Source organism: Stutzerimonas sp. C6.4V, from assembly GCF_058536345.1.
This window is the reverse complement of sequence record NZ_JBZUBM010000001.1, coordinates 931,848-1,854,593: the sequence shown is the minus strand read 5'-3', so window position 1 is coordinate 1,854,593 and position 922,746 is coordinate 931,848. Positions and strand designations below refer to the sequence as shown.

Genomic DNA, 922,746 nt, shown 5'->3' with positions numbered 1-922,746 from the left:
CACCATGGTGGTCACCGTCAGTAGGAAAACCACGATCTTCTGCTTGCTGCCGCGAAGGGCGACCATGAGGAAGTTGGCCTGACTCAGGTACTGCGTCAGCTTGAGCACGCGGAACACCCGCAGCATGCGAATCGCACGCACCACCAACAGATACTGCGCATCAGGCAACAACAGCGCGATAAAGGCCGGCAGGACCGACAACAGGTCGATGGCGCCGTAGAAGCTGAAGATGTACTTGCGTGGCTCCGGGTGGGTGTAGATCCGCACCAGGTATTCCATGGCGAACACTGCAGTGAAAAACCACTCGAGGCCGGTCAGCAACGTGCCGTATTCCAGCCGGTAGTAGGCGATGCTGTCGAACATCACGACCACGAGGCTGGCAAAGATAAAGATCAGCAGCCAGGTGTCGAAGCGTTTTCCCGCCGAGGTGTTGGTAAAGAAGATGATGACGTAAAGGCGCTCACGCCAGCCCATCGATCGAAGGGCATCGTTATCCATTGCTTGGCTCCCGGTTGTGCATTGATGACCGTCTATCTCCGGCTACGACTCGCGCTTTCGGCGCAAGGTTGCGAACGGAATGTTCGACTCGCCCTCCAAACAATGACACAGGGCGTTGCGTGGCGCGCGTTGATGAACGGTCATAGCACCTGCCGGCAGAGCTGGGACACCTGCCACTCGGCCCGCCGGCTTTGCCTCGGGGCACGTTCCGGCATAGTCTTAGCCCTGCGCCATCAAGCCGTTGGAGAGCCGCATGCCTGATTCGAAGCTGGTCGATCCTTTCGGCCGGCGCATCACCTACCTGAGACTATCGGTCACCGACCGCTGTGATTTTCGCTGCACCTATTGCATGAGCGAAGACATGGTCTTTGCGCCGCGTGCCCAGATCCTGACGCTGGAGGAGCTCTACGCTGTCGCCGATGCGTTCATCAGTCTCGGCGTCCGGCGTATCCGGGTAACCGGTGGCGAGCCGCTGGTGCGCAAGGGGTTGCCGGGGCTGCTGGCGCGTCTGGGCGCGCGTGAGGAGCTTGAGGATCTGGCCATCACCACCAACGGCTCACAGCTGCCATCGCTGGCGCCGGTGCTTCGGGACGCGGGCGTCAAGCGGCTGAACATCAGCCTGGATTCGCTCAAGCGAGACCGTTTCGCCGAGCTAACCCGCCGCGACAAGCTCGATCAGGTCCTGGACGGCATCGAGGCGGCGCGCAAAGCCGGATTCCAGCGTATCAAGCTCAACAGCGTGATCCAGAAAGGCCGCAACGACGACGAGGTGCTTGATCTGGTGGATTATGCCGTCGAGCGCGGACTGGACATCAGCTTCATAGAGGAGATGCCCCTGGGCAACGTTTCCAGCCACGAGCGCGAGATCACCTTCTGCTCCAGTGACGAAGTGCGTGAGCGCATCGAGGTGGGCCATCAGCTGGTGCGCAGCAGCCACACCACCGGCGGCCCGTCACGCTATTGGCAAGTAGCCGGAAGCGAAACCCAGGTGGGCTTCATCTCGCCCCACAGCAATAATTTCTGCGGCAGCTGCAACCGTGTCCGGGTCACCGCCGAAGGCAAGCTGGTGCTTTGCCTGGGACACGAGGGCGCCCTTGACCTCAAGGGGCTGATGCGCCGCTACCCGGGCGACCGCGATCGGCTGCGCCAGGCACTGGTCGACGCGTTGCAGCTAAAGCCCGAGAAACACGAATTCCGTACCGACGAACAGGTGCAGGTGGTGCGCTTCATGAGCATGACGGGCGGCTAGGTCAAAGCCAGGTTCTGAGCTTCTAGCTTCTAGCTTTCCGCATCCGTCCCGCTTTGTGCTCCAGGCCCTGAGAGGCCGACTTGGCGCCGTGATAAACTCCGCGGCCGATCGCCAATACGACTCCAGCAATGCCCCGGGAAACCCATCAAGCCCACAGCGGATACAACGCTCCGACTCACGCGCCGCTCGCCATGGACAGGCGTCCATGCGCCTGAAAAGCATCAAGCTTGCGGGCTTCAAATCCTTCGTCGACCCCACGACCGTCAGCTTTCCAAGCAACATGGCCGCGGTTGTGGGGCCGAACGGCTGTGGCAAATCCAACATCATCGATGCCGTACGTTGGGTGATGGGCGAAAGCTCGGCAAAGAACCTGCGTGGCGAGTCGATGACAGATGTCATCTTCAACGGCTCCAATACCCGCAAGCCGGTCACCCAGGCCAGCATCGAGCTGATCTTCGACAACTCCGACGGCACCTTGCTGGGCGAATACGCCGCCTATGCGGAGATATCGATTCGCCGCCGCGTCACACGTGACGCTCAGAACACCTATTTCCTCAATGGGGTGAAGTGCCGCCGGCGCGATATCACCGACATCTTTCTCGGAACCGGGCTTGGGCCCCGCAGCTATTCGATCATCGAGCAAGGGATGATCTCCAAGCTGATCGAGGCCAAGCCGGAAGATTTGCGCAACTTCATCGAAGAAGCCGCCGGCATCTCCAAATACAAGGAGCGTCGTCGCGAAACCGAGAATCGCATCCGCCGTACCCATGAGAACCTGGCGCGCCTGTCCGACCTGCGTGAAGAGCTGGAACGTCAGCTCGAGCGATTGCACCGCCAGGCCCAGTCGGCGGAAAAATATCAGGAGTACAAGGCCCAGGAGCGACAGCTGAGGGCGCAGCTGTCAGCCCTGCGCTGGCAGGCGCTGAATGCTCAGGTTGGGCAGCGCGAGCAGGCGATAGGTGATCAGGAGATCGGGTTCGAGGCCCTGGTTGCTGAGCAACGCAATGCCGACGCCAGCATCGAGCGCCTGCGCGATGGCCATCACGAGCTGTCCGAACGGTTCAACCTCGTCCAGGGCCGTTTCTATTCGGTCGGTGGCGACATCGCTCGCGTTGAACAGAGCATTCAGCATGGCCAGCAGCGTCTGCGCCAGCTGCAGGATGACCTGCGTGAAGCGGAGCAGGCCCGGCTGGAAACCGAGTCCCATCTGGGCCACGACCGTACCCTGCTGGCCACGCTGGGTGAAGAGCTGGCCATGCTTGAACCCGAGCAGGAGCTGGCCGCTGCCACGGCGGAGGAAGCGGCTGCCCAGCTGGAAGCGTCCGAAAGCGCCATGCATGAATGGCAGGAACAGTGGGAGGCTTTTAACCAGCAAAGCACCGAGCCACGCCGTGCTGCCGAGGTCCAGCAATCGCGTATCCAGCAGCTTGAACAGAGCCTGGAGCGGCTGGCCGAGCGTCAGCGACGCCTGGAGGATGAACGCGTCTTGCTGACGTCAGATCCGGAGGACGCGGCCATTAGCGAGCTGACCGAGCAGCTGGCGATCAAGGACATGAGCCTGGAGTCGCTGGCGGCTGACCTGCAGGATACCGATCAGCGACTCGACGAACTGCGCGAGGCTCTGCAGGAGACCAGCCAGGCTCAGCAGCAGGCGCAAGGTGAACTGCAGCAGCTCAATGGCCGCATCGCGTCGCTTGAAGCACTGCAACAGGCCGCGATGGACCCCGACAAGGGCGTCGCCGAATGGCTGAGCCATCAGGGCCTCGATCGCCGGCCCCGCTTGGCCGAGGGACTACGGGTCGAGCCCGGTTGGGAACTGGCGGTCGAAACCGTGCTTGGCGCCGACCTTCAGGCGGTGCTGGTGGAAGGCTTCGATGGGCTTGATCTGGGCGGCTTCGATCAGGGCGACCTGCGTCTCGCAGCGCCATCCAAGGGCGGGGCACGCATCGCCGGGAGCCTGCTGGACAAGGTCGAGGCGGCGCACGATCTGGCGCCCTGGCTCGGGACGATACGGCCGGTCGAAACGCTCGGCGATGCCCTGGCGGCGCGCGCATCGCTGGCTGATGGCCAAAGCCTCATCAGCCGTGACGGCTACTGGGTCGGCCAGCATTTCCTGCGCGTGATTCGCGCAAGTGAAGCCGAGTCCGGGGTGTTGGCGCGAGGGCTGGAACTGGAGCGTCTGCAGCAGGCGAGGGAAGAGGGTGAGGCGAGGCTCGATCAGCTGAACGCAAGGCTCGAGCAACTGAGAGATACACAACGTCAGCTCGAGGAGAATCGCGAGCAGCACCGGCGACGCCAGCAAGATGAGGCCCGGCAGCTCGGCGAATTGAAGGCACGGCTCTCCGCGAGCCAGGCCAAGCTGGAGCAGCTTGGCCTGCGCCGTCGCCGTCTCGAGAGCGAGCTGTCGGAACAGGCCGAACAGCGTGCGCTTGAAACCGAACAACTGGGCGAGGCGCGACTGCAGCTTCAGGATGCGCTTGACGCCATGGCGCTGGATACCGAGCAGCGCGAGCGCTTGTTGGCGGACCGTGATGTGACCCGCGAAAGACTCGACCGCATCCGCCAGGAGGCACGCCAGCACAAGGACCGAGCCCATCAATTGGCAGTGCGCATGGGCTCGCTGCAGGCGCAGCACGATTCGACTCGTCAGGCATTGGAGCGTCTCGAGCAGCAGTTCGAGCGCGCGGTGGAGCGCCGCGAGCAGCTCACGCTCAACCTCGAGGAAGGCGAAGCACCACTGGAAGAACTGCGCACGAAGCTCGAAGAACTACTTGAGCGGCGCATGGGCGTGGATGAAGAACTCAAGCATGCGCGGCTGGCGCTGGAAGATGCTGATCGCGAGCTGCGCGATGCGGAAAAGCGCCGGACCCAGGCCGAGCAGCAGGCGCAACTGCTGCGCGGCCAGCTCGAACAGCAGCGCATGGACTGGCAGGCCCTCAGCGTTCGGCGCAAGGCCCTGCAGGACCAGCTGCATGACGAGGGTTTCGATATACATGCTGTACTCGCGATCCTCCCGGCCGAGGCCAGCGAGGCGGAGTGGGAAGCCGAGCTCGAACGTCTGTCCGTACGAATCCAGCGCCTGGGGCCGATCAACCTCGCCGCGATTGATGAATACCAGCAGCAGTCCGAGCGCAAGCGCTACCTCGACGCCCAGAACGACGACCTTGCGGAGGCCCTGGATACGCTGGAAAACGTGATTCGCAAGATCGACAAGGAAACCCGCAACCGTTTCAAGGAAACCTTCGACCAGATCAACAGCGGCCTGCAGGCGCTATTTCCAAAGGTTTTCGGTGGCGGCAATGCTTATCTGGAACTTACCGGAGAAGATTTACTCGATACCGGGGTGGCGATCATGGCGCGCCCGCCAGGCAAGAAGAACAGCACCATTCATCTCTTGTCCGGCGGCGAAAAGGCTTTGACGGCCTTGGCGCTGGTGTTTGCGATCTTCCAGCTGAACCCGGCTCCTTTCTGCATGCTGGATGAGGTCGATGCCCCGCTGGATGACGCCAACGTAGGGCGCTATGCGCGATTGGTAAAGGAGATGTCAGAGAAGGTGCAGTTCATCTACATCACGCACAACAAGATCGCCATGGAGATGGCCGACCAGTTGATGGGAGTCACCATGCACGAGCCCGGATGTTCGCGGCTGGTAGCGGTCGATGTCGAACAGGCGGTGGCTCTGGTGGAGACATGAGAAACGAAAAGCGCGGCCTCCAGGCGGCGCGAAGACCAATAAAAGAGCAGGGCGGGGCGGTGCACACAGACCGTTCGTCGTGCTAGTTTAGGGCGCAATTTTTACGATGCGCAGATAAGCCTGTTCAGCGGCTTTCAAACTGCGTCTTTATCATCGAATTCAGGGGTTTACGCATTAATGGATATCGGTCTGCGCGAGTGGCTGATCCTCATCGGCATCATAGTTATCGCTGGCATCCTGTTTGATGGCTGGCGGCGGATGCGCGGTAGCAAGGGCAAGTTGAAGCTCAAGCTGGATCGTAATATCGCCAGTAGCTTCCCGGATGACGACAGCAGTAATGAGCTCTTGGGTCCGCCAAGGGTGGTCAGCCGCGACAGCGACCCCACCCTGGATGAGTCGGACCTGCCCTCCATGAGTGCTCGTGAGACCTCCGGAAAACGTCGCACTCCCGAACAGCCTCAACAGGGTGATCTGCGCTTCAGTAATGACGAACCCGTCCCGACACTGCTCGACCCGGTGCTCGGCGAAGATGATGAGACCGAGGCGGCCGACTCGCAGACTGATCTGCCCCCCGTGGAGGAAGTCCTGGTCATCAACGTGATCTCCCGGGACCCGTCCGGCTTTCGGGGCCCGGCGCTGTTGCAGAACATCCTCGAAAGCGGTCTGCGCTTCGGCGAGATGGACATCTTCCACCGTCACGAAAGCATGGCAGGCAACGGCGAAGTGCTGTTTTCCATGGCCAACGCAGTCAAGCCCGGAACCTTCGACCTGGACGACATCGACCATTTCACCACGCCAGCGGTCAGCTTCTTTCTCGGCTTGCCTGGGCCCCGCTACCCCAAGCAGGCCTTTGACGTCATGGTCGCCGCCGCTCGCAAGTTGTCCCAGGAGCTCAACGGCGAACTGAAAGACGACCAGCGCAGCGTCCTTACCGCTCAAACCATCGAACACTACCGTCAGCGCATCGTCGAATACGAGCGCCGGCAGATGACGGTCAGGCGTTAGGAAGCCGATGAAGCTTGAAGCTTGAAGCTTGAAGCCTTCTGATGTTCCCACGCTCCCGCGTGGGAATGCAGGCCGTACGTTCCGTCCGTTCCCCAGACAGAACCGGCCATTGCTCTTCGAACCAGCCCAGCTGCCTGCGCCAACCCCCATCCCGCCCTGCAAACAGGCTAAAATCCCGGCCAGAACACCAACTTAAGGCTGGCCGACGCGCTCGGTCCGACCTGCTGATATGGCCCCGCATACCATGACGTCCGCCCAGACCGCCGCCGAACGTATCGCCAACCTGCGCAGCGAAATCGACGCCCACAACTACCGTTACTACGTGCTCGACGAGCCCAGCGTCCCGGATGCCGAGTACGACCGCTTGTTCAACGAGCTCAAGTCGCTCGAAGCCGAACACCCCGAGCTGGTCACGCCGGATTCGCCCACGCAGCGGGTCGGCGGTGCGGCATTGGCTGCCTTCGGCCAGGTCCGCCATGAAGTGCCCATGTTGAGCCTGGGCAATGCCTTCGAAGAGCAGGACTTGATTGACTTCGACAGGCGCGCCCGCGAGGGGCTGGACCTGCCAGCAGCCGACCTGCTGGGCGATGGCTCCGCGCTGGAGTACAGCTGCGAGCCGAAGCTCGACGGTCTGGCAGTAAGCCTGCTCTATGAGAATGGCAGGCTGGTACGTGGCGCCACGCGCGGCGACGGCAGCACCGGCGAAGACATCAGTGCCAACGTGCGTACCGTGCGCAACATCCCCTTGAAACTGCATGGCAGCGGCTGGCCCGCCGTGCTGGAAGTGCGGGGCGAAATCTACATGCCCAAGGCAGGCTTCGAGGCGCTCAATGCGCGTCAGCTTGAAGCCGGCGCGAAGCCCTTCGCCAATCCGCGCAATGCCGCCGCCGGCAGCCTGCGCCAGCTGGATTCGAAGATAACCGCCAGCCGGCCGCTTGAGCTGTGCGCCTATGGCGTGGGCCGCAGTGACGGCGACCTGCCAGGCACCCACATCGGCATCCTTGAAGCACTGAAAGGCTGGGGCCTGCCCATCAGTCGCGAACTCAGGCTCGCCAGGGGTGTGCAGGAATGCCGCGACTATTTTCACGACATTGGGGAGAAGCGCGACGCGCTGCCCTACGAGATCGACGGCGTGGTGTTCAAGGTCAACTCGACCGCGCAGCAAAGGGAACTAGGCTTTCGCGCCCGGGAGCCGCGCTGGGCCATCGCACACAAGTTTCCTGCCCGTGAAGAGGTCACCGAGCTGCTCGACGTGGAATTCCAGGTTGGCCGTACCGGGGCCATCACTCCGGTCGCCCGGCTGAAGCCCGTGCAGGTCGCTGGCGTGACCGTCTCCAATGCCACGCTGCACAACATGGACGAAGTTGCACGCCTTGGTGTGATGATCGGCGACACGGTGATCGTGCGCCGCGCAGGTGACGTTATTCCGCAGATACTTGGGGTAATCCCCGAGCGCCGCCCCGAAAACGCTCGTGAAGTCCATGTGCCCGAGCAATGCCCGGTGTGCGGCTCCGCCGTTGAGCGCACCCAGCTGATCAAACGCAGCAAGGGCAGGGAGTTGGTCAGCGAGGGCTCGATCTACCGCTGTGTGGGCCGGCTGGCCTGCCAGGCGCAGCTCAAGCAGGCGATCATCCACTTCGTCTCCCGCCGGGCCATGGATATCGACGGGCTGGGCGACAAGATTGTCGAGCAGCTGGTCGACACCGGTCTGGTCAGTTCACCGGCAGACCTCTATAGCCTGACGTTCGAGCAGGTGCTGGCGCTGGAAGGCTTTGCCGACTTATCGAGCCGCAACCTGATCAAATCCATCGACGCCAGCCGCAGCCCGTCCCTAGCGCGCTTCATCTATGCCCTGGGCATTCCGGATGTGGGCGAGGGCACCGCCAAGCTGCTGGCGCGTGCCCTGGGTTCGCTCGATCGCATCAGCCGGGCGTTGCCGGATGTGCTGGTCTATCTGCCGGATATCGGGCTGGAAGTTGCCCATGAGATCCACAGCTTTTTCGAGGACGAGCATAACCAGAAGGTCATCAAGCAACTGCGCGAGCGCGGCGTGACCTTGCAGGAAGAGTGCGACGTGCATCCAGAGTTCGCCGCCTGCGCGACGCTGGCCGGGCTGCTCGACAAGCTGAACATTCCCTATATCGCTGCCACCGGCGCCCAGCGCCTCGCCGATCGCTTCGGCAGTCTCGAAGGCATTATCGGTGCCGACTGGCTGGATCTGCGCCAGGTCGAACGCCTCAACGAAAAGGCAGCCCGCGCACTTCGCGACTACTTCGACAACCCGACCAACGCCGAACGCGCCCGGGCCATCGAAGCCCAGCTGCAGGAATTCGGCATGCACTGGCAAAGCGAACGCAAGGCGGCACAAGGACTCCCGCTGGCCGGCCAGACCTGGGTGCTCACCGGCACCCTGGAAAGTATGAGCCGCGACGAGGCCAAGGCAAGACTGGAGGCGCTGGGAGCAAAGGTGTCGGGTTCGGTCTCTGCCAAAACCAGCGTTGTGGTGGCGGGACCAGGGGCGGGCTCGAAGCTGGCGAAAGCTAATGAGTTGGGACTCACCGTGGCGGACGAAGACGACTTCCTCAAGCGCCTCTCAATCTTGGGCTTTTAAAGCGCAGTACGGCTGGACATCCATGACCCAGCCTCAGCGGCGTACGCCAAACCCACCCGTAGGAGCCAGCTTGCTGGCGATCGCTCTGCGCAGCTAGCCCCGGCCTCGCTCTGCGCAACTTGCGACCACCCTCGCTAGCTGCTCACCCGCGACCCCAATCCAGCGGCCCGTCCCCCTTATGGCTTCATCGGTCTGCGCGGCGCCCAGCTCCCTTACACCACCTCCCGCTAAAGTTTTTCACCACCCGTCCGAAACCCTTTGCAGGCGGCTCGCTCCGTTGCGAATTCGCCGGTGTCGTACAGGTTGTTCTCGGGGCTTGCAAATATTTTCAACCGCCTCCTAAAGCTCACCGAAACGACGCCGATAAGCTAATCGAATGCGAACTCAATGGGTGCCTGGGCACAAGCCGGCCCGGAGTCGCAAGCTCAGGCAACCAAAGTAACCAGCGCCCTTGGAGGCACATCATGGCTCTTACTGTTAATACAAACGTTGCGTCACTTAATACTCAACGGCATTTGAACAACAGCTCTAATGCTTTGTCGACTGCTATGCAGAGGCTTTCGAGCGGCACCCGAATTAATAGTGCAAAGGATGATGCGGCGGGTCTTCAGATATCTAACCGGCTCACTGCTCAGATTAACGGATTGAATGTCTCCGTTAGAAACGCAAATGATGGTATTTCCGTGGCGCAAACCGCTGAAGGAGCGTTGCAGGAGACGACTAACTTGCTGTTCCGCATGCGTGATTTGACGTTGCAGGCATCAAACGGTTCCAATAGTGCTACGGACAAAGCATCCATCCAGACGGAAATTACATCAACTATAGCTGAAATAAATCGAATTTCTGAGTCTACCAAGTTTGGTGATAAGTTGCTGCTTGACGGTAACTTTGACGCTGACTTTGTTATTGATCCCAATGCCTCTGCGGCTGTTAATGTTGCTGTCGCTGCGTCGGATGCAGCTACTCTGGGGGTTGATGCTATAGATGTTACAACCGCGGCGAATACTGCTGCTTTTGAAACTGCGCTAGCGGCGATAGACACTGCTATTGAAACCGTAGATTCCGAGAGAGCAAATCTTGGTGCGGTGCAAAATCGCTTTTCAAGTGCTATCAGTAACCTAAGTAACATCGCTGAAAATCAAAGTGCCTCCAGAAGTCGTATTCAAGACACGGACTTTGCTGCAGAAACTGCCAATTTGAGCAAAAACCAGATCCTGCAACAGGCTGGCACGGCAATTCTAGCCCAGGCCAAACAGTTGCCACAGGCCGTTCTCAGCCTGCTTCAGTAAACGATGGCATGGCGTTGAGACGAAAGGCAGATCACGATCTGCCTTTCGTCGATTATGGGGGTAACCGTGGACGTAGCAAAATTAGCTGCTTCAGCCCATTCGCAAGCGATCGGTGGCGGATCGGCACAGGGCGCGGGTGCAGGAGTAGGCGCTGCCGCACCTGTTTCGCCTCATGTACAGCAGCTCGAAAGCAAGACCGAGAAGCCAGAAGATATAGTCAGCGCCGCCGAGCGGATTCGTGAGCACGTGCAAAGCCTGCAGCGTGATCTGATTTTCAGCGTGGACGATTCCACCGGCCAGGTGGTGGTGCGGGTGATGGACGGCGATTCGGGCAGGGTGGTGCGGCAGATTCCCTCGGAGGATATCCTGCGGCTCGCCGAGCGGCTGGATGAGATGCGCAGCCTGCTGTTCGAAGCCAAGGCCTGACGGCACGTTTCTTGATTAGTTTTTGTGCTTGCTGGTAATTTGACGAGGTGTGGCTATGGCTGGTGTAACAGGTATCGGGTCGGGCATCGATATCGACAGTATCGTGGCGAGCATGGTCGCCGCGGAGCGCGCGCCCAAGGCGACGCAGCTTGCCACCCTCGAGAAGAAAACCACCACGCAGATTACTGCGATCGGATCACTCAAGAGCGGCATCAGCGACTTCCAGACCGCGCTCGGCGCGCTGAATAAAGTCGAGCTGTTCCAGGCGCGCTCGGCAACCTCAAGCATGCCTGGTCTAGTGGGCGTAACGGCGAGCACCACCGCGGGCACCGGCAGCTATTCGGTGGAAGTGAAATCACTAGCGGTAAGCAGCAAGGTGGCGTTGGCTGCCTTCCGCAATCCGGCTGAATCGCCTGCTCGCTTTGCCAGTGGCACCCTCTATATCGCCCTGGGCGGCTCATCGGACGACTCTGTTGCGGCGGCGTCCTTCTCCATCACGGTTGATTCGAGCAATAACTCGCTCGCTGGGCTGCGCGATGCCATAAACAGTGGCGGCAAGAATATCGGCGTTAGTGCAACCATAGTAACGGATGACTTCGGTGCGCGCTTGGTGATCAGCAGTAGCGAGACCGGCACAGGGCGCGACATTAGAGTGGCGGGCACGCCAATGACGCCTGTGCCAGTGGGTGAGGAACCTCTGTTGAGTCTCGACGGGTTGGACTTCAGCGGGATAGACGGAGTCGATGCCGGGCCGAAAACGCTTACCGCCGCGGCAAGCGCGTCGATAGTGGTCGATGGCCTGACGGTAACAAGCCGGTCGAATACGGTCGAGGGCGTAATTGAGGGCGTTACGCTCGATCTGGAGGCTGAAACCGCGCCGAACGAGCCACTGATCATTGACATCGCCGAGGACAAGGCGGGCGCCAAGGAGCGGGTTCAGTCGTTCGTCGATGCCTACAACAAGCTAATTGGGATTATTAGCACGCAAACCAAGGTTGCCTCTGCTGGAGGTGACGAGGCACCGCAGGCAGGAGCGCTGGTTGGGGATGCAACAGTACGTTCACTCCTGTCGACGATCCGTAGTGAATTGTCCAACCCTCAAGGTGGCGGCCCGATTCGGGCATTGATTGACCTCGGCATTACTACCCAGAAAGACGGAACGCTGCAGATTGAGGATGCCAAGTTGCAGGAGGCCCTAGATAACAGCTTTGCCGAACTGCCGGCACTGTTTGCCGGCGAGGGCGGTATTGCCAGTCGCTTGGATAAGAAGCTCAAGCCTTATACGCAGTTGGATGGCATTCTTGAGCAGCGAAATAAGGCTATGAACGAGACGATATCAAGTATTGGCAAACAGAAAGATGATTTGGCGAGGCGGGTAGCGTCGCTACAGGAGCGGCTTTACAAACAATTCAATGCGATGGATTTGTTGGTCGGCCAGTTGACTAACACCTCATCAAGCTTGCTCGCATCTCTTGAAAATTTGCCGTGGGCGGCCAGTAACTCAAAGAATTGAACATAGCACCACAATCCAACCGCTGAAAGGCGGTTTTTTTTGTTATGGAGCAGGCAAAGGCTATCAAGCTTGGCCGCCTCCGACCGATAAGCTGTACATGCAAACGTGATGTAGCAAGGGGCTTGTCCATATGTACGCAATGACAGCAATGAAGCAGTACCAACAGGTAGGCGTTAAGGCTCAGGTGATCGAGGCCGATCCGCACCGCCTGATCCAGATGTTGATGCAGGGCGGCCTGGACCGCATCGCTCAGGCGAAAGGTGCCATGGAGCGAGATGCCTTCGCTGAAAAAGGCGTGCTGGTCGGCAAGGCCATCTCTATTATCGGTGGGCTGCGTGAAGCGCTCGACAAGACCGTCGGTGGCGAACTGGCGGAAAACCTCGACCGTCTCTATGAATACATGACGATGCGTCTGTTCGAAGCCAGCCGGCATAACGATGTCGACAAGCTGAACGAAGTGGGCAAGCTGCTGGGTGAAATCAAGGTGGCTTGGGATCAGATTGCGCCCAAGGCTTAGTCGACGTTCGCACGATGGCCTGGTCACGGTGCCCTGTGCAAACGCCTGCGGATTCGCTTGCGACCGTAAATGGGCTGGCCCCTTCGCGGTAAACGACGGAAGCGCCTCTGGCGATTCCATCCTACGCAGAGCGGTCCAGCGTGCCGCTGTGGATTAAGACGGTTGAAATCGTCGTTCGTAAGCCGCTGTGATGGGTAAGAGCCAACCCTGAAGTTGACGTAGGCTGGATTAGCCGAAGGCGTAATCCGGCGGCCGGTGGGTTGGTGCGGCTGCGCTGTCGCGCCGAGAACTTGGCCCCTTCGCGGTAAACGACGGAAGCGCCTCTGGCGATTCCATCCTACGCAGGCCGGTCCGGTGTGCCGCTGTGGAGCAAGACGGTTGAAGCCGTCGTTCGTAAGCCGCTGTGATAGGCAGGAGCCAATCCTAGAGTTGACGTAGGCTGGATTAGCCAAAGGCGTAATCCGGCGGTCGGTGGGTTGGCGCGGCTGCGCTGTTGCGCCGAGAACATGGCCCCTTCGCGGTAAACGACGGAAGCGCCTCTGGCGATTCCATCCTACGCAGACCGGCCCAACGTGCCGCTGTGGAGCAAGACGGTTGAAATCGTCGTTCGTAAGCAGCTGTGATGGGCAAGAGCCAACCCTAGAGTTGACGTAGGCTGGATTAGCCGAAGGCGTAATCCGGCGGTCGGGTGGGTTGGTGCGGCTGCGCTGTTGTGCCGAGAACTTGGCCCCTTCGCGGTAAATGACGGAAGCGCCTCTGGCGATTCCATCCTACGCAAACCGGCCCAACGTGCCGCTGTGGAGCAAGACGGTTGAATCGTCGTTCGTAAGCCGCTGTGATGGGCAGGAGCCAACCCTAGAGTTGACGTAGGCTGGATTAGCCGAAGGCGTAATCCGGCGGTCGGTGGGTTGGCGCGGCTGCGCTGTTGCGTCGAGAACTTGGCCCCTTCGCGGTAAATGACGGAAGCGCCTCTGGCGATTCCATCCTACGCAGAGCGTCTAGCATGCTCTGGTTTGGTGGATGGCGTTTTATCCATCCACCGCAACGACGGTCTGGATTGCCGCGTATCGAGTACCGTTTAGCGGTACTCACACAAGTAGGCAGTTGCCTCGCCTACCTTCAGCTGAAACTTGCTGTTTGCCGGTACGGTGAACTGGGTGCCGGCACCGTAGGTTTCATAGCCCTCGCTTCCCGGCAGCTTCACATCCAGGCTGCCGGCGACTACGTGCATCACTTCCAGCTGGCTAGTGCCGAATTCGTATTCGCCTGGCGCCATGACGCCAATGGTGGCCGGGCCCGCGGCCATGTCGAAAGCGATGGATTTGACAGTGCCTTCAAAGTACTCGTTGACCTTGAACATCTGGATACCTTCAGGAGTTGGAAAAAAGGGTGGCCAGTATGCCGAAGCGCCCGTGAAGCGTCATCTCTCCCAGCGATGAAGTGACTGATTCGTCCTGGCTGGTCAGTGAGGGCATATGACCCCGCCACTTGACTTCGCTGAGTGGCGCCAGGTCTCTGGAAGATGTAGACAAGCAGAGGCGGATCGCGCAACACGTAAGTCAACTTCGATGGACTGGTTGGCTTGGCCGACGCAACCGGGACCCGAAGTGGCGCCCTGGGCAGACGGTCGGCGCGACTTGCTGGCCTGATGCCTTTTGAACCTGCTTTCATTATTATCGCCAGCCGTTTTTTCTCGTCTGGAGTGCCCGGATGAACTGCCGTCCTGGTTGTGGCGCCTGTTGTGTCGCCCCTTCGATCAGCTCACCGATTCCTGGCATGCCGCACGGCAAGCCGGCGGGAGAACGCTGCCTGCATCTTTCCGAGGCCAACCTGTGCAGGCTCTTCGGTCAGGCTTCGCGCCCTGCGGTCTGCAGCGATTTTCAGGCGGACCCGGCAGTTTGTGGCGACAGCCGGGAGCAGGCGATTCAGTTGATTGGCTGGCTGGAACAGGCGACCGCCTGACTGCCGGCTGATGATCGCAGCAATTTAGCCTTAGCCCTGTGAGGATAACGCCGTGTCGTTTGATACAGAGAAGGGCGGAGCAGTCACTTGGCCAACCAACCAGGACAATGGAAGCCTGTGTATTGCTGAAGCTACTGCACGAATCGCTTAGCCAGCGACCGGCGTTTGGGTGAAGGATTGGGGCGACGTCCAATTTCAGCGACCCAGAAACGACAATGCCCGCATCGATGGATGCGGGCATTGTGTGTTGCTCGGCCATAGCGGGCCTGGTTAGCTGCTAACCTTATCGGATCAGCGTTCCAGGTCGCGCTTCGGATGGCCGGTGTACAGCTGGCGTGGCCGACCGATCTTCTGGCCCATCGAGATCATCTCTTTCCAGTGCGAAATCCAGCCGACAGTCCGCGCCAGGGCGAAGATCACGGTGAACATGCTGGTTGGAATGCCAATGGCCTTGAGGATGATACCGGAGTAGAAGTCTACGTTCGGGTACAGGTTGCGCTCGGCGAAGTAGGGGTCGTTCAGCGCGATCTCTTCCAGCTTCATGGCCAGCTCGAGCTGCGGATCGTTGATGCCCAGTTCGCTCAGTACTTCGTCGCAGGTCTGCTTCATTACCTTGGCGCGCGGGTCGAAGTTCTTGTAGACGCGGTGACCGAAGCCCATCAGCTTGAATGGGTCATTCTTGTCCTTGGCCTTCTCCAGGAATTTCTCGATATTCGAGACATCGCCGATTTCGTCCAGCATGGTGAGCACGGCTTCGTTCGCGCCGCCGTGTGCCGGGCCCCAAAGGGCGGCGATACCTGCAGCGATACAGGCGAAGGGGTTGGCACCGGTGGAGCCGGCCAGGCGAACAGTGGAGGTCGAAGCGTTCTGTTCGTGATCGGCGTGAAGAATGAAGATGCGGTCCATCGCCTTGGCCAGCACCGGGCTGATCGGCTTCACTTCACATGGGGTGTTGAACATCATGTGCAGGAAGTTTTCGGCGTAATTCAGGTCGTTGCGCGGATACATCATCGGCTGACCCATGGAGTACTTGTAGACCATGGCTGCCAGGGTTGGCATTTTCGCGACCAGACGCACGGCGGAAATCTCGCGGTGGTGCGGGTCGTTGATGTCCAGTGAGTCGTGGTAGAAGGCGGAGAGGGCGCCGACTACGCCGCACATGATCGCCATCGGATGCGCATCACGACGGAAGCCATTGAGGAAGGACTTCAGCTGCTCATGAACCATGGTGTGGTTCTTCACGGTGCTGATGAACTTCGCCTTTTCTTCGGCAGTTGGCAGCTCGCCGTTCAGGAGCAGATAGCAGGTTTCGAGGTAGTCGGCCTTTTCGGCCAGCTGCTCGATCGGGTAGCCGCGATGCAGGAGGATACCCTTGTCACCATCAATATAGGTGATCTTGGATTCGCAAGAGGCGGTGGACATGAAGCCAGGATCGAAGGTAAAGCGACCCGTGGAGGTCAGGCCTCGTACATCTACAACGTCGGGCCCTACGGTACCGGATAGAACGGGCAGTTCGATGGCGTCTGCGCCTTCGATGATCAACTGCGCTTTTTTGTCAGCCATGTATGGCCTCCTGTTTTATGCTTGGAATCATCATGGCCCCCCACGCAGGGCCCGCATCACTATAGTGAGATAAATCACAAAGTCAATTTGCGCGGACCCCTGCAATAGAGGGGGTTTAGGGTTGAATTCGTTACACAGATAGCCTGTTTACGGCATTTATCCAGGGGTCGCCATCAGCCTTTAGTGGCACTTCACCACATTGTCATTAGCCACCTAACTGTTTATACTCGGAAACCGACCGGCAGGGGCCTAACAGGCAGTTTCCTGCGGGTTGTCACTCGTGGGTGGCGGGTACCTTGTGTACTCTTCCCAACAACTTTGCCCTGCGTCTTCAGGGCTCTCAAGTGTGAAAAAAACCCGTGAAAAGCCAACGACCTGTAAACCTAGATCTTAGGACAATAAAACTCCCAATCACTGCCTACACGTCGATCCTTCATCGTGTTTCCGGCGTAGTCCTGTTCGTCGGTGTGGCCATTCTGCTGCTTGCGCTCGATACCTCGCTTTCTTCTGCCGAAGGCTTCGAAGAGGTAAAGGCGTCTCTCGGTAGTCCGCTGGCCAAGCTTGTGATCTGGGCGCTTCTGTCTGCGCTGCTGTATCACCTTGTGGCCGGTGTGCGTCACCTGGTCATGGACACCGGGCATGGCGAGACGCTGGAAGGCGGCAAGCTTGGCTCGAAAATCGTTCTGGCCGTGTCGGCCGTGCTGATCGTTCTGGCGGGAGTCTGGATATGGTAACCAACGTCACGAACTTTTCTCGCTCGGGTCTTTATGACTGGATGGCGCAGCGTGTCTCCGCGGTGGTGCTTGCCGCTTATTTCCTGTTCCTGATCGGATACCTGCTCTTCAATCCAGGGCTTGATTACGCTCAGTGGCACGCGCTGTTCTCAACCAACTGGATGCGCATCTTCAGCCTCCTTGCACTCGTCGCCCTCAGTGTTCATGCGTGGGTTGGTATGTGGACGATCTCGACCGATTACCTGACCAACATGGCGATCGGTAAGTGGGCTACCGGCGTGCGTTTTCTCTTCCAGGCAGTGTGTGGCATCGTCATGTTCACATTCTTCGTCTGGGGTGTGCAGATTCTTTGGGGTATCTGATCCATGGCTAGCATTCGTACTCTTTCTTATGACGCCATCATCATTGGTGGCGGCGGTGCCGGCATGCGCGCTGCGCTGCAGTTGGCGCAGGGTGGCCACAAGACAGCGGTCGTCACCAAGGTGTTCCCGACCCGCTCGCACACCGTCTCCGCCCAGGGCGGCATTACCTGTGCCATTGCTTCGGCCGACCCGAACGATGACTGGCGCTGGCATATGTATGACACCGTCAAGGGTTCCGACTACATCGGTGACCAGGACGCGATCGAATACATGTGCTCCGTGGGGCCGGAAGCCGTTTTCGAGCTCGAGCACATGGGTCTGCCATTTTCCCGTACCGAGCAGGGTCGCATCTATCAGCGCCCCTTCGGTGGTCAGTCCAAGGATTACGGTAAGGGTGGCCAGGCCGCCCGTACCTGTGCCGCCGCCGACCGTACCGGTCACGCATTGCTGCATACCCTCTACCAGGCGAATCTGAAGGCCGGTACCTCGTTCCTCAACGAGTGGTACGGCGTTGATCTGGTGAAGAACCAGGACGGCGCGGTCGTCGGCATCATCGCCATCTGCATCGAGAACGGCGAAACCGTGTACATCCGCTCCAAGGCGGTCGTGCTGGCTACTGGCGGTGCGGGTCGTATCTATGCCTCGACCACCAACGCACTGATCAACACCGGTGACGGCATCGGCATGGCGCTGCGTGCAGGCGTGCCTGTCCAAGACATCGAGATGTGGCAGTTCCACCCGACGGGTATCGCGGGCGCCGGCGTGCTGGTAACCGAAGGTTGCCGTGGTGAAGGTGGTTACCTGATCAACAAGCACGGCGAGCGTTTCATGGAGCGCTATGCTCCGAACGCGAAAGACCTGGCGGGTCGTGACGTCGTTGCGCGCTCCATGGTCAAGGAAATCCTGGCCGGCAACGGCTGTGGCCCGGATGGCGATCATGTGATGCTGAAGCTGGATCACCTGGGTGAGGAAGTGCTGCACAGCCGCCTGCCTGGTATCTGCGAGCTGTCCAAGACCTTTGCTCACGTTGATCCGGTCACCGCTCCGGTTCCGGTGGTCCCGACGTGCCACTACATGATGGGTGGTGTCGCCACCAACATTCATGGACAGGCCATCACTCAGGACGCCAGTGGCAACGACAAGATCATCGACGGGCTGTTCGCCGTAGGTGAAGTGGCTTGCGTATCGGTACACGGTGCCAACCGTCTGGGCGGTAACTCTCTGCTCGACCTGGTCGTGTTTGGCCGCGCCGCGGGTCTGCACCTGGAGAAAGCGCTGAAGGACGGTATCGAGCACCGCGGTGCGACCGAAACCGATCTGGATGTTGCGCTGAACCGCCTTGCCAGCCTCAACGAGCGCACCACCGGTGAAGATGTTGCACCGCTGCGCAAGGAACTGCAGAGCTGCATGCAGAACTACTTCGGCGTGTTCCGTACCGGCGAATACATGCAGAAGGGTATCGCCCAGCTGGCCGATTTGCGCCAGCGGATTTCCACCGTCAAGATCTCCGACAAGAGTCAGGCGTTCAACACGGCGCGTATCGAGGCTCTGGAACTGCAGAACCTACTGGAAGTGGCCGAGGCAACCGCCGTTGCTGCTGAAAACCGCAAGGAGTCTCGTGGTGCTCATGCCCGTGAAGACTACGAAGAGCGTGACGATGAAAACTGGCTGTGCCACACCCTGTACTTCCCGGGTGAAAAGCGCGTAGCCAAGCGTGCTGTGAACTTCTCTCCGAAGACTGTTCCGACTTTCGAACCCAAGGTTCGGACTTATTGAGGTCGCCGATATGTTGCAAGTGAGCGTTTATCGCTACAACCCGGACAAAGACGAAAAGCCCTACATGCAGGACTTCCAGGTCAATACCGATGGTAAGGACCTGATGGTGCTGGATGTGCTGGCACTCATCAAGGAACAGGATGAAGGCTTCTCTTACCGTCGCTCCTGCCGTGAAGGTGTATGCGGCTCCGACGGCATGAACCTGAACGGCAAGAACGGTCTGGCCTGTATCACGCCACTCTCTTCTGTCGTCAAGGGAAACAAGCTGGTTGTCCGCCCGTTGCCTGGTTTGCCTGTTATTCGTGACCTGGCCGTCGATATGGGCATCTTCTACAAGCAGTATGAGAAGGTTCGTCCATATCTGATGAACGATACGCCGGCTCCGGCCATCGAACGTCTGCAGAGCCCGGAAGATCGCGAAAAGCTGGATGGTCTGTACGAGTGCATTCTGTGCGCTTGCTGCTCCACCAGCTGCCCGTCCTTCTGGTGGAACCCGGACAAGTTCCTGGGCCCGGCTGCGCTGCTGCAGGCCTACCGTTTCCTGGCCGATAGCCGCGATACCGAGACTGAGAGCCGTCTGACTGCGATGGACGATCCGTTCAGTGTGTTTCGCTGCCGCGGCATCATGAACTGCGTGAGCGTCTGCCCTAAAGGATTGAATCCCACCAAGGCAATCGGTCACGTCAGGAACATGCTGCTGCAGAGCGCAACCTGATAGGCTGCACGCCAACCGCTTTTGCCTGGTGGTTGGCACGCATTGTTTCACTGCAACACCTACGGCGCCGAAGTTCGCACTCGGCGCCTTAGTTTTAGTAGAAATTCCGGCCCAAAAAGTCGGGATTTCACTTTGTAAATATGAAGACCAGCAGGAGCATCCGGGGTGGTCCTCGGAAACTATCTGCGCGGTCCGTAGTGGCTTTACCTGAGTCGCTGCTACAGAGCTTGGGAAGTCATGCTGCGGTCTCCACGCTGGTGGTGTCTCCTTATCGAAGGTGACCAGACATGCAAGAAAGCGTAATGCAGCGCATGTGGGACAGCGCCCACCTATCCGGTGGTAATGCTGCCTATGTGGAAGAGCTTTATGAGCTCTACCTGCACGATCCCAACGCTGTGCCCGAAGAGTGGCGCACCTACTTCCAGAAGCTACCCGTCAGCGGTGGCACTGCGACCGATGTATCGCATTCGACGATTCGCGATCACTTCGTCCTGCTGGCCAAGAACCAGCGGCGCGCTCAGCCTGTATCGGCAGGCAGCGTCAGCAGTGAGCACGAAAAGAAGCAGGTTGAAGTCCTGCGTCTTATCCAGGCTTACCGGATGCGTGGCCACCAGGCTGCACAACTCGATCCGCTTGGCTTGCAGCAGCGTGTAGCCCCGGCTGATCTGTCGATCAACAACTATGCGTTGACCGATGCCGATCTCGATACGGTGTTCCGTACCGGCGACCTTGCCATGGGCAAGGATCAGGCGACCTTGCGGGAGATTCACCAGGCTCTGCAAGAGACCTACTGTCGCACCATCGGTGCTGAGTTCACCCACATCGTCGACTCCGAACAGCGCAACTGGTTTATCCAGCGCCTGGAGAGCGTCCGTGGGCGCCCGTCGTTTTCACCGGAAATCAAGAGTCATCTGCTCGAGCGCCTCACCGCCGCAGAGGGCCTCGAAAAGTATCTCGGCACCAAATATCCGGGTACCAAGCGCTTTGGTCTGGAAGGCGGTGAAACGCTCATCCCGCTGCTGGACGAGATCATTCAGCGCTCCGGTTCCTACGGTACCAAGGAAATCGTGATCGGCATGGCCCACCGTGGCCGTCTCAACGTGCTGGTCAACACCTTCGGCAAGAACCCGCGCGACCTCTTCGACGAGTTCGAAGGCAAGAAGGTCGAAGGCCTGAGTTCGGGGGACGTCAAATATCACCAGGGCTTTTCCTCGAACGTGATGACCCCGGGCGGCGAAATCCATCTGGCCATGGCATTCAACCCTTCGCACCTGGAAATCGTTTCCCCGGTGGTTGAAGGGTCTGTACGTGCCCGTCAGGATCGCCGCTGCGATGCCGTCGGCAGCAAGGTTCTGCCGGTCACCATCCATGGTGATGCCGCTGTCGCGGGGCAGGGCGTGGTCATGGAAACCTTCCAGATGTCTCAGACCCGGGCCTATCGCACGGGCGGCACCATCAGGATCGTGATCAACAACCAGGTCGGTTTCACCACCAACAAGCAGGAAGATGCGCGCTCCACCGAGTACGCTACCGACGTCGCCAAGATGATCCAGGCGCCGATCTTCCATGTGAATGCCGATGATCCCGAAGCTGTGCTGTTCGTCACCCAGCTGGCCGTTGATTACCGGATGCAGTTCAAGCGCGACATCGTCATCGATCTGATCTGCTACCGTCGCCGTGGTCACAACGAAGCGGACGAGCCGAGCGGTACTCAGCCGCTGATGTACCAGAAGATCGCCAAGCAGCGCACCACCCGCGAGCTGTATGCCGATTCGCTGACCCAGTCCAACGTGCTGGACAACGATCAGGTCCAGGCCAAGGTCGATGAGTACCGCGCTGCGCTGGACAACGGCCTGCATGTGGTCAAGAGCTTGGTCAAGGAGCCGAACAAGGAATTGTTCGTTGATTGGCGTCCGTACCTGGGCCATGCCTGGACGGCTCGCTACGACACCCGCTTCGAGCTGAAAGCGCTGCAGGAACTGTCAACCAAGATGCTGGCGGTTCCCGAAGGGTTCGTCGTGCAGCGCCAGGTTTCGAAGATTCTCGAAGACCGCCAGAAGATGGGTGCAGGCGCACTGGCCATCAACTGGGGTTACGCAGAGACGCTGGCGTACGCAACGCTGCTGTTCGAAGGTCATCCGGTCCGTATCAGCGGTCAGGACGTAGGCCGTGGCACCTTCTCGCACCGTCATGCAGCGCTGCACAACCAGAAAGATGGCAGCACCTACATTCCGCTGCAGCACCTGTACGAAGGACAGCCGCGCTTCGATCTGTACGATTCCTTCCTTTCGGAAGAGGCCGTGCTTGCGTTCGAGTATGGCTACGCCACGACCATGCCCAATGCACTGGTGGTCTGGGAAGCCCAGTTCGGCGACTTCGCCAACGGTGCTCAGGTCGTGATCGACCAGTTCATCACCAGTGGCGAGCACAAGTGGGGCCGTCTGTGCGGTCTGACCATGCTGTTGCCGCACGGCTACGAAGGGCAGGGGCCGGAGCACTCGTCGGCCCGCCTGGAGCGCTATCTGCAACTGTGTGCCGAGCACAACATCCAGGTATGCGTTCCGACGACCCCAGCGCAGGTCTACCACATGCTGCGCCGCCAGGCGATTCGGCCGCTGCGCAAGCCGCTGGTTGCATTGACGCCCAAGTCGCTGCTGCGCCACAAGCTGGCAACCTCGACGCTCGAAGAGCTGACTCAGGGGTCATTCCTGACGGTGATCCCGGAGATCGATCAGATCGAGCCGAGCAAGGTCGAACGCCTGATCATGTGCAGTGGCAAGGTCTACTACGATCTGCTTGAAAAGCGTCGCAACGAAGGTCGCGAAGACATTGCCATCGTTCGCCTGGAGCAGCTGTATCCGTTCCCGGAAGACGACCTGGCCGAAGTGCTGGCACCGTATCAGAACCTCAGGAGCATCGTCTGGTGTCAGGAAGAGCCGATGAACCAGGGCGCCTGGTATTGCAGTCAGCACCATATGCGTCGCGTCGCCGTCGCGCACAAGAAGGAGCTGTTCCTGCAATACGCGGGTCGTGAGGCTTCAGCCGCGCCCGCTGTCGGTTATGCCTCCATGCACGCCGAACAGCAGGAGAAACTGCTGCAGGACGCTTTCACTGTTTAATCATTCTTTGCAAGAGACCGCGAATACCGCGGCCTCGATGTAAAACCAAGATCAATAGGACCCCAGCTAATGGCTATCGAGATCAAAGCCCCCCAATTTCCGGAATCGGTTGCTGATGGCACCGTTGCCACCTGGCACAAGCAGCCAGGCGAAGCGGTAAAGCGTGACGAGCTCATCGTCGACATCGAGACCGACAAGGTCGTCATGGAAGTGCTGGCCGAAGCGGATGGTGTACTGACCGAAATCGTCAAGAACGAGGGCGACACCGTGCTCAGCGGCGAGCTGCTCGGCAAGCTGGAAGCAGGCGCCACTGCATCTGCTCCGGCTGCTGCCCCTGCCGAATCCGCCGCGCCTGCCTCTGCTCCTGCGTCGTCACCGGCTTCCAGCGGTGAAGATGCCATCCTTGCGCCAGCGGCACGCAAGCTGGCCGAAGAGAACGGCATCGACCCGAACAGCGTCAAGGGCACTGGCAAGGATGGTCGCGTAACCAAGGAAGATCTGGTCGCTGCCATCGAAGCGAAGAAGTCGGCTCCGGCTGCTGCCAAGCCTGCTGCAAGCGCTGCGGCTGCACCTGTTGTCACTGCCGGTGGTGATCGCACCGAGAAGCGTGTGCCGATGACTCGCCTGCGGGCCAAGGTCGCCGAGCGTCTGGTCGAAGCCCAGTCCAACATGGCTATGCTGACCACCTTCAACGAAGTCGACATGACCGAAGTCATGGCGCTGCGTTCGAAGTACAAGGACCTGTTCGAGAAGACCCATAACGGCGTTCGCCTGGGCTTCATGTCCTTCTTCGTCAAGGCCTCGGTCGAGGCGCTGAAGCGCTTCCCGGCTGTCAATGCCTCGATCGACGGCACCGACATCGTTTATCACGGCTACCAGGACATCGGTGTTGCTGTGTCCAGCGACCGTGGTCTTGTCGTTCCGGTGTTGCGCAATGCCGAGCTGATGAGCCTGGCAGAAGTCGAGAGCGGCATCGCCACCTTTGGCAAGAAGGCCCGCGACGGCAAGCTGTCCATCGACGAGATGACTGGCGGCACCTTTACCATCACCAATGGCGGTACCTTCGGTTCGATGATGTCCACTCCTATCGTCAACCCGCCGCAAGCCGCCATCCTGGGCATGCACAACATTCTCCAGCGTCCAATGGCTGTTAATGGACAGGTCGTGATCCGGCCGATGATGTACCTGGCGCTGTCCTACGATCACCGCCTGATCGACGGCAAGGAAGCGGTAAGCTTCCTGGTGACCATCAAGAACTTGCTTGAAGATCCGGCCCGTCTGTTGCTGGACATCTAACAAGCCTCACGGGCTGCAGTCGGCACGCCAGGCAATTGCCAGGCCTGCTGCCTGTGGCCTTTGATTTTTTAGCTGCACTCAAGAGGATTCGCAATGAGCCAGAAATTCGACGTTGTCGTCATCGGTGCCGGCCCCGGCGGTTATGTAGCAGCCATTCGCGCAGCCCAACTGGGTCTCAAGACCGCCTGTATCGAAAAATATCAGGGCAAAGAGGGCAAGACTGCCCTCGGCGGCACCTGCCTCAACGTTGGTTGCATTCCATCCAAGGCACTGCTCGACAGCTCCTACAAATTCCATGAAGCCCATGAGAGCTTCAAGGTTCACGGCATCAGCACGGGCGAAGTGGCCATGGACGTTCCGACCATGGTGGCCCGCAAAGACCAGATCGTCAAAAACCTCACCGGCGGTGTTGCTGGACTGATGAAGGCAAACGGCGTAACTGTGTTCGAAGGTCATGGCAAGCTGCTTAGCGGCAAGCAGGTCGAAGTAACCGGTCTCGACGGCAACACCCAGGTGCTGGGAGCCGAGAGCGTGATCCTGGCGTCCGGTTCCAAGCCGGTCGACATCCCGCCTGCGCCGGTCGACCAGAAGATCATCGTCGACTCCACCGGTGCGCTCGATTTCCAGAGCGTTCCCGCCAAGCTCGGCGTGATCGGTGCTGGCGTTATCGGGCTGGAGCTGGGTTCGGTCTGGGCTCGTCTGGGCGCAGAAGTCACCGTACTGGAAGCCATGGACAAGTTCCTGCCGGCCGCCGACGAACAAATTTCCAAGGAAGCCTTCAAGGTGCTGAGCAAGCAGGGCCTGAAGATTCTGCTGGGCGCCCGTGTGACCGGTTCGGAAGTAAAGGGCGATCAGGTCACCGTCAACTTCACCAACGCCGAAGGCGAGCAGCAGCAGACTTTCGACAAGCTGATCGTGGCCGTTGGTCGCCGTCCCGTTACTACTGACCTGCTGGCCGCCGACGCTGGTGTCGACATGGACGAACGTGGCTTCATCTTTGTCGACGATTACTGCGCTACCAGCGTTCCGGGCGTATATGCCATCGGTGACGTGGTAAGGGGTGCGATGCTCGCCCACAAGGCTTCCGAAGAGGGCGTCATGGTTGCTGAGCGCATTGCCGGTCACAAGTCGCAAATGAACTACGACCTGGTTCCGTCGGTCATCTATACCCACCCGGAAATCGCTTGGGTTGGCAAGACCGAGCAGGCTCTGAAGAGCGAAGGCGTCGAAATCAATGTCGGCACCTTCCCGTTCGCTGCCAGTGGTCGCGCCATGGCGGCCAACGACACCGCGGGCCTGGTCAAGGTCATCGCCGATGCCAAGACCGACCGCGTACTGGGCGTGCATGTCATGGGCCCGGCAGCTGCCGAGCTGGTTCAGCAGGGCGCCATTGGCATGGAGTTCGGAACCAGCGCCGAAGACCTGGGCATGATGGTCTTCTCTCACCCGACCATGTCCGAAGCGTTGCATGAAGCTGCCTTGGCGGTGAATGGTCACGCCATCCACATCGCCAACCGCAAGAAGCGCTAACAGCGCTGCAGGAAACGACGGCTTGCTCCCGCTCTTCCGGGGCTCGGTGCAAGCTGTCGAATACCTTCGAGCAAGGTATGACAGGTCTCTGAAAGGTATCTGCGATAGTTTTCAGCGACTTGAGGTGACGCCCCACGCGGTGGCGTCTGATGCACATCAAACCGAACGGTAGCTAAGATGAATCTTCACGAATATCAGGGTAAGCAACTGTTTGCCGAGTACGGATTGCCCGTTTCCAAGGGCTACGCAGTTGACAGCCCGAAGGAAGCGGCAGAAGCCTGCGACCAGATTGGCGGTACCGAGTGGGTAGTCAAGGCTCAGGTACATGCTGGCGGCCGCGGCAAGGCGGGCGGTGTGAAGCTGGTCCGCAGCAAGGATGAAGCCCGTGCATTCGCGGAGCAGTGGCTGGACAAGCGTCTGGTGACCTATCAGACCGACGCCAATGGTCAGCCGGTCAGCCGGATCCTTGTCGAAGCCTGCACCGACATCGACAAGGAGCTCTATCTGGGCGCCGTGGTCGACCGCGCTACTCGCCGAGTGGTATTCATGGCCTCCACCGAAGGTGGCGTGGACATCGAGAAGGTCGCTCACGACACCCCGGAAAAAATCCTCAAGGCGACCATCGATCCGCTGGTGGGCGCTCAGCCGTTCCAAGGCCGTGAGCTGGCGTTCCAGCTTGGTCTCAAAGGCGATCAGGTCAAGCAGTTCGTTCATATCTTCGTAGGCCTGGCCAAGCTGTTCGTCGACTATGATCTGGCCCTGCTCGAAGTCAATCCGCTGGTCATCAAGAAGGATGGCAACCTGCACTGCCTGGATGCCAAGCTGAACATTGACAGCAATGCCATCTACCGTCAGCCCAAGCTGCGCGGCATGCAGGACCCCTCTCAGGACGACCCGCGCGAAGCGCACGCCGCAAAGTGGGAGCTGAACTATGTTGCGCTGGAAGGCAACATCGGCTGCATGGTCAACGGTGCCGGTCTGGCCATGGGCACCATGGACATCGTCAATCTGCACGGCGGCAAGCCGGCCAACTTCCTCGATGTTGGCGGTGGCGCGACGGAAGAGCGGGTAACCGAGGCGTTCAAGATCATCCTGTCGGATGAGAACGTTGCGGCCGTTCTGGTCAACATCTTCGGCGGCATCGTTCGCTGCGACATGATCGCCGAAGGCATCATCGGTGCGGTCAAGGAAGTAGGTGTAAAAGTCCCGGTGGTTGTCCGCCTGGAAGGCAACAACGCCGAACTCGGCGCCAAGATGCTGGGTGAAAGTGGTCTGAACATCATCGGGGCGACCAGCCTGACCGATGCGGCCATTCAAGTCGTCAAAGCCGCGGAGGGCAAGTAATGAGCGTCCTGATCAATAAAGACACCAAGGTCATCTGCCAGGGCTTTACCGGCTCGCAGGGTACGTTTCACTCCGAGCAGGCCATTGAATACGGCACCAAGATGGTCGGTGGCGTCACGCCGGGCAAGGGTGGCACCACTCACCTTGGCCTGCCGGTGTTCAATACCGTCAAGGAAGCGGTCGAGGCGACGGGTGCTGATGCATCAGTGATCTACGTACCGGCACCTTTCTGCAAGGATTCGATCCTCGAGGCGGTATTCGGTGGGATCAAGCTGATCGTCTGCATTACCGAGGGCATTCCGACTCTCGACATGCTGGAAGTGAAGGTCAAGTGCGACGAAATGGGCGTTCGCCTGATCGGCCCGAACTGCCCGGGCGTCATCACACCCGGCGAATGCAAGATTGGCATTCAGCCTGGACACATCCATATGCCGGGCAAGGTTGGCATCGTGTCCCGCTCGGGTACCCTGACCTACGAAGCGGTCAAGCAGACTACCGACGCCGGTTTTGGTCAGTCCACTTGTGTAGGGATCGGTGGCGACCCGATTCCGGGCTCGACTTTCATCGACATCCTCAAGCTGTTCCAGGAAGACCCGCAGACCGAGGCGATCGTCATGATCGGTGAGATTGGCGGTTCTGCCGAGGAAGAAGCGGCTGCCTACATCAAGGCCAGCGTCACCAAGCCGGTTGTATCCTACATCGCCGGTGTGACCGCTCCTGCCGGCAAGCGCATGGGCCATGCCGGTGCGATCATTTCCGGCGGCAAGGGCACAGCGGACGAGAAGTTCGCGGCTCTGCAGGACGCCGGCGTCAAGACCGTCCGCTCGCTGGCCGACATCGGCAAGGCACTGGCTGAAGTGACGGGCTGGGAAGTCAAGCAGGCCTGACGCCTGCCTGCGGTACAAAGATGCCAGTCAGTTCGCCTGACTGGCATTTTTCGTTTCTGTAGGGCACCCGTTGCGGCGCCATGCCAACCACGGCATCGAGCTCGCCGCTAACCGTTGGCTGACGCCATGTCTCGCCCATGCGGGCGATTTCGATTAAGGTGCGTGCTTTTTCCCGGCGGTTCGAGACGACTCGTATCCGCAATTCGATCGCTTGGCAGGCAGCTGCCAAGCCTGCAGTGGTGTTTGATCAATGATTCGACTAAAAGGCCCTGATCTGTTGGCCCTTGGCTTCATGACCTTTGCGCTCTTTCTTGGCGCGGGCAATATCATTTTCCCACCCAGTGCCGGGCTGGCTGCTGGGCAGGCGATCTGGCTTGCTGCGATCGGCTTTTTGCTAACGGGAGTCGGCTTGCCCTTGCTGACCGTGGTCGCGCTGGCCCGGGTTGGCGGCGGCATGGATAGGTTGACCGCGCCCTTGGGGCGTGCCGCTGGCACCTTGCTGGCGGTGGCCGTCTACCTTGCGATCGGGCCATTATTCGCGACACCCCGGACAGCTGTCGTTTCGTTCGAAATGGGGGTTGCGCCTTTTACCGGCAATTCCGCCATTCCGCTGCTGGTCTACACGGTGCTGTTTTTCAGCGCGACGCTGTTTCTGGTGCTCAATCCAGGTCAGCTGGTGAACCGGGTCGGAAAGTTCATTACTCCGGTTTTGCTGGCAGCGTTGCTGGTGTTGGGTGGCGCTGCACTCTTTGCGCCCGCTGGGGAAATAGGCAACACGGCTGAGAGCTACCGCAGTGCTCCGCTGCTCAAAGGGTTTCTCGAAGGCTATCTGACCATGGATACGCTGGGCGCCCTGGTGTTCGGGATCGTGATTGCGACAGCCATACGTGACCGCGGCGTATCGGAGCCTGCGCTGGTGACCCGCTATTCAGTGATAGCCGGGGCGATTGCTGCAGCTGGCCTGTCGTTGGTCTATCTGGCGCTCTTTTACCTTGGCGCAACCAGCCAGGGCATTGCAGGTGAGGCTCAGAACGGCGTGCAAATCCTGACTACCTACGTTCAGCACACCTTTGGCACAACAGGCAGCTTGCTGCTTGCGATTGTCATCACCCTGGCCTGTCTGACCACGGCTGTGGGGCTGACAACTGCCTGCGGCGAGTTCTTCAGCAGCTTGCTTCCGGTCGGTTATCGCTCGGTGGTGGCGGTGTTCACCCTGTTCAGCCTGCTGGTCTCGAATCAGGGGCTGACGCAGCTCATCAGCGTATCGGTACCCGTCCTGGTGGGGCTCTATCCGCTGGCAATCATGCTGGTGGCGTTGAGTCTGCTGGACCGCCTGTGGGTGTCTCCCAGCCGGGTGTTTGTGCCGGTGATGGCTGTGACCCTGATATTCGGCATCGCCGACGGGTTGTCGGCGGCTGGTTTCACCGGTCTGGTACCCGGATTCTTCACCCGGTTACCACTGGCGGAGCAAAGCATGGGATGGCTGGTACCGGTGCTGATAACGCTAGTGCTTGCTTCATCACTGGATCGGCTGCTTGGTACGCGTCGACTCGCTAGCTGAAGCCGAGGCGTCCGGGCAGCAGGATGCGGTTCGGACGCCTATCGAAGGGTTTCGCTGGCTATAATCAAGCGAAGCGTTCCAAGGGGTCCTCATGTTCATTCCCAGTCATCTGCTTCCACACCTGATCGCCGTCGCCTGGTTCGTACTGTGTTGGGCTGGATATACCCGCTATGCCAGCTGGCGGGGCAGGGATACCGCTTGCCTGGCCAGCGTTCTGCATCTGTATCGACAAGATTGGATGCGCCGAATGCTGCTTCGAGACAATCGTATTGCTGACGCCAACGTCATTGGCAATCTGGAGCGAAACGCGGCGTTCTTCGCCTCCAGTACCCTGATCATCCTCGCCGGTATTCTTACTGCGCTGGGTGCTTCCGAGCGTGCGGTTTCGCTCCTGGCGGACCTGCCTTTCGCTCAGCCGGTCAGCCGAGGGCTGTCGGAAATCAAGCTGTTGGCGTTGGCGGTAGTCTTTGTCTATGCGTTTTTCACGTTCAGCTGGTGCATGCGGCAGTACAACTTCGCGGCAGTGCTGGTGGCCTCGGCGCCGATGGCAGGCGAACGCAACGTCAACGATCTTGAGCGCAAATCCTTCGCCGAGCGTGCGGCAAGGGTGATTTCGATGGCTGCCAACCAGTTCAACTTTGGTCTGCGGGCGTACTATTTCGGCATGGCGACTCTGTCCTGGTTCATCCACCCCTGGTTCTTCATGCTCGTGACGACCGGCGTGGTGCTGGTGCTATATCGTCGGGAGTTCCACTCAGATGTGCTCCAGGTCATGGTGTTTACCCCGACCCTGCCGGTCGAGCCGCCCAAGGAATGAGCGACAGCGCAATAACGCCAGCCAGCGTGGCTCTGCCCCCTCGCTTGAGAGAATCCCGATGAGCGATAACCTGATACTCGAGCGCACCCAGCGCTTTCTTTCCCTGTTACGCCACTGCCAGGTGCTCGGCATGACTGTCGAACATGCTGCTTCGACAGGGTTGACGCTGCGCCTTCCCTACAGCGAGATGATCGTGAGCAACCCCGACAGCGGATTCGTGCACGGTGGAGCGATCACGACGCTGATGGACACGACCTGCGGCATTTCCACGGCCTGCGCCCTGCCTGAACTGGAGATCTGCCCGACGCTGGACCTGCGCATCGACTACATGCACCCGGCGGAGCCAAACCATGACGTGTTCGGTTTCGCCGAGTGTTATCGCGTCACACCTACAGTGATCTTTACGCGTGGAGTCGCGTACCAGCGAGACATCAACCAGCCAATTGCCCACGTCGTAGGTGCCTTCATGCGCATGGGAAAGAATGCCCCTGTACCGGTCACTCCCGATGAACAGGAGGTTCCGGTTGAGCAAGCTTGATCTCGACGCGATGGTGCGCGACGCACACGCCAGCAACGACTACGACGCACTCCTGAAGATGGTGCCCTACGCCCGGCTCATCGGCATTGAGTGCCTGCGCCTGGGTGACGATATGGTGTTTCGCCTGCCGAAAAACCAGGACAACATCGGCAACCCGACGCTCCCTGCTCTGCATGGAGGCGTAATTGCGGGGTTCATGGAACACGCCGCCATGCTTCATCTGTTGATGTTCATGGGCTCGCCACATTTGCCCAAAATCATCGACTTCTCGATAGATTATCTTCGGGCGGGCCACTATCGTGACACCTTTGCTGCCTGCCAGGTCTGGCGCCAGGGGCGCCGTGTCGCCAACGTGGCGGTCACGGCATGGCAGACAAATCAGGCCGAGCCCATCGCTACTGCACGTTGTCATTTCAAGGTCGATGAGCCCTGATGCGCCTTTCTGCTGTAAACGCTGATGTCACAAGGGTGTTGAATGGATGCATTGCTGATATTGGGTGGCTTGCTGCTGATAGTGGCAGGTCTGGTCTGGTTGGTTGTCATGGCGTTTGGCACCAGCCTGTTCTGGGGCGTCGGCAGCCTGCTTTTCCCTGTGACGCTCGCTTACGTGGCCAGGCACTGGAAGACGTCGCGCAAGGCGGTCGGGCTTTCATCGCTGGGTTTCATTCCGCTGGTAGTAGGGCTTTCGTTGCTGGCCAGCCACGACCCTGAGCGTATTGGCGCAATCCTCAGCATGGAGTGGCTGGAGCCCGAAGAAGGATCGGAGAGCGGCCAGCTGTCATTCAACCTGCACGGCGAGCTTGATGGCCGGTCTTTCAGCCCTCGCAGTGGCACTCTTGTCGATGGGGTTCTCACCCTCAGCGAAGGTGATGCATTGTTCGCCAGCCGGGAGTTGAAAGTGACGCTGGGCATCGACCCGCAAGGTCCGGTGCGAATAGACGTGCTACCCCAGGACATCGATCCCGTACCGAACATCGAAATCAGCTGGATGGAACCAGACCAGTCTCTTCCAGAAGCCCGGCGAGTCGAGCGCGGCTACACCTTGCATCTGGATTTGCTGCCGGTGCCGCCAAACAAGCTTGCCGGGGACTTTCACCTGGTTCTGCCCGCTCACTTGCGCACCAGTATCAGCGGTTCGGTGGAAGTATTTACCGATGAGTTGCGCTATGAGGCGGGTCAGGTGGACCGTAATCATGATTCCCTAGATACGCTTGCCCATGTCGCCAAGGACTATCTGCAGCGCCGCTTCGGTACAGCCGCGGTTGAGGTTCTTTCAGTCTCACCGGTGGCATTCCCGGCGACCGAGCTGAACATCTCGGCAGAGGCCCGAATCAAGGAACGCGCCGATCGGTTCCAGCTCGCTTTACGCAAGGGCGACCAGGGCTGGACGGTCAAGGATGACAACTATCCGCCCCTTGGCACCCAAGCCGAACCGGCCGAGCCGGATGCGGGACCGAATCAGCCTCAGTTGGTGGCCGCTCGCGCTCAGGTCGATCGCCGCACGCGGTTCTCTCTTGAGCGGTTGCTGACCAACCCTGCGCGCTATGAGCAGCTGCAGATGAGGGCATATACCGAGCGCGGTGGTGCGGCAGAAGGCCGGTTCATCGGTATCGATCGCGACGGCAATCTCGCGATCCGCCGGATGGTCAAGGGTCCTGGGCAGGTGACCTATAACCTCGCGCCAGCCGACATCGTCCTGCTTGAGCTGCTCGAGCCCTGACGCGCAACGGCAGCTCTTACACCTGGTCAGCGCCCTTGAAATCGACCTTGTAGCCCCCATCTGCTTGTCATTGCCGCAGCTGCGGCCCGTGCCATTGACGAAGTGGAGTTTGCAAGACGATGAGTGTGGAGACTCAAAACAAAGAAACCCTGGGCTTCCAGACCGAAGTGAAGCAGTTGCTTCACCTGATGATCCATTCCCTGTATTCGAACAAGGAAATCTTTCTCCGTGAATTGATTTCCAACGCCTCCGATGCCGCTGACAAGCTGCGCTTCGAGGCGCTGGCCAAGCCCGAGCTGCTCGAAGGTGGCGCCGATCTGAAGATCCGCGTGAGCTTCGATAAGGACGCCAAGACGGTAACGCTCGAGGACAACGGCATCGGCATGAATCGCGAGGATGTGATCACTCACCTCGGTACCATCGCCAAGTCCGGGACGGCTGATTTCATGAAGCACCTGACCGGAGATCAGAAAAAGGATTCGCATCTGATCGGTCAGTTCGGTGTTGGCTTTTATTCTGCCTTCATTGTCGCCGACCAGGTCGAGGTCTTCAGCCGTCGCGCCGGGACCTCAGCGGAAGAAGGTGTGTACTGGTCTTCAAAAGGCGAGGGCGAGTTCGAGGTTGCGAACATCGACAAGCCGGAGCGCGGCACGCGTATCGTGCTTCACCTCAAGTCGGGCGAGGATGAATTCGCCGATGGCTGGCGTCTGCGCAACATTATCAAGAAGTACTCGGACCACATCGCGCTGCCGATCGAGCTGCCTAAAGAATTCCACGGTGAAGAAAAAGACAAGCCGGCTGAACCCGAGTGGGAGACGGTCAACCGCGCCAGTGCGCTCTGGACCCGGCCGCGTACCGAGATCAAGGACGAGGAATATCAGGAGTTCTACAAGCACGTCGGCCATGATTTTGAAAATCCGCTGGCCTGGAGCCACAACAAGGTCGAAGGCAAGCTTGAATACACATCGCTGCTGTTCGTGCCCGGGCGTGCCCCCTACGATCTTTACCAGCGTGAAGCGCCCAAGGGCCTGAAGCTCTATGTACAGCGTGTGTTCATCATGGATCAGGCAGACGAATTCCTGCCGCTATACCTGCGCTTTATCAAAGGGGTCATCGATTCCAACGACCTGTCGCTGAACGTATCGCGCGAAATCCTGCAGAAGGATCCGGTGATCGATTCGATGAAGTCGGCGCTGACCAAGCGTGTGCTGGACATGCTCGACAAACTGGCGAAGGACAAACCCGACGACTACAAGAGCTTCTGGAAGCAATTCGGCCAGGTGCTCAAGGAAGGGCCGGCAGAGGACTTCGCCAACAAGGAGAAGATTGCGGGTCTGTTGCGTTTCGCCTCCACCAGCGACACCTCTGGCGAGCAAAGCGTTTCGCTGGCCGACTACCTGGGTCGCGTCAAGGAAGGGCAGGACAAGGTCTACTACCTCACCGGCGAATCCTACGCACAGGTCAAGAACAGCCCGCATCTGGAAGTGTTCCGCAAGAAAGGCATCGAAGTACTGTTGCTGACCGACCGTATCGACGAGTGGCTGATGAGCTACCTGACCGAGTTCGACGGCAAACAGTTCGTGGACGTCGCTCGCGGCGATCTCGACCTGGGCAAGCTGGACTCGGAAGAGGACAAGAAGGCCCAGGAAGAAATCGCCAAGGCCAAGGAAGGGCTGGTCGAGCGCCTCAAGGCGGCGCTGGGTGACGAGGTCGCTGAAGTACGTGTATCGCATCGGTTGACTGATTCTCCAGCCATCCTCGCCATCGGTGAACAGGATCTGGGTCTGCAGATGCGCCAGATTCTCGAAGCCAGCGGGCAGAAGGTGCCGGAGTCCAAGCCGATCTTCGAGATCAACCCGGCGCACCCGCTGATCGAGAAGCTTGATGCAGAGCCGGATGAGGACCGCTTTGCGGACCTGTCGCACATCCTCTTCGATCAGGCCGCGCTGGCCGCAGGCGACAGCCTGAAAGACCCTGCAGCCTATGTGCAGCGGCTGAACAGGCTGCTGGTTGAATTGTCCGCCTGACCACATCGTCCTGAGTGCTCCAGAGGCCCGTCCCAGACGGGCCTTTTTTTTGTTCGGTGCTGGGCACCCGGAAGCTGCAGGGTCTCGCTGGTATCGAAGCGATACCGTTGCGAACCGTCAGGCGGTGGGGCGGTCTATCCGCTTGGTCGCCAGGAGGACTTGGATTGTTCAACATTCGTAACTGTTTCACTGCGTTGTGCCTGCTTGTTGCTGTTACCCCATTGCAGGCACGGGACTATCACTACAGCGACGCGCACCTGCACTACGTCGATTTTTTCCAGGAAAGCGACGGCATGGATCAGCTGCTGAAGGCCATGGACAAGGGTGACATTGACCATGTGATGATCAGCGGCATCCCTGTTGCGAAAAAATGGCACGAGAACGAGCCCAAGCGCCCCCGCTATTACGCCGGTGACGACGCGCCGGTCTATTGGTATAGCGCGACCGATGTAGTCGTCGCAGCGGCGCTCAAGGAGCTCGATCAGCAGCAGCGCAAGCGCTTCCATCCGTTTCTGTCTGGTTTCAATCCCAACGACAAGAATGCCGACGCGCATATCAGGCGCATGCTCGATCTTGACCCCGGCCTCTGGCAGGGGATTGGCGAGGTCTTTACCCGGCATGATGACGTGACCGCTCTGACCCAGGGCGATACGCCGCGCGCCAATAACGAAGCGCTTACCCGCGTCTACCATCTTGCGGCTGAGTTCGATCTGCCGGTGATGCTGCACTCGAACATCACTTCCAAGCGCGAGCGAAATCCGCTCTATCTGACAGAGCTGGAAGAGCCACTACGCAACCATCCCCATACGCGGTTCATCTGGGCGCATGCAGGAACGAGCATGGAGCTGCATCGCCACCAGGAGAAGCTCGATTTCCTGCTGCCCACGGTAAAACGACTGCTTGATGACTACCCAAACCTCTATATCGACCTGTCGTGGACCATGCTTCGGCCCTATCTGCTTGACGAGGCGGGCACGCCGGATGCGGACTGGGTCGCCCTGGTCAAGCGTCACCCGACACGCTTTATGATTGGATCCGATGTCGTTGGTCGTTTCGATTCACTGGGCGAGGGAATGCGTGCGTTCGATCCGTTCCTCGATGCGTTGCCGGAGTCGGTTGCAACGAAGGTGGCAAGAGATAATTTTCTCGGTTTATTGCCACGTAGCGGACAGGCGGCGGTGCGTTAGCAGGGAGTCGCGTTTCGAGCACGAAACCATCCGTCGGACTCCACCTAAAATCGCCTTTTTTATGGCGTCAAAAGTTCAAGGTTGACGTTCTTGCTCCGATAGTTGGTTGCAGAGTCGCTGCGATTCTGCAGCGCATTATGGAGCAGGAATTCCCATGTCGATTCGCAATTTAAATGTCTCTACCCGCTCTGTCATAGGGTTTGGCCTGATAGGACTCATCGTCCTTTTGCTCGGTCTGTTCGCTTTGAATCAGATGAAGGATATGCGTAGGGAATCAAGTGAGGTGGACCAGAACTGGTTGCCCAGCATTGTCAGCTTGAGCGAGCTAAACGCAGCGATGTTACGCATTCGTGCCTTAACCATGCGGTCGATGTTGGTTCAAGGCGAAGCGCTGGTTTCAACCAAGCAGTCCCTGACTAAGCTCGCTGAAGATGTCGGCGCGCTCAATGCCGCGTACGCAAAGAGACTCACGACCGCCAATGAAAAAGCTACTTACGAGCGGTTCGTGAGCGCCCAGTCTCAATATTTCAGCGAACAGCGCAGGATCGTTGATTTCGTTACGCAAGGTGCAAGAGATCAGGCAACTGAGGTTATGAGCGGACCGATCAATACACATGCGGACGAGATGACTCGCGCTCTACTTGATCTTCAACTCATAAACAGTGAACAGGCCAGCAATGCAGCAGGCCGCGCCTTGGCTGCGTATGAAACGGCTGTTATCTGGGTAACCGTCACTATTGGCCTGGCTGCGATAATTACGGTAGTTCTGGCATTGCTGTTTACGCGCAGCATCGTTCAGCCGTTGAAACAGGCACTTGAGGTCGCTGAGAAGGTAGCCTCTGGCGACCTGACGCTCGAGTTCGTGGTTGAGGGGAAAGACGAACCTGCACGGCTGTTGGCTGCGTTGAGAGCCATGCAGCAAAGCCTGCGCAGCACCATCCAGGGCATATCGGACTCCTCCAATCAGCTGGCTTCGGCTGCCGAAGAACTGAATGCCGTAACCGAGGACTCGACCCGCGGGCTGCACCAGCAGAACCATGAGATTGAGCAGGCTGCGACGGCGGTGAACCAGATGACCGCAGCGGTGGACGAGGTCGCTCGCAATGCAGTCGCTACCTCCGAAGCGTCGCGTGAATCGGATGCTACGGCGCAGCACGGTCGGCAACAGGTCATCAGGACCGTTGAGTCGATTGGGCTGCTGGCGGGCGATGTCACCACCACCTCGAACCAGGTGGAACAGCTTGCGGGGCAAGTGCGGGACATCAGCAAGGTGCTGGATGTGATCCGTTCGATTGCCGAGCAGACCAATCTACTGGCCCTTAATGCTGCGATCGAGGCTGCCCGTGCCGGCGATGCAGGGCGAGGCTTTGCCGTGGTTGCTGACGAGGTCAGGGCGCTGGCCCACCGAACCCAGCAATCGACCCAGGAAATCGAGCAGATGATAGGCGATGTCCACCAGGGTACCGACAAAGCGGTGCAGGCCATGCAGTCCAGCAACGAGCGTGCGCGCTCGACCCTAGATGTGGCGCGGGCTGCCGGTGAGGCGCTGGACGGCATCGCTCGTGCTATAAGCCAGATCAGCGAGCGCAACCTGGTGATTGCCAGCGCGTCGGAAGAGCAGGCTCAGGTCGCGCGTGAAGTGGACCGCAACCTGATTAACATACGCGATCTCTCGCTGCAGTCCTCAGCGGGCGCCAACCAGACGAGTGCGGCAAGCCAGGAACTGGCATCGCTGGCAATCAACCTCAACGAGCTGGTCTCCCGGTTCCGCATCTGACCTGGCCGGCGATGGCCAGTAGGATGTCGCCGTACCGCGCAGTGGCGAAAGGTCGCGCTGCAGCGGCCGCTGTGCCTCGGAGCTGTGCAGACCGCGTCGAGATGCGTACCATTCGGCGTTTTTCACCGGGCATGCCGTTCGCTTGAGGGCGACAGGCTTGTCCGGTCCAGCCGCATACGCCGAGAACTCGCCATGTCCAACCTCTCAACCCATCTTTTCCGCGCTTACAACCGTGTCGGCCTGGTCAGCCAGATTGTGGTCGGGCTCGTAGCCGGTTGTTTGCTGGCCTGGCTATGGCCAGAGGTGGCCCGGTCGGTCAGTCTGCTGGGCAACCTGTTCGTTGCCGGTCTGAAGGCTGTCGCACCGATCCTGGTGTTCGTGCTGGTGACCGCCTCGCTTGCCAACCACAAACGTGGGCAGCCGACGCATATCCGCCCGATCCTACTGCTCTATGCCCTGGGTACGGTGAGTGCTGCTGCGGTTGCTGTCATCGCCAGTTTCCTGTTCCCTACTGGTCTAACGCTGGTCAGCCAGGCGAGCGATGTCGTACCGCCTGCAGGCGTTGGCGCCGTACTACAGACGCTGCTGTTCAATGTCGTGGACAATCCGGTGCACGCGCTCATTGATGGCAATTTCATCGGCATCCTGGCCTGGGCCGTCGGGCTTGGATTCGCATTTCGACATGCGCGCGAAAGCACGCGCGACCTTGTTGCCGATATCTCGGAAGGGGTAACCCTTATCGTCAAGGTCGTGATCCGCTTCGCGCCGCTGGGTATTTTCGGGCTGGTGGCCGGAACGCTTGCCGAGTCCGGGTTTGCCACGCTGGCAGGCTACCTCCGGCTGCTGCTGGTGCTGGTCGGCAGCATGCTGTTCATGGCTCTGGTGGTGAACCCTCTCATCGTGTTCTGGCAGATTCGCCGCAACCCTTATCCGCTGGTGCTGACATGCCTGCGGGAAAGCGGCATCACGGCATTCTTTACGCGCAGTTCCGCCGCCAACATTCCGGTCAACATGCAGCTATGCGAGCGGCTCGGGCTGCACAAGGACACCTATTCGGTGTCGATCCCGCTGGGCGCTACCATCAACATGGGCGGCGCGGCCATTACCATCACCGTACTGACCCTGGCGGCCGTGAATACGCTGGGAATCGTCGTGGATATCCCGACCGCCATCCTGCTCAGTCTGCTGGCCGCCATTTGTGCCTGTGGGGCGTCTGGCGTCGCTGGCGGCTCGCTGCTGCTGATTCCGTTGGCGTGCAGCCTGTTTGGCATTTCCAACGACCTGGCGATGCAGGTGGTAGCCGTCGGATTCATCATTGGTGTTGTCCAGGACTCGGCCGAAACCGCGCTCAACTCGTCGACCGATGCGCTTTTCACCGCGGCATCATGCCTGGCGCATGGCGATATCGACGGGGAGAGCCTGGCCTCTGATCGGGATTGACCGCAGGCTTTCCATGCTCGTGGGCCGCGCTGCGGTGACAAACAAAAACGGCGCCCTTGGGCGCCGTTGTTGTTTATGCTGCGAGGTCAGCCCTTCCAGCGCTTGAGTACCAGCGTCGCGTTGGTACCGCCAAAGCCGAAGCTGTTGCTCATGACCGTGTCGATCTTCGCATCTTCGCGGGTTTCGCGAACGATCGGCATGTCGGCTACTTCCGGATCCAGCTCGTCAATGTTGGCCGAGCCTGCGATGAAGTTACCCTGCATCATCAGCATGCAATAGATCGCCTCATGCACGCCGGCAGCACCGAGGGAATGGCCCGACAGGCTCTTGGTCGAGCTGATGGCTGGGATCTTGTCCCCGAACATGTTGCGTACGGCCTTGCACTCGGCAACGTCGCCTACCGGAGTCGAAGTGCCGTGGGTGTTCAGGTAATCGATCTCACCTTCAACCGTGGCCATTGCCTGTTGCATGCAACGCAGCGCGCCTTCACCGCTTGGCGCAACCATGTCGTAGCCATCGGAGGTAGCGCCATAGCCAACGATTTCCGCGTAGATCTTGGCGCCGCGCTTGAGCGCATGCTCCAGCTCTTCGACCACGACCATGCCGCCGCCGCCCGCGATGACAAAACCGTCACGCTTGGCGTCATAGGCTCGGGAGGCCTTTTCCGGCGTCTGGTTGTACTGGCTGGAGAGGGCGCCCATGGCATCGAAAAGGCAGCTCTGGCTCCAATGCTCTTCCTCACCGCCGCCGGCAAAGACAACGTCCTGCTTGCCCATCTGGATCTGCTCCATCGCGTGCCCGATGCAGTGCGCGCTGGTGGCGCAGGCCGATGCGATGGAATAGTTGATGCCCTTGATACGGAAAGGCGTGGCCAGGCATGCCGATACCGTGCTGCTCATGGTGCGCGGTACGCGATATGGGCCGATGCGCTTGACACCCTTGTCGCGCAGGATATCGATGGCTTCCATCTGGTTGATGGTCGAAGCGCCACCGGAACCGGCGATCAGGCCGATCCTTGGGTTGGAGATATCTTCTGCGCTGAGGCCCGAATCTTCGAGGGCCTGTTGCATGGCCAGGTAGGCATAAGCCGCCGCATCGCCCATGAAACGAAGCACCTTGCGATCGATCAGCTCTTCGAGGTTCAGGTCGACCGAACCCGAGACCTGGCTACGCAGGCCCATGTCGGCATAGGCCTGGTTGAAGCGAATGCCGGGGCGACTGGCCCGCAGGTTGGCGGAAACGGTGTCTTTGTCATTGCCGAGGCAGGAAACGATACCCAGGCCGGTGATCACGACGCGACGCATGCGGAAGTCCTTCAGAAGCTATCGGTAGAGGTAAACAGGCCGACACGCAAACCTTCGGCACTGTAGATCTCGCGACCGTCAACACTAACGGTGCCATCGGCAATGCCGAGAATCAGCGAGCGGTTGATGGTGCGCTTGATATGAATGTTATAGGTGACCTTCTTGGCGGTCGGCAGCACCTGGCCGAAGAACTTCACCTCGCCAGAGCCCAGGGCGCGACCACGGCCCGGATTGCCCTGCCAGCCCAGGTAGAAGCCCACCAGCTGCCACATGGCATCGAGACCCAGGCAGCCTGGCATGACCGGGTCGCCTTCGAAATGGCAGGCAAAGAACCAGAGATCAGGGTTGATATCCAGCTCGGCGACCAGCTCGCCCTTGCCGTACTTTCCGCCCACTTCGCTTATATGAACGATGCGATCGACCATCAGCATGTCTGGCGCGGGCAGTTGCGCATTACCGGGCCCGAAAAGCTCGCCGCGGCTGCAACGAAGCAGATCTTCCCGAGTAAAGGCCTGTTGTTTGGTCATGCGTATTCCTCAATGGTCCCTTTATGGAGGGCTTGCTGCTTTCATCCGACCCAAATCGAGAGTCCGATCATAAAAGACTAGTCATAGACTGCCACCTTGCGCCTAAAGTCACAGCCCAAGGACACGGATTATGTTCGTTTCGACCCGCCCACGGGAGGACCACGGCAGAAACGGGCCGTTACTTTAACACTCCTGTCGAGAGACAACGACCTTATGGCTCTTTGCCCTGTATAGACCATAGGGGAATGCCGGTTTCACAAGGGGATCGTCTGCAGCAGGGCAGGCGCCCGTTAATGACGGTCGCTCCATCGGTCAGCGTGCTGGCTGTGTGAGGCGCCCTACGTATAATGCCGGCCAATACCCCAGGTGGCTCAAAACGGAACACCCATGACTGAACAGCAACCCATCGCGGTGCTTGGTGGCGGCAGCTTTGGTACCGCTATCGCGAATCTGCTGGCCGAGAATGGCCATGACGTGCGCCTATGGATGCGCGACCCGGAGCAGGCAGAGAGCATCCGAACCCTGCGGCAAAATCCCCGCTATCTAAAGGGCGTTACCCTGCTTGCGTCGGTAGAGCCGGTCACGGATCTCGCGCGGACCCTGGCGGACTGTGAGTTGATATTCGTGGCGCTGCCGTCCAGTGCGCTGCGTCAGGCGCTTTCCCCGTTTGCTTCACAGCTGGTCGGAAAAATGCTGGTGAGCACGACCAAGGGCATAGAAGCCCAGGGTTTCATGCTGATGAGCCAGATTCTCGAGGAGATCGCTCCGCATGCACGCATAGGCGTTATTTCCGGCCCGAACCTGGCGAGGGAAGTGGCAGAGCACGCCCTGACGGCAACTGTCGTGGCGAGTCATGACGAGGTCCTGTGCGAACGTGTGCAGCAGGCGCTGCATGGCCGGACCTTTCGGGTGTATGCCAGTTCGGACCGCTTTGGCGTGGAACTCGGCGGCGCCTTGAAAAACGTCTACGCGATCATGGCCGGCATGGCAGCAGCGCTGATGATGGGGGAAAACACCCGCAGCATGTTGATTACCCGGGCTCTGGCAGAGATGACTCGCTTTGCGGTCAGGCTGGGCGCCAACCCGATGACGTTTCTGGGGCTGGCAGGAGTGGGTGACCTGATCGTGACCTGCACCTCTCCAAAAAGCCGCAATTTCCAGGTCGGTTACGCGCTTGGCGAAGGGCTGAGCCTCGACGAGGCAGTGTCCCGGTTGGGAGAAGTGGCTGAAGGGGTCAACACCATCAAGGTGCTCAAGTCCAAGGCCGAAGAACTCCAGGTATATATGCCGCTTGTCGCAGGGCTGCATGCCATCCTGTTCGAGGGGCGTACGCTCGAACAGGTCATAGCGCTGCTGATGCGCGGCGAGCCGAAGACTGACGTGGACTTCATTTCCACAGATGGTTTCTGAACAAACGATACCGGAGATATCGATGAGCACGTTACGAAGCGATACCGATCGCGAATCACTGATCCTGCGAGCGGTCTGGATGCTGGTTTTCTTTTTCGTCTGGCAACTGGCCGAGCTGGCCTTGTTGCTTGTCGTGGTCGGGCAATTGGTCGTCAGCGCCGCCAATGGCAGGCCCCATGAAGGCTTGCAGGGCTTTGGCGACAGCCTTAGTCAGTATGTGGCGCAAATCGGTCGCTTCGGCACCTTTAATACCGACCGCAAACCCTGGCCCATGTCGGATTGGCCCAAGCCACGCCCGGCAGATCTGGAAACGGCTGCGCCAGCCAGGCCTGCCGAGCCCAGGCAGGAGAGCCAGGCATGAAATTATGGTTGCTCCGTCATGGCGAAGCCGAGCCCCGGGCCCGCACCGACGCGGAACGTAACTTGACCGAGGCAGGGCGGCTCGAGGTTCGGTCCAGCGCCAGTCATCTCCAGGGACAGCCTCTGGACGCTATCCTGGTCAGCCCTTACCAGCGCGCCCAGCAGACCGCGGAAATCGTTCGTCAGGTGCTCGGCTTCTCGGGGGTGGTCGAAACCGTGCCCTGGTTGACGCCGGAATCCGATCCGAAGGACGCGATGCTCTATCTCGATCGCCGCAGCGAACAGAATCTCTTGCTGGTTACACATCAGCCTTTCGTCGGTGTGTTGGGCGGCTGGTTGGTGAATGGCCATCGCGATACGCCATTACCGATGGCCACCGCCAGTCTCGCAGAGCTCGACGGCGAGCACCTGGCAGCGGGGCTGTTGCGTCTCGCAGGGCTATGGCACCCCGGCTAGGCGCCGCATGGTCCGAGTTGGATCACAACAATAAGAATGGGAGTGTCCTTTGACTATCTGGCATCGACGACCTGAGCTTGAACAACTGAACGCCAGCCGCGCCAATACCATCGTCGAACTGCTCGACATCCGTTTCGAAGCGGTAGACGACGACTCCCTCACGGCTAGCATGGTGGTCGATTCGCGTACCCATCAGCCCTACGGCTTGCTGCATGGCGGCGCGTCCGTGGTGTTGGCCGAGACTGTGGGCTCAATGGCGAGTTACCACTGCATCGATTCGAGCCGTTTCTACTGCGTTGGGCTGGAGGTGAACGCCAACCACCTGCGTGCGCTGCGAAGCGGGCGGGTTACGGCACAGTGCCGGCCCGTACACCTCGGACGTTCCAGCCATGTGTGGGACATCCGCCTGAGCGGCGACGATGGCAAGGTGAGTTGCATCTCCCGGCTCACGGTGGCGGTTGTACCCATCAGCCAGAACAGCCCTGGGGCCTGAAACCGGCGGCCCTGGCGTGTTGTTTGGCAGGACTGCCTTCGGATATGCCGCTGTGGCCGATTGCCGCAAAGGGAAGGGGGCCAGACAATGGTGGCCCTTCCCAGTCGCATCGAACTCATGACGCAGCGCATTTTTTTCGCCCATGCCAACGGCTTCCCCTCGGGAACCTATCGCAAGCTGTTCAGCGCCCTGGCGCCGGATTACAGCGTGACGCACCTTGAACAGCATGGTCATGACCCGCGCTTTCCGGTGGACGACAACTGGCAGAATCTGGTGCAGGAGCTGCTCGAACAACTCCAGGCCCTGCGGGAGCCTGTCTGGGGAGTAGGGCATTCTCTGGGCGGAATCCTGCACTATCACGCCGCCTTGCAACGGCCCGAGCTGTACCGTGGGGTGGTCATGCTCGATTCGCCGATGCCCACCTGGTTCGACCAGACGGTTATCTGGGCCGCGAAACGCTTTGGCTTCATCGACCGGCTGACGCCTGCAGGCCGAACCCTTGGCCGGCGCGAAGCGTTCGACAGCATCGAGGATGCGCGCCGGTATTTCGCAAGCAAGTCCTTGTTCAAGGCATTCGACCCGGACTGCCTGGACGCTTATATCGAGCATGGCCTGCAGCCCAGCGAAAACGGGGTCCGCCTGCGCTTTGACCCCGACACCGAAATCCGTATCTACCGCAGCGTGCCTCACGTGACGCCAGGCTGGCCTCACGCGCTGAAGATCCCGCTGGCGGTGGTGCGTGGCCGTCAGAGCCGTGTGGTCATGCCGCATCATGCCTATCTGCTGCGGCTGGTCGCGCATGGCGAAGCACATACCCTCTCCGGCGGGCATATGTTTCCGCTGGAGCACCCAGGTGAGACCGCGCTGTTGCTGCGGCAATTGTTCAGTCGCTGGAGCGGGCTGAATCAAAGAGGTGCTGCATGACGATCGCGTTCGAAGAGATTCGCCTGAGCCTGCCGCATATCGAAGTTGCGGCACACCTGTACGGCCCGGAAGATGGGCAGCCGGTGATCGCTCTGCACGGCTGGCTGGACAACGCGGCCACGTTCAGCCGCCTGGCGCCGTTGCTCGAAGGGCTGCGTATCGTTGCGCTGGATCTGCCAGGCCATGGCCATTCGGATCATCGTCCGGTCGGAGCCCCCTATAACATCTGGGACTATGCCCATGACGTGCTGCAGGTTGCCGAGCAGTTCGGCTGGCAGCGTTTTTCACTGCTCGGGCACTCCATGGGCGCCATCGTCTCGGTGTTGCTGGCCGGCGCGATGCCTGACCGAGTCGGACGACTGGCCCTGATCGACGGGGTGATTCCCTTCACCGGCGAAGCGGAAACCGCCCCGCAAAAGCTCGGTGAATCCTTGCAGGCGCTGCTTGAGGTAGATGCCAAGCGAAAGCCGGTCTACAAGACATTCGAGCAGGCTGTTGCCGCTCGAATGAAGGGCGTTGGTGCAGTCAGTCATGACGCCGCCGAGCGACTCGCCCAACGTGGCCTCATGCCGGTTCCGGGTGGTTTCACCTGGCGTACCGATGCCCGTCTGATGTTGCCATCACCGATGCGGTTGAGCCGTGCACATGCCCTGGCGTTCGTTGACCGGGTAGCGTGCCCGACGAGCCTGATCCTGGCAGAGCAGGGCCTGATGACCGAACCTGCCATGTTGCAGCTCGCCGAAGGCCTGCCCTTCGCGTTGCACCGGCTTGCCGGTGGCCATCACCTGCATCTGGACGATGAAACCGGTGCCAGGGCCGTGGCAGCTGTCTTCAATCCGTTCTTTTCCAGCTGAAGGGCGCTGGGCGTTTCGCAAGAATCTGTCGCAAACCCTTGCTTGACTTGCATTTGCCAAGTGGTGAGGCTGGGCGCTTGCTCCAGCAGGGAACCTTGAGATGATCGATAAGTACAGCGCAGCAAGGTCGAGCGATCTGCCTCCGGGTAAAGCCGATAGTGGCGCTTTCCGGTGCCAGCTGAAGGCGATGGTGACCCGGTGATGGGCCGTATTGCGGTTATCTTGGGCGTCGCCCTTGGACTGACGGCGGGCCTGGCCCAGGCTGCAGACGTACCGGGCAGCCAGGATTTCGATGCGTTGCCGCGCTATCCGCAGGCGCAGATCGTCGCGTTCAAGGATCGAGCGGTGCTCGAGCGGACCTATCCACTCGACTCGATTCGGCGCATCAGCGGGCGTTTGCGGATGAGTGACCAGGTCAGCGCAGCCGGACAGCTCACCGCCATTACCTATCAGCTTCCCAGCGTGCATTCCGGGATAGAAGCATTCGAACGGGCACGCAGCCAGTTGCTGGAAGAGGGTGCCGAGCTGTTGTTCTGGTGCGAAGGTCGTGATTGCGGTTCAAGCAGCCTCTGGGCAAACGAGATTTTCGAAGTGTCGTCACTTTATGGCCCCGAGGCTCGGCAGGCCTATCTGCTGGCACGCCTGCCGGGCGAGTCGGACCGGCTCATCGCCCTCTATGGCATCACCAGGGGTAACGGCAGACCTTATCTTCAGGTTGAGCAATTCACACCGGACGCTCCGCTCGGTGTGATTCTGCCCAACCCGGCTACCTTGCTTCGTCAGCTGAAAAGCACGGGCGAGTTGTGGCTTCCACGCTTGCCGGATGAGCCAACAGCGGAGTGGGGCGCTCTGCTGGCAAACGTGCTGCGGCTTGACAGCACGGTGCGGGTGGAACTGCTGGGCAAGGGTGCGGCGGCCTGGTATGAGGCCCTGACGGCAGAGCGGATCAAGGCTCGCCGGCTGGAAGCCCAGGTTTCTGAAGATCCCGGTCTGCGCATCCGACTGTTGCGCTGAGGGCGGTTTCAGACTGCAATACGCGATTGCCTTCGCGCCTTGTTCAAGGCGCGCCGCATCTCTTCGATAGGTATCCCGATGCTGAACAACGATCGTCTGCTGGTGCAGATTCTGCTCCTGGTGTTGCTGGGTGCCTGTGTGTGGGTACTTGCGCCCTTTGTTTCGGCGCTTTTCTGGGCAGCGGTACTGGCATTTGCCAGCTGGCCGGTGATGCGGGTACTGACGCGCTTGATGAACGGCAATTCGACCCTTGCAGCAACCGTGCTCACGGTCGGCTGGATGGTACTGGTGGCAGTTCCCCTGGTCTGGCTGGGATTCAACATTGCCGATCAGATTCGCGAAGTGAACGTGCTGGTGCACAACTTGCAGGTTCAAGGCCTGCCGGCACCACCGGCCTGGCTGGGCGAGCTGCCGCTGATCGGCGACAAGCTGCTTGATATCTGGAACACCCTCGACGAGCAGGGCACCGCGTTCTTCGCGACGATTCGTCCCTATATCGGCCAGGTGGGCAATTGGTTGCTGGTGCGCAGCGCCCGGATTGGTGGCGGCATGCTGGAGTTGGCGCTAAGCCTGGTGCTGGTGTTTTTCTTCTATCGTGACGGTCCGAAACTCGCCGCCTTCGTCCACAGCCTGCTGCATCGACTGATTGGTGATCGCGCCGACCACTACCTTGAGCTTGTGGCCGGAACGGTCCAGCGCGTTGTCAATGGGGTGATCGGGACTGCCGCTGCCCAGGCGATCCTGGCGTATGTGGGGTTCAGCATCGCCGGGGTCCCCGGTGCTCTGATCCTGGGCTTGCTGACTTTCGCGTTCAGCTTCCTGATGGTCCCGCCATTGATCTGGGGACCGGCAGTGGCCTGGCTTGCCTGGCAAGGCCAGTACGGCATGGCCGTGTTCCTTGGAATCTGGGGCATGTTCATCATCAGCGGTGTCGACAACGTGTTGAAACCCTACTTGATCAGTCGCGGCGGTAACCTGCCGCTGGTGGTCGTGCTGCTGGGTGTGTTTGGCGGCGTTCTGGCGTTCGGCTTCATGGGGCTGTTCCTCGGGCCGACGCTGTTGGCGGTTGCCTATAGCCTCCTGGGTGACTGGCTCATCAAGGAAGTGCCGGCAGCTGCCGACACCGAGAACCTGACGGCAGGGCGGGTCGAGCGGTACTGATCATTCTGGCGGTCTAACGCTGCTCCTGCTCGTACTTGTCCATCGCGTCACGGGCAACTGTCCGGCCCAGCTGAATCAACTCGGGAGCCTTGTAGAACTCGTAGAAGCGGCACGCCCGTTTGGGGATGTTGACCAGCACGTTGGGCGGGTAGCCGGCGATCTTGTACTGCGTCAGGGAAGACTGCATCACTTCGAAGCTCTGGTTGATCAGCTCAAGAAGCGATGCCGGGCCGCCTACGTCCACTACCATCGATCCTTCTGCCGACTTTGGCGCACCCTGGCCGGTGGGCGCAGCCGGCGGCTGACCGTCGCGGGCGACTTCGCCAGCCTGGAGTTCGGCAATGTGTTGTTCCAGAGCATCATTGTCTCGACGCCAGAACGGGATATGCGAGCTGATAGTGCTGAACATGGCATCGAACCGGCCGGGCCTCAGAATCTCCGGCAAGGGGTACTGGCGGTGATTATTGGCGTTGAGGTTGACTGCGATAATGATGTCGCTGTGACTCGACACAACCGGCACGATGGGCAGTGGATTGAGGATCCCGCCATCGACCAGCATGCGATTGCCCTGAATCACCGGCGTGAACAGGCTAGGAATGGCCGCAGACGCGCGCATCGCCAATTCCAGGTTGCCCTCCTGAAACCAGATTTCCTGCTGATTGGTCAGGTCGGCCGCAACCGCCGTGTAGGGAATCTGGAGATCTTCGATGTTCACGGAGCCGACCATGTCGCGGATGCGCCCGAAAATCTTCTCGCCGCGAATCGCCCCGAGGCTGAAGCTCGGATCGACCAGGCGCAGCATGTCGAGATAATCCAGGCTCTCGATCCACTCGCGATACTCCTCCAGTTTGCCCGCAGCATAGATACCACCCACCACGGCACCCATCGAGCAGCCGGCGATGCAGTCTGATCTCGTAGCCACGCGCCGTCAGTTCTTCGATGACGCCGATGTGCGCGTAGCCCCGCGCACCTCCTGATCCCAGTACCAATGCGACCTTGTTGCCCATTTGCTTCTCCCTGTGGCGTTCGTTGGTAGCTTCGAGCTTCGAGCGGCAGGCATCAAGCTAAAAACCAGAGCGCCGAAACCCTTCACAACCGTCGACGCTTCGGCGCAGCGATGCCGCCATCAGCCTTTGCTACAATCGGCGCCCGTTTTGCCAGCGTCACGAGACCATCAGATGAGCGAACCGATCCGCCTTACCCAATACAGTCACGGCGCCGGCTGCGGCTGCAAGATTTCGCCCAAAGTGCTGGATGTGATCCTCGCCGGCAGCGGCGCCCAGCATCTGGACCCGCGGTTGTGGGTCGGCAACGCCTCTCGCGATGATGCAGCCGTGTACGGCATCGATGAAGAGCGCGGCGTGGTGTCGACCACCGACTTCTTCATGCCCATCGTCGACGATCCCTTCGACTTCGGGCGCATTGCCGCCACCAACGCCATCAGCGACATCTATGCCATGGGCGGCGACCCGCTGATGGCCATCGCCATCCTCGGCTGGCCGGTCAATGTCCTGCCCCCCGAAGTGGCCCGTGAAGTCATCGCAGGGGGGCGCGCCGTGTGCGATGCGGCCGGTATACCGCTGGCGGGCGGCCATTCGATCGATGCGCCGGAGCCGATCTTCGGCCTGGCCGTGACTGGCCTGGTCAACAGGAACCAGATGAAGCGCAACGACACGGCATCGGTCGGCTGCAAGCTGTACCTGACCAAACCGCTCGGTATCGGCATCCTTACCACCGCCGAAAAGCAGGCCAAGTTGCGCCCTGAAGACGTCGGGCTGGCACGTGACTGGATGTGCACCCTCAATACGCCCGGCAGTCGTTTCGGCAGGCTTGCAGGCGTGCGCGCGATGACTGATGTCACCGGCTTCGGTCTTCTCGGACATCTGGTGGAGATGGCTGACGGCAGCGGTGTGACGGCGCGTATCGATTATGCCCGCGTGCCTCGCCTGGAGAGCGTCGCGTACTACCTGGAACAGGGGTGCGTGCCGGGTGGCACCGGGCGGAATTTCGATAGCTACGGCGAACGCATCGCTCCGCTCGGCGAGCGAGAAAAGCAGCTGCTGTGCGACCCGCAGACCAGCGGCGGCCTGCTGGTTGCGGTCGCGTCCGAAGGCGAGGCGGAATTCGTCGCCGTCGCCAGAGAGCTCGGCCTGGCGCTTGAGCCCATCGGCGAACTGGTCGAAGCCGGCGCTTTTGCCGTCGAGGTTCGTTAATGCGTGGCGATACCGATAATTACCGCGAGCTGTTCCTGAACGACATTCCGATGATGGACGCCCGTGCCCCGGTGGAATTTGACAAGGGTGCTTTCCCGGGCGTCGTCAACCTGCCGCTGATGAACGACATCGAACGGCAGAAGGTTGGCACCTGCTACAAGCAGCATGGTCAGCAGGCAGCGATCGAGCTGGGTCACCGCCTGGTGAACGGCAAGATAAAGGCCGAGCGAATCGAAGCCTGGGCCGATTTCGCGCAGCGCAACCCGCAGGGGTATATCTACTGCTTTCGTGGCGGTTTGCGCTCGCAGCTGGTGCAGCAATGGCTGAAAACCGAGGCCGGCATCGACTACCCGCGCGTCACCGGCGGCTACAAGGCGATGCGTCAGTTTCTGCTGGAAACCATCGATCAGTCTGCCGTGCAGGACGACTTCGTGCTTGTCGGCGGTATGACCGGGACCGGCAAGACCGAAGTGCTGGCGCGCCTGAACGACAGTGTCGACCTGGAAGGGATCGCCAACCACCGCGGTTCAAGTTTCGGCAAACGCGCCACTGCGCAGCCGGTGCAGATCGATTTCGAAAACATGCTTGCCATCCGGTTGCTCAAGATGCAGGCCGCCGGGGCCAGGCAATTCGTTCTTGAAGACGAAGCGCGCCTCGTCGGGCGCTGTTCGATCCCGTTGGCCTTGTTCCAAGGCATGCAGCGTTATCCGCTGGTGTGGCTTGAAGACAGTCTGGAAGGGCGTATCGACCGGATTCTGAAGGATTACGTCACAGACCTTTGCGCCGAGTTTATCGTTGAGCTGGGTGACGAAGGATTTGCAGCGTTCAGCGAGCGTTTGCAGCAAAGCCTGGTCAATATCAGCAAGCGGCTCGGCGGCGAAGCCTACAAGCGTCTGGCCGCGATAATGGATCAGGCGCTTGCCGAGCAGGCGAGCACAGGGGCGGTGGAGCTGCACCGTGGCTGGATCGAGGCGCTGCTCAAGCAGTACTACGATCCGATGTATGCCTACCAGCGGGAGAGCAAGGCGTCTCGAATCGAGTTCTCGGGCGAGCAGGATGCCGTAATCGAATTTCTGCGCGAGCGAGCGTCAACCAAGTAGCACACCAATTATCGAAAACGAGGATGTATCGATGAAGAACATGATCTGTTTGTCGCTGATGGCGCTGGCGTTGGCTGGCTGCGCCGGTAAGACCGCCTATCGTGACAGCTGCGCGTCCCAGCTGAACGCTGCCTGGGAAGAGCAGAGCCTGGCGGAGGCGGAAGGGTTCGCAGGCACCGTAAGCTACTCGAAGGCAATCGCATTGTTGACGGGAGCCAAGACCCAGCAGCAATTCGAGGCCTATCAGGGGTGCGTCGAAAAGGCCAATAAGGCTCGCTTCTATCTTCGTGAGTCGCGCGCAGGCCGCTGAGGCCCGCGATCTGTGGCAGCCGCGCTGGCTGCCACTTCTTGATCCTTCGGCCCCATCCCCGTCCCTGGTCTCCGGCCAGACCGAATCGGCAGGAATTCCATGCAACTCGACTTTTCCAAGCTGACGCCCGTCGAGGCTTATCGCTGGCTGACTTCGACCGTCACGCCGCGCCCGATTGCCTGGGTCTCGACATGCTCGATGGCGGGCGTCAGTAACCTAGCGCCCTTCAGTTTCTTCCAGGTCATCAGCAGCGAACCACCAACCCTACTCATCAATGTCGGTCTCAAAGACGGCCTGTCCAAGGACACGGCTCGAAACGCCCGCGACACTGGAGAGCTGGTCATCCAACTCGTCAGTGCGGAGCAAGCCGAGGCGATGAATGCATCTGCTGCAGCCTTGCCTCACGGCCTCAGTGAGTTCGAACATTGCGGGATACCCAGCGAGCCTGCCCGCATCGTCAAGGTGCAGCGCGTCGCCGGCGCGCCGGTCGCTTTCGAATGTCGCGTCGCGCAGATACTGCCTTACCCGGCCGAGTCGCCCAGTTGCGAACTCATATTTGCCGAGGTGCTGCTGGCCCATGTCGAGGATCGCGTCCTTGACGAACGTGGGCGTATCGATCCGGCCCGGCTCGATCTGGTTGGGCGGCTTGGCGGCGCAGCCTACAGTTACACCCGCGAGCGTTTCGACATGCAGCGGCCCTAGCAGGCCACTGCTTCGCTCGGATCAGCGATTGACCTCATCACCAACAGGCACCCAAGGATCGGCGTCAGGTCACGACTTCGTCACGGCAGGTTTCTATCGCTATGCCTGAGGCGGGCCGGCCAGTAGGATCGACAAACGAACACAGGAGAGTCGCATGCGTGCCCGATTGGATGTCTGCCTAGGCGCGGTAAACGAAGTTCTACTCGGCAAGCAGTCACAGGTTCGCCTGGCCATGGCCTGCCTTCTGGCAAAGGGGCATCTGCTGGTCGAGGACCTGCCGGGCATGGGCAAGACGACCCTCAGTCATGCGCTGGCCAAGGTGATGGGGCTGGAATTCCAGCGCATTCAGTTCACCTCGGACTTGCTGCCCGGCGATATTCTCGGCACCTCGGTTTTCGATAAGGACAGCGGTCAGTTCGTGTTCCATCCCGGGCCGATCTTCGCCGAACTGGTGCTGGCCGATGAAATCAACCGGGCCACGCCGAAAAGCCAGAGCGCGCTGCTCGAGGCCATGGAGGAGGGGCAGGTCACTATCGAGGGGGCGACGCGACCGTTGCCGGAGCCGTTCTTCGTGGTCGCTACGCAGAACCCGGTCAACTCTGGCGGTACCTTCGCCTTGCCTGAATCCCAGCTGGACCGCTTTCTCATGCGGCTGTCGTTGGGTTACCCGGCCAAGGCGGCTGAAAAAGCGCTGTTGCTGGGCGACTCGCGGCGTGACCTGCTTGCCCGGCTGCAGCCAGAGTTGGATCGGGCCGGGCTCTCAGCCATTCAGCAAGCGGTGGCTGCGGTGCGCGTCAGCGATGCGCTGGTGGATTACGTGTTGCGCCTGGTGGAGGCCACACGCACGCAGCCGCAGTTCGCCTGGGGGTTGTCACCGCGTGGCAGCCTCGCACTTCTGGCGGCGGCACGTGCATGGGCATTCCTGGATGGGCGCGAATACGTGATCCCTGAAGACGTCCAGGCGGTATTGCCGGCAGTGGTGGGCCATCGATTGCGTGAGCGTGCCGATGCCACAGGGCATGGGGGCGGTGCGTTGGTGCAATGGCTGCTACGTGAAGTTCCGGCGCTCTGATGCCGCCTCGCCAGGCTTGAAGGAAGACGCCCATGCGAGTGCTCCCACGGATTCGCGATCGCTGGCTGCTCAAGCGCATCCCGCCGGGCCCCAGTGTGCAGCTGGACCAGCGACGAATATTCATCATGCCAACCGCGGTGGGCATGACCTATCTCTTGTCGCTGCTGCTGATGCTGATTGCCGGGATCAACTACCAGAACAGCCTGGCGTATGCACTTACCTTTCTACTGGGCTCGGTATTTATCGTCGCGATACTGCATACCTGGCGAAACCTGGCGGGTCTGATCGTCCAGGCGGGCGGCTCGGAAGCCGTGTTTGTTGGCGAGCAGGCGCGCTCGCGGGTGCGCCTGGAGAGCCGGGGGCGGGTGTATCAGGCCGTGTCGATCGGGTGGCCAGCAAGCGGTCTGCAAAAGGTCGACGTGCCGGCGGGGGGCACCTGCGAGATCGAACTGAGCCTGCCCACCGAGCGTCGTGGCTGGTTGAAGCCTGGACGATTACGGGTAGAAAGTCGATTTCCGCTGGGCATCCTCGTGGCATGGAGCTGGGTTGACCTGCAGTTGTGCCCGTTGGTCTACCCCCGTCCGCTGGAAGGAGATCTGCCGACGGCCAATGGCCTGGCCGAAGACGAGAGCGACGGCGTTCGTACAGGCGGCGCCGGTATCGATGATTACCATGGCTTGCGGCCCTGGCAGCCGGGCGACTCGCGCAAGCGGCTGAACTGGAAAGCCTATTCGCGAGGCCAGGGATTGTTGGTAAAAGACTTTACCGAACTGGCCGGGAATGACCCGCTGCTGGATCTCGACCGGCTCGAAGGGGATATCGAGTCCCGCTTGTCGCTGCTCTGCCACTGGGTGGTCGAGCTGTCGGCGCAGCAGCAGCCATTCGCGCTGCACGTTGCGGAAACGACCATCGATGCCGGAACCGGCCTCGAACATCGCAGCCGCTGCCTGCGGGAGCTGGCACTGTTCGGTCAGCCACCGGAGGCGGATCGATGAGCGGCGTACAGCCCATTCCGCGCAACGGACTCGTCTGGCTGCTGGTGGCACAGGTGCTTGTGATCCTGCCGCACCTGGGCCATTTGCCGGTATGGATCATCGGTCTCTGGATCGGTTGCGCTGCCTGGCGCGTGCAGATTTTCCGCATGCGGGCCAGCTATCCGCGCAGCTGGGCGAAGGCGCTATTGATGGTGGGTGCTGCGCTAGGCGTGTATTTGTCGCGCGGCAGTCTGGTCGGCCTCGATGCCGGGGTGGTGCTGCTGATCGCGGCGTTCATCCTGAAGCTGGTGGAGATGCGCAGTCGTCGCGATGCGCTGGTACTGGTATTCCTCGGTTTCTTCGCGGTGGTCACCAGCTACCTGTTCAATGACAGCCTGCTCGCCGGGCTCTACAGCCTGGCGCCGATCACTGCTCTGCTGGCCGCCATGATCGGCCTGCAACAAAGCACCATGGGCACTCATCCCTGGCCTACGCTGCGTTTGGCGGGTGCACTGGTGCTGCAGGCAGTCCCGCTGATGCTGGTGCTCTTCGTGCTGTTTCCCCGCCTGGGGCCGCTCTGGTCATTGCCGCAGCCAGGGGAGCGCGGGGTTACGGGGCTGGCTGACAGCATGTCGCCAGGAGATATCGCCGAGCTCAGCCGCTCGAGCGCACTGGCCTTCCGGGCGAGCTTCGATGGGCCTATTCCCGACCGGGATCGGTTGTATTGGCGGGCGGTGACCTTCGAGCGCTTCGATGGGCGGCGCTGGTCCCAGTCCAGTGCATCCCAGCAGCCGCTGGCTCCAGCCTGGACGCCCAGAGGCACGCCGCTCGTGTACAGCATCGTGATGCAGCCCAGCGGACAACCCTGGCTGTATGCGCTGGATGTGGCACAGGTCCAGGCGCAGGACGTACGGCTGATGGCCGACTTCCATCTGGAACGGCCGAGCGCCGTGGTAAAGCCGCTGCTGTACCAGGCAACATCCTGGACAGATGCCTTGCGTGAGCCCGACGCAGGACCTGCCACACTGCAGCGCTCGCTGCAGCTTCCCGCGGCTGGCAATCCCCGAAGCCGGACGTGGGCCGTGCAGCTGCGCCGCCAGCACCAGACAACCGACGCGACCGTGCAGGCCCTGCTGCGGCATTTCAACCAGCAGCCCTATGGCTACACCCTGCGCCCGCCGCCGGTGGGTGCCGATATCGTCGACGGTTTCCTGTTCGATACGCTCAACGGCTTCTGTATCCACTACGCGGGTGCGATGACATTCGTGCTGCGCGCTGCCGGCATCCCGGCGCGCGTCGTTGCCGGCTACCAGGGCGGTGAGATCAACCCGTCGGGCAACTACCTGTCTGTCCGCCAGCTTGATGCCCATGCGTGGGTGGAATACTGGGAGGCAGGCCGGGGTTGGGTCAGGGTGGACCCGACCTTTCAGGTTGCGCCTGAACGCATCGAGCAGGGGTTGGAAGAGGCGCTCACGGGTGAACAGGATCTGCTGGAAGATTCGCTGATGGGGCTCCGCCGCTATCGCGACATTGGCTGGCTGAACGGATTGCGGTTTGGCTGGGACAGCCTCAACTATGGCTGGCAGCGCTGGGTGCTCGATTACCAGGGCGACCGGCAGCTTGCGGTGCTGCGAGGTCTGTTCGGCAAGGCCGACGCTCACAAGCTCGGTATGCTGATGGTGGGTGCCGGCGCGCTGTTGGTAACGCTGCTGGCGCTTTTTCTACTCAAGCCCTGGCAGCGCCATCGCGATGCCCAGCTGCGCCAGTTCCAGCGCTTCGAGCGGATGCTGGTTCGTCAGGGTGTCGTACGGCAGGCCGGAGAGGGAGCAAGAGACTTTGCCGAGCGAGCGGCAACGCAGCTTCCCGATGTGGCTGGTCTGGTCCGCGATTTTGCTCGCCTTTACGAGCAGGCACGCTACGCGGGCCAGCCAACCGACAAGGCGGCGATGCGAGCTGTGCTGGGCAAGCTGAGGCGCCAATTGTGCTGGCGGTCGAGCGTCGGACGCCGTAACAGGGCAACAGACGGCTCATAGTTCTGCGCAATGGCGCGCTATCAACGCCGCCCAGCATCCAGCTTTGTGCTTTTCTCATCGCTAAGATGTTTCTGACAATAACTAGCCGAGGTGGGCATGACCCTATCCGAACTGATACAAGCCGTGCGGGTGAATCCTGGACAAGTAGTCGTTCCTGGCAGCTGGGGCCAGGGGCGGGCCGGTTTCGGCGGGCTGGCGGCGGCGCTGGTCTACGAGGCCATGCAGGCTGAGGTCGCCGAGGGGCGTCCCGTACGGTCGCTCGCCATAACCTTTGTGGGGCCGCTGATGGTCGATACCCCGGTCAGCTTCGAGGCCGAAGTGTTGCGTGAAGGCAAGGCGGTCAGCCAGGTGCTCGGGCGGGCTATCCAGGATGGCCAGGTCGTGACCCTGGTCCAGGGCAGCTTTGGCGCTCCGCGATCCTCGACCGTTCGGGTGGCGGCCGAGCCAGCGCCTCAGTTGCCCCCTGTGGATAGCTGCCAGGAGTTGCCCTACATCAAAGGCGCTACCCCAGAGTTCAGTCGTCACCTGGCCATGCGCTGGGGCATCGGTGGGTTGCCATTTTCCGGAAGCAGGTCCCGTGAGATGGGCGGTTGGGTTCGACTTCGCGAAGAAGAGGTTCGGGAGACGGTCACCGCTTCGCATCTGCTGGCGCTTGTGGACGCCTGGCCGCCTGCGGTTCTGCCGCATCTGAACAGCTTCGCACCGGGCAGCTCGCTGACTTGGACGATCGAGTTCGTGCAGCCATTGCCAGTGCTCGATACCCATGAGTGGTGCCGCTACCGTGCCGTGATCGAACACGCGCAGGATGGCTATGGCCATTGCGCTGCAGCTTTGTGGACGGGTAATGGAGAGCTGATTGCCCTGAGCCGGCAGACAGTAACGGTGTTTGGCTGAGCAATACGATGCAGGGCTGTCTGCGCCAAGACCATCTGACAACTTCGCAGAGCCCTCAGGCTCTGCTTACAGATTCCTGTCAGAGTTTGAGTTGACGAATGGCCTTGCTCAACTCGCCCGAGAGGGCTGCCAGTTCCGCGCTGGTGGACGCCGAAGCGACCGTCTGCTGGACGGTCTGCTCCGTGACGTCGCGGATGCCGGTGACTGATCGATTCAGGTCCTCGGCGACGTCGCTCTGTTGTTCGGCTGCCACGGCGATCTGCGTGTTGCTTTCGCGCATCTGCGCAACTGCCGCTGTAATGGCTTCCAGGGCGAGCCCCGCTTCGCGTGCTTCACGCACACAGCCGTCGGCCTTCAGCGAGCTCTCCTGCATGAATTCCACGGCGTCGCGGGTCATTGACTGCAATCCCGCCACCATCTGCGTAATTTCGTCAGTCGACACCTGGACACGTTTGGCCAGGCTGCGCACCTCGTCGGCCACCACCGCGAAGCCACGGCCCATCTCGCCGGCCCGTGCCGCTTCAATGGCAGCATTCAGCGCGAGCAGGTTGGTTTGCTCGGCAATCCCGTGAATGACGCTGACAACCCCGTTGATTTTCTGACTGTCAGAGGCAAGTTGACCAATCGTCTCGGCAGTCTGCTGGACTCCTTGTGACAGGCTGGCAATGGAGCGCTCCACCCGCGACACCACCTGATGACCGTCGCCGGCCAGGCGGTCAGCGCTCTGCGATTGATCGCGGGTTTCTCGGGCGTGTTCGGCGATGTGATGGACTGTGGCTGTCATCTCGTTGATCGCCGTGGCGGCCTGGTCGGTTTCGCTCTGCTGGCCGAGCATGCCCTGGCGCACCTCATCCATGCTCGACGCCAGTCGAGCCGCCCCTTCGTCCAGCTGAGTAGCCGCCTGGGCCACGGTGCCGACAATGCGCTGATAGCCGGCCTGCATGGCGTTGAACGCAGCGGCCATCTGGCCCACTTCGTCGTCGCTGTCCAATGGCACCCGAACGGCAAGGTCGCCACTGCGCTCCACATGCACCATGACGTCCTTCAGGGTGTTGAGGTGGCTGAGCAGGAAACGGATGAGCAGCTGCGAGGCCGCCAGCAGGATGAACATCAGCACGGCGACGGCAATGGCATAGCTGAAAAAATGCTCGCCCAGGAGCTGCCAGGCGCTCGGCGAGCGCGCCAGAACGGCCAGATTCTCACCGTTCGGCCTGGCCACGAGCTGGGCACCCATGACGGGGGTCGTGCCGAACAAACGATCATGATCGAAGGCGACCCAACCCGGGGTAGCCGCTACCGGACGGCCGGCGATGACGATGGCCTGACCCGCTGCAAACACCTGAAGGTCCTGAAACTGCGGTATTGGGGCGTCGTCCGGCCAGGCCTGAAGCAAGCTGCCGTGCTGCTGCGCCGAACGCTGGGCATCCAGGCTGCGCGAGTGCTGCTCTAGCTGCAAGGCGAACAGGACCAGCAACAGCGTGGTGGCAAACGCCACCATGTTCAGGGCCCAGAACTTGTACTTCAGGGAAAGATCGCGAATCCACAAAACCATGGGAGTTCTTCTTCTGTCGGTGGCCTGTACGGCCCGCAAGGGCGACGGTGTCGCGTGGCGCGACCCGTTCAGTTAACGGCAGAAATGCGCCTGGCTTGAGCTGCTCAGAGATTATTCAGGCGAGATGCGAAAAAAGGCCTGGGCGCAACGCGTTGTGGTCTCCGCCAGCTCTTCCTCGCTCTGGGCGCGATGGCGCGCCACCTCGCGGAGGACTTCCGGCAGAAATGCCGGTTCGTTCTGGCCGCCCTTGGGCTTGGGCCGCAACGTGCGAGGCAGCAGATAGGGCGCATCGCTTTCGATCATCAAGCGGCTCGACGGGATGTCGCGAACAAGCGGGTGCAGGTGCGTGCCGCGGCGTTCGTCGCAGATCCAGCCAGTGATGCCTATGTGCAGGCCCAGATCCAGATAGCGGTAGAGGGCTTGTTTCTCGCCAGTGAAGCAGTGCACTACCGCGTCGCTGAGCCTGTCGCGGAACGGCCGGATGATTTCGACCAGGCGCTGGTCGGCGTCGCGTTCGTGGAGGAAAACCGGCAGGCCAGTATCGACAGCGAGCTGCAGGTGTTCCTCGAGGACGCGTTCCTGCTGCGGACGGGGAGAGTGATCTCGATTGAAGTCCAGTCCGCACTCACCGACCGCACGTACTTCGGCTTCGTTCAGCAGCGATCGGAGCTGGGAAGCAGACTCGGATGTCCACTGGCTCGCGTCGTGAGGGTGGATACCTGCAGTACAGAACAGCCCCACACGACTGTCGCCCAATTCGCGGCAGAGTCTTATGGCCGCTTCGCTCTCGTCTATGCTGGTGCCGGTCAGTACCACTTGTACGACCCCAGCCGCATGAGCGCGATCCAGGACGGCGCGTGGGTCACGAAAGGTTGGGTGGGTGAGGTTGACCCCGATATCGATCAGCTGCATAACGACCCTCGCTTATCACATGAAAATATAACCATATTTATCAAAAGCTTATTTGGATTATCTAAGCCTCTTTGACATGTCTGGCTGGCGGCTTGTCCAAGGCTGTGAGAACCTTTCGCGCCTGCGGCGGATCTGCCGCTTGCATCTGTCCCGTTGAGTCGAACCCATCAATGATCCGACTGCTACTGTTTCTGTGCTTGCTGGTGACAGTACCGATGCCGGCGTTCGCCCGGGTTGTCGGTCCCGTCGCCTGGCAATCGGCAGACACGGTACGTGATCTTGCCGAGATTCGCCGCAGCGGTGTACTGCGCGTGCTGGTCAATCAGAGCCGCAACAGTTCCGGAGAGGTCAAGGGCGAGCCGATTGGTGTGGAATACGTGCGCCTGCGTGCATTCGAGCAGTTTCTCAACCGTGACTCACGAGGCCGCCCGATCAAGCTGGAGATCATTCCCAAGGCCAAGGACCAGCTGCTCGCGGCGCTGCAGCGAGGCGAAGGTGACCTCGTTGCGCCCGGTGAGCTGCTCGATGACGGGAAGATGGCACGGCTAAGTCGCAGTCGGGCGGTGGTGCGGGACGTGCCGCTGGTGCTGGTCAGTACCAAGGGCAGCCGTCGCTACACACGGCTCGACCAGCTGTCCGGGCGCAGCCTCGCATTGTCTGCCGGGAGCGCAGCAGGCCCGGTACTGGAGCGAATCAATCGCGAACTGATGGACGCCGGACGCGCACCGATCGCTGTCGAGTGGGTCGATCCGACCCTTGCGGTGGAAGATGTGCTGGAAATGGTTCAGGCAGGTATCTATCCAGTGACCATTGTCGAACGGCCCATCGCCGAACGCTGGGCCAAGGTACTGCCAAAGCTCCACATCGAATCCCGGCTTTCGCTGGGTGAAAGCGCTGCAATGCACTGGTTTCTGCGAAAGGAGGCGACCATGTTGCGCGCCAGCACGGACCGTTTTCTCAAAAGCTACAGCGCACCAGAGAACCAGGACGCGGCCTTCGTCCGGGTGTATCGACGGCTCTATCGCGTGCAGTATCCACTGGATCGTCTTGGGCGCCAGCGTCTGGAGAAGGTGCGTCCGACTCTGCAGCGGCATGCAGAGCAGCAGGCGATCGACTGGCTCAATCTTGCAGCGCTGGCGTTCAAGGAATCGACACTGGATCCCTCCGCAAGGGGAGCATCAGGCGCCACCGGCTTGATGCAGATGATGCCCGCCACGGCTCGATCAGTGGGCATCGGCGATGTAGGCAAGCTCGACAACAACGTGCTGGCCAGTGCGAAGTACCTGGCCAGCCTCCGCCGACAGTTCTTTTCCAGCCCTCGATTGAACGAGCGTGAGCGCATGGCGTTCGTTCTTGCCGCCTACAACATGGGGCCGCAGCGGGTGCAAAGCATGCGTGCCGAGGCGCGTCGCCGCGGCTTGAACCCCGATCAGTGGTTCTTTCAGGTCGAGCGGATCGCCATGGAAACCGTGGGCATGGGTGTAGTGAGCTACGTCAACGCCGTGAACAAGTACTACCTGGCCTACGCCCGGGAGCGTTATCTGCTCGAAGGCGGCCCGCAAAGCGCTTCCAACTGATGGATCAATGAGCAGAGTTGAGGCTCACTGCGTTGTGCCCGGTACGCGAGACCATGCTGGAGCGTCGACCCTTGATGAAAAAACTGTTCGCTCAGGGATAGTTGATCGCCACGATGTACCACAGCTTCGTTCCGGTCGGGGTCTGCACCTGCACTTCGGCATCAAGGGTCTTGCCCACCAGTGCTCGTGCCAGCGGCGAGTCGATACTGATCAAGCCCTGGCGCAGGTCCAGTTCATCAGGTCCGACAATCCGATAGCGAGCTTGCTCGCCATCTTCGTCTTCGACTGTCACCCAGGCGCCGAAATATACCTTGCCGGGGTCACTTGGCCCCGCACTGACAACCTTGAGCTTTTCAAGCCGTTTGGTAAGGAAGCGGACGCGGCTGTCGATTTCGCGAAGCATCTTTTTACCGTAGGTGTATTCGGCGTTCTCCGAGCGGTCACCTTGCGCAGCGGCTTCACTGACCGACTGGGTGACCTGCGGTCTTTTCACATGCCACAGCTCGTGCAGTTCGGCTCGCAGCCGCGCCTCGCCTTCGGGCGTAATAAGCGGTGTTCCAGCGGGACGGGGCGGGCGGTAACGGCTCATGTTCGGTCCGGATCAGGCGCAGGGTCGAGCATTCTATAGCCGGTCGGGTCGGTTGCTACAGTCATCAATTGTCCCGCAATACGTCGAGTGGACTGGCATTCAGCGCTCGACGCGTACCCAGCACGCCGGCCGCACCTACCAGCAGGGCACCGATGACTGGCAACAGCAGCAGCCAGGGGTGCGGCTGCCAGCGCAGATCGAAGACGAAGTGATAGAGCAGGGCGCTTACCAGCTCGCATCCCACGGCAGCGAGCAGTCCGCTGGCGGCGCCTAGGACACCGAACTCGGCACGCCTGGCCTTGAGTAGCAGGCGGCGCTCGGCGCCCAATGCCCGTAGCAGCGCGCCTTGGCGAATACGCTCGTCGAGGGTCGCCTGCAAGCCAGCGAAGAGAACGGCCAGACCGGCCGCCAGGACGAACATCAGCACATATTCGACGGCCAGGGAGACCTGGGCCAGGATACTGCGCAGCTGGCTGAGCAGTGCCTCTACCTGAAGAATGGTGGCGGACGGAAAATCCCTCGCCAGCTGCACCAGTTCGCGCTCCTTGCCCTCCGGCAGATGGAAGCTGGTCATGTAGGTAGCCGGCACGTCTTGCAGCGTTTCTGGCTCGAAGATCATGTAGAAATTGGGCTGGAAGCTGTCCCAGTTGACTTCGCGCAGGCTCGTCACGCTGACATCACGGGTTATTCCGCCCACTGAAAAGCTCAGGCGGTCACCCAGGGTCAGGTTCAGGCTTGCGGCCAGCTCCGCCTCGACCGAGACGCCTGGTAGCTCTCCTTGTGTGCCATCCCACCAATGACCAGCCGTGATGCGGTTGTCCGAAGGCAGCTCCTGTGCCCAGGTCAGGCTAAGATCCCGGCGGATGGCGCGCTCGCCCTGGCTTTCCTTGCTGACCAGCTCGCGCACCGGCGCACCGTTTATGGCGATCAGGCGACCGGGTACGACGGGATAGAGCGGCGCGGAATGGTCAGACAGGGCCGCCATGCGTATGGCGAAGTCATCACGGTCGGCTGGCAGGACGTTCAAGACGAAATGATTCGGCGCATCGTCGGGTAGCTGGTTTTGCCAGGTGTCCAGCAGCTCACCGCGCAGCAGTGCAATCAGCGCCATGGCAAGCAGTATGAGACCGAAGGCCAGCGATTGCCCTGCGGCCGCCAACGGGTGACGAAGCAACTGGCCGAGGCCCAGGCGCCAGGGCAGCGATGCGCCAGACAATGCGCGGCGCAGCCCTTGCAAAGCGAGCAGCAGGAGACCCCCGAGGACCAGGGTGGCCAGCAGACCGCCGCCCAGCAGCGCGAGGGTTATCTGCAGATCCAGACTCAGGCGCCACATGATGAGTCCAAGGGCAAGGATTGCAGCGCCATAAACGAGCCAGGAACTGGGCGGAACAGGCAGCATGTCGCGTCGTAAGACCCGCAACGGCGGGACTCTTCCAAGCGCTGCCAGCGGCGGCAGTGCAAAACCAGCCAGAGCAACGAGACCGGTGGCGATGCCTGCCAGGGCCGGCCAGAGTGTCGCTGGAGGCACTTCGCTGACCACCAGCTCCCGCAACAGAAAGAACAGGCCGTGTTGTGCCGCCCAGCCCAGCAGGGCACCCGTAGCGCTGGCGACGACGCCCAGATAAGCCAGCTGCAGGGTATAGAGCGTCAGTGCTTCCTGTCGTGACAGCCCCAGGCAGCGAAGCAAGGCACTGCTGTCGAAGCGGCGGGCCGCAAAGCGAGCCGCCGACAGGGCGACAGCGACGCCGGCCAGCAAGACGGCGGCCAGGCTGGCGAGGTTCAAGTACCGCTCGGCACGATTCAGCGCTCCGCCAATCTGGCGGTTCCCATCCTTTGCGGTCTCGATACGCTGGTGCGGCTGGAGTTCCGGTTTGATGGCCTGCTCATATGCCTCCAGCTGTGCCGTCTCGCCACGCCAGAGCTCCCGATAGCGCACGCGGCTGCCCGGCTGGACGACGCCGGTCGCGCCGAGATCGTCCAGGTGCATCAGTACGCGTGGCGTCAGGCTGTAAAAGTCGCCGACCCGGTCGGGCTCGTAGGTCAGAACCCGGGTCAACTGCAACGACTGGTTGCCGACGTCAATGCGGTCGCCAATCATCAGATTCAGGGCAGCGAACAGCCGGGCCTCCGCCCAGGCTTCACCCGGGGCTGGGCCCCGGCCCGGCTCTTCAGGGCTGTAGGGGGCGGGCGCACTGCGCAGCTCGCCGCGTAACGGGTAGGCATCGTCGACGGCCTTGACGCTGGCCAACTGAAGGTCGTCGTCGGTGGCTATGACACTGGAGAACTCCACCACCTGTGCGTGATCAAGTGCCAGGCGCGTACCCGCTTCGATCTGCCCGGGTTCAGCAGGTGCGCTGCCGCGCAACACGAGGTCGGCGCCGAGGAACTCGGTAGCGCGCAGCAACATCGCATCATTCAGTCGCGCACCGAAGTAGCCGATGGCCGTGCTCGCTGCAACGGCAATCAATAGCGCAAAGAACAACACCCGCAGCTCACCGGCGCGGGCATCGCGCATCAGCTGACGAAGTGCAAGGGAGGCCAGCCGGCTGGCGGGAACACGCCTCATCCCAACTGCTCGCTTGGGAGCTGGCGTCCCCCTTCGAGCCTCAGCAGGCGCTGGCATCGCTGGGCCAGCCTTTCATCGTGGGTCACCAACACCAGGGTGGTACCGCGTTCCCGGTTCAGTTCGAACAACAACTCGATGACGGTCGCTCCGGTGTGGCTATCCAGGTTGCCGGTCGGTTCGTCGGCAAACAGCACCTCCGGTTCGGCAGCGAAGGCGCGCGCCACAGCGACCCGTTGCTGCTCCCCTCCGGACAGTTGCCGAGGATAGTGATGCAGCCGAGCGCCAAGGCCGACTCGCTTCAGCAATTCGCTGGCCTTGGCCTGGGCGTCGCGACGGCCATGCAGCTCCAGTGGCAACATCACGTTTTCCAACGCGTTGAGACTGTCCAGCAACTGGAAGGACTGAAAGACAAAACCGACATGTTCGGCCCGCACCCGGGCGCGCCGGTCCTCGTCCAGCGCACCCAGATCATGGCCCGCCAGGTGCACCTGACCGGAACTGGGCAGGTCCAGGCCGGCAAGCAGGCCGAGCAGGGTCGACTTGCCCGAGCCTGAAGTGCCGACAATGGCCAGGCTGTCACCTTTGTTCAGGCTCAGTGACACCTGGTCGAGTATGGCCAATTCGCCTTCCGTGCTGGGTACCACTTTGCTAAGGTTCCGCGCATCAAGAATGCTGGCAGTCATGGAGAGTCCGATGGGAAAGTGGCTGAGAGGTGTGGCATTGGTGCTGCTGTGCTGGGCTCAAGGAGCCCTGGCCGGGACGGTACTGGTAGTCGGCGATAGTATCAGCGCCGCTTTCGGCCTGGAAACAAGCCAGGGTTGGGTGCAACTGCTGCAGGAACGCCTGGATTCACATGCGCCGGACTACAAGGTGGTCAATGCCTCCATCAGCGGAGACACCACGGCTGGCGGGCGCTCCAGGCTGCCAGGACTGCTCAGTGAGCATGACCCTGACGTGGTCATTCTGGAGCTTGGTGGCAATGATGGGCTGCGTGGCCAGTCGCCCGTCCAATTGAAACAGAATCTTGCCGACATGATTGACCAGTCCCGCGAGGCGGGGGCTCGCGTCCTGGTGCTCGGCATGCTGATGCCACCGAATCTCGGGCAGCGCTACACCACGGCATTCGCTCAGGCTTTCGAATCGCTTGCCGACGAGAAGGAGCCTGCCTTTGTCTCCTTCTTTCTGGAGGGAGTAGGTGGGGTGCCGGGCATGATGCAAAGCGATGGCATTCATCCCGCAGCGGGTGCTCAGCAGCGTTTGCTGGATAACGTCTGGCCGGCTTTAGAACCCTTGCTTTGAGCGGTGCACGCGGCTACTGTCGCGCCCCTCGATCGGAGCATCAGATGCCGCGCCCAGCCTGGACCCTTTTTGCCTACCGCCTTATCGTCCCCGACGAACAGTTCGACCTGTTTGCCTGCCGCGAGAACCGCCTTCATCTGGCGTTGCGGCAACTGGAGTTGAGCGGGCAGGTTGATCGTACCCTCTGTGGAGGCTTCCTGCCGTCCAAGCCGCGTTGGCAGGACCTGGAACGCACCGCCCTCAAGGATCGAAGGCTCTGTCCAGCCTGTCGTCAAGCTCTCAGTGCTCAACGGCGTGGCCTTCTGTCCTTCATCAGTGCCTGGTAGCTCGGCGGCTGCTCGCACTTCGAGTACAATCGGCGCCAACAACCGTACCTCGATCCCAAGGAAACCCTGAATGCTCTCGCGTGCGTCTGCAGTCGCTTCCTGTTTGTCACTTGCTGCCTCGCTGTTGGCCGGACCGGTGGCGGCACTAGAGTTGCCGCTCCCTCCGGTGGGCGAAGATGTCGTAGGTGAAATCCAGGTCATCAAAGCCAAGTACGAAGACACTTTCGCGGCCTTGGGCGAAACCCATGACCTCGGTTACCTCGAGCTCGTCGCGGCCAATCCGGGTGTCGACCCGTGGCTGCCGGGCGAAGGTACAGACGTCATACTGCCGACACGCTTCATACTCCCGCCCGGACCGCGCGAAGGCATCGTCATCAATCTTGCCGAGTACCGCCTCTATTACTATCCCGAAGGAAGGAACGTCGTTCATACCTTTCCGCTCGGCATTGGACGCGAAGGCTGGGGCTCGCCGGTCGGTAAGACACGAATTTCAGCGATGACCAGCAATCCAGCCTGGTACCCGCCCCAGTCGATCCGGGCCGAGCATGCTGCCGAAGGTGACCCCCTGCCGAAAGTCGTGCCGCCGGGGCCTGACAATCCGCTCGGTCCGTACAAGATGAGCCTGGCGCTGCCCGGCTACCTTATCCATGGGTCCAACAAGAAATTCGGCATCGGCATGCGTGTCAGCCATGGCTGCTTCCGTATGCTCAATCACAACGTGCTGGAGCTGGCCGGACTGGTGAAGGTCGGCACACCGGTGCGCATCATCGATGAGCCGTACAAGTTTGGGGTAAGTCAGGGCAAGGTCTATCTGGAAGCGCATACCCCGCTGCAGGACGAGGACAAGCACATGACGCTGATGGACAAGCATGCGGTAGTAATCAATACGCTACTGAAACGTGACGAGACGGCAGGCGTGCTGCAGCTGGATTGGGAAATGGTCAGAGACGTCATTGCCGGTGAAGACGGCCTTCCGATCCAGATTGCCGAGCAGGGGCAGGCCCTGGCTGTTCAAGAGGAACACATATTCTGATCCGCTTTTAGGCGGGCAACAAAAAGCCGACCTGAAAAGGTCGGCTTTTTTTTGTCTGAAGCTTACTTGCGGCTGGCGCGTTCCAGCATGCGCAGGGCGCGCTCGTTGGCTTCGTCAGCAGTCTGCTGAGCCTTCTGAGCAGCCTGCATTGCCTGGTCGGCTTTGCTGTACGCTTCGTCAGCACGAGCCTGGGCGCGAGCAGCAGAGTCTTCGGTTGCCGTCAGACGTGCTTCGCTTTCCTTGGTCATGCTGTTGCTGCAACCAGTAGCCAGAACTGCAGCGAAAGCCAGAGCAGAAAATTTCAGAGCGTTGTTCATCATGTTCCCCTTAAGGATGTAATCCATGGCAACTTCCGTTATGGAAAGTTGGCGCGCACATACTACCTATAAGTTGCGCTAAGTAAACTGAGGCAAGCAGTGTGCTACCACATTTTTTCTGCAAGCTCATTTCATTTTGGCGCTTGCTGCCCCGGTTGGCTGAAAACCAACCAGAGCAAGCTATCGCACTCGCTGAGTGGACCGATGAAATGCCGGAAAAGTTGCACTTCGAAGGTGTGTTGGAGAGGCGATCTGTTGCCACGTCCTCTGTTGGCTAAGCGCAAGACTTCAAACCAATTGTAGCGGTGTCTCGCATAACGGTAGCATGCGCTGTCCAACAAACAATAATACCGAGCGGCCTGCGCGCGGGTTACGCATGGCCCGACTCGAAATGATGGGCAGGGCAAGCCTGCTTAGGAGGCAAGATGAGCGATAAACTGACCATCCATCATGACCAGACGGAACATCAGTTCGTGACAACCGTGGATGGCTTTCGCGCTTATCTGTCTTACATGGACCTCGGCAAGCAGACTCTGGATATCTACAGAACTTTTGTGCCAGATGCTCTGAGAGGTCGCGGCATTGCCGCTGTGCTGACCCGGCATGCGCTCGAATATGCAGACCGAGAGGGATACACCGTTATCCCGTCATGCTCCTATGTGGAGCGCTATATCGAACGCCAGGGAAAACCCGATGACGGGATGGACAGCGAATGACAAACGCCGGCAAGCGGCGTTTTGGCCATATCGACGTGTTTAACCGCGGTTACGCTTCGGAAGGATGTCCCTGAGCTTGGCATGCATGCCGAGTACGGCCTTTTCCGTGGCGTCCCAGTCGATGCAGGCGTCGGTAATGGAGACGCCGTACTTGAGGTCTGCCAGGTCCTTGGGGATTGATTGATTGCCCCAGCCCAGGTGGCTTTCAACCATCAGGCCCACAATCGAGTTGTTGCCCTCGAGGATCTGATTGGCCACGTTATCCATGACCAGTGGCTGCAGCGCCGGATCCTTGTTGGAATTGGCGTGGCTGCAGTCAACCATGATGTTGGGGCTGATCCCGGCCTTGTGCAGTTCCTGCTCGCAAACAGCGACGCTGACCGAATCGTAGTTTGGCTTGCCATTACCACCACGCAATACCACGTGCCCGTAGGCGTTGCCCTTGGTGGTGACGATGGACACGCCGCCTGACTGATTGATACCCAGGAAACGGTGCGGGCTGGAGACCGACTGCAACGCGTTGATCGCAACGGTCAGGCTGCCATCCGTACCGTTCTTGAAGCCCACCGCGGAGGAAAGGCCGGACGCCATTTCGCGATGGGTCTGGGATTCGGTGGTGCGAGCGCCGATTGCAGACCAGCTGATCAGGTCCTGCAGATACTGCGGGGAGATCGGATCGAGCGCCTCGGTCGCTGTGGGCAGACCCATTTCAGCCAGGTCCAGAAGCAGTTTGCGGCCAATGTGCAGGCCATCCTGAATCTTGAACGAGTCGTCCATGTAGGGATCGTTGATCAGGCCTTTCCAGCCCACTGTGGTGCGAGGCTTTTCGAAATAGACGCGCATGACAAGAAACAGGCTGTCCGCCACCTTTTCAGCCAACCCCTTCAGACGCTCGGCGTATTCATGTGCGGCCTTGAGGTCATGGATCGAGCAGGGGCCTATCACGACGAAAAGTCGATGATCCCGGCCATCCAGGATATCGCGAACCACCTGACGACCATGAGAAACGGTTTTCAGTGCGGACGCGGTCAGCGGAATTTCACGCTTCAATTGCTCCGGTGTAATCAGGGTCTCGTTGGAGGCAACGTTAAGGTCATCGATCGGTAAATCAGCCATCGTGTTCTCATCAGGGTCACGGATGCCGTCCGCCAGCCATCCCGGTGCGGCGGAGCAAGGCGTGAGATCGCAGCGGGGATGCGGAACCTTATCGCGTCTTCGCCGCCTCGACAACGACCTTGAAGGTCCATAGGGGCCGCAATGATCACAGGTATTGGGGCCGCTTCGGATCCAGTACTGCAAGCTCGGCTGTGCGGGATATCGTGACGCTGCTAAGGTGCTGATTTCCGGCCTGGGTCAGGCCATCATCCCGTATCGCTTTAAGTGAGATCTGCATGAATACATCCCGGCCTCGAATAGCGGTCATAGGCGCCGGCGCGATCGGTGGGTTCTATGGCGTAATGCTTGCCCGTGCGGGTTACGACGTCCATTTTCTTTTGCGCAGCGACTATGACGTCGTTAAGGAAAACGGCTTACAGATAAACAGCGCGGTGCACGGCGCGCTGCACCTGAACGAGATAAATGCGTATCGCAACCCGGCCGACATGCCCAAGTGTGACTGGGTGCTGGTTGGTGCCAAAAGTACCAGCAATCGAGAGCTGGCACCGTTGATCATCGAGGCAGCCGCCGACGACGCAAAAGTCGTGGTGCTGCAGAACGGACTGGCGGTAGAGGATGATCTGCGTGAGATTTTGCCTTCAGGGTTGCACCTGCTAGGGGGGCTCTGCTTCATCTGCGTTCATCGCGCCGCCCTGGGCGTTATCGAGCATCAGGCCCTCGGCGGGGTGAATATCGCGTATCACTCAGGTCCGGTTGCCACTACCGAGAGCCAGGCGGCGTGGGTCGAGCAGGGCGTAGAAATGTTTCGTGCGGCTGGCGTGGATTCCAATGCAGCACCCGATCTGGCCATGGCGCGTTGGCAGAAGCTGGTCTGGAATATGCCTTACAACGGCCTGTCGGTTCTGCTCGACGCCGGCACGGCGTCACTGATGGCCAACCCAGACAGTCGAGCGATGGTCAAGGCGATCATGCTGGAAGCCTGCGGTGCCGCCGCAGCCTGTGGCTATGCCCTGCCGGAAATCCTGGCCGACCGCATGCTGGCTATGACGGACCGCATGCCAGACTACCTGCCGAGCATGTACCACGACCATGCGCGGGGGCGCCCTATGGAGCTTGAAGCCATCTATGCCGCTCCGCTGGCAGCGGCCGAAAAGGTTGGCTATGCCATGCCCAGGACCGAAGCGCTTTACCAGTCGCTCAAGTTTCTTTCCGCCCGCTGAGGTCTTTCTGAGTGGCCGCCGAGCGGCCCCTCGCTGCAGTCTCGATGCCGGCTGCTAAGCTCAAACAGAGGTTGGTTTGAGTGCGCGGGCTGGCCCGGCGGTAGAGGACCCCGTCTCGTGTTTGGAGAAGTGCACAATGACTACTGGGAATGAGAGCGACTTTAATAGCGTGCCTGATGAGCCAGCGTTCGCCGACAGGCGGCACATAAGAAATTGACCTAGAATCCTGACCTTCTGGTGCAAACAGCTATAAGAAAGCACTGTTCGGGCGCCATTGGCCTTTGAGGAACGTCTATGAAGCTTCAGCAACTGCGTTACATCTGGGAAGTGGCGCATCATGACCTCAATGTTTCTGCAACAGCGCAAAGCCTGTTCACCTCGCAACCTGGAATCAGCAAGCAAATAAGGCTATTGGAGGATGAGCTTGGAGTAGAGGTGTTCGCACGCAGCGGCAAGCACCTGACCCGGGTGACACCAGCCGGGGAGAGAATCATCACCACGGCTGGGGAAATCCTTCGCAAGTGTGAAAGCATCAAGCAGATCGCACAGGAGTTTTCCAACGAGAAGCGTGGCACGCTGAGTATAGCGACGACCCATACGCAGGCCCGTTATGCACTTCCGCAGGTCATCAGCGCTTTCATCAAGCGTTACCCGGACGTATCGCTGCACATGCACCAGGGCACCCCGATGCAGATCGCCGAGATGGCCGCTGACGGAACCGTGGATTTCGCCATTGCCACCGAAGGCCTGGAGTTGTTTGGCGATCTGGTCATGATGCCGTGCTACCGCTGGAACCGCTGCGTTGTGGTTCCGCAGGGTCACCCACTGACCAGGCTTGAAAAGCTGACCCTTGAGGCGCTGGCGGAACAACCCCTCGTTACCTATGTGTTCGGCTTCACCGGGCGCTCCAAGCTGGATGAGGCATTCAGCCATCGCGGGCTCTCGCCGAAGGTCGTCTTCACCGCGGCGGACGCCGATGTCATCAAGACCTACGTTCGCCTGGGCCTGGGCGTAGGAATCGTCGCGCGCATGGCGGTGGACGCCAAGCTCGACCCCGATCTTGTTGTGCTGGATGCAAGCGAGCTGTTCGAGTCCAGCGTGACCAAGATTGGCTTCCGGCGCGGTACGTTCTTGCGCGGTTTCATGTGTGACTTCATCGAAACCTTCGCGCCGCATCTGGACCGGGAAATGATCGAAAAAGCCGTACAGTGCCGCAACAAGGTTGAAGTGGACGAACTTTTTCGTGATGTCGAACTGCCGACATTTTGATGAACGAGGCAGTTTCGAATCTCGGCTGCGAACCGGAGTTCGGTTCGCGGCCACCGTCTTTTGGACCTGTCAGCTTTTGGCGATGAGATTGCCGGCGTGCAAACCGCATTCTTTCTGCGTTGCTTCTTCCCACCACCAGCGTCCTTCCCGCTCATGCTGATTGGGCAGCACAGGACGGGTGCAGGGTTCACAGCCAATGCTGATGAAGCCGCGCTCATGCAAGCTGTTGTAAGGCACTTCGAGCATGCGGATATAGGTCCAGACCTCTTCGCTGGTCATCTGCGCCAAGGGGTTGAACTTGTAGAGCTTGTGGTCGGGAGTCGAGAAGGCCGTGTCGATTTCCAAGGTGGCTACCTGGCTGCGTGTGCCCGGGCTCTGATCACGTCGTTGGCCCGTCGCCCAGGCGCGGACCGTAGAAAGCTTGCGGCGCAGCGGTTCTATCTTGCGTATTCCACAGCATTCGCCATGGCCGTCACGGTAGAAGCTGAACAAACCCTTCTCGTTGACCATTGGCTGTAACAGTGCAGGGTCGGGTGTCATGATCTCGATGGGGATGCCGTAGTGCTCCCGGACCTGCTCTATGAATCGGTAGGTCTCGCTGTGTAAGCGACCGGTATCGAGGCTGAACACCTTGAGGTTCTTGTTCAGCTTCCAGGCCATATCGACCAGGACCACGTCTTCGGCCCCACTGAAGGAGATCCACAAGTCGTCGCCAAAGAGGTCGAAGGCAAGCTTGAGGATATCTTGCGGGGATTTCTCAGCGTAGGCAGCAGCCAGTCCGGCTACGTCGATTGTTTCACTCATCAGGCGGCTTCCTTTGTTGGCGCTTGGCGCGCTCTGCTGGCCGCGGATCTTAGCAAACACTCTTTATTACGCTAAATAACCTTTGAGGCTGAGGGACCACCGTTTGTGGAATAAGCATCGCGTTGCTTCGCTTGACCCTTGCCGTTAGAGTGCCGCTTCAATTTTTTGTGCTGTAAGGAGCGCGCCCGTGGAAATAGCCTGTCTCGATCTGGAAGGTGTTCTGGTTCCCGAAATCTGGATCGCCTTCGCCGAGGCCACCGGAATCGAATCACTCCGGGCCACTACGCGCGACATTCCTGACTACGACGTATTGATGAAGCAGCGGCTGCGCATTCTCGATGAGCACAACCTGAAACTCACTGACATCCAGAAGGTCATTGCCACATTGAAGCCGCTCGATGGAGCCGTCGAGTTCGTCGATTGGTTGCGTGAGCGTTTTCAGGTCGTCATCCTGTCCGATACGTTCTACGAGTTCTCGCAGCCGTTGATGCGCCAGCTTGGGCTTTCCGACACTGCTATGCCATCGCCTGATCACCGATGATTCAGATCGCGTCGTTGATTATCAGCTGCGTCAGAAAGACCCCAAGCGCCAGTCGGTTATCGCGCTGAAGAGCCTCTATTACCGGGTCATCGCGGCGGGCGACTCCTATAACGACACCACGATGCTTTCCGAAGCGCACGCGGGAATCCTGTTCCATGCGCCAGACAACGTGATCCGTGAATTTCCTCAGTTCCCAGCGGTGCATACCTTTGAGGAGCTCAAGCAGGAGTTCATCAGGGCGTCCAATCGTAAGCTCACGCTGTAGATGAAAGGGCAGCCTCCACGGCAGCGACCTCTGCCGTGGTTGTCATCGGTGCAGGGTTTTCTCCAGGGTTCTAAGCAGCACACTCACCTTGTCCATCGTTTCCTGGTATTCGGCTTGCCAATCCGAGTCCGCGACGATGCCGCCCCCTCCCCAGCAATAGACCTGGTCGCCCTTGATCAGCAGGGTGCGGATAGCGATCGAGCTGTCCATTTCGCCGCGTACGTCCAGATAAAGCAATGAGCCGCAGTAGATCGAGCGCCGAGTGGGCTCCAGTTCGTCGATGATTTGCATCGAGCGGATCTTCGGCGCGCCGGTTATCGAGCCTCCTGGAAAGCTGCCGCTCAACAGATCCAGCGCATCCTTGCCTGCCGCGAGGCGACCGCTGACGCTGCTGACCAAATGATGGACGTTGGGGTAGGTTTCCAGTGAAAACAGCTCGGGAACCCGCACGCTGCCGATCTCGCAACTGCGGCCAAGATCATTGCGTAACAGATCTACGATCATCAGGTTTTCGGCTCGGTCCTTCTTGCTGGCCAGCAGCGCCTCGGCCTCGGCCAGATCGGACTGCGTATCGAGCTGCCTGGGGCGGGTGCCTTTGATCGGGCGCGTTTCAACGGTGCCCTTGGTCAGGCGCATGAAGCGTTCGGGAGAGAGGCTGACTATGGATGCGTCATCCAGAGCCATGAAGCCGGCGAATGGCGTCGGGCAGGCGCTACGCAGGTCGCAGAACGCCTGCCATGCATCGCCATCGCAGGAGGCCTGGAAGCGTTGGGCAAAATTCACCTGATAGCAGTCGCCCGCCTGGATGTAGCGCTGAATGCGCTCGATGGCGTGACGGTAATCGTCGTGTTGCAGGTCCGCTTTGAATGCCGAGGTCAGCTCGAACGCCATCTGAGCAGGTTGCCGGTCCGTTTCGAACAGGGTAAGCAGGCGGGCGCGCTCAGACTCGTCCATTGCAGGATGAAAGACCAGATGCGTGACCCGATGATGATGATCGCTGATCAGCGCCCATCCATAGAGCCCGAATCTGGCCAGGGGCAGGCCCAGATCGTCGATGGCATTGCTGGGCAAACGCTCCAGTCGGGTGCCGAAATCATAACTGAGGTAGCCCAGCAAACCGCCGGTAAAGGGCAGGTCGATGCCGCCCGGCGCCTCGGCATCACCCAGTGATCGCAGAGCGTCGCGAAGCCTGGCAAAGAAGGCATCGCCTGTTTCTGTCGCAACGGGCTCGAGGACTTGCATTGGCCAGGCGCTGATCAGGTCGTAGCGCCCGCGGTCGGCCTGCGGCCTTCCAGAGTCAAGCAAAATTGCGCCTGGAGCATGGCGTACGAGGTCGAACCAGGAGGCCGGGTCCGGCTGGTAGGGAAGGGCATGTAGGGTGCAGACAGGCATGAGGTATTCGGTCCGATGATCGCCCGCCTCTAGGCTGGGCCTTGACTCACGCGTTCGTCGGGATATGGCCGAACAGGTCCTGGGCAAATCGAACCCGCTCCTCCGGCGTTTCCTGAATGCCTTTTTCTTTCAGCTCCTCGATCCGATTTTCCACCGCATGGGCACGATGGGTAAGTCCGCAATCGTTGGCTATCTGGATATTCAGGCCCGGGCGGGCGTTCAGCTCGAGAATCAACGGGCCTTTATCCTGATCGAGCACCATGTCGACCCCGATGTAGCCCAGACCGCACAGCTCGTAGCAGCCAGCGGCGAGCTTCATGAAGCCATCCCAGTTCGGCAGCTGCACGCCATCAACCGCGTTGGTGGTGTCAGGGTGCTTGGTGATCTTGTTGTTCAGCCAGGTGCCGCGCAGGGTGATGCCGGTCGCCAGGTCCACACCGACACCGATAGCGCCCTGGTGCAGGTTGGCCTTGCCCCCGGATTGGCGGGTCGGCAGGCGCAGCATGGCCATGACCGGGTAACCCATCAATACGATAATGCGGATGTCGGGCACGCCTTCGTAACTGATGCTCTTGAAAATAGGATCGGGGGTCACCCGGTACTCGATCAACGCTCGGTCGCGGTGACCGCCGAGCGAATAGAGACCTGTCAGTATGTTGGAGATCTGATGTTCGATCTCTTCATGGGTCATGATCTTGCCCGATACCGTGCGGTAGCGGCCTTCGAAGCGGTCAGCAATAACCAGAATGCCATCGCCGCCGGCCCCCTGGGCAGGCTTGACCACGAAGTCGGGGTGGTCCTTGACGATGTCCTTTAGCTTGTCGATGTCCTTTTCGGTTTCGATGATGCCGTACATCTCCGGCACATGGATTCCGGCCTCGATGGCCCGTTCCTTGGTGATGATCTTGTCATCCACGATCGGGTAGAGGTTTCGCTTGTTGTACTTGAGGACGTAGTCCGCGTTACGGCGGTTGATGCCCATGATGCCCTTGGCTTCAAGGGCCTTCCACGTTTTGATCAGACCGAACATGGCTCAATCCTTCAGAAAGGCTTTGAAACGAAACAGCTCGGTCAGGCGGTAGCCGCGATAGCGTCCCATTGCGAGCATGAAGCCAACCATGATCAGGAGTACCGCCGGGAAGGTGAACATGAAGTAGACCAGTTCCGGCACGCTCATCAGCATATGCGCCAGGGTGGCTGCGATCAGCGTTCCGACAGCGACCTTGAACGCATGACCCGCGCCGCGCTCTTCCCAGGTGATGGAAAGGCGTTCAATGGTCATGGTCAGGATCACCATGGGGAACAGGGCAACCGACAATCCTCGCTCCAGGCCAAGCTTGTGGCTGAACAAACTGATAACCGCAATCAGCACGACCACGAAAGTCAATACGACCGACAGGCGCGGCAGCATCTGCAACTTCAGGTGTTCGAGATAGGAACGGAGCGAGAGGCCCAGCGCGGTAATCACGGTGAACAGGATGATGCCAAAGCCGAGCTGGGTTTCACGAAAGGCCAGGGCGATCAATACGGGAGTAAAGGTGCCGAGGGTCTGCAGGCCGCCAAGGTTACGCAGGATCAGGATCACCAATACCCCTATCGGAATCATGATCATGATCTGGTAGGTCTGCTGGGTTTGCAGCGGCAACCCATAGAGCGAATATTCCAGGAAGTCGGCGTCAGTGTTTTCGTCGGTCAGCTTGGCCAGACGGATTGCATTCATCTCGCTGCTATTGAGGGTAAAGGTGACCTGAGGATTGCGACCGCCCTCCAGGCTGAGTAACGGTTCATCGCCGGTCCACCAGACCAGTCGGTCCTTTGGCAGACCCTGCTCGCCAGTTTCCGGATTGAAATACAGCCATTTGTCGCCATTGAAGCTGCGCAGCCAGAGCTCCGGGGTCTGCGCCGTATCCGCTGCCAACCGTACGGTGTGCACGCGCTCCATCGGCACGTGGGCAATTGACAGTAGCAGCTCGATGACCCGCGCCTTGTTTGCCGTCGCGGAATCGCCGCCGAGCAGGAGTTTCACGTTATCGTCATTGGCGTTGTTGACGCGCTTGATGGCCTCGCTGATAAAAGTCTCGACGTCAGCCGAATGCTGGCGGATTGGAGACAACAATGCTTCGGCGGCGATCTTCTCGGCCCCTTCCACGGGGATGCTGTCGCGGAAGATCGGGCCATTCGCTTTGGTCTGCTCGCCGCTGTAGCGGCGCGTCAGCACCAGGCGGTAATAGAGAGTCTGGTTGCCGTTCACGCGACGCGCAGACCAGGTCACCCGGCGATTGCCGTCTGCTCGGTTGATGCTGACGCCATAATTGTTGGAGATGAAGCTTTCGTTGAGGCTGACAAACTCCTGATTCAGGGGCGGCACGTACATCTGCAGTTTGACCGGCTCACGTGCGTTGGCCTGGAATTCGACCTTCGCATCGATGTTCCACAGATCGTCGGTTTCGTCTTCGGTCACAGGAATGCCGAGAATGAAGATCTGGTATGCCGTGATCGCGATGCCCAGCGAGACGAGCAGCAGGATCAGAATTTTCAGATGCAGGGTAAGCGCGCGCATAGGGTCACTCGTCAGCGTCGGATTCGGTGATGCAGCCGGGCTTGCCAGCAGCGTAAGTAAGGCTTGGGTCAACCAGGGCGCCAAATCGTGTCAGCGCATCGGAGCCAATCAAAAGTGGGTATTGGAAAGCGCTTCGGTCCGTGAGGTTCACTTCGATGCTGCGCTTGGCCTCGCCCATGCATAGTTTCAGCTCAACAACCGGGCGGGGTGTGTAGGTCTTTTCCTCTTCAGGATCGAAGTCCCCGGCGCGGCGCTTGATCTTGCTGATGCGCTGCAGCGGCAGTTCTATCGGCCGGCTGTGTGCTTCGTCGATGGCCAGGTAGAAACGCACCCAGTTCTTCCCGTCCCGCTTGAAGCGCTCGATGTCACGTGCGCTGAGTGAGGCAGTTTGGGCGCCAGTGTCCAGCTTGGCCGGCACTTCCAGGCCAAACTCCGGAAGCGCGACATGCTCGTTCAGGCCATAGACAGTCTTGTCTTTGGCGTGGGCAGCTATGGAGGACAGCAGGCACAGCATTAGCAGATAGGGTTTGACGCTCATAAATCCGGGCAGGTTCGAGTCGGAGGAAGCATGGGCGAAGCTGCGGCCCATGGGCTATTACGGCGGCTAATCAAGAGACGATCGCGGGATACAGGGCCGCATTCTAGCATGGCCCCTCAAAGGGTCGCGACTGGCCTATGGTTGCCATCCTGTGAGAAATGATCGTTCCCGCAATGCCAAACTGTCGACAATCGACTTTTGTATCGGTTGACGTTCCGGCTAGACGGGGCGTAGATTGCAGCGGTCAAAACGTGAAGTGTCGACAATCATGCTTGAAGCCATGCTTTCTTCTCCATCTGCTCAGGTTGACCCCGGTACGCTTTCCGAGCACGTTTTCCGGTTGATCCAGGCCGCCATCATCAAGGGAGAGATTGCGCCGGGTAGCAAGATTTCCGAACCCGAGCTGGCACGAACCTACGGCATCAGTCGCGGCCCGTTGCGCGAGGCGATCCATCGGCTAGAAGGTCAGAAGCTCCTGGTTCGAGTGCCCCATGTCGGGGCCCGTGTGGTGTCGCTCAGCCACGCCGAGCTGATCGAGCTCTATGAGATTCGTGAGTCGCTTGAAGGCATGGCCTGCCGGCTGGCTGCCGAGCGCATGAGCGAGAGTGAAGTGGATGAGTTGCGCCGCGTGCTGGAGACCCACGAGCGCGACGAGGCGTTTCAGGCTGGCGTCGGCTATTACCAGCAAGAGGGCGATTTCGACTTTCACTACCGGATCATCCAGGGCAGTGGTAACCGCACCCTCACGCAGATGCTCTGTGGCGAGTTGTATCAGCTTGTGCGCATGTACCGAATCCAGTTTTCCACCACGCCGAATCGTCCGCGTCAGGCATTCGCCGAACACCATCGGATCCTCGATGCCATTGCCGACCGTGACGGCGAGTTGGCCGAGTTGCTGATGCGGCGTCACATCTGCGCATCCAAGCGCAACATCGAGCGCCATTACCTGGCAGCACAGCAACAGACACCACAAACACGAGGTGAGGCATGACACTTCCTACCCCTGGCCAGCGTTTCCGTGACGCGGTCGCCAATGAACATCCCCTGCAAGTGGTCGGTGCCATCAACGCCAATCACGCATTGCTTGCGAAACGCGCCGGATTCAAGGCGATCTATCTTTCTGGTGGCGGCGTCGCGGCTGGCTCGCTCGGCTTGCCAGACCTTGGGATCACCGGCCTCGATGATGTGTTGACCGATGTGCGGCGCATCACGGATGTCTGCGACTTGCCGCTACTGGTCGACGTCGATACCGGATTCGGCTCGTCTGCATTCAACGTGGCGCGCACGGTCAAGTCCATGATCAAGTTCGGTGCTGCTGCGATCCATATCGAAGATCAGGTCGGAGCCAAGCGCTGCGGTCATCGCCCGAACAAGGAAATCGTTTCCCAGCAGGAGATGGTCGATCGGATCAAGGCGGCGGTGGATGCCCGTACCGATGACAGTTTTGTGATCATGGCGCGCACCGATGCACTGGCGGTCGAAGGGCTCGATGCGGCCCTGGAGCGTGCACAGGCCTGCGTGGAAGCCGGAGCGGACATGGTCTTCCCCGAGGCGATTACCGAACTGTCTATGTACAAGCTGTTCGCCGAAAAGGTCGGCGCGCCCATCCTGGCGAACATCACCGAGTTTGGTGCTACGCCGCTCTACACCACTGATGAACTCGCCAGCGCTGACGTATCGCTGGTGCTGTACCCGCTTTCGGCGTTCCGCGCGATGAACAAGGCGGCGGAGAATGTCTATAACGCTATCCGTCGCGACGGCACTCAAAAGAACGTGGTCGACACCATGCAGACCCGCATGGAGCTGTACGAACGTATCAACTACCACGCATTCGAGCAGAGCCTCGATGCGCTGTTCGCACAGAAGAAGAGTTGAGCCGCGAGGCAGCAGGTAGCCGGGCTGTTTGCCGGTACTGATGAGCAACTTTGCAGTATCCAGAACAAATCCAATAAGGAGAGAGCAATGGCTGAAGCAAAAGTATTAGGCGGTGCCGGTCTGCGTGGCCAGGTTGCCGGGCAGACAGCGCTGTGCACCGTCGGCAAGACCGGGGCCGGCCTGACCTACCGGGGCTACGACGTACGCGAACTGGCGGAACACGCTGAGTTCGAGGAAGTCGCCTACCTGCTGTTCTATGGCGAACTGCCGACTGCCCAGCAGCTGGCCGACTATAAGGTGCGGCTAAAAACTCTGCGGGACCTGCCCGCCGCGTTGAAGGAAGTGCTGGAGCGAATCCCAGCCGATGCACATCCTATGGACGTCATGCGTACCGGTGCATCGATGCTAGGCACGCTGGAGCCTGAGCGCTCGTTCGAGCAGCAGCGCGATGTCGCTGAGCGCCTGATGGCCGCATTTCCGGCGGTCATGTGCTACTGGTATCACTTCACGCATCAGCAGAAGCGGATCGAATGCACCAGCGATGAAGACACCCTGGGCGGTCATTTCCTGGCGCTGCTGCATGGCAAGAAGCCAAGCGACCTGCATGTCAAGGTCATGAACGTCTCGTTGATTCTTTACGCCGAGCATGAGTTCAACGCCTCGACCTTCACGGCGCGTGTCTGTGCATCGACCCTGTCGGACATGTATTCATGCGTCACCGGTGCCATCGGTTCGTTGCGTGGTCCGTTGCACGGTGGCGCCAACGAGGCTGCGATGGACATGATCCAGCAGTGGGATTCGCCGGAGGCTGCCGTGCAGGGCATTCTCGGCATGCTTGAGCGCAAGGACAAGATCATGGGCTTTGGCCATGCGATCTATAAGGAGTCCGATCCGCGCAACGAGGTCATCAAGGTGTGGGCCAGCAAGCTGGCTGACGAGGTGGGCGACACCGTTCTCTATTCGGTCTCCGTCGCCGTCGACGAAACCATGTGGAAACAGAAAAAGCTCTTTCCCAATGCAGACTTCTACCATGCCTCGGCCTACCACTTCATGGGCATCCCGACCAAGCTGTTCACACCGATCTTTGTATGTTCGCGCGTGACCGGCTGGGCCTCCCACGTCATCGAGCAGCGCGCCAATAACCGCATCATCCGCCCGAGCGCCGACTATGTCGGACCGGAACAGCGCAAGGTCGTGCCTGTCGCCGAGCGCTGATCGATGGGAGGGGAGACCGTGACATTGGTCGCCCCTCTCGCTTTTTTGTACACCTACTGGATCGAGTCCTTCCGGCATGAACACAGAACATCGCAAACCCTTGCCCGGCACCGGGCTGGACTACTTCGACACCCGTGAAGCAGTCGAGGCAATCCAGCCAGGCAGTTACGACAAGTTGCCCTACACCTCACGCGTGCTGGCCGAGCAGTTGGTGCGTCGTTGCGATCCGTCGATGCTGATCGACTCGCTGAAGCAGATCATTGAGCGCAAGCGCGACCTCGACTTCCCCTGGTACCCGGCGCGCGTGGTCTGCCATGACATCCTTGGCCAGACGGCGCTGGTGGATCTTGCGGGACTGCGCGATGCCATCGCCGAGCAGGGCGGTGATCCGTCTAAAGTCAACCCGGTCGTGCCGACGCAGCTGATCGTAGACCATTCCCTGGCAGTCGAATTTGCGGGATTCGACCCGGACGCGTTCGAGAAGAACCGTGCCGTTGAAGAGCGCCGCAACGAGGATCGTTTTCACTTCATCGAGTGGACCAAGACGGCCTTCAAGAACGTCGATGTGATTCCCGCCGGCAACGGGATCATGCACCAGATCAACCTCGAGAAGATGTCGCCGGTCATTCAGGCGCGAGATGGCGTCGCCTTCCCTGATACCTGCGTCGGTACTGACAGCCACACGCCGCATGTGGATGCGCTCGGTGTTATCGCCGTCGGCGTCGGGGGGCTCGAGGCTGAAACCGTGATGCTTGGCCGTGCCTCGATGATGCGGCTGCCCGACATCGTCGGCGTGAAGTTGACCGGTAAGCGTCAGCCCGGGATAACGGCGACCGATATTGTGCTGGCCTTGACCGAGTTCCTGCGCAAGGAGCGCGTGGTCGGCGCCTATGTTGAATTCTTCGGCGATGGGGCCGCCAGCCTGACCATCGGTGACCGCGCCACCATCTCCAACATGTGCCCGGAGTATGGCGCGACCGCCTCGATGTTCTACATAGACCAGCAGACCATCGATTACCTGAAGTTGACCGGACGTGAACCGGAGCAGGTGGCACTGGTGGAGCATTACGCCAGGACCACAGGTCTCTGGGCCGATGCGCTGGTGGACGCGCAGTACGAGCGCGTGCTCGAGTTCGACTTGTCGAGCGTAGTGCGCACCATGGCTGGCCCGTCCAACCCGCATCGTCGTCTGCCGACCTCGGCGCTTCACGAGCGCGGCATCGCGGTTGACCTAGACAAGGCGCAAGCCGAAGAGCGCGATGGCCTGATGCCGGATGGCGCGGTGATCATTGCCGCCATCACGAGCTGCACCAACACCTCGAACCCGCGCAACGTGGTGGCCGCCGGTCTGCTGGCGAAGAAGGCCAACGAGTTGGGCCTGATTCGCAAGCCGTGGGTCAAGACCTCCTTCGCGCCGGGCTCGAAGGTAGCCAAGCTGTATCTGCAGGATGCCGGCCTGCTGACCGAGCTGGAAAAGCTTGGCTTTGGCATCGTCGCGTACGCCTGTACCACCTGTAACGGCATGTCCGGCGCGCTGGACCCACAGATACAGCAGGAGATCATCGACCGCGACCTCTACGCGACCGCTGTCCTGTCCGGCAATCGCAACTTCGACGGGCGCATCCATCCCTACGCGAAACAGGCATTTCTCGCTTCGCCGCCGCTGGTGGTCGCCTACGCCATCGCCGGGACCGTGCGATTCGACATAGAACAGGATGTTCTGGGGCACGATCAGTTGGGCAACCCCGTCACGCTCAAGGACCTCTGGCCGAGCGACGAGGAGATCGACTGCATCGTCGCCGAGTCGGTGAAGCCAGAGCAGTTCAAGCAGATCTACATCCCGATGTTCGACCTAGGCTCGGTGGAAGAGGCGGAAAGCCCGCTTTATGACTGGCGGCCCATGTCGACGTACATTCGCCGACCACCCTATTGGGAAGGTGCGCTGGCCGGCGAGCGGTCGCTCAGGGGAATGCGCCCGCTGGCGGTGCTGCCGGACAACATCACCACTGACCACCTGTCGCCGTCAAACGCCATCATGCTGGACAGCGCCGCGGGCGAGTACCTGGCCAAGATGGGTCTGCCGGAAGAGGACTTCAACTCCTACGCCACGCACCGCGGCGACCATCTGACCGCTCAGCGCGCAACCTTTGCCAACCCCCAGCTGGTCAACGAGATGGCTGTGGTCGACGGGCAGGTGAAGAGGGGTTCGCTGACCCGCGTCGAGCCGGAAGGCAAGGTGATGCGCATGTGGGAGGCTATCGAGACCTACATGAACCGCAAGCAACCGCTGATCATCATTGCCGGTGCCGACTACGGCCAGGGTTCCTCCCGCGACTGGGCGGCGAAGGGCGTTCGGCTGGCCGGCGTCGAGGCGATCGCCGCTGAAGGCTTCGAGCGGATCCACCGGACCAACCTGGTGGGCATGGGTGTACTGCCGTTGGAATTCATGCCAGGCACCACGCGCCTGACGCTGGGTATTGATGGCAGTGAAACCTTTGACGTGCTTGGCGAGCGGACGCCGCGAGCCACCCTGACGCTGGTGATCACGCGAAAGAACGGTGAGCGGCTCGAAGTGCCGGTTACCTGCCGTCTGGATACAGCCGAGGAGGTTTCGATCTACGACGCCGGTGGCGTGCTGCAGCGTTTCGCGAAGGATTTCCTCAACCAGGCATCCTGAGGGCATGGCCAGCGGCCTCTGGCATCGCTGAAGGGCTGTTGGCCATACGGATGATTTCGCGGCGGCCTGCTGGTCGCGGCATTCGACAAGGTAAGGTTCACCATGGCTTATCCACCGCAATTGAAAATTCCCGCCACCTACATGCGTGGCGGCACCAGCAAGGGTGTGTTCTTTCGCCTGCAGGACCTTCCGCCTGAAGCCCAGGTCCCTGGCGAGGCACGGGACCGGCTGTTCCTGCGGGTGATCGGCAGTCCCGATCCTTATGGCAAGCACACCGATGGCATGGGCGGCGCGACGTCCAGTACCAGCAAATGCGTGATCCTGTCCCGAAGCGATCGTCCGGACCATGACGTCGAGTACCTCTATGGCCAGGTTTCGATCGACAGTGCCTTTGTCGACTGGAGCGGCAATTGCGGCAATCTTTCGACGGCAGCCGGGGCGTTTGCGCTGCATGCTGGGCTGGTCGATCCCCATCGGATTCCCGCAGATGGCGTCTGCAGTGTTCGTATATGGCAAGCCAACATAGGGAAGACGATCATCGCCCACGTGCCGGTAACCGGCGGCCAGGTACAGGAAACCGGTGACTTCGAACTGGACGGCGTCACCTTTCCCGCCGCGGAAATCGTCCTGGAATTCCTTGACCCGGCAGACGAAGGCGAGGGCGGCAGCGCCATGTTTCCCACAGGTAATCTGGTGGACGAACTGGACGTGCCGGGTGTCGGTGCCCTCAAGGCGACCCTGATCAATGCCGGTATCCCGACAGTGTTCGTCAATGCACAGGACATAGGCTTCACAGGTACGGAGCTGCAGGATGCCATCAACGGTGACCTGAAAACGTTGGCGATGTTCGAGGTTATCCGCGCCCAGGGTGCATTGCGCATGGGATTGATCAAGGAGATCGGGGAGGCCGCCAGACGCCAGCATACCCCTAAGGTGGCGTTTGTTGCCGGGCCTGCCGACTACACCTCGTCCAGCGGCAAGGATATTAGTGCCGCCGAGGTTGATCTGCTGGTGCGGGCCCTGTCGATGGGGAAACTGCATCACGCCATGATGGGCACAGCCGCCGTTGCCATCGGCACTGCGGCCTCCATACCTGGAACGCTGGTCAACCTTGCTGCCGGCGGAGGAAATCGCTCTGAGGTGGTATTCGGTCACCCGTCAGGAACCCTTCGCGTTGGCGCCGAAGCCCGCCAGCTCAACGGAGAATGGACAGTGCTCAAGGCAAGCATGAGCCGCAGCGCGCGGATCCTGATGGAAGGCTGGGTTCGGGTGCCGCACGATGACGTTTGATCACCAACGTGCGATCGACGCGGTTCCTGCAAACCAGGACATCTAGACGCCTCATGCAAAAAAGTCCGCACTATGCGGACTTTTTGTTGTCTAGCGAAACGGCACTTATTTGAGTCGGCGTTCGACGCCCTTTTCAACGAGGATCTTCGCGGAGATCTCTTCAACCGAAAAGTGCGTGGAGTTGATGTAGTTGATGTTTTCGCGGCGGAACAGGTTCTCCACCTCGCGAACCTCGAACTCGCACTGGGCATAGCTGGCGTAGCGGCTGTTTGGTTTGCGCTCGTTGCGAATGGCCGTCAGGCGATCGGGGTCGATGGTCAGACCGAACAGTTTGTCTCGGTGGGTCTTTAGGGCCGGGGGAAGTTGCAGGCGTTCCATGTCGTCTTCGGTCAGCGGATAGTTGGCTGCCCGGATCCCGTACTGCATCGCCATGTACAGGCAGGTGGGCGTTTTGCCGCACCTGGAGACGCCGACCAAAATAAGATCTGCCTTGTCGTAGTAGTGCGTGCGGGCGCCATCATCATTATCAAGAGCGAAATTGACCGCGTCGATTCGCTCCATGTAGTTGGCGTTGTGGCTGATCGAATGGGATTTGCCGACGGAGTAAGAGGAGCGTGACATCAGTTCATGTTCCAGCGGAGCAAGGAAAGACGAAAAGATGTCGATCATGAAGCCATTTGATTCAGCCAGGATGTCACGAATTTCCTGGTTCACCAGTGTGTCGAAGATGATCGGGCGCGCACCGTCGTTTTCCGCGGCTTTATTTATTTGCTGTACCATTGCCCGCGCTTTTTCGGCCGTGTCTATATATGGTCGGGTGAGCTTGGTAAAGCTGATGGTTTCGAACTGTGCCAGTAGGCTCTGGCCGAGCGTTTCGGCCGTGATTCCGGTGCCGTCGGATATGAAGAATGCAGTTCGTTTCATTGCATCTGGGACCTTAAGTCAAGAACGGTTCTCAGCTATAGTAGGCCCCTACGCCGAGCCTCGGTTCGCGGGCATTGTTACTTATTTTGCAGGGCCAGACCACCGTGTCGCGGATGGGCACGGATCGAGTTTCCAACAAAACGTGGAGAGATCACCTTGGTAGAGTACGTAGTTTCCCTCGATCAGCTCGGCAATCATGATGTTGAGCGAGTAGGGGGCAAGAACGCCTCCCTGGGCGAGATGATCAGCAACCTCGCAGGCGCGGGTGTTTCAGTGCCAGGTGGTTTCGCCACTACGGCCCAGGCCTATCGGGACTTCATGGAGCTTAGTGGTCTTAACGAGCAGATCCATGCACTTCTAGACGCCCTGGACGTGGACGACGTCAACGCCCTAGCCAAGGCTGGTGCGCAGATTCGCGGCTGGGTCATGGAAGCCGAATTCCCCCCCAAGCTGGATGCTGACATCCGTGCCGCGTTCGCCCAGATGGCCGCCGGAAACGAGAATATGGCGGTTGCCGTGCGCTCGTCTGCAACAGCCGAAGACTTGCCGGATGCTTCTTTTGCTGGCCAGCAGGAAACTTTCCTGAACATTCGCGGTGTCGACAACGTGATCCGTGCCGCCAAGGAAGTGTTCGCCTCGCTTTTCAACGACCGTGCGATCGCCTATCGCGTCCATCAGGGTTTCGATCACAAGCTGGTTGCTCTTTCTGCAGGCGTCCAGCGCATGGTGCGTTCCGAGACCGGTACGGCTGGCGTAATGTTCACCCTGGACACCGAGTCGGGCTTCCGTGATGTCGTCTTCATTACCGGCGCCTACGGCCTCGGTGAAACAGTCGTGCAGGGCGCGGTCAATCCTGACGAATTCTACGTACACAAGCACACACTGGAAGCCGGACGTCCTGCCATCCTGCGTCGTAATCTCGGCAGCAAGGCGATCAAGATGGTTTACGGCGAAGAAGCCAGCGCGGGTAAATCCGTCAAGACCGTCGAAGTTGAACAGTCCGAGCGCATGCGTTTCTGCCTGACCGATGAAGAGGTCGCCAATCTCGCCAGGCAGGCGATGACCATCGAGAAGCATTACGGCCGTCCGATGGATATCGAGTGGGCCAAAGATGGCGATGACAACCAGCTGTACATTGTCCAGGCGCGTCCAGAAACCGTGAAGAGCCGTACCAGCGGCAACGTAATGGAGCGTTACCTGCTGAAAGAGAAGGGCAAGGTCCTGGTCGAGGGGCGCGCCATCGGCCAGCGCATTGGTGCCGGTCCGGTGAAGATCATTCACGACGTATCCGAGATGGACAAGGTTCAGCCGGGTGACGTACTGGTTTCCGACATGACCGACCCGGATTGGGAGCCGGTGATGAAGCGCGCCAGTGCTATCGTCACCAATCGTGGCGGTCGTACCTGTCATGCCGCAATCATCGCGCGCGAGCTGGGGATCCCGGCAGTTGTTGGCTGTGGCAATGCAACCGAACTGCTGCAGGACGGGCAGCGCGTAACGGTCACCTGCGCAGAGGGCGACACCGGTCTGATCTTCGAAGGCGAACTGGGCTTCGATATTCGCCAGAACTCCATCGATGCGATGCCTGAGCTGCCGTTCAAGATCATGATGAACGTCGGTAACCCGGACCGCGCTTTCGACTTCGCTCAGCTGCCAAACGAAGGTGTTGGTCTGGCGCGCCTGGAGTTCATCATCAATCGCATGATCGGCGTTCATCCGAAAGCGCTGCTCAACTTCGATAGCTTGCCAGCCGACATAAAAGGCAGTGTCGAGAAGCGTATCGCTGGTTACGGTGACCCCGTCGACTTCTACGTAGAGAAGCTGGTCGAGGGCGTGAGCACCCTAGCCGCCGCCTTCTGGCCTAAAAAGGTCATCGTGCGCCTGTCGGACTTCAAGTCCAACGAATATGCCAACCTGATCGGTGGCAAGCTCTATGAGCCCGAAGAAGAAAACCCGATGCTTGGCTTCCGCGGCGCTTCGCGTTACATCAGCGAATCTTTCCGCGACTGCTTCGAGCTCGAGTGCCGTGCGATGCGCAAGGTGCGGGATGTAATGGGGCTGACCAACGTTGAGCTGATGGTGCCGTTCGTGCGGACCCTTGGCGAAGCGTCGCAGGTCATCGATATCCTCGGACAGTTCGGTCTCAAGCGTGGTGAGAACGGCCTGCGAATCATCATGATGTGCGAACTGCCGTCCAACGCGCTGCTGGCTGATGAGTTCCTCGAGTTTTTCGACGGCTTCTCCATCGGCTCCAACGACATGACCCAGCTGACGCTGGGCCTGGATCGTGACTCCGGTATCATTGCGCACCTTTTCGATGAGCGTAACCCGGCGGTAAAGAAGCTTTTGGCGAACGCAATCGAGGCCTGCAACAAGGCGGGTAAGTACATCGGTATTTGCGGTCAGGGCCCTTCCGATCATCCAGATCTGGCAAAGTGGCTTATGGAACAGGGAATCGAAAGCGTATCGCTGAACCCTGACTCGGTGCTCGACACCTGGTTCTTCCTGGCAGAAGCAGAGATTAAATGAGCTAGCAGATAATCAAGAAGGGCGGTTTTCCGCCCTTTTTGCTGTGAGGCGAGCCATGGCCTGGCACCTTGCTCGCTAGCGGGTCTCAGGGATCGCTCGGCAGGCTTGTGTCGCGATTGGACCATCATTTTCGGCAAGGAGATTCTCATGCAATATGTCACTCCCGATCTGTGCGATGCCTACCCCGAACTTGTTCAGGTAGTTGAGCCGATTTTCAGCAATTTCGGCGGTCGTGATTCATTTGGTGGCCAGATAGTCACTATCAAATGCTTCGAAGACAACTCGTTGGTGAAAGAGCAGGTCGATACTGACGGCTCAGGCAAGGTGCTGGTTGTGGATGGAGGAGGTTCTTTGCGCCGAGCGTTGCTCGGTGACATGCTGGCCGAGAAGGCGGCTCGGAACGGCTGGGAAGGGCTGGTGATCTACGGTTGCATCAGGGATGTGGACGTTATCGCTCAGACTGAATTGGGCGTGCAGGCGCTGGCCACCCATCCAATGAAGACGGACAAGCGTGGCATAGGTGATTTGAACATCCCGGTGACCTTCTGTGGCGTAACCTTTCGGCCCGGTGAGTATGTCTATGCCGACAATAACGGCATCATCGTTTCGCCTGAACCTTTGAAAATTCCTGAATAAGGTTGTGGTTAGGCTCCTCGAGCCCGGCATCGCCGGGCTTTTTGCCGTTTCAACGAGATCAAGAATTGCCTGACGAAAGCCTTCAATCAGGGCTGTTGCATGCCCTGGTTCTTGATGGACAAGGTGGTGCGCGTCCAGTCACCTATGCCGATATTCCAGATTTGCGGCTAGCCCAGCGGGAAACTCTCTGGCTGCATTGGGATCGCGGGCAGCCGGCCGCACAGGGTTGGTTGCGCAGGCGCAGCGGGCTAAGTGCTTTCGCCTGCGATGTCCTTCTCGAAGAAAACACGCGGCCAAGGTTGCTGGCCTTGCCCAACGACGAGCTGTTGCTCTTTCTCAGAGGCGTAAACCTCAATCCTGACGCCGAACCGGAAGATATGGTGTCCTTGCGAGTATTCGCCGATTCGCGCCGGGTCATTTCATTGCGCCTGCGTCCCTTGCGTTCCACCGAGGTGGTCATCAAGCAGTTGGAGGCTGGTGTCGGCCCGACGACCTCGTCAGAAATACTGCTCGCCTTGGCTGATGCGCTGACCAACCGAGTCGATGATTTCGTAGAAGTGCTGACGGAGAAACTCGACGATGAGGAGGATCGTGTGGAGGCCGATGAACGTTACTCACCCCCTCAGGGCCAGATGCTCACCATGCGTCGACAGGCGGCAAGTTTGCGCAGGTTTTTGCTGCCGCAGCGGGAAATCTACGGCCAGCTGACACGCAATCGTCTGCCGTGGTTTGTCGACGACGACACCGATTACTGGAACGAACTGAGCAACCGGTTGATTCGTTATCTCGAAGAGCTGGAGCTGGTCCGAGAGAGGGTCAACCTGGTGCTCGAAGCTGAAGAGAGAAGACTGCGCGAGCGCATGAACCGGACGATGTACCTGCTCGGGATCATTACCGGCTTTTTTCTGCCCATGAGCTTCCTCACTGGGCTTCTGGGAATCAACGTCGGCGGCATTCCAGGCGCTGAACATCCCTACGGTTTCTATATTGCCTGCGGCCTGATCGCTGCTGTTGCCGGCTTCCAGTGGTGGATCTTCCGCCGCCTGAAATGGGTGTGATGTGACCGCCCGTGCCGACGCGCCGTCTAGGTGACACAGTTTTAGCGAGGTGAACATGCACGATCCGTTTGAAGAATCGTTGCGGGACATGCTCAATGCGCAATCGTCCCATGACGACGACGCCTGTCTGGACCGGGTGCTGAAAACTGCCAATCGCCAGGTTGGAGCAGGAGACCTGTTCGGGCTCATGGGGAACTGGTTTCAGGCTGTCCTGATTGCCGCTAGCGGCGGTGCGGGTCAGCCACGCTCGACTGCACGACGTCATTTTTCTCAATCCACTCCTAACGATAGGGCCGACTGATCATGGAATTCGATCCCTGGAGCCAGAGCTTGCTGGCCGCTATGAATGCCCTGTGGGCACCTATCGCTGCATTCATCCCGCGTCTGTTCGGTGCGTTGCTGGTGGTAGTGGCAGGGTTGGTGGTTGCGAAGCTGTTGGATGCTCTGCTGTCCAAGGGGCTAGCCAAGGTCGGGCTTGATCGGCTTGTGGCCGGGACCGGGGTAAACAAGTTGCTCGGTCGGGTAGCTATACGGTCCTCTGCATCAACATTGATAGGCAAAATCGTCTATTGGTTTGTCCTGCTCGTGTTTCTTGTGTCCGCTGCCGAATCCTTAGGGCTTGCGCGCGTATCGGCTGTGCTGGATACGCTGGCGCTCTACGTGCCGAAAGTATTTGGTGCGGCATTGATCCTGCTCGCCGGCGTGTTGCTTGCTCAACTGGTAAACGGCTTGGTGCGCGGCGCTGCGGAAGGCGTAGGCCTGGAGTACGCCAGTGGTCTGGGACGTATTGCGCAAGGGCTGGTGATCATCATCAGCATTTCTGTAGCCATAGGTCAGCTTGAGGTCAAAACCGAGCTACTGAACTACGTGATTGCCATCGCCCTGATTTCGGTTGGGCTTGCGGTCGCGCTGGCGCTTGGTCTGGGCAGTCGCGAGCTTGTGAGCCAGATTCTTGCGGGAATCTACGTGCGTGAGCTGTATGAAGTAGGCCAGCGTGTTCGTCTGGATAATCTCGACCTGGACGGTGAGATCGAGGAAATTGGAACAGCCAAGACGCTGTTGCTGACCGACGACGGAGAACTCGTTTCGATAGCAAATAGAGTCCTCTTGGAGCAACGAGTCGGCAGCCGTTAGCCGCAGCAATCTGTTAAAGTGCGCCGCCCTGTTTCGCTGTCGTCTGATCGCGGCCACGACTTTGACTGCCGGTTCGAAGTGTCTTGATTAAAGCCCATCCACCTACCACGAGTTATGACCCTCGCCAGCTTTCAGATGAAGAGCTGGTACAGCGCGCCCACGTCGAATTGTTTCATGTAACTCGCGCTTATGAAGAACTCATGCGGCGATATCAGCGGACGCTGTTCAATGTGTGCGCGCGTTATCTGGGAAACGATCGGGATGCCGATGATGTTTGCCAGGAAGTGATGCTGAAGGTCCTGTATGGACTGAAGAACTTTGAGGGCAAGTCAAAGTTTAAAACATGGCTATATAGCATTACTTACAACGAATGCATCACTCAGTACAGAAAGGAACGACGTAAAAGGCGCTTGCTAGATGCATTGAGTCTCGACCCGGTAGACGAGGCGGTTGAAGAGGCAGAGCCTCTTGTCGGAGAAAAGACCGGCCTTGATCGCTGGCTTGTGCACGTGAACCAGATAGATCGAGAGATCCTGGTGTTGCGTTTTGTTGCGGAGCTCGAATTTCAGGAAATCGCCGACATTATGCATATGGGACTAAGCGCAACGAAGATGAGATATAAGAGGGCACTGGACAAGCTGCGTGAAAAATTTTCTGGCATTGCTGAAACTTAACAGCCTCAAGTTGTCATATTGGTAGCGAACAGCTTGGGCCTACAGTTGCCGGTTTCCTTAGAATGTTCTGATACTAACCACCAGATGGGGATTTACGGATGAAGCTTAAAAACACCTTAGGCGTTGTAATTGGTTCTTTGGTTGCAGCCACTTCCATTGGCGCGCTGGCCCAGGGCCAAGGTGCCGTAGAGGTGGAGGCATTCGGTAAGCACTACTTCACCGACAGCTCGCGTGACGTTCAGCGGGACGGCGAACTGTACGGTGCGGGCGTCAGCTATTTTCTGACAGATGATGTTTCTCTTGGGCTGTCCTATGGCGAATACCATGATCTGACTTCCCAGGATCCGGTTGGTGCGGGCGGTCACAAAGACATCAAGGGCAGCCTGACTTCGCTTGATGCTACCTACCACTTCGGTCAGCCAGGTGTTGGTCTGCGTCCGTACGTATCCGCCGGTGCTGCACACCAGAGCATCGGTCAGGCCGCTCGTGGTGGTCGCGACCATAGCACCTTCGCCAATGTGGGCACTGGCGTGAAGTATTACTTCACCGAGAACTTCTTCGCCAAAGCCAGCGTTGACGGCATGTACAACATCGATGCTGACGAAGCAGAGTGGATGGCTGGCGTAGGTGTTGGCCTGAACTTCGGTGGGGGCGGTCAGCAGCAGGTAGCTCAGGTTGAGCCTACCCCTGCACCGGCACCAGCGCCTATGGTTGACAACGAGCCCGAGCCGGAGCCGGAGTTGGTGCGCGTTGAGCTTGATGTCAAGTTCGATTTCGACGAGGCGCGCGTCCGCGAAGAAAGCTACAGCGACATCAAGAACCTTGCCGATTTCATGCAGCAGTATCCGCAAACCAGCACGACCGTTGAAGGACATACCGATTCGGTAGGTACCGATCAGTACAACCAGCGTTTGTCGGAGCGTCGTGCCCAGGCCGTGCGTGAAGTACTGGTCAATCAGTATGGCGTCGAAAGCCAGCGCGTTGATTCGGTTGGCTACGGCGAAACCCGCCCGGTCGCTGACAACAACAGCGAAGAGGGGCGTCAGGTCAACCGCCGCGTAGAAGCCGAGGTTGAAGCACAGGTGCGTTAATTGCCTGGATGATAGCGGAAAGTTTGCCGACCGGGTCGCTTGTTAAGGATCCGAGCGGTGATTAGCAAACGCCCCGACTTGTTCGGGGCGTTTGCATTTTTGGCGCGGACGGTGAGAGCCTTGGGTTAGCATGGACATGCCTCAACAGAAAATGTGGCAGCCGTGTTAAAGCCTGTGACCGCCTTTCGTTGAGCGGCACCGGCGCCGACGCTGACAGGGCTGTGGAGAGGCTCTGCCCAGTGTGAGTCGAAGCATCTTGCCGGGGACAGCTCGCAGTTGGCAGGCCAACGCTCTTTGCATCGGATCCAATCCAGCTATGCGCTGGCGAGGTATTGATGCTGGCGGAGTTGGCGGCCGTTACTGGGGTTGCGATCGCTCCATGCACCAACACGAGACGCGAGCCCATGTTGGCGATGATCTGTCGAACGCTATCCGTATCCCTGCAAAGTTGTGCAATGCAGGCGAACGAACCGCATCTTCAGGCAGGCATCTGCCACGGAGCCAGCAGCATGCCCTGACGACTCAGGTCCGCACGAGCCTGCTGGAGTGTCTCGCCAAGTTTGACCGGGTCAGAATAAACGCTGCTGGACAGCTTGCAATGCCCTACAGGGCGGGACTCGCTGCCATCCACGACCGTGATGCTGAGTTCACCATTTCCTTCCATGAGCGTCCAGGCAACGCACTGGAAGGGCTTGAACGCGCGGTCGGTGATCAGAAGGGCGTCGTTGAAGCGAAGGGGGCTGGTCATGGGGCGTGTCTCTCTGTGTGGTACCCAAAATACGGAATTGGCCTGCCGTTCTGGTCGCTGGCGTTGGCCTTACATTCCATTGATGTACACAGGGGACTGATAAGTCACATCCAGAGTTCGTAACTGCGTAAGAAATTTGCAATTAGCCGAAGGTATAAGCCGGCTAGGGTGCACCAAACGATGGGTTGTATGGCCGCCGAGGCCCATTCCAGGGCTGGTAACGCAATAAAAGACATGGTGCGACAGTTATGCCGCTTAACTTCGGCACAGCTGGCCGCGACGAAAAGCCGCAGGTTCCGGGTGCAAAACGGCCCGCCCTCTTAAGAGGGCGGGCCGTCCGGGATCTCCTGGAAGAAGCGATGCCAATCGCGCGATCTACACCTTGAATTGGCGCAACAGACGGTTCAGCTGTTCAGCCAATTCGCCAAGCTCGCTGCCGGCAGCGCTTGATTGCTCAGCAGCCAGTGTGCTTTCCAAAGCCAGCGCAGCAGCTTGGGTAACGTTCTGATTGATATCCTCCACTACGTGAGTCTGCTGCAGCGTCGCACTGGCGATCGAGGCGTTAAGTCCCGACAGGTTACGCAGAGCCTGGGCGATCTGAGCGAGGCTTTCACCGGCTTGGCTGGCCTGTTCGACCGTCGCCTGAGAAGCTCGATTGCTTTCCATGATGACAGTCACCGCCGCGCCGGAATTTTTCTGCAGACGCTCGATCATCGTATGTATCTCGGCAGTCGAAGTCTGGGTGCGCTGAGCCAGTAGCCGAACTTCATCGGCCACAACCGCAAATCCGCGTCCCTGCTCGCCGGCCCGGGCTGCTTCGATGGCTGCGTTAAGCGCCAGAAGATTGGTTTGATCGGCAATCGAGCCGATCACTTCGAGTACCGATCCGATCTTGGTGGTTTCATCGGCTAGCGACTGGATGACGCCAACAGCCTCGCCAATGGTGCTGGAGAGCTGGTCTATCTGTCGCAGACTGGCTTCGATATTGTGCTGCCCGAGACCCGCCTGTTTTTCTGCATCGCCCACCTCGGTGGAGGCATGTTCAGCATTTTTTGCAACTTCCTGCACCGCATAGGTCACTTGATTGACGGCTGTGGCGACAAGTTCCATCTGCTGAGATTGTTGCTGGCTCTGGGTATGGGCCTGACCAGCGAGCCCGCCAAGTGCATCGGAGGATCGTTCCAATGAGCCGGCTGTCTCGAGTAGTTGGCCAATGACTGTGCGTAGCTTTTGGGTAAATGTGTTGAAGTCGCGACCCAGCGTGGTCAGTTCGTCATTCCCAGACACGTCCAAGGTGCGAGTGAGATCAGCTTCACCGCTGGCAATATTCGCCATCGCCTGCATTGAGCGGCGCAGAGGTCGAGTAATGCTACGGATGAGCACGGCTACCATTGCAGCCATCAAAGCCGCTATCGAGAGCCCTATAAGGGAAAAGTGCACCAGGTACCTCTGGAACTCTGCTTCGACGTCATCCACGTAGATTCCCGATCCGATTATCCATCCCCAGGGTTTGAACAGCTCGACATAGGAAATTTTCGGTACCGGGTTCTTTTCGCCCGGCTTTGCCCACTGGTAGTCCACCAGACCCGCGCCTTTGAGCTTCGCTACCTTGACCATTTCGTTGAATAGCGCTTTGCCGTTCGGGTCCTTGGTGTTGGATAGGTCCTGACCTTCAAGTTCCGGCTTCATCGGATGCATTATCATCACCGGCTGCATGTCGTTGATCCAGAAATAGTCATTCTGCCCATAGCGAATCAGGCGGACCTGGTCCATCGCAGCCTTTTGCGCCTCGGCAGTGCTCATACTGCCGTTTGCCTCCAATTGCTGGTAATAAGTGAGTACGCCGCGCGCCGTCTCGACAATGTTCTGGGTCATGACCTGTTTCCCCTTGTACAGGTCGCTGCGGACTTGTTGAATCATCAACAAGCCAAGCATGAACAGCATGGCGACGGCAACAAGCGGAATCAGCCATAGGCGTTTGCTTATCGGGAAATTTCTTAACATATTCATGGGCTCGCTGGCTCCTTTCAAGACCTTGTTGACAGGTGGAGCGCGGCGATCCGGTCTACCCATGGCTACAGATGTGGCCGCGGTCGATTGTCGCAGCCTGTTGGGTAGGGTTTCGGCTGTAGCGCAGAAATGTTGAGGGTACTCATCTCAAAGCAGTGAATTTAGTCACCACAAACAGGTCAGATCAGCGCTCAGATGGCTATCTGATATTTACCTTTCTTTGCATGATTCAGGCGCGGTGACTTGCACCGTTATCGGAGAATAGATGGATCTTTGGATTGCCTTTCAGGCATTGCTTCTTGGAGTAGTTGAAGGCGTTACCGAGTTTTTGCCGATATCGAGCACAGGTCATCAGATCATCGTTGCGGACCTGATAGGTTTCGGCGGCGAACGCGCGTTGGCGTTCAACATCATCATTCAGCTTGGCGCCATCCTGGCTGTGGTGTGGGAGTACCGGTTGAAAATCGTCGACGTAGTGGCAGGTTTGCCAAAGCAGAGGCAAGCGCAGAAGTTCACGGTAAATCTGCTGGTCGCGTTTTTTCCGGCCGTGCTGCTGGGAGTTACCTTCGCCGATTTGATTCACCACTATCTGTTCAATCCAATCACTGTGGCTACGGCTTTGGTTATCGGCGGGGTAGTGATGCTGTGGGCGGAAAAGCGCCAGCATGAAGTGCAAGCCGAAACCGTCGATGACATGCGCTGGACTCACGCCCTGAAGGTCGGCTTCGCTCAATGCCTGGCGCTGATTCCAGGCACATCACGTTCCGGGGCAACTATCATCGGCGGGCTGTTGTTTGGCCTTTCACGCAAGGCGGCAACAGAGTTTTCCTTTTTCTTGGCCATGCCCACCATGGTTGGCGCTGCGGTCTACTCAGGCTACAAATACCGCGAGCTGTTTCAGCCGGGTGATTTCCCGGTATTTGCCATCGGCTTTGTCACTTCGTTCGTGTTTGCAATGCTGGCAGCCAGGGCGCTGCTGAAGTTCATCGGCAACCACAGCTACGCGGCATTTGCCTGGTACCGCATCATCTTCGGCATCCTCATCCTGGCAACCTGGCAGTTCAGTCTGATTGACTGGAGTACGGCGGCCGGCTAGAAATCCGGGGTTCATCCAGATGGCTGCGATAAGCTGTTAGCCAGGTGTCTAATCCGGGCTCGCCTGGCGTTTATGCAAATAGCTTGGGCGAAAAAAAGCCCCGCATAGTGCGGGGCTATAGTGGATTGCCGCGGTCAGATCACACCAAGGCTGCGCAGATAGTCATCGTAGGTGCCGCTGAAGTCGGTTACGCCCGTGTCTGACAATTCCACGATACGTGTTGCCAGGGAGCCCACGAATTCCCGGTCATGGCTGACGAAGATCAGCGTGCCAGGATAGTTCTCCAGCGCCAGGTTGAGAGCCTCGATCGACTCCATGTCCAGGTGGTTCGTCGGCTCGTCCATCACCAGCACGTTGGGCTTTTTCAGGATGAGCTTGCCGAACAGCATGCGGCCCTGCTCACCACCGGAAATCACCCGTACAGACTTGAGTATCTCATCGTTAGAAAACAGCATGCGGCCCAGGGTGCCACGCACCACCTGCTCGCCGCCCTGGGTCCATTGGCTCATCCAGTCGAACAGCGTGACGTCGTCTTCGAAATCATCCGCATGGTCCTGCGCGTAATAGCCAAGGTCGGCGCTTTCGGTCCATTTCACCGAGCCTGCATCCGGCTGCAATTCTCCGACCAGAGTGCGCAAAAGTGTGGTCTTGCCGATTCCGTTCGGCCCGATGATGGCGACCCGCTCGCCGGCTTCGACGGTAAAGCTAAAGTTCTTGAACAAGGTCTTGCCATCGAAACCCTTGGCCATGTTCTCGACGGTTACGGCCTGGCGATGCAACTTCTTGGTCTGCTCGAAGCGAATGAACGGGCTGACGCGGCTTGATGGTTTGACCTCGGCGAGCTGGATCTTGTCGATCTGCTTGGCGCGGGAGGTAGCCTGCTTGGCTTTCGACGCGTTGGCCGAGAAGCGGCTGACAAAGGTCTGCAGTTCGGCAATCTGCGCCTTCTTCTTGGCGTTATCGGCCAGCAGTTGTTCGCGGGACTGAGTCGCCGCGGTCATGTACTCATCGTAATTGCCAGGGAACAGCCGCAGCTCGCCGTAATCGAGGTCAGCCATGTGGGTGCATACGCTGTTCAGGAAGTGCCGATCGTGAGAGATGATGATCATGGTGCTGTTACGCGCCGTGAGGATGTTTTCCAGCCAGCGAATGGTGTTGATATCCAGGTGGTTGGTCGGCTCATCCAGCAACAGGACTTCCGGATCGGAGAACAGCGCCTGGGCCAGGAGCACGCGCAGCTTCCAGCCTGGGGCCACTTCGCTCATCGGACCGAAGTGCTGTGCCAGCGGAATGCCCAGGCCCAGCAACAGCTCGCCGGCACGGGATTCGGCGGTGTAACCGTCCATCTCTGCGAATTCGGTTTCCAGCTCGGCGACGGCCATGCCGTCTTCCTCGCTCATTTCCGGCAGCGAGTAGATGCGCTCGCGCTCGGCCTTGACCTTCCATAGCTCCTCGTGACCCATGATCACCGTGTCGATGACATTGAAGTCTTCGTAGGCGAACTGATCCTGGCGCAGTTTGCCCAGGCGCACGTTGGGCTCGAGCATGACCTGGCCGGCCGACGGCTCCAGATCTCCACCGAGAATTTTCATGAAGGTCGACTTGCCGCAGCCGTTCGCGCCGATCAGGCCGTAGCGATTGCCGTTGCCGAATTTGACGGAAACGTTCTCGAACAGCGGCTTGGCGCCAAACTGCATGGTTATGTTAGCGGTAGAGATCAAAGCGTTTTCCTGGGAGTTCGAAGCGGATCGTCTGCCGATCCAGGCGCGACCAGGCCCGGCTGTGCTGCCGGTACAAGAGGCGGTTGCATAAAAAGGGCATGCATTGTAGTGCGGTTGAGGCTGATTCAACAGCGCCTTGGATCGCCATAGCTTCCTGTTCGTAGGTCGACTGCCATGGATCACGCCAGGCAGCAACCTTGACAGCCTGGAAATGCTTCTATCAAATGTTACGGTATAACGTTTGATTGGAAGCATCATGACTAGCAGCAAGGTGTCAGCAGGCTTTATCGGAATGGCAGCAGTAAGCGCGATGATGACGCTGCCGGTATTGGCGCAAGAAGCGGAGACGACGGTACTGGAAGAGGTGGTGGTCACGGCTGATCGCCAGGAAGGTGGGGCCAAGGGCTACCGCGCCCGACGGTCGTCCAGTGCGACCAAAACCGACAGTCCGCTGGAGGAAGTGCCGCAGGCGGTAAGCGTTATTCCTGCCACCGTCCTGGAGGACCTGAACAGCCCCCGTATCGAAAAGGCCCTGGATTATGCCGGCGGCGTAGCGCGTCAGAACGACTTCGGCGGCCTGACCATGTACCAATACAGCATCCGCGGACTGACCACCTCGGAGTTCTACAAGGACGGCTTCAGCGTCAACCGCGGCTACATGAATCCGCAGGATCCTTCCAGCGTCGAGCGTATCGACGTACTCAAAGGGCCGGCGTCCAGCCTATATGGCCGAGGTGATCCAGGCGGGACCATCAACATCGTCAGCAAGCGTCCGCTGAGCGACCGGTTCGCACGGTTGGACCTGAGCGCCGGCCGCTGGGACCGGTACCGCAGTAGCCTGGACGTCAACACGCCCATGGATGACGAAGGCACTCTGCTCTACCGCATGAATCTCGCGGTGGAGGACAACAAGAGCTTCCGCGATTACCGCAACAGCGAGCGTCAGTTCTTTGCGCCGGCGTTCAGCTGGGAACTGACGCCGCAGACGCGCCTGCTGGTGCAGGCCGAAGTCATCCGCAGCAGCCAGATATTCGACCGCGGTGTGGTTGCGCCGGACGACCACCTTGGCAGCGTCTCGCGCTCCGACTTTTTCGGAGAACCCCGCGACGGTGAGATCGACAATAACAACGAGAGCCTGCAAGCCGAGATCGAGCATGACCTCAATGCCAGCTGGACGGTCCGGCTGGCCAGTCACTACAAGCAAGGACGCCTGAGCGGTGGCGCCACCGAGGCCAGTATCCTTGCTGCAGATGCGCGCACTCTCAACCGCGACTATCGCTATCGCGATTTCGACTGGCAGGACAGCATCACCCAGCTGGAACTGCGCGGTCTGGTCTACACGGGCGACGTCGAGCACAACCTGCTGATCGGTACCGAATACGAGCGTTATGCCAAGGATGAGCGCCTGATGCGTTCCTCGGCGATCTCACGGATCGACATCTATGAGCCGGTTTACGGGCAACCGCGCCCCTCATTCAATCCCGCGCGCAGCACCGATCGCCACGAGCTGGTCCATTCCCGCTCGCTAAACCTGCAGGACCAGATGCGCTTCAGCGAAAAGCTTTTTGGCGTCGTCGGTGCGCGCTACGACCACTACGAGCATCGGCTGGATAACGAAGTTACCGGCTCGCGCGCCGAGCAGACGCATGAAAAGGTCACGCCGCGGATTGGCGCGCTCTACCAGCTCACGCCAGAAGTCGGTGTATTCGCCAACGCCTCGCGGTCGTTCAAACCCAACACTGGCGCGCCACGCCCAGGCACCGGAACTTCGTTCGATCCGGAGGAGGGCACCGGTTACGAAACGGGAGTGAAGTTCGATCTCTTCGATAGCCGTCTGGGCATGACCATCGCGGCGTTCCACTTGACCAAGGAAAACGTGCTCACGGCCGATCCGGCTGACTCCACCTATCAGATCGCCGCGGGAGAAGTGCGCAGTCGCGGTATCGATCTGCAACTAACCGGCCAGCTGACCGACGAGGTTCGGCTGATCGGCGCCTACGCCTATGTCGATGCCGAAGTGACCGAGGACAACACCCTCGCGCGTGGCAGCCGCTTGCTCAACGTGCCTGAGCACAGCGGCAGCCTGTTGGGAGTGTACGAGTTCCTAAACGGCGGCCTGCGAGGCCTCGAGCTCGGTGGTGGCGTCAATTACGTCGGCGATCGCTCAGGCAATGTCTCGGATAGCGGTTTCGAACTGCCGGGCTACACCACCGTGGATCTACTGGCGCGCTACAAGGCCAGCGAGAACCTGACTCTCGGCCTGAACCTCAACAACCTCTTCGACCGCACCTACTACGAGCGCTCCTACAGCAACGTTTGGGTGATGCCAGGCGATCCTCGGAATCTCAGCCTTAACCTGTCGTTGTATCTCTGAATATTCATCCACATAAGGAAAAACCATGAACAAGCGACACGCCAAATTCACCGCTGCAATGGTGGCAGTGCTGATAACGGGCCAGGCCATGGCTCACGGCATGTGGACCGAAGAGCGCCGCGGCAATATCGAAGTGATCTATGGCCACGGCGCTGAAGACGATGCTTACGATGCCAGCAAGATCACCGGCGCCTGGGCAACCGATCGCCATGGTGGACGAATTCCGGTAACGGTCGAACGGCTGAACGATCATGCACGTCTGAAGCCGTTGGAGACACCAGCCATTGTCAGCGTGGCTTTGGACAACGGTTACTGGACGCAAGCGCCGGACAAGACCTGGGTCAACGTTGGCGAAACCCAGGTAGCCGGTGCGCTGGATTCCGGGCGTTACTACAAGTACAGCCTTGCTGTGCTGGAGGAGGGCGCCACGCTGCCGGCACTGGACAAGCTCAAGCTGGTCATCGTCCCTCAGGTCGATCCGCTGACCCTGGGGGTCGGTGATTCGCTGCCTGTGCAGGTGCTGGTCGACGGGAAACCTGCCGCGGACATCGAACTGATCGGCGACTACATTAACGATCCGGACAAGGTGGTGGCGACCACCGACGCTCAGGGTAAGGCTGTAGTACCGGTGCGCAACCGCGAATTCAACGTAATCGGTGCATCGACCAGTGTTCCCAGTAAGGACCCGGACGCACGCGTGCGCGGCATGTTCACCTCCCTGAGCTTCCGCAAGGCCGAACATCACCATTGAGGATCGCGCCGCTCCGACCAGAGCGGCTCTACCTGTAACAGATACACCAGTCGCCGCCTCGCGTTTTCGCCTGATTGGGCCCTGCGCTACCATTGGGATCTTTTCTTTCCGGCAGTTGATCACATGCCCCACGCCACTACGCTTGAGCGTTACCACGAGGTGATGTCGAGCGACGGGTTCGTCAGCGACGCGGCGCAGCTGGCTGCTGTTGAGCGATTGAATGACTGTCAGCAGGCGCTGCAGCAGCCTGAAACCAGCGGCGTCACGCAAGGCGTCTACCTGTGGGGCCCGGTCGGGCGTGGCAAGACCTGGCTGATGGACATCTTCTATCGCAGCCTGGTGGTGCCTGCGAGGCGCCAGCATTTCCACCACTTCATGCGCTGGGTGCACATGCGCTTGTTTCAGCTCAACGGCACCGCCGACCCGCTGAAAGCGTTGGCGCGCGAGCTGAGTGAATCGGTGCGGGTGCTGTGCTTTGACGAGCTGTTCGTTGGCGACATCGGCGATGCGATCATACTGGGGCGGTTGTTTCAGGAGATGTTCGAACAGGGCGTGGTGATTGTCGCTACCTCGAATCAGCCGCCTGATCAGTTGTATGCCGATGGATTCAATCGCGAACGCTTTCTGCCGGCCATAGGCGCCATCGAGCAGCACATGCAGATCATCAAGGTATCAAGGTCGATGGGGGCGCAGATCATCGCCAGCGTCCCGGTATGGCGGAGCAACGTTATTGGATCAGTGATCCGGGGCACGAGGGAGCGCTGCGCTCGGTGTTCGACAGGTGGGCGGTTGGGGCGACTACGGTTGAGCCCGTGCCCTTGGGCCGTCGCCTGCTAAAGGTCGTCCGGCGCAGCGAGTCGGTCATCTGGTGCCGCTTCGCCGATCTTTGCGGCCAGCCTTTCTCGGCACTCGACTTCATCGAGCTGTGTGATGGCTATCTGGCAATCCTGCTCGGTGAAGTGCCGAAACTGGGCGGTGAACTGCGGGAGGGGCGCATTGCCCGAGGTACCGAAGATGGCGTGTCGCGGGTGGCTGCAGGGGATCGAGTACTGCCAACGCTTGCAGCCCAGGATGACAGTGTCCGGCGTTTCATTGCGCTGGTGGATGAGTGCTATGACCGTCGGGTGCCGCTGTATCTGGAGGCGCGGGTGCCCTTGGATGAGCTATACGCCGAGGGCTATCTGTCCTTTGCTTATCGCCGAACCCTGAGCCGCTTGCGCGAGATGCAATTGCAGCGCTTCGGCAAAGGCGACTGACGCCTAGTCACGGTAGAACACCTGCACCAGGTGATAGCCGAACTGGCTTTTGACCGGGCCGTGTACCTCGCGCAGCGGCTTCTTGAATATCACCTGATCAATGCTGCGCACCATCTGCCCTGGACGGACCTCGCCCAGGTCGCCGCCTTTCTTGCCTGATGGGCAGGTTGAAAACTTCTTCGCCAGCACATCGAAGGCTTCACCATTGGCGATGCGCTTTTTCAGCTGCGCGGCTTCGGCTTCGGTCTTGACCAGGATGTGGCGGGCCATGGCTTTTGGCATTGTCTATCTCCTCGGGTGCGGCGCGATTGTAGTCAGGCAGCCCGTAAACCGAAGCGGGAAAATCAGGAGATTTGACCGTCCTGCCGCAAGACGGTCCGACGAACGGTAGTTATGATGCTTGGATGTTAGCGCTACCATCGTGCCCAACAAACATAATGCAGCACATTTGATGCTGCCGGAGACCAAGCAGTGGATTCCCTATCCCACAGCGATTTTTCAGCTAGCTGCCGAGCATTGGTGATTATGGGCGTCAGTGGTTCGGGCAAGACCGAAACCAGCCATGCCGTTGCCGATGCACTGGGCTTTCGCCATATCGAAGCCGACCATTTCCACCCTGAGGAAAACGTCGCACGCATGCGTGCCGGTACGCCGTTGTCCGATGCCGATCGTGTCGAGTGGCTGCAGAAACTGGTCGTCGAGATGCAGCACGCCATCGCTGACGATGTTGGCTTTGTCCTTGCCTGCTCAGCCCTCAAGTCCCGATATCGCGACCTGCTGCGTAGTGCGGTGCCGGGTTTGCGCTTCGCCCATCTGTCCATCGATTACGACACGGCCGTTCAGCGCGTCGGCGGCCGCGCCGGACATTTCATGCCGATTTCACTGGTGGATAGCCAGTTCGCGACCCTTGAATCGCCGGAAGGTGAGCCGGGCGTACTCGTTGTGGATGCAAGCCAGCCACGCGAAGTGGTCCTCGTCGAGATAACGGATTGGATGAACCAGAACGGCAACCTGGCCATCAACGCCAGGGAGAACCTTTCCGCGGCTCCGCTTGATAGCGCTAACAAATCCGGCCAGCCAGGCGATCAGCATGTCGAACCAAAGGGTGCCGAGCTGACCACTCCGCCAATCTACGGCGGCAAACTTGCGCTTGGCTTCGACCGGATCACGGACTGGCTGATGGCTGCATTGCTGGCATTCATGGTCGTCGTGGTGTTCAGCAGCGTGGTGCTGCGTTACGCCTTTGGCACCGGCTGGACCGGCGCCGAAGAGCTGTCGCGGTTGGCCTTCGTCTGGCTGGTATTCGTCGGTGTGGCGTCCAGCATGCGCCGCGGCGAACTGATGGCCTTCAGCATGATTCGCGACCGATTCCCTCGTCTGGCTCGCCGTATTGTCGATTCGGTCAGCTGGATCATGGTGGCGGTGGCCAGCGGCCTGGCTGCGCTGGGCGGGTGGAACCAGATGGGGTTCGGCTGGACCATCAGCAGCCCCGTGGTGGGCTACCCGCTGGCTGTCGCGATGCTTCCAGTCATGGCCAGCATGGTTGCACTGACCGTCCTGGCCTTGATTCAGCTGGTCAATGTCTGGCGTCGTCAGTCGCGCTCGAACGTCGCCGAAGCCAATGTAACGGCCGATTGATTTTCCGATAACAACAAGGGCACCAGCCCGCCCGAGGACCGTACATGACTGTCGTCGTCTTTTTATCGTCGTTGTTTGGCTTCATGGCGTTCGGCATGCCGATCGCCTTCGCGCTGATCCTCACCGGCGCGGTGCTGATGTGGTATCTGGACTTCTGGGATGTCCAGCTACTGGCGCAGAATCTCCAGGCCGGTGCCGACAGCTTTCCGTTGTTGGCAGTGCCGTTCTTCATCCTGGCCGGCGAACTGATGAATGCTGGGGGCATTTCCCGCCGGATCATCAACATGGCGCAGGCCTATTTCGGCCATAAGCGCGGTGGCCTCGGTTACGTGGCAATCGCCGCGTCGGTCCTGCTGGCGAGCATGTCCGGCTCGGCGCTGGCCGATACCGCGGCTCTGGCAACCCTGCTGCTGCCGATGATGCGTGAGCGCGGCTACCCGTTGAGCTCATCCTCGGGACTGGTAGCTGCCGGCGGCATCATCGCGCCGATCATCCCGCCGTCGATGCCATTCGTTATCTACGGCGTCGTAACCAACACCTCGATCAGTCAGCTGTTCCTGGCTGGTATGGTTCCAGGGCTGATCATGGGGGCCGGCCTGGTCGTGGCCTGGACGCTGATTGCGCGCAAGATCGAAGAACCGCCACAGGCGAAGGCAACCGGAGCTGAGCGGCGCAAGGCGCTGGTAGATGGAGCGGCTGCTCTGATGCTGCCGGTAATCATCGTCGGCGGCTTGCGTTTCGGCCTCTTTACGCCGACCGAGGCGGCGGTCGTGGCAGCGGTCTATGCCTTGGCCGTGTCGACGCTGCTCTATCGTGAACTGAGCTGGGCCGGCGTGATCGAGGTACTGACCCGTGCCAGCCGCACGACGGCTTCGGTGATGTTCCTCTGTGCCGCAGCGATTGTCTCTGCCTACATGATCACCCTGGCCCAGCTGCCGGACGAAATCGCCTCGATGCTCGGCCCGCTGGCAGAAGATCCCAAGTTGCTCATGGTCGCCATCATGGTGCTGATGATCGCCATCGGCATGGTGCTCGACCTGACCCCGACGATCCTGATTCTCGGGCCAGTGCTTGCACCGATTGCCGTCAAGGCTGGCATCGATCCCGTGTATTTCGGCGTAATGTTCGTCCTGATCGGCTCCATCGGACTCATCACCCCGCCTGTCGGCACAGTACTGAACGTCGTCGGTGGGATAGGGCGGCTGCGCATGGAAACCCTGGTGCGCGGCGTGACCCCATTCTTTGCCATCTACCTGGCCATCGTCATCTTGCTGATCGCGGTGCCGTCGATCATCACCGTGCCGCTGCAATGGCTACGGTGACGGGAGCGCGACCAGCAATTCACCCACTCATCCACAACAAGAAAGGTACGACAGCATGAAACGTTTTCTTATAGCCGCACTGACTGCCACGACGCTTGGCAGCGCCATCTCGGCAGTCACTGTCCAGGCAGCCGACGATATCCGTCCACGGATGATCCGCTTCGGTTACGGACTCAATGAAGACAGCAATCAGGGCCGTGCAGCCAAAGTACTCGCCGAGGAGATTGCCAAGGCATCGGACAACAAGCTCAAGGTCCGTACGTTCGGCTCCGCCAGCCTGGGTTCTGATGATCAGATGCAGAACGCCTTGATGGGTGGCGCCCAGGAAATGATGGTGGGCTCGACAGCAACCCTGGTGGGCATCGCCGAGGAAATGGCGGTCTGGGATACGCCTTTCCTGTTCGAGAGTGAAAAGCAGGCGGACTACGTACTGGACGGTCCGGTCGGTCAGAAGGTCATGGACGCGCTGGAAGAGAAAGGCCTGGTGGGTCTGGTGTACTGGGAAAACGGCTTCCGTAACCTGACCAACAATGTGCGTCCGGTCGAGAAGATGGAAGATTTCAACGGCATCAAGCTGCGCGTGATGCCAAACCCGGTATTCATCGACACCTTCAAGCAGATGGGCGCCAACGCCGTCCCGCTGCCGTTCTCCGAGCTGTTCACGGCACTGGAAACCAAGGCGGTCGACGGTCAGGAAAACCCCTACAACACCATCCTCTCCTCGAAATTCTATGAGGTGCAGAAGTACCTGAGCGTGACCAACCACGTCTACAGCCCCTGGATCGTCACGGCGTCCAAGCGCTGGTGGGATGGCCTGTCCGAGACCGAGCAGAAGATCATCATGGATGCGGCCAAGAAGTCGCGTGACTCGGAGCGTCAGGACACCCGTGCCGAAGCTCAGGAGGCGCTGGCCAAGATCAAGGAACAGGGCATGCAGGTCAACAAGGTCAGCCCGGAAGAAATCCAGCGTATGCGTGAGCAGGCCAAGCCGGCAATCCAGACCGTCGTCGATACCGTCGGTGAGCCGCTGTTCAACGAGGTCCAGGCAGAGATCGCCAAGGCACCGAAGTAGGCTGGTGCGCCCCTTCGGGGGCGCCGTCCCGTTAGTAGCTGTATTCCTCGCTGTTGGATCCCCTTATGAGCTCTCGCCGTCGCCGCTCGCTGGAGCGAGCCACGTTGTCCGACGTGGCCCGCAGTGCCGGTTGTTCGCTGATGTCTGCTTCGCGTGCGCTTTCACAACCCGAGCGCGTGTCCGATGCGCTTCGTGAGCGCGTCATGGCGGCAGTCAAGACCCTGGGTTACGTCCCGCATACGGCGGCACGGAACCTCGCAAGTGCGCGATCTAACCTCGTGGCAGTGATCATCCCCTCGCTGTCGAACGCCGTGTTCGTCGATACCGTCGAAGCCATTCAGCGCGTGCTGATGCCGGCGGGCTACGAGTTGATGATCGGCGTTAGTCACTACCATCCCGAGGAAGACGAGCGCCTCTTGCGCGCTTATCTGGCGCATCAGCCAGCCGGGCTTTTGGTCACGGGTTTCGAGCGCAGCGACGCCGCGCGCGAAGTGCTCGGCAGCTACACAAGCCCGATCGTAACCCTGATGGAGCTGAGTGATGCCGATGAGGAGTACTGCGTCGGTTTTTCCCAGCAGGAGGCAGGGGCGGCGATGACGCGAAGCCTGCTGGAGCGCGGCTATCGCAACATCGCCTTCGCTGCCGCTCAGCTGGACCCGCGCACCTTGCAGCGCGCCGAAGGCTATCGACAGGTGATGCGCGAGGCTTCGCGTTACGATGCGGCTCTGGAGTTATTGACGCCGCAGGTGTCGTCGATCGGGCTGGGCGCCGAATTACTGGACCGGTTGCTGGCGCAGCACCCAAAGATCGATGCGATTTTTTTCAACAACGACGACCTGGCCCTCGGTGCGCTGTTCCGGGCCCGCCAGCTGGAAATACCGGTGCCGGCGCGGTTGGCGATCGCGGGGTTCAACGATCTGCCTGCGGCAGCCTGGATGCATCCGGCGCTGACCACGGTTCGCACCATTCGAGGCGAAATTGGCAAGCTGGCCGGGCAGATGCTGCTTGGCCTGATGCGAGGTGAGTCTCCGCCGCAACGGCGGATCGATGTGGGCTTCGAGGTGGTGATGCGCGAGAGCGCTTGATGCAGAGCCGGCAAGCGTCGCTCCTGCCGGCGTGGTCAGCCGTGTGTCGACGACAGATCACTCGGCCTGCTGCGCTGCAGTGACCTGCTGCGCGATTTCAATCATCTGCTCGCGCATCCAGCGGTTGGCCGGGTCCTGGTCGGTGCTCTCATGCCAGTAAATGTGGGTTTCCAGCGGCGGGATCTCCACGGGAAGGGGGATCTGATGCAGATCGTGCCGGCGGGCGAATCGCTCGGGAACGGTAACCGCCATGTCGGTCTGCTGGATCACTTGCGTGGCCATCATATAGTGCTGTGAGCGCAGGGCGATCTTGCGCTGCTGCCCCATTTTGCCAAGCGCCAGATCGACCATGCCCAGACCGCTGCGCCGGCTGGAAATATGGATGTGCGACAGTGACAGGTACTCCTCGACGCTGAGCTTGTCCCTGGCCAGCGGATGCCCACGGCGCATGGCGCAGACATAGCGGTCTTCAAGCAATTTGACGTGGCGCACTTGCGGGTCGGTATTCAGCGGGGCATCCATAGCGAAGTCCAGGCGGCCGGCTGCCAGTTCCTTGGTGGTCTCACGGCGTTTGGCAAGCATGCTTTCGATCTTCACGTTCGGCGCCAGGCGACGTAGTCGCTGGAACAGCGGCGGCAGCACGACCGCCTCGGTCAGGTCGGTCATGCTGATGCGGAAGGTCTTGTTCGCCTGCGCCGGGTTGAAGGTACGGCTTTCCTGCACCGACACCCGCAACAGCTGCAACGCATTGCGCACCGGGCCGATGATGTTTTGGGCCATTGGCGTCGGCACCATGCCCTGTGCAGTACGCACGAACAGCGGATCGTTGAACGTCTCGCGCAGGCGGGCGAGGGCGTTGGAAACGGCGGGCTGGGTGATGCCGACGATCTGCCCGGCGCGGGTCAGGTTGGCCTCGGTGTAGATAGCGTCGAAGACAATGAATAGATTCAGATCGACCTTGTTCAGGTTCATTGTTGTGCTCTCTGGCGTGTATCGGAATTCGCCGATCATATATCGGTGATGAATGTTTATACACGAGGAAAATAGCTTCGATAAATCCACAAGCCTCCTCTAGCATTCAAAATTACAAAACATTACCTGCCAGAAGGTTATCGCCCATGGATTTCGCCTATTCCCCCAAGGTTCAAGAGCTGCGAGAGCGCGTGCAAGCGTTCATGGATGCCCATGTCTATCCCGCCGAAAAGGTGTTTTACCAGCAGGTCGCTGAAGGTGACCGCTGGCAGCCGACCGCTATCGTCGAGGAGCTGAAGGCCAAGGCCAAGGCGGAGGGGCTGTGGAACCTGTTCCTGCCGGAATCGGAACTGGGCGCCGGCCTGACCAACACCGAATACGCACCGCTGGCGGAAATCATGGGCAGCTCGGGGCTCGGCCCGGAAGCGTTCAATTGTTCGGCACCGGACACCGGCAACATGGAAGTGCTGGTGCGCTACGGCAGCGAGGCGCAGAAGCGCGAGTGGCTGGAACCGCTGCTGCTTGGCGAAATCCGTTCGGCCTTTGGCATGACCGAGCCGGGCGTGGCTTCGTCCGACGCCACCAACATGCAAGCCCGCGCGGTACGTGAGGGTGACGAGTGGGTCATCAACGGGCGCAAGTGGTGGACCTCCGGCGCCTGCGACCCGCGCTGCAAGATCATGATCTTCATGGGCCTGACCAACCCGGATGCACCGCGCCACGCCCAGCACTCGATGATCCTGGTGCCGATGGACACCCCCGGCGTCAAGGTACTGCGTCCGCTGCTGGTGTTCGGCTACGACGACGCCCCGCACGGCCACGCGGAAGTGCTGCTGGAAAACGTGCGGGTACCGTACGAGAACGTCATCCTCGGTGAAGGCCGCGGCTTCGAGATCGCCCAGGGGCGTCTCGGCCCGGGCCGCATCCACCACTGCATGCGCTCGATCGGTGTCGCGGAACGCGCACTGAAGCTGATGTGCGAACGTGCCGTCAGCCGTACCGCCTTCGGCAAGCCGCTGGCCCGGCTGGGCGCGAACTTCGACCACATCGCCGAGTGCCGCATCGAGATCAATATGGCGCGCCTGCTGACACTGAACGCGGCGTACATGATGGACACCGTGGGCAACAAGATCGCCGCCAGCGAGATCGCGCAAATCAAGGTGGTCGCACCCAACGTCGCGCTGAAGGTCATCGATCGCGCCATTCAGATCCACGGCGGCGCCGGGGTTTCCGATGACTTCCCTCTGGCACACTGGTGGGCGATGCAGCGCACGCTGCGCCTGGCCGATGGCCCGGACGAGGTGCACCGGGTGGCCATCGCCCGTCACGAACTGGGCAAGTACGTGCCGCGCGAGGCGCTGCGCAGCCGCTAAGGCGTCGTCCCGGGGAAAGGACCAAAGGCAAAGCCACACACTGTGGCTTTGCTTTTTTATGACCGTTGGCCTGTAACCGAGCGACGCCTCAGGAGGCGACAGGCGTCAGCTCCGGTGGTGTCTGCCCACCGTAAGTGCTGGCCACCAGCTGTCGATAGCGCCGATAGGCTTGTTCATAGGCTCGAACCGATTCGGCGACCGGCGCGACCGCGGTGTCCTCGTCCAGACTGACGCAGCGCGAGCAGATGGCTTCGAGGCTGGCGTCGGGCTCCTGCTGTCGCGCATGGCACCATGCCGCCTGGATCGCGCCGCCCAGCGCCGCGGCCTCGCCGTGGCGGGTGCAGACCACCGGCGTGGCCATCATGTCGGCGACGATCTGTCGCCACAGCGGGTTCTTCGCGCCGCCGCCGATGAGCTGGATCCGCTCGCTGCGAATGCCGCTTTCGCGCAGCAGGTCCAGCCCGTAGCGCAGGCCGAAGGTCACGCCTTCGAGCACGGCGCGGCAGAGGTTGGCGCGGCTCAGGTTGTCGGCAGTCAGGCCGTGCAGGCTGGCGCTAGCCTGGGGCAGGGCGGGGACGCGCTCACCGTTTAGAAAGGGCAGCATGGTGACGCCCTCGCAGCCGATCGGCGCTTGCGCCACCAGCGCGTTGAACGCCTCCAGATCAAGCTCCAGCAGGTCACGCATTGCTGCGTTGGCACTGGTCAGGTTCATGGTGCAGATCAGCGGCAGCCAGCCCCCGCTGGACGAGCAGAAGGTAGCCACCGCCGGCTGCGGGCTGATACGGGGTTCGCCGGAAAAGGCGTAGAGCGTGCCGGAGGTGCCCAGGCTCATGGTGATGGCACCGGGGCGGATATTGCCGGTACCGATGGCCCCCATCATGTTGTCGCCACCGCCGCTCGCCACCATGGCATGCGGACTGAGCCCCAGTCGGGCAGCCAGCTCGGGCCGGATGCGGCCGACGGGCTGGTGGGACTCGATCAGCTCGGGCAGCGCGGCCTCCAGACGGCCGTCGGCATCGATATGGCGCAGGATGTCGGGCGCCCATTGCCGCGTACGCACGTCGAAATAGCCGGTTCCGGAGGCATCGCCGTATTCGCTCGCGCACCGTCCGGTCAGCCAGTAGTTGAGGTAGTCGTGGGGCAGCAGGACATGGGCGATGCGTGCGAACAGCGCGGGGTGCTGCTCCTTCATCCACAGCAGTTTGGAAACCGTGTAGCCCGGCGCGATGACGATACCGAGGCGCTGCAGCGAACCCTGTTCACCGCCCAGCCAGTCGAGCAGGCGCTGATTCTCCGTAGCCGACTCCGTGTCGCACCAGAGCTTGGCCGGGCGCAAGACGCGGCCCGCGGCATCGAGCGTGACCAGGCCATGCTGCTGCCCGGAGACGCCAATGCCCAGCACGGCATCGCCGTCGACCCCGGCCTCGGCCAGTGCTGCCGCGGTAGCGCTGGCGAAGGCGGCGGTCCACTGCTCGGTGTCCTGCTCGCGCCGGCCGTTGGGCCCGCTGATCAGATCGTGGCTGGCCGAACCCTGGCCGAGCACGCGCCCGTTGCTGGCGTCGAGCAACAGCGCCTTGGTGCCCTGGGTGCCACAATCGATTCCGAGAAACATGCCGGGCCCCTCACTGCGTCAGCAACAGATCAAGGGTGCCGCTGACCCCCAGCGTGCGCAGTCGCAGCAGGTTGCGCTCGAAGGCATCGCGGAAGGCGAGCGAACGTGGAATCTGCGTGCCGAAGATCTCCTCGCGCCCGAGCAGGCGTTCGGCGAGGCCGTCGTCTTCCGCGACGAGAGACTGGCAGAAATCCGCGCGCGGATCGGGGATGCGGTACCGCTCGCCGTTTTCATCGACGCCCCGCAGATACAGCGCCCAGGCGGCAACCACCAGGGCGGCCCGGTCCAGGGCGGCGTTATCGGCGATCAGGCGGTTGATGGTCGGCACGCTGAACTTGGGAAACTTCGACGAGCCGTCGGAGCACACCCGCTCCAGCTGGTCGGCGATGGCGCAGTTGGAGAAGCGCTCGATCAGGGTCTGCTTGTAGCGGGTGAGATCGATGCCTGGCACGGGCGCCAGTTGCGGAGTGACGTCCTCGTCCATGTAGCGGCGGATGTACTCGACGAAAAGCGGATCGGCCATGGTTTCGTGGACGAAGCGATAACCGCGCAGGAAGCCGAGGTAGGTCAGCGCGAGGTGGCTGCCGTTGAGCAGCTTGATCTTCATCTCCTCGTAGGGCGAAACGTCGTCGGTGAACTGCACGCCGACCTTTTCCCAGGCCGGACGGCCGGCAACGAAGCGGTCTTCCAGTACCCATTGCACGAAGGGTTCGCAGACCACCGGCCAGGCGTCATCGAGGCCGTGCTGACGCTTGAGGTCCTGGCGATGCGCCGTGCTGGTCATCGGCGTGATGCGGTCGACCATGGCGTTGGGGAAGCTGACGTTGCGCTCGATCCAGCGGGCCAGGTCGGGGTCGACCAGGCCGGCGAAGGCCAGCGTGGCCTTGCGGGTCACGTCGCCGTTGTGGGGGAGGTTGTCGCAGGACATCACCGTGAAGGGCCCGACGCCGTCGCCGCGCCGCTTGGCCAGCGCCGCGCAGAGCAGGCCGAACACGCTGACCGGGCTGCGCGGGTTCTGCAGGTCATGTTGAATCTGCGGCAGTTGCGCATTGAACTGGCCGGTGCTGTCGTCCAGGCAATAGCCGCCCTCGGTGATGGTCAGCGAGACGATGCGAATCGCCGGATCGGCCAGGCGGGCAACCACCGCCTCGGAACCATCCTCGCCCACCAGCAGCATGTCGCGGATGCTGCCGATCACCCGGACCTCGGTGTCAGGCCGGTCGTCGAGCTCGACCAGGGTGTAGAGATAGTCCTGCGAGGCTAGTGCGTCGCGCATCGAGCGTTCCTCGGCGCGTGTGCCGATGCCGCAGATGCCCCATTCCAGCCCCTCGCCGGTGTTCATCAGCGCATCGGTGTAGGCCGCCTGGTGGGCGCGGTGAAAACCGCCCACGCCGATGTGGGCGATGCCGGTGGTGACCTCGGCCAGGCGGTAGTCGGGGCGCGCGATAGGGGCCGGCAGCTGTGGCAGATTCGCTTCTTTCAACTTCATCTCGGGCCTCGCTGGGCTTGAATGTGGAAAAGCCGGGGGCGGGATCGCTGCCTTTACGGGCGCAGCGACCTGCCGTTGGAAGAGCTGGGCGCGACGTCGGGCGTCAGGCCACCTGCTGGAGCGGCTGGCCGACCGCCTGACCACTGCTGTCGAAGAGGTGGCAATGGGCGGCCTCCAGCGTCAGCGACAGCGACTCGCCGTAGCGCGGGGTGAAGTCGCCACGAATGCGCATGGTCAGCTGCTCGCCGTTGCGGGTGACGACGTGGCAGTAGGTGTCGCTGCCCAGTCGTTCACTGACGTCGGCCTTCACGGTCAACTGGCAGTTGCCTTCGCTACCGCGGTTGAGGTGCTCCGGGCGGATGCCGAGGGTGACCGGATCGCCCGCCTTCAGCGTGGCGCCGCTCACCGGCAGGAACAGACGACAACCGGCGTCGAGCTCGACTTCGCAGCCGCTGGCTTCGACACGGCTTGCGCGGCCCTTGAGAAAGCCCATCTTCGGCGTGCCGAGAAAGCCCGCGACGAAGAGGTTGGCCGGATGGTGATAAAGCTCCATGGGCGAGCCGACCTGCTCGATGCGCCCGCCGTTGAGCACCACCACCTTGTCGGCCAGGGTCATGGCCTCGACCTGGTCATGGGTCACGTAGATCATCGTGGCCTGCAGTTCCTGGTGCAGGCGCGAAAGCTCCAGGCGCATCTGCACACGCAGTGCGGCATCGAGGTTGGACAGCGGCTCATCGAAGAGAAACACCTTGGGGTTGCGCACGATGGCGCGGCCGATGGCGACGCGCTGGCGCTGGCCGCCGGAGAGCTGGCGTGGCTTGCGTTCGAGCAGCGGTTCCAGCTCCAGGGTGCGCGCGGCCGCTTCGATCTTGCGCGCCACTTCCTGCTTGTCGGCGCCGGCCAGGTCCAGAGCGAAGGACATGTTCTTGCGCACCGTCATGTGCGGGTAGAGCGCGTAGGTCTGGAACACCATGGCCAGGTCACGCTTGGCCGGGCTGAGGTCGGTGATGTCGCGCCCGTCCAGTTCGATCCGCCCGCTGCTGACCTCCTCGAGCCCGGCGATCAGGCGCAGCAGGGTGGACTTCCCACAGCCGGACGGCCCGACGAAGACGACGAATTCACGGTCGCGGATGTCCAGGTCGATGCCCTTGATGATCTCGTTGCCGTCGAAGCCTTTCTTCAGATTGTGGATCTTCAGGTCTGCCATGTTCGAATCCTTTTATTCTTGTCGATCTTGTTAAGGCCGCGGCGGCGCTCATTTCACGGCGCCGAACGACAGGCCGCGCACCAGCTGCTTCTGGCTGATCCAGCCGAAGATCAGGATGGGGGCGCAGGCGAGGGTGGAGACGGCCGAGAGCTTGGCCCAGAACAGGCCTTCGGGGCTGGAGTAGGAGGCGATCAGCGCGGTCAGCGGCGCGGCGTTGGACGAGGTCAGGTTCAGCGACCAGAAGGCTTCGTTCCAGCACAGGATCAGCGACAGCAGCATGGTCGAGGCGAGCCCGCCCTTGCTGATCGGCAGGAGCACGCGGAGCATCTCCTGCAGCAGCGTGGCACCGTCCATGCGGGCCGCTTCGAGGATGTCGCGGGGGATGTCCTTGAAGTAGGTGTAGATCATCCACACCAGGATCGGCAGGTTGATCAGCGTGTAGATGATGATCAGCACCGCGCGGCTGTCGAGCAGGCCGAACTGCTTGGCCAAGAGGTAGATCGGCACCAGTACGCCCACCGGCGGCAGCATCTTGGTCGAGAGCATCCAGAGCAGCGTGCCCTTGGTGCGCTTGGTCTCGTAGAAGGCCATCGAATACGCGGCGGGAATGGCGATCAGCATGCCCAGGGCGGTCGCGCCGAAGGAAATGGTCACCGAGTTCCAGGCGTACTTGAAGTAGCCGCTGCGGTCCTGAATGTGCAGGTAGTTTTCCAGCGTCGGTGTGAAGATGAACTGCGGCGGCGTGGCGAAGGCGTCGATCTCGGTCTTCAGGCTGGTCAGCAGCATCCAGAAGATCGGGAAGAACAGCAACAGCGCCACGGCCCAGGCGAACAGCCCGACCACCAGGGTGTTGAGGCGGCGACTTTGTTTGAGCGTCAGCATCGGTCTGTCCTCAATATTTCTCGGTGAGATTCTTGCCGAGCATCCGCACCAGGATGATCGCCGCGATGTTGGCGATCACCACCGCGATCAGGCCGCCGGCCGAGGCCATGCCGACATCGAACTGCAGCAGCGCCTGGTTGTAGATCAGGTAGGCGAGGTTGGTGGATGCGTAGCCGGGACCACCGCTGGTGGTGGTGAAGATCTCGGCGAATACCGAAAGCAGGAAAATGGTTTCGATCATCACCACGACCGCTATCGGGCGTGCCAGATGCGGCAGGGTCAGGTGCCAGAAGATCGCGATGGGGCCGGCACCATCGAGGCGAGCGGCTTCCTTCTGTTCCTGATCGAGGGACTGCATGGCCGTCATCAGGATCAGGATCGCGAAGGGCAGCCACTGCCAGGACACGATGATCACGATGGACGCCAGCGGATGCTGTGCGAGCCAGTCCACCGGCTGTGCGCCGAAGAACTTCCAGAGCGCGGCGAGAATGCCCGAGACCGGGTGATAGATGAGGTTCTTCCAGACCAGCGCGCTCACGGTCGGCATGATGAAGAACGGCGAGATCAGCAGCACGCGGACGATCCCGCGCCCCGCGAAGTCCGCCGCCTCCAGCAATGCGGAGATGAGCACGCCGAGTACCACGCTGATCAGCAGCACGCTGCCAACCAGGATCAGGGTATTGGTCATGCCCGGGATGAAGCCGGCGTCGGTCAGGAAGTAGTGGAAGTTCTCCAGCCCGACGAAATCGTTCTCACCGGGATAGAGCAGGTTGTAGCGGATCACCGAGAAATAGACGGTCATCGACAGCGGAACCAGCATCCACAGCAGCAACAGCGCAACGGACGGACTGACGAGAAACCAGCTCGGTGCCAACCTCCGCCGGCGGCGCTCGACGGGCGCTGGTGAGGCGGGGGTGACGCTGGCCTGGGTCGGAATTGTCGTAGTAGTGGCCATGAAGGGTGCTCCGGCAGAAGGAAGGCAATGAGGGCTCGGCAAGCCCTCGTCAGGGATGCCTTCGGGCGGCTACTTGGGGTATCCGGCGCGTTTCATTTCCCGAGTCGTGGATTGCTGCACCGCGGTGAGCATCTGCTCGACCGGCATCTGCCCGGTCAGCGCGGCGGAGAACATTTTGCCGACCTGGGTGCCGATGGCCTGGAATTCCGGGATGGTCACCAGCTGGATGCCGACATAGGGCACAGGCTTGGCGGACGGCGAGGCGGGGTCGGCCTGTTTCAGCGACTCCAGCGTGATCTTCGCAAACGGCGCGGCGGCCATGTATTCGTCGCTGTAGGTCGATTCACGGGTACCTGGCGGTACGTTGGCTACGCCATCGGTTTCGGCAACCAGTTCGGCGTAGTCCTGCGAGGTGGCCCAGGCTGCGAAGGTCTTGGCCGCTTCCTGCTTGTTCGAGCTAGCAGGAATGGCCAGCGCCCAGGAGTAAAGCCAGGCAGAGCCTTTATCGGTAGTTTCTTGAGGCGCGAAGGTGAAGCCGACTTTGTCCGCCACCTTGCTCTGCGATTCATCGGTCACGAAGGAGCCGGCAACGGTCGCATCGACCCACATGGCGCATTTGCCGCTGTTGAACAGTGCCAGGTTTTCGTTGAAGCCATTGCTGGAGGCGCCGGGCGGGCCGTATTGGCTGAGCAGGTCCACATAGAACTTGGCCGCCTTGGTCCATTCGGGGCCATCGAATTCGGGCTGCCACTTCTCGTCGAACCAGCGCGCGCCGAAGGCGTTGGCGACGGTGGTGACCAGCGCCATGTTCTCGCCCCAGCCGGCCTTGCCGCGCAGGCAGATGCCGTATTGGTCCTCGCCAGGCTTGTGCAGCTTCTCGGCGAACTCGGCCATCTGGGTCCAGGTGGGGTGTTCGGGCATTTGCAGGCCGGCCTGCTCGAACAGGTCGGTGCGGTAGTAGGTCATCGAGCTTTCGGCATAGAAGGGCAGTGCGTAAAGGGTGCCGTCGACCGACAAGCCCTCACGCACCGAGGGGAAGACGTCATCGAGGTTGTAGTCATCAGGCAGATCCGTCATGGGCGCCAGCCAGCCTTTGTCGCCCCAGAGCGAGGCTTCGTACATGCCAATGGTCAGCACGTCGAACTGGCCACCATCGGTGGCGATGTCAGTGGTCAGGCGCTGACGCAGGACGTTCTCCTCCAGCACCACCCAGTTGAGCTTGATGTCGGGGTGTTGCTGTTCGAAGGTCTTGGAATGGCGCTGCATGCGGATCATGTCCGCGTTGTTGACGGTGGCGACGGTAAGGGTTTCGGCGGCCTGGGCCAGGCCGATCGAGGCCATGCAGGCGGTGCCGAGCAGCAAGTTGAATGATTTCATTCGTGGACTCCTCTTCCAGAGCAGGGTCTGGAAGCACTTATTGTTTTTGTTGTTACCCGCGTACTGCGCTACGAGCGTCTGGCAGGCATTACAACGCCGGCAGTGGCCGCGCGACAAAGCCGTGGCTGCACTTGGTTCGGTACTTTTTTGCACTGTTGCTTATGCGGCCTTTCGGCGCCGGCGGATGGGCTTAATCCACATGCGAAGGCTCAAGGACGAGGATTGGCCAGGCCCAACAGGCGTCGTGTGTAAAAGCGAAGGTGCGGCGGAATGATAGGCGATGCTGGCCGGAAGCGTATCAGCCGGCCAGATTCTGCTCGGTCAGTCGTTGCTCGACCAGGCGTCGATAGCACGATGGCGTCATGCCCTTGAGCTGCTGGAAGCGGCGATTGAAATTGGACAGGTTGTTGAAGCCCGACTCGAAGCAGACGTCGGTGACCGGCTTGTCCTGATCGAGCAGCAGTTCGCATGACTTGCTGATGCGCAGGCTGTTGACGAACTCGACGTAGCAGCGCCCCGTTGCGCGCTTGAAGAAGCGTGAGAAGTAGGTGGGTTTCATCCCGAGATGGCTGGCGACTTCTTCCAGCGGCAGTTCACGCATGTAGTGCTCGAAAATATAGTTGACCGCCATGTTGGTGCGGTCGGCATGGTGTTCGTCGCTCAGCTGTGCCGAGGTCGCTCCGGAGAGCAGCTGGTAGTCGTCGCACCGTGCCAACAGCTCGAGCATGATCAGGAAATAGCCGAGGCGGGTGGCGCCACGGCTGTCGGCGATCTGCTGCATCAGCTGGCGGGCCTGGGCAATGGTATTCGGGCAGCGAAATTCGATGCCGTAGCGCGAGCGCTCGAGCATCGGCGTGAAGCTACGCAGCTCGGAGAAAACGCCATGGCCGGCTTCGAGCAGCTCGTCGGTAAAGTTCACCAGCATGTCGCGCTTGGCGACCACTTCACCCTCATCGACCTGGCTGATCCAGTTGTGTGGCAGATTCGGGCCGGTCAGAAACAGGCTATCGGGACCGAAGTTGCCGACATAGTCGCCGACAAAGACCTTGCCTGAGCTGGCGACGATCAGGTGCAGCTCATATTCCTTGTGGTTGTGCCAGCGCACGAGCGGGCACGGGAAACCATGTTCACGATAAATCAGGGAGTTACCGTGATGATCATCCATCAGCTCGTAGGAAGGATCAGATGTCTTCAACGCTCTCATGCGCGGTTCCGTCGTCCTTGTTGTTGTCCTCTAGGGTTATAGACGCTCACAACGCTGTGGCCAACCGTTCAGGCAAACTCGTATCGGTAGGGTAGGTCAGGGCCTCGGCGGGAACAGGTGATAGCAGCCGCCTGGCAGGCGAATGTCAGCAACGCCTGGAGCTGCTCGCGCTCGACCGCAGCCAACGCCGTAACAGTGTCCAGCCCCTGTGTGTGCAGATAGCTGAGCAAGGCCGCCTGGAATGTATCACCAGCGCCAACGGTGTCACGCACGGTGACCGCCTTGGCCGCAGCGTAAAGCGCGCCATGGCGACGGCTGAACAGATGGGCACCTGCGCTGCCTCGGGTCAGGACGACCAGTTCGCAACGCTCGCCCAGCCAGCGTTGTGCTATGGCTTCAGGCGCTTCCCCGGGATATAGCAATGCCAGGTCCTCATCACTGACCTTGATCAGATGCGCGAGCTCGGCGATTGCTTCGACCCGCTCGCGCCAGCGGGCAAGATTCGGCTCGACATTGAGCCGGATATTGGGATCCAGTGAAATCAACCGTCGCTCGCATTCACGGCGGACCAGCGACAGCAAGGTGTCGGCTATCGGGGCGATGACGATGGAGTAGGAGCCGACATGGATTCCACGTATCCCGTCATCGAGCGCAGCAAGATGCGACTCCCGCGGAAGGCGATCTGCGCAACCTTCGCCGCGGAAGCTATAGATTGGTGAGCCGTTTGCGCCCAGGGCGACCATGGCGAGGGTGGTTGGGGCATCGAACGCCACCAGAAAGCGTGGATCGACACCTTCATTCTCAAGCACTTGCCGTAGTTGCAGGCCGAAATGGTCGCCAGACAGACCGGTAAAAAGGGCCGACGGCGTTCCCAACCTGGCAAGCCCGACCGCCACATTGAAGGGTGAGCCGCCAGCAACCGCTTCGAGCGTCAAACGATTACCGGGGTCGCCAGCAGGAGAGGAGAAAACATCGAACAGTGCTTCGCCACAAACTAGATACATGGTCGATTCCGCCATGGGAGATCCGTTGAGCTTAGTCCCGACCAGCCGGGTACAACAGTACGCCGCCGGCTAACCATTGATACGATCTTGCACTGGCTCAGGCCTGATCAATACACCCACACCTCTACGCGACGATTCTTGATCCGACCGCTCTGATTGTTAGATGCAACTGGAAGTTCATCACCCAACCCATTGATATCCTTCACCAGAATGCCGCCTCTGGCCAGCTCACGCCGCACCGCCATGGCGCGAAGTTTGGAAAGCAAGGCCGTGCGTGCCTGATCGCCCCTCGAGTCGCCAAATCCCACCAGAACCGCCGCGTTCATCGTCTTGTCGGTGTGTTGCAGGTAGTCGATGAGACGATCGACGTCGCGCTGGGCCTTGTTGTCCAGCCGGGCGCTGCCTTCGTCGAAACGGAAATTGACCGTCAGGCGCCGTGCCTGGCTGGCGAGGTCCTTGTAGGGCTGCGGCATGTCTGGCTCGGCAGCCATGGAGATGGCTTCTATTGCCTGACCGATATAGCCGGATTGGGCAACGATGGCTTGCCCGGCGGCACTATGCACGAAACCGAGAAAGGCCTGGGTCCATGCCGACTGATGTTGCGGGTTGGCGTAGAGAAAAAGCCGTCGCGAAAGCGGGTAGTCTTCGGTTGCCACCAGCGCTGTGGTGGGCAACATGGGCTGCGAGTCGCCATCGGCAATCGCCAGCGCACGGGAGCTTCCTACCGACGCCAGACCGACGAAACCAATCGCACCGGGACGGCTGCCGACGGCTTTGGATAGCTGGTCATTGGATTCGTAACGGGTCGCGCTGGTGGCCAGGGATTTGCCTTGAGCACTCAGGACCAGCTCCTTGAACGTGTCATAGGTGCCGGACTGGTCATCTCGTGCATGCAGTTCCACCGCCATGTCCTTGCCGCCAAGCGTTTTCCAGTTGGCGATCTCTCCGGCGAACAGACTCGCCACCTGTTGAACGCTCAGGGAGGCAACCGGGTTATCCGGGTTGACGATGATTGCAAGGCCGTCGATGGCGATGACCTGCTCGGCGTCTGCGCTGCGCAGATCACCGAGGCTGGCCAGGTTGGCTTGCTCGCTCTCCTTGATCGGCCGGGAAGCGGCAGCGAGATCTGCCGAACCATCCTTGAGTCCGGCAAAGCCCGTACCGGTACCGTGAGCTGCAACAAGGGCATGGACAGCGCGCCCGGAGTCATCGGTGGCGCTTACGCGTTGTTCGTTCTCCTTGTCAGTCGGTGTGATTCGTACCGACCTCAAGCCCTGAGCCTCGAACAAACCGGCGAGCAGCATCGGCGCAAGCTTGGCTCCTACGGTGTTCGATCCGTGAATACGCAGCACCGGGTCGCCGGTTACAGGCGTTGGCAGTGACGCGCTCATTGCAAGCGGACTGGCGGCGCAGAGCACTCCTGCTGCTACCAGGCGCAGCGCCCGTTTCCCCATGTTGCGTACGGACGCCATGCAGACCATACCGATTCTCCCCTCAAAAGAAGCGGGGAGATTAAGACGCTTTATTTACGCTCTTGTGACAGCCCACCGGGGCGGTGAAAGAGTGTGAGCTGGTCCGCAAAATAAGGCACCGGGCGCACTTTTCTGAGCACAGCGGCGACCGGTCAGGTCAGTTCGATCCAGACCGGGCAGTGGTCTGAGGGCTTCTCCATGCTGCGAATGTCGTAGTCGACACCACAGTCAGTGACACGCCGATGAAGGCCGGAGGTGGTCAGTATCAGATCGATTCGCAGCCCTCGGCGGGGATCGTCTTCAAAGCCACGGCTGCGGTAGTCGAACCAGCTGAAGCGATCTACCACTTCCGGGTTGAGCGTACGGAAGCTGTCCTGCAGCCCCCAGTTTTTCAGCCGCTCCAGCCATTCGCGCTCTTCCGGCAAAAAGCTGCACTTGCCCGTTCGCAACCAACGCTTGGCGTTTACCTCGCCGATACCGATGTCGCAGTCTTCGGGCGAGATATTGAAATCTCCCATGACGGCGACCGGCTGGTCGGGGCTGAAGCGCTCTTCGAGCAGCGCCTGCAGATCGGCGTAGAACTTGGTCTTGGCGGGAAACTTCGTCGGGTGGATGCGGCTTTCGCCCTGGGGGAAATAGCCGTTCATGACGGTGACCGGCTCTCCATTGGCGTCAGCGAAACGACCCCAGATGAAGCGCTTCTGGGAATCCTCTCCATCACCTGGAAAGCCTTTGTGAATTTCCAGCGGGGCCTGCAGTGACAACAGCGCGACGCCGTAATGACCCTTCTGGCCGTGAAAATGAACATGGTAGCCAAGGGCCTCGATATCGGCTTGAGGGAACTGCTCGTCAGCTACCTTGGTTTCCTGAAGGCCGATGACATCCGGTCGATGCTTTTCAATCAGAGCAGAAAGCTGATGAGGTCGTGCGCGTAATCCATTGATATTAAAAGAAACAATCTTCATCGGTCTCGGCTCCGAAAAAAGCGCGATTCTACTGGTTATGGCAATGCCAGGGCGAGCCGGATCCTCGATCCCTGGTCTCGGGCGGCAGGATGATGAGGCAGCTGCTAACGTGAGCAGTGTTGGGGACATAACGAGAATCGCCATGCCGACCGCCGAAGTACGAATGCTCGACAGTGGTTACGCCAGGGAAACACGCTCGCTCCTGTATAACGCCTACCGACACGAACCGACTTTTGCCTATCTGTTTGAAGCGGATCGCCCCGGTTACGACCAGCGGGTTCGCGCTACCGTGCGTGAACTGGTCAACCAGCATTTCATACAGGACCAGCCGGCGCTGGGGCTGATGATCGGGGATCGCCTGATTGCCGCCGCGCTGATCGCACCGCCACAGCGTCGCCTGGATATCACCGAGAGCTGGGCCTGGCGCATGCGCATGTTGCTCACTGCCGGTTTCCGCTGCACGCGGCGCTATCTCGATTACCACGCCGCGGTGCTGGGCTGTCTGCCACCCGGTACATTCCATGTCCTGCCGTTGATGGCAGTGCATCCGCAATTCCAGGGCCAGCAGTACGGTGAGCAGCTGCTCGAGGCGTTGCACAACTGGTGCGCGGCCGATCCGACCTCGGAGGGGCTGATGATCGACACCGGCAACCCGCGTTATCTGAACTTTTATGAACGACAGGGCTACGAAGACATCGGGCAGATCGCCATAGGCCCTGTAGTCGAGCATGTGTTCTTCCATCCGGCACCGCGTCAGGTCGAGGCACGAAGCGGCTGACGAATTTAACGGAGCGTGGATAGTCTCAGTGGATGGTCGTTTAACGAAGTGTGCCAATGCCTCTGCCTGACGCTTTATATGCCGTACTGCGCGCATCGACACCTTGCCGAACCCGGGCGCCCAACGTGCTAGCATCCGTTGCCATGTCTATCTGTCTTCCTCGCCGTGTCGTTCCGGCAGGCCTCCTGTTGTGCTGCGCGTCATCGGTGTTTGCTGCGGAACTCGACGTCAACGTCGTGCCGTCCAACGGTGCGTTACGTGAAAACGTCGAGAACTACATTGGTGATCTAGGCGATCGCAACGAAGATGAATTGTTGCGCTACAGCCGTATCGCCGGGGAGCAGGCGGACAAGGCGCTACAGGCGCTGGGGTATTACCACGCCCAAATCGAGCCGAGGGTCACCGGCGGAGAGAACCCACGGTTGACGCTACGAATCAGCCCTGGCGAGCCAGTGCGTCTACGCAACATCACCGTACGGGTAGAGGGTCCGGCGTCTGATCTGAAGTCTTTTCGCGTTCCTCGCAATGTGTTGAAGCAGGGGGCAGTGCTGAACCACGGCCAGTACGAAGCCGCCAAGCAGCAGATCCTCAACCAGGCTTCGCGCTATGGTTTCTTCGACGGACGCTTCGAGCAGCAACGACTGGCGATCGACCCCCTCACCAATGCCGCCGATGTCGAGCTCGTATTCAACAGCGGGCCGCGCTACGTGCTCGGCGACGTTCGCTTCGAGGGGGATTCGCCCTTCGACCCGGACCTGCTGGAGCGCATGGTCCCATTCGATGCAGGGACACCCTACGACTCGGAGCTCATCGCCGAGCTAAACCAGGCGATGCAGTCCAGCGGCTACTTCGACGGCGTCCGGGTCGATGCCAATCCCGTCAACGCCGAGCAGCAGCGCATACCGGTGGCTGTACAGCTGACCACGCGAGAGCCACGCACCCTCGGGTTTGGTCTCGGCTATTCCACCGATGTCGGGCCGCGCATGCGTTTCGATTTCACGCGGCACTGGGTCAATCCGCAGGGTCACAGCTACGGCATCGAGTCGGAGCTCTCCGCACCGCGACAGAATGTCGGGCTGTTCTACGATGTGCCGCTCGACCCGCCGCTGACCGACAAGCTGCGCTACGCAGCCGGTTATCAATACGAAGAACTGGCCGATGAAGACAGCCTCAGCCGGCTACTGACTGTCGGACCCGAGTGGCACCGCAAACTGCCCAATGGCTGGCAGCGTGTCTGGTCTCTGAAATGGCGGCACGAGCAGTACGAACTTGGCGACGACACCGGCGTCAGCACCTTGCTGATGCCGGGTGTGGCCTACAGCTTCCTGCGCAGTGACAATCGCCTCGACCCCAGTCGGGGCTATCGCCTGAGATTCGAACTGTCCGCAGCGAAGGAAGGCCTGCTGTCCGATGCGGACCTGGTACACGCCACCGCAACAGTCAAAGGGCTGACCACCCTGGGTGGCCGGCACCGCTTCCTGGGACGGGTAGAGGTGGGCGGCAACTGGACCAACGAATACACCGATGTGCCACCATCGTTGCGCTATTTCGCCGGTGGCGATCAGAGTGTCCGTGGCTACGACTATCAGAGCCTGTCGCCGACCAACTCGGACGGAGACAGGATCGGCGGGCGCTACCAGCTGGCAGTTAGCGCCGAGTATCAGTATTCGCTGACTGAAAAATGGCGCATCGCAACCTTCGTCGACCAGGGCAACTCATTCAACTCGCTGGAGCTTCCGAGCCTTAAGAGCAGCGTTGGCGTCGGTGTCCGCTGGGTCTCACCTGTCGGGCCGATTCGCGTGGACCTGGCTCATCCGCTGGACAGTGAAGGCGGCGTTCGGTTGCATTTTTCCATGGGGCCGGAGCTTTGAGGCGTAGCGCAAGAATTATTGGCTGGTTGCTGCTGGCTGTATTGGCGCTGGTATTGATGGTGGTGCTGGCGATCGGGCTGGTCCTAGGCACCAATGGCGGAAGCCGTTGGATCTTGAGCAATGTACCTGGGCTTCAGCTCGAGCAATTCACCGGGCGCCTTGCCGGCCGCTGGCAGGCGGATCGTCTGGTATGGGAACAGGGTGGTCGCCGGGTCGAGTTGGCGTCGCCGCAGATGGACTGGTCACCCGGTTGCCTGCTGCGCAGGACACTCTGCATAGAAGAACTGGTTACGGGCGATATCGACCTGACGTTCCCTCCGGCCGCTGAAGAGGAGGACACAGGCGAGCCCTTCAGCCTGCCGGACCTTGATCTGCCGCTCTCGCTTCGTGTCGGTCGCGTCGACATCGGTGCGGTCAATCTCAACGGCGTTCAACAGCTGCAGGGCGCGGAGCTCCGAGCTGATTGGGACGAGCAGGGACTGCTGATCCGGGAGCTGGAGGTTCGCCGGGAAGACGTCCAGCTCAAGCTCTCGGGGCGCATTCAGACCAGAGCCGACTGGCCGCTGATGCTGAATGGTACGGCGGCGATCCGCTCGCCAAACGAGCAGCCCTGGGCGACAAAGTTCGAGGTGGACGGCGAGCTGCGCGAGCACCTGATGATCGATGTTCAAAGCCAGGGCTATCTGAATGCCAAGCTCAGCGGTTGGGTGCGCCCACTGGAACCGGACTTGCCAGCGAACCTGCTACTGGCACTTGAGGATTTCAAGGCGGTACCGACGCTGCCTGACGCCTTGCGTCTGGAGGCGCTGGAGCTGACCGTCAAAGGCAATAAGGAGCAGGGCTATCGCCTGAACGGTGACGGCAATCTGCAAGGCGAGGGCGGTGCGGTTGATCTTGCACTGAACGGCCTGGTCGACACCACCCACGCCGAGATCGAAGCCTTTAGTCTGGATGCGGGCGAGCAGCAGCGGCTCGACCTGAGCGGTGCCGTTAGCTGGCAGGACGGTCTGAATGCTGAGGCTCAACTGGCCTGGCGTGATTTCCCATGGCGCCGCCTCTATCCCGATATCGAGGAACCACCTGTTGCGCTACGTACCCTCGATGCGCAGGTCCAGTATGACGACGGAGATTATCTAGGTAACTTCAATGCAGCGCTGACAGGTCCTTCCGGTGACTTCACGCTGCAGAGCCCGGTCAGCGGCAATCTCGAAGAGGTGCACCTGCCGCAGCTGGAACTGCAAGCAGGACAGGGCAGGGCCCAAGGAAGCCTCAGCGTCGGGTTTGCAAACGGCGTCGATTGGACGACTCGGCTCGATCTGAGCGAGTTCGATCCTGCTTACTGGGTGGCGGAGCTGCCAGGACAGATCGGCGGCACGCTCAGCAGTAGCGGCGCCCTGCGAGCCGAAAATCTGCAAGCCGAAGCCGCCCTCGACCTGAATGGCAGGTTGCGCGAACAACCGCTGAGGCTTGGGCTGCAGGTGAGTGGTGAAAACACCACCTGGCGCCTGCCGATGCTCGATCTGCGTCTGGGCGACAACCGCATCCAGGGCACTGGTCGCTGGGCCGAGACGCTTGAGGCGAGCCTGGCCCTCGATCTCGCGCGCCTGGGCCAGCTTTGGCCAGACCTGAGCGGCAGACTGACGGGTAACCTCGACCTGGCGGGCACGCCGGACGCACCGCAGGGAAAACTGGCGCTCAGTGGCACCGGGGTTGCGTTTCAGGACAATCGAGTCGAGCGCTTGCAACTGGCCGCCGGTCTGTCCGAGGGCGAGCGTGGTCAGCTCAGCCTCGACGCCACGGGCTTGCAGGCGGGAACGACTGAGGTGGGTCAGCTGCAGCTGAGCGCCGAGGGTACGCAGGCGTCCCATCAGGCAAGACTGCAATTGCAAGGTCCGCTGGCTGACCTTGCGCTGGGGCTGACCGGTGGCCTCGAGGGAGGGGACTGGAAGGGGCGGCTTACGCAAGCCGAGCTGGATGCCCAGGGGCAGCAATGGGCACTGCGCGACCCCGCGACGCTGCGGCGCTTGCAAGATGGCAGGATTACCTTTGGCGCCCATTGCTGGGTCTCGGGCCAGGCGTCCCTCTGTGCCGACGATCAGCAACTGCAACCGGATCCACAGTTGCGCTATCGATTGCGAGATTTCCCCCTCCAATCGCTGGCTGCCTATCTGCCGGACAACCTGATCTGGCAGGGCGAAGTAAACGCTGATCTATCCCTGGATTTGCCAGCCTCCGGCCCCAGCGGGACTATCCGTGTCGATGCCGGGGCTGGCACCTTGCGCATGCGTGATGGAGAGCAGTGGCTTGATTTCCCCTATCAGACCTTGTCGCTCAACAGCGGGCTTGCGCCGCAACAGGTCGACAGCCGGCTTCGATTCGAAGGAGGAAACCTGGGTGATCTGGATGTCCGGCTCCAGGTGGACCCCAGCGGCGAGGTCAAGCCGATCTCCGGCAACTTCCAGCTACGCAATTTTGATCTTTCTGTGATCCGGCCGTTTGTTGCTCAGGTCGAGCAACTCGATGGGCAACTGAACGGCAATGGCCAGTTCTCGGGCACGCTGCAGAAGCCGCAAATCAACGGAGAGCTGGAGCTCAGCCAAGGCGAGATCGCGGGTGCTGAGCTGCCAGTGAGCTTCGAACAACTGCAGGTCACCGCCCGCATCGATGGCGAGCGGGTCCGGGTAGACGGTGGCTGGCGCAGCGGCGAGCAGGGGCAGGGACAGATCGCCGGCACGCTTGACTGGAGTGAGGCGCTGGATCTCGATATGCGAATCAGCGGCAGCCAGTTGCCGGTAGTCGTTGAGCCCTATGCCGAGCTTGAAATCGCACCGGATCTGCGGATTCGCTTGGCTGGCGAGCAACTGGCGGTGAGCGGCAAGCTGCAAGTGCCGCGGGGCGAGATAACTGTTCGGGAACTGCCTCCTTCCACGGTAAAGGTGTCGGAGGATGCGGTTATCGTCGGTACCGAAGCGGAAGAAACAAAACCGCCGTTGGCGATTGGCATGGATGTCGATGTGGAGGTCGGTCAGGACCGGCTACGCTTCTCCGGCTTCGGTCTCACTGCCGACCTCGCCGGCTATCTGCACATTGGCGACGACTTCGATGCGCGCGGTGAGCTCAGCCTCAATAAGGGGCGGTACCGCGCCTATGGCCAGCGTCTGACGATCCGCCGTGCCCGGTTGTTGTTCACCGGTGTCTTGTCCCAGCCATACCTGGACATCGAAGCGATACGTCGGATCGATGACGAAAATGTCGTCGCCGGCCTTCGCATCACTGGCAGCGCCGAGCAGCCGCGAGTCGATGTATTCGCCGAGCCGGCCATGAGCCAGGAGCAGGCATTGTCTTATCTGGTGCTGGGTCGCCCGCTGGGCGCGGAAACCGGTGACAGCAATCTGTTGGCCCAGGCCGCGCTTGGCCTGGGCCTGGCCGGTAGTGCTTCGATCACGGGCAATGTCGCACAGCGTTTGGGCATCGAAGATTTTCAGCTGGATACCGAAGGCAGTGGCGCCGATACCAGCGTGGTGGCGAGTGGAAAACTTACCGACCGGCTCACATTGCGTTATGGCGTCGGGGTGTTCGAGCCTGCCAACACGGTCGCGTTGCGCTACCAGCTGACCAAGCGGATATTTCTCGAAGCGGCCAGCGGGCTAGCCAGTTCCCTGGATATTTTCTACAGACGTGATTTCTGACTGAAAACAAACGCTGCGGATCGACTGGCGTTGGCGCAGCGCTAGGCTACGCTCAAAGGCTTCCGTATGCGGCAACCTGGCTTCGGTTCACAGGCTGACCAATCGGTCGCCGACTTGCTTCGTTCCTGCTCTGCAGATCCCGCACAAAGGGTGTGGCGCCAAGGGCCAAAGGTGGTGGTAGGATCGCTCGGTCGCTCCTTGCATGGCGGCTGATGCAGGGCTCTAGCACGAGTCTTGCAAGTTGTCGGTAGTGCCCCGGACATTGAAGTCGGGGCGTTACCGGGTCGTTTGGGCAGGCAGTTGGGAATGGGGCGTTCATCGCTGCCGTTCCAGCGCCCGTACTGGCTCGGCCCGCTCGGGCAAGGATGTCTAACATAATCAATAAGGGTGCCTTGAATGGAATTCCTGCAAAACCTGGTCAATAGCGTCAATGGTCTCGTCTGGGGACCGCCCATGCTGGTGCTGATCCTCGGTACCGGTCTTTTCCTCATGGTCATGCTCAAGTTCATGCCGCTGGTGCGTATTGGAACCGGCTTTGCGCTGATCTGGCGCGGTCGCACCAAAGGCGACGAGGACACGGGCGAAATCAGTCCGTTTCAGGCATTGATGACCTGTCTGGCTGCGACGGTAGGTACCGGTAACATCGCTGGTGTTGCCACAGCGATCTTCCTGGGTGGTCCTGGTGCGCTGTTCTGGATGTGGTGCACAGCGCTGGTGGGGATGGCGACCAAGTACTGCGAAGTGGTGCTGGCCGTGCATTACCGCGAGAAGGATGACCGCGGCGAGCATGTGGGTGGCCCGATGTACGCGATCAAGAACGGGCTGGGCAAGCGCTGGTTATGGCTCGGTGGCGCTTTCGCGATCTTTGGCGGTCTGGCCGGTTTCGGGATCGGCAACATGGTCCAGGTGAACAGTATGGCCCTGGCTCTGGAAGCCACCTTTTCGGTTCCGCTGTGGGTAACCGGCCTGGTCACCATGTTGTTTGTGGGTCTGGTGATCCTTGGCGGGATCAAGCGTATCGGTGCGGTGGCAGCGGCGCTGGTTCCCTTTATGTGCGTCGCCTACATCATTGCCGGTATCGTGGTGCTGGTGGTACATGCCGCTGAGATTCCCGCAGCGTTCGACCTGATATTCACCCATGCCTTCTCGCCGATCGCGGCCACGGGCGGCTTTGCCGGCGCGGCGGTCATGGCAGCCATTCGTTTCGGGGTTGCGCGCGGCATCTTTTCCAACGAAGCAGGGCTCGGTACGGCAGGCATTGCACAGGCGGCCGGCACTACCAAAAGCTCGGTGCGTTCAGGTCTGATCGGCATGATGGGCACCTTTATCGACACCATCATCATCTGCTCCATTACCGGCCTGGCGATCATCTGTTCCGGCGTCTGGACGGGCGGCGAAAGCGGGGCGGCTCTGTCGGCTGCTGCGTTCGAGTCAGCCATGCCTGGCGTTGGCGCTGCGCTGCTGACCATTGCATTGGTGGTGTTCGCGTTCACCACCATTCTTGGCTGGAGCTATTTCGGCGAAAAATGCTGGGAGTTCCTGGTTGGCACCAAGGCTATCTGGCCGTTCCGCGTGATCTGGGTCATCGCCGTGCCGTTTGGTGCCATCGCTCAGCTTGATTTCGCCTGGCTGCTTGCAGATACCCTGAACGGCCTGATGGCGATTCCCAACCTGGTTGCGCTGCTGCTGTTGAGCCCTGTGGTGGTGAAGCTGACCAAGGAATACTTCGCCCGCAACCGCGCTGTCTGATAACCCGGGCCGCGAGCACTCGCGGCCCACGACTGAGAGGAGTTCACATGACGGAAGTAACCCTGAAGGGCAACCCGATCCAGGTAGCAGGCGATTTCCCGCAGGCCGGCCAGAAGGCCAAGCCGTTCAGCCTGGTGGGTGGCGATCTGTCGGATGTCACGCTTGGCAGCTTCGCCGGGAAGCGCAAGGTTCTGAACATATTTCCGAGCATCGACACCCCCACTTGCGCCACCTCGGTGCGCAAGTTCAATGCTCAGGCCAATGATCTGGCTAACACCGTAGTGCTCTGCATCTCTGCTGACCTGCCGTTCGCCCAGAAACGCTTCTGTGGTGCCGAAGGGCTGGAAAACGTAGTGAACCTGTCCACCATGCGAGGTCGTGATTTCCTGGAGGACTATGGCGTGCTGATTGCCAGCGGTCCGCTTGCTGGGGTGTCTGCCCGTGCCGTAGTGGTTCTGGACGAACAGGATCAGGTCCTGCATAGCGAGCTGGTAGCGGAGATCGGCAGCGAACCAGACTATGAAGCAGCATTGGGCGCGCTCAAGTAGATAATCGATAGGAGGCGGTGCAACGCCGCCTCTTCGTCAGCCAATTGCTGACGGCAAAAACACGACCTTTCAGACTCCGCTCTTTGCCAATCCCAATTGGCTGAAACTTGTCACTCCCCTTAGCTTGCCGATAAAGGTTGTTTCTTTCCCAGGGCAGCTTTTCCCCGCGATGGCGTTAGGCCAGATTTTTTTGCTTTCTGAAAAATCTTTTCCAGGCGCTGCGGTCCTAGCCTTCAATGCCCACTGAATGGATTCGCTTATGTCCCTTTCGCCTCTTAAAAAGATCGGTGTTTCCGGCACGGGAATGATTGCGCACTGTCTCATCCGGCTGATCGAGCAACACTACCGGGACATGGAAATTTCCCGGGTCCTGACACGGCGGCCGTTGAACTCGTTCAGTGACTTTCCGCTGCCGGAACGGCTCACCAATTCCATTGATCAGCTGATCGACACTGCCGACATCATCATCGAATGCAGCGGCGATGTGTTTCACGGCACCGAAGTCATCGAGAGAGCGTTCGAAGCTGGATTACCTGTGGTTACGGTCAATGCCGAACTCCAGGTAACGACAGGCTCCTATCTGGCAGGAAAGGGTTTTCTCACCGAAGCGGAAGGCGATCAGCCAGGCTCTCTGGCGGCCTTGCATGAGGAAGCCCTGATGATGGGCTTCAAGCCGTTGGTATACGGCAACATGAAGGGGTATCTGAACCATGATCCGTCGCCTGAAGACATGGCGTACTGGTCCAAGCGGCAAGGTATCAGCATTGACCAGACCACCTCGTTCACGGATGGCACCAAGGTGCAGATCGAACAGGTCATCGTCGGTAATGGTCTCGGCGCGACCATCACGCGGCAGGGCCTGGAAGGGTTGGCCTCCACCAACCTCAACGAGACCGGCAATCTACTCGGCATGATGGCCGAGCGCCTCGGTCGCCCCTTGGTTGACTATGTGATTCCGTCGGGTTATCCGGCCGGCGGTGTATTTCTGGTCTGTCGTCACGACGACAACCAGCGCGCCGCCATCGAATACTTCAAGCTTGGCCCCGGCCCCTATTACACCCTGGTCCGACCGTTTCACCTGTGCTCGCTCGAAGTGGGCAAGACGGTGCGTCGCGTGCTGCAAGGGGGCGGCGTGTTGCTCAACAACTCCACATCTCCAACCTTGGGTGTCGGGGCGATCGCCAAACGGGCGATGCGTCCCGGTGAGCTCATCGAGCGGGGAATCGGCGGTTTCCAGTTTCGGGGCGAGGCGCTCAAGCTCGACAAACACCCGGATCACGTACCCATCGGACTGCTGCGCAAGACGGCATTGAAGCGGGCCGTCGAGCCAGGCCAGCTGATCACCTTCGAAGACATCGATATCCTTCCCAGCCGGGCGCTGGATATCGTCATCCAGCAGCGCGCCGAGCGGCTAGCGGCAACAACGAGGGAAAAAGGGCCAGAAAGCGGGGCAGTCGACATGCTTGCCCTTGGGACCTAGCGCGATCTGGTGTAGCGGTGCCAGCTCCACAATAAACCCCGCCAGCCCTGCGGGGTTTCTCGTTTCCTGCCAATGCGTTGCAACAGTTGGGTCATCCAAAGGAAGGCCGGCGCGCCTCTGGTATGGCCAGTGGCCGCGCGCTCTCCTTGTGAAACCACGCTTGCCTGGCCGGGCCATGCAGTTGCAGGCGCCGAGACCAGGCCAGTCAGGCTTTCTTCATCGACCAATAGGCAGGGCGGAACAGGTCGCGCTCGCCCAACACCAGGACGCCTGCGGCGAACGCACCCAGAACCAGCGCGATATACAGGCACAGCTGGACCAGGCCGTGCGGTGCCGGTAGCCAATTTGTCGCCACGGCAACAAGGGCGCCGGTCACACCCCAGCGCAGCAGCACGCCGGGAGCCAGGCCGTTGGGTGAGGCTCGGTAGACATACAAGCCCATGAACAGTGCCTGCAGCATTGCCCCACTGGAGAACGCGAACGCCAGCCCTTCGGCACCGTACTGCCGGTAGAGCAGCGCGTCGAGACCGATGGTCATGGTCGAGCTGATCAGCGTGATGATCAGGAACAGTCGCGATTGATGCTGGGCAAGCAGGGTGCGCCCCCAGAGCAACGCCAGCCCCATCGCGGGCAGGCCAAGGGCATAAAGCACGACCAGGGAAGCCGTGGCCTCGGTCTGTGCCACGCCGAACTGGCCTCTTTCGAGCAATACCGAGACTACAGGCTCAGGATACGAGCAGAGCACCACGGTCGCAGGCACCAGGAACAGCAAGGTCGCGAGCAGACCCTTGCGTACCAGGGCTGCATGGCCGCTGTGGTCGTCCTCGCTCCAACTGGAGACGAAGCGGGGGAACAGCACGGCCAGCACGGACAGGGCATAGAGGGTCAACGGGATGGTGACGATGCGGAACGAAAACGACAGCATGGTGATGCTGCCTTCATCCAGATAGGAAGCGAAGATCCGTTCGGCCAGGATGCATCCCTGCTGCGCGCCGGCAGCCAGGAGAACCGGGGCGAATGCCAGGCCGAAACCGCCACCGTGCCCTTCGGCCTCTACGGGTTGGAGCTCACCCCGCAGGTAGGCGATGCGCCGATGCTGGATGACGATCAATGCCAGCTGTGGCAGTAGCATGCCGATGAAAATGACCATGCCGGTGGGCTGGAACAGCAGGATGCCGATGATCGCGCCTGCGTTCAGCAGAACAGTACGAGTCATGGGCAATATGAACACTTCATCCATGTTGAGCAGCGCGCCCTGGCAATACAGGACCGCTTGCACCGCAACCAGGGCGGCGCCAACACAAAAGACGATCTGCCCGGCGGCGACCTGGCTGTCCGACCAGCCCGGCGCAAGCAGATTGAGGAACCAGTAGCTTCCCACGATTGCGATGGCGCTGACCGCGGCGCCCGCGAGCATCACCCGCCAGTAGAGCCAGCGGCCAACGGTTTCGAAAAGCGCCTGCGACTGACTGCGCAACCTCTGCAGGTAAGGGATCATGGCGTCGCGCAATGCGAGGCCAAGGAAGTTCTCGAAGAACATCGGCAAGATCAGCGCGACGAAGATGAGGTCCGCTTCCCAGCTCAGGCCGAAGGCCTTGGCGATAAACAGGTCGCGTAGGAAACCGAGAAGAAAACTGGCGACAGTCAACGCCAGGATGACCAGTGATGCATTCATTCCGTGATCCTGTACAGGCGCGGTAAAGCTGGCCTGAATAAAGCGGCGTCGCGCATCGGTGTGGAGTCGATCGCCTGGAACAGTCCATGAGTTCATCCGCCAGTGGGCTGGCGAACGTTACATAGACTGAAAGGCTTTAGCATGGTTCCTGCTGGCGAAACACGGTTTGCCGGTCCGTGATCGGCGCCGACAAGCGCGGATACGTAAAAATGCCGTAAATCCGCTTTGCGAGCGAGGCGCGACTGCTTATGGTTCACGCTCTTTTCCAGGCGAACACAGTTCATGTCCGAGGCAAACACTTCTTCTGGCGGTTCCGTACGGCGCTGGCTGTTAATCGGTATGGCAGTCACCGCGACTGCTGTGCTGCTCTGGTGGCTGTGGCCAACCGCAGCCGAGAATCCGCAAGCTCAGAAGCCGGGCGGTGGCCGTCCCGGATTCGGGGCGTTCAGCGGACCAACACCCGTGCGCGTCGCAACGGTCGAGCAGGGGCGATTCGAGGTCTACAGCAAGGCTCTCGGCACCGTTACGCCGCTCAGTACGGTGAACGTCCGCAGCCGGGTCGCGGGCGAGCTGGTCGAGGTTCGTTTCGAAGAGGGGCAGCGGGTCAAGGCGGGCGACCTGCTTGCGGTGATCGATCCGCGTCCTTACGAAGTCGCCTTGCAGCAGGCCGAAGGGACGTTGCAACAGAATCGTGCCCTGCTGCAGAACGCTCAGGTTGATCTGGACCGTTATCGCGGACTGTTCGCCGATGACAGTATTGCCAAGCAAACACTCGATACTCAGCAGGCCCTGGTCAATCAATACAAGGGCACCCTGGCGGCCAACCAGGCGGCCGTCAACGAAGCCAAGCTGAACCTGCAATTCACCCAGATTCGCGCCCCAATCGATGGTCGAGCAGGCTTACGCCAACTGGACAAGGGCAATCTGGTTGCAGCCAACGACACCACGCCGCTGGTAGTCATCACCCAGACCCAGCCCATGGCGATTACCTTCACCCTGCCTGAGGGTGAGTTGCCGCCGGTCATCTCGCGGTTCCGTAAGGGTGATGAACTGACTGTCCAAGCCTGGGACCGGGGCGAGCGGATGCTTTTCGGCGAAGGCGTGCTGCAGAGCCTCGATAACCAGATCGATGCCACCACTGGCACCCTCAAGCTCAAGGCACGGTTCGACAACGAGGAGGAGCTGCTGCTGCCCAACCAGTTCGTCAACGTTCGCTTGCGCGTAGAAACGCTGGACGATGCGGTGCTGATCCCGGCGGCGGCGCTGCAATTCGGTTCGAAAGGCAATTTCGCCTATGTCGTTGGTGACGATTCGAAGGTTGAGCTGCGTACCCTCGAGGTCGGACCGAGCAACGGTGAAATGACAGTTATCACCAACGGCCTGAAGGCCGGCGAACGAATCGTGATGGAGGGCACCGACCGACTGCGTGACGGCGCGCAGGTCGAGGTGGTGGACCGTAAGCAGCTGGCTGAGAAAGCCGCCGAGAGCCCGACGGTAGAGACGCAGCAGCGTCCTGAGCGGGCTGTCGGTTCGGAGCGCCCGGCGCGATGAACATCTCGCGGCTGTTCATCCTGCGTCCGGTGGCGACCACGCTGACCATGATCGCGATTCTGATCGCGGGTCTGATCGCCTATCGCATGTTGCCCGTGGCCGCGTTGCCCCAGGTCGATTACCCGACCATCCGTGTGATGACGCTGTATCCGGGCGCCAGTCCGGAAGTGATGACCAGTGCCGTGACGGCGCCGCTCGAACGGCAGTTCGGACAGATGCCGGGTCTGACACAGATGTCCTCGACCAGCTCTGGAGGCGCCTCGGTTATAACCCTGCGCTTCTCGCTGGACGTCGAGCTGGATGTTGCCGAACAGGAGGTCCAGGCCGCTATCAACGCCGGGAGCAATCTGCTGCCGGATGATCTGCCCGCGCCTCCGGTGTACAACAAGGTCAATCCGGCCGACACCCCGGTCATGACGCTTGCCATCACCTCGGAAAGCCTGGCGCTGCCGGAGCTGCATGATCTGGTCGATACGCGGATGGCGCAGAAGCTCGCACAGATCAGCGGTGTCGGCATGGTCAGCATTGCCGGTGGTCAACGTCCTGCCGTACGTATCCGAGTGAACCCCGAGGCGCTGGCGTCTTATGGATTGTCGCTCGCCGATGTCCGCACGCTGGTGACCAGTTCCAACGTCAACCAGCCCAAGGGTAACTTTGACGGTCCGACACGAGTCTCGATGCTCGACGCCAATGACCAGCTGAAGACTCCAGAAGAATATGCCGAGCTGATCCTGACCTATCAGGATGGCGCTGCGCTGCGGCTCAAGGATGTCGCCGACATTATCGATGGTGCTGAGAACGAACGCCTTGCTGCCTGGGCCAACCAGAGTCAGGCCGTACTCCTGAATATCCAGCGTCAGCCTGGCGCCAATGTGATCGAGGTGGTCGAGCGGATAAAGGCGTTGCTGCCCGAAGTCACCGCAAGCATGCCGGCTGGCCTCGACGTCGTGGTGCTGACCGATCGCACCCAGACAATCCGCGCTGCCGTGACCGACGTGCAGCACGAGCTGATGCTCGCCACGGTTCTGGTGGTGCTGGTCACGTTCATCTTTCTAAAGAAGATGTCTGCCACCATCATTCCGTCGATCGCGGTTCCGCTTTCCCTGGTGGGCACCTTTGCGGTGATGTATCTCGCCGGTTTCTCGCTCAATAACCTCACGCTGATGGCGCTGACCATCGCCACCGGTTTCGTGGTCGACGACGCGATCGTCATGCTCGAGAACATCGCACGTCACGTGGAGGAAGGCGAGACGCCGCTGCAGGCTGCATTGAAAGGCGCCAGGCAGATCGGCTTTACCCTCATTTCGCTGACCCTGTCGCTGATTGCGGTATTGATTCCACTTCTGTTCATGCAGGACGTGGTGGGGCGCCTGTTCCGCGAGTTCGCCATCACCCTGGCGGTCGCGATCCTGATTTCCCTGGTGGTCTCGTTGACGCTGACCCCGATGATGTGCGCCAAGCTGCTCAAACCCGCAGCGGTTGAAAAGGCCAAGCCAGACTGGGTCGAGCGCCTTATCGGCGGCTATTCCCGGTGGCTGACCTGGGTGCTGGGCCATCAGACCCTGACGCTGCTGGTTGCCGTGGGCACGCTGGGTCTGACGGTGGTGCTGTATCTGGCGGTGCCGAAGGGCTTCTTTCCGGTGCAGGACACCGGCGTGATTCAAGGCATCAGCGAGGCACCGCAGTCGATTTCATTTCGCGCCATGAGCGAGCGCCAGCAGTCCCTGTCACGCGTGATCCTGGCGGATCCTGCGGTGGCCAGTCTGTCGTCCTATATCGGTGTCGACGGCGACAACGTAACGCTCAATAGCGGGCGGATGCTGATCAACCTAAAGCCCCATGCCGAGCGTGATTTCACGGCCAGCCAGGTGATCGATCGCCTGCGTCCCGAGCTGGCAAAACTGCCGGGCATCGAGCTGTACATGCAGCCGGTGCAGGACCTGTCCATCGAAGATAGGGTCAGCCGTACACAGTTCCAGTTCAGCCTGGAGTCCCCCGACGGCGAGTTGCTGGAGGAGTGGACGCCGCGGCTGGTGGCGGCGCTGCGTGAGCGACCGGAGCTGACCGATGTAGCAAGCGACCTGCAAAGCGATGGCCTGCAGATCTTCCTGGATATCGACCGGGATGCAGCGGCACGCCTGGGGATACAGATCTCGGCGATTACCGACGCGCTGTACGATGCATTTGGCCAACGTCAGATTTCCACAATCTTCACCCAGGCCAGCCAGTATCGCGTGGTACTCGAAGCAGAGGCAGGCAACCGCCTTGGCGCCCAGGCGTTGGATCAGCTGTTCGTGCAGAGCGAAGGAGGCACCCCGGTCAGGCTGTCGAGCCTGGCGACTCTGCAACAGCGGAACGCGCCCTTGTTGATCAACCATATCGGCCAGTTTCCAGCGGTTACCCTGTCATTCAACCTGGCGGACGGGGTCTCGCTGGGCAAAGCGGTAGAGGTCATAGAGGGCGTCGAGGCGGAAATCGGCATGCCAGCGGGAATCCAGAGCCGGTTCCAGGGTGCGGCTGAAGCCTTCCGTGCGTCGTTGTCGAGCACGTTGCTGCTGATTCTGGCCGCGGTGGTGACCATGTACATCGTGCTTGGTGTGCTCTATGAGAGCTACATCCACCCGATCACTATTCTGTCGACCCTGCCTTCGGCCGCAGTAGGCGCCTTGCTGGCGTTGCTGCTGACCGGCAACGACCTGGGGCTGATCGCGATCATTGGCATCATCCTGCTCATCGGCATCGTCAAGAAAAACGCCATCATGATGATCGACTTCGCGCTGGAGGCCGAGCGCCATCAGGGCATGAGTCCCCAGGACGCGATCTACCGCGCCGCCTTGCTGCGTTTCCGACCCATCCTGATGACCACGCTGGCTGCACTGTTCGGTGCGGTGCCGTTGATGCTGGCTTCAGGCTCCGGCGCCGAGCTCCGCCAGCCGCTGGGTCTGGTGCTGGTGGGCGGCTTGCTGCTCAGCCAGCTGCTGACCCTATTCACCACGCCGGTGATCTATCTGTTTTTTGATCGGTTGGGCCAGCGATTCGCTCGCCGGAACAAGGCAGGGCAGGAGGCGAACGCATGATCGCTTCGAAAGCAGGCTGGAGGCTTAAGGCTGAACGAAAGGTCCAAAGCCAGCACCGGAGGTGCCATCGTCCAGCCTTCAGCCTCCAGCCTCCAGCGGCACGGACATGAACCTTTCCGCCCCCTTCATCGCGCGCCCGGTCGCGACCATGCTGCTGAGCCTGGCGATTCTATTGCTGGGCGGGGTCAGCTTCGGCCTGTTGCCGGTGTCGCCTCTGCCGAACATGGATTTCCCGGTTATCACGGTGCAGGCTAGCCTGCCTGGCGCAAGCCCTGAAATCATGGCGTCGAGCGTGGCGACGCCACTGGAACGGTCACTCGGCAGCATCGCCGGGGTCAGCCAGATGAGCAGCCGCAGCAGCCAGGGTTCGACGCGGATCATCATTCAATTCGACCTGGACCGGGATATCAACGGTGCCGCACGTGACGTTCAGGCTGCGATCAACGCGTCACGCAATCTGTTACCGAGCGGCATGCGCAGCATGCCCAGCTACCGTAAGGTCAACCCGGCCCAGGCGCCGATCATGGTGCTGTCGCTGACTTCCGATGTGCTCGACAAAGGCCAGCTCTACGACGTCGGGTCCACCATCCTGGCGCAAAAGCTGTCGCAGGTACCGGGCGTGGGGGAAGTACAGGTTGGCGGCAGTTCGCTGCCGGCGGTCCGCGTCCAGCTTCAGCCGCAACAGCTGGAACAGTACGGGGTGTCCCTCGACGAGGTGCGCCAGACCATTGCGTCCGCGAATGTTCGCCGCCCAAAGGGCATGGTTGAAGACGAGGATCGCCACTGGCAGGTTCAGGCCAGCGATCAGCTGCATGAAGCTGCCGATTATCTGCCCCTGGTCATCCGTTACCAGGATGGTGCCGTATTGCGCCTGAGCGATGTGGCAGAGGTCACCGATGGCGTGGAAGACCGCTACAACGACGGCTTTTTCAACAACGAAAGCGCCGTGCTGCTGGTCATCAACCGGCAGGCCGGCGCCAATATCATCGAAACCATCGAAGGCATTCGTAACGAGCTGCCCGCGCTGCAGGCCATCGTGCCGGGCAGCGTTAACGTTGCTGTCGCCATGGACCGGTCACCCGTCATCCGCGCGACCCTGCACGAGGCTGAACGCACCCTGCTGATCGCGGTGGGACTGGTGGTGTTGCTGGTGTTCCTGTTCCTGGGACGCCTGCGCAGCGCGCTGATCCCGGCCCTGGCCGTGCCGGTCTCGCTGGTGGGTACCTTTGCCGTGATGTACCTGTTCGGCTTCTCGCTCAACGTGCTGTCGCTGATGGCCCTGATTCTTGCGGCAGGGCTGGTGGTGGACGACGCCATCGTGGTGCTGGAGAACATTGCCAGGCATATCGATGACGGCGTGCCGCCCATGCGAGCCGCCTATGTCGGTACCCGTGAGGTGGGCTTTACGCTGCTGTCGATGAACCTTTCCCTGGTGGTTGTTTTCGTCTCGATCCTGTTCATGGGTGGCATCGTCGAACGGCTGTTCCGTGAGTTCTCCATCACCCTGGCCGCAGCGATCATGGTCTCGTTGCTGGTTTCGCTGACCCTGACGCCAATGCTCTGTGCGCGTTGGCTCAAACCGCATCAGCCAGAGCAGGATGGCCGACTGCACCGCTGGAGCCACGATGCGCACCAGTGGTTGCTGCGCTACTACGACCGCTCGCTCGGCTGGGCGCTGCGTCACCGTCGCATTACCTTGCTGACGCTGCTGGCCACCATCGCACTGAACGTCGTGCTCTACATTCAGGTGCCGAAGACCTTCCTGCCACAGCAGGATACCGGCCAGCTGACCGGGTTCATCCGAGGCGACGACGGCCTGTCGTTTCAGGTCATGCAGCCGAAGATGGAGGCCTACCGCAAGGCGGTGCTGGCCGATCCGGCTGTCGAAAGCGTGGCAGGTTTCATCGGGGGGCAGGGCGGCATCAACAACGCCTTCATGATTGTCCGGCTCAAGCCGCTGGACGAGCGCAATATCTCCTCGCAAAAAGTCATCGAGCGTATCCGCAAAAACCTGCCGCAGGTGCCGGGTGGCCGACTGTTCCTGATGGCTGACCAGGATCTGCAGTTCGGCGGCGGTCGCCAGAGCAGTTCGGCGTATTCGTACAATCTGCTCGCTGGTGATCTGGACGACCTGCGAACCTGGCTGCCGCGGGTTACCCAGGCGCTGATGGAGCTGCCGGAGCTGACCAGCATCGACGCCAACGAAGGCGAGGGCGCACAGCAGATCACCCTCAAGGTCGACCGGGACGCGGCCAAGCGGCTCGGTATCGATATGAGCACAGTCACCACCCTGCTCAACAACGCGTTCAGCCAGCGGCAGATCTCCACCATTTACGAGTCGCTGAACCAGTACCAGGTGGTCATGGAGATCGATCCGGCTTACGCGCAAAGCCCCGAGGTGCTGGAACAGATCAATGTGATCACCAGCGATGGTCGCCGGGTTCCGCTAGCTGCGTTCGCGCGCTATGAGCGCAGCCTCGAGGAAGATCGCGTCAGTCATGACGGCCAATTTGCAGCGGAAAACATCGACTTCGACCTGGCGCCGGGCGTGAGCCTGGAAGAAGCAACCCTGGCCATCGAGCGGGCAGTTGCGGCGATCGGCTTGCCCAGTGAAGTTCAGGGGCGTCTTGGCGGCACCGGTGACGTGTTCCAGTCGACCCAGGCCGGCCAGCCGTTCATGATCCTCGGCGCGTTGGTGCTGGTCTACATCGTGCTTGGCGTGCTGTACGAGAGCTACATTCACCCGCTGACCATCCTTTCGACCTTGCCATCGGCAGGTGTGGGGGCGCTGCTGGCGATCATCCTGATGCGAGAGCAGTTCAGTCTGATCTCGCTGCTCGGACTGTTCCTGCTGATCGGGGTGGTGAAGAAAAACGCGATCCTGATGATCGACCTGGCGTTGCAGTTCGAGCGCAACGATCGGCTGTCGCCTGCCGAATCGATTCGTCGAGCCTGCCTGCTGCGCTTCCGGCCCATCCTGATGACCACAATGGCCGCGATTCTCGGTGCATTGCCCTTGCTGATGGGCGGCGCCGAAGGTGCGGAAATGCGTCAGCCGCTGGGCCTGACCATCATTGGTGGCCTGATGCTCAGCCAGATCCTGACGCTCTACACCACGCCGGTGGTCTACCTGTATCTGGACCGCGCGCGCCATCGTTTCAACAGCTGGCGCGGTGTGCGCACCGACGCTGCACTGGAAAATCCGCTATGAGTTCGTTGTCTCTGAAACACGCCTTACGCCCGCTCACTGTTTTCGTCATGACGGTATCCCTTGGGGCCTGCACGCTCGGGCCTGACTACGAGCGCCCGGACCTGCCAATGGCTGCCGAGTTCAAGCAGGCCGAAGGGTGGAAGGTCGCCAACCCCGCCGATGTGCTGGAGCGGGGGGATTGGTGGGCGCTTTATGGCGATGCCGAGTTGAACCAACTGGTCGGACGCCTGAACGTGTCCAACCAGAATCTGGCGGCCGCCGAAGCGCAGTACCGTAGTGCCCGGGCATTGGTCCGGGGGGCTCGCTCGCAGTTGTTCCCCTCGGTCGGCGGCAGCGGCGGCGTCACACGCGCAGGACAGGGCAGTTCCACCAGCACGACTACTCAAAGCGGGTCCAGCAGTAGCGGTGTCAGCGAGAGCTACAGCGTCGGCATCGACGCGTCCTGGGAGCTGGACATATGGGGTCGTCTGCGGCGGAATCTGGAAGCCAACCGGGCCAGCATGCAGGCCAGCGCGGCTGACGTTGCAGCGGTACGCTTGAGCCTGCAATCAGAACTAGTCCAGACCTACCTGCAGCTGCGGATAATCGATGAGCAGCAGCGGTTGTTGAATCAGTCGGTCGAAGCCTTCGCTCGCTCGCTGCGCCTGACGGAAAACCAGTACCGGGCGGGCATCGTTCCGAAATCCGACGTAACCCAGGCGCTGACCCAACTCAGGAGCACCGAAGCCCAGGCCATAGATCTGCAATGGCAACGCGCGCAGCTGGAACACGCCATTGCGGTGCTGGTTGGCGTGCCGCCGTCGGAATTGAACATTGCCGAGCGTGATGCCATTCCGGAGCTGCCGGCCGTACCCTTGGCGTTGCCTTCGCAATTGCTGGAACGTCGTCCGGATGTGGCTTCCGCCGAGCGGCAGGTGATCGCCGCGAATGCGCAGATTGGCGTAGCGGAAGCCGCGTGGTACCCGGACCTGACCCTCTCGGCGAGCGGTGGATATCGAAATACCAGTTTCAACGACCTGATCAGCCTGCCGAACCGCTTCTGGTCACTGGGCCCGCAACTGGCGGTAACACTGCTCGACTTCGGCGCCCGTCGTGCCGATCTCGAAATAGCAGAAGCCAACTACGACCAGACGGTGGCCAACTATCGGCAGACCGTGCTCGACAGCTTCCGCGAAGTCGAAGACAACCTGGTGCAGCTGCGGGTGCTTGCCGCCGAGGCGGTGATTCAACGACAGGCGCTGGAAGCCGCACAGGAGTCGCTGCGCCTGATCGAGAACCAGTATCGCGCCGGGATGATCGACTACCTGAACGTCGCCACGGTACAGACCAGCGCATTGAACAACGAGCGTACCTATCTGACTCTGCTGGGCGATCAACTTGCGGCCAGCGTTCAGCTCATCGCAGCATTAGGCGGCGGTTGGGAGGAGTCGCAGCTGAACTTGGAGCCCATACTCGCGGCTCCGGAGCGCTGAAGCAGGGCCGGCTCCGTGGGTTACCTGCTGCGCATGGAAGCGGCGGAAGAAGCGTCTGCGCGGAGCTGCAGGAGGGACAACCGCGGCATCGCCGCCGCGGTTTGGTAAAGCGGAGGTTCAGTTGCGCTGCTTGCGGTTGACCGTCTGCGCTGCCTTGATGATGTCGGCCCCGATCACTGGCTCGAACTCCTGCCAAACCGGACGCATGGCTTCACGCCATGCTTGGCGTTGTTCCGGGGTCAGCTCGATGATTTCGGACGTGCCCGCTTTGCGGATGCGCTCCAGATCAGCCTGATTGGCTTGCTCGGCGGCTCGGTTAACTTCGAAGGTGACTTCGTCGATGATGCTTTCCAGCTCGGTACGAATCCGGTGCGGGATACCAAACCAGAAGCTCGAATTGCTCACCAGCATATAGTCCAGCACGCCATGGTTCGTTTCGGTGATGAAGGGCTGAACCGTATGCATCTTCTTGCTGTAGAGATTCGACCAGGTATTTTCCGTGCCTTGCACCGTGCCGTTCTGCAAGGCGCTGAAGGTGTCTGCGAAGGCGATCTTCCTGGTTGACGCGCCAACCTGTGCGAACTGAGACTCCAATACCCCGGACGGTTGGATGCGGAAGGCGAGGCCTGTCGCATCGCTCGGCGTTTTCAAAGTTTTGGTCGCCGACAGTTGCTTCATACCGTTGTGCCAGTACGCCAGGCCGGTGATGCCCTGCTTTTCCATCGACAGCAATAGCTGGCGGCCCTTGGCGCGCTTCTGAAATCTGTCTACGGAGGCCAGGTCGTCGAAGAGAAACGGTAAGTCGAATACCTGTAGCTGTTTGGTGTATTGCTCGAACTTCGCGAGCGATGGTGCCAATAGCTGTACTTCGTTCCTGGCTAGAGCCTCCAGTTCGTTGGCATCGCCGAACAGGGTGGAATTGGGATAGACCTCGACGCTGACCTGGCCGGGCAGTCGTTCTTCGACCAGCTTCTTGAATAGAAGGGCGCCCTTGCCTTTGGGCGTGTCCTCAGCGACGACGTGGGAGAACTTGATGACGACCGGTTCAGCTTCGACCGCGGTCGCGGTCAACGCCAGCAGCAGGCTGGCGAGGGTGATGATCGGCTTGATCATGAAAAGGCTCTTTGTTTTTGGTGGGTTGGCATGACATCCGAACGGATGCGATTGAGCTTTCAATGAAGCGTTATGCCAAATAAGCCACACCGTAAAAAGGGCTTTCTCTCAGATTTCACAAATGAGGTAGAGGGAGTTGCAGCAGGTCACACTTTCGCTGCTGCTCGGGACGGCGCTGCGCCGCCAGCCAGCAGCGCAGAGCCATCGGGGATCAGCCGCTGGCCAGCTGCCAGCCACCTCCGAGTGCCTTGTAAAGGCCTACGACTCCGCGATAGACCTCGACTTCGGCCTGCGCCTGCGCATCCTCCGCTGCTAGGCGTTCACGCTCGGCATCCAGCAGCACAAGGAAGTCCACCGTGCCCTCTCGGTAACGGATCGCTGCTTGCTCCGCCGCCGCACGGCTGGCGCCGGACTGACGCAACAGGGCGAGTAGCCGCTCCTGAGCTCTCGCATAGTCGCTGAAGGCGTTCTCCGATTCCTCCAGGGCCAGCAGAACCTGCTGCTCGTAGCTGGCCAACGCACCCTCGGCGTCCGCCTCTGCGCCACGCAATCTGGCGCGGACGCTGCCCATGTCGAACGCGGCCCAGGTAATGCTCGGCGCGACGCCCCAGGCCTGAGCCTCGCTCGAACCGATCTGCGAACCGCGCCCCGCAATAAACCCCAGGAAGCCGCTCAGGCTTACCCGCGGAAACAGATCAGCCGTCGCTACGCCCACGCTGGCGGTCGCCGCTGCCAGCTGCCGTTCAGCCGCGAGAATGTCCGGTCGGCGACGTAGCAGCTCGGTGGGATCGCCAATCGGCAGCGCCTTGGCGATGGCCGGCAACTCACGCGGCGTGAGGTCGACGCTAAGCCTATCCGCGCGCTGACCGAGCAGGGTTGCGATGCGATTGGTCGCTCGGGTTTGCTGCGCCTGCAGTTGCGGCAAGCTGGCCTCGGTTGCCGCCAGCCGCGCATCGGCGCGCAGCACATCGAGCTCGCTCCCTACGCCAGCGTCGCGTAACTGCTCGGTCAGCCGATGTGAGTTGCGCTGGTTTTCGAGATCCTCCCTCGCGATGCGTTCACGCAACTGCGCGCCGCGCAGCTGGCCGTAGGCATCGACCAGTTCGGCAATCAGGCTGACCTGTAGCTGGTACAGCTCCGCTTCTGCAGCTTCACTCTGCGCCTCGCTGGCTTCGATACGCCGCTGCACCCGGCCGAACAGATCGAGTTCCCAGGCCATGTCCAGCCCAAGATCGTAACGCTCGATGCTGCTGCGCTCCTCGCCGAAGCCAGGTTGCTGAGCCTCGCCATATTCGGCGCTGGCCCCCGCGGTTACGGTAGGGAAGCGATCATTGGACGCGTCATCGCGAATCGAACGAGCGGCGCGGAGCCGGGCGAAGGCGATGCGCAGTTCGCGGTTCTCGGCCAGCGCTCCAGCCACCAGAGCGTCGAGCGTCGGATCGTCGAACTGGCGCCACCAGGCTGCCTGAAAATGTGATTGATCGAAGCCAGCCGCCGCTGCACGTTCAATCTGCGCGGGCTCGACCTCCGGCGCGCGGTAATCCGGCCCCACGGCGCAGGCACTCAAGGTGAGAACAGCCGCAAGCAGTAACGGAGTGGAAATGACAGCCTTCATGCGTGCGCCTCCTCGAGTACCGCTTTCTTCGCCTCGCGCCGTTCGACGTAGGCGCGTATGACCAGGTAGAACACCGGCGTCAGCAGCAGACCGAAGAAGGTCACCCCGAGCATGCCGCTGAACACCGCGACGCCCATGGCATGACGCATCTCCGCACCCGCGCCGGAGGAGAGCACCAACGGCACCACACCCATGATGAACGCAAAGCTGGTCATCAGAATCGGGCGCAGCCGCAGACGGCAGGCCTCGAGCACAGCGGATAGACGATCCATGCCTTCTTCCTGTTTGTCCTTGGCGAACTCGACGATCAGGATCGCGTTCTTGCACGCCAGGCCAACGAGCACGATCAGGCCGATCTGGGTAAACACGTTGTTGTCGCCGCCAGAGAGGATCACCCCGGTAATGGCCGACAGCAGCGTCATCGGTACGATCAGAATCACCGCCAGTGGCAGGCTCCAGCTTTCGTACTGCGCCGCCAAGACCAGGAAGGCCAGCAGCACGCAAAGCGGGAAGACGAACATCGCGGTGTTACCCGCCAGGATCTGCTGATAGGTCAGCTCGGTCCATTCGAAGCTCATGCCGTTCGGTAGCTCGGCTTGCAGCAGCCGTTCCATCGCCGCTTCGGCCTGACCGGAGCTGTAGCCGGCGGCGGCCGCACCGTTGATTTCAGCGGTCAGGAAGCCGTTGTAGTGCATCACGCGATCCGGGCCGGAACTGTCACTGACCTTGACGAAGGTTGAGAGCGGCACCATCTCGCCACGGTTGTTGCGCACCTTCAGCTGACCGATCTGGTCGGGCGTCAGGCGAAACTTCTGCTCGGCCTGGACGTTGACCTGGTAGGTGCGGCCAAAGCGGTTGAAGTCGTTGGCATATAGCGAGCCAAGGTAGACCTGCATGGTGTCGAAGATCTGATCGATAGCCACGCCGTGGGTCTTGGCTTTTTCCCGGTCGATATCGGCATCGATCTGCGGGACGTTCACCTGATAGCTGGTGAACAGCCCGGCCAGTTCGGGATAGTCGGCGCTCTTGGCGATGACGTTCTGCACCTGCTTGTAGAGCTCCTCGTAGCCGAGGTTGCCGCGGTCCTGAACCTGCACGCGGAAGCCGCCAATGGTGCCCAGCCCCTGTACCGGCGGCGGCGGGAAGATCGCCAGGTAGGCTTCCTGAATACCGGAGAACTGGCCGTTGAGCTCCCCGGCGATGGCCCCGGCGGACATGTTTTCGTCCTTGCGCTCGCCAAAGTCTTTCAGGGCAACAAAGACGATGCCGCTGTTCGGGCTGTTGGTGAAGCCATTGATCGAGAGACCCGGGAAGGCGATGGTGTTCTCCACGCCGGGATGCTTTCCGGCAATCGCAGACATCTGCTTGATGACGTCCTCAGTACGATCCAGCGTGGCGGCATCCGGCAGTTGCGCGAAGGCCACCAGGTACTGCTTGTCCTGCGGCGGCACGAAGCCGGTCGGAGTACTGGCGAACCCCAGGTATCCGAGTCCGACCAGGCCGACATACACCACAAGCGCAATGCCGCTGCCGCGCAGGATGCGTTTAACCGCACCGACGTAGCCGTGACTCGCACGCTCGAATACGCGGTTGAACGGCGCGAACAGCCAGCCGCCGAACAATTTGTCCAGCAGCCGCGAGAAACCGTCTTTTGGTGCGTCATGGCTGCGCAGCAATGCGGCCGCTAGCGCCGGTGACAGCGTCAGGGAGTTGAACGCAGAAATCACCGTCGAAATGGCAATGGTCAGGGCGAACTGCTGGTAGAACTGCCCGGTGAGGCCGGAAATAAACGCGGTCGGGATGAAAACAGCGCAAAGCACTAGCGCCGTCGCGATGATCGGCCCCGTCACTTCCTTCATCGCCTGCTTGGTGGCTTCGACGGGGGACTTGCCGAGGCCAATATTCCGCTCGACGTTCTCCACCACCACGATGGCGTCATCCACCACGATGCCTATCGCCAACACCAGGCCAAACAGCGACAGCGCGTTGAGCGAGAAGCCGAGCATGTGCATCACCGCGAACGTACCGATCAGCGACACCGGCACGGCGGCCAGCGGGATGATCGAGGCGCGCCAGGTCTGCAGAAACAGGATCACCACCAGCACCACCAGCACGATGGCCTCGAGCAGGGTGTGAACCACCGCTTCTATGGAGCCGCGCACGAAGATGGTCGGGTCGTAGACGATTTCGTAGTCCACGCCTTCCGGGAAATCCTTCTTCAGTTCGGCCATGCGTGCACGCACCGAGTCGGAGATTTCAATCGCGTTCGAGCCAGGGCGCTGAAAGACCGGAATGGCGACAGCGGGCTGGTTGTTAAGCAAGGAGCGCAGCGCGTACTGGCTGGAACCCAGTTCGATACGTGCGATGTCTCGCAGGCGGGTGATCGAGCCGTCTTCGCCGGCGCGGATGATGATGTTCTCGAACTCCTCCTCGCTAACCAGTCGGCCTTGGGTGTTGATTGATAACTGGAAGTCCGTCGCGCCCGGTGCGGGTGGTGCACCCAGCGAACCCGCCGCCACCTGGCGGTTCTGCTCGCGGATCGCATTGACCACGTCAGTTGCGGTGAGGTTGCGCGAGGCCACCTTGTTTGGATCGAGCCAGACGCGAAGCGAATAATCGCCCATGCCGAACAGCTGTACGTCACCGATCCCGTCCAGTCGCGCCAGTTCGTCCTTGACGTTCAGCGCTGCATAGTTGGACAGGTAGAGCATGTCGTAGCGCTCGTCCGGCGAGGTCAGGTGCACCACCATCGTCAGGTCTGGCGAGGCCTTGTCCACCGTCACGCCCAGGCGCTGCACTTCGGTCGGCAGCGTTGGCTGGGTGCGTGTGACGCGGTTCTGCACCTGCACCTGGGCATTGTCCAGATCGGTGCCCAGCGCGAAGGTGATGGTCAGGGTCAGCTTGCCGTCGGCGGTCGCCTGGGACGACATGTAGAGCATGCCTTCGACGCCGGTAATGGCCTGCTCCAAGGGCGAGGCGACGGTTTCGCCGATCACTTTGGGGTTAGCACCCGGGAAGCTGGCGCGGACCACCACCGTCGGCGGCACCACCTCGGGATATTCGCTGATCGGCAGCTGGAATAGCGAGATGGCACCGCCGATCAGGATGATCAGCGACAGCACCGCGGCGAAGATTGGCCGTTGGATGAAGAACTGAGAGAAATTCATGACGCACTCCGGGGGAGAGGGTGCGCATGACGCACCCTGGCGGAATCGGTTGTTATGGGGGTGGCGCCTCGGCGCCGGTCAGCTGGACGTGTCGGTCATCAACTGCTCGGTCGGCGCGCCAGGGTGCGGTCGACGACCTGCGGATTCATCGCGGCGGAAATGGCACGGCTCTGTTCTTGTAGCGCGGCAAGGGTATCGGCATCCGCCATCGGGACATCCTGTGGCTGTACCGCATTACCCGGCCGAACGCGCTGGAGGCCGTTCACCACGATGGTTTCGCCTTCCTTCAGACCACTACGCACGATGCGCAGGCCCTCCAGCTTCGGACCCAGTTCGATAGCGCGATAGTTGACGGTGTCGTCCTCCCCGAGGACCAGGACGAACTTCTTGCCCAGATCGGTTCCGACCGCGACATCCTTGATCAGGACGGCGTCATAGGTGGCACTGCCGACCAGCTTCAGCCGCGCATAAAGCCCGGGGGTGAAACGCCCGTCGCGGTTGTCGAACACGGCGCGGCCGCGAATGGTGCCGGTGCGGGGATCGACCTGATTGTCCATGAAGTCCATGTGCCCCAGATGCGGGTGACCTTCTTCGCTGGATAGCCCGAGGTACACAGGCGTCTCCTCGCCACGCTCACCGTCACGGGCCAGCTCGCGGTATTTCAGGTAGGTGCGTTCATCTGCCTCGAAGTAGGCATAGACCTTGTCGGTCGAGACCAGCGTCGTCAGCAAGGCTTCGCCAGCATTGACCAGGTTGCCCGCGGTGATCAGCGCACGACCTACGCGGCCATCGATGGGGGCGGTGACCCGGGTGAAACCAAGATCAAGCTTCGCTGCGTCGAGCTGAGCCTGGATGGCGGCGACGGCGGACTTCGCTTCGCTGGCGGCGCTGGCTCGCGCGTCAGCCAGTTCGGCTGAAATCGCATTGTTGGCGCGTAGGCGCTCACCGCGCTCGGCTTCGCTTGCGGTCCGGCGCTGGGTGGCGCGCGCTTGTTGCAGCTCGGCCTGCAACCGTTTGACCTGGGCTTCGAACGGGCGCGGGTCGATCTGGAACAGCAAGTCGCCTTTCTTCACCAGCGAGCCTTCCGCGAACGCGACCTTGTCGATGAAACCCGACACGCGTGGACGAATCTCGACCGATTCCGGCGCCTCCAGGCGGCCGGTGAGTTCGTCCCATTCAGTGACCTGCTGTTCGATGACCTCGGCAACACTGACGGCGGGTGCCGGCATGGCTGCTTCGGTCGCTTCTGGCGCTTTTCCGCATGCGCCAACCAGAGCTGCGGCAACCGCAACCAATGGGTAACGCAAGGCTTTGAGTGAACGTTCCATGCTTGACTCCGCAACTCGGCTTTTTATCGATGGCGGAAGTGTGTGGGCTGGTCCCTTCAGGCAGAAATCGAACGAGGCGAATGTAGATATCATTGACGGTGATGGTTGGCCATCGAACATCAGGCCCATGCGATATCGGTCGGGTGGAAACGACCCCCGGATCGTTCCTCCAATCGAGGGCTATCCCGGCTGGTAAAAGGAGCCGCTGGGGCAGGGCACTTGAATGACGAGGCAGGGTGCGTGGGACGGTATACGCGTGGAAAAGGCTGCGCCGTTTTTCACCCTACAGACTGTCCGGATCGCCTACGAACATCTGGATCCGCGAGCGCAGCCAGCGCTCGGCCGGGTCGTTGTCCTGGGCGCCACGCCAGGCCATGGAGAGCTCGAAGTCCTGGCTGGTCTCGAAGGGCAGCGGCTCGGCGCGCACGCCGCCGTTGGCAGCGAGTGCCATCGCTGCATAGTCCGGCAGGGTGGCCACCAGGTCGGTGCCGGCCAGCAAGCTGGCCAGGCCGTTGAACTGCGGCACGGCGAGTACTACCCGGCGCTTGCAGCCATGCAGGGCCAGTTCGTCATCGATGTAGCCGTTCAGGTCGCCAGCAAAGGAAACCATGGCATGCGGCCGGGAACAGTAGTCCTCCATCGACATGCGGCCGGGGATGCTGTCGGCGCGCAGCAGCATCGGTTTCGGCCGGCGCAGTACCTTGCGCTTGGCATTGGCAGGCAGTTCCTCGGTGTAGCAGACACCCACCGAAATTTCTCCGGAGGCGAGCAGCCCCGGCATCAGCAGGTAATTGGCACGGCGTACCACCAACACCACGCCCGGGGCTTCGGCGCGTATGCGCCTGAGTAGCGGCGGCAGCAGGGCGAACTCAACTTCGTCGGTCAGACCGATGCGAAACACCAGCTCGCTGGTGGCGGGGTCGAAGGTCGAGGCGCGGCTGACAGCAGTCGAGATGGAGTCCAGCGCCGGGGACAGCAGACCGGCAATTTCCAGGGCACGTGCGGTTGGCTCCATGCTTCGGCCCGTGCGGACGAACAACGGATCATCGAACAGCGTACGCAACCTTGCCAGCGCAGCGCTGATCGCCGGCTGGCCGAGAAATAGCTTTTCAGCCGCTCGCGTCACGCTACGTTCGTGCATCAGCGTTTCGAACACGATGAGCAGGTTCAGGTCCACGCGGCGAAGGTCGTTGCGATTCATGCCGTTCACTTCAAGCTGTGGTCAAACCAGGAACACGGCTGACCAGATGAGGTTGCGTCTGCATTCTAGACAGTTCGCAGTGTCACCGGCATGTCCATTTCCGCTTTGCAATGACACAAAGCTGCAACCAGGCGCTCCACCTTACATACAGGGCCCCATCATTCCGGCGCATGGCAACTATCGAGCGGAATGCAGGCTTCGCGGCTGGAGTTGTCCCAGCGGTACAGATAGAGTCACTGACACAGCAGTAATCGAGGGGTCTTTTTCATGTCCCGCATCATCCGTTTCCACCAGTTCGGGCCAGCCGATGTGCTGCGCTATGAACAACGTGACGTGCCAAAGCCGGGTCCGGGCGAAGTACTGGTCGGCGTCAAGGCGATCGGGGTCAGCTGGAACGACGTGCTTTGGCGTCAGGATCTGTCGCCACGGCACGCCAGGCTACCGGCCGGGCTCGGCAGTGAAGTCGCTGGTGAGGTACTGGCGGTGGGCGAGGAGGTCGATGGGTTCGCGGTAGGTGATCGCGTGGCCAGCTTTCCCGGCCATGACCTCAACCAGTACCCGCTCTATGCCGAGCACGCGCTCCTGCCGCAGACATCGCTGGTTCACTATCCGGAAATGCTCAGTGCAGCCGAAGCCTGCGTCCACTTCACGCCCGCGCTGGTGTCGTATTTCGCGCTGGTGGAACTGGCGCAACTGGAGCCCGGACAGCATGTCCTGATCACCGAAGCGCGGCACTGCACCGGGCCTTCTGCGGTACAACTGGCGAAGGCGCTAGGCGGTCGAGTCATTGCGACCTGTGATACGGCCGAGGATCGTGAATTCCTGCATGAGCTGGGCGCAGAGACTGTTGTCGTCACGGAAGAGGAAGATCTGGTCGGACGTCTGCAGAAGATTACCGGTGGAGCCGGCGTCGAGGTCGTGCTCGACGGTTGTGGCGGTTCGCAGATGAAGCTGCTCGGTGACGTGATTGCGCCACGTGGGAAGCTGATTCTCTACGGTCTCAACGGTGGCAACGAGACGGCCTTTCCGGCGTGCGCGGCGTTCAAGAAGAACTTCAAGTTTTTCCTGCACTGCCTCTGCGATTTCACCGGCCAGCCTGAGCTTGGCATCGAGCAGAATGGCGATGCCGTCCAGCGTGCCTTGCTGCATATCAATCAACTGACGGCCGACCGGCTGATCACACCGCAAGTGGACAGGCTGTTCCCCTTCGAGGATGTAGTAGCCGCCCACCAGTATGTCGAAAGCGGCGTCCCGCGCGGCCGGGTTGCGCTACGCGTCGGCTGACATAGAGGCCTCAGCACAGGGGCCTCTCATCGCTTCACAGAAACTTTTACGGCCAGTGCCAAGTCCTCCGAGTACAGGTTTTATTCCCGTTACGGAGGATTCCGCATGCCCGACCAGACACTTCCCCCACAGCAGCAGCCAGAGCCGGGCAAAGAGGGCGAAATGAACCCGCGTCCCGAATTTCGTGGCGAGGACTATAGAGCCGCCGGCAAGCTCCAGGGCAAGGTGGCGATCATTACCGGAGGTGACAGTGGTATAGGCCGGTCGGTCGCGGTGCTGTTTGCCCGTGAGGGCGCCGATGTGGCAATCCTTTATCTCGATCAGCACCAGGACGCCGATGAAACCCGGCGCGTGGTCGAAGAGCAGGGCCGCAAGTGCCTGACCTTTGCCGGCGATGTGGCTGATCGTGACGTGTGCCGCAAGGCGATCGACGAAACCCTGGGCACGCTCGGCAAGCTCGACATTCTGGTCAACAACGCCGCCGAACAGCATCCCCAGAAAAGCCTCGAGGACATCAGCGAAGAACAGTGGGAAAAGACGTTCCGCACCAACATCTTCGGCATGTTCCAGATGACCAAGGCTGCACTGCCGCACCTGCAGAAAGGGGCAGCGATCATCAATACCACTTCGGTCACGGCCTACAAGGGCAGCCCGCAGTTGCTGGACTACTCATCGACCAAGGGCGCCATCACCGCCTTTACCCGATCCCTGTCGATGAACCTGGCCGAGCGCGGGATCCGGGTGAATGCCGTAGCCCCCGGGCCGATCTGGACGCCGCTTATCCCATCGACGTTCGATGAGGAAAAAGTCGAGAAATTCGGCGCGAACGTGCCCATGGAACGTCCCGGACAGCCAGAGGAGGTTGCGCCCGCCTATGTGTATCTGGCCAGCAGCGATTCTTCCTATGTCAGCGGCCAGGTGATCCACGTGAATGGCGGTACGGTGGTCAACGGCTGATCACAGCCGACAGGAGAGAAGCTTATGCCTCGCACGATCTGGAAGGGTGCCGTCAGTTTCGGTCTGGTCCATATTCCCGTGGCCCTGGTGCCCGCCACGACCCGCTCGGGAATCGATTTCGACTGGCTGGACAAGCGCAGCATGGACCGGGTGGGCTACAAGCGCATCAACAAGACCACCGGCGAAGACATCCAGAGCGAGAACATCGTCAAGGGTGTCGAGTACGAAAAGGGCAACTACGTCGTGATCAGCGATGACGAGATCAAGGCAGCCCACCCGAAGGCCACGCAGACGGTGGACATCGTTGCCTTCGTCGACTCGAAGGACATTTCCTTTCTCTATATCGATACGCCGTATTACCTGACGCCCGATCGCCGTGGCGAGAAGGTCTACGCACTGCTGCGTGAAACGCTAATCCAGACCGGCAAGGTCGGGATCGCCAATGTGGTGCTGCGCAACAAGCAGCACCTGGCGGTGGTGATGCCGCTGGGCAAGGCGCTGGTGATGAATACCTTGCGCTGGGCCGAAGAGGTTCGCGGTGTCGAATACCTCGAGATGAAGGACGAGGCGCTCAATGCCGATCTGAACCCGAGGGAGCTCGACATGGCTAAGCGGTTGGTAGAGGACATGAGCGAAGACTGGAATCCCGATCAGTACAAGGACACCTTCCAGGACCAGATCATGGACCTGGTCGAAACCAAGGCGCGCGAAGGCAAGATCGAGGCAGTGGGTGGGCCGGAGGAAGCCGTGGATCGGCGCAGCGCCGATGTCATCGACCTTACCGAACTGCTCAAGCGCAGTCTGGCGGGAAAGTCGGCGGCCAGGAAGCCAGCGCCCGCCGAGCAGGTTGAGGACGGGGGCGAGGACGACGACAGCGAAGAAGCCTCACCGGCAAAGCGAACCGCAAGCAAAACTGCAACCAGCAAAGCCAAGGCGCCGGCGAAGCCCACCGCAAGCAAGACCGCCACGAGCAAAACCTCGACAGCGCGCAAGACGGACACCAGCAAGGCCAGTACCAGCAAGCCCAGCAGCAAGAAAGCGAGCTGACGATGAGGAATCTGCATGCCTGACAAGTCCGGCAAGAGCCGTCCCGATGTCGGCGGTATCGGCATCAGCAACCCGCAGCGTGTCATCGATGACCGGAGTGGCGTCACCAAGCTGCAGCTCGCGCAGTACTATCTGGCCGTAGGGGAGTGGCTGATGCCGCATCTGGCCAAGCGCCCGCTTTCAATTGTCCGTGCGCCTGACGGCGTCAGTGGTGAAAGTTTTTTCCAGCGCCACTGCGGGCGCCTGAAGATGCCGCACATGCGCGTGCTGGATAAGTCACTCGACCCCGAGCACGCCCGCCTCATCCAGGCCGACAGCGTGACCGCGGTGGTTGAGGCAGCGCAGATGGGCACCATCGAGTTTCACACCTGGAATGCACGCAGCGATCGCATCGACAGGCCGGATCGGATGGTTTTCGACCTGGATCCCGACCCCGAACTGCCGTGGTCGAGCATGATCGAGGCGACCACCATGACCCTCGATCTGCTCGGAGAGCTGGGTCTTCGTGCGTTTCTCAAAACCAGCGGCGGGCGCGGTATGCATGTCGTGGTGCCCATCGAGCGACGCCAGAGCTGGGACCTGGTCAATGATTTCGCCCGTGGCGTCACGGTGCGCCTGGCAAAGGAGGCACCGGAGCAGATCGTGGCGAAGATGGGGCCTAAGAATCGCGTCGGCAGGATTTTCGTCGACTACCTGCGCAATCAGCGTGGGGCCAGTACTGTTGCCGCTTATTCGGCACGAGCTCGACCGGGGCTGCCGGTTTCCGTACCCATCACCGTCGACGAGCTGGACCGGATCAGCGGCGCCGACCATTGGAACATCTTCAACGTTCGCGAGCGCCTCGATGCCCAGTCACTCGATCCCTGGGCCGAGTACGCTTCTACCCGCCAGTCTCTCTCCGCACAGCTTTTGCGCGAGCTCGCTGCACGGCAGTGACGCGACCGATGACCTGTCCATCGCAGTACCTTGAACTAGGCTTGCATCAGCGTAGCGAGGATACGCCGCCCCGTCTGTCCCTCTGAAGGAACCATTCCAGAGCGGTCGCAGTCGACCCATCTGATGGGGAAAACATAATTAGAAACAGGAGATACCGATGACCGTGCGAGTATCCCGGCGACAGTTCCTGAAGTTCGGTGCGGCTGGTGTAGGTGCATCGAGCATGGCCATGATGGGATTTGCGCCTGATGAAGCCGTCGCGTCGATTCGTCACTTCAAACTGACCGGCGCAAGAATGACCCGCAATATCTGCACCTACTGCTCGGTAGGCTGCGGCATGTTGCTCTACTCCCTTGGAGATGGCGCGATCAACGTGATCGACGAGATCTACCATGTCGAAGGCGACCCTGATCATCCGGTCAGTCGCGGATCGCTTTGCCCCCGGGGCGCCGGGGTGCTGGACTTCATCAAGAGTGAGTCGCGGGTCAAGTACCCGGAAGTCCGCGAGCCCTATACCAATGAATGGAAGCGCATCAGCTGGGAAGAGGCCTTTGCGCGCATCGCCCGGCATATGAAGGATGACCGCGACCGCAATTTCGAGACCCATGACGAGCAGGGCCGGCTGGTCAACCGCTGGATGACCACATCGATGGTAGCGGCTTCGGCCTGTACCAACGAGACGGCCTATCTCACCCAGAAGATCACCCGCGCACTCGGCATCCTTAAACTCGACAACCAGGCGCGCGTTTGACACGGACCAACGGTGGCAGGTCTTGCCCCAACATTTGGTCGCGGTGCCATGACGAATCACTGGACCGACATTGCCAACGCCAATGTCATCCTGTCGATGGGCGGCAATTCGGCTGAAGCACACCCTGTAGGCTTCCGCTGGGTCATGCATGCCAAGCAGCGCAGCAATGCGGTGCTGATCTCGATCGACCCGCGGTTCAACCGCACCACGGCGGTGGCCGACTATCACGCCTGGCTCCGTACCGGGACGGATATCGTGTTCCTCGGTGGTTTCATCAACTACCTGATCGAAACCGACCGCTATGCCCATGAGTATGTGCGCGAATACACCGACGCGAGCCTGATCGTCGCCGAGGGATTCGGTTTCGAAGAAGGGTTGTTCACCGGTTATAACCCGGCCGATCGAACCTACGACCGCGAGACCTGGAATTTCGAGCTCGACGAAAGCGGCTTCGCCCGCACCGACCCGACCTTGCAGCATCCTCGTTGTGTCTTGCAGCTGATGCGTCAGCATTACAGCCGCTACAGCGTCGATCAGGTGGAAAACATTTGCGGCATGCCCAGGGAAAAGGTGCTGGAACTCTGGGACTTGATGGCGACCACATCGGCACCCGACAAGACCATGACGATCCTCTACGCCTTGGGCTGGACACAGCACACCATCGGCTCGCAGATCATCCGTTGCGGGGCCATGGTGCAGTTGCTGCTGGGTAACATGGGCATGCCGGGCGGTGGTGTTAACGCACTGCGCGGGCATTCCAACATCCAGGGGCTTACAGACATCGGCCTGCTGTCGAACCTGCTGCCGGGCTACATGAATTTGCCGTCGGTCAATCTGCAGTCCTACGAGGACTACATAAAGACGCGGGTCAAGCTCCCGTTGCTCGAGGGCGAGGTGTCGTACTGGAAGTTCTACGAGCGTTTCTTCGTCAGCCTGATGAAGGACTGGTATGGCGATGTGGCCACCAGGGAAAACAACTGGTGCTACGACTGGCTGCCCAAGCTCTCCGAGCCGATCTATGACGTGCTGTATGCCATCAACGACATGACGCTGGGCAAGATGACCGGCGCGTTCTGTCAGGGCTTCAACATCCTGGCGGCGTTCCCGAACAAGGCCAAGGTCATGGACGGCCTGTCCAAGCTGAAATTCCTTGTGATCATGGATCCCCTCACCGTGGAGACCGGCGAGTTCTGGAAGAACTTCGGCGAGTATCACGATGTCGACCCGTCGCAGATCGCCACTGAGGTATTCCGGCTGCCGACCACCTGCTTCGCTGAGGACGACGGTTCCATCACCAACAGTGCACGTTGGCTGCAATGGCATGAGCGCGCCGTGCCTGGCCCTGGCGAGTCGATGACCGATACCGAGATTCTGGGTGAGGTCATGTTGCGTCTGAAGCATATGTACCAGGAGGAGGGCGGTGCCTTCCCCGATCCGATTCTGAACCTGAGCTGGAACTACAAGGTGCCGGAGTTTCCGAAGGCCTCTGAACTGGCCATGGAGTACAACGGCCGGGCGCTGGCGGATATCACCGACGACAGCGGCAGGGTCATACGGCGCAAAGGTGAGCAGCTTCAGGACTTCAGTGAACTGCGCGCTGACGGCTCGACTGCCTGTGGTTGCTGGATCTACTCCGGCGCCTGGACCGAACAGGGCAACATGATGGCCCGTCGCGACAACTCGGACCCCTACAACACGGGTAACACCCTGGGTTGGGCCTGGGCCTGGCCGATGAACCGTCGACTGCTCTATAACCGCGCTTCGGCGCGTCCCGACGGGACGCCATGGGCGCCCAACAAGGCGTTCATCTGGTGGAACGGCGAGCGCTGGACGGGCGCCGATGTGCCCGACTTCCCGGTGACGTCACCGCCCTCTCAAGGTGTCGGTCCCTTCATCGTCACGCAGACCGGGCGTGGGCATTTCTTTGCCTGCGAGTGGTTGAACGAAGGGCCTTTCCCTGAGCACTACGAGCCCATGGAAACCCCGATCGACCGCAACCCGCTGAGCCCGAACAATCCGCTGGCGTTGCACAATCCCATCGCCCGTGTGTTCGAGCAGGATCGTGACTCGTTCGGTTCGAACACGGAGTTTCCCTATGCCGCGACCACCTACCGTCTGACCGAGCACTTCCATTACTGGACGACTCACGTTCGGCTCAACGCCATCGCCCAGCCTGAAAAGTTCATCGAGATGAGCGATGTTCTGGCCGGGGAGCTGGGTATTGCCGCTGGCGACCGGGTAAAGGTCAGCTCCAAGCGGGGCTACATCACAGCGGTGGCAGTGGTGACAAAGCGCATGGTGCCGCTCGAAATCGACGGGCGCACGGTGCATCACATCGGCATTCCGATTCACTGGGGCTTCAAGGGTGTGGCGAAAAAAGCGCACCTCACCAATACCCTGACGCCGTTCGTGGGCGACGGTAATACCCAGACGCCAGAGTTCAAGTCGTTTCTGGTGAACGTGGAGAAAGTGGGAGGGACCGTCTGATGCGAGGCGACCAGATCAATCTGCAGAACATCATCGCGCGCTCGGCGACGACCACCCCATCCCCGCAAGTGCGCCACGGCGCGGTGGACAAGGTCACCAAGCTTATCGACGTGTCCGTCTGCATCGGCTGCAAGGCTTGCCAGGTGGCCTGTTCGGAGTGGAACGACCTGCGTGACGAGGTGGGAGAGTGCGACGGGACCTACAACAATCCCCAGGACCTGACCGCCGAGTCCTTCGAGGTCATGCGCTTCTCTGAATACGAGGACGAGCAGGGCAACCTGGAATGGCTGATCCGCAAGGACAATTGCATGCACTGCGCCGAGCCAGGGTGCCTCAAGGCTTGCCCGTCGCCCGGCGCAATCGTGCAATACGCCAACGGTATCGTCGATTTCAATTCCGAGCATTGCATCGGCTGTGGCTACTGCGTTGCGGGTTGTCCCTTCGATATTCCCCGCATATCGAAGAAGGACAACAAGGCCTACAAGTGCACCCTATGTTCCGACCGGGTCTATCACGGCCTGGAGCCGGCGTGCGTCAAGAGCTGCCCGACCTCGGCCATCATGTTCGGCACCAAGGAAGACATGCTCGACTACGGTGCCCATCGTGTGGCGGACCTGCAGGGGCGTGGCTATGCAAACGCCGGCATCTACGACCCGCCAGGGGTCGGTGGTACCCATGTGGTCTATGTGCTGCAACACAACGACAAGCCGGAGATCTACAGCGGCTTGCCGCGTGACCCACATATCGCGCCAACGGTCGAGCTCTGGAAAGGCGTGACCAAACCGATCATGTCGGTTGCGCTGGGCATGTCCGTGCTCGCTGGCTTTTTCCATTACGTGATGAAAGGGCCCAAGGAAGAGCCGGAAGACGACCCCGACCCAGAGTTGGCATCGGCCGACCGAGACCTGGATCGTCGCGGGGAGGACCGGCTATGAGCCATTCCAACGTCAAGCACGGCATTCTCCGTTACGGCTGGTGGACACGGGTCAACCACTGGCTCATCGCGATCAGCTTCACGCTGCTCGTGCTGAGCGGGCTTGCCCTGTTCTACCCGGCCTTCTTTGGGCTGACCGCGCTATTCGGCGGACCAGAGCCGACACGCATCGTGCATCCGTATATCGGCGTGTTCATGTCGCTGTTCTTCGTCATTCAGGCGGTGCGCTTCTTTGGCGACAACCTGATCGGTCGTCACGATGTGCAATGGATGAAGCAGATCCGCGACGTACTGGCCAACCGCGACGAGCGGTTGCCGCCGGTGGGCAAGAACAACGCCGGACAGAAGCTGGTGTACTGGATCTTTCTCGCCACCGTCCCGGTGCTGCTGGTCACCGGCATTGTGCTCTGGCGCCCCTGGATCGCGGATGGCATGCCCGTCTGGGCCCTGCGCTGGGCCGTGACCATCCATGCCTACACCGCCTTCATCGCGATCATCACCCTGGTCATCCATATCTATTCGGCGATCTGGGTGAAGGGGTCTGTGCGAGCGATGACACAGGGTCGGGTCAGCCACGCCTGGGCACGTCACCATCATGGGCTCTGGTACGACGAAGTGCGCCGCAAGGAGGGACATGAGGACCCGAGCGGTCTTTCGCCCAATCGCGACGTACCGTCGAAACGAACTTGAGGAGTTGCAGTGAACCACTCTTACGGAAGTGCGCCTTCAGGGATCATGGAGGCGCCGAATGTGGTGTTGCCGGATGCCAAAGTCTTCAGCAAGCGTGCAACGCGGTTGCGTGAACTGGTCCAGCAGGTGCCGCCACTGGATGAGTTTCTCGCCTTCATGGCACGGCTGGTCCAAGCCCAGCATCAGGTACTCAGCGAGCGTGAGCCGGCCTGGACACCGGCAGAAGATGCCTTTGATCAGGCGCTCAAGCACGGTATGCCGCCCCTTGGTGCCCAGGCACTGAAACCCGATGTGCAATGGCAGGGCGAGCTGTTGGCGATGCTCGACGCCATGGAATTGCATGTGGGCGAACGTCAGAGGCCGTTACTGCGCACCTTGCGCGACATGAACCAGCGGCAACTCGATGCGCTGGCTGACGAGGTACTCCAGTGCACGCCCGGCGATGAAGGCACCCGGCCCTTGCTGCCGCTGATAGCCGCCGCACTGCAGGTCAGCTGGGTGCGACTGGCCATGGCATTGCCCCGGGCACCCGACAAACCGGTCGGGGAGGCAAAAGGGCTTTGCCCTTGTTGCGGTTCGCCGCCGGTTGCCAGTGTGATCCACAACGAGCGCCATCGTGCCGGGGTGCGTTACCTGCATTGCTCCCTCTGCGCTACCGAGTGGCATCTGGAACGCATCAAGTGCAGCGTCTGTGATAGTGGGGCGAAGTTGCTCTACATGAAACTTGACGACGAGCAGGGCAAGTCGTTTCTGCCCGTCCAGGCCGAAACCTGCGGCGAGTGTCACAGCTACCTGAAAGTCATGCAGCGTGAAGAGCACGGACGAGCCGATCCCGTCGCGGATGATCTGGCCAGCCTTGCCCTCGACCTGTTGCTGGCCGAGCAGGACGACTATGGGCGCAGCGGGTACAACCCCTTGCTGATCGCCGGTGGTGACTAGCGGGCCATGCTGCCAAGGCTGCTGCTTTAGTCGGGTCCGGCCTGGCGGGCCGTCTGTTTCAGACGGGTCCCGGACGCAGGCCCGGCCTGGCACGCCATCTCTTATGGATCCCATCGCTCCCCCGGGCATCGCGAAACAAGCGCAGCGGCTCTGTGTCAAGCGGTAGCGACTGTTCGGGCTGAACTTTTAAGGCCTCCCTTGGTTCGGAAGAACAGAGCTTGAGAAAGCCCGCACGATGGGTTTTCCGCCGATAAACCAGGCTGCTCGATCCCTTGGAGCCGAGCAGCCTGGTTCTGTTTCGCAGCGATTTGCCCAGGAGCCCCGTTCGATGACCGATGCAAAACCCCATCCAGCGATCCACCCCCGACTTGAACAGGCGCTGCAGAGTCCACGCATAGCCATAGAATCGACCCAGCCGGTGCTGGAGGGTGGCCGCTTCGCCGCGAAGGCGGTCATCGGGCAACCGATCAACGTCAGCAGCAAGATTTTTGCGGATGGCCACGATCAGCTTGCCGCCTCTATCTGCTGGCGCACCAAGGACGAAACCACCTGGCGTCGCGCGCGCCTCAAGCTGATCGGCAACGACAGCTGGGAAGGCCAGTTCACGCCGACACAGGTGTGCTCACACGAATTCATGATCGAAGCCTGGTGGGATATCTATGAGACCTACCGCTACGAGTTGTCGAAAAAGCACACCGCAGGGGTTCCGGTGCAGCTCGAGCTGGAAGAGGGCCGTCTGATGCTCGAACGTGCCAGTCAGCGGGCTCAGGGCGAGACCAAGGCCATCATCGATGACCTGCTGCACCGGCTGAGCATGGCGCACCTGGACGACGAGCGGGTCTCGGTGATGCTGGCCAGCGAAACGGCGGCAGCGATGGCTGACGCAGACCCCCGCGAGCATTGCAGCCAGAGCGAGGTGTTTCCCATTGAGGTCGAGCGTCCACTTGCGTTGTTCGCCAGTTGGTACGAGTTGTTCCCGCGCTCCGAAACCGACGACCCGAATCGCCACGGCACCTTTCGTGACGTACATAAGCGTCTGCCGTCGATCCGGGACATGGGCTTCGACGTCCTGTATTTCACCCCGATTCATCCCATCGGCCGCCAGCATCGCAAAGGCCCGAACAACACGCTGCAAGCCGGTCCGAATGATCCCGGCAGCCCGTACGCGATCGGTAGCGAAGCAGGCGGGCATGACGCGGTCCATCCCGATCTCGGCACACTCGATGACTTCCGTGACCTTGTAGCTGCCGCACGCGACCATGGATTGGAGATCGCCCTGGACTTCGCCATCCAGTGTTCCCAAGACCACCCCTGGCTAAACGAGCATCCGGGTTGGTTCTCCTGGCGGCCGGACGGGACCATCCGTTATGCGGAAAACCCACCGAAGAAATACCAGGACATCGTCAACGTCGATTTCTACGCCGAAGACGCCATGCCCGACCTGTGGATCGCTTTGCGTGATGTGGTCTGGCACTGGGTCGAGCAGGGCGTGAAGATTTTCCGGGTCGACAATCCGCACACCAAGCCCTTGCCGTTCTGGGAATGGATGATTGCCGATATCCGCGAGCGCGACCCGGACGTGATGTTCCTCTCCGAGGCCTTCACCAGACCGGCGATGATGGCGCGCCTGGGCAAGGTCGGCTTCAACCAGAGCTATACCTACTTCACCTGGCGCAATAACAAGGCCGAGCTGAGCGAGTATTTCACCGAACTCAACGAGCATCCGCTGCGTGACTGTTATCGGCCGAATTTCTTCGTCAACACGCCGGACATCAACCCGTTCTTCCTGCATGACTCCGGACGCGCTGGTTTCCTTATCCGAGCAGCCCTGGCGACCATGGGTTCCGGGCTGTGGGGCATGTACTCGGGCTTCGAACTGTGCGAATCCGCGGCGATTCCGGGCAAGGAGGAGTACCTGGACTCCGAGAAGTATCAGATCCGAGTTCGGGACTACCATGCGCCGGGGAACATCGTCGCTGAGATCGCTCAGCTCAATCGCATCCGTCGTCAGAACCCGGCGTTGCAGACGCATCTCGGCTTCAAGGCTTACACGGCCTACAACGACAACATCTTCTTCTTCGGCAAGCGCACACCGGATCTGAAGAATTTCATCCTCGTCGCGATCAGCCTCGATCCCCACAACGCCCAGGAAGCGCATTTCGAGCTCCCGTTGTGGGAGATGGGCCTGCCGGACCATGCCGAAACGCGCGGCGAAGATCTCATGAACGGGCATCGCTGGACCTGGTACGGCAAGACTCAATGGATGCGGATAGAGCCGTGGCATTTGCCCTTCGGTATTTGGCGCATCAGTTCGGATGCAATAGATCCCGACTTAAAGTGATTTCTTAAGAATGGAATAAAAACGTTATTTATCAGTTATCTATAAGCGTTGTTTAATTTCGTTTATAGACTAGCTGGCTAACCTTTCCGCCTCGGTTGGTCACCTGTGTGGGCCAGCCGTGAGGCAGATTAAAGGAATGAGGCCATGGCCAGAGCGCGCAAACCTGCTGCCTTTATCAAAGACCCTCTTTGGTACAAGGATGCGGTGGTCTATCAGGTCCACCTGAAATCCTTTTTCGATTCAAACAACGACGGCGTCGGCGATTTCCAGGGCCTGATCGAGAAGCTCGATTACATTGCCGACCTGGGTGTGAACACCATCTGGCTGCTGCCGTTCTATCCCTCACCGCGGCGTGACGACGGCTATGACATTGCCGAATATCGTGGTGTGCATCCAGACTATGGCACCATGGCCGACGCCAAGCGTTTCATTGCCGAGGCACACAAGCGCGGCCTGCGCGTGATCACAGAGCTGGTCATCAACCACACCTCCGACCAGCACCCCTGGTTCCAGCGCGCCCGCAAGGCGAAGAAGGGCTCTGCTGCGCGCGACTTCTATGTCTGGTCGGACACCGACGAGAAGTACGACGGCACGCGGATCATCTTTCTCGATACCGAAGTGTCCAACTGGACCTGGGACCCGGTCGCCCAGCAGTACTTCTGGCATCGGTTCTATTCGCACCAACCGGACCTGAACTTCGACAATCCGCAGGTGATGAAGGCAGTCCTGAGCGTGATGCGCTACTGGCTCGATCTCGGAATTGACGGCCTGCGGCTGGATGCGATTCCCTATCTGGTCGAGCGCGACGGTACCAACAACGAGAACCTGCCCGAGACCCACGCGGTACTGAAGCAGATCCGTGCCGAGATCGACGCCAACTATCCCGATCGCATGCTGCTGGCCGAAGCCAACCAGTGGCCTGAAGACACTCAGCTGTACTTCGGTGGCGAAGATGGCGGCCTGGGCGACGAGTGCCATATGGCGTTCCACTTCCCGCTCATGCCGCGCATGTACATGGCCCTGGCGCAGGAAGATCGGTTTCCGATCACCGATATCCTGCGGCAGACCCCTGATATCCCGGCGAATTGCCAGTGGGCCATCTTTCTGCGCAACCATGACGAACTGACGCTGGAAATGGTGACCGACAAGGAGCGCGACTACCTCTGGAACTACTACGCCTCGGACAAGCGCGCGCGTATCAACCTCGGCATCCGCCGTCGCCTGGCGCCGCTGCTGGAGCGAGACCGCCGGCGCATCGAACTTCTCAACAGTCTGTTGCTGTCGATGCCCGGCACGCCGGTGATCTACTACGGCGACGAGATCGGCATGGGTGACAATATCTTCCTTGGTGACCGCGACGGTGTACGTACGCCGATGCAGTGGTCGGTGGACCGCAATGGCGGTTTCTCCCGCGCCGACCCACCCAGTCTCGTACTGCCGCCGATCATGGATCCGCTCTACGGTTACCAGGCGATAAATGTCGAGGCGCAACAGCGCGATCCGCACTCGCTGCTCAACTGGACGCGGCGTCTGCTTTCGATTCGCAAGCAGTTCAAGGCCTTTGGCCGCGGCACGCTGAAGATGCTCGCGCCCAGCAATCGAAGAATCCTGGCCTACCTGCGCGAGTTCACGACGGCAACCGGCGAAACCGAAGTGATCTTCTGTGTCGCCAACGTGTCTCGCTCTGCGCAGGCTGCAGAACTGGAACTGTCGCACTACGCCGGTATGGTACCGGTGGAGATGGTTGGCGGCAGTGCCTTCCCACCGATCGGCCAACTGCCGTATCTGTTGACGTTGCCTCCTTTTGGCTTCTACTGGTTCCAGCTGGCAACCAGTCACCAGATGCCCAGCTGGCACCAGGAACCCGTGGAAACCATGCCCGACTTTCAGACTCTGGTACTCAAGCGCCTGGATACGCTTTCGGCGAGCAACAAGCGCATTCTCGAAACCGAATCGCTGCCGGCCTACCTGCCCAAGCGTCGCTGGTTTGCCAGCAAGGACGCGGCCATACAGTCGATCAAGATCTGCTACAGCGTGCCCTTCGGCGATCCGCAGCGGCCTGTGCTGCTGAGTGAGGTCGCGGTGGAAGCGGCGGGGCGCACGGATCTGTACCAGCTGCCGCTGGGATTCCTCGACGAAGGCGACTTCGACACGGCCTTGCCCCAGCAACTGGCCATGGCGCGGGTCCGTCGCGGTCCTCAGGTGGGGCTGCTCACCGATGCGTTCGCACTCAAGCAGTTTGTGCTGGGCGTGATTCAGGGCTTGCGCGACGAGCAGGTGCTGCAATGCGGCGACAGCGAAATCCGCTTCCAGCCGATGCCTCAGCTGGCCGAAATCGAAGTGGATGGCAATGCCGAAGTGCGCTATCTCACCGCCGAACAATCCAACAGCTCGGCAATCATCGGCAGCAGCATGATGATCAAGGTTCTGCGTCGCGTGTCGGCGGGGATGCACCCTGAGCTGGAGATGGGCAGTTTCCTGACCGAGCAGGGCTTCACCCACATTTCGGCCATGCTGGGTCAGGTAAGCCGGTTCGCAAAGAATGGCGAGCAGTATGCATTGATGGTCGTGCAGCGCTTCCTCGACAACCAGGGTGACGCCTGGGAGTGGACGCTCAACACGCTCGATCGAGCGGTGCGTGACCAGATCGCCGGCGGTGTCTCGCTGCATGAAAACCAGTTCACTGCGTTGGAAGAACTGGAGGCCTTCAATCGACTGCTTGGGCAGCGCCTGGGCGAGATGCACATGACCCTGGCGGTGGAGACCGACAATCCGGCGTTCGCCAGCGAGCCGACCCAGGCTGCGGATGCGAAGGAGTGGACCGACTCCATTTCACGCGAGGTGGAGCACGCCCTGGACCTGCTGCAGGCCCGTCGCGGCGACCTGGACCGCAAGTCCACAGCGCTGGTAGACCAGCTGCTCGGCCAACGTCAGGAGCTGGTCGCCGAGGTGGAGCGCCTCGCCGGCAGGACCCTCGGCGGGCTGCGTACCCGCGTCCACGGCGACCTGCATCTCGGCCAGGTACTGGTCGCACAGGGCGATGCCTACTTTATCGACTTCGAAGGCGAGCCTGCGCGCTCGTTGGAGGAGCGTCGAAGCAAGCTGAGTCCGTTCAAGGATGTGGCCGGTGTCTTGCGTTCGTTCGAGTACGCCAGCGCCATGACGCTGCGCAACGCCCAGATTAGCGATAGCTCGGACACTGCAGTTCAGGCGCGGCGCACCATTTCCGAAACCTACCAGCAGAGCGCACGGGCAGTATTCCTGGAGGCGTATCGCGAGGCGACCGCCGAGCTGCCGCACGCCTGGAAGGAAGCTGCTGGTGCCGATGCGGCTCTGGCGCTGTTCAGCCTGGAGAAGACCGCGTATGAAGTTGCCTATGAGGCAGAGAACCGCCCGGCCTGGCTGTCTGTCCCGCTTCAGGGGCTCGCAGCGCTGGCACAACAGATTTCCGATGGAGGTTCCCAATGATTGATCGTCCGGCCGTGACCATGCCCGGTATAAACCTGCTGCCACCTGATGCCGATGTCGACGCGCTGGTGCGCGCCGAACACAGCGACCCCTTTTCCATTCTCGGCCCGCACGCAGACGGTGACGGGCTGGTGGTGCGCGCTTATTTGCCCAACGCGCTGGGCGTCGAGGTGCTCGAGCGCACCGGCGGGCGAGTGCTGGCGGCAATGGAACAGGGTCAAGTACCTGGCTTTTTCTTCACCCGGCTGAGTAATCCACAGCCCTATCTGCTGAAAATCAGGTGGGCCGGCGGCGAGCAGATTACCGAAGACCCCTACAGTTTCGGCCCGCAGCTTGGCGAAATGGACATGTACCTGTTCTCGGAGGGCAACCACCGGGAAATCGGCCGTGTATTCGGCGCGCAGGTGATGGAAGTCGACGGCGTGCAGGGCGTGCGCTTCGCCGTATGGGCGCCAAACGCTCGCCGCGTGTCGGTCGTTGGCAGCTTCAACGGCTGGGATGGGCGCCGTTATCCCATGCGCTCACGCTTTCCGTCGGGTGTGTGGGAGATCTTCATTCCCCGGCTGCAACCCGGCGACAAGTACAAGTACGAGATCCTTGGTCCGAACGGCATCCTGCCGCTGAAGGCAGATCCGATAGCGCTGGCGACGGAGCATCCACCGGGAACCGCCTCGGTCATCGCGCGCCCGCTGGAATACCAGTGGAACGATCAGGACTGGCTGCAGCATCGGGCGGAGCGGCAGTCGATCAATGCACCGATTTCGATCTACGAACTGCATGCAGGGTCCTGGCGCCGTGAAGGTGGCGACGACGGCCGTCTCTACGACTGGCACGAACTGGCCGAGCGGTTGATTCCCTATGTGGTCGACATGGGCTTCACCCATATCGAGCTGATGCCGATCATGGAGCACCCGTTCGGCGGCTCCTGGGGCTACCAGTTGCTGTCGCAATTCGCACCGAGTGCGCGGTACGGCACGGCGCATGATTTCGCAGCGTTCGTCGATGCCTGTCACAAGGCCGGAGTCGGTGTGATTCTGGATTGGGTACCCGCGCACTTTCCCACCGATGCCCACGGCCTCGGCGAGTTCGACGGCACCGCGCTCTACGAGTATGCGCACCCGTTCGAGGGCTTCCACCAGGACTGGGATACCTACATCTACAACCTTGGCCGCACTGAAGTGCACGGTTTCATGCTGGCCTCGGCGTTGCACTGGCTGCGTGAGTTCCATGTCGATGCACTGCGCGTGGATGCAGTGGCCTCGATGCTCTATCGCGATTACTCGCGCAAGGAAGGCGAATGGATTCCCAACCGCCATGGCGGTCGGGAAAACCTCGAGGCCATCGATTTCCTGCGCCATCTGAACGATGTGGTGGCGACCGAAACGCCCGGCGCGCTGGTGATTGCCGAAGAGTCCACCGCGTTCCCGGGTGTGAGCAAGCCGACCTCCGAGAACGGACTGGGCTTCGCCTACAAGTGGAACATGGGTTGGATGCACGATTCGTTGAAGTACATGGAGGAAGATCCGGTCAACCGCCAGTACCACCACGACAAGATGACCTTCAGCATGGTCTATGCATACTCGGAACACTTCGTGCTGCCGATTTCCCACGACGAGGTGGTGCACGGCAAAGGCTCCCTGGTCGACAAGATGCCGGGCGATCGCTGGCAGAAATTCGCCAACCTGCGTGCGTATCTGTCCTTCATGTGGACCCATCCAGGCAAGAAGCTGCTGTTCATGGGCTGCGAATTCGGTCAGTGGCGGGAATGGAGCCATGACCGCGAGCTTGACTGGTACCTGCTGGAAGAGGCGGATCATCGAGGCGCACAGAACCTGGTCCGTGACCTCAATCGGCTATACAGCGGAGAGACTGCGCTGCATGAGCTGGATGCCGATCCTGCTGGCTTCCAGTGGCTGATCGGCGATGATCGCGCCAACAGCGTCTTTGCCTGGCTACGCAAGAGCTCGGCTGGCTATCCGTTACTGGTGGTGGGCAACTTCACGCCAGTGGTCCGGGAAAACTACCGCATCGGGGTTCCTCAGGATGGCCGCTGGCAAGAGGTGTTCAACAGTGACGCCGAGTGCTACGGCGGGTCCAACGTCGGCAACGGCGGCGGGATTCTTGCCGAGCAGATACCGACCCACGGTCAGGACGTTTCCCTGTCGCTGACATTGCCTCCGCTGGGTGTGATCATCCTGAAACCACAAGGCTAAGCATCCGCGTATTGGCTGGTCGCCCTTGCTCCTGGAGGGCATTGGTGACCACCTCCGGATGCGCTTCAGGTGCGGTCGTTGAACCTGACGTTTCCGTCGAGACAGGGACAGATGTCCTGAAGCGCAGCCTTCGATCTGTCGGTATGAAGAAGCAGAGATTCGTCGAACCGACCGGCTGGTAGCCGTTCAGCTCTGTAGCTGATCAGCCCTGTATCTGGTAATGCTTCAGCGTTCCAGAGCGGACGGGGCCATGCGGGACCAGCCGGCGATGGCGATCGAGGAGCAAGCATCGGATGGCGGATCACGGCACCCACAATCATAGCCACAGCCACAGCCACAGCCACAGCCATGGTGGCGGCAAGACGCTGGTGTTCGCCCTGGTCTTCACGACGGCCTTTGCCGCTGTGGAAGTATTCGTCGGCTTGATGGCCGATTCGCTTGCATTGCTTTCGGATGCAGGCCACATGTTTACCGATTCACTGTCGCTGGGGATCGGTGCCTTTGCTGCCTGGCTGGCGAAGAAACCGGCGTCGCGCCAGCACTCGTTCGGGCTCAAACGTGCGGAAATGCTCGGCGCGCTGGTCAACGTGCTATTCATGTTCGGCGTCATCCTGTTCATCGCCTACGAGGCGTTCCAGCGCATGGCCGATACGCCAGAGGTGGCGGGCGGCACGGTGCTGGGCATCGGTGCGCTAGGCTTGTTGGTCAACCTGATCGTCGCCTGGGTGCTTATGCGGGGAGAGCAGACCATTAACGTGCGCGGCGCGCTTCTGCATGTCATGGGAGACCTGCTGGGGTCGGTCGCGGCGCTGGTTGCCGGTGCGATCATTTATCTGGGCGGGCCAGCCGTTGTCGATCCGCTCCTGTCGTTGCTGGTTTGCTTGCTGATCCTGGTGAGCGCCGTTCGGCTGCTACGCGAAGTCACCCATGTGTTGATGGAAGGGGTCCCCAAGGGAATCAGCGCGCTGGAAGTCGGCAACGCCCTGGTCGGGATCTCGGGTGTGCGCGCGGTTCACGACATGCATATCTGGAGCCTGTCATCGAGTAGCCAGGCCATCGCGGCGCATGTCGACGTGGAAGCGTTAGGGCATTGGGAAGAGATCCTGCCGCAGCTACAGAGGGTATTGCGGGAGCGATTCGGCATCGAACACAGCACACTGCAGCCCGAGGACGCGGCCATCCGCCAGGCCTGTGACGCCGATCCGAATTGTGGAGCGGGCGATTCGATCAGCCAGACGAGCAATGGCGACCCTCGTCTGGGTTGAAAGCAGGCCTAGCAGTGACGGGCCTCTTCGTCGTTCAACGCCTGGTTGCTCGAGCGCAACTTTCTGGCACGCAATTCCAGAACCACGTAGACCACCGTCGCGAACAGCAGCGGAACCAGGAAATAGACCACCCGGTAACCGATAAGCCCGGCCACGATAGTTGCCTGGTTGAGATCGTCACCAAGCATAGCGACGAAGACGGTCTCGATTACGCCCAGCCCTGCCGGAATATGCGCAATCACCCCCGCGACGCTGCTGATCATCAGGATGCCCAGCACCTCGGGGTAGGCCGCTTTCTGCGCCAGCATGAAATAGACCACCAGCGCCATCAGAGCCCAGTTGGCGGCGCCCAGCAGCATCTGCACCACCGCCAGGCGCAGAGAAGGCAGGTGGATTTCGTGCTTGCGCACCGTCCAGTGGCGCCGTTTCGAGAAGCCACAGGCCCATAGATAGACGATGGAAGCCATCAGCAGGGCCGCGCCCAGGACACGCAGCGCCGTGCGACCAATCTCCCAATCGGCCGGCGGGGTGATCCAGCCCATGGCGAAGATCAACCCGGCAAGCCACAGGTAGCCGAGCCAGTTGGTCAGCACGCTCATGGTGAACACGCGGGTGATCTGGGAAGTGCGCAGGCCGAGCCGGGAGTACAGCCGGTACCGTAGGGCGATGCCGCCCACCCAGGCGCTCAGGTTGAGGTTGAAGGCGTAGCAGACGAAGGTAACCGGGACGATCTGCCGAACCGGCAGCTTGTGCTGGGCGTAGCGCTTGCCAAGTACGTCGAAACAGCAATACACCGCATAGCTGAGCGCGGCGGCGGCACCGGCCAGCCACAGCGTTCGGGCATTGTAGTTACGCAGCGTCTGGTACACCTCGTTCCAGTCGACGTTGCGCGCCAGCGCGATCAACAGCCCCGTTACCAGAATGAAGAAAAGGTACGTCAGGCCCTTCTTGATCAGCGGCCAGCGTCGTCGCCAGCCGGATTGCGACGATTGTTCGGCTGCGGTCATTGATGGTCTCGCTGCAAAGGAGCTGGGCTGGGCTCGAGGGGCTCCGGGTCGAGCAACTGCAGCTTCGGGCGATGGGCTGGAAACAGGCCGACCATCTGGGGGAAGTGCCGCAGGAAGTGAAAGATCAGAAATGCCAGCGGTGCGCGCCACCAGTAGCCGCGGATGATGCGTTCCAGGGGGATGCGCCGGCAATGCTCCTGCAGGAGCTGGTCGAGTTTCTCGTGCAGGTGGCGGTTGAACACATGATCACGAATGATCAGGTTTGCCTCCAGGTTCAGCGACAGGCTGAGCGGATCGAGATTGCTCGAGCCGACCGTGGACCATTCGTAGTCGGCGAGCGCAACCTTCCCGTGCAAGGGCCGCCGGCAATATTCGTAGATCTCGACGCCGTCGCTCATCAGGTAGTTGTAGAGCATCCGCGCGCCGAACTTGGCGATCGGCATGTCCGGTTCTCCCTGCAGGATCAACCGGACCCGCACACCACGACGCGCAGCGTTGCGAATCTCCCGCAGCACCCGGTAGCCGGGAAAGAAATAGGCGTTGGCGATCAGCAGCCGTGAACGGGCATCACGAATGGCCTGCAGGTAGTGCTGCTCGATATCGGTGCGGTGATCATTGTTGTCGCGCGTGACAAATAACGCCCGCGCCTCGCCGCGGCTGACCCCGGCATAGCCGTTGCTCTGAGTACGCACGCGACGGTGCCACCAGCGACGGTTCTTGTGTGCCGGTGCGATGGCGCTCAGGGCGAAACGGTGGATGTCGTGCACCACCGGGCCTTCCACCTGCATGGCGTAGTCCTGCTTGGCTTGTGGACCGAAATCGCCGAGATGGTCGGCTGAGAAATTGATGCCGCCAATGAAGGCGAGGTCGCCGTCGATGACCACGATCTTGCGGTGCATACGGCGAAACACGTTGACTCGCTTGCCCAGCAGCCGCTTGCCTGGATCGAATACATGGATGCGAACACCCGCCTGGGTCATGGCTGCGGCAAACTCGCCGTCCAGATCGGCCGAGCCGTAGCCGTCGACCGTGATGTCGATGGCGACGCCACGTTCCGCAGCCTGGATGAGCACCTGCTGCAGCTCTGTACCGACCTTGTCCTTGAAGAAGATGAAGGTTTCCAGCAGTACTTCCTTTTTTGCCGCCGCGATGGCCGCAAACACAGCCGGAAAGAATTCCTCTCCGTTTTCCAGCAACTGAAGGCGATTTCCGTCTCTCCAGTGAAAATTCATAGGTGTATCTCCACCGCCAAGGGCAGATGATCGGACAAGTGCGTCCAGGGTTTGTTGCCGAGTATTCGCGCCTTGTGGCTCGTGGCATTGCGTACGTAGATGCGGTCGAGCCGCAGCATGGGCCAGCGCGCCGGAAACGTCTTGGCGACCTTGCCCTGGGACACGGCGAACACCTCGTGCATGCCTGCGCAACGATCCAGTACCTGAGCGCCTTTGAGGCGCCAGTCATTGAAATCGCCGGCCACCACAACCGGGGCGTCCTGGGGCAGGGAATCGAGCAGTTCGCAGAGCAACCCCAGCTGTTGCTGACGATGGGCCTCACGCAAACCGAGGTGAACGCAGATGGCATGGAACCCATCGTGCCCAGGAACCTGCAGCACGCTGTGCAGCAGACCCCGTCGCTCAGGCCCGGCAATCGAGATGTCCAGGTTCTCGAAACGGGTGATGGGGAATTTCGACAGCAGGGCGTTGCCATGGTCGCCATCGGGATAGACCGCGTTGCGGCCATAGGCAAAGTCGGTCCAGATGCTGTCGGCGAGAAATTCGTACTGGGACATCTTGGGCCAGTCCTGGAAGCGCAGCGCATGCTTCTCGTGGGTGCCCAGCACTTCCTGGAGGAAAACCACGTCCGCCGATACCGCCCGCACCGCCTCGCGCAGCTCGGGCAGGATGAAGCGTCGGTTGAGTGCGGTGAAGCCCTTGTGCGTGTTGACCGTCAGAACACGGACGGTATTTACCGCCGTGGACATGTGGGCATCCAGGTCACTGCTGTCGAGTGGATGGTTCTTGTCCAGATTCACGCCAATGCTCCTTCAAGCTGGCCTGGAGTCGTCTCCAGGTCTTTGTCCAGCCCGAGCCGGCGCAGCAGCTGCCGCGCATCGTAGGGTGCCCGGACCTTTACATCGTTATCGAAATAGCAGTAAACGGCGCGTTGCCTGCGCGCCGGCGGCTTGGTGTCGCTGATCAGATGCGCATCATCAGGCTGGCTGCCTTCGCTCCAAAGGCTGATGCGCTGGGCCCAGCTATCCAGTGCTTCATCTGTGTAACCGCTGGTGTAGAGCTGTTCGGCTCCGTGAAGGCGGATGTAGACGAAATCACTGGTGAGGTCTTCCCGATAGGGCCACTTTCCGGCCGTATCAGCCACCACGAGCGCGACCTTGTACTTGCGTAGCAATGCCACGAATGCCGGATCGACAAAGCTCTCGTTACGGATTTCGACTGCATGACGAAGGGGACGTTTGCGATCGATCTGCAGGTGGCTGCGTCCCTCCATGCGTGCCTCGCAGCCCTTGGCCATCTCCAATGCGGCCTGGGTGTCATGGGGCAGCAAGGCGAGAAAGGTTTCGAAGCGCTCGGGATCGAACTTGAAGGACGGCGGGAACTGCCAGAGCATCGGGCCAAGTTTTTCGTTCAGGGCCAATACACCGGAAGCGAGAAAGTTGGCGATGGGCTTCTCGACGTCGCGCAGCCGCAGGACATGGGTGATGTAGCGCGGTGCTTTCACACTGAAGACGAAACCCTTGGGCGTCTCGTCATACCAGGCAGCATAGAGTTCAGGCTTTTGCAGCGAATAGAACGATCCGTTGATTTCGATACTGCTGACAGCGCGCGAGGCGAACTTCAGCTCGTTTTTCTGAACGAGCCCCTTGGGGTAGAAGTCGCCTCGCCAGGGTACGTAGCGCCAGCCGGAAATGCCGATATGGATGGCTGCCATCGTGTTCTCCTGTGGCCTAGCGCGGGTTCTGCATGCTGGTCGGATCGCTGGCGGGGAAGGTGTCCGCGACCGCCTTGTCGATCGACGTTTCCTCCGAGCCATGCACGGCGGAGCCCTCGCGTTGAGGCTTCAACTCGACCTTCATCCAGCCCCCCTCCCGACGGTCGAACGCTTCGAACGCAGCAATCACATCGGTCATGGGCTTGACCTGGGTCAGAATCTTCGTCGGGTCGATGCGCCGCGCCTGGATCATTTCGATGAGTCGTGGAATGTATTTGCGGTGATGGCAGTTGCCCATGTTCATGGTGATGTTCTTGTTCATCGCCATGCCGATGGGGAAGGTGGTGGCATCGGGCGGGTATACGCCGATGATCGAGAGGGTCCCGGCCTTCGCCAGGCACTGGACGCTCCACTCGAGAACCTGCGATGGCGCATCGCCTGGTTGCCACTTGGCGTTCTGATCGGCCTTCACGCCATCGGCAGGCTTGCCACCGCAGCAACCATGTTCCGCATCGACGCCCACGGCATCGATCACCCGGTCGACGCCAATGCCGCCGGTCAGTCGCTTGAGCGTTTCGATCGGGTCTTCGCGATTGAAATCGATGATCTCGGCGCCCTGAGCCTGAGCCATGCGCAGGCGGTCGTCATACTGGTCGATGGCGAACACCCGGCCGGCACCCAGCAGCTTGGCGCTGGCGATGGCGAACTGACCGACCGGGCCGCAGCCAAATACCGCAACGGTATCCCCAGCTTCGATCTCGGCCATCTCGGCACCGAAATAACCGGTTGGGAAGATATCCGAGAGCAGGATTGCCTGGTCGTCGCTGATCTCCGGTGGCAGCTTTACCAGGCCGATGTTGGCAAACGGAATACGTGCCTTCTCTGCTTGCAGCCCATGAAACGGGCCGGTGGCAGCGGGGCCGCCAAAAAACGACGTCCCGGCTTCCTTGCCGTTGGGGTTGGCCACATCGCACTGGGCGAAATAGCCCGAACGGCAGTAGGAGCAGTTGCCGCAGGCGATGGTTGAAGGAATTACCACCCGGTCGCCTATCTGCAGGTTACGCACGTCATCGCCGAGTTCTTCGACGATACCGACCGCTTCATGGCCCAGGATGGTGCCGGGCTTCATGCCGCTGAAACTGCCGCGGACAAAGTGCAGGTCCGTGCCGCAGATAGCGGATGCGGTAATGCGCACGATGGCGTCGGTCGGGGCTTCGATACGGGGGTCAGCGACGTCTTCGAGGCGTATATCGCCGACGTCGTGATAGACAACAGCTTTCATGGCGTCTCCATAAACGGTGCGATCGCGCCTGGTCTGGCTTCGATCGGTCTGAATGGTGGGTGACATCCTGCAGACGACAGCGCTCTAGAGCGCCACCGGGAAATCCTGCAATCACGCTCGGCCGCCTCCGGTGGAGCAAGCCACATGCGCAACATGCACCTTCATTGGGACTGATAGCGGCTTGCCCGGTTCATCTTTTTTAGCGCGCGTCGTGGGCGGAGCTGCTCATCGAGGGCGCCGGGCGTCGGTGCGCCTGGCCCGTTATGACCTGAACGGTCGATGCGTTTCGCTTGACCGGAGGCCACGAGCTCTGGTCCATACTGGGACCCCGAACCGCGAGAACCTGAACATGACCGTCAACGAGCAATGCCCGAACGTCACGGAGCCGATGCCTACCCTGTTCGTCCCCCACGGCGCAGGGCCCTGCTTTTTCATGGAATGGAACCCGGCTGATGCCTGGACACCAATGGCGAACTTCCTTGAGCACATCGCTGAGCGCCTGCCCCGGAGGCCAGCCGCCATCGTGCTGATATCCGGGCATTGGCTCGAGGAGACGGTCCGGGTCACCGCAGCGGCAAGACCTGGACTGATATACGACTACTCAGGCTTTCCCGCGCACACCTATGAGCTGACCTATCCGGCCTCGGGTGACCCGCTACTGGCGGCGCGAATCGTCGACCTGCTGGGTCGTTCTGGCATTGCCGCGGCACAGGACCCGGCACGCGGCTACGATCACGGTGTGTTCATTCCGCTGAAACTGATGTTTCCCGGCGCTGACGTACCGGTGGTGCAGCTGTCCCTGCGCAGCGATCTCGATGCACAGGCCCATCTGGACATCGGCCACGCCTTGGCGCCGCTGCGTGACGAGGGGGTACTGATCGTTGGCAGTGGCATGAGTTTTCACAACATGCGCGGCTATGGTGATGCGCGTTTTGCACCCATTTCCGATGAGTTCGATCGATGGTTGGAGGAGGCTGTCAGCGCAAGGCCCGCAGAACGGGAGCTTGCCCTGCGACATTGGGCGCAGGCACCTTGCGCAAGGCTTTGCCACCCGCCGGGTGCCGAAGAGCATCTGTTGCCGCTGCTGGTTGCAGCCGGGGCAGGCGCGAGCAGCACGGGACAGAAGATATTTACCGATAACGTCATGCAGACCACACTATCTGCATTCCAGTTTGGCTAAACCCACCATCACCGAGGGACGCTATGTTCGAATCTACTGCGCTGATCGAAACGACCGATCCAAGCCGACTTATCCGCCGGCTGTGCAAACACTGGAGTCACAAGTTCGAAGTGAATTACGACGACCAGCAGGGGCAAATCGTCCTGGGCGACACTCACTGTACGCTCACCGCAGGAGAGGGCAGCCTGACGACGCGCCTGCAGACCGAAAACGAGGCAACGCTGGAACAAATGGAAACGGTAGTGGCCGATCACCTGCAGCGCATGGCAGGCGATGAGACCTTCACCTTCGTTTGGCAGCGCTGACCGCGTGGTTGCAATCAGTCGTTACTGGCAAAATTAGGCAGCGCGCTGACCGGTCGTGAAAAGCGGAAAGGAACCGACAGTAGCTCGTCGCCAAAATGCTTCTGTACGACGAAGTGCAGATGTGGCCCGGTACTTCGCCCGGTGTTGCCTGATTTGCCCAGCAGTGTGCCTGCCTTTACCTGCTGGCCAGGTTTGACCACCACCGAACCACGCTGCAGGTGCAGGTAGGCGCTATGGGTGCCGTCATCATGCAGTATGCGGACGAAATTGCCGGCAGGGTCGGGTAGACGACCGCCCTGGTTGTTGCGCACCTTGAGCACGGTTCCAGCACGGGCCGCGATGATCGGGGTGCCGACCGGCATTGCCACGTCAACGGCGTAGCGGCCCTTGGGCGAGTTATGGCTGAAGTCGCCACCGGCCCCCTGGGAAATGCGGAACGGACCGCCTTTCCATGGCAGTTCATAGGCATGCCCGGCGACGGAGCCCTTCCTGCCCGGTTCCGGCGTGTAGACCAGCGAATAGCTGAACGCGTGCTGATAGATCAGCGGATAGCCGGCTTGCCGCTTGCGCAGCGTAGCCAGGCGCAGGCGCGTGCGTGGCGGGACGGTCTTGCGAACGACACCCTTGCCCACGCCGGAGACGTTGACCATGTGCGTCAGCCGCAGCACCGCTTCGACCGGTACGTCGGTATCGTTACGGACGTCCATGGCCTTGCCGTTACCCTCAGCGTTGATGAATAGCCGAACGGTACCGGGTTTGGTGCGGGGAAGCGTCGCATTGGTGATGGTTCCGCCGGCCAGTGAGGGCAGGGAAATGGCGAAACCTGAGATCAGCAGAAAAAAAAGAACTAATAAACGTGTCGAAAGCATGGGTGTGATCCATCACGGAAGGGACAACCTGCCGGCGGCTGGCAGGAACAATTCCGTAGGTTCAGGAGCGCCGCGATGAGGGTTGGGACTAGGGGGGAGATGCAGGGTTCACTACCGCACGTCGAGATCAAGCGAACGGTTGAGTGCCGTGTAATGAAGATGTAGGAATCGACAAGGCCCCGGCATGGCGGGGCCTTGTGACCTACGGCAGACGCCGTCAGCTCAACGGCAATGCTTGAGCTTCAGCTCACTCCTCTTCCTTGATCAGCTCGAACAACAGCAGCGAGCGACCGGTCAGCGCGTATTCGTTGTTGAAATCAAAGCGCTCTGCCCGTGCATTGGGGTTGTTGGTGTCGATCAGGCGGTTCCAGTAGATCCCTTGGGGAACCTCGGGCAAGGTGAAATTGACCACGTCGTGATGGGCGTTGACGATGAGCAGCAGGGTGGCATCCGAGCCGGTCCTGCGTATGCCGGTGGGTTGTGCCCGGCCGTCAAGCAACATGCCCATGCAGCGGTTGTTGCCGTCCTCCCAATGCTCGACGGTCATCTCCTCGGCATGGGGCGCCAGCCAGGTGACATCCTTGACGCCCAGCTCTTCGTTATAGGCGCCGACCAGGAACCGCCCGCGACGCAGCATGGGGTAGCGCTGGCGCAAGCGGATCAGCTTGCGGACAAAGGCCTGCAGCGTGCGGCCATCATCAGAGATGTCCCAGTTCACCCAGCCGATTTCACTGTCCTGGCAATAGGCATTGTTGTTGCCATGCTGGGTACGCGCGAATTCGTCGCCTGCGACGATCATCGGCGTGCCCTGGGAGAACAACAGAGTGCCGAAGAAATTGCGCATCTGGCGGAAACGCAGCTCATTGATTTCCGGATCGTCTGTCGGGCCCTCGACGCCATGGTTCCAGGAAATGTTGTTGCTGCTGCCGTCGCGGTTGTCTTCGTCGTTGTCCTCGTTGTGCTTGTCGTTGTAGGACACGAGGTCATTGAGGGTGAAACCGTCGTGCGCCGTGATGAAGTTCACCGAGCTGAACGGACGGCGGCCCCGTTGATTGAACAGATCGCCAGATCCGGTCAGGCGTGCCGCGAAGTCGGGAAGCTGATCGCCGTCACCTTTCCAGAAGGCGCGCACGGTATCGCGGTACTGGTCGTTCCATTCAGCCCAGCCGGGCGGAAAGCCACCAACCTGATAGCCGCCGGGGCCGCAGTCCCAGGGTTCGGCGATCAGTTTGGTCTTGGCCAGCACCGGGTCCTGGCGACAGGCGACGAGGAAGCCGTGGCGTTCGTCATATCCGTCGTGCTCGCGACCCAGGATGGTCGCAAGGTCGAAGCGGAATCCGTCGACATGCATCTCCTCCGCCCAGTAGCGCAGGGAGTCGGTAACCATCTGCACGACGCACGGATGGCTCATGTCCAGCGTGTTGCCGGTCCCTGAATCGTTGATGTAGTAACGCTTCTCGTCGGGCATGAGGCGGTAGTAGGAGGCGTTGTCGATGCCGCGCATGGACAGGGTAGGGCCCAGCTCGTTGCCTTCGGCCGTGTGGTTGTAGACCACATCGAGAATGACCTCGAGATCCGCGTTATGCAGATGCGCGACCATTTCCTTGAACTCGCTGATCTTGCCACTGGCCAGGTATTTGGGGTGCGGAGCGAAAAACGCGATGCTGTTGTAGCCCCAGTAGTTGCTCATGCCTTTTTCAAGCAGATGCTGGTCCTGCACGAAGCCGTGGATCGGTAGGAACTCGATGGACGACACGCCGAGCTTTCGCACGTAGTCGATCACTTCGGGCGTCTTGAAGCCGCCAAAGGTGCCACGCATGTCTTCGGGTACAGCAGGGTGCTGCATGGTGAAGCCGCGCACGTGGGTCTCGTAGATGATGGTGCGATCCCAGGGCACCTGGACCGGGCGGTCGTGCCCCCAGGTAAAGGCGGGGTCGATGATCTTGGATTTCGGTACGAAGGGTGCGCTGTCGCGTTCGTCAAAGCTCAGATCCGCGTCGGCATGCCCGATGGTGTAGCCAAACAGTGCCTCGGACCATTTCAGCTCGCCTACGAGTTGCTTGGCATAGGGATCTATCAGCAGCTTGTTCGGGTTGAACCGATGCCCGGCGTCCGGCTCGTACGGGCCGTGTACACGGTAGCCATAGATCTGGCCGGGATGCGCATCGGGCAGGTAGCCATGCCAGATCTCGTCGGTGTATTCCGGCAGCTCTATTCGCTCGAGCTCGGTTTCGCCATCGGAATCGAACAGACACAGCTCAACCCTTGTGGCATTCGCGGAAAAAATCGCGAAGTTAACCCCCAGCCCGTCCCAGGTGGCGCCAAGCGGGAAGGGCTGTCCTTCGCGAATACGCGAAGGCGTCAGAATCTGAGGCGCCGCAGGTGTTTTTCTACTCATGAAATCTCCGATGGCAACGCTAGGCAGGTGCTGTGCATGGTTGTTGAGAGCCGCGATTCGCCAGTCCTTTGTGGGGACTGGTCCGTCAGCGTGACGCGATGTCGTTCAGCTTTCTTTCTTGGCCCGGGGGGCGCGGGTTTTCTTGACGCCCTCGGGGGTACCCTCGGCAGCGTCTGTTCCGGCCTTGGCCTTGGGACGTGCGCTGCTCCTGGCCGTCGTCGCGGGCTTGGCTGGCTTGACGTCCTTGGGTTCCTTCGCATCCTTGGCCGCTTTCGGCGCCTTGCTGGCAGGCGTCGCATCCGTCGGCTTGGTTGTGGTCTTGCGGGTGCGAGCTGCAGGTTTGGCTGTAGATGTATCGTTTTCCGCCTCGGCAAGCTTGCATGCCATCTGCCAATGACGCTCGTCCTCGCCATGCGGGCGTCCTTCGGACACCCAGATGTCGTACGCCAGTTCGCGGATGCGCTGCTCTTGTTTAGTCATCGTTCTGATTCTCCTGTTGAACTGATAGATACCTGTAATAGCGCCAGAGGCAGTTGCTGCAAGACTTCCATCACCGCCAGACCTTCTTGTTTGGGTGTGACTGCCATTCCGTCAAAAAGTCGCTCCAACGCATGACCGCTCAGCGCATCGGGCAACCGAACCAGGGTGTCGCCCCAGCGCTCCGGCGCGACCTGGGGGACAGGGCTATCGCCCAGCAGTCCGCTCGCCAACCGCGCTGCGATCACCACCAGCCAGGTGCCGTCGAGTTCGCGGGCGAAGGCGACCAGGCTGTCTGCCTGTTCGCCTTCGACCTTCAACGGTATATAACGCCCTTCGGTGAACAGCCGTGGCTGGGCATGGCGCAGCTTCAAGGTGCGCGCGATCAGCCACTGCTTGATGCGGCCGTCCTGCCAGTGCTCCATCAGCTCGGCCGGCTGTGCATCCAGGCTGAAGGTTGTGCGACGCCGATCGAAATCCACCGGCCGGCGGTTATCCGGGTCGACCAGGCTGAAGTCCCAGTAATCGGCGCCCTGATACAGGTCGGGTACGCCTGGGGTAGTCATGCGCAGGAATGTCTGGGTCAGGCTGTTCAGCGCGCCCGCGGGCGCCAGTTCCATCGCCGCCGCCGCAATGTCATCGCGTAGCGTCTTGCACTCGTCACCGAGCAACAAGCCACGCACGTAGTGCTGGCAGGCACTTTCGTAGTCGCTGTTGGGGTCCGTCCAGGTGCTGCGCAGCTTGGCTTCGCGCACTGCCTTTTCCTGCCATTTGATGATGCGTTCACAGAACGCCTCCATGGCCGGCTTGTCATCGGTTTTCAGGTCCATCGGCCAGCAGCCGAGCAACACCTGATACAGCAGCATTTCGTCTCCTGCCGAGGGGGCCGGCCCGTCTGGCAGTTCCTGGCGCTGACCATAGGCGAGCTGGCGCCAATGGCGCACCTTGCCGGCATACCATTCGGCCCGCTCGCTGATCACGGTCATCCGAGCGCGGGTGTCTTCGCCACGCTTGTGGTCGTGCGTGGCGGTGGTCAGCAGGTTGCGCGGGAAGTGTTCGGCACGTGACAGGCACTCGGCGTGGAAGGTCTCGACCGGTGCGCTGAAGGTCTGCGGGTCGAACCCCACGTCGTTGCGTGACAGCAGTGCGCCGGAGCGGTAGCAGGCGGTGTCTTCGACCGCCTTTGCTGCCGCCGGTGAGGTGAGCTGCTGAAAGCGGGTGCAGGCATAGCGGCGAATACGTCGAGCCGGCCCCGGCGGCAATGACCGCAGGTCTTCGCCCCCCAGCCAGCGATCGAGCAGATCGAGCAGTGGCCAGTCGGCTTCGCCAAGCGTGGTGCGAGCGCCTGCAAGGGCTTGCTGGAAAAACGGCTCGTCGGCTTCGCGCCGGCCGCGCGCGGCAACGTAGGTGCGATACACCGGGAAGTGCACGATCAGCTCGAGAAGCGCGCGGCGGATAGCACCCAAGGTGATGTCGCGAGTCATCACGTCATGGCGTGCGACCTGCAGCAGCGCCTGGGCAACGGTTTCGAAATCGCCGGCCAGTGGCCCGGTCAGGACCAGCTGGCGCGCCTGACGAACCTCCTCCATGAAATCGGCGGGGCGTTCGGCAGTTTCGCTCCACAGCGAGCACAGCACGGACTTGCCGGCCGGATCATGCTGCAGCAGCGATACCTGGTTCATGAATTCGTAGCCGGTGGTGCCATCCACGCCCCAGTCATCGTGTAGTCGCTCGCCTTCGGCAAGGATCTTCTCCACATAGATCGGCACGTGTTCCTGCTCCGCCTCGGCGGGCCGCGCGGCATTGAGCCGATCGACGCGGCGGCGCAAGCGACGGCAGTAGCCGCGCGGGTTCGCCAGCCCGTCGATATGGTCGATGCGCAGGCCGTCGACCAACCCCTCGGTGATCAGTTCGAAGATCTTTTCATGGGTTTCCTCGAACACCACAGGCCGCTCGACACGCAGACCACCCAGTTCGTTGATGTCGAAGAAACGACGCCAGTTGATGTCGTCGCCGGCGGTGCGCCAGCTGGCGAGGCGGTAGTTCTGCCGCTCCAGCAGGCCATGCAGGCGCCTGAAGCCTTCCTCGGTGGTCGAGTCGTAGTGCTTGAGGGCTTCTTCCAGCGTCTGGCGGGTTGTGCTGTCTTCCAGCAGGCGAGCCAGGTCGGCACGCAGGTTACGTGCTGCCTGGTAGGGCGCCGGCTCGGTTTTCAATGCGTCGAAATGCTGCGCCAGGGCACGCAGTTCCGAGTGGTCGGTCAGCCGCAGGATTTCACCGTAGGTAGGCGGTGAGATCGGGAAGCGATGCTCGTAGTGCTCGGCGTAAAACGCTCCGTTCTCGACGTCCAGGCGCAGGGGAATCTTGCCTTGCTGCAAGGCTTCGCCGTAGTCACTGCCGAGAAAAGGCACCAGCAGCTGGCCTTCGAGCAGGGGGTCGGGCGAATTCCACTGGATATCGAAGAATTGCGCGTAGGGGCTGCGACGGCCCCATTCGAGCACGTCGAGCCACCAGGGATTGCCGGAGCCGCCAACCGCCATGTGATTGGAAACGATGTCCAGAATCAGACCCATACCTTTGCTGCGCAGGGCCTCGACCAGGCGGCGCAAGGCAGGCTCGCCGCCGAGCTCGGGGTTGATGCGCGTCGGGTCGATGACGTCATAGCCATGCATCGAGCCCGGACGGGCGGTCAGCAAGGGGGAGGCGTACAGGTGGCTGATGCCCAGGTCGGCAAAGTAATCGACCAGCGCAGTGGCGTCGTCCAGGGTGAAATCACGATGAAACTGCAGTCGCAACGTGGCGCTAAGGTCTCTCATCGGTCTTTGTTTCCAGTGGTCTGCATCCGGGCCCTGGAGAGCATCTCCAGGCGGTGCGAGCAGTCAGTGTCGTCGAGCAGGGTGGCGCTTTCCTTTGGATAGCGCCGCCGCCAGTTCGGATGGGAATCGATAATGCCGGGCAGGTTGGGTTGTTCCAGGAGACAGAGGGCGTCCTCGACGGGGAACAGGACCAGCGGCGCCGGCGTGCCTCCGAGGAACACCGCACAGGCGTCCGCCAGGACCTCGGGATTGGCGAGATCGCCCTCGATGCCCGGCGCGTATTCGGCAAGCAGTCGCAGCAAACCGGCGCGTTCACGCTCACGCTCCTCCAGCTGCGCCGGGCGCTCATCCTCCTGATGCTGGCCGACGCGAATCCGCCAGTCGATATCGTGGGCGGTCCACCAGCCGTGGATGGTGGGCAGGTCATGGGTGGTCGAGGTGGCGATCGCGGTGGCTGGCCACTTCTCAGGCGCGATGAAGGTCCCGTTATTGTCGCGTTCGAAAAACAGCACGCGCATCCCCAGCAGCTTGCGCGCCGCCAGTTTCTCGCGCAGCCCGTCGGGGACGGTGCCCAGATCCTCGCCAAGGATGACCGCATTGCGGCGCCAGGCCTCCAGCGAGAGCAGGCGCAGCAAGTCATCGAAGGGGTAGTTCAGGTAGGCGCCTTCGGTGGGGCCGGCCCCGGCAGGGATGACCCACAGGCGCATCAGGCCCATCACGTGGTCGATGCGCATGCCTCCGGCGTGTGCCAGGTTGGCCCGGACCATTTCGATGAATGCGCGGAACCCATGTGCTTTCAGGCCCCAGGGTGAAAACGCTGAAATGCCCCAGCTTTGCCCCTGACGGTTGATGATGTCGGGCGGCGCGCCGACACTGACCGAAGCCAGGACTTCCTCCTGACGGCTCCAGGCCTGACTGCCACCGCCATCGGCACCGACCGCCAGATCGCTGATCAGCCCGATCTTCATGCCAGCGCTGCGCGCGGCGGTCTGGGCGCGCTCGAGGCCGCGCGCGATCAGCCACTGGCAAAACGCGTAATAGCTCACCTCGTCGGCATGTTCGCTGGCGAACCGCTCAACCGCCGGGCTCTCCGGCGTGCGGTATTCCTCAGGCCAGTCGCGCCAGTGCTGCGCAAAGCCTTCCGCCCCGAGGAGGACGGCGTGCAAGGCTTCGAAACGGCAGTGATTTTCCAGCGCTTCGCCACCGGCCTCGCGGAAACTGTCGAAGTCGGCCTGCTGCGCGTTTCCGCCCTTGGTGAAGTTGTCATAAAGCGCGCGCAGCAGACACTGGCGGGCCTGGGACGCGGCGTCCCAGTCGACCAGGTCCAGCTGCTCGAGACGCTCAAGTTCCTCGGCCAGCCCGCAGGACTCGATCGCCATGCGCAGCGGTTTTTCGCCGAGGATGGCGCCAGGCGCGCTGTGCAGAATGTTGAAGAACAACCGGCTCGAAGGAGAATAGGGGCTGTACTGCCCGCTGTTGCCGGTAAACATTGCATGCAACGGGCTGATGCCCAGTGCGTCGGCGCCGTGCGCTGCTGCATTGCGCGCCACTTCTTCGAGTGCCAATGTGTCGCCGAGGCCGCCATCCCCCGGCCTGCGCAGCCCGTAGACCTGGACGGTCAGACCCCAGGTGTCGGGACCTGCGATGTCCTCCACGCTGGGACAGGCCGTCGGTGCCACAGCCAGGGTCAGGTGCTGACCGGCGATGTCCAGCCTGTGATAACCGGGTGTGTCGATCGCCGGCAGGCGTGCCTGACCGTCAAGCGCCCCGTCATGCTGGCTGCCGTCTTCCAGCGTCAGGCTGTAACGGGCCGAAGGCTCGAAATACTTGCTGAGCTCCAGCGAAGTGCCCAGATCAAGTGTCAGCAGCGGCGGGACGCTGGTAGCACCTTCGCCTTCGTCGAGCTTGCTCAGGCTGCGGTCGATATCCTCGTCATTGTCGGCAGGCAGGCCCAGGCCGCCGAGCACGGCACGCAAGACTTCTGGTTTGACGCGCTGATCCTTGCCGTCGGCGTCTACCCATTCGATGGACAGGCCAGCCGCCTTGGCCAGGCGGTGCAGTCGTTCATCGCTCATTGAGACGCTCCGGTTGAGTCGCGCAAATACATCCTGGCCGTACGTGCCGGCAACCTGTCGGGCGTGCCGCTGCTTGCGTCACCGCTGCTGTGCAGCAGGCGTGCATTGCCTGGGGGCGTTACGGCCACCTCACTGGTGCCGAGATTCAGCTCCAGGCGCAGCTCGCTGCCGTCTCCCAGCTGCCAGCGAGCCAGAGCGGCGCCTTCACCAAGCGCCTCCGCACCGATGAACCGCGAGCCCTCCAGCCGAGGCACGATCTGGGCGTGCCGGAGCTGGAGCAGTTGCCGATACAGGGCAAGCCATTCGGCGTGTTCAGGCTCGTCGACCTTGCTGAAGTCGGGCTTCGAGGCTTCGTAGGTTTCCACCGCGTTCGGGTCGGGGATTCGCTCGCGGGTGTGTTCGTCGGCGAATTCCGCAAATTCGGCGAACTCACCACGGCGGCCCTCACGAACGGCATCTGCCAGTTCGCCATGGTGACTGGTGAAGAACAGGAACGGCTCGCGCGCGCCCCATTCCTCACCCATGAACAGCAGCGGCACCATCGGAGAAAGCAGCAGCACCGTCGTCGCCGCTTTCAGTGCGTCAGCGGAGGTGAGGTTGATCAGGCGATCGCCAAATGCCCGATTGCCGGTCTGGTCATGGTTCTGCAGGAACAGCACGAAGGCCGTGGGAGAGAGGTGGCTGCTGGGTTCACCGCGGGTCTCTCCGCGACGATTCTGGTGCCCTTGATAGATGAAGCCTTCACCGAGGAAGCGCACCAGCTTGTTTGTCGAATCCTGGTGGTAGTCGCCGTAGTAGCCCTGGCTTTCATCGGTGAGCAGGGTGTGCAGGATGTTATGGCCGTCATCGTCCCACTGGGCGGTGAAGTCCCGCTCCAGCAGGCTGGACAGGTTGTGCTCGTTTTCCAGCACCAGATGTACATGACGACCGGGCTCGGTTTCGGCACGAACGCGCTCTGCCAGTTCGGGCAGGAAGGTGCGGTCCGGTATCGCGTGGACAGCATCCATGCGCAGCCCGTCGAAGCGATAGTCCATCAGCCACATCAGGGCGTTATCGATGAAGAAATCCCGTACTTCGCGACGGCGGAAATCGATTCCGTCGCCCCAGGGCGTCTGCTGATCGTGGCGGAAGAAATGCTTGGCATAGCGATGCAGGTAATTGCCGTCCGGCCCGAAGTGGTTGTACACGACATCGATGAACACCATCAGGCCAAGGCCATGGGCCGTATCGATCAGGTGCTTGAGCTGGTCCGGCGTGCCGTAGGATGCTTCCGGCGCATAGAGCAGGACGCCGTCGTAGCCCCAGTTACGGTCTCCAGGGAATTCGGCGAGCGGCATCAGTTCGATAGCGGTAACGCCAAGGTCAGCCAGAGCCTGTAGGCGCTGTTCGATCTGCGCATAGCCGCCATAGGCGCCGACATGCAATTCATAGAGAACCGTCTCGTGCCATGGGCGGCCCTGCCACTGCGGGTTACGCCACTGGTAGGCGGCCTGATCGACCACCACGCTCGGGTCATGTATGTCCTTCGACTGTGCGCGGGACGCGGGGTCCGGCACCTCTAGCTCATCATCGATAAGAAAGCTGTATTGCGTGCCGGCTCCGACATCGGCCTCGATGCTGTACCAGCCATCTTCACCTTCCTGCATGGGCAGCGTATCGCCATCGACTATAACCAGGCTGACGCTTTGCGCGTCTGGCGCCCAGAGCCTGAACCGGGTACGGAACTCATCCAGTAGCACCGGTCCGTGTTGCCCGTTGCGGGCAGGCCTATTCTGCATTGATCAACCTCGTTAGATAGTGGCAAGGACCTCGCGTCGTCCGCCCAGGAGCTGCTGGTACAACCGGTCATAGGGTTCGATCGCGTGACGCCAGAAAAATCCCCCGCTCATGGCACGGCAGCGCATGGCGTTGAGCAAATGTGCATGCTGATGAACAGACAGGGCGCGCTCGACTGCGCTGCGGTAGCTGTCGACGGTGGCTTCGTTGAACAAAAATCCAGTGACGCCGTCATCGATGCTGTCTGCCAGGCCACCGGTGCGGTGTGCGATCGGTAGCGATGCAAAGCGCTGGGCGTACATCTGGCTCAGACCGCAGGGTTCGTAGCGTGATGGCATGAGCAGGAAATCACTGCCGGCGAACAAACGCCGCGCGTCTGTTTCGTTGAAGCCAATATGTGCGCCAACGCGGCCAGGAAAGCGCTCTGCCAGACGCCGTACCTCGTCTTCGATGTGCGGATCGCCACGGCCGAGTATGGCCAGCTGGCCGCCGCGCTCGACGATGGTTTCGGCGACCGCGATGGTCAGGTCGATGCCTTTCTGGTGGACCAGGCGAGACACCACGGAGAACAGCGGGCCATTGCCGGCGTCCAGGCCGAAGAGTTCACGGACATGCGCGGCGTTGGCCTGCTTGCCGGACCAATCGTTTGGACCGAAGGGGCTGACCAGATGCGAACAGCTGCGCGGCTCCCAGCTTTCCTCGATGCCGTTGAGCAAGCCGGTGAGCAGGCCCTGGCGCGCCTTCATGCTGAGGAAACCTTCCATGCCGCAACCGAATTCCGGAGTGGTGATTTCCTTGGCGTAGGTCGCGCTGACCGTGGTGACGTGGTTGGCATAGGCGAGGCCGGCCTTGAGCAGCGAAAGCGCGCCATAGAACTCCATGCGCTCCGGCCCGCAGGCCTCCAACGGAATTGCCAGCGAGCGTCGCAAGCTCATGTCGATGTTGCCCTGGTACGCCAGGTTATGAATGGTGAAAACGCTTGGCGTGGTCAGACCGCGCCAGTGCATGTACGCAGGCGTCAGCCCGGTCGGCCAGTCATGCGCATGGACCAGATCAGGTGTCCAGCGAATCCCGGCGGTGGCGCCGGCAATGTCCGTGGCGGCCATGCACAGCCGCCCGAAACGAACCGGATTGTCCGGCCAGTCCTGCCCATGCTCGTCGCCGTAGGGTAGGCCGTCGCGCTCGTAGAGTTCCGGGCAGATCAGCACGTAGATGATCAGGCCGTCGGGCATGTCCAGCCTGCCGACCTTGCAGGCGGGCAGGTCGGCGTGAGACATCACGTTGCCGACAATGCGTATCGGCTGGCCGCACTGCATCACCTGGGTATAACCGGGAATCAGCACCCGTACGTCGTGCCGATCGCCCAGGGCGCGGGGCAGGGCGGCGGACACGTCAGCAAGTCCGCCGGTCTTCACCAGGTCGGTCAGCTCGGATGTCACGAAGAGAATCTTTTTCTTTTCGTCCTGAGTGCTGCGCAATTGCAGCATCGGACGCTCGGTCGGCGGAGCCAGGCGTTGTGTGGTGTTCAAGCGGACAGGCCGAGCGGTCACAGCAGCAATACTCATAAGTACATCTCCCCAAACGGCCGGCGCCTGCGCCAGGCCTGATGCGAGCACGTTTCTCCCACGCAGCGCCGATCAGAGCGCTGCAAACCATGAGCACGGCAAAACTGTTTTTTCTGTATTGGGCCCGCTTGTGGCGCGGTGTAGAGCTGCGCTGGCCCTACCTTGAAAAAAGACCGGGGCGCTGTGAAATAGTTCTCACCTTTGAGCGGATTCTGAGGGGCGGGAACTTTGGCTCCGGGCGTCCCCTCGGAAATCCCGATAAGACGATGTTTTTCCAAGCCCAGCGCCGGAGCCAAAGCCATGCAAGACCTAGCTGAAATCGTGCGGTTTCTTCGTGACAAGCAGATGAAATTAACCACTGCCGAGTCCTGCACCTGTGGCTTTATGGCCTCACTGTTGGGCGATATCCCGGGATGTGGCCAGGCACTCGACAGTGGGTTCGTCGTCTACTCGCCCAAGGCGAAGAACCGTTTGCTGAATGTGAGTTTCGAAACCATCGAAACCTTTGGCCTGACCAGCGAGGAAGTCGCCACCGAAATGGCCGTCGGCGCGCTGAACGCCAGCGTTGCCGACATCGCCATTGCCAACACGGGCGTGGCCGACAACGACGAGGAAGACGCCGGCGGCACCCAGTGCTACGCCTATGCGCTGATGCAAGGCGAGCGCCAAGTCAGCGTCAGCGAGACCGTGCAATTCGAAGGCGATCGGGTAGAGATTCGCAAGCAGGCGGCACACTACGGGCTAGAGCAGTTGCCTTTCCGATACGAACAATTGCTACGCAAGATGCGTGAAGCAGACTGACAGCGAGCCCAATGCTCAGGCTGTCGCTGCGCACCGAAAACCCGCAGCCGGGCAGGAGCGTGCGCCATGATGCAGCGGTATCTGCGCTTCAGACCGGCGGCTGACGCTCCGGCTCGACATGCTCCGGCACCGACAGGTCGACGCTTGGCTTTCGCCCGACGCTGAGGTCGGCCCGTAGTTGCGGCAGGCAATGCGGGAACTGGCGTTGAATGAAGTTGATCAGCGCTTCACGCAGGTGGCAACGAAGGTCCCAGTTGCGCGATGAGTCAGGCGAACTCACCAGGACCCGCAACTGGATCGACTTTTCGCTCGTGTCGGTCACCTGCAGCACGATAACCCGTCCATCCCAGAGTTGCGGAACCTCCCCGCAAAGCCGGCGCAACTCTTCGCGCACTGGTTCCAGTGGCAGCGAGTAATCCACCCAGAGAAACACTGACCCGATGATGCTGGAGTTGCGTCGCGTCCAGTTCTGGAACGGCTTTTCAATGAAGTACTGCAGCGGAACGACCAGCCGGCGGTCGTCCCAGATGCGCACCACCACATAGGTTCCGGTGATTTCCTCGATGCGACCCCACTCGTTTTCGACGATGACCACATCGTCCAGTCGGATAGGCTGAGTGATCGCAATCTGCATCCCTGCGATGAGATTGGCCAGCACCGGCCGCGCTGCGAACCCCGCTGCCAGACCAGCCAGCCCGGCTGAGGCCAGCAGACTGGCGCCGAACTGGCGCGCAGCCGGGAAGGTCATCAGCATTCCTGCGGCGCCAATCACCAGTATGAAGAAGCTTAGTGTGCGCAGCAGTACCCGTGACTGCGTCTGGATCTGCCGCGCACGAAGGTTGTCGCTGACATCGACCGGATTCTTCAGCCGTACCGCTTGCTCTACACCACGCAACAGACGCATGGCGAGCCACGTGAAGCAGCCGATCATGACCAGCGCGGTGAGGCGGCGGGCAAGGCTGATCAGCATGAGATCGTCGTTGGCCGCGACCAGAACCGCCTGCAGTCCCAGCAGGGGAAGCAGAACCCGAAGGGGTTTTTCCAGCTGCTCGGACACGGCTTTGGTGAACAGGAAGCCACGCGCCAGACGCAACATCACCGCCGTCAACACCCGGCTGAACACGCTGAGCAACACGACCACCAGGGCGGAGGCCAAGAGCGTACGCAGCCCCGGCTCGGTGATGTAGTTTTCCCACTGCAGGAAGGGGTCCAGGATCTCGATAAGGCGGGCTCCTTTTCAACGTTGCATCAATGACTGGCAGCGCTCCTGCAAAGTTCATGGCAGCGTGCAGCCAGTCGGGTTTGCGGAACTCCCCGGACCCGACGTCTCTCCACATAGCAAGAGGGCAGCGAAATCGCCCGACTGATACCAAACCAGTGGGAGACAAGACATGCATAGCGCACAGACCGGCAACGATGTCCGTATCGAACGATTGATCGAATGGCTGCGCGACGCGCACGCCATGGAAGCCCAGGCCGAAACCATGCTGAGCAAGCAAGCCAGCCGCATCGAGCACTATCCGCAGCTCAAGGCCCGCATCGAGCAGCACATCACTGAAACGCAGAACCAGGCCAAACTGATCGAAAGCTGTCTGCACCGTTACGACAAATCCTACTCAGGCTTCAAGGACCTGGGCGGCAAGATGACAGCCATGGGGCAGGCCATGGGCGGCATGATGGTCAACGATGAAATCGTCAAGGGTGCCCAGATGGGCTACGTCTTCGAGAACCTGGAAATCGCCTCCTACGAGATCCTCATTGCGGCGGCCAAGGCAGTAGGGGATACGGAGACAGCGGAAATCTGCACCCGCATTCTTGGCGAGGAAGTGGCCATGGCCGAATGGATGCGCAGCCATCTCGCTGAGTTGACCCAGGCCTACCTGACCCGTTCGGCCGAGCCGCATACCGAAGCCAAGCGCTAACCAGCGTGCACCAGGGTCGCCTGACTGGCGCTGATGCAGCGCTCAGTCGGCAACCTTGTCGGCATTTGCCGCCACCGGCATGCCGCTGCGGGTTGCATAGAGCTCGAATCGCAGCTCCTGGGCAAGCCGAACAAGGTTGGCCGCATCCCGGCACTGGTCATCGGTGATACCCAGTACGGTGAGTTCTTCGCCGTCGTCGTGCCCCTCATAGAGGCGAACGGTCAAGCGGCTGTCTTCCTGGGCATGACAATCACAACGGAACGGGTGCAGGTGGTTACGAAGGATGTTCTCTATGGTGAGCAGTGGCAGACGTGTTGCCATGATCCTTCCTCCCGTCGTGTTGGCGCCTTGGAAAACCAGCCTCAGCCTGTGCTGAAGACAAGGTCCTACAAACGCTAGCAGGACCTGCCAGGATGTAAACACCTTGCGACCACCATCCGGCAGATGAGCGGTTGTAACTTCAATCTTCCTATGGAGTCGCTGCCATGGCCCTGGACGAATACAACCGCAAGCGCGACTTTTCCGCCACGCCCGAGCCAGGGGGCAATGGGGAGGAACGCAAGCGCGGTAACAGCCAGGCCCTTCAGTACTGCATCCAGAAACACGATGCGACTCGCCTGCACTATGACTTTCGGCTCGAGCTAGATGGCACGCTGAAAAGCTGGGCTGTGCCGAAGGGCCCATCACTCGATCCGAAGGCGCGGCGCCTGGCCGTGCATGTCGAAGACCACCCGCTGGACTATGCGACCTTCGAGGGCAGCATACCCAAAGGGCATTATGGTGCCGGCGATGTGATCGTCTGGGACCGGGGCGTCTGGATTCCCGAGGGTGACCCCCACGAGGGTTACGCCAAAGGCAAGCTGAAGTTCAGCCTGGAAGGCGAAAAGCTCAGCGGCAGCTGGAACCTCGTCCGCACGCGGATGGAGGGTGGCAAGGAGCAGTGGTTTCTGATCAAAAGCAAGGACGAGGCCGCCCGGCCCGAGCAGGAATACGAGATCGTCAAGGAGTTGCCCGATAGCGTGCTCAGCGATCGGACGCTGATACCGCGAAAGCGCGGCAAGGCAAAGCCTGAACCCGCCGTAAAACCGGTCGACACTCCTGCGCGCAAGCGCAGTCGGGAGGACGAGCCGAAGGTTACCCTTACCGGTGCCAAGCGGGCTCCTTTGCCGGATAGCCTGAAGCCCCAACTAGCGACACTGGTCGAGTCCGTACCTGACGGCGATTGGCGGTACGAGATCAAGTTCGACGGCTATCGCGTGATGGCGCGTATCGAGTCGGGCAAGGTTCAGCTCTTCACCCGCAACGGCCACGACTGGACGCAGAAAATGCCGCAACAGGCCGAGGCGCTGGCCGGCCTGGGCCTGGAGTCAGCCTGGCTCGACGGGGAGGTCGTGGTGCCCGATGAAGACGGCACGCCTGACTTTCAGGCGTTGCAGAACGCCTTCGAAGCCGGCCGCAGCGGCAGCATTCTCTACTACCTGTTCGACCTGCCTTATCTGAACGGAATGGACCTGCGCGATGTGACGCTGGAGGAGCGTCGGGCTGCGCTGCATCAGATCCTCGATTCCAGCCAGAACGAGAGCGAGCTGCTGCGTTTCTCCGCCGATTTCACCGAGCAGCCCGAAAGCATGCTCGAAAGCGCCTGCCAGATGAAACTCGAAGGATTGATCGGTAAACGCGCCGGAAGCACCTATGTGTCTCGACGCAGCAACAGCTGGGTAAAAATCAAGTGCAAGAACCGGCAGGAATTCGTCATCATCGGCTATACCGACCCCAAGGGTGCACGTAGCGGCTTCGGCGCTTTGCTGCTGGGCCTGCACGACGAACAGGGCCATCTACGATACGCCGGCAAGGTCGGCACCGGCTTCAATCAGGCCACCTTGCAGAGCCTGCACGCCAAGCTGCAACCGCTGGAGATCGACAGGCCTGCGCTAGCGGAGGCGCCCCCCGCCGCGGATGTGCGTGGTGCGCATTGGCTGGCGCCCGAGCTGATGTGCGAAGTCGCCTATGCGGAAATGACCCGCCAGGGCGTGGTCCGCCATTCCGTATTCCATGGCTTGCGTTCGGACAAGCCCGCCGAGGCGATCACCCACGAACGCCCGGCGAAAGCGGCCAGGGCATCCAGGCCCGCGACAACCCGCCAGGCCGCGGCTGCATCATCGACCAGCTCCGCCAAGATCAAAATCTCCAATCCCGAGCGCGTCATCGACAAGTCCATCGGTGCAACCAAGATGGAGCTGGCCCGCTTCTATGCCGAAGTAGCTCCCTGGGCATTGCCGCACCTCAGGCAGCGCCCGTTGGCCCTGGTGCGCGCGCCGGAGGGCATTGACGGGGAGCTGTTCTTCCAGAAACACACCGAAAAGCTGAGCATTCCCCATATCACCCAGCTGGATACCGCGCTGTTTCCAAAGCACGCCGCACTGATGACGATCGACAGCACCGAGGCGCTGATCAGTGCGGCACAGATGGGCACCATCGAACTGCACACCTGGAACGCTGTGGCGCCGGTCCTCGATCACCCCGACCGCTTCGTGCTGGACCTTGACCCGGATCCGGCATTGCCGTGGAAACGCATGGTCGAGGCGACCCACCTGACCCAGACCCTGCTCGACGAAATCGGCCTGCAGTCGTTTCTCAAGACCAGCGGCGGCAAGGGGCTTCACATCATCGTTCCGCTCGAGCCGATCCATAGCTGGGCAGAGGTAAAAGCCTTCAGCCAGGGAATCGCGAAATACATGGCCAGGCTCATGCCACAATATTTCTCCGCCGTTAGCGGGCCCAAAAACCGGGTGGGTCGAATCTTTATCGACTACCTGCGCAACAGCCAGGGCGCGAGCACCGTGGCAGCCTATTCCGTTCGCGCTCGTGAAGGGCTTGCCGTTTCAGTGCCTATCCACAGAAGCGAGCTGGCCGATCTCAAGGGCGCGAACATCTGGACAATCCGCAACCTTATGCCGCGGCTGGAGGAGCAGGGGGATGACGACCCCTGGGAGGGCATCGACACGTGCGAACAGATCATCACAAAGGTGATGAGCGAGCAGTTGCGCATGAAGTAATCGTCAACCAGACACGTTGAACAATGAGCCCTGAACCGGGCTTTTTCCCAGCAGCTAGCTCATCAGCCCCTACCGCTCATGGTGGTTCGCGTTTCGGTTCTCCCGAACCACATCAGAAACTTCGCTCTGCGTCCGTATCGGCCAGGGTCGTTCACTGCATCTCGCTCTCTGGCAGCCATATGTCGCCTGATACCCTATAGGCTGAGCCGTTCGTCAGTGCTGCGATAGGGTACTTTATCGAATCGGCCTAATGCAGCTGCTGGCTGGATCTGCCCAATGGATTAATGGCGGGCGCAAGGGAAAAAAATCCCCACAAGCTCAGCTGCTCAGCTTTTACGCGATTCTGCACACTCCGGCGAAACGCTCGTTAGGCCTACTGTCTCGATTATCAAGCGCAGACGAAGCTGATACCACACTACGCATACAGAGCAGGCTCGACCCGTGTCTGGGATTAATCTTGAACCATGATATGCCGGCATCACAGCAACACGAGCGAGGAGCTAATCGCTAGTTTCGGTTATTTCAGACTCTTTAATAAAAGTTGCTGGACTTGCGCCTGTAAGAAAAGGCACTCATAGTTTCTTTAGACAAACGACAAGTGGTGCTGAAAACGCTGATTAAAGCGCGGACTACAATTGGTACTTCCAGTTTCGGATTCTTGACTATGGCGAAAGATACTGTTTGGTCTGACGAATCCTGGTTTCTCGTACATTGCAAACGCGGACAAGAGGCCAGGGCGCTAGCGAACCTGACAGAGCAGGAATATGTATGTTATTTGCCGGCGATAGATCGGGCGGAGGGCGCAACTGATGGCAAGCTGGCAAGTCAGGGGACAAAACAGCCTTTATTTCCCGGCTACATGTTTGTTCGCCTTTTTCCTGACTCCAACTGGCACAGCCTGGGCTGCACCCGTGGAGTGCTTCGTGTCGTCGGATTCAATAATCGTCCTTATCCGGTTCGGAACGAGTTGATAGAGCAGATAAAGGACCGCTGCAAGGGTTATAAGGCCCCGTCCCCTGGAAGTAAAGTTCAGGTAAGGATCGGCCCGAATCTGGACATAGATGCGGTCTTCCTTGCGTCGGACGGCCCGGAGCGGGCGATCCTTCTGCTGAAACTGTTGAATCAGTACTGCCGTCTGACAGTCGCAACGACGACGATACATGCGGATAATCCATAACATCGCTCAATCTTTGGTTTCAGCATTTCTACGCCGACACACAGTATTGAACCAAGAATCCCTGAATTAAATATGGACTCTGGGCGGGAGCGTGGACGAACGCAACTGGCAGGCTTTAAGCCTTATAGTGACTGTCTGGCTTCAAAAAAAAGTGGGCTTAAAAAGGGAGCGCGAAAGCAATGATGTCGATCCGTATAATCTGTCGGTTGTTGACGTTGTTGTTGGGCTTGGTCTGTGTTACATCGTACGCCGATGAAACTTCTCAGTACCGAATGTCAGCCGGTGACGTAATCAACATCCGAGTACTTGGCGAGCCGGATCTGACATTCGAAGCGCTCAGGTTAACCGATGCTGGTTCGTTTTCTTATCCATTTGTAGGGGAAGTTAAAGCGAACGGGAAAACGGTAGCGCAGGTCGAGGAATTGCTGCTATCGGCGCTGAAGGGTACCTATCTAGTAAGCCCGCGCGTGTCGGTCAACGTTCTGGAATACCGTAATTTCTACATCATCGGGGAAGTGAAGCTGCCCGGCGGCTACCCCTATCAACCGGGGCTTACGCTGCGCCGTGCTGCGGCCCTCGCTGGAGGACTGACTGACAGAGCGTCGGCGAAACGTATCACCATCATTCGTAACCTGGACCCAAGCCAGAAACCGATCGAAGCCTCGATGGCTACGCCTGTATTTCCGGGCGATACGGTGACCATTGAAGAAGGATTCTTCTAGTGCGGTTCATTATCCAGCGGGCTCCCTATGACCAGTAAATCTCCTTCTATCGAGCGAGCTCTGGCTGCGCTGCCGCAAGGGCCGGTGGAGGCCGAGCTCGACCTGCATAAATTATGGTTGAGTGTATGGTCGCGCAAATGGCTGATTCTCACCGCCATGCTGGTCGTAGCGCTTGCCACCCTATGGGCGACGTCCTGGATGACGCCGTTGTATCGCTCCGCCGCTACGCTGCTGGTTGAGAATGAACGGGCAAAGTTATTGGCCATTGAGCAAGTCAATCAAAGCGAAGCGCCCAACGGTGATTATCTACAGACGGAAATCGAGCTACTCAAGTCGCGAGGTCTGGCTGAACGCGTGGTTCGCCAGCTTGATTTGGTCAGTCATCCGGAGTTCGCGGGGCAGCACTCTTCATCGCAAGGGCAGGGGAGCTGGCTGGGTCGAGTCGGTGAGTATTTGCGCGCAATGCGAGCCGATGACCTGCCCACCTCTGCCGGAAAGGAGTCGAAGGTCTTCGATGCGGCAGCTGAGAAGCTCATGGGCGCTATCAGTGTGAGCCCTCGGGGTAAGAGCCAGGTCGTTGCAGTCGAGGTGCTATTGGCTGATCCATACATCGCTATGTCCGCCGCCAATGCGCTGGCCGACGGTTACATCGCAAGCAAGTTCGAAGCGGGGGTCGCGACGTCCGCTACAGCTACACTGTGGATGGACAGTCGCCTCGAAGAGCTGCGAAAGAAACTGCAAGAGTCGGAGAACCGCCTCCAGGTCTATCGCGAAGCCGAGGGGCTGGTCGATCTGCAGGGCATTTCGACTATCGCCGCTACAGAACTCACGTTGACCAGTGATCGGTTAATCAACGCACGGCGGCAGCGGGCCGAAGCTGAGAGCCAGTACCGTCAGGTGCAATCAATGAAAAAGTCGCGGCTCGATGAACTCGCCAGCGTGCCGGCAGTACTGGCAGACCCGGTGATTCAGCAGTTCAAGGCAACAAAGGCACAAGCCGCGGCACGAGTAGACGAGGTATCGCAGCGGTATGGCCCTGGTCACCCGGAGCTTATCGCAGCGAAAGCCGATCTTGAGGCTGCGACGTCCAGCTTGAAGACGCAGGTCAGCCAGGTAGTGACAGGTATTCAGCGCAACTATCAGTTGGCCATTGCCAACGAGCAATCCCAACAAGCGCTGTTTGATTCGAACAAGTATCAGATTCAGAACCTCTCCAGCAAAGAGTTCAAGGTCCGTGAGCTGGCCTTGGAAGTCGAGGCAAATCGCGCCCTTTACGACACCTTTGTGGTCCGATTGAAGGAAACCGCGGCAACCGCGGATCAGAACAGCGTCAACGTGCATGTCGTCGATCGTGCGATGCTTCCAGAGGAGCCTGTCAAACCGAACAAGCCGCTGATCGTTGCCGTGGCAGCCCTCATTGCATTGTTCAGCGTAGCCGGAGCGGGCGTAGCCAAGGATGTAATGAACGACACCTTCAGTACGACCGAGGCGATAGAAGCCAAGCTGAACATCCCAGTGCTAGGCATCGTGCCCCTTATGCAGCAGGCGCAACGAGAGCTGCTGGCCCGTATGTATTCGGAAGATAAGGATCGTCTGTTCACTGAAACCATCCGCACCATCAGAACCAAGCTGGAAATGGCGAACCCCGACCGTCGCGCCCAGATCATCATGACGACATCTGCGCTACCCGGCGAGGGGAAGAGTGTGCTGTCCGCCAACCTGGCTCAGGCACTCTCACAGATGGGAAAAATTGTTCTGATCGACGGAGATCTGCGCAAGCCGACCCTGGCCAGAACATTCGGACTCGAAAAGGGCAGCATGGGTCTGACCGACATCCTGGAGGGTCGCGCCACGCTGGAGAGCTGCATCACAACCTATGGTGATGTCGACATGATATGTGCCGGCACCACTGTACGAGACCCTTTGCCCCTGCTGGCTTCGACCCGGTTCGCAACAATGATCGAAGCGCTCAGAACCCACTATGAACGCATAGTGATTGATTCGCCGCCCACTCAGGGCGTCAGTGACGCAATCGTGCTGGCAGCACACGCAGACACACTGCTGTTCATCGTGCGCAGTGAGGTGACACCCAGCAACGAGGTGGAGCGGGGTATCGCCCAGCTTCAGCAAAACGCCACGCCAGTGGACTGGATCATCTTGAATCAAGTCGACATTCGAAAAGCAGAAAAGCATGGCTATCGATACAGCAGCTACTACGACTACTACCAATACGGGACAGGCGCGGCAAGCTGAATGCTGTCGTTCGAGCAGTTGTGCTTGTAACGCTGATTAACGCCAGACAACTCGATGGAACCCGCCAGTGAAACGATATGTGCAGAGCTCCGTATGGCTGTTATCGGAGAAAATAACCAAACTGGCCGTAGCGTTCGTTTTGATCGGATTAATCGCGAACCAACTGGGACCTAAGGACTTCGGCGCGCTCAGCCTCGGGCTGAGTGTGGCGACTATTATCTGGTCTATCAGCAACCTCGGGCTGGATCAGATCCTGATCAAGGAGTTCACTAACCAGAGATACTCTGGCAGCGAATTGCTCAGTACGGCTGTTTTCTGCCGGCTCGCCTGTAGCTTCCTGATCGTGATTCCCTGCTTCATTGCTCTTTACCAGACGTCCGCGTTGTCAGCGGAGTACAAGTTGGCCTATGCGATCACCATCGCGTCAGTGCTCTTCTACAATTTCAACAGCTACCAGGCGTTTTATCAGGCCAGGTCGCAGTCCTCGCATATCGCCGTCATCGGCCTTTCCAGTTTGTGCATTTCTTCCTTGGTCAAGGTTGTTCTGCTGTGGAGCGGATCTGGACTGATCCTGTTTGCGCTCAGCGCCGCCTTCGATATTGCGATGAATCTGCTGCTTTATTCCCTGTATCCCACCAGAGATTCGGCTCGTGTAAGGCTGTCCGCATTCAGCGTTTCGATCGTAAAAGAGTTATGGCGACCCGCTGCACCGATGTTGCTCTGTTCCATGATGATCGTCGTCTACATCCGGGTCGACCAGCTTATGATCGCGTCGCTTCTCGGTATTGAGGAGGCAGGGGTCTATAGCGTCACCATCCGTGTCGTCGAAGCTTACGCGGTGATTCCCATGCTGATCGGAACCGCCTTCTTTCCCTTCATCTGCACCAAGCCAGACGCCGACAACGTTCGAACCTATTTCGACATCGTGATGTTCTCATCTGTCGCCATGGGGTTGGCTGTCTGGGCGGCGGCCCACGTGGCCATACCGCTGCTGTTCGGACCCGCCTACATACAGGCGTTGGAAATTCTGGGCATATCCATGCTGGCTGCTGTGTTCTCCGTGGTTGGCTTCGCCTGTACAAACTATCTGGTCGCAGTGAATCTGGGACATCTGCGCCCGTTGCGGCTCGTGCTCGGTCTGGTGATGAACGTCGGTCTGAACCTGTTGCTGATCCCACGCTTCGGTCTCTGGGGCGCGGCGAGCGCAACCCTGATCAGCCAGGTATTCGCCTCCTGGCTCGGAAATGCCCTAAACGCCAGGACGTTCGAGTGCCTGAAACTACAGAGCTGGTCCGTGTTTACTCTCGGTCTGCCGGGCGCAGCCCGAGTGGTGCGCGAGCTGGTCGGTGGAAAGGCTTTGCGGCCCACCCCGGCGACCTCCCGGCCTTCTCAGGGTATCGCGACCAATCATGTGATCAAATCGGGAGAAGCGTGATGCCGACAGTCTCGATTGTCATACCGACCTACAACAGCTCAGCCTTCATCATGGATGCCGTGAAGTCCGTAATGGAGGCCGTCGCCGGGTTGAGCTATGAAATCATGCTGGTAGACGACCTCTCGGCTGATCTGCCAGCCCTGCGGACCGTGACTGCTGGTACGCCGCACCTGACCATCATCGAAAAGTCAGCAAAGGGTAATGCGTCGGACTCTAGAAACCTTGGCGTCGCGGCATCACGAGGAGCCTTCATCTTTTTGCTCGACAGCGATGACAGTTTTTCTCCCGGCCATGTGCAGAGGCGCATACGTCTTCATCAACAGAATGGTTGCGGCATCATCTTCGGACGCTATCTAGCAAGGAATAACTACCGAACGTTCAAAGTCGAGTTACCTCATTACCAAGGCGACATGCACGACTACCTGTTCTGTTTGGACGGGGATGTCAGAAGCTCGACCATCAGCATCTGCCGATCCCGTTACAAAGGGACGATATTTGACCCGCTACAAGCCAAACATCAGGACTGGGGTTTCGCGCTGCGGGCAGCCGAGGCTGGAGAGTCCCTGGGGTTCGATGAACGTTACGGTGCGGTCATCGACTCGTCGGTTAACGGCGGCCGCATGAGCAACGTGCTGAACATTCCGGCCAGCAGCTATTTTCTCGAGACTTATATAGACGCACCAAACCATCTACGCGGCTTCGCGATGAATCATCTGCGAGTGGTGCTGAAGAACAATGACAAGCGATCAACGGCGTTTGTCCACGCGACACTTGTCCGCTCGCTTCGCAATGCCTCGCTGTGGGAGCGATTGAAGTACTTCCCTGCTGTTTTCATCACCGGTCCGGCAATGACATTGCCGGCAAGTCTGGCTATGCAGACGTTGGCGACGGCTCGAGCGCTCACGATCAAGAGTTATCGAAAGTTCACCAACTGCTAACTGGGAAACACGACGATGGCCAGATCGATCATTATCGCGACTGTGCTCCGGAATACCGGTGAGACCGGCGTCCATACGCATTTCCAGACATGGTCGGCCTGGCTTGTAAATACCGGCCAGGGCGCTCCAGAGCTCGTAACGCCCTACGACAGATACAAGTGGTTGGTCTATCCGATATTTGCAGTGCGCCGCCTGATCGCTCCGTTGAGTGGGAGCTTCGGTCTTTGGTGGTATCGCTACTGGCGCCAGCTCTGCCTGTACTTGAATCTGAAGGCCGTGCTCGCCGATGGGCGAGCCTGTGTGATTTATGCCCAGTGTCCAATGTCTGCTCAGGCAGCCGTCGCAGCACGAAAATCACCGGCACAGCGGGTTGCGATGATTGCTCATTTCAATATTTCAGAGGCAGATGAGTGGGCTGGTAAAGGCGTGATTGCCAGAGATGGGAGCCTTTTCAGGCAGATCCGAGCATATGAGGCGAGGGTGATTCCGCGTGTGGATCGGCTGGTTTTCGTCTCGGCCTTCATGCAACAAAACATCTACCAGCGAATCCCCAACGCTTCCTCAATACCTGGACGCGTCATCCCCAACTTCATTTCACGGAGCCAGGTTCAAGAAGCCAAGCGGACGATAACCGCTGATCTCATCTGCATAGGTACGCTCGAGCGAAGAAAGAACCAGCACTACGCCCTGGAAATAGCCGCAGCTGCACGCCGCCACGGCCGTCCCTTTAGACTGACAATCGTCGGTGACGGCCCAGATCGACCTGAACTGGTTAAGTCGGCCCGAAAACTGGGCGTTGGTAACGATGTGATATTTACCGGCCACGTCGATAACGTTGCTGCCTTGATGATCGAGCATCGTGCCTGCCTGCACGTTTCGCAAATGGAGAGCTTCGGCATCGTACTGATCGAGGCCATGTCCCAGGGGCTTCCGGTATTCGCCAGTCCAGTCGGCGGAGTGCCGGAAGTATTCAGCGACGGGATTGAAGGTCGCTTCATTCCGCTTGATGACGCAGCGCTGGCGGCCCGGATGATTCAGCAGTGGCTAAGCGATGCCACTGCGTTACGAAGCGCCGGCACTCGGGCCAGAGCCCGGTTCGAGGATCGCTTTGAAACCGGAAAGGTAGCTCAGGAGCTGGTTGATTTTTTGCTGCAGGACCTGATCAAAGCGCAGGGCGAGACCGAGCGGCAGGCCAACAGCGAGTCGATGGCTACGTCAGTCGCAGCTCCGGACTTACCTCTGCATGCATCAGCAAGGAGTATGGATGTCAGCCAAGAGTCTCAGGCCTGAGAACATCATTGTGTTTCCAGCCTTCTGCCTGGCGACCGCAATCCTGGCATCGGCGCTGCTTACCAATATCCTGGGCATCGTTGGCTTCAGAGCCATGCCGTTCGTGCGGCTCGCGGTAGTTGCAACTGCTGTCATTTTCGTTGGAGTGTTTCTGCTCCATGCAAGACTGAAGCCCAAGCTTGCACTCGGCAACCTGTGGCGGGCGGTCCTGGCGCTGCAGCTGTTAGGCCTGGTTTATCTGGTATTGGGTTTGCTTAGGGGCAACAGCAAGCTATATCTCGTCACCGACCTGGTTTACCTGGTGATGTTCTTCATGACCTTCCTGTTGGGCGCCTGGTGTTATCAGATAGGTAGGCCGACGTTTTCCTACGAAAAGATGATCCGTGTGGTGCTGGTGCTCATAGGTATCACATCGTTCTGTTGGGTTTTCAATCTGCAAATCGGAACACCGCCAGAGCTGCTGATTCTCTGGGGCTGCGCGCTGATCATTTCGCTGGCGTATAGAAGGCACGCTCATACGCTTATTTTGTTGCTGGCCGTGGTCCCGCAGCTTGCAGGCGTGAATCGGGCCCTTGTTCTGGCGATCTTCGGTGGGCTGGCGGTCTATTTTCTTAGCGCTGCGCTATTGAAGAAAATTAAGGTAATCGTTGTGGTCGCCGCGTTGCTGGGCATTCTTGCCAGCGTGATCGGAGGATCGGGTGCCATCAAGGGAAGCAGTTTCGAGAGGCGCATCGATGAGACGCTTTCGTTGCTCTCTGCAAGCGAGAATGCTGATCTACCCATTCCGCTTCAGCAACGATTCTATGAAGGCGATCTGGTTAGCCAAGATGTGCAACGGTCGCTGTTGCCGATCTCACTGCTTTTTGGACTTGGTCACGGATACACGCTAGACATGACCCAAAGTATCGATTCCTCCGTGGTCGATAGCCAACTGCTGGGTGGGCAGCAGACCCACAATATCCATTTTCTGGGCTACGCCTTGCTGGCCAGGTTCGGCCTTCTGGGCGCTCTGTGTTTCGTATTCATCTTTCTCAGCTGTGCGCGGCGTTGCTTTGTCCTGTTCAGGACACAGGCAACAGACAACACGACTGTTGAGTTGCTCGCAAACCTCTTTGTTGTGCTGTTGTTTCTGTTTGCCGCTCCGGCTTCATCGTTTCTATTTTCTAGCATGTTGCTCGGTTATTTTTGCGGCATTGCTAATGAGGCGAGATTGGCCGGGCCAACGAACCGATTGTCATGTTGATGCCGCATACGCAAATGCAAGGGGTAACCGTGAAAGTACTGCTAGTCAGCTCGTATCGCACGAAAGGAGGCGCCGCCCGCGCTGCGTCGAGGCTGGCCGAAGCATTGGCTGGTGCGGGCGTACAGGTCGAATATAAAAGTATTTATCCGCAGCATATGAATGCGTGGCAGAAACTTCACTATCTCGGTCGCGTCGCCTGGGACCGAGTGCCCGCTCTGATAATTGCAAGGAAACGAAGCATGTTTTCATCAGGCGCGCTGGCAAATGACACGCTGATCCGTTCGATCAATGAGTCGGATGCAGACGTGATTCACCTACATTGGGTGAATGGGGGTGGTTTATCCGTTAATGACCTGAAACGGATCAGCAAGCCTATTGTTTGGACCCTCCATGATATGTGGGCGTTTACCGGAGGCTGCCACTACGACGCAGGGTGCGACAGGTTCGCTTCAGGGTGCGGTCGTTGTCCTTTGCTCAAATCCGATAACCCAACCGACCTGAGCGCTCGCGGCGTCGAGCAGAAGGCCAATGCATACACAGGGGTCGAAAATCTGACGGTGATAGGGCTTAGCGACTGGATGGCCAAAAGCGCGGCTCGATCGAAGGCAATGCACGGCCTGACTATAAAGCAGCTTCCAAACCCAATCGATGTGAACCAGTTTCGTCCAGCGGACCGAGAGCAGGCCAGGGTTAGGTTGAGCATATCGCCGTCAACCCGTCTCGTGGCGTTTGGCGCCGTTGCCGCTGTTGGTGATGACCGCAAAGGGTTCCACAAACTATTGCCTGCCCTGAGTCTGCTGAAGGAACAGGGTCACTCAAATATTGAACTGGCGGTTTTTGGCGGCTCAAGTTCGGAACACTCCCAGGATACCTATTTCAAAACCCACTACTTTGGGCATATCACCAGTGACGAACAGCTGCGCGACCTCTACAGCGCAGCAGATGTGATGGTAGTGCCCTCGTTGCAAGAGGCTTTCGGGCAGACAGCGACCGAGGCCATGGCGTGCGGTACCCCTGTCGTTGCGTTTGCTGCCACCGGGCTATTGGACATCGTCGACCACAAGCAGAATGGCTACCTTGCAACCCCATTTGATGCGGCCAGTCTGGCAGAAGGCATCGCATGGATTTTGGATGCAGACAACCTCGACGACTTGCGAATCCAGGCTCGTGCCAAGGCAGTTGCCCAGTTCTCCAACGAGTGGGTTGCAAGCCAGTACCTAGCGTTATACCGAGACTGCATTACATACGCCGCTACAGCAGAAGCACTGGCGGTTTGAATTCAGCCATAACGGCTTTATCACTCACATAGGCCCAAGGCCTGAATAGCTGGCCGATCCGGGCACGCTAACAGGTTGACACCTTCGCTTCGCAGGTCGACCCATCGGCGGAGTTGCTTATGCGGTAAAGTAAAAAACTTTATAGCGATACTGTATTGCACATGCTGGCAACTTATTTGAGTCGTCGGCCTGGCGTTGATATACATGGCTCGCAGATTCATGATCATAAAATGAACGTATTGATTGCGCGGAAATTACAGTTCCGAAGCAGGAATCGTTTCGCCTGCAATTCGTAAAGACTGTTGAAGAAGGAGTTATGTAACTGGTCCCAGTCCGCTATTCCGTTAGTTAATCGGAAGGAGGTATATCGCCTGTTGTTTATTGTTTATGCAACGCCGCCCGGAACTTGTTGATATGGCTTTACGACAGTCCGGGTAATCTTTTCATCCGCTGAGTGCGGGTGCGTTACTGGAGAAAAAGATGAAATATCTGGTTTACGGCATAAACTACAGCCCCGAACTGACCGGCATAGGTAAATATAACGGTGAGATGGCTGCGTGGCTTACAGAGCAAGGCCATGAGGTACGAGTCGTTACAGCGCACCCGTATTATCCCGATTGGAAGATATTTACCGGTCACTGCAGCTGGCGTTACGCTAAGACAACGGAAGCTGGCGTTACAGTGATCCGTTGTCCCCTTTATGTGCCCGCAAAACCAACGGGAAAGAAACGGTTGTTGCACTTGGCAAGCTTTTCATTTTCATCTGCGCTTGCTCTCCTTGCTAACGTTAGCTGGCGGCCCGATAAAATCATTCTTGTGGTCCCGACCCTGTTCTGTGCTGCTCAGACACTAATTTTTGCTCAATTCACCGGCGCCAGCAGCTTGCTGCATATACAGGATTTCGAGGTTGACGCGATGGTTGGTCTGGGCATTTGCAGACGCAAGCGCGTCAAGGGTATCGCTTATGCAGCTGAAGCCTGGACGCTGAATTCGTTTGATCAAGTATCCACCATATCGAGCGGAATGATGGAGCGAGCCAGAAGTAAAGGTGTGAAAGAAGACAGGCTCAGTTTGTTTCCTAATTGGTCCGAAATAGCACGATTCAAGAACGTTTCCGGTTCAGCCTCGTTAATGGAGCGGCTGGGCGTTGCCCCCGGGAAAAAAGTGGTCCTGTATTCCGGCAATATCGGCGAAAAGCAAGGCTTGGAGGTTGTTGTCCAAGCAGCCGAATCGTTGGCGACACGAAATGATCTCGTCTTTTTGATAGTAGGGGAAGGTGCGGGTAAAGGGCGGCTGCTGGAAATCGTCGAATTCAAAGCGCTGAACAACATAGTGTTTGCGCCGCTGCAGTCCTATGCTGATCTACCGACCCTGCTTGCATCTGCCGCCTGCCATCTCGTGATTCAACGCCGCGGTGCAGCTGATTCCGTGCTGCCGTCTAAACTGACGAACATTCTTGCCGTTGGCGGCAATGCGGTGATCACGGCGGATTCGGCTACCAGTTTGGGAATTCTCTGCGCCGAAAACCCAGGAATTGGCGCGCTTGTTGAGCCGGAATGTCCGCTTGCCCTCGTCAAAGGTATCCAACGCTGTCTGTCAATGCCGACGCCTAATCGCATCGCGATTGCCTATGCAGAACAGTTTCTGGATAAGGAACAAATTCTGGCGCGGTTTGCTGCCTCCCATGCAGCCCCGTCAGAAGACAAGACGATATCGGATGCCGGCGTTCTGTTAGGCCCTTTTCCATACTGGCATCGCGCTGGTGAAGCCGAAGCTGCGCGCGCCAAACAGCCAATGGCGCCACAAGCGGCGTCAACTGTTGTAGGCAACGCCCTGAACAAGTGGAGCAGCCTTTTCAATCGGGGCGCGAAGCGTCTTAGGAAAGGAGAGGAGCCATTACGGTAAGCGAGGTAGCTTGCTCGGGGTAAGACCAGCCACTTGTCGGGGCGGCGGTTATCGCCCTTTGGGTAAAAGCAGCTTTGCGATCTGGCTATTGCGGTGTGGATTGTCATAATGAAACAGCACGGTTGACCGCAGCGCGCGCGGATTACATGGCTCGTTTGCGTGCAGGCTGCGGTACCCCCAGAAGAAGTACAGATTGCCCGGGACAAGCTCGAGCTTTGTCGGGCGGAGCAAACCGAAACGGATAGCCAGGGCAACCAGTCGTTGGCTTAGACGGTTTTGAATCACGGCTTTTTCAATCACATTCAGCATAGCGTTATAGCGTAGCTGCCGGTTGTTGGGAAACAGTACAAGGCGGCCTTCTTCACCTTTGTTGGGTATAGGAATCAATATTGGCAGCAGCACTGTCAAGGTAGTTGCGTCATAGTGAAAACGATTCGATTCTGCGGCGCTGTCGCTGCCCTGTAGGCAGCGTATGACGGTGTGGACTTTTTCGGTACTTAGCGGGGCTCGTCCAGTGCCAGCTGAATAAACGCCTAGCAGCAGACGCTGAAACTCGTCGGAAAGTGCCAATTGCTCAAACAGTGTTCCAGGTATGTTGGGTGTACCCCGGACGGCAAAACTTTTGTTGCCACGGTTCCGGGCCTCGTTTTCTATGTCAACGTGCGCAGCTTCGAGTTGATCAAACGTCAGGTAGCTGTCGATACAGGCAAAGCCGACTCGATTCAGCTCGCTCGCCAGATGTGACACCACGTTTGTATCTACGGCCATGAACGTCCGCATGAATGTAGCTCCGCAAGTTGAAATATACTAAACGGGTGGACATTATCACTTGGTGATTTGGGCACCAGAACGATAGCAGTGTATGGCACAGCCTGGTGGTCCGCCTACGATATTTCGCCCGTAAACGACAGTGAACGCTGCTGGTGCGCCCTGCTCATGGGTCAGCTGTAAGCGCGTCCCCGACTGATCGTCGCGTCATCGGAACATCCATCGCCCAGCCGGCTCCAACGCACAGCCCCCCTGTTGAGAGTTACCCCTTGAGAATCTGCAGTTCCCCTAGCGAGTGCCGGGCATGTGCGGCCATGTCTGCATTGCGTTCTATCTTTCCGTTAGCCAGAGGCAACAGCTTCCGGCGCGCAGGGGAGCGCAAACAGCCATGAAGCTCACCCGCTGGTTGATCGTGCTCTTCTTCGCAATCTCTACGTTCTGTTTTTTCTGGTTCGATCTGGGGCAATACCTGACGCTGGAGATGATCCAGGCGAAGAGCGGAGCGTTACGGGATCAGGTGCAGGCCCATCCCTGGTGGGCCGGCAGCCTGTTCTTTGCCGCCTACGTCGCGCTCACGGTCATGTCCTTTCCCGGAACCGTGGTGCTGACATTGCTGGCCGGCGCCCTTTTCGGGCTGGTGGGCGGTACCCTGATGGTGTCTTTCGCGAGCAATATCGGCGCCCTGATCGCCATGCTGATCAGCCGCTTCCTGCTGCGCGACTGGGTGCAGAAGCGGTTTGCCAAGCAGATCGCCAGCATCAACCGTGGACTCGACCGTGACGGTTCGTTCTACCTGTTCTCGTTACGGCTGATTCCGCTGGTTCCCTTTGTGTTGCTGAATCCGGCGCTGGGGCTGACGCGTGTCAGCATGTGGACCTTCTGGTGGACGACACAGCTGGGCATGCTTCCGGGGCACGCCGTCTATGTGAGTGCCGGACGCCAGCTTGCGCGGCTGAGGGAAATATCGGACATCCTGTCGCCAAGCATGATCGGCACCCTGGTCCTGCTGGCCGTGTTCCCGCTGGCCGCTACCAAACTGCTGGCCCTCTACAAGGCACGCAAGGTGTACCGGGGATGGCAGAAACCAAAAGGGTTCGAGCACAACCTGCTGGTCATCGGTGGAGGCAGCGCCGGGCTTGCTGCTGCCCAGTCCGCCGCTTCGATGCGGGCCAAGGTGGCGCTGGTCGAACGCGAGCGGCTGGGCGGGGCGGCACTGCACAGCGGTAACGTCCCAGCCAGAGCGTTGATGCGCGCAGCCAACATCAATCACACGCTGCGCCAGGGCGACACGCTTGGCATTCGTCTTCAGACCGACGTCGAGTTCGGTCAGGTGATGCAACAGGTGCGACGCACGCTGGATGAGACTCACGGACAGTTGACCGCCGAAAATTGCAAGGCAGCCGGCGTCGAGATGATACGTGGCGAAGCCCACCTCACCTCACCCTGGACCGTGGAGGTAGACGGTCGCTCCATCAGCAGCCGCGCCATTGTCATCGCCACGGGCAGCCGGCCCATCGTCCCGCCCATTCCGGGAATTGAAGACGTCCGGCCACTGACGTGCGAAACCGTCTGGGACCTGCAGGAGCGGCCCGATAGGCTGCTGGTCATGGGGGGAGAAGCCAGTGCCTGTGAACTCGCCCAGGCTTTCCAGCGCCTGGGATGTGAGGTAACGCTTGTAGCCGAGGATGACGAACTGCTGAAAATGGCGGAGCCCGAAGCGAGAAAGGCGGTATCCGACGCGCTACGGGCCGATGGCGTCGAGGTGTTGCTGGGGTATTCGCCACGGCGATTTGAAACCACAGAAGACGGGTATCGGTTGGTCTGTCAGGTCGATGATGAGAGCCACTCGCTGCCATTTGATCGTCTCTTGCTGGCCCTCGGACGAAGGGCGCAGCTGGAGGGCCTCGCACTCGATGAGCTCAAGCTGAACATCAACGAAGATGGCAGTCTTGAAGTCGATGAATATCTGGCCACGCGCTACCCGAACATCTACGCCATTGGCGCGGTGGCGGGGCCGGATTGCTCGACTCAGAGTGCGACGCACCATGCCTGGTACGCTGCGGCGAATGGCTTGTTCTCTGGATTTCGCCGCTTCATGGTCAGCGACCGCGTAGTGCCTCGTGTTGCCTTCACCGCCCCCGAGATAGCCAGCGTCGGCCTGACCGAAGCCCAGGCGAAACTGGCCGACATGGAGTACGAAGTGACGCTGCTGGATCTGGATTCGCTCGAAGCGGCTCAGCTAACCAACGGCAACAAGGGGTTCCTGAAAGTACTGACCGAACAGGGCAGGGACCGCATTCTCGGCGTCACGCTCGTGGGAGAGGGCGCCAGCGAAACGCTTGCAGTGTTTGTCTTGGCGATGAAGCACAAGCTGGGTCTCAACAAGTTGCGCCGCACCGTCCATATCACCCCGACGCTGGCGGAGGCGAGCTTGGCCGTAGCCGAGGCCTGGCGCCGTGCGCATATCGCCAAGCGCCCGCAGACCTGGGTGGCCAGGCTCCATCGCTGGCGCCTGGGTGGTCAACCATAAACCGTAATGGCAGAACGCCAGGCGGCTCCATGTGAGGGCACTCCGGGCCAGAGCATAAACAGACTGCCGCTACCTTTATTCACCACTCCACCGCTGCAAAGCCCGTCCCGTTTGGGCTAGAGGCTTTATCCACAAAAGCTGTGGATAAGTCTGTGGGCACAACTTGGATTAGTCCTCGAAACGCCCGCACCGCGGGGCTTTGGAACAGATCGGCGAGTTTTTGTGCAGAAGGTATTTATCTTTAAAAATCAAACATTTACGCAACCTTGCCGAAACAGCGATAGCAATTGCGAGCGTCGCTGTTACAGACCTGCTACGGATGTGCATAAGAAAACCTTGTCAACGACTTTTTAAGACAGATTAGCTGCTAGAAGTCCGGGTCCGTCGTGTTTGCTGTTCTAGCTGCGGTGATCGTACTCAGCCGTCGGGGCAGTGTTGCGTTGGAAGGGAAACCCTTGCGGTCGTGCTGCAGATGCTGGCGGGCCATCGTAAGGGCAGAGCCTCTTCGCGATAGATCTGTGTGGAATTCACGTTCCTGGCTGGGGATCGGTTTGAGCCTGCAATGATCCCAAGATCTGTTCTGTAAACGAATGCTGGCAAACTTCCAGACGAAACAGTTGGGGCGAAAAGAGCCAGCTGTGGGTTATCCCCATCAGGCTTGAGTACAGAAACAGCGCCCTCGACTCTGCAGTACTCACGTAACGCACATCCATTGCTTCTATAAGCAGCTTGAGCAGCTGCACTATATTTCGGGTGAGCTCACGTTCGCGTTCAATTACCGCGGCCATGCGTTCGGTTAGTTCGGTTTTGTTCAACAGGATTTCGAACGACTGACGGTGCCAGCGGTTTTCCAAGAGCAGTCGAAACCATTCACTGATGAAGTGCCTGATCGCAGCCACTGGCCGGTCCCTCATGTCCTGGCTCTGCTCGATCAGTCTTTCCAGGGGTCCCTGGGAGTAGCCGAGCACTGCCTGGTACAACTCATCCTTGTTCTTGAAGTGCCAGTAGATGGGGCCGCGGCTGAATCCTGCCTCATCGGCGATCATCGCCAGCGTGGTATTGGAGTAGCCATTTCTACTGAACAACTCCAGGGCGGCAGAGATGATCTTGAGCCGGGTTTTTTCAGCATCTTCTTTCGTACGGCGCATGGAATTCGATCGGATCAAGGCGTGTTTGGAGAGTGGGCAGCCTGGGCACGTCACGCTATGAGCAACGCTAGCCGAAGGGCGGGGCATCAGCATCGACTGGCTGAGCCCCGAGACAGCTTTACAGTTTGCCGTCCGCCGCCATCTGCATGTAGGTGCTGTCGAAGCGCAGTTTGACGTTAGCATCGGAGCCGAGCAACTTGCCGTTAGGCATCGCGATGCCGACGAAATCTACCGAGTCGGCGCCGTCGCCGAGCAGGCCGTGATCGAAGGAGAACTGGCGAACACTGTCCATGGCCTGGTAGGCCTCGTCGCTTTCAATGAAGGCCAGCGAATCGGCCGGCTTCCAGAACATCTTCATGCCCTTGAGCTGGCTTTCGTAACCAGCTTGATCGGTACCCGATGCCTGCCCCAGGGCTGCTCGTGCCTTGGCACCTTCCTCGGTATCGCTTTCGAGGATGCCCATCACCTCATACCAGGCGCCTACCAGCGCTTTGCCGAAGTCCGGGTTGTCCGTCAGGGTTTCGCTGTTGACGATGGTCAGGTCCTTGATATGGCCTGGGATCTGGCTGGAGTCGAAGGCCTTGTTTGCGCCGGGCATGGAGGCGACTTCATCCAGCAGCGGGTTCCAGGTGACCACGTTGCGCACGTCTTCCGTGCTGAAGGCCGCAACCAGGTCGGCATCCGAGGTGTTCACCACCTGCACGTCGCGCTCGCTCATGCCCACACTATCCAATGCTTGGGCCAGCAGGTAATGCGAGACCGACAGCTCGACCAGATGAATCTGCTGGCCTTCGAGCGATTTCAGATCGGCACTGTCCTTCATCACCAGGCCGTCGTTGCCGTTGGAGTAGTCACCGACGATCAGGGCCGTGGTGTCCACGCCGCCCGCCGCCGGGATCGACAGCGCATCCATGCTGGTAGCGACCACGCCGTCGAACTGGCCCGCGGTGTATTGGTTGATCGATTCGACGTAGTCATTGACCTGGGTGATGTTCACCTCGATCCCGTACTTGTCGGCCCACTTCTTCATGATTCCCGACTCGTCGGCGTACTTCCATGGCATCCAGCCGGCGTAGATGGTCCAGGCGATGTCGAAGGTTTTCTTTTCCTCGGCTTGCGCGGCAAAAGGCGAAAGGGCTGCAAAGATCACGGCGCCGGCACAGAGTGCCCGCTTGAACGTATTGGCTTGCATGGTGAATCTCCTTTTCATCGAGTCAGAAGAATTTCAGGTAGCGCTGGATTTCCCAGTCGGAAACATGGGTGTGGTAGGCATTCCATTCGTCGCGCTTGTAGTCGACGAAGGCCTGGTACATGGCGTCGCCGAAGACCTGACGCGACAGCGGGTCCGCCTCGAAGGCGTCAATGGCTTCGGATAGCGTGCGCGGCAGGGTCTCGATGCCCATGTCCGCGACGTCCTTTTCGCTGTAGTCGTACATGTTTTCGCGGTGCGGCTGGCCTGGCTCGAGCTTTTCGCGAATGCCCTCCAGGCCGGCGGCAAGGATCATCGCGGCGCCGAGGTAAGGGTTGCAGCCGATATCAGCGGCGCGACATTCCACGCGTGCACCCTGGGACGGAATGCGCAGCATGTTGGTGCGGTTGTTGTTGCCATAGCAGACAAATACCGGTGCCCAGGTCGAGCCGGACATGGCGCCCTTGCGGATCAGCCGCTTGTAGCTGTTCACGGTGGGCGCGATCACCGCGCAAATGGCCTTGGCGTGTTTCAGTACGCCAGCGATAAAGTGGTAGGCGAGCGGGGTGACACCACAGCCGTGCGGGTCTTCGCCCTCAACCTCGAACAGGTTCTTGCCCGAGGCCAGATCCGCCAGGGACATGTTGTAGTGTGCGCCGCTGCCGGTGCGCTGGGCAGAAGGCTTGGGCATGAAGGTGGCAAAGGCGCCGTGCTTGCGTGCGATCTCGTTGGCCATCATGCGGAAGAACACGAAGCGGTCGGCCATGGTGAGCGCGTCGGAATACTTGAAATCGGTCTCGAACTGCCCGTTGGCATCTTCGTGATCGAAGGAATAGACGCCCCAGCCCATCTCGTTCATGGCCTCCACCAGTTCGTCGATCACCGGCAGGTTGTCCATCAGCAGGCGCGGGTCGTAGCAGGGTTTGGCTGCGGTATCGCGATCGCTGAGCGGGGCGAAGCCGCCGTCCGGTGTGTCCTTGTAGAGGAAGAATTCGGTCTCGATGCCCAGGTTGAAGCTGTAGCCCAACTCGGCCGCAGCTTCGGTCTGGCGCTTGAGGATGCCGCGTGAGCAGGCGTCGAACGGCTTGCCGTCCAGGTACAGATCACTGGCGAACCAGGCCAGGCTGCGGTTCCAGCTGCACTGGGTGGCGCTGGCCGGGTCCGGCATGGCGGCGACTTCGTTGTCGCTGATCTGCTGCGGGACGCCGTCCAGCGCCGCCCCGGTATACAGCTCCGAGCCACGCAGCATCTGGCCGAGATGTGCCAGTGGCACGAATTTGCCTTTGATCACGCCGTGCATGTCCACGTAGCTGGCCATGGCGTACTTGACGCCTTTGTCCTGCAGGCCTTGTTTGAGTTCGTCGATCTGGGAAAGCGGAAAGGTCGTCATGGTGGGAAATCCCTTGCTGAATTCGGGCCAGCGTCGTGCGCTGTGGCACGAATCCTTCATCCAATATACATGCCAGCGTGTATAGGAAAGCTGCTGCAAGACCTGCCAGGACACCCCAAAATGCTGCTCAGAGGAAACGCAAGTGCTTGAGATAGAGAGGGAAAAAAGGTTCATCGAGCTGGGCGATCTAGCGCTTGAAAGAGGCCAGATTCTGGGTAAAGCGCGGCTCTGCTATCAGGTCGTCGGCCTGCCAAATGCACAGCGGGACAACATCGTGCTGATTCCCAGCTACTACGGTGGATCGCATTGGGGCAGTCTGCCCTTGCTTGGTGCAGGCAGCCCCCTGGCCAGTGGTGACTACTGTGTGGTGTTGACTAATCTGTTCGGTGCCGGCTGGTCCAGCTCGCCGAGCAATGCAGCCGCAGGGCAGGGCGGTGCAGATTTCCCCCGGATCACGCTCGCGGATAACGTGCGGGCGCAACGCCTGCTGCTCGACCAGCTGTTCGGCCCGACATGGCAGTTGCAGTTGGTCACTGGCTGGTCCATGGGCGGGATGCAGGCGCTTTACTGGGCGTTGCTATTCCCCGAAAAGGTGCAACGCATCCTGCCGTTCTGCTGCACGGCGCGCTGCTGGCCACACAACTTCGTCTTCCTCGAGGGTGTGAAGGCAGCTCTGCAGGCTGATTCGGCATGGCAGGGTGGGCGCTACATCGAGGCGCCCGAGCGTGGCTTGCGGGCCTTCGGCCGCGCGTACGCGGGCTGGGCTTACTCGCAGGCGTTCTTTCGCACTGAGCAATGGCGTGAGCTGGGCTTCAGCAGTCTCGACGCCTTGCTCGACTATTGGGAACAGGACCACCTGGAGCAGGACGCGAACGATCTGCTTTGCGTGCTCGATACCTGGCAGTCGGCCGATCCGTCAGCGCTGCCCGGTTTTGGCACCCTGGACGAGGCGCTGTCCCACCTTTCTGCTCTGGCGATCATCATGCCCAGCAGCACCGATCTCTATTTCACTGTTGAAGACGCGCGATACGAAGCCTCGCTTATGCCCAACGCCGAGCTGCGGGTGCTGCAGTCCGATTGGGGGCATTGCGCCGGCGGGCCGGGGCGCAATCCACAGGCCATGGAGCAGGTGTTCGCCGCTATGCATGACCTGCTCGCCTCCTGACGGGAACCGTACGAGGACTGGCATGGTTCTGGCTAATAGCTAAAAGCCAGTACCGCCAGGTTCTGGCTTTCTTCCGCCTCTGCGGGCACCTGCCATGGGATGCGTATGCCGAAAGACTCGATCGATATTCTCTGGGTAGTGCTGTGCGCCGGACTGGTCTTCAACATGCAGATCGGCTTTCTGTGCCTGGAGGCCGGCCTGACGCGGAGCAAAAACGCGATCAATGTCGCGACCAAGAACATGGCCGACCTGTGCATCGCCTTGCTGCTCTACTGGTCATTCGGCTTCGCGCTGATGTTCGGCGCCAGTCAGGACGGGGTGATGGGCACAAGTCTATTCATGCTCGAATTTGCCGTGGACGAGAGCTGGCCGCTGGCGTTTTTCCTGTTTCAGGCAATGTTTTGCACGACCGCCGCGACCATCGTTTCGGGCGCAGCAGCCGAGCGCATGCGCTTCAATGCCTATTTGATCGTCGCTGCGCTGTCGGCTGGTTTGATCTATCCCTTGTTCGGCCATTGGGCCTGGGGTGGTGCGTTGCGTGAGGGGCAGGGTTGGCTGGCGCAGCAAGGCTTTGTCGACTTTGCCGGTTCCACTGTGGTGCACGGCGTCGGCGGCTGGATAGCGCTGGCCACTATCATGGTCATCGGCCCCCGCGCGGGCCGCTTCGATAGCAAATGGCTGCGGCAGAATATGCCGGGCTCGAATCTGCCACTGGCTATGCTCGGCGGCTTGCTGCTGCTGTTCGGCTGGTTCGGCTTCAATGGCGGCAGCACCCTGAGTTTCGACGGGCGCGTGCCGGGAATCGTGGTCAATACCGTTGTGGCAGGCATGGCTGGAATGGCGTTGGCGATGCTGCTATCGCAATGGCGGCACGGCTACGTCGAGCCCGTTGCGTTGCTCAACGGCATGCTGGCGGGGTTGGTGGCGATCACCGCGAGTGCTCATGCGGTCAGCATTGCCGACTCCCTGCTGATCGGGGCAGGCGGCGGCCTGGCGATGTGGCTGGCAGACCGGCTGTTGGTGCGCTGCGCCATCGATGATGCGGTCGGCGCGGTTCCGGTTCACCTGGCGGCCGGCTTGTGGGGCACTGTGGCGGTAGCGCTGTGTGGTGATCCGCTACTGCTCGGCACCGGCCTGAGCCGCTTCGATCAGCTGATGGTTCAATTGCAGGGCGTGTTGGTGTGCGCGGTCTGGGCTTTCGGCTTGACCTGCCTGCTGTTGCGGCTGATCAATCGGTACTACCCGATGCGGGTGAACCCCGATGACGAGCGCGTTGGCCTGAACGTCAGTGAGCATGGTGCCCGCACTGAACTGATCGAACTGCTCGACGCCATGGCTGAGCACCAGCGTCAGGGTCAGTTCGAGCGTGAGGTCGAAGTCGAGCCGTTCACCGAAGTGGGCCAGATCGCCGAGCAGTACAACCAGGTCATTCGCGCGCTACGCCAGGCCGTGGCGAAGACGCAGAGCATCGTGCGGGACATTCGCGACGGCATCGTCACCTATGGCCATGATGGCATCCTGTCCAGCTGCAATCCCGGTGCGGAGCGGCTGTTTGGCTTGCCTGCCGAGCAGATCGTCGGGCAACCCTTCCAGCGTTTCGTCGTGGGCAGCAGTGCTTCGCTGTTGCCGGAAGCTGGCGGCGAGTTAAAAACCGAACTGATGCTCCGCGGCAAAGACGGCAAACTGTTCGCCGCGGAGCTAACTGCGAGCCAGGGGAACCGCCCGCAGGACGCTTTCGTTTGCATGGTGCGAGACATTACCGAACGCCGACAGATCGAGGAGCAGCTGTTCGCGGAAAAAATGCTTGCCCAGGTCACGCTCGCGTCTATTGGCGATGGTGTCATCACCACCGACAGGGCCGGGCGCGTGCGTTATCTCAACCCCAGCGCCGAGCGGCTGATCGGCTGGAGCCAGGCCGCCGCGCAGGGGCTGGTGCTTGATGAGGTCTACCAGCTGTTCGACGAAGCGACCGGTGCGCGGCTACCCAACGCCGCCAGCCTCGGCCTTCGGCGTAGAAGTGACCGTCAGGATCGTACCGAGCGGGCGCCGGGCCTCCTTCATCGACCCGACGGTACGCAACTGGCGGTGCAGGATGCGGTCGCTCCCATCCGCGACGCCGAAGGCGTAGTCATCGGTACCGTGCTGACCTTCCGCGACGTCAGCGTCACTCACCAGCTGGCACGCAAACTGAGCTTCCAGGCCAACCACGACAACCTGACCGGGCTGGTCAATCGCTCGGCCTTCGAGCGCCGGCTCGAAGGGCTGCTGCAAGCGGCGACCCGCGGTGAACACGTTCTCTGCTACATGGACCTGGACCAGTTCAAGGTGGTCAACGACACCTGCGGACATGCCGCCGGCGACGAATTGCTGCGTCAGCTTGGCCAGCTGCTGCGTGGCCGTGTGCGCGGCAGCGACCTGCTGGCGCGCCTGGGCGGCGATGAATTCGGCATGCTGTTCATGAACTGCCCGCTGCCGCAGGCGGTGGCAATTGCCGAGGGCATCCGACACAGCGTCGACGAATTCCGCTTCAACTGGGACGGCAAGGCATTCGCGGTCGGTGCCAGCATCGGGCTGGTCGCCATCGACGAACACGCCACCTCGCTCGGGCCGCTGCTCGGTGCCGCAGACAGCGCCTGTTATGCAGCCAAGGACGGCGGCCGCAATCGGGTGCATGTCTACCAGGCCGACGACCAGCAACTGATGGCGCGGCGCGGCGAGATGCAATGGACACAGCGGTTACGACAGGCGCTGGATCGCGACCTGTTGCGGCTGTTTGTCCAGCCCATCGTTCGTACCGCAGGCGACGACGGTACGCAGCGTTATGAAGTGCTGGTTCGCATGCAGGGCGACGATGGCAGCATCATTCCGCCCGGTGCCTTCATGCCGGCGGCCGAGCGCTACGACCTGGCGCCGGCGGTGGATCGTTGGGTGGTTGGCAATTTTCTGGCATGGGTGGGCGATCTCCAACGTCGTCCAGGTGCCTCGCTGGGGCATTATTCGATCAACCTGTCGGCAACCTCGCTGGGAGAGGAAAGCTTTCTCGATTTCGTGCTCTCGGCTATCGAACGTCATCGAATCCCCCCCAATTGCCTGTGCTTCGAAATCACCGAAACCGCGGCAATCGCCAACCTCAGTCGCGCGATGACTTTCATGAACAGGCTCAAGGCGGTGGGCTGCAGCTTCGCACTGGATGACTTCGGCTCCGGTTTGTCGTCTTTCGGCTATCTGAAGACACTGCCGGTGGACTATCTGAAAATCGACGGCAGTTTCGTTCGGGACGTTGATCGCGATCCCATCGCGCGGGCAATGGTCGCGTCGATTAACAACATCGGTCATGAAATGGGGCTGAGTACCGTGGCAGAGTTCGTCGAGTCGGCGGCAATCCTCGAGTGCCTGCAGGAAATCGGTGTTGATTACGTGCAGGGTTACCACCTGGGTCGGCCGGGACCGCTCGCCGCGTTGTCCGGCGTGCGGATGATGCCGCGCTGAGCGCAACAACTCCCTTCTTCGCTTCAGGCATAGGCGGCGCTGCTGCCAGCCGATAGCGGTCAGACTTATTGTGGGCTTCAGCCCACCGTGGATTTTTCATCGGGTGGGCTGATCCGGAACGCCGCATTTGCATCAGGCGCGTAGACGGCGGTGCTAACCGGCGATAGCCGTCAGTTTCTGCAGTTGGTCCAGGTCGGTCTGCATACCGGAGGTTTCCCGGATTCGGCCGAGAATCTCACGTTTCAGCGCGGTGAATTCAGGCGAAAGCTTCATGTCCTGGTCACGCTGGGAGGGCAGGGGTACGTCATAAATCGAGTCGATACGCCCCGGTCTTGGCGCCATCAGCACTACCCGACCACCCAGATAGATGGCTTCCTCAACGTCATGGGTGACGAACAGGATGGTCGTCTTCTCGAGCTTGTGCACGTGACGGATCAGGTCGTGCATGACTTCGCGGGTCTGGGCATCCAAGGCGCCGAAAGGTTCGTCCATCAGCAGTGTGGCTGGCTTCGGCATCAGGGCGCGAGCGATGGCAACGCGTTGCTGCATGCCGCCTGAAAGCTGGCTTGGAAAGGCGTCAGCGAAGTTCGTCAGGCCCATGAGGCTGAGCAGAGCATCGGCGCGGCCACTGGCGGTTTCGACATCGGCGTCACCACGCACGGTGTCGGAAATTACCTTGAGCTGACGGCAGAACTTAATGTTCTTCATCACCGTCAGCCAGGGATAGAGGCTGTAGTGCTGAAAGACCATGGCCCGGTCGACGCCCGGTCCGTCGATGGCATTGCCGTCGAGCAGGATTTCGCCACGGCTGAGCGTCTCGAGGCCGGCGATGATGCGGAGCAGGGTCGACTTTCCACACCCTGAGGCGCCGACGAAGGTGATGAACTCGTTGGGTCGGACATCCAGGCTGACCGACTGGAGCGCTTCGATTTCCCGCTTGTCACTGACGAAGGTCTTGCCCACCTGCTGAATGCGGATTTTGGCTTCGGTCATGCTTGTTTTCTCCACGGGAAGGCGCGGCGCGAAAGCCAGCGGAACGCCTGGTCGGTGAGCAGGCCGATCAGGCCGATCAGGAGGATGCCGGCAAAGATCTTGTCGGTGTGCATGTAGCGCTGAGCCTTGAGGATGGCGTAGCCGAGGCCCGAGTTGGCGGCGACCAACTCGGCGACGACCAGATAGGTCCAGGCCCAGCCGCAAGTGATGCGCAAGGTGTCGAGGATGGCCGGGCGCGCTGACGGCAGAATCACCAGCTTGACGATTTCGCCCCGGCTGGCCCCCATGGTCTGTGCGGCCTCGATTTGCGTCATGGGCACACGGCGTACGTCTTCGGCCACCATCAGCACCATCTGGAAGAAAGTGCCGATAAAAATGATCAGTACCTTCGAGCCTTCGTCGATGCCCACCCACAGCATCACCAGCGGTATGAAGGCCACCGCCGGCATGTAGCGAATAAAGTCGGTCAGCGGCTCAAGGAAGGCCTGCACCGGCCGGTAGGTGCCGATATACAGCCCCAGCGGCAACGCCAGTAAAGCCGAGGCGCCGAACCCGGCCATGACCCGCCAGACGCTGATGCCTATATCGGTAAGCAGCCCCTCGCTCGACCACCAGCGGCCTAATCGCTCCAGCACGGCGCCGGGGCTGGGCATGAACATCGGGTCGGCCAGCCCTAGCGCGGTATAGGCCCACCAGAGAATGAAGGGTGCAATCAGGCCCGCGGCTGCCAGCGCCCAGACCGTGGCTTTCGGCAGGTCGCCACGAATGCGCCACCAGCGGGCGCGGCGCGTCTTGGCGACGGGCGGCGCGGGTTCTGTGCTGACCGGTTGCCCTGCGACCACCGCGCGCGGCTCCAGGTTCGTGTTCGCGCCAAGGGACAAATGCGCCGTCATGCGACTACCTCCTGAACGAGAGCTGAAATCGGATTCGCCACGCTGACCCAGCCGAGGGTCGGTGGGAATTGGCCGATGCGGGCCAGGTCCCCTTCGGGTATCCCGGCCGGTTGACTGAAATTCCAATAGCTCGGCAGAAGGCTGTCACCGACACGCCCCGGCAGCGTCGAGTGGCTGATCATCCAGGGTGTAGCGCCGTTGCGTTGGCGGCCGAAAGAGATTTCGCAGGCGAGCAGTTCGAGCCGTTTTGCGGGAGTGGCGCGGGCGAGTTGATCGCGCAGGTGGATGACATCCGCGTCCAGCGTGACGGGCCTGTCGGCGGCGAACATGAAGTAATCCCCGGCAACCAGCAAGCAGGCCTGGCGCTCCGGTTCATCGGCCGAGCGCAGCCACAGGCCCCAGTTGGTGCCTTCGGATTCGGGTAGGCGCTGCCAGACTTCGTGATATCGGCCATCCAGGCCATCTTCGAGCAACCGATCCGGAGCCTCGAAACGCATGCGGCCGATGTCGGGTGAGCCGCTGGGCGGCTGGTAGTCGATCAGCCGATGCCATTGGCAAGTGTCGCCATCCACCATGGTCAAGCCGGCAAAGCCAGCCTGTTCGCACAGGGCCAGCTGTTGTGCATGGGTGCAGGTGGCAAGCGAGGCAGATGTGGTCGGTGGATGGGGAATGCGCACGTCGGCGTGCAAATGGGCCGTCTGCAGCCAGTAGACGTCGCTGGTCTCGTCGCGGCATCCGTCGGTGGTGGTCAACAGGCGACGGCGCCATACGCCCAGGTAGGTGTCGGGTACGTTGTTCATGCGTGGTACTCCGGGAATCGTTTGAGGGTTCGCCAGAAGGCCATGTCGTGGTTCGGCCACAACTGGGCCCCGCTGTCGGCGGCCAATCCCTTGAGCTTGCGAATGCTCTCCAGCGCCAGGTCTTCACGGTCCTGCCAGCAGAGGCCAGGCGCTATTTCATCGGTGAGGTTTTCTTCCAGATCCGCGGCGTCGCCGGTGAGGATCACCGGCCGGCCCTGCGGCAGTTCGATCAGCAGCGACATGTGCCCGGCGGTGTGTCCCGGCGTATTGATTGCTTGCACACCGGGCGCCAGTTGGTATTCCTCGCGCTGGAGACTCCAGCGATTCTGGTCAACGAAGGGGCCAGTGAAATCGTCGGCGAAGTAGGCATCGTCGGCCTCGGCCATAGCGGCCGTCAGCTCGGCCTCGTGCACATGCACCTCGCAGCCGCAGAGTTCGCAGAGCCCGCCGGCATGGTCGAAATGAAGGTGACTGAGAAATACCAGATCGATGTCGGCTGGCGTCAGCCCATGGCGGGCCAGATGGGCGGGCAGGCGCTGGTCTTCTCGCATGTCCGGTGGCCCCATCGGGAATTCCAGCGGGTCGAACCAGCGCGCCTTGAGTGCAGGGTCGTTGATCTTGGCGTAGTCGCAGCCGACATCGAAGAGGATGCGGCCCTGCCGGGTCTCGATCAGAAAGGCCAGGATTGGCGCCTCGATCAGGGTGCCGTGTCCATGATTGCGGGTGGAAATCGATTTGTCGTAGCGATGGGTGGCGGTCAGCAGCGGCCAGAGCTTGAGCACATCGGTCATGCGGGAATCTCCAGCAAGGCGATCAGTGCATCGCTGGTGACGACTTCGCCGAAGAGTCCGCCTTCGACGCCGATCATCGACAGCGCCGCGGCATGCAGCGCCGGATAGGCAGAGCCGCAGGCGTCGGCGACCGTGAGACAGGCGTAACCGAGATCCACCGCCTGACGCAGCGTTGAGGACACGCACACCTCGGTGGTCACGCCGGAGAGGATCAACTGGCGAATGCCGCGATTGCGCAGCAGCAGTTCCAGATCGGTATGGGCAAAGGCGCTGTAACCCGGCTTGTCGATCACCGGTTCGCCGGGCTCGGGTTTCAGTTCGTCGATCAGGTCGTTGCCGCATTCACCGCGCACCATCAGACGGCCAAGTGGTCCGGGGCTTCCGATGGGGGCACCGCTGGCTTCAGCGCGTCGGCGCTTGGTATCGGGGAGGTCGCTGAGGTCGGCGCGATGGCCTTCGCGGGTGTGTACGACGAATAACCCGCTGCGGCGCGCCGCGATCAACAGCTGGCGGATCGGCTCGATGGGTGCCCGCAGCCGTTCGATGTCCAACCCGGCCTTGTCGGCATAGCCACCCGGCGCGCAGAAGTCGCGCTGCATGTCGATCACTAGAAGCGCGGCGTGTTCCAGCGCCAGGTTCATTGCAAATTCCCCAGGGCGAATTCCCGACAGACAGCGGCGGCTATGCCACTGACGATGTCTTCAGCCATGCGTTGTCCCTTGCCTGCGGTGGAGCCTCTGGCCGAGGACAGCACGCCCGAAGGCGGCACCCACTCGGTTCGGGCGGGGTACATGTCATAGAGGGGAAAGTCCGCAGGGCCATCGTCAGGAATGCGTTCCAGTGCCACCAGGTTTGGGTGGTAATGCAGCATCAATGAGGTTTCGATGACCGCCGCGTGCTCCAGGGCGAAGCCGGGGAAGCCATCGGGGAATACATCGGCCAGCGTGTCTTCCCTGCAGAAGTCCCAGTGCTCCAGACGCATGACTTCGATACCCGCGTCCGGCCCCAGTTCGCGCAGCGCCAACTGGATGCCTTCGGTGACAAACCACTGGTTCTCGTAATGCCCGACCAACAGCACCAGTCGCTTGACCCCGTGCCGATGAAATTCGCGGACCGCGTCGCGCACCAGTGCGCTCAGGGTGGCGCCATCCAGGCTGGTGGTTCCGCAGAAATGCTGGCCACCGCCGCACTTGGGTTGCGACTTGTAACCATAGGACAGGGCGGGCGCCACGAGCCCGCCGACCCGGCCGGCGACGTCCGTGCAAATGGCACTGGCCAACAGCGCATCGGTGCCCAACGGCAGATGCGGGCCGTGCTGTTCGGTGGCACCGCAAGGCAGGAAGAGCACGGCGCCGTCACGCACGCGGTGTTCGTACTCGACCCAGCTGAGTTGATCCATGTGTACGCTGTTCATAGCGAGGGGCTCCGGATTACGTTCAGGGCCGGCCGTTCCGGCCAGCTGGCGATCAGCGCAGCGAGGGTCACCAGAGCCGCACCGCTCCATTCATGAATGCCAATGGCCTGCTCGCCGAGCCAGGCGGAGGAGAGCACTGCGGCCACCAGTTCGAACACGACGAGCACGGCGGCCCGTCCGGCTTCGATGTGGCTGACGCCGTATTGCACCGCCGCCATGCTCAGCAGCCAGCCGAGCGACATGAGGGCGATCTGCCAACTCAAATCGAAACTCAGCGGCGGCGGATATTCGCCGAGCAAGGGGCACAGCACGGCTGCGATCAAGGCGCTGCCCACGAAAGGCGCCAATGTCTTGCTCGCCAATGGCACCTGATCGGCGGCGCGGGTGGCAAGGTTGTTCAGGCTGAAGCCCAGGCCTGCCGCGAGGGCGAGCCAGTCGCTACCGCTCAATGGCTGAAGCAATTCGCTGCTGATTCCGAGCGTCAGCGCAATTCCAAGCATGGCCAGAAGCAACGCGATGACTCGCAGCACCGTCAGGCGTTCGCCCAGTAGCAGCCAGCCGCCCAGCACGCCCCATACGGGAGCGAGATAGAAAAGAAGCATGACCCGCACCACCTCGCCAATGGCCAGCGCTGTCACCAGCGCGGCGGTGGCGCCGCCGCCGCACACCGCTATCGCCAGCAGGCCGTTGCGCTGCGGCAACCATGCGCGGCGTTCACGCCAGAGCACGGGCAGGGCAATGAAGCTGAGCAAACCGTAAACCAGCAGTACCAGCGGCATGCCGACCAGCCCGAGGCTGGCGAAATGGTGCAGGGGCAGCCAGCCCAGGCCCCAGGCGATCGCACCTGTGACCAATAGAATCTGCGGTAGCAGGCTACTCACGCGCCCATCCATGAGCCGCCATTGGGCCCTAGAATCTGTCCGGTGAAGTAGCTGGCGTGAGGCGAGAGGAGAAACAGGATGGCGGCGGCGACTTCTTCAGGCGTGCCGAGCCGGGCCATGGGGATATCCAGCTCCTTGGCCATCCACTCATCGCTCATGTGTTCTGGCGACACCATGGCCGTCGCGATGGGGCCGGGCGCGACAGCGTTGATGCGAATCCCGTCAGCGGCAAATTCGCGGGCCAGCGAACGAGTGAGGCCGATCACACCGGCTTTTGCGGTGCAGTAGGCGGCGTAGTCGCTCCGGCCAAGAAAGCCCAAATCGGAAGCGACGTTGACGATGGCGCCTTCACCGCGCGAGCGCATGTGTCGCAGCGCGTGCCGGGTGCAGCGGTAGACGCCATGCAGATCGACGTCGAGTACCCGGGACCAGTCCTGCTCGCTGGTGTCGAGAAAAGGTTTTTCGAGAATGATCCCGGCATTGTTGACCAGCAGATCCAGCGGGCCGTCGGCCAGGATTTGCTCGAACATGCCGGCAACGGCTGAAGGTGAGCTGACGTCGGCCTCCACGCTCCGGGTCCTGATGCCAGGCACATCGATTGATTCACACAGCTGCTGCGCCAATTGGGCCTGCCCATGATGGTTGATCCATACGCTGGCGCCTGCGTTAGCCAGCGCGACCGCGGTCGCTCGGCCAATGCCGGTCGCCGCGCCTGTCACCAGAGCCACCTTGCCTTCAAGCATCAGTGCATGACCTCGCCGTGGCTGACCGACAAGGCCTGGCCGGTAAGGGCCGCGGCCAGGGGCGAGCCGAGAAACAGGAAGGTGCCGGACAGGTCCGCCGGCGTTAGCAGTTCCGGGATGGCCTGGGCGGCCAGCACCGCGACCAACTCTTCGGCCTCGGTGCGGCCGTTTTCCTCGGCCATCACGCGCAGCGAGCGCATCGCCGCTTCGGTGCCTATCCATCCCGGACATACGGCGTTCACGCGGATGCGGCGCGGGCCCAGCTCCCAGGCCAGCGAGCGGGTCAGACCGACCACCGCATGCTTGCTCGCCGCATAGGCAGAAAAGCCCGGCACGCCTTTGAGCCCCCAGATGGACGCTTGGTTGATTACGCTGGCACCGGCCCGCAGCCGCGGCAGCAGGGCACGGGTCAGGCGCTGCATGGACGAGACATTGTTGTCGAGCAGCTGTGCCCAGCAGGCGTCTGCTTCGGCGGTGGGGTCGGTGATCGGCGTCTGGTATTCCATGCCCGCGTTGTTGACCAGCACATCAACCGACCGGCCGCGACAGGCCAGATCGTCGGCGAAGTGCTGCACCGCATGCCAGTCCGACAGCTCCAGCGTTGTGGCATGCAGCTTGGCGTCGGTCTGCAGGCTCTCCACGAGGTCGCCAAGGGCATCGGCGTCGCGATCCACCAGCTCCAGTGTGGCGCGGGCTTCGGCATAGGTCTGCGCCAGACGCCGGCCGATGCCGCCCGCCGCGCCAGTCAGTACGACACAACGTCCGTGATAATCGAGGGCTTTATGCATTTCACACCGCCGTGAGGAAAGACACGCCAACTGCACCGTAGAAGCTCTCCGCTTTATGCGGTCCTTCGCCGACTACGCCATAGTCGTCATCCAGCACACGACGCAGGCGATAGCGATGGAAGCTGCCAAGCAGGTCACGCATCGGGATCACCTGGTTGTAGGTGCTGCCGTACAGCTCGGCATGCATCGCGGGCAGGCGATACCAGGGCGCTACCGGTTTCTCGTGGTGGGCGTTGTGGAAGGAAAAGTTGAGCAACAACAGGTTCAGCGACGGCCAGCGTGCAGAGACCACGTTGCTGAAGGTATTGAGCTGTTCGTACGCGCGATCGCGTTGTTTGTTCTCCGGCACCTTGCCTTCTTCAAGTACGGCGAAGGCGTCATAGGTGTGCTGATAGGCATCGGCGAAGCGCAGCACCGTGACCATCAACAGCCAGGCCACGCCATATAGCACCAGCGCCTTTAGCGACAGCCATCCAAGCAGGGCGAACAACAGGGCGCGCACGAGCATGACCCGGGCGACCTTGCCACGGCGTGCACGGTGTTTCTCGTTGGCGGTGACGAAGGGCAGCGCGACCACGTAGAAATGCATGATCAGCTCCACAGCCGGCACGTAGGCCCATTCGAGCGCCAACACCAGCTTCTGGAACCAGACGGGGCGTGCCTTGAGAAAGGCCTTGCTGTCGAAAGTGATGACATCGGCACGGTCGACGTGGTGACGCATGTGCTTCTTGCGCAGGTCCTGAAACTCGGCATAGCAGCTGCCGGTCAGCCAGCTGCAGACGCTGCCTGCCCACTGGTTGTGCTTTGGCACGCTGAAGATGGTGCCATGGGCGAATTCATGGATCAGGTACGCGGCGATGATCATGGCATGCCCGAGCAGCAGCGTACCCAGCGCATTGAGCCAACCGTTGTAGGGAAATAGCAGGGCCAACCCGGCGAAGTAGCCGAGCAGGGCATAGCTCATCGCCAGCGTGTTCGGCAGCTTGCCATCGGCATAACGGTAAAGCGGTTTGCTGGTTTGCATATCGTTCTCCAGCCGGGGCGAGCACTGCTCGCCCTGGCACGCATCACTTGGTGAGCGCTTCGGTAAATTGCGAGTCGTAGGTGTTGCTGAAATCCGGAATGGAAGGGATCTGGCCGTTATTCATCAGCAGTTTGGCGATGATCGCGCCGCTGCCGTGGAAGGAGTGGGTGTCGTCGCTGGGAGTGAAGCTCTTCTGCATCTCGGCGAGTGGAATGTTGTACGCGCCGGAAATCTGCTCGGTGGCTTCCTCGGCAGTTACGCCCAGTACTTCGCCTATGATCTTCGCCGACTCTTCGGGGTGTTCCTGCATATAGGCCAGGCCGTCCAGGTAGCCCTGGATCATCGCTTTGATTGCGGCGGGCTTCTTTTCGATCACCGCCTCATCGAATGCAAGGACGTCGGTGATCAGACCCGGCGCGTCCTTGGACGAGTAGACCACCTTGAACTTGTCGGCACCGCCCATGGACAGTATCTGGGAAACGTTGGGTTCGTAGGTCACGCCGACAGGCAGGTTGCCCGACGCCATGGCACCGGGAATGCCTTCGGGTGTCATGTTGACGGGCTGGATGTCCTTCTCGGACATGCCGTTCTGCTGCAGGGCATAAGCGAGCAGAAAGTCGGAAGGGGACAGCGGGTTGTAGCCGACCTTCTTGCCCTTGAAATCGGCGACGGAATTGACCGAAGCCTCAGCGACGATGGCATCGCCACCGTTGGAAAAATCGATTGGCATTACAACGCGATGCTTAAGCCCCTTGGCAACGGAGGCAACGACCTGATCGTAGGTGAGCATGCCACCGTCGAGTGCGCGGCTGAGCATGGCGGTCGGAATCAGCGCCGGATCGTTGAAGAACTGGAGTTCCAGATCCAGACCGTGAGGCTTGAACAGTTCCTTCTTGTCCGCGACGTAGAAAGGTCCGTAACCAGCCCAGACAACGGTGCCAATCTTCAGCTTTTCCGCAGCCTGTGTGGCCATCGGCGCGAAAACGGTGGCTGCTGCAAGCGTGGCGCCCAGCAGGGTCTTGTGCAGCGAACGAAGCAACGGAGCGGTCATGGTGTAACTCCTACACAGTGGAAGAACCGGCACGGGATGACATCGCGTCCTCCCGGGCTTTTATCCCGCCGTGTAGTCCTATCCTTAGGACCGGAAAACTCTCGGACCAGCCGCCCATTCGCATGAGCCGGAACCCTAGTTCGCCTTGGTGTTGCTCCTGTGTGCCGAGCGTCATGAGTGGTGTCGCGACTCATCCCGTTCACTACGGGCTGAGCAGATTGCGTGCCACATCTGGCAACCGCCTGATTTGCCTATCACGTTCAACAACTTACGTCGCAAAGCCGTCAATGACAGTCAATGAAGCCTGTCCTCTGTCTGCGCCTAAATGGTGAAGAGTGCGCTGCGATGGTGCTGATCGAATATTTGGTAAGCGGTGCAGATTCGACGGTTCATGAGCGTTAACGCCACGGCCCGCGCCGCGGACGCTGTGGTCTCGCTGGCAGTACTCGGTTCATTACGTTTCATTGGCCTGGAGGCATCGGGATAAAGCGTGATTTGGGTAGGGTCGCAGCCCAGCCGGTCAAGGCCGTTCCTGATGGTGCGCTGCGCCAGCCGCAGATGAGGCGATAGGCTTGTTGCGCAGCTTCAACGCAGCATTTCCGTAGAAGATGTAAGGCGCCGGAGGTGGTCGGAATAGGTCTGATGTCCTGCGGTACGGGCTCTTAGGCCGTGTTTGCTGGCGAAACGCATGCAAGCACGGCCCACAACCCAGACTGTCAGGAGCGACGCTTCATGTAAGCCCGCCAGCCACCCAGTTCGCTGATGTCGCGTGCATGTTGCAGTCCGTATGGTTCACAGATGAAGCCGGTTTCCCAGCGGCCATCGGCGAGCTGTACCTTGCCCAGGCCGAGCGGGGCGGGAATGCCAGTCATGAACGAGCCGAGCTCACTGCTCGGAATCTCCCAGACCTCTACCTCGATCGCCACGCCGCCTTCGTCCACACGGACCATGCCCGGGCGGAACGGAGGGCCGCCGGCGAGTGCGTAGAGCTTGTAGTCCGGCGAGCTTTGGGTGGCTTCGAGCAGCCGACCCCCGCGTTGCTTCAGTTGCCAGTTCAACGGCAAGCCGTCGAGGTGAGCGCCACAGACGACCACGCGAGCGCGGTCGCCGCGAGCCGGGCTCTGTGGTGCCGACGAGGTGATCGACTGTCCGCCGATGAGCGTGATGCCGGTGTGACGCTGCAGTGCATCGGCCAGGCTCAGCAGGTATTGGTCGGTAAAGGCGCGGCCAAACAGGGTGATGCCCCACGGCAATCCGTTCTGCATCATGCCTGCCGGCGTTGCGACGGCCGCGTAGTCCAGCATGTTCATGAAATTGGTGTAGTAGCCCAGGTCCGAGTTGCGCTTGACGGGCTCGGCGCGCAGTTCCTCCAGCGTCACGGGGCGAGGGTAGGCGGGGGTCAGCACGCAGTCGACCTCGTTCATGATCCGATCGCAGATTGCCTTGAGCTGTTGCAGGCGGTACTGGGCACGAAACAGCTGAACGGCGGTCGTTCCCGGCGCCTTCTCCAGTACCGCCTTGATGACCGGCAACACGGCGTCCGGCTGCTGTTCGATCAGCTCACCGGCGACGCTGTAGCGCTCAGCGACCCAGGGGCCTTCATACAGCAGACGGGCGGCTTCGAGGAAGGGCGTGAACTCTATGCTGACCGGTTCGCCACCGATGGCCTTGAGGTGCTCGACGGAGGCCTCGAACAGCGCAGGGCTTTCCGGACAGCCAAGGAACTCGAGCTGCTTCGGTACGCCGAAACGGAACGCCTTGACCCGTCCGAACGCTGCGCCGTCGTTCCACTGTGAGTTGGTGCGACTGTATTCGTCGCGCGGATCGAGCCCGGCCGTCAGCGATAGCAACTGGCTAGCCTCAAGTGCGGTGGCAGTGAAGAACGTAACGCAATCCAGCGTACGGCACGCCGGTACGACACCCGCCGTCGAAATCAGGCCTTTGGTGGCTTTCAGGCCCACCAGATTGTTCAGTGCCGCCGGCACTCGGCCGGAACCGGCGGTGTCGGTGCCCAGGGCAAAGGTCGCGACGCCCAGCGCCACGGCGAGAGACGAACCGGCGCTCGAACCTCCCGACGGGTAATCCGGATGCACACTGTTGCGGCATTCACCGTAGGGCGAGCGAGTGCCGTTGAGCCCGGTGGCGAACTGGTCGAGATTTGTCTTGCCCATGGGAATCGCGCCGAGGGCGATCAGCTGGCTGATAATGGTCGCGCTGGTGTCCGGCGTATAGGCAAAGGCCGGGCAGGCAGCCGTCGTGGGGATACTTGCCAGATCAATGTTGTCCTTGATGGCAAAGGGGACGCCGTATAGGGGCAGCTCGGCGGGCGACTTGCCATCCAGCGTGGCGAGGTAGGGTTCCAGTTCTTCCGTCGTCAGCAGGTGGATGAACAGCTTGAATTCGGGATTGAGGGCGGCGGCCTTGTCGCGCAGTCCAGCGATCAGCCGGCGCGGGGTGGTTTCACCGGCGGCATAGGCGGCGCGCAGAGTGTCGAGGCGCAGGTCGAATGTGTCGTTCATGCTCGTGTCCTTCGTAGGATGGAAACGGCGCAGCCTTTTCCACCGTTGATGTTCGGGCCGGCCCTGCGGGCCGGTTGGTGGATCGGTGAAGCGTGATCCACCCTACGGTTGTTCGGCGTCAGGCTTCCTCGATCACCGCCACCCGCTGCCCGGCGCGCACGGGCGAGCCGGGCTGCACGCGAACCTCCTTCACGACGCCTGATACCGGCGCGGTGAGGGGGATTTCCATCTTCATGCTTTCGAGGATCACCAGTACGTCGCCGGCCTCGACCCGCGTGCCCTCGGCCACCGACACCTGCCAGAGGTTGCCGGCGATATGGCTTTCGATGCCGTGCTGGCCGGCGCCGAGCGGGGCATCCTCGCCGAGGTCGGCGACCATCTCCTCGCTCTCGAAATGCGCCTGGCCGGATTCGATCCAGCGCTGGCGCTCGGCGTCGAAGGCGGCGCGCTGCTGCTGGCGGAAGGCGTCGATGCCCTCTGCCTCACGGACCAGGAAGTCCTGGTAGTCGGACAGCCGCAGCTCGGTCTCCTCGATCTGCAGCGGGTAGCGGCCCAGCGGGAAGTCGCGGCGGATCTTCAGCAGCTCGTCCGACGAGACCGGGTAAAAGCGGATCTGGTCGAAGAAGCGCAGCAGCCAGGGCTGGCCGCCGAAGGCCTCGACGGCGCGGTAGCGGTTCCACATCTGCAGGGTACGGCCGACGAACTGGTAGCCGCCGGGACCTTCCATGCCGTAGACGCACATGTAGGCGCCGCCGATGCCGACCGAGTTTTCGGCAGTCCAGGTGCGCGCCGGGTTGTATTTGGTGGTGACCAGGCGATGGCGCGGGTCCAGCGGGGTGGCGACAGGGGCGCCGAGGTAGACATCGCCGAGGCCCATGACCAGGTAGCTGGCCTCGAACACGGTCTCGTAAACCGCGTCGAGGTTCGGCAGGTCGTTGATCCGGCGGATGAACTCCAGGTTGCTCGGGCACCAGGGCGCGTCCTTGCGCACAGTGGTCATGTACTTGTCGATCGCCAGCTGGCAGGCCGGATCGTCCCAGGACAGCGGCAGGTGGACGATACGCGAGGGGACCTTCAGATCCTGCGCCGAGCATACGGCGTCCCAGAGGCCGGCTACCGTGTCGAGTAGCCTGTCCAGCGGCAGGGTTTCCGGCTGGTAGTGGACCTGCAGCGAGCGGATGCCGGGGGTAAGGTCGATGACACCATCCAGGTTTTTCGCCTCCAGCGCCTGCATCAGCGCATGGCCACGGAAGCGCAGCACCAGATCCAGCTCCGGCTGGCCGATCTCCAGCAGCAGGTGGGTGTCGCCGGAGAGGCGGGCGACCAGGCGCGTGTCGGCTTCACCCAGGTCGAGGACGATGGGGGTGGTCCGTCCCTGGGCTGAGGGGGTGTGTTCCCTCTCCCCAGTGGCGAGAGGGCCAGGGTGAGGGGTGAGCGAATAGTCGAGCGACTTCGCCAACTGCCGCGCCGTCGCCAAATCCACCGGCGCGAACCGAACCTTGTCTCCGGCCTTCAGTTGGCCGAGTTGCCACAGGTCCGCCTCGATGACTGTCACCGGGCAAACGAAGCCGCCGAGGCTCGGGCCGTCGGGGCCGAGGATAACCGGCATGTCGCCGGTGAAATCCACCGCGCCGATGGCGTAGGGGTTGTCGTGGATATTGGACGGATGCAGCCCGGCCTCGCCACCGCTCTCGCGGACCCATTCGGGCTTGGGCCCGATCAGACGCACGCCGGTGCGGCTGGAGTTGAAATGCACTTCCCAATCTGTAGCAAAGAAGGTCTCGATATAGCCTTCGGTGAAGTATTCCGGCGCGCCATGCGGGCCGTAGATGACGCGGATTTCGCTCACCGTCGGCAGGGCCGAGCACACCTCGGCCGGCAGGCTGGCATCGGCGGAGGTATCGGTCAGCTCGGTCAGGTGCAGCACGTCACCGGCCCGCAGGGCTCGACCGGCGTGGCCACCGAACTGGCCGAGGGTAAAGGTGCTCCGGCTGCCCAGGTACTTGGGGACTTGCAGGCCGCCGCGTACACAGAGGTAGCTGCGTGCGCCTGCCCCGGCGATGGTGCCGATGGCCAAGGTGCTGCCAGCCGGGACGAAGAGGGCGGTGCACATGGGCTGCTCAACGTCGTCCAGCTTCAGTGGAATTTCGGCACCGGTCACCGCCACTACGGCGTCGGTGTTGAAGCGCAGGATTGGCCCGCTCATGGTGATTTCCAGGCCCGCCGCATCGGCTGGGTTGCCCAAGAGAGCGTTGCCCAGGCGCAGGGCGCGGTTGTCCATCGGACCGGACGGCGGTACGCCCACCGCCCAGTAGCCCTGGCGGCCGGGGAAGTCCTGAACCGTGGACTGGGTGCCTGCGCTGATCACTTCAAAGGTGGTGGCTCGGTAAGTCAGACCTTCCAGGCAGCGAGTCCAGGGATTACCGTTGGCGAAAGGGGTGTAGGCGAGGATCTGGCGCAGGTAGTCGCGGTTGGTTTCCACGCCGTAGAGCACGGAATCGCCCAGGGCGCTATCCAGCGCGGCGCGGGCTGCCTCGCGATCGGGCCCGCAGGTGATGAGTTTGGCGACCATCGGGTCGAAGTAGGGCGGGATCTCGCAGCCGGCTTCAACCCAGGTGTCGATGCGCAGGGACTTTCCGTCGCCCTTGGGGAAATCCACGACGGTGAGCAGGCCCGGGCTCGGCTGGAAGTCGCGGCCCGGGTCTTCGGCATACAGGCGCGCCTGGATCGCATGGCCCTTGGGCTCCAGGCCTTTAATCAGTTCGGTCAGCGGAGGCAGGTCGCCGGCGGCCAGTTCGATCATCCAGCGCACAAGATCGACGCCCCAGACCTGCTCGGTGACGCCGTGTTCGACCTGCAGGCGGGTGTTCACTTCCAGAAAATAGAAGCGCTCGGCCTCGCTGTCATAAACGAACTCCACGGTGCCAGCGCTGCGGTAGCTCACCGCCTTGGCCAGTTTTACTGCCGCCTCGCATAAGGCCTCGGCCATGCCGTCCGGCAGATTCGGCGCGGGGGTTTCCTCCAGCACCTTTTGGTTACGCCGCTGCACCGAGCAGTCGCGTACGCCGAGGGCAACGACTTGGCCGGCCCCGTCGCCGAAAACCTGGACTTCGAGGTGACGGGCACGCTGGATGTATTTTTCGATGAATACACCCGAGTCGCTGAAGTTGTTCTGCCCGAGCCGCCTGACCGCCTCGAAAGCATCCGTGAGTTCTTCAGCCGAGCGGCACACGCGCATGCCGATGCCGCCGCCGCCGGCAGTGCTTTTCAGCATCACCGGGTAGCCCACTTCGTCTCCCGCTTTCAGCGCGGCGTCGAGATTTTCCAGGAGTTCGGTGCCTTCGAGCATCGGCACGCCATGCTGCTTTGCCAGTGCCCTGGCGGTGTGCTTGAGACCAAACACCCGAAGTTGCTCCGGTGTCGGGCCGACGAAGGCAATGCCTGCGGCTTCACAGGCTTCGGCGAAACCCGCATTCTCGGAGAGAAAACCGTAGCCGGGGTGTATGGCCTTGGCCCCGGTTTCCCGCGCGATACGGAGGATTTTCTCGACCGCCAGGTAGGTGCCCGAAGCCGGGCCTTCGCCCAGGCTGAGGGCTTCGTCGGCCTGCTGAATGTGCAGGCTGGCAGCATCAGCCTCGGAATAGACGGCCACACCCTTGCAGTTGAGCGCCTTCAGGGTGCGCAGGATGCGGCAGGTAATGGCGCCGCGGTTGGCAATCAGGAGTTTGTCGAACATTCGAGGAACCCTCGAAGGTGGCGGGCCGTCCCGCCGCTGTTGGGTCTGCACCACGGTCGTCCATGGCGGAAAACAGATTCATTGAGGCCGGTTCAGCGGTCGCCAGCCGAACGTGCTGGAGGATCTGACCTGAACAGTGGAGGTTGCCTAAGACATTGGCCCGAGCGGCTCTGACATAGCGAGAAGAGCCACCGTCGAATCGTTTCGGGCTTAAGGCTCGCCAGTTGTCTATTTTTTAGTCCCACACCAGCACCTCGGCAGGCGTAGGGTTCCATCCATTACATGGGTTATTCAGCTGGGGGCAGTTGGATATCAGGACGATCACGTCCATTTCAGCTTTCAGCTCCACGTACTTTCCGGGCGCTGAAATGCCATCCTCGAAGGTAAGGCCGCCATCGACCGTGACGGGCACGTTCATGAAAAAGTTGATATTGGCGCCGATGTCGCGCTTTTCCAGGCGCCCGTCGTGCAGGCTGGCGCGCAGGAAGTTGTCACGGCAGCTGTGCATGTAGCGCTTGTCCAGTGCGTAGCGGACCACGTTGCTCTCCTGGGCGCAGGCGCCGCCGAGGGTGTCGTGTCGCCCGCAGGTATCGGCGGTGATGGTCAGCAGCGGATTGCCCAGGTTCGAATACAGGACCGTGCCGGCGGTAAGGTAGACCTTGTTCTGTTTGCGCAGCGTGCGCTGCGGGTCGAAACGCTCACGTGGGTTCTTCGCGCTGAAGAACAGCGTATCGATAGCCTGGTTGCCTTCGAGATCCAGCAATCGCAAGGACTGGCCCGCTTTTACTTCGAACAGGTAAGGCTCGCCCGCAGGGATTACATGGCGGAACACGGCGGTTTCTGGGTGAAGGTTGCTCTCGTGAATGGTCATGGCGGCGCCTCCTCAGATGTAGAGCCGTTCGGTGTTATGAAAGGCGCGGCCGTTTTCGGGGCGCGAGGTGCGGCAGAGCACACTGATGCCGTCACTGTCGACCCGGTGCCAGCTCAGTTGCACAGGCTTTGGCGCGTATTCGGGAGATGGGTCCATGGGGTGTTGCAGGGCCGTGAGCACCACTAGCGCATCCATGGGGGCGTAGAGCTCGACGTAATCACCCGCTTTTGAATTGTCGGGCTGAAAAGCGAAGCCGCCGACCGCATCCACCGTGACCTTGCTAAACAGGTTCAAGGTCATGAGCAGGTCCTGCAGGTTGAGATTCCATTTGCCCATTTCCACCAGAAGGTTGTCCGCACCGTTGCGAAAGAAGCCGTTTCGCAGTTCCTGGTAGCGGCCCTGGCCATATTTCTCGGCGACTTCAGCGGCGTTGAGCACGCCACCAAAACTGTCGTGCCAGCCGCAGGTATCCGCTGTTATGCAAGCCAGCACACGGCCCATATCCGAATACAGGCAGTGTCCTGTGGTGAGCTTGGCGGTATGTTGGCCTTTAAGAGTGTCAGGCAAATTCAGGCGCTCGCTTTTTTCAGCGGCGTTGAACATCAGCATGCTGACGTTGGCGCCGCCTTCGATGTCGGTCAGGCGCAGCAGCTGCCCGCGTTTGAGCACGAAGGAGGTATGCCCGCCGCCAGGAAGCGTTTCTTCATAGAGGGTAGGGCGGATTGCAAGTGAAGCGCTCATCTTAGGCTCCTTGATTAGCGGTATGCGTTTGGCCGAGCTGTGCCGACAGATCGCCAATGGCGGCGCGGGCAACTCGACGGTCAGCGTTCAGCGGAATGTCGTAGGTCACGCGAGCGCCATAGGCGCCGGGTGCATGGGGATCGAGGCGGATCTTGTCGAATACCAGGATGCGAGTGCCGAGGGTGAAACCTTCGGACAGGTCATGGGTGACCATGAATACGGTCAGCCGTGTTTCCTGCCATAGCTCAAGCAGCAGCTCATGCATGTCCTTGCGAATGCCCGGATCGAGCGCGCCGAAGGGCTCATCGAGCAACAGGACGCGAGGCTTCATGACCAACGCTTGAGCGATGGCCAGGCGCTGTTGCATACCGCCGGATAGCTGTGCCGGGTACTTGTCCAGCGAATGGCCCAACCCGACCTTGCGCAGGATGACTTCTGCCTGGTCGCGAGCATCACGCTTACCTTGGCCGAACAGTCGGCCCAGCACCGGCGCCTTGGGCAGTTCCAGGCCGAGGGCAACGTTGTCGAGTACCGATAGATGGGGAAATACCGAGTAGCGCTGGAACACAACGCCGCGACTGGCATCCGGTTCGTCGGCGATGAGCTGGTCATCCAGCAGGATTTCGCCGCGGCTGGGACGTTCTTGCCCAAGCAACATGCGCAGAAATGTGGATTTGCCGCAGCCGGACGCGCCAACCAAGGTGCAGAACTCGCCTTCGGCAACGGTCAGGCTCAGGCGCTCCAGCACCACCTGATCGCCGTATTCCTGCCAGACGTTGTTGACCTGAATGAAGGGCTTTTTCGCCTGTACGCTGGCCTGGCTCATGCTGGATTCGGTCATGCCTTGGCTCCTTCATACCAGGGGAAGGCCAGCTCGGTGAGCTTGCGCAGACTGAAATCCATGGTCCATGCCAGCAGGGTGATCCAGGCCACGTAGGGCAGGATCACATCCATCGCCAGATAGCGACGCACCAGGAAGATTCGGTAGCCCAGGCCATCGGTGGATGCGATGGCTTCGGCGGCAATGAGAAAGAGCCAGGCGGAGCCGAGCACCAGTCGCATGGCAATCAGCAGGCGCGGCAGTATCTGTGGCAACACCACGCGCAGGATCAGCGTCCAGGTGTTCGCGCCGAGGGTTTGCGCCTTGATCAACAATTCCGGCGGAATTTCCCGTGCACGCTGCTCCAGATCACGCGCTAGCACCGGTGTTACGCCGATCACGATGAGCATGACCTTGGACAACTCACCAAGCCCGAACACGATGAACAGGATCGGCAGAATCGCCAGCGGCGGCACCATGGACAGGACTGTCAATAGCGGCGACAAGGGCGCGCTGAACAGCGGCAAGGTGCCGGCCGCTACGCCAAGGCAAAGGCCAACGACTGCAGCGACCGCCAAACCCACGCCGAGACGTTTGAGGCTGGAGGCGGTGTCCTGCCAGAACAGGTAATCGCCACTGCGTTTGTCAGGGGTGAATGCCAGACGCTCTACAGCGCTGGACATCTGGGTGAAGCTAGGCAGGAGCTTGTCGTTGGGGTTGGTGTCCAGCCGCTGTGCCGAACTGGTCAGGTAAGCGAACAGAATGATCGCGAAGGGCAAGATGACCAGTAGCGTCCAACCGCTGCGGCCCGGCACCCGGTTGATCAGGCGCATAGAGCGATCTCCCTGTAGATCTGGGAGAGTTGCCGCTGGCCGGTCGTCTTGTCGAATCCGAGCGGTGGCATAAAGGAGCCTCCAGTGAGTGGACATGGCAAAGGAGCTGCGTTTCAAACGCCGTCTCCCGGGCTTTTATCCCGCCGTGTAACCTCACTGGAGGTCGCCAACTCTCGGACCAGCCACTCGCAATGCGAGCCGGAACCCTAGTCAGCTATTTCGAATTTTCTCGTCCGTGAGCCGCAGCTTCCTGGCGTTAGTGTTAAAGCAAGACCGATGCCAACGAAAAACAGGGCGTATTTGAACGCCTGAGCCGGGTTTCCGCGCCATACCGCGTACCATATTTGTGCAATGCTGATTGTCGTCGCCACATTAGAGAGCGCCATAGGCTTCAAACTACCGGTGAGCCCAGATAGCCTGGCGAGCAGTCATGAGTTCGCATAATGGGACTCGGGATTATGTTGAGGCGGCGTCTTGGGACTATCAAACGGCCAAGGTGTCGCCGTAACATCAATCCCGGATTATGCGAGGCGGTACCATTTTGTTGACCAGGAGCGCGCCGGCGCCGACAGGAATGGTACCAAAACGCTAGGAGTGCCCTGAATGATTTGGTACCATTTTCCCGATCGAGGAACGAACCTGGTTCAACGGAAAGGTACCAAAACCATGCTGATCAAATTTGAAGTAGACGATGCCCAAGCTACGCTCATGCGTGCCCAGTACGGCCAGAATGTCGCCAGCAAGGCGTTTAAGATGGCCGCTCTAGATGCGGTCGATCTTTCCCGTATCGTGCGCGAGCAAAAGCATGAAATTGCCAAGCTCAGGCAGATTATTGCAGTCCAAAAACAGACGATTGACCGCGCTGCTGATGCTGCTCGCGGCCTGTTGGATCATGTTGCACAGGGAGATTTGATCGATGCTTGATACCTTTCTTATTTGTCTGCTTGTCCTGCCCGCCATCTGGGGTACATGCCAGATTTTCGACTTTTTGTTTGGACCTGATTGAACCTCGACCATGCCGCTTGCGGCATATTAGTCGCCGGCACTCCCCTGAGACTGACGCTGTAGCCTCTGCGACGACACCCGCGCAGCGGCCCCAACCCCAGATAGCAAAAAAGCCCCCAGCGGCCTTAGCGGCCCTCTGGAGGCTTTTCGCGTCCCCGTCCTGGCGTCCCCCTCAAAACTCAATCCGCGTGCTGATTAACCAAACTGGCTACCTCGGCAGCTTCCGGCTTCGCCTTGCAGTCTCCCAGGACCGCCAACACCTGAGACGGTCAGGTCATGGTAATTCGGTAGCTTTCAGCGGCGCTTCTTGAACATTTCGTCAAGCTCTGCTGGTATCTCGATGTATTCAATCTGTGCGCATCGTGCCGCTATCTTGCCGCTAATTCCGGCTTGCTGAACCTTTCCGTTGATCGCGTCGGCGATGCTTCGGCACTGCTCTTCCTGCTCCATGTGCAGCGGGGGATCTGCGTATGGAATTGATCTTGGTACAGGGTCTGTGACCGTTATCAGCAGCAGCCATGCCTTTGATCCAACTATCCCGATTGGCATCCATGCTCCTCGCTTTTTTTATCCTGCTTTCAGGCTGAGTGGGTGGGGGTGCTGTTACACCCCCACTTTGGTATGGATTCCCATACAAACCTTTACAGCTCGCACTCCAAAACCAGCTCTCCGCTTTGCGTTACCTGAACGCAAGGTACTGATTTTTCTAGGATTTTGTGCGCAAGCTCGCTGTCTTTCATGGGCATTAGGCCCTGCTTAACCAGTAACTTATTGATTTCTATGCACTTTTTCCGCAGAGCTTCCTGCTCAGCGTTCGATAACCGCAAGGTCGCTGGCATTGTCAATTTACCCATAAATAAATACCCGTCGAAGTCTACGTGCATGCATGTGATTTGTGTTGACGCACGCAAGTTCCCTCGTATACATTTCGCTCCATTGTGATTTGCATGCATGCATGCTTCGGGGTGAGAAGGGATGTTCATCGACTGGTTTACGGTGTCTCAGGAGCACTCAACAGATCTCCCAATCGTTTGCGATATATTGACGCTCACGATTGACACCAATACCAACGAGGTCATCAGTACCCGCCAGCCTCGTTTCAAGCATGAAGCCAGCCATTCCACTTCGGTCACGATTCACGTTCAGGGCCGCAAAATTCGAGTCGAAGGCAATCCAAGCCGGGTAGGGCGGCTGGATAACCTCTTCGGGTTCTCGACCATCGAGCAGTGTGTTTCGGTTTATAACCAGCTCCTTGCTGAATACGGACTTCCTGGCTTTACCCGCTGCACTCGCGTCGATCTTCGTGACGGTGCTTCGGGCGCCAAGTCCGGTGACCGTGTTGCAGATGGCGCAAAGATTGAGCGTCTCGACCTGACAACCAACGTATCGGTTGGGGAGGGCAACGTACTTGCCTATCTGCGCGGCGTTTCTTCTCAGCGCATCGGTCACAGCGTCGGCTTTCTCTACCCGAACGGTCGCACCGTCTCTTGGACCCCCAAGGGCAACGGTAAAGGCGGTCGCCTCCAGTATCGCAAGGCTTACGACAAAGCTTTTGAGATGGACGAAAACCTTCTCCCGAAGATGAAGCGCCTCTATGGCGATCAGTCCCCCGAATACCTGTATGTCATGCGCGTCCGCAACTACTGCGCCGAGTTCGGTGTTGTGCGTATGGAACAGGAGTTGAAGAGCGAATATCTCCAGCGTGAAGGGCTTTGTTATTGGGGCCTGTTTGATGAAAGGCGTTTTGCCGAACTCCATGACGAGTTTTTGAGAATTGACGAGCGATTGAAGGTGACCGCGATGGACATCGTTTCCATATCTGAACAGCTCTTAGCTGAGCAAATTGTTGAAAATACCCGTGCTGCAAATACCACCGCGATGTATGCGATTCAGTGGATGCACGGCCAGCAATTCGACTTCGACAAGTCCGCTGTCAAGACTCACGCAGCCCGCCTAAACCGCATCGGCATCAACATCCGCAATGCTTGCGACACCAGCCGCTTTGCTCCTGTCTTCGTCCGTCAGGCCCGCGAAATCACCAAGTCCACCGTCCTGCCGATTCCGAGCTGGTACCAGCGCCCGAACCATTTGCAGGTGGCCGCATGATCCTCTTTGACCGTGTTTTTTGTGACCTCTGCGATTGCCACATTGGGCAGCTCCACAACATGCCAGTTGATTCTACGGCGCTCCTGGATCTTACAACTGCGCCACATTTTGCAGTCTGCCCCGACTGTTTCGACGCCTCCGAGATTGTTGATCCGAACTTCTTTTTGGAGTCCGTCGCATGAGGACCGTCAGCTTTCAAGGCACCCAACTGACCGCCGGCCAGCGCCGCACGATGCAAATGCAGCAGCAGGCTAGGGCGTTCGTGAACCCTGTCCTGCAGCAGCAAGTTAACGAAACTCTGGCAGCCGTTGACGCTCGCCAGTCTCTGGGCATCAAGCCCGAACGCCAATGGTTCTTGGATCGCCAAGAGCGTGGCACCCCATGCGTTGCCGAGCTTTTCGGCTTCTAACCGGAGATACACCATGAAACTTCGAGTAACTGTTACCGCCAACTGCACTTCACGCTCCGGTAAGTCTGCCAAAGGCAATGACTACACCATGGCCGAAGCTTATGCCCATCTTCCCGGTTGCGACTTCCCGCAGAAGTTTTCGTATTACTGTACAAAGCAGAATGAAGTACTCCCAACTGGTGATTATGAGTGTGATGTAACCGGAGAGGTTAAAGACGGCCGCGTTCAATTCAACTTCGATCCTCGCCAGTCCCGTCGTATTTCAACAGTTCAAACTGCTCCTGCTCAGCAGCAGGTACCTGCTAAAGCAGCAGGCAGTAACTAATCCATGAATTTTCTCGGCTGTGATTCTGCTTGGACGCTCGGGCCTGCCGGTGAGATCGGCTGTTCCGGTGCGCTTACTCAGTACACATCCGAGGAGATGTCCGCCCTGTTAACACCAGGGCTTTCAGCAGAAGACCGTAACGAACTCATCGGCCTTACGGTGGCCTTGTTTGCCGCGGTCTTCGTCATCCTCGTCATCAAAAAGGTGCTCTAACCATGAAACCGCAAAATATTGCTGTTCAACTCGCTGTTGTATCTGGACTGGTTTTCGGTGCAGTCGTTCCGGCCTTTGCTGCCGTTGATACAACCGTTTCCACTGCTCTGGCTGAAGCCAAAACCGACGTCACCACCATCGGCGGCCTCGTCCTGGTCGTGATCATCGCGGCTGCTGCGTTCAAGTATCTGCGCCGCGCTCTCTAATCCAGGGCGATCCGCAGCGGGCCACCCTGGTAACTCGGTGGCCCTTTTTTTTCTCAGCATCGCGGCTCCGTTTTTGCGGAGTTAGCGACGCAGGAGCAACCCGCAAAACGGACCCGCATATATGACCTTTGATCCGAATGTATATGTTCTCGTCGTTGTAACAGCGGCGTTTGCTTTTTTGTTCTTTGGGCGGGTGTGATGAAAAAAACGTTCTTTTTATTTTGTTCGCTTTCTCTCTATTCAAATATAAGCTTTGCCGTCTCTTATTATTGGCAGGATATGTATGGCCAGGGATCCTATCCTGATGCGCTAACTGCCTGTAAGGCCACCCATGCTTCCACTGTATCTGCAACGGTCCGTTCCGATGGTCTTGTTGCCAGCTGCAACATTAGTTCCGGTGGAAGTTTGGGATCTGTATATCGAATGGGCGACACTTGCCAACCTGATGCTACCTATAATCCCATCTCAGGTGGCTGTGATGCGCCTCAGCCTCCACAGGAAGACCCCTGCCTCCCCACCACCGGCAACAAAATCGGCCACCGCCACAAACTCGGCGAAATCGTTCTGGGCACCGTTGGTTATTCTCCGCCTCCATCCTCTGTCTGTAGTGGCTCCTGCCAATATTCAGACCCTGAAATGGACGGCAAGCCGTATCGTTTCGTGAGTGGCGACCCATCTGGCGCCTGGGCGACCTATTCCTATTTCGGCGATGGCGTTACCTGTGCGGCGGGTGAAACGCCAGTCGATGCGCCCAGTGAAAATAAGCCGGAAGCCCAGAAAACATCAGAATGTACCAATAAGGTCTGTTTAGTTACTGACTCTAACGGCTCTTGTCAGCAATACACATATAGTTGCACTGCAACCGAGACGTATACCGACCCTGGCAAACTTGATTGCGATTTCGGTTCGGTCGATGGAAAGGCGGTATGTGTTCCAAATTCCCCGGCGCCTAAGATGACCGAAAAGGAAGTTACTACCGATATAGAAGTAAAGGAAAATTCGGACGGTTCCAAAGACACAAAGACCACCACCACGACCAATACAACCAATTGCATTGGTTCAGGTTCTTGCACCACCACGACCACCACTACTGTCAGCAACAGCAAGACCAATCCCGATGGTTCGGACGGTGGCACATCTTCCAGCTGTACCGGTTCGGACTGTTACGACAGTGACGGCAAAACCCAGCAGGACCGCGAAGAAGAAGAGGGCGCAGAAACCAAGGTAACAGGTGAGTCTTGCGATGTGCCTGTGGCCTGCCAGGGCGATGCCATCCAGTGCGCGATTCTCCGTCAGCAAAAGGAGGAGGTCTGCGCGACGCAAAAGGCCATGGATTGGGAAGGCAACAAGCAACAGGTCACCGACGCTGTTCAGGGCGAGCAATATCAGGTGAAAGAGGAGGTCATCGAAGCGCCGTCGTTCATCGCCAGCGGTACCCGCTTTCTGACGTCCAGCTGCCCAGCGCCACGTCGTGTCAGTTTGCTTGCGGGTGCCAATGTTGAGATGGACTTTGCTCCGTTCTGCTCGTTTGCCGAAGGGATCGCCCCGGTAATCGTTTCCTGTGCGCTGCTGTTTGCCGCGCTCTATGTTGGTCGTGGAGTTGGAGGTTAACCATGCAATTTGTTCTGTTGTTCTCGATGCTCAGTGCCGTTGTCGGCCCCCTGGTCAAGTCGGTGTTGCGCCTGCTTGGTATCGGCTTGATTACCTATACCGGCATCAACCTTGTTATCAACGAGGCCAAAGATGCCATCGTCGGCAAGTTTGGATCGTTGCCGCCCGAGATCGGCGCGTTGCTCGGGCTCGCCCAGGTGGACGTCGCCATCAATATCTACTTTGCCGCCATCGTTACCCGCATGTTGATCAACGGCCTCAGCCAGACCGATAAGATCGGCAGGTATAAATTCCTGACCGGCACAGGGCAGGGCTAAACCATGTCTTCTCCGATCGTCCTTCGCACCGGTTTGCCCGGCAACGGCAAGACCCTGAACACCATCAAGGAAGTAGACGCCCAGGCCAAGGCCGAAAGCAGGGTGGTCTACTACCACAACGTCTCCGGCCTAGATCCATCCAAGCTCAAGGCGCAGTGGTTCGAGTTCGAAGACCCGCTCAAGTGGCACGAGCTCCCCAAAGATTCCATCATTGTCGTGGATGAGGCGCAGGGCAGTGAGTCGCAACCCATGTTTGGCGTCCGCGACCCTCGCCACGCCGTACCGCCTCATGTGTCCGCCTTCGAGACGGTCCGTCACCGTGGCCATCAGATTCATCTGATCACCCAGGACCCGCGCTTTCTCGATGTGCACATTCGCCGTCTCTGCAACATGCACATTCACTACTGGCGGATTTTCGGCAGCCAGAAAGTCAGCCGGTACGAGACGCCCCGCGTGGTCACTGACGTCGAAAAGCTCAGCAGCTTCAGCCAGTCGAGCCGGACGATCATCACGCTCGATAAGAAAATGTTCGGCGTCTACACAAGCTCCCAGGGCGAACACCATTTCAAGTTCAAGCCATCGCGCAAGGCAGTGTTGGCGGTTGGTGTCATCCTGGTTGCTGCAATCGGCGTCTATTCGCTGATCCAGAAATACTCGGGCGGTGCCGATGCCGCTGCCACTGGTGATGTGGTAGCCCAGGTCAAGGAGGCTGCTGGATCAGTCCTGCCCAGCATCGCTAGACCGGCTGGCGTTTCAGGCATGGGCACGCCTGTAACCAAGGCCGAATACCTTCAGGCCCGCATGCCCCGTATCGAACAGCTGCCATCGTCTGCGCCGATCTACGATGGGCTTACCGAGGCCAAGGCCTATCCGCGCCTTTACTGCTTGAGCAGCACCGACGAGGCGTCTTACCGGCGCAATTACGGCGGCATGGCTACCGCAGTCGTCAACGGCGTTCCCACCGTCTGCCAGTGCTACACGCAACAGGGCACCCGTGTTGATACGGACTTTCAGTTCTGTGCGACCGCCGTCGAGCGTGGTTACTTCGATCCTGCCATCCCGGACCGTGGCTCCCGCGAAGACAACCGCGACCAACGCCAGCGGCAGCAGGTGCCCGGCAAAGCCGATCCTGACCGACTGCCCGAACCCAAGCTGACCGTCGTGGGCAACCCGAACAGCATGATCAACTAGCCGCTTCGCATAATCTATATTATGTTAAATTAGCGAAATGGTGATGCTAGTAACCAGCACCAGTCCTTCACCTGTGGCTCCTGACAGTAAAAGAGATAAAACCTGATCAAAAAAAATACTGCAAAATCAGAGAGGTATGGGCTGTCTTGTTCTGGAAGCCCATTACTGCCCGCCGATATCCAGCCGAAAAAGCAGACTCCAGAAGCTTTTTGAACGGTTCAAAAAAAATAAAAACAAGACTAAAAAGTCTCTGCTACGGTTACGGAAAGCAGCTTTGAACGCTACCACCTGTAGATGGAGCCTCCGATGCCAGCATACACCAGAGACCCGCATCCGCTCTTTGCCGGTCCCGAGTCTATGCTTTTGGACCTTAAGCAGTACTATGCTTGCTACCCCTGCGTCGCAGCCTATCTCAGGAGTTTTTTGGCCGAGTTTGACGTTGAGAAGGATTTTGAATGGGGGCTTCGTTTTCTAGCCCTCCATAATCGTGCAGCCGGAACCTACGGTATTTACCGTACTTTTGTGGAGCGTCTGCTTCTATGGAGCTGGATCTTCGCTGGTAAATCGGCTTTGACATTAAATCGAAATGAATTTGAACAATTCGTTGGTTTCTGCAAAAGGCCACCTCGGCCTTGGGTCGGTGTAGCACCTTCGGCGCGATTCACTCAAAGCGACGGTAATTGGACGTTCAACGAAGGCTGGCGACCTCTCAACATCCGCAGTCAACCGGAGTCAAAATCTTACAGACCATTCACTGGTACATTGAGACAGATACAGAGCATCTGCAGTTCCTTCTACAATTTCCTACATGCAGAGGATGCAGCCGCAGTCAATCCAGTCGTCGCGTCTAGATTGCAGAGTGGGAGTGCAGACAAAGCAGATCACCCCGCCCGACGCTTCCTAACTTCAGGCCAACTCTTTCGTGTCATGCAAATTCTAGAGATTCGTGCAACAGGCGACCCTGCGGGAGAGCGCGCTCTTTTCATTGTAGCTGCGACTGTATTTTTGTGCCTACGCGCGACTGATCTTGCAGCGAGTGGTGAGTACTGGCCAAGTATGGATTGTTTCTCGTTTGAGGACGGCAGTTGGTGGTTGGTCCTAGATATCCCAGGCACCCAGCCGCAAAGGATCGCAGTCAACCCTAAATTTTTACCCTACTTGAAACGATACCGGAAAAGCAGAGGACTATCACCGCTGCCGGAACAAGATGACGGAGTTCCGCTTCTAGAGACTAGCCACGGGCGTCCGGGGCTTAGCGTTCGCCAAATTCGAGAGGTCGTTCGTGCAGCGCTCAGACAGGTGCATGCGGATATTACTTTAGAGGAAGAAAACGGCGGTCATTGGGACATTTTACTTGCGTCAAACCCGAGGCTACTGAGGGACAGTGGCGCAAGGAGTAGCGCTCAAACCCGCCTGCCCGCCGAACTGAAACAAGATCTACGTATTACGAGTCTCGCATATACCTATGGTAGGTATTATCAGGATTAACCGTGACGGACCGTCGTTCCACACAGCAATATCCGATAATCACCAGACCCGGATATTGCACAGATACGCTGAAAGAGTCAGTCTATACACCTCCAGTTAACTCCGTCCGGATCATTAACACAGGATGTCGCAGCGCCCTCAGCCACTTTTCGAGACCTTTGAGCGCTTCCACGGACTCAACTTTCTACACCTGCATGGCGAGCTGCCTCTGGTGTGCGACTTCCTTTTGGACTTTCCTGGGGAGCTTCAGGCCACAGAGGGATATATGGCAGTCAGAGGCTTTCTGAAGTCCTACGTAGGCAACGAAGCCACGTTCAACTCCTATCGAACGCACGCCGAGCGGCTCCTATTGTGGTCACTTTTGTTGGCCGGTAAGCCTCTTCTGGCTTTGAGGCGCCGCGATGCCGAGGCCTTCATGGACTTCTGTCTAAACCCACCTGCCGACTGGGTGGGACCGGTAGTTAAATCGAGGTTTTTACGTATTGGCGGCAGGAAGCCGCTGGAAACGGACAGTTTTATGATCAACCAAGACTGGCGTCCGTTCACCTATACAGTCGCTAAGCGGGAGCGCAAAATCGCGGCGGAATCCGCGGGGCCCCTTCCCTCCCGGGTCTATCGGATGTCCCAGGGTTCCGTCGGTCAGGTGTTTGCTGTGTGTGGCAGTTTTTTCCAACACGCCATCGATGAGGGGCTGACTGAGGTCAACCCGTTTCGCGCAGTGAAGCAAAAGTGGATCTACAAGCAACGCAATACGGTGGATGTCGCTTCTCGCTCGTTGACCCAGCTGCAATGGAGCTACGTGATCGAAACCGCTGAGCTAATGGCTGCGGAGGATGCACTGTATGAGCGAACGTTGTTTATTGTTGCCACCTTGTTTTCTATGTACCTGCGGGTCTCCGATCTAGTCGGACGCGATAACTGGACGCCAACGATGGGCGATATTCGTCGCGACAGCATGGGTAACTGGTGGTTTCATGTGGTGGGCAAAGGCAACAAAGCTGCGAAAATCAGCGTCCGGGATGATTACATCCACGCCTACCTGGTGCGCTACCGTGTACACCTCGGGCTTCCTCCCCTGCCCTCCGCTCATGAGAGCACTCCGCTAATTGGCTCACTAAAAGGTCGAGCTGGGCTTTCTGACCGCCACATTCGATTGTTGCTACAGGAACTGTTTGATCGTTCGTTGGCGCGCATGTCTGAGGAAGGCTGGAGCGATGACGAGATTGATCAGCTGCGCTCGGCGTCGTTGCATTGGTTGCGCCATACATCCGCCACTTTCGATGCACCGCACCGTGACATGAAGGATCTCCAGGCCAACCTTCGTCACAACAGTATGAGTACCACCCAGAATACCTATTACAACTCGCTAGATGAGCAGCGCGCTCACTCCGTAAAGGGGCTAAAAGTAAAACAGTAGCCCCAAAAAAGTAGGTTATCGCTGCTCGAGCCCGCTCTCAACAGCCAGGACAGTCCAATCAGGCTGAGCGGCTAAGCCCTCTAACCTCCGGGGAAATCCTACCAGTCACTTCTCGAGGGAACGCGCTGCCAGCTAATTCACGGGCTACACTCACGGTTCTATGGAAGTAAGAGAATACAACGCAATCCAGCGTGTCGCCGTTTCGGTAGCTTCAGATCCGCTTCACTGGACGGTAGAAGACACATCATCCAGAGTGTAGGCTTGTTAATTTCTGCGGGCCGTCTGAAGCTCTAGCTTCCGAGACAATTGATTGATAGTAGGGGCTCATGCATGTCAAATGACGATGGAAATTCATTATCAAAAATCCGCTCGGATGCCATAGACAAAATTCGTCGGCTGCAGCGATCACCGCGCTACCACAGCTTTTTCAACGCGGAGGCAATCGAAGCCTTTAATAAGATAGAGAGCTCTGCCCTAGCAGGTGGGACAATTACGCATACCGACAAGATAGGCTCGAAGGGCAATGGCAGCACGTAACCTTCGGCCGTCTCATCAGCTCAAGGCGCTCATTCGTCCTTCCCGTTTAAATCTGCTGCTATCTTACCGAACGAACCCCAGCGACGGACCAGGTCATCGATTCGATCGGGAATGTGTTTAGTCTTGCTAAGCACTAGGCAGCGGGTCGTGCCTACATATTCCTCAAGCAGGTAAAGCACCCCCACGTCGGCATCCATCATTAGCAGAATTTCGTCGGTCAATCTCATAGTGCAGTCGTCGTCCTAGTCCTCGATATTCACACGCTGTGTCATCGCGATTCCCCAGAAACAGTCGGAATAGATGTGCGCAGGGGGGAGGCAGCGGCGAGCCACTACCAGCAAAGTCCCGCGGCGCATGCCACCAGCTTAGCAATGACCGCTCCGCCTCCGAAGGATAGTAATGGGCGATGAGCCAGCCGCTAACGTTGCGATCAATAACCTTTAAAAAATATAAAACCGGAAACTGGACATACAACGTTTTCAAAGCACGCTAAGCGGATGCGTCAGATGGACACCGTGATCGACACTGGCTTTGAGCAGAGCAATACTACATACCGATGCAGCTTTTGATGCTAAGCGCAGTGTGGATCAAGCGGAGCCAAAGGTTTGTCGGTCGCATATGGAGGAGCTCTTTATGGTTAACGCCGCCAGGCGTGCCGATAAAACGGCACTCGCCGCCCGCAAGCCTACGGAGTACCTCCTCCGTAGTGACCCTGGACTGCTCAGTCCAACTATGGTTTACAAACTGACTGCCGAGGGGTTCGAGATGAAAGATGTGCAAGACATGCTTTCGATTTCCGATCTCTACTCGGCGGAGAAGGTCCTTACCCGCATCGTGGGCAAATCCGCTAGGACGATTCAACGACAGAGCAAGGGAAATCAAACCGTGCGCCTCAGCTCTGTGCAGAGCGCTGTGGCCTTTCAATTTGCTACGCTCCTGGAGCGCGCTACCAAAGTGTTCGGTACTCAAATGCTAGCCGAAGAATGGCTGGGTCGGCCCTGCAGATATCTGGAAGGCGAAATACCTCTAGACGTTGTCAGCAATCCTGTGGGGTTTCAGGTAGTAAACGACTGCCTAGAGCGCATTGAGTACGGGGTTTATCAGTGAGCCAGCTGCGCGATCGGGCTCAAGCACGAACTGCAAGTAACAGTCCTTAGCTCGCGGCTGAAGGATTGCTCCACCTTCCTATCTGACGTAAACCATTCAAAGGTACTCATGTCTGTCGCGAAAGCTGTCTGGAGCCGAGTCAAGCACATGCGAAAAGGGAGGCCTTTTTCACGCAACGTTTTCGCGCAGGTAGGTTCAAGAGCTGCGGTTGATAAGACACTTTCAAACTTAGTGAAATCAGGCCTTCTGGAGCGTGTCGCTCGCGGCGTCTATATGCGCCCAAAGATGAGCATATACACCGGCTGCAGGGTACGCCCAAGTCCGATAGACATTATGATGGTTCTTGCTAAGGCGAACGGCGAGACGATCCAAATACACGGGGCGGAGGCTGTTAGGAGGTTGGGCCTCAGTACGCAGATGCAGGTTGTGCCGACCTACTACACCAGCGGTACTACCCGCGTGATCAAAGCTGGCAATGCGGTGGTTCGCCTCAGGCATGTCTCTAATGCGCGCATGCAGTACGCCGGAACGAAGATAGGAACGGTGCTCACCGCGCTCTATTACCTCGGAAAACAGGGGTTGTCCGCGCAGGTCATTTCCAGGATCACAAAAGCCATGAGTAGCGAAGAGTTGCGTAAGCTAAAAGGTTGTAAAATGCCAGTATGGATGCGATCGGCATTGCTTCTTGTGAATGAAGCGGCTTTAGGCCCTGCTTCGAACGATCCGAGTGCGCTAAACACCAGATGCAAACTCTTGCCGCCTCGCAATACTCATTGATCTATAGCTGAAAGCACCTGGCCGCGCAGGGCGTAAATCGGCCAATGCAGCATTCATCAGCGGCCCGCTGCCAACCGCCCCCTCCATGCCCGTCGCGCTAACCGAGGCGCAGGCGATGGCGCTGGCTAGCGCGCGGATGGACTAAAGCCGCTAACAGGCATTCTTACTCGGGCTGACTTCGATAACGCCATAGTAGACCCAGTAGTTGAAGCAACTCGCTCGCTCAATGATTTTTTCTTCGCTATAGGTCGCGCTAGATTTCGCCCAGTCCTTGCTGTTCCATTCGGAACTTGATGGCCTCGACGGGATCCGAAGGCGGCATTGGATAATGCGCCTCCTCGTATTTCTCAATTAACGCCGCGAGCTCTTCCAGTTCATCACATTCTAACGAACCGATCTGCGCGCCCCACAGGTGCTCCAAGCGCGCCAAAGCCGTAGCCAGGTCGCTTTCGCTACGAATCGGCTCGATTTTCATTACACTGCCTCTGCGTTGATCTGGTGCACTGCGCCTGCATTATCCAGCGTTACTTTCAGCTTCATTTTTCAACTGATATTCCCAAATCAGTCCGCGTTGCAGGCACTCCCTTACCCAGCGCGAGGACTCTGCTACGTCACCTACGGTGTGGCTGAGCTCGCATCAGCGCTCTCGTCACAAAACATCGGATCTACGACAAGCCAAAGGCCGAGCGACGGATGCAGAGGACCATGCTTATCCTCTAACAGTCGTAGCTCGTATCGACGCCGTTCTTCAGCCCTACCAGCTAGCCAAACATCATCAGAGGTGGGGTAATGCCTCAATAGATGTTTTGCCTGACGACGTAAGGATTCAGGTAGAGATGATTCTCTAGACAATTCAAGAAGAAAATTTCGTGTCTGCACAACGGCGGCGGTACGTTCTTTTACCAAGCTCATAGGGGCAATGCTCCCGGATTATTTTGCCAGCGGGGAGACGGTGACCGCCCCAAGCGCAAGCGTCAGTATAGCGAGCCGAATCCGTTAGCTACACCTACTGTTAGGAAGCCGTACTTTACCCACCGGCGGTATCCTGGCCAGCAACTCCACTTTGCAAGTCTAACCCCCTCAAACAAAGCCGAGGTCCCCACAACTCAGAAGGGGATAGACCATCGGTTATAAGACCACCGCCAGCCGCAATCATACGGCCAGGGCAAAATCTCAAGCCATCCTACTAGGACGGGCCGGCCATCAAAACGAGACGTCAAAGACCAGCGGTACGATTGTATAAAGCGCGACGATGATCAGAAGCAACCCGATGACGTTCATCCAGATACCAGCTCGAATCATGTGCCGGATAGGCAGGTCCCCTGTGGCGAACGCGACGGCGTTGGATGGCGTGGCAACGGGCAGCATGAAGGCGCAGCTGACTGCAAACGTAACGACAATAGTCATCAGCAGCGGATCGATACCAAGTCCTACCGCAATCGAGCCCATGATGGGAAAGAATGCCGCTGCGGTAGCTGTGTTGCTCGTAAGTTCGGTGAGAAGGATGATGACTAATGCGGTCACGATCAGGATAAGTATCGGGGGTAACCCGGCGAGTCCGGAAACGCTCTCGCCTATCCAGACGCTCAGACCTGTGGCTGTGAATTGCGCTGACAAGGTCAAACCGCCGCCAAATAAGATCAGGACACCCCAAGGAACATCACGCGTCGCTGACCAGTTGAGCAGAGCTCCCTGCCCTTTGGTTGCTGGAACCACGAACATAAGCACGGCAGCCAGAATCGCCACACTGGTGTCGTTAACATTAGTCAGCCATGGAAGTGCCCCTTCAATCAGCGGAATCCGTGCCAGCAGCGGAAGGAATACCCAACAGAAGACGGCACCTGAAAACACCATCAGCACGCGGCTCTCTTCGGCTGATAACGGCCCCATAGTCTTCAATTCAGCCTCGATCATGTCGCGGCCACCCTTAATATCACTCACCTCCGAGCGAAATATGATTTTGGTCAGAACCAGCCAGGCAATTAGGAGCATGACCAGAGCAAACGGAACACCCAATAGCATCCAATGCCCAAACCCGATCTCTAGCCCATGCGAATTGGCCAAATAGGCGCGCATGAGCGCCATTGGAGGCTGGCCAATCAGGGTTGCCATCGAGCCAATGGTGATTGCATAGGCGATACCAATCAAAACCGCCGCCGAGAATTTTGGGGTCGCGTCTTCATTTCCTAGCGATTTGACGAGAAGAATGATCGAACCGCCAATCGGCATCATGATCACGGCTGTCGCCGTGTTGCTCACCCACATGGTGATGAACCAACTTGCGGCCATCAAACCGAACACGATTTGCGCAGGTTTGGTACCCACCGACAGAACCGTGAGCAGAGCGAATCGACGATGCAAATTCCAGCGTTGCGTGGCTAGCCCTAGCAATACGCCCCCCAGAACTAGGAACACGATCGAATTGGCGTAAGGCGTTGCAGCGTCGTTGATCGAGGTGATGCCCAGAAGCGGAAAAAGCACCAGTGGGAGCAGAGAAGTCACGGGAATTGGGATAGCTTCAGTGATCCACCATACCGCCATCAATATCGCAATGCCTGCGACTACCCTGGCGTTGGTATCGAGGGTATCGGGGAGCAGCAAGGCCGCGGCGAGAGCTATGGCTATTCCTATGACAAGCGACAGCGGCTTCAAGCCGGAGCTTTCAGTATTCCCGTGGGACGTAATCGCGTTTGGCTGATTCATTTCGAAGACTCTTGTTTTTATTAATGAGCAGCTATCGCCGTTGCAACGGTGTAGCCACTGGCGCAGGTTTCAGTGTTGCTCACGACGACACGACGAAAAACTGATTCGACGTGAGGCCGTAGTGATCGCCGGCTCCTTCTAAAGCAGCCATCTAATGCTTACTTGCTTCGTTTGAGGCCCTAGCTAAATATCAGCTGTCGTCCTCACGGATTGAGGACGGATGACGGCACAGCGGGCTGACCTCGATTTCCATGTAGGGGAACAACGGCAGTTGCATCAGTGTGTCGTGCAGTTCCTGGACACTGGCGACATCGAAGACGCTGTAGTTGGCGTACTGCCCGGCGATGCGCCACAGGTGGCGCCACTTGCCTTCGCGCATCAGCCCTTGGGCCAGTTCCTTCTCGTCGGCCTTGAGTTTCGCGGCCTTGGCCGGATCCATGTCGACCGGCAGTTTTACGATCATCTTTACGTGGAACAGCATTTTTCGAACCTCCAATCACGTGCGGCTGAAGAACGCCAGGCGCTCTTCATCGAGCGTCAGACCAAGGCCCGGCGTGCGCGGCACTTCCAGTTGGAAGTCGCGATAGACCGGCGCCTCGGTGACGATTTCTTCGGTGAGCAACAGCGGCCCGAACAGCTCGGTGCCCCAGGTCAGTTTGTTCAGGGTGACGAATGCGTGGGCCGAAGCCAGGGTGCCGATGGCGCCTTCGAGCATGGTCCCGCCGTACAGCGCGATCCCGGCCGCCTCGGCGATCTGCGCGGTGCGCAGCACGGGACGTGGCCCGCCGTTCTTGGCTATCTTCAGGGCGAAGATACTGGCCGCGCCGTCCGCTGCGAGGCTGAAGGCATCCTCGACGCTTTCGATGGATTCGTCGGCCATGATCGGCGCCGGGCTGCGTTGATTCAGGCGCACCTGCCCGCTGCGGTTTATCCGTGAGATCGGTTGCTCGATCAGGTCGATGCCGTTGTCACCAAGAATCTGGCAGGCACGGATTGCCTGGGATTCGTCCCAGTACTGGTTAACGTCGACACGCACGCTGGCGCGCTCGCCCAGCGCTTTCTTGATCGCGATGACGTGCTTGAGGTCAGCGTTCACCTCGTTCGCACCGATCTTCAGCTTGAAGATGCGGTGGCGGCGGATGTCGAGCATCTGTTCAGCTTCAGCGATGTCTTTCTCGGTGTCACCGCTGGCCAGGGTCCAGGCCACTTCCAGGCTGTCGCGCACGCGGCCACCCAGCAGCTCGCTGACGGGCAGTCCGAGGCGTTTGCCCTGGGCGTCGAGTAGCGCGCTTTCCAGGCCGGACTTGGCAAAGGTGTTGCCCTTGGCAGCCTTATCCAGACGCAGCATGGCGGCGTTGATATTCGCTGCATCCTGACCCACCAGAAGCGGGCCAAGATGGCTGTCGATGTTCTGCTTGATGCTTTCAGGGCTTTCGTTGCCGTAGGCCAGGCCACCGATGGTGGTGGACTCGCCGATGCCTTCGATACCGTCGCTGCAACGCAGGCGGATGATCACCAGCGTCTGCTGCTGCATGGTGTGCATCGCCAGCTTGTGCGGGCGGATGGTCGGCAAGTCGACGATGATCGACTCGAGGCTCACGATTCGGGGTGAAGTCATTTTGGCTTCCGTTTGCTATGAAATAGCGGTCCAAGAAACGATGCTTGATACCTGAAGAATCTTGTTTTCAGGCCGGTTAGAATCCCGCTACCGTGTATTCAAGGTCCAATATCGTTTTTATCTCGTACTATACCTAGGAGGTATCATGGAGCTTCGGCATGTGCGCTACTTCCAAGCAGTCGCCGAAACCCTGAACTTCACCCGCGCGGCCGAGCGCCTGAACATCGCCCAGCCCCCACTGAGTCGACAGATTCAGCAGCTTGAAGAGTTTTTGGGGACGGAGTTGTTGGAGCGCAGTCGCCCTCTCCAATTAACCGAAGCCGGCCGTTACTTTTATGAGCAGAGCGGGACGCTGCTACGCCAATTTCAGCAGGTATGCGAGCACACTCGGCGTATAGGTGAGGGGAAACGCCAGTGGCTGGGTATAGGCTTTGCCCCTTCTACACTTTATGCGGCGCTTCCTGAATTGATACGGGATCTGCGTCGAGACCCCGATCTCGAGCTGGGGCTGCACGAGATGACCACGCTACAACAGATTGAAGCCCTCAAAAGTGGACGTATCGATATCGGCTTTGGGCGAATTCATTTCGATGGCCCAGCTATTCACCAGCAGGTTCTCAGTGAAGATCGTCTGGTAGCCGTTGTACCTGTTGGGCACCGTTTGCTGGATCAACCCGTCACGCTTGACCGGTTGTCCCGCGAACCCTTCGTTCTGTATCCCGCAAATCCGCGACCGAGTTATGCCGATCACGTGCTGGCATTGTTCGCCAACCACGGGATGGGTATCCAGGTGTCGCAATGGGCCAATGAATTGCAAACCGCTATTGGTCTTGTGGCGGCTGGTCTCGGCGTGACACTGGTGCCAGCATGTGTTCAACAACAGCACCGCGCTGATATCGCCTACGCAGCCATTGAGGAAAGGGAGGCGGTGTCTCCAATCATCCTCAGCCGGCGCGCTGGCGATATCAGCAACATCGTCCAGCGCTGCCTCAAACTGATGTCGATGACGTAGGCCGTAGGCCGTAGGTTAGTTATCAATGCACAAAGCGGGCGTAACCCGAACATCGATCCGATAAATGCAGAAAATTGATGCAGGTTGAATAATGGAACTACGCGACCTAGACCTGAACCTTTTGCTGGTTTTTAACCAGCTGCTTATTGACCGCCGAGTGTCGACTGCTGCCGACAGCCTTGGGCTCACGCAGCCCGCGACAAGTAATGCGTTGAAGCGATTGCGCAAAGCGCTGAACGACGAACTTTTCGTGCGCACCCATCACGGTATGGAGCCCACCCCCTACGCGTTACAACTCGCCGACTCGATCACCCTCGCCATAGAAACCTTGCGTGAAGCATTCAAGCATGAGGAGCAGTTCGACCCCTTGACGGCAAGGCGCACCTTCACACTGGCGATGACGGACATCGGCGAGATCTACTTCATGCCAAAGCTGATGAACGCACTCTCTCGCTTAGCGCCTCATTGCTTGGTGAGTACGGTGCGAAGCAACACCGATACGCTGGCTGAAGATTTGCAGAGCGGCGCTGTTGACGTAGCCGTCGGCCTCCTGCCGAATCTTCAAGCGGGTTTTTTCCAACGTAGATTGTTCCACCACCAGTATGTTTGCCTTTGCCGACGCGATCACCCAGCTACGAAACAGCCGTTCACCCTGGAAGCCTATTCAAGCTATGAGCATGTCAGGGTCGTCGCGGCGAACACAGGGCATGGCGAGGCCGATGCGTTCATTCAGCGTGCCGGTGCCCAGCGCAATATCCGCCTCGAGGTGCCGCACTTCGTTGCAGTGGGACATATCCTGAAGCAATCCAATTTGATTGCGACCGTGCCGGAGCGATTCGCCAGCAGTTGTGCCGGACCGTTCGACCTCGTGCTGTTACCTCCACCTATGCCTTTGCCAGAAATTGCGATCAATCTGTTCTGGCACGCCAAGTACAACAAGGACCCGGCCAATCGCTGGATTCGCCAACTGATGTTTGATCTGTTTTCAGACTCGGCCGCGTAACCACCCGCCTGACCTCGCCTGTTGCGTTCCGTCGCCGACGGTAGAGCTACGTCAATCCTTTGGCAGACGCGTTTTAACCCTCTGTTAGACCACCTGATCTGCAGCGTTCCTTCGCCACTCCCACCGCGTAGTAAGCGAAAGCTCTGCCCAATTTTTATAGGCATCTCTGCGTCGACAAAACCTGACCTCTTCCAGGACGAACACCAAGCAATATTCACAACCGGCATATTCAACATAGGCATTGCGGTATTTACGGGGCGCGCAACACGACCAGATAGTGGAGGCATTCCAACAAAATAAATCCAATGAGAACCTTGCTATGCACCTGTCTTCTCCTCCTGCGATGCGTATTGGCATCGTTGGTGGCGGCATCGCCGGCGTCGCCCTTGCGCTAGATCTATGCCGTCATTCCCACCTTCACGTACAGCTCTTCGAGGCCGCCCCAGCCTTCGGCGAAGTGGGCGCTGGCGTCTCCTTTGGCGCCAACGCGGTTCAAGCGATTAAAGGGCTGGGTATCGGTGAGCCCTACCAACGAGTAGCCGACCGCACCCCTGCTCCTTGGCAGGACATCTGGTTCGAATGGCGCAAAGGCCGAGACGCCGGTTACCTCGGTGCCAGCGTCGCAGCAGGCGTCGGGCAATCCTCAGTGCACCGCGCAGACTTCCTGGATGTATTGGCCAGCGAGCTGCCTGATGGCATCGCTCAGTTCGGCAAACGGGCCGTTCGGGTCGAGCAGGACGGTACTCAGGCTCACGTATTTTTTACTGACGGAAGCAGCCACAGCTGCGACATCCTGATCGCTGCCGATGGCATCAAGTCCTCCATACGAGACCACGTCCTGGAGGGCCTCGGACAGCCCATGGCGTCACCGCGATTCAGCGGGACGTGCGCCTACAGGGGCATGATCGATAGCCAGCAACTGCGCGAGACCTATCGTGCACGCGGTCTGGATGAGCACCTGGTCAATGTTCCGCAGATGTACTTGGGGCTCGACGCGCACATCCTGACCTTCCCGGTTAAGCAAGGCCGACTGATTAATGTCGTCGCCTTTGTGTCCGACCGCAGTAGCGACAAGCCAGTATGGCCGAGCGACGCACCCTGGGTGCGTAATGCTTCCCAGCAGGAGATGCTGGAGGCTTTCGCAGACTGGGGGGACGCCGCTCGCGCACTTCTGGAGTCCATCCCCCACCCTACCCTGTGGGCACTTCACGACCTCGAGGAATTGCCGGGCTACGTTCATGGGCAGGTCGGCCTTATTGGTGATGCTGCACATGCGATGCTGCCACACCAAGGCGCAGGCGCCGGTCAGGGCCTTGAAGACGCCTGGCTCCTGGCTCGCTTGCTCAGCGACCCGCAGATTCTTAGCTCCCCACCCGCTGATGTCCTCAACGCCTACGACTCGATACGTCGGCCGCGAGCGTGCCGCGTGCAGCGAACGTCGTGGCAGGCCGGCGAACTCTATGAATTTCGCGACCCCGCTGTAGCAGATAACGAAGCATTGCTCGGAAAAACCCTGGCAGAACGCTTCGACTGGCTATGGAGCCACGACATGCAATCAGACCTTCAGTCGGCGCGCGCGCAGTTGGGCTGGTAGGGCCCCCAGCAACTGAAGTCGATTCCGATGCAGGCCTGCCGTCCGCCTGCCCTCAAAACTACCGATAAAAACAACAGGTGCTTTGCTCATGACAACTCGTATCTCTCATCAGCCTGAACTTCAGCAATTCTTTCGCCAGGCGGCCGGTTTGGACAACACCGGTGGTAACCCCCGCAATAAAGAGATCGTCCTGCGGATCCTGCAGGAAACCGCACGCATTATCGAAGACCTGCAGATCACAGATGACGAATTCTGGGCCGGGGTCAGCTATCTGAATCGCCTGGGAGGAAGCAACGAAGCCGGGTTGCTGGTTGCAGGCCTTGGCGTCGAGCATTTCCTTGATCTGTTGGCCGATGCACGCGACGAGGCTTCCGGTGTTTCCGGCGGTACTCCGCGGACGATTGAAGGTCCGCTATATGTTGCCGGTGCGCCGCTGTCCGAAGGCGAGGTGCGGATGGATGACGGAAGCGAGGACGGTGTTGCGACGGTGATGTTTCTCGAAGGTCGCGTCCTGGATATGCAAGGAAACCCCATCGCCGGCGCGACTGTCGACCTCTGGCAGGCCGATACCAAAGGCAACTACTCGTACTTCGACAAGAGCCAATCCGATTTCAACCTGCGTCGCCGGATTCTGACCGATGCCGAAGGCCGCTACCGCGCCCGTAGCATCGTACCGTCCGGTTATGGTTGTGATCCCGCCGGCCCGACCCAAGCCTGCCTGGACCAGCTCGGTCGACATGGTCAACGACCCGCCCACGTGCATTTTTTCATCTCGGCGCCAGGCTTCGAGCACCTCACCACGCAGATCAACCTTTCCAATGACGACCATCTTTGGGATGACTTTGCCTACGCGACCCGCGACGGTTTGATTGGCGAAATACGCTTTATCGAAGACCCCGCTCAAAGTGCTCAGCGCAATGTGGAGGGGCGCTTTGCCGAGATGAACTTTGACTTCCAGCTGCGACCAGCGCGCAGCGAGCAGGCCACCCAGCGCAGCCAGCGGCCGCGCGCCTTACAGGATTGAGCAGAAAAGCTGACCGCCTACGCCCATTACCTGAGGAAAAGACAATGTCCCAGCTCAACGCTCAGCCGTTAACCGTTCAAGTCGCCGTTCTTCGCGAAGCCGGCGCTCCTTTGCAAATCGAAAGCGCCACGTTAGGCGCTCCTGCACCTACCGAAGTCCGCGTGCGCGTGGTCGCTACCGGTGTCTGCCATACCGATATGGTGGTGCGGGATCAGCTGTTTCCCACGCCGTTGCCGATCGTCCTTGGCCACGAAGGGGCCGGCGTCGTGGAAGCCGTAGGATCGGCAGTGACCACCGTCGCCCCCGGTGACCATGTAGTGATGACGTATATGTCCTGCGGCCTATGCTCGCCCTGCGAAACCGGGCATCCAGCGCATTGCTCGCATATGCATCCGCTCAACTTCGGTGGCGGTCGGATCGACGGCAGCACCTCCAGTTGCAGCTGCGCCGATGAACATCCGATCCATGATCACTTCTTCGGCCAGTCGTCCTTCTCGACTCATGCAATGGCAAACGAGCGGAACGTGGTGAAAGTTCCCAAAGAGGCGCCCTTGGAGCTGCTAGGGCCATTGGGTTGCGGCATTCAAACCGGGGCAGGTTCAGTGCTTAACGCCCTTAGGGTTGAGGCTGGCTCAAGTTTCGTCGCCTTTGGCGCGGGCGCTGTAGGCCTGGCTGCAATCATGGCAGCAAGAGTCGCAGGCGCTACCACGATCATTGCAGTCGATGTGACGCCCAGTCGGCTGGAGCTGGCCCTCGAGCTCGGCGCTACCCACATCATCAACAGTCGCGAGGAAGACGCGGTACAGCGTGTGCATGCCATTACCGATGGCGGCGCCAACTACAGCCTCGAATGTTCCGGTCGTGCCGAAGTGCTCCGTCAGGCGATCGATTCGATCAGCATCCTTGGCACCTGCGGCATCGTTGGCGCGACCAAGATGGGTACCGAAGTGTCCTTCAACATCAATGACGTGATGATTCCGGGCAAGCGGATCATGGGAATAGTCCAGGGCGACGTCGTGGCCAAGGCGTTCATTCCCAAGCTGGTCGACCTGTACCTGCAGGGTCGCTTCCCCTTCGACAAGCTCTGCAAGTTCTACCCATTCGACGAAATCAATCAGGCAATGGCCGACAGCGAGAACGGCGTGACGATCAAGCCGATCCTTCGCATGCCCAGTTCCACTACCGCCTGACCCACCTATTCATTCCGAGGAACCTTCATGACCGTTCAACTCACCATTGATAACAGCAAGCGTGATGCTTCTGACGGCAAGACCTTTCAGCGGATCGATCCGTTGAACGGCAAGACTGTCAGCGTCGGTGCCGCCTGCAGCGTTGAAGATGCACTACAAGCAGCCGAATCCTCCGCGCGTGCATTTCGCACCTGGTCGAACACAGGGCCTACTGAGCGCCGCCGCATCCTGCTAGCTGCCGCCGATGCATTGGAAGCCAAGATGGCCGACTTCTGCACGGTTATGGCGGAAGAAATCGGTGCGTCGCAGCTATGGGCCCAGTTCAACGTAGGCGCCTCGGCAGGCTTGATGCGGGAGGCCGCGGCGCTAACTACCCAGATAAAGGGTGAAACCATTCCAACCGACAAACCTGGCGCCTTGTCGATGACGTTGCGTCAGCCGGTAGGCACCGTGTTGAGCATCGTGCCGTGGAACGGCCCGGTCATACTCGGTGCTCGGGCCATTGCGTACCCGTTGGCCTGTGGCAATACGGTGATTTTCAAAGGATCGGAAAACAGCCCGCGTACCCACGCGCTGTTAGCGGAAGCCTTCTATGAAGCGGGTTTGCCGGCGGGCGTGTTGAACTTCCTGATAAGCGCACCTGAAGACGCGGCAGCCGTGACCGAAGCGCTGGTCGCCCATGACAGCGTTCGCCGCGTCAACTTCACCGGCTCGACCAAGGTCGGGCGAATGATCGCGCAGACCTGCGCGACCCATCTGAAGCGCTGCCTGCTGGAACTGGGGGGCAAGGCGCCCTTCATCGTGCTGGATGATGCCGATATCGAAGGCGCAGTGAACGCTGCCGTATTCGGTGCGTTTCTCTACCAGGGGCAGATCTGCATGTCGACCGAGCGATTCGTGGTCGATGAGCGCGTTGCTGACGATTTCGTATCGCGCTTTTCGGCGCGAGTGGCTGCGCTGGAAACCAACGTGCCCAGCGAATCCGCGGCGTGTGTGATTGGCCCGATGATCGCTCAGGGTTCCGTGCAGCGTATCAATCAGCTGCTCGACGACGCCATTGGTAAAGGGGCGCAGATCGTTGCTGGAGGCCTGGCAGAAACCGCTCTGATGGCTCCGACATTGGTCGACCGAGTGACCCGGGACATGGACATTTACGATGAGGAAACCTTCGGCCCGGTAACCACCATCGTGCGCGTCAAGGACGCAGAGCAGGCTTTGGAAGTCGCCAACGACACCGCATACGGGCTCTCCTCCTCGATCTTCAGTGCCAACGTCACCAAGGCACTCAATCTGGCCGCGCGCCTGGACGCAGGGTGCGTACACATCAACGGTGCAACCGTGCAGAACGAGCCGCAGGCGCCTTACGGCGGCATGAAGAAAAGTGGTTACGGACGCTTCGACGGAAGCGCCGTGATCGAGGAGTTCACCGAGGTCAAGTGGGTCACGGTAGAACCTTCCGATCAGCCCTACCCGTTCTGATTCTACGATTCGGGCCGGCACGAGTGTCGGCCTTCGCCGCTACGTCGGCGATTCAAGTGCGATTACCGATACGTCACCGACTACAACAATAAAGTGGTGCATATGAACGATCTTCTCTCCGTAATGCGTGCCCATTACAACCCCTCCTCGCGCCTGTTGACAGGCACCGTTGCTGCCCTGCTGTCGCCCGTCGCTTTCGCCACAGAAGGCGGCGGTTCCTCGTACCCGATGGGTGCCGAAAACTATATGACCGGAGCGATGCCGCCGCCCGGCTTCTACACACAAGTATTCGCACAACGATATAGCGCTGACCGCCTTCGGGATGATGATGGTCGTAGCGCTGTGGCGCATTTCGATCTGGACGCCGCAGTCGTGGCGCCACGACTGATCTGGGTCACCGAACAAAAGGTCCTGGATGGCGACCTGGCGTTTCACATCAATGTGCCGTTCGTGGATCTGAAGGTTCAGGTCAACGAGCGGAGTCAGCGACGTCGTGGAATGGGCGACATTATCTTCGGTCCCTCTCTCGGCTATCACTACAGCGACAAGCTGCATGCCATCTATGCGGTCGATTTCTTCGCGCCTACCGGGCGCTATGACAGGGATGACTTGGCCAATATCGGACGCAACTATTGGGCAGTACAGCCACTGGCCGCCCTGTCCTATGTCGATCCTGCTGGGTTGAATTTCGATGTGAAGCTGATGTACGACTTCAACTTCCGTAACCCGGACACCGAATACCGCTCAGGACAGGAAGCGCATGCCGACTATTCGGCCGGTTGGGGATTTGGTAACGGCTGGGTCGTAGGCGTTGGCGGCTACGTTTATCGCCAGGTAACGGATGACAAACAATCTGGCGACACCGTAAACGACAACAAAGGCCGCGCATTCGCAATCGGTCCGTCGATTAAATACAGCGCAGACAGCGGCTGGTTCGTTACTGCCAAATGGCAGCGCGAGCAAGCTGTGCGTAATCGGGCCGAGGGCGAGGCTTACTGGTTGAAATTGACCATTCCTCTCTAATCAGTTCGGCATGGACCGAGCAGCACCGTGCGTTCGGAGTGTGATTCTCGCGGGGCCATATCCAGCGCTTTAGTAGGGATCCTGATTGGAGAATAAATCTCTACATACAGGCGATTGGCAGCGTGTTTATCGCCATCAGGATCTCTTCTATTCTTTTCTTAGTGCTCAGCGTTGCTATCGACTAGCCGGGAGTACCGCGCGGACAGCCCTGCTGAAGAGTCACCCACCCTGAAAAGAGGATCACCCCATGCCTGTTGTACGAGTTAGCTGGTTTGAAGGAAAAGACCACGCCGCGAAAGAAGCCGTCGCGGCTGAAATCACTCAAAGCATCGTAAAAAACACCGGCACCGACCCGAACTATATCTATGTCATTTTTGAAGACGTGGCCCCATCTGACTGGGCAGGAGCCGGCAAGCTGTTTGGCGCCGATCCTGAGAAGAATTGACGTTCCCGCCTTAAACCCAACGGGCTGCGAGACATCAGTTCTCGTAGCCCGTACTTCAACTCTTCCTCACGGGGGCGTCCGATTCCCAATCGACGTGCTCAAATTGCTCGACCAGAAAATTGATGAATGCACGCACTTTGGACGCCAAGTGTTTGCGGGTCGGGTAAACCGCATAAATGCCCAGCTCTATGGATCGATACGCCGGTAGTAGCTCTACCAGCCTGCCCTCGCGAATGTCCTCGCTAACCATGAAACTGGGCTGCAGCAGGATCCCGCCAGCATTCAACGCAACGGCTCGGCAGGTATCACCATTATTGCAGCGAATGACTGACCGTGTGCTGACCTTGTGCTCGCCATCCGGCCCGCTAAAACTCCATTCGCTACCGCTCGAAAAATTGCTATAGGCAATCACTCGGTGATCAATCAGGTCTTCTGGTTTTTTCATCGGCGTATGGTTTGCCAGATAGTCCGGTGATGCACACAGACGCATCCGAGTGCTCGCGAAACGCCGTCCCACCAGCGATGAACTCTCCATCCGCGCAATCCGTACTGCGACGTCATACCCCTCTTCCACCAGATCGACCTGACGATCGTTCAGGCTGATATCCAGTTCAAGTTTTGGGTGCAGGCTCAAAAAATGCGTCCAGAGCGGTGCCAAATGCAACACCCCAAAGCTCACCGGCGCATTCACTCTCAAGACGCCAGCAGGCTCATGAGAGCCGGACGAAACCGCGCTCTCCGCTTCCCCCATCAACGCCAACACTTCCCGCGCTTGCTGGTAGAAAACCCGCCCCTCTTCTGTAAGCGATAAGCGTCGTGTCGTGCGTTGCAACAAGCGCACGCCCAGACGTTCCTCCAGCGCGTTCACGTGTCTGGAAACCGCGGCTTTAGACATTTCTAACGCTTCAACGGCGCCGACGAAGCTCCCCTTGTCGACCACCGCGCAAAAGACTTGCATCTCCAGTGCTCGATCCATTATTGCCTCACTTTTCGGAACTATAAATCACATTAAAGCAGCTTTATCTCGATTAACGAACCTTTAAACTGAGCCCATCAAAACGCACACCAGGAGATACCCGCATGAACATTACCCTTATCGGTACCGGCAACATGGGCTCGGCTTTTGCTCAACAGTTATCCCAGGCAGGCCATCAGGTTCGCATCACCGGACGTGATCTGGACAAGGCGCGCGCCGTCGCAGCACAGCATGCAAACGTCGAAGCGTTCGCCGCCGACCAGGCGCTTGGCCAGAACGAAGTAGTGATTGTCGCTACTGCTTACCAGGACGCGGTAGCCGCACTGAGTGGCCTGGGCAGGCTCGACGGCAAAGTGATCATCGACATCACCAACCCGCTGACCGCCGACTACATGGGCCTGACCATTGGCCACAGCACCAGTGCAGCGGAGGAAATTGCCAAGGCGCTGCCCGGCGTAGAGCTGGTTAAAGGTTTCAACACCTTGTTCGCTCAGGTATTGGCCTCCGGCCCCAACTTTGCCAACGGCCAACAGGGCAGCGTATTCCTGGCAAGCGACAGCGCGCGGGCCAAACAGAACGCTGCCGCCTTGGCAGAAAGCCTGGGTTGGCAAACCGTGGATGCTGGCGGTCTGGTCAACGCTCGTTATCTCGAGGCGCTGGCCGGACTGAACATCTATCTCGGCTATGGCGCCGGCCTCGGCACCCAAATCGCGCCGACCTGGCTCAATCGTTAATTCCATTTATTCATTGCCTGGCGCTACGGCCGAAACGGCTGTGGCCCTTGGCAACCCACACTCATACGTTATTGGAAATTCCCATGACCGCCACAAATCGCACCCTCCCTTATGCCGCTCTGGTTCTACGCGTGATCCTCGGCGTGATGTTTCTCGCCCACGGCCTGACCAAGCTGCTGGTCTTTACCCCGGCTGGCACTGCAGGTTTCTTTGAGTCCATCGGTTTCCCAGGCTTTCTTGCGTACCCGGTTATTGCCTTCGAAGTGGTCGGCGGCCTGTTTCTTATTCTCGGAGTTTATGCGCGCTGGGTAGCAGCCATAGCCACAGTGCAACTACTGGTCGCAGCAAGTGTGCACTTCGGCAACGGGTGGAGCTTTACTAACGCCAATGGCGGTTGGGAATACCCGGTGTTTCTGGCCTTCACTGCTCTGGCTTTGGCTCTGCTGGATGACGGTGCCTTTGCGCTGAAGCGCTCGGTACGTAACCAGCCTCTGTAACGTTAACCTGGTCGGCCTTGTTGCCCGGCCGACCAAGTGTGCCCGAATCGGGCATCGACGAAGTTTTTCATTTACTAAAGCTGTAGCGATCATTCTCAACGAGCACATAGCGTTCGGGCAGTTCACTAACATCAAGCGGCACATTCGCTCGGTAAGATCGCTAATGGTCGATTAGTCTTTCCACCGATAATCACCGTCTTGATAGTCGATGATGAGCAGTTGATTGCGAGATTCTGAACCAGGTATTTGAGGACGTAGGCTTCAGAATTACTCAGGGAAGCAATGGCAAAGAGGCGATGAGCTCAATCGCATCATGAAGAACCTTCCCTGCTTAGTCTGAGACTACAAGATGCCTTCGCTGAAGGAGCTGGCCGAAGAGTGACTCGGCGATGTCGATCGGTGCCAGCTGGTCGACGACGGACCGGGAGTTCCGGTTCTCTTCAGGATTCGGTAAACCTTGTCTGGTTTGGTCAGTCCACTCAACCCGGGATAGACCACAGGGGTTACTGGAGCCAACCCTCGACAACCTTAGCACCGTGCTTCTCTTTCCAAGCCTTCAGAACGTTATGGTTACCGCCCTTTGTCTCCACAATCTCGCTGGTTTCGGGATGTTTGTATATTTTGACTTGGCGCTGTCTCCGCGGCCCGCGAGCAGCCGGAGCGGCATTCGGGCGACCTGCTTGCGGGTCCAGTAGAGAAATGATGTCGCGTAAGCCCACACCATAGTCGGCCATCAGATTACGGAGCTTTTCCTCGAACTCGATTTCGCGCTCAAGTTCTTTGTCATTTCTCAGAGCATCAAGCTGCTTAAGTTGTTCTGCGAGCTGGGCCTCTAACGCTTTGTATTCTGCAAGTTTGGACATTGGTAACCTTTCTACGGAACGGGCAATAGTTCGTTGTGGAGTTACTCTAACGCTTTGCTCCACTTGACCTGCCCCCCGATTTCAGTACCACGCTGAACTTAGTAGAGTCCGTTTTCCGAGCAGGAGACGGCAGTGAAAAAGCGTTTTACCGAAGAACAGATTCTCGACTTCCTCAAGCAGGCCGAGGGCGGTGTGCCGGTGAAGGAGCTGTGCCGGCGGCACGGCTTCAGTGATGCCTCGTTCTACACCTGGCGTGCCAAGTTCGGTGGCATGACCGTGCCGGACGCCAAGCGGCTCAAGGATCTCGAACTGGAGAACAGCCGGCTGAAGAAGCTGCTGGCCGAAGCCCATCTGGATATCGAGGCACTGAAGGTGGTCGCCCGGGGAAAAGGGTAAGCCCGACAACCCGGCGGGAGGCGGTGCAGGAGATGCAGGCCAGAACCGGCATCTCCGAGCGCCGTGCCTGTCAGTTGATCGGGCTGTCCCGCTCGGTGTTGCGCTACCAACCGCGAGGCAACGCGCAAAATACCGATCTGCAAGCCCAGTTGGTGGAGCTGTCCCAGGAGCGTCGGCGCTTTGGCTATCGCCGCCTGCATATCCTGCTGCGGCGGGCTGGCATGCAGGTCAACCACAAGCGGATTTACCGCCTGTATCGAGCTGCTGGCTTGATGATGAAGCGGCGCAGGCGTCGCCATGGCGTCGCGGTGGGGCGCGAACGTCTGAGTCTGCCGAGCGCACCGAACCAGGTCTGGTCGATGGACTTCGTCTTCGATGCACTCAGTACGGGGCGGAGGATCAAATGTCTGACGGTGGTCGATGACTTCACCAAGGAGGCGGTGGGTATCCTTGTGGATCACGGCATCAGCGGCTTTCGCGTTACTCGCGCATTGGATGAAATGGCCCGATTCCGCGGTTACCCCAAGGCAATCCGCACCGACCAGGGTCCCGAATTAACCGGCAAGGCACTTGATCAATGGGCCTATCAGCGCGACATCAAGCTGAAGCTGATTCAGCCTGGCAAGCCCACACAGAATGCGTTCATCGAATCATTCAACGGCAAGTTTCGGGATGAATGCCTGAACGAGCACTGGTTCTGCTCACTGGCCGAGGCCAGAATCCGCATCGCGGCCTGGCGAAGGGACTACAACGAACACCGACCGCACAGCGCTATCGGTAATAGCAACCCGGCAGAATTCGCTGCGCATTGGCGAGCGAGCCAGCACCAATCGCAACAGGAAATATTAATATCGACCCCAGGGCCTACTAAATAGGCAGCGGTACTAAAACTGGGGGCAGGTCACACTGTGTGAAATCGCTGCTGCGTTCTGCCGCTTCCAAAGTAAAGAAAGGCCGTGTTCGCGTACTATTTCCCCACCGAGCAAGGTCTCGCTGGAGTAGTGTGTTTCGGATAAGCGATGGTGTACGTAGACTAAGACGGAGGTTGCCAATGAAGATCACAGCTATGGAGCAGACTGAATCGGTCAGCGATGTTCTATGCGACGTTTGTGGCGACAGCACCCGTATTGAAGGGTATGGATTGCAATTCGGCACTCTTAGCGCCAGTTGGGGTTATGGCTCGACCCACGATGGCGAGCGCTATGAGGTCCACCTTTGCGAGCCCTGCTTTTTCAGAACGATTTCCGGCCTCAGACGAGAGCGCATGGTGAACTTTATGTTCAGCGATGAGGACCAGGATCTCAGAGATTTCGGACTCGTTGCTCGGAATAATTTTTTCAATGACAGCGGTAGTTCGGCCTGAGTCTGAAAAGCCCAATTCTGCCAGCCTCCTGGCATAGGCAAGACCTACGCCCTTATTGGTGCCGGTAGCTAGCCTAGACACCATGCGTATTCATCGGTCGTTGGGGGCTAAATCAGGCGGTCTGCGCTACCGCATCCCTCTGAGCCCCTTTGACGTGGTGTTGAAGGACCCCTGCAAAACGCAGCGTGACTTCCCGCCGGGTGAAGCGCCATTCCCCATCACTCCGCTCAAACTGATCGAGGTACTTGCCGGTGCAGATAGGCTGTAACGGGAAGTCATCGACCTGCTGATGAACCGTGTAGTAACTTGCCGAACTCGCCCTTTCACCGGACGGGTCCACGTCAATGAGCTGGTTGGTAATGGAGTGCCACGTACGCGGAGTGCCATCCCCATGGACCTGCAGACCCGCGTTGAAAAACGCCAGCAGTCCTTCGACAGTCGATGCCTCGTTGCCTAGCACATGAATAACGGCATGTTTGAGAACGTCTGCCACGCCCTCAAAGTCACCGTTGTCGAGACGATGGATATAGATGGCGTGGAGGCGATGGATCGCGCTTTCGGCATCCAGGCGTGCCACGAGATCCCGCTGGTTGGTGCTATCAGTCATATCAAATACTCCAAGGATAATGTCGGTAAACAGGATTCAATTCTGGGAAGCCCCCCCTCGGCGAATAGCTCGACGCGTTGATATGGCTGGCCGCATCGCTGGCCAAGAACTACGCCCGTTAGGCACTCGATGTGGGCCCTGGCGCTCAAGTCGACAGCTGGCAAACAGCCTCCAGATTCACTCCGTCAGGGCCCAGTACATAGGCCGCGTAATAATCAGAGTGGTAACGGGGCCTGATCCCCGGCGCTCCGTTGTCCTTCCCGCCAGCGGCAATGGCAGCCGCATGGAATGCGTCGACCGCCTCATGACTCTGCGCGATCAACGCTATGTGCGCCCCGCAACTGGCGATAGCCGCGTGTTGCAGCCAGAGAAAAGGCTTACCTGCAGATCCGAACCCCAGGCGCCGAGGCTTCGATCGTGGAGGATCGGCATCAATGCTCATCATCAATGTGATCCCCAGCGGCTTAAGCGACTGCTCGTAGAAATCACGCGCCTGCGACATGTCCGACACACTGATGCCCATGTGATCAATTGCCGACCCAGCAAACTCACTCATCAGGTAACTCCTTAAGGCGCCGATTGTTCGGCAGATTCGTAAATTCGCTACCTACAGCGAGCATCGCCGACAGCACGGCGCGGCCGTATTTAGGAGCAGGCTAGTTCTCCTAGGTTTTATGGAGATTAGCGAGGGGCAAAGCGGCTACTCCTAGCCGATCAGACCTGGGAGGCGCCGCCGTCGGCGAACAGCTCGGCGCCGTTGATGTAACTCGACGCATCGCTCGCCAGGAAGAGCGCGGTCTGCCCGATCTCGTGCACCTGGCCGATCCTTCCGAGCGTGCTCTTCTCGTTGAACACATCGATCACCTGCTGAGCGTTTTCGCCAAGCACGTCGCGTAGGGACGGGGTGTCCACTGGCCCCGGGCTGAGCAAGTTAATGCGTACGCCCGAGCCTTTGATGTCGAGAATCCAGCTCCTCACCATCGCGCGTAAGGCTGCCTTGGTGGCTCCGTAGACGCTCATGCCAGGCCCCGGATTGATCGAAGAAGTCGAGCCGATGATGACGACGCTGCTCCCCTCGCCCATCAACGGCAACGCCCCCTGCACGGTAAACGTGGTGCCTTTGACATTGGTTGCGAACACCCGATCGAAACCCGCTTCAGTGATTGCCCCCAGAGGCTCGACTTCACCCATCCCGGCGTTGGCGATTAGCACATCGATACGGCCGTGGACCGCTCTGATATGCGTAAACAGTTCGGCGAGGTCGGCAGGATTCGAGATATCGGTCCGCACGGCAGACGCATTCCCACCGAGGCGGCTCACGGCTTCGTCGAGCTGAGGCTGGCGACGCCCGGTGATGATCAGGTCGGCGCCCTGGCTGGCGAACGCTTCGGCGATCGCAAAGCCGAGGCCCGAAGAACCGCCAGTGACCAGCACAACCTTGTTTTTGAATTGCATGAGAAATACCTCAACGAGTGAATATGTAGCGAACACTACATGGAGCCATGGTTATCCGCAAACTATTTAGCGATCACTAAATTCAATCGACCAGGCAAGAACGTATTTGAACTTGTATGTAGCGATCGCTACAGTTGTCGTATCAACCTCGAGAGACAGCCATGAACGAAAAACCCAGGCAGCGCCGCCCCGCCTTCGACCGGGAGCGAGGTATAGCCATCGCACAGGCAATGTTTCATCAGCGTGGTTTCGACGCGGTCAGCCTGGCCGACCTGACCGAGGCCATGAACATCAAGCCGCCAAGCTTTTACGCCGCCTATGGCAGCAAGGCCGAGCTGTTCGAGCGCGCGATGCATCGCTACGCCGGTGAAAACGCGCTCCCGATGGACAGATTGCTGGCACCGGATCGCCCTCCCGCAGAAGCGCTAACCTCTCTACTGGTTGCTGCTGCGCAGCAGTACGGGCGAGATAGCGCTTTGCGTGGCTGCCTGATCACCGAAGGCATGCGCGCGGACGATCCGGTCGCTCGAAACACGGCCGAGAAATTCGGCGACGCCGGAATCCAGGCGATCCGCCGCTACCTGGATCAGGTATGCCCGGACGCCGCGCAGGCGCTGGCTGACTACATGCTGATCACCCTGCGGGGGCTGTCTGCGGCAGCATGCAGTGGCATGTCCAGTGAGCGCCTGGTGGACGTGGCGCGGATTGCCGGCAGGCTGCTTGCCCATGAGCTCGAGGCAAGCGACAGTGCTGCGGATTCCGGAGCCACCGAGCATGGCCGCTACCCCGGCAGAATCAGCGATCAGTGATAGCCGTACCGGCGATGCTCTCGGCGAATCCGACGCCCAGCAGCTTTGCTGGCGTCTCGAAACCCGGCCGTCGTTCACCACTCATTACCCGGCGTGCCGCCTCTACTGCCGCAAGCGGCGTGTAGGTGTAGCCATTGACGGTTTCGATCACTGAACGCGCGACAGTGCCGTCAGCGCCGGTCACCTCGGCCACTGCTCGGGCGCGATGAGCTTCACGTTGTTGCGCGTCCGGACCCTCGGGGACCTGTGAGAGGTTTCCTTCTGGGAAGGGTTCGCCGGAAAAATGCACAAACATTGAAATGTTGGGAATGCCGGTGGAGTGCCAGCCGGTGACCAGATCACCGAAGGACAGCGGCGCACACAGTTCCAGGCCATCGCCAAAATCGAAGTGTCGCGGTTGCGCATCGGGTGTTGCCACAAGCTGCCCGTCAATCCGTGCTAGGAGCCCCGCTCCAATGATCTCGCTGACGCTCATGGCGGAGCCACGCGACATGGAACCCGCGACCTGAAGTGCGATGCTAAGTGACTGCGGATCCTGCACACGGCGAGCGACATACACCGCGAGGCAGTCCGTCGGCACCACGTCCCAGCCAACGCCAGGCAGCAGCATGACACCCGACTCGGCCGCCTCACCGCCCAATCGCTCAGCCAACCGGTACACATTGATCTCGGCCGTGATATCCAGATAGTCGACGCCAGCCTTGATGCAGGCCCGCATCAAGGCATCGGCGGTCTGCACGAAGGGCCCGGCAAAGTTCACCAGTACGCCGATGCCCTCCAGGGATTCGGCTGTTCGGGCATCGGGCGTGAACACGCGATAAGGAACGTCCAACTGGGCAGCCAGCACGCGCAGCTTGTCGTGGCTGCGCCCGGCAATGACGATTTCCAGTCCCTGCGCTACGGCATACTCGGCCGCCATGCGCCCCATGTAGCCGGTTGCGCCATAGATCATTAACGTCTTCATTGGACGTGCTGCCAGTTCTTGTAGACGAATTCCAGGCTGTACCCGTCAGGGTCCAGAACATTGGCCGCGTAGTAGTTCGGGTCGTAATGCAGCCGTGCGCCCGGTGCGCCGTTATCGACCGCGCCGTGGGCCAATGCGGCCGCATAGGCAGCTTCAGCCTGGGCTTTGCTGTCTGCGACAAAACCGACATGCACAGCGCGCCCTTCAACGTCCCCCTCGCGCAACCAGAAAAACATCCGGCCATTGGCGCCGAATCCTTTCAGGTCCGGATGCCCAGGCGGGCCGTCCTTGCCGTCGTAGTCCAGGCGAGCAGTGATGCCGAGCGGCGCCAAGGCCGCCTCGTAGAAACGAATGGAGCGCTCGATCTCGCTCACAGACAGAAAAATATGATCCAGCATGGCAACGTCTCCTAATCGTTCAGATGATGTAGCCGCCCGCGACTTCAATGGACTGGGCATTGATCCAAGCGCCCTCTTCCGACAACAGCATGACGATGATCCGAGCCACATCTTCGGGCTCACCGACCCTGCCCAGCGCCGTTTGCGCGGCCAGCATCGCTTCGAACTCATCATTGAGCCCGCCGCCCAACTCGGTTCGAATCGCCCCTGGGGAAACCGCATTGGCCCGGATACGCCGATCACCGAACTCCTTGGCCATATAGCGCGTAAGCACTTCCAGCCCACCCTTGAACGCCGCATAAGGCGCCACCCCGGCCGTGGCCACGCGTGTGGTGGCGCTGGTCAGGTTGACGATGCTGGCGTTTTCTTCCAGTAGCGGCAGCAATGTCTGCGTCAGGAAGAAAGGACCTTTGAGATGAATATTGAACAGTCCATCGAACTGCGCCTCGCTGACCGAGGCCAACGGGTTGAACAGGCCGTAACCGGCGTTATTCACCAAACCTGCGAGGGTAGTCGTACCCCAGGTGTGATGGAGCGCAGCGAGGACCGCCTCCCGGAACGCCTCGAAACTTCCGACATCACCTACGTCGAGCTTCAGCGCAACGGCCTCGCCGCCGGCTTGCTCGATGCGTCGCACCACCTCCTCGGCGGCGTCTGGATGGTGGTTGTAGGTGAGGATGACGCCCATGCCGCGCCGGGCGGCGTGTTCCGCTGCGCTGGCACCAATCCCTCGACTGCCTCCGGTAATGACGATAACGCCCATGACGTGCTCCCTGACTTTTGAATGAGCCTCCACAGTAATGAGCATCGCCATGGCGAACGCAGCCGTTCCTACTCGAAACCTGCCTGTTTCTGCTTTTTGCTTGCGCTGCTCGCGCTTCGCCATTCAGCATGGCCGGCATGAACGATCAACTGAACGAACTCCGCATCCTCGCCGCCAAGGCCGAAAACCGCCGCACGGAGACGGGCATTCCTCGCGTCGCCATGGTCCAGGGCAAGATTCCCGAACACATGCTGGCGGCGGTCTATGACCCGATGATCAACCTGATCCTGCAGGGCAGCAAAACCATGACCGTGGGCGATCGCACGCTGCGGTATGACCCGGCGACCTATTTCGTCATGTCCATCGAGCTGCCCGCAGTGGGCACGGTGCACCCTGCGGAATCAGGCGAGCCCTATCTGGCCATCAGCCTGACGCTTGACCCCGCTGTGTTATCCACCCTGCTGGCGGACCTGCCCAAACCCGTCGGGCATCATGAAAGCGACCCCGGTTTTTCAGTAGCTGCCGTTACGCCAGAGCTGATGGATGCCTGGGTGCGCATGTTGCGATTGATGGGCAACCCAGATGACATCGCAGCCCTCGCTCCAGCGTACGAACGCGAGATTCTGTTTCGCGTGTTGCAAGGCCCCCATGGTTGGATGTTGCGGGAAATCGCAGCGCCGGATACCGCCATGGCTCGAGTAAATCTGGCCATTCAGTGGATCCGCCGAGACTTTGCGGAGCCCATCAGGGTTGAAAGTCTGGCGCAAAAAGCGGCGATGAGCGTCTCGGCCTTTCACCGTCACTTCAAAGCGGTGACGACCTTGAGTCCGTTGCAATATCAAAAACGTGTGCGATTGCTTCAGGCGCGGATGCTCATGGTGGCCAGCGCCAGAAGCGTCACGGCCGCGGCATGCGAGGTGGGCTATGAAAGCCCCACACAGTTCAGCCGGGATTATGCGCGGGTGTTTGGCCTCCCTCCTGCCAGCGACGCACGAAGAATTCTCGGGGAAGCGAAGGCGTCCAGAAATTAACGGGTGGAAGGAGACGCGAAAAACTTCCTGAGGCTTTTGCCTAAACGAACAGTGAAAGGCAGCAGTCGGCCAATAGCTGCCTGTTCGTAACGGGGGAAAGCTTCCGGAAGGGGATGCCTGAACGCGTATGCTTACGAACTCGCGCTGTAGGTACTACGACATGCCCTCAATTCATACCCTGAACGCTCGCGGCAACATTCTGCTCCCTGTAATGCGTGAGTGCTTTTCCCTCAGCGATGCACGTACCTTTGCTGAAATACAGAATTTTCATGGCGAGTGCGTCGGTATCCTTAAAGCCAAGGGGATCGACTACGCCTCGCTCAGGACAGCCCTGACCCCGCAACCAACAAAGCACGAGGCGGCGTTCCTTTTCGATACGGATCTTTGTGCCCGGAGCTTCGTGCCTGGAGTGGAGTGCGCCGAAGCGCTATTTAGCGCGCTGGATGCCCAAACGACCCAAAGCATCTTGGGTGGAGAGCTTTTCGGCTCAGGCGATCAGCTTGCGCGCAAGCTGCTGGATCCCGCAGTAGTCAGCATAAAACCGAGTTTCCGTCTGCCCGATACGTGCTTCGTCTTGTACGTGAACAACCTGTCCGAAGGTGCTATTGCTGCCGTCGACACCAAACTCCAGCAGCTTCCTGCCTACGTAGGCTACTTGCCGTGCACTTACTCAAGCGCAGCCAAAACCTTCACCTCGCTGAACCTGATGAATTATGTGATCAAGCATGGCGGTACAGTCATCATGGGGCACGAAGATGATCGACCGAACACGCAGGACTTTAAGCTCCACCAGAATGACTACGTGAAACAGGGTTTCCGACTCAGGAGCATTCAGTCGATCTACTTCGGCACATTCCTCTCGTACAAGCCTGAACGCCTGCTGCTCGATGTCACCGACGACGACCTGGAGGTCGCGGTAAGGGCCATGTCGCCTGCTGTAGCACCGCTGGCAGAGTTCACGGTCCTCATTGAGGATGCCAAGTTCGAGAAGTACCTTCAGACCACGAAACTAGGAAAACTGCGAAAGGCCGGCTTGGCAGAACTGACCAAGGCCGAGCTTGAAACCGCAATCCGAAGCAAGCTGCGGATGAACTACCTGTACAACCTCGAGTGGGTGAGCCAACCGACCCATCAGCTCAGCAAATTCAACATCCTGCTTGAGTTCCCGCGAGTTGGCGGCCACCCGGAACGTGTAGTTGTGGCCCTGGAGTACCGCCCGGTCGACCGCATCCTTCGCCTTGTCACCATTACCTGACTACCCCAAGCCTTCAGAACATGGTCTTGCCTAACCGCTGCTGGACTGACATTGCTCTTTTCAATGTCGGGTGTCTTATGCTGCAGTTAGAGGGTAAAAAGGCAAATGCACCACCAAGGACGAGCTGTGGCGACTGTGACATGAGCAGAGCCCCCAGTTTCATATACGAAGTTATGGAGAACGTTGCTCGGTGAAAATCAGAAAAATTACGATCAAGAACTTTCGTGGGGTGAAAGAGCTTGACTGGGCCCTTCCTGCATCCGACATCTTCTGCCTCATAGGGAAGGGCGACTCCTCCAAGTCGACGATCCTAGAGGCAATCCGATTTACGTTCTATCCCCAATGGAATCTCACGCTCAGCGATTCAGACTTCTATCAATGCAAGGTCGAGAACACCATCACCATAGAAGTCACGATTGGCAATCTGGCTGAAGAGTTCTGCTCACTACACAAGTACGGCCCCTACCTCCGCGGCTGGGACGCAGCTGCTCGAATTCTCACGGACGAGCCGGACGACCATCTAGAGAATGTTTTGACCGTACGGCTCACGGTCGAAAAGGATCTGGAGCCGAAGTGGATCGTGGTCTGTGATCGCAACCCCGAGGGGACACCGTTCAAGCAAGCTGACAGAAACAAAGTCAGTGTGGGCCTGATCGGTGCGTACAGTGAGAAACAACTGTCCTGGGCGAATGGAACAGCGCTGGCCAAAATCACGGAGGCACAGAGCTTGAACGAGCTGCTGGCGAATGTCTCCAGAAACGCCAGGACATCGCTAGACACCGATCGTGATGCCAATCTTGTTAACTTCGATGCGGCGGCGGCGAAATCACAAGAGATGGCCAAGCTGCTCGGCGTACCTGTGGTGGATTCCTACAAAGCTCACCTTGATCTGAGCTCCCTAAATCTGAAAGTGGGCGGGCTGTCGCTGCACGACGGCGATATGCCGCTACGTCAGTTGGGCCTTGGATCGCGCCGGATGCTTCTGTGCGGCATTCAAACTGTGGGGCTAGAAGAAGGCCACATCACCTTGTTTGATGAGGTGGAGTTTGGCCTAGAGCCGCACCGGATCACCCGCCTCATCAAGCACGTGAGAGATGACGAACGAGGGCAGTACTTTCTCACGACCCACTCTCCAGCCGTGCTGCGCGAACTCACCGTGAATGAGCTTCATGTGGTTCACAACGCCGACGGCGTGGTTCAGATCATTTCCGCTGCCAAAGAAGGCCTTGAGGATCACGAGGTTCAAGGGAAGATTCGATCAAGCACCGAAGCATTTCTGGCAAAGAAGGTGGTGGTTTGCGAAGGCGCAACAGAGGTCGGCTTCCTGAGGGGTTTTGACGACTTCCAGATGGCGAGCAAGAAGGATCCGTTTTCCTTCCACGGTGTTGCGCTGCTAGATGCAAAGGGAGGCAGCAAGGTAAAGGCACTTGCGAAAGCCTTCAAATCGCTTGGCTATGACGTGACGGTGCTCGCTGATGGTGACGCCGAAGATCAGTTCTCTCCAAAGGATGAGAAAGAGCTAGCGGCTCTGAACATCCCAGTTCTGATGTGGAGCGACAAGCTTTCACTTGAGGAGAGGGCCTTTCAGGATCTTCCGTGGCCAAGCGTGCTAGCTAGTTTAAAACTCGCTCAAGACGAGCTGAGCTTCCCTGTGTACGACCATGTGCGCTCTAGGCTCCTTGCAGGAGATTTAGACAAGGACGCTGGCACTTGGATAGATCGTCCTGAGCTGCGTACAGCCATAGGTGTTGCGGCGAAGAAGTCCTGCTGGTTCAAGGACACCACTAGGGGTGACTTATGGTTTAAGGCGGTAAGCCAAGCCTTCCTCGACGCTGATTTCGCCCAAAAGAACCTTGCACTTGAGCTCGGCAAGCTTTGGGCATGGGCAGAACATGTCTGAGGAGCTAGCAACCAAGCTCAGCAATTGCCCAAACCGAGGGTACGTTATCGCACCTGCTGGATACGGCAAGACGCACCTCATTGCGTTGGCAGTGCGGGCCGCTGGCGGCCGGCAACTGATCCTGACTCACACCTTTGCGGGCGTGAACTCGATAAAAACCAAGATGACGTTACTTGGTGTTCCTGCTTCCAAATATCAGGTGGATACGATTGCAAGCTGGGCGCTGCGCCTTTGTTTGGCCTACCCCAAAAGCTCCGGCTGGGCGACTGAAAATCCGACCAGCAAGCAGTGGGGCAAGCTCTATGAAAGCTGCTCGGGATTGCTGAAGAAGCAGTTCATTCGCCATGTCGTATCAGCCACTTACACGGGAGTCTATGTAGATGAGTACCAGGACTGCTCCGATTCACAGCACTCGCTGGTCTGCGCCTTGGCAGATCTCTTTCCCTGCCGGATCCTGGGCGATCCCCTGCAGGCCATCTTTGACTTTGAGGATGGTAAGCCTGTGGACTGGAACGCAAGCGTGTATCCCACTTTCGACTGCCTGGGCGAGCTAGATACCCCTTGGCGTTGGAAACAGGCTGAAGCACATGAGCTGGGCGCCTGGCTGAAGGAGGCGCGGAAGAAGATTGAGCTGGGGCAAAAAATTGATCTAGTTGGTGGACTACCACGCAGCGTGATTCGCGTTGCAACCGCTACCGCGTTTCTGGAGGCCAAACAGTATTCATCGCTGTGCGACCAGCTAGGGCACAACGAGAGCGTGATTGCTCTGCACTGTGGGGATCCCAAGTCCAAGAATAAGACCCACCTTTTGGCCCGAAGCATGGCAGGTCGATTTTCTTCTATCGAGGAAGTTGAAGGCACAGACCTTCACTTATTCATCAAGAAGCTCGGAGTCGCGAAGACTGCCCAAGCGGGATTTCTTCTTGCCTTGGATTTTGCGAAAAAGTGTTTTACTGGCGTGACCAAGGCTTTGACTGCCGGAACCCAGAGAGGCGAGGTGGCGAAACTTAGTAAAAGCACAAAGTACCCACTAGTCCTGCATGCAGCGAATGACTACCTCAGCAACCCATCAAGCAGCCACCTCAAGTCGTTTTTTCTTGCGCTGAAGTCAAATCCAGAAACATCGCCCTACCGCCGTGACCTCCTGTATCGCTTACTCAACGTGCTGAAGCTACACATAGATGGAGAAGGAGCAACTCTCTCAGAGGCCGCAAACCTGTACCAGCGCGAAATGAGGCATACGGGGCGGCCTCTCAGCCACAGGAAGCTCATTGGGACAACGCTGCTAGTCAAAGGCCTGGAATACGACCATGCCGTCATCCTTGATGCAGACTCGCTTGACGCTAAGCATCTGTATGTCGCGATGACACGTGGGTCGAAGTCCCTCACCATCATCGGTACGGGTAGATACATTCCAGCAAAATGATCTGATGCCATAGACCCATAGGGCAGGGACCTCCGAAGCGCCTGTGAGCCCCTTTCAGTCTTGAGCAGTCCGCTTTTGGCCGACAGCGGCACTTCAGATGTCAGCGTCGGCAGTATTCTTCTGCATCGATATTCCAGTTTTCATACTGGCGGAACGTGAGGCCTTATATGCACAGCCTTCGGAACGTGGTGCCGGAAAACACCCAGCAAAACCCAACCAAAAAAACCGGCCATCTCGGGTTCAGAGAATGACCGGTAAACGCGCCACATACTATTCAGCGACAGGCGTTCTTGGCAGAGGCAGCTGCCTGCTCAACGCCACTCAGTTAAACACCATCCCTCCGTCAATGATGACCGCCTGCCCAGTCATATAGTCCGAATCCGGCCCGGAAAGGAATGACACGCAGGCCGCGACGTCCTCAGGCTGAGACAGACGTTTCAGGGTAATGTGTTGGGCGAATTGTTCCATGCCCCACTCAAAGCTCTGGTTGGCATTGTTTGCCACGTCCTGGGCGACCTTGCGCATCATCGGTGTATTCACGATACCGGGGCAGTATGCGTTTACGGTGATACCCAGGTGGGCCAGCTCTCTGGCGGCCGTTTGGGTGATGCCTCGCACAGCGAATTTAGTGCCGCCATAAACGGCCAGGTCCGGATTGCCGACATGGCCTGCCTGCGATGAAGCGCTGATGATTTTCCCGCCGTGGCCCAATGCCTTGAACGCTTTTACAGCAGCCTGGATGCCCCACAGGACCCCGCCTACGTTAATGTCGAAGGTTTTCCGGTAGATGTCCGGGGTGATGGTTTCGATCGGGGCAATCGGCGCGATACCTGCGTTGTTGATGACCACATGTAGTTCGCCCAGCCCATCGACCGCTTGCTGGACTGCTTTGAATACATCATCGCGATCGGCCACATCGACCTTGATCGCCAGGGCAGTGCCGCCGTTCGATTTGATTCTCTCGACAACCTGGCTGGCCGTCTCAATATTCATATCGGCGCATGCTACCGCAAAGCCATCAGTTGCCAATCGCAATGCAATGGCCTCACCAATGCCTTGGCCGGCGCCAGTAACAAATGCAACTTTTCCTTGGGACTTGGTCATTTCCGGTTTCCTTCTAGATTGTTATGGGAAATCAAACAGCGGCTACAGCTGCGCACAGGATCTCGCGGGATTAGAAATTTGCCTGGAGCTTCACGCCTGCGACGAGTGCGTTTTCTACCTCATAAACACCGCCCGGGTGGCGGACGTATTGCAGGTTCGGGCGGACGGTCAGCCAGTCGGTAACATGCACACCGTAGTTGAGTTCGATGTTGTATTCGCTGTGCTGCACAGGAACGTACTGCGGGTTGTCATAATCAGTAATGGCGTTGGCAGTGTTGATCTGGCGCTGACGCTTGGTGACGTCATCGTTGACATGGATTCGAGCAACCCCCAGACCGATATCGTCCTTGGGGCGAGCATCAAACGGACCGGTGTAGACCAGCCCGATGTTCTGAAAACTGTCGATACTGCTGGTTTCTCTATCATGGAAGGTGAAATTGGCAAATACGCTCAGGCCACGGGACGCATCGCCATTACGCGACGTTAGCTGCTGACGGCCCATGACCCACCAACCGCTTTTGCGGCTGCGGCTTTTTGCGGTCATACCGGTCACTCCTTGCGGGCGGCCATCGACGTCCTCGTAAATGTCGTTGGCACTGGCGCTGCTGTGGTAATAGCCAAGTCGGTATTCGCCTGGTAGCGCATGGGTACCCACGGTTGGCTTCCAGATCACCTCTATCGGGACCAATGCTCCCTGGGTGCCACTACCGCTGAGCTTGAAGCCGTTACCGACTTCCAGATTCGAAGGATTCTGCTCGAACACTCCGATCTGCACCGCCCAGTGGTCATCCAGGTTGTATTTGGCACGTAGCGCCCATTGGCTGACGGGACCGCTGTACCAGACATCCCCCGCTACGTTGCCGATGGGAGCGGCGCAGAATGCCAGGCTCTGGAAGTCGCAAGGGAAGCTGTTGAAGTCCTCGTTGACGCCCATGCGCCCAATCTTGAGATCCAGCGCCTCATCGAAAAACCGTTGGCGATACCACATTTGGGTCAGGCGCCAGGTTTGCCCGCGCCCCCATACCTCCTGCACGGAGCTGAGCTGCCCGGTACGTGGATCGCCGATGCGTTCGTTAGACAGGTTGTTGCCGCTTCGCTCGGTGACCAGCAACTGGAACTCGGCGGCATTCCAGCCAAGGAGTTTCTGCAGATCCAGATTGGCGCCCAGGGCCCATTGCGAGGTGTATCGGGCGGTGCGGTCATCGTTATAGCCGCCACTGAGATTGGCAGCGCCCTCACCGACGTAGCCGATGGTGAAATTCACACCTTTTTCGAGCAGTTCAGTGCGGGTGCCGCCCCAGTCCCCCAAACCCCATCGGGACGAGTCGCCGGCAGCAGCAGCGGGAAAAGCGATGCATGCAAAAAGGCTTAGCCCTACGGGCAGGCGCCAGAGGTTATTCATGTCGATTGGTCCTTGTTGTTATGGTTACGACACAGCGTTATCCAATCCGCAAGGCAGGGCCGTTGCAGCTTGGGGAATAGCGATCAATGCAAGATGAGCGTGGCCCGACCTCAATGCTCAGCCAGGTCAGCTAGATTCCCGCCAGACACAGGTATTTGATTTCGAGGTAATCCTCGATTCCGTACTTGGATCCCTCGCGCCCAACGCCGGACGCCTTGATGCCGCCAAAGGGCGCCGCTTCGGAGCTGATGATTCCGGTATTCACGCCGACGATGCCGTACTCCAGCGCCTCGCCGACGCGGAATACGCGCCCCAGATCGCTCGCGTAAAAATAGGCGGCCAGCCCGAACTCGGTATCGTTGGCTTTGCGGATGACTTCGGCGTCATTGAAGAAGCGGAAGACCGGAGCCAGAGGGCCGAAGGTTTCCTCTTTCGATACGCGAGCGATATCCGGCACGTCGACCAGGATCGTCGGCTGGAAAAAGTTGCCTCCCAGTTGATACGCCGCACCGCCCTGAAGCACCTTGGCGCCCTTTTCGATGGCGTCCTCGATATGCTCGCGCACCTTGGCGACCGCCTTCTCATCGATCAGCGGGCCAATGGTGGTGCCCTCGGCCATGCCATCTCCGAGTTTCAAACTGCCCACTGCTACGGCCAGCTTGTCGACGAAAGTGTCGTAAACCTTGTCGTGTACGTACAGGCGATTTGCACACACGCAGGTCTGGCCGGCGTTGCGGAATTTCGAGGCAAGAACGCCCTCTACAGCGGCGTCCAGGTCGGCATCTTCAAAGACGATAAACGGCGCATTGCCACCGAGCTCGAGGGATATCTTTTTGATGTCATGGCTGCACTTCTCCATGATCGTGCGGCCAATCTCGGTGGAGCCGGTGAAAGAGATTTTGCGGACCACCGGGTTGCTGGTCAGCTCTTCGGCAATCTCTGCGGCCGAGCCGGTCACGACCGACAGCACACCTTTTGGAATACCCGCTCGCTCGGCAAGCTCCACCAGGGCCAGCGCCGAAAAGGGCGTTTGCGAAGCCGGCTTGATCACCATTGTGCAACCTGCGGCCAATGCAGGTCCTGCCTTGCGGGTGATCATGGCGCTGGGAAAATTCCACGGCGTGATGGCGGCGCACACCCCTACGGGCTGCTTGAGTACCAGCAAGCGCTTGTCGGCAGAACCCGGGATCACGTCGCCGTAGATGCGCTTGCCCTCCTCCGCATACCACTCGATATAGGAAGCCGCAAAGACGATCTCACCACGCGCTTCGGCCAGGGGCTTGCCTTGTTCGAGGGTCATGATGCGGGCCAGGTCATCCTGGTTTTCGATGATCAGCTCGTACCAGCGGCGTAACGTAATGGCCCGCTCTTTTGCCGAAAGGGCGCGCCAGGCAGGCAGGGCACGATCAGCGGCTTCAATGGCGCGACGGGTTTCCGCCCCGCCCATGCGCGGAACATGGCCAATCACTGCGCCGGTCGATGGGTTGCCGACAGTGATGGTGGCGGCACTGTCGGCACCGATCCACTCGCCGTCGATATAGGCATGCTGACGAAACAGTTCGGGTTTTTTCAGGTTCACTGCATGTTCTCCGTCGGATACGCGGCGCCTCACGGGCGCCGTTCGAACGCACTCGCCCTCGCGAGGCGGCAACGAGTGCGCTTTCTTCGCGTTGATGTTCCGGTCAATGCTGGGCTTTTTGGGCGTAGCTACCGGACGGGCTCAGGCTCGTGAACTTGAAGCCTCGATAGCCTTCGTTCTGGACCGACGCGAGAATGTCTCTGAACGGGCCCAAACCGCCCATGTAGAAGTAGACGGAGTTGGTCTTGCCAGGAATGTTGGCGCCGAAGATCCAGGAATCGGCCTTGGCGAACAGCGTCTGGTCGGCGATCTCACGGCAGGTCACGCCCCACTGGCGTTCAGATTCAGGATCGGGCTCCATGCAGGCCAGCTCTTTTTCTTCCATGAAGCCGATCATGTCGGATACCCACTCCACCTCTGTCTCGATGGTGGGTGGCAGGTTGGTGAACGGACCGTTCGGGCCGAGAATCATGAACATGTTGGGGAAGTTGGCGGTCGCCACCGACAGGTAGCTGGACGGCCCTTCGCTCCAGTGATCCTTGATGCTGACGTCATTCCGGCCGCGGATATCGATGCGTTTGTAGTTGCCGTCCACCGCGTCGAAACCGGTGGCGAATATCAGCACGTCCAGCTCGTGCTCCACGCCATCGGCGGTACGAATGCCCGCTTCGGTGATTTCCTCGATCGGGTTGGCTTTGACGTCCACCAAGGAGACATTCGGCCGGTTGAAAGTGGCGTAATAGCCGCTGTCGCATAGTGGACGTTTCGCATAGAGGTCGCGCGGCATCAGCTTGCGCGCCGTTTCCGGATCCTTGACGATCTCGCCGATCTTCTCGCGAATGAAATCTTGAGCGGCCCGATTGGCTTGCTCGTCGATCGCAATGTCGTTGAAGGTCTGGAACATGAAGCGGAATCCACCACCGCCGTCCCAGGCACGCTGGAAGATTTGTTTACGCTCTTCCGGCGACACGCTCATCGTTGGGATGTCGCTTTCCTCAAAACCGAACGCCAGGCGAGACGAGCGTACCTGTTGCCAGATCGCATCATAGTTACGCTTGATGTCATCGACGTACTCGCGGCTAACCGGACCATTGCCGACAGGGACGGTGTACTGCGCGGAGCGCTGGAACACGGTGAGATGGTCAACGGTAGGCGCAATGGCCGTAATCACCTGGCAACCGGTCGAGCCCGTGCCTATGACGCCGACGCGCTTGCCCTCCAGAACGGCATCGGCTGGCCAATTGGCGGTGTGGTACATCTTGCCCTTGAACTGCTCCATCCCCTTGATCTTCGGCACGTTGGTGGCAGACAGCAGACCAAGCGCGGTGACCAGGTACTTGGCGGAGTACTGGTGCCCATTATCAGTGGTGACGGACCAGCGGTTGGTTTGTTCGTCGAACACGGCCGAGGTGATCGCCGTTTCCAGTTGGATATCCTTGCGCAGGTCGTGGCGATCAACCGCATGGTTCAGGTAGGACAGGATCTGCGGCTGGTCGACGTAGCGGGTGGTGATGTCCCACTCCTGGCAAAGCTCGCGATCCCACGAGAAGCAGTACACGAAGGTTTCACTATCGGACAAGGCGCCTGGATAGCGATTCCAGAACCAGGTGCCCCCAACGCCAGCTGCCTTGTCGAAGGCACGCACCTTCAAACCAAGCTCGTCGCGCAGTTTTTTCAGCATATAGATGCCACCAAAACCGGCACCGATGATGATCGCGTCAAGGTTGGTCACGTTGGTGCCAACGGAGCGTTTAGCCAGAACTGTAGTTGTCATTGTGTTCTCCTGATTGATCGGTGCACCTGAAGTCATCGCTCGTTCGCTAAGAGAATCTTCAGGCAAGCCGGTACCGTCTCCCCCAAAAACAAGATCGGGGGCGTGTCGAAACTCGATAGGTGAAGTGAGCGGATCAGCCCGACCCGCTCCGCTCTTACTTACAGCGAGAAGCCACCATCCACCGCGATTGCCTGGCCTGTGACATGAGGCGCGCAGGCGAGGTAGACCGCCAACTGGCCCATGTCCTCGACGGTTTGCGCTTCGCCTTGTGGTAGCAGGGCCGCCTGATGCCGCTCCCAAGATTGCTCCTCGGTTTCACCCGGCTCAGCCCAACGGCTGGACAGCCCCTCGTCACCGCGCCACATGCCAGTACCCACGACACCGGGGCACAGCGCGTTGACCGTGATGCCTTCACGGGCGACTTCTTTGGCGAATGCGTTGGAAAAACCGATGACAGCGAATTTGGATGCGCTGTAGTGAGACAGGTCCGGGAAGCCGACCTTGCCGGCGATCGATGCCAGATTGATGATGCGACCGAACCTGTGCTCACGCATCAGCCGCAGTTCAGCCTGGCAACAGAGGAATACGCCGCGTGCGTTGATGTTCATGATGCGGTCCCACTCGCTGACTGGCAGCTCGTCGACCTTACCCAAACTCACTACGCCCGCGTTGTTGACGGCTACATCCAGGCGACCGTAGTGCTCGCGTACCTGCTCGATCATTGCGCCAACGCTGTCGGGTTGGCTCACGTCCACTTGCAAGGCGATGGCGCGGCGGCCAATTGCACGCACACGGGCGGCGGCTTCTTCAGCGATGCCGAGGTCATAGTCGGCGAGTACCAGATCAGCGCCGGCTTTTGCCAGGCTCAAGGCGATGCCTTGGCCAATACCGCGGCCAGCGCCTGTTACCAGGGCAACCTTGCCGACCAGGGAAAAATCGACAGCAGTAGATTCGCTCATGAGATGCCTCTAATTATTGTTGTTGAATGCGACCGCTCATGGCGGTTCGCTGAGACGGATGGAGCAAATCAGGTGCCAATCTTAGAACTATCAGCTCAAAGCACCGTTCCAGAGCGCTTCCAGCATCGCGAAAGGCGAATTGCGATCGCAGCCGATCAAGACGTTATGTCTCGCGATGAGCGGGACGAAGGGAGAACGGTGAGACGTTATGTCTCACCCTGTAACGCAAATCGATTCAGCTTGTGGACACCGGTCAACACGCATTAAATGGCTGTACAAAAATTAGAATTGACCATGCGGAGGTAACATGTCCTCTGGTTACTCAAAGGCTCATGTGGAACACGTGAGCAGAGTGCTACGCACTGCCCAAAGCGCGCCGACGCTTCCCGTTCCGAGCAGCATCGTCGACTCCTGGCGCCGTTCGGTGCAGCACCACCAACTCGATCCAGGCTCGCTGCAGGGCCCACGAGTGCTCGAAGCACACCAACTCAATGAGCATCGAGAGCGTATCGATGATTTCCTGAGGCTGGCGGGCAATGAGATTGGTCGACTCCACCATCGAGTGCGCGATGCCGATTATTGCGTGATGCTCACCGATACCTTGGGATGCACCGTCGATTACTGCATCGATTCAACGATCCGCGGCGAGTATCGACGTGCCGGCATCGACCTCGGCACGTGCTGGACGGAAAGCGAAGAAGGCACCACCGCCGTATGTGCGGTTCTGATCGATAAGCAGCCGATCACCGTACACAAGCAGGATCACTTTCGCGCAGCGTTCATCGGCAACACCTGCTCTGCCGCCCCGGTCTTTTCCCCTTCCGGCGAGCTTTTCGCCGTTTTGGACGTATCCGCCATACGTTCGCCGGATGACAGGCGTAGCCAACATCTGATCCGTCAGATGGTCATTCAAAGCGCCGCTGAAATCGAAAATGCGTACTTCATGTACAGCACCCAGGATCTTTGGGTGTTGCGCGCGCATCCGTTTCCCGGGTATGTCGATAGCCAACCGCAGTTCCTGTTCGCATGGGATAGCGATGGTGTGATCCAGGCGCTCAATCCCGCCGCACGGCGGTTGCTGCTACAGCGTCACGGCCGGATTCCGGATACCGTCGATGAAGCCTTTATTTCAGACCGGCTTCCTGATCGCGCTGATGACACGGTTCATTACCTATCTGCGCTGAACCTACATGTGCGACTCAAAGCGCCAAGACGCCGTCCGAGCGCACGTGCAACCGGCAAGGTGGTCGAAGCGCTCGATCCAACGGTTGCCCGAGCTCTTGAACTGGCGGTGCGCGTCAAGGACCGAGGGCTGCCGGTATTGATTCATGGTGAGACAGGCGCTGGCAAAGAGCACTTCGCGTTGCAGTTGCATGCAGCCAGCAAACGCAAGGACAAGCCCTTCGTCGCCATCAATTGTGCGGCGATACCAGAAAACTTGATCGAAAGTGAGCTGTTCGGCTATTCGGCCGGCGCCTTCACCGGCGCATCAAGTAAAGGCATGCGGGGTCTGCTGCAACAGGCCGATGGCGGCACGCTATTTCTTGATGAGATCGGCGATATGCCGCTCACGCTGCAGACCCGCCTGCTGCGGGCATTGAGCGAAGGCCAAGTGTCGCCATTAGGCGCCTCACGCCCACAGGCCATCGACATTCAGGTCGTGTGTGCCAGCCACCGCGATCTCGTGACGCTGGTCGAGCAAGGTACGTTCCGTGAAGACCTGTACTTCCGCTTGAACGGCGCGCGCTTCGATATCCCGCCATTGCGCGAGCGCACCGATAAACTGGCCTTGATCAATAAGCTCTTGGACGAAGAATGCACGCGATCCGCAGAGCGCTTCCAACTGAGTGACGCGGCCTTGGAGATGCTGTTGAACTACAGTTGGCCCGGCAATATGCGCCAGCTGCATCATGCGCTGCGATATGCCTGTGCGGTGTGCGCCAGCCAGGTGATCGGTATCGAAGACTTGCCGGTAACGCTTGCTATCAGCGCCCCGGTGAACGGGGAGGAAACGTCAGCAGGAGACCCGGAACGTCAAGCGCTGATCGACACACTAGTACGCAATCGCTGGAAGCCGGTACTTGCTGCACAGGAGCTGGGAATTTCCCGTGCAACTCTTTACCGCCGCGTGAATCAGTACGGCATTAAGATGCCCGGCAAGGGTTCGTATAACTAGACGTCCATAGTTGAATGCCACCCTCCCGCTCAGCCAGCGCGAGGGCGGCTGCCCTTCTGACTCAAACGAGTTTTTCCAGCTCCGGCAGAATCTCGAACAGATCGCCTACCAGGCCGTAATCGGCAACCTGGTAGATGGGCGCTTCTTCGTCCTTGTTGATCGCGACGATCACTTTGGAGTCCTTCATACCTGCCAGGTGCTGGATGGCACCGGAGATACCCACCGCGATGTACAGCTGCGGCGCAACGATCTTGCCGGTCTGGCCGACCTGCATGTCATTTGGTACGAAGCCGGCGTCGACCGCCGCACGCGAGGCGCCGACGGCAGCGCCAAGCTTGTCGGCCAGCGAATACAGATGTTTGAAGTTCTCGCCATTCTGCATGCCACGACCACCGGAGACGACAATCTTTGCAGCAGTCAATTCCGGACGATCGGATTTGGCCAGTTCTTCGCCAACGAATGACGAAACGCCTGCGTCGCCCGTGCCGGAAACCTGTTCGACGCTAGCCGAACCACCTTCAGCGTTGACCGGATCGAAACCGGTCGCGCGAACGGTGATCACCTTGATCGGTGCGCTGGACTGGACAGTCGCGATGGCATTACCGGCATAGATCGGACGCTTGAAGGTATCAGCGCTTTCTACCGCAATGATCTCGGAAATCTGATCAACGTCCAGCTGGGCGGCTACGCGAGGCAGGAAGTTCTTGCCGTTGGTAGTAGCGGCCGCCAGGACATGGCTGTAATCCTTGGCCAGACCCGCGATCAATGGCGCGACGTTTTCCGGCAATTGATTGGCGTAGGCCGCATCTTCTGCAACCAGCACCTTGGAAACGCCTTCGATTTTGGAAGCCGCTTCGCCAATGGCCGCGCAATTGCTGCCGGCTACCAGCACATGAATGTCGCCGCCAATGGCTTTTGCGGCGGCCACGGTGTTGAGGGTCGCAGCAGCCAGAACGGCATTGTTGTGTTCAGCGATAACCAGGATAGTCATTTAGATTACCTTCGCCTCGTTCTTCAGTTTCTCGACCAGTTCAGCCACGGACTTGACCTTGATACCTGCGCTGCGAGCAGCTGGTGCTTCGACTTTCAACGTCTTCACAGTGGAGGTGGTCGATACGCCCAGTGCGTCGGGTGTCAGCACTTCCAGCGGCTTCTTCTTGGCCTTCATGATGTTCGGCAGCGACGCATAGCGCGGCTCGTTCAGACGCAGGTCGGTGGTGACGATCGCCGGGAGGTTCAGCGCAACGGTTTGTGCGCCGCCATCGATTTCACGCCCGACCTTGACCTTGTCACCTTCCACTTCGACTTTCGACGCGAAGGTGCCCTGAGCGAATCCGGTCAGTGCGCCCAGCATCTGGCCGGTCTGGTTGTTGTCGCTGTCGATGGCCTGCTTGCCGAGAATCACCAGTTGTGGCTGTTCCTTGTCGACCACGGCCTTGAGTAGCTTGGCCACGGCCAGGGAGTTCAGCTCTTCGGTCGACTCGACCAGTACGGCGCGATCTGCACCCAGTGCCAGCGCGGTACGCAGTTGCTCCTGGGCAGCGGTCGGACCAATGGAAACCACGACGATCTCGCTCGCGACACCCTTCTCTTTCAGGCGCACGGCTTCTTCCACGGCAATTTCGCAGAAGGGGTTCATCGACATCTTGACGTTGGCGAGGTCGACGCCGGAGTTGTCCGCCTTAACGCGAACCTTGACGTTGTAATCGACCACTCGTTTGACTGTTACCAGTATTTTCATATTGTCTCCGATTGCAGGCACCACAGAGGTGGCGGCGATCAATTGGTGCGTAGTGATTGAAGGTAGCGGCGCAAGGCAAAGCCCAGAGATAGCACCGTCAACGCGATGAAGAACCAGTCGATGGGGCCACGAATAAACACATCGAAACTGTTGCTGCTGATCAGCAGGGAACGACGGAAGTTGTCTTCCAGCATCGGCCCCAGGATGAAACCGATCAGAAACGGTGCTGAGGCAAATCCGGTACGGTTGAAAATGAAGCCGACCAGGCCGAACACCAGCATGACAGCGATATCGAAGGTGCTGTTGTTCACGGCGTAGGCGCCGTAGATGCAGAACATCAAAACGATGGGGAACAGGATCCGCTTGGGAACGTCGGCAATCCGGGAAAAATACCGGATCGCCAGCTTGCCGGTACCGAACAACACCACGGAGCTGAGCATGATGCCGCAGAACAGCGCGTAGATCAGATTCATGTTCTCTTGGAAAAGAATCGGTCCGGGAGTCAGTCCATGGATCATGAAAGCGCCGAGGATGATCGCGGTGATCACGTCGCCGGGGATTCCCAATGACAGCAGCGGAATCATGGTCGCGCCGGCAACCGCGTTGTTGCCCGCCTCGGCTGCGGCTACACCCTCGATTTCACCCTTGCCGAAATTGTCCCTGTTGGGCGAATTGCGGCGTGCCTCCGAATAGGAGATGAACGAAGCGGCTGTCGCGCCAGTGCCCGGAATGGCACCGATGATCACACCGATGAAGCTGCCTCGAATGATGCTGCGCATGCTGCCTTTGAGCTCCTGCCAAGTCACGTCGGCACCCGCCACGGCGGTCTGGATGTGCTCCCGGGCCCGCGACAGATAGAACTCAAGAATCTCGGGAATGGCGAACAGACCAATCAACAGCGGGATGAAGTTGATACGATCCATCAGATTGTAATTGTCGAAGGTCAGACGCTCGGTACCGTAGACCGGATCCATGCCAACCAGCGCGAGGATCACCCCTAGAGCAGCAGCGACCAGCCCCTTCATCACCGAATCACCGGAAACCGAAATGATGATGGTCAGCGAGAAGCAGATCAGCCAGAAATACTCCGGCGGCCCGAAGTTCAGCGCCAGCTTGGCCAGGTAACCCGCCAGGAAGATCAGCGACAGATTGGAGATGAAGTCGGCGATACAGGACGCGTACAGCGCCATGGACAGTGCCTTCTTGGCTTCACCTTTCTGCGCCATCGGGTAACCGTCCAGCAGCGTGCTGGCCGACGCTGGCGAGCCCGGTGTGCGGATCAGAATGGCAGTGATCGATCCGCCATACATGCCGCCCTTGTAAATACCGACCAGCAGCAGGATCGCGGTGACGGGCTCCATGCCGAAGGTGAACGGCAGCGCCAGGGCTACCGCCATGGTTGCGGTCAACCCGGGTATGGCTCCGATCACGACGCCAATCACCACGCCGACCGCGATCATCAGGATGTTTTCCACGCTCAGGAAAAGGCTGAGCACCTCAAGCATCTGGTCCATTTCATAATCTCATCAAGCGGGTACTCAATATCCCCAGAGCGAGCCGTAAGGCAGGGGAACATTCAGGCCATAGTCGAAGGCCAGGCAGATACCGATCGGCATCGCAACACCCAGCAGATAAATGCCAATGCGCCTGACCCCCATGGCTACGAACAGCAACATCGTGGCCAGCACGCCACAGACCGCCGCGCCCAGCAGCTCGAGCCCGAAGTAGTAAACGGCGAAGGCCAGCAACGGCAGCAGCCATTGATGGAGCGGCAAGTCGCGCAGTTTGGTGTATTTTTCTTCCCGCTCACGCTTCGGGCCAAACATCGCGCCGAGCACCAGACCGATACCAAGCAACAGAATCATCCAACCCATGATCTGAGGAAGGACCAGGGGCGACAGCAGCGGTGACTGAAGCCTGCGAGGCTCAACGATGTACGCTGGAACCAGATAAAACAGAAACGTAAGGGATGCCACGATGAGAACCAGACCGGCAGCTGCATCGACGCTGGCAAGCCTGGAGACTCTCTGGCGAATGGCGGTGTTTTTCATAATCCATCCAGTTAGGCAGAGGCGTCCCGCGCGGCGACGCCCCCTTGAAGCTATTGAGGCTTATTCGCCGAGTCCGGCGGCTTCGACCAAATCAGCCCACTGCTTAATATCCCGCTCGACCATGGACTTGAACGCTTCCCCGGATTCCTTGCCGGCGACAGCGCCCAGCTGCGGTAGGAAATCCTCGAACGCCTGGCTTTGCATGACGTTTTGCACGCCGGCCTGCAGCTTGCCGTAGGCCTCGTCGGACATCGAGGCGCTCCCAATAAGACCGAACCAGGCGGAGGTGGCAAAGTCGGACAGCCCCTGCTCAACACCAACGGACTGCACGGTCGGCACGTCCGGCAGGAAGGGCGAAGGCTCGCTGGTGCTGACAGCCAGTACCCGCAGTTGCCCCGACTTGATCATCGGATAGACAGTCGGCAGGTTCTCGAATGAAAAGTCGACATCACCCGACAGCAGTGCCGGAAGCGCCTCGCCACTTCCACGGAACGGAACGTGGGTCATCTGGGACGCACCGATCTTGGCTTTGAACAGTTCACCCGACATATGGATGGAGCTGCCGATACCAGGCGAGCTGAAGGAGGTCTGCTCGGTCTTCGCGGCTTGCACGAACTCTTCGAAGGTCTGGAACTTGCTCTTGGCCGGTACGACGAGGACGTTAGGGATATCAATAATGTTCTGAATAAAGCGGAAGTCTTTTACCGGGTCATAGGCCAGGGGATAAAGACTCGCGCCAACAGTGTGCCCCGGGGACGCCATCAGCACGCGGTAATCGGCATCGCGCTTGGAAACCCGGGCCAGTTGCGCGGTGGCAACAGTGGTGCCCGCACCCGGGCGGTTCTCGACGATAACGTTCACACCCAGTTCCGTGCCCAGAAGGTCGGCCACCCGACGGGACAGGATATCCGTGGAGCCACCGGCGGCGTACGGAACGACCAGTGTGATGTTCTTGGACGGCCAATCGGCAGCCTGGGCGGCCGTACCGAGCAGCGGAAGCAACACGGCAGCGCTTGTCGCCACCAGCATTTTCATCAACTTGTTCATATTATCTCTCTTGTGGTTGCGTATTTGATGACCCGGCATGTCGCAACATGACCGGGCTTACGTCCAGCTCAGGCAGTGAGCCAGTACCGGTTACTGGATGGGTTACGTGAGTTGCTCGATGACCCCCTTGTCTTTCAGAACATCCAGCGCATCGGCTGAAAGCCCCAGGACGGATTTCAGAACCTGCTCCGTGTGCTCACCGAGCATCGGCGCAGGCCGCTTGTACTCGACCGGCGTGCCCGAGAGCTTCACCGGGCTCCCGACCATCCTGAAGTCCGGGTTCTTGGCGTGCGGGATATCGACCAGCATGTCGCGCGCCAGCACCTGCGGCTCGGCCAGGGCGCGGCCGATGTCGTTGATCACGCCGACTGGTACCTTCGCCGCATGGATCCGGGTGACCCAGTTGTCGGCGGTGTCCTTGAGGAAGTGCTCGGACAGCAGCCCGACGATGGCGTCGCGGTTGCGCACGCGGTCGGCGTTTTTGGTGAAGCGCGGGTCCCGCGGCAGTTCCGGCAGGCTGATGGCATCGCACAGGGCTACGAACTGAGTGTCGTTGCCACAGGCAATGATGAAATCCATGTCGCTGGCAGTGAACACCTGATATGGCACGATGTTGACGTGGGCGTTGCCCTGACGGCCCGGCGGTTTGCCGGTGCTCAGGTAGTTCTGGCTCTGGTTGCCCAGGGCCGCCACCTGCACATCCAGCAGCGCCATATCGCAGTGCTGGCCGCGACCAGTCTTTTCACGTGCCAGCAACGCCGCCTGAATGGCGATGGTGGAATACAGGCCGGTCATTACGTCCGCCACGGCCACGCCCACCTTCTGCGGGCCGGCACCCGGCACACCGTCCTTCTCGCCGGTGATGCTCATCAGACCGCCCATGCCCTGGATGACGAAGTCGTAGCCGGGCTCTTCGGCGCGCGGGCCGGTCAGACCGAAACCGGTGATCGAGCAGTAGACCAGACGCGGATTAAGATTCGACAGGCTGTCGTAGTCCAGCCCGTACTTGGCCAGCGAGCCGGCCTTGTAGTTCTCGATCAGCACGTCGGAGGTTGCCGCCAGTGCTCGCACCAGCTCCTGACCTTCCGGCGTGGCGATGTTCATAGCCACCGACAGCTTGTTGCGGTTGGTGGACTGGTAATAGGACGCCTCGATGCTGTTCTCGCCATCCGGCGTTTTCATGTAAGGCGGGCCCCAGCCACGGGTGTCATCACCCACACGCGGCCGTTCGACCTTGATCACTTCGGCGCCAAGGTCGGCCAGCACCTGGCCGCACCAGGGGCCAGCCAATACACGACTCAGGTCGAGCACCCGAATCCCACTCAATGCACCCATGTCTCTTACCTTTTCAACACGGCCGGCGCAAAACTCCGCCGACCTGGTTCAGATGAGCAAACGGCGTTTTGCTCAGACGCGCTCGATGACCATGGCCAGGCCCTGGCCGACACCGATACACAGGCTGATGACCGCGTAGCGCTTGCCGCTGCGCTGCAATTCGCGCGCGGTGGACAGTGCCAGGCGCGCCCCGGAAGCCCCCAGCGGATGACCCACGGCGATCGCGCCACCGTTCGGGTTGACGCGCGGGTCGTCGAACGCCACATGCAGGCCCTTCAGACAGCCCAGCACCTGCGAGGCGAAGGCTTCGTTGATTTCGATGATGTCCATATCGGTCAGGCTCAGGCCAGCACGGGCCAGTGCCTTGTTGATGGCTTCCACCGGTCCAACGCCCATGATGCGCGGCTCGACGCCGGCAACGGCGGCGGACAGGATGCGTGCCATTGGCTTGAGGCCGTGCTTCTCGCCAGCGGCCTGGCTGCCGATCAGCAGCGCGGCGGCACCGTCGTTTACGCCCGAGGCGTTACCCGCGGTGACCACGCCGTCTTCAAACAGCGGGCGCAGCTTGGTCAGTGCGGCCATGTCGGATTGCGGACGCGGATGCTCATCCTCGGCGATCACGCTCGGCGGGGTCTTGCGACCGGTCGGCACGCTCACCGGCACGATCTCCTCGGCGAAGAAACCAGCCTGGCGCGCGGCTTCGAACTTGGCCTGAGAGGCAGCGGCAAAGGTGTCGGCCTCTTCACGGCTGATGCCAAATTCGAGGGCCAAGTTGTCGCCAGTCTGCGGCATGCTGTCGTTGCCGAACTGCTCGATGATTTTCGGGTTCGGGAAGCGCGCGCCGATGGTGCTGTCGTACATCGTGAAGTCGCGGCTATAGGCCTTCTCGGCCTTGGCCATGACGAACGGGGCGCGCGACATGCTTTCCACGCCGCCTGCAACGAACAGTTCGCCTTCGTTGCAGGTGACGGCGCGTGCAGCATCGACGATCGCGGCCAGGCCACTGGCACACAGGCGGTTGACGGTCTGGCCGGGCACGGTGACCGGCAGGCCGGAGAGCAGCACGGCATGACGGGCGATGTTACGGCTGTCTTCACCGGCCTGGTTGGTGTTGCCGAGGATCAGGTCGTCAACGGCAGCCCCGTCAACGCCGGTGCGCGCAATCAGCTCGCGGATCACGTCGGCAATCAAATCATCCGGGCGAACCGGAGCCAGACCACCGGCGTGGCGACCGAAGGGAGTACGCAGGCCTGCGTAGATGTAGGCGTTCAGCATGATGATACCTATAAAGGAAAGGGTTATATGGTGGACGGCTCATCCAGGCGCAGCGATAGCCCCAGCAGGGCACGGCGACGCAGCCAATGGCTCGGGCGATAACGCGGGTCGCCGGTCACGTTCAGCATGCGCTCGAGTATGGTCAGCAGGCGACGCGGACCGAGGCTGTCGCCCCAGGCCAGCGGACCCTGCGGATAACCCAGGCCCAGACGCACGGCCTGATCAATATCCTCGGGGCTGGCGATCCGCTGCTGAGCGATGTCGCAGGCTAGGTTGACCACCATGGCCAGCACGCGCTGCGCTACGAAACCGACGCTGTCGCGAATCACGGTGACGCCCACGCCATCGCGGGCGAACAGCGCATGGGCGGCAGCGCGCATGTCCGGACGGGTAGCCGGGGTCATCATCAGAGTGCGATGGCGAGACAGATCGGTCAGCAGGTCCACGCACACCGTGCGGGCGGCATCCACACCGAAGCGGTTGGCTGCGGTGGTGGCGTCATCGCCGTACGGCGCAATCAGGCACAGCGCCTGCTCGGAAGGACGATCGCCTTCCTCCACCTGCGCACCCAACGCATCGAGCAGCACGGCCAGCTTCTGCTGATCGTCTGCGCTCTCGGTGGCGACCCACACTGGCGGCAATTGCTCGACGCTCGGCACCGGTTGCGGTCGCGGCGCATCGACCATCTGGCCGTTCTGGTAGCGGTAGAACCCCTGCCCCACCTTGCGGCCCACGCGGCCGGCCACCAGCATCTGGCGGGTCAGCGGGGACGGCGTGTAGCGCGGGTCGTTGTAGAACTGGGTATAGATCGATTCCATTACCGGATGGGAAACGTCCAGCGCGGTGAGGTCGAACAGCTCCAGCGGGCCCATGCGGAAACCGGCGCCTTCGCGCAGGATGCGGTCCACATCGCCTTGCGGGGCGACACCCTCACCGAGGATCTTCAGGGCTTCGGTACCGTAGGCACGGCCGGCATGGTTGACGATGAAACCTGGGGTGTCCTTGGCGCGCACACCGGTGTGGCCCATGCGCCTGGCCAGGTCCAGCAGGGCATCGCTGACGGCCGGATCGGTGGCGATGCCGTCGATGACTTCGACCACCCTCATCAATGGAACAGGGTTGAAAAAGTGAAAGCCGGCGACTCGCTGCGGATGCTGACAGGCTGTGGCGATGGCGCTCACCGAGAGCGACGAGGTGTTGGTCGCCAGGATGCATTCGGCGTCGACGATGCCTTCGAGCTGAGTCAGCAAGCCGCGCTTGGCATCCAGATTCTCGACGATGGCTTCCACCACCATGTCGCAAGCGGCGAGCTCTTCGATGGCGGTGACAGGCTTGAGCAGCGCCACGGCAGCGTCGGCGGAGGCCTGGGTGATCTTTTCCTTGGCCACCAGTTTGCCTAGGGTACTCGCGAGATTGTCGCGGGCAGTCACGGCTGCGCCCTCACGGGCATCATACAAACGCACTTCCACGCCAGCCTGCGCGGCAATCTGGGCTATGCCTGCACCCATTACGCCGGTGCCGACCAGCCCCATGGTGTTAATCGAGCGAGCCATGCTTACTCCCCGCGGTAGGTGGGTTTGCGCTTTTCGAAAAAGGCGGCGGCGCCTTCCTTCTGATCAGCGGAATCGAACAGTAGCTGGAACGCCTTGCGCTCCAGGGTCAGCGCGCTGTCCAGTGGCAGATCGGCGCCGGCCAGCATCACTTCCTTGATTTGTTGCACAGCCAGTGGCGGTAGCGCGGCGATTTCGCTGGCCAGGGCCAAGGCGCGCGAAAGGGTCTGATCGTCCGGCACCACTTCGCTGACCATTCCGATGGCCAACGCCTCGGGCGCCTTTACCATGCAGCCGGTCAGCGCGATGCGCATGGCCTGGAACTTGCCGACCGCGCGAATCAAACGCTGAGTGCCGCCGGCACCGGGCATTAAACCGAGTTTGACTTCCGGCTGACCGAAACGGGCCGACTCCCCGGCCACGATGATGTCGCAGTGCATCGCCAGTTCGCAGCCACCACCCAGGGCGAAGCCATTAACGGCGGCGATGACCGGCTTCGGACAGCGGGCAATCGGATCCCATAGCAGCTCGGTATGACGGCCATACATCTCGATCGGCGAGGCGCTGGCAAACTCCTTGATATCCGCACCTGCGACGAAGAACTGCTCACCACCGGTAAGCACGACGGCGCGAATATCGTCACGCCGGGCGAGCGTGCGGAAGTGCTCAGCCAACTGATGACGCACGCTCGCATTGAGCGCGTTCTTGGCTTCGGGACGGCTGATACGCACGACGGCGACACCGTCATGGGGATACTCCAGCAGTACGACTGGATCGAGTGGTTGGCTCATCTCTGCTCCGCTATTGGTCACGCAGATATGTCTGCTATGCGAAACTGCATTTCGCTTTTTCGTGGGGCGATAGGTTTTAACGTTGTTTTCTTTAAATGTCACCCCCCTGACATACGACTTTTGTCGAAGGAACCGTCGCGATAGCGGTCTATACCGAAAATAAACGTTCAGGCAAAGCAACCCTTGCCGACTGTCCGCTATGCGGAATACAATTTCGAAAAACTTGATTTTATAAAAAACGAGGCTCTACCATGCAACGCAGGATTAAGGATCGGTCCCCGGATCAGGACTCGCTTTTAGAGACCGAACGGGTTCTGCTCGATCCGATATCGGCTCTCGATGAGGAGGAAAAGGACCGCCAGTTCGTCACCGCGCTGGCCCGGGGCCTGGAGTTGCTGCGCTGTTTCAGCCCGCGCGAAAGCGTGTTGAGCAATCAGGAGCTGGCCCGCAAGGCCAACCTGCCTCGGCCGACCGTCAGCCGGTTGACTCACACGCTGACGCGCCTGGGTTATTTGAAGCAACTGCCCCAAGGCAAATACCAGCTGGACGTCGGTGTGATGTCGTTTGGCTACGGGATGCTCTCCAATCTGTCGATTCGGGCTGTAGCGCATCCTCTAATGGAACAGTTGGCCAACCACGCAAATGCGGCGGTGGCGATGGCGGCCCGGGACCGGCTGCAGATGGTTTATCTGGACGTGGTGCACGGCCAGGGCAACCTCACGATGCGGCGCCAAGTGGGTACCCATCTGCCTTTGCATCTGAGCGCTGCGGGACGTGCCTGCCTGGCTGGGCTGCCGGAAAATGAGTGCGATTTTCTACTGGACCGTATTCGCACCCGGCATCCCGAGGACTGGCCCAAGCTCCGCAAAGGCCTGGAAAAGGCCTTCCGGGACTACGCCGACTACGGCTACTGCCTGTCGATCGGCGAGTGGCAGCGGGACGTGAATGCAGTTGCAGTGCCCATGACGCATGCGCAGCACGGGCTGCTGGCATTCAACTGCGGCGGCCCGAGTTTTCAGCTCTCGCGCGAAAAGCTGGAAGAGGACATCGGACCGCGGCTGGTCCACATGGTTAGCAACATCGAGGCCAGCACCCGCTGATGAAGAAGCGGGTCGTGCCTCGTCGATATGACGCGTCCGACCATCGGACCCTCGAGGAGTAACACATGATCCGCGATCCGGAAACATTGCAAATCCTGCTGGATTCCATCCGCCAGTTCGTCAACGAAGCGTTGATCCCGCGCGAAAACGAAGTTGCCGAAACCGACTCGATGCCGGCGGACATCGTCGAGCAGATGAAGGAAATGGGCCTATTCGGCCTGACCATTCCCGAGGATTTCGGGGGGCTGGGCGTGACCATGGAAGAGGAAGTGAACATTGCCTTCGAACTGGGCCGCACGTCCCCGGCGTTCCGCTCCTACATCGGCACCAACAACGGCATTGGCTCCATTGGAATCCTGCTCGACGGTACAGACGAGCAAAAAGCCAAGTACCTTCCCAAGCTGGCCGCTGGCGATTTCCTCAGCGCCTTCTGCCTAACCGAGCCGGACTCCGGCTCCGACGCCGCCTCGCTGAAGACCACCGCCGTTCGCGACGGTGATGTCTACGTCATCAACGGTACCAAGCGCTTTATCACCAATGCGCCGCATGCAGGCATCTTCACCGTGATGGCTCGTACCAACCGCGAAATCAAGGGCGCCGGTGGCATCAGTTCGTTCATCGTCGAAGCCCAAACCCCAGGCGTCACGGTCGGCAAGCGGGATCAAAAGATGGGCCAAAAAGGCGCGCATACCGCCGACGTGATTTTCGAGAACGTTCGCGTGCCGGCCGAAAACCTGATCGGTGGCAAGGAAGGCGTCGGCTTCAAGACCGCCATGAAGGTGCTCGATAAAGGTCGTCTGCACATCGCCGCACTCTCCGTAGGCGCCGCCGAGCGCATGCTCGCCGACTCTCTGCAGTACGCCATCGAGCGCAAGCAGTTCGGCCAGCCCATCGCCGAATTCCAGCTGATCCAGGCCATGCTGGCCGACAGCAAGGCCGAGATTTACGCTGCGCGCTGCATGGTGCTGGATGCCGCGCGCAAGCGCGACGAAGGCCTGAACGTCAGCACCGAGGCATCCTGTGCCAAGATGTTCGCCACCGAGATGTGCGGCCGCGTGGCCGACCGAGGCGTGCAGATCCATGGTGGCGCCGGGTACGTCAGCGAATATGCCATCGAGCGATTCTACCGCGACGTGCGCCTGTTCCGCCTGTACGAGGGCACCACTCAGATCCAGCAAATAATCATCGCCCGCAACATGATCCGCGAAGCACAGCGTTAACGCAGTGCAAGGGAACGTCGAGTGTGCTCTGGAGCGCTCTTGGTTATCGAGCAATCGTCGATAACCAAGGGCTCCCTACCTGCGAACAGCTGATTACCGCTGTGTCTGCGACAGCGGGTCCGTTCCCTGCTTCTGAAACGCCGCAAGAAAGGCTTTCAAAGCGGGTGAGTTATTTTCCGGATGCCAGGCCAGAGCTAGCTCAAGCAGTGGCGTCTCTTCAACCAGCGGTATGGCTGTCGCACCGTGCGGGAGCGAGCGGATATAGGTTCCGGGGTTCGCTGAACTGCGGCTTCGGTTAGTTCATGCATGGCATGGGAGCCGCCGCGCGACGAGCGATACTTTAGCAGGCTGATCCGGTAACGATGATTGTCTTCGCCTACCGCAGTTCATCTACCTTAACGAAAACCGTTAGCGCCTTATCTGGACCCTGCGACGAGGACACCAAATTTGTCGGGCCGGATAAGTAACAGGTGTACAGGCGTCAAGGTCTCTATTTCAAATGATGGCGGCATCTCGAACATGGAAGCGGGTATCAAGCCGTAGTTGGTCGAGGCCATGAAGCACGACTACGACCTGCTGAAAAAAAGACATGGATATCACCGATCTGGTTTTCGCCGCCTGGATCAGCGAATCCTACCTCAAGCGCGCGTACGCAGCATCTGACCTGGACTACGAGGCAGTGCAAACCATAGTCAGCCGGCTCCACGCGCCTCCCGGTCGTAATCCCGCTGAGATCTGTTGCGCCGCTAAAGGCAGCGTGGCCTTGGACAGCACCGCGGACATACTCGCCGCCGAAGCAAAGGCCACAGCCGACGGCTCTGCCATCTACGTCATCTACGACCACGTCAACCTCACCGGGCTGAAGCTGTTCGACAAAGATCAAGCACCCGAGCGAACAGCGAGCCCGCAACTTTTGTTCTCGCTACCAATGCAAGTTAGGGCTCTAGCGCCAAAGCTGAGCGTGATGGATGAGCTACCAACCCGTTTCAAATCAAAGGGGCAGCTTTCGGCCCAGAAGCGGTCGGTCGACTTCCTCGTATATTGATGCCATTCAAGTCATTGAAAGCTTCTGCTCTATCTGGTCGGGACAAATATAAGCCGAGGGTGCCGCGTATTCCTGGATCCGACAAGGTTGCTTCAAAGCCGCGAAATCAGCTCGAATCCTTGCATCACCGGAACGCTTGCTTCTGCATTCGTGGAGAAAGTCACCCAGCTTTGCCTGTGACGGCGCCTGGTTGCATCTGTACGGGCTAGCCGGTTTCGTGCAGAGGGAGATGTAGGGACCCCTTCGACCGGAAAATACTGCTCTCGTCGGAGGCGGTCCGCGCGGCTGGTTGAGGCATATGCGGGAAACAGCTGGCTGAGCATCGTCCTAGTAGGCACAAATGATGAGTGCCGCTACCCTTCTCAACCGCCTCGGCAGCTGTGCACTGCGCGGGCATAAAAGGCGGCTCAGGGTGTGTTGCGCTCAGGACTACGGCTCGCGGGGCGCGCCACATGATCAGTGCGGATGTCCTGACTTCACGCTCTTGCTACAGCCAATGGCTGCGCCAACCTGAAACCTGGTAATGGCAGCTTAAGCGAGACCACTGCAGCGAACATGAGCAGCACGCCGGAACTGCCAAAAGCGACCCAGTGCGTACCGAAGTGCTCATACCCCCACCCGCCAAGCCATGAGCTGATCATCGCTCCCACCTGATGGCCCAGGTAAGCGGTTCCATACATAACCCCAACCAGCCGCACGCCATATACATCCGCAAGGATGGCCGACGAGGTTGCAATACTGCCCGCCCAGACTATCCCACCAATGGTGGCTGCGATGTACAGCTCCCAGTGAGTACCGACCAGCAGAAGCGCGAAGAAACCCAACCCCCGAATGAAGTAGATGGCGGCCAGAATATTTCTACGCGGCACTCGATCGGACAATCGGCCAAGCACCAAAGTCCCGGCAATCGCCACTAGGCCGATCAGGCCGATGCCGTAGGAGCTGGTCATGGCATCGAAGCCGTGATCCATCAGCATGGGCACGCCATGTGTACCCAATAGATTCATGCTGTATCCGCACGCGAACAGGCCGAACACAATCTTCCAGAACGGAGACGTATGCATGGCGGCATTCAATGTAAGTCCACTCGCCGCAGCGTCATTGGCGGAGGCCGGGGAACCCGCTTTGGCCGGTAGCAGATCCGAGTTCTGTGGCACTTCATCGCGAATGATGAATAACGCCGCCGGTACGGTTATCAACACGAATGCAACAGCAAAGGAGACGAGACTGGTTTGCCAGTTATATGACTCGATTGACAGTGTCAGCAATGGTGTAACGACCGCCATGCCTGCCATCGATCCAGTGGACAGGAAGAACAAAGCCATACCACGCTGCCGAGTAAACCAGCGACTAATAACAGGTGTAAGGGCTACGGGGCTGGTGAACGCAAGACCAATGGACAACAGCACACCGAACGAAAGGAGAAAGGTGAATGGGGTGCGCGCAACAACCGTCCAGGCCGTTGCGCCTACGACGATTGCTGTGCCAAGTAACAGTACGCGGCGCGTTCCAATGCGCCCAACGAGATAGCCAGCCAGAGGCATCGCAAGTCCATAGAACAGCATGCCAATCCCGACGATGGTCGCGAGAAGACTGCGGCTAAACCCCAGGTCTTCCGCCATCGGCAAAAAGAACGGGCCGATGCCGAGGCGCATCCCAACGGTCAGCAAGGTGAGGAGCGTGGCGGCCGCAACGATGTTCCATCCGTGATACCAGTTACGTTCCCAGAGTGATGACAAAATCTGTCGCAATCCTGGCTTTGATTTCATCGAACGCTCCTCGAGTAAGTAGATGACCGCCTTAGCCGCTCAAGTACGTCGTGGCTACGCGATAGGTATGTCTAGTGTCCGTTTCTGGTATGCAAACTACGGTTTGAACCGGCCAGGCAGTGGTCATCAATGCCACTGCCTGGCCCTATCACTGATGTCCCGCTTTCATCCGTAACATATAGCTTGGCGCGCCGCTCCAGCGCTTTGCGCTCTACACGGATGTACCGATGACGGCGCCCTGCGGTCGCGTCCACGCTACGTTCAGTATGGCAACAGCGAATTGGCCTCATCCTCTGTAATCTCGGCCTCAGCCGCTATTTGCGCAATGACGGCTTGGCGACGCGCAGCATCGGGCGAAGCCAACGGGTCTGTTGGAAGCAGCTTATGGATCAAGACCAGATAGGCGAGCCCCAGGCGACGGTAGTCCTGACATTGAACCGCCTCCCACATCATGAAGACTGCACTAGCCAGGTTGTACAAGGCGGTTGCAGCGCGGCGGATATCGGCAGACATATCAGCGCGAGCCACACCCTCGACCGCGGCTATGGTGCGATCGAGAAGCTCCGACGCGAGGTTCATCCCCTCTTTCGGCAGCCGTGAAGAGCATTCTGCGAGCAGGCTGGAAAGGTGCTCGCAGAGAGGCATCAGCGCTTCATCGCGAACGGAGGCTCGAACGACGTCGAGCGCGACGATGTTGCTGGTACCTTCCCAGATCGAGCCAAGGTGGGCGTCGCGCAGGATACGGGCATCGCTCCACTCTTCGATGTAACCGAGCCCTCCCCTGAGCTCCATGGCGTCGCCTGCTACCTTGCGGGCGTCGCGGCACGCCCTGAACTTGATCAGAGGTGTCAGTATCCGCAAGCATTTCTGGGCGCGCGAGTCCCCGGCGTCTGCCTTGGCCAGCAAGGTCGCGGTTTGCATGAACATGGAGCGCGCTTGCTCGGTCGGCAGGCTCATCTTGATCAATTGCCGCTGAACGAGTGGCATGTCGACAAGGCGCCTACCGAATGCCCGACGGGAACGGGCGATGAATACCGATTCAGTCAGGGCGCGACGCATCAACCCGGCCGAACGAACCCCGTTGGACAATCGGGACATATTGACCATATCGGCCATCTGCTGGAAACCGCGGCCAATTTCACCAATCAGAAAAGCGGTCGCCCCTTCCAGAGTGATCTCACCGCTGGCCATTGAGCGCGTGCCCAACTTGTCTTTGAGGCGGACGATCCGGTAGGCATTCGGAGAACCATCGGCCTGAACCCGGGGAAGCAGGAACAGGCTGACGCCTTTCATGCCCTCGGGAGCATTCTTGGGCCGAGCCAATACCATTGCGAGATCTGCGTCCGGATTGGAGCAGAACCACTTTTCACCAGAGAGTTTCCATTGGCCCTGCTCGTACCTGGCGGTTGTCGAGATCGCCGATATGTCCGAGCCGGCTTCACGCTCGGTCATGAACATCGCTCCCTGAAATAGCCCGCTCAGTTCCCTAGCGGTCAGCGCCGGTAGATAACGCGCAATGAGCTCGGGATCACCGAACTTTCGCAACGTTCTGGTCAGCGAGTCGGTCATGCTGACGGGACAGCACAAACCAAACTCGGCTTGCACGAACAGATAAGTTAACGCGTATTTGACCAACGGCGAGGGCGCATCCTTCGTATGGCTCATCGCTGCTAGCCCTAGCTCAGCAAACGCCACCTGCTCCAATGCAACATAGTCCGGGTGTTTGCGGACCTCCTGAAGGTCATCCCCCCGTCGGTTGCGATGCTGCAGCACCGGCGGGTTGTGATCCGCTGAGAGTGCAAGCTCGTCAAGCTCCCCCCCTGCACGAGCCCCCAACCGCTCCATGACCGGACGCCATTGTTCGAACTCAGATTCCGTAAGGTAGACGGCGAGTAACCGGCCCAGCGCGGGATCAACTGTGTAAAGGTTGAGCCCGCGGCTGTCCGGAATGTTCGCCTGAGGGATTGGTACGGCGCTATCTAGTCTGGTCATGTTTGCCTCCGGCCTAAGCGAGCTTACGGCGAGTACGCTCACGCCGAATCGACAACGTGTGCCCCAGGTACAGGGTTATTACGATCGCCAGCCCGAACATGTCGGAGTAGATCTCAGGGTAGATGAACAGCCCTCCCGCAAGCAGAACGATTGCTCGCGCGAAGATGCCAAGGTGACCGATGCGGTAAAGGTAACCCTCGAACCCAGAGGCCAATAACCACATTGCCAGGACAGCTGTCAGTGCGGACTGAACGATCCCTGGCCAGGCGCCCTGAAGTATCAAGGAGGGGTTGATGACGAATAGAAATGGGAGAACGAAGAGAACGGCCCCCATGCGCATGGCATAAAAGCTCGTCTTGGTCGCGCCGGCGCCTGCCAGATTGGCAGCCGTGATCGCAGACAGCGCAACCGGTGGCGTGATGTAGGACATCATTCCCCAATAGAGAATGAACAGGTGGCTCGCAAGCGGATTGAGCCCGGCCTCCACCAGCGCGGGAGCCAGCAGGATCGACAGGAAAATGTAGACCGCACTCACCGTCATGCCCATTCCCAGCACGAAGCTCGTCACGGCACCGGCAATAAGCATCAAAGCGATGTTGCCGTCGGCGTACAGCAGGAGCTCACGCGCGAACGCTCCCGCCACCCCCGAATAGGACAACCCACCGACGACGAGCCCGATCCCGGCCAGGATCGCAACGAGATTGGCGACGCTCGTGCTCAATTCCTTGAGCAGCGTCAGCGCACCTTTGGCATTGAGTCGCCCATGTCTTTTGAACAGCGCAACGGCGATCAACACCAAGCTCGCGAAATAAGGGGCATAGGCTTCGATGCGCATGACCAGCATCATGTAGATGAGCGCAACGAGGCTAAATAGATAAGGCCAACCTGCCGTCAGCGTGCTCCATAAGCTTGGTATCTCGCTCGCTTCCAGGCCTTTCAAACCGTTACGTGCGGCGTAAATATCGACCTGAAATACGAGCACAACGTAGAACAACAAGGCGGGCAGTACCGCCGCCACCATGACCTCGGCATACGAAACGCCTAGGAATGAAGCCATGATGAAGGCGACGGCGCCCATCACCGGCGGCATCAGCGTTCCACCCGTTGACGCGCAAGCCTCCACCGAAGCCGCGTAGTGCGCCGGATAGCCCACCCTTTTCATGGTCGGGATGGTGATCGGTCCCGTGGAGAGGATGTTCGAGATCGCGCTACCGGACAGGCTTCCCATCAGCCCACTGGACAGCACAGCCACCTTGGCTGGACCCCCGCGGCTCCTGCCCATCAGCGCAGTAGCAAAGTTCATGAAGAACTCACCGCCGCCGGTGACCGTTAGGGTCGCTCCGAAAACGATGAATCCGATGACCAGATTCGCCACCACCTGCATCGGAATACCAATGATGCTTTCGACACCCATGACATGAGCGCGCACGGTTTCTGCCAGCGAGTATTCGTTACCCCACAGAAAACCCGGCATGTATCCAGCAAACAGCGGGTAGCTGCCGAACAGTAGCGCGACGAAAAAGACAACGGTGCCGGCGCATCGCCGGAGCGCCTCGAGGACAATTACCAACAGAACGGAAGCAACCGCAGTCGCTAACAACGGCGCCTGATAGTCCCAGCCTTGCTCGATGATTGTTTGGCCGTTGTAACCCAAATAAAGCGACACTCCGAGCACAACCGGAACAAGGACCCAATCGTACCAAGGCACGTGTTGAGCGTCGGCCTTCCGAGCGGGATAGCAAAGAAACGCGACGGCCAGAAACAGGCCAATCAGATAGTAAAGGTAGGCATTTCCCATAGGCTGGAAGCCAAAGAGCTTCAACGAAAAGGTCTGATTTATCGTTGTAAGCAGGCCCGCCCCACCCAAAAAGATGGCCAGATAGAGTGCAGCCCCTGACAGCCGCCCACTGTGCAGTTCGTTCGCGGTGTCAGCATCTAGGTTCGAAGCCATGAGATCACCATCCACAAAAATTTTTAATGAGGCTGCTACGGGCAGCGATGAGACCGCCTCGTAGCAGATGGAGGCTCTTCGGGCGAACCGTTAGTCGAGCTTGTTGATGGCCTCAGTGCGCTGGGCCTGCCAAAGCGTGTCGAACGCCTCGTCGGACATGTCTTTGCCCTCTTGAACGGCTCCTTTCCAAGCCGTTTTAAGCGCTTCCAAGCGCGCCATGCGCTTGTCGTTCCACGCCTGCGCGTCTTCGCTCCAGACGCCCTTTTCATTCAGGTATCGGATGGCTCCGTCGTGAAAGGGAACGTCTAACGGAGGCACGCCGGACTGGCTCAGCTCCCACCGCGGCATTACAGAAGTGGCGTTCCTGTACAGGTCATAGGTCTCGTCCAGCGCCTTGATGAAGGCATACGCATCCTTGTCATCCAGGTCGCAGCGAACGACCACCATCGGGTATCGATACGCGACCATGTTGACCGGGTGCTCTTTGGTTAGACCGGCACCTACCGATTCGGCGAATGGGGAGAATATGGGCGCAACCGTTCCCATTTTCTTCCACCCTGCTTCATCGTCCGGCGGAATATCCAGCCAACGAATCCCTCGGGGCGATTCCGCCAACTCATACATCTGACTGGGCGTGGTTACGGTAAAGGTGGCGTCGGCCTTGCCTTCGGCCAGTGAACTCATGGCTGAGGCATACGTAGGAAACGAAATCGCCTCGACGTCAGCTCCGGACAGGCCGCCAAAGGCCAACAAAGCATCAAGCTTTACGTTGATCGATGGATTCCCGGCAACGTACGCCACACGCTTGCCCTTCAATTCCGAAACCGAATGAATATCTGCATCGGCTGCAGTTACCAGGCCGCCGGAGGCAGGTCGCCCCGCCAGTGCGCACAGGTTTTGCGGTCCCCACTTGCGGGACGCGAAGTCGTAGATAGCCTCAGAGGCAAAGAAGGCTTCGGTTGCCAGAAACGCATAGTCGGTGCGGCCGTGCACGAGCGGCTGCAATCGGCCGATCGACGACCCGGACGGCTGGATGCGGATTCGCGTGTCGAATTTACGGCTGAACGCGTCGGCAATGGCCGAGGCTTCGGCATAGCCTGAAGAACCTACATCGTAGGCGCCCCATGTCATGGATTTCGGCAGCTCCTGTGCTTGTACGCCTACGGCCGCTACGAAGCTGCCGAGCGCCAGAATGCTGCCGAGGAGGTATTTAGGGTACGTGGTGAACATGGCTGAACCTCAATATTGTTGTTTTGGTGAAGGCCGGCATATAGCTCACCGGCCAAGTCTTGCCCTGATCCTGCACCGCCGCGTTCTCGCTTGGCGTCCAACATCGCTGCTCACTGCGCAGACGCTAGAGAGCTCGAATGATCGTTTTCACTCGTAAGCGAACGCCGGGGTGCGCATGCAGGCCCCGGCAAGTCGCTCGCGGATGACCGTGTCGGCCTGCTCGACGAGTCGAGTGACCAGTGCTCTGCAACTCGGTACGTCATCAATCAGTCCCTGCACCATCCCAGCCGACCAGACACCATGGTCCGGATCGCCCGTCTCGTAGACCATGCGCCCACGCAGGCCCGAAACGAGAGGTGCCAACTCGTCAAATGAAGCACCCTCCACCTCGCGTGAGCGGACATCTCCGCTGACGGTGTTACGCGCCACACGGACCGTATTGCGCAGAGTTCGCAGGATCAGATCGGTGCTTCGCTCATCGCCCTCAACGAGCCTTTCTTTGATGCGGTGATGGATAGGGCTTTCCTCTGTACACATGAACCGTGTACCCATGCTGATAGCGTCTGCGCCCAGTGCAAGCGCAGCCACCAGCCCGTACCCGTCAGCGAACCCGCCCGACGCGACCAATGGCACGGACAGGCGCCGGGCTGCGGCAGGAATCAGAACAAGCCCCGGGATATCGTCTTCACCGGGATGCCCTGCGCACTCGAACCCATCGATTGAAACCGCGTCCGCGCCCAGCTGCTGCGCCTTCAAGGCATGCCGCACCGAGGTGCACTTATGGATCACCTTGACGCCGTGGCTACGAAAGTCAGCGATATGTTCCTGAGGATTGCTTCCAGCGGTCTCCACAATTGTTACGCCTGCTTCGATGATCGCGGCTCGGTACTCGGCATAGGGCACGGGCTTGACCGTCGGAAGCACCGTCAAGTTGACCGCGAAAGGCCGATCGGTCAGCTGCCTGCAACATTCGATCTCCTTGTAGAGCGCCTCAGGACTTGGCTGCGTGAGCGCCGAGAGCGTGCCCAGCGCTCCTGCGTTGGCCACCGCAGCTACCAGCTCCGCGCGGGCTACCCACTGCATGCCGCCCTGCATGACCGGGTGTTCAATGCCAAAGGTTTCGGTAAAGCGGGTTGTCAGCACAGCCATGAGCGGCTCCTCAGATCGGGTCCCATGCAAAAACGTCCGGACTCCGGTCCAGCCCCATGAAGCTACCGCGCAAAGCCGGCATGCCATGCCCGGCAATATGCTCCGGTGTCCATCCACTATCGCTGTGGACACTGCGCAACGGTCGGCTTTGGCTCATCAGGAACAGCTCATTGTGGCGGGCCGCAAAGACCTGACCATTTACCTCGCGGGCCGCATCGGACGCCAAGTAAACGGCCAATGGGGCGTTTTTCTCGGGAGTCATGCGCTGAAGCTTCTCCACACGGGCCTTCTGCTCTGGCGTCTCGGCAGGAATGGAGTCCGTCATGCGACTCCAGGCAAATGGAGCAATACAGTTTGACCGGACGTTGTATCGCTGCATGTCGAGCGCGATCGACTTGGACAGAGCGACGATGCCGAGCTTAGCCGCCGAGTAGTTGGCCTGACCAAAGTTGCCGATCAGCCCCGAGGTGCTGGTCATGTGAACGAAGGCGCCGCTTTGCTGTGCGCGGAAATGCTCGGCTGCGGCCCGGCTCACAAAGAAACTGCCGTTGAGATGCACATTGATGACCGACAGCCAATCGTCGGCACTCATCTTGTGGAAAATGGCGTCGCGCAGAATGCCTGCGTTGTTGATGACGATATCCAGCCGGCCGAACGCATCGAGCGCGCTTGCCACGATTCGCTGCGCCCCGTCCCACTCGGAAACGCTATCGGTGTTGATCGCCCCCTCGCCACCGCCCTGCTGGATCAAGCCGAGGGTTTCCTCGGCCGGTGTGGCAGACCCGCCCGCCCCCTGAAGAGACACGCCAATATCGTTGATCAGTACCTTCGCCCCGCTTTGAGCGAGTGCTACGGCGAGCTCGCGACCGATGCCGCCTCCGGCGCCCGTTACGATCGCCACCTTGCCTTCGTTCAGTCGTTCAGTCATTGCCCTTTCCTATTGTTCGTTATGGATGGGTAGTCGGCGACACGCGCTCTAGGCGTGGTTCAGCTCGCGAGGCCGAGCAGGCTCTTCGCCAAGATGTTTCGTTGAATCTCGTTAGTGCCGCCGTAGATAGTCGTGGGGCGCGCTTGAATGAAGATCCCGGCCGGATGGAGCTCCGGGTCGTCCCGGAAAGGTTCAAGCAGGCCCGAATCCTGGCCGGCAATTTCGAGCCCCACCTCACTGATGCGTTGATACAGCTCGGATTGGAATATCTTCAGCATCGAGACCTCAGCGCCGAGCGTCTCGCCGCGCCTCAGTCGCTCTGCGAAGCGTGAATAGAGCGCCTTGTGGCATTCCAGATCCATGCGCAGAGCGGTGAACCGATCGGCAAATACAGGCTCGCCCCACAGTCCCAACGCCTTGGCCAGACGCGCCAGTCGCTCCAATGCAAAGGTGGATTGCTTGGGAGAGCCGAGAAAGATGCGCTCGAAGCCCAGCAAGGCCTTGGCCATGTCCCAGCCCTTGTTGGCTTCCCCGACGAGGTGGTCCTGCGGCACACGCACGTCGTTGAAGAAGACCTCGCTGAACTCGCCGTGCAGCTCCAGGTTGAGGATTGGACGAACCTCAATGCCGGGGCTGTCCATCGGAACCAGAATGAAGCTGATGCCTTGCTGGGGCTTGGCGCCGCGCTCTGTCCGCGCCAACAGAAAGATCCAGTTTGCGTCCGTGCCCATGGTCGTCCAGGTTTTCTGGCCGTTGATGATCCAGTGACCATCACGCAGCACCGCTTCGGTACGCAGGCTGGCCAGGTCCGAGCCGGCATTGGGCTCGCTATAGCCCTGGCACCAGATGTCTTCACCACTGAGGATCCGCGGCAGGAAACGCTCCCGCTGCGCCTCGGTCCCGTATCGAATGAGCAGCGGCCCCAGCATGGTGATGCCGCTGTCTGGCAGGCGAGCGCAACCGTAGCCTTCCATCTCTTCGATCATGATGAGCTGCTTGCCGGTGCTCAGCCCCATCCCGCCGTACTGCACGGGCCAGCCAGGACACAGCCACCCTTGTCGTGACAAAGCGCGATACCAGCCCTGGGTCTCTTCTCGACCGAGCCGGCGCGGCGGGTTGCGAATCTCGTCGGGATAATTTGCTGCAATCCACTGGCGGACGGTCTGACGAAACGAGTCGTCATCCATCGAGTTGTAGTCAGTCATGTCACTGTCCTCTAAAAGTGGGCGCGCGCTTGGCCAGAAACGCGGCCTTGCCTTCGGCATGGTCCGCACTCAGAAAGAGCTGGCTTTGAAGCTCGCCTTCACGCTCCAAAAGAAGGTCCATCCCATCCCCGAGCAGTGTTTTGGTCATGGCTAACGGCAGGGGTGCCTGGTGTTCAACGTTGGCTGCTCGTTCGAGCGCTATGTCGAGGGCCTTGCTCTCGTCACACACCACATCCACCAGGCCTATCCGATAGGCTTCCGATGCATCGACGACGTCGCCAAACATCAGCAGCTGCTTGGCCCGACCAACGCCAATGCGGGCAGGCAGGCTGTGCAGCAACCCGAGATCGGGAAGCAGCCCCACCTTCCCGAACGAAGCTGCAAAGCGTGCTGTGCGACTGCAGACCAGGCTGTCGCACGCCAGAGCAAGCGAGAGTCCCGCGCCAACAGCCCAGCCTTCGATAGCGGCTATCAAGGGCTTGCCCATGTGCGTCATCTGCCGCACCAGGCGTGCATTTTGCTGCATTCGCGCTCGCCCTTCCGACAGGTTGCCGACATTCATACCGCTGAGGTCGCCCCCCGCGCAGAAGACTTCAGCCGACCCGGCGATCACCACGCTACGAACCGCAGCATCGCGGTCGGCATCTTCCAAAGCGGCAAGCAGCGCAACGCGCATCGGCAGCGACATGGCATTGCGCCGCGCCGGGTTGTTCAGGCACAGCGTGCGCACGGTTCCGTTGGTGCTCTGAAGCAGGAGATCGCTCATAACGCGCCCTCGGACTCGAGCAACCTGAAGTACCGGCGCTTGTGAAAGGAGACCGACCCATGCGCGTTGAGCAGCACCATGGCCCGGCGCAGGAATAGGCCGATGTCGGCTTCATCCGTATAGCCAATGCCGCCGTGCAACTGGATCGCCTGTCGCGTGACGAGCATTGCCGCTTCCGCCGCCTTGACCTTGGCCGTGGAAACCAAGCGCTCGCATTCCGTTGGCGATCTATGGGCGTCGACGGCCATTGCCGCCTCGCTGACCATTGCACGGGCCAGTTCAACCTGGATCTTGAGATCGACCATGCGGTGCTGAAGCGCCTGGAACCCGCCAATCGGCCGGCCGAACTGGCGGCGTACGTTCAGGTATTCGCGGGTACGCTCTAACGCTGCATCCATCAGCCCAACCAGATAAGCGGCGCAGCCCAGGGCAGCTTTATCAAGCGCCGCGGGTGGCGCGTCGATCTGGCGCGCCGGTGAACCGCGAAACCGCAAATGGGCAAGGTGGCCACCGTCCTGTGTCGGTTCTTCAATTACGTCAACGCCCTCCGCTGAGCGATGCACCATGGCCAGGCCTGAATCACAGGCGACCAGCCAGGCATCGGCGGCGCCTCCGAGAACAACATGCCGGACCGTACCGGTCAGCCGACCGTCAGAGAGCGAAGGCAGCGCCTCTTTCGACTCGAACATGATCCCGGCTGGCAGCACCAGAAGCTCACCCGAAAGCAGCGCTTCACGCTCCTTGGCTGGCAGTAACGGCGCGACCAAACCCGCTTCGATCAACGGCTCAGGCAAGAGGCCCTGCCCCAGCTCCTCGAGCAGTGCCACGTATTCCGCCATGCCGAGACCACTGCCACCCAGCTCCTCAGCCAGACACAACCCAGGCCAACCCATCGAGCACACCTGCGACCATGTATCCCGGTCTACGGCTTGCTTCGCAAAGCGCTGCTTCCGGACCCGGGTTAGCCCGCCGTGTCGCGGAACCAGAGACGCTGCACTGTTGCGTATGAGCTGCAGGCGCTCATCTCGCTCACGAGCGATTTCAGCGATGTCGGTCATGGCTGTGCTCCATTTTCTTGTGGTTCTTGCGCCTGGCGATATTTGAAGCTGCCTGCGCCAGTCGCGATCAGAGTGCCCGCCTCGTCGAAAATCTCCGCTGCGCAAAAGCACAGCGTCCGGGTACGCCGAATCACGCGACCGACTGCATTGAGCTCGCTTCGTGATGCCCCCATGAAGTGGGTCGACATTTCGATGGTCACCATCGAACTGGCGGGCGTGAACGCCCGAATGGCGCCGGCCATAGCTGCATCGAGTACCGTCATCAGCACGCCGCCGTGGAAGTGGTCCAGGTAATTCATCAACTCGGGACGATGCTTGAGGCGAATCCGTACGACGTCTCCATCGACCCAGCGCTCCAGCCCAAGGAATTCCTGAAACGTGTAACGCCCGGTTGGAAAAGGGCCGCTGTTGACGGCGAGGTCTGCCGCTACGCGAGCCGGTTCGACAGAACGGTCCGAACTTCCGCGGACGACATCGCTGGTACCTGGAGCAACGGCTGAGTCGCCTGACGCCGGGCTGTCGCTGAGAGAAAGATGTTCAACGCTCATTGTTCTTGTTCTCTGAGTGAGTGGTTTGAAGTCCGCTTGGCTCAGTACGACTGACTCGCCAGGCCGACATGCCCATTGCTCAGCACCACAACGTCTCGCTCAACCGCGCGAGCCCGAAAGGAGCCGTCGTTCCACATCTCGGTTCGGATCGTTTCGCCTGGAAAAACCGGCGCTGAAAAACGCACGGTCAACGAACGTATGCGGGCGGATTGATAACTGGCCAGTTCGCTCAGCAGGGCATGAAACGCCACGCCCAACGTGCACAGTCCATGAAGGATTGGCCGTTGAAAGCCGCCTTTCAAAGCGAAGTCAGGGTCGGCATGCAACGGGTTGTCGTCGCCATTGAGGCGGTAGTAGAGCGCCTGCTCTGGCCGGGTAGCCAAATCGACCGAACGATCCGGCTCGCGCTCGGGGAGCACATGGGCTGTCGGCACCGGGCCACTGAGCGTGCCGCAACCGCCATCGCCACGTAAAAAGGTAGTGCTCGACGTTACGGCTATCAACTCGTCGCGCACCGGGTCGATGAGCTCCTTGTCGCTGTAGAGCAATGCGCCCTTGCCTGGGCCCTTGTCGACGATTCCGGTAACCCTTGTACGTCCGATCACTTCACCTTCCGTTGGCAGCTGGCGATGCCACTCGACACGTTGCTCCCCAAGTACCAGGCGTGTCGCATCAACGCCGGTGTCGGGCTTGCCAAGCCAGAAGCCCGGATAAGCCGCGACGACGGCCATTAACGGAAGTGCCTGAAAACCCGGACGATTGAAATCCACGAAGTCCAGCGACTGGCGATCCAACGGGTCGATACCAAGCCCTACCGAAAGCGCGTACAACGCCGTGCTGTGACGGTCCAGATGATGTCTAACGTCTGGAATCGGGTAGCGCAGGAGCCGTTCAAGATCTAGCGGCATCGGCCACCTCCGTGGTCTCAATCACGGCGTCCGCAGCAAACGCGCCCTGGCCTGTCGGCAGCGCGAAGACCGGGTTCAGATCGACTGACTGCAGGCGGACACCAGCACGACAGGCGAAGATCGACAGCTCAGACAGCATTTTGGCCAACGCGTCGATATCAACAGGCGCCCTGCCCCGGGCACCCAGTAGCAACGGCGCTCCCTTGATGGACAAGATGAGTTCACGAGCGCCTGCTAGGTCGAACGGGCATCGACGAAACGCCAAGTCCTTGAGAACTTCTACAAAAATCCCGCCAAGACCAAACACGGCGACGGGTCCAAAAAGAGGGTCTCGTTTGATGCCCATGAAACACTCGACGCCGGATATCTGGCGAGCCACCAGCACCCCATCCAGCCTGGCATCAGGCGCCCGCTCCCGACCACGGGCCATCAGGGTTTCAAAGCCATCGCGTACCGCGGCTGCCCCCATGACATTCAGCAGCACGCCACCAATCTCTGATTTGTGCGGAATATCGGCGGAAGCAATCTTCATAACAATGGGAAAACCGATTTCAGCGGCGTAGCGCTCGGCTTGGCCGGCGTCGCTGACTACACGCTCCGGTACGGAAGCGATGCCGAAATCGCTGAGAAGGGTCTTGGCGCAAGCCTCGCTTATCGCGCCGTTGGGCAGTTCGATAGGCTCGAAGGTTTGCGGCTCCGGCAACGGTCGGGCAAATGCATCGCCAAGGCGCCCCATCGCAGCGATCGCAGTGACCGCCTCGGTAGGGTCTTCGAACAACACGAAGCCTGCTTCCTCGTAGGGGGCGACTTGATCCTCATCCCCGATGAGCGAGATAACGAACAAGCGCTCCGGGTGCGCTTGTTTGACGGTTTTGAACGCCTCGCACAGTCGCGGCGCGATCGATGGAACAGTGCCGGCCTGGCTGAAAAACGCGAGCACCGACGCGTAGCCGCCGTCCGTGATCAAGCTTTCGGTAAACCGGCTCGCCAGCGCCAGATCATTCAGCACATGAGCGGTGAAATCCACAGGATTGATCGGTGAACTGAAAGGCAGAAGCTCTTTGAGCCTGGCCTGCGACGCTTCGGGCATCGATGGCATGGGCAGCCCGATATCCTCGGCGGCATCACTGACGATAATGCCGGCTCCGCCACTGATCGTGACCATTCCGAGGCTGTTGTTCACCGGATAGATCCGGCGTGTCGCCGCATAAGCGATATTCAGCAGTTCGGCACTGCTGTTGGTTCTTATAACCGCATAGTCGGCCAGGATGGCGTCAAAGACCTTGTCATCACCTACAAGCGCCGCGGTATGCGAAAGCGCAGCTCTTTGCCCCAGCGAGCTTCGTCCTACCTTCTGCAAAATGATCGGCTTGCGGGCCCGATGCGCCACTTCCAGCGCAGCGATAAAACTGTCTACATCTCGCACCGACTCGGCATAAGCTGTGACGACATCTATGTCTGGGTTCTCCACGAGCCAGCCAATCGATTCGCCCAGGGTAATGTCGCACTCATTGCCGGTGGCGACCATGATGGGCGTGCCGAGCCCGCGCGCCCGGGCCAATCCGAGCAGATGCGCGCCGTAAGCCCCCGACTGTGAGGCAATGCCGATGCGGCCCGGCAGCGGGAAGCCACGCTCGAGGCCGGATGCGAACGTACCGTAATATCCATGGTTCGCGTTGAATACGCCGGCCGTGTTGGGCCCGAGCAAACGCATGTTCCAACGACGGGCCGCGTCAACCAGCGCCGCTTGCAGCTCGACCCCCTCCCCCCCGACTTCGCTGAACCCCGAGGAGAAAATCAGTGCGCTGCGCGCTCCTTTCGCCCCTAACGCCTCGATGGTCGCAAGCACCTGCGCAGCCGGCACCGCCACAATCGCCGTATCCGGTGCCTCTGGCAGGTCATCGACATGCCCGAATGCGGGGATGCCCTGCACCTGCTCGCGTTTGGGATTGACGGGCATCAGCCGCCCGCTGAACCCTTGACGCAACATGTAGGAAACGGGCCGCCCGCCGATTCGCGTAGGATCGGTCGATGCGCCAACCACGGCCACCGAGCGAGGCTGTAGTAGCGACGTCAGGCTATCGAAGCGCATCCCGGACGCTTGGTTCTTGCTCTCTTGCATTGCCTTTCACGCCTTTGCTGAGTGTGGAGTTAAAGCGCCGCGGCGCTTCCGAGAACGGCTGTTACCTGGCTGGATAACGTTCCGCCATTTCCGTGCAGCAAGGCGATGTCAGCCTTGTCCAGCTGTCTGGCCCCTGCCTGCCGACGGATCTGCCTGACCGCCTCGATAATCAGGAACATTCCATACATGCCGGGATGGACACACGACAGGCCACCGCCATTGGTATTCACGGCCAGCTCCCCGCCCGGTGCGATGCGTCCTCCGCGGACGAACTCACGCGCCTCGCCTTTGGGGCAGAAGCCGAGGTCTTCCAGAAACAGCAACGTATTAAGGGTGAACGCGTCGTAGAGCATCACCAGATCAATGTCGGCATGCGCTACGTTCGCGGCAGCCATTGCCCGGGGACCGCTCTCCGAAGCAGCAGTCACGGTCAGATCCGGCATCGCCACGATCGACCGGTGCCATTGGGCACCTGCCGCCCCCATGAAATAGACCGGTGACTGCGGGAGATCCCGCGCTCGATCGGCGCGCACCATTACGCAGGCGCCGCCTCCGTCGGTGACCAGGCAACAGTCGGCTGCGCTGAGTGGGTCGCTGATCATTCGAGAGCTGAGCACGTCTTCGATGCTCAGCGGGCCCTGCGCAAATGCTTCCGGATTCAGATTGGCCCAGCCACGCGCCGCCACGGCAACCTCGGCAAGGTCTTCACGGGTGACGCCGTACTGGTGCATGTAACGGCTGGCCGCCAAGGCATAGGCGGTGATCGGATGGCGAGGCTTGTAAGGCGTCTCGTGCCACTGCGGCTCGCTCATCGACACCAGGCGCCCGCCAGCGGTCCGCTGGTTCGAGCCGTAACAGATCAGCGCGGCGTTGCAGAGTCCGGCCTCTAGCGCCAGCGTGGCTTGAAGGAGATGCATCTCAAAGCTCGACCCTCCTACGTTCGTGCCATCGAAGAAGGAAGGGCGGATGCCGAGATACTCCGCCACCGACAGCGTCGGGAAGGCATGCGAGCTCGTCGCAGCGAAGATCCCGTCAATGTCGCCAAGACTCAGCCCGGCATCGGCGATGGCCGCTAACGACGCCTGGCCAAGTAACTCGATTGCCGAGAACCCCGGCGCAGCCCCGATTCCAGCGGAGCCAATTCCAACGATGGCGGTTTTACCGCGAAGTGTGCTCATGCCGTTTCCCCCGCTAGCGGTCGGAAAACGACAGCCGGAGCGTCGTCGAGGATCATAATTTCAGCCTTCACGCGAGTACCGATTGGCGCGGACTCGCAGCCTTCAAGCCGCGTCATCATCCGCACGCCTTCATCAAGAGTTACCAGCGCAACGTTATGATTGCCCTGGCGTGATCGGTTCACGGTAATCGCATAAACCGTACCCAGACCGCTGGCCTCCACCCATTCGAGATCGGTCTCACCGGTAACGGGTATTGCCACGCGCGGATAGAACACGTACTTACCGCTAGAACGACTGCGCTGAAGCATGAATCGGCCCTCAGCGAGAAAGGATAGATAGCGTGCTTCGGGGCCAACTTCGCCGGAAGCTGTGAGCGGACCTATCATGGCCGTCCTCCAGATTGTTGTTATTCGGAGCGATGCCCCTACTATGTCGCCGTGAAAAATCCAAGGCGCCGTATGCAAGACTCGAAATTCAGCATACATTCCGAATACTGAATGTCAATCCGAATAGTGAATATGGAAACAGTAGATAGCGATACTCAAAAAAACCGCCCCGGCAGCAAGGACGTAGGCGCCGTCGTCAATGCAATCCAGATCCTGCGCCATCTCGCCCACAGCGCCGATGCTGAGGGGGTCGCGACAATCGCTCGCGCAACTGGGATCAGCGCAAGCACCACGTTCAACATCCTGCGAACGCTGACGAACGAACAATTGGTGTCTTTTGACGGGACCAATAAGTCCTACCGACTAGGACTTGGCCTCTCGGAGCTAGCGGTTAGCTTCATCGGCTATAGCTATACCGACCTGATTCAGCCCGAACTCGAGCGCCTGAGCCTGAATCATCGAATCCTTGTGGTCCTCTGGCAGGTGACCGGGGATAACCACATCATGGCCATGTCGCGTGCGATACCAAACTCAGCGCATGTTGATGTTCGGCTGAACTCGCGGCTACCGGAACTCATCGGCGCCGGCGGCCGCTGCATCGCGGGTTTACGAAATCTCCCGAAAGACGAGCTCCGCCGGCGATTCGCACGCCTGCACTGGGAGAACCCACCTCCGTTCGCAACCTATGCCAAAGATGCTAGGACGTCGCTCGATACCGGCTGGGCCATCGACGAGGGCAATCTCTATAGAGGGGTGAGCCTGGTGGCCAGCGCGATTGCCGACCAACACGACCAGCCCCGTTTTGTGATTTCAGGCATTGGGATCGAGGCGCAGCACACGCGAGCGGAACTGGAAATTATGGGGGAAGCCCTGAATCAAACCGCACGCTTTATCAGCAGAGCACTGTTCCCTAGCAAACCTGCGAAGCGTGAACAGTATTCCGAATGATGAATAGCATTCCGCAGCCGATCATCAATCAGACCGGAGCTTGGAACTGACTCAGTAAATCAATCGACAGGCACCTACCAAGCCCCACAATCGGAAGGCGGCCCCGATCCGTTGCGAATGATGAATTCGTTTACAGTGCGTACCGCATTATGACAGGAGTGAACTCAGATGCTCCCAAGTGCTGGCCGATCATCTGTGACAAACGCATACCAGCCGAGCCGCCACTCAATCATTACCGTCGCAAACCCCGCTTGCTACGTCGGCGAGCTAATGCTTACGAGCGGTCGCTATAGCGGCCAGTAACGAATGCAAGATGACTCGCCAGCTTTCAGGTGTCGTCATAACGTTACCCTCACTACAGAAACTTAAGCATGGCAGCTCCTCTTGGGGCTGCTCACTACCTCTGCCGCGCCGCTACTGGCTGGACCTTAATACGCAAGGACGTTTGGGCCGTTGGAAACACGCAGCCCATGATGGCGCCTATGGTAGTAGCCAACATATACACGTCAGCACAGGCTGATAGGCGCGCGGTTGCTTTTTGACCTCAGCCGGATGCCAACCGCGCCGCAATGAAGTCCACGAAGGCCTTGATCTTCGGCAGCGGTTGACGACTAGAGGGCCACAGAATGCTGAGCGTACGTCGGTCCTGGATATAGCTATCCAACAACGGGACCAAACGTTGTTGCTCGATGGCCTCAGCCACGATGAAGTCCGGCAGGCACGCAATGCCCTGCCCGGCTTCAGCCATCGCCAGCAGGGGGTCCACCGCATTGGTGACGGCGGTCTGCGGGAGATCCAGGTTCAGGTATTTGTCGTCGACGAACAGTGGCCATGCGTCCAGCTTGCCGCTAGACGGGTAGCGGTAGTGAAGGCAGGCGTGCGCTGCCAGGTCCGCAGGAACCGTGGGCGTGCCACGATGCTCGAGATAGTTCGGCGTGGCGACCAGCCGGTGGCTGAAGCCATTGAGCCTGCGCATCATCAAGCGTGAGTCCTGAACTTCGCCGATGCGCATCACTGCATCGAAGCCTTCTTCGATCACATTTACCAGGCGGTCGCTGAAATCCAACTCCAGCTCTACCGCGGGATACGCCTGTTGGAAGGCTATGAGATGCGGCATCAAGCGCATGCCTAGTTGCGGCAAGCTGATGCGTAGCTTGCCCTGTGGATTGCCGGCTGCTTGTGTCAGTTCGCGCTCCGCCACTTCTAACTCGGCAAAGATGCGGTGACAGCGCTCCAGGAATAACGCGCCCTCGGCGGTAAGGGTGATTGCCCGAGTTGAGCGATGGAAAAGCCGCACCCCAAGGCGCTCCTCAAGACGGGTTACGGCCTTTCCGATTGCCGATGAAGACACCTCCAAGCGTCGCCCCGCCTCGGTGAAGCTGCGCGCATCGGCGGCGTGAACAAAAGCGGACAGCGCACCAAGCTGGTCCATTTTGGCACTCATGGATTACATCCTTCTGCTCCTTAATGTTCGGAATTCTAGCTTATTTTTCTTTTGTTTCCGGACGCCTATAGTCCCCGGCATCCCGATCCGCGGCCGCATTGCCGTGGGTCGCTCGTTCTTTTTGCGAGGTCTTCATGCCGCCCACCGCCTCCTATCCAGCATTACCCAAGGAGCTTGCCGATCACCGCGGGTATGCCCGCGTGTTCCAACCTGGGCATCTCACTTTCGGTTTTATCGCACCAGTGGAAAGCTACCCCGACAGCCCCGGCCCCACCCTGGCGAACCATGGCACCGTGGCGCGCAAAGTCGACCAGGCCGGCTTTTCGGCCATCTGGCTGCGGGACGTGCCGTTCTACGATCCCAACTTCGGTGACGTCGGCCAGATAATCGACCCTATGGTGTACGCCGGTTACCTGGCCGCCATCACGGAAAACATCGCCATCGGCACCGCCGGCATCGTTCTTCCGCTGCGCGACCCTTTGATTGTCGCCAAGCAAGCCGCCAGCGTGGACCAGTTACTGGGTGGCCGTTTCATTCTCGGCCTGGCCACCGGCGATCGACCGATCGAATACCCGGCATTCGGCAGTGACTTCGATAACCGCGCCGAGCGCTTCCGCGATGCCCTGGCGGTGGTGCGTGCCGCCACCGAGCGCGCCTGGCCCGTTCATGGCTCGGCCTACTACGGTGAACTGACCGGCAACCTGGATCTGGTACCGAAGCCAGCGGCACCGCGCCTGCCGACGGTGGTTGTGGGCATGGCGGGCCAGACCATGGATTGGATCGCACAGAACACCGACGGCGTGCTGTGGTACCTCACCGATCCGGCGAAGATTCCCGACATCGTCAACCGCTGGCACCTGGCAAGCCAGGGGCAACCCTTCAAGCCCTACGGCTACGGCACCTTCTTCGATCTGGACGCCGACCCTGACCTACGCCTGCAACCCGGCCGCGTGATGCGAGCCGGGCGCAACACCCTGATCGACCTGTGGCGTCGCCAGCAGGATCAGGGCGTCGCGCATGTAGCCTTGAACTTCAAGCCGCAGCGCCGCCCCGCCTCAGAGGTCATCGACGAGATGGGCGAGTACATCCTGCCGCATTTCCCCAGCCTGGCACCGTCCCTGACGCCCCCATCCGCACAACGGAGTCGTTGACATGCCACACGCAGCTCACGCCATGGATTTCATTTTCCAGACCAAGCTCGGCACCTACCCACTGGCGGTACAGTGCGAAATGCTCGCCGAACTTGGGTACCAGGGCATGACCGTTTCGTCCTGGAGCCCGGAGCTCAAAGAGCTGCCCAAAGTTAAATCAGATTGGGGGCTCGATGTCGGCGGCATTTATGCGATCTACCGCCAGGGACTGGAGGACTGGTTGATCACCCTGTTCGAGTCCATCGAAGGCTGCAGCACGATCGAACTGGCCCTGCATTCGGGCGACAAGGTTCAGCAACAGGATGTCCGAATGCTCGAGCGCTTGCTTCCGATCTGCGAGCGTCGCGACCTGCAAATCGCGCTGTACCCCCATATCCGCTACGGCATGCAGACTACTACCGAAGCGGTGCAGCTGTGCGAGCTCTTCAACCACCCGCGCCTGGGCATTGTGTTCAATGGCTATCACTGGTTCGCCAACCAGGAAGGCGAGCTGGAGCAGCGTCTGGACGCACTTTGGCCCTGGCTTAAACGGGTAAACATCGCCGGCTGCCGGCTCTCGCCGTTGGGCTGGGGTGGCGCGGCGACCATCGAGCCGCTTGATGAGGGTGAAATGGACAACTTCGTGTTGATGGGCGCGCTCGAACGTCGCGGCTATACAGGGCATGTAGGTTTCCTCGGCTGGGAAAGCATGGGCGGCGATGTGCATGGCAATCTCCATCGCTCGCTCACCGCCTTCCGTTCCATGGAGCAGCGCCTGGTGCGCAATCCTCATTGGGCGCTAATGACGGATTTCCCCCGTTGAAGCCGCAGTAATGGATGAGCCGATGAGAAACCCAATCCATGCCCTGGACTCGTTCTTCTACACGTCCATGGGCGTCTATAGCTTCCAGGCCCAGTGCGAGATGGTCGCGGAGGTTGGCTACGACGCCATTACCGTTGCGGCCTGGGGCGGGCAACCGCTTACCGACCTATCGCAACTGAAGCACGTCAAAGCGAAACACGGCCTGGATATCGCTGCGCTGTACCTGGTGCTGCATGAAGGGCGCAACGATGATTTGGTTCGGCGGCTCGTCGCGTCGGTCGACGGCGTGGAGCTCATCGAGCTGGCGGTGCAAACCTCGGTCAACGGCGTGCCGGCGATTTTGAAGGTGATCGACAGCTTGTTGCCTATCGTCGAACGCCGCGGTCTGCGCTTGGCCCTCTATCCGCACCGCAACCACGTCACGCAAACCACCTCTCAGGTCGTGGAGCTGTGCAACTACTACAGCCATCCGCAGCTGGGCGCAGTGTTCAACGGCTACCACTGGTACGCCAGCCAGGAAGGTGATTTGCAGGGCCGGCTGGATGCCATGCGTCCTTGGCTCATGCAGGTCACCACGTCGGGTTCGGCGCTCTCGCCGCTAGGTTGGGGCGACGTGGCCACCATGGAGCCGCCCGATCGGGGCGAGCTGGATAATTTCGCCCTGCTGAGCGCTTTGTCACGCATGGGCTACGCCGGACGAATCGGCGTGCTCGGCTGGGATTACGGCGGCGACGTTTACCTGAAATTGCAACGTTCCCTACAGGCCATGCGCGGTATCCAGCAGCGCCTGGAAACTCACCCAAGCTGGGCGAACCTCCCGCTTAACCGTTAACCCTGCGCGCCGCTGCGGTTGACGCAGCGCTCGCGCTTTATCGAACTGGAGTTCCTATGACTGCACTGTCCGTGCTTGATCTAATGATGATCGGCGAAGGCAAAAGCTTTGCCGATACCCTTGATGGCGCTCGTCAACTGGCGCTCCATGTTGAACAGCATGGCTACAACCGCTACTGGATAGCCGAGCACCATGATCTGCCGGGCATCGGTTCGATGGCCACACCGCTGATCATTCAACACCTGGCGGCGGCAACCAGCGCGCTGCGCGTAGGCGCTGGCGGCGTAATGCTGCCCAATCATTCACCACTGATCGTGGCCGAACAGTTTGGCACCTTGCACACGTTATTCCCCGGCCGCATCGACCTTGGCGTCGGTCGTGCCCCAGGCAGTGGCGGGCCGACCGTACGCGCCATTCGCGGTATCAGCCAGGAGCGGGACTTCCCTCAGGATGTACAGCGAGTACTTGATTACCTGGAGGACAACGGCAAGGAACCGGTACGCGCGCTGCCTGGCCAGCATGATGTGCCGGTCTGGGTATTGGGCTCCAGCCTGCAAGGCGCCGATCTGGCTGCCCGAATGGGCCTGCCGTACGCCTTTGCCTCACACTTCGCCCCTCAGATGCTGATGCGCGCACTGGCGCATTACCGGGAAAATTTCCGCCCTTCCGTTTACCTGGACAAGCCCTACGCGATGGCAGGGGTCAACGTGATTGCGGCCGATACCCGCGCCGAGGCGCATTACCTGGCCAGCTCCCATCAACAGTGGGTGGTTGAGCTTCACGCCGGTCGCCCAGCGCTTCTACCGGTTCCAGAGGAAGGTTACCTGGCACAGATCACTCACAGGGATCGGCAGGGACTGGATCAGGCCATGGCGTATACCGCTATCGGTGACAAGCAGGAGGTGGGTGCGTGGCTGCGGGAGTTCATCTCCACCACTGGCGTGGACGAACTGATGATTGATGCGCGCATCTACGATCCGGTTGCGCGTTGCCGCTCCTATCAACTTGCCGCCGAATCGATAGAGGACCTGCTGACTCGCTGACAGCTCTGCGGAGGGCGCACTGAGGTCGCTCTCCGCAGCCAGCACGTGGCAATGCGTCAGAGGATATCGTCTACCACCCCTCCATCGACACGCAGCGCAGCGCCGCTGGTGGCTGAAGCTTGGGTGGAGCAGACATAAACCACCATGTTGGCGACTTCGTCTACGGTTGCCGCGCGCTGTATCAACGAAGTCGGGCGGTGGCTCATCACGAACTCCGCCGCGACGGCCTCCAAAGTTTTTCCGGATCGGGCGCGCTCTTCCTCAAGCATGTCGGCCAGCCCGTCCGAGAGCGTGGGTCCTGGCAACACACTGTTGACCGTCACACCGCTACCCGCCACGCGCTTGGCCAAACCGCGAGACAACGACAATTGAGCAGTCTTCGATACGCCGTAATGAACCATATCGGCAGGCACATTGCGGGCTGACTCAGAGGAGATAAACACCACCCTGCCCCAACCCCGTTTGACCATAGCCGGCACCAGCGCGCGGCTGAGGCGCACGCCCGACATCACATTGGTCTGCCAGTAGTCATCCCAGCAATCGTCATCGGCCTCGAAGAAATCTGCCAAACCATAAATACCGGCGTTGTTGACCAAGATATCTACCGTTGGCAGCGCTGCGATGAGAGCGTCCGCGCCCTCGGCATTGCCAAGATCCGCAGCGATACCGCTGAGTTTTGCCTGTGGTGCAGCTTCGCGCAGGCGCGCCAAAGCTTTTTCCACTGAGCTGTCGCTACGGCCGTTGATGATGATCTCGGCGCCCGCCAGCGCCAGACCTTTCGCAATGGCAAAGCCAATGCCACCTGTAGAGGCGGTAATCAGTGCGGTCTTGCCAGAAAGATTGATGTGCATACTCGCTCCCTATAACGCCGGCTCTCGCCGGGTAGGTCGATTTGGCCTATCTATAAATTTGAAGCCCCAGCCACTGGCTATGGGAAACACGGCCTCAGCTACGGGTAAAGCCATCGAATGAATTCATGTAGACCGCTCCGAAAGCGTCCAGGTGCTTACGGGTAGGCTCGTCCGGAGTGCCATAAACCAGAAGGCTGGTGATCGTTACTAGCTCGAGAAACTTCTCGCCGAAAGGTGCGAAGGTCTCTTCGATATGGCTTACAACCGCGTCCGCTCGGTAACGCTCGATGATGTGCACAACTGTGTGGTCGTCATTGACGCTGTACTCGTACATTAGGGTGCCAGGCTCTTTGCTCGTCGCTGCGACGATTTTAGTAACCAGCTGCTTGAACTCTTGGAATTTCTCGGGTGCCAGGCTGAGGGTAAAAATGTTGATGACTTCGTCTTTCATGGTCTGTCCTCACGTCGTGAAAAAAGCTGACGCTACGCTTGGAATACGAGAGCGCCGCTAGGTTGGACATCATGCTAAGGTAGAGCCCCACGTCGATAAACAGCCTGCAAATCACATATAGGTAGCATTTCAAGCTACCAGGAAATTGCAATGACCTCAGAAGACTCGTTCAGCGGCATCCACATTTTCCTAGCTACTGCTCGTTCTGCGACGTTCACCGAGGCAGCCGAGCGTCTGGGCCTCTCCAAGTCCGCGGTGGGAAAGGCGATCGCCCGCTTGGAGGCGAGAGTGGGTGCTAGCTTGTTTTATCGGTCGACGAGACGACTCTCCCTCTCCCCCGACGGCGAAGCCTACTTCACGGTATGGTCCGCGGCGCTGGAGGAGATCAAGGCCACCGAGAGCAACCTCGGCAACAGGCTCGGCGTACCGGCCGGGCGTCTGCGCGTGGATTTACCGGTTGCCTTCGGTAAGCAGGTGGTATTGCCGGTTCTGCTGGAGATGAGCAAGCGCTTCCCGCAATTGCAGCTGACTCTGACCTTCAGCGACCAACTGGTGGACTTGACCGACGAAGGCATCGATCTAGCCATTCGCTTTGGCAGCGTCGACAGCGTTCCTGGATTAGTCGCCAGACGGCTTACCGCACACCGGTGGGTGACCTGTGCATCGCCGGGCTACCTCGAAGAAAATGGCACGCCGTTGACATTGGAAGACATGGCTGAGCATCGCGCTATCGTAGGGTATCGCCGCGGAAGTCTGATGCCGTGGAAAATGAGTCGTGGGGGGCAGGCGGTGAAGTTCTCGCCCCCACCGACATACCAGTTTGACGATGCGGAAGCCATGATCGAGGCTACTCGAGCGGGCCTCGGGATCTGCCAGATGCCGTTATGCCTGTTTGAAAAAGATATCGAAGCGCGCGCAGTTTTGCCGCTGCTCGAATCGTTCGAGCCTACCCCCGTAGAGGTCCATGCCTTGTGGTCGAAAAGTAATCACCTGCGGCCAAAAATCCGTTATCTGGTTGATGAGCTGCTGAAACTACATGGCCACACTTACTCGCCATAGCCGCGCTCAACCGATAAAAACGGGCTGGTTTTAACCGATGCCGGCGGGCTATCCCTATGAGTCCCGGCGCACTGCCTGCTCAGCATCCAGAGCAGCCACTGGATGACGGGTCAGCAATAAAATAGCGCCTATGCACACCACCAGCGTCAGCGCTGAAAGCAGCATTGCGTTCGACATGCCTTTAGCGAAGCTCTCAGCGTCGGTAGTGGCAATCATAGTGCCGAATACCGCCACTCCAATGACCCCGCCGAGTTGCCTGGCAGAAGCCATTAGACCGGACGCAATCCCCGCATCGTGCCTAGTGACCGCAGCCAACATCGAGTTTGTGATAGACGGGACTGAGCATGCGCTGCCTATTCCGACCAGCATCAGCGCGCCGTTGAGTATCCAAAACGACGGTTGTGTACCGATCTGCGAGAGCGCGAGGAAGCCAATGACCTGAATAATGAAACCGGTGATGATGATGCGCCGCGCGCTGATTGTCCGAGCAATCCGCGACGACATCAGGGTCGACAGCGTCAGCACCGCGGTCAAAGGAACGAACGACAATCCGGTTTTGAAGGCATCGTAGTGAAGTATCGTTTGGAAATAGATACTGAAAACGAACACCGTGCCGTAGAACGTCAGATTGATCACCGCTCCGGCCAACGACATGCTCACCAATACTCTGTTTTTGGCGAGGTGCGCGGGCAGCATTGGCGCTTTTACGTGTCGCTCAACAAGCACGAACACCAGCAGGAAAAACGCTGCGCCTACTAGCGACGATAAGGTTAGCGCCGTCCAGCCTTGGCCACTGGATTCGGTTAATGCGTAGGTCAGGGCTGCCAGGCTTACTGCGATGCTCACCTGGCCGCCTGCATCAACTTTTTTGTCCATACGAGGCGATGCAGGTGCATAGCGGCTAATCAGGACAATTGCCAAAATCCCTATGGGCACATTGATCAAAAAAACGCTGCGCCAACCTAGAAAATCGATCAGCAGGCCACCGATTACTGGACCAGCTGCTAAGGCGATCCCCCCGCAAGCGCCCCACAGGGCAACCGCTGATCTTCGATGGTCAGGATTAGCGAAGGACAAGCGAATGAGCGTGAGCGAGGTTGGAACCAGGAAGGCGGCCCCCACCCCCTGCAGCATTCTCATGGCGACGAGCATCGTCATGCTATCGGATAGGCCGCAACCGATAGACCCCAGGGTGAACGTTGCAAAGCCTGCGGTGAAAGTGGATTTGGCTCCCCATTTATCACCGCAAGCGCCGCCAAGAATAAGCAGAGCGGAAAAGATCAACGCATAGCTATTGATGACCCACTGCAATCCGGTGAGGTCAGTACCGAACGCCTCTTTAAGGGCGCCCAACCCCACATTCACTACGCTGACATCAAGCTGAACCACAAGAAAGCCAAGGCAACAGGCGACCAGAATTGGTGTCAGTGACGAGCTTCTTAATGGCATGGGGCTATCTACTGGAGCGGCAAAGGACCCCAAACGAGGGGTGCGGGGAAGCAGGCGTACACCATGCTAACCAAGTAGAACCAAGCGAAAAACGCACCTGGGTTCTCCAGTAGGTAGAAATCAGCGCTACGGTCACCGCAGTCATGCCGCATATAAGGCTCGAATTCTAAACTGCCTGCATAAGCCAGGCATTACGGCAGACATCTTCAATGTTCCAATTCTAGGAACAGTTTGTTGAGTTACGGCGACTTTATCTCTTCGCTCGGCTCTATAGACTTTCGTCCATCCCGAGCCGGACCAGCACGACATAGGTAAGTACCAAATCCTCTGCTGCTGCGGCCTCTCATCTCATCAGGACTACAAATATGAGCCAGGCGTACCCAGTGCTATTCGTTTCCCACGGCGCCCCGACCTTTGCTATTGAACCCGGCAAGGCCGGCGCGCGCTTGACTGAGGTTGGACGAGCGTTGCCACGCCCTACCGCAATTGTGATCGTCTCCCCTCATTGGATGACACGCGGCGGCGTACGTGTTGGCAGCAGCCAGACTCCTGGAACTATTCATGACTTCGGTGGGTTCCCTGAGGCGCTTTATCGCCTGCATTACCCGGCCCCCGGCAATCCCGCGTTGGCCGAGCAGATAAATAGTCTGCTAAACAGCGCGGGAATTTCAGCGAGCACCGAGTCAAACCGGGGCTTGGATCATGGTGCCTGGGTACCCCTGCTGTACTTGATGCCGGACGCTGATATCCCGGTGGTTCAGGTTTCCATGCCCTATCCGCTCACTCCTGTTGACGCTTGGCAACTTGGCCAGGCGCTCAAGCCGTTGCGTGAACAGGGAATCTTGATCATTGGTTCTGGAAGCCTGACGCATAACCTTTATGAGTTCCGCGGTTACGACGGTGATCCGGCCGAATATGTGAAGAATTTTGCCGACTGGTTCAGTCAGGCATTGCGCGCCGCTGATATGCCAGCGCTCTTCGACTACCGTCGAAACGCACCTGACGCCGAGCGTGCACACCCAAGTGACGAGCATTTGATGCCGCTATTCCTGGCGCTTGGCGCCGCCGGCGAGCACTACGAAATGGAGGTACTGGAAGGCGGAATCGCCCACGGTGTACTCGCAATGGACAGCTACTTGTTCCGCACCCCATCCACGGTATCTCTCACCCAGGAAGGCACTCAGGTATGAGTAACCCATTGGCGATGCCAGAGCTTCAAGAAGAGCCGCAATCCGGTCTTTTGTTTCGCCGCTTGATCGGGACGACCACACCTCGCGCGCGTTTGCTGCTGTTGCACGGTGTCGGCGGTAATGAAACCAACCTCGCCGGCCTTTCCAACTCCATCCCCGACGACGTCGAAGTCCTGCTGGTACGTAGCCGACTGCAGATCGCGGCTGAAGGATTCGCTTGGTTTCAAGTAAGTTTCGCCAGCACCGGCCCGGTTATCAACGAAGAGCAAGCCGAAGCCAGTCGCCAATGCCTGGTGAATTTTATAGAAGCGCTACCTAAGCTGCCCACCGTGATCGCTGGCTTTAGCCAGGGCGGCATTCTCAGTTCCAGTGTAGGGCTCAGTGCCCCGCATTGCGTGGCTGGCTTTGGCTTGCTCAGCGGCCGGATTCTGCCGGAGCTGAAGCCCTATATTGCGAGTTCGCAGGCGTTGCGTTCTCTGTCGGCGTTTGTCGCCCATGGCCGTGCAGACAATAAACTCCCCGTATCTTGGGCAGAGAAAGCTGATTCTTGGTTGACCCAACTGGACGTACGGCACGAAACGCACCTGTATGACATGGGCCATGAGATAACAGCCGAAGAAGTGACTGATTTTGTCCGATGGTTGGAGTCTGTGTTGACTCCCGCCTGACGTGGCGAGTGGCCAACCGTGGCAAGGGTCGCATGAGGTTCGAGCCTTTGTCAGTCTCGTGGCCCTAGTGGCCGCAGCTTCCACATGTGGCGCGTATGTTCTGCGGCGAGAGGCCGTGGCAGCAATACCAGTTAGTGTCCGCCAGCTGTTTGATTTCGGACGGCGAACCTTCCGACAAATGCATCTACTGCTAATCGCACCCAACGGTCCAGCTGCTCTGCAGAAGGCCGTGTACCGGGATGCAGCAGGCATTCCATCTGCCCTTCGGTGCGGACCATGCTGATAAACAGCGCAGCAGCCGCCTCTACACCGATAGCATGGACGTCAACTTCACCCGCTTGCGAGGCTTCACTTAGACGCTCCGACACCATCGCAATGACGACTTTGGGGCCGGCCAGGTAAAACCTGCGACCGGCATCTGGAAAACGCGGCGCCTCAGCCACGACCACGCGGAAAAGCGCCACCCCGACCTCAGCCAGCACGATGTCGAGATAGGCCCGCCCTATGTCCTCCAGGGTTTTCCTGATATCCCCCGGGGCTGGCTGTATCGCATGGATGGTTGATGCCATCGACGCGCATTGACGTTCGATCACCGCGACAAACATGGCCTCTTTGCTCGGAAAGCATCCATACATCGTCTTCTTCGAAACGCCTGCTTCGCGCTGAATCATATCGGTAGTCGCAGCGCTGAAGCCGTGGGTCAGGAACACAGTCGTCGCAGCATCGAGAATTGCGACGGATTTGTCGAACTGAATGTCAGGCTTGCTCATAGAAAAATCTGGTCTGTTGTTTTGCTGAAGTATACCGGCCGGTATCTTCCGCTCGCAAAGCTTAATCCCAATAGATTAGCCATTAATTATTTGACTGAATGTTTTTTAGCTAATTAGAATACCGATCGGTTTCCACGCCATCTTATCGCTTGCCTCCTCGCTCCAAAGCCGTACCGATGATTGAGACCTGCCCGCTTTGCCTCTGCTTGAGAATACGAATGAAAGCTGCGTCGTGCCTTTGTTTCGCCCGGATATTCCTTGCCTTGGCGTCCACCCTGCTGGTGGGCTGCGCGAGCGTAACAGCGGTCCAGTTGCCGTCCATTGATCCATCCGCAGCGCTGGCGTCCTATCAAGCACAGGTTGACGACCAATCTGCTCTGAGCGAATCACAGACGCCCGTTCGCTGGTGGGAGTTGTTCAATGACTCCACGCTATCGGCACTCGAGTCGGAGCTTGGCCAGAGCCTGGATATCCAGACGGCTGCGCTGCGTGTCGAGGAAAGCCGTGCTCAGCTGGGGTTGGCCGATGCGCCCCGTTATCCGACGCTGGCCCTAGCCGGCAGCTACTCACGCTCGGCAATCAGTGAGAATTCGCCGTCGCATCGATTGGGGGCACCTACAAACGGTCAGGACATGTGGTCGTTGGGCCTGCAAGCGGGCTGGGAACTCGACCTTTGGGGTTATCTTCGCCACACGCAAGCATCTGCGCAGGCCAGGTTGGACGCGGCTTATTACGGGCAGGATGCCGTCATTACCTCGGTCTCGGCGGACGTAGCGCGCAACTATCTGTTGCTACGCGGTGTGCAGGCGCAGGCCTCGTTGGTGGAAAAGAACCTTCGGATCGGACGAGACCTGGTTCGCATGGCCGAAAGCCGTGAGCGCAATGGAGCCGCCACGCGTTTCGATGCTGCCTCGGCGCGTGCCGATGCCGCCGGACTCGAAGCCCGCTTAACCCAGCTGAATCACCAGCGAGATACGCTGATGAACGCGCTGGCGCTACTGCTTGGCAAACCCCCGCGCGAACTGGATGAACGTCTCACCTTTGCCGAACTACCCTCAATGCCGTCACGCCTGCCTATCGGGGTGCCTTCCGAACTGGCTCGTAATCGGCCAGATATCCTGCAGGCAGAAGCTGGGCTGCGAGCAGCAGTGGCGGATATCGACGCGGCAAAAGCCGATTTCTACCCACGTATCGGTCTCACCGGCACACTCGGCGCGCAGGCGTTCGACCTCTCTGATCTGGGAAGCTGGGGATCCAGGCACTATTCGGTAGGCCCCACACTTTACTTGCCGATCTTCGATGGTGGGCGGCTCCATAGCCAGCTGGCCTTGAGTGAAACCCGCCATCGTCTGGCTGGTATCGCCTATCAGCGAGTGGTGCTGCGAGCCTGGCACGAGGTGGACAATGCCCTCGGCGCTTATGCCAGCGAACTGGAGCGGCACGAGCAGCTGCAGCTTGCGTTGAAACAAAGCGAAATAGCCCTGCGCGTAGCACAACGCTCATACCAGGAAGGCTCCGCAGATTTCACGGCCGTACTGGTTGCTCGTCGTAGCCTGCTCGCCAATCAAGCCGAACTAAGCGACTGCGCGACTGCCTCCGCGCTCGCCGTTGTCTCGCTTTATAGAGCCTTGGGTGGCGGCTGGTCAGAACAATGGGCGGGCGAAGCAGCAACGATCGGGGCTTCTTCATGAGCACTGCCGCACCCGCCTCGCCGCAACAGCCTGTGCTCACAATGCGTCTCGCCGTCGGTCTATTGGGGGTGCTGCTGGCAGCGATGGTGGCGGGGCTGAGTGGCCGCGTCCCAGCTTTGGTGCTCGTCGACCTACAAGGCGCGCTAGGGTTTGCCAAAGATGATGCATCCTGGCTCACGACCGCCTATTCGGCAGGCGAGCTGGCGGCGATGCCGTTTGCCGCGTGGTTCGCGATCACGTTCTCGATGCGACGCTTCCACATGACGATGCTCGCCGCAGCGCTGTTGCTGGCTGCTGCCCTGCCGTTCGTTCGCGATCTAAATGTGCTAATTGCCTTGCGCCTTCTTCACGGTATCTGTGCCGGTTCGCTGGTTCCGGTTCTCATGATGGCCGCTCTGCGGTTTCTGCCTACATCCATCCGATTGCACGGTCTGGCGTTATTCGCCATGACAGCCACGCTCTCGCCTAACGTCGCCCTAGGGCTTGCGGCTCTGAGCGTGGATCATTTAGATGATTGGCGTTGGGCCTACTGGCACATGCTGCCGCTGGGGCTGATTGCGATGGGGATGGTCGGCTGGGGAATTCCCAAGATGCCCCCAGCGCTGCCGCGTCTGAAGCAAGCAGATTGGTTCGGCTTGTTGCTGGGGGTGCCTGGGTTGATGCTTTTGGTGGTTGGCATCGATCAGGGGGTGCGCTTGGACTGGTTTCAGTCACCAATAATCGTTGCCGCCCTTGGCACGGGCGCGATCCTAACCAGCCTGTTTTTGATCAGCGAATGGCTTCATCCGGCTCCGTTCGTGGGGTTGGCACTTTTGAACCGGCGCAACATCTGGCTAGGCTTCATCTCGCTCGCCGGATTGCTGGTCGTCATGTCCTCAGCCGTGAATCTTCCAACCAACACATTGGGTAGTCTTCATAACTTCCGGCTTGAGCAAAGCGCAGGACTCGGGCTATCAGTAGGGTTGCCGCAACTGGTGCTTGGGTCTTGTGTAGCGTTATTGCTGTATCAGCGATGGGTCGATGCCCGCCACGTCTTTGCCGCCGGGCTGGCCTGCATGTCAGCGGCGTGCTGGCTGGCTTCGGCCATTACGGATGAATGGATGGTGCGACAGTTTCTATGGCCGACTCTTCTTCACGTAATTGGGCAACCGATGGCGATGGTTTCCCTGCTATTTCTGGTTGTAAGCACGGTGCAGCCGATCGAGGGGCCGTTCCTTGCAGGATTGGTCAACATCGTGCGGGTACTCAGCACAGTCGTGGCCGGCGCGCTCGTTGGTCAGTTGAGCACAGTTCGAGGCCGCTTCCATTTCGAATCACTGCGGGATCAGGCGGGCAACCTGCTTCCGCATTGGGCTGGATTTGACTTTCCTCCAGGCGCCTTGATCGAGCAGGTTGCCAACCAGGCGAGTGTTCTTGCTACCGCCGACGTTTATCGGGCAATTGGCCTGTTGGCGTTCTTGCTGATTCCACTCGTCCTGAGATTTCAATACATCCCGGCACCGGTGGTGCCCCGAAATTTCCCTTCCGCCCCAGCCACCGTTCCGGCTGGAGCGGCCTCTTGAGTTGAGCTAGTACGAATTCCATGGTCAATAAACTGCGCTACCAAATCGTAATCGGAGCGATCGCTGCCGCAACCGTCGCGGGGGCAATTTTCATCCTCAATCGTCCCGAAGCACAGTCATCCGTGCAGAGCACCGATGATGCTTATGTGCGTGCCGACCTGACGGTGATCGCACCTCAGGTTTCAGGCGTCATCATGGCGGTAACGGTAGATGACAACCAGCAGGTGCAAGCCGGCGATCCGCTGTTGCGCATCGACGACAGAGCGCTGCGCATTGCACTGGTCGCTGCATCGGCCACGATCGCCGGGCTCCAAGCGCAACTGGAACTTCAACAAAGCCTGATTGAGCAGGCACGCGCGGTAGTGGCTGCATCCAGCGCCAAGCTCAAGCTTGCCAAAAGAAATCTTACACGCTCGGCAAACCTGGCCCGTGATGGATCGGGGACAGTGCAAGCGCTGGAGCGGGCCGAGGCGGAATGGGCAACACAACATGCGGCCTATGAACGTGATCGCGCTGGGCTGCGTTCGGCCGAGCAACGGACAGCGATCCTGCAAGCCGACCTGGAGAAAGCCATGACTGACAAGGCGGACGCCAGCTTGATGTTGTCCTACACCAATATCACAGCACCGGTCGCAGGCGTCGTCGCACAGCGCCATGCCCGGGTAGGCGGCTATGCGCGCCAAGGCGAGCCGTTACTGACCTTGGTCCCCCTGGATGACATTTACATCGAGGCCAATTTCCGTGAGACCCAGTTAGCCAACGTGGATGTCGGCCAGCCGGTTGATATCGAGATAGACGCGCTACCGGGCGTTCAGCTTAAAGGGCATGTCGAAAGTCTAGGTGCGGCAAGCGGCGCGAGTTTCTCGCTGGTGCCGCCGCACAACGCAACAGGAAACTTCACAAAAATCGTGCAGCGACTGCCAGTGCGAATCCAGGTGGACTCAGGGCAACAGCAGGCTCGGCGGCTTCGTGTGGGCATGTCTGTGAGGCCAAGCGTCCACACCAATGCTGCTTCGGCTCAAGAACCTACGCCTGCCACTGCGGCAGTGCAGGCCGAGTCCTAATAGATCCCGTCGCCATTGTGAGGCTCGTCATGAACGGCTATCAGATAACGTTTTTTACCCAGCAGGATCGCTTGATCGGCAATCTTCCCGCCGGGCAGTGGCTGTTGGAGGAGGCTCGGCGCTTAGGGTTGCGCGGTGCCACTTTAAGCGGTGCCGTGGAGGGACTGGGTCACGACGGCGTCATCCACGCAATCAACCTGTTTGATCTTTCGGACCAACCCGTCCAAGTGACATTGGTCGTTACCGAAGCGGAAGCGGAAATGTTCTTCGAGCATCTAACCCAACAGCGCGTGCATGTGTTCTATGTAAAGGTAGCGGCAGAGTTCGGAACGCTGGGCGAAAGTGGCTGAGCTTGTGGTTGCCCAACGCAGTATGCCCACGCTCGCTCAACTCAAAGCCTGGTTGGACAAGACCCAACCGCAGGTTGCCGGACAGACCGCGCTGGCAAAGCGGTGAACTAGCTGGCGAGTACTGGAACAAACTCGCACGCTACGTCGAGGGGCGACACTTGCCTATCGACAACAACCGTGCCGAGATACGCCATCGACCAATTCGTCATCGGGCGCAAGAACTGGCTGTTCAGCGACACGCCCAAGGGCGCCACCGCCAGCGCACAGATCCAAAGCCTGATCGAAACCGCCAAGGCCAACGGCTAAGAACCCTATGCTTGGCTAAGGCATGTGCTTGACCATTGTCTACAGCAAAAAGCGTGGAAGAGTACGAACCACTGCTGCCATGGAACTGCTCGCCGCCAAACCATGTTGAGCGTTGAACCCCCGTCTTTAACAGGTGGGGTTTATGGAGCGGTTACCGAACAGGTGGTCGCACTGATCGACTCCCTACAGGCCGGCAAATACACCCTGTTCAACCGGACCACCGGCTCCTGCGCGTGCCTCCGGCCAACTGTTCTTTGAGGACCAGCGCACCGACGGCCTGTCGCACCATGCGCTATCGCCAGCCTTGGCGGTAGAAACGGCTCGGTCACGGCCAGCCGATAGCACCAGCCTGTTCTATCTCCGCGATAAAACGCTTGCGACGGATCGCTTGCATTTGCCTAGTCCACGAAGCGGAAAAGAGCGTAAAGCAAGCCGGTATTCCAGCACGACTATCCTTCTTCTGCTTACTTGGGGCGGTAGATCCTGAAAAGCTGCTCCGCGCCAATTTCGAAGTAATCGGCTGGACCGCCACCTCTCATTATGGTTTGAGAAGAAGCTGTGTCATACACACCATCAACGATCAGGTCTTGGTAAATGTGAACCCCAACGACTTCGCCAAACACCATCCAGGTGTCTACCAGACAGTTATCGACCCCCTTTAACTGCACTACCTGTGTCAAGCGGCACTCAAAAGAAACCGGACTTTCTTTGACTCTCGGGACAGAAATCAGCTTGGACTTCACCGGAGTGACACCTGCGAGCTCAAACTCATTTATCTCAGGCGCTGTCGCCTCGCTACTTATATTTACCGCTTCAGCAAGACTCCGTGTCGCAAGATTCCATCCGAACTCGCCAGTCTCCTGTATATTTCGCAAGGTGTCCTTAAAGCCGACGCTGGAAAATCCGACAATCGGCGGGTGATAGTTAAACGCATTAAAAAAGCTATAAGGCGCAAGATTTAAATGCCCCTCAACGCTTTGCGAAGAAATCCAGCCAATCGGCCGTGGCGCGACTAACGCATTAAACGGATTATGCCGCAGCCCATGCCCTTTGGCTGGTTCGTAGAAATGAATGTTCTCCATCATACAACCTCAGTGAACCTAATCTGTCTTAGACAATGCTTCGCCAGATACCCGCAGCGAAGTATACCAATTCCTTTTCACCTAAAACGCTGAATAAAAGCCAGCCGTATACATATGTTTATTGATACGCTAGGGAGCTTGCCTTTATAGACACCAGGCTACTACCAAACATTGAAGAATCCGACACAAACTAATACATCAAGGACGGCAGAAATAGGGATAGTTGCGGGAAGAACATTAGCAGCGCCAACACTACAGCCTCAGCCGCCAAAAACCATAACGTCCCTCTAACTATAGTCGCGAAAGGTACTGCGTCCCCTACCCCCGCACTCACCACGAACAGATTCAACCCAATGGGCGGCGTCAATAATCCGATTTCGATAAACTTGACAACCAATACCCCGAACCATATCACGTTGATGTCAAAGGCTATTACAAATGGTGCAAGCACGGGGAGAGTCACGAGCATGAGCCCAATCGGATCGAGAAACATACCAAGGACTATATAGAAAATCGTAACAAATATGAGGAATACCCAAAGCGCTAGAGCATAATTTTCTACCCAGAGCCCGATAGTCATGGGGATCTGGCTCAGCGTCAGCATACGACTAAACAAAACAGCGCCAAGTGCGATGAGAAAAATGGTAGCCGAGCTTTTAACGGTCTCGGCGATGGCGTCCTTCATAGCAGCTAAGGTAAATGTTCGCTGAGCTACTGACGCCAGTATCGCGATGAACGCGCCGAATGCGCCGGCCTCTGTTGCAGTTACGGTTCCCGTATACAAACCCCCGACAACTACCGCGACGATAAATGGCAACGGCCAAGATTTAAGCAAAAGCCTGACCTTTTCCGAACGGCTATATTCTTCGTCGGTGGCTGGGGCCAGGCCAGGGTTGCATTTGACACGTATGACAATCAGTGCTGAATACATGACCATAGTCAGCAGCCCGGGGATTATCCCAGCTAACAGCAACTGTCCAACTGACGCTTCCATGAACACTGCATACAGCACGAAAGGGATACTTGGAGGTATAAATGCACCTAGCGTGCCGGACGCAGCGACAACGCCAGTTGCAAGCCCCGGGTCATACTTGGCACGTAACATTTCTGGAACCGCGATCCTTGACATGGCCCCAGCCATAGCTACGCTGGAGCCGCTCGCCGCAGCGAAACCAGCGCTTGAAACGTTAGTTGCTATGGCTAGCCCGCCTGGCAAAAACCCAAGACATGCGCGCCCGGCATCATAAAGAGTCCGTGTAAGACCGGTATGAAATGCAATTGAGCCCATCAGTATGAACATCGGGATCGCGGTCAACGACCAGTGAGCGATAAAATCAAACGTGGTCGAGCCCATCAATGAGAATGCTGCGTTCGACCCTCGTAAAATAAAGATACCGGTGAAGGCAGAAACTCCGAGGGACACCCCGATTGGCAGTCTCAAAGAGAGCAGTGCAGCGAGCAATAAAATACAGGACAGCCCAATTTGTATAGAGGTCATGAGTCAACCATCCTTTTTATTATTCGCTGCCCAAGGGGCATAATAATGAACCAAGACTATGATAGCGGCTATGGCGGCCAGGGTAATCGCGATAAGCGCCAGCCACCTGGCGGGCCAGATCGGGAGCTCAAACAATATGGCGTCGACCGTCTCATTTTTTTGCCAACTCCGGTCGGCTTGGCGGTAGAGACCGAAAGAGAAAATCCCAAAGTAACCTGCGATAACCAACCAGCCAAAAATATCCACCGCAGAGCGGAGCTTTCCTTTGAAAAACTGCGCAAATACGTCTACCCGTATATGGGCATCTCGCATTGTGCAGGAGAATATCCCGACAAATATGCATGCAACCATATAATAATAGGTTACAACCTCCATGGTTCCGGGCAAGTGCTGCTTGAAGATGAGCCGCAAGAACACCTCTAAGGTTATGTGAACCATCATCATGACTACGAGCACACCCACCGCAACTGCAGCGGCGTCGCTCAGCCTCCAAAGGAACCTGAACATAAAGAATCTCCTACCTAATTTATTTTTATTGCTATCTTTCCAATGGCGCGGCGGTCGGCAATGCTTCCCAGAGCTGAAATTACCTCATCAAATTGATAGATTTGCGGCTCTGGAACTTCGATAGCTCCGTTACTGGCTTCAGTAAAGAGCCAACTCATCAGTCCTTGCACCTGTCCTGCGAACTCATGACGCCGATCAGAAGCGCCCCAACCGATGTATTCTGAAAAGTTGACCCCAATAAGTGACAGATTTTTAAGGAGCAACAAGTTCGCTGGCACTTTGGGGATTGTGCCGCTTGCAAAGCCTAGACACAGAACGACGCCATCAACTGCTGTGCTGCGTATAAGTGTCTCGAACAGTTCTCCCCCAACGGGATCGAAGACTATGTCGACACCCCGACCTTCAGTTATGGCCTTCACCTTTGCCTTCAGGTCCTCCTGAAGATAGTTGACGCCATAATCCGCTCCAGCAGCTATTGCGGCTCGTAACTTGTCTGCGCTGCTTGCAGCCGCGATGACCCGAGCGCCCTTCGTCTTGGCGACCCGGATCGCAGCACTGCCTAGCGCACCACCAGCACCGGTTACCAGGATCGTTTGGCCAGAGCCCAGTCGAGCCTTGGTCAGGGCAGTGGCGGCGGTGCCAAACGACAGAGGGATACCGACGGCTTTGGACAGCGGGAATCCATGCGGTATGTGATAGACGTTGGACGCATCCGCCACAGCCTCTTCTGCGAATGCACCACAGTCCAAGATCGCCGCTACACGATCGCCCGGTTTCACATTGCCAACATCATTCGCACATTCAAGAACGACCCCCGCGACTTCTGTGCCGGGCACAAAAGGCAAAGCGAATTTACGCTGGTACTGTCCAGCGACCATTAATGTGATCGCATAGCTTACGCTCGCATAATGAACACGAATTCTGACGAGCCCTTTTCCTAAACCTGGCGTTTCCACGTCCTTGAATACCAGACCTTGTGAGCCAGAAAAGCTTTCACATATCACTGCACGCATCAGTGGGCTCCTAACGGTCGTCTAAATGCTTTGCCCCGACGATTGGATGCAGACGTTATTACGCAAGAGTTCGTTAATCTCGGCCGCATCGAAACCGGCTTCGATTAGCAACTCCCTTGTTTGCCCACCAAGGGCGGGGGCTGCGCATAAGGTACGCGGGTCAATTTGGGAGCCAGGCATTCTGGGCATTGGAAACGAACCCAACACTTCGTGGTTCACCATGGGCAATAAACCCAAGTACTGCACCTGCGGATCCTCAATCAAGTCTTGGTAGCTATTCATCGGACCGCATAGGACGCCAGTCTCATTCAGTTTTTCGATCCAATGGTCGCGGGGCTGAGTTAGGAAAATCTTTTCCAGAAGGCTATTAATCGCCTCGGCGTTGTCCTGTCGGGCTGCGTTATCGGCGAATCTCGGGTCCTCGGCCCATTCAGGATGCCCAAGAACCTCAGCGAGAGATCTGAACATTTCGTTACGCAGGCACACCACAGCAATTTCGCCATCAAGCGTAGCGAAGTTCCCGGACGGGACGGTTACAGGTCGATTGCGAACGCCATTCTGCAGAAACGATTCCAACATCGGTGTGGCCTGAAACGCAGACGCTGCGCCAAGGAGCGAGAGCTCCAAGTGGCGCCCCGGGCTTGAGGCACTCTGCCTTTGTTCACTGATTGCAGCGGCAAGCGCAAAGCCCGCATATAAGCCAGCTATCATGTCGACTGCTAGCATGCCTACCCGTCGTGGTTTGCCGTCGGCATCCTGATTCATGGAAGCCATCCCGGTCGCCGCCTGCAGGATGCTGTCAGACCCGGGTCGAGAAGCGTTAGGGCCAGCGCTCCCGAAACCACTTATCGAACCTAGTACGATACCCGGGCGGAGTTTCTGCAAAACGTCAAAGCCTAAGCCGATTTTGTCTAGAATCCCCGGACGAAAACTTTCAAGGACGACATCGGATTGTTCGACAAAGCGATGAAGCACTTTGCGACCAGCCTCCTGGCGGGCATCAACGCAAATAGCGCGTTTCCCCCAATTCACAGGGGCACTGAGAGAGGTCTGTCCGTTGAGACCAACCCCCATAACACGGCCCCAGTCGCCCTGGGGGGGCTCCACTTTAATAACAGAGGCCCCCATCATAACGAGCATCTCGGCGGCATAGGGCCCAGCCAGACCCTGGCTCATGTCAAGTACGCGTACCCCTTGAAAAGGTAGAAACTCGTTGCTTGTTTTGTTCATTTTATTCACTGCTCAGGTATATCCAAAGGCACCGACTGCGCGCGGCATAGTTCTCAAAGAGAAGCTTTATCGTATATCTCGGTGCGCAATAATTCAGCGTACTGTTCCTCGGTGATATTCCCGTCAGCAACGAGCTTTTCCCATTTCTCAAGATTGTTTATGAAATTAGAAACTATCTGCTCAGGCTCGCTCACTCCACGTCCTTTAGCAGTGGCAGCTGCACGCGCGAGCTGGGACTGCATAAATTCATCGCGCGTCTGCTTTAACATGGGGGAGACTTCGACAAACTTGATGCCATTTTCTTGTGCGGCCTCTCTGGCTTCCGCCTCCTCACTTTCATAAGCGAAAATGGTCCTGGCAAGCGCAATCGGCGTCGCGTCTACTAACACTTTTTGCTCGCTCGTCGAGAGATCCTGCCAAAGCCCATCGCGAACATTGATATTTGACCCACCCTGGAACGCGCCCATCGGCAACGTTATAACGCTATCCACCACTTCATTTAGCGATAGCGACTTCAGCCAGCTGGTTGCGCCTATTACGCAGTCCAGTTGACCACGCTCCATTGCCTCGTACGCCTCATTGTTCGGAATATTTACAGGCACGCCCCCGATTTGCTCAACCCAGCGACCCATCTCCTCGCCGGCAACGCGCATCCGCAAACCCTTAGGCTCAAATCCGTTAGGGAATTCACCTTTGCACATTGCCTGATATGGCGGAGTTGCATAGTTCGACAAAAAGCGCACGTCATATTCGCTAAACTCTTGCAAACACTGTTCGCAGCCGTTGAGCACTGTGTCAACCGCAGCCGCGGCAGTCACGAGGGAATTTTGATTCCAAAACGACAAATCGCTGATGATTGAATTAGCCGGAATGGAAGTTGGGAAATAGACGCTAACCATAAAGCCAGCATCGATCAGGCCATCACGGACCGCCGTCAGCATCGTTGGGCCAGAAGCAGCAGCACCAGAGGGGAACAACTTAAACGATACGCTGCCGTCTGTTTCAGACTGGACCTTATCGATAAAGGTTTTGATACCAAGGCTGGTTGGATGATGCGGAGGAAGATAGCTTGCATACGTGAGGTCGCGAGCCATTGCACTGGGCGACACGCTTATGCTTGCAGTCAGGGCGGCACCGACAGCCATCACAGCAAATTTTTTATTGTTAGTAAGCATGGTGTGTTTCTCCTTTGTGTCCGTTGCGCACTCTGTTTGATTGGAGTATTGTTCGCTGTGCGCACACGACGTTCTCACTGAGAACACGGTAGAGAAAAGACCCTTTGCCAGGGTTTGTCAAGCGGAAACACGTTGAGAGGAGCGATTGAGAGATATGGATGAGACCAGCTCGGATCTGGTTGTGGCCTCCTTTGCTCGAGGGCTAGCCATCATCAAGGCCTTTGGAGCGGGGGCGACAAGATTGACGCTTTCAGCAGCAGCCAAAAGGTCGGGGACTACTCGAGCGAGCGCCCGCAGGCTTCTCCACACGCTCTGTGCGCTCGGCTATGTCAAAACTGACGGCAAGGAATTCTGGCTGACTCCAAAGATTCTGGAGCTGGGCTTTTCATATCTTTCGTCTATGGAGATCTGGTCATTTGCGCAGGGCTATATGGAGGATTTGGTCCAGCGTGTTCACGAGTCGTGCTCCATCGCTGTATTGGAAAACTACGATGTCTACTATGTGATGCGTGTGCCGACGCGACGCCTATTGAAAAGCACATTGAACGTTGGAAGCACGCTTCCGGCCCATGTGGTTTCTCTTGGACGCATCCAGCTGGCGGCTTTATCGGAGGATGAGCTAGATCGTTATCTTGACTCAGTAGATCTGCGCCGCTATACACGGTTTACGATCACCGACAAAGATGAACTGCGCCGTGTGATATTGGAAGACGGAGCGAAAGGCTGGTCTGTCGTAGATCGAGAGCTAGAGGAAGGAATGTGCGGTATATCCGTCCCTATCAAGAGTCACGATAATCGGACCATTGCTGCTATAAATTTAACAATGGCTCCGAGCCGCGCAGCTGAACCTGGAGTTTTGGATGAACTTCTTGACCATTTGCAGCAAACCGCTAATAGCATCAATATGAGCTTGAGTGACAATCGGTCTTGATATTGCGGTCATCCGTGCCAGCAGTCCTGCAACCAGCCTGGCCGGCGTCATGTCGCATTAGGCCGAGCCTCATTTCGTGCTTTCTAATTCGCAGGATTGAAACAACACGGCACCGCGCTATTGATGGTGGCGGTTGGTCCCACCGTCGAATCAATTTTACCTCGCCGGTGGTGCCGCGCTAACGCCACGCCTCACCGGAGAATGCAGACGCTTTTAGTAATCATTGGACGCTTCCTGTCCGAACGCGAACCGGAAAACACCGCCGAGCTCAGACCAAGATGGCCTGCAGTCTTCAATAGATAGATCGCTCAGAGCCGCGCTCCTTTCGGCATGATGTACCCAGTAATTTGCAGAATATAAGCCCGCGCTGTCCTGTGGATCCGAGGCAAAAGCGCGGTCGATAAGCTCAGGAATGCACAGTTTAAGCCAGATTGGCTTTGGATCAATGTTCGAGGAAGCCGCGCAGATCGCTGGTAAACTTGACCGGGTTCTTGAACATCAAGAAGTGATCGCCCTGCTCGGCCTTGCTGTAGACGAACAACTGCGACTGAGGGACTGTCTTGTGGATCCAGCGCTGGCTTGGCAGATTGTTGCTGTAGTCGCCCGAGAAAATTGCCACCGGGACGTCGATCTTGTGTTGGATAACATCGCGCCAGTCATTGACGATGTGGTTGAACAATACCCGGCCCACCGCCTTCGGGTCGTTCTTGATGAAGTGTTGTGCAAAGCTTGCAGAGTTCTCGTAATAGGGCGAATCCATCAGCGGTGCACGCTCCCACGGCACCAGATCAGTGACCAGGGCATTGAGCGGCTTGCCGCCGGTGAAACCATCGACCATGCGCTCCGGCGATGTGGTGGTGCCGCCCGCATCCAGTCGTTCTTGCTCCGACCAGTCCACGTGCGAGTAGATCGATACCGGCTCGTCCACAAAGACTGCCTTGTCGATGCGGGAGGTACCGAACAGATCAATGTAACCCCACAGCACCGAGGCGCCCATCGACCAGCCCGCGTAGTTGGCCTTATCGAGCTTGAGATGATCGGATAGCTCTTTCAGATCCATCGAGAATCGCGAGATCCGGCCACCGTGCTCCACGCGCTGGGACAAGCCCTGGTTGCGCGGATCCATCACGTAGACGTGGTAATCCCGACTGAGCAGATACATCACATTGATGTATTCAGCGCCATTAGCCGACCAGCCCGGAACGAATACCAACGGCTCGCCCTCGCCGGCCTCCCAATAGGAGATCCTGACATCGTCAGAGGTAGTGAATGAATTGATCTGCAACCCTTGGAAGTCCGAGAGTTTGGTAGGCAAACCGTCGATCTTGTTGGGGAAATTGTAGTCCTGGCCGAGGACCTTCAGCGCCGATTCGGCCAAAGCATTGCCGGCCAGCGTTAGACCAACAGCGCATACGGTTGCGAGCATGGAAGTACGCATGGAAGTTTCCTCTGGGCTTGGATGGATAGTAGGCCCGTTTGAAGCGCTACTTCGAGTCTGGACGCGCCCTGCATGGAGCAAGACACCGTTTGCCCTAACACAAAGGCGTGCCGCAACCAGGGTGCGTAGCGAAGAAGCTGACACTGGCGACCCCGTACGAGTATTGACCGTGCAAACGCAAAAAAGCCGCGCATGTATCAAGCGGCAAAGGGAACATTTTCAAAGGTGTGTCACGCATCGATCGTCGAAACGCAACCAGCCGAGTTCAGCTGTCCTTGCGTTGCTCTGACGTTACCGTGGCGTGGGCCCGATGTGAGTCGGTAGATGCCTGATTGACGACGGCCCGCTCAGTGGCGGCGTTATGAGCCTGATCTTGTAGCGCTGAAAAATGAGCGACGAATGCAGGCGATTCTTCAGCAAAGGAAACGGGCGACAGTATCAGGGCGCAAGCGGCAAGCGCAGCTGCGGATAGGGTATTGCGGGTCATATGAGTTGCCTCTCGGTGCGCTGTGGCGTGGAACGTAAGGCAAGCTTAGGACCTCCCCGGAATTGGAAACAGGCAGCTACGGATAAAGCACCGTTACGTCGCACGCAATAACAGTTATGGCTCGCGGCCGTGCCTAGCGGAACGCCCCTAGTCGTCTCGCTTGGATGCGTGCCTCGATGCATGGCTTGACCCGTAATGTGCCCGGAGATGCAGAGAACACCGACGCTACGCTTTCGCGCTTTCCCACTTCACCGACTGGTATCAAGCCAGAACACATCCCCTTTCGCGCTCAGGCTGGACATGCGGGACCTGACCGCTCGGCACAGAGAGTAAGAAACACAATGGACATGTTGCATGCGATGAGGGCGTTTGTTCGGGTCGCTGACGCTGGTAGTTTCACTGCGGCGGCGCTGCAGTCCGATACGTCAACCGCTCAGGTCTCTCGATTGGTTTCAGAGTTGGAGAATCATCTGCAAGCGCGTCTTTTGCACCGCACAACCCGGCGATTGGCATTGACGGAAGCGGGCGAGCGCTTTCTGGAGCAATGCCGAGCGATTCTCGATCAGGTTGAACAGGCGCGAGCCGAAGCAGGCGGTGCGCACCTGATACCCAAAGGTCACCTACGGGTGCACTCGATCATTGGCCTTGGTATTCAGCTGTTAGCGACACTCGCCGGCCGTTACAACGAGATTTACCCCAACGTAAACCTGGAGCTGCTGCTGTCCCAGCGCCAACCCGATCCGTTGGAAGACAACCTCGATGTGATCATTACCCTCTCGCGCGAACTGCCAGATTCCGAGCTGATCGCGCAGCAGCTGGGCACAGTGCTCCACGTGGTCTGTGCCTCGCCCGCCTACCTCAGGCAACATGGCGCGCCGAAGGCACCGGCCGATCTTGAGAATCACAAATGCCTTCGCCTTGCCGATCCGGTGTTCAGCGATAGCTGGAACTTCATCGTTAACGATGCAGAGCTGCCTGTTTGGCCCGGCAATACCTTTAAGGTGAACGTTGCAGAGGCAATGAGCAGCGCCGCCGAGGCGGGAATGGGCATTTGTATGTTGCCAGATTATGTCGCCGTCCCTGCGCTACAACGCGGCTCACTAGTGCGACTGCTTCCTCACTACCATCTGCATGAAAAATACATCTATGCGCTCTACCCATCGCGGCGCTTCCTCGACGCCAAGGTGAAGACCTGGGTGGACTTCCTCAAGCAGGAGCTACCGCAAGCCTTTGAGGGTTACCACAAGGTGCTGCAGAACCCTGAATACTGGGCCTGATCATTGTTACAGATTCGGTAAGGCTTCCTCTCGCTGGCCGCTATTTTTCCGCCCCCCGCCAAACTTTACGATTTGTTTCAGAGACATGACGCGGTTGATTTTTTTAATCCCGCTACAAGTCGTGCGATTGATTGCTCCTTTAAATCGTCCGACACGTGTCCCTTTCGGCTGCCTCACTCGTTGGCAGCCTGTTTTATTCCGAGCGCACGCCAGAAACCTCTGGCGTGCCTCAACTTACGAAGAGGTCACCATGAAAAAACTTATCTGGATTGCCAGTTTGTCTCTGTTCGCACAACTGGCCGCTGCCGCACCACAAGCTACGCCGTACCACTATGGCGACGATCTCGACATCGCTAAGGTCATTTCCGTGAATGTGCCCAACGGTGGATGTTCAGTGGTTGAAGCCACGATGACCTATCTTGATTCTCGCGGCGAGACCCATGTAATGACTTACCTGCGCCAGGGCGCTGACTGCAACGACTACTAGATATCACCTCCTTTCTCTAGCACCACCGCCGGTAAATATGGCAACCGAGCGCTGGCAGGATGACCACAACCTGGACAGCTTCAGCTTGGTAACGGACCGGTCCCGCTGGTTGGGTTAGATGTTTGCAAACCGACTACCGCGACACAGCAGTTAGCCCTGTCATTTCGTAGCGTGCAACGCGGCGTTCGCGCCTTGTGGTCGGCGGGTTCGTTGGGCACGCGGCCGGATGGAACTGGCCGGGCCTGCAGGCAACCCATCGATAAGCTAAAAGGCGAGACTGCCGATCTCTTGCACGTCGGTGGCAGCAGTTGGATGCCGCTGTTTTGATGGGTTTGGGCTTTGTTGTCCTTTGAACGGCGAGCCGTCGTTCCGCAGGCGCAGGCCTGCGAAACGACAATAGGTGAAGGCCAACCGCTGCAGCCTAGATCAGCGGGCGGGCTGCTTCTCTTTGAGTGGCACGGAAGAGCTGACCGGCAAGGACCCGGGCGCCCGTTTCATCGTCAGCAGCAGATGCGCGGCGAGGCCGAAGATCAGTCCCCAAAATGCCGCGGCAGACCGAGCAACGACATGCCCGACGCGGTGACCAGGAAGGTGATCAACGCCGCCTCTCGGCCCTCCGGCACTGACATGGCCGTACTCAGCGCACCGCCGATGGCGGCCAGCAGTGCAAGCCCGGCCAATGCCGCAATCAGCGCGGCGGGAAACGCCGTGAATATCGAAACCAGCGTGGCGCCGAAGATACCCAACAGCAGATAGAACACCCCACCGGAAATACCAGCGATGTAGCGCTTGCCAGGGTCTTCGTGGGATTCCTTGCCAGTGCAGATCGCTGCCGTGATTGCTGCCAGGTTCAACCCATGACAACCGAAGGGCGCGAGTAGCAGGCTGCCCAGCGCGCTGCTGCTGATCAGCGGGCTCGCAGGCGTCGGGTAGCCGTCGTTGCGCAGCACGGCCATGCCAGGCACGAACTGGCCAGTTAGTGACACCATCACCAACGGAAACGCAACGCCAAGGATGACCTGCCAGCTGAACTCCGCGGTGATCCAGACTGGCGTCGCGAGTCCGATCACCAGCGCTTCGCTGTGCAGTTCACCACTAGCGACCGCTATGGCTACGCCGACTACCAACACTGCCATGACGGCGTAGCGCGGCATCATTCGCTTGAAGAGCAGGTACGTGCCAAGCATTGCCAATACCAGCCAGGGTTGCTCTTTAACCGAAACGAACAGTCCCGTGCCAAAGCGAAACAGGATGCCCGCGAGCATGCCAGCCGAAATGGCTGCTGGAAGTTTGCGGATGATCTTGTCGAACGCCCCAGAAAGCCCGACCAGCAGAATGATCACGCTGGACACTAGATAGGCGCCAACTGCCTGGTTCATGCTGATGTCGGGGAGCATGGTAACCAGCAACGCCGAGCCCGGAGCGGACCAGGCAATGATGATTGGCACCTTGTAGCGCAGGCTCAGCACAATGCCGAGCACGCCGCTACCGATGGAAATCGTCCAGACCCATGACGAGAGCATGTCATGGGGCAACCCACCTGCCTTTGCCGCCTGAAAGATGATTACAAGCGGCCCGGCGTAAGAAATCACGGTCGCGATGAAGCCCGCAACCACGGCCGAGAGGGAGAAATCTCTGAGTAGCGTGTTCATGACGCCTCGCAAGTCAGGCCTGGCGATCCGTGACAGAGTCCGGATCGCCCTTGTTGTGGGCCGTGCCTCTGAAACGGATGAGCGTAGGGTGGATGACGCTTCACCCATCCACCGCCGCACTCCGCAAAAGCCGGTGGATGAAAACAGCGTCATCCACCCTACGTTGGCCTTGGCCGTGGTGGTGCTTCTATCCACAGCGCCGACCAGCGGATCCATCATCCTCACAGGGAGGATGATGCTTCATCCATCCACCCTGCGCTCCGAAAAAAGCCGGTGGATGAAAGCATCATCATCCACCCTACGCTCAGCGTGATGAAGGAACTTGAGCCGCCCCTTTTATGTAGTGGTCTACTGATCCCGGACACCGATTTAGGCGAAAATCCTCGCCATTAAGAGGTGTTCGATGAGCAAGCAACGACGTACGTTTTCCGCCGAGTTCAAACGAGAGGCAGCTGCCTTGGTACTAGATCAGGGCTACAGCCATATCGAGGCCTGCCGTTCGCTGGGCGTCGTGGACTCGGCATTACGCCGCTGGGTGAAACAACTCCAAGACGAGCGCCAGGGCGTTACCCCAAAGAGCAAAGCGCTGACACCCGAGCAACGGAAGATCCAGGAGCTAGAGGCCAGGATCAATCGGCTGGAGCGGGAGAAAGCGATATTAAAAAAGGCTACCGCTCTCTTGATGTCGGACGAACTCGATCGTACGCGCTGATAGACCAGTTGAGTGAGCAGGAGCCGGTAGAAGTGGTCTGTTCAGCCTTCGATGTGGCGCGGTCTTGCTACTACGCCCATCGCCTTCGACGTCGCCGTGTCGATGCTCGTCGCGTCGCGCTACGTAGTCGGGTCAACGAGTTGTTTAGCCAAAGCCGAGGCTCGGCTGGCAGCCGAAGCATCCTGGGTATGCTGCGCGAGGACGGCGTGACGATTGGCCGTTTCCGTGTGCGTCGACTGATGCGTGAGTTGGGGCTGGTCAGCAAGCAGCCGGGCTCGCACGCCTACAAGCAGGCCACGGTTGAGCGCCCGGATATCCCGAATCGACTGAACCGCGATTTCGCTGTCCAGCGCCCGAACCAAGTGTGGTGCGGCGACATCACCTACGTCTGGGCGCAAGGTCGTTGGCATTACCTGGCCGCGGTGCTGGATCTGCACACGCGTCGGGTGGTTGGCTGGGCGTTCTCCGCCAAACCGGATGCCGAGCTGGTAATCAAAGCCTCGAGATGGCCTACGAGCAGCGCGGCAAGCCACAGCAGGTGCTGTTCCATTCGGATCAGGGCAGCCAGTACGCCAGCCGCTTGTTCCGGCAGCGGCTATGGCGCTACCGGATGCAGCAGAGCATGAGCCGCCGAGGATACTGCTGGGACAATTCGCCGATGGAGCGCCTGTTTCGCAGCTTAGAGTCAGTGTGGATTCCGGCAACTGGCTACCTGACGGCACAGGAAGCTCAGCGGGACATCAGCCACTACCTGATGCACCGCTACAACTGGATCAGACCGCATCAATTCAACGGTGGGCTACCACCAGCGGTGGCCGAAGAGAAACTTAACCCACTGTCCGGGATGGGTTGACCACTACACAAGTAGCTCGGATGGAAGCTCAACGATAACGTCTCCGCTGCCGTCTCCTGGATCTTGGCAGACAACGCGCCAGCTATCAGGTGTGTCCATAACGGTACCCTCATAACAGAAAGCTTTAGTGTGGCATTCAATATTAGGGAAACGCCTTGCCGTAGCGCGCCTATGTCGTAGCAGCTGGGTCACAGGCAGGCCGATGAGGATCGCGCCAATAGAAAGCCCACTGAGTGGGCGGCCTTTCGGTTGTCTCCTAAGGGACGTCTATGGAAGTCGCTCCGGGCGACCGGGGATGAGTTGTAGCGCACTCAACTGCCCAGGGAACCCGCCCATGCTATCGACATAGCGTAATGCAGATTTACCATCGCTCCAGCCTACGTACTGCATCAGCGTCTTGAGATCCCAGCCGCTGCGGGTAGCCCAGGTGGCAAAACCGCGACGCAGCGAGTGACTGCTGTAAAACTCAGGAGACAATCCAGCCAACTGCAGTACGCCACGCAAGAGAGTGACAACGCTATTTGGGTGCAACCCCTGCTCACCTAAGTGCCCCCAGCGATCAATGCCGCGAAATACAGGCCCTCGAGCTATGCCCGCCAAGCTGATCCAGTCGACGTAGGCCTGCACCGGGCACAGCTTGGCCAATGCTGGCGCGCTAAAGGTCTGGCCATGGTTATCCCGGTCACCTTTGCTCCAGGGAAGGAACAGTTGCATACCCTCCCCGGCCCGCACCTGGATGTGCTCGACTCGTAGGCGGCACAGCTCATCACTGCGAAACGCGCGCCAAAAGCCAATCAGGACCAGCGCGCGATCACGACTACAGCGTAGCAACCGCGGCCAGTCGTTCTCCGCTCGCGCTCTCCTCTCGGCCACCTCTAACCCCTGCACACATTGTTCGAGTTGACGTAATTGCAGCGGCTCTGCCTGCTTCTCTTGGCGGGGATGCAGCGTACGGATGCCCTTGACGATCTGGCGAACCAGTGGGGTTTTGGTCGGATCGGGGAACCCATGGCTAACGTGCCACTGCGCCAGTGCCGCGAGGCGCAGCTTGAGCGTGTTACTGGAAAGTGTCGACGCGTGATCCACAAGGTAGCGCACGATGGCATCGCTGGTCGCCGGCAGAAAGCCGCCATAGGTGACTTCGTAGTGATCGAGCGCCTGCTTATAGCTGCGCCGAGTGTTGGCCCGAATGCTGGCCTGCAGGTACCGCTCGATGTCTTGGCTCATCGGAGCGCATCCTCTGGTGTACCGGTGATCAACAGGCAAACGACGAAAATACCGCTTCATCTTGGATAATTCTAGATTATCCAATCCTATATCAGACTCTAACCTAGCGCCAAATCTGATCTTCGATAGAATGTAAATGCATAGCATGTAATACGGTACGAAATCGTAGGAGATTAAAATGGCGCGAGGCGGAATTAATAAGGTGGTTGTTCAAAAGGCACGCACCGCCCTTCTCGCCCGCGGCGAGCATCCAAGCATCGATGCAGTACGGGTCGAGCTCGGAAACACAGGCTCGAAGAGCACCATTCACCGCTACCTTAAAGAGCTTGAACCCACCAAAAACGACCGAGCAGGTGGGCCGATCACGCTAAGCGAGCAACTGGCCAACCTGGTGAATCAATTGGCCGATCAGTTGCAGGAAGAAGCCCAAGCAGCCATTGCTGGTGAGCGAGAGGAATTTGACCGGGAGCGGGCCGACTACCACCTTAGAATTCGACAGACCGAAAGCCGCGTGCAGCAGTTGGAAGACCAGGTAGCTGCAGGCGTCGAACGATGTCAAAAAGCCGAAAACGAGTTGCTGCTGGAGAGCAGGCAACGCCAGCAGGCCGAAATCGAAACCTCCCGTCTACAGCAAGCTAATCGGGACTTGGAGGAGCGGCTCAAGGATCGCGACGCGCAGATTTGTTCGCTTGAGGAAAAGCATGAGCATGCGCGTGATGCCCTGGAACACTACCGTCAGGCCAGCAAGGAACATCGCGAACAGGACCAGCGCCGAAATGAATCACAATTACAGCTATCTCAGCTTGAACTACGTCAATTGCAACAGACGCTAGTCGTCAAGCAGGACGAATTAACCCAGCTGAATCGTGACAACGAACGTCTGCTCACCGAGGCAAGACTATTGCAGAGGGATCAACAGGCCCAGCAGCGCCTGCTCGATCAGAACATTCAAGCCCGGGAAACCTTACAGAACCAGCTCAATGTGGCAGAAGCTGTCAAGCTAGCTTATGAGCAACGAAATTACGATCTACAAACCAAACTGGACAGCTTAAGCAAGACGAAAATCAGGCAGAGCAGCCGCCAAAAGCCGCGCCGGACTGAGCTTATAGTTGGCGCTGCAGAGAAATCACCTCTGCCAGCAAAAAGAAGAAAAGGACCAAGCGCCTAGGTCAGCAACCCTTCTCGGACAGACCACTCCGAAGCAAGCTCCTGCCCTACTCATTAAGCTAAAGGGTAGTTCAGGGTCGTTGCAATTCGGACTGAGTAGGCAGCAGATAACCGGGATCGCAAGCAAGCTGGTCTGCGATCCGATAAAGCTTCTCTACGGTAATACTTACTTCACCACGTTCGATCCGCCCCATGTAGCTGCGGTCGATACTACAGGCCAGCGCGAGTGCATCCTGAGAAATGTGGCAAACCTTTCTCTGCGCTCGGATGCGTTCGCCCAAGGCCTTCGCCAAATATTCCATGACCGTCTCAGTTTCATCGAGACGGCAATATCATGCGTTTACGGACGGTCAGGCCACGGACTATAATCCGTATTTAACGTGCTACTCCCTCTGGTATTGCAATGAAATCAGCCTCGTTCATTTTCGATAGGCGGCTGTACGAGCTGCTTCAGAAGGAAGGCCGCACGCGATTCACGATACGTGAACTGCGTGACGCCTATGCCAAGCGCCTGGAAGGCATGAGTTTCCGCATCAATGACGTACGCCGCTATGTATACGAACAAATACGCCGGATGTTGCGCGTAGGCTGGATAGTACTTGACGAAGAGCGTCGTGTCCGGGGACAGGTCTACCACCTGCTGCCCGTCCCTGCGCATCTGCAACTGGACCTAATCGACAATGGGTTCGAAAACTACCGTAAGGCTGAGCCAGAGCAGATGCAATCAGAGACCACCGATCCGCTTGCACCGCTTCACCCCTCAGATGATGCAGACCAGCACCTAGAGGCGCTTCTTAAAGAAATCAGGCTGGACTTCCTGACCTCCATGGGTGAGGCGGAGCGGTACAAGCTGCTCATCGATGAAATGCCGCACCTCCGCGATACGGTGCAAGGCGACTATTTGGACGCCCGAGATCGCAGCTCACGCCTACTGGGTCATCTCCGCGCCATCGAAAAAACACTCAAAACTCTTTCGTCCATGCAATGAACAAACAACTGCGAAACTGGCAGCGCCAATGCGTCGACACGGCGCTAGAGCACTATTTGCGCGCGTCTCACTTTTTCTGCCAGGCAACGCCAGGCGCCGGCAAGACGCGCATGGCCGCCGAATTGGCCAGCAGGCTGCTTGAGCAAGACAGAATCGATCTGGTGCTTTGCTTTGCACCGTCCTGCCAGGTTGTCGAAGGCCTTCGCTCGTCTTTCTGCACTGTTCTTGGTAGGCGCTTCGATGGTCAACTCGGCGCAGTGGGGGCAGCGTTCACCTATCAGGCGATGGAATACCGTAGTGAGGCGTTCTGGACGCTGCTTGATGACTATCGTGTGTTTGCCGTTTTTGATGAGATTCACCACTGCGCCGGCCACGACATGGTCCTGAGCAACGCATGGGGCCAGCAGATACTTCAGCGAATACAGGACAAGGCCGCTTTTACATTGGCTCTATCCGGCACGCCGTGGCGATCGGATGATCGACCCATCGCACTCGCCCGCTACTCCTCGCCCGAGGGGCGACTGATCTGTGATTACCGCTACGGGATGCAGCAGGCTGTGGCAGACGGGGTATGCCGCTCCCCTCGAATTGTCCTACTCGACAACCAAAAGGTGAGGTTTACCGAGGAGTTGGACACAGAAAACATTGTCAGAACTTTCCCGAACATCGCTACGCTGTTGGGCGAGTCCCCTGTCACTTACGAAGAGCTGTTGCGCCATGATGAGGTTGTTGATCAGTTACTTGATCTTGCACGCGCCAAGTTAAATGAGCTTCGCCTGCTCGATCCTGATGCGGCTGGCCTGGTAGTTGCCACTGATATCGTGCACGCCCATCAGGTTGCGAAAGCTCTGAAAGCAAAGGGTGAAAGTTGCCAGCTCGTGACCAACAAAACCCCAGATGCGCAGCGGGTAATAAATCTATTCAGACGCAGCCACTGTCAATGGATCATCGCTGTTGGAATGATCAGCGAAGGGACGGATATCCCCCGACTCCAAGTGTGCTGCTACCTCAGCCGTATTCGTACCGAGCTGCATTACCGACAGGTGCTTGGGCGAGTGCTTCGTCGTACCGGGCAGTCCGATGACGAGGCTTGGCTGTTCATGCTAGCGGAACCAACGTTACAGTGCTTAGCGGAGAGGATTGCAGATGATCTTCCGGAGGACTTGGCGGTACTGAGCAGGGTGCCGATGCCTGCGCCAGGCTCGGCTCTAGATTCAGTTCCTGGTCGAGCTTCGGTTGTAGGAAATGAAGACCAAGCCAAAACGCACATGGATACTCTCTCCCCGCTGAAATTTGAAGGAGGAGCCACAAGCATCTTTACCTCTAAGGACCTCTCAACTCAGTCGAACCATCAAGTCAGTTTCTCCAAGCATTACCGGCAACAGCTGCTTGATTGCTTTTGATGCTTATGTGCCGAATGGATGCGCATGGCATTGGAGGTATAATCGCACTGTTACGTCAACTTACTGGTCAAGCACTCTTCGTTGATGCCAGCACCTCTAGTTATGAGTAGCTCCAAATCGGTGCGCACCAACCACGCCTTCGCGAGCATATCGAGCCTCCTGAAGGTACAAATGGCGATCCAATAACGGAAAGTCCTTTCTTGGGAACGCACCCAAGTATTGGTGTAGGACCCGATACCCAGCCTTGTCGACATGAGGAAAAGCCGCTGCCTTATGCAGGTCATTGGGTAAAAGCAAGCCCGTTTCAGCGTCCTCACATGCCTTAATGAACATTGAAAACCTAGATGGAGGAAGTACGCCTAGTAGTGAGGCTGCCAATAACATGCTTCCAAATCTGCTTGGCGGGTCCGCTGTAGATGGACCCTTTAAGATGCTCAGCTCAAAGGACCCCGGATCAGCAAATCGAGGGCCGACTTTGGACTGAAAATAAATCCTCGCTGCTCCACCTCTGCTCCCATGAAAGGGGGACTGGAGCAATATGTCAAACAAACTATTAAACAAGCCAAACCAAATGTGTCGCTGATTGGGTCTTTTATATGCCAATAGGTGCTCGATCTTGCTTAGCGTGGTAAGACGAAAACGAGCGAGCTTTGAACCTTTAGCAGTTATACTCCCTGAGCTCGAATTGCACTCCTGAACAAAAGCATTCCAAGCCTTCGAATAGTGAGACGCATCGGATAGCATTACTAAATCTCGACCGTGCACGTTGCACATAATTGAATTAACATAACACCAATGTTTTCGCCACATGGGCAAATGACCACTAGCCACGTCGCCTCTTAAACAGTCTGGACAAAAGAAATGACGATACCTCCAGTCAACAACGGATCCGTTTCGCAGACAAAAATACTCTTTTAGGAATCGAGGCTCAATATGTTCGCCCCTAAGTTTTATACGCTTGCTGGCTGACAAGAAGTCGCTATCCGGGTCAGCATACTGTATCTCTAACCCTTCCCACCATTGCGATGGACGCGCACTCAATGCCAATCGTGTTATATCTACTGTATGGCGATGGAAACTGCATCGGAAAAGCCATGACGATAACGTCTCGTCAACACCCGGCCTAGGCAGAGGGTGTAACTTCATATCTAGTAACCCCAAGGATTTGATTTAGCGCGCCCCAGCATGTCTAGATCAACTTTTTCAACGCCCAGCTTTACCGCATAACACGCCGCACCTCTAATCAACTCGAGAGTCTTATCCATCCTCCCATTGGTGAGATGAATTATTTCCATTACTATTTCCTCAGAGTACAAGTGCGAAGGCAGCTGTAAAGGTAATGACTCTTCGACCTCTAGCAAAAAGGATCTAAACTCCTCATCTTCTTTCCAATCCGCAAGAGCGACCTCATGAAACCGTCTTTTAAATTCATCACCTGACTGTAGGGCATTCCGTGCGCTAGCTGTGCCAAAGCAGAACAGCTTCAAGCCATACTCTGATCCCAGCAGTTTTTTCAGAATAGACATGTTAATTCGTTGCTCCTGCTTTGGGCGCAACAGCGCATCATGAAACTCATCAATAACCAAACCCCAAATTTTTCTGAGTTTGATAACTTCTCTGATTTCGTTCGGGATATCCGCGCCGCCTTTAGGCCTCGATTCGGATATTGGCAAACCAAGTGCCAGCGCAAGCTCGGTTTTAAGGCTCTTCTTTACGCTGATCTCGGGCGATTCCGCCATTGAGAGGATAGCCAATCCGTCGCTGTTTCTAACTCGCTTAGGGATCTTCGAGATAATCGCGGTTTTACCGGACCCGCCTGGACCAACCACGAGCAACGCTGGCGCATTCATACGCTCTGGGACGGTTGCTATATTATTCATCATTCGAAAAACAGCTTCGCTGGAATTATTATCCACCCAGAGCTCTTGATGAATTGCAGCTATTCGCGCTTCAGTATTAGCAGTTAAATACTTCTGCATATCCTGTCGAACGTGCTCGCCACTCATTTTAGGTCCTCAGGCATGAATTTCTTTGGAGGGGTAGAATAGTCAGGTTTATTTTTATCGGACTTAACTAGCGAATTATCGCTGGCAGGCGCTGGATAAGCATCGGAATAAGCTTTTTCTGCGGCATGGCGGCGTCTCGCCTTACGAGTTAACTTTGTACTCTCCGCCTCAATCTCTAGCTTGGCCCTGTACGCTTTGCGCCCCCTATCATCATCGATAGCCCCAGCGCGCACTGCTTGAGGATGGAACTTACTCGCACGATATTCTTCATAGCTGGGTGCCTGTCCCGTCAGGTCAGCTAGCGAAATAGGGCAAAACTGGCCATTCAGCTTCACCCACACTTGATTCATATTGAACGGATCAGACTTAACTATTGCATGGTTTGTACCAACAAAAGGTGTGAGTACAGGATCCCAATAAACTTGGCCGTGCAGCTTGATACCATCCGGGTTAACTTTACGACTTTCTTGAGGCATGAACCAAAGTTTCAGCTGCTCGGGGTCGGAGAGTTTCGGAGGATAAGGAGTACCCCCATTCGGTGCAAAATAGTCAGCCCATGCTTGTCGCGGACTAATTTTCAAAGCGCTATGTATCGTAGAATGGTAGACAACCACTTCGCGCGCAAACCAGCCAAAAAAATCGGAGAAGGTCATGGTGGCGCTCTTTTCACTATTGAGATCCCGGCGCGCAACCGAGTTCGACATCGTAGTGCCCTTTAATAAGTGCACTTTGGTTGTCATGAACGTACCAATCAATCTTTCCACATGGCCGCCAAAGTGCTTTTGTCCAATTGGCCGGTACGCAGGATGTATTCCAAATGCTTCGCATCCAGCCTTGAATTTTGCACTTGTAAACTCTGCGGCATTATCCATGTGCAGAACCTCGGGCTTGCCATAATAGGGATAATCATCAGAATCTATGCCTACAGCTCTGGCAAAACCTACTTTAGGAAGCACACTCTGGCTAAGTGCACAAGCTACCGAAACAGCCGACGGCACGTGAAGACTGAGGTAGTACCCAAGAATTACTCGTGTGTATACGTCAATTGCTACCGTTAACCAAGGGCGGCCAATCACATGGACACGATCGTCCGCTAGCAGAATGATGTCGACCAATGTGTGGTCCATTTGCACCCACTGTAACGGTCTTTGGACAGTTTTCTTACCTGCTCGCGCTGTAAACTTTTGGGCTGCCGCGTCAGGGCCCCGCTTTATTTTTAATCTGTTTTTTTCTGACAATATTGATCGCACGCGCCGCAAAACTGTATCCTTACAAGGAGAAGGAAGACCCTGCTCTTTGCATTTAACATCAACTTCCACCCAAACTTTGCTATAACTAGCCCCTCTCGACGCGTACACTTTTTTAGTCGCTTCAAAAATTGCCACTTCGACTGATTCATCCAACCGGGTTACACCTTCCTTTACCCCCCGCTTCTGAAGAACTAAAGACAACGGACCAACGTCCTCGTCGAACTTCTTGGCCAATTGGAAGAAATAGCTCCGTGATACGTTTAGTAACAGACAAGCTTGACTTACCGTTACTTCCGCTAATCTCCACTTTTTAATTACGTTATAGCGTTCAGCGGCTAGAGATAGCTCATCTTCTGTATAGTCATTAACATTTAAACGAACTTCATTAGCCACGCTCAGTTTATCGGCGACCCCTGCAATCCGCTCGATATCGCGCCTAGAAACGATCAGTGCCTCGCCAGAAGCACTAATAATTACCCTAACATGCTTGTCACTGAATACCATTTTAACTGTGGCAAGCTTTCCCTTCGCAACTACAAGCTCTCCAGAAACTAGCTGGTCGGTCATAAGTTATATCCGACATATAAATGCGTTAACTAGCTCAACGGCATAGCCCAACGCAGATGTAAAAAGCGCGTAAATTTCCAACAGTGCGCAGCCTCAAGTTATGCTTGAGAGCGCATGATAAAAAAGTAGACCATGGCCAAAATTATCGCCACTGCAATCTACTTTTTAAATTGTAATCGACTTAAGTAGTTGATTTATCTGGATAAATTTGCCTACGTTTTTTAAGTAGACGCCACATCACCTCTCTTTGTCTTACACACGCTTCTTTGTCTTACACACGCTGCGCCGCGCTACCGCCCTTGAGCGATAACCGCGGCGTTTTTTCTATCACCCGTACTCTTGCACAGCGCTACGTATGTCATCGGCCAGCTGCCGCACTCGTTCTTCGCTGGTGTCCCATGAGCACATGAATCGCGCACCGCCAACGCCGATAAATGTGTAGAACATCCATCCGCGGCTCCTGAGTGCTTCCAGTGCGGTCGGTGGAATGCTGACGAACACACCATTGGCCTGTACCGGGAACATGAGCTCTACGCCTGGTACGTCGCTGATCAGCCTGGCGAGCAACTGTGCGCAGCTGTTGGCATGTTTGGCGTATCTCATCCAGGCGCCGTGTTCCAGCAAGCCCACCCAGGGCGCGGATAGAAAACGCATTTTGGACGCCAGCTGGCCGGCCTGTTTGCAGCGATATTCGAAATCATCGGCCAGGGCTTTGTTGAAAAACAGGATGGCCTCGCCTACAGCCATGCCGTTTTTCGTGCCGCCGAAACAGAGCACGTCCACGCCCGTCTTCCAGCTCAATTCGGCGGGCGACAAGCCCAGATGTGCACAGGCGTTGGCGAAACGCGCACCGTCCATGTGCAGGTGCAGGCCGAGTTCCTTGCAGGTATCGCTGATGGCTTGGAGTTCATCCGGTTGGTAAACCGTGCCGATTTCCGTCGCCTGGGTCAGGCTCACCACGCGCGGCTTGGGATAATGAATGTCCTTGCGTTTGAGCGCTATTTCACGAATGGCTGCCGGCGTCAGCTTGCCCTGTTCGGTGCGCGCTACCAGCAATTTGGACCCGTTCGAGAAAAATTCCGGGGCGCCGCATTCGTCCGTTTCGATGTGTGCGATATCTCCACAGATCACGCTGTGATAGCTCTGGCACAGGGCTGACAATGCCAGCGAGTTGGCTGCCGTCCCGTTGAAGGCGAAGAACACTTCGCAATCGGTTTCGAACAGTTGGCGAAAGTGGTCGGCCGCGCGCGTCGTCCATTGGTCATCGCCGTAGGCTCTTTCATGGCCCTGATTTGCCCGGGCCATGGCCTCCCAGGCTTCCGGGCAGATTCCGGAATAGTTGTCGCTGGCGAACTGCTGATTGGAGGTCGTCATCAAAAAGCCTCTTTATATAGGTGCTGCCTAGCTGCTGATGGGCAGGAAAATTACGGTGAATAGACCAAGGCTGCCAAGCGCGAAGACAGATGCGCTTATCCAGAGGACAGACAGCACATCAGCCTGGATTCGCCCGTTGCGTACGCCGCTAGCGCTGCGAGCGTAGCGTCGGCGCTGAGTTGTCCAGATCCCAAGCGCCGTGGCCAGGGATAGCGCTACCAGTATCGAAACGAAGGCACCGTGGTACGGCATCCAGCGCAGAAACAATGCGCTGACAGTAATCATCGTCAGCAGGGTCCTGCCCCAGGCCAACGATGTTCGTTCCGGCTGCAGGCCCGGATCTTCGTGCAGCGGAAGCTGCGGCGGTTTAGGTTCCAGACGCCGCCGAAAGGAGATGTGCATCGTCGTCAGTTACGCAGCGCAACAAAGGCGATGAGTACCAGCGTCACCAGGGTTCCGCCGAGGGAAAGGATAGGAATCAGCAACGGAAACGGTAAAGGGCCGTTGTGTCGCATGGCCCGTTCGACGCTCAACCAGCGGACACAGGCCGTCGAGCTGATGAACATCGCCAGCAAAAGCAAGGAAACAGACAGGACCTTGCGTATCTCCAGTGAAAATATCCCGCTGGCAAAAGCCTCGACCGCCACCCCACCGGCGAGCAAGGCCAGCGATGTGCGAATCCAGGCGAGAAAGGTTCTTTCATTGGCCAGCGTGAAGCGCGGATCGGGTTCATTTCCGCCAGCCAGCAACCTGTGACTCCAGCGACTGCGTTCCATGGGGTAATGCATCTCCGATCAAGGGGGCGAGCTTCATTCAAACAGAAATAGCGACAGCCTGCAGGGTCCGTTAGCAACCACGGCGGCACTGGATTACCGGATGCCGCGCGCTGCGTAGAGTCAAGCGCGGCATCCGCGCCGCAACGACTTATCGAACCCCATGTTAATGTGCCGCTACCTTAACAACCTGGAGACTTTCAATGCTGCTTCGTCTGGTCACCACCTTCATTCTCGGCACGGCGTGCCTGTCCGCAATCGCAGCGGATCAGGATCACACCCACCACCAGATGAGCACGGCAGTAGCCGTCACTCAGGCCTGGTCGCGGGCAATGCCGCCCACTGCTCCAACCGGCGCGGTCTATTTCGTGCTCCAGAACCCAGGCGACAAAGCGGATCGGCTCGTAGGGGTAAAGACGCCGCGTGCCAGTAAAGCTGAGCTGCACACTCACGTCCATGAGGGCGAGATGATGCGCATGAAACAGATCGAGTCGATCGAGGTGCCGGCGGCCGGCCAGGTTGAGTTCAAACCCGGTAGCAGTCACGTCATGCTGTTCGGGCTGAGCGAGCCACTCGTGGCTGGAGAGCGGTTTCCGCTGACGCTCGAGTTCGAGCGTGCCGGCGACGTCACGGTAGAAGTGAGTATCCAGGATCAAGCGCCAGAGGCTAGCGGACAGCAAAACATGCACCATTGATCCAGAGTTGGGCCGGCGGGCGCAAACAAAGGGGGTTGCGGTAGCAGCCCCCTCCTCGTCACTGGCAGACACCTGCCTGTCTCGTCAGATACCGGTTGGGGTGCGCATGGTGACGAACTCTTCAGCGGCCGTCGGGTGAATCCCTAGGGTATCGTCGAAGATCCGCTTGGTTGCCCCTGCCTTCAACGCAACGGCCAGACCCTGGATGATTTCGCCCGCTTCAGGTCCTGCCATATGGCAACCGAGGACCTTGTCGGTATCGGCGTCAACCACCAGTTTCATCAGGCTTCGCTCTAGGCTGTCGGTCATGGTCTGCTTCATGGGGCGGAAGCGACTTTCAAACAGCACCACCTTGTGCCCCGACTCCCGCGCTTCTTCTTCGGTCAAGCCAACCGTTGCCATGTTAGGCAGGCTGAATACCGCTGTGGCGATGTTGTGGTAGTCGACGGGTCGATACTCGTCGGGCCTGAAGAGTTGACGTGCCACGGCCATGCCCTCGGCAAGCGCCACGGGCGTGAGCTGAACCCGACCGATCACATCGCCGATAGCGAGGATCGACGGTATTGATGTGCGGAACTGCTCATCAACCGCGACGAACCCCCGCTCGTCCAGCGCCACATCAAGCTTGTCCAGCCCTAGCCCATCGAGCATGGGCCTGCGCCCCGTCGCATAGAGGATACAGTCCGCTTCAAGGACACGACCATCCAGCAGCGTGGCGAGCAAGCTTCCGTCCGCCTGCTTGTCTATGCGGGTTATGTCGGCGTTGAACTGCAAATCGACACCCTTCTTGATCATTTCATCCTTGAGATGATCGCGCAGAGAGCCATCGAAGCCCCGCAGGAACAGTTCACCGCGGTACAGCAGTTTGGTGTCGGCACCGCAGCCGTGGAAGATCGAGGCGAACTCGACGGCGATATAACCTCCGCCGACCACCAGGACGCGGCGCGGCAGCGCCTCCAGGTAGAAGGCCTCGTTGGAAGTAATGGCATGTTCGCGGCCCGGGATGTCGGGTACGAATGGCCAGCCGCCGGTGGCAATCAGGATATGCTCCGCGCTGTACTGGCTGCCGTCGACCTCAACGGTATGCGCATCAACCAGCCGCGCATGGGCCTGCAGCAGCGTGACTCCGCTGTCTACCAGCAGGTTGCGGTAGATCCCATTAAGGCGCTGGATTTCACGGTCCTTGTTGCTGATCAGTGTTTTCCAGTCGAACCTGGCGCCATCGACGGTCCAGCCGTAACCTTCAGCTTCGTGAAGGTCTTCAGCATAGTGCGCGCCATAGACCAGCAGTTTTTTCGGCACGCAACCGACATTTACGCAGGTACCGCCCAGGTAACGGCTTTCGGCTACCGCCACTCGAGCGCCATAGCCCGCCGCGAAACGAGCGGCACGGACGCCACCGGACCCCGCGCCGATGACGAATAGATCGAAGTCGTAAGCCATGAACTCTTGTCTCCCTTATAGAACGCACAGCATAACCCAGGCGTTTCACCTGATCATCGAAGGAGTACCGCATGCGCCCTACCCTGACCCATCTCGCCTTGCACGTGCCGGATCTGGACGCCTGCATCAGCTTTTATGAGCGGTTCTGTGGCATGCACGTATTTCACGAACGTCCCGGCAAGGGTGCACGCATTGTCTGGATGGCTGAGCCGGGCCGTGAACGCGACTTTATTTTCGTGATCATGCCCGGCGGACAGGAGCGTGCGCTGGCGGACAATGACTACAGCCATTTCGGCTTTGCGCTGGACAGCCGGGATGAAGTCGATGCGATAGCCGAAAAAGCGCGCGAGGCCGGCTGCCTGATATGGGCTCCCCGTGACGAGCCCTACCCTGTCGGGTACTACTGCGGCGTGCGTGACCCGGCGGGGAACTACGTCGAATTCAGCTACGGTCAACCACTCGGGCCAGGCTCGCAGGATATGCCTGTGCCATGAAACGAACGAAGCCACCCGAAGGTGGCTTCCTGCAGACGCCTTGTCGCTTAGAACGCTTTACCGGTCAGGTAGAAGTTCTCATAGCAGAAGTTGGTGGCGGCGATATAGCCTTCCGCGCTTCCGCAATCGAAACGCTGACCCTTGAACTTGTAGGCCAGCACGCAACCGTCCTGGGCCTGGCGCATCAGGGCGTCGGTAATCTGGATCTCGCCACCCTTGCCCGGCTCGGTCTGTTCGATCAGGTCGAAGATGTCCGGGGTCAGAATGTAACGGCCGATGATTGCAAGGTTCGACGGGGCGTCTTCCGGTTTTGGCTTCTCGACCATGTGGCTGACGCGGAAAATATCGTCGCGGATCATCTCGCCGGCGATCACGCCATATTTGCTGGTCTCTTCCGGCGGTACTTCCTGGATTGCGACGATTGAGCAACGGAACTGGTTGTACAGCTTGACCATCTGCGCCAGGACCGGATCACCGTTGAGGTTGATGCAGAGGTCATCCGCCAGGACCACGGCGAAGGGTTCGTCACCGATCAGGGGACGACCGCTGAGGATGGCATGACCCAGGCCCTTCATCTCTACCTGACGCGTGTAGGAGAAGCTGCACTGGTCAATCAGCTTGCGAATCCCAACCAGGTACTTTTCCTTGTCGGTGTTGCGGATCTGGTGCTCAAGTTCGTAGCTGATGTCGAAGTGATCTTCCAGGGAGCGCTTGCCGCGTCCGGTAACGATCGCGATCTGGGAAAGCCCTGCGGCTAGTGCCTCTTCAACCCCGTACTGGATCAGGGGCTTGTTGACTACCGGCAACATTTCCTTGGGCATGGCCTTGGTCGCAGGCAGAAAGCGCGTGCCATATCCGGCCGCGGGAAAAAGGCATTTCTTGATCATGTGAGTCCTTGAATAAAAAGGTTCCAGTTGATGCACTGCGCCTGGATCGGTCAACAGCCATACCCTGCTCGTCCCGCCGACAGCGGCTGACTAGAGGCTACGACCACCGAAACGACAAGGGGTTCGACCGCTGCCAGTGCGAATACATCAAACCCAAACAAGCCGACCGATGGCCGTTGACATAGGCCTGGTGCATAGGTTGATGCGAGCCAGGGCAATTGCCAAGTAGGCCCACGAAAAAGAAATCGCGTCCCTGGCGAGCCCGTAACGGTTGCGTATGGCCAACGCGCCTGATCCGAGTCCGATAAAACCTGTGATTTATTGCCGAAAGACCCGCAAAACCCCGCCAAGCAGCACGCGTTTCGCTGATCCAGATCAGTAAAAGTCCAGAAAAACGCCGCTTCGTCGCAAGCCATTGCGGGCTGACAGGCAACCGCGACTAGGATATCGCCGTCCTGATATGGCCTTGTGCCTGTACGCGCCCACCTCACGTATATCTGTAAAGAGTCGGGGCTTTCGGCCGATAGGTCGAGACAGGCGAGGCGCCGTGTGGCCGTCTAAAAACGCGGCTGCGCCTCAGGTGAGTTCGCGATACGCAGTAGCAGTTAAGGAAAATGATGAACAGTAGTCCTGAAGCTCGGCAGATGTCCGTCCAGTCAAAGATCAACCTGGCGTTGCTGCTGGTCTTCGCTTTGGTTCTGGCCGCTTCGCTTTTCTATTCCTCACGATCTGAAAAGCAGCTGATCCTCCAGGTCGTCGAGCAGCAAACCAAGGACACGGCTGACTCCTACTTCGACAGCATCAATACCATGATGCTGACCGGTACCATGGCCCAGCGCGAAGTGCTGCGTAACAAGATCCTTGCGCGCCCGGGCGTGATCGACGCGCGCATCGTACGCGGCGAGCCGGTGACAAAAGTGTTCGGCCCCGGGTTCGAGCATCAGCGGCCGATGGACAAGCTCGACGAGCGGGGACTCGCTGGCGAAGCCACTATCGAGGTGAGCGAAGGCAAGGATGGTCGTGTGCTCACGGTGATCAACCCGATCCACGCACAACAGGATTATCGCGGTACCAATTGCCTGACGTGCCATCAGGTACCCCAGGACACGGTAATGGGCGCGGTGCGCATCAGCTACGATCTGTCTGCCCTGGACGGCAAGGTGGATCGAAATCTCCTGTTGTCCGCTACGATCCAGGCGCTATTGTTGGTCGTGGGCCTGGTTCTGATGGGCTACATCATCCGTCGGGTGATCATCAGCCGCATCAACGACATGCGTCACACCATGGAAGCGATGACCGCGGATGAAGACCTCAGCCGTACAGTCGCCGTGCATGCGCAGGACGAAGTTGGCGCCATGGGTCAGGCTTTCAACCGCATGATCTTCAAGTTCCGCAACAGTCTTGAAGCGGTCGCTGCCGTGACACGCCAGTTGGGTGAGGTATCGGACCGCGTATCGAACGTCGCCGAGAAGACCCAATCTGCCGTCATGGCGCAACGCAGCGAGACCGACATGGTCGCCTCTGCAATGAATGAAATGAGCGCAACCGTCCAGGAGGTAGCACGCCACGCAAATCAGACCGCGTCGGCCTCGGGGGGCGCAGATGCGGAGTCGAGGATGGGCGTCACCCTTGCCACTGAAGCGCTGGACGGCATCGAGGTGCTGATTCGCGATATCGAGAACGCTGCACGGCTGATCAAGCAGGTTGAAACGGACAGTGCCAGCATCGGCATGGTGCTCAATGTCATCAACGGTATCGCCGAGCAGACCAACCTGCTCGCGCTGAACGCGGCGATCGAGGCCGCGCGCGCCGGGGAACAGGGTCGCGGCTTCGCCGTGGTCGCCGACGAGGTGCGTACCCTCGCCTCGCGCACTCAGAAATCAACCGAAGAAATCCAGCGCACCATCGAGCAGCTGCAAGGCGGCGTTCGCAACGCCGTGCAGGCGATGGAAGGCGCGCAGACCCGCGCTCAGACGGGGTCCGATTGCGTCGCCAAGACGGCACAAAGCCTGAATGTGATTGCCGGCGAGGTTAATACCATCAACGGCATGAACACTCAGATCGCAACGGCCGCCGAGCAGCAAAGCGCAGTGGCCGAGGAAATCAACCGCAACATCACTACCATCAGCGCAATTGCCGACACCACCCTGGCCGACGCATCCCAGACTTCCCGGATCAGTGAGGAGCTGGTGCAACTGGCCGCTGAGCTGAATCGTCTGGTCGGACAGTTCCGGCTGTAATTCGTCAAGGTTGATTGGCGCCGACTACCATAGGTTCCGGCTTGGCCTTGCCTATGGCGAGCCGCCCCGTTTGGCGCCCTCTCGATCGGTCTGGCCTAATCTTGATCTGGGACAGGCCGACGGCGGGTGAGGTAACGCGATAATTCGCGCCAAGATGTCGCAGGCCCATCCGGCCCTTTTTCACTCATCCAATCAAGGTGAATCCGTACATGGACCAAACGCCGAGCTTTAACCGCGCCCTGGTCGAGAAATATGACCGTCCCGGTCCTCGCTATACCTCCTACCCCACCGCTCCCCAGTTCCATCAGGCCTTCGCCATCGATGACTACCGCAGCGCCGCGCAGGAGACCAACGAGGCTGCGACGCCCAAGCCACTGTCGGTGTACATCCATATCCCGTTCTGCAAGAGCCTCTGTTATTACTGCGCCTGTAACAAGATCATCACCCACAAGACCGATCGTGCCGTTGAGTACCTGCAATACCTCAAGCGCGAAATCGAGATGCAGGCGGCATTGTTCGACCGCTCGCGCAAGTTGACCCAGCTGCATCTGGGCGGTGGCACGCCGACCTATTTCACCAGCGAGCAACTGGCCGACCTGATGGCCGCACTGCACGACGCGTTCAACCTGGATGACAGCGACAACCACGAGTTTTCCCTGGAAGTCGACCCGCGCACCGTAACCCCCGAGCAGATTCATCAGTTGCGCAAGCTCGGTTTCAACCGCCTGAGCTTCGGCGTGCAGGACTTCGACAAGCAGGTACAGATCGCGGTCAACCGCATCCAGACCGAAGAGCAGACCCGCGAGCTGGTCCAGGCTGCCCGCGACGCCCGGTTCAAGTCGATCAGCGTGGATCTGATCTATGGCTTGCCTCTGCAGACAGTTGAGAGCTTCAACACCACGCTGGACAAGATCATCGACATCCGCCCGGATCGGATCGCGGCCTACAGCTATGCGCACCTGCCGGATCTGGTGCGTGCGCAAAAGCTGATCCGCCCGGAAGACATGCCACCACCTGAGCGCAAGCTGGAGCTGCTGGAGCTGACCATCAGGCGGTTGACTGACGCTGGCTACGTCTATATCGGCATGGATCATTTTTCCCTGCCGGATGACGAACTCACCCTTGCACGGGCAAACGGCACGCTGCAGCGCAACTTCCAGGGCTACTCGACCCACGCCGACTGCGACCTGATCGGCCTGGGCATATCCTCCATCGGCAAGGTCGGCAACAGCTACAGCCAGAACGTCAAGGAGCTCTCCCAGTACTACGCCCGGCTGAACGAAGGCATGTTGCCGGTGCAGCGCGGCTACAAGCTCAGCGAAGACGACCGGTTGCGTCGCGATGTGATCATCTCGTTGATGTGTCATGGACGCGTTGACTTTGCCGACGTCGAGAGGCGCTACGGGATCGACTTCCGAAACTATTTCGGCGATGCGCTGGCCAAGCTGGACGAGCATGTGGCAGATGGCCTGGTGCAGATCACAGAAGGTGCCGTCACCCTGCTTCCCCAGGGCCATCTGATGATGCGCAACGTCGCCATGGCATTCGATGCCTACCTGGGCGGCGAGCAGCGTGGCCGTTTCTCTCGCACCGTTTGATTTACCGATCCACCTGTCCGCCGGGTGGGTCGAACACAGCAATTCCAGCACATGCATGCTGTTAGCAACATCAGTCCGAACGCCCCGCCGCTGATCGTCGGGGCATTGCCAAAACCCGCTACAGCTGTATAAATAGCCAGCCTTGCGGGCCGCTGCGCCCACGTATGACCGAACCGGACGTTCGATGCGCCAGGCTCTCGAAAACCCCTTTTATTACCTCGACAACTTTCGCCAGGTGCTCGCCTGGATTGGTGAGCGCCATGGCGATCTGCTGGACGATCACGAGCGTCGATTTGTTGATCGTTTTGAGCTGATCCCGCAGGCCTCGCAAGCGCTTCTGGTGCGCATGGTGATGCGCAAGGGCGAGCTGTTCCGTGCCAGCAAACTGCGCTACACGGAGATTGGCTGCCCCGTTCAGGCCTCAACCGCCCTCATCAATGAGGGTTGGGTCGAGGCCAACCCGACGCTGGACGTCTCCCAGTTGTTCGGATTGCTGAAGAAGGACGAGTTACAAACCGTATTCGGCAGCGTGACGGGCAGTCAGCGCAAGGCCGATCTGCTTCAGGCCATGCTTGCCGAGCACTCTCAACCCAAGCCCTTTTCCAGCTGGTGCAACGGACTCGAGGATGCGGCGTTCGGCCTGACGATCAGCGACCTGTGCGATCGACTGCGGCTGATGTTCTTCGGCAATATCCATCAGGATTGGTCCGAATTCGTGCTCGCCGATCTCGGAATCTTTCGTTATGAACAAGTCGCCTTTTCCCCCGCTTCCCGGGCCTTCCATGCACGTGCTGAGGTAGATGCCTATCTGCATCTGCATCGCTGTCGTGAGCGTTTCGAAGCCGGTGAAGCGGTGGCGTCGGTCTTGGCGGACGTGCCTGCCATCGCATATGCCAACGAATGGCTGGAAATCCGGCGCGGCAAGTTGCTGCTGAGCCTTGCCAGGCAATGTGAGCGCGAGGGTGACCTGCCTCGGGCATTGCAGCTCCACGCGGCGAACCGATATCCAGGCGCACGTGAACGTGCCATCAGGGTGCTTGAGCGTTGTGCGCAGCCTGAAGCGGCGTTGCAGCTGGCTCTGACGGCACAGGCGGCCCCGGAAAGCGAACACGAGGCCCAGCAGCTCGAGCGCATCCTGCCGCGACTGAGAAGGTCCCTGGGTCAACCCGCTGCGCGTCGAGCCGGTAGTACCGAACCAGAACGAGTGGACCTGATCCTGCCGAAGCCAGAGTGGATAAGCGTCGAGCAGGCGGTGCGCGAGCATCTGTCGCGAGCCGATGCGCCCGTCTATTACGTCGAAAACGCGCTGATCAGCTCGTTGCTCGGCCTGCTCTGCTGGGAGGCGATTTTCGCGCCATTACCAGGAGCGTTCTTCCATCCCTTTCATGCGGGGCCGGCGGATCTCGCGCGACCGGATTTCCATGCGCGTCGCGCCAGCCTGTTCGATGAATGCCTGAGCAAACTTGGAACCGGCGAATACCGGGACTGCATACGCAGGGTGTACCAGGAGAAATTTGGCGTGCAGTCGCACTTTGTCAGCTGGGGGCTGTTCGACGAGACCCTGCTCGAGCTGGCCCTCGATTGCATCCCGGCGGATCACTTGCGCGCCTTTTTCCAACGCATCCTGCTGGATGTGCCCAAGCATCGCAGCGGGCTGCCAGACCTCATCCAGTTCTGGCCCAGTGAGCGACGTTACCGGCTGATCGAAGTGAAAGGGCCTGGCGACCGGTTGCAGGACAACCAGAAGCGCTGGATAGATTTCGCCATGAGGCATCAGGTGCCGATTGCAGTTTGCTACGTCCGATGGGCAGAGGCTGCGCCTTGAGCTATCGGGTTGCGGTCCGTGCGCTCTGCGAATTCACCGCCAAACAGGGCGACCTGGATCTTCGCTTCACGCCTTCACCCACCGCGCTGGAGGGCATCGCCGGGCACAGCACGGTGACGGCACGCCGGGGTGAGGGCTATGAACGCGAAGTCACCCTCGAAGGGACATATCGCAACCTCTGCGTTCGCGGCCGCGCCGATGGCTACGATCCGGCGAAAAACCAGCTGGAGGAGATCAAGACCTATCGTGGCGATCTGACCCGCCAGCCGGTCAACCATCGTCATCTGCACTGGGCACAGGCCAAGGTCTATGGTTGGTTGCTTTGCCAGGCGCGCTCACTGCAATCGCTAAATATCGCGCTGGTGTACTTCGATGTGGTCAGCCAGAAGGAAACGCTGCTGGTGGAAACCTTTGGCGCCGCGCAACTGCAAGCCTACTTCGACGCGCAGTGCCATCTCTTCATTGCCTGGGCCGAGCAGGAGCTGACCCACCGAGCCGAGCGTGACCAGGCGCTGAGAGAATTGAAGTTTCCCTGCGGTGAGTTTCGCCGCGGTCAACGGCAACTGGCCGAAGCGGTGTACAAGGCTGCATGCACCGGCACTCATCTCATGGCTCAGGCGCCGACTGGCATCGGCAAGACGCTGGCAACGCTATTCCCGCAGTTGAAGGCCTTCGCCGGGCAGCAACTGGACAAGCTGTTCTTTCTCACCGCGAAGACATCCGGTCGGCAACTGGCCTTGAATGCCCTCGCCCAGCTCGCGGGCGACCGTATACCTCTTCGTGTCCTGGAGCTGACTGCCCGGGACAAGGCCTGCGAGCATCCTGACAAGGCCTGTCATGGCGAAGCCTGCCCTCTCGCTCGTGGATTCTACGATCGACTTCCGGCAGCCCGCGCTGAGGCCATCAGCCGAGCCTGTCTGGATCAGGCAACCCTGCGTGAGGTAGCCCTGGTCCATCAGGTCTGCCCTTACTACCTGAGCCAGGAGCTGGCGCGCTGGGCCGACGCAGTTGTCGGCGACTACAACTATTACTTCGATATGAGCGCCCTGCTCTACAGCCTGACACTGGTCAATCAATGGCGCGTAAGCATCCTGGTGGACGAAGCTCATAACCTGCTCGAACGCGGCAGGAGCATGTACAGCGCCGAGCTCGATATCAATGATTTCAGAGCGTTACGAAAAACAGCTCCGGCAGTTATCAAGAAGCCGATTGAACGGGTGTTGCGTTGCTGGGGCGATGTGCATCGCCTGCAGAGCGAGACCTACCACGTCCTGCCTGAGTTGCCGCACAAGCTTGTCAACGCCTTGCAGCAGGCCGTCAGTGCGATCACGGAATTCCTTGGCGAGAACCCGGCTGGGGTTGAATCTGCGTTGCAGTCAGCCTACTTCGATGCGATGCACTTTTGCCGCCTTACCGAATGCTTCGGTGATCACTCCTTGATCGATTGCACACTGCATCCATCTAGGGAGCGCAAGGGCGGGTGTGCATCAAGCCTCTGCGTACGCAATGTGGTTCCCGCGCCGTTCCTCACACCTCGGCTACTCGAGGCGCGCTCGTCTGTACTGTTCTCTGCGACGTTGATGCCCCAGCGGTTCTATGCCGACATGCTGGGCATGCCGAACCCGCATATCTGGATCGACGTCGAGTCACCGTTCCGAGCCGAGCAGCTGGAGATCCGTGTGGCCCGGCAGATTTCGACTCGCTATCAGGACCGCCATGCCTCGCTGGACGCCATCGTAGACCTGCTTGCTGAGCAGTATCAGGCCCATCCGGGCAACTATCTGGCGTTTTTCAGCAGCTTCGACTACCTGCAACAGGTGACCGCCCGGCTGCGCATACGGCATCCCGATCTGCCCTTCTGGGAGCAAACTCGCAGCATGCAGGAGGCGGCGAGAACTACCTTCCTCGACCGCTTTACCGAAACCAGCCGCGGCATTGGATTTGCGGTTCTGGGCGGCGCGTTTTCCGAGGGCATCGACCTCCCTGGGAAACGCCTGATCGGCGCATTCGTGGCCACTCTGGGCCTGCCACAGGTCAATCCGGTGAACCAACAGCTGAAAGCACGAATGGACCGGATATTTGGCGCGGGGTACGACTACACCTACCTGTATCCAGGTTTGCAGAAGGTCGTACAGGCGGCCGGCCGGGTGATCAGAACGGTAGACGATAGGGGCGTCATTCACCTTATTGACGACCGGTTCGCCCGCTCGAATATCCAGCGTCTATTACCGAAGTGGTGGCACACCTCAGCCTGACATTGCCAGGTCATCGTATCTCCTCTGCTTCATAAAAGCCGGCGAACACCCACCGCTGTGAGATATCAGGCCTTCCTACAACCTAGTACTGTCGAGCACTAGACCAAAGTAGGAATGGCCACAATTGTTTAGGAATTGAATTGACAAGGCCGAAGCGAGAGCCATAATCCGATACGTCGTATGACAACTGATAACAATCAATTCGCGACAAGCCCCGTTCGACACGCGGCTGCGCTACATCCCGCCTCGTCCTGGCCCTGGCCGCACGGAGCGGCTTTCTAAAAAAAGGGAGTACAACAACAATGACCCCACGCAACCCCCTGTCCGCTGCCGTATTTGCGGGCACTCTGTCGCTGGCGCTTGGCATTCCTGCGGTTTCTCAGGCAGCCGACGGCTTTATTGAAGGCGCCAAGGTTACGCTGAACGCACGTAACTTCTACATCAACCGTAACTTCGTCGATCCGACCTATAACGGCGGCCAGGGCAAGGCTGAAGAATGGACTCAAAGCTTCATTCTGAACGCACAGTCCGGATACACACCCGGCCCGGTCGGCTTTGGTGTCGATGTGCTAGCCGGTTTGGCTGTCAAGCTGGACGGCGGTGCTGGTACCTACGGCACAGGTCTGTTGCCTGTTCACGGCACGGGCAACAATAGGCATCTTCCAGACGACTTCGGCCGCGTGGCCGTAGCGGCGAAGGCCAAGTTGTCGGAAACGGAACTACGACTCGGTGAGTGGCAAGTCGTTGTGCCGGTATTGCGTGCTGATGACGGTCGTTCGCTGCCGCAGACCTTCCAGGGCGGCATGATTTCATCCAAAGAAATCAGCAATCTGTCACTTTTTGGTGGCCAGATGCGCCAGAACAGCACCCGTGACGACGCCAGCATGGAGGACATGGTCTACAAGGATGGCCTTAACGGTATCACCGCTACGTCGGACCGTTTCAACTTCGTAGGCGGCGAATACACCTTCAATGAAAAGACCAAGGTCGGTCTGTGGCATGCCCGGCTGGAAGACATTTACCAGCAGAGCTATGTACAGCTGCTGCATGTCCAGCCATTGAGCGAGGATCTCGCCCTTACCGCCAACCTCGGCTATTTCAACGGCAAGGATGAAGGGAGCGCCTTGGCTGGCGACCTGGATAACAAGACCTACTCCGCTCTGTTCGGCTTGCAAGCTGGTGCCAGCACCTTTTATGTCGGCCTGCAGAAAGTCAGCGGCAACCAGTGGATGCGCGTTAACGGTACCAGTGGTGGCTCGGTCGCCAACGACAGCTTCAACTCCGCCTACGACGCAGCGGATGAACGTTCCTGGCAGGTGCGACACGACTACAATTTTGCCGGCCTCGGTATCCCCGGCCTGGTCCTGATGAACCGCTACATCAGCGGCGACAACATCGCCACCACGAGCGGTGATGAAGGCAAGGAATGGGGTCGTGAGTCCGAGCTGGCTTATACCGTACAAAACGGTGCGTTGAAGAACCTCAACATCAAATGGCGTAACTCCAGCCTGCGCCGCGATTACAGCTCTACGGAATTCGATGAGAACCGTCTGATCTTCAACTACCCGATCTCGATCCTGTAAGCGTCATCCACCACGCGGGACGCAACACTCCTCGCTCCTGTTGCGGAAACTTTCGCCCGTCCCTGACGGGCATTTTTTTGCCTGATGCACCAGTGGCAATTGCCCGACGATGCCTGGTGCAGGCAAAAGGCCCGACGTGTCTCTCGAGCAAGCCGGGGCTTACGGCGTGCCCAAGCTTCCGGACCATTCTCGCCATCAACAGCAGGCTGGCTGCGACGGTGCGACCCCGGGCATGTTCCAGCAATGATCAGGCGTCGGAGCCAGTGCGCCTGATCGTCAGCTGACAGCTGACCTGCATCGTTTCGCCGGGCGCCAGTAGCCTCATTCCGTTGGCCACCGGATCTTGCATGTTGAGCGCGTTATTGGCGTGTGAAACCGGCTCTACTGCAAAGAAACCCATCTCGGCGGGCGGGGTGAATACCACCAGATGATCCAGCGCCTCGCTGGCAGACAGCGTCAGCTCTACGCTCTGTCGAGGCCAGTGCATGTGAACCGCGCCCGTGCGACTCACGAAGCAATTGTCCAATCCCGGCTCCTGCAGGGGGCGAATGCGCGAAAAATCCCACTGAGGCGGAATCTCGATCAGCTCCGACGGCAGGTTGTGATCATCGTTTTGCCACACCGACGCTGCGCTGAACTGCAGTTCGCAACCGTCGTGGCGCAGGAAATACGGATGCCAGCCAAGCCCCGCAGGGGCAGAACGGGTATCGCTGTTGTGCAGGGTCAGCACGAGCGAAACACCCTCTTCGTTTAGTTGTATCCGCTGCTCCAGTTCGAAGGCAAACGGCCAGTCCGTGACCGGCGCATCCTCGGGAATATGGGAGAGGCTTAGCACTACGGTATCCGAGCCCTGTTCCAGCACCGTCCAGGCACGCTTCCAGGCAACGCCGTGGATGGGCAGCGGAAAATCGGGCGACAGCCTATTTAGCGGATAACGTTTGCCGTCATGCTCGAAGGCTCCGTCTCCGACACGATTGGAAAACGGTGCCAGGACGAAGCACCCGGTTTTGCGAACGTTGTCGGAGCCATCCCAGGGGCGTAACACGTCATGGCCATCGATGCTCAGGTGAGTGATAGCGCCTCCAAGATCAGGACACACCGAGAGCCGCAGCCGGCCATGCTGAAGTTCAGTTTCGGCCAGATTCGATTGAAAGTCAGGCATGGTCGACGTCCTTGGCGAGCTGGACACGCTCGCGGCTGTGAGCCTAAGTGGCGCGCCTTACCGATGTGCTTGTGGCAGGCGGTGCGGCAACGCCCAGGTGGATTGCAATAGCTTTGGCCCAGAGCTTGTGGCTGAGGGACCTGGCGGCTGGGGCCGCCTGCACTCTGTAGCGTACAGGTAGGTTCGCTCAGACAGCGGTCAGCACCTCGCCGCGTGCGAGAAATGCGCGCAGGTTGGTCAACAGCAATTCTTCCATGGCCAGCCGAGTCTCCTCGGTGGCGCTGCCGATGTGGGGCAGCAAGACCACGTTGGGCAGCTCGAACAGAGCCTGGGGCACCTTCGGCTCCTGCGCATAGACATCCAGTGCAGCGCCACCCAGACGCCCCTCTAGCAGCGCAGAGACCAAGGCAGGCTCATCCACCACAGTGCCGCGTGAAACGTTGATCAGCGTGCCCTTGGAGCCAAGCGCATCCAGCACCTCGCGGTTGATCAGGTTGCGGGTGCTTTCCCCGCCCGGGCAGGTCAGTACCAGGAAATCGCTCCAGCCGGCCAATTCGACCAGACTGGATTCGTAGCCATACTCGCAGCCTTCGACGGGCCGCCGATTGTGGTAGCGCACCTGCATGTCAAAACCGCTGGAACGCTTGGCCACCGCCTCGCCGATACGCCCCAGGCCGACGATGCCAAGGCGCTTGCCGCTGACCTTGGCGCCCAGGGGCAAGCCTCCCGAGGGCCACTCGCCCGCGCGGACGAAGCGATCGGCACGGGAGATCTGCCTGGCGCTGTCGATCAGCATGCCGAAGGCCAGGTCCGCCACGCAGTCGTTGAGTACGTCCGGGGTATTGCTCACCGGAATGCCCCGTGCATGTGCGGCCGATACATCGATGGCATCAAACCCGACACCGAAGCTGATGATGGCTCGCAGGTTTGGCAGCCGCTCGATCAAATGCGCCGTGCAGCCGAAGCGTGCCGAGGTGACCACGATCTCGATGCGCTGGGCATGCTGATCGAGCAAGGCGTCGGCCTCGTTCTCCCAGACCCGGAGCACCTCATGCTCGGCTGCCAGGTTGCGGTTGAAACGATCGGTAAGGGGGCCAAGCTGAAGGATGCAGGTCACGGGATACCTCGATTGGATATGGCCATTCGGTTCAGAGCACCTTGCCGAGATTCATGATCCCTCTGGGATCGAAGGTCATCTTGAGGGCGCGCATCAGCTCGAGTTCCAGCGGGTGCTTGTAGTGCCTGGCGGCGGCGCGCTTGGCCTGGCCCAGGCCGTGCTCGGCGCTGATGCTGCCTTGCAGAGCTGTGGTGGCATCGTAGATCACCTCCATGACTGCCTCTTGCTGCGCCTTGAAGACCGCATCATCGGTCCCGACGGGCTTGCTGATGTTGTAATGCAGATTGCCATCGCCCATATGGCCGTAGCACACGATGCGCACGCCGGGGAACCGCTCGAGAAGGCGCCGATCTGTGGTTTCGATGAACTCTGGAATGCAACTCACCGGCACGCTGATGTCGTGCTTGAGGCTGGGGCCTTCATGGTTCTGGGCTTCGGAAATCCCCTCTCGCATGGCCCACAAGGCGGCGACCTGGGCTTCGCTGCTAGCGAGCACGGCATCGGCCACCCATTCGCGTTCCAGTGCCTCGCCGATTCCGGCTTCCAACAAGTCATTGAGCGGCGCGTCGGGTTGGGTATCGCTGAGCTCGATCAATACGTACCAGGGATGCGCCTCGGCAAAGGGGTCGCTGCACCCGGCTACATGGCGCAACACGAATTCCGCGCTCTGCCGCGACATCAATTCGAAGCCGGTCAACCGGTCGCCACACAGCCCACGAATCAGTCCGATCAGCTCGACTGCCGCCTGAACGCTGGGCAGGGCCACCCAGGCGGTGGTCACGCTGCGCACAGCCGGGTAGAGCTTGAGCACGGCAGCAGTGATGACGCCGAGGGTGCCTTCCGAGCCGATGAACAGATGCTTGAGATCGTAGCCGGTGTTGTCCTTTCGAAGGCCGCGCAGGCCGTTCCAGATACGCCCATCAGGCAGCACGACTTCCAGCCCCAGGGTGAGGTCGCGCATGTTGCCGTAGCGAAGCACGGCCGTCCCCCCGGCATTGGTAGCGAGGTTGCCGCCAAGGGTGCAGCTGCCCTCCGCGCCCAGCGACAGCGGAAATAGCCGGCCTGCTTCAGCCGCTGCCTCCTGCAAGTTCCGAAGAATCACCCCTGCCTCGACCGTGATGGTTTCATTGGCAGGATCGATTTCGCGAATACGCGTCATCCGGGTCAGTGACAGCACCACCTGCGTGCCACTGACGTCTGGTATCGAACCGCCACACAGGCCGGTGTTGCCGCCCTGTGGCACCAGCGCGACCTGGTGCTGATGGCACAGACGTACCACCGCGGCGACCTCTTCCGTGCTCGCCGGGCGCACCACCAGCGCAGCCTCACCTCGGTAGGCGTTGCGCCAGTCGCTCAGGTAAGCGTCCAGCAGCTCAGGATCCCGGACTATCCCGGCAGCTCCTACAACTGCTTCGACCTGCTTGATGAAAGCTTCCGATGTAGTCATCGCATCCTCTGCCCATGGGTTTCATCGCAGGGCACCGCCTCATTGCGTCAAAAACTGCCGGGCTGCCTTGGGCGCAGTGGCCGGTCGCAATCAGGTGATGGGTGCCGGATTGAACAGCACGATGTCGTTGTGCAACCTGTGCCGCTCGGCCCAGGTCTGTTTGCGGCCGCTGGCGACGTCCAGGTAATAGTGGAACAGCTCCCAGCCCAGTTCTTCGATGGTCGCTCGACCGCTGGCTATCCGACCGGCATCTATGTCGATCAGGTCGGGCCAGCGTTCGGCAAGCTCGGTACGTGTCGCCACCTTGACCACCGGTGCCATGGCCAAGCCATAAGGCGTGCCGCGTCCCGTGGTGAACACATGAAGATTCATGCCAGCGGCGAGCTGCAGGGTGCCGCAGACGAAATCGCTGGCAGGCGTCGCACAGAAGATCAGCCCTTTTCGATCCACTCGCTCACCGGGCCCTACCACACCGTTTATGGCGCCACTGCCTGATTTGACGATGGAGCCAAGCGATTTCTCGACGATATTGGACAACCCGCCCTTCTTGTTTCCCGGCGTGGTGTTGGCGCTGCGGTCTGCCGCGCCGCGCTCCAGGTACCTGTCGTACCAGTCCATCTCGGCGATCAGGGCGTCTGCGACTTCAGGGGTTTCTGCTCGGGCCGTCAGCATGTACACCGCATCACGAACTTCAGTGTTCTCGCTGAACATCACGGTGGCGCCAGCGCGCACCAAGAGGTCAGCGGCATAGCCGAGCGCAGGGTTGGCGGTGATCCCGGAAAACGCATCGCTTCCACCGCACTGCATGCCCAGCACCAGTTCAGAAGCCGGCACCGTTTCGCGACGGCGCAGGTCGAGCTTCTTCAGCCGCGCCTCGGCCATGACCATGATCTGGTCGATCATTTCGCCAAAGCCGGTATTGGACTCCTGCAGCCGATACAGCCAGGGATCGCGCAGATCCACAGAGGGATCGCCCTCATGCATCACCTGCTCAGCCTGAAGCTTTTCGCAGCCCAGGCTGATGACCAACGCCTCGCCGCCCAGATTGGGGTTGCGCGCCAGGTTGCGTACGGTGCGGATCGGGATATAGGCATCGCGGGCGTTGATCGCCACGCCGCAGCCGTAGCTGTGGGTCAGCGCGACCACGTCGTCGACGTTGGGATACCTGGGCAGCAGTTCGTCGCGGATGCGCTTGACCGCATGCTCGAGCACGCCGGTCACGCACTGCACGGTGGTGCTGATGCCGAGGATATTGCGGGTCCCGACAGTCCCGTCGGCGTTGCGATAACCCTCAAAGGTGAAGCCGTCCAGCGGAGCGAGCTTTTCAGGCACGGCCGTGGCACGCGGCAGGCTGTCGAGCGGCGGCGCGCTGGGCATCTTCAGCTGGGTTTCCTTGATCCAGCTGCCGCGCGGCAACGGTTCGAGCGCGTAGCCGATGATCTGACCGTAGCGCCGCACCGGCTCGCCCTCGGCAATGTCGAGCAAGGCGACCTTGTGGCTCTGGGGGATGCTTTCGACAGTCACCAGGCCGTCCTCGAAGGACGCACCGACCGGCACGCCGCCGTCGTTGACCACCACGGCTACGTTGTCCGCATCGTTAAGGCGGATGCAGCGCGGTGAATCTTGATGCTGGATCAGTTGCACGGTTTCGTTCATATCGGTCTCCGGTCAGGCCGGCTGTTGTTGTCTGGTGTGGATTAAGAGGCGCATTTTCGGGCCAGTGCTTCAGTGTCCGGGGCCTTCTCGCGATTACCCGTTCTGAATGATGTATCTGACTTAAAGGCGTCGCGGTCGAGACCGCCCCCACGGGTGCGGTGCATCGTGGGAGCGGTCTGGATCGCGGGCTGCATAGGTCAACGGACCATGCAGGGTCTCTTGTTGTTGAACGTCCACTCTGGAATCAGATACTGCATTGCAACGGCGTCGTCGCGCGCACCCAGGCCTTTGGCCAGGTACAGCTCGTGCGCTCTCTGCAGGGCATCTTCGTCCAGTTCGATACCCAGACCCGCCTTGGCCGGTACTGCCACCTTGCCACCGACGATCTGCAGCGGCTCGCGGGTCAGGTACTGGCCGTCCTGCCAGATCCAGTGCGTATCGATGGCGGTGATCTTGCCCGGTGCAGCAGCCGCCACGTGGGTGAACATCGCCAGCGAGATATCGAAATGGTTGTTCGAGTGGGAGCCCCAGGTCAGTCCCCATTCATGGCACATCTGCGCGACGCGTACCGAACCGCTCATGGTCCAGAAATGCGGATCGGCCAGCGGGATGTCCACCGATTGCAACTGGATCGTATGACCCATCTGCCGCCAGTCAGTCGCGATCATGTTGGTTGCCGTTGGCAAACCGGTGGCGCGGCGGAATTCGGCCATTACTTCACGGCCGGAGTAGCCGTTCTCGGCGCCACATGGGTCTTCTGCGTATGCCAGTACGCCGTGCAAGTCCTTGCACAGATCAATGGCTTCGGCCAGCGACCAGGCGCCGTTGGGGTCGAGGGTGATGCGCGCGTCTGGGAAGCGCTCAGCCAGGGCCCGGATCGCCTTGACCTCTTCGCTGCCTGGCAACACACCGCCCTTGAGTTTGAAATCCTTGAAGCCGTAACGCTCGTAGGCGGCTTCGGCTTGACGCACAACCGTCTCGGGCGTCAGTGCTTCTTCGTTGCGCACGCGGAACCAGTTATCGCTGGCATCCGACTCATCGCGGTAGCCGAGGTCGGTCTTGTTGCGATCGGCGATAAAGAACAGGTAACCGAGCATCTGGACTTCGTCGCGTTGCTGCCCGTCACCGAGCAACGCAGCAACCGGCACGTTGAGGTGCTGGCCAAGCAGATCGAGAAGGGCTGACTCGATAGCCGTGATGGCGTGGATGGCGATACGCAGATCGAAGGTCTGCAGGCCGCGACCACCTGCATCGCGATCAGCGAAAGCCTTGCGCGCCTGGTTCAGCAGGCCGTTGAAGTTGCCGATCGACTGGCCGAGCAGAATGGAGCGAGCGTCCTCCAGTGTCTGGCGGATCGCCTCGCCCCCGGGGACTTCGCCGACTCCGGTGTTGCCAGCGCTGTCCTTGAGAATGAGGATGTTGCGGGTGAAGTACGGACCATGGGCGCCACTCAGGTTGAGCAGCATGCTGTCTTGCCCTGCGACCGGAACCACTCGAAGTTCGGTTACGACCGGTGCGCCATGATTAGCAGAGTTGTTCATGAGCGTATCTCTATTGTTGTTATGGTCCGCGGGTGCGGTGCATCGTGGCAGGGCACCAGCTGCCGTGTGATACAGCTGGCAGGTGGCGCCCCTGAACGGCAGGTAAGATCAGCCGATGTAGGTAGTCTTCACCGTGGTGTAGAACTCCTGGGCGTAGCGACCCTGCTCACGCGGGCCGTAGGACGAGCCTTTACGGCCACCGAACGGCACGTGGTAATCCACGCCTGCGGTCGGCAGGTTGACCATCACCATCCCGGCCTGGGAGTGACGCTTGAAGTGGTTGGCATACTTCAGCGAGGTGGTGCAGATGCCTGCAGACAGGCCGAACTCGGTGTCGTTGGCCATCGCCAGCGCCTCGTCGTAGTCCTTCACCTTCACCACATTGGCCACCGGTCCGAAGATCTCTTCACGGCTGATTCGCATGTCCGGGGTGCTGTCGACGAAAAGGGTCGGCGCCAGGTAGTAGCCTTCAGTGCCACAGCTGACTCGCTCGCCGCCGCAGGCCAGGCGTGCGCCCTCTTGCTTGCCGATTTCGATGTATTTCAGGTCCTGGTCCAGCTGGGCCTGGGAAACCACCGGGCCGACATCCACGCCCTGCTCCAGTGCCGAACCCACCTTGATCTTCTTGATGCGCTCGATCATGGCTTCGACGAAGCGATCGTAGATGCCTTCGGTCACGATGATACGGCTGGAGGCAGTGCAACGCTGACCGGTCGAATAGAACGCGCTTTGAGTCGCCAGCTCTACGGCGGTATTGAGATCCGCATCGTCCAGAATGATCTGCGGATTCTTGCCGCCCATTTCCAGCTGTACCTTGGCCTGGCGACCAACGCAGGTAGCCGCTATGCCACGGCCCACGCCCACCGAACCGGTAAAGCTGACACCATCGACACGCTTGTCGTTGACGATAGCCTCGCCGACTTCCCGGCCCTTGCCCATCACAAGGTTGAACACACCGGCTGGGAAACCGGAGCGCGAAATGATCTCGGCGATGGCCCAGGCAGAACCGGGAACCAGATCAGCCGGCTTGATGACCACACAGTTGCCATAGGCCAGCGCGGGCGCAATCTTCCAGGCGGGAATGGCGATGGGGAAGTTCCAGGGAGTGATCAGACCGATCACGCCCAGCGGCTCGCGGGTGACTTCGACGCTCACACCCGGACGCACCGACTGCAGGGTTTCGCCAGCCTGACGCAGACACTCGCCAGCGAAGTACTTGAAGATGTTCCCGGCACGGGACACTTCGCCAATGGCTTCCGGCAGGGTCTTGCCTTCTTCCCGGGCCAGCAGGTTGCCCAGCTCCTCACGGCGAGCGAGGATTTCCAGGCCTACCTTTTCCAGTGCATCGGCACGTGCCTGGATGCCGGACGTTGACCACGCCGGGAATGCCTTGCGTGCTGCGGCGATGGCGGCTTCGACCTGCGAAGCGTCTGCCTGGGCATATTCGCCGATCACATCCGAGAGGTCGGACGGATTGATGTTGGCCTGGTAATTATTGCCAGCTACCCATTGGCCATCGATGTAGTTGTCATAACGTTGTGCGTCTGCCACGGGGACTTTCTCCTTCGTGAGGTCCGCCTGCAGTGGCACGTTCTACGGAGCGGGCCAGCTGCAATAGCGGTTGGGGCGAATGATGGGTCGGGTCGGGCCTTTATTGAGCACCCTGCTTCTTGATCAGCGCGGCAAGCGCTTCGTACTCGTCAGGCAGCAGGTCGGTCAGCGGAGCGCGAACCGGTCCGGCGTCATAACCGGCTATCTTTGCGCCGGCCTTGACGATGCTGACCGCATAACCCTTGCAACGGTTGCGGATGTCGAGGTACGGCAGGAAGAAATCATCGATCAGCTTACCAACGGTCTCGTGGTCATCACGGGCGATGGCGCCGTAGAAATCCATGGCCAGTTTCGGTACGAAGTTGAATACAGCCGACGAATAGACCGGTACGCCCAGCGCCTTGTAGGCCGCTGCGTAGACTTCGGCAGTCGGCAGGCCGCCAAGATAGGTCAGGCGGTCACCGAGGCGTCGGCGGATGGACACCATCAGCTCGATATCGCCCAGGCCGTCCTTGTAGCCGATCAGGTTAGGGCAGCGCTCGGTCAGCTGCTCAAGCAGCGGTGCGGTCAGGCGGCACACGTTGCGGTTATAGACCACGACACCGATGTCGACCGACTTGCAGACCTCTTCAACATGGCGCGCAACACCTTCCTGGCTGGCTTCGGTCAGGTAGTGCGGTAACAGCAGCAGGCCCTTGGCACCAAGGCGTTCGGCTTCCTGAGCGTAGGCAATGGCCTGACGAGTCGGGCCGCCTACCCCTGCGAGAATTGGTACCTGTCCGGCGCAGGTGTCGACGGCAGTCTTGATGATGTCCGGGTATTCCTGCGGCGTCAGCGAGAAGAATTCGCCCGTACCGCCCGCAGCAAAAAGCGCTGTTGCGCCATAAGGTGCCAACCATTCCAGTCGCTTGATATAGCCGGCACGGCTGAAGTCGCCCTGCTGGTCGAAGTCGGTAACCGGAAAGGACAGCAGACCAGAAGAGAGGATGGCCTTCAGTTCTTGTGGGTTCATTGTTCGAGCATCCTGTGAAACGGAGAGTATGTGAAGTAGGGCCTGGGCCTTTGAGATACGTTATCGTACAACAATTGGGTGCGCCACCTCTTTGTCGAAGTTTTGTGCGCCTGTGTCCCTGTCGATGCAGGTAGCCGAAAATACTCTGGGCTCTACAATGAAAAAAGCACTCAGCGCCTCCCTCGTTTCCGCCCTTCTCGCCACTGCCGTCAGCGGCGCATTCGCTGCTGAAACCGAATGGCCCACTCGCCCGGTACAGGTCGTCGTCATCGCCAACGCTGGCGGCGACACCGACTTCAACGCCCGCACCATGGCCAAATACTTCACCAAGCTCACCGGCAAGGCGATGGTTATCACCAACGTCGCGGGTGGTGGTGGCACGCTGGCGGCCGAGCAGGTCAAGCAGGCCGATCCGGACGGCAACACCATCCTTTTCACACATACCGGACAGATGATCGTCAATGAGGTAGCCGGCCTGACCGAAGACAGCCTGGACGCCTTCGACATCTGCTGCATCGCGGGTGTGGACAAAGGCACTGTATTCGTCGCCTCGAAGAGCTCAGGCCTGAAGTCTCTTGAAGACCTGATCTCCAAATCAAAGGCCGAGCCGAGCAGCGTTACCTACGGCACCGAGATGGGCAGCTACTCCCACCTGCAGGGCCTGATGTTCGAAGGCCTGACCGACACCAAGCTGAAAATGGTCGACGCTGGCACAGTCTCCGAGAAAGTCGTCGCCCTGCTGGGTGACCGTATCGACCTGGCCGCCATCAGCTACGGCTCGGTGCAGGACTATGTGACTAGCGGCGAGATGGTTGCCCTGGGCCAGCCCAACGAAGAGCGCAATCCGTTGCTCGGTGACGTGCCGACGTTCAAGGAGCAAGGCGTCGACTTCGTCATGGAGAAGCCCTACATCGTGGCGTTCCCGGACGGCACCGATCCGGCGATCATCGAGAAGATGTCTGGCATCGTGAAGCAGATCACCGAGATGCCTGAATACGAGGAAGAACTGCGCAAGACCTTCAAGCAGCCTGTCAGCTATTTCGACACCAACCAGTCGGTTGACCGCCTGAAGAACACGCGTGAGCAGTTCATGCAGTACAAGGACGAACTGCGTCAGAGCAAGTAACGCCCGCGCCACGATGCCGGGTGTAGCCGCTGCGCCCGGCAGCCTTTCCTCTGAATCGAGAGCCGTCCCATGGATACCTACAAGAGAAAGGAGTTACTGGTTGGAGCCCTGATGCTGGGTGCCGGCCTGTTCTACCTGTTCCTGACGATCAATCTTCCGCGCAAAGGTTTTATCGACGCTTCCACCGTGCCCTACGTGCTATCCGTTGGGCTGTGCCTGCTCGGCGTTCTGCAGCTGTTGGCGGCGACCAAGGCGACCCAGCCACCAACCGATGCCGATGCGGACGCCGACCCGTCTGCTGCAACGCCACCGGACTATCCCACCGTGCTAAAGACGCTCGGATTGATCGCGGTCTATGTTGCCCTGCTGCAAAAGGTCGGTTTCCCGATCATGACCGTGCTCTATCTGTATGCGCAGTTTCTCGTCATCACGCCCCGTGAGCAGAAGGTCAACCACATCAGCTACATCATCATCGCCGTCGTGACCTCTGCGGCCATCTTTTACCTCTTCCGGCAGGGCTTCGATCTGATGCTCCCAACCGGCTTTCTGAAAATCTAGGAGACGGCCATGTTCGAATTACTGCAGGCCGGCTTTGGCGCGGTTTTCTCGCCGTACATCTTCATTCTGATCACGCTTGGCGTTGCCGTTGGCATCGTCTTCGGTGCGGTTCCCGGGCTTTCGGCGACAATGGCGATCGCCCTGTGCTTGCCGCTGACCTACACCATGGGGCCTGCAGCGGGTCTGTCACTGTTGGTGGCGCTGTTTATCGGCGCAACCTCCGGCGGCCTGATTTCAGCCATCCTGCTGAAGATTCCCGGCACGCCCGCCTCCATCGCCACGACCTTCGATGGCGGTCCGATGATGGAAAAAGGCGAAGGTTTGAAGGCGCTGGGCGTCGGTGTGGTGTTTTCGTTTCTAGGCACCATCTTCAGCATCGTTGCGCTGATGTCCATTGCGCCGTCGCTGGCCAAGATTGCCTTGCGCTTCGGGCCCCATGAATATTTCTCCATCGCAATTTTCTCGCTGACGCTGATCGCCACGCTGTCCACCGGCTCGCTGCTCAAAGGCATCTACGCTGGCACGCTTGGCTTTGCGTTTTCCACGGTGGGCATCGCCCCGGTCGATGCCATCCGCCGCTTCACATTCGATTCGCCGAACCTCAACGGCGGTTTTGCCATGCTGACGGTGATGATCGGCATGTTTGCCGTGGCGGAAGTGATCAAGATCGCCGAGACCGGCAGAGCGGCACACAAAAGCAAGATCGCCTCGGTGAGCATGAAGGGCGTGAAAGGCTTTGGTTTCTCCCTGAAGGAATTCTTCGGGCAGATTCCCAACGCGTTTCGCTCTGGACTGATCGGTATCGGGATCGGCATCTTGCCGGGCATCGGTGCGGGCACCTCGAACATCGTGTCCTACATCATCGCGAAGAAGCGTTCCAAGCATCCCGAGCAGTTCGGCAAAGGGGCCGTCGAAGGTGTCGTCGCCAGTGAAACCGCCAACAACGCCGGCATCGGCAGCGCCATGATCCCGCTGATGACGCTCGGCATCCCAGGCGACACCGTGACCGCGATTCTCCTTGGCGGCTTCATGATCCATGGTATCCAGCCTGGCCCGCTGCTGTTCATCAGCCAGGGTGCGTTGGTCTACACCATCTTCGCCGCGCTGATTCTCGCCTCGGTGATGATGCTGGTTCTGGAGTTCTACGGGCTGCGCATCTTCATCAAGCTGCTGGCGGTGCCCAAGCACATCCTGCTGCCGATCATCCTGGTGCTATGCGTGGTCGGTGCCTTCGGTCTGAGCAGCCGGGTGTTCGACGTCTGGACGATCCTGCTGTTCGGCCTGATTGGCTATGGCTTCGTCAAAGGCGGAATGCCGGCAGCGCCGTTCATCATCGGCTTCATCCTCGGTCCCATGGCTGAAACCAATTTGCGGCGTGGCTTGATGTTGTCTGACGGCAACTTCATGGGCTTTCTCACCAATCCCATTTCTGCATTGTTCCTCTTCCTGGCGCTGGCGTCGGTGGCCTGGCACCTGTTCAGTGCGCTGCGTAGCCGAAAAGCGACTGCGGCCAGGCTGCAGGAAACCTGAGTCGGATGTGCCCAGCCTGCCCCGACGGGCTGGGAGCTGTGACGGAATCGAGACCGCGCCTGAGGGCGCGGTCTTTCGTTCAGGCGCGCTTGCCGAACTCCACCTGGGCTTGCGTCCAGCCCGCTATCTGGTCGCTCAGGCTCAGCCCCAAGCCGGGTTGGTCCGGAACAATCATCTGCCCGTCGCGTATCTCCAGGCGCTCATTGAAGGCAGGCTCCAGCCATTCAAAGTGCTCCACCCAGGTTTGGTGCTCATAGGCAGCCGCCAGATGCAGGTGAATTTCCATGACGAAGTGGGGGGCCATGATCATACCGCGCTGTTCTGCGGCATGCGCCACCTTGAGAAACGGTGTGATGCCGCCCAGGCGCGGGGCGTCGTGCATGATCACGTCCACGGCACCCGTGTCGACATAACTCAGGGCTTCGGTGGCGCTGGTGAGCATCTCGCCCGAACCGATGGGCGTGTCCAGCTGGGCTGCCAGCGCGGCGTGACCGGTCATGTCGTGCGCGTCCAGCGGCTCCTCGATCCACTCCAGCTGGTATTGTTCAAGCTCTCGCCCCATGCGCAGTGCAGTGATGCGGTCCCATTGCTGGTTAACGTCAACCATCAGCGGCACGTCATCGCCCAGATGCTTGCGCAAGGCCTCGACGCGCTTGAGATCCAGACGCCGGTCAGGCTGGCCCACCTTTATCTTTATCCCACCGATCCCGTGCTCGAGGGACTGTGTGGCCTTGTCGAGGACTTCCTCGATCGATGCCTGCAAGTAACCGCCCGAGGTGTTGTAGCAAGGCACGGCGCTGCGATGCGCCCCCAGCAATTTGGACAACGGCAAGGCGGCACGTCGGGCCTTGAGGTCCCAGAGTGCCGTGTCGATTGCAGCAATTGCCTGTGCTGCAACCCCGCCGCGCCCTACCGATGCGCCGGCCCAGATCATCTTGCTCCAGAGCCTGGCGATATCGTTGGGATCTTCACCGATCAAAAGCGGTGCGATCTCCTGCGCATGGGCATACTGAGCAGGCCCACCAGTGCGCAGGCTATAGCTGAAACCAAGACCGGCATGCCCCTGCCCGGATTCGATCTCGGCAAACAAGAGCTGGACTCCATCCAGCGGCTTCTGCCGACCGGTCAGTACCTTCGCATCGCTGACCGTGCTGCGAAGTGGCAGGTCGACTGTCCGGAGCCTTATCCAGCAGATGTGATCATTCGCTTGCCTGGTCATTGTTCGCCTCGTGTTCTGGTCAACTCGTATGCCGCCGATTCATGTCATCATACAACTATGGGTGGTCTGGCAGTCATGTCGGATGGACCAGGCTATTGCCTTGATACTCGACTTTAGTGGTATGTGAATAGCGCCTGACGCTAGATACCGTCGAGGTCCGAGAGCTGGTTAGGGCTCTGGAACCATAAATCTACGGGGATTTAGCGTCAGCATAGGGCTATGGACACGCGTCGAGTGGTCGGGTCCCGCAATAAGAAGAAGATCACCCCACGGGTTGACAAAATTGCAACCCGGCGGAAATAATCCATCCAAGTCATCTGACAACCGATGACACTAAGAATAACAAGCGACGGGCAGACCACAATGACAAGCACGACAACCACTCCCACACCCTTCAATCGCCTCCTGCTGACAGGCGCGGCAGGAGGATTGGGCAAGGTGTTACGCGAAACGCTTCGCCCCTATGCCAAGATTATCCGCCTCTCCGACATTGCTCCCATGGAGCCCGCTGTCGGAGAACATGAAGAAGTCATACCCTGCGATCTCTCTGACAAAGCAGCCGTGCATAAGCTCTGTGAAGGCGTCGATGCCATCGCCCACTTTGGCGGCGTGTCGGTGGAGCGTCCCTTCGAAGAGATCCTCGAAGCGAATATCAAGGGCGTTTTTCACATTTACGAAGCGGCACGCAGGCACGGCATCAAGCGTGTGATCTTTGCCAGCTCCAACCATGTCATTGGTTTCCACAAGCAAACCGAGAAGCTTGATGCCAGTGCTCCCCGCCGTCCGGACAGCTACTACGGTTTGTCCAAGTCCTACGGCGAAGACGTCGCCAGCTTCTACTTCGACCGCTACGGCATCGAAACCGTCAGCATCCGCATCGGCTCCTCGTTCCCCGAGCCACTCAACCGCCGGATGATGGCCACCTATCTCAGCTACCGCGACCTGACGAACCTGATCGAGCGTTCGCTGTTCACTCCGGATGTAGGTCACACCGTCGTCTATGGCGCGTCGGCTAACCGTGACGGCTGGTGGGATAACCACATGGCTGCGCACCTGGGCTTCGAGCCGCAGGACACCTCCGAAGTGTTCCGCGAGAAAATCGAACAGCAGCCACCTTATGCATCCGATGACCCGGCCCTGATCTACCAGGGGGGCGCCTTCTGCGAGGCAGGTCCGTTCGACGACTGATGCTCTCCGCCACGCCGCGAAAAACAACAAGAGAATCGCCATGGCAACAAAAGCAGAACTGATAGTCGATGCACGAAACGCTACCGGAGAAAGCCCCGTCTGGGTGGCCTCCGAGCAGGCGCTGTATTGGGTCGACATCCCTAACCGCCAGCTGCTCCGCTGGAAGGCGTCGGACGCCTCGGTGACGCGCTGGACGGGCGAACAGATGATCGCCTGCATCGCTCGCCGCGAGGGTGACTCCGATCGTTGGGTTGCAGGCATGGAGGACGGCATCTTCGATATCGTCCCGCAGGATGACGGAACGCTCAGCGCTACCCGTCTGTCCAGCGTCCAGCATGGTCACGGCGGAATGCGCTTCAACGACGGCCGCTGCGACCGTCAGGGCCGCTTCTGGGCTGGCACCATGGTCATGGATATGGCTGCAGGTATCTCAGCAGGCGCGCTGTACCGGCAAGATGGCGCTGCCAGTACCGATACCCTCACCGCCCTGCTTAGCGACTTCATCGTGCCTAACGGCCTGGGTTTCAGCCCGGACGGCCGCACCATGTACCTCTCCGACTCGCACCCCAGCGTTCAAAGCATCTGGGCCTTCGACTACGACATCGACAGTGGTACGCCCAGTAACCGGCGCCTGTTCGTCGACATGCACCAGCATCCTGGTCGCCCCGATGGCGCAGCGGTGGATGTCGATGGCTGCTATTGGATCTGCGGTAACGATGCCGGCCTGGTGCACCGTTTCACGCCCGACGGCCGCCTCGATCGTTCCCTGGAGGTCCCGGTTAAGAAACCAGCCATGTGCGCCTTTGGTGGGCCTGGCCTGGACACCTTGTTCGTAACCTCCATTCGCCCTGGCGGTGATCTCTCCGAACAGCCATTGGCTGGCGGTGTGTTTGCCCTGCAGGCCGGCGTTGCCGGACTGGAGGAACCCCGCTTCCGATAATGCTTCACCCCAAGGACAGGGCTCGCAGTGGCCCGGTCTACACGCTCGCGACGTTGCATACCAACAACAACAAGACGGAGATTCACATGAACTTCAAACGCAAGCTGCTCATCGCTGCACTTCCCCTCGCCTTCTGCCTGTCCAGCTCGGTTTATGCCGAGATGACCCTGAAGATCGCCGAGATCCACCCGGCCGGCTATCCGACCGTCGTGGCTCAGGAAAACATGGGCAAGAAGATCGAAGAAGCCACCAATGGCGAACTCAAGTTCCGCATGTTCTCAGGCGGCGTGTTGGGCTCGGAGAAAGAGGTGGTCGAGCAGGTCCAGATTGGCGCTGTGCAGATGACCCGCGTCAGCCTCGGTACCCTCGGCCCGGTCGTACCGGACGTCAACGCATTCAACATGCCTTTCGTGTTCCGTGACCATGCGCACATGCGCAAGGTCATCGACGGGGAGATCGGCCAGGAGATCCTCGACAAGATCACCAACTCCGAATTCAACATGGTCGGTCTGGCCTGGATGGATGGCGGCGTTCGTAACCTTTATACCAAGGAGCCGGTTCGCAACCTCGAAGACCTCAAGGGCATGAAGATTCGCGTCATGGGCAACCCCCTGTTCATCGATACCCTGAACGCCATGGGCGCACAGGGTGTGGCGATGAACACCGGTGAGATCTTCAGCGCCCTGCAAACCGGTGTTGTCGATGGTGCCGAAAACAACCCCCCGACCATGCTTGAGCACAACCACTTCCGTGCCGCGAAGAACTACTCGCTGACCGGTCACCTGATTCTTCCAGAGCCGATCGTTATTTCGAAGACGACCTGGAACAAGCTCACCCCAGAGCAACAGGAGATCGTCAAGAAGTACGCCAAGGAAGCGCAGATGGAAGAGCGCAAGCTGTGGGACGAGAAGACCGCCAGCAGCGAAGCCAAGCTCAAGGAAGAAGGCGTCACCTTCATCGAAGTGGACAAGAAGCCCTTCTACGATGCGACCGCTCCGGTTCGTGAAAAGTACGGCGCTCCCTATGCCGAGCTGATTCAGCGCATCGAAGCCGTCCAGTAAATCGCTCCCTCTGAAAAACCTCGCGGCGACGGCTCTCGTCGCCGCGCTTGTGGTGAAGTCTGATGAAAAACACGCTGCTGCGCGTCAATGACGCGATCTACAAGACCTGTATATGGGTCGCGGGGCTGGCCATCGTGGTCATGTCCATGATCATCCCCTGGGGGATCTTCGCGCGCTACGTGCTGGGCACCGGAGCCGGTTGGCCAGAACCCGTGGCTATCCTGCTGATGGTTATCTTTACTTTTCTTGGCGCTGCGGCGAGCTATCGCGCCGGCGCGCATATGGCGGTGACTATGTTCACCGACCGTCTTCCGCAGTTCCTGCATCGCCACGTGGAGCTGCTGGTCCAGCTATTGATGGGCACCATCTGCCTGTTCATGACCATCTGGGGCATCAAGTTGTGCATCGCGACCTGGAACCAGTTCATGAGCACCCTGCCGACCCTTCGCGTAGGCATCACCTATTCCCCGATTCCTGTCGGCGGAGCAATCACGCTGCTGTTCGTACTCGAACGCCTCGTTTTTGGCGATCAAAGCCATCGACGTGCGGTCGATTACGAGCTGGTCGAAGACAGCAAGGAGGCCGTGTAAATGGACGCGCTCATTCTTCTCGGCAGCTTTGCCGTCCTGTTTCTACTGCGGATGCCGGTGGCATACGCGCTAGGCCTTTCCGCCCTCATCGGCGCCTGGTGGATCGACATCCCCTTCGATGCGGTGATGATTCAGGTCGCCGGCGGCGTGAACAAGTTCTCTCTGCTGGCCATTCCGTTCTTCGTGCTGGCTGGGGCGATCATGGCCGAGGGCGGTATGTCGCGCCGGCTGGTGGCATTTGCCGGGGTTCTGGTCGGGTTTGTTCGCGGCGGTCTGTCGCTGGTCAACATCATGGCCTCGACCTTCTTCGGCGCGATTTCCGGCTCGTCGTTGGCCGATACCGCATCGGTCGGTTCGGTGCTGATTCCCGAAATGGAAAAGAAGGGCTATCCGCGTGAATTCTCCACGGCGGTAACCGTGAGCGGCTCGGTGCAGGCGTTGCTGACTCCGCCGAGCCATAACTCGGTCCTCTACTCCCTTGCCGCTGGCGGCACTGTGTCGATCTCGTCCTTGTTCATCGCCGGCATCGGCCCCGGCCTGCTGTTGAGCGCCGTGATGATGACCATGTGCCTGATCTTCGCCCGCGTCCGCAACTACCCCAAAGGGGACGTAATCCCGCTCAGGCAGGCGCTGAAGATCTGCGTCGAGGCGCTCTGGGGCCTGATGACCATGGTCATCATTCTGGGCGGCATTCTGTCGGGCGTGTTCACGGCGACCGAGTCGGCGTCAATCGCGGTCGTATGGGCATTCTTCGTGACCATGTTCATCTACCGTGACTACAAGTGGCACGAGCTGCCGAAGCTCCTGCATCGCACCGTCCGGACCCTGTCCGTGGTGATGATCCTGATCGCATTCGCTGCAAGCTTCGGCTACATCATGACGCTCATGCAGATCCCGTCGAAGATCACCACGCTGTTCCTGACCCTGTCGGACAATCGTTACGTAATCCTGATGTGCATCAACCTGATGCTGCTGGTGCTTGGCATCCTGATGGACATGGCACCGCTGATCCTGATCCTGACGCCGATACTGATGCCAGTCATCACTGGAATTGGTGTCGATCCGGTGCACTTCGGCATGATCATGCTGGTGAACCTGGGCATCGGCTTGATCACTCCTCCGGTGGGCGCGGTACTTTTCGTTGGCGCTGCGATCGGCAAGGTTACGATTGAAAACACCGTGAAGGCGCTGCTGCCCTTCTATGTCGCCCTGTTCATGGTGCTACTGGCCGTCACCTATATTCCGGCAATCTCCCTCTGGCTGCCAAATCTGGTGCTCTAGCAGTCATCACGCGTAGCTACGCCGCCCCACCCGGGCGGCGTTTTGCTTTACAAGCCTGTGAACGATTCATGCAACGAAACGACGAACAAACACCGCTGCTACTGCAGCCGGCGCCCACTCATTGTGATGTCGCCTAGGACAGGATTGATCCGATGCACACTGCCGCACCCTTTCCACGCCATATCGCTGCTTTGATCCTGGCCACTTTGGCCTGCTCGTTCGCGGCCAACCATATCGCCGCGCGCATTGCCTTCGATCACGGCACCGGTCTGTTGCTGGCCATGCTTTGTCGAGCAGGGGTCACGTTGCTGGCTTTGGCTGCGCTTGTGTTCTGGCGGCGCGAGTCCCTTCGCTTGAGCGGTGCTACGTGGCGCTGGCAAATCCTGCTAGGGCTGCTGATCACGATTCAGAGCTTCTGCATCTACTCGGCGGTAGCCCGCATACCCGTTGCGCTGGCTTTACTGGTGGTCAACCTTTCGCCCATCCTGCTTGCATTGCTCACGTGGGCGCTCGGCGGCCCGAGACCGACCCGCCACGCGCTGGCAATCATGGGCGTGATTCTGGTCGGCCTCGTACTGGTGCTGGACGTTCCCACACGCCTAATGACCAGCGAGGCGCCTGATGCTCAATGGACCGCCGGTATCCTGTTCAGCCTTACCGCAGCGGGAGTATTCGCGCTGGCGCTGTGGGTCACCGAGCATAAGCTCTCGAGCATGGCCGGGTCGGTGCGGAGCATGCTGACGCTGGTGTTGGTCTTTGGCGCTTCTGCCATGCTCGGCGCAAGCGGCCTTATACCAGGTGGGCTAGGATTGCCCAGCGCGACTGTCGGCTGGATCGCATTGGGTTGCCTGGTACTTCTGTATGGCGCCGCCTTCTCCACGCTTTTCATCTGCATGCCACGGCTGAACATCGCCCGCAATGCACCCGTCATGAACATGGAGCCGGTCGCTGGCATGCTGCTCGGCTGGTTGGTGCTTGGCCAGTTGCTGGCCCCCCTGCAGATACTGGGCGGGCTCATCGTGGTGGGCGGTATCGTCCTGCTGGCTTATCGCAAGAACTGAGCAAAGCGCACCAACGGCAGGCGCGCGGGGCCGGGCATCAGCCATGGGCCCAGAAGTTGCCAACGGTCCATGACACAGTGGCCCACTGGCGTGGTTCGAAATCGAGAGCGTAGATCAGTTGCCCTTGTCCGTCTCGGCCTCTTCGTGGGCCTGACGCAGGCGCTCACGGCTGTTGGTCAGGTGCAGACGCATTGCAGCTCGGGCGGACTCTGCATCCTGACGTGCAATGGCATCGTAGATCTGCTCGTGCTCGCGGCCGAGGCGCTGTTGATAATGCGGCTGATCGTCATGGGCCAACCGCGCCGAGTTAAGCCGGCTGCGTGGAATGATCGCCGTACCCAGGTGGTTCATGATGTCGGTGAAGTAGCGGTTCCCCGTGGCTTCGGCGATTTGCAGATGAAACTGGAAATCAGACACCGCGGCTTCACTGGAAAGCGCTGCACTTCTTTGCAGCGAATCCAGAAAGTCCCGCATAGCCTTTAGCTGCTCGGGTGTCCGCCGCTGTGCCGCAAGGCCGGCGGACTCGACCTCCAGGCTGATCCGCAGTTCGAGTATTGATAACACGTCGCGTAGCGTCCCGATGGTGGCCGGGTCGATCCGCAAGCCGGTGGTGCTCGGCGTATCGAGTACAAAGGTACCAATGCCATGGCGAGTCTCAACCAGGCCAGACGCCTGAAGACGCGAGATTGCCTCACGTACAACCGTCCTGCTCACCCCCTGGGCCTGCATGATTGCTGACTCCGTCGGCAGCTTGTCGCCGCGTTTGATGACGCCGTCGCGGATCTGCTGCGATAGCTCGGTCACCAGTTCCTGTGCGAGGCTGCGGTGCTTACGGCGGACACGTGGCTGGGCGATCTGGTTTTCCATGGACACATTGATCTCTATGAAGCGGACTGATGCCTATCATAGCCCAAGCGGTTGTACGATAACTATCGCAAGCCCCCTCATTGACACGGCCTAACCATTCATCCAGATACCTCATGGTTCCCAGCCCTTTCCTATACTCACCGGGTCACCCACTCGGAGATGAATCATGCACCGCATACTTCTATTTGTTGCAGCCGCAGCGATCGCAGCGCCTGTTTGGGCAATGCATTGCCCGATGGACATGGCCAAGATCGACAAGCAGTTAGCGAGCAACCCGCCAAGCGATCCGGCAACGCTGGAGAAGGTAAAGGATCTACGAGCGGAAGGAGAGCAGCTTCACAAAGCAGGCGATCACGCTCAATCACTTCAGGTTCTGGAGCAGGCACAGGCGTTGCTCGACTCCGCACAATAACCGTAGCCATCGGACGGCCCAGCGATATGCTGGCCGTCCGCGCTAGGGTGGGTTGGCCCCGCCGGAACATCTGACTCTCAGCTCCTTTCGTTCGAAATCCTCCTCGCTGCTAAGGGTGTCGTAACCATCGGGACAGATTTCATTCGCCCGAGTCTTGCATCCTGGCCGCCCTTCTACCTTGTCACAGGCGAGAACGTACTCGTCGGTCTGCTGCGCCGGTCGGACGACTTCGAAAGCACTGCAGCCGACCAGCGTCAGAACGGCTCCTACAGCAACGCTAATGTGATAAAGCGTTTTGTTCATTGGCTATCGCCTCGCTCGACGTGCAACACCGATGCGCTAGTTGCCTACCCCGTGTAAGCCCTAGCTGACCCGCTGTGGCGAATTCGGATGATTTCGCCTAGCTCGTGCTTCGCTTACCTTGCTCTCCAGTAGCGCAGGATGCGCAGCGGGACAGGGAAGCCGGTTAGGGATCATTCGCAGGAATGCGAATCTGAGGACAACGGAACGACTGGCTAGACGCCTACAGCCCCGCCACGTACGGGGCTTTTTATTGCACCGTCGCTAACGCGGGTTCGGCGCGTCATCCAGTTCCGCACTATCAGGATCGACGTCAGGCACGCCCTTCATCACTTCCCTTTCATCGGGATTGTCTTGTGGCGGAGTACCGTTATTGCCAGGCAACTCGTCCACGCCAGCTTCATCGCCAGGACTGACATCCGTCCGCTCGGATCCTAGGGGTGGTGGCGAGCCGGGTATAACCACATCATCTGGACCGGCACGTACGGCTTCTGAAGCGTCATTATCCCGGGTGGTTAGATCTTTTGGCTGGTTGCCCATCGCTCCATCTCCTCCGCGCAACGATATGTTTACTCCAGTTAAGAGGAGTGTGGCGACCCTGCGTTCACGATGATGCGCTGCCACTGGTCACATACAATGCGTAACGGTTGCCAGCAGATGCCGTTAAACGAAAAAACCGGCTGCGATTGCCGGTTTTCGATACAGACTTATGGCATGTCCCGATGGTGCCCGGAGCGGGAATCGAACCCGCATACCCTTTCGGATGAGGGATTTTAAGTCCCTTGCGTCTACCAGTTTCGCCATCCGGGCGGGACGGAGATGCGCGATGGGAATCGCGGCGCAGGACTATAACCAGCCACTGGCCGAGGCGCAACCCGAACGGGCAGGCTTTGCCTCTGTGAAGCTTTGGCGGAGCATGATCGCCATGCTTAACCTCAGCGAGGCCGGAGGACATCAATGGCGCCGACGCACACCGACAATCAGCCAGAACACCAGCCCAAGGATGGGGAAAATAGCAATGCCTAACGCCCAAAGGGCTTTGGCCCCAACGGTCCGTTCGCTTTTGAACACGCTTATGATTGCAAGCAGATCCAGCACAATCACCGCACCGACTAGCGCAATTGCGAGGTAACTCATCGCGTCTGACATGGAATGCTCCGTTGGTAGACTCTCCATGTTTCAGTCACCGACGGGGGCGATACAGTTCCGGGCCAGAGCGAACCGGTGCCGCTGACAACCAGCAGAAAGACCGTGGGAGCGTTAGGAAAATTGAAAACATAAAAAAACCGCAAGCTTGCGCTTGCGGTTTCTTTATTAATGGAGGCCGATGTCGGAATCGAACCGGCGTACACGGATTTGCAATCCGCTGCATAACCACTCTGCCAACCGGCCTCAAAACGAAGACGCCGCATGCAGCGGCGTCATCGTCAACAAACTGGAGCGGGAAACGAGACTCGAACTCGCGACCCCGACCTTGGCAAGGTCGTGCTCTACCAACTGAGCTATTCCCGCGTCGTCTTGGTGACGGGCGCCATTCTATAGTTTCCAAACGCCCCGTCAAGCCTTTGATTAAAAAAGTCTTTATTTCTTTTCTGCAGGGCTCAGATGAGGCCAGGCGGCAATCAGGTAATTAACCATCGACCATAGCGTGAGGGCTGCCGCAACGATCAGCAAGGCATAGCCCAGGGTTACCCAGAGCGAAGCAAGCGGTGGGTTTGCCAGCAGGATGATGAGCGCCACCATCTGCGCTGCAGTTTTCCATTTGCCCAGGTTGGACACTGCTACCTGCGCCCGGGCGCCAAGTTCAGCCATCCACTCGCGAAGAGCCGACACCACGATCTCACGACCGATGATGATGGCCGCAGGAAGGGTCAGCCAGATATTGGCGTGCTCTTCAACCAGCAGCACAAGAGCCACCGCGACCATCAGCTTGTCGGCGACCGGATCGAGAAAGGCTCCAAACGGCGTGCTCTGCTGGAGTCGGCGGGCTAGGTAACCATCCAGCCAATCGGTAAGCGCTGCAATCGTGAAGACGGCACTGGTCGCCAGGTAGCTCCATTTGAAGGGAAGATAGAACAGCAGAATGATGATAGGGATCAGCAGTACGCGTATCACCGTGAGGATGTTTGGGATGTTCATCGATACCACTGATCAGCGAAATTAGGGGTGATTCTACTCACTGTGCAGAGCGGCATAAATCGACTCGGCAAGCTTTTTACTGATGCCTGGCGCCTTGGCTATTTCGTCGAGACTTGCGCGGCACAGTTCTTGAAGACCACCGAAATGCTTGAGCAGTTCGCGGCGTCGTTTCGGTCCGATGCCCGCAACTCCCTCCAGTGTCGAGGTAGTCCGTGCCTTGCCGCGTCGTGCGCGGTGACCGGTGATCGCGAAACGGTGTGCCTCGTCGCGCACCTGTTGGATCAAATGAAGCGCGGGCGAGTCGCCCGGGAGGGTAAATTCGTGAGCCGCATCATTCAGGTACAGGGTTTCCAGACCCGGCTTGCGGGTCACGCCCTTGGCTACACCAAGCAGGATCAGGTCGGGGACGGCCAGCTCTTCCAGCACTTCCCGAGCCATGTTCAACTGCCCTTTGCCGCCATCCACCAACAGGATGTCGGGCAGCTTCCCCTCGCCTTCGGCAGCTTTCCTGAATCGCCGCGATAGCGCCTGATGCATGGCGGCATAGTCGTCTCCGCCGGTAACCCCTTCGATGTTGTAGCGCCGGTAATCGGATTTCAGCGGACCCTCGGGTCCGAACACCACGCAGGAAGCGACCGTCGCTTCCCCGCTGGAGTGGCTGATGTCGAAACATTCGAGGCGGGTCGGCAGTTCTTCCAGTTCCAGCGCATCGGCCAACGCCTGGAAACGGGCGGCCAAGTGTTGCCGGTTCGCCAGTCGCGCGCCGAGTGCCTGCTCGGCGTTGGTTAGCGCCAGTTGCTGCCAGCGGGCACGGGTCCCACGCACACGGTGGGTAATGGTCAGCTCGACATCCCGCAGTTCGCTGACAGCGCTGATCAGGGTGTCAAAGTCCTCGTGGACAGCATTGACGATCAGCTCGGACGGTAGATCACGCTCCATCGAGCCGAGGTAATACTGCTCCAGGAACGCTTGTAGCACCTCTGCAACGCTTTCCTCGATGGCGACCTGTGGAAAGAAGTTCTTGCTACCAAGAACCCGGCCGCTGCGCACGCTGATCAGATGTACACAGGCTCCACCCGGACTGACCGCCGCCGATACGATATCGACGTTGCCACTGCCGCCTTCCATGCTCTGCTGATCCTGCACGCGTCGCAGGATGCCGATCTGATCGCGGATCTCTGCGGCGCGCTCGAAGTTCAGTTCCATCGCCGCCGTTTCCATGCTTCTGGAGAGTTCATCAGCCAGCGCATTGCTGCGCCCTTCCAGAAACATGATCGAATGCCGGACGTCTTCGGCATATTCCTCTGGCTCGACGAGACCAACGCAGGGTGCCTTGCAGCGTTTGATCTGGTACTGCAGGCAGGGTCGGGTGCGATTGCGGTAATAGCTGTCTTCACACTGACGGACAAAAAACGCTTTCTGAAGCAGGCTCAGGCTTTCGCGGATTGCACCGGCGCTGGGATACGGGCCGAAATACCGTCCCGCTGCTTTCTTCGCGCCGCGGTGGATGCTCAGGCGTGGGAAGTCTCCGCTTGAGAGAAACACGTAGGGGTAGGATTTGTCGTCGCGCAGCAGGATGTTGTAAGGCGGTCGCCACTGCTTGATGAGTGTCTGCTCGAGCAGCAGCGCTTCGGTCTCGTTGGCCGTAATGGTCGTTTCGACCTGAGCGATCTTGGCAACCAGCGCGGCGGTTTTCGGCGCCTGCCCGGTTTTGCGGAAGTAGCTGGCCAGACGTTTTTTGAGGTTCTTCGCCTTGCCGACATAAAGCAGTTTGGCATCGGCATCGAACATGCGGTAGACGCCGGGGCGCCCGCTGCAGGAGGCCAGAAATGCAGATGAGTCGAAGCCAGTCATCAATTGATGGTGTCGACCATGCCGTGCCGGACGGCAAGCAGTGCCAGTTCGACGTCACTGGTAACCGAAAGCTTCTCGTAGATCCGATAGCGATAGGTATTGACCGTCTTGGGCGACAGGCAAAGTTTGTCTGAGATGGTCTGCACCTTCTGGCAATTGGCGATCATCAACGCGATCTGAATTTCCCGCTCGGACAGCAGGTCGAACGGTGAGCCGTTGACCTTGGGCTGGAATGATTTCAGCGCCAGTTGCTGGGCGATTTGAGGGCTGATGTAGCGCTGCCCGGCGAATACCATGCGGATCGCCTGGACCATCTCCTCCAGCGCAGCGCCCTTGGTCAGGTAACCTGCAGCGCCCGCCTGGAGCAGCCGGGTCGGGAACGGATCTTCCTCGCAGATGGTCACCGCAATGACCTTGACGTCCGGGTGACTGCGCAAAAGCTTGCGTGTGGCTTCGAGACCGCCGATGCCGGGCATCTTGACGTCCATAAGCACCACGTCCGGCTTCAGTTCGCGGCATTTCCTGATCGCGGCTTCGCCGGATTCCGCCTGGCCGATTACCTGCAGGCCATCGATGTCGGCAAGCATTCTTGAAATGCCTGTGCGTACCAGATCGTGGTCATCGACCACCAGCACCCTAATCAAGCAGACACCTCTTTCAGTGCAAATTCAAAGCTGGCTGGCTGCTCGCTTCATAAGCGGCGAACTTTACCAAATACTTACCGCCATACCCAGACCGCACATCAGGCGCGGTTAATTGAAATCAAGCCAGCATGCTGCTGCAGCCAAAAGTCTGAACGCAGTTGGCTACACGCGAGTCTGACACCAATCAAGTCAGTCGCTATAAGTGGTATCGCCCTTGATCGAGAGTTTCGTCGCCGCCCTTGTCCTGGCCACCGTGCATATGGTTGCAGGGCGCCTGCGCAAGCTCAACCGCCTGCCCCGAAGCCGCTGGCTTTCGATGGCAGGCGGGGTATCGGTGGCCTATGTGTTTGTGCACCTGTTGCCTGAGTTGGCGCGCGGGCAGGAGGTGATCGACAGCAGCGAAATTCGGTTTCTCAGCTTTCTCGAGCACCACGCCTATCTGCTGGCACTCTTGGGTCTCGCGGCGTTCTACGGGCTGGAACGACTGATCAAGCAGCATCGGCGCAAGCTGAAGGATCAGGAACAGCCCCACGCGGGGGTGTTCTGGCTGCACATATCGGCGTTTGCCGTCTATAACGCGTTGATTGGTTACCTGCTGGTCCATGGCGAGAGCAATACCACCACGACGCTGGTGCTCTACTGCATCGCGATGGGGCTGCATTACCTGGTCAACGACTTTGCGCTGCAGAGCGACCACAAGGCATTGTTCAGCCATCGAGGACGTTGGCTTCTGTCAGCCATGCCGCTGGCCGGCTGGGCGCTGGGTATGGCAACGGAAGTATCAGAGTTGGCCGTATCGGCGCTGACTGCGTTTGTCGGCGGATCGATCATCCTCAATGTTCTGAAGGAGGAGCTGCCGGAAGAACGGAACAGCCACTTCGGGGCTTTTCTGTCTGGTGCACTTGGCTACTCCGTGCTGCTGCTCAGCTTTCAGAATGGATGATAGCGGCGGTCAGTGCGCTAGACCCCGGTTGTACCAATCACGGCTGCGGTTGACGGCGCTGACCAGCCAGAGCATGACCGGCACTTCGATAAGTACACCCACAACGGTGGCGAGCGCCGCGCCGGAGTTGAAGCCATAGAGGACGATCGCCACCGCCACTGCCAGCTCGAAGAAGTTCGACGCACCAATCATTGCCGAAGGTCCGGCGACATCGTGACGCACCTGCAATTTGCGGTTCAGCCAATAGCCGAGCCCGGCGATAAACAGCGTCTGCAGGAAAATCGGCACTGCCAGCATCGCAATGATCAGAGGCTGCTCGACGATGGACTTGCCCTGGAAAGAGAACAGCAGGACCAGCGTCGCCAACAGCGCAATGATTGAAAACGGCGTGCTCCGGGCCAGCGCTGCCTGAAATGCCGCCTCCCCTACTCGCAGCAGGCGTGCGCGAATGAACTGGGCGATGGCCAATGGAATGACGATGTACATCAGTACCGACAGCAGTAGCGTGTCCCAGGGCACCGGTATGGATGAAACCCCTAGCAACAGGGCCACGATGGGAGCAAAGGCGAACACCATGATCAGGTCATTCAGCGCGACCTGGGTGAGCGTGAAATTGGCATTGCCGCGACAGAGATTGCTCCAGACGAACACCATTGCCGTGCATGGCGCTGCGCCCAGCAGGATCAGCCCGGCCATATAGCTGTCCAGCTCCCCCGCAGGCAGCCATGGGGCGAAGACGTGCTTGATGAACAGCCAGCCAAGGGCCGCCATGGTAAAGGGCTTCACCGCCCAGTTGATGATCAGCGTGATGCCCATGCTTGCACGCTGGGCATACACCTCGCGCAGCGAAGAAAAGTCGATCTTCATCAACATCGGAATGATCATGATCCAGATGAGCAGCCCGACGGGGATATTGACATGCGCGACCTCCAGGGCTCCCACGGCCCGGGCGGCTGCCGGCGCGTACAGCCCGAGCAGGGTTCCGGCACCGATGCAGAGAAACACCCACAGCGTCAGGTAACGCTCGAAGAAGCCGAGCGGTGATCCCTCGGACGCTGTATTGCGGGCGCTTTTGCAGTGATTGGACATGAGAAGACGACCTTGTTCGGTGATTGGTTACGCCGTGCCCTGGAGACAGGGCACATGACGATTGCTGAAGGCTGCTCAGGCAGCATGCAACGTTGGCGCGAGGCGATCGGCTGCCACGCATGCTTTACATCATATTCGCCAATCCATATATTCGGAACACCATATCTATCCATTCGTACTGGCCAATGAGCGAGCAATTGACACCGACTACCGTCTTCAAATGCCTGGCAGACGAAACCCGCGCAAGGATGTCCTTGCTGATCGCGCGCGAGGGCGAGTTGTGTGTGTGCGAGCTGACGGCTGCCCTTGAGGAAGCCCAGCCCAAGGTGTCCCGCCACCTGGCGCAGCTTCGCGCCTGCGGCCTGTTGCTGGACCGCCGCCAAGGCCAGTGGGTCTATTACCGACTGCATCCGGATCTACCGGACTGGGTAGCAAAGATTCTTCAGACCATCCTGGCCGCCAATACAGGGTGGCTTGACCCAAGCTGCGAGCGTCTGGCAGCGATGCGCAGCCGCCCCGGACGCACCGGCATCTGCAGCTGACTTCGAGGAGAACCCATGCCCAACGAAGGCCCCCTGTTGCCAACACTGCCCAATATCGATGAGCAGCTGTTCGAGCTGCCTGACCCCTCTCGACTGGAACAGCCCGGTGACGCGGCTCATGCGCCACGAATCCTGCTGCTCTACGGCTCCACTCGAGCGCAATCCTTCAGCCGCTTGCTTGTCGAGGAAGCCGCAAGGCTGCTGCAGCAGCTAGGTGCCGAGACGCGTATTTTCGATCCGTCGGGTCTTCCTCTACCGGATGATGAGCCAGACAGCCATCCCAAGGTGCAGCAGTTGCGCGATCTGATGCAGTGGTCCGAAGGGCAGGTATGGTGCTCACCCGAACGGCACGGCTCGATGAGCGCCGTGTTCAAGGCCCAGATCGATTGGGTGCCGCTGGCAATGGGCGCGGTTCGACCAACCCAGGGCAAGACCCTGGCGGTCATGCAGGTCTGTGGCGGCTCGCAATCGTTCAATGTGGTCAATCAGCTGCGGGTTCTGGGACGATGGATGCGGATGTTCACCATTCCCAACCAGTCCTCGGTGCCCAAGGCATTTCTTGAGTTCGATGATGACGGTCGCATGAAGCCGTCGGCCTTCTATGACCGTCTGGTTGATGTCATGGAAGAGCTGGTGAAGTTCACACTGCTCCTGAGAGGCCGCCAGGACTACCTCGTAGACCGTTATTCCGAGCGCAAGGAGTCGGCGCAGGCGCTATCACAGCGGGTCAATCAACGTTCGCTCTGATTGACGACTGCCCTACGAAGGTGGCGCTTCAGTCGCCAGGACATAGCCATGATCAAGACATTCGCCCTCTTCACCCTTACCGCTGTTGCAGAAATCGTCGGCTGCTATCTGCCGTACCTGTGGCTGCGCCAGGGCAAGAGCGCCTGGCTGTTGTTGCCGGCTGCGCTGTCGCTCGGTCTGTTCGCCTGGCTGCTGTCATTGCACCCGACCGCTGCCGGGCGCGTGTATGCGGCCTATGGTGGCCTGTACATAGGCACAGCGATCCTGTGGCTCTGGCTGGTCGACAAGATTCGCCCCACCGGATGGGATCTGCTGGGTTCGGCTGTCGCCCTGCTGGGAATGGCCATCATCATGTTAGCGCCGCGTCACGGCTGATCATTTCAACTTTTATCGAGGACACCTCATGACCCTCAAAGTCGGTATCAACGGTTTCGGGCGCATCGGCCGCCTGGCGCTTCGCGCGGCCTGGGACTGGCCTGAGCTGGAGTTCGTCCGGATCAACGATCCGGCTGGTGACGCGGCAACCCACGCCCACCTGCTGAACTTCGATTCGGTACACGGCCGCTGGCAACACGAAGCTGGCAGCGATGGCGATTGTGTCGTGGTCCATGGCAAGCGAATCCGGGTGTCGGCAAACAAGGCTATCGCGGACACCGACTGGTCGGATTGTGATCTGGTTATCGAGTCCAGTGGCAAGATGAAGACCGTCGCCGTGCTTCAGGGATATATCGACCAGGGTGTGAAACGCGTCATCGTCAGCGCCCCCGTCAAGGAAGCCGGGGCGCTCAATATCGTCATGGGCGTCAACGACCAGCTGTTCGACCCGGCGCAGCACCGCATCGTCACGGCAGCCTCCTGTACTACCAACTGTCTGGCCCCGGTCGTCAAGGTGATCCATGAGCAGCTGGGCATTCGCCACGGTTCGATCACCACTATCCATGATCTGACCAACACCCAGAGCATCCTTGATCAGCCGCACAAGGACCTGCGCCGCGCCCGGGCATCAGGCATGAGCCTGATTCCCACCACGACCGGCTCGGCCACGGCCATCGCCGAAATCTTCCCCGAGTTGCGCGGCAAGCTGAACGGCCATGCCGTTCGAGTGCCCTTGGCCAATGCCTCGTTGACCGATTGCGTATTCGAGGTCGAACGCTCGACCACGGTCAAAGAGGTCAATCGCCTCCTCAAGGCGGCTGCCGAACAGGGACCGCTCCGGGGCATCCTTGGCTTCGAGGAACGGCCACTGGTGTCCATCGACTATCGTACCGATCCCCGTTCCTCGATCATTGACGCGCTGTCGACCATGGTGGTCAACGGTACCCAGGTCAAGCTCTACGCCTGGTATGACAACGAGTCGGGCTACGCCAATCGCACCGCAGAACTGGCCCGCAAGGTCGGCCTTGCCTGAGGTCTGTCTGGCGCGCCAGTCGCGTCGGGTGGCGTTGTTACTTTGTTCAGAGGCACGCTATGCCGCTCTCTCCAGCCGTTCGCCAATACCTGATCGTCACGGGAAATTACTGGGCCTTTACCCTGACTGACGGCGCCCTGCGCATGCTGGTTGTGCTGCATTTCCATTCCCTGGGTTACACCCCTCTGCAGATCGCCGCGTTGTTTCTGTTCTACGAAGTGTTCGGCGTTGTGACCAATCTGGTTGGCGGCTATCTGGGCGCCCTGCTCGGGCTGAACCGCACCATGAACATTGGCCTGGCGCTGCAGGTGGTCGCGCTGCTGATGCTGACGGTACCGGTCGCCTGGCTGAGCATTCCTTGGGTGATGGGCGCGCAGGCGCTGTCCGGCATCGCCAAGGACCTGAACAAGATGAGCGCCAAGAGTTCGATCAAGCTGCTGGTGCCAGACGATCAACAAGGCAGCCTGTACAGGTGGGTAGCACTGCTTACCGGGTCGAAAAACGCACTCAAGGGCGTCGGCTTTTTCCTGGGCGGCGCCCTGCTTGCCGGTATCGGCTTCCGCGCCGCACTGGCCAGCATGGCCGCCGCGCTGGCGCTGGTCTGGGTGGCAAGCCTGGTGTTGCTGAAAAAGGATCTGGGCAGAGCCAAGGCAAAGCCTAAGTTTCGTGAAATGCTGTCCAAAAGCCGCGCGATCAATGTGCTTTCGGCCGCTCGGTTGTTTCTGTTTGGTGCCCGTGACGTCTGGTTCGTCGTTGCGCTTCCCGTTTATCTTTCGACGGTGTTCGGCTGGGACTTCTGGCAGGTCGGCGGGTTTCTAGCCGCCTGGGTCATCGGCTACGGCATCGTCCAGTCTCTGGCGCCTGCGATCACCGGCAAGAAGAGCGGACAGGTTCCTGATGGTCGCGCCGCGTTCGCCTGGGCGCTCCTGCTTGCAGGGTTGCCCGCAGCCATTGCGCTTGCCTTGGGCACGCAGCTGGCCCCGCAGGTTGTGGTGATCGGCGGTCTGTTGCTGTTCGGAGCGGTGTTTGCGGTCAACTCGTCACTGCACAGCTATCTCATCGTGTCCTACGCGAAGGAAGACGGGGTATCACTGGACGTTGGTTTCTACTACATGTCCAACGCACTGGGACGCCTTGTTGGCACGCTGTTGTCCGGCTGGGTCTACCAGGCACAGGGGCTTGAAGCCTGCCTCTGGGTGTCCGCGGCGTTCGTGTTGCTGGCAGCAATCATATCGGTCGGGCTGCCCCGGCATGATCAGGCTGGCATCTGACACCAAGCCTCCTGCACGCCCAGAGATGGGGCTCCCTAGGTTACCGCTCACCGCCCAACAGATGGCTCAAGACCGAACGCAGCTTGCCGGCCTTGACCGGCTTGTTCAGCACGGGCACACCGAAACCCTGAAGCTCGCGGCGACATTGGTCGCTGCGGTCAGCGGTGATCATCACCAAGGGAATCTGCGAATCGAAGTGCGCGCGCAGCGCTTGTGCCACATCCCAACCGGTCAGGCCCTGGTCAAGATGGTAATCAGCAAGGATCAGCTCGGGTGGTTGCCCACCCAGCACAGCCATAGCCGCAATCTCATCGGTTGCGGTCAGCACGTGGCAACCCCACTGTTCGAGTAGCGCCGCCATGCTGTGCAGGATGCTCGCCTCGTTATCGATCACCAGCAGTCGACGACCAGGCAAGGTATCGCCCGGAACGGCCGCGGCTGTCTGCCCAGTGACGGGTAATCGCTTCGGCATGTCGGCCAACGGCACGTCGATACTGAAAACCGAGCCTCGGCCAGGCTGAGAGCGCACCAGTATGCGGTAATCGAGCATGCTGGCGATCCGGTCCACGATGGCCAGGCCGAGGCCGACACCGGCGCGTTCGGAGGCGCGCTGCACACCGAGCTGATTGAATTCCAGAAAGATTGCCTGCAACTGGTCAGCCTCGATGCCTCGGCCTGTATCCCAGACTTCGATCCGCAGCTGGTCGCCACGCTTGCGTGCCCCCAGCAGAACCCGGCCGCTATCGGTGTAACGGCAGGCATTGCTGAGAAAGTTGCGCAGGATACGGGTCAGCAAGCGGAAGTCACTGCGCAGCGCATAAGCCGGAATGTAGTGATCGAAGCCGAGCCCCTCGGCCTCGGCAACCGACTGAAACTCCGACACCAGTGGTAGCAATACCTCATCGAGACGGTACACATCGAGGTCAGGCTTGATCGCCTGCTGGTCGAGCTTGGAGATATCCAGCAGATCGGTGAGCAGGTCTTCGGCGCCTTCCAACGCCTGATGTGCCCGCTCCACCAGGTTTCGCTCGCTGTCCGCCAGGCCGCGCTCGCGCAGCGTCGAGATCAGCAAGCGCGCCGCATTGAGCGGCTGTAACAGGTCATGGCTGGCAGCAGCCAGGTATTTGTCCTTGCTGTGATTGGCGGCCTCTGCGGCGTCGCGGGCCTTGCGCAGCTCCAGGGTCCGCTCGGCGACGCGTTGTTCAAGTTGTTCGTTGAGCTGCAGCAAGCGCTTCTGGGCCAGCTTGCGTTCGGTGATGTCGGCGACGAAGCCTTCCACCAGCCCGTCCTCCTCAGCTTTGAGCAGCAGGTTCATCATCACATCGATGGCGCTGCCGTCCTTGCGCCGCAGGCGGGTTTCATAGCCGAACAGACCCTGCTGGCGACCAAGCGTATGGCGAATCTCTCGGAGCTCTTCCTCTCCGCCAATGAAAAGATGATGCGACAGATCCGTCAGCCGCCAGAGCGCTTCGGCCGGACTTTCATAGCCGAGCATTCGCGCCAGGGCAGGATTGGTTGCGCGAATGCCCTCCTGCAAGCTGGCCTGGAAAATACCGTGAACGGCGTGCTCGAACAGCCATTTGTAGCGGTTTCGCTCTGCTTCCAGCTCTTCAAGACGGGCTACCAGCTCGGGGTAGTGGCTTTTGCGCGCAGAATGGGTGCCCAGCCCGAGGAGGCCGGCGAGCGCCTCATCCTGTTCAGAGCGCTTCGGCATACACCACTTCGACGTCGCGCTGGGTCGACGAGCGGGGATTGGTCAGGATGCACGGGTCCTGCATCGCATGCTGCGAGAGGAAGGGAATATCGGACAGATCGACCCCGTGCAGCCCCAGTGTTTCATTGAAGCCTATGGCCTGCTTGAGACTGATCAGGTGCTGTACGAGCCGTTCGCGAATCTGGCGGTGATTCAGCCCTCGGCTGTCGATGCCCAGGGTTTCGGCGACCAGCTTGAAGCGATCAGGCGCTGCATCGTAGTTGAAGGCGACCACGTGTTCGACCAGCACCGCGTTGCACAATCCATGCGGCAGGTCGAGGTAGCCGCCCAGACTGTGGGACATTGCGTGTACAGCGCCGAGAATCGCGTTTGAAAAGGCCAGGCCTGCCTGCATGCTGCCCAGCATGATTTTCTCTCGCAGGGCGATATCAGATGGTTTGGCAATCATCTCTACCAGATGGCCATTGATCAGTCGCATCGCCTCCAGCGCATGGGGATCGGTAAGAGGGCCGTGACCAGTGGAAACGAAGGCTTCGATGGCGTGCACCAGTGCGTCGATACCGGTACAGGCGGACAGGAACGGGTCCATGCTGAGCGTGGTTTCCGGATCGATCAGCGACACGTCCGGTACGGCGCCCTTGCTGACGATGGAGAACTTCATTCGTTCGGTCTGGTTGGAGATGATCACGAACTGCGACACATCGGCTGAGGTGCCTGCGGTCGTGGGTATCAGGATCAGCGGGGGGCTTGGCACACGCAGCGTGTCGACGCCTTCGAACTCGTTGATATGGCGGCCGTGTGCCACCGCAATTCCAACACCTTTGGCACAGTCCATAGGGCTGCCGCCACCCACTGCAACGATGACGTTACACCCTTCGCTGCGATAGAGCTCTGCGCCGAGCATGACTTCTTCAGAACGGGGATTGGCCGAGACCTGGGTAAACAGCTGGTATTCGATGCCCTGACGCGCCAGGCTCGCTTGTACGTCCCCTACCCAACCGGCCGCAACCACGCCCGCGTCGGAAACGAGCAAAACCTTTCGAGCACCAAAATTTTTCGCGTAGTTGCCGGCACTGTGGCGACAGCCCGCACCAAACACGATTTCAGGCGACACGAACTTTCGCTGCTGGCTGAGATTGGGGCTCATACGACGGCCTCTCGTTATTGTTTTCAACGTTGTCGCGCAAGCCTACTGCTTTCCGGCATCAAAGCAATGCGAAAAAAGGCGGATAGCAATCAGCGAGGCCGACCCCAGCTCAGCCCAACAAGCCTTGATAGAAACGACACTCGCGCTCCAGGGCATCGGCGAGATTGGCGGCCTGGCGGAAGCCGTGACGTTCATCCGGGTAAAGGCAGTATTCCACCGGGACGCCCTGCTCCTGAAGCGCCGTCACCATGGACTCGGTCTGCTCGGGTAGCACAACGGCGTCCTGCCCACCCTGGAAAAAGATCACTGGCACAGTGATTCGTGCTGCGTTGGTGAGCGGCGTGCGCTCCCGGTAGCGCTTGGCGTCGACTTCCGGGTCGCCTATCAGCCAATCCAGATAGTCGGCTTCGAACTTGTGGGTCACGCGGCGCAACGCCAGCGGATCGCTGACCCCATAAAGGCTGGCACCGCCGGAGAATCCGGATTCGGTCGCCAACGCGCAAAGCGCACTATAGCCACCGGCGCTGGAGCCGCGAATAAAGGTATACGCGGGGTTTATTTGGCCACGCATCGCCAGCGACTGAACTGCCGCACAGGCATCTTCAACGTCGACCACTCCCCATTCGCCCCGCAGGCGCTGCCGATAAGCCCGGCCGAAGCCGCTGCTACCCCGGTAATTGATGTCCGCCACAGCGAAACCACGTTGGGTCCAGTACTGGATGCGTGAATCGAATACGGGATAGGTCGCCGAGGTCGGCCCGCCATGCATGAACACCACAAGTGGAGGCTTTTCTTCCGGCCTGCCACAGCGCTGGGCATTGGCCGGCGGATAGAAGAAGGCATGCGCGGTCTCTTCACGCCCGGTTGTGAAGCTGAAGGGTTGCGCATTGGACAGTTCCTCATCCGGCAATGGCCGCTCCCCGCCGGCCAGCACCTTGACTTCATTGGCCGATCGCTTGATTGCAAGAACCGCGGGCGCCTGGCTCGGGGATCCCGCGATGCAATAGAAATACTGATCATCTGCCGCCAGCTGCCGGCAACGGCTGTACTCACAAGCCAGTTGGCGTTCGTTACCCTCCGCATCCTGCTGGAACAGCAAACCGTAGCCGTCTACCAGCCGAGTTAGCAGCAAGGCCCCGTTGGCCAGCGGCAGATAGCTGCTGGTACCCAGCTGCCAGGGCGCCGGCGCGTGGTCGAAAGGTCTGTTGCCGAAGCGGTTTTGTAACGATCTCAGTTCGCCATCCTGAACCAGCCAGGGCTTCCACCAGCCGGTGCGATCGCTCAGGCAAAACAGGCTGCCATCGGTAGCAAAACGTGGTTGTTGGAGCGACTCCTCGCCGCTTGCGCCCGCCAGGCGCTCGGCACATCCCAACTGCCCGTCCGGCAAATAGGTTGCCCTCCATAGGGTGGTGGCGGTCCAGGGCTGCTCGGGGCGCTGCCACTGGATCCAGGCCAGGCTATCTCCGGACGCGTTCAGCGTGGGCGATGCATAGAAATCGGCGCCTTCGACCAGCACCTTCAACTCACCGGTCAACGAAACGCTGACCAGCCGATGCTCGACCGCCGAATCAGCCACCGACTCCTCGACAGCGACTACCGCGCCCCGAAGCGGGTCAAACTGGAGATCGCCGTAGCGACAACCAGCCTTCGCAGTGAGCGCCGTTGGCCGGCCCGCCCCGGCATTGTCGGTAAGCTGCTGGACGTAAACCTGCTGGTCCCTTTCGTTGACAAAGGCGATGCCACCGTTGGTCAGGCAAAGCGCGCCGCCGCCGTACTCGTACACGCGGCTGCGCAGGGAGAACTCGGCCGGCGTCAGACACTCTGCGCAGCCGTCGCGCCAATACCACAGCGTGCAACGCGCATCGGTGGGGTCATACCTGATCCAGAACAGGCCGCCGTGCCCTGCACGCAGTTCGGCAAAGTCGCAGCTGGCCGAGGCGGCTTTTTCAGCGGTCCATTCGCTGTGCCAGAAGCCATAACGTGTTTCGGTTTTAGTCATTCGTCTGGTTCCGGTCAGTCAGGCATACCCCGCATAACGGACCTACACCCTGAGAATCAGCTTCGAGGCCTTCTCGTTGCGAAAGGTCAGCTCATCCAGCCCGCGCGGGGCCTGTTCAGCCTCGGTGCGAGCGGCCAGGATCTTGTCGTGATGGGCGGACTTGCTGCATACGGGGTCCGCATTCGCCGCATCACCGGTGAGCATGAAGGCCTGGCAGCGACAACCGCCGAAGTCTTTTTCCTTCTCGTCGCAGGACTGGCACGGCTCGGGCATCCAGTCGAAACCGCGGAACTTGTTGAAGCCCATCGAGTGCTTCCAGATCTGCTCGATGCTCTGCTCACGGACATTGGGAAAGTTGATCGGCAGTTGACGGGCGCTATGGCAAGGCAGCGCCGTGCCGTCCGGCGTGATGTCGAGGAACAGGTTGCCCCAGCCGTTCATGCAACCCTTGGGGCGCTCTTCGTAGTAGTCGGGCGTGACGAAAATCAGCTTGCAAGGGTGGTTCTCCGCCGCGAGCTTGTCACGCCACTCATTGGTGATCCGCTCAGCGCGCACCAGCTGCGCCTTGCTTGGCAGCAGTCCGGCGCGATTGAGTTCGGCCCAGCCGTAAAACTGGCAGGTGGCGAGCTCGACGAAATCCGCCTCCAGCTCCAGGCAGAGCCGAATGATGCGGTCGATGTTGTCGATGTTGTGCCGGTGGGTAACGAAGTTAAGCACCATCGGATAGCCGTGCGCCTTGACCGCCCGCGCCATCGCAAGCTTCTGTGCGAAGGCCTTCTTCGAGCCGGCGAGCAGGTTATTCACTTCCTCGTCAGCTGCCTGGAAACTGATCTGGATATGATCGAGCCCAGCGTTGGCGAACGAGGCGATCTTCTCTTCGGTCAGGCCGATACCGGAGGTGATCAGGTTCGTGTAATAGCCCAGGTCACGCGCCGCCTTGATCAGCTCGGCCAGGTCCTGGCGCACCAGTGGTTCGCCTCCGGAAAAACCCAGCTGCGCTGCACCCATTTCTCGTGCCTGACGAAAGACCTCGATCCACTCGGCCGTGCCTAGTTCATCTTGGCTGCGGGCGAAATCCAGCGGATTCGAGCAATACGGACATTGCAGCGGGCAGCGGTAAGTGAGCTCGGCCAGTAGCCACAGGGGCGGGCCAGGCTCGAAACCCGGCTTAGCGAAGCTCGATCCAGAACCGTTCAACGGCGACCTCCAGGAATGCAACGATATCTTCCTCGATGCCCTCGGCATCGGGAAAGCGGCTGTGCAGATCGGCGACGATTGCACCTACTGTGCGTGCCCCGTCCACCTCGCCCAGGACCGCCGATGCGCTCTCGTTCAGTTTGATCATGCCTTCGGGATACAACAGCACATGGCAGTTCTGCGCGGGCTCCCACTGAAAGCGAAAGCCACGGCGGAAGGCCGGGACCTGGGTCAGCATGTCAGTCATTGCCTGCTCCTTGATATTTCCCGGTGCATTCAAGTCCAGGTTCAAAGGGTGATGCCCTTGTGCCAGACACGCTCGCTCGTCACCGTGTGGTACGGGGGGCGATCCAGCTCGTAGGCCATGCTCATGGCATCCAGCATGCTCCACAACACGTCGAGTTTGAACTGAAGAATGTTCAGCATGCGCTCCTGGCTTTCCCGTGTCCTGTAGTGCTCGAGGGTGATGCGCAGCCCGTGTTCGACATCGCGGCGCGCTTCTTTCAAACGCTTGCGGAAATAGTCGTATCCAGACGGATCGATCCAGCTGTAGTGCTGTGGCCAGGCATCCAGGCGGGACTGGTGAATGGTCGGTGCGAACAGCTCGGTGAGGGAGCTGCTGGCTGCCTCCTGCCAGACCGCACGGCGAGCGAAGTTGACGTAGGCATCGACGGCGAACCGCACGCCGGGCAATACCAGCTCCTGCGACAGGACCTGATCGCGATCCAGCCCCACCGACTCGGCCAGACGCAGCCAGGCTTCGATGCCGCCCTCCTCTCCGGGTGCGCCATCGTGATCGATGATGCGTTGCACCCACTCGCGCCGCGTGTCGCGATCCGGGCAGTTGGCCATGATCGCCGCATCCTTCACCGGAATGCAGACCTGATAGTAGAAGCGGTTCGCCACCCAGCCCTGTATCTGCTCGCGGGTTGAGCGCCCCTCGTACATGGCACGATGGAACGGGTGGTGAATATGGTAGTAGTCGCCCTTGGCGCGTAGCGCCGCTTCGAACTCGGCGGGAGTCATGGCTGGGAGGGTCATACGGCTTCCTTGGACTGTTCGGGCAGATCGAGGCGCCTGCATTGTTCGACGCCCGCGTGGAGATTCGAATCGCTCGAAATAGGTCGATACGCTACAGCTCGATGCTCATGCCATCGAACGAGACCTCAATGCCGTGCTCGCGGAGTACAGCACGCTCGGCGGAGTCTTCATCAAGGATCGGATTGGTGTTGTTGATGTGAATGAGGATCTTGCGGACTGCGGGCATGCCGTCGAGTACTTCGATCATGCCGCCAGGCCCGCTCTGTTGCAGGTGTCCCATCTCCGAGCCCAGCTTGGTGCCCACTTCACGCACCTGCATTTCGTCGTCGCGCCAGAGCGTACCGTCCACCAGCAGGCAGTCAGCGCCTCGCATGAGCTCCAGTAACTCTGGGCTGACCTTGCCGAGGCCTGGCGCATAGAACAGCTTGCCGCCGGTGTTCTGGTCCACGATCAACAAGCCGATGTTGTCTCCCGGGTGCGGATCGTTGCGGTGCGGCGAATACGGTGGCGCCGAGCTACGCAGCGGGATCGGAGTAATTTCAAGATCTGGGCAGGTCGGGATGCGAAAGCTGCCTTCCAGCGCAATGGGATTCCAGCGCAGCCCGCCGTTCCAGTGCTCAAGCATCTTGAACAGCGGGAAACCGGTGGTCAGGTCCTGGTGGACCATCTCGGTACACCAGACCTCATGCGGACAGCCTTCACGCAGCGTCAGCAAGCCGGTGGTGTGGTCGATCTGGCTGTCGAGCAGGATGATCGCACCGATCGCGGTGTCTCTCGGCGCGCGCGCTGGCTGCAGCTTGGGAAAGGATTCGAGCTGGGCGCGAATGTCCGGCGAGGCGTTGCACAGGATCCAGTCCCGGCCGTTGTCGCTGATGGCTATGGATGACTGGGTACGGGCCTGGGCTCGCAGCGTGCCGGCTCGCAGGCCTGCGCAGTTGGCGCAATTGCAGTTCCATTGTGGAAAGCCGCCGCCAGCAGCCGAACCGAGGATCTGGATGAACATGGGCAGCTCCCAAAAAGCGGAGCCCCGACCGGGGCCGGGGCAGATGGATCAGCGATTGGCGAAGTACATGGTGACTTCGAAACCAATGCGCAGGTCGGTAAAAGCAGGCTTAGTCCACATGGCTGATTCCTCTCTCTTATTGGCGCCGGATGTATTCCGGCGACCCATTAAGCACCCCTGTCCGCCAATAGCGGAATGGTACTTTGGAAGGAGACAGCGCTCTGCGTTGGTAGTGCCTCGCGTCGTCTATTCACTACGCCACGCCATGTTTCGGTGATTATCAATCCTGTCTCACAGCCGATCGGCCCTGGGTGCCTCGCCAGGCCAGTTCATTGGTGACGGTCGCCATGGGCGAGAGCATGTCGTAGTCGAACTCTGTCAGGGCCGCCTTGTCCTGCACACGCAACGGCCAGTCATGATTGGCCAGCGCTGCCTTGCCGATCGCGACGAAATCCATCGTGCCGGCCTCCAGCAGTTGCTGCGCCTGGTCGCCAGTGGCTATGCCTCCATTGCCGATGATCGGGATGTCAATGGCGCTTTTGGCGATCGCAGCCAAGCTCTGGCCCTGTTCGAAAGCCGGTGCGCCTGCGTCGGGCTCTGTAACGTGGATATAGTCAAGCCCCGCTGCGGCGAGGCTGGCGAAACGGTCACGGGCTGCCTCGATGCCGCCGTCCCATTTCAGACGGCTGTCGGTCACCATGGATTGTGACAAGCGCATGCCAACCACGAAGCCCGAGCCCACTGCATTGCGTACCGCTCGGATAACCTCCAGCGGCAGCGCCAGGCGAGCCTTGTAATCGCCGCCCCACTGGTCGGTGCGCTGGTTGAATTCCGCGGTCATGAATTCATGCAGCAGGTAGCCATTGGCGCCATGCAGCTCGACGCCGTCGAAGCCGGCCTCGCGCGCATGAATCGCCGCCTGTACGAAACCGGCGATCGCTTCTTGGATCTCCTCTTCGGTCATCTCGGCTGGTGTGGCGTAGGGGCCCTCGCCGCCATAAAAACTCAGCTGGCGGCCACCGGGCTGAACGGCGGATGGCGCGACGTGACGCGCATGATGAATGTTGCCCTGGGTCTGGGCACCTCCGTGCATCAGTTGCGCGATAAAGGCAGCGCCTTCCTGATGAACCGCTTCGACGAGCGGCACCCAGCTGTCGCGCTGGACCTCGGTGGCCAGGCCTGGCTGGTTTAGGTAGCCCTGGCTGTAGGCGGTATCCGTATAGGTACCCTCGGTGATGAGCAGGCCGAAACCACCTTTGGCAAAGGCCTGGTAATAGTCGCGCATCAGTTCATTGGCCTGCCCCTCTGGCTCGCCGCTGACGCGGGTCATCGGTGCCAGCACGGTGCGGTTGCGCAGGCGCAGCTGGTTGAGCTGTACGGGTTCGAACAATTGGGGCATCAGCAATCCTCATGAAGCACGGGTCGTGCTGAATCTGAGGTGTAACCGGCGCTGGAGTTCGCCGGGGACGCTGTTCCGGCGGTTTGACGCAAAAAAAAAGCGGCCTGACGGGCCGCGTTGCGTTGATAAGCCACCGTGACCCCACGCCGACCGGTCTGTGGCTCCCGCACTGGCGGTGCGAGCAAAACAAGCCGGCGCGCTGGAGCGAACGCGCCGGGTCCACCGAGTTACGCCTGCAGGGTTAGAAGAAGCCCAGCGGGTTGATGTCGTAGCTGATCAGCAGGTTCTTGGTCTGCTGGTAGTGGTCAAGCATCATCTTGTGAGTCTCGCGACCGACACCGGACTTCTTGTAGCCACCGAATGCGGCGTGGGCCGGATACAGGTGATAGCAGTTGGTCCAGACGCGACCAGCCTTGATGCCGCGGCCCATGCGATAGGCGCGGTTGATGTCGCGAGTCCAGACGCCTGCACCGAGACCGAACTCCGTGTCGTTGGCAATCGCCAGCGCTTCGGCTTCGTCCTTGAAGGTAGCAACACCCACGACAGGTCCGAAGATTTCTTCCTGGAACACGCGCATCTTGTTGTGTCCCTTGATCAGGGTCGGCTGCACGTAATAGCCGGTCGCCAGGCCCCCTTCCAGCTTCTCGGCAGCGCCGCCGGTGAGGATCTGCGCGCCTTCCTGCTGAGCGATTTCCATGTAGGACAGGATCTTGTCGAACTGCTGCTCGGACGCCTGAGCGCCGACCATGGTGTCGGTATCCAGCGGGTTGCCGCGCTTGATGGCATGGACCTTCTTCATTACCACTTCCATGAAGGGCTCGAAGATCGATTCCTGAATCAGCGCACGCGACGGGCAGGTGCAGACTTCACCCTGGTTGAAGAACGCCAGCACCAGGCCTTCGGCGGCTTTCTCGATGAACGCAGGCTCGGCGTTCATGATGTCCTCGAAGAAAATGTTCGGGCTCTTGCCGCCCAGTTCCACGGTGCTCGGAATGATGTTTTCGGCAGCGCAGCGCATGATGTGCGAGCCGACCGGGGTGGAACCAGTGAAGGCGATCTTGGCGATACGGGTGCTGGTGGCCAGTGCCTGTCCTGCTTCCTTGCCGAAGCCTTGCACGATGTTCAACACGCCAGCGGGCAGCAGATCACCGATCAGCTCGGCAAACACCATGATCGACAGTGGGGTCTGCTCGGCGGGCTTGAGCACCACGCAGTTGCCGGCGGCCAGCGCTGGCGCCAGCTTCCAGGCCGCCATCAGCAGCGGGAAGTTCCAGGGAATGATCTGGCCAACGACGCCCAGCGGCTCGTGGAAATGGTAGGCAGCCGTCTTGTCGTCGATCTCGGCGGAGCTGCCTTCCTGGGCGCGGATGCAGCCGGCGAAATAGCGGAAATGGTCGGCCGCCAGGGGTACGTCGGCATTCAGCGTCTCACGCACGGCCTTGCCGTTGTCCCAGGTCTCGGCGATAGCGAGCTTTTCCAGGTTGGCTTCGATGCGGTCGGCGATCTGCAGCAGGATCAGCGAACGGGCCTGGACGGAAGTACGTCCCCAGGCATCCGCGGCGGCATGCGCAGCATCCAGGGCGCGTTCGATATCTTCGGCGCCAGAGCGCGGGAATTCGGCGATGACTTCACCGTTGACCGGCGAGGTGTTGACGAAGTACTCGCCCTTGACCGGCGGAACGAATTCACCGCCGATGAAGTTGCCATAGCGTGGCTTGAAGGAGATGACGGAGCCTTCTGTACCGGGTTGGGCGTAGATCATGAGCGGCCTCTCTGTTTTTCTGCTTGTAGGAGCCTGGCCGGAAGATGGACAGGACATGGAAGGATCTTAGGCAGCGTGACAGCATTGCCGGAATGCGCCCAAGGAATGGATGCGTTCCTCATTTGGTAGTAGATGCCAGAGCATGGTCCGGGGCTCCACGCTCAACCGGCTGATACGACGAAGCCCTGACCGCTGGCCAGGGCTTCGTCTGCACACTCGTGGAGGCTGGCTATTGCAGCCCCACGATTGTTTTGGGTTATCGCTGAGCTACCGTCTGATCCTTCGGCAGCTTGAAGGTCCAGAGCGTGCCCCCCTGGTTGAAGTCCTTCACCCGTTTGGCCACTTCGCCGCCCCACAGCGGTACCGCGCCACCCCAACCGGAAAGCACGGAGACATACTGCTCGCCATCCATCTCCCAGGTGACCGGAGAGCCGATCACGCCGGAGCCGGTGTTGAATTCGTACACCTTCTTGCCGGTCTTGGCGTCGAACGCCATCAGGTAGCCTTCGGGGTTGCCGGTAAACACCAGGTTGCCCTTGGTTGCCAACACACCACCCCACAGCGGTGCGTAGTTCTCATAGCGCCAGACTTCCTTGCCGGACTTCGGGTCGATCGCCCGCAGCACGCCGATGTAGTCTTCGTTCAGCGGATGGATAGTGAAGCCGGCACCCAGGTAGGCCGCGCCCTTCTTGTAGGCTACGCCTTCGTTCCAGATGTCCATCGACCATTCGTTGGACGGTACGTAGAACAGTCCGGTATCCTGGCTGTATGCCATGGGCATCCAGTTCTTGCCACCGAGGAAGGACGGTGCAACGGTGACAGACTTGCCCTTGTCGGCCTCTCCTGGGGCGCCAGGACGGTTGGCATCGTCGTAGATCGGACGTCCGCTCTCGTCCAGGCCCTTGGCCCAGGTGATCTTGTCCACGAAGGGGAAGCCACGGATGAACTTGCCGTTGGTGCGGTCCAGGACATAGAAGAAGCCGTTACGATCCGCCGTACCGGCAGCCTTGACCGTCTTGCCGCCGTCCTGGTAGTCGAAGGAGATGAGCTCGTTGACGCCGTCGAAATCCCAGCCATCATGCGGTGTGGATTGGAAATGCCACTTGATGGAGCCGTCATCGGGATTCAGAGCCAGACGGGATGACGAGAACAGGTTGTCACCCGGGCGCAGGTGAGAGTTCCAGGGCGACGGGTTACCAGTGCCGAACAGCAGCGAGTCGGTGTCCGGGTCGTAGTAGCCACCCAGCCAGGGCGCTGCGCCACCGGTCTTCCACAGATCGCCAGGCCAGGTCTTGCCGGCTTCGCCACCGGAGATGCCGTTTTCGACCTTTTTGCCGTCCTTCATCACGTAGCCCATATGGCCTTCGACAGTCGGACGGCTCCACAGCAGTTCACCATTCTTCGGGTTGAAGGCTTCGATCTTGCCGACTACACCGAATTCGCCACCGGCCACGCCGGTAATCAGCTTGCCCTTGACGATCATTGGTGCAGCAGAGATTGAGTAACCGGCCTTGTAGTCGGCCACGGTCTTCTTCCAGACGACCTTGCCGGTGTCCTTGTTCAGGGCGACCAGCTTGGCGTCGAGGGTGCCGAAGATCACCAGATCGTCATACAGGGCCACACCGCGGTTGATCACGTCACAGCACGGCATGATTCCGTCAGGCAGGCGTGCGTCGTACTGCCACAATTCCTTGCCGGTCCGCGCATCCACCGCGAATACACGCGAGTAGGACCCGGTGATGTACATCACACCGTCCTTGATCAGCGGTTGCGCTTCCTGGCCGCGCTGCTTTTCGCCCCCCAGCGAAAAAGCCCAGACGGGACGCAACTGGGTGACGTTCTCGGTATTGAGGGTGTCGAGCGTGCTGTAGCGCTGACCTTGCAGGCCCAGGCCGTTGGTCACGATCTGATCGGTGGACTTGGCGTCATTGAGGATTTCCTGATCAGTGACTGCCCAGGCCGACACGCTGGACATCGCCATGGCGGCGCACAGCGCTGTCAGGGCGAAGGGCTTGCGAAGACCGGTGTGCTTCATTGCGGCTACCTCTACGGGTTCATTGTTATCGTCGCCGGGAAGATTTCCCGGTCTGTTGTCGATTCTTCGTTTCTGGCCCTTCGCCAACAATTGCCCGCAGTACCGATTTCCTTACTCCCTTGGTAGCAATACCGTATCTAAAAGCCTGCGATTACGGCGCCCTGCTGGTTGTCACATGACCAAGCCCTGCACTGAAGTCGAAGCCCGGCGGCCCGAAATGACAATTCCAGACTCCAACCGCAAGCCGTACAACTAGGCCTCCTCTGCTCACAAGGACATGAGCCATGCTTCGCTCCCTCAGCTTTGCCCTGCTGCTGCTTCTTACTGCCGACAGCCAGGCCGACCAGACGATTCGCCTTGGCCTGAACTACCCGAGCACTGGTAACTACAAGTCCGAAGGCCTGGAATTGCGGCGTGGTGCCCTGTTGGCCATCGACACCATCAACAGACAAGGCGGCGTGCTTGGCAGGCCTTTGGAGCTGATCAGTCTCAACACCGCGGCACGCGAGGAGAAAGCCCGGGCGAACGTGGACCGTTTCGCCGCGCAGAACGTCGCCATGGTTTTTGGCGGCGCCACCAGCGAGGAGGCGTTGACGGCCGGTCAACGAGCCCGCGAGCATGGGCTGCTGTATTTCCCCACCCTTGGCTACGCCAATGAGATCACGGGACGCGACGGTCAGCGCTTTCTGTTCCGCGAATCCAACAGCGCCTGGATGAGCGCTCGCGTACTCGGCGAATACCTTGCCTGGCACCTGCCCAACCGCCGTTATTACTACATCAGCCTGGATGACGCCTGGGGCCACAGCATGGAGCAGGCGTTGCGTGAATCGACCAAAAGCCGTGACCGCGCCCGTCATGGATACTCCAGAATCAGCCCACGTGGCGCACGGCGCGAAGACTATCTGGCTGCACTGCAAAAGGCTGCCGCCAGCGGCGCCGATGTGCTGGTCGTGGTACTGCTTGGCCAGGATCTGGTCCAGACCATGCGCCTGGCACACGACCTCAAGCTCAATCGCAACGTGCAGGTCATAGTGCCAAACCTTACCGCCAGCATCGTCGAGCAGGCTGGGCCGCATGTCATGGAAAACGTGATCGGCACTGAAGCCTGGAACTGGCGCCTTCCCGAGCAGACGAAGAGCGAGGAAGGCCAGGCATTCGTCAACGCCTACATCGACCAGCATCAAAGTTACCCTGGCAGCACGGCCGCTTCGGCATACGGCATCGTTCGACAATGGGCAGCGGCGGCGCAGAGAGCTGGCAGCATCGATAGCGAGCCAGTCATCGCTGCGCTGGAAAACCATCGCTATCGCCTGCTCAAGGACGAGCAGCACTGGCGTGGCTTCGACCACCAGAATGTGCAGAGCATCTATGCCGTCCGAGTAAGGCCTCGCAGCGAGATCATGCAGGACCGCTTCAAACAGGACTACTTCAATATCATCCATCGCATGGATGGCGAAGCGGCGGCTCCGAGCCTTGACGAGTGGCAGGAAGAACGCGGTGACGAGCTGAGCTTGCGCTAGCACATTGCCTTGCCGTCTGCTGGCAAGAGGGCTGCGGGTCGGCGCGCCTGACTTAATGGGCTGTTAATCACGGAACGAATAAGTGCGCGGAGATCATGCCGAGCCGATACTGTAGGCGCCTATCGATCAGGGCGTCACCCCCACGCTGGGCAGCTCAGGGATTACGCCATTCTCAAGCCAGATTCGGATTGTCAATGAAACAAATGTGGTCCCCGTTTCCCTGGGTGTGCTTCGCCATGTGCGTCGGTGTCATGGGTACGGCACTCATTTCCCCGTTGTATCCGCTGTATCAACAAGCGTGGCAGCTTCGTACCAGCGACATCTCACTGATCTATGTCGTCTACATGGCGGGTGCGCTGTCAGGGCTGTTGTTCATGGGCCGCCTGTCCGACAGCCTGGGCTTTCGCAAGGTCATGCTCACCGGCTTGCTGCTCGGCTGGGGCGGGACGCTGGTGACGATGCTGGCGTGGAACCTGCCGAGCCTCAACATCGGCCGCTTTGCAGTCGGGCTTTCTTCAAGCCTGATTGTTACCAGCGCTTCGGTAGGTCTGGTGCAGATTTCCCGTGATGGCGCGTCGCAGCGGATATCGATGATCACCAGCTTCCTGCTTGCCTTGGGCTTCGGCCTAGGTCCGCTTACTGGGGGCGTAATTGGCCAGTGGTTCGCGCAGCCGTTGAAGACGACCTACATTCCAACCTTGCTGCTGGGCGTATTGGCCGTATATGCCTTGCTGCGGGTGCAACTCAAGCCTCATCCAGAGATCAACGCAGCCGCACCCGTTGGGCTGCGCGCGTTCATCCCTCGTTTGGCATGGGCCAGCCGCAGTGATTCATCGGCATTTTTCCTGACCTGTGCCTGCCCCTTTTTCGCTTTTGGCGTGTTCGGGACCTATGCGTCTATGGCCCCACTGTTTTTGGAGAAGATGCTGCCCTGGCATGGCCCGGTGGTGAGCGGCAGCTCCATCGGCGTCATTCTGCTGGCTTCCGCCATGATCCAACTGGCGTGCGCCCGGATGGGCCTGCGCTGGTGCGGACTGCTAGGCCTGCTATCAGTGGTATTGAGCAACGCCATGCTGGTACTCAACTTTACGGCCGGGTCTTCGGTGGTATTCATCGTTGGCGTCTGTGCTGCCGCCGCCGGTCATGGCATGTCTCTGTTGGCCGGCATCAGCATGGTCAACCGTATCGCGAGCCCCGCCGAGCGTTCGGGGTTGATTTCAACCTACCTGGTATGCGGCTACGTTGGCAGCATCGTGCCGTTGCTCGGCGTCGGCTGGGTCGCCGACCACTATGGCTTGCCTGTGGCAATCAGTTTGCTGGGCTGGATAGTCATCGCACTTGCCACGCCACTGGCGTTTTGGTTTTTCCGCCATCCGCGGATGCAGCCAGCCTGACGAATCACGTTGCGAACCGACACCCAGGCCAACGAGGGGCAGATGCACCCCGGAACGCCTAGTCGGCGACCAAGCGGTAGCCCACTCCCGCCTCGGTAATGATGAACCTCGGCGCGGACGGGTCATCGCCAAGCTTGCGCCGCAGATGCCCGACAACCACGCGCAGGTAGTGGGTATCACCGCTGTGGCTGGGCCCCCATATGTCCTTGAGCAGCTGCTGCTGCGTGACGACCCGGCCTGTGTGCTGGGCAAGCTCAGCCAGTACCGCATACTCCTTGCGTGTCAGGTTGATCTCCTGCCCGTCCACGCTGACCCTTCGGTAGGCGAAGTCGATGCATAGCGGACCAGACATCGCCTGCGCCGGCCCGCTCGATGCCCCTTGGTTCTGACGCAGCAGTGCACGCACCCGGGCGAGAAACTCCTGGATGCCGAATGGCTTGGTCACATAGTCATTCGCTCCGCCATCAAGCGCCATGACCTTCTCGGTCTCGCTCGACCGTACCGACAGCACGATCACCGGCACCTGACTCCACTCGCGCAATTCGCGCAGCACGGTCTGCCCGTCCATGTCCGGGAGGCCTAGATCGAGCACGACCAGGTCAGGTTTGTTCAAGGCTGCCGAGGCCAGACCGTCCTGACCGTCTCCACTCTCGCTCACGCGATAGCCCTGCGAGCCGAGGCTGATGCGAAGGAATTTCCTGATCTGCGGCTCGTCGTCGATGATCAATATGCTGGCTTGCTGACTCACGTGAGGTCCTTTTCCATCTCAGGCTGAGGCTGTAGCGGAAGCTCCAAGGTGACGCTCGCGCCTCGTCCGCCGAGTCCGTCTGCAACGAACACCCGCCCCCCATGCGCGCCGATCATGCCCTGGCAGATGGCGAGGCCGAGTCCGGTGCCCGGCCCGCCCCGATCACCGCGCGCAGCGGTATAGAACATGTCGAAAATGCGTTCGCGTTCGGCCTCGGGCACGCCTGGGCCCTCATCGCTGACAACGAAACGCAGGCTGCCGGCTCCTGTCGAGACAGCAATCTGCAGCCTGCCTTGAGGTGGAGAAAAACGGGCCGCGTTCTCCAGCACATTGACCAGCGCCTGCTCGACCAATGCAGGGTGGACGTACAAAAGCGGCAGATCATCAGGTACCAGCACCTCAAGCCGCAGGTCTGCTAGCACACGGTGCAGGCGTTGCAGCGCACTGGCAACGATGTCGGCAGGTGTCGTCCAGTCACGGATCAGCTTCAGGCCGCCGTGACCGAGGCGCGTCATGTCCAATAAGTTTTGAATGTAGCGGTCAAGGCGCTCGGCCTCGTCACGCGTCGCCTCAAGCAGCTCCTGCCGATCCGCCTCGCTCATGCTGAGCCCCAGGCTCGCCAGGCTGTCGATAGAGCCACGCATGGCTGTAAGCGGCGTACGTAGATCGTGGGACACGGAAGCAAGCAACGCGCTGCGCAGCTCCTCGGTCTGGCCGTGCAGTCGGGCCGCCTCCAACTCCTGGGCCAGCGTGGCACGACCCAGTGCTTGCGCCAAGGGTTGAGCGAGCGCAGCGATCAGGCGACGCTTCTGTAGCCCTGCCTGGTCTGCGCCCAGCTGGCGAATGCCCAGCAAGCCCAGCGGCTGACCGTCGCCACTCAAGGGCAACCACCACCATTGTCCACTCGGCAAGGTATCCGTTCCCTTCCCCGCTGGCTGACCATGCTTGAACGCCCATTCAGCAGCCCCCCGCTCCTGCTCGTCCAGCAGCGGCTCAGACCCGATGAACATCCATTTGCCCTGCTTGCCGCGCGTCGCGATGACGGCTTCCAGCTTCGCCACCAGTTGTAACTGGCGAACAGCGGCCGCGCCTACGGCCTGAACATCGGTGGCAGCACTCAACTGTCGCGAGAGATCGAGCAAAGCAGTGGTCTCCGCCTGAGTCTGACGCAACGCCTGAAGCTGTCGCCGTTGGCGGCTGGCAAGATTGCCCGCAAGCACCGCCATCAACAGGAAAAACAGGAGCGTCAGGACGTCCTCCTGACGCGCGACGATGAAGGTGAACGTCGGCGGAATGAACAGGAAATCGTAAAGAAGAAACGACAGCCCCGCACATGCCAGTGCCGGCCCCAGACTGCTGCGCACGGCAACCACCAGCACGGCCGCGAGGAATACCAGCGAAATGTTAGGCAACGCCAGATAGCGGGACAACATCAGTGCCACGCCTGTGGCGGTCAAGGTCGCCAGCGCAGCAAGCAAATACTGACGCCAATCCAGAGTGGCGGTGGTCCTCACAGGTGCTGCCGTCAGTGCAGGCTCTTGGCCAAGCACACTGATCTCCAGTCCGCGCCCACCCTTGATCAGTTGTTCAGCTACCGATCGGCGCATTGAGAACGTCCAACCTCGACGCACTCGGCCGCTGCCTACCAACACGAGGGTGGCGCGACGCTCAACGGCATGTTCAATAAGCGTTCGCGCCACCCGCTCGTCACGTAGCTCCACCACCTCTCCACCAAGACGTTCCGCCAGTTGCTGGGCGGATTGGAGATAACCCAGCTGAATCTCGCCTCGACTCGCGCCGGTGTCGACATGCACGACTGACCATGGAAGATGCCGGCGTTCAGCGACCCGGGCTGCATGCCTGACCAGCCCTTCGGCATCGGCATCACCATCGATCCCTACCAGCAAGCGGCCACGGACTGCCGGAGCGGTTTGCCCCTGCAACCGGTGGCGTCGATACAGGTCTGCATCCACTCGCGCCGCTGCGGTCTGCATCGCCAATTCGCGGAGCGCGGTCAGGTTGGTTTGAGTGAAGAAGGCATCGATCGCGGCACGTGCCTGCTCCGGCACGTAGACTTTACCCTCACGAAGACGCTCCAGGAGCTCACGCGGAGGCAGATCGATCAGCAGAATGTCGTCGGCTTGATGAAGCACCCAGTCCGGGACCGCTTCCCTGACCTGCACACCGGTTATACCGCGCACCTGATCGTTGAGACTCTCGAGGTGTTGCACGTTGACCGTGGTGTAGACATCTATACCCGCTTCGAGCAGCTCAAGGACATCCTGCCAGCGTTTGGCATGCCGGCTGCCGGGCGCGTTGCTGTGCGCCAGTTCATCGACCAGCGCAAGACCTGGCTGCACTTGCAGCAGGCGGTCGAGGTCCATTTCGAACAGCGTCACGCCTCGATACTCGCTGCGGCGCATCGGCTGTTCCGCCAATCCGACCCGCATCGCCTCGGTTTCCGCCCGACCGTGGGTCTCGACCACCCCTACCCGCACATCGCGCCCTAGCTGTCGCTGGCGCTGTGCGGCCTGAAGCATCGCGTAGGTCTTGCCTACGCCAGGTGCCGCGCCGAGGAATACCTTGAGTCGCCCGCGCCCTTCGCGGGGCGCGTCATCAAGCAGGGCATCGGCACGTTGAGCGTCGCTCATTCAGTTCACTCGCCGGAATCAGGCTGCGGATTGTCCGCCAGGGCGAGGTTCAGAGCCAGTACGTTGACGATGGCGGGACCTACAAGAGGCGTCGTCAGCTGCGCCTGAATCAGCTGATCCAGTGCTTGTTCAGAAACCCCTCGGGCGGCTGCGACACGGACAGCCTGAAACGTCGCGGCGGCCAAGCTGAGGTGCGGATCCAGGCCGCTGCCAGACGTCGTCACCAACTCCAACGGCACGGGCTGTTGAGCCGTGCCGTTCCACCCACTGACGCGCTCGCGGACCTGATCGACCAGCTGCGGGTTGCTAGGAGCCAGATTACTCGCGCCGCTGGCAACGGTTGCATAGTTGGCGGCAGACGGACGTGGATGAAACCATTCTGGCCCTTCGAAAGGCTGGGCAAGCAACGCGCTGCCTCTCACCTGCCCCTCCCGGTCGCGCACCAAGCTTCCGTTGGCCTGCTCGGCGAACGCCAACTGCGCCACGGCCGTAACAGACAATGGATAGAGCACGCCGGTTATCAGCGTCATCAGGATCAGCGCTGCAAGCGCCGGACGGATGTGTTTGAACATGTTTTTTCTCCGAAAGCCGCGCCGTCAGGCGCAGCAGCGTTCAGACCAGACCCACCGCGGTCAGCAGGATGTCGATCAGCTTGATCCCAACGAAGGGCGCGACCAACCCACCCAGGCCATAGACCAGCAAGTTGCGCCGCAACAGGCTGGCCGAGTCGGCCGCTTTGACGTTGACGCCCCGCAGGGCCAGGGGAATCAAAACAATGATGATCAGTGCGTTGAAGACAATGGCTGACAGGATCGCGCTTGATGCGCTGTGAAGCTGCATCACATTCAGCGCGGCAAGTTGCGGGTATAGGCCAATGAAAAGGGCCGGCAGGATGGCGAAGTACTTCGCCACGTCGTTGGCAATCGAGAACGTGGTCAGTGCGCCTCGGGTTACCAGCAGTTGCTTGCCCACCTGCACCACATCCAGCAGTTTGGTCGGATCCGAGTCGAGGTCGACAAGATTCGCAGCCTCGCGCGCGGCCTGGGTGCCATCGTTCATGGCCATGCCCACGTCCGCCTGAGCCAGCGCAGGCGCGTCGTTGGCTCCATCACCGCACATCGCAACCATCTTGCCATCGGCCTGTTCCTGGCGAATCCGCTGCAGCTTCTTTTCCGGCGTTGCTTCGGCAATCACGTCATCGACGCCCGCTTCGGCGGCAATTGCAGCGGCCGTCAGGGGGTTGTCTCCGGTGACCATGACGGTCCGTATACCCAGTTGGCGAAGCTGGGCAAAGCGCTCTTTGATGCCGGGCTTGACCACGTCCTTGAGATGAATCGCGCCGAGCAGGCGGTCATCCGCGCATACCAGCAAGGGCGTCCCCCCGCTCTGTGCAATCGTTTGAATCTCTCTCGCCAGCACAGCTGGAATCTGCTCGCGCACAAGCCCCAGATAACCGAGCACGGCATCGACAGCGCCTTTGCGGTAGCAGTGACCCTCATGATCCGCACCCGACAAACGGGTTTCGGCAGTGAACGGGATACCGGCCACCTCATGCCCAGCCGGCGCCTTTACCGGGTCAAGGCCGCGCAGATATTCAACAATGGATTTGCCTTCTGCCGTGTCGTCGGCCAGCGATGACAGCAGCGCAGCCCATGAGAGCTCGGTCGATGAAACGCCTGGCGCCTTGAACATGGCCGTGCAACGACGATTGCCAAAGGTGATGGTGCCGGTCTTGTCTAGCAGCAACACCTGAACATCGCCGGCGGCCTCCACTGCCCGTCCAGACTTGGCGATCACGTTGAGCCGTACCAGCCGGTCCATGCCGGCGATCCCGATGGCAGAAAGCAGGCCACCAATGGTGGTGGGAATGAGCGTGACCAGCAGCGCCACCAGGTACACCAGCGGGAGATCCCCGCCTGCGAACCGTGCAAAGGGTTGCAGCGTGGCAACCACGACAAGGAAGATCAGCGTGAGCCCGATCAGCAAAACGTCGAGCGCGACCTCGTTGGGTGTCTTCTGTCGTTTGGCGCCTTCCACCAACGCAATCATACGGTCAAGCGTGGACTCGCCTGGATCGCTGCTGATACGCACCAGCAACCAGTCGGAGACCACGCGCGTATTGCCGGTGACCGCCGAGCGGTCGCCGCCCGATTCGCGGATCACCGGGGCCGATTCACCGGTAATCGCTGCCTCGTTGACGGCGGCGATGCCCTCGATGACTTCGCCATCGCCCGGTATCAGTTCACCGGCCTCGACTCTCACCACATCTCCGCGGCGCAAGCTGCCGGCGGCAACGCTCCGGAACGCGCCGGTCTCCGTGCGCAAATGCGCCTCCAGCCCCTGCGATCCCGCTTTCAGGCTATCCGCGCGGGCTTTGCCGCGGCCTTCAGCCAGCGCCTCGGCAAAGTTGGCAAAGAGCACCGTGAACCACAACCAGAGTGCGATCTGTACAGCGACACCCGTGCTGACCGCCGCGTTGGGCAGCAGGCACAGCACGCTGGTCAGCACCGCGGTGAGCTCTACCACCAGCATGACCGGCGAACGTGCCAATGTCCTTGGGTCAAGTTTGATGAAGGCCTGGCGCAGCGCAGGCTTATATAGCGAAGCGAAGGAAGTGCTAGTGGTTTGCTCGGCACTCTCGAGTGCCGTTTGATGGACGTTCATCATGACGCTCCTCAGAAGCCCTGCAGCAAGAAATGTTCGGCGACCGGCCCGAGTGCCAGCGCAGGCAAAAACGTGAGCCCGCCAACGAGCAGAATCACCAGCGTCAGCAGGATCACGAACATCGGCCCGTGGGTGGGGAAACTGTTTGCATCGACCGGCGCACGGTTCTTGGCCGCGAGACCACCTGCAATGGCGAGCACCGGCAGGATGAAACCAAAGCGGCCCAACAGCATGGCGAACGCGATCATGAGGTTGTGGTAAGGCGTGGCCGCGCCAAACCCGGCGAAGGCCGATCCGTTGTTTCCAGTGCCTGAGGTGTAGGCGTAAAGGATTTGGCTGAGGCCGTGCGGCCCCGGATTGGTGATCGCCTCGGCAGGGCCTGTAAGACTGACGCCGAGAGCTGTGAGCACAAGAACACCCACCGGCATCACCAGCAGCGTTGCGACCAGCAGGCGAACTTCGCGAGCCTCCAGTTTTTTCCCGAGATATTCCGGCGTGCGCCCGATCATCAGGCCAGCCAGGAACACCGTGATCAGGACGAACAGCAGCATGCCGTACAGCCCGGCCCCGACGCCGCCAAAGATGATTTCGCCCAGCATCATATTGACCAGAGGCACCATGCCGCCCAGCGCGCTGAAACTGTCATGCATGGCGTTGACCGAGCCATTAGACGCCGCGCTTGTGGTCGTTGCCCACAGCGCCGAAGCCGCGATACCGAATCGGCTCTCCTTGCCCTCCATCGACCCGCCCTGCTCCACCGCCAGGCTGGACAGCATTGGATTCGCTTGATGCTCGGCGGCCAGCGTGACGCCGAGCCCCAAGCGGTCGGGTTCTCGAAGGGATGCGCTGAGTTGACGCCGAAGAAACCGCCGCCATTGGTCCCCAGCTGCTTGATTGCGATCTGGCTGGCCGCTGGCCCCAGCGGAATGGTCTGCTCGCCGCCTTGCAGCGTGACGGCCTGAACATAACTCGCAAAACTCTGCGGCACCCCCTGCCAGACCAAGACCAGCGCAAGCACGACGCAGAACGGCAACAGGCCATAAAGCACCGCTCGGGTCAGGTCGACCCAGAAATTACCAATGGCGTTCGCCGAACGGCGTGACAGTGCGCGACAAAGCACCACCAACACAGCCAGCCCCACCGCCGGGCTGATGAAGTTCTGCACACCAAGGCCGAGCATTTGGCTGAAGTAACTGAGCTGGGCTTCACCGCTGTAGGCCTGCCAGTTGGTATTGGTGACAAAGCTCACAGCGGTATTGAGCGCAAGATCCCACGCCATGCCCGGTACTGCTTGCGGGTTGAGCGGAATACTGGCCTGCATCATCAGAATCGCAAACAGCGATACCAGGCTCACAGCAGTCAACGCCAGTAACGCCAGGCTGTAGCTTTTCCAATCCTGCTCGCTGTGCTCGTCAATCCCTGCAAAGCGGTAGCAGAGCCGTTCGATAGGGCCGAGCACAGGCGTCAGCCAGGTGCGCTCACCCTCCATGGCCAGAAACAGGTAGCGCCCCAGCCAGGGGGCAGGCATCAGGACCAGCGCGAAGAAGGCCGCGATCATCCAGTAATCGTGATTGTTCATTGGCTCTCCTAGCTGCGTTCGGCGCGCAACAGCGCAACCAGGAGGTAGATGAACAGGCCGATGGCCAAGGCCAGCGATAGCCCGTCGAGAAATGTCATGGGGATCAGCTCCGTAGGTCGCATCAGTGCGGTACGGAGAGTTTCAGAGCGAGGGGCGTAAAGATTCGATTGCGCCTTCAGCGCAGCGGCGTAAAGAAAGCGTATTTTTTTTACGACTTGGCTGGTGTTCATGGACGCGCATCGGCCTGGCCGAATGTGCTTATGCGCAGCTTCAACCCAACACCTGGCGGCATCCGGCTGAAGCGGCTGTACAGAGGCGTGAGGGCGGCGAGACCAATCGAACGGACAGTTCTTACCGTTGGGCGTCAGTTCTCGCCCAGCTGCACCTGGTACAGCTCCGGCAGCTCATATTGAAGCCCGTAACCTTCATAGATGGCTTTGACAGCGCCTTCCTTGATCAGGCTTTCCAACTCGCCTTCCAGCGCGTAAGCCAGCTGACGGTTGGATTCATGCACGGCCATGCCAAGGTCCCAGACCTGTTTGCCCATGTTTGGATAGGCGTTCTGAGCGGCCTTGAGATGACTATCATTGGCCTGGCTCAGCATCCAGTCGATCTCACCGCGCATGGCCATGGTCGCGTCAACTTCCCCCGCCTGCATTGCTGCAAACGCTGCCTGCGCCGTCGGGTAGTGATGCAGCATCTTGGCAATGCTGCCGTTGAATACCGATGACAGATAGAACGAAGGAACACTTTCCACCTCCACTCCAACCGGGTGGTAGCGGAACACGGCGACACTGGAGAGATCTTCGATACGGCGATCGTCATAGGCCGACTGCCAGCGCTCGCGCTGATAGGGGCCGAACATCACCACCAGTTCGTTGATCAGCTCGCCCATCTCGTTCTGCTTGTAGGAGAACTCACGGTCGTAGGGCACACGCATCATGACGTCTGCGAGAATGTCCGGACGCAGGTAATGGCCCTTCCAGATGAAGTTTCGCAGGTCATCGTCCAGCGTCTCGTCTGGCGTGACCCATAGCACTTCGACTTTCAGACCCAGCCCAGCGGCCAGCTTGCGCGCCAGTTCGACATCCACTCCCCGCGCCTCGCCGTCAGCCGCGAAGCTGTAAGGCGGGAAATCCTCGTACACCGCCACCTTGAGTACGCCCGATTCGATGATGTCATCGAAGGCGCGCACCTTCGTTATGTCCGCCTGCGCCAGCGCGCACGACATCACCAGGCAGAGGCCCGCGAGGAACTGGCGCATGCTGATCACCGCTTGGCCGCTTCGCTTTCGATGTAGGTACGGATGGCCCACAGTGCTTCCTGGCTGAGGTAGTCGGCCATGCGCGGCATGTAGACGGCGCCGTCACGGACCGCACCGTTGATCACGCGCTCCTTGAACCATTCGTCACCGTCATAGCTGGCTTCCAGCTCACGCAGATCAGGCGCGATGCCACCGGAGATCGCCTCGAGGCCATGGCAGCGTGCGCAGTTCTGGTTGTAGGCCGACGATCCGATTTGCACCGCCTTGTCGTGATCCTCGCTGGGTGCACGGTAGGGATTTTCGTCCACCCACTCCTCACCCAAGGGAGTAAGGCCCTTGGTCTCGACCTTTTGCGGTGTGACGTCGCCGTGGGCCAGTGCCAGGCTCGCAAACCCCATCAGGCCAGCAGTAAACAGAGCGCGCAGTGCAATTTTATTATTCATGACGACCACCGTTGATTTCGGATACCTGAGCAAGGCTGCCCCACCTGGGACATATGCTGGTCATCTTGGCGATTGCACCTCAACGGCAGAATCCTGCTTTGGTTGCCGGATTCTCCTCCCTTGGTAGTAGGGCCTCGTGCGCCTGATCCGCAGCACCCAGGTAGCAAGTCGAAAACACGGGCCGTCTGGGAAGTTCTCCCGAAAACAGCGGGAGATTTTCCATATCAGCCGATGCGAGGCCTTCCCAATAATCGAATCGCCTGGCCAGCCGATCGCTGCACTCAGCTGCTAACCCGGCGAACAGCAACTGGCCTCGTCCGAATAGATCAAGGGATACCGACCATGACAACAAGATCAACCATGGGCAGCAAACGCCCTCTCGCTATTGCCGTGCTCATCGGCGGACTCGCACTCAGCGGCCTGTCAGAAGCAGGCAACGTGACCTGGGAAGACATTGCCAACGATCACCTTTCGACCGAAAACGTGCTGCAGTATGGCCTTGGGACCAACGCGCAACGCTGGAGCCCGCTGGCGCAGGTCAACGACAAGAACGTATTCAAGCTGACGCCGGCCTGGTCTTTTTCCTTTGGTGATGAAAAGCAACGGGGGCAGGAATCCCAGGCCATCGTGCATGACGGCGTGGTCTACGTGACCGGCTCCTACTCGCGGGTTTTCGCCCTCGACTCTCGCACCGGGAAACGGCTATGGAGTTACAACCATCGCTTGCCCGCAGACATCCGTCCATGCTGCGACGTGGTCAATCGAGGCGCTGCGATCTACGGCGACAAAATCTACTTCGGCACCCTGGATGCCCAGGTGGTGGCACTGAACAAGGACACGGGTAAAGTCGTCTGGAAGAAGAAGTTCGGCGACCACGGCGCGGGCTACACCATGACTGGCGCACCGACCCTGATCAAGGATCAGAAGAGCGGCAAGGTTCTCTTGATACATGGCAGCTCCGGCGACGAGTTCGGCATCGTAGGCAAGCTGTTCGCCCGCGACCCCGATACCGGGGAAGAGGTCTGGATGCGGCCCTTCGTGGAAGGCCATGTGGGCCGCCTGAACGGCAAGGACAGCACCCCGACCGGCGACATCAAGGCGCCCTCCTGGCCGAACGACCCGAACTCGCCCACCGGTAAGAAAGAGGCATGGAGCCAGGGCGGTGGCGCTCCTTGGCAGAGCGCCAGCTTCGATCCGGAAACCAATACCATCATTGTCGGCGCGGGCAATCCAGCCCCTTGGAATGGCTGGGAGCGTACCGCAGACGGCGGCGAGCCAAAGGACTACGACAGCCTCTATACCTCCGGCCAGGTGGGCGTCGACCCTACCACCGGCGAGGTGAAGTGGTTCTACCAGCACACACCGAACGATGCCTGGGACTTCTCCGGCAATAACGAACTGGTTCTGTTCGACTACAAGAACAAGGAAGGCAAGACCGTCAAGGCCACCGCGCATGCCGACCGCAACGGTTTCTTTTATGTCGTCGATCGCACTGACGGCAAACTGCAGAACGCCTTCCCCTTCGTCGACAACATCACCTGGGCCAGCCACATCGACCTCAAGACCGGCCGCCCGGTGGAGAACGAAGGCCAGCGTCCGCCCAAGCCCGAGCCCGGCGAAGCGCACGGAAAGTCTGTGGAGGTCTCGCCGCCCTTCCTTGGTGGCAAGAACTGGAACCCCATGGCCTACAGCCAGGACACCGGCCTTTTCTACGTGCCGGCCAACCACTGGAAGGAGGATTACTGGACCGAGGAAGTCAGCTACAAGAAGGGCAACGCCTACCTCGGGCAGGGTTTCCGCATCAAGCGCATGTACGACGATCACGTCGGCATCTTGCGCGCCATGGACCCGGTCACCGGCAAGGTTGCTTGGGAACACAAGGAACCACTGCCGCTCTGGGCCGGTGTGCTGGCCACCAAGGGCAACCTGGTCTTCACCGGTACGGGTGACGGCTACCTCAAGGCCTTCAATGCGAAAACCGGCGACGAGCTCTGGAAGTTCCAGACCGGCAGCGGAATCATCGCCCCGCCCATCACCTGGGAGCAGGACGGCGAGCAGTTTATCGGCGTGACGGTCGGCTATGGCGGCGCAGTCCCCCTGTGGGGCGGTGATATGGCGGCACTGACCAAACCGGTCGCGCAAGGCGGCTCGTTCTGGGTATTCCGCATTCCCAGTTGGGACAAGCAGACCGCCAGGCGCTGAACGAGGCTTTGCGGCAGTCGCCGCATCGCCCTGCTAACCAGCCGCTGGCTAGCCACTACGGTGGGGCGTGCAGGTGACGCTCCGCGCCTCGCCCACGAGGCAACGCCATCGGCTGTTTGACCCACATCAAGCACATGGAATCGTCATGAATCCTTCCCGTTTGCTGCTATCCCTTGCATTGTTCCTTAGTACGCCGCTGCAGGCCGACGAGGATCAGCCGCTGGCTATAGATGGCTGTGTCATCCAGCCCGACAGTAACTGCGCTGGCGCTGACCTTCGCGGCGCTGACCTGAGCAATCAGGATATGCGCAAGATGAACCTGGCCGGTGCCGACCTTACTGGCGCCAACTTGCGTCACGCGAATCTGGATTTGGCCAATCTGGAAAAGGCAGACCTGACCGGCGCCACCCTCACCCGCGCCAGTTTGCAACAAGCCAACCTGCGCCTGACGAATTTCACCGATGCCCGACTGGTGGCGATTCAGGGCTGGGGCCTGTTCGCCCAAGCCGCACGTTTCAACGGCGCCGACTTGACCGCAGCCAACCTGGACTTCGCACGCCTTAGTGGCGCCAAGATGCACAACGCAAACCTGACCGCGGCCAATCTGGAGATGGCCTGGCTGAGTAAGGTCGACCTAGATCATGCCGATCTGACCGACGCCAACTTGCAGGAAAGCAAACTCAGCGAGGCGAATCTCGGGAACGCCACCATGACCGGCACGCGGCGACACTACGCGACCTTCCAGGGCACGAACATGGAGGGCTGCATCGATTGCCCGACCGACTGGGAGAAGTAATCAAATGCCGCTCGATGGGCTTTAATGAGCGGTGCGCAGCCGTTTCATCATGCAACGATCGCCACCCACTCTAAAGGAGCCCCATCATCATCCGTATCCCCATGGTGGCGCAGCTTGAAAGCCTGCCCCGCTTCGAGAGCCTGACCCCGGACCGTATCTTCGTACCTGCGACCGTCGAGCAGTTCAGCCAAGCTGCCGAGGACATCCTCGCCACTCCTACGATCGGCTTCGATACCGAGTCCAAGCCCACCTTCAAAGTCGGCGAGGTCTCCAGCGGGCCGCATCTGATCCAGTTCGCCACGCAAGATCGAGCCTATCTGTTCCAGACTGCGCAGCCTGGGTGCCTCGACGCCGCCAAGCGCATCCTGGAAGCCGCCCATGTACTTAAAGTTGGATTCGGCCTCTCATCCGACCGTAGCCGACTGCGTACCCGGCTGGGCATTGAACTGCGGCACAGCCTCGATCTCGGCTCGGCATTGCGTTACCAGGGCAAGAAAGGACAGGTCGGGCTGCGCGGTGCGGTGGCAGCCGTGCTGGGCGCGAGGATCAGCAAGTCGCGCAGCGTGTCGACTTCCAACTGGGCGAACCGGCAACTGACCGAAGCCCAGCAGCGCTACGCCGCCAACGATGCCTTCGCTGCACTCATGGTGTTTCTCGCCCTGGACGGACGGGGCCAGATGTCGATGCAGGACGGCGCAACCCCGGGCTATCGTCGCTAAGTCAGGCTTCGACCAGCTGACCGCCCGCCGCTTGCATGCAACCCCAGGCGCTAATCAACGTCTACCCCAGATACGATTCCAACCGGGAGGTGTTTGTGGAAGGCATGTTTTTCAGTGGCTGGTCGACGCTGGTGCGTACGCTGGTGATCGGCGTGTTGGCATACGTCAACCTGATTGTCCTGCTGCGCATCTCTGGCAGACGAACGCTCTCGAAAATGAATGCCTTCGACCTCATCGTCACCGTGGCGCTGGGCTCGACCTTCGCTACGATCCTGCTGAACCGAAACGTATCGCTGGCCGAGGGCACTTTGGCGTTGGCGTTGTTGATAGGCCTGCAATATCTGGTGACCTGGACCAGCGTGCGGGTCAGCTGGGTAAAGAAGTTCGTCACCGGCGAACCTGCGTTGTTGCTTTATCAGGGCCAGATGCTGAGCACAGCCATGCGGGCGGCGCGGGTAACCGAGGATGAAATACGCTCCGCGATCCGTACCAGCGGTATCGCTTCGATAGATGAGGTGGAGGCCGTGATTCTGGAGACCGATGGCAGCTTCAGCGTGGTCAGTAAGGCCTCAGGCGACAGCCGTTCGAGCCTCTCGGGCGTGATGACACCAGGCCCGCGGGATATCCAGGTATAACGGTGGGCCGGCGTCCCGCACCATCGCGACGTCGCACTGCGTTTTTTGGATAAAAGGCATTGCAGAAAGATCCGGGGATGCCGATGAACTGGGAGACCGGCCCAGCGCTCCTTCTCCTTGGGAAATCCACATGTTCAACAAGAAGCTCAAACAAGAATTGTCCGAACTGCGCGAAGAAGTCGCGACGATGCGGCAGATAAAGGAATCCCTGTACCGGGAGATGATGGTGCTGGAGGTTGATCCACGAGGCCGTGTCCAGCACGCCAACCCGGTTTTCCTCAGCGAGATGGGCTTTCGCCTGGACGAAATCGTGGGTCGTCACGTGGATAGCTTTTTTACTGATGAATTCAAGAGAGAACCCAACTACGCGAACCTGAAAAACGCAATGCAACGGGGCGAACACCTCAGCGGCGCCTTTCGTCTGCTCACGGCCAGCGGGGAGGAAGCCTGGTTGCGCTCCATCTGGCAGCCCATCAAGGCATCCGACGGCTCGCTTCTTCACTTCGGCATGTGCGCCAGCAACCTCACCCGCACCATAGCCACCTCACGCGAACACGACAGCGTGATCAGCGCCCTGAAGCGCTCGACCGCAGTCATCGAGTTCGACCTGCGCGGCAATGTGATTACCGCCAACAAACAGTTTCTCGATGCCATGGGCTATCGGCTGGAGCAGATCAAGGGCAAACATCACAGCCTGTTCTGCGAGCGGGCTGAAAGCGAATCGACGGCCTATCGCGAGTTCTGGGCTCGTCTGAATCGGGGAGAATACGTCGCCGAGCGTTTCAAGCGAATCGATGCCCACGGTCATGTGGTCTGGCTCGAAGCGTCCTACAACCCGGTACTCGATGTGTACGGCAAACTCTATAAGGTCATCAAGTTCGCGACCGTCATCACCGATCAGGTCAACCGTGAAATAGCCGTTGCCGAAGCAGCCACCATTGCTTTTGGCACCTCGCAGCAAACGGATCTCTGTGCCCAGCGAGGCGCCAACGTAGTGCAACAGACGGTGGATGTGATGCGGCAGATAGCCGTGCAGATGCAAGATGCCTCAAACGGCATCGAGGCGCTGGACAAGCAATCACAGTTGATCAGCGCGATCCTCAAAACCATCAGCGACATTGCCGACCAGACGAACCTGCTGGCCCTGAACGCCGCGATTGAAGCGGCACGTGCGGGTGACCAGGGTCGAGGATTCGCCGTTGTCGCTGATGAAGTCAGGCAGCTCGCCGCCCGAACCAGCAAGGCGGCCGGGGAGATTGTCGGCGTGGTCGGCAAGAACCAGGACCTGGCCCAGGCGGCTGTGCGCAGCATGTCGACCAGCCGCAGCCAGGCCGAAAGCGGGCTGGAATTCGCGAACCAGGCCGGAGCGGTGATCGTGGAGATCCAGGACGGCGCGCAGCGTGTGGTCAGCGCGGTCGGTCAGTTTGCGAGCCAACTCAACAACTAAACATAAGCGAAGGCGCGGGGCCGTGTCGGGCTCTGTGCTTTCAGCTTGATGAACGTTGGATCAATCTCGCCGCTCCTTGGCATCGCCATAGACGTCACTCCAGTCCCAGCCATCCGCTGCAAGCAGATCGCTCAAGACTGTCCGGTGCTCGTCCCTACTTTGGCTGACAGCTGCGTGGATGGGTATGCCGGCTTCTATCAGTGAACTGGTGTCTATCGCTAACGGCTGCATCTCGGAGCGAACCCTCGCCAGATACCTGGAACGTTGCATCTGGATGTGCTGGTCCAGCGCCGCCCCGAGCATCTTGCGCTTCAAACCGTCCTGCGGTACCTCAGCCGAGACGCTATCGAGCAACCGCAGCACTTCGTCCAGGGTGGCCACGGCGGGAATGACGTTCTTGCTCGCATCGCTGTTGTGGAAGCAACGGATCACTGGATAGGCATGGTGATTGAGCGTGTGTTCGACCAGCATCTGGCGCAGGTCGGTCGCATTGTCATAGAAACGGGAAAAATCCGAGCCGTTCCAGCTATTGATCAGGATGTCCTGGGGCGTCCTGCCCATGCTGTTGATCAGCAGGCTGAGCTGGTTCTGCAAGCTCACCGCAGAGACCACCGGCACGATGTAGGTGATTGCCGCCGTTATGAAGGTGAGGCCACAGAAGGCTGCGGCGCTCGTGAGTATCCGCCAGCCGTTGCCCGCTGCCGCGTAATCCCCCACGCCAAGGGTCGAAAGCGTGAATCCGGCGTAATAAAAGGTTTCCCAAAGGTCGGCCGCTACCTTGGTCGTACTGTTGACCACGGAGCTGGAATCCGACGCGAGCATCAGAAACAGGCTCATCCACAAGCAGGCAATCCAGGTCAGCAGGACCGAGAGCAATACGGTCTGGCCGGCGTACTCCAGCAGTTTCGATCCCCCTCGCCTTCGGGCTGCGGCAAAAAAGCCAAACCACACCAGACGCGAAACACCATTGGTCAACAGCCCACCGCCGCGGCTGGAAAGTGTGGTTTTGGTGATATCGATTGCGGTAACCAGAAACAGCAGAATGCCAAGAATCAGAAAAGCCATAAGGGGATGCCGTGTCGCTTATAAGTAGTGAGTGCCTGGGTTATGAAAGAACCCCAGCCCCGGAAGTTCACGACCTGACCGGTTCGTATGAGGCAGTACGTCAGAAATAAAGCGCGCCACCGCGCGGATGGTCAGCGGGAAAGGTATCTGCCGCGAGACACCAGCGCAGCGCAGCCGGCTATGCACTACCGCAAAGCACGTTACAGTCAGCCATGTCCTGTGGCAGCAGACCGTGATCTTGGGGTCCCCGCATGGGTGATTACCGAATGCGTAAAATCAGCGATCAACCACCACTTCGCTGACCTGCCGAACCGGAGTCAGATCGGTGTAGTTGGGAATGTCGGCGACGATCTCTTCGGCGTGCGGGCCAATCCCGGCCTGAAACGCTGCCAACGACTCACTGTAGATGTGGCACATCGCGACATAGGGCGCGGGTATGTCAGGAGCTCCGCCGAACAAGGCCCTGTCGATGGTGTAATACAGACAGGCATCGCCCATGCGTGACTTGACCAGGGGCAGATGCTTGTCGCGGTAATAGTCATGGTCGAATCGTGCACCAGGCGTATTGGGATACATCACGATGACTTTGATCATGTCTGGTTCCTGGTCGGGAGCGATTGATTTGATATTGGATGCAACTTTACAAGCGTAGTGCCTGCACAGAAAAAGCTGGGGGAGTGGCGGGCGACAATACTTCACCTATGACCGCAATTAGGCGTTGCACTATCCGGCCGCCCGATCGCCAACCCGCACGACGCCGGTATCAATAGCCAGATGAACCAGCTCCGCATGGGAGCTGACCTGCAGTTTACTCTTGAGCAGCGTCAGGTAATTGGAAACGGTCTTGCTACTGATGCATAGGCGTTCGGCGATCAGTCGCGCCGGAACGCCCCTAGCGATCATCACGAAGATTTCAAACTCGCGTTGCGTCATCCCCTGCAAGCGCAAATCTTGCGCATTGACACTGGCCGGATTGCGCGCCAGCTGAATGGCCAATGGCTGTTCAATATAGGCATGGCCGGCCAAAGTGCGGCGTACCGCATCGACCAGCACTTCGGGTGATGAATTCTTGGTGATGTATCCGATGGCCCCTGCATCCAGGGCCTGGCGCACCAAGGGTAGCTCGTCGTGCATGCTGAAGAAGAGTACGCGCAGCTGCGGCAAGCGCTGACGCAGCCGCCGTGCGGTTTCCAAGCCACTTATGCCAGGCAAGCCGACATCCATGATCACCAGGCTGGGTGGTGTTTCCAGGGCCCTGGTCAGGGCCTGCTCGCCATCACAGGCTTCGATTACCTCGGCCGCCGGCAGCAAGACGCGCAGCAGCGCGGCGTAACCTTGACGTACCACGGCGTGATCATCGACTAGAAGGATCTTCATGACACCAGCGCCCCCCTGCAAGGCACATCAAGGTAGACGACCCAGCCATTGCCTCTACGGCTCGACGCAACTAGGTACCCACCCAGCGCCCGGGCTCGTTCCTGCATTGACCGAAGACCGATACCGTGCCTTCGTGCGCCTGGCTGGCCCGCCCCGTTATCGCTGACCAAAAGCCTCAGACCCTCCCCCTTCGCGCGCAATCGCACGCACACCGCGGTGGCACAGGCATGTCTGGCCACGTTGGTCAGCGACTCCTGCAGCAGGCGGTACAGATGCTCCTTGACAGCCAGCGGCAAGCGCGGAAGACGTCGATCGATCTGCAAGCGCACCTCGATGCCTTGTGCGCTTTGCCATTGCTCGGTCAGCAGGCGGATGGCCTCCGGCAGGTCCAAATGGTCGAGCATCACCGGATAGAGTTCGCGGGTCAGCCGACGAAAGCCGTCCTGCAACCCTTGGCAGTGTTCATCGAGGCGACGAGCGGTGCTGGCGACCAGCAGTGGCTGGTCCTTTACTGCCTGTAGCAGACAGGCTTGAGCGCGAATGCCCGCCACATATTGGCCAAGATCATCATGCAGCGCCTGAGCGAGCTGGGTACGCTCACGCTCCTGCAACGCCAGCAGTGACTGCGTCAGCTCATCGTTGTCTCGCCGCGTGGCTTCCAGCGAGCTGACCATAAGGTTGAAATGCCCGGCCAGTAGCCGCGCCTCAAGCATCGGATGGTCAGCCAGACGGGTGTCGAGCTGCCCCTGCGAGACGTGGTCAAAGGCTGCCAGCAATCGGCGTAACACGCCCAGCGCCGGTAGGACGGCCCAACGAATCGCCAGCAGGCTGAGCACCAACGCGATGCCGAACAGCACCAGCAGTTGTAGCAGCGAGTCCTGCACTTCGTCGATCTCGTCCTGCGGATCGACGCTCAGCGCGAGCACCCGCCCATCCGACAAGGCTACCGTCAGCGCCGGCGCAAGCTGGCCTGGATACAGCAACGTCTCGAGCCAGGTGAGCCGCGTCGGTGCCTGCACGCTCGCCCCTCCGTCAAGCCAGCGCACCTTGACGTGGCGCAAATGGCTCGTGAGACCCGGCTCCAGGGCCGCCGGATCGCGCTCAGCAACCTCCTTCAGGTAGCTGAGTACCGCGCCTGCGGCATCCAGCTCACGGCTCACATCATGACTGGCCTGACGCAGCAGCACCGCCAGGCAAACCGCCGCCACCAGCCCAAAGAACAACGAGACCAGCAGACTGATTCGCCAGAGTGCAGACATGCCTCGCCCCCATTGAAAAACAGTCAACAGGCCAAGGGATTACTTGACCACGAAAGTCCCTTCCATGCCCTTGTTCTGCAAGCCCTTGCAGTAGAAGGGGTAGGTGCCGGGCTTGATCGGCAGGAAAAAGATCTCTGCCTCGCCCGCTTCCTCGAACTCCAGCTCGACGAGAGTGACCGCCTTTATTTCCACACCACCCGCTTCAACCTTGCGCAGAAAGATCGAATGAGCGAATTCGGGCGCCTGGAATGCACATTCCTTCTGGCCGTCGGCAATGACCTTGAGCTGATACGCGACGCCGGTTTCAAGTTGATATTCCTTCTGCGAAACCGCGTAATCGCTCTCTTCGGAGCCGAATTTCAGGTCTGGCAAGGACTGGGTGCGGCGGGTCAGATCACCTGCGGCCAATACCTGATCAAAACCGATCAGGCTGCCGATCAGCAGGAAGTTAAGGGTCAGTGCTTTGAATGGAGGCATGGTCTGCGCGCTCTTGTTATCGGTACCTCTATCCTAGGAGCAGCCCGCCGGGCCTGGTTTACTACCTTGGTACACAGCGACTGGTACTTTCTGCATATTCCCCCACATGCGAAGGCTTCCTATGCTGGCCGCAACGCCACAGGAGTCGTCCATGGGTATTTGTACACGCGCTGGTTTACTGATCGCCCTCGCCTGCAGCGTCCCCCTTGCCTCCGCCGAGCCAGAGACGCTGGCGGTCCGCATCGGCTATCTGAGCTACCGCCCGGACCCCGGCCCGTTGTTGTCCAATGTGATCCCGGAACCGGTCGATGCCGGCCTGCGCGGTGCCGAGCTCGCCATCACGGACAGCAACTCCACGGGTCGTTTCCTGAAGCACAGCTATGAACTGGAAAGCGTGAACGCCGATAGCTCTGAGCAGCTGCAGCAGGCTGCGCAGGCGCTACACGCAGAAGGGCTGCGGTTGTTCGTGGTCAACGCTCCGGCGGAAAGCTTGCTCCAGCTCTCCGAAGCCATGCCTGACAGTCTGCTGATAAACGCCGGCAGCCCCAGCGATGATCTTCGTACGTCCCGCTGCCTGGCCAATGTGCTGCACACGCTTCCCAGCCGCAGCATGCTGGCGGACGCATTGGCGCAGTTCCTTGCAGTGCGACGCTGGAACCGCTGGTTGCTCATCAGCGGGCCAACCGAGGACGACCAGGCCTATACCCAGGCGCTGAAACGCGCCGCCAAGCGATTCGGACACAAGATAATCGAGGAGAAACCCTGGTCGTTCGATAACGACCAGCGTCGCACGGCCCAGGCCGACATGCCCCTGTTTACCCAGGCATCCGAGTACGACGTAGTCGTAGTTGCCGACGAGCGCGGCGACTTCGGTGAATATGTGCCGTACCACACCTGGCTGCCGAGACCTGTGGTGGGCACGCAGGGGCTGACCCCCACGGGCTGGCACAAGACTGTTGAAACCTATGGCGCGGCGCAGCTGCAAAAACGCTTCGAAACCCACGCCAACCGCTGGATGAACGATCGCGACTTCGCCGCCTGGATTGGCGTGCGCAGCCTGGCCACCGCGGTCACCAGGCTCGGCAACACGGACCCCGAAGAGATACGCCAGATCTCGCTGAGCGAGGCGCTGCCGATCGATGGATTCAAGGGCCGCAAGCTGACATTCCGGCCCTGGAACGGCCAGCTGCGCCAGCCGATCCCTCTCGTGCATCCTCGTAGTCTGGTAACCAACTCACCCCAGGATGGATTTCTCCACCCGACCAGCGAGCTGGACACCCTCGGCTTTGACCGCCCCGAAAGCCAGTGCCGACTGAGCGAGGCGACCCGATGAAAGCCCTTTCCCGCTGCGTATCCGCTCTGCTTCTTGCCGGCGTGGTGCAGACCGCGAGTGCCAGCGAGCTCGGGTATGACGCCTATATCGATAGTCCGAAGCGAATCAAATGCATGTACGGCTACGTCACGGCCAAGACCGGAAACTTCGGAGCCGCCAAACAGATATTCGAGGACTGCATCGCGCGCTGGAACGACGTGTATTCGATGATCTGGCTGGCGCAGATGTACGAGTCGGGCTCTGGCGTCCCGGTAGATCTTGATAAAGCCGCTGCCCTCATGGAGCGCGGCGCCAATCAGCCCGATGAGGCCAGCTATGTAAGCCTGGCCCGATATCACTGGGGTACGGCGTTAGCCGAGGGGCGCGGCGTGAAAAAAGACGTGAAGGCCGCGCGCATGTGGCTGCAGCGGGCGTCTGAAGGCGGACAAAGCGAAGCGGACGAATACCTGCTGCGCATGGACCAGCCAGCGAATCGAACCGCCCCCTGAGCGATTAACACAACAACAAGAGATTCTTCCCATGACCCGAACGCTTCTCGCTGCTGCCATCCTTGCCTGCTCCAGCGCCTCCGCGCTGGCGGCAACCGCCTACGTTTCCAACGAAAAAGACGACACCATCAGCGTGATCGACCTGAATACGCTCGAAACGGTCGAGACCCTGGAGGTAGGCCAGAGACCGCGCGGGCTTACCCTTTCCCGCGACAACAAACTGCTCTACATCTGCGCCAGCGACTCGGACACCGTGCAGGTCATGGACCTGGCGACCCGCAGGATCATCAAGCAGCTCCCCTCGGGCGCCGACCCGGAGCAGTTCGCCCTGCACCCGAACAACAAGTGGCTGTACATCTCCAACGAGGACGATGCATTGGTCACGGTGGTGGATGTAGACAACGAAGAGGTGCTGGCGCAGATCGATGTAGGTGTCGAGCCCGAAGGCATGGGTGTCAGCCCGGATGGCAAGTGGGCGGTGAACACCAGCGAGACCACCAACATGCTGCACTGGATCGATACCAGCACCAACCAACTGGTGGACAACACCCTGGTGGACCAGCGCCCGCGGCATGTCGAGTTCAGCCAGGACAGCAAGCTGCTCTGGGCTTCCTCCGAAATCGGCGGGACGGTCAGCGTTGTCGATGTGGAAAAGCGGGAGATCATCAAGACGCTCAGTTTCCAGATCAAGGGCGTACATCCGGACAAGGTGCAACCGGTGGGCATCAAGCTCAGTTCCGACGGCAAGTACGCCTTCGTCGCCCTCGGTCCGGCCAATCACATTGCCGTGGTCGATGCAAAGACCTACGAGGTGCTCGACTACCTGCTGGTGGGTCGGCGGGTCTGGCACATGGCATTCAATCCGGACGAAAGCCGGTTGCTGACCACCAATGGCGTCAGCGGCGACGTCTCGGTAATCGACGTGGGCTCGCTCAAGGTGGTCAAGTCGATCAAAGTCGGTCGTTACCCATGGGGTGTGGTGGTGGCACCGTGACCGCGCTGCAGGTTACGCAGGTCGGCTTCGCCTACGGAGAACGCCAGGCGCTGCAAGACGTCAGCTTCGGTGCCGCAGCGGGACGCTTCACTGCGCTGCTCGGCCCCAATGGGGCGGGCAAGTCGACGCTCATTGCGTTGCTGACACGCCTGTATGACCTGCAGCGGGGAGATATCCAGGTCGCCGGGTTCAGTCTGCGCAGCCAGCCGCGCGAGGCATTGCGGCGACTCGGTGTAGTCTTTCAGCAGAGCACGCTGGATCTCGACCTCAGCGTCGAACAGAACCTGCGCTACCACGCTGCCCTGCACGGCATGCCACGCAAGGTTGCCTATGACCGGATCGACATCGAGCTGGATCGCCAGCAGTTGGGTGAACGTCGCAAAAGCAGGGTGCGCGAGCTCAACGGCGGACATCGTCGGCGCGTGGAGATCGCCCGCGCCCTGCTCCACAAGCCAAGTCTGCTGCTGCTGGACGAAGCCAGCGCCGGGCTCGATCCGGCCAGTCGCCAGGGCCTAAACGCTCATGTGCGATCCCTGTGCCGTGACGAAGGCATGAGCGTGCTCTGGACCACCCATCTGCTTGATGAAGTGAGGGGTGACGATGACCTGATCATCCTCAACCGGGGAAACCTCGTGGCGCAGGGTCGGGCCGATACCCTGGCGCATGCCGACGGTAGCCTGGAACAGACCTTTGCCCGCCTCACTCACAACCCGGCGTTGGCTTGATGCCTCGCACCGCCAGCAATAAGGAGCCCACGCCATGAGTCCCTATTGGGAATGCCTGCGGGCAATCGTTTCGCGAGAGTGGCTGCGATTCGTTCAGCAACGCTCGCGCTTCTTCAGCGCCCTGGTGCGCCCGCTGCTCTGGCTGGTGGTGTTTGCCGCAGGGTTCCGTGCGGCATTGGGCATCGCGATCATCGAGCCGTACGACACCTACATCACCTACGAGACCTACATCGTGCCTGGCCTGGCCTGCATGATCCTGCTGTTCAATGGGATGCAGGGATCGCTGTCGATGGTATACGACCGGGAAATGGGCAGCATGCGGGTATTGCTGACCAGTCCCCTGCCGCGCAGTTTCCTGTTGGCCAGCAAGCTGCTGGCGACGGCTCTGATCTCGCTGTTGCAGGTCTATGCCTTTCTGGCAATTGCCTGGTTGTACGGGGTGCAGCCGCCGCTGCCCGGCCTGCTCACGGCACTGCCGGCGCTTTTGCTGGTCGCCCTGCTGCTCAGCGCGCTGGGGCTGTTGCTGTCCAACGGCATCCGCCAGCTGGAGAACTTCGCCGGGGTGATGAATTTTGTGATTTTCCCGATGTTCTTTCTTTCTTCCGCGCTGTACCCGCTCTGGAAAATGCGCGAGGCCAGTGAATGGCTGTACTGGATCTGCTCGATCAACCCGTTCACCCATGCAGTGGAACTGGTGCGCTATGCGCTCTACGAGCGGTTGAGCCCGCTCGCACTGGGCGTCTGCCTCGGGCTGACGCTGCTGTTCAGTCTGCTGTCGGTGCTAAGCTTCAACCCGCAGCACGCCGCGCTTCGGCGTGCCGCCTGAAAAAGCTTTACTACTTTGGTGCTGCTTCTCGTGCCGATCGTAGGATTTAAAAACAATGCGCCTTGGACTGTAATGTGCCGATCGAAGTAGCGAAAATAATCGGCGTCCGCCGAACTGAACGACCCTCTTTGTTCGACCGCGCCAACAGCAGCTGCCGCGAAGCCACACCGGGTCGTACAGCAGGGAGCCCTACCGATTCGCCCCAGCATAATCACAACAATGAGGTGACCGGCTTTGTACAAGATACTGATTGCTGATGACCATCCGCTTTTTCGCGAGGCCATCCACAACGTGATCCAGGATGGTTTCCCGGGTAGTGAGATTCTGGAAACCGCCGACCTGGACAGCGCCTTGAGCATCACGCTCGAACACGATGACCTGGACCTGGTGCTGCTCGATCTGAACATGCCGGGGATGCACGGGCTCAATGGCCTGATCAACCTGCGCAACGAGGCGCCAACCATTCCCGTGGTGATCGTGTCCGCCGAGCAGGACAAGCAGGTCGTCTTGCAAGCCATTACCTATGGCGCCTGTGGCTTCATTACCAAGTCGTCGCCCCGTGCACAGATGACTGACGCCATCGAGCAGATCCTCAACGGCAACGTCTACCTGCCCTCCGACATCATCCGCAGTCAGAAGGCCAATACCCGTCACTTTCAGCACAGCGAACCTAGCATTCCGCCGGAACTGCTGCAGGCCCTGACCCGCAAGCAGCTGCTGGTACTGGAGCGCATGACCAAGGGCGAATCCAACAAGCAGATCGCCTACAACCTGGATATCGCCGAAACCACCGTCAAGGCCCACGTCTCGGCGATTCTTCGCAAGCTCAACGTGCACAACCGGGTACAGGCGATCCTTTCAGCCGGCGATATCGACTTTACGGCTTATCTGCGGCGCTGATCAGGACCACCCCGCATCAGGCGTGGCCCTGATCCATCATGTGACACATGGCGGTCTTCAGTTTCATCGGCCGCACTGGCTTGTGCATCAGCATATGCCCCAGCTCTCGGACCTGCTGCTTCAGCTCGTTGCTGTAGTTGGCGGTGATCATCAGTGCCGGCAACGGGCTGGCCCGCCGCGCATTGACCGTCTCGACCACGTCGATGCCGTTGCAGCCATTGTCCAGATGATAGTCAGCGATGATCAGGTCGGCATCAGCGTGGAAATTGTCCACCTGACCGGCCAGATCCTGCTCCGACAACGCCGTCACCACCTGACAACCCCAGCCTTCCAGCAACGTTCGCATGCCCGCGCAGATCGAGGTGTCGTTGTCCAGCACCCAGACCCGCGCACCTTTGAGCCGTTCCAGCAGCAGATCCGTCGTGGCAGGCTCGGCACTGGCTTTTGGCGCCCGCTTGGCCAGGGGGACCTCGACGGCAAATTTCGATCCACGGCCTGGCACCGAAGTGACAACGATCCGATGGCCGAGAATGCGTGCGATCTTCTCGACGATCGCCAATCCCAAGCCAAGGCCACGGTCCTGCTGAGGCCTCACGCCCTCGCCGCGCTTGAATTCATGAAAGATCTCTTCGAGCTTGTCATCGGGAATGCCGATTCCGGTGTCCCAGACTTCTATCGAAAGGCTCTGCCGGCGACGACGGCAGCCCAGCATGACCCGCCCGTTCGGCGTGTAACGAATGGCGTTGGTCAGCAGGTTGCGCAGGATCCGCGCCAACAGCTGGATGTCGCTGCGCACCAGCGCAGAACAGGGAATGTAATCCAGCTTCAGCTGTTCGCTGCCCGCGATCTGGTGGAACTCCGCGGCCAGGTTTTCCAGTAGCTCACTGACGGCAAAAGGCGCGATGTCCGCTTTGATCACCCCGGCATCGAGCTTGGATATATCCACCAGTGTTCCAAGCAGGTTTTCCACGTCCTCCAGTGAATTGCTGATGTTGCGGATCAGGCCGCTGCCGGTGGATGTGGGCTGCTCCAGCAGTGCGCTGGTGAACAGCCGCGCAGCGTTGAGCGGCTGCAGCAGGTCATGACTCACGGCAGCGAGAAACTTGGTCTTCGACAGGTTGGCCAGCTCGGCTTCGCGCTTGGCCTCGCGCAGCCGGGCCTCGGCATGGGCGCGCTCGTCGATCTCGCAGAGCAGCTGGTCGTTCAGGCTGGTCAGTTCGGCGGTCCGTTCGCGCACTCGCTGTTCAAGGTTCTGGTAGGCCTGATGCAGCGCCTCGGCAGTCCGGCGGCGATCGGTGATGTCCTGGATCAGCACGAAGATGCCGGCAACTTCCCCGTTGGCCTGGCGGTTGGGCACATAGGATCGCAGCATGTAGCGCTGTTGGCCGGAATGGTTGCGCTCGGCCATTTCGAAGCTGACGCTTTCCCCGGACAAAGCGCGGTCGATGTAGGGCTCGAGCTGGTTCCAGTGATCGCCGCTGTGGATTTCGCGCAGGGACTGACCAAGCATGCCGTCACTGGGCCAGCGGTACCATTCTTCGTAGACCTTGTTGGTGAATTCGTAGGTCAGGTCCGCCGACACATAGGCAATCAGCGCCGGTACATGGTCGGTGATCAGACGAATCCAGCGCTCGCTTTCACGCAGCGCTTCGGCATGGCGGTAACGCTCGGTGATGTCAGTGAAGGTGTTGACGAAGCCGCCGGTGGGCAACGGGTGAGTGCGGATTTCCAGCGTGCGACCGTCGAACAGGTGCTGTTCCAGCTCCGCCAGAGGCTGGCCGTTGGCATCGAAGGTATCGGGCGTCAGCAACTTCAGTTCGCTGTCGGCCATCACTTCCTCGAACGGACGATGTGCCTCGATAGGCGCCAACCCGCACAGTTCGAGGAAGCGGCCATTCCATAATTCCAGGCTGCCGTCGGCACTGACCATGGCAACGCCCTGGGACAGGTTGTCCACGGCGCGCTGCAGCAACCGGGACTTCTGTGCCAGCGCCTGTTCGCGGCGCATGGTCTCGCTGATCTTTACCTCGGTGATGTCGGTATAGAGCATCACCAGCCCGCCCTCGCGGGTCGGGCGTTCGCTGAGCTGCACCCAACGCCCGTTGTGCAGGCGGTACACCGTTGGCTCGTTGGCCTTGCCACGGTGCTCCTCGGCGATCATGCCGCTGCTTTCCGCCAGCCGTTTCAGCTCCGACAACCGTGTACCACTGTTTATGCGCGCCCGTGTGCGGCTCCAAAGCGACTTGAAACGTTTGTTGAACAGCACGATGCGCTGATCCTTGTCGAACAGCACGAAGGCGTCGGAGATGCTTTCTATGGCGTCGACCAGATGCTGATGTGCCGTTTCTGCACGCAGGCGTGCGTCGCTCAGCAAACGGTTGCTGGCCTTCAGCTCGGCCATCGCCTGATTCAGCGCGTCGGTACGTTCGCGCACCTGCTCGGCCAGCTCCACAGAGTGCTGGAATGCGGCGTAGGACGCGTCGCGGCCGCTGCCGCTGGATTCGATACGCTCGATCAGCGCGGCATTGATGCGACGCAGCTTATGATTTTCGCGCTCCAGCTCGGCCTGTCTGTCGAGCTGCTCAGCGAGCGCACTTGTCTCCAGGCCGCCCTCCAGGCCGGCCGATGGCGACGCCGGTGAAGGTCTGGTTGATGTGCATGCCATTGAACTGCTCTCCATAGGTGTTGAAGCCGATCACCTGCTGGCGTTGAAGGAATCTGGATGTATCGTCCGTCGAGCCGTTGCCCTCGATCTCCAGTCGCCGGAGAAAACAGTCACAGCCGATGGTCAGCAGCGGTGCACCGAGGCGTTGCTCCAGGCGCTGGAAGAGCGCCTCCAGATTCGGCATCAGCGGGCCGGGGTGCATCGCGGTCAGCACAATGCCGTTCTCGACCGCGCAATAGAAGGTCAGGCTGAGGTCGTCGTTGACTTTCTGAATTGAACGGACGTAGTACTGCTCGTTGATTCGCACGGCCAGCGGGTGCGCCGCAAACAGGCGGTGGTCCAGATCACTGACCTGCACACCGATAAGCCGTGCGTACTCCTCGGCGGCGGGTTCGGCGTTGAGCTCGAAGACGCGCCGGGCATGGCTGTCCACCCGGGTCACTACCAGCTTCTCGCTACGCGGCAACATGTGATGGGTGGTGAACACTTCGAAATCGAGCCAGGTGTTGATCAGCACCACGACGGCCGCCCCGCTGTGGAACTTGCCGTCGTAGTAGACGTGGGTGTCGGTCAGATGGTTGTCGTCGCCGGCCGATCCGCCAAAATGCGGGATGCTGCCGAAGGCTGCACTGAGCGCCGACAACACGATTTCCTCGCGGCTGGACAGGCCATCAAGCAGGGTCAGCGCAAAGCTGTGATCCTTGATCGGTGCCAATGAGTTGCTGCGGCAGTCACTGCCCAGGCGCTCGACCAGTTGCTGGGCGTCGATGAGGCTAAAACGATCCATTTCATCGATCAGTTCGCAGGCGATGGAAAAGCTGCGGTGATCGAAACCGACTGCGGTCACGCAGCTGCGCCCGTAGCCCTGAGACGTGATTTCGCCAGCCGAGGTACAGCCAACCATGCGCACACCACCGAAATACTGATGCAGCGCATCGCCCAGCGCGGGCAGGTCGTATTCCGCGGAACAGAAAAACAGCACGAAGCCGAGATGGGGATGGATCAACTGGCGCGCCAGGTCCTGAGCCACCGTCTCGGCGTCCCGGGCTTCCGACATCGCGGTGCGCACTTCTACGGATTCTTGATCGACCACGCACCGCACCCCATACACCGTTATCGTATGACCCCATTCTTGGGCAGGGCATAGAGCACGAAAATGCTACTTCAGTACCGGCTGCGGGCTGCCAAGGTAGCAAAGCGACGAAAGATCGCAGCCCAGCAATTTGGCCTTGCGCTGAGCGCCAAAGAAAAAAAGCGGGCGCCCCGAAAGGCGCCCGCCGATAGTTGCAGAGACGCTGCTTAGAAGCTCAACGCCGCGCCGATGGCATAGGTGCGAGTGTCTTCGTCAAGCGCATCGGTATCGCGGCCCGACAATTCGAACTGATTTACCTCGGCGACCAGTTTCAGGTTGTCGTTGATGGTGCGGAAATAAGCGATTCCACGGGTTTCGTAATCGGCAGCCGTGCCCAGGCCATTGCCATCATCCTTGGTCTTGCCGGTGGAAAGCGCGATGCGGTTCTTGCCGAAGGTATAGGAGCCCTGAAGCAGGTAGCCGTCGCTGTCCACATCGCGAAGCTGCGCTTCACCCGCGTTGTTGGTGTAGAACGGGTTGATGCCTTCGGCCTGGAACCCCGAAGCGGTCAGGGAGACCCCGGCGATCTTGGCCTGGATACCGTAGCCGATACCCTTGGAGTCGATTTCTTCCACTGTGCTGTCGGTGTTCTTCGAAGTCTGCTGCATGCCGTTCACCCAGGAATAGATCTGCGCGCCGGCGAGATCGAACTGGTAGGTGATCTCTGTTTCGAAGCGAGGGCTGTCCTGGTAGGCCTCATCCAGCGCACTGCTGGCGTCACTGGTGGTGTCCACCGGATCCATGATGCCGGCAGCGATACGCAGGCCATTCATGACCGGCGAGCGATAGGTGACCTGCGAGGTGGGAAACGGATAAGGGTAGCCGGTACCGATGTTGCCAAATGAAACGCCACCAAAGTCGACCAGTCCCAGGGTGTCGCTGACCTGGCCATAGCCGGCAAGGAATTCATCGAGGAAGATGTTGGATCGGCCAAACAGACCGAAGTCCTTGCCGAACAGCACCTCGCCCCACGCGTCATTGGACGCAGTGCCGTAGAACTGACGCACATCGATGCCGGTTTCGGTGCCGTTGGTGTCGCTGTCGTTGATCGTGACCCAGAACGAGGACCGTCCACCGATCTTCAGGTCATCTAGTTGCTTGCCGAAATTGAAGCCGATGTAGTTGGGCAGAAAGCCCATCTTCACGCGGGACTGATCCCGGTCGAATTGCTCCCCGGCGCGATCGACATCGCTGCTGACGTAGAAGGTGTTGAAGTAGCCGTCAACGGAAAACGTGGTGTCATCCTTGTCGTAAAGCTTGATCTCGGCAACGGCCGACTGGCTTAGGGTCATGGCAATGGCGCTGGCCAGGGCCAGTGGCAATAGGGTGGTTACCGCTTTCTTCTTGTTGTGCATGGCGCTCTCCGCTGATGTGACGACGGGCAGTCGTGTCGGAGCGGATTATCGAAAGCGTATCGGCAGGCTCATACGCTGCGATGGCGGCAATCTGCTACTGCTTTTGGCGGGAGTGGTGTATTGCACTCAAAGCAGGTAGCGACTGATCCGGAAGAAGCAGCGCTTAGGTCTTACACCGTTGCGCTTTGGTGGAGACAGGCGCATTTGCCCGCAAACGGAGGTGGATGAGCATCTGGCGGTTTGAATCACGAGTAATCAGGACCGGCGCAGGTCCGGCGCGGCTGCGTTGCTCAGCACAACCCAGCCACCGCTGCAGTTGCGCAGCGAGTCAAGGGCAACGGCGAGGTCATGGCAGGTCAGGGCACGCATGGCTTCTGCCACACGGTTGGGGCGGTCACGGCCATGGCCCGCCAGCTGCGTGTGCCAGGCCTGTTCGGCATGGGCCTGAAAATCAGCCTGCTCGATGACATGCCGGCGGCTCATGTCTTCCACTGTTCTGGAAAGCATTTCATCGTCTTGATCCGCCAGGGTCCCAGCGAAGTCTTCGAGGAACGCCCGGATATGTGCCTGGATCTCTTGTCCTGTCGCGGTGGGTGACTGCACACCAAAGAGCAGGCCGGGATGGCTGCCAGCCTGGTAGAAGCGGCTGAACACCACATATCCCAGCTGCAACTCGCTGCGCAAGCGCCGAAAGAACACAGCTTCCATCAATACAGCCAGCACCCGCCAGGCCGCCTCGCAGCGTGCGTCGCGTGTCGGTAGCGGGCAGAACAACAGCAACGCGGTCTCGGCCTCCGCCGCCCCGTCAACGGTATGCCAGCAATAATTCGAAGCCGGCGCCGATGATCCCAGCGCAGCCATGCCAGGTATGCCAGGGAGCGAAAGCAGGGCCTGGCTCAACGTAGCCTGTAGCCCTGACGGCAATCCCACAGCCAGCCCCTGCCAATGGGAAGCCTGCAGGTGCGCAACTAGGGTCGACCGGACTGCTGCGGCCCCCGGCCCAGCCAGTACAGCCGGCAAACGCATGAGCAGCTGGCGGATCAGCATGTTCTCGTTGCCAAGCGTGCGGGCGCGTTCGGCCAGTACCGCCCCGGCCTCTAGCGAAGCGGGAGGCAGCTCGGCCAGGAGGGGGGCGACATCGGTAAGGATCGCCGGTATCGCATCTGCATAGCCCGACAGGCCCAGGCTCCAGCGGTCGCCGAGGTCCTCGAAACGTAGCGCGACACCCGCCTGTTGAGCCGCCCAGACGTATGACGTCAGCGCATGCGAGACGGCATGCCACAGCCGGGCCGCAGGTCGCCCTTGGTCAAACTGCCAGCACAGAAACACGGCGCCCTGCCCTGCGGGATGCTCAGGCCCTTGCCAGTCAATTGCCAGGCTGCCGCTGAGCGACCCGGCTTTGGCCGAAGCGGACTGCAACCAGGGGTTGGGTGACGGGCGCTGCCAGTCCCGGTTCTTCGGCCTGGAAGGCATCGGCCGTTCAAAGGCCATGCGCAGCGGAAAACCACTGCCCTCGACGGGAGCACATGCCTTGCTGTCTGCAGTCAGCACCAGCGGACCCGCCCCTAGCATCTGTTCCAGAAGCATATGGAACGTCTGGGCTATTCGGATCTCATCGCTGTCTTCAGCCCAGGCCTGGGGCTCGATCCAATGGCGCAGCCGTGCCAGAGGCCCGGCGACCTGCAGGCTGCGCCTGCGGATGCGCAGGTACTCCGGGCGGCAGCTTTGCCAGAGCGATGCGTCAGCAAAGAAACGCAGCCAGTCGAGTATTGCCGAGACGACCTCGCCGCGGTCAGCCAGGCCCCAGTGGCTCAGACTCGCCTCGATGACGACGAGCCCCTGCCCTGCGTAGCCGTACGGCACCCTCAGCCGCAATGACTCGCACAGTCCCTGGTGACGAAGGCGCTGGAGCAAGCCGCCCGGTGCCTCGGATTCGATCCAGGTGCCGAGGTAGTCCAGTGCAGGCACGCAGTCGTCCGACAGCTCTTCGTAGGTGAACGCCAGATGCAGACTGCGGCTGCACCTGATCAAAGTGCAACCGCAGCCAGGCATCGCGTCTGCAGTGCAACGCTGGAGCCATCCGTGTTGGCGCGTCAGCTGCCTCGGGAAGACAGGCGTCAGCCCTGGTCGCGAGTCGCCGCAGCTCGGTTTGATCTTGCGGGCCGGCAAGCAGCCATTCGATTTGCCCGCACCTGTAGAAGCGTCGGTGATAGCTGCGCAGGGCCTCCTGAAACTGTTCCTCCTCGACCGGCAGGGTTTCACGATTGCCGGCGTGAAAGCCGCTGAACGGATGGCTTGTGTCGAATGCAAGGCCAAGAGCCGCGTCGCACAGCGTCCCGGCGTCCTGCCCACGCGCCATGAATTCGGCGTGCAGGACCTCGCGCTCGCGTAGCTGGTCCGCTACATCGAGCAAGGGATTGGCAAGCATGTCCAGCAATCGAAGCAGAGCCTCTTCGAATTGATCTGCCGGCACCTGGAAGAAGAAATCGGTATGACGTTCCCGGGTCGATGCGTTCAGCTGCCCACCGCAGCCCTGGACGAACGCCATGAGGCTGTCTTGCACGGCAAAGTCCCGACTGCCGAGAAACAAGAGATGCTCGAGAAAATGCGCCAGCCCCGGATATTCAGCCGGCGCATCGTGTGATCCGGCATGCACCCGTACCAGCGCCGCTGCCCTTGTGCTCGGTTGTAGAGAGAGCAACCGTATGTGCAGTCCCCTTGGCAGGGTTTCGAGCAGCGGCCGCCTGGACGGATCGATTAGCGACATAGGGATATGCTCAGGCTGGTGGATGGCAGGATCGCGCCAGGCCGACCCTGGGACAAGATTGCAGCGCAGCGGGACCCTGCGTCAGGTGTCCAGATGTCCATCGAGGAACTGCAAAAGGCGGCGTTGCATCAGTTTTCCCGCATTACCCAGACAGGCGATCGGCGAGCCGCGCAGGCCCTCCTGGGAGAATTCTGCCGCTTCTCCCGCCATCGCCAACGGGCAGTCCAGGCCAAGGGCGAGCTTGGCAAACTGGCGCAGCAACAGCGCATTTGGCGGGACGTTGGAATAGAGCACCAGGGCTCGTGGCCGGACCTTTTCACAGATCAGGGTCAGCTCATCGAGCGGTTGACCGATCGACAGCACATTGACCGCCACGCTGTCGCTCGACAGCAGCAAGCCAGCCACCAGCAGCTCCAGCTCACGGCATTGCCCAGGCACCGCAGCCAGCAGCACCCGGTCCTGCGGCTGGGCGCGGGCCAGCTGGAGCCGCTGCAGCACGCGAGCCCGCAAAAAACTATCGAGGAACAACCACTCACTGACCTGGCCAAACTCATCCTGGCGCACCAGCAACCGCTGCCATAACGGCAACAACACTTCCTGGAACACAATCGGTAGCGGGTACGTGGAAAAAATCTGTCCGTAGACCTGATCCAGACGGTTGTCGTCGAAACTGCTTACGGCACGCTGCACCTGCTCCTGCCATTCACCCCACTCGCCGGCGACCGCTTCCTGCTGTTCGGGCGGCGCAGCGGCCCGGGTCGCCGCGCTGCGTGACAGAATACTGCCAACCTTGCTTACCGCCACCCCACGCTCTGTCCAGGCCAGAATGCTGCGCACTGCCTCGACGTCTGCCATGGAATACAGGCGATGGCCACTCTCGGTGCGGGTCGGCTGGATCAGGCCATAGCGTCGCTCCCAGGCGCGCAGCGTCACGGGATTAACGCCGGTCAGGCGTGACACTTCTCGAATGGGGAACAGTTCTTCCTGTTTGAGCGACCCGGAAGAAAGCAGCTTGGAAGCACGGGCGAATTCGGTCATGACGCAGTCAGCTCATGCAAAGGAATGGGCGCATTGTAACTCAGGCCCCGCGAGCATAGGCTGTACAAAACCTCTACAAAGCGAGCTCTGTGCAAATGCATCCGAAACTGCCGCTTACCCTCTATGTCGATGGCGCCTGCCCGCTCTGCGCGCGAGAGATCATCTGGCTGCGACGCCACGCCACACCGGCTCGTCTACACCTGATGGACATCAGCGCACCTGGATTTGTCAGTGAAAGCCGATCACTGGAGCAGCTGCGCAGCAAACTGCACGCTCGCAGTGCCGATGGGCAATGGCTGACGGGGCTCGATGCGACCTACTGGAGCTGGCGCGCTGCAGGTCTTGGCCGATGGGCCGCCCCGCTGGGCTGGAAGCCACTGAGACCATTGTTTCTCCTTGGCTACTGGCTGTTCAGCAAGGCTCGCCCCCACCTCGACTGGCTTCCTCATCCCAATGGGAGCAAACGCTGCGTCGAAGGCTGCGACCTGGATCCCGAGCCTTAGCCAGCGCTGGCTGAAAGCGGCGGATGGCGTCGATCTGCCTTTCGTTGCCCGTAAGAGAGCTAACGCCTCCTCATGCAACCTGATCGATGATGGCAGAAACATGCCAAAGCGGCCCGCAATTATCTTGTACAAGGCGTTGTTCTGGTATAAGTTCTGCTCAAGTTTATTGCTGCTCAACCCCCGCTGACCGGATTCTGCCTTGCTGCGCCGACTAAGATGCGCAGCTGAGCTTCCGATGGCCAATGAAGGACCGCTCCATGAACCTGTTACCTGATCACTATCGCCAGATCCTTCTGGGTGTCGGTGAAAATCCGCAGCGCGAAGGCCTGCTCGACACACCGAAACGCGCTGCCAAAGCCATGCAGTATCTTTGCAACGGCTACGAAAAGAGTCTTGAGGAAGTAGTCAACGGCGCGCTCTTCGCCTCGGACAACGATGAGATGGTCATCGTCCGGGATATCGAGCTCTACTCGCTGTGTGAGCATCACATGCTGCCCTTCATTGGCAAGGCGCACGTCGCCTACATACCGACCGGCAAGGTGCTCGGGCTGTCCAAGATCGCTCGCATCGTCGACATGTATGCACGCCGTCTGCAGATCCAGGAAAACCTCACCCGACAGATCGCCGAGGCGATCCAGGAAGTCACCAAGGCTGCGGGCGTCGCGGTGGTCATCGAGGCCAAGCACATGTGCATGATGATGCGTGGCGTGGAAAAGCAGAACTCCATGATGAACACCTCGGTAATGCTTGGCGCGTTCCGCGAGTCGTGCACCACGCGGATGGAGTTTTTGCAGCTGATCGGTGGAGGTCGCTGATGCCCAGATTGGAACCCGGCATGGCGCGTATCCGCATCAAGGACCTGCGCCTGCGCACCTATATAGGCATCAACGAAGACGAAATCCTGAACAAGCAGGACGTGCTGATCAACCTGACCGTGTTCTACAAGGCGGTCGATGCGGTTCGCGACAACGATATAGACAACGCACTGAACTATCGGACCATCACCAAGGCGGTCATTGCACACGTCGAAGGCAATCGCTTCAGCCTGCTGGAGCGTCTCACGCAGGAAATTCTCGATCTGGTGATGAGCCGTCCCAGCGCCGAATATGCCGAAGTCGAAGTGGACAAGCCGCACGCGCTGCGCTTTGCCGAATCGGTGTCGATCACCTTGGCTGCAAGCCGCTGACTCATCAGCACGGTGGGCGGGAACCAATCCAGGGCAATGGAACGCCTGGTGCTCGGCTCAAGAGTTGCTGCCGCACGCCAGGCAACTCTGCCCCCGACAGCACATGAAAGGCAACAAAGATGCGTCGTGCCGAGGCTCTGGAAGTTGGTCTAGAATGCCGCGAAACGGACATGAGACAAGCCGATGATCAATGCCAAGCTGCTGCAACTGGTAATCGAAGCCTCCAACGACGGAATCGTGGTAGCCGAGCAGGAAGGCGACGATAACATCCTCATCTATGCCAACCCTGCGTTCCAGCGCCTTACCGGGTACTCGGTGGACGATATCCTCTATCAGGACTGCAGGTTCCTCCAGGCAGGTGACAGGGATCAGCCAGGCCTCGCCGCCATCCGCAAAGCCGTGCACAGCAACACACCCTGCCGCCAGATCATCCGTAACTACCGCAAGGACGGCAGTGCATTCTGGAACGAGCTATCGATTACGCCTGTATTCAATGAAGGCGATCAATTGACCTATTACATCGGTATCCAGAAGGACGTGACTCCCGAAGTCGAAGCAAAGCAGCGTGTCCGCGAACTCGAAGCCGAAGTAGAGCAACTTCGCCAGCAACTTGCTGCTTTGAAGCCTTGATCCTCTCGCTCCTTAAGCTGTGCCCCTTAAGCCCGGCAAATCGCGGCCGATAAGCCTTTCTCAACCTGTCGGCCCCTCACTTGCGGTTCAAAATGTCGCCTGGGGCTGCATGTGAAGCGAAAAATGCGAATAATAGCTATCTGCTATTGAATTCTCGCCAATCCGGACGGCGACAGCACCTGGATTCTCCTTCTTGACTTCCTATGCCTTCATAGAAAACGCAGCGGTGCTGCTCGCGCTCTGCTGGATGCTGTCTTTCAATGCGCGTCATTGGGGGCAGAGCGACCAATCACGAGCACACCGCATCGCGGGTCTTTGGTTCGGCTGTGCCTGCGTCGTGGGGATGCTGATGCCCATCTCTTTCGATTCGGGCGTGATCTTCGACGCGCGCAGCGTCGTGCTGAGCATGGCCGCTCTTTTTGGCGGGCCGGTAGTTGCCGGTATTGCCGGAGCGCTGGCTGGCGCTTTTCGCCTGTGGCTCGGCGGGCCCGGTGTCTGGGTCGGACTGCTCAACGTGCTGCTGCCGATTGGCCTGGGGCTGTGCTACCGGCACCTTCATCGACGGGGGCAGGTTAGCGTTGGGCCCTGGCAGCTGTTGCTGTTTGGTCTGCTGCTGCATGCGGCGGTCATCAGCTCACTGCTGCTGTTACCACCATCGCTGGTGACTGCAACCCTTGAGCAGGTGGCGCTTCCGATGTTGCTGGTCTTGCCCGCTGCGGTCATGTTGCTTGGCCTATTACTGGCAGATCTGCTCAAGCGAGACCAGATCGAACGTGCCATGCATCTCAGCGAAGCCCGCTTGCGGGCCATAACCCAGGCGGTTCCCGATGTGTTGCTGGTGCTTGACGAAGATGGACGCTTTCTCGAGGTGCTCGCCAACGAGTCCGCAATCGTTACCACCAACGGCAAGCAACTGGTAGGCAAGACCGTCGACGATGTGATGCCACCCCTGCAGGCCCAGCGCTTTCGGGATTTCATCCGGGTCACCCTGGCAAGCGATTCGCCGCAACTGATGGAGTACGCCGGGCAGATCCAGGACGGTTTGAAGGTATTCGAGGTGCGTGCACAACGGCTGGCGAAGGTGCAGACAAACAAGCCGGCAGTGGTCTGCCTGAGTCGTGACATCACTGAGCGCGCCCAGGCCGAGCAGGAACGCCGGATCGCGTCGATCGCCTTTGAATGCCAGCAAGGGATGATCATTACCGATGCAGAGAACCGCATCCTGCGAGTGAACCAGGCTTTCACCGAGATCAGCGGCTACAGCGCCGACGAAGCCATTGGTCAGGACACTCGCCTGCTCGCGTCTGGTCGGCATGACCGGGAATTCTACGAGACGATGTGGCGCAGCATTAGACAGAGTGGTGCCTGGCAGGGCGAGATCTGGAATCGGCGCAGGAGTGGCGAGATCTACCCCGAGTGGCTATCGATCAGTACGGTAATGGATACCCACGGCAAGGTTTCTCATTACGTCGCGGCATTCACTGACATTACCGAGCGCAAGGCCGCAGAGGAGCGAATCCACAATCTTGCCTTCTATGATCCGTTGAGCGGCCTCCCGAACCGCCGTCTGTTGCTCGACCGCCTTCGCCAGGCACTGACGGTCAGCGTTCGCAGCCGCCGGTTTGGGGCTTTGATGTTCATCGATCTGGACAACTTCAAGAACATCAACGATCTGCATGGACATCAGGCGGGCGATCAGCTGCTTTGTATCGCAGCCGAGCGCCTGGGAAGAGAAGTCGACGGCAGCCATACCATTGCCCGCCTCGGAGGTGACGAATTCGTGGTGATGCTCGAGGATCTGAGCGTCGAAGCCGAATATGCTGCTGCGCAGGCCGAGCAGATCGGCGATCGAATCCTGTCGACGCTCAGCCAACCCTATAGCCTCGGTTCACTGCTGCTGCATAGCAGCGCCAGTATCGGCGTGGTGCTGTTCGGCGCCGACGACGGCGATGCCGAAGAGCTAATGAAGCGCGCCGACATGTCCATGTACGAAGCCAAACAAGCGGGCAAGAATGCCGTGCGCTTCTTCGACCCTCGCATGCAGCGGGCGGTGCAGGAACGGTTGAACCTTGAAGACGAGATGCGCCACGGACTCGAAGCCGGTGAGTTCGTGCTTCACTTCCAGCCACAGATACAACGACGCAGGGGCCTTGTCGGCGCCGAGGTGCTGGTACGCTGGCAGCACCCCCAGCGAGGCCTTCTCGCTCCCGCTCAGTTCATCGGCCCGGCGGAACAGGCGGGACTGATCGAAGCGCTTGACTTCGAAGTGCTGACGCAAGCCTGCGGACAGCTCGCCAGATGGGCCCGACAGCCACGGCGGGCCAAGCTGACACTGGCAGTCAACCTCAGCGCCAGCCTTCTGTACCAGGCCGACTTCGTGGCGCGATTGCTCGAATTGCTTGAACGCACAGGCGCCAACCCTCGCCTGCTGAAGCTCGAGATCACCGAGTCACTGCTGCTCGACGACATGGATGAAGCCATTGTCCGGATGAACAGCCTCAAACAGCACGGCATTCGCTTTTCCATCGACGATTTCGGCACCGGCTATTCCTCCATGGCCTATCTGCAGCGACTGCCACTTGACCAGCTGAAGATCGATCAGTCCTTTGTCCGCAAGCTGGTCGAGGACGCCAGCAGCCAGACCATCATTCGCGCCACCTGCGCGCTCGCCGCGGGCCTGAACCTCGAAGTCATCGCCGAAGGTGTCGAAACGGAAGGCCAGCGCTTGCTGCTGCTGGCAAACGGCTGCGAAATGTTCCAGGGCTACCTGTTCAGTCGCCCTGTCCCGCTTGCCGAGTTCGAAGCGCTGGATTTTGAGGTGGCGCTGGCCTGATCCAGGCGAACGATGCCGCAGTCCTTACCGGCTACTCATGGCAACTCAAAACTGCGATCACAGTGCCTGCGGCGCTCGGCGGCAAAGCGTGGCGAGTGCCTGGACCCAGTGTTCATGGGTGTTCAGACAGGGGATCAGTTGCAGCTCCTGGCCACCTGCCTCAACGAACTGTTCACGGCCACGGTCGCCGATCTCTTCCAGTGTTTCGATGCAGTCGGCAACGAAAGCCGGGCACATCACCAGCAGCTTTTTCACCCCCTTGGCCGCCAGTTCCTCAAGACGCGCTTCGGTGTAGGGTTCGATCCACTTGGCACGGCCCAGACGCGACTGGAAAGACACAGACCATTGCTCCGGCGACAGCCCGGCGCGTTCGGCAAAGGCCGCAGCGCTCTGAATGCACTGAGCGCGATAACAGCTTGCCAACACGGCACCTTCTGCGCGCTGGCAGCAATCGGTGGTTTTCAAGCAGTGCGAACCGGTTGGATCAGTCTTGTGCAGGTGACGTTCGGGCAGCCCGTGAAAGCTCAATAGCAAATGGTCGAAGGGTTGCGCGAGGTATGGCTTGACACTTTCAACCAGCGCGTCGATGTATTCCGGCTGGTCGAAAAACGGCTGCAGTATCGACAACTGGATGTCCAGACGCTTGTCGCGGATCACCCGGCGCGCCTCTTCGATTACTGTCGTGGTGGTGCTGTCCGCGAACTGGGGATACAGCGGCGCAAGCGTGACCTGCCGGATGCCCTGCCCCGCCAGTTTGAGCAAAGCCCTCTCGATGGACAGTTCGCCATAGCGCATCGCCAGCTCTACAGGGTCTTCTTTCCAAAGGGGACGGACCGCATCGGTCAGGCGCTGACTGAGCACGACCAGCGGAGATCCTTCCGGCCACCAGATCGACGCATAGGCGTGGGCGGACTGTTCGGGGCGTTTGATCAGGATCAGCGACACCAGCAGCCGGCGCAGCGGCCAAGGCAGATCGATGACGTACGGGTCCATCAGAAACTGGTTGAGATAGCGGCGCACATCGGCCACTTCAGTGGAGGCCGGTGAACCCAGATTGACCAACAACAACGCCTGCTCGGACATGCACATTCCTGACTACTTGATTAAAGGATCGCGCCGCAACGGGTTGCAGGCGGCGCCATTTTCACACAGCCGCTACGCTTTGCGCAGATCCGCCAGGGCTGCGTCGAGTGTGACGAAGCGGAACGCGTAACCGGCGGCCTGCAGCCGCAGCGGGACGGCTTTCTGTCCACCGAGAATCAAGCCCGATAGCTCGCCCAGGCCGACCTTGAGGGCCAGCGCCGGCACCGGCAGAAACGCCGGGCGCCCAAGACTGCGCGCAAAAGCCTTGGCAAACTCGGCATTGCGAACGGGTTCCGGTGAGCACGCATTGTAGGGGCCGCCTGCGCCCGGCTGCTGCAACAGAAAATCTATCACCCCGATCTGATCATCGATGTGGATCCAGGGCATCCATTGCCGACCATCTCCCTGTCGCCCGCCCAGGCCAAGCGCAAAGAGCGGCTTGAGGCGCTGGAGAAAGCCGCCTTGCCGAGCCAGCACCAGGCCGGTGCGGATCAGTGCTACCCGGGTCCCGAACTGCTCGGCACGCAGCGCGCTTTGCTCCCAGGCCTGGCAAAGCTGGCTGGCGAAATCGCTGCTGGCAGGGCTGTCATCCTCGGTGAGCTCGCGCTGCCCTCCATCGCCATACCAGCCGACGGCCGAACCGGAAATCAACAGTCCTGGCTTCTCGTTTCGTTGCGCCATCCATTCGACCAGCCTGTCGGTCAAAGCGACGCGGCTATTCCAGAGCACGTCCCGGCGTGATCTTGTCCACGGCCTGTCGGCAATAGGCGCACCGGCCAGGTTGATGACCGCATCCAGAGGCACCTGGTCAAGCTCGTGCAGCGCCGCTACGCCCTGCACCTTAGGGCCGCACAGTTTCGCCACCTTTTCCGGTGCGCGGCTCCAGACCCAGAGGCTATGCCCCTGCGCCAGCCAGTGCTTGCACAATTCTCGCCCGATCAGGCCAGTTCCGCCGGTGATAAGAATGTTCATGGTACGGCCTCGTATGGCTTGCTGAGCTGGCTCGTGTCGAGCAGGCCAGCCGGAGGTTATCGATGTTACGCCTATACATATCTAAAATCTTGTATAGGTTTGTACTTCAAGCGTAGCCTATGGGCAACCCCACATGAGGCAGCCATGAAAAACCTCCCCATCGCCATTATCGGTGCCGGCATGGCCGGTCTATCCGCCGCAACCAGCCTTCACTCTGCCGGACAGAAGGTGCATCTGTTCGACAAAAGCCGCGGCAGCGGCGGACGCATGGCCAGCAAGCGCAACGAATCTGGCTCACTGGACCTGGGGGCGAAGTTTTTCAAAGCCTCTGATGCAGGTTTCGCGGCGATGCTGGAAGACTGGCACTCCAGTGGCTGGATCGCCCCGTGGACGCCCCGTTTGTACAACTACCGGGACGGGGCGTGCAGCGCGGCGGCAAAGGATCCTTTGACCTGGGTAGGCTCACCACGCATGAGTGCCGTGACACGAGGTTTGCTGGGAGAACTTCCCGCGACCTTCAACTGCCGCATCACTGAAGTCATACGCGGCGATCGACACTGGCAATTGCTAGATGCCGAGGGTTCCAGCCATGGGCCTTTCAGCCAGGTCATCGTCGCCACCCCGGCGCCTCAGGCAGCTGGATTGCTGTCAGCCAGCCCTCGTCTGGCCGCTATCGCCGCAAGCGTCAGCATGGAGCCGACCTGGGCTGTCGCGGCAGGCTTCGGTACGCCCTTGTCGTTCACCGGTGACTGCATCGAAGCATCCGAAGGCGCCCTCCTCTGGGCCTTGCGCAACAGCTCCAAGCCTGGCCGGGACGATGCGCTTGATACCTGGGTTCTACAGGCCAACCACAGCTGGACACGGCAGCATCTCGACTCGCCCAAGGAGCAGATCATCGAGCAGCTGCTGAACGCATTTGCCGAGATAATCGGCACTCCCCTGCCGGCACCTCGGTTCACGCTTGCCCATCGCTGGCTTTATGCCCAGCCGACCCAGGCGCACCTCTGGCAAAACCTGGCGTCACCCGAAACGGGCCTGTACGCATGCGGTGATTGGTGCCTCTCGGGCAGCGTCGAGGACGCCTGGCTAAGCGGCCAGGCCGCAGCCCGTCAACTGCTGGAACACTTATGAACCGGTTCAACCCCAACAAGCTGTTGCTGTCGAAATGGACTGCCGCATTACCAACGAACAAGGAAAAGCATTTTCTCGTCACCGAACTGCTGCATGACGAGCTCGGAACGTTGCTGCAAGTCGAGCTGCAAGCCGTCCACAGCCGGCGCAGTGAGTGGGTGGACTGGCGCATCCTGCGCGACGATCAGCAATGGTTGCTAGGCTGGCGCTAGTCAGCGCCCCCATTACTGTACAAACCAGGGTAAAAGGCATAGCTACCTGTACATCGCTATTGACTTGTACAAGTTAACATCTAATATGGCCTCATGTTGTACAGGTTATCGTTCCTGTACAAGTCAGCATAGAGGTCAACCCCATGCCCCACACCTCCCGCTCCCCTATAAAGGTCGGCATCAGCGCCTGCCTGCTCGGCAATCCGGTGCGGTTCAATGGCGGCCACAAAGAGTCACGACTGTGCAGCGAGACCCTGGCCAGGCATTTCGAGTTCGTGCCGGTTTGTCCGGAGGTTGCCATTGGTCTGGGTACGCCACGCGAACCGATCCGCCTGGTAGGTGATCCCGATTACCCACGCGCCGTCGGCACCGTGCACCCTGAACTGGATGTCAGTGAGGCGCTGACCGCGTATGGCAAGCAAATCGCTACCGAGCTGCAGGACATCAGTGGCTACATCCTCATGCAGAAATCACCTTCCTGCGGCATGGAGCGCGTGAAGGTCTATCAGGCCAATGGGCATCCCATCGAAGGCGGTGGCACCGGTCTCTTTGCCCATGCATTGATGCAGGCGCGCCCTGACCTGCCCATCGAAGAGGACGGCCGGCTCAACGACCCGGTTCTGCGGGAAAATTTTCTTACCCGGATCTTCGCCTATGCCGAATGGCAGCGGTTGCTCGAAGCAGGCATGACACGCAAGGCGCTGGTGGAGTTTCACTCGCGCTACAAGTACCAGCTGATGGCGACCGATCCGGTGCAATACAAGGCGCTTGGTCGGCTGGTGGCAACCGTGGGCAACAAACCGCTGGACGATTTCGCACCTTCCTATTTCAGTCAGCTGATGGCCGCGCTCAGGAAAACGGCTTCGCGCGGTACCCATAGCAACGTTCTGCAGCATCTGAGCGGCTATCTGAAGAACGACCTTTGTGGCGAAGACAAGCAGGAGCTGCAGCGCCTCATCAGCCAGTACCGCCAGGGCATCGTTCCGCTCGTCGTGCCGATGACCTTGCTCAAGCATCATTTCCGCCGCCATCCCGATCGCTACGTGGCCAACCAGGTATATCTGCAGCCGCATCCCGAAGACCTCAGCCTGCGCAACGGCATTTGATACATGACCCAAATCATTGATGACGATCTTGACGCCACAGGCTTGAACGGCTGGGTACCAATCCGAGATGTGGCGCGTCTGACCGGGGTAAACCCGGTTACGCTCCGAGCATGGGAACGCCGCTATGGCCTGATCGTGCCTCGCCGTACGCCCAAGGGGCACCGTCTGTATGACGAGAGCCACATCCAGCGCATCCACAATATTCTGAGCTGGCTCAACCGCGGCGTTGCGGTCGGCCAGGTCAAGCAGCTGCTCGACGCCCGGCAGACTATCACCCTGGCCGAGCACAATCAGTGGGCCGGTCTGCATGACCAGATGCTCGAAGCCATCGCTGGGCTCGCTGAGCGCCAGCTCGACGACTGCTTCAATCGCGCCCTGTCGCTATACCCGCCCCGCACGCTGTGCAAGCACCTGTTGCTGCCGCTGCTGGTGAACCTCGAGCAGCGCTGGAGCAACCAGTTCGGAGCGGATCTGGAACGCGGGCTGTTCGATTCCTGGCTGCGCACCAAGCTGGGAACTCGTCTGTACCACAGCAATCGACAGCACCCGGGCGCGCCGCTGCTGATGGTGAGCCTGTGCGACCAGCGCTTCGAGCCCGGGCTGTGGCTTTGTGCCTGGCTCGCCTCCAGTGCCGGCTGTCCGGTCGAGGTCATCGAATGGCCGGTGCCGATTGCGCAGCTGCCGCTGGCGCTGGAACGTATCGCCCCCCGGGGCCTGCTGCTCTATGCCAGCCAGTCGCTGGACAGTGGTTACCTTAAACGTCAGCTTCCGCGACTGACCGATCCGGACGCCATGCCCCTGCTGCTGGTTGGCCCTGCCGCGAGCATCCACCAATCCGAGTTGCGCGACATTGCCGGCCTGACCCTCGCTGTCGATCCGCTTGCTGCGCTCGAAGCGCTGCAGGCCAGCGCGGTGCTCGACGGACCTAAAGGTTACCTCGAATGAATCAGCTGGTTTGGTTGCGAACCGATTTGCGCGTCACCGACAACACGGCCCTGACCGCAGCCATGAACGCAGGCCCAACCCTTGCGCTCTATCTGATCACGCCCGGCCAGTGGCTGGCTCATGACGACGCGGCCTGCAAGGTGGATTTCTGGCTGCGCAATCTGGCCGAACTGTCGGCACGTCTCGCCGAGCTGAACGTGCCGCTGCTGATTCGCTACATCGAAGATTGGCAAGCCGCACCCACCGAGATCAGCGATCTGTGCCGCACCCATGGCATCGCTGCGGTGCACGTCAACGATGAATATGGCGTCAACGAACAACGTCGCGACGAGGCCGTAGCGTTGGCGCTCAGGCAGACATCCTCCACTCTGCGCCGTCACCTTGATCAGTTGCTGTTCGCTCCAGGCTCGATCACCACCCTGTCAGGCGGCTATTTCAAGGTCTTCAGCCAGTTTCGCAAGGTCTGCCATGCGCGACTGAACCACTCGCTTCCGGCTTGCTTACCCGTTCCGCCGCGCCAGGCTTCGCTGTCCATCGCCAGCGATCCGGTGCCAACGACTGTCCGGGGTTTTGCTCCACCGGATGACTATTTACGCTCCCTGTGGCCAGCCGGCGAATCCTTCGCCCGCAAGCGCCTGGCTATATTCGCTGAGGATGATCTGGACGACTACCAGCAGCGTCGCGATTTTCCGGCTGAGCCCGGCACCAGCCAGCTTTCCGCCTATCTGACAGCTGGCGTGGTCTCGCCGAGGCAATGCCTTCATGCGGCGCTGTCAGCGAATCAGGGGGAGCTGGAGAGCGGCAGCCCCGGTGCGGTTACCTGGATCAATGAACTGCTGTGGCGCGAGTTCTACAAACACATCCTCGTGGGGTATCCCTGGGTATCCATGGGGCGGGCGTTTCGCCGTGAGACCGAAGCGCTTCCGTGGCGCCATGCTCCGGATGAGCTGGCGGCCTGGCAGCAGGGGCGCACCGGATTTCCGATCATCGACGCGGCGATGCGTCAGCTATTGGCCACCGGATGGATGCACAATCGTTTGCGCATGATCACCGCCATGTTTCTCAGCAAGAACCTGTTAATCGACTGGCGCGAAGGTGAGCGCTGGTTCATGCAGCATCTGATCGACGGAGATCTGGCAGCCAACAACGGTGGTTGGCAGTGGAGCGCTTCAACCGGAACCGACTCGGTACCCTACTTCCGCCTGTTCAACCCGCTCAGCCAGTCGTCACGCTTCGATCCCGAAGGCATATTCCTGCGCCGGTGGTTGCCGGAGTTAGTCAACCTCGACAAGCGCGATATCCATAGCCCGACGAAACTCAACGACCTCTTCGCAACGGTTGATTACCCGCCGCCGATGACCGATCTGTCGATGAGCCGCGAACGTGCCCTGTCGGCGTTCCGGAATCTGGGCGAGGCTCCGTGAGCCTCGCCCCGCACCAGCCAAACCCTTCGTTTGAATCAAGCGGCGCGCCCTGAGCCAGGCATATCCAACAGGCCTAGCCTGTCCGTATTCGGCATCGTCTGATTCAGACAGGTGGTGTGCGCCGCATGAACAGACCAGCCGATATACCAATGCACGCCAACGTGCCCTTCGAGATAACCCATGAGCAACGTCACCTCCACCCTGCAGGACCATTACCGCAAAGCCGACCGGATCATGCTGGGCGTTCTGTGGTTTCTTGTTGCTTACGCATTCGCTGTTGCAGGGTTCAGTGGAACCTGGGCGCAGGCAGCCATCATGGGTGGCGGCACGGCGCTGGCGATGACTGCGCTTCACGCACTGATTGCTGGTAAACGCCTGATGCGATGCTTGATCGGCGCTGCGTTCATGGTGATGGCCGCCCTGCATATCAACCAGCAGCACGGCATGCTTGAAATGCACTTCGGCATCTTTGCCCTGCTGGCCTTTCTTGTCTACTACCGCGACTGGTTGCCGATCGTGGTAGCTGCAGGAACCATCGCGGTCCATCATCTGGCCTTCTTCGCGCTGCAGCAGCAAAGCGCTGGTGTGTTCCTCATGCCGCAAGGCGACTGGGGTGAGGTGTTCCTGCATGCATTTTATGTGGTGCTGGAAAGCGCCATCCTCGTCTACCTGGCAGTGCGAGCCAATGCGGAAGCCCGTGAAGGTGAGGCGCTCCTGGGTACCGCAGCCGAAATCACCCGCAATCCGGATAGGATCGATCTGCATCAACGCTGTCCCGGCAGCGGGCCGGTCGGCGATCGGTTCAATCACGTGCTCGACCAGCTCGCTGAACTGGTTGGCGCCGTGGTTGGTGACGCCCGAGGGCTCGAAGACACCGCGGGCAACCTGAGCAGGGCGACCCGGCATGTCCGCGACGGTGCCGATCGCCAATTGGGCGAAACGGCGCAGATGACCGATGCCATGCAGCAGATGTCTTCTGCAATCGAAGAAGTCGCCGGCAATGCCGACCGGGCGGCCCAGGCCGCGCAGGCAGCCAATGCCAAGGCAGGCGAAGGCCGGGCAACAGTCGCCGCCAGCCGGGAGGAGATCACACTGCTTGCGCATCGCATCGATGGTACGAACGAGGTGATGCAGGATCTGGCCATGCAATCAGAGCAGATCGGTCGCGTACTGGAAGTGATCCGCAGCATCGCCGAACAAACCAACCTGTTGGCGCTTAACGCCGCCATTGAAGCTGCACGGGCCGGCGAGCAAGGTCGCGGCTTCGCCGTGGTTGCCGATGAGGTGCGAAATCTGGCCCAGAAGACTGCCACTTCAACGAGCGAAATCCAGGCCATCATCAGTCGCCTGCAGCAGAGCAGCCGTAAGGCTGCCGATTCGATGCAGGACAGCCGTCAGAGCGTTGCTCGCTGCGTCAGCGACAGCCAGCAGACCACTGCTCTTCTGGAGTCGATGGCTCATGAAATCGAAGCCATCAGTCGTATGAACGAGCTTATTGCGGCAGCCACCCATGAGCAGACCGCCGTCTCGGCTGATATAGCCAGCCATCTGCGGAGCGTCCAGCAGATCGCTGAGCAGAACGCCGTTAATGCCAACCAGCTGGACCAGGACAGCAATGGTTTGAACAGTCTGGCTTCACGTCTCGGAACTTTGAGCGGCCGTTTCGCGGTCAGCTGATCGTGACGCCTGAATGAGTGTCGGACCCAGAACGCTGGTTCTCAATCGTATCGAATGCTATTTGTGGGCTTTGCCGCCGGACGGAGTCCTCCCATGATGCCAGCCTCACTCATCGCATCCCTTCGCACCGCAAGTCATATCGCGGTTTTCACAGGAGCGGGCGTATCGGCCGAGAGCGGCATCGCGACTTTTCGTGATTCGCTCACCGGGCTCTGGGAGCGGTTCGACGCCGCATCGCTCGCCACACCGGAAGCATTCCAGGCCGACCCGGCACTGGTCTGGGGCTGGTATGAATGGCGGCGTATGCAGGTGCTACAGGCGCAGCCCAATCCCGCTCATCAGGCCATCGCCGAACTGGCCCGGCATGTACCTCGCCTGACCCTGATCACCCAGAATGTGGACGACCTGCATGAGCGCGCCGGCAGCCCGGGCGTCATCCATCTGCACGGCAGCCTCCATACGCCTCGCTGTTTCCGATGCGGGAAGGCCCCGGCAACGTCTTTGGGCACACCGGACGAACCAGAAGGTGGTCGCCGCCTGGAGCCGCCGCGCTGTTCGGCGTGCGAGGGGCCATTGCGTCCAGGGGTGGTCTGGTTTGGCGAAAGCCTTCCTGTCGATGCCTTGAACGCTGCCTACGAAGCAGCGAGGGATTGTGATGTCTTGCTCTCGGTCGGCACTTCAGGAGTGGTCTACCCGGCGGCTGAAGTTCCGGAACTGGCCTGGCGTGCCGGTGCAACCGTGGTGCACGTCAATCCGCAACCACAGACAAGCCACAGGCAACGGGAGTTCGCTCTGGTTGGGCCTGCGGGAGAGCAGCTTCCCGACCTGGTTAACCAGGCCTTCAAAATAAGCTGAGCAACGGCGGTTGGGCAGAACACACCGGTTGATCGGGCTGATGACTGCTTCGGTCACCCTCGCAAGGCGTAGGCGATGAGCTGTCTAGAACGAATCAACGAATCCTGTTGCCCAACGGCATACATACATACATAGCGAGGTCGATCATGAATACCAACGAAACACACCCAGACGAAGAACCAACCCCTCCGGATTACGACGAATATGGCGATGTGCCGGACTCAGGCGACACCTCTGGTACCGATGAACGCGAGGATTACAGTGAAAGCCCCCTGGGGTGATCCTATGTCATAAGGCAGGCCAGACATCCCACGCGTTCTATGACGCTGCGGCAGAGGAACATTCACCGAGGAGCAATCGTCATGAATCCACTGATCGATAAGACCAGGTCACAGAACGTCCACGGCTGGGAGCGCGCCGCATCGCTTGCGGGCGGTCTGATGCTGTTGCGTAAAGGCATGCGTCGTGGTGGGCTGAGCGGCATGCTGCAGCTGGCATTGGGCGGGATGGCTCTTGCGCGAGGCGTCAGCGGGCGCTGCGAGGCGAAGCGAATGTTGACCGCCAGTCAACCTGAGCAGCGGCAGCGGTCACGGTCCGATGCCATGGAAAAACAACGTTACGCCCATATGCCTCTCGACTCGGAAGTGCACAGCCCCGATTTCGATGAGCCAGCTGTCACCCTGCCAGATACCACACCCATGGGCCACGAAACGCACCCTGCTGAGCGCACCGAAACGCGCTGACCGGGCAAATGCCCGCGCCGACCGCACTGCTCCTTCTCTACGAAATGCTATTGGAGCTGTCAGAGTCCAAAGCGTGCTCTTGGAGCCACAGTCGAAGGCTTCCGCTGGACGGCGATTGTCGAGTATTTGACGGCGTGCTATCTATGCGCCTTAATTTCGTCACAACTCGAAACACAAACGGAAAGGGCCTAAATGGACGCAACGACAGTGGATAGGAAAGACGCCGCGCAGTGGGGAGTTGTCTACTCCTATGGAAGCGTGTTGGCCATGTTTGATAGCGAGCAGGACGCCCAGAACGAAGCCCTCAGCTTCGGTGGCGCAGTGGTCCAGCTGGCTCGAAACGTCTGGACGGCGCTATGTGATACGGACGCGTCAGCGCAAACCAGCTGACCGGGTTTTTCTCCACGGTGCGCCAACGCAGGAGAGCCACATAACGGTCTCGGCTAGCCGCGGCTGATAACGCGGCCCCGCCGAGTCCTCTGTTGCTGTCGCAACGGCATCATGCCGTCAGGGTCCACTGCGAATCTGCATGACTATCCTGACGAATCGCCGCAGGGTCTCGCTCGGCCATGGCGGTCAAGGGCTCTGGCAGCGATAGAGACGGCCTGGACTCATAGTGAAACGGAACGAGGCCTGCACCGGTTTGCTCGAATTCCATGTAGCTGTAGCCATCGGCCCAGACTTCAGCCTCGTCATCCGCCTGGATCACCGTTGTGCCTGCAGCAATAGGTTTCCTGAGTCGCGTACAGCCTGCGATTGTTGGGCCAGCTTGTGCCGTTGCTTGTCGATGATGTCGAAAACCCTGCTCGGTTGTATCTCGATATCATCAAGCCTCAGCAGCTGGCCGGGCTCTACGGCCCGCTTGAGTACTGTATTGCGCAACAAACCAATGGGAACGTGATCAAGCTCGTCCGCCAGCCGTATCGCCTCGCCTCGTACATCGAAGCCGCCGATGCCGCGACCGATCGTCTCCCCCGCCTTCATCTCCCGCTTGGCAATGGCTGCGACACCCAGGGTAGGCTCCACGGCGTTGTTCAACAGCACACCGCCCCCGGCGAGCACGCGCCGCACGGTCTTGCCAACTTCCAGCGAACACAGGTGGAACGGGCGCGTCAGCACGTAATACGGCCCCGGACCCAGCTTGAAGTACTCGATCGCCGGCGCCTGGTTTTCATCGTGACGGCACACCAGAAACACGCCACCGGCGGGATAACCGCTCGGAATCACATAGTCGACGATAGGCTGACCGACACCGTCTGCAATCAGTCCCAGGACGTTTGCGCTGAGGTTCAGGTCTGTCGAAGCCAGCCCCTCCAGGCCCTGCCTGGTAATGGTCGCGCCCAACCCGTTGCCCACCACCACCTGTTCGATCTGCACCTTGGTCCCATCGGTAAAGGACGTCGTCTGGTCGATGCTGGTGCCCTGACGCTTGGACCAGTAGGCCATGTCTTCGCGGCTGGGATTGTGATTGAGGTAGCCCTTCATGTTGCCGTATACGAGCGGCTTGAAGCCCATCTGCAAGGCGTCTTCATGCAGCGCTGCCAGAGAGCCTGGCTGGTCTCCTTCTGCCTCGGTCAGGAAGCCCTTGCCTGCCAGATGCGAACCGGTGGTTACCTGTAGCTCGGCGTTGATGGTGACCACAGGCAGGCCGGCTTCGAATGCGCGCTCGACCACTTCCGTGCCAAAGAAGACATCGCCCGTGCATTCGACAATGATGTCCGAGTTGTCGAGCAACTCGTCGATGGAGTTGGTCAGCGCCTCGCGCAGCGGAAACTCGCTCATGGTATCGATTCGTCTGCGAGTCAGGACTCGGCTGATCTTCATGTCCTTGTAGTGCTGCATGATCAGGCGGACGAAACAATGCGAAATCATCCCTGTTCCTGACACGCCTACCCTTTTTACCGTTGCGTCTGTCATCGCGGTTCCCTTGCTGTTTGGCTGGCCATCGGACCGTAACATTTGGAAAAGATTCTTGAATCAGCTGTCCGGCCTAATCAGTTCTGATTGGCCACTTGGTTAATCATCAGTCTCGACGGCTCGTCGGCGATGCTGATGGGATAAGCCTTGAACGGAACCCTGCTGGGTGCAGGGCCGAACGGGACGGTCGGCATGTCGCTCATCCGATGGATTACATGGCGTAATTCGTCGCGCCAGTATTTCTGGCGAATGCCAAAAGTCGTCTCGATAAGCGAGCAGTCGAGCACCGACCAGGCAGGCCGGGAGGCTGCCCTTGGCAGGCTTTCGCTAGATACAGGCAGTACACGGGGGATTTTTTCGAGCAGCCCGGCCCGTTCCGCTTCGCGGAATATCTGTTCGGCAAACTCAGCCCAGCTGCAGGGAGACGAACCGCTGTAGTGATACAGACCCCACTGCAGCTGGCCGTCCCGACAGTAGCGCAGCGCCAGTTCGATCAACACGCGAGCAACGCTTCTTGCCCGCGTCGGGCAGCCGATCTGGTCGCTGACGACAGAGATCTCTTCCGTCTTGCTCGCCAGATTGAGCATGATGTTGACGAAATTATTGCCCCGCTCTCCATAGATCCAGCTGGTCCGCAAGATCAGATGGCGATCAAGCGTCTGGCAAATGGCAACTTCCCCCGCGCGGCGGGTCGAGCCGTAAACGCTGTTTGGCATCGGCTGGTCCGTTTCGCGGTACGGCTCGGTACTGTCCCCAGCAAAAACGTACTCGCTGGACAGGTGAAACAGCGGAATGTCGAACTGCTTGGCAGCTTCGGCCAGGTTCGCCGCCCCGTCTCGATTGACTGCCTCGGCCTTGGCCAACTCGGCTTCGGCGTGATCCAGGTTGGTATAGGCTGCGGCGTTGATGATCAACGCCGGCCGATGGCGCTCCAGCGCCTTCTGCACCTGCGTTGCCGAGGTGATGTCGAGCGCCTCGTGAGACAGGCCAATCGCCTCCAGCCCGAAGCTCGCTGCCTGGTTGACGATGCAATGGCCAACCTGCCCATTGGCGCCACAGACCAGCACCCGCATATTGGGGCGTGGGTTCATGGGGGTTGCCTGCTCCGGCGTGTCGGCATCCGATGTCTGCAAGGGTTCGGCCGGCCGGACATCATCCCTCGTCTGGCGCGCCGGCTTTGGGGACAGTACCTGCACAGTGACGCCGAGCGCCTCGACCGGAGCGTCGGCGGGCTCTGGGGCCGGCTTGAACCGGAAACTTTCCAGCAGCCCCTTGAGAACGATTCGGGATTTTGCGCCCTGACCACCCTTGAACAGCCGCATAGCCAGGATCAGACGCGATAGGAATACCGTCATCACTCGCCGCCGGCTGTGATACCGGCGGGCGATGAACAGCTCGTTGCGAACAAAGTGCCGGTGCAGGGCCGTTCGGTTGGGATCGAGCTCACGCTGGATACTGATCGATCCGCTGACCTTTCGCAGATGCCAGACCTTGCTTGCCGCAACCAGATAGCCTGGCGCCTCCTGGCTGATGCGCAGGGTGTATTCGGTATCGTCACCCCACATGAACATGGCAGCCAGTGGCAATCCATAGCGCTGCAGCGAAGCACGAGGCACCAGGATCGACACGTAGGTCGCCGGGCGCACCGGTATCACCCCAAGGTCGAGCAGTGCCGGCCAGTTTTCATAATCGCTGGCGTTGGTCCGCTGGTCTACGCCTGGCACGTTGGTCAACAGGCCATCTTCGGTGTATGCCCGGGAGATCAGGAATGAATAGGGCTGACCTTTGCCCTGGAGCCGATCGCCTGCATCAAGCAACTGCTGCAGGGCATCCGGTTCGGGGATGACATCATCGTCCATCATCCAGATCAGATCCGCGCCCTGCTGGTACGCAATCCGGAATCCTGCGCTGAAACCTCCTGACGCACCGGTGTTATGCGACAGCACATGGACCTTGAGGTTGGGCAGTTGCGACTGCAACAGCATCTCTACGGTGCCGTCATTGCTGGCGTTGTCGACCACGATGATTCCGTCGCACTGACGGCTCTGTGCATTGATGCCGTCAAGGCAGCGCTTGAGCAATTCCTTGCGTTTGTACGACAGCACGACTGCGTATATCTGATCCATTGAGGCGCTCGGCATTTCATGAAGAAGCGGTGGGAGTCCAATCTGGCAGAAGGACAACATCCTGATCGCGTCAGCCGCGGCAGGAGCACGCTGCGGAGTCGTGATGGGTAGTGGCCATAATGCTCAGCTCTGACCCAAGGCCCTGGCCGAGGTTCAGTTAAGTGCAACGAAATATGACCAGGTGCACCTTGCTCGAGCTCAGTCCTGCCCCTTTAGTTGGATGGAGGCTCGCGGTTGCAGCCGGAAGCAACCGCGAGCGTCACGGCCGGCGGAGGTTCGGCAGGGCCAGGACCCACCCTGCTCAGAACAGCAGCACCGAACTCAGCGCTCCCCTCCTGTTCACATTAGTTGAACAGCAGAACTGGAGAAGCAGGATGAAAAAACCTTTATTGGTACTGGTCAGCCTGGCATTCGCGTTCCCTGCATTCGGACAGGAGCCCTTGGTAGCGACTCGCCTGAACGGCATGAACCTCGAGATCGAAGAATTGGGTGTGCCGGGGGTGTCTTCCAAAAAGGTCGACCTGACTGGTGTGCCAGCCATCAAGGTAACCAACCGCAGCAACGAAATTGCATCGTGCCAGTTCCATGCATTGCCCGAAGAAACCGTCATGACCGCGGCTCCCGCAGCTTCGATCAACCCCAATGAGCAATCCGTCATGCGTGTGCCCGGGAAGTATTCGGGCGGCGGGCCGATTGCCCTGCTGGTGTGCAAGCCCGAAGGCGTCCCGGGTCGCTGACCTTGGAAGAAGCCTAAACGTGTCCCCGCCTATCCGAACCAGGAGATCGTCATGAACAAATCCTTTCTAGCGTCACTGACCATTGCCACAGTGCTCGCCGCCAGTGCCCAACCTGCCCTTGCTCAGTGGCCGGCAGGGACCCCACGGGAAGACACCGGCGCACGTCCCAGCCCCATGGGCAACCCGACGCCAATGGAAAAGCTGGAAACCCACCGAAATGAACGGGGCCAGATAGTTACCGAGGACGGTCGTGTGGTGAAAGGAATGCCTGAGAGCGACACGGTACCCAACCGCAACATGCACCGCACTGAACAGGAAACAGTCACCGAGGACCCACCTCACGCTTCTGCAACCCCAGGGGAAATCGAATAGCGCCGGACCGCCGTAACAGGGCAACCAAAAGGGAAAGTCAATCGCGTCGAATGTCAGCTTATGTCGCTGGCAGCTCAGGAGGCCGGCCATCGACCCGATTGCGGTCGGCGTGTCCGGCTGCTTGCTCGCCGTTACAAGACGCGAACCAAATGTGGAAAGTTGATTGAATGAGCAGCTCGATTAGAGCAGGACGACTAGTGGGCAGCATCCTGTTCGGCCTACTGGCAGGCTGCGCCGGAACCGAACGCCTCGATTCGGCTATGGCAAGCATCAATCAGGACTACAGCCAGCTACAGGACGAAGCCTTGCTGCTCAACATTGTGCGCCGAAGTGCCTCGCTACCTGCGCACTTCACGACCGTGACCACCATTCGAGGTCGTAGTCGGTTCTTCGCCGGAGCCAATCTGACTCTACCGTTCGGCGGCGAGGCGCCGTCGGACTTCAGCTTCAATCCGCATATGTCCGTCGAGCAAGGACCGGGTTTCGACGTTTCAACCCAGGACAACCAGGAGTTCTATCGCGGATATGTCGCCCCGATCAGCACAACGTCACTGGCGTTAATGCTGCGGCAGGACTATGCGCCCGAGCTGATCCTTTCCCTATTCCTGGAAAGCGCGCATATCGAGCGTTCTGGGGAGATGGAGCGTTATTACAACAACCCCTCGAAGACTGCCGACTTCAATCGATTCCAGCAGCTGATAAACCGCCTCGTCGACCAGGGAATCACGATGGAGACGGCCTCGCTCGTCAGCCCTTACGGGCCGGAACTCGACCTCAAGCAAGCCCCTTCCATTGACCAGCTCATTGCCGCGCGCAAGGAAAACCTAGCCATCAGCACCCGCGGCCGCAACCGCTACCAGCTGACCGAATCAGTAGAGAGCGCACGGTTCTGTTTCGTTCGCCCCTCGGAAAAACTCTTCAAGCGCGCCCGCTGCAAGCTGGAGAGTCGAAAGGAGTTTCAGCTTGGCGACGCTGATTTCTTCGGCAGCGTCGGCGGCGGACGTGTGTACTTTGAAGCCAAGGGCATCGGCAAGGTGGAACTGCGCACGAGATCGCTGGCTGAAGTGTTTGACTACCTTGGTGAATATGTCCGCGTGCAGAATGATCGAGGGTCGTTGCTCACCGTCAGGACACCGTTGGGGCCGAAGCCGATTATCCGAGTGCAAACCGGCCCGGCGAGCGATGCGGTCGTCAGCATCGAATTCGCTGGTGAGCCTTACTGGATCCCCAGCGGACCAGAGGGAGGTCAGTCTGGCGCGGTGCTTTCCATGATTTCGCAGCTGCTCGCACAGGCGCAGTCGGTCGAAGACATGCCCATCAACAATACGATCAACCTCATTGGCCAATAGTAGACAGGGGTTCGCCTAATCAGGGCCACCGGGATTCCAGCGATCGCCATATCGACTGTTCGGGAACTCCACATGCAGGCTGTTTACGAAAACAAGGTCAGCGCCATCCTCTGGTGATGACTATCCAGACACTTGCAGAGGAGAAGCAGCATGAACATGAAATGGCACAACGCTGTGGGCGGCATTGCCGTGACCATGGTGCTTGCAGGCGGCTCGAGCATGTCCTACGCGGCAGACATGGATTACAGGACCTGGGACGCCAACAAGTCCGGCACTCTGGAGTACAACGAGTGGGACACAGGTTTCGATAACAACGGCCTGTTTACAACCTGGGATACCGACAAGGACGGCTCGCTGTCTGACGAGGAATACGGTCAGGGTGTCTATAACAGTTATGACCGCGACAACAGCGGCGATTGGAACGAAGACGAGTACAACAGCTTCCGCGACGACGCAGGCGAAAAGGGCTGGCTCGATATGTAACGTTGCGGTCCGGATAAGACGCGACCTTGCCGCCCCCTTCATTGGGGGTGGTCCTGTTTCCAAAGCGCTATGCCCGTGGCTTTAGTGGTCCTCGGCTAGGAAGTTGAACGCTCCGTGGTCGGCGCGCTCCCACAAACATCTGCATCGATCACATCTGTGAGTAACCGCATGAAACAACAAAACCGCAGCATTCACCTGGCCTCGCGTCCGAACGGAGCGCCCACTCCAGACAACTTTCGGCTGGAAACCGGGCCGGTGCCGAGCCCCGAAGACGGACAGCTGTTGCTGCGCACCGTCTATCTCTCGATCGATCCCTACATGCGCGGCCGCATGAGTGCCGGGCCGTCCTACGCGCCGCCCTTGGAAGTGGGCGATGTGATGGTGGGCGGTACGGTTTGCCGGGTCGTCGAGTCGCGTCATCCTGACTACCGGGACGGCGACTGGGTGCTCAGTGCCAATGGTTGGCAGGACTATGCCTTGTCCAGTGGACAAGGGCTGATCAAGCTCGATCCCAACATGCAGCACCCTTCCCATGCCCTCGGTGTGCTGGGCATGCCCGGCTTCACCGCCTACATGGGTTTGCTCGATATCGGCCAACCCAAGGCCGGCGAAACGCTTGTAGTGGCCGCAGCCACCGGCCCGGTCGGCGCTACGGTGGGCCAGATAGGCAAACTGAAGGGCTGCCGGGTCGTAGGCATTGCCGGTGGGGCTGAAAAATGCAAGCACGCTGTCGAAACGCTTGGCTTTGACGCCTGTATCGATCATCGCGCCGAAGGTTTTGCACAGCAATTGGCGGAGAACTGCCCAGACGGGATCGATGTGTATTTCGAGAACGTCGGCGGCAAGGTGTTCGATGCCGTGCTGCCACTCCTCAACACCAGCGCAAGGGTGCCGGTCTGTGGCGTCGTCGCGCAGTACAACAGCACCGACCTGCCAGACGGTCCGGACCGCTTGCCATTGCTACTCGATACCATCCTGAAGAAGCGCATGCGCATGCAGGGCTTCATCATCTTCAACGACTATGGCCATCGCTATGACGAGTTCGCCCGGGACATGAGCGCGTGGTATGCCGAGGGCAAGATCAAATACCGCGAGCAGGTCGTCCAGGGTCTGGAAAATGCGCCCGAGGCGTTTATCGGCCTGCTCGAAGGCAAGAATTTCGGGAAACTGGTCGTGCAGGTTGGCGAGGTCTAACGTCTTTCAAGCCATCGACACCTGAAAGCACGGCTCGTCTGGTGGATTGAAGCGCAACGACGCCCGCCCCGCTCAACCGCCGAAGCAGGGGTCGGCGGCGCCCAACTTTCAGCAGGCAGCCGCCGCCTCAATTTCGCGAGCAAGGACTCGACGTTCCCCTCGCGCCTACAGCTGCACCAGCGAAACCGAATGTTTTCGTGGCAGCGAGCTCGCTCGCGATCCACACTCAGACATCAAGCGATGTCGGGCAAGCTCAGCCTTGACCCAGCCCAGCCGACATTTCGCAGCGGCGCGCATCCCTCGCCTGTTGCAAATGCGGCGGCCGCACGCCGGGGATCGGGTTGGCCAGGCGAATCTTCAGAAATTCGGTGACGTCCGCGTTGAGGCCACGCCCTCCTCCATATGGAAAGTTGTTGTCGTTGGTCACCAGCAAGGTGCGCGCATCCAGCGGCAACACGCTTTCGATGGTCACGTAGGGAAAGGTGAACGACCGCTGGCCGTCGCCGTTCAGGTCGTCGGGGTCGGCCAGCTGCATGAGGTCGACCACTTCGGTTTTCTGCACGGCACCGCCACTGGCGACACCCCGGATGTCGATCAGGTAGATCTTCTTGAACGGGGTGCCATTGGTAGCGGTAGCGCCATTGCGCTCGATGACCAGAAAGCGTGTCTCGTCGATGGCGGTCATGTCACCGATGGCGTGCTCCGGCGCCTGCAGGCGATAGAAGAACACCTTGCCGGTATAGCGTTCCTGATCGATGTCGAACTCGTTGATCCGCAGTGTGCCGGCTGGATCGCCGTTGACGGACTTTTCCAGCAGCGCGTACAGCCGATCGCCGCGCGGGTTGATCGCCATGCCTTCGAAGCCACCTGACCCACCCAGATTGGCGGTTGCGCGCCCAGCCACTACGTCCGCGTGCTGCGGCGCGTAAACGCCCGGTAGCGAGATGGCGCTACGGGTGACGGTGCCGGAGGCATCGGTCTTCACCAGGTACGGACCGAACTCATCACCAAACCACATGGCGCAGTTCTTGTCGCGGCGCACCGACTCGATGTCCAGGTCGGCGCCCGTCAGCAGGCGACCGAAATCGATGGCACTGTCTACGCGCGGCTTGGAGCCGTCGTTGTAATAGAAGCGGTAGTCGGCCTGGATCGGCAGTTCCAGCTTTTGATTGATGTCGTTGAGCGTCAGGCGCGACGGATGAGTGAAGCGAGCCAGCGGCGCGCCGCTGAGATAGTCGCTGGCGATGACCTTGCCGCTGCCGCCGCTGGCGGTGCGGAAGTCCGGCCGCACGCTGTAGAGTCGCAACAGCGTATCGGCAGAGTTCGTTTGCCCACCGAAGCCGTTGTCGGTCATGAATATGAAGCTGTTTTCATCTGCGCCCGGCAGCACGGCGGAAAAGCCCTGTACCGGCTGGCGGTTTTCATAGGGTGGCGCGAAGGTGCCGTAGGGGTTCGCGTTGGCCATCTGACCCGACGTTGGGCCGTCGGAGAACGTATCGGAGGGCATCATCGCCCAGCCCACCAGAGTGTTGGTAGCGGCCATGGCAGGGGCGGAGATCGCAGCGGCAAGGGCCACGACCAGCGGCTTCGGGATTCGCATGTTGGGTGTCTCCATCCGTCTGGAGCCTGCGCCGTGCGACATGCGCGGCACTCTGGCACCGGAGAACCACCTTAGAAAGTCACTGTGTCAGGAATATGGCTATAGCTGAATAAGCGTCATTCCGCCGGCACCATTCGGCGAAAAGCACCGTAAGGCTAGGCCACAAAGCGCGTCATGCGGCCTCATGTCCTCGCGCCGCCTGAGCGAGATAGAACCAGGTCTGAGTATCAAGCTGCAGCTCGGCACCCAATAGCGCTTCCTCGATTCGCTCCCAGCGCAGGCTACCGAGGATCGGCACCGGTTTGCCGGGCAGCTTGCGCAGCCAAGCCAGGGCGACCTGATTGGCTGTGGCATTCAACGCAGCGCCGACGTCGTCAAGTGCGCGCTGCAACTCGGGGCCGAAACGTCCGCCGCCCATCGGCGACCACGCCAGTACATGCAGCCCTTCGCTCTCCATGGCGTGGAGCCGACCATCCCACGCGGCGTCCTGCGCCTGCAGTGAAAGCTCGATCTGATTGCAACGCAGCGGCAGCTCCCGCGCCAAGGTCTGGCAGTGTAGCAACTCCGCATTGGAGACCCCGAGCCAGCCGATCTTGCCGCTGCCGACCAGATCGTCCAGGGCCCGCGCGACTTCATCGACCCGCAGCAAGGGATCGGGGCGGTGCAGGAGAAAGCCGTCCAGGCGCTCCACCCCGAGCCGTTTCAACGAGCCCTCCACCGCCTCGGTGAGGTACGCCGCCTGAGTGTTGTAGTGCTTGACCTGCCAGCGCGAGCTGTCCTGCGCAGCGGGCACGATGTCGGCCTTGCCGATCAGCTGGACATGCTGGCGCAACGCCGGGCGCAGTTGCAACGCGGCGCCAAAATGCGCCTCGCACTCACCAGCACCATAGATATCGGCGTGATCGAAACCGCTCAGGCCGCGATCCACACAGCGCTCGATGAAGCCCAGCAGCGCCTGCGGCTGCGCCAGTTCGGGGTATTGCATCAGGCGCATCATGCCCAGCAAAAGAGGTTGTTCGACGACCTTGTTCAAGTGATCTCCAGTTTCGTCAGGGGATGAGGCCAGCCGCAAAGATAACGATGCCGCGACCGGAAGGTCGTGTACTGACCGGTCCCAGGACGCAAGGTTCTGCTCCCTGATCGCAACGCTTGGCGAATCGCCCCAAAAAAGGGAGCCGGCCGCCAACACCGCACCCTTGTGGTTCAGCCTCTTGGGTGGCCTGTACTTCACCCAACGAGGCCGACCGGTCTGCAGAGCGAGCGTCAGCCCGCTGCCACCCCATCAACCGCGGGGCATCGAACCGTCCAATCCGCATCTCGTATCTCGCTGGCACGCAACCTGCTATGGCCTATGCAAAGCCTGCCGACCGATTCGGCAGCGTCTCCCGCGGTCAACGAAGACCATCAGCCACGAGTGGCACGGGACGGGTGCACCGGGCAACGTCGCTCGCCAGCACCCCACACATCCTAATACCAGGCAAAGGCGCCTGGAGCTGCACGACAGCTCCAGGCGCCTTTTTTGTTTTTGTACGACGACGCCGCAATCGGCTTCGACGGAGGAACCGGTCATGAACGCAATCGTCACCCCGATCAAGAGCGAAACGCTGGTCGTCATCGGCAACGGGATGGTGGGGCATCACTGCGTCGAGCAGCTGATCGAGCGCGGCGCGCTGGGCCAGTGCCAGATCCATGTGTATGGCGAAGAGCGTCAGCGCGCCTATGACCGCGTGCACCTGTCCGAATACTTCGGCGGCCGCGATGCCGACTCACTGGCCATGTGCGATGCCGACTATTACGCCGCCCACGGCGTGCATATGCACCTTGGCATCCAGGTGTTGGAAATCGACCGTGAACGCAAGGAAGTGGTCACCCGCGAAGGCCGCCAGCCGTACGACAAGCTGATTCTGGCTACCGGTTCCTACCCTTTCGTACCGCCGATCCCGGGTGCCGAAGGCAATTCGCGCCTGGTCTACCGCACGCTGGATGACCTCGACGCCATCCGCGCCGCCGCGGGCAACGCCAAGCGCGGCGTGGTGGTCGGTGGCGGCCTGCTCGGCCTGGAAGCGGCCAATGCGCTCAAATCGCTCGGCCTCGAAGCCCATGTGGTGGAGTTCGCCCCACGCCTGATGCCGGTGCAGCTGGACGAGGAAGGCGGCAAGGCGCTCAAGGCCCGCATCGAGGCGCTGGGCGTCGGCGTACATCTGTCGCGTGCTACCCAAGAGATAGTCATCGGCGAGGAATACGCCTACCGGATGAACTTCAACGACGGCGACCATCTGGAAACCGATCTGATCGTCTTCTCTGCCGGTATCCGCCCGCAGGATGCGCTGGGCCGCAGCGCCGAACTGGAGATCGCGCCGCGCGGCGGCATCGTGATCGACGCCGACTACCGCACCAGCGACCCCTCGATCTTCGCCATTGGCGAGTGCGCGTCCTGGAACGGCATGATCTTCGGCCTGGTCGCCCCCGGTTACACCATGGCCCGCAACCTGGCCGCCCTGCTCTGCGGCCAGCCGCACCAGCCGTTCAGCGGCGCCGACATGTCCACCAAACTCAAGTTGCTCGGGGTCGACGTCGGCTCCATCGGCGACGCCCACGCCACCACGCCCGGCGCCAAAAGCTATCGCTTCATCGACGAAGCCAACGCCAGCTACCGTCGCCTGGTGCTCTCCGACGATGGCAAGCGCGTCATCGGCGCGGTGCTGATTGGCGACAACAGCTACTACGACACCTTGCTGCAGTACGCGCAGAACGGCATCAAGCTGCCGGCCGATCCGTCCAGCCTGATCCTGCCGCTGTCCGATGGCGCACCCACGCTAGGCGCCGATGCGTTGCCGGATACCGCGACCATCTGCTCCTGCCACAACGTCACCAAGGGCGCGGTGTGCTGCCAGGTCGATGCTGGCCTCACCGACCTCGGCGAGTTGAAAGCGGCGACCAAGGCCGGTACCGGATGCGGCGGCTGCTCGGCCCTGCTCAAGCAGGTCTTCGAACACGAGCTGGCCGCGCGCGGCGTGGAAGTCGACAAGAGCCTATGCGAGCACTTCGCCCACACCCGCCAGGAGCTGTACGGCATCGTCCGCGTCGAAGGCATAATCAGCTTCCAGGAACTGCTCGCCAAGCACGGTCGCGGCCACACCGGCTGCGACATCTGCAAGCCAGCGGTGGGCTCGATCCTCGCCTCCTGCTGGAACCAGCCGATCACCGATCCGGGACTGATCCCGCTGCAGGACACCAACGACACCTTCATGGCGAACATGCAGAAGAACGGCACCTACTCCGTGGTGCCACGCATCGCCGGCGGTGAAATCACCCCGGACAAGCTGATCGCCCTGGGTCTCGTCGCCAAGAAATACGACCTTTACACCAAGATCACCGGTGGCCAGCGCATCGACCTGTTCGGCGCCCAGCTGCACGAGCTGCCGGACATCTGGGGCGAGCTGATCGAGGCGGGCTTCGAGACCGGCCACGCCTACGGCAAATCCCTGCGTACGGTGAAATCCTGCGTCGGCAGCACCTGGTGCCGCTATGGCGTGCAGGACAGCGTCGGCATGGCGCTGCGCCTGGAGGATCGCTACAAGGGCCTGCGCTCGCCGCACAAGATCAAGTTCGGCGTCTCCGGCTGCACCCGTGAATGTGCCGAAGCGCAGAGCAAGGACATCGGCGTAATCGCCACCGAGAACGGCTGGAACCTCTATGTGGCCGGCAACGGCGGCATGCGCCCACGTCACGCCGAGCTGTTCGCGACCGATCTCGATGACGACACCCTGGTGCGCTACATCGACCGCTTCCTGATGTTCTACATCCGCACCGCAGACAAGCTGCAGCGCACCTCGGTGTGGCGCGAATCGCTGGAAGGCGGCCTCGACTACCTCAAGGAAGTCATCATCGACGACAGCCTGAACCTCGCCGCCGAGCTCGAGGCGCAGATGCAGCTGGTGGTCGACCGCTACGAATGCGAATGGGCCAACGCCATCAACGACCCTGAAAAGCTCAAGCGCTTCCGCACCTTCGTCAACGACAGGCGCGGCGACCCGGACATCCACTTCGTCAAGGAGCGTGGCCAGCGCCGTCCGGTGCGCGCGTCCGAACTCCACCTGATTCCCGTCACCGAGGAGGTGCTCTGATGAGCCAGCCCAACGCCGTACGCAAGCAATCAGATGAGTCTGTCAGCTGGCGGGCCCTATGCAGCCGCCTAGACCTGGTCGCCAATTCAGGCGTGGTCGCCTGGTTCGAAGGCCAGCAGATTGCGCTGTTTCATCTGCCTGACACCGAGGTGGGGGAGCAGATATTCGCCATCGAGAACAAGGACCCGAAATCGGGCGCCAACGTCATCGGTCGCGGCATCCTGGGGCAACTCAAGGGCGACCTGGTGATCGCCTCGCCGCTGTACAAGCAGCACTTCCGCCTGGCCGATGGCAGTTGTCTGGAATATCCGGAACAGCAATTGCAAGTCTGGCCAGTACGCTTCAATGGCGATGCGGTGGAAATCGCTTCAGTGGGCGGGGCATGAAGGCCGAATTCATTCGGCCACAGCGTCAGAAGCGCTAACTCGGATCAATAAGGCCGCGATCATCGGCCATCAGCCAACACACATTGAGATCGAAAATGTCCTACCTCGTTCCTTCTGAATTCGTCACCAAGATGGTCGACTCGGGTGAGTCCAAGGTTTTCATGTCCACACGTGACACCCTGATCCGGGCCTTCATGGCCGGTGCGATCCTGGCGCTGGCCGCCGTGTTCGCCGTGACCGTCACGGTGCAGACCGGCTCGCCACTGGTGGGGGCGATGCTGTTCCCGGTCGGTTTCATCATGCTCTACCTGATGGGCTTCGATCTGCTCACTGGCGTCTTCGTCCTGGCGCCCTTGGCACTGCTGGACAAGCGGCCGGGCGTGACCGTAAACGGCGTTCTGCGCAACTGGGGGCTGGTGTTCCTTGGCAACTTCGGCGGCGCGCTGCTGGTCGCATTCATGATGGCCTTCATGTTCACCATGGGCTTTTCCACCGATCCGGGTCCGGTCGGCGAAAAAATCTCCCACGTCGGCGAAGCGCGGACGCTGGGTTACGCCGAGTATGGCCTTGCCGGCTGGCTGACCATCTTCCTGCGCGGCATGCTGTGCAACTGGATGGTCTCGATGGGCGTCGTCGGCGCCATGATCTCCACCTCGGTCAGCGGCAAGGTGATCGCCATGTGGATGCCGATCATGCTGTTCTTCTTCATGGGCTTCGAGCATTCGGTGGTGAACATGTTTCTGTTCCCCTCGGCCATGATCATGGGCGGCAGTTTCTCGGTCATGGATTACATGATCTGGAACGAGATCCCCACCGCGCTGGGCAACCTGGTGGGCGGCCTGGCCTTCACCGGCCTGACGCTCTACACCACCCACGTCAGGACGGGCGCGAAGCGTGCGCTGGTGCGCTGATCCATGACTGGAATAGCCCGGCTCGATCGGGCTTCGCATGCCATGAATAGCCAACTAGCGGTCTCGGTGGGCCAACACACCGACAAGGGTCCGAAGGAAACCAACCAGGATTTCCACGGCGTATACATTCCCGAAGAGCCACAACTGAGCAGCAAGGGCATTGCCATTGCACTGGCCGACGGTATCAGCAGCAGCGCCGTCAGCCACATCGCCAGCGAGTCGGCAGTCACCGGTTTCTTCGCCGACTACTACTGCACGTCCGATGCCTGGTCGGTCAAAACGTCCGCACAACGTGTGCTGATGGCAACCAATTCCTGGCTGCATGCGCAAGGGCAGCAAAGTCCCTATCGCTATGACCCGGATCGCGGCTACGTCTGCACCTTCAGCGCCATGATCATCAAGTCGACGACCGCGCATCTCTTCCATGCGGGCGACTCACGCATCTATCGCGTTCAGGGCACTGCACTGGAACAGCTGACCAATGACCACCGGATCTGGATTTCACAAGATCAGAGTTACCTGAGCCGGGCGCTGGGCATCCACCCGCAGTTGGAACTTGACTACCACGTCGAGCCGATCGTAGTCGGCGATACCTTCATCCTCGCCACTGATGGTGTCTACGAGTACATCAGCGCGGCGTCGATGCTTGGCGCCATCGCGAACCATCCGGACGATCTTGACGCCGCTGCCCGCGCCATCATCGAACAGGCGCTGGACCAGGGCAGCGACGACAACCTGACAGTGCAAATCCTGCGTATTGAAGCATTGCCCCTTCAGGCAGCGGACGAGCTGCATCAGCATCTGACTGACCTGCCCTTCCCGCCCGTCCTGGAAGCCCGTGCGGTATTCGATGGCTACACCATCGTTCGCCAACTACACGCAAGCAGCCGCAACCATGTTTATCTCGCCACAGACAATGACAGCCAGAAGCCCGTGATCATCAAGGCGCCGTCGGTTGACCGGCGGGGGGACATGCATCATCTGGAGCGTTTTCTTACCGAGGAATGGGTAGCACGACGGATCAACAGCCCCCATGTGGCCAAACCATGTCCGCAACCCCGCAAGCGCAACTATTTGTACAACGTCAGCGAATACATCGAAGGCCAGACACTGACGCAGTGGATGATCGACCACCCCCGGCCGGATCTGGAAACCGTTCGCGGCATCATCGAGCAGATTGCCAAGGGCGTGCGCGCGTTCCACCGACTGGAGATGCTCCATCAGGATCTGCGCCCGGCGAACATCATGATCGACGCCACCGGCACGGTTAAGATCATCGACTTCGGCTCGACCCACGTCGCCGGCATCATGGAAATCGCGTCGCCTATCGAACGCAACGATCTGCTCGGCACCGCCCAGTACACTGCGCCAGAGTATTTCCTCGGCGAAGGCGGCAGTACCCGCTCGGATATGTTTTCACTGGCGGTGATTACCTACCAGATGCTCACCGGCGCCCTGCCCTACGGTACCAAGGTCGCCCGCTGTCGCACCCGGGCGGCGCAAAACAAGCTGATCTATAAATCGATCCGTGAACATGACCGTGAGGTGCCGGCATGGATCGACGATGTGCTGCGCAAGGCGTTGCATCCCGATCCAAGCAAGCGCTACGAGGAACTGTCTGAATTCATCTTCGAATTGCGCCAGCCCAGCCAGGCCTTTCTGAACAAGGCCCGACCTCCGCTGATGGAACGCAACCCGGTGCTGTTCTGGAAAGGCGTGTCGCTGGCGCTGGCCGTGGCGGTGGTCATGTTGCTGCTTCGCTAAGCGGTCTGGATTATTCCGGACGTTGCGGCGCGTAGACGTTGAGTGCCGGATCGCTGATGCCGTCTTTCGAGGGGTCGAGAATCCAGCGCAGCTGGGTGACCAGCTCATCGCAGTTTTCGCCGCGCTGTTGCCAATCCTGAAAGGCAATACGCGCAGCGGTCAGTGATTGCTCTGCGATCTGCTCAGCCTCGGTGGCTGGATCGCCAGGCTGCCACCGATCGAAAACGGACTTGAGCGAATGCTGCGCTTCTTCTGCGCCCAGCTCGCCATCGGCCCAGCGTGACGTGATGTCCTGCGCCTTCTGCAACGCGCTGATAGACGGGTTTGACGTTTCCATCTCTGACTACCTCCAATGAGTTCTTGTCTGACTTGGAGTCCCGCTGGGCCGGTGAATTCGGCTCCGCCTATCACCCGACCCGCCTGCAAAGGAAGCTCGCATGTAAATGCTCGCAAAGTGCCGTTCGGCTCCTCATCGGAACGTCCCGGCTGTTTGAGCTGCCAGATCAGGATCAGTCTCGATGTCCGCATCGATTCCCTTCGGCGAGGCACGACCCTTGACCCTGACACCCGCCCCCTCAACCAGCCAAGCTGACGTAATCGTCGTCGGCGCGGGCATCGCCGGACTTTCGTGCGCCACCCGCCTGGCCGATGCAGGCTTGCGCGTTTTGGTGCTGGAAAGCAGCGACGTCCCGGGCGGTCGGGCTCGAAGCTGGGTCGACCCGGGTACCGGCATCGAAGTGGATATCGGCCCGCATGTGTTGCTAAACAAGTATCCGAACATGCTGGCGCTGCTCGAGCGCCTGGGCACCGCCGATCAGGTCTGCTGGCAGACCGAGGAGCTGCTGACGGTACTCGACAGAGGCAAACGCCTGAGATTCAGGGTCGGCGGCCTGCCCGCACCGCTGCACTATGCCCGCAACCTGCCGCAGGTACTGCGCAATGTGCCGCTGCGCCACCTGCTGAGTAACGTTCGGTTGGGATGGCAGACCATGCGCAGTTCGCCACAGGAGCTGATGGCGCTCGATGACCGCAACGGCCGCGACCACCTGTTGAGCAACGGCGTCAGCCCTGGCTTCGTCGACTGGTTCTGGGCCTCGGCATCCATGGCCATCCTCAATCTGCCGGTCGAACACTGTTCTGCGGCCTCGCTGATGCGCTTGCTGGCGCAGGGTCTTGGGCACAACGATCTGGCCTTTGGCTTCCCCAAGGTCGGGCTCAGCGAGCTGTATGCCTGGCCTGCGATTCGCTTGCTTGAGCGCAACGGCGGCGAGATCCGCTTCAATCAGGCAGCCAACGGCCTGCATCGGCGCGGTGAGCATGTAGCCGGCGTGACGCTCACCGACGGTTCGAGGATCGATGCCTCTGCCGTGGTGCTTGCCGTCCAGCCCACCGCCATCGACTCGGTGCTGCCGCGCAATCATGCGTTGACCACGACCGCCGCCCTCTTCGAGCCCAGCCCCTACGTCAGCTGCTACCTGTGGTTCGACCGCAAGCTGACCGATGCCCGTTTCTGGGCCCGTCCCTGGTCTGCGGAGTGCTTCAACACCGACTTCTATGACCTGTCGAACATACGGGATGACGGGGCTGGCCTTGGCTCGATGATCGCTACCAACATCATCTGGAGCCATCGGGCAGCCGAGCTATCCGATCAGGCGATCATCGAGGCGACGCTCAGTGAAATCGCTGACTTTGCGCCCTGTGCTCGACAGGCTCGCCTGGTGGATGCCGTCGTGCATCACATTCCCATGTCGGTTCCCTGTGCCATACCGGGCATCGAAGCCAGCCGACCTCGGGTATGTCAGGAACAGGGGTTGTTCGTCGCCGGTGACTGGGTCGATACCGGACTGCCTTTCTGCATGGAAAGCGCCACGCGCGCCGGCGCGCTCGCTGCCGAACAGGTGCTGGCTGAGCGCGGCGTAAAGACCCGTTTTGCGCTACCCACACCAGTGCCCGGCGGCCTGACGCGCTGGCTCAGGCGCGCTGATGGCTCCGACGGATTCTAGACTCCGAAGGAGGCCTCCATCTCATGGACTCCCAGACTCAGCAGAGGCTTCCGGCCATGGAGGACAGCCAGTGGACCGGTCGAATCAAACACCCACTCCGCCGTACCTATGCATAGCGAGCCCTGGACCCTGCATCGGGTACGCAACGGCCCGCCGCGCCCGGGCTGAATGACAAAGCCGCTCACGCCAGGCCGTCCCGGTATCGACCGGCCGGGTTGAAAGCGCAAGGCCGCCACCTGACGACCATCGATCCTCATCTTGCCGGCAAATTCTTTATCGACCGCAAACCGGTCGAACTCCGCCAGCGCCTTCGGAATATGCCAGAGCCGACGCCCGCCTTCGGCCGAGACGGCATCGTCGACCCAAATGGCGGTTACCGATCCTGCCGGTAGCCACAATCCTCTGCCGCGCACCAGTACCGCAGCCGCCAGCTCGTCATAGCGCAGCGTACCGCCGGAATATTGCGCCCATATGGTGATCACAACGACGCTTTCACCGAGAGTCAGCAAGGGCAGGTCCGGATGCGGTGCGAGCATCCCGAGTTCGCCGCGAGGAAGCCGCCACAGCGACAGGCACGCTGCGCCTTGCAGATGCCAAGGGGCGTCAGGAATCCTTGCTACTTCGCCTTCATCGTTCATGTCCATGGCTGGCTTCTCCAGCGGCTCACCTGGCTGTCCTGAGTCGACCGTGGCCGCCAACTATCGATCCGCTTTATTGCGCAGGTGGTCCGTCCCTGTGGTCCCATCCATGACGACGCCCCCGGTATCTGGAGCAACCCGCATGCATCTGATCCATTTGCTGCTTCCGCTGTATGACAACCAGCAACAGCCCCTGCCCAAAACGCTGTTTACCGAGGTCCGCGACGAACTCATGGCGCAGTTTGGTGGACTGACGGTCCACACCCGCGCGCCTGTGAGCGGGCTGTGGAAGGAAGAAAACAGCCACGCCGTACGCGACGAGCTGATCATCTACGAGGTAATGGCTCCTGATATCGATCGCGACTGGTGGCAGCGCTACCGCGCCTCGCTGGAGACCCGTTTTCGGCAGGAGCAGGTGCTGATTCGAGCGCACCTGATCGAAATGTTGTAGCCGAACTTTCGCGCCTGGAACGCCATTGTGGTGCCTCCGGAACGAGGCGTGTCAGCGAAACGCCAACCTCGGCAGCTCTTGGCCAGCACAAACCCATGAACCTTGAATGAACCCACGACGATTTACGCTGTCAGTCCTGTCTGCAGTACTGCAGGGGCCATGGCTCCTCCGGGGAGCACTGATCCTCCCGCTCACAATCAGCACATCCGGCAAGCCTGCTGCACGACGCGACGAAGCAGCAGCGGCGCCAGCACCGGATCCGCTTATGTTTCGGCCTGTTCACCAGGGCCTTCATCTTCAGTCAACGCGAAGAACACCATGCCCTTATCCCGTCATCTTCTCGCTCTGCTATCCCGCATCTCCTGGTCTGCCTCCCAGCGAAGCGCCTTTCGCGCCGGTCTGTTCGGCACGCTGCTGGCCTTTGTCGTGCCGGCCCAGGCCCAGCAGGCCACCAATGACCGCTGGGTCAGCGACACCTTGAACACCTACGTACGCAGCGGCCCCACCGATGGCTATCGGATCGTTGGCAGCCTGACCTCCGGACAGAAGGTCGAGCTGCTCGATACCCAGGGCGACTACAGCCAGGTGCGCGGCGAGAACGGCGATCGGGTCTGGATTCGCAGCAGCGACCTGCAGGAGGTTCCCGGCCAGGCCGAACGCCTGCCACAGCTCGAACAGCAGGTTGCCGAACTCAGCGAAGAACTCAGGACCATCAATGAAAGCTGGGAGGCCCGCGTTCAGGGCATGCAGGAAACCCTGGACTCACGCAAGGCCTTGATCGATGAGCTGGAAGCACGTCGCAAGGCACTGGACGAAGCCCTCACTGCCACCGAGTCGGACCTGCGAGACGCCCAGGCACGCCTGGGTGACGAAAACAATCAGGTGCTGATGCGCTACATGGTGTACGGCGGCAGCATCGCCGGCGCCGGGCTGCTTGTAGGGCTGATCCTTCCCGCCATGACCCGGGGCCGCAAGCGCAACGACCGCTGGTTCTGACTGCTACTAGCCCAGGGCGGCCTGAGCCGGTTGACAACCGCACGCACCCGCAGATCGACCTTGGGGAAAATCGGTGCGTCGGGCTGCGCATGCCTGGCGCCTTATCGATCGTACAGCCGCCTCCTGCTGATCCTGCTTTGGACCGGTGTAGCGGGTATCGGCCAGGCGTCCTGTCGTGGCTGGAGCAGCGGTTTGCGACGATCCATTCAGCCTACCCCGCCCAGTTGGGCAAATGCCTCGCTGAAGACCCCGAATGCTAGCGGCACGCCGGCGCGGGGAGACGGCGCTTGACCCGCGTTGCAACATAAGGCGAAATGCTACCGCTCTGCGGGTCGGAGATGGCGAGCTTGCCATACGCCAGGGCGACCGGAGCGAATAGAGCCATCAGTAACCGGTGGCATGACCGCCCGGATATCTATGCCCTTCGCAAAGCCGCCCTCTGGTTCGCTATGGAGGCGTTGCCTCGCCCCTCTACCTTTTGCTTCACCCTGAATACTTCCGCGCCGCTGGAACACCTACAAGCGATTTGCGTCAAACCCGACTACGCTGCCCCTGCCAACAAGGACCCGCACCATGGCCACACTGCAACAACGCACTTTCTCCATCATCGCCAGCAGAGAGCAGGAATTGCTCGACAATTGGGTCAGCGAGCTGGAAGCCAGCGGCCAGTACCGCAGCGTCAGGCCGGACGAGTTTCGCCAGCAGAGCGCCGAGTTCCTGCGTCTGTTGATCGCAGGCGCTGCCAGCACCGACTCTACCGACCTCAGGGCATCCGGCTGGGATGAGATGCGGGCCTTCCTGGAAAAACTGACCCACAGCCGGGTGCTGCTGGGTTTCGACTCGCAGCAGACTGCCGGCTTTGTCTTCTCCGTCAAGCGCCCACTGATGCCGCTACTGCAAGCGGAATTCGCCGACGAGCCAGGCGCACTTGCCGACCAGCTCTGGGCCTTGTCCGAACTGGTCGATCAGCTTGGACTGCATACCGTCCGTACCTATCAGAAATCCCGGGAAGCCGTGATCAAGCGTCAGCAGGAAGAGCTGCTGGAGCTCTCGACGCCTGTCGTCAAGCTCTGGGACGGCGTGCTCGCGCTGCCGATGATCGGCACGCTCGACTCGCAGCGCACCCAGGTCGTCATGGAATCCCTGCTGCAGCGCATCGTCGACACGGGTTCGGAAATTGCCATCATCGACATCACCGGCGTTCCTACGGTCGACACGCTGGTTGCACAGCATCTGCTCAAGACCGTTACGGCCATTCGCCTGATGGGTGCAGACTGCATCATCAGCGGCGTTCGTCCCCAGATCGCTCAAACCATCGTGCACCTCGGGCTCGATCTGCAAGGCATAGTTACCAAGGCTTCCCTCGCCGATGCGCTGGCGCTCGCGCTGCGTCGCTCCGGGCTGACTGTCACCAAGGCCGTCTAAATGGAACGTATCCCGATTTTGCGAATGGGCGAGTTTCTGCTCGTCACCATTCAGGTCGATATGCACGATCAGCTGGCTATGACACTGCAGGACGACCTGGCCGAGCGCATCAGCGCTACCTCGGCTCGTGCCGTACTGATCGATATCTCTGCGCTGGACATGGTCGATTCGTTCATCGGCCGGATGATCAGCTCCATCTCCGGTCTGTCCAGCATCATGGACGCGGAAACCGTCGTAGTTGGCATGCAGCCGGCCGTTGCGATCACTCTTGTCGAACTCGGCCTGACTCTTCAGGGAGTCAGCACGGCGCTGAACGTCGAGCGAGGCATGCAATTGCTGCACAAGCGGATGGCTGATAAATGACCGTGCGCGCAAGCGGCAGTATTGCGGTGCGCATCGAGCAGGACGTGGTCATGGCGCGGCAGGCGGTCCGCAAACTGGCGCAGGATTGCGGCATGCGCCTGATCGATCAGACCAAACTGGTCACCGCGGTGAGCGAGCTGGCTCGCAACACTGTCGTCTACGGCGGAGGCGGCGATATGGACTGGAGCATCGTCGACGAGGGCACACGCACCGGTCTTTGCCTGACCTTCCGGGACGAAGGCCCAGGCATCGCCGACATCAAGCTGGCACTGACCGACGGCTGGACATCCGGAGGTGGTCTGGGCCTGGGGCTCACAGGCGCCAGGCGACTGGTGGATGAATTCGAACTGGAAAGCGCGCCCGGTATCGGTACACGGATCAGCATCACCAAATGGTCATGAACCTTCACGGCGCACTTACCACTGTCCTGCCAATCGAGGACGACAGCCAGGTCGGCCATGCCCGGCGCGTGGCGCAAGCACTGGCCAACCAGCTGGGATTCAACGAGGTCGACGCAGGCCGCGTCGCGATTGTGGCCACCGAGCTGGCCACCAACCTGCTCAAGCATGCGCTGCATGGCGCCCTTCACGTGCGTCAGATACCTGCTCAAAGCGGCAGTGGTCTAGAGCTGATCGCTGTGGATCGTGGACCGGGGTTCGATGCCACCCGCTGCCTGGCCGACGGTTTTTCAACCGGCGGCACCCAGGGCACCGGTCTCGGCGCGCTAACCCGTCAGGCGCAGGTCTTTGACCTTTATTCCGACAGCCGAGGTTCGGTGATCCTTGCCCAGTTGTTTCCACGCCACGTCTTGCCCTTCCCGCTTCGCTTTGGTGTCAGTCAGCATTCGCTGAAAGACGATCCAGCTTGTGGCGACGTCTGGCACCTGGCTGTCGAAGGATCGCAGATCAGCGCACTGGTGATCGACGGTATCGGTCACGGGGAAGAAGCCGAACGCGCCGGGCTGGCCGGCGCGGCAGTCTTTGCCACCGCGCCCTTTGCCGAACCTGCCAGCAGCATGCAGGACATGCATCAGGCAATGAACGGGACCCGGGGCGGCGCCGCCGCAATTGCCCTGTACGACCCCGGCCTCGGCAATCTTCGTTTTGCAGGCGTAGGCAACATCGGTGCCTGCCTGATCACTGCTGACAAGAGCCGCGGGCTGGCCTCGCATCCGGGAATAGTCGGGTCCCAGTATCGCAAGGCCCAGGTGTTCGATTATCCAATCGAGGAAAGCCAGCTGCTGATCATGTACAGCGACGGTCTTCAATCGCGCTGGAACCTGCGCGACTACCCTGGCCTGATCCATCGACATCCGGCGATAATTGCGGCCCTGTTGCACCGCGATTTCTGTCGAGGCCGGGACGATGTGACTGTTCTGGTGATTGCATTGGAGGCAGTCCGTGACTGATTCGAACCTAGATGTAACCGAACGACTGCGCCGCGAGAACGAGTCGCTACGCGCCGAACTCGAGGAAACCAATCAGGGTGTGTTGGCGCTGTACGCCGAACTCGACACCCAGGCCGAACAGCTGCGACAGGCCTCGGACCTGAAGAGCCGCTTCCTGTCTTATATGAGCCATGAGTTTCGGACGCCCCTGGGCTCGATTCGCAGTATCACCCGCCTGCTGAGTGACGAACTGGACGGTCCGCTGAGCGCTGAACAGCACAAGCAGGTCCTGTTTATCAGCGGCGCGGCCACCGAACTCAGCGACATGGTCGATGACCTCCTCGACCTGGCCAAGATCGAAGCCGGGCGAATCACCATTTCGCCAGCCTGGTTCGACATGCTGGATCTGTTCGCCGCCCTGCGTGGGATGTTTCGCCCTATCGTGGATGCCAGTGCGGTCGACCTGATCTTCGAAGAACCGCAGGACATGCCGCGGCTCTACACCGACGACAAGAAGCTGGCGCAGATCCTGCGAAACTTCATCTCCAACGCGCTCAAGTTCACCCAGAGCGGAGAGGTGCGCATTTCCGTGCGTCCCGAAGGCGAGCAAGAAGTGCGCTTCGCGGTGAGCGATACCGGCATCGGCATACCGCAAGACATGCACGGCAACCTCTTTGAGGACTTCGTCCAGATCGACACGCCCCTGCAGAAACGTTTGCGTGGCACCGGTCTGGGGCTATCGTTGTGCAAACGCTTCGCCGAGTTGCTAGGTGGGCGCGTGGGCGTCGACAGTACTCCAGGTGTCGGGTCGACGTTCTTTGTGATCATTCCTGTCGCGATTTCCACGGAGCCGGTTGATGGAAACCAATAGCAGGCTGCTGATCGTCGATGACAACGCCGCAACGCGTTACGCGATCCGCCGGGTGCTGGAGCGGCACGGTTATGCAGTGCTCGAAGCCGGGACTGGCACCGAAGGGCTGGGACTGATTGCGGGCGAAGAGATAGACGCCCTGATTCTCGACGTCAACCTGCCCGACATGAGCGGCTTCGATATCGTCCGGCAGCTGCGTACCGACGACCGGACCCGGCTGCTCCCTGTCATTCACGTCTCCGCCGCGTCGATCCAGACCGGCGACATCATCACCGGCCTGGATGCGGGCGCCGACGCCTACCTGATCCATCCAGTGGACCCGGACGTGCTGCTGGCCACCCTGCGCACGTTGTTGCGGGTCCGCGATACCGAGCATGCGCTGCGCGAAAGCGAAGCGCGTTTCCGCGACATCTTCTCCCAGGTCGCCGCGCCAATAGCAGTCATCGATCCCGAGCTGCGTATCCATGAAAGCAACCGTGCCCTGTCCCTGCTGCTGGGTGACCAGCCGGAGCCCACAGCCCTGAGCGCGAGCCTTGCCGAGGGGCAGCACGCCAAACTGCAATCGCTGCACGACAGCATCGCAAGTGGGGCTCGCTGGCACGACATGCTGATCATGCAGGTAGGCGGCAATCGACGTGAGACCAAATGGCAGGTGTCACCCTATCGGGCCGCCGAGCTCGGCCTGGTTGTCATTGAAGACATCACCGAACAGCGCCAGCGCGAGCGCTCGCAACGGCAGCAACTCGACAACGTCAACAATGAACTGGCTCGGGAAGTGGCCGAACGTGTCCGTGCCGAAGCCCAGCTGATGCAGGCGCAGAAAATGGACGCTCTCGGCAAGCTGACCGGCGGCATCGCGCATGACTTCAACAACTTGCTGACGGGCATCATTACCGGCATCGAACTGCTCAAGAAGCGGGTGCACGAAGGTCGTACCGAGGCCGTCCTGCGTTTTGCCGACACAGCACTCAATTCCGCCCGCAGCGCCGCCTCGATGACCAACCGTCTCCTGGCGTTTGCTCGCCAACAGCCGCTGGATGCGCGACCGGCCGACCTCAACGAGCAGATTCGCTCCCTTGAAGAGTTGCTGCAGCGAACCATTGGCGAACATATTTCGTTGAATCTGGAATTATGCGACCACAGTGCCGTGGCCCAGGTGGATGCCAACCAGCTTGAAAGCGCCATTCTCAACCTGGTGATCAATGCGCGGGACGCGCTGCCCAGCGGCGGCACCATCACCATACGCACTGCTGAACTGCAGTCCCGGGGCGATGCCGACCTGGCCGATGGCGACTATATGGTGCTCACGGTAAAAGACGATGGCACCGGCATTGCGCCTGAAATAGTCGACAAGGTGTTCGATCCGTTTTTCACCACGAAGCCGCTTGGCCAGGGTACCGGCCTTGGCCTGTCATCCATCTACGGCTTCGCTCGGCAGTCGGGTGGCGGGGCGAGGCTCAGCAGCGTCGTCGGACAGGGCACCGAGGTTTCGCTCGTTTTGCCAGCGGCCATCGCGACCGGCATCGCGGCAACGGTTGCCAATGACATGCCCATGGGCGGCGGGGAACACATCCTGATCGTCGAAGACATGCCGGCGGTTCGCATGCTGGTCGCTGAAATGCTGGGTGAAGCAGGTTACCGATGCAGCGAAGCAGGCGACGTCACCACCGCGCTGGCGGTACTGCGGGAAGATCCCAGCGTTGACCTGCTATTGACGGATGTCGGCCTGCCACAGCTTTCGGGTCGTGAGCTGGCCGATACGGCACGTATTCACCGCCCTACCTTGCCAGTCCTGTTCATGACCGGCTACGCCGAAAACGCGGTGCGTCGCGATCATTTTCTCGTCGCAGGGATGGATATGGTGATCAAGCCTTTCCAGATCGGTGATCTGCTCGGCAAGGTGCGGACCATGCTCGACGTGGCGACCAGCCAGGCGATTTGATCGTTGCGGCCTCCTCCGGCCCGCGTTACCGCCCGGTCTTGGCAGCCTTGTCGGTGGCAATAAGGTCGCCCCAATCACCATACTCGTACCAGTCATCACCCATCATCTCGGCCGGATGCTGGGTCCGTCCGGCACCGTTACCGCAGGCTAGCGAATCGGCAGGGCAGTAGCGATCGCACCCCCAGCAGATTCGTTCCGGGTGCGGAGGGTTCAGCGGGAATCTCTTGGCCATGGTCGGCCTCGATCTGTACGTGAGTGTGGGCCGTCAGGCTAAACACGTCAGAAGGCGATGAACTTGACCAGACTCAAGAACGCCCCAACTGCCCGCGACACGAGCAGCAGATCAGACCTTCACTTCGGTGAGTTCCATCACATGGGTGATGGCGCCGGCCTTGGCATCCCATACATAGCGAAAGTGAGGCCCCTGCACCGGCAACGAAACCGCCTGCGGACGAAACGCGGCGACGCATTCGTGCCCCACCAGCCGAACACTTCGGTAAAGCAGCCCCCAGGTCTTGCCGTCGCGGTGCGCACGGGCGAAGGCCTGAGTGGCCAAGTAGGTATCGAGCTCTGGCTGATGCAGCTCAGGCCGGTCACGTACATCCAGCAGCGGCTTGATCACTTTGTTCACATAGGCGCGCAGGGTGATCTCGACATTGTCCTCGCCAGTCGCTGCGAGGAAGCGCTCCTGATGGAACTTGGTCTCCGCGATGGCCGCATCGATGGAGCTGGCGCAGTAATAGACGCCATAGGTGCCATCGCTGAAACGGCTACAGTTGCCAATATGAGTAAACGCCGCCATCACCGCAGTTGCGCCCGGCCCGCTGACCCGGTCGCCGGGCGCCACCCGCTGCAACAATCCCGCTTCTTCGCGCAGGCGGTCATTGGTCATCGCCTCGATCGCAAAGGCCATTTCCAGATCGCCGGGGTCAAGGGTGTCCTCGAACACGCCCAGCGGCGGAAAGGAACTGTTGATCAATCGATACGCTTTGCGCCAACCCGGCAAGACCTCACGCGGCGGCATCAGCCCCTGACCCCATCCAGATAGCGCCGAACATCCGCCAGATCCACGACCTGGCCGCCCAGCATGTAATCGAGCGCGCTCTTGCCATTGAACGGCGCGGCGTCATTGGGTTTGTGTACCCACTCGTAGGCGCGTTCGGTCTTGTTGCTGAAGATGATCCGCAGCGCCTTGTGAATACCCATCAGATAAGAGATCCGCTCGAGCGTGTCTCGTGGCAAGCGCACTTCCGGCAGCTTCTTGTATTTGAAATAGGTTGTATTGCCCACCGATCCCAGAAGCACCCGCTGCTGCTCGGCGCTGCACTTCCACAACCCCATGAGGTTGAAGAAGAACGTCAGCGCCACTCGGCCAGCGTCTGGCGAGGTTATGTCGGGCTTGCTGACTGCCTGCTCGAGCTTCATCTGAGTTCACCTGTTTGCCTGCACTAAGGCACAGGTTAGTACAGTTACGGATATTGTCCACCTTTTAATTCGCATGTGTATCTATTCAGAGTGTTATGTAGATCCGAGCGCACACGATTCCGATGGGTCGCGATAGCCACCCTTCATCCAAGGCTGGCGGCAGGGCCATTTCCCTACAAATTGAGAGGGAACATTTCTAGGCACGATCTAGTCATCTTTAGACGAAGAATCCGGACTGCAGGCGGCGCCACGCCAGTCGCCTAAAGGTGCATCCGGGAGGATTGTCGGACCGTGCCGGCACAGGCCAAGGAGCGCCAAACGTTCCAACCCAATAGCGCTGACGGAGGCCTGATGACCGACTGCACGATTTACTTCGACGGCACGCCGCTGAGCGGTAACGCCGATACCCCGCTAATCGACTTCCTGGCCAGCCATGACATTGACCTGCCCCATGTCTGCTATCACCGCGCGCTGGGTTCGCCGCAAACCTGTGATGTCTGCTGGGTGCAGGTCGACGGCGAACTGGTGCGCGGCTGCACACTGAAGGCGCACGACGGACTGGAGATCACCAGCCAGATCGCCGAAGCCAAGGCGGCACGCGAGGAAGGGATGGACCGGCTGGTGGCCAAGCACGAGCTGTATTGCACGCTCTGCGAGCACAACACCGGCGACTGCACGCTGCACAATACCTATGCGCAGATCAATCCACCGATCCAGCGCTACGAGTTCAAGCGCAAGCCCTACGAGAAAGACCACAATCCTTTCTACACCTACGATCCGGACCAGTGCATCCTCTGCGGGCGCTGTGTCGAGGCCTGCCAGAACGTTGAGGTCAACGAAACGCTGTCGATCGACTTCAACATGGAACACCCGCGCGTGCTCTGGGACGGCGGCAAACCGATCGACGACTCGAGCTGCGTGAGCTGTGGCCATTGCGTCACCGTCTGCCCCTGCAACGCGCTGCTGGAAAAAACCATGCAGCCAGACGCCGGCCCGTTCACGTCGATTCCGCAAGACGTCAAGCGGCCGATGATCGACATGGTCAAGAAGCTAGAGGAAACCATCGGTGCGCGGCCGATCACCGCCATCTCAAAGATGGACATGCACTGGCGGCAGCCGGAGATCAAGCGCACCAAGACGGTGTGCACCTATTGCGGCGTGGGCTGTTCGTTCGAGATGTGGACCCGTGATCGACACATCCTCAAGGTGCAGCCGGTGGTCGATGCGCCGGCCAACGGCATCTCCACCTGCATCAAAGGCAAGTTCGCCTGGGATTTCGTCAACGACCCGAAACGCCTGACCACCCCGCTCATCCGCGACAATGGCAAGTTTCGCGAGGCCAGCTGGGACGAGGCGCTTGATCTCGTCGCCCATCGCCTGCTCCAGATCCGCGATACGCACGGGCCGGATGCCATCGGTTTCATCGGCTCGAGTAAGGCCAGCAACGAAGAGGCGTACCTCACGCAGAAGATCGCTCGTGCAATCATCGGCACCAACAGCGTCGACAACTCGTCGCGCTACTGCCAGAACCCGGCGACCAAGGGCCTGTTCCGTACCGTCGGCTATGGCGGCGATGCCGGCACCATCGAGGACATGGAGAAAGCCGATCTGATTGTCATCGTTGGCAGCAACCTATCCGAGAACCACCCGGTGATTGCATCCAAACTGAAGGCGCAGAAGAAACATCGCGGGCAGAAGTGGGTGGTCTTCGATCCGCGCAAACACGAAATGGCCGAGCGCGCCGACATTCATCTGCGCCCGAACTCCAGCACCGACATGGTCTGGGCCTCGGCCCTGTCGCGCTACATGTTCGAGCACGGCTACGCCGACACCGAATTCCTCAACGCGCGCGTCAACCAGATCGAGGAATACAAGCAGTCGCTTGAGCCCTTCACCATGGAGTTCGCTGCCCAGGTCACCGGCATCGCCAAGGACAAACTGATCGAGGCCGCCGAGCTGATCGGACAGGCCAAAAGCGTATGCCTGCTCTGGGCCATGGGCATCACCCAGCACAGCCACGGCTCGGACACCAGTACAGCGCTGTCGAACCTTCTGTTGGTTACCGGCAACTACGGACGCCCCGGCACTGGCGGTTACCCGATGCGTGGCCACAACAACGTGCAGGGCGCCAGCGACTTCGGCTGTTTGAAAAACATGTACCCCGGCTACGAGAAGGTCACCGAGGAAAAGAACCGCGACAAGTGGGCGGATGCCTGGGGCGTGCCGAAGGAGAAACTGTCACTGGAAAAAGGCAACGACAACTTCACCATGGTCCAGGGCGCCGACGAGGGCTCGGTCAAGGCGATGTTCATCATCGGCGAGGAAACCGCGTTCTCCGATGCCGACAGCCGAAACGTGCACAGCGGCTTCGAAAGCCTCGATTTCATGGTGGTGCAAGACATTTTCATGAGCCGTACCGCCGAGTTCGCCGACGTGGTGCTACCCGCCTCCCCTTCAGTGGAAAAGGACGGCACCTTTACCAACACCGAACGGCGCATCCAGCGCTTCTACCAGGTGCTACCGCCGCTCGGTAACAGCCGCCCGGATTGGCAGATTCTTACTGATCTCGCCAAGCGCATGGGTCACGACTGGGGCTACACCCACCCGAGCCAGATCATGGACGAGGTGGCCGGCATCGCCACCATGTTCAAGGGCATCAGCTATGAGCGCCTGGAAGGCTGGCAGTCGTTGTTCTGGCCCATGCAGACCGACGGCAGCACCACGCCGCTGCTCTATACCGAGCGTTTCCAAACCGACGACGGCAAGGCCGTACTCTTCCCGTTGGAATGGAAGCAACCGGCGGAATCCGCCGACAGCGAGTACGACATCATGCTCGACAATGGCCGCATGCTCGAACAGTTCCAGGGCACCAACCAGACCGGTCGCGGGCCACGCATCTGGTCACAGGCGCCGAACTGGTTCGTCGAGGTCAGCCCAGAGCTGGCTGCTGAACGCGGCATTGAAGATGGCACCTGGGTCCGCGTGACCTCACGGCGCGGTTCGGTGGAAGTGCGCGCGACGGTGACCGACCGGGTCGCCGGCAAGACGCTGTTCATGCCCATCCACCAGGGCAAGCCAGGCCTGAACCTGCTTACCGGCGAGCACCACGACCCCGACGTGAACACGCCGGCCTACAAGGAAACGGCGGTGAAGCTTGAGGTACTGCCGAAAAAAGGCGAACCGCCGCTACCGTCGAACAACTTCCGCCACGCCACGCGCACCCCGAACGATGGCGTGCCCGTAGAGGTGAAGTGGTACCGCGACGACTATGTCGCGCCGCCCGCCCAAGCCCCGCATCCGGAGAGATTCTGATGGCACAACGATTGAACTACGAGGTCAAGCCCACCCCGATCGGCCCCACTGCTCGGGAAGAGCTCGACACCTTGCTGGAAACGCTGCACCAGGGCGGAGTATTGCGCTTCGCCAACGACCTGGCCGGCTCGCAGCACCAGGTGCTCAAGGTGCTGATTGACGGGTTGAGCAAGGAAGGCTCGCTCAATGCCATGCAGAACCTGTCGATTCTCGGCATGGCGCTGTCCCGTATCGAGCCGGCACAGTTCTACAAGATCGTGTTTGCCTTCCAGTCTGCCTTCGGAGCGGTCGGGCGCTACAAGCCGGATGACAAGCACGACGAAGCGCCGGGCGTGACTGGTGCCTACAAGATGCTGCATGACGACGAGCTCTGGGCCGCACTGTTGCCGATCATCGATGGGTTGAAGACCTTCGCCAGCGGCCTGGACAAGGAAGCGGAAAAACCAATCACCGCCTTTAGCGGCAAGCAGACGGAGCAATAACGCTCGGCGTGAGCGTGCGTCACCTCTGGCGCCAGGCAAGCAATTGCCTGGCGAAATCCTGCAGATCCTCAGCATGCAGATCCGGCTGACTCCCGGCCGGATTGAGCACCTTGCCAGGGCGCGCAATGAAGGCGGTCGGGCAGCCAGCCGCCGCCGCCCCGGTGATGTCCCAGGCATGAGCGGCGACCAGCATCATCTGCGTTGTTTCGATGCCGTGTTGCCTGGCGACCATCCGGTAGGGTTCAGGTGCTGGCTTGTAACGCTGCACCTGCTCCACCGACAGAACGGCATCGAAACTGTCGCCTAGACCGGATGACCCCAACTGCTGGCGCACCGCCTGAAGGCTGCCGTTGCTCAAGGCGGTAAGGTGCAATCCCTCGCTGCGCAACGCTTCCAGCGCCTGGCGCACGTCTGGGTGGGCAGGCAAGCTTTTCATTCCGTTGACCAGTTCTTCGCACTGGGCCTCGCTCACATCTATGCCTCGACGTTGCCCCACCATCACCAGCGCGGCCTGCGCCAGCTCGGCGAAGGGTTTGAAGGCGCCGACAAGGGTCGAGGTCAGCCAGCCCTCTTCCAGAGTCAGAAACCACTCGACGCGGATATTCGAATCGCCAAACAGGCGCTCGAAGAGAGGGTCGAGGGCGGCGACATCCAGCATCGTTTCATTCACGTCGAACACAAGATGACGAAGCATGTCCGTTCTCCTGGAAAATTGGCTGTTGGGTTGCATGACGCATGGATTGCATCACTGGCACGGATAAAGCGGCGTCAGGAAGCGTGGCCGCAACAGTCCTGACTGAGCTTTGAATGATCCTCCGAGCCATCGTTCCTCTGCAGCCAGGGTAGACAACGAACCCCGGACGCCGGTCGCCCTGTTTTCACCAGCCAGAATGAATGACGACCAACCATGTCCAACAACTGGAAACCAACAGCGATCCCGAGCCCGAGGCTGCCCCATGTCGAGAACCGTCCGCATTACGTTGCCGCCCCGGCTCACCGATACGATCGTAGGCGAGCTGCAGCAGCTGGATGGTGTTACCGGCATTCGAGTGGAACGAGGGATATCTCTGAAACCACCCGGAGATGTGGTCTGTGCCGACCTGACGAACCCGGCTCAGCTGCGCTTGATGGAGCGTCTCGGAGCGCATTCTCTTGGGGAAAGCAACGAGTCCTCCATATCCAGCACGGAAATGCTCAGCAGCATCTCCTGGCCTTCAGCAGGGCTCTTGGCGCGTGAAACCACGGAAGCGACATGGGAGGAGATGGAATCGTCTCTTCTGAAAGAGAGCAACACGACCCCGAATACCCTGGTGCTGATGTTCTGCGCCGGAATCATCGCAACCATAGGGGTTTCCACCAACGCCCTGCACGTTGTTATTGGCGCCATGCTGATCGCACCAGGGTTTGAGCCAATCAGCCGCATAGGGCTTGGCCTTGTTGCGCACAGTGCTGCCTGGCGTCGAGGACTGCAGGATCTTGGATGCCTCTACCTCGCGCTTATAGCCGGCGCGTTGACCGCAACCCTGATGTTTTTCGCGATGGGAGTGGATCCGCTCGCTTCCGAGCCGGGCTATTTGGGTAAGGGGGAACTGTTGCGGTACTGGACAAACCTGTCGTTCACATCGACTGTCGTCAGCGTGATGTCGGCCATTGCCGGGGCCGTGCTCATCGCTACCAACCGCTCGGTACTCACGGCAGGGGTCATGACTGGATTGGCGCTGGTCCCGGCAATGACAATAAGCGCTGTTGCGCTGGCAAACGGCGACTGGTCGGCAAGTGGCCATGCCCTGCTCCGCTGGCTTATCGACCTTAGTACCGTGTTGTTTTTCTCTGTCGCCGTGTTCGCCTGGAAACGCCGCTGGGTGCAACGCCGTTCTCGCATGTTGCTGTAGCGCATAGCCACAGCCGCTCGACCTCGCCGCCATCAGCTGTCCTCCGTGCTCTGCCTGCCGACGGCATTACTGCCGGAACGGTTCAACCAAGCTTCAACGCCCGCAGCTATGCAAATCGAAGCTGAATGCGGACATTTTTTAGCAGCGCACGCTAAACAAAAACGCAGATGAACCGATAACCCGGCATGCCAAGCGAGGCACGCCCGAGAACCGAAAGAGTCGGGCCGCGCCCGCTCTACCACCGGTCTCGCTGCGCTGCGTCATTGCTCGCAAAGGCACACGACGCGGTATCGCACCACTGCTGACGGAAGCCAACACCGTGCAACTCATAGATAACCGAGCGCTGATCAACGATGCCTTGAGTCAGTCCGCGAAGCTGACCGGAGGCCGCTTCGATCACCGTTACTGGTTGAGCAAGGTAACCGACGTAAAACTGGTGATCATCTCCAAACCGGAGGTGCTCTTCGATCTGTCGATCAAGGTCTACATACCCCTGGCCCACGGCCAGTCCACACCCTGGACCTACGGTGATGGCTGGTTCAACTGGCATTTTCTCGGCAGCAAGAGTGCGATGGTGACCATTGCACGGGAGATCCTGGCGATCGCCATGCGCAACCAGAAGGGCAAATCCGTGGTGCTACAAGCCTGGCTTGCGGCGTTGGTGTCCTTCAAGCAAAGCGATCAGACAATCGCTGTGCTTGAGCCGGAAATGCAGCAGGACCTGGCCGGGAGCTAGACCGCTACCCGAGCGCCCAGCGCGGCTTCTTCGTAGTCCAGTTCGCGCAGCAGCGTCTGTAGCATCTGCTCATCGATCAGGTGGCGCTTGCGCATCCGGTACATCTCCTTGCGCTGTACGCCGATCGCCTGCAGCCGGATGTCCCGCTCCAGGTGTCGCGTCTGCCGCGCCTGATTCATCCGGTCGTGATGGTTCATCAGGGCTTCGATGTCATGCCGATAGGATTCGGTAATCCGTCCCGTGACCTCGCTGTGCAGCAGCGCCTTGTCCGGATCGTCGACGGGGTTGGCCTGTTTCCAGTTCTCCAGCCAGCTGACGGCGGCTTGTGCCGCGATCCGCCGAGCCTTCTGTAATTCTTCTTCATGCTCTTCGAAATCGTTGTTTGGCAACTTCTTGAGGAAAAAAGGAATCCCTAGCGCACCGACCAGCAGCGACAGAATGATCACCGCTGCGGCCAGGAAGATCATCAGATCCCGTCCAGGAAAAGGTGTGTCGCCGATCATCAGCGGAATAGACAGCACACCCGCAAGCGTAATCGCACCCCGTACACCCGCGACTGCGCTCAATGCAGAGAACAACCGTAGCGGCTTGGGATCGACCGCCTTGCCTAACATGCCGCGCACTCGCGCCTCACCCCAGTGGTAGGCATAGACGAACGCGAAGCGCACGACCAGCAGCAACGCCATGATCGCCAGCGCACTGAAGACCAGCATCGGCATGCTGTAGGTCTGGTGCCCTGCCGCCTCCCAGACCCGCTCGACGATCCGGGGGAATTGCAGGCCCAACAGCAGGAACACCAGTCCATTGAAGCTGAAATCGAGCATTTCCCAGATGCTGCGGTTGAGAATGCGCGTGGTCGTTTTAACCGGCAGCATATCGATCCGGCTTTGCACCATGCCCGCCGCAACCGCTGAAAGAATGCCGGACATCCCGGCATGCTCGGCCAGGAAAAATGCCGCGAACGGCAACAGTAGGATCATCACCACATAAGTCGATGGGTCGAAGAGGTCCCGCGAAGTCATCCACTGCTTCGCCTTGCCCACCGCCCAGCTCAAGCCTGCGCCGATGGCCAGGCCACCCAGGGCAATGACAAAGAACTCCCCGGTCACGGTGACCAGCGAGAAGGTTCCGGTTATGGCAGCAGCCAGCGCGAACTTGAAGGAAACCAGACCTGTCGCGTCATTCATCATCGCCTCACCTTCCAGCTGGTGAGCCATGTGACGCGGAAGACGACCCTGGGCGATGGCGATAACCGCCAACGCGTCGGTGGGCGAAAGGATCGCAGCCAGCGCAAAACTCGCACCCAAGGGAATGGCGGGCAGCAACCAATGAATGAAGTAACCCACCACCACCAGAATGATGAGTACCAGCACCAGCGACATGGCCGTCATTTCGGCGCCGTGCTCGGTGAACTCGCGTTTCGGGATCTTCCAGCCGTCATAGAAAAGCAACGGCGGAATGAACAGCAACATGAATATTTCCGGCTGCAGCTCCACGCCCATGCCGAACGGCGGCAGCGCAAGCGCGCTTCCCATCAGGATCTGCAGGATCGGTAGGGGCAACGGAACGATATTCGCCAGGACTCGGCTGGCACCGACAGCAAGAAGCAGCAGGAAAATCAGGTAAAGCGTTTCCATGAGGCTGATGTGATCTCTGCGAGGGGTAACGAATCGCACACGCGGTGCGCATACGACGAAAGTATAGCCAGGGGTTTTGACATATCCGTTTCGTTCGTCAGATCGCTTAGGACTAACGACGTAGTCGCCGGTCTCAGCGCCTGCACAACAGACGATGCACCCTGGCCTACCGGTCACCATTTCTTGCGCAATTGGTGACACCAGCCGGCACCGCCTGTCGGTTGGTCCGGAGTCCGAGATATGACCTCCAGTGAGCGGCCGTGCCTGCACCTCTCGCCAGCGCTACGCCCGGCGCTTCTACAAGCGCAAAAGGCCCTTCCAGGCACACTCCGGTACAGCGTAGCCGGTCCAGCTGGCGCCCCCGCTTGTGCCCCGGTAATCGACTGATCCATTGGCTCGATTCACGGTCTCAACCGATACGCAAACTGAAAAGGAGCACGTCATGAAGGGCGCCGAAGCCTACATCAACGATCAGTGGCACAGCAGTGGCATGGCCCAACTGCCACAAGGGCCTGACAGCCACTGCGTCACGCTGAAATACGTCATTCCACGTGACGCACAGACGACAGGCCTGATCAACCACATCAGCGAAGGAGTTCTCAAGCGCCTCGAAGATTTCTACAAAGGCCGCCAGGTAACCGCCAAGCCAGTTGCAGGCTCGGTTGTGGGTGATGGCAGCGGTGACGGGATCGACCTGGTGTTTGACGTCTCCGCGGCGAACCAGCCAGCGTGACGCGTAGTGGCGTGCTTGGAACGCGGTCCAACAAGCAACCTGGCGGGCGGCATGGAGGGCCGCCTTCCGATCCGCTGATGCGCGGCGCGAACCCTACCGGTCGTCGCCGGTCATTAGATAGACGGGCCCGTGCGGCACATCCTGCGCAGGCGTTTCCCTCAGACCAAGGAGCCTACCTATGATCGGCGACTACTCAGCTATCAACGACCACCTGGAATCCGCACGCCAACTGGCTGACCAGGCCGAAACCAAGGCCGATCCGGCCATCTACCGGGAATCAATTGACGAGTTGGTTGCAGCCATCCGCCTGTTGATGCGCAACAGCAGCGAGCGGGAAGACTAGCCAGGACCGTCTCGACGCGACGGTTGCCAAGCGTGGCATGCCGTCGCTGCGGGCGTTAATCCGTGCGGTAGATTCTGTTCCAGCGCGAGACGCGCATTCGAGGTTCTGCACATGCTGATCGACCAGGGAGCTGACGCCAACCTTCAATTGGCGGAGGGTGTCCGACCGGTGCCTGCCGATGAGCAACCTGACACTGGCACCTCGCTGTGCGCCGAGCTGCCTTCCGATCTGCACTATGTCGAGGACAGCGGAGCGGGTATCAGCCGCCGCTTATCGCGGGGCAAGTTCGTCTATTTCATGCCCGGCGGCGAGCGAATAAACGATGTGTCCGAAATCCAGCGCATCAACAAGCTGGCCATTCCACCTGCCTACACGGATGTCTGGATATGCCCCGACCCGATGGGACACCTGCAGGCAACCGGGCGGGACGCCCGTGGCCGCAAGCAGTATCGCTACCATCCGCGCTGGCGTGAAGTACGTGATGGCAACAAGTACGAACACATCCTTGCGTTCGGTGCCGCATTACCGAAACTGCGCGCCAGGCTGGAAGACCACCTGGCGCTACGCGGCATGCCACGGGAAAAGGTCATGGCTTTGGTGGTGCAACTGCTGGAATCGACGCTCATTCGCGTCGGCAATTCACGGTATGCCAGGGAGAACCGCTCCTACGGGCTTACCACGTTGCGCAACCGCCACGTAGACGTCAAAGGAGCAGCCATCCGGTTCCACTTTCGGGGTAAAAGTGGTGTCGAGCATCGGGTGACGCTCAAGAATCAGCGGCTGGCTCGCATCATGCGACGCTGCATGGAGCTACCGGGCCAGGACCTTTTCCAGTACCTGGACGAACATGGCGAGCGTCATGGGATCAGCTCTGGCGATGTGAACCAGTACCTGCAGGAACTGACCGGCGGAAACTTCACTGCCAAGGACTACCGAACCTGGGCCGGCAGCACCTTGGCATTGGCCAGTCTTCGTGGGCGCGACTATCAACCCGAAGCGGCAGCGCGACGCAACCTGGTCGAAGTCGTCAAGGACGTATCCCGCCAGCTGGGTAACACGCCAGCCGTATGCCGTCAGTGCTACATCCATCCGGCGGTACTGGATGGATTCCTCGATGGAGCACTTGAGCAGTTCCCGAAGGCACGCAACCGCAAATGGATGACTGCTGAAGAAGCCACGTTGCTCAGGTTTCTCAACGCACGAAATGCCGAGCAGTAGTGGTCAGTCGCGGTGGAGACTCACGCGGTTGCGCCCGCCCGCCTTGGACGCATAGAGCGCATTGTCGGCCCACTCGATCAACTGTGCATAACCGCTGGTGGGCAGGCTCAGGTCAGCGACCCCGAGACTGACGGTAAACCGAATACGATGATGTTCGTGGCGGACCTCATGCGCTTCGACAGATTGGCGCAAGCGTTCGGCAAACATCAGAGCGCCCTGCCGATCGGTATCGGGCAATAGCACCACGAATTCCTCGCCGCCGTACCGCCCTGCCACGTCCGAGTCGCGCATGTTCTGCCGAACGATGTCGGCAGTCTGCTGGATAACGCTGTCTCCGGCCTGGTGTCCGAAGGTGTCGTTGATCTTCTTGAAGTGGTCGATATCGAACATCACCAGTGCGGTGTTGGTGTCATAGCGCCGATGGCGCGCATAGTCCTGACGAAGCATCTCTTCCCAATGGCCACGATTGAACAGCCCGGTCAGCCGATCGGTACTGGAGAGTCGTTGCAGTTCCTGGTTCGCGGCCTGGAGCTGACGGCGGTTGGTGGCCACATCGGTCACGTCATAGATGATGAGACAGATCTGCTTGATGCTGCCATCGAGCCCCTTCAACGGAAGCATGGTGGTGTTCTGGTACATGAAATCTTCCAGCCCGGTGATCGGCTGGTAGTTCTTGAAGCGCAACAGGTACGGACGCTGCTCCCAGATGGTGAAGGAAGGCGTCCCCAGGGTGGCGACATTCTCGACCTTTCGACGAAACCATCTTTCATCCACTTCGGGAAACAGCTCGAAAAATGACTTCTTCCGTGCGTCCTCTGGTAGCCGGCCGGAGCGATTCTCCATGAAGGTATTCCAGACATCGACGCGGTAGTCGCGGTCCAGCACAACGACGCCGACATCGATGTTCTGGACAATTGCCAGCAGCCAGTGGAGTTCGCTCAGCTCGAGGGAGTCAGACATGCCAGTTCATCAGGTACGCAAGTTTGCGGGACAGTAGCTCAACCGAATCCTCGGTGAACAGCAGCAACAGGTCGAAATGAATATCGTGCCCTTCGAGGCTGTAGCTGATCTCCACGGCCAGGGTTTTTTTCCATCGTTGCTGATTGACACGGATCAGTTCATCGATGGAAGCATGCTGACCTAGCACCTGCGGGTGGCCCTGGGAGAACACCACGTCGATCTGGTCGGCTATCCCGCTCAGACAGGCACTGATCAGCAGGCTGGAGAGGTCCAGCAGCATTTCAAGTTCGCGGTAGTCTTCGGCGCGCATGAGACGCGCCATGTCCGCAACCTCCGAGTCATGAAAGATCAGCAACGCTTCGCCGGCTATCCCACCGCCGATATAGCCCTGGCAGACCGCCGTAAGCTTGTCACCCTGAGCAGCATCGGCCAGCGCCATATGCAACTCCCCAACCTCGAGCATATTGACGTTGGGCACCGGCAGCTGCACGAAAACCCCCAGAACCCGAGCGAGCAGCGCAGCAGCACGGCCCATGGCGACATTCACTACTTCACGTACGGCGTCACGAAGGCTGACAGGCTCTCCCGCCTCTCGGTCGCCGAGCATCGGCAGTTCGGTGCCGATAAGGCCAAGGCTCGCCAATGTCTGCTGCAGGTGAACAGGATCGGCAGGTTTGCGAATGAACGCCAGCGCGCCCAGCTCCAGCACACGGCGAACCGCTTCTTCCTGAATATCTGCCGAAACCACGATTACCTTGCAGGCGATGCGTTCCGCCTGCAGCTCGGAAAGCACCTGATAGCCGTCCATCTCCGGCATGGTGAGATCTAGCAGGAGGACATCGATACCACCCTGCCGCACCCGGTCGAGCGCTTCACGGCCGTTGGATGCCTGATGAATCTCCAATTGCCACGCAGCAGGCAGCGAACGCAACAGCTGCTTGCGCGCCAGATTCGAATCATCACAGATCAGCAGGGAAACGGCAGACATGCAGCGCTCGCTCTTTTGTCCAGCCCTTGGGAACCGGGACAGCTTATATCAGTGAGCGGGCGCTGTGGTGGAGCCACGGAACAAATAGTGGCATTTTGCCCCACGCTGTCCCGAACGTCCCTTCATCAGGCCGTTGCGGCCTGAGAGGCTACTACTAATAGTAGGCATTGTCCCTATTGGTATGGTCCGTAACGTCCCTTACACCCTTGAGCTCTGGGATGCGTTCCAGCAGAGTTTTCTCGATGCCTTCCTTCAGGGTTACGTCAGCCTGACCGCAGCCCTGGCAGCCACCTCCAAACTGAAGCACCGCAATGCCTTCTTCGACTACGTCGATCAGGGTTACCTGCCCGCCGTGGCTGGCCAACCCCGGATTGATCTCGGTCTGCAGGTAATAGTTGATACGTTCGTTCATCGGACTGTCTTCGTTGACCATCGGCACCTTGGCATTGGGCGCCTTGATCGTCAGCTGACCGCCCATGCGGTCTGTGGCGTAGTCGACCACCGCGTCTTCCAGGAAGGGTTCGCTGAGCCCATCGACCCAGGCGGTAAAGCTCTTCAAGGCAATCGCGATATCGTCCGGCTTTTCCTCGCCCGGCTTGCAATAGGCAATGCAGGTTTCCGCATAGGGCGTACCGGGCTGGGTAATGAAGACCCGGATACCGATACCCGTGGTGTTCTGCTTTTCAAGCAACTCGGCCAGGTAATCGTGTGCTGCTTCGGTAATGGTTATGGCGCTCATGGGAACTCCTCTCAGACATGCCAGGCAGTGTACGCCAACCACTGGCCCGGATAAAGTCCTAGCGTTTTAGTAGGAGATAAGACGGCGGCCGATGACTGCGCTATGTGTTGGCTTCGTTTGGGATAGCTGAACAATTGTCTGGTTACGCGAGCGACATGCCCAACATGAGCGTCACTCATGCAGATCAGCTGATGATCAAAAAGCGTGCAGCTTTGCTATCATGCCCGGTCCTTGTAACCAGCTTCAGGTAGTCCCCATGCTCGACCGCAACGCCCGTCTCCAGGCTCTCCAGCAGGCCCTCAAGGAGCGCATCCTGATTCTCGACGGCGGCATGGGCACCATGATCCAGAGCTACAAACTGGAAGAGGCCGACTACCGTGGCGAACGCTTCGCCGACTGGCCGCAGGATCTCAAGGGCAACAACGATCTGTTGATCCTTACGCGACCGGACGCCATCAGCGCTATCGAAAAGGCTTACTTCGACGCCGGCGCAGACATCGTCGAGACCAATACCTTCAACGCCACCCGCGTTTCCCAGGCCGATTACGGCATGGAAGAGTTGGTCTACGAGCTTAACGTCGAAGGCGCCCGCCTCGCCCGCCAGGCAGCTGATGCGAAGACGGCCGAGACGCCGAACCAGCCGCGCTTTGTCGCGGGCGTACTCGGTCCGACCAGCCGCACCTGCTCGCTGTCACCCGATGTGAATAATCCGGGCTACCGCAACGTCACCTTCGACGAACTGGTGGAGAACTACACAGAAGCCACCCGCGGCCTGATCGAAGGCGGTTCGGACCTTATCCTGATCGAGACCATCTTCGATACGCTCAATGCCAAAGCGGCGATCTTCGCCGTGCAGCAAGTGTTTGAAGAGATCGGTTTCGAGCTGCCGATCATGATTTCCGGCACCATTACCGACGCATCCGGCCGCACCCTGTCCGGCCAAACGACTGAGGCCTTCTGGAACTCTGTACGCCACGCCAAGCCCATCTCGGTAGGCCTCAACTGTGCGCTGGGTGCGAAAGAGCTGCGCCCCTACCTGGAAGAACTGTCGAACAAGGCTGAAACCCATGTCTCGGCGCACCCTAACGCCGGCCTGCCCAACGCTTTTGGTGAGTACGATGAAAGCCCGGCGGAAATGGCCCGGATGGTTGAGGAGTTCGCTGCCAGCGGCTTCCTCAATATCGTCGGCGGCTGCTGTGGCACGACACCCGCACATATCGAGGCGATTGCCAAAGCCGTAGCGAAGTACACCCCGCGCGTCATACCTGACATTCCCAAGGCCTGTCGCCTGTCGGGCCTCGAGCCATTCACCATCGATCGCAGCTCGCTGTTCGTCAACGTGGGCGAGCGCACCAACATCACCGGTTCCGCCCGTTTTGCCCGGCTGATCCGCGAGGAGAATTACACCGAAGCCCTGGAAGTCGCCCTGCAGCAGGTCGAGGCCGGCGCGCAGGTCATCGACATCAACATGGACGAGGGCATGCTGGATTCGAAGAAGGCCATGGTGACCTTCCTCAATCTGATCGCCGGTGAGCCTGACATCTCGCGCGTGCCGATCATGATCGACTCGTCCAAGTGGGAGGTGATCGAAGCGGGCCTCAAGTGCATTCAGGGCAAGGGCATCGTCAACTCGATTTCCATGAAGGAAGGCGTCGACGCCTTCAAGCATCATGCACGCCTGTGCAAGCGCTACGGCGCGGCCGTGGTGGTGATGGCCTTCGACGAAGCCGGCCAGGCCGACACCGCCGAACGCAAGCGCGAAATCTGCCAGCGCTCTTACGACATTCTGGTCGATGAAGTGGGCTTCCCTCCGGAAGACATCATCTTCGACCCGAACATATTCGCGGTCGCCACCGGCATCGAAGAACACAACAACTACGCCGTGGACTTCATCGAAGCCTGCGCCTATATCCGCGACCACCTGCCCTACGCGCTCACTTCCGGCGGCGTGTCGAACGTGTCCTTCTCGTTCCGTGGCAACAACCCGGTGCGCGAGGCGATCCACTCGGTCTTCCTCTACTACGCGATCCAGAACGGCTTGACGATGGGCATCGTCAACGCCGGCCAGCTGGAAATCTACGACGAGATTCCAAAGAAGCTGCGCGATGCGGTCGAAGACGTCGTGCTCAACCGCACCCCTAACGGCACCGAGGCGCTGCTGGCCATCGCCGACGAATTCAAGGGCGACGGTAGCGTCAAGGAAGCGGAAACCGAGGAATGGCGCGGCTATACCGTCGAGAAGCGGCTGGAGCACGCGCTGGTCAAGGGCATTACCACCCACATCGTTCAGGACACCGAGGAGTTCCGCCAGCAGTGCGCGCGCCCCATAGAAGTCATCGAAGGACCACTGATGGCCGGCATGAACGTGGTGGGCGATTTGTTCGGCTCGGGCAAGATGTTCCTGCCTCAGGTGGTCAAATCCGCCCGCGTGATGAAGCAGGCTGTTGCGCACCTGATTCCTTTTATCGAAGCCGAAAAAGGCGACAAGCCCGAAGCCAAGGGCAAGATCCTCATGGCCACGGTCAAGGGCGATGTGCATGACATTGGCAAGAACATCGTCGGCGTGGTGCTCGGTTGCAACGGTTACGACGTGGTCGACATGGGCGTCATGGTGCCGGCGGAAAAGATCCTGCAGACCGCCATCGCCGAGAAGTGCGACATCATCGGCCTGTCCGGCCTGATCACGCCGTCGCTGGACGAGATGGTGCACGTTGCGCGCGAAATGCAGCGTCAGGATTTTCATCTGCCGCTGATGATCGGCGGCGCGACCACCTCCAAGGCCCACACGGCGGTAAAGATCGACCCGCATTACAAGAACGATGCGGTGGTGTACGTGACCGACGCTTCCCGTGCTGTCGGGGTCGCTACCACATTGTTGTCGAAGGAGCTGAAACCGGTCTTTGTACAGAAGACGCGCGAAGAATACGCAATGATTCGCGAGCGCACCGCCAACCGCAGCGCACGTACCGAGCGCCTGACCTACGAAGAAGCCATCGCAGTAAGGCCCAAGTTCGACTGGGCGGAATACTCACCCGTGAAGCCGACCTTCACCGGCCGCAAGGTGCTGGAAGACATCGACTTGCGCACCCTGGTCGATTACATCGACTGGACGCCCTTTTTTATCTCCTGGGATCTGGCGGGTAAATACCCACGCATTCTCGACGACGAGATTGTCGGGGAAGCCGCCACTTCGTTGTTCAACGACGCCCAGGCGATGCTCAACAAGCTGGTCGATGAAAAGCTCATCAAAGCCCGTGCGGTGTTTGGCTTCTGGCCAGCCAATCAGGTCGACGAAGACGACATCCAGGTCTATGACGACAACGGCGAAACCCTGGCCACCCTGCACCATCTGCGCCAGCAGACGGTTAAGACCGACGGCAAGCCAAACTTCTCGCTGGCCGATTTCGTCGCCCCGAAAAGCAGCGGCGTGACCGATTACGTGGGGGGTTTCATCACGACTGCGGGCATTGGCGCCGAGGAAGTGGCCAAGGCCTATCAGGACGCCGGAGACGACTACAACTCGATCATGGTCAAGGCTCTCGCCGACCGTCTGGCCGAGGCATGCGCCGAATGGCTGCACCAGCAGGTTCGCAAAAGCTGGTGGGGCTATGACCCCGAGGAGCAGCTGAGCAACGACGAGCTGATCAGGGAACAGTACAAGGGTATCCGCCCCGCACCGGGTTACCCCGCCTGCCCGGATCACACCGAAAAAGGCACCCTGTTCCAGCTGCTCGACGCCGATGGCGTCAGCCAGGTGACGCTGACCGAGCACTACGCGATGTTCCCCACGGCAGCAGTCAGCGGCTGGTATTTTGCCCATCCCAAGGCTCAGTACTTTGCAGTCGGCAAGATCGACAAGGACCAGGCCGAGCGCTATAGCAAGCGCAAAGGACAGGAGCTTGCCGTGACCGAACGCTGGCTGATGCCGAATCTGGGTTACGACAACTGACAGACAAGGCGGGTGAGCGGCCCGCCTTGTTCATTCCTGACCTCGCAGGCGAAAAACCTTATGTCTATCGAAACGCCTTACCTGCTCGATCAGCTGGAAACTGCAGACATGCTGGAGATCGATGGCCTGCATGCCTGGCAATTCATACTGGCCGAAGCGGTACTCGACCAGGCCGATGCAGCCGCCGCAGCCGACCAGCCATTCGCGAGCGAGGACGTCGTCCTGACTGTCGAGTGCGTCGACGGGCGCGAGCGCCGCAGTTGGCGTTTTAGCTACAACCAGATCATGGAAGCCCAGTACCTCATCGATACAGACAGCTGGCTGCTGGACGACGGCAAGCACCGTCTGAGATGCCTGGGCGCGCTAGGTATAAGCGACGATGCGGAGTAAGGGCGAAAAACACAGTAGCAGAACAATCTGCGTTTCTTTCACCAGCAGGGTCTAGTAGACCGCCAGTATCTCGTAGTGCTGGCGGCGCCCGTCGACCAGCACTTGCACTTCATCGCCTTCGCTGCGCCCCAGCAGTGCATGGCCAAGGGGCGAACGCGGGGAGATGACCAATACATCGATACCCCCGACCTTGATCCGTAGCCCGGCTGCATCCGGTCCCAGAAACAGCCAGCGGCTGCTGCCATCCTGATCCAGCGATACCAGCGCCCCTACCCTGATCGGTTCGTCGGTAGCTGGTCGTACCGTCAGGTTGCGATAGCTGTTCAACGCCGTCTCGATCTCAGTCAGGCGACGGCGTTGGCCATCGGCGAGATAGGCTGCTTCCAGCCCTCGGGTGTCGTACTTGTTTTCCGCCTTGCTTTCGGCGTGAGTTGCCGCCTCGCGGGAAGCTTCAAGCGCATCCTTGGCGATCATCAGGTCAGCCTGCAGCCGGTCAATGATCAGCGCCTGGATTTGGGTTTTGTTCATGCGTTCTCGTGGGTTGTGAATGCACAGGTGCGCAGCATGGCATCGGTATCAGCCGGGTGCCATGCCTGCTGGTATCTCCTGTTGCAAGCAGAGGTTAGTGCCTTGTGGGATCGACGGTAGCGCCGCGTGCAATATTTCTCCATTCTCCCCGCACTGGCATCGCCAGCCCTGCTAGAGCTCGGCCTGGCGTTTTTAATCACGTACGGACGTCAACCGACGTTCCACCGGAGTCCATGAATGAATATGCGCGCAGCGGTAGCCCTTATGGCCATGGTGATGTTCAGCGCAACGGCCCTGGCCGATGGGCAGACACTGAGGATAGAACTCAAGGGTATCGAACATGAGCAGGGCAAGATCCGCGTCGCGCTGTTTGCCAATGCGAAAAGCTTCCGCAAGGCAGATCAGGCATTTGCATCCCATCAGGTGCCTGCGAAAAAAGGCACCATGACGCTAACGTTCGAAGAGGTTCCAGCCGGCCAGTACGCAGTCATGGTCTACCACGACGAAAACGCCAACGGCAAACTGGACCTGCGCTTCGGCATGTTTCCTACGGAGGGGTACGGACTATCCAATAACCCAAAGGTGATGGGCCCACCTTCGTTCGAGGACAGCGAATTCTCGGTTGCAACCGACACGCCCAGCCAGATCGAGATCGACATCCGCTACTGATAGCAAACCGGCAGCCATTGCTGGCTGCCGGTTGCACTTAGCTGCGCAGGCGGCAGGAGTTGATACCCAACAGGCGATAGGCCGGACAGAAGCGAAATACACCGGTGACAATCGGCAATATGCCGATCCATCCCCACACACCGATGAGGCCGGCAAGCGTCAAGCCGATCAGAACCACCCCCAGGGTGATGCGCATCAAACGATCAACAGTACCGACATTAGCTTTCATGATTGACCTCCAGGTCATGCTGCGCGCCGGGAATCCAGCGCAGTGAACAGCCATATTCCGCAAAGCATGGCAACGACGAACAATCCGGTCTGCCAGTAGCCTGCCAACAAACCTGTCAGCGCCGGCCCGGGACAGAGACCGGCAATCCCCCAGCCGATGCCAAACAACAGGCTGCCGCTGATCAAACGTCGGTCCACCCTGCGCGCATCGGGTAACCGCATTGGCGTATCGAGGAGCGTCCGGGAGTGCCGCTTTGCCCAGCTGAACGGGACAATAGCGGCACTGATCGCACCGAACATTACAAAGGCCAGCGACGGGTCCCAGTCACCGGCGACATCAAGAAAGCCAATCACCTTCTGCGGATTGGACATGCCCGAAAGCAGCAGCCCCATACCAAACAGCAGCCCGGCAAGCAAAGCGGTAATTCTCGGCATATCAGATACCCAGAAGATGACGCACGACAAACACGGTGGCAAAGCCGGACGCCATGAACATCAGCGTGGCAATGATCGAGCGTGACGAAAGCCGGGCTATGCCACAGACGCCGTGACCACTGGTACAACCAGAGCCGTAGCGCGTCCCCAGCCCTACCAACACACCCGCGATCACCAGCGCCGGCCACTCGGTGTCGATACGCACTGCAGGCAGCTCACCGAACAGTAGCCATACGACCGGCGACAGCACGAGCCCGAGAAGGAACAGGAACTTCTCACTACGGCCTTCGGCGTTTCGCTCTACAAGACTGGCCAGCAACCCACTGATACCTGCGATGCGCCCATTGAGCACAACGAAGACGCCAGCTGAAAGACCGATCAGCACACCACCGGCCAACGAAGCCCATGGGCTGAATTGCAGCCAGTCGATGGTCATTTCCCGCTGTCCTCGCAGAACAGTTGATAGAGCGTATTGATGATGGCCAACGCTTCGGAGCTGCTGATTCGGTAATAGATCTGCTTGCCCTCACGGCGGGTCGAGACCAGCCCCTCACGACGCAACACAGACAGCTGCTGCGACAAGGTCGGCTGCTGTATCCCGAGTAGCCTCTCGAGCTCGCTGACATTGCGCTCTCCCTGTGTGAGCTGGCAGAGCAGCAACAGGCGATCCGGATTGGCCAGGGCCTTGAGCAGCTGACTTGCTTCATCGGCGCTTCGCTTGAGCTGTGGAATATCAAGCACCGGCGGTGTCGCGTTCATGAAATCACCTCAATTACATTGAAAACAATATATTTATTTGTATACCGATATGCAAGCGTAGCCGTTCCGCCCTGCTGCAGACAGACGCATAAGGCCGCACATGACGTCAGACAGCATTGCCGATGGTCGGGGTGCCACTGAACTGTTGCGCTTGAGGGGCTGTCCAGAGCTGAAGCGTCCAGTGCAGCCGCATCACCTGCCATATCGGTCTGGAACCATTATTTTTCCAAAAAGAGGAAATTTGCCGCAGGCGATCGTGCGAGACGCTGCTTATACTGACCCCCCATTCCAATCTGGAGCCACACCCGTGAATAAAGCCGAGTTGATTGAAGCGATCGCCACCTCCGCTGATGTACCAAAGAGCACCGCAACGCGCGTTCTTGATGCCTTCACCGAAAGCGTCACCAACAGTCTGCAGAACGGCGACAGCGTCACGCTGGTTGGCTTTGGCACCTTTGCAGTAAAGGAACGCGCTGCACGTGACGGCCGCAACCCACAGACCGGCGCGACGATCAAGATATCCGCAGCAAAGCTGCCAGGCTTCAAGCCGGGCAAGTCGCTGAAGGACGCAGTGAACTGAGTCACTGCTTTCTGGATACCGGGCCGCTGACGTCCTTGCGGACGCAGCGCCTGCTTGATGCCCGCACCGCCCCGCTATTTCCCGCCGCAGCCCGACACCCGCAGTTTCCGTACGTCTCGCCGAATCGCGCACTCGCCAGCCACAGCGTGTTGCCCTGCAGCTCCGCCAGCTGCAATCGACACCAACCGTACCCTGACGATGGCTGGCTCTCGTCCTTACTTGTCCCGGTCCACCGCGAACCCTGCCCAGGCCTGGCGTGAGGGCATGATTTCCAGCCGGTTGATGTTGATGTGCGCCGGTAGCGTGGCAACGTAGAAAATCTGCTCGGCAATGTCTTCAGCCGTCAGCGGTGTGGTGGTGCTGTAGAGCGCATCGGAAGCCGCCTGATCTCCCTTGGTGCGAACGAGGGTGAACTCCGTCTCCGCCATGCCTGGGGCGATGTCGGTCACGCGCACCCCCGTCGCGACGAGATCGCAGCGCAGGTTATAGCTGAATTGCTGGACGAAGGCCTTGCTTGCGCCATAGACGTGACTGCCGGGATAGGGCCACTGACCTGCCACCGAGCCGATATTGACGATGCTGGCACCCTTGCCGGTTTCAATCAGTGTTGGCAGCAATGCATGGGTTACGTTGACCAGGCCGGTGATATTGGTGTCGATCATGGTGTGCCAGTCGTTCAGATCGGTCTTCTGCGCGGGCTCCGGCGCCAGTGCCAGGCCCGCGTTGTTGACCAGGCAGGTGATCGCGCGGAAGGCTTCGGGCAGCTTGGCAACCACATCCTTGACGGCCTCGCTCCTGCGCACGTCGAGCGTTGCAACATGGACCGCCACCTTGTTGCCCAGCTCCTGCTTCAGCTCTTCCAGCCGCTCGGAGCGTCGACCAGTCAGTACCAGGGACCAGCCCGCTTCGGCAAATCGACGTGCAGTGGCACGTCCGAATCCGGACGTGGCACCAGTGATGAATACGATCTTGGTGTTCATGTTGTTCCTCTTTCAGTTGGCAGCGCCGGGAAAGCGCCGCATTAGCCTCAGCTGTCTATGGTCCATCGCCAGGCAGATAAATTCGAGCGGATTCCAGTCTGTACGGCAATTCGAACCAGCCACTGTTTAGCCTGACCTGCTGTGCGCCCTATCGTTTCTGCTAAAGCTGAATGCTTCCATTGGGCAGGCAGGTCAGTGCCCAAAGCGACTCAAGCACCCACCCGGACCCGCATAATGCGCACCGGATTGCCAACCCAGCACATCCAGACGCCCCCTCTGGAACATCCCGTTCCGGATGCCCTCCCATGCAAAGCCATGCCGATATCCGGCACCAACTGCATCCGAGGAGGCTACATGCGAATCACCCTTCCACGTCTCGGCTTTGGCGGCGCGCCGCTGGGCAACATGTTCACTCCGCTCGACGAAGCTACCGCCGACGCTACCCTCAAGGCAGCGTGGGAGGCTGGCATCCGCTACTACGACACCTCACCACACTATGGCGCCGGCCTCGCCGAGCAGCGCTTCGGACGCTTGCTGAGCAAGAAGCCGCGCGACGAGTTTGTGCTGAGCACCAAGGTGGGCCGCCTGTTGCGGCCAACGAACGCGCCGGAAAATGCCAAGCCTTTCGTCGATGAGCTGCCCAACAAACGCGTCGTTGACTACTCGGCCGATGGTGCGCGTCGCTCAATTGAAGACAGTCTGGAACGGATGGGTGTCGACCGAATCGACGTCGCCTTCATCCATGACGTATCCGAGGACCAATGGGGGCCGCAGTGGACCGAGTTTTTCCAGCAGGCCATGCAGGGCGCGGCGAAAGCGCTGACGCAGATGCGCGATGAAGGAGTCATCCGCGGCTGGGGCCTTGGCGTCAATCTCGTCGAGCCGTGCCGGATGGCCCTCGAGCAATCCGATCCTGACGTATTCCTGCTCGCGGGTCGCTACTCCCTACTCGATCATCGCGAAGCACTGGATACGCTGTTCCCGCAATGCGTGGAACGTGGCGTCGGCATCGTCGTCGGGGGGCCGTTCAATTCAGGCGTGCTGGCCGGTGGAGAGCATTACGACTACGCCCAGGCACCTGATGAGATTCGCCAGAAGACCCGGCAGATAGAAGCGGTCTGCGAGCAGTTCGGTGTGGATCTGCGTGCTGCTGCGCTGCAGTTCTGCCTGGCCCACCCAGCTGTGCTGTCAGCGATTCCCGGCACCAGCAACCCGAAACGCCCGGCGCAGTATGTGCAGCAGTTCGAGACAGTGATTCCTGCCGACTTCTGGCGTGCGCTGAAAGCCAAGCAGTTGCTCCCCGAAGACGTGCCGGTCCCGACCTGATGCGTTGATGTTCGAGCCGGGCAAGACGCTGTTCGTGTCGGCAAGAACCTCCAGGGCAACGACATGCACGAAAGGACAGAACGGTCCCGACAGTTCGGCTTACGTCACCCGGAAAGAGAGAAGAGCTGCCAGCTAACCGCGCAAACCTGCCTGCGGAGATCGGATACCGTTCGCTTGCCAGCAGTTAATCCGCGGCCAAAGCCTGGCGCACGACGCGCTCAAGATCGCTGAAAAAGAATGGCTTCTGGAGCGTCGGAACCTGGGCGTAGCAGGGATCCATACCGAGCGAGCCATAGCCGGTGGCGAAGACCAGCGGGATGTTGCGGGCAAGCAGACGTTCAGCGATGGGGAAGCTGCTCACACCGTCCAGGTTGACGTCCAAGATTGCAAGGTCGAAGTCACCGTGCTCCGCAGCCTCAAGCCCTTCGGCGAATCGTGGTACCAGCTCGATGGCCCCACACCCGATGTCCTGCAGCATGTCCTCGAGCAGCATGCCCACCAGCGCCTCATCCTCGATCACCAGGACCCGCGCGCATTGAATGTTCATTGCAGCGGCACCTCGATGTCGCATATTACGCCACCTGTCGCGAAGGCCAGGCGGACCTCCGCGCCCAGCTCGCCGCCCAGCCCACGTTCCAAGAGACGCGAGCCGAAGCCTTTTCGCACTGGTGGCGAAACGGCAGGTCCGCCCACCTCCTCCCAACGCAACTGCAAGACAGCAACCTGCTCGCGCAGCCCATGCTTCCAACCGATATGGACCTGTCCCGTGTCGCTGGTAAGCGCGCCGTACTTGGCGGCATTAGTGCATAGCTCATGCAGCGCCATTGCCAACGCCAGTGCCTGTTTTGGTTTCAGGCGCTGAGCGGGCCCTTCGGTAACGAAGCGCTGACGGCCGCTGACCTGAAACGGAGCAGCTGCCTGCTCGATGACTTCGCGCAAATCGGCTGCCTGCCAGTTCTCTCTGGAAAGGACGTCATGCGCCTTGGACAGGGCGATCAATCGACCTTCGAACCATTGATAGCTCTGGTTTTCTACGTCACGGCGAAAGCTCTGTGCGGCGATGGACTGTACCGTCGCCAGCGTGTTCTTGACTCTGTGGTTCAACTCGTTGAGCAGCAGCAGGCGATGGTCTTCGGCGACCTTACGCTCCGTGATATCCACCAGCATGTTGACCGCGCCGATCAGCTCACCGGCACCATTGCGAAGTGGCGCCGGATACGCCAGGAACGGCACGAGGGTGCCATCAGGGCGCTCGCCCAAGGCCTCCGCGCCCTCGATTGCACAATTCTCTTTCAACGCCCTCGCCATGGGACAGTCCTCATGGAGCATGGGTGCGCCGTCTGGCCAGTACAGGCGCCACGACACACACCATTCATCGTCACCGATCACCGGCACACGCCCAGCCAGTTCGACACATGCCTTGTTGAAGTAGCTGAGCTTGCCATTCGCATCGGTGGTGTAGACAGCGGTCGGCAGCGCATCGAGGAGGTCTCGCATGCGTTGCTCAGCGTCCCGGTTGGCTGTCTCCAGCTGCTTGCGTTCGGTGATATCGCGCGTGATTGCCAGCTGCACGAAACCGCCCCTGGCCCCGTTGCTGTTGTCTGGCAGGGGCATAGGCACCGCATGGGTTTCCATGTGTCGCCGGCTTCCGGCGAGGTTGATGATGTCGAATTCCCAGCTGAGCTTTTCACCATCGCAGACCCGACCGTGCTGCTCTTGCCAGAATTGTCGATGCTCAGGCGCTACCAGATCGAATACGCAGCCGCCTTCTACTTCGTCCGGGCTGCTGGCTGCCAACATCCGCAGGCCAGCGGGATTCATCTGCACGAGGGTGCCGTCGCGTTCTACCACCTTTACGCACTCCGGCGTGTTCTCAAGGATTGCGCTAAGCCAATCGAGATCACCTCTTCGATCGGTGTTGGGCAGCCGCGCCGGCGAGCTGGCCCGGAAGCACACAACCGCGCCCGTGATCTGCCCCGCGTCGTTGCGCACTGCTTCGATATTGGCCAGAACTGCGGCTGGAACACCATCGGGGCGCTCGATCATAAGCGCCACGTCGTGAGCCGGGCGTCCGGTGCGGATCGTATGGCCAAGACAGGTATCGGCCAGACATTCGAATTCGCCAGCGTTATCCACGAAGCGAAGGCGACCCTGAGCAGCGAGGCCGCCGCCGCATAGCTGATCAGCCATACGGTTGTAGCGCTGCACGGTGCCGTCGGCGTCGAGCATGCAGACGCCCATGGGCACTACATCGAGGACTGGATCATCGAACCGCAACGAACCCGACAGAAGATTGGTGGCAGTGTCCACGCCGGGGTTGTTTGCAATATGCATCTCTTCCTTTTTACGACCTGTCAATAGAGGGTTTCCAGCAAGCGAAGTGTACCTAACCAGGCGAGCCGCTGAGTCTCAGCGGGCCACGATATGTGCGCTTCTGCATCGGTGTGTATTTTTGCAGACCATCTATGCAGAGAGCCGCATTGAAGCAGACAAAATTGCACTCTAGGATCAGGACAGCTCAATCGACTTGCCTATCGAATAACTGCAACCGCTAGGACACGCCATGAACCAGTCAAGTGCCATACCCACAGTCAAGCTCCTGATCGGCGGCGAGCTGGTCGAATCGTCTACCAGCGAATGGCGCGACGTCGTCAACCCGGCCACACAGGAGGTTCTGGCCCGCGTGCCATTCGCCACCGAGGCAGAAATGAACGCGGCGGTCGCCAGTGCCAGGGACGCCTTCAAGACCTGGCGCAAGACCCCTATCGGTGCACGCTCGCGCATCTTCCTCAGGTATCAGCAACTGATCCGCGAAAACATGCAAGAGTTGGCAGCCATCCTCACCGCCGAACAGGGCAAGACCCTGGCCGACGCCGAGGGCGATGTGTTCCGCGGCCTGGAGGTGGTCGAGCACGCGGCCGGCATCGGCAACCTGCAACTGGGCGAGCTGGCTAACAACGTGGCGACGGGCGTCGACACCTACACCCTGCTGCAGCCGCTGGGCGTCTGCGCTGGTATTACCCCGTTCAACTTCCCGGCGATGATTCCGCTGTGGATGTTCCCGATGGCCATCGCCACCGGCAATACCTTCGTCCTCAAGCCGTCCGAACAGGACCCGATGGTGACCATGCGTCTCGCCGAGCTGGCGCTGGAAGCGGGCGTGCCGCCGGGCGTGCTCAACGTGGTGCATGGCGGCGCCGACGCGGTGAACCTGATCTGCGACCACCCGGACATCAAGGCCGTCTCGTTCGTCGGCTCGACCAAGGTCGGCACCCACGTCTATAACCGGGCCAGCCAGGCCGGCAAGCGCGTGCAATGCATGATGGGCGCGAAGAACCACGCCATCGTGCTGGCCGACGCGCACAAGGAACAGACCCTCAACGCCATCGCCGGGGCCGCCTTCGGTGCAGCCGGCCAGCGCTGCATGGCGCTGTCGGTGGTGGTGCTGGTGGGTGAAGCACAGGCCTGGATCCCGGATCTGGTGGCCAAGGCCAAGACGCTCAAGGTCAGTGCCGGCGTCGAGGCGGGCACCGATGTCGGCCCGCTGGTCTCCTGCGCCGCGCTGGATCGCGTCAGCGGCCTGATCGAACGCGGCATTCAGGAAGGCGCCCGGCTCGAGCTGGACGGCCGCAACCCGAGCATCGCGGGGTACGAGCGCGGCAACTTCGTCGGCCCAACCCTGTTCTCTGGCGTGACCACGGGCATGAGCATCTACCGCGAGGAAATCTTCGGCCCGGTGCTTTGCGTCATGGCGGCCGACACCCTGGACGAGGCCATCACGCTGATCAACGCCAACCCCAACGGCAACGGCACCGCCATCTTCACCCGTTCCGGCGCGGCGGCGCGGCATTTTCAGGAAGAGATCGACGTTGGACAGGTCGGCATCAACGTACCGATTCCGGTGCCGGTGCCCATGTTCTCGTTCACCGGTTCGCGGGCATCCAAGCTTGGTGACCTCGGCCCGTACGGCAAGCAGGTGGTGCAGTTCTACACTCAGACCAAGACGGTCACCCAGCGCTGGTTCGACGAGAACGAAGTCGGCGGTACGGTGAACACCACCATCAACCTCAAGTGACCAGGTGTGGCGTCTTGCCCAGGTAAGGCGCCACGCGAGCCGGCAATCAGAACAAGAAGGAAACGGCCATGCATATCGGTTTTCTCGGGCTCGGCAACATGGGCGGACCCATGGCGCGCAACCTGCTCAAGGCGGGCCATCAACTCACGGTCTTCGACCTTTCCGCGGCGGCCGTGTCCGGCCTCGTCGAGGCCGGCGCGAAGGAGGCGACATCGCCTGCGGCGGTCGCCCAGGCGGATGTCGACGTCATCATCACCATGCTGCCCACCGCTCCTCACGTGAAGCAGGTGTATCTGGGTGAAGACGGCTTGCTGGCCCATGTCTCGGCGGGTGTGCTGCTGATCGACTCTTCGACCATCGACCCGCTGTCCGCTCGCGAAGTCGCTTCCGCCGCCGCTCACAACGGCAACCCGATGCTCGATGCACCGGTGTCCGGCGGCACGGGCGGCGCTGCCGCAGGGACCTTGACTTTCATGGTCGGCGGCAGCGAAGCGGATTTCCAGACGGCGCAGCCGATCCTGGCGACGATGGGCAAGAACATCGTCCATTGCGGTGGCAGCGGCAACGGTCAGGTCGCAAAGGTCGCCAACAACCTCCTGCTCGGCATCTCCATGATCGGTGCCGCCGAGGCCATGTCGCTCGGTGTTGCCTTGGGCATGGAACCGGAGGTCCTCGCCGGGGTGATCAATTCATCCAGTGGACGCTGCTGGAGCAGCGAAATCTACAATCCCTTCCCCGGCGTGGTGGAGACCAGCCCAGCGTCTCGCGGCTATAGCGGCGGCTTCGGCACCGACCTGATGCTCAAGGACCTTGGCCTGGCGAGCGAAGCGGCTAAGCAGGTCCGCCAGCCGGTTATCCTCGGCGCACTCGCGCAGCAGCTCTACCAGGCCTTCAGCCTGCAAGGCCACGGCGGACTGGATTTCTCCTCGATCATCAAACTCTACCGCCAAGAGGACCAGGCATGACCCAGGCAGAAGCGCCGGTACTGATCCAAGTACGCAACCGCGTCGGCTATCTCACCCTCAACCGCCCCGCCGGGCTCAACGCCATCACCCTGCCGATGGTGCGGACGCTGCACCGCCAGTTGCAGGAATGGGCGGACGATCAGGGCATCGTCGCCGTGGTGCTGCGCGGTGCCGGCGAAAAGGCTTTCTGCGCTGGGGGTGACATCCGCTCGCTGTACGACAGCTACAAGCGCGGTGACAGCCTGCACCGGGAATTCTTCGAGGAGGAATACGCGCTCGACCAATACATCCACGCCTACACCAAGCCGCTCTTGGCGTTGATGAACGGCTTCGTACTCGGTGGCGGCATGGGCCTGGTCCAGGGTGCTTCTCTGCGGGTGATTTCCGAGCGCACCCGCATGGGCATGCCGGAAGTCGGCATCGGCTATTTTCCGGACGTCGGCGGCAGTTACTTTCTGTCACGGCTGCCGAGCAACCTGGGCGTCTACATGGGCCTGACCGGCAACCATGTCGGCGCGGCCGACGCGCTCTATGCCGAGCTTGTCGACTACTGCGTGCCTTATGACAGCTTCGCCGACCTCGAACGCTGCCTGGACCAGCAGGACTGGTCCGTGCCGCCGCGGCACGCGCTGACCAACCTGCTGGTGTCGATGGGCCGCACCGAGCTCCCGGATGCGCCGTTCAAAATGCTTAGCCGAGCCATCGACGAACATTTCTCGCATGACAGCGTCGCCGCGATTCGCCAGTCGCTCGCCGGGGAGACCCGTGCCGAATACCGCGAATGGGCCGCCGAAACGCTGGAGACGCTGGATAGCCGCTCACCGCTGTCGATGAGCGTAACCCTGGAAATGCTCCGTCGTGGACGCGAGCGCTCGCTGGCCGACTGTTTCGACATGGAGCTGCACCTCGACCGCCAGTGGTTCGACAAGGGCGACATCATCGAAGGCGTCCGTGCGCTGATCGTCGACAAGGACAAGAATCCGCGCTGGAACCCGCCTACGCTGGAAGAAGTGACGCCCGAGCGCGTCGCTGCTTTCTTCGCTGGCGTCTGACAGAGGGGCAACCTCATGCACGACATCGAACTGACCGAAGAACAACGGATGATTCGCGACATGGCGCGCGACTTCGCCCGCGCCGAGATCGCGCCCAAGGCACACGACTGGGAACAGGCCGGCTGGATCGACGACGAGACGGTGAGCCAACTGGGCGAGCTCGGCCTGCTCGGTATGATCGTTCCCGAGCAATGGGGCGGCACCTACATCGACTACGTCGCCTACGCCCTGGCCGTCGAGGAAATCTCGGCGGGTGACGGAGCGATCGGCGCGCTGATGAGCATCCACAGCTCGGTCGGCTGCGGCCCGATTCTCAAATACGGCACGCCGGAGCAGCAGGATGCGTGGCTGCCGGATCTGGCCACCGGTCGCGCCATCGGCTGTTTTGCCCTCACCGAGCCCCAGGCCGGCTCCGAGGCGCACAACCTGCGCACCCGCGCCGTGCTGGACAATGGCGAGTGGGTAATCAACGGCGCCAAACAATTCGTCAGCAACGGCAAGCGCGCCAAGATCGCCATCGTCTTCGCCGTGACCGATCCAGAGCTGGGCAAAAAAGGGCTCTCCGCGTTTCTCGTGCCCACCGACAACCCCGGTTTCGTCGTCGATCGCATGGAGAAGAAGATGGGCATCCGAGCCTCGGATACCTGCGGCGTCACCCTGCGTGACTGCCGCATTCCCGAGGCCAACCTGCTCGGCCCGCGCGGCAAGGGGCTGGCGATCGCCCTGTCCAATCTGGAAGGTGGTCGCATCGGCATCGGCGCTCAGGCCCTCGGCATCGCCCGCGCGGCATTCGAAGCGGCGTTGGGCTATGCGCGCGAACGCATCCAGTTCGACAAGCCGATCATCGAGCACCAGAGCGTGGCGAACATGCTCGCGGACATGCACACCCGCATCAACGCTGCGCGGCTGCTGATCCTGCACGCCGCGCGCCTGCGCAGCGCCAACCTGCCGTGCCTGTCCGAAGCCTCCCAGGCCAAGCTGTTCGCGTCTGAGGTGGCCGAATACGTGTGCTCCAAAGCCATGCAGATCCACGGCGGCTACGGCTATCTGGAGGACTATCCGGTCGAGCGCTACTACCGCGACGCGCGCATCACGCAGATCTATGAAGGCTCCAGCGAGATTCAGCGGCTGTTGATCGCACGGGAGTTGAATAACTACGGGGTGTAATCAACCGCGGCAACGGCGAGGAACGACACCAGCTGTTCCCGAGATCGACAGGAGGCGCGCAACGGGATCGGGAAGCTCAATAAACCACCTCGACGCAGTATTCCGAACGACCGATGGCGGCGGCGCGAGCCCCATCCGACAACAATAAGAAGGATACGACGATGCTCAAAGGTACGATGCAGCAGACCCCGCTGATGATCAGCGGCATCCTGACCCACGCCGCCCTCGCCCACGGCGAGCGCGAAATCGTCTCGCGGCTGGTGGATGAACCTCTCTGGCGCTACGACTACGCAGGTTTGGCGAAACGCGCCGGGCAGGCGGCCAGCATGTTGCGCAGCCTGGGCGTGAAGCCTGGCGACCTGGTCTCGTCGATGGCCTGGAACACCCATCGTCACTTCGAGCTGTTCTTCGCCGTGCCCGGGATTGGCGCGGTGCTGCACACGGCCAATCCACGCCTGTCGGACGAGCAGATCATCTACACCCTGAACCACGCCGGAAGCGGCGTACTGCTCTTCGACCGCAGCTTCCTCGCCCTGGTCGAGCGCGTTCGGCCGCATCTGGAGCACATCCATACTTTCGTCATGCTCGCCGACGCCGAACGCACCGAACCCGGAGAGATCGGTGCGCAAAGCTACGAAACGCTGATCGCCAACGAGCCACCCATCACCGACTGGCCGCAGTTCGATGAGAACGCCGGTGCCATGCTCTGCTACACCTCCGGCACCACCGGCAACCCGAAAGGCGTCGTCTATAGCCACCGCTCCGTGGTGCTGCATGCGATGGCCGCCGGGCTCACAGGCGCCTTCGGCTTCTCCGCGTTCGACTGCATCATGCCCTGCTCATCGCTCTATCACGCCACCGCCTGGGGCGTGCCCTTCACCGCTGCCATCAACGGCTGCAAGTTCGTGTTGCCCTGCGACAAGATGGACGGCGCCAGCCTGCAGGAGCTGATCCAGAGCGAGGGCGTGACCTTTTCCGGTGGCGTACCGACCATCTGGACCATGTACCTCAACCACCTGGAGCGCACCGGAGAGACCACCGGAGCGCTCAAGTGCCTGGTGATCGCAGGGTCCGCCGTGCCCCGCGCGCTCGCCGAAAAGTTCGAGACCCGCTACGGCGTCAGCGTCCGCCAGCTCTGGGGCATGACCGAAACCAGCCCGCTCGGCGTGGTGGCCACCCCAACGCCCAAGCTCGCGGCCCAGGGCGAGGCCGCGACGAAGGAGGCCATCTGGACGCGCCAGGGTCGCTTGCAATTTGGCATCGAGCTGAAGATCGTCGACGAGGCCGGTAACCCGTTGCCGCATGACGGCACTACATCCGGAGCGCTGCTGGTACGCGGGCCCTGGACGGTCGAGCGCTATTTCCGCAGCGAGACCAGCGCGGTCGATGCCGATGGCTGGTTCGACACTGGCGACATCGCCACCCTGGACCCCAACGGCTACATGCGCATCACCGACCGCAGCAAGGACGTGATCAAGTCCGGCGGCGAGTGGATCAGCTCCATCGACATCGAGAACATCGCCGTGGCCTGCCCGGGCGTGCGCATCGCCGCAGTCGTCGGGGTGACGCACGAGAAGTGGGAGGAGCGCCCTGTACTCATCATCGAACCCCACGACGATGCGCAGATCTGCATCGAGACGGTGCTCGCCTTCCTCGAACCGCAGATCGTCAAGTGGTGGATGCCCGATGCGGTGATCATCGACACCGTCCCCCTGACCGCTACCGGCAAGATCGACAAGAAGACGCTGCGCGAGCGCTACCGCGATCACCTGATCGAACTTGAGGAAAGCGCAGCGGATGCGGCGAGCCTATAGCGACCCAGCATCTGGGGGCGACGGGCTTCGCCGTTTCGCGGATACCCCGCCTCCTCCAGCGAGATAACTGGCGACCCCTAAAGTGGGCCTCAGCCCACCGCTCTTGCCTACCCAAGGGATCTAACGAACCACGCCGTTTTACTGGCTCACCGTGTCATATCCATGCGCAGCCGTGAACCCGGCCATTAATGCCACTGATCACAACCGCCCGCGCCGGACACCCACAGAAATTTGCATGTACGGGGCGCGATGGACCTCATCACCAAAAGGAACGCGCCTTATGCCGACCGCCACTGCCACCCCTCGCCAAGGCCCTCTGGTCGGCCTGCGCGTATTGGAGTTCGCCAGCATCGGGCCCGGTCCACACTGCGCGATGTTGCTGGCAGACCTCGGCGCCGAGGTGATCCGCATCGAGCGCGAGGGCGGCAATGGTTGGCCCAATCCGGTCGCTGATCGCGGTCGCAAGCGCCTGACGCTGGACATCCGCACCGAAGCCGGGCGTGAGCGCTGCCTGACCCTGGCCGAGGGCGCCGACGTGCTGATCGAGGGCTTTCGGCCTGTCGTGATGGAACGCCTGGGCCTCGGACCTGAGCAGGTTCACGGGCGCAACCCGCGTTTGGTGTATGGCCGCATGACCGGTTGGGGCCAGACCGGTCCGCTAGCCAAGAGTGCCGGGCACGACATCAACTATCTGGCGCTCACCGGTGCCCTGGCCGCCATCGGGGGGCGCGAAGGTCCGCCGTTGCCACCGCTCAATCTGGTCGGCGATTTCGGAGGCGGCTCGCTCTATCTGGCCTTCGGCATCATGGCGGCGCTGTGGGAGCGCGAACGGTCGGGCCTGGGCCAGGTCATCGATGCCGCCATTGTCGATGGCGTTTCCTCGATGATGAGCTTCTTCGCCGGTCTGTTGCCCAGCGGAGCGATCTCGCTTCAGCGCGACCGTAACCTGCTCGCCGGCGCCGCGCCGCACTACCGCTGCTACGCCTGTGCCGACGGCCGCGACATCGCCATCGGGCCGCTCGAGCCACAGTTCCTCAGCGAACTGGCGCAACGCATCCAGGCGCCGGATAACCTGCTTCAGGACGTTCGGAATCCGGACCGCTGGGCGGCACAGGGCGAACACCTCGCCGCGCTGTTCGCCAGCCGGACCCAGGCCGACTGGTGCGAACTGCTCGAAGGCACCGACGCCTGCTTCGCGCCCGTGCTCACGCTAGAAGAAGCCGCACAGCATCCGCATATGCAAGCGCGTGGCGTCTATCGCGACATCGACGGCGCCCTGCACGCCGCCCCGGCGCCGCGCTTCTCACGCACGCCGGGCGCGATCAAAAACTCAGACCAGGCTGCGACAGGCTGGGATTGATGGTGCGCGGTGACTAAAGCCCAGCCTACATTGCAATGCTGGTCGTCCGTCGGGCGTAGTCTTTACGGAGGGCGGGCCGGAACATCAACTAGACGATTCACTCGCCCAGGTTGCGCGCAATCACCAACCGCTGAATGTCGCTGGTGCCTTCGTAGATCTGGCAGACGCGCACGTCGCGGTAGATGCGCTCGACGGGAAAGTCCTTCAGATAGCCATAGCCGCCGAGCGTCTGGATCGCCGCCGAACAGACCTTTTCCGCCATTTCCGAGGCGAACAGTTTCGCCATGGAGGCCTCGACCAGCGCCGGTTGCCCCGCCTCGCGCAACGCGGCAGCGTGCAGCACCATCTGCCGCGCGACGGCGATCTGCGTAGCCATGTCGGCCAGGCGGAAGGCAACGGCCTGGTGCTCGCTGATGGCCTTGCCGAACGCCTCGCGCTGGCGCGCATAGTCACGGGCGGCCTCGAAGGCCGCGCGAGCCATGCCGACGGCCTGGGCGGCGATACCGGTACGGCCGCCTTCGAGGTTAGCCAGCGCGATCCGGTAGCCCTCACCCTCCTCGCCCAGGCGTTGGGATTCGTGCACACGCATGTCCTCGAAAGCCAGCTGGCAGGTATCGGACGCGTGCTGCCCGAGCTTTTCCTCGACGCGTACCACCTGATAGCCCGGGGTGTCGGTCGGCACGATGAAAGCGCTGATACCTCGCTTGCCAGCGTCCGGATCGGTCACGGCGAAGAGGATCACGGTACCGGCGTGCTGGCCCGAGGTGATGAACTGCTTGGCGCCGTTGATCACGTAACTGTCGCCGTCACGCCGGGCGCGCGTGCGCAAACTGCTGGCGTCGGAGCCGGCGTGGGGTTCGGTCAGCGCGAAAGCACCGATCTGAGCGCCGCTGGCCAGCGGCTGCAGGTAGCGCTTTTTTTGCTCGTCGTTGCCAAAGCGCAGGATCGGCACGCAACCGACCGAGTTATGCACGCTCATGATGGTCGAGCAGGCACCGTCACCGGCGGCGATCTCTTCCAGCGCCAGGGCGTAGGCGACATAGCCGGTGTCGCTGCCGCCCCACTCGTCCGGGCAAAGCATGCCGAAGAAGCCGAGTTCGGCCATCTCGGCAATCGCCTCGGCCGGGTAGCGGTGGTCACGGTCCCAATCGGCGGCGAACGGCTTGAGCCGCGCCTGAGCGAACTGCCGTGCCATGTCGCGGATGCTGGTCTGGTCTTCGTTGAGCAACATGGGCAATCCTCAGTCGAGCAGTTCGACGGCCATGGCGGTCGCTTCGCCGCCGCCGATGCAAATGGCGGCAATGCCCCTGCGAAGGCCACGGGCGCGCAGTGCGGCGATCAGGGTCACGAGAATTCGTGCACCAGACGCACCGATCGGGTGGCCCAGCGCACAAGCGCCGCCGTTGACGTTGACCTTGGCGTGATCGAGGCCCAACTCACGCATCGTCACCATGGCCACCACCGCGAAGGCCTCGTTGATTTCGAACAGGTCCACGTCGCCGAGCTGCCAGCCAGTGCGCTCGAGCAGCCTGTGGATGGCACCGATGGGCGCCGTCGGGAACAGGTTGGGCGCGTCGGCGAACACCGCATGGCCGTGAATGACGGCCTGCGGCTTGAGGCCGAGCTGTTCGGCGTGGGAGCGACGCGTCAACAGCAGTGCCGCAGCGCCATCCGAGATCGAACTGGAATTGGCCGCCGTCACGGTGCCACCCTCGCGGAACGCCGGTTTGAGAGACGGGATCTTCTCCGGCATCGCCTTGGGCGGCTGCTCGTCGTCGCGCACGGTGCGTTGCTCGCGGCCCTGGGTGAATTCCAACGGGACGATCTCATCGGCGAACCGACCTTCAGCGATGGCGTCACGCGCGCGCTGCAACGACGCCAGGGCGTAAGCATCCTGCTGTTCGCGGGTGAAGCTGTGGTGCTGCGCGCAGTCCTCGGCGAAGGTGCCCATCAGGCGGCCCTTGTCGTAGGCGTCTTCCAGGCCGTCGAGGAACATATGGTCGAGCACTTTTCCATGCCCCATGCGATAGCCGCCGCGCGCCTTTTCCAGCAGATAAGGCGCATTGGACATGCTCTCCATGCCGCCGGCGACCACCAGATCGACACTGCCGGCGCGCAACGCATCATGCGCTAGAATCGCCGCCTGCATCCCCGAGCCGCACATCTTGTTCAGCGTGGTGGACGCGGTTGCCTTGCCCAGCCCGGCGCCAAGCGCGGCCTGACGGGCCGGCGCCTGGCCGAGGCCGGCCGGGAGCACGCAGCCCATCAGCACTTCCTGCACCTGTTCGGCGGCAACGCCGCTGCGCTCTACCGCCGCGCGAATTGCCGCGGCACCCAGCTCCGGCGCGCTGAGGCTTTTCAGGTCGCCCTGAAAGCCGCCCATGGGTGTCCGGGCGCTGCCCAGGATCACGATTGGATCGTTGTTCATCGTCGCTTCTCCGATTATTTCGCGGCCATGCGCAGCGCGCCGTCGAGGCGAATCACTTCGCCGTTGAGCATGTCGTTCTCAATGATGTGGCGAACCAGGGCCGCGTACTCGGATGCTCGCCCCAGGCGCGGTGGGAAGGGGACGCCGGCGGCGAGCGAGTCGCGCACCTCCTGCGGCATGCCGGCCATCATCGGGGTCTCGAAGACGCCGGGCGCGATCGTCATCACGCGAATGCCGTGCCGGGCCAGTTCGCGCGCGGCCGGCAGCGTCAGCGCTACCACACCGCCCTTGGAGGCAGCATAGGCGGCCTGGCCGATCTGCCCATCGAAGGCCGCGATGGAGGCGGTGTTGATGATCACGCCACGATTGCCGTTCGCATCCGGCTCGCCCTTGGCAATGGCCTCGACGGCCAGGCGCAGCATGTTGAAACTGCCGATCAGGTTGAGGTTGATGACCTTGCTGAAGCTCGCCAGCCCGTGCGGGCCCTGGCGGCCAAGGATTTTCTCGCCGCTGGCAACGCCGGCACAGTTGACCAGGCCGTGCAGCCCGCCGAATTGCTCGACCGCCGCGTTCACGGCAGCCTGAGCGGCGCCCTCATCACACACGTTGGTCACCACGCCGATGGCGTTCGAGCCCAACGCTTCGCTGCATTCGTTCAGCAGTGCTTCATTGATGTCTGCCAGCACCACCCTGGCCCCAGTCGAGACCAGCGCATGGGCAGCCGCGGCACCCAGGCCGGACGCACCGCCCGTGATCAGGAAAGTCTTGTCTTGAATATCCACTGCACGACCTCGAGAAGATAATAGGCATCGCGGCAGACGAGCTGCCGGGTCCTGCTTGCTTCATCTTCTTCAGACCGATCGGCATGGACAATGGTCTTGGCATTCAATCGGCCTGACTGTTTTGGCCAATGACTTCGAACAGGCGGACAGGGAAAGCGGCACCGGTGAGAGGCAGTTGGACATGCAGATATTTGGCGGCCAAGACACGAACCTACCTACCGGCCCCGAGACAAAGCGAGAACAAGTCCACCAGATGCAAGCGCCGGGCGGGCTGGATCGCAGCGAGAGTGCATGACCCGAATCGGGACTAGACTTCCAGCAGGACCAGCTAGCGAGGTGGGTATGAGCGATGAAGAGCGGAAATCCCTGACCCTTCGGGAAATGCTGCAAAGCACCATCGCCGGAGCGTTGGGCGTACAGAGTGGCAAGAACCGCGAGCGCGACTTCAACCGCGGCAAGCCCAGCCATTTCATCATGCTGGGTCTCGGCTTCACGGTGGTGTTCGTGCTGGCCATTCTCGGGGTGGTCAAGCTGGTGCTTTATCTAGCGGGCCTGTAACGCTACCCGTCAGTTCACTGTTGGCTGACCCAAAAAACGGCGGTAGCGACCACCAACAAAATCAATACGAAGATGGCGGCGGCATCGGCTCGACTGTCATTACCGCGAGGATCGGAATGTGCGGACATGGTCGCTCTCCTGGTTGCTGCGGCTCGTGTTGCTAGCAGTTAAGACCAGACGCGGCGGTCCCTCAAGGTAGCAGCGGCCGAATGCTTGGATTTTGACGCTTCGTTCTAAACATATTCCCAAACATCACTTTTGCGTATAACCGCCAGCTGGTATCTTGCCGCCCTCCCTGAATGGGTGCGCGGCCGTGCGCGCAACAAGCTGTAGCCAGCCCTGAGAACAGGACACTTCATGTACGTTTACGACCAGTACGACCAACACATCATCGAGGATCGCGTACGTCAGTTTCGCGACCAGACCCGCCGTTTCCTGGCGGGTGAGCTCGGTGGCGAGGAATTCCGCCCACTGCGCTTGCAGAATGGCCTGTACATCCAGCGATACGCGCCCATGCTGCGCATTGCCGTGCCCTATGGGCTGCTGTCCTCCACTCAGGTGCGCAAGCTGGCGGAAATCGCCCGCAACTACGATAAGGGCTATGCCCACATCAGCACCCGAACCAACGTCCAGTTCAACTGGCCTGAATTGGAAGACGTGCCGGATATCCTCGCCGAACTGGCAACCGTACAGATGCACGCCATCCAGACCAGCGGCAACTGCATCCGCAACACTACGACCGATCAGTTCGCAGGGGTAGCAAAGGACGAGCTGATCGACCCGCGTCCCTGGTGTGAAATCATCCGCCAATGGTCAACCTTTCATCCTGAATTTGCCTATTTGCCACGCAAGTTCAAGATCGCAGTGAACGGCGCCGTCAGCGACCGCGCCGCCATCGAAGTGCATGATATTGGCCTCGAAGCAGTCAAGAACGATGCTGGCGAACTGGGTTTCCGCGTTTCGGTCGGTGGCGGCCTGGGCCGCACCCCGATCGTGGGCAGTTTCATCAACGAGTTCCTGCCCTGGCAGCATCTGCTGACCTATCTCGACGCCATCCTGCGCGTGTACAACCGCTATGGCCGTCGCGACAACAAGTTCAAGGCGCGGATCAAGATCCTGGTCAAGGCGCTGACTCCCGAGGTGTTCGCCGAGCGCGTGGAGGCCGAATGGTCATATCTTAAAGACGGCCCCAACACGCTGACCGAAGCTGAGGTCGAGCGGCTGAGCAGGTTTTTCGTCGATCCCGCTTACAAGGCGCTGGACGATCAGAGTGCTGCTCTCGCCCAGCTCGATACCGAGCATCCGGGCTTTGCGCGCTGGCGTGAACGCAACGTAGTAGCGCATAAAAAGCCGGGCTATGCCGCGGTAACCCTTTCGCTCAAGAGCACAGGCGTCGCTCCCGGGGATGTCACGGACAAGCAGCTCGATACCATCGCCGATCTTGCCGATCGTTACAGCTTTGGTGAGGTCCGCAATTCCCATGAACAGAACATGATCCTAGCGGATGTGGAACAAGCCCGCCTGTTCGAGCTGTGGACCGAGCTTCGCGAACTGGGTGTAGCGACACCCAACATTGGCCTCCTGACCGACATCATCTGCTGCCCCGGCGGTGATTTCTGCTCGCTGGCCAACGCCAAGTCGATCCCCATTGCTGAGGCCATTCAACGGCGCTTCGATGATCTGGATTACTTGTTCGACATCGGAAACATCGACCTGAACATCTCAGGCTGCATGAACGCCTGTGGGCATCACCACGTGGGCCATATCGGCATTCTAGGCGTGGACAAGAAGGGCGCTGAGTTCTATCAGGTCTCGCTGGGCGGCAGCTCCGGGCGCAACGCGACCCTGGGGCAGATACTCGGTCCATCGTTTGCACAGGACGTCATGCCCGATGTGATCGAGAAAGTTATAAACGTCTACGTGGAACAACGTACCGAAGATGAACAGTTCCTGGACACCTTCCGCCGAATTGGCATCGACCCCTTCAAGGAGCGCGTCTATGCAGCGAATCATTAAAGATGGTCAGGTCATCGACGAGACCTGGCATCTCCTACCGAAGGATGTGACGCTCGAAGGGCTGTCCAACTGTGACGATCTCATCGTGCCGTTGCAGCTGTGGCTCGACCATGCCCACGCGCTGAAAGTGCGTGACGGTGGATTGGGTGTCTGGCTGGAAGCGAGTGAAGCCATCGAAGACATTGCCGACGATCTGGAGCATTTCCAGGTGGTCGCACTCAACTTCCCCGCCTTCACCGATGGCCGTCATTATTCCAGCGCCCGCTTGTTGCGCGAGCGCTACGGCTACAAGGGTGAGATTCGCGCCATTGGTGACGTACTGCGGGACCAGCTGTTCTATATGAGCCGCTGCGGCTTCGACGCTTTTGCTGTTCGCCCGGATCGAGACCCGTACGACGCGCTGGAAGGCCTGAAGGACTTCTCGGTCACCTACCAATCCGCTGCTGACGAGCCCTTGCCGCTGTTCCGTCGCCGGCAAGGCTGATTTAGCCGCAGCTGCGCTCCAAAAAAAACCCGCCTGTCTCGGCGGGTTTTACTATTGATACATCCAGAAGTTTGGATGCTCGACCGGAGCCGGTGCTGTCCCCTGTTTCCGGCCAAAGGTTTCCTTGATCTTTTCTGCGAGTGCCTTCATGTCCGATTCCTGTTGCGTCGGTGGGAGTGGCGACAGCATCGCCCACCCAAGCGCAACAGCGAAATCAGTTGTAGCTATGGACGCCATAGCAGGCGAAACGGCCTCGCTAGTCCAGACGCACCAGCATGCGCCCTACTTGTTGCCCCGCCAGAATCCGCTCGATCTCGGTCGGCAGGTCCTGCAGCGAGATCTCGCGCACCAACTCGTCAAGATTGGGGAGTTTCCACTGCACCGACAGCCTGTCCCACATGGATGCTTTCACGACGAGGGGAATCTCCACCGAATCGACACCCAGCAGATTTACGCCGCGCAGGATGAAAGGCAGTACGCTGGCTTGAAAACCGGTACCCGCCGTGAGGCCGCAACATGCCACGCTTGCACCACGCTGGAGTGACTTGACGACGTTGAACAGGATATCGCCGCCAACCGTGTCCACGGCGCCACCCCACTGCTCCTTGAGGAGCGGCTTCTCTGCACCCGTCTGGACGACGCTGCGTTCTAGAATCTGGCCCGCTCCAAGCTTCCTCAGAAAATCAGCCTGGTCTGCCTTGCCGGTCACGGCCGCCACGGTGTAACCCAGGCGCGCAAGAAGTGCCACGGCAATGCTGCCCACCCCACCGGTTGCACCGGTGACCAGCACAGGCCCGCCGCCTGGCTCAAGGCCCGCCTGCTCCAGCTTGTCGACACACAGAGCAGCCGTCAGGCCTGCAGTGCCGAGTATCATCGCTTCACGCAACGAAAGCCCGGCAGGCCGTTTGATCACCCAGCTGGCGGGTACCCGGATGTACTGGCCAAAACCACCCGCTGTGTTCATGCCGAGGTCGTACCCTGTGACGATCACCTCGTCGCCTTCGGCAAATTCGCTCACGCTTGATTCCGCCACGGTACCGGCCGCATCGATCCCAGGCGTATGCGGGAAGTTGCGAGTAACCCCGCGATTACCACTGGCCGAGAGCGCGTCCTTGTAATTCAGTGATGAATAGCTGACGCGAATCAGCACGTCGCCCGCTGGGAGTTCGTCGGTGGTGCGCTCAACTATGCTCGTTTCGAAACGGCCATCGGCGTTTTCGCGGGTTTGCAGTGCCTTGAAGCCTGTCATCTGTGACCTCCTCATTGCCAGAATCGTTGTTCGTTCAGTCGCGTCCAGCCCTTGAGCAACCCTTGCTCCATGGCTGCAGAGGCGGCCATGCCGAATCGCTCAGGAAGGCTTTTCTTTTCGGCGTAATGCAGCTGGAAAAGGTCCGCTTCCTGCGCACGTGCGGCCAGGTATTCGTCACTTGTCTTGAGTTCATCAACCAGCTGCTTGCCCAACGCGGCGATCCCGAGCCACACTTCTCCGGTCGCTACGTCGTCTATGGACAATTGCTGGCGGTAACGTGCCACGAAGTTCTTGAACAGCTCATGGGTCGTTTCCAGATCTTCCTGGAATTTCTCCCGTCCCTTATCGGTATTCTCGCCAAACACGGTAAGCGTTCGCTTGTATTCGCCTGCGGTCAGGACCTCCACATCAACATCGTGCTTTTTCAGCAGTCGGTGAACGTTCGGCAACTGCGCGACGACGCCGATGGAGCCGAGTATGGCGAACGGTGCACAGAGAATCTTCTGACCAATGCAGGCCATCATGTAGCCGCCGCTTGCGGCCACCTTGTCGACGCAAACAGTCAGCGGGACCCCGGCGTCGCGAATACGCACCAGCTGCGATGCTGCGAGGCCGTAGCCGTGAACCATGCCGCCCCCACTTTCGAGTCGAAGGACAACTTCGTCCTGCGGCGTTGCCAGGGTCAGCAAGGCGGTGATTTCGTGGCGAAGGTTATCGACAGCCGACGCCTTGATGTCGCCATCGAAATCCAGCACAAACACCCGGGAACGCTTCTCCCCGTTTTTTTTCGTTTGCTTGGCAGCCCTGGCTTCCTGCTTGCGCTGGGCCTTGAGCTGATCCTTTTCGACAAGCGACTGTTCGAGTCGCTCACGCATGGACTTGTAGAAGTCATTGAGCTTGTGGACCTCCAGATGCCCGCCCGCTTGTTTGCCCCGCCCGCGGCGCAATGAAGCGAGCGCAACCAATACCACGATGATCGCGACCACCAACGTCACGGTCTTCGCCAGAAAGCTTGCATAGTCAGCAAGAAACTCCACAGATCCTCCTCGGACTCTTCAAATCGCCAGCATCGGGCATAAACCGGCCAAGCATACCGATTACGCGTCTGCCGGAGCCAGTCGTGCGCGATTCAAACGATCGTATGATTTCTCGTTGACACCTCGAATCGATACCCCTACGCTCGCGAAAAACAGGCTCCCGGAGCACGGCATGGGCAGTATCTACCTGATCAGACATGGTCAGGCGTCATTCGGCGCAGAAAACTATGATGTCCTGTCGCCGCTTGGCTTTCGACAGGCAGCTGCGCTGGGTGATTATCTGGAAAGGCTGGATATCAGATTCGACCGTTGTGTAAGCGGCGAGCTGAGTCGCCAGCAGGACACGGCCCGAGCCACGATGGAGCGACTAGGCAAAGGCGATCCAGCCCCTGAATTGGAGATCGACGGCGCATTCAATGAATTTCCGGCCGACGAAGTGATCCGAGCCCATATGCAGGATCTGCTCACCGTCGAACCTCATGCCCTGGAGATTTTCCGCAACGCCGCGAATCACCGCACCGAGTTCCAACGGTTGTTTAACCATGTCATCGGGCGCTGGGTATCCGGTGCTCACGAGAAAGAAGGCCTGGACACCTGGCAGAGCTTTGTCGATCGCGTCAACGGCGGACTGACTCGCTTGCTTGATCAAGCCCACAGGAAAGACCGCATCGCCATTTTCACTTCCGGCGGGACTATCACGGCACTGCTTCAATTGATCATAGGCGTCGCGCCTATCAAGGCATTCGAGCTGAACTGGCAGATCGTCAACACCTCGCTCAGTCAGGTGAAATTTCGCGACCGGGACCTCGCCCTCGCTTCGTTCAACGGCCGTGCGCATCTGGATCTGCTGAAGAATCCGGAGCTTGTCACCTATCGATGAGTTCCAACCAACCGCGGCCCAAGGCTGCTCGTTTTCCACGATAAAAAGGGATATCCCCGATGAGCAATGTCGACAACACCATCCAAAGCATGAAGGCCAAGTTCAACCCAAGCGCCGCTGCTGGCCTGGATCTGGTGTTCCAGTTCAATATTACCGACGCAGAAAACTACTACCTGGTCGTCAAGGACGGCACTTGTGATTTCCACAAGGGCGAGTCTGCCGACGCCAACGTGACGCTGATCATGGACAGCGAAACGATGCAGGGTGTAATCAGTGGCGAAACCGATGGCATGCAGGCTTTCATGGCCGGCAAGCTACGCGCTGAAGGCGACATGATGCTTGCGCTGAAGTTGAGCGAACTGTTCCCGGCCTGATCGCCAGAGGCAACCAGAAAACCGAAGTCTCGTGACTTCGGTTTTTTTATGCGCCTTATCTCCGATGTTCATGCATCAGGCGTCTTGATCGTGGGACAACACCCTGGCCAATAAGGGGGCGGTTTGCTTGGTAATGCCAAGTGGCGGCAGTAGATTAACGGTCAGGAGTTTTGCCGTGCGGAGTACGGCTACCGCCATTGTCGAGCACCGATTACAAGTAGAAGGGAAAAGCATGGCGCTTACAGACCAGACCAGCCAAATCCGCGAGGGCGAAGAGCTGCCCAACGACGTTATCGACCGATACCTGAAAGCCAGTATTCCGGAGCTCGAAGGCACGCCGACCATTTCCCAGTTTCCGGGTGGTGCCTCAAACCTGACCTATCTGTTGAAATACTCGAACCGGGAACTGGTATTACGTCGGCCACCTTTTGGCCACAAAGCCAAATCGGCTCATGACATGGGGCGCGAATATCGCATCCTCAACCAGCTTAACGCCGGCTTCCCCTACTGCCCCAAAGCCTATGTCTACTGCACCGACGAGGCGCTGATCGGCGCCGAGTTCTATGTCATGGAGCGGGTCAAGGGCATCATTCTTCGTGAAGACATGCCTGTGGAGCTGGGTTTTACACCGGAGCAGACAACTACGCTGTGCAAGAACTTCATCGATAAGTTCGTGGAGCTGCACAACGTCGACTACAAGGCTTGCGGCCTTGGCGATCTGGGTAGGCCGGAAGGCTACGTGCGACGGCAGATCGATGGCTGGATCGACCGTTATGAACGCGCCATCACTTCAGATGCGCCGAAGTGGGAACCGGTCAAGGCCTGGCTGCGTGACAAGATGCCAGCTGACCATCCAAAGCCGGGCATCATTCATAACGACTACCGGTTCGATAATGTCATTCTCAGCCCCACCAACCCGATGCAGATCATCGGCGTGCTTGACTGGGAGATGACCACTATTGGCGACCCGCTGATGGACCTCGGCAATACGCTTGCCTACTGGATCGAAGCCGACGATCCGTCGCCTGTGCAGCTGATGCGCAAGCAGCCCAGCAACGCACCAGGCATGCTCACACGCAGACAATTCGTGGACTATTACGCCGAGCGTGCAGGTATCCAGATCGACAACTTCGATTATTACTACACCTACGGCCTGTTCCGCCTGGCAGCTATCGTCCAGCAAATCTACTACCGCTATTTCCACGGCCAGACGCGGGACAGGCGATTCGCGAAGTTCGTGCAAATGAACGCCCTGCTTGAGCATATGAGCCTGCAGGTCATCAACAAGTCGAAGCTGTAATACAGCTCAGCAAAGGGATACTACCGATGAGCAAAACCACTCTGTTCGATCTGGAAGGCAAGATCGCATTCGTCTCAGGCGCCAGCCGCGGTATCGGCGAGGCTATTGCCAAGCTACTGGCGCAGCAAGGGGCGCATGTCATCGTCTCCAGCCGCAAGATCGAAGGCTGCCAAGCAGTAGCCGACGCAATCACCGCCGCGGGCGGCAAGGCGACACCAGTCGCTTGCCATATTGGCGAACTGGAGCAGATCAAGAGCGTTTTCGCACAGCTCCGCGAGCAGTTCGGTCGCCTCGATATCCTAGTGAACAACGCCGCGACCAACCCGCAGTTCTGCCACATACTCGATACAGATGTTGCTGCATTTCAGAAGACCGTCGATGTAAACATCCGTGGCTATTTCTTCATGTCAGTCGAAGCCGGCAAGCTGATGCGAGAAAACGGCGGCGGTAGCATCATCAATGTCGCTTCCATCAACGGCGTCACGCCAGGCAATTTCCAGGGAATCTACTCGGTCACCAAGGCCGCAGTGATCAACATGACCAAGGCCTTTGCAAAGGAGTGCGCACCACAGGGCATACGCTGCAACGCCTTGCTCCCCGGGCTCACCGACACCAAGTTTGCATCGGCACTGGTCAAGAACGACTCCATCCGCGAAGAAGCGCTGCGCCATATTCCGCTGCATCGCGTTGCCGATCCAGCCGAGATGGCCGGCGCTGTCCTATACCTCGCCAGCGACGCGTCGAGCTATACCACCGGCCTGTCACTGAACGTTGACGGCGGCTATCTCGCCTGATTTCTTGACAAAAAAAGGGAGCCTGCGCAGGCTCCCTCCCGTTACACCGAACGCTCATCGCCAATCTTTCATCGCCTGCTCTGCCTCGATATTCAAGGGCCTTGCCAACAAGCCGGTCGGGGCCATTTCGATGGCGTATTCCGCCCCATCGGCCATCGGCAGATAACCGACACGTCGTGGCTGCGCCTCGATCAGCAAAGACATGCACTGGCAGCGCTGCAGCCACTGCCAGAGATCAACCCCGTATGGACTCTGGCTAAGCTCGACGCGAGGGTGCCGTACCAGGTCCTGTTGCTCGATCGCAAGGTAACGACCTGTCACCTTTTCAAGGCGCAATCCGGGCTCCAGACCTATCAACGTCGCCAGCCCTTTCCACTTCAACACCCGCACATCGAGTTGCCACAGATCGCCCTCAAGCGTGACGTACGAAGGGTTAGAACCTTCATCTACCGTGACCCGATATCGCTGCTGTCCATCGGATTGGAACGACAGTTTGACGATCGGTTTACCCTCGGCCAGGGCCCGATATGTCGTGATGTCCCAGGCAGCCAGGCCGACCAGACCGCCCAGGGCGAGCACAAGCATGCCGGCAGTGCCGCGCATCCACCCGAACAGCCAATGCCCACCCGACAGCAAGCGCAATGCGATCAACACGACGATCAATGCAAGCAAGGCCACGACCACAGCCAGTCCCAGATACTGCATTTACCTACCTTCCATAGAACAAACCCAACGCTGCATTATCGATGGCCGCCCGGGCGCTAACCAGCGTGGGCTCGGTACAGTGTTCACAGGTCGACACTTTCTGCCAGCAAACCAGCTGCTTCGGCGACTCGTCAGAGGGCCAACCGCAGCACCTCAGGGTCCTTGCGGCTCATGGGGACTGCCAGTAGCTGTGGCGAGTGACGCCCGTCCACGGCATCATGCCTGGCTGTTCTCACCGCCTCGCCTCTTGGGTGTTATGCAATGCCATTTATTGAGCTTTCCACTGATCCGCTGATCATCGGCGCCCTGTTGCTTGTCGCGTTCGTTGCAGGCTTCATCGATGCGATAGCAGGGGGTGGAGGCCTGTTGACGCTGCCAGCCTTGCTGACCGCGGGCCTGCCGCCTCATCTGGTCCTGGGCACCAACAAATTGTGCGCAACCTTCGGCTCGGCAACGGCGAGCTTTACGTTCTACCGCCGGAAACTATTCGATCCGAGCCAATGGCGAAACGCCCTTGTCGCCACAGCAGTGGGCGCTGCTACGGGTGCAGCCCTCGCCAACCTGATACCTGCTCACTGGCTCAACCAGATGCTGCCGGTGGTTGTATTTCTATGTGGGCTATATGTCCTGTTTGGCCGGACTCCGGCTACACAAACCGTCAATACGACGCCGATCAGAAAAAGACGCCAATGGCCGCAAGGAATAGGGTTGGGTTTCTACGATGGGGTGGCAGGCCCCGGAACCGGCGCATTCTGGACGATCAGCAGCATGCTGCTCTATCCCCTGGATCTGCTGCGAGCCAGTGGTGTTGCGCGAACCATGAACTTTGTCAGCAACGCCACCGCACTAGCCGTCTTCATCAGCAATGGACAGGTTGCCTGGGCCCTGGGGATCGGCATGGGCGTGGCGCTGATGGCGGGCGCCTATTTTGGCGCGCGGACCGCAATCCAGGGCGGGGCCGCATTCATTCGTCCGGTATTCGTATCAGTAGTACTGGCGCTCAGCCTGCGCTTAGCCTGGCAACACTGGCTCGGGGCGGCCTAATCGCTGCGCCAGATACAGTTCGATTAGATAGCGGGCAATGGATTTGGCGGGCGGCAGCGCGGGCAGATCATGAATCGAAAACCAGCGAGCATCTTCGATCTCTTCAGGTTGCATCAGGATGTCACCGTTCGAGTACTCGGCATGAAAGCCGAGCATCAGCGAGTGGGGGAACGGCCAGCCCTGACTGCAGATGTATCTTGGCTCGTGTATCGAGACACCAACCTCCTCCCGCACTTCGCGCCGGACGCATTGCTCCACCGACTCGCCCGGCTCAACGAAGCCTGCCAGTGTGCTGTAGACACCAGGTGCGAAGCGCGGCGACCGAGCCAGCAGTAGCTCATCGCCTCGTGTGACCAGCACGATCATGCTTGGCGATATGCGCGGATAGTGGTGAATGCCGCAGCGCTCGCACTGCATGGCACGCTCGGATGGATGCTGTCGCATCGGGTTGCCGCAACTGCCACAGTATCGATGATGGTTCGCCCAGGTCGCGACTTGGGCAGCAAAGCCCAGCATGCGGAACCGATCGACATCGTCGTCCTGCATCATGAACTGACGCAGCCCCTGCCAGGAGGCACCAGCAACATCGACCGGATTTGCCAGCTCGAGCAGAAAGACCTCATCGCCGTCGAAGTAGCCCAGGCCCTGCTCGCTGATCAGCGGCAACTCGAGGCGCTTGACCCAGCCTCTGGGAAACAGCACACCATTGGCATCAGAAAGAAAACCCTGCTGACAGTGCACAACCGCCCACCCGCCCTCTTTTCGGGGATCGAGCAACGCGGGTTGCCAGCGCGAACTCATCAGGCAGCCACCGGTAGACCCAGAGCCTTGACGCTTTCCGAAGCGAGATCAAGCACGCTTATGCGAGAGTCGTCACGGCGTAGAATAGCCCCGCCTTCCAGGTAGTACTCCAGGCTGGTCAGCGCGTCGGCAAGGGTTTCGAGCATCTGCTCAGGGGGCATCTGCACGCTTTCAAGCATCTCCTTCTGAATGAAGTCTGCACAGGCACCGATCAGATCGGCCGCACGATCCTGCTCGAGGAAGCGCAACCCACCGCGAACAGCCATCAAGCTGAAAGGAACATTGGCCAGATGCAGCTTCTCACCGTTGGACTCCAAATAAGCCGTGATAGCCCGCTTGGCCAGCGCCAACCCTGCAGTCGCTTCGCCTATCACCACGATGCAGGCCTCTGTGAGCTGATGATTGGCAAAGGCCTCCGCCTCGTTGCCCGGCTGGGCGATCTGCGGGCGCGGGTCGCGCCGCTCACCACGCTCGAGGCTAGCCACCATGCTTTCTACATAGAGCACGGCATCGGCAAGTTTCAGCAGTGCCTGGGCGTCTGGCGCATGATCAGCTGTCCAGCCTGATACCACGGCCAGCTGCGCATGCAAGGTGCTGGAGGCCGACGACAAGCCAACCATTCCCAGCGTCTTGGCCAACTTGCCCATGAGGCTGTGAAGATGGGCATAAGATTCCGCTGGCGCGGTCTGTCGCTCGATCAGGTCGAGCAGATCCTTCAAGCTGGCCAGCTCTTCGCGGATCGCCGAAGACAGCGAGCGCATCGTAGCCTGGCCCGGTCCGGCCAGGCGCTGGGATTCGTCTTCTAGCAGGTGGTCAGTAAAGGGCAACGGACTGAGCGAAAATATCTCACGAACCTGGGTAGCCGCAGGGCCATTGCTTTCTGCGAGCGCGACCAGATAGAGCAACTCTTTTAGCAATCCCCGTGAAGGTTCGTATGCGCTGCTTGCGATCAGTTGGCGAAGCTCGCGGTCGATCCTCGAGAAAAGCTGCTTGCGGGACTGACGCGGCAGTAGCTGGCCATCGAGTTGCGCCTCCAGAGCGGCAGTCGCAAGCCAGCAAAGCCGCCCACCTGGCGTGTTGGCGAATAGAGGATCAAGGCGCCCCAGCGCGCGCGCCATGAGCTTGAGACTGGCTGGAACATTGTCTTCACGAATGAACCCAAGCAAGCCGACCTGATACATCTGCCGAAGGCGCCGCGCCTCGGTGGTACGAACTGCCGGCTCGCGCACCGCCGCGATAATTGGAGGACGGGGGTGATCCAGACGCACACTAAAGAAAAAGCTCTCCGGCAAGGGAGACTGCGCGGCAGCACGTCTAAGCGCATTGATTGGCGGAAGCAACAGCTCCGGCATCTCCTGACGACTGGCGTCGACGCTTTCAAGGTAACGCCCCAGCACATAGAGCGCGTTACTCAAGGCTGCGAGCTGGACGTCGCGTTCCTCGCCTGCGCCAACCGGAATATCGGTGGCGAGCTGCAAGATTTCCTGCGCCAGCAACTCCGCTCCTGTCAGCTCGATAAGACTGAGCGTCCCCCGGACCTGCTTGAGGTTTTCCACCGCCTGTTGCAGCAACCCGCCGTTATTCCGGTCAATGATGAAGTGCTCGAGACTCTGCTCGGCCTCTTCCATGGTGGCGAACAACTCTTCGCGAACCAGGCTGAGTGAAGTGGCTCCAGTAACCATGCCTAGCGCGCCTCCCGCGCAACGTTCAAATACTGCATCAGTCGGCAAAGTCCGGTTTCTGTTTGTTCATGTGAGCAGCCATGGCCCGCTTGAGATCTTCGGATTGAAGCATCGCCGCATTCCAGGTGGCGATGTACTGCAGACCGTCATCGACGCGGTGATCCCGCATGTAGCGGATCATTTCCTTGGTGCCGCGAATGGCTATCGGGGATTTGGCTGCAACCTCGGCCGCAAGTGCATGCACAGCGTCCATCAGCGCCGCCTGGTCAGGATAGGCGCGGTTGACCAGTCCGATCGCCTGCGCTTCGCGGCCATCGACAGTCCGGCCGGTATACGCAAGCTCGCGCATCATGCCGTCACCAATTATGCGCGGAAGACGCTGCAGGGTGCCGACATCCGCCGCCATGCCCATATCGATTTCCTTGATGGAGAACTGGGCGTCGAGAGTGCTGTACCGCATATCGCAGGCAGCGATCAGATCGATTGCTCCGCCAATGCAATATCCCTGGATAGCGGCGATTACCGGCTTGCGACAATGGTCGACGGCATTGAAAGAGGCCTGAAGCTTGAGAATCTGGCGACGCAGACCTTCTGCGTTGCGGCCGATGTCCTTGCCCAGCTGTGCTGCGGCCTGTGCAAGCAATTGCAGATCGATGCCTGCCGAGAAATGCTTGCCCTCTCCAGACAGCACCACCACACGCACTGCATCCGTGTCATCTGCCCAGCGGAAAATATCGACGATCTCGCTCCAGAACGCCGCGTTCATCGCATTGATCTTTTCCGGTCGGTTGATCGCTACGTGGGCTACCTTGTCCCGCAGATCTACACGGAAGGCTTCGTATTCAGTCACGCTATCATCCTCGACAGGCTTGGCACCGCGGCGCCTTTCAAGTCAGACAGGCCCTCGGCGGGGCCTGTTCTCAGCCGCACAACTATAGCAACAGCGCGTGGAAAGTCGATGCGGGACGTTGTGACCCAGCCCACGCCGTTGTGCATCATCCGGCTTTGACATCGTCACCTTGACGACTCGAAAGCCAGAACCGATCTGGGGTCAGTCTTCCAACACGCAATCTACGGTGTAGTAAGTCCCGTCGGGACGAGCCTCGTGTTGTAAACCATGCACGTCGGCATCAAATCCTGGAAAGTGCATAGCGAAGCGTTGTGCGAATGCCAGATAGTCAAGTATGGACCGCGTCTCGGCCGTAAACCGCTCGCCCGGCATGATCAGAGGAATCCCCGGCGGATAGGGGACCAGCATAACCGCTGCAATGCGGCCCTCAAGCGCCTCGATCGGCACCGCCTCGACCTCCCCGCGAACCAGCTTGTCATAGGCATCGGCAGGTTTGATAGCCAGCTCTGGCAACGCCGTGTACATCCGTCTCATTGCTCTGGCCGTTGCGTTGTCTCTATAGCAGGCGTGCAATGCATCACAAAGGTCGCGCAGCCCCATCGTGTTGTACTGGCTGCCACCTGCCTGTGCGACGCTGGGCAAGGCGTCGCACAACGGCACGTTAGTGTCATAGTGCCGCTTGAACTCAAGCAACTCAGTCAGAAGCGTGCTCCACTTGCCCTTGGTAATACCCATGGAAAAAAGCACGAGAATCGAATAAAGCCCGGTCTTTTCGACAACGAGTCCACGTTCCCAGAGAAACTTGCTGACGACAGCCGCCGGAATGCCGCGCTCATCCAGCTTCCCCCCTGCGGAAAGGCCGGGTGTAACCAGCGTGACCTTGATCGGGTCGAGCAATACATAGTCGTCGGCAACCTCGCCGAAGCCATGCCACTCCCCTTCCGGAGTCAGCAGCCAGTCGGACGTCGCCACCGCTTCCGCACCGTCCGCCGCGGGTGGTTGCCAGATACTGAACCACCAATCATGAGCCGCCAGATGTTGGCGCACATTGGCCAGTGCGCGTCGGAAACTCAGGGCTTCGTCGAAGGTTTCCTGAACCAGCGAGCGCCCTGCCGGCCCTTCCATCATTGCGGAAGCCACGTCGAGCGACGCGAGGATCCCGTACTGCGGCGAGGTGGAAATGTGCATCATGAAGGCTTCGTTGAAACGGTCACGGTCCAGCTGGCGCTGATCGCTATCCAGTACGTGGATCATTGACGCCTGGCTGAACGCGGCCAATACCTTATGCGTAGAGTGCGTTGTGAAGACCAGCGGGCCCTGCTCACGCGTATCCATTCCGTAGCGACCGTCATAAAACTCATGAAAGGCCGCGTAGGCGTACCACGCCTCGTCGAAGTGCAACACGTCGACGTTATCGCCCAGGGTTCGCTTGATCAGATTGGCGTTGTAGCAAAGGCCGTCATACGTCGAGTTGGTGATCACTGCCAGCTTGACGCGCGGTGGACGGCCACGAGCCAGCGGGTTGGCATCGATCTTGGCCTGAAGGGACTCGGCCGTGAACTCATCCAGTGGAATCGGGCCGATGATCCCCAGTTCGTTTCGCGACGGTGTCAGGTACAACGGGATCGCGCCGGTCATGATGATCGAATGGAGAATCGACTTGTGACAGTTTCGGTCCACCAGCACCAGGTCGTCCCTCGCCACCATCGAATGCCAGACGATCTTGTTTGCCGTGGAGGTTCCATTGATAACAAAGAAGGTGTGGTCGGCGCCGAAATTGCGCGCAGCGCGAGCCTCAGCGGCCGCAAGCGGCCCAGTGTGGTCCAGCAGCGACCCGAGTTCTGGAACCGACACCGAGAGATCGGACCGCAAGGTGTTTTCCCCAAAGAACTGATGAAACGCCTGCCCCACTGGACTCTTGCGAAACGCGACTCCACCGCCGTGCCCTGGCGTGTGCCAGGAATAGTTGGAATCCCCGGTGTGTTGAACCAGGGCACGAAAGAAGGGTGGCAGCAGTCCGTCCAGATAGCTGCGTGCGGCCCTGGCAGCCTGGCGAGCCAAAAACGGCACCGTGTCTTCGAACAGATAAAGAAGGCCGCGTAACTCGTTCAGGTCGGCCATCGCTTCAGCAGGAGCATTCTCGATGGTGATCTGCTCGCCCAGTGCAAAGATCGGGAGCTGCGGGGCTCGACGCCGTGCCACACGAATCAGCCCCACCACATCCTGTAAAAGTCGCTGGTTCTCCCCCGCTCCCTCAGCCGCAACCAGGATGCAAGCCAGACCATGATGTGTCGAAGCGACGATCCGGCCCTCGGCGGCGCTGCCGGTGGGGAGGATGTGGAAGCCGTCGCGCTCCAGTTCGGCCGCGATTTCACGGACCCGCTCACCGGCGACGGTATCGGCCTTGATGTCGCGATGAACAATAAGAATGGGGAACTTGAGATCTTTGTACATGAGCTCTTCCTGAAGGCGTTCCCCTCCAGAGTAGAAGCTCCGCTGCGGAGCACCAAGCGCTGATGACGCAATCGGGCAATCGCGCCGAAACGCTGCCTAGCAGCCATGCGTAAACCGTCGCGTCCGGTCAGGCAGCGTTGAGTGTGGGGCTCGGTGCGAGTCCGGCAGAAAACCTGCGAAAAGCTAGGCGGGCTGGGCCTCTGCCTCTACCGGCGCAGGCTGCTCGAGCTGAACCCACAAAGGCGTTGCGCCTGCCGCTTTCTCGATCGCCTGCAGGCGCGCCAAATGGGCGGCGACTTCGTCAGCGTTGGCACGGATGACCGGAGTCCTGGTTCGATCGGCTGGCAGTCGGCGGACAGGTGTCGCCTGCTGGCGCCCACCGTTCTGGCTGTCAGCACCGTCGCCAGCCAGCGACAGATTGGTCTGCCCACCCGTCATGGTCAGGTAGACGTCGGCAAGAATTTCGGCGTCCAGCAATGCGCCGTGCAGGTCGCGCCCGGAGTTGTCCACTCCATAGCGCTTGCACAGCGCATCGAGACTGTTGCGCTGGCCCGGATGACGCTCGCGGGCCATCAACAAGGTATCGAGGATGCTGCAGTGATCGCTCAGCTCTGCGCGATCCTGCTGCCCGAGCAGGGAAAACTCGTTGTTGATGAAGCCAACATCGAACGCAGCGTTGTGAATAATCAGCTGGGCGCCCTTGATGAATTCAAAGAACTCATCAGCCACATCCTTGAAGCGTGGTTTGTCGGTCAGGAATTCGTTGGTGATGCCGTGGACGGCGATGGCGCCCTCGTCCACTTCCCGATCAGGCTGCAGGTAGACATGATAGTGCCGGCCAGTGAGCTTGCGACCAATAACCTCGACGCAACCGATCTCGATGATCCGGTGGCCGTCGGTCACCGGCATACCGGTGGTTTCAGTGTCCAGCACTACGCTACGCATGTTTGCAACTCTCTCAAGCGGTTTGTCGTTTGGCCTGAACTACGCCGCGGTTGGCCAGTAGATCCGCGCGCTCGTTACCTGGATGACCGGTGTGGCCACGAACCCACTGCCACGTTACCTGATGCCGGTTGACCTGTTCGTCCAGCAACCGCCAAAGATCGGCGTTCTTGACAGGTTGTTTGGCAGCCGTCTTCCAGCCGCGCTTCTTCCAGTTCGGCATCCAGTCGTTGATGCCCTGCATCACGTACTGCGAATCGGTCACCAGGCGCACCTGACAGGGACGTTTCAGCTCTTCCAGGGCTCGTATGGCCGCCATAAGCTCCATCCGGTTGTTGGTGGTCTCAGCTTCGCCACCCCAAAGTTCCCGCTCGACACCCTTGAATACCAGCAGTGCGCCCCAGCCACCGGGACCCGGGTTTCCCTTGCAGGCGCCATCGGTGTAAATCTCGACTATCTCATCACTCATCTGGACCCTGCCCACTACTGTTCGGCGTCGCGGCGGCTGACCTTCGCCACCGGCAGCGGCAGCAACTGGCCCATACGCTCCCGGCGATTCTGTCGCAGCGGTCGCAAACCCACCGTCAGCTTGCGTGCTACCAGAAGATAGAACCCACCGGTGGGCGCTTGCAGCCGTTGCCCGGCAATGTCCAGCCGGGACAGCCGCGCCTGCCACTGGCTCGAGGAAAGCGGCGGACAATAGCACCCGAACCGTCGTTTCTCCAGAGCGAATCCCAGCAGATTGAGCCAGTCGCCGACCCGTGTCGGACGAATGCAGCGTGCATGGCGAAACGCCTTGCGCGACAGCAAACGCGTAAGGCCCCAGGCGCTCCAGGGGTTAATCCCGATGATCAGCAGATGTCCTCCCGGACGAACGCTTCGTGCCGCCTCCCGCAACAGCGCATGGGGCGACAGACTGAAGTCCAGGCCGTGCTGGACGACAACCACATCGGCCGCGTGCTCTCCGATCGGCCAGGACTGCTCTTCGCAGAAAATATCGACACCGGGCAGCGGCGGCCCGATGCGGACACTTCGCTTGATCTTTTGCGGCTCGATACTGGTATGTGCCACCGGCGCGTAATGAACCAGGTAACTGCCGAAACAGCGGGCCAGCTCATGGCCGAGCGCTCGCTGCTCCTGCTCAAGCAATTGCTGCCCCAGCGGTCCTTGAAACCAGGCGCTGGTTTCGTTCATCAAGTGCAACCAGGGATCGTCTCCCTTGGCGCAGGATCGGTCTTTCATGCCTCGGCTCCGTTCATCGGGTTGGCCGGTTTGGCCGCAGCAGCAGGCCGCACGCACTTTCCTTTCGGGCTGTTAGGATGCGCCTTTGCTATCGACTTGGCGACCCGCATATATGTTGAAGATAGAAGCTCTTCCCGCCTTTACCGACAACTACATCTGGCTGATTCAGGATGATGAACAACGGCTCTGTGCAGTGGTCGATCCGGGGGACGCGAACCCTGTTCAGGCCTGGCTGGATCGGCACCCCGAATGGCGACTGACCGACATCCTGACAACCCATCACCATCCCGACCACGTCGGCGGAGTCGTGCAGCTCAAGACCCGCCACCAGGCCAGGGTGTACGGACCGGCCACCGAGAACATTCCGGGGCGGGACGAGGCGCTGGCCCAAGGTAAGCGTATCGAGGTGCTCGGTCACACTCTGGAGGTCATTGACGTGCCGGGGCATACACTCGGCCACATCGCGTACTTCCATGACGATCACCAGACGCCGTGGCTATTGAGTGGTGACACCCTGTTCGCTGGTGGTTGCGGCCGTCTGTTCGAAGGGACGCCAGCGCAAATGTTCAACTCGCTGCAGCGGCTGGCAGCACTACCAGCGCATACGCTCATCTACTGCGCGCATGAATACACCCTGGCCAACCTGCGTTTTGCCCAGGCTGTGGAGCCCGATAATCATCACATTTCACAAAGGCTCGAACTGGTCACCAGGCAGCGGGGGGAAAACCAGATTACGCTGCCGTCCGATCTTCGGACCGAACTGGCCACCAATCCCTTCCTTCGCAGTACTGAAGGTGCGGTAGCAGCTGCCGCAAAACAGCAGAGCGGCCAGGAACTGGACACACCCGAGGCCGTATTTGCGGCTATCCGCGCATGGAAAGACCGCTTCTGACTAAGCTCGACCAGTGCCCAAAACCGGGGCGTTTGCTTGACCCGCTGGAATGGCATTCCTACACTCCCTCGAATTTTGCGCCCGGGGAAGCCTCCAGCCAATGTCTTCTGACTTTTCGAACAGCCCTCAACCGGACGCCTTGGCAGCCTCCGGTCGGGCCCTGGCACTGGCCATCTGTCTTGCCATAACAGGCTGCCAGAGCACCGGCTCCGGCACGCCTGAAAGCTCCCCGCTGCCAATCGCCGAACAGGTGGTGGACGATACGCTGTGGCTGTCCGATACGCCCGCAGCGCCACCCTCCCATACCGATATCTGGGATCGGGTCAGGCACGGCTTCAAGCTGCAGGAATACAACGACGGTAATCCTCGGATCGAACAGCAGCGCCTGCTGTTCGCCAGTCGCCCGAACTCCATCGAAGTCGCCAGCGAACGCGGCGGGCTTTACATTCACTATATCGTCGAGCAACTGGAAGAGCGCGATATGCCGCTCGAACTGGCGCTTCTGCCAATCATAGAGAGCGCCTACAACCCCTTCGCCTACTCGCCGGCACAGGCTGTAGGCCTCTGGCAGTTCATTCCCTCGACGGGACGGCACTTCAATCTGCAACAGACCAGCTGGTATGACGGCCGCCGCGACATCACCGCATCGACCACTGCGGCGCTGCGCTACCTTTCCTATCTCCACGGTCTTTTCAATGACGACTGGCTGCTTGCGCTGGCTGCCTACAACGCCGGCGAAGGCACCGTCAGCCGGGCGATCGAGCGCAACCAGAAGCTTGGCTTGCCAACCGACTACTGGAATCTGTCACTGCCCAACGAGACCCGTGACTATGTACCCAAGCTGTTGGCACTGGCGCAGATGGTGCAGAGCCCCGATGCATACGGTTTGAATCTCCGCCCGATCGCCAACGAACCCTATTTCGAAGTGGTCACCCTAAAGCAACGGATGGACCTTTCACGCGTCGCCGAAATGGTTGATGTCGACGAAGACGAGATCTATCAGCTCAACCCCGCCTTTACCCGCCGTATCACGCTCGACGGACCGCAGCATTTGCTGGTTCCGAGTGCAAAGGCCGAGATGCTGGCTGCCAACCTGGCCTTGATGAAACCGCAGGATCTGGTCGACTGGCAGCAGTACAAGGTGCGACCTGGCGATACCCTGGGTTCGATCGCCAACCGCTATCGACTCAGCCTCAACATCATCCGAGACATCAACCGCCTCAAAGGAGACCGACTGCAGATTGGCCAGGTGTTGAGCATTCCGCAATCAACCTCGGCAGATCAGTCACCCGAACTCCTGCATGCGGTTGCGCGAAGCCAGCCCGCGCCGCGCAGCTATCGAGTACGCCAGGGAGACAGTCTCTGGGATATCGCCAAAGCTCAGAAGGTTTCGGTTCGCGATCTGCAGAGATGGAACAACCTGTCCGGCAGCAATCTCAAGGTCGGCCAGGCGCTTTTTCTTCAGGCTGCCGGCAGCAAGGCGAAGGCCAAAGCCACACCGACCTACTACAAGGTCAAGAAAGGCGACTCTCTCTACGAAATCGCCAAACGCTTCAAGGTTCAGATCAACCATCTGAAGACCTGGAATCCTAGAGACAGCGCAGTGCTCAAGCCCGGACAGACCTTGACCCTGTATCTACCACGCTAGCAGCCCTATACGTTCTGCGGCACCTGGTGCCGCCGCACTGCCATTTGTTAGGTGCGCCTGCTAAGCGCCTCAAGGCAACGACCGGCCAGCTGATTGAACCGCTGGAACGCCACGAACTGCTCATGCTTCAAAGCCCTTCCCGATATTCGCCCGTCGGCGTAGAGCACACCGATCTCCCGCTTGCCGGCCATCAGCGGCGCAATGAAGAACATGCCTTTGCCCAGCTGCGTTCGAATGGGCAGGCTGACCAGATCTTCCAGACTGTAGCTCGCTGGCACCCCCATCCATAACGACTCACGCTGACGAAGTACATAGCTGAAGATATGCGCCTCGCCGGGCTGTTCAACAGGCAGAACGAAGGTCTTCAGCCAGCCCTGGGTCTGTTCGCCAACGACACACTTTGCGCGAAAGGTCGATTGCTGGTCAGCCAGAACTGTCAACATCACCCGCTCGAGACCGGCGCCCAGGTGCAGCCCCTTGAGCAAGGTATCGAGGATGAGATTCACATCGCCGCGGCTGGCCGCCATCATGCCCAGGTCCTGCATGGCCTGTTGCATCAATACCAGATCCGGCTGCAGTTGCATCGCCTTGCGCTCCGCTTGCTGCAACCGCACCTGCTCCGGGTCAGTCGAGGGAATAAGCGTGCAGAGACGGCTGGCGCCGAATGTTGCCGCGACCTGAACCGCCTCGTCGGCACTGTCGAAGATCTGCTGCATGGCATCCTCGCGGGAAATACCCGTAAGTTCGGCTAGTTCCTCCACGAGTCGCTCCATGGTCGGGCTATCCCATCCCTCCATGGCAGCCGAACTGATTCTGACACCGAGGCTGACAGAGCGTACCGCGGGATCCCTTAGATTGAGCGACCCATGGGCAAGACTGGCGAGCTCGCCGATGTTCCAGCTCTTGATCAGCCCCAGACTGAGCTGACGGAAACTGGTACCTAGCACCTTCTCGACCGCCTTCTCCGGGTCCGGAGTATCTTCTGCCAGGGCAGAGGCCAGATTGTCGGCCTGCTCGCCACCGCAACCCCAGAACGCCATTTCCCCAACCTGGTGAAGCAGGGCCGCGATGAACACCTCTTCTTCGTGCTTGGCCAGAACGTAGCCAGCGATGTTACGAGCCTGAACCGCGGCGTGGAATGAACGAGCCAGCGTTTCCTGCAGCTGCCGACGCGGCGCACGGTCGAGCAGCCCATCGATCAAGCTGACCGACAGGCTGATCAGCCTTACGTTGTCGAAGCCGATCATGACGATCGCTCGGGAGATGGTCTTGATGGTTTCCTGCGAAGGGTTGTAGTAGCTGCTATTGCCCACTCGCAGCACCTTCGATGTCAGGGCTGCATCACGGAGCAACACATCGGCAAGCTGTTGTACGGAAGAGTTCTGCTGTTCGGTCAGGCGCTGAAGATCCTGCACCACCGCGGCCAGTGCAGGCAGCTCGGACTGGTTCAGTCGATCAATCCATGACTGCAAACCGAAGGTAGTTTCACTCAAGATCGCGACCTTACCCTCGATACGGGCGTCGATGAAGGGAAACGCAGTTTGCCCAGATGGCTGGTCTTTTTCCAGCGGATACAAGCTGTTACTGTACCCGGCCGAAAAGACCGAAAGCGCCATGGATCGGATTCACCGTTTGATGCGACCCATCCTACTGTTATTGACCTGCCTGGCCCTGAGCTTTCCGTCGTTCGCCACGATCAGCGAAAGCCACGGTTATGCGCAGTTTGGCACGCTCAAGTATCCTGAAAGCTTTACCCACTTCGACTGGGTGAACCCGGATGCGCCAAAAGGCGGTCGCCTGCAACTCATGGCATCCGGCACCTTCGATACGCTGAACCCCTATACCTTCAAAGGAACCAGTCCCAGCGCAACGCCCGGCTTTTTTCAGTACGGGGTCAGTGAGCTGAACGAGCCCCTGATGGTCGGCACGGGGATCTATGATCCATCCGGGGATGAACCCGCGTCGGTGTACGGCCTGATCGCGGAGACGATCGAGTACGCCGACAATCACAGCTGGGTTGTTTTCAATCTACGTCATGAAGCGCGCTTCCATGATGGCCAGCCCATCACCGCTTACGACGTCGCCTTTTCCTATCGGTTGCTGATCAGGGATGGTCACCCACGCTACCGAACCGATCTGAAAGGCATCAAGCGCGTCGACATACTCAATCGTCATCGCATCCGTTTCGTCTTCGATAAAGCGGATAACCGGTTGCTGATCATGCGATTGGGCGAGCTACCGGTCCTGCCGCAGCACTACTGGAAGGATCGTGATTTCAAGGCGACGACTTTCGAGCCGCCTCTGGGAAGCGGTCCCTACCGCATAACCAAGGTGCAGCCCGGGCGCCAGGTTGTTTTCGAGCGCGTGAAGAACTGGTGGGGCGCCGAGCTTCCGGCCAACCGGGGCAAGTACAACTTCGATCGGGTAGAGGTTGAGTTCTACCGGGACAGCACCGTCGCGTTCGAGGCGTTCAAGGTTGGTGAATTCGACTTCTATATCGAACACCAGGCCAAGAACTGGGCCAATGGATATCATTTTCCGGCCGTGCTGCGCGGCGACGTCATCCGCGCCGAGCTGCCCCACCAGATTCCCACCCAGACCCAGGCGCTGTTCATGAACGGACGGCGCTCGACCTTTGCCGACATCCGTATTCGCCAGGCGCTGGGCATGATGTTCGATTTCGAGTGGACCAATCGGGCACTTTTCTATGGCGCCTATCAACGCAGCGAGAGTTACTACCCGAACAGCGATTTCACTGCAAAGGGAACACCGGAAGGCGGCGAGTGGCTGTTGCTGTCGCCCTATCGCGATAGCCTGCCCCCGGCACTCTTTACCGACCCGTTCGAGCTACCCAAGACGGACGGGCGTGGCATTCCACGCGACACGCTGCGCAAGGCCCTGGGGCTACTGAAAGATGCCGGCTGGACTCTGACGGCCGAAGGGCTACGGGACAAATCTGGCCAGCTGTTCGCTTTTGAAATTCTGCTGGTGAACCCAGGCCTTGAGCGAATCCTTCAGCCTTACGTGGAAAATCTTGCGCGCATCGGCATCCAGGCGCGGCTTCGTACCGTCGATGGGGCCCAGTACAAGCAACGTCTCGACCAGTACGATTACGACATGATCCTGACGACGCTCTCGCAAAGCCTCAGCCCCGGCCTTGAACAGTGGTTGTACTTTCATTCGAGCCAGGTCGATGTCAAAGGCGGACGCAACTATGCGGGCATTGCCAACCCCATCGTCGACGAGCTCATCGAGAAGCTGATCGCAGCCAAGACCCGTGAAGAGCAGGTAGCGGCCACTCGGGCAATCGACCGGGTCCTGCTCTGGAATCACTACACCATTCCCAACTGGTTCATCAGTTATCACCGCCTGGCGTATCGCAACCGGTTCGCCCATGTCACCACACCGCCTTACACCCTCGGGCTCCGTGCGTGGTGGTTGAAGGACCTGGAGAAGGCTAAATGAAAATTCGCTTACGTCTGCCGTTCCTGCATGCAGGTTTACTCACCCTTTTTTGCCTGGCCAACATGGCAGCCGCAGCGCCACAGCACGCCTTGACGCTGTACGACGAGAAACCGAAGTACCCTGCGAATTTCTCCCACTTTGACTATGCCAATCCCGAAGCCCCCAAAGGTGGCACGCTCCGGCAAGCGGGGTTTGGCAGTTTCGACTCGCTCAATCCGTTCATCAACAAGGGTGTCGCCGCTGACGACATCGGCTTGATATACGACACCCTGACGGTGAACAGCCTGGACGAACCTTTCACGGTGTACGGCCTGCTCGCGGAAAAGATCGAGAAGGGTCCGAACAACGAATGGGTGCGCTTCTACTTGCGTCCCGAGGCACGTTTCAACGACGGTGAGCCGGTAGAGGCCGAAGATGTCGCCTTCACCTTCGAAACCTTGCTCAGCAAGGGCGCGCCACACTACCGAGGCTACTATGCCGACGTCGAGAAGGTCGTAATCGAAGGGCCGCGGCAGGTCCGCTTCGACTTCAAGCACGCCGGCAACCGAGAGTTGCCTTTGATACTGGGTCAGCTACCAGTGCTGCCCAAGCATTGGTGGGCCGAGCGGGATTTCGGTACAGGCAGCATGGAGCCTCCGTTGGGCAGCGGGCCCTATCGGGTTGACCAGGTGCAGCCCGGCAGGTCGATCAGCTTTGCCCGAAATGACGGCTACTGGGGCAAGGATTTACCCGTAAACCGAGGCTTCTACAATTTCGATCGACTCACCTTCGACTACTACCGCGACAACACGGTCGCGCTGCAGGCATTCAAGGCAGGCCATTTCGACTACTGGCTGGAGACCAGCGCAAAGAACTGGGCGACCGCCTACGATATCGATGCAGTGAAGGACGGCCGGATCATCAAGGAAGAGATCGCCAACCGCAACCCTCAGGGCATGCAGGGCTTCATCTTCAACATTCGAAAGCCCCGCCTACAGGATCGCAGGGTCAGGGAGGCCCTGGCGTTGCTGTTCGACTTCGAATGGACCAACCGGCAGCTGTTCAATGGCGCCTATATCCGTACCCGCAGCTATTTCGACAACTCCGAGCTCGCTTCCTCGGGCCTGCCAAGCGAAGAAGAGCTGAATCTGCTCGGGCCGCTGCGGGGGCAGATACCTGATGAGGTCTTTGACAAGATCTACAACCTGCCCGAGACCAATGCCGACGGAATCATTCGTGAACAGCAACGCCGCGCTTATCAGCTGCTGACCGACGCTGGTTGGAAAATCGAGAACGACCGCATGGTTGATGCCAATGGCAAGCCGGTCAAGCTCGAGTTTCTGCTGGTCCAGGCCGAGTTCGAGCGGGTACTGCTGCCCTACAAGCGCAACCTGGCGGACCTAGGCATTGAGCTCGAGATTCGCCGGGTCGATGTGTCCCAATACATCAACCGCCTGCGCTCACGTGACTACGACATGATCGTCAGCGGGTTTGGACAGTCCAGTTCGCCGGGCAATGAGCAACGCGAATACTGGCACTCCTCCAGCGCAGACAACCCGGGTAGCCGTAACTACATTGGACTGAAGGACCCGGCAATCGATGCCCTTGTAGAAAAGGTGATCGCGGCAGACTCCCGCGACGAACTGATCACCCGCACCCGGGCGCTCGACCGCGTCCTGCTGTGGGGCCACTATGTGGTACCCAACTGGCACATCAAGACTTGGCGAGTGGCCTACTGGAACCACCTTGCCCATCCCGAGACAACACCCAGCCACGACATCGGCTTGATGACCTGGTGGCATAAAGTCGACAGCCAAACCCCTGCCGGCGAGCCGGCTGACAAAGCGGCAAAGGGCAGTTCCGACAAGCCAAGCGACAACAACCTCGAAGCGGGACATTAAGCATGCTCGCGTATATCGTCCGCCGGTTGCTGCTGATCATCCCTACCCTGTTCGGCATCCTGCTGATCAACTTCATCATCATCCAGGCGGCGCCAGGCGGCCCGGTGGAACAGGCCATCGCCAAGCTGGAAGGCTTCGAAGGCGCCACCAGCCGTATCGCCGGCGGCGGCTCGGAAGTCGCCACCGGCGCAAACAACTACCGCGGCGCACAGGGGCTGGATCCCGATCTCATCGCTGAAATCGAACGGCTTTACGGATTCGACAAACCGGCTCCGGAGCGATTCTGGATCATGCTGAGCAACTATGCGCGATTCGATTTCGGAGAAAGCTTCTTTCGCGACGCCAAGGTGACGGACCTCATCCTGGAAAAGATGCCTGTCTCTATCTCGCTGGGCCTGTGGAGCACCCTGATCATGTACCTGGCATCCATTCCGCTGGGTATCGCCAAGGCGACTCGCCATGGCAGCCCGTTCGACGTCTGGACCAGCTCGGCGATCATCGTTGGCTACGCGATTCCGGCGTTTCTGTTCGCGATCCTGTTGATCGTTCTCTTCGCCGGAGGAAGCTACTGGAACTGGTTCCCCCTGAGAGGGCTGACTTCCGGCAATTTCGCCGAGCTGAGCTTTGCAGGCAAGATCATCGATTATTTCTGGCATCTGGCCTTGCCAGTAACCGCGCTGGTGATCGGTAACTTCGCCACTCTTACGTTGCTCACGAAAAACAGCTTTCTCGACGAGATAAACAAACAGTACGTCATCACGGCCCGCGCCAAAGGATTAAGCAAGAATCGCGTGCTCTACGGCCATGTGTTCCGCAATGCGATGCTCATCATAATCGCCGGCTTCCCGTCGGCCTTCATCGGCATGTTCTTCACGGGCTCGCTGCTGATCGAAGTGATTTTTTCGCTGGACGGCCTCGGCCTCCTGAGCTTCGAGGCAGCGATCAACCGGGACTACCCCGTCGTGTTCGGCACCCTATTCTTGTTCACCCTGCTTGGCCTCGTAGTCAAGCTGATCGGAGACCTGACCTATACCCTGGTCGACCCACGCATCGATTTTGAAAGTCGGGAGGCCTGATGAAGCTCTCTCCGCTCAACCAGCGTCGGTTCGCTCTGTTCAAGGCCCACAAGCGTGGCTGGTGGTCACTATGGCTGTTTCTGTGCCTGTTCGTCCTGAGCCTGGGGGCTGAACTCATCGCCAACGACAAACCGATCGTGGTGCACTTCGACGGCGGCTGGTATTTCCCTGTATTCAAGCGCTACCCGGAAACCACATTTGGTGGCGAGTTTCCTCTCCAGGCCAACTACAAGGGCCCGTATATCCAGGAGCTCATCGAGGCAAAGGATGGCTGGATGATCTGGCCGCCGATTCCGTTCGACTATGCCAGTATCAACTATGACCTGCAGGTGCCGGCGCCGGCCCCGCCGTCCAGCGTCAACTGGCTGGGTACCGATGACCAGGGTAGGGATGTGCTGGCACGGGTCATCTACGGTTTCCGTATCTCGGTACTGTTTGCCCTGACGTTGACCCTCATCAGCTCGGTGATCGGCGTGATCGCCGGCGCGCTTCAGGGATTCTATGGCGGTTGGGTGGACCTGGTCGGTCAACGCATTCTGGAAATATGGTCGGGGCTGCCGGTGCTTTATCTGCTGATCATCCTTGCCAGTTTCGTACAGCCCAATTTCTGGTGGCTGCTCGGCATCATGCTGCTGTTCTCCTGGATGAGCCTCGTCGACGTGGTGCGTGCAGAGTTTCTCCGAGGCAGAAACCTTGAGTATGTAAGGGCTGCAAGGGCGCTGGGTATGCAGAACGGCGCCATCATGTTCCGTCACATCCTGCCCAACGCCATGGTATCGACCATGACCTTCATGCCGTTCATCCTCACCGGCGCGATCGGTACCTTGACGGCACTGGACTTTCTCGGCTTCGGTCTCCCACCCGGGGCGCCGTCACTCGGCGAACTGGTAGCACAAGGCAAGGCCAACCTGCAGGCTCCGTGGCTGGGCATCAGTGCGTTCCTGGTCCTGGCGATCATGCTGACGTTGCTGGTCTTCATTGGCGAGGCAGCACGCGATGCCTTCGACCCAAGGAAATAAGATGGCTGAGAATCTGATAGAGGTCAGAGGCCTGGCCGTAGAGTTCATTACCGGAGCGCACTCTCAACGTGTAGTTGAGGATGTCAGCTTCGATATCCGCAAAGGCGAGACGCTTGCGCTTGTTGGCGAAAGCGGCTCAGGCAAATCAGTGACTGCACACTCGATACTGCGCCTGCTGCCCTACCCGCTTGCACGCCATCCGGCCGGGGCAATCATCTATGCCGGTGAGGATCTGCTCAAGGCCGATGAAAAGCGCATGCGCGGCATTCGCGGGGACCGCATCGCCATGGTGTTCCAGGAGCCGATGACCTCGCTGAACCCGCTGCACACCGTTGGCAAACAGATCAACGAGGTGCTGCAGATTCACAAGGGACTCAGCGCTAAAGAGGCCACCGCTCGTACTTTGGAGCTGCTTGATCTGGTGGGTATACCGGACCCCAAAAAACGTCTGCGCGCCTATCCTCACGAACTGTCCGGAGGACAGCGCCAGCGAGTGGTAATCGCCATGGCCCTGGCCAACGAGCCGGAGCTGCTGATTGCCGACGAACCCACTACGGCCCTTGATGTGACGGTTCAGTTGAAAATACTCGAGCTGCTCAAGGAATTGCAGGCTCGCCTCGGCATGGCGCTGTTGCTGATCAGCCATGACCTGAATCTAGTGAGGCGAATCGCTCATCGCGTATGTGTCATGCAACGAGGTCGCGTCGTCGAACAGGCAGCTTGTGAAGCGTTGTTCAGCGCACCGCAGCATCCATACACCCGCGAGCTGCTTGCGGCTGAGCCTAGTGGCGGCCCGGTGACAGCCGAACCGGCAGCTCCGCTGCTGGAAGTGAAGGATCTGCGGGTCTGGTTTCCCATCAAGAAAGGGTTGCTCAGGCGCACCGTGGACCATGTCAAAGCGGTGGATGGGGTGACCTTCAGCCTACCGAAGGGGCAGACGCTGGGCATCGTCGGCGAAAGCGGATCGGGCAAATCGACACTGGGGCTTTCGATCCTGCGCCTGCTCGGCAGCCGCGGCGAGATACGATTCAAAGAACAGTCGCTTGAAACGATGTCGCAACGTGACGTGCGACCACTGCGTCGGCAGATGCAAGTGGTGTTTCAAGACCCGTTCGGCAGTCTCAGCCCACGCATGTCTGTTGGCCAGATCATCGGGGAAGGCCTGGACATACATGGACTCGGGAGCGCTACTGAACAGCAACAGGCCATCATCGAAGCACTGAAGGAGGTCGGGCTCGACCCGGAAAGCCGCCATCGTTACCCCCATGAATTTTCTGGAGGCCAGCGACAGCGAATAGCGATTGCCAGGGCGCTGGTTCTCAAGCCGGAGCTGATCCTGCTCGATGAGCCAACCTCTGCACTGGACAGAACGGTACAGCGGCAGGTAGTGGAGCTGCTGCGCTCGTTGCAAGCCAAATACAACCTGACCTACCTGTTCATCAGCCATGACCTGGCCGTAGTCAGGGCACTGAGCCACCAGATGATGGTGGTCAAGCAGGGCCAGGTAGTCGAACAAGGGCCGGCAGAGTCGATATTCGCCTCCCCTAAACATCCTTATACACAGCAGTTGCTGGAATCTGCCTTCATGGTACCGGTAGCCGCTCAACCAGAAGAGGGACAAGCACATGGGTTTTCTAACCGGTAAGCGCATACTGATCGTTGGCGTTGCCAGCAAACTGTCGATCGCCTCAGGCATCGCTGCGGCCATGCACCGCGAAGGCGCCGAACTGGCTTTTACTTATCAAAACGAAAAGCTCAAGGGCCGCGTGGAAGAATTCGCAGCGGGCTGGGGCTCGGGTCCTGAATTGTGCTTTCCCTGTGATGTAGCCAGCGATGAAGAAATCGCCAAGGTATTCGAAGCCTTGGGAGAGAAGTGGGACAGCCTGGACGGCATCGTTCATTCGGTCGGTTTCGCACCAGGCGACCAATTGGATGGGGATTTCACCGACGTGACCACCCGCGAGGGATTCCGAATAGCTCACGATATCAGCGCCTATAGCCTGGTGGCGTTGGCAAAAGCCGGTCGCCCTATGATGAAGGGCCGTAACGGTAGCATTCTCACCCTGTCCTACCTGGGCGCAGAGCGCACCATGCCCAACTACAATGTCATGGGTATGGCCAAGGCTAGCCTGGAAGCCGGAGTTCGTTATCTGGCTGGAAGCCTTGGCCCGGAAGGCACGCGTGTGAATGCCGTTTCGGCAGGCCCTATCCGCACGCTAGCGGCGTCAGGAATCAAGAGCTTCCGGAAGATGCTGGCAGCCAACGAAAAGCAGACCCCCCTGCGCCGGAACGTGACCATCGAAGAAGTCGGCAATGCCGGCGCGTTCCTGTGTTCGGATCTGGCTTCAGGTATCAGTGGTGAAATCCTCTATGTCGACGGAGGTTTCAATACCACGGCGATGGGAGCGATAGAGGACTAAGGGTCAGCGCCATCCTGGCTCTACCTGACGAACCCCGCCCCTTCCGGCGGGGTTCGTTTTATCAAGCCCGCCGCATCACTTTCCCCAAGCCTCCAGCGGCCAACCGTTGCCATCGCTTGTATGGCATGAGTTGCCTCTCAGCCTTTAGCCGGGCGATGAAACCAAGTTGCGTCTGTTGCCACTAGCCATTCGCAGCATCGGCAAGATCTCACCAATTTTTTCCAGTGCTGATAAAAAAACCCCGGCCATTGTGCCGGGGGTTTGTCAGATGCGATGGACCAGCTGCAATCTAGCGAGCGAAGATTTCAACCTCTGCGTCGGCCTGAAGCATCTGCCGATAGGCTGCAAAATCCTGCTGTCCGCTACGCGAAGCAAGGAAGCGACGATAGTTCTGCTTTTCTTCATCAGTCAGCTGCGCAGTGGGCTCGTTTACTCCGCTTAGGCGAATCACCACATAGTCGCCAGCCGCCAAGCGCACGCTGCCGTAGGTCGGCTCTGAGCCGGACTCCGGCTTGGCCATGCGGAACACCTCTTGAAGCACGGCGGGATCTACCCCTTCCTGGTTGCGAGCGGCTGCTTCCACACCGTCCCATTCCCGCTCCGCCTGGCCTCCCTCACGAAGCTTAGCAACCAGCTGCTCCCCTTCCTGCTGGGCCTGCTCTGCGGCCTTGCTGCGCTGCAGTTGTGTCACGATGTCTTCCTTGACTACTTCGAATGGCAACACCTCTGGCTGCATATGCGTTTTCACACGGACAGCAACAACCGTATCCGGGTCCAGCTCAATGACACTGCTGTTGGCTCCGTCAACCAGTACTTCGTCGCTGAAAGCCGCCTGGATAACCTGACGGTTGGAAGCGATACCCTGCCCCCCTTCTCGCCCAAACGCATCGGTGGTCTGCACCTCAAGACCGAGCTCCTGCGCCGGTTGAGACAGATCCGACGCCTCGAATGCAGCGTCCTCCAACTGCTTGCTGGTTTCAACGAAGCGTTGCTCGACCTGCTGCGCCTTGAGCTCGCGCTCAAGCTCGGGCCTCAGGCTTTCCAGTGTCGGTACCTCGGGAGACTGGACATCCAAAAGCTTGATCAGATGCCAACCAAATTCGGACCGGACCGGTGCCGAAACCTGGCCTTTGTCGAGGTCATAGAGCGCCTTCTCGAACGCTGGATCGTAAACGCCGGGGCCGGCAAAGCCAAGATCGCCACCAGCATTGGCAGACCCAGGATCTTCGGACGACTCCTTGGCGACTGAAGCGAAGTCCTCCCCAGCGGCCAGACGCTCGGCTATCGCGTCAATACGAGTCTTGGCTTCATCATCGCTCGCGCTATCGGCCTCGACGAGAATATGAGCTGCGCGCCGTTGCTCCGCCAGATTCGCAATGCGCTGCTTGTATAGCGCTTCGATCGACTCATCGGAGACCTCGACCTGATCGAAAAATGCATCTTTTTTCAGCTCGACGTATTCCAGGACCACCTGCTCCGGCGAGCGAAAGCGATCAGTGTTCTGCTCGTAGAACTCGCGCGCCTGCTCGTCGCTGACGTTTATCGCCGAGGGGTTGGCAGCGATCTTGATGGTGCCGAAGTCCCGGGTCTGCTGCTCGAGCCTGGCAAACGTTTCAATTTGCTCGTCTGTCACAAAACCCGAGCCTGCGATGCCTGCACGGAGCTGGCCGATAAGCATTTCCTGTTTCAGCAGCTCACGGAACTGCAGGCGCGTATAGCCCATCTGCTGGATGACCTGATCGAAACGCGCTGCGTTGAAGGCACCATCGACCATGAACTCCGGCGTCTGCAGAATCAGTTGGTCCAATGCCTCCTCGGAAAAAGCGAAATCGGCTTCTCTCGCTCCCTGCAACAATAAAGCACGATCAATCAAGGCTCTGAGTGCGGATTCGCGTACCAGCTTGTCATCCAGCAGCGATGGATCGAAATCACCACCCAGCTGCTGAGCGAGCTGACGGCGCTGCATGTTCATCGCCTGATTGAGCTCCTCCAGCGAGATCTCCTCACCGTTCACCTCAGCGGCATTCCGGCTGTTGTTGGCGGCATTGAAAATCGCGTCGAACCCGGTCAGCGCCAGAAGCACGACTATGATTCCGATAATGGTCTTGGCAATCCAGCCTTGTGAATTGTCCCTGATGTTCTGAAGCATGCATCCCCCAAGAGTCAGCTGCACCGTGATACTGCAGCACGGGCGGAAATCGGGTATCGGATAAAAGAAAGGCGCATCCAGGGATGCGCCTTTCTCGGAGCTTTTGGAGCGGTTGGGCCTTACCCCCAAACCCGAGCGCAACAGGCATAGCCTGTTCGAAGCACCGCTCCGAGCCAGGGTCAGGCAATCCCTGACAACTGGCCGGATCGAAACGCTTAGTTGACGGCGTCTTTAAGAGCCTTGCCAGCTTTGAAGCCCGGAATCTTGGCAGCGGCGATGTTGATCGGATTGCCGGTCTGCGGATTGCGACCTGTGCGAGCAGCGCGCTCTTTCACAGCAAAAGTACCGAAACCAACCAGCACCACGGAGTCACCAGCCTTCAGGGCGCCAGTGACGGATTCGATCACTGCATCCAGCGCGCGGCCAGCAACAGCTTTCGGGATATCAGCAGATGCGGCGATAGCATCGATCAGTTCCGACTTGTTCACTCTAAGTCCCCTTATTTCTGTTGAGTCATTCTTTGATTTTTAATGTAAGCAAAGCGGTGCTGATAAAGCAGTGACACAAAAGGCCGTTTTTATATCAAGGGCGCTGTAAATGCGTCAACGAGGCTTCTCAGACTAATGCGTGCTGATTCGCTCCTTGGAATCAGGCTCGCGCTTATCTTCCTTTGCGACAATCTCGGGAGCCGCGTCAGGTAAGGGCTCCGGCGCGTATTGCAGCGCAATTTGGAGGACCTCGTCAATCCACTTCACCGGTTTAATCTGTAGGTCCTGCTTAATATTTTCAGGAATCTCTTTCAGATCACGCTGGTTCTCTTCGGGAATGATTACCGTCTTGATACCCCCCCGATGAGCCGCGAGCAGTTTTTCCTTCAACCCACCGATAGCCAGCACTTGGCCGCGCAAGGTGATTTCGCCCGTCATGGCCACCTCGGCACGAACTGGAATCTGCGTTAGCGCAGAAACAAGCGCGGTGCACATGCCAATGCCGGCGCTTGGTCCATCCTTCGGAGTAGCACCTTCAGGGACATGAATATGAATGTCCTGCTTCTCGTGAAAATCTACCGGTATGCCGAGGCTCGCGGCACGACTACGAACCACCGTAAGCGCAGCCGTGATTGACTCGCCCATCACATCTCCCAGCGAACCGGTTTTCGTCAAACGCCCTTTTCCTGGCACAACCGCAGCCTCGATAGTCAGCAACTCGCCGCCAACCTGCGTCCATGCCAGCCCGGTGACCTGTCCCACCTGATCCTGTTGCTCGGCAAGACCATAGCGGAACTTGCGAACACCCAGGAAATGCTCCAGGGACTCGGCGGTCACCTGAACAGTGAAGGCCTTTTCAGTGGCATGTTCCTTGACGACCTTACGGCAGACCTTTGCCAACTGACGCTCGAGACTGCGCACACCCGCCTCGCGTGTGTAGTAACGGATGACATCGCGAATGGCATCTGCATCGAAGGTCAATTCGGTCTTCTTGAGCCCGTTGGCCTGGACCTGTTTCGGCACAAGGTATCGAATCGCAATGTTGATCTTTTCATCCTCGGTATACCCGGGGAGACGGATCACTTCCATCCGGTCGAGCAGCGGCGCCGGAATGTTCATCGAATTGGCCGTACAAAGGAACATGACATCAGAAAGGTCGTAATCGACCTCTAGATAATGATCGTTGAAATTGTGGTTCTGCTCGGGGTCGAGCACCTCAAGCAAGGCGGACGCGGGGTCACCCCGCATGTCGTTGCCCATCTTGTCGATCTCGTCGAGCAGAAACAGCGGGTTGCGCACCCCCACCTTGGTCATTTTTTGTATCAGACGGCCTGGCATGGAGCCGATATAGGTACGCCGATGACCCCGGATTTCTGCTTCATCGCGCACCCCACCGAGCGCCATGCGCACGAATTTACGGTTGGTGGATCTCGCGATGGATTCGGCCAACGATGTCTTGCCGACGCCAGGCGGACCGACCAGGCAGAGTACGGGGCCCTTCAGTTTCTTCACGCGCTTTTGCACAGCAAGATACTCAAGGATCCGATCCTTTACCTCTTCGAGACCGTAATGGTCTGCATCAAGGACTTCTTCAGCCTTCGCCAGATCCAGGCGCACCTTGCTCGCCGCCTTCCACGGAACGTTAACCAACCAATCGATGTAAGTCCTCACCACAGTGGCCTCGGCTGACATCGGCGACATCTGCTTGAGCTTGTTGAGCTCTGTGGTCGCTTTGGCGTGCGCATCTTTGCTCAATCCCGCGTTCTCGATGCGCTTTTTCAGGTCATCGATTTCGTTGTGACCTTCATCGATATCACCGAGCTCTTTCTGAATGGCTTTCATCTGCTCATTCAGATAATACTCCCGCTGACTGCGCTCCATCTGTTTCTTGACGCGACCCCGAATCCGCTTCTCGACCTGTAACAGGTCGATCTCCGCATCGAGCAGGGCAAGCACATGCTCGACACGAGCGGGCAGGTCGGTAATTTCCAGGATCGCCTGTTTCTGCTCGATCTTTAGCGCCATATGAGCGGCCATGGTATCGACCAGGCGGCCAGGCTCATCGATGCTCGCAAGCGATGAAAGCACCTCAGACGGAACCTTCTTGCCGAGCTGCACGTATTGCTCGAACTGGCTAAGCAGGCTCCTGGTGAAAACCTCACCCTCGCGCTCTTCGATTTCCGATTCGTCGACCAGCGCCACCTCTGCACGGCAATGATCATCCACTTCGTAAAAACGATCGATCACGCCACGTTGTTCGCCTTCGACCAGGACCTTGACCGTACCGTCCGGCAGCTTGAGCAATTGCAGCACCGTTGCGGCCGTACCCACTCGATACAGGCCATCCTCCGCTGGATCATCATCGGCCGGATTCTTTTGCGCCAACAGCAGGATCTGCTTGTCACCAGCCATGGCAGACTCGAGGGCCTCGATGGATTTCTCCCGGCCGACAAACAGCGGAATTACCATGTGCGGGTAAACCACGACGTCGCGCAGCGGCAAGAGGGGCAGTTCGATGGTTGTCTTCATAAATTCAGCTCTACGACGGCCATACGGCGGTGAACGGGAAACACCCTGACGATCAAAGATGAGGGCACGCAGGGCAAAAAACAAGGACGGGAGCAGAAATGCAAAGGGGCCCGGAGGCCCCTTGTCTATTACGCGTCAGGCGCAGCCTTGGCAGGCGGCTCGGTGTTTTCGTAGATCAGCAGTGGCTGCGAGGTTCCTTCAATGACACTTTCGTCAATGACGACCTTGCTGACATCCTTCTGGGACGGGATTTCATACATGGTATCCAGCAGAACACCTTCCAGAATCGAGCGCAGGCCGCGCGCACCTGTCTTACGCTCCAGAGCACGACCCGCGACTGCCTTAAGGGCATCCGTTCTGAATTCCAGGTCCACGCCTTCTAGCTCGAAAAGCTTGGCGTACTGCTTGGTCAAGGCGTTCTTGGGCTCGGTCAGAATCTGAATGAGTGCAGCTTCATCAAGCTCATCCAGCGTTGCGATAACAGGTAGACGACCGACAAACTCCGGAATCAGACCAAACTTGACGAGATCATCCGGCTCGACTGAACGCAGCGACTCACCAATCTTCTTGCCAGGGTCCATGCTACGAACCTCTGCGTTGAAGCCGATTCCGCCCTTGGTAGAACGGCCCTGGATCACTTTCTCCAGACCGGCAAATGCACCACCGCAGATGAACAGGATGTTGCGCGTATCAACCTGCAGAAACTCCTGCTGCGGATGCTTGCGGCCGCCCTGCGGGGGTACAGAGGCTACAGTACCTTCAATCAACTTCAAAAGTGCCTGCTGGACCCCTTCACCCGAAACATCACGGGTAATCGAGGGGTTATCTGATTTACGCGAAATCTTGTCGATCTCGTCGATGTATACGATACCCATCTGGGCTTTTTCGACATCGTAATCGCATTTCTGCAACAGTTTCTGAATGATGTTCTCGACATCCTCACCCACGTAACCCGCTTCGGTCAGCGTGGTTGCGTCAGCAATGGTGAAGGGAACATTCAGCAACCGAGCAAGCGTCTCGGCGAGCAAGGTCTTACCCGACCCGGTCGGGCCGATGAGAAGAATATTGCTCTTACCTAGCTCGACTTCTTCTTTCTTGTCGCGCTGATTGAGCCGCTTGTAGTGGTTATAGACAGCCACAGCCAAAATCTTCTTGGCTCGCTCCTGACCAATCACGTACTGGTCGAGGATGCCGCTTATCTCCTTAGGTGCAGGCAGCTTTTGCGAATTGCTTTCAGCCTGTGCTTCTTGCACCTCCTCACGGATGATGTCATTGCACAGGTCGACGCACTCGTCGCAGATAAAAACCGAGGGTCCGGCAATCAACTTGCGTACTTCATGCTGGCTTTTGCCGCAAAAAGAGCAATAGAGCAGCTTGCCGGAATCCTCGCCGTTGCGGGTGTCAGTCATTCGATCGATCCAATCGGGAAGGCTTGAAATACAAGATGAAGGCAAACGCGGGCATTTTCAAGGGCATGCAAAAGCGCACAAGACGGATGCCCGCTAACTACACCCTCTTAGACCACCTCTATACAGGCAGCTGCCGCTTCTCGTGGACAGCATCGACAACGCCGTACTCCAAGGCCCGCGAGGCGCTCATGAAGTAGTCTCGATTGGTGTCACGCTCGATCGTCTCGAGATTTTGGCCAGTGTGGTGCGAGAGCAGTTGGTTGAGCCGCTCGCGGATATAAAGGATTTCGCGCGCGTGGATGTCGATATCAGAGGCCTGTCCCTGAAACCCCCCAAGCGGTTGGTGAATCATTACCCGCGCATTGGGAAGGCAGAAACGCTTGCCCTTTGCCCCACCAGCGAGCAGGAAGGCGCCCATACTGCAGGCCTGACCAATACAGGTGGTTGAAACGTCGGCCTTGATGAACTGCATCGTGTCATAGATCGCCATACCGGCGGTAACAGATCCACCCGGAGAGTTGATGTACAGATGAATATCCTTCTCGGGGTTTTCCGCTTCGAGGAACAGCATCTGCGCCACGATCAGGTTAGCCATGTAGTCCTCGACCTGGCCGACCATGAAGATAACGCGCTCTTTCAGAAGGCGCGAATAGATGTCATACGCGCGCTCACCGCGAGCGGACTGTTCGATGACCATCGGCACCAGGCCACCTGCAGCCTGGATGTCTGGAGCTTGCATAAACGGATTGCCGGACATGTCCAACGATACTCCCTATGTCATGCCTCAAATACATAAGCCAGCTCTAGGCTGGCTTATGAATGTGCATTCAAACGATGTGAGACTCAGGCAGCTTGCGGGGCTTCCGCAGGCTTCACTGCTTCTTCGTAGGAGACCGACTTGTCGGTCACTTTAGCCTGCTGCAGGACAGTATCTACAACTTGTTCTTCGAGCACAACAGAGCGCACTTCGTTCAACTGCTCGTCGTTCTTGTAATACCAAGAAACGACCTGCTCAGGCTCCTGGTAGGCTGAGGCCATCTCTTCGATAAGCTCGCGGACTCGTGCATCATCAGGCTTCAGCTCGAACTGCTTCACGACTTCAGCAACAATCAAGCCGAGAACCACACGGCGCTTAGCCTGCTCTTCAAAAAGCTCGGCGGGCAACTGGTCAGGCTTGATGTTGCCACCAAACTGCTGCACAGCCTGAACCCGCAAACGATTGACTTCGTTATCAATCAGGGCCTTGGGCGCTTCGATTGGATTAGCAACCACCAGCCCCTCCATCACCTGATTCTTGACCTTAGTCTTGATAGCCTGGCGCAACTCACGCTCCATGTTCTTCTTGACTTCGGCGCGGAATCCTTCAAGCCCGCCTTCCTGAACACCGAACTGAGCGAAGAATTCATCGTTCAGCTCCGGCAACTGCGCAGCGGCAACGCTGTTTACAGTTACGGTGAACTCGGCGGTCTTGCCGGCCAAGTCGAGGTTCTGGTAGTCCTCAGGGAAGGTTGGGTTGATGATGCGCTCATCTCCCGCCTTGGCACCGACAAGAGCGTCTTCAAAACCTGGAATCATGCGGCCGGAACCAAGCACCAGCTGGGTACCCTGCGCCGAACCACCTGCAAACTCCTCACCATCGATCTTGCCGACGAAATCAATATTGACCTGGTCGCCGCTTTCCGCGGCGCGGTCGGCGGTCTCGTAGCGAGTGTTCTGCTTGCGAAGAATTTCCAGCATGTTATCGACATCAGCCTCAGCCACTTCGGCTTGCAGGCGTTCGATTTCAATGCCTTCGAAGCCGGCAACCTTGAACTCCGGGAACACTTCGAAGGTGGCAACGTATTCAAGATCCTTGCCTTTTTCGAACACCTTGGGTTCGACGGCGGGCGCGCCTGCCGGGTTGAGTTTTTCGGCTACCACAGCTTCATAAAAGGTCGCTTGGATCAGATCACCCAGGGCCTCTTGGCGCGCCGCTGCTTCGTAGCGCTGGCGAATGACGCTCATTGGGACTTTGCCGGGGCGGAAACCTGGGATCTTTGCACGGCTGGCGGTCTGTTGCAGACGCTTGTTGACTTCGTTCTCGATGCGCTCGACCGGCACGCCAATGGTCATGCGGCGCTCAAGAGCGGAGGTGCTTTCAACAGAAACTTGCATGGATTTTCCTCGTTGCACAGACATAAGCCGGCGATCCGGCCCCAGAATGGGCAAGCATTCTAGTGGCTTGCCTTATAGAAGTCACCCCGTCCATCAAGGCTCTTGTCACGGCAGTCCCGGCACCATACCCGGTAGCACGTCTGAGAAACACCGCCGGGCCAGGCGGCGTTCGGGGGCTCGCCTGCCTTTGCCTTTCGCCGCTTATAAAGTCGCTGATCGGCGTAGCGGGCCCCGCGCATATGGCACAGCCTCTAATAACAAGCTTAAAGCAAGCAAACAGTGGAAGGCAGGCCTGGCGAGGTGTGCTGCTGCGGCAATCGTGCAAATTGACAGCAACAAGGGGCCCAACTAGCGTTCGTCAGACTTCAGCATCCTGACCGGAGGCAACATGGATATTCAAGTCCGACCGCTATCGTCGATCGAAGGAGACGCGTGGGAAGTGCTCATGGATCGCAACAAGGTGAAATTTCGCAGCGAATCCGAGGCGCGAGCCTTCGTGCAACGGCTCCAGTCACGGCTTGCTGCCCCTCATTATCTGCCAGCTGACGCAAGCAGCCAGGAGCACCGAGGCCAAGCAATCTGACATCGGTTACAGGTATGCGAGCATTCGGGCTGCAGTAGTCGAACTGAGACGAACGGCAACTCCAAGGTGCTTTGCCGTGGCGCTAGGCAGCACAGTCGAGAGACCTAAATCAAAGAAGGAGCCGAGGTATCTCGTTGATGGCTGAGAATAGATACGAAAAGGCCCCTTTACGGGGCCTTGAAGGATTCCACCACGCCGAGGCGGGAAGAAACATGTAATGGTGCGGACGGAGAGACTCGAACTCTCACACCTTGCGGCGCCAGAACCTAAATCTGGTGTGTCTACCAATTTCACCACGTCCGCAAACTTCTAAACGAAAACGCCAGGCGGTGCCTGGCGTTTCGGAATATGGGGTGGACGATGGGGTTCGAACCCACGACCGCAGGAGCCACAATCCTGTGCTCTACCAACTGAGCTACGCCCACCATATTGCCTTGCTTGTGCCAGAGCCCTAAGTGGCGCACCCGGCAGGACTCGAACCTGCGACCATCCGCTTAGAAGGCGGATGCTCTATCCAACTGAGCTACGGGCGCTCTTATCTGCATTCTATTTGAGCGCAGACTTCAAGCTCCGACCAACGAAGGAAGGCCTTCAAAAGTCGCCTTACCCAGCAGCAAGCTGTGCTCGACAAGCGGGGCGAATCTTAATGGGCCGCTCGCAAGCCGTCAACAGCAAAGCCGAAAAAATTTCAGCCTGGTAAAGGAGTTACATGAACTGGCCGACCATCGCCTTTGCCGAGCGTCGCGGCCATGCGAGAATGCGCGTCCCTTTTCAATCCCCTCGATGGTTGTTCAAGCGTCATGACTGCAAAATTGATCGACGGTAAAACGATCGCTGCCAATATCCGTCAGCACATTGCTGGCCGGGTGGCTGAGCGGTCCCAGCAGGGCCTACGAGTTCCTGGTCTTGCAGTCATTCTGGTCGGGACTGATCCGGCCTCCCAGGTGTATGTGGCGCACAAGCGCAAAGACTGCGAAGAAGTAGGCTTTCGCTCTACGGCACACGACCTGTCGGCTGATACCAGTCAGGCGGACCTACTTGCGCTGATCGATCAGTTGAACGACGACCCGCAGATAGACGGCATTCTGGTTCAGCTGCCGCTGCCGAAGCACCTCGATGCTTCGCAACTGCTTGAACGCATTCGTCCAGACAAGGATGTGGACGGCTTTCACCCATACAACATCGGTCGGCTGGCGCAGCGCATGCCCCTGCTCCGCCCCTGCACGCCCAAAGGCATCATGGCGCTTTTAGAAAGCACGGGGGTCGACCTGCATGGACTGAATGCGGTCGTGGTGGGCGCTTCGAATATCGTTGGACGGCCTATGGCACTGGAACTGTTGCTTGCCGGTTGCACCACAACCGTGACGCACCGGTTTACCAATGACCTGGCCGACCACGTCAGACGCGCAGACCTGATCGTAGTTGCCACGGGCATCACCGGCCTGGTGAAAGGCGAATGGATCAAGCCAGGTGCGATCGTTATCGATGTGGGTATCAATCGTCAGGCCGACGGCAAGCTGGTCGGGGACGTGGAGTACGATTCGGCCGTGCAACGTGCTGGCTGGATTACGCCAGTCCCCGGCGGCGTCGGCCCAATGACCCGTGCGTGCCTGCTGGAAAACACACTTCATGCTGCGGAGCATCTGCACGCCTGAGTCCAGGCAGTTAGGGAACGGCACCTGCGGGTGCCGTTTTCATTTTTCGATATCAGTGTCCTGACCGTGATCAGTTCTCCTTTTCCCAGGATTTGATGAGCTCGTTGTAGCTGACCGTCTGCCCCTTCGGCTTTTCGTTTTCAAGTTTGGGCTTCGGCGCACCAGGCTGGCTCAGCCAGTATTCCGGGTCCTGCGGCTCATTTAGTTTGGGCCCGCACTGGGGCTGGACATTGGCACGCTCGAGCCGAGCCATCATCGAGTCCTGGGCTTCAGCAAGTCCATCGAGCGCTTCCTGTGGCGTCTTGTCGCCGCTCGCTGCTTCTGCGATATATTGCCACCAGAGCTGCGCAAGACGTGGATAGTCTGGCACGTTTGTTCCTGTTGGCGTCCACTGCACACGCGCGGGACTGCGATAGAACTCGACCAGCCCACCAAGCTTCGGCGCTGCTTCGGTCATTGCATCGGAGTTGATATCCGACTCACGAATTGGCGTCAGCCCCACCAGTGTCTTTTTCAGCGAAACAGTCTTCGATACGGTGAACTGCGCATAAAGCCACGCGGCCAGACGACGCTTTTCAGGTGTCGAGTTCAAAAAGGTCCAGGCCCCTGCATCCTGATAGCCAAGCTTCATGCCTTCTTCCCAATATGGTCCTTTTGGCGAAGGAGCCATCCGCCACTTGGGTGAGCCATCCTCGTTGACCACCGGCAGGCCAGGCTTGGTCATGTCCGCCGTGAAGGCGGTATACCAGAAGATCTGCTGGGCAATGTTGCCCTGCGCTGGAACCGGACCCGATTCTGAAAAGGTCATCCCCTGCGCTTCCGGCGGCGCGTATTCGCGCATCCAGTCGACATATTTCTGCGTTGCAAAAACGGCGGCAGGTCCATTGGTGGCGCCGCCGCGGGATACGCTCGAGCCTACCGGGTGACAGTCCTCGACGCGTATACCCCACTCATCGACGGGCAGCCCGTTTGGCAGTCCCCTGTCGCCTGCCCCCGCCATGGAAAACCATGCATCTGTGAAGCGCCATCCCAGGGATGGGTCTTTCTTTCCGTAGTCCATGTGCCCATAGACGCGATTACCGTCGATTTCCTTAACGTGTTTAGAGAAAAACTCCGCAATGTCCTCATAGGCGGACCAATTCACCGGAACACCAAGCTCGTAACCGTAACGCTCCTTGAATTGCTGCTTCAGTTCGGGACGTTCGAACCAGTCGGCGCGGAACCAATAGAGATTGGCGAACTGCTGAACGGGCAGCTGATAGACCTTGCCGTCCGGCCCGGTCGTAAAAGAGATGCCGATGAAGTCATCAAGATCAAGCGTGGGCAGCGTGTAATCCTTGGCCTCGCCTTTGATCATGTCGCTGATCGCTACCGCTTTGCCGTAGCGAAAGTGGGTGCCGATCAGGTCGGAATCGTTGATGTAACCGTCATAGATGTTTTTCCCCGACTGCATCTGTGTTTGCAATTTTTCGACCACATCACCCTCTTGCATCAGGTCATGACGCAGGCGTATGCCGGTTATCTCGCTGAACGCCCTTGCCAGGGTTTTCGATTCATATTCGTGCGTGGTGATGGTTTCAGACGCCACGTTGATTTCCATGCCCCGGAACGGTTCAGCAGCCTTAATAAACCAGCGAAGCTCCTCCATTTGCCGCTCCGGTGAGAGCGTAGACGGGTTGAACTCGGACTCGACCCACTTCTTCGCCGCGTCTTCATAAGCGTCTGCCCACGCCGCTCCGGTCAATCCGGACAACGTCAGCAGGGCCGTGAGCGCCATGCCGTGTCGGGTGTTGTTTTTGTTGTTGAACATACACACCTCCTTTGGGTTTTTTTCAGGCTGAGCCAGACGGTTCAGCCCCAGCGCATCACTGCAAACAACCAGACGAGAGACAGCGCGGACGCTATCCAGATGCTCCAGTCGGTCAGGCCTATCAACAACAGATGCCAATAAGCGCTGCCCAGAAGTCCGATGAACAACCGATCGCCCCGCGTCGTGACGAGGGGTAGAAAACCTTTGCGGGGCACGCAAGGGCGTTTCAGCTCCCAGGCGCCCATGACGGCCAGCATCAGGCCAATGGCGGCGAAGAACGCGGCAGTCGGGGTGGTCCAGGCCATCCAGTTCATCACAGCGCTCCTATACCCGGCCCAGGGCGAAACCCTTGGCGACATGATTGCGTACAAACCAGATGACAAGCATCCCAGGCAGGATGGTCAGAACCCCAGCCGCGGCCAGAACGCCCCAGTCGATGCCGGAAGCCGATACAGTTCTGGTCATCACCGATACGATGGGTTTGGCATCCACCGAGGTCAGCGTCCGCGCCAGCAGCAGCTCTACCCAGGAAAACATGAAGCAGAAGAACGCAGTAACGCCGATGCCGGAGCCAATCAGGGGAATGAAGATCCTGATGAAGAATTTCGGAAAGCTATAGCCATCGATGTAGGCCGTTTCGTCGATTTCCTTGGGCACTCCGGACATGAAGCCTTCAAGGATCCATACCGCGAGCGGCACGTTGAACAGGCAGTGAGCAAGCGCTACCGCGATGTGAGTGTCAAACAGGCCGATCGAGGAATACAGCTGGAAAAACGGCAGCAGAAATACCGCAGGGGGTGCCATGCGGTTGGTCAGCAGCCAGAAGAACAGGTGCCTGTCGCCGAGGAAACGGAAGCGCGAAAAGGCATAAGCGGCCGGCAGCGCCACGCTCAAGGAGATCACCGTGTTCAAGCAGACGTAGTACAGCGAGTTGATGTAGCCGCTGTACCAGCTGCGATCGGTAAATATGACGCGATAGTTGTCGAGGGTAAAAGCGTTTGGCCAGAGCGTCAGACCACCGAGAATCTCGGTGTTGCTCTTGAATGACATGTTCACCAGCCAGTAGATCGGTACCAGTAGAAAACTGAGGTAGAGGATCAGCACAACCCGTTTGCGAAGGTTCATGGACCGGGCCTCACTTCGTCTGGTCGCTATGGGTCATCGCTGTGTAGAACAGCCATGACACCAGCAGAATGATCAGGAAATAGATGAGCGAAAACGCAGCGGCCGGCCCGAGATCGAATTGCCCGACTGCCATCTTGGTCAGGGTCTGGCTGAGGAATGTAGTGGCATTGCCCGGACCACCGCCTGTCAGTACAAACGGTTCGGTGTAGATCATGAAGCTGTCCATGAACCGCAACATTATGGCGATCAGCAATACGCTCTTCAGCTTGGGCAGTTGAATATGGCGGAACACCGCCCAGGCCGAGGCCCGATCGATGCGTGCTGCCTGATAGTAGACGTCGGGGATCGCGCGCAGCCCCGAGTAGCACAGCAGAGCGACCAGGGATGTCCAGTGCCAGACATCCATCACCAATACTGTCACCCATGCATCCCGGGTATTCGACGCATAGTTGTAGCTGACTCCCAGCTCATTGAGTACGTAGCCCAGCAGCCCGATATCGGCGCGACCGAAGATCTGCCAGATGGTGCCGACCACGTTCCACGGGATGAGCAAGGGAATCGCCATGACAATCAGGCAAAGCGAAGCCCACCGCCCGCGAGTCGGCATGGTCAGCGCGACAGCAATGCCCAACGGGATCTCGATCAGCAACACGCAGCCGGAAAAGATGAACTGGCGCAGCAGCGAATCCTGCAGGCGGGGATCGTGGATGATCTGCCGATACCAATCGGCGCCGACGAAGAAGCGCGTCGACGAATCGAAAATGTCCTGCACCGAATAGTTGACCACGGTCATCATCGGCAGGATCGCACTGAAGGCGACAAGAAGAAAAACCGGCAGCACCAGCCACCAGGCTCGGTTGTCGTGCACCTTGTTCATGGCAACGCCTCCACCAGTCGATCATCGGCATAAAGCATCAACCACTGCGCGGGAAAGGTGACCCAGGCCCGACCCTGCGGCACCTGGTGGTCTTCCGGAAGGCGTGCCTTGAGCAGCGCGCCCTGCAGGCGAACGCTCAAGATCTTGTAAGTGCCAAGGTCCTCGATGTTCACAACCTCGGCCCGCATACCGCCAGCCGTCTCGTCCGTGACCTGTACGAACTCCGGGCGAATACCAAGCTGAAGGCGTTTGCCGAGCAGCGATGGCAGGCGCCGGGCAAGTGCTTCTGCCAGAGCGATGGGCTGCTCGCCGAACATCAGGCGTTCGCCCTGGAGGCGGACATCCATCAGGTTCATTCCGGGACTGCCTACGAAGAATCCGACAAAGGTATGTTGCGGCCGCTCGAACAGCTCCCGGGGAGTGCCGAACTGAACGATTTGGCCACCATGCATCACGGCGATCTTGTCGGCGAACGTCGAAGCCTCCAGCTGATCGTGGGTCACGTAGATCATGGTGATGTTGAATTGCTCGTGGATCTGCTTGAGCTTACGTCTCAGTTTCCACTTAAGATGCGGGTCGATGACGGTAAGTGGTTCATCGAAGAGAATCGCCGAGACGTCATCGCGCACCAGCCCTCGCCCCATCGACACCTTCTGCTTTTCATCCGCCGTCAGGTTATGAGCCTTGCGTTTGAGCAACAGTTGAAGGTCGAGCACCTCGGCGATCTCATGCACCCTGCTCTTTACCTGCACTTCGGCGATGCCCTGGTTGCGCAGCGGGAATGCAAGGTTGTCGAAGACGGTCATGGTGTCGTAAACGACAGGAAACTGGAAAACCTGTGCAATGTTGCGCTGCTCGGGTGACAGCCTGTTCACCTTGCGCGAATCGAACAGCACCTCACCTTCCGACGGGCTGAGCAGACCTGAAATGATATTGAGCAAGGTCGACTTGCCGCATCCCGACGGCCCAAGCAGCGCGTAGGCGCCACCTTGTTCCCACACATGGTCCATCTCCCGTATCGCATAGTCAGCCGCGCTCTGTGGTTGTGCGCTATAGCTGTGGGCCAGGTTCTGCAAACGGATCTCTGCCATGGCGATGTCCTCAGGCTTGTCGCACCGGGGCCTGGGCCAGGCGGCCGGAGGCGTTGAAGACGAACAGCTTGTGGGTTGGGATGAAGACGCGAATGGGCGAATCAACCTGATAGTCATGAACGCCCTGCAGGTGCAGCACCAGGCTGAGATGTTCGTTGCGAACATGCAGAAAGGTTTCGGAACCGCTGATTTCGGCTAGCTCAACTGTGCAGGACACTTCCAGATCATCATCGTTGGACGGCACCAGACCGATATGGCTGGGCCGTACGCCGAAACAGTAGTTTCCCTCGTCCAACCCACGCAGGTCGGCATTCAAAGGAAAATGCATACGGTTCTGGAAGCTCACTTCGCTGGCAGCGATCTTGCCTGGCAGCAGGTTGATCGGCGGTTCGGAAAACAGCTCGGCGCTCAACATCTGACTGGGGCGGTGATACACCTCTGACGTTGGACCACTCTGGATGGCCCGGCCCTCATGCAGAATCGTGGCCGTTCCACCCAAGGCCAGGGCTTCGTTCGGCTCGGTGGTTGCGTACACAGCGATGCTGCGCCGCGTCTTGAACAGCTCGCGCATTTCCTGGCGAAGCTCTTCTCGCAGTTTGTAATCAAGGTTGACCAGCGGCTCGTCGAAAAGGACTAGGTCGGCATCTTTAACCAGAGCGCGTGCCATGGCCGTACGCTGCTGCTGTCCACCGGACAGCTCCAGGGGATGGCGATTCAGAAAGCCCTCGATGTGCAGCATTTCAGCGGTTTCGCGAACCTTGCGTTCTATTTCCGCCTGACCCACGCCCGTCTGACGCAGCGGCGAGGCGATATTTTCGAAGACGCTCATGGTCGGGTAGTTGATGAACTGCTGGTACACCATCGAAACGTTCCGCTTGCGCACCGGTATGCTGGTCACATCCTCGCCGTGCATCAGGATCCGGCCCTTGCTTGGCTTGTCCAGGCCTGCCATCAGCCGCATCAGCGAGGTCTTCCCCGACAGCGTCCGGCCGATCAGTACGTTGAACGAGCCAGGCTCGAAGCTCAGGCTTATGTCATCGATATGCAGTTGACCATCCGCCACCTTGGTGACGTGTTCCAGCGCAAGGGACATGTCGCATCCTTGAATTGTTCTGGGAAGCAATACAGCGAGATTCATGCCATAAGCAACGAACCGCTCTAGCTCGACGAACGAAGGATTCAGGCAGATTCCGGAGCGTCCAAATGAACATTTCTGAACATTGACACTGAGCAGAACTGAACAAGACTGAACAGGACGCTGACACGTATCAAAGCAGCGATAACAATAAAAACACCTGCAGAGGGCTATATGGCCGACCCCGTCCGTTCCATGACGCACCAGACGCTCATCGAGGAATCCTGGCACCGATGTGAGCGCTACGGATTGATCGCATCGAGCCTGCCGAGCTTCGATCAGCTCGACGAGGAAGACTTCAGCACAATGCTTGAATGCCAGCGGAGCCTGGTGCAGACCACCCAAAGGGAAGTGCTGCCCTATTACGAAAACATTCTGGCTAACTCGAACTGCCTGATCCTGCTGGCCAACAGCAGCGGTCAGTTGCTGGAATCTTGGGGAGATCGACGCTTCGTCGAGCCAGTGCAGCGCAGGGGCTTCCTACCCGGCGCAAGCTGGGTGGAGCGCAACACCGGCACCAACGCCATTGGTACGGCACTCGCCAGCAGGCAGGCAGTGCACATTCAGCGCGACGAACATTTCCTCAAAGCCAATCGATATCTGTCCGGCGCGGCCTCGCCGATCTTCGATGCGCAACGAAATCTGATCGCAGTCCTCGATGTGTCGAGCGATAGCTATCTACCGCCTTCCCATACGCTGGGGATGGTCAAGATGATGAGCCAGTCGGTGGAAAATCGACTGATCGTCGATCTCTTTCAGGACGATTTCTTCCAGCTCACCTTCAATACCAGTCAGGACAACCTCGATAGCCAATGGGCCGGCCTGGTGATGTTCGATGAAACAGGGATGGTCGTCTCTGCGAATCGTCGCGCTGACAGCCTGCTCGGCATCCTGTTGAGCCACGCACGCATCGACAGCTTGTTTGACGTGCCCCTGCTACAGCTCATCAACCAACCCGAGAACCAGCCAATCCTGCTGCGGGCAATGGGGCGGCACAGGTTTCACGGCACGGTTGGGCAACCTCGGACCACGCGCATTCGGGCGCGCGATTTTCGCCCCGCAACCGAACCGGCGGCTGTGTCTGCAAAGGATGAGCAGCTTGATCCGCAGGTAGAGAAGATTACCAGCCAGGCCCTAAGAATGCTGGAGAGGGACATCCCGGTGGTGATCCACGGCGAAACCGGTGTGGGAAAGGAATACCTGGTAAAGGCGTTGCATGCCGCCAGTTCACGCGCGTCGGCGGCGCTGGTTGCGGTGAACTGCGCAGCCATTCCAAGCGAGCTCATCGAGTCGGAGCTGTTTGGCTATGAAAAAGGCGCATTTACCGGCGCTCACCATAGAGGCAGCACCGGCTTGATCCGCAAGGCAGACAAAGGCGTGCTGTTTCTCGATGAAATAGGCGATATGCCGGCCAAGTTGCAGGCGCGGCTGTTGCGTGTACTACAGGACCGCTGCGTGCAGCCTCTCGGTGGCGGCGAGCCATTCCCGGTCGATTTCCGCCTGATCTGTGCAACAAACAAGTCGCTGCGCGATGAGGTGGAAGCCGGGCGCTTCCGACAGGATCTGTTCTATCGCGTTAGTGGCTTCAGTGCCGAAATACCCCCGTTGCACGACCGGGCTGACAAGCAGTTGCTCTTCCAGCGCATCTGGGAACAGCACCGCGAGCCGCAGCAGTGGGCTGGGTTGAGCAACGAGGTGCAACGCCTGTTCGAGCGCCACCCCTGGCCTGGCAACGTACGGCAGCTCAGTAGTGTGCTGCAGGTTGCACTCGCCATGGCAGACGATCAACTGATCAGGCCAGAACACCTGCCGGAAGACTTTTTCAGAGACCTGGAAAACGACCGTGACGACAACCGTCCCTTCAGGGCGCCAAGGCCGGCCGCCCCGCCTTCGTTCGAGCCGAAACAAGGGTTGCGTGATCAGCTAGAAGCCTGTCGTGGCAACGTTTCGCACCTGGCCAGACGACTGGGCGTCAGCCGCAACACCCTGTACAAGCGCCTGCGTAACGAAGGGCTTTATCCAACATGATGCATGCCGGGCATGACCAGCGCTTGTGCGCGGCTATGCGAAGGTTGTGCAGCTCGGAGAGTTGACTCGTTTGGAGCGGTCTGGAGGTGGCACAAAGCGCGCCGGCCCTAAAAGCGAAAGGCCGCACAAGGCGATCTTCAGCAGCTGCACTCGGTTATTCGCTCAACCGCCAGGTCGTGCCGCCTTTACTGTCTTCCAAGACGACCCCCATCGCTGCGAGCTGGTCACGAATCCGGTCCGACTCCGCCCAGTTCTTGTCAGCGCGCGCCTGCAGGCGCGCGCTGACAAGCGCTTCGACCTCAGCCGCGTCGACCTTGCCTTGAGCATCGGACTGAAGAAAAGCATCCGGCTCGAGCTGCAGCACGCCCAACACCTCGGCCAGCTCCTTCAGGCGTGCAGCCAACCCGGCTGCCGCGTGCAGATCCGCTTCACGCAACCGGTTGACCTCACGCACCATTTCGAAGAGTACGGCACAGGCCTCGGGTGAATTGAAGTCATCATTCATGGCCGCAGCGAACCGCTCAGCAAAGGCATCGCCACCAGACGACGCGACTGTTGGCAGGCCCTTGAGTCCGTTGTAGAAGCGGTCAAGCGCGCCCTTGGCTTCCTTGAGGCTTTCTTCGGAGTAGTTGATCGGGCTGCGGTAGTGGCTGGAAACCAACAGATAGCGCACAACCTCCGGCTGATACTTTTCCAGCACCTCGCGGATGGTAAAGAAGTTGCCCAGCGACTTGGACATCTTCTCGCCGTCGACGCGCACGGCGCCGGCATGCATCCAGGCGTTGGCGTACTGCTTGCCGGTAGCTGCCTCGCTTTGAGCAATCTCGTTCTCGTGATGCGGAAATACCAGGTCAGGCCCGCCGCCATGAATGTCGAAGGTTTCTCCCAGGCAACAGGTGGACATGACCGAGCATTCGATATGCCAGCCCGGCCGTCCGGCACCCCAGGGCGACTCCCAGCTCGGTTCGCCTGGCTTGGCCGCTTTCCACAGCACGAAATCCAGAGGATCTTCCTTCGCCTCGTCGACTTCGATTCGCGCCCCGATCTTCAGATCTTCGATCTTGCGTCGCGAGAGCTTGCCATAGCCGGCAAATCGGCCCACGCGGTAGTAAACGTCGCCATTGCCGGGGGCATAGGCGAAACCCTTGTCGATCAACGTCTGGATCATGCCGTGCATGCCAGCGATGTGCTCGGTTGCCCGTGGCTCGATATCAGGGCGCAGCACATTGAGCCGAGCCTCGTCTTCGTGCATCGCGGCGATCATGCGGCCAGTCAAGGCGTCGAACGATTCGCCGTTGTCCCGGGCGCGGCGAATGATCTTGTCGTCAATATCGGTGATGTTGCGGACGTAGGTCAGTTCATAACCACACTTGCGCAGCCAGCGCGCCACCACATCGAACGCCACCATCACCCGCGCATGGCCGATGTGACAGAAATCGTAGACCGTCATGCCACAGACATACATGCGTACCTGGTTGCCCTGCAAGGGCACGAGCGGCGCTTTGGCTTTGCTCAGGGTGTTATAAATCGAAAGCATCGGTAGTCCTTCAGTAACGACTTTCAAACGGCATGGTGTTCAGGTGCCTCGCTCTGTGGCGAGAAGATCCGTCCTGATTGCCAGGCATTTGCAATCGCTCATTGCCCCCAGGAGTCGCGCAAGGTCACAGTGCGGTTGAATACCGGTGCGCCGGGCTTGCTGTCCATGCGATCGACACAGAAGTAGCCCTCACGCTCGAACTGGAAACGGTCCTCCGCTTCGACACTTGCCAGAGAAGGTTCGGCGCGGCACCCCTGGAGCACCACCAGCGAGTCGGGGTTGATGTTGTCCAGAAAGCTGCCGCCCTCCTCGTCCTTCTCGGGATTGGCCGAACGGAACAGCCGATCGTACAGGCGCACCTCACACTCGATACTCTTCTCGGCCGGCACCCAGTGGATCACGCCCTTGACCTTTCGGCCTTCGGGATTCTTGCCAAGCGTGTCGGGATCGTAGGAGCAGCGCAGTTCGGTCACATTGCCCTCTGCATCCTTGATCGCCTCGTCGGCACGGATCACGTAGCTTCCGCGCAGGCGCACCTCACCATTGGGCTCCAGACGCTTGAAGCCCTTCGGCGGGCTTTCTTCGTAATCACCTGCGTCGATATAGATCTCCCGGGAGAACGGCAGCTGACGCACACCCATGTCCTGCTTTGGATGACGAGGCAGCTCCAGATTCTCCACCTGACCTTCCGGATAGTTGGTAATCACCACCTTCAACGGCTTGAGCACGCACATCGCACGTGGCGCATTGGCGTCCAGGTCTTCGCGGATGGCAAACTCGAGCATCCCAACATCTACCACGCCACCGGCACGGTTGACCCCGATCATGTCGCAGAAGGCACGAATCGAGGAAGGCGTATAACCCCGACGCCGGTAGCCGCTCAAGGTCGACATGCGCGGATCGTCCCAGCCGCTGACGTGTTTTTCGTCCACCAGCTGCTTGAGCTTGCGTTTGCTGGTGATTGTGTAGTTCAGGTTGAGCCGGGCAAATTCGTACTGCCGCGGACGGGCCGGAACCGGCAGATTCTCCAGAAACCATTCGTAGAGCGGGCGGTGGTCCTCGAATTCCAGCGTGCAGATGGAGTGAGTCACCCCTTCGAGGGCATCGGACTGGCCATGAGTGAAATCGTAGCTGGGGTAAATGCACCAGTCGTTGCCGGTCTGGTGGTGATGAGCATGACGAATGCGATACAGGATCGGATCACGCAGGTTCATGTTCGGTGAAGCCATGTCGATCTTGGCTCGCAGCGCACGAGCACCATCCGGAAACTCTCCGGACTTCATGCGTGCAAACAGGTCAAGGTTCTCATCGACCGGGCGATCCCGGAACGGGCTGTTCTTGCCTGGTTCGGTCAGGCTGCCGCGGTATTCCCGGGCCTGTTCGGGTGTCAGATCGCAAACATAGGCCTTGCCAGCCTTGATCAGCTCGACAGCCCAGTCATGCAATTGACCAAAATAGTTGGACGCGTAACGTTCTTTGCCCGCCCATTGAAAACCGAGCCACTGAACATCGCTCTTGATCGCATCGATGTATTCCTGGTCTTCCTTGGCCGGATTGGTGTCGTCGAAGCGCAGATTGCACTCGCCCCCGAACTCCTTGGCCAACCCAAAATTCAGGCAGATCGACTTGGCATGGCCTATGTGCAGGTAGCCATTGGGCTCGGGCGGGAAGCGCGTGACGATCTTGGCATGCTTGCCGGAGTCCAGGTCAGCCTGGACAATCGGGCGGAGAAAATTGGTGGCTGCGGTAGTCTCAGGCTTGCTCATGGTGTCCTTAACGATCTGTGAGGGCGTGCCCCAGGGTAGGCCCGCCAAATCAAAGCGCCTATCATAGCGGACCCGTCAACCCCCTGACAGAGCAAAGCGCCCGCCGTATCGCTCTGCCGCCGTGGTCCATTCCGTTGCCGCGCCACCCTGTTACAAGGCACGGTTCACCCTATCCATTTCAGGAAGGTTTCCAATGATCAAACTGCACACCAATCATGGCGTCATCACCGTCAACCTTTTCGAGGACAAAGCGCCCGAAACCGTGGCCAACTTCAAGGAGTATGTGAAAAACGGCCATTACGACGGCACCATATTTCACCGCGTGATCGGCAACTTCATGATCCAGGGTGGCGGTTTCGAACCGGGAATGAAGCAGAAAGCTACCCGTGGCCAGATCAAGAACGAAGCCAACAACGGGCTTTCCAACAAGACCGGAACATTGGCCATGGCCCGGACCATGGAGCCGCATTCGGCTTCAGCGCAGTTCTTCATCAACGTCAAGGACAACGATTTTCTCGACCACACCGCGCCGACCGTCCAGGGCTGGGGCTACGCCGTGTTCGGAGAAGTGACCGAAGGCATGGATGTGGTCGAAAAGATCAAGAGCGTGCCCACCACCATGAAGTCCGGTCACCAGGACGTGCCGGTGGAGGATGTAATCATCGAGAAAGCCGAAATCGTCGAGTAAGTTTCGTTGATCCTGCTGATTTCCGATCTGCACCTCGAAGAAGAACGCCCGGACATCACCCGGGCGTTTCTGCGTTTTCTCGAGACGAGAGCCAGCTGCGCACACTCGCTGTATATCCTTGGAGATTTTTTCGAGGTCTGGGTGGGCGACGATGGGATGACGCCGTTCCAGCATCAGATCGCCCGGGCGCTCAAGGCGGTGAGCGAGCGCGGCACGCATATCTATCTGATGCATGGCAACCGGGATTTCATGATCGGCCCGGCGTTCTGCCTGGAAGCCGGCTGTACCTTGCTGGCCGATCCGCACGTCCTGCAGCTTGCCGCTGAGCCGGCGCTGCTGATGCATGGCGACAGCCTCTGCACCCGCGATAAGGGTTATATGCGCATGCGCCGATGGCTACGCAATCCGGTCAGCATGTTCATCCTGCACCACCTGCCGCTCACCAAACGCAAGCAGTTGGCCAGCAAACTTCGAACAAGCAGCAAGAAAGAAACACGCCTGAAAGCCAGTGACATTGTCGACGTCACCCCTGATGAGGTCGTCAGGATCATGCAGCGTTATCAGGTTCGGACGCTGATCCACGGACATACCCACCGCCCCGCCTTTCATGAGCTACAGGTCGGCGGCCAGCCCGCCAGGCGCATCGTGCTCGGAGACTGGGATCGCCAAGGGTGGGCGCTTCAGATAGACGAATCAGGCATGCAGCAAAAGCCGTTTGAACTGACCTGAGCGGTCACGCAGCGATCGGCACGCCGCTGTGGAAGCGGAATTCGGTATCTGCGCTTTCGATCAGCTCTTGCTCGCGCGCGCGCACCCGCACGATGGTTGCGTCGATATCGGCGGCATCGCCATAGATGTACGCCAGCTTCAGGTAATCCTGAAAGTGCCTCGCTTCGGACTTGAGCAAGCCGTGGTAGAACTTGCCCAGCTCCTCATCCAGATGCGGCACTAGCATCGCAAACCGCTCGCAGGAGCGCGCCTCTATGAAGGCACCGATGACCAGCGTATCGGTCAGTCGGTAGGGTTCATGATTACGCACCAGCTCTCGCAACCCAGCGGCATAGCGGGACGAGCCCACATTACGCAGGGCAATGCCACGCTTGCGGATGATAGACAGCACCTGCTCGAAATGCCTCAGCTCTTCGCGAGCCAGACGAGACATCTTGTTCTGAAGATCCGGCAGATCGATGTAGCGAAACATCAGCTGGAAAGCGGCACCGGCCGCCTTCTTTTCACAATTGCCGTGGTCGATGAGCATCACATCCTGGTTACGCAGCGCGACGTCGACCCACCCGCTGGGTGTGGCGCAACCAAGAAATTCGTTAAGTTCGGGAAGCATGGCGAGGTCTGGTAATTCACGAATGGGGGGTGAGTGCAGCAATTCACCTGAAGTGCGGCGGCTGCATTATACGAGGCAGGCGGAGGACGGCCAGTCTTGCTTGACCTGAATCAGCTGCCGGCACGCTTGCATTGTCTATAGTCAGTTCACTCGAATTGGAAATGGTGCCGATCATGCAAGCCATACGCCGCATCCTCGTGGTTATTGACCCGAAGCTTCCGGAAAACCTGGCCCTCAAACGGGCACGACTCATCTCCAGCGTCAGCCGGTCGGAGCTGCATCTGCTGATCTGCGACACCCGACAGGACCACGGCAGCTATCTAGCCGACATGCAGGCAGAGCTCCAAAGCCAGGGGTACCAGGTCAGTACCCAGCAAGCCTGGCATGGCAACCAGCACCAGACGATCATTACGGTCCAGCAAGCCGAAGGTTGCGGCCTGGTGATCAAGCAGCACATTGCGGACAATCCCCTCAAGCGCGCCCTGCTCACACCCGATGACTGGAAGCTGATGCGCTATTGCCCATGCCCGGTGCTGATGGTCAAGACCGAAGCACCGTGGACCGGTGGCAACATACTCGCCGCTGTGGATGTGGGTAATGCCGATATCGAGCACCGCACGCTTCACTCGAGCATCATCAACCATGGCTACCAGATCGCCGCGCTTGCAGAAGGCAATCTGCATGTCATCAGTGCCCACCCATCGGCAATGCTTTCGGCGGCCGATCCTGCCTTCCAGCTCAAGGAAACCATCGAAGCGCGCTACCGTGCGGCCTGCAAGCAATTCCAGGCCGAATACGACATTGCCGATGGTCAATTGCACATCGAAGAAGGCCCTGCAGACGCGCTTATCCCCCGCGTCTGCCATCAGCTTCAGGCCGTCGTTACCGTCATCGGCACGGTAGCCCGCACCGGCTTTTCAGGGGCGTTGATGGGCAATACTGCGGAGGTTGTGCTCGATACTCTGGAAAGCGACGTCCTGGTGCTAAAGCCAGCTGACATAATCGACCATCTGGAAGAACTCGTCGCTCGTCGCTAGGCCAGGGCTGACGCGGACACCTGTAATCGAATCAACTACGTCGCCGTATCGCCAGGAAACCCAGGGGCGATATAGCGATGGTAGTGGGCTTCGGACAGCAAAAAGAACTCGCGGTCGATGGCGTCTCGAAGCTCCGGCAAGGGCCACTCACGAAATTCCGGAAGCAACACAACGCCATAGGCTTCGAGCTGCTGGATAACCCGAGCGCCGCGAGCGATCAGCTGGTAGGCCCAGCAGTACGGCGACTGGTCAGGGACAAAGCGGATCTGCCGGCTCTCCAGCTGGCGACGCAGAAGCGATGCATCGAACACTTCCAGCTTCGCGGCCATCACCTGTGCAAGCAATATCTCCAGACGATGCCAGACCGAGCGCTTGCCTTCCTCACCATAGGCATTCCAGTTCACGACCTCATGGTGGAAGCGCTTGCAGCCGCGGCACACCAGGTCGCCGTAGACAGTAGAGCAAAGGCCTACACAAGGAGTTTTGATTCGCTGATTGGACATGACGTGCGACGGATCGAAGGACGGCGCTGCATCTTAGACTTTTGTCCAAGCCCGGTCACGAAGCAATCGGAACTGCATACCAGGAACGCTGCGAAGCCCGCCGAACGGGGGCTGTGACCACCTTGATCGGCTTATCAGGGATAGCGCCGCAATCGGCGAGGGTTGGCGTTTCACTTAACTTTGCGGGTCCGTTCCAGTAGAATCAGCCGGCCGTTTTAGGCGACACAATCCGCACGAAGCTGTTTTCAAAGCGTCACGAGCACAGTTGACCGGTCATCATCGGATGCGCAGATCCCTCTCTCCTGCGCATCCGATATTCCGCCGGCGTAAAACTTTGAAAACAGCTTCCGGATGCGCGTCCCGAGACACCCAAGGGACCAATGATGAGGGTATATAACTGTGCTTGAAGCCTATCGCAAACACGTAGAAGAGCGTGCCGCCCAGGGCGTCGTGCCCCAGCCGCTGAACGCCGAGCAGACTGCCGGCCTGGTCGAACTTCTGAAGAACCCGCCTGCTGGCGAAGAACAATTTCTCCTTGACCTGATCACCAACCGCGTTCCGGCGGGCGTGGACGAAGCTGCCTATGTCAAGGCCGGCTTCCTAGCCGCCGTCGCCAAGGGTGAAGCCACTTCGCCGCTGATCAGCAAGCAACACGCCGTCGAGCTGCTGGGTACCATGCAGGGCGGTTACAACATCGTCACGCTGGTCGAGCTGCTGGACGATCCGGAACTCTCCGACACCACCGCAAAGCAGCTGAAGCACACCCTGCTGATGTTCGATGCGTTCCACGACGTCGCGGAGAAAGCCAAGGCCGGCAACGCCAACGCCAAAGCCGTCATGCAGTCCTGGGCCGAAGGCGAGTGGTTCAAGAACCGCGCCCCGGTTGCCGAAAAAGTCACCCTGACCGTCTTCAAGGTCCCTGGCGAAACCAATACCGACGACCTGTCGCCCGCGCCTGACGCCTGGTCGCGCCCGGACATCCCGCTGCATGCTCTGGCCATGCTGAAGATGGCTCGCGACGGCATCAACCCTGACGTTCCCGGCTCGGTTGGTCCGCTCAAGCAGATGGAAGAACTGGCCACCAAAGGCTTCCCGGTTGCCTACGTCGGGGACGTGGTAGGGACTGGTTCTTCACGCAAGTCCGCGACCAACTCGGTCCTCTGGTTCTTCGGCGACGACATCCCGAACGTGCCAAACAAGCGCGCTGGCGGCTTCTGTTTCGGCACCAAGATCGCCCCGATCTTCTACAACACCATGGAAGACGCCGGCGCACTGCCGATCGAGTTCGACTGCTCCGACCTGGCGATGGGCGACGTGATCGACGTGTACCCGTACAAGGGTGAAGTGCGTCGTCATGGCAGCGATGAGCTGGTAACCACCTTCCAGCTGAAAACCGACGTCCTGCTCGACGAAGTCCGCGCTGGCGGCCGTATCCCGCTGATCATCGGTCGCGGCCTCACCGAAAAAGCACGTGCCGAACTGGGCATGGGCCCGTCGGACCTGTTCAAGAAGCCGGAAGCCCCGGCCGAGAGCAACAAGGGCTACACCCTGGCGCAGAAGATGGTGGGTCGTGCCTGCGGTCTGCCAGAAGGCAAAGGCGTTCGCCCAGGCACCTACTGCGAACCGAAGATGACCACCGTTGGCTCCCAGGACACCACTGGCCCGATGACCCGCGACGAGCTGAAAGACCTGGCTTGCCTGGGCTTTTCGGCTGACCTGGTCATGCAGTCCTTCTGCCACACCGCTGCCTATCCAAAGCCGATTGACGTTACCACCCACCACACCCTGCCGGACTTCATCATGACCCGCGGCGGTGTTTCCCTGCGTCCGGGTGACGGCATCATCCACAGCTGGCTGAACCGTATGCTGTTGCCGGACACCGTGGGTACTGGTGGTGACTCGCACACCCGTTTCCCGATGGGCATCTCCTTCCCGGCTGGTTCCGGCCTGGTCGCCTTTGCCGCCGCTACCGGCGTAATGCCGCTGGACATGCCGGAGTCGGTGCTGGTTCGCTTCAAGGGCAAGATGCAGCCTGGCATCACCCTGCGCGATCTGGTCCATGCGATCCCCTACTACGCCATCCAGAAAGGCCTGCTGACCGTCGAGAAGAAGGGCAAGAAGAACATCTTCTCCGGACGTATTCTCGAGATCGAAGGCCTGAACGACCTGACCGTCGAACAAGCCTTCGAATTGTCGGATGCCTCCGCAGAACGCTCTGCAGCGGGCTGCACCATCAAGCTGCCAGAAGCCGCAATCGCCGAGTACCTGCAGTCGAACATCACCCTGCTGCGCTGGATGATCAGCGAAGGCTACGGTGATGCTCGTACGCTGGAGCGCCGCGCTCAGGCCATGGAAGCCTGGCTGGCCAAGCCGGAACTGCTGGCTGCCGATGCTGACGCCGAATACGCCGAAATCATCGAAATCGACCTGTCCGAAGTTACCGAGCCTGTTCTCTGCGCACCTAACGACCCGGACGATGCTCGCCTGCTTTCCAGCGTTCAGGGCGAGAAGATCGACGAAGTCTTCATCGGTTCGTGCATGACCAACATCGGCCACTTCCGCGCAGCCGGCAAGCTGCTCGACAAGGTTGAAGGCTCTCTGCCGACTCGCCTGTGGCTGTCGCCGCCGACCAAGATGGACCAGCATCAGCTGACCGAGGAAGGCTACTACGGCATCTACAGCCGTGCTGGTGCGCGACTGGAGATGCCGGGCTGCTCGCTCTGCATGGGTAACCAGGCCCGGGTGGAAACCGGCTCGACTGTGGTCTCCACTTCGACTCGTAACTTCCCGAACCGCCTCGGTGATGCGACAAACGTGTACCTGGCGTCTGCTGAACTGGCTTCCGTGGCCTCGATTTTGGGTCGCCTGCCGACCGTTGAGGAATACATGGTCTATGCCGCTCAGATCGACACCATGGCAGCTGACGTCTATCGCTACCTGAGCTTCGATCAGATCGCCGAGTTCCGCGAGTCCGCGGCCAAGGCCAAGATCGATGTGGTTGCCGTCTGACGCCAAAGCACTTGTAGGCCCGCTTCCAGGCTCTGTAGAAATGTTTGGCGGCGGGCTAACAAGGTGATTCCCACACCCTGCAAGGGCTTCGCTCTTGCGGGGTGTTTTGTTTTAAAGGTCATGGGCTTTGAGCCGCATTCGATCGGGTATGTCGAGTCAATGCATGCCCATATCGCAGGCTGGACGGCCCTTCGCCAGAAAACAGGGGGGTTAGATGGCTGCAGAACGAACTGCGAAGCGCCTCCTCGTCCATGGCTTGGCATCGGCTTCGTCAGGCATGCAACCGAGAGCCACATGTGCCGCTTGCGCGATTCACGGTGACGTGAGCGTACCGAGGCCGCCGACATATAGATCGAGGCAACACCAGCGCCGTGGCTGACGCTTGGCCTACATCGCGGATGGCCAACACACCAGATGGAACAGCGGCTCAGGGTCGAAAGCAGGCCGGTACAGCCTGGTCATTTCCAGACAGGTTCCTCAACCTTGCAGGAACTTCAGCACGCAGCGAGTGAACGCCTCCCCGGCCTCTACATTGGACAGATGCGCTGCCTCGAACTCTACTAACTCAGCCCCTGCAATGCGCGCCTGCATGAAACGACCATGCTCGGATGTGGTGACCGGATCCTTCGTGCCGCAAACGACCAAGGTAGGCACCCCGATAGCACCGAGTTGAGAGCGGAAGTCACCGTCGCGTACGGCTGCACAGTTTGCCGCGTACCCCTGTGGCGAGGTGCCAGCGATCATCTGGGTGATTCGGTTGACCTGGGCTGGCTGCCGTTCGGCAAAATCCGGCGTGAACCAGCGAGAGATGGACGCATCGCGCATGTCACGCATTGCCTGCTCGCCGCCTTTGAGCACGGTATCGATGCGCTCATTCCAGGTCTCGTCTGTGCCGATCTTCGCACCGGTGTTGCAGATCACCAGACGGGTCAATCGTTCGCCTGCATTGATGCCCAGCCACTGGCCGATCAAGCCCCCCATGGACAGCCCGCAGAAGGCAAAGCGGTCGATGCCGAGCGAATCCACCAACGCCAGCACGTCGCGCCCGAGCTGATCGATGGAATACGGGCCGGGCGTGACGGACGACCCGCCATGCCCTCGGGTGTCGTAGCGCAGCACACGAAAATGCTCACTGAATGCCGGCACCTGGGCGTCCCACATTTCGAGCGTGGTCCCCAGCGAGTTCGACAGCAGCAACAGCGGCGCATCGACAGGCCCTTCGAGACGGTAATTCAGTTCGCAGTCAGCGAGTCTTGCGATGGGCACGGGAAATCTCCCTTGTATGTAGATAGGTTGCAGGGCGGTGGGCCATGCGACCCTTCGTCCATGCCCGCCCCACGGTGGTGGGCATGACGCTCCGGCGCTGCACGATGGGTCAGACCTTCTCGACAGCCAGGGCCAGCCCCTGCCCCACGCCTACGCACATGGTTGCCAGCCCGAGCTTGCCGCCAGACTTTTCCAGGGCATGCACAGTGGTCAGTACCAGGCGCGCACCGCTCATGCCCAGCGGGTGACCGAGGGCGATGGCGCCGCCCTGGGGATTGACCTTCGGGCTATCGTCGTCCAGGCCCAAGTCACGCGTAACCGCCAGCGCCTGGGCCGCAAAAGCCTCGTTGAGTTCGATCACGTCGAAGTCACTGACGGCCAGATTCAGCCGCTCGCATAATTTGCGCACCGCCGGCACCGGGCCGTAGCCCATGACCCGTGGTGCAACGCCGGCGCTGGCCATGCCGAGTACCCTGGCGCGCGCCTTCAGGCCGTATTTCTGCACTGCTTCGGCACTGGCGAGGATCAGCGCAGCGGCGCCATCGTTCACGCCTGAGGCATTACCCGCAGTGACCGTCTTGTCCGGGCCGTTGACCGGTTTGAGCTTGGCCAGCGCTTCGGCCGTGGTTTCCGGGCGTGGGTGCTCGTCGGTGTCGACGACCGTGTCGCCCTTGCGCCCCTTGATCACCACCGGAACGATCTCCTCGGCGAAGAAGCCTGCGGCCTGCGCCTTGCCGGTGCGCTGCTGGCTGCGTAGCGCAAAGGCATCCTGATCCTCGCGGCTGATCTTGTGCTCTTCAGCGACGTTGTCGGCGGTCTGCGGCATGGCATCGACGCCGTACGTTTCCTTCATCTTCGGGTTGATGAAGCGCCAGCCGATGGTGGTGTCCTCGATCTTCTGCGTGCGACCAAACGCGCTTTCGGCCTTGCCCATCACATAAGGCGCACGAGTCATGGACTCGACGCCACCGGCAATCGCCAGTTCCATCTCACCACAGGCGATGGCACGGAAGGCGCTGCCCACTGCATCCATGCCCGAGGCACAGAGACGATTGAGCGTCACGCCCGGCACGGTTTCCGGCAGCCCGGCCAGCAGCGCGGCCATGCGCGCTACGTTGCGGTTGTCTTCCCCGGCCTGGTTGGCGCTGCCCATGAAGACTTCTTCGATGGCCGCAGGATCGAGCCCGGGGTTGCGCTCCAGAAGCGCCTTGATCGGGGTTGCGGCCAGGTCGTCCGTACGCACGGCGGCCAGCGCGCCGCCGAAGCGGCCGATGGGCGTACGTACGGCGTCGCAGATAAAGACTTCGCGTGTCACTCGTCACCTCCAGCTTGTCCATGGGCGGCGGCGGTGCGGGCCTCCAGGGCGCGCAAGGCCTCCAGTTCGTTATCGGCGGGCGGCGCAGTCTCGCCGAGCTCGTCAGCGAAACGGATGGCCCAGCCGGTGTTTTCGATCACCTGCTCGCGGGTAACACCCGGCTGCAGCGAGGTCACCACGAACTCGTTTGACCCAGCTTCAGGCTCCATGATGCACAGGTCGGTGATGATTCCCACCGGACCCTGCCCCGGCAATCCCAGCCGCTTCCGATGATCCCCCCCTTCACCGAAGCCCACCGAGGTGATGAACGCCAGCTTGTCGACAAAGGTGCGATGCGACTGTTTCAGAATGATCAGCACCTGCTTGGCCGACCCTGCAATTTCCGGCGCTCCGCCCGCTCCTGGCAAGCGAACTTTCGGCTGGTGATAGTCACCGATCACCGTGGTGTTGATGTTGCCGTACTTGTCCACCTGCGCCGCGCCGAGGAAGCCAACGTCGATACGCCCGCCCTGCAACCAGTAACGGAAGATCTCGCCGGTGGGCACCACGGTGTCGGCCGTCTCGGCCAGCTCACCATCACCGATGGATAGCGGCAGTACCGAAGGCTTGGCGCCGATCGGGCCGGATTCATAGATCAGCACGACATCCGGCGCATGGGTCAGGCGCGCCAGGTTGGCCGCCTTGGACGGCAAGCCTATGCCGACGAAGCAGACGCTGCCGTTACCGAGCCGGCGTGACGCGGCGACGGTCATCATTTCGTTGGTGCTGTAGCTCATCACTTGGCCTCCTGCTGCGCGGCCAGCTTGGCCTGAAACGCAGAAAAATCTGCAGTGCCGCGAATGAACTCGTCGACCCATGCATTGAAGGTGTCACGATCTCGGGCAATAGGGTCCCACTGCTGATAGAAGCGGTTGTCGCGCTCGTAATAGCCATGGGCGTACGAAGGACGTGCGCCACCAGGTACCAGGCAGACGGCTGTCAGCGCCCAGGTCGGCAGGACGCAGGCATTCATCGGCGCCTTGAGATCATCGACGATTTCCTCGACCGTGACGATGCAGCGTTTGGCGGCCAGCGCCGCTTCCTTCTGCACACCAAGAATGCCCTGAATCAGCACGTTGCCTTTGCGATCGGCTTTCTGCGCATGGATGACGGTTACATCCGGGCGCACGCTCGGCACAGCCGCAAGGGTTTCACCTGTAAAGGGACATTCGATGAACTTGATCATCGGGTTGACCTTGGGCAGGTCGGAACCCAGGTAGGCGCGCAGCACAGCAAACGGCAGGCCAGAGGCGCCAGCCACATAGGCATTGGCCAGGTCGGCATGGCTGTGCTCTTCGATTTCCAGCGGCTGCGGCCACTGCTTTTCTACCGCGTCGCGTAGGCGGTGCAGCGAGCCGACACCAGGGTTGCCACCCCAGGAAAACACCAGCTTCCTGGCGCAGCCGGCACCGATCAGCAGGTCGTAGACGAGATCGGGCGTCATCCGCACGAGGGTCAGGTCTTTCTTGTCCTGACGAATCAGCTCATGCGCAGCAGCCGTAGGAATTAGATGCGTGAAGCCTTCGAGCGCAACGGTGTCCCCGCTGCTGACGAAGCGATCGACTGCTTCGCGAAGCGAAAGGAGTTCGGCCATGGGGTCAGTCTCGTATTGATGTCTGGATGCGCACTGGGGCGCCTGGCGCAACACTAAACACGACCGACAGGCAGAACAATCCGATAATCGATTTGATGTTCGATAAACGAACATAACCGGAACAGTACAGCCAAGGTGCGCTGCCACGCCCCCGCTCTGGCTACTAACAGCGTTTCAATGAAACAGGCGGGTGCTCAGCTCCTTGCTTGCCTGCAACAAAACCGGCAGGAACCGAGCCTCCAATTCCTGCTTGCTGACACGACTGGCGTGGGTGCCAACGTTAAGGGCCGCCAGTACCTGACCTGCGGAATCCTTCAACGGTACGGCCAGCGAACGCAGGCCCACCTCCAGCTCCTGATCGATGATGACCCAACCCTTTAGCCTGATCTCATCAATGGATGCCCTGATGGCTGCCGGAGTATGCAGGGTGCGGCTAGTCTTGATCTGCAATTCGGCGTGTTCGAGGTAATCGTTCAACGCCGCATCATCCAATGCCGCCAAGAGAATCCGCCCCATGGACGTGCAATAGGCCGGTAGGCGACTGCCCACGCTCAGATCGACGGAAATCAGCCGCTGGGGCGTGGCCGATCGCGCGACATAGAGCACCTCGTCGCCCTCCAGGGTAGCCATTGAGCAGGCTTCATGGAGTTGATCACTGAGATGGTCGAGGATCGGCTGGGCTGTAACCGCCAGGGGCGTAGAGGAAAGATAAGCATGACCGAGTGTCAGCACCTTGGGCAGCAGCGAATAGGTGCGCCCGTCAGTGGTGGCATAGCCGAGTTTGATCAGCGTATGCAGGCAGCGTCGCACTGCTGCACGCGGGATCTCCGTCCGGTGGCTGATCTGCGCGATAGTCAGGTGGCGCTTACGCTCCTGAAATGCGTGGATCACTGCGAGCCCGCGCGCCAGCGATGTCATGAAGTTCGGGTCGCCGGTCAGTGCCTCGATACGCTTGGCTGGCGAGGCGATGATGGCGGGGACCATGGTAGCGATGCTGGGGCGGGTTTCGTCGGTCACAGAAAAAACCTTGGGTGGAAACCATGGGCGATTATCGTCCGCTAGGTCGGTAATCGCAAAGTACCGATGCCGAATGCAACAAACACCGGCTGTCCTGGATCTCGATCCGCATGCCTACGAAGCGGCGATAACCGGCGGACTGGCTCAGCAGATCATGCGCGACGACAGGCCTTGGAGCTGTCGCGGCATACTCAGCCATGCCTGCATCGATAGGCCGGTTCCGCACGCAGGGCATCGGCAATGGCTTGCGCCGCCACCGAGAGTTCGTGGCCGGGCTTGGTCAGGATGCCCACCGGCTTCTCGATCACCGGATCGCTCAGCGCCACACAGCGTGCGCCGAGTTCGAGCATCTGCGTCCGACATAACGCCGGCACGGCGCTGACGCCCAGGCCGCTGGCGACCATACGCCCGACGGTTGCCAACTGATGACTCTCGAACTGCACCGGCAACTGACGGCCCCGCGGACGCAGGTGATCTTCAAGCATGACGCGCACTGTCGAGGGGCGCTGAAGTGTAATGAAGGGGTGTTCCAGCAAAGCGTTCCAGCTCACTTCGGCCCGGCTCGCCAGCACCGAATCGACCGGGACCACCGCCACGAAACGGTCGGTGTACAGCGGGGTGAACGTCAGCGGCGTGCTGGGTTCAGGCTCAAAGGCGATCCCGATTTCTACCTGGCGGTCACGGACCATTTCCATCACCTGCTCGTTGATCACGTCATGCACGGTGACGCTGATCGAGGGGTAGCGGTCGCGAAAGGTGCGCAGTACGGCTGGCAGGATGTTGCCGGCGAAGGACGGCATCGAGGCCAGCGCCACCCTGCCCTGTTGCAGCGTGAAACGCTGGCGCAGCTCGTCCTCGGCGTTATCCCAGTCGGCCAGCAGCCGCCGTGCCAGTGGCAGTAGCGCCTCGCCCTCCGGCGTGAGGCTGACAGCCCGCGTGGTACGGCTGAACAGGCGACCTCCGAGCCCATCCTCCAACGCCTTGATGGTCAGGCTCAGGGCCGATTGCGACAGGTACAGCCGCTCACAGGCCTGAGCGAAGCTCAGGGTCTGCGCCACAGCGATAAAGGCACGGAGTTGTTTGACGGTCATCGAATCGGATCCAGGAGAAAGCCTGATGGCGCTTTGTTTCGTTTTATCAATCAATCGCGCTTAAAAATCAACTTAACAAATCCGCCGCACAAGGGAACACTCGATTGCAGCTCACCAAAAACAACCCAACAACAAAAAGGAATCGTTTATGGCTGGTTTCGACAAGCGCGTGAATTCCTATGCCGAGGCGCTCGACGGGCTTGAAGACGGCATGACCGTTCTGGCCGGCGGCTTTGGCCTGTGCGGCATTCCCGAGAACCTGATCGCCGAGATCAAGCGCAAGGGCACCCGCGACCTTACCGTGGTATCCAACAACTGCGGCGTCGACGGCTTCGGCCTGGGTGTGCTGCTGGAGGACCGGCAGATCCGCAAGATGATCGCCTCCTACGTGGGCGAAAACGCGCTGTTCGAGAAGCAGCTGCTGGATGGCGAGCTGGAAGTCGAGCTGACGCCCCAGGGCACGCTGGCTGAAAAGATGCGCGCAGGCGGCGCCGGCATTCCCGCCTTTTACACCGCTACCGGATACGGCACCCCCATCGCCGAAGGCAAGGACGTGCGCGAATTCAACGGTCGCCCGCACATCCTCGAGCACGCCATCACCGGCGACTTCGCTATCGTCAAAGGCTGGAAGGCCGACCGCTACGGCAACGTCATCTACCGCCACACCGCACAGAACTTCAATCCGCTAGCCGCAGCTGCCGGAAAGATCACCGTGGTCGAGGTCGAGGAAATCGTCGAGCCCGGTGAGATCGACCCCACCCAGATCCACACACCCGGCATCTACGTCGACCGCATCATCTGCGGCACCTTCGAGAAGCGCATCGAAAAGCGCACCGTCCGCACTTAATCAAAAGAATAAGAGGAATCGACGATGGCACTTACCCGCGAACAAATGGCCCAGCGCGTCGCCCGTGAGCTGCAGGACGGCTTCTACGTGAACCTCGGCATCGGCATCCCGACTCTGGTCGCCAACTACGTGCCCGAGGGCATGGAAGTGATGCTGCAATCGGAGAACGGCCTGCTCGGCATGGGCGCGTTTCCCACCGAGGACGAACTCGATGCCGACATGATCAACGCCGGCAAACAGACCGTCACCGCACGCGTCGGCGCCTCCATTTTCAACTCCGCCGAATCCTTCGCGATGATCCGCGGTGGGCATATCGACCTCACCGTGCTCGGCGCCTTCGAGGTCGACGTGCAGGGCAACATCGCGTCCTGGATGATTCCCGGCAAGCTGGTCAAGGGCATGGGCGGTGCCATGGACCTGGTCGCCGGTGCGGAAAACATCATCGTACTGATGACGCACGCCTCCAAGGATGGCGAGTCCAAGCTGCTGCCCAAGTGCACCCTGCCGCTGACCGGCGCCGGCTGCATCAAGCGCGTGCTGACCGACCTGGCCTACCTGGAAATCGAGAACGGTGCCTTCGTCCTCAAGGAGCGCGCGCCTGGTGTGAGCGTCGAGGAAATCGTGGCCAAGACCGCAGGTGAGCTGGTGGTGCCGGATCACGTACCGGAAATGCAGTTCGCCTGACCTGCGCTGCCTGAGAGCCTCGCGATGCGCACGCCGCATGCGGGGCTTTTCCCGTTTCGGATAGGAGACTTTTTTATGCAAGACGTCGTCATCGTAGCCGCCACCCGCACTGCCATCGGCGCCTTTCAAGGCAGCCTGGCCAACATCGCCGCGCCTGATCTGGGCGCAGCGGTAATCAAACGCCTGCTCGAACAGACCGGGCTGAATCCCGCCGACGTCGATGAGGTCATTCTCGGCCAGGTACTCACTGCCGCCTCCGGACAGAACCCCGCCCGTCAGGCGTCGATCAAGGCAGGCCTGCCCCATGCGGTGCCGTCCTTCACCCTGAACAAGGTCTGCGGCTCGGGCCTCAAGGCGCTGCACCTGGCAACCCAGGCGATCCGCTGCGGCGATGCCGACGCAATCATCGCCGGCGGGCAGGAGAACATGAGCCTTGCGCCCTATGTGCTACCCAAGGCGCGCACGGGCCTGCGCATGGGGCACGCCGAGCTGGTCGACTCGATGATCAGCGACGGCCTCTGGGATGCCTTCAATGATTTCCACATGGGCATCACCGCTGAGAACCTGGTCGACAAGTACGGGATCAGCCGCGAAGCCCAGGATGCGTTCGCCGCGTCATCACAGCAGAAGGCTGTCGCAGCCATCGAGGCCGGGCGTTTCAAGGACGAGATCACGCCCATCGAGATTCCGCAACGCAAAGGCGAGCCCCTGCGCTTCGACACCGATGAGCAGCCCCGTGCCGGCACTACCGCCGAGGCACTGGCCAAACTCAAACCGGCGTTCAAGAAGGATGGCTCGGTTACCGCCGGCAATGCCTCCAGTCTCAACGACGGTGCCGCCGCGGTACTGCTGATGAGCGCAGACAAGGCCAAGGCCCTCGGTTTACCGGTGCTGGCGAAGATCAAGGCCTACGCCAATGCTGGCGTCGACCCGGCAATCATGGGCATCGCGCCGGTTTCGGCGACCCGCCGCTGCCTTGAAAAAGCCGGTTGGTCGCTCGACGAGCTGGACCTGATCGAAGCCAACGAGGCCTTTGCCGCCCAGGCGTTGTCCGTCGGGCAAGAGCTCGGCTGGAATGCCGGGAAGGTCAACGTCAACGGCGGCGCGATTGCGTTGGGACATCCCATCGGGGCGTCGGGCTGCCGCGTGCTGGTTACGCTGCTGCACGAAATGATCCGCCGCGACGCGAAGAAGGGCCTTGCCACGCTCTGCATCGGTGGCGGTCAGGGCGTCGCGCTGGCTCTCGAACGTCACTAAACGGACAACGCCGGCTCATAGAGGAGGACCGACACCACGCCGTGCAGGCTCACCAAACCCTAGCAATAAATCGGCGCACGCCACGCACGTGCGCCGCCTATAAAAAAGAAGAACAACACAGGATCCATGACCATGCTCAGTACCGTTACCGCCTTGAGCGTCAAGCTCATTCAGCGATACCTACCCTCACCCTTCGTTTTTGCGATTCTCCTAAGCCTCATCGTGCTTGCCGCCAGCATGCTCGTCACCGGCCAGGGCCTGCCCTCGATGGCGAAACACTGGGGCACCGGCTTCTGGAACCTGCTCACCTTCGCCATGCAGATGGCACTGATTCTGGTGACCGGCCACGCCCTGGCCAGCGCACCCGCCATCCATCGCCTGCTTGCGAGCCTGGCACGGACCGCACGCACACCGGGCCGCGCCGTGGTGCTGGTCACGCTGGTGGCGTTGGCTGGTTCCTGGATCAACTGGGGTTTCGGTCTGGTAATCGGCGCGGTGTTCGCCCGCGCACTGGCTCGTGAGGTGAAGGGCGTCGATTACCCGCTGCTGGTTGCTGCAGCCTATTCGGGCTTTCTGATCTGGCACGGCGGCCTGTCCGGTTCCATTCCGCTGTCGCTGGCCACCGGCGGCGCAGATCTGGAGCGCATGTCTGGCGGTGTCGTGACGACCGCCATCGGCGTCGGTGACACCCTGTTCACCGCCATGAACCTGACGATCATCGCGCTGCTGGTGATCGGTTTGCCGATCCTTAACTGGGCCATGCATCCGAAAGACCCGAAGGTCGCGGACCCGGCGAAACTGCTCGATCCCGCCCATGAGGCCCTGCCGCGCAACACCCTTGCGCAGCGCATGGACGATAGCCGCATCCTCAACCTGATCATCGTTGCGCTGGCTGTGGTCTATTTCGGCTACTACTTCTCCGAGAACGGCTTTGCCCTGACGCTGAATATTGTCATCGGCCTGTTCCTGTTTATCGGTCTGGCACTGCACGGCTCGCCGGAGCGCTACATGCGCGCAGTGCAGGACGGCATCGGTGGCATCAGTGGCATCGTCATCCAGTTCCCGTTCTATGCCGGCATCATGGGAATGATGGTCGGCGCCAACGCCGAAGGGCTGTCGCTGGGTCGGCAGATCACCGACACCTTCATCGCCTGGTCCTCGGCCGATACCTTCCCGGTACTGGCGTTCCTCAGCGCTGGGTTGGTCAACGTCTTCGTGCCGTCGGGTGGCGGTCAGTGGGCGGTACAGGGGCCAATCATGCTGCCGGCCGGCCAGGCGCTGGGCGTGACGCCTGCGGTCACCGCCATGGCGATTGCCTGGGGCGATGCCTGGACCAACATGATCCAGCCATTCTGGGCGCTGCCGATTCTCGGCATCGTCGGGCTCGGTGCGCGCGACATCATGGGCTACTGCCTGCTGATGCTGGTGTATTCGGGCCTGGTCATCGGAGGATGCCTGTACCTGTTCGGCTGAACCCGAGCCAGCCTTTCTCCCTCCAAGCCTTGTCGCCGAACGCTCCTTCTAATCCCTCAGCCTTCGGCCAAGGCTTTCGTTCACCGGGTAGCGCTACCCATCGGCGCGGCAATTCACCGCCGCAATAGCTCTTGCCTTTTCGCGCAGCAACCGCATCGCGGATATCGCTGCCGTTTCGCTTGATTTAGCGTCGTTATCCCGTCCGTCAGAAGGCTTTTCCATACCGACAAAAACCCGCAACTTTTCCTTACAACGCTGAGTCGCAGTTAACAGACTGGGGTTTAACTCCGTAGTAGCGACAAGGATTGAAGCCTGGCTGCGACGGTTGTCTTTTTTGGGGGGTGGGGCTTCGAGCGCATCGGCGCAGGCGTCCCACTGTGCAGCTGCCGTCCTGGTCCAAGGGCAGCACTGGCAATCAGGGATAGGAAAAAGACAGTGCTCTTCAACTCCATGGTGTTCATAGCCGGTTTCCTACCGGTGGTTCTTCTTGGCTTCATTCTCCTGGCAGGCAGCGGCAGACAGCGATACGCGGCGATCTGGCTGACGCTCGCGTCTCTGGTGTTCTACGGCTGGTGGAACCCTGCCTACGTGCCGTTGCTGGTTGGCAGCATGGTGGTCAACTACCTCATCGGCGGCTACCTGATGCGGCGACCGTCGAGAATGGTGCTGATACTGGGAGTCGCCGCCAACGTCGCGCTGCTCGGTTACTACAAATACACCGGATTTCTCTTCGGCGCGGTCGACACTGCCTTCGATCTCGGCTGGTCAGTGGACGACATCATCCTTCCGTTGGCCATCTCGTTCTTTACCTTCCAGCAGATTGCCTATCTGGTGGATGCCCATGATGGTGAGGTCACCGAGCACGACTTCGTCAACTACTGCCTGTTCATCAGTTTCTTCCCGCAGCTGATTGCCGGGCCGATCACCCACCACGGCGAAATGCTGAAACAGTTCAATGACAACAGCACCTTCCGCCCAAGGCTGGACAACATCTCGCTGGGCCTGACGGTGTTTCTGCTCGGCCTGTTCAAGAAGGTGATCATCGCCGACCCCCTGGGCGCCAAGGCGACACCGATCTTCTCTGTCGCGGCGGACGGGACGGTGCCTGCGCTTTATGACGCCTGGTTCGGCGCGCTCACCTATACCCTGCAGATCTATTTCGATTTCTCCGGCTACAGCGACATGGCGATCGGCCTGGGACTGCTGTTCGGGTTGCGCTTGCCGGTCAACTTCAACAGCCCATTCAAGGCGCGCAATCTCATCGATTACTGGTCGCGCTGGCATATGACGCTGACGCGCTTTCTGACCGCCTACATCTACAACCCCATCGTCATGCGCATCACACGCTCGCGCATGGCGGCCGGCAAACCCTTGCCTCGTCGCGGCAAGATGAACCTGAGCACCTTTGTCGTTCTGGTGGCGTATCCCACGGTGCTGACCATGTTCATCTCCGGTGTCTGGCACGGTGCAGGCTGGCAGTTCGTGGTATTCGGCCTGTTGCACGGCTTCTATCTTGTCGTGGTACACGGCTTCCGTGCCTACAAGGCGCGCCAGGGCTTGCGACTGGACAGCGACAAGCTCTGGCACCACGCCGGCGCGGTTTTGTTGACCTTTCTGTGTGTAGTCGTGGCGATGGTGTTCTTCCGCGCTTCAAGCGTCTCGGCAGCGATGGCGATGCTCTCTGGCATGGTCGGCTTGAGTGAGCTGAGCACCAAATTCGACAAATCGGACTACCTCACCATTGTCCTGCTACTCGCTTTCGTCTGGTTGATGCCCAACGTCCAGCAATGGATGACGCGCTTTCGGACCTCACTGGATGCCAGCCCACGCGAGCATTGGCTGCTGCGCTGGTTGCCGATCACAGCATGGAGCCCGACGCCTGCCGTTGGCTTCGCCATTGGCGTCCTGGCTTTTTTTGCCCTGGCCGTCGCGTTTTCCGTAGCCCCAACCGAGTTCCTCTACTTCCAGTTCTGAAAAGGAGTAAACCGCTAATGGATCAGCTTCTCTGGCTAGCGCAGCATCCCGACCTCGGCGCCGCTATCGGCGAGGCCAAACGCGAGCCCGATGCGGCGGCTCGCCTGGCCCTTGCAGCCGAGCTCGCCGGCTATCGTCGTGACTTCACCCTCACCACGCGCCTGGACCGGCTCGCCAGCGAAGGCCTCCAAACCATCGCCAATGGCGAAGGCTCGGCCTCGGGGCTGCGGCCGGTGCGCATTGCATTGCTCTCGTCGCACACGGTGGACCACCTGGTCCCGGCCATCCGTGTAGCCGGCCTGCAACGCCGTCTGGCGTGCTCGGTATATGTGGCGCCGTATGGCATGTATCGCCAGGCACTGCTGACCGAGGATCCGGAACTTGCGCGTTTCGCGCCGCAACTGGTCGTGCTGGCGCTGGATGCCCGCGACGCGCCCTTGCAACTGTCGCTGGAAGCATCCCAGGCCGAAGTCGATGCGGCGATAACCGAACGCGTCGACGAGCTGCGGCTGCTGTGGCGTCGTGCCCGCGAGCGATACACCGCTCAGGTTGTACAACAGACGATAGTGCCAGCCGACCCGGCACTGTTCGGATCGTTCGAGGCGCTGGTCCCGGCCTCGCCCTATGCCCTCATCGACCGCCTCAACCAGGCCATCCGCACCGCTGCCCGCGAGGATGGCGTGCTGTTGATGGATCTGGCCTGGGAGGCAGCCCGTGGCAGCTACGGGGACGGGCTGGCGGAGCCGGTTCGCTGGCATCAGGCCAAGCAACTGGTCAGCCCGAACCTGGCACCGCTCTATGGCGACCAGCTGGCGCGCATCGCCGCGGCAAGCGTCGGGCTGTCGCGCAAATGTCTGGTGCTGGATCTGGACAACACCCTCTGGGGCGGCGTCGTCGGAGACGATGGTATAGATGGCATCAAGCTGGGCCAGGGCTCGCCAAGTGGCGAAGCCTTTCTGGCGTTCCAGCGCTACGCGGCGCTGCTGGCACGGCGCGGAATCATCCTCGCGGTATGCAGCAAGAACGACCTGAGCGTTGCCGAGGCAGCCTTCAATCACCCGGACATGGCGCTAAAGCGCAGCGACATTGCAGCCTTTGTGGCCAATTGGGAAGACAAGGCCGGCAACCTGCGGCGCATCGCCTCGATGCTGGATATCGGGCTGGACAGCCTGGTCTTTGTCGACGACAACCCGGCCGAGCGGGATATCGTGCGTCGCGAGCTGCCGGAAGTCGCAGTGCCCGAACTGCCGGATGACGTGGCCGATTACCCTGCCCGGGTCGCAGCAGCGGGCTACTTCGAGGCCGTGTCCTTTACCTCCGACGACACCACGCGCGGGCGCAACTATGCGCTGAACGCCGAGCGCAAGGCGGCCATGACCCAGGCCACCGACATGGAAGGTTACCTGCGCGGTCTGGAGATGGTGCTGACGGCCACCAGGATCGGCGCTGCCGAACTACCCCGCAGTACGCAACTGATCAACAAGACCAACCAGTTCAACCTCACGACGCGCCGCTACAGCGAGGCGGAAGTCGAACGCATCGCCAGTGATCCTCGCTCGGTGGCGCTGGCGATTCGCCTGGCCGACAAGTTCGGTGACAACGGCCTGATCAGCGTCGTGCTGGCGCGCCCAGACGCGATGCTGGAGAGCGACGAGCTGCTGATCGACAGCTGGCTGATGAGCTGCCGCGTATTGGGTCGCCAGGTCGAGGAAGCGGTGCTCGACGTGCTCGCCGAGGCCGCCACTGCCGCTGGCTACAGCGCGCTCATTGGCGAATACCGTCCGACCGAACGCAACGGCATGGTTGCCGAACACTTCCCGCGGCTGGGTTTCGCCCAGTCCAGCCCGCCAACCGATTCGGCCAGCGACGCGACCTTCTGGCGCTACGACCTGGCCACCACGCGAACACCCCCGCCACTTCATCGAGGTAAAGGCATGACCGAAGCAGACGTACTCAAGGAACTCACAGCGGTTTTCCACGACGTGTTCGACGACGACAGCATCGTGCTCTCGCCGGAGATGACCGCCAACGACATCGACGGCTGGGACAGCCAGACCCACGTCATGCTCACGGTCGCGGCAGAACAGCGCTTCGGCATCAAGTTCAGAACCGCGGAGTTGGAATCGCTGCGCAACGTCGGTCACTTCGCCCAGGTCATCAGCGCCAAGCTGGAAGGAAAATAACCATGATCCAGGCAGCAGATGTGTCCAGGGACGGAAGCAACGCCGGAAACGGATCCGCGAGCACGGCCAGCGCGCCGGGCCGGGTGCGTTCGCGTTATCTGCTGTCGCTTTTCGCCGGACTCTTTGGCGCCCTGGCATTGTTTTGCGTCGCGCTCTTTACGCTGGAGCGAACCGGCAATCTGCCGCCGCCGGCGTTCACCAACAGCCTGTGCGTCGATGAAAAGCTCAACTTCCTGCGCCAGAACCCGATCCAATCGCCCAATCTGCTGGTCATAGGCTCATCAGTGGCCTGGCGACACGTAGATGGCAATGCACTAATCAAGGCGATGCCGGAGATACGCCCCTTGAACGGCGCTTTCTGCGGCCTGTTCGCCAATCAGTCGACCTACGTCGGGCACTGGCTGCTCGATCGCGAACCGAGCATTCGCAGCGTCGTGATGATCGCCGACCCGCAGGACTTCGCCGGTTGCTGGCGGGTGCCGACTGCAGTATTCAACCGCGAGCATGTCGACCCATACGTGTACGAAGGGGCGTCGCGCTGGGGCTATTACATGCGCTATTTCGCGCCCAAGTCCCTGGCGCGCAATGCCCTGACCGTCAAGGCGCAGCGTGCCGGCCAGATCGAGTGGGACCCATTGGTGTTCAACCGTTTTGGTGACGGCCCGCTGCGGACCCGCAACACACGCGAGCTGATGTATGGAAAACCCGACGCACTGGACCGTAACTGCTTCAATGCGCTGCAGCAGATGAGCGCCAGACTCCAGCAGGAAGGCCGAAACCTGATGGTCGTCTCCACCCCGCTACACCCGCAGTGGAAGGAAAAATACGACCCGGACGGCACCTTCCTTGCCGATTTCGACCAGCGCATCGCCGATGCGCTGGGTGACAGCGGCACCTACTGGAACGCCGACAAGGACTGGAGCACTCCGGTGGATTCGTTCGTAGACGCCGTACACATGCGCTGGTCCGCTGCGCAGGAATTCACCGAAGCATTGGCCGAACAGATGCGCCGCGCCGCCACCGGCCCGACTGCGCCCACCGCGCTGAATACGGCTGCGCTGCCCTGACCTGACTTTGGTTGACAGCAAAGAGCCCGGCTGCCGTGATGGCAGCCGGGCTTTTCTCCAGTGCGATTAAGCTGACGCGGGCAATACGCGCCCGCGGCACTCGCCAAAGCCGATCGACGCATACCCCTCGCGCCGGCACCGCGCCTTGAGGATGATCTCGTCCCCGTCTTCCAGAAAGGTGCGGGTTTCACCGTTGGGCAGTTCCAGCGGCTGCTTACCGCCCCCGGTGATCTCCAGCAGGCTTCCAAGGCTGTCCAGGGTGCTGCCCGACAGCGTGCCGGAGCCGAACAGATCGCCGGGCTGCAAGCTACAACCGTTGACGCTGTGGTGCGTGACCATCTGGGCGACGGTCCAGTACATGTTCCTGGTGCTGCTCAGGGCGATGCGCTGTGCGGGTTCGCCCTCGTTGCGCATGGCCTCGGTCAGCAACAGCACTTCGAGTTCGATATCCAGCGCGCCCTGTTGCTGGTCCCGCTCGTAGTACAGATAGGGCAACGGCAGTGGATCGCCTTCCGGCCGCGACGGCTGGGCGCAGCGGAACGGCTCCAAGGCTTCGGGGGTGACGACCCAAGGCGACACACTGGTGGCGAAACTTTTCGACAGGAACGGGCCAAGCGGCTGGTATTCCCAGGCCTGCAGATCACGCGCCGACCAGTCGTTGAGCAGGCAGAAACCGGCAACGTGGTTGCTTGCCTCGCCGATCGGGATCGACTCGCCGCGCGCATTGCCCGGCCCGATCCAGATACCCAGTTCAAGTTCGTGATCGAGCCGCTTGCTCGGGCCGAAGTTCGGTTCGCTGCCGCCCGGTGGCATGGTCTGGCCGTTGGGGCGCTTTACCGTTGCCCCCGAGACGTCGACCGTCGAGGCGCGGCCGTGATAACCGATGGGCACGTATTTGTAATTGGGCAGCAAGGGGTTATCCGGACGAAACAGCTTGCCGACGTTGTTGGCGTGATGGATGCCGACGTAGAAGTCAGTGTAATCGCCCACCTCGGCGGGAAGATGCATCTGGCAACTATCCATCGGCTGCAGCAGCGACTCGGCCATGCCCTGCAGACGTTCGCGCTGAGCACTTCCCTCGCCGAGCAGATCCTGCAGCGCGCCTCGCAGCGCTTTGCGTGCGTCAGCCCCAAGTGCAAAGAAAGAATTAAGGCTGCCGCCACTGGCCGCTTTCGCCGCTTCCAGCGTCAAACCTTCAAACAGCTCTGCCTTGCAGGCTGCGCGCAGGTCGAAAATGAAATCGCCAAGGGCAACGCCCCCGCGTGGCTCGTCACCGTCACGGCTGAAGACGCCCAGCGGCAGGTTGGCGAGCGGGAAATCCAAATGGCCATTGGCCGACTCGACCCAGCTGCGTAGTTCTTTATGTGCAGTCATGTCATTTCCCGTTCTTGTCGAAGGTTTTGGTCAGGCCCGCCCAGCAGCGGTCGTAGTCGCTCTGCAGCTGCGGGCTTTCGAGCGCCTGCCGTGTGGGGCGAAGCACCTGGCCGGTCTCGAACATGAAGGCCATGGTGTCCTCTATCTTGTGCGGTTTGAGGTCGGCCCTGATCGCCTGTTCGGTCGATACATGATCCGGCCCGTGGGCACTCATGCAGTTGTGCAGCGAGGCACCGCCAGGCGAGAAGCCATCGGCCTTGGCATCGTAGGCGCCATTGATCAGGCCCATGAATTCGTTCATCAGATTGCGGTGGAACCACGGCGGACGGAAGGTGTTCTCGGCCACCATCCAGCGCGGCGGGAAGATCACGAAGTCGATATTGGCCATGCCGTGAATGGCGCTGGGTGAGGTCAGCACCGTGAAGATGGACGGGTCGGGATGGTCGAAGCTGACCGTGCCGATGGTATTGAAGCGGCGCAGATCGTACTTGTAGGGCACGTTGTTGCCGTGCCAGGCGACGACGTCCAGCGGGGAGTGATCCAGCTCGGTCACCCAGAGCTCACCGAGGAACTTCTGCACCAGCTGTACGGGTTCGTCTCGCTCCTCGAAGTGTGCGACCGGGGCGAGAAAGTCACGCGGATTGGCCAGGCCATTGCTGCCGATAGGCCCCAGGTCCGGTAAACGCAACGCGCAGCCGTGGTTTTCGCAAACGTAGCCGCGCGCCGTGGCTTCCACCAGCTCCACACGAAACCTCATGCCGCGGGGAATCACCGCGATCTCCAGCGGCACGACTTCGAGCACGCCCAGCTCGGTGACCAGCCTCAACGCGCCCTCTTGCGGCACCAGCAGCAGCTCACCATCAGCATTGAAGAACACCCGCTCCATCGATGCGTTCGCTGCATAACGGTAGATGCTTGCGCCTGCCGGCTGGCCAGGCTCGGCATTAGCGACGATACACATCAGGCCGTCAAGAAAGTCGGTCGCTACCCCGGGAAAGGGGTCTGGGTTCCAGCGCAGTCGATTGGGCGTGACCGGCCCCAACTCGCTATCGAGCTGCCGGTCCAGACGCCGGTATTGGCCATGGCTGGCCGACGGTCGAATGCGGTACAGCCAGGTCCGTCGTGCTTCGCTGCGCGCCACGGTAAAAGCGGTACCGGAAAGCAGTTCCGTGTAGAGGCCGTAAGGAACCTGCTGCGGTGAGTTCTGCCCGACCGGCAACGCACCAGGCAGGGCCTCGCTGCAGAATTCATTGCCGAAGCCAGACAGGTATCGAGAGGTTTCGCCCATTTGTTGTTGTGGTTGCATAGCCGTCTCACATTTAGCGTAATGCGTTTACGCAAAAAGTAATTTGAACTCCCCAGGGCGTCAAGTTATAAACAGCGCCTCACCAGACGGCGGCTAACAGGCAGCTTTGAATTGACGACAGAAAACAACGCCGACTCGGCGCCTCGGCGACAGAAAGTTCAGGCCGCCGAGGTAGGTACGGATATCCTCACCGCACTGGCTGAACTGGCTCCGGCGACATCACTGTCGCGCCTGGCTGAGCACGTAGGCATGCCGGCCAGCAAGGTGCATCGTTATCTGCAGGCCCTGATGGCCAGCGGCTTCGCCGAGCAGGACCCGATGACCAATCACTATGGGTTAGGCCGCGCGGCGCTGTTCGTGGGCCTGGCGGCGCTGGGGCGACTGGATGTGGTCAAGCTGACGACCCCGCATCTGTCCCAGCTGCGCGACGAACTCAACGAAACCTGCTTTCTCGCGGTATGGGGCAACCGAGGCCCGACAGTGGTGCATGTGGAGCAAGCCGTGCGCGCCGTGACGCTGGTGACACAGGTAGGTTCGGTGCTGCCACTGCTGGGCTCGTCGACCGGCCTGGTGTTCAATGCGTTCATGCCGGATGCCGAAACTGCACAGCTGCGTGAAGACGAGCTGAAACGGCCATCGAGTCCTTCTGCCGACGCCCTGCTCGCAGCGATGAGCGAACTGCAACGCACCCAGGTGCAAGCCGTTCACGGCTTGCTGATGGCGGGAGTCAACGCCCTGTCTGCGCCTTTGTTCAGCGGCGGGAACAAGCTGGCGGGCGTCATCACCATCGTCGGTGCCGAACCCGGCTTCATGGCTGACGCGAATGGCGAAGCGGCGAAGCGCTTGCTGGATCTGGCGCGGAAGCTAAGCAGTCGCATGGGTGCATTGACCGGATAACGGCCGCTATCAGAGGACATCGCACGCGACGATGCCGCTCCGCCAGCTATCAGGGTCTAACTGACCGAAACGCCGTTACCTTGGGGCGCAGCCGAGCTGGGCCGCCTGGCGACGCAATCGGCACGTACCGGCTGCGGCTCGAATGCATCATCCCGGTCGGGCCGGCTGACCGGCTCTACCAGCCGGCATAGAGGCCCATTCAGCAACCACTGCCGAACCCGCCTGACAAAATGCTCCTGAAACAGCACGCAGAAGACAACGGTAACTATGAGCAGCAACGGGTAGTAGCCAAGGAATAGCGGCTGCGCCTTGGCCTGTGCTACGCAGGCGGACGCATCGGTCAGGCATAACCCGTAATCGATGTTGAGCAGCATCTCCAGACGGCGAAACACAATGAAGATCGGCGTATGCAGCGCAAACATCGATAACGAGGCCCCACCCAGCCGGCGCCCCCAGCGCTGAAGGTTCTCGCTGCCCGTCCCGGGAATCATGGCGCACAGCCCAACTACCGAGAGCACCATGGGCAGCATCAGGCCGTTATGCAACAGCACGTACCAGTGGTTGCCACCGTGCCAGTTGAGCTCTGCAGCGATACTCACGCCAATCCCCAGAACAATGACAGCCGCCAGCTTGGCCGGCCCGTGCAGCCCGGCACCCGCCAACTCACGATCGCGAAACAACAGGTAGGCCAGGATGCCGGCGAGAAAGACCGGCAAACGGAACAGAGGAAAGTGATGCAGCAGGCCAATCCATGTCGAGCCGTAATCACCGTTGAGGATCACGAGCAGGGGCGGAACCAGACAGGCCAGCCAGACGGCTAACAGCAGGCGCACCTTATGCCGCGCCCTTGCCAGTCTCGGCGCGAACCAGGGAAACACCAGATAGAAAAAGAACAGTGCAGATATCGACCAGAGCGGGCCGTTATAGGCGAGAAACACCGGGTTCCAGGCATGCAGGAGGGTGATTTGCAAAAGCCCGTTGAGCACGAGCTGGAAATCGCTCAGTCGGTATTCAAGCAACTCCGGCGCGGTGCGCTTGAGCAGGTCGTCCGCGCGATAGACCAACCGCAGGTCGGTGTTGCTGTCTACCAAGCCGGTCAGCAGCGCCAGCGCAATGCAGCTGGCCAGCCCGAACAGATGAATGGGGTACAGGTTGGCGAAGCGTTTCGCCATGATGCTGCTCGGCCGTTCCCGTAGCCTGGTCCCGTCCAGGTAGACGTGTGCGAGCAGAAAGCCGGATAGCGCGAAGAAGCAACTCGTCGCGAAGAAGCCAAGTTCATTGACCTCCACCAACCCGCCAAGCTTCGTGTAGCTCTCATAGAACGGTAGCGTGTGATACATCACCAGATACACGCCGAGAAAGAATCGCAACCACTCCAGACCAATGAACTTCTCTTTGCCCGACTGCATGCAGACCCTCATATCCCCTATATGGCCAGTTAACATCGGACAGGCTGGATGCGCGGTGCGTTCACCTCTATTTCACTTGTCTGAAGGCGCCGGATAACCGCGAGCACTGGGCAGTGCCACGCGATGCGTCATGAAGAGCCCAGCGCCGAGGCCGGGCTCAGTGCCGGTCAGGGCAACGGATTGCCAAGCCCTGGCTCGTTGGGGTCGGCAGCCGGCTTACTGCCCGGGCGGCCCGATGGTGTTGCGCCATTGCCAGAGCCCGGCTGAACATCCGGGTTGTCGGTTATGAAATCAGGCTCAGGGGAATGGCTCGGGTTCTGCTCCTGGCCCGGCACGGGCTGCTGGTCGTGGGGTCTGTCGAGCGGATCGATACTCATGAATCACCTCCGGTTAAGCCGTGGATGGCTCAGGCTTTCGAGGCTGTTCCGGCCGATTCGTGCTGGCCGCATGTCGCCTGTGCTCCGACAGGCGTCCCGCCCCCCCCCCCCTTTGGTGGCAACGTCGACTCAAGCGCAACGCAGGTCAACCGGGGTCGTCCGGCTACGCCGCGCCCGCCATGAGCGCTGGGTTTGGCGAGCGGCATCATTCCCTGCGGCCTACTTGTCCAAACCGCTCAACCGCTTGGTGGCTTTTGCCATTGTTGTGCGGATCACGCAGCGCCACTATCCGGGGAACCAATAACAAGAAACCAGGAGCCCGCCATGCGCGACCACGCCACTGCGACCCGTGAGTTCGATTACAACCAGACGGTGTCGGCGATCCTCACCGGCGACCTCACGGCCATGAACGCCTGCGTCGAATGCTGCGACCGTCATGCAGACTCGGACAAGGTTGCACTTGCCTGGGAAGGACGCGACGGCCAGCGGGGCAGTTGGACCTTTGCGCAACTCAAGGAGGCCGCAGCGCGCTTTGCCAATCTTCTGCACAGTCATGGAATCAAGCCGGGCGACACCGTCGCGGGTTTGCTGCCACGCACGCCCGAACTGCTGATCACCATCCTCGGCGTTTGGCGCCTGGGAGCCATCTACCAGCCGCTATTCACCGCCTTCGGTCCGAAAGCGGTCGAGCACCGGATTCGGGAATCCGATGCAAAGATGGTGGTGACCGACCAAGCCAATGCCGAAAAACTGGACGCCATCGAAGCAGCCCCGCACCGCCTGGTGGTGCAAGACAACGCCGATGGTTTCTGGAGCCAGGTAAATCGGCAGCCGTCAGCCTTCGAGCCAGTACTGCTCAGCGGCGATGCGCCCTTTCTTGCCATGTTCACATCCGGCACCACCGGCCCGGCCAAACAGCTGCATGTGCCGCTGAAGGCCATCGTTGCCTTCGTCACCTATATGCGCGACGCCGTGGACCTTCGGCCCGAAGATAATTTCTGGAACATTGCCGATCCGGGCTGGGCGTATGGCTTGTACTACGCCGTCACCGGACCGCTTGCCATGGGCCATCGCACCCTGTTCTACGAGGGCGGGTTTACCGTAGAGAGCACCTGCCGCGTCATCAACGATTACGGCATCAGCAACATGGCCGGGGCGCCCACCGCGTTCTGCCTGCTGCTGGCCTCGCGGGATGAAGTGCAAGCCAGGATCAAGGGCCGCCTGCGTGCCGTAAGCAGTGCTGGCGAGCCGCTTACCCCCGAAGTGATCCGCTGGTTCAGCAGCGGCCTGGGCTGCACCATCCACGATCATTACGGCCAGACTGAACTCGGCATGGTGCTGTGCAACCATCACGCATTGCACCACAGCGTGCGCGTCGGCACGGCGGGCTACGCCATGCCTGGACATCGCGTGGTTGTGCTGGACGAACAGCAGCGGGAGCTGGAGCCCGGCAAGCCGGGCATGCTTGCGCTGGACCGTCAGCGTTCGCCGTTGATGTGGTTTGCAGGCTACGCCGGCACCAGAACCAAAGCATTCGTCGGCGACTACTACCTCAGCGGAGACACCGTCGAGTTGAATGAGGACGGAAGCATCAGCTTCGTCGGCCGCTCCGACGACGTGATCACCACCTCGGGCTATCGCGTCGGTCCGTTCGATGTAGAAAGCGCATTGGTTGAACATCCATCCGTGATCGAAGCGGCGGTAATCGGCAAGCCGGATCCCGAGCGCACCGAGTTGGTAAAGGCATTCGTAGTGCTGCATGCCGGTCGACCGGGCGACACGGCGCTGGCGGAACAACTGCAGCAGCATGTACGCCAGCGCCTGTCCGCTCACGCCTATCCGCGGGAGATCGAGTTTGTTGCCGAGCTCCCCAAGACGCCGAGCGGCAAGATCCAGCGATTCTTGCTACGGGATCGGGAGAGGGCTGCGCAGCAGCCATCGGTGGACCTGTCCCATTGAATACAGGCCGGATGCAGATTGGGACGTTTTCCGTGGCCTAGGTGCACAGCCCCGATGACCTTCAGCGGCTTACCACTGCACGGCTGTGTTGCAGACAGAAGCAGTGCGCAAGGAAACGGGATGAACATTTCGATCAGAGACCGCTACCTTGATACCGAGCACGGCAGAGTTTTCGCTCGCCGCTGGCATACGCCCAGCCCCGGCAGGACGCCCCTCGTGCTCCTGCACGACTCGCTCGGATGCGTCGAATTGTGGCGCGACTTTCCCGAGCAGCTTGCTCGGGCTACGGCACGTGACGTCATTGCCTACGACCGCCTCGGTTTCGGCCGCTCCGCGCCCCACCCCGGCGGTTGGTCCAACCGCTATATACGCGACGAAGCCGAGCGGTTGTTTCCCCCGGTGTGGCGGGCGTTGGACATCGGACACTTCATCGCCGTCGGCCACAGTGCCGGTGGAATCATGGCCGCCAGCCTGGCATCCCATCGTCCCCTTCACTGCCGCGCCCTGATTACCCTATCCGCCCTCGCCTTCGTCGAAGGCCGGACGATTCAGGGCATCCGTCAGGCTCAAGCCATGTTTGCCGATCCCCTGCAGGTACAGCGGCTACGCAAATACCATGGCGACAAGGCCGAATGGATACTTGCGGCCTGGATCGACACCTGGCTTTCCAGCAGCTACCGGGACTGGAAAATCGACGACAGCGCACCGGGTTTCAGCTGCCCGTTACTGGCGATCCACGGACTGGAGGATGAATACGGGTCGGCGGCGCACCCGCAGCGTATCCTCGCGCTCGCCAGCGGCACGGCAGAAAGCCTGTTGCTCAAGGGCTGCCAGCATGTCCCGCATCGAGAGCAACCAGCTGTAGTGATCAGGGCGATCAGTGGCTTTCTTCAGGGATTCATGGACTAGGCGGAGCGATCCGGGCAAGTATCTCTACCGGCTCGGTTAGGGGTAAGGAGAGGATCAGGCCTTCGCCGGAGCGGGGAAATATGCCTGTCAGCGCTGTGATATTGACCTGATGACTGACCATGATTACCGGCGTGGTGGCCGGCAATGATTCGAGGTAGTGACGCAGCTCAGCCGTCTGCTGTTTGCCACGATCCGATTCGGCAAAGAACGAGTCCAACGCTGGAAACGGCTCGACCGAACCGACATTCATCTGCCTTGCGGTTTCAAGTGACCGACACCAGCGGCTGCTGAGCAACCTGGGCCGGTCGATGCCGTGCTTCCGAAGGAGCGCACCCCAACGCCGGGCTTCTTCCCGCCCCTTGTCGTTCAGATTACGTTGGGTCTTGCAGTCCCCCAGGGTGAACGATGGGGGATCCCCAACCCCAGGGGCGGTTGCGTGCCTTAACAGCAACACCGCCCTTCCCTGTTCGAGAGCCGCCCAGGCCGCCTCCGTCCGATCATCGTCTGCAGACGACACGCAGCAGCAGATCGCTGCGACCAGCCCCAGGGCCAGCGACCTCATCTACAAGCGGGCCTTGGCTCTGGACCCGGACGCGACGAACCACATGACCAGCCCAACCACTGGGAGCAGGACGATCACCAGGCTCCAGATGATCTTGCGACCTGGCTCGATTCGCGTCCGCCACACCTGCACGATAGCCAGAACATCCAGCACCAGCACCACTACCGCGAGGATGCCGCTCAGCGTCTCGATCACCGCTTAACGCCTGATTTCGCCACGCGCATCGGGACGATTGCCGCGCGGCCCCATGATGCCCCAGATGATGAGGCCGAGAACCGGCAGGATGACGATCAGCAACACCCAGAGCACTTTCTTTCCGGTGGTACTGTCGCTGCGCAGGACACTCACCACGGCCCAGATATCCAACGCCAGGATCAGCAGGCCAAAAATACCGCCAAATGCATCGGTCATGACAGGCTCCAATTTCAATAGGTTCGTAGATTGAGATGCCAGGCGGGGTTCAGGGTTCAGTGTCAAGTACTGCTCAAGACGCGCTCGGATCGATGGCGCTAAGCTGGTTGGGAAAACGGTTCCAGGCAAGGTCGCTACCGGAGCGTGCCGACAAGTCACAACGCTAGCCTGACGCGCGGGCATCCGGCTCCGTGAGCAAGGGACTGTATGGGCGGCAGGCCGTTCGAAAGACCTGCTCAGTCCTCGAGGCGCGGAAAGCGGCCGGCTATGTCTGCCCCGGTAGTATTGGCCCCCTGAGCTTGCGGATTGCTGAACAGACAAATGGCGACAAGGTGCGGTTGCTCGCCCGGATCAAACCACTTGCGCGTATTGGCGGGCACAGAAATCAGGTCATTCTTCTCGCATTGCACAGCGTATACCCTGTCACCGATGTGCAGGCTGTACAGCCCCCGCCCGGCCACGAAGTAACGCACCTCGTCCCCGTCATGCCAATGCTCTTCAGGAGTTGGCGTTCGCGGTTCTGCCTTCTGCGCTTGGTCGCTGCTCCAGCTGATGACTTCGACCGAGGAATAACCGCGCGCTTGCATCAGATGGTCGATCTGTGGGCGATAGGCAGCGATCACCTCTTCCGTACTTGTGCCTGCGGCGATGGACGGGCCGGCTTCCAGACGTTCTAGCTGCACCCCGACTTCAGCCAGTGTGGCGGCTATGTCTTCGACATGAGTGAGCACCTTGAAAGGCTGCCCGGGTACGGTGTCCTGGTAGACGCTGAGAATAGTCATACTGACGGTCTCTCCTGGGTAGGAACGGCAATGATAGCGGTAGCGGCAAGCGCCGCCAGGCTGGCAATGGCAAAGGTCCAGACAGGCCCGATGGTTTCCCAGCTATAGCCCGAATACAGGGCGCCCAAGGCTCCGCCGACGCCTGCGAGCGTTGCGTACAGGGCCTGCCCCTGTCCTTGCTGGCGATGGCCGAAACTGCGCTGGACGAAGTGAATCGCTGCGGCATGGAAACTGCCGAAGGTTGCCGCATGCATCAGCTGAGCGAGCAGCAGAATCCAGAGGTGATCGGCCAGCGTACCCAGCAGCAACCAGCGAACTGCCGCCAGGATGAAACTTGCGGCCAGAACCTGACGCAAGGAAAAGCGTGCAAGCAACCTGGCCATGACCAGGAAGATGAAGATTTCGGCAATCACGCCCAGCGCCCAGAGCAGACCAATGGTTCCTCGTGCGTAACCCAGCGTTTCCAGATGAATGCTGAAGAAGGTGTAATAGGGTCCATGGCTGACCTGCATCAGCCCGACGCAGACGAAGAATGCCAACACACCAGGGCGTCGCAGCTGGCGCAGAAAACCACCCTCTCCTGCTATCTCGTCCCGATGCTCGGGTATGGCATTGGGCACCCAGGCGCTGCTGACGACGATGCCCGCCATGATGGCTACCAAGGCGATGGGATAGACGTCCAGACCGAAACGATCGAACAGTACCCCCAGCAAGACGACCGCAGCGATGAAACCAACGCTGCCCCACAGGCGGACCTGACTGTAACGCGACGCCCGCTCGCGCAGGTGAGCGAGGGTAATCACCTCGAACTGGGGCAGTACGGCGTGCCAGAAGAACGCATGCAGCGCCATCACCATTGCGAGCCAGGCATAGCTCTTGCTGACGAAGATCAGCGAGAAGGCAAGCAAGGTGCAGACGGCGCCAATACGCACGATAGCCAACCGCTGGCCGGTGGCATCCCCCAACCATCCCCACAGATTCGGCGCAAGGCAGCGCATCAGCATGGGGATCGCCACCAGCTCGCCAATCCGCTCGGCCGGAAAACCGAGGTGGTCGAAATATAGCCCGAGATAGGGCGCAACGGCGCCCAGCACGGCGAAGTAGAAAATGTAGAAGCCGGACAGACGCCAGTACGGGATAGCCATAAGCTGGAAGCTATGAGCTGGAAGCAAACCGTAGCGTAAGAATGAGCTCTTTCAGCTTCAGGCTTCCAGCTTCAAGCTCAAACCTGCCCCAACACCGGCGTTCCCACCAGCACATCGGCGTTCTGTCCGCGGTGGCGTAACAGGTGGTCCAGCAGAACAATGGCCATCATCGCCTCGGCGATAGGCGTGGCGCGAATGCCCACACAGGGGTCGTGACGCCCCTTGGTGATGACTTCGGCAGGATTGCCATCCACATCGATCGAGCGGCCCGGCGTGGTGATACTGGACGTAGGCTTGAGCGCAAGGTGCGCAACGATCGGCTGACCGGAGGAAATCCCGCCCAGCACGCCGCCTGCGTTGTTCGACAGGAAACCCTCGGGTGTCAGCTCATCCCGGTGTTCGGTCCCGCGCTGCGCCACGCTGGCGAAGCCTGCGCCGATCTCGACGCCCTTCACCGCGTTGATGCTCATCAGCGCATGCGCCAGATCGGCGTCGAGCCGATCGAAGACCGGCTCGCCCAGCCCCGGCGGTACGCCTTCAGCAACCACGGTGATTTTCGCACCTACCGAATCCTGGTCGCGGCGCAGCTGGTCCATGTAGGCCTCCAGTTCCGGCACCTTGCTTTCATCGGCGCTGAAAAAAGCATTCTGCTCGACGCTATCCCAGGTTTTGAAAGGTATCTCGATGGGGCCCAGCTGGCTCATATAGCCACGAACCTGGATGCCCAGGGTTGCCAGGTATTTCTTGGCAATCGCGCCGGCAGCCACGCGCATGGCGGTCTCGCGGGCAGAGCTGCGCCCGCCGCCTCGGTAGTCACGCAGACCGTACTTATGGTGATAGCTGTAGTCGGCATGCGCCGGACGGAACAGGTCCTTGATCGCCGAATAGTCCTTGGACTTCTGATCGGTATTGCGAATCAGCAGGCCGATCGAGCAGCCCGTGGTGCGACCTTCGAACACCCCGGAAAGGATCTCGACCTCGTCGGGTTCCTGACGCTGCGTGGTGTGCCGGCTGGTCCCGGGTTTGCGGCGATCGAGGTCGCGCTGCAGGTCCGCGGCGCTCAGTTCCAGCCCCGGCGGGCAGCCGTCGACAATGGCGACCAGCGCCGGACCATGGCTTTCGCCGGCGGTTGTGACGGTGAACAGCTTGCCGTAAGTGTTGCCGGACATGCAGGGCGCTCCGCAATCGACCTAGATAAGGGGCCGGAAGTATACCCGAGCTGTGGCAGGTTTCATCGACTCTGGCCGCAGCGCATACTCATCCGCGAACCAAGCGGTGCCCGTCGCATCCAACCCGCCTATCCGGCCGATCGAACACCTTCCATGCGCCTACTCGCTCTTGTCCTGCTCGCCATGCTTTCACTTCACCTGAATGCCCAGACGCTACTAAACCAGACGATGGTGCTCGACGTGCCTGCAGGCCGCTTGCATGGCAGCCTCGTGCTGCCAAAAAGCAATGACCCTGCGCCGGTGGCATTGTTGATCGCCGGGTCAGGCCCCACCGACCGTAACGGCAATAACCCCATGGCGCAGAACGACAGCCTGAAACGATTGGCCCAGGCGCTGGCTCAGCGTGGTGTCGCCACCCTGCGCTACGACAAGCGTGGCGTGGGCCAGAGCCTGGCTGCGGCACCGGACGAGCGAATGCTCAGCGTGGCGGACTTTGTCGCTGATGCGGTGGCCTGGTCGGACAAGCTGAACGCCGACCCTCGCTTTTCCGGGCTCATTCTGGTGGGCCACAGCGAGGGTGCACTGATAGCCAGCCTTGCGGCCGCCTCGGCAGAACCCGCTGCGCTGATCAGCATCGCCGGCAGTGGTCGGCCTATCGACCTGTTGCTGCGAGAGCAATTGCAGGGCCGCTTGCCGCCGGCGCTGCTGGCAACGGCTCATTATCTGATCGACGAGCTCAAGGCTGGTCGTCCGACCGAGCAGGTACCTGATGCGCTGCAGGTGCTGTTCCGGCCAAGCGTCCAGCCCTACCTGATGTCGCTGTTCCAAGAGGCGCCTGCTCGCGCTTTCGCCCATGTCACCGTGCCCGCATTGATCATCCAGGGCACACATGACATCCAGGTCAGCGTCGAGGATGCCGAAGCCCTGCGGGCGGCCAGGCCTGAAGCCGAACTGGCATTGATACCGGGCATGAACCATGTGTTGCGGATCGTCCCCCTGGAACCCGGCCGGCAGATGGCGTCCTACTCTCAGCCCGAATTGCCGCTGGCCAGGGCGTTGGTGGAGCGGATAACCGGGTTTCTGATGGACTTCGGCATATTGGCGCCCTCCAGTTGAGTGCAGATTTGCCGATAACTGCTTAACCGCTTAACCGCCGCACAGACGACTGCAGGCCATGGATACCGACACCACAGACGCCCCACCACCGGACGACACCCTTCCTGAAGCCCCTTCCACGCATCCGTGGGCCGGGCTAGCACCGGAGCGCTTTCGTCTGTTGCGCCTGGCCCCCCTGCCGACTGACCGCAACAGCGGCGCACGCCCCTTGCGCTTCGTCGAACTGGGGCAGGTCGAAAGGCATACGCCGCGGATGAGCATGCTGCGGCTGGTGATCCGCCTGCCAGGTCAGATGCTCTCGAACAGACAAGACACGTTTGAGGTCTGGGCAGATCATCAGTCCAGAAAATTGCGTTTTGGGCCCGCCACCGGCTTGCATATCGAGCCGACCGACCGGGGATTGGGACGTTTCCTGTTGGCACAGGCTGCGCTCTGGGCGCATAAGCGCTGGGCTCACTATCTGGTGGACGGTGGCGCGCTGCCCAGTGATTTCGCCACGGAGGAGGCGCGGTTGCGCCGCGATCATTGCCTTCAAAGCCAAGGCTTCGAGGTCAATTACCCCGACCCCACGCAACGACATAAGGCAACCTACAGCGCACCACGTGCCAGCACCCTGCGCCCGGACTGGAATGCCGAGAAGGTCCAGATCATCGAACTGCTCGATGCTGCGGCGATGCTCGAGCAGGCGGACCGCAACCTCCTCGAACAGGAAAACCGTGTCCGCGACATGCAGGAGCGTCTGAGCAAGCTCCGTCGTGAGGACGGTACGCTGCGATTCACCATTGCCTGCCTGATCGTGTTCGCGCTGTTTCAGGCGGGGCTGTTGATCTGGATGGCGACCCGCTGAGGCATTGCGAAAGCGGGCTGGTGGCGCTTCAGGCCTGCAACCTCTGGCGAAACAGCGCCTGGTGCTCACGGCACTGGGCTGCGGCAAGCAGAAACACCCCATGCCCCCCCTGAGCGAACTCGAACCAGGTGAAATCGACTTCTGGATAAAGCGCCTCGACGTGCACCTGACTGTTGCCCACCTCGACGATCAGAGCTCCATTTTCAGTCAGATGGTCCGCTGCTTCGGCGAGCATGCGTCGGACCAGATCCAGCCCGTCATCGCCGCAAGCCAGCCCCAGCGCAGGTTCGTGATGGTACTCATCGGGCATGTCCGCAAAGTCTTCTGCATCCACGTAGGGCGGATTGGAGACGATAAGGTCGAAACGCTGTTTGGGCAGGCCATTGAATCCATCGCTCTGCACGGTGTAGACACGCTCCTCCAGTCCATGCTGCTCTATATTCCGGTTGGCCACCTCCAGCGCTTCGAACGACAGATCGGCCAGCACCACCTCAGCCTCCAGAAACTCATAGGCGCAAGCGATACCGATACAGCCCGAGCCGGTACAGAGATCGAGGATCCTTGCCGGACTCTGCGCCAGCCAGGGCTCGAACCGCTTCTCGATGAGTTCGCCAATCGGTGAGCGAGGGATCAGTACCCGCTCATCCACCATAAAGGGCAATCCGCAGAACCAGGACTGGCCGAGCAGATAGGCCGTAGGGATACGTTGCTCGATCCGCCGACGAAGCAGGCGCTGCAGATGCTCGCGTTCGTCGTCCTCGAGCCGGCAGTCGAGATAGCTATCGGCTATTTCCCAGGGCAGGTGAAGCGCTCCCAGGACCAACTGTCGCGCTTCATCCCAGGCATTATCGGTACCGTGACCGAAGAACAATTGTTCGGCATGGAAGCGGCTGACGGCCCAACGGATATGGTCACGCACGGTGCGCAAACGGGAAGGCGAAGCAGTCACGGGCGGCATCTCCTGCTCAAAAGTGCGAGAGTGTAGCCGAAGGTCGTATGGGTTTCTCTCGGTTGGTGCGATCGAGTGCTGGCCCATCGCCGGTTATCGACGATTCAGCAGACGAATCATCGGATTGGGCAGTTCACATCTGCCTCATCTGGCGCCACAATCATGCCCCCCTCAGAACAAGGAGTCAGTCATGTCCAAGCCACAGACCTTGCTTCAGCTCAGTGGCCGCAGTTATGCACCGGCGACTCTGGCGAACGCGACCCTTCTGGTGATTGACGTTCAGGAAGAATACCGTTCGGGCGCCATGGCGCTGCCAAACCTGGACCCGGCGCTCGAAGAAATAACCCGTCTGTTGGCTGTGGCACGCGAGGCTGGCACGCCGATCGTGCATGTTCATCACCTTGGCATTCCCGGCGGGCTTTTCGACCCCCAGGGCCTGCGTGGCCAGATCATGCCGGAGGCAGCACCCTTGCCAGGCGAGGCGGTGATCGGCAAGACGCTGCCCAACGCATTTGCCGGTACTCCGCTCCATGAACTGCTGCAACAGCGTGGCCACCTGGACCTTATCGTCTGTGGATTCATGACGCATTCGAGTGTAAGTACTACGGTCCGGGCCGCAAAGGATTACGGCTACCGCTGTACCCTCGTGGACAAGGCCTGCGCAACGCGTGATCTGCCGATGGGCGACGGTGCGATAGATGCCGAACAGGTCCATCGTATGGAGATGACCATTCTCGCGGACAACTTTGCCGTCTGCGTAGCTGACGTCGGAGCGCTTGCCTGAACCCCGCGAGCGACGCGTTACCTGACAGGCGATGAACCTGACCGGGCCGGCCCGGTCACAACCCAAAGCTTGACGAGGTAACCTGAATGAAACGAACCGATGGCTTCGATGCACGCCGACTTCGCCCACGCGAGCAGCGTAGCCTAGGCTCCAGAATCGGATCGATTTTCGGCTTGCTGCTCGTTCTCCTCGGCGTCTTTCTGGCATTCATTGGCGCCGCCTCGTTGCTTGGCAGTCACGAAGCTCTTGCATCCATTGCCGTCGCAGCAGAAGTCGCCGCCACCTCGCTCGCGTTGGGCCTGATCCTGATTTGGACTGGCCTGATGATCAGACGCCGTATTCGTCGCCGTCTGGGTGCGCCCAGTGACCTCAGCCTTTCTCCCCGCCTGAGGAACAAACGCAACTGAGCCGATCGCCATTCATGCCGCAACTGATCGGTGTGTGAAGGTTCAGCGCACATTCCATGGGGTAGAATCGCGCGCTTACGCGGAGGTCCCATGCAAGACGACGATTTTTCCCTGTTCCGATCAGCCGTGCGCGGCGTAAAACCTATCGAACATGACCGTGCCGACACCGGCAAGCCTCGTAGCAACAAGACCCAGATTGCGACCCGCCGGGCTAATGCCGTCATCAACGAAAATGAAACACGCATTGATGGCCTGTCCGACCAGTTCGTCATCGATGTAGCCGCCGAGGACGAGCTGTACTGGGCGCGCGACGGGGTGCAGGACAGCCAGATACGCAAGCTCAAGGCTGGGCAGATTCCATTCGAAGGTAGCCTGGACCTGCACGGTTTGACTGTCGAGAGGGCCCGCGAACTGCTTTGGGATTTCCTGGCCGAAGCCTGCAAGTTCGAAATCCGCTGTGTACGGCTAACCCATGGCAAGGCAGCGCGCAAAGACGGCAAACGCCCCATGATCAAGAGCCATGTCAATACCTGGCTGCGGCAGCATCCCCAGGTACTCGGCTTTACTTCCTGCATACCGAAACATGGCGGTACCGGTGCGGTTTACGTGATTCTCAAGCGCACCATGCTTGAAGGCCGTGACGAATAAAGAACGCCCACGGCCTCTTAGCCCGCAGCGCATGCTGCTTGCAGCCTGACCGCCGACACCCTAACCTTCGCACTCGCGCTCCATTGCAAGCCTGACAGGTAGTTAAATGTCCCTGGAAACCCATTACACCGCGATCCTTGGCCAACTCGGTGAGGACGTCACCCGCGAGGGGCTGCTCGATACTCCCAAGCGCGCCGCCAAAGCCATGCAGTACCTGTGCAAGGGCTATCAGCAAACGCTTGAGGACGTCACGAACGGCGCCTTGTTCAGCTCCGACAACAGCGAGATGGTGCTGGTCAAGAACATCGAGCTGTACTCGTTGTGCGAACACCACATGCTGCCCTTCATCGGCAAGGCCCATGTCGCCTACCTGCCCAATGGCAAGGTACTTGGCCTGTCGAAGGTAGCCCGTATCGTCGACATGTATGCGCGCCGGCTGCAGATTCAGGAAAACCTGACCCGGGAAATCGCTGAAGCGATTCAACAAGTCACCGGAGCCTGGGGCGTGGCGGTTGTCATCGAGGCGCAGCACATGTGCATGATGATGCGTGGCGTCGAGAAGCAGAACTCTTCGATGGTCACCTCAGTCATGCTCGGACAGTTTCGCGAGAATGCTGCAACGAGAAGCGAGTTTCTAGGCCTGGTCAAGTAGCCCAGAGGGGCTCCAGCCCCTCTCCCTTCCCCATAAAATCTTTGCCCTCTGCCCGCTGCTTTTACGCTTCGTACATGCCGGCGTGCCGAGGATGACTGGCCAACCGCTGCAGCCAGGCACGGATAGCCGGATACTCTGCCAACCTGAAGCCGCCCTCTTCCGCTACGTGGGTATAGGCATAGAGCGCGACATCAGCTATCGAATAGCGATCACCAACCAGGTAAGGCGTGCGTAGTAATTGCTGCTCCATCACATCGAGCGCGCGATAGCCGTCAAGCTGCTTGGCGGCGTACTCGTCCAGGCGATCATCCGGCATGCCCAGATAGACTTTGATGAAGCGCGCCACAGCGATGAAGGGCTCGTGACTGTATTGCTCGAAGAATTGCCACTGCAGCACCTGAGTTCTCAGGCGGGCATCAACCGGCAGGAATTCGCTTCCCTCCGCAAGATAATTCAGGATGGCATTCGACTCCCAAAGGCAGACACCGTCCTCAAGCTCAAGCACCGGGATCTTGCCGTTGGGGTTCTTCTTCAGAAAGCTTTCCTCGCGGCTTTCGCCACGCAGGATATCGACCGGGACCCATTCATAGTCCCGCCCCAGCAGGTGCAGCATCAGCTTTACCTTGTAGCAGTTACCGGACCGGTGATCACCGTAGACCTTGTACATCCTCTCCCCCGTTGAGTGCTACAAGCACCCGCTTCTGCTAAGCAGCCCGAACCAGCTGAGCCTCCCGAACCACTGCTGCAAGACGACCCAGACCCTCATGCATGCGCTCCGGCGCGACGTGACTGAAATTCAATCGCAAGTAGCCCGGATTCTGCTCCGGATCAGCGAAAAACGGCTCTCCCGGCATGAACACGACATCCTGCGCCAGCGCCGAGTCGAGCAGGCATCGCGTATCGATAGGCTGCTTCAACTTCAACCAGAAGAACAAACCACCTTGCGGTATCTGCCAATCTGCGAGGTCAGAAAAATGCTCCGTCAGCGACGCCTGCATGGCGTCGCGACGCTGGCGATAGAAGCCTCTCAGTTCATTCAGGTGGGAGCGATATTGCTCGCTACCTAACCACTGCAATGCCTGCCATTGACCGATACGATTGGTATGCAGATCAGCGGACTGTTTGAGGCGCAGCAGATAGGGAAACAGCTCGGGGCTTGCAATCAAGTAGCCGACACGCAAACCGGGGAGCAATGTCTTGGACACCGTTCCGGTATATATCCAGGACGCGTTGCGCAGTCGACTGACGATGGGCAGCGCGCTAACCTCGTCAAATACCAGCTCGCGGTACGGTTCGTCTTCGATCAGCGTCACCCCGAACTCGTCCAGGAGCGCCGCCACTGCATCTCGCTTTGCGTCGCTGTAGCGAACCGCCGACGGATTCTGGAATGTCGGGATCAGGTAGGCGAACGCCGGCTTGTGCTGCTCCAGTCGTTGGCGTAGCGCTGCCAGCGAAGGTCCGTCCGCTTCTTGAGCAACAGTCAGGCAGTCGGCGCCGAAGAATTGAAATGCCTGCAGCGCAGCGAGGTAGGTCGGAGCCTCTAGCAGCACCTCCGTCCCCCGGTCGATGAATAGCTTGGATGCAAGGTCCAGTGTCTGCTGGGACCCGCTTACGATGAGCACCTGGCTGGCAGTGCAGGGAATGCCGATCGACCGGGCTTCTGCGGCGATGGCTTCACGCAAGGCAGGCTCCCCTTCACTCATCCCATACTGGCCGAGGCTCGAAGGCATCGGCGCCCAATCGACCTTTGGCAGCATCGACTCCGCTGGCAGCCCACCTGCAAAAGACATTACCTCCGGACGCTGGGCAGCGGCGAGGATTTCACGGATAAGCGAGCTTTTCAGGCGGTCGACTCGTTCGGAGAAAGGCATGGCAACACCAGGTGCAAGGGTCATAAAATACGTCAAATCGCTTGACCGAAATTACGCCTACATCTGCAGATACGTCAATATGCCTGACCTAAAAAAAAGTACAGTTCAGCGCCAGATCATGGAAAGCTTCTTTCTTGGCTATCAGGCGTTTACGGCAAAGCCGGATGAAATGCTCGCCCGTCGCGGCCTGTCCCGTGTGCATCACCGCATCCTTTTCTTTATAGCCAGCTATCCCGATCTTAGCGTCAAGCAACTGCTCGGCTATCTGGGCGTGAGCAAGCAAGCACTGAATATCCCTCTGCGTCAGCTTATCGAGATGCATCTGGTTGAAAGCAGAACGGCTGAGGAAGACAAGCGCAAGCGCATGCTGCGCTTTACCCCCGAGGGTGCCAGACTTGAACAGGCGTTGCGCCGCGAGCAGGTACGGCTGCTGGAGCGTGCCTTCCAGAGCGCAGGAGAGGAAGCAGTCAACGGCTGGCTGGCCGTTAACCAGGCGCTGGCGGCTGGCACGCCTCGTAGCTGAGCGTCAGCCAGACGATATGATCAACTTAGAGAAACCAGCTGGATCCAGGCGAGCCCTTGGCCGGACTCATATGGCCTGATCAAGCCGCTCGTCCTGCGAACGGCTTTTCCAAAGCCACAAAAAAGGGCGACCGAAGTCGCCCTTTCTCTGACAGATCGCAGAACTTAGTTCTGGTTTTCCATCTGTGCGCGGATCAGATCACCAATGGTGGTCGGACCGGCAGCTGGCTCTACGTCCTGCTTGGTACGCAGTTCCTTCATTGCGTCCTTCTCGTCCTCAACGTCTTTCGACTTGATGGAGAGGCTGATGACGCGGCTCTTGCGGTCGATGCTGATGATCTTGGCTTCGACTTCTTCGCCTTCCTTCAGTACGTTGCGCGCATCTTCAACGCGGTCACGGCTGATTTCGGAGGCCTTCAGTGTAGCTTCGATATCGTTGCCCAGATCGATGATGGCGCCTTTGGCGTCAACTTCTTTCACGGTACCGCGAACGATGCTGCCCTTGTCATTGACGGCGGCATAGTTGGAGAACGGATCGTCTTCCAGCTGCTTGATGCCCAGGGAGATGCGCTCACGCTCCGGATCGACCGAGAGGATGACGGTGTCCAGCTCGTCGCCCTTCTTGAAGCGACGCACGGCTTCTTCGCCGGCTTCGTTCCAGGAGATGTCGGACAGGTGAACCAGACCGTCGATGCCGCCGTCCAGACCAATGAAGATACCGAAATCGGTGATCGACTTGATGGTGCCAGAGATACGGTCGCCCTTGTTGAACTGACCAGAGAAGTCTTCCCATGGGTTGGACTTGCACTGCTTGATACCCAGGGAGATACGACGGCGCTCTTCGTCGATGTCCAGAACCATGACTTCCACTTCGTCGCCGACCTGTACGACCTTCGACGGGTGAATGTTCTTGTTGGTCCAATCCATCTCGGAAACGTGCACCAGGCCTTCGACACCCTCTTCCAGCTCGGCGAAGCAGCCGTAGTCGGTGAGGTTGGTAACGCGGGCCATGACGCGGGTGTTTTCCGGGTAACGAGCCTTGATGGCAACCCATGGGTCTTCACCCAGCTGCTTCAGACCCAGGGATACGCGGTTACGCTCGCGATCGAACTTCAGGACCTTGACATCGATCTCGTCGCCAACGTTGACGATTTCCGACGGATGCTTGATGCGCTTCCACGCCATGTCGGTGATGTGCAACAGGCCGTCCACGCCGCCCAGGTCGACGAACGCGCCGTAGTCGGTGAGGTTCTTGACGATACCCTTGACCTGCTGGCCTTCCTGCAGCGATTCCAGCAGCGCTTCACGCTCGGCGCTGTTTTCGGCTTCCAGGACGCTACGACGGGAAACGACAACGTTGTTGCGCTTCTGGTCGAGCTTGATGACCTTGAACTCGAGTTCCTTGCCTTCCAGGTGAGTGGTATCACGCACTGGACGGACATCAACCAGGGAACCTGGCAGGAACGCACGGATGCCGTTAACGTCGACAGTGAAGCCGCCCTTAACCTTACCGTTGATAACGCCCTTGACCACTTCCTCAGCTGCGAAAGCCGCTTCCAGAACAATCCAGCACTCGGCACGCTTGGCTTTTTCACGGGACAGCTTGGTTTCACCGAAACCATCTTCAACCGCGTCCAGCGCAACGTGAACTTCGTCACCCACGCTGATGGTCAGCTCGCCCTGCTCGTTGTAGAACTGCTCGACCGGGATGACGCCCTCGGACTTCAGGCCGGCATGAACAGTGACCCAGTCACCGTCGATGTCGACCACGATGCCGGTGATGATCGCACCCGGCTGCATGTCGAGGGTTTTTAGGCTTTCTTCAAAAAGTTCTGCAAAGCTTTCGCTCATGTTTATTCCTGCTGTTTTCGGACGAGGATCCGCCCAATCTCCACATCCCAGATAGAAGTGGGTTCATTCATATAAAAAAAGGCGTGCAGGACTAGATCTGGTCTCCCACATGCCTCCTTGTTAACAGCTCTCGAAACCGAGTAACCGTCGGGCTGCCTCTCGGCAGTCGCTCTTCAGGCGAAATCGCGCTTGGCAACTTCGCTCAGAATCTGTCCAAGCACTTCTTCGATGGAGAGATTGGTTGAGTCCAGCTGTATGGCATCGTCTGCCGGCTTCAGTGGAGCCACCTCACGACCGGTATCACGCTCGTCGCGGGCCCGTATCTCATCGAGAAGACTCGCGAGATTAACATCATCCCCCTTGTCCTTCAACTGCAGGTAACGGCGGCGCGCCCGCTCCTCGGCGCTGGCGGTGAGGTAGATTTTCAATGGCGCGTCGGGAAATACGACCGTTCCCATGTCGCGACCGTCGGCAACCAGGCCGGGTGGCTCGCGAAATGCCTTTTGCCGTTGCAGCAGTGCATCACGGACGACCGGCAGTGCAGCTACCTGAGAAGCGCCCGCGCCCACCTGCTCATTGCGGATTGCCCGGGTGACGTCTTCGCCTTCAAGGACGATTTCCATGCCCTGGCCATCCCTTGCGACGCCGAACTGCACGTCCAGATGAGCCGCCAGCAATTTCAGTGCTTCCTCGTTGGTGAGGTCGACACCATGATTGCGGGCTGCAAATGCAAGCAGGCGATACAAGGCTCCGGAGTCGAGAAAATTCCATCCCAGCTTATTCGCGAGCAGCGCCGCTACCGTGCCTTTGCCGGAACCGCTCGGGCCATCGATAGTGATGACCGGGATCTGCCTGATCATGAGTTATCCTCCTCGGCGACGCGCATACCGGCCCGTTCGGCAAGAGACAGGAAGTTGGGGAAGGATGTAGCTACATTTGCGCAGTCATGAATGCGGATCGGGGCGCTGGCACGCAGCGCGGCAACACTGAACGACATGGCGATGCGATGATCACCGTGCGCCCAGACTTCACCACCACCCAGGCTACCGCCTTCGATGATGATCCCGTCTGGTGTCGGGGTGGCATTCACGCCCAGCGTCTGCAGGCCATCGGCCATGACCTGGATACGGTCGGATTCCTTGACCCGCAGCTCCTCAGCCCCACGCAGGGTGGTTCGGCCCTGGGCACAGGCGGCGGCGACGAACAGCACCGGAAATTCATCGATAGCCAGCGGCACGAGATCCTCCGGGATATCGATGCCCTTCAGCTGCGCGGCACGAACGCGGATGTCGGCGACAGGCTCCCCACCCACCTCCCGTAGGTTGGTCAGCTCGATATCCGCCCCCATAAGCTTGAGAATATCGATAACGCCTGTACGTGTCGGGTTGACACCGACATGCTCCAGGGTGATGTCGGACCCCGGTGCGATACTTGCCGCGACCATGAAAAAAGCCGAGGACGATATGTCGGCCGGTACTTCGATGTGCGTGGCGCGCAAACTATGGCCGGGCTCGACCATGGCCGTACGGCCTTCGACTTTTACCGGGTAACCGAAGCCTTGCAGCATCCGCTCGGTGTGATCACGGGTCGGAGCCGGCTCGGTCACCGAGGTTGCTTCCGCCGCGTAGAGGCCTGCCAGAAGCAGGCAGGATTTCACCTGAGCGCTCGCCATCGGCATGTCGTAATGTATGCCGGATAGTTTCTGACCGCCGCGAATGACGAGTGGCGGGCGACCTTCGGCTGCCGTCTCGATCAAGGCACCCATTTCACGCAACGGCTTGGCCACGCGGTTCATTGGCCGCTTGGTCAGTGACGCATCGCCAGTGAGGGTGGTGTCGAATGGCTGCGCGGCCAGCAGGCCGGACAGCAGACGCATGGAGGTACCGGAGTTGCCAAGATAGATCGGGCCTGGCGGGCGTTTCAGACCATGCAGGCCTACGCCGTGAACGGTAACTCGCCCCTGGCTCGGCCCTTCGATGACGACACCCATATCACGAAACGCCTGAATGGTTGCCAGCGCGTCCTCCCCCTCGAGGAAACCTTCGACTTCGGTGATGCCTTCGGCAAGCGAGCCAAGCATGATCGAACGATGGGAAATGGATTTGTCGCCTGGCACACGCAGCTGTCCACTGAGGCTGCCGCCCGGATTGGCGAGGAAGATCAAGTCGTTGGAATGCATAACGTCCACATAGGCTCTGCGAGCCAGTATTTTGCTGAAATGTTCTCGGGCCGCCCTGGCGCGCGTAAACACGCCCAACAGGGTATGCCCGTCTCCTTCATCGACCGCGGCGCGCAATGCGTCGAGATCGGCACGAAAATCGTCCAGGGTTTGCAGCACCGCTTCGCGATTGGCGAGAAAAATGTCATGCCACATCACCGGATCGCTACCGGCTATACGAGTGAAATCCCGGAACCCGCCCGCGGCGTAGCGGAATATCTCGAGATTTTCATTGCGCTTGGCCAGTGAATCCACCAGCCCGAACGCCAGCAGATGCGGCAAGTGGCTGGTCGCCGCCAGCACTTCATCATGATGCCGAACCTCCATGTGCTCGACATCTGCCCCCAGGGCACGCCATAGGCTATCGACCAGCGACAGCGCAGATGGGTCGGTGTCGTGCACGGGCGTCAGGATGACCTTGTGCCGCCGGAAAAGCGTGCTTTCGGCAGCGGTGACGCCGCTCTGTTCCGAACCGGCTATCGGATGCCCCGGGACAAAACGTGGCGGCATGTGACCAAACACCTCGCGGGCACAGCGCACGACATTGCCCTTGGCACTGCCAACATCCGTAAGCACTGCATGGCCAAGATCGAATGTGGCCAACTCTGCCAGCAAGCGCTCCATCGCAAGAATAGGTACAGCCAGCAGGATCACATCTGCACCCCGGCAGGCGTCGGCCAGGGTATCCGTGCAGCGATCCACTACGCCCAATTCCACAGCAAGGGTGCGTGAGCGTGCATCCAGGTCAAAACCAATGACCTCTTTGCAAATCGCCTGCTCACGCAGGCCTTTGGCGAACGAGCCACCGATCAGCCCCAGGCCGATCACGGCCAGGCGAGATAGCCGAGGCACTTCGGCGTTCATTTCCACACGACTCAAGATTCAAGCACCTTGCTCAGCACATCGAGAAAGCGTGCATTTTCCGCTTCGGTACCAATCGAGACCCGAAGAAATGTCGGCATTCCATACCCGGCCACCGGACGGACGATGACCCCCTGGCGAAGCAGTGCCTGATTGATGGGCGCTGCATCGCGCCCGAAGTCGACTGCAATGAAATTTGCCTTCGACGGTATCCACTCAAGGCCCAGCTGCTTGAAGCCCGCCTCTAGTTGTTGCATGCCAGCCGCGTTGCACGCCCGACTCTGAGCGAGGTAGGCCTGGTCGTCCAGCGCGGCACAGGCGGCTGCCTGGGCAAGACTGTTGACGTTGAAAGGTTGGCGCACCCGGTTCAGGACGTCGGCAATCTGCGCCGAGCAGATCGCGTAGCCCACCCGCAGAGCAGCCAGACCATAGGCCTTGGAAAAGGTCCGAGAGACCAGCAGGTTCGGATGCGCAGCGAGGAATGCCAGCCCATCGGGTAGCTCACCATCCTCCGCGTATTCGATGTAGGCCTCATCGAGCACAACCAGGACATCCTCGGGCACGCCTGCGAGAAATCTGTCCAGCGCCTTCGCATCGAACCAGGTGCCGGTGGGGTTGTTGGGGTTGGCGATGAAAACGACCCGCGTGCGCTCGTCGATGGCTGCCCTCATGGCATCCAGATCATGCCCCCACTGTCTGGCGGGAACCGCCTTGGCCTGGGCGCCAACCGCCTGCGTGGCGATCGGGTAGACAGCAAAGGCATGCTCACTGAACACCGCGTTCAGCCCAGGCGCAAGGTAGGCCCGCGCGACCAGCTCGAGAATGTCATTGGAGCCGTTGCCAAGGGTGACCTGATTGACGTTGACCCCGCACCGCTCGGCCAGCATTTGCTTGAGCACGAAACCATTGCCGTCGGGATAGCGGGTCAGTTCGTCGAGCTCCGCCCTGATTGCACTGATGACCCTGGGGCTGGGGCCCAGGGGGTTCTCATTGCTGGCGAGCTTGACGATGGTGCGGGGATCAAGATCAAGCTCACGCGCCAGTTCGTCAACAGGTTTGCCGGGAACATAGGGTGACAGCTTCTGCACGCCCGGCTGGGCTAGCGCAAGGAAATCACACGACATATTCAGCTCCGCTGAAGCTGCAAGCCTCAGATGTGAAGCTGGAAGACGAGGCAACGATGTTGCTCTTGCCTTCCAGCTTATTGCTCTCGGCTTCCAGCTGCTTTTTTAGAGTACCGCTTTGGGATAGGACCCAAGCACCTTGAGTGCCACCGCCTCGCGGCCGATCTTCTCGAGTACGTCCTTGATGAGTGGGTCCTGGTGGTGGCCGATGCAATCGATAAAGAACACGTAGGTCCATTTACCGCTGCGCGACGGCCGAGTCTCGATTCTCGTGAGGTCGATGCCATTGGAATGAAACGGCATCAGGAGCTCGTGCAGCGCTCCCGGTTTATTTCGCATGGACACGATGATCGAGGTCTTGTCATCACCGGTCGGAGGCACTTCCTGGCTGCCAATGATGAGGAAGCGCGTGGAGTTGTCCGGGCGATCCTCGATCTTTTCTGCGATCTTGTTCAGGCCGTACAGCTGGGCTGCCATGTCACCAGCTATCGCAGCAGAATTCCACTCGCTCTTGACGCGCTTGGCCGCATCGGCATTGCTCGATACCGCCACACGTTCGACGTTCGGGTAATGAGCATCCAGCCATTTGCGGCACTGCGCCAGGGACTGCGCGTGGGAGTAGATACGGGTGATGCGGTCCGTCTTGGTCGTCTCACCCACCAGAAGATGATGATGGATGCGCAACTCGACTTCACCGCAGATGACAATGTCATGCTCGAGAAAGCTGTCCAGGGTGTGGTTGACCGCACCCTCGGTGGAATTCTCCACTGGCACCACGCCGAAGTTCACCGCGCCAGCGACCACCTCGCGAAAGACCTCGTCGATGGCCGCCATCGGCTTGCTGATCACCGAATGCCCGAAGTGCTTGAGTGCCGCGGCCTGGGAAAAGGTGCCTTCCGGACCGAGATAGGCGACCCGCAGCGGCTGCTCCAGCGCCAGGCAGGACGACATGATCTCGCGGAACAGGCGCGCCACCTCTTCGTTATCCAGCGGCCCCTTGTTCAGCTCCATGATGTGTTTGAGGACCCAGGCCTCACGTTCCGGGCGATAGAACACCGCCTGCTCGCCTTCAGCCAGAGCTGCAGTCTTCACCCGCGCCACATCCTGAGCGCAGCGCGCGCGCTCGCTGATCAGCTCGAGAATCTTCTCATCGAGACTGTCGATGCGAACACGCAGCGCCTTCAGCCGGTCGGCATCGCTCATCAGCCGTGCTCCTTCTCGAATTCGCGCATATAGGCCACCAGCGCCTCGACGGCATCCAGGCCAACCGCGTTGTAGATTGAGGCACGCATGCCGCCTACCGAGCGATGCCCTTTGAGATTGAGCAGGCCACGCGCATCGGCACCAGCCAGGAATGCCTTGTCCAGTTTCTCGTCAGCGAGACGGAACGGCACATTCATCCAGGAACGGGCATTGTTCGCAATCGGATTGGAGTAGAAATCACTGGAATCGATCACACCGTAAAGCAGATCCTTCTTCGCACGGTTGCGCTGCTCCATGGCCTCGACGCCACCCTGCTCTTTCAGCCACTCGAAGACCAGGCCGGAGAGGTACCAGGAAAAGGTCGCAGGCGTGTTGTACATGGAACCGTTGTCGGCGGCGATCTGGTAATTGAGCATCGTCGGGCAGCTGGAGCGCGCGCGACCGAGCAAGTCCTCGCGAACGATCACCACCACCAGGCCCGATGGTCCGATGTTTTTCTGTGCACCGGCATAGATGAGGCCGAAGCGGGAAACATCCAGCTGGCGCGAAAGGATGTCGGAAGACATATCCACGACGAGGGGCGTATCGCCGACTTCAGGTATCCAGTCGAACTGCAGACCGCCTATGGTTTCGTTGCTCGCATAATGCAGATACGAGGCATCAGCACTGAGTTTCCACTCGTTCTGCCCTGGTATAGCGAAATAGTCTTGGGACTTGGCGCTGGCAGCGACATTGATAGTCCCGAAGCGCCTGGCCTCCTCAATGCTTTTGCGCGACCAGATACCGGTATCGATGTAATCGGCAACGCCGTCTTCCGGCAACAGATTCAGCGGAATCTCTGCAAATTGCTGGCTGGCACCGCCCTGCAGGAAAAGCACTTTGTAATGTGAGGGGATGTTCAGAAGGTCGCGCAGATCCTGTTCGGCTTTTTCCGCAATAGCCGTATATTCGTCGCTGCGATGGCTCATTTCCATCACGGACAAGCCGCGGCCATGCCAGTCCAGAAGCTCGGCCTGGGCACGCTGCAGCACAGCTTCAGGAAGCGCGGCCGGGCCTGCGCAGAAGTTAAAGGCGCGTTTGCTCATCTTTCGATCTCTCAAAACGGTCGATACCATGCTTGCCCTGCTCAGGACCCAGGGTCAGGTCATCTGCGGGGCTCGCCATCCTTCATCCGCAATCGGGGAGCCTACAACGAAAACAGCGGCGAAGCCCTGAAGGCTGCGCCGCCGCTTTTGATCAGTCGTCGTCGGTAGGCACTACGTCTGGCGGAACGTCGCCACCGCCACCCAGTAAGTCGTCTCCGCTCGGCTCGGTGCTGACAACAGGCATTTCCTTATCCAGCGCATCCTCGTCGATGACCGCCTCGATATCCTCCAGAACGTCCTCCTCGGAAGGCTCTTGGACCCGCTCCAGTCCGACAAGATGCTCATTCTTGCCCAGCTTGATCAAGGTAACCCCCTGCGTATTACGACCCAGTGAGGAAACTTCGTCGACACGGGTACGAACCAGGGTGCCCTGATCGGAAATCAGCATGATCTCCTCGCCCTGCTGCACCTGAACGGCACCGACCAGTCGCCCGTTACGCTCATTGGTCACCATGGCGATGACGCCCTGACCGCCACGACCGCGGCGCGGGAACTCCGCCAGCACGGTGCGCTTGCCATAGCCGTTGAGGCTGGCCGTAAGGATCTGCGCATTCGGCTCGGGAATCAGCATCGAGATCAGGCGCTGGCCTTCCGGCAGGCGCATGCCACGCACACCCCGAGCGGTACGGCCCATGGTGCGGACGTGCTTTTCCTTGAAACGGATGACCTTGCCGCCATCGGAGAACAGCATCACCTCACGTGCGCCGTCAGTGACTGCGGCTGCGATCAGGGTGTCGCCCTCTTCCAGGCTGAGCGCTATCAAGCCCACGCTGCGTGGACGGCTGAACTGGGACAGCGGCGTCTTCTTCACGGTGCCCTTGGCAGTAGCCATGAAGATGTAGGTACCGGTCGGCTCGTCTAGCGACTCGTCGGTCTCGTCTCCCTCGATCGCCTCTTCGACATCATCGCTTTCGCTGATGATTTCGGCGTCCTCGATATCCTCTTCACCGTTCAGCTGCTGCTGACGTGCCGCCTCGATATCGACCTGCAGCATCGCGGTAATGTGCTCGCCCTCGGACAGCGGCAGCAGGTTGACCAGCGGGCGACCGCGCGATGTGCGTGACGCCTCGGGAATCTCATAGGTCTTGAGCCAGTACACCTTGCCCTTGCTGGAGAACAGCAGCAGCGTGGTGTGGCTGTTGGCGACTAGCAAATGCTCGACGTAGTCCTCTTCCTTCACCCCTGTCGCGGCCTTGCCACGCCCGCCACGACGCTGCGCCTGGTAGGCAGCGAGTGGCTGCGACTTGGCATAGCCGCCATGGGAGATGGTAACGACACGCTCTTCTTCGGTGATCAGGTCGGCCAGGGTCAGATCCAGGCGAGCATCGAGGATTTCGGTGCGCCGCTTGTCGCCGAAGTCGCGCTTGACGCCTTCGAGCTCCTCGCGAATGACCTCCATCAGGCGCACCGGATTCGTCAGAATGCGGATCAGCTCGCCGATCTGGGTGAGAATCTCCTGGTATTCGCTGAGCAGCTTTTCGTGCTCGAGACCCGTCAGGCGATGCAGGCGAAGGTCGAGAATGGCCTGGGCCTGTTCCGGTGACAGGTAGTACTTGCCGTCGCGCAGACCATATTGCGGATCGAGACCCTCGGGGCGGCAGGAATCCGCACCGGCGCGCTCTACCATCGATTCAACAGCGCTGGACTCCCAGGCCTCGGCAATCAACGCTTCCTTGGCTTCGGCCGGGGTTGGTGACGCCTTGATCAGCGCGATAACCGGATCGATATTGGACAGTGCGACCGCTTGACCTTCGAGGATATGCCCACGCTCACGTGCCTTGCGCAGCTCGTAAACGGTCCGACGGGTGACGACTTCGCGGCGATGGCGAACGAAGGCTTCGAGCAGCTCCTTGAGGTTCAAGGTACGCGGCTGGCCATCGATAAGGGCCACCACGTTGATGCCGAACACGCTCTGCAGCTGGGTCTGGGCGTAGAGATTGTTAAGGACGACCTCGGGCACCTCGCCGCGGCGTAGTTCGATGACCACGCGCATGCCGTCCTTGTCGGACTCGTCGCGCAGCTCGGTGATGCCCTCGAGCTTCTTTTCCTTGACCAGCTCGGCGATCTTCTCGATCAGACGAGCCTTGTTCAGCTGATAAGGCAGCTCGGTGATCACGATCTGCTGGCGACCACCGACCTTGTCGATGTCCTCGATGATCGACCGGGCGCGCATATAGATGCGCCCGCGACCCGTCCGGTAGGCTTCGACGATTCCGGCGCGACCGTTGATGATGCCGGCGGTGGGAAAGTCGGGCCCCGGGATGAACTGCATGAGTTCATCGATGGTGATATCAGCGTTCTCGATCAGCGCCAGGCAACCGTCGATCACTTCACCCAGGTTGTGAGGCGGAATGTTGGTCGCCATGCCCACGGCGATACCGCTGGAGCCATTGACCAACAGGTTCGGAATCTTGGTCGGCATGACTGCCGGGATCTGCTCGGTGCCATCGTAGTTGGGCACCCAGTCGACGGTTTCCTTGTCCAGATCCGCCAGCAACTCGTGCGCCAGCTTGGCCATCCGCACTTCGGTGTATCGCATGGCTGCAGCGTTATCGCCGTCCACCGAACCGAAGTTGCCCTGGCCATCGACCAGCATGTAGCGCAGCGAGAAAGGCTGCGCCATCCGCACGATGGTGTCGTAAACCGCCGAGTCGCCGTGAGGATGGTATTTACCGATTACGTCACCGACCACACGGGCGGATTTCTTGTACGGCTTGTTCCAGTCGTTACCCAGCTCGCTCATGGCGTAAAGCACGCGGCGATGCACGGGCTTCAATCCGTCACGTGCATCCGGCAGCGCACGACCTACGATTACGCTCATGGCGTAGTCGAGGTAGGACTGCTTGAGTTCGTCTTCGATATTGACCGGGAGGATTTCTTTGGCCAGTTCGCCCATGGAAGCCTGGTTCCTTATAGTCAGCAGGGTCCTGCGATTAAGCGCGGAATAGTATCACAAGGCGGGCCGCTGAAGGCCGGGGGCTTGACGAAGAAAGCGCTCAAGTCGGTACCAATCGCTCATAGGCGAGAAGACAAAAAGCCTTTGCCGCGCTGCCCCAGCCACACATGTCTGCGCCTTTAATGCAGCCGCTTGCGACTCATCAGGGCGGCCAGTTTCGCAGCGCTGGGGCGCTCCACAACGCCCTTTTCAGTGACGATGGCATCGATCAGGTCGGCCGGGGTGACATCGAACACAGGGTTGAATGCCTCCCCATCCGCGGCGAAGCGCTGACCATGAATTTCCAGCAGTTCACTGCCGTCACGCTCTTCGATGGGAACGTCTTCGCCCGACTCCAGCGCCATATCGATGCTGGAACTGGCCGCAACGACCATAAACCGCACCCCGTGATGCATGGCAAGCACCGCCAACTGATAGGTACCAATCTTATTGACGACATCACCATTGGCTGTAATCCGGTCGGCGCCTACTATCACCCAGGTGATGCCCCGTGCCTTCATCAGATGCGCGGAGCAGGAATCGGCATTCACGATGACCGGCACGCCCTCACCCGCAAGTTCCCAGGCCGTCAGGCGCGACCCTTGCAGCCAAGGGCGGGTTTCATCGGCATAGACACATTCGACGAGCCCTTCAAGATGCGCCGCGCGAATCACGCCGAGCGCCGTTCCGAAGCCGCCGGTTGCCAGAGCGCCGGTATTGCTATGGGTGAGAATGTTCTGCGGATTGCCCTGGTGCTTGCGAATCAGATCGACACCATACTGAGCCATGGTCAGGTTGGCTTCGCGGTCGCTGGCATGAATGGAGATCGCCTGCGCCTCGGCTGCATCCAGCGGATTCTCGCCGGGCTTGAGTCGATCGAGCCGCTCGCGCATCTGGTTGAGCGCCCAGAACAGGTTCACAGCAGTGGGACGAGTATCCAGGAGCATCCGAAAGTCTTGCTCAAGAGCGACACGCCAATCATCCCCCTCTTGGAGCCGCACCCTGAGGCCCATCACCAGTCCGTACGCTGCACTGATACCGATTGCCGGCGCGCCGCGCACGATCATCTCGCGAATGGCAGCTGCCACAGCCGCAACAGAATCGCAGGTGTGCCAGACCTCCCTCAGCGGCAGCTTGCGCTGATCGAGCAGCAACAGACGCCCGTCCTCCCAGACGAAAGCTTTCACCTTTTCAGTGGCCACTAGTTGCTCGCGCATGGCAATCCCCTCTGTTGACTGAATTCCTGGTCATCAGGAACGGAACCGGCATACTCGGGATCGTGCAGCCAGCGCATGAAAAAGCCCGGTCGTCTCCGAACCGGGCTTTTGCTCGATGGGGCATCGCGTTGACGTCACCGTCACGCCCATAGCCGGGCGCGAATCCTAATCGACTTTGCTAGCACAAGCCAAGGTACGTCCTCTCGAACGACAGACCAAAATACAGCTGGCCACAGCCGGTGGCTCTGGCATACATCGTTACTTGGGGTTGGCAATAAAGACAGAAGACATTTGTGCTCTGCTCCCAACGGCAATGCAGCGTCACCGCGCGGAATTTCGTCGAATGGCGTGACATCTGTCGCCCCGGCTTGACCCACGCACGCACAAAGCAGAATACTGTATCCATATACAGTACATTCGAAGCCAACCTTCATGTCTTCAGTTACCGCTCTCAATCATCTGTTCGACAGTCGCCGCCTGTGGCGTGGCCCGGCACGAGCGACAACTGACAACGCCCGATCTACCGGCCATTCAGCACTGGATGCGGCCCTGCCTGGCGGTGGCTGGCCAGCGGCTGCCCTGAGTGAGTTTCTGATTGCTGCTACCGGAATCGGTGAGTTACGCCTGCTTTGGCCGACACTGGCCCGGTTGACCGCCCAGGGCGAACGGGTAGTGCTGGTGGACCCACCCCATTTACCCTATCCCCACGCCTGGCTCGATGCACACATCGACCTGCATCATCTGACCATCATCCAGGCGAAAGGCCAACAGGCGTTATGGGCGGCCGAACAATGCCTGCGTTCAGGCAGTTGCGGCGCAGTCATCTGCTGGCCCAGACAGGTCGACGACCGCGCGCTGCGTCGGTTGCAGGTCGCTGCAGAGACAGGCCAGACGCTCGCCTTTGCCTATCGTCCGCTGCATGAAGCGATCAACCCATCGCCCGCGGCGCTGCGGGTGACGGTAGAAGCCCAGCCGGCGCAACTGCGCATCCTCAAATGCCGTGGAGGTATCGCTCCGGCGCAGCCAGTCCCAGCGGCAGCGTGGCATTGACATGCTATGGGCTTGCATCCTTTTTCCGCAACTGGCCATGGACGGGATTCTGCGCAGCCGAGCCGAACCTGAAGCGCCGCTTGCGCTCTTGCGCGGCACGCCACAACGGCGCGTGTTGCAGGCGGTCAACCCAGCTGCAAGGGCACTGGGGCTCAAACCAGGCCAGACGCTGATCGCCGCACAAGCGCTCACCCAGGATTTCGCCACGGCCGAATACGATATGGGCGCCATCGAGCACTGGCAGACCCTTCTTGCGGCCTGGGGATACACCTTCAGCGCCCAGGTCAGCCTTCATTACCCGCGCTGCCTGCTGCTGGAGGTAGAAGCCAGCCTCGCCCTTTTCGGTCCCTGGCCTCGCTTCGAGCAACGCTTGCGTGACGAGCTGAAGGGTCTCGGTTTCCAGCATCGCATTACCGTCGCGCCCAACCCCGCTGCCGCGCGGGTATTGGCCAATGTCCATGATGGTCTGGCGATTCTGGATTGCCAGTCCTTGAGGACGGTGCTTGATCCGCTGCCCGTGGACCGGATCGGCCTGCCAGGAGAGGTTGCCAACGCCTTTTCCCGGATGGGCTTGCGCACGCTCAGGCAAGTGCTTGCAATGCCGCGTGATGGATTGGCAAAACGCTTCAAGGAAGAGGTGATGAAGCACCTCGACACCCTCGTTGGGCAACGGTCAGTGGCACTGGATTTCTATCATCCACCAGACCTGTTCGACACCCGCATCGAACTCAACTTCGAAGTTGAATCGAACCAGGCACTGCTCTTTCCGCTGCGTCGCCTGACCGCCGATCTCGCGGCCTACCTGGCCGGTCGCGACGCCGGCGTGCAGCACTTCACGCTGCACCTCGAGCATCGCAACATGCCAGACAGCCAGGTTGCCGTTGGCTTGCTCAGCGCCGAGCGCGAGCCCGCCATGTTGTTCGAACTGACTCGCGGCCGCCTGGAACCCCTTCAAATCCCGGCGCCTGTGCTGGCAGTGCGCCTGATTGCCCGGGAGCTACCCCCTTTCACGCCGCAGCACAGAAAGCTGTTCGATGAACGGCCTCATCAGTCGTTGCCCTGGGAACAGCTGCGCGAGCGACTGCGGGCCCGATTGGGGGACGATGCGGTTCAGGGTCTCGGGGCCCGCGCCGATCACCGTCCCGAATGTGCCTGGCTACGAACGCCGACCGGCGTTCACGAGCCAGCCCAGCCTGCCGGCCCTCGTCCCGCCTGGCTGCTTGCCGAATCCACGCCTGTCCATGAAGCATCGCTGCGCATTCTCGCCGGCCCCGAACGGATCGAGTCTGGCTGGTGGGACGGCAGCGATGTGCGTCGCGACTACTATCTGGTGGAAACCCGCGCAGGTCAGCGTGGATGGGCATTTCGCCCGGTCGGGGGAGGGTCGCTGCAGATACACGGATGGTTCGCATGACTGCCGATTACGTTGAGTTGCATTGCCTGTCGAACTTCAGCTTTCAACGCGGCGCGTCCAGCGCACGAGAGCTGTTCGAACGTGCCGTACGCCTGGGTTACAGAGCCTTGGCAATCACCGACGAATGCACGCTGGCCGGTATCGTCCGGGCCTGGCAGGCCTCGAAAGAGACCAGGCTACCTCTGATCATTGGTAGCGAGTTACAGATCGAGGGCGGCCCCAAGCTGGTTCTGCTGGCGGAAAACCTGGCGGGATACCAGGCGCTGTGCCGGATGATTACCCAAGCTCGCCGCCGTGCCGAAAAAGACCACTATCGCCTATTACCCGAAGACCTTAGCGGGTCCTTGGACGGGTTGTTGGCCATCTGGCTGCCTCATCGTCCCGATGCGGAGGCCGAGGGCCGTTGGCTGCGCGAGCGGTTTGGTGGACGCCTCTGGCTGGGCGTCGAACTGCATCGCGGGCCGGACGATCGGATGCGCCTCAGACAGTGGCTGGCCCTAGCCGCGCGCCTGGATCTGACCGCCGTGGCATGTGGCGATGTGCATATGCATGCCCGTGGACGGCGCGCCTTGCAGGATTGCATGACAGCTATCCGTCATCATCTGCCCATACCCGAAGCCGGCCGTTATCTGTTTCCCAACGGCGAACGCCATCTTCGCCAGCGCGAGGACCTGGCCCAGCTCTATCCGCCCGAACTGCTTGCCGAAACGCTGCGCATCGCCAGCCGGTGCCAGTTCGATCTTGGTCAACTGCAGTATCAATACCCACACGAACTCGTGCCCTTGGGTCACGACGCCACGAGCTGGTTGCGCAAGCTGGTCGAGGACGGTACTCGCTGGCGCTGGCCTGAAGGGGTAAAGGAAAAGGCACGCGCCCAGATCGAGCACGAGCTGGAGCTGATCGCCGAGCTGCGCTACGAAAGCTACTTCCTCACCGTTCATGACATCGTCCGCTTCGCCCGCGAGCGCGGCATTCTCTGCCAGGGCCGGGGGTCTGCAGCCAATTCGTCGGTGTGTTTCGTACTGGGCATCACTGAACTGGACCCAATGAGCAGCAAGCTTCTGTTCGAGCGCTTTCTGTCCCGCGAACGCAACGAGCCACCTGACATCGATGTGGATTTCGAGCACGACCGCCGTGAAGAAGTCATCCAATATCTGTTTCGCCGCTATGGCCGCAATCGTGCTGCACTGACAGCCGTCGTCAGTACCTATCATGCAACGGGTGCACTGCGTGATGCCGCAAAGGCCCTTGCCCTGCCGCCCGACCAGATAAACGCATTGGCCAGCTGTTGCGGACGCTGGACTGATCGCCTGCCTGACGACGAGCGTCTGCGTGAAGCCGGCTTCGATCCCGGCAATCCGGCGCTGCGCAGGGTCCTGGTGCTCACTGGCGAACTGATCGGCTTTCCTCGTCACCTGTCCCAGCATCCTGGCGGCTTCGTCATCTCCGAGCATTCGCTGGAAACCCTTGTGCCCGTTGAGAACGCCAGCATGGCTGAGCGTACCGTGATTCAGTGGGATAAGGACGACCTGGACCTTGTCGGCCTGCTCAAGGTGGATGTGCTCGCCCTCGGGATGCTCAGCGCGCTGCGCCGCTGCTTCGACCTGATCGAGCACTATCGCGGTACACGCTGGAGCATCGCCACGCTGCCCAAGGAAGACCGAGCGACCTACGACATGATCAGCCGCGCCGATACCATTGGCGTGTTCCAGATCGAGTCGCGGGCACAAATGGCCATGCTGCCGCGTCTTCGCCCGCAAACCTTCTATGACCTGGTCATACAGGTTGCGATTGTTCGCCCTGGCCCGATCCAGGGTGACATGGTTCACCCCTACCTGCGGCGTCGTAACCATGAAGAACCGGTGGAATACCCGTCGGATGAATTGATACCCGTCTTCGAGCGCACCTTAGGTGTTCCACTGTTTCAGGAACAGATCATGGAGCTGGCGATCGTAGCCGCCGAATACACTGCGGACGAAGCCGATAAGCTGCGCCGCGCCATGGCCGCCTGGAAGCGTCATGGCAGCCTTGAGCCCCACCGTATACGCCTGAGCGAGCGCATGCTCGCCAGGGGGTATAAGCCGGATTTCGTTGCACGCATCTTTGAACAGATCAAGGGCTTTGGTAGCTACGGTTTCCCTGAATCCCATGCGGCCAGTTTCGCCTTGCTTACCTACGCAAGCTGCTGGCTGAAATGCCACGAGCCGGCTGCGTTTGCCTGTGCCCTGATCAACAGCTGGCCGATGGGCTTCTACAACCCCGACCAGATTCTTCAGGACGCCCGCCGCCATAAGCTAGCGATTCGTCCCGTGGATGTCCGCTATAGCCACTGGGATTGCACCTTGGAGCCGAGCGGCCACGAACAACCAGCGATTCGTCTCGGGCTTCGCCTGATACGCGGTTTTCGCGAGACGGACGCACGGCGCATCGAAGCAGCGCGTCAGCTCCGTTCGTTCACCGATACCGAAGACCTGTGTCTGCGCGCCAGGCTTGATGCTCGCGCTAGAGAAGAACTGGCTGATTCCGGTGCAATACGCGGCCTCGCCGGGCATCGACACCGGGCACGCTGGGCAATGGCTGGCATTGAGCCACAGTTACCACTCTTTGCCGATCAGCCCACCAACCAGCAATCCCCGCCCCCCTTGCCGCTGCCCTCGGTTGGTGAAGAGCTGTTGATCGATTACGCCACCCTCGGCACCACCCTTGGCCCACACCCCTTGAGCCTCTTGCGAAACCAGCTGAAATCCCGTCACTGCCGCAGTTCTCGTGAACTGGGCGCTGTCGATCATGGCCGTCCCATCAGCGTCGCCGGCCTGGTTATCGGCCGGCAACGCCCACAAACCGCCAGTGGTGTCATCTTTGTCACGCTCGAAGACGAGTTCGGCATGATCAATGTCGTGGTCTGGCGCGACCTGGCCGAGCGGCAACGACGTGTACTCATCCAGTCGCAGCTGCTGCGAGTCGATGGACATTTCGAATCATCCAGTGGCGTACGCCATATCATCGCCGGCCGCTTGAGTGATCTCACACCTATGCTGACCGGGCTGGATGTGCGCAGCCGAAACTTCCAATGAAGCCGCGATTTTTACAAATAAAAAAGCCTGATCATCACTGATCAGGCTTTTCAGTCTTTTTGGTCGGGACGGAGTGATTCGAACACTCGACCCCTTGCACCCCATGCAAGTGCGCTACCAGGCTGCGCTACGCCCCGACAAGCTTTCATTACCGCCGAAAGCGGATCGCACTATACATTAACTGACTGAATAGGTGAAAGTTTTTTGTACATCGAGTTTACTTCCGAAGCACATGAAGGACGTCTTCCAGCTCGGAAATCATTTGCCGGATCAGCTGCTTGTATTGTGTTGTGTCGTCCCGCGCTTCATCCCCGGACATCCGCTGACGGGCACCGCCAATGGTGAAACCCTGCTCATACAGAAGAGCGCGGATTTGACGAATCATCAGAACGTCCTGACGCTGGTAATACCTACGGTTGCCGCGGCGCTTGACCGGATTGAGCTGAGGAAATTCCTGCTCCCAATAACGCAGAACGTGCGGCTTTACCGCGCATAGCTCACTGACCTCACCGATCGTGAAGTAGCGTTTTCCAGGAATCGATGGAAGCTCGTCGTTATGGCTTGGTTCCAGCATAGGCTTCGACTCTGGCTTTTAGTTTTTGCCCTGGCCGGAATGTCACGACGCGCCGCGCCGTGATTGGGATTTCCTCGCCGGTTTTTGGATTTCGCCCAGGGCGCTGGCGCTTATCGCGCAGATCAAAGTTGCCAAAGCCTGACAACTTGACCTGCTCGTTGTGCTCGAGCGCCTGCCGAATCTCTTCAAAAAAAAGCTCGACCAACTCCTTGGCTTCGCGCTTATTCAAGCCTAGCTCTTCATATAGACGTTCGGCCATCTCAGCTTTCGTCAGAGCCCCCATACGCTATTTCCTTAACGTGGCATTGAACCTTTCTTCCAGGGAGGAGAGGATTTGCTGCATCGCACCACTCACCTCATCGTCGTTTAGAGTGCGCGAAGGGTGTTGCCAGGTCAAGCCGACTGCCACACTTTTGCTAAGCGGATCAATACCTTTACCCTGATAGACATCAAATAGCTTGAGGTCTGTCAGGTTTTCACCGGCGGCATCACGTATGCATCTAAGCACGGCATCAGCCGAAACCTCACGCGCCACTATGATAGCCAGATCGCGGCGTACCTCGGGGAAACGGGACAGCTCACTGAAACGCGGTAACCGGCCTTCCCTGATTACGTCTACCAGTAGCTCGAACAGATAGACAGGCTGATCGATGCCCAGCGTAGCGGCAAGCTCTGGATGAAGGCTGCCGATGTAGCCAACCAGGCGCCCTTCCCTTTCGACCCGAGCTGTCTGCCCGGGATGCAGAGCCGGATGCTCGGCAGCGACAAAGCCAAACGCAGCGGCATCACCTGCATATCCGAGCAGGGCTTCGACGTCGGCTTTGATGTCATAGAAGTCTGCCGCTGCTCGTTCGTTGCCCCAGGCTTCTGGCAGACGGCTTCCGGTGATCGCTCCCGCCAGCATGGACTCCTGCTTCAAGTCGCCAAGCTGACCGACGAAACGCAATCCGCTTTCGAACAAGCGCACGCGCGTCTGCTGGCGATTAAGGTTGTACTGCAACGCCTTGATCAACCCCGGCCAGAGCGTTGCGCGCATGGCCGCCATGTCCGAAGAGATCGGATTGGCCAGCTGCAGCGGCTCGACACCCGGGCTGAACAGCTCGAACCATTTAGGATCGATGAAGCTGTAGGTAATCGCTTCCTGGTAACCACGAGCCACCAGCAAGCGACGCAAAGCCGGCAAATCGGCGCGGGATTCGGGTTTGGCCTCTGGAGCCAGGCGCGCCTGCGGATAACGCACCGGCAAACGGTCGTAACCATACAAGCGACCAAGTTCTTCGATCAGATCGACCTCGAGGCTGATGTCGAATCGGTGACTAGGCACACTGACTTCCCAGGAGTTGTCGCTCAGCGACACCACACCCAGGCCCAGTGCTGACAACAGCGAGACGACCTGCTCGCCCACCATGCTCAACCCTAGCATCTGCTCGATTCGATCCTTGCGCAGCAGGATCGGTGCAGTGCTGGGAAGACTGGCTTCGCTGACGGCTTCAATCACGGGGCCGGCGCTGCCTCCGACAATTTCCAGCAGCAGTGCAGTGGCTCGCTCCATGGCGCGACGGGCCAGCTGAGAATCCACCCCACGCTCGTAGCGATGCGATGCATCGGTGTGCAGGCCATAGGAGCGCGCCTTGCCGGCAAGGCTGATGGTGTCGAAGAAGGCACTTTCCAGAAACAAATCCTGGGTCGTGGCACTGACCCCGCTATGCTCCCCACCCATCACGCCCGCTATTGCGAGGGCACGCTGATGGTCTGCAATGACCAGCGTGTCATTGCGCAGGGTCACTTCCTGACCGTCGAGCAAGACGAGCTTTTCCTGCTCATCAGCCATCCGAACCCTGATGCCGCCATTGATCTCGGCAAGATCGAAGGCGTGCAATGGCTGCCCCAGCTCGAGCATCACATAGTTGGTGATATCCACCACCGCATCGATGCTGCGAATGTCAGAGCGACGCAGACGCTCGACCATCCACAGCGGTGTCGGCCGCGATAGGTCGACATTGCGGATCACCCGCCCCAGGTACCGCGGACAGGCTTTTTCCGCCAACACCTGGACCGGACGCACCTCGTCGTGACCCGCCAAAACCGGAGCGATGTCGACGGGAGCAACTGTCGCGCCGTAGATTGCCCCCACCTCACGCGCAAGACCGGCAATGGAAAGGCAATCACCACGATTGGGGGTCAGACCGATCTCGATGCTCGCGTCATCCAGGCCAAGATATGCTCTCAAGTCGCTGCCAATCGGGGCATCGCCCGCCAGCTCCATCAAACCGCTGTCATCGGAACCGATCTGCAGCTCGGTTTCGGAGCAAAGCATGCCGTTGGACTCGATGCCGCGCAGCTTCGCTTTCTTGATTTTGAAATCGCCGGGCAGCTTGGCGCCAATCTTGGCGAAAGGAATCCTCAGTCCAGGGCGCACATTGGGCGCACCGCAGACCACCTGAAAAGACTCGTTGCCGTCGCTGACCTGACACACCCGCAATTTATCCGCGTCGGGATGCTGCTCCGTGCTCAGCACCTCTCCCACAACCACACCAGTGAACTCACCGGCAACTGGGGTCACCGCGTCCACTTCGAGACCTACCATTGATAGACGCGCTACCAAGTCGTCACGGGAAACCTGCGGGTTGACCCACGTACGCAACCACTGCTCGCTGAATTTCATCCTGCTCTCCTAAGAATTCTCTGAATGGACTTGGGACCTAGCGAAATTGCGCCAGGAACCTCAGGTCGTTATCGAAGAACAGGCGTAAGTCGTTGACGCCATAACGCAACATGGCAAGCCGTTCGGCGCCCATGCCGAAAGCGAAGCCCTGATAGCGCTCCGGATCGATGCCGGACATGCGCAGTACGTTCGGATGCACCATCCCGCAGCCCATCACCTCAAGCCAGCCGGTCTGCTTGCAGACGCGACAGCCCTTCCCGCTGCACATAACGCACTGCATGTCCACTTCCGCAGACGGCTCGGTGAATGGAAAGAACGATGGTCGGAACCGAACACCTAATGGCTTTTCGAAGAAAACGCGCAGGAACTGCTCGATCGTGCCCTTCAGGTCCGCGAAGCTGATGTCCTCGTCCACCAGCAAGCCTTCGACCTGGTGAAACATGGGCGAGTGCGTTATGTCCGAATCGCAACGATAGACGCGCCCAGGGCAAACGATCCGGATTGGCGGCTGCTGCGATTCCATCGTCCGCACCTGAACCGGTGAGGTGTGGGTACGCAAGAGCATGTTGGCATTGAAATAAAAGGTATCGTGCATCGCCCGAGCCGGGTGGTGGCCAGGGATATTGAGCGCTTCGAAGTTATGGTAATCATCCTCAACCTCCGGCCCTTCCGCTACCCTGTAGCCAATATGGCTGAAGAACTGCTCGATTCGTTCGAGCGTACGCGTTACAGGGTGCAGACCGCCTGAAGCCTCGCCACGGCCGGGCAAGGTTACGTCGATGCGCTCCGCAGCCAATTTAGCAGCCAAGGCTTCCTGTTCGAGCTGGGCTTTCTTGACGCCCAGGGCTTCCTGAACCTTACCCTTCGCTGCATTGATCATGGCCCCTGCCTGTGGGCGCTCTTCGGCTGAAAGCTTACCCAGGGTCTGCATGAGGAGTGTCAGCTCTCCCTTCTTACCCAGATATTGAACGCGGAGCTGCTCGAGAGCGTTGGTGTCTTGACTATGTTGCACCGCCTCGAGCGCTTGCCAGACCAGTGCATCCAGGTTTTCCATGTACAACCTCCAGAGGTTCTTGCAGAACCGCACCCGGCGCCGATATCGAGTTGCCAAGATGCTTTTTTGCAAATGCCCCTTCAAATACGAAATAGGGGAAGAGCACAAGGCTCTTCCCCTATCAGTGTCACTACGAATCCGAAGACCCGATTGTCGATGGGCTTAGGCTAGAGAAGCTTTGGCTTTTTCGACAATTGCAGCAAAAGCTGCTTTTTCGTTCACTGCCAGCTCGGCCAGAACCTTACGGTCGATCTCGATGGCTGCTTTTTTCAGGCCAGCGATGAAACGGCTGTAGGACAGACCGTTTACACGCGCACCGGCGTTGATACGAGCGATCCACAGAGCGCGGAACTGACGCTTCCGCTGACGGCGGTCACGGTAGGCATACTGGCCAGCCTTGATCACCGCCTGCTTGGCAACACGGAACACACGCGAACGAGCGCCGTAATAGCCTTTGGCGAGTTTCAGAATTTTCTTGTGACGGCGACGAGCGACGACGCCACGCTTAACACGAGCCATGAGTTATTCCTCTGAGTCTTGACCGAATTAACGAACGCGCAGCATGCGCTCTACTTTTGCGTTGTCAGACGGGTGCATCAGAGATGTACCACGCAGCTGACGCTTACGCTTGGTAGACATTTTGGTCAGGATGTGGCTCTTGAAAGCGTGCTTGTGCTTGTAGCCATTCGCCGTCTTTTTGAAGCGCTTCGCAGCGCCACTTTTAGTCTTCATCTTTGGCATGTTCGGTACTCCACAGTGTGGGTGATTTCAAATAACCGCAAGGCCTGCCAGTGCCCTGGTGGTTACTTTTTCTTCTTGGGAGCGATGACCATGATCAGCTGGCGTCCTTCCATCTTTGGATGCTGTTCGACCGAACCGTATTCAGCCAGATCACCTTCGACCCGCTTCAACAGTTCCATCCCCAGCTCCTGATGCGCCATCTCACGACCGCGGAATCTCAACGAAACCTTGGCCCTGTCCCCGTCACTCAGGAAACGTACCAGATTGCGTAGCTTGACCTGGTAGTCGCCCTCTTCCGTCCCTGGACGAAACTTTACTTCTTTAACCTGAATCTGCTTCTGGTTCTTCTTCGCTGCAGCGACCTGCTTCTTCTTTTCAAAGAGGTGCTTGCCGTAATCCATGATCCGGCATACCGGAGGAACCGCGTCGGCGGAAATTTCCACCAGATCCAACTTGGCTTCTTCAGCTATACGAAGCGCTTCATCAATCGAGACGATGCCAACCTGCTCGCCATCAGCACCAATCAAACGGACCTCACGAGCCGAGATATTCTCGTTGATCGGGGCCTTGGGTGCAGCTCGTTTATCCTGTCTCATTTCACGCTTAATAGTCATTACTCCAATTCTTGGCGACCACGCCGGGAAACCGCTTGTGTCAGCAGCTGCGTAAAGTCATCTAGGGGCATGGAGCCCAGGTCGACGCCTTCACGGGTGCGCACAGCAACGGCTCGTGTCTCTACTTCCCTGTCTCCAATAACCAAGAGATAGGGAACCTTGAGCAAGGTATGCTCGCGGATTTTAAAGCCGATCTTTTCGTTTCTCAAGTCGGACTTGGCACGGAAGCCGCTTTGGTTGAGTGTTTTCTCCACTTCCAATGCGAAATCAGCCTGCTTGTCGGTGATATTCATTACGACGGCCTGGGTCGGTGCCAGCCATGCAGGGAATGCCCCTTCGTAGTGCTCGATCAGAATGCCGATGAAACGCTCAAACGAACCCAGGATCGCACGGTGCAACATCACCGGATGCTGACGATCGTTGTTCTCACTGACGTATTCCGCGCCCAGGCGTATCGGCAGGTTGAAATCGAGCTGAAGGGTACCGCATTGCCAGACGCGACCCAAACAGTCCTTTAAAGAGAATTCGATTTTCGGTCCGTAAAATGCACCTTCGCCGGGCTGCAGATCGTAGGGCAGACCTGCGCTATCGAGCGCAGCAGCAAGGGCCGCCTCGGCGCGATCCCATAGATCATCAGAACCGACTCGTTTCTCAGGCCGGGTCGACAGCTTGAGCTCGATGTTTTCGAAGCCGAAATCGGCATAGACCGCGAGCGTCAGCTTTATGAAAGCAGCCGATTCGGTCTGCATCTGTTCTTCCGTACAGAAGATATGCGCATCGTCCTGGGTAAAGCCACGCACACGCATGATGCCGTGCAAGGCGCCCGAGGGCTCATTGCGATGACAGGCCCCAAACTCAGCGAGGCGCAGCGGCAGTTCGCGATAACTTTTAAGCCCTTGGTTGTACACCTGCACGTGACAAGGGCAGTTCATCGGCTTGATCGCGTAGTCGCGGCTCTCCGACTCGGTGGTAAACATGTTCTCGGCGTAGTTCGCCCAATGTCCGGACTTCTCCCAGAGGCTGCGATCTACGACCTGCGGAGTCCGAATCTCCTGGTAACCATTATCACGCTGCACGCCGCGCATGTACTGCTCGAGGACCTGATAAAGGGTCCAGCCATTTGGATGCCAGAACACCATTCCCGGCGCTTCTTCCTGGGTATGGAACAGGTCCAGACGCTTGCCGATCTTGCGATGGTCGCGCTTTTCGGCCTCTTCGATGCGCTGGATGTAGGCTGCGAGCTGCTTCTTGTCAGCCCATGCGGTGCCGTACACGCGCTGCAGCTGTTCGTTCTTCGCATCGCCACGCCAGTAGGCGCCTGACAGCTTGGTCAGCTTGAATGACTTGAGAAAGCGTGTGTTAGGCACATGCGGGCCACGGCACATATCCACGTATTCTTCGTGGTAATACAGCCCCATCGCCTGCTCATCAGGCATGTCCTCGACCAGACGCAGCTTGTAATCCTCACCGCGCGATTGGAACACCTCGATGACTTCGGCGCGCGGCGTGACCTTCTTGATCACGTCATACTCGGTGTCGATCAGCTGCTTCATGCGCGCTTCGATCGCCGCCATGTCATCGGGAGTAAACGGCCGCTCGAAGGCGATATCGTAATAGAACCCCTCAGCTATGACCGGTCCGATTACCATCTTCGCCGACGGATAGAGCTGCTTGACGGCGTGCCCAACCAGATGCGCGCAAGAGTGGCGAATGATCTCCAGCCCTTCCTCATCCTTCGGCGTGATGATCTGCAGACTCGCGTCGCTCTCGATCAAATCACAGGCATCGACCAGTCGACCGTTCACCCTGCCGGCAAGGGTGGCTTTTGCAAGGCCCGCACCGATGGACTTTGCCACCTCGGCGACAGAAACGGGATGATCGAACGAACGCTGACTACCGTCAGGAAGAGAAATGGTGGGCATGGCGCCTCCTCTCCTAGTGGTGACCCCTACCAAAGGCCACGTGGGTTGGGATGAGCCAGGAAAGCGACCCGCTGAATAACCTGCCGTACTCTGGCAGGAGCTTAAGGCTGATCGACACGGACCGAACTCACTGGAAATATGGGCACGGATGCTTTCAGAAAGCCGCCGCACTGACAAGCAAGGCATAAAAAAAGGGTCGCTAGCGCGACCCTTTTCGGAATTGGTAGGCACAATTGGATTCGAACCAACGACCCCCACCATGTCAAGGTGGTGCTCTAACCAACTGAGCTATGTGCCTCCGATGGACGCGCATTCTAGAGATTCGCGCAGAGCAGTCAAGCTTTTTTCGCTAACTCTCTGATATCAGTAATTTTTGAAGGCCAAGATGTTCATCTCTTGCCTCCCTATGGCCAGAGTACGCTGGGAACGCTAGCATCAGCGTCAATTATTCAGAACAGAGGGTATCAGAATGCCGCACACCACCTATCCCTCTTCATATTATGCCGCCTCGGCGAATCCCACACCGCACCGGGAAACACTGGCCAGCCAGGTCGAAGCCGACGTCTGTGTCATAGGCGCTGGCTATACGGGACTGTCGACCGCCTTGTTTCTTCTTGAGCATGGTTTTCGGGTGGTCGTGTTGGAAGCAGCCCGGGTTGGCTTTGGCGCATCCGGGCGTAATGGCGGGCAGATCGTCAACAGTTACAGCCGTGACATTGACAGCATCGAACGCAGCGTCGGCACCAATGAAGCCCGACTAATCGGCGCAATGGCCTTTGAGGGTGGCCAGATAATTCGTGAACGCATCGAGCGCTACGGGATTGAATGCGACCTCAAGGATGGAGGCGTATTCGCCGCATTCAATGCGAAGCAGTTAAAGCATCTCGAAGCGCAGAAGTCCCTATGGGAGCGTTACGGCTATCGACAGCTTGAGCTTCTTGACCGCCAGGGCATCAGAAATGTAGTGGCCTGCGAGCGCTATCTCGGCGGCATGCTCGACCATGGGGGTGGCCACATCCATCCACTGAACCTCGCACTGGGTGAAGCGGCGGCGATCGAATCTCTGGGCGGGTCCATATACGAACAGAGCGCTGCGATCCGTATCGATAGAGGGGATTCTCCGTGCGTGCATACGGAGCAGGGGCATGTAAATGCAAAATTCGTGGTCGTGGCTGGCAATGCTTACCTTGGAGGGCTGGTACCGGAACTCGCAGCGAAATCGATGCCGTGCGGCACACAAGTTATCGCCACCGAACCACTTCCAGAAGAGCTGGCTAATAGTCTGTTGCCGCAGGATTACTGCGTCGAAGACTGCAACTACCTGCTGGACTACTATCGCCTATCCGCGGACAAACGCCTGATCTATGGCGGCGGTGTGGTTTACGGCGCACGTGACCCTGCTGACATCGAATCGATCATCCGACCCAAGATGCTCAAGACCTTTCCGCAACTTGCGAGCATCAAGACAGACTTTGCCTGGACGGGTAACTTCCTTATGACGCTGTCACGCCTGCCCCAGGTCGGCAGGCTTGGCAACAACATCTATTATTCCCAAGGGTGCAGCGGGCACGGCGTCACCTACACCCACGTGGCGGGAAAGGTGCTTGCCGAGGCATTGCGAGGGCAAGCGGAACGCTTTGATGCCTTTGCCAGCCTGCGGCATTACCCGTTTCCGGGTGGACACAGCTTGAGCGCCCCACTCAGTGCAATTGGCGCCGCCTACTACAGCCTGCGTGACCGGCTCGGCTTCTAGCGCTCAGTGGTTGGAAGGCATTGAGGGAGTCTGTTACACGCGGGCCCTTCGCTTGAGCCAACCACTGACGGGTGACCCCTGAAGCGGCTGTCATTCGGTTTCAGCCTGGCGGCGCACTGACGTGCCTCGTATGCCTGCGTCGCGCACCCCTGCTCCGCCAGAATCTGCGACAGGTTGAACCAGGCCGCAGCAAACCCGCTCTCCTTTGCCACGCTTCGACGCAGCGCCCGCTCCGCAAATTGCTTGTCGCCAAGGACATATTCGACGTTACCCAACGCGAACCACGATAGGTGCCCTGCCCAGCGCCTGGTTGCTGCCTCGTATGCGCGTCTGGCGCTCTCGATATGTCCGGTCTGCTCGAGATCACTTGCAGCCTTGAGCCAGCTTCCCTCCTCAGCCGTAGCGGGAATATCAGTGGGTTCAACCATCACCAAAGCCCAGCGGTCACCTTTCGCCCAGCTGCGTATGAAGCTACGGAAACTGCCCTCCCAGCGGCGGGTTGTGCCGGATCGCAAGATGACGGACTGACTGCTGAGGTCATAACCTATGACCACTGCGAAGTGCCATTGCGGCAGACGATCAAAGCCCAGGTTCTGCAGTACCAGTACCGGGTTACCCGCCGCAACTTCCGCCAGCACCGCCTCCAGGTTCGGCGCCAACGGGTAGACCACCAGTTCATGAGCGCGGGCGGCAGCTACCATTTCGACCTGTAGGCTGCCCTTTCGCTCGGGTATGTAGACCTGCTCGACAAGCTGCTCCGGCGTCACGCCGATCTTGCGGTGGACCAACATAGTAGCCAGCGCGGCAGGGCCGCACTGGTAGGCTTGCTGAGGATAGAAAGGAACGCTGGCCAGCTCGACGTGCTCAGGCAGCTGCGCGTCTCCGATCGGCACCACCGGAATACGTGCACAGGCCCCGAGCAGACCGAGAGACAGCAGCAGCAGTACTGCTCGAATCAACGATTTATACAGTTGACGAAATTGAAGATATTGGTGGCGCACAACATATCCGTAATGATGAAGACCACCAGAAACAGCACGATGATGCCTACAACACCGGCACCCGCCGGAGCCTCATCCAGTTGTTGGTTGAACTGAGCCAACTCAGCCGGCGTCAAGCTGTTGATTCGCTTTTCGACCTGGTCACGCTCAACACCCATGGAGACCAGTTTTTCCTGAACACCCTTATCGTCCAACATCGTCAGCAATTGCTGGCGATCAACCTGCTGCTGATGCTCAGCAATGACTTCCGGCGTACCGATCATGGCCGCCTGCGCCAGGGGAAGCTGTGCGAACAACATAAAATGGATGGCAGCCAGGACGCTGGCCACGCGCTTGATCATCGACGACTTGAGCATGGTGAAACTCCTTATCTTTTATTGTCCTGTGCATATCGCCAAGGACCGTCAGCACTAAGACGTGGCCGAAAGCGTGGCAGTTCCGTCGTCGAACATCTTATCGCGTGGCCAAAGCCTGTCTGAACAGGACCTGTCTTCATTCGGATTGCTGCCTGATGCCACCGCGTTGAAATCGGAAGGTCGCTAAAACGTTCGATTGCAGCGCTTGAATAGCTAAACCGTGTGCAACTCATCCACATTGCGAGACGACTCCTGTTGCGTCTTACGGCCATAACGGACCCTTGCTCACCGACCAGCCAGATTCTCAAACCTACCCTTGACCTTTAATTCAGGAGAACCCCATGCGCCAAATCCACGCTTTTTGCATCCTCGTGCTCAGCGGCGTCCTGTTTGGCTGTCAGACAAAAGCCCCGGACCAGGCCACAGGCGACGCCAGTGATGATTGCAACGCTTCAGCTGCACATCATCTGATCGGTGAACAAGCAACCCCCGCCGTGCTTGATCAAGCACGCCGAGAAAGCGGGGCCGGGACGGCTCGAATAGTTCGCCCCGGTGACATCGTTACGCTGGAATACAACTACCAGCGCCTGACATTGGTTACCAACGAGGATCTCGTCATCGAACGCATAGGCTGTGGTTAGGCAATATGCCACCGCTGGTCGCTCCGAAGGACTAGGTCTCCAATCAGTATTTGAATGCATTGACAGTCGGCGGTTAGGCTATAGGCGGCATATTGCCACTACGCCGGCGGACAGCTTTGACAACCGTGGCCGCCAGCGACCCCCATCAAGCGAGCCGATAACATGAAGTACAGAAAACTACGCAGGGTGATGCCATTCGGGTTGGCCGTGCTGTTTCTTACTACGATGGCGCTGAAGACCACGCCGACCGGAGAGCTTTATCACGGAGCGGACAAGCTATATCACTGGATCGGCTTCAGCGTGCTTACCTACACCGCCCACCTCGCTTTTCCTCGTGTCAGGCCGGGCTCACTATTTCTCTGGACCATGATAGGTGGTGCATCAATAGAACTTCTGCAGGCGCTATCCCCGTCACGAACCCCTTCCCTTGCGGACATGACAGTAAACATCGTTGGCATCCTGACTGGTCTTGCCGCCACGCAACTGAAGCCCGCCAAACCACTGGAGCGAGGCCGACGCCGCCGTCACTCATACAACGGTACGAAGCGCCGGCGCTCCGAAAGCACACCTCAAAAGGAAAAGTTTTCCTGAGCGTAACTGTTACCCAGAAGTCATAGCTAGTTGGTAGCGAGCCGACGCGCACATAAAACCGTGGCAGAAACAGCCTTTGGCGGAGCAAAAAGAAAGTGCAGCTTGAGGCGCTTCACCAATAGCTGCGCAACGAGAGGCGCCGCAAGCCCTACCAGCGTACCTGCTATAAGGTGAGCAGGTATTGAATCGATGCCCATGAACGAGGCCATTAACACACGCACGCCACTACCAGCCAAAATATGCATCAGGTAGATGGTCATCGACGATGCCCCGATAAACAGTACCCACTCGATGCGAACCCGACCCAGCCACATCGACGCTGCGACGATGAACAGGATCGAGACGATCGCCAGCGCCAGAACAGGCCACCCGCCGACTTCCCAGTTCAAACCAAAGGTGACGTGAAACAGATACTGGCCTGCTACGAACAACGCGCCAAACAGGCAGGTAAGCAGAATATAGCGCGCTAGAAAGAACGCTTTGATCTCGTTGAACCAGATGCCAAGTGCAAAAAACACCGCGTTGGCATAAATGAAACGTGTCCAGTTACCGGTAGCAAGATCCTGCTTGAATATGTACAGCAAACCGAACCCAAGCAAGATAGACAAAAAAAGCCGACGATCCGCTCGGGCATAGACGAAAGAGCACACCACAAATACCAGAAACAACGCATACAGAAACCAGAACTGTGCCCGCGGCGACCATAGCAAGGAGAGCACTTCTCCCAGCGACACCTGCCCGTTGGTGTAGTTGGATAGCACTACCTCAAGCAGGCCCTGCAGCAGCGACCACACAATAAACGGATATACAATCGTATCGACCTTATTAAGGATGAGTCCCGTTTTCCCGCGCTTCATCAGTGAGTCGTAGAAAAACAATCCTGACAAAAAGAAAAATAGCGGCATGTGGAAGCTATAGATAATGCTGTCCACTAGAACAAAACGGCCTTCTTCCATTGGCAAGCCGGCGTTGAAAACGCCGCGAGCGACATGCCCGTAAACCACGAGGATGATCCCGATGGCCTTGGCATAGTCGACCCAGGCATTTCTCTCCTGCATCACAAATCTCCTGTCTATGGATAATCCGGCCCCTTCCTAGCTGTTACGAGCCGGATGGGAAAGGTAGACAATCGAATCTGCGATCTGTTTGTCGCTGGAGAACACCAACGGCATTGGCAGCAAAACAGCGGTCGCCCGCTAGTCGCTAGCCAGGTTGCAGCCTCAAAGCAAGACGCGGCTTTAATGCATCAAACCAATCTCTGCGAAAGGAATAAACGAAACCGGATCACCCTGTTGAAGCTTACGGTGCTCCCTCACCTCAACCAGCCCATCTGCCCATGCTGCGCTGCGTAACATTGAAGAGCTCTGATTGGGATACAAAACTGCCCTTCCCGCTTCAAGCCGCGCGCGCAAGTATTCGCGGCGGTGCCCAGGCTTGTCCCAACTGAAACCCGCCGGAACCTCAAAACTTAAGGGTGCCGGAGAGGACATGCCCATCCTCCGAAGGAGATAGGGTCGAGCCAGCAAACCAAAAGTAACCAGAGTCGAAGCCGGATTTCCTGGCAGTCCGATTACCGGAACGCTCTTGTAGCGGCCGCAGGTCAATGGCTTTCCGGGCTTGATTGCAAGCTTCCAGAACGACAACTCCCCCTCGTCCCGCAAAACCTTGCCAAGAAAATCGGCCTCGCCAACCGAAACCCCTCCGGTCGACAGGATGAGGTCAGCCGTACCAAGCTGCGACAAGCAGGCACGTACACGGTCGAGATTGTCGGGCACGATGCCCTTATCCAATACCACACATCCCAGGCGTTCCAACCATCCACACAGCATGACGCGGTTGCTGTTGTAGATCTGCCCGGGAGCGAGTGGGATACCCGGTTCGACCAGTTCATCTCCGGTAGAAAGCAGCGCGACCCTAAGTTTTCTGGAAACGGCAATGTGCGTCAGCCCCAAAGAAGCGGCAAGACCAAGCTCTACCGGGCCGAGACGAGTCCCTGCTTGCAGGACGGTTTCGCCCCGGCACAGTTCACCTGCCTGGGGCCTGACATGCTGACCGACTCTAGCCTGCTCGACGAAACGCACCCGGCCGTCAGCCAGTACTTCCGTGTTTTCCTGCATCTCCACGCTATCCGCCCCCTCGGGCAGTGGCGCGCCAGTGAAAATACGCGCACAGCAGCCAGGCTGCAGCGGCTGCGGTTGGCTGCCGGCGAAGATCGTCTGGCACACCACCAATGGTTGTTCCCTCAGATCAGCCTGACGGAACGCATATCCATCCATGGCGCTGTTCGGCCACGGCGGCAAATCCATGTCCGAAACCAAGGGCCTCGCCAGGACCCTGCCGAGGGCATCGGCTAATGCGACCTCCTCAATCTCCCGGACAGGCGCTTCATCTGCCAACCGCAGCAGTGCTTCAAGCGCGTCGTCGACCGATATCAACCCAGCCGCTGGCGTTACCCTGGTCACGAACGAGTCTCGCAAGGCGCAGCCTGCTTGAGATGAGGGACAAAATTGCACGGCCGATGGCGCGCGTCGAGCTGTTCAGCAAGGATGCCATCCCAGGCGGTTCGACAGGCATTGGTCGACCCAGGAAGGCAGCACACCAGCGTTGCGTTCGACAGACCTGCCAACGCGCGGGACTGCACGGTCGAGGTGCCGATGTCGCCAAGGGATATCTGTCGGAAAAGCTCGCCAAACCCGTCGACTTCCTTGTCAAGAAGACAACGGACTGCCTCTGGCGTACTGTCGCGCGCGGTAAAACCAGTCCCGCCAGTTATTAGTACAACCTGCACCTCGTCCTCGGAGATCCATGTCGCCACCTGCGCGCGGATACGGTAGAGATCATCCTTGAGCAACACGCGCGCCGCGAGACGATGGCCGGCCGCAAGCAAACGATCGACGAGTAGCTGTCCAGACGTATCGGTGTCGGGCGACCGGGTATCACTGACGGTCAAAACGGCGATGTTCAAAGGTACAAAGCACTGATCAGCAAGATGGCTCATAAACGAATTCCGTTTATTGGTATTTAATGTGGGGTGTTATATCACAGGCTTTTATCGGAGCACTTGATGCCACCAAATCAGTCGTTTAACTGTTCCATATTGCTGCTGGCAGGAGGGCAAGGCCGGCGAGTGGGCGGTCAAGACAAAGGCTTGATCGACTGGCATGGAAAGCCGTTGATCGCCTGGGTGCATCAGGTAGCAAGGCCGCTGACAGACGAAATACTCATTTCATGCAACCGCAACCAGCAGCGTTACGCCTCATACGCCGACCGCCTGGTCGCCGATCAAGAACCAGACTTTCCAGGTCCCCTGACGGGCATAAGGGCCGGGCTAGCTGCTGCAAGCCATAGCCAAATGCTGGTGCTTCCCTGTGATACGCCACTGGTCGATACAGCGCTGCTGACGCAATTGCTGGCCTACGCATACGAAGAGCCCAGCCTGCCAGTCATGCTCCGGCGCGGCAACCAATGGGAACCCCTTTTCTGTGTCATACCTGCCGGGCTGGCCACCGACATCGAGCAAGCGTGGCATGCGGGAGAAAGAAGCAACCGCGAAATATTGTTGAGGCTGGGTGCTCGCAGCCTGGACATCCGCAAGGATGATCCTCGCCTGGCCAATCTGAACTCGCCTGTTCTGCTCGCAGGGCAATCGCCACGCCAGGGAACTTAGCCTTCGCGCACGTCGTCACAAACGCAACAATCACCTGAGGGGAATGAACATGCGCGCAGGACCCGGCCCTACCTTGGCTTTGCTGATCGGATTTTCGGTGCTGGCTGGCTGCTCGAGCCCCAGCGTTATCACGCTGAATGACGGTCGTGAAATCCAGACACTCGATAGACCTGACTACGATGAGGATTCCGGCTTTTACGAGTACGAAGGCATCGACGGCAAGCCAGGGCAAGTAAACAAGGATCAGGTACGTACTGTTCAGGAACTATGAACGCCAGCCTGAAGATCCAGCGAGCCCGTAAAAAGCGTCATCCGGAAGCTTGTGGCCCAAAAGATTTTCTGTAAAATGCGCGCCATCTTCGGAGCGTAGCGCAGCTTGGTAGCGCGTCTCGTTCGGGACGAGAAGGTCGCTGGTTCGAATCCAGTCGCTCCGACCAAAATCCCGATATCCAGACTCTAGTCTGGATGCAAAAACCGGCTAATCGCCGGTTTTTTTCGTTTAGGTAATCAGCCTTCACACGCTGCATCACGCCCCCAATACGTTGAGCGGTGCGCCGCACCTGGTCGGCTCACTGCAGCTGAACGCCTACCGTTGCAGAAACCATACGACCTGCTCTATTTCGAAAGGCCAATCGAGTTCAGCCGCCGTATCCACGCGCCGCAGGACCGGTATTCGCAAGCCGTAGTCTTCGACCCATTCCGACTGTTCTGCGATATCGAGCAATTCGACCATCAGCCCGTGCTCGACCAGAGGCAACAGTACTGCCTCGGCCTGCTCGCACAGGTGGCAGCCGAGTGTTCCGAAAAGTTGGCATTCAGGAAGCATGGCAATGGCTCGACATTCATAATGCGTCAATCTTAGCAGCCTCAGCATGCAGCCGTTCTTTCCCGACTTTCCTCTCAGCACGGTGTAGATCACACGGAAAATGTGAACCTGGACCCACTCAAACGACGGTTTGATTTATGGGTTCGACTAGCGACCAGCAAAACGCTAGGATGCGCCAGCCCAAGCGGCCGAAGAGCCAGTGGGCCGGACGTGTAAGGTCGCGCATCGGTAGCGAAGCTTGATAATCATCAAGTCTGCGAACTACGACTGCCGAGCGAAATCACCGACACCCCGGGATTAAGCCTTAAAGACTAATGTCTAAAGGCTTTAACAACTGTGTAGTGCTTTATTGCATGGCGCCGTTAGAGCGACTTCAGAGCATCATCCAACGAGGAGACATAAGAAATGCTCAAGACCCCAATCGCCCGGGGCGTGGCACTTGCCACTCTGGGAGCAACACTGGCAATTCCTACCCTGGCCCAAGCTGCCTTTATCGAAGACACCAAAGCTGGTCTGGAACTGCGTAACTTCTACATGAACTCGGATAACCGCTCTGTACCATCGACTTCTCAGTCGAAGAGCGAGGAATGGGCGCAAGGCTTCCTGTTCAGAGCACAGTCTGGTTATACCGAAGGTACGGTTGGTTTTGGCGTAGATGCGTTAGGCCTTTTGGGAGTCAAGCTGGACTCTGGACGTGGTCGTACGGGAACAGGCCTGCTTCCTGTAGATAATGATGGCTCTGCTCCAACTGAATATTCCGAACTGGGCCTGACCGCCAAAGCCAAGATTTCCAACTCGATCCTGAAAGTCGGAACACTCGAGCCTAAGAACATGGCGGTTGCTCGCAGCGACTCTCGTCTGCTTCCGCAAACCTTCAAAGGTGGCCAACTCGTCTCCGAGGAGATCAAGGGACTGACGCTTGATCTTGGTTATCTAACCGAAGTGAACGAGCGCAATGACTCCCACTACGAAGATCTGAAAGGCTCCCTCAAGGGTGGTACGACAGTCGACGAGATTGACAACTTTCTCTTCGCCGGCGCCAGCTACAAGCTGCTAGACAACCTGACTGGTAGCTACTACTACAGCAACTTGGAAGAAGCTTACAAGCAGCATTCTTTTAACCTTGTGCACGTACAGCCGCTGGGTGAAGGACAATCCCTGAAAACCGATCTGCGTTATGCACGTTCGAGTGATGATGGTTCGTCGACCGTAGATAACAAGGCTCTCGGCGGTATGGTGACCTACTCGGTTAGTGGACACAGCTTCGGTATTGCCTATCAGGAAATGAAAGGTGACACCGGTTTTGCCTACCTGAATGGTACCGACCCCTTCCTCGTCAACTACGTCATGATCGCTGCAGACTTTGCCAACGCCGATGAAAAGTCCTGGCAAGCGCGGTACGACTATAACTTCGCGTCCATCGGCATTCCCGGCTTGACCTTCATGACTCGCTATGTGACCGGCGACGACTTTGGCGCAGGCGGAAACAGCAAGGAATGGGAACGCGACACCGACATCGCATACGTCTTCCAGGACGGCGCCCTGAAAAATCTGGGCGTTAAATGGCGTAACGGGACCTATCGCAGCAACAGTACACGCGATATCGACCAGAACCGCTTAATCGTCAGCTACACCATCCCGCTGATGTAATAGCGACTGACTGCGAATTTTTGCAGTATCAAAGAAACCCGCTTCGGCGGGTTTCTTGCTTTTCGCTACTGAGCGAACAGTGCATTCTCGGGGACGTCTGCCATTAATCTGAACCGAGCCCACTCGACGATCGAGATCGTTCACTCACTGCAAACGAAACGGGAACCTTAGGCAACTACGCTGCTCGAAGCTTGAGACACCGGGACGACTTGTCCCCGCGAGACTCAAGAGGAGCTGCAGATGTCTACCGAATCGACTTTCGGCACCAACGACACAACGCCGATTCCAGATGGAACTACCGGAACCACTCAATCATCACTGATCGACAAATCGGCCCATCGACGCAATCTGCAGGCGGCACAGAGCGCGCTGATCGATGAGTTCCGCACCTTGATCGGTGACACCGAGCGCCTGCTCAAGCATACCCAGGACACCGCCGGCACCCAGACCGAAGAATTGCGTGGAAAGATCAACGCCAACCTCGGCCGTGCTCGCCAGATGCTGACCGAACAGGAAAGCTCCTTGCGGCAGCAAGGCCAGGCCGCGATTCAGTGCACAGAAGAATATGTTCACACGCACCCATGGCAATCTATCGGCATCGCTGCTGGGGTCGGCTTTCTTCTCGGCCTGGTTACCCGTCGCTGATGTGGGGAGAAAACCCTATGGAATCCAATCATCCGGATGAAGCACCCGCGCCTTCTCTGAAGAAAATGGGCGGTGCCCTTGCCGGTCTCGTGCAAGGGCATCTGGAATTGGTTGGTATCGAGATTCAGGAGGAGCGAACCCGCGTATTCAAGCTGTTTCTTCTAGCCAGCATCAGCTTGATCCTAGGTTTGTTGATTCTTGTCGGCCTGTCCGCTGCCATCGTTATCGCTTTCTGGGAAAGCAACCCCATCGCAGCGATCATCGTTCTGTGCCTGCTGTATGGCGTCGCCATGTCGCTTTGCATCAGCCAGGCGATGCGGCTCGCCAAGGAAAGCGCGTCGCCCTTCCAGGCGACAGTCGAAGAACTTGCTCGCAATCGGGAACGGTTACTGCCATGAGCCTGCCTCTCAGCACATCCAGCGATCTAGCCATGCGCAAGGACCTGATCCGCTTGCGCATGGAAATGAACCGTCAGCAGCTCCTCTACCACTCCCAGCCGCTTACCCACCCCTTCCAGCGGATCAAGGGCATGGTGAGCCATCGTACGAGCACCGAGCATCACTTGAGCAAAGGGCCGATCATGATCGCTGCCACGCTGGCGCTGACGCTTTTCGGACGACGTCTCGGCAAAGTTGGCAAGCTGGCACGACTGGGCATAACGCTCTACCCCTTGTTGCGTCGGCTGCGCCATTGACAGGCAGTACCAGAGGCGGTGGTGAGCTGATGTAACCCCGCCTCTTCTTTCCGTATGGTCTCGGGCAAGACAAGTCTGTACGCTGGCTCACGCATTTTCCACAGTGTGCACCATCGCTCGCCCGCTTGACGGTGCCTTTCGCATTGCGCTGGAAACCGTGACCATTTACGGCAACGAGGAGATTGTTCTTGGACTGGCAAACCCTGCTTACACGTGAACGGCTCGGAAAGCCGATCCACAGCAATGAGGAGCTGGGTCGAAGTCCTTTCCATAAAGACCACGACAGAATCATATTTTCTGGCGCGTTCCGCCGCCTCGGGCGCAAGACCCAGGTGCACCCTGTATCCAGCAACGATCATATCCATACCCGGCTGACCCATTCGCTGGAGGTCAGCTGCGTGGGTCGCTCGCTGGGGATGCGAGTCGGCGAGGTCCTGCGTGAGGAAATGCCGGAGTGGTGCAGTCCTGCAGACCTCGGCATGATCGTCCAGTCGGCCTGTCTTGCACACGACATCGGCAACCCGCCCTTTGGCCATTCAGGTGAAGATGCCATCCGCTACTGGTTCCAACAGGCGGCTGGTCGTGGCTGGCTGGATGACATGAGCGATGCGCAACGAGCGGATTTCCTTCACTTCGAAGGCAATGCCCAGGGCTTCCGGGTGTTGACCCAGCTTGAGTACCATCAATTCGATGGCGGCACACGGCTTACATATGCCACCCTGGGGACCTACCTCAAATATCCCTGGACATCTCGCCATGCCGAAGCCCTGGGGTACAAGAAACACAAGTTTGGCTGCTACCAGAGCGAGCTTCCGCTTCTTGAACAGATTGCCTCGAAACTTGGCCTCCCTAAGCTGGACGAGCAGCGCTGGGCGCGGCATCCACTGGTCTATCTGATGGAGGCAGCAGACGACATCTGCTACGGCCTGATTGATCTGGAGGACGGTCTGGAGATGGAGCTGCTGGACTATGCAGAGGTCGAATCACTGTTGCTGAGCCTGGTCGGTGATGACCTTCCGGAAACCTACCGCCAACTAGGCCCCGGTGATTCGCGCAGGCGCAAGCTGGCCATCCTCCGTGGCAAGGCCATCGAGCATCTCACCAATGCCGCGGCGCGGGCTTTTGTGGAGCAGCAAAAGGCGTTGCTGGCCGGTGAGCTTGTAGGTGATCTGGTTGAGCACATGCACGGGCCGGCCAAGACCTGTGTCCTGCAGGCCAAGGCCATGGCCAGAGAGAAGATCTTCCAGGACAAACGAAAGACGCTGCACGAGATCGGTGCCTATACCACGCTCGAAATATTGCTTAACGCGTTCTGCGGTGCCGCTCTGGAGCAACATGGAGGCCGGACGCCTTCATTCAAGAACCGCCGTATTCTCGACCTGCTTGGCAGCAACGCGCCCGACCCGGCATGGCCGCTGTATCGCTCGTTCGTGCGGATGATCGACTTCATCGCGGGCATGACAGACAGCTACGCGACCGAGATGGCTGGAGAAATGACCGGACGTTCCAGCCCTACGTGAGAAAGATGAAGAAACCCCTGTGGCACAGACTTGGCTGGCATCCGGGACGTCCTGCCTGGGGGGCAGCCATGGTTGCCGGCCTCGGTTGCGCATTGCCCCTTCTGCTCGGGCTGTTCAGCGGTCATACGGGCTTTCTCTGGGCAACAGTGGGCGCCTTCCAGGCCGCGAAAGCAGACCCGCTGCACCGTCTGGGCATGTTGCGAATGCTGCTATTGATTGCGCTGGGCGCCACCAGCGCAGGGCTTGGATTCTGGTCAGCCCCTCATCCCTGGGCCAGTCTTGGTTTATTCGCATTCTACGGATTGTTGCTGGCGTGGTTGCAACGCTATGGCAGTGAGGCTGGGAAACTGGGCATCGGCCTTGCCATATGCCTGTGCCTTGGCCAGGGTCAGTACGGGATAGGTGATTTCAACAATCCACAGGCGATTGCCGTGCTGTTTGCACTGGGCGGGTTGTGGGTCACCCTTCTGGCCTTTGGCCTGCGAGGGATGCACGGACTGCGCATGTGGCCCTACATGCCGAGGCTGCTCAGCCTGCTCAAGGTCATGCGGCGACACGCCCGGCGGACACCGATTCGCCAGTGGCGGCTGCATGCCCTGACCTATCTGCTGGCAACTGCGGCCGGGGGGCTTATCGTCACCCTTGCCGATCTCCCACGTGGGTATTGGTTGACCCTCGCGGTCTTCACGACCTTGCAGATGGATCTGCAACGCAGCCTCGTGCGAGCGTTGCAGGCAAGCCTCGGAATACTCTGCGCGGCGGCAGTGCTGATCTACATGGGCCACAGCCTGGCCGATCCACCGATGATGGTGATGATCATGCTGCCATTGGTGATGTTTAGCCGCGCATTCCAAGCACATCACTACGGGCTTTTTGTTCTGCAGACGACGCTGAGCTTCCTGTTGCTGGCCGAAACCCTGGCTCAGGACTGGGACCTTCCACAGCTACGCCTGATCAACGCCACGATCGGCGTCGGCGTTGCCCTGGCAGTTACCTTGCTGGTGCAACTGTTGCGTCGACTGACCGCCCGAACGCTTTTGCGCCGAGACAGGCGATCAACCGATACCGATCAGGGCAAGGACAACTCGATCACGCCTTAGCGTTGATCTCGTTTTCGGGGTACCAGACATCCATCAGCGGACTGACGCTGAACTCGGACAGCTCTTCGCGCCCTTTCAGCCAGGCCTCTACTTGGCCGCGCTGCTCCTCTGAAACCGAACCGCGGCGAGCCAGGCAAACGAAGCCGTAGTCTTCACCGCCAACGTAACCCAGCCCATTGTGTTCAATTGCGTCATTCAGGAAGGCCTCGAGGAAAGCGTCCACGGCCTTCCCATCGAGCCCTTCACGGTAGGTCAGGTTGATCTCAAAACCCAATTCCTGGAATTCATCGACACAGAGTTTCTTGCGCAAGCGACGCGAGCGATTGGTAGCCATTGAACGGTCCTTTATCTTTACTGGATGACGGCGCGCACTCTAACAGCAACCTTAGGCTTGTGCGATGACAGCGCATTCCTGCGACTGGCTCGACGGTCACAACTCCCTTTGCAGACCATACCGAACGCCGGCTACGCTTGTCGGACGAGAAATGCGCTGCCTCCTGGCGACGGGCATAATGCTCCGTCACTTCTTCCCTGAACGCTGTAGGGAATTCCCATGTCGAGTATGTCTGGCATCGTTACACCGACTTGCAGAAGTCGGAACACCTTTCGCAATCGCATTCTTGGCGGCCTTGCCATTGCCGCGCTGACGTTTCCGGTCGTCGCCGAAACGGTCGTGCAGACCCTGCCGTCACGTGTCGCACAGGCCTTGAAAGCAAACAAGATCGAGAGCAGTGCGCTGTCTGTGGTCATGCTGCCACTGAATGGCAACGCCTCGCCGACCTTCTTCAACGCTGACGTCTCGGTGAATCCCGCATCGACGATGAAGCTGGTCACGACCTACGCCGCACTCGAGCTGCTCGGCCCTAACCATCAGTGGAAGACGGAATTCTACGTTGACGGGCCGGTAGAAAACGGCACCTTGAACGGCAACCTCTACCTCAAGGGCGGAGGTGACCCAAAGCTGAACATGGAGAAGCTCTGGTTGTTGTTGCGCGACCTGAGAGCGAATGGCGTCCAGACGGTAACGGGCGATCTGATCCTGGATCGCAGCCACTTCGTCCAGCCTGCACTGCCGGTGTTTGATGACGATGGCAACGACAAGAACAAGCCCTTCCTGGTGGGACCGGATTCGCTGCTGGTCAACCTGAAGGCACTGCGGTTCATCGCCCGCAATGACAACGGGCGCACCAGCGTGATCGCCGAGCCGCCCATTGCCTCGGTGCGCATAGACAATCGCATCCAGTCGCTGCCCAAGGCCAAATGCCCAGGCTGGCCGGACATTCGCTACAACCCGGTTAACGATGCAGGCGGCACGACAGTAGTGGTCACCGGCAAGCTGCCAGTGGGTTGCAGTGGCCAGACCTACCTGTCCCTGCTCGATCATCCAGGTTATGCAGCAGGCGCTGTACGCGCCATCTGGAAGGAACTGGGCGGGGCTATCCTGGGCGCGGATCAGGTTTCCCAGGTGCCAGACTCGGCGCGCATGATCGCCCGGGCTTATTCTCCGGATCTGGTCGAGATCATTCGGGACATCAACAAGTACAGCAACAACACCATGGCGCGGCAGTTGTTTCTTAGCCTCGGTGCCGAGTTCCGTAACGAGTCGGATGCCGATGACGCCAAGGCTGCACAGCGGGTCATCCGCCAATGGTTGGCGAAGAAGGGGCTGATTTCGCCTCACCTTGTCATGGAAAACGGATCTGGTCTGTCCCGTGCCGAACGGGTCAGTGCACGAGAGATGGCCAGCCTGTTGCAGGCTGCCTGGCAAAGTCCTTACGCGGCTGAGTTCATCTCTTCGATGCCGCTGGCCGCGCTTGACGGCACCATGCGCAAGCGCCTGCGCAACACAGGAGTCGCCGGCAAGGCGCATATCAAGACAGGCACGCTGAACACGGTACGCGCCATTGCCGGCTATAGCCGAGACAACGACGGCAATACCTGGGCTGTCGTTGCGATACTCAACCACCCGCGCCCCTGGGGAGCGTCAGCAGTGCTGGATCAGGTGTTGGTCAGTTTGTACAACCAGCCAGGCAATCAAAGCACCGCACAGCGTTAGCGACAGACGCCGACGGCAAGGCCGTTCGGCGCTGTATGCCTCTACACACGCCCCCCCTGACCTTAGCGCGCCTGAAGCTTCCAGGCGCGGTGGATCCTGCTGTTGCGACGGAAGTCTTCATCCAGCGTCGTGGCGGTTATTTCCTCTACGACGTAACGCTCGGCAACGCCTGGATCAAGCACGAACTTGCGGAAGTTGTTGGAAAAGTACAGGGTGCCGCCGCTCGCCAGACGCGCCATGGCCAGGTCGAGCAAGGCGACGTGGTCGCGCTGGACATCGAACACGCCTTCCATGCGCTTGGAATTGGAGAAGGTTGGCGGATCGATGAAGATCAGGTCGTATTCACCGCGATCTTCTTCTAGCCAGGCCATGACGTCAGCCTGCTCGAGGCGCTGGCGATCGGATAGGCCGTTGAGCGCCAGGTTGCGCCGCGCCCAATCCAGGTAGGTCTTGGACAGGTCTACGCTGGTGGTGCTGCGAGCGCCGCCCTTGGCCGCATGCACCGTGGCCGTCGCGGTATAGCAGTAAAGGTTCAGAAAGCGCTGGCCTGCCGCTTCGCGCTGAATTCGCATCCGGATCGGCCGATGGTCGAGAAACAGGCCGGTGTCCAGGTAGTCGGTAAGATTGACCAGCAGCTTGACGCCGCCTTCTGCGACTTCGAGAAAATCACCCTGGCTCGCCTGACGCTCATATTGACGCGTACCGCTCTGGCGCTCGCGACGTTTGACCACCACCTTGGAGCGGGAGATACCCAGCGCTTGCGGTATCGCACCGAGTGCATCGTACAGCCGCGCCTGGGCTTTTTCAGGGTCGATCGAACGTGGCGGCGCGTATTCCTGGACGTGCACCCAGTCGCCATACAGATCGATCGCCAGGGCGTATTCAGGCATATCGGCATCATAGAGCCGATAGCATTCAATTCCCTCCCGCCGCGCCCACTTGCCAAGCTGGCGCAAGTTCTTTTGCAAGCGGTTGGCGAACATCTGCCCGCCCTCGCTGAGTCGGGCCAACTCCTGCGCGGGCTCCGGGTCAGCCTGCGGTGCAGGCGAAGCGGAAGAAGATCGCTGTCCCGTGACGAACTGGTCAAGGTCGACCTTGATCAGCAGGAGCTTGCACGGCAGTGCACCATTCCAGAAGGCGTATTGCTTGTGACTGCGAACCCCCATGCGTTTGCCCAGATCAGGCGCAGAGGTCAGTACGGCAGCTTCCCAGCCCAGGCAAGCCTGGCGCAGACGCTCGCCGAGATTCTGGTACAGGTAGACCAGGCTGGCTTCGTCGCCCAAGCGCTCACCGTATGGAGGGTTACAGATCACCAGGCCTTTCTGGTTCTGGTCGGGGCGCGGCTCGAATGTCGCCACGTCGCCCTGATAGACACGGATCCAGCTGGCCAGTCCGGCGCGTTCGATGTTATTTCGGGCGGGCTGGATCAGGCGCGGATCGGCTTCGTAGCCGCGGATCCACAACGGTGGCCTGGCCATCCCGGCATCGGCGCGTGCTTGTGCTTCGGCGTGTAGACGCGACCACAGCGCCGGGACATGGCCCAGCCAGGCGGAAAAGCCCCAACGCTCACGACGCAGGTTGGGTGCAATATCCGCTGCCATCATTGCCCCTTCGACGAGAAAGGTTCCGACACCGCACATGGGGTCCGTCAACGCACCGCCCTGCGCAGCGATCCGCGGCCAGCCCGCGCGTATCAGCACGGCGGCCGCCAGGTTCTCCTTGAGCGGCGCGGCGCCTTGCTGCAAACGGTAACCGCGCTGGTGCAGGCTGTGTCCGGAAAGATCCAGAGACAGGACGGCCTGGCCACGATCCAGTCGCAGATGCACGCGCACGTCCGGGTTCAGCTTGTCCACGCTGGGCCGCTCACCTGACGCCGTGCGGAGCCGGTCCACGATGGCATCCTTGACTTTCAGGGCGCCGAAATGGGTGTTGTCGATGCCCGAACCGTTGCCGCTGAACTCCACCGCCAGGCTACCGGTGGCTTCGAGATGTTCAGCCCAGTCGATTCGGTAGACGCCGTCATACAGCGTATCGGCGTTTTCTGTAGCGAAACGATCGAGCACGAGCAACACGCGGTTGGCGAGCCTTGACCACAAGCACAGGCGATACGCCACTTCCATGCTGCCAGCGCCACGAATCGCGGCGGTCTGCTCGCGGGCATCTTCCAAGCCAAGCTCGACGGCCTCGGCAAGCAACAGGCTTTCCAGCCCCTTGGGACAGGTCAGGATAAGTTCGTGTCGATCAGTCATGGGGTATCCCAGAAAAATGTTCATTCAGGCCGCGCCTGGAGGAGCTGGCCTGGCTTGGAAAAGATCGGTATCCGCAAATATCACGGCTGTTGTCGGTATCGCCAATCTACTGGTGCTGCGCAAACCTTTGTATGGTGGGCCTTATGGGTGCGGCCACGGTTTGGTTACGTCCTTATGACAAAACGATCGTTCCCGCGCCGGGCCCATTGCGTTAGAAATCGACCTAGTCCGGCGTCGCAACGACGTCTGGTAGAGCCCCGCCACGCCGGCAGCGGGGTTCGCTGGCAGTCCAGCTGCCTGATCTCGCCATGAGGTCAACAGGAACACCAGTCAACCACTGAGGGCAATACCCAATGAGAAGACTCAAGCGTGATCCGATGGAACGAGCATTTCTGCGTGGTTATCAGCATGGCATACAAGGCAAATCTCGCGATTTATGTCCCTTCTCCCACTCCGAAGTACGCCAAGCCTGGATCAACGGCTGGCGGGAGGGTCGCGGCGACAACTGGGACGGTCTGACTGGCGCAGCCGGTCTTCATCGACTGAACGAACTTCACGCGGTCGGCTGATTCTGGATCACACCGACGTCAACTGGCACGCCCCACCCGGGCGGCGGGCCTAGAGCCCGGGGCTCCCAAAGGGAGCCCCTCCGGGCATCATTCCCTCCCAGCATCCTTGCGCACCGGCAACGCAGCGATCGCATCCACCGCCTCGCGAATAAGCGCAGGCCCCTTGTAGATAAAGCCGGTATAGAGTTGCACCAGACTGGCACCCGCCTCGATTTTCTCAGCCGCGTGGCGCCCCTCGGTGATTCCGCCAACGGCAATGATTGGCAACCGCCCACGCAGCGTGTCGGCGAGCACCTTGACCGTATGCGTGCTTTTCTCCCGAACCGGTGCGCCTGAAAGACCGCCCGCCTCATCCGCATGGGCCAGGCCCGCAACACCTTCGCGACCGAGCGTGGTGTTCGTGGCGATGATCGCGTCCATGCCGGACTGCAGCACCGTCTCCGCCACCAGCACCGTTTCCTCATCGGTCATGTCCGGCGCGATCTTGATAGCCAGTGGTACCCGCTTGCCATGCAGGACCTCAAGATCCTCGCGACGCAGGCGAAGGGCGTCGAGCAGTTGCTTCAGCGAATCCCCGAACTGCAGACTGCGCAGGCCCGGAGTGTTAGGCGAGCTCACATTGACGGTCACATAGCTCGCCTGGTGGTAGACCTTGTCGAGACACAACAGGTAGTCATCCTGCGCGCGCTCTACAGGCGTGTCGAAGTTCTTGCCGATATTGATGCCCAGGACACCTTTGAACCTGGCCGCATCCACCCGTTCAAGCAACGCATCGACGCCCTGGTTGTTGAACCCCATCCGATTGATGATCGCTTCTGCTTCAGGCAGCCGGAATACACGCGGCCTGGGGTTTCCCGGCTGTGGCCGAGGCGTCACGGTTCCCACCTCGACAAAGCCGAACCCCAGCTGCGACATGCCGCAGATCGCCTGGCCGTTCTTGTCCAGCCCGGCGGCCAACCCAACCGGGTTGGGGAAATCGAGCCCCATCACTCGCACCGGCAAGCTGGCCGGGGGTTTGCCCAGCAAAGCGTTAAGCCCAAGACGACCGCCCGCCCCTATCAGGTCGAGAGAGAGCTCGTGGGCAGTTTCGGGCGTGAACTTGAACAGCAGCTGACGGGCCAGGTTATACATACAAAGCCAAATCCTGGGAAAGTGGGCCGCGGAGTATAGCAGGCGCCCGCATTCCCAGCCCTTGAACCTGAAGCCTTGAACCGGTGCGCGCGGGGGTCAACCAACCCGGCGGAGCCCGATCAGCTTCCCGTCTGCAGAAAACTCGATCTCGAATGAACCAAACACGCCCGCACTTGTCAGAAAGGGTCGCAGGTGGTGCGCAGGCAAGCTGACGCTCTTTCCCTCCCGGCTCCTGATCAGGATACGATTGGCACGTCCCTGATACACCGCCAGCAAGCGGTCGGCAGGTAACGCGATATCCAGCACGAGGCGTAGCATGGAGGCTCCTCAATGAACAGTGCAGCGATTTTGCCACATTGGTGCATGACCTATATCCAGACTCCAGACGTCTGCCTTCTGCAGCAGAAGCTTGATGCCAGCACACACGGATCTAGGCCCTGTCATGCCTATACCGTAGCCCATCGAGCCCATGCATCATGATGAGCCTGCCCGAGGCAATGCCGTCCGTGACCTCCCGAATCGCCAGATTAGCGCAACGCCTGGGACTGACCGGCAAATCGCCGCGCCAGACGCTCGAACATGCCAGCCAGATCAGGCTGCCCTTCGCTCCGCTGGAAGAACCTTCTCCCGGCATCTTCTGGCAAGACGGCCCCTGCCTTCAGCGTTTCGCCGACCTGCCACGTGGCGCATTGTCCGGCCCGATCCAGGAAGACAAGGCCCGTGCACATGCCGCCCTGACGCGCCTGGTACGCAAGGAAGTCAGCTTTTTCCAGGCTTTCGATCTGCGCCAGATAGACGGACTCAGCGGCCAGAATGGCAGTGGCCAGATCTACCCGACCTTTGAAGCCTTCGCCGCCACTCCGGCCTGCCGCCAGCTCAGGGTCATCAGTTACAAGGACTTCGTAAAAACGCTCAGTGCAGCGCTGCCCGACTTCCAGGCCAACGCGCCCCTCGAACTGCGACAGGCCAGCTGGCTCGGTGAACGCGTCTACTGGGCAGGTGAACACCACAGCGAAGCCTTCGCTTGCGCCATCGCTTATGCCCGCCTTCGCGGACTCGAGATCTCCCTGCCCTGCGAGCTGACCGACTACCGCCTGGACGCGTCTGGCCTGCAAGCGCTGGATAACGAATACCATGCGATCACCTTGCCTGCACAAGCCTGGAGTGACCGCACCTTCATGAATCTGCTGCTTGATGCGAAGGCGCCCTATGCCCGCCTGACATTGCTGCGCAGCGCCAGCAATTCCGAGTTGTTACTGCTGGAGAGAAGCGACTTTTCAGCCAACGCGTTGGGCGAGGGTCTCAAGCTGGCCGGCGCGCCGGACATGGTTCGCTACCTGCGCGATCTGCCGCAGATAACGCGCTTTCGCCTGGGCCGGCAGCCCTCTCAGCCAGACTGACCATCGCCGGGTCGCGCAGTGTGCCTGGCTGGCACTGTCTCCGGCGCGGTCTGCATCAGTGCGGCACGCCAAAGAAAAAGCCGGCGCAATCGCGCCGGCTTTCCATTCAAACCGCCAGCCTGCCTGGCGGTTGGTGCGCACTAGCGACGTGCACTTTCCAGGGCAAGGTCCTGCAGCTCACGACCGGCAACCGCATACATTGCATAGTCAACCGTCGTGGCGCTTCGTAGCTCGACCAACATCTTGCGCCAGCGCTCGACCTGATACTGACGCTGCTCAAGCCAGAGCTGTACCCGCGCATCGAGTGCGTCCGGCGCCCCGCTCATCTGCAGCACCGACACGGTGATCGCTCGCTGTTGACCATCCAGGTCGTCACGAAAGCTCTCGCGCGCCAGGGCTTGCCAGTTGTTTTCCACGGGCAGACTGGTCACCTGCTGCAGATACCACGGCAGTTCCAATGCTCCGCCTACAGCAAAGTAAGCTGCGGCGACCTCCGCCGGGGGCTGGCCGGTTTCGTCAGCGGCTTCAAGGATCGGTAGCAGCGTGTACAGATGGTTGGTCCCGGCGACCATTCGCGCCAACAGCTCCGGAACACCTGCTTCGGTGTAGCGCTCATAGCGTGCCTGCCATAGCTCACGCGTGGCGCCCTGCAGTAGGGAGTCGAGCTTCAGCCCCAGCGCGGCGACGCGCGGCCCGAAATGCCCGACGTCGCGGGCTGCATCCAGCTCGTTGCGACGGTTGCGCAGGAACCAGCGCGTGGCCCGACGCCCCAAGCGCATCAGTTCATCCATGAGGTTCAACTGCAGTTCAGCCGGGATCTTGTAGTCGAGCGCCTCGATCTGGCGGAACCAGTGCGGCAGGTGAAAGATGTCCCTGACGATCACATAGGCCCCGGCGACATTCGCTGCGCTCAGCCCGGTTGCTTCATGCAAGCGCTGAACAAAGGTAATACCCATGTTATTGATCAGATCATTGGCAATCTGGGTGCTGACAATTTCGCGCTTGAGGCGATGCTGCAACATCGCATCGCGGTAATGCTCAGCCAGCAGCTGCGGGAACGCACTTTCCATCTCGCGGGCCAGATAGGCATCGTCCGGCACGCGGGATTGCAGCAAGGCTTCCTTCAGATGGATCTTGCTGTAGGAGATCAGGACCGACAGTTCTGGACGGGTCAGCCCTTTACCAAGCGAGGCACGGTCAGCCAGGACCTCGTCGGTTGGGAGGAACTCCAGTGCCCGATCCAGCAGACCGTCCGCTTCGAGCGCACTGATCAGCCGCTTGTACTCGGCCCCACCCTCGCGAGCGCGGTGTTCGGCCTGTGACAACGCCTGGGTCTGCTTGTAGTTGTCATGCAGCACCAGCTCGGAGACCGCATCGGTCATGTCGAACAACAGCTTGTCGCGCTGCTTGCCCGTCATGTCGCCGGCACTGACGATCTCGTTGAGCAGGATCTTGATATTGACCTCATGGTCCGAGCAGTTCACTCCGCCCGCGTTGTCGATGAAGTCGGTATTCGCCGCGCCGCCGTGCAAGCAGTACTCGACCCGTCCCAGCTGGGTGATGCCCAGGTTGCCACCCTCGCCAACGACCTTGGCGCGAAGCTCGTTGCCGTTGACCCGCAGGATGTCGTTGGCCTTATCGCCGACATCCGCATGGCTTTCGGCGGTGCTCTTCACATAAGTCCCGATACCGCCATTCCAGAGTAGATCCACCGGTGCCTTGAGCAGCGCGTGAATCAGTTCGGCAGGAGTCAGCTGATCGGCCTCTATTTCGAAGCGTGCCTTCATCTGCGGCGTTATCGTGATGCGCTTGGCCGAGCGCGGGAATATTCCACCGCCCGCTGAAATCAGCGAAGCGTCATAGTCGGTCCATGACGAACGCGGCAAATCGAACAGGCGCTTGCGCTCGATGAAGCTGCGGGCGGCATCCGGGTTCGGATCGATGAAGATGTGCAGGTGGTTGAACGCGGCAACCAGCTGGAGGGTTTCGGACATCAAAAGGCCATTGCCGAATACGTCTCCGGCCATGTCGCCAATCCCGATGACGCTGACCGGGTCGCGCTGCACGTCGACTCCTCGTTCGCGGAAGTGACGCTGTACCGAGACCCACGCGCCCTTGGCGGTGATACCCATCTTCTTGTGGTCGTAGCCAGCTGATCCGCCTGAAGCGAAGGCATCCCCCAGCCAGAAGTCGTACTCGGCAGCGATACCGTTGGCGATATCGGAAAAGGTGGCGGTGCCTTTATCTGCTGCCACCACCAGATAGGGGTCATCTTCGTCGTAGCGCAATACGTTGGCCGGCGGCACCACCTTGCCGTCCTTGAAGTTATCAGTGATGTCCAGCAGGCCGCTGATGAATATCCGGTAGCAGGCGATGCCTTCGGCCAGCACCTCGTCACGCGAACCGCTCGTTGGCAGCCTGCGCGGGACGAAACCGCCCTTGGCCCCGCCGGGCACGATGATGGCGTTCTTGACCTGCTGCGCCTTGACCAGGCCGAGCACCTCGGTGCGGTAGTCCTCTTCACGATCGGACCAGCGCAGGCCGCCCCGTGCGACCTTGCCGCCGCGCAGATGTACGCCCTCGACACGCGGGGAATAAACGAATATCTCGAACTTGGGTGCCGGGCGCGGCATTTCCGGAATCGAACGGGGGTCGAGCTTGAAGCTGAAATAGCTTTTTGCCTTGCCGCTGGCATCGGTCTGGTAGAAGTTGGTCCGCAACGTTGCTTTGATCAGGGCCAGGTAACGCCGCAGGATGCGATCCTCGTTGAGTACCGCGACGTCATCCAGAGCCGTGACGATAGCCTGCTCCAGGCGCGCCTGCTTGTCGGCCAGATCGTCCTCGCCGAGCTTGCGCGCCAGATAGAAACGCATCTTGAACAGGCGCACCAGCTCGCGGGCAATGGCGGTATGGTTGAGCAATGCGCTGGCGATATACCCCAGGTCGAAGCCCATGCGGATCTGCTTGAGATAACGGCCATAGGCCCGCAACAGCGCCACTTCCCGCCAGGTCAGGCCCGCCGTCAGCACCAGCCGGTTAAAGGCATCGTTTTCTGCCTGGCCGTTATGGATCGCAATGAAGGCATCCTGCAGGGGCTCATTGATTTCCATCAGATCGATTTCGAGCCCTTCGGCATAGGTAAACGCGAAATCATGAATCCAGTATTCGCGACCGTCCTTGCGCCGCAGATGGAAGGGAAACTCACCCAGCACCCGCAGACCAAGGTTCTCGAGAATCGGCAACATGTCCGACAAGGGCAGCGGCGAGTTCAGGTGGTACAGCTTGCAATGCAGGCGATTCTCCACCGCCGTGATCGGCTGGTAGAAACTCATCACCAGCGGTCGCTCGTCGCTCAGGCTCAGCACATGCTGCATGTCGACCGCGGCTGAGTGGGGCGCGAAACGCTCGCGATAACCGGCGGGAAAGCCTTTCGGGAAGTCAGCCAAAATGCCGGTGCCCTGCCCCTCGCCAAAGCGCTCGATGACCACGCTCGTATAGTCGTCCTGCCAGGTACGGCAGGCTTGTACCACTTCGTTCTCCAGCTGAACCGGATCGAACTGAACCTGCTTGTTCGGATCCAGGCGCAACAGGAATTGCACGCGGATCAGGACGGATTCAGAAAAATAAGTAGAAAATTCACAACCGCTCGCCTCCAGGCGATCCATCAATACCTGCTGAATACGCAGGCGGGTCTCGGTCGAGTAACTGTCACGGGGAACATACGCCAGGCAGTAGCAGAATCGCCCGTAGGGATCGATCCGCATGAACAACCGCAGCTTGTTGCGCTCCTGGATCTGGACGATGGCGATGGCAGTGCTGAACAGCTGGTCGAGCGTCATCTGGAACAGCTCGTCACGCGGCAGCACTTCCAGTACCTGGGTCAGCTCCTTGGCAAGATGCGCCGAATCGTCGAACTGGGAGCGTTTGATGACCTCAGCGACCTTGCTGCGTATGTAAGGGATCCGCCGCACGCTCTGGGTGTAGACCGATGAGGTGAACAGTCCGAGGAAGCGACATTCCCGAGTCACCCGGCCCTGCTCGTCGAATTCACGAATCGACACGAAATCCGGGTAGGCCGGTCGGTGCACCCGGCTCGGGGTCGCCGCCTTGGCAAACGACAGCAGCAGCGGCTCACGCAGGTAGGCCAAAGCCGTCGGCATGATCAGCTGGTCGTCCTGCTGCAGGTCGGTGCGCAGGATGCGCGACAGGCCCAACAGCGACGACTCGTCATACAGGATGCGCCCACCATCCCCCTGGTCGATGACCGTGAACTCTTCATAGCCGAGAAAGGTGAAATGGTCGTCGGCCAGCCAGCGCATGAAGTCCATGCTTTCGGCCAGCTGGGCTTCGTTGGCCAGCTGCAGCGTTCCAAGGCGGGCATGATGTTCTTCGGCCTTGGCCTTCATCGCCGGGAAATCGGTCACGGCCAGACGCACCTCGGCCAGAACGCCGTGCAACGACTGCTCCAGCTCGCGCAAGGCAGCGGCACTGGCACAGCGGTCGATCTCGACGAATATCAGCGACTCGGCCTTGCTGTCATCCTCCGAGCTGCCCTTGGGCAGCAGCTCAACCAGGCTGCCATCGGCATCCCGGCGAACCTGCAATACGCTGTTCTGCAAGGTATGGATGGCGTAACCACGGCGCGTCAGTTCCATTCGTACCGAATCGACGAGGAACGGCATGTCGGGATGCAATACCTCGACCACGCTATGGGTCGACTGCCAGCCATGCTTTTCGTAGTCAGGGTTGAACACGTGCACTTCCGGACTGCCCGGGTCGAAACGCTCCAGCAGACGCCAACTGGCAAGCGTGGAGCCAACCAGGTCGGTCATGCGTCGCTGGGTAAGCTCGGGGAGAGCGACGATACCGAAGAATTGCTCGGCGAAGAGTCCCACTTGTGGCAGGAGTTTCTCGTCGACATGCTGCGCCAACGCCACTTGCAGTTGTTGCTGAAAGTCGGCTTTGCTGGCAGCTGTAAAGAACGCCATTTTTTCGCTCCATTCTGGCTTGGAATTCGACTAAGGCAGTCGCGGGACCTGACTGGCAACGCAACGTGTAAGTTCCACGTTAGCCCAGCAAAACAGCGACTGCGAAAACGCGACACTACCCTTCTCTGGCGCCGCCAGTGGCCCGGCAGTCACATTATTCCAGAAACATGACGAACACTGGCTGCGGTCGTCGAATCGCTTCGCTAACCGACTTGCGTCGCCTCCCCGGAGCGTTCCGTGGACGCAGCAGTTGCGGCTGCCGAAGTTGCCGAACGGCGCATAGCCTGTACATCGGCAAATGAATTAAAGTCGAGGCCGCCAGGCACTCGCCCCGGCACGCCCCTTCAGAAGAGCTCAGCGATGGATCACCGTGAAGCCATAGTCGCGCTGCGACAGTTTCTTTCATCCCAGATCTTCGGTCAGGAACGCCTGATCGAGCGGCTGCTGATCGCCTTGCTGGCCGATGGACACCTACTCGTGGAAGGCGCGCCGGGTCTGGCGAAAACACGTGCAATCAAGGAGCTTGCCGGCGGGCTGGAGGCTGAGTTCCACCGGATCCAGTTCACGCCAGACCTGCTTCCGGCTGACATTACCGGCACCGAGATCTACCGGCCGGAAACCGGAAGTTTCGTATTCCAGCAGGGTCCCATTTTTCACAACCTGGTGCTGGCCGACGAAATCAACCGTGCGCCAGCCAAGGTGCAATCGGCTCTGCTCGAGGCCATGGCCGAGCGGCAGGTCAGCGTAGGTCGCAGTACCTATGAGCTGTCGCCGCTGTTCCTGGTGATGGCGACGCAAAACCCAATCGAGCAGGAAGGCACCTATCCGTTGCCGGAAGCCCAGCTCGACCGCTTCCTGCTGCATGTGAAGCTGGGCTTCCCCGATGCCTCGGTGGAGCGACGTATCCTCCAGCAAGCTCGGGGTGAGGCCATCCATGGCGAAACCCCACCCGAACACCGAGTCTCCCAGCAGGCGATATTCGCCGCGCGCAAGGAAATCCTCGGTCTGTACATGGCCGATGCGGTGGAGGAGTACCTTGTTCAGCTGGTCATGGCGACCCGTACACCTGCCAAGTTCGACGCCGAGCTCGCTGGCTGGATCGCCTATGGATCCAGTCCGCGCGGCTCCATCTCCCTGGATCGCTGCGCCCGCGCCCATGCCTGGCTCGCGGGTCGGGACTTTGTCAGCCCTGAGGACATCCAGGCCGTTCTCTTCGACGTCCTGCGCCACCGCCTGATCCTGTCGTTCGAAGCCGAAGCAGCCGGTATCGATCAGGATCGCGTGCTGCAGCGCATACTCGACGTGGTCGCGGTGGCCTGATGTCCCCCTTGCGTGCCACCGGGGGCACATCAGTGCCGCCCGAAACCAACGATGGCATACGGGTGAGCCTCGCCGAGCTGATCGACATGCGCCATCGAGTGCGCGAGGTTCCGCTGTTTTCCAGTCCGCAACGACGCAGTCAACTGGTCGGCCTGCACCATTCCAAACTGCGTGGACGCGGTGTGGATTTCGATCAGGTGCGTATCTACCAGGCAGGTGACGACGTCCGCACCATTGACTGGCGCGTCACGGCGCGTACCCAGGAGCCCCATACAAAACTGTTCCATGAGGAGCGCGAGCGGCCGATCTATCTGATCGTCGAGCAGAGCCCGCGCCTGTTCTTCGGCAGCGGGATGGCCTTTAAATCCGTGATCGTCGCGCAGGCTGCCAGCCTGGTGGGTTGGGCCGCGCTGAGCCACAACGACCGCGTCGGTGGGCTGGTCTTCGGTCATGGCGACCAGCATGAAATCAAGCCGCGTCGCCACAAGCAGAGCCTGCTCCAGCTGCTTGATCGCCTCGCCCGCGCCAATGCGCTGCTCGAAGCCGATCAGGCTCATGACCCCGATGCTTTTGGCCTTGCGCTTAGACGCGCTCGCGAGGTGCTACGCCCCGGCAGCCTGGCCGTAATCGTCTGCGATGAACGTGCCTTGAGCGATGCCGCCGAGCAGCAGCTGAGTCTGCTCGCACGTCACGTCGACCTGCTGCTGATCCCGGTATGCGACGCCCTCGACCATAGCCTACCGGCAGCCGGACTGCTGCGGTTCGCGCAGTTCGGTGCGCGGCTGGAACTGGACACTCATGACGCTGCGCTACGGCAACGCTACCGGCTACAGGGTGAAGCCCGGAGTGCGCGCTGGAGGCGCCTGGCTGATCGACTGCGAGTGCCCCTGATGCCGCTCAATACAGAGCGAGAGCTGGTCGATCAGCTCCGGGAACACCTGAGCGTTCAGCACCCGGGAGCGCACCGATGAACAGCCTCGACCAACTGGAACCCTTGATTACGCCCGCCCCGGTAAGCTGGTGGCCATTGGCACCCGGCTGGTGGTTCCTTGGCGCGCTGCTTCTTAGCATCGTCCTGCTGGTGCGACTGCGCCCCTTGCGGCATCTGAAGCGAGACGAGACTTCCACCACCGAACCGACGCTTGACCCTCAACGCGAGGCTGCCCTGCTGGAACTTGCCCAGCTGAGCAAGCCATATGGTGGCCAGCCCGCCAGCCACTGGCTGCAGCAAATCAATGCGCTGCTCAAGCGCCTGTGCCGTATTCGCTATCCGGATGACAATCCGCACACGCTGAGCGGCAGAGCCTGGCTGGCGTTCCTCGACAATCGGTGCCCGGCAGCGGGTCTGACACGCTGGATGGTACTGGTGGAGGGTGCATACCGTGCCGAGTGTCGCCTGGATGACAAGGCCATACAGGGGCTTGAGCAATCCGTGCAGATCTGGATCCGCAAGCATGTTTGAGTTGGCGTGGCCTTGGGTCTGGCTGCTGCTTCCGCTGCCATGGCTTTTACGCTGGTTCCTGCCGGTATCGGAAAGCGGTGACGCCGCATTGAAGGTGGGTTTTCTGGCCGAGCTGGAAAGCCTGGCCGGGCGACGCGCCAAGATCGCACTTCCCAGCTGGCGTCAGCAATTGCCCTTTCTGCTGATCTGGTTGCTGTTGCTGTTTGCCGCGTCCAGACCGCAATGGCTTGGCGAGCCGCTGCCGATTCCTACCAGTGGTCGCGACCTGCTGCTGGCGGTCGACGTGTCCGGTTCCATGGACTACCCCGACATGCAATGGCAAGGCGAGGAAATCAGCCGGCTGGAGCTGGTCAAGCGTCTGATCGGCGACTTCATCAGTGAGCGGCGCGGCGACCGCGTCGGGCTGATCCTTTTCGGCAGCAAAGCCTACCTGCAGGCGCCGCTGACGTTTGACCGGCAAACGGTGCGCACCTGGCTGGACGAAGCCGTGATTGGCATCGCCGGCAGCAACACGGCTATCGGCGACGCCATCGGGCTCGCGGTCAAACGCCTGCGCGAGCGCCCGGCCAAAAGCCGAGTGCTGGTGCTGATAACGGACGGCGCCAACAACGGAGGCGAAGTCGACCCTCTGCTGGCCGCGCGCCTCGCCGCAGCGGCAGGCGTCAAGGTACATACCATCGGCATCGGTGCTGAAGCGGACGAGAGCATGCTCGGCCGATTTGGCTTCAACCCAGGCGGTGATCTCGACGAAACCACTCTTCGCGCAATCGCCCTTGAGACCGGCGGCGAGTATTTCCGGGCCCGTTCGAATGAGGAATTGGAAGCGGTTGGTCAGACGCTGGATCAACTCGAACCGGCCGCACAACAAGCCGCGCAGGCCCGGGTGGCCACTGCGCTCTATGCCTGGCCACTGGCTGCCGCACTGCTGATGAGCTGGCTATTGGTTGCGCGAAGCCTCTGGCACCAGGCGCTTCGTCGCCTTGCCGGCTGGAGCAGGCCGTCATGAGCGATTTGCTGCCACACCTGCTCCGGCCATTCTGGCTCCTCGCACTGCCGCTGCCGATCTGGCTGTTGTGGCGGTTATGGCATCGCCAGCGCCAGACAGGCCGCTGGCAGCGCCTGTTGCCCGAAGCCTTCCATGCCGCGCTGCTGACCCGCGGCAAGCTGCGTAACAGCAAGCTGCCATGGGTACTGCTCGGCTCCGCCTGGCTGCTGGCGTGCCTGGCCCTGCTCGGCCCAAGCTGGCAGCACGTCGAGCAGCCGAGCCTGTCTCGCGCCGATCCACTGGTAATACTGCTGGAAACCACTCCGGCCATGCTGGCGACCGATGCTGGTCCCAGTCGGCTGGAGCAGGCCAAGCGCAAGGTCCTCGATCTGCTGCAACGGCGCGAGGATGCGCAGACAGCGGTGGTGGTGTTCGCAGGAAGCGCCCATACACTGGTACCCCTGTCAAACGACATGGCCACCACCCAGAACCTGCTGGAGGTATTGAAGCCCGACCTGATGCCTGAATCCGGTCATCGCGCCGATCTTGCCGTGGCGCAAGGCATGGAATTGCTTCAGCGAGGGGCCAATGGACGTGGCCGTCTATTGTTCATCGGCAGCAGCCTGAACGAGGCTGAGCGCGCAGCCATCGAACAGATGCTCGAAGACAGCGACCAGCAGCTTCTTCTGCTGGGCATCGGCACCGAACAAGGCGCCCCGGTTCCCCTTGCAGACGGAAGCTTCATGAAGGACGACAAGGGCGCTATCGTCATTCCCCGGCTGGATGACAGCGCCATGCGCCGTTTCGCGAGCCGCGTGGGTGGCCGTTATCAGCAGGCTCGGCTGGACGATGACGACCTACGCAACCTCGGCTTGCTCGAACGCAGCGCAAAGCTGCTGGCGCAGGAAGACACCACCCGACTCGATGCCTGGCACGATCAGGGCTACTGGCTGCTGCTTCCCCTGTTGTTGCTGGCGGCCTGTGCCGGTCGCCGAGGCTGGTTGTTCTGCCTGCCGCTGGTTCTGTTTCTACCGCAACCGGCCAGCGCCATGAGCATGGACGATCTGTGGTGGCGTCCTGACCAGCAAGGCATGCGCCTGCTCGAATCCTCACGCCCCGACGAAGCCGCCCAGACGTTCAGGGACCATCAGTGGCAGGGCTACGCTCGCTATCAAGCAGGAGACTTCGCCGGAGCGGCGGAAAGTTTCGCTAAAGGCGATACAGCCGCTGCCCATTACAACCGAGGCAATGCCCTGGCACGCAACGACGAGTTGCAAGCGGCCATCGAAGCCTATGATCAAGCATTGGAGCTGGACCCGAACCTTGAGATAGCACGCCGCAACAAGGCCATCGTGGAAGAAGCGCTGCGGCAGCAACGGCAGGCCCAGGAGGAAAACGACGTCTCTGACCAGCCGATGGACCGGGCGTCCATGAGCGAAGCCGAACAGGGCAGTCAGGTACAGGCGAGCAAAGGGCAAGCGTCGTCCCACGACGCGCCGGACGGACCCACGAAACCTCTGGCAGAGGAAACGCAGAGGCCGGGCGAAGCATTGCCAGAGGCCTCTGCCGAACCCGAACCATCGACTGCGGAACAAACACTGGCCGAAGCACCGGAGCAATCCCTCGATCCAGAGCAGGACCAGGCGATGAACCAATGGCTGCGCAGGATTCCGGACGATCCCGGCGAGCTGCTACGCCGCAAGTTTCTCTTTGAACAACGCAAACGTCAGGAATTGAAGCGATGATCCGGCGGATGACACTGATGTTTGTGCTTCTGGTGGGCTTGCCGTCCCACGCCGCAACCCTTGTCGCTCGGGTGGACCGCACCGAGTTGAGCCTGGACGAAACGGTGGAGCTGACCCTGGAGACTGCTGATGCCACCGCATTCGGCAAGCCCGACCTGCAGCCGCTGGATAGCCTGTTCAAGGTATCCGGCACCCGCCAGAACAACCAGCTGTCCGGTAGCAACGGCGAAGCTCGGGCAGTCACCCAGTGGCAGGTTACCCTGCAACCGCGGCAGACCGGCTATGTCGTCATCCCTCCATTGCGGCTCGGCGAGGCACATAGCGAACCCATCACCTTGCATGTCACCGAATCCAGCGCCAGCGCTGCGGACCTGCTTGCCCCGATTTTCATCGACGCCAGCCTCGACCAGGAAGTTGCCTATGTGCAGGCGCAGGTCCTACTGACCCTGCGCATCTACCATTCGGTATCGCTCTATGACGACAGCACGCTCTCGCCGCTACAGATGGGCGACGCGCTGGTGGAGCGGCTGGGCGAGCCACGCACCTACGAAAAGGACATCAACGGGGTCCGTCACGGCGTGATCGAGATCCGCTATGCGATATTCCCGCAGAAAAGCGGCGAGCTGACGATCCCCGCTCAGCTGTTCAGCGCCACCACGGTCGCGCCTGCGGCCGGGGACCGTTACGGATCGCGATTCGGGCGCTCGACGCAGGTGAAATCCCCGACGATCCCGCTGATGGTAAAACCCAAGCCCGCCGATTATCCCGCCGACGCGCCCTGGCTCCCTGCCCGAGGGCTGACGCTGGTCGAAGCCTGGAGCCCCGAGCCTGGGGAAGCACAGCTTGGCGAGGCGTTGACCCGCAGCGTGATGCTCAAGGCGAACGGCTTGACCAGCAGCCAACTCCCTCCCATAGAGGCAACCCGAATTCCCGGGTTGCGCAGCTACCCTGACCAGCCGAGCCTGCACAACGAAATTACCGCTGATGGCATCAGCGGTAGCATTGAGCAGCGCGAAGCCCTGGTGGCGACGCGCGCTGGCGACTTCCAGCTCCAAGCTATCGAACTGGTCTGGTGGAACACCCTGGAAGATCGTCTGGAACGCACCGTATTGCCCGCGCGCAGCCTCCAGATAGCTGACAACCCCGAACTGCAACAGCCTGTGATCGAGCCGGCCGACGTGTCCGAACAGCGGGATGTGGCAAGGCTCTGGCCCTGGCAGCTGAGCAGCGCATTGCTGGCGCTGACAACCCTGATCGGGTTCGGCCTGTGGCTGCACGCACGCAGCCAACCCGCGGTAGTCCGTGCGGCTCAGTCCGGGCCGACTCCACGCAGCCTGCTCGACGATCTCAAACGCGCCTGTATGGCCAACGACACCCAGGCCACCCGCCAGGCCCTCGACGCCTGGGCCCGCCAGCAACCCGAAACCCTCGCCGACATGGCTGCGCGCTTCCAACCGCTGTCCGAGGCGCTGGATGGACTCAACGGCGCGCTCTACAGCGAGACCGGCCAACGCTGGCAAGGCGACGCCCTGTGGCAAGCCATCCAGAGCCTGCCGGCAAGCCAGGCTACTGAAGACGGTCAGGAAACCGGTACTCTCCCGCCCTTGTATCCCCGCTGATCGGCCAACCCCGGCGGAATGGGCGTTGCGGCCAGAGCGGCTTGCGCCTGCATGGCATGTGGCTTGCTAATCCATTGACAGGTTTCAGCTCTCCTCAGCCCCCATAAACCAGCGGGCGGGCTTCGCACGGCAACGGGTACTTCTCAGCATGACCGATTTTTCCCCCTCGCCCCGCCCTGATGCCCAGGCCTGGGTAGCCGGCAGCGACGCGCCGGAAAAGCACGTAGTAAACCTGGGGTTCATGGCGCTGACCGATGCGGCATCCCTGATCGTCGCAGCGACGCAGGGCTTTGCGCAGCCCTATGGGCTGACGCTCAATCTTCGCCGACAGAGTTCCTGGTCCAGCGTGAGAGACAAGCTGGTCGAAGGCGAACTCGATGCCGCGCACGGGCTGTACGGGCTGGTTTACGCCGTGCACCTCGGCATAGGTGGCGGTGCCCCCAAGGACATGGCGGTGCTTATGGGGCTGGCGCAGAACGGGCAGAGCATCAGCTTGTCCCGTGAACTGAAAGCCGCTGGCGTGATCGATCCTGATGCGCTTGGCCAATGCGTGCGCCAGAGTGGTGCAAAACTCACGCTCGCCCAGACATTTCCCACGGGCACCCATGCGCTCTGGCTCTACTACTGGCTGGCCGCTCACGGCATTCACCCGCTAGCCGATGTCCGCACGCTGGTGGTGCCACCCTCGCAGATGGTGGCCCATTTACGGGCGCGTCGCATCGATGGCTTCTGTGCCGGCGAGCCCTGGGGTGCGCAGGCTATTGCAGAGGACATGGGTTTCACCATCGCAACCAGCCAGTCGATCTGGGCCGACCATCCGGAGAAGGTACTCGGCTGTACCCAGGAATTCGTCGACCACTATCCCAACACCGCCCGCGCGTTGGTCATGGCCATTCTCGAGGCCAGCCGCTTCATCGATAAGAGCAGGGAGAACCGCCGCAGCACGGCGCAGCTGATAGCCGGCCGCGACTATGTCGATGCGCCCGTCGCAGCCATCGAACCACGTTTCCTTGGCCAGTATGAAGACGGCCTCGGTCATGCCTGGCAGGACAAACACCCACTGCGCTTCTTCGGTGACGGTGAGGTAAACATGCCGTACCACTCCGACGGCCTCTGGTTCATGACACAACTACGTCGCTGGGGCCTGCTTCGTGAAGATCCGGATTACCTCGCCGTAGCTCAGAGCGTGCAGCAGACAAGCCTGTACCGCGATGCAGCGACCGCTCTGGGCATTCCCGTCCCCGCGTCCCCCATGCGCAGCGCCAGGCTCATGGACGGCAGCTACTGGGATGGCAGCGATCCTGCCGGCTACGCGCGCAGTTTTGCCCTGCATGCCCTGACGGGCACTCCATCGCTGTGCAAGCCTTGAAAAGGGAGACAGCCATGCTTCGTGTTCTCCTGATCGATGACACCCCACGCAAGGTTGGCCGCTTGCGCGATGCGCTGATCGAGGCCGGTTTCGAAGTCATCGAAGAGTCCGGCCTGACCATTGACCTGCCCGAACGGGTCGAAGCCGTCCGCCCGGATGTCGTGCTGATCGATACGGATTCACCGGGCCGGGATGTCATGGAGCAGGTCGTCATGGTCACCCGTGACCAGCCCCGCCCCATCGTCATGTTCACCGACGACAAAAACCCCGACGCCATGCGCCAGGCGATCCGTGCCGGCGTCAGCGCCTACATCGTCGAAGGCATCCAGGCCCAGCGCCTCAAGCCGATCCTCGACGTGGCCATGGCGCGCTTCGAAAGTGACCAGGCCATCCGTGCGCAACTGCACGCTCGCGACCAGCAACTGCTCGAACGCAAGCGCGTAGAACTGGCCAAGGGCATGCTTATGAAGATGCGCAACTGCAATGAGGAAGAGGCCTACACCCTCATGCGCCGCCAGGCCATGAGCCGCCAGCAGAAGCTGATCCAGGTCGCCGAGCAGATCATTGCGATGAATGATCTGCTGGGACAGTGAGTGCCACGGACAAATCATTCGTCCCTACATCCACATGGCGCTTTCTGTAGGGACGAACTTGTTCGCCCGCCCCACCCATGGCACAACATCCCACCACCCTCACCTGCGCAGTGCTGATAAGCAGTTCCTAACAACGTCTCATGTCGCTTCGCCGTGAACCAAAAAGGCGCCAGGTTTCTGCGCTTTGCACGAGTTTCGCTCTTCTCATCGCTCGACCAACTGGCCACCAGCACCCAGCCATCCGCCATGCACAATCGCTAACCACCTGTATTTTAATGCGTTTCAGAACTGATCTACGCCGAGAATGAATCTGGCAAGCCCCTTGCAATCACCTTGGCACCACGTCTTCGGGTCGCCAACGGCGGTGATCGGGACGAATTGACAAAGGCGTCAACGGTGCTCGCTCTGCGCTTGCAGAGGGTGTGTCCGTGACGCCTTTTTTCGTTTCGCGATTGAGGGATGAATCATGCGCAAGACCCGCCGTACGCTACTGAAAGCGCTGGTTGCCAGCGTTGGCTGCTCAGCCCTGCTGCAATTGATACCTATGGCCGCCTGGGCTGCCGAACCTGAAAAAGAAGAACTCAAGCTTGGCTTCATCAAGCTTACCGACATGGCGCCATTGGCGATTGCCTACGAGAAGGGCTTCTTCGAGGACGAAGGCCTGTACGTCACGCTCGAAGCCCAGGCCAACTGGAAGGTTCTGCTGGACCGTGTCATCGACGGCGAACTGGACGGGGCGCACATGCTCTCCGGCCAGCCGATCGGTGCCACCATCGGCTTCGGCACCAAGGCCGAGATCATCACCGCCTTCACCATGGATCTCAATGGCAACGCCATCACCCTGTCCAACGCCGTCTGGGAGCAGATGAAGCCCCAGGTGCCGATGGCCGATGGCAAGCCCGTGCACCCGATCAAGGCCGACGCGCTCAAGCCGGTCATCGAACAGTTCCAGGCCAGCGGCAAGCCGTTCAATCTGGGCATGGTGTTCCCCGTCTCGACTCACAACTACGAGCTGCGCTACTGGCTCGCAGCCGGTGGCATCCATCCGGGCTATTACGCGCCTGCCAAGGGCGACATCAGCGGCCAGATCGATGCCCAGGCATTGCTCTCGGTCACCCCGCCGCCGCAGATGCCTTCGACCATGGAAGCCGGCACCATCCATGGCTACAGCGTCGGCGAGCCCTGGAACCAGCAGGCCGTGTTCAAGGGAATCGGCGTGCCGGTGGTGGCGGACTATGCGATCCGCAAGAACATGTCGGAAAAGGTCTTCGGCGTTTCCAAGGCCTGGGCCGAAGCGAACCCGGAAACCCACAAGCGGCTGGTCAAGGCGCTGATCCGCGCTGGCAAGTGGCTCGATGAAGATAACAACGCCAACCGCCAGGAAGCCGTGGAAATCCTCTCGCGGCCGGAATACGTCGGCGCCGATGCCAAGGTCATCGCGAACTCGATGACCGGCACCTTCGAGTTCGAAAAGGGCGACAAGCGCGAAGTACCGGATTTCAACGTCTTCTTCCGCTACCACGCCACCTACCCCTACTACTCCGATGCCATCTGGTACCTGACACAGATGCGCCGCTGGGGGCAGATCGCCGAAGCCAAGCCGGACAGCTGGTACCTGGAAACCGCCAAGCGCGTCTACCGCCCGGAAATCTACCGCCAGGCCGCCGAAGAGCTGATCGCCGACGGCCTGCTCAGTGCCGAAGACGTGCCGCCCGCCGACGAAGACGGCATCCGCGAACCGCTGGCCGACACCATCGACGGCATCACCTACGACGGCCACGCGCCCAACGCTTACCTCGAACAGTTCGCGATCGGCCTGAAAGGCGATACCACGCTCTGATCCCGCGCATGGGAGGCGCAGGCCTCCCAACCCAGGAGGACATGTCGATGAGCAACCCAGCCGTCGTGCAAAACATCAAACAAACCCTCGAGGTGGCCCGTCAGGTCCGCCTCAAGCGCTGGCTCGCCCGGGTCATCATGCCGGTCGTCGGCGTGCTCGCCTTCCTGCTGTTCTGGCAGCTGGTGGCGAGCAACATCCAGACCAGCCTCGGCCAGTTCCCCGGTCCGACCCAGGTGGCCAAGCAATTCAACGGGCTGGTCGATGCGCACATCCAGTCGCGGGAAAAGGCCACCGCCTTCTACCAGCGCCAGGAAGAACGCAACGCCGCGACGCTGGCGAAGAACCCCGATGCCACCGTCAAGATTCGCCCTTACACCGGCAAGCCGACCTTCTTCGAGCAGATCTTCACCAGCCTGTACACGGTGATGGCCGGCTTCGCCCTCGCCTCGCTGATCGCCGTGCCGCTGGGCATCGTCTGCGGCCTGAGCAAGCCGGTGTACAACGCCATCAACCCCTTGATCCAGGTGTTCAAGCCGGTCTCACCACTCGCCTGGCTGCCGCTGGTCACCATGGTAGTCAGCGCCGTCTATGTCAGCGAGGACCCGCTGTTCGCCAAGTCCTTCGTCACCTCAGCGTTGACCGTCGCGCTGTGCTGCCTCTGGCCCACGGTCATCAACACCACCGTTGGCGTGGCCAATCTGGACAAGGACCTGACCAACGTCAGCCGCGTGCTGCGCCTGTCGCCGCTCAGCCATGTGCGCCGCATCGTCCTGCCGGCTGCCATTCCGATGATCTTCACCGGCCTGCGACTGTCGCTGGCGACCGGCTGGATGGTGCTGATCGCCGCCGAGATGCTGGCGCAGAACCCGGGCCTCGGTAAGTTCATCTGGGACGAGTTCCAGAACGGCAGCTCCAACTCGCTCGGCCGGATCATGGTCGCGGTGATCGTCATCGGCCTGATCGGCTTCGCCCTGGATCGCATCATGCTGATGCTCCAGCGCCGCGTGAGCTGGGACAAGAACGCAGACCTGCGCTGAGGAAATAACGATGAACCCTACCCATCTCGAACTCACCGGCGTCGGCATCAGCTTTCCCACGGACAAGGGACTCTACTGCGCGCTGCAGAACGTCAACCTGCGCATCGCCAAGGGCGAGTTCGTCTCGCTGATCGGCCATTCCGGGTGCGGCAAGTCCACGGTACTGAACATTGTCGCCGGGCTTTACCAGGCCACCACCGGCGGCGTCATCCTCGACGGTCGCGAAGTCAACGAACCGGGCCCGGAGCGCGCGGTGGTGTTCCAGAACCACAGCCTGCTGCCGTGGCTCAGCTGTTACGAGAACGTCGAGCTGGCGGTGCGGGAAGTTTTCAAGGACCAGAAGAGCAAACGGGAAATGCGCGACTGGATCGAACACAACCTCGACCTGGTGCACATGACCCACGCCCGCCACAAGCGCCCCAGCGAAATCTCCGGTGGCATGAAGCAGCGCATCGGCATTGCCCGGGCGCTGGCGATGCAGCCCAAGGTGCTGCTGATGGACGAGCCCTTCGGCGCCCTCGATGCGCTCACCCGCGCGCACCTGCAGGACTCGCTGATGCAGATCCACGCCGACCTCGGCAACACGGTGATCATGATCACCCACGATGTCGACGAAGCCGTGCTGCTCTCGGACCGCATCGTGATGATGACCAACGGGCCGTCCGCGACCATCGGCGACATTCTGCGCGTCGACCTGCCACGCCCGCGGGATCGCATGATGCTGGCCCATGACGCCGGCTATCACGCCTGCCGCGCGCAGGTGCTGGAATTTCTCTACCAGCGCCAGCAGCGGCCTGCTGCCTGAATTCCGAACAGAGGAAGATGCCCATGGAAATATCGATAGCCCTGTCCCTGGCCGCCTGCCTGGTGTTGCTCGGCAACCATCTCAGTCGAGTCGCAGCCGAGCGGCACCGCAAACGTATCAGCGCACCTGGCACCAGCCGAATGCCATGCGCGGATGATCAATCATCGATGAGCGCCTGCAGGGCATCCGCCAGCGCATTACCTGACGCACCCGTGCAATCGACGCAAGGCGGGTCATCCGCAGGCTGAATCCTGTTTGGGCCTGGTGCGCGGACACGTAGAATCCGCGCCCATGTCGCGCCGTTACCCAGCGCCCGGAACAAGCCCAAGCAAGAGAGCACCATGGCCCGCCTGACCCTCCAGTTTCCCGAAGACCAGTTCTGCTTCAGCACCCAGCTCACCGTACGCATCACCGACATCAATGCTGGCAACCATTTGGCGAACGATTCGATGATCTCGATGATTTCCGAGGCCCGTGCGCGCTTCCTGTTTGCCTATGGCATCGCCGAGACCAGCAAGGACGGGGGTGGCATCATCGTCACCGACCTGGCCACCACCTACAGAGCCGAAGCCCATGCACGGGATGCCTTGTTGTTCGAGGTGGGCGTCATGGATTTCAACAAGTACGGCGGCGATATCACCTTTCGCATCACCCGCCCGGCCGATGGGGCCCTGATTGCCATGGCCAAATCCGGCTTCGTCTTCTACGACTATGCGCAAAGTCGTGTCGTCGCCATGCCTGAGGCGTTTGCCGCTAAATTCCCGCGCGTGAATTGGATCGACTAGCCTTGGCCATCCCCGAGCTGCAGCAATCGGAGCACATCCTCGCGGTAGCAAAGCTCGGTACCGGGACGCATGACGGTTGCGCTGCCCGCGGCGATACCGAACTGCACGGCCTCTTCGATACTGCGTCCTTCCGCCAGCGCCAGCACGATGGCACCGAGCATGCTGTCGCCCGCACCCACCGCGCTGACCACAGGGACCCGGGGCGAACGCAGCCGCTGCAGCTGCTCGCCCCAGGCAACCAATGCTCCATCTGCGCCGAGGGACAGCACTATGACCTGCGCACTGCCCTGTGCCAGCAGCAGGCGCAGGGCGTTTTCCTGCTCGGCCTCGCTTGTGATCGAGTAGCCCATGATCGCCGCGAGCTCACTGAGACTTGGCTTCATCAGGTATGCACCACCCTGGCGAGCAGCGTAGGCCAGGGGTTCGCCGGACAGGTCCACGACCAGCCTTGCACCGATGCGTTGCGCGAGCAGGAGCAGATCATCGAAGAAACTGACGGGGACGCCTGGCGGAAAGCTCCCGCTCAGCACCAGATACCTAGGCGATGGCTCAAGCGAGGCCAGCGCGTCGAGACAGCGCGTCAGCTCCTCAGCCGATAGTAATGGGCCAGGCAGTACGAAGCGGTATTGCAGCCCCGTCTCGGACTCGTCCACGGTGAAGCTTTCACGCGTGTCACCCGCGATCGGGACCGGTCGATGCACCATGTCCAGCTCATCCAGCGCGCGCTTGAGCAGATCGCCGAAGGGACCGCCCGCGGGATAGACCGCAATTGCATCGCCACCCAGGGTCTTGACCACCCGAGCGACGTTGATGCCACCACCGCCGGGGTCATGGCGCGGCAACGAACAGCGCAGCTTCTCCGTGCTCGTTACGCGGGCGGTGCTGACGGACAGATCCATCGCCGGGTTGAGGGTAAGCGTGGAAATGACAGGCATTGATCACTCCTTGAGTTGTTCTGCCCAAGACTACATCAGCCAAAACGGCTGCATCGTTTAAAGCCAGCATCGCCCCGAGATGGACCGGAGCTGCGCGATCGTTGTGCACGTACAGTCCTTTCAAGCTCCTGTTGTAACTCTGATCCGCACAGAACGCCGTGTTGAACAGACTGGCACGCTAGATGCTTCCACGTTGGGTACGGTAGGCCAACGGCGGTCTCCACGTTAGACAAAGGCGTCGCAACATTCCTGCTCCGGTAGGTGTGTCGCGGCGCCTTTTGTTTTCGCCTCGAAGCTGGGGCGGCCCCCTTCGCCCACGATGAACGCCTGGAGCCTCTCCAATGAGTACCAGTTTCTGGAAAGCCGGCCACACGCCGACACTGTTCTCCGCCTTTCTCTATTTCGACCTGAGCTTCATGGTCTGGTATGTGCTTGGCCCCATGGGCGTGCAAATCGCCGCCGACCTGGGCCTGACCACGCAACAGCGCGCTTTCATGGTCGCCACACCGATTCTCTCCGGCGCCATACTTCGCCTCGTTCTGGGTATGCTCGCGGACCGAACCTCGCCGAAAACCGCGGGCCTGTTCGGGCAGATCGTGGTGATCGCGGCGCTCTTCATCGCCTGGCTGAACGGCATCCACAGCTACGAGCAAGCGCTGCTGCTGGGCCTGTTCCTCGGCATGGCGGGCGCGTCCTTTGCCGTCGCGCTGCCGCTCGCCTCGCAGTGGTATCCGCCACAGCATCAGGGCAAGGCCATGGGTATCGCCGGTGCGGGCAACTCCGGGACGGTCTTCGCGGCCCTTTTCGCGCCCGTTCTGGCAACGATGTTCGGCTGGACCAACGTCTTCGGCCTGGCGCTGATCCCGCTGGTGCTCACGCTGATCATCTTCGCGACGTTTGCCAGAAATGCTCCTAATCGCCCTGCCCCGAAATCCTTTGCCGACTACATGAAGGCCTTGGGCGATCGCGACAGCTGGTGGTTCATGTTCTTCTACAGCGTGACCTTCGGTGGCTTCCTCGGCCTGGCCAGCACCCTGCCCGGCTACTTTCATGACCAGTACGCCTTCGATCCGGTCAAAGCTGGCTACTACACCGCCGCCTGCGTATTTGCCGGCAGCCTGCTGCGCCCGCTCGGGGGCGCGCTTGCGGATCGCATCGGCGGTATTCGTTCGTTGCTGGTGATGTACACCGTCGCAGCGATCTGTCTGTTCGTGGTCGGCTTCAACCTGCCGAGCTCGACCGCCGCTCTGGCGCTATTCGTGGTGGCGATGCTCAGCCTTGGCGCTGGCAACGGTGCGGTGTTCCAGCTGGTGCCACAGCGCTTCAACAAGGAAATCGGCGTGATGACCGGACTGGTCGGCATGGCCGGTGGCATCGGCGGCTTTCTGCTGACCGCAGGCTTGGGGGCCGTCAAGCAGGCCACGGGCGATTACCAGCTGGGCCTGTGGCTGTTCGCCAGCCTGGGTGCGCTCGCATGGTTCGGGCTCTACGGCGTCAAGCGCCGCTGGAGGACCACCTGGGGTTCCGCAGCGATGACGGCGGCAAGGGTTTAAGAGCACAGCCAGAAGCTGGGAGCTGGGAGCCAGGGCTCCTGGCTTGGGCTTGGGCTTGGGCTTGGGCTTCAAGCTTCAAGCTTCAAGCTTCAAAGCTACCGACATCCAACTCACCAAGGATCCTTCCATGCCCCTGACCCTTTCCTTCGGCGAAGCCAGCGCAACCGGCCCCCGTGAGGAGAATCAGGACGCGCTGCGGATCGTCACGCCAACGCCCGGGCTTGCCGCGAGCAAGGGCGCGCTGTTTGCGATTGCCGACGGCGTTAGCCAGTGCGCCGATGGCGGCCTGGCGGCACGCGCAACCATGCAGGCACTGGCCACCGATTACTACGCCACGCCGGAAACCTGGACTGTCGCGCAGTCCCTCGACCGGATACTGGTTGCCCACAATCGCTGGCTGCAGGCCAACGGTGGTGGGCAGCCGCTGCTGACCACCTTGACCGCACTGGTGTTGCGCGGCCGTCGCTTCACCCTCGCCCATGTCGGCGACTGTCGCGCCTATCGCTGGCTCGATGGCGAGCTACAGCGGCTCAGCGAAGACCATGTCTGGGAACAACCAGACATGCAGCATGTGCTCAAGCGTGCCATGGGCCTGGACCAGCATCTGGTGGTGGACTATCTCGACGGCGAGCTGCGCCTCGGCGAATCCTTCTTGCTGCTCAGCGACGGCGTCTGGGAGAGCATTACCGAAGGTGATATCCAGAATGTCCTGAGCGCCGGACCGGATCTGTCCAGCGCGGCCAGAACGCTGGTCAATCTTGCCCACCAGACCGGCAGCCAGGACAACGCCAGCGCGTTGTTGCTGCGGGTCGACGAACTGCCGGAAGCGGCGCTGGCCGATTCGTTCGCGCAGCTGCCGGAGTGGCCCTTGCCACCCAAGTTACGTCCCGGCCAGGTATTCGAAGGCTGGCACGTGGAATCGCTGCTGGCTGAGTCGCGTCAGTCGCTGATCTACCGGGTGCAGGATCAGCAGGGCCAACCCTGGTTGCTGAAAACACTGCCGGCCAGCCGTGACGATGAACCCGAAGCCGGGCCGGCCCTGTTACAGGAAGAATGGTTTCTGCGCCGCGTCGCCGGCCGTGCCTTTCCCGAGGTCCATGGACTGGCCCAGCGCCAGCATCTGTATTACGTGCAGCGTGAATACAGCGGCCAGACCCTCGCCCGGCAATTCAACCTGCAAGGCCCGATGGAGATCGCCGATTGGCTGCAGCTGGCGCCACGCCTGATCCGGGCACTGGGCATGTTGCACCGGCGCAATATCCTGCACCGCGATATCAAGCCTGAGAATCTTCATTTCAGCGATGACGGCGAGCTGCGCCTGCTGGATTTCGGCCTCGCCTATTGCCCGGGTCTGTCCCGGGACCTGCCGCATCATCTTCCGGGTACGCCAAGCTATATCGCGCCGGAAGCCTTTAACGGCGAGGCCCCGAGTCGGGAGCAGGACCTCTATGCAGCAGGCGTCACCCTCTATTTCCTGCTGACCGGCCGTTTTCCCTACGGCGAAGTCGAGGCTTTTCAACGGCCCCGTTTCGGATTGCCGGTGCCGGCCAGTCGCTACCGGCCCGACCTGCCGCAATGGCTGGATGACATGCTCAAGCGCGCCGTCGCGGCCGATCCCGCGCACCGTTTCGAAACCGCAGAAGAATGGCTGCGGGCGCTGGAACAGGGCGAGCGCCTGGCCAGCAGCACGCATAAGCTGCCGCTGCTCGAACGCGAGCCGCTGAAGGTCTGGCGCGGTCTCGCGCTGATCTCACTGCTGCTGAATCTGGTGCTGCTGGTGTGGCTGGCGAAAGGCAGCTAGCAACAGCGGACCGATCAGCGCCGAACGATCAGGCCCTGGCGCGCGACACGGGTGAGCTGGCGCACGCAATCATCAAGGCACTCTGCGCTTGGCGCCTGGATCACGGCCAGATCGAAACTGTTGGACGCAAACGGCGCCAGCGACTCATCGGCACCGGTGAACTGAACCTGAAAGGCGCGCGGTTTGCCCCAGCGCTTCGGCCAGCCGTCCAGATAGCGCAACAGCGAGGGTTGATGGCTTCCGCCAAGAAGGATTTTTGGGTTGCTGCGGACCAGCCCACTGGTAATAGGGGCCAAACGTAGAGGTGCGTGTTGCAGTGCATTCATTGGAGAAAAGTCCCGCCTCAAGAATTCCGCTGGGCAGCGGTGGGAGGCGACACCGAACCAGCGCTTTAGCGGTATTTCGAAGCCTTGGCTCCAGGCGCCCCGCAAGTAGCTGACTAAATCGGCGCATGGGCTGAACAATAGAAAAGCGGCACGGCGGCTGTCAACGGCCAATTTCCGGCAGGCTTTGGTGCCGGTCTGCACCAGTGCTGCGCATAGCGCTTCATCAGGGTGCAATAAATCGCAAATTCCTTCTGCATAACTGCAGCTAAACCCCTGACATCACTCAAGTGCCAGGTTGGCACAGCCTCTGCATCAGCAGCGTTACATAGGCTGGACCTTCAACGACGAGGGTCGGGCTCCGAATACGGAAAGACAAGGACAAAGGCGTCCTCACTGGGAGATCAGTGGGACGCCTTTTTTCGTTTTGGATTTTTACAACGGCACGGCCACGCAGCTACTGACTGCTAAGGTCTGGCACGGAGAACGGCATGAAGAAACTCAAGCTGGTGATGATTGGCAACGGCATGGCCGGGGTTCGCACCCTTGAAGAGTTGCTCAAGCTCGCCCCCGAGCTCTACGACATTACGGTATTCGGTGCCGAACCCCATCCGAATTACAACCGCATCCTGCTTTCTCCGGTATTGGCTGGCGAGCAGACTTTCGAGGAGATCGTGCTCAACGATCTCGACTGGTACGCCGAGCACAACATCAACCTGATGCTCAACCGCAAGGTGGTCGAAATCGACCGCGCCAAGCGCCGCGTGGTTGCCGAAGACGGCAGCGAGGCAGAGTACGACCGCCTGCTGATCGCCACCGGCTCGAAGCCCTTCATCCTGCCGATACCAGGAAACCAGCTCGACGGCGTGATCGGCTACCGCGACATTGCTGACACCCAGAAGATGATGGACACCGCCAAGACCCATAAGCATGCCGTGGTCATCGGTGGGGGGTTGCTCGGGCTGGAAGCGGCAAACGGCCTCAAGCTGCGTGGCATGGAAGTCACGGTGGTGCATATCGGCGAATGGCCGATGGAGCGCCAACTCGACAAGACTGCCGGCACCTTGCTGCAGCAGGCACTGGAAGCACGCGGGCTGAACTTCAAGATGAAGAAGCAGACCGCCGAGCTGCTCGGCAACGATGAGGGCCGCGTTCGGGCGGTGCGCTTTGCCGATGACGAGGTGATTGATGCCGATCTGGTGGTGATGGCCGCCGGCATCCGCCCCAACAGCGAGCTGGCAGAAAAATCCGGCATTCCCTGCAACCGCGGCATCTTGGTCAACGACACCCTGCAAACCTACGATCCGCGCGTCTATGCCGTTGGCGAATGCGCCAACCATCGCGGCACTGCCTACGGCCTTGTGGCACCGCTGTTCGAGCAGGCCAAGGTCTGCGCCAACCACCTGGCAATGCTGGGCTTCTCGCGCTACCTGGGTTCAGTGACTTCGACCAAGCTGAAGGTCACCGGCATCGATCTGTTCTCCGCAGGCGATTTTCTCGGCGGCGAAGGCACCGAAACCATCACCCTCTCCGACCCCATCGGCGGCGTGTACAAGAAGCTGGTGATCAAGGACAACATTCTCGTCGGCGCCTGCCTTTATGGCGATACGGCGGACGGTGGCTGGTACTTCCGTCAGGTGCGCGAGGGCCACAACGTCAGCGAGATCCGCGACCACCTCATGTTTGGCGAAGGCGCCATCGGCGACACCGGCCACCAGGGCCAGAACAAGGCCATGGCGATGCCCGACAGCATGGAAGTCTGCGGTTGCAACGGCGTGTGCAAAGGCACCATCGTCAAGGCGATTCAGGAACACGGACTGTTCTCCGTCGACGATGTAAAGAAGCACACCAAGGCCGCCAGCTCCTGTGGCTCCTGCGCCGGGCTGGTGGAACAGATCCTGATGAGCACCGTCGGCGGCGCCGCGGACGTGAAGCCGAAAAGCGAAAAAGCCATCTGCGGCTGCAGCGACCTCAACCACGGCCAGGTGCGCAAGGCCATTGTCGACGAGCACCTGATCAGCATTCCGGCCGTGATGAGCTACCTGAACTGGCGCACGCCCAACGGCTGCGCCACATGCCGCCCGGCTCTGAACTACTACCTGATCTCGTCCTGGCCCGGCGAAGCCAAGGACGATCCGCAGTCTCGCTTCATCAACGAGCGCGCCCACGCCAATATTCAGAAGGACGGGACCTACTCGGTCGTCCCACGGATGTTCGGCGGCGTGACCAATGCCGCCGAGCTGCGCCGCATCGCTGACGTTGCCGACAAGTACCAGGTGCCGATGGTGAAGGTCACCGGCGGCCAGCGCATCGACCTGCTGGGCATCAAGAAGGATGACCTGCCAAACGTCTGGAAGGACCTGGACATGCCCGATGGCCACGCCTACGGCAAATCCATTCGCACCGTGAAGACCTGCGTCGGCAAGGAGTTCTGCCGTTTCGGCACGCAGAATTCAACCGGGCTGGGCATCGATCTGGAAAAGGCACTGTTCGGCATGTACTCGCCGCACAAGGTCAAGCTGGCCGTCTCCGCCTGCCCACGCAACTGCGCCGAGTCCGGCATCAAGGACGTCGGCATTATTGGCGTGGATTCCGGCTGGGAGCTGTACGTCGGCGGCAACGGTGGCATCAAGACCGAAGCCGGGGAGTTTTTCGTCAAGGTCAAGACGGCCGAGGAAGTCGCCGAATACAGCTTCGCCTTTCTCCAGCTCTACCGCGAGGAAGGCTTCTACCTCGAGCGCACCGTGCATTACATGCAGCGCGTCGGCCTGGAATACATCAAGAAGATCGTTCTCGAAGACGAAGCCCGGCGCAAGGCACTGGCCCAGCGCCTGATGTTCTCGCTGAGTTTCGAGGGCGATGGCTGGAAGAAGGCCATCGCCGAGCAATCACTGAAGAAAGAATACGAAACCATCCAGTTGGCCCAGATCGAGCCCGCGTAATTCGCCGGTACCGAAAGCCGCTTGATCAACCGAATCGCGAGGAAACAGCCATGAAATGGTTCGATATCTGCGCCCTGGACGAGATCAACCCACTCGGGGCACGCATCGTCGCCGGGCCGAAGGGTGACATAGCGGTCTTCCGCACCGCCGACGATCAGGTGTTTGCACTGGACGACCGCTGCCCGCACAAGGGTGGCCCGCTGTCCCAGGGCATCGTCTTCGGCAAGCAGGTCGCCTGTCCGCTGCACAACTGGCAGATCAACCTCGATAGCGGCGAAGCCGTGGCGCCGGATGTGGGCTGTGCGCATCGGCATGAGGCGCGGATCGAGAACGGCCGCGTGCTGTTAGGGCTGAACAGCGCAACCGAATGCGCCTGAGCCCACGGAGAGCCAGCCCCAGATGAACGAATTGCCAGGAGACGCCATGCGCCAGACAACCGCTTCGACCTGCTGCTACTGCGGCGTGGGGTGCGGCGTGCTGATCGAGCACGACGGCGAGCGCATCCTCGATGTCGCCGGCGACCCGAACCACCCCGCCAACTTTGGCAAGCTGTGCAGCAAGGGCGCGACCCTTCACCTCACCGGTGACCTCGACGCTCGCGCGCTTTACCCCGAACTGCGGCTCGGCAAGGGTCTGGCCCGCACACGCACCGATTGGGACAGCGCCCTGGACCACGCTGCCAACGTATTCGCCGAGACCATTGCCGAGCACGGCCCGGACAGCGTCGCCTTCTACATCTCCGGCCAGTTGCTGACCGAGGACTATTACGCCTTCAACAAGCTCGCCCGCGCGCTGGTCGGCACCAATAACATCGATTCGAACTCGCGGCTGTGCATGTCATCCGCCGTGGTCGGTTACAAGCGCAGTCTCGGCGCCGACGCCCCGCCGTGCAGCTACGAGGACATCGAGCAGAGCGATTGCCTGCTGATCGTTGGCAGCAACATGGCCTATGCCCATCCGGTGCTGTTCCGCCGCCTCGAAGAAGCCAAGGCGAAACGCCCGGAAATGAAGGTCATTGTCGTCGATCCGCGGCGCACCGACACCTGTGACCTGGCGGACCTGCACCTGTCGATCCTGCCTGGCACTGACGTTGCGCTGTTTCACGGCATGCTGCACATCCTGCTGTGGGAAGGCTGGATCGACCGCGATTTCATCGAGGCCCACACCGATGGCTTCGACGAGCTGAAAAGCATGGTGCGCGATTACAATCCGGCCATGGTGGCGGACCTCTGCGGCATCGGCGTCGATGAACTGCAGGCCACCGCCCGCCTCATCGGCACGTCGAACAGTTTCCTCTCGCTCTGGTGCATGGGCGTCAACCAGTCCACCGCAGGCAGCGCCAAAAACAGCGCGCTGATCAACCTGCACCTGGCCACCGGCCAGATTGGCAAGCCCGGCGCCGGCCCCTTTTCCCTGACCGGTCAACCCAACGCCATGGGCGGTCGCGAAACCGGCAGTCTGTCCAACCTGTTGCCCGGTCATCGCGAAGCGGGCAATGCGGTACATCGAGCCGAAGTGGCTGACTATTGGAACGTGCCGGCATTGCCGGAGGCGCCAGGCCTGTCCGCCATCGAGCTGTTCGAGGCCGTGCGCAGCGGCAAGGTCAAGGCAGTGTGGATCGCCTGCACCAACCCGGCGCAGTCGATGCCGGACCAGCAAAAGGTTCACGAAGCCCTTGCCGCCTGCCCGTTCGTGGTGGTGCAGGAAGCTTTCTTCACCACTGAAACCTGTCGCTACGCCGACCTGCTGCTGCCCGCCGCGAGCTGGGGCGAAAAGGAAGGCACGGTGACCAACTCCGAGCGCTGTGTCAGCCATGTGCGACCCGCCATCGCCGCGCCGGGCGAGGCGCGTGCCGATTGGGCCATCACCTGCGATTTCGCTCGCCGGCTGGAAAGCCTGATGCGTCCGGGCCAGGCCAGCCTGTTCGCGTTCGATACGCCGTCAGCGCTATTCGAGGAATACAAGCTACTCACCCGGGGCCGCGACCTGGACCTGTCCGGCCTCAGCCACGCCCTGATCGACAGGCTCGGCCCGCAGCAATGGCCTTTTCCTGCCGGCAGCACCAAGGGCACCACGCGCCTTTATTGCGACGGGGTCTTCCCTACCGATAACGGCCGCGCACGCTTTCTCGCCGAGCAGTACCAGGCACCGAAAGAGAGACGCGAGGCGCGCTTCCCGCTCACGCTGAACACCGGCCGCCTGCGCGACCACTGGCACGGCATGAGCCGCACCGGCACCGCGGCGCGGCTGTTTGGCCACGTCGAGGAAGCGATACTGAGCATGAATGGCGACGACATGCGCCGTCGTCGTTTGCTGGACGGTCAACTGGTCAAGGTCCGCAGCCGCCGCGGCGAGCTGCTGTTGCCGGTACACAAGGACGACAGTCTGCGGCCCGGCCAGGCCTTCATGCCGATGCATTGGGGGGATCGCTTCCTCAAGGGAATGGGCGTGAATGTGCTGACCCTCCCCGAGTTCGATCCAGTCTCCAAACAGCCGGAGCTCAAGCACGCCGGGGTGGAGGTGGAGAAGGTGGAGCTGCCCTGGCAGTTCTTCGCCATGGTCGAAGGGCATGTGCAGAAGCGCTTCGAAAAGCTGCGGCCCCTTTTCGAAGGCTTCGCCCATGCGAGCTTCAGCCTGACCGGGCGGGACCGTTCGGCGCTCGTCATCCGCGCCGCCTGTAACGAAGCCCCCGATGCGGTGCAACTGGCGCGGATCGAACAGCTGCTGGGGCTGGATGAAGGCCCGGTGGTGGCTTACGACGACCCGCGACGTGCTGTCGGCAAGCGGGTACGCATCGAGGAAGGTCGCATCGTCGCCCTCAGCCTGTCCGGCGAAACCGCTGCACGCGAATGGCTGAAGCAGCTTTGGCACGACGGCACGGCCGATCAGGCACTACGCCGCTGGCTGCTGGTACCGCTGAGCACGCCGCCGGGCGGAGGTGTCCGCGCGGCCAAGACGCTGTGCAACTGCATGAACGTGAGCGAGGACGCGATCTGTGCGGGCATAGACCGCGGCCTCGACCTCAACGGCTTGAAGCGGGAGCTGAGCTGCGGCACCAGCTGTGGGTCCTGTGTTCCGGAAATCAAGCGGTTGCTGGTGAAACAGCCGGCGGTGGCCTGAACGGCTCACCCAGAGAACAACCGGCGATGCCCGATGTGTCGCCGATACGATTACAGCAGCATGAGAGGTAGAGACATGAGCGCAAAAGTCTGGCTGGTGGGTGCAGGTCCTGGCGACCCGGAGCTGCTGACGCTCAAGGCCGTGCGCGCCATGGGCGAGGCCCAGGTGGTGCTGATCGACGATCTGGTCAACCCAGCCGTCCTCGAGCACTGCCCGAACGCACGGGTCATTCCGGTGGGCAAGCGCGGCGGCTGCCGCTCCACGCCGCAGGCGTTCATCCATCGGCTGATGCTGCGCTACGCACGCCAGGGCAAATGCGTGGTGCGGCTGAAAGGCGGTGACCCGTGCATCTTCGGCCGCGGTGGCGAGGAAGCCGAATGGCTGGCGGAGCGCGGCATCGAGGTCGAACTGGTCAATGGCATCACCGCAGGCCTGGCCGGCGCCACCCAATGCGGTATCTCACTCACCCAACGCGGCGTGGCCCGCGGCGTCACCCTGGTCACCGCGCACACGCTCGACGGTAGCAGCCCCGAGTGGCACGCGCTGGCGAAAACCGGCACTACCCTGGTCGTCTACATGGGCGTGAGCAGCTTGCAGCAGGTCCAAACCGGACTTATGCAGGGCGGTCTGCCGGCTAGCACTCCGGTAGCAATGATCGAAAACGCCTCCCTGCCGCAGCAACGCGAATGCCGCTCGCAACTAGGGACGATGTGTAAGGATGCCGCCACCTTTCAGCTCAAGAGCCCAGCGATTCTGGTCATCGGCGAAGTCGCTGCGCAAGCAGTCACTCAGGTCTTGAGCCAGATCGCCTGAGTAGGGGCGAATGTATTCGCCCCGCGATCCCATCAGGATGCGTAGCGACCCGAATCATTACCCACAAAAAAACCGCGACCCAAAGGGCCGCGGCTCTCATTACCGCGAACCGATCAAGCCTTTTGCCGCAGCTTCTCCGGCTTGATCAGGAAGCGCGCCAGTGCCGGCAGCAGCCAGATCGCGCCGACCATGTTCCAGAGGAACATGAAGGTCAGCATCAGGCCCATGTCCGCCTGGAACTTTATCGCCGAGAACACCCAGGTGAACACGCCGATCGCCAGGCAGATGCCGGTGAAAATCACCGCCTTGCCGGTGGATTTCAGGGTCTGGTAGTAGGCCTCCTGCAGCGTCATGCCCTGGCGCAGATAGGACTCCAGACGGCTATAGATGTAGATGCCGTAGTCCACACCGATGCCAACGCCGAGCGCGATAACCGGCAACGTCGCCACCTTCACGCCGATGCCCATGAAGGCCATCAGGGCGTTGCCGAGGATCGAGGTCAATACCAGCGGCAGGATCACGCACAGGGTCGCGGCGATGGAGCGGAAAGTCAGCAGGCACATGAAACTCACCGCGGCGTAGACCGCAATCAGCATGGTGGTTTCAGAGGCTGCGATGACCTCGTTGGTAGCCGCTTCGATACCTGCGTTACCGGCTGCGAGGACGAACTCCAGCCCTTCGCGATTATTTTCCTCGGCGAACTCACGCGCCGCGGCAACCACGTGCTCCAGGGTCTCAGCCTTGTGATCGTTGAGGAACACCAGCACCGGCGCCAGCGAGCAATCGCCGTTGTACATGCCCTCGGCACGAGCGATGGAGCTGTTCAGCACGAACTGGTTGCGCGACAGCGTTTCCCATTTCAGGCTGCCCTCGTTCATGCCCTTGATGCTCTGCCGCGCCACGGTGACCATCGAGACGGCCGACTGCACGCCCGCAGTGTTTTCCATCTTCCACATCAGCTCGTCCATGGCGGCGAGGGTGTCGTAGTGGGCACAGCCTTCGGCTGCTGTCTTGACCATCACCACCAGGACGTCGGAGCTGGTCGAGTAGTTACGGATGACAAAATCGTTATCGAGGTTGTAGCGCGAGTCCGGATGCAGTTCCGGTGCGCCCTGGTCAAGGTCGCCGATCTTCAGGTTCTGGCCGTACCAGAGTCCGCCACCCACGGCGAGCAAGGCAATGACGATGGAAATCGGCGCCACGGTCGGGCTGGCGAAGCTGGACAGTGCGCGCCAGAACGGATGATCGCGCGACGCTTCCTCACGTGCCTGCTTGACCGCGCGCTGGCTGATGCCCATGTAGGAAATCGCCACCGGCAACAGGATCAGGTTGGTCAGGATGATGACCGCCACACCCAGCGAAGCACCTATCGCCAGTTCGCGGATCACACCGATGTCGATCAGCAGCAGGGTCACGAAGCCGACGGCGTCGGAGGCCAGCGCCACCATGCCTGGGATGAACAATTGGCGGAATGCCATCCGCGCGGCTGCCAGCGGATCGTCGGTTTCGCCGGAAGCCATGGCGATGCCATTGATCTTCTGCACACCGTGGGAAATACCGATGGCGAATACAAGGAACGGCACCAGCATCGAATACGGATCCAGCCCGAAGCCCAGCGTGTGCAGCAGGCCGAGCTGCCATGCGACCGCGATCAGGGTGGTCACCACCACCGCGATGGTGCTCTTGACGCAGCGGGTGAACCATAGCAGCAGCGCCAGAGTGATGCCGATCGCGACGAAGAAGAACAGCGCAACACCGACCAGCCCATCGATCAGGTCACCAACCTTCTTGGCGAAGCCGATGATGTGGATCTCCACATTCGGGTTTTGCGCCTCGTACTTGTCGCGAATCTTTTCTTCCAGCTCATGGGAGAACTGCTGGTAGTCGAGCGTGATCTGCTTGCTGCGGTCGTCCGGGTCCGAGTAGGACTCCATCAGCGGCACGTCGATAATGCTGGACTTGAAGTCGTTGGCCACCAGGCGTCCGATCTGCCCGGACTTGAGGATATTGCTGCGCAAGTCATCGAGACTCTCCGGCGAACCGTCATAGGTCTGGGGAATGACCTCGCCACCAGCAAAGCCCTGCTCCGTCACCTCGGTCCAGCGAACGCTGGGGCTCCACAACGACTTCATGTTGGAGCGGTCGACGCCCTGTATATAGAAGACTTCGTCATGGATCTGACGCAGGGTTTCCATGTACTCCCTGGAAAAGATGTCGCCGTCCTTGGCCTCGACGGATATCCGTACCGTATTGCCCAGGTTCGCCAGGTCATCACGATGCTGAAGCATGTTTTGAATGTAGGGATGTCCCAGCGGGATCATCTTTTCGAAGCTGGTCGAAGGGCGAACCTGCGCGGCCTGATAGAACAGGAATACGCTGATCAACAGGCATATCAGGATCACTGCCGGTCGATTGTTGAAGATCAGGCGCTCGAGAAAGGAGGCCGGCTTCTGCTGATGCTTGGTCATGTTGGCTCCGGCTTATTGTTGTTTTGCGGGCAAGTTGGCGCCGGTCGGCGAAACAACCCGGACGCCACTCTGCCCGACGAGGACCAGGTTGCCATCCGGGTTGCCGACGACGCCCGACAAGGAGCGCCGGTCAGGGCGGCTGAACAGCTTGAAACTCCTTCCGTTGTCCTCGCTGCTGAGCACGGTGCCGCCATGCCCGACCACGACAATGCGTCCATCGGCCAACAGGTTGCCATCTGCCAGACCCGATTCGACGGCATCACCGTCATCCAGCAGTTCGATCGCCTGCCAGCTGTCGCCGAAATCGGTTGAGCGGAACAGATTGCCACGCAGGCCAAACGCGACGACGCCGCCCGGCTCGCCGCTGCCGACAACGCCGAAGAAAGAGCCCTGATAAGGTGACTCGACGCGCTCCCAGGTTTCGCCCATGTCAGCGGAGCGGAACATGCCGCCCATCTCGCCGACGATGAACAAACCAGAACCGGGAATCTCAGCAATGGCGTTGAGGTGGGAACCGTCCTCGTTATCCAGCCGATCGGCAACGTCTTCCCAGTTCTGCCCGTCGGTGGTTTCCAGCAGCACGCCATACGCGCCGGTGGCGAAGCCGTGCTGCGAATTCTCGAACCAGACGTCGAGCAGCGGTACTTCGCCTTCGCGGTTTTCGTATTGCTGGGTCCAGGTCTGACCGCCGTCCGTCGTGCCCAGGATCAGCGCGTCATGCCCCACCGCCCAGCCGTGCTTTTCATCAGCGAAATACACGGCCGTGAGCAGCTGTCGGGTCGGCACCCTGGCCTGGGTCCAGCTGGAACCGCCGTCGTCGGAATAAAGGATGTGCCCGCGATCACCAACGGCAACCAGACGTTTGCCTGCATGGGCGATGTCGAGAAGCAAGGTGGACGCAGCTTTCTGTGATTCGATCGCGTAGCGCACGCCTGGCTCGGCAGCACTTTGGGCCTGAACCGGAACGGCTAGAAACAGGATGGAGAGAACACTGCAGAGCGAGAGCGTTCTTGCCAGCGGCGATCGACTGCTGAACAGCGGCGTGCGGGACTTTTTTTCCGCGCGGCCAACCGGTGTGCGCCACATGACGGGCTCACTCATACATACCCCCTTTATTTTTATTAGGCAGGGCCTGCGTATGAAGACAGGCGAGGCCATGCTATAGGGCTTTCGAAAGCGCCGGCAATTATCTGGACGTTATGTTTTGTTAAACCGGGCTGATTGATGTTGCCTGATAGGTGAGCCTTATGGCACGGGGCTTCGGAGCATCTCGACAGCCGCTCGGGGCACGGGAATTCACGAGGCGCTGGAACGCAAAATCCCGCGACGGAGCGCGGGATTTGCGATGACTTCATCCATCGATGTTCAGCGATGGACCATGTCAGGCGAGGCTTTTGCTGACCACCTCGTACACGTCGCTGGACAGCTCACCGGACGCCAGAATCCGCTCCAGCTCGTTTTTCATCAGTCCCTGACGGCCTATGTCGTACTTGCGCCAGCGAGTCAGCGGCGCCAGCAGGCGCGAGGCGATCTGCGGGTTGAGCTTGTTCAGCACGATGACCTGATCGGCAAGGAACCGGTAACCGGCGCCATCGGCACGGTGGAAGTTCACCAGATTCTGGTTGGCGAAAGCGCCGATCAAGGCACGAACCTTGTTCGGATTCTTAAGCGTGAACGCCGGATGCTGCATCAGGTGCTGGATACGCTCCAGACCACCCGGCTGGGTGTTACCAGCCTGCACGCTGAACCATTGATCCATGACCAGCGGGTTGTCCTTGAAGTGCTCGGCAAACGAGGCCAACGCCTTGTCACGCTCGGCCTCAAAGCCCGAGTTGACCAGCACCGCAAGCGCGGTCAGGCGCTCGGTCATGTTATCCGCTTGCTCGAACTGCTCGACGCACGCCGCAACCACTTCGGGCTTGCCGCTGAGCATCAGGTAAGACAAAGCGATGTTCTGCAGGGCACGGCGGGCGAAGTGACCCGCTTCGGCGATATAGGGCGTTTGCCGAGACACTTCGCGATTGGCCTGGTAACGCTTCCAGAACAGATCGAACAGCGCAGTGGCGATGCTCTGGCGAGCGAAGTCACGCGCGGCGTGAATCGCGTCGACATCGGCCACGTCGCTGATCTCGGTGAGATAGGCCTCGCTCGGCAGGGAAAGCATCTCGGCGACCATCGCCTGGTCAAGGCTTTCATCCTCGAGCTGGCTGCGCAGGGCCGCGACCAGACGCTGATCCAGGTGCAATGCTTCGCCGCGCTGATGCTGGCCGATCATCTCCTGCAGCACCTGCACCGACAGCTGCTGCCCTGCCTCCCAACGGTTGAAGCCATCTGAATCGTGCTGCATCAGGAACATCAGCTGATCGCGGCTGTAGGGGAAGTCCAGCTTCACCGGGGCGGAGAAGCCGCGCAGCAGCGAGGGCAATGGCTGCTCCGGTACGTCGACAAAGGTGAAGGTCTGCTCGGGCTGGTCGACGGCCAGCACACGGGTAGTACCGACCGATGATTCCTCGTCTTGCAGGCGCAGATCGATTTCGTTGCCCTGCCCGTCCAGCAGGCCCAGCGAAACCGGAATGACGAAGGCCAGCTTTTCGCTCTGCCCAGGCGTTGGCGGGCAGCTCTGGCGGAATGTCAGGCTGTAGGTTTTTGTGGCGGCGTCGTACTGCTCGCTGACGGCCAGTCTCGGCGTGCCCGCCTGGCTGTACCAGCGTTTGAACTGGGTCAAATCGGCGCCATTGGCGTCTTCCATCGCCTTGACGAAGTCATCGACGGTCACCGCCTGGCCATCATGCCGCTCGAAGTAGAGATCGCTGCCCTTGCGGAAGCCCTCCTCACCCAGCAGCGTCTGGATCATGCGAACCACTTCGGCGCCCTTCTCGTAAACGGTCAGGGTGTAGAAGTTGGAGATCTCGATGAAGGATTCCGGGCGCACCGAGTGGGCCATCGGGCCGGCATCCTCGGCGAACTGGTGAGTACGCAGGTAGGACACGTCCTCGACCCGCTTGACGGTCGGCGAGTTCATGTCGGCGCTGAACTGCGAGTCGCGGAATACCGTGAAACCTTCCTTCAATGACAGCTGGAACCAGTCGCGGCAGGTCACGCGGTTGCCCGACCAGTTGTGGAAGTATTCATGGGCGACGATCGCCTCGACACGCTGGTGGGCAGCATCGGTAGCCGTTTCGGCGCGCGCCAGCACGGCGCTGGAGTTGAAGATGTTGAGGCCCTTGTTTTCCATGGCGCCCATGTTGAAATCGTTGACCGCGACGATCATGAAGATGTCCAGGTCGTATTCGCGACCATAGGCCTCCTCGTCCCACTTCATCGACTTCTTCAGGCTATCCATGGCGTGCTGGCACTTGTCGATGTTTTCCGGCTCGACATAGATGCGCAGCGCCACCTCGCGCCCGCTCATGGTGGTAAAGCTGTCCTCGACGCACCAGAGATCGCCGGCGACCAGGGCGAAGAGGTAGGCCGGCTTCTTGAAGGGGTCTTCCCAGGTCGCCCAATGACGCCCATCGTCTTCTTCGCCACTGGCGATGGGGTTGCCGTTGGACAGCAGGATCGGATAGGCATGCTTCTCGGCGCTGACGGTGGTAGTGAACTTGCTCATCACGTCCGGGCGGTCGAGATAGTAGGTGATCTTGCGGAAGCCCTCGGCCTCGCACTGGGTGCAAAACATCTTGCCGGACTTGTAGAGGCCTTCCAGCGCAGTGTTGCTTTCGGGATGGATCACCACGGTGCTGTCGAGGGTGAAGCTCGCCGCGTCAGGCTGCAGGGTCAGGCTTTCTTCGCCGATTTCGTAATCACCCAAGCCGAGCTCGCGGTCGTTGATCGACAGGGATAGCAGCTCGACATCCTGACCGTCCAATCGCAAGGACGGCAAGCCGGCGCCGGCCTCCGGGTTGCGCCGCATCACCAGCTGGGCATGCACCAGGGTGCGATCTTCGTACAGCTCGAAGGTCAGGTGAGTTTCATCGATCAGGTAATCCGGAACCTGATAGTCCTTGAGATGAATGACTTTCGGTTGTTCGGTGCGCATGGAAACCTCGTCGGCTGAGCTTCAAGCGGCAAGCTTCAAGCAGGAATGGGGCGATGGACTGCCAGCCCGGACGACGGGCGGCGGATGACGTCGAGCTTAGCGTCTGTCGCAGCTGACTTGTAGCGTGGAAAACGGCGCAGCCCTTTCCACGCGATTGTTCCAGGCCGTGCATCCCTGAGCCTGGTGTTGGTAACCAGCATTTATCGGTGGATAAGCGAAGCGTTATCCACCCTACGCAGCAGCGCTGGCCGCGACCTGATAGGCCGTGAACTTGCGAATGTTGATGACGCCCGTATCGAGTATCAGATATTGACCCTTGATGCCGCGCAGGGTGCCTTCTACGACCGGGGTCTTCTCCAGGTCCAGACTGACGACCTTGGTTGGATAGGCCTCGACCGGATAGCGGATCTCAAGTACTTCGGCATCTACCATCGGCTGGATCGCCTGCAATCCATAGCGCTGCTGCAGCTCGCGCAGCCCCTCGGCGCAGGCATCGAAAATCTGCTCGCGCATAGCGATCAGATCGATGGGATCGGCATCGCCCTTGAGCAGCGCGCGCCAGTTGGTGCGGTCCGCGACCTGGCTGCGCAGCAGGTCTTCGACCATGCCGGACTGCTGGCGAGTCGCAACGCGCATGATCGGCAGCGCCTGACTGGCGCCCTGATCGAGCCAGCGCGTCGGCAGCTGCGTCGCACGGGTGATGCCCACCTTGATGCCTGACGAGTTGGCCAGGTACACCACGTGGTCGGTCATGCAGAAATCCATGCCCCACTGCGGATCACGGCAGGTGCCGAAATCGTGATGGCACTTCTCAGGGCTCATGATGCAGACGTCGCATTGTGGCAGTTTCTTGAAGCAGGGGTAGCAATAGCCCTGGCTGAAGCTCTTGTTGGTCTTGCGTCCGCAATGCGTGCAGTTGATGGCGCCGAGGTATTCCAGCCGCAGCGTCTTGCCGATCAGGGGATTGACCGGTACCAGCTGGTCGTTCAGACGGAATGAATACTGTGCCTGCTCGCCCAGCTGAATCGACATTTTGCTCAGCGCGCCGCGTCCCAGCTCAAGCATCAGTGACGCGTTCCCGAAGCGGGAGAAAACAGGCTGGTGTCGATCGGCGCCTCTTTCTTGCTCTTGGAGGCGCACTCCTGCCCGCCCATATAGCCAGTGCGCTGCTCTTCCGGCAGATTCTTCATCTCCCAGGCGATCATCGCGCCGAGGCAGGTTTCCTTCTGCTCGGGCGTCAGCTTGCGACCGTCGCTCCACTTGCCCAGCTCGACGGCGGTTTTCAGATTTTCGTAGATTTCGGGGGTGATGTTTTCGATAGCTTCGATAAAGGACGACATGGCCGGCTCCCAGGGAATCAAGTGCGCATTCTAGCGGAAATGAAGCTGGAAGCCGGAAGCTCAACGTCCCTAGTTTCGACGCGCAAGAAACCCGCCGACGATGCCCGTGATGCAACCTGCAACCAGCCCGCCGACATGCGCCGCGTTGGCAATCGCCAGGGCGCCAAAACTCACCACTTCGATCACACCGGTCAGGCAGATCACCAGCCAGGCCAGCATGAGCACCACGACTCCGGGCGGCAGTCGGTACGCCTCGTCGGGAGATAGTTTTTGGAACAGCCAGCAATGTCCAAGCAGCCCATACAACACGCCGGAAAGCCCCCCGAAAATTCCTGGGCCACCGTAGGTGTATTGCGCCACATTGGAAACGACGCCGAACATCAGTGTCAGCCCGAGTAACATCAGCGCGCCCTGCCGGTATTCGATACGTCGTCCGAGCTCCCAGTACCACATCGAGTTCATGGCCAGGTGCAGAAAACCGAAGTGCACGAACATCGGCGTCACCAGCCGCCACCACTGCCCTGCGGCAAGGCTCTGCTCGAGCGTGGCGAAATAGGCGTATTCGCCGTCGATACGAAAATCGGTGAAGCTCAGCCAGCGGATGGTCTCGAAGTTCTCGCCGAGCATGGTGATCGCGGCCGCGATCATCGTCAGCAGCAAGACCGCCGCGGTCACCGGGCTGCGACGCAGGCTGGCGACAAACCCGCCGCCGCGTCGCCCAGGCTGCTCGGCAACCACGGCGCCGTCGCCCCGGGGATAACGCTGATAAAGCTCTCTGACCTGCTCGGCGGTCTCCGCCGGCACCCGCAGGACCTGCTCGCCGGCCTCTTCGGAAACCCGGCAAGGAACCTGCAGCCGCCTCAGCAGAGCGATGAATCCACTCAGGTCCTCAGATAGGGGCAGACGCAGCGCCTCGACACTTCCCATCTATCGCTCCACATCCACCCAGACGAACTTCGCCGGGTCGAGTCTGGTTTCCTGATCAAGTCGGTAGGCAACAAGCTTGCCGTACTTCACTGCGCTGTAATCGAGACAGGCGAGGTTTGGCCGGATCGGCGCCGGCGTGCCGCTACGCCAGTAATGTCCAACGAACAGCAAGGGGTCATCCGGACCGTAGAGAAACAACTGACTCTTCTGGCTTTCGCTGAGCGGCACCCGCGCTGCCTTTTCAGGCAGGCCGTCGGGCTGGAAGACGATATCGCCATAGGTCTGCGGATTTTCTTCCCAGAACTTGGTCCGGAAAAAACTGCGGGTGAAGCCCTCGGCACTGGTCAGCGTCAGCCCTTCAGGCAGCGGCATGTCGGTGCCCCTAAGGAGGCGATCCAGCGCCTTGGCGGCGAATCCCTCACCGAAGGCGGCGTCGCGCAGGAACTGAGGATCAACGCACCCATCGACCAACCGCTCGCGTAGCTGGTTGATCACAGCGTTATCCCAGCAGGCATGCACGACGCGAAAGCGCTCGTTTTCCAGGTACAGCGGCAACGTCATGAACCATTGCTGGAAAGCCTGCCATTCCTCGGGATACGGCTCGAACTGCTCGAAGGTGTGCTGCAGCAGCATGGCGTAGCGTGGCGTGTGATCGCGTACGAAGGTCTTGCCGCTTTCCGGTGGTGCCGGGGTATGCCAACCCAGGGCGTTGAACTCGTGATTACCCATGATGCAATGGGCCTGCCCTGCTTCGACCATCGCCTGAACCAGGTGCAGCGCCTCGCGAATCCGCGGACCGCGATCGATGATGTCGCCAAGAAAAATGACCTGCCGACGCGGGTGGCGCCATACATCTCCATGCTGGCTGTAGCCGAGCTGGTCGAGCAGACGCGTCAGGGTATGGGCGCAACCATGCACGTCCCCGATGAGGTCGTAGCTGCGCTCCGGGTCGACAAGCACTATTCCCCTCCACCGAGGCGGCTGCCCCAGCCAAGCTTGGTACGGCAGACCTCGTAGTAGTTGTGGTCCAGCGGATGAATCAGGTGCAGTTTTTGCGGCTTCTTGCGCACCGTGACGGTGTCTCCCGGCGCGCAGGTGAAATGGTTCTGGCCGTCACACGAAACCTGCGGATAGATCTGCATGTTCGGTGAGACAACGATTTTCAGCTCGCTGTTGCCATCCACCACGATCGGCCGGCTGGACAAGGTGTGCGGATACATCGGAACAACCACGATGGCATCCAGACGTGGATGCATGATCGGCCCGCCAGCGGACAGTGCGTAGGCAGTAGAGCCTGTCGGGGTGGCTATGATCAGCCCGTCGGCCTTCTGACTGCAGACGAACTGACCATCGATGTACAGCTCGAATTCGATCATCCGGGTCGACTTGCCGGGATGCAGCACCACGTCGTTGAGCGCATCGCCTTCGCCGATGGACTCCTCGAAGCGCCTCACCTGGGCCTCTAGCAGGAAGCGGTTCTCCAGGGTGTACTGGCCGCTGAGCACCTCGGCGACCTTCTCTTCCAGCTCATCCGGGCGAATATCGGTCAAAAAGCCGAGGCTGCCACGGTTGATGCCCAGGACCGGAACCCGATGCTTGGCCAGCGCCCGTGCGGCGCCCAGCAAACTTCCGTCACCGCCGACGACGATCACCAGGTCGCAGGAGTCGCCCAGGCGCTGTCGCGAAGAGGTCTGCATACCATGACCAGGCAGCACCTCGGCGATGTTTTCCTCCAGGATCACGTGCAAGTGGCGCTCCACGAGAAACCTCTTCAACCGGCGAATGGTGTCCAGCACTTGGGAGCTGCCCAGGCGGCCTATGATGCCGATATTGCGGAACTGATCCATTGAAGCTCCCTGTAGGCGTAACGGATGGCAGGCGGGTGCGAGTTGGATAAACAAAGACCGGCCGAAGCGTAACAGGCACTAGTTTGGTGTCGCGCAGGGACGCACGAGTTCAACGCTTTGGTCGACTCGGCGCTACTGCGGTAGTGCCGCCGCAGGATTATGGGCGAAAGCGGGAAGTGGCAGCAAACCAACCTCGGCTATGCTGCTTGCATGAATCTCCCCGACCTTACCGACCTGCTCGCGAACCTGTCGCACCCACACGTGCGGGATCTTGCCTGGACACTCTTGTCGCCGCCTCTTTTGAGTGACGCACCTGCGCCACAACGTCACCCGCTGACAGCCAGCCGCTGGGGCGCGCGACCAGACGAACTCGCCGCCTGGCTTCGCCTGCTCGATGTGCAACCGGCGATACTCGAAGCCTGGCTTGCACAGCGCAGCATCAGGCGGCTTGGCCTGTATTACGAACGCCTTTGGCAGTTCGCCTTGGGCCAGGCCCCGGATATTGACCTGCTCGTGGCCAACCTGCCCGTTCGCCAAGGCGGCCAGACGCTGGGCGAACTCGATCTGCTGCTGCGGGATGAAGAAGGTGTCCACCATCTTGAACTGGCCGTCAAGTTCTACCTCGGGCTGGGCGATGACAGCTCAGCGCACGACCGCTGGCTCGGCCCCGGCAGCCATGACCGGCTTGACATCAAGCTCCAGCGACTCTGCGAGCATCAACTCGCGCTGCCATCAACGCCAGCGGCACAGGAACTGCTGAGCGAACTGACCTGCTGCGAGATAACCAGTGCGCTCTGGCTCGGCGGCTACCTGTTCCAGCCGATGCCGCACGGCTGCGAGCCACCTGCGGGCGCCAATCCGCGGCATCTTGAGGGCTACTGGCTACGCCATCACGACTGGCCTGGGCCGCCCGGTCACGACCAGTACCGGCACTGGCAGCCCTTGCCTCGCCCCGCCTGGCTGGCACCGGCACGCTTGCGGCACGAAGCGATCTGGTCTGGCGCCGAGTTCGACAAATGGCTGGACGAAGTAGCAGGCCAGCGTCAAGCGAAACTGCTGGTTCGCCTCGAGCCCGACGCCAATGGCAACTGGCTGGAGCAGGAACGCCTGTTTCTGGTGCCAGATGGCTGGCCGAGCCTGTGATCGAGGCTGAGCCTGCCCTCGTGAAAATGTCATGTGCCTCCCGCACACTGGGCTGCAGCATTGCTGACCGAATTCTGCAGCCAAGGGTAACCCTCGATGCTCTCTGATAATGCTCATCCAAGCGGCTCGGACGGGTCGAGTATCAAGTCGATTTTCCTGGTCTTTCTGCGCCTGGGGCTGACCTCTTTTGGCGGGCCGGTGGCTCATCTAGGCTACTTTCGGGAAGAGTTCGTGCATCGTCGGCGCTGGCTTGACGAGCAAGGATATGCGGATCTGGTAGCCCTCTGTCAGTTTCTACCGGGCCCGGCGAGCAGCCAGGTCGGAATCGCCATTGGTTTGCTCCGCGGCGGCTACCGGGGATCGCTGGCCGCCTGGAGCGGCTTTACCCTGCCTTCCGCCATTGCCCTGGTGTTGTTCGCACTAGGCATCAATCACTGGGGCGACGGTCTGCCGGACGGCATTCTCCGGGGCCTGAAGATCGTCGCAGTTGCCGTGGTGGCGCAAGCCGTCTGGGGCATGGCGCGCAACCTCTGCACTGACAGCACGAGGATCAGCATCATGCTGCTGGCTGCCTGCGTGGTGCTGCTTTTTTCAACCAGCTGGACCCAAGTGCTCGTCATCGCAGCTGGAGGGCTGGCTGGCCTACTGCTGTTTCGCATGGATGACGCGTCAAGGCTTGCACCGTTTCCGGCGCGTGCAGGGCGCGTGACGGGCGTGCTGTCACTGATTCTGTTCCTTGCATTGCTGGTTATGCTGCCTGTGCTGGCCGCGACCTTTTCCAGCCAGGGGCTGGCGCTGCTCGACAGTTTCTATCGAGCAGGCGCTCTGGTGTTCGGCGGCGGTCATGTGGTGCTGCCGCTGCTGCAGGCGGAGGTGGTCCCGAACGGCTGGGTCAGCAACGACACCTTTCTGGCCGGCTACGGTGCCGCGCAGGCCGTTCCCGGCCCGCTGTTCACGTTTTCCGCTTTTCTTGGCGCCTCGATCAGCGAGGGTAACGGAAGTCTGGTCAACGCTGCTACCTGCCTGATTGGCGTCTTCCTTCCGTCATTTCTGCTGGTTTTCGCCGCCATGCCGTTCTGGAACGAACTCCGTGCCAACCGGCGGATGCAGGCTGCGCTGGGCGGTGTCAATGCGGCAGTGGTCGGCCTGTTGCTGGCAGCCTTGTACGATCCTGTCTGGACCAGCGCCGTCTCAAGCCCGGCCGATTTCGCATTGGCGCTGATCGCCCTCGCAGCGCTGATGGTGTGGAAACTGCCGCCCTGGCTGGTGGTGCTGGCCGGTGGTATCGCCGGTTGGTTGATTGCCGACCTGCTAGCGTGACTCAGGATCAGCTGCTGCGCTCGATGCGGCCTCCGGAGCGGCACGACGTAACAATCGACGACAGCAGCTTGTTCTTCGCGGATTCATAGCCGACGTTCAGCGCAACAGCTCGTCCAGCTGCGCCTGGGCAGCTCTGCGGCCTTGCAACCCGCCCGTATGCACAAAGACGAGGCGCGTACCCGCCGGAAAATATCCATCCTGAACATGCAAGCGCAACGACATCATCGCTTTGGCTGTATAAACAGGCTCCAGAGGCAAACCTGAGACAGCTTCGGTTTCCTGTAGAAAGCGCGCCAGGGCCTCATCGAAACGACCGAAACCGCCACGGCTGGCATCATTCAGCTGATACCCGGAATCAGCTGTCTCGGCTTCTCGCAGCAGCCGACTTACCTCCTCTGCAACGCCGTGCGAAGGCGGACCTGCCAGCGCTCCGTAGACCGTCTTTCCATCCTGCAGCGCTTCGCCGATAACCAACCCGGCCAGGGTAGTGCCCGTACCGGCAGCGAGCCACCAGCCCTGGTAATCCTTCCAGCCGATAGCGGCCAGGCCAGTTTGCACATGCTGCACCAGCGGGGCGCAACCCAGCGCGCCGGCTAACCCGCCGCCACCTTCGGGCACGCTGTAGTAACCGGGAAAACGTGCGCGCCACCGATCAAAGAAACCCGCGCAGTGGCGCTCACGATAGCCTCCATAGCCAAGCCAGTGCAGCTGCATGCCAAGGCGCTGCAAATCCTCAACGGTTGCCGTCTGCTGCGGGTGCCCGCGCAACAGCCCAACGCTGGCCAGGCCGTAACGCCTGGCGGCCGCCGCCAGGGCATGGAGGTGATTGGAATGTGGCCCACCAAGACTGATGAGCCCAGACGCGCCGCAGGCCTGAGCGGCGACCAGATGATGATGGAGCTTGAACCATTTGTTACCCGACAGTTCAGGGTCGACCAGGTCCAGACGCAACACCGCTACTTGCACCTGGGCCTTTCGCAGCCAGGGCAGGTCCAGCGCGTGAAGCGGCGCTTTGGTGAGGTTGGGGGCAAAGGGCTCGATGACCTGAACCCTTCTAGCTACCGGTCCGCAACCGATCTTGCGAGCGGTGCCTGGCGCAACAATTGGATTCGCCGATCACGAAACGAACAGGCGAATCCACCTTGTCCAATGGCATGTTGCAGCGCTCACCGCTGGATAGCGTCGCGACGCAGGTCGGCTGCTGGTAATGCTGGACCCATTGACCATACTGCTCCTCCGAAACCGCGCACTTGGCAGCCGCATATGCAAGGGGGTTCTGCTGATAACGGGCCAGGTCCTGAAGCGGAATGGTCAGGTGGCCCGCGCCGGGGTGGTAGGCCATGAATACCACGCCAAGGCGCGAAAGCGATTGGAGTACGCGATCACCGCTATTTTCCGAGAGCACACCGCACTGCTTCTGCAGTGCCTCGATCTCTTCCTGCAGCTGCGCATCCAGCTCGTTACGGTAAGCCAGCTCAACGTCACGTATGGCCACCTGCTCCTTGTACTCGGCTACCGCAGCGGCAAGCTGCAGGTGCAGTTCACTGTTGAAGCGGTCCCGCGCCGCTTCGGCCTCGTCGCGGCTGTTTTGCTCAAGGGCACGCAACTGCCTGCTCATCTCTTCTCGGGCCTTCTGGAAGGCTTCAGTTTGTCGTTCGAGCTGAGCGCGAAGGTCGACTGCCAGTTGCTCCTGCTCGTGCAGCGCGCCCCGCAAGCGGCTGATTTCGGCCTGTAGCTTGGCCTGTTGCTGGCCGGTCAGTTCGCGCAGCTTGGCGACATCGGCTTCGCGCAACTGCTCGAGGCTGGCGATACGTAGACGTTGCTGTTTGATCAGTTGTGCAGCCTTGAGTCGCTGCTCCCGCTCCAGCTGTTCGGAGCGACGCTCGGCCGCGTGCCCGGGCGCATCGGACGCGTACCAGGTCTCTTCGGCCACCATCTGCAATCGCTCGGCCGGCACGGCTTGCGGTGCTTCGTCCTCGACCAGCAGGCCCAGCTGATTGCGCTTTATGCGGTCACGCAGCATGACGAAGTGGTTATTGCCCTGCGTCAACTGCGGGTCCCACAGGTGCATTTGGTACCAGGACACCGGACACTGGCTGCGGCAGGCCAGACGAATCGGTCCAGCTCCCAGATCCGGTCCACGGCCGGTGCGTTCGGCAAGGTTTCGCAGTGGAATGTTCCAGCCGCTGTCGGCCGAACCATCCTCGTTGAAGTCAAGGTAGAAGAACACTGCGGCGCGGATCTGCAGCCGGGCGTTGACCAGTACGTAGGCGACGCGCATTTGCTGGTCAGCGAACTCGGGCATGTTCACCACGCCATCAAGCATGGCCTCGAATTCTGGATAGAGCATTTCCTTGCAGACGCCGCCATCATTGAAAAACAGAACGGCTTCGACCGTCTGCGGTTTGATCTGCATGCTCGGCTTCCTCGACAGCTGAACGACCAGCGAATCATCCAGGTAGCCTCTGGATGGCGCCAGCCCATGGTTGGCGCGGAGTGTATGGGAAAAAGCGAAACCCGCAATGTGACTGGGTTGGCAGCGACTTCGGCGCCAAGTCTGGCCACTCAAACACAACCGGCAAACTGTGAACAGGTCGGATAACGCCGGTCAGCTGCTCAAGGCGGCAGGCTGACGGCCTCCCTGCACCGCTTCATGATCTCACCGACGCCTTGCGACTCGCTCAGCGAGACTTCAAGGTCTTACACCAGTCCAGTTCGCCAGAGCAGCATGGCTGCGCACTTGTTTGTCGACCCCCGATCTGTACCGCCCCGTCAGGCGCCGCACGAGATCGAGGGTTGCCCGGATCAGACTGCAGCAGCGAGCCGAGAGCCCTGGTTAATGGCGCGTTTGGCATCAAGCTCGGCGGCAACATCCGCTCCGCCGATCAAGTGGACCTGGCGACCGGCGGCCTCGAGCTCGGCCTGCAACTCGCGCAACGGATCCTGCCCGGCGCAGACAATCACGGTGTCTACGGCTAGAACCTGCGGCTCGCCTTCGGCTACGCGGACATGCAAGCCCTGGTCATCGACCTTGAGATACTCGACCGCGCTCATCATCTGTACTTGCCGGTTCTTCAGACCGGTCCGATGGATCCAGCCGGTGGTCTTGCCCAGGCCATTGCCCACCTTGGACTTCTTGCGCTGCAACAGATAGACCTGGCGCGCCGGGGCGTGCGGTTCGGGCTTGACTCCGGCGACGCCACCACGCGCTTCGAGGGCAAGATCGATCCCCCACTCCCGCCAGAAAGCCTTCCGATCGAGGCTGGTCGAAGGACCTTCATGAGTGATGAATTCGGAGACATCGAAGCCGATCCCGCCAGCGCCAATCACCGCCACGCGCTGTCCGACAGGCTTTCGCTGCAGGATCGCATCGACATAGCTGATGACCATCGGATGATCGATACCCGGAATATCGGGCGTACGTGGCGCAATTCCCGTTGCAAGGATGATCTCGTCGAAACCTCCGGCCAGCAAATCAGCAGCATTGACGCGGGTGTTCAGGCGTACCTCGACGCCGGTGCTCTGCAGCTTGCTGTTGAAGTAGCGCAGCGTCTCGTGGAACTCTTCCTTGCCCGGCACGCGTTTCGCGATATTGAACTGGCCGCCAATCTCGTTCGAAGACTCGAATAGCGTCACCTGATGGCCGCGCTCCGCCGCTACGGTGGCAGCCGCCAGACCGGCAGGCCCCGCCCCCACCACGGCAATCTTCTTAACCGTGGCGGTCGGGATGTAATTCAGCTCGGTCTCGTAGCACGCACGCGGATTGACCAGGCAGGTGGTCAGTTTGCCGCTGAAGGTGTGATCCAGGCAGGCCTGGTTACAGCCGATACAGGTATTGATGGTGTCGCTGCGATCCGCTGCGGCCTTGTTGACGAAATCGGGATCAGCAAGAAAGGGGCGCGCCATGGAAACCATGTCCGCATCCCCTTCCGCCAGCACCTGTTCAGCGATTTCCGGCGTGTTGATGCGGTTGGTCGTGACCAGCGGAATGCCAACCTCGCCGCGCAGTTTCGCCGTTACCTTGGTAAAAGCCGCGCGTGGCACTTTGGTGGCGATAGTGGGGATACGCGCCTCATGCCAGCCGATACCGGTGTTGATCAAGGTGGCCCCCGCCCCTTCGATGGCCTTGGCCAGGGTCAGCACCTCGTCCCAGCTGCTGCCACCCTCCATCAGGTCGAGCATCGACAGGCGATAGATAATGATGAAGCTGGGCCCTACCGCTTCGCGTACGCGACGGACGATTTCAACTGGCAGACGCATACGGTTTTCGTAGCTGCCGCCCCAGCGGTCGGTGCGGTGGTTGGTGTGGGCTACCAGAAACTGGTTAATGAAGTAGCCTTCCGACCCCATGATTTCGACGCCGTCGTAGCCAGCCTCTTGAGCCAGGCTTGCGCAATTGACGAAGTCACCAATCTGCTTCTCGATGCCGGCTTCATCCAGCTCTCGGGGCGTGAACGGATTGATCGGCGCCTGAATCGCGCTGGGGGCCACTAACTGTGGGCTGTAGGCATAACGCCCGGCATGGAGGATCTGCATGCAGATCTTGCCGCCCGCTTCATGCACCGCCTGGGTGACGACCCGGTGCTCTTGGGCTTCCTCGGGAGTCGACAGTTTCGCGGCGCCCGCGCGCACCGAGCCCTCCTCGTTCGGCCCGACCCCACCGGTCACGATGAGCCCCACGCCACCCCGAGCCCGTTCTGCGAAGAAGGCTGCCATACGCTCGAACCCGTTGGGCATTTCTTCCAGGCCGGTATGCATCGACCCCATGAGCGTGCGGTTGCGCAACGTGGTAAAGCCCAGGTCCAGGGGAGCCAGCAGGTGCGGGAAGGCGGTCATGGTTATTCCTCGATCAGGCGGCACCGCTTGGTGCCAGACAAGCTACGGATATCGTCACGGCTCTGCGGCCGCGATCAAGTGGGCATGACGATAAACAGCCCGGGCCAGCCTCTCAATGACCGTAAATAACAAGTAACTGACTCTATCGCGCAAAACGCTTGGCAAGGATCGAGCACACGCATACCCTTTTGTGCACCGACGGTCAGCGTTCCGCCCATGCACACATTCAGCAAGCTGTTCGGCAGTGCCCTGCTCGCCGGCGCGGCATTGACCCTCTATCTCGACTGGACTCAGGATCGTCACAGTGGCCCGTTGCTGTCCGATCTGCGAACACTTCCGATCGAGACCCAGGGCCAATTGGGAAGCGCAGGCAACCTGCTCGGGATCGAGACCCGGCTCATGCCTGCCGATTACCAGAGCCCCGAGCGTCTGCGACTGAAATTTGCCACCTATCTGGACCAGGCGCGTGACGCCGGCTTGCTGAACCCTTACACCATTGTCGTGCTGCCCGAGCATGTCGGCACGGGCCTGTTCGCCGTGGGCGAGAAACCTGAAGTCCAGCAGGCCCGTACCCTGCGTGACGCCATGCAGTGGACTGCGCTGAGCAACCCGTGGGAATACCTGCATGCGCTGTTCGATAACGAGGGGGATGATCGGCGCACCGAAGCGGTGCTGAAAATCAAAGCGCAGCAGATGGCCGACGACTATCAGCGGATCTTTGGAGAACTGGCGAAAACATACGGCGTGACATTGGTGGCCGGCTCGATCGTTCTGCCAGAACCCTATCTGGACGATGGCCGACTGCGTAGCGGTACGGGACCGCTCCGGCAGGTCAGCCTGAGCTTTACGACGGACGGCAGCGCCTTGGGGCCATTGCAATACAAGCACGCACTGAGCCGTTACGAACGACGCTACAGCGAAGCGCCGGAACAACGTGGCGAATCGGTTCTGCATACTCCTGCGGGCCTGCTAGCCGTGCTGATTGGCTGCGATGCCTATACACGCCAGCCATCAGCCAGAGCGGAACTGCTGGCTGTGCCAGGGGCACGCGACGAGCCGGAAGAAAGCTGCGGTGCGAAGCAGTCGATCGAAGGGTCCGTGGCCCGCATGGATGTACGCACCCTCGGGCTACCCTGGAATCTCGTCGGCTCGCCGCGCCGCCCTACTCGGCACCTGCACGGTGAGCCGGTGCGATTGCACAATATCTGGCTGCCGGAGCAACCATGAATCGGCAGCGGGTCCGGCTCGGCGATCTTTCGGTTGGCTTCGTCCACAGCCTCAGCAGTGCCCTACAGGAAAAGCAGATCGACCCGCAACCATTACTGGATGCCTATGGGCTCGACCAGGCGCGCCTATCGGAGCCGCGAGCGCGACTGTCGATCCCCCGCTACATGCGGCTGGGCCATGCCGCGATGCAGCTTGCCAGCGACCCGGCCCTTGGTCTCGAGATGGGCCGGCTACGCAAGGCAGGCCACCTCGGGCTGGTGGGCGTGACCTCGGCGCAGGCACCAACCCTTCGCGAAGCCGCACGAACCCTGATTCGCTACGAGCCCCTGTATGCGACAAATTACCGGGGCGCGTCGGAATTTCACGAGGATCCATCAGGTGCCTGGCTCAGGTTCTATTCCATCAGCCCCTACAACAGCTACAACCGGTTCGTCGTCGACACAGTGCTGGCCAGCTGGGTCACGCAACTTGGTGCAATTGCCGGACAGCCTGTAACACCGGTTGCGGTGCATATCGAATTCGACTCTCCCGACTATGCCGCCCGCTACGAAACGCTTTTTGCGAAGACTGTCGAGTTCGGCGCCGAGCATAATCAACTGCGCCTGGATCATGCGACGCTGGCGCTGCGCAATCCAGAGCACTGCCCAGGCACCTGGAGGCAGCTGCTGGAACTCTGCGACGCGGAACTGGAAATGCGCACCCGCACACGCACAGTTCGCGAGCGCGTGGCCCAACTGCTAGGGCCAATGCTGAAGGGTCAGGAGCCTGATCTGCAGCAGATCGCGGCACGACTGCAATTGCCGCCATGGACCCTGCGTCGAAAACTGGAAGAAGAAGGCACCAGCTATCGTGCCATCCTCAACGACACCCGCCGCGACCTTGCCATGGCCTATATCCGAGATACCGAATCGGCGTTCGGAGAGATTGCCTGGCTGCTCGGGTTTTCTTCCGCGGAAGCCTTTCAGCGCGCATTCAAGCGCTGGAGTGGACAGACGCCGGGGGACTACCGGCGCGAACAGCGGCGGGCTGACTGATCAGAGCTCGAAGGCGTCGTCAGCCGGCTCTGGACCGTCCAGCTCTGATGCGTGCCACTCGAGAATTTCGTCTTGATAGTCGTCCATAAAGCCACCCTTGTCGTGTCTGCCTGATTCTGCCTTTCAAAGTCCATGCCAGTGAAACTAGCAGGCCTGTATGACCGAAACGTGACCTGCTTCGCACTGAATGACTAACAAATAGCCCAGGCGCTCAACCAGCACAACGCGCCACATCGCCGCATGCCCGGGCTCAAGGGACGGTAAGACCCGCTGCAGTCATCGCCTGTCGCAACAGCCAGGCAACGATTCCAAGGGCAAGCACACTTGCCGACCAGATCAGGACCAGCCAGGTCATGCGCTTCCACAGGGGTGCCGGCCTGGATGCACCGCTTTCGTGCTTGTGCTGCATATATCGCTCCGTGGCGGACCGTCTTAGTGGTAACCGTCGTCAGCGCTGACTTTCCCGCGGAACACGTAATAGCTCCAGGCGGTATACATGAGGATCAGCGGAATGATGAGAAGCGCACCCACTAGCGTGAACCCCTGGCTCTGAGGCGGTGCTGCGGCTTCCCAGATGCTGACCGACGGAGGAATGATATTTGGCCACAAACTGATGCCAAGTCCGCTGTAGCCCAGGAAGATCAACGCAAGGGTGAACAGGAACGGCGAATAATGAGCGTAACGCTTGATCGAGCGAAGCAAACCGACCGTGCAGACCAACACCAGAATCGGCACCGGGAGGAACAGGATCAGGTTCGGCAGGCTGAACCAGCGCTCGGCGATGTCCGGATGCGTCAGCGGGGTCCAGATGCTGACGATGCCAGTCACCGCCAGTACCGCCCAGACCAGCGGGATACCGATGTCATGCATGCGCTTTTGCAGTTCTCCCGAAGTCTTCATGATCAACCAGGTGCAACCAAGCAAGCCGTAAGCCACGACCAGCGCCAGCCCACAGAAGACGGAAAACGGAGTCAGCCAGTCCAGCGGCCCACCCGCATAAGCGCGATCGACAACCGGAAAACCATGAATGAAGGCGCCCAGGGCAACCCCTTGGAAAAACGTGGCCGCCAGCGACCCCCCGACAAATGCCTTGTCCCAGACGTGCTGGCGCGCGGCACTGGCCTTGAAGCGAAACTCGAACGCCACGCCGCGGAAGATCAACCCCATCAGCATGAAGATGATCGGCAGATAGAGCGCCGAAAGCACAACCGAGTAGGCAAGCGGAAATGCAGCGAACAGCCCTGCGCCACCCAGTACCAACCAGGTTTCATTACCGTCCCAGATCGGCGCCACGGTATTCATCGCCACGTCGCGCTCGGACGTGTCGGCCAGGAATGGAAAAAGGATCCCGATTCCCAGGTCGAAGCCGTCCATCACGACGTACATCATGATTCCAAAGATGATGATGACGGCCCAGATAAGCGAAAGATCAATGCCCATACTCAGTTCCTCTCGCCCAGGTCGTCGCCATGATCGTGGGGTATCGCCTCATCAGCCGCCGAGAGCGGCCGCATCGGTGTGCGTTTCTCGCCCGGCCCGCCGGCACCCTTCTCGTCCCCTTCATTGATGATCGGCCCCTTGGCAATCAGGCGAAGCACATAGACGAATCCGATGCCAAACACGGCGAAGTAGATCAGGACGAACATGGCCAGCGTCAAGCCGAGTTGTCCGGCGCCATGGTTCGACACGGCATCAGCCGTACGCATGATGCCGTACACCACCCAGGGCTGACGTCCGACCTCGGTGGTGAACCAGCCTGCCAGTATCGCGAGGATCCCGGACGGCCCCATCAGCAGCGCCAGCCGCAGGAAAGGCCTGGTGTGAAAGAGCCTGCCACCGCGACGCAGCCACAGGCTCCAGAAACCGGTGAGGATCATCAACAGCCCCAGCATGACCATGATGCGGAAGGTCCAGAACACGATCGTCGAGTTCGGCCGGTCTTCCTTAGGAAAGTCCTTCAGCGCCGGAATCTGCTCGGTCAGGCTGTGCTTGAGAATGAGGCTGCCAAGGTAAGGAATTTCCACCTTGTAGCGCGTCTCTTCACGCTCCATGTCCGGCCAGCCAAACAGCAGCAGCGGCGTGGGCTCGCCAGAAGCGTTGTCCCAGTGCCCTTCCATCGCGGCGATTTTCGCCGGCTGGTATTCAAGCGTATTGAGCCCGTGGAAATCCCCAACCACCGCTTGTATCGGCGCAACGATCAGCGCCATCCACATGGCCATGGAAAACATCTTGCGAACCGCTGGGTTGTCGTTTCCACGCAGCAGGTGCCAGGCGGCAGAGGCACCGACCATGAAGGCAGTGGCGAGAAACGCCGCGATTGCCATATGGGTCAGCCGGTAGGGAAAGGACGGGTTGAAGACAATTGCGAACCAGTCCACCGGGATCACGATCCCGTCGATGATCTCGTGCCCTTGCGGCGTATGCATCCAGCTATTGGACGCCAGGATCCAGAAGGTGGATATCAAGGTACCGACCGCCACCATTAGGGTGGAAAAGAAATGCAGCCCTGCGCCGACGCGGTTCCAGCCAAACAGCATGACGCCGAGGAACCCCGCTTCGAGGAAGAAAGCCGTCAGTACTTCGTAGGCCAGCAAGGGTCCCGTCACGCTTCCCGCGAACTCGGAATAGGCACTCCAGTTGGTACCGAACTGGTAGGCCATGACGATGCCGGAGACCACACCCATCCCGAAGTTCACCGCAAATATTTTCAGCCAGAAATGGTAAAGATCCCGGTAAACCTGTTGCTTGGTCTTCAACCACAGCCCTTCCAGCACGGCCAGGAAGCTGGCCAGCCCGATGGTGATCGCTGGGAAGATGATGTGGAACGAAATGGTAAAAGCGAACTGGATCCGCGCAAGCTCGAGAGCTTCCAAACCAAACATGAACAACCCCTCGTCAGTAGCCGCTTGCACCTGGCTTATTAATGACTCACGCATTACTGACCGCATTAAACCGCAAGGGTGCGCTCGACGCGCGCTACCAGATGACGCAGGGAGAGGAAATGATGCAGATCAAAACAGATGCATCGCGCCCACGCTTTGGATAGGCCCAAGCAGGTTCGGGGCAGCACTGGCAGCCAAGCCACCGCGTACGAATACGATCACTCCATCCCCATCGAGTTCGAACAGCGACACGAGCGCGTCAGAGCGCACCGGGATGAAAAACAGGCAAAGCACTTGAACGGCGCGGGACAGTAGCCAGGCATGGCGAGCAGGCCCAAGCCCAACGCTAGCAAGAACGGCAATTACCGTAGCGACCCGGATTTTTCAGAGTGAGAAACAGTTTCAGCGCAGGGACGAGATCGGCGACAAAGGCATGAACCGACACGAGAGGTCGTGATGGCGAGGGGGATTGCACAAACGAAAAAAGCGGCCTTGTTGGGCCGCTTTCAGCGTGGCTCTAGTCGTATAAACGTACAGAGCAAATATGGCGCAGCGGACGGGACTCGAACCCGCGACCCCCGGCGTGACAGGCCGGTATTCTAACCGACTGAACTACCGCTGCGCGTCGGCCGGACTCTCGTCCGATTCGCAGAACATCTTACTGGCCGTGGAACCTAGTGGCCGATCGCCCTGCGAGGCGCGCAATTTACTCATCGGGTGAACTCAAGTCAACAGCCTGCTGCGGTTTTTTTAAAAAATATAGGCAATCTCCAATCACTTCAGCCAATCGAGCACCGTTGGGCACCTTTTACCTGAAAAACAGTCAGTTGCACTGGCATACTCAGACTTGGCTCAACCTGATTGAACGGCCATGCATTTGCTTTTTTACAGTCCGTCCACACCGCTTTAATCAAGTCGATGGACAATGGCAGTCTTCATTCAGCTTCATGGAGCGCCAAGCTTGGCTTCCCCCGCAGCAGCGCACAGACTTCGTCAGCATGCCCCTATGATCATCAGTACGGTGATCGTGGTGCTCTTCGGCCTTTATCTGACCGGTCAGATAAACGATTGGCGACAACTGATGCGCCCATCACAGCAGAGTATTGAGGAAAACAGCCAGCCCGCCGGCGTTGCACCTGATATGCAACGCATCGCCAACCTGTTTGGATCACCGCAGGCGCAAAGCTTCACGGCCGGGGCTGCGAATTCTGATCTAACCTTGCTTGGGAGCTTCGTGCATGCCGACCCCGCCCGTTCCACTGCAATCATTCAGGTCAGCGGAGCAACACCGCAGCTCTACCGCGTAGATGAGGAGCTGGAACCCGGCGTACGGCTCAAAGGCGTCCACCCCGACCGGGTCGAGATACAGCGTAATGGCCGAATAGAAAGCCTGCTCTTCCCGAGTACCCGTTCCGTAACAGCCATGCCTGACAATCTGCCGGACTACAGTGAACCCGCAGACCTGAATCAACCGGATCCACAAGCGGAACTGCTTCAACAACAGATGGAAGCACTTCGCCTGCAGATGGAAGGGGGCAGCCCACCCGTTTCCATGCCCACCGACGAATCGCCCACGGAAGACGACTGACTGATGCTGCCTTTTTCCCCTCGCCCGCTCATTGCATTATTGACAGCGAGCCTGCTAGCCGCTCCTCTGCCGCTTCTCGCGGCCGACCCCGGCATCGAGCCAAGCACCACTCAACAGGATGGTTGGACGATCAATCTAAAGGACGCGGACATACGAGCCTTCGTCGATCAGATAAGTCAGCTGACCGGGCAGACCTTTATTGTTGATCCACGCGTCAAGGGCCAGGTGAGTGTCGTATCGTCGACGACGCTCTCGCTGGACGAGGTCTACCAGCTCTTTCTCTCGGTCATGGCGACCCACGGCTACAGTGTGCTGACCCAGGGCGAGGTGGCCCGCATCGTGCCCAATGCCGAAGCAAAGTCTGAAGCGGGGGGCGGGCCGACAGGCGGCGACCTGTTGGAGACCCGGGTGATACAGGTTCAGCACACCTCTGCCACGGAGCTCATTCCGCTGATCCGCCCCCTGGTTCCGCAGTATGGACATCTCGCCGCTGTCAGCTCTGCGAACGCGCTGATCATCAGCGACCGCAGCGCCAACATCGCCCGCATCGAAGATCTGGTCCGCCAGCTCGATCGCGCCCAGAACGAAGACTTCTCGGTGGTAAACCTTCAATACGGTTGGGCCGTGGATATCGCCGAGGTGCTGCGCAATACCCTGGCTCGCGGCGAAGCCAGGGACACCGCAGGTGCGCAGATCATTGCCGACTCACGCACCAACCGGCTAATTTTTACTGGCCCGGAACAAGCACGGCAGAAGCTGGCCAGCCTGGCCAATACGCTCGACACGCCCAGTACTCGTTCTGCCAACACTCGAGTGATCCGCCTGCGCCACAACGATGCCAAATCCCTCGCCGAAACCCTTGGGGACATTTCCGAGCGACTAGCCGAGCCCGCGGATGGCGAGGCCCAAGGTGGTCGACAGCAGAATATTCTGATTCGTGCAGACGAGAGCCTGAACGCGCTGGTCATGCTGGCAGAACCGGAACTGATCACCACGCTCGAGTCGATTGTGCGTCAACTGGACGTCCCGCGTGCGCAGGTAATGGTCGAAGCAGCCATCGTCGAAGTATCCGGCGATATCACTGACGCGCTTGGCGTTCAGTGGGCCGTGGACGCACGAGGCGGAACCGGAGGCGCTGGCGGGGTCAGCTTTGGCAATACCGGACTCTCCATTGGCAGTGTGCTCACCGCCATTGGTGAAAACGAGATACCGAGCAACCTTCCAGACGGTGCGATCATCGGCGTCGGAACCCGCAGCTTTGGCGCGCTGATCACCGCCTTGTCTGCAAACAGCAAGAGCAACCTGCTCTCCACCCCCAGTCTGCTGACGCTCGACAATCAGGAAGCGGAGATACTGGTCGGCCAGAACGTGCCATTTCAGACCGGCACCTACACGACCGATGCTTCCGGCGCGAACAACCCATTCACTACGATCGAGCGGGAAGACATAGGCGTTACGCTCAAGGTCGTTCCGCACATCAACGAAGGGGCCACCCTGCGTCTGGAAATCGAGCAGGAAATCTCCTCCATCGCGCCTTCTGCGAGCCTTTCTGCCCAAGCCGTCGACCTGGTCACCAACAAGCGTTCAATCAAGAGTACCATCCTTGCTGAAGACGGCCAGGTCATCGTCCTGGGCGGCCTGATCCAGGACGATGTGACCCGTACCGACTCGAAGGTTCCGTTGCTCGGCGACATCCCGCTGCTGGGTGCGCTGTTTCGTTCAACCCAGGAAACCCATGTCAAACGCAACCTGATGGTATTCCTGCGACCAACCGTGATTCGCGACCGTGCGGGGCTGGCGGCCTTATCAGGCAAGAAGTACAGCGATATCCGGGTTATTGAAACCAGCTCCGACAGTCCGAGTATTCTACCCGCCACACCCGAGGGTCTGTTCGATGGGCAAGGCCAGCCGGCACCGGCCATTGACCTTCGCTCCAACGAACCGGCCCAGCGCAGCCGAATGCCCACCGCACCAGCAACGCAGCGCGCGCCGCAGAGCTTCACGCCGCAAGCACAGCCATCGACCCAGGCACCTGCTCTCTCTGGCTGGGCCGTACAGCTGGCGAGCCTGCAGAACGGCGATAGTGCTCAAGCCCTTGCAGATAAGTTGCGCGAACAGGGCTTCACTACCTATGTACGCACCAGTGGCCGTACCCATCGGGTGTTCGTAGGGCCGATAGCCGATCGCCAGGAGGCCAGCCGAGTTCGGGACGAGCTGGCCATCGAACAGCGTCTTGACGGGTTCGTGGTGAACTTCGAGCCGGCGGAAAACTGAGTAGCCCGAGCAAAGCAATATGACCTGATTCTCGCCCGCTTGCAGACGGTGCCACAGCCAGGCCTGGCGATCCAGAGCAGACCGACAGGCCCGGTTTTATCCGAGCCTCTAACGACAGAAACCCCGCAAGCGGGGTTTCTCTTCACTGACCAGAGGGCGCTTCAGAGTGCCGCCAGGCCTCGCGCAAGGTCAGCCTGCAGATCGGCAACGTCCTCGAGCCCTACGGCGACACGAATCAGGCTGTCGCGAATCCCCGCGGTGGCACGATCATCAGCAGACAGCCGACCATGGGTAGTGGAGCCGGGATGGGTGATCGTGGTCTTGCTGTCACCCAGGTTGGCGGTAATGGAGATCAGCCGAGTGGCATCGATGAACCGCCAGGCGCCCTCCTTCCCCCCCGACACCTCGAAGCTGAGCACGGCACCGAAACCCTTTTGCTGGCGCCTGGCCAAGTCATGCTGCGGATGGCTGGGCAGCCCGGCGTAATAAACCTTCTCGACACCGGGCTGCTGCTCCAGCCACTCGGCCAGTATTTTTGCACTGGCGCAATGAGCCTGCATGCGCAGACGCAGGGTCTCCAATCCCTTCAGAAACACCCAGGCATTGAACGGACTTAGCGTAGGGCCTGCGGTCCGCAGGAAACCCACGACCTCCTTCATCTGCTCGGCCCTGCCCGCCACCACGCCGCCCAGGCAGCGCCCCTGGCCGTCGATGTACTTGGTCGCCGAATGGATGACGATATCTGCACCAAGAGCCAGGGGTTGCTGCAATACCGGTGTACAGAAACAGTTGTCCACCGCCAGCATCGCACCCTTCGCATGGCACAGATCGGCCAGCGCCGAGATATCGACAAGCTCCGCCAAGGGGTTCGACGGTGACTCAACGAAGACCAGCCTTGTATTGGCCTTGAATGCTGGTCCCCAGGCTGCGACATCAGTCAGCGGCACATAGTCGACTTCAAGTCCGAAGCGTTTGAGATACTTTTCGAACAACGAAACGGTCGCGCCGAACACACTGCGCGACACCAGCACATGATCTCCGGCACTGCACAGGCTCATCACCATGGCCAGGATGGCCGCCATGCCTGATGCGGTCGCCACGGCCTGCTCAGCCCCTTCCATGGCAGCGATGCGCTCTTCGAAGGCCCGCACGGTAGGGTTGGTATAGCGGGAGTAAACGTTACCCGGCACTTCGCCTGCGAACCGGGCCGCGGCATCAGCGGCACTTCGGAATACATAGCTGGAGGTGAAGAAAAGAGGCTCGCCGTGCTCACCCTCTGGCGAACGATGCTGGCCGGCGCGTACTGCCAGAGTATCGAAGCCGGCATCAGTCAGGTCACTGTCCAGTCGACCTGCATCCCAATCGATTGTCATGCGAATCCCTCATCCTGGGCGACCAGCGCCGCCCCGGTTGGTCAGTTGTTGTGCAAATCGATGATGGCGCTGCCAATGGCAGATTTGCTTTTGCTCAAGTCATTGCGCGCCTGTTCGATCTTGTGCAGATAGACATCGTCAATATCGCCGGTGACGTACTTGCCGTCGAACACCGCGCAGTCGAAGTTATCAATCTTGACCTTGCCGCCGCCGACTGCATCGATCAAATCTGCCAGATCCTGATAGACCAGCCAGTCGGCACCGATGAGCTCCGCTACCTCTTCTGTGGTGCGGTTATGGGCAATCAGCTCATGGGCGCTAGGCATGTCGATGCCGTAAACGTTTGGATAGCGAACCGCAGGGGCGGCCGAGCAGAAGTACACGTTCTTGGCCCCGGCCTCGCGGGCCATCTGGATGATTTGCTTGCACGTGGTACCGCGCACGATGGAATCATCCACCAGCATGACGTTTTTGCCCCGGAACTCCAGATCGATGGCGTTGAGCTTCTGCCGCACGGATTTCTTGCGTGCGGCCTGGCCCGGCATGATGAAAGTCCGGCCGATATAGCGGTTCTTGACGAAGCCTTCGCGGAATTTCACGCCCAGGCGGTTGGCCAGTTCGAGTGCCGCCGTGCGGCTGGTGTCCGGAATGGGGATGACCACATCGATGTCGTGCTCCGGACGCTCGCGGAGAATCTTGTCAGCTAGCTTTTCACCCATGCGCAGGCGGGCCTTGTAAACCGAGACGCCATCCATCAGGGAGTCGGAGCGTGCCAGATAGACGTGCTCGAAAATGCAAGGTGCATAATGAGGGTTCGGCGCGCACTGGCGAGTGTGTAACTTGCCGTCGGCCGTGATGTAGACCGCTTCGCCCGGCGCAAGGTCGCGTATCAGGGAAAACCCGAGTACGTCCAGCGCAACGCTTTCCGACGCGATCATGTACTCGACCCCTTGATCGGTGTGACGCTGGCCGAACACGATGGGTCGAATTGCATGAGGGTCACGAAAACCGACAATGCCGTAGCCGGTGACCATCGCCACCACCGCATAGCCCCCAACGCAGCGCTCGTGGACCTTGGCGACTGCGGCGAAAACGTCTTCCTCGGTCGGTTGGAGCTTTCCGCGCACAGCCAACTCATGGGCGAAGACGTTGAGCAGCACTTCGGAATCGGAGTTGGTGTTCACATGACGCAGATCGGACTCGTAGATCTCCTTGGTCAGCTGATCGACGTTCGTCAGGTTGCCGTTGTGCGCCAGCGTGATGCCGTACGGCGAATTGACGTAGAACGGCTGGGCTTCGGCCGAACTGGAGCTTCCCGCCGTTGGATAACGGACATGGCCTATTCCCATGTTGCCAACGAGGCGCTGCATGTGACGTTGCTGAAAGACGTCCCGAACCAGTCCGTTGTCCTTGCGCAGAAACAGCTTGCCGCTGTCGCTGGTCACGATTCCCGCTGCATCCTGCCCACGGTGTTGCAGTACGGTAAGCGCGTCATATAACGCTTGATTGACGTTTGACTTACCGACGATGCCGACAATGCCACACATGCAAGGAACCTCTCAGTTATAACCGGCTGATCCGAGCGCTCCGCTGAAATGCTGCGACACGCCCGTTGTAAAGAAATCGACTCAACTGGATGCGTCGAGTGAATTGGCTGCCCACTGACTACCGAACCCGAGGATCAGATTTTTTGACCAATCGGCAACCAGCAGGAAATGAGGCACCAGTGCAGACTCTCGCCACCAGGGGTCCTGTTGAACTGGTGCGAGACTGAGCAGGCCCACCAGCACCACGATCAGCAACCCACCACGGGCCGCACCGAAGACCATTCCAAGAAAGCGATCCGTGCCGGACAGGCCCGTCACCCGCACCAGTTCACCAATGAGAAAGTTGATTAACGCCCCGACCAGCAGGGTTATTACGAAGAGGATCGCGCAGGCCGCGATGACCTGGAAAGACGGCGTACTGATGTAGTCCGCAAGATAATGGGACAGCGCGCCACCGAACATCCAGGCAACCACGCCGGCGATGACCCAGGTGAGCAGGGAAAGCGCTTCCTTGACGAAACCGCGCTTCAAACTGATCAGGCTGGAGATGACCACAACGGCGACAAACGCCCAATCGACCCAGGTGAACGTCACGGGGGTTCCTGCACGAGACAAAGGCCGCGCATTTTAGCAGAGCGCCGGCTCAGGGGTAAGCATCATGAGCCGGCGTGGCAATCCTGGTCCGGATAAACACCCCGCAGAGGTAACCAACGACTACCGGGATGCCCGATCAGCCCTGCTCCGGCTTGAAGCGCACAACGAAACCATTGAGCTTGTGCTGACGCTGCAGCTGATCGCGTAGACGGTTGGCCTCGCCTCGCTCGATCAGCGGCCCGACAAAGACACGATTCATGCCGTCAGCGTTGCGCACGTAGGCGTTGTACCCTTGCGAACGAAGCGTTTGCTGCAACTTTTCGGCATTCTCACGGCTCGACAGGCTGGCCAGCTGAACCGACCAACTCACCGGAAGATTTGCAGCATCCAGTCGCGGTTCAGCGGCCGGTGCGGGCGCGGCAGCTTGCGAGGGCGCTGGCTCAGCGGCAGCCGTGGTGGCCGGCTCAGGCGCAGACGAGGGAGCTGGCACTGGGGTCTGCTTGATGGGCTCCGTGGGCGTGCCGCTGTCCACAACCGGCCCTTCTTCTATGATTTCGTATTCTTCCGGCAACGGCTCGACGGCTGGTTCAGGGACCTCGACAGGCTGAGTCTCGACTATCGGAGCCGCAGGAGCCTCAGGCATTTCCGGCGCGTTTACAGCGATCTCAGGCCCTTCGTCTGCGCGATTGAACAGCATCGGGACAAAAATCACAGCCAGCGCAAGCAGCACCAGCGCCCCCACGATACGTTGCAACAGCCCTTTATCTACCATCGCCCTGCCCTCCGTTCGCTGCGTTCCGCTCAAGCCAGTCGAGTGCTTCGGCCACGCAGTAGAAGGACCCAAACACCACCAGCTCGTCTTCTTCATCTGCGCGCACGCATTCTCGGTCAAGCGCTTGTGCCACACCGGAGTAGATAGTGACGGAGGCACCCCGTTCCATCAATGCCTCGCTCAACGCATCAGCGCTTCGAGAACGGGGCGTAGGCAACGACGAAACGGCCCAGCTGTCGAAAACCGGCAGTAGCGGCTCGAGGACTCCGTTCAGATCCTTGTCGGCCAGAAGACCGAAAACCGCGATCCGCCGCCCCTGTTTCGGCTGCAATTGCAACTGTTGCGCCAGATAGGCGGCTGCATGGGGGTTGTGGCCAACATCAAGCACGACTGACAGCCTACGCCCTTCCCAGGTGACGGTCCGACGATCCATGCGCCCGATCACACCCGTCGTCGTTAGCGCCTCGATCAGTTGCTGCGGCTGCCAAACCGCGCCGAGCAATGCGAAGGCCTGCAACGCCAGCGCGGCATTTTCAAGCGGCAGGGCCAGAATCGGTATATCCCTCAACTCCAGCGCTTCACCTGTGCTGGTCTGCCCTTGCCAGTGCCAACAGCCACGATCCTTCACCAGCTCGAAATCATGCCCACGCACCCGCAACGGCACCTGGAGCTGGCGCGCCACCTTGGTCAACGGCCCTGGTGGCAGCGGATCGCCACAGACGGCTGGCCTGCCTGCCCGGAATATGCCTGCTTTTTCGTACGCTACGCTGTCGCGGGTGTCACCTAGCCATTCGGCATGGTCCAGGCCAATGTTGGTCACAACGGCGACATCGGCATCGATCAGATTGACTGCATCAAGACGCCCGCCCAACCCAACCTCGAGCACTGCGGCGTCCAGCCCTGCGCGCTCGAACAACCAGAAGGCAGCAAGGGTTCCCATTTCGAAGTAAGTCAGGGATATATCGCCGCGGGCGCGCTCGACTGCTTCGAACGCGCTGCACAGCGCCTGGTCAGTGGCCTCGACCCCGTCAATCCGGACACGCTCGTTGTAACGCAGCAGGTGCGGAGAACTGTAGACGCCGACGCGCTTACCCTGGACAGCCAGCATCTGGGCCAGGAAAGCGCAGGTCGAACCCTTGCCATTGGTACCCGTAACCGTGACGACCAGGGGAGCCGGCCGGGTCAGCGCGAGCCTGTTCGCAACCTCACGGCAGCGATCCAGGCCCATGTCGATTGCCGTGGGATGTAGCTGCTCGAGGTAATGAAGCCACTCCGGCAGACTCCTGCGGATCATGCGTCTGCCGTCACCAGGACGGGCTCCGCCGGCGTAGGCAGTTGCTGAAGCTGAGCCAGGAGACGGGACAGACGTGCACGAAGCTCGGCGCGTGGAATGATCAGGTCGATCGCGCCGTGATCCAGAAGAAACTCGCTGCGCTGGAACCCCTCGGGAAGCTTTTCACGCACGGTCTGCTCGATCACCCGAGGCCCGGCGAATCCAATGAGCGCCTTGGGCTCCGCGACGATGACATCACCGAGCATGGCAAGACTTGCTGAGACACCGCCATAGACCGGATCGGTAAGGACGGAGATGAACGGCAGGCCTTCTTCACGCATGCGTGCCAGCACAGCGGAAGTCTTGGCCATCTGCATCAGGGATATCAGCGCCTCCTGCATCCGCGCGCCACCCGATGCGGAAAAGCAGACCAGCGGGCAACGCTGCTCGAGAGCCACATTGGCGGCACGCACGAAACGCTCGCCCACGATCGCGCCCATCGAACCACCCATGAACGAAAATTCAAATGCGCAGGCTACGACGGGCAGTTTTTTCAAGGTGCCGCGCATGGCAATCAACGCATCCTTCTCGCCGGTCTGCTTCTGCGCAGCCGAGAGACGGTCTTTGTATTTCTTGCTGTCGCGAAACTTCAGACGATCAACAGGCTCAAGTTCGACCGCGATCTCTTCACGCCCGTCCTTGTCGAGAAAGATATCCAGGCGAGTACGGGCGTCGATACGCATGTGATGCTGGCACTTCGGGCAGACATCCAGGGTTTTTTCCAGTTCGGGTCGATACAGTACCGCCTCGCATGATGGGCACTTGTGCCAGAGCCCTTCAGGCACTGAACTCTTCTGCGTTTCCGAGCGCATGATCGATGGGATCAGCTTGTCTACCAGCCAGTTGCTCATGCTTTTATTCTCCACAGCTTGTCAGTCCTGCGCGTGATGGATAAACGCGCCAGGCAGATTCAACATTGCGATCGGTCTCCAATCGGAGTTCACTGCATCGCGTAGGTGACAGGCCCAATGGCCGTCACAGAAACAAGGCCCTCTCCAAGGATGGACAGGCGTCGATCGTGCGAATGCCCATTCGCGAGTGGTAACTGGACGGCAGCCATCCGGGGTTCGTCACATCGAGGCCCTCACCTGGCGCACGAATTGATGCACAGCGTCAGGGCTTTTGACGCCCTTGCGAAGCTCTACCCCACCACTGACATCCACAGCAAACGGGCTGACCTGGGAAATCGCCTGTTTAACATTTTGTGCAGTCAGCCCACCGGCAAGAATCAGCGGCTTGGGCAGGTTCGCAGGAATCAGCGACCAATCGAAGAGTTCGCCTGTCCCACCCGGGACCCCTGCGACGAAGGTGTCGAGGAGGATGGCGCTGGCTCCCGAAAAGCGCGCGGCCTGCGCCGCGATATCCTCGCCTGCCCTCACCCTGAGCGCCTTGTACCAGGGTTTCTGGAAACCCTGGCAATCCTCAGGGGTCTCGTCACCATGAAACTGCAACGTGTCGAGCGGTACCGCCTCTAACGTTTCGCTTACTTCACAACGTGAGGCGTTGACGAACAGGCCGACCGTCGTGACGAAAGGAGGAAGTGCAGCAATGATTGCCCGCGCCTGCTGGATGCTGACCGCTCGCGGGCTTTTCGCATAGAACACCAGGCCAATCGCATCGGCACCAGCCTCAGCAGCGACAAGTGCATCTTTGATGCTGGTGATTCCACAGATCTTGGTTCGAACGATGGGCAACGGCCGGTACCTGCGATAAAGGACCTCGGATGGTAACAAAAGCGCCGCGTGCTGCAAGCTGCATCGCCCGCATGCAAGAACTAAATCCCGAAGGACGTCACGCCCTATCTATCGGCAGCGGAACGAACATCCGGCAGCCCGGAAAGAAAGTGCGGACCGAGGTAACGCTGAGGCAGCTCATACTCGTCGGGATAGTCCACCTGAACGAGATAGAGCCCATAAGGGTGCGCCGTAACACCCCCGGTTCGCCTCACGCGCGACTCCAGCACTTCCCGCGCCCACTCGACCGGCCTCTCACCCGCACCGATTGTCATCAGCACGCCGGCAAAATTGCGCACCATGTGATGCAGAAACGCGTTGGCACGAACGTCAACCACGATCAGACGCCCGTATTCGAGTAGCTCAAGGTGGTGAACGGTCTTGATGGGTGACTTCGCCTGGCACTGGCGTGCACGAAAAGCACTGAAATCGTGGGTGCCGACAAAGGCCCTGGCCGCCTCACGCATGCGATCGATGTCCAACGGGCGATGATTCCAGGTCACCTCCTCGGCCAGGTGAGCTGGACGGATCTGATCGTTGTAGATCACGTAGCGATAACGACGAGCCATGGCGCTGAATCGGGCATCGAAACGCTTAGGCATCTCCTTGGCCCAGGTCACGCTGATATCGCCGGGCAGGTTCATGTTCGCCCCCATCACCCAGGCGTGCATCGAGCGTGTCACGGGGGTGTCGAAGTGCACGACCTGGCCACACGCGTGCACAAGGGCATCTGTACGCCCGGCACAGCTCAGGGTCACAGGATGGCCGCCTGCAACCTTGCTCAGCGCGGTTTCAAGGCATAGCTGAATGGAAGGAACACCGTCGCGCTGGCGTTGAAAGCCCCGATAGCGAGCCCCCTTGTATTCAACGCCCAGTGCGATTCTGGAAAAGCCAGCGGCAGCCGATAGGGCTGCCGCTTCAGGTACTGCTTCTGTCATGTTCAGGCTAGTTTGGCGAGCATATCTCGCGCTTCTTGCTGCTGGTTATCGCTCCCTTCGCTGATGACCTCATCCAGGATGTCACGCGCACCTTCGGCATCGCCCATGTCGATATAGGCACGAGCCAGATCGAGTTTTGTGGTGGTTTCGTCGGTGTCAGAAAAGAAGTCGAAATCTTCGCCCATATCGTCGATGGAAGAAGGTGACGGCTCGACCAGAGCTATATTCGCTGATTCGCCCATAGCTGGCTGGTCACGCGGCTCATCAAGATCACGCGACAGCTCCTCAAGCTCGGCCTCGACGTTTTCCAACTCGGAACTGAAGCTATCGGAAGCAGGCGACTGCGCGCTGCCTTCATCCAGAGAGAGATCGAACTCGTCCGGCATGGTTTCTGGCTGCGCCGTATCGGCAAGCCCGAAGTCGAAATCATCCGTATCCGGCGCGGTCGTGTCCGGAAGTACATTGACGGCCGGAGAGGAAACACCTGGCGTCGATGCAGGCTGATCATCATCAAGGTCTAGCGAAAAGCCAGCCAGCTCATCTTCCAGCGAGGCCTCACCTGGCTTGGACGGCTCGTCAATATCGAAGGCGAAATCATCGATGGCCTGCTCCTGCGCCGCCGCTTCAATGTTGAGATCGTCGAAATCCAACGCGTCGAAATCCTGCTCGGCCTCGGTTTGCCGCGCTGTAGGCACCTCCTGAAATTCATCATCCAGAGCAAGGTCATCGAGGCTGAGATCGAAAGAGTCGTCGGCGTCCGGTGAGACGGAAGAAACAGGCGCAGGCTCCTCGAGCTCGAGATCGTCAAGGTTCAGGCTATCGAAGTCATCGCTGCTGGCTACGCCAACCGCACCGGCACCTGCGGCAGAAGCCATCACCATCGCCGGGTACCGGGCTTTGAGCTGGTCAATTGCAGCAGCGGAGCCGCCGATATCACGAAGCTCTGACTCCTGTCGGATGAACCCGTCACGGCCACCCAGCTCGGCGTAGACCTCCATCAGCTTCAGGCGCAAATCGCCTCGCTGCGGCTCGTTGTCGAGCGCGTTCTGCAGTAGTTCAGCGGCCTGATTGAAACGGCCATAGGCAATGTAGATGTCGGCTTCAGCAAGAGGATCGTTGCCAGTGCCCACCGGAGCATCTGATTCGCCTTGAGTTGAGGTTTCATCATGCTGTCCATGATCAGCTTCAGCGACGTCCGATGCTCTGAAATCCTGTTGTGCAACGAATAGGTCGGTGGAACCATTGTCCGCAAGCAACGACTCCTGCAGCTCGGCTTCCTTCATCGCGTTGCGGCGAGACAGGGCCATCAACCCGACCAGCAATAGCAACAAGGCGCTGCCGCCCAACACCCCCAGTAGAATGGGGTTACCGAACAGGCCCTCGACGAAGCCTTCCGATTCCTCGGGAGCCGCGACAGGAGCGGGAGGAGGCGTTTCGGCAACCGGCTCCACCGCTGCAGGCTGGGACTCCACAGGTTGCTGCTCTGCAATCTGGGATTCAGACGCTGGCGAAGAAACCCCTGGCTCGGCCTCTACTTCCGCGGCAGGCTCAACCGGCTCGGCTGCAGCAACCGGACTGGAATCGACCGTACCAGGCTGAGAGGCAGGCGCAGTCACGCCTGTTTCGGCCGGGCTATCGGCGCCCAACTGCGCTTGCAGTTTCGCCAGTTGATCATCCTTGAGCTGCATCAGTCGCTGCAGCTTGTCCAGCTGACCTTGCAGATCGCTCAGACGATCCTTGAGATCGATATTCTCCCGACGACTCGAATCAAGGCTTTCTTCGGTAAGGGCAAGCTTGTCACGCAGCGCTTTTGCTTCATTACCGCTACCCGACTCGCTGCCGCTGGCCAATGCTCCACTGTCCGGAGCGACCAGTCGCAGGTTATCACCCTGCTCAGCTCGGGAGGGAGCAGCACCGGCACTGCTCCGCTGCGTGGCATCGAGCTGGCGTGCACCAGCCACAGGGGAGGCATTCCCGCTCCGCCAGCTGGCGTTTTGCTGGGCGACTTGCTGTATCGCCTCGGCCTGGCTGCGCCTGGCAATCTGCTCGGCATTGGGCAATCGCAGTACCTGGCCATTCTTCATGCGATTAATGTTTCCGCCGATGAATGCGTTTGGATTCAGATCCTGGATGGCCAGCATGGCTTGGTGGACCGTTCCGCCCTGCCGTGCACGATCAGCGATTTCCCAGAGCGTATCGTTTGGCGTGACCTTGTACTGGTCGCCTTGTAGAGCCGGGGTTGATGACGAGACCGGCGCTGGCGCCGGGCGGGGTGTAGCAACAGGCCGAGAAGACGGGGCTGCGATTGGCAAGCTGCGGTGCAACTGCTGCAGCAGTTTCCGGAGAATAAAGAGGCGGATCCAACAGCAGCGTATATTCGCGCAGTAGGCGACCACTCGGCCAAAGCACCTCGACCAGGAAATTCAGGTAGGGTTCGCGAACGGGCTTGCTGGACGATACGCGAATGACGCTTTTTCCATCAGGGCGCAAAACAGGCGTGAAGGTAAGATCAGTCAGGAAATACTGCCGGTCTACACCGGCCCGATTGAAGTCCTCAGCGGATGCCAGGACTGGCACGACCTCACCAGGCGCCAGGGTCTTTGCATCCAACAGTTCGATTTCAGCGACCAGCGGTTGATTCAGCGCCGACTTCAGCGTGACCTCGCCCAACCCCAGCGCGTAGGCCATTTCGGAAGTCAGCGCGGTAGCAGCCGCGATTGCCAGCACCAGATTGCGAACCCGAACCATTATGTAATCCCTTGTTTTTTTAACTTTTCTCGGATCTTCGAGAGGGTCTTATAGTCGCTGCCTGCGCCGCCTGGTGGCGCCCCCATCAGCGATAAGCCTATAATCGTTGCCAGCTAGAATAGTTCTTCGAACTTTCAGTAAGTATCTTTTACAGATAGGGTTTTATCAACAACCCACCGGACGAGCAGGCATTAAGCCTCAGCCCTTTTAGTGCGTTATCAGACACACTCCACAAAATGTGCGGAACGTACCAGCCGCTGACAGCCCTGTGCTGGATGAGGGCCGGAGAGCTGGCGTAGCGAGACCAAGACAAGCCCCCTACCCCGCAGGCTCGTCGAGCCTTTAGCAAACCACCCCGCACCGCCATACCCAGTAGAAAAGAAAACGCCTCGACCAGGGTCGAGGCGCTTATGTTCGCAGAGGTACTAGCGTTCCAGCAGGATGCGCAACATTCTGCGCAACGGCTCAGCAGCCCCCCAAAGAAGCTGATCGCCAACGGTGAACGCTCCCAGGTAATGCGAGCCCATGTTCAGCTTGCGCAGCCTGCCGACCGGAACACTAAGAGTGCCCGTCACTGAGGTGGGGCTAAGCTCCTGCATGCTTGCGTCTCGATGGTTGGGGACTAGCTTTACCCAGGGGTTGTGCTGACTGATCATGCCCTCGATGTCCGAGATCGGCACATCCTTGTTCAGTTTGATGGTTAACGCCTGGCTGTGGCAACGCATGGCGCCGACGCGAACACAGATACCATCCACCGGGATCGGGCTCTTGAAACGGCCCAGTATCTTGTTGGTCTCGGCCTGGGCCTTCCACTCTTCGCGGCTCTGCCCGTTCGGCAGTTCCTTGTCGATGTATGGAATCAGGCTGCCGGCCAGCGGGACGCCGAAATTATCAACCGGAAACGCTTCGGAGCGCTGGCAGGCGGCCACCTTGCGATCGATCTCGAGGATGGCACTCGCCGGGTTAGCCAAGTCATCAGCCACCGACGCATTGATGCTGCCCATCTGCTTGATCAGCTCACGCATGTTCTGCGCGCCGGCACCCGAAGCGGCTTGGTAGGTCATGGCGCTCATCCATTCAACCAAGCCGTTTTCGAACAGACCACCGAGGCCCATCAGCATCAGGCTGACGGTGCAGTTGCCTCCGATGTAGTTGAGCGTTCCGGCATCCAGCTGATGGTCGATGACTTTGCGGTTGACCGGGTCCAACACGATAACGGCATCGTCGTGCATGCGCAGCGTCGAAGCCGCATCGATCCAATAGCCCTTCCAGCCAGCCTCGCGAAGCTTCGGAAACACCTCGCTTGTGTAGTCCCCGCCCTGGCAGGTAAGAACGATATCAAGCGACTTCAACTCGTCGATGTTGTAGGCGTCTTTCAGTGGCGCAGTATCCTTGCCAATGGAAGGCCCCTGACCGCCCACGTTGGAAGTGGTAAAGAACACCGGTTCGATCAGGTCGAAATCCCGCTCCTCCAGCATCCGCTGCATGAGCACGGAACCCACCATGCCGCGCCAACCGATCAGACCTACACGTTTCATCGCAACTACACCTATATATGAATGGCCTGCAGAGCAGGCCGTCGATAAACATATGCCACATGCTCGAAGCATGGAAGGATCACCTAGCAACGCCAAGTGACAGACCGCCATCGCTGCACATGTGCCTGGCCGTAGCCCGCAAGTTTGATCAACGGCCTGTGCAAAGGGGCCAGAAAGATTACAACTTCGCGAGGGCCGCGACTACTGCGTCGCCCATCGCCTTGGTGCCGACTTTTTCGCATCCTTCGGACCAGATGTCGCCGGTACGCAGCCCTTGATCGAGCACATTGCTGACTGCCTGCTCGATCGCATCTGCAGCCGCTACCTGATTGAAGCTGTAGCGCAGCATCATAGATACCGAAAGGATGGTCGCCAGCGGATTCGCGACGCCCTTGCCTGCGATATCCGGTGCCGAGCCATGGCACGGCTCGAACATGCCCTTGTTGTTTGAATCGAGGGACGCTGATGGCAGCATGCCGATCGAACCGGTCAACATGGAAGCCTCATCCGACAGAATGTCGCCGAACATGTTATCGGTCACGATCACGTCGAACTGCTTGGGTGCCCGTACCAGTTGCATGGCCGCGTTATCGACATACATATGGCTGAGTTCGACGTCCGGATAATCCTTGGCAACCTCCTCCACCACTGTGCGCCATAGCTGGCTGGACGCCAGGACATTGGCCTTGTCCACGGAACATAGCTTCTTGCCACGCACGCGCGCCATGTCGAACCCGACCCTGGCGATGCGACGCACTTCGCCTTCGCTGTAAGGCAGTGTATCGAACGCCATGCGTTCGCCGTTTTCCTGCACCCTGGTTTCACGCGGCTGACCGAAGTAAATACCGCCAGTCAGTTCTCGAACGATAAGGATATCCAGGCCTGCCACGATCTCCGGCTTGAGGCTGGAAGCCTCGGCGAGCTGCGGATACAGCAAGGCCGGGCGCAGGTTGCCGAACAGGCCAAGCTGCGAACGAATTTTCAACAAGCCGCGCTCGGGGCGGATCGCCGGATCGATCTTGTCCCACTTCGGACCACCCACGGCACCCAGCAGGATGGCGTCCGCCGCCCTGGCACGCTCCAGGGTTTCGTCGGCCAAGGGCACGCCGTACTTGTCGGCCGCCGCCCCGCCCAGCTCGTCGTAGCCAAGCTGCAGGTCAAGCTGGAATTTATCGTTGGCCAACTCAAGCACCTTGACTGCTTCGGCCATGATTTCCGGGCCGATACCGTCACCCGGAAGAATCAGAATCTGTTTGGACATAACGTTTCCTTCAGAAAAGCTTGAAGCTTAAAGCCAGAAGCTAGAAGCCGAGCGCTGTTACTTCCAGCTTTCGGATTCCGGCTTCCACCTCGTGTCATTTGATTGCGCCGAACAGCCAGGGCTGGCTCTGCTGATGCCGGGTTTCGAAAGCCTTGATGGCTTCAGCGTCCTGCAGCGTCAGGCCAATGTCGTCCAGGCCATTGAGCAAACAGTGCTTGCGAAACGCATCGACCTCGAATTCGTATCGGACGCCGTCCGGACGAGTCACCGTCTGTGCCTGGAGATCGACGGTCAGCTGATAACCTTCAGTGGCCTCGGCCTGCTCGAACAGCGCGTCGACCTCTTCTTCTTTCAGCACGATAGGCAACAGGCCATTCTTGAAGCTGTTGTTGTAGAAAATGTCAGCGAAGCTCGGCGCGATGATGGCGCGGAATCCGTACTCTTCCAGCGCCCAGGGCGCATGCTCACGGGACGAGCCGCAACCGAAGTTCTCGCGCGCCAACAGGACGCTCGCGCCCTGGTAACGGGCGAAGTTGAGAACGAACTCCTGGTTTACCGGACGATTCGAACAGTCCTGGTTGGGTTGACCGACGTCCAGATAGCGCCATTCGTCGAACAGGTTCTGCCCGAACCCCGTACGCTTGATCGACTTGAGAAACTGCTTCGGGATGATCTGGTCGGTGTCGACGTTTGCACGGTCGAGCGGCGCAACGAGACCCCTGTGCTCGGTAAAAGGCTTCATATCCGTCTCCTCAGGCCTGGATCAGTTCACGAACATCCACGAAACGGCCGGTCACTGCAGCTGCAGCAGCCATGGCCGGGCTGACCAGATGGGTCCGCCCGCCGGCACCCTGCCGGCCCTCGAAGTTGCGGTTTGACGTGGACGCGCAGTGTTCACCACTGCCGAGCTTGTCAGGGTTCATCGCCAGGCACATCGAGCAGCCCGGCTCGCGCCACTCGAAACCGGCTTCGAGAAAGATCCTGTCCAGCCCTTCGGCTTCCGCCTGCTGCTTGACCAGACCCGAGCCGGGTACAACCATTGCCTGCTTGACGCTCGATGCAACCTTGCGCCCTTTTGCCACTTCGGCAGCAGCACGCAGGTCTTCGATGCGCGAGTTGGTGCAGGAGCCGATGAACACGCGGTCAAGCTGAATGTCAGTGATCGGCTGGTTAGCGCGCAAGCCCATGTATTTCAACGCACGCGTGATGGAATCGCGCTTGACCGGATCGGCCTCGGCGGCCGGATCCGGCACACACTGATCGACCGCAAGCACCATTTCCGGGGAGGTACCCCAGCTGACCTGTGGCTTGATGTCCTCTGCATCCAGCTCGACAACGGTATCGAACACAGCATCGTCATCCGACACCAGTTCTTTCCAGGCGGCGACGGCACGTTCCCAGTCGGCACCTTTGGGCGCATAGGGTCGGCCTTCGACATAGGCGATCGTCTTCTCGTCCGCAGCCACCATACCGACCCGCGCGCCGGCTTCGATGGACATGTTGCAGATGGTCATGCGGCCTTCCATCGACAGGTCGCGGATGGCACTTCCCGCGAACTCCAGCGCATGACCATTGCCGCCGGCCGTGCCGATCTTGCCGATGACAGCCAGAACGATGTCCTTGGCCGTTACGCCAAAAGGCAGCTTGCCTTCCACGCGGACCTGCATGTTCTTCATTTTCTTGGCAACCAGACACTGGGTTGCAAGCACATGCTCGACTTCCGAGGTGCCTATGCCGTGAGCCAGCGCGGCAAAGGCGCCATGGGTGGAGGTGTGCGAGTCGCCGCAGACCACCGTCATGCCTGGCAGGGTCGCGCCCTGCTCCGGGCCGATAACGTGAACGATGCCCTGGCGGATGTCGTTCATCTTGAATTCAAGAATTCCGAAGTCATCGCAGTTTTCGTCCAGGGTCTGCACCTGAATGCGCGAAACTTCATCGGCGATCGCCTCGAGACCTCCCTGGCGCTCACCCTTTGTGGTGGGCACGTTGTGGTCGGGTGTCGCGATATTCGCGTCGATGCGCCACGGCTTGCGATTGGCCAGACGCAGGCCCTCAAAAGCCTGTGGTGAAGTTACTTCGTGAAGGATATGGCGGTCGATATAAATCAGCGACGAGCCATCGTCGCGCCGCTTGACCTCATGCATTTCCCAGAGCTTGTCGTAGAGCGTCTTGCCGGCCATCAGACATTTCCTCATCAGTTATTTGGGCCAATAGCCCTTTTGCTTATGGGGTGATGCTATGGCCATACATGAAATTACTCAAATTCATATTTTTCATCCAATGCATTCCATGCTGGAATAACTAACTGAGTCAACCACCTCCCCACCCTACAGGAACCGGCCATGGACCTTGCCAGCCTCAACGCCTTCATCGCCATCGCCGAGACGGGCAGTTTCTCTCTGGCAGGCGAGCGCCTGCACCTGACTCAGCCAGCCGTAAGCAAGCGTCTCGCCGCGCTGGAGTCGCAATTGAAGGTACGGTTATTCGACCGCCTGGGTAGGGAGGTCAGCCTGACCGAAGCCGGCAGAGCCCTGCTTCCTCGCGCTTATCAGATTCTCAACGTGCTGGATGACACCCGCCGGGCGTTGACCAACCTCACCGGCGACGTCAGCGGCCGTCTGTGCCTGGCGACTAGCCACCACATCGGCCTGCACCGCCTGCCTCCGCTGCTGAGAACCTTCACCCGGCGCTTCCCCGAAGTAAACCTGGATATTCGGTTCCTCGATTCCGAGATCGCTTATGAAGAAGTCCTGCATGGGCGCGCCGAATTGGCGGTGATCACCCTGGCGCCACAGACGGCCGCCCCGGTCAGCGCCACCAGGGTCTGGGATGACCCTCTGGACTTCGTCGTCGCCCCAGAGCATCCCCTGGCACAGAAGGCCGGGATCACACTGGCTGACGTGGCCCGCTACCCGGCGGTATTCCCAGGTGGCAATACCTTTACCCATCACATTGCCCAGCGGCTGTTCGAGCGTGAAGGGCTCACTCCGAACATCACCATGAGCACCAACTATATGGAGACGATAAAGATGATGGTCTCCATCGGTATCGCCTGGAGCGTCCTGCCGCGCACCATGCTGGACGAGCAAGTGGTGCGCCTGCCGCTGCCGGACGTGCAGCTTACGCGGCAGCTGGGCTATATCGTACATACCGACCGCACCTTGTCGAATGCGGCAAAGGCCTTCATGACGCTGCTTGAAGCAGGCTGAGCATACTTGCACTTTGCCATCTACTGCGGATAAGTTCGCATTGAATGACAACTACAAGATGCGCATGCTCGCCATTCGTCTCCAGCCGACGCCCCTGCCACCGGCCTATCCGACCGAGTCTGTTCATGCCTCCCACTGAGCCCCAAGACATAGCGACCGAAACATCCAATGTTCAGCAGGCGACACCTTGGCAGGACGCCACACAGCTGCTTTCGGTACTTGAAGGCACCGGGCTTGGCGTCTGGTCCTGGCATCCGCTGTGCGGGATGCTGCAATGGTCACGCGGAACCGCAAGGCTGTACGGGCTGGACGATTCCCGGGTGCAGATCCGGCAAGACGATTATCTGGCTATGGTTGCGGATGAGGACAGGTCGCGCATCCAGCAGCAGGTGCGCGCTGCACTGAAAGACAGCAAGGCCCGCTTCGGCTTTCGCCATCGGGTGCACTCTGCAGACATGAGCGTGCGCTGGCTGGAAGTCGAAGGCCAGTGGCAGTCTCATGCTGCGGCTCGTTCGATACTGGTCGGCATCGTCAGGGATGTGACTGACCAGCACGTCCAGGCACAGGCACTGGCGGATAGCCAGGAACGCCTCGAACTGGCATTGGCCTCAGCAGAACTGGGCAACTGGGAATGGCATATACCCAGCGACACCCTGTATGCCTCGACTCGAGCGCTGGAATTGCAGGGTACGGTCAAGGAGACCTTCAATGGCTCGTTCCGGGAATTCTTCCGAAGTGTTGCGACCAAGGACAGGCGGGCCATGCGTGAAGCCTACGGGGAATTGCTTACCGGAAGACGACAAACCTATCTGGCGGTCTACAGGGCAGAACATGCCGACGGCTCGGTTCGCCACCTTGAAAGTACCGCCAAGCTCTACCGCGACGAGCAAGGTGCACCACTCAGGATGGCCGGAATCATCATTGATGCCACCGAACGCGTTCTTCGCGAGCAACGCCTAGCCGCTTCGGAAGCAAAGTTTGCCACCCTCTTCCAGGGCAGCCCCGACCCGGTCTCGGTATCGCGCATACGCGACGGAAAATTTCTTGATGTCAATCCTGCCTTCAGCGCGGTCTTTGGCTGGGCCAAGGATGAAATCATCGACCGCTCGGGCCTCGACATCGACTTCTGGTGTGATGAGGCGCAACGGCAGCTCCTGTTTCAACAAATGAGGCGCGACCACCGTCTCGAGGAAGCCTTGGCGCAGTTTCATACCAGGGATGGTCGCGTGGTGACCTGCGTGGTTTCCAGCCGCTTCGTACGGATCGATGATGGGTTGTGCGTCGTGACGACCTTCCGCGACATCACCAAACGGCAACAGGCCGAGGCGGCACTCAAGGCCAGCGAAGCGAAGTTTGCCAAAGCATTCCACTCCAGCCCCGACGCGATCATCATCAGCGACCGTGAGAGCGGTCGCTTCATAGAAGTCAACGAGGGCTTCTATCGGCTTAGTGGATACCTCGCCGAGGAGGCCATCGGCCGTACGTCGACCGAGCTGGGCATCTGGCCCGGCAGTCAGCGCAAGGCGATCCTCGAGCGGCTGAAGCGGGAAGGACGCGTCTCGAACTGGGAGATGACTGGCCAGGATCGCTGGGGTCGCTCGAAGCAGATCGAGGTTTCGGTCGAGCCCATCGAACTCAACGGTATCGACTGCCTGCTGCTGTCGGCGCGGGACATCAGCCAGCTGAAGGCCGCTCACGCGCAAATTCATCACCTGGCCTATCACGACCCACTGACCAACCTGCCCAATCGTGCCTTGCTGATGAATCGACTGACGCAGCAAACCGCGTTGCACAAGCGGCATAACCTTCGCGGCGCCCTGCTCTTTCTCGACCTCGATCATTTCAAGCACATCAACGACTCGCTGGGCCACCCTGTCGGTGACGGCGTGCTGAAGATGGTCACGGCGCGGCTGGAGGCCAGCGTGCGCCAGGAAGACACCGTGGCTCGCCTAGGCGGCGACGAATTCGTCGTGTTGCTGACCGGCCTAAGCGGCAAGCGCTCGCAAGTCACCCGGCACGTCAGGCAAGTAGCCGAAAAACTGCGCACGCTGCTGGCCGAGCCCATGGTCTTCGAAGGTAATCAGCTGCAGGTCACACCGAGCATTGGCATTGCGCTTATACCGGACCACGGCGAAACCCCCGCCGACCTGCTCAAGCGCGCCGACATCGCCCTGTATCGCGCCAAGGATGCCGGGCGCAACGCCATCCAGCTGTTCCGCACGACCATGCAGGAGGAGGCGAGCGCCCGCCTGCAACTGGAGAACGAACTGCGCCGGGCCTTGCAGCGCGGAGAGTTCGAGCTCTATCTGCAGCCTCAGGTCGATGCCCGATCAGCCACTGTCGTCGGTGCCGAAGTCCTGTTGCGATGGCAGCATCCGGAACACGGCCTGCGTGCGCCCGGACAGTTCATCGACGTTCTCGAGGAGAGCGGCCTGATCATCGAGGTTGGCGCCTGGGTGATCCGCGAAGCCTGCCGTCTCGGCGCCCTGCTCCTGCAAGGCGGGCTGGTGCAGCCGGAGCGTTTCAGCTTGTGCGTCAACATCAGCCCCCGGCAATTCCGCCAGGGTGAGTTCGTCGAGCGCATAGTCGATACGCTGAGCGCGGCCGGCCTGCCGCCGCAGATGATCAAGCTGGAAATTACCGAGGGCATCGTGATCCAGAACCTGGACGACACGATCGCCAAGATGCGCCGCCTACAGCGGCACGGGGTAAGCTTCGCGATGGATGATTTTGGCACTGGCTACTCGTCGCTTACCTACCTCAAGCGTCTGCCGGTGGATCTGTTGAAAATCGATCAGTCGTTCGTTCGCGATGCGTTGGACGATACGAACGACGCCGCAATCATTCGCGCCATTGTCGCCATGGCCAAGAGCCTGGAACTGGACGTGATCGCCGAAGGTGTAGAGCTGCAAGCACAGCTTGACCTGTTGCAGCTGCAGGATTGCCATCTGTATCAGGGCTACCTGTTCAGCCGGCCAGTGCCGTTTGCAGACTTCAGCGCGCTGTTGCGCAACGACAGGAAGTCCTGAACAAAAAGGGCGTCTCGCGACGCCCTCTTCAGATCAGGCCTGCTCCAGCGCCGGCCGCTCACCGTTGATCGGGATGCGCTTGGGCTTGGCTTCTTCCGGCACGATGCGCTCGAGCTCAATGGTCAGCAGTCCGTTGTTCAGCGCGGCGCCCCTGACCTCTATGTGGTCAGCGAGGCGGAACGACAGCTTGAACGCGCGCTGGGCAATGCCCTGATGCAGGTAGGTGACGTTGTCACTCCCGTTTTCGCGCTTGCCGCCAGTGATGGTCAGCACGCCGCGCTCGACCTGCAGATCCAGGTCGGAATCCTGAAAGCCCGCAGCTGCTACGATGATGCGGTACTGGTCATCACCGTGTTTTTCCACGTTATAAGGTGGAAACGAGCTGTTGGCGTCATTGCGCAAGGCCGACTCGAACAGGTCGTTGAAACGATCGAAGCCAATGGATTGGCGAAACAGTGGAGCCATCGAGAAATTGGTCATTTTGCTATCTCCTGATATTCAGCGAGTGGTACATCCAGGACCCGAATTCGGCATCCTGTGATGCCCTAGATAGGTGCCACACGCTGATTTTCAAGACCGTCCGTCGGAGTTTTGACATGTCGAAAGTGATGCTGATAACAGGCGCGAGCCGCGGAATCGGTGCCGCCACGGCGAGGCTGGCAGCGGCCGAAGGGTACGCGCTGTGCCTGAACTATCATCGGCGCCAGGACGCGGTCGAGCAGCTGCTGCACCAGGTGCACGACCTTGGCGTGCGCGCGATCGCCGTCGAAGCGGACATCGCGGACGAGTCCCAGGTCACCAGGCTGTTCGCGGCCGTCGATGCCGAATTCGGCAGACTCGACGTACTTGTGAACAATGCGGGCATGCTGGAGCGCCAGATGCGCCTGGACGAGATGGACCGAGCGCGACTGGAGCGGGTTTTCGCGGTAAACGTCTTCGGCAGCTTTTCCTGCGCTCGCGAGGCAGTGAAACGTATGTCGACGCGTTACGGCGGGCACGGCGGCGCCATCGTCAATGTCTCCTCCATCGCGGCGAAGCTTGGCGCGCCGAACGAATATGTCGACTACGCGGCAGCCAAAGGGGCGATCGACAGCATGACCCTTGGACTGGCCAAGGAGGTCGCTGCGCAGGGCATTCGCGTCAACGCGGTACGGCCGGGCGTGATCGACACCGAAATCCATGCCAGCGGCGGCGAACCCGGACGGGTCGAGCGGGTGAAAGCGGGCGTTCCGCTGGGTCGTGGCGGTCATGCCGAGGAAGTGGCCGAAGCGATTCTCTGGCTGGCAAGCGATAAGGCCAGCTACACCTGCGGTGCTTTGCTCGACGTCAGTGGTGGCCGCTAGACCGCCGTTTCAAGACCTGGCGCCTGCAAATCGATACCCAGTAGCGCGTCGAGACGCTGGCAATCGTTCTCGCGACGAAGCTGGTCGAACAGTGCAACCGCTTCAGGATAGCTACGGGTGAGCATGGATACCCATTGCTTGAGGCGGCCCGGCGCGTAGCGTGGTGACATCTTCCGCCTGGCCTGCAGCCAGAACTCGGCCAGCAGCGGTTGCAGCGTGCTCCAGCCCATCGGTTCGACAGTGCCGCCCCGGCTCGCAGCGCTGATCTGCCGTGCCAGGTCCGGCCGGCAAACCAGGCCCCGACCGAGCATGATGTCCTCTACCCCGCTGATCTCCCGGCAACGACGCCAGTCCTCGAGCGACCAGATATCACCGTTGGCGTACACCGGGACCGATACCACGTCCTGGACCCTGGCCACCCATTCCCAGTGCGCCGGCGGCTTGTAACCGTCGACCTTGGTCCGGGCGTGCACCACCAGCTGCTCAGCACCGCCATCGACCAGGGCCCTTGCGCAGTCAAGCGCGCCGTCCGGGCTGTCGTAGCCCAAGCGCATCTTTGCCGTGACAGGCACATGCGCGGGCACGGCCTTGCGCACCTCATGGAGGATCGAATGCAACAGCTCCGGCTCCTTGAGCAGAACAGCGCCGCCCCGCGACTTGTTGACGGTTTTGGCCGGGCAACCGAAGTTGAGATCGATCGCGGGCGCACCAAGCGTGCAGGCGAATGCAGCATTGTCGGCGAGGCATAGCGGGTCCGAGCCCAGCAGCTGCACTCTCAGCGGCGTTCCTGCACGGGTCATCGCCCCGCTATCGAGTTCAGGGGCCAGCTTGCGGAAGCTGGACGGTGGCAACAGCCGATCTGAGACGCGGATGAATTCCGTGACACACCAGTCGACATCTCCGACGCCTGTCAGCACGTCACGAAGAATGTCGTCGACCAGCCCCTCCATGGGCGCGAGGGCGATTTGCATGGTACTGACCAATCGAAAAGGGAGGGCATTGTACGGAGCAACGCGTGCCGAAGAAACGTTGCAGTACAGACCTGGGCAACCTCTTCGTCGCCTTCACGGGGACCAGGCGCAGAGGCGATTCTATGTTCGCTGCATAAGCGACTGGCACAAAGCCCATCCCTCAACACACACCGTGCTATTCGTCCTCATGGTCGCCTAGCGTGGGGCGCTGCCTATGCTCCATATCCGTGTCATTGTCCCCATGCGCCGACTGATCGTAACGCTGCGGTCGGCGCTCATCCGTGTCGTGCTCGGTTTCGCCATTTTTAGGCTGTTGAAGCCGATCGATACCCTCCCCCAAGCCCATGGAGCCGTTGCCCAGGGTTCGATTGGCGGCGCCGGTATTCTGCGCCAGCTCGATCGCCCCTAACGCCTGCACAGGCGCGTCTTCGGCCATTCCCTGCGCGGCGGCCATTGCGATCAGGGCACCGAACATCACGGTTGAATAGTTTTGCATGAGGTTCTCCTCGCAAGATTGCATATGGATTTAGGCAGCACCGCTTTCGGTGCGTGCGCCATAGGCGACCGACGGCGATCGGAACCGTAAACACATTGGGGGGTCAATTCGGTTGAGAGCTGATATGTCTGGTTAGAAAGGAATCGAACACATGATCACGCCGGCCCTGGTAATACTCTTGATGGTCATCGGCTGGAGCAGCGCCGCCTTCGCAATGCTCTGGGGGATGCTTCGAGTCACTCGTCACCATCTGCGTACCAGTCCGGAGGTGAAGCAATCCACTCCCGGACAGGCCCGAAACAACCAGCCGCCGCAGGGTATTACGTTAAGTACTTGAATCTGAATGGACGCGGCCAAATAAACCCGTGACAGCCAGGCCGAAACCTGTAGAATGCGCCCCACAGACGCGGGATGGAGCAGTCTGGTAGCTCGTCGGGCTCATAACCCGAAGGTCGTCGGTTCAAATCCGGCTCCCGCAACCAAATACGAAAAGGCCACTCACACGAGTGGCCTTTTTCGTTTGGCGATGCTTCTGGATCGCAGCTGGAAAACCGGCGCAGGTGATACAGCCAACGCTAAATAGCTGATACGAAACCTCTTTATCCCCGGCACGGTTGACAGCAGGCAGGCAGCCTGTAGAATGCGCCCCACAGACGCGGGATGGAGCAGTCTGGTAGCTCGTCGGGCTCATAACCCGAAGGTCGTCGGTTCAAATCCGGCTCCCGCAACCAAATACGAAAAGGCCACTCATACGAGTGGCCTTTTTTCGTTTCGCCTTTAGCTGGCCCCTGCCCTTATCTTCTTTGCTTCTGGTCTCGTCTCGTTTTTTATTCGTTACTCGACTAAAGGCTACCTGCAACTAAGTTGATAGACCGAACGGCTTAGATCAAACAGTTGATCGCCCGCCAGATACAAGGCTCTACCTGCTAACAACAACGACAAAAACTTCCACAAGACTTACTTAGTCGGCCTGCCGTCGCCGTTTCGCTTATTCCGGGCCCGATAATTTTTTTGTTTTTTGATCTTGACCGCCCTCAATTTTTGACTGATAACTACGTCACAGAAAAAAACGAGACAGGATGTTTCAGAGCCGCAATCGAAACCTACTCAGTTAGTCGGACATTGCCGCCGTGAACAGTTTGCAGGGATTGCCTTCCCTTTGGTGTTGATTTTCTCAATACCGGCAAGAGTACCTTTCTCCGAATGCTTATCTCGAACCCTAGCCGAGTGCGGTAGCTTTGCCCGCTTCAAGGCCAGGCCAGTCGGGCTTCCGGACGGAGAAAACAAAGTCTGTAGCGAAGCGGCCAACCGGGCCGGTGGCGGTAGCTTTGCCTAAAGCAAAGATTACGACTGCATAAGGCAGCCAGGGCTGCCTGATTAAAAGCATGATCAATAACAAGCACTTCTCCTTGATTAACTCGCCGTAATCAAGGGCCATGCTGCGTGCCGACCTGTAACTTTAATTGTGATCGCTTTATTACCAATCAGGAGTAAGCCGTGAGCACGACTTTTCGCAGCGTTGATATTGCAACCCACCAGTTGATAGTTAGGGAAATGGACAGCACTGGATATTCGTGCATCGCCAACTTCCTCACCGCTGAACAGCTCGCCAAGTTGCAACATGAAGTTGAGATAGATGCCAAGAAACATCACGGAGAATATTTTGCGCACCATGGCGGCGCAGCAATCGAGCGGTCTCTGTTAGGCGTTCTAGGCGCTTCGCCGGAGTTTCGCGAAATGCTGGCCAGCATCTATATGGAAGGCGTGGGTAAACCAGCATTCAGCGACACCATTTACCCGGTTCTGCGTTGCGTACAGGGCGGTACGGGACGACGGGAATCCAACTGTTTCCATTACGACGCAAGTCTTCTCACCGTTCTGCTGCCGATCGAGATTCCTCAACAAGGCAAGGATCGAGGCGACCTGATCGTTTTTCCAAACCTGAGACGGGTTCGCTCAAGTGTCTTCATGAACGTACTCGAAAAACTGTTGATCCAGAACAAATGGAGCAGAGCGCTCATCACGACCGCCATCAAACGGGGATGGGTGAAACCAACGAAGCTGCAACTGGTTCCCGGCAACCTGTACATGTTCTGGGGCTACCGAACCCTGCATGCGAACGAGCCGTGCGACCCCAGCAGCCGCCGAGCGACCGCCATCTTCCACTACGGCGATCCGCACGCCGGCAGCCTTACCACCCGGCTGATCCTCAAGCTGAACCAGCGCCGGGCCCGCCGCGCTACCGCTGCAGGTGCACAACCGACCACCTGACGATATTCGCTTCGCTCGTTACGTCATCCTCGGCAAAACCACCGATAAGGACATCGAGATGATCAATGTCACCAAGTCGTATCTGGGCAACAAGTCCAAGTTCCTGAATTACATAGACGCTATCTATTCATCGGGTTGGCTGACCAATCACGGCCCTCTCGTGACGGAGCTCGAAGCGCGCCTGAGCGACTACCTTGGGGTCAGGAATATCATCCTGACCAACAACGGTACGCTGGCACTGCAGATTGCCTACCGGGCACTGGGTTTGACCGGCAACGCCATTACCACACCGTTCAGTTTCGTCGCCACGGCCAGTTCGCTGCAGTGGGAGGGTATCCGCCCGGTATTTGCCGATATAGACAGGGCTACCTGGAACCTGGACCCCAATGCCATCGAGGCGCGAATCGACAGCGACACCAGTGCGATCGTGGCGACGCACGTGTTCGGCAACGCCTGTGACGTGGAAGGCATCGCGCGCATAGCTGATCGGCATCGTCTGAAGGTCGTCTATGACGGCGCCCATGCGTTCAGCGTGCGCTACAAGGGCGAGTCGGTTTTCAACTGGGGTGATGTCGGCACGCTCAGCTTTCACGCCACCAAGCTGTTCCACACCATCGAAGGCGGTGCCATCGTTACCAACGATGACGCACTGGCTGCGAGAATACGGCTGCTGTGCAACTTCGGAATCGTCGATACCGACATCATCGACGGCATTGGTATCAACGCCAAGCTCAACGAGTTTGCTGCGGCCATGGGTCTTTGCATCCTTGATGACATGGCGCTCATCCTGGAAGCACGAGCAGAGATCGCCGACCGCTACGAACGCGAGCTGGGCGACTACTTCGACCTGCAGGTCCAGCAAGCAGGGTCTATGCGCAACCATGCCTATTTTCCCATCGCCGCTGCAGACGAAGATCATCTACTGCGTTGCCGAAGCGCCCTGAACGCCCAGGGCGTCAATCCGAGGCGCTATTTCTACCCGTCGCTCGACACGCTCGGCTACCTGCAGCCGCAAGTACCACAGATCCAATCGCGAACGCTGAGCCGGCGGGTGCTTTGCCTGCCCATCTACCCTGGGCTATCCCGTCATACGCAAAACACCATTATCCAGACCCTACTGCAGCAGCCGTCACGGCACGCACCAGCCCAGCCTGAACACTTCTGGCCGGCAACAAGCGCGCCCGACCATTGTTTCAGCGATATCCAGTACACGCACATTTCCTGATTGACCGACCCTGGCTGACGTCATGCCTGATTCCCCAAGATTATCGATGCTTCGCAACACCGGACTCAGCTATGTCGGTCAGGCCTATGCGTTGCTGGTCGGCATCCTCATCCTGCCCTTCTACCTGGAGCACCTGGGGGCTGAAGCCTATGGTTTGATCGGATTCTTCACCGTCCTGCAGGCCTGGTTGCAGTTGCTGGATGCCGGCCTGTCCCCGTCCCTGGTCCGTCAGATCGCACATTTACGGGGCCGGTCCCAGACCGCGACGATGCGCTATCAACCGGGTCGGCTGCTGCGCTCGTTCGAGATCCTGTTCCTGCCTGTGGCGTCGTTAACCGTGCTGGGCATCGGTCTGTCGAGCGGCTGGATTGCCCAGCAATGGCTGCAAGCACAGGAACTGAGCACCGAGACCATCATCCGTTGCATCAGCCTGATGGGCCTGATGATCGGCCTGAAACTCTACGCGACGCTTTACAAAAGCGGCCTGCAAGGGCTGGAACTGCACGCCTGGTTGAACGGTGCAAATATCGTGATCGCCACGTTGCGCTATTTCGGTGGTCTTTTCCTGGTCGCCTACGTGAGCCAGGACCCGCTGGACTTCTTCCTGTTCCAGGCGGTGATCGCGTTTATCGAGACCTCCATATTCGCAGCCAAGGCCTACGCGCTGATGCCCAACAGGAGCTGGCTGACAGGCTTCGACTGGGCCGTGGTGAAACCGGTGCTTCCCTTCGCCGCGGGAATGTTTGTCACCTCGCTGCTATGGATCGTCCTGACACAGCTGGACAAGGTACTGCTTTCCAACGTCCTGCTGCTCGAACAGTACGGCTACTTCTCCCTGGTGGCGCTGATCGCAACAGGGCTGATGACATTGACCAACCCCTTGGTACAGACGTTATTGCCGCGGCTGACCATGCTTGTTGCCGAAGAGTGCATCGCGGACATGCAGGCGCTTTACCTGAACGCCACCCGTTTCGTCTGCAGCCTGCTGTTTCCACTGGCCGGGGTGATCGCTTTCCATTCGGCTGAATTGATCCTCGCCTGGACCGGCGATGCCGAGGCTGCGAACTGGAGTCGCAACATCCTCCCCTGGTATGTGCTGGGAAGCGCAATCATGGCCATCAACGCTTTTCAGTTCTACCTGCAGTACGCCCACGGCCAGCTGCGGCTGCATGTCTGGTTCAGCCTGATCTCCGCGGCCCTGAGCATTCCGCTGGTCATCTACGCGACCATGCAGCACGGCGCCTATGGCGCGGCGCTCTCCTGGTTCGGATTACGCATGCTGACGTTCCTGATCTGGCCTTCGATCGTGCATAAACGCTTTGCACCTGGCCTGCACAAGCAGTGGTTGCAGGACCTGCTGCGCATCACCGCCATGACCGGCCTGGGGCTGCTGATCGGCGAGCCGATTTTCAATGCCATCGCCAGCGACAACCGCTTCGACACCTTGCTGGCCTTGGCCATCAGCGGGCTGATCTGCCTGACGCTGGTCACCTTCACCTCCAAGCCGGTAGTACTGCGGATTTATGTACTGATGACAAAGTCGAGCCTATAGATGAACACGCCACTCAAGAACGAACGCGAGCTGATGGCAGGCTGGGGAGCCTGCCATGAACCCCTGCTGACCATCGTCTGCCTGGCCTATAACCACGCAGCCTTTATCAGGGAAACGCTGGACGGCTTTCTTCGGCAGGAAACGGATTTCCCCTTCGAGATCATCATCCATGACGACGCGTCGACGGATGCAACCGCAGCGATCATCCAGGAGTACGCAGCGTGCTATCCGGAGATCATCAAGCCTATCTACCAGCAGGAAAACCAGTACCGCCTGGGCGTTCCCTTCAGTACGCGGCTGTTTGCGCTCGCTCGCGGCCAGTACATCGCCTACTGCGAAGGGGATGACTACTGGACCGACCCGCGCAAGTTGCAGATCCAGGTCGATTTTCTCCAGCAGCATCGCGACTACGTCATGACCTATCACGATGCCTTCATGTTCAACAGCCAGGGGGTCGTGCGCAGCCCGCACCTGCAGGGCCGTTTCCGGCAGGACGCCAGTGCCCGGGAATTAATGCAGGCACGCTACGTTTCGACCCTCACGGTGTGTTTTCGCAACCTTATTCATGAGCTTCCACCGGAGTTGCACGGTGTCGAAGTGCTGGACATCTGCTGGTGGTCGCTGCTGGGCGCCTATGGCAAGGGCAAGTTCATCGAGTCGATCAAGCCGGCGGCCTACCGCGTCCATGATGGTGGCATTTTCTCGATGCGCAGCAGCAAGCAGCGCATCCAGATGACCATGCACGCCTACTACAGCCTCGCCCGTTACTACCACCGGATCGGCAAGCAGGACCTCTATGAATATTTCCTCGTTCAGGTGTTCACCCACGCGCTGTCGCTGATTTCACCGCCGCGCAAGCTAGAGGCGCTGGGCAAGGTATTCCAGAACATCAGCATCAACCTGTTGCGCCGCCTGAACCCAGGCACATGAATCCACGCACCGGCACCCTTTACCGTAACGATGGCGAACCATTCAAGGAAGGATCCCCAATGACAGTCATGACCCGCTCTTCGTTGGAGTACGACGCGGACAATCGCATCGACCTGGCGCGCATCCTGCGCGTGGCCTTCGATCACAAGGCCCTGATTTTCACCATCACGGCCATCTTCGCCCTGCTTGGCGTTGCCTACGCGATCGTCGCCACGCCGGTGTATCGCGCCAGTGCGATGATCCAGATCGAGCCGAAGAAAACCGGCATCACCGGCATCCCCGAGGCGGTGACCAAGCCGGACTCGGTGTCCCAGGCGGTTACCGAAATCGAACTGATCAAGTCGCGCTCGGTACTGGGCCGCACCGTCACCGATCTCAAGCTGTACATCGAAACCAGGCCCAAGTACGTACCGTTGCTGGGTGGCTACATTGCCCGCCTGCACGATCCGGTCAAGGACGGCGAGCTGGCCGCCCCCCTGTTCGGTCTGGATAGCTACGCCTGGGGTGGCGAGAATCTGGATGTGTTCCAGCTGGATGTGCCGGAAGCCTACCTCGGCGAGAAGCTCGTCCTGCGTGCCGGCGCGCAGGGCAGCTACAGCCTGTACGATGCCGACGAGAAGCTGCTGCTGCGCGGCGCCGTCAACGAAGCCGTCAAGCATGAAGGCTTCCGCGTGCAGATCGCCGAACTGAAGGCGCGCCCGGGCACCGAATTTTCGGTGGTGCGCAGTCGCCCGCAGACCACTGCGCTGGGCTATCAGAAGCGACTGAAGGTCGGCGAGGCGGGCAAGGATTCCGGGATCATCTACCTCACCCTGGAAGACCCGGACGCGGACAAGGCCAACCGCGTGCTCGACCAGATCAGTCGCCTGTATGTCCGCCAGAACATCGAGCGCAGCTCAGCCGAGGCAGCACAACGGCTGGAGTTTCTGCGCTCGCAGGTACCGCTGGTTCGCAAGGAACTGGAAAAGGCCGAAGCGGCCCTCAACGACTACCAGACCAGCGCACAATCGGTGGACATCAGCATCGAAACGAAAGGCGTACTGGATCAGATCGTCGCGCTGGAAGCGCAGATCTCCGAGCATAATCTCAAGCGCACGGAATACAACCAGCTGTACACCCCGGAGCACCCCACCTACCAGACGCTGATGAAAAAGATCGGCCAGTTGCAGGCGCAAAAGGCGGCGCTGATGGAGAAGATCGACACCCTGCCGATGACACAGCAGGAGCTGTTGCGCCTGAATCGCGACATGCAGGTCACCACCCGTACTTATACGCTGCTGCTGGACAAGGCGCAGGAACAGGACATCCTGCGGGCCGGGACCATCGGTAACGTGCGGATCATCGACAACGCCTATTCGGTGGTGGAGGAACCGGCCAAGCCAATCAAACCACTGGTCGTGCTGGTAGCCATCTTTGTCGGGCTGCTGGTGTCGGCCATGGTGATCCTCTTGCGTCAGGTGTTCTACCGCGGTGTGGAAAGCCCGGAAACCATCGAGCATCTCGGAATACCGGTCTATGCAGCCCTGCCCTTCTCGGGCAAGCAGGAGCAGCTGCACAGGCTGCGCAAGATTCAGGACGGTCGCAGCAAGCTGCTCGGCCGAGCCGACCCCGCCGACCTGGCCATCGAGTCCCTGCGCAGCCTGCGCACCAGCCTGAAGTTCGCCATGCTCGAGGCGCGCAATCAGGTGTTGGTGATCACCAGCCCGACGCCTTCGGTGGGTAAATCCTTCGTCGCGAGCAACCTGGCTTCGGTGATCGCCCAGGCGGGTCAGCGTGTGCTGCTGATCGACGCCGACATGCGGCGCGGTTACCTGGCGGGCATGTTTGGCATGGCACCGCGCACAGGCCTGTCCGATGCACTGGCCAGCGGGCTGCCCCTCGCTGCGGTGGTCAACAAGACCGACCAGGCCAACCTGCATTTCATCGCCCGCGGCCACCACGCGCCAAACCCGTCCGAGCTGTTGATGCATGACAACTTCGCCAAGCTGCTCAGGGACGCCGAGCGTGAATATGACTTCGTCATCGTCGACACCCCGCCGGTGCTCGCCGTGACCGACGCCGTCCTGGTCGCCCAGCTGGCCGGAACCTGCCTGCTGGTCGCCCGCTTCGGGCTGAGCACCGCAAGCCAGATCGAGGCGTCCAAGCGCCGCCTGGCGCAGAACGGGGTACTGCTCAAGGGCGCGATTCTCAACGGCGTCAAACGCAAGGCTTCAAGCGGCGCCTACGAAACCGGCGCCTACGGTTACTACAGCTATTCGCAACAAGCCTGATGTCAGCGAGGGAAACGCCATGACCAGAACCGTCGCCATGATGCAACCCTACCTGTTCCCCTACCTCGGATATTTCCAACTGATCGCGCGCAGTGATGTATTCGTCCTAGGTGACGATCTGCAGTACGTCAAGGGTTCATGGATGAACCGCAACCGGATCCTGGTCAACGGACAACCGAAGCTGGTGACCTTCCCGTTGCGCAAGGGCAACCAGTACGACCGGATCAACCAGCGCTGGCTGTGCGACGACTTTGCGCAGGAAGCCGAAAAGCTGCTCAAGACAATCGAGTACGCCTACGCCCGCGCGCCGTACAAGGCCGAGGTGTTTAGACTGTTGCGAGAGATCCTGATGCATCCGGAGCGCAATCTGGCGCGCTTCACCGAGCACTCGATACGCCGTATCTGCGCTTACCTGAACATCGTCACACCGATTCGCATCGGCTCGGAACTGGGGCTTCCTGCGCGTATGGACAAGCAGGAGCGGGTCGTCAGTATTGCCCACAAGCTGGGTGCCGAGCTGTACATCAACCCTATCGGCGGTCTGGACCTCTACTGCCCCGCCTATTTCAGGGCACATGGCCTGTTGCTGCGCTTTCTCCGGATGGATGAGCTGAGCTATACCCAGCTGAACCAACCCTTCGTGCCCTCGCTGTCGATCATCGACGTGTTGATGTTCAACAGCCGGAGCGAGGCCCAGGCCTTGCTCAAGCGCTATTCGCTGATCGAGGGCGTCGAACAGCAAGCCACGCTGCAACGGGCATAGCGACCTGTAAACGGACACCGCTTCACTCTCTAAGGATGGTTCTTCATGGCAGCGCAAAGCAGCAGCCCACGCTGGTACCTGATTCAGACCAAACCGCGGCAGGAACAGCGCGCCGAGGAGCACCTGCGGCGGCAGCATTTCGAATGCTACCGCCCGCACAAGCCCGGTTCGGAAAGCCGAAAACCCACCGAGCCCCTGTTCCCCGGCTACCTGTTCATTCGTCTCGATCGGCTGGAGGACAACTGGTATCCAATCCGCTCGACCCGCGGGGTCGCCCGCGTGGTTTCCTTTGGCGGCGAGCCCACACCGGTCCGCGACGAAATCATCGAACAGTTGCGCCAGCGCATCGCCACTGGGACCGAGCCGGCCGAATCGCCGCCTTTCAAGCCCGGCGATCGAGTGCAGCTGGTGGGCGGGAGCTTTCAGGATCTTGAGGCGATTTTCGTCAGCACAGACGGGGAAAAGCGCTCGGTGATCCTGTTGAATCTGCTGCAGAGGGAACAGAAAGTCCGCGTCCCGACGCGCTATCTGGAATGTAGTGCCGTAGCGGTCCCTGGTGGACCTGACGGCATCTGACTGATCGATCCATGATCGTCTAAGGGACGCTCGCGATGAAGATACTGATATTGCACAGCCTCTATGCCCCTCACATCGGGGGGGGCGCGGAGATCGTAGTGCGCCAGCTGGCAGAAGGGCTTCAGGCCAGGGGCTGCGAGGTGGCAGTGCTGGCGACCGGCCCGGAACCCGGCCTGCACACCGAAAGCGTGGGTGGGGTACGGGTCCACCGTGCGGGCTTGCACAACTTCTACTGGCATTTCAGCCAGAACCGACCAAATCCGTTGCTGCGCTTTGGCTGGCATTATCGCGATCGCTACAACCGCAGCATGGGCCAGCAGCTGCGCGAGGTGATCGAGCTTGAACAGCCTGACCTGGTGCTCTGCAATAACCTCCCCGGCTGGTCCATATCGGTCTGGGATGAGATCACCGCAGCTGGGCTACCCATCATCCAGGTGCTGCATGACTTCTATCTGCTGTGCCCCAAGGACACCATGTTCAACAAGGGCCGCATCTGCGTACAACAGTGCGGCATGTGCGCGGCCTTCCGCCAGCAGCACAGCGCAGCGTCCCGCCAGGTTGCGGCTGTGATCGGCGTAAGTCGCTTCGTGCTGGAACGCTTTTGCAGCCGGGGCTATTTCAGCCAGGCCACCCTGCATGTGGTACACAACAGCACACCGCCGGGCCTGGATACGCCCCCTGCGCCCCGCCCGAGCCATAGCGGACTGCTGCGCTTCGGCTATATCGGCACGCTGTCGGAAAACAAGGGGGTGGGCTGGCTGATCGAGCAGTTCCAGGCGCTATCGCTCAACGCCACGCTGGAGATCGCCGGCACCGGCAAGCACGACTATGAAGCGCAGATCAAGGCCATGGCCGATCCGAGCAAGGTCCGCTTCGTCGGCTATCAAGTCGCGGAACGCTTCATGCGCAACATCGACGTACTGGTGGTGCCCTCGATGTGGGCCGAGCCATTCGGCCTGGTCGCCATCGAAGCCTGCGCTCAGCAGCTGCCCGTCATAGCGACTCGGATAGGCGGTCTGCCGGAAATCATCCAGGACAACCACAACGGCCTGCTCTGCTCACTCGATGACCCCGATTCGCTTGGCAGGGCCATGCTTCGCCTCTACCTCGACAGCGGGCTGCGCCAACGGCTGTCGAGGCAGGCCCGCGAAAGCGTTGCACCTTTTTTGGACATGGAACGGATGCTCGATCAGTACCAGTCGATCCTGCATGCCACGCTACACGGCCGGAGAGCCCATGATGACGCCCAATACGCTGATCATTTCGCCACACAGGTCGAGCACGCTGGCGATTGACAAACCCACAGTGCTTACGCTGATCGCCGCCTCGCTACTGATCAGTGAGACCTTTGCCGGAGCTCTGCGCTACTACCTCGACATGGCTGGGGTTTCCGCCCTGCTCTACCTGCCGAAGCTGGCCTGTGTCGTGGCGGTGGGGCTGGAAATGCCACGGGCGCGAATCCAGCCGGGGGTATGGCTGGTACTGTTTGCCGCTCTGGTGTCGAGCATGCTGGCGCTGCTGCACGGTGCCACGCTGGGCAACGTGGGTTTCAGCCTGTTCATCTACACTCCGCTGCTGTTCGGACTGTTCTGCGGTCGTTATCTGGAACACCGCTTGGGCCTGCTGGGCTGGGTGATCGGTCTTTGCCTGGTGGCATCGCTGATCGGCATTGCGCTGGACATGTTCACCAGCGTGCCCTGGAAGGGCTACACCTACATGATGGGCGACGTGGAGGTAACGGCAAACAAGTCCTGGGCCTTCGGCAGCACCGACCGCCTTGCCGGCTTTGCCAGGATGTCCACCAACCTGGCGGTGATGATCGCCCTGTACAGTCTGTTTCTCGCTGCGTTCCTCAGGTCCCGGCTGCTGCGCCTGATGCTCTATCCGGTGGCGTTCGGCGCGATCATCCTGACCACCAACAAGTCCACCGCTGCGGCTTACCTGCTGACGCTGATGATGCTGTTTCTTGCAGCGTACCGCGTACCCAGCGCCGCGGCCTTCTTCGTTGCGGTGGTCATGGGCCTGGCGCTGCCGGCCGCGAGCCTGATGCTGAACATCCCGCAAAAGGAGGCGTACAGCCAGGGGCTTTTCTCGTCGTTCAACGATCGGCTGATCAATAGCTGGCCCAATTTCATCGATGTCGTTGTAGGTGAAGGCTGGGGCTGGAGCGGTGCCGGCTTCGGCGCCGTAGGAAGCAGCGCGGCGGCCTTTCCGCTGACCTGGCTGGAACTGCTGAGCATTGCGGACAATTCGGCCCTGTATCTGTGGGGCATGCTCGGCGTCTTTGGCGTACTGCTGTACCTGCTGCTGTTCGTACTGCTCCTGCGTCTGCATGACCGGGGCCCGCGCATCCGTGACGCCCTGCTGGGGATCGTGTTCTGCACCTGCCTGATCGGCTGGGCCACCGATGTCTTTGAAGTCACGACGGCCACGCTGTTTCTCGGCATGGCCATCGCCCATGTGCTGTCACCCCGGACGATGCCGGGTGGGCAACACGCCACGACCTCTCTGCCACAGCCATTTCCTGGAGTTGACCTGCACATGTCTAGATCAAGGGGCGATCAGCCATGAGCCTTCATCGTCGGTTTCACCCTCTGCTGCTGACCATTGCTATATGCGGCATCGTCATGGACTCGAGAGCAACGGAGGCTGAGGATCCATTCATCATTGGGGTCGGCTCGCATGAGCTGCACCTGCGCAACAGCCGCGATCAGGGCTTCGAATTGCTGCGTCAGGCCGGGATCGAGTCGGTCAGGACCGACGCCCACTGGGCCTTTGTCGAGCGCCAACGTGGCCAGCTCGCGCTTGAGCCGCATTGGGACGACTACCTGGCCAAGGTCAAGGCCCAGGGAATCGACAATCTTTTGATCCTTGGATACGGCAACAGCCACCACGGCAACGGTGAAAAGCCGCGTAGTGAACCCGTGCGTGCTGCCTACAACCGTTATGTGGGCTTCATTGCGCAACAGCTGCGCGGGCAGGTGCGGCATTACGAGGTGTGGAATGAATGGGACCTCGAGGATCCCGAAGACCCCGGGCTCACCCAGGACTACGCGCGCCTGGTTGCAGACGCCGCCGGCATCATTCGTCAGCGCGATCCCGACGCCAAGGTGCTCGCCGGGGCGGTGACCAGCATGGGCATCGAATCCGGTTTCGCCTTGCGCCTGGTCGAGGCCGGGGTGATGCAGTCCGTGGACGGGATTTCCCTGCACCCCTACGTCCATTGCTTCGGCCGGGGGCGGGACACACCCGAAGACTGGATCAGGTGGCTGGAAGAGGTCTCGCTGGAGTTGGCCAACGCCGCCAACCAACCGGTGCCTCTCTACCTCACGGAGATGGCCTGGCCGTCGCACAAAGGCGCGTGTGGCTTCGACGAGAGCCTGCAGGCGGCCTACCTGGCCCGCAGCTATTTCCTTGCCAAGACGCTACCCAGCGTCCGTGGTTACTGGTGGTACGACTTCAGGAACGATGGCACCGACCCACATGAGCGGGAGCACAACTTTGGCCTGCTTCGCCAGGATTACTCACCCAAGCTGGCGTACCGGGTGCTGAAAGCCATCAGCCCGATCATCCAGCACTACCAGTTTCTCGAGCGGATCGACGAACAGGAGGCAAATACCGTGCAGTTGCGGTTCGGCAACGGGGAGGACGAGCTTCTGGTCGCCTGGAGCACCGACGGAACACGCACGGTCAGTGTCACCTCACCCGGCCCGGCGGCTGGCAAGGTGGAGCTGATCGACACCGCTCAGCCTGATCAGGGAAGAACCGCAGGGAAGTCGCGCTGGCAATGCCTTGCAGACGGCAACAACTGCTCGACCCGTATCGAGCTCAGCACATTCCCCAAGATCATCAGCCTTGGCGCGCCCACTCCGGCAGCACTTGCCTATGAACAAACGAGCCAGGCATCCGAACCAGCAAACTCCAAGGACATAGGGACTTACCGATGATCGTGATCAATGCTCGTTTCCTGACCCAGGAGATGCGTGGCGTACAACGTTTCGCTGAACAGATCTGCCTGCAGCTGAAAACCCTGCGCGACGACCTGGTATTCGTCGCGCCAGACGACATCTGCCTGCACGACAGTGCCGAGCGTCTGGGGGTGCGCCGCATCGGACGCCTTCGGGGTCACCTGTGGGAGCAGCTGGACCTCCCCCTATGGCTGGCACGCAACGGCAACCCGCCGCTGGTCTCACTGTGCAACACCGCGCCGCTGGCCTACGCCAACCAGATCGCCATGCATCATGACATCACCTACCTCCGGCATCCCGAAAGCTATTCCAGAGCATTCAGAACCATGTACCGTACCCTGACGCCGCTGATGCTTGGACGGGTCAAGGCAGTGATCACCGGAAGCGAATTTTCGCGTTCGGAGATCTCGGCCCACTACGGCCATCCGGCAAGCAATATCCACATCCTGCCCAGTGCCGTGGACGAACGTTTCCAGCCCTTCTGCGTAGATGCAGATTCGCGGGGCACTGCGCCATACCTGCTTGCGGTTTCATCCCCCAGCACGCACAAGAACTTTGCCCGGATGGTCGCAGCATTTCTGCGCATTGAAGGCCACGATGATGTCGAGCTGCGTATCATCGGCGATTCCAACCGGGTCTTTTCCGGCACCCTGCACGACGTTGAAGGCAGTCGCCGGATACGCAACCTGGGCAGACTTCCCGATGAGGCGCTGGTGGAGGCTTACCAGGGCGCTGCCGCCTTCGTGTTCCCGTCGGTCTATGAGGGCTTCGGCATTCCACCGCTCGAAGCACAGGCCTGCGGTTGCCCGGTCATCGCGGCGCGAGCTGCCTCCATTCCCGAAGTTCTGGGCGAAAGCGCGCTGTACTTCGATCCCCTGGACGTCGCGGATATCACCAGAGCAATGGAGCGTATCCTCAGCGATCGGGCGTTGCGCCTGGATCTTCGCCAACGAGGCAAGGCCAACGTGGCCCGCTACTCCTGGCATACGTCGGCGCGCCAGCTGTCGCGATTGATCGACCAGATATTCACCGGTGAGCGAGAGATCAACCCAACTGACGCAACGTCATTACCGCTGCACCAACCCAAGCACTAGCCAGACGGGTTCAGGCCTATCCGGGCCAACCCTAGCGCTGTCGGCGCAGATTCCCAAGTTCGATTCTCTACTGCCGTTCCCACGGTCAGCTGCTGCTCCCACACATATAAGGAAGGCCATCGTATGAAAATCGCCATTGTTCATGACTGGCTCGTGACCTACGCCGGCGCCGAAAGGGTTCTTTCCGGCCTGCTGGATGTCTGGCCGGACGCCGACCTGTTTTCCGTGATCGACTTTCTCTCCGACGAAGACCGGGCCAACCTTGGCGGCAAGCGTGCCATAACCACCTTCGTTCAGCAGTTGCCGAAGGCGAAGACGCATTATCAGAAATACCTGCCCTTGATGCCGCTGGCCATAGAGCAGCTCGACATGTCGGGCTATGACCTGGTGATTTCCAGCAGCCATGCCGTGGCCAAGGGGGTACTCACCGGGCCGAACCAGCTCCACATCAGCTACGTGCATTCGCCGATTCGCTATGCCTGGGATCTGCAGCACCAGTATCTGCACGAGGCGAGCCTGGACCGGGGTTTCAAGGCCAAGCTGGCGCGCATGCTGCTGCACTACATGCGCATGTGGGACCAGCGCACCGCCAGCGGCGTGGACGAGTTCGTCGCCAACTCCCATTTCATTGGCCGCCGGATCAACAAGAGCTATCGACGCCAGTCGACTGTCATCTACCCGCCTGTCGATACCCAGGACTTCACCCTGTACACGAACAAGCAGGAGTTCTACCTGACCGCGTCGCGTATGGTGCCCTACAAGCGCATCCCGATGATCGTCGAGGCCTTTTCGAGGATGCCCGACAAGCAGCTGATCGTGATCGGCACCGGGCCGGAAATGGAAAAAGCGAAGGAGCTCGCAACTGCCAACATCACCTTGATGGGTTACCAGAGCTTTGCCGTACTATTGCACCACATGCAACGCGCCAAAGCGTTCGTGTTTGCAGCAGAAGAAGACTTCGGCATCGCCCCTATCGAGGCTCAGGCCTGCGGCACCCCGGTCATCGCCTATGGACGCGGTGGTGTACTGGAAACCGTGCGCGGGCTTGATCACCCGGAGCCCACCGGCGTGTTCTATGCCGAACAGACTCCCGAATCGCTAATCGCCGCCATCGACCAGTTCGAAACGGAAGCACATCGCATCCTGCCTGAAACTTGCAGGGCAAGTGCGGAGCGCTTTTCAACCGAACGGTTCAGGCATGAGATCAAGGCGTTCGTCGATACTAGGGTTCGCGAAGTCTCTTTGCTCCAAGGACAGGATGTGGCATTGGCTCGACCGATCGTGGCACCGGTAAGTGTCACCCCGGTTTACCCGACGGCGGTGCCGATGAAACACGCCTGAGTATGACCCCTATTCAAACGTGAGGTTTCAAGGATGAATGCAACAGCCGCCACTCAACGTATCCAGACAACCTGCGCACTCGGCTTCGCTCTGCTGATCAGCGGGACCACCAATGCCAGCCATCGCGCCGAGCTGTTCGATGGCCAGGCAAACCGCCAGGGTTACGAAATCTACTCGAATGACGCGACCGGCTGCCTGGCCTCCCAACGTCCACGGGTCACTATTTTCGAGCACGGCACCAGTCAAGCTGCGCCCACATGTAGCAAAGGCGCTCAGCCTGTTACGCCTCCGGCTATACGCCTTGCCCGCCCGCTGCCAGGCAGTGGCTATAACCAGTTGAACGGCAGCATCCGCTATTCATTCTGAATACGATGACCCTTCGGAGGCGTCATGGACAATATCAATTCAAACCCGCAATCGCTGGTTTATGCCGATGGCTATTCCTATACGGAAATCTTCGAGGCCCCGGAGACACCGGGAATGCCGAGCAGCCACCGGCTGATCGCCGTGTTCCACGCCTTGTTCACGAGCGACCGCGAAAGTGACGTGATTGAAGTAACGCCACCAGCCACCGAGCCCGTTGCAGCAGCGCTGGAGACAACGGCCAGAGGCTGAACCCGACAGTAGTAACTACCGCATCACCCGAATCGCCCCGCAACAACCTTCGATAGCCCCACCGGACGGACTGGATGCCTTCCGGTGCGGGCTTGTGCCCGGCAACTGCTGAGAACAACCAGATGAACACGAGAACGACTGTGGTTACCGTGACCTACGGTGATCGCCTGGCTTACCTGCAGCAACTGGTGGACCGCGCGCTCGCCTTTGACGAGATCAGCGAAGTGATCGTGGTAGATAATGCCGCGCTCGCGCCGCTCGAGAGCTTGGTGGAGCGCTGGCCTGGCAGGGTCAGAATCATTCGGCTTGGGCATAACTCCGGCTCGGCCAATGGGTATGCGGTTGCCCTCGAAGCAGCTTTGGAAAGTGGCACAGACTACATCTGGATGATGGATGACGATAACGCGCCGACAGCAGAGGCAGTGGAGATCCTGCATCGTGAAGCTCAGCGTCTCGGCCGTTTGCTCGGCCCGGAGCGTGTCGCCGTACTGGGCTATCGGGCCACGCAGCAGGCGGATGTCGCTCAGGGCGTGCCGGCGCACTATGTCCGCCAGCCGCGCTCCAGCTACTTTGGCTTTCATGTCGCCCAGCTTCCCTTCAAGGTCTGGCGTCGACTGCCCTGGGGCAAGCACCAGAGGCAGGTTCCAGCCAGCATCAGCCTGCCCTTTGCGCCCTACGGCGGCATGCTTGCGCACCGCAGCCTGTATGAGCGCATCGGCATGCCCCGAAAAGACCTGGTGCTGTATGTCGACGACACCGAATACACCCGCCGGATTACCGCCGATGGCGGCCGCCTTTACCTGTTCACCGATGCGGTAATCGACGAGCTTGAGCAGTCCTGGAACATCAAGGCGCATACGCGGAATATCTATGAAAGCTTCCTGCTTGGCGGTTCCGATTTCCGCGCCTATTACGCCGCACGCAACCAGGCCTGGTTCGACAAAAACATCTGGGCAGACAGACCCTGGCTGCACCGCCTGAACCGCGCCATTTTCCTCGCCCTGCTGAGACTGGTCGCGCGGCTGCGCAATACCGGTGATCGTCTGAAGCTGATTGAACAGGCCATTCAGGACGGGGAGAAAGGATCACTGGGTATGAACAAGACCTTCCCGCTGCGCTGATCCGCCTCGCAACCCGGCCGCAAGCACTCTTAGGAAATCTCTGGATGGGCATCGCACTGACTGACCGCGAACAGAACAATTTCGACTTTCTGCGTTTTCTTGCTGCGGCGGCCGTGGTGCTCGGTCACTGCTACTGGCTGTCGGGGATCGGTCATGCCGAGCCGGTACGGTTGTTTACCGGGAGCATGGACAGCGCGGACATCGCTGTGAACCTGTTCTTCGTCATGAGCGGTTTTCTCATCGCCGCCTCCTGGCAGAACAGCCGCAGCGCCGCGGATTTTGCGCTCAAGCGTGCATTACGCATTTTCCCTGCACTAAGCGCGTCGGTGCTGTTGACGGTATTTATCGTCGGCCCCGTAGCGACCCAGCTGTCACTAAAGGACTATCTGCTCGACAGCCAGACCCTGCGCTACCTGTCGAATATCGCGCTGATGACGCAATTCCATCTGCCCGGCGTCTTCGTGGACAATCCATTTCCCGAAACGGTCAACGGATCGGTGTGGACGCTACCCTACGAAGTGATGATGTACACCGCGCTGTTGCTGATGGGGCTACTCAAACTCTTCGGCAGGATCGCACTTGTGGTCCTGCCCATAGCGCTGGTCGTTGCTCACTTCCATGTGATGCCGGGTCTGGGCATCGACAGCGACGTCCTGCGCAAGTCTACCCGGCTGGGAATGTTCTTTTTTGCGGGTACGGCACTCTACCTGTTTCGCTCGAGCCTGCCCTGGAACTGGAAGGTCGCGCTGGCACTGCTGGCGCTTTCGCTGCTCAGCGCAGGGACCGAGCTGTGGCTGTACGTTCACGTACTGACGTTGCCCTATCTCACCATTTACCTGGCACATCTGAAGCTGCCAGCGCTTTCCCGCTTCGGCAAGTATGGCGACTATTCCTATGGCCTCTACATATACAGCTTTCCGCTGCAGCAACTGTTGATGTACTGGCTGGGGCCCGAGCTCCCGTTGCCGGCGTTCATGGCTATCAGCCTGACCGCCAGCATAGCCGTCGCCGCGCTGTCCTGGCATCTGATCGAATCGCCCGCCCTGCGGCTCAAACGCTACCTGCACAGTCGTCCTGCGCCCAGCGCAAGCTCGGATCTGACCCCGGCGCCATGAACCAGGTGTCGACTAAGGCGACGGCTCAGGCGGCTCGGCACCGCCCTCGATCAGCCGGTGTACCGTAGCCACCAGCAAGGCGAGCCCGGTACCCTTGGGCAGAAACTGATCGACCAGCTCCCGGCCCGGTATCTGTTGAGGCAGCGCGGCACTCATCATGAGGATAGGCACGTCGTCATAGGCCCGGTTGCGGCGGATCGTGCGGACCATTTCGCATCCGTTGAGCTCCGGCATCATGTAATCGGTGATGATCAGGGCAGGCTTCTCCTGCTCGAGCTTGACGAGCCCCTGCGCGCCGTTGGCTGCCTCGACCACCCTATAACCCTCGTCTTCGAGAATCATGACCATCAGTTTGCTGAGGCCGAGCTCATCCTCGACCAGCAGCACGAGTGGCGCCCGTTCTTCCGCGTGCTTGTCACGCATCCTGGCCCCCGGACGGAGGCTGGCGATGAGGCTGTCCGGTCACGACACCCTCGGTACGCTTCATCCGTTCACCTAGCTTGAAACCTTCTGCCCCAAGGTAGAACTCGTACACATAAGGATCGAAGCCGCTCTCGCGCATCTTCAGGATGGCAAGCGTGCGGTAGAGCCTCGACTCGAGTTCAGCGTACCGGAGCAGGATGATGTTTTCGGCAATGGCGGAAACCGCTGCGAACTGCAAACCATGTTCGCCGCCGACAATCTCCGCCAGTTCGGCGGTAAACACGGTGGTTACGCCTTCACAGCGAAGGATTGCGGTCAAGGTGCTGAGAAACCGGCCCAGCCGCTGCTGGTCAACCGCGGCTTGCTTGAACGCATCGACGCCATCGATGAATAGCCGTTTGACACCGCGGCGGCGGACCGCGTCGAGGATTTCCTCTGCCAGCTGGTCCTGCAGCAATTCCGTGGGCGAGCGATGAAGGACTTCCACCACGCCGCTCTCGACCATTTCCGACAGCCCTAGACCCAGCGCACTGGCTCGACGCCGCAGGCGGTGCGCGTCCTCGTAGAAGCCGAAGATCAGTCCAGGCTCGGCTTCACTGCTGTCGCAGATGAAGCTCAGCCCAAGGGTAGTCTTGCCGACACCGGTCGGCCCAACCAGCAACGTGGTTGAAGAATAAGGAATGCCGCCCTGGATGATCCGGTCAAGGCCATGGACACCTGTACTCAGGCGCTCGTCGCGCATGGGGGCCGACTCCAGCTCACCCGTGACCGCTTCGAGGCGAGGGAATACCCGGAAGCCTTCCCCCGTGATTGAGGTCATGTGTCGACCCGAGATGAAATCGCTGCCTCGGGTCTTTCGCACTTGCATGTAACGGAAGGTTCGAAACTGGTCCTGGTCGCTGCCAAGATGCAGCCAGCCGTCCACCATGGTGAACTCGGGGCTGCCGGAATTACGCTTGCTGTTGGTCAACAACAGGATGGTGCACCCGACCACGTCGGCATAGATCGACAAGTCGTTGATGAATTCCCGAAATGCGCGTTCCGACGCTGCGTTTTCTTCCAGTGCGAACAGGCCGTCGATGACAATCAGCGAGGCGTCCTGTCGCTTGCCGTTGCGGGAGAGGTATCGAAGGACGCCCTCGAGGCCATCGCTGCGCAAGATATCGAATGCGCTCTCGTACACGACCGAAGTGCCCGCGTAGCGGTTGTCCATGAAGGACATGTTCTGCAGATGGCGTAACAGTCGGTGGTGAGTTTCAGCCAGCAGCGTTACGTACAGAGAGCGCAGCCCATTCGCGGCCCAGCCGTAGCAAATCTGATTGGCCAGGATCGTCTTGCCCTCGCCTGGGCCCCCTTGAACGATATAGACGGCGCGCGGCAACAGCCCTCCCTTGAGCACAGCGTCCAGCCCGGGCACGCCGGTCGGCACATGCGACGGGCCCTTTTCCGGAATATTCGTATCGATCACAGCGGCTACCCGTTCAAGTCAATGTCCGCATGTTAACAAGGGGCCGCACCATTCGGTGCATCGCGTACAGCTTGGTCAACGCCCGTAAGGGCTCGTTCACATTCGAGGTGGCCATTCACAGGCAAGTCGTCAGCCAGCCTCACCCCTGCGATCCCACCTAGGGGCGCGCAGCGGTGCAGGCTGCCCCTTGCCGTACAGCGCCTGCCATGAGTTGTGCTGGAGCCTGCCGCACAAACCCCCTACCATGCGCGGCGACCCGAGCCCGACGCCAACACATCGAACTTATGCCTCTCGCCCCATTGTTTCGCGTGGACCTGCGCCGGCTGATCATGCTGCTGGCGATTCTCAGCGGCGTCATTGCCCTGGGCATCAGCTTCTACGCAAGCTATCAGGTGCAGCGCCAATCACTGATCGACAATACCCTCGAGGCCAATCGCGCCTATGCGGCGAAACTTGCCGACAGCACCGAGCGGTTCTTCCAGGCAGCACAGCAACAGCTTGCATACAGCGCGACGGTCATCTCAAGGGACGTCGATGACAAGCAGGCGGTGCTCGACGAAGCGGTACGCCTGGATCTGCAAACCGACAGTTTCAATGCAGTGGTCATCACCAGTGCCCAGGGCATCGTGCTGGCCACTTCACCCGATACGGGCCGTCTGGTTGGCAAGCGCCTCGACTCGCCCGGAGCCCGCCAGGCGCTTCAGGAACAGCGCCCGCTGATAAGCAGCCCCTATATGTCAGCGATCGAGACGCTCGTGGTGCTGGTGTCCCATCCGCTGTTCAGCAGTGAAGGCACTTACCTGGGGTATGTGGGGGGCGTCATCAGCCTCAAGGAAAAGAGCATCCTCAACAGCCTGCTCGGTGAGCATTACTACCAGGACGGCTCCTACCTGTACGCGGTCGATCCATTCCGTCGCCTGCTCTACCATCCGGACCCGAAGCGCGTTGGCACTGTGGTCGTTGAAAACCGCGTCATCGACGCCGTTACCGCGGGCGAAAGAGGCAGCCAGCGCGTCATCAACAGTAAAGGCGTGGATATGCTGGCCGGCTATGCTCCAGTGCCCGTCGCCGGATGGGGTATCGTGGCGCAACGACCTACGGCAGCGACCCTTCACCCGCTCGATGGGCTGATGCTCAGGGTCCTCAAGCAGACAGCACCACTGGCACTCCTGACCCTGCTTTGCGTCTGGGGCCTGGCTCGCCTGATCTCGCTGCCGCTCTGGCAGCTGGCAAGGAGCGCCAGCGAGATGGATGCGCCCGGCAGCGCCGATCGCATCCAGCGGATACGCTCCTGGTATTTCGAGGCGGCGCAACTCAAGCGGGCCATGCAGCTGGGCATCAATCTGCTGCACCAGCGTATCGGCAAGCTCAATCTCGATGCCCAGACCGACCCACTGACCGGACTGCACAATCGACGCGGACTTGCGCTTGCGCTGGACGCCCTGCGCTCCGAGCGCAGCTCTTTTGCGGTCGTTGCCCTGGACATCGATCATTTCAAGCGCATCAACGACAGCCATGGGCATGACACCGGCGATCAGGTCATCCGGCATGTTGCCCAGCTGATGCGCGCCTCTTCGCGTGATGCCGACATTCTTTGCCGAAGCGGTGGCGAGGAGTTTCTGATGCTGCTGCCATCGGCCAGCCTGGATTCGGCCCTTCTGGTCGCCGAGCGCTTGCGATGCTGCGTTGAGCAGGCGGAAATGCCTGAGGTCGGCTTTCTTACCATCTCGCTCGGCATTGCCCTCTGGCCGATGCACTCGGCGGATGTCGATCGGGTGCTCAAGCTTGCCGATACCGCGCTCTACCAAGCCAAGCACAACGGCCGCAATCGCGCTGAAGTGGCCAGAATGGACCCCCACCTACCCGAGCCTCCGCCCCAGCCGAGCTGACCCAAGACGCTGCCGTGCCGTCGAGCACTCCGCCCCCTGAGACAGGTCCGAACAGCAGCAAATAGCTGTATACTCCGGCGCCTTTTACGCATGGTGTCCTGAGGTTTAACTCGATGAGCAAAGCGCCGACAGTCGGATTCGTATCACTGGGCTGCCCCAAGGCGACGGTGGACTCCGAACGCATCCTGACCCAGCTGCGCATGGAGGGCTACCAGATAGTGCCGACCTATCAGGACGCCGACGTGGTAGTGGTCAATACCTGCGGGTTCATCGACAGCGCCAAGGCCGAATCGCTGGATGCCATCGGTGAAGCAATCGCCGAAAACGGCAAGGTCATTGTTACCGGATGCATGGGCGTCGCCGAGGACAGCATCCGCAACGTGCATCCCAGCGTATTGGCGGTCACCGGCCCTCAACAGTACGAGCAGGTGGTCAACGCTGTGCATGAAGTCGTGCCGCCAAATATCGACCACGACCCCTTCGTCGATTTGGTGCCACCGCAGGGCATCAAGCTGACTCCCCGTCACTACGCCTATCTGAAGATATCCGAGGGCTGCAACCACACCTGCAGCTTCTGCATCATCCCGTCCATGCGTGGCAAGTTGGTCAGCCGGCCGGTGGGCGACGTGCTCAGCGAGGCCGAGCGTCTGGTCAAGGCCGGCGTAAAGGAGATCCTGGTGATTTCCCAGGACACCAGCGCCTACGGCGTCGACATGAAGTACAAGACCGATTTCTGGAACGGTCAGCCAGTCAAGACGCGCATGCTGGAGCTCTGCCAGGCGCTGTCGAGCATGGGGGTGTGGGTGCGCCTGCACTACGTCTATCCCTACCCGAATGTGGATGACGTCATTCCACTGATGGCCGAGGGCAAGCTGCTTCCTTACCTGGACATCCCCTTCCAGCACGCCAGCCCGAAAGTCCTCAAGGCCATGAAGCGCCCGGCTTTCGAAGACAAGACGCTGGCCCGCATCAAGAAGTGGCGCGAAATCTGCCCGCAGCTGACCATCCGCTCGACCTTCATCGTCGGCTTCCCGGGCGAGACCGAGGACGACTTCCAGTACCTGCTCGATTGGCTCACCGAAGCCCAACTGGACCGCGTGGGCTGCTTCCAATACTCGCCCGTCGAGGGTGCCCCAGCCGAAGCAATGGACCTGGAGCCCGTGCCTGACGAGGTCAAGCAGGATCGCTGGGATCGCTTCATGGCCCACCAGCAGGCCATCAGCGCCGCCCGCCTGGAGCGCAAGATCGGTCAGGAAATCGAAGTGCTGATCGATGAGGTGGACGAGGATGGCGCGATCGGCCGCTCCTATGCTGATGCCCCGGAGATTGACGGCATGGTGTATGTCGACAGCGATCGCCCGCTGCAGCCGGGCGACAAGGTACGGGTCCGGGTCACCAATGCCGATGAATATGACCTCTGGGCAGAAACGCTCTGATGCAGGTCGATCGATAAAACGCCCCGCATGAGCGGGGCGCCTTTATCCTGGTGAAGTCACAGTAAGATGGCGGCCTTAACTCCCGACAGCCAGCACATGTCTTATTCAGTCTCGCCCATCGGCTTCGTCCGCTCCTGTTTCAAGGAAAAGTTCGCCATCCCGCGCCAGCCGCAACTGGCCCCCGCGGCGCGCGGTGTGCTTGAGCTGATCCCACCCTTCGACCAGCCTCAAGCTCTGGAAGGCCTTGAGCAGGTCAGCCATGTCTGGCTGCTGTTCCTGTTTCATCAGGCGCTCGAAGCCGAGCCGCGCTTGCGGGTACGGCCGCCGCGTCTGGGCGGCAACCGGATGGTAGGCGTATTCGCTACGCGCGCAACGCACCGTCCAAACGGGATAGGTCAGTCAGTCGTCAGGCTCGACGGGATAGAACCCGGACGACTTCATCTGAGCGGCATCGACTTACTGGACGGCACCCCGGTGCTGGATATCAAACCCTACGTTCCCTACGCCGACGCCGTTATTGAGGCCCGAAACGACCTGGCCAGTGATTCCCCTCCGCTGATCCGGGTCCGCTGGACTGAGGCCAGCCTGAGCCAGGCGCGCGCGCAGGGCCTGCGACTGGGCGAGCCGCTGGTGGAGCTGATCGAGCAATGCCTGGCGCAGGATCCGCGACCGGCCTACCAGAACCCGACAGCGGAACGTCGTTATGGCACTCGCTTCTGGGATGTCGAGGTACGCTGGCACTACCCAAACCCGCAGATCATTTGTGTCCTGGAAGTGTTGCGCGCAGCGGACTAGCCTTGGCGATGGCAAGCGTTACAGCGCTGCCCCTCCGGCGGGCTGTGCCGACGCCCACGATAAAGCACGGTGATTCCATGCCTACCTCAGTCGGCATCTATCTTTACCCAGAGGTCGAGATACTCGACTTCACCGGCCCCTACCAGGTGTTCAGCACCGCAACGCGACTGGCCGTGGGCGGAGATATGCCGCCGCCCTTCTCCACTTTCACCATCGCGGCGCGCAAGGGGCTGGTCCGGGCCAGAGGCGGCTTGGTGGTGCAACCCAACTACAATTTTGCCAATCATCCCGCCATCGACCTGCTGATCGTTCCCGGCGGCGTGGTAAACGCGGAACTGGAAAACCCGGAGGTCATACGCTGGATCGAGAAAACGTCCGCCCAGGCCGGGCTTACCGCTGCGGTTTGTACCGGCGCCTTTCTCCTGGCAAAGGCCAACGTGCTTTATGCGCATAAAGCGACCACGCACTGGGAAGACATTACCGAACTCAAGGCAATGTTTCCGCTGCTGAAGGTAGTTGAGGGCTGCCGCTGGGTAGACGCCGGCCGCTACGTGACCTCAGCCGGGATTTCGGCGGGAATCGATATGAGCCTGCACCTGGTTCAGCGAATCGCAGGACTTGAGCTCGCCGCGGCCACGGCCAGGCAGCTGGATTTCGACTGGCGCCAGAACTCCTGACGCCGAAAGATACTTTGCCGTACTGCTGCTGCCGGTATTGCTAGTGGCTCGCCGGAGTCAGCAGCAGCCGCTGGGTGCCATAGACCTTGTCCAGGTTTTCTGCCTTGAACGGAAAGCTCATGTACTTTCCGCTCAACCAGGCCTCGATGCCGTCGGCATAGTGCGGGCTTGCCGGGTTACCCGATTGCCCGGAGCTGTTGAGCCCGATCATTGGTTCATCAAGACCGAAATCCACAATGATCCTCATGGCGGGAACGAGCCAGGTATCGAAGCCATCCCCCCATGGGTAAGCCGAGACGTTAAGGGTGCTGTGGTCGCCTCCCGCTGCGACAGGGCCGCGATCGAGGTAGCCGCTGACTGCGTTGATCTTGCTGCGCTGGCCGGCGGGCATATAGGGGGCGAGCTGCGTCGCGCCACTGCGCCAGCTGTAGGTATGAGCCTTGCCCCAACGCCACGCACTGCGATCCGGACCTTGCTCCGCCTCCAGGCGATCAACCGCTGCCACCAGCGTGCGGGCCAGGATCGCGGGCTTGTCTTCGGCCTGCGCTGTGCTGATGTCGTTCCAGTAGGGGCTGTCGTCCCGGCCCAGCAAATGATCGGCCTGCGCCGAATACGAGATATTGGCGGTTTCCACCAGCGCCTTCCAGGCAGTGCTGGTGTCGGGACCCAACTCATCGAGAAAGATCTGTCGCGCCGACTCCGACAGAAAAGCCTCGTACAACGCAGCATCCGCCGAGTCCGCAGACAATTTGCCATCGAAGCCGATCAGACGAGACAGGGTCCAGCGCGCCTTGCCTCGTGCGGGCTCGGCAAGCGCCTCTATGGCGGCGTCGAGCGCCTGGTCCATCCCAGGCGCCTGCAGCATCGCCCCTAGCTTGGCGGCAAACCCGGTGGTCTGGTCGTACTGCATCGCCTTCGCGCTCTGGGTGTCGTGGCTGCCTTGTCCCAGAAGCTGGGCGATCCGCTCTGCCCGTTCCGGGTAATGCCAGGAGTTGGATAGCTGCATGCCATACCCTTTGGGTACGGTGCGATGGTTGGCGGTTGCCAGCCAGCCCTGGGCCGGGTCTTGGTCATAGGGATGCAGCATGGGATCAGCATAACCGTCCCAGGCATAGCGCCCGTCCCAGCCGGGCGAAGGTACCAGGCCAAGCCCTTCGCGCCGATTGGGATACCGGCCGGTAACCTGCCAGCCAATCCCCTGCGCATCGGCAAACACGATATTGAGCGCCGCCGCCCGGATTTCGCGCGTCGCTTCGAAGCCCTCATCGACCGACTTTGCGCGCGACAGATCGAAAAACGCGTCCAGGGTCCGATCCGCTTCCAGCTGCGTGGTCTTCAGCGCCAACCCATAACCGCTGCTCAGCTGCAATGGCTGCAGCGGGTGCTTGCGCTCGCCAAGTACGCTGTTGAGCAGGGGCCCGTTGCGGGTTTCATACAGGGTTTCACGGATCGGCCGTTCCCCCTTGATGAAAAAAGTCTCATGGCGCTCGACCGCCTCGACCCATTTGCCCTCGGCGAGATACAGCAAGCGCTCGCCTTCGCGACGTACCTGCTCGATAAAGAGATCCTGGGTGTCGCCCATGACCATGGTCATGCCCCACCCCAGCTTGCCGTTGAAGCCCGCCACGACGGCAGGGACACCCGCAATGCTGACGCCCGCCGCCTCGAAACTAGGGGCGCGGATCTGGACGAAATTCCAGTACGACGGCATCGCCAGGGGCAGATGGGTGTCGTTGGCCATCAGCGGCTTGCCGCTTCGCGTATGGCTGCCTGAGATGGCCCAGTTATTCGAAGCGGCCACGCCAAGCATGTTCAATGCAGCGATCTGCCCGGCCACATTTCCCAGCGCGTCCAGTCCGGCGATGTCGCCGGTCAGCTCGAGCCCCTTGAGCTTCTCCGCCTCGTCGAACGGCAGAGACTCATCGGGATAGGTTGGCAGCAACCAGGCCAGCCTGTCGCTGCCGACCTTTTGCGCCATGGCCAGCGAAGCGATCTCTTCCTGCAGGTTGACCGCCAGGCCAAAGTTCAATAGGCAGAACACCAGCACCGAATCCTCGGGCTTCCAGTACTCAGGCACGTAACCCGCCGCAGCGAGGTCCATGGGCAGCTTGTCGCGATGCCGGAACAGATAGGCGTTGACCCCCCGCGCATAGACATCGAAGAACCGTTGCATGCGCGGCGAACTCTCGCGGTAGAGCACCTCCGCGCTTTTGCGCAGATTCACCGCACGCATGAAACGATCGATCTCCAATACGCCAGGCCCGGCCATCTCCGCCAGGCGCCCTTGCGCCATCAGACGCAAGCTGATCATCTGGCTCAGGCGATCCGTGGCGTGGACATAACCCAGCCCAAACAGCGCATCATGGAACGTCGCCGTCTCGATCAGGGGCATGCCCAGGGAGTTGCGCCGGATGCTCACGCTTTTGTCGAGCCCGGTGATAGGTTGCACGCCGTGCGCAGGCGGAAGGCTATAGCTGTAGCGGTTGTCCAGATAGGCCTCGCAACCGCTGAGACCGCCAGCAACCAGCGCGGCGCCCAGGGTAAGTCGTAGCAGCATTGAGGACAGGCGCAGAGGCATCAACGGCTCCTTCGCCGGGATGGCGACACGGGAATTCATGGTCAGACAGTGAGGTTAAAAGGGTGCGGCGCTCAGGCGGCTTTGTGATCGCTCGGCAGCCCTTCATCGAGCAACCAGCGGGCAGACCGGCGGGCTTCGGCCTTGTGCTGCAATTCGAGTGCGCTGAAATTCGCTTCGTGGCGGCGCCGCTCGTTCTTGTCCAGCGCCTTCCAGGCGGCATGGGTCGGCACCTGCTCAGTCGCTTCGTAGAGCACCTGGAAAACCTGGCAGCGTGGGTCCTGCCCGAGATTCGAGTCATAGTTGTCGAGCAGCACCTTGATGCGGATGGCGCCCTCGATGAGCGGCACCTGTTCGGTCAGCAAACTGCCGGCCAGCACCCTGATATCTCCGGCGAGCGCGGCGTGTTGCTGCGCCTGCAACTCGGCAACCTGCCGCTCCCTGCGCCAGACCTTGCGCCACAGATGCAAGGCATAAGCGGCCAGCGCGGCAACCAATAGCAGCCCGACGACTAGCAACACGAGAGAGGCAGTGGTCATGAGCGCATCAGGCTCCGTGGCACTTCTTGAATTTCTTCTGGCTGCCGCAAGGGCAGGGATCGTTACGACCGACATCCTTCAACGGGTTGCGGATTGGGTCGTGGCCGTGGTTGCAATGCGGCCCATGGACATGATGTTCGTGGCCATGATCATGGTCATGATTGCAATCGGGACCGTGTACGTGAGTTTCCTGATTCATCGGTGTCGCTACTCCGGAATAAAGTTGCCGGGGATTATCTCGCCATTGGTGGAGATGTGCACGCTTCGCCCCGCCATCAGGCCCGTTTTCAACTGACCATCCAGCCGATAGGCAATTGGGCGGTCAGGCTTCTCAAGCAGGCGCACGATGTACTTCATGTGCCGCCAGAGGTTGGTATGCACCGGCACCTCGTAATACTCGAAACTTCCGCCCGGGACAGTCAGCCATCCGCTGGACTCGCCACTGGCCAGCTCGATATCGTTGAGATGCACGGTGTAGATCAACCCGCGCACCGGCAGGCTCTGCTGATTGGGATTGTCGACGCGAAACCGCAGCAGAAATTGCTGTTCGAGCAGACGGGCCTTGATGATCTCGACCTTGGTGAGCTGAACACGCGGGTCCTGAAAATCGGCACTGAACCAGGTCGAACAACCCGCCAGGCCTGACAACAGCCCCAGCAAAACCACTGCTCTCGATATTCTTCTTATGGGTGCGTGGCAAAGCATTGCGGTACTCCAGAGGACGGCCAAGTGTAGCAAGCGGCGAATCGGCTGCAATGGGTTGGATCGAGGAAATTAGCGCAACCTTGCTACGTCTTTGCTACCGGCCGAAGCCATGTCAGCAAGCATCCGCCGGCATGGCATGGGATGGCATGCCCGGCCGAAAACAATGGCATTCCTTTCCGCTATGCCAGCGCCCGAGCCAGCACAGCGCGAGTCTTGGAGATACCCTCCGCCAATGCCAGTTCGATTTCGGCCATGGTGATGACTCCTTGCGCCTTGCCTGCAGCCGGGTTCACCACCAGCGCGAGGCAGGCATAAGGTAGCGCCAGCTCACGGGCAAGGACCGCCTCCGGCATGCCGGTCATACCGACGATATCGCAGCCGTCACGCTCCATTCTTGCTATCTCGGCAGCGGTTTCCAATCTCGGCCCTTGCGTACATCCGTACACACCGTGGCTGCTGAAAAGATAGCCTTCAGCGGCAAGCCCATCGATCAGGCGCTGACGAAGCGCCTCGTCGTAGGGAAAACTGAAGTCGATATGGGTCACATGCTCGATATCGCCTTCGAAAAAGGTGTGTTCGCGCCCGTAGGTGTAATCAATAAGCTGATGCGGCACGCACAGATGACCTGCACCCATCGCCGGATGAATGCCACCGACAGCATTGACTGCAATGACCGCCTGCGCTCCAGCTTCTCTCAGCGCCCAGAGATTGGCCCGGTAATTCACCTGGTGCGGTGGAATACGGTGCGGGTGGCCATGCCGCGCGAGGAACAACACCTCTCGACCGGCATAGTCACCACGCAGGATGTTGGCCGATGGCGGACCGTACGGCGTATCGATCGCAACGGCTTCGCGCAACAGGAGGCCCGGCAGCTCGGTAAGACCGGTACCGCCGACGATAGCGTGGACAGTCATCTGTATTCCTCGGTCAAACAATCAGTTCGGCAGCTTTAAGGCTGGCGATCGATGCCAGCCAGCGGGGGTCCTGCTTGTATTCGAGTGAACCGATCACCCTCCGGCGCATCTTCGACAGGGCTGGAGCGGGCCTTGCTCCAAGACGCTGCAAGGCCGAAAGCGCCAGCTCTGCAGCCGCCCGATCGTTACAGACAAGCCCCATGTCGCAACCAGCAGCCAACGCCGCCTCGATCCGGCTTGCGGCATCGCCGGCGACGTGCGCACCAGCCATCGACAGATCGTCACTGAAGATCACGCCGCCGAAGCCCAGACTCCTCACGCAGAACATCCTGGAGCCAGCGTTTTGAAAACCCGGCAGGCTGTTCGTCTACCTGCGGATAGATCACATGGGCTGGCATCACCGCGTCCAGTTGTCCTGCCAGGCGCTGGAAAGGCACCAGATCCTGCACCCGGAGCATCTCCAGGCTGCGTTCATCCACCGGGATTGCCACATGCGAGTCTGCCTCGGCCCAGCCGTGACCCGGGAAGTGCTTGCCCGTCGCGGCCATTCCAGCACGGTGCATGCCCTTGATAAAGGCGCTTGCCAACATGGTGGCACGCTGCGGGTCGCCCTCGAATGCGCGGGTGCCAACCACCGCGCTCCGCTGATGATCCAGATCCAGTACTGGCGCAAAGCTGAAATCAAGGCCCACCGCCAACACCTCGGTCGCCATCACCCAGCCACAGGTTTCGGCAAGGCCCTCGGCATCGGCGCGCGAGGCAAACTCCCGCATCGCCGGCAAGCGAACGAAGTCACGACGCAATCGTTGAACGCGACCGCCCTCCTGATCCACCGCCAGCAGAAGATCAGGCCTCAGCGCGCGTATCGCTCCGCAAAGGTCCGACACCTGACGCGGATTTTCGATGTTGCGAGCGAACAGAATCAGTCCGCCCACCTCCGGCTGGCGCAACAGTTGCCGGTCTTCGGCGGTCAGCCAGGTACCGGCTATGTCCAGCATCAACGAGCCTTGCATGCTAATAAGATGTTCCTTTAGTTAAGCGCCATGCCCGCCCAGCCGGGGCAGCCGGCTTCGTCGATCTGCACCGCGCAGCCGACCGGCACTCGCGGAAAAAGATCCAGAAGGTCGGCATTGCGCAGCCTGATGCAACCATGGGAAAGGGGCACGCCCATGGGTTCGGTATCGGGAGTGCCATGCAGATAGATGTATCGTCGAAAGGTGTCTACCGCACCCATGCGGTTGCGGCCTGGCTCGCAGCCGCTCAGCCAGAGAATGCGGGTCAGAATCCAGTCGCGGTCGGGAAACTCCTCCTGCAGGGCAGTGTTCCACACCTCGCCCGTCCAGCGACGACCGCGAAGCACGGCCCCCAAGGGCAGGCCGTCACCGATACGCGCGCGCACCAGATGCCGGCCACGTGGGGTGCAGCCGGACCCATTTTGTTCACCCGCTCCGTTGCGAGCGGTCGATACGGGCAGCCTGATACACAGCGCACCCTTGGAAAAGCCAAAGAGCAACTGGTCGGCAATGGAAATATGCAGCAGATCAAGATCAGACATGGGCAGCTAGCTTAGCCGATCGCTCTGCAGGCGTGTAGCTCAACCCTTGGCAGGCATGGCCAACGCATTGCGACGAGCGATGGGATGCGCCTGGGCCAGGTGGCTGTCGGCAACGCCTGAATCGGCGCGCATGCCGGCCGCAAGGAACGGAACCATCATCCGCATGACCTGCTCGATGGAGGTTTTGGCACCGAAGTCGTTCTCGGCAATGGCACGCAGCGCCTTGATGCCGGACATGCTGAATGCCGCTGCGCCGAGCATGAAGTGCACGCGCCAGAACAGCTCAATGGGAGGAATCGATGGGGCGGCCTCATGGACACGCATCATGTAGCGGCGGAACACCTTGCCGTACATGTCTTCGAGATAGCGTCGCAGGTGGCCCTGACTCTGGCTGAACGAGAGCCCCAGCAGCCGCATGAAGATCGACAGGTCATCACCGCTGCGCGGTTTCACTGCCAGCGCCTGCTCGACAAGGATTTCCAGTAGCTCTTCCAGCGTGTCCTTCTTGTCCGACAGCGCCTCGCGCCTGTCGAGTTCACGTTCCAGGCTGACGCAGAACGGCCCTAGGAACCGGGAAAACACCGCCTGGATTAGGGCCTTCTTCGAGCCGAAATGATAGTTCACCGCCGCCAGGTTGACTCCGGCCTTGCTGGTGATCAGGCGAAGCGAAGTCTCGGCGAAGCCCTTCTCGGCGAACAGCTGTTCAGCCGCATCCAGGATCCGCTCTACTGTCTCAGACTGCGCCATGCCTTCTCCCCTGCCAAACACCCGTTTGAAACTTACGTTTCACTCTTAGCCAAGTCAACAGCGAATACATCGTCGCTGCCTGCTTGCTAGCAGGCGAAGCTTGCATCAAGCGGGCGCCCGGCTCAACAAATCAACGATTGCCAAGGAACCGGCACTGTATATAATCCCAGTCACTGTATATAAGAACAGAGACCTTCCATGACCAAGCTGACCCCTCGCCAGTCGGAAATCCTGGCCTTCATCAAGCGCTGCCTGGAAGACAACGGGTACCCGCCTACCCGCGCGGAAATCGCTCAGGAGCTGGGTTTCAAATCTCCCAACGCCGCCGAGGAGCACCTCAAGGCACTGGCTCGCAAAGGTGCCATTGAAATGACTCCTGGCGCTTCGCGCGGGATCCGCATTCCGGGCTTCGAGCCAGCTACCGAGGATAACGGGTTGCCCGTGATCGGCCGCGTAGCGGCAGGCGCGCCGATTCTGGCACAGCAGCATGTGGAAGAGTCCTGCCAGATCAACCCTTCCTTCTTTCAACCAAAAGCCGATTACCTCCTGCGCGTGCGTGGTATGAGCATGAAGGATATCGGCATTTTGGATGGTGACCTGCTTGCCGTTCACACGACACGTGAAGCACGCAACGGGCAGATTGTTGTAGCCAGGATCGACGACGAGGTGACGGTAAAACGCTTCAAGCGCGAAGGCGACAAGGTCTGGTTGCTTGCGGAAAACTCAGAATTCGCGCCCATCGAAGTGGATCTGGAGCATCAGGAGCTGGTTATTGAAGGCTTGAGTGTCGGCGTCATTCGCCGCTAGGAGAGAATATGCAGTATCAACTCCAACCCCTTGCAGGCAAACCACCGCAATTATCTTTATTCGAAGGGTTGGTCGCGCACCAACCAGCGCCGTTCGGCCCTGCCAGGTGCGCTGACCCAGTACCGAATGAAGGCGGCCTGAGCGAAATGTCGTTAACTGGCGATAAGGTTCAATGCAGGCAGCTGCTAGCGCCGGTATTGCGCGACCTCAGCGAGGCTGCCGACATCCGCTGGCTTACGCTGATCGCCCCGCCTGCGGCGCTGTCGCTCAACTGGCTTCGGGAGTCGGGGCTCAACCGTGATCGCATCCTGCTGCTACAGGGCCGCGGTATTCACGACACGCTGGACCTGGCCTGCAAGGCGCTGATGTCGGGCTGCAGCCATACGGTGATTACCTGGTTCGATCGACTGGATCGGCCTGCCCAGTTGAAGCTGCGTAAAGCGGCTAGCCAAGGCAACACGCAGAGTCTGAATATTCGAATGAGAAAGTAATACGCTACAGCTAACGGCACATGGACGTGCCTAGACTGTGCCAGTCGCAACGACCGGCAAGCATTGCTCAATGCAACACGTGCGGTCTCTCTTCCTGCTCGAATTCCCCTTCTGATACCCGGCCTGCCATTTGCACGCCGACACTGAACATCGCTTTAGCAATCTCTACATGCTGCCCTTGCAAGAAGACTTTGGCATCGTCGGAAAAATCCAGCGTTGCAAGAACCTCTTCGTCTTCGGCACGACGCAGCACGATGCTGCCGTCGGGTAGCTCGACGATTTCCAGAAAAGATGTTGGCATGGTCTGCTCCCCTTGAAAGGGGCGCATTGTAACAGCGCGCTGGCCGGTGGGCACCTCAAGGGCCGCGGAAGGCATCCTGGCCGACGGTGGTTCGATGGCTCCCACTGTGAGGTGGGTGCGCTATGGCCCGGCTGAACGTAGGATGGGCCCGGGCAGCCCCAACCTGGGGCCTGCAACAGGGGTTCGCCGTTGGGGTTTGCAGGATGAGCATCAAAACCGTTGCACTGACCGTATTGGCGATGCTCGCCTTTGCGGGGAATTCGCTCCTTTGTCGTGCAGCGCTGCGAGACAGCGAGATTGATCCCGCCAGCTTTACCGCCCTTCGTATCCTTTCGGGCGCAACGGTGCTTTGGTTCCTGATCAAGCTGCGTAACGTGTCATCGGTAACAGGCGGATCCTGGGCTGGTGCCATTGCCTTGTTTGTCTACGCCACCGCCTTTTCGTATGCCTACCTGCACATCGATGCCGGCGCCGGCGCCTTGTTGCTGTTCGGGGCCGTGCAATTGAGCATGATCGCCTGGGGTCTCTGGCACGGCGAGCGGTTCCACTGGTTTCAGATCGCCGGCCTGGGCCTGGCGGCCGCTGGCCTGCTCGCACTGCTTCTTCCGGGCGCCAGCACTCCGGCGGTTTCGGCGTCACTGCTAATGGTGATATCAGGCGTTGCGTGGGGGGCTTATTCGCTACTGGGCCGCGGTGCGCCGGACTCGCTGGCCGCAACGGCTGGCAACTTCATGCGCGCCGTCCCCTTGGCAGCGCTGCTGGCAGTGCTGGCATTTTCCTGGCTTCAATGGGATGCAGCCGGTGTTACCTTCGCGTTGTTGTCCGGGGCACTGACGTCAGGCGTCGGATATGCGATCTGGTACGCAGCATTGCCTGGCCTTGCCGCTGTGCAGGCGGCCAGCGTCCAGCTGAGCGTTCCCTTGCTGACAGCACTGGCTGGAAGCCTGCTGCTGGGTGAAGCCCTGACTCCTCGCCTACTGCTCGCCGGGCTCGCTATTTTGGGCGGCATTGCGCTGGTCCTATGCTTCAAGCGCGCCCCTCGAACTGCCCGTTAGCAGACTAGATGGACAACAAAGCCGTAGCCGACGCCTACCACTCGGACAGGGATTCGCGGAAACGTAGCGCAAGCTCCTTGAGCTGTTGCCGCCAGGACTCGATATCGGCGCGACCCAACGGTAGCACCTCCTCCGCAACGGAAATCGCTTCGATCAACGGCATGGTGGGATCGGTTTTCGGTTTGGCCGGTGCGCGGGGCGGCTGGAACAAGGCGTCATAGGCGGAGATCAGCTGCGCAACCCAGGTCTCGGAATGGCCAGCCAGCTCGATCAGCTCGCTTAGTTCCGGGCTTGGCGTAGGCTCTCCGGGCGAGCGGAACAGCAACAGCTCCACCCGCGGTGCGTTTGCGTTGGCCAGGCGATAGTAGCCGGCAATTTCGTGGCAAAGCCCGAGCAGTGCGCCGTACAAATGAAAAAGACTCGCCTCGCGCTCGGCCTGAATCATTCCCGGCGCATTCACCGATCCCTTTTCCTCAGCCTTGCGCCAGTTCTCCAGCGAGAGCCCGGCGAAATAGATCTTCTGATTGGTGCGGGTGTAGAGCTCTTTGGCCATGGCGTCTGTCTCGTAAGCTGGAAGCTGGAAGCTGGAAGCTGGAAGCTGGAAGCTGGAAGCTGGAAGCTGGAAGCTGGAAGCTGGAAGCTGGAAGCTGGAAGCTGGAAGCTGGAAAAGTATGGCGGCGGGCCCGGGAAACGCAACCCGCCTGTCGACGCCAGCCAGGGCAAGAACTCAATGCGAACACTCTCCTGCCCCCAGCGTTTCTTTCGGCTTGGCTCTATTTTGTGCTCTTGTCTTCCACCTTCCACTTGGCGCCATCGAAGAACGCCTTCCAGCCGGTTGGCTTACCGTTCACCTCGGTCTGCACGTATTGCTCCTTGGTCTTGCGACTGAAGCGGATCACGGCCGGACGGCCCTCCGGATCCTTTTTGGGCGCATCAAGCAGGAAATGGTACTTCGGGTCGATTTCGTCCTTGTGCGGAATCAGCTCCGAGACCAGTGGTGCACGCGTCTCGCGATTTTTCGGAAACTGGCTGGCCGCCAGGAAAAGGCCAGAAGCGCCGTCGCGCAGGACGTAGGTATCGTCCACCTTTTCACACTTGAGCTCCGGCATCTTGACAGCATCCATCTTAGGCGGCGCCGCCTCGCCACTACGGAGCAGCTTGCGAGTGTTCTTGCATTCGGCGTTGGTGCAACCAAAGAACTTGCCGAAGCGACCGGTCTTGAGCTGCATCTCGCTACCGCACTTGTCACATTCCAGGCTCGGACCCTCGTAGCCCTTGATGCGGTACTGCCCTTCTTCGATTTCGTAGCCGGTGCAGTCGGGATTGTTGCCGCAGATATGCAGCTTGTGCGTTTCGTCGAGCAGATAAGCATCCATGGCCGTGCTGCAAATGGGGCAGCGATGCTTGCCAAGCAGCACGCGGGATTCGGACTCACCCTCGTCATCGGCGGCGATCTCGTCTCCAGGAACGAGATTGACCGTCGACTTGCAGCGCTCCTTGGGCGGCAGGCTGTAACCAGAGCATCCGAGAAACACACCCGTCGATGCGGTACGGATCATCATCGGGCGGCCACAGACCTTGCACGGAATGTCCGTGAGGGTCGGCTGATTGGCGCGCATGCCGGCCTCGCTGGACTCGGCAATCTCGAGTTTCTTGCGGAAGTCACCGTAGAACTCGTCGAGCACGTGCTTCCACTCACGCTCGCCCTGGGCGACATCGTCGAGGTTTTCTTCCATTCCGGCGGTAAAGCCGTAGTCCATCAGGTTGTTGAAGCTCTCCGAGAGGCGCTCGGTAACGATGTCGCCCATCTTCTCGGAATAGAACCGACGGTTGTGCAACGACACGTAGCCACGGTCCTGAATGGTCGAGATGATCGCTGCATAGGTAGACGGACGACCGATACCGCGCTTTTCCATTTCCTTGACCAGGCTCGCTTCGGAATAGCGTGCCGGCGGCTTGGTGAAGTGCTGGCTGGGGTCGAGCTTGATCAGCTTCATCCCGTCGCCCTTGTTCATCTCAGGCAACACGTCGTCTTCGCCGCTCTTGCTCTGTTGCGGCATGACCTTGGTATAACCGTCGAACTTGAGGATGCGGCCCTTTGCCCGCAGCTCGAAGTTGCCAGCGGTGACCGTCACGCTGGTGGATAGATACTGGGCCGGCGGCATCTGACAGGCCACGAACTGGCGCCAGATCAGGTCATAAAGGCGCTCCGCATCGCGCTCCATGCCGGAGAGCTGGGTCGGGCGCAGGTTCACATCCGACGGGCGAATCGCCTCGTGCGCTTCCTGAGCACCTTCTTTGCTCGAGTAAGAATTCGGCTTCTCCGGCAGATACCTGTTGCCGAATTCGCCTTCGATGAATCCGCGCACCATGCTCAGGGCATCGGCCGACAGATTGGTCGAGTCGGTACGCATGTAGGTGATGTAACCCGCCTCGTAGAGCCGCTGGGCCATCATCATGGTCTTCTTGACGCCAAAACCGAGCCGGTTGCTGGCTGCCTGCTGCAGGGTCGAGGTAATGAACGGAGCCGACGGCTTGCTCGAGGTTGGCTTGTCCTCGCGTTTGGTGACGCTATAGCTGGCGCCCTTGAGTTGCTCCAGCGCAGCCATGGCGTGAGCTTCATTCAGCGGCTTGAAGGCCTCGCCGTTCTCCCGTGAAACCTCGAATCGCACCTTTGCGCTTTCCGCTGTGGCGAGGTCGGCATGCACCTCCCAATACTCTTCCGGGACAAACGCGCGAATCTCCCGCTCGCGCTCGACCACCAGCTTTACCGCAACCGACTGCACCCGGCCGGCAGAAAGGCCGCGAGCGATTTTCGACCAAAGCAAGGGCGAAACCATGTAGCCCACCACGCGATCGAGGAAGCGCCGCGCCTGCTGTGCGTTGACGCGATTGATGTCTAGGTCGCCGGGCTTGGAGAATGCCTCCTGGATCGCCTTCTTGGTGATCTCGTTAAACACAACGCGCTTGTAACGACTGTCGTCGCCCCCGATGGACTCGCGCAGGTGCCAGGCGATGGCCTCCCCTTCTCTATCCAAGTCGGTCGCGAGATAGATGGTGTCGGCTTCCTTAGCCAGGCGACGAAGCTCATCGATCACCTTTTCCTTACCAGGCAGGATCTCGTACTTCGCTTTCCAGCCGTGCTCGGGATCGATACCCATCCGCGTGAACAGCTGACGCTTGGCTTTCTCCTTCGGCGAAAGCGCCGGGGCTTCGGCCGCTGCGGCCTTGCCGCGCTTGACCGGCTCCTTGTTGGCAGAGCCGCTGGTGGGAAGGTCGCGGATGTGGCCGATACTCGACTTCACCACGTACTGGTTGCCCAAATACTTGTTGATTGTCTTGGCCTTGGCCGGTGATTCCACGATGACCAGCGATTTACCCATGGAGAGGAGAGTTCCTGAATCGAGAGGTGAACTGAGAATAAACTGATCGGCATGTCCGGTTGCCATAGGCGATGTCCGGCTGCCAGGGAAGCGAAGCAGCGTATTCCAGAGCTGCTACGGGAATGAATCAACACTCCGAAAACCTTCATGCCCACTGCTAAATCCGTTGGCAGCTGGCTGCCCGGTGGGTCGTTTTTCGTCCGAAACCGAGTGGAGTCGCTTTCACTCTGTCCGAAAAGCACCGCTATATATAGTGGCGATGGAGCCGAGGTCAAGCGCGAGGGTTAAGCCACCTAGCGCAGGACACCCTTAAAAACGGCTGGTTTCGGCCTCGATCAAGGCAAAACGGCAAAGCGTTTCGCCGTCGACTTCGACCGTTTCGGTGAACATCGAAAGCGGTCGCACCCAGAGACCAAAATCTCCGTATAACGCCTGATAGAAGACCATCGGCTCTTCCGTTTCGGAATGTAGGGCAACCGCATATACCCGGTACTCAGGCCCCTTGTAGTGACGATACCGCCCTGGCACAACCTGCATTCCAACCTCCGATAAGCCCACCCGGCATAAAAATGAAAACCGGGGCACATGGCCCCGGTTCCCTGTCCTCGAACAGCTTAGACGCGTTCGAACACCGTGGTGATACCCTGACCCAGGCCGATACACATCGTAGCCACGCCAAGCGTACCGCCGTTCTGCTTCATCACGTTCAACAGAGTGCCGGAAATGCGTGCCCCCGAGCAACCGAACGGATGGCCCAGGGCAATGGCGCCACCGTGCAGGTTGACCTTCTGCTCCATCTTGTCGAGCAGCTTCAGGTCCTTCAGCACCGGCAGAGCCTGAGCGGCGAAAGCTTCGTTGAGCTCGACAAAGTCGATGTCGTCCATCGTCAGACCTGCGCGTTTGAGCGCCTTCTGAGTGGCCGGCACCGGACCATAACCCATGATTGCCGGATCGACACCGGCAAGCGCCATGGAGCGGATCACAGCCATCGGCTGAATACCCAGATCCTGAGCCCGCTGCGCCGACATGACGATCATGCACGAAGCGCCATCGGTGATCTGCGAAGAAGTACCAGCTGTCACTGTGCCACCCTTCGGGTTGAATGCCGGCTTCAGCGCCGCCAGGCTTTCCTGGGTGGTTTCCGGACGAATGGTTTCATCGTAGTCGAAGACCTTGAGGAAGCCGTTCTCGTCGTAACCCTCCATCGGGATGATCTCATCCTTGAACATCCCGTCGACCGTAGCCTTGTGGGCCAGCCGATGCGAACGCTCACCGAAGGCATCCTGCTGCTCACGGGTGATGCCATGCATCTTGCCCAGCATTTCGGCGGTCAGGCCCATCATGCCGGAGGCCTTGGCGGCGTACAGCGACAACTGCGGGTTCGGGTCGACGCCATGCATCATGCCGACGTGGCCCATGTGCTCGACGCCACCGACGACGAAGACATCACCGTTGCCGGTCATGATTGCCTGAGCGGCGGTGTGCAAAGCGCTCATGGACGAACCACACAAGCGGCTAACCGTCTGTGCGGCGCTGGTGTGCGGGATACGGGTCAGCAACGAAGCCATACGGGCGATGTTCCAGCCCTGTTCCAGGGTCTGGTTGACGCAGCCCCAGATCACGTCCTCGACTTCGGCCGGGTCGATCTTGGGGTTGCGTGCCAACAAGCCATCGATCAGGTGCGCGGACATGGTCTCGGCGCGGGTGTTGCGGTGCATGCCGCCCTTGGAACGACCCATCGGGGTACGGCCGAAGTCGACAATGACGACGTCTCTCGGATTAAGGCTCATTCTCTCTATTCCTCATTAGAAAAGCGCCTTGAAAGCTACTGCGCTAGGCAGGGCGTCGTTGAAGTCAGCCTCAAAATGCTCATTTACTACTCGTAAACTCCGCTTTTTCGACCGACTTCGCCTCGCCTTGCCTTCGCTCGCTACGCTTTCAAAGCCCTTTTAGCCGTAGAAGCGCTGGCCGTTGGCAGCCATCTCACGCAGCTTCGCAGTCGGGTGGTACAGCGGGCCCAGGTCGGCGTACTTGTCGGCCAGGGCCACGAACTCGGCAACACCGATCGAATCGATGTAACGCAGTGCACCACCACGGAAGGGCGGGAAGCCGATGCCGTAGATCAGGCCCATATCGGCCTCGGCAGCGGTTTCAACGATCTTGTCTTCCAGGCAGCGGACGGTTTCCAGGCACAGCGGAATCATCATGAAGTTGATGATGTCCTCATCAGTGACTTCGCGCTGCTCATAGACGACAGGCGCCAGTATTTCCTGGACGCTCGGGTCAACCACCTTGGCAGGCTTGCCCTTCTTGTCCATCTCGTAGCTGTAGAAACCCTTGCCGTTCTTCTGGCCCAGGCGATTGGCGTCATACAGGGCGTCTACCGCTGTGCGGCGATCGTCCTTCATGCGATCCGGAAAGCCTTCAGCCATGACGTCACGACCGTGATGGCCGGTGTCCATGCCAACCACGTCCATCAGGTACGCAGGCCCCATGGGCCAGCCGAATTTTTCCATGACCTTGTCGACGCGCACGAAGTCCACGCCAGCGCTGACCAGACGGGCGAAGCCGCCGAAGTAGGGGAACAACACGCGGTTGACCAGGAAGCCCGGGCAGTCGTTGACCACGACCGGGCTCTTGCCCATTTTCTTGGCATAGGCAACGGTGGTGGCGATGGCGGTTTCGCTGGTCTTCTCGCCGCGGATCACTTCCACCAGCGGCATCATGTGTACCGGGTTGAAGAAGTGCATACCGCAGAAATTCTCAGGACGCTTGAGCGCCTGAGCCAGCAGGCTGATGGAGATGGTCGAGGTATTGGAAGCAATGATCGCATCCTCACGCACCAGGCCCTCGACTTCGGCGAGCACCGACTGCTTGATCTTGGGATTCTCGACCACAGCTTCAACCACGATGTCGACGTGACCGAAGTCACCGTAGGACATGGTCGGGCGGATGGCATTGAGTGCTTCAGCCATCTTCGCCGGCGTCAGGCGGCCCTTCTCGACGCGCTTGCCGAGGAGCTTGGAGGCCTCGTTCAGGCCCATCTGGATGCCTTCTTCGCGGATATCCTTCATCAGGATCGGCGTGCCTTTGACAGCCGACTGATAGGCGATACCGCCACCCATGATGCCGGCACCGAGAACGGCTGCCAGTTTCACATCACGAGCTTGCTTGTCGTAGGCCTTGGCCTTCTTCTTTAGCTCCTGATCGCTCAGGAACAGACCAACCAGGCTCTGCGCGACCGAGGTCTTGGCGAGCTTGACGAAGCCAGCGGCCTCCACTTCGATGGCCCTGTCGCGGCCGAAGTTGGCGGCTTTCTGGATGGTCTTGATCGCTTCGACCGGCGCCGGGTAGTTCGGACCCGCCTGACCGGCGACGAAACCCTTGGCCGTTTCGAAGGCCATCATCTGCTCGATGGCGTTGAGCTTGAGCTTGTCCAGCTTCGGCTGGCGCTTGGCCTTGTAGTCCAGCTCGCCGGAGATGGCGCGCTTGATCAGATCCAACGCAGCGGCCTGCAGCTGCTCGGGAGCAACCACAGCGTCTACGGCGCGAACCTTGAGCGCATCTTCAGCACGGTTTTCCTTACCCGAGGCAATCCACTCGACGGCATTATCGACGCCGATTAGACGCGGCAGGCGGACGGTGCCACCGAAGCCTGGATAGATGCCCAGCTTCACTTCCGGCAGGCCGACCTTGGCGGCCGAGGACATGACGCGGTAGTCAGCCGCCAGGCACATTTCGAAACCGCCACCCAGGGCGATGCCGTTGATGGCGGCGACAGTCGGGACACCCAGGTCTTCGAAATCGCTGAATATCTTGTTCGCTTCGAGATTACCGGCGACCAGTTCTTCGTCCGGCAGCTTGAAGTTGTCGACGAACTCGGTGATGTCGGCGCCGACGATGAACACGTCCTTGCCACTGCTGACGATGACACCCTTGACCGAAGCGTCGGACTTGATGGCGTCCACTGCCTGGCGAAGGTCGCTGAGGGTGAGGCGGTTGAACTTGTTGACGGACTCACCCTTGAGGTCGAAATTCAATTCGACGATGCCGCTCTCAAGAGCCTTAACCGTGATGGCTTTACCTTCGTAAATCATCAACTGATCTCCACGGTATGGAAGCTGAACGTTACGTGTCGCACGTCATCGATCCAGGACCGTCACCGATCCAGGTAAAACGACACCCACCGACACGATAATCCGGGCTGACGGCATTTGCGTGGCAAACGCTCGATTCATACGCCCGTTTGATTTGGGTGAGCACACCTTCATGGAAAAGCGACCCATTGTCAATCGGCCATCAAGCCGCTCGCGGCTCGTGCTCGCCCGCCAGACCGATAAGACTAGCCAAACCCTGCGGCGGTGCCGCACGAGATAGAGTCGGGCCTTGCCAGCATCAGTCAGCATTCACACCGATGATTGAACTCGATGAACCCTCATCCCCCCGACACCGTCACAAAATGACGGGGCGCCTTGTACACTGCGCGCCTATTGCCCCCTTCAGCCGCGACATTGAGCGGCCCGATTCTGGAGTTTTGCATGCCTGCCCCTATCGCCCGAGCCGATCACGGTCAAGATCCCTACAAGTGGTTGGAAGAGCGTGACAGCCCGGCAGTGCTCGATTACTTGAAGGAAGAAAACGCCTATCTCGAAGAACAGCTGGCAGATCAGGCGGCACTGCGTGAGACGCTGTTCCAGGAAATCAAGAACCGTATCCGCGAAACAGACCTGTCCCTGCCTTCGCCCTGGGGCCCCTGGCTTTACTACCAACGCACCACCGCCGGCGACGAGTATCCACGCCATTACCGATGCCCTCGGCCGGCAGATGGCTCGTTCACAGTCGATGAAAACCAGGAGCAACTGCTGCTCGACCCCAACGAACTGGCGGCCGGTGGCTTCCTCTCGCTGGGTGCATTCAGCGTCAGCCAGGATCACGGCAAACTGGCCTACAGCCTCGACACGCAGGGCGATGAAATCTATCAGTTGTTCGTCAAGGACCTGGCAACCGGCGAGGTGACCGCCCTGCCCTTCGAGGATTGTGACGGGAGCATGACCTGGGCCAACGACAACCAGACCCTGTTTTTCGGCGAGCTCGACGACACTCACCGGCCGCACAAGATCTACCGCCATCGGCTGGGTGACAGCGAGCGTACCGAGGTCTACCACGACCCGGACGGCCGCTATTTCGTCCATTGCTACCGCGCCAGCTCCGAGCGGCAATTGGTGATCCTGTCCAACAGCAAGACCACCAGCGAAGCCTGGGTCCTTTCGGCCGACGACCCGGAAGGAGACTGGCTCTGCCTGGCGCCCCGTGAGGATGAGCACGAATATTTTCCGGACCATGGTCTGTTCGAAGGCCAGTGGAGCTGGTTGATCCGCAGCAATCAGACCGGCATGAACTTCGCCCTCTACAGCGCGCCGGAGAGCACCCCGCAACGCGAACACTGGAAGGAGCTGGTCGCCCACCGCGACGAGGTGATGCTCGAAGACGTCAGCCTCAACGCCGATGCCGTTACGCTCAGCTTGCGCGAAGCGGGGCTGCCCGTGATCGAGGTCAGGCCTCGGCAAGGCGGAGCCTTCAGGGTGCAGTTGCCGGACGCCGCCTACAGCCTGCATGTGCATAACAGCCTGGAGTTCGACAGCCCGGTGATCCGCTTGCGTTATGAGGCGCTCAACCGCCCGGCACAGATCCGGGAATTGGGTCTGGCAGACGGCACACAACGGGTACTTAAGGAAACGCCGGTCGAGGGCGACTTCGATGCCGATGCCTATGTCAGCCAACGCATCTGGGCCAAGGCCGCGGATGGCACCCAGATACCCATCAGCCTGGTAGGCCGACGCGAGGCATTCGGCCGACCTGCACCGCTTTACCTGTATGGCTACGGTGCCTATGGCCACAGCCTGGACCCCTGGTTTTCTCACGCACGGCTGTCGTTGCTCGATCGGGGCTTCGTGTTTGCCATCGCTCATGTCCGGGGCGGCGGCGATCTGGGCGAAGCCTGGTATCGCGCCGGCAAGCTGGAGCACAAGCCGAACACCTTCTCCGACTTCATCGCCTGCGCGGAGAAACTCGTAGCAGACGGCTTCACCAGCGCACCGCAGTTGGCCATCAGCGGTGGCAGCGCCGGCGGTCTGCTGATAGGTGCCGTGCTCAACCTGCGACCTGAGCTGTTCGGCGCCGCAATTGCCGAGGTGCCCTTTGTCGATGTGCTCAACACCATGCTCAACGCCGACCTGCCGTTGACCGTCACCGAGTACGATGAATGGGGAGATCCGAACCAACCCGAGGTGCATGCCCGGATCAAAGCCTACGCGCCCTACGAGAATGTGAAAGCACAGGCCTATCCACCGATTCTCGCCGTGGCGGGCTACAACGACAGTCGCGTTCAGTACTGGGAGGCTGCGAAGTGGGTCGCCAAGCTGCGCGCCACCAAAACGGATGACAACCTGCTCCTGCTCAAGACCGAGCTGGGCGCAGGCCATGGCGGCATGAGCGGCAGATACCAGGGGCTGAAGGACGTAGCCCTCGAATATGCCTTCGTACTCAAGGTGCTCGGCCTGACCCAGCGCGAATAGCCAACCCGAAGCCTCCATGCGTGGGGATCGCCGGCGATGTGGAACAGGTTGCTGCCGTTGGGGTCACTTGTTCACCCAACTGCGGAGTGACGAATCATGAACCGGACATCCCTGAAGCGTGGCGAACAGAACGTAGAGGGCTGGGAGCGTGCAGCCTCTGTGGCAGGCGGCCTGTACTTTCTTGGCAAGGGCCTGCGGCGTGGGGGCCTGAGCGGCCTGCTGCAGCTCGCCATGGGCGGAATGGCATTGGCGCGGGGATTCACCGGCCACTGCGAGGCCAAGCGGGTAATCACCGACATTACCGAGCAGGCCAAGCTGGCTGAAGGCAACTCCCGCAGCATGCCCCTTGAGCGCAGCGAAGCGGAAGATCGCCAGTTGCAGGCCAGCGCTGTTGCAGCGACAAATACCGCAACGGTGACAGGCAACGACTCGCTGCGTAATCCGCCTGCCGGCGTCTGACAGCGTCCGGCCTAGGCGCGCGGGACGACGATCAGTCCCGCACGCTCGCCGATGGCGACACCAGCCTGAGGGAACAGAATGCAGCCGTCCGGCTCCTCAGCAATCCAGCGAACGCCATCCCTGTCTTCTGCCAACAACATTCCCCTTGGCAGCCGGGAAAAATTCTCGATATCCAGCGGAAGGCGCAGCACGAAGTCGTCGCTCTGCTTGATGATTTCTCGCGCGAGGCGGAACTTCTGCAGCGGTTTCGATGGATCATCCAGCGGCGGCGGTTCGCTGTCTTCGCTCCACGCGCAGGCGGCACGCAGAAAGATCGCAAGACATTCAGGCCAGACGCCGCCCGGCGCTTCAGCCATCTCCACCGTAAAGGCCTCAGCCGCATGGCGTGTCGCTGTATGCGCGGAGAACGTGGAAGATGGCTTCTCCTGAATCAGGACCGCATCCACGGCCGCCTGCCGCAAACGCTGCAGGCTCATCTCGGAAACTGCCCGCCCCGCCACCCACGGGCAGACTGCGAACTGCGGCAGCCTGGACGCACGCATCGCCGAATGAAGATCGTAGTGCCAGCGCCGCCGCTGCGGATCGGCGAAGAACCGTGCCACCAGTGACTCCAGCTCGGCAGCGCGTCGCTGCTCGTAGCTGGGGCCCTGCGCGTGGGAGCCGCAGAACAGGCGATTCAGATCCTGCCCCACCCGGCGCACACCCTGCCGCATTGCAGGCGGGTTGCAGAACATCAGCAATAGCCGTGCCCGAGGATGCACCTCGCCCTGAACGATGGCCTGGATAAGGCGATCAAGCACCTGGATCGGGATGACTTCACAGCCGTGCACGCCGGCGCTGAGCAACAGATCCAGCCCACCGTCCCGACCCGCTGCTGGCGTCACCTCAAGCACCCCTTCAGCAAGCCATTGCAACCGTGCCCGTGCCGAGGTGTATTGAACCCTTTCACCAGGCACCTGCCCGGCCATCGTCATCTGCAGCAGGCCGCCCAGCGAAAGCATCTCGATGCGATCAGCTGTCGTGATTGCAGTCAGGGCCGTGGACGTGTTCGCCGTCGCCTGATTCCATCGGTTCCATCTCCAGCTCCAGGCTCACCAGGTTGGTCGCCAGCGGGCGTAGCAGCAGGTTGGCGTACTCGGTATCACCGTCTTCGACGTCCACGCCGATCATCAACTGGTTGTTGCCAACCTGCTGAATCCATACCTCGCGGCCCTGCCACATCACCGCAAAGCGGGTGCAGGAGGTTTTCAAGCTGGGTACCGTCTACGTCTTCCAGAATCAGTTGCAGGCTGTCGCTCATGGTCGGATCTCCCTAATAAACTGGACAGGGCGGCAAACCGCCCCGGTTGGGCTCAAGCCCTGGTGAGCATGGCTGCGGCTCGTTCGAATCGCGCAAGACCTTCGGCAATATCCGCCTCTTCGATGATCAGGCTCGGGGCCAGGCGGATCACATCGGGCCCAGCCTGCAGGATCATCAAGGCTTCCTTTTCGGCCGCATCGAAGATCTCGCGGGCGCGACCTTTCCAATCATCGTTCAGCACGCAGCCGATCAGCATGCCCATGCCGCGAACCTGACTGAACAGACCATGGCGCTGGCCGATTTCCAGCAAGCCCGTTTTGAAGCGTTCATGGCGAGCCTTCACACCATTCAAAACCTCAGGCGTGTTGACGATATCGACCACCGCTTCGGCCACTGCACAGGCCAGCGGATTTCCGCCGTATGTCGTGCCATGGGTGCCGACACTAAAGTGCGCCGCCACCTTTTCCGTCGCCAGCATCAACCCGATCGGGAAGCCGCCGCCGAGACTCTTGGCATTGGTGAGGATGTCCGGTGTGACGCCGTAATTCATGTAGGCATACAGTTCGCCGGTGCGGCCCATGCCGGTCTGGACTTCGTCGAAAATGAGCAAGGCCCCGTGCCTATCGCAAAGCTTGCGGGCGCCTTCCAGATAGGCCTGGTCAGCGGGCAACACGCCGCTTTCGCCCTGAATCGGCTCCAGTACCACCGCACAGGTCTTGTTGGAGATTGCCGCGGCGAGCGCATCCAGATCGTTGTACGGCACATGACTGATGCCCTGGATCTTCGGCCCGAAACCATCCGAGTACTTCGGCTGGCCACCCACGGTGACGGTGAACAGGGTGCGGCCATGAAAGCTGTTCACGGCTGAGATGATCTCGCACTTCTCCGGCCCGTGATTATCGTGGGCGTAGCGGCGCGCCAGCTTGAACGCCGCCTCGTTGGCTTCAGCGCCGGAGTTGCAGAAGAAGGCCCGGTCGGCAAAGGTCGCGGCAGTGAGCTTCTTGGCCAGACGCAACGCCGGCTCGTTGGTGAAGATGTTGGAGATGTGCCAGAGCTTGCCGGCCTGTTCGGTCAGCGCAGCCACCAGCGCCGGATGGGCATGGCCGAGCACGTTCACGGCGATACCACCGGTGAAGTCGATCAGCTCTCGTCCGCTCTGGTCCCATACTCGCGAACCCTGGCCTCGCACGGGAATGAAGGCGGCCGGAGCGAAAGTAGGAACAATGACCTGGTCGAAATCAGCACGTTCTACCGGAGTGTGCGGGGCGGACATCAAGGTTCTCCTGCGAGGCGATACACATGGAATGAAAAACGCCCCACCGTGGCGGGGCGTTGCTGGCGCAGTTTAAACGCTGGTCCGCCAGGAATGGGCGGTCCGGCGAAAAATTCTCTTCACTGGCCGATCGAATGCTGCCGATCGAGTTCGATGGCTTGATCGAGGGTTTCGAGCAGAGCCTTGCGCACCTTCAGCTTGGTGTTCTTGTGGGCGGTCATGTTGATCTTCTTGAGCTGCTGGGCCGTTGCCCGGGCAACCGCCAGCAACTCTCCAGCCGGAACGACCCTGTCCAGGAAGCCCGCATCGACCGCCGCTGCAGGGCCGAAAAGCTCGCCGCAGATCACCGAACGCTGGAACGCCGACTTGCGCAACCGATCACGCGCCAGTTCGATGCCGGCGTGGTGCATGGTCATGCCGATCTGCACCTCGTTCAGCCCGATATTGAATGCACCTTCCGCACCGATCCGGTAGTCCGAGGCCAGCAACAGGAACGCACCCTTGGCGATGGCATGCCCTGGGCAGGCAGTAATCACCGGGAAAGGATGGGCCAGCATTCGCCGAGTAAAGCTGGAGCCGGTGGCCACCAGGCTGATTGCGCTTTCGGCACTGGCAGTCATCACCTTCAGATCGTAGCCACCGGACAGAATGCCCGGCTGCCCGGTAATGATCACGACCGCGCGATCCTGCTCGGCACGATCAAAGGCTGCGTTCAGCGCCTCGAACACCGCCGGGGACAACGCGTTGACCTTGCCGTTGTGCAGCGTCAGCGTGGCGATGCCGTCTTCGAGTTCGTAGGAAACCAGTTCACTCATGACGAATATCTCTTGTTGGTAGTTGGCAGACGTTACCCAGCGCGACCGGCCAGGTAAAGCGCCGTGACTGACCGACAAGTCAGGCATCAAGGGCAAATCAGCGGCTGGCAGGCACGCCTGGCGGCACACTCAGCCCTCGGCAGTTTCCGGCTCCAGATCCAGTACCGCCAGCAGCTCCGGATGCAGAATGGACTGCAATTTCGGATCCGAGACGAACAGGCCATGGGCGCCGTCCGGGATACCGCTGCTGATTCGATAGGGAATGCCATCGGCATCGACTGTCAGCTGGGACAGATCCAGATACCGTGGATCACAGGGCTGCTTGGCTGCATTGCGCAACACCACGACCTTGGGTCGCAGATGCAGCTGCGGATGTTTTTCCAGCACCAGCCCTACTTCACCGGTGTGGAGTTCGACCAGCGTGCCAACGGGAAACACGCCCAGCCAGCGGATGAATTCCTGCACCAGGGTTTCGTCGAACTGCTGGTCCGCGCCGCTGCGCAGCACGTCATAAGCGGTCTGGATCGGTCGGGCATCGTCGTAGGAGCGGTGGCTGGTGATCGCATCGAAGGCATCGACGATAGTGATCACCCGGGTGGTGAAGGGTATCTGGTAGCGATCGAGCCCCAGCGGGTAGCCTTTTCCATCAAGCCGCTCATGATGACCATAGGCGGCCTGGGCTGCAGCTGCAGGAATATCGGCCTGCGTACACAGCGCCTGGTAGCCGTAAGTGGGGTGCAGCTTGACCTGCCCGAACTCTTCTTCGGTGAGTTTGCCCGGCTTGTTGAGGATCAGGGGGTCGACCTTCATCTTGCCAACGTCGTGCAGCAGCCCGGCAATCCCCAAGACTTCTACCTTTTCATCGGACAGGCCGAGATGGGTACCGAACCCCATCGCCAGGATCGAGACCGAGAGGCAATGCAGGCTGGTATAGAGATCCTGGGATTTGAGCCGAGTCAGCCAGAGCATCGCGCTTTCGTTGCGCAACATGCTTTCCAGGTTGCGCTTGACCAGTGCCTGGCAGGCACGGGTGTCGATGGGCCGCCCTTGCTGAACGTCCGTCAATACCTGATCCAGCACCTCTGTGCTGTGCCGATACGCTTCGCGCGCTTCCTGCACTTCGAGCGATAAGGGGATGCGATTCATGGTGCGCTTGACACGCAGCGGTGTCGCCGTAGGGACGACCATCTGGCCTTCGCCGAGCACAACCCTTCGCGTGTCGTCGACAAATACATAGTCGCAGCGCTCACGCACCGCCTGGATGTGTTCAGGTTTCAGGAGCGGAAAGCCCTGGAAAAGGAAATCGGTCTGACGCCAGGGCCGATCCAGCTCGCAGATGTACATCCCGAGTTCGAGATAGCTGACATGCAGGCGGCGTTTGGTCGCAACCTGTACCGTGTCAGGGCGCTTTTTCCTGTGTCTGAATAACTTCATGGAAGCCTTTCCTGGCTCTTCATACTCTCTTCGCTCGATCCCGGCGGCAGGAAACCGATGCCATCTCGTGTTCTGAACGCTAGAACATTCAAAGGTTCATTGCCAAATATCATCTGGCCAGTATCCAACCAGTACCTTAACCACATGAAAAAACTAAAAAACTTTTTGCCATCGGCAACCTGTTCGGCTACATTAGCGCGCCTCGACGGACATCAGCTCCGTCGAGATCCGGTGAGGTGTCCGAGCGGTTGAAGGAGCACGCCTGGAAAGTGTGTATACGAGAAATCGTATCGTGGGTTCGAATCCCACCCTCACCGCCAGACCTGACGAGAAAGCCCCGATATCGGGGCTTTTTTGTATCCGCGAGTAAACGCGCCCTGCGCGCCCTCCTCTATTGCCTTGCAAGCAGACTGCGCCGCACAAAAGCCGAGCCCGGCTTCGATATCCAGCGCAAGCCATTGCCAATGTCGTCGCTGAACCAACGACAGCACCGTTACCCGCAAATGTTCCGATTTCACCCGTTGTCGCTCCGCTTCACGGCGTGGCGTTTCCATTGGCATCAATGCGGCCATCGGCCCGGCTGGACGGCGCCGGTACCGATTGGCGCGGGACCGCGCGCGAAGCTCGCGGATCATCAGGGGACCCGGATGGGTGGCGGCCACCCCTCATGCATGCAGCCATGTGTCGGCCCAAACCGTTCTCGCCCGGGCCTGGTCTGCTAATTGCTTTGCCTTCGACCAAGACAGCGGCAATCGACGGCCAGAGATCGACGAAGCAAATCGGCCGTCAGCGTGCAGACCGATCAGCAGATCGCGTGACCGAAGCGGCATGACGCGATTATTGACCGGCTCACTGGAGCCCCGCCTCAAACAACAACAAAGGCCGCCCCATGCTCAAGCACAAGAAATTCCGGCAGGCAACATTGATCCTGATCGCAACAGCTATAATCCTGATCCTCCCTAACCTGACCCGGCTCATTGGCTGAAGGGCCCACGAGATTGCGCGAGAGGATTCCATGTACCGACTGCTTCCGATATTGATGCTGCTGACCGTGACTGCCACGGCTGGAACCATAGACCAGCCCGCCGCCCTGGCCGCCCTGCAGCAACCGGACAGCGTTCTGATCGACGTGCGGACCGCACCGGAATACGCCGAGGGGGCACTGCCCGACGCCACGCGCATCGAGACGCAGCACCTAGCTGAACGTATCGCCAGCGTGGCCCCCGACAAGCAGACCCCGGTCATCCTCTATTGCCGCACGGGCCGGCGATCTTCAGCCGCGCAGGATCTACTGCAAGGCATGGGCTATTCCAACGTCATCAACGCCGGCGGCTACGACGAGCTCAAATCTGTCGTCATGCCTCGCTGAAGCCATTCCACCGTCACCGTTTCGTTTACTTCCCGAGATCGCGGAACTAATGCCGAGCAGGGGCTACTGAAAAAGTAGCCCACTGCTCTGGCGCCTGGCCGCGCCCGCCCACCGGAGGATTCGAATCGATGAATTGGGACGTGATGTTGAACGAGAGGTTATGGATCAACACCGGCATTATCGTTGGCGTCACCCTCGTCAGTTATCTGGTGCTGCAGGCAATCCTGCGGATTATCACCAACCGCCTGCGCAAGCTGGCCAAAGGCTCCAGAAGCGGCTTTGTCGGCATCGCCGCGGAGATGCTCAGCCGCACCAGTCACATATTGCTTATTGCGCTTTCCCTGCTGGTTGCCCTGAAGGTTGTTGAGCTGCCGAATCGCTGGGAGGCGGCGATGTCGCACGGCTGGTTCATTGCGCTGGCGTTCCAGATTGCCCTCTGGCTGGACGCCGGGGTCCGCCTGTGGATGGAAAGCCTGACCCACGATGGCAAGACGCGTAATCCAGTAACCACCACGATCATTGGCATCATGGTACGCATCGTTGTCTGGACGATGATGCTGCTGTCGATCCTCGCCAACCTCGGCGTGGACATCACGGCCATGGTAGCCAGCCTCGGGGTCGGCGGTATCGCCATTGCCCTGGCCGTCCAGACACTGCTCAGCGATATCTTTGCCTCGCTGTCCATCGGCATCGACAAGCCGTTCGAGATTGGCGACTTCGTGGTGTTTGGCGATGTCGCCGGCAACATCGAACACATCGGCCTGAAGACGACCCGCATCCGCAGCCTGAGCGGCGAACAGGTGGTGTGCTCCAACGCCGACCTGCTCAAGCAGACCCTGCACAACTACAAGCGCATGAACACGCGACGCATCGTGTTCAAGTTCGGCATCACCTACAACACGCCGTCGTACAAGGTGCGTGAAGTCTCGGCGCTGGTGAAGCGGATCATCGACGAGGTGGAAAACGCCAACTTCGACCGTGCCCACTTCCTGGCTTTCGATGACAGCCAGCTGACCTTCGAAGTCGTCTACATCATGCAAGTGCCGGACTACAACAAGTACATGGATGCGCAACAGGAGATCAACCTGAAGCTGCTCGATGGCATTCGTGGCATGGGCCTGCAGTTCGCCTTCCCCACACGCAGCGTGGAGTTCATCGGCGGCAGTTTCCCCGAAATCAGCGTTGCCGGCGTGCCAAAGGAGCAACCGGCGGCCAACCAGGAGGCAGACGCCTCACGCAGCCAGCCATTCGCCTGATCAGCCGTGCAGTGCCGGACCCACCGGCACTGCACCAGGCGATCAATGGGACTGCATCTGCTTGTGCATCTCGATCAGCTGCGGAACCACCGCCGGATCGGCCAGTGTCGAGATGTCGCCCAGGGCGTCGTACTCGTCGGTCGCAATCTTGCGCAGGATGCGTCGCATGATCTTGCCCGACCGGGTCTTTGGCAGCCCGGGCGCCCACTGGATCACATCCGGCACGGCAATCGGGCCGATCTCCTTGCGCACCCATTGCTGCAATTCCTGGCGCAATTGATCGGACGGCTCCTCGCCGGCCACCAGCGTCACGTACACGTAGATACCCTGCCCCTTCAGCGGGTGCGGCACACCGACGACCGCCGCCTCGGCCACCTTGCGGTGCGCCACCATGGCGCTTTCGATCTCCGCAGTACCCATGCGGTGGCCGGACACATTCAGCACGTCATCGACCCGGCCGGTGATCCAGTAGTAACCGTCTTCGTCACGGCGCGCGCCGTCACCGGTGAAGTACATGCCGCGAAAGGTCTTGAAGTAGGTGTCGACGAAACGATCGTGATCGCGGTAGAGGGTGCGCATCTGCCCCGGCCACGAGTCGAGGATCACCAGATTGCCTTCGGTCGCGCCTTCGAGCAGATTGCCAAGGTTGTCTACCAGTCCTGGCACCACACCAAAGAATGGTCGCGTCGCCGAGCCCGGCTTCAGCGCCGTCGCGCCTGGCAGGGGTGTGATCAGCACGCCGCCGGTTTCGGTCTGCCACCAGGTGTCGACAATGGGACAGCGCGACTTGCCCACCGTCTCGTAGTACCAGTGCCAGGCCTCGGGGTTGATCGGTTCGCCCACGGTGCCCAGCAGCCGCAGGCTCGAGCCATCGGCACCCTCCATCGCTGCGGCACCCTCGGCCATCATCGAGCGAATCGCGGTGGGCGCGGTATAGAGGATGTTGACCCTGTGCTTGTCGATGATTCTGGCGATCCGCGTCACATCGGGATGGTTCGGCACGCCTTCGTACATCAGCGTGGTCGCACCGTTGGCGAGCGGGCCGTAGATAAGATAGCTGTGACCGGTGATCCAGCCGACGTCAGCGGTACACCAGTAGATGTCTCCGGGGCGATAGTCGAAGACGCGCTCGTGGGTCAGCGCCGCATAAAGCAGATAGCCGCCCGAGGTGTGCACCACGCCCTTGGGTTTGCCCGTCGAACCCGAGGTGTAGAGGATGAACAGCGGCTCCTCGGCGCCCATTTCCTTGGGCGCGCATATGTCCCCGGCCACGCGCATCAAATCTTCGTACCAGATGTCACGGTGCGGGTTCCACTTGATGTCCCCGCCCGTGCGCCGCACCACGATGATCTTCTGCACCCCGGCGGTTTGTGGGTTGGTCAGCGCTTCGTCGACGTTCGCCTTCAGCGGCACCGTCTTGCCGCCGCGCAATCCTTCATCGGCGGTGATGACCACCCTGGATCGGCCATCGATGATCCGCCCGGCCAGGGCCTCGGGCGAAAAGCCGCCAAAGACCACCGAGTGAATCGCACCAATGCGGGCACAGGCCAGCATCGCCACGGCGACCTCCGGAATCATCGGCATGTAGAGAGTCACCACGTCGCCCCGATGGACATCCTGCCCGCGCAGGGCGTTGGCGAATTTGCTGACTTCGTGGTGCAGTTCGCGATAGGTGATCTCGCGGTGTTCGGACGGATCGTCCCCTTCCCAGATGATCGCCAACTCATCGCCACGGTCCTCCAGGTGCCGATCGAGGCAATTGGCCGATACGTTCAGGGTGCCGTCAGCAAACCACTTGATGTCCACATGATGATCATCGAAAGAGGTCTGCTTGACCCGCGTGAACGGCTTGATCCAGTCCAGACGTTGCGCCTGCTCGCGCCAGAAACCGTCGGGATTGATCACCGACTGCTGATACATGGCCTTGTAGGCCGCTTCGTCGGTCAACGACCGAGCCGCAACTTCCGGCTGCACGGGATACAGGTAAGCAGCGCTCATGGGCAGTACCTCACTCGTTGGTCCAGTTATCTGTCGAATAACCCTGTCCTACAGGCGAACCATACGAATCCAAACCATGCGCCTGATAGACGTCTTCTCACGGGCTAGCAGGCCGTCGGTGCCGCCTGATCCAGCATGGCCCGACAGCCTTCCCCCAATGAGCATAGACGGTCTCGCCAGGGGTGTACTTTGCGGCTGTGCGCTGTCACAGGAAGACGGGGCGGATCGCCCGCACACTGGAACCCCCCGGCATGTCCTCACCCACCAACGCCCTGTTTCGTATTGCCAAGCGCATCAGCGAGAGCATCGCCTTCTATCCCGTAGTGATCGCCACCGGCTTCCTGATAGTCGCCGGCCTCGTCCTTGCGTTCGAATCGACCCCGCTGGCCGAAACCCTGCGTCGCGACCTGCCCCCGGGCCTCGTCGAAGCAGACAACGCGCGCGAAATCCTCGGCACCCTGATCACCGCCATCATTTCGCTGACGGTGTTCAGCTTTTCCATGGTGATGGTTGTGCTCAACGGTGCGGCTGCACGCCTCTCGCCGCGTGTGCTGCCCGGCCTGGTCAGCGATCGGCGCAACCAGATGATCCTGGGCTTCTATCTGGGCAGCATTCTTTATTTCCTGCTGATGATCGGCACCCTGGACAAGAACGATCCCGCCAGTGTGCCGACGCTTGGGCTGCTGTTGACGCTGCTGCTGGGCATGACCTGCATGGCGCTGTTTGTGGTGTTTATCCGCTCGGTTTCGCAATCGATCCAGGTCGACTGGGTCATTAACCAGCTCTTCGGGGATTCGTCCCGCAACCTGGAAAAGCGCAAGGAACGGATGGCCGGGATCACGCAGATTCCGGACCCAAGCGACTGGTGGTGCCTGGCCGCGACACGCCCGGGCTACTTGCGGGAGGTCAACGAGCGGCGCCTGTGCAAGCTGCTGCGCAAGCGCGACCTCACGGCAGTCGTCCAGGTGGAACCAGGCTTTTTTCTTATCGAAGGTCACCCCCTGCTGAGGCTCGATGGGGCCTTGTCCGACAAGGAAGCAGGCGAGGTACTGGACTGCTTCGACTTCCACAACAACGAGTTCGCCGGCGCCAACATCTCGTACGGCATGCGCCAGATTTCCGAAATCGCCGTCAAGGCCATCAGCCCGGCCATCAACGACCCAGGCACCGCGATACGCGCCGTCAACCTCATCGGCCTGTTGTTGAAACGCCTCGGCGGGGTCCCGCCCTACGACGTTGGCTGCATGGACGATGGCCGCCCACGCCTTTTCTATCCGCAGCTGGACATGCAGAGCCTGCTGGAAGTGGTGGCTGCGCCGATCCGCATCTACGGCAGCCACGATCCCCACGTTCTCATTGCCCTGCTGCAGTGCATGAAGAACGCCTTGCACGACAGCCCAAGCGACGAACAGGTCGAGGCGTTGCACGGCGAGATCCATGCCCTGCGCGATGAGGCAGACGCCAAGGTCGAAAACCGGCGTGACCGATACGCGGTCAATGACCAACTCGAGCGCATGAACAAGCTGCAGGGGCGCAAGCACCCGGGTGTGGAGTTGCTGGTCCTGGACCGGACCCAGCGATAGCCAGTCAAGCCGCGTCACGGCTGTGCGACAGATACAAAAAAGGGTGAGCACCAGGCTCACCCTTTTCGATCACACCAGGACGATCAATCCTCGCGATAACGACGCAGCTTGAGCTGCTTGCCGCCGACACGGGTGTCCTTGAGCTTGCCCAGCAGACGCTCGAGCCCCTCTTCCGGCAGCTCGACCAGGCTGAAGCTGTCGCGCACCTGGATGCGGCCGATGGCTTCGCGGGCCAGGCCGCCTTCGTTGAGGATGGCGCCAAGCAGGTTGCGCGCGGCGATGCCGTCACGGGCACCCAGCGGACTACGGCAGCGGGCACGGCCTTCAGCCAGCGGGATCGGAGCGCGACGTTCGCGGTCACCGCTGCGCTCCGGACGATCGGAGCGCTCGCGTGGGCTGCTGGTCGGAACCAGCGGTTGCTCTTTTTCCACTTCAGCCAAGGTCAGCGCCTGGCCATTGGTAGCCTTGCGCAGCAGCGCAGCGGCCAGGGCACGCGGGCTGCAATCGATATCGGCTACCAGCTTGTCGAGCAGTTCGCCATGGCTGGCTTCAGCATCGGCCACCAGCGGCGCCAGGCTGTTGGTGAGCTTCTTGATGCGCGCATCCAGAACCTGCTGGGCATTCGGCAGACGGGCTTCGGCAACTTTCTGGTTGGTGACGCGCTCGATGACCTGCAGCATGCGGCGCTCACGCGGCGTGACCAGCAGCAGCGCGCGGCCTTCACGACCGGCACGACCGGTACGGCCGATGCGGTGTACGTAGGATTCCGGATCGTAGGGCATATCAACGTTGAACACGTGGGTGATACGCGACACGTCGAGGCCACGAGCGGCAACGTCGGTGGCGACCACGATGTCCAGGCGACCATCCTTGAGCGATTCGATGACGCGCTCACGCTGGTTCTGGGCGATGTCGCCGTTCAGCGCAGCAGCCTTGTAGCCCTTGGCTTCCAGCGCGGCGGCCAGGTCCAGGGTGGCCTGCTTGGTCCGCACGAATGCGATCAGGGCGTCGAAGTCTTCGACTTCCAGCAGGCGCAGCACCGCAGCAATCTTCTGGTCGGCATGCACCATCAGGTGCGCCTGCTCGATGCGGGCAACGGTCTGGGTCTTGGTAGCGACCTTGATGTGCTGCGGCTCGCGCAGGTGCTTTTCGGCGATTGCGCGAATCGAATGCGGCAGCGTCGCGGAAAACAGCACGCTCTGGCGGCTTTCCGGCATGGCTTCGAAAATCACTTCGAGGTCATCCATGAAGCCCAGCTTGAGCATTTCGTCCGCTTCGTCGAGCACCAGGTACTGGATGGTCGACAGCAGCGTGCCGTTGCGGCTCAGGTGGTCGACCAGGCGCCCTGGTGTCGCGACGATGATCTGCGCGCCCTGGCGAATGGCCTTGAGCTGCGGACCCATCGGGGCACCACCGTAGACGGCGACGACGCCCACGCCTGGCATCTGCTTGGAATAGGTTTCGAAGGCGGTGGCGACCTGCAGGGCCAGTTCACGCGTCGGCGCGAGGATCAGCGCCTGCGGTTCCCGCTTGGCCGGGTCGATCTTGGACAGGATAGGCAGCGCGAAGGCTGCGGTCTTGCCGGTACCGGTCTGGGCCTGGCCGATCATGTCATGGCCGCCGAGGATTACCGGAATCGCCTGGCTCTGAATGGCCGAAGGCTCTTCGTAGCCGACTGCGATGACAGCAGCGAGTACGGAGGGATGAATGCCGAGTGCGGCAAAGCCGCCGATTTCTTGGGTCATGGGTCTTTTCCTGATGCTCCGCAAAGACCCATGTTCCGAAGCTGCGCATGCCATGCAAAACCCGAAGGTCACCCTGGCAGCCTGGTCGGCGGGGTTTGCGAAAACGTATGAATGATGAATCGTCTAGGACAGCCGCGAGAAGCGGAAAGCAGCCGAAGCAGCGCTTCGTGTGTTGCAGTACCTGAACGCAGGCTGGGTTTCAGCCGGCGCGTACTATACCGGATTTCTGTGACGCTGTGCGTGCATTTTGTCTTGCGGGTTAAGTTCGTAGGGCTCAAGCGCGCCGGCTGGGCGCGCTCGAAGAACCGCCCGGAGCCGGCGGCCCGCACGACTAGTCAGCTGAACTCGACATGCGCTCATTCGTTTCCTTTTACAGATCGCCCATCCATGGCAAAGCCGCCTGGCCATCGCGATACAGCGTTAACCAGGCGCGGGCGCAGGACAGCTGCAAGAACACGCCAGCCCGCCGCGTCATGATCCGAACTCGCAACCGCCGCTCCGGTCACTAGCAGATACCCAACGTGGCAACCCGTCCCTTCACCCGTCACGGCCGGGTGCCTATGCTCAAGCAGGACGCCACCTGCTAAAACAAGGAATACCTATGACCCTGCTCTGGCTGCTCGTATTACTGCTCGGCATCGCCATGATCGCCCATCTGCGGGTTTCCCCCGTGCCGGCGCTCGCTATCGTTGCCGCCTATCTGGTACTGATGGGCGCCGCTGACCACAGCCCGGATTGGCTGATGGTCATCCTCTGGCTCCTGCTCATAGCGGTCGCGGTGCCCCTGCTGGTTACCGACTTGCGCATCAAGCACTTCAGCGGCCCGATGTTCGACTGGTTCAAGAAGGTCCTGCCGCCGATTTCCGACACTGAACGCGACGCCATCGACGCCGGCACCGTGTGGTGGGACGGCGAGCTGTTCAGTGGTCGTCCCAACTGGGACACCCTGCTCGGCTATCCCAGGGCGGTGCTGACCGAGGAAGAACAGGCTTTTATCGACGGCCCCACCGAAACCCTCTGCGCCATGGTCAATGACTGGAACGTCGGGCAGCAGCTGGATCTGCCCGAGCAAGCCTGGGACTACATAAAGGCCGAGGGCTTCTTTGCCCTGATCATTCCCAAGGAATTCGGCGGCAAGGGCTTCTCGGCCTATGCGCATTCGCAGATCGTGATGAAGCTGGCGACCCGCAGCGGTGACCTGGCCAGCACCGTCATGGTCCCCAATTCACTTGGGCCGGCCGAATTGCTGCTGCAATACGGCACCGAGGAGCAGCGCAACCATTACCTGCCACGCCTGGCCAACGGCACGGACATCCCCTGCTTTGCCTTGACCGGCCCTTATGCCGGGTCCGATGCCGGCGCCATGAACGACAGCGGCGTGATCTGCAAGGGCCAGTGGCAAGGTGAAGAAGTCCTCGGCCTGCGCCTGAACTGGGAAAAACGCTACATCACCCTAGGGCCGGTGGCGACGCTGCTCGGCGTGGCATTCAAGACCTACGACCCGGACCATCTGCTGGGCGACGAAGACGAGCTGGGCATCAGCCTGGCGCTGATCCCCACCGACACAGCCGGCGTCGAGATCGGCCGCCGCCACCAGCCCCTCGGCGCCGCCTTCATGAACGGGCCGAACTGGGGCAAGGATGTGTTCGTGCCGCTGGAGGCGATCATTGGTGGCCGCGACATGATCGGCAAGGGCTGGATGATGTTGATGAACTGCCTGTCCGTGGGCCGCTCGATATCCCTGCCTGCGACCGGCGTCAGCGCGGCGAAGACCTGCAGCTACGTGACCGGGCGCTATGCCAGTATCCGTGAGCAATTCAATGTGCCGCTGGCGGCCTTCGAAGGTATCCAGGAGCCCCTTGCCCGTATCGGCGGCAACGCCTGGCTGATGGACAGCGCACGCATCCTGACCGCCAACGCAGTCGACCTCGGCGAGAAACCCTCGGTGCTCTCGGCCATCCTCAAATACCACCTGACCGAACGCGGCCGTGCCTGTATCACCGATGCCATGGATATCCATGCGGGCAAGGGCATCATCATGGGCCCGAACAATTACCTCGGCCGCCTGTGGTTGTCAGCCCCCATCTCCATCACGGTGGAAGGTGCCAACATTCTTTCACGCAACCTGATGATCTTCGGCCAGGGCGCCATCCGCTGCCATCCATTCGTACTGCGTGAAATGGAGCTGGTGCACGAGCCCGACCGCGACGCGGCGGTGGCCAGGTTCGACAAGCTGCTCATGCAGCACATCGGCTTCGCCGTCAGCAACACGGCCAGCACTCTGGTGCTGGGCCTGACGCTCGGCCTGGTCGGCAAGGCGCCGGGCAACGACCTGACCCGTCCCTACTTTCGTGCCCTGGATCGCATTGCCGCGGCGTTCGCCATGCTGGCCGACCTGTCCATGATGCTGCTTGGCGGCGAACTCAAGCGCCGCGAGCGGCTGTCGGCACGGCTCGGCGATGTTCTAAGCCATCTCTATCTGGCCTCCGCTGCCCTCAAGCGCTATCACGACCTCGGCCATCCGGTAGAACAGGCGCCGCTGTTGCGCTGGGCGCTGGAAGACTGCCTGGCCAAGGCCGAGCAGGCATTGGCGGACACCCTGGTCAATTTCCCGAACCGATTGCTTGGCGCTGTGCTGCAGCTGGTGGTGTTTCCGTTCGGCGCGCGGCACAAGGGGCCGTCCGATGAACTCGACGCCGAAGTGGCCGCCATTCTGGGACGCCCCGAAGGCGACCCGGCGCTGGAGCAGATCCTCGAAGGCGTTTACCGACCTGCAGGCAACGAAGAGGCATTCGGCGATCTGCGCGAGGCGTTCGACACCCTCGCCGCGGTTCAGCCGCTGCAGAAAAAACTGCACAAGGCGCTCAAAAGTGGAGCGTTCTCCCTGGGCGCCGGTGAGAACCCCATCGAAGCCGCACTGGCCGCCGGTGTCTTGGATGCCAGCGAAGCCACCCAGCTGACCGCGGCAGAGGCGGCCCGACGCAAGGTCATCAGCGTCGATGATTTCTCCAAGGAGGAGCTGATGCTGGCACCCGGCAAGATCCGCTAGCAGGCAGGCGCCGCGCATCCGCGGCGCCATCTTAGATGGCATCCGCTCGTTCGGCAGCGGATCTGATGGCGCCCAGGCTCCGGCGTGGGCGCCCCCCATCGCCCATACCGAACCCAGCTCCGGCTCATGGGTCAACTAAACACGCCAACCCGACACGACGCGCCTATAATCGCGCGCCCAATCCGACACAGGTGAACCATGGCCAACGCATATCACGATCACAACCTGGCACTACTGGCCCATCTGCGCGGCATCCTGCTCGCCATGGGGGAGACCGAACAGGTTTCCGAAGAAAGCCACGCCCTGTTCCTCGAACGCTTCGATGAACTGATCATGAACCTCAGAGAGGTACCGGCCGAACGGCACCTGGGCCAGGACATGATCTGCCAGGTCTTCCACCGCTACCCACAGATCGCCCACCTCGTCCCACGCGACCTGCTGTGGTTCTTTGGCGGCGACTGCCTGCACTACATGCCGGACGAGGAAATCGAGCTATTCCAGCGCCTGGAAGAACGCCGCTACGAAGCTGAGCAGAACGAGGAACCCTTCGACTGGAACATGGAAAAGCAGCTACTGACGATGCCCGACGAAGGTGCGCGGCACTGAGGGAGCTCGACGCCTGATATCGGGCCCTGCGCCTCATGCCAATGATATGAGGCATATCCAGGCGGGGCAGCTAGCCCATCGGCTTGCTAACAATCTGCAGAGGCCCACCTACCGGCTTAAAGCGAGTCTTCTTCATTCACCCGATCCCTCAGCTCCTTCCCCGGCTTGAAGTGCGGGACGAACTTGCCGTCGAGGGGGACGGATTGGCCGGTTTTGGGGTTGCGGCCGACGCGGGGGGCGCGGTAGTGGAGGGAGAAGCTGCCGAAGCCGCGGATTTCGATGCGGTCGCCGGTGGCCAGCGCCTGGGCCATCTGTTCGAGCATGGTCTTGATCGCCAGCTCGACGTCCTTGGAAGAAAGCAGGCCTTGCTGGGTGACGATACGTTCGATCAACTCCGACTTGGTCATGGTTTTCCCTTCGTTTTCAAGCGGCTAGATCATTTGGGTTGCGTTCGTTTGTAGCATGTTGTTCAGACTTTGAACAGCCCGAACGTCCGGGTGGCATCTGGCTTGTTCCCAGGCTGCGAACGACGGCCTGAATCTGGCGTTCGAGGAGGCGAACGCCAACGGACCTGCGATTGCGGTTCGCGTTGCTGGATGCGCGGGGGCCCGGGTATCCAGCGGGCTTCAGCGAGATAGAGCACGGTCAGGACCTGTATCGAACGAAAAGCTATCCGCTGCGTTGCAATCGATTCGCAGCCATAGCGGCCGGTCGAGCATTGTCCATCGCACCGCGCTCGGTCATCCTCCGCCTGTATATCAACCCGAGCTCAGGTGTTGTGATGAATCAACAGGACGAAAACAGCATGCCGTTGGACGGCATCAAGGTCATCGAGATGGGCCAGCTGATCGCCGGTCCCTTCGCCAGCAAGCTGCTCGGTGAGTTTGGCGCGCAGGTGGTCAAGATCGAGCCGCCGGGCATTGGCGACCCGCTGCGCAAATGGCGCAAGCTGAAGGACGGCACCTCGCTCTGGTGGCACGTGCAGTCGCGCAACAAGCAGTCCATCACGCTGGACTTGAAAGCCGCCGAGGGTCAGGACATCGCCCTCAATCTCATCGCCGAGGCCGACGTTCTGGTGGAAAACTTCCGCCCCGGCACGCTGGAGGAATGGGGCCTGGGCTGGGAGGAGCTGTCCAGGTTGAACCCGCGGCTGATCATGCTGCGCATCTCCGGCTACGGCCAGACCGGGCCCTACCGCGACTTGCCGGGTTTCGGCGTGATCGGCGAGGCCATGGGCGGGCTGCGGCACCTGTCGGGCTACCCGGGCCAGCCGCCGGTGCGGGTCGGGGTCAGCATCGGCGATTCGTTGTCTTCGCTGTATGGCGTCATAGGCGTTTTGCTGGCATTGCAGGAGCGCAACCGCAGCGGCCGGGGCCAGGAGATCGATGTGGCGCTGTACGAGTCGGTGTTCGCCATGATGGAGAGCCTGGTGCCGGAATACGACGCCTTCGGTTACGTTCGTGAACCGGCGGGCAGTGCCCTACCCGGCATCACCCCGTCGAACTCCTACCTGTGCCGCGATGGCAACTATGTGCTTATCGCCGGCAATGGCGACAGCATCTACAAGCGCCTGATGATGCTGATGGACCGTCAGGATCTCGCCGACGACCCGCGCCTGGCCCACAACGACGGGCGCGCCGGCCACGCCGAGCTGATCGATGCCGCCATCGGGGAATGGACTGCCAGGCACAGTCGCGACGAAGTGATCGAGGCGCTGAAGGCCGCACGCGTACCGGCGGGCTATCCCTATACCGCCGCCGACATCGTCAAGACCCGCACTACCTGGCCCGGCAGATGATCAGCCAGGTCCAGACCTCCGCCGGCCCGCTGAAGGTGCCCGGCGTGCTACCCAAGCTCAGCCGCACGCCCGGGCGCATCGGCGGGGGCGGCCCGCAGCTTGGCGAGCACACCGACGACGTGCTGGCCGGCCTGGGGCTGACGGAAGAGCAGATCCAGGGCCTGCGCGAGCGTGGCATCGTCTGACCCGCCTCAACGAACCGGCAGTATTGCAAAGCAGCTGGTTCATTGTTTGGACGGCCTGCGCCATAGATCGGCGTTATGGGCCGAATCGCTGCAGCGCCTCAGCGGGCGCTGCCCTTGCCAACCTTCGACCTATGCTCAGTTCTGGTTTGCCGCTTCGGCAGCCCTGATCAGGTCGGCGCCGATTTCGTTCTCGAACTTCTTCCATACCGGCCGCATCGCCTCGCGCCACTCGCCGCGCTGCTCCGGGGTCAGCTGGATGATTTCGGTCTTGCCAGACTCGGCGATAGCACGCTTGGCCTTCTGGTTGAGCTCGTCGGCCTGGCGATTGACCTCCACGGTGACCTCGTCGATGACCTGTTCCAGTTCGCTGCGTACGTCATCGGGCAGGTCGCGCCAGAACTTCGTGTTGGTGATCACCATATAGTCGATCAGGCCGTGGTCGGACTCGGTGATGTACTTCTGCACCTCGTGCACCTTCTGGCTCTCATAGTTGGACCAGGTGTTTTCGGTGCCATTGACCACGCCGGTCTGCAGGCCCTGGTAGACCTCCGCAAAGCTCATCTTGCGCGGGTTGGCGCGTACGGCCTTGAACTGCTCCTCCAGCACCTGCGAGGCCTGTACGCGGAACTTGAGGCCGCGTGCATCCGTTGGCTCGCGCAGTGGTTTATTCGCCGACATCTGCTTGGTGCCGTTGTGCCAATACGCCAGGCCGGTGATGTTCTTGTCTTCCATGGCAGTCAAAAGCGCCTTGCCCTGCGGACTGCTCTGAAAGCGATCGGCCGCGGCCAGATCGTCGAACAGAAAGGGCAGATCGTAGATCTGGATCGGCTTGGCGTAGTGCTCGAACTTCGCCAAGGACGGCGCCAGCATGTGTACGTCACCGATCAGCAGCGCTTCCATTTCCTTGCCGTCGCCAAATAGCGAGGAGTTCGGGTAGACCTCGACCGTTACCTTGCCTGGCAGCCGTTCCTCGGCGAGTTTCTTGAACAGCAGGGCACCCTGCCCTTTTGGCGTGTTGTCCGCTACGACGTGAGAGAACTTGATGGTGATCGGCTCGGCGTGAGCGAAACCGGCGATGGACAAGGAAAGCGCGCAGGCGAGCGCCTTGAGTTTGTTGCTCAGCATGGAAGTACCCCTTTTGTTGTTGTCGGTTGGTACGTTTGCGGGCAAAGGGCGCGGTCAGGGGACCGCTTGCCCGGCACGTTGCAGCAGGCGACGGGCACGGCCGATGACGGGCGCATCGACCATTTCTCCGTCCACCACGAAGACCCCCTCGCCGGACGCACCGGCGCTGAGGACGCGTTGCGCCCAGGCCAGTTCGTCGGCGCTGGGCATCAGCGTTTCGTGCACCACAGCCACCTGGCTTGGGTGGATACAGAGCATTCCGCCGAAACCCATGTCTCGGGCGTCGGCAGCGAACCGGGCAAGGCCCGGCTGGTTCTTGATGTCGGAAAACACGCTGTCCAGTGGCGACGCCAGGCCAGCCAGCCGGGACTGCAGCAGCAGTGCATAGCGAGCGTGATCGAGGATTCGATCGGCAGCCTGCGTGCCGCTGGCCAAACCAAGGTCCAGGCCCAGGTCCAGCGCACCGAAGGACAGCCGCTCGACACCTTTGGCCGCCGCAATTTCCGGCAACGCCATGAGCCCGCGGGCGCTTTCGATGATCGGCCAGACGGGTTTGCCGGACGCCGCGGCCACGGCCACCTGCGCTGCGCTTTCCACCTTGGGCAGCAATACGCCGATGACGCCGGCGCGCGCCGCGCAGAGCTTCAGGTCTTCGGTCTGCTGGACGTGCCCCGCCGCATTGATCCGTACCAGGACAGAGGCTTGCGGATTGGCACTGAGAAAACGGTCGAGATCACCACGGGCTTCGACCTTGAGAGATTCAGCAACGGCGTCCTCAAGGTCGACGATTACCACGTCGGCCCCGCTCGCCAGCGCTTTGGGAATCCGCTCGGGACGGGTTGCCGGGACGAACAGTGCGGAGCGGATGATCGATTCGGTCATGGCAGGTTTCCCTTGGTGTGGGTGACTCTCGGCGTGTCGAGGCGCGCACGGTTCGGTCTGGCAGCTGGCGTCATACAGCCCCCTGCTCGTGCAAGCGCTGAATGTCGCCGGGGGCGTAACCCAGCTCGGCCAGCAGGCTGTCGGTGTGCTGGCCCAAGGCGGGGATCGGGTCCATGCGCGGGGCAAAGGCACTGTTGCGCCCTGGTGGCAGCAGCGCGGGTAACGGACCGGCGGGACTGCCGACCTCGCTCCAGCGCTGGCGGGCCTCCAGCTGCGGGTGAGCCCAAACGCCGGCCATGTCGTTGACGTGTGCATTGGCAATCGGCGCATTGTCCAGCCGCTCGATCACCTCATTGGCGCTGAGCGCGCCGAACGCATCGACGATGATTGCGCGCAGTGCTTCGCGGTTTTCCGAACGCAGGGAGTTGCTGGCGAATCGCTCATCCCTGGCAAGCGTGGGCTGCAGCAACACCTTGTCGCAAAACAGCAGCCACTCACGCTCGTTCTGCAGGCCGAGCATCACCGTGCCGCCATCACCAGTGGGGAACGGGCCGTAGGGGTAGATAGTGGCGTGAGCGGCGCCCGCACGAGGCGGCGGCGTCGCGCCCTTGTAGGCGTAGTACAACGGGTAGCCCATCCACTCCACCAGGCTTTCGAGCATGGAAACGTCGACGCGGCTGCCCTCGCCCGTCTTGTCGCGCAGCATCAGCGCCGAGAGCACTCCGGTGTAGGCGTACATGCCCGCGGCGATGTCGGCGATGGAGCAGCCGGCCTTGGCCATCTCGGTCTCACTCGGCCCGCCGGTGACGGAGAGAAAGCCGCCCTCGCTCTGGATCAGCAGGTCGTAGGCCTTCTTCTGCTCGTAGGGGCCGCCCTCGCCGTAGCCGGAGATGTCGCAGACGATCAGCCGCGGAAAGCGCTCGTGCAGCGCCTCGAAGGAGAGCCCCATGCGCGCGGCGGCGCCCGGAGCCAGGTTCTGCACCAGCACGTCGGCCTTGGCCAAGAGCTGGTCGAGCACCTGGGCAGCGGCGTCCTGTTTCACGTCCAGGCTCAGGCTTTCCTTGGAGCGGTTGGTCCAGACGAAATGCGAGGCCAGGCCGTCGACCCGCTCGTCGTAGCCGCGGGCAAAATCCCCGGCACCGGGCCGCTCGATCTTGATCACCCGTGCGCCGAGGTCGGCCAGCTGGCGCGTGCAGAACGGCGCGGCGATGGCGTGCTCGAGGCTGACCACGGTGATGCCGTCGAGTGGGCGGGGTTTGACTTGGGTGTCGTTCATGTTCGGTTCCTGCAAATTCGGCGTAGGGTGGAAATCGGCGAAGCCATTTCCACGCGTTTGTTGCGGTCTGCTCGGCCTCGGGTGATGCGCTTGGGACGGCGTACCATCGGTGGAAAAGACCTGCGGTCGTTTTCCACCCTACGTTCACCTCAACAGGCTCAGATTGCCGCTCTCCCGCAGGCGCCAAACCGTATCGATCAGCAGGCCCGCCTGGTCATCGCTGCGCGCCGCGGAGAACTGCACCAGGCGGCGGAACTTGTCCTCCAGCTCGGCGCGGCTCAGCGTGTTGCCCGGGTCGCCCTTCGGCTCGTCGATGGCGCCGTGCAACGTGCGGCCATCGGCGGTGGTCACTTCGACGCGACCGAGCCAGCGTGCCGGGTAGGCGCCGTCCACCTCGGGATCGAGCGTCATCGAGACCTTCTCGCGGAACTCGCCGACGCGCGGGTCGCTGAGCGCATGGCTGTGGAATTCGGTCAGGCCGGCCTTGCCGTACAGGGCGATCAGCCCCAGCACGGTGCCCATGGAGAATTTGGCTTGATGCACCGTCTGCGGCACCGTCACGCGGCCGAGCACGTCGATCGCGCCCTGGTGCACGCGGGTGGTGACCGAGGCGATGTCATCGGCCCCGAGCCCTTCGCGCTGCATCAGCACCAGCAGCGCATCGGCCGCCGGGTGGGTATGCCTGCAGGAGGCGTGGAACTTGAACGAGGTTTCCGCCAGCGCCCAGCGGCTGCCGAGCCGGTCGGACAGCTTGCTCGGCTCGGCATCGCGGGACATGCCCGCCGCCATGCCCTGCTCGCCTTCGAGGATGTTCTGTGCGCCGGTCAGGCCATCGGCGGTCAGGTAGGCGGCGAGCAGGCCATCGGCAGCCGCCTTGGCGGTGTGCAGTTGCTTGGAGTCCGCCGCGTCACGGAGAAACTCCCACAGCCCCGCCGCTTGCGTACCGGCGCTGCCGAGCAGATGGGTGAACTGCTGCTGGTCGAAATCCATCAGCTTGCCAACGGCCACCGCCGCGGCCAGGGTGCCGACCGTCGCGGTGGTGTGGAAGATGCGGTAATGCGAGCGGCCGAGGAACTCGCCGATGCGGATGCCCGCCTCGTAGCCGGCCACCGAGGCCACCAGCAGCTCGCGGCCGGACTTGCCGAGATCCTGCGCCGCCGCCAGCGCAGCGGGAAACACCACGGTGGCCGGGTGCAGCACGGAGCTGTTGTGCAGGTCGTCCTGCTCCACCAGGTGCGAGCTGGCGGCATTCACCAGAGCGGCGAAATAGGCCGAGCTGCTCTGGCCGTTGACCAGAATGCGCGCCGGCCCGTCGGCCGGGCCCATCTTCTGCGCGTAACGCTCGAACAGCGGAATCGGATGCGAGCCGGCGCTGGCCAGGGCCGAGCCGAGCCAATCGAGAAAGAGGTCTTCGGTGCGGGCGAGCACCGGTTCGGGGATCTGCTCGTAGGCAAGCCCGGCGAGGAATTCGGTCAGGGCACGGGTGTGCTGGCTCATGCGTTGGGCTCCAGCGGATTCTCTAACGGATTGGACAGTTCGATGAGGTTCTGGTCAGGGTCGCGCAGGTACACCGAGCGGATCGGTCCGGTCGCGCCGGTGCGCGGCACCGGACCTTCGATGATCGAGACGCCCTGCGTTTCCAGATGCGCAATGACTCGATCCAATGGCGTGGCGACGATAAAGCAGAGGTCCGCCGAACCCGGCGTCGGCCGCTCGGCCTTGGGCTCGAATTCACGCCCGGCCTGGTGCAGGTTGATCTTCTGGTTGCCGAAGGCCAGCGCCTTGCGCCCTTCGCCGAAGGTCACCGCCTGCATGCCGAGCACGCGGGTGTAGAAGTCGATCGTTGCCTCGAGATCGGCAACGGTGAGGACCAGATGGTCGAGGTGGTCGATCCGCATGTGTACCTCCTATTGACGCCAACGCATCAAGCCGCGCGTGGATGTGCTTCGCGACATCCACCCTACAAACGTGCCGTCGTAGCGTGGAAAACGGCGAAGCCTTTTCCACGCGTCTGTCCGAGCCCGCGCCGTTGCCTCGGGGCATCGGCTGCCGGTTAAAAGGATCTCGGCAGCTCGAGCAAGTGCTCGGCCACGTACGAGAGGATCAGGTTGGTGGAGATCGGCGCCACCTGGTACAGCCGCGTCTCGCGGAACTTCCGCTCGACGTCGTATTCGTTGGCGAAGCCGAAGCCGCCGTGGGTTTGCAGGCAGGCGTTGGCTGCCTCCCAACTGGCCTTGGCCGCCAGGTACTTGGCCATGTTGGCGGCCGCTCCGGCGTTGCGCCCGGCGTCGTATTCCTCGCAGGCGCGCCAGCGCATCAGGTCCGCGGCCTCGATCTCGATATGCGCTTCGGCGATGGGGAACTGCACGCCCTGGTTCTGCCCGATAGGCCGGCCGAACACCACACGGTCGCGGGCGTACCCAGCGGACTTCTCGACGAACCAGCGGCCATCGCCGATGCACTCGGCGGCGATCAGCGTGCGCTCGGCATTCAGGCCGTCGAGGATGTAGCGAAAGCCCTTGCCCTCCTCGCCAATCAGGCTGCTGGCGGGAATTTCCAGGTTGTCGAAGAACAGCTCGTTGGTCTCGTGGTTGACCATGTTGGCGATCGGCTGCACGGTCAGGCCGTTGCCGATGGCCTCGCGCAGGTCGACGAGGAAGATCGACATGCCCTCGGACTTGCGCTGTACCTCGGCCAGCGGCGTGGTGCGCGCCAGCAGGATCATCAGGTCCGAGTGCTGGATGCGCGAGATCCACACCTTCTGCCCGTTGATGACGTACTTGTCGCCCCGGCGCACGGCGGTGGTCTTGATCTTGGTGGTGTCGGTGCCGGTGGTCGGCTCGGTGACGCCCATGGACTGCAGGCGCAGCTCGCCGCTCGCCAGCTTCGGCAGGTAGTAGCGTTTCTGCTCCTCGCTGCCGTTTCTGAGCAGGGTGAACATGTTGTACATCTGCCCGTGGATGGTCCCGGAGTTGCCGCCGCAACGGTTGACCTCCTCGAGGATCACCGAAGCCTCGGCCAGACCCAGGCCGGAGCCGCCGTATTCTTCCGGGATCATCGCCGAGAGCCAGCCGGCCTCGGTCATGGCGGTGACGAAGGCTTCCGGGAAGCCTTTTTCCTCATCGATCCTGCGCCAGTATTCGGCGGGAAATTCGGCACAGAGGGCGCGCACGCCTTCGCGGATGAAGCTCAGTTCTTCGGTCTTGTTCGGGGTCATCTCGGCTCTTCACCTTCTTATCGTTGTCGCGGCAGACCTAGGGTGGGTATCCACCGCCGGGCTTCGGTGGATAAGGCTGCGCCGTTATCCACCCTACGATTCAGTCGAATTCCACTTCGGCTTTCTGCGCCAGGCCGTTGCCGTCGCCGGCCCAGAGTTCGGCCTTGCCCGGCGCGACGATGCGGCCGCCGACCTCGAACGGCTGCGGCACCACCAGCGGACGCAGGCCGCGGTAGGCAAAGCGCCTGAGCCTGGCGTCCGGGTTCGCCCGGCAGAAGGCACGCAGGTTGAGCGTGGCGATCAGCGGGCCGTGAACGACCAGGCCGGCATAGCCTTCGGTTTCGGTGACGTAGGGCCAGTCGTAATGAATGCGATGGCCATTGAAGGTGACCGCCGAGTAGCGGAACAGCAGCGTCGGGGTCGGCGTCACCGGTTCACGCCAATCGCCAGCCAGCATCGACTCGCTGCTCGATGTCTTCGGCGGGCTCGGCTCGCGATAGACGATCTCCTGCTCTTCGCGGATCGCCAGGCGGCCGTCCTGCAGGTAGTCGTGCTGCACCGTGACGAACAGCAGTGCGCCGGTGCCACCCTGCTTTTCCTCGACGTGCTTAATGGTCGAGACACGACTGGCCTCGGACCCGGCCATCAGGGGCTCGATGAATTCGACGCGCCCGCCCGCCCACATACGGTTGCGGTTGTCGGCAGGCGGCAGGAAGCCTCCGCGTGCAGGATGGCCGTCTCCGCCCAGTCCGCTTTCAGGCATCGGCTCCTGGAAAAAGCACCACTGCCACAGCGGCGGCAAGGCTTCGCCGTGGCCGGGTGTTCTTTCATTCAGGGTTGCTGCGATACGCATCAGCAAATTACGGCTGAGCTGGTCGTGAACCTCTTCGCTGCGGCCTATCCAGGCAGTTACGTCCGTCATCGTGGCATTCCGGCTGTCTTGTTTTCAGCAGACTGCTACGCGACGGGCATTCCGGGAATCTGCATTTACCAATGCCGGCGTTCGGCTATGCTGAACGCGACCGTTCTTGCGAGCCTCGCCATGCACTTCGATCTGGCCGACCTGCGGCTGTTCATCCACATCGCCGAATCTCCCAGCCTGACCCAGGGCGCGCGCCGGGCGTATCTTTCGCCGGCAGCGGCCAGCGCGCGAATCAAGGCACTGGAAGCGCAACTGGACAGCCGCCTGCTGTACCGTGACAGCCGGGGCGTTGAACTGACGCCAGCCGGACACAAGCTGCTGCAGCACGCGCGCCTCATCATGCGCCAGGTGGACTACCTCAAAGGCGAGTTCAACCAATACGGCACAGACTCAGCCGGGCATATCCGCATCTTTGCCAACACCACCGCGGTTACCGAGTTTCTTCCCGAAGTGCTCGCCGGCTTTCTCGCGCAAAGGCCCGGCGTCACCATCGATCTACAGGAACGGCTCAGCCGCGACATCGTGCGCGGCGTTCTCGATGGCAGCACCGATCTCGGCATCATTGCCGGGCCGGTAGAGGCGCAGGGTCTTGAAGTTCTGCATTTCAGTACCGACCGGCTGGTGCTGGCCGTACCGCTCGGACATGCCCTGGCCAGCGAGGCAAAGGTCAGCCTGGGCCAGACGCTGGACTATCAGCATATCGGCCTGCATGAAGGCAGCACCCTGCTGACCTTCCTTCGCGACCGGGTGGAAAGGCTCGGCGGCACTTTGTCGCTGCGCATCCAGCTTTCCAGTTTCGAAGCGGTATGCAGAATGATCGAGGTCGGCGTTGGCATCGGCATCATTCCGGAGTCGGCCGCACGCCGGCATAGCCGTACCATGCAGCTCTCACTCATCGAACTCGACGAGCCGTGGGCCATCCGTGAGCGAAGTATTCTGGTGCGCGAACTGGATGCGCTACCCGGAAGCGTTCGGGCCTTGATCGGTGTGCTGGCGCCTGGGGTCGGCTAGCCTGTACAAAGTGGTACCGCCAGCTGCAGCATGACAGCGCCGCTCGCGGTCACATGCGCTTCGCTTGAAAATTAGCGGCCTGCGGGAATCCTGACCGGAAATTACTGCCCAAGCAGCAACGGTCAAGCTGAAACACCATCCTTGCCATGCAAAACACTAAATAGATCAGCAGGTTACTCATATTATCGGCCAGCTGCGGTGCCGTACGCGGCTTGCCATCACCGTCATACTTGCCTAGGGTTGTTTGCCATGACGTCGTTACTAGCCCCCATCAGCTCGCTGCTGGGCGGAGTTGCCTTACTACTGCTCGGCCACGGCCTGCTGAACACCCTGCTGACGCTGCGAGGCGTCGCCGAGGGTTACTCGACAGGCCTGATCGGCCTGCTCATGTCCGGCTATTTCGCCGGTTTTCTGGTGGGTACCTGGCTCGCGCCTTCGCTGATCAGGCGCATCGGCCATATCCGCACCTTCGCCTTCTACGCTGCACTGGCGGCCGTGGCAGCGCTGCTGCACGTGATCATTGTCAACCCCTGGGTCTGGCTGGTGCTGCGGGTCATGTACGGCGTGGCCATGGTCACGCTGTACATGGTGATCGAGAGCTGGCTCAACGCTCAGGTCAGCGGCGAGAAGCGCGGCCAGGTGTTTGCCCTATACATGGCAGTCAACCTCGGGGCGCTGGCCGCAGCTCAGCAATTGCTGAGCCTGGACAGCCCGATGAGCTTCACCCTGTTCGCGTTGGCGGCCATCCTGATCTGCGCCGCGCTGATGCCGATCACCCTCACCCGCCAGGCTCAGCCGGCACAGCCGGACATGCCGGCCACGGACCTTCTGCAACTGGCGCGCATCGCTCCGCTGCCGTTGATGGCTGCGGGTGTCTCCGGTCTGACCTTGGGCGGATTCTGGGGTCTGGCGCCGGTGTATGCGTCCCAGAGCGGCTTCGACGCCGCCGGTGTAGGCCTGCTGATGAGCGTGACGATTCTTGGCGGCGCCGTGCTGCAATGGCCCATCGGGCTGTTTTCCGACACCCATGACCGCCGCCTGGTGCTGCTCTGGGTGGTGGCCATCGGCGCCGTGCTTGGCGGGCTGATCACGCCGCTGACATCCGGCCCGCTGCTGCTGGGCATGATGTTTCTCTGGGGCGGCCTGGCATTCTCCATCTACTCGATTGCGGTGGCCCAGATGGTCGATCAGCTGCACCCGGACGAGATCCTGTCCGGCTCGAGCGGCCTGCTGCTGGCCAACGGTTTCGGTGCGGCCTTCGGTCCGGTGGTGGCGGGTGGCCTGATGAGCTTTTTCGGCCCCAAGGCGCTGCCGGTATTCTTTGCCGTCACCCTGGCATTTCTGGCGATCTACTCATGGTTCCGCGCGCGCCGGGTATTCGACCTGGTCACCGAGCCCCATGGTCATTTCACCCCAATGCTACGCACCAGTCATACGGTGCTCGAACTGATGCCGGATACGCCCGAAGGCGAAGTCGCCGAGGCGGACATCCTCGACGAAGGCCAGCAGCCTCGGCATGACGAGGAAGATCTCGTCGAGCCGCGCACCGGCACGCATTGAGCGGGCTTGGTGCCCTGCCCAGGCCCTGGGCAGGCGCGGGCTCGAGAAGGTCTCAGTGGTTCATGACCGGGTAGCGACACCCCTGGCTGACTCTAGAAATCCACCTTGCCGCGACCGGCCTTGATCGCGCCGCGCTTGGTCTTGCCTTCCAGGCGGCGTTTCTTGGAGCCCAATGTGGGGCGCGTCGGTCGGCGCGCCTTTTCCACCTTGGATACACCACGGATCATCTCTGCCAGGCGCTCCAGGGCGTCGGCACGGTTCTGCTCCTGGGTGCGATACTGCTGCGCCTTGATGACGATCACGCCGTCTCCGGTGATGCGGCTGTCGCGCAGCGCCAGCAACCGTTCCTTGTAGAACGGCGGCAATGATGAGGCATTGATGTCGAAGCGCAGGTGCAGCGCACTGGATACCTTGTTGACGTTCTGGCCGCCGGCACCCTGGGCGCGAATGGCGGTCAGTTCGATTTCGCTGTCAGGCAGCTGCACGCTGTTGGATATGTCGAGCATCGGTCCTTCGTGAATCGAAAATAGACGGGTTTGTCCACCAGCCGGGACGGGTGGACACGTTTTTATATGATTTCGAACCGCTACAGCCAGGCGGGTTCAGCTACTGTAGCCCTCTCGCAGCATATGGAATCCCGCATGGACTCGATTACCCAGGCCCTGCTCGGCGCCACGGTTCAGGCCTCTCTGCTCGGTCGCTGGCAAGGCCGCAAGGCGTTGCTGTATGGCGCGATGCTGGGCACCCTGCCTGACCTCGACGTGGTTATCGATTATGGCGACGCGGTCGCGGACATGACCTACCACCGCGGCTTCAGCCACTCGCTGTTTGTCCTCAGCCTGCTGGCCGTTGCGCTGACCTGGCTGGCGCGACGGATACGACCCGACCCGAACTACACAGGCAGACGCCTGTTCCTGACGATATGGCTGGTGCTGGCGACCCATGTGCTGCTCGACGCATTCACCAGCTATGGCACCCAGTTGTTCTGGCCGCTGGCAACGCCACCGGTGGCATGGTCCAGCGTATTCATCATCGATCCGGTGTACAGCGTCCCCTTGCTTCTGGCTGTGCTGGTCGCGGCAATATCCGGTTTGAAGGGGAGCCCTCGCGGCCCGGTCGTGGCGTTGGCCGTGACGTCGCTGTACCTGGGTTTCACCGTCATGGGCAAGCAGATGGCCGAGCAGCGTGTGGAAGCGGTCATGGACCGGCAAGGCGTTCAGCCAAGCCGGGTGTTCAGCACGCCGACACCGTTCAACAGCCTCTTGTGGCGGGTCATCGTCGTCGAAGGTGACAGCTATTACGAGTCGCTGGTGAGCTGGTTCGATCGCAGCCCGCCGGAACTGGTCCCCCTGCCCCGTGGTGAAGGGCTCGCAGGAGCGCTCAGCGGGTCGCCGCAACATCAGCGCTTGCAATGGTTTACCGACGGCGTGCTGCGTTACGACGAAGTCGAGGGCAAACTGCTGGTCACTGATCTGCGCCTTGGCATGACCGGTTTTCATCCCTTCCGCTTCGCCCTGGCCGAACGTGAAGGGGATGACTGGAGGTTGATCCCCTACGTCGAACGACTTCCGGCGGAGCGCGGCGGCCTGGATCGGCTGGAACAGATCTGGCAGCGCATCTGGTATCAGCAGCCCGCGCTGCCGCTGGCCGAGTGGGCAGCCGAACTCGACCGGGGCTGACTACCGGCCACGCCCCTTGCGCCAGTGGCCAACTCCGTAGAGTACGGCCCCGAGCGCCATCAGAAGCCCTGCACGCAGCCAGGTGCCCGCGCCTTGCTGGGACAGGAGCACCAGGCAGGACAGGATCGCCAGGACGGGAAGGATGGTCGGGGTGCGAAAATGCGGCTCGGCGATCTTGTCCTTGCGCAATACCAGCACCGCCACGTTGGTGCTCATGAACACGAACAGCAGCAACAGCACCACGGTTTCGGCGAGTGCCGTCAGCGTACCGGTCACGGTGAGAATCATCGCCAGCAAGGTCGTGAGAACGATTGCCAGCCAGGGGGTTCGCCGTTCTGGCAATACCCGGGTCAGCACCGACGGCAGCAACCCCTCATCGGCCATTCCATACGCCAGGCGGCTGGACATGATCATGGTGAGCAGCGCCCCATTGGCAACCGCCACCAGGGCCACGGCTGCGAACAGCCAGTCCGGCACGGCATAGCCCGTCGCCCGTACCACATCCAGCAAGGGGGCCGACGAGCCAGCCAGCGTGGCAGGTGAAAGCACGGCCGTCGCGGCGACACCAACGCCCATGTAGACCAGCCCGGCCACCAACAGGGCACCGAACAGCGCACGCGGGTAGTTGCGCCGCACGTCCTTCACCTCTTCTGCCACATTGGCCGACACCTCGAAACCAACGAAGGAGTAAAACGCGATCAGCGCAGCCCCCAGCACGGCGATTGCCGGTGATACGCCGGGAGCGAATTCCAGCACTCTGGATGGTTCTCCCTGCCCGCTCATGAGGAAGCGTGCAGCCAGGATCACGACGAACAGGAGACCCGACACCTCGATGACCGTCATCACCGCGTTGGCACCGAGCGACTCCCTGATGCCTCGCGCATTGAGCAACGCGACGATGGTCAGGAAGGCTAATGCGGTCGGCACCGCCGGGGTATCGAGAAAGGCGCCCAGATAGTCACCGGCGAACGCCAGTGACAGCCCTGCGGCACTGGTCACGCCGGCCGCCAGCATGCAGAAGCCGACCAGGAACGACAGCAGCGGCTTGCCAAACGCGCGCTCGGCGAATACCGCCGCACCGCCCGCCTTCGGGTACTTGGTCACCAGCTCGGCGTAGGAAGCGGCCGTCAGCATGGCAAACCCCAGCGCGACCAGCAGCGGCACCCAGACCGCGCCGCCCGCCTCACCGGCGATCTTGCCCACCAGGGCGTAGACCCCCGCACCCAGCACATCGCCGAGGATGAACAGAAACAGCGCCGGGCCGGTAATCGCCTGCTTCAGCCGGGACCCACCCGAATCAGATCCGATGTTTTTCATGGCTGGGTCGCTTCCGGGACGAGGTTTGGATTCGCGCGCTGCAGGCCGTTCAATCAGGCATCTCCGATGGGTGCGACAGGAGCCGCGTTCCTCTACTAGATAGCCGGAGGCTCGAGGGAGTTCAGCGTTATGCACGACAAAGCCCCGGCAATGCAGACTGTGTGAGAACTATTGCGCTCGGTCAGGCAGCGTTAAAAACAGGCTCGGAATGCTCATTTACGGCACGTAAACTTCGCTTCTTCGCCTGTTTTTGCTTGCCTGACCGTCGCTCGCTACGTTCTTACACCGTCTGATCAGCCGGGGCTTTGATGCTGCAGCGCAGCGGATCAGGTGCGGAAACGCGCCACCAGACCCTGCAGCTCGACGCCCAGGCGCGCCAGCTCGGCACTGGCCGCAGCGGTTTGTTCACTGCCGCTGGCACTCTGTTCGCCGATGTCGCGTACGCGCGTCACGCTTTCGGAGATGTTTTCGGCCACCGCACTCTGCTGCTCGGCCGCCGCGGCGATCTGCTGGTTCATCTGTTCGATGGTCGATACCGATTCGGTGATGCGGCTCAGGGCCGTACCCGCTTCACCGGCCAGGTCAACCGTGCGCTGGGTGAGATCGCGGCTGGTTTGCATCTGCTCAACGGCTTTATGCGCAACACGCTGCAGGTTGCCGATCAGGCCTTCGATCTCCTCGGTGGAGTCGTGGGTGCGGCGTGCAAGGGCGCGCACTTCGTCTGCCACCACGGCAAACCCTCGCCCCTGTTCGCCGGCACGCGCCGCTTCGATCGCTGCGTTGAGTGCAAGCAGGTTGGTCTGCTCGGCGACCGCCCGGATCACTTCCAGGACGCTGCCAATGCGACCGCTCTCGGTATTCAGTTCTTCGATGGCATGAGCGGAATGCTCGACCTCTCCGGACAGGCTGCCGATCTGACCGATAGCCTCCTGAACGACCCGGTCACCCTGCCGGGCCTGCTGATCAGCCTGGCGTGCCGCCAGTGACGCCTGCTCGGCGTTCTGCGCGACTTCCTGCACGGTAGCGGCCATCTCATGCATCGCCGCAGCAACCTGCTCGGTCTCGACACGCTGCTTCTGCACCCCAGCGCTGGTTTGCGCGGTCACGGAAGACAGCTGCTCGGCAGCGGTTGCGATCTGGCCGACGCCGCCGCCAATCCGGCCGATGAGCGTGCGCAGGCTCTGCGTCATGTCATACATCGCCTGCTGCAACTGCCCCAGCTCATCACGACGGTTAACCGCCTGCGACTGGGTGAGATCGCCATCGGCCACACGCTGCGCCAACTGAACGGTGTAGCGCAGCGGCAGGACGATCATGCGTGAGATGGCCGTGGCGGCAGCCAGACCAATCACGACCGCGAGTATGCTGATGACTCCGAGTAGCAGGTAGGCGCTGCGACGCTGATCCTGCATGGCTTCGGTGGCGCCAGCCAGTGCCTGGTCGGCTGCATCGAGAATGCGCTGAGCCTGGGCCACCATGGCCCGCTCGAGCGCAACGCGCTCGGCACGGCTGTTGCGAAACTCGTCGAACGCCTGCTTATAGCTGGCCAGCGCCGCGAGGGCGCCGTCCATGGTGCCTTTCTGCTCGTCGTTGAGCCAGGTCTTGAGGCTGGTGCCAATGGTGGTCACGTCTTCATAGGATTCGTTCCAGCTGTCCACGGCGGTCTGGGCGCTGTTGCCGATAAACACATTCTCGAAGGTGCGCAAGTCGAGGATGCGCTTGGTCAGACCAGAGGCGGCTTCGGCGATGGTCAGCGGGTCGCTACCCTTGAGGTGGTCCCCCTCCAGACGCAACACACGCACCGCGTCATACATGTCCAGTTCGATGTACTCGAACTCCTCGCGGCTCTTCTGCGCTGCATCGGTCATGCGTTCACGCAGCTCCGCGCCCCGGCTGATCAGCTGTTGGTAGCTATCGAATTGTCCGGCATAGACAGCCGCATCACCGCGGACCTGCTGCAGGATCTGTTGCTCTTCTTCAGAAGAGTTTTCGGCAAGTTCATCGAGCTCCTGATTGAGCTTGGCGAGGGTACTGCGCAAGGCGGTGGCTGAGGCCTCATTGCGGGTAAGCGCATAGTCGCGCTCCTCGCCCCGGGCCGCGAGGATTGCGGCGTTGATATGCGACAGCTGATTCATCTGGGAGGAGCGGGACAGGATCGAATCCACGGCATAGAAGCCAGTCCCGGCAACGCCCATTGTCAGCAAGAGCACCATGGCGAAGCCAAGCAGCAACTTCTTGCCCACGGAAAGGTTGGCGAATAGATCGACGGACTGCATCAGAGGGATCCCTAAGAAAGATGTGCACCTAATCAAGTCGGCAGGTCGCGACTAAAGTTGAATGCGATTTCAGACCAATTTGATCAGGCTTTGATAGCACAGAGCCATTTCTCGATGCTTGTCATGGGACTGGACGCACCGGCTAGCGCCCAAGCCCATCCTCAATGCTGCTGAAGATGCCCGTAAAGCTTGGCGTAGAGCCCGCCGTCGGCGATCAGCTGCTGATGATCGCCCTGCTCGGCGATGCGTCCACCGTCGAATACGAGAACGCGATCAGCCTGCTTAACCGCCGACAGACGGTGCGCAATGATCAGCGTGGTACGCCCTTGCAGAAAGCGATTGAGCCCCTGGTGCAGGGCATATTCGGTGGCCGCGTCCAGCGCCGAGGTCGCCTCGTCGAGGATGACCACCTTGGGCTCGGCCAGGACCATGCGGGCGACTGCCAGCCGTTGCCGCTGTCCGCCGGACAAACGCACACCGGAACGCCCTACGATGCTGTCCAGCCCGGCCGGAAGCTGGCGGATCGTATCGGCCAGCTGGGCGATTTCCAGCGCACGCCAGCACGCCTGGTCGTCCCGCTCGCGGCCCATCAGCAGGTTGGCGCGTACCGTGTCGTTGAACAGTGCGGGATGTTGCAGGACCACGGCGACGTTGTCGCGAACCGTGGGCAGTCCGATGTCCTGCACCTCCACCCCGGCGAAGCGGATATGTCCGGCCTGCGGCTGATAGAGGCCCAGCAGCAACTGCACCAGGGTGCTCTTGCCGCCGCCGCTGGCGCCGACGATGGCGACCTTTTCTCCCGCAGAGATGGAAAGGTCCAGACCTTCCAGCACCGGCTCATCCTGATAGGAAAAGCACAGCCCCTGAACCTCGATGTCCACGGTATCGCGCCCCGCGAACGGGTCCTGGCCGCCGACGTATTGAGGCTCATCGGCACGCGCCAGCAGCTGGTTGATGCGGCTCAGCGCACCGCCCGCCGCGTAGAAGGCGTACTGCAGATTGAGCAGCTGCTCCACCGGGCCGATCATGAACCACAGGTAGCTGAACACCGCGAGCATCTGTCCGATGGACAGGTCGGAAAACAGCACCGTGAGCATGGCCGCGGCGCGGAAGATGTCGATACCGAACTGGAACAGCAGTCCACTGGCGCGGTTGGAGGCGTCCGTCTTCCACTGCGAAGCCACGGCGTAATCGCGGACTTCGCGGGCTCTCAGACCAAGGCGGCCGAGGAAGAAACCCTGGCGGTTGCCGGCGCGGACTTCCTGGATCGCGTCCAGCGTTTCGGTGAGTGCCTGGGTGAACAGCGAGGTACTGTCGTTCTCCAGTTTCTTCAGGTGTTTGACGCGCTTGCCCAGCTGCACCGTGGCGTAGATCACCAGCGGATTGAACAAGAGGATCAACAGCGCCAGCTGCCAATGCATCCAGAGCAGGATCGCCGCCGTACCGGCAATGGACAGCAAGGCGACCAGCAAACGGCTGAGGGTCTCGCCGATGAATTTGTCGATGGTCTCCAGATCGGTGACCAGGTGCGCGGCGACGGTCCCACCGCCCAGGCTTTCATACTCGCTCAACGCAATGCGCTTGAGCCGCTCGATCAGGCGCACACGGATGCGATAGACCAGATCCTTGGACAACCGGGCGAACAGACGCGCCTGCAGAACGTTGAACATCAGAGCCGATGCACGCAGCAACAGGGTTACGCAGAGCATCAGACCGATATATCCGATTGCCGTCTGCCAGTCGGATGGCAACAGCCTGTCCATGATCTGCAGCGCCGTGTCGCCCTGCTTCAGCAGCACCTCGTCGACCAGCAACGGCAACAACAAGGGGATCGGCACGCTGCACAGCGTGGCCAGCACCGCGACCAGATTGGCCAGTATCAGCGCTTTGCGATGGTGCAGCGCGAGGCGGCGGATCTCAGCCCAGCTGAGCTGATCAGGCATTGATGTTGTGGTCCAGCCAGCGCCCCAGCAACGGCGACAGCGCATCGAGCGGCTGAAAGCCGTTGGTCACCAATGCCAGCTGACCTTCGTGCTCGGCGAGCAAGGTAGGGAAACCGGCGACGCCTAGATTGCGCGCCCACTCGAAATCCGCAACGGTGGCGTCGCGCGCCGCCTGGGAATCGAAGCGGTCGGCGAACTCGATGCGTGGTATGCCTGCCGTCTCGGCCAGCTCGACAAGTTCCGGCGGCAGCGTGACGTTGCGCCCTTCGACGTAGAAGGCCCGCTGGATGAGCCCAGCGAGTCGCCATGCGGCTTGCTGGTCGAGATCACGTGCCGCAACCAGCGCACGGCAGGCCGGCTCGGTGTCGTAAACCAGCCCTTCCGGCAGACCTGCCTCGAAGTTGAAGGGTTGGCCACTCGCCTCATGTACCGCATGCCAGTAGGAAGCGGTGCGGTCACGAGCGGCCTGGTCCATCGCGGTACGTTCCTGACGCAAGCCGCCGACCACGAGATCGGTACCGACGCCACCTGCCTGCGCCTGCTCGATCAGTGCCTGCACGACCGGCGCAAAGCCCCAGCACCATGAGCACATCGGGTCCATCACATAGATCAGTCGGCTCATCGGGGGTCCGGTTTTATCAGATGAAACGCGTTTGGCGCGCCTTATGGCTGTTCACGGCTACAAGCCTGCCTTGCGATAGTTGTAGCCGATGGGGTGTGGCTGGTTGCGCTTGAGCGCCAGTTCGATCTGCTTTTGCCGCTCACGCGCGCTGTGACGCGTCTTTTCACTGAGGTTATCCCAGCAGTGCGGGCAGCTGATGCCTGGAGCGTAGTGCTCCGATTGGCGGTCCTCCAGCGAGATCGGCGTGCGACACGCGTGGCATTGGTCGAAGTCGCCCTCGGTGAGGTCATGGCGGACGGTCACCCGGTTGTCGAAGACGAAGCAGTCGCCGCGCCAGCGGGTTTCTTCCTGCGGTACCTCTTCGAGGTATTTAAGGATGCCGCCCTTGAGGTGATACACCTCCTCGAAGCCCTCGCCGAGCATATAGCTGGAGGCCTTCTCGCAGCGAATGCCACCGGTGCAGAACATCGCGACCTTCTTGTGCTTGGCCGGGTCGTAGTGCGCCTTGATGTAATCGGGAAATTCGCGGAAGGATTTGGTCTTCGGGTCCACGGCGCCTTCGAAGGTGCCGATGGCCACTTCGTAGTCGTTGCGGGTGTCGATCAACAGCACTTCCGGATCTTCGATCAGGGCGTTCCAGTCCTTTGGATCGACATAGGTGCCGACGCGCTGGTTGGGATCGACGCCTGGCACACCGAGGGTGACGATTTCCTTCTTCAGCTTGACCTTGGTGCGATAGAACGGCTGCTCGTCGCAGTAGGACTCCTTGTGATCGATATCGGCCAGGCGCGCATCGGTACCAAACCAGGCGAGCAAGGCATCGATCCCTTCGCGGCTGCCGGACACCGTGCCATTGATGCCTTCTTCGGCGAGCAGCAGCGTGCCCTTGATACCGTTGACAGTCATGGTTTCAAGCAGGGGTTCACGCAACGCCATGTAGTCCGGCAGGGAGACGAACTTGTACAGCGCCGCGACGACGATTTTCTGGGTCATGCAATCAGGTCCTGCAGTTGTCGCCCACGTAAAGGGCGGACCGGGTAGGGAAAAATGGGCGCGGAGTTTAGCAAAAACGTCGCTGGGGGGCTGGAAGCTGGAAGCTGGAAGAGAAAGCAGCAGTCCTCAGCCGACTTCAGGCTTCAAGCTTCAGACTTGCTTCCTCCCCTACAGGTCGGCGAGTCCGGTGCGCTGCCCTGCTCCGCCCATTCTTCCGGCGTGTAGGTGTGCAAGGCCAGAGCGTGAATCTGCTGCATCAGGTCGCCCATGGCGGCGTAGGCCCGCTGATGGCGCTTGACCGCGTTCAAGCCAGCGAAGTGCTCGCTGACGATCACCGCCTTGTAGTGGGTTTCCTGACCACGGCTGTGCATGTGGCTTTCGTCCAGCACCTGCAGATGCTGAGGTTGCAGCGCGCTTTGCAGCGCCTGTTCGATGGATTCGAGTTTGGACATCCGGGCGGCTCCGTCAGGGCTTTTTCTGGGTATCGAGTTCGGCAGTCATTTCGGCCAACAGCTTGTTGACCCTCGGCACGGCGCTTTCCAGCTTGGCCTGGGTAACCTGCGCCGAGCGGGCATTCAGCTCCGGCAGCTTGGTGAGCATCTTTTTGCCCAGCGCCGACTCATAGAAGTCGTTCAGCTGGCTGAGCTCCTGCTCGGTAAAGGTCTCGGTGTAGAGGGTGATCAGGTCCGGTTTGACCTGTTCCCAGCCGATCGCCTTGTCCAGCTCGGCATCGGCCTTCGACTGGTAGCGTTCCAGCAGTGCGCGCTTGCTGGCTGGAGCCTGGGTCTGCTCGAAGCGCTGGGCAAACATCTGCTGCACCTGAGCGTAGACCGGCACGGCGAGCCGATCAGCATTGACCAGTTCCAGGAATCGCTCAGCCTGGGCCTTGTGGCCAGCAGCGTCCGCGCTGGCCTGGCCACTGAGCAGCGCCATGGACAGGACGCTACAAAGGCCGAATGTTCGAAGAATGTGCATCGGAGGATCCTTGCCGGGTGATAGTTGAGCACCAATGGACACATTCTGCGCGCAAGGTTCCCATCGCTCAAGGAACAGGCGGCCAGCGGATTGAACCAGTGCCGGCAGCCGACGACCAAACAGGGATACCTCATCAATGGAGCACGGCATGACACGCACCGAAACCGACAGCCTGGGCCCAGTGGAAGTACCGGAACAGGCCTACTGGGGCGCACAGACTCAGCGCTCCCTCATCAACTTCGCTATTGGCGAGCAACGCATGCCACTTGCAGTCTGCCATGCGCTGGCACTGATCAAGAAAGCCGCCGCAAGGGTCAACGACCGCATTGGTGACTTGCCCCCGGACATTGCCCGCCTGATCGAACAGGCCGCCGACGAAATCCTGCATGGCCAGCATGATGACCAGTTTCCACTGGTGGTCTGGCAGACCGGCAGCGGCACGCAGAGCAACATGAACGTCAACGAAGTGATCGCTGGCCGCGCCAATGAGCTGGCCGGTGGGGCACGTGGCGGCAAGAGCCCGGTACATCCCAATGACCATGTGAACCGAGCGCAGAGCTCCAACGACTGCTTCCCGACCGCCATGCATATCGCCATTGCGCGTGCGATCCATGACGACCTGCTGCCCGCGATCGCCGAGCTGTCTGGCGGCATCGCCGAACAGGCGGCGCGGCACGGTAAGCTGGTCAAGACCGGACGCACTCATATGATGGATGCCACCCCGGTAACCTTTGGCCAGGAGCTTTCTGCATTCGTGGCGCAGCTGGACATTGCCGAACAATCGATTCGCCGTGCCTTGCCTGCGGTCTACGAGCTGGCCCAGGGCGGGACTGCTGTTGGGACGGGCCTCAATGCTCCACACGGTTTCGCCGAGGCAATAGCGGCTGAACTGGCGGCGCTGTCCGGCCTCCCGTTCGTCTCGGCGCCGAACAAGTTTGCCGCACTCTCGGGCCATGAGCCGCTGGTGGCGCTGTCCGGCTCTCTAAAGACGCTGGCCACGGCGCTGATGAAGATCGCCAACGACCTGCGCCTGCTGGGCTCGGGCCCGCGGGGCGGCCTGGCCGAGGTGCGTTTGCCGGCCAACGAGCCGGGCAGCTCGATCATGCCGGGCAAGGTCAACCCGACGCAGTGCGAGGCGCTGTCCATGCTTGCCTGTCAGGTGATGGGCAATGACGTGACCGTCGGCTTCGCCGCCAGCCAGGGGCACCTGCAGCTCAACGTGTTCAAGCCCGTTATCGTGCACAACATGCTCGAATCCATTCGTTTGCTGGCCGACGGTTGCCGCAACTTCAATACCCACTGCATCGTCGGCCTCGAGCCGGACGCCGGGCGCATGGCCGAGCATTTGGAGCGCGGGCTGATGCTGGTGACCGCACTCAATCCGCACATCGGTTACGACAAGGCTGCGGAGATTGCCAAGAAGGCCTATGGCGAAGGTACGACCCTGCGCGAAGCGGCGTTGGCGCTGGGCTATCTGACCGACGAGGAGTTCGATCAGTGGGTGCGGCCTGAGACCATGCTGGAATCCAGCCGCAGCTGATCGAGGCTTGCGATTCAAGCAAGAAAAACCCGCGCCGAGGCGCGGGTTCATTTTTGCTATCGGTCAATGCAGATCAGCTTCCAGGCCTAGCGAACCGCTTCGAACAGCCCCGACGCGCCCATGCCGCCGCCCACGCACATGGTCACGACGCCGTAACGCAGGTTGCGACGCTGCAGTTCACGAACCAGATGGCCGGCGGTCCGCGAGCCAGTCATGCCGAACGGGTGACCAATCGAAATAGAGCCACCATTGACGTTGAACTTCTCGTTGTCGATGCCCAGCGTGTCGCGGCAATACAGGCACTGCGACGCGAACGCTTCGTTGAGCTCCCAGAGATCGATATCGCTGATCTGCAGACCACGGGCTTGCAACAGGCGCGGCACCGAGAATACAGGCCCGATGCCCATTTCTTCCGGCTCACAGCCAGCCACGGTAAATCCGCGAAAGAACGCACGCGGCTTGAGGCCGAGTTCGAGCGCCTTGTCCAGGCTCATCACCAGGGTCATCGAGGCGCCGTCGGACAGCTGCGAGGCATTGCCAGCGGTCACCGAACCATCATCGGCAAATACCGGCTTGAGGCCCGACAGGCTTTCCAGCGTGGTATCCGGGCGGTTGCAATCGTCACGGTCGACCACGCCTTCATGCTCGGTGCGCTCACCGGTGTTCTTGTCCTCGGTGAAGTAGCGGACGTTCATCGGCACGATCTCGTCCTGAAACAAGCCTTCAGCCTGGGCCCGCGCGGTGCGCTGCTGACTCTGCAGGGAATAGATGTCCTGCTGCTCGCGCGTCACGTTGTAGCGGCGCGCAACCATTTCGGCGGTCTGGCCCATGCTGTGATACAGGCCCGGTACGCGCTCCTGGAGGATCGGGTTGTACAGGTTTTCGGTGTTCTTGCTCTTGGCCGTCATGGTGATGGATTCGACTCCGCCGGCAACGATGATGTCGCTGCAGCCGGAGGCAATCTGGTTGGCCGCGATGGCGATCGATTGCAGGCCGGAGGAGCAGAAGCGATTGAGGGTCATACCCGCGCATTGGATGCCCAGGTTCGACAGCACCGCCACGTTGCGGCCGATGTTGTAGCCCTGCGCGCCCTCGTTGGAGCCGGCGCCCACGATGCAGTCTTCCACCAGTTTCGGGTCCAGGTCGTTGCGCGACAGCAGCGCGTTGACGCAATGAGCCGCCATGTCATCGGGCCGGGTCATGTTGAATTTGCCACGGAAGGACTTGGCCAGACCGGTCCGAACGCTGTCGACGATCACTACATCACGCATGGCATACCTCGAATGGTTGGACAGGCCCCGACTCGCTGAAGCGGCCTGTTTTGCTGGACGATGACCCGAGCATAGTTCCAGCCCTTTGCGAAAGGCGACGACCATTCAGCAGGGATATGTCCAGCCATCGCCCCGCCCCGGCGACTACCGGGTGAGCCTCGGCACGCCTCATTTTTCGGCGATGGCGGTCTCCAGTGCCTCGTTGAGCGTGCGCAGCACCTTTACCCGGGCGAAGCGCTTGTCGTTGGCCTCCACCAGTGTCCAGGGCGCGATTTCGGTGCTGGTACGGTCGACCATGTCGGCGACGGCATGCCCGTAGTCGTCCCACTTGTCACGGTTGCGCCAGTCTTCTTCGGTAATCTTGAAGCGCTTGTGCGGGGTGTTCTCCCGCTCCTGAAACCGCTCGAGCTGAGTCTGCTTGTCGATCGACAGCCAAAACTTGACGATCACCACGCCCGCATCCACCAGCTGTTCCTCGAAATCATTGATCTCGGTATAGGCGCGCAGCCACTCGTCGGGCGAGGCAAAGCCCTCGACCCGCTCGACCAGTACGCGGCCATACCAGGATCTGTCGAAAATGGTGAACTGACCGCGCGCCGGCACGTTGCGCCAGAAGCGCCAGAGCCAGGGCTGGGCCAGCTCGTCCTCGCTGGGCGCGGCAATCTGCACGATGCGATACAACCGGGGATCAAGCGCGTCGGTGACGCGTCGAATCGCACTGCCCTTGCCTGCTGCGTCATGTCCTTCGAAAAGCGCCAGCACGCCGCGCTTGCGCAGGCGGGGATCGCGCAGCAGCTGTGACAGGCGCGCCTGTTCCTGCGCCAACTGCTCCTTGTAGTCGTCCTTGCTCAGCTTCTGTTCCAGATCCAGGCTGCCAAGCAGGCTGAGCTGGTCAAGGTTCAACTCCACCGGCGCGGTATGCGGCTGCGAGGGTTGCTGATCGGCGGCGTCCAGCGCCGCGTTGAGCCCTTCGAGCAGCAGCCGGCCGGCCGTAAGACTGCGGTAACGTTCGTCGTGCCCCTCGATCACGTACCAGGGCGCGAAGTCGCGGCTGCTGCGGCGCAGGATCAGTTCGCCGTGTCGCACGAACTTGTCGTAGGTCTTCGACTGTTGCCAGTCCAGCGGGCTGATCCGCCAGCTGTGCAGCGGATCATCCTTGAGCGATTCGAGGCGCTGGAGCATCCGCTCCTTGGAGAGGTGGAACCAGAACTTGAAGATCAGCATGCCTTCGGCACAGAGCATGCGCTCGAACCGCTGGGCGCGGTCGATGGCCAGTTCCAGGTCGGCTTTCTTGATGCGGCCATGGACACGGTCTTCCAGCATCTTGCTGTACCAGTTGCCGAAGAAGATCCCGGTCTGGCCTTTCGGTGGCAGGCGCCGCCAGTAGCGCCAGGCCGGCGGATGCGAGAGCTCTTCGTCGGTGGGCACATCGAAGCTGTCCACGCGAATCAGTCGCGGGTCCATCCATTCGTTGAGGAGCTTGATCGTCTCGCCCTTGCCGGCGCCCTCGATTCCGTTGATCAGGATCAGCACCGGGAACCGTGCCTGTTCCCGCAGGCGGTACTGCGCCTGCAACAGGGCTTCGCGCAGAGCGGGCACTTCTTTGTTGTAGGTTTCCTTGTCAATGGTGTGGCCGATTTCCGCGGACTCGAACATGAGCTACTCCAGAGTATGGCTTCGCATAACACTAGCAGGCTGAGTGGCCTTGGCGTGAGCTCTGGCCTGGCCACCCGTTGATGCGACAAAGCGCATCCACGGCAGGTTTCGCGCGGCTGCTAGAATCGCCGCCTTTCGCGCCAGGATGCCTATGATGTCCAGCCATTCAGCCAACGATTTTCAGCATGCCGAACTCGACTGGGACGCCAATGGCCAGCCGCAGTCCCGCCTGTACAACGACGTCTATTTCTCACGCATTTCGGGTATGGCGGAAACCAGGCACGTGTTTCTTCAGCCGAACGGCCTCGGGGAGCGTTTCGCCGCCCTTGAGACTGGCGAGCGCCTGGTCATCGGCGAGACGGGTTTCGGCACCGGGCTGAATTTTCTCTGTGCCTGGGCGCTGTTCGAGCGTTGTGCGAAGCCTGGCGCCAGGCTGCATTTCGTCAGCGTGGAAAAACACCCCCTTGCCCGTGCCGACCTGCAGCGCGCCCTTGCACTGTGGCCCGAACTGCAGCATCAGGCGCAGCAGTTGCTCGCGCAATACGTGGCGGTCAATCCCGGCTTCCAGCAGTTTCGCTTCGGCCGGATAGTGCTGACCCTGCTGGTGGGCGACGCCTTGGACTGCCTGGGCACGCTGGACGCCCGTGTCGACGCCTGGTTTCTCGACGGCTTCGCTCCAGCCAAGAACCCGGACATGTGGCAGCCTGCACTGTTCGAGCAGATGGCCCGCCTGTCCGGCCCGGGCACCACGCTGGCCACCTTCACCAGTGCCGGTACGGTGCGGCGCGCACTGCAGGCGGCAGGCTTCGAGGTGAAGCGCATCCCCGGTTTCGGTCAGAAGTGGGAAAGCCTGCGCGGCCGGTTCATCGGCTCCCCGGAGCAGGCGGGCAAGCCCTGGTTTGCCCGGCCAGCGTTCAAACCCGCGCAACGCAGGGCTCTGGTGATAGGTGCAGGCCTGGCCGGTTGCGCCAGCGCCGCAAGCCTGGCCGCGCGCGGCTGGCAGGTCACCTTGCTGGAGCGGCACTCGGCCATCGCCGAGGAAGGCTCCGGCAATCCCCAGGGTGTGCTCTATCTGAAGCTGTCGGCGCACGGTACGGCACTGTCGCAACTGGTGGTCAGCGGCTTCGGCTATACCCGTCGGTTATTGGCCAACCTGCAGCAGGGCCGGGACTGGGACGCCTGCGGTGTGCTGCAGATCGCCTTTGATGAGAAGGAGGCCGCACGTCAGGCCGAACTGGCCACGGCCTTCCCTGCCGATCTGCTCCATCCGGTTGATCGTGAACAGGCTCGGAGGCTGTCAGGAGTCGAGACGGGCCAGGGCGGCCTGTTCTACCCGAGCGCCGGCTGGGCGCACCCGCCGGCATTGTGCCGCTGGCTGATCGATCATCCGGATATCCGGCTGATTCACCACCAGCAGCCGGTTGAGCTGCGCCGCAGTGGCGAGTCCTGGCAGGCGCTGGATGCCGACCAGGTGCTGGCCGAGGCGCCAGTGGTAGTGCTCGCCGGGGCCGCCGAGGCTGGATGTTTCAGCCAGAGCGCCTGGCTGCCGCTCAAGCGCATCCGCGGGCAGATTACCGGCCTGCCGGAGACAGCAGAAAGCGCCGTGCTACAGACCGTGCTCTGCGCCAAGGGTTACGTTGCCCCAGCCCGTGAAGGGCAGCATACCCTTGGCGCCAGCTTCAACTTCGCCGAAGCCGACCCTGCACCGAGCGCAGCCGAGCACCGTTCCAATCTCGAAATGCTGAAGGAAATTTCCGCCGATCTTCATCACCGCTTGCACGCCGATACATGCGCCGTTGAGGACCTTCACGGGCGTGTCGCCTTCCGCTGTACCAGCCCCGATTACCTGCCGATCATAGGGCCCCTGGCCGACGCCGAAGCGTTCGCTGGTGCCTATGCCGTGCTGTCCAAAGATGCCCGGCAGGCTCCGGACACGCCCTGCCCCTGGCTGGATGGGCTGTACGTCAACACCGCTCACGGCTCGCGCGGCCTGATCACCACGCCATTGGCCGGCGAACTGCTGGCGGCCTGGCTTGATGGCGAGCCCCTGCCCTTGCCCCGCGCCATCGCCGAAGCCTGCCACCCGAACCGTTTCCTGCTGCGCAAGCTGATTCGGCGCACCTGACTTGCAGGCAGCTGCCGGGACGTTTGAGCAACGGCGAGGTTACTTCGCCGTTGCAATCCAGCGCACTTGTCAGCGGCGAGACGGCTCGTCCCAGAACGGGCGGGCGCTTTCCGCCTCAACATCGGCTCGGCTAAGCCCGATGTCCTTGAGCATTTCATCGCTCAGTGCAGCAAGCCGCTGGCGCTGACGATACAACGCATGCCAGCGGCAGATCTGCTGCCAGGAACCCAGCAACAGGCGTCCGAGCGAGAAATGGCCCGCTGTGCTCAGCGTACGCGGTAGAAACCCGGCATGGCTTTTCATCTGTGCACCCTCCCAGTGGATGGCGCCAGTTTCCAGCCGGGCTTATGATCAATCCAACGAATGTTTCTGATGGCAACCATCTCGGGGATTGATGAATGGCCAACTATCCCAGCATCGATGCCGAACTGCTGCGCAGCTTTGTCGCGATCGCTGATCACGGTGGTTTTACCCGCGCCGCCGAAGCGGTCAACCGCACACAATCGGCTATCAGCATGCAGATGAAGCGGCTCGAGGAGGACGTGCTGCAGCGCCCGGTTTTCGAGCGTGACGGTCGCCAGGTTCGGCTGACGCCCGAGGGCCAGATCCTGCTTGGTTATGCGCGCAGGATCCTCAAGCTGCACGGCGAGGTGCTTACCACGTTGCGCGAGCCGCACATGGTCGGCTCGGTGCGCATTGGCACGCCAGACGACTATGTGATGCGTTTTCTGCCCGGCATCCTGTCGCGTTTCGCTCAGGCCTATCCCCTGGTTCAGGTCGAGGTGCACTGCGAGCCGTCATACCAGCTATTGCACCGACGCGACCTGGACCTGACCATCGTCACTCGGGAGCCGGGCACGGAGATCGGCCAGCTGCTGCGTCGCGAACGGTTTGTCTGGGCCGAGGCGCCGGGCTTCAACACTCATGAGCAGCGCCCCATGCCGTTGGCGATGTTCAACACCGAGTGCTTCTGTCGGGCCTGGGCCTGCAACGCCCTGGACGGACTGGACATACCCTACCGGGTCGCCTACACGAGCCCCAGCCTATCGGCGCTGATGGCGGTGGTTGGCGCGGGCCTCGCCGTGACTGCGCAGTTCGAGAGCCTCGTCTCATCCGACATGCGCATTCTCGGCGAAGCAGAGGGCATGCCTGAACTGCCTCTGAGCAGCATCGTGCTGTTACGCAGCGAGCGTAACCAGTCGCAGGTCAGCGAAACCCTGGCCGAGCATATCGTCGAGGGTTTCCGCACCTGAGTGATGGATCACAGCGCCTGGGGTTCCCTCACTCGTGCAGGGTGCCGGCCCGCAACGGTAGTTTTTCGTATTGCCCGGAGGCAGCTGCGCGGCTGGCGAGCCATGCGCGACTGATCTGCAATGCCGCGCCGCGCCTTGCTGCAGATCGCTTGCAGCCGGTCACGCCCGTCAAGAAACCTGAACTTCACGGTCCGCGTGCCAGTCACACTTTCGAACGGATATACCGGTAAGGACCTTATGTGTGGCATAGCTGGCGAACTTCGCTTCGATAATCAACCGGCCGATCTGGCTGCCGTTGAACGCATCACCCAATCCCTGACCTCGCGTGGACCGGATGCCTGCGGCTTCAATAGCCACGGGCCTCTCGCACTGGGGCATCGGCGTCTGAAAATCATGGATCTGTGCGAGGCCTCTGGCCAGCCGATGATCGATTCGGCGCTCGGCCTTTCCATGGTGTTCAACGGCGCCATCTACAACTACCCGGAACTGCGTGCCGAACTCGAGGCACTGGGTTACAGCTTTTTCTCCGGCGGTGACACCGAGGTGTTGCTCAAGGGTTTTCACGCCTGGGGCGAAGCCCTGCTGCCCCGCCTGAACGGCATGTTCGCCTTCGCCATCTGGCAGCGCGACGGGCAGGAGCTTTTCATTGCGCGGGATCGCCTCGGCATCAAGCCGCTGTATCTGTCGCGCACCGGCGAGCGCCTGCGCTTTGCGTCGACCCTGCCGGCGTTGCTCAAGGGTGGCGACATTGCCGGTGTGCTGAATCCGGTGGCACTGAACCATTACATGAGCTTCCATGCCGTCGTGCCCGCACCGGACACGCTCATCGCAGGCATCGAAAAGCTGCCGCCAGGTACCTTCATGCGTGTCGATGCCAGCGGCAAGGCCAGCCAGCACCGCTGGTGGACGCTGGAGTTCGGCGCCTCGGAAGAGGAACAGCACTACAGCTTCGAAGACTGGCAAGAGCGCACCCTGACGACCCTGCGCGAGTCCGTTGCCCTGCGCCATCGCGCAGCAGTGGACGTTGGCGTGCTGCTGTCCGGCGGTGTCGACTCCAGTCTGCTGGTCGGCCTGCTTCGCGAAGCGGGTGCCGCTGATAATCTGCAAACCTTCTCCATCGGCTTTCAGGATGCAGGCGGCGAGCGCGGTGACGAGTTCAAGTATTCCGACCTGATTGCCCAGCATTACGGGACGCGCCATCACCAGCTGCGCATTCAGGAAAGGGAAATCCTCGAACAGCTGCCCGCCGCCTTCCGCGCCATGAGCGAGCCGATGGTCAGCCATGACTGCATCGCCTTCTATCTGCTCTCGCGTGAGGTGTCCAAACACTGCAAGGTGGTACAGAGCGGCCAGGGTGCAGACGAGCTGTTTGCCGGCTACCACTGGTATCCACAGGTGGACGGTGCAGAGGATCCGGTCGAGGCTTACCTGCAGGCCTTCCGCGACCGCAGCTTCGAAGAGTACGCCGACACGGTGCAGCAGCAGTGGGTCAAGGGCGACTTTTCCGGCGATTTCGTACGTCAGCATTTCGCCCAACCCGGCGCCGATGCGGCTGTCGACAAGGCCCTGCGAATCGACAGCACGGTGATGCTGGTAGACGACCCGGTCAAGCGTGTTGACAACATGACAATGGCCTGGGGCCTGGAGGCGCGGGTGCCGTTTCTCGATCACAACGTGGCGGAGCTTTCCGCGCGCATTCCAGCCAAGTACAAACTACCGGATGGCGGCAAGTACGTGCTCAAGGAAGCGGCGCGCAAGGTTATTCCGGCAGCAGTCATCGATCGTCCCAAGGGCTATTTCCCGGTGCCGGGGCTCAAGCATCTCGAGGGCGATACGCTGAACTGGGTGCGGAAGCTGCTCACGGACCCGAGCCAGGACCGCGGGCTGTACAACCCGGCGATGCTGGACAAGCTATTCAATGATCCCGAAGGGCAGCTGACACCGTTGCGTGGCTCCAAGCTGTGGCAACTGGCTGCGGTCAATCTATGGTTGAGCGAACAAGGCCTCTAAGAACCCGATCATGACGACGCGGCGAGCGAGCGCCGAGCCGTTACCGCCGTGAAGTCATGACAAGCTCCAAGGAATGCACCATGCAGAAGTCCCAAGCCTATGGACAGCGACTGTTGCGCGGCCAGACACCGACCTACGAGCGCTTGCAGCAACGGCTCGCCGAGGATGGCCAGGATGAACCCCAGGCGCCCGTGACGCTGCACTGTGGCTGGGGCCGCATCCTGATCGGCCATACGTATTCCGATCCGGAAAAGCTCGCCGCAGACCTGCTCCACGAGCAGGCTGGCGAACGCGACATCGCGCTTTATGTTGCCGCGCCACACCAGGTGCTTGCCTACGCGCCGCAGCAGTTGTTTCTCGACCCGTCCGACACGTCGCGCATCTGGTTTACCGACTACCGACCGGCACGGCGCAGCTTCCGCGGCTTCGGTATCCGAAGGGCCCAGAGCGAGGCGGACTGGAAGGCGATCAACTGCCTGTATCAATCCCGCCATATGTTGCCGGTAAACCCGGAGCTCTGTACCCCCAGGGATCAGGGCGGTCCTGTCTATTGGCTCGCCGAGGATGACGATTCCGGCCAGATCATTGGCAGCGTCATGGGCCTGGATCACCACAAGGCGTTCAACGATCCGGAAAACGGCTCGAGCCTCTGGTGCCTCGCGGTCGCCCCGAGCTGCACTCGCCCGGGCGTCGGCGAAGCCCTGGTGCGCCATCTGATCGAGCACTACATGGGACGTGGGCTGGCCTATCTGGATCTGTCGGTCCTGCATGACAACAAGCAGGCAAAGGCGCTCTACGCCAAGCTGGGCTTCCGCGACCTGCAGACCTTCACGGTCAAGCGCAAGAACACCTTCAACCAGCCGTTGTTTCTGGGCCCTGGCCCGGAAGCCGAGCTGAATCCCTACGCCCGGATCATCGTTGACGAAGCGCGCCGGCGCGGCATCGAGATCAGCATCGACGACACCGAGGCCGGCTTGTTCACCCTTACCCAGGGCGGTCGAAAGGTGCGCTGCCGTGAATCGCTGTCGGATCTCACGTCTGCCGTGAGCATGACGCTCTGCCAGGACAAGAGCCTGACCCACCGAACACTCGCCCGCGCCGGCCTGAAGCTGCCGGCCCAGCAGCTCGCTGGATCACCCGAAGACAACGCCGCGTTTCTCGAAGCGCACGGCAGCGTCGTGGTCAAGCCGCTCGATGGCGAGCAGGGCCACGGAGTCTCAGTCGACCTGCGCAACCCCGCAGACGTCGAAGAAGCGATTGGCCGAGCACGCCACTTCGATCAGCGTGTGCTGCTCGAAAGCTATCATCCCGGCCTCGATTTGCGCATCGTGGTGATCGGCTATGAGGTAGTCGCTGCGGCAATCCGCCGACCGGCTGAAGTCGTCGGCGACGGCAGCCACACCATTCGAGAGTTGATAGAAACCCAGAGTCGCCGCCGCCAGGCCGCCACCGGGGGCGAAAGCAAGATTCCAATGGATGAGGAAACCCAGCGGTGCCTGAGCGAAGCCGGCTTCGATTACGACAGCGTACTGCCACGTGGCGAGCATCTGACGGTTCGACGCACCGCCAATCTGCATACCGGCGGCACGCTCGATGATGTGACCGATCAACTGCACCCCGACCTGATCGACGCTGCCGTTCGTGCCGCCCGCGCGCTGGACATCCCGGTGGTCGGCCTCGACCTGCTGGTGCCCGCGGCAGATCAGCCCGAGTACGTCTTCATCGAGGCGAACGAGCGGGTCGGTCTTGCCAATCACCACCCGCAGCCCACGGCTGAGCGCTTCGTGGATCTGCTGTTTCCGTTGAGCCATGGGACCCGCTAGCGGGGCAGAGCGAATCCTTTGTTCGCGCTCCGGCACCTGTAGGTGTCGGCGCCCTGTCGCCACCTCGCTTGCGGCTGATCGCAGCTCAAACTCACCTACAACATAGCGGCAGCATTTCGTTCGCCGCTAAGGACTGACAATGACTGCAAAACTTCCAGAACCTGACCTGAATTATCTGCAGCGTGTGCTGCTGGAAATGCTCGCCATTCCCAGCCCTACCGGTTTCACGGACACCATCGTCCGCTATGTCGCCGAGCGCCTGAAGGAGCTGGGTATTCCCTTCGAACTGACCCGCCGGGGTACCATTCGCGCCACGCTCAAGGGGCGCCGCTACAGCCCGGACCGAGCCATCGCAGCGCACCTGGACACCATCGGGGCCAGCGTTCGGGAAATCCATGACAGCGGCCGGCTTGGCCTTTCACCTGTAGGCTGCTGGTCGAGCCGCTTCGCCGAGGGCAGCCGCGTCAGTGTGTTTACCGACACCGGAGTGGTGCGCGGCAGCGTGTTGCCGCTGCTGGCATCGGGTCACGCCTTCAACACTGCGGTCGACGAGATGCCGATCAGCTGGGATCACGTCGAGCTGCGGCTCGATGGCTACACCCAGAGCCGTGCGGACACCCTGGCGCTCGGGATAAACGTGGGCGATTTCGTGGCCTTCGATCCCATGCCCGAATTCACCGACAGCGGCTACATCAGCTCGCGTCATCTTGATGACAAGGCCGGTGTTGCGGCGCTGTTGGCGGCCCTGAAGGCGGTCGTTGAAAGCGGTCGCGAGCCGCCCATCGACTGCCACCCGCTGTTTACCATCACCGAAGAGACCGGCTCCGGCGCTGCTGGCGCCCTGCCCTGGGATGTCAGTGAATTTGTCGGCATCGATATCGCGCCTACTGCCAAGGGCCAGGCATCCAGCGAGCACGCCGTGACCGTGGCCATGCAGGACTCCGGCGGCCCTTACGATTTTCACCTGTCGCGACACTTGCTGAAGCTGGCCGCAGGCAACGAGATCCCGGTCCGGCGTGACCTGTTCCGCTACTACCACAGCGACGCCCAGTCAGCGATCGCAGCGGGCCATGACATCCGTACGGCCCTGCTGGCCTTTGGCTGCGACGCCACGCACGGCTATGAACGCACCCACATCGACAGCCTGGCCGCCATGAGCAGACTGGTTTGCGCCTACCTGCTGAGCCCGCCAGTCTTTGCCAGTGACGCCCATGCCGGAAAGGATTCACTGGAGAATTTCAGCCACCAGCTCGAGCATGTCACCCAGATGGAAAACGACACGCGGGTACCGGCAGTCGATTCGATCTTCGACAAGCACAACGACGATTCATCCCAATGACCTGTACGTTTCATGATGTGCCGCCAACTTGAGGCATCTGCCAATTGCGAGGCGGCTTCTATCCGGGCAAAGTCGCAGCCTCTGAACTGCATGGGTGCCTCGAGCAGGCATCAGGCGAACCTGGGTTTGCCGTCTGCGTAACTGGAAAAACCGCGTATCGCGGCTTTGCAAGCCCCCGAGTCGATCACATGCTCTCGCGTCTTTGTCTGGCCTTGTTCCTGTTCTGCCTGTCCGCTCAGGTCTGGGCGTTTGCACCCGTGCAGGTGGACTCACAGCATTTTCGCGAGGCCCTGGGAAGCAGTACCTACTTTCTTAGAGATCCCGGCGCAGAACTGAGCGCGACTGAAGTATTCGCGTTGCCGCAGGAAACCTTCGAGCCAGTAAGAGGCGTTCACGCCAACAAGGGCAAGAACGACTCGGTCTGGTGGTTCCGAGTCGATCTCGATAACCAGCTGAACGCCCCCGTCGGCGGCTTTGTCGAGATCAACTATCCGTTGCTCGACGACATCCAGCTCTATCTGCGTCACCCGGACGGCCGGATCAGCCGGCAGCAATCGGGAGACGGCCATCCGTTCAGCCAACGCTCGGTCAAGGTCAGCAACTTCTGGTTTCCCCTTGATCTGGAACCCGGCACTTCCACCGTGCTGCTGCGTGTCAAGAGCACCAGCACCCTGTACCTCCCGCTGTATTTCAGCAGCTATGCGGCAAACGCCGAAGCCACCGAAGAATCGATGGGCTTTGCCGGCGCCTTCTACGGCGTGCTGTTCGCGATGTTCTGCTACAACTTCTTTCTCTTCCTCTCGCTGCGGGAACCAGCCTACTTCTGGTATCTGATCTACAACCTGAACGTAGGCCTGTTCACCCTCAGCTTCGATGGCATGCTGGTCAAATGGCTGAATGATGCCGGCGGCGTCGTTGCGCTGGGCATCTATGCGCTGATGCTCAGCCATTGCCTGATTGCCGTGCAGTTCAGCAGGCATTTCCTTCACACCCGTGAATATTTCCCGCGCCTGGACATCGCGCTGCAAGTCACCTTGGCCGGAGCGGTCGGTGCGCTGGCGTCCGGCTTCGTGCTCGACATGCAAACCTGGAGCGTACTGGCCAGCGTCATGGTCATCGGGGTGTCCATCGGCCTGCTCCTTACCGGAGCTTTCGTATGGGGCCGCGGCGTGCGCTATGGCCTGTACTACACGCTCGCCTGGGGCGTATTGCTGGCTACATTCGTCATCGTCACGGCCGGTTCACTGGGCGTGAACCTGTTTGGTCTTTACGGCGCCCCGGTCGTCAAGATCGGCATCGCTTTCGAGCTGATCACCCTGTCCATCGGGCTTGCCGACCGCATCAACCTGCTCAAGGAAGAAGGCTTCAGGTCGCGCCAGGCAGCCGAGCGGGCAGAAAGCGAAAATCAGGCGAAAAGCCGTTTCCTTGCAAAAATGAGCCATGAAATCCGCACGCCGCTCAACGGCGTGCTGGGAATGCTGCAACTGCTGCGTGAAACCCCGCTGGACCGCAACCAGCGGTTCTACCTGGACACCATCTCCAGTTCGAGCAACTCGCTGATGACCGTGATCAACGACATCCTCGACTATGCGCGCATCGGCGCGGGCAAGATGGTTCTGGAAGACATCGAATTCGACCTGGAGACGCTGGTTTCCGAAACCATCAGCCTGTTCACGGCCCAGGCACTGGAAAAGCAACTGGGCCTGCATCTCAGCCTCGGGCCTGGCGTCCCCCGTCGCCTGCGAGGTGACCCGACCCGCCTCAAGCAAGTCCTGATGAACCTGCTCAGCAACTCACTGAAGTTCACCGAACGGGGATGCGTGTTGCTGGAGATCAGCCGCCAGGGGCCTCAGGAAGCGCGCAGCCTGGTGTTCGCGATCACCGATAGCGGCATTGGGATGCGTGCAGAAGTGCTGAGTCAGCTGTTCGTCTCGTTCGCCCAGGGCGATTCCAGCACCACGCGCCGTTATGGCGGCAGCGGGCTGGGGCTGGTCATCAGTAAGGAGCTGGTGGAAATGATGGGTGGCCGCATCGAAGTGCAGAGTACGCCTGGTCACGGCAGCCGGTTCAGTTTCGATATGCCGCTGCGTGAAGCAGGCGGCACCCTCGACCCCCTTATCCCGCTGCTCGAGGGGCATACGGCAGTGATTGCGTCTGGGGATCCGTGCGCCCTGGATGCGATGGGCAATTTGCTCAGCCGCTGGGGCATGCGCATCGTTCGCTGCGAGGAGCCGCAACGGTTGCCTCGCTACCTCGACGATCAGACCCCTGCCTCGCTGTTGGTCATAGTGGCGCCCTGGACAGGCAATCCGCTCTCGTGGCTCACCCCGCTGGCCGGCCAGCTCGAGCCGGATCAGCGCGTGATGCTGCTGTATCCGCCCCAGGACGAGCAGATTCCTGTTGCTTCGTCGCTGCGACTGGCCAGCTTGCCATTGCCGCTACTGCTTGGCCCGCTACGCGACGCCCTGCACCGGCTCTACCAGCCACCCCAAACGCCCTCAGATGGCGCAGCGATGGCTAAAGGCGAACTGCCCCGCATGAACGCCAGACCTTGCATTCTCATTGCCGAAGACAATCCCGTCAGTCAGATGGTCGTGTCCAGTCTGCTGCGCAAACGGGGCTACGAGGTCATCATTGCCGAGAACGGGCGCCGCGCAGTCAAGGCCTATTGTCTGAACCCAGGAGCAGTGCAGCTCATCCTGATGGATTGCGAGATGCCGGAACTGGATGGTTTCGAAGCCAGCCGACAGGTTCGTCGTTTCGAGGCCGAACGGGGTATACCGGCGGTACCGATCGTCGCGCTCACTGCCCATGTGCTTGAAGAACATCGCCGACAGGGCCGGGATGCCGGCATGGATGATTTCATCGGCAAGCCGTTGGCCAGCGAGCAGCTGTATGCTTGCCTGGACAGGTTCCTGGACGCCCCGATCATCGAACCCGACCTGCACCACCCTACCTGAACAGAAGCCGATGCTCATTCCATACGACCAGCTCGAACCTGACACCCTGACTCGTCTGATCGAGGATTTCGTCACTCGCGATGGCACCGATAACGGTGACGAGACGCCGCTGCAGACGCGGGTCGAACGGGTGCGCCACGCCTTGAGCAAAGGCACCGCCGTGATCCTCTTCGATGTTGATCACCAGCAGTGTCAATTGGCACTCAAGCGCGACGTGCCGAAGGAATGGCTGGACGACTGAGCGCTAGCCGAGCACCCCGCCGTCGCGCTCCCAGGCGCAGCGCATGCGAAGATCACGTTGGTGAGGGCTATGCGAGCCGCTATCGGTATCCCAGCGAAAGGTGTGCGTGCCGTTGAGCTCGGTTTCCAGATGCACCACCGCGCTGGTCCAATACAGCTCATCGAGAAGCGCCTCGAAATTGCGGACCCACAGCGCCCACTCGTACTCGACCGCTCGATAGCTGGCGCCAAAGTGGATCACCTGCGTCTGGTAGACGCCTTCCTCGGCGCAGCATGAAAACATCTCACGGCCAATGAAGGGCCAGCCCTCCCCTAGCGGCAAGCGGTCCAGTGCACGGCGATTGACAGCCCTGCGCTGCCGGCACTCCCCTACGTCAGCCGAAGGCCAATCGCGGATACTGCCGTAGACGATGGATTCCGGCTCCACAGTGTCACTCCAGACGAAAGGTCGACATGTTCAACCAATTCGAAGCGCCATTCCAGCTTGCCAGGCTGCTGGGCACTGGCTGTTTTGGCCAGCGGTGACGCAGACCACAGCTTTGGGACGCGTTCAGGCTGCCGTTGCCGCTTTCGCCTCTCGACGAGGGGCCAGCCGTATGGCAAGAACGGACATCAACGCAGATATGCCCGCCAGGACGACGAAGGGCCAGCGGTAGTCGCCCGCCAGATCCCGTCCCAACCCGGTCAATACCGGCGCCAGACAAGCCAGGCAATATCCGGTGCAGAGCATCATGGCGGTCAGGCGGCTGACCGCCAGCGGGGTGCTTGCCTCATACATCGGCAAGACCAGCGACATGGAAAAGGTGCCGTTCAAGGCCACGCCCAGCAGCATGCACACCAGCAAAGGATTGACCTGCGGAAGCCAGGCGATGACCAACAGGCAGCCCGTCGCCAGCACACCACAGCCAGACATCAGCAGATGCCGCCTGCCGAAGCGCTGAGCCAGCCAAGGCATGATGAAGGCGCTGGGTAAGCCGATCAGCATGAATCCGCTGAAAAACGCGTTGCTTTGCAGCAAGCTGAAGCCAACCTCGTGATAACGCGCCACCAACCAGGTTGCCAGCGCATAGAACAGCCCGGCCTGCAGGGCAAAATAGATACTCACCAGCCAGGCCCTCGGCTCGCCCCAGGGCAGACCGGTGCGCCCCCCTGCAGCCGACTCGGGCTGATTGGGCAACCGCCACCAGATCAGCAGCGCCAGCACGGCGGGGACCGCCCACAGCGCCAGTCCCCAGGTCCAGCGGTTACCCATCAGCTCGGTGGCCGGTGCGGTCAACACCACGCCAATGGTGCCGCCCACTGCCATGCTCAACGAATAGTAAGCGGCCGTCTTGCCCATCCGGTCCAGGAAGTGGCGCTTGATGAAGCCCGATAACAGCGGCCCTGCCACCGCGATTCCGGCGCCGACCAGCGCAGCGGTAGAGATGAGCAGCGGAGCGTTGTCACCGAGCAGGCGCAGCAGCAACGCCACGCCGATCAAGCCCAGGCAAAGACTGATGGTGCGCTCCAGCCCGAAACGCACCGCCAGTCGCGGCGCCATGGGCGCAAGCAAGCCCATCAGCAACACCGGAAGGGCCGTGGTAAGGCTGATCACGCCGCGACTGAGCTGCAGCTCTTCGGCGATGCGCTCGATCAGCGGTGCGAAAGAGGTGATGCCGGGACGCAGATTGATCGCGGCAAGCACGAGAGCCAGCATGAGCAGCCAGCGAGACGGGTTCTTCAAGGTGCATCCAGAGGGCGGGCCGAGGGTGAGCCGGCAACCCTACTCCCGCGCCTGGATCAGGGCAAGCAAAACGGACTGTTCGGTCAGGTTCTGCTCTTGCTGCGCTTCTTCTCCGCCAGGGCCGCCATCTCGTCGTAGATAGCCTGTGGGTTCTGCTGCTTGATCTTCCAGGCCATGCGGCCCTCGTCATGCGGCAGGATCATGAACACGCCCTCGGCTACCTGACGATAGATATAGTCGGCAATGTCGGCTGCGGTGATCGGCGACGCTTCGAGCAGCTTGCTGATCTGCGCTTTCATATTGGGCGTCGGCCCGCGGTAGGAATCCATCAGATTGGTTTGGAAGAATGACGGGCAGACCACATGAACCCCGACCTGCTGCTGTTTGAGCTCGACCAGCAGGCTCTCGGACAGGGCGACCACGCCCGCCTTGGCCACGTTGTAGTTGCTCATCCCTGGCGCCTGCATCAGGGCAGCCATCGAGGCGATGTTGATGATCTTGCCCTGGCTCTTCTGCACCAGCGGCAGAAATGCCTTGCAGCCCTTGACCACACCCATGAGATTGATTGCGATCTGCCAGTCCCAGTCCTCCAGCGACAACTCCTCGAAGAAGCCACCCGAGGCGACACCCGCATTGTTGACCACCACATCTATGCCGCCAAGATTGGTCTCGCAAGCCTGAGCCAGCGCGGTCAGCTGGCTGTAGTCGCGTACGTCGCAGCGTTGCGTGAAGCCATCGCCGCCCGCTTGACGAACCATTTTCAAGGTTTCGGCAAGACCGGCCTCGTTGACATCCGACAAGGCCAGCTGCCAGCCCTCCCGCGCCCAGCGCAAGGCAATTTCGCGACCCAGGCCGGAACCGGCTCCCGTGACCATCATTCGATTCTGCATCGGTGTGACCTTTTGTTCGTTGGTTGCCACGAGTCTAGCGAAAGCGACGGCTGCCTCCGGCCTCTATCGAAACGCTGAATGACTGTCATGCTTCAGGTTCGATTGGCACTGCTGAGACACAGGCTCCGAAAGCAAAAAAGGCAGCCTTTCGGCTGCCTTTGCATCACAACGATGAGCTTCAGTGTGCGACGGCACCACTCGAACCCAAACCGGTCTGGGAGCGGATGAACTGCGGGAAGAAACGTGCACGCTCTTCCGCCGCCGCCTTGGATTTATCGGTGACCGAGAAAAACCACAGGCCGGCAAACGACGCGATCATGGCAAATAGTGCCGGGTACTTGTACGGGAAGATCGCCTTCTCGAAGTGCAGCACATCGACCCATACCGTCGGGCTGAGGATGGTCAGCAGCAGAGCTGTGCCCAGGCCCATCGCGCCGCCGATCAGCGCGCCGCGGGTGGTCAGGTTCTTCCAGTACATCGAAAGGAACAGGATCGGGAAGTTGCAGCTGGCCGCAACCGAGAAGGCCAGGCCCACCATGAAGGCGATATTCTGGTTCTCGAAAGCGACACCGAGGAGGATGGCCAGCACACCCAGGGCCAGCGTGGTGCGCTTGGTTACTTTCATCTCGTCCTCTTCCCTGGCCTTGCCCTTCTTGATCACGCAGGCATAGAGATCATGCGCAACAGCCGAAGCACCTGCCAGCGCCAGACCGGACACCACCGCGAGGATGGTGGCGAAGGCCACCGCGGAGATGAACCCAAGGAACAGATTGCCGCCAACCGCCGAAGCCAGGTGGATAGCGACCATGTTGGTGCCGCCGACGATGGCGCCCGTGGCGTCCTTGAAGCTCGGGTTGGTGCTGACCAGCAGGATCGCGCCGAAGCCGATGATAAAGGTCAGGATGTAGAAGTAGCCGATGAAGCCAGTCGCATAGAACACGCTCTTGCGCGCTTCCTTGGCGTCAGCAACGGTGAAGAAGCGCATCAGGATGTGCGGCAGGCCCGCTGTGCCGAACATCAGTGCCAGGCCCAGCGAAATCGCCGAGATCGGGTCGGAAACCAGGCCGCCCGGGCTCATGATCGCCTGGTGGTTCGGATGCAGCGCCACGGCGTCGGAGAACAGACGGCCGAAATCGAAGCCGACGCTGTACATCACCATAACGGCCATGAAGGTTGCACCGGACAGCAGCAGCACCGCCTTGATGATCTGCACCCAGGTGGTCGCCAGCATGCCGCCGAACATCACGTACATCACCATCAGCACACCAACCAGCACGACGGCGACCAGGTAATCCAGACCGAACAGCAGCTGGATCAGCTTGCCGGCACCGACCATCTGCGCGATCAGGTAGAAGGCCACCACGATCAGCGAGCCGCAGGCCGAAAGGATACGGATCTGCGTCTGGCCCAGGCGGTAGGAGGCTACGTCCGAGAAGGTGAATTTGCCCAGGTTACGCAGTCGCTCGGCCATCAGAAAAAGAATGATCGGCCAGCCCACCAAGAAGCCGATCGAATAGATCAAGCCGTCGTAGCCGCTGGTGAACACCAGTGCCGAAATGCCGAGAAACGAGGCCGCGGACATGAAGTCCCCAGCGATCGCCAGGCCGTTCTGAAAGCCGGTGATGCTACCGCCGGCGGTGTAGTAATCGGAGGTGGAGGTGTTGCGCTTGGCTGCCCACTTGGTGATGCCCATCGTGAAAATGATGAACACGACGAACATGGAAATGGCGGTCCAGTTGGTGGCCTGTTTCTGTACATCACCGGTCAGGGCGTCAGCGAACAGTGCCGGTGCAGCCGTAGTCAGGGCAGCGGCGGTCAGCAAACGAGCAAGCATCATTTCCGGGCCTCGTTGAGAATGTCCTGGGTGATGCGATCGAATTCGCCATTGGCGCGCTGGACATAGATGCCCGTCAGGACGAAAGACAGGAAGATAAGCCCCAGCCCCGCAGGGATGCCCCAGGTAGTGACGGAGCCGGCGCTCAGCGGAGTCCCGAGGATGGCAGGCTCGAACGCGATGATCAGAATGAAGGCGAAGTAGGCCATCAGCATGACGGCAGCCAGCGTCCAGGCGAAACGGCCACGCTTGGCGACCAGTTGCTGGAAGCGTGGATCGGCGTTGATCTGCTGGAAAACAATGTCGTTGTTCATGATGTCTCCACACGGTCTCTGCCCCCACATGAAGGCAGGGCGGCTACTTTAGGGTGAGTCAGCCCGAAAACCACTCGACCATGGTCTTGTTTTTATTTTCTGAAACGCCCGAGCCAGACGCTTTGCCGGGGCCTGCGCAGCAAACCGGGACGTTCATAGCAAGAGCCTATGCGAGCCATCAGCGGCGACCATTTCCAACTTCCAGCAGGCTGGCAGAAACTTGCTCACAAGCGAGAACAATTCTCGATCGTTTCTGGAGCGCATCGCCATGATCAAGACCGTCACTTTCACCCTGATGCACTTCTGTATAGCATTCACGGTGACCTATGCCTTGACCGGAAGCCTCGCCGCCGGCGGGCTTGTGGCCGCCATCGAACCTCTTTGCAACTCGGTCGGATTCTATTTTCACGAGAGGATCTGGCAGCGATTGGACAAACGCGAGGGTGCCAAGGAAAGGATTCCAAGCCACGCCTGGCTGCACCACCAGGCGTGAGTGTTACCCTCGCCTCCCTTGAGCACGCTGCTCCGGTTACCGGCCGACCAACAGCGATCCCTACCTAGAAGCCCGAGGCTTTTTGCTATCACTTTCCGAAAACAACGCAACCCGCCGGCCCCATTGTGGTCCATGGTTGGCGAAGCGATACGTCGCGGGTGACTCCAGGCATTAGCTGACCGCAAGAGTCAGGGCTTTCGAATGGCCCGGCCTGTCGCTCAAGCGAAGTGACCTGAGACGCTTGTCAGCTATCGAATGCACCCGCCGAGGGGGCTGCCTTGCCATCGGCCGTCAGATCTGAGCATCCATCCACCGAACACCATCGTAGCTACCGGAGATCATTCAACATGCGACTGCTGCTGTGCCTGAGCGCACTGCTCGCGCTGGTCGTTACGCCTGCCTACGCGGCAGATATCAGCATCGAGCAATATGGCTATCCCTTGAGTAATCCATTCGAGGCGACAATTGCCACCACTCCGGCGGCATTGCGAGCCGACCTGCCGGGGGGTGACGACATTGATCAGGCCGACTACAGCCTTCGGTTGCGCCCTGAGCGCGACTTTATCCTGCCCGACAACTTCTGGGCGGTTAAGCGCCTGACCTACCGACTGGCGAAACAGCCAGGACCGGCACCCCTGATGTTCATCATCTCGGGTACCGGCGCAAGCTACTCGGCCGGCAAAACCGAATCGCTCAAGCGGCTGTTCTATGGGGCTGGCTATCACGTCGTACAGTTATCGTCGCCTACCAGTTTCGACTTCATCGCCGCCGCCTCGCGCTACGCTACGCCCGGTTATAGCCCGGGCGACGCCAAGGACCTGTACCGCGTGATGCAAGCCATACGGGCGCAGCAGCATGAGTTACCTGTCACCGAGTTCAACCTCATCGGTTACAGCCTCGGCGCGCTCAATGCTGCCTTCGTCAGCAAGCTCGACGAGACGCGACAGAGCTTCAATTTCAAGCGGGTGCTGATGGTCAACCCACCCGTCAACCTCTACACCTCGATCGACAACCTCGACAAGCTCGTGCAGACGCAGGTCGACGCCATCGACAGCACTACCACCTTCTATGAAGTCATCCTGGAAAAACTCACCCGCTACTACCGCCAGCGGGGAATGATCGACCTGGACGAGGCGATGCTCTTCGATTTCCAGCAGTCTGCGCTGCGCCTGACCGATGAACAGATGGCCATGTTGATTGGTTCGGTGTTTCGCTTTTCGGCAGCCGACATCGCCTTTACCTCGGACCTGATCAACCGCCGCGGCCTCATCGTGCCGCCCAAGTATCCGATAGACGAAGGCACCAGCCTCGAGCCGTTCTTCCGCCGAGCCCTGCTTTGCGATTTCGACTGCTACATTACCGAACAGCTGATTCCCATGTGGCGCGCCCAGCAGGACGGCGGCAGCATGACCCAACTGATCGATCAGGTGAGTCTCTATGCCCTCGAGGACTATCTGCGCAGCACCACGAAAATCGCCGTCATGCACAACGCAGACGACATCATTCTCGGCAGCGGCGATTTGGGCTTCCTGCGTCGTACCTTTGGTGACCGCATGACGCTCTACCCTCGCGGCGGCCACTGCGGCAACCTTACCTACCGGGTCAATGCAAAGGATATGTTGGAGTTTTTCCGTGGTTAGACGCTCTCTGTTCGCCCTGTTGCTGCTCAGCAGCCTGGCCCACGCCCAGACACCGACTCCCGACGAGGACGGCTTCACCCATCCATTGCGCAATCTGGAGTTCAACCCCGGCCTGGATCAGCATGAATTCGAGCGTGCCACCTTCGTCGCGCTGAACATCTATGATCCGTGGGAGTCGCTGAACCGGCGCATGTACTACTTCAACTACCGACTCGATCAGTTCGTGATGCTGCCCGCCGTCCGCGGCTATCGGTACGTCACACCTAAAATCGTGCGTACCGGCGTCAGCAACTTCTTCAACAACCTTGGCGAGATTCCCACCCTCTTCAATACCATCGCGCAGCTCAAGGGCGAGCGAGCCATGACCACCACTGCCCGATTGCTGTTCAATACCATCATCGGCGTTGGTGGCATCTGGGACCCTGCGACCCGCATGGGCCTGCCCCGCTACCGGGAAGACTTCGGCCAGACCCTTGGCTTCTACGGCGTTCCGCACGGCCCCTACCTGATCCTGCCCGCACTGGGCCCGTCAAACCTTCGCGACACCGCAGGCCAGGTCGCGGACTTCGGCGTTGAGCGCCAGGTCGACTATTTCAGCTATGCCGAAGCCAGCGGCGGCGAATTCGGGCTTACGGCCCTGCGCCTGATCGATATCCGCCACACCACTCCCCTGCGTTACGGCCAGCTCAATTCGCCGTTCGAATACGAGAAGGTCCGCTACGTCTACACCCGTGCAAGAGAGTTGCAGGTCGAGGAATAATCGAAAGGATCGATGGGAAGGGTCCGTATTTCGCATCAACGTATCGCTATGCTGACGGTATTCTCTGCTGACCTCTTCTTGGAGCAATGCCATGACCATGCGCGATATTCTTTCCATCAGCACCGGCCGCGCCACGTCCGATGGCGCAGGGGTCAGCCTGACCCGGGTCTTCGGCGGCGCAGCCCCCGAGCGCTTCGACCCCTTCCTGATGCTCGATGAGTTCGGCTCGGACAATCCCGACGAGTACATTGCCGGTTTTCCACCGCACCCGCACCGCGGCTTTGAAACGATCACCTACATGCTCGAAGGGCGGATGCGCCACGAAGACCACCTTGGCAACGTCGGCCTGCTGGAGAGCGGCGGGGTGCAATGGATGACCGCAGCACGCGGTGTCATCCATAGCGAGATGCCTCAGCAGGAACATGGGGCGATGCGCGGCTTCCAGCTGTGGCTGAACCTGCCTGCGAAAAACAAGTTGAGCGATCCAGCCTATCGCGATTTCGCTCCTACCGAGATCCCGCGGGTCACCCTGCCGGGCGGTATCGAAGCGGTGGTGATTGCCGGTCAGCTCCGTGCTGAAGGCATCGAACAAGCTGGCGCTGTGCAGCGGCCCGACACCGAGCCACAGCTGTTCGACCTCCGCCTGCCCGCCGGCACCGTTCTGACACCGCAGCTGGCCGACGGCCACCGGGTGATGCTGTACGTGTTTGAAGGCGAGCTGACGGTGGGTGGAAATCCAGTTCGGAAAAACCAGCTGGCCAGGCTTTCCGAACAGGGAGAGCTGGAGTTGACAACCCGCAGCGGTGCCCGCGTGCTGCTACTGGCCGGTCGGCCGCTAGGCGAGCCGATTGTCCAATACGGCCCGTTCGTGATGAACAGTCGTGAGGAGATCGAACAGGCACTGCGTGACTTCCGCGATGGGGTATTTACGGGCTGAGGCGTTTCTTCGGCAATTTGCGGTACAGACTCGGTTCGCCATCCGGGCGTGTCTTGAAGCGACGATGGGCCCATAGATACTGCTCGGGATGCTGCCGGACCGCATCCTCGATCCAGTCATTGATGCGTCGGCAGTCCGCTTCCTCGCTTTCACCGGGAAAGTTTTCCAGGGGCGGATGGATCACCATCCGGTAGCCGGCGCCATCGGCAAGACGTTCCTGCGTGTAGGGCACCACCCGTGCCTTGCCCAGGCGGGCAAACTTGGTCGTGGCGGTCACGGTTGCCGCATTGATGCCGAACCAGGGCACGAACAGGCTCTGCTTGCGGCCGTAGTCCTGATCCGGGGCATACCAGATGGCACGCCCGGCGCGCAGTACCTTGAGCATGGCCCTGACGTCCTCGCGCTCGATGGCGCTGGCGTCGAGGTTGTGCCGCTCCCGCCCGCGGCGCTGAACAAAGTCGAAGACCCCATTCTTGTGCTCGCGATACATGCCGTCGATGGTGTGCAGCTGGCTCAGCAGCGCCGCGCCGATTTCCAGCGTGGTGAAATGCAACGCCATCAGGATCACACCCTGCCCCTCGGCCTGCGCCTGCTGCAGATGCTCAAGGCCCTCGATCCGCGCCAGGCGCTGCAAGCGAGCCTTGGGCCACCACCAGCTCATCGCCATCTCGAAAAAGGCGATGCCCGTCGAGGCGAAATTCTCACGCAACAAGCGCTCACGCTCCTTGTTGTTCAACTCGGGAAAGCACAGCTGCAGATTGCGCCGGGCGATATGCCGCCTGGAGCGGGCGGTCCGGTACATCAATACGCCCAGCCCGCGCCCCAGGAGCAGTAGAAGCCGATACGGCAGCTGAACCACCAGCCAGAGCAAACCCAAGCCCAACCACAACGGCCAGAAACGCGGATGAAGGAAGGCACTACGGAAACGGGGACGATCCATTAGCAAGCTCGTACCAGGAAAAGCGGGCATTCTAGCGACAAAATGCCTGCCGATGCGGCTGCGTCTCGATGCATGGCATCCATCCGATAGCGCGGCGAAGACTTGCAGCCTGCCACCCGCCCCGCTATAAGTCCTCGCCATTTACCGCAGCAGGCAGACCATGAGCAAAGCCGATCTACCCGACCAAGCAGCCGTTTTCCAGCTCAAGGGCAGTATGCTCGCTATCACCGTGCTGGAGCTGGCGCAGAATGACCTTGAACGTCTGGATCAGCAGCTCGCCGTAAAGGTTGAACAAGCGCCGGATTTTTTCAACAACACGCCACTGGTATTGGCGCTGGACAAGCTTCCCGCCGACTGTGACCTCGATCTGCCTGCGCTTATCGCCCTGTGCCGCAAGCACGGCCTGCGCACCCTTGCCCTGCGCGCAGGCGACCCGCAGATCGTCAAGGCTGCAGCCGAGCTCGATCTGCCAGTCCTGCCGCCCTCCGGGGCTCGTGAGCGCACGCTCGACATTGCCAGCAAGCGTCCGGCCGAGCCCGCCAAACCGGCCGAACCCGTCTACCGCCCCACCCGCGTGGTCGCCACGCCTATTCGTGGGGGCCAGCAGGTCTACGCCCAGGGCGGCGACCTGATCGTGCTTGCGGCCGTCAGCCCGGGCGCGGAACTTCTCGCCGATGGAAACATCCATGTGTACGGTCCGTTGCGTGGGCGTGCCCTGGCCGGCATCAAGGGCGACACCAATGCGCGCATTTTCTGTCAGCAGCTTGCGGCTGAAATGGTCTCGATTGCCGGACATTACAAGGTGGCCGAAGACCTCAGACGCGACCCTCTCTGGGCCGAGGCCGTACAGATGAAGCTATCCGGCGACGTGTTGAACATCACCCGCCTTTAACGGATACTGCCGCGAATTTTCAAGCACCAGAACGGGCGTACTGTAAGCCGACTCGGCTACGGTCCCGACTTCATATTTAGGGTGAATCACCTTGGCCAAGATCCTCGTAGTCACTTCCGGCAAGGGTGGCGTCGGTAAAACCACTTCCAGCGCCGCCATCGGTACCGGCCTCGCCCTGCGCGGCCACAAGACCGTCATCGTCGACTTCGACGTCGGTCTGCGTAACCTGGACCTGATCATGGGCTGCGAGCGTCGTGTGGTGTACGACTTCGTCAATGTCATCCAGGGCGACGCCACCCTGACCCAGGCACTGATCAAGGACAAGCGCCTCGAAAACCTTTATGTCCTTGCAGCCAGCCAGACCCGTGACAAGGATGCGCTCACCCTTGAAGGCGTCGGCAAGGTCATCGATGAACTGGCAAAGACCTTCGAATATGTCATCTGTGACTCCCCGGCCGGCATCGAGAAAGGTGCACACCTGGCGATGTACTTTGCTGACGAAGCCATCGTCGTGACCAACCCGGAAGTATCCTCTGTTCGCGACTCCGACCGCATGCTCGGGCTGCTCGCCAGCAAGTCCCGCCGTGCCGAGAATGGCGACGAGCCAATCAAGGAGCACCTGCTGCTGACCCGCTACAACCCCGAGCGCGTAGTCAAGGGCGAGATGCTTGGCGTCGAGGACGTCGAGGAAATCCTGTCGATCCGCCTGCTGGGCGTGATCCCGGAATCGCAGGCTGTGCTGAAAGCCTCGAACCAGGGCGTGCCGGTCATCCTCGACGACCAGAGCGACGCCGGCCAGGCGTACAGCGATGCAGTCGACCGCCTGCTGGGCAAGGAAGTCAGCCACCGCTTCCTTGATGTGAAGAAGCAGGGCTTCCTGCAACGCCTGTTTGGAGGTCGCGAATGAATTTCCTCGACTTCTTTCGTGAACGCAAGAAGAAGGAAACGCCAGCCAACATCGCCAAGGAACGCCTGCAGATAATCGTTGCCCACGAGCGTGGCCAGCGGACGCAGCCAGATTATCTGCCTGCTCTGCAGAAAGAACTGGTCGAGGTGATTCGCAAATACGTGAACATCGACAGCGACCAGGTTCAGGTCGCGCTGGAGGATCAGGGCAGCTGCTCGATTCTCGAGCTGAACATCACCCTGCCCGATCGCTAAACGATCCGGCCAGGCAGCAGGCCCCCTGTGCTGCACCCGTTCATCGGCGACTTCGGTCGCCGATGTCGTTAGCGGAAATCAAAGATGCCCCTGAGCAACATCCAGATCGTTCACCAGGACGCTGCCCTGCTGGTGATCAACAAGCCTACCCTGCTCCTTTCCGTACCCGGCCGAGCCGAGGACAACAGGGACTGCCTGGTCACCCGCCTGCAGGATAACGGTTATCCGGAAGCGCGGATCGTGCACCGGCTGGACTGGGAAACCTCGGGCCTCATCGTGCTGGCGCGCGACCCCGACAGTCATCGAGAGCTGTCCCGACAGTTCCATGACCGCGAGACCGAGAAGGCCTACACCGCCCTGTGCTGGGGCGAACCCGAGCGGGACAGCGGCAGCATCGACCTTCCGCTGCGCTATGACCCGCCCACCAAGCCACGACATGTCGTCGACCATGAACTGGGCAAACACGCATTGACCTATTGGCGAGTCCTGGAGCGGCGCGGTGAATACAGCCGCGTCGAGCTGACCCCCATCACTGGCCGCTCCCACCAATTGCGCGTGCACATGCTCTCTATCGGTCACCCCCTGCTGGGCGATCGACTGTATGCCCATGAGCAGGCACTTGCGGCCCATGATCGGCTTTGCCTGCACGCCAGTATGCTCTCGCTGACCCAACCGCAGACCGGCGAACGCCTGCGCTTCGACTGCCCGGCTCCGTTCTAGTCAAACAGGGCTCCTGTCTGGCAGGCAATGCCTGGGCTATCTCACTGCGTAATCCGATAAACTTCCATGCCTTGCAGCCAGGAGCTCGTCATGCGCGAAGAACTCAACCAGGGTCTGATCGATTACCTCAGGGCCTCCCCAACCCCGTTTCACGCCACCCGCAGCCTCGCGCTGAGCCTGCAGGCCGCCGGCTACAAGGCGTTGGACGAGCGCGAGACCTGGCATACCGAACCGGGTGGTCGCTACTACGTGACGCGTAACGACTCCGCCATCATCGCGTTCCAGCTCGGTAGCAAACCGGCGATCGATCACGGCATACGCCTGGTTGGGGCCCATACCGACAGCCCCTGCCTGCGGGTCAAACCGCAACCGGAACTGCAACGCCAGGGCTTCTGGCAACTCGGGGTGGAAGTCTATGGCGGCGCGCTGCTGGCGCCCTGGTTCGATCGCGACCTGTCCCTGGCGGGACGTGTCACCTACAGCCGCGACGGCAGGATCGAAAGTCAGCTCATCGACTTCAAGCTGCCCATTGCGGTGATTCCGAGCCTTGCGATTCACCTGAACCGGGAAGCCAACCAGGGCTGGGCCATCAACCCACAAAACGAACTGCCGCCTATCCTGGCCCAGATCGCCAGCGAGGACAGCCCGGACTTCCGCGCCCTGCTCGCTGACCAGCTCAGCCGCGAACACGGCCTGGTCGCCGATGTAGTGCTGGATTTCGAACTCAGCTTCTATGACACCCAGAGCGCGGCGGTCATCGGTCTCAACGGAGACTTCATCGCCGGTGCCCGGTTGGATAATCTGCTGTCATGCTTCGCCGGATTGCAGGCCCTGCTGCGAGCCGGCCCGGAAGAAAGCTGCGTGCTGGTCTGCACCGATCACGAAGAGGTCGGCTCGACCTCCATGTGCGGTGCGGACGGCCCCTTCCTGGAGCAGGTGCTACGCCGCGTACTACCGGAAGGGGAAGGTTTCCAGCGCAGCATCAATCGCTCACTGATGATCTCGGCCGACAATGCGCATGCCGTGCACCCCAATTACAGCGACAAGCATGACGGCAACCATGGGCCGAAGCTCAATGCAGGCCCGGTTATCAAGGTGAACAGCAACCAGCGCTACGCGACCAGCAGCGAAACGGCCGGTTTCTTCCGTCATCTCTGCCTCGAGAACGAGGTGTCGGTACAGAGCTTCGTCACGCGCAGCGACATGGGATGTGGCTCGACCATTGGGCCTATCACGGCTAGCCAGCTTGGTGTCCGCACTGTAGACATCGGCCTGCCGACCTTTGCTATGCACTCGATTCGGGAGCTCGCTGGCAGTCAGGACCTGGCCCATCTGGTCAAGGTGCTCAGCGCGTTCTACTCCAGCCCTGAACTGCCCTGATTGGACAACGCAGGACAGCTTGCCGAGCCGCAACCCAGCCAGGCAAAGCAGAGGCGATGCGCTTTGGCTGGCAGCGACGAGCACTGAGCCAACCGACAGACGCCCGGCTTCTGTCCTATTCGAGGCCGTCGTCGACGACCGGAGCATTTTGCACGATACAGGATTGCCGGCTAGTGCAGCTTTATTGACCCACTTTGGCTGACCTCGCATGAGCTGCAATACCTTGCAATGCCGCCATGCTGCCTCCATAGTGGTTTCCAGTTATGCCTGCTCGACTTGGCCTGCCAGCGGTGCGGACCAGACTGGAAGGTTACAGGCTATAAGTGAACAGCCCATTCGAAACCGTTGATTTCTTCGATCCGGCAACGAGGCTTGCGGCACTCGCAATACCGGCACAGAGCGTGCTCTGTTACGGCGTGCCAGCCGCCACCGGGCTATTATTTTTTACCGCCGGACGGATCCCTGCTCCGGCGCCTGATTTGATGGCCTACTATGCGTTCTCACCCAGCCAAGCGTCGCCCCTTCGAGATGAAACGATCATTGAGCGCAGGCGTTCTAGCCCTGCTGCTGGCCTTCCAGACCAGCGTCACCCTGGCCAAGCCCGCCGAAGGGCACGACTGGGATTATCTGCAGCCTGACCGCGATCAGGTTATAGCCAGCCTGAACGTCGTCGAGCTGCTCAAACGCCACCATTACAACAAACCCCCGCTGAACGATGCCCGATCGGCCAAGATATTCGACAGCTATATCGAAATGCTCGATCCATCGCGCAGCTACTTCACAGCTGGTGACCTGGCAGAGTTCGAGACGTGGCGTAATGAGTTCGACGACTTCCTCAAGAACGGCAACCTCGAACCCGGCTTCGCCATCTACAAGGTGCATCTGCAACGCCTGCAGAGTCGGCTCCAGTATGCGCTGAGCCTGCTGGACAAAGGCGTCGACAGCTTCGACTTCAGTCTCGACGAAGAGCTGTTGATAGACCGCAAGAACGCGGCCTGGCCGGAGAACGAGGCTGCGCTTGATGACCTCTGGCGCAAACGCGTCAAGGATGAAGTGCTGCGGCTGAAGCTGGCCGGCAAGGAGCCGGCGGCGATTCAGGAGTTGCTGGTCAAGCGCTACAAGAACCAGCTGTCTCGCCTGGAACAGACCCGCGGCGAAGACGTGTTCCAGACCTATATCAACGCTTTCGCCCAATCGTACGACCCGCATACCCAGTATCTCTCGCCAGATAACGCAGAGAACTTCGACATCAACATGAGCCTTTCCCTGGAAGGCATTGGTGCTGTGCTGCAAAGCGACAACGAACACGTCAAGGTCGTGCGCCTGGTTCCAGCCGGCCCGGCCGAGAAGAGCAAACAGATCGCGCCGGCGGACAAGATCATCGGCGTCGGCCAGAGCAACGAGGAGATGGTCGACGTGATTGGCTGGCGTCTCGATGAGGTGGTCAAACTGATCCGTGGTCCGAAGGGCTCGGTTGTGCGCCTTGAAGTCATCCCCGCCAGCAATGCGCCGAACGATCAGAGCAGCAAGGTCGTCGCCATTACGCGCGAAGCGGTCAAGCTTGAAGAACAGGCGGCCAAGAAATCCATCCTCAACCTTGAGCAGGATGGGCGCGCCTACAAGCTTGGCGTCATCGAGATCCCGGCCTTCTATCTTGATTTCAAGGCACTTCGTGCGGGCGACAAGGACTACAAGAGCACCACCCGTGACGTAAAGAAGTTGCTTACCGAGCTTGAGCAGGAAAACGTCGATGGCGTGGTGATCGATCTGCGCAACAATGGCGGCGGCTCACTTCAGGAAGCTACCGAACTGACCGGCCTGTTCATCAACCAGGGTCCGACGGTACTGGTGCGCAACAGCGATGGCCGGGTCGATGTCCTCGCCGACGAGCAAACCGGTGTGTTCTACAAGGGTCCATTGGCGGTGCTGGTGAATCGACTGTCCGCGTCGGCCTCGGAAATCTTCGCCGGCGCCATGCAGGATTACCATCGCGCCTTGATCGTCGGCGGCCAGACCTTTGGTAAAGGTACCGTGCAGACCGTGCAGCCGCTCAACCATGGCGAACTCAAGCTGACCCTCGCCAAGTTCTATCGCGTCTCCGGACAGAGCACACAGCATCAAGGAGTGATTCCGGACATCTCCTATCCGGCCGAAGTCGATACCAAGGAAATCGGTGAAAGCGCTCTGCCCGAAGCGATGCCATGGGACAGCATCCGAGCGGCGATCAACCCGGACATGAATCCGTTCAAGCCATTTCTCGCAGAACTGAAGGCGCGCCACGAAACGCGTACCGGTGATAACCCGGATTTCGTATTCACCCGGGATCGCCTGGCGCTGACCCAGGAGCTGATGCACGAAACCACTGTCAGCCTCAACGAAGAGAAGCGCCGTGCGCAGCAGGATCGCATCGAGAAACGCCAGCTTGCGCTAGAGAATGCCCTGCGATCAGCCAAGGGCGAAGAGCCTTTAGCAAAACTTGAGCGCGAGGATGAGAACACGCCGCACATCGAGCCAGAGAAGGTCAAGCCCGAAGACGACGCCTATCTGGCCGAGAGCGGTCGTATCCTTCTCGATTATCTGGGGCTGGAAAACTCGGTGGCGAAGGAAGCATCGATCCAGCGATAAATGCATGATGTCATCAAAGTGACATCATTTGGTCGTGAAATACGAGGGCCGTTTCCATACGGCCCTTCGCATTTCCGGCCACCACGAGATCACCATGACCGTCACCGAGCAGTTGAGCACGCTGGATAACATCCTGGCTCACGGCGGCATCACCACCCTGTTTCAGCCCATCGTATCCCTCTCCGAGCGGCGCATCCTGGGCTACGAGGCGCTTACGCGAGGCCCCTCCAATACGCCTCTGCACTCCCCCATCAACCTGCTCGCGGCAGCGCGCCATGCGGGGCGCATCAACGAACTGGAGATGACCTGCCGGGAGAACGCCTGTCGTCGCTACAGTCAGTTAAAACTGCAAGGCAAGCTCTTCCTCAACGCTTCACCCGAAATGCTGCTCGACGCTACTCACAAAGCTGGCCGGACCCTCGAGCTGCTACAGAGGTACCGTATACCCGCCGCCAGGGTGGTCATCGAACTAACCGAGCAGACACCCACCGACGACTTCGATCTTCTCGACGCGGCACTCCACCATTACCGCGACATGGGCTTCTCCATCGCTCTGGACGATCTGGGAGCCGGGTATTCCAGCCTGCGCATGTGGTCGGAGCTGCGCCCTGATTACGTGAAGATCGACCGTTACTTCATCGATGGCATTCATCGCGACGGGGTCAAGCGCGAATTCGTCGAATCGATCATGAAGATAGCCCGGGCATCACGGGCACAGGTCATCGCCGAGGGTATCGAGCTGGGCGAAGAATTGCGGACGCTTTCGGACATGGGCATCGACCTGGTCCAGGGATACCTGCTGGGACGCCCCACTGACGAACCTGGTACGGACATGGAGATCGTACTGCCAGGTCCGGACAACAACGGGGAATCCCTCGCCGAGGACAGTCCGGACCTCTCTGCGCTAGTGATCAAGCAGTCAGCCGTCCCCGCCTCGCAACCCATTGCAGATGTGCTGGAGCTCTTTCGCCTGCAAGCCAATCTCAACTCCGTGGCGGTACTGGACGCCACTGACCGCCCCATTGGTATCGTCCATCGCGGCCTGCTTTCCGATGCCCTGCTAAAACCCTTTGCAACCGACCTGCTCGCACGCAAGCCAATCAGCAGGTTGATGAGCGATGACTTCCTGGCGGTGGAGCTGAGCCAATCCCTGCAGCAGGTCAGCCGCCTGCTTACCAGTCGAGCCAGGCAACGCATCGAGGAGGACTTCGTGATCACCCTGGACGGCACCTACCATGGGCTTGGACGGGTGATCGACGTGTTGAAGCTGATCACTGAAATGAAAATCCAGCAAGCTCGCCACGCCAATCCCCTGACCTTGCTGCCGGGCAACGTGCCGATCCAGCAGTGTTTGACGCGACTACTGAGGAACGAGCGAGAAGCGGTCATCTGTTACGTGGACATCGACCATTTCAAGCCATTCAATGACCTCTATGGCTACGCCAAGGGCGACGAGATCCTCCTGTGCCTGGCGCATTGCCTGGATGAGCAGATCGACTCGACCTCTGACTTCGTCGGCCACATAGGCGGTGACGACTTCATGCTCGTCGTCCACCCGAACGGATGGTCATCAAAGATTGAAAAGCTATTCCAGACATTCGAGCGGCGCTGTAAACCCTTCTACCGCAGCGAGCACCTCGCCGAAGGCTGTTTTGTCGCTGAGGCGCGTCAGGGAGGCCAGCAGCGCTATCCGCTATTGTCCCTGTCGGTCGGTGCCGTGCTGCTCGAAAGGCAACGGCCGGCTACGCTCGATGCATCGCAGCTCGCCAGTCTGGCGTCTGACGCCAAGCGCCAGGCCAAACAGGAGCCCGGCTACAGTCTGTACACCATCGAATCAAGCCTGATCGCAGACCATCACAATCCAAGCCTGGCAGCGCTGGCTTTGTAGTGCTCTGCCTGCTCCTTGTCGGCTGCAAGCCCATGACCACCAGCCAGATAAAGCTGGGCCAGCCGCGTCGCGGCAAGAGGATGTCCAGCCTCCACTGCCAGTTTCCACCAGCGAGCGGCCTGGGCACCGTCCGGGCCGTGGGTGGCATCTTCACTCAGGCTGATAACACCCATTTGATAGGCCGCCTTCGCGTCGCCAGCCTCGGCCGCCAGCCGTAGCAGACGGATACCTTCCTTCTTCGCCCCGTAACCCTGCCCCCGAAACAGCAGGATATGTCCATAAAAGCTTTGCGCCTGACTGTTGCCCAGGGCCGCCATTCGCGAAAACTGCCCTTCCATCCATCGCCATAGCTTGGGCTGCTGGACCACCCACCGAGACGCCATCAGCTTGCGTGCAATCAGGTATCCCACTCGCGCCCTGACCTTTTGCAGCATCACGGCGTCTCCCGATAATCGAATTCAAACACCCGCGCCACTTCGCCCGCATGCCACGAAGCAGCGGCGGCCCCATCGGCAGGCCCGGTAAAGCGCTTTAGGCGGGCAGCACATTCAAAGAAACCGGTTTGCGGTAACCGACTGGCGCCCTGGCTGATCACCAACGCGCTGCGCAATGGCCGGTCCGCCGCGGCGTCGAGCGCAGCCAAGTGCTCCAGCGCTGCGGCCAGGGTCTGCATGGCGGGAACCGGCAGCTGCAACCGTTCAATCAATGCACGGTACGTCACCAAGTGGTGCTGACGACGAGCCTCGGCCAGCTCGTTCAGTAGCGCCTGCCAGTGCGTACCGCTGATACGAATCGGAAGAGACGCGTCTTTCAAGCTTCCTGCTCCCATCCCGATATCTCCAGCGCCCGCGCCAGCGCGCGACGTATCGCCTCTCCGGGGTCACGCTCACCGCTCTCGATGAGAGCCAGATAGGCTGGACTGATGCCAACGGACTGCGCCAGCACAGACTGGCTCAAGCCTCTGGATTCTCGAACTGAAGCCAGGTCGGCGAAGCGAGGGAGGCTGGTAGCGACAGTAGTGCTGGCCTGTGTCGCGGCGTGCCCGGCCTTGCCAAGCAGCGCCTGGTACTCTTCCCACGGTACGACCGCATATTCGGGCAGACCGTCACGCATGATGACTTGGATACTCATCCGCTACCTCGCTGGGTTGATCAAGACAATCGATCTTAACAGCCTCAGCGCCGATTTTTAGCCAAAGAGCCCGCAGTAACCAGAACCCAGGCAGAAACATCACGCACCGGTATCGACACTCTCCTGCCAGCCGGATCAACGCGGGCGAGCGCTACCGACATCGTCCGCCAATGGTTCATCGGTGTCCGGCAATCGATCGATTTCAGCGAGCACCTCGCTTGACTGGCCATCGCGCCATGTGCGGAATGCATCCAGCTCCCCTGACCACTTACGCATTACCCATCCCAACACGGCCAAGTCGTCGAGAAATCCCAGCCCCGGGATCCAGTCAGGGATAGCATCCATGGGCGAAAGGAAATACAAAAGACCCGCCACTGCAGCCACCAGCGCAGGCTTGCTGACAGACCGGTACTCGCCTTTCCACCATGCCACGCATAACGACTGCAACAGGCTGAGATCTTCCTTTAGCCCCTTGACCAAGCCGCCGCGCGATGACCGCTTGCGCGCGACCGCAACCAATACCGCTGGCAACCGCCCCCTGGCCAGGACGCGCTGTGCAATAGGCAGATACCTGAAAAATTTCCATGGCATTTTCATATACACCCCTCGCAATAGCCGTCGTGATTGGGTCCGGCAGCTTATCCACAAAACCTGTGGATAACACTGTGAACAGTTACTGGAAGACCGTCTCAAACACCCGCTGGACGGGGCCTCCGCCTGATTGTCGAGTTTTTACACATTTAACCAAAAGCTCGAAATATCAATAACTTAACGAAACGACTCTAGACACCTCTCGCCCAAGCACCGGCTGCGCTCAGTGCGCCTTGCCGAATGTGTATAACCCGCTCGTGTCAACGATTTTTTAAGACATTTTAAGCAACTTCTGGCCTGTACATGCCAGCCTAAGCGTTCTAACTGGGACAGCGCTACGGCCGATGGTGTTCGGCAATCAGCTGACCGTATAGCGTTTAGGGCGAGGACTGGGGTCACAGTGCTGAGGTACAGCGGAAAACAAAAAGGCCGGTACTGAGACCGGCCTTCTTACTAACTTGACCGCATCAATGGACGGTCAGCTTGGTACGATTCTTTTCCAGTGTCGCAGCGCCGATACCTTTGACTTCAAGCAGGTCGTCAACCGAGCTGAAGGGGCCGTGCGCTTCACGATAATCCACAATTGCTTTGGCTTTTGTCGAACCAATTCCCTTGAGTTCACGCGTAAGCGTTTCGGCGTCAGCAGTGTTGAGATCAATTGCACTGACCTGAGCGATAGCCACACTGGCGGGTTCGACGGGCTCGGATGGGGCTGCATAGGAGCCGATGGATACGCTGGTGAGCAGCGCGAAAAGCGTAGCGGAAATAACTGATTTGATCATTTCACAGTCCTTTGATTGTTGACTTACCGGCGCGGTACTCCGTGCGCCGCCTGGTCACTTTAATTAGCGAACCAGGCAAGTCAAACCTGATATTTTCAGTAATGTGATCAGCTCCGCGCTATCAGCGCATGACGTTGAACAGGCTCAAGCCAGCAATCTTGACGTAGCTTTGCTGTGCGGCTTCAAGCACGACCGTTTGCAGGGATAGCCTGGACAACGCTTCGGCATAGTCCAGCTCACGCAACTCCGCCTGAACGCCTTTGTTGACCAGCGTGACGTCCTGATTATCGGTCTGGGTGGTCTCGATGACGTTCAGACGGGCACCGATGTTGCCGCGGGCCTGGTCCACACTGACCATGCCGTGGTCGAGGTTGGTTAAGGCAACGGCAACGGCGTCGCGCACGCCGGTGCTGCCTGTGGAGGGGTTTTCCAGTGCGGAGCGGAGGTTGGCGATCGTGTCGAGGATGCCTTGTTTGTTTTCCGCGCTCACTACTCCCGTCACCGGATCGGTATTGGTCTTTGCGGCCACCGCGATGCGCTCGCCGCCAGCCGGCACGCCATCGAACTGCAAGGCGACCCCGGCAAAAACGAGCTTATCCGACTTGCTTGCGTCTGCATCCACGCTGTTCGTCGCGAGCGGCGTGGCAGTGGTCACGTCAGCGCCCGCTTCGAACACCTTGTAGCTTTTTTCGTCTGGTGCCGCGTTGAATACCACTTCGATTCCCGCGTTGGGAAAGGCACTGAACGCAACTTCATCCTGTACCAACGGGGCGGACACACGCAAGGTAGAGGTCTGCGGGCTAATGGAGCTGGACATGCGCCCGGCATTCGTCACGTTTTCGAAAATCGATTTACCGTTATCGCTGATCGGGATATTTAGCGAGCTGGCGATCTGTAACTTCCGCTGTCCTTCGTCGCCCTGATAGCTGTAACTGCCATCGGCGGCGCGAACGAACGGCTGAGTCTTGCCTTGAAAGCCAGAAAAAAGATATTCCCCGCGCGCGTTGCGTGTGTTCATCAAAGACAGCAGTTCATCCTCTCTTTCCCCCAGTTCCGCCGCGATGGATTTGCGGTCTTGCGGATCGAGGGCGCCGTTGCCTGCTTGTACCGCCAGCTCACGGACACGTTGAAGCACGGTATTGACGGAATTGAGCGTCACCTCCTCCTGGGTCAGGCTGTTCTTTGCCGCCGTCAGGTTGGCATCGTATTGGCCCAACACGCTTTGTTGCTGCTCCAGCTGCAGCAAGCGAACAGACGCAACCGGGTCGTCGGCAGGCGTCAGGATTCGATTACCCGTACTGATCTGCTCCTGGGTCCGCGTGGCGTTGGAGTAGTTTCGCTGAATACCGGTTACGCCATTATTGAACGCTTGCAAAGTCGAGATGCGCATAATCGGGCCTGTTACCTGAAGGTGCTGATCAATGTATCGAATAAGGAGCGGGCAACTTGAATGATCTGTGCGGAAGCGTTGTAGTACTGCTCGAATTTGATCAGGTTGGCGGCTTCTTCATCCAGGTTTACGGCGGAAAGCGAGTCTCGGTTGTCGGTGGCCTGCTTGACGATTGCGCCAGTAGCTTCGCTGTCCATACGAGCCTGGGCAGTCAGGGTACCGACGCGCTCGACCAGTTCGCCGTAGCCATCGGTAAAGCTGAAGCCTGAGCCAGCTACCCCATCCGTCACGCCGATGGTCTGCTTGGTTTGCAGATCGACCAGCTTTAGCGCGTTGCGGTTATCCGAGACGCCGCTAGTGTTGAACTGAACATTAAATGAGTCAGTATTTGAAAGGCGTCCGCCGACTGTAAAACGCAAAACAGTTCCATTTTGCTCGAGCTGATATGTGTTTATTTCGCCTTGCTTGTAGGTTGCGTCATCGGCCGCTACATAACCATCAGGACCGAGCGTTACCCTAGTTATGACGGCTCCAACTCCGCTAAACAGGCCACTACTACTGGTAAACGACAGATTAACTGCCAGTTCAGAAAGCGCGTCTTTGACTGTCATACTCTCAGGAAGCATTACTAGATCCGGCTGGCTGATAACTCCGGTGCCGGCATTCTGCGGGTCGCTAGCAGCACGCACAGGCGCAGCAAAAGCAAGCTGATCCGCTTGGTTCAATTGCACGGAAATCTCGGAGGCACCGCGCCGCGTGGGCTGCAGAACAAAACGATCTCCGTCTGCCACCGCCCCGCTCACACTCACTTGAAATCCCTGATCCCGGCCAGTCGAGTCGGTAAATCGCAAAAGCGGATTCTTATCAGCATTCAGTACCGGCTGGCCGCCTTCATCGAGCACCGGCGAGACGGTAATGGGTTCACCGTCGCTCAAGCGGCGCGCGGTGTAACCAGTACCTGCACGCTCTAGGCGATAATCGCTAATGGTGAGCAGGCTAGTTTCGGTAATTTTCAGAGACGCATCAGCCGCAACATCGGGGCTTGCCACTTTGAGCGAAGGATTATCGCTGAACGGTGTAGCACGAAGCGCCATCAGTGCAGCACTATTGTAATCGCCGAACAGCGCCTCGCCGACGTTACCCTTCAGATCCAACCCCTGTCCCAACTGGGTATTGACCTGATCACTCACAGCCAGCGCCAGCCGTCCCAGCGAGTTCATCGTCGGGTCCAGCACTTCCTCGCGATAGCGAATCAGCCCGCCCAGCTCACCTCCGGAAATCTGCGAGGTAATGCCCTGCTCCGACTGCCCACTCAAAAATCGAATTTCATGGCGATTGGGATCGCTCTGTCCCGGCACGACCTTCAGTTGACTGACGGTACTGCCAACTACCAAAGGCTGCCCGCTACCCACTGAAATATTGAAACTGTTGTCATCTTGTGGCGTCACGCTGACGCCGATGTATGTCGACAACTGCCGAACGGCCTCGTCCCGAGCATCCAGCAAGTCGTTGGGCTGCTGGCCGTTTGCCGAAGCGATCGCGATCGAATTGTTCAAGCTGCCAATGCTACCTGCCAGGCGATTGATCTGATCAGTTACCGCCGCCATCTGCTTGTTAGTGAAGTTGTTCTGTTCAGTAAGTCGGTCCGACACAGTATTGAATCGACGGGCGAGCCCTTCGGCTTCGGCCAGTACCAGCTGACGCGCGGGTATGTTGGCTGGGTCTTCCGCAGCGGTTTGCAGGGCAGAGAAAAACTTTTGCAACGAGGGCGTGATGCCGGTCGTGCTGCCAGCGAGCAGGGAATCGAGCTGGTCGATCTGGCTCTTATAGGCTTCAACATCGCTGCTGAGCGACGTGCTGCTGCGCAGCTGACTGGTCAGGAACTCGCTGTAACTGCGACGGATCTCTACCAGTGTCGTGCCCGAGCCCACGTACCCTGCGCCACTGAACTGTGGCGTACGAGTCGCTTGCGAGGCGTCTTGCCGGCTGAAACCCGGTGTATTGACGTTGCTGATGTTGTGGCCAGTAATGGACAACTGGCTCTTGCTGGCGCTCAGGCCGGACAGGCCAATATTCAACAGGTCGGCCATGATTAACCTCGAGTCCGCATGGCGGGCGCCGTACTGGCGTCAGCAATAGTCTGATAGGTCTGCACTTTGCGGGCGATCTGATTGATCTTGCGCGCATATTGCGGGTCGGTCGCATAGCCGGCCCGCTGCAGTTCGTTGACGAAACGCTCCGAGTCACCGGATGCGCTGGCTACCTGGATCGCTGGCTTGTAGCGATCGTTGCTTTCCAGCAGCCGTACGTAATCGTTGAAGCTCTGCTCGAACGAGTCATAGGCACGAAAGCCCGCAACCTGCTTGGTGGCCTTGCCGTTGACGTATTCAGTAGTGGTGACCTTCGCAGACTCACCGTCCCAGCCGTTGGACTTTATGCCGAACAGGTTGTGGCTGTTACTGCCATCCTTCTGCTTGATCATCGACTTGCCCCAGCCGGTTTCCAACGCGGCCTGGGCTACCAAAAAACGCGGCTCTATACCGAGGCGTTTTGCCGCTTTTTCCGCCATGGGCAACATGGTGGCGATGAATTCGGAAGGCGAGCTGAAGCGCGCCTTGCCTGGTGCAGCTGGGACCGCAGCGTCGACGCCATTGATAGTTAAAGCTGTGTCTTGAGGTGCAGCGAAAACGGTGGCCGGTTTCCAGTCGATATCGACCAGCGGCCTGGCCTTGCCGTCTAGGCGGATCTGGTCGACCGGTGAACTGGCGTTTGTCACCTGCGCAGGCAAACGCTCGGCTAATCGACCCGGCAGCGCGAGACGACGCTGATTGAGCATCTGCACGTCGTTACGGGCCGAATCTGCCTTGATGACCGCGGTAGTGGGCTGGCTTGACCGTTGCGAACCTTCTGCCCGCTCAGCCTGAGCAAAAGGATTCGGCTTTTCGGTGGGCTCCTGCTGCTTGCTCAACTGGCGAATCAGCACGTCGGCGAGCCCGATGCCACCACCTTCCTTGGACAGCGTGACGGAGAGTTGCTGGTCGTGCATGTCCTGGTACTGCTTGCTGGCCTGGCTGTTGAACGGATTGTCCTTGGACATGACTTCCGTGGCCGAACGCATCGACTTGAGCATCTCGTTCATGAACAGGGACTCGAACTCTTGCGCGACCTTGCGCACGTTCTCCGCGCCATCGCGGTCCTTGCCGACCTTGAGCTGGTTGAGCCGATTGAGGTCGGAGTAGCTTCCGCTATCAGGGGTGCGCCGACCCAGTCCCAGACGGTTTTCCATGTCCCTGTCCCTCAAATCACGATCAGATCGGCCTGCAGCGCACCGGCTTGCTTGAGCGCCTCCAGGATGGCCATCAGGTCGCTAGGGGCAGCGCCTACCTGGTTCACGGCACGGACGATCTCATCCAGCGTTGTACCGGGGCCGAACTTGAACATCGGTTTGGCTTCTTGCTCCGCCTTCACCTTGGAGTTGGGAACGACCACGGTCTGGCCGTCCGAAAGCGGGTTCGGTTGGCTGACCTGCGGATCTTCGGAGATGGTCACGGTCAGGCTGCCATGAGTCACGGCTGCAGGCTGAACGCGCACGTTCTGGCCGATCACGATGGTGCCGGTACGCGAATTGATGATGACCTTCGCAACTGCCTGGCCGACGTCGACCTCAAGGTTTTCCAGGATCGACAGGTAGTCGACGCGCTGGCTTGGGTCCAGCGGTGCCGTAATGCTGATCGAGCCGCCATCAAGCGCCTGCGCCACGCCGGGGCCGAGCAACTCGTTGATGTGATCGACGATGTTCTTGGCCGTGGTGAAATCCGGCCGATTGAGATTCATCGTCAGGGTCGTGCCCTGGTTGAATGCGCTCGGCACTGGCCGCTCCACAGTCGCCCCACCGGGTATCCGACCGGCGGACGGAATGTTGACGGTGATCCGCGAACCATCCGCGCCCCCCGCATCGAAACCGCCCACCACCAGATTGCCCTGGGCGATGGCGTAAACGTTGCCGTCGATGCCCTTGAGCGGCGCCATCAAGAGGCTGCCTCCACGCAGGCTCTTGGCGTTACCGATCGAGGACACCGTGATGTCGATGGTCTGGCCCGGTTTGGCAAACGGCGGGAGCTCGGCATGAATCGATACGGCAGCCACGTTCTTCAGCTGCACATTGCCACCGGCCGGAACCTTGATGCCGAACTGCGCCATCATGTTGTTGAAGGTCTGCACGGTGAATGGCGTCTGAGTGGTCTGGTCACCGCTGCCATTGAGGCCCACCACCAGGCCGTAGCCGATCAACTGGTTGCTACGCACGCCCTGAATGGTTGCGATGTCCTTCAGCCGCTCGGCGTGAGCATGAGCAGCGGCCAGGCACAGCAATGCAACTACGATCGAGCTGAACAATTTCATGCATGCACCTGCTTAGAACGGCCACAACGGGCTGATGAAGAAGCGATCCAGCCAACCGGGCTGGCTGGCATCGGCAAAGGCGCCGGTACCGGAATAAGTGATGCGTGCGTCAGCGATACGGGTCGACGGCACGGTGTTGTCGGTGGCGATATCGTCCGACCGTATCAGGCCAGCGATACGCACCAGCTCGTCGCCCGTGTTGAGCGTCATCCACTTCTCACCGCGGATCGCCAGAATGCCGTTGGGCAACACATCCGAGACGGTAACGGTTATCGAGCCGGAGAGGCTGTTGCTCTGCCCCGCCTGACCGGAGCCGGAGGTGTCGCGTGACGCGTCATATTCCGCACCCAGACTCATGCTGTTGCCGGTCAGCGGATTGGCCATCGAAACGGCGCCGCCAAACAGCGAGCCGAGACCGATATTCGCGCTGCTCTCCTTGGAGATCTTCGAGTTCGAATTCTTGCTCGCCTGGGTCTTCTCGTTGAGCGTGACGGTAATGATGTCACCGACCCGGTATGCCTTCCGATCGTCGTACAGATTGGTCTCGAAGCCCGCCTGGTAGATCGCGCCGTTGTTCTGCGCAGCGGGCAGCGGCGTACGCGGCAGAACCGGCGAGTAGTACGGATCATTGGGCTTCGCGGCCGGCGCCATGCATCCAGTCAGGATCACGGCAGACATCAGCGGAAGAATGGACAAGCGGCGCATATTCACCTCAATCCAGCAGGCTGACAGCTGTTACAGCTGCTGGGTGACGAAGGACAGCATCTGATCGGCCGTGGAGATGACTTTCGAGTTCATCTCGTAGGCGCGCTGGGTGGTGATCATGTTCACCAGCTCCTCGACCACACTGACGTTGGAGTTTTCCAGGGTGTTCTGCAGCACGGTGCCCAGCCCGTTGAGGCCGGGGGTGCTCACCTGCGGGGCGCCGCTGGCGGCGGTTTCCAGGAAGAGGTTGCTGCCCATCGCCTGCAGGCCGGCCGGATTGACGAAGTCAGCGGTCTGGATGTTGCCGATGATCTGTGGAGCCGGGTTGCCCAGCGTGGTGACGGATACAGTGCCGTCCTCGCCCACGGTAAAGGTCTGGGTTTCCGGCGGCACGACAATGGCCGGCTCCAGAGAATAACCGTTGGAGGTCACGATCTGGCCTTCAGCGTTCAGATGGAAACTGCCGTCACGCGAGTAGGACACTGTGCCGTCCGGCAGCAGTACCTGAAAGAAACCGCGACCGTTGATGGCCATGTCGAGCGGTTGCTCGGTGGTCTGCAGACTGCCGGCAGTGAACTGCTTCTGCGTGCCGACGATTCGCACACCGGTACCCAGCTGCAGTCCAGAAGGCAGCTCGCTGTCCTGGCTGGACTGGCCGCCGGGCTGACGACGGATCTGGTAGAGCAGGTCCTGGAACTCGGCCCGGTCCTTCTTGAAGCCTGTGGTGGACACGTTGGCCAGGTTGTTGGAAATGGTGGTCAGGTTCATGTCCTGCGCGGACAAACCGGTCTTGCTGACCCACAATGCTGGAAGCATGTTCTTCTCCTCGTGCGCCGGAATTCAGACGCCGCCTAGTTTGTTTAGCTGATCTGCAAGACTCGGGCCGCTGCGGCACCATCTTCTTCGGCAGTACGCATCATTTTTACGTGCAGCTCGAATTGCCGGGACAGGGCGAGCATCGACGTCATCTCGGCGACAGCATTGACGTTGCTCGCCTCGAGGAAGCCGGATGTGACACGGACCGCAGCGTCCGCCTCGACAGGCTGGCCGTCCTTCATGCGGATAAGGCCGTCGGTGCCCTTCTCCAATTGCTTGGGGTCGGGGTTCACCAGTTTCAGGCGATCGACCGTCACCACCACGTTCGGGTCTTCACCGAGCGCGCGGATACTGATCGAGCCGTCGGCGCCGATCTCCACTTTTTCCTCTGGCGGCACGGCAATCGGCCCGGCATTGCCGAGCACCGGCAAACCGTCGCCGGTCCGTAGCATGCCAAGCGTGTCGATATTCAGGCTGCCGGTGCGGGCATAGGCCTCGCTGCCATCAGGCGCCTGCACGGCTATCCAGCCATCGCCCTCGACCGCTACGTCCAGATCCCTACCGGTCTCTTGCAACGTGCCGGAGCTGAAGTCCGTGCCCGGGCGTTCGGTCATGGCATAGGCCCGTGCCGGAAAGCTGTCGCCGAAGACCTGCATCGAGCGCGCCTGCTCGAAGTCGCGCCGGAAGCCCGTGGTCGAGATGTTTGCCAGGTTGTTGGCATGCGCCTGCTGGGCGCGGGCATTCTGGCTCGCTCCCGTCATCGCCACATAGAGCATCTTGTCCATGGAACCTCCCTCGCAATTTGACGCTGACTAGACTCACTCCAGCTAAAGAAGCAAGGGGTATGCCAAACGATAAAATCAGACATAAATTACTGAAAATAAAAAGAAAATATTGCAAAAAAAAGGCCCGAAGGGCCTTGTGAAAACGAAGCGGCAGTTTCCCGCCACCCCGCGCAGTGCCAGGTAGCGATTACCGGAGATTAATGATCGTCTGGGTAATCGCGCTTTCTGTTTCAATTGTCTTGGCGTTCGCCTGGTAGTTGCGCTGCGCCACGATCAGGTTTACCAGCTGATCTGAAAGCTCGACGTTGGAATCTTCCAGAGCGCCGGCTTGGAGGGAACCGAGGGTGCCGCTGCCAGGCGGGTTGCGCACGGGCTCGCCCGACTCGAAGGACTGAACCCATTGCGTCTTGCCAACCGGAGTCAAGCCCTGAACGTTAGCGAAGTTGGCGAGAATGATCTGACCCTGCACTTTGGACTGGCCATTGGTGTACCGAGCAAAGATCGCGCCGGTTTCGCTGATTTCGAGACCCGCGAGCTCACCAGTCGTATATCCGTCCTGGCTGACGCTGTTGACGGCGAAAGTGCTGGCGTATTGGGTGGAGCCCCGAAAATCAAGGGAAACGTCCAGGCCGCCTGCCGGCGCCGCATTATTGAGCTCCCAGCCCCCTGATGTGTTCCGCTGAGCCGGCTGCCAATTATCAAGGGATACCAAGCCTGTCGCGCTATCGTAAGCCATTCCGGAGCCGCCGCTCATGGACGCCATACTTCCATCTGGATTGAAACTGATCGAGATACTTGCAGGGTCAGTGCCGCTCCAGGCGGCTATTGGTGGAACAGCCGTGTCATCGCCAGCTGTAGCCACAGGTGATGCAGGGTTGCGCCCGTCGACCAATACATTCATCTGCCATGTATTAGCTGTCGACGTTTTAACAAAGTACTGGGTCATCACATGAGCATTGCCTTGCTCATCGTAAATATTGGTCGATGTCGATGAGTTGTAGCTCAGCGGATCAGCGGGATCGAAAGGCGTATTGCTGGGCTGGGTGTTGGTCGAATTCAAATTAAAACCCTGCGTGACCTTTGTCGTTGCCTTGGGCTCCTGGCTGGAGGTCTGAATCTTCAGATCGCTGACTTGGCCGGTTTGGATATTGCCGTTGTCGTCGACCGAATAACCCTGCAGGTTATAACCGAAGTTATCGACCAGGTTGCCTTCCTTGTCCGTACCGAAATAACCGGCACGGGTGTAGCTCAATGCACCGTTATTGCTGACCTGGAAAAAGCCGTTGCCATTGATGGCAAGATCAAGCGCGTTCTGGGTGTAGTTGATGTTGCCCTGATTGAACTGCTGCGACACGTTGGCCAACAGAACGCCGCTACCCTGAGGGTTCTTGCCAGTACCAAGCACCGACGACGCGTAGACATCCGCAAACTCCGCCCGCGACTGCTTGAAGCCCGCCGTTCCGGCGTTGGCGATGTTGTTACCCGTGACATTGAGGTCTTTGCTGGCGGCACGCATGCCGCTGAGGCCGATATTGAACGACATGAACTGCTCCTGTTACCGGACGCGCCGGTAGTTACTGACCAATGACCTGAACCTGTGACAGCCCGATGCTGCCGACGCCGGCCAGGTTGAGCATCAACTCACCGCCGTTCTGTCCAAGCGTTACGCTGTCCACGTTGGCGGGAAGCATGGTGTACAAACCCTTGGTTTCGCCTTCATAAGTGGCTTGCGCTTCGAAACGGTAGGTTCCAGGCGGCAAGGTATTGCCGCTCGAATCCTTGCCATCCCACATGAACGAAACGTTGCCGGCCTCCTGCTGACCCATATTGATACGGTTGACTGCCGTACCGGCACTGTCATAGACGTTGACCGACACGTTGCTGCTGGAGGTTGGCAATACCAGACTCGCCTTGAAGGTCTCGGCAGTATCAATAACTGCCTTATCGGCCGGCACAATGACTTTACGCCCAACCAGGGAAGAGGCCTGCAGCGCTTGCGAAGACTGATAGCCCGACAGCATGGTTTCCATGCTGGAGTTCAGTTTCTCGACACCCTCCACTGTGCTGAACTGTGCCAGCTGAGCGATGAATTCACCGTTCTCCTGGGGCTCGAGCGGGTTCTGATTGTTCAACTGGGTAACCAGCAACTCGAGAAACTCGTTCTTGCCGAGATCGTTGCTTTTTACTTCGCGGTCCTTGATCTGGTACTGGTCGAGTACCGAACCGGTACCGGCGACGCTGCCTGTCGTGCTCATGGCAATCTCTCGTAAGGGTTACTGGCCCAGGGTCAGGACCTTCTGCAACATGGTCTTGGCCGTATTCATCAACTCGGCATTGGTCTGGAACGAGCGGCTCGCGGAGATCATGTCCGCCATCTCCTCCACCACATTGACGTTCGGGTAATACACGTAGCCTTCTGCATTCGCCGCCGGATGGTTCGGCTCGTAACGCGCCTGCAACTCGCTCTGGTCTTCCACCACACCAAGCACCTGTACGCCGACACCCGCCTGGCCCTGTTCGGCGAAAAGCGACTGGTCCGGTTGGCCGTTGGCCTGCTGAAGCATGGTGGCAAACACCGGATGGCGTGCCCGGTAGGTCTGGTCAACGCTGGACGACACCGTTTCGGCGTTGGCAATGTTGCTGGAGATGGTGTTGAGGCGGGTACTTTGGGCACTCATGCCGCTGCCGGCGATGTTGAACACGTTGCTAAGGGACATGACGTTCGCTCCTTTTATTCGCCGCGCAGGGCGCTCATGAGCCCCCTGAACTTACTGTTGAGCATGGTGAAGCTCGCCTGAAAATCGATAGCGTTTTCGGCGTAAGCCGCTTGCTCGACCTGCGCATCGACGGTGTTCTGGTCCAGTGACGCGTGCGCTGGGGTACGGAAGCGCAGCCCTGGGTCAGCGATCTCCATGCCTTGAGCAGCGATATGCTGACTGTTGGTGACAGCCACCCCAAAGCCACCCTGGTTCTTGCTGTTCTGCGCAGCAAGAACCGAGCTGAAATCCAGATCACGCGCCTTGTAGTTGGGCGTGTCGGCGTTGGCTATGTTGTTGGCCAGGACTTCGGCACGCTGGGCGCGGAAACCCAGCGCCTTCTCATGAATGCCAAGTGCCTTGTCGAAACTGATGCTCATGATCTGGCCCTCCGCCGGATACAGTCTGCTTGGCAAACTTACAGCAAAGGCCGTGCCACTCAGCTAAGTGACTGAAAATTCGAGTTTTTTTAGGAGGCTGTCGCGCAGAGGCGTCAAAAGCGGCAAAGCTTTTCCGAAGGGCTTGCCGCTTCTTTCCGAGTAGCCGACAGATTTCTGCCGCCTGCTCTTTCGGGATGGGTCATTTCGCCTTGTAGATGATGCCGGGGCTGCACTGCACCATCTGGTATAGCTCTGGCAGGCCGTTCAGGGCTTCGGATGCGCCTAGAAAGAGATAGCCACCAGGTTTCAAGGTGGCGTGGATGCGCTTGAGAATGTCTTTCTTCACTTCAGCCGAAAAATAGATCAGCACATTTCGGCAGAACACTACATCGAACTTACCCAGCACTGCGTAGCTGTCGAGCAGGTTTTGTACGCGGAACTCGACACGACTCCGGATAGCGGGTTTCACCACCCATCTTCCTGGTGTCTTGACGTCGAAATAGCGCTGCAGACGCTCGCTGGACAGGCCCCGGGCAATGGCCAGGCTGTCGTATTCGGCTGCCTTGCTTGCCGCGAGCATCGCACCAGACAGCTCCGTCGCCACAATCTGAACGGACGGCTTCGGCTGGCCGGTACTGTTTCGTTCGTACTCGTCAATCATCATCGACAGCGAATATGGCTCCTGGCCTGACGAACAGGCAGCGGACCATATCCGTAACCGTTGCCCCGGCGCAGACTTGAGAAGCTCCGGAAGTACACGGCTCTTCATCACTTCGAACGGATAGGTATCGCGAAACCAGAGCGTTTCGTTGGTCGTCATGGCATCGACGACCTGCTCACGTAGGCCGCTACGGGGCTGCGACTGAATTTTCCTTACCAGATCTCCCAGGCTCTTGAGCCCCTGCTGCTCCATCAGCTTGTTCAATCGGCTGGACACCAGATACTGCTTGTTGTTGCCCAGCACAATGCCGCAGGTCTTTTCCAAAAACACTCGGAACTGATCGAAATCCAGATCACCTGACACTAATAAGGCCCTACCGTCGTATTGAAGAGGACAAGCCTCAGTTTGCGTCCGTACTCCGGATCCGCTCTATCACTCGGCTTGCGAGATCGTCCGGCTGGAATTTGGCTAGAAAATCATCAGCGCCAACTCGCTTGACCATGTTCTGGTTGAATACGCCAGAGAGCGAAGTATGCAGCAGAACATGCATGTCACGCATTTCTGGGTTCTGGCGAACCTCCGTGGTCAGTGTGTACCCATCCATCTCGGGCATTTCGATATCGGAGATCATCATGATGAACTCCTCTGCCGGCTTTTTGCCTTGCGCAAGAAGCCCCTTGAGATAGGTAAGCGCCTGGCGTCCGTCGTTTTGAGCGACCACCTCTATTCCGAGATTCTGCAGACAGCGGGTGATCTGCTTTCTCGCGACGGACGAGTCATCGACAATCAGCACGCGACAGGAAGACGCCTTGGAGTGGGTCTCTTCATCCGGAATGCTCACCGACACCAGCTCCGACACCGGCGCGACCTCGGCGAGCACCTTTTCCACATCGATGATTTCGACCATCTGGTTGTCGACGTGGGTCACCGCCGTCAAATAATGGTCGCGCCCTACTCCCTTGGGCGGCGGAAGAATATCTTCCCAGTTCATGTTCACGATCCGCTCGACCGAACGCACAAGGAAGCCGAGCACCTTGTTGTTGTATTCGACGATGATCGCGAAGCTGTTGGTGAGGTCATCGAGGCCCGGTTTTCCGGTAGCCAACGACAGATCAAGGATTGAGAGCGTATTGCCGCGAATGTTAGCCACGCCGCGCACCACTGGACTGGACCGCGGCATGACCGTAAGCCGGGGACACTGCAGCACTTCCTTGACCTTGAACACATTGATTCCGTAGAGCTGCTTGCCGTCCAACCGGAACAACAGCAATTCAAGGCGGTTCTGCCCGACCAGCTGCGTACGCTGGTTAACCGAATCCAATACACCGGCCATGCCAGTTTCCTCTCGCTTGGTAGTGGGCACTCATGAATGTCGGAACCTACGGCACGGGCCTTGCTTCGGCATGATCATGAATAAAATATCGACTTATTTATGGCGTCCACGCTCTGCCCTGTGCGGAGCGCTACTTGTCGTACTGGTTCTGTCAGGGACGGGCCAACTGGCCGAAGCCAGAACCATGACCCGACCTGAACAGCTTATCGACGTCACCCACAACTTTCTTGAGCGGGAAGTGACCGAATATTTGCAGCGTAGCCAAATTCAGGCTCGCCATGAAGTCGAGGTGAACCGACTCGACCCACGCCTGCGTCTGGCGCAGTGCAGCAGCCCGCTCACGACCCGGCTGGAGAGCCCGGCGCAACCTATAGGCAGAGCAACGGTCCGTGTCAGCTGCGAGGGCTCTACCCCCTGGTCGGTATTCGTACCCGCTCAGGTGCACCTGTTTCGTGAGGTGGTGGTCGCCCGCCGTCCTCTCAAGCGCGAGAGCGTGATCGCGGAGGGTGACGTCACGCTCGCCGAGCGGGACGTCAGCCTGCTGACGCAGGGTTATCTGACCGCACTCGACCAGGCGCTCGGTAACAAGCTGACACGCAGCACCCTGCCCGATCAGGTTTTGCCGCCCAGCTCCATTACCCTTGCAGAGGTCATACGCAAAGGGGATCAGGTTGTGATCAGCGCGAAAAACTCGACAATAAATGTAAGAATGCCCGGCGAGGCCCTAACCGACGGTGCGCTCGGCAGCCAGATTCGTGTCAAGAATCAACGATCCGGCAGAGTGGTGAAAGCCAGGGTCACAGGTCCCGGCCAGGTCGAAGTAAACATGTAGCGCTGCAGCCCCTCGAAAGCCATCGCTCAAAAAGAGCTAAAGTTCCTATAAGCTTTGCCGAAAAGCAGGCAAGCGTCCTGACTTATTCGAGGTCTCCATCATGGTTATCGATTTCAACCGACCGAACGGTGCGGTTACTCCACCCACAAGCGGGCGCAACAATGGCGTCCAGAATGCTGATCGGGCTCCCGCTCAACAGGCACCGGCAGAGCCGACCAAGAATGCCAGCAGTGCCTCAAGCCAGGGTGAAAGTGTACAGCTGAGCCCGGAAGCGCAGCGGCTCCAGCAAGCGACCGACAAGATGAACCAACAGCCGTCTGTTGATTCGGAGCGCGTTGCAGCCATCAAACAGGCCATCGCCGACGGGAGCTACCAGGTAGACAGTCAGCGCGTAGCCTCCAAACTGCTCGCATTCGAAAACCAGCGCTGATTCCGATTGACGCTCATCGCTCCCAGAGGTCGACATGCAAGATACCGATTTGCTTCAGCAGCTCATTGAGGACATCGGCACGGCCCAGAGACTTCTTGAGCTTACTGACGCTGAATACCAGTCACTTGCCGAACGCGACCTCGCCAACCTGGAACAGCTACTGACCCAAAAACAGGCGCTCCTGGCACTGCTTGGGCAACACGGTTCTCTTCGCAGCCAGGCTCTCATCAGGGCCGGTCTCAATGCCGACCGAACCGGCCTTCAATCGTTTGCCGCCAGCTCAGCAGCCGGCGCGGACATCCTGAAGCAAGCAGAACGACTCGATACGATCCTCGATGCGTGCCGAAGCGCCAACGAGCGCAATGGCAAGCTCATAAGAGCCAACCAGCGTGCCGTTGGCAGCATGTTGCAGATACTGCAGAGCAGCAACCAGACACCCGGGCTTTATGACCGCCGGGGTGCGGCAGCCAAGAGCAGCTACCATCGACCGCTCAGTCAGGCGTAACGCCGGGAGTCGGCATTCTGGCAGAGTGCTATCATGCGCCTGAGTTTCGTTACCTGGCGGAGATCCAAGCAACGTGTCTAATCTTTTTGCCGAGGAACACGGGCCCCAGCCGCCCCAGATCCTCAGAACCGCAACGGAGGTTTTTTCCAACCTCCGTCCTCTTCTGGAAAATCGGACATCCCTTCAGATTCGCTTTACCGAGCGCAATCAGCGCTATCAGACCTTTCTCGTCGACATCAACCGTGAAAAGGGATGGATAGCCTTTGACGAGCTGATACCGAACGATGGCGAGCGGCTGCTGATGGCAGGCGAGACCTTTCACATCGAAGGCTTCTACGAGGGCGTGCGCATCGCATGGAGCAATGATCATCCCGTCCATCCTGGCGAACTGGACGACGCGCGCTGCTACTGGGCGCCATTGCCTACGGAAATCCTGTACCACCAGCGGCGCAACGCTTACCGCGCCCAGCTCTTTGGCCAACCCGCCGGTGCCGAGCTCAACGGCAAAGCCATCAAGACGCCGCTGGAGGGCAAGCTACTTGATATGTCTGCTACCGGCTGCAAGGTGAGCTTCAGCGGCGACGTGCAGAGTCGCCTGCAAACAGGACAGGTCTATGAGCAACTCACCGCCAGGCTCCCCTTTGGCGACATCACCACGGCGGTGGAAGTGCGACACGTCGTATTCGACGAAAAGCTATGCACGACGTTCTGCGGAATGCGTTTTCATCGTCTGGCTGGCTTGACGCAACGTCAGATCGAACGATTCGTCTACCAACTGCAACGCGAGGCACGCCGCGACCAGGCTGCCGACCGGTTCAGCTAAGTCCGGATATTCAAGATTGATGTCGCGCCGATGCGGTCTGCATCGGAGCAAAAATACGCCGCCGGGCCAGATAGCGCGAACAGCGCATCCGATACAGCCAGTAGAGTAGACAGCGACGGGGGTTAGACCCCTGCCGCTGAAGAGGCTGGTGTCCCAGGCGAGGTTCGAACTCACAACCTTCCCCTTAGGAGGGGCAGCCAAGCCCCTTGCAGATCAAGCACTTACCTTGTAAATCAAGCAGTTAGCGTCCCGTTGCATCCGGTAAACCAGCCCCGTATAGTCGCTTTTGCACCCACACTGCACCCATGGGGACACCGTGCGAGAGAAGCTGACGGCGCGCCGACTGAACAGCCTGGAAGTCACCGGCAAGGAATACGAAGTCCACGATACCACCGTGCCCGGCCTGTTTGTGCGCGTGACGGCGGCCGGGGCAAAGTCCTACGTTGTGACCTGGGCGCGTGGCCGCAAGAAGGCGCTCGGCCGTGTCGGCATCCTGACACTTGAGCAGGCCCGCGAAGAGGCTCTGCAATACCTGAACGAAGCCCGCAAGCACGGCGAGCCGCTGGCAGTCACCCAGGGCCGGCGAGGTGCTCGCACCCCTACCCTGCGCCAGTTCATCGACGACCACTATATGCCGTGGTTCAAGGCCCACCATAAAGGCCACGAGAAGACGCTACACACGCTCGACACTAGCTTCGAGCCGATCATGCATAGCCGCCTCGATGAGATAACCGGCCGCGACCTTGAGCAGATCCGCACCGCCTGGCTGAACGGCGGCAACAAGCCGGCCACCGCCAACCGCAAGATGGGCAGCATCAGCGGAGTATTCAGCCGCGCCGTGGAATGGGCTTATCTGCCCGCCTCGCCCCTGGAGAAGGTCAAGCAACTGAAGGTCGATTCGATCGGCCGCATCCGTTACCTGTCGAAGGACGAAGCCAAGGCCCTCAGGGACGCGCTAGACGCACGTGAGGAGCGAATCAGGACAGAGCGTGACAGCGCGAACGAATGGCGCTCAAAACGCGGCAGAGAGGCCTTGCCAGACCTTCGCGCCCTCGCCTTCGCCGATCACCTGAAGCCCATGGTTCTGCTATCGCTCAATACCGGAATGAGGCGCGGCGAACTCTTCAACCTGCGCTGGCATCACGCGAACCTGCAAGCTAAAACCCTGACGGTAGCCGGGGAAGGCGCCAAGACCAGCGAGACACGGCACATACCGTTGAACGCCGAAGCGCTGGCCACGCTGCAAGGATGGTACGACCAGGCGAGCGGTACCGGCTACATCTTCCCGGGCGAGGACGACAAGCCGATGACGGACGTGAAAACCGCCTGGCTGGAGCTGCTGAAGAACGCCGGCATCGTCGGTTTCCGCTGGCACGATATGCGCCACGACTTCGCATCGCGGCTGGTGATGGCTGGCGTACCGCTGAACACGGTGCGCGATCTGCTGGGGCACGCGGATATCAAGATGACGCTGCGCTATGCCCACCTTGCACCGGATAGCAAGGCGGCGGCTGTGGGTCTTATATGAGAGTCTTCGGATCGATTTTCATCAGAATCGTCTTAAGACTGCCTGTTAAGTTTCTCAGCGCCTCGTTTTCCCGGCGCAACTGGTCGTTTTCTAGAGCAAGATCCTGAAGGTATCCAGCGGAATCTTGGAGAGCCTGCGCTTTTCTTTCTTCCATCTCTAAGGGAGTGGGCAATCCAACGTCCTCGTATGACACCTGAACAATCCCGCCCTCGGTCCGAACCCTTTCTACGAGCGTATCCCAATACTTTGATACGACCTCGAGCCTCGCGTTCTGCCAAGGGCTTGCTTCGGTAACAACCCGAGGTGTGAACCGCCAAAACGGTGGGGAAAGACGAATAGACTCCCAAATAAGCCCTTCCTCAAAAGTCAAAAGGCTCGGACACTCAAAAGCAAGACGCATCAGTCTGGTCGCTTCATCCGAGGACCAGAGCCTCTCCTTCACGGCATCCAAAACGCTTTCAGGCTTCCCTTGGTGACCTTCAACCAAGAAGTCGACCGGCATCTTCACATCGTTTAGAGCTCTCTCGACAGCCCATTCCACTACGCCGGTTACGGTGCGCTTCTGCACACGTGCCGCTAAGTCGATCCCATATTTGATTCTTGGATCGATTCTCAGCGATACGCTTACCGTCGCTGCTTGGTCTGCTGTTTTCTTCGGCCTTGCCATAGATTGCTCCTTTGAACGCAAAGACTGGCTCTGAACGCACCCGCTGTCAAATGTACGATTGAGTTTCGTGCAGTAATTGCTTGCAGTAACCGGATTTGCGTTCTAGGATTCGCCTCACTGGCCACAACCTCCGGCCAGATGGAGAAGACCATGAGCCAACCCGCAACGCTGCAACCCCTCGCTGTCGGCCCTGAAGACGCCGCCCGCGCATCTGGCACCACCCGTTCCGCCGTCTATGAAGCCATTGCCCGAGGCGACCTAATTTCCTTTAAGGCAGGCAAGCGCCGCCTGATTCTCGTCGAGGAGCTGCGCGCCTGGCTGAATCGGATGGCAAAGGAGAACGCCCGGTGAACACCGAAACGCTGAAGGTGAAACTGATTGGTAAGGCCGGCGCCGTGCTGGGCTGGCTGCACCTGCCAGGGACCGCCAAGCTGGCGGATCTCGAACAGCTCCGGAATCTCGGAGCGCATCGACTGGAGGTTGTATGAGAAGAGAGCCACAAAAGAGGCCCAAGGCAGAGCTGCAACTCTGCCAAGGGCAACAGCACATTGGTCGCTACCAAGTGAGGGCTGAACTATGACATTTCACTCTGCCAGCGCGCAAGACAATCGGATGTTGACGGCCCTTAGAACAGGACCAGTCACGAGCCTAGAAGCATCAGGCGGCCTCGACATTGTCCACCCGCCAAGTTCAATACGCCGGCTTCGTCGCCAAGGCTATGACATCCGCACGGAGTGGGTTTATCAGGCCATCGAGCCGGGTCGCCCGCCGCACCGAGTTGGGCGATACGTGCTTATCGCGGAACCGGCCCGCATAGCGGCTTAAAGGATCTGGCGGGGCCTTGCCTCGCCAGCTTCTAGTCCGAGCGTTCAACTGAGACAGGCTATGACACATCAAGCCCGTTACTTATTGAGTCGCGGCGACCAGCTTCGCGTTGAGATGGGGCGATTGATCATCGATTCGGCGAGCGGCCTGCCCGTTCCTGCTGATTGGATGGATGCAAACCGGCTCAACCTGTGCCGGGAAATTCTATCCGCTGCAGGCACGGACGCGTTCGAATACCTGGGTTATCAGACAGGGAACTACGGACGACACAAAGCCGGGGGGATAACCCTTCAATTTGTTTCTGTGATGACCGGGCAAAGCGCCTACGCGATCTTCAATGCAGACCTAACCAGGCAGCGCACCGTTGCTGGAAAGGTGGCTGGCACGCCATTGCCGAAGGGTCAGTTTCGGGTGGGAAAGCGAAGCCATTTCTATGCGCTCTGGCTTTCAACAGGCTTGGCGCTACCTAAGCGGATCTCATCATTTCACGACTACATGGGGAAACTGAGAGGGATCTTGTTCGCAGCCGAGATCGAAGGCGAACGGATAAATGCCGGCTCGCTGAAGCCGATTTGCCTATCTGCCGACGCAGTAATCAGAGCCGTTATGCCGGACAACTACCGGACAACATCCAGACAACTCCCGGACAACTGCCGGACAATTCGACCGGACAAGGAAACCCCGCTAAGCCAGACCAGCCGGGGCTTTCAGCCGGTTCTAACTACGGGACAAACGAACCACGGTAAAACGGTAATAAGGGAGTGCGGTAACACGGGAATGCCTTCTCTTCATCCTTTGTCTGATCTTAAAGGCCAGACGGTGGATGAATGGCTTGCCGAGTACGAGGCTGCGGCTAGCTGACATTTGAGCAACCGACAGCCGGCCTCAAGTAACCACATCGCCAACACGATAACCACGCAAACCATGCGGCTGTTCGGAACCTGGGGAGGGACCGCAGCCGCAGCTCAAGGAGTGACAACCAATGACTCAACAATCATTCGCGGATCGCATCGGGCAGCCTCGGACGAACGCCGAAATACTCGCCCAAGCCGGCATCGAGGTCGGGCAAGTGCTGTACAGCGTCACGGTGCGGTTTCCTGACGGCGGACTGGCTCAGCAATTCCCCGGCCTGATCGTGTGCGGGCTTGCTATCGAGATGATGGAGCGGCTGCGCGACGAATACCCAGAAGCCCGCGTGAACATCATTCGATATGGTGTAGGCATCGAGAATCGGGCAGAGGCAGAGGCGCTAACCGAAAGGACGAAGGAAACCATCATCAAGGCCCGCGACCGAGAGTATTCCGGACGCGCATTGCTGCAAGCATTGGAGTTCTGGACGCCGACCGAAAGCAGCGCCCCGGCACACTGACCAGCCCAAGCCACCAGACCCCGCCACCGAGCGGGGTTTTTAATGCGCTCAGAACTGAGCACGTTTCGTGCACCAAGCGTTCAGCGATCGTTCAACACCTGTTCAGCGACCGTTGAAACCCAACCCTAACCGGCTGGGTTACTGCTGGGTTTCCACTGTGTAGAAATCAACACACTGTGTCGTTTTCAACACGCGAGACAGACCAACAGGGCCGACTCAGACCAAATCGTCTCACTGAGACCAAATCGTCTCACTCGCAGACGGAATAAATCCCGGAATGAGGAAGGTTTCCACCCGCTACACCACCAAGGCGCAGCCTGTCAACCGAATGATTGATATGGTATAACATTACATGTAGACTAGATGGGCATATCCCAACTCGATAGGTATCGACGTATGAAGATTTCCGCCCTACGCGAGCAGCGCTCCGCCAAGGTCGCCGCCATGAAAACCCTGGTAGATGCCGCAGCCGCAGAAGGCCGCGATCTGTCTGCCGACGAAACCAAGCAATTCGACACCCTCAAGACCGAAGAACGCGCCCTGTCCGCTCAGATCGAACGCGCCGAGCACCTGGCCGACTGTGAGCGCCGCGCCGCTGGCACTCCGGTATCGGGCGCACCCTCTGCCGACTTCGACCGCCTGGCGGGTTCTGTAAGCGTCACCCGCGTGATTCGCGCTCAGATGGAAGGCCGCAGCCTGGACGGCGCCGAAGCTGAATATGCCCGCGAAGCTGAACGCCGCAGTGGCCGCAAAGCCGAGGGCGCCTTCGTACCCTTCGCCAGCCTGGAGAAGCGCGCCAACACCACCGCGACCGCTCCCGAGCTGGTAGCCAATGACCACCGCGCCGATTTGTATGTCGGACCTTTGCGCGAAGCCCTGCTGGCTCGTTCGCTGGGCATCCGTGTGATGACCGGCCTGCGTGGCAACGTGAGCATTCCGAAGTTCGGCAGCGGCCTCGAAACCGGCTGGGTTACTGAAGGCTCCGCAGTACCCGAGGCCCAAATGAGCTTCGACCAAATCACGCTGACCCCGAAGCACGTCGGCGGTAAGACTGAGATGAGCCGCCAGCTCATTCAGCAGAGCGCCCCGGCTATCGAACAACTGGTCCGCGAGGATCTGTCCGCTCTGATCGCCAAGCAGATCGACGCCGCGATCATCAACGGTTCGGGCCTCAATGGTCAGCCGCTGGGCATCCTGAATACCGTGGGCATCCAAGCTGCCGGCGACATTCCGACCACCTGGGCGCAAGTCCTGGCGATGCTCGAAAAGATGGACGACGTGGATATCCAGAACGGTCGCTGGCTGACCACTGCCGCGATCCGTACCGCCCTGGCTGCTGCTGAGAAGGTCGCAGGCTCCGGTAGCGGCTTCTTGTATGACGGCGGAGCAATGGCTGGCCTGTCCCTGGCGGCGAGCAAGAGCGTGCCGGCCGGCAAGCTGATCCTGGGCGACTTCTCGCAAGTCATGCTGGGCGTCTGGAGCGAGATCGACATTCTGGCCAATGCTTGGGCCGAACCCGCGTACAGCCGAGGCGGCATTCAGGTCCGCGCAATGGCCACCGTAGACACCGCCGTGCGCCACCCGCAAGGCTTCGTCGTAGCGACCGAGGTCTAAGCAATGGAACGGCGCGCAAGCAATGGGCTGAAGCCTGACGGACGCAAGCTGACCGGCTATGCCGCTCGGTTCAACTCTGAGACGGACCTGGGCGAGTTTGTGGAAGTCATCCGCCCCGGTGCCTTCACCCGGACGCTTGCCGCCGCTTCTGCTGGAAACATCCGGGCGATTTACGAGCATGACGGCAAGTCGCTGCTCGGTCGCCTGGGTGCCGGCACTCTGCGACTCTCCGAAGATTCCGAAGGTCTGGCGTTCGAGCTAGACCTTCCTGATACCACCCTTGGCCGGGATCTGGCCGAGCTGGTGAAACGTGGCGACGTGGCCGGCTGTTCGTTCGGGTTCCTGCCTGTCCGTGACACCTGGGCCGAAGGCGCGAAGCCCGTCCGCGAATTGCGCGACGTGGATCTGTTCGAGATAACAATCACCGCAAATCCGGCCTATGACGCAACCAGCGTCCAAGTTCGTTCTAAATTGCCGCGCTCGATTCGCCTGGCCCGTAAATACCTGGAGGCCATCGAATGAGCCTTATTCAACGCCTGTTCAAACGATCCAGCCCCGAGCCGACCACCCCGGCTTATGACACCTATTACGACCGCCTGAACGGCTTTGGTGGCGTGGCTGGCGTGGACGTGAACACCACGACCGCCGAAGGTATCAGCGCCGTGTATGCGTGCGTGGCCGCTATCAGTGAGACGGTCGGAAGCCTGCCGCTCGACGTGTATCGCAACACCGACAACGGACGCGAGAAGGCCAAGACGTACCCGCTGTACCGCCTGCTGCACGACGCGCCGAACAACTACCAGACCGCCCTGGAGTTCCGCGAGCAGATGCAGCGTCACGTCCTGCTGCGTGGTAACGCCTATGCGGAGATCGTGTGGAACCCGAACGGCTCAGTGAAAGCCCTGCTGCCAATGCACCCGGATAGCGTCACGGTGCTGCGCTCGAGCCTGGGCAATCTGGTCTATGACCACGCGGACGGCAAAGGCAATCAGCGCCGCCTGCTGGCAGATGAAGTCCTGCACCTGCGTTACCACTCGGACGATGGGATCCTCGGACGCTCACCGATTCAGGTAGCCCGCGACACTATCGGCCTTGCCCTGGCAGAGCGTACCCACGGCGCGAAGATGTTCGAGCACGGTACGCGGCTATCAGGCGTTATCGAGACACCACCCGGTACCACGAAAGAACAGGCAGGCCAGATCCGCGATAGCTGGGCTGCTGGTCAGTCCGGTGTGAGCAACCACGGCAAGACCGCTGTGCTACCGCAAGGCGCGACGTTTAAGACCGTGAGCATGACGCTTGAGGATGCCGAGTGGATCGAAGCCCGGCGCCTGTCCATCGTCGAGACTGCCCGCCTGTTCCGCGTACCGCCTGTGATGATCGGCGACATGGAGGCAGCCAACTATTCAAACGTGGTGGAGCTCGCCCGGTTCTTCGTGACCAACACCCTGCGCCGTCATCTCGTTATGTGGGAGCAGGCAGTGAACCGCGCTTGCATCACCAACCCCGCGTTCTTCGTGGAGCACAACGTTGAAGGTCTGCTGCGTGGCGACAGCCTTGCCCGGGCGAACTTCTATCAGCGCGGTATCGAAGACGGCTGGATGCTCAAGTCCGAGGTGCGCCGCATTGAGAACCTGCCAGCTATCGAAGGAATCGACGATGCGAAAACTCAAGATGCAGCGCCTGCCGCTGGAAGACCGAATGCTGGGGACGCCACTGGACGAGTGGAAGAAGAACCAGGCCAAGCAAAAGGGGCAGCGGCATGAAGAAGAAACGCAAGCTCAGCCTGAGCAGCAGCGCCTGGAGGCGTCTCCGCGCTGAGGTGCTGGCCAGTGAGCCGCTCTGCCGTATGTGTACAGCGCGTGGTCTGGTAGTGCCAGCAACTGACGTGGATCACATCGTGGACAGCCGCGACGACTTCACCGACGACAACAGCCGGGAGAATTTGCAGCCGCTCTGCCATGAATGCCACTCGCTCAAGACAGCCGCGTCGATGGGCAAGGGCGTGTCGTGGGGCTGCGACGTGAAAGGCAATCCGCTCGACCCGGATCACCCTTGGAATAAATCACCAGCAACCGCCGCAGACAAGACCGCTCGGTCCCTGCTCTTTTAACGCTAAGTGCCATGAAAACCACCCCACGCCGCCCCCGCTCAGACAGCGCCAGAGCCGCCATAGCAGCCGCTCAGGCCGTTGCGCTTGGACCTATAGCGCCGCCTGCGTTTGTGCGCGTAGGCAAGCAGGCTAGGCCGTTCTGGGACGCCATCGTGACCGCTCGCCCGCGTGACACCTGGACCGATGCTGACCTGATCCTGGCCGGGAGCCTGGCACGCGCCTATGCCGATATCGAGGCGCTGCAAGATGCCATCGACAATGACGGGCTGCTGGTGGACGGCAAGCCGAACCCGGCCTGTGACCTGCTGGACAAGATGACCCGCCGCGCCCTGGCGACTGGCCGGCAGTTGAAGGTGGACACCATCGCTACCGTGGGCAAGGCGCAGAACATCCCGAAAGGTGCCGCCCTGGAGCGTGACGCCCGCGCGCAGCTCGACGATGACCTGATTCCTACCTTGGCGACGATGCAATGAGCCGCGCCGAGAAGATCATTCAGTTTGTCGAACGCTACTGCGTGACGCCGGAAGGTGCGGACGTGGGCAAGCCGCTGCTGCTGGCCGAGTTTCAGAAACAGTTCATCCGGGACGTGTACGACAACCCCCACGGCACCCGGCGCGCCCTGTTCTCGTGTGGAAGGAAGAACGGAAAATCCGGACTTATCGGCGCTCTGATCCTCGCCCATCTGGTCGGGCCTGAAGCCAAGCAGAACAGCCAACTGGTATCGGGAGCCATGAGTCGTGACCAAAGCGCATTGGTGTTCCGCCTCGCATCGCAGATGGTCATGCAGTCGCCGGCCTTGTCGAAGATCGTCCGCATCGTGCCGAGTGGTAAGCGCCTGATCGGCCTGCCGCTGAATACTGAGTTTCGCGCCCTTGCGGCTGACGGCAAGACGGCGCACGGCCTGTCACCTGTGCTCGTGGTTGGGGACGAATGGGGGCAGGTACGCGGGCCGCAGTCTGACTTTATCGACGCCCTGCTGACCGCATCTGGAGCGCACGCCAACCCGCTGCAAATCATCATCAGCACGCAAGCGGCCTCCGACTCGGATTGGCTTTCGATCCAGCTGGACGACGCCAAACGCTCGAAAGATCCGCGCATCGTCTGCCACCTGTACACCGCGCCCAAGGGCTGCGACCTGCTGGATGAAGATGCCTGGAAAGCCGCCAACCCGGCGCTGGGCCTGTTCCGCTCCGAGGACGATCTACGCGAGCAGATGCAGCAAGCCGCCCGTATGCCCTCAATGTCCAATACGGCGAGAAATCTACTACTCAATTTGCGCGTGAGCCTGGACAGCCCGTTCATATCGCCTGACGTGTGGGCAGCTTGTGGCGCTGAGCCTGAGCCGTTTGACGGGCCTGTCTATGCCGGCCTCGACTTGTCCGCCCGTACCGACCTGACGGCGCTTGTGCTGATCGGCAAAACCGATGGGGTCTGGCAGGTTCGTCCGTATTTCTGGACGCCGGAACAGGGCTTGTTCGACCGGGCCAAGAAGGACCGCGCCCCGTATGACCAGTGGGCCGCCGAAGGCTATCTGCGCACGACACCCGGCGCGACGGTGGACTATGAGTTCGTGGCCGCAGAGATGGCCGAGATCCTGGCAGACGTGGACATTCAGGCAGTCGCCTTCGACCGCTGGCGGATGGACATATTCAAGAAAGAGCTGGAACGCCTGGGCCTCGACTTGCCGCTAGTGCCGTTCGGGCAGGGCTTCAAGGATATGGCCCCGGCACTCGACGCCCTGGAAGCCGAGCTGCTGAACGAACGCATCGCCCACGGCAACCACCCGGTTCTGAGTATGTGCGCCGCAAATGCCGTCGCCACCAAAGACCCTAGCGGGGGGCGCAAATTGGACAAGTCCCGCCGCACTGGCCGCATCGACGGCCTGCAAGCACTGGCAATGGCAATGGGCGCCGCCCAAGCCGCAGCCGCCCCCATTGAGATTGATACCGAGGTGTTTTTCGTATGATTACCGTGACCGAAGCCAAGCAACACTTGCGCGTCATGCACGGCCTGGAAGACGGGCTGATTCAGTTGTACCTGGACGCTGCGACCCGGCACGTCGAGGAATACCTGGGCGACGATCTGCCCGATCCGATGCCGGAACCCATACAAGCCGCCGTCCTGCTGCTGACTGCTGACCTGTACGTCAACCGTGAGCGCCAAGCCGACCGCATCCTGTACGAGAGCACGGCCTATACGCTGCTGCTGGCTCCCTATCGCACGATGGCGGTGCTGTGATGCGAATTGGACGCCGACGCCACCCGCTGGAACTCCAAAAGCTGACCCGCGTTTCGGATGGTATGGGGGGCTGGCAAGAAGGCTGGTCAACCATCGCGACCGAATGGGCCGCAGTCGATAGCGTGTCGGGCGATGAATACTTTTCCGCCGCTCAGTTGCAGACCTTGCTTAGCGCGAAGGTGACGATGCCGTACCGGGCCGACCTGACGACCGAGTGGCGGCTGATCTACCACGGCAAGCAGTACAACGTGAAAGCCATCCTGCCGAACAACGATATGTCCGAGATGACCCTGCTTTGTGAGGTCACGAAACTCTGATTCACCCCGCAGCCTGGGCGGCCTACGGGATAGCCAGGACGTGGATTAGACGGCGAGTGCCACGGTTCATGCAAAACCCCGTCACGCTGTGCGGCCTGAATCCTTAGAGTTTTCTCCGGGGCCGGCGACAGCAAACACCATCTAGCCGGCGAGAGGCTGCGCTAGATCCGACCAGAGTGATTCTGGAAGGGGGGGGACCGCCCCGTTATGCTTCGCGCTGACGGGGCTTTCTTTTGCACCCACATTGCACCCATGGGCGCAGTGTTCAAGAAGGTGAAAAGTGCTGGAAGGCGCGGAATATATGGCGTCCCAGGCGAGGTTCGAACTCACAACCTTCCCCTTAGGAGGGGGATGCTCTATCCAATTGAGCTACTGGGACGGGTGCGGGCAGCATCTTAGCGGCACTCGTTACGTTTGTCATGCAGACCAAGCTGATCCAGCCTGGATTGGCGGAGCTCTAACCGCTTAACAGGAAAAGATCTGCATGGCTCGGAGAGATTGCATATTGCACGAGCCATTGAAGCGCCATCTTGCAAAGCGCAATGCTGAAGGCAAGCGCATCGCTATAAGTCTTTGTTTTATAAGTACTTTTTATTGATTAAAGCTGGCACGCCATATGCTCTCAAGTAAGCTATCAACTTACGCGAAGGAGACGCCTATGCCACGCCTAGCCTACTTGCTTGGCCCCGCCATATTGGGCGCTGTTGCATTGCAACTTCAGGACTTAAGACCGGTTATGGAAACCTCGCAGCCCGCGGCAGTACCGAGTGTTGAAACCTATAGCATGGTCCAACGCCTGAATTCACCAGCACCAATCAATAGCAGCCTCGACACCTTGTTGCCGGCGCAGCCTCAGCGTTGGGTTTTTTAAGACTGTTACCTGCCATCAGGGTTCTATCAGGGAGATGAACGGCAATGTCTCATTCAAGTTTGGTGTTACTGGTCCTTTGCGTAGCCTGTGGATTGGCAAGCGTAAGCGCTGACCTCAGCGGTTCCTGGGAACTGGCAGCCAAGGTAGCAGCTAGCGTGTTCGGCCTGATGCTTGTTGGCTCGCTGCTTATAGGCAAGCGGATCAAGTTCGATCCAATTTTGCGCTAATAGACCCAAAAGACCGGTATTGGGTCACAATAAAGGCACCGTGACATCACGGGACCTTTACACCTCATTTTCGCGCCTTATAATTGGCGCCATCAAACCGCCGGTATCTTTTAAGCAGGTCGCGGAACAGGCGACCCTGTTCGGTTGTCAGACCGGTGACTAGAACGGCAATAAGCCACCATCGCCCACCTGACTATCCGGTTAACTATGCGCCCTATGAAGCAGGCAGTTTATTCCAGCCGTACGGCTGACAAATTCGTGGTTCGGCTCCCCGATGGCATGCGTGAACGCATTGCTGAGGTCGCACGCAACCATCACCGCAGCATGAATTCCGAGATAATCGCTCGCCTCGAGCAGAGCCTTCTACAAGAAGGTGCACTGGACGATGACCTGAACATGCGCCTGGATAGCCCTGAACTGACGTTGCATGAGCGCGAGCTGCTCCAGCGATTCCGTCAGCTTGCTCATCGCCAGCAGAACGCACTCATTGCGCTTATTGCGCAGGATACCGAAGCACCGAAAGAAGAGGAGTGATTCTCCCCTGAGGCCTGCAGCCTGCGCTTGAGCGCCAATGCCCGAGCCCCAGGGCGTTTGCGTACCAAGGTCGAGCGGCCTGCTCCGCCAAGGAGCTATCAGCTCCGTCTATCTTTCCTGTTTCGTAGCGTTTGATACAACAATGCCCGCTTTCGCTATGCGGGCATTGTTGTATTTACAGCTCGCTGGCCTAGCCAGGTCTTATCCGAAGGGTTCAGCCTACAAAATTAAGCAGAATCCCGGCGGCCACCGCTGAACCGATCACACCCGCCACGTTTGGCCCCATCGCATGCATCAGCAGGAAATTCTGGGGGTTGGCCTCGAGACCTACCTTGTTCGATACGCGGGCAGCCATGGGCACGGCTGATACACCCGCTGCGCCGATCAAGGGATTGATCTTGTTGTGACTGAACAGGTTCATGACTTTCGCCATCAGTACGCCAGCAGCCGTACCTCCGCAGAACGCAACCATACCAAGAACCAGGATTCCCAGCGTCTTCATCTGCAAGAAGGCGTCGGCAGAAAGCTTGGAACCTACAGTCAGACCGAGCGCGATGGTGACGATGTTGATCAGCGCATTTCGAGTCGTGTCGGCCAGGCGATCGACTACCCCGCACTCGCGCAGCAGGTTGCCGAATGCAAACATGCCCACCAGCGGTGCAGCATCTGGAAGAAGCATGCCGATAAGCAACGCCAACATGAGAGGAAACACGATTTTCTCAACCTGTCCTACATGGCGAAGCTGCTTCATAACGATGGAGCGCTCTTCCTTGCTGGTCAGCGCGCGCATGATGGGCGGCTGGATCAACGGGACCAGCGCCATGTACGAGTAAGCCGCCACAGCAATCGGACCGAGCAGATGCGGAGCGAGCTTGGCCGTAACAAAGATGGATGTAGGGCCGTCAGCCCCTCCGATGATTGCTATCGACGCCGCTTCGCGCATCGTGAATTCCATCCCCGGTATTCCTGCCGCAGCCAGGGCCAACGCGCCGAGCAGCGTTGCGAAGATTCCGAACTGAGCAGCAGCGCCGAGCAAAAGCGTCTTGGGGTTTGCGAGCATGGGACCGAAATCGGTCATTGCCCCCACGCCCATGAAGATCAGCAGCGGAAAGACGCTGGTTGGAAGACCCACCTCATAGAAAAGATGCAGAACGCCCGCACCCTCAGCCATGTTGGCGACAGGAATGTTGGCCAGCAACCCGCCAAAGCCAATCGGGATCAGCAGCAACGGCTCGAAGCCTTTGCGGATTGCCAGATAGATGAGCGCCAGGCACACCACCATCATCAGGAGCTGTCCCGGCTCCAGATGATACAAGCCGGTGCTGTGCCAGAGCGTTAGCAACTTATCCATGTAACACTCCTTAAGCGATGGTCAGCAGGCTGTCGCCTACGGACACCGCGTCACCGACCTTGACGTTGACGCCGGAGACAGTACCGGCCTTGAATGCGCGTATCTCGGTTTCCATCTTCATGGCTTCAAGGATGATCACTAGGTCACCCTCCTGTACCGTCTGGCCAGCATGCACCAGCACCTTGAATATGTTGCCCGCAAGCGGCGCCAGCTGTGGCTCTCCCGAACCAGCTGCTGGCGCGGCAGGCGCTGACGTGCTGCCCGCTGTAGTTCCGACTGGCTTGATGCCCTCGATATCTCCACCTTCATTGACCTGTACCACAAAGGATTTGCCATTCACTTCGACGGTATAGACTTCAGGCTTACCCGCCTCACGAGGCGCCTGCTCCCGGCCGGTAGGGGCAGGCTCGAAGGCATCGGGGTTTCCGCGATTCTCGAGAAACTTCAAGCCGATCTGTGGAAAAAGCGCGTAGGTCAGCACATCATCGATCTCGTCGGCAGCGAGCTTGATGCCTTTCTCCCGAGCCAGGCCTTTCAGCTCAGCTGACAGCCTGTCCATCTCCGGCTGCAGAAGGTCGGCCGGACGGCAGGTAATAACTTCAGCCCCGTCGAGCACGCGCTTTTGCAACTCGGTATTGAACGGAGCGGGCGCCGAACCATACTCGCCTTTGAGGATACCGGCGGTTTCCTTGGTGATGGACTTGTAGCGTTCCCCAGTCAGCACGTTGATCACCGCCTGGGTGCCTACGATTTGCGACGTCGGGGTCACCAGCGGAATGAAACCGAGATCCTCGCGCACCCTGGGTATTTCAGCGAGCACTTCATCGAACTTGGCGAGTGCGCCCTGCTCTTTCAGTTGCCCCTCCATATTGGTCAGCATGCCGCCAGGAACCTGCGCGACGAGAATCCGCGAGTCCACTCCCTTCAACGTGCCTTCGAACCTCGCATATTTCCTGCGCACCTCACGAAAATACGCAGCGATCTCTTCGAGCAATTCGAGATCCAGACCGGTGTCACGCCCGGTGCCCTGAAAAATCGCGACGACCGACTCGGTCGGCGAATGCCCGTATGTCATCGAAAGGGACGAGATCGCCGTATCGACATTGTCGATGCCCGCCTCAACAGCCTTCATGATGGCTGCCGTCGACAGGCCTGCAGTTGCATGGCACTGCATGTGGACAGGAATGGACAGGCTCGCCTTCAGCCGCGAAACCAGTTCATAGGCCGTATACGGCGCGAGGATACCAGCCATGTCCTTGATAGCGACCGAGTCGGCCCCCATGTCCTCGATCTGTTTGGCCAGGTCGACCCACATGTCCAGGGTGTGCACGGGGCTGGTGGTATAGGAGATGGTTCCCTGAGCATGCTTGCCCTGGCGCTTGACCGCTCGCAACGCCGTTTCCAGGTTGCGAGGGTCATTCATCGCGTCGAACACGCGGAACACATCGACGCCATTGAAGGCCGCGCGCTCGACGAATTTCTCTACCACATCGTCCGCATAGTGGCGGTAGCCGAGCAGGTTTTGCCCGCGCAAAAGCATTTGCTGCTGCGTCCTGGGCATCGCCTTCTTCAACTCGCGAATACGCTCCCAAGGGTCTTCGCCGAGATACCGTATGCATGCGTCGAACGTCGCGCCACCCCAGGATTCAACAGACCAGAAACCGACCTGATCGAGCTTGCCGGCAATGGGCAGCATGTCTTCGAGGCGAACACGGGTAGCAAGGATGGATTGATGCGCGTCACGCAGCACCACGTCGGTAATGCCGAGCGGCTTGGTTACTGATGTCATCTGGAAGGAGCTCCCTTTCCTGCGTCACCCGCGACGGGTGCGGTGCTGATGGATAGCAGCCTGGATGGCTGCAAGGACGTCGGCATCCGCGTCGGCTACAACAGGGGCTGCCTGGGCCGGAGCAGCGAGCGGTGCGGTATCGAAGCGGCTGATGATGAGAGACATCAAACGAATGCAGCCGATCAACAAAACGAGGAAGGCAAAGACCGAGCCGATGCCGAACAGCATGAGTTCGACACCTTCAAGCAGGAGTTCGCTGGGCGTCATTGGGGCTCCCTTTTAAATCGGCAGCTCAGGCCACCTGTTATTCGCATCGATGATTGAAGGCTTCGCCATGGCGAAACGTCCGCACAGTAGCCCGAAAAACAGGCGCAAGGCAAACTCCAGATCGCCGCACTATCGCGATCAAAGAAGAAAGATCGTAGCCAGGCCCAGAAAGATGAAGAAACCGCCGCTGTCAGTCACCGCAGTGATCATCACGCTCGCACCCAGCGCAGGATCACGCCCCATACGTGCCAGCGTGACAGGAATCAGGACCCCCATGAGCGCCGCCAGCAGCAAGTTCAGCGTCATCGCCGCGGTCATCACGACCCCCAGCGACCAGCTGCCGTACAGCCAGTAGACGACAACCCCGATTACGCCACCCCATATCAGGCCGTTCAGCATTCCGACGCCCGCTTCCTTTCGCAGCAGGCGGGCGCTATTGCCGGTACCCATCTGATCCAGCGCCATCGCCCGTACGATCATGGTGATCGTCTGATTGCCGGAGTTTCCACCGATTCCCGCCACAATGGGCATCAATGCAGCAAGCGCCACCAGCTTCTCGATCGAACCGTCGAACAGTCCGATTACTCGCGAGGCCACGAAGGCAGTCACGAGGTTTACAGCCAGCCACGCCCAGCGGTTACGCAACGACTTCCAGACCGACGCGAAGATATCCTCTTCTTCGCGCAGACCGGCCATGTTCAGCACTTCGCTTTCGCTTTCTTCACGGATGAGGTCGACCATTTCGTCGATGGTCAGACGGCCAATGAGCTTGCCACTCTTATCGACCACTGGAGTGGAGACCAGGTCATAACGCTCGAATGCCTGGGCCGCCTCGTAGGCGTCTTCGTCCGGATGAAAGGTGACGGGATCACTGGCCATGACTTCGGCAACCTGCTTTTCCGGGTCATTGACCAGCAACCGCTTGATCGGCAGAACACCCTTGAGCACACCGTCATAGTCGACGACGAAGAGCTTGTCAGTGTGCCCTGGCAACTCCTTGAGTCGGCGAAGATAACGCAGCACCACTTCCAGGCTCACATCCTCGCGGATGGTCACCATCTCGAAGTCCATCAGCGCACCGACCCGATCCTCCTCGTAGGACAATGCAGAGCGCACCCGTTCGCGCTGCTGTGCGTCGAGGGTTTCCATCAGCTCGTGGACGACGTCACGCGGCAGCTCCGCAGCGAGGTCCGCGAGCTCATCGGCATCCATCTCCTTCGCCGCCGCGAGAAGCTCATGATCGTCCATGTCAGCGATCAGCGTTTCACGAACCGCATCCGAGACTTCAAGCAGGATGTCGCCATCCCGGTCTGACTTGACCAGTTGCCAAACCGTCAACCGGTCATCGAGCGGCAGCGCTTCGAGAATGTGGGCGATGTCGGCCGGATGTAGTGCTTCGAGCTTGCGCTGCAACTCGACAAGATTCTGGCGATGCACCAGATTGTCGACCAGCTCCTGATGTTCGCCCTCGGCACTTTGACGATGGGCCAGGTCTTCGACAATACGCTGACGATGCAGCAGCTCGACGACCTGCGCCAGGCGATCCTGAAGACTTTCTTGCGGCTTTTTTGCTTCAACTTCAATCATGGCGCACTCCACCCCCAGCCGTCGGAGTACGCCAGGGGATCAATCATTCATAAGCGATTGGCAATCAGGAATTGAACGGCTACTGGGCAGATCCATGAAAAGGGAATCCACAGGCCCGAAGGCGGACTGCGGATAATACCATCGCAGCAACGAATCCAGACCATGCGCGCCAGCAATACAAGCGCCGCATGCAAGCTGGCGCCACTGCCAAAGCCGCCGCCACCCATTGTCGACGCATTCACATCTCGGGAAGACACGACTGCAGGACAGGAATTTATTGACTAGGCTGGCTCGTCACAAATCGTCAAGGAGGACGACCATGAAAGCACTGGCTTCGATAGGCTTTGGCCTGCTGACACTACTGCCCACCCACTCGGACGCAGCAAGCATCTATCGCTGCGTCGATAAGGCAGGGCAAATCACTCTGACACGTCAAGGCTGCCCCGCCGGTCAGGAGGCGCAGACGACACGGGTAGTCAACCAGACCCCAGGCTCAGGGCCTGCCATACCCCTGGCCAAGCCGACGCCAGCTAGCAAGCGCCAGGTATCGAGGGGAAGCCGTGAGCTGACGGTAGTTGGCGAGCAGGATGATGGTTGCGGCAATAGGCTGACCGGCAGAGCCAGGCGCAACGCGCTCATAAACCAGCAGATCCACGCCGGGATGACCCGCAACGACGTTGAAAGCGCCTTCGGCAAACCAGACCGCATAGTCAATCGCAACGGGCAGACGCAATACCGCTACGTAGGCCGTGAAGGTCGATCTCGCACCGTAAGCTTCGATGAGCATGGCTGCGTTCGTGGCAAACCATGATTTCGGCCAAATAAAAAGGGCCTGCATTTCTGCAGGCCCTTTCGGTGTGGTGCACTCAGGAGGATTCGAACCTCCGACCGCTCGGTTCGTAGCCGAGTACTCTATCCAGCTGAGCTATGAGTGCATATGGCGATTGATAAACCAGATCACCGCTGGTTGAAGCTAGTAACACGCATCGCTGCCTGTTACTTGATATGGTGCACTCAGGAGGATTCGAACCTCCGACCGCTCGGTTCGTAGCCGAGTACTCTATCCAGCTGAGCTATGAGTGCACTGAGGGTGCGCATTATAAGTTCGTATTTTGTGTGGTCAAGCTGTTTGATTCATTATGTTGCCAGTGAACCCACTGCCTTAAACCACTTACGACCTAACTATGCAAAATGGCGGAGAGGGGGGGATTCGAACCCCCGACACCCTTTTGAGATGTACTCCCTTAGCAGGGGAGCGCCTTCGGCCACTCGGCCACCTCTCCGCAACACGGGGCGCATAATACCCATCTTTACCCCGCTTGCAAAGCCAAAAATCAGATAAAAATTAATGGTTTGGTTCTTGGTCTTTCTCTTTCTGGATCCGCTGGTAAATCTCCTCGCGATGCACCGCTACCTCTTTGGGTGCATTCACTCCTATACGCACTTGGTTTCCCTTCACACCCAGCACAGTGACAGTCACATCGTCACCCACCATCAGGGTCTCTCCGACCCGGCGAGTCAGAATCAGCATTCCTTTCTCCTTAAAACGGATTCAATTCAGTAAACAGTCTGCAAAGATAAAAACGGATCATGTTCCGTGAGACATCGACCCTAGAGCCTTTCACCAGCTATTGACCAGTAGAAACGAGCTTAAAGTTCCTCGAGAGGCTCTAGAATCGACGGAAGGTGCGAGACAGCAATATTCTCCCGACCTGTCACTCCCCTTTTCCAGCAGGAGCGTCGAGCTCGAATGCCGTGTGTAGCGCCCGCACTGCCAGTTCCAGATATTTCTCCTCGATGACCACCGACACTTTGATTTCCGATGTGGAAATCATCTGAATGTTGATGTTTTCCTTGGCCAGGGATTCGAACATCCGGCTGGCAACCCCTGCATGAGAGCGCATTCCAACGCCAACGATCGACACCTTGGCGATCTCGGTGTCACCGATGACTTCGCGGGCGTTCATCTCCCGAGCGATGTCTTCGAGCACCTGCAGCGCGTTATGGTAGTCGTTGCGGTGGACGGTGAAGGTGAAATCCGTGGTGTTATCGTGCGCAACGTTCTGGACGATCATATCGACCTCGACGTTGGCCGCGCTTATTGGCCCCAGAATCCTGAACGCAATGCCGGGGGTGTCCGGCACTCCACGGATCGTCAGCTTGGCTTCGTCACGGTTGAAAGCGATGCCAGAAATGATGGGCTGTTCCATGGATTCCTCTTCATCAAGGGTAATGAGGGTTCCCGGACCCTCCTGAAAACTGTGCAGCACACGCAGGGGCACGCTGTATTTACCGGCAAATTCCACCGCGCGAATCTGTAGCACCTTCGAGCCCAGGCTGGCCATCTCGAGCATCTCCTCGAAGGTGATCTTCTCCAGGCGCTGGGCCTTCGCCACGACGCGCGGGTCGGTGGTGTAGACCCCATCGACGTCGGTGTAGATCTGGCACTCGTCAGCCTTCAACGCAGCAGCCAGTGCCACACCAGTGGTGTCCGAGCCGCCACGCCCCAGGGTCGTGATGTTGCCGGCGTCATCCACGCCCTGGAACCCCGCAACGACCACTACGCGACCGGCCTTGAGCTCCTTCTGGATGTTCTGCGAGTCAATTTCGAGGATGCGCGCCTTGGTATGAGCGCTATCGGTGAGGATACGCACCTGGTTGCCGGTAAAGGAAACAGCCGGCACACCGATCTTGATCAGCGCCATGGCCAGGAGCGCGATGGTGACCTGCTCGCCGGTCGAGACCATGACGTCCAGCTCCCGCGCCACCGGCTGTTCGTTGATCTGCTTGGCCAGCGCGATGAGACGGTTGGTTTCCCCGCTCATCGCCGAGACCACGACGACGATATCGTCGCCGTTGTCGCGAAACTTCTTGACCTTTGCAGCTACCTGCTCGATGCGCTCGACGGAGCCCACCGAGGTCCCTCCAAACTTCTGTACGATCAAAGCCATTTCATTGCCGCCTAAGCCCGAAAAGGGCGCTTGTTTACATTCAGACCACTAGCCCAGGGCATCACGATGCTTGACGGCTTGCGTCAGCCAGCCAGCGCAACGCACTGGCTGACAGGTCGCCCATTCAGACGCCCTGATCCACGAACGTCCGTACCAGCGCGAGCGCTTCGTCGAGACGAGCAGCGTCGGTACCACCCCCCTGAGCCATATCCGGCCGGCCGCCCCCTTTTCCGCCGACAACCGCGGCTGCCTGCTTCATCAGGTCACCCGCTTTCAGGCTGGCAGTCAGGTCCTGGGTAACCCCTGCGACCAGAACGACTTTTTCGTCCTGCACCCCGCCGAGCAGAATAACGCCCCTGCCCAGCTTGTTCTTCAGCTGATCAACCAGCGCCAGCAGGGCCTTGCCATCGAGGCCATCGAGGCGCGCCGACAGGGTTTTCACGCCCTTGATCTCGACCGCAGAGCCTGCCAGGTCATCACCCGCCGCGCTCGCAGCCTTGGCTTTGAGCTGTTCGAGTTCCTTCTCCAGTTGACGATTGCGCTCCAGCACAGCACCCAGCTTGTCGAGCAGGTTGTCCCGGCTGCCTTTGACCAGCATGGCCGCTTCTTTCAACTGCTCCTCTGCACCATTCAGATAAGCCAGGGCCTGTTCACCGGTGACTGCTTCGATCCGCCGCACGCCGGCTGCAACCCCGCCTTCGCTGATGATCTTGAACAGACCGATGTCTCCGGTGCGCTTGACGTGCGTTCCACCACAAAGTTCGACGGAGAACCCGCCGCCCATGGTCAGGACGCGCACCCGGTCACCATATTTCTCACCGAAAAGAGCCATGGCGCCCTTGCGCTTGGCCGTTTCGATGTCGGTTTCTTCGATCTCCACCGGCGAATTCAGGCGAATTTCGGTATTGACGATGTCTTCCAGGGCCTTGAGCTGCTCGGACGTGACTGCCTCGAAATGGCTGAAGTCGAAGCGCAGGCGCTGACTGTCAACGAGCGAGCCCTTTTGAGCGACATGCTCTCCCAGGATCTGGCGCAAGGCGGCATGCAGCAGGTGTGTCGCGGAATGGTTCAGGGCAGTGGCCTGGCGAACGGAAGCATCGACGGTCGCCTCGATAGTTACCCCAACCTGCAGCTGACCACTGTCTAGGATCCCGTGATGCAGGAAGGCGCCGCCGGCCTTGCTGGTATCACGGACATCAAAGCGCAGCCCTTCGGCAGCGAGGTACCCGCAGTCACCGATCTGGCCACCCGATTCGGCGTAGAACGGCGTCTGGTCCAGAACCACTACGCCCTCTTCACCTGCCGACAGGCTCTGCACGGCCATGCCTTCCTTGAACAGGGCCAGGACCTTGCCTTCTCCACTCGTTCCAAGGTAGCCGGTAAAGCGCGTCTGGCCTTCGATCTTGACCAGGCTGTTGTAATCCATACCGAACGCACTGGCGGAGCGAGCACGCTCGCGCTGAGCTTCCATCTCACGCTCGAAGCCCTCCTCGTCCAGGGTCAGTTCGCGCTCGCGTGCAATGTCGCCCGTGAGGTCGACCGGGAAGCCATAGGTGTCGTAGAGCTTGAAGATCACGCTGCCCGGAATGACGTTGCCCTGCAGCTCGGCCAAATCCTGCTCGAGGATTTTCAGCCCCTGCTCCAGCGTCTTGGCGAACTGCTCCTCTTCGGTCTTCAAGACGCGTTCAATGTGCGCCTGATGGGTCTTCAGTTCGGTGAAGGCATCGCCCATCTCAGCGACCAGGGCGGCGACAATCCTGTAGAAGAAACTTCCTTTGGCGCCCAGCTTGTTACCGTGGCGACAGGCGCGACGAACGATGCGGCGCAGCACATAGCCGCGCCCTTCGTTGGAAGGCGTCACGCCGTCGGCGATCAGGAAGCCGCAGGACCGGATATGGTCGGCCACGACCTTCAGCGAAGCCTGCCCGTCATTCTTGCACCCGATTGCCTGGGCGGAAGCGTTGAGCAGGCTCTGGAACAGGTCGATTTCATAGTTCGAGTTGACGTGTTGCAGTACCGCGCTGATGCGTTCCAGGCCCATGCCGGTGTCGACGCTCGGCGCGGGTAGTGGATGCATCACGCCGTCAGCCGTGCGGTTGAACTGCATGAAGACGTTGTTCCAGATCTCGATATAACGGTCGCCGTCTTCTTCCGGCGAGCCGGGCGGGCCGCCCCAGATGTGATCGCCATGGTCGAAGAAGATTTCGGTGCAAGGGCCGCAGGGGCCGGTATCGCCCATGGCCCAGAAATTGTCCGACGCGTACGGAGCGCCCTTGTTGTCACCAATGCGAACCATGCGCTCGGCCGGCACGCCGACTTCCTTGGTCCAGATATCGTAGGCCTCGTCATCACTGGCGTACACGGTGACCCAGAGCTTCTCCTTGGGCAGGTTCAGCCACTTGTCGGAGGTCAGGAATTCCCAGGCGTAGGTGATAGCGTCGCGCTTGAAGTAATCGCCGAAGCTGAAGTTGCCGAGCATCTCGAAGAAGGTGTGATGCCGCGCGGTGTAGCCGACGTTCTCCAGGTCATTGTGCTTGCCTCCGGCGCGCACGCATTTCTGGCTGGTGGTGGCGCGGGTATAGCCACGCTTTTCCAGGCCGAGGAAGCAGTCCTTGAACTGATTCATTCCGGCATTGGTGAACAGCAGGGTCGGATCGTTCGCGGGGATCAGCGAACTGGAGGCCACACGGGTATGGCCCTTCTCTTCGAAGAAGCGGAGGAAGGCTTCACGGATTTCTGCGCTTTTCATAGATTTCTTCCAGAGGACTGCGGCCGAGCGGCTGCAAAACGACACGGCGAGGCGGCACCGTGAGCCGGTTCGCAACTATCCAAACGGATAGCCGGCAAAGGGCCGCATTATATCGGCCCCACGGCTCGCGCATAGAGGATAAATAAGATTGAATCAAGCTATTCGACAGCGATCGGCCGCTATGCTCGAGCAAAGGAGGCGAAACTATCGAGGATCGCTTCGACATGCTCAGGCAAGATGTCCATGTGCGTCACGATCCGCAACCGTGGCGCCGCGGTAAGCACGATCCCGCGTTCGGCACAGAACGCCTTCAGCGCCCCCGCCTGGTCGCCCATCTGCACGTAGACCATGTTTGTCTGCACCGGCTCGACAGGGTATCCCAGTGCCTGCAGACCGTCCCCGATAAGGCGGGCATGGTGGTGATCATCGGCCAGGCGCTGCACCTGGTGCTCCAATGCATACAGCCCTGCTGCTGCCAGCACACCCGCCTGGCGCATCCCTCCACCGACCATCTTGCGCAGACGCCTGGCCTTGGCGATGAACGCATCGCTACCACAGAGCACCGAACCGACCGGCGCACCCAGGCCTTTCGACAGGCACACCGACACCGAGTCGAAGTGACCGCTGATATCGGACGCGGCGCAGCCGAGCTTGACTACTGCATTGAATAAACGAGCGCCATCGAGGTGCAATGCGAGGCCGTGCGCTTTTGTGAATGACCGCGCCTCGGCCAGATAGGAGAGCGGCAGGACCTTGCCATGCATGGTGTTTTCCAGCGCCAGCAAGCGCGTGCGGGCAAAGTGGAAATCGTCAGGCTTGGTGGCAGCCGCCACGCGGCCCAGGTCCAGGGAGCCGTCCGGCTCCATTTCGATTGGCTGCGGCTGGATCGACCCCAGTACTGCAGCGCCCCCAGCCTCGTATTTGTAGGTGTGCGCCAGCTGACCGGTAATGTATTCGTCGCCGCGCTCGCAATGCGACATCAAGGCCAGCAGGTTGCTCATGGTTCCGCTCGGCACGAACAATCCGGTATCCATCCCCAACTGCGCAGCCAATGATTGCTCCAGCCTGGCGACCGTCGGGTCCTCACCGTAGACATCATCGCCGGTGGGCGCAGCCAGCATCGCCTCGCGCATGCCAATCGTGGGCTGGGTAACGGTATCGCTTCTGAGATCGATGCGGCTCATGCTGCCTCCCTCTGAAAATGGCGCCTTTGCCGTTTGTGTGTCTTGCCCGACTTTGCTCGCAGGTGTTACACGCAACCTGCCGAAACCGCACGTCGCGCCTACCAGCGCGTGCCATCAACGCAAAAGGCGCGTGGCGAGCACGTCGGAACCAGCCCCCAGCAGGGTTTCGGTGATATTGACGAAGTCATCGGTGGTCACCCGATCCAGGCGCATCAGTCCTCGAGCCACATCATCCAGCGAATGACGCCCCTTGCTGCGCTGGCGAATTTCCCGATCCAGATCCTGAAGCAGCAATACCGCCTTCGCCGTGACCGGGCCGGTAGATCGCTCGGTTCGCAGGCTATCGACCTTGCGGCTCCATTCGCTCAGGTGCTCACGCACTGCCTGGTAACGGTCCTCGCTCATGCCACCGGCGCGGCGCATCAGTTCGATGGCGTAATATTCGGCCAGGCCCTCGCTGATCCAGTCACTGCGATCGGCGTCGGTGATACGGCTGAATACATGAACAAGTTCGTGAACCAGCGAACTGGTACCGTTTTCGCTGACCAAGGGACGATCGGCGTGCATGAACAGCGAGTTGGGCCCCGACAGTCCGCCCCGCCACATCGGGTCGCCAGCGCCGACGACCAGCAGCTTCTTCGGATCACGGGGGAAAACGTGCTGCACCTCGGGCCATACGAAGGTCAGCAGGGTGAGGATATCCATCCGCCGCAGCCCCTCCCCGACCGGGCCAGCCACGGTCACGTCGGTCTCGCCGAGCCTGGCCCTGCGGCTGCCTGTCTTGCCTGCCAGAATCCAGCCAGTCGGACGGTCGAAGAGTCGCTCGGGGTTGTCGATGCGAAAGCGATTCTTGCCCACCCGCGGCCAGCCCGTCTCGACACTTTTCCAGCCCTTGGGCAGTTCGACCGTCATCCGAGAAATCAGCTGCACACCGTCCTGCTGCACCACACGACCGGCAGGGATCAGGTCATCGCCCCGCAGCAAGGCCCAGTCATCCGTCATCCGCGCATCGAACCGACCGTCCTTGCGCTGATGGCTGACACGAACCCTGTAGGTCAGTCTCGCTTTGCCCGAAGCGGGTCGCCAGATACCGCGGCCATCAGCCTCCTCCCAGCTGGCCTCGGCATCGGTGCTGAAGTCGCCGTACTGCCCTTCACCGCCGAGATTGAAATCGAAGGCGCGCACGGCGCTCCCGTCCTCCAATTCCAGGGTGACTTCGGCAAGGTCCTGCTCCGGAAGGAAGGCGACATTGAAATCCACATCGACGCGCTTAGCCGCCTGCGCGGGACCCAGGCATAGCAGCAGAACAGCAAGCAGCGGTAGCTGACGGATGGACATCGAAAGACTCCAGAAAACGATCAGTGCTATGACGATGCGGCCGGACGTTGATTCAACCCGCCCGGAAAATCAGGTGGTTTTCCCAGTCATCTTCGGCCACTGCGCCTTCTGCAATCATGCGGCCTGCTTGGGAGATGCGTTCCGCATGAACCGCGTCCGGGTCACCGCAGACCAGGTGATGCCATAGCGGCAGGTCCTTGCCCTCGGCTAAGAGCCGATAGCCGCATGTCGGCGGTAGCCATTTGAACTGAGCTGCATCAACGGCGGTTAGCTGGACGCAGTCCGGCACAGTGGCGCGGCGATTGGGATAGTCGCTGCACCGACAGCTCTTGAGATCGAGCAGTTTGCAGGCGATACGGGTGTAGTAGACGCTGCCGTCCTCTTCGTCCTCGAGCTTTTGCAGACAGCATAGTCCGCAACCGTCACAGAGGGACTCCCACTCGCCCTCGTCCAGCTCGGCGAGGCTCTTGCGCTTCCAGAAGGGTTCGACTTTTGCCGCCATGACCGTTGCCACTTGTATGAAAAGGTTAAAGTCCGGCCACCGCCGAAATGAGGCCCGATGCTAGCCGGGACAGCCTGCTGTCAGACCGGATCATTGCGGCGTAGCAGTTCTTCGGGCAGATGCTCGATGTACTCATCCTGGGGAGGGGGCATCTGCAGGTGGTAC

The 922,746-nt window shown here is 60.1% G+C and carries 796 protein-coding genes, 17 tRNA genes, 16 pseudogenes and 2 riboswitches (2 of these 831 running past the window's edge); of the genes and pseudogenes, 417 read left to right on the top strand and 412 right to left on the bottom strand.

The annotated features are described in order from the left end of the window. A protein-coding gene (locus tag AC4LFW_RS08650; RefSeq protein ID WP_491818674.1) for an ion transporter crosses the window boundary here: on the bottom strand, positions 1 to 498 show its 5' portion. It extends 381 nt beyond the left edge of the window; the window shows 498 of its 879 coding nt (coding positions 1-498); its start codon is at positions 496 to 498; its stop codon lies beyond the left edge, outside the window. 253 nt (positions 499 to 751) lie between these two features. Between AC4LFW_RS08650 and moaA the strand changes: the two genes are divergently transcribed. The 8 genes from moaA (at position 752) to fliS (ending at position 12,802) form a co-directional block, all read left to right on the top strand. Further along, positions 752 to 1,747, top strand: a complete 996-nt coding sequence (gene moaA, locus AC4LFW_RS08645; protein WP_491818673.1) for a GTP 3',8-cyclase MoaA — start codon at positions 752 to 754, stop codon at positions 1,745 to 1,747. A 205-nt stretch (positions 1,748 to 1,952) separates the two neighbouring features. After that, entirely contained in the window at positions 1,953 to 5,441 is a 3,489-nt protein-coding gene (gene smc, locus AC4LFW_RS08640) for a chromosome segregation protein SMC (protein WP_491818672.1), read from the top strand. A gap of 177 nt (positions 5,442 to 5,618) precedes the next feature. Then, positions 5,619 to 6,446, top strand: a complete 828-nt coding sequence (gene zipA, locus AC4LFW_RS08635) for a cell division protein ZipA (protein WP_491818671.1) — start codon at positions 5,619 to 5,621, stop codon at positions 6,444 to 6,446. Between the two features lie 244 nt (positions 6,447 to 6,690). After that, on the top strand, positions 6,691 to 9,057 hold the full coding sequence (ligA, locus tag AC4LFW_RS08630) for an NAD-dependent DNA ligase LigA (protein WP_491820180.1): 2,367 nt from the start codon (positions 6,691 to 6,693) through the stop codon (positions 9,055 to 9,057). A gap of 464 nt (positions 9,058 to 9,521) precedes the next feature. Next, positions 9,522 to 10,346 carry a flagellin domain-containing protein gene (locus AC4LFW_RS08625; RefSeq protein ID WP_491818670.1) on the top strand — a complete coding sequence of 275 codons (825 nt, stop codon included), beginning with the start codon at positions 9,522 to 9,524 and terminating at the stop codon, positions 10,344 to 10,346. A gap of 66 nt (positions 10,347 to 10,412) precedes the next feature. Continuing rightward, on the top strand, positions 10,413 to 10,772 hold the full coding sequence (locus tag AC4LFW_RS08620; RefSeq protein WP_491818669.1) for a flagellar protein FlaG: 360 nt from the start codon (positions 10,413 to 10,415) through the stop codon (positions 10,770 to 10,772). 55 nt (positions 10,773 to 10,827) lie between these two features. Continuing rightward, on the top strand, positions 10,828 to 12,285 hold the full coding sequence (gene fliD / locus AC4LFW_RS08615) for a flagellar filament capping protein FliD (protein ID WP_491818668.1): 1,458 nt from the start codon (positions 10,828 to 10,830) through the stop codon (positions 12,283 to 12,285). Between the two features lie 130 nt (positions 12,286 to 12,415). Then, the gene (fliS, locus tag AC4LFW_RS08610; RefSeq protein WP_491818667.1) at positions 12,416 to 12,802 is read left to right on the top strand and encodes a flagellar export chaperone FliS; all 387 of its coding nucleotides are present in this window, start codon (positions 12,416 to 12,418) and stop codon (positions 12,800 to 12,802) included. Between the two features lie 1,078 nt (positions 12,803 to 13,880). Here the strand turns inward: fliS and ppnP are convergent. Further along, complete coding sequence (ppnP, locus tag AC4LFW_RS08605) at positions 13,881 to 14,162, bottom strand: pyrimidine/purine nucleoside phosphorylase (protein WP_491818666.1); 282 nt, start codon at positions 14,160 to 14,162, stop codon at positions 13,881 to 13,883. 350 nt (positions 14,163 to 14,512) lie between these two features. Here ppnP and AC4LFW_RS08600 point away from each other — a divergent pair, with 350 nt between their 5' ends. Next, positions 14,513 to 14,764, top strand: a complete 252-nt coding sequence (locus AC4LFW_RS08600; RefSeq protein ID WP_491818665.1) for a YkgJ family cysteine cluster protein — start codon at positions 14,513 to 14,515, stop codon at positions 14,762 to 14,764. A gap of 291 nt (positions 14,765 to 15,055) precedes the next feature. On the opposite strand, the gene gltA is transcribed toward AC4LFW_RS08600, so the two are convergent. Further along, entirely contained in the window at positions 15,056 to 16,327 is a 1,272-nt protein-coding gene (gene gltA / locus AC4LFW_RS08595; protein WP_491818664.1) for a citrate synthase, read from the bottom strand. Between the two features lie 359 nt (positions 16,328 to 16,686). Between gltA and sdhC the strand changes: the two genes are divergently transcribed. The 18 genes from sdhC (at position 16,687) to sstT (ending at position 39,157) form a co-directional block, all read left to right on the top strand. After that, on the top strand, positions 16,687 to 17,061 hold the full coding sequence (sdhC, locus tag AC4LFW_RS08590; protein WP_491818663.1) for a succinate dehydrogenase, cytochrome b556 subunit: 375 nt from the start codon (positions 16,687 to 16,689) through the stop codon (positions 17,059 to 17,061). Further along, positions 17,055 to 17,423 (top strand): succinate dehydrogenase, hydrophobic membrane anchor protein, encoded by a 369-nt coding sequence (sdhD, locus tag AC4LFW_RS08585; protein ID WP_491818662.1) that lies wholly within the window; start codon positions 17,055 to 17,057, stop codon positions 17,421 to 17,423. Before sdhC ends, sdhD begins: the two co-directional genes overlap by 7 nt. Before the next feature lie 3 nt (positions 17,424 to 17,426). Next, positions 17,427 to 19,199 carry a succinate dehydrogenase flavoprotein subunit gene (gene sdhA / locus AC4LFW_RS08580; RefSeq protein ID WP_491818661.1) on the top strand — a complete coding sequence of 591 codons (1,773 nt, stop codon included), beginning with the start codon at positions 17,427 to 17,429 and terminating at the stop codon, positions 19,197 to 19,199. A gap of 10 nt (positions 19,200 to 19,209) precedes the next feature. After that, on the top strand, positions 19,210 to 19,914 hold the full coding sequence (locus AC4LFW_RS08575; protein WP_491818660.1) for a succinate dehydrogenase iron-sulfur subunit: 705 nt from the start codon (positions 19,210 to 19,212) through the stop codon (positions 19,912 to 19,914). Positions 19,915 to 20,201: 287 nt separating this feature from the next. Further along, positions 20,202 to 23,033, top strand: a complete 2,832-nt coding sequence (locus AC4LFW_RS08570; protein ID WP_491818659.1) for a 2-oxoglutarate dehydrogenase E1 component — start codon at positions 20,202 to 20,204, stop codon at positions 23,031 to 23,033. A gap of 69 nt (positions 23,034 to 23,102) precedes the next feature. After that, positions 23,103 to 24,329: a 2-oxoglutarate dehydrogenase complex dihydrolipoyllysine-residue succinyltransferase gene (gene odhB / locus AC4LFW_RS08565; RefSeq protein ID WP_491818658.1), complete on the top strand. Its 1,227-nt coding sequence runs from the start codon at positions 23,103 to 23,105 to the stop codon at positions 24,327 to 24,329. Between the two features lie 93 nt (positions 24,330 to 24,422). Continuing rightward, on the top strand, positions 24,423 to 25,859 hold the full coding sequence (gene lpdA, locus AC4LFW_RS08560; RefSeq protein WP_491818657.1) for a dihydrolipoyl dehydrogenase: 1,437 nt from the start codon (positions 24,423 to 24,425) through the stop codon (positions 25,857 to 25,859). 177 nt (positions 25,860 to 26,036) lie between these two features. Continuing rightward, positions 26,037 to 27,203, top strand: a complete 1,167-nt coding sequence (sucC, locus tag AC4LFW_RS08555; RefSeq protein ID WP_491818656.1) for an ADP-forming succinate--CoA ligase subunit beta — start codon at positions 26,037 to 26,039, stop codon at positions 27,201 to 27,203. Beyond that, positions 27,203 to 28,090: a succinate--CoA ligase subunit alpha gene (gene sucD, locus AC4LFW_RS08550; RefSeq protein WP_491818655.1), complete on the top strand. Its 888-nt coding sequence runs from the start codon at positions 27,203 to 27,205 to the stop codon at positions 28,088 to 28,090. Before sucC ends, sucD begins: the two co-directional genes overlap by 1 nt. A 250-nt stretch (positions 28,091 to 28,340) precedes the next feature. Further along, complete coding sequence (gene brnQ, locus AC4LFW_RS08545) at positions 28,341 to 29,651, top strand: branched-chain amino acid transport system II carrier protein (RefSeq protein WP_491818654.1); 1,311 nt, start codon at positions 28,341 to 28,343, stop codon at positions 29,649 to 29,651. A 91-nt stretch (positions 29,652 to 29,742) separates the two neighbouring features. Then, positions 29,743 to 30,468 (top strand): DUF599 domain-containing protein, encoded by a 726-nt coding sequence (locus AC4LFW_RS08540; RefSeq protein ID WP_491818653.1) that lies wholly within the window; start codon positions 29,743 to 29,745, stop codon positions 30,466 to 30,468. 58 nt (positions 30,469 to 30,526) lie between these two features. Then, positions 30,527 to 31,006 carry a PaaI family thioesterase gene (locus tag AC4LFW_RS08535; protein WP_491818652.1) on the top strand — a complete coding sequence of 160 codons (480 nt, stop codon included), beginning with the start codon at positions 30,527 to 30,529 and terminating at the stop codon, positions 31,004 to 31,006. A gap of 10 nt (positions 31,007 to 31,016) precedes the next feature. Then, positions 31,017 to 31,439, top strand: a complete 423-nt coding sequence (locus AC4LFW_RS08530; protein WP_491820178.1) for a PaaI family thioesterase — start codon at positions 31,017 to 31,019, stop codon at positions 31,437 to 31,439. 42 nt (positions 31,440 to 31,481) lie between these two features. After that, on the top strand, positions 31,482 to 32,726 hold the full coding sequence (locus tag AC4LFW_RS08525) for an MFS transporter (RefSeq protein ID WP_491818651.1): 1,245 nt from the start codon (positions 31,482 to 31,484) through the stop codon (positions 32,724 to 32,726). A 119-nt stretch (positions 32,727 to 32,845) separates the two neighbouring features. Beyond that, positions 32,846 to 34,753 carry a molecular chaperone HtpG gene (gene htpG, locus AC4LFW_RS08520; protein WP_491818650.1) on the top strand — a complete coding sequence of 636 codons (1,908 nt, stop codon included), beginning with the start codon at positions 32,846 to 32,848 and terminating at the stop codon, positions 34,751 to 34,753. Between the two features lie 173 nt (positions 34,754 to 34,926). Continuing rightward, on the top strand, positions 34,927 to 35,940 hold the full coding sequence (locus AC4LFW_RS08515; RefSeq protein WP_491820177.1) for an amidohydrolase family protein: 1,014 nt from the start codon (positions 34,927 to 34,929) through the stop codon (positions 35,938 to 35,940). Positions 35,941 to 36,094: 154 nt separating this feature from the next. Further along, positions 36,095 to 37,717 carry a methyl-accepting chemotaxis protein gene (locus AC4LFW_RS08510; protein ID WP_491818649.1) on the top strand — a complete coding sequence of 541 codons (1,623 nt, stop codon included), beginning with the start codon at positions 36,095 to 36,097 and terminating at the stop codon, positions 37,715 to 37,717. A gap of 192 nt (positions 37,718 to 37,909) precedes the next feature. Then, positions 37,910 to 39,157 carry a serine/threonine transporter SstT gene (sstT, locus tag AC4LFW_RS08505; protein ID WP_491818648.1) on the top strand — a complete coding sequence of 416 codons (1,248 nt, stop codon included), beginning with the start codon at positions 37,910 to 37,912 and terminating at the stop codon, positions 39,155 to 39,157. Positions 39,158 to 39,243: 86 nt separating this feature from the next. On the opposite strand, the gene fabB is transcribed toward sstT, so the two are convergent. Together fabB and fabA are read right to left on the bottom strand one after the other, a co-directional pair. After that, positions 39,244 to 40,461 carry a beta-ketoacyl-ACP synthase I gene (gene fabB / locus AC4LFW_RS08500; RefSeq protein ID WP_491818647.1) on the bottom strand — a complete coding sequence of 406 codons (1,218 nt, stop codon included), beginning with the start codon at positions 40,459 to 40,461 and terminating at the stop codon, positions 39,244 to 39,246. 11 nt (positions 40,462 to 40,472) lie between these two features. Further along, positions 40,473 to 40,988: a 3-hydroxyacyl-[acyl-carrier-protein] dehydratase FabA gene (fabA, locus tag AC4LFW_RS08495; protein WP_491818646.1), complete on the bottom strand. Its 516-nt coding sequence runs from the start codon at positions 40,986 to 40,988 to the stop codon at positions 40,473 to 40,475. 387 nt (positions 40,989 to 41,375) lie between these two features. Here fabA and AC4LFW_RS08490 point away from each other — a divergent pair, with 387 nt between their 5' ends. The 8 genes from AC4LFW_RS08490 to AC4LFW_RS08455 all read left to right on the top strand — a co-directional run bounded on the left by AC4LFW_RS08490 (position 41,376) and on the right by AC4LFW_RS08455 (position 47,660). Next, the gene (locus tag AC4LFW_RS08490) at positions 41,376 to 42,398 is read left to right on the top strand and encodes an NAD(P)H-dependent glycerol-3-phosphate dehydrogenase (RefSeq protein ID WP_491818645.1); all 1,023 of its coding nucleotides are present in this window, start codon (positions 41,376 to 41,378) and stop codon (positions 42,396 to 42,398) included. 22 nt (positions 42,399 to 42,420) lie between these two features. Further along, the gene (locus AC4LFW_RS08485) at positions 42,421 to 42,759 is read left to right on the top strand and encodes a DUF4389 domain-containing protein (protein ID WP_491818644.1); all 339 of its coding nucleotides are present in this window, start codon (positions 42,421 to 42,423) and stop codon (positions 42,757 to 42,759) included. Beyond that, on the top strand, positions 42,756 to 43,214 hold the full coding sequence (gene sixA, locus AC4LFW_RS08480; protein WP_491818643.1) for a phosphohistidine phosphatase SixA: 459 nt from the start codon (positions 42,756 to 42,758) through the stop codon (positions 43,212 to 43,214). The genes AC4LFW_RS08485 and sixA overlap by 4 nt, the downstream gene beginning before the upstream one ends. A 49-nt stretch (positions 43,215 to 43,263) precedes the next feature. Next, positions 43,264 to 43,707 (top strand): hotdog fold thioesterase, encoded by a 444-nt coding sequence (locus tag AC4LFW_RS08475; protein WP_491818642.1) that lies wholly within the window; start codon positions 43,264 to 43,266, stop codon positions 43,705 to 43,707. Between the two features lie 117 nt (positions 43,708 to 43,824). Beyond that, complete coding sequence (locus AC4LFW_RS08470) at positions 43,825 to 44,631, top strand: alpha/beta fold hydrolase (protein WP_491820176.1); 807 nt, start codon at positions 43,825 to 43,827, stop codon at positions 44,629 to 44,631. Further along, positions 44,628 to 45,485, top strand: a complete 858-nt coding sequence (locus AC4LFW_RS08465) for an alpha/beta hydrolase (RefSeq protein ID WP_491818641.1) — start codon at positions 44,628 to 44,630, stop codon at positions 45,483 to 45,485. The genes AC4LFW_RS08470 and AC4LFW_RS08465 overlap by 4 nt, the downstream gene beginning before the upstream one ends. 201 nt (positions 45,486 to 45,686) lie before the next feature. Then, positions 45,687 to 46,499, top strand: coding sequence for a DUF4892 domain-containing protein (locus AC4LFW_RS08460; RefSeq protein WP_491820175.1), 813 nt, complete (start codon positions 45,687 to 45,689; stop codon positions 46,497 to 46,499). Between the two features lie 78 nt (positions 46,500 to 46,577). Continuing rightward, positions 46,578 to 47,660, top strand: coding sequence for an AI-2E family transporter (locus AC4LFW_RS08455; protein ID WP_491818640.1), 1,083 nt, complete (start codon positions 46,578 to 46,580; stop codon positions 47,658 to 47,660). A gap of 13 nt (positions 47,661 to 47,673) precedes the next feature. Here AC4LFW_RS08455 and AC4LFW_RS08450 read toward each other — a convergent pair. Continuing rightward, positions 47,674 to 48,667, bottom strand: a pseudogene (locus AC4LFW_RS08450) (patatin-like phospholipase family protein). A 171-nt stretch (positions 48,668 to 48,838) separates the two neighbouring features. On the opposite strand from AC4LFW_RS08450, the gene selD reads away from it, so the two are divergent. The 8 genes from selD (at position 48,839) to AC4LFW_RS08410 (ending at position 56,958) form a co-directional block, all read left to right on the top strand. Further along, positions 48,839 to 49,873: a selenide, water dikinase SelD gene (selD, locus tag AC4LFW_RS08445; protein ID WP_491818639.1), complete on the top strand. Its 1,035-nt coding sequence runs from the start codon at positions 48,839 to 48,841 to the stop codon at positions 49,871 to 49,873. Then, positions 49,873 to 50,973: a tRNA 2-selenouridine(34) synthase MnmH gene (gene mnmH, locus AC4LFW_RS08440; RefSeq protein WP_491818638.1), complete on the top strand. Its 1,101-nt coding sequence runs from the start codon at positions 49,873 to 49,875 to the stop codon at positions 50,971 to 50,973. The genes selD and mnmH overlap by 1 nt, the downstream gene beginning before the upstream one ends. A gap of 31 nt (positions 50,974 to 51,004) precedes the next feature. Next, complete coding sequence (locus AC4LFW_RS08435; RefSeq protein WP_491818637.1) at positions 51,005 to 51,283, top strand: hypothetical protein; 279 nt, start codon at positions 51,005 to 51,007, stop codon at positions 51,281 to 51,283. A 99-nt stretch (positions 51,284 to 51,382) separates the two neighbouring features. Further along, positions 51,383 to 51,985 (top strand): flavin reductase family protein, encoded by a 603-nt coding sequence (locus AC4LFW_RS08430; RefSeq protein ID WP_491818636.1) that lies wholly within the window; start codon positions 51,383 to 51,385, stop codon positions 51,983 to 51,985. A 154-nt stretch (positions 51,986 to 52,139) separates the two neighbouring features. Beyond that, entirely contained in the window at positions 52,140 to 53,057 is a 918-nt protein-coding gene (locus tag AC4LFW_RS08425) for an AAA family ATPase (protein WP_491818635.1), read from the top strand. Positions 53,058 to 53,089: 32 nt separating this feature from the next. After that, on the top strand, positions 53,090 to 54,052 hold the full coding sequence (locus AC4LFW_RS08420; protein WP_491818634.1) for a DUF58 domain-containing protein: 963 nt from the start codon (positions 53,090 to 53,092) through the stop codon (positions 54,050 to 54,052). Continuing rightward, positions 54,049 to 56,064, top strand: a complete 2,016-nt coding sequence (locus tag AC4LFW_RS08415) for a transglutaminase TgpA family protein (protein WP_491818633.1) — start codon at positions 54,049 to 54,051, stop codon at positions 56,062 to 56,064. Before AC4LFW_RS08420 ends, AC4LFW_RS08415 begins: the two co-directional genes overlap by 4 nt. A 96-nt stretch (positions 56,065 to 56,160) precedes the next feature. Further along, positions 56,161 to 56,958, top strand: coding sequence for an acyl-CoA thioesterase (locus tag AC4LFW_RS08410; protein ID WP_491818632.1), 798 nt, complete (start codon positions 56,161 to 56,163; stop codon positions 56,956 to 56,958). Positions 56,959 to 57,037: 79 nt separating this feature from the next. On the opposite strand, the gene AC4LFW_RS08405 is transcribed toward AC4LFW_RS08410, so the two are convergent. Then, positions 57,038 to 58,510 carry a methyl-accepting chemotaxis protein gene (locus AC4LFW_RS08405; RefSeq protein ID WP_491818631.1) on the bottom strand — a complete coding sequence of 491 codons (1,473 nt, stop codon included), beginning with the start codon at positions 58,508 to 58,510 and terminating at the stop codon, positions 57,038 to 57,040. A 111-nt stretch (positions 58,511 to 58,621) separates the two neighbouring features. Beyond that, positions 58,622 to 59,422: a TatD family hydrolase gene (locus tag AC4LFW_RS08400; protein WP_491818630.1), complete on the bottom strand. Its 801-nt coding sequence runs from the start codon at positions 59,420 to 59,422 to the stop codon at positions 58,622 to 58,624. Positions 59,423 to 59,592: 170 nt separating this feature from the next. On the opposite strand from AC4LFW_RS08400, the gene AC4LFW_RS08395 reads away from it, so the two are divergent. Continuing rightward, positions 59,593 to 60,999, top strand: a complete 1,407-nt coding sequence (locus AC4LFW_RS08395) for an MltF family protein (protein ID WP_491818629.1) — start codon at positions 59,593 to 59,595, stop codon at positions 60,997 to 60,999. Between the two features lie 91 nt (positions 61,000 to 61,090). Here AC4LFW_RS08395 and greB read toward each other — a convergent pair whose 3' ends face one another. The 3 genes from greB to AC4LFW_RS08380 all read right to left on the bottom strand — a co-directional run bounded on the left by greB (position 61,091) and on the right by AC4LFW_RS08380 (position 64,837). Further along, on the bottom strand, positions 61,091 to 61,588 hold the full coding sequence (gene greB / locus AC4LFW_RS08390; protein ID WP_491818628.1) for a transcription elongation factor GreB: 498 nt from the start codon (positions 61,586 to 61,588) through the stop codon (positions 61,091 to 61,093). 64 nt (positions 61,589 to 61,652) lie between these two features. Beyond that, positions 61,653 to 64,154 (bottom strand): ABC transporter permease, encoded by a 2,502-nt coding sequence (locus AC4LFW_RS08385; RefSeq protein WP_491818627.1) that lies wholly within the window; start codon positions 64,152 to 64,154, stop codon positions 61,653 to 61,655. Continuing rightward, a complete protein-coding gene (locus AC4LFW_RS08380) occupies positions 64,151 to 64,837 on the bottom strand; it encodes an ABC transporter ATP-binding protein (RefSeq protein ID WP_491818626.1) in 687 nt (228 codons plus the stop codon). The genes AC4LFW_RS08385 and AC4LFW_RS08380 overlap by 4 nt, the downstream gene beginning before the upstream one ends. Before the next feature lie 10 nt (positions 64,838 to 64,847). Between AC4LFW_RS08380 and AC4LFW_RS08375 the strand changes: the two genes are divergently transcribed. The 3 genes from AC4LFW_RS08375 (at position 64,848) to AC4LFW_RS08365 (ending at position 66,812) form a co-directional block, all read left to right on the top strand. Continuing rightward, on the top strand, positions 64,848 to 65,453 hold the full coding sequence (locus tag AC4LFW_RS08375; RefSeq protein ID WP_491818625.1) for an arylesterase: 606 nt from the start codon (positions 64,848 to 64,850) through the stop codon (positions 65,451 to 65,453). Positions 65,454 to 65,497: 44 nt separating this feature from the next. Next, complete coding sequence (locus AC4LFW_RS08370) at positions 65,498 to 65,779, top strand: hypothetical protein (RefSeq protein ID WP_491818624.1); 282 nt, start codon at positions 65,498 to 65,500, stop codon at positions 65,777 to 65,779. Between the two features lie 70 nt (positions 65,780 to 65,849). Then, positions 65,850 to 66,812 (top strand): L,D-transpeptidase family protein, encoded by a 963-nt coding sequence (locus AC4LFW_RS08365; protein ID WP_491818623.1) that lies wholly within the window; start codon positions 65,850 to 65,852, stop codon positions 66,810 to 66,812. Positions 66,813 to 66,874: 62 nt separating this feature from the next. Here AC4LFW_RS08365 and AC4LFW_RS08360 read toward each other — a convergent pair whose 3' ends face one another. Beyond that, positions 66,875 to 67,129: an Lpp/OprI family alanine-zipper lipoprotein gene (locus AC4LFW_RS08360; RefSeq protein WP_491820174.1), complete on the bottom strand. Its 255-nt coding sequence runs from the start codon at positions 67,127 to 67,129 to the stop codon at positions 66,875 to 66,877. A 425-nt stretch (positions 67,130 to 67,554) separates the two neighbouring features. Between AC4LFW_RS08360 and AC4LFW_RS08355 the strand changes: the two genes are divergently transcribed. Next, positions 67,555 to 67,845 carry a GNAT family N-acetyltransferase gene (locus AC4LFW_RS08355; protein ID WP_491818622.1) on the top strand — a complete coding sequence of 97 codons (291 nt, stop codon included), beginning with the start codon at positions 67,555 to 67,557 and terminating at the stop codon, positions 67,843 to 67,845. A gap of 39 nt (positions 67,846 to 67,884) precedes the next feature. Here AC4LFW_RS08355 and AC4LFW_RS08350 read toward each other — a convergent pair whose 3' ends face one another. Then, entirely contained in the window at positions 67,885 to 68,961 is a 1,077-nt protein-coding gene (locus AC4LFW_RS08350; protein ID WP_491818621.1) for a 3-deoxy-7-phosphoheptulonate synthase, read from the bottom strand. Between the two features lie 275 nt (positions 68,962 to 69,236). Here AC4LFW_RS08350 and AC4LFW_RS08345 point away from each other — a divergent pair, with 275 nt between their 5' ends. Next, complete coding sequence (locus AC4LFW_RS08345; RefSeq protein ID WP_491818620.1) at positions 69,237 to 70,181, top strand: putative 2-dehydropantoate 2-reductase; 945 nt, start codon at positions 69,237 to 69,239, stop codon at positions 70,179 to 70,181. Positions 70,182 to 70,475: 294 nt separating this feature from the next. Beyond that, complete coding sequence (gene cysB / locus AC4LFW_RS08340; protein ID WP_491818619.1) at positions 70,476 to 71,450, top strand: HTH-type transcriptional regulator CysB; 975 nt, start codon at positions 70,476 to 70,478, stop codon at positions 71,448 to 71,450. A 69-nt stretch (positions 71,451 to 71,519) separates the two neighbouring features. Here the strand turns inward: cysB and AC4LFW_RS08335 are convergent, their stop codons facing one another. Beyond that, positions 71,520 to 72,254, bottom strand: coding sequence for a phosphoadenylyl-sulfate reductase (locus AC4LFW_RS08335; RefSeq protein ID WP_491818618.1), 735 nt, complete (start codon positions 72,252 to 72,254; stop codon positions 71,520 to 71,522). 187 nt (positions 72,255 to 72,441) lie between these two features. Here AC4LFW_RS08335 and thrH point away from each other — a divergent pair. Further along, a pseudogene (gene thrH, locus AC4LFW_RS08330) lies at positions 72,442 to 73,060 on the top strand (bifunctional phosphoserine phosphatase/homoserine phosphotransferase ThrH). Between the two features lie 42 nt (positions 73,061 to 73,102). Here the strand turns inward: thrH and pabB are convergent. From pabB to rloA, 4 genes are read right to left on the bottom strand one after another with little or no spacing between them, the layout of a single operon-like run. Beyond that, a complete protein-coding gene (gene pabB, locus AC4LFW_RS08325; RefSeq protein WP_491818617.1) occupies positions 73,103 to 74,452 on the bottom strand; it encodes an aminodeoxychorismate synthase component I in 1,350 nt (449 codons plus the stop codon). Positions 74,453 to 74,498: 46 nt separating this feature from the next. After that, positions 74,499 to 75,482 carry an alpha-L-glutamate ligase-like protein gene (locus AC4LFW_RS08320; RefSeq protein ID WP_491818616.1) on the bottom strand — a complete coding sequence of 328 codons (984 nt, stop codon included), beginning with the start codon at positions 75,480 to 75,482 and terminating at the stop codon, positions 74,499 to 74,501. Positions 75,483 to 75,485: 3 nt separating this feature from the next. After that, a complete protein-coding gene (gene rloB, locus AC4LFW_RS08315; RefSeq protein WP_491818615.1) occupies positions 75,486 to 77,012 on the bottom strand; it encodes an osmotic stress tolerance membrane protein RloB in 1,527 nt (508 codons plus the stop codon). A 4-nt stretch (positions 77,013 to 77,016) separates the two neighbouring features. Beyond that, positions 77,017 to 77,550, bottom strand: a complete 534-nt coding sequence (rloA, locus tag AC4LFW_RS08310) for a retropepsin-like aspartic peptidase RloA (RefSeq protein ID WP_491818614.1) — start codon at positions 77,548 to 77,550, stop codon at positions 77,017 to 77,019. Between the two features lie 268 nt (positions 77,551 to 77,818). Between rloA and AC4LFW_RS08305 the strand changes: the two genes are divergently transcribed. The 5 genes from AC4LFW_RS08305 (at position 77,819) to prpF (ending at position 84,607) form a co-directional block, all read left to right on the top strand. Next, complete coding sequence (locus AC4LFW_RS08305; RefSeq protein ID WP_491818613.1) at positions 77,819 to 78,541, top strand: GntR family transcriptional regulator; 723 nt, start codon at positions 77,819 to 77,821, stop codon at positions 78,539 to 78,541. After that, positions 78,538 to 79,425, top strand: coding sequence for a methylisocitrate lyase (prpB, locus tag AC4LFW_RS08300; protein ID WP_491818612.1), 888 nt, complete (start codon positions 78,538 to 78,540; stop codon positions 79,423 to 79,425). The genes AC4LFW_RS08305 and prpB overlap by 4 nt, the downstream gene beginning before the upstream one ends. Before the next feature lie 87 nt (positions 79,426 to 79,512). Further along, the gene (prpC, locus tag AC4LFW_RS08295; RefSeq protein ID WP_491818611.1) at positions 79,513 to 80,640 is read left to right on the top strand and encodes a bifunctional 2-methylcitrate synthase/citrate synthase; all 1,128 of its coding nucleotides are present in this window, start codon (positions 79,513 to 79,515) and stop codon (positions 80,638 to 80,640) included. 76 nt (positions 80,641 to 80,716) lie between these two features. Next, on the top strand, positions 80,717 to 83,317 hold the full coding sequence (gene acnD, locus AC4LFW_RS08290; protein WP_491818610.1) for a Fe/S-dependent 2-methylisocitrate dehydratase AcnD: 2,601 nt from the start codon (positions 80,717 to 80,719) through the stop codon (positions 83,315 to 83,317). Positions 83,318 to 83,419: 102 nt separating this feature from the next. Next, on the top strand, positions 83,420 to 84,607 hold the full coding sequence (gene prpF, locus AC4LFW_RS08285) for a 2-methylaconitate cis-trans isomerase PrpF (protein WP_491818609.1): 1,188 nt from the start codon (positions 83,420 to 83,422) through the stop codon (positions 84,605 to 84,607). 105 nt (positions 84,608 to 84,712) lie between these two features. On the opposite strand, the gene ppsR is transcribed toward prpF, so the two are convergent. Continuing rightward, the gene (gene ppsR, locus AC4LFW_RS08280) at positions 84,713 to 85,531 is read right to left on the bottom strand and encodes a posphoenolpyruvate synthetase regulatory kinase/phosphorylase PpsR (protein WP_491818608.1); all 819 of its coding nucleotides are present in this window, start codon (positions 85,529 to 85,531) and stop codon (positions 84,713 to 84,715) included. A gap of 156 nt (positions 85,532 to 85,687) precedes the next feature. On the opposite strand from ppsR, the gene ppsA reads away from it, so the two are divergent. The 7 genes from ppsA (at position 85,688) to AC4LFW_RS08245 (ending at position 92,653) form a co-directional block, all read left to right on the top strand. Continuing rightward, positions 85,688 to 88,060, top strand: a complete 2,373-nt coding sequence (gene ppsA, locus AC4LFW_RS08275) for a phosphoenolpyruvate synthase (RefSeq protein WP_491818607.1) — start codon at positions 85,688 to 85,690, stop codon at positions 88,058 to 88,060. Between the two features lie 147 nt (positions 88,061 to 88,207). Then, entirely contained in the window at positions 88,208 to 88,696 is a 489-nt protein-coding gene (rraA, locus tag AC4LFW_RS08270; protein ID WP_491818606.1) for a ribonuclease E activity regulator RraA, read from the top strand. A gap of 65 nt (positions 88,697 to 88,761) precedes the next feature. Further along, entirely contained in the window at positions 88,762 to 89,754 is a 993-nt protein-coding gene (locus AC4LFW_RS08265; RefSeq protein ID WP_491818605.1) for a zinc transporter ZntB, read from the top strand. 55 nt (positions 89,755 to 89,809) lie between these two features. After that, positions 89,810 to 90,055: a CrfX protein gene (locus tag AC4LFW_RS08260; RefSeq protein ID WP_491818604.1), complete on the top strand. Its 246-nt coding sequence runs from the start codon at positions 89,810 to 89,812 to the stop codon at positions 90,053 to 90,055. Positions 90,056 to 90,057: 2 nt separating this feature from the next. Beyond that, positions 90,058 to 90,888, top strand: a complete 831-nt coding sequence (locus AC4LFW_RS08255) for a mechanosensitive ion channel family protein (RefSeq protein WP_491818603.1) — start codon at positions 90,058 to 90,060, stop codon at positions 90,886 to 90,888. Between the two features lie 83 nt (positions 90,889 to 90,971). Beyond that, the gene (gene sigX, locus AC4LFW_RS08250; protein WP_491818602.1) at positions 90,972 to 91,562 is read left to right on the top strand and encodes an RNA polymerase sigma factor SigX; all 591 of its coding nucleotides are present in this window, start codon (positions 90,972 to 90,974) and stop codon (positions 91,560 to 91,562) included. 98 nt (positions 91,563 to 91,660) lie between these two features. Beyond that, positions 91,661 to 92,653 (top strand): OmpA family protein, encoded by a 993-nt coding sequence (locus tag AC4LFW_RS08245; RefSeq protein WP_491818601.1) that lies wholly within the window; start codon positions 91,661 to 91,663, stop codon positions 92,651 to 92,653. 478 nt (positions 92,654 to 93,131) lie between these two features. Here the strand turns inward: AC4LFW_RS08245 and AC4LFW_RS08240 are convergent, their stop codons facing one another. Together AC4LFW_RS08240 and AC4LFW_RS08235 are read right to left on the bottom strand one after the other, a co-directional pair. Further along, positions 93,132 to 93,401, bottom strand: coding sequence for a hypothetical protein (locus AC4LFW_RS08240; RefSeq protein WP_491818600.1), 270 nt, complete (start codon positions 93,399 to 93,401; stop codon positions 93,132 to 93,134). Between the two features lie 375 nt (positions 93,402 to 93,776). Continuing rightward, positions 93,777 to 95,411 (bottom strand): methyl-accepting chemotaxis protein, encoded by a 1,635-nt coding sequence (locus AC4LFW_RS08235; protein WP_491818599.1) that lies wholly within the window; start codon positions 95,409 to 95,411, stop codon positions 93,777 to 93,779. Positions 95,412 to 95,676: 265 nt separating this feature from the next. On the opposite strand from AC4LFW_RS08235, the gene AC4LFW_RS08230 reads away from it, so the two are divergent. After that, the gene (locus AC4LFW_RS08230; protein ID WP_491818598.1) at positions 95,677 to 96,507 is read left to right on the top strand and encodes an undecaprenyl-diphosphate phosphatase; all 831 of its coding nucleotides are present in this window, start codon (positions 95,677 to 95,679) and stop codon (positions 96,505 to 96,507) included. Positions 96,508 to 96,641: 134 nt separating this feature from the next. Here the strand turns inward: AC4LFW_RS08230 and AC4LFW_RS08225 are convergent, their stop codons facing one another. Next, positions 96,642 to 98,228: an ABC-F family ATPase gene (locus AC4LFW_RS08225; RefSeq protein WP_491818597.1), complete on the bottom strand. Its 1,587-nt coding sequence runs from the start codon at positions 98,226 to 98,228 to the stop codon at positions 96,642 to 96,644. A gap of 292 nt (positions 98,229 to 98,520) precedes the next feature. Here AC4LFW_RS08225 and AC4LFW_RS08220 point away from each other — a divergent pair, with 292 nt between their 5' ends. The 3 genes and pseudogenes from AC4LFW_RS08220 (at position 98,521) to zapE (ending at position 102,609) form a co-directional block, all read left to right on the top strand. Further along, a complete protein-coding gene (locus tag AC4LFW_RS08220) occupies positions 98,521 to 100,602 on the top strand; it encodes a TonB-dependent siderophore receptor (RefSeq protein WP_491820172.1) in 2,082 nt (693 codons plus the stop codon). 25 nt (positions 100,603 to 100,627) lie between these two features. After that, positions 100,628 to 101,353, top strand: a complete 726-nt coding sequence (locus AC4LFW_RS08215) for a DUF4198 domain-containing protein (protein ID WP_491818596.1) — start codon at positions 100,628 to 100,630, stop codon at positions 101,351 to 101,353. Between the two features lie 123 nt (positions 101,354 to 101,476). Continuing rightward, a pseudogene (zapE, locus tag AC4LFW_RS08210) lies at positions 101,477 to 102,609 on the top strand (cell division protein ZapE). Between the two features lie 3 nt (positions 102,610 to 102,612). Here the strand turns inward: zapE and AC4LFW_RS08205 are convergent. Then, a complete protein-coding gene (locus AC4LFW_RS08205) occupies positions 102,613 to 102,891 on the bottom strand; it encodes a peptidylprolyl isomerase (RefSeq protein WP_491818595.1) in 279 nt (92 codons plus the stop codon). A 243-nt stretch (positions 102,892 to 103,134) separates the two neighbouring features. Between AC4LFW_RS08205 and AC4LFW_RS08200 the strand changes: the two genes are divergently transcribed. From AC4LFW_RS08200 to gntR, 4 genes are all read left to right on the top strand, one after another. Then, a complete protein-coding gene (locus AC4LFW_RS08200; protein WP_491820170.1) occupies positions 103,135 to 104,247 on the top strand; it encodes a gluconokinase, GntK/IdnK-type in 1,113 nt (370 codons plus the stop codon). A 44-nt stretch (positions 104,248 to 104,291) separates the two neighbouring features. Continuing rightward, positions 104,292 to 105,569, top strand: a complete 1,278-nt coding sequence (locus AC4LFW_RS08195; protein ID WP_491818594.1) for a TRAP transporter large permease — start codon at positions 104,292 to 104,294, stop codon at positions 105,567 to 105,569. Between the two features lie 55 nt (positions 105,570 to 105,624). Next, complete coding sequence (locus tag AC4LFW_RS08190; RefSeq protein ID WP_491818593.1) at positions 105,625 to 106,641, top strand: TRAP transporter substrate-binding protein; 1,017 nt, start codon at positions 105,625 to 105,627, stop codon at positions 106,639 to 106,641. A 65-nt stretch (positions 106,642 to 106,706) separates the two neighbouring features. Further along, complete coding sequence (gene gntR, locus AC4LFW_RS08185) at positions 106,707 to 107,726, top strand: HTH-type transcriptional regulator GntR (protein ID WP_491818592.1); 1,020 nt, start codon at positions 106,707 to 106,709, stop codon at positions 107,724 to 107,726. 57 nt (positions 107,727 to 107,783) lie between these two features. On the opposite strand, the gene AC4LFW_RS08180 is transcribed toward gntR, so the two are convergent. Next, positions 107,784 to 108,698: a LysR family transcriptional regulator gene (locus AC4LFW_RS08180; protein ID WP_491818591.1), complete on the bottom strand. Its 915-nt coding sequence runs from the start codon at positions 108,696 to 108,698 to the stop codon at positions 107,784 to 107,786. A gap of 146 nt (positions 108,699 to 108,844) precedes the next feature. Between AC4LFW_RS08180 and AC4LFW_RS08175 the strand changes: the two genes are divergently transcribed. Continuing rightward, on the top strand, positions 108,845 to 110,071 hold the full coding sequence (locus AC4LFW_RS08175; protein ID WP_491818590.1) for an acyl-CoA dehydrogenase: 1,227 nt from the start codon (positions 108,845 to 108,847) through the stop codon (positions 110,069 to 110,071). Positions 110,072 to 110,159: 88 nt separating this feature from the next. On the opposite strand, the gene xylB is transcribed toward AC4LFW_RS08175, so the two are convergent. The 10 genes from xylB to xthA form a co-directional block, all read right to left on the bottom strand. Then, a complete protein-coding gene (xylB, locus tag AC4LFW_RS08170) occupies positions 110,160 to 111,683 on the bottom strand; it encodes a xylulokinase (protein ID WP_491818589.1) in 1,524 nt (507 codons plus the stop codon). Positions 111,684 to 111,693: 10 nt separating this feature from the next. Beyond that, positions 111,694 to 113,172: a mannitol dehydrogenase family protein gene (locus tag AC4LFW_RS08165; RefSeq protein ID WP_491818588.1), complete on the bottom strand. Its 1,479-nt coding sequence runs from the start codon at positions 113,170 to 113,172 to the stop codon at positions 111,694 to 111,696. A gap of 103 nt (positions 113,173 to 113,275) precedes the next feature. After that, positions 113,276 to 114,379, bottom strand: a complete 1,104-nt coding sequence (locus AC4LFW_RS08160) for an ABC transporter ATP-binding protein (protein ID WP_491818587.1) — start codon at positions 114,377 to 114,379, stop codon at positions 113,276 to 113,278. Between the two features lie 48 nt (positions 114,380 to 114,427). Beyond that, positions 114,428 to 115,261: a carbohydrate ABC transporter permease gene (locus AC4LFW_RS08155; RefSeq protein WP_011913322.1), complete on the bottom strand. Its 834-nt coding sequence runs from the start codon at positions 115,259 to 115,261 to the stop codon at positions 114,428 to 114,430. A 10-nt stretch (positions 115,262 to 115,271) separates the two neighbouring features. After that, a complete protein-coding gene (locus tag AC4LFW_RS08150) occupies positions 115,272 to 116,216 on the bottom strand; it encodes a carbohydrate ABC transporter permease (RefSeq protein ID WP_491818586.1) in 945 nt (314 codons plus the stop codon). Positions 116,217 to 116,285: 69 nt separating this feature from the next. Next, a complete protein-coding gene (locus AC4LFW_RS08145) occupies positions 116,286 to 117,557 on the bottom strand; it encodes an ABC transporter substrate-binding protein (protein ID WP_491820169.1) in 1,272 nt (423 codons plus the stop codon). Positions 117,558 to 117,891: 334 nt separating this feature from the next. Then, positions 117,892 to 118,797 carry a helix-turn-helix domain-containing protein gene (locus tag AC4LFW_RS08140; protein ID WP_491818585.1) on the bottom strand — a complete coding sequence of 302 codons (906 nt, stop codon included), beginning with the start codon at positions 118,795 to 118,797 and terminating at the stop codon, positions 117,892 to 117,894. Between the two features lie 68 nt (positions 118,798 to 118,865). Beyond that, positions 118,866 to 119,801: a carbohydrate kinase family protein gene (locus AC4LFW_RS08135; protein ID WP_491820168.1), complete on the bottom strand. Its 936-nt coding sequence runs from the start codon at positions 119,799 to 119,801 to the stop codon at positions 118,866 to 118,868. Positions 119,802 to 119,908: 107 nt separating this feature from the next. After that, on the bottom strand, positions 119,909 to 121,192 hold the full coding sequence (locus AC4LFW_RS08130) for a substrate-binding domain-containing protein (protein ID WP_491820167.1): 1,284 nt from the start codon (positions 121,190 to 121,192) through the stop codon (positions 119,909 to 119,911). Between the two features lie 233 nt (positions 121,193 to 121,425). Next, positions 121,426 to 122,238, bottom strand: a complete 813-nt coding sequence (xthA, locus tag AC4LFW_RS08125) for an exodeoxyribonuclease III (protein ID WP_491818584.1) — start codon at positions 122,236 to 122,238, stop codon at positions 121,426 to 121,428. 142 nt (positions 122,239 to 122,380) lie between these two features. Between xthA and AC4LFW_RS08120 the strand changes: the two genes are divergently transcribed. The 6 genes from AC4LFW_RS08120 to AC4LFW_RS08095 all read left to right on the top strand — a co-directional run bounded on the left by AC4LFW_RS08120 (position 122,381) and on the right by AC4LFW_RS08095 (position 132,353). Then, positions 122,381 to 123,016, top strand: coding sequence for a GNAT family N-acetyltransferase (locus AC4LFW_RS08120; RefSeq protein ID WP_491818583.1), 636 nt, complete (start codon positions 122,381 to 122,383; stop codon positions 123,014 to 123,016). Positions 123,017 to 123,165: 149 nt separating this feature from the next. Then, positions 123,166 to 124,887, top strand: a complete 1,722-nt coding sequence (locus AC4LFW_RS08115; protein WP_491820165.1) for an autotransporter assembly complex protein TamA — start codon at positions 123,166 to 123,168, stop codon at positions 124,885 to 124,887. Positions 124,888 to 124,943: 56 nt separating this feature from the next. Further along, positions 124,944 to 128,576 carry a translocation/assembly module TamB domain-containing protein gene (locus AC4LFW_RS08110; protein ID WP_491820164.1) on the top strand — a complete coding sequence of 1,211 codons (3,633 nt, stop codon included), beginning with the start codon at positions 124,944 to 124,946 and terminating at the stop codon, positions 128,574 to 128,576. 396 nt (positions 128,577 to 128,972) lie between these two features. Beyond that, the gene (locus AC4LFW_RS08105) at positions 128,973 to 130,325 is read left to right on the top strand and encodes an alanine/glycine:cation symporter family protein (RefSeq protein WP_491818582.1); all 1,353 of its coding nucleotides are present in this window, start codon (positions 128,973 to 128,975) and stop codon (positions 130,323 to 130,325) included. A 47-nt stretch (positions 130,326 to 130,372) separates the two neighbouring features. Further along, positions 130,373 to 130,873 (top strand): thiol peroxidase, encoded by a 501-nt coding sequence (tpx, locus tag AC4LFW_RS08100; protein ID WP_491818581.1) that lies wholly within the window; start codon positions 130,373 to 130,375, stop codon positions 130,871 to 130,873. 304 nt (positions 130,874 to 131,177) lie between these two features. Beyond that, positions 131,178 to 132,353 (top strand): NAD(P)-dependent oxidoreductase, encoded by a 1,176-nt coding sequence (locus AC4LFW_RS08095; RefSeq protein WP_491820163.1) that lies wholly within the window; start codon positions 131,178 to 131,180, stop codon positions 132,351 to 132,353. A 205-nt stretch (positions 132,354 to 132,558) separates the two neighbouring features. Here AC4LFW_RS08095 and murJ read toward each other — a convergent pair whose 3' ends face one another. Then, entirely contained in the window at positions 132,559 to 134,028 is a 1,470-nt protein-coding gene (gene murJ, locus AC4LFW_RS08090; RefSeq protein ID WP_491818580.1) for a murein biosynthesis integral membrane protein MurJ, read from the bottom strand. Positions 134,029 to 134,310: 282 nt separating this feature from the next. On the opposite strand from murJ, the gene AC4LFW_RS08085 reads away from it, so the two are divergent. The 4 genes from AC4LFW_RS08085 (at position 134,311) to AC4LFW_RS08070 (ending at position 143,339) form a co-directional block, all read left to right on the top strand. Then, complete coding sequence (locus AC4LFW_RS08085) at positions 134,311 to 135,579, top strand: MdtA/MuxA family multidrug efflux RND transporter periplasmic adaptor subunit (protein WP_491818579.1); 1,269 nt, start codon at positions 134,311 to 134,313, stop codon at positions 135,577 to 135,579. Next, positions 135,576 to 138,656, top strand: a complete 3,081-nt coding sequence (locus AC4LFW_RS08080; protein ID WP_491818578.1) for an MdtB/MuxB family multidrug efflux RND transporter permease subunit — start codon at positions 135,576 to 135,578, stop codon at positions 138,654 to 138,656. Before AC4LFW_RS08085 ends, AC4LFW_RS08080 begins: the two co-directional genes overlap by 4 nt. 106 nt (positions 138,657 to 138,762) lie before the next feature. Further along, on the top strand, positions 138,763 to 141,867 hold the full coding sequence (locus AC4LFW_RS08075; RefSeq protein WP_491818577.1) for an efflux RND transporter permease subunit: 3,105 nt from the start codon (positions 138,763 to 138,765) through the stop codon (positions 141,865 to 141,867). Then, positions 141,864 to 143,339, top strand: a complete 1,476-nt coding sequence (locus AC4LFW_RS08070; RefSeq protein WP_491818576.1) for an efflux transporter outer membrane subunit — start codon at positions 141,864 to 141,866, stop codon at positions 143,337 to 143,339. The genes AC4LFW_RS08075 and AC4LFW_RS08070 overlap by 4 nt, the downstream gene beginning before the upstream one ends. 117 nt (positions 143,340 to 143,456) lie before the next feature. On the opposite strand, the gene AC4LFW_RS08065 is transcribed toward AC4LFW_RS08070, so the two are convergent. The 5 genes from AC4LFW_RS08065 to AC4LFW_RS08045 form a co-directional block, all read right to left on the bottom strand. Next, positions 143,457 to 144,449 carry a TRAP transporter substrate-binding protein gene (locus AC4LFW_RS08065; RefSeq protein WP_491820161.1) on the bottom strand — a complete coding sequence of 331 codons (993 nt, stop codon included), beginning with the start codon at positions 144,447 to 144,449 and terminating at the stop codon, positions 143,457 to 143,459. Between the two features lie 214 nt (positions 144,450 to 144,663). After that, positions 144,664 to 146,067, bottom strand: a complete 1,404-nt coding sequence (locus AC4LFW_RS08060; protein ID WP_491818575.1) for an efflux transporter outer membrane subunit — start codon at positions 146,065 to 146,067, stop codon at positions 144,664 to 144,666. Then, positions 146,064 to 149,234, bottom strand: coding sequence for an efflux RND transporter permease subunit (locus tag AC4LFW_RS08055; RefSeq protein ID WP_491818574.1), 3,171 nt, complete (start codon positions 149,232 to 149,234; stop codon positions 146,064 to 146,066). Before AC4LFW_RS08055 ends, AC4LFW_RS08060 begins: the two co-directional genes overlap by 4 nt. Positions 149,235 to 149,332: 98 nt before the next feature. Next, positions 149,333 to 150,562, bottom strand: a complete 1,230-nt coding sequence (mexE, locus tag AC4LFW_RS08050; protein WP_491818573.1) for a multidrug efflux RND transporter periplasmic adaptor subunit MexE — start codon at positions 150,560 to 150,562, stop codon at positions 149,333 to 149,335. Positions 150,563 to 150,845: 283 nt separating this feature from the next. Then, positions 150,846 to 151,763, bottom strand: coding sequence for a LysR family transcriptional regulator (locus tag AC4LFW_RS08045; RefSeq protein ID WP_491818572.1), 918 nt, complete (start codon positions 151,761 to 151,763; stop codon positions 150,846 to 150,848). A 267-nt stretch (positions 151,764 to 152,030) separates the two neighbouring features. Here AC4LFW_RS08045 and AC4LFW_RS08040 point away from each other — a divergent pair, with 267 nt between their 5' ends. The 12 genes from AC4LFW_RS08040 to AC4LFW_RS07985 all read left to right on the top strand — a co-directional run bounded on the left by AC4LFW_RS08040 (position 152,031) and on the right by AC4LFW_RS07985 (position 171,075). Then, on the top strand, positions 152,031 to 153,047 hold the full coding sequence (locus AC4LFW_RS08040; RefSeq protein WP_491818571.1) for a zinc-dependent alcohol dehydrogenase family protein: 1,017 nt from the start codon (positions 152,031 to 152,033) through the stop codon (positions 153,045 to 153,047). 105 nt (positions 153,048 to 153,152) lie between these two features. Then, entirely contained in the window at positions 153,153 to 154,004 is an 852-nt protein-coding gene (locus AC4LFW_RS08035; protein WP_491818570.1) for an SDR family oxidoreductase, read from the top strand. A gap of 24 nt (positions 154,005 to 154,028) precedes the next feature. Next, positions 154,029 to 155,051 (top strand): non-homologous end joining protein Ku, encoded by a 1,023-nt coding sequence (gene ku / locus AC4LFW_RS08030; RefSeq protein ID WP_491818569.1) that lies wholly within the window; start codon positions 154,029 to 154,031, stop codon positions 155,049 to 155,051. Positions 155,052 to 155,066: 15 nt separating this feature from the next. Then, the gene (gene ligD / locus AC4LFW_RS08025) at positions 155,067 to 155,987 is read left to right on the top strand and encodes a non-homologous end-joining DNA ligase (protein WP_491818568.1); all 921 of its coding nucleotides are present in this window, start codon (positions 155,067 to 155,069) and stop codon (positions 155,985 to 155,987) included. A 163-nt stretch (positions 155,988 to 156,150) separates the two neighbouring features. Next, positions 156,151 to 159,225 carry a formate dehydrogenase-N subunit alpha gene (gene fdnG, locus AC4LFW_RS08020; protein WP_491820160.1) on the top strand — a complete coding sequence of 1,025 codons (3,075 nt, stop codon included), beginning with the start codon at positions 156,151 to 156,153 and terminating at the stop codon, positions 159,223 to 159,225. Further along, positions 159,225 to 160,160 carry a formate dehydrogenase subunit beta gene (fdxH, locus tag AC4LFW_RS08015; RefSeq protein WP_491818567.1) on the top strand — a complete coding sequence of 312 codons (936 nt, stop codon included), beginning with the start codon at positions 159,225 to 159,227 and terminating at the stop codon, positions 160,158 to 160,160. Before fdnG ends, fdxH begins: the two co-directional genes overlap by 1 nt. Beyond that, the gene (locus tag AC4LFW_RS08010; protein ID WP_491818566.1) at positions 160,157 to 160,849 is read left to right on the top strand and encodes a formate dehydrogenase subunit gamma; all 693 of its coding nucleotides are present in this window, start codon (positions 160,157 to 160,159) and stop codon (positions 160,847 to 160,849) included. The genes fdxH and AC4LFW_RS08010 overlap by 4 nt, the downstream gene beginning before the upstream one ends. Positions 160,850 to 160,894: 45 nt before the next feature. Further along, a complete protein-coding gene (gene fdhE / locus AC4LFW_RS08005; RefSeq protein WP_491820159.1) occupies positions 160,895 to 161,788 on the top strand; it encodes a formate dehydrogenase accessory protein FdhE in 894 nt (297 codons plus the stop codon). Between the two features lie 328 nt (positions 161,789 to 162,116). Then, positions 162,117 to 164,129: an alpha-1,4-glucan--maltose-1-phosphate maltosyltransferase gene (locus tag AC4LFW_RS08000; protein WP_491818565.1), complete on the top strand. Its 2,013-nt coding sequence runs from the start codon at positions 162,117 to 162,119 to the stop codon at positions 164,127 to 164,129. 144 nt (positions 164,130 to 164,273) lie between these two features. Beyond that, positions 164,274 to 167,597, top strand: coding sequence for a maltose alpha-D-glucosyltransferase (gene treS, locus AC4LFW_RS07995; protein WP_491818564.1), 3,324 nt, complete (start codon positions 164,274 to 164,276; stop codon positions 167,595 to 167,597). Next, complete coding sequence (gene glgB, locus AC4LFW_RS07990) at positions 167,594 to 169,810, top strand: 1,4-alpha-glucan branching protein GlgB (protein ID WP_491818563.1); 2,217 nt, start codon at positions 167,594 to 167,596, stop codon at positions 169,808 to 169,810. The genes treS and glgB overlap by 4 nt, the downstream gene beginning before the upstream one ends. 293 nt (positions 169,811 to 170,103) lie before the next feature. Further along, positions 170,104 to 171,075 carry a cation diffusion facilitator family transporter gene (locus tag AC4LFW_RS07985; protein ID WP_491818562.1) on the top strand — a complete coding sequence of 324 codons (972 nt, stop codon included), beginning with the start codon at positions 170,104 to 170,106 and terminating at the stop codon, positions 171,073 to 171,075. A gap of 8 nt (positions 171,076 to 171,083) precedes the next feature. Here the strand turns inward: AC4LFW_RS07985 and AC4LFW_RS07980 are convergent, their stop codons facing one another. The 5 genes from AC4LFW_RS07980 to AC4LFW_RS07960 are packed head-to-tail and all read right to left on the bottom strand — an operon-like array spanning position 171,084 to position 176,310. Continuing rightward, positions 171,084 to 172,082 (bottom strand): lysylphosphatidylglycerol synthase domain-containing protein, encoded by a 999-nt coding sequence (locus AC4LFW_RS07980; RefSeq protein WP_491818561.1) that lies wholly within the window; start codon positions 172,080 to 172,082, stop codon positions 171,084 to 171,086. After that, positions 172,079 to 173,314: a cardiolipin synthase ClsB gene (clsB, locus tag AC4LFW_RS07975; RefSeq protein ID WP_491818560.1), complete on the bottom strand. Its 1,236-nt coding sequence runs from the start codon at positions 173,312 to 173,314 to the stop codon at positions 172,079 to 172,081. The genes AC4LFW_RS07980 and clsB overlap by 4 nt, the downstream gene beginning before the upstream one ends. Then, positions 173,311 to 174,114: an endonuclease/exonuclease/phosphatase family protein gene (locus AC4LFW_RS07970; protein ID WP_491818559.1), complete on the bottom strand. Its 804-nt coding sequence runs from the start codon at positions 174,112 to 174,114 to the stop codon at positions 173,311 to 173,313. The genes clsB and AC4LFW_RS07970 overlap by 4 nt, the downstream gene beginning before the upstream one ends. Next, positions 174,111 to 175,028 carry a DUF72 domain-containing protein gene (locus tag AC4LFW_RS07965; protein WP_491818558.1) on the bottom strand — a complete coding sequence of 306 codons (918 nt, stop codon included), beginning with the start codon at positions 175,026 to 175,028 and terminating at the stop codon, positions 174,111 to 174,113. The genes AC4LFW_RS07970 and AC4LFW_RS07965 overlap by 4 nt, the downstream gene beginning before the upstream one ends. Positions 175,029 to 175,044: 16 nt before the next feature. Further along, on the bottom strand, positions 175,045 to 176,310 hold the full coding sequence (locus AC4LFW_RS07960; protein ID WP_491818557.1) for a zinc-dependent alcohol dehydrogenase: 1,266 nt from the start codon (positions 176,308 to 176,310) through the stop codon (positions 175,045 to 175,047). A 349-nt stretch (positions 176,311 to 176,659) separates the two neighbouring features. Here AC4LFW_RS07960 and AC4LFW_RS07955 point away from each other — a divergent pair, with 349 nt between their 5' ends. Beyond that, positions 176,660 to 177,490 carry a DODA-type extradiol aromatic ring-opening family dioxygenase gene (locus tag AC4LFW_RS07955; RefSeq protein ID WP_491818556.1) on the top strand — a complete coding sequence of 277 codons (831 nt, stop codon included), beginning with the start codon at positions 176,660 to 176,662 and terminating at the stop codon, positions 177,488 to 177,490. Between the two features lie 23 nt (positions 177,491 to 177,513). Further along, entirely contained in the window at positions 177,514 to 177,795 is a 282-nt protein-coding gene (locus tag AC4LFW_RS07950; protein ID WP_491818555.1) for a DUF2218 domain-containing protein, read from the top strand. A gap of 14 nt (positions 177,796 to 177,809) precedes the next feature. Here AC4LFW_RS07950 and AC4LFW_RS07945 read toward each other — a convergent pair whose 3' ends face one another. From AC4LFW_RS07945 to glgA, 7 genes are all read right to left on the bottom strand, one after another. Further along, positions 177,810 to 178,664 (bottom strand): M23 family metallopeptidase, encoded by an 855-nt coding sequence (locus tag AC4LFW_RS07945; RefSeq protein ID WP_491818554.1) that lies wholly within the window; start codon positions 178,662 to 178,664, stop codon positions 177,810 to 177,812. Positions 178,665 to 178,911: 247 nt separating this feature from the next. Then, positions 178,912 to 181,062 carry a glycogen debranching protein GlgX gene (gene glgX, locus AC4LFW_RS07940; RefSeq protein WP_491818553.1) on the bottom strand — a complete coding sequence of 717 codons (2,151 nt, stop codon included), beginning with the start codon at positions 181,060 to 181,062 and terminating at the stop codon, positions 178,912 to 178,914. Positions 181,063 to 181,167: 105 nt separating this feature from the next. Then, positions 181,168 to 181,542: a DUF2934 domain-containing protein gene (locus AC4LFW_RS07935; RefSeq protein ID WP_491818552.1), complete on the bottom strand. Its 375-nt coding sequence runs from the start codon at positions 181,540 to 181,542 to the stop codon at positions 181,168 to 181,170. Further along, positions 181,539 to 184,352, bottom strand: a complete 2,814-nt coding sequence (locus AC4LFW_RS07930) for a malto-oligosyltrehalose synthase (protein WP_491818551.1) — start codon at positions 184,350 to 184,352, stop codon at positions 181,539 to 181,541. Before AC4LFW_RS07930 ends, AC4LFW_RS07935 begins: the two co-directional genes overlap by 4 nt. Then, complete coding sequence (gene malQ, locus AC4LFW_RS07925) at positions 184,349 to 186,427, bottom strand: 4-alpha-glucanotransferase (protein WP_491818550.1); 2,079 nt, start codon at positions 186,425 to 186,427, stop codon at positions 184,349 to 184,351. Before malQ ends, AC4LFW_RS07930 begins: the two co-directional genes overlap by 4 nt. Beyond that, entirely contained in the window at positions 186,424 to 188,205 is a 1,782-nt protein-coding gene (treZ, locus tag AC4LFW_RS07920; protein ID WP_491818549.1) for a malto-oligosyltrehalose trehalohydrolase, read from the bottom strand. Before treZ ends, malQ begins: the two co-directional genes overlap by 4 nt. A 12-nt stretch (positions 188,206 to 188,217) precedes the next feature. Next, a complete protein-coding gene (gene glgA / locus AC4LFW_RS07915; protein WP_491818548.1) occupies positions 188,218 to 189,768 on the bottom strand; it encodes a glycogen synthase GlgA in 1,551 nt (516 codons plus the stop codon). A gap of 300 nt (positions 189,769 to 190,068) precedes the next feature. Here glgA and AC4LFW_RS07910 point away from each other — a divergent pair, with 300 nt between their 5' ends. Then, the gene (locus AC4LFW_RS07910; protein WP_491818547.1) at positions 190,069 to 190,569 is read left to right on the top strand and encodes a CinA family protein; all 501 of its coding nucleotides are present in this window, start codon (positions 190,069 to 190,071) and stop codon (positions 190,567 to 190,569) included. Positions 190,570 to 190,657: 88 nt separating this feature from the next. Here AC4LFW_RS07910 and AC4LFW_RS07905 read toward each other — a convergent pair whose 3' ends face one another. Continuing rightward, entirely contained in the window at positions 190,658 to 191,770 is a 1,113-nt protein-coding gene (locus tag AC4LFW_RS07905) for a mechanosensitive ion channel family protein (RefSeq protein ID WP_491820158.1), read from the bottom strand. A 190-nt stretch (positions 191,771 to 191,960) separates the two neighbouring features. On the opposite strand from AC4LFW_RS07905, the gene AC4LFW_RS07900 reads away from it, so the two are divergent. Next, complete coding sequence (locus AC4LFW_RS07900; protein ID WP_491818546.1) at positions 191,961 to 192,491, top strand: ferritin-like domain-containing protein; 531 nt, start codon at positions 191,961 to 191,963, stop codon at positions 192,489 to 192,491. Between the two features lie 42 nt (positions 192,492 to 192,533). On the opposite strand, the gene AC4LFW_RS07895 is transcribed toward AC4LFW_RS07900, so the two are convergent. Next, on the bottom strand, positions 192,534 to 192,812 hold the full coding sequence (locus AC4LFW_RS07895) for a DUF1652 domain-containing protein (protein WP_491818545.1): 279 nt from the start codon (positions 192,810 to 192,812) through the stop codon (positions 192,534 to 192,536). Between the two features lie 164 nt (positions 192,813 to 192,976). Between AC4LFW_RS07895 and ligD (AC4LFW_RS07890) the strand changes: the two genes are divergently transcribed. From ligD (AC4LFW_RS07890) to AC4LFW_RS07845, 10 genes are all read left to right on the top strand, one after another. After that, positions 192,977 to 195,547, top strand: coding sequence for a DNA ligase D (gene ligD, locus AC4LFW_RS07890; RefSeq protein WP_491818544.1), 2,571 nt, complete (start codon positions 192,977 to 192,979; stop codon positions 195,545 to 195,547). A gap of 601 nt (positions 195,548 to 196,148) precedes the next feature. After that, the gene (locus AC4LFW_RS07885; protein ID WP_491818543.1) at positions 196,149 to 196,724 is read left to right on the top strand and encodes a transcription termination/antitermination NusG family protein; all 576 of its coding nucleotides are present in this window, start codon (positions 196,149 to 196,151) and stop codon (positions 196,722 to 196,724) included. Between the two features lie 179 nt (positions 196,725 to 196,903). After that, a complete protein-coding gene (locus AC4LFW_RS07880; protein WP_491818542.1) occupies positions 196,904 to 197,446 on the top strand; it encodes a polysaccharide biosynthesis/export family protein in 543 nt (180 codons plus the stop codon). An 84-nt stretch (positions 197,447 to 197,530) separates the two neighbouring features. Then, complete coding sequence (locus AC4LFW_RS07875; protein ID WP_491818541.1) at positions 197,531 to 199,699, top strand: GumC family protein; 2,169 nt, start codon at positions 197,531 to 197,533, stop codon at positions 199,697 to 199,699. Positions 199,700 to 199,766: 67 nt separating this feature from the next. Beyond that, positions 199,767 to 201,134 (top strand): flippase, encoded by a 1,368-nt coding sequence (locus AC4LFW_RS07870; RefSeq protein WP_491818540.1) that lies wholly within the window; start codon positions 199,767 to 199,769, stop codon positions 201,132 to 201,134. Then, on the top strand, positions 201,134 to 202,072 hold the full coding sequence (locus tag AC4LFW_RS07865; protein ID WP_491818539.1) for a glycosyltransferase family 2 protein: 939 nt from the start codon (positions 201,134 to 201,136) through the stop codon (positions 202,070 to 202,072). The genes AC4LFW_RS07870 and AC4LFW_RS07865 overlap by 1 nt, the downstream gene beginning before the upstream one ends. A gap of 15 nt (positions 202,073 to 202,087) precedes the next feature. Beyond that, entirely contained in the window at positions 202,088 to 203,362 is a 1,275-nt protein-coding gene (locus AC4LFW_RS07860) for a glycosyltransferase family 4 protein (RefSeq protein WP_491818538.1), read from the top strand. Next, complete coding sequence (locus AC4LFW_RS07855; RefSeq protein ID WP_491818537.1) at positions 203,337 to 204,605, top strand: hypothetical protein; 1,269 nt, start codon at positions 203,337 to 203,339, stop codon at positions 204,603 to 204,605. Before AC4LFW_RS07860 ends, AC4LFW_RS07855 begins: the two co-directional genes overlap by 26 nt. A 29-nt stretch (positions 204,606 to 204,634) precedes the next feature. Continuing rightward, on the top strand, positions 204,635 to 205,882 hold the full coding sequence (locus AC4LFW_RS07850) for a glycosyltransferase family 4 protein (RefSeq protein WP_491818536.1): 1,248 nt from the start codon (positions 204,635 to 204,637) through the stop codon (positions 205,880 to 205,882). Between the two features lie 480 nt (positions 205,883 to 206,362). Continuing rightward, the gene (locus AC4LFW_RS07845; protein ID WP_491818535.1) at positions 206,363 to 207,787 is read left to right on the top strand and encodes a glycosyltransferase WbuB; all 1,425 of its coding nucleotides are present in this window, start codon (positions 206,363 to 206,365) and stop codon (positions 207,785 to 207,787) included. Positions 207,788 to 207,835: 48 nt separating this feature from the next. On the opposite strand, the gene AC4LFW_RS07840 is transcribed toward AC4LFW_RS07845, so the two are convergent. Next, the gene (locus tag AC4LFW_RS07840) at positions 207,836 to 208,567 is read right to left on the bottom strand and encodes a hypothetical protein (protein WP_491818534.1); all 732 of its coding nucleotides are present in this window, start codon (positions 208,565 to 208,567) and stop codon (positions 207,836 to 207,838) included. A 376-nt stretch (positions 208,568 to 208,943) separates the two neighbouring features. Between AC4LFW_RS07840 and AC4LFW_RS07835 the strand changes: the two genes are divergently transcribed. After that, positions 208,944 to 211,085, top strand: a complete 2,142-nt coding sequence (locus AC4LFW_RS07835) for a dihydrolipoyl dehydrogenase family protein (RefSeq protein ID WP_491818533.1) — start codon at positions 208,944 to 208,946, stop codon at positions 211,083 to 211,085. 527 nt (positions 211,086 to 211,612) lie between these two features. Here the strand turns inward: AC4LFW_RS07835 and AC4LFW_RS07830 are convergent. The 3 genes from AC4LFW_RS07830 to glnT all read right to left on the bottom strand — a co-directional run bounded on the left by AC4LFW_RS07830 (position 211,613) and on the right by glnT (position 214,812). Beyond that, complete coding sequence (locus AC4LFW_RS07830) at positions 211,613 to 212,233, bottom strand: TetR family transcriptional regulator (protein WP_491818532.1); 621 nt, start codon at positions 212,231 to 212,233, stop codon at positions 211,613 to 211,615. 118 nt (positions 212,234 to 212,351) lie between these two features. Continuing rightward, on the bottom strand, positions 212,352 to 213,425 hold the full coding sequence (locus tag AC4LFW_RS07825) for a putative urea ABC transporter substrate-binding protein (RefSeq protein WP_491818531.1): 1,074 nt from the start codon (positions 213,423 to 213,425) through the stop codon (positions 212,352 to 212,354). A 22-nt stretch (positions 213,426 to 213,447) separates the two neighbouring features. Further along, positions 213,448 to 214,812, bottom strand: coding sequence for a type III glutamate--ammonia ligase (gene glnT / locus AC4LFW_RS07820; RefSeq protein ID WP_491818530.1), 1,365 nt, complete (start codon positions 214,810 to 214,812; stop codon positions 213,448 to 213,450). 142 nt (positions 214,813 to 214,954) lie between these two features. Here glnT and AC4LFW_RS07815 point away from each other — a divergent pair, with 142 nt between their 5' ends. Both AC4LFW_RS07815 and amt read left to right on the top strand, forming a co-directional pair. Next, a complete protein-coding gene (locus AC4LFW_RS07815) occupies positions 214,955 to 215,977 on the top strand; it encodes an alpha/beta fold hydrolase (protein WP_491818529.1) in 1,023 nt (340 codons plus the stop codon). A 105-nt stretch (positions 215,978 to 216,082) separates the two neighbouring features. Then, positions 216,083 to 219,466, top strand: a complete 3,384-nt coding sequence (amt, locus tag AC4LFW_RS07810; RefSeq protein WP_491818528.1) for an ammonium transporter — start codon at positions 216,083 to 216,085, stop codon at positions 219,464 to 219,466. A gap of 153 nt (positions 219,467 to 219,619) precedes the next feature. On the opposite strand, the gene AC4LFW_RS07805 is transcribed toward amt, so the two are convergent. The 17 genes from AC4LFW_RS07805 to AC4LFW_RS07725 all read right to left on the bottom strand — a co-directional run bounded on the left by AC4LFW_RS07805 (position 219,620) and on the right by AC4LFW_RS07725 (position 238,364). Then, complete coding sequence (locus AC4LFW_RS07805; RefSeq protein ID WP_491818527.1) at positions 219,620 to 220,459, bottom strand: ABC transporter ATP-binding protein; 840 nt, start codon at positions 220,457 to 220,459, stop codon at positions 219,620 to 219,622. Further along, complete coding sequence (locus AC4LFW_RS07800; RefSeq protein WP_491818526.1) at positions 220,456 to 221,352, bottom strand: ABC transporter permease; 897 nt, start codon at positions 221,350 to 221,352, stop codon at positions 220,456 to 220,458. Before AC4LFW_RS07800 ends, AC4LFW_RS07805 begins: the two co-directional genes overlap by 4 nt. Beyond that, positions 221,349 to 222,152: a hypothetical protein gene (locus AC4LFW_RS07795; protein WP_491818525.1), complete on the bottom strand. Its 804-nt coding sequence runs from the start codon at positions 222,150 to 222,152 to the stop codon at positions 221,349 to 221,351. The genes AC4LFW_RS07800 and AC4LFW_RS07795 overlap by 4 nt, the downstream gene beginning before the upstream one ends. Next, positions 222,149 to 222,943 carry an N-acyl homoserine lactonase family protein gene (locus AC4LFW_RS07790; protein ID WP_491818524.1) on the bottom strand — a complete coding sequence of 265 codons (795 nt, stop codon included), beginning with the start codon at positions 222,941 to 222,943 and terminating at the stop codon, positions 222,149 to 222,151. Before AC4LFW_RS07790 ends, AC4LFW_RS07795 begins: the two co-directional genes overlap by 4 nt. Continuing rightward, a complete protein-coding gene (locus AC4LFW_RS07785; RefSeq protein ID WP_491818523.1) occupies positions 222,940 to 223,584 on the bottom strand; it encodes a cysteine hydrolase family protein in 645 nt (214 codons plus the stop codon). Before AC4LFW_RS07785 ends, AC4LFW_RS07790 begins: the two co-directional genes overlap by 4 nt. Next, entirely contained in the window at positions 223,581 to 224,357 is a 777-nt protein-coding gene (locus tag AC4LFW_RS07780) for a creatininase (protein ID WP_491818522.1), read from the bottom strand. The genes AC4LFW_RS07785 and AC4LFW_RS07780 overlap by 4 nt, the downstream gene beginning before the upstream one ends. Then, the gene (locus AC4LFW_RS07775; RefSeq protein WP_491818521.1) at positions 224,354 to 225,238 is read right to left on the bottom strand and encodes a DMT family transporter; all 885 of its coding nucleotides are present in this window, start codon (positions 225,236 to 225,238) and stop codon (positions 224,354 to 224,356) included. The genes AC4LFW_RS07780 and AC4LFW_RS07775 overlap by 4 nt, the downstream gene beginning before the upstream one ends. Further along, positions 225,235 to 225,981, bottom strand: a complete 747-nt coding sequence (locus AC4LFW_RS07770) for an SDR family NAD(P)-dependent oxidoreductase (protein WP_491818520.1) — start codon at positions 225,979 to 225,981, stop codon at positions 225,235 to 225,237. The genes AC4LFW_RS07775 and AC4LFW_RS07770 overlap by 4 nt, the downstream gene beginning before the upstream one ends. After that, positions 225,981 to 226,769 carry an SDR family NAD(P)-dependent oxidoreductase gene (locus AC4LFW_RS07765; RefSeq protein ID WP_491818519.1) on the bottom strand — a complete coding sequence of 263 codons (789 nt, stop codon included), beginning with the start codon at positions 226,767 to 226,769 and terminating at the stop codon, positions 225,981 to 225,983. The genes AC4LFW_RS07770 and AC4LFW_RS07765 overlap by 1 nt, the downstream gene beginning before the upstream one ends. Before the next feature lies 1 nt (position 226,770). Next, positions 226,771 to 227,793 carry a fatty acid desaturase family protein gene (locus tag AC4LFW_RS07760; protein WP_491818518.1) on the bottom strand — a complete coding sequence of 341 codons (1,023 nt, stop codon included), beginning with the start codon at positions 227,791 to 227,793 and terminating at the stop codon, positions 226,771 to 226,773. Positions 227,794 to 227,836: 43 nt separating this feature from the next. Further along, positions 227,837 to 228,844, bottom strand: a complete 1,008-nt coding sequence (locus AC4LFW_RS07755; RefSeq protein ID WP_491818517.1) for an ABC transporter substrate-binding protein — start codon at positions 228,842 to 228,844, stop codon at positions 227,837 to 227,839. A 47-nt stretch (positions 228,845 to 228,891) separates the two neighbouring features. Then, positions 228,892 to 228,994, bottom strand: a riboswitch (guanidine-I (ykkC/yxkD leader). A 566-nt stretch (positions 228,995 to 229,560) separates the two neighbouring features. Further along, complete coding sequence (gene atzF, locus AC4LFW_RS07750; protein ID WP_491818516.1) at positions 229,561 to 231,363, bottom strand: allophanate hydrolase; 1,803 nt, start codon at positions 231,361 to 231,363, stop codon at positions 229,561 to 229,563. A 118-nt stretch (positions 231,364 to 231,481) separates the two neighbouring features. Continuing rightward, positions 231,482 to 235,099 (bottom strand): urea carboxylase, encoded by a 3,618-nt coding sequence (gene uca / locus AC4LFW_RS07745; protein ID WP_491818515.1) that lies wholly within the window; start codon positions 235,097 to 235,099, stop codon positions 231,482 to 231,484. Positions 235,100 to 235,334: 235 nt separating this feature from the next. Next, positions 235,335 to 235,970: an urea amidolyase associated protein UAAP2 gene (locus AC4LFW_RS07740; protein WP_491818514.1), complete on the bottom strand. Its 636-nt coding sequence runs from the start codon at positions 235,968 to 235,970 to the stop codon at positions 235,335 to 235,337. A 12-nt stretch (positions 235,971 to 235,982) separates the two neighbouring features. Then, entirely contained in the window at positions 235,983 to 236,711 is a 729-nt protein-coding gene (locus AC4LFW_RS07735; RefSeq protein WP_491818513.1) for an urea amidolyase associated protein UAAP1, read from the bottom strand. A gap of 1 nt (position 236,712) precedes the next feature. Then, positions 236,713 to 237,552, bottom strand: coding sequence for an ABC transporter ATP-binding protein (locus AC4LFW_RS07730; protein WP_491818512.1), 840 nt, complete (start codon positions 237,550 to 237,552; stop codon positions 236,713 to 236,715). Beyond that, positions 237,549 to 238,364, bottom strand: coding sequence for an ABC transporter permease (locus tag AC4LFW_RS07725; protein ID WP_491818511.1), 816 nt, complete (start codon positions 238,362 to 238,364; stop codon positions 237,549 to 237,551). Before AC4LFW_RS07725 ends, AC4LFW_RS07730 begins: the two co-directional genes overlap by 4 nt. 122 nt (positions 238,365 to 238,486) lie before the next feature. Next, a riboswitch (guanidine-I (ykkC/yxkD leader) is annotated at positions 238,487 to 238,585 on the bottom strand. A 445-nt stretch (positions 238,586 to 239,030) separates the two neighbouring features. Here AC4LFW_RS07725 and AC4LFW_RS07720 point away from each other — a divergent pair. Continuing rightward, positions 239,031 to 239,288 (top strand): hypothetical protein, encoded by a 258-nt coding sequence (locus AC4LFW_RS07720; RefSeq protein WP_491818510.1) that lies wholly within the window; start codon positions 239,031 to 239,033, stop codon positions 239,286 to 239,288. A gap of 375 nt (positions 239,289 to 239,663) precedes the next feature. On the opposite strand, the gene AC4LFW_RS07715 is transcribed toward AC4LFW_RS07720, so the two are convergent. After that, positions 239,664 to 239,918: a hypothetical protein gene (locus tag AC4LFW_RS07715; RefSeq protein WP_491818509.1), complete on the bottom strand. Its 255-nt coding sequence runs from the start codon at positions 239,916 to 239,918 to the stop codon at positions 239,664 to 239,666. A 426-nt stretch (positions 239,919 to 240,344) separates the two neighbouring features. Between AC4LFW_RS07715 and AC4LFW_RS07710 the strand changes: the two genes are divergently transcribed. From AC4LFW_RS07710 to AC4LFW_RS07650, 13 genes are all read left to right on the top strand, one after another. Next, a complete protein-coding gene (locus AC4LFW_RS07710) occupies positions 240,345 to 241,475 on the top strand; it encodes a phage/plasmid replication domain-containing protein (protein WP_491818508.1) in 1,131 nt (376 codons plus the stop codon). 178 nt (positions 241,476 to 241,653) lie between these two features. Beyond that, entirely contained in the window at positions 241,654 to 241,884 is a 231-nt protein-coding gene (locus AC4LFW_RS07705) for a hypothetical protein (RefSeq protein ID WP_491818507.1), read from the top strand. 13 nt (positions 241,885 to 241,897) lie between these two features. Then, a complete protein-coding gene (locus tag AC4LFW_RS07700; protein ID WP_491818506.1) occupies positions 241,898 to 242,209 on the top strand; it encodes a hypothetical protein in 312 nt (103 codons plus the stop codon). Between the two features lie 3 nt (positions 242,210 to 242,212). Beyond that, entirely contained in the window at positions 242,213 to 242,422 is a 210-nt protein-coding gene (locus AC4LFW_RS07695; protein WP_491818505.1) for a hypothetical protein, read from the top strand. Positions 242,423 to 242,424: 2 nt separating this feature from the next. Further along, positions 242,425 to 242,628, top strand: a complete 204-nt coding sequence (locus AC4LFW_RS07690) for a major capsid protein (protein ID WP_491818504.1) — start codon at positions 242,425 to 242,427, stop codon at positions 242,626 to 242,628. A 198-nt stretch (positions 242,629 to 242,826) separates the two neighbouring features. Beyond that, a complete protein-coding gene (locus tag AC4LFW_RS07685) occupies positions 242,827 to 244,239 on the top strand; it encodes a virulence factor TspB C-terminal domain-related protein (RefSeq protein ID WP_491818503.1) in 1,413 nt (470 codons plus the stop codon). A 2-nt stretch (positions 244,240 to 244,241) separates the two neighbouring features. After that, complete coding sequence (locus AC4LFW_RS07680; RefSeq protein WP_491818502.1) at positions 244,242 to 244,556, top strand: DUF2523 domain-containing protein; 315 nt, start codon at positions 244,242 to 244,244, stop codon at positions 244,554 to 244,556. Positions 244,557 to 244,559: 3 nt separating this feature from the next. Beyond that, complete coding sequence (locus tag AC4LFW_RS07675; RefSeq protein ID WP_491818501.1) at positions 244,560 to 245,747, top strand: zonular occludens toxin domain-containing protein; 1,188 nt, start codon at positions 244,560 to 244,562, stop codon at positions 245,745 to 245,747. Between the two features lie 306 nt (positions 245,748 to 246,053). Beyond that, positions 246,054 to 247,235: a site-specific integrase gene (locus AC4LFW_RS07670; protein WP_491818500.1), complete on the top strand. Its 1,182-nt coding sequence runs from the start codon at positions 246,054 to 246,056 to the stop codon at positions 247,233 to 247,235. 124 nt (positions 247,236 to 247,359) lie between these two features. Next, on the top strand, positions 247,360 to 248,652 hold the full coding sequence (locus AC4LFW_RS07665; protein ID WP_199270045.1) for a tyrosine-type recombinase/integrase: 1,293 nt from the start codon (positions 247,360 to 247,362) through the stop codon (positions 248,650 to 248,652). A 330-nt stretch (positions 248,653 to 248,982) separates the two neighbouring features. Beyond that, positions 248,983 to 249,189 carry a hypothetical protein gene (locus AC4LFW_RS07660; protein ID WP_158188535.1) on the top strand — a complete coding sequence of 69 codons (207 nt, stop codon included), beginning with the start codon at positions 248,983 to 248,985 and terminating at the stop codon, positions 249,187 to 249,189. Between the two features lie 633 nt (positions 249,190 to 249,822). Further along, entirely contained in the window at positions 249,823 to 250,296 is a 474-nt protein-coding gene (locus AC4LFW_RS07655) for an Xre family toxin-antitoxin system antitoxin (RefSeq protein ID WP_158188536.1), read from the top strand. 108 nt (positions 250,297 to 250,404) lie between these two features. Next, on the top strand, positions 250,405 to 251,073 hold the full coding sequence (locus AC4LFW_RS07650) for a DUF6088 family protein (protein WP_342406465.1): 669 nt from the start codon (positions 250,405 to 250,407) through the stop codon (positions 251,071 to 251,073). A 265-nt stretch (positions 251,074 to 251,338) separates the two neighbouring features. On the opposite strand, the pseudogene AC4LFW_RS07645 reads toward AC4LFW_RS07650, so the two are convergent. The 5 genes and pseudogenes from AC4LFW_RS07645 to AC4LFW_RS07625 all read right to left on the bottom strand — a co-directional run. Next, positions 251,339 to 251,548, bottom strand: a pseudogene (locus tag AC4LFW_RS07645) (helix-turn-helix domain-containing protein); the annotation flags it as partial. 140 nt (positions 251,549 to 251,688) lie between these two features. Continuing rightward, positions 251,689 to 251,985 carry a BPSL0761 family protein gene (locus tag AC4LFW_RS07640; protein WP_307876491.1) on the bottom strand — a complete coding sequence of 99 codons (297 nt, stop codon included), beginning with the start codon at positions 251,983 to 251,985 and terminating at the stop codon, positions 251,689 to 251,691. Between the two features lie 291 nt (positions 251,986 to 252,276). Further along, a complete protein-coding gene (locus AC4LFW_RS07635) occupies positions 252,277 to 253,776 on the bottom strand; it encodes an SLC13 family permease (RefSeq protein WP_158188538.1) in 1,500 nt (499 codons plus the stop codon). A 190-nt stretch (positions 253,777 to 253,966) separates the two neighbouring features. Further along, entirely contained in the window at positions 253,967 to 254,257 is a 291-nt protein-coding gene (catC, locus tag AC4LFW_RS07630) for a muconolactone Delta-isomerase (RefSeq protein ID WP_158188539.1), read from the bottom strand. A gap of 15 nt (positions 254,258 to 254,272) precedes the next feature. Next, complete coding sequence (locus tag AC4LFW_RS07625) at positions 254,273 to 255,394, bottom strand: muconate cycloisomerase family protein (protein ID WP_158188540.1); 1,122 nt, start codon at positions 255,392 to 255,394, stop codon at positions 254,273 to 254,275. 145 nt (positions 255,395 to 255,539) lie between these two features. Here AC4LFW_RS07625 and AC4LFW_RS07620 point away from each other — a divergent pair, with 145 nt between their 5' ends. The 8 genes from AC4LFW_RS07620 (at position 255,540) to AC4LFW_RS07585 (ending at position 264,164) form a co-directional block, all read left to right on the top strand. Beyond that, a complete protein-coding gene (locus tag AC4LFW_RS07620; protein WP_491818499.1) occupies positions 255,540 to 256,406 on the top strand; it encodes a LysR family transcriptional regulator in 867 nt (288 codons plus the stop codon). Between the two features lie 91 nt (positions 256,407 to 256,497). Then, entirely contained in the window at positions 256,498 to 257,409 is a 912-nt protein-coding gene (locus AC4LFW_RS07615) for a LysR family transcriptional regulator (protein ID WP_128121794.1), read from the top strand. 319 nt (positions 257,410 to 257,728) lie between these two features. After that, the gene (gene salA, locus AC4LFW_RS07610) at positions 257,729 to 259,003 is read left to right on the top strand and encodes a salicylate 1-monooxygenase (RefSeq protein WP_491818498.1); all 1,275 of its coding nucleotides are present in this window, start codon (positions 257,729 to 257,731) and stop codon (positions 259,001 to 259,003) included. 88 nt (positions 259,004 to 259,091) lie between these two features. Further along, positions 259,092 to 260,027: a catechol 1,2-dioxygenase gene (gene catA / locus AC4LFW_RS07605; protein WP_158188542.1), complete on the top strand. Its 936-nt coding sequence runs from the start codon at positions 259,092 to 259,094 to the stop codon at positions 260,025 to 260,027. Positions 260,028 to 260,071: 44 nt separating this feature from the next. Continuing rightward, the gene (locus AC4LFW_RS07600) at positions 260,072 to 261,217 is read left to right on the top strand and encodes an NAD(P)-dependent alcohol dehydrogenase (protein WP_158188543.1); all 1,146 of its coding nucleotides are present in this window, start codon (positions 260,072 to 260,074) and stop codon (positions 261,215 to 261,217) included. 27 nt (positions 261,218 to 261,244) lie between these two features. Beyond that, positions 261,245 to 262,696 (top strand): aldehyde dehydrogenase, encoded by a 1,452-nt coding sequence (locus tag AC4LFW_RS07595; protein ID WP_158188544.1) that lies wholly within the window; start codon positions 261,245 to 261,247, stop codon positions 262,694 to 262,696. A gap of 102 nt (positions 262,697 to 262,798) precedes the next feature. Then, positions 262,799 to 263,719 (top strand): SphA family protein, encoded by a 921-nt coding sequence (locus tag AC4LFW_RS07590; RefSeq protein WP_423835318.1) that lies wholly within the window; start codon positions 262,799 to 262,801, stop codon positions 263,717 to 263,719. Between the two features lie 247 nt (positions 263,720 to 263,966). Next, complete coding sequence (locus tag AC4LFW_RS07585; protein ID WP_158188545.1) at positions 263,967 to 264,164, top strand: tautomerase family protein; 198 nt, start codon at positions 263,967 to 263,969, stop codon at positions 264,162 to 264,164. A 55-nt stretch (positions 264,165 to 264,219) separates the two neighbouring features. On the opposite strand, the gene AC4LFW_RS07580 is transcribed toward AC4LFW_RS07585, so the two are convergent. Continuing rightward, complete coding sequence (locus AC4LFW_RS07580) at positions 264,220 to 265,140, bottom strand: LysR family transcriptional regulator (RefSeq protein WP_158188546.1); 921 nt, start codon at positions 265,138 to 265,140, stop codon at positions 264,220 to 264,222. A gap of 104 nt (positions 265,141 to 265,244) precedes the next feature. Between AC4LFW_RS07580 and AC4LFW_RS07575 the strand changes: the two genes are divergently transcribed. Together AC4LFW_RS07575 and AC4LFW_RS07570 are read left to right on the top strand one after the other, a co-directional pair. Beyond that, positions 265,245 to 265,874: an NADPH-dependent F420 reductase gene (locus AC4LFW_RS07575; RefSeq protein ID WP_158188547.1), complete on the top strand. Its 630-nt coding sequence runs from the start codon at positions 265,245 to 265,247 to the stop codon at positions 265,872 to 265,874. Between the two features lie 83 nt (positions 265,875 to 265,957). After that, positions 265,958 to 266,371: a DoxX family protein gene (locus tag AC4LFW_RS07570; protein ID WP_158188548.1), complete on the top strand. Its 414-nt coding sequence runs from the start codon at positions 265,958 to 265,960 to the stop codon at positions 266,369 to 266,371. Positions 266,372 to 266,874: 503 nt separating this feature from the next. Here the strand turns inward: AC4LFW_RS07570 and AC4LFW_RS07565 are convergent. Beyond that, positions 266,875 to 267,234, bottom strand: coding sequence for a histone-like nucleoid-structuring protein, MvaT/MvaU family (locus AC4LFW_RS07565; RefSeq protein WP_158188549.1), 360 nt, complete (start codon positions 267,232 to 267,234; stop codon positions 266,875 to 266,877). Between the two features lie 132 nt (positions 267,235 to 267,366). Here AC4LFW_RS07565 and AC4LFW_RS07560 point away from each other — a divergent pair. Next, positions 267,367 to 268,505 (top strand): IS3 family transposase gene (locus tag AC4LFW_RS07560; protein ID WP_158188550.1). Its coding sequence is split into 2 segments (ribosomal slippage): positions 267,367 to 267,616 and positions 267,616 to 268,505, totalling 1,140 coding nucleotides; the frame shifts between segments, so codons are not numbered across the junction. 176 nt (positions 268,506 to 268,681) lie between these two features. Then, positions 268,682 to 268,993, top strand: coding sequence for a hypothetical protein (locus AC4LFW_RS07555; RefSeq protein WP_491818497.1), 312 nt, complete (start codon positions 268,682 to 268,684; stop codon positions 268,991 to 268,993). A 112-nt stretch (positions 268,994 to 269,105) separates the two neighbouring features. Here AC4LFW_RS07555 and AC4LFW_RS07550 read toward each other — a convergent pair whose 3' ends face one another. From AC4LFW_RS07550 to AC4LFW_RS07540, 3 genes are all read right to left on the bottom strand, one after another. Continuing rightward, a complete protein-coding gene (locus AC4LFW_RS07550) occupies positions 269,106 to 269,600 on the bottom strand; it encodes a nuclear transport factor 2 family protein (protein ID WP_158188552.1) in 495 nt (164 codons plus the stop codon). Positions 269,601 to 269,745: 145 nt separating this feature from the next. Continuing rightward, entirely contained in the window at positions 269,746 to 270,156 is a 411-nt protein-coding gene (locus AC4LFW_RS07545) for a VOC family protein (RefSeq protein WP_158188553.1), read from the bottom strand. A 158-nt stretch (positions 270,157 to 270,314) separates the two neighbouring features. Beyond that, positions 270,315 to 271,055: an SDR family NAD(P)-dependent oxidoreductase gene (locus AC4LFW_RS07540; protein WP_158188554.1), complete on the bottom strand. Its 741-nt coding sequence runs from the start codon at positions 271,053 to 271,055 to the stop codon at positions 270,315 to 270,317. A gap of 161 nt (positions 271,056 to 271,216) precedes the next feature. On the opposite strand from AC4LFW_RS07540, the gene AC4LFW_RS07535 reads away from it, so the two are divergent. Further along, complete coding sequence (locus AC4LFW_RS07535; protein WP_158188555.1) at positions 271,217 to 271,864, top strand: TetR/AcrR family transcriptional regulator; 648 nt, start codon at positions 271,217 to 271,219, stop codon at positions 271,862 to 271,864. Here the strand turns inward: AC4LFW_RS07535 and AC4LFW_RS07530 are convergent. Genes AC4LFW_RS07530 through AC4LFW_RS07520 form a run of 3 tightly spaced genes read right to left on the bottom strand, consistent with a single transcriptional unit; the run spans position 271,851 to position 273,989 of the window. Then, positions 271,851 to 272,828, bottom strand: a complete 978-nt coding sequence (locus tag AC4LFW_RS07530) for a saccharopine dehydrogenase family protein (protein ID WP_158188556.1) — start codon at positions 272,826 to 272,828, stop codon at positions 271,851 to 271,853. The genes AC4LFW_RS07535 and AC4LFW_RS07530 overlap by 14 nt on opposite strands. Further along, positions 272,825 to 273,226, bottom strand: a complete 402-nt coding sequence (locus tag AC4LFW_RS07525; RefSeq protein ID WP_158188557.1) for a VOC family protein — start codon at positions 273,224 to 273,226, stop codon at positions 272,825 to 272,827. Before AC4LFW_RS07525 ends, AC4LFW_RS07530 begins: the two co-directional genes overlap by 4 nt. 19 nt (positions 273,227 to 273,245) lie before the next feature. Further along, complete coding sequence (locus tag AC4LFW_RS07520) at positions 273,246 to 273,989, bottom strand: SDR family NAD(P)-dependent oxidoreductase (protein ID WP_158188558.1); 744 nt, start codon at positions 273,987 to 273,989, stop codon at positions 273,246 to 273,248. Between the two features lie 137 nt (positions 273,990 to 274,126). Here AC4LFW_RS07520 and AC4LFW_RS07515 point away from each other — a divergent pair, with 137 nt between their 5' ends. The 4 genes from AC4LFW_RS07515 (at position 274,127) to AC4LFW_RS07500 (ending at position 279,601) form a co-directional block, all read left to right on the top strand. Next, positions 274,127 to 275,020, top strand: coding sequence for an AraC family transcriptional regulator (locus AC4LFW_RS07515; protein WP_158188559.1), 894 nt, complete (start codon positions 274,127 to 274,129; stop codon positions 275,018 to 275,020). Positions 275,021 to 275,180: 160 nt separating this feature from the next. Continuing rightward, positions 275,181 to 276,275, top strand: coding sequence for a hypothetical protein (locus AC4LFW_RS07510; protein ID WP_125882712.1), 1,095 nt, complete (start codon positions 275,181 to 275,183; stop codon positions 276,273 to 276,275). A 190-nt stretch (positions 276,276 to 276,465) separates the two neighbouring features. After that, positions 276,466 to 278,175 carry an ATP-dependent nuclease gene (locus AC4LFW_RS07505; protein WP_125882713.1) on the top strand — a complete coding sequence of 570 codons (1,710 nt, stop codon included), beginning with the start codon at positions 276,466 to 276,468 and terminating at the stop codon, positions 278,173 to 278,175. After that, the gene (locus AC4LFW_RS07500; protein WP_158188560.1) at positions 278,168 to 279,601 is read left to right on the top strand and encodes a UvrD-helicase domain-containing protein; all 1,434 of its coding nucleotides are present in this window, start codon (positions 278,168 to 278,170) and stop codon (positions 279,599 to 279,601) included. The genes AC4LFW_RS07505 and AC4LFW_RS07500 overlap by 8 nt, the downstream gene beginning before the upstream one ends. Before the next feature lie 321 nt (positions 279,602 to 279,922). On the opposite strand, the gene AC4LFW_RS07495 is transcribed toward AC4LFW_RS07500, so the two are convergent. From AC4LFW_RS07495 to AC4LFW_RS07475, 5 genes are all read right to left on the bottom strand, one after another. Then, positions 279,923 to 280,705 (bottom strand): (S)-acetoin forming diacetyl reductase, encoded by a 783-nt coding sequence (locus AC4LFW_RS07495; RefSeq protein ID WP_125882666.1) that lies wholly within the window; start codon positions 280,703 to 280,705, stop codon positions 279,923 to 279,925. Between the two features lie 70 nt (positions 280,706 to 280,775). Beyond that, the gene (locus AC4LFW_RS07490; protein ID WP_125882667.1) at positions 280,776 to 282,107 is read right to left on the bottom strand and encodes a carbohydrate porin; all 1,332 of its coding nucleotides are present in this window, start codon (positions 282,105 to 282,107) and stop codon (positions 280,776 to 280,778) included. A gap of 130 nt (positions 282,108 to 282,237) precedes the next feature. Beyond that, complete coding sequence (gene gabD, locus AC4LFW_RS07485) at positions 282,238 to 283,686, bottom strand: NADP-dependent succinate-semialdehyde dehydrogenase (RefSeq protein ID WP_125882668.1); 1,449 nt, start codon at positions 283,684 to 283,686, stop codon at positions 282,238 to 282,240. Positions 283,687 to 283,789: 103 nt separating this feature from the next. After that, on the bottom strand, positions 283,790 to 285,460 hold the full coding sequence (locus tag AC4LFW_RS07480) for a flavin-containing monooxygenase (RefSeq protein ID WP_125882669.1): 1,671 nt from the start codon (positions 285,458 to 285,460) through the stop codon (positions 283,790 to 283,792). Between the two features lie 158 nt (positions 285,461 to 285,618). Beyond that, positions 285,619 to 286,419: an SDR family NAD(P)-dependent oxidoreductase gene (locus tag AC4LFW_RS07475; protein WP_125882670.1), complete on the bottom strand. Its 801-nt coding sequence runs from the start codon at positions 286,417 to 286,419 to the stop codon at positions 285,619 to 285,621. Between the two features lie 307 nt (positions 286,420 to 286,726). Between AC4LFW_RS07475 and AC4LFW_RS07470 the strand changes: the two genes are divergently transcribed. Next, entirely contained in the window at positions 286,727 to 288,595 is a 1,869-nt protein-coding gene (locus AC4LFW_RS07470) for a sigma-54-dependent Fis family transcriptional regulator (RefSeq protein ID WP_125882671.1), read from the top strand. Positions 288,596 to 288,656: 61 nt separating this feature from the next. On the opposite strand, the gene AC4LFW_RS07465 is transcribed toward AC4LFW_RS07470, so the two are convergent. The 9 genes from AC4LFW_RS07465 to AC4LFW_RS07425 form a co-directional block, all read right to left on the bottom strand. Further along, positions 288,657 to 289,586, bottom strand: a complete 930-nt coding sequence (locus AC4LFW_RS07465) for an electron transfer flavoprotein subunit alpha/FixB family protein (RefSeq protein WP_125882672.1) — start codon at positions 289,584 to 289,586, stop codon at positions 288,657 to 288,659. Then, a complete protein-coding gene (locus AC4LFW_RS07460) occupies positions 289,587 to 290,336 on the bottom strand; it encodes an electron transfer flavoprotein subunit beta/FixA family protein (RefSeq protein WP_125882673.1) in 750 nt (249 codons plus the stop codon). A 38-nt stretch (positions 290,337 to 290,374) separates the two neighbouring features. After that, on the bottom strand, positions 290,375 to 291,850 hold the full coding sequence (locus AC4LFW_RS07455; RefSeq protein ID WP_158188561.1) for a tripartite tricarboxylate transporter permease: 1,476 nt from the start codon (positions 291,848 to 291,850) through the stop codon (positions 290,375 to 290,377). 24 nt (positions 291,851 to 291,874) lie between these two features. Further along, positions 291,875 to 292,387 carry a tripartite tricarboxylate transporter TctB family protein gene (locus tag AC4LFW_RS07450; protein WP_125882675.1) on the bottom strand — a complete coding sequence of 171 codons (513 nt, stop codon included), beginning with the start codon at positions 292,385 to 292,387 and terminating at the stop codon, positions 291,875 to 291,877. Between the two features lie 60 nt (positions 292,388 to 292,447). After that, positions 292,448 to 293,434: a Bug family tripartite tricarboxylate transporter substrate binding protein gene (locus tag AC4LFW_RS07445; RefSeq protein WP_125882676.1), complete on the bottom strand. Its 987-nt coding sequence runs from the start codon at positions 293,432 to 293,434 to the stop codon at positions 292,448 to 292,450. Positions 293,435 to 293,536: 102 nt separating this feature from the next. After that, positions 293,537 to 294,769, bottom strand: coding sequence for a CaiB/BaiF CoA transferase family protein (locus AC4LFW_RS07440; RefSeq protein ID WP_125882677.1), 1,233 nt, complete (start codon positions 294,767 to 294,769; stop codon positions 293,537 to 293,539). Positions 294,770 to 294,841: 72 nt separating this feature from the next. Continuing rightward, the gene (locus AC4LFW_RS07435; protein ID WP_491818496.1) at positions 294,842 to 296,044 is read right to left on the bottom strand and encodes a 3-oxoadipyl-CoA thiolase; all 1,203 of its coding nucleotides are present in this window, start codon (positions 296,042 to 296,044) and stop codon (positions 294,842 to 294,844) included. 23 nt (positions 296,045 to 296,067) lie between these two features. Next, positions 296,068 to 297,597 carry a 3-hydroxyacyl-CoA dehydrogenase gene (locus AC4LFW_RS07430; RefSeq protein WP_158188562.1) on the bottom strand — a complete coding sequence of 510 codons (1,530 nt, stop codon included), beginning with the start codon at positions 297,595 to 297,597 and terminating at the stop codon, positions 296,068 to 296,070. A gap of 2 nt (positions 297,598 to 297,599) precedes the next feature. Next, positions 297,600 to 298,385, bottom strand: coding sequence for an enoyl-CoA hydratase (locus tag AC4LFW_RS07425; RefSeq protein ID WP_125882680.1), 786 nt, complete (start codon positions 298,383 to 298,385; stop codon positions 297,600 to 297,602). A 251-nt stretch (positions 298,386 to 298,636) separates the two neighbouring features. On the opposite strand from AC4LFW_RS07425, the gene AC4LFW_RS07420 reads away from it, so the two are divergent. The 3 genes from AC4LFW_RS07420 to AC4LFW_RS07410 all read left to right on the top strand — a co-directional run bounded on the left by AC4LFW_RS07420 (position 298,637) and on the right by AC4LFW_RS07410 (position 301,750). After that, complete coding sequence (locus tag AC4LFW_RS07420; RefSeq protein ID WP_491818495.1) at positions 298,637 to 299,485, top strand: IclR family transcriptional regulator; 849 nt, start codon at positions 298,637 to 298,639, stop codon at positions 299,483 to 299,485. A gap of 65 nt (positions 299,486 to 299,550) precedes the next feature. Beyond that, positions 299,551 to 300,705 (top strand): acyl-CoA dehydrogenase family protein, encoded by a 1,155-nt coding sequence (locus tag AC4LFW_RS07415; protein WP_125882682.1) that lies wholly within the window; start codon positions 299,551 to 299,553, stop codon positions 300,703 to 300,705. Between the two features lie 589 nt (positions 300,706 to 301,294). Further along, entirely contained in the window at positions 301,295 to 301,750 is a 456-nt protein-coding gene (locus AC4LFW_RS07410) for a hypothetical protein (protein ID WP_158188563.1), read from the top strand. 476 nt (positions 301,751 to 302,226) lie between these two features. Here the strand turns inward: AC4LFW_RS07410 and AC4LFW_RS07405 are convergent, their stop codons facing one another. The 14 genes and pseudogenes from AC4LFW_RS07405 to AC4LFW_RS07340 form a co-directional block, all read right to left on the bottom strand. Next, positions 302,227 to 303,519 (bottom strand): MFS transporter, encoded by a 1,293-nt coding sequence (locus tag AC4LFW_RS07405; RefSeq protein ID WP_158188564.1) that lies wholly within the window; start codon positions 303,517 to 303,519, stop codon positions 302,227 to 302,229. A gap of 261 nt (positions 303,520 to 303,780) precedes the next feature. Further along, the gene (locus AC4LFW_RS07400; RefSeq protein WP_491818494.1) at positions 303,781 to 305,511 is read right to left on the bottom strand and encodes an acyl-CoA dehydrogenase family protein; all 1,731 of its coding nucleotides are present in this window, start codon (positions 305,509 to 305,511) and stop codon (positions 303,781 to 303,783) included. A gap of 13 nt (positions 305,512 to 305,524) precedes the next feature. Next, entirely contained in the window at positions 305,525 to 307,462 is a 1,938-nt protein-coding gene (locus AC4LFW_RS07395) for a TRAP transporter permease (RefSeq protein WP_158188566.1), read from the bottom strand. Between the two features lie 90 nt (positions 307,463 to 307,552). After that, complete coding sequence (locus AC4LFW_RS07390) at positions 307,553 to 308,692, bottom strand: TAXI family TRAP transporter solute-binding subunit (protein ID WP_158188567.1); 1,140 nt, start codon at positions 308,690 to 308,692, stop codon at positions 307,553 to 307,555. A gap of 147 nt (positions 308,693 to 308,839) precedes the next feature. Beyond that, complete coding sequence (locus tag AC4LFW_RS07385) at positions 308,840 to 309,841, bottom strand: NAD(P)H-dependent flavin oxidoreductase (RefSeq protein WP_158188568.1); 1,002 nt, start codon at positions 309,839 to 309,841, stop codon at positions 308,840 to 308,842. A 10-nt stretch (positions 309,842 to 309,851) separates the two neighbouring features. Continuing rightward, entirely contained in the window at positions 309,852 to 310,769 is a 918-nt protein-coding gene (locus AC4LFW_RS07380; RefSeq protein ID WP_158188569.1) for an SDR family NAD(P)-dependent oxidoreductase, read from the bottom strand. A 59-nt stretch (positions 310,770 to 310,828) separates the two neighbouring features. Next, positions 310,829 to 311,974 carry an acyl-CoA dehydrogenase family protein gene (locus AC4LFW_RS07375; RefSeq protein WP_158188570.1) on the bottom strand — a complete coding sequence of 382 codons (1,146 nt, stop codon included), beginning with the start codon at positions 311,972 to 311,974 and terminating at the stop codon, positions 310,829 to 310,831. Position 311,975: 1 nt separating this feature from the next. Then, positions 311,976 to 312,740 (bottom strand): enoyl-CoA hydratase/isomerase family protein, encoded by a 765-nt coding sequence (locus AC4LFW_RS07370; RefSeq protein WP_491818493.1) that lies wholly within the window; start codon positions 312,738 to 312,740, stop codon positions 311,976 to 311,978. Then, positions 312,737 to 313,798 carry an acyl-CoA dehydrogenase family protein gene (locus tag AC4LFW_RS07365; RefSeq protein ID WP_158188572.1) on the bottom strand — a complete coding sequence of 354 codons (1,062 nt, stop codon included), beginning with the start codon at positions 313,796 to 313,798 and terminating at the stop codon, positions 312,737 to 312,739. The genes AC4LFW_RS07370 and AC4LFW_RS07365 overlap by 4 nt, the downstream gene beginning before the upstream one ends. Then, positions 313,795 to 314,178, bottom strand: a pseudogene (locus AC4LFW_RS07360) (PaaI family thioesterase); the annotation flags it as partial. The gene AC4LFW_RS07365 and the pseudogene AC4LFW_RS07360, both read right to left, overlap by 4 nt. 209 nt (positions 314,179 to 314,387) lie before the next feature. Then, positions 314,388 to 315,254, bottom strand: coding sequence for a MaoC/PaaZ C-terminal domain-containing protein (locus AC4LFW_RS07355; RefSeq protein ID WP_158188574.1), 867 nt, complete (start codon positions 315,252 to 315,254; stop codon positions 314,388 to 314,390). Then, positions 315,238 to 317,376 (bottom strand): acetate--CoA ligase family protein, encoded by a 2,139-nt coding sequence (locus tag AC4LFW_RS07350; protein ID WP_158188575.1) that lies wholly within the window; start codon positions 317,374 to 317,376, stop codon positions 315,238 to 315,240. Before AC4LFW_RS07350 ends, AC4LFW_RS07355 begins: the two co-directional genes overlap by 17 nt. 29 nt (positions 317,377 to 317,405) lie before the next feature. Next, positions 317,406 to 318,554 carry a thiolase family protein gene (locus AC4LFW_RS07345; RefSeq protein WP_158188576.1) on the bottom strand — a complete coding sequence of 383 codons (1,149 nt, stop codon included), beginning with the start codon at positions 318,552 to 318,554 and terminating at the stop codon, positions 317,406 to 317,408. Further along, positions 318,551 to 318,940 carry a Zn-ribbon domain-containing OB-fold protein gene (locus tag AC4LFW_RS07340; protein WP_158188577.1) on the bottom strand — a complete coding sequence of 130 codons (390 nt, stop codon included), beginning with the start codon at positions 318,938 to 318,940 and terminating at the stop codon, positions 318,551 to 318,553. Before AC4LFW_RS07340 ends, AC4LFW_RS07345 begins: the two co-directional genes overlap by 4 nt. 132 nt (positions 318,941 to 319,072) lie before the next feature. Between AC4LFW_RS07340 and AC4LFW_RS07335 the strand changes: the two genes are divergently transcribed. Further along, positions 319,073 to 319,888, top strand: a complete 816-nt coding sequence (locus AC4LFW_RS07335) for an IclR family transcriptional regulator (protein ID WP_158188578.1) — start codon at positions 319,073 to 319,075, stop codon at positions 319,886 to 319,888. 544 nt (positions 319,889 to 320,432) lie between these two features. Here AC4LFW_RS07335 and AC4LFW_RS07330 read toward each other — a convergent pair. Then, positions 320,433 to 321,320 (bottom strand): LysR family transcriptional regulator, encoded by an 888-nt coding sequence (locus AC4LFW_RS07330; protein ID WP_158190117.1) that lies wholly within the window; start codon positions 321,318 to 321,320, stop codon positions 320,433 to 320,435. Between the two features lie 146 nt (positions 321,321 to 321,466). Here AC4LFW_RS07330 and AC4LFW_RS07325 point away from each other — a divergent pair, with 146 nt between their 5' ends. Genes AC4LFW_RS07325 through AC4LFW_RS07310 form a run of 4 tightly spaced genes read left to right on the top strand, consistent with a single transcriptional unit; the run spans position 321,467 to position 325,160 of the window. Further along, on the top strand, positions 321,467 to 322,483 hold the full coding sequence (locus tag AC4LFW_RS07325) for an LLM class oxidoreductase (protein ID WP_158188579.1): 1,017 nt from the start codon (positions 321,467 to 321,469) through the stop codon (positions 322,481 to 322,483). Between the two features lies 1 nt (position 322,484). Continuing rightward, the gene (locus tag AC4LFW_RS07320) at positions 322,485 to 323,285 is read left to right on the top strand and encodes a sugar phosphate isomerase/epimerase family protein (RefSeq protein WP_158188580.1); all 801 of its coding nucleotides are present in this window, start codon (positions 322,485 to 322,487) and stop codon (positions 323,283 to 323,285) included. Between the two features lie 22 nt (positions 323,286 to 323,307). Beyond that, positions 323,308 to 324,117 carry a sugar phosphate isomerase/epimerase family protein gene (locus AC4LFW_RS07315; RefSeq protein WP_158188581.1) on the top strand — a complete coding sequence of 270 codons (810 nt, stop codon included), beginning with the start codon at positions 323,308 to 323,310 and terminating at the stop codon, positions 324,115 to 324,117. Between the two features lie 56 nt (positions 324,118 to 324,173). After that, positions 324,174 to 325,160, top strand: a complete 987-nt coding sequence (locus tag AC4LFW_RS07310; RefSeq protein WP_158188582.1) for an LLM class flavin-dependent oxidoreductase — start codon at positions 324,174 to 324,176, stop codon at positions 325,158 to 325,160. A gap of 56 nt (positions 325,161 to 325,216) precedes the next feature. Here the strand turns inward: AC4LFW_RS07310 and AC4LFW_RS07305 are convergent, their stop codons facing one another. Together AC4LFW_RS07305 and AC4LFW_RS07300 are read right to left on the bottom strand one after the other, a co-directional pair. After that, entirely contained in the window at positions 325,217 to 326,011 is a 795-nt protein-coding gene (locus tag AC4LFW_RS07305) for an SDR family NAD(P)-dependent oxidoreductase (RefSeq protein ID WP_158188583.1), read from the bottom strand. A 94-nt stretch (positions 326,012 to 326,105) separates the two neighbouring features. Next, positions 326,106 to 326,462: a putative quinol monooxygenase gene (locus AC4LFW_RS07300; RefSeq protein WP_158188584.1), complete on the bottom strand. Its 357-nt coding sequence runs from the start codon at positions 326,460 to 326,462 to the stop codon at positions 326,106 to 326,108. Between the two features lie 150 nt (positions 326,463 to 326,612). Here AC4LFW_RS07300 and AC4LFW_RS07295 point away from each other — a divergent pair, with 150 nt between their 5' ends. After that, the gene (locus AC4LFW_RS07295) at positions 326,613 to 327,521 is read left to right on the top strand and encodes a LysR family transcriptional regulator (protein ID WP_158188585.1); all 909 of its coding nucleotides are present in this window, start codon (positions 326,613 to 326,615) and stop codon (positions 327,519 to 327,521) included. Positions 327,522 to 327,575: 54 nt separating this feature from the next. Here AC4LFW_RS07295 and AC4LFW_RS07290 read toward each other — a convergent pair whose 3' ends face one another. Beyond that, complete coding sequence (locus AC4LFW_RS07290) at positions 327,576 to 328,970, bottom strand: MFS transporter (protein ID WP_158188586.1); 1,395 nt, start codon at positions 328,968 to 328,970, stop codon at positions 327,576 to 327,578. 365 nt (positions 328,971 to 329,335) lie between these two features. Between AC4LFW_RS07290 and AC4LFW_RS07285 the strand changes: the two genes are divergently transcribed. Further along, positions 329,336 to 330,160: a DODA-type extradiol aromatic ring-opening family dioxygenase gene (locus tag AC4LFW_RS07285; RefSeq protein ID WP_158188587.1), complete on the top strand. Its 825-nt coding sequence runs from the start codon at positions 329,336 to 329,338 to the stop codon at positions 330,158 to 330,160. After that, the gene (locus tag AC4LFW_RS07280) at positions 330,157 to 330,828 is read left to right on the top strand and encodes an alpha/beta hydrolase (protein ID WP_158188588.1); all 672 of its coding nucleotides are present in this window, start codon (positions 330,157 to 330,159) and stop codon (positions 330,826 to 330,828) included. Before AC4LFW_RS07285 ends, AC4LFW_RS07280 begins: the two co-directional genes overlap by 4 nt. 131 nt (positions 330,829 to 330,959) lie before the next feature. On the opposite strand, the gene AC4LFW_RS07275 is transcribed toward AC4LFW_RS07280, so the two are convergent. Next, complete coding sequence (locus tag AC4LFW_RS07275; protein WP_158188589.1) at positions 330,960 to 331,598, bottom strand: TetR/AcrR family transcriptional regulator; 639 nt, start codon at positions 331,596 to 331,598, stop codon at positions 330,960 to 330,962. Positions 331,599 to 331,816: 218 nt separating this feature from the next. Here AC4LFW_RS07275 and AC4LFW_RS07270 point away from each other — a divergent pair, with 218 nt between their 5' ends. The 5 genes and pseudogenes from AC4LFW_RS07270 to AC4LFW_RS07250 form a co-directional block, all read left to right on the top strand. Beyond that, entirely contained in the window at positions 331,817 to 333,289 is a 1,473-nt protein-coding gene (locus AC4LFW_RS07270) for an efflux transporter outer membrane subunit (protein ID WP_158188590.1), read from the top strand. Then, a complete protein-coding gene (locus AC4LFW_RS07265; RefSeq protein WP_158188591.1) occupies positions 333,286 to 334,851 on the top strand; it encodes an MFS transporter in 1,566 nt (521 codons plus the stop codon). The genes AC4LFW_RS07270 and AC4LFW_RS07265 overlap by 4 nt, the downstream gene beginning before the upstream one ends. A gap of 20 nt (positions 334,852 to 334,871) precedes the next feature. Continuing rightward, positions 334,872 to 335,915: an HlyD family secretion protein gene (locus AC4LFW_RS07260; protein WP_158188592.1), complete on the top strand. Its 1,044-nt coding sequence runs from the start codon at positions 334,872 to 334,874 to the stop codon at positions 335,913 to 335,915. 29 nt (positions 335,916 to 335,944) lie between these two features. Further along, positions 335,945 to 336,265, top strand: coding sequence for a DUF190 domain-containing protein (locus tag AC4LFW_RS07255; RefSeq protein WP_158188593.1), 321 nt, complete (start codon positions 335,945 to 335,947; stop codon positions 336,263 to 336,265). A 164-nt stretch (positions 336,266 to 336,429) separates the two neighbouring features. Beyond that, positions 336,430 to 336,687, top strand: a pseudogene (locus tag AC4LFW_RS07250) (transposase domain-containing protein); the annotation flags it as partial. Between the two features lie 348 nt (positions 336,688 to 337,035). Here AC4LFW_RS07250 and AC4LFW_RS07245 read toward each other — a convergent pair. From AC4LFW_RS07245 to AC4LFW_RS07220, 6 genes are all read right to left on the bottom strand, one after another. Beyond that, positions 337,036 to 337,656: a flavin reductase family protein gene (locus tag AC4LFW_RS07245; RefSeq protein WP_158188594.1), complete on the bottom strand. Its 621-nt coding sequence runs from the start codon at positions 337,654 to 337,656 to the stop codon at positions 337,036 to 337,038. 187 nt (positions 337,657 to 337,843) lie between these two features. Then, a complete protein-coding gene (locus AC4LFW_RS07240) occupies positions 337,844 to 339,151 on the bottom strand; it encodes a TRAP transporter large permease (RefSeq protein WP_158188595.1) in 1,308 nt (435 codons plus the stop codon). A 3-nt stretch (positions 339,152 to 339,154) separates the two neighbouring features. Then, complete coding sequence (locus AC4LFW_RS07235) at positions 339,155 to 339,589, bottom strand: TRAP transporter small permease (protein WP_491820156.1); 435 nt, start codon at positions 339,587 to 339,589, stop codon at positions 339,155 to 339,157. Positions 339,590 to 339,672: 83 nt separating this feature from the next. Continuing rightward, entirely contained in the window at positions 339,673 to 340,671 is a 999-nt protein-coding gene (locus AC4LFW_RS07230; RefSeq protein ID WP_158188597.1) for an NADPH:quinone oxidoreductase family protein, read from the bottom strand. 21 nt (positions 340,672 to 340,692) lie between these two features. Beyond that, positions 340,693 to 341,901 (bottom strand): CaiB/BaiF CoA transferase family protein, encoded by a 1,209-nt coding sequence (locus AC4LFW_RS07225; protein ID WP_158188598.1) that lies wholly within the window; start codon positions 341,899 to 341,901, stop codon positions 340,693 to 340,695. Between the two features lie 53 nt (positions 341,902 to 341,954). Next, entirely contained in the window at positions 341,955 to 343,076 is a 1,122-nt protein-coding gene (locus AC4LFW_RS07220; RefSeq protein ID WP_158188599.1) for a C4-dicarboxylate TRAP transporter substrate-binding protein, read from the bottom strand. A 154-nt stretch (positions 343,077 to 343,230) separates the two neighbouring features. Here AC4LFW_RS07220 and AC4LFW_RS07215 point away from each other — a divergent pair, with 154 nt between their 5' ends. Beyond that, positions 343,231 to 344,007 (top strand): IclR family transcriptional regulator domain-containing protein, encoded by a 777-nt coding sequence (locus AC4LFW_RS07215; RefSeq protein ID WP_158188600.1) that lies wholly within the window; start codon positions 343,231 to 343,233, stop codon positions 344,005 to 344,007. Positions 344,008 to 344,449: 442 nt separating this feature from the next. Here the strand turns inward: AC4LFW_RS07215 and AC4LFW_RS07210 are convergent, their stop codons facing one another. After that, a complete protein-coding gene (locus AC4LFW_RS07210; RefSeq protein WP_158188601.1) occupies positions 344,450 to 345,445 on the bottom strand; it encodes an alpha/beta fold hydrolase in 996 nt (331 codons plus the stop codon). Between the two features lie 828 nt (positions 345,446 to 346,273). Here AC4LFW_RS07210 and AC4LFW_RS07205 point away from each other — a divergent pair. Beyond that, positions 346,274 to 347,209 (top strand): LysR family transcriptional regulator, encoded by a 936-nt coding sequence (locus AC4LFW_RS07205; RefSeq protein ID WP_158188603.1) that lies wholly within the window; start codon positions 346,274 to 346,276, stop codon positions 347,207 to 347,209. Between the two features lie 250 nt (positions 347,210 to 347,459). After that, positions 347,460 to 347,696 carry a DUF2790 domain-containing protein gene (locus AC4LFW_RS07200; RefSeq protein ID WP_158188604.1) on the top strand — a complete coding sequence of 79 codons (237 nt, stop codon included), beginning with the start codon at positions 347,460 to 347,462 and terminating at the stop codon, positions 347,694 to 347,696. 426 nt (positions 347,697 to 348,122) lie between these two features. On the opposite strand, the pseudogene AC4LFW_RS07195 reads toward AC4LFW_RS07200, so the two are convergent. Then, positions 348,123 to 349,348 (bottom strand): annotated as a pseudogene (locus tag AC4LFW_RS07195) (benzoate/H(+) symporter BenE family transporter). Positions 349,349 to 349,751: 403 nt separating this feature from the next. Between AC4LFW_RS07195 and AC4LFW_RS07190 the strand changes: the two are divergent. After that, positions 349,752 to 350,913: pseudogene (locus AC4LFW_RS07190) on the top strand (IS3 family transposase). A gap of 267 nt (positions 350,914 to 351,180) precedes the next feature. On the opposite strand, the gene AC4LFW_RS07185 reads toward AC4LFW_RS07190, so the two are convergent. After that, positions 351,181 to 352,140 (bottom strand): site-specific integrase, encoded by a 960-nt coding sequence (locus AC4LFW_RS07185; RefSeq protein ID WP_158188606.1) that lies wholly within the window; start codon positions 352,138 to 352,140, stop codon positions 351,181 to 351,183. A gap of 178 nt (positions 352,141 to 352,318) precedes the next feature. Here AC4LFW_RS07185 and AC4LFW_RS07180 point away from each other — a divergent pair, with 178 nt between their 5' ends. Next, positions 352,319 to 353,308, top strand: coding sequence for a DNA-binding protein (locus AC4LFW_RS07180; protein WP_158188607.1), 990 nt, complete (start codon positions 352,319 to 352,321; stop codon positions 353,306 to 353,308). Between the two features lie 70 nt (positions 353,309 to 353,378). On the opposite strand, the gene AC4LFW_RS07175 is transcribed toward AC4LFW_RS07180, so the two are convergent. Further along, complete coding sequence (locus tag AC4LFW_RS07175; RefSeq protein WP_158188608.1) at positions 353,379 to 353,609, bottom strand: helix-turn-helix domain-containing protein; 231 nt, start codon at positions 353,607 to 353,609, stop codon at positions 353,379 to 353,381. Between the two features lie 101 nt (positions 353,610 to 353,710). On the opposite strand from AC4LFW_RS07175, the gene AC4LFW_RS07170 reads away from it, so the two are divergent. Together AC4LFW_RS07170 and AC4LFW_RS07165 are read left to right on the top strand one after the other, a co-directional pair. Further along, positions 353,711 to 354,295, top strand: a complete 585-nt coding sequence (locus tag AC4LFW_RS07170; RefSeq protein WP_158188609.1) for a VspR family transcription factor — start codon at positions 353,711 to 353,713, stop codon at positions 354,293 to 354,295. Continuing rightward, positions 354,292 to 355,698 (top strand): DEAD/DEAH box helicase, encoded by a 1,407-nt coding sequence (locus AC4LFW_RS07165; RefSeq protein ID WP_491818492.1) that lies wholly within the window; start codon positions 354,292 to 354,294, stop codon positions 355,696 to 355,698. Before AC4LFW_RS07170 ends, AC4LFW_RS07165 begins: the two co-directional genes overlap by 4 nt. A gap of 96 nt (positions 355,699 to 355,794) precedes the next feature. Here AC4LFW_RS07165 and AC4LFW_RS07160 read toward each other — a convergent pair whose 3' ends face one another. The 6 genes from AC4LFW_RS07160 to AC4LFW_RS07135 all read right to left on the bottom strand — a co-directional run bounded on the left by AC4LFW_RS07160 (position 355,795) and on the right by AC4LFW_RS07135 (position 361,671). Next, positions 355,795 to 356,844, bottom strand: coding sequence for a TniQ family protein (locus AC4LFW_RS07160; RefSeq protein ID WP_423835319.1), 1,050 nt, complete (start codon positions 356,842 to 356,844; stop codon positions 355,795 to 355,797). Positions 356,845 to 356,846: 2 nt separating this feature from the next. After that, the gene (locus AC4LFW_RS07155) at positions 356,847 to 357,704 is read right to left on the bottom strand and encodes a TniB family NTP-binding protein (RefSeq protein WP_158188611.1); all 858 of its coding nucleotides are present in this window, start codon (positions 357,702 to 357,704) and stop codon (positions 356,847 to 356,849) included. Continuing rightward, entirely contained in the window at positions 357,701 to 359,521 is a 1,821-nt protein-coding gene (locus AC4LFW_RS07150) for a TnsB C-terminal domain-containing protein (protein ID WP_158188612.1), read from the bottom strand. Before AC4LFW_RS07150 ends, AC4LFW_RS07155 begins: the two co-directional genes overlap by 4 nt. A 327-nt stretch (positions 359,522 to 359,848) precedes the next feature. After that, complete coding sequence (locus tag AC4LFW_RS07145) at positions 359,849 to 360,895, bottom strand: threonine aldolase family protein (RefSeq protein WP_491818491.1); 1,047 nt, start codon at positions 360,893 to 360,895, stop codon at positions 359,849 to 359,851. 27 nt (positions 360,896 to 360,922) lie between these two features. Then, a complete protein-coding gene (locus AC4LFW_RS07140; RefSeq protein ID WP_491818490.1) occupies positions 360,923 to 361,297 on the bottom strand; it encodes a DUF202 domain-containing protein in 375 nt (124 codons plus the stop codon). Positions 361,298 to 361,302: 5 nt separating this feature from the next. After that, positions 361,303 to 361,671 (bottom strand): YidH family protein, encoded by a 369-nt coding sequence (locus AC4LFW_RS07135; RefSeq protein ID WP_491818489.1) that lies wholly within the window; start codon positions 361,669 to 361,671, stop codon positions 361,303 to 361,305. A gap of 200 nt (positions 361,672 to 361,871) precedes the next feature. Here AC4LFW_RS07135 and AC4LFW_RS07130 point away from each other — a divergent pair, with 200 nt between their 5' ends. Further along, positions 361,872 to 362,363, top strand: a complete 492-nt coding sequence (locus AC4LFW_RS07130; protein WP_491818488.1) for a copper chaperone PCu(A)C — start codon at positions 361,872 to 361,874, stop codon at positions 362,361 to 362,363. A gap of 84 nt (positions 362,364 to 362,447) precedes the next feature. Here the strand turns inward: AC4LFW_RS07130 and gorA are convergent, their stop codons facing one another. Further along, positions 362,448 to 363,806: a glutathione-disulfide reductase gene (gene gorA, locus AC4LFW_RS07125; protein WP_491818487.1), complete on the bottom strand. Its 1,359-nt coding sequence runs from the start codon at positions 363,804 to 363,806 to the stop codon at positions 362,448 to 362,450. A gap of 71 nt (positions 363,807 to 363,877) precedes the next feature. Here gorA and AC4LFW_RS07120 point away from each other — a divergent pair, with 71 nt between their 5' ends. Continuing rightward, complete coding sequence (locus tag AC4LFW_RS07120) at positions 363,878 to 364,300, top strand: VOC family protein (RefSeq protein ID WP_491818486.1); 423 nt, start codon at positions 363,878 to 363,880, stop codon at positions 364,298 to 364,300. A 47-nt stretch (positions 364,301 to 364,347) separates the two neighbouring features. Here AC4LFW_RS07120 and galU read toward each other — a convergent pair whose 3' ends face one another. After that, positions 364,348 to 365,187 (bottom strand): UTP--glucose-1-phosphate uridylyltransferase GalU, encoded by an 840-nt coding sequence (galU, locus tag AC4LFW_RS07115; RefSeq protein WP_491818485.1) that lies wholly within the window; start codon positions 365,185 to 365,187, stop codon positions 364,348 to 364,350. A 617-nt stretch (positions 365,188 to 365,804) separates the two neighbouring features. On the opposite strand from galU, the gene AC4LFW_RS07110 reads away from it, so the two are divergent. The 5 genes from AC4LFW_RS07110 to AC4LFW_RS07090 all read left to right on the top strand — a co-directional run bounded on the left by AC4LFW_RS07110 (position 365,805) and on the right by AC4LFW_RS07090 (position 374,688). Next, entirely contained in the window at positions 365,805 to 367,427 is a 1,623-nt protein-coding gene (locus AC4LFW_RS07110; RefSeq protein WP_491818484.1) for a methyl-accepting chemotaxis protein, read from the top strand. Between the two features lie 209 nt (positions 367,428 to 367,636). Continuing rightward, complete coding sequence (gene hemN / locus AC4LFW_RS07105; protein WP_491818483.1) at positions 367,637 to 369,025, top strand: oxygen-independent coproporphyrinogen III oxidase; 1,389 nt, start codon at positions 367,637 to 367,639, stop codon at positions 369,023 to 369,025. A 184-nt stretch (positions 369,026 to 369,209) separates the two neighbouring features. Then, on the top strand, positions 369,210 to 370,850 hold the full coding sequence (locus tag AC4LFW_RS07100; RefSeq protein ID WP_491818482.1) for a VRR-NUC domain-containing protein: 1,641 nt from the start codon (positions 369,210 to 369,212) through the stop codon (positions 370,848 to 370,850). After that, positions 370,847 to 373,105 (top strand): ATP-dependent DNA helicase, encoded by a 2,259-nt coding sequence (locus AC4LFW_RS07095; protein ID WP_491818481.1) that lies wholly within the window; start codon positions 370,847 to 370,849, stop codon positions 373,103 to 373,105. Before AC4LFW_RS07100 ends, AC4LFW_RS07095 begins: the two co-directional genes overlap by 4 nt. A 302-nt stretch (positions 373,106 to 373,407) precedes the next feature. Then, entirely contained in the window at positions 373,408 to 374,688 is a 1,281-nt protein-coding gene (locus tag AC4LFW_RS07090; RefSeq protein ID WP_491818480.1) for an OprD family porin, read from the top strand. A 247-nt stretch (positions 374,689 to 374,935) separates the two neighbouring features. Here the strand turns inward: AC4LFW_RS07090 and AC4LFW_RS07085 are convergent, their stop codons facing one another. From AC4LFW_RS07085 to kdgD, 7 genes are all read right to left on the bottom strand, one after another. Continuing rightward, entirely contained in the window at positions 374,936 to 375,850 is a 915-nt protein-coding gene (locus AC4LFW_RS07085; protein ID WP_491818479.1) for an aldose 1-epimerase, read from the bottom strand. A gap of 187 nt (positions 375,851 to 376,037) precedes the next feature. Continuing rightward, the gene (locus AC4LFW_RS07080; RefSeq protein ID WP_491818478.1) at positions 376,038 to 376,967 is read right to left on the bottom strand and encodes a 2-hydroxyacid dehydrogenase; all 930 of its coding nucleotides are present in this window, start codon (positions 376,965 to 376,967) and stop codon (positions 376,038 to 376,040) included. 31 nt (positions 376,968 to 376,998) lie between these two features. Beyond that, positions 376,999 to 378,414 (bottom strand): FAD-binding oxidoreductase, encoded by a 1,416-nt coding sequence (locus AC4LFW_RS07075; protein WP_491818477.1) that lies wholly within the window; start codon positions 378,412 to 378,414, stop codon positions 376,999 to 377,001. Between the two features lie 90 nt (positions 378,415 to 378,504). Continuing rightward, on the bottom strand, positions 378,505 to 380,058 hold the full coding sequence (garD, locus tag AC4LFW_RS07070) for a galactarate dehydratase (protein WP_491820154.1): 1,554 nt from the start codon (positions 380,056 to 380,058) through the stop codon (positions 378,505 to 378,507). 209 nt (positions 380,059 to 380,267) lie between these two features. Beyond that, complete coding sequence (gudD, locus tag AC4LFW_RS07065) at positions 380,268 to 381,611, bottom strand: glucarate dehydratase (protein ID WP_491818476.1); 1,344 nt, start codon at positions 381,609 to 381,611, stop codon at positions 380,268 to 380,270. Positions 381,612 to 381,719: 108 nt separating this feature from the next. After that, positions 381,720 to 383,162: an aldehyde dehydrogenase family protein gene (locus AC4LFW_RS07060; RefSeq protein ID WP_491818475.1), complete on the bottom strand. Its 1,443-nt coding sequence runs from the start codon at positions 383,160 to 383,162 to the stop codon at positions 381,720 to 381,722. A gap of 100 nt (positions 383,163 to 383,262) precedes the next feature. After that, on the bottom strand, positions 383,263 to 384,174 hold the full coding sequence (kdgD, locus tag AC4LFW_RS07055; RefSeq protein ID WP_491818474.1) for a 5-dehydro-4-deoxyglucarate dehydratase: 912 nt from the start codon (positions 384,172 to 384,174) through the stop codon (positions 383,263 to 383,265). 157 nt (positions 384,175 to 384,331) lie between these two features. Here kdgD and AC4LFW_RS07050 point away from each other — a divergent pair, with 157 nt between their 5' ends. The 3 genes from AC4LFW_RS07050 (at position 384,332) to AC4LFW_RS07040 (ending at position 387,388) form a co-directional block, all read left to right on the top strand. Continuing rightward, complete coding sequence (locus AC4LFW_RS07050) at positions 384,332 to 385,300, top strand: Bug family tripartite tricarboxylate transporter substrate binding protein (protein WP_491818473.1); 969 nt, start codon at positions 384,332 to 384,334, stop codon at positions 385,298 to 385,300. A 69-nt stretch (positions 385,301 to 385,369) separates the two neighbouring features. After that, positions 385,370 to 385,858, top strand: a complete 489-nt coding sequence (locus AC4LFW_RS07045) for a tripartite tricarboxylate transporter TctB family protein (protein WP_491818472.1) — start codon at positions 385,370 to 385,372, stop codon at positions 385,856 to 385,858. 9 nt (positions 385,859 to 385,867) lie between these two features. Continuing rightward, positions 385,868 to 387,388: a tripartite tricarboxylate transporter permease gene (locus AC4LFW_RS07040; protein WP_491818471.1), complete on the top strand. Its 1,521-nt coding sequence runs from the start codon at positions 385,868 to 385,870 to the stop codon at positions 387,386 to 387,388. A 79-nt stretch (positions 387,389 to 387,467) separates the two neighbouring features. Here the strand turns inward: AC4LFW_RS07040 and AC4LFW_RS07035 are convergent, their stop codons facing one another. Further along, on the bottom strand, positions 387,468 to 388,607 hold the full coding sequence (locus tag AC4LFW_RS07035; protein WP_491818470.1) for an L-talarate/galactarate dehydratase: 1,140 nt from the start codon (positions 388,605 to 388,607) through the stop codon (positions 387,468 to 387,470). Positions 388,608 to 388,970: 363 nt separating this feature from the next. On the opposite strand from AC4LFW_RS07035, the gene AC4LFW_RS07030 reads away from it, so the two are divergent. From AC4LFW_RS07030 to AC4LFW_RS07005, 6 genes are all read left to right on the top strand, one after another. Next, positions 388,971 to 389,795, top strand: a complete 825-nt coding sequence (locus AC4LFW_RS07030) for an NAD-dependent epimerase/dehydratase family protein (protein WP_491818469.1) — start codon at positions 388,971 to 388,973, stop codon at positions 389,793 to 389,795. Between the two features lie 40 nt (positions 389,796 to 389,835). Continuing rightward, a complete protein-coding gene (locus AC4LFW_RS07025) occupies positions 389,836 to 390,735 on the top strand; it encodes an SMP-30/gluconolactonase/LRE family protein (RefSeq protein ID WP_491818468.1) in 900 nt (299 codons plus the stop codon). Between the two features lie 86 nt (positions 390,736 to 390,821). Next, complete coding sequence (locus AC4LFW_RS07020; protein ID WP_491818467.1) at positions 390,822 to 391,796, top strand: TRAP transporter substrate-binding protein; 975 nt, start codon at positions 390,822 to 390,824, stop codon at positions 391,794 to 391,796. A gap of 62 nt (positions 391,797 to 391,858) precedes the next feature. After that, entirely contained in the window at positions 391,859 to 392,386 is a 528-nt protein-coding gene (locus AC4LFW_RS07015) for a TRAP transporter small permease (RefSeq protein WP_491818466.1), read from the top strand. Further along, a complete protein-coding gene (locus AC4LFW_RS07010; RefSeq protein WP_491818465.1) occupies positions 392,387 to 393,667 on the top strand; it encodes a TRAP transporter large permease in 1,281 nt (426 codons plus the stop codon). 152 nt (positions 393,668 to 393,819) lie between these two features. Next, entirely contained in the window at positions 393,820 to 394,728 is a 909-nt protein-coding gene (locus tag AC4LFW_RS07005; protein WP_491818464.1) for an EamA family transporter, read from the top strand. Between the two features lie 114 nt (positions 394,729 to 394,842). Here the strand turns inward: AC4LFW_RS07005 and AC4LFW_RS07000 are convergent, their stop codons facing one another. Then, on the bottom strand, positions 394,843 to 395,595 hold the full coding sequence (locus AC4LFW_RS07000; protein WP_491820153.1) for a FadR/GntR family transcriptional regulator: 753 nt from the start codon (positions 395,593 to 395,595) through the stop codon (positions 394,843 to 394,845). A 166-nt stretch (positions 395,596 to 395,761) separates the two neighbouring features. Here AC4LFW_RS07000 and AC4LFW_RS06995 point away from each other — a divergent pair, with 166 nt between their 5' ends. Further along, positions 395,762 to 396,007 carry a PA2433 domain-containing protein gene (locus tag AC4LFW_RS06995; protein ID WP_491818463.1) on the top strand — a complete coding sequence of 82 codons (246 nt, stop codon included), beginning with the start codon at positions 395,762 to 395,764 and terminating at the stop codon, positions 396,005 to 396,007. 564 nt (positions 396,008 to 396,571) lie between these two features. Here the strand turns inward: AC4LFW_RS06995 and AC4LFW_RS06990 are convergent. The 8 genes from AC4LFW_RS06990 to gacA all read right to left on the bottom strand — a co-directional run bounded on the left by AC4LFW_RS06990 (position 396,572) and on the right by gacA (position 400,944). Further along, positions 396,572 to 396,700 (bottom strand): hypothetical protein, encoded by a 129-nt coding sequence (locus AC4LFW_RS06990; RefSeq protein ID WP_491818462.1) that lies wholly within the window; start codon positions 396,698 to 396,700, stop codon positions 396,572 to 396,574. A gap of 330 nt (positions 396,701 to 397,030) precedes the next feature. Continuing rightward, positions 397,031 to 397,117: transfer RNA gene (locus AC4LFW_RS06985), tRNA-Leu, on the bottom strand. A gap of 144 nt (positions 397,118 to 397,261) precedes the next feature. Next, entirely contained in the window at positions 397,262 to 397,456 is a 195-nt protein-coding gene (locus AC4LFW_RS06980) for a PLDc N-terminal domain-containing protein (protein WP_491818461.1), read from the bottom strand. 169 nt (positions 397,457 to 397,625) lie between these two features. Next, a tRNA-Cys gene (locus AC4LFW_RS06975) sits at positions 397,626 to 397,699 on the bottom strand. 44 nt (positions 397,700 to 397,743) lie between these two features. Next, a tRNA-Gly gene (locus AC4LFW_RS06970) sits at positions 397,744 to 397,819 on the bottom strand. 69 nt (positions 397,820 to 397,888) lie between these two features. Continuing rightward, on the bottom strand, positions 397,889 to 398,446 hold the full coding sequence (pgsA, locus tag AC4LFW_RS06965; RefSeq protein ID WP_491818460.1) for a CDP-diacylglycerol--glycerol-3-phosphate 3-phosphatidyltransferase: 558 nt from the start codon (positions 398,444 to 398,446) through the stop codon (positions 397,889 to 397,891). Positions 398,447 to 398,479: 33 nt separating this feature from the next. After that, entirely contained in the window at positions 398,480 to 400,303 is a 1,824-nt protein-coding gene (gene uvrC, locus AC4LFW_RS06960; RefSeq protein WP_491818459.1) for an excinuclease ABC subunit UvrC, read from the bottom strand. Further along, positions 400,300 to 400,944 (bottom strand): response regulator transcription factor GacA, encoded by a 645-nt coding sequence (gene gacA, locus AC4LFW_RS06955; protein ID WP_491818458.1) that lies wholly within the window; start codon positions 400,942 to 400,944, stop codon positions 400,300 to 400,302. Before gacA ends, uvrC begins: the two co-directional genes overlap by 4 nt. A gap of 259 nt (positions 400,945 to 401,203) precedes the next feature. Here gacA and AC4LFW_RS06950 point away from each other — a divergent pair, with 259 nt between their 5' ends. Next, a complete protein-coding gene (locus AC4LFW_RS06950; RefSeq protein WP_491820152.1) occupies positions 401,204 to 401,887 on the top strand; it encodes a hypothetical protein in 684 nt (227 codons plus the stop codon). 9 nt (positions 401,888 to 401,896) lie between these two features. On the opposite strand, the gene arsB is transcribed toward AC4LFW_RS06950, so the two are convergent. Beyond that, on the bottom strand, positions 401,897 to 402,976 hold the full coding sequence (gene arsB, locus AC4LFW_RS06945; RefSeq protein ID WP_491818457.1) for an ACR3 family arsenite efflux transporter: 1,080 nt from the start codon (positions 402,974 to 402,976) through the stop codon (positions 401,897 to 401,899). A gap of 185 nt (positions 402,977 to 403,161) precedes the next feature. Between arsB and AC4LFW_RS06940 the strand changes: the two genes are divergently transcribed. The 5 genes from AC4LFW_RS06940 to arsJ are packed head-to-tail and all read left to right on the top strand — an operon-like array spanning position 403,162 to position 406,944. Then, entirely contained in the window at positions 403,162 to 403,518 is a 357-nt protein-coding gene (locus tag AC4LFW_RS06940) for a metalloregulator ArsR/SmtB family transcription factor (RefSeq protein WP_491818456.1), read from the top strand. Positions 403,519 to 403,533: 15 nt separating this feature from the next. After that, the gene (gene arsH / locus AC4LFW_RS06935; RefSeq protein ID WP_491818455.1) at positions 403,534 to 404,265 is read left to right on the top strand and encodes an arsenical resistance protein ArsH; all 732 of its coding nucleotides are present in this window, start codon (positions 403,534 to 403,536) and stop codon (positions 404,263 to 404,265) included. A gap of 48 nt (positions 404,266 to 404,313) precedes the next feature. After that, entirely contained in the window at positions 404,314 to 404,640 is a 327-nt protein-coding gene (locus AC4LFW_RS06930) for a YnfA family protein (protein WP_491818454.1), read from the top strand. A gap of 28 nt (positions 404,641 to 404,668) precedes the next feature. Further along, positions 404,669 to 405,673, top strand: coding sequence for an ArsJ-associated glyceraldehyde-3-phosphate dehydrogenase (locus tag AC4LFW_RS06925; RefSeq protein ID WP_491818453.1), 1,005 nt, complete (start codon positions 404,669 to 404,671; stop codon positions 405,671 to 405,673). Between the two features lie 59 nt (positions 405,674 to 405,732). Then, complete coding sequence (gene arsJ, locus AC4LFW_RS06920; protein ID WP_491818452.1) at positions 405,733 to 406,944, top strand: organoarsenical effux MFS transporter ArsJ; 1,212 nt, start codon at positions 405,733 to 405,735, stop codon at positions 406,942 to 406,944. A 40-nt stretch (positions 406,945 to 406,984) separates the two neighbouring features. Here arsJ and AC4LFW_RS06915 read toward each other — a convergent pair whose 3' ends face one another. The 11 genes from AC4LFW_RS06915 to AC4LFW_RS06865 all read right to left on the bottom strand — a co-directional run bounded on the left by AC4LFW_RS06915 (position 406,985) and on the right by AC4LFW_RS06865 (position 420,241). Beyond that, on the bottom strand, positions 406,985 to 408,658 hold the full coding sequence (locus AC4LFW_RS06915; RefSeq protein WP_491818451.1) for a PAS domain-containing hybrid sensor histidine kinase/response regulator: 1,674 nt from the start codon (positions 408,656 to 408,658) through the stop codon (positions 406,985 to 406,987). Beyond that, complete coding sequence (gene ercA, locus AC4LFW_RS06910; protein ID WP_491818450.1) at positions 408,642 to 409,805, bottom strand: alcohol dehydrogenase-like regulatory protein ErcA; 1,164 nt, start codon at positions 409,803 to 409,805, stop codon at positions 408,642 to 408,644. Before ercA ends, AC4LFW_RS06915 begins: the two co-directional genes overlap by 17 nt. Before the next feature lie 109 nt (positions 409,806 to 409,914). Further along, a complete protein-coding gene (locus AC4LFW_RS06905) occupies positions 409,915 to 411,804 on the bottom strand; it encodes an alpha/beta hydrolase family protein (RefSeq protein WP_491818449.1) in 1,890 nt (629 codons plus the stop codon). Between the two features lie 42 nt (positions 411,805 to 411,846). After that, positions 411,847 to 413,001, bottom strand: a complete 1,155-nt coding sequence (gene pqqE / locus AC4LFW_RS06900; protein ID WP_491818448.1) for a pyrroloquinoline quinone biosynthesis protein PqqE — start codon at positions 412,999 to 413,001, stop codon at positions 411,847 to 411,849. Further along, positions 412,973 to 413,248 carry a pyrroloquinoline quinone biosynthesis peptide chaperone PqqD gene (gene pqqD / locus AC4LFW_RS06895; RefSeq protein ID WP_491818447.1) on the bottom strand — a complete coding sequence of 92 codons (276 nt, stop codon included), beginning with the start codon at positions 413,246 to 413,248 and terminating at the stop codon, positions 412,973 to 412,975. The genes pqqE and pqqD overlap by 29 nt, the downstream gene beginning before the upstream one ends. A gap of 41 nt (positions 413,249 to 413,289) precedes the next feature. After that, positions 413,290 to 414,042, bottom strand: coding sequence for a pyrroloquinoline-quinone synthase PqqC (gene pqqC / locus AC4LFW_RS06890; protein WP_491818446.1), 753 nt, complete (start codon positions 414,040 to 414,042; stop codon positions 413,290 to 413,292). A gap of 91 nt (positions 414,043 to 414,133) precedes the next feature. Then, a complete protein-coding gene (pqqB, locus tag AC4LFW_RS06885; RefSeq protein ID WP_491818445.1) occupies positions 414,134 to 415,045 on the bottom strand; it encodes a pyrroloquinoline quinone biosynthesis protein PqqB in 912 nt (303 codons plus the stop codon). Positions 415,046 to 415,093: 48 nt separating this feature from the next. Then, positions 415,094 to 415,165 (bottom strand): pyrroloquinoline quinone precursor peptide PqqA, encoded by a 72-nt coding sequence (gene pqqA, locus AC4LFW_RS06880; RefSeq protein WP_003253598.1) that lies wholly within the window; start codon positions 415,163 to 415,165, stop codon positions 415,094 to 415,096. A 160-nt stretch (positions 415,166 to 415,325) separates the two neighbouring features. Next, complete coding sequence (locus AC4LFW_RS06875; RefSeq protein WP_491818444.1) at positions 415,326 to 416,444, bottom strand: oxidoreductase; 1,119 nt, start codon at positions 416,442 to 416,444, stop codon at positions 415,326 to 415,328. Positions 416,445 to 416,685: 241 nt separating this feature from the next. Continuing rightward, on the bottom strand, positions 416,686 to 418,206 hold the full coding sequence (exaC, locus tag AC4LFW_RS06870) for an acetaldehyde dehydrogenase ExaC (protein WP_491818443.1): 1,521 nt from the start codon (positions 418,204 to 418,206) through the stop codon (positions 416,686 to 416,688). Between the two features lie 256 nt (positions 418,207 to 418,462). Beyond that, positions 418,463 to 420,241: a PQQ-dependent methanol/ethanol family dehydrogenase gene (locus AC4LFW_RS06865; protein WP_491818442.1), complete on the bottom strand. Its 1,779-nt coding sequence runs from the start codon at positions 420,239 to 420,241 to the stop codon at positions 418,463 to 418,465. A gap of 284 nt (positions 420,242 to 420,525) precedes the next feature. Between AC4LFW_RS06865 and AC4LFW_RS06860 the strand changes: the two genes are divergently transcribed. Both AC4LFW_RS06860 and AC4LFW_RS06855 read left to right on the top strand, forming a co-directional pair. Continuing rightward, positions 420,526 to 421,761: an ABC transporter substrate-binding protein gene (locus tag AC4LFW_RS06860; RefSeq protein ID WP_491818441.1), complete on the top strand. Its 1,236-nt coding sequence runs from the start codon at positions 420,526 to 420,528 to the stop codon at positions 421,759 to 421,761. 194 nt (positions 421,762 to 421,955) lie between these two features. Next, positions 421,956 to 423,155, top strand: coding sequence for an MFS transporter (locus tag AC4LFW_RS06855; protein WP_491818440.1), 1,200 nt, complete (start codon positions 421,956 to 421,958; stop codon positions 423,153 to 423,155). A 58-nt stretch (positions 423,156 to 423,213) separates the two neighbouring features. Here AC4LFW_RS06855 and AC4LFW_RS06850 read toward each other — a convergent pair whose 3' ends face one another. The 8 genes and pseudogenes from AC4LFW_RS06850 to pedF form a co-directional block, all read right to left on the bottom strand. Then, positions 423,214 to 423,903, bottom strand: coding sequence for a response regulator (locus AC4LFW_RS06850; RefSeq protein ID WP_491818439.1), 690 nt, complete (start codon positions 423,901 to 423,903; stop codon positions 423,214 to 423,216). After that, positions 423,900 to 426,554: a DUF4118 domain-containing protein gene (locus AC4LFW_RS06845; RefSeq protein ID WP_491818438.1), complete on the bottom strand. Its 2,655-nt coding sequence runs from the start codon at positions 426,552 to 426,554 to the stop codon at positions 423,900 to 423,902. The genes AC4LFW_RS06850 and AC4LFW_RS06845 overlap by 4 nt, the downstream gene beginning before the upstream one ends. 5 nt (positions 426,555 to 426,559) lie before the next feature. Continuing rightward, positions 426,560 to 427,126, bottom strand: a complete 567-nt coding sequence (gene kdpC / locus AC4LFW_RS06840; protein ID WP_491818437.1) for a potassium-transporting ATPase subunit KdpC — start codon at positions 427,124 to 427,126, stop codon at positions 426,560 to 426,562. A gap of 40 nt (positions 427,127 to 427,166) precedes the next feature. After that, entirely contained in the window at positions 427,167 to 429,218 is a 2,052-nt protein-coding gene (kdpB, locus tag AC4LFW_RS06835; RefSeq protein ID WP_491818436.1) for a potassium-transporting ATPase subunit KdpB, read from the bottom strand. An 11-nt stretch (positions 429,219 to 429,229) separates the two neighbouring features. Then, positions 429,230 to 430,797: pseudogene (locus AC4LFW_RS06830) on the bottom strand (potassium-transporting ATPase subunit KdpA). 8 nt (positions 430,798 to 430,805) lie between these two features. After that, on the bottom strand, positions 430,806 to 430,895 hold the full coding sequence (locus tag AC4LFW_RS06825) for a K(+)-transporting ATPase subunit F (protein ID WP_491818435.1): 90 nt from the start codon (positions 430,893 to 430,895) through the stop codon (positions 430,806 to 430,808). A gap of 266 nt (positions 430,896 to 431,161) precedes the next feature. Continuing rightward, on the bottom strand, positions 431,162 to 432,061 hold the full coding sequence (locus tag AC4LFW_RS06820; protein WP_491818434.1) for a substrate-binding periplasmic protein: 900 nt from the start codon (positions 432,059 to 432,061) through the stop codon (positions 431,162 to 431,164). Between the two features lie 5 nt (positions 432,062 to 432,066). Continuing rightward, complete coding sequence (pedF, locus tag AC4LFW_RS06815; RefSeq protein ID WP_491818433.1) at positions 432,067 to 432,504, bottom strand: cytochrome c-550 PedF; 438 nt, start codon at positions 432,502 to 432,504, stop codon at positions 432,067 to 432,069. A gap of 342 nt (positions 432,505 to 432,846) precedes the next feature. On the opposite strand from pedF, the gene exaA reads away from it, so the two are divergent. The 5 genes from exaA to AC4LFW_RS06790 all read left to right on the top strand — a co-directional run bounded on the left by exaA (position 432,847) and on the right by AC4LFW_RS06790 (position 438,303). Continuing rightward, positions 432,847 to 434,706 carry a quinoprotein ethanol dehydrogenase gene (gene exaA, locus AC4LFW_RS06810; protein WP_491818432.1) on the top strand — a complete coding sequence of 620 codons (1,860 nt, stop codon included), beginning with the start codon at positions 432,847 to 432,849 and terminating at the stop codon, positions 434,704 to 434,706. 145 nt (positions 434,707 to 434,851) lie between these two features. Further along, positions 434,852 to 435,502, top strand: coding sequence for a pentapeptide repeat-containing protein (locus AC4LFW_RS06805; RefSeq protein WP_491818431.1), 651 nt, complete (start codon positions 434,852 to 434,854; stop codon positions 435,500 to 435,502). A gap of 101 nt (positions 435,503 to 435,603) precedes the next feature. After that, positions 435,604 to 436,221, top strand: coding sequence for a 3'-5' exonuclease (locus tag AC4LFW_RS06800; RefSeq protein ID WP_491818430.1), 618 nt, complete (start codon positions 435,604 to 435,606; stop codon positions 436,219 to 436,221). 95 nt (positions 436,222 to 436,316) lie between these two features. Then, positions 436,317 to 436,856 carry a DUF421 domain-containing protein gene (locus AC4LFW_RS06795; protein ID WP_491818429.1) on the top strand — a complete coding sequence of 180 codons (540 nt, stop codon included), beginning with the start codon at positions 436,317 to 436,319 and terminating at the stop codon, positions 436,854 to 436,856. 130 nt (positions 436,857 to 436,986) lie between these two features. Then, positions 436,987 to 438,303 (top strand): methyl-accepting chemotaxis protein, encoded by a 1,317-nt coding sequence (locus AC4LFW_RS06790; RefSeq protein WP_491818428.1) that lies wholly within the window; start codon positions 436,987 to 436,989, stop codon positions 438,301 to 438,303. A gap of 60 nt (positions 438,304 to 438,363) precedes the next feature. On the opposite strand, the gene AC4LFW_RS06785 is transcribed toward AC4LFW_RS06790, so the two are convergent. The 5 genes from AC4LFW_RS06785 to AC4LFW_RS06765 all read right to left on the bottom strand — a co-directional run bounded on the left by AC4LFW_RS06785 (position 438,364) and on the right by AC4LFW_RS06765 (position 442,481). Next, on the bottom strand, positions 438,364 to 439,368 hold the full coding sequence (locus AC4LFW_RS06785) for a potassium channel family protein (RefSeq protein WP_491818427.1): 1,005 nt from the start codon (positions 439,366 to 439,368) through the stop codon (positions 438,364 to 438,366). A gap of 276 nt (positions 439,369 to 439,644) precedes the next feature. Further along, positions 439,645 to 439,962 carry an EthD family reductase gene (locus AC4LFW_RS06780; RefSeq protein WP_491818426.1) on the bottom strand — a complete coding sequence of 106 codons (318 nt, stop codon included), beginning with the start codon at positions 439,960 to 439,962 and terminating at the stop codon, positions 439,645 to 439,647. 129 nt (positions 439,963 to 440,091) lie between these two features. Then, positions 440,092 to 440,745 (bottom strand): response regulator transcription factor, encoded by a 654-nt coding sequence (locus AC4LFW_RS06775; protein ID WP_491818425.1) that lies wholly within the window; start codon positions 440,743 to 440,745, stop codon positions 440,092 to 440,094. Further along, a complete protein-coding gene (locus AC4LFW_RS06770; RefSeq protein ID WP_491818424.1) occupies positions 440,742 to 442,004 on the bottom strand; it encodes a sensor histidine kinase in 1,263 nt (420 codons plus the stop codon). The genes AC4LFW_RS06775 and AC4LFW_RS06770 overlap by 4 nt, the downstream gene beginning before the upstream one ends. 39 nt (positions 442,005 to 442,043) lie before the next feature. Continuing rightward, entirely contained in the window at positions 442,044 to 442,481 is a 438-nt protein-coding gene (locus AC4LFW_RS06765) for a cupredoxin domain-containing protein (protein WP_491818423.1), read from the bottom strand. 151 nt (positions 442,482 to 442,632) lie between these two features. Here AC4LFW_RS06765 and AC4LFW_RS06760 point away from each other — a divergent pair, with 151 nt between their 5' ends. The 6 genes from AC4LFW_RS06760 (at position 442,633) to AC4LFW_RS06735 (ending at position 447,747) form a co-directional block, all read left to right on the top strand. Continuing rightward, positions 442,633 to 443,814, top strand: coding sequence for an ABC transporter substrate-binding protein (locus AC4LFW_RS06760; protein ID WP_491818422.1), 1,182 nt, complete (start codon positions 442,633 to 442,635; stop codon positions 443,812 to 443,814). Continuing rightward, positions 443,811 to 444,302: a tetratricopeptide repeat protein gene (locus AC4LFW_RS06755; protein ID WP_491818421.1), complete on the top strand. Its 492-nt coding sequence runs from the start codon at positions 443,811 to 443,813 to the stop codon at positions 444,300 to 444,302. The genes AC4LFW_RS06760 and AC4LFW_RS06755 overlap by 4 nt, the downstream gene beginning before the upstream one ends. Positions 444,303 to 444,333: 31 nt before the next feature. Next, positions 444,334 to 445,296: a YVTN family beta-propeller repeat protein gene (locus tag AC4LFW_RS06750; RefSeq protein WP_491818420.1), complete on the top strand. Its 963-nt coding sequence runs from the start codon at positions 444,334 to 444,336 to the stop codon at positions 445,294 to 445,296. Continuing rightward, entirely contained in the window at positions 445,293 to 446,021 is a 729-nt protein-coding gene (locus AC4LFW_RS06745; RefSeq protein ID WP_491818419.1) for an ABC transporter ATP-binding protein, read from the top strand. The genes AC4LFW_RS06750 and AC4LFW_RS06745 overlap by 4 nt, the downstream gene beginning before the upstream one ends. A gap of 34 nt (positions 446,022 to 446,055) precedes the next feature. Further along, a complete protein-coding gene (locus tag AC4LFW_RS06740; protein ID WP_491818418.1) occupies positions 446,056 to 446,847 on the top strand; it encodes an ABC transporter permease in 792 nt (263 codons plus the stop codon). 234 nt (positions 446,848 to 447,081) lie between these two features. Next, entirely contained in the window at positions 447,082 to 447,747 is a 666-nt protein-coding gene (locus AC4LFW_RS06735; protein WP_491818417.1) for a response regulator, read from the top strand. Between the two features lie 16 nt (positions 447,748 to 447,763). Here the strand turns inward: AC4LFW_RS06735 and nahK are convergent, their stop codons facing one another. From nahK to AC4LFW_RS06715, 4 genes are all read right to left on the bottom strand, one after another. Next, the gene (gene nahK, locus AC4LFW_RS06730) at positions 447,764 to 450,412 is read right to left on the bottom strand and encodes a hybrid sensor histidine kinase/response regulator NahK/ErcS' (RefSeq protein WP_491818416.1); all 2,649 of its coding nucleotides are present in this window, start codon (positions 450,410 to 450,412) and stop codon (positions 447,764 to 447,766) included. Further along, positions 450,330 to 451,469: a nitric oxide-sensing protein NosP gene (nosP, locus tag AC4LFW_RS06725; protein WP_491820151.1), complete on the bottom strand. Its 1,140-nt coding sequence runs from the start codon at positions 451,467 to 451,469 to the stop codon at positions 450,330 to 450,332. Before nosP ends, nahK begins: the two co-directional genes overlap by 83 nt. A 242-nt stretch (positions 451,470 to 451,711) precedes the next feature. Continuing rightward, positions 451,712 to 452,899 carry a porin gene (locus AC4LFW_RS06720; RefSeq protein ID WP_491818415.1) on the bottom strand — a complete coding sequence of 396 codons (1,188 nt, stop codon included), beginning with the start codon at positions 452,897 to 452,899 and terminating at the stop codon, positions 451,712 to 451,714. 255 nt (positions 452,900 to 453,154) lie between these two features. Continuing rightward, positions 453,155 to 454,930: a hypothetical protein gene (locus AC4LFW_RS06715; RefSeq protein WP_491818414.1), complete on the bottom strand. Its 1,776-nt coding sequence runs from the start codon at positions 454,928 to 454,930 to the stop codon at positions 453,155 to 453,157. 118 nt (positions 454,931 to 455,048) lie between these two features. On the opposite strand from AC4LFW_RS06715, the gene AC4LFW_RS06710 reads away from it, so the two are divergent. Beyond that, the gene (locus AC4LFW_RS06710; protein ID WP_491820251.1) at positions 455,049 to 455,291 is read left to right on the top strand and encodes a hypothetical protein; all 243 of its coding nucleotides are present in this window, start codon (positions 455,049 to 455,051) and stop codon (positions 455,289 to 455,291) included. Between the two features lie 27 nt (positions 455,292 to 455,318). On the opposite strand, the pseudogene AC4LFW_RS06705 reads toward AC4LFW_RS06710, so the two are convergent. Next, positions 455,319 to 455,666, bottom strand: a pseudogene (locus AC4LFW_RS06705) (insulinase family protein); the annotation flags it as partial. Positions 455,667 to 455,747: 81 nt separating this feature from the next. After that, positions 455,748 to 456,704, bottom strand: coding sequence for a MerR family transcriptional regulator (locus AC4LFW_RS06700; RefSeq protein WP_491818413.1), 957 nt, complete (start codon positions 456,702 to 456,704; stop codon positions 455,748 to 455,750). A 95-nt stretch (positions 456,705 to 456,799) separates the two neighbouring features. On the opposite strand from AC4LFW_RS06700, the gene AC4LFW_RS06695 reads away from it, so the two are divergent. The 5 genes from AC4LFW_RS06695 (at position 456,800) to AC4LFW_RS06675 (ending at position 461,856) form a co-directional block, all read left to right on the top strand. Next, a complete protein-coding gene (locus AC4LFW_RS06695) occupies positions 456,800 to 457,207 on the top strand; it encodes a thiol-disulfide oxidoreductase DCC family protein (protein ID WP_491818412.1) in 408 nt (135 codons plus the stop codon). Between the two features lie 257 nt (positions 457,208 to 457,464). Beyond that, on the top strand, positions 457,465 to 458,022 hold the full coding sequence (gene folE / locus AC4LFW_RS06690) for a GTP cyclohydrolase I FolE (RefSeq protein WP_491818411.1): 558 nt from the start codon (positions 457,465 to 457,467) through the stop codon (positions 458,020 to 458,022). Next, positions 458,022 to 458,393 (top strand): dihydroneopterin triphosphate 2'-epimerase, encoded by a 372-nt coding sequence (gene folX / locus AC4LFW_RS06685; protein WP_491818410.1) that lies wholly within the window; start codon positions 458,022 to 458,024, stop codon positions 458,391 to 458,393. Before folE (AC4LFW_RS06690) ends, folX begins: the two co-directional genes overlap by 1 nt. A 183-nt stretch (positions 458,394 to 458,576) precedes the next feature. Beyond that, a complete protein-coding gene (locus AC4LFW_RS06680; protein WP_491818409.1) occupies positions 458,577 to 459,023 on the top strand; it encodes a PAS domain-containing protein in 447 nt (148 codons plus the stop codon). A gap of 193 nt (positions 459,024 to 459,216) precedes the next feature. Then, positions 459,217 to 461,856, top strand: coding sequence for an EAL domain-containing protein (locus AC4LFW_RS06675; protein ID WP_491818408.1), 2,640 nt, complete (start codon positions 459,217 to 459,219; stop codon positions 461,854 to 461,856). 57 nt (positions 461,857 to 461,913) lie between these two features. Here the strand turns inward: AC4LFW_RS06675 and hemH are convergent, their stop codons facing one another. Then, complete coding sequence (gene hemH, locus AC4LFW_RS06670) at positions 461,914 to 462,939, bottom strand: ferrochelatase (protein ID WP_491818407.1); 1,026 nt, start codon at positions 462,937 to 462,939, stop codon at positions 461,914 to 461,916. A gap of 72 nt (positions 462,940 to 463,011) precedes the next feature. Next, positions 463,012 to 463,911: a TIGR01777 family oxidoreductase gene (locus AC4LFW_RS06665; RefSeq protein ID WP_491818406.1), complete on the bottom strand. Its 900-nt coding sequence runs from the start codon at positions 463,909 to 463,911 to the stop codon at positions 463,012 to 463,014. A gap of 144 nt (positions 463,912 to 464,055) precedes the next feature. Between AC4LFW_RS06665 and AC4LFW_RS06660 the strand changes: the two genes are divergently transcribed. The 10 genes from AC4LFW_RS06660 to AC4LFW_RS06615 all read left to right on the top strand — a co-directional run bounded on the left by AC4LFW_RS06660 (position 464,056) and on the right by AC4LFW_RS06615 (position 472,394). Next, entirely contained in the window at positions 464,056 to 465,042 is a 987-nt protein-coding gene (locus AC4LFW_RS06660; protein WP_491818405.1) for an NAD(P)/FAD-dependent oxidoreductase, read from the top strand. Then, positions 465,039 to 465,254: a TIGR02450 family Trp-rich protein gene (locus AC4LFW_RS06655; RefSeq protein WP_491818404.1), complete on the top strand. Its 216-nt coding sequence runs from the start codon at positions 465,039 to 465,041 to the stop codon at positions 465,252 to 465,254. Before AC4LFW_RS06660 ends, AC4LFW_RS06655 begins: the two co-directional genes overlap by 4 nt. 143 nt (positions 465,255 to 465,397) lie before the next feature. Beyond that, positions 465,398 to 466,360, top strand: coding sequence for a YbgA family protein (locus AC4LFW_RS06650; RefSeq protein ID WP_491818403.1), 963 nt, complete (start codon positions 465,398 to 465,400; stop codon positions 466,358 to 466,360). Positions 466,361 to 466,363: 3 nt separating this feature from the next. Further along, the gene (locus AC4LFW_RS06645) at positions 466,364 to 467,305 is read left to right on the top strand and encodes a MerR family transcriptional regulator (RefSeq protein WP_491818402.1); all 942 of its coding nucleotides are present in this window, start codon (positions 466,364 to 466,366) and stop codon (positions 467,303 to 467,305) included. After that, positions 467,302 to 468,729 (top strand): deoxyribodipyrimidine photo-lyase, encoded by a 1,428-nt coding sequence (gene phrB, locus AC4LFW_RS06640; RefSeq protein ID WP_491818401.1) that lies wholly within the window; start codon positions 467,302 to 467,304, stop codon positions 468,727 to 468,729. Before AC4LFW_RS06645 ends, phrB begins: the two co-directional genes overlap by 4 nt. 180 nt (positions 468,730 to 468,909) lie before the next feature. Then, positions 468,910 to 470,406, top strand: a complete 1,497-nt coding sequence (locus tag AC4LFW_RS06635; protein WP_491818400.1) for a methyl-accepting chemotaxis protein — start codon at positions 468,910 to 468,912, stop codon at positions 470,404 to 470,406. A gap of 93 nt (positions 470,407 to 470,499) precedes the next feature. Next, the gene (locus AC4LFW_RS06630; RefSeq protein ID WP_491818399.1) at positions 470,500 to 471,261 is read left to right on the top strand and encodes an SIR2 family NAD-dependent protein deacylase; all 762 of its coding nucleotides are present in this window, start codon (positions 470,500 to 470,502) and stop codon (positions 471,259 to 471,261) included. Positions 471,262 to 471,407: 146 nt separating this feature from the next. Next, entirely contained in the window at positions 471,408 to 471,542 is a 135-nt protein-coding gene (locus AC4LFW_RS06625; RefSeq protein WP_491818398.1) for a hypothetical protein, read from the top strand. An 81-nt stretch (positions 471,543 to 471,623) separates the two neighbouring features. Then, complete coding sequence (locus AC4LFW_RS06620; protein WP_491818397.1) at positions 471,624 to 472,004, top strand: YgaP family membrane protein; 381 nt, start codon at positions 471,624 to 471,626, stop codon at positions 472,002 to 472,004. Between the two features lie 192 nt (positions 472,005 to 472,196). Next, positions 472,197 to 472,394 carry a hypothetical protein gene (locus AC4LFW_RS06615; RefSeq protein WP_491818396.1) on the top strand — a complete coding sequence of 66 codons (198 nt, stop codon included), beginning with the start codon at positions 472,197 to 472,199 and terminating at the stop codon, positions 472,392 to 472,394. A gap of 109 nt (positions 472,395 to 472,503) precedes the next feature. On the opposite strand, the gene AC4LFW_RS06610 is transcribed toward AC4LFW_RS06615, so the two are convergent. The 3 genes from AC4LFW_RS06610 to rfbD all read right to left on the bottom strand — a co-directional run bounded on the left by AC4LFW_RS06610 (position 472,504) and on the right by rfbD (position 476,047). Continuing rightward, positions 472,504 to 472,713, bottom strand: coding sequence for a hypothetical protein (locus AC4LFW_RS06610; RefSeq protein ID WP_491818395.1), 210 nt, complete (start codon positions 472,711 to 472,713; stop codon positions 472,504 to 472,506). Then, on the bottom strand, positions 472,710 to 473,876 hold the full coding sequence (locus AC4LFW_RS06605) for an NAD(P)-dependent oxidoreductase (protein WP_491818394.1): 1,167 nt from the start codon (positions 473,874 to 473,876) through the stop codon (positions 472,710 to 472,712). The genes AC4LFW_RS06610 and AC4LFW_RS06605 overlap by 4 nt, the downstream gene beginning before the upstream one ends. 122 nt (positions 473,877 to 473,998) lie before the next feature. Beyond that, positions 473,999 to 476,047, bottom strand: a complete 2,049-nt coding sequence (rfbD, locus tag AC4LFW_RS06600) for a dTDP-4-dehydrorhamnose reductase (RefSeq protein ID WP_491818393.1) — start codon at positions 476,045 to 476,047, stop codon at positions 473,999 to 474,001. A 374-nt stretch (positions 476,048 to 476,421) separates the two neighbouring features. Here rfbD and AC4LFW_RS06595 point away from each other — a divergent pair, with 374 nt between their 5' ends. From AC4LFW_RS06595 to curA, 5 genes are all read left to right on the top strand, one after another. Further along, positions 476,422 to 476,784, top strand: a complete 363-nt coding sequence (locus AC4LFW_RS06595) for a hypothetical protein (RefSeq protein WP_491818392.1) — start codon at positions 476,422 to 476,424, stop codon at positions 476,782 to 476,784. Positions 476,785 to 476,835: 51 nt separating this feature from the next. Beyond that, positions 476,836 to 477,156 (top strand): hypothetical protein, encoded by a 321-nt coding sequence (locus AC4LFW_RS06590; protein WP_491818391.1) that lies wholly within the window; start codon positions 476,836 to 476,838, stop codon positions 477,154 to 477,156. 197 nt (positions 477,157 to 477,353) lie between these two features. Further along, a complete protein-coding gene (locus AC4LFW_RS06585; protein WP_491818390.1) occupies positions 477,354 to 478,505 on the top strand; it encodes a hypothetical protein in 1,152 nt (383 codons plus the stop codon). Between the two features lie 150 nt (positions 478,506 to 478,655). Beyond that, positions 478,656 to 478,988, top strand: a complete 333-nt coding sequence (locus AC4LFW_RS06580) for a hypothetical protein (protein ID WP_491818389.1) — start codon at positions 478,656 to 478,658, stop codon at positions 478,986 to 478,988. Positions 478,989 to 479,156: 168 nt separating this feature from the next. Then, entirely contained in the window at positions 479,157 to 480,182 is a 1,026-nt protein-coding gene (gene curA / locus AC4LFW_RS06575) for an NADPH-dependent curcumin/dihydrocurcumin reductase (protein ID WP_491818388.1), read from the top strand. Positions 480,183 to 480,435: 253 nt separating this feature from the next. On the opposite strand, the gene AC4LFW_RS06570 is transcribed toward curA, so the two are convergent. Both AC4LFW_RS06570 and AC4LFW_RS06565 read right to left on the bottom strand, forming a co-directional pair. After that, positions 480,436 to 481,782 (bottom strand): esterase-like activity of phytase family protein, encoded by a 1,347-nt coding sequence (locus AC4LFW_RS06570; RefSeq protein ID WP_491818387.1) that lies wholly within the window; start codon positions 481,780 to 481,782, stop codon positions 480,436 to 480,438. 172 nt (positions 481,783 to 481,954) lie between these two features. Continuing rightward, complete coding sequence (locus AC4LFW_RS06565) at positions 481,955 to 482,779, bottom strand: aldo/keto reductase (protein WP_491820150.1); 825 nt, start codon at positions 482,777 to 482,779, stop codon at positions 481,955 to 481,957. 571 nt (positions 482,780 to 483,350) lie between these two features. Between AC4LFW_RS06565 and nirB (AC4LFW_RS06560) the strand changes: the two genes are divergently transcribed. The 4 genes from nirB (AC4LFW_RS06560) (at position 483,351) to AC4LFW_RS06545 (ending at position 488,970) form a co-directional block, all read left to right on the top strand. After that, the gene (gene nirB / locus AC4LFW_RS06560; RefSeq protein WP_491818386.1) at positions 483,351 to 485,909 is read left to right on the top strand and encodes a nitrite reductase large subunit NirB; all 2,559 of its coding nucleotides are present in this window, start codon (positions 483,351 to 483,353) and stop codon (positions 485,907 to 485,909) included. After that, positions 485,909 to 486,295 carry a nitrite reductase small subunit NirD gene (gene nirD, locus AC4LFW_RS06555; protein WP_491818385.1) on the top strand — a complete coding sequence of 129 codons (387 nt, stop codon included), beginning with the start codon at positions 485,909 to 485,911 and terminating at the stop codon, positions 486,293 to 486,295. Before nirB (AC4LFW_RS06560) ends, nirD (AC4LFW_RS06555) begins: the two co-directional genes overlap by 1 nt. Before the next feature lie 95 nt (positions 486,296 to 486,390). Then, positions 486,391 to 487,206 carry a formate/nitrite transporter family protein gene (locus AC4LFW_RS06550; protein WP_491818384.1) on the top strand — a complete coding sequence of 272 codons (816 nt, stop codon included), beginning with the start codon at positions 486,391 to 486,393 and terminating at the stop codon, positions 487,204 to 487,206. Positions 487,207 to 487,248: 42 nt separating this feature from the next. Next, positions 487,249 to 488,970, top strand: coding sequence for a bifunctional protein-serine/threonine kinase/phosphatase (locus AC4LFW_RS06545; RefSeq protein ID WP_491818383.1), 1,722 nt, complete (start codon positions 487,249 to 487,251; stop codon positions 488,968 to 488,970). A 10-nt stretch (positions 488,971 to 488,980) separates the two neighbouring features. Here the strand turns inward: AC4LFW_RS06545 and AC4LFW_RS06540 are convergent, their stop codons facing one another. Continuing rightward, positions 488,981 to 489,307, bottom strand: a complete 327-nt coding sequence (locus AC4LFW_RS06540; protein ID WP_491818382.1) for a hypothetical protein — start codon at positions 489,305 to 489,307, stop codon at positions 488,981 to 488,983. Between the two features lie 181 nt (positions 489,308 to 489,488). Here AC4LFW_RS06540 and AC4LFW_RS06535 point away from each other — a divergent pair, with 181 nt between their 5' ends. Beyond that, positions 489,489 to 490,973: a hydroxysqualene dehydroxylase gene (locus AC4LFW_RS06535; RefSeq protein ID WP_491818381.1), complete on the top strand. Its 1,485-nt coding sequence runs from the start codon at positions 489,489 to 489,491 to the stop codon at positions 490,971 to 490,973. Here AC4LFW_RS06535 and AC4LFW_RS06530 read toward each other — a convergent pair. After that, a complete protein-coding gene (locus tag AC4LFW_RS06530; RefSeq protein ID WP_491818380.1) occupies positions 490,970 to 491,617 on the bottom strand; it encodes an acetoacetate decarboxylase family protein in 648 nt (215 codons plus the stop codon). The genes AC4LFW_RS06535 and AC4LFW_RS06530 overlap by 4 nt on opposite strands. Before the next feature lie 136 nt (positions 491,618 to 491,753). Between AC4LFW_RS06530 and AC4LFW_RS06525 the strand changes: the two genes are divergently transcribed. The 8 genes from AC4LFW_RS06525 to AC4LFW_RS06490 all read left to right on the top strand — a co-directional run bounded on the left by AC4LFW_RS06525 (position 491,754) and on the right by AC4LFW_RS06490 (position 499,046). Continuing rightward, entirely contained in the window at positions 491,754 to 492,062 is a 309-nt protein-coding gene (locus tag AC4LFW_RS06525) for a hypothetical protein (RefSeq protein WP_491818379.1), read from the top strand. Between the two features lie 318 nt (positions 492,063 to 492,380). Beyond that, complete coding sequence (locus AC4LFW_RS06520) at positions 492,381 to 493,058, top strand: TIGR04211 family SH3 domain-containing protein (protein WP_491818378.1); 678 nt, start codon at positions 492,381 to 492,383, stop codon at positions 493,056 to 493,058. A gap of 573 nt (positions 493,059 to 493,631) precedes the next feature. Continuing rightward, positions 493,632 to 494,483, top strand: a complete 852-nt coding sequence (locus AC4LFW_RS06515; protein ID WP_491818377.1) for an STAS domain-containing protein — start codon at positions 493,632 to 493,634, stop codon at positions 494,481 to 494,483. Beyond that, positions 494,484 to 494,846: an STAS domain-containing protein gene (locus tag AC4LFW_RS06510; RefSeq protein WP_491818376.1), complete on the top strand. Its 363-nt coding sequence runs from the start codon at positions 494,484 to 494,486 to the stop codon at positions 494,844 to 494,846. After that, positions 494,843 to 495,247 carry an anti-sigma regulatory factor gene (locus tag AC4LFW_RS06505; protein ID WP_491818375.1) on the top strand — a complete coding sequence of 135 codons (405 nt, stop codon included), beginning with the start codon at positions 494,843 to 494,845 and terminating at the stop codon, positions 495,245 to 495,247. The genes AC4LFW_RS06510 and AC4LFW_RS06505 overlap by 4 nt, the downstream gene beginning before the upstream one ends. Beyond that, positions 495,244 to 496,254 carry an ATP-binding protein gene (locus tag AC4LFW_RS06500; RefSeq protein ID WP_491818374.1) on the top strand — a complete coding sequence of 337 codons (1,011 nt, stop codon included), beginning with the start codon at positions 495,244 to 495,246 and terminating at the stop codon, positions 496,252 to 496,254. The genes AC4LFW_RS06505 and AC4LFW_RS06500 overlap by 4 nt, the downstream gene beginning before the upstream one ends. Beyond that, positions 496,247 to 497,104 carry a sensor histidine kinase gene (locus AC4LFW_RS06495; protein ID WP_491818373.1) on the top strand — a complete coding sequence of 286 codons (858 nt, stop codon included), beginning with the start codon at positions 496,247 to 496,249 and terminating at the stop codon, positions 497,102 to 497,104. The genes AC4LFW_RS06500 and AC4LFW_RS06495 overlap by 8 nt, the downstream gene beginning before the upstream one ends. Beyond that, entirely contained in the window at positions 497,091 to 499,046 is a 1,956-nt protein-coding gene (locus tag AC4LFW_RS06490; RefSeq protein WP_491818372.1) for a response regulator, read from the top strand. The genes AC4LFW_RS06495 and AC4LFW_RS06490 overlap by 14 nt, the downstream gene beginning before the upstream one ends. A gap of 25 nt (positions 499,047 to 499,071) precedes the next feature. On the opposite strand, the gene AC4LFW_RS06485 is transcribed toward AC4LFW_RS06490, so the two are convergent. The 3 genes from AC4LFW_RS06485 to AC4LFW_RS06475 all read right to left on the bottom strand — a co-directional run bounded on the left by AC4LFW_RS06485 (position 499,072) and on the right by AC4LFW_RS06475 (position 500,471). After that, positions 499,072 to 499,278 carry a DUF3079 domain-containing protein gene (locus AC4LFW_RS06485; protein ID WP_491818371.1) on the bottom strand — a complete coding sequence of 69 codons (207 nt, stop codon included), beginning with the start codon at positions 499,276 to 499,278 and terminating at the stop codon, positions 499,072 to 499,074. Between the two features lie 111 nt (positions 499,279 to 499,389). Beyond that, positions 499,390 to 500,070 (bottom strand): RES family NAD+ phosphorylase, encoded by a 681-nt coding sequence (locus AC4LFW_RS06480; RefSeq protein WP_491818370.1) that lies wholly within the window; start codon positions 500,068 to 500,070, stop codon positions 499,390 to 499,392. Beyond that, the gene (locus AC4LFW_RS06475) at positions 500,070 to 500,471 is read right to left on the bottom strand and encodes an MbcA/ParS/Xre antitoxin family protein (RefSeq protein WP_491818369.1); all 402 of its coding nucleotides are present in this window, start codon (positions 500,469 to 500,471) and stop codon (positions 500,070 to 500,072) included. The genes AC4LFW_RS06480 and AC4LFW_RS06475 overlap by 1 nt, the downstream gene beginning before the upstream one ends. A 351-nt stretch (positions 500,472 to 500,822) precedes the next feature. Here AC4LFW_RS06475 and fdhF point away from each other — a divergent pair, with 351 nt between their 5' ends. Together fdhF and AC4LFW_RS06465 are read left to right on the top strand one after the other, a co-directional pair. Beyond that, a complete protein-coding gene (fdhF, locus tag AC4LFW_RS06470; protein ID WP_491818368.1) occupies positions 500,823 to 503,783 on the top strand; it encodes a formate dehydrogenase subunit alpha in 2,961 nt (986 codons plus the stop codon). After that, entirely contained in the window at positions 503,783 to 504,265 is a 483-nt protein-coding gene (locus AC4LFW_RS06465) for a DUF1641 domain-containing protein (protein WP_491818367.1), read from the top strand. Before fdhF ends, AC4LFW_RS06465 begins: the two co-directional genes overlap by 1 nt. A 19-nt stretch (positions 504,266 to 504,284) precedes the next feature. On the opposite strand, the gene AC4LFW_RS06460 is transcribed toward AC4LFW_RS06465, so the two are convergent. Next, a complete protein-coding gene (locus AC4LFW_RS06460; protein ID WP_491818366.1) occupies positions 504,285 to 504,959 on the bottom strand; it encodes a haloacid dehalogenase type II in 675 nt (224 codons plus the stop codon). Between the two features lie 262 nt (positions 504,960 to 505,221). Between AC4LFW_RS06460 and AC4LFW_RS06455 the strand changes: the two genes are divergently transcribed. Together AC4LFW_RS06455 and AC4LFW_RS06450 are read left to right on the top strand one after the other, a co-directional pair. Continuing rightward, positions 505,222 to 506,157, top strand: a complete 936-nt coding sequence (locus AC4LFW_RS06455) for a DUF389 domain-containing protein (protein ID WP_491818365.1) — start codon at positions 505,222 to 505,224, stop codon at positions 506,155 to 506,157. Positions 506,158 to 506,476: 319 nt separating this feature from the next. Further along, positions 506,477 to 506,893 carry a hypothetical protein gene (locus AC4LFW_RS06450; RefSeq protein WP_491818364.1) on the top strand — a complete coding sequence of 139 codons (417 nt, stop codon included), beginning with the start codon at positions 506,477 to 506,479 and terminating at the stop codon, positions 506,891 to 506,893. On the opposite strand, the gene AC4LFW_RS06445 is transcribed toward AC4LFW_RS06450, so the two are convergent. After that, positions 506,890 to 508,530, bottom strand: a complete 1,641-nt coding sequence (locus AC4LFW_RS06445; RefSeq protein WP_491818363.1) for a Na+/H+ antiporter — start codon at positions 508,528 to 508,530, stop codon at positions 506,890 to 506,892. The two genes, AC4LFW_RS06450 and AC4LFW_RS06445, sit on opposite strands and share 4 nt — an antisense overlap. A 442-nt stretch (positions 508,531 to 508,972) precedes the next feature. Here AC4LFW_RS06445 and AC4LFW_RS06440 point away from each other — a divergent pair, with 442 nt between their 5' ends. From AC4LFW_RS06440 to AC4LFW_RS06430, 3 genes are all read left to right on the top strand, one after another. After that, positions 508,973 to 509,263, top strand: coding sequence for a hypothetical protein (locus tag AC4LFW_RS06440; RefSeq protein ID WP_491818362.1), 291 nt, complete (start codon positions 508,973 to 508,975; stop codon positions 509,261 to 509,263). Between the two features lie 178 nt (positions 509,264 to 509,441). Continuing rightward, positions 509,442 to 509,606: a hypothetical protein gene (locus tag AC4LFW_RS06435; RefSeq protein ID WP_491818361.1), complete on the top strand. Its 165-nt coding sequence runs from the start codon at positions 509,442 to 509,444 to the stop codon at positions 509,604 to 509,606. 111 nt (positions 509,607 to 509,717) lie between these two features. Then, positions 509,718 to 510,824: a DNA topoisomerase IB gene (locus AC4LFW_RS06430; RefSeq protein WP_491818360.1), complete on the top strand. Its 1,107-nt coding sequence runs from the start codon at positions 509,718 to 509,720 to the stop codon at positions 510,822 to 510,824. Positions 510,825 to 510,827: 3 nt separating this feature from the next. Here the strand turns inward: AC4LFW_RS06430 and AC4LFW_RS06425 are convergent, their stop codons facing one another. The 3 genes from AC4LFW_RS06425 to nfuA all read right to left on the bottom strand — a co-directional run bounded on the left by AC4LFW_RS06425 (position 510,828) and on the right by nfuA (position 513,511). Next, positions 510,828 to 511,784, bottom strand: a complete 957-nt coding sequence (locus AC4LFW_RS06425) for a sensor domain-containing diguanylate cyclase (protein ID WP_491818359.1) — start codon at positions 511,782 to 511,784, stop codon at positions 510,828 to 510,830. Next, positions 511,777 to 512,772 (bottom strand): response regulator, encoded by a 996-nt coding sequence (locus AC4LFW_RS06420; RefSeq protein ID WP_491818358.1) that lies wholly within the window; start codon positions 512,770 to 512,772, stop codon positions 511,777 to 511,779. The genes AC4LFW_RS06425 and AC4LFW_RS06420 overlap by 8 nt, the downstream gene beginning before the upstream one ends. A gap of 154 nt (positions 512,773 to 512,926) precedes the next feature. Further along, positions 512,927 to 513,511, bottom strand: a complete 585-nt coding sequence (gene nfuA / locus AC4LFW_RS06415; protein WP_491818357.1) for a Fe-S biogenesis protein NfuA — start codon at positions 513,509 to 513,511, stop codon at positions 512,927 to 512,929. 220 nt (positions 513,512 to 513,731) lie between these two features. Here nfuA and metH point away from each other — a divergent pair, with 220 nt between their 5' ends. Beyond that, the gene (metH, locus tag AC4LFW_RS06410) at positions 513,732 to 517,460 is read left to right on the top strand and encodes a methionine synthase (RefSeq protein ID WP_491818356.1); all 3,729 of its coding nucleotides are present in this window, start codon (positions 513,732 to 513,734) and stop codon (positions 517,458 to 517,460) included. Positions 517,461 to 517,520: 60 nt separating this feature from the next. Continuing rightward, a complete protein-coding gene (locus AC4LFW_RS06405) occupies positions 517,521 to 517,850 on the top strand; it encodes a DUF5629 family protein (protein ID WP_491818355.1) in 330 nt (109 codons plus the stop codon). 51 nt (positions 517,851 to 517,901) lie between these two features. Here the strand turns inward: AC4LFW_RS06405 and AC4LFW_RS06400 are convergent, their stop codons facing one another. Beyond that, the gene (locus tag AC4LFW_RS06400) at positions 517,902 to 518,378 is read right to left on the bottom strand and encodes a GreA/GreB family elongation factor (RefSeq protein WP_491818354.1); all 477 of its coding nucleotides are present in this window, start codon (positions 518,376 to 518,378) and stop codon (positions 517,902 to 517,904) included. A gap of 237 nt (positions 518,379 to 518,615) precedes the next feature. Between AC4LFW_RS06400 and AC4LFW_RS06395 the strand changes: the two genes are divergently transcribed. Next, positions 518,616 to 519,047 (top strand): DUF2141 domain-containing protein, encoded by a 432-nt coding sequence (locus AC4LFW_RS06395; RefSeq protein WP_491818353.1) that lies wholly within the window; start codon positions 518,616 to 518,618, stop codon positions 519,045 to 519,047. Positions 519,048 to 519,084: 37 nt separating this feature from the next. Here the strand turns inward: AC4LFW_RS06395 and AC4LFW_RS06390 are convergent, their stop codons facing one another. The 4 genes from AC4LFW_RS06390 to AC4LFW_RS06375 are packed head-to-tail and all read right to left on the bottom strand — an operon-like array spanning position 519,085 to position 520,469. Beyond that, positions 519,085 to 519,276 (bottom strand): YgaP family membrane protein, encoded by a 192-nt coding sequence (locus AC4LFW_RS06390; RefSeq protein WP_491818352.1) that lies wholly within the window; start codon positions 519,274 to 519,276, stop codon positions 519,085 to 519,087. Between the two features lie 14 nt (positions 519,277 to 519,290). After that, on the bottom strand, positions 519,291 to 519,710 hold the full coding sequence (locus AC4LFW_RS06385) for a DUF6691 family protein (protein WP_491818351.1): 420 nt from the start codon (positions 519,708 to 519,710) through the stop codon (positions 519,291 to 519,293). 1 nt (position 519,711) lies between these two features. Then, on the bottom strand, positions 519,712 to 520,146 hold the full coding sequence (locus AC4LFW_RS06380; RefSeq protein WP_491818350.1) for a YeeE/YedE family protein: 435 nt from the start codon (positions 520,144 to 520,146) through the stop codon (positions 519,712 to 519,714). Further along, positions 520,143 to 520,469, bottom strand: a complete 327-nt coding sequence (locus tag AC4LFW_RS06375) for an ArsR/SmtB family transcription factor (protein WP_491818349.1) — start codon at positions 520,467 to 520,469, stop codon at positions 520,143 to 520,145. The genes AC4LFW_RS06380 and AC4LFW_RS06375 overlap by 4 nt, the downstream gene beginning before the upstream one ends. A gap of 307 nt (positions 520,470 to 520,776) precedes the next feature. Between AC4LFW_RS06375 and AC4LFW_RS06370 the strand changes: the two genes are divergently transcribed. Beyond that, positions 520,777 to 521,049, top strand: a complete 273-nt coding sequence (locus AC4LFW_RS06370) for an HU family DNA-binding protein (protein ID WP_491820149.1) — start codon at positions 520,777 to 520,779, stop codon at positions 521,047 to 521,049. A gap of 215 nt (positions 521,050 to 521,264) precedes the next feature. Here the strand turns inward: AC4LFW_RS06370 and AC4LFW_RS06365 are convergent, their stop codons facing one another. Further along, entirely contained in the window at positions 521,265 to 522,029 is a 765-nt protein-coding gene (locus tag AC4LFW_RS06365; RefSeq protein ID WP_491818348.1) for an SDR family oxidoreductase, read from the bottom strand. Between the two features lie 354 nt (positions 522,030 to 522,383). Here AC4LFW_RS06365 and AC4LFW_RS06360 point away from each other — a divergent pair, with 354 nt between their 5' ends. Continuing rightward, positions 522,384 to 523,355 carry an aldo/keto reductase gene (locus AC4LFW_RS06360; protein ID WP_491818347.1) on the top strand — a complete coding sequence of 324 codons (972 nt, stop codon included), beginning with the start codon at positions 522,384 to 522,386 and terminating at the stop codon, positions 523,353 to 523,355. Between the two features lie 184 nt (positions 523,356 to 523,539). Here AC4LFW_RS06360 and AC4LFW_RS06355 read toward each other — a convergent pair whose 3' ends face one another. Together AC4LFW_RS06355 and AC4LFW_RS06350 are read right to left on the bottom strand one after the other, a co-directional pair. Beyond that, complete coding sequence (locus AC4LFW_RS06355) at positions 523,540 to 523,902, bottom strand: response regulator (protein ID WP_491818346.1); 363 nt, start codon at positions 523,900 to 523,902, stop codon at positions 523,540 to 523,542. After that, positions 523,899 to 525,689, bottom strand: a complete 1,791-nt coding sequence (locus AC4LFW_RS06350; RefSeq protein ID WP_491818345.1) for a sensor histidine kinase — start codon at positions 525,687 to 525,689, stop codon at positions 523,899 to 523,901. The genes AC4LFW_RS06355 and AC4LFW_RS06350 overlap by 4 nt, the downstream gene beginning before the upstream one ends. Positions 525,690 to 525,918: 229 nt before the next feature. Here AC4LFW_RS06350 and AC4LFW_RS06345 point away from each other — a divergent pair, with 229 nt between their 5' ends. The 6 genes from AC4LFW_RS06345 (at position 525,919) to AC4LFW_RS06320 (ending at position 533,788) form a co-directional block, all read left to right on the top strand. Then, positions 525,919 to 527,430, top strand: a complete 1,512-nt coding sequence (locus AC4LFW_RS06345; RefSeq protein ID WP_491818344.1) for a CoA-acylating methylmalonate-semialdehyde dehydrogenase — start codon at positions 525,919 to 525,921, stop codon at positions 527,428 to 527,430. Between the two features lie 68 nt (positions 527,431 to 527,498). Next, positions 527,499 to 528,395 (top strand): 3-hydroxyisobutyrate dehydrogenase, encoded by an 897-nt coding sequence (gene mmsB / locus AC4LFW_RS06340; RefSeq protein ID WP_491818343.1) that lies wholly within the window; start codon positions 527,499 to 527,501, stop codon positions 528,393 to 528,395. Then, a complete protein-coding gene (locus AC4LFW_RS06335; RefSeq protein WP_491818342.1) occupies positions 528,392 to 529,447 on the top strand; it encodes an enoyl-CoA hydratase/isomerase family protein in 1,056 nt (351 codons plus the stop codon). Before mmsB ends, AC4LFW_RS06335 begins: the two co-directional genes overlap by 4 nt. A gap of 15 nt (positions 529,448 to 529,462) precedes the next feature. Continuing rightward, positions 529,463 to 530,614, top strand: coding sequence for an acyl-CoA dehydrogenase family protein (locus AC4LFW_RS06330; RefSeq protein ID WP_491818341.1), 1,152 nt, complete (start codon positions 529,463 to 529,465; stop codon positions 530,612 to 530,614). A 161-nt stretch (positions 530,615 to 530,775) separates the two neighbouring features. After that, entirely contained in the window at positions 530,776 to 532,428 is a 1,653-nt protein-coding gene (locus AC4LFW_RS06325) for a long-chain fatty acid--CoA ligase (protein WP_491818340.1), read from the top strand. A 280-nt stretch (positions 532,429 to 532,708) separates the two neighbouring features. Next, on the top strand, positions 532,709 to 533,788 hold the full coding sequence (locus AC4LFW_RS06320) for a CaiB/BaiF CoA transferase family protein (protein WP_491818339.1): 1,080 nt from the start codon (positions 532,709 to 532,711) through the stop codon (positions 533,786 to 533,788). Positions 533,789 to 533,885: 97 nt separating this feature from the next. On the opposite strand, the gene AC4LFW_RS06315 is transcribed toward AC4LFW_RS06320, so the two are convergent. The 3 genes from AC4LFW_RS06315 to AC4LFW_RS06305 are packed head-to-tail and all read right to left on the bottom strand — an operon-like array spanning position 533,886 to position 536,998. Beyond that, the gene (locus AC4LFW_RS06315) at positions 533,886 to 535,019 is read right to left on the bottom strand and encodes an acyl-CoA dehydrogenase (RefSeq protein ID WP_491818338.1); all 1,134 of its coding nucleotides are present in this window, start codon (positions 535,017 to 535,019) and stop codon (positions 533,886 to 533,888) included. 9 nt (positions 535,020 to 535,028) lie between these two features. Beyond that, positions 535,029 to 536,216 carry an acetyl-CoA C-acyltransferase gene (locus AC4LFW_RS06310; protein WP_491818337.1) on the bottom strand — a complete coding sequence of 396 codons (1,188 nt, stop codon included), beginning with the start codon at positions 536,214 to 536,216 and terminating at the stop codon, positions 535,029 to 535,031. Between the two features lie 14 nt (positions 536,217 to 536,230). After that, entirely contained in the window at positions 536,231 to 536,998 is a 768-nt protein-coding gene (locus tag AC4LFW_RS06305) for an SDR family NAD(P)-dependent oxidoreductase (protein ID WP_491818336.1), read from the bottom strand. Between the two features lie 342 nt (positions 536,999 to 537,340). Here AC4LFW_RS06305 and AC4LFW_RS06300 point away from each other — a divergent pair, with 342 nt between their 5' ends. From AC4LFW_RS06300 to AC4LFW_RS06290, 3 genes are all read left to right on the top strand, one after another. Further along, positions 537,341 to 537,556: a DUF2970 domain-containing protein gene (locus AC4LFW_RS06300; protein WP_491818335.1), complete on the top strand. Its 216-nt coding sequence runs from the start codon at positions 537,341 to 537,343 to the stop codon at positions 537,554 to 537,556. A 357-nt stretch (positions 537,557 to 537,913) separates the two neighbouring features. Beyond that, the gene (locus AC4LFW_RS06295; RefSeq protein WP_491818334.1) at positions 537,914 to 539,572 is read left to right on the top strand and encodes a nitrite/sulfite reductase; all 1,659 of its coding nucleotides are present in this window, start codon (positions 537,914 to 537,916) and stop codon (positions 539,570 to 539,572) included. Next, positions 539,556 to 540,056, top strand: a complete 501-nt coding sequence (locus AC4LFW_RS06290) for a DUF934 domain-containing protein (RefSeq protein ID WP_491818333.1) — start codon at positions 539,556 to 539,558, stop codon at positions 540,054 to 540,056. Before AC4LFW_RS06295 ends, AC4LFW_RS06290 begins: the two co-directional genes overlap by 17 nt. Positions 540,057 to 540,312: 256 nt before the next feature. On the opposite strand, the gene AC4LFW_RS06285 is transcribed toward AC4LFW_RS06290, so the two are convergent. Both AC4LFW_RS06285 and sohB read right to left on the bottom strand, forming a co-directional pair. Then, a complete protein-coding gene (locus tag AC4LFW_RS06285) occupies positions 540,313 to 541,305 on the bottom strand; it encodes a YhdH/YhfP family quinone oxidoreductase (protein ID WP_491818332.1) in 993 nt (330 codons plus the stop codon). An 11-nt stretch (positions 541,306 to 541,316) separates the two neighbouring features. Continuing rightward, the gene (gene sohB / locus AC4LFW_RS06280; protein WP_491818331.1) at positions 541,317 to 542,342 is read right to left on the bottom strand and encodes a protease SohB; all 1,026 of its coding nucleotides are present in this window, start codon (positions 542,340 to 542,342) and stop codon (positions 541,317 to 541,319) included. A gap of 172 nt (positions 542,343 to 542,514) precedes the next feature. On the opposite strand from sohB, the gene AC4LFW_RS06275 reads away from it, so the two are divergent. The 4 genes from AC4LFW_RS06275 to AC4LFW_RS06260 all read left to right on the top strand — a co-directional run bounded on the left by AC4LFW_RS06275 (position 542,515) and on the right by AC4LFW_RS06260 (position 545,690). After that, the gene (locus tag AC4LFW_RS06275; protein WP_491818330.1) at positions 542,515 to 543,222 is read left to right on the top strand and encodes a histidine phosphatase family protein; all 708 of its coding nucleotides are present in this window, start codon (positions 542,515 to 542,517) and stop codon (positions 543,220 to 543,222) included. Positions 543,223 to 543,281: 59 nt separating this feature from the next. Further along, positions 543,282 to 543,596 carry an SCP2 sterol-binding domain-containing protein gene (locus tag AC4LFW_RS06270; RefSeq protein ID WP_491818329.1) on the top strand — a complete coding sequence of 105 codons (315 nt, stop codon included), beginning with the start codon at positions 543,282 to 543,284 and terminating at the stop codon, positions 543,594 to 543,596. Between the two features lie 232 nt (positions 543,597 to 543,828). Beyond that, complete coding sequence (locus tag AC4LFW_RS06265; RefSeq protein WP_491818328.1) at positions 543,829 to 544,896, top strand: phosphotransferase family protein; 1,068 nt, start codon at positions 543,829 to 543,831, stop codon at positions 544,894 to 544,896. Between the two features lie 26 nt (positions 544,897 to 544,922). Then, on the top strand, positions 544,923 to 545,690 hold the full coding sequence (locus tag AC4LFW_RS06260; protein ID WP_491818327.1) for an SDR family oxidoreductase: 768 nt from the start codon (positions 544,923 to 544,925) through the stop codon (positions 545,688 to 545,690). Positions 545,691 to 545,744: 54 nt separating this feature from the next. On the opposite strand, the gene AC4LFW_RS06255 is transcribed toward AC4LFW_RS06260, so the two are convergent. Further along, the gene (locus AC4LFW_RS06255) at positions 545,745 to 546,395 is read right to left on the bottom strand and encodes a hypothetical protein (protein WP_491818326.1); all 651 of its coding nucleotides are present in this window, start codon (positions 546,393 to 546,395) and stop codon (positions 545,745 to 545,747) included. A gap of 261 nt (positions 546,396 to 546,656) precedes the next feature. Between AC4LFW_RS06255 and AC4LFW_RS06250 the strand changes: the two genes are divergently transcribed. Beyond that, the gene (locus tag AC4LFW_RS06250) at positions 546,657 to 547,439 is read left to right on the top strand and encodes a TSUP family transporter (RefSeq protein WP_491818325.1); all 783 of its coding nucleotides are present in this window, start codon (positions 546,657 to 546,659) and stop codon (positions 547,437 to 547,439) included. Here AC4LFW_RS06250 and nudC read toward each other — a convergent pair. From nudC to AC4LFW_RS06215, 7 genes are all read right to left on the bottom strand, one after another. Further along, on the bottom strand, positions 547,407 to 548,240 hold the full coding sequence (gene nudC, locus AC4LFW_RS06245) for an NAD(+) diphosphatase (protein ID WP_491818324.1): 834 nt from the start codon (positions 548,238 to 548,240) through the stop codon (positions 547,407 to 547,409). The two genes, AC4LFW_RS06250 and nudC, sit on opposite strands and share 33 nt — an antisense overlap. Continuing rightward, positions 548,240 to 549,922: a FimL-related protein gene (locus tag AC4LFW_RS06240; protein ID WP_491818323.1), complete on the bottom strand. Its 1,683-nt coding sequence runs from the start codon at positions 549,920 to 549,922 to the stop codon at positions 548,240 to 548,242. Before AC4LFW_RS06240 ends, nudC begins: the two co-directional genes overlap by 1 nt. 37 nt (positions 549,923 to 549,959) lie before the next feature. Next, on the bottom strand, positions 549,960 to 550,772 hold the full coding sequence (locus tag AC4LFW_RS06235; protein WP_491818322.1) for a crotonase/enoyl-CoA hydratase family protein: 813 nt from the start codon (positions 550,770 to 550,772) through the stop codon (positions 549,960 to 549,962). A 201-nt stretch (positions 550,773 to 550,973) separates the two neighbouring features. Beyond that, entirely contained in the window at positions 550,974 to 553,226 is a 2,253-nt protein-coding gene (locus AC4LFW_RS06230) for an Orn/Lys/Arg family decarboxylase (RefSeq protein ID WP_491818321.1), read from the bottom strand. A gap of 183 nt (positions 553,227 to 553,409) precedes the next feature. Further along, positions 553,410 to 554,171 (bottom strand): DNA polymerase III subunit epsilon, encoded by a 762-nt coding sequence (gene dnaQ, locus AC4LFW_RS06225; RefSeq protein WP_491818320.1) that lies wholly within the window; start codon positions 554,169 to 554,171, stop codon positions 553,410 to 553,412. Between the two features lie 13 nt (positions 554,172 to 554,184). Next, complete coding sequence (gene rnhA / locus AC4LFW_RS06220) at positions 554,185 to 554,637, bottom strand: ribonuclease HI (RefSeq protein ID WP_491818319.1); 453 nt, start codon at positions 554,635 to 554,637, stop codon at positions 554,185 to 554,187. Positions 554,638 to 554,651: 14 nt separating this feature from the next. Next, complete coding sequence (locus tag AC4LFW_RS06215; protein WP_491818318.1) at positions 554,652 to 555,410, bottom strand: class I SAM-dependent methyltransferase; 759 nt, start codon at positions 555,408 to 555,410, stop codon at positions 554,652 to 554,654. Between the two features lie 112 nt (positions 555,411 to 555,522). Between AC4LFW_RS06215 and gloB the strand changes: the two genes are divergently transcribed. Together gloB and AC4LFW_RS06205 are read left to right on the top strand one after the other, a co-directional pair. Then, entirely contained in the window at positions 555,523 to 556,302 is a 780-nt protein-coding gene (gene gloB, locus AC4LFW_RS06210) for a hydroxyacylglutathione hydrolase (protein ID WP_491818317.1), read from the top strand. A 100-nt stretch (positions 556,303 to 556,402) separates the two neighbouring features. Beyond that, the gene (locus tag AC4LFW_RS06205) at positions 556,403 to 557,950 is read left to right on the top strand and encodes a lytic transglycosylase domain-containing protein (protein ID WP_491818316.1); all 1,548 of its coding nucleotides are present in this window, start codon (positions 556,403 to 556,405) and stop codon (positions 557,948 to 557,950) included. 47 nt (positions 557,951 to 557,997) lie between these two features. Here AC4LFW_RS06205 and AC4LFW_RS06200 read toward each other — a convergent pair whose 3' ends face one another. Further along, positions 557,998 to 559,443 (bottom strand): HDOD domain-containing protein, encoded by a 1,446-nt coding sequence (locus AC4LFW_RS06200; protein WP_491818315.1) that lies wholly within the window; start codon positions 559,441 to 559,443, stop codon positions 557,998 to 558,000. A gap of 142 nt (positions 559,444 to 559,585) precedes the next feature. Between AC4LFW_RS06200 and AC4LFW_RS06195 the strand changes: the two genes are divergently transcribed. Genes AC4LFW_RS06195 through fabI form a run of 6 tightly spaced genes read left to right on the top strand, consistent with a single transcriptional unit; the run spans position 559,586 to position 567,810 of the window. Then, positions 559,586 to 561,415: an extracellular solute-binding protein gene (locus AC4LFW_RS06195; protein WP_491818314.1), complete on the top strand. Its 1,830-nt coding sequence runs from the start codon at positions 559,586 to 559,588 to the stop codon at positions 561,413 to 561,415. Further along, on the top strand, positions 561,412 to 563,295 hold the full coding sequence (locus AC4LFW_RS06190; RefSeq protein ID WP_491818313.1) for an extracellular solute-binding protein: 1,884 nt from the start codon (positions 561,412 to 561,414) through the stop codon (positions 563,293 to 563,295). The genes AC4LFW_RS06195 and AC4LFW_RS06190 overlap by 4 nt, the downstream gene beginning before the upstream one ends. Before the next feature lie 2 nt (positions 563,296 to 563,297). Then, positions 563,298 to 564,371: a microcin C ABC transporter permease YejB gene (locus AC4LFW_RS06185; protein ID WP_491818312.1), complete on the top strand. Its 1,074-nt coding sequence runs from the start codon at positions 563,298 to 563,300 to the stop codon at positions 564,369 to 564,371. Further along, positions 564,371 to 565,390 (top strand): ABC transporter permease, encoded by a 1,020-nt coding sequence (locus AC4LFW_RS06180; protein ID WP_491818311.1) that lies wholly within the window; start codon positions 564,371 to 564,373, stop codon positions 565,388 to 565,390. Before AC4LFW_RS06185 ends, AC4LFW_RS06180 begins: the two co-directional genes overlap by 1 nt. Before the next feature lies 1 nt (position 565,391). Further along, positions 565,392 to 567,035 (top strand): ABC transporter ATP-binding protein, encoded by a 1,644-nt coding sequence (locus AC4LFW_RS06175; RefSeq protein ID WP_491818310.1) that lies wholly within the window; start codon positions 565,392 to 565,394, stop codon positions 567,033 to 567,035. Further along, entirely contained in the window at positions 567,016 to 567,810 is a 795-nt protein-coding gene (gene fabI / locus AC4LFW_RS06170; protein WP_491818309.1) for an enoyl-ACP reductase FabI, read from the top strand. Before AC4LFW_RS06175 ends, fabI begins: the two co-directional genes overlap by 20 nt. Before the next feature lie 289 nt (positions 567,811 to 568,099). Here fabI and AC4LFW_RS06165 read toward each other — a convergent pair whose 3' ends face one another. The 6 genes from AC4LFW_RS06165 to tig all read right to left on the bottom strand — a co-directional run bounded on the left by AC4LFW_RS06165 (position 568,100) and on the right by tig (position 576,539). Continuing rightward, positions 568,100 to 569,959, bottom strand: a complete 1,860-nt coding sequence (locus AC4LFW_RS06165) for a SurA N-terminal domain-containing protein (RefSeq protein WP_491818308.1) — start codon at positions 569,957 to 569,959, stop codon at positions 568,100 to 568,102. 215 nt (positions 569,960 to 570,174) lie between these two features. Next, positions 570,175 to 570,447 carry an HU family DNA-binding protein gene (locus AC4LFW_RS06160; RefSeq protein WP_491818307.1) on the bottom strand — a complete coding sequence of 91 codons (273 nt, stop codon included), beginning with the start codon at positions 570,445 to 570,447 and terminating at the stop codon, positions 570,175 to 570,177. 132 nt (positions 570,448 to 570,579) lie between these two features. Next, positions 570,580 to 572,976, bottom strand: coding sequence for an endopeptidase La (gene lon / locus AC4LFW_RS06155; RefSeq protein WP_491818306.1), 2,397 nt, complete (start codon positions 572,974 to 572,976; stop codon positions 570,580 to 570,582). A 128-nt stretch (positions 572,977 to 573,104) separates the two neighbouring features. Beyond that, complete coding sequence (gene clpX, locus AC4LFW_RS06150) at positions 573,105 to 574,385, bottom strand: ATP-dependent Clp protease ATP-binding subunit ClpX (protein WP_491818305.1); 1,281 nt, start codon at positions 574,383 to 574,385, stop codon at positions 573,105 to 573,107. 118 nt (positions 574,386 to 574,503) lie between these two features. After that, positions 574,504 to 575,142 carry an ATP-dependent Clp endopeptidase proteolytic subunit ClpP gene (gene clpP, locus AC4LFW_RS06145; protein WP_491818304.1) on the bottom strand — a complete coding sequence of 213 codons (639 nt, stop codon included), beginning with the start codon at positions 575,140 to 575,142 and terminating at the stop codon, positions 574,504 to 574,506. 86 nt (positions 575,143 to 575,228) lie between these two features. Continuing rightward, positions 575,229 to 576,539: a trigger factor gene (tig, locus tag AC4LFW_RS06140; protein WP_491820147.1), complete on the bottom strand. Its 1,311-nt coding sequence runs from the start codon at positions 576,537 to 576,539 to the stop codon at positions 575,229 to 575,231. Between the two features lie 388 nt (positions 576,540 to 576,927). Here tig and AC4LFW_RS06135 point away from each other — a divergent pair, with 388 nt between their 5' ends. Beyond that, on the top strand, positions 576,928 to 577,122 hold the full coding sequence (locus tag AC4LFW_RS06135; RefSeq protein WP_491818303.1) for a hypothetical protein: 195 nt from the start codon (positions 576,928 to 576,930) through the stop codon (positions 577,120 to 577,122). Positions 577,123 to 577,340: 218 nt separating this feature from the next. Here AC4LFW_RS06135 and AC4LFW_RS06130 read toward each other — a convergent pair. From AC4LFW_RS06130 to AC4LFW_RS06120, 3 genes are all read right to left on the bottom strand, one after another. Next, positions 577,341 to 577,425 (bottom strand) — tRNA-Leu (locus AC4LFW_RS06130). A gap of 46 nt (positions 577,426 to 577,471) precedes the next feature. Next, positions 577,472 to 577,547: transfer RNA gene (locus AC4LFW_RS06125), tRNA-His, on the bottom strand. A 31-nt stretch (positions 577,548 to 577,578) separates the two neighbouring features. Next, positions 577,579 to 577,655: transfer RNA gene (locus AC4LFW_RS06120), tRNA-Arg, on the bottom strand. A 267-nt stretch (positions 577,656 to 577,922) separates the two neighbouring features. On the opposite strand from AC4LFW_RS06120, the gene folD reads away from it, so the two are divergent. Then, entirely contained in the window at positions 577,923 to 578,777 is an 855-nt protein-coding gene (gene folD, locus AC4LFW_RS06115) for a bifunctional methylenetetrahydrofolate dehydrogenase/methenyltetrahydrofolate cyclohydrolase FolD (protein WP_491818302.1), read from the top strand. Between the two features lie 70 nt (positions 578,778 to 578,847). Here the strand turns inward: folD and AC4LFW_RS06110 are convergent, their stop codons facing one another. The 6 genes from AC4LFW_RS06110 to AC4LFW_RS06085 are packed head-to-tail and all read right to left on the bottom strand — an operon-like array spanning position 578,848 to position 584,773. Next, the gene (locus AC4LFW_RS06110; RefSeq protein WP_491818301.1) at positions 578,848 to 580,587 is read right to left on the bottom strand and encodes an ABC transporter substrate-binding protein; all 1,740 of its coding nucleotides are present in this window, start codon (positions 580,585 to 580,587) and stop codon (positions 578,848 to 578,850) included. Between the two features lie 41 nt (positions 580,588 to 580,628). Further along, a complete protein-coding gene (locus AC4LFW_RS06105; protein ID WP_491818300.1) occupies positions 580,629 to 580,901 on the bottom strand; it encodes a DUF2160 domain-containing protein in 273 nt (90 codons plus the stop codon). Positions 580,902 to 580,911: 10 nt separating this feature from the next. After that, complete coding sequence (locus tag AC4LFW_RS06100) at positions 580,912 to 581,712, bottom strand: carbohydrate ABC transporter permease (RefSeq protein ID WP_491818299.1); 801 nt, start codon at positions 581,710 to 581,712, stop codon at positions 580,912 to 580,914. A 10-nt stretch (positions 581,713 to 581,722) separates the two neighbouring features. Next, positions 581,723 to 582,589 carry a carbohydrate ABC transporter permease gene (locus tag AC4LFW_RS06095; RefSeq protein ID WP_491818298.1) on the bottom strand — a complete coding sequence of 289 codons (867 nt, stop codon included), beginning with the start codon at positions 582,587 to 582,589 and terminating at the stop codon, positions 581,723 to 581,725. Beyond that, positions 582,586 to 583,680 (bottom strand): ABC transporter ATP-binding protein, encoded by a 1,095-nt coding sequence (locus tag AC4LFW_RS06090; protein ID WP_491818297.1) that lies wholly within the window; start codon positions 583,678 to 583,680, stop codon positions 582,586 to 582,588. The genes AC4LFW_RS06095 and AC4LFW_RS06090 overlap by 4 nt, the downstream gene beginning before the upstream one ends. 10 nt (positions 583,681 to 583,690) lie before the next feature. Continuing rightward, on the bottom strand, positions 583,691 to 584,773 hold the full coding sequence (locus AC4LFW_RS06085) for an ABC transporter ATP-binding protein (protein WP_491818296.1): 1,083 nt from the start codon (positions 584,771 to 584,773) through the stop codon (positions 583,691 to 583,693). Positions 584,774 to 584,989: 216 nt separating this feature from the next. On the opposite strand from AC4LFW_RS06085, the gene AC4LFW_RS06080 reads away from it, so the two are divergent. Next, on the top strand, positions 584,990 to 586,843 hold the full coding sequence (locus AC4LFW_RS06080) for a sigma-54-dependent Fis family transcriptional regulator (protein WP_491818295.1): 1,854 nt from the start codon (positions 584,990 to 584,992) through the stop codon (positions 586,841 to 586,843). Positions 586,844 to 586,997: 154 nt separating this feature from the next. Here the strand turns inward: AC4LFW_RS06080 and cysS are convergent, their stop codons facing one another. Continuing rightward, complete coding sequence (cysS, locus tag AC4LFW_RS06075) at positions 586,998 to 588,380, bottom strand: cysteine--tRNA ligase (protein WP_491818294.1); 1,383 nt, start codon at positions 588,378 to 588,380, stop codon at positions 586,998 to 587,000. Between the two features lie 98 nt (positions 588,381 to 588,478). Then, a complete protein-coding gene (locus tag AC4LFW_RS06070) occupies positions 588,479 to 590,146 on the bottom strand; it encodes a glutamine--tRNA ligase/YqeY domain fusion protein (protein WP_491818293.1) in 1,668 nt (555 codons plus the stop codon). A 193-nt stretch (positions 590,147 to 590,339) separates the two neighbouring features. Here AC4LFW_RS06070 and AC4LFW_RS06065 point away from each other — a divergent pair, with 193 nt between their 5' ends. Next, entirely contained in the window at positions 590,340 to 590,834 is a 495-nt protein-coding gene (locus AC4LFW_RS06065; RefSeq protein WP_491818292.1) for a peptidylprolyl isomerase, read from the top strand. A gap of 6 nt (positions 590,835 to 590,840) precedes the next feature. Beyond that, the gene (gene lpxH, locus AC4LFW_RS06060; RefSeq protein WP_491818291.1) at positions 590,841 to 591,563 is read left to right on the top strand and encodes a UDP-2,3-diacylglucosamine diphosphatase; all 723 of its coding nucleotides are present in this window, start codon (positions 590,841 to 590,843) and stop codon (positions 591,561 to 591,563) included. A 4-nt stretch (positions 591,564 to 591,567) separates the two neighbouring features. Here the strand turns inward: lpxH and AC4LFW_RS06055 are convergent, their stop codons facing one another. Continuing rightward, complete coding sequence (locus AC4LFW_RS06055; RefSeq protein ID WP_491818290.1) at positions 591,568 to 592,173, bottom strand: MiaE family protein; 606 nt, start codon at positions 592,171 to 592,173, stop codon at positions 591,568 to 591,570. A gap of 173 nt (positions 592,174 to 592,346) precedes the next feature. Between AC4LFW_RS06055 and AC4LFW_RS06050 the strand changes: the two genes are divergently transcribed. After that, the gene (locus AC4LFW_RS06050; protein WP_491818289.1) at positions 592,347 to 593,210 is read left to right on the top strand and encodes a universal stress protein; all 864 of its coding nucleotides are present in this window, start codon (positions 592,347 to 592,349) and stop codon (positions 593,208 to 593,210) included. A gap of 35 nt (positions 593,211 to 593,245) precedes the next feature. Here the strand turns inward: AC4LFW_RS06050 and AC4LFW_RS06045 are convergent, their stop codons facing one another. After that, a complete protein-coding gene (locus tag AC4LFW_RS06045; RefSeq protein WP_491818288.1) occupies positions 593,246 to 593,713 on the bottom strand; it encodes a DUF1289 domain-containing protein in 468 nt (155 codons plus the stop codon). 399 nt (positions 593,714 to 594,112) lie between these two features. On the opposite strand from AC4LFW_RS06045, the gene acnB reads away from it, so the two are divergent. Next, positions 594,113 to 596,722, top strand: a complete 2,610-nt coding sequence (gene acnB, locus AC4LFW_RS06040) for a bifunctional aconitate hydratase 2/2-methylisocitrate dehydratase (RefSeq protein ID WP_491818287.1) — start codon at positions 594,113 to 594,115, stop codon at positions 596,720 to 596,722. Positions 596,723 to 597,199: 477 nt separating this feature from the next. On the opposite strand, the gene pcaD is transcribed toward acnB, so the two are convergent. The 6 genes from pcaD to AC4LFW_RS06010 form a co-directional block, all read right to left on the bottom strand. Further along, positions 597,200 to 597,988: a 3-oxoadipate enol-lactonase gene (gene pcaD, locus AC4LFW_RS06035; RefSeq protein ID WP_491818286.1), complete on the bottom strand. Its 789-nt coding sequence runs from the start codon at positions 597,986 to 597,988 to the stop codon at positions 597,200 to 597,202. 109 nt (positions 597,989 to 598,097) lie between these two features. Further along, a complete protein-coding gene (gene pcaF / locus AC4LFW_RS06030) occupies positions 598,098 to 599,303 on the bottom strand; it encodes a 3-oxoadipyl-CoA thiolase (RefSeq protein WP_491818285.1) in 1,206 nt (401 codons plus the stop codon). Continuing rightward, positions 599,300 to 600,082: a CoA-transferase subunit beta gene (locus tag AC4LFW_RS06025; RefSeq protein ID WP_491818284.1), complete on the bottom strand. Its 783-nt coding sequence runs from the start codon at positions 600,080 to 600,082 to the stop codon at positions 599,300 to 599,302. The genes pcaF and AC4LFW_RS06025 overlap by 4 nt, the downstream gene beginning before the upstream one ends. Beyond that, positions 600,079 to 600,936, bottom strand: a complete 858-nt coding sequence (locus AC4LFW_RS06020) for a CoA transferase subunit A (RefSeq protein WP_491818283.1) — start codon at positions 600,934 to 600,936, stop codon at positions 600,079 to 600,081. Before AC4LFW_RS06020 ends, AC4LFW_RS06025 begins: the two co-directional genes overlap by 4 nt. Before the next feature lie 174 nt (positions 600,937 to 601,110). Continuing rightward, positions 601,111 to 601,920: an IclR family transcriptional regulator domain-containing protein gene (locus AC4LFW_RS06015; protein WP_491820146.1), complete on the bottom strand. Its 810-nt coding sequence runs from the start codon at positions 601,918 to 601,920 to the stop codon at positions 601,111 to 601,113. A gap of 224 nt (positions 601,921 to 602,144) precedes the next feature. After that, entirely contained in the window at positions 602,145 to 603,044 is a 900-nt protein-coding gene (locus tag AC4LFW_RS06010; protein ID WP_491818282.1) for a LysR family transcriptional regulator, read from the bottom strand. Positions 603,045 to 603,192: 148 nt separating this feature from the next. Here AC4LFW_RS06010 and AC4LFW_RS06005 point away from each other — a divergent pair, with 148 nt between their 5' ends. The 8 genes and pseudogenes from AC4LFW_RS06005 (at position 603,193) to AC4LFW_RS05970 (ending at position 612,529) form a co-directional block, all read left to right on the top strand. Next, on the top strand, positions 603,193 to 603,891 hold the full coding sequence (locus tag AC4LFW_RS06005; protein WP_491818281.1) for a CoA transferase subunit A: 699 nt from the start codon (positions 603,193 to 603,195) through the stop codon (positions 603,889 to 603,891). Positions 603,892 to 603,915: 24 nt separating this feature from the next. After that, entirely contained in the window at positions 603,916 to 604,575 is a 660-nt protein-coding gene (locus AC4LFW_RS06000; RefSeq protein WP_491818280.1) for a CoA transferase subunit B, read from the top strand. 75 nt (positions 604,576 to 604,650) lie between these two features. Continuing rightward, positions 604,651 to 605,832: an acetyl-CoA C-acetyltransferase gene (locus AC4LFW_RS05995; RefSeq protein ID WP_491818279.1), complete on the top strand. Its 1,182-nt coding sequence runs from the start codon at positions 604,651 to 604,653 to the stop codon at positions 605,830 to 605,832. Between the two features lie 132 nt (positions 605,833 to 605,964). After that, positions 605,965 to 607,305 carry a short-chain fatty acid transporter gene (locus AC4LFW_RS05990; RefSeq protein WP_491818278.1) on the top strand — a complete coding sequence of 447 codons (1,341 nt, stop codon included), beginning with the start codon at positions 605,965 to 605,967 and terminating at the stop codon, positions 607,303 to 607,305. 435 nt (positions 607,306 to 607,740) lie between these two features. Then, a complete protein-coding gene (locus AC4LFW_RS05985) occupies positions 607,741 to 609,279 on the top strand; it encodes an MBOAT family O-acyltransferase (RefSeq protein WP_491818277.1) in 1,539 nt (512 codons plus the stop codon). 17 nt (positions 609,280 to 609,296) lie between these two features. Then, positions 609,297 to 611,217 (top strand): annotated as a pseudogene (locus tag AC4LFW_RS05980) (HAD-IIIC family phosphatase). Next, positions 611,214 to 611,462 carry an acyl carrier protein gene (locus AC4LFW_RS05975; protein WP_491818276.1) on the top strand — a complete coding sequence of 83 codons (249 nt, stop codon included), beginning with the start codon at positions 611,214 to 611,216 and terminating at the stop codon, positions 611,460 to 611,462. The pseudogene AC4LFW_RS05980 and the gene AC4LFW_RS05975 overlap by 4 nt, the downstream one beginning before the upstream one ends. Before the next feature lie 2 nt (positions 611,463 to 611,464). Further along, complete coding sequence (locus AC4LFW_RS05970) at positions 611,465 to 612,529, top strand: hypothetical protein (protein ID WP_491818275.1); 1,065 nt, start codon at positions 611,465 to 611,467, stop codon at positions 612,527 to 612,529. A gap of 66 nt (positions 612,530 to 612,595) precedes the next feature. Here AC4LFW_RS05970 and fahA read toward each other — a convergent pair whose 3' ends face one another. Both fahA and hmgA read right to left on the bottom strand, forming a co-directional pair. After that, positions 612,596 to 613,903: a fumarylacetoacetase gene (gene fahA, locus AC4LFW_RS05965; RefSeq protein ID WP_491818274.1), complete on the bottom strand. Its 1,308-nt coding sequence runs from the start codon at positions 613,901 to 613,903 to the stop codon at positions 612,596 to 612,598. A 1-nt stretch (position 613,904) separates the two neighbouring features. Then, positions 613,905 to 615,209 (bottom strand): homogentisate 1,2-dioxygenase, encoded by a 1,305-nt coding sequence (gene hmgA, locus AC4LFW_RS05960; RefSeq protein ID WP_491818273.1) that lies wholly within the window; start codon positions 615,207 to 615,209, stop codon positions 613,905 to 613,907. A 111-nt stretch (positions 615,210 to 615,320) separates the two neighbouring features. Here hmgA and AC4LFW_RS05955 point away from each other — a divergent pair, with 111 nt between their 5' ends. Next, complete coding sequence (locus tag AC4LFW_RS05955; protein WP_491818272.1) at positions 615,321 to 616,106, top strand: IclR family transcriptional regulator; 786 nt, start codon at positions 615,321 to 615,323, stop codon at positions 616,104 to 616,106. A gap of 56 nt (positions 616,107 to 616,162) precedes the next feature. Here the strand turns inward: AC4LFW_RS05955 and AC4LFW_RS05950 are convergent, their stop codons facing one another. Then, positions 616,163 to 617,515 carry an acyltransferase family protein gene (locus AC4LFW_RS05950; protein WP_491818271.1) on the bottom strand — a complete coding sequence of 451 codons (1,353 nt, stop codon included), beginning with the start codon at positions 617,513 to 617,515 and terminating at the stop codon, positions 616,163 to 616,165. A 167-nt stretch (positions 617,516 to 617,682) separates the two neighbouring features. Next, a complete protein-coding gene (locus AC4LFW_RS05945; protein WP_491818270.1) occupies positions 617,683 to 617,892 on the bottom strand; it encodes a hypothetical protein in 210 nt (69 codons plus the stop codon). A 324-nt stretch (positions 617,893 to 618,216) separates the two neighbouring features. Here AC4LFW_RS05945 and AC4LFW_RS05940 point away from each other — a divergent pair, with 324 nt between their 5' ends. Together AC4LFW_RS05940 and AC4LFW_RS05935 are read left to right on the top strand one after the other, a co-directional pair. Next, entirely contained in the window at positions 618,217 to 619,851 is a 1,635-nt protein-coding gene (locus AC4LFW_RS05940; protein ID WP_491818269.1) for an AMP-binding protein, read from the top strand. 120 nt (positions 619,852 to 619,971) lie between these two features. Continuing rightward, the gene (locus AC4LFW_RS05935; RefSeq protein ID WP_491818268.1) at positions 619,972 to 620,760 is read left to right on the top strand and encodes an alpha/beta fold hydrolase; all 789 of its coding nucleotides are present in this window, start codon (positions 619,972 to 619,974) and stop codon (positions 620,758 to 620,760) included. Here AC4LFW_RS05935 and AC4LFW_RS05930 read toward each other — a convergent pair. The 6 genes from AC4LFW_RS05930 to aroC all read right to left on the bottom strand — a co-directional run bounded on the left by AC4LFW_RS05930 (position 620,750) and on the right by aroC (position 624,829). Continuing rightward, complete coding sequence (locus AC4LFW_RS05930) at positions 620,750 to 621,322, bottom strand: histidine phosphatase family protein (RefSeq protein ID WP_491818267.1); 573 nt, start codon at positions 621,320 to 621,322, stop codon at positions 620,750 to 620,752. The two genes, AC4LFW_RS05935 and AC4LFW_RS05930, sit on opposite strands and share 11 nt — an antisense overlap. Further along, entirely contained in the window at positions 621,323 to 621,514 is a 192-nt protein-coding gene (locus AC4LFW_RS05925) for a PLD nuclease N-terminal domain-containing protein (protein WP_491820144.1), read from the bottom strand. It lies immediately after the preceding gene. A gap of 6 nt (positions 621,515 to 621,520) precedes the next feature. Next, a complete protein-coding gene (locus AC4LFW_RS05920) occupies positions 621,521 to 621,733 on the bottom strand; it encodes a PLD nuclease N-terminal domain-containing protein (RefSeq protein ID WP_491818266.1) in 213 nt (70 codons plus the stop codon). Positions 621,734 to 621,969: 236 nt separating this feature from the next. Continuing rightward, positions 621,970 to 622,515 carry a 1,2-dihydroxy-3-keto-5-methylthiopentene dioxygenase gene (locus AC4LFW_RS05915; protein WP_491818264.1) on the bottom strand — a complete coding sequence of 182 codons (546 nt, stop codon included), beginning with the start codon at positions 622,513 to 622,515 and terminating at the stop codon, positions 621,970 to 621,972. Next, a complete protein-coding gene (locus AC4LFW_RS05910) occupies positions 622,512 to 623,660 on the bottom strand; it encodes an MFS transporter (protein WP_491818263.1) in 1,149 nt (382 codons plus the stop codon). Before AC4LFW_RS05910 ends, AC4LFW_RS05915 begins: the two co-directional genes overlap by 4 nt. Positions 623,661 to 623,737: 77 nt before the next feature. Beyond that, positions 623,738 to 624,829 (bottom strand): chorismate synthase, encoded by a 1,092-nt coding sequence (gene aroC / locus AC4LFW_RS05905; RefSeq protein ID WP_491818262.1) that lies wholly within the window; start codon positions 624,827 to 624,829, stop codon positions 623,738 to 623,740. Between the two features lie 153 nt (positions 624,830 to 624,982). Here aroC and AC4LFW_RS05900 point away from each other — a divergent pair, with 153 nt between their 5' ends. Together AC4LFW_RS05900 and AC4LFW_RS05895 are read left to right on the top strand one after the other, a co-directional pair. Next, positions 624,983 to 625,945, top strand: a complete 963-nt coding sequence (locus AC4LFW_RS05900) for an alpha/beta hydrolase (protein ID WP_491818261.1) — start codon at positions 624,983 to 624,985, stop codon at positions 625,943 to 625,945. A 58-nt stretch (positions 625,946 to 626,003) separates the two neighbouring features. Then, on the top strand, positions 626,004 to 626,792 hold the full coding sequence (locus AC4LFW_RS05895) for a hypothetical protein (RefSeq protein ID WP_491818260.1): 789 nt from the start codon (positions 626,004 to 626,006) through the stop codon (positions 626,790 to 626,792). A gap of 28 nt (positions 626,793 to 626,820) precedes the next feature. Here AC4LFW_RS05895 and prmB read toward each other — a convergent pair whose 3' ends face one another. After that, positions 626,821 to 627,741, bottom strand: coding sequence for a 50S ribosomal protein L3 N(5)-glutamine methyltransferase (gene prmB, locus AC4LFW_RS05890; protein ID WP_491818259.1), 921 nt, complete (start codon positions 627,739 to 627,741; stop codon positions 626,821 to 626,823). A gap of 190 nt (positions 627,742 to 627,931) precedes the next feature. On the opposite strand from prmB, the gene AC4LFW_RS05885 reads away from it, so the two are divergent. The 4 genes from AC4LFW_RS05885 (at position 627,932) to folE (AC4LFW_RS05870) (ending at position 630,232) form a co-directional block, all read left to right on the top strand. Then, entirely contained in the window at positions 627,932 to 628,525 is a 594-nt protein-coding gene (locus AC4LFW_RS05885) for a cysteine hydrolase family protein (RefSeq protein WP_491818258.1), read from the top strand. Positions 628,526 to 628,611: 86 nt separating this feature from the next. Beyond that, positions 628,612 to 628,932 (top strand): hypothetical protein, encoded by a 321-nt coding sequence (locus AC4LFW_RS05880; protein WP_491818257.1) that lies wholly within the window; start codon positions 628,612 to 628,614, stop codon positions 628,930 to 628,932. A 90-nt stretch (positions 628,933 to 629,022) separates the two neighbouring features. Continuing rightward, on the top strand, positions 629,023 to 629,580 hold the full coding sequence (locus AC4LFW_RS05875) for a Smr/MutS family protein (RefSeq protein WP_491818256.1): 558 nt from the start codon (positions 629,023 to 629,025) through the stop codon (positions 629,578 to 629,580). A gap of 106 nt (positions 629,581 to 629,686) precedes the next feature. Next, the gene (gene folE / locus AC4LFW_RS05870) at positions 629,687 to 630,232 is read left to right on the top strand and encodes a GTP cyclohydrolase I FolE (protein WP_491818255.1); all 546 of its coding nucleotides are present in this window, start codon (positions 629,687 to 629,689) and stop codon (positions 630,230 to 630,232) included. A 61-nt stretch (positions 630,233 to 630,293) separates the two neighbouring features. Here the strand turns inward: folE (AC4LFW_RS05870) and AC4LFW_RS05865 are convergent, their stop codons facing one another. Further along, the gene (locus AC4LFW_RS05865) at positions 630,294 to 630,899 is read right to left on the bottom strand and encodes a glutathione S-transferase family protein (protein WP_491818254.1); all 606 of its coding nucleotides are present in this window, start codon (positions 630,897 to 630,899) and stop codon (positions 630,294 to 630,296) included. A 37-nt stretch (positions 630,900 to 630,936) separates the two neighbouring features. Continuing rightward, positions 630,937 to 632,103 (bottom strand): aminotransferase-like domain-containing protein, encoded by a 1,167-nt coding sequence (locus tag AC4LFW_RS05860; protein ID WP_491818253.1) that lies wholly within the window; start codon positions 632,101 to 632,103, stop codon positions 630,937 to 630,939. Positions 632,104 to 632,182: 79 nt separating this feature from the next. On the opposite strand from AC4LFW_RS05860, the gene AC4LFW_RS05855 reads away from it, so the two are divergent. Further along, positions 632,183 to 632,626, top strand: a complete 444-nt coding sequence (locus AC4LFW_RS05855; protein ID WP_491818252.1) for a MarR family winged helix-turn-helix transcriptional regulator — start codon at positions 632,183 to 632,185, stop codon at positions 632,624 to 632,626. Positions 632,627 to 632,790: 164 nt separating this feature from the next. Here the strand turns inward: AC4LFW_RS05855 and rpsA are convergent, their stop codons facing one another. From rpsA to mtnA, 8 genes are all read right to left on the bottom strand, one after another. Next, positions 632,791 to 634,476, bottom strand: a complete 1,686-nt coding sequence (gene rpsA / locus AC4LFW_RS05850; protein ID WP_019339331.1) for a 30S ribosomal protein S1 — start codon at positions 634,474 to 634,476, stop codon at positions 632,791 to 632,793. Positions 634,477 to 634,649: 173 nt separating this feature from the next. Next, positions 634,650 to 635,336 (bottom strand): (d)CMP kinase, encoded by a 687-nt coding sequence (gene cmk, locus AC4LFW_RS05845; RefSeq protein WP_491818251.1) that lies wholly within the window; start codon positions 635,334 to 635,336, stop codon positions 634,650 to 634,652. Further along, positions 635,333 to 637,558, bottom strand: a complete 2,226-nt coding sequence (locus AC4LFW_RS05840) for a bifunctional prephenate dehydrogenase/3-phosphoshikimate 1-carboxyvinyltransferase (RefSeq protein ID WP_491820142.1) — start codon at positions 637,556 to 637,558, stop codon at positions 635,333 to 635,335. Before AC4LFW_RS05840 ends, cmk begins: the two co-directional genes overlap by 4 nt. An 11-nt stretch (positions 637,559 to 637,569) precedes the next feature. Then, complete coding sequence (gene hisC / locus AC4LFW_RS05835; RefSeq protein ID WP_491818250.1) at positions 637,570 to 638,679, bottom strand: histidinol-phosphate transaminase; 1,110 nt, start codon at positions 638,677 to 638,679, stop codon at positions 637,570 to 637,572. 105 nt (positions 638,680 to 638,784) lie between these two features. Next, entirely contained in the window at positions 638,785 to 639,882 is a 1,098-nt protein-coding gene (pheA, locus tag AC4LFW_RS05830; RefSeq protein ID WP_491818249.1) for a prephenate dehydratase, read from the bottom strand. Then, positions 639,882 to 640,967: a 3-phosphoserine/phosphohydroxythreonine transaminase gene (gene serC, locus AC4LFW_RS05825; RefSeq protein ID WP_491818248.1), complete on the bottom strand. Its 1,086-nt coding sequence runs from the start codon at positions 640,965 to 640,967 to the stop codon at positions 639,882 to 639,884. Before serC ends, pheA begins: the two co-directional genes overlap by 1 nt. Before the next feature lie 151 nt (positions 640,968 to 641,118). Then, complete coding sequence (gene gyrA, locus AC4LFW_RS05820) at positions 641,119 to 643,923, bottom strand: DNA gyrase subunit A (RefSeq protein ID WP_491818247.1); 2,805 nt, start codon at positions 643,921 to 643,923, stop codon at positions 641,119 to 641,121. Positions 643,924 to 644,102: 179 nt separating this feature from the next. Beyond that, positions 644,103 to 645,179: an S-methyl-5-thioribose-1-phosphate isomerase gene (gene mtnA, locus AC4LFW_RS05815; RefSeq protein WP_491818246.1), complete on the bottom strand. Its 1,077-nt coding sequence runs from the start codon at positions 645,177 to 645,179 to the stop codon at positions 644,103 to 644,105. A 432-nt stretch (positions 645,180 to 645,611) separates the two neighbouring features. Between mtnA and imuA the strand changes: the two genes are divergently transcribed. From imuA to AC4LFW_RS05800, 3 genes are read left to right on the top strand one after another with little or no spacing between them, the layout of a single operon-like run. Further along, positions 645,612 to 646,229 (top strand): translesion DNA synthesis-associated protein ImuA, encoded by a 618-nt coding sequence (gene imuA, locus AC4LFW_RS05810; protein WP_491818245.1) that lies wholly within the window; start codon positions 645,612 to 645,614, stop codon positions 646,227 to 646,229. A gap of 1 nt (position 646,230) precedes the next feature. Then, entirely contained in the window at positions 646,231 to 647,643 is a 1,413-nt protein-coding gene (locus AC4LFW_RS05805) for a Y-family DNA polymerase (protein ID WP_491818244.1), read from the top strand. Next, a complete protein-coding gene (locus tag AC4LFW_RS05800; protein WP_491818243.1) occupies positions 647,640 to 650,717 on the top strand; it encodes an error-prone DNA polymerase in 3,078 nt (1,025 codons plus the stop codon). The genes AC4LFW_RS05805 and AC4LFW_RS05800 overlap by 4 nt, the downstream gene beginning before the upstream one ends. A 60-nt stretch (positions 650,718 to 650,777) precedes the next feature. On the opposite strand, the gene AC4LFW_RS05795 is transcribed toward AC4LFW_RS05800, so the two are convergent. From AC4LFW_RS05795 to AC4LFW_RS05750, 10 genes are all read right to left on the bottom strand, one after another. Beyond that, a tRNA-Pro gene (locus tag AC4LFW_RS05795) sits at positions 650,778 to 650,854 on the bottom strand. 80 nt (positions 650,855 to 650,934) lie between these two features. Next, positions 650,935 to 651,291, bottom strand: a complete 357-nt coding sequence (locus AC4LFW_RS05790) for a MerR family transcriptional regulator (protein ID WP_491818242.1) — start codon at positions 651,289 to 651,291, stop codon at positions 650,935 to 650,937. After that, positions 651,272 to 651,574, bottom strand: coding sequence for an integration host factor subunit alpha (gene ihfA / locus AC4LFW_RS05785; protein ID WP_011913482.1), 303 nt, complete (start codon positions 651,572 to 651,574; stop codon positions 651,272 to 651,274). The genes AC4LFW_RS05790 and ihfA overlap by 20 nt, the downstream gene beginning before the upstream one ends. A 3-nt stretch (positions 651,575 to 651,577) precedes the next feature. Next, complete coding sequence (gene pheT / locus AC4LFW_RS05780; protein WP_491818241.1) at positions 651,578 to 653,956, bottom strand: phenylalanine--tRNA ligase subunit beta; 2,379 nt, start codon at positions 653,954 to 653,956, stop codon at positions 651,578 to 651,580. Positions 653,957 to 653,993: 37 nt separating this feature from the next. Next, positions 653,994 to 655,010, bottom strand: a complete 1,017-nt coding sequence (gene pheS, locus AC4LFW_RS05775; RefSeq protein ID WP_491818240.1) for a phenylalanine--tRNA ligase subunit alpha — start codon at positions 655,008 to 655,010, stop codon at positions 653,994 to 653,996. 162 nt (positions 655,011 to 655,172) lie between these two features. Next, on the bottom strand, positions 655,173 to 655,529 hold the full coding sequence (rplT, locus tag AC4LFW_RS05770; RefSeq protein WP_019339387.1) for a 50S ribosomal protein L20: 357 nt from the start codon (positions 655,527 to 655,529) through the stop codon (positions 655,173 to 655,175). 27 nt (positions 655,530 to 655,556) lie between these two features. Then, positions 655,557 to 655,751, bottom strand: coding sequence for a 50S ribosomal protein L35 (rpmI, locus tag AC4LFW_RS05765; protein WP_019339386.1), 195 nt, complete (start codon positions 655,749 to 655,751; stop codon positions 655,557 to 655,559). A gap of 62 nt (positions 655,752 to 655,813) precedes the next feature. Continuing rightward, positions 655,814 to 656,365, bottom strand: coding sequence for a translation initiation factor IF-3 (gene infC, locus AC4LFW_RS05760; protein WP_019339385.1), 552 nt, complete (start codon positions 656,363 to 656,365; stop codon positions 655,814 to 655,816). Continuing rightward, a complete protein-coding gene (gene thrS, locus AC4LFW_RS05755; RefSeq protein ID WP_491818239.1) occupies positions 656,365 to 658,287 on the bottom strand; it encodes a threonine--tRNA ligase in 1,923 nt (640 codons plus the stop codon). The genes infC and thrS overlap by 1 nt, the downstream gene beginning before the upstream one ends. 221 nt (positions 658,288 to 658,508) lie before the next feature. After that, positions 658,509 to 658,585 (bottom strand) — tRNA-Val (locus AC4LFW_RS05750). 171 nt (positions 658,586 to 658,756) lie between these two features. Between AC4LFW_RS05750 and AC4LFW_RS05745 the strand changes: the two genes are divergently transcribed. Then, entirely contained in the window at positions 658,757 to 660,040 is a 1,284-nt protein-coding gene (locus AC4LFW_RS05745) for an NAD(P)/FAD-dependent oxidoreductase (RefSeq protein WP_491818238.1), read from the top strand. Here the strand turns inward: AC4LFW_RS05745 and AC4LFW_RS05740 are convergent. Then, on the bottom strand, positions 660,037 to 660,999 hold the full coding sequence (locus AC4LFW_RS05740; protein ID WP_491818237.1) for a PA2778 family cysteine peptidase: 963 nt from the start codon (positions 660,997 to 660,999) through the stop codon (positions 660,037 to 660,039). The genes AC4LFW_RS05745 and AC4LFW_RS05740 overlap by 4 nt on opposite strands. Further along, positions 660,996 to 661,382 carry a PA2779 family protein gene (locus AC4LFW_RS05735; RefSeq protein ID WP_491818236.1) on the bottom strand — a complete coding sequence of 129 codons (387 nt, stop codon included), beginning with the start codon at positions 661,380 to 661,382 and terminating at the stop codon, positions 660,996 to 660,998. Before AC4LFW_RS05735 ends, AC4LFW_RS05740 begins: the two co-directional genes overlap by 4 nt. Positions 661,383 to 661,738: 356 nt before the next feature. On the opposite strand from AC4LFW_RS05735, the gene AC4LFW_RS05730 reads away from it, so the two are divergent. Both AC4LFW_RS05730 and AC4LFW_RS05725 read left to right on the top strand, forming a co-directional pair. Next, positions 661,739 to 662,038 (top strand): I78 family peptidase inhibitor, encoded by a 300-nt coding sequence (locus AC4LFW_RS05730; protein ID WP_491818235.1) that lies wholly within the window; start codon positions 661,739 to 661,741, stop codon positions 662,036 to 662,038. A gap of 162 nt (positions 662,039 to 662,200) precedes the next feature. Further along, a complete protein-coding gene (locus AC4LFW_RS05725) occupies positions 662,201 to 662,629 on the top strand; it encodes a VanZ family protein (RefSeq protein WP_491818234.1) in 429 nt (142 codons plus the stop codon). 26 nt (positions 662,630 to 662,655) lie between these two features. Here the strand turns inward: AC4LFW_RS05725 and AC4LFW_RS05720 are convergent, their stop codons facing one another. The 3 genes from AC4LFW_RS05720 to moaB form a co-directional block, all read right to left on the bottom strand. Further along, a complete protein-coding gene (locus AC4LFW_RS05720) occupies positions 662,656 to 663,687 on the bottom strand; it encodes an acyltransferase family protein (protein WP_491818233.1) in 1,032 nt (343 codons plus the stop codon). Between the two features lie 180 nt (positions 663,688 to 663,867). After that, positions 663,868 to 665,091, bottom strand: coding sequence for a molybdopterin molybdotransferase MoeA (locus AC4LFW_RS05715; protein ID WP_491820140.1), 1,224 nt, complete (start codon positions 665,089 to 665,091; stop codon positions 663,868 to 663,870). Further along, positions 665,088 to 665,627 (bottom strand): molybdenum cofactor biosynthesis protein B, encoded by a 540-nt coding sequence (gene moaB / locus AC4LFW_RS05710; protein ID WP_491818232.1) that lies wholly within the window; start codon positions 665,625 to 665,627, stop codon positions 665,088 to 665,090. The genes AC4LFW_RS05715 and moaB overlap by 4 nt, the downstream gene beginning before the upstream one ends. Before the next feature lie 66 nt (positions 665,628 to 665,693). On the opposite strand from moaB, the gene mobA reads away from it, so the two are divergent. From mobA to AC4LFW_RS05695, 3 genes are all read left to right on the top strand, one after another. After that, positions 665,694 to 666,296, top strand: coding sequence for a molybdenum cofactor guanylyltransferase MobA (gene mobA, locus AC4LFW_RS05705; RefSeq protein WP_491818231.1), 603 nt, complete (start codon positions 665,694 to 665,696; stop codon positions 666,294 to 666,296). Between the two features lie 49 nt (positions 666,297 to 666,345). Next, on the top strand, positions 666,346 to 666,567 hold the full coding sequence (locus AC4LFW_RS05700) for a YgdI/YgdR family lipoprotein (RefSeq protein WP_491818230.1): 222 nt from the start codon (positions 666,346 to 666,348) through the stop codon (positions 666,565 to 666,567). Positions 666,568 to 666,656: 89 nt separating this feature from the next. Next, positions 666,657 to 666,733 (top strand) — tRNA-Pro (locus AC4LFW_RS05695). A gap of 149 nt (positions 666,734 to 666,882) precedes the next feature. Here AC4LFW_RS05695 and AC4LFW_RS05690 read toward each other — a convergent pair. After that, entirely contained in the window at positions 666,883 to 667,122 is a 240-nt protein-coding gene (locus AC4LFW_RS05690; protein ID WP_491818229.1) for a glutaredoxin family protein, read from the bottom strand. Positions 667,123 to 667,527: 405 nt separating this feature from the next. Here AC4LFW_RS05690 and AC4LFW_RS05685 point away from each other — a divergent pair, with 405 nt between their 5' ends. The 6 genes from AC4LFW_RS05685 (at position 667,528) to AC4LFW_RS05660 (ending at position 672,731) form a co-directional block, all read left to right on the top strand. Next, positions 667,528 to 668,772 (top strand): OprD family porin, encoded by a 1,245-nt coding sequence (locus AC4LFW_RS05685; protein WP_491818228.1) that lies wholly within the window; start codon positions 667,528 to 667,530, stop codon positions 668,770 to 668,772. A gap of 240 nt (positions 668,773 to 669,012) precedes the next feature. Continuing rightward, a complete protein-coding gene (locus tag AC4LFW_RS05680; protein ID WP_491818227.1) occupies positions 669,013 to 669,417 on the top strand; it encodes an ElaB/YgaM/YqjD family protein in 405 nt (134 codons plus the stop codon). A 17-nt stretch (positions 669,418 to 669,434) separates the two neighbouring features. Further along, on the top strand, positions 669,435 to 669,815 hold the full coding sequence (locus AC4LFW_RS05675; RefSeq protein ID WP_491818226.1) for a phage holin family protein: 381 nt from the start codon (positions 669,435 to 669,437) through the stop codon (positions 669,813 to 669,815). Further along, a complete protein-coding gene (locus AC4LFW_RS05670; RefSeq protein WP_491818225.1) occupies positions 669,812 to 670,111 on the top strand; it encodes a hypothetical protein in 300 nt (99 codons plus the stop codon). Before AC4LFW_RS05675 ends, AC4LFW_RS05670 begins: the two co-directional genes overlap by 4 nt. Before the next feature lie 188 nt (positions 670,112 to 670,299). Beyond that, positions 670,300 to 671,631 (top strand): deoxyguanosinetriphosphate triphosphohydrolase, encoded by a 1,332-nt coding sequence (locus AC4LFW_RS05665; protein WP_491818224.1) that lies wholly within the window; start codon positions 670,300 to 670,302, stop codon positions 671,629 to 671,631. Between the two features lie 68 nt (positions 671,632 to 671,699). Further along, positions 671,700 to 672,731, top strand: coding sequence for an FUSC family protein (locus AC4LFW_RS05660; RefSeq protein ID WP_491820138.1), 1,032 nt, complete (start codon positions 671,700 to 671,702; stop codon positions 672,729 to 672,731). Here AC4LFW_RS05660 and AC4LFW_RS05655 read toward each other — a convergent pair. Beyond that, positions 672,721 to 673,065 (bottom strand): YggL 50S ribosome-binding family protein, encoded by a 345-nt coding sequence (locus AC4LFW_RS05655; RefSeq protein WP_491818223.1) that lies wholly within the window; start codon positions 673,063 to 673,065, stop codon positions 672,721 to 672,723. The genes AC4LFW_RS05660 and AC4LFW_RS05655 overlap by 11 nt on opposite strands. 219 nt (positions 673,066 to 673,284) lie before the next feature. On the opposite strand from AC4LFW_RS05655, the gene dacB reads away from it, so the two are divergent. Continuing rightward, positions 673,285 to 674,787, top strand: a complete 1,503-nt coding sequence (gene dacB, locus AC4LFW_RS05650; RefSeq protein ID WP_491818222.1) for a D-alanyl-D-alanine carboxypeptidase/D-alanyl-D-alanine endopeptidase — start codon at positions 673,285 to 673,287, stop codon at positions 674,785 to 674,787. 62 nt (positions 674,788 to 674,849) lie between these two features. On the opposite strand, the gene rlmKL is transcribed toward dacB, so the two are convergent. Then, a complete protein-coding gene (rlmKL, locus tag AC4LFW_RS05645; RefSeq protein WP_491818221.1) occupies positions 674,850 to 677,036 on the bottom strand; it encodes a bifunctional 23S rRNA (guanine(2069)-N(7))-methyltransferase RlmK/23S rRNA (guanine(2445)-N(2))-methyltransferase RlmL in 2,187 nt (728 codons plus the stop codon). Positions 677,037 to 677,389: 353 nt separating this feature from the next. Between rlmKL and rmf the strand changes: the two genes are divergently transcribed. Continuing rightward, entirely contained in the window at positions 677,390 to 677,605 is a 216-nt protein-coding gene (gene rmf / locus AC4LFW_RS05640; RefSeq protein WP_491818220.1) for a ribosome modulation factor, read from the top strand. Positions 677,606 to 677,692: 87 nt separating this feature from the next. Here the strand turns inward: rmf and AC4LFW_RS05635 are convergent, their stop codons facing one another. Both AC4LFW_RS05635 and AC4LFW_RS05630 read right to left on the bottom strand, forming a co-directional pair. Continuing rightward, positions 677,693 to 678,736 (bottom strand): quinone-dependent dihydroorotate dehydrogenase, encoded by a 1,044-nt coding sequence (locus AC4LFW_RS05635; RefSeq protein WP_491818219.1) that lies wholly within the window; start codon positions 678,734 to 678,736, stop codon positions 677,693 to 677,695. A 96-nt stretch (positions 678,737 to 678,832) separates the two neighbouring features. Beyond that, positions 678,833 to 679,054 (bottom strand): DUF2835 domain-containing protein, encoded by a 222-nt coding sequence (locus tag AC4LFW_RS05630; RefSeq protein WP_491818218.1) that lies wholly within the window; start codon positions 679,052 to 679,054, stop codon positions 678,833 to 678,835. Between the two features lie 158 nt (positions 679,055 to 679,212). Here AC4LFW_RS05630 and AC4LFW_RS05625 point away from each other — a divergent pair, with 158 nt between their 5' ends. Further along, entirely contained in the window at positions 679,213 to 680,136 is a 924-nt protein-coding gene (locus tag AC4LFW_RS05625; protein WP_491818217.1) for a DUF6685 family protein, read from the top strand. Positions 680,137 to 680,276: 140 nt separating this feature from the next. Here AC4LFW_RS05625 and AC4LFW_RS05620 read toward each other — a convergent pair whose 3' ends face one another. Then, the gene (locus AC4LFW_RS05620; RefSeq protein ID WP_491818216.1) at positions 680,277 to 685,124 is read right to left on the bottom strand and encodes an NAD-glutamate dehydrogenase; all 4,848 of its coding nucleotides are present in this window, start codon (positions 685,122 to 685,124) and stop codon (positions 680,277 to 680,279) included. Between the two features lie 360 nt (positions 685,125 to 685,484). On the opposite strand from AC4LFW_RS05620, the gene AC4LFW_RS05615 reads away from it, so the two are divergent. The 12 genes from AC4LFW_RS05615 (at position 685,485) to AC4LFW_RS05560 (ending at position 698,684) form a co-directional block, all read left to right on the top strand. Beyond that, positions 685,485 to 686,444 carry an AAA family ATPase gene (locus AC4LFW_RS05615; protein WP_491818215.1) on the top strand — a complete coding sequence of 320 codons (960 nt, stop codon included), beginning with the start codon at positions 685,485 to 685,487 and terminating at the stop codon, positions 686,442 to 686,444. Next, positions 686,444 to 687,415, top strand: coding sequence for a DUF58 domain-containing protein (locus AC4LFW_RS05610; RefSeq protein WP_491818214.1), 972 nt, complete (start codon positions 686,444 to 686,446; stop codon positions 687,413 to 687,415). The genes AC4LFW_RS05615 and AC4LFW_RS05610 overlap by 1 nt, the downstream gene beginning before the upstream one ends. Further along, positions 687,412 to 687,906 carry a DUF4381 domain-containing protein gene (locus AC4LFW_RS05605; protein WP_491818213.1) on the top strand — a complete coding sequence of 165 codons (495 nt, stop codon included), beginning with the start codon at positions 687,412 to 687,414 and terminating at the stop codon, positions 687,904 to 687,906. Before AC4LFW_RS05610 ends, AC4LFW_RS05605 begins: the two co-directional genes overlap by 4 nt. Next, entirely contained in the window at positions 687,899 to 688,912 is a 1,014-nt protein-coding gene (locus AC4LFW_RS05600) for a VWA domain-containing protein (protein WP_491818212.1), read from the top strand. The genes AC4LFW_RS05605 and AC4LFW_RS05600 overlap by 8 nt, the downstream gene beginning before the upstream one ends. Next, positions 688,909 to 690,636: a VWA domain-containing protein gene (locus tag AC4LFW_RS05595; protein WP_491818211.1), complete on the top strand. Its 1,728-nt coding sequence runs from the start codon at positions 688,909 to 688,911 to the stop codon at positions 690,634 to 690,636. Before AC4LFW_RS05600 ends, AC4LFW_RS05595 begins: the two co-directional genes overlap by 4 nt. Beyond that, a complete protein-coding gene (locus tag AC4LFW_RS05590) occupies positions 690,633 to 692,255 on the top strand; it encodes a BatD family protein (RefSeq protein ID WP_491818210.1) in 1,623 nt (540 codons plus the stop codon). Before AC4LFW_RS05595 ends, AC4LFW_RS05590 begins: the two co-directional genes overlap by 4 nt. Before the next feature lie 148 nt (positions 692,256 to 692,403). Continuing rightward, positions 692,404 to 693,624, top strand: coding sequence for a CmpA/NrtA family ABC transporter substrate-binding protein (locus AC4LFW_RS05585; RefSeq protein ID WP_491818209.1), 1,221 nt, complete (start codon positions 692,404 to 692,406; stop codon positions 693,622 to 693,624). Positions 693,625 to 693,638: 14 nt separating this feature from the next. Beyond that, positions 693,639 to 694,217, top strand: coding sequence for an ANTAR domain-containing response regulator (locus AC4LFW_RS05580; protein WP_491818208.1), 579 nt, complete (start codon positions 693,639 to 693,641; stop codon positions 694,215 to 694,217). A gap of 466 nt (positions 694,218 to 694,683) precedes the next feature. Next, a complete protein-coding gene (locus AC4LFW_RS05575) occupies positions 694,684 to 696,057 on the top strand; it encodes a CmpA/NrtA family ABC transporter substrate-binding protein (RefSeq protein ID WP_491818207.1) in 1,374 nt (457 codons plus the stop codon). Positions 696,058 to 696,104: 47 nt separating this feature from the next. Further along, positions 696,105 to 697,094, top strand: a complete 990-nt coding sequence (locus AC4LFW_RS05570; RefSeq protein WP_491818206.1) for an ABC transporter permease — start codon at positions 696,105 to 696,107, stop codon at positions 697,092 to 697,094. Between the two features lie 10 nt (positions 697,095 to 697,104). Then, positions 697,105 to 697,899 carry an ABC transporter ATP-binding protein gene (locus AC4LFW_RS05565; RefSeq protein WP_491818205.1) on the top strand — a complete coding sequence of 265 codons (795 nt, stop codon included), beginning with the start codon at positions 697,105 to 697,107 and terminating at the stop codon, positions 697,897 to 697,899. A 341-nt stretch (positions 697,900 to 698,240) separates the two neighbouring features. Then, positions 698,241 to 698,684: a thioesterase family protein gene (locus AC4LFW_RS05560; RefSeq protein WP_491818204.1), complete on the top strand. Its 444-nt coding sequence runs from the start codon at positions 698,241 to 698,243 to the stop codon at positions 698,682 to 698,684. On the opposite strand, the gene AC4LFW_RS05555 is transcribed toward AC4LFW_RS05560, so the two are convergent. Next, on the bottom strand, positions 698,681 to 699,619 hold the full coding sequence (locus tag AC4LFW_RS05555) for a 1-phosphofructokinase family hexose kinase (protein WP_491818203.1): 939 nt from the start codon (positions 699,617 to 699,619) through the stop codon (positions 698,681 to 698,683). The two genes, AC4LFW_RS05560 and AC4LFW_RS05555, sit on opposite strands and share 4 nt — an antisense overlap. A 341-nt stretch (positions 699,620 to 699,960) precedes the next feature. Here AC4LFW_RS05555 and AC4LFW_RS05550 point away from each other — a divergent pair, with 341 nt between their 5' ends. Both AC4LFW_RS05550 and AC4LFW_RS05545 read left to right on the top strand, forming a co-directional pair. Then, complete coding sequence (locus tag AC4LFW_RS05550) at positions 699,961 to 701,172, top strand: nitrate/nitrite transporter (RefSeq protein ID WP_491818202.1); 1,212 nt, start codon at positions 699,961 to 699,963, stop codon at positions 701,170 to 701,172. A gap of 127 nt (positions 701,173 to 701,299) precedes the next feature. Beyond that, a complete protein-coding gene (locus AC4LFW_RS05545) occupies positions 701,300 to 702,973 on the top strand; it encodes a bifunctional protein-serine/threonine kinase/phosphatase (protein WP_491818201.1) in 1,674 nt (557 codons plus the stop codon). A 14-nt stretch (positions 702,974 to 702,987) separates the two neighbouring features. Here AC4LFW_RS05545 and AC4LFW_RS05540 read toward each other — a convergent pair whose 3' ends face one another. Further along, positions 702,988 to 703,299, bottom strand: a complete 312-nt coding sequence (locus AC4LFW_RS05540) for a class I SAM-dependent methyltransferase (RefSeq protein WP_491818200.1) — start codon at positions 703,297 to 703,299, stop codon at positions 702,988 to 702,990. 488 nt (positions 703,300 to 703,787) lie between these two features. Here AC4LFW_RS05540 and nirB (AC4LFW_RS05535) point away from each other — a divergent pair, with 488 nt between their 5' ends. The 4 genes from nirB (AC4LFW_RS05535) (at position 703,788) to cobA (ending at position 710,171) form a co-directional block, all read left to right on the top strand. Beyond that, complete coding sequence (gene nirB / locus AC4LFW_RS05535) at positions 703,788 to 706,238, top strand: nitrite reductase large subunit NirB (protein WP_491818199.1); 2,451 nt, start codon at positions 703,788 to 703,790, stop codon at positions 706,236 to 706,238. Positions 706,239 to 706,288: 50 nt separating this feature from the next. Next, complete coding sequence (gene nirD / locus AC4LFW_RS05530) at positions 706,289 to 706,615, top strand: nitrite reductase small subunit NirD (protein WP_491818198.1); 327 nt, start codon at positions 706,289 to 706,291, stop codon at positions 706,613 to 706,615. Positions 706,616 to 706,661: 46 nt separating this feature from the next. Next, entirely contained in the window at positions 706,662 to 709,358 is a 2,697-nt protein-coding gene (locus tag AC4LFW_RS05525; RefSeq protein WP_491818197.1) for a nitrate reductase, read from the top strand. A gap of 75 nt (positions 709,359 to 709,433) precedes the next feature. Further along, positions 709,434 to 710,171, top strand: coding sequence for a uroporphyrinogen-III C-methyltransferase (gene cobA, locus AC4LFW_RS05520; RefSeq protein WP_491818196.1), 738 nt, complete (start codon positions 709,434 to 709,436; stop codon positions 710,169 to 710,171). A 113-nt stretch (positions 710,172 to 710,284) separates the two neighbouring features. Here the strand turns inward: cobA and AC4LFW_RS05515 are convergent, their stop codons facing one another. From AC4LFW_RS05515 to AC4LFW_RS05480, 8 genes are all read right to left on the bottom strand, one after another. Continuing rightward, complete coding sequence (locus tag AC4LFW_RS05515; protein ID WP_491818195.1) at positions 710,285 to 712,639, bottom strand: efflux RND transporter permease subunit; 2,355 nt, start codon at positions 712,637 to 712,639, stop codon at positions 710,285 to 710,287. A gap of 12 nt (positions 712,640 to 712,651) precedes the next feature. After that, positions 712,652 to 713,740, bottom strand: a complete 1,089-nt coding sequence (locus AC4LFW_RS05510) for a WD40/YVTN/BNR-like repeat-containing protein (protein WP_491818194.1) — start codon at positions 713,738 to 713,740, stop codon at positions 712,652 to 712,654. 280 nt (positions 713,741 to 714,020) lie between these two features. Then, the gene (pepN, locus tag AC4LFW_RS05505; protein ID WP_491818193.1) at positions 714,021 to 716,678 is read right to left on the bottom strand and encodes an aminopeptidase N; all 2,658 of its coding nucleotides are present in this window, start codon (positions 716,676 to 716,678) and stop codon (positions 714,021 to 714,023) included. 231 nt (positions 716,679 to 716,909) lie between these two features. Then, positions 716,910 to 717,743, bottom strand: coding sequence for a DUF2797 domain-containing protein (locus tag AC4LFW_RS05500; protein ID WP_491818192.1), 834 nt, complete (start codon positions 717,741 to 717,743; stop codon positions 716,910 to 716,912). Further along, positions 717,743 to 718,018, bottom strand: coding sequence for a YeaC family protein (locus AC4LFW_RS05495; protein WP_491818191.1), 276 nt, complete (start codon positions 718,016 to 718,018; stop codon positions 717,743 to 717,745). Before AC4LFW_RS05495 ends, AC4LFW_RS05500 begins: the two co-directional genes overlap by 1 nt. Before the next feature lie 69 nt (positions 718,019 to 718,087). Next, positions 718,088 to 718,945 carry a rhomboid family intramembrane serine protease gene (locus AC4LFW_RS05490; RefSeq protein ID WP_491818190.1) on the bottom strand — a complete coding sequence of 286 codons (858 nt, stop codon included), beginning with the start codon at positions 718,943 to 718,945 and terminating at the stop codon, positions 718,088 to 718,090. Further along, positions 718,946 to 719,905, bottom strand: a complete 960-nt coding sequence (locus AC4LFW_RS05485; RefSeq protein ID WP_491818189.1) for a metallophosphoesterase — start codon at positions 719,903 to 719,905, stop codon at positions 718,946 to 718,948. Then, on the bottom strand, positions 719,905 to 720,792 hold the full coding sequence (locus AC4LFW_RS05480; RefSeq protein WP_045426155.1) for an NAD(+) kinase: 888 nt from the start codon (positions 720,790 to 720,792) through the stop codon (positions 719,905 to 719,907). The genes AC4LFW_RS05485 and AC4LFW_RS05480 overlap by 1 nt, the downstream gene beginning before the upstream one ends. Positions 720,793 to 721,002: 210 nt before the next feature. Between AC4LFW_RS05480 and AC4LFW_RS05475 the strand changes: the two genes are divergently transcribed. Together AC4LFW_RS05475 and chrA are read left to right on the top strand one after the other, a co-directional pair. Further along, positions 721,003 to 721,935, top strand: a complete 933-nt coding sequence (locus tag AC4LFW_RS05475; RefSeq protein ID WP_491818188.1) for a DUF1853 family protein — start codon at positions 721,003 to 721,005, stop codon at positions 721,933 to 721,935. Positions 721,936 to 722,031: 96 nt separating this feature from the next. Beyond that, positions 722,032 to 723,255 carry a chromate efflux transporter gene (chrA, locus tag AC4LFW_RS05470; protein ID WP_491818187.1) on the top strand — a complete coding sequence of 408 codons (1,224 nt, stop codon included), beginning with the start codon at positions 722,032 to 722,034 and terminating at the stop codon, positions 723,253 to 723,255. A gap of 96 nt (positions 723,256 to 723,351) precedes the next feature. Here chrA and AC4LFW_RS05465 read toward each other — a convergent pair whose 3' ends face one another. The 3 genes from AC4LFW_RS05465 to AC4LFW_RS05455 all read right to left on the bottom strand — a co-directional run bounded on the left by AC4LFW_RS05465 (position 723,352) and on the right by AC4LFW_RS05455 (position 728,091). Beyond that, a complete protein-coding gene (locus tag AC4LFW_RS05465; protein WP_491820137.1) occupies positions 723,352 to 724,296 on the bottom strand; it encodes a 1-aminocyclopropane-1-carboxylate deaminase/D-cysteine desulfhydrase in 945 nt (314 codons plus the stop codon). 13 nt (positions 724,297 to 724,309) lie between these two features. Beyond that, a complete protein-coding gene (locus tag AC4LFW_RS05460) occupies positions 724,310 to 725,671 on the bottom strand; it encodes a chromosome partitioning protein ParA (protein ID WP_491818186.1) in 1,362 nt (453 codons plus the stop codon). Between the two features lie 389 nt (positions 725,672 to 726,060). Continuing rightward, positions 726,061 to 728,091: an oxidoreductase gene (locus AC4LFW_RS05455; protein ID WP_491818185.1), complete on the bottom strand. Its 2,031-nt coding sequence runs from the start codon at positions 728,089 to 728,091 to the stop codon at positions 726,061 to 726,063. Positions 728,092 to 728,307: 216 nt separating this feature from the next. Between AC4LFW_RS05455 and AC4LFW_RS05450 the strand changes: the two genes are divergently transcribed. Both AC4LFW_RS05450 and AC4LFW_RS05445 read left to right on the top strand, forming a co-directional pair. Further along, positions 728,308 to 729,318: a carbon-nitrogen hydrolase family protein gene (locus AC4LFW_RS05450; protein WP_491818184.1), complete on the top strand. Its 1,011-nt coding sequence runs from the start codon at positions 728,308 to 728,310 to the stop codon at positions 729,316 to 729,318. Further along, the gene (locus AC4LFW_RS05445; protein WP_491818183.1) at positions 729,315 to 730,352 is read left to right on the top strand and encodes an AraC family transcriptional regulator; all 1,038 of its coding nucleotides are present in this window, start codon (positions 729,315 to 729,317) and stop codon (positions 730,350 to 730,352) included. The genes AC4LFW_RS05450 and AC4LFW_RS05445 overlap by 4 nt, the downstream gene beginning before the upstream one ends. Positions 730,353 to 730,602: 250 nt before the next feature. Here the strand turns inward: AC4LFW_RS05445 and AC4LFW_RS05440 are convergent, their stop codons facing one another. From AC4LFW_RS05440 to AC4LFW_RS05425, 4 genes are all read right to left on the bottom strand, one after another. Then, positions 730,603 to 730,761 carry a DUF2474 domain-containing protein gene (locus AC4LFW_RS05440; protein WP_491818182.1) on the bottom strand — a complete coding sequence of 53 codons (159 nt, stop codon included), beginning with the start codon at positions 730,759 to 730,761 and terminating at the stop codon, positions 730,603 to 730,605. Positions 730,762 to 730,784: 23 nt separating this feature from the next. Continuing rightward, complete coding sequence (cydB, locus tag AC4LFW_RS05435; RefSeq protein WP_491818181.1) at positions 730,785 to 731,792, bottom strand: cytochrome d ubiquinol oxidase subunit II; 1,008 nt, start codon at positions 731,790 to 731,792, stop codon at positions 730,785 to 730,787. 2 nt (positions 731,793 to 731,794) lie between these two features. Beyond that, positions 731,795 to 733,234, bottom strand: coding sequence for a cytochrome ubiquinol oxidase subunit I (locus AC4LFW_RS05430; protein ID WP_491820136.1), 1,440 nt, complete (start codon positions 733,232 to 733,234; stop codon positions 731,795 to 731,797). A gap of 545 nt (positions 733,235 to 733,779) precedes the next feature. Further along, positions 733,780 to 733,856, bottom strand: a tRNA-Asp gene (locus tag AC4LFW_RS05425). 384 nt (positions 733,857 to 734,240) lie between these two features. Between AC4LFW_RS05425 and AC4LFW_RS05420 the strand changes: the two genes are divergently transcribed. Beyond that, positions 734,241 to 734,822, top strand: coding sequence for a type II secretion system protein N (locus AC4LFW_RS05420; RefSeq protein ID WP_491818180.1), 582 nt, complete (start codon positions 734,241 to 734,243; stop codon positions 734,820 to 734,822). Positions 734,823 to 734,825: 3 nt separating this feature from the next. Then, positions 734,826 to 737,096, top strand: coding sequence for a type II secretion system secretin GspD (gene gspD, locus AC4LFW_RS05415; protein ID WP_491818179.1), 2,271 nt, complete (start codon positions 734,826 to 734,828; stop codon positions 737,094 to 737,096). Between the two features lie 161 nt (positions 737,097 to 737,257). On the opposite strand, the gene AC4LFW_RS05410 is transcribed toward gspD, so the two are convergent. From AC4LFW_RS05410 to leuC, 13 genes and pseudogenes are all read right to left on the bottom strand, one after another. After that, complete coding sequence (locus AC4LFW_RS05410; protein ID WP_491818178.1) at positions 737,258 to 738,469, bottom strand: O-succinylhomoserine sulfhydrylase; 1,212 nt, start codon at positions 738,467 to 738,469, stop codon at positions 737,258 to 737,260. Positions 738,470 to 738,510: 41 nt separating this feature from the next. Then, positions 738,511 to 740,016 (bottom strand): amidophosphoribosyltransferase, encoded by a 1,506-nt coding sequence (gene purF / locus AC4LFW_RS05405; protein ID WP_491818177.1) that lies wholly within the window; start codon positions 740,014 to 740,016, stop codon positions 738,511 to 738,513. A gap of 81 nt (positions 740,017 to 740,097) precedes the next feature. Then, positions 740,098 to 740,610, bottom strand: coding sequence for a CvpA family protein (locus AC4LFW_RS05400; RefSeq protein WP_491818176.1), 513 nt, complete (start codon positions 740,608 to 740,610; stop codon positions 740,098 to 740,100). Between the two features lie 136 nt (positions 740,611 to 740,746). Continuing rightward, a complete protein-coding gene (locus AC4LFW_RS05395; protein WP_491818175.1) occupies positions 740,747 to 741,382 on the bottom strand; it encodes an SPOR domain-containing protein in 636 nt (211 codons plus the stop codon). Beyond that, entirely contained in the window at positions 741,372 to 742,676 is a 1,305-nt protein-coding gene (gene folC, locus AC4LFW_RS05390) for a bifunctional tetrahydrofolate synthase/dihydrofolate synthase (RefSeq protein ID WP_491818174.1), read from the bottom strand. The genes AC4LFW_RS05395 and folC overlap by 11 nt, the downstream gene beginning before the upstream one ends. Continuing rightward, positions 742,673 to 743,566 (bottom strand): acetyl-CoA carboxylase, carboxyltransferase subunit beta, encoded by an 894-nt coding sequence (gene accD, locus AC4LFW_RS05385; protein WP_491818173.1) that lies wholly within the window; start codon positions 743,564 to 743,566, stop codon positions 742,673 to 742,675. The genes folC and accD overlap by 4 nt, the downstream gene beginning before the upstream one ends. 219 nt (positions 743,567 to 743,785) lie before the next feature. Continuing rightward, positions 743,786 to 744,409, bottom strand: coding sequence for a phosphoribosylanthranilate isomerase (locus tag AC4LFW_RS05380; RefSeq protein ID WP_491820135.1), 624 nt, complete (start codon positions 744,407 to 744,409; stop codon positions 743,786 to 743,788). A 104-nt stretch (positions 744,410 to 744,513) separates the two neighbouring features. Continuing rightward, positions 744,514 to 745,386 carry a tRNA pseudouridine(38-40) synthase TruA gene (gene truA / locus AC4LFW_RS05375; RefSeq protein ID WP_491818172.1) on the bottom strand — a complete coding sequence of 291 codons (873 nt, stop codon included), beginning with the start codon at positions 745,384 to 745,386 and terminating at the stop codon, positions 744,514 to 744,516. A 2-nt stretch (positions 745,387 to 745,388) separates the two neighbouring features. Next, a pseudogene (locus AC4LFW_RS05370) lies at positions 745,389 to 748,134 on the bottom strand (motility hub landmark protein FimV). A gap of 425 nt (positions 748,135 to 748,559) precedes the next feature. After that, positions 748,560 to 749,672, bottom strand: a complete 1,113-nt coding sequence (gene asd, locus AC4LFW_RS05365) for an aspartate-semialdehyde dehydrogenase (protein WP_491818171.1) — start codon at positions 749,670 to 749,672, stop codon at positions 748,560 to 748,562. A 178-nt stretch (positions 749,673 to 749,850) separates the two neighbouring features. Further along, entirely contained in the window at positions 749,851 to 750,933 is a 1,083-nt protein-coding gene (gene leuB / locus AC4LFW_RS05360; RefSeq protein WP_491818170.1) for a 3-isopropylmalate dehydrogenase, read from the bottom strand. Positions 750,934 to 751,027: 94 nt separating this feature from the next. Beyond that, positions 751,028 to 751,675: a 3-isopropylmalate dehydratase small subunit gene (gene leuD, locus AC4LFW_RS05355; protein ID WP_491818169.1), complete on the bottom strand. Its 648-nt coding sequence runs from the start codon at positions 751,673 to 751,675 to the stop codon at positions 751,028 to 751,030. Positions 751,676 to 751,685: 10 nt separating this feature from the next. Next, positions 751,686 to 753,113: a 3-isopropylmalate dehydratase large subunit gene (gene leuC / locus AC4LFW_RS05350; protein WP_491818168.1), complete on the bottom strand. Its 1,428-nt coding sequence runs from the start codon at positions 753,111 to 753,113 to the stop codon at positions 751,686 to 751,688. Positions 753,114 to 753,275: 162 nt separating this feature from the next. Here leuC and AC4LFW_RS05345 point away from each other — a divergent pair, with 162 nt between their 5' ends. Next, positions 753,276 to 754,142, top strand: coding sequence for a LysR family transcriptional regulator (locus AC4LFW_RS05345; protein ID WP_491818167.1), 867 nt, complete (start codon positions 753,276 to 753,278; stop codon positions 754,140 to 754,142). 125 nt (positions 754,143 to 754,267) lie between these two features. Continuing rightward, positions 754,268 to 757,171, top strand: a complete 2,904-nt coding sequence (locus tag AC4LFW_RS05340) for an EAL domain-containing protein (protein WP_491818166.1) — start codon at positions 754,268 to 754,270, stop codon at positions 757,169 to 757,171. Between the two features lie 33 nt (positions 757,172 to 757,204). Here the strand turns inward: AC4LFW_RS05340 and AC4LFW_RS05335 are convergent, their stop codons facing one another. After that, a complete protein-coding gene (locus AC4LFW_RS05335) occupies positions 757,205 to 757,651 on the bottom strand; it encodes an Hsp20 family protein (protein ID WP_491818165.1) in 447 nt (148 codons plus the stop codon). Between the two features lie 116 nt (positions 757,652 to 757,767). On the opposite strand from AC4LFW_RS05335, the gene AC4LFW_RS05330 reads away from it, so the two are divergent. Beyond that, a complete protein-coding gene (locus AC4LFW_RS05330; RefSeq protein ID WP_491818164.1) occupies positions 757,768 to 758,514 on the top strand; it encodes an SDR family oxidoreductase in 747 nt (248 codons plus the stop codon). Here the strand turns inward: AC4LFW_RS05330 and AC4LFW_RS05325 are convergent. Together AC4LFW_RS05325 and AC4LFW_RS05320 are read right to left on the bottom strand one after the other, a co-directional pair. Further along, a complete protein-coding gene (locus tag AC4LFW_RS05325; protein ID WP_491818163.1) occupies positions 758,511 to 759,485 on the bottom strand; it encodes a tRNA dihydrouridine synthase in 975 nt (324 codons plus the stop codon). The genes AC4LFW_RS05330 and AC4LFW_RS05325 overlap by 4 nt on opposite strands. Before the next feature lie 175 nt (positions 759,486 to 759,660). Continuing rightward, positions 759,661 to 759,981 carry a hypothetical protein gene (locus tag AC4LFW_RS05320; RefSeq protein WP_491818162.1) on the bottom strand — a complete coding sequence of 107 codons (321 nt, stop codon included), beginning with the start codon at positions 759,979 to 759,981 and terminating at the stop codon, positions 759,661 to 759,663. A 405-nt stretch (positions 759,982 to 760,386) separates the two neighbouring features. Between AC4LFW_RS05320 and AC4LFW_RS05315 the strand changes: the two genes are divergently transcribed. Together AC4LFW_RS05315 and AC4LFW_RS05310 are read left to right on the top strand one after the other, a co-directional pair. Beyond that, positions 760,387 to 760,463 (top strand) — tRNA-Met (locus AC4LFW_RS05315). 172 nt (positions 760,464 to 760,635) lie between these two features. Continuing rightward, positions 760,636 to 760,712, top strand: a tRNA-Met gene (locus AC4LFW_RS05310). 488 nt (positions 760,713 to 761,200) lie between these two features. Here AC4LFW_RS05310 and AC4LFW_RS05305 read toward each other — a convergent pair. Then, positions 761,201 to 761,419, bottom strand: coding sequence for a hypothetical protein (locus tag AC4LFW_RS05305; protein ID WP_491818161.1), 219 nt, complete (start codon positions 761,417 to 761,419; stop codon positions 761,201 to 761,203). Positions 761,420 to 761,478: 59 nt separating this feature from the next. On the opposite strand from AC4LFW_RS05305, the gene AC4LFW_RS05300 reads away from it, so the two are divergent. From AC4LFW_RS05300 to AC4LFW_RS05225, 16 genes are all read left to right on the top strand, one after another. Further along, the gene (locus AC4LFW_RS05300) at positions 761,479 to 762,252 is read left to right on the top strand and encodes a hypothetical protein (protein ID WP_491818160.1); all 774 of its coding nucleotides are present in this window, start codon (positions 761,479 to 761,481) and stop codon (positions 762,250 to 762,252) included. Positions 762,253 to 762,310: 58 nt separating this feature from the next. After that, positions 762,311 to 763,477 carry a DegT/DnrJ/EryC1/StrS family aminotransferase gene (locus AC4LFW_RS05295; RefSeq protein WP_491820133.1) on the top strand — a complete coding sequence of 389 codons (1,167 nt, stop codon included), beginning with the start codon at positions 762,311 to 762,313 and terminating at the stop codon, positions 763,475 to 763,477. A gap of 22 nt (positions 763,478 to 763,499) precedes the next feature. Further along, positions 763,500 to 765,029 (top strand): oligosaccharide flippase family protein, encoded by a 1,530-nt coding sequence (locus AC4LFW_RS05290; protein ID WP_491818159.1) that lies wholly within the window; start codon positions 763,500 to 763,502, stop codon positions 765,027 to 765,029. Continuing rightward, entirely contained in the window at positions 765,030 to 765,959 is a 930-nt protein-coding gene (locus AC4LFW_RS05285) for a glycosyltransferase (RefSeq protein ID WP_491818158.1), read from the top strand. A 59-nt stretch (positions 765,960 to 766,018) separates the two neighbouring features. Continuing rightward, positions 766,019 to 768,229, top strand: a complete 2,211-nt coding sequence (locus AC4LFW_RS05280; protein WP_491818157.1) for a polysaccharide biosynthesis tyrosine autokinase — start codon at positions 766,019 to 766,021, stop codon at positions 768,227 to 768,229. 19 nt (positions 768,230 to 768,248) lie between these two features. Continuing rightward, positions 768,249 to 768,992, top strand: coding sequence for a WbqC family protein (locus AC4LFW_RS05275; RefSeq protein ID WP_491818156.1), 744 nt, complete (start codon positions 768,249 to 768,251; stop codon positions 768,990 to 768,992). A gap of 45 nt (positions 768,993 to 769,037) precedes the next feature. Continuing rightward, positions 769,038 to 769,568, top strand: coding sequence for a transcription/translation regulatory transformer protein RfaH (rfaH, locus tag AC4LFW_RS05270; protein WP_491818155.1), 531 nt, complete (start codon positions 769,038 to 769,040; stop codon positions 769,566 to 769,568). A gap of 35 nt (positions 769,569 to 769,603) precedes the next feature. Then, positions 769,604 to 770,863, top strand: a complete 1,260-nt coding sequence (locus tag AC4LFW_RS05265) for a glycosyltransferase family 4 protein (RefSeq protein ID WP_491818154.1) — start codon at positions 769,604 to 769,606, stop codon at positions 770,861 to 770,863. Then, positions 770,808 to 772,139 carry a hypothetical protein gene (locus tag AC4LFW_RS05260; protein ID WP_491820132.1) on the top strand — a complete coding sequence of 444 codons (1,332 nt, stop codon included), beginning with the start codon at positions 770,808 to 770,810 and terminating at the stop codon, positions 772,137 to 772,139. Before AC4LFW_RS05265 ends, AC4LFW_RS05260 begins: the two co-directional genes overlap by 56 nt. Next, on the top strand, positions 772,136 to 773,515 hold the full coding sequence (locus tag AC4LFW_RS05255) for a hypothetical protein (RefSeq protein WP_491818153.1): 1,380 nt from the start codon (positions 772,136 to 772,138) through the stop codon (positions 773,513 to 773,515). The genes AC4LFW_RS05260 and AC4LFW_RS05255 overlap by 4 nt, the downstream gene beginning before the upstream one ends. Then, on the top strand, positions 773,512 to 774,630 hold the full coding sequence (locus tag AC4LFW_RS05250; RefSeq protein ID WP_491818152.1) for a glycosyltransferase family 4 protein: 1,119 nt from the start codon (positions 773,512 to 773,514) through the stop codon (positions 774,628 to 774,630). The genes AC4LFW_RS05255 and AC4LFW_RS05250 overlap by 4 nt, the downstream gene beginning before the upstream one ends. A gap of 123 nt (positions 774,631 to 774,753) precedes the next feature. Beyond that, positions 774,754 to 775,971, top strand: coding sequence for a glycosyltransferase family 4 protein (locus AC4LFW_RS05245; protein WP_491818151.1), 1,218 nt, complete (start codon positions 774,754 to 774,756; stop codon positions 775,969 to 775,971). A gap of 33 nt (positions 775,972 to 776,004) precedes the next feature. After that, positions 776,005 to 776,337 carry a hypothetical protein gene (locus AC4LFW_RS05240; RefSeq protein WP_491818150.1) on the top strand — a complete coding sequence of 111 codons (333 nt, stop codon included), beginning with the start codon at positions 776,005 to 776,007 and terminating at the stop codon, positions 776,335 to 776,337. Positions 776,338 to 776,361: 24 nt separating this feature from the next. Then, a complete protein-coding gene (locus AC4LFW_RS05235) occupies positions 776,362 to 776,586 on the top strand; it encodes a hypothetical protein (protein WP_491818149.1) in 225 nt (74 codons plus the stop codon). Between the two features lie 122 nt (positions 776,587 to 776,708). Further along, the gene (locus AC4LFW_RS05230) at positions 776,709 to 777,707 is read left to right on the top strand and encodes a glycosyltransferase (protein ID WP_491818148.1); all 999 of its coding nucleotides are present in this window, start codon (positions 776,709 to 776,711) and stop codon (positions 777,705 to 777,707) included. 44 nt (positions 777,708 to 777,751) lie between these two features. Then, positions 777,752 to 778,822 (top strand): acyltransferase family protein, encoded by a 1,071-nt coding sequence (locus tag AC4LFW_RS05225; protein WP_491818147.1) that lies wholly within the window; start codon positions 777,752 to 777,754, stop codon positions 778,820 to 778,822. Positions 778,823 to 778,834: 12 nt separating this feature from the next. Here AC4LFW_RS05225 and AC4LFW_RS05220 read toward each other — a convergent pair whose 3' ends face one another. Together AC4LFW_RS05220 and AC4LFW_RS05215 are read right to left on the bottom strand one after the other, a co-directional pair. Beyond that, on the bottom strand, positions 778,835 to 779,245 hold the full coding sequence (locus AC4LFW_RS05220) for a response regulator transcription factor (RefSeq protein ID WP_491818146.1): 411 nt from the start codon (positions 779,243 to 779,245) through the stop codon (positions 778,835 to 778,837). After that, on the bottom strand, positions 779,238 to 780,713 hold the full coding sequence (locus AC4LFW_RS05215; protein WP_491818145.1) for an ATPase domain-containing protein: 1,476 nt from the start codon (positions 780,711 to 780,713) through the stop codon (positions 779,238 to 779,240). The genes AC4LFW_RS05220 and AC4LFW_RS05215 overlap by 8 nt, the downstream gene beginning before the upstream one ends. Before the next feature lie 284 nt (positions 780,714 to 780,997). Between AC4LFW_RS05215 and AC4LFW_RS05210 the strand changes: the two genes are divergently transcribed. The 4 genes from AC4LFW_RS05210 (at position 780,998) to AC4LFW_RS05195 (ending at position 785,510) form a co-directional block, all read left to right on the top strand. Continuing rightward, the gene (locus AC4LFW_RS05210; protein WP_491818144.1) at positions 780,998 to 782,602 is read left to right on the top strand and encodes a sensor domain-containing diguanylate cyclase; all 1,605 of its coding nucleotides are present in this window, start codon (positions 780,998 to 781,000) and stop codon (positions 782,600 to 782,602) included. Positions 782,603 to 782,715: 113 nt separating this feature from the next. Beyond that, positions 782,716 to 784,038 carry a 30S ribosomal protein S12 methylthiotransferase RimO gene (gene rimO, locus AC4LFW_RS05205; RefSeq protein ID WP_491818143.1) on the top strand — a complete coding sequence of 441 codons (1,323 nt, stop codon included), beginning with the start codon at positions 782,716 to 782,718 and terminating at the stop codon, positions 784,036 to 784,038. A 96-nt stretch (positions 784,039 to 784,134) separates the two neighbouring features. Further along, positions 784,135 to 784,833 carry a tRNA (N6-threonylcarbamoyladenosine(37)-N6)-methyltransferase TrmO gene (gene tsaA / locus AC4LFW_RS05200; protein ID WP_491818142.1) on the top strand — a complete coding sequence of 233 codons (699 nt, stop codon included), beginning with the start codon at positions 784,135 to 784,137 and terminating at the stop codon, positions 784,831 to 784,833. 77 nt (positions 784,834 to 784,910) lie between these two features. Next, complete coding sequence (locus tag AC4LFW_RS05195) at positions 784,911 to 785,510, top strand: DJ-1/PfpI family protein (protein WP_491818141.1); 600 nt, start codon at positions 784,911 to 784,913, stop codon at positions 785,508 to 785,510. A 40-nt stretch (positions 785,511 to 785,550) separates the two neighbouring features. On the opposite strand, the gene AC4LFW_RS05190 is transcribed toward AC4LFW_RS05195, so the two are convergent. The 8 genes and pseudogenes from AC4LFW_RS05190 to AC4LFW_RS05155 all read right to left on the bottom strand — a co-directional run bounded on the left by AC4LFW_RS05190 (position 785,551) and on the right by AC4LFW_RS05155 (position 792,545). Next, a complete protein-coding gene (locus AC4LFW_RS05190; RefSeq protein WP_491818140.1) occupies positions 785,551 to 788,088 on the bottom strand; it encodes a penicillin acylase family protein in 2,538 nt (845 codons plus the stop codon). A 71-nt stretch (positions 788,089 to 788,159) separates the two neighbouring features. Beyond that, on the bottom strand, positions 788,160 to 788,624 hold the full coding sequence (locus tag AC4LFW_RS05185; RefSeq protein ID WP_491818139.1) for a DUF2489 domain-containing protein: 465 nt from the start codon (positions 788,622 to 788,624) through the stop codon (positions 788,160 to 788,162). A 7-nt stretch (positions 788,625 to 788,631) separates the two neighbouring features. Continuing rightward, positions 788,632 to 788,823 carry an SEC-C metal-binding domain-containing protein gene (locus tag AC4LFW_RS05180; protein WP_491818138.1) on the bottom strand — a complete coding sequence of 64 codons (192 nt, stop codon included), beginning with the start codon at positions 788,821 to 788,823 and terminating at the stop codon, positions 788,632 to 788,634. Positions 788,824 to 788,831: 8 nt separating this feature from the next. Next, positions 788,832 to 789,329, bottom strand: a complete 498-nt coding sequence (locus AC4LFW_RS05175; RefSeq protein ID WP_491818137.1) for an LEA/WHy family protein — start codon at positions 789,327 to 789,329, stop codon at positions 788,832 to 788,834. 179 nt (positions 789,330 to 789,508) lie between these two features. Continuing rightward, on the bottom strand, positions 789,509 to 790,243 hold the full coding sequence (locus AC4LFW_RS05170) for an S-methyl-5'-thioinosine phosphorylase (RefSeq protein WP_491818136.1): 735 nt from the start codon (positions 790,241 to 790,243) through the stop codon (positions 789,509 to 789,511). A gap of 13 nt (positions 790,244 to 790,256) precedes the next feature. Continuing rightward, a pseudogene (nagZ, locus tag AC4LFW_RS05165) lies at positions 790,257 to 791,256 on the bottom strand (beta-N-acetylhexosaminidase). Positions 791,257 to 791,273: 17 nt separating this feature from the next. Beyond that, a complete protein-coding gene (locus AC4LFW_RS05160) occupies positions 791,274 to 791,798 on the bottom strand; it encodes a L,D-transpeptidase family protein (RefSeq protein WP_491818135.1) in 525 nt (174 codons plus the stop codon). 39 nt (positions 791,799 to 791,837) lie between these two features. Continuing rightward, positions 791,838 to 792,545 (bottom strand): TetR/AcrR family transcriptional regulator, encoded by a 708-nt coding sequence (locus AC4LFW_RS05155; RefSeq protein WP_491818134.1) that lies wholly within the window; start codon positions 792,543 to 792,545, stop codon positions 791,838 to 791,840. 198 nt (positions 792,546 to 792,743) lie between these two features. On the opposite strand from AC4LFW_RS05155, the gene lexA reads away from it, so the two are divergent. Together lexA and sulA are read left to right on the top strand one after the other, a co-directional pair. Then, entirely contained in the window at positions 792,744 to 793,352 is a 609-nt protein-coding gene (gene lexA, locus AC4LFW_RS05150; RefSeq protein WP_491818133.1) for a transcriptional repressor LexA, read from the top strand. Positions 793,353 to 793,360: 8 nt separating this feature from the next. Continuing rightward, the gene (sulA, locus tag AC4LFW_RS05145; RefSeq protein WP_491818132.1) at positions 793,361 to 793,843 is read left to right on the top strand and encodes an SOS-induced cell division inhibitor SulA; all 483 of its coding nucleotides are present in this window, start codon (positions 793,361 to 793,363) and stop codon (positions 793,841 to 793,843) included. Positions 793,844 to 793,910: 67 nt separating this feature from the next. Here the strand turns inward: sulA and AC4LFW_RS05140 are convergent, their stop codons facing one another. Beyond that, on the bottom strand, positions 793,911 to 794,144 hold the full coding sequence (locus tag AC4LFW_RS05140) for a hypothetical protein (protein ID WP_491818131.1): 234 nt from the start codon (positions 794,142 to 794,144) through the stop codon (positions 793,911 to 793,913). A gap of 203 nt (positions 794,145 to 794,347) precedes the next feature. Between AC4LFW_RS05140 and AC4LFW_RS05135 the strand changes: the two genes are divergently transcribed. Continuing rightward, positions 794,348 to 795,199 carry an EamA family transporter gene (locus AC4LFW_RS05135; protein ID WP_491818130.1) on the top strand — a complete coding sequence of 284 codons (852 nt, stop codon included), beginning with the start codon at positions 794,348 to 794,350 and terminating at the stop codon, positions 795,197 to 795,199. 34 nt (positions 795,200 to 795,233) lie between these two features. Here AC4LFW_RS05135 and AC4LFW_RS05130 read toward each other — a convergent pair whose 3' ends face one another. From AC4LFW_RS05130 to fadB, 5 genes are all read right to left on the bottom strand, one after another. Next, complete coding sequence (locus AC4LFW_RS05130; RefSeq protein ID WP_491818129.1) at positions 795,234 to 795,752, bottom strand: DUF6586 family protein; 519 nt, start codon at positions 795,750 to 795,752, stop codon at positions 795,234 to 795,236. A 220-nt stretch (positions 795,753 to 795,972) separates the two neighbouring features. After that, positions 795,973 to 798,582, bottom strand: coding sequence for a type I DNA topoisomerase (gene topA / locus AC4LFW_RS05125; RefSeq protein WP_491818128.1), 2,610 nt, complete (start codon positions 798,580 to 798,582; stop codon positions 795,973 to 795,975). A gap of 309 nt (positions 798,583 to 798,891) precedes the next feature. Then, entirely contained in the window at positions 798,892 to 799,119 is a 228-nt protein-coding gene (locus AC4LFW_RS05120) for a DUF1653 domain-containing protein (RefSeq protein ID WP_491818127.1), read from the bottom strand. Positions 799,120 to 799,196: 77 nt separating this feature from the next. Further along, positions 799,197 to 800,372, bottom strand: a complete 1,176-nt coding sequence (fadA, locus tag AC4LFW_RS05115) for an acetyl-CoA C-acyltransferase FadA (protein WP_491818126.1) — start codon at positions 800,370 to 800,372, stop codon at positions 799,197 to 799,199. Positions 800,373 to 800,531: 159 nt separating this feature from the next. Continuing rightward, complete coding sequence (gene fadB / locus AC4LFW_RS05110) at positions 800,532 to 802,679, bottom strand: fatty acid oxidation complex subunit alpha FadB (RefSeq protein WP_491818125.1); 2,148 nt, start codon at positions 802,677 to 802,679, stop codon at positions 800,532 to 800,534. A gap of 441 nt (positions 802,680 to 803,120) precedes the next feature. On the opposite strand from fadB, the gene AC4LFW_RS05105 reads away from it, so the two are divergent. Then, positions 803,121 to 805,157: a S9 family peptidase gene (locus tag AC4LFW_RS05105; RefSeq protein ID WP_491818124.1), complete on the top strand. Its 2,037-nt coding sequence runs from the start codon at positions 803,121 to 803,123 to the stop codon at positions 805,155 to 805,157. 96 nt (positions 805,158 to 805,253) lie between these two features. Then, a complete protein-coding gene (locus AC4LFW_RS05100) occupies positions 805,254 to 805,616 on the top strand; it encodes a YgaP family membrane protein (protein WP_491818123.1) in 363 nt (120 codons plus the stop codon). An 11-nt stretch (positions 805,617 to 805,627) separates the two neighbouring features. Here the strand turns inward: AC4LFW_RS05100 and AC4LFW_RS05095 are convergent, their stop codons facing one another. From AC4LFW_RS05095 to AC4LFW_RS05075, 5 genes and pseudogenes are all read right to left on the bottom strand, one after another. After that, positions 805,628 to 806,617: a succinylglutamate desuccinylase gene (locus tag AC4LFW_RS05095; RefSeq protein ID WP_491818122.1), complete on the bottom strand. Its 990-nt coding sequence runs from the start codon at positions 806,615 to 806,617 to the stop codon at positions 805,628 to 805,630. A 10-nt stretch (positions 806,618 to 806,627) separates the two neighbouring features. Next, a pseudogene (locus AC4LFW_RS05090) lies at positions 806,628 to 806,916 on the bottom strand (topoisomerase II). Positions 806,917 to 806,968: 52 nt separating this feature from the next. Continuing rightward, on the bottom strand, positions 806,969 to 808,189 hold the full coding sequence (locus AC4LFW_RS05085) for an aspartate aminotransferase family protein (RefSeq protein WP_491818121.1): 1,221 nt from the start codon (positions 808,187 to 808,189) through the stop codon (positions 806,969 to 806,971). A gap of 119 nt (positions 808,190 to 808,308) precedes the next feature. Further along, positions 808,309 to 809,004, bottom strand: coding sequence for a crotonase/enoyl-CoA hydratase family protein (locus tag AC4LFW_RS05080; protein WP_491818120.1), 696 nt, complete (start codon positions 809,002 to 809,004; stop codon positions 808,309 to 808,311). A gap of 129 nt (positions 809,005 to 809,133) precedes the next feature. Continuing rightward, on the bottom strand, positions 809,134 to 810,438 hold the full coding sequence (locus AC4LFW_RS05075; RefSeq protein WP_491818119.1) for an HD-GYP domain-containing protein: 1,305 nt from the start codon (positions 810,436 to 810,438) through the stop codon (positions 809,134 to 809,136). A gap of 230 nt (positions 810,439 to 810,668) precedes the next feature. On the opposite strand from AC4LFW_RS05075, the gene AC4LFW_RS05070 reads away from it, so the two are divergent. Continuing rightward, positions 810,669 to 810,758, top strand: a tRNA-Ser gene (locus tag AC4LFW_RS05070). On the opposite strand, the gene AC4LFW_RS05065 is transcribed toward AC4LFW_RS05070, so the two are convergent. Next, complete coding sequence (locus tag AC4LFW_RS05065) at positions 810,750 to 811,073, bottom strand: hypothetical protein (RefSeq protein ID WP_491818118.1); 324 nt, start codon at positions 811,071 to 811,073, stop codon at positions 810,750 to 810,752. The two genes, AC4LFW_RS05070 and AC4LFW_RS05065, sit on opposite strands and share 9 nt — an antisense overlap. Before the next feature lie 380 nt (positions 811,074 to 811,453). On the opposite strand from AC4LFW_RS05065, the gene AC4LFW_RS05060 reads away from it, so the two are divergent. Next, complete coding sequence (locus AC4LFW_RS05060) at positions 811,454 to 811,807, top strand: rhodanese-like domain-containing protein (protein WP_491818117.1); 354 nt, start codon at positions 811,454 to 811,456, stop codon at positions 811,805 to 811,807. A 128-nt stretch (positions 811,808 to 811,935) separates the two neighbouring features. Next, positions 811,936 to 813,063: a mechanosensitive ion channel family protein gene (locus tag AC4LFW_RS05055; RefSeq protein WP_491818116.1), complete on the top strand. Its 1,128-nt coding sequence runs from the start codon at positions 811,936 to 811,938 to the stop codon at positions 813,061 to 813,063. 42 nt (positions 813,064 to 813,105) lie between these two features. Here AC4LFW_RS05055 and acs read toward each other — a convergent pair whose 3' ends face one another. Then, positions 813,106 to 815,061 (bottom strand): acetate--CoA ligase, encoded by a 1,956-nt coding sequence (gene acs, locus AC4LFW_RS05050; protein ID WP_491818115.1) that lies wholly within the window; start codon positions 815,059 to 815,061, stop codon positions 813,106 to 813,108. 251 nt (positions 815,062 to 815,312) lie between these two features. On the opposite strand from acs, the gene AC4LFW_RS05045 reads away from it, so the two are divergent. Continuing rightward, positions 815,313 to 816,644, top strand: coding sequence for a DUF2254 domain-containing protein (locus AC4LFW_RS05045; protein WP_491818114.1), 1,332 nt, complete (start codon positions 815,313 to 815,315; stop codon positions 816,642 to 816,644). 83 nt (positions 816,645 to 816,727) lie between these two features. Here AC4LFW_RS05045 and AC4LFW_RS05040 read toward each other — a convergent pair whose 3' ends face one another. Then, positions 816,728 to 818,389 (bottom strand): DEAD/DEAH box helicase, encoded by a 1,662-nt coding sequence (locus AC4LFW_RS05040; protein ID WP_491818113.1) that lies wholly within the window; start codon positions 818,387 to 818,389, stop codon positions 816,728 to 816,730. Positions 818,390 to 818,990: 601 nt separating this feature from the next. Between AC4LFW_RS05040 and AC4LFW_RS05035 the strand changes: the two genes are divergently transcribed. Both AC4LFW_RS05035 and AC4LFW_RS05030 read left to right on the top strand, forming a co-directional pair. After that, on the top strand, positions 818,991 to 821,438 hold the full coding sequence (locus AC4LFW_RS05035; RefSeq protein ID WP_491818112.1) for an acyl-CoA dehydrogenase: 2,448 nt from the start codon (positions 818,991 to 818,993) through the stop codon (positions 821,436 to 821,438). Positions 821,439 to 821,636: 198 nt separating this feature from the next. Then, positions 821,637 to 822,044, top strand: a complete 408-nt coding sequence (locus tag AC4LFW_RS05030) for a PA2817 family protein (protein ID WP_491818111.1) — start codon at positions 821,637 to 821,639, stop codon at positions 822,042 to 822,044. A gap of 116 nt (positions 822,045 to 822,160) precedes the next feature. On the opposite strand, the gene ihfB is transcribed toward AC4LFW_RS05030, so the two are convergent. After that, positions 822,161 to 822,451: an integration host factor subunit beta gene (ihfB, locus tag AC4LFW_RS05025; protein WP_491818110.1), complete on the bottom strand. Its 291-nt coding sequence runs from the start codon at positions 822,449 to 822,451 to the stop codon at positions 822,161 to 822,163. Between the two features lie 374 nt (positions 822,452 to 822,825). On the opposite strand from ihfB, the pseudogene AC4LFW_RS05020 reads away from it, so the two are divergent. After that, positions 822,826 to 824,027 (top strand): annotated as a pseudogene (locus AC4LFW_RS05020) (CaiB/BaiF CoA transferase family protein). A gap of 135 nt (positions 824,028 to 824,162) precedes the next feature. Here AC4LFW_RS05020 and AC4LFW_RS05015 read toward each other — a convergent pair. From AC4LFW_RS05015 to AC4LFW_RS04985, 7 genes are all read right to left on the bottom strand, one after another. Beyond that, positions 824,163 to 825,152, bottom strand: coding sequence for a TRAP transporter substrate-binding protein (locus AC4LFW_RS05015; protein WP_491818109.1), 990 nt, complete (start codon positions 825,150 to 825,152; stop codon positions 824,163 to 824,165). Between the two features lie 54 nt (positions 825,153 to 825,206). After that, positions 825,207 to 826,034, bottom strand: coding sequence for an HpcH/HpaI aldolase/citrate lyase family protein (locus AC4LFW_RS05010; RefSeq protein ID WP_491818108.1), 828 nt, complete (start codon positions 826,032 to 826,034; stop codon positions 825,207 to 825,209). A 70-nt stretch (positions 826,035 to 826,104) separates the two neighbouring features. After that, a complete protein-coding gene (locus AC4LFW_RS05005) occupies positions 826,105 to 827,310 on the bottom strand; it encodes a CaiB/BaiF CoA transferase family protein (protein ID WP_491818107.1) in 1,206 nt (401 codons plus the stop codon). A 144-nt stretch (positions 827,311 to 827,454) separates the two neighbouring features. Beyond that, positions 827,455 to 828,807 (bottom strand): MmgE/PrpD family protein, encoded by a 1,353-nt coding sequence (locus AC4LFW_RS05000; protein WP_491818106.1) that lies wholly within the window; start codon positions 828,805 to 828,807, stop codon positions 827,455 to 827,457. Next, positions 828,804 to 829,208 carry a VOC family protein gene (locus tag AC4LFW_RS04995; protein ID WP_491818105.1) on the bottom strand — a complete coding sequence of 135 codons (405 nt, stop codon included), beginning with the start codon at positions 829,206 to 829,208 and terminating at the stop codon, positions 828,804 to 828,806. Before AC4LFW_RS04995 ends, AC4LFW_RS05000 begins: the two co-directional genes overlap by 4 nt. A gap of 155 nt (positions 829,209 to 829,363) precedes the next feature. Then, complete coding sequence (locus AC4LFW_RS04990; protein WP_491818104.1) at positions 829,364 to 830,527, bottom strand: acyl-CoA dehydrogenase family protein; 1,164 nt, start codon at positions 830,525 to 830,527, stop codon at positions 829,364 to 829,366. A gap of 100 nt (positions 830,528 to 830,627) precedes the next feature. After that, complete coding sequence (locus AC4LFW_RS04985) at positions 830,628 to 831,449, bottom strand: HTD2 family dehydratase (RefSeq protein ID WP_491818103.1); 822 nt, start codon at positions 831,447 to 831,449, stop codon at positions 830,628 to 830,630. Between the two features lie 120 nt (positions 831,450 to 831,569). Here AC4LFW_RS04985 and AC4LFW_RS04980 point away from each other — a divergent pair, with 120 nt between their 5' ends. Then, entirely contained in the window at positions 831,570 to 832,460 is an 891-nt protein-coding gene (locus AC4LFW_RS04980; protein ID WP_491820130.1) for a LysR family transcriptional regulator, read from the top strand. A 249-nt stretch (positions 832,461 to 832,709) separates the two neighbouring features. Next, complete coding sequence (locus tag AC4LFW_RS04975; protein ID WP_491818102.1) at positions 832,710 to 834,020, top strand: MFS transporter; 1,311 nt, start codon at positions 832,710 to 832,712, stop codon at positions 834,018 to 834,020. Positions 834,021 to 834,112: 92 nt separating this feature from the next. On the opposite strand, the gene arfB is transcribed toward AC4LFW_RS04975, so the two are convergent. Then, positions 834,113 to 834,526: an alternative ribosome rescue aminoacyl-tRNA hydrolase ArfB gene (arfB, locus tag AC4LFW_RS04970; protein WP_491818101.1), complete on the bottom strand. Its 414-nt coding sequence runs from the start codon at positions 834,524 to 834,526 to the stop codon at positions 834,113 to 834,115. 135 nt (positions 834,527 to 834,661) lie between these two features. Here arfB and AC4LFW_RS04965 point away from each other — a divergent pair, with 135 nt between their 5' ends. Further along, complete coding sequence (locus tag AC4LFW_RS04965; RefSeq protein WP_491818100.1) at positions 834,662 to 835,699, top strand: metal-dependent hydrolase; 1,038 nt, start codon at positions 834,662 to 834,664, stop codon at positions 835,697 to 835,699. Here the strand turns inward: AC4LFW_RS04965 and AC4LFW_RS04960 are convergent, their stop codons facing one another. From AC4LFW_RS04960 to AC4LFW_RS04930, 7 genes are all read right to left on the bottom strand, one after another. Further along, complete coding sequence (locus AC4LFW_RS04960; protein ID WP_491818099.1) at positions 835,700 to 837,016, bottom strand: APC family permease; 1,317 nt, start codon at positions 837,014 to 837,016, stop codon at positions 835,700 to 835,702. It lies immediately after the preceding gene. A 326-nt stretch (positions 837,017 to 837,342) separates the two neighbouring features. Next, the gene (locus AC4LFW_RS04955; protein ID WP_491818098.1) at positions 837,343 to 839,292 is read right to left on the bottom strand and encodes a HAMP domain-containing methyl-accepting chemotaxis protein; all 1,950 of its coding nucleotides are present in this window, start codon (positions 839,290 to 839,292) and stop codon (positions 837,343 to 837,345) included. A gap of 161 nt (positions 839,293 to 839,453) precedes the next feature. Continuing rightward, positions 839,454 to 841,235, bottom strand: a complete 1,782-nt coding sequence (locus AC4LFW_RS04950; RefSeq protein ID WP_491818097.1) for an ABC transporter ATP-binding protein — start codon at positions 841,233 to 841,235, stop codon at positions 839,454 to 839,456. Further along, a complete protein-coding gene (locus AC4LFW_RS04945) occupies positions 841,228 to 841,857 on the bottom strand; it encodes a DsbA family protein (protein ID WP_491818096.1) in 630 nt (209 codons plus the stop codon). The genes AC4LFW_RS04950 and AC4LFW_RS04945 overlap by 8 nt, the downstream gene beginning before the upstream one ends. A 57-nt stretch (positions 841,858 to 841,914) precedes the next feature. Beyond that, positions 841,915 to 842,850, bottom strand: a complete 936-nt coding sequence (gene trhO / locus AC4LFW_RS04940) for an oxygen-dependent tRNA uridine(34) hydroxylase TrhO (protein WP_491818095.1) — start codon at positions 842,848 to 842,850, stop codon at positions 841,915 to 841,917. Positions 842,851 to 842,993: 143 nt separating this feature from the next. Next, positions 842,994 to 843,302: a BolA family protein gene (locus AC4LFW_RS04935; RefSeq protein WP_491818094.1), complete on the bottom strand. Its 309-nt coding sequence runs from the start codon at positions 843,300 to 843,302 to the stop codon at positions 842,994 to 842,996. A gap of 13 nt (positions 843,303 to 843,315) precedes the next feature. Further along, positions 843,316 to 843,825, bottom strand: a complete 510-nt coding sequence (locus AC4LFW_RS04930; protein ID WP_491818093.1) for a DUF2059 domain-containing protein — start codon at positions 843,823 to 843,825, stop codon at positions 843,316 to 843,318. Positions 843,826 to 843,973: 148 nt separating this feature from the next. Between AC4LFW_RS04930 and AC4LFW_RS04925 the strand changes: the two genes are divergently transcribed. Beyond that, positions 843,974 to 845,365 (top strand): class II fumarate hydratase, encoded by a 1,392-nt coding sequence (locus AC4LFW_RS04925; protein WP_491818092.1) that lies wholly within the window; start codon positions 843,974 to 843,976, stop codon positions 845,363 to 845,365. Positions 845,366 to 845,451: 86 nt separating this feature from the next. Here AC4LFW_RS04925 and AC4LFW_RS04920 read toward each other — a convergent pair whose 3' ends face one another. Continuing rightward, positions 845,452 to 846,636 (bottom strand): thiolase family protein, encoded by a 1,185-nt coding sequence (locus tag AC4LFW_RS04920; RefSeq protein ID WP_491818091.1) that lies wholly within the window; start codon positions 846,634 to 846,636, stop codon positions 845,452 to 845,454. A gap of 168 nt (positions 846,637 to 846,804) precedes the next feature. After that, entirely contained in the window at positions 846,805 to 848,292 is a 1,488-nt protein-coding gene (gene pap, locus AC4LFW_RS04915; protein WP_491818090.1) for a polyphosphate:AMP phosphotransferase, read from the bottom strand. Between the two features lie 154 nt (positions 848,293 to 848,446). Here pap and mnmC point away from each other — a divergent pair, with 154 nt between their 5' ends. Beyond that, positions 848,447 to 850,417, top strand: coding sequence for a bifunctional tRNA (5-methylaminomethyl-2-thiouridine)(34)-methyltransferase MnmC2/FAD-dependent 5-carboxymethylaminomethyl-2-thiouridine(34) oxidoreductase MnmC1 (gene mnmC / locus AC4LFW_RS04910; RefSeq protein ID WP_491818089.1), 1,971 nt, complete (start codon positions 848,447 to 848,449; stop codon positions 850,415 to 850,417). A 69-nt stretch (positions 850,418 to 850,486) separates the two neighbouring features. Here the strand turns inward: mnmC and AC4LFW_RS04905 are convergent, their stop codons facing one another. Next, positions 850,487 to 850,720 (bottom strand): DUF1127 domain-containing protein, encoded by a 234-nt coding sequence (locus AC4LFW_RS04905; RefSeq protein WP_491818088.1) that lies wholly within the window; start codon positions 850,718 to 850,720, stop codon positions 850,487 to 850,489. Between the two features lie 95 nt (positions 850,721 to 850,815). On the opposite strand from AC4LFW_RS04905, the gene AC4LFW_RS04900 reads away from it, so the two are divergent. From AC4LFW_RS04900 to AC4LFW_RS04875, 6 genes are all read left to right on the top strand, one after another. Beyond that, the gene (locus tag AC4LFW_RS04900) at positions 850,816 to 851,670 is read left to right on the top strand and encodes a LysR substrate-binding domain-containing protein (RefSeq protein ID WP_491818087.1); all 855 of its coding nucleotides are present in this window, start codon (positions 850,816 to 850,818) and stop codon (positions 851,668 to 851,670) included. Positions 851,671 to 851,907: 237 nt separating this feature from the next. Further along, positions 851,908 to 853,680 (top strand): N-acetylglutaminylglutamine amidotransferase, encoded by a 1,773-nt coding sequence (locus AC4LFW_RS04895; RefSeq protein ID WP_491818086.1) that lies wholly within the window; start codon positions 851,908 to 851,910, stop codon positions 853,678 to 853,680. 80 nt (positions 853,681 to 853,760) lie between these two features. Next, the gene (gene ngg, locus AC4LFW_RS04890; RefSeq protein WP_491818085.1) at positions 853,761 to 855,503 is read left to right on the top strand and encodes an N-acetylglutaminylglutamine synthetase; all 1,743 of its coding nucleotides are present in this window, start codon (positions 853,761 to 853,763) and stop codon (positions 855,501 to 855,503) included. Between the two features lie 139 nt (positions 855,504 to 855,642). Continuing rightward, complete coding sequence (locus AC4LFW_RS04885) at positions 855,643 to 856,842, top strand: osmoprotectant NAGGN system M42 family peptidase (protein ID WP_491818084.1); 1,200 nt, start codon at positions 855,643 to 855,645, stop codon at positions 856,840 to 856,842. Positions 856,843 to 857,030: 188 nt separating this feature from the next. Continuing rightward, entirely contained in the window at positions 857,031 to 859,802 is a 2,772-nt protein-coding gene (locus AC4LFW_RS04880; RefSeq protein ID WP_491818083.1) for a hybrid sensor histidine kinase/response regulator, read from the top strand. A gap of 10 nt (positions 859,803 to 859,812) precedes the next feature. Beyond that, positions 859,813 to 860,043, top strand: a complete 231-nt coding sequence (locus AC4LFW_RS04875) for a YheU family protein (protein ID WP_491818082.1) — start codon at positions 859,813 to 859,815, stop codon at positions 860,041 to 860,043. Positions 860,044 to 860,046: 3 nt separating this feature from the next. Here the strand turns inward: AC4LFW_RS04875 and AC4LFW_RS04870 are convergent, their stop codons facing one another. The 5 genes from AC4LFW_RS04870 to AC4LFW_RS04850 form a co-directional block, all read right to left on the bottom strand. Beyond that, positions 860,047 to 860,469, bottom strand: coding sequence for a hypothetical protein (locus tag AC4LFW_RS04870; protein WP_491818081.1), 423 nt, complete (start codon positions 860,467 to 860,469; stop codon positions 860,047 to 860,049). A 123-nt stretch (positions 860,470 to 860,592) separates the two neighbouring features. Continuing rightward, positions 860,593 to 861,738: an MFS transporter gene (locus AC4LFW_RS04865; RefSeq protein WP_491820128.1), complete on the bottom strand. Its 1,146-nt coding sequence runs from the start codon at positions 861,736 to 861,738 to the stop codon at positions 860,593 to 860,595. Between the two features lie 110 nt (positions 861,739 to 861,848). Next, positions 861,849 to 862,655, bottom strand: coding sequence for an SDR family oxidoreductase (locus tag AC4LFW_RS04860; RefSeq protein WP_491818080.1), 807 nt, complete (start codon positions 862,653 to 862,655; stop codon positions 861,849 to 861,851). Between the two features lie 178 nt (positions 862,656 to 862,833). Continuing rightward, complete coding sequence (locus AC4LFW_RS04855) at positions 862,834 to 864,489, bottom strand: cation acetate symporter (RefSeq protein WP_491820127.1); 1,656 nt, start codon at positions 864,487 to 864,489, stop codon at positions 862,834 to 862,836. Next, positions 864,489 to 864,803 carry a DUF485 domain-containing protein gene (locus AC4LFW_RS04850; RefSeq protein WP_491818079.1) on the bottom strand — a complete coding sequence of 105 codons (315 nt, stop codon included), beginning with the start codon at positions 864,801 to 864,803 and terminating at the stop codon, positions 864,489 to 864,491. The genes AC4LFW_RS04855 and AC4LFW_RS04850 overlap by 1 nt, the downstream gene beginning before the upstream one ends. Positions 864,804 to 865,071: 268 nt before the next feature. Here AC4LFW_RS04850 and AC4LFW_RS04845 point away from each other — a divergent pair, with 268 nt between their 5' ends. The 4 genes from AC4LFW_RS04845 (at position 865,072) to AC4LFW_RS04830 (ending at position 868,633) form a co-directional block, all read left to right on the top strand. Then, positions 865,072 to 865,296, top strand: a complete 225-nt coding sequence (locus tag AC4LFW_RS04845; protein ID WP_491818078.1) for a DUF2061 domain-containing protein — start codon at positions 865,072 to 865,074, stop codon at positions 865,294 to 865,296. Between the two features lie 347 nt (positions 865,297 to 865,643). Next, on the top strand, positions 865,644 to 866,936 hold the full coding sequence (locus tag AC4LFW_RS04840; protein ID WP_491818077.1) for an alpha/beta fold hydrolase family protein: 1,293 nt from the start codon (positions 865,644 to 865,646) through the stop codon (positions 866,934 to 866,936). Further along, on the top strand, positions 866,929 to 867,696 hold the full coding sequence (locus AC4LFW_RS04835) for an MlaA family lipoprotein (protein WP_491818076.1): 768 nt from the start codon (positions 866,929 to 866,931) through the stop codon (positions 867,694 to 867,696). The genes AC4LFW_RS04840 and AC4LFW_RS04835 overlap by 8 nt, the downstream gene beginning before the upstream one ends. Before the next feature lie 91 nt (positions 867,697 to 867,787). Beyond that, positions 867,788 to 868,633 (top strand): pirin family protein, encoded by an 846-nt coding sequence (locus AC4LFW_RS04830; protein ID WP_491818075.1) that lies wholly within the window; start codon positions 867,788 to 867,790, stop codon positions 868,631 to 868,633. Here AC4LFW_RS04830 and AC4LFW_RS04825 read toward each other — a convergent pair. After that, the gene (locus AC4LFW_RS04825) at positions 868,623 to 869,573 is read right to left on the bottom strand and encodes a lipid A biosynthesis lauroyl acyltransferase (RefSeq protein ID WP_491818074.1); all 951 of its coding nucleotides are present in this window, start codon (positions 869,571 to 869,573) and stop codon (positions 868,623 to 868,625) included. The genes AC4LFW_RS04830 and AC4LFW_RS04825 overlap by 11 nt on opposite strands. Positions 869,574 to 869,733: 160 nt before the next feature. On the opposite strand from AC4LFW_RS04825, the gene minC reads away from it, so the two are divergent. The 7 genes from minC (at position 869,734) to AC4LFW_RS04790 (ending at position 878,239) form a co-directional block, all read left to right on the top strand. Next, positions 869,734 to 870,465 carry a septum site-determining protein MinC gene (minC, locus tag AC4LFW_RS04820; protein ID WP_491818073.1) on the top strand — a complete coding sequence of 244 codons (732 nt, stop codon included), beginning with the start codon at positions 869,734 to 869,736 and terminating at the stop codon, positions 870,463 to 870,465. Between the two features lie 91 nt (positions 870,466 to 870,556). Further along, complete coding sequence (gene minD / locus AC4LFW_RS04815; protein ID WP_491818072.1) at positions 870,557 to 871,372, top strand: septum site-determining protein MinD; 816 nt, start codon at positions 870,557 to 870,559, stop codon at positions 871,370 to 871,372. Continuing rightward, positions 871,369 to 871,626: a cell division topological specificity factor MinE gene (gene minE / locus AC4LFW_RS04810; protein WP_407296739.1), complete on the top strand. Its 258-nt coding sequence runs from the start codon at positions 871,369 to 871,371 to the stop codon at positions 871,624 to 871,626. The genes minD and minE overlap by 4 nt, the downstream gene beginning before the upstream one ends. Positions 871,627 to 871,710: 84 nt before the next feature. Beyond that, on the top strand, positions 871,711 to 872,346 hold the full coding sequence (locus AC4LFW_RS04805; protein ID WP_491818071.1) for an RluA family pseudouridine synthase: 636 nt from the start codon (positions 871,711 to 871,713) through the stop codon (positions 872,344 to 872,346). A 90-nt stretch (positions 872,347 to 872,436) separates the two neighbouring features. Further along, positions 872,437 to 873,726, top strand: coding sequence for a M18 family aminopeptidase (locus tag AC4LFW_RS04800; RefSeq protein WP_491818070.1), 1,290 nt, complete (start codon positions 872,437 to 872,439; stop codon positions 873,724 to 873,726). Between the two features lie 528 nt (positions 873,727 to 874,254). Then, positions 874,255 to 876,351 carry a carboxy terminal-processing peptidase gene (locus tag AC4LFW_RS04795; RefSeq protein ID WP_491820126.1) on the top strand — a complete coding sequence of 699 codons (2,097 nt, stop codon included), beginning with the start codon at positions 874,255 to 874,257 and terminating at the stop codon, positions 876,349 to 876,351. 94 nt (positions 876,352 to 876,445) lie between these two features. Further along, positions 876,446 to 878,239, top strand: coding sequence for an EAL domain-containing protein (locus tag AC4LFW_RS04790; protein ID WP_491818069.1), 1,794 nt, complete (start codon positions 876,446 to 876,448; stop codon positions 878,237 to 878,239). Here AC4LFW_RS04790 and AC4LFW_RS04785 read toward each other — a convergent pair. From AC4LFW_RS04785 to AC4LFW_RS04700, 18 genes are all read right to left on the bottom strand, one after another. Continuing rightward, positions 878,206 to 878,673 (bottom strand): SEL1-like repeat protein, encoded by a 468-nt coding sequence (locus AC4LFW_RS04785; protein ID WP_491820125.1) that lies wholly within the window; start codon positions 878,671 to 878,673, stop codon positions 878,206 to 878,208. The two genes, AC4LFW_RS04790 and AC4LFW_RS04785, sit on opposite strands and share 34 nt — an antisense overlap. Then, positions 878,673 to 879,053, bottom strand: coding sequence for a hypothetical protein (locus AC4LFW_RS04780; protein WP_491818068.1), 381 nt, complete (start codon positions 879,051 to 879,053; stop codon positions 878,673 to 878,675). The genes AC4LFW_RS04785 and AC4LFW_RS04780 overlap by 1 nt, the downstream gene beginning before the upstream one ends. Then, complete coding sequence (locus AC4LFW_RS04775; protein ID WP_491818067.1) at positions 879,050 to 879,370, bottom strand: helix-turn-helix domain-containing protein; 321 nt, start codon at positions 879,368 to 879,370, stop codon at positions 879,050 to 879,052. The genes AC4LFW_RS04780 and AC4LFW_RS04775 overlap by 4 nt, the downstream gene beginning before the upstream one ends. A gap of 135 nt (positions 879,371 to 879,505) precedes the next feature. After that, positions 879,506 to 879,967 (bottom strand): YkvA family protein, encoded by a 462-nt coding sequence (locus AC4LFW_RS04770; protein WP_491818066.1) that lies wholly within the window; start codon positions 879,965 to 879,967, stop codon positions 879,506 to 879,508. A 461-nt stretch (positions 879,968 to 880,428) separates the two neighbouring features. Further along, positions 880,429 to 880,743, bottom strand: coding sequence for a ComEA family DNA-binding protein (locus AC4LFW_RS04765; protein ID WP_491818065.1), 315 nt, complete (start codon positions 880,741 to 880,743; stop codon positions 880,429 to 880,431). 121 nt (positions 880,744 to 880,864) lie between these two features. Beyond that, positions 880,865 to 882,133 carry a flagellar hook-associated protein FlgL gene (gene flgL, locus AC4LFW_RS04760; RefSeq protein WP_491818064.1) on the bottom strand — a complete coding sequence of 423 codons (1,269 nt, stop codon included), beginning with the start codon at positions 882,131 to 882,133 and terminating at the stop codon, positions 880,865 to 880,867. An 11-nt stretch (positions 882,134 to 882,144) separates the two neighbouring features. Next, positions 882,145 to 884,223 carry a flagellar hook-associated protein FlgK gene (gene flgK, locus AC4LFW_RS04755; RefSeq protein ID WP_491818063.1) on the bottom strand — a complete coding sequence of 693 codons (2,079 nt, stop codon included), beginning with the start codon at positions 884,221 to 884,223 and terminating at the stop codon, positions 882,145 to 882,147. 2 nt (positions 884,224 to 884,225) lie between these two features. Beyond that, positions 884,226 to 885,419 (bottom strand): flagellar assembly peptidoglycan hydrolase FlgJ, encoded by a 1,194-nt coding sequence (gene flgJ, locus AC4LFW_RS04750; RefSeq protein WP_491818062.1) that lies wholly within the window; start codon positions 885,417 to 885,419, stop codon positions 884,226 to 884,228. An 11-nt stretch (positions 885,420 to 885,430) separates the two neighbouring features. Then, positions 885,431 to 886,534, bottom strand: a complete 1,104-nt coding sequence (locus tag AC4LFW_RS04745) for a flagellar basal body P-ring protein FlgI (RefSeq protein ID WP_491818061.1) — start codon at positions 886,532 to 886,534, stop codon at positions 885,431 to 885,433. 12 nt (positions 886,535 to 886,546) lie between these two features. After that, on the bottom strand, positions 886,547 to 887,239 hold the full coding sequence (flgH, locus tag AC4LFW_RS04740) for a flagellar basal body L-ring protein FlgH (RefSeq protein WP_491818060.1): 693 nt from the start codon (positions 887,237 to 887,239) through the stop codon (positions 886,547 to 886,549). 30 nt (positions 887,240 to 887,269) lie between these two features. After that, positions 887,270 to 888,055, bottom strand: coding sequence for a flagellar basal-body rod protein FlgG (flgG, locus tag AC4LFW_RS04735; RefSeq protein WP_046162214.1), 786 nt, complete (start codon positions 888,053 to 888,055; stop codon positions 887,270 to 887,272). Between the two features lie 44 nt (positions 888,056 to 888,099). Next, a complete protein-coding gene (flgF, locus tag AC4LFW_RS04730) occupies positions 888,100 to 888,840 on the bottom strand; it encodes a flagellar basal-body rod protein FlgF (RefSeq protein WP_491818059.1) in 741 nt (246 codons plus the stop codon). 187 nt (positions 888,841 to 889,027) lie between these two features. Beyond that, positions 889,028 to 890,383, bottom strand: a complete 1,356-nt coding sequence (gene flgE / locus AC4LFW_RS04725) for a flagellar hook protein FlgE (protein ID WP_491818058.1) — start codon at positions 890,381 to 890,383, stop codon at positions 889,028 to 889,030. A 31-nt stretch (positions 890,384 to 890,414) separates the two neighbouring features. After that, positions 890,415 to 891,095 carry a flagellar hook assembly protein FlgD gene (flgD, locus tag AC4LFW_RS04720; RefSeq protein ID WP_491818057.1) on the bottom strand — a complete coding sequence of 227 codons (681 nt, stop codon included), beginning with the start codon at positions 891,093 to 891,095 and terminating at the stop codon, positions 890,415 to 890,417. A gap of 18 nt (positions 891,096 to 891,113) precedes the next feature. Continuing rightward, positions 891,114 to 891,557: a flagellar basal body rod protein FlgC gene (gene flgC / locus AC4LFW_RS04715; RefSeq protein ID WP_491818056.1), complete on the bottom strand. Its 444-nt coding sequence runs from the start codon at positions 891,555 to 891,557 to the stop codon at positions 891,114 to 891,116. A gap of 14 nt (positions 891,558 to 891,571) precedes the next feature. Further along, a complete protein-coding gene (gene flgB / locus AC4LFW_RS04710; RefSeq protein ID WP_491818055.1) occupies positions 891,572 to 891,976 on the bottom strand; it encodes a flagellar basal body rod protein FlgB in 405 nt (134 codons plus the stop codon). Positions 891,977 to 892,175: 199 nt separating this feature from the next. Further along, the gene (gene cheR / locus AC4LFW_RS04705) at positions 892,176 to 893,000 is read right to left on the bottom strand and encodes a protein-glutamate O-methyltransferase CheR (protein WP_491818054.1); all 825 of its coding nucleotides are present in this window, start codon (positions 892,998 to 893,000) and stop codon (positions 892,176 to 892,178) included. Positions 893,001 to 893,037: 37 nt separating this feature from the next. Further along, a complete protein-coding gene (locus tag AC4LFW_RS04700) occupies positions 893,038 to 893,970 on the bottom strand; it encodes a chemotaxis protein CheV (protein WP_491818053.1) in 933 nt (310 codons plus the stop codon). 76 nt (positions 893,971 to 894,046) lie between these two features. Between AC4LFW_RS04700 and flgA the strand changes: the two genes are divergently transcribed. From flgA to AC4LFW_RS04675, 5 genes are all read left to right on the top strand, one after another. Then, the gene (gene flgA, locus AC4LFW_RS04695) at positions 894,047 to 894,802 is read left to right on the top strand and encodes a flagellar basal body P-ring formation chaperone FlgA (protein WP_491818052.1); all 756 of its coding nucleotides are present in this window, start codon (positions 894,047 to 894,049) and stop codon (positions 894,800 to 894,802) included. 100 nt (positions 894,803 to 894,902) lie between these two features. Then, on the top strand, positions 894,903 to 895,232 hold the full coding sequence (gene flgM, locus AC4LFW_RS04690; RefSeq protein WP_491818051.1) for a flagellar biosynthesis anti-sigma factor FlgM: 330 nt from the start codon (positions 894,903 to 894,905) through the stop codon (positions 895,230 to 895,232). A gap of 34 nt (positions 895,233 to 895,266) precedes the next feature. Next, the gene (locus tag AC4LFW_RS04685; RefSeq protein ID WP_491818050.1) at positions 895,267 to 895,737 is read left to right on the top strand and encodes a flagella synthesis protein FlgN; all 471 of its coding nucleotides are present in this window, start codon (positions 895,267 to 895,269) and stop codon (positions 895,735 to 895,737) included. 73 nt (positions 895,738 to 895,810) lie between these two features. Beyond that, positions 895,811 to 896,560, top strand: coding sequence for a flagellar brake protein (locus tag AC4LFW_RS04680; protein WP_491818049.1), 750 nt, complete (start codon positions 895,811 to 895,813; stop codon positions 896,558 to 896,560). Positions 896,561 to 896,876: 316 nt separating this feature from the next. After that, on the top strand, positions 896,877 to 898,088 hold the full coding sequence (locus AC4LFW_RS04675; RefSeq protein WP_491818048.1) for a site-specific integrase: 1,212 nt from the start codon (positions 896,877 to 896,879) through the stop codon (positions 898,086 to 898,088). Here the strand turns inward: AC4LFW_RS04675 and AC4LFW_RS04670 are convergent. Then, complete coding sequence (locus tag AC4LFW_RS04670) at positions 898,081 to 898,755, bottom strand: hypothetical protein (RefSeq protein ID WP_491818047.1); 675 nt, start codon at positions 898,753 to 898,755, stop codon at positions 898,081 to 898,083. The two genes, AC4LFW_RS04675 and AC4LFW_RS04670, sit on opposite strands and share 8 nt — an antisense overlap. Positions 898,756 to 898,905: 150 nt before the next feature. Between AC4LFW_RS04670 and AC4LFW_RS04665 the strand changes: the two genes are divergently transcribed. The 13 genes from AC4LFW_RS04665 to AC4LFW_RS04605 all read left to right on the top strand — a co-directional run bounded on the left by AC4LFW_RS04665 (position 898,906) and on the right by AC4LFW_RS04605 (position 907,231). Beyond that, complete coding sequence (locus tag AC4LFW_RS04665; RefSeq protein WP_491818046.1) at positions 898,906 to 899,106, top strand: helix-turn-helix domain-containing protein; 201 nt, start codon at positions 898,906 to 898,908, stop codon at positions 899,104 to 899,106. After that, the gene (locus tag AC4LFW_RS04660; protein WP_491818045.1) at positions 899,103 to 899,243 is read left to right on the top strand and encodes a hypothetical protein; all 141 of its coding nucleotides are present in this window, start codon (positions 899,103 to 899,105) and stop codon (positions 899,241 to 899,243) included. Before AC4LFW_RS04665 ends, AC4LFW_RS04660 begins: the two co-directional genes overlap by 4 nt. 88 nt (positions 899,244 to 899,331) lie before the next feature. Next, entirely contained in the window at positions 899,332 to 899,580 is a 249-nt protein-coding gene (locus tag AC4LFW_RS04655; RefSeq protein WP_491818044.1) for a helix-turn-helix domain-containing protein, read from the top strand. Positions 899,581 to 899,640: 60 nt separating this feature from the next. Continuing rightward, positions 899,641 to 900,441, top strand: a complete 801-nt coding sequence (locus AC4LFW_RS04650; protein WP_491818043.1) for a hypothetical protein — start codon at positions 899,641 to 899,643, stop codon at positions 900,439 to 900,441. 121 nt (positions 900,442 to 900,562) lie between these two features. Further along, positions 900,563 to 900,949, top strand: coding sequence for a hypothetical protein (locus tag AC4LFW_RS04645; RefSeq protein ID WP_491818042.1), 387 nt, complete (start codon positions 900,563 to 900,565; stop codon positions 900,947 to 900,949). A 396-nt stretch (positions 900,950 to 901,345) separates the two neighbouring features. Further along, a complete protein-coding gene (locus AC4LFW_RS04640) occupies positions 901,346 to 902,563 on the top strand; it encodes a phage major capsid protein (protein WP_491818041.1) in 1,218 nt (405 codons plus the stop codon). Between the two features lie 3 nt (positions 902,564 to 902,566). Continuing rightward, on the top strand, positions 902,567 to 903,085 hold the full coding sequence (locus AC4LFW_RS04635; protein WP_230485021.1) for an HK97 family phage prohead protease: 519 nt from the start codon (positions 902,567 to 902,569) through the stop codon (positions 903,083 to 903,085). Continuing rightward, the gene (locus AC4LFW_RS04630) at positions 903,082 to 904,329 is read left to right on the top strand and encodes a phage portal protein (RefSeq protein ID WP_491818040.1); all 1,248 of its coding nucleotides are present in this window, start codon (positions 903,082 to 903,084) and stop codon (positions 904,327 to 904,329) included. Before AC4LFW_RS04635 ends, AC4LFW_RS04630 begins: the two co-directional genes overlap by 4 nt. Then, positions 904,326 to 904,676, top strand: coding sequence for an HNH endonuclease signature motif containing protein (locus tag AC4LFW_RS04625; RefSeq protein WP_491818039.1), 351 nt, complete (start codon positions 904,326 to 904,328; stop codon positions 904,674 to 904,676). The genes AC4LFW_RS04630 and AC4LFW_RS04625 overlap by 4 nt, the downstream gene beginning before the upstream one ends. An 11-nt stretch (positions 904,677 to 904,687) precedes the next feature. Next, on the top strand, positions 904,688 to 905,149 hold the full coding sequence (locus AC4LFW_RS04620; RefSeq protein WP_491818038.1) for a TerS protein: 462 nt from the start codon (positions 904,688 to 904,690) through the stop codon (positions 905,147 to 905,149). Continuing rightward, positions 905,146 to 906,642 (top strand): terminase large subunit, encoded by a 1,497-nt coding sequence (locus AC4LFW_RS04615; RefSeq protein WP_491818037.1) that lies wholly within the window; start codon positions 905,146 to 905,148, stop codon positions 906,640 to 906,642. The genes AC4LFW_RS04620 and AC4LFW_RS04615 overlap by 4 nt, the downstream gene beginning before the upstream one ends. Next, positions 906,639 to 906,914 (top strand): head-tail connector protein, encoded by a 276-nt coding sequence (locus AC4LFW_RS04610; protein ID WP_491818036.1) that lies wholly within the window; start codon positions 906,639 to 906,641, stop codon positions 906,912 to 906,914. Before AC4LFW_RS04615 ends, AC4LFW_RS04610 begins: the two co-directional genes overlap by 4 nt. Beyond that, positions 906,914 to 907,231 carry a phage head closure protein gene (locus AC4LFW_RS04605; RefSeq protein WP_491818035.1) on the top strand — a complete coding sequence of 106 codons (318 nt, stop codon included), beginning with the start codon at positions 906,914 to 906,916 and terminating at the stop codon, positions 907,229 to 907,231. Before AC4LFW_RS04610 ends, AC4LFW_RS04605 begins: the two co-directional genes overlap by 1 nt. 302 nt (positions 907,232 to 907,533) lie before the next feature. Here AC4LFW_RS04605 and AC4LFW_RS04600 read toward each other — a convergent pair. After that, positions 907,534 to 907,610 (bottom strand) — tRNA-Arg (locus AC4LFW_RS04600). Positions 907,611 to 908,146: 536 nt separating this feature from the next. On the opposite strand from AC4LFW_RS04600, the gene AC4LFW_RS04595 reads away from it, so the two are divergent. Together AC4LFW_RS04595 and AC4LFW_RS04590 are read left to right on the top strand one after the other, a co-directional pair. After that, the gene (locus AC4LFW_RS04595; protein ID WP_491818034.1) at positions 908,147 to 908,329 is read left to right on the top strand and encodes a PA3371 family protein; all 183 of its coding nucleotides are present in this window, start codon (positions 908,147 to 908,149) and stop codon (positions 908,327 to 908,329) included. 207 nt (positions 908,330 to 908,536) lie between these two features. Continuing rightward, positions 908,537 to 908,863 carry an Arc family DNA-binding protein gene (locus AC4LFW_RS04590; RefSeq protein ID WP_491818033.1) on the top strand — a complete coding sequence of 109 codons (327 nt, stop codon included), beginning with the start codon at positions 908,537 to 908,539 and terminating at the stop codon, positions 908,861 to 908,863. A gap of 214 nt (positions 908,864 to 909,077) precedes the next feature. Here the strand turns inward: AC4LFW_RS04590 and AC4LFW_RS04585 are convergent, their stop codons facing one another. The 4 genes from AC4LFW_RS04585 to mgtE form a co-directional block, all read right to left on the bottom strand. Continuing rightward, positions 909,078 to 910,214 (bottom strand): sodium ion-translocating decarboxylase subunit beta, encoded by a 1,137-nt coding sequence (locus tag AC4LFW_RS04585; protein ID WP_491818032.1) that lies wholly within the window; start codon positions 910,212 to 910,214, stop codon positions 909,078 to 909,080. A 10-nt stretch (positions 910,215 to 910,224) separates the two neighbouring features. Next, positions 910,225 to 912,003 carry a sodium-extruding oxaloacetate decarboxylase subunit alpha gene (gene oadA, locus AC4LFW_RS04580; RefSeq protein ID WP_491818031.1) on the bottom strand — a complete coding sequence of 593 codons (1,779 nt, stop codon included), beginning with the start codon at positions 912,001 to 912,003 and terminating at the stop codon, positions 910,225 to 910,227. Between the two features lie 24 nt (positions 912,004 to 912,027). Continuing rightward, positions 912,028 to 912,270 (bottom strand): OadG family protein, encoded by a 243-nt coding sequence (locus tag AC4LFW_RS04575; RefSeq protein WP_491818030.1) that lies wholly within the window; start codon positions 912,268 to 912,270, stop codon positions 912,028 to 912,030. 138 nt (positions 912,271 to 912,408) lie between these two features. Then, a complete protein-coding gene (mgtE, locus tag AC4LFW_RS04570) occupies positions 912,409 to 913,857 on the bottom strand; it encodes a magnesium transporter (protein ID WP_491818029.1) in 1,449 nt (482 codons plus the stop codon). A 319-nt stretch (positions 913,858 to 914,176) separates the two neighbouring features. Between mgtE and AC4LFW_RS04565 the strand changes: the two are divergent. After that, a pseudogene (locus tag AC4LFW_RS04565) lies at positions 914,177 to 914,341 on the top strand (DUF4124 domain-containing protein); the annotation flags it as partial. A gap of 9 nt (positions 914,342 to 914,350) precedes the next feature. On the opposite strand, the gene AC4LFW_RS04560 reads toward AC4LFW_RS04565, so the two are convergent. From AC4LFW_RS04560 to AC4LFW_RS04510, 11 genes are all read right to left on the bottom strand, one after another. Further along, a complete protein-coding gene (locus AC4LFW_RS04560) occupies positions 914,351 to 914,644 on the bottom strand; it encodes a hypothetical protein (protein WP_491820250.1) in 294 nt (97 codons plus the stop codon). 71 nt (positions 914,645 to 914,715) lie between these two features. Beyond that, positions 914,716 to 914,792 (bottom strand) — tRNA-Arg (locus AC4LFW_RS04555). A gap of 71 nt (positions 914,793 to 914,863) precedes the next feature. After that, a tRNA-Arg gene (locus AC4LFW_RS04550) sits at positions 914,864 to 914,940 on the bottom strand. A gap of 109 nt (positions 914,941 to 915,049) precedes the next feature. After that, a tRNA-Ser gene (locus AC4LFW_RS04545) sits at positions 915,050 to 915,140 on the bottom strand. Between the two features lie 62 nt (positions 915,141 to 915,202). After that, a complete protein-coding gene (csrA, locus tag AC4LFW_RS04540) occupies positions 915,203 to 915,388 on the bottom strand; it encodes a carbon storage regulator CsrA (RefSeq protein WP_003085981.1) in 186 nt (61 codons plus the stop codon). A gap of 184 nt (positions 915,389 to 915,572) precedes the next feature. Continuing rightward, the gene (locus tag AC4LFW_RS04535) at positions 915,573 to 916,808 is read right to left on the bottom strand and encodes an aspartate kinase (RefSeq protein WP_491818028.1); all 1,236 of its coding nucleotides are present in this window, start codon (positions 916,806 to 916,808) and stop codon (positions 915,573 to 915,575) included. A gap of 124 nt (positions 916,809 to 916,932) precedes the next feature. Next, the gene (gene alaS, locus AC4LFW_RS04530; RefSeq protein WP_491818027.1) at positions 916,933 to 919,557 is read right to left on the bottom strand and encodes an alanine--tRNA ligase; all 2,625 of its coding nucleotides are present in this window, start codon (positions 919,555 to 919,557) and stop codon (positions 916,933 to 916,935) included. A gap of 179 nt (positions 919,558 to 919,736) precedes the next feature. Next, positions 919,737 to 920,741 (bottom strand): low-specificity L-threonine aldolase, encoded by a 1,005-nt coding sequence (gene ltaE, locus AC4LFW_RS04525; protein ID WP_491818026.1) that lies wholly within the window; start codon positions 920,739 to 920,741, stop codon positions 919,737 to 919,739. Positions 920,742 to 920,855: 114 nt separating this feature from the next. Further along, a complete protein-coding gene (locus AC4LFW_RS04520; protein WP_491818025.1) occupies positions 920,856 to 922,079 on the bottom strand; it encodes a hypothetical protein in 1,224 nt (407 codons plus the stop codon). Between the two features lie 52 nt (positions 922,080 to 922,131). Next, positions 922,132 to 922,581: a YcgN family cysteine cluster protein gene (locus AC4LFW_RS04515; protein ID WP_491818024.1), complete on the bottom strand. Its 450-nt coding sequence runs from the start codon at positions 922,579 to 922,581 to the stop codon at positions 922,132 to 922,134. An 80-nt stretch (positions 922,582 to 922,661) separates the two neighbouring features. Next, positions 922,662 to 922,746, bottom strand: the end of a protein-coding gene (locus AC4LFW_RS04510) for a YcgL domain-containing protein (RefSeq protein ID WP_491818023.1). Its footprint extends 209 nt past the window's final position; only the last 85 of its 294 coding nucleotides appear in the window; its start codon lies beyond the right edge, outside the window — the gene reads right to left on this strand; the stop codon is at positions 922,662 to 922,664.

Bases quoted from the DNA above. Each gene is read 5' to 3' on its own strand.
- moaA (WP_491818673.1), top strand. From the start codon at position 752: ATGCCTGATTCGAAGCTGGTCGATCCTTTCGGCCGGCGCATCACCTAC.
- smc (WP_491818672.1), top strand. From the start codon at position 1,953: ATGCGCCTGAAAAGCATCAAGCTTGCGGGCTTCAAATCCTTCGTCGAC.
- zipA (WP_491818671.1), top strand. From the start codon at position 5,619: ATGGATATCGGTCTGCGCGAGTGGCTGATCCTCATCGGCATCATAGTT.
- ligA (WP_491820180.1), top strand. From the start codon at position 6,691: ATGACGTCCGCCCAGACCGCCGCCGAACGTATCGCCAACCTGCGCAGC.
- AC4LFW_RS08625 (WP_491818670.1), top strand. From the start codon at position 9,522: ATGGCTCTTACTGTTAATACAAACGTTGCGTCACTTAATACTCAACGG.
- fliD (WP_491818668.1), top strand. From the start codon at position 10,828: ATGGCTGGTGTAACAGGTATCGGGTCGGGCATCGATATCGACAGTATC.
- fliS (WP_491818667.1), top strand. From the start codon at position 12,416: ATGTACGCAATGACAGCAATGAAGCAGTACCAACAGGTAGGCGTTAAG.
- ppnP (WP_491818666.1), bottom strand. From the start codon at position 14,162: ATGTTCAAGGTCAACGAGTACTTTGAAGGCACTGTCAAATCCATCGCT.
- AC4LFW_RS08600 (WP_491818665.1), top strand. From the start codon at position 14,513: ATGAACTGCCGTCCTGGTTGTGGCGCCTGTTGTGTCGCCCCTTCGATC.
- gltA (WP_491818664.1), bottom strand. From the start codon at position 16,327: ATGGCTGACAAAAAAGCGCAGTTGATCATCGAAGGCGCAGACGCCATC.
- sdhD (WP_491818662.1), top strand. From the start codon at position 17,055: ATGGTAACCAACGTCACGAACTTTTCTCGCTCGGGTCTTTATGACTGG.
- sdhA (WP_491818661.1), top strand. From the start codon at position 17,427: ATGGCTAGCATTCGTACTCTTTCTTATGACGCCATCATCATTGGTGGC.
- AC4LFW_RS08575 (WP_491818660.1), top strand. From the start codon at position 19,210: ATGTTGCAAGTGAGCGTTTATCGCTACAACCCGGACAAAGACGAAAAG.
- AC4LFW_RS08570 (WP_491818659.1), top strand. From the start codon at position 20,202: ATGCAAGAAAGCGTAATGCAGCGCATGTGGGACAGCGCCCACCTATCC.
- odhB (WP_491818658.1), top strand. From the start codon at position 23,103: ATGGCTATCGAGATCAAAGCCCCCCAATTTCCGGAATCGGTTGCTGAT.
- lpdA (WP_491818657.1), top strand. From the start codon at position 24,423: ATGAGCCAGAAATTCGACGTTGTCGTCATCGGTGCCGGCCCCGGCGGT.
- sucC (WP_491818656.1), top strand. From the start codon at position 26,037: ATGAATCTTCACGAATATCAGGGTAAGCAACTGTTTGCCGAGTACGGA.
- sucD (WP_491818655.1), top strand. From the start codon at position 27,203: ATGAGCGTCCTGATCAATAAAGACACCAAGGTCATCTGCCAGGGCTTT.
- brnQ (WP_491818654.1), top strand. From the start codon at position 28,341: ATGATTCGACTAAAAGGCCCTGATCTGTTGGCCCTTGGCTTCATGACC.
- AC4LFW_RS08540 (WP_491818653.1), top strand. From the start codon at position 29,743: ATGTTCATTCCCAGTCATCTGCTTCCACACCTGATCGCCGTCGCCTGG.
- AC4LFW_RS08535 (WP_491818652.1), top strand. From the start codon at position 30,527: ATGAGCGATAACCTGATACTCGAGCGCACCCAGCGCTTTCTTTCCCTG.
- AC4LFW_RS08530 (WP_491820178.1), top strand. From the start codon at position 31,017: ATGGTGCGCGACGCACACGCCAGCAACGACTACGACGCACTCCTGAAG.
- AC4LFW_RS08525 (WP_491818651.1), top strand. From the start codon at position 31,482: ATGGATGCATTGCTGATATTGGGTGGCTTGCTGCTGATAGTGGCAGGT.
- htpG (WP_491818650.1), top strand. From the start codon at position 32,846: ATGAGTGTGGAGACTCAAAACAAAGAAACCCTGGGCTTCCAGACCGAA.
- AC4LFW_RS08510 (WP_491818649.1), top strand. From the start codon at position 36,095: ATGTCGATTCGCAATTTAAATGTCTCTACCCGCTCTGTCATAGGGTTT.
- sstT (WP_491818648.1), top strand. From the start codon at position 37,910: ATGTCCAACCTCTCAACCCATCTTTTCCGCGCTTACAACCGTGTCGGC.
- fabB (WP_491818647.1), bottom strand. From the start codon at position 40,461: ATGCGTCGCGTCGTGATCACCGGCCTGGGTATCGTTTCCTGCCTCGGC.
- fabA (WP_491818646.1), bottom strand. From the start codon at position 40,988: ATGACCAAACAACAGGCCTTTACTCGGGAAGATCTGCTTCGTTGCAGC.
- AC4LFW_RS08490 (WP_491818645.1), top strand. From the start codon at position 41,376: ATGACTGAACAGCAACCCATCGCGGTGCTTGGTGGCGGCAGCTTTGGT.
- AC4LFW_RS08485 (WP_491818644.1), top strand. From the start codon at position 42,421: ATGAGCACGTTACGAAGCGATACCGATCGCGAATCACTGATCCTGCGA.
- sixA (WP_491818643.1), top strand. From the start codon at position 42,756: ATGAAATTATGGTTGCTCCGTCATGGCGAAGCCGAGCCCCGGGCCCGC.
- AC4LFW_RS08470 (WP_491820176.1), top strand. From the start codon at position 43,825: ATGACGCAGCGCATTTTTTTCGCCCATGCCAACGGCTTCCCCTCGGGA.
- AC4LFW_RS08465 (WP_491818641.1), top strand. From the start codon at position 44,628: ATGACGATCGCGTTCGAAGAGATTCGCCTGAGCCTGCCGCATATCGAA.
- AC4LFW_RS08460 (WP_491820175.1), top strand. From the start codon at position 45,687: ATGGGCCGTATTGCGGTTATCTTGGGCGTCGCCCTTGGACTGACGGCG.
- AC4LFW_RS08455 (WP_491818640.1), top strand. From the start codon at position 46,578: ATGCTGAACAACGATCGTCTGCTGGTGCAGATTCTGCTCCTGGTGTTG.
- selD (WP_491818639.1), top strand. From the start codon at position 48,839: ATGAGCGAACCGATCCGCCTTACCCAATACAGTCACGGCGCCGGCTGC.
- mnmH (WP_491818638.1), top strand. From the start codon at position 49,873: ATGCGTGGCGATACCGATAATTACCGCGAGCTGTTCCTGAACGACATT.
- AC4LFW_RS08435 (WP_491818637.1), top strand. From the start codon at position 51,005: ATGAAGAACATGATCTGTTTGTCGCTGATGGCGCTGGCGTTGGCTGGC.
- AC4LFW_RS08430 (WP_491818636.1), top strand. From the start codon at position 51,383: ATGCAACTCGACTTTTCCAAGCTGACGCCCGTCGAGGCTTATCGCTGG.
- AC4LFW_RS08425 (WP_491818635.1), top strand. From the start codon at position 52,140: ATGCGTGCCCGATTGGATGTCTGCCTAGGCGCGGTAAACGAAGTTCTA.
- AC4LFW_RS08420 (WP_491818634.1), top strand. From the start codon at position 53,090: ATGCGAGTGCTCCCACGGATTCGCGATCGCTGGCTGCTCAAGCGCATC.
- AC4LFW_RS08415 (WP_491818633.1), top strand. From the start codon at position 54,049: ATGAGCGGCGTACAGCCCATTCCGCGCAACGGACTCGTCTGGCTGCTG.
- AC4LFW_RS08410 (WP_491818632.1), top strand. From the start codon at position 56,161: ATGACCCTATCCGAACTGATACAAGCCGTGCGGGTGAATCCTGGACAA.
- AC4LFW_RS08405 (WP_491818631.1), bottom strand. From the start codon at position 58,510: ATGGTTTTGTGGATTCGCGATCTTTCCCTGAAGTACAAGTTCTGGGCC.
- AC4LFW_RS08400 (WP_491818630.1), bottom strand. From the start codon at position 59,422: ATGCAGCTGATCGATATCGGGGTCAACCTCACCCACCCAACCTTTCGT.
- AC4LFW_RS08395 (WP_491818629.1), top strand. From the start codon at position 59,593: ATGATCCGACTGCTACTGTTTCTGTGCTTGCTGGTGACAGTACCGATG.
- greB (WP_491818628.1), bottom strand. From the start codon at position 61,588: ATGAGCCGTTACCGCCCGCCCCGTCCCGCTGGAACACCGCTTATTACG.
- AC4LFW_RS08385 (WP_491818627.1), bottom strand. From the start codon at position 64,154: ATGAGGCGTGTTCCCGCCAGCCGGCTGGCCTCCCTTGCACTTCGTCAG.
- AC4LFW_RS08380 (WP_491818626.1), bottom strand. From the start codon at position 64,837: ATGACTGCCAGCATTCTTGATGCGCGGAACCTTAGCAAAGTGGTACCC.
- AC4LFW_RS08375 (WP_491818625.1), top strand. From the start codon at position 64,848: ATGGGAAAGTGGCTGAGAGGTGTGGCATTGGTGCTGCTGTGCTGGGCT.
- AC4LFW_RS08370 (WP_491818624.1), top strand. From the start codon at position 65,498: ATGCCGCGCCCAGCCTGGACCCTTTTTGCCTACCGCCTTATCGTCCCC.
- AC4LFW_RS08365 (WP_491818623.1), top strand. From the start codon at position 65,850: ATGCTCTCGCGTGCGTCTGCAGTCGCTTCCTGTTTGTCACTTGCTGCC.
- AC4LFW_RS08360 (WP_491820174.1), bottom strand. From the start codon at position 67,129: ATGAACAACGCTCTGAAATTTTCTGCTCTGGCTTTCGCTGCAGTTCTG.
- AC4LFW_RS08355 (WP_491818622.1), top strand. From the start codon at position 67,555: ATGAGCGATAAACTGACCATCCATCATGACCAGACGGAACATCAGTTC.
- AC4LFW_RS08350 (WP_491818621.1), bottom strand. From the start codon at position 68,961: ATGGCTGATTTACCGATCGATGACCTTAACGTTGCCTCCAACGAGACC.
- AC4LFW_RS08345 (WP_491818620.1), top strand. From the start codon at position 69,237: ATGAATACATCCCGGCCTCGAATAGCGGTCATAGGCGCCGGCGCGATC.
- cysB (WP_491818619.1), top strand. From the start codon at position 70,476: ATGAAGCTTCAGCAACTGCGTTACATCTGGGAAGTGGCGCATCATGAC.
- AC4LFW_RS08335 (WP_491818618.1), bottom strand. From the start codon at position 72,254: ATGAGTGAAACAATCGACGTAGCCGGACTGGCTGCTGCCTACGCTGAG.
- pabB (WP_491818617.1), bottom strand. From the start codon at position 74,452: ATGCCTGTCTGCACCCTACATGCCCTTCCCTACCAGCCGGACCCGGCC.
- AC4LFW_RS08320 (WP_491818616.1), bottom strand. From the start codon at position 75,482: ATGTTCGGTCTGATCAAAACGTGGAAGGCCCTTGAAGCCAAGGGCATC.
- rloB (WP_491818615.1), bottom strand. From the start codon at position 77,012: ATGCGCGCGCTTACCCTGCATCTGAAAATTCTGATCCTGCTGCTCGTC.
- rloA (WP_491818614.1), bottom strand. From the start codon at position 77,550: ATGAGCGTCAAACCCTATCTGCTAATGCTGTGCCTGCTGTCCTCCATA.
- AC4LFW_RS08305 (WP_491818613.1), top strand. From the start codon at position 77,819: ATGCTTGAAGCCATGCTTTCTTCTCCATCTGCTCAGGTTGACCCCGGT.
- prpB (WP_491818612.1), top strand. From the start codon at position 78,538: ATGACACTTCCTACCCCTGGCCAGCGTTTCCGTGACGCGGTCGCCAAT.
- prpC (WP_491818611.1), top strand. From the start codon at position 79,513: ATGGCTGAAGCAAAAGTATTAGGCGGTGCCGGTCTGCGTGGCCAGGTT.
- acnD (WP_491818610.1), top strand. From the start codon at position 80,717: ATGAACACAGAACATCGCAAACCCTTGCCCGGCACCGGGCTGGACTAC.
- prpF (WP_491818609.1), top strand. From the start codon at position 83,420: ATGGCTTATCCACCGCAATTGAAAATTCCCGCCACCTACATGCGTGGC.
- ppsR (WP_491818608.1), bottom strand. From the start codon at position 85,531: ATGAAACGAACTGCATTCTTCATATCCGACGGCACCGGAATCACGGCC.
- rraA (WP_491818606.1), top strand. From the start codon at position 88,208: ATGCAATATGTCACTCCCGATCTGTGCGATGCCTACCCCGAACTTGTT.
- AC4LFW_RS08260 (WP_491818604.1), top strand. From the start codon at position 89,810: ATGCACGATCCGTTTGAAGAATCGTTGCGGGACATGCTCAATGCGCAA.
- AC4LFW_RS08255 (WP_491818603.1), top strand. From the start codon at position 90,058: ATGGAATTCGATCCCTGGAGCCAGAGCTTGCTGGCCGCTATGAATGCC.
- AC4LFW_RS08245 (WP_491818601.1), top strand. From the start codon at position 91,661: ATGAAGCTTAAAAACACCTTAGGCGTTGTAATTGGTTCTTTGGTTGCA.
- AC4LFW_RS08240 (WP_491818600.1), bottom strand. From the start codon at position 93,401: ATGACCAGCCCCCTTCGCTTCAACGACGCCCTTCTGATCACCGACCGC.
- AC4LFW_RS08235 (WP_491818599.1), bottom strand. From the start codon at position 95,411: ATGAATATGTTAAGAAATTTCCCGATAAGCAAACGCCTATGGCTGATT.
- AC4LFW_RS08230 (WP_491818598.1), top strand. From the start codon at position 95,677: ATGGATCTTTGGATTGCCTTTCAGGCATTGCTTCTTGGAGTAGTTGAA.
- AC4LFW_RS08220 (WP_491820172.1), top strand. From the start codon at position 98,521: ATGGCAGCAGTAAGCGCGATGATGACGCTGCCGGTATTGGCGCAAGAA.
- AC4LFW_RS08215 (WP_491818596.1), top strand. From the start codon at position 100,628: ATGAACAAGCGACACGCCAAATTCACCGCTGCAATGGTGGCAGTGCTG.
- AC4LFW_RS08205 (WP_491818595.1), bottom strand. From the start codon at position 102,891: ATGCCAAAAGCCATGGCCCGCCACATCCTGGTCAAGACCGAAGCCGAA.
- AC4LFW_RS08200 (WP_491820170.1), top strand. From the start codon at position 103,135: ATGGGCGTCAGTGGTTCGGGCAAGACCGAAACCAGCCATGCCGTTGCC.
- AC4LFW_RS08195 (WP_491818594.1), top strand. From the start codon at position 104,292: ATGACTGTCGTCGTCTTTTTATCGTCGTTGTTTGGCTTCATGGCGTTC.
- AC4LFW_RS08190 (WP_491818593.1), top strand. From the start codon at position 105,625: ATGAAACGTTTTCTTATAGCCGCACTGACTGCCACGACGCTTGGCAGC.
- gntR (WP_491818592.1), top strand. From the start codon at position 106,707: ATGAGCTCTCGCCGTCGCCGCTCGCTGGAGCGAGCCACGTTGTCCGAC.
- AC4LFW_RS08180 (WP_491818591.1), bottom strand. From the start codon at position 108,698: ATGAACCTGAACAAGGTCGATCTGAATCTATTCATTGTCTTCGACGCT.
- AC4LFW_RS08175 (WP_491818590.1), top strand. From the start codon at position 108,845: ATGGATTTCGCCTATTCCCCCAAGGTTCAAGAGCTGCGAGAGCGCGTG.
- xylB (WP_491818589.1), bottom strand. From the start codon at position 111,683: ATGTTTCTCGGAATCGATTGTGGCACCCAGGGCACCAAGGCGCTGTTG.
- AC4LFW_RS08165 (WP_491818588.1), bottom strand. From the start codon at position 113,172: ATGAAGTTGAAAGAAGCGAATCTGCCACAGCTGCCGGCCCCTATCGCG.
- AC4LFW_RS08160 (WP_491818587.1), bottom strand. From the start codon at position 114,379: ATGGCAGACCTGAAGATCCACAATCTGAAGAAAGGCTTCGACGGCAAC.
- AC4LFW_RS08155 (WP_011913322.1), bottom strand. From the start codon at position 115,261: ATGCTGACGCTCAAACAAAGTCGCCGCCTCAACACCCTGGTGGTCGGG.
- AC4LFW_RS08150 (WP_491818586.1), bottom strand. From the start codon at position 116,216: ATGGCCACTACTACGACAATTCCGACCCAGGCCAGCGTCACCCCCGCC.
- AC4LFW_RS08145 (WP_491820169.1), bottom strand. From the start codon at position 117,557: ATGGCCTCGATCGGCCTGGCCCAGGCCGCCGAAACCCTTACCGTCGCC.
- AC4LFW_RS08140 (WP_491818585.1), bottom strand. From the start codon at position 118,797: ATGAGAGCGTTGAAGACATCTGATCCTTCCTACGAGCTGATGGATGAT.
- AC4LFW_RS08135 (WP_491820168.1), bottom strand. From the start codon at position 119,801: ATGTATCTAGTTTGTGGCGAAGCACTGTTCGATGTTTTCTCCTCTCCT.
- AC4LFW_RS08130 (WP_491820167.1), bottom strand. From the start codon at position 121,192: ATGAGCGCGTCACTGCCAACGCCTGTAACCGGCGACCCGGTGCTGCGT.
- xthA (WP_491818584.1), bottom strand. From the start codon at position 122,238: ATGAAGATTGTTTCTTTTAATATCAATGGATTACGCGCACGACCTCAT.
- AC4LFW_RS08120 (WP_491818583.1), top strand. From the start codon at position 122,381: ATGCCGACCGCCGAAGTACGAATGCTCGACAGTGGTTACGCCAGGGAA.
- AC4LFW_RS08110 (WP_491820164.1), top strand. From the start codon at position 124,944: ATGGTGGTGCTGGCGATCGGGCTGGTCCTAGGCACCAATGGCGGAAGC.
- AC4LFW_RS08105 (WP_491818582.1), top strand. From the start codon at position 128,973: ATGGAATTCCTGCAAAACCTGGTCAATAGCGTCAATGGTCTCGTCTGG.
- tpx (WP_491818581.1), top strand. From the start codon at position 130,373: ATGACGGAAGTAACCCTGAAGGGCAACCCGATCCAGGTAGCAGGCGAT.
- AC4LFW_RS08095 (WP_491820163.1), top strand. From the start codon at position 131,178: ATGATTGCGCACTGTCTCATCCGGCTGATCGAGCAACACTACCGGGAC.
- murJ (WP_491818580.1), bottom strand. From the start codon at position 134,028: ATGAATGCATCACTGGTCATCCTGGCGTTGACTGTCGCCAGTTTTCTT.
- AC4LFW_RS08085 (WP_491818579.1), top strand. From the start codon at position 134,311: ATGTCCGAGGCAAACACTTCTTCTGGCGGTTCCGTACGGCGCTGGCTG.
- AC4LFW_RS08080 (WP_491818578.1), top strand. From the start codon at position 135,576: ATGAACATCTCGCGGCTGTTCATCCTGCGTCCGGTGGCGACCACGCTG.
- AC4LFW_RS08075 (WP_491818577.1), top strand. From the start codon at position 138,763: ATGAACCTTTCCGCCCCCTTCATCGCGCGCCCGGTCGCGACCATGCTG.
- AC4LFW_RS08070 (WP_491818576.1), top strand. From the start codon at position 141,864: ATGAGTTCGTTGTCTCTGAAACACGCCTTACGCCCGCTCACTGTTTTC.
- AC4LFW_RS08060 (WP_491818575.1), bottom strand. From the start codon at position 146,067: ATGAAGGCTGTCATTTCCACTCCGTTACTGCTTGCGGCTGTTCTCACC.
- AC4LFW_RS08055 (WP_491818574.1), bottom strand. From the start codon at position 149,234: ATGAATTTCTCTCAGTTCTTCATCCAACGGCCAATCTTCGCCGCGGTG.
- mexE (WP_491818573.1), bottom strand. From the start codon at position 150,562: ATGGAACGTTCACTCAAAGCCTTGCGTTACCCATTGGTTGCGGTTGCC.
- AC4LFW_RS08045 (WP_491818572.1), bottom strand. From the start codon at position 151,763: ATGAATCGCAACGACCTTCGCCGCGTGGACCTGAACCTGCTCATCGTG.
- AC4LFW_RS08040 (WP_491818571.1), top strand. From the start codon at position 152,031: ATGTCCCGCATCATCCGTTTCCACCAGTTCGGGCCAGCCGATGTGCTG.
- AC4LFW_RS08035 (WP_491818570.1), top strand. From the start codon at position 153,153: ATGCCCGACCAGACACTTCCCCCACAGCAGCAGCCAGAGCCGGGCAAA.
- ku (WP_491818569.1), top strand. From the start codon at position 154,029: ATGCCTCGCACGATCTGGAAGGGTGCCGTCAGTTTCGGTCTGGTCCAT.
- ligD (WP_491818568.1), top strand. From the start codon at position 155,067: ATGCCTGACAAGTCCGGCAAGAGCCGTCCCGATGTCGGCGGTATCGGC.
- fdxH (WP_491818567.1), top strand. From the start codon at position 159,225: ATGCGAGGCGACCAGATCAATCTGCAGAACATCATCGCGCGCTCGGCG.
- AC4LFW_RS08010 (WP_491818566.1), top strand. From the start codon at position 160,157: ATGAGCCATTCCAACGTCAAGCACGGCATTCTCCGTTACGGCTGGTGG.
- fdhE (WP_491820159.1), top strand. From the start codon at position 160,895: ATGGAGGCGCCGAATGTGGTGTTGCCGGATGCCAAAGTCTTCAGCAAG.
- AC4LFW_RS08000 (WP_491818565.1), top strand. From the start codon at position 162,117: ATGACCGATGCAAAACCCCATCCAGCGATCCACCCCCGACTTGAACAG.
- treS (WP_491818564.1), top strand. From the start codon at position 164,274: ATGGCCAGAGCGCGCAAACCTGCTGCCTTTATCAAAGACCCTCTTTGG.
- glgB (WP_491818563.1), top strand. From the start codon at position 167,594: ATGATTGATCGTCCGGCCGTGACCATGCCCGGTATAAACCTGCTGCCA.
- AC4LFW_RS07985 (WP_491818562.1), top strand. From the start codon at position 170,104: ATGGCGGATCACGGCACCCACAATCATAGCCACAGCCACAGCCACAGC.
- AC4LFW_RS07980 (WP_491818561.1), bottom strand. From the start codon at position 172,082: ATGACCGCAGCCGAACAATCGTCGCAATCCGGCTGGCGACGACGCTGG.
- clsB (WP_491818560.1), bottom strand. From the start codon at position 173,314: ATGAATTTTCACTGGAGAGACGGAAATCGCCTTCAGTTGCTGGAAAAC.
- AC4LFW_RS07965 (WP_491818558.1), bottom strand. From the start codon at position 175,028: ATGGCAGCCATCCATATCGGCATTTCCGGCTGGCGCTACGTACCCTGG.
- AC4LFW_RS07960 (WP_491818557.1), bottom strand. From the start codon at position 176,310: ATGAAAGCTGTTGTCTATCACGACGTCGGCGATATACGCCTCGAAGAC.
- AC4LFW_RS07955 (WP_491818556.1), top strand. From the start codon at position 176,660: ATGACCGTCAACGAGCAATGCCCGAACGTCACGGAGCCGATGCCTACC.
- AC4LFW_RS07950 (WP_491818555.1), top strand. From the start codon at position 177,514: ATGTTCGAATCTACTGCGCTGATCGAAACGACCGATCCAAGCCGACTT.
- AC4LFW_RS07945 (WP_491818554.1), bottom strand. From the start codon at position 178,664: ATGCTTTCGACACGTTTATTAGTTCTTTTTTTTCTGCTGATCTCAGGT.
- glgX (WP_491818553.1), bottom strand. From the start codon at position 181,062: ATGAGTAGAAAAACACCTGCGGCGCCTCAGATTCTGACGCCTTCGCGT.
- AC4LFW_RS07935 (WP_491818552.1), bottom strand. From the start codon at position 181,542: ATGACTAAACAAGAGCAGCGCATCCGCGAACTGGCGTACGACATCTGG.
- AC4LFW_RS07930 (WP_491818551.1), bottom strand. From the start codon at position 184,352: ATGAGAGACCTTAGCGCCACGTTGCGACTGCAGTTTCATCGTGATTTC.
- malQ (WP_491818550.1), bottom strand. From the start codon at position 186,427: ATGAGCGATGAACGACTGCACCGCCTGGCCAAGGCGGCTGGCCTGTCC.
- treZ (WP_491818549.1), bottom strand. From the start codon at position 188,205: ATGCAGAATAGGCCTGCCCGCAACGGGCAACACGGACCGGTGCTACTG.
- glgA (WP_491818548.1), bottom strand. From the start codon at position 189,768: ATGAGTATTGCTGCTGTGACCGCTCGGCCTGTCCGCTTGAACACCACA.
- AC4LFW_RS07910 (WP_491818547.1), top strand. From the start codon at position 190,069: ATGCAAGACCTAGCTGAAATCGTGCGGTTTCTTCGTGACAAGCAGATG.
- AC4LFW_RS07900 (WP_491818546.1), top strand. From the start codon at position 191,961: ATGCATAGCGCACAGACCGGCAACGATGTCCGTATCGAACGATTGATC.
- AC4LFW_RS07895 (WP_491818545.1), bottom strand. From the start codon at position 192,812: ATGGCAACACGTCTGCCACTGCTCACCATAGAGAACATCCTTCGTAAC.
- ligD (WP_491818544.1), top strand. From the start codon at position 192,977: ATGGCCCTGGACGAATACAACCGCAAGCGCGACTTTTCCGCCACGCCC.
- AC4LFW_RS07880 (WP_491818542.1), top strand. From the start codon at position 196,904: ATGATGTCGATCCGTATAATCTGTCGGTTGTTGACGTTGTTGTTGGGC.
- AC4LFW_RS07865 (WP_491818539.1), top strand. From the start codon at position 201,134: ATGCCGACAGTCTCGATTGTCATACCGACCTACAACAGCTCAGCCTTC.
- AC4LFW_RS07860 (WP_491818538.1), top strand. From the start codon at position 202,088: ATGGCCAGATCGATCATTATCGCGACTGTGCTCCGGAATACCGGTGAG.
- AC4LFW_RS07855 (WP_491818537.1), top strand. From the start codon at position 203,337: ATGTCAGCCAAGAGTCTCAGGCCTGAGAACATCATTGTGTTTCCAGCC.
- AC4LFW_RS07845 (WP_491818535.1), top strand. From the start codon at position 206,363: ATGAAATATCTGGTTTACGGCATAAACTACAGCCCCGAACTGACCGGC.
- AC4LFW_RS07840 (WP_491818534.1), bottom strand. From the start codon at position 208,567: ATGCGGACGTTCATGGCCGTAGATACAAACGTGGTGTCACATCTGGCG.
- AC4LFW_RS07835 (WP_491818533.1), top strand. From the start codon at position 208,944: ATGAAGCTCACCCGCTGGTTGATCGTGCTCTTCTTCGCAATCTCTACG.
- AC4LFW_RS07830 (WP_491818532.1), bottom strand. From the start codon at position 212,233: ATGCGCCGTACGAAAGAAGATGCTGAAAAAACCCGGCTCAAGATCATC.
- AC4LFW_RS07825 (WP_491818531.1), bottom strand. From the start codon at position 213,425: ATGCAAGCCAATACGTTCAAGCGGGCACTCTGTGCCGGCGCCGTGATC.
- glnT (WP_491818530.1), bottom strand. From the start codon at position 214,812: ATGACGACCTTTCCGCTTTCCCAGATCGACGAACTCAAACAAGGCCTG.
- amt (WP_491818528.1), top strand. From the start codon at position 216,083: ATGCCGAAAGACTCGATCGATATTCTCTGGGTAGTGCTGTGCGCCGGA.
- AC4LFW_RS07805 (WP_491818527.1), bottom strand. From the start codon at position 220,459: ATGACCGAAGCCAAAATCCGCATTCAGCAGGTGGGCAAGACCTTCGTC.
- AC4LFW_RS07800 (WP_491818526.1), bottom strand. From the start codon at position 221,352: ATGACGGCGCATTTGTCCCTTGGCGCGAACACGAACCTGGAGCCGCGC.
- AC4LFW_RS07795 (WP_491818525.1), bottom strand. From the start codon at position 222,152: ATGAACAACGTACCCGACACCTACCTGGGCGTATGGCGCCGTCGCCTG.
- AC4LFW_RS07790 (WP_491818524.1), bottom strand. From the start codon at position 222,943: ATGACCGATGTGCTCAAGCTCTGGCCGCTGCTGACCGCCACCCATCGC.
- AC4LFW_RS07785 (WP_491818523.1), bottom strand. From the start codon at position 223,584: ATGAACCTGGCGCTGGAACACGCCGCGCTTCTAGTGATCGACATGCAG.
- AC4LFW_RS07780 (WP_491818522.1), bottom strand. From the start codon at position 224,357: ATGAACAGCGTACACATGGATCAACTCAGCTGGGTCGAGTACGAACAC.
- AC4LFW_RS07770 (WP_491818520.1), bottom strand. From the start codon at position 225,981: ATGCTTGAAGGCAAGGTGGCTCTGGTGACAGGCGCGGCGACCGGCATT.
- AC4LFW_RS07765 (WP_491818519.1), bottom strand. From the start codon at position 226,769: ATGCATAAAGCCCTCGATTATCACGGACGTTGTGTCGTACTGACTGGC.
- AC4LFW_RS07760 (WP_491818518.1), bottom strand. From the start codon at position 227,793: ATGCAAACCAGCAAACCGCTTTACCGTTATGCCGATGGCAAGCTGCCG.
- AC4LFW_RS07755 (WP_491818517.1), bottom strand. From the start codon at position 228,844: ATGACCGCTCCGTTGCTTCGTTCGCTGCACAAGACCCTGCTGGGCGCC.
- atzF (WP_491818516.1), bottom strand. From the start codon at position 231,363: ATGAACGACACATTCGACCTGCGCCTCGACACTCTGCGCGCCGCCTAT.
- uca (WP_491818515.1), bottom strand. From the start codon at position 235,099: ATGTTCGACAAACTCCTGATTGCCAACCGCGGCGCCATTACCTGCCGC.
- AC4LFW_RS07740 (WP_491818514.1), bottom strand. From the start codon at position 235,970: ATGACCATTCACGAGAGCAACCTTCACCCAGAAACCGCCGTGTTCCGC.
- AC4LFW_RS07735 (WP_491818513.1), bottom strand. From the start codon at position 236,711: ATGAGCGCTTCACTTGCAATCCGCCCTACCCTCTATGAAGAAACGCTT.
- AC4LFW_RS07730 (WP_491818512.1), bottom strand. From the start codon at position 237,552: ATGACCGAATCCAGCATGAGCCAGGCCAGCGTACAGGCGAAAAAGCCC.
- AC4LFW_RS07725 (WP_491818511.1), bottom strand. From the start codon at position 238,364: ATGCGCCTGATCAACCGGGTGCCGGGCCGCAGCGGTTGGACGCTACTG.
- AC4LFW_RS07720 (WP_491818510.1), top strand. From the start codon at position 239,031: ATGCTGATCAAATTTGAAGTAGACGATGCCCAAGCTACGCTCATGCGT.
- AC4LFW_RS07715 (WP_491818509.1), bottom strand. From the start codon at position 239,918: ATGCCAATCGGGATAGTTGGATCAAAGGCATGGCTGCTGCTGATAACG.
- AC4LFW_RS07710 (WP_491818508.1), top strand. From the start codon at position 240,345: ATGTTCATCGACTGGTTTACGGTGTCTCAGGAGCACTCAACAGATCTC.
- AC4LFW_RS07705 (WP_491818507.1), top strand. From the start codon at position 241,654: ATGAGGACCGTCAGCTTTCAAGGCACCCAACTGACCGCCGGCCAGCGC.
- AC4LFW_RS07700 (WP_491818506.1), top strand. From the start codon at position 241,898: ATGAAACTTCGAGTAACTGTTACCGCCAACTGCACTTCACGCTCCGGT.
- AC4LFW_RS07695 (WP_491818505.1), top strand. From the start codon at position 242,213: ATGAATTTTCTCGGCTGTGATTCTGCTTGGACGCTCGGGCCTGCCGGT.
- AC4LFW_RS07690 (WP_491818504.1), top strand. From the start codon at position 242,425: ATGAAACCGCAAAATATTGCTGTTCAACTCGCTGTTGTATCTGGACTG.
- AC4LFW_RS07685 (WP_491818503.1), top strand. From the start codon at position 242,827: ATGAAAAAAACGTTCTTTTTATTTTGTTCGCTTTCTCTCTATTCAAAT.
- AC4LFW_RS07680 (WP_491818502.1), top strand. From the start codon at position 244,242: ATGCAATTTGTTCTGTTGTTCTCGATGCTCAGTGCCGTTGTCGGCCCC.
- AC4LFW_RS07675 (WP_491818501.1), top strand. From the start codon at position 244,560: ATGTCTTCTCCGATCGTCCTTCGCACCGGTTTGCCCGGCAACGGCAAG.
- AC4LFW_RS07670 (WP_491818500.1), top strand. From the start codon at position 246,054: ATGCCAGCATACACCAGAGACCCGCATCCGCTCTTTGCCGGTCCCGAG.
- AC4LFW_RS07665 (WP_199270045.1), top strand. From the start codon at position 247,360: ATGTCGCAGCGCCCTCAGCCACTTTTCGAGACCTTTGAGCGCTTCCAC.
- AC4LFW_RS07660 (WP_158188535.1), top strand. From the start codon at position 248,983: ATGTCAAATGACGATGGAAATTCATTATCAAAAATCCGCTCGGATGCC.
- AC4LFW_RS07655 (WP_158188536.1), top strand. From the start codon at position 249,823: ATGGTTAACGCCGCCAGGCGTGCCGATAAAACGGCACTCGCCGCCCGC.
- AC4LFW_RS07650 (WP_342406465.1), top strand. From the start codon at position 250,405: ATGTCTGTCGCGAAAGCTGTCTGGAGCCGAGTCAAGCACATGCGAAAA.
- AC4LFW_RS07640 (WP_307876491.1), bottom strand. From the start codon at position 251,985: ATGAGCTTGGTAAAAGAACGTACCGCCGCCGTTGTGCAGACACGAAAT.
- AC4LFW_RS07635 (WP_158188538.1), bottom strand. From the start codon at position 253,776: ATGAATCAGCCAAACGCGATTACGTCCCACGGGAATACTGAAAGCTCC.
- catC (WP_158188539.1), bottom strand. From the start codon at position 254,257: ATGCTGTTCCACGTAAAGATGATCGTAAAACTGCCGGTCGACATGGAT.
- AC4LFW_RS07625 (WP_158188540.1), bottom strand. From the start codon at position 255,394: ATGACTTCACCCCGAATCGTGAGCCTCGAGTCGATCATCGTCGACTTG.
- AC4LFW_RS07620 (WP_491818499.1), top strand. From the start codon at position 255,540: ATGGAGCTTCGGCATGTGCGCTACTTCCAAGCAGTCGCCGAAACCCTG.
- AC4LFW_RS07615 (WP_128121794.1), top strand. From the start codon at position 256,498: ATGGAACTACGCGACCTAGACCTGAACCTTTTGCTGGTTTTTAACCAG.
- salA (WP_491818498.1), top strand. From the start codon at position 257,729: ATGCACCTGTCTTCTCCTCCTGCGATGCGTATTGGCATCGTTGGTGGC.
- catA (WP_158188542.1), top strand. From the start codon at position 259,092: ATGACAACTCGTATCTCTCATCAGCCTGAACTTCAGCAATTCTTTCGC.
- AC4LFW_RS07600 (WP_158188543.1), top strand. From the start codon at position 260,072: ATGTCCCAGCTCAACGCTCAGCCGTTAACCGTTCAAGTCGCCGTTCTT.
- AC4LFW_RS07595 (WP_158188544.1), top strand. From the start codon at position 261,245: ATGACCGTTCAACTCACCATTGATAACAGCAAGCGTGATGCTTCTGAC.
- AC4LFW_RS07590 (WP_423835318.1), top strand. From the start codon at position 262,799: ATGAACGATCTTCTCTCCGTAATGCGTGCCCATTACAACCCCTCCTCG.
- AC4LFW_RS07585 (WP_158188545.1), top strand. From the start codon at position 263,967: ATGCCTGTTGTACGAGTTAGCTGGTTTGAAGGAAAAGACCACGCCGCG.
- AC4LFW_RS07580 (WP_158188546.1), bottom strand. From the start codon at position 265,140: ATGGATCGAGCACTGGAGATGCAAGTCTTTTGCGCGGTGGTCGACAAG.
- AC4LFW_RS07575 (WP_158188547.1), top strand. From the start codon at position 265,245: ATGAACATTACCCTTATCGGTACCGGCAACATGGGCTCGGCTTTTGCT.
- AC4LFW_RS07570 (WP_158188548.1), top strand. From the start codon at position 265,958: ATGACCGCCACAAATCGCACCCTCCCTTATGCCGCTCTGGTTCTACGC.
- AC4LFW_RS07565 (WP_158188549.1), bottom strand. From the start codon at position 267,234: ATGTCCAAACTTGCAGAATACAAAGCGTTAGAGGCCCAGCTCGCAGAA.
- AC4LFW_RS07555 (WP_491818497.1), top strand. From the start codon at position 268,682: ATGAAGATCACAGCTATGGAGCAGACTGAATCGGTCAGCGATGTTCTA.
- AC4LFW_RS07550 (WP_158188552.1), bottom strand. From the start codon at position 269,600: ATGACTGATAGCACCAACCAGCGGGATCTCGTGGCACGCCTGGATGCC.
- AC4LFW_RS07545 (WP_158188553.1), bottom strand. From the start codon at position 270,156: ATGAGTGAGTTTGCTGGGTCGGCAATTGATCACATGGGCATCAGTGTG.
- AC4LFW_RS07540 (WP_158188554.1), bottom strand. From the start codon at position 271,055: ATGCAATTCAAAAACAAGGTTGTGCTGGTCACTGGCGGTTCTTCGGGC.
- AC4LFW_RS07535 (WP_158188555.1), top strand. From the start codon at position 271,217: ATGAACGAAAAACCCAGGCAGCGCCGCCCCGCCTTCGACCGGGAGCGA.
- AC4LFW_RS07530 (WP_158188556.1), bottom strand. From the start codon at position 272,828: ATGAAGACGTTAATGATCTATGGCGCAACCGGCTACATGGGGCGCATG.
- AC4LFW_RS07525 (WP_158188557.1), bottom strand. From the start codon at position 273,226: ATGCTGGATCATATTTTTCTGTCTGTGAGCGAGATCGAGCGCTCCATT.
- AC4LFW_RS07520 (WP_158188558.1), bottom strand. From the start codon at position 273,989: ATGGGCGTTATCGTCATTACCGGAGGCAGTCGAGGGATTGGTGCCAGC.
- AC4LFW_RS07515 (WP_158188559.1), top strand. From the start codon at position 274,127: ATGAACGATCAACTGAACGAACTCCGCATCCTCGCCGCCAAGGCCGAA.
- AC4LFW_RS07510 (WP_125882712.1), top strand. From the start codon at position 275,181: ATGCCCTCAATTCATACCCTGAACGCTCGCGGCAACATTCTGCTCCCT.
- AC4LFW_RS07500 (WP_158188560.1), top strand. From the start codon at position 278,168: ATGTCTGAGGAGCTAGCAACCAAGCTCAGCAATTGCCCAAACCGAGGG.
- AC4LFW_RS07495 (WP_125882666.1), bottom strand. From the start codon at position 280,705: ATGACCAAGTCCCAAGGAAAAGTTGCATTTGTTACTGGCGCCGGCCAA.
- AC4LFW_RS07490 (WP_125882667.1), bottom strand. From the start codon at position 282,107: ATGAATAACCTCTGGCGCCTGCCCGTAGGGCTAAGCCTTTTTGCATGC.
- AC4LFW_RS07480 (WP_125882669.1), bottom strand. From the start codon at position 285,460: ATGACAACTACAGTTCTGGCTAAACGCTCCGTTGGCACCAACGTGACC.
- AC4LFW_RS07475 (WP_125882670.1), bottom strand. From the start codon at position 286,419: ATGAGCGAATCTACTGCTGTCGATTTTTCCCTGGTCGGCAAGGTTGCC.
- AC4LFW_RS07470 (WP_125882671.1), top strand. From the start codon at position 286,727: ATGTCCTCTGGTTACTCAAAGGCTCATGTGGAACACGTGAGCAGAGTG.
- AC4LFW_RS07465 (WP_125882672.1), bottom strand. From the start codon at position 289,586: ATGACTATCCTGGTTATCGCTGAACACAACAATGCCGTTCTGGCTGCT.
- AC4LFW_RS07460 (WP_125882673.1), bottom strand. From the start codon at position 290,336: ATGAAAATACTGGTAACAGTCAAACGAGTGGTCGATTACAACGTCAAG.
- AC4LFW_RS07455 (WP_158188561.1), bottom strand. From the start codon at position 291,850: ATGGACCAGATGCTTGAGGTGCTCAGCCTTTTCCTGAGCGTGGAAAAC.
- AC4LFW_RS07450 (WP_125882675.1), bottom strand. From the start codon at position 292,387: ATGAAAAACACCGCCATTCGCCAGAGAGTCTCCAGGCTTGCCAGCGTC.
- AC4LFW_RS07445 (WP_125882676.1), bottom strand. From the start codon at position 293,434: ATGAACAAGTTGATGAAAATGCTGGTGGCGACAAGCGCTGCCGTGTTG.
- AC4LFW_RS07440 (WP_125882677.1), bottom strand. From the start codon at position 294,769: ATGGGTGCATTGAGTGGGATTCGGGTGCTCGACCTGAGTCGTGTATTG.
- AC4LFW_RS07435 (WP_491818496.1), bottom strand. From the start codon at position 296,044: ATGCTGAACGCCTACATCTACGCAGGCCTGCGTACTCCCTTCGGTCGC.
- AC4LFW_RS07430 (WP_158188562.1), bottom strand. From the start codon at position 297,597: ATGGCTCGCTCGATTAACACCATGGGGCTGGTCGGCACCGGCGTAATG.
- AC4LFW_RS07425 (WP_125882680.1), bottom strand. From the start codon at position 298,385: ATGAGCCAACCACTCGATCCAGTCGTACTGCTGGAGTATCCCCATGAC.
- AC4LFW_RS07420 (WP_491818495.1), top strand. From the start codon at position 298,637: ATGCAACGCAGGATTAAGGATCGGTCCCCGGATCAGGACTCGCTTTTA.
- AC4LFW_RS07415 (WP_125882682.1), top strand. From the start codon at position 299,551: ATGATCCGCGATCCGGAAACATTGCAAATCCTGCTGGATTCCATCCGC.
- AC4LFW_RS07410 (WP_158188563.1), top strand. From the start codon at position 301,295: ATGGATATCACCGATCTGGTTTTCGCCGCCTGGATCAGCGAATCCTAC.
- AC4LFW_RS07405 (WP_158188564.1), bottom strand. From the start codon at position 303,519: ATGAAATCAAAGCCAGGATTGCGACAGATTTTGTCATCACTCTGGGAA.
- AC4LFW_RS07400 (WP_491818494.1), bottom strand. From the start codon at position 305,511: ATGACCAGACTAGATAGCGCCGTACCAATCCCTCAGGCGAACATTCCG.
- AC4LFW_RS07395 (WP_158188566.1), bottom strand. From the start codon at position 307,462: ATGGCTTCGAACCTAGATGCTGACACCGCGAACGAACTGCACAGTGGG.
- AC4LFW_RS07390 (WP_158188567.1), bottom strand. From the start codon at position 308,692: ATGTTCACCACGTACCCTAAATACCTCCTCGGCAGCATTCTGGCGCTC.
- AC4LFW_RS07385 (WP_158188568.1), bottom strand. From the start codon at position 309,841: ATGGCTGTGCTGACAACCCGCTTTACCGAAACCTTTGGCATTGAACAC.
- AC4LFW_RS07380 (WP_158188569.1), bottom strand. From the start codon at position 310,769: ATGACTGAACGACTGAACGAAGGCAAGGTGGCGATCGTAACGGGCGCC.
- AC4LFW_RS07375 (WP_158188570.1), bottom strand. From the start codon at position 311,974: ATGACTGACTACAACTCGATGGATGACGACTCGTTTCGTCAGACCGTC.
- AC4LFW_RS07370 (WP_491818493.1), bottom strand. From the start codon at position 312,740: ATGAGCGATCTCCTGCTTCAGAGCACCAACGGAACCGTGCGCACGCTG.
- AC4LFW_RS07365 (WP_158188572.1), bottom strand. From the start codon at position 313,798: ATGACCGACATCGCTGAAATCGCTCGTGAGCGAGATGAGCGCCTGCAG.
- AC4LFW_RS07355 (WP_158188574.1), bottom strand. From the start codon at position 315,254: ATGCCGCTAGATCTTGAACGGCTCCTGCGCTACCCGATTCCAGACGTT.
- AC4LFW_RS07350 (WP_158188575.1), bottom strand. From the start codon at position 317,376: ATGCAAGAGAGCAAGAACCAAGCGTCCGGGATGCGCTTCGATAGCCTG.
- AC4LFW_RS07345 (WP_158188576.1), bottom strand. From the start codon at position 318,554: ATGAGCACACTTCGCGGTAAAACCGCCATCGTTGGAATTGGCTCCGCT.
- AC4LFW_RS07340 (WP_158188577.1), bottom strand. From the start codon at position 318,940: ATGATAGGTCCGCTCACAGCTTCCGGCGAAGTTGGCCCCGAAGCACGC.
- AC4LFW_RS07335 (WP_158188578.1), top strand. From the start codon at position 319,073: ATGGAAACAGTAGATAGCGATACTCAAAAAAACCGCCCCGGCAGCAAG.
- AC4LFW_RS07330 (WP_158190117.1), bottom strand. From the start codon at position 321,320: ATGGACCAGCTTGGTGCGCTGTCCGCTTTTGTTCACGCCGCCGATGCG.
- AC4LFW_RS07325 (WP_158188579.1), top strand. From the start codon at position 321,467: ATGCCGCCCACCGCCTCCTATCCAGCATTACCCAAGGAGCTTGCCGAT.
- AC4LFW_RS07320 (WP_158188580.1), top strand. From the start codon at position 322,485: ATGCCACACGCAGCTCACGCCATGGATTTCATTTTCCAGACCAAGCTC.
- AC4LFW_RS07315 (WP_158188581.1), top strand. From the start codon at position 323,308: ATGAGAAACCCAATCCATGCCCTGGACTCGTTCTTCTACACGTCCATG.
- AC4LFW_RS07310 (WP_158188582.1), top strand. From the start codon at position 324,174: ATGACTGCACTGTCCGTGCTTGATCTAATGATGATCGGCGAAGGCAAA.
- AC4LFW_RS07305 (WP_158188583.1), bottom strand. From the start codon at position 326,011: ATGCACATCAATCTTTCTGGCAAGACCGCACTGATTACCGCCTCTACA.
- AC4LFW_RS07300 (WP_158188584.1), bottom strand. From the start codon at position 326,462: ATGAAAGACGAAGTCATCAACATTTTTACCCTCAGCCTGGCACCCGAG.
- AC4LFW_RS07295 (WP_158188585.1), top strand. From the start codon at position 326,613: ATGACCTCAGAAGACTCGTTCAGCGGCATCCACATTTTCCTAGCTACT.
- AC4LFW_RS07290 (WP_158188586.1), bottom strand. From the start codon at position 328,970: ATGCCATTAAGAAGCTCGTCACTGACACCAATTCTGGTCGCCTGTTGC.
- AC4LFW_RS07285 (WP_158188587.1), top strand. From the start codon at position 329,336: ATGAGCCAGGCGTACCCAGTGCTATTCGTTTCCCACGGCGCCCCGACC.
- AC4LFW_RS07280 (WP_158188588.1), top strand. From the start codon at position 330,157: ATGAGTAACCCATTGGCGATGCCAGAGCTTCAAGAAGAGCCGCAATCC.
- AC4LFW_RS07275 (WP_158188589.1), bottom strand. From the start codon at position 331,598: ATGAGCAAGCCTGACATTCAGTTCGACAAATCCGTCGCAATTCTCGAT.
- AC4LFW_RS07270 (WP_158188590.1), top strand. From the start codon at position 331,817: ATGAAAGCTGCGTCGTGCCTTTGTTTCGCCCGGATATTCCTTGCCTTG.
- AC4LFW_RS07265 (WP_158188591.1), top strand. From the start codon at position 333,286: ATGAGCACTGCCGCACCCGCCTCGCCGCAACAGCCTGTGCTCACAATG.
- AC4LFW_RS07260 (WP_158188592.1), top strand. From the start codon at position 334,872: ATGGTCAATAAACTGCGCTACCAAATCGTAATCGGAGCGATCGCTGCC.
- AC4LFW_RS07255 (WP_158188593.1), top strand. From the start codon at position 335,945: ATGAACGGCTATCAGATAACGTTTTTTACCCAGCAGGATCGCTTGATC.
- AC4LFW_RS07245 (WP_158188594.1), bottom strand. From the start codon at position 337,656: ATGATGGAGAACATTCATTTCTACGAACCAGCCAAAGGGCATGGGCTG.
- AC4LFW_RS07240 (WP_158188595.1), bottom strand. From the start codon at position 339,151: ATGACCTCTATACAAATTGGGCTGTCCTGTATTTTATTGCTCGCTGCA.
- AC4LFW_RS07235 (WP_491820156.1), bottom strand. From the start codon at position 339,589: ATGGTTCACATAACCTTAGAGGTGTTCTTGCGGCTCATCTTCAAGCAG.
- AC4LFW_RS07230 (WP_158188597.1), bottom strand. From the start codon at position 340,671: ATGCGTGCAGTGATATGTGAAAGCTTTTCTGGCTCACAAGGTCTGGTA.
- AC4LFW_RS07225 (WP_158188598.1), bottom strand. From the start codon at position 341,901: ATGAACAAAACAAGCAACGAGTTTCTACCTTTTCAAGGGGTACGCGTA.
- AC4LFW_RS07220 (WP_158188599.1), bottom strand. From the start codon at position 343,076: ATGCTTACTAACAATAAAAAATTTGCTGTGATGGCTGTCGGTGCCGCC.
- AC4LFW_RS07215 (WP_158188600.1), top strand. From the start codon at position 343,231: ATGGATGAGACCAGCTCGGATCTGGTTGTGGCCTCCTTTGCTCGAGGG.
- AC4LFW_RS07210 (WP_158188601.1), bottom strand. From the start codon at position 345,445: ATGCGTACTTCCATGCTCGCAACCGTATGCGCTGTTGGTCTAACGCTG.
- AC4LFW_RS07205 (WP_158188603.1), top strand. From the start codon at position 346,274: ATGGACATGTTGCATGCGATGAGGGCGTTTGTTCGGGTCGCTGACGCT.
- AC4LFW_RS07200 (WP_158188604.1), top strand. From the start codon at position 347,460: ATGAAAAAACTTATCTGGATTGCCAGTTTGTCTCTGTTCGCACAACTG.
- AC4LFW_RS07185 (WP_158188606.1), bottom strand. From the start codon at position 352,140: ATGAGCCAAGACATCGAGCGGTACCTGCAGGCCAGCATTCGGGCCAAC.
- AC4LFW_RS07180 (WP_158188607.1), top strand. From the start codon at position 352,319: ATGGCGCGAGGCGGAATTAATAAGGTGGTTGTTCAAAAGGCACGCACC.
- AC4LFW_RS07175 (WP_158188608.1), bottom strand. From the start codon at position 353,609: ATGGAATATTTGGCGAAGGCCTTGGGCGAACGCATCCGAGCGCAGAGA.
- AC4LFW_RS07170 (WP_158188609.1), top strand. From the start codon at position 353,711: ATGAAATCAGCCTCGTTCATTTTCGATAGGCGGCTGTACGAGCTGCTT.
- AC4LFW_RS07165 (WP_491818492.1), top strand. From the start codon at position 354,292: ATGAACAAACAACTGCGAAACTGGCAGCGCCAATGCGTCGACACGGCG.
- AC4LFW_RS07160 (WP_423835319.1), bottom strand. From the start codon at position 356,844: ATGAAGTTACACCCTCTGCCTAGGCCGGGTGTTGACGAGACGTTATCG.
- AC4LFW_RS07155 (WP_158188611.1), bottom strand. From the start codon at position 357,704: ATGAGTGGCGAGCACGTTCGACAGGATATGCAGAAGTATTTAACTGCT.
- AC4LFW_RS07150 (WP_158188612.1), bottom strand. From the start codon at position 359,521: ATGACCGACCAGCTAGTTTCTGGAGAGCTTGTAGTTGCGAAGGGAAAG.
- AC4LFW_RS07145 (WP_491818491.1), bottom strand. From the start codon at position 360,895: ATGACGACCTCCAATCAGCAGTTCGCCAGCGACAACTATTCCGGAATC.
- AC4LFW_RS07140 (WP_491818490.1), bottom strand. From the start codon at position 361,297: ATGCACATCTCCTTTCGGCGGCGTCTGGAACCTAAACCGCCGCAGCTT.
- AC4LFW_RS07135 (WP_491818489.1), bottom strand. From the start codon at position 361,671: ATGGAACGCAGTCGCTGGAGTCACAGGTTGCTGGCTGGCGGAAATGAA.
- AC4LFW_RS07130 (WP_491818488.1), top strand. From the start codon at position 361,872: ATGCTGCTTCGTCTGGTCACCACCTTCATTCTCGGCACGGCGTGCCTG.
- gorA (WP_491818487.1), bottom strand. From the start codon at position 363,806: ATGGCTTACGACTTCGATCTATTCGTCATCGGCGCGGGGTCCGGTGGC.
- AC4LFW_RS07120 (WP_491818486.1), top strand. From the start codon at position 363,878: ATGCGCCCTACCCTGACCCATCTCGCCTTGCACGTGCCGGATCTGGAC.
- galU (WP_491818485.1), bottom strand. From the start codon at position 365,187: ATGATCAAGAAATGCCTTTTTCCCGCGGCCGGATATGGCACGCGCTTT.
- AC4LFW_RS07110 (WP_491818484.1), top strand. From the start codon at position 365,805: ATGAACAGTAGTCCTGAAGCTCGGCAGATGTCCGTCCAGTCAAAGATC.
- hemN (WP_491818483.1), top strand. From the start codon at position 367,637: ATGGACCAAACGCCGAGCTTTAACCGCGCCCTGGTCGAGAAATATGAC.
- AC4LFW_RS07100 (WP_491818482.1), top strand. From the start codon at position 369,210: ATGCGCCAGGCTCTCGAAAACCCCTTTTATTACCTCGACAACTTTCGC.
- AC4LFW_RS07090 (WP_491818480.1), top strand. From the start codon at position 373,408: ATGACCCCACGCAACCCCCTGTCCGCTGCCGTATTTGCGGGCACTCTG.
- AC4LFW_RS07085 (WP_491818479.1), bottom strand. From the start codon at position 375,850: ATGCCTGACTTTCAATCGAATCTGGCCGAAACTGAACTTCAGCATGGC.
- AC4LFW_RS07075 (WP_491818477.1), bottom strand. From the start codon at position 378,414: ATGACTACATCGGAAGCTTTCATCAAGCAGGTCGAAGCAGTTGTAGGA.
- gudD (WP_491818476.1), bottom strand. From the start codon at position 381,611: ATGAACAACTCTGCTAATCATGGCGCACCGGTCGTAACCGAACTTCGA.
- kdgD (WP_491818474.1), bottom strand. From the start codon at position 384,174: ATGAACCCACAAGAACTGAAGGCCATCCTCTCTTCTGGTCTGCTGTCC.
- AC4LFW_RS07050 (WP_491818473.1), top strand. From the start codon at position 384,332: ATGAAAAAAGCACTCAGCGCCTCCCTCGTTTCCGCCCTTCTCGCCACT.
- AC4LFW_RS07045 (WP_491818472.1), top strand. From the start codon at position 385,370: ATGGATACCTACAAGAGAAAGGAGTTACTGGTTGGAGCCCTGATGCTG.
- AC4LFW_RS07040 (WP_491818471.1), top strand. From the start codon at position 385,868: ATGTTCGAATTACTGCAGGCCGGCTTTGGCGCGGTTTTCTCGCCGTAC.
- AC4LFW_RS07035 (WP_491818470.1), bottom strand. From the start codon at position 388,607: ATGACCAGGCAAGCGAATGATCACATCTGCTGGATAAGGCTCCGGACA.
- AC4LFW_RS07030 (WP_491818469.1), top strand. From the start codon at position 388,971: ATGACAAGCACGACAACCACTCCCACACCCTTCAATCGCCTCCTGCTG.
- AC4LFW_RS07025 (WP_491818468.1), top strand. From the start codon at position 389,836: ATGGCAACAAAAGCAGAACTGATAGTCGATGCACGAAACGCTACCGGA.
- AC4LFW_RS07020 (WP_491818467.1), top strand. From the start codon at position 390,822: ATGAACTTCAAACGCAAGCTGCTCATCGCTGCACTTCCCCTCGCCTTC.
- AC4LFW_RS07015 (WP_491818466.1), top strand. From the start codon at position 391,859: ATGAAAAACACGCTGCTGCGCGTCAATGACGCGATCTACAAGACCTGT.
- AC4LFW_RS07010 (WP_491818465.1), top strand. From the start codon at position 392,387: ATGGACGCGCTCATTCTTCTCGGCAGCTTTGCCGTCCTGTTTCTACTG.
- AC4LFW_RS07005 (WP_491818464.1), top strand. From the start codon at position 393,820: ATGCACACTGCCGCACCCTTTCCACGCCATATCGCTGCTTTGATCCTG.
- AC4LFW_RS07000 (WP_491820153.1), bottom strand. From the start codon at position 395,595: ATGGAAAACCAGATCGCCCAGCCACGTGTCCGCCGTAAGCACCGCAGC.
- AC4LFW_RS06995 (WP_491818463.1), top strand. From the start codon at position 395,762: ATGCACCGCATACTTCTATTTGTTGCAGCCGCAGCGATCGCAGCGCCT.
- AC4LFW_RS06980 (WP_491818461.1), bottom strand. From the start codon at position 397,456: ATGTCAGACGCGATGAGTTACCTCGCAATTGCGCTAGTCGGTGCGGTG.
- pgsA (WP_491818460.1), bottom strand. From the start codon at position 398,446: ATGAACATCCCAAACATCCTCACGGTGATACGCGTACTGCTGATCCCT.
- AC4LFW_RS06950 (WP_491820152.1), top strand. From the start codon at position 401,204: ATGGTTGCAGGGCGCCTGCGCAAGCTCAACCGCCTGCCCCGAAGCCGC.
- arsB (WP_491818457.1), bottom strand. From the start codon at position 402,976: ATGTCCAATCACTGCAAAAGCGCCCGCAATACAGCGTCCGAGGGATCA.
- AC4LFW_RS06940 (WP_491818456.1), top strand. From the start codon at position 403,162: ATGAGCGAGCAATTGACACCGACTACCGTCTTCAAATGCCTGGCAGAC.
- arsH (WP_491818455.1), top strand. From the start codon at position 403,534: ATGCCCAACGAAGGCCCCCTGTTGCCAACACTGCCCAATATCGATGAG.
- AC4LFW_RS06930 (WP_491818454.1), top strand. From the start codon at position 404,314: ATGATCAAGACATTCGCCCTCTTCACCCTTACCGCTGTTGCAGAAATC.
- AC4LFW_RS06925 (WP_491818453.1), top strand. From the start codon at position 404,669: ATGACCCTCAAAGTCGGTATCAACGGTTTCGGGCGCATCGGCCGCCTG.
- arsJ (WP_491818452.1), top strand. From the start codon at position 405,733: ATGCCGCTCTCTCCAGCCGTTCGCCAATACCTGATCGTCACGGGAAAT.
- AC4LFW_RS06915 (WP_491818451.1), bottom strand. From the start codon at position 408,658: ATGCCGAAGCGCTCTGAACAGGATGAGGCGCTCGCCGGCCTCCTCGGG.
- ercA (WP_491818450.1), bottom strand. From the start codon at position 409,805: ATGAGCCCCAATCTCAGCCAGCAGCGAAAGTTCGTGTCGCCTGAAATC.
- AC4LFW_RS06905 (WP_491818449.1), bottom strand. From the start codon at position 411,804: ATGACTAAAACCGAAACACGTTATGGCTTCTGGCACAGCGAATGGACC.
- pqqD (WP_491818447.1), bottom strand. From the start codon at position 413,248: ATGACTGACATGCTGACCCAGGTCCCGGCCTTCCGCCGTGGCTTTCGC.
- pqqC (WP_491818446.1), bottom strand. From the start codon at position 414,042: ATGACCCTCCCAGCCATGACTCCCGCCGAGTTCGAAGCGGCGCTACGC.
- pqqB (WP_491818445.1), bottom strand. From the start codon at position 415,045: ATGTTCATCCAGATCCTCGGTTCGGCTGCTGGCGGCGGCTTTCCACAA.
- AC4LFW_RS06875 (WP_491818444.1), bottom strand. From the start codon at position 416,444: ATGCCCCAATTGTTCGAACCCGTACAGCTCAACCAGCTGCGCCTGCGC.
- exaC (WP_491818443.1), bottom strand. From the start codon at position 418,206: ATGATCTACGCCCAACCCGGTACAGAAGGCTCCGTCATCTCCTTCAAG.
- AC4LFW_RS06865 (WP_491818442.1), bottom strand. From the start codon at position 420,241: ATGAAGCACACCGGTCTTCGCAAGCCCTTCGCCCTGACAGCGCTGTGC.
- AC4LFW_RS06860 (WP_491818441.1), top strand. From the start codon at position 420,526: ATGCTTCGCTCCCTCAGCTTTGCCCTGCTGCTGCTTCTTACTGCCGAC.
- AC4LFW_RS06855 (WP_491818440.1), top strand. From the start codon at position 421,956: ATGAAACAAATGTGGTCCCCGTTTCCCTGGGTGTGCTTCGCCATGTGC.
- AC4LFW_RS06845 (WP_491818438.1), bottom strand. From the start codon at position 426,554: ATGAGCGACGCTCAACGTGCCGATGCCCTGCTTGATGACGCGCCCCGC.
- kdpC (WP_491818437.1), bottom strand. From the start codon at position 427,126: ATGTTCAAACACATCCGTCCGGCGCTTGCAGCGCTGATCCTGATGACG.
- kdpB (WP_491818436.1), bottom strand. From the start codon at position 429,218: ATGAACGTCCATCAAACGGCACTCGAGAGTGCCGAGCAAACCACTAGC.
- AC4LFW_RS06825 (WP_491818435.1), bottom strand. From the start codon at position 430,895: ATGACATTTCTCGACGGGCTATCGCTGGCCTTGGCCATCGGCCTGTTC.
- AC4LFW_RS06820 (WP_491818434.1), bottom strand. From the start codon at position 432,061: ATGCGCCAGTTCCTCGCGGGCCTCTGCCTGGTGATGTCGTGCGCGCTG.
- pedF (WP_491818433.1), bottom strand. From the start codon at position 432,504: ATGAATAATAAAATTGCACTGCGCGCTCTGTTTACTGCTGGCCTGATG.
- exaA (WP_491818432.1), top strand. From the start codon at position 432,847: ATGACAACAAGATCAACCATGGGCAGCAAACGCCCTCTCGCTATTGCC.
- AC4LFW_RS06805 (WP_491818431.1), top strand. From the start codon at position 434,852: ATGAATCCTTCCCGTTTGCTGCTATCCCTTGCATTGTTCCTTAGTACG.
- AC4LFW_RS06800 (WP_491818430.1), top strand. From the start codon at position 435,604: ATGGTGGCGCAGCTTGAAAGCCTGCCCCGCTTCGAGAGCCTGACCCCG.
- AC4LFW_RS06790 (WP_491818428.1), top strand. From the start codon at position 436,987: ATGTTCAACAAGAAGCTCAAACAAGAATTGTCCGAACTGCGCGAAGAA.
- AC4LFW_RS06785 (WP_491818427.1), bottom strand. From the start codon at position 439,368: ATGGCTTTTCTGATTCTTGGCATTCTGCTGTTTCTGGTTACCGCAATC.
- AC4LFW_RS06780 (WP_491818426.1), bottom strand. From the start codon at position 439,962: ATGATCAAAGTCATCGTGATGTATCCCAATACGCCTGGTGCACGATTC.
- AC4LFW_RS06775 (WP_491818425.1), bottom strand. From the start codon at position 440,745: ATGAAGATCCTTCTAGTCGATGATCACGCCGTGGTACGTCAAGGTTAC.
- AC4LFW_RS06770 (WP_491818424.1), bottom strand. From the start codon at position 442,004: ATGTCTGCACTCTGGCGAATCAGTCTGCTGGTCTCGTTGTTCTTTGGG.
- AC4LFW_RS06765 (WP_491818423.1), bottom strand. From the start codon at position 442,481: ATGCCTCCATTCAAAGCACTGACCCTTAACTTCCTGCTGATCGGCAGC.
- AC4LFW_RS06760 (WP_491818422.1), top strand. From the start codon at position 442,633: ATGGGTATTTGTACACGCGCTGGTTTACTGATCGCCCTCGCCTGCAGC.
- AC4LFW_RS06755 (WP_491818421.1), top strand. From the start codon at position 443,811: ATGAAAGCCCTTTCCCGCTGCGTATCCGCTCTGCTTCTTGCCGGCGTG.
- AC4LFW_RS06750 (WP_491818420.1), top strand. From the start codon at position 444,334: ATGACCCGAACGCTTCTCGCTGCTGCCATCCTTGCCTGCTCCAGCGCC.
- AC4LFW_RS06740 (WP_491818418.1), top strand. From the start codon at position 446,056: ATGAGTCCCTATTGGGAATGCCTGCGGGCAATCGTTTCGCGAGAGTGG.
- nahK (WP_491818416.1), bottom strand. From the start codon at position 450,412: ATGGCATGCACATCAACCAGACCTTCACCGGCGTCGCCATCGGCCGGC.
- nosP (WP_491820151.1), bottom strand. From the start codon at position 451,469: ATGTCGGAAGCCCGGGACGCCGAGACGGTGGCTCAGGACCTGGCGCGC.
- AC4LFW_RS06720 (WP_491818415.1), bottom strand. From the start codon at position 452,899: ATGCACAACAAGAAGAAAGCGGTAACCACCCTATTGCCACTGGCCCTG.
- AC4LFW_RS06700 (WP_491818413.1), bottom strand. From the start codon at position 456,704: ATGACCGAATTCGCCCGTGCTTCCAAGCTGCTTTCTTCCGGGTCGCTC.
- AC4LFW_RS06695 (WP_491818412.1), top strand. From the start codon at position 456,800: ATGCATCCGAAACTGCCGCTTACCCTCTATGTCGATGGCGCCTGCCCG.
- folE (WP_491818411.1), top strand. From the start codon at position 457,465: ATGAACCTGTTACCTGATCACTATCGCCAGATCCTTCTGGGTGTCGGT.
- folX (WP_491818410.1), top strand. From the start codon at position 458,022: ATGCCCAGATTGGAACCCGGCATGGCGCGTATCCGCATCAAGGACCTG.
- AC4LFW_RS06680 (WP_491818409.1), top strand. From the start codon at position 458,577: ATGATCAATGCCAAGCTGCTGCAACTGGTAATCGAAGCCTCCAACGAC.
- hemH (WP_491818407.1), bottom strand. From the start codon at position 462,939: ATGTCCGAGCAGGCGTTGTTGTTGGTCAATCTGGGTTCACCGGCCTCC.
- AC4LFW_RS06665 (WP_491818406.1), bottom strand. From the start codon at position 463,911: ATGAACATTCTTATCACCGGCGGAACTGGCCTGATCGGGCGAGAATTG.
- AC4LFW_RS06660 (WP_491818405.1), top strand. From the start codon at position 464,056: ATGAAAAACCTCCCCATCGCCATTATCGGTGCCGGCATGGCCGGTCTA.
- AC4LFW_RS06655 (WP_491818404.1), top strand. From the start codon at position 465,039: ATGAACCGGTTCAACCCCAACAAGCTGTTGCTGTCGAAATGGACTGCC.
- AC4LFW_RS06650 (WP_491818403.1), top strand. From the start codon at position 465,398: ATGCCCCACACCTCCCGCTCCCCTATAAAGGTCGGCATCAGCGCCTGC.
- AC4LFW_RS06645 (WP_491818402.1), top strand. From the start codon at position 466,364: ATGACCCAAATCATTGATGACGATCTTGACGCCACAGGCTTGAACGGC.
- phrB (WP_491818401.1), top strand. From the start codon at position 467,302: ATGAATCAGCTGGTTTGGTTGCGAACCGATTTGCGCGTCACCGACAAC.
- AC4LFW_RS06635 (WP_491818400.1), top strand. From the start codon at position 468,910: ATGAGCAACGTCACCTCCACCCTGCAGGACCATTACCGCAAAGCCGAC.
- AC4LFW_RS06630 (WP_491818399.1), top strand. From the start codon at position 470,500: ATGATGCCAGCCTCACTCATCGCATCCCTTCGCACCGCAAGTCATATC.
- AC4LFW_RS06625 (WP_491818398.1), top strand. From the start codon at position 471,408: ATGAATACCAACGAAACACACCCAGACGAAGAACCAACCCCTCCGGAT.
- AC4LFW_RS06620 (WP_491818397.1), top strand. From the start codon at position 471,624: ATGAATCCACTGATCGATAAGACCAGGTCACAGAACGTCCACGGCTGG.
- AC4LFW_RS06615 (WP_491818396.1), top strand. From the start codon at position 472,197: ATGGACGCAACGACAGTGGATAGGAAAGACGCCGCGCAGTGGGGAGTT.
- AC4LFW_RS06605 (WP_491818394.1), bottom strand. From the start codon at position 473,876: ATGATTTCGCATTGTTTCGTCCGCCTGATCATGCAGCACTACAAGGAC.
- rfbD (WP_491818393.1), bottom strand. From the start codon at position 476,047: ATGGATCAGATATACGCAGTCGTGCTGTCGTACAAACGCAAGGAATTG.
- AC4LFW_RS06595 (WP_491818392.1), top strand. From the start codon at position 476,422: ATGAAAAAACCTTTATTGGTACTGGTCAGCCTGGCATTCGCGTTCCCT.
- AC4LFW_RS06590 (WP_491818391.1), top strand. From the start codon at position 476,836: ATGAACAAATCCTTTCTAGCGTCACTGACCATTGCCACAGTGCTCGCC.
- AC4LFW_RS06580 (WP_491818389.1), top strand. From the start codon at position 478,656: ATGAACATGAAATGGCACAACGCTGTGGGCGGCATTGCCGTGACCATG.
- curA (WP_491818388.1), top strand. From the start codon at position 479,157: ATGAAACAACAAAACCGCAGCATTCACCTGGCCTCGCGTCCGAACGGA.
- AC4LFW_RS06570 (WP_491818387.1), bottom strand. From the start codon at position 481,782: ATGCGAATCCCGAAGCCGCTGGTCGTGGCCCTTGCCGCTGCGATCTCC.
- AC4LFW_RS06565 (WP_491820150.1), bottom strand. From the start codon at position 482,779: ATGATGCGCCTGATGCAATACCCCGAACTGGCGCAGCCGCAGGCGCTG.
- nirB (WP_491818386.1), top strand. From the start codon at position 483,351: ATGAACGCAATCGTCACCCCGATCAAGAGCGAAACGCTGGTCGTCATC.
- nirD (WP_491818385.1), top strand. From the start codon at position 485,909: ATGAGCCAGCCCAACGCCGTACGCAAGCAATCAGATGAGTCTGTCAGC.
- AC4LFW_RS06550 (WP_491818384.1), top strand. From the start codon at position 486,391: ATGTCCTACCTCGTTCCTTCTGAATTCGTCACCAAGATGGTCGACTCG.
- AC4LFW_RS06545 (WP_491818383.1), top strand. From the start codon at position 487,249: ATGAATAGCCAACTAGCGGTCTCGGTGGGCCAACACACCGACAAGGGT.
- AC4LFW_RS06540 (WP_491818382.1), bottom strand. From the start codon at position 489,307: ATGGAAACGTCAAACCCGTCTATCAGCGCGTTGCAGAAGGCGCAGGAC.
- AC4LFW_RS06535 (WP_491818381.1), top strand. From the start codon at position 489,489: ATGTCCGCATCGATTCCCTTCGGCGAGGCACGACCCTTGACCCTGACA.
- AC4LFW_RS06530 (WP_491818380.1), bottom strand. From the start codon at position 491,617: ATGGACATGAACGATGAAGGCGAAGTAGCAAGGATTCCTGACGCCCCT.
- AC4LFW_RS06525 (WP_491818379.1), top strand. From the start codon at position 491,754: ATGCATCTGATCCATTTGCTGCTTCCGCTGTATGACAACCAGCAACAG.
- AC4LFW_RS06520 (WP_491818378.1), top strand. From the start codon at position 492,381: ATGCCCTTATCCCGTCATCTTCTCGCTCTGCTATCCCGCATCTCCTGG.
- AC4LFW_RS06515 (WP_491818377.1), top strand. From the start codon at position 493,632: ATGGCCACACTGCAACAACGCACTTTCTCCATCATCGCCAGCAGAGAG.
- AC4LFW_RS06510 (WP_491818376.1), top strand. From the start codon at position 494,484: ATGGAACGTATCCCGATTTTGCGAATGGGCGAGTTTCTGCTCGTCACC.
- AC4LFW_RS06505 (WP_491818375.1), top strand. From the start codon at position 494,843: ATGACCGTGCGCGCAAGCGGCAGTATTGCGGTGCGCATCGAGCAGGAC.
- AC4LFW_RS06500 (WP_491818374.1), top strand. From the start codon at position 495,244: ATGAACCTTCACGGCGCACTTACCACTGTCCTGCCAATCGAGGACGAC.
- AC4LFW_RS06490 (WP_491818372.1), top strand. From the start codon at position 497,091: ATGGAAACCAATAGCAGGCTGCTGATCGTCGATGACAACGCCGCAACG.
- AC4LFW_RS06485 (WP_491818371.1), bottom strand. From the start codon at position 499,278: ATGGCCAAGAGATTCCCGCTGAACCCTCCGCACCCGGAACGAATCTGC.
- AC4LFW_RS06480 (WP_491818370.1), bottom strand. From the start codon at position 500,070: ATGCCGCCGCGTGAGGTCTTGCCGGGTTGGCGCAAAGCGTATCGATTG.
- AC4LFW_RS06475 (WP_491818369.1), bottom strand. From the start codon at position 500,471: ATGAAGCTCGAGCAGGCAGTCAGCAAGCCCGACATAACCTCGCCAGAC.
- fdhF (WP_491818368.1), top strand. From the start codon at position 500,823: ATGACCGACTGCACGATTTACTTCGACGGCACGCCGCTGAGCGGTAAC.
- AC4LFW_RS06465 (WP_491818367.1), top strand. From the start codon at position 503,783: ATGGCACAACGATTGAACTACGAGGTCAAGCCCACCCCGATCGGCCCC.
- AC4LFW_RS06460 (WP_491818366.1), bottom strand. From the start codon at position 504,959: ATGCTTCGTCATCTTGTGTTCGACGTGAATGAAACGATGCTGGATGTC.
- AC4LFW_RS06455 (WP_491818365.1), top strand. From the start codon at position 505,222: ATGTCGAGAACCGTCCGCATTACGTTGCCGCCCCGGCTCACCGATACG.
- AC4LFW_RS06445 (WP_491818363.1), bottom strand. From the start codon at position 508,530: ATGGAAACGCTTTACCTGATTTTCCTGCTGCTTCTTGCTGTCGGTGCC.
- AC4LFW_RS06440 (WP_491818362.1), top strand. From the start codon at position 508,973: ATGAAGGGCGCCGAAGCCTACATCAACGATCAGTGGCACAGCAGTGGC.
- AC4LFW_RS06435 (WP_491818361.1), top strand. From the start codon at position 509,442: ATGATCGGCGACTACTCAGCTATCAACGACCACCTGGAATCCGCACGC.
- AC4LFW_RS06430 (WP_491818360.1), top strand. From the start codon at position 509,718: ATGCTGATCGACCAGGGAGCTGACGCCAACCTTCAATTGGCGGAGGGT.
- AC4LFW_RS06425 (WP_491818359.1), bottom strand. From the start codon at position 511,784: ATGTCTGACTCCCTCGAGCTGAGCGAACTCCACTGGCTGCTGGCAATT.
- AC4LFW_RS06420 (WP_491818358.1), bottom strand. From the start codon at position 512,772: ATGTCTGCCGTTTCCCTGCTGATCTGTGATGATTCGAATCTGGCGCGC.
- nfuA (WP_491818357.1), bottom strand. From the start codon at position 513,511: ATGAGCGCCATAACCATTACCGAAGCAGCACACGATTACCTGGCCGAG.
- metH (WP_491818356.1), top strand. From the start codon at position 513,732: ATGCCCGGTCCTTGTAACCAGCTTCAGGTAGTCCCCATGCTCGACCGC.
- AC4LFW_RS06405 (WP_491818355.1), top strand. From the start codon at position 517,521: ATGTCTATCGAAACGCCTTACCTGCTCGATCAGCTGGAAACTGCAGAC.
- AC4LFW_RS06400 (WP_491818354.1), bottom strand. From the start codon at position 518,378: ATGAACAAAACCCAAATCCAGGCGCTGATCATTGACCGGCTGCAGGCT.
- AC4LFW_RS06395 (WP_491818353.1), top strand. From the start codon at position 518,616: ATGAATATGCGCGCAGCGGTAGCCCTTATGGCCATGGTGATGTTCAGC.
- AC4LFW_RS06390 (WP_491818352.1), bottom strand. From the start codon at position 519,276: ATGAAAGCTAATGTCGGTACTGTTGATCGTTTGATGCGCATCACCCTG.
- AC4LFW_RS06385 (WP_491818351.1), bottom strand. From the start codon at position 519,710: ATGCCGAGAATTACCGCTTTGCTTGCCGGGCTGCTGTTTGGTATGGGG.
- AC4LFW_RS06380 (WP_491818350.1), bottom strand. From the start codon at position 520,146: ATGACCATCGACTGGCTGCAATTCAGCCCATGGGCTTCGTTGGCCGGT.
- AC4LFW_RS06375 (WP_491818349.1), bottom strand. From the start codon at position 520,469: ATGAACGCGACACCGCCGGTGCTTGATATTCCACAGCTCAAGCGAAGC.
- AC4LFW_RS06365 (WP_491818348.1), bottom strand. From the start codon at position 522,029: ATGAACACCAAGATCGTATTCATCACTGGTGCCACGTCCGGATTCGGA.
- AC4LFW_RS06360 (WP_491818347.1), top strand. From the start codon at position 522,384: ATGCGAATCACCCTTCCACGTCTCGGCTTTGGCGGCGCGCCGCTGGGC.
- AC4LFW_RS06355 (WP_491818346.1), bottom strand. From the start codon at position 523,902: ATGAACATTCAATGCGCGCGGGTCCTGGTGATCGAGGATGAGGCGCTG.
- AC4LFW_RS06350 (WP_491818345.1), bottom strand. From the start codon at position 525,689: ATGCATATTGCAAACAACCCCGGCGTGGACACTGCCACCAATCTTCTG.
- AC4LFW_RS06345 (WP_491818344.1), top strand. From the start codon at position 525,919: ATGAACCAGTCAAGTGCCATACCCACAGTCAAGCTCCTGATCGGCGGC.
- mmsB (WP_491818343.1), top strand. From the start codon at position 527,499: ATGCATATCGGTTTTCTCGGGCTCGGCAACATGGGCGGACCCATGGCG.
- AC4LFW_RS06335 (WP_491818342.1), top strand. From the start codon at position 528,392: ATGACCCAGGCAGAAGCGCCGGTACTGATCCAAGTACGCAACCGCGTC.
- AC4LFW_RS06330 (WP_491818341.1), top strand. From the start codon at position 529,463: ATGCACGACATCGAACTGACCGAAGAACAACGGATGATTCGCGACATG.
- AC4LFW_RS06325 (WP_491818340.1), top strand. From the start codon at position 530,776: ATGCTCAAAGGTACGATGCAGCAGACCCCGCTGATGATCAGCGGCATC.
- AC4LFW_RS06320 (WP_491818339.1), top strand. From the start codon at position 532,709: ATGCCGACCGCCACTGCCACCCCTCGCCAAGGCCCTCTGGTCGGCCTG.
- AC4LFW_RS06315 (WP_491818338.1), bottom strand. From the start codon at position 535,019: ATGTTGCTCAACGAAGACCAGACCAGCATCCGCGACATGGCACGGCAG.
- AC4LFW_RS06310 (WP_491818337.1), bottom strand. From the start codon at position 536,216: ATGAACAACGATCCAATCGTGATCCTGGGCAGCGCCCGGACACCCATG.
- AC4LFW_RS06300 (WP_491818335.1), top strand. From the start codon at position 537,341: ATGAGCGATGAAGAGCGGAAATCCCTGACCCTTCGGGAAATGCTGCAA.
- AC4LFW_RS06295 (WP_491818334.1), top strand. From the start codon at position 537,914: ATGTACGTTTACGACCAGTACGACCAACACATCATCGAGGATCGCGTA.
- AC4LFW_RS06290 (WP_491818333.1), top strand. From the start codon at position 539,556: ATGCAGCGAATCATTAAAGATGGTCAGGTCATCGACGAGACCTGGCAT.
- AC4LFW_RS06285 (WP_491818332.1), bottom strand. From the start codon at position 541,305: ATGACAGGCTTCAAGGCACTGCAAACCCGCGAAAACGCCGATGGCCGT.
- AC4LFW_RS06275 (WP_491818330.1), top strand. From the start codon at position 542,515: ATGGGCAGTATCTACCTGATCAGACATGGTCAGGCGTCATTCGGCGCA.
- AC4LFW_RS06270 (WP_491818329.1), top strand. From the start codon at position 543,282: ATGAGCAATGTCGACAACACCATCCAAAGCATGAAGGCCAAGTTCAAC.
- AC4LFW_RS06265 (WP_491818328.1), top strand. From the start codon at position 543,829: ATGGCGCTTACAGACCAGACCAGCCAAATCCGCGAGGGCGAAGAGCTG.
- AC4LFW_RS06260 (WP_491818327.1), top strand. From the start codon at position 544,923: ATGAGCAAAACCACTCTGTTCGATCTGGAAGGCAAGATCGCATTCGTC.
- AC4LFW_RS06255 (WP_491818326.1), bottom strand. From the start codon at position 546,395: ATGCAGTATCTGGGACTGGCTGTGGTCGTGGCCTTGCTTGCATTGATC.
- AC4LFW_RS06250 (WP_491818325.1), top strand. From the start codon at position 546,657: ATGCCATTTATTGAGCTTTCCACTGATCCGCTGATCATCGGCGCCCTG.
- nudC (WP_491818324.1), bottom strand. From the start codon at position 548,240: ATGAGTTCGCGCTGGCAACCCGCGTTGCTCGATCCCCGAAAAGAGGGC.
- AC4LFW_RS06240 (WP_491818323.1), bottom strand. From the start codon at position 549,922: ATGGTTACTGGAGCCACTTCACTCAGCCTGGTTCGCGAAGAGTTGTTC.
- AC4LFW_RS06230 (WP_491818321.1), bottom strand. From the start codon at position 553,226: ATGTACAAAGATCTCAAGTTCCCCATTCTTATTGTTCATCGCGACATC.
- dnaQ (WP_491818320.1), bottom strand. From the start codon at position 554,171: ATGCGTAGCGTAGTGCTGGACACTGAAACCACCGGTATGCCGGTGACC.
- rnhA (WP_491818319.1), bottom strand. From the start codon at position 554,637: ATGAGTGATGAGATAGTCGAGATTTACACCGATGGCGCCTGCAAGGGA.
- AC4LFW_RS06215 (WP_491818318.1), bottom strand. From the start codon at position 555,410: ATGAAAGACCGATCCTGCGCCAAGGGAGACGATCCCTGGTTGCACTTG.
- gloB (WP_491818317.1), top strand. From the start codon at position 555,523: ATGTTGAAGATAGAAGCTCTTCCCGCCTTTACCGACAACTACATCTGG.
- AC4LFW_RS06205 (WP_491818316.1), top strand. From the start codon at position 556,403: ATGTCTTCTGACTTTTCGAACAGCCCTCAACCGGACGCCTTGGCAGCC.
- AC4LFW_RS06195 (WP_491818314.1), top strand. From the start codon at position 559,586: ATGCGACCCATCCTACTGTTATTGACCTGCCTGGCCCTGAGCTTTCCG.
- AC4LFW_RS06190 (WP_491818313.1), top strand. From the start codon at position 561,412: ATGAAAATTCGCTTACGTCTGCCGTTCCTGCATGCAGGTTTACTCACC.
- AC4LFW_RS06185 (WP_491818312.1), top strand. From the start codon at position 563,298: ATGCTCGCGTATATCGTCCGCCGGTTGCTGCTGATCATCCCTACCCTG.
- AC4LFW_RS06180 (WP_491818311.1), top strand. From the start codon at position 564,371: ATGAAGCTCTCTCCGCTCAACCAGCGTCGGTTCGCTCTGTTCAAGGCC.
- AC4LFW_RS06175 (WP_491818310.1), top strand. From the start codon at position 565,392: ATGGCTGAGAATCTGATAGAGGTCAGAGGCCTGGCCGTAGAGTTCATT.
- fabI (WP_491818309.1), top strand. From the start codon at position 567,016: ATGGGTTTTCTAACCGGTAAGCGCATACTGATCGTTGGCGTTGCCAGC.
- AC4LFW_RS06165 (WP_491818308.1), bottom strand. From the start codon at position 569,959: ATGCTTCAGAACATCAGGGACAATTCACAAGGCTGGATTGCCAAGACC.
- lon (WP_491818306.1), bottom strand. From the start codon at position 572,976: ATGAAGACAACCATCGAACTGCCCCTCTTGCCGCTGCGCGACGTCGTG.
- clpX (WP_491818305.1), bottom strand. From the start codon at position 574,385: ATGACTGACACCCGCAACGGCGAGGATTCCGGCAAGCTGCTCTATTGC.
- clpP (WP_491818304.1), bottom strand. From the start codon at position 575,142: ATGTCCGGCAATCCGTTTATGCAAGCTCCAGACATCCAGGCTGCAGGT.
- tig (WP_491820147.1), bottom strand. From the start codon at position 576,539: ATGCAAGTTTCTGTTGAAAGCACCTCCGCTCTTGAGCGCCGCATGACC.
- AC4LFW_RS06135 (WP_491818303.1), top strand. From the start codon at position 576,928: ATGGATATTCAAGTCCGACCGCTATCGTCGATCGAAGGAGACGCGTGG.
- folD (WP_491818302.1), top strand. From the start codon at position 577,923: ATGACTGCAAAATTGATCGACGGTAAAACGATCGCTGCCAATATCCGT.
- AC4LFW_RS06110 (WP_491818301.1), bottom strand. From the start codon at position 580,587: ATGTTCAACAACAAAAACAACACCCGACACGGCATGGCGCTCACGGCC.
- AC4LFW_RS06105 (WP_491818300.1), bottom strand. From the start codon at position 580,901: ATGAACTGGATGGCCTGGACCACCCCGACTGCCGCGTTCTTCGCCGCC.
- AC4LFW_RS06100 (WP_491818299.1), bottom strand. From the start codon at position 581,712: ATGAACCTTCGCAAACGGGTTGTGCTGATCCTCTACCTCAGTTTTCTA.
- AC4LFW_RS06095 (WP_491818298.1), bottom strand. From the start codon at position 582,589: ATGAACAAGGTGCACGACAACCGAGCCTGGTGGCTGGTGCTGCCGGTT.
- AC4LFW_RS06090 (WP_491818297.1), bottom strand. From the start codon at position 583,680: ATGGCAGAGATCCGTTTGCAGAACCTGGCCCACAGCTATAGCGCACAA.
- AC4LFW_RS06085 (WP_491818296.1), bottom strand. From the start codon at position 584,773: ATGTCCCTTGCGCTGGAACACGTCACCAAGGTGGCGGATGGTCAACTG.
- AC4LFW_RS06080 (WP_491818295.1), top strand. From the start codon at position 584,990: ATGGCCGACCCCGTCCGTTCCATGACGCACCAGACGCTCATCGAGGAA.
- cysS (WP_491818294.1), bottom strand. From the start codon at position 588,380: ATGCTTTCGATTTATAACACCCTGAGCAAAGCCAAAGCGCCGCTCGTG.
- AC4LFW_RS06070 (WP_491818293.1), bottom strand. From the start codon at position 590,146: ATGAGCAAGCCTGAGACTACCGCAGCCACCAATTTTCTCCGCCCGATT.
- AC4LFW_RS06065 (WP_491818292.1), top strand. From the start codon at position 590,340: ATGATCAAACTGCACACCAATCATGGCGTCATCACCGTCAACCTTTTC.
- AC4LFW_RS06055 (WP_491818290.1), bottom strand. From the start codon at position 592,173: ATGCTTCCCGAACTTAACGAATTTCTTGGTTGCGCCACACCCAGCGGG.
- AC4LFW_RS06050 (WP_491818289.1), top strand. From the start codon at position 592,347: ATGCAAGCCATACGCCGCATCCTCGTGGTTATTGACCCGAAGCTTCCG.
- AC4LFW_RS06045 (WP_491818288.1), bottom strand. From the start codon at position 593,713: ATGTCCAATCAGCGAATCAAAACTCCTTGTGTAGGCCTTTGCTCTACT.
- AC4LFW_RS06020 (WP_491818283.1), bottom strand. From the start codon at position 600,936: ATGGCCGAACTCCTTTCGCTTCGCGAAGCAGTCGATCGCTTCGTCAGC.
- AC4LFW_RS06015 (WP_491820146.1), bottom strand. From the start codon at position 601,920: ATGGTCCCCGCCATCATCGCCTCGCCAGCCAAGCGTATCGAGGCACTG.
- AC4LFW_RS06010 (WP_491818282.1), bottom strand. From the start codon at position 603,044: ATGACCGTCAAACAACTCCGTGCCTTTATCGCTGTGGCGCAGACCCTG.
- AC4LFW_RS06005 (WP_491818281.1), top strand. From the start codon at position 603,193: ATGGCTGGTTTCGACAAGCGCGTGAATTCCTATGCCGAGGCGCTCGAC.
- AC4LFW_RS06000 (WP_491818280.1), top strand. From the start codon at position 603,916: ATGGCACTTACCCGCGAACAAATGGCCCAGCGCGTCGCCCGTGAGCTG.
- AC4LFW_RS05995 (WP_491818279.1), top strand. From the start codon at position 604,651: ATGCAAGACGTCGTCATCGTAGCCGCCACCCGCACTGCCATCGGCGCC.
- AC4LFW_RS05990 (WP_491818278.1), top strand. From the start codon at position 605,965: ATGCTCAGTACCGTTACCGCCTTGAGCGTCAAGCTCATTCAGCGATAC.
- AC4LFW_RS05975 (WP_491818276.1), top strand. From the start codon at position 611,214: ATGACCGAAGCAGACGTACTCAAGGAACTCACAGCGGTTTTCCACGAC.
- AC4LFW_RS05970 (WP_491818275.1), top strand. From the start codon at position 611,465: ATGATCCAGGCAGCAGATGTGTCCAGGGACGGAAGCAACGCCGGAAAC.
- fahA (WP_491818274.1), bottom strand. From the start codon at position 613,903: ATGACTGCACATAAAGAACTACGCAGCTGGGTCGAGTCGGCCAATGGC.
- hmgA (WP_491818273.1), bottom strand. From the start codon at position 615,209: ATGCAACCACAACAACAAATGGGCGAAACCTCTCGATACCTGTCTGGC.
- AC4LFW_RS05950 (WP_491818271.1), bottom strand. From the start codon at position 617,515: ATGCAGTCGGGCAAAGAGAAGTTCATTGGTCTGGAGTGGTTGCGATTC.
- AC4LFW_RS05945 (WP_491818270.1), bottom strand. From the start codon at position 617,892: ATGAGTATCGATCCGCTCGACAGACCCCACGACCAGCAGCCCGTGCCG.
- AC4LFW_RS05940 (WP_491818269.1), top strand. From the start codon at position 618,217: ATGCGCGACCACGCCACTGCGACCCGTGAGTTCGATTACAACCAGACG.
- AC4LFW_RS05935 (WP_491818268.1), top strand. From the start codon at position 619,972: ATGAACATTTCGATCAGAGACCGCTACCTTGATACCGAGCACGGCAGA.
- AC4LFW_RS05930 (WP_491818267.1), bottom strand. From the start codon at position 621,322: ATGAGGTCGCTGGCCCTGGGGCTGGTCGCAGCGATCTGCTGCTGCGTG.
- AC4LFW_RS05920 (WP_491818266.1), bottom strand. From the start codon at position 621,733: ATGACCGATGCATTTGGCGGTATTTTTGGCCTGCTGATCCTGGCGTTG.
- AC4LFW_RS05915 (WP_491818264.1), bottom strand. From the start codon at position 622,515: ATGACTATTCTCAGCGTCTACCAGGACACCGTACCCGGGCAGCCTTTC.
- AC4LFW_RS05910 (WP_491818263.1), bottom strand. From the start codon at position 623,660: ATGGCTATCCCGTACTGGCGTCTGTCCGGCTTCTACATTTTCTACTTC.
- aroC (WP_491818262.1), bottom strand. From the start codon at position 624,829: ATGTCCGGCAACACTTACGGCAAGCTGTTCACCGTCACAACCGCCGGC.
- AC4LFW_RS05900 (WP_491818261.1), top strand. From the start codon at position 624,983: ATGCGCCTACTCGCTCTTGTCCTGCTCGCCATGCTTTCACTTCACCTG.
- AC4LFW_RS05895 (WP_491818260.1), top strand. From the start codon at position 626,004: ATGGATACCGACACCACAGACGCCCCACCACCGGACGACACCCTTCCT.
- AC4LFW_RS05885 (WP_491818258.1), top strand. From the start codon at position 627,932: ATGTCCAAGCCACAGACCTTGCTTCAGCTCAGTGGCCGCAGTTATGCA.
- AC4LFW_RS05880 (WP_491818257.1), top strand. From the start codon at position 628,612: ATGAAACGAACCGATGGCTTCGATGCACGCCGACTTCGCCCACGCGAG.
- AC4LFW_RS05875 (WP_491818256.1), top strand. From the start codon at position 629,023: ATGCAAGACGACGATTTTTCCCTGTTCCGATCAGCCGTGCGCGGCGTA.
- folE (WP_491818255.1), top strand. From the start codon at position 629,687: ATGTCCCTGGAAACCCATTACACCGCGATCCTTGGCCAACTCGGTGAG.
- AC4LFW_RS05865 (WP_491818254.1), bottom strand. From the start codon at position 630,899: ATGTACAAGGTCTACGGTGATCACCGGTCCGGTAACTGCTACAAGGTA.
- AC4LFW_RS05860 (WP_491818253.1), bottom strand. From the start codon at position 632,103: ATGCCTTTCTCCGAACGAGTCGACCGCCTGAAAAGCTCGCTTATCCGT.
- AC4LFW_RS05855 (WP_491818252.1), top strand. From the start codon at position 632,183: ATGCCTGACCTAAAAAAAAGTACAGTTCAGCGCCAGATCATGGAAAGC.
- rpsA (WP_019339331.1), bottom strand. From the start codon at position 634,476: ATGAGCGAAAGCTTTGCAGAACTTTTTGAAGAAAGCCTAAAAACCCTC.
- cmk (WP_491818251.1), bottom strand. From the start codon at position 635,336: ATGATCAGGCAGATCCCGGTCATCACTATCGATGGCCCGAGCGGTTCC.
- AC4LFW_RS05840 (WP_491820142.1), bottom strand. From the start codon at position 637,558: ATGAACGCCGAAGTGCCTCGGCTATCTCGCCTGGCCGTGATCGGCCTG.
- hisC (WP_491818250.1), bottom strand. From the start codon at position 638,679: ATGTCGTGTGATTTCCTTGCGCTAGCCCAGCCGGGCGTGCAGAAGCTG.
- pheA (WP_491818249.1), bottom strand. From the start codon at position 639,882: ATGAGCGATGCCGACCGGCTGAAGGCGCTGCGTGTTCGCATCGACAGT.
- serC (WP_491818248.1), bottom strand. From the start codon at position 640,967: ATGAGCAAACGCGCCTTTAACTTCTGCGCAGGCCCGGCCGCGCTTCCT.
- gyrA (WP_491818247.1), bottom strand. From the start codon at position 643,923: ATGGGCGAACTGGCCAAAGAAATCCTCCCGGTCAATATCGAAGACGAA.
- mtnA (WP_491818246.1), bottom strand. From the start codon at position 645,179: ATGCGCGAGCAACTAGTGGCCACTGAAAAGGTGAAAGCTTTCGTCTGG.
- imuA (WP_491818245.1), top strand. From the start codon at position 645,612: ATGTCTTCAGTTACCGCTCTCAATCATCTGTTCGACAGTCGCCGCCTG.
- AC4LFW_RS05805 (WP_491818244.1), top strand. From the start codon at position 646,231: ATGCTATGGGCTTGCATCCTTTTTCCGCAACTGGCCATGGACGGGATT.
- AC4LFW_RS05800 (WP_491818243.1), top strand. From the start codon at position 647,640: ATGACTGCCGATTACGTTGAGTTGCATTGCCTGTCGAACTTCAGCTTT.
- AC4LFW_RS05790 (WP_491818242.1), bottom strand. From the start codon at position 651,291: ATGCTGGAACCAAGCCATAACGACGAGCTTCCATCGATTCCTGGAAAA.
- ihfA (WP_011913482.1), bottom strand. From the start codon at position 651,574: ATGGGGGCTCTGACGAAAGCTGAGATGGCCGAACGTCTATATGAAGAG.
- pheT (WP_491818241.1), bottom strand. From the start codon at position 653,956: ATGAAATTCAGCGAGCAGTGGTTGCGTACGTGGGTCAACCCGCAGGTT.
- pheS (WP_491818240.1), bottom strand. From the start codon at position 655,010: ATGGAAAACCTGGATGCACTGGTCTGGCAAGCGCTCGAGGCGGTGCAA.
- rplT (WP_019339387.1), bottom strand. From the start codon at position 655,529: ATGGCTCGTGTTAAGCGTGGCGTCGTCGCTCGTCGCCGTCACAAGAAA.
- rpmI (WP_019339386.1), bottom strand. From the start codon at position 655,751: ATGCCAAAGATGAAGACTAAAAGTGGCGCTGCGAAGCGCTTCAAAAAG.
- infC (WP_019339385.1), bottom strand. From the start codon at position 656,365: ATGACTATTAAGCGTGAAATGAGACAGGATAAACGAGCTGCACCCAAG.
- thrS (WP_491818239.1), bottom strand. From the start codon at position 658,287: ATGCCCACCATTTCTCTTCCTGACGGTAGTCAGCGTTCGTTCGATCAT.
- AC4LFW_RS05745 (WP_491818238.1), top strand. From the start codon at position 658,757: ATGCCGCACACCACCTATCCCTCTTCATATTATGCCGCCTCGGCGAAT.
- AC4LFW_RS05735 (WP_491818236.1), bottom strand. From the start codon at position 661,382: ATGATCAAGCGCGTGGCCAGCGTCCTGGCTGCCATCCATTTTATGTTG.
- AC4LFW_RS05730 (WP_491818235.1), top strand. From the start codon at position 661,739: ATGCGCCAAATCCACGCTTTTTGCATCCTCGTGCTCAGCGGCGTCCTG.
- AC4LFW_RS05725 (WP_491818234.1), top strand. From the start codon at position 662,201: ATGAAGTACAGAAAACTACGCAGGGTGATGCCATTCGGGTTGGCCGTG.
- AC4LFW_RS05720 (WP_491818233.1), bottom strand. From the start codon at position 663,687: ATGCAGGAGAGAAATGCCTGGGTCGACTATGCCAAGGCCATCGGGATC.
- moaB (WP_491818232.1), bottom strand. From the start codon at position 665,627: ATGAGCCATCTTGCTGATCAGTGCTTTGTACCTTTGAACATCGCCGTT.
- mobA (WP_491818231.1), top strand. From the start codon at position 665,694: ATGCCACCAAATCAGTCGTTTAACTGTTCCATATTGCTGCTGGCAGGA.
- AC4LFW_RS05700 (WP_491818230.1), top strand. From the start codon at position 666,346: ATGCGCGCAGGACCCGGCCCTACCTTGGCTTTGCTGATCGGATTTTCG.
- AC4LFW_RS05690 (WP_491818229.1), bottom strand. From the start codon at position 667,122: ATGCTTCCTGAATGCCAACTTTTCGGAACACTCGGCTGCCACCTGTGC.
- AC4LFW_RS05685 (WP_491818228.1), top strand. From the start codon at position 667,528: ATGCTCAAGACCCCAATCGCCCGGGGCGTGGCACTTGCCACTCTGGGA.
- AC4LFW_RS05680 (WP_491818227.1), top strand. From the start codon at position 669,013: ATGTCTACCGAATCGACTTTCGGCACCAACGACACAACGCCGATTCCA.
- AC4LFW_RS05675 (WP_491818226.1), top strand. From the start codon at position 669,435: ATGGAATCCAATCATCCGGATGAAGCACCCGCGCCTTCTCTGAAGAAA.
- AC4LFW_RS05670 (WP_491818225.1), top strand. From the start codon at position 669,812: ATGAGCCTGCCTCTCAGCACATCCAGCGATCTAGCCATGCGCAAGGAC.
- AC4LFW_RS05660 (WP_491820138.1), top strand. From the start codon at position 671,700: ATGGTTGCCGGCCTCGGTTGCGCATTGCCCCTTCTGCTCGGGCTGTTC.
- AC4LFW_RS05655 (WP_491818223.1), bottom strand. From the start codon at position 673,065: ATGGCTACCAATCGCTCGCGTCGCTTGCGCAAGAAACTCTGTGTCGAT.
- dacB (WP_491818222.1), top strand. From the start codon at position 673,285: ATGTCGAGTATGTCTGGCATCGTTACACCGACTTGCAGAAGTCGGAAC.
- rlmKL (WP_491818221.1), bottom strand. From the start codon at position 677,036: ATGACTGATCGACACGAACTTATCCTGACCTGTCCCAAGGGGCTGGAA.
- rmf (WP_491818220.1), top strand. From the start codon at position 677,390: ATGAGAAGACTCAAGCGTGATCCGATGGAACGAGCATTTCTGCGTGGT.
- AC4LFW_RS05635 (WP_491818219.1), bottom strand. From the start codon at position 678,736: ATGTATAACCTGGCCCGTCAGCTGCTGTTCAAGTTCACGCCCGAAACT.
- AC4LFW_RS05630 (WP_491818218.1), bottom strand. From the start codon at position 679,054: ATGCTACGCCTCGTGCTGGATATCGCGTTACCTGCCGACCGCTTGCTG.
- AC4LFW_RS05625 (WP_491818217.1), top strand. From the start codon at position 679,213: ATGATGAGCCTGCCCGAGGCAATGCCGTCCGTGACCTCCCGAATCGCC.
- AC4LFW_RS05620 (WP_491818216.1), bottom strand. From the start codon at position 685,124: ATGGCGTTCTTTACAGCTGCCAGCAAAGCCGACTTTCAGCAACAACTG.
- AC4LFW_RS05615 (WP_491818215.1), top strand. From the start codon at position 685,485: ATGGATCACCGTGAAGCCATAGTCGCGCTGCGACAGTTTCTTTCATCC.
- AC4LFW_RS05610 (WP_491818214.1), top strand. From the start codon at position 686,444: ATGTCCCCCTTGCGTGCCACCGGGGGCACATCAGTGCCGCCCGAAACC.
- AC4LFW_RS05605 (WP_491818213.1), top strand. From the start codon at position 687,412: ATGAACAGCCTCGACCAACTGGAACCCTTGATTACGCCCGCCCCGGTA.
- AC4LFW_RS05600 (WP_491818212.1), top strand. From the start codon at position 687,899: ATGTTTGAGTTGGCGTGGCCTTGGGTCTGGCTGCTGCTTCCGCTGCCA.
- AC4LFW_RS05595 (WP_491818211.1), top strand. From the start codon at position 688,909: ATGAGCGATTTGCTGCCACACCTGCTCCGGCCATTCTGGCTCCTCGCA.
- AC4LFW_RS05590 (WP_491818210.1), top strand. From the start codon at position 690,633: ATGATCCGGCGGATGACACTGATGTTTGTGCTTCTGGTGGGCTTGCCG.
- AC4LFW_RS05585 (WP_491818209.1), top strand. From the start codon at position 692,404: ATGACCGATTTTTCCCCCTCGCCCCGCCCTGATGCCCAGGCCTGGGTA.
- AC4LFW_RS05580 (WP_491818208.1), top strand. From the start codon at position 693,639: ATGCTTCGTGTTCTCCTGATCGATGACACCCCACGCAAGGTTGGCCGC.
- AC4LFW_RS05575 (WP_491818207.1), top strand. From the start codon at position 694,684: ATGCGCAAGACCCGCCGTACGCTACTGAAAGCGCTGGTTGCCAGCGTT.
- AC4LFW_RS05570 (WP_491818206.1), top strand. From the start codon at position 696,105: ATGAGCAACCCAGCCGTCGTGCAAAACATCAAACAAACCCTCGAGGTG.
- AC4LFW_RS05565 (WP_491818205.1), top strand. From the start codon at position 697,105: ATGAACCCTACCCATCTCGAACTCACCGGCGTCGGCATCAGCTTTCCC.
- AC4LFW_RS05560 (WP_491818204.1), top strand. From the start codon at position 698,241: ATGGCCCGCCTGACCCTCCAGTTTCCCGAAGACCAGTTCTGCTTCAGC.
- AC4LFW_RS05555 (WP_491818203.1), bottom strand. From the start codon at position 699,619: ATGCCTGTCATTTCCACGCTTACCCTCAACCCGGCGATGGATCTGTCC.
- AC4LFW_RS05550 (WP_491818202.1), top strand. From the start codon at position 699,961: ATGAGTACCAGTTTCTGGAAAGCCGGCCACACGCCGACACTGTTCTCC.
- AC4LFW_RS05545 (WP_491818201.1), top strand. From the start codon at position 701,300: ATGCCCCTGACCCTTTCCTTCGGCGAAGCCAGCGCAACCGGCCCCCGT.
- AC4LFW_RS05540 (WP_491818200.1), bottom strand. From the start codon at position 703,299: ATGAATGCACTGCAACACGCACCTCTACGTTTGGCCCCTATTACCAGT.
- nirB (WP_491818199.1), top strand. From the start codon at position 703,788: ATGAAGAAACTCAAGCTGGTGATGATTGGCAACGGCATGGCCGGGGTT.
- nirD (WP_491818198.1), top strand. From the start codon at position 706,289: ATGAAATGGTTCGATATCTGCGCCCTGGACGAGATCAACCCACTCGGG.
- AC4LFW_RS05525 (WP_491818197.1), top strand. From the start codon at position 706,662: ATGCGCCAGACAACCGCTTCGACCTGCTGCTACTGCGGCGTGGGGTGC.
- cobA (WP_491818196.1), top strand. From the start codon at position 709,434: ATGAGCGCAAAAGTCTGGCTGGTGGGTGCAGGTCCTGGCGACCCGGAG.
- AC4LFW_RS05515 (WP_491818195.1), bottom strand. From the start codon at position 712,639: ATGACCAAGCATCAGCAGAAGCCGGCCTCCTTTCTCGAGCGCCTGATC.
- AC4LFW_RS05510 (WP_491818194.1), bottom strand. From the start codon at position 713,740: ATGAGTGAGCCCGTCATGTGGCGCACACCGGTTGGCCGCGCGGAAAAA.
- pepN (WP_491818193.1), bottom strand. From the start codon at position 716,678: ATGCGCACCGAACAACCGAAAGTCATTCATCTCAAGGACTATCAGGTT.
- AC4LFW_RS05500 (WP_491818192.1), bottom strand. From the start codon at position 717,743: ATGCTTGAGCTGGGACGCGGCGCGCTGAGCAAAATGTCGATTCAGCTG.
- AC4LFW_RS05495 (WP_491818191.1), bottom strand. From the start codon at position 718,018: ATGTCGTCCTTTATCGAAGCTATCGAAAACATCACCCCCGAAATCTAC.
- AC4LFW_RS05490 (WP_491818190.1), bottom strand. From the start codon at position 718,945: ATGGGAAGTGTCGAGGCGCTGCGTCTGCCCCTATCTGAGGACCTGAGT.
- AC4LFW_RS05480 (WP_045426155.1), bottom strand. From the start codon at position 720,792: ATGGATCAGTTCCGCAATATCGGCATCATAGGCCGCCTGGGCAGCTCC.
- AC4LFW_RS05475 (WP_491818188.1), top strand. From the start codon at position 721,003: ATGAATCTCCCCGACCTTACCGACCTGCTCGCGAACCTGTCGCACCCA.
- chrA (WP_491818187.1), top strand. From the start codon at position 722,032: ATGCTCTCTGATAATGCTCATCCAAGCGGCTCGGACGGGTCGAGTATC.
- AC4LFW_RS05460 (WP_491818186.1), bottom strand. From the start codon at position 725,671: ATGCAGATCAAACCGCAGACGGTCGAAGCCGTTCTGTTTTTCAATGAT.
- AC4LFW_RS05455 (WP_491818185.1), bottom strand. From the start codon at position 728,091: ATGACCGCCTTCCCGCACCTGCTGGCTCCCCTGGACCTGGGCTTTACC.
- AC4LFW_RS05450 (WP_491818184.1), top strand. From the start codon at position 728,308: ATGCACACATTCAGCAAGCTGTTCGGCAGTGCCCTGCTCGCCGGCGCG.
- AC4LFW_RS05445 (WP_491818183.1), top strand. From the start codon at position 729,315: ATGAATCGGCAGCGGGTCCGGCTCGGCGATCTTTCGGTTGGCTTCGTC.
- AC4LFW_RS05440 (WP_491818182.1), bottom strand. From the start codon at position 730,761: ATGCAGCACAAGCACGAAAGCGGTGCATCCAGGCCGGCACCCCTGTGG.
- cydB (WP_491818181.1), bottom strand. From the start codon at position 731,792: ATGGGCATTGATCTTTCGCTTATCTGGGCCGTCATCATCATCTTTGGA.
- AC4LFW_RS05430 (WP_491820136.1), bottom strand. From the start codon at position 733,234: ATGTTTGGTTTGGAAGCTCTCGAGCTTGCGCGGATCCAGTTCGCTTTT.
- AC4LFW_RS05420 (WP_491818180.1), top strand. From the start codon at position 734,241: ATGATCATCAGTACGGTGATCGTGGTGCTCTTCGGCCTTTATCTGACC.
- gspD (WP_491818179.1), top strand. From the start codon at position 734,826: ATGCTGCCTTTTTCCCCTCGCCCGCTCATTGCATTATTGACAGCGAGC.
- AC4LFW_RS05410 (WP_491818178.1), bottom strand. From the start codon at position 738,469: ATGACAATCGATTGGGATGCAGGTCGACTGGACAGTGACCTGACTGAT.
- purF (WP_491818177.1), bottom strand. From the start codon at position 740,016: ATGTGTGGCATTGTCGGCATCGTCGGTAAGTCAAACGTCAATCAAGCG.
- AC4LFW_RS05395 (WP_491818175.1), bottom strand. From the start codon at position 741,382: ATGGTAGATAAAGGGCTGTTGCAACGTATCGTGGGGGCGCTGGTGCTG.
- folC (WP_491818174.1), bottom strand. From the start codon at position 742,676: ATGATCCGCAGGAGTCTGCCGGAGTGGCTTCATTACCTCGAGCAGCTA.
- accD (WP_491818173.1), bottom strand. From the start codon at position 743,566: ATGAGCAACTGGCTGGTAGACAAGCTGATCCCATCGATCATGCGCTCG.
- truA (WP_491818172.1), bottom strand. From the start codon at position 745,386: ATGACAGAAGCAGTACCTGAAGCGGCAGCCCTATCGGCTGCCGCTGGC.
- asd (WP_491818171.1), bottom strand. From the start codon at position 749,672: ATGAAACGTGTAGGTCTGATCGGTTGGCGCGGCATGGTGGGTTCCGTG.
- leuB (WP_491818170.1), bottom strand. From the start codon at position 750,933: ATGTCCAAACAGATTCTGATTCTTCCGGGTGACGGTATCGGCCCGGAA.
- leuD (WP_491818169.1), bottom strand. From the start codon at position 751,675: ATGAAGCCTTTTACCGAGCACAGGGGTCTCGTTGCGCCGCTCGACCGT.
- leuC (WP_491818168.1), bottom strand. From the start codon at position 753,113: ATGGCCGGCAAGACGCTCTACGACAAGCTCTGGGAAATGCATGAGGTC.
- AC4LFW_RS05345 (WP_491818167.1), top strand. From the start codon at position 753,276: ATGGACCTTGCCAGCCTCAACGCCTTCATCGCCATCGCCGAGACGGGC.
- AC4LFW_RS05340 (WP_491818166.1), top strand. From the start codon at position 754,268: ATGCCTCCCACTGAGCCCCAAGACATAGCGACCGAAACATCCAATGTT.
- AC4LFW_RS05335 (WP_491818165.1), bottom strand. From the start codon at position 757,651: ATGACCAATTTCTCGATGGCTCCACTGTTTCGCCAATCCATTGGCTTC.
- AC4LFW_RS05330 (WP_491818164.1), top strand. From the start codon at position 757,768: ATGTCGAAAGTGATGCTGATAACAGGCGCGAGCCGCGGAATCGGTGCC.
- AC4LFW_RS05325 (WP_491818163.1), bottom strand. From the start codon at position 759,485: ATGCAAATCGCCCTCGCGCCCATGGAGGGGCTGGTCGACGACATTCTT.
- AC4LFW_RS05320 (WP_491818162.1), bottom strand. From the start codon at position 759,981: ATGCAAAACTATTCAACCGTGATGTTCGGTGCCCTGATCGCAATGGCC.
- AC4LFW_RS05305 (WP_491818161.1), bottom strand. From the start codon at position 761,419: ATGGCCCTTGATTACGGCGAGTTAATCAAGGAGAAGTGCTTGTTATTG.
- AC4LFW_RS05295 (WP_491820133.1), top strand. From the start codon at position 762,311: ATGATCAATGTCACCAAGTCGTATCTGGGCAACAAGTCCAAGTTCCTG.
- AC4LFW_RS05290 (WP_491818159.1), top strand. From the start codon at position 763,500: ATGCCTGATTCCCCAAGATTATCGATGCTTCGCAACACCGGACTCAGC.
- AC4LFW_RS05285 (WP_491818158.1), top strand. From the start codon at position 765,030: ATGAACACGCCACTCAAGAACGAACGCGAGCTGATGGCAGGCTGGGGA.
- AC4LFW_RS05280 (WP_491818157.1), top strand. From the start codon at position 766,019: ATGACAGTCATGACCCGCTCTTCGTTGGAGTACGACGCGGACAATCGC.
- AC4LFW_RS05275 (WP_491818156.1), top strand. From the start codon at position 768,249: ATGACCAGAACCGTCGCCATGATGCAACCCTACCTGTTCCCCTACCTC.
- rfaH (WP_491818155.1), top strand. From the start codon at position 769,038: ATGGCAGCGCAAAGCAGCAGCCCACGCTGGTACCTGATTCAGACCAAA.
- AC4LFW_RS05265 (WP_491818154.1), top strand. From the start codon at position 769,604: ATGAAGATACTGATATTGCACAGCCTCTATGCCCCTCACATCGGGGGG.
- AC4LFW_RS05260 (WP_491820132.1), top strand. From the start codon at position 770,808: ATGACGCCCAATACGCTGATCATTTCGCCACACAGGTCGAGCACGCTG.
- AC4LFW_RS05255 (WP_491818153.1), top strand. From the start codon at position 772,136: ATGAGCCTTCATCGTCGGTTTCACCCTCTGCTGCTGACCATTGCTATA.
- AC4LFW_RS05250 (WP_491818152.1), top strand. From the start codon at position 773,512: ATGATCGTGATCAATGCTCGTTTCCTGACCCAGGAGATGCGTGGCGTA.
- AC4LFW_RS05245 (WP_491818151.1), top strand. From the start codon at position 774,754: ATGAAAATCGCCATTGTTCATGACTGGCTCGTGACCTACGCCGGCGCC.
- AC4LFW_RS05240 (WP_491818150.1), top strand. From the start codon at position 776,005: ATGAATGCAACAGCCGCCACTCAACGTATCCAGACAACCTGCGCACTC.
- AC4LFW_RS05235 (WP_491818149.1), top strand. From the start codon at position 776,362: ATGGACAATATCAATTCAAACCCGCAATCGCTGGTTTATGCCGATGGC.
- AC4LFW_RS05230 (WP_491818148.1), top strand. From the start codon at position 776,709: ATGAACACGAGAACGACTGTGGTTACCGTGACCTACGGTGATCGCCTG.
- AC4LFW_RS05225 (WP_491818147.1), top strand. From the start codon at position 777,752: ATGGGCATCGCACTGACTGACCGCGAACAGAACAATTTCGACTTTCTG.
- AC4LFW_RS05220 (WP_491818146.1), bottom strand. From the start codon at position 779,245: ATGCGTGACAAGCACGCGGAAGAACGGGCGCCACTCGTGCTGCTGGTC.
- AC4LFW_RS05210 (WP_491818144.1), top strand. From the start codon at position 780,998: ATGCCTCTCGCCCCATTGTTTCGCGTGGACCTGCGCCGGCTGATCATG.
- rimO (WP_491818143.1), top strand. From the start codon at position 782,716: ATGAGCAAAGCGCCGACAGTCGGATTCGTATCACTGGGCTGCCCCAAG.
- tsaA (WP_491818142.1), top strand. From the start codon at position 784,135: ATGTCTTATTCAGTCTCGCCCATCGGCTTCGTCCGCTCCTGTTTCAAG.
- AC4LFW_RS05195 (WP_491818141.1), top strand. From the start codon at position 784,911: ATGCCTACCTCAGTCGGCATCTATCTTTACCCAGAGGTCGAGATACTC.
- AC4LFW_RS05190 (WP_491818140.1), bottom strand. From the start codon at position 788,088: ATGCCTCTGCGCCTGTCCTCAATGCTGCTACGACTTACCCTGGGCGCC.
- AC4LFW_RS05185 (WP_491818139.1), bottom strand. From the start codon at position 788,624: ATGACCACTGCCTCTCTCGTGTTGCTAGTCGTCGGGCTGCTATTGGTT.
- AC4LFW_RS05180 (WP_491818138.1), bottom strand. From the start codon at position 788,823: ATGAATCAGGAAACTCACGTACACGGTCCCGATTGCAATCATGACCAT.
- AC4LFW_RS05175 (WP_491818137.1), bottom strand. From the start codon at position 789,329: ATGCTTTGCCACGCACCCATAAGAAGAATATCGAGAGCAGTGGTTTTG.
- AC4LFW_RS05170 (WP_491818136.1), bottom strand. From the start codon at position 790,243: ATGACTGTCCACGCTATCGTCGGCGGTACCGGTCTTACCGAGCTGCCG.
- AC4LFW_RS05160 (WP_491818135.1), bottom strand. From the start codon at position 791,798: ATGTCTGATCTTGATCTGCTGCATATTTCCATTGCCGACCAGTTGCTC.
- AC4LFW_RS05155 (WP_491818134.1), bottom strand. From the start codon at position 792,545: ATGGCGCAGTCTGAGACAGTAGAGCGGATCCTGGATGCGGCTGAACAG.
- lexA (WP_491818133.1), top strand. From the start codon at position 792,744: ATGACCAAGCTGACCCCTCGCCAGTCGGAAATCCTGGCCTTCATCAAG.
- sulA (WP_491818132.1), top strand. From the start codon at position 793,361: ATGCAGTATCAACTCCAACCCCTTGCAGGCAAACCACCGCAATTATCT.
- AC4LFW_RS05140 (WP_491818131.1), bottom strand. From the start codon at position 794,144: ATGCCAACATCTTTTCTGGAAATCGTCGAGCTACCCGACGGCAGCATC.
- AC4LFW_RS05135 (WP_491818130.1), top strand. From the start codon at position 794,348: ATGAGCATCAAAACCGTTGCACTGACCGTATTGGCGATGCTCGCCTTT.
- AC4LFW_RS05130 (WP_491818129.1), bottom strand. From the start codon at position 795,752: ATGGCCAAAGAGCTCTACACCCGCACCAATCAGAAGATCTATTTCGCC.
- topA (WP_491818128.1), bottom strand. From the start codon at position 798,582: ATGGGTAAATCGCTGGTCATCGTGGAATCACCGGCCAAGGCCAAGACA.
- AC4LFW_RS05120 (WP_491818127.1), bottom strand. From the start codon at position 799,119: ATGCAGGTTGTGCCAGGGCGGTATCGTCACTACAAGGGGCCTGAGTAC.
- fadA (WP_491818126.1), bottom strand. From the start codon at position 800,372: ATGAGCCTTAATCCGAGAGACGTCGTCATTGTCGACTTCGGCCGTACC.
- fadB (WP_491818125.1), bottom strand. From the start codon at position 802,679: ATGATTTACGAAGGTAAAGCCATCACGGTTAAGGCTCTTGAGAGCGGC.
- AC4LFW_RS05105 (WP_491818124.1), top strand. From the start codon at position 803,121: ATGCCTGCCCCTATCGCCCGAGCCGATCACGGTCAAGATCCCTACAAG.
- AC4LFW_RS05100 (WP_491818123.1), top strand. From the start codon at position 805,254: ATGAACCGGACATCCCTGAAGCGTGGCGAACAGAACGTAGAGGGCTGG.
- AC4LFW_RS05095 (WP_491818122.1), bottom strand. From the start codon at position 806,617: ATGCTTTCGCTGGGCGGCCTGCTGCAGATGACGATGGCCGGGCAGGTG.
- AC4LFW_RS05085 (WP_491818121.1), bottom strand. From the start codon at position 808,189: ATGTCCGCCCCGCACACTCCGGTAGAACGTGCTGATTTCGACCAGGTC.
- AC4LFW_RS05080 (WP_491818120.1), bottom strand. From the start codon at position 809,004: ATGAGTGAACTGGTTTCCTACGAACTCGAAGACGGCATCGCCACGCTG.
- AC4LFW_RS05075 (WP_491818119.1), bottom strand. From the start codon at position 810,438: ATGAAGTTATTCAGACACAGGAAAAAGCGCCCTGACACGGTACAGGTT.
- AC4LFW_RS05065 (WP_491818118.1), bottom strand. From the start codon at position 811,073: ATGATCCGCGAGCTTCGCGCGCGGTCCCGCGCCAATCGGTACCGGCGC.
- AC4LFW_RS05060 (WP_491818117.1), top strand. From the start codon at position 811,454: ATGTACCGACTGCTTCCGATATTGATGCTGCTGACCGTGACTGCCACG.
- AC4LFW_RS05055 (WP_491818116.1), top strand. From the start codon at position 811,936: ATGAATTGGGACGTGATGTTGAACGAGAGGTTATGGATCAACACCGGC.
- acs (WP_491818115.1), bottom strand. From the start codon at position 815,061: ATGAGCGCTGCTTACCTGTATCCCGTGCAGCCGGAAGTTGCGGCTCGG.
- AC4LFW_RS05045 (WP_491818114.1), top strand. From the start codon at position 815,313: ATGTCCTCACCCACCAACGCCCTGTTTCGTATTGCCAAGCGCATCAGC.
- AC4LFW_RS05040 (WP_491818113.1), bottom strand. From the start codon at position 818,389: ATGACCCAAGAAATCGGCGGCTTTGCCGCACTCGGCATTCATCCCTCC.
- AC4LFW_RS05035 (WP_491818112.1), top strand. From the start codon at position 818,991: ATGACCCTGCTCTGGCTGCTCGTATTACTGCTCGGCATCGCCATGATC.
- AC4LFW_RS05030 (WP_491818111.1), top strand. From the start codon at position 821,637: ATGGCCAACGCATATCACGATCACAACCTGGCACTACTGGCCCATCTG.
- ihfB (WP_491818110.1), bottom strand. From the start codon at position 822,451: ATGACCAAGTCGGAGTTGATCGAACGTATCGTCACCCAGCAAGGCCTG.
- AC4LFW_RS05015 (WP_491818109.1), bottom strand. From the start codon at position 825,152: ATGCTGAGCAACAAACTCAAGGCGCTCGCCTGCGCGCTTTCCTTGTCC.
- AC4LFW_RS05010 (WP_491818108.1), bottom strand. From the start codon at position 826,034: ATGACCGAATCGATCATCCGCTCCGCACTGTTCGTCCCGGCAACCCGT.
- AC4LFW_RS05005 (WP_491818107.1), bottom strand. From the start codon at position 827,310: ATGAACGACACCCAAGTCAAACCCCGCCCACTCGACGGCATCACCGTG.
- AC4LFW_RS05000 (WP_491818106.1), bottom strand. From the start codon at position 828,807: ATGAGCCAGCACACCCGTGCCCTGACCGAATTCCTCGCCGGGCTTGCC.
- AC4LFW_RS04995 (WP_491818105.1), bottom strand. From the start codon at position 829,208: ATGCGGATCGACCACCTCGACCATCTGGTCCTCACCGTTGCCGATCTC.
- AC4LFW_RS04990 (WP_491818104.1), bottom strand. From the start codon at position 830,527: ATGACCCCGAACAAGACCGAAGAACTGAGCTTCATCCGCGAAGGCGTG.
- AC4LFW_RS04985 (WP_491818103.1), bottom strand. From the start codon at position 831,449: ATGACGGACGTAACTGCCTGGATAGGCCGCAGCGAAGAGGTTCACGAC.
- AC4LFW_RS04980 (WP_491820130.1), top strand. From the start codon at position 831,570: ATGCACTTCGATCTGGCCGACCTGCGGCTGTTCATCCACATCGCCGAA.
- AC4LFW_RS04975 (WP_491818102.1), top strand. From the start codon at position 832,710: ATGACGTCGTTACTAGCCCCCATCAGCTCGCTGCTGGGCGGAGTTGCC.
- arfB (WP_491818101.1), bottom strand. From the start codon at position 834,526: ATGCTCGACATATCCAACAGCGTGCAGCTGCCTGACAGCGAAATCGAA.
- AC4LFW_RS04965 (WP_491818100.1), top strand. From the start codon at position 834,662: ATGGACTCGATTACCCAGGCCCTGCTCGGCGCCACGGTTCAGGCCTCT.
- AC4LFW_RS04960 (WP_491818099.1), bottom strand. From the start codon at position 837,016: ATGAAAAACATCGGATCTGATTCGGGTGGGTCCCGGCTGAAGCAGGCG.
- AC4LFW_RS04955 (WP_491818098.1), bottom strand. From the start codon at position 839,292: ATGCAGTCCGTCGATCTATTCGCCAACCTTTCCGTGGGCAAGAAGTTG.
- AC4LFW_RS04950 (WP_491818097.1), bottom strand. From the start codon at position 841,235: ATGCCTGATCAGCTCAGCTGGGCTGAGATCCGCCGCCTCGCGCTGCAC.
- AC4LFW_RS04945 (WP_491818096.1), bottom strand. From the start codon at position 841,857: ATGAGCCGACTGATCTATGTGATGGACCCGATGTGCTCATGGTGCTGG.
- trhO (WP_491818095.1), bottom strand. From the start codon at position 842,850: ATGACCCAGAAAATCGTCGTCGCGGCGCTGTACAAGTTCGTCTCCCTG.
- AC4LFW_RS04935 (WP_491818094.1), bottom strand. From the start codon at position 843,302: ATGTCCAAACTCGAATCCATCGAACAGGCGCTGCAAAGCGCGCTGCAA.
- AC4LFW_RS04930 (WP_491818093.1), bottom strand. From the start codon at position 843,825: ATGCACATTCTTCGAACATTCGGCCTTTGTAGCGTCCTGTCCATGGCG.
- AC4LFW_RS04925 (WP_491818092.1), top strand. From the start codon at position 843,974: ATGACACGCACCGAAACCGACAGCCTGGGCCCAGTGGAAGTACCGGAA.
- AC4LFW_RS04920 (WP_491818091.1), bottom strand. From the start codon at position 846,636: ATGCGTGATGTAGTGATCGTCGACAGCGTTCGGACCGGTCTGGCCAAG.
- pap (WP_491818090.1), bottom strand. From the start codon at position 848,292: ATGTTCGAGTCCGCGGAAATCGGCCACACCATTGACAAGGAAACCTAC.
- mnmC (WP_491818089.1), top strand. From the start codon at position 848,447: ATGTCCAGCCATTCAGCCAACGATTTTCAGCATGCCGAACTCGACTGG.
- AC4LFW_RS04905 (WP_491818088.1), bottom strand. From the start codon at position 850,720: ATGAAAAGCCATGCCGGGTTTCTACCGCGTACGCTGAGCACAGCGGGC.
- AC4LFW_RS04900 (WP_491818087.1), top strand. From the start codon at position 850,816: ATGGCCAACTATCCCAGCATCGATGCCGAACTGCTGCGCAGCTTTGTC.
- AC4LFW_RS04895 (WP_491818086.1), top strand. From the start codon at position 851,908: ATGTGTGGCATAGCTGGCGAACTTCGCTTCGATAATCAACCGGCCGAT.
- ngg (WP_491818085.1), top strand. From the start codon at position 853,761: ATGCAGAAGTCCCAAGCCTATGGACAGCGACTGTTGCGCGGCCAGACA.
- AC4LFW_RS04885 (WP_491818084.1), top strand. From the start codon at position 855,643: ATGACTGCAAAACTTCCAGAACCTGACCTGAATTATCTGCAGCGTGTG.
- AC4LFW_RS04880 (WP_491818083.1), top strand. From the start codon at position 857,031: ATGCTCTCGCGTCTTTGTCTGGCCTTGTTCCTGTTCTGCCTGTCCGCT.
- AC4LFW_RS04875 (WP_491818082.1), top strand. From the start codon at position 859,813: ATGCTCATTCCATACGACCAGCTCGAACCTGACACCCTGACTCGTCTG.
- AC4LFW_RS04865 (WP_491820128.1), bottom strand. From the start codon at position 861,738: ATGCTGGCTCTCGTGCTTGCCGCGATCAATCTGCGTCCCGGCATCACC.
- AC4LFW_RS04860 (WP_491818080.1), bottom strand. From the start codon at position 862,655: ATGCAGAATCGAATGATGGTCACGGGAGCCGGTTCCGGCCTGGGTCGC.
- AC4LFW_RS04855 (WP_491820127.1), bottom strand. From the start codon at position 864,489: ATGCTTGCTCGTTTGCTGACCGCCGCTGCCCTGACTACGGCTGCACCG.
- AC4LFW_RS04850 (WP_491818079.1), bottom strand. From the start codon at position 864,803: ATGAACAACGACATTGTTTTCCAGCAGATCAACGCCGATCCACGCTTC.
- AC4LFW_RS04845 (WP_491818078.1), top strand. From the start codon at position 865,072: ATGATCAAGACCGTCACTTTCACCCTGATGCACTTCTGTATAGCATTC.
- AC4LFW_RS04840 (WP_491818077.1), top strand. From the start codon at position 865,644: ATGCGACTGCTGCTGTGCCTGAGCGCACTGCTCGCGCTGGTCGTTACG.
- AC4LFW_RS04830 (WP_491818075.1), top strand. From the start codon at position 867,788: ATGACCATGCGCGATATTCTTTCCATCAGCACCGGCCGCGCCACGTCC.
- AC4LFW_RS04825 (WP_491818074.1), bottom strand. From the start codon at position 869,573: ATGGATCGTCCCCGTTTCCGTAGTGCCTTCCTTCATCCGCGTTTCTGG.
- minC (WP_491818073.1), top strand. From the start codon at position 869,734: ATGAGCAAAGCCGATCTACCCGACCAAGCAGCCGTTTTCCAGCTCAAG.
- minE (WP_407296739.1), top strand. From the start codon at position 871,369: ATGAATTTCCTCGACTTCTTTCGTGAACGCAAGAAGAAGGAAACGCCA.
- AC4LFW_RS04805 (WP_491818071.1), top strand. From the start codon at position 871,711: ATGCCCCTGAGCAACATCCAGATCGTTCACCAGGACGCTGCCCTGCTG.
- AC4LFW_RS04800 (WP_491818070.1), top strand. From the start codon at position 872,437: ATGCGCGAAGAACTCAACCAGGGTCTGATCGATTACCTCAGGGCCTCC.
- AC4LFW_RS04795 (WP_491820126.1), top strand. From the start codon at position 874,255: ATGAAACGATCATTGAGCGCAGGCGTTCTAGCCCTGCTGCTGGCCTTC.
- AC4LFW_RS04790 (WP_491818069.1), top strand. From the start codon at position 876,446: ATGACCGTCACCGAGCAGTTGAGCACGCTGGATAACATCCTGGCTCAC.
- AC4LFW_RS04785 (WP_491820125.1), bottom strand. From the start codon at position 878,673: ATGCTGCAAAAGGTCAGGGCGCGAGTGGGATACCTGATTGCACGCAAG.
- AC4LFW_RS04775 (WP_491818067.1), bottom strand. From the start codon at position 879,370: ATGAGTATCCAAGTCATCATGCGTGACGGTCTGCCCGAATATGCGGTC.
- AC4LFW_RS04770 (WP_491818066.1), bottom strand. From the start codon at position 879,967: ATGAAAATGCCATGGAAATTTTTCAGGTATCTGCCTATTGCACAGCGC.
- AC4LFW_RS04765 (WP_491818065.1), bottom strand. From the start codon at position 880,743: ATGATCAAATCAGTTATTTCCGCTACGCTTTTCGCGCTGCTCACCAGC.
- flgL (WP_491818064.1), bottom strand. From the start codon at position 882,133: ATGCGCATCTCGACTTTGCAAGCGTTCAATAATGGCGTAACCGGTATT.
- flgK (WP_491818063.1), bottom strand. From the start codon at position 884,223: ATGGCCGACCTGTTGAATATTGGCCTGTCCGGCCTGAGCGCCAGCAAG.
- flgJ (WP_491818062.1), bottom strand. From the start codon at position 885,419: ATGGAAAACCGTCTGGGACTGGGTCGGCGCACCCCTGATAGCGGAAGC.
- AC4LFW_RS04745 (WP_491818061.1), bottom strand. From the start codon at position 886,534: ATGAAATTGTTCAGCTCGATCGTAGTTGCATTGCTGTGCCTGGCCGCT.
- flgH (WP_491818060.1), bottom strand. From the start codon at position 887,239: ATGCGCCGCTTGTCCATTCTTCCGCTGATGTCTGCCGTGATCCTGACT.
- flgG (WP_046162214.1), bottom strand. From the start codon at position 888,055: ATGCTTCCAGCATTGTGGGTCAGCAAGACCGGTTTGTCCGCGCAGGAC.
- flgF (WP_491818059.1), bottom strand. From the start codon at position 888,840: ATGGACAAGATGCTCTATGTGGCGATGACGGGAGCGAGCCAGAATGCC.
- flgE (WP_491818058.1), bottom strand. From the start codon at position 890,383: ATGTCGTTCAATATCGGCCTCAGCGGCATGCGTGCCGCCAGCAAAGAC.
- flgD (WP_491818057.1), bottom strand. From the start codon at position 891,095: ATGAGCACGACAGGCAGCGTCGCCGGTACCGGTTCGGTACTCGACCAG.
- flgC (WP_491818056.1), bottom strand. From the start codon at position 891,557: ATGTCCCTTAGCAACGTGTTCAACATCGCCGGCAGCGGCATGAGTGCC.
- flgB (WP_491818055.1), bottom strand. From the start codon at position 891,976: ATGAGCATCAGTTTCGACAAGGCACTTGGCATTCATGAGAAGGCGCTG.
- AC4LFW_RS04700 (WP_491818053.1), bottom strand. From the start codon at position 893,970: ATGGCCGGTGTATTGGATTCGGTTAACCAGCGTACGCAGCTGGTCGGG.
- flgA (WP_491818052.1), top strand. From the start codon at position 894,047: ATGAATAAAATATCGACTTATTTATGGCGTCCACGCTCTGCCCTGTGC.
- flgM (WP_491818051.1), top strand. From the start codon at position 894,903: ATGGTTATCGATTTCAACCGACCGAACGGTGCGGTTACTCCACCCACA.
- AC4LFW_RS04685 (WP_491818050.1), top strand. From the start codon at position 895,267: ATGCAAGATACCGATTTGCTTCAGCAGCTCATTGAGGACATCGGCACG.
- AC4LFW_RS04670 (WP_491818047.1), bottom strand. From the start codon at position 898,755: ATGGCAAGGCCGAAGAAAACAGCAGACCAAGCAGCGACGGTAAGCGTA.
- AC4LFW_RS04665 (WP_491818046.1), top strand. From the start codon at position 898,906: ATGAGCCAACCCGCAACGCTGCAACCCCTCGCTGTCGGCCCTGAAGAC.
- AC4LFW_RS04655 (WP_491818044.1), top strand. From the start codon at position 899,332: ATGACATTTCACTCTGCCAGCGCGCAAGACAATCGGATGTTGACGGCC.
- AC4LFW_RS04650 (WP_491818043.1), top strand. From the start codon at position 899,641: ATGACACATCAAGCCCGTTACTTATTGAGTCGCGGCGACCAGCTTCGC.
- AC4LFW_RS04645 (WP_491818042.1), top strand. From the start codon at position 900,563: ATGACTCAACAATCATTCGCGGATCGCATCGGGCAGCCTCGGACGAAC.
- AC4LFW_RS04640 (WP_491818041.1), top strand. From the start codon at position 901,346: ATGAAGATTTCCGCCCTACGCGAGCAGCGCTCCGCCAAGGTCGCCGCC.
- AC4LFW_RS04635 (WP_230485021.1), top strand. From the start codon at position 902,567: ATGGAACGGCGCGCAAGCAATGGGCTGAAGCCTGACGGACGCAAGCTG.
- AC4LFW_RS04630 (WP_491818040.1), top strand. From the start codon at position 903,082: ATGAGCCTTATTCAACGCCTGTTCAAACGATCCAGCCCCGAGCCGACC.
- AC4LFW_RS04625 (WP_491818039.1), top strand. From the start codon at position 904,326: ATGAAGAAGAAACGCAAGCTCAGCCTGAGCAGCAGCGCCTGGAGGCGT.
- AC4LFW_RS04620 (WP_491818038.1), top strand. From the start codon at position 904,688: ATGAAAACCACCCCACGCCGCCCCCGCTCAGACAGCGCCAGAGCCGCC.
- AC4LFW_RS04615 (WP_491818037.1), top strand. From the start codon at position 905,146: ATGAGCCGCGCCGAGAAGATCATTCAGTTTGTCGAACGCTACTGCGTG.
- AC4LFW_RS04610 (WP_491818036.1), top strand. From the start codon at position 906,639: ATGATTACCGTGACCGAAGCCAAGCAACACTTGCGCGTCATGCACGGC.
- AC4LFW_RS04605 (WP_491818035.1), top strand. From the start codon at position 906,914: ATGCGAATTGGACGCCGACGCCACCCGCTGGAACTCCAAAAGCTGACC.
- AC4LFW_RS04595 (WP_491818034.1), top strand. From the start codon at position 908,147: ATGTCTCATTCAAGTTTGGTGTTACTGGTCCTTTGCGTAGCCTGTGGA.
- AC4LFW_RS04590 (WP_491818033.1), top strand. From the start codon at position 908,537: ATGCGCCCTATGAAGCAGGCAGTTTATTCCAGCCGTACGGCTGACAAA.
- AC4LFW_RS04585 (WP_491818032.1), bottom strand. From the start codon at position 910,214: ATGGATAAGTTGCTAACGCTCTGGCACAGCACCGGCTTGTATCATCTG.
- oadA (WP_491818031.1), bottom strand. From the start codon at position 912,003: ATGACATCAGTAACCAAGCCGCTCGGCATTACCGACGTGGTGCTGCGT.
- AC4LFW_RS04575 (WP_491818030.1), bottom strand. From the start codon at position 912,270: ATGACGCCCAGCGAACTCCTGCTTGAAGGTGTCGAACTCATGCTGTTC.
- mgtE (WP_491818029.1), bottom strand. From the start codon at position 913,857: ATGATTGAAGTTGAAGCAAAAAAGCCGCAAGAAAGTCTTCAGGATCGC.
- AC4LFW_RS04560 (WP_491820250.1), bottom strand. From the start codon at position 914,644: ATGCTCATCGAAGCTTACGGTGCGAGATCGACCTTCACGGCCTACGTA.
- csrA (WP_003085981.1), bottom strand. From the start codon at position 915,388: ATGCTGATTCTGACTCGCCGGGTCGGAGAGACCCTGATGGTGGGTGAC.
- AC4LFW_RS04535 (WP_491818028.1), bottom strand. From the start codon at position 916,808: ATGGCTTTGATCGTACAGAAGTTTGGAGGGACCTCGGTGGGCTCCGTC.
- alaS (WP_491818027.1), bottom strand. From the start codon at position 919,557: ATGAAAAGCGCAGAAATCCGTGAAGCCTTCCTCCGCTTCTTCGAAGAG.
- ltaE (WP_491818026.1), bottom strand. From the start codon at position 920,741: ATGAGCCGCATCGATCTCAGAAGCGATACCGTTACCCAGCCCACGATT.
- AC4LFW_RS04520 (WP_491818025.1), bottom strand. From the start codon at position 922,079: ATGTCCATCCGTCAGCTACCGCTGCTTGCTGTTCTGCTGCTATGCCTG.
- AC4LFW_RS04515 (WP_491818024.1), bottom strand. From the start codon at position 922,581: ATGGCGGCAAAAGTCGAACCCTTCTGGAAGCGCAAGAGCCTCGCCGAG.